Source organism: Rhodococcus sp. G6(2025) (genome assembly GCF_058628105.1).
The window spans coordinates 2043480-2955047 of sequence record NZ_CP179750.1 but is presented as its reverse complement, the minus strand read 5'-3'; the positions used below and the strand labels follow the sequence as shown (position 1 = coordinate 2955047).

The following is a 911568-nucleotide window of genomic DNA, read 5'->3' as shown; positions in this document are numbered from 1 at the left end:
CGTTGGACAAGGCCCGCGCCGACGGCGGGACCGTCGTCTGCGGCGGCGAACGCAGCGGAGGTAGCGACTCCGCCTACTACGTCTCGCCCGCCCTCGTCCGGATGCCCGCGCAGACGTCGGTGGTGCAGGAGGAAACGTTCGCACCGATCCTCTACGTCCTCACCTACGACGACTTCGATCAGGCGATCGCGTTGCACAACGAAGTGCCCCAAGGCCTCTCGTCGTCGATCTTCACCACCGATCAGCGGGAGGCCGAGAGATTCCTTGCGGCAGACGGTTCCGACTGCGGCATCGCGAACGTCAACATCGGCACGTCGGGTGCGGAGATCGGCGGGGCGTTCGGCGGCGAGAAGGAGACGGGCGGCGGACGCGAGTCCGGATCCGACGCATGGAAGGCGTACATGCGTCGCGCGACGAACACCGTCAACTACTCCGATCGACTCCCGCTCGCGCAGGGGGTGGAGTTCACCTGATCGGCGGCGTCGACCGGCTACTCTCGGGGCGTGAGCAACTGGACCGAGATGGCGCGTGAGATTGCCGAGAACGTGTTGTTCCCGGTGGCCGACAGCGTCGATGCCGACGGCGAGATTCCCGACAGTCACTTCGAGACTCTCGCCGCCGACGGCTTCTACGGACTCGCGGCACCGGGCGAAGAAGGTGTGACACCGTCGGTGCTGGTCGACGTGATGGAGACGTTGTGCGGTGGTTGCCTCGCGACGGCGTTCACGTGGATGCAGCATCACGGCGTCGTCGCCGGTCTCGCCGCGTCCCCGAACACTGCCCTGCAGGATCGCTATCTCGACGGACTCGTCGACGGCACCGTGCGGGCCGGTGTCGCCCTGGCCGGCGCGATTCCCGTCCCGCCCACGCTGTGGGCACGCAGCGTCGACGACGGCTACGTGCTCGACGGGGTGTCGCCGTTCGTCACCGGCTGGGGCATCGTCGATCTGCTTCAGGTGTCGGCGCGCGACGAATTCGACGACTCCATCGTGCACGTCATCATTCCCGCACAACCACTTCGGGGACTCACCGCCGAGGAACTCCCGCTGATCGCGGCCCGCGGGTCCAACACGGTCCGGTTGAAATTCGACGGGCTCGCCGTGCCGCGCGATCTGGTGAGTGCCGTCGTCTCCCCCGAGGATTTCGCGAAAAGCCAGCTGTTCGGGTCGTGGATCAACGGGTGCATGGCTATGGGGATCACCCGGCGGGCGATCAGCGAACTGGAGGCTCTCGGCGTCGACGCCGACCCGTTCGAAGAGCAGGCCGCCCGGGCACGACTCGACCTCAACGCCGCCCTCGAAGGCCGGGCGGAGATCGCCGAAGCACGGGCCCGCGCTTCGGAACTCGCCATCCGCACCGCCACCGCCCTCGTCACAGCGAAGGGCAGCTCGTCACTGCTCGCCGGGAACACCGCCGAACGTCTGATGCGTGAAGCCACCTTCACGCTCGTCGCGGCGGGACGTCCGGCGATCAAGTCGGCGTTGCTGGAGCGCCTCGGCCGCGACTAGCGGGTGCGGACCCGCAGGTCACCGAACAGCGAGTACGACACGATGCGGATCGTCGGGGCTCCGGGCCCGGGATCCTGTGCACCGGCGTCGAGTTCGCGGTCGCCGAAGAGGTCGACGTCGGCGTCGCGTGACCAGACGATCGCGGCGTGCTCCGAATACTCCTCCCTCCACCGTAGCTGTCGGTGCCCTCGTCTACGGTCTGACGGCTCCACCCGTGCCGCATCGCCCCTTCGACCGAAGCGAGACAACGTGTTCAGGATGATCCGCGCAGTTGCTCTGGCGCTACTCGCTGTGGGCGCCTACGTGGTGGTCTCCGAGCACGAGCCCGCCACCGTCGAGTTGCCGTCGCCGTCGTTCGTTCCGGCGACGCCGGAACTCACGACAGTGTGAGGGGCGGCGCACGGTGAGGGCACACCGTCCTCGGCTCGTGCCCGGTCACGGGCTTTCCGGCGAGCGCGAGCGATCAGCTCACCGGCGTGATGTCGGTGATTGATTCGTGGGTTTCTGTCCGGGTCGATGTGCGGTGGTGGAATCCATTCGGTGCGCCCCGCATACGTGTCACCGGCTGGCGCGCTGGTGGTCGCCCAGCCTGTAGGCCCGTCGTGGACCTGGGCGTGGCAGGCATCGCACGCGAGCGTCAGTGAGTCGATGGCGGTGTATCCGCCGTTGCGCCACTCCTGCACGTGGTGCACCGCGCACATGCTGGCCGGGGCCGCGCAACCAGGTCGTGTGCACCCGCCTTCGGCGGCGATGAGAGCGAGGCGTTGATCCGCGCTTGCCACTCGTCGGCGCCGTCCCAGATGCAGGGGCCGGCCGTCGTGGTCGAACAGAACGAGCACCGGGTGGGCGCGCTCGGCGAGCTTCAGCGCGTCGTCGAGGGGAAGGAGTCCGCCGGTGGCCGTGGTGGTCACGCCGCCCGCCGCCTTCTCGAGTTGGTCGAGGGTCATTGTGATGATCACCGTGACGGGCAGACCCCGATGCCGGCCCAAGATCCCGGATTCCAGCATGACCCGGAATATCGCGCTGAGGGCGTCATGGTTTCTCTGAGCAGCAGTGCGAGTGTCACGCGCCGCTGCCGCTACCAGTGCTTCACGGTCGATCGACGGATTCTCGGCGTCGCCGGACGGTGACTCCGGGTCGTCCGGGTTGTTCATGCCGGGGCGAGCCCATTTCGCGAGAACCGGGTCGAGCAGAGCGCGCGCTGTGGGGTCGAGCTCACCGGAGATCTTCGACATCAGTTCGGAATCTTGACGGCCCAACGAAACACCGCGCCGCCGAGAGCGATCACGATCGTCACCCAGGTTTCCGTCGGGATCGAGATGAGCGAGGAGGCGGTGGCCGGCACTCTCGACATCTTCGGGCGTACCTCCTCTCGCACACTGCGCCAGGATCGACTCAGCCAATGCGACGTCGGCGTTGGTGACCGCATGCGGGATCTTTCGCATGATTTTCCGGATTACGCGTGCATGGTCGGCACCGATGTCGCCATCCCGTTGCGCGGATGCGGTTTCCGGCAGCGCTGCCTCCATCTGCTCGCCCGAAGTTGTATGAAACAGACCGAGGTGGCGGGCGGCCGCTACCCGTGCCGACGCGTCTGCCGCCGACACGCGCAGCACCTCGACCAGGAGCTTGTTCAGTGAGTTGCAACCGAGCGTCGCGGGTAACGAGCGTTCGGCACTCTCGACGATCAGCCGCAGCGAGACTGCACCGGCGCGGCGGAGGGACTTCTCGAGCTGCTGCATGATCAGCACCACATCAGCATCCGACACAGCATTGAGGTCTGCGTCGAGCAGGCCTGACACGGCATCGTCCAACGCAGTCAGGTGTTCCATCACCTGATCTGCCGCCAACCCCCCGGTCGAACTCATGTGGCTCTTCTGACCTTTTGATGGGTGATCTCCGCGAGCCTGATAGACGCAACGCCCTCCCTCGCATAGGTTTTGGTTTGCGAAGACAAGACCTAAGGGAGAAGGCGTTGCGCGCTGCCAGAATACTGCAGAAACTGCTAGGAATCGACAAGGCCCGGATAATCGGTATCGAATTCACGGACGACGAACGAGGGCCGGTGATCCTGGTGACCCTCGAGCCGCACGCCTCGGTGCGATCCCGCTGTCCGCATTGTGAACAGCGCTGTCCCGGATACGATCGCCCGAATCGACCTCGACAGTGGCGTCATCTGGATATGGGCGGCACGCGGTGCTTCGTACAAGCTTCGGTGTCGAGAATTCGATGCCCCGAGCACGGCGTGGTGACCGAGATGGTGCCGTGGGCACGGCCGGCTGCGAACATGACCAGGGCATTCGACGACAACGTGGCGTGGTTGGCCGCGCACAGTCCAGCTACGTCGGTGTGCGAGTACGCCCGAGTGGCGTGGCGATCTGTGACCAGGATCGTCACCCGCGTCGTCGGCGACGCTGTCGGACGTACTGATCGGCTCCAAGGGCTGCGGCGCTTGGGGATCGACGAAATCGCCTACCGGAAAGGTCACCGATACCTCACCGTGGTGGTCGATCATGACACAGGCCGACTCGTATGGGCGGCCGAAGGGCACAACGAGAGCACCTTGAATCGATTCTTCGACGAGTTGGGTGAAGAACGCACAGCTCGTCTGACGCATATCAGTGCTGATGCTGCGAAGTGGATCGCCTCGACCGTGCGCAGTAGGGCGCCGCAGGTGAAGCGGTGTATGGATCCGTTTCATGTGATTCAGTGGATGACGCGGGCTCTGGACCGGCTGCGGTCGCGTGTGTTGTCGCGGTTGTGGGGGTTCACCGACCGGGATCGACGGCACCTGCGGTGGGCATTGTTGAAGAACGTCGAGAATCTCACCCCCGCGCAGATATCAGTCCGAGCAAAGATCCTCGAGGATAGAAACAGCGAACTGTGTCGAGGATATGTCCTGAAAGAGCAACTGCAACATGTCTATTCCGGATCGAAGAAGAGGGCCTCGGTACGACTGCGAGTGTGGGTGCAGATGGCCCAGGATAGTGGGATCCCGGAACTTGTAGGCCTGGCTAAGAGCATCGCTCGCTATCGGCGCGAGATCCTCAACGCAATCGAATACGACCTGTCCAATGCCCGCGTCGAGGCCAACAACACCCACCTGCGGTCGCTGACGAAGCGATCCTACGGATTTCACAGCCCAGAGGCCTTGATTGCGATGGCGACACTTACACGAGGAGGGGCGTGCCCACCTCTTCCGCAACGTTAATCGCCCACCAAAGGGTCAGGACGGCCACTCATGTGCGAATAATACTGCGCCCCACCGACAAGTTCGCCGATCGAGGCGCACGAAGCGGATCGCAGTGCCGACGAGGCGCTTGCGCGGGAGCCTGTAGTCGTCTGCCCGCGTTCGTGCGACGATCCGGCGGAGAACGCGAACTTCCTTGCATGAGCTCGCCCGTCGATTGCACGGCCTTGTCGGCGAGTACGGCCGCGCGCCGCGCGCCGGACAGTGCCTCCGCGGAATCTCACCACTGAGCATCGAGGGGACCGTCGTCGGCATTCCGGCGCCGACCGAGAGCAGAAACGACGCGAGTCCCGACGCAGCGCCCGTGCCACGTCGGGGGTGAACATCCCAGACCGGACGGATTCCAGAGACCGCACGGTATGTTCCCGCTGCCTGTCGTACCCCCGGTGCACTATGGAACGGTGACCGACGTCCTGGGCAGGTTTTCCGCTGCCACCCGCGAGTGGTTCGACGGCGCCTTCCCGGCGCCGACGGCCGCGCAGCTCGGTGCGTGGGAGTCGATCGCCAGCCGCGCGCACACGCTCGTCGTGGCCCCGACCGGTTCGGGCAAGACGCTGTCCGCGTTCCTGTGGTCCCTCGACCAACTCGCCGCCACCGACGTAACGGACCGCAAGACCAGGGTCCTCTACATTTCCCCACTCAAGGCCCTGGGTGTCGACGTCGAACGCAACCTGCGCGCCCCGCTCGTCGGGATCACGCAGACGGCCAAGCGGCTCGGGCTCTCGCCGCCGGAGATCTCGGTGGGGGTCCGCTCCGGCGACACACCGGCAGGCGACCGGCGCGCTCTGATCAAGAATCCGCCCGACATCCTCATCACCACCCCCGAGTCGCTGTTCCTCATGCTCACATCCGCCGCGCGTGAGACGCTGACCCAGGTCGACACGGTCATCGTCGACGAGGTGCACGCGGTGGCCGGCACCAAGCGCGGCGCCCACCTGGCCCTGTCGCTCGAACGCCTCGACCAGCTTCTCGCCACCCCGGCGCAGCGCATCGGGCTGTCTGCGACGGTGCGCCCGCACGAGGAGGTCGGCCGGTTCCTGTCCGGTTCGGCGCCCATCCGGATCGTCGCACCGCCGTCGCCGAAGACGTTCGACCTCACCGTGCAGGTGCCGGTCGAGGACATGACCGAACTCGGCCTCGCCGAACCCGCCGAGGGTTCCGCGTCGGCGACCCCGCAGGCGGGGTCGATCTGGCCGCACGTCGAGGAACAGATCGTCGACCTCGTCCTCGCGCACCGGTCGTCCATCGTGTTCGCCAACTCGCGGCGCCTCGCCGAGCGCCTGACCGCGCGGCTCAACGAGATCTACGCCGAACGCGCCGGGACCGCCGTCGACAAGAACCCGAAACCGGCCTCGCAGATCGGCACGCCGTCCGAGGTCAATTTCGGCGCGGACCCCCTGCTCGCCCGCGCCCACCACGGATCGGTCAGCAAGGACCAGCGGGCCCTCATCGAGGACGACCTGAAGTCGGGGCGACTGCGATGCGTGGTCGCGACGAGCAGCCTCGAACTCGGAATCGACATGGGCGCGGTCGATCTGGTGATCCAGGTCGAGGCACCACCGTCGGTGGCGAACGGCCTGCAACGGGTCGGCCGCGCCGGACACCAGGTCGGGGAGATCTCCCGGGGTGTCGTGTTCCCGAAGCACCGCACCGACCTCGTGCACTGTGCCGTCACCGTCGAGCGCATGGTCACCGGGAAGATCGAGGCGCTCGCCGTCCCCGCCAACCCGCTCGACATCCTCGCCCAGCACACGGTGGCGGCCACCGCACTCGAACCGCTCGACGTGGACGACTGGTTCGAGACGGTCCGGCGCAGCGGTTCCTTCGCGACGCTGCCGCGCTCGGCGTACGAGTCCACCCTCGACCTTCTCGCGGGCCTCTACCCGTCCGACGAGTTCGCCGAGCTCAGGCCCCGCCTCGTCTGGGACCGCGAGGCCAACACACTCACGGGACGCCCCGGCGCGCAGCGGCTGGCGGTCACGTCCGGCGGCGCCATCCCCGACCGCGGTCTGTTCACGGTCTACATGGTCGGCGAGAAGGCATCTCGCGTCGGCGAACTCGACGAGGAGATGGTGTACGAATCGCGGGTCGGCGACGTCTTCGCACTCGGGGCCACCAGCTGGCGGATCGAGGAGATCACGTTCGACCGGGTGCTGGTCAGCCCCGCCTACGGGCAGCCGGGACGGCTGCCGTTCTGGCACGGAGACGGCCTCGGCAGGCCGGCGGAACTGGGCGAGGCGCTGGGACAATTCCTGCGGGAGATCTCACTCGGGCACGAGACCGAGGTGCAGGAACGCTGCCGCACCGGCGGGCTCGACGACAACGCCACGAACAATCTCGTTCAGCTCGTCGCCGAGCAGAAGACCGCCACCGGGCAGGTCCCCACCGACCGCACCCTGGTGGTCGAACGATTCCGTGACGAGCTCGGCGACTGGCGCCTGATCCTGCACTCGCCGTACGGCCAGCGCGTTCACGCACCGTGGGCGCTGGCCGTGAGTGCGCGGCTGAGCGAGCGGTACGGCCTCGACTCGAACGCGACGGCGTCCGATGACGGCATCATCGTGCGTCTTCCCGACACCGAGGACACCCCGCCGGGCGCCGACCTCTTCGCTTTCGACACCGACGAGATCGAGGACATCGTCACCGAACAGGTCGGCGGGTCGGCGCTGTTCGCGTCCCGGTTCCGTGAGTGCGCGGCCCGGGCGCTGCTGCTGCCGCGCCGCACACCGGGAAAGCGTGCACCGCTCTGGCAGCAGCGGCAGCGGTCCGCCCAGCTTCTCGACGTGGCGCGCAAGTATCCGACGTTCCCTATTCTGCTCGAGACCGTCCGCGAGTGCCTGCAGGACGTGTACGACCTACCGGCCCTGAAGGACCTGCTCCGCCGGCTGGCGCGTCGCCAGATCCGCATCGTCGAGGTGGAGACGCAGTCGCCGTCACCGTTCGCCGGCGCGCTGCTGTTCAACTACGTCGGCGAGTTCATGTACGAGGGCGACAGCCCGCTCGCCGAACGCCGGGCGGCGGCCCTGTCCCTGGATTCGACGCTGCTGGCTGAACTGCTCGGCAGGGTGGAACTGCGCGAACTGCTCGACGCCGACGTCATCGCCCACGCCGAACTCGAACTCCAACGTCTGCTTCCCGACCGCAAGGCGAAGGATCTCGAGGGCGTCGCCGACCTGCTGCGCCTCCTGGGTCCGCTCACCTCCGAGGAGGTCGCCGCACGGTCGACCAGCGATCCCATCCCCTGGCTCGACGAACTCGTCCGCGCGAGGCGGGCGCTCGCCGTCTCCTTCGCCGGTCGCGAATGGTGGACGGCCATCGAGGATGCGGCGCGCCTGCGCGACGGGCTCGGGGTGCCGCTGCCCATCGGTGTTCCCGCCGCGTTCATCGAACCCGTCGACGATCCGCTGGCCGACCTGATCAGCCGGTACGCCCGCACCCACGGTCCGTTCACGATCACCGACGCCGCCGCCCGATTCGGGCTCGGTTCCGCGGTGGCCCGCGACGTGCTGCAGCGGCTCGCGCAGGGCAAGCGGGTGGTCGAGGGCGAGTTCCGTCCCGGCGCGACGGGGAGCGAATGGTGCGACGCCGAGGTTCTGCGGCGTCTCCGCAGGCGCTCGCTGGCCGCGGCGCGTCAGGAGGTCGAACCGGTCAGCACCGCGACGCTCGGCCGCTTCCTCCCGGGCTGGCAGCATGTGGGGGGCACGTTGCGCGGCATCGACGGCGTCGCGACCGTGGTGGAACAGCTCGCCGGTGTTCCGGTGCCCGCCTCGGCACTCGAGTCACTGATCCTGCCGTCCCGGGTGGCCGACTACTCCCCCGCCATGCTGGACGAACTCACCTCCACGGGCGAGGTGCTGTGGTCGGGCGCGGGCAGCATCTCCGGGAAGGACGGGTGGGTGTGCCTCCACCCCGCCGACACCGCGCCGCTCACACTGACCACGCCCGCGGAGTCGGACCTGTCCGATATCCAGCGCCGGGTGCTCGACACGCTGTCCGGCGGCGGCGCGTACTTCTTCCGGCAACTCGCGGACACCCTCGAGATGTCCGACGACACCGCACTGGCCACGGCGTTGTGGGATCTGGTGTGGCTGGGCCACATCGGAAACGACACGCTCGCCCCGGTCCGCGCCCTGCTGTCGGACACGTCCAGGACCACCACGAGCCACCGGTCGCCGCGACGACCCCCGCGGGCCCGCGCGTACCGCAGCCTTACGGTTCCGGTGCGCACCGCACCGCCCACGGTCGGGGGACGGTGGTCGATACTCCCCGCCGCCGAATCCGATGCCACGCTGCGTGCCAGCGCCACCGCCGAACTGCTGCTGGAGCGGTACGGGGTGGTGACGCGTGGGTCCGTGATGACCGAGAACGTGCCCGGCGGATTCGCGCTGATGTACAAGGTCCTGGGAACGTTCGAGGACAACGGCCGCTGCCGGCGCGGACATTTCGTCGAGTCGCTCGGCGGTGCACAGTTCTCCACTCCGCCCGTGGTGGACCGACTCCGCAGCTACGGCGACTCGCTCGAGGGCAGGCACACCACCCTGCCCGCCGTGACTCTCGCCGCCAGCGATCCCGCCAACCCGTACGGCGCGGCTCTCCCCTGGCCGAAACGCGGCGACGATGCGCCCGCGCACCGGCCGGGACGCAAGGCCGGCGGCCTGGTGGTGCTCGTGGAGGGTGAACTGATCCTGTTCGTCGAACGCGGCGGGCGCACGATCCTCACCTTCACCGACGACCCCGGTGTGCTCCGCACCGCGGCGGTCACGCTCGCCGGTGTGGTCAAGCGCGGCGGGATCGACAAGATCGTGGTCGAGAAGGTCGACGGCGACACCATCCACGGCAGCGACTTCGCGCCGATCCTGACCGAGGCCGGTTTCTCGCCCACCCCTCGCGGATTCCGGTTGCGAGCCTGAGATGCCCGAAGGCGACACCGTCTGGCGCACCGCCAACTCGCTTCGCGACGCCCTCGAGGGCAAGGTGCTGACCCGCTGCGACGTGCGCGTCCCCCGGTACGCCACCGTCGACCTGTCCGGCCGGCTCGTCGACGAGGTGGTCAGCCGCGGGAAGCACCTCCTCATCCGGGTCGGCGACTACTCGATCCACACGCATCTGAAGATGGAAGGCGCGTGGCACATCTACGCGCCGGACACGAAGTGGCGGCGTCCCACTCACCAGGCCCGGATCGTGCTCGCCACCGAAGACAGGGTGGCGGTCGGATTCTCGCTGGGCATCACCGAGATCCTGGAGCGTGACGACGAAGAGTCCGCGGTCGGCCACCTCGGCCCCGACCTGCTGGGACCGGACTGGGACGCCGACACGGCGATCCGCAATCTCCGGGCGGCCGGCGACCAGCCCATCGGTCTCGCCCTGGTCGATCAGCGCAACCTGGCCGGTCTCGGCAACGTGTACCGCAACGAAGTGTGCTTCCTCCGCGGCGTCCACCCCTACACCCCGTCGAGCGAGGTGGCCGACCTGCCCGCGCTGGTCACGCTCGCGCATCGGATGATTCACATCGACAAGAACAACTCGGTCCGCCATCGGCCGTGGGTGTACGGGCGGGCCGGAAAACGTTGCCGCCGTTGCGGGACGGTGATCGAAGGCCACGACCTCGGTCAGCAGCAGATCTTCTTCTGCACGTACTGCCAGCCCCCGGTGGTGGGCTAGCGAAGGACCGTGGTCGGCGGCCCGAGCGGCGGCGGCCTGCGAGTCCGTCTGCGGCCGAGCAACCACGCGGCACCGTCCGGCACCCACAGCACCGCGGCCGTGGCGATCGTCAGCAGATACGTCGGCGCGATGACGGGCAGGAGGATGCACCCGAGTAGCGCGACGGGAAAGTCTCTGCGCCACAACAGCGACAGCACGACCGGAACCACGAGAAAGAGCGCGGCCAGGCCGAAGTGCGAGGTCGCCGTCGCCCAAGGCACGCCCACCACCCAGCACAACATTCCGAGTACCTGGTGCGCGATGAGGAGGAACCGGGCGACGTCGGTGAACGTCCAGAACCGGCCGACCTCGACGCCGACCCAGAAGATGCGGCTGCGGAACGGTCCGACGCCCTCGTCGAGCAGGGCGAGCCGGAACAGTTCGTCCGCGCGCCGGCGCAGCGTGTTTCCCTCCGGTCCCTGTGCACTCGCACGTTTGCAGAGGTCGTCGTGCATGATCGCGGGAAGTAGTTGCCGCCCGTACGGGGTGAGCAGGCCCTGCAGCGGCGCGGGGATCGATGCCAGATCCGTGCGGAGAAGGCACGGCATGGGGGCGCAGCCGGGCACCGTCACCACCGTGTCGCCGTGGACGTAGACGAACTCGCCGACGAGTTGGAAGAACTTGCGGTCGAGTACCCGAAGCTCGGGTTGCGGGCGAGTCGGATCGTCCACGGATACCTGGAACGGCATGCGCACCTCACTCGTGGCCGGCCTTGTTTGCCTCCACCACCAGAGTGACGCAATGAGCGACGAATTGCTCGCGCGACGCGGCAACAGTTCCATCGAGATATCCGATGAACAGCGTCGTGAGCGCGCCCACCACACCGACCGCGACGAGCTGCTTCTCCACCTCGTCGTCGACGGCGGACAGCTGGTCGTGCACGAGTGCGACGAAGCCGGGCATCAGGTCGATGCCGCGCCTGCTCAGCGCGGGTTCGGACAACGGTGCGAGCAGCAGCACGCGGCCCATGGCGGGATCGTCGACCATGAGTTTCACGAATGCATCCACGGCTGCCTCGGCGCGCTGCCGCGCGGTCTCGGTGGACGCGACGGCCTCCACAAGGGCGGCCTGCGCCTCGTCGCCCACCGCGGTGTAGACCGAGCGCACGAACTCGTCCCGGTCCTGGAACGACTCGTAGAAGTACCGTTCGGTCAGCGAGGCGGCGCGGCAGACCGCGCGCACGTTCACCGCGGGCCCGTCCGGGGCGCCGAGCAGCGCGATGCCCGCGCGGAGTAGCGAATTCCGCCGTACTTCCCGCCGGTCCTCCAGCGTCATTCTTCTCGCTCCGATCCTTGACTACGCACGTTGTCAGATCCTAGTCTGACAACGTGCGTAGTCACTTGAATGCGGACGGTACGCCCGTCCCGGCCTCCGCTCCCGCCCCCCTCGGCCCCGACTCGTTGACCTGGAAGTATTTCGGCGACTGGCGCGGAATGCTGCAGGGCGTCTGGGCCGGGTCGATGCAGAACATGCATCCCGGACTCGGCGCGGGCGTCGAGGAACACTCCCGTTTCTTCGACGAGCGCTGGGAGCGGCTCTACCGGTCGCTGTACCCGATCGGCGGTGTCGTCTTCGACGGCGACCGCGCCCAGCAGACGGCGGAACAGGTGCGGGGCTACCACGACACCATCAAGGGAATCGACAAACACGGCCGCAGGTACCACGCCCTGGACCCCGACACGTTCTACTGGGCGCACGCCACCTTCTTCATGGGCACCATCCTCACCGGCGACCACTTCATGGGTGGCCTCACCGAAGACCAGAAGCGCCGGCTGTTCACCGAGCACATCCAGTGGTACCGCCTGTACGGAATGAGCATGCGCCCCGTCCCGGAAACCTGGGAGGCGTTCCAGGAGTACTGGGATCACATGTGCCGCAACGTGCTCGAGGACAACAAGGCCACCCGCGACGTCCTCGACCTGTCCGGTCTCGGCGTTCCCCCGTTCCTGTCGTGGCTACCCGACCCGATCTGGGCGATCCTCCGCATCCCGGTGGCGAAGGGTTTCGTGTGGCTGACGGTCGGCATGTACGACCAACCGGTCCGCGACCTCCTCGGCTACCGCTGGACCACACGCGACGAGCGCCTGCACACCCTCGCCGGCCGCGCCGTGGGCGCCGTCTTCCGGCTCGTGCCCTGGCGCTACCGCTACCACCCGCGCGCCCGCGCTGGCTGGGACCGCGAGACCGGACGCGCCCCCGCGCACGCTCCGCTCGTCCACACACCCCGACGCAATCTTCCCCCGCTCGGCAGGCGCGACGACCCCCAGCACTACAGCCCGAAGGTCTGAGTTCCCAGGGAGCTCACAGACAACGCCCACACCGCTCACGGGTTCCGGGACGATGCTCGGTCACATGGAATACATCGCTGTCGCAGCCCTCGTCGTCATGGCTCTGTCGGGAGTCGTCGCCACTCACGCCCCGAAATCGCTCGTCCACACCCGCTGACCAACGAGATCGTGGAATGCTCGGAGGATGGACTGGGACCTTCCGAGGCTCTTGAATCGCCCGCCGCTGATCGGCGACGAACCGCTGTCGCCCGACCACGCGGCGAGCCGCATCAGCGCCTACATCTACGGCAACATCCTGGTGCTCGCCGCGCTCATCCCGGTGACCAAATCCCAGGAGACCCTGGGCATCGCCATCGTCCTCGGTGCCGCCTTGTCCACGTTTCTCGCCCACGTGTTCGCCGAGTCGGTAGGCCAGTCGCTCCGCCTGGGCAGAACACTGTCCGGCACCGAACGCCTACGGGAACTCCGGGACAGTGTCCCCGTCCTGACGTCCGCCGTGGTGCCTTCCGTGATCCTCGGCACGGCCCTGCTGGGCTGGCTGGAGCCGAGAACGGCGCAATTGACCGCCGAGATCGTGATGATCGCCCGTATCGGCTCGATCAGTTACGTGATCAGCCGTCTCCGCCGCGAAAGAGTCACGAGCGGCACGCACCTCGCCGCGTTCGGCCTCGCCGTGATCGCGACGATCATCGTGGTCATCAAGGTATTTCTGACACACTGACCGGTGGTTCGAGCAGTTCGACCCGCGACTCGGGCGCCGCCGCCCGCAACGCGTCGGCCGACAGGTCGTCCGGCTGGGCCTGCGACTGCACCTCCGCCTCCACCCGCGCCTGATACGTCTTCACCTCACGGTCGACGGCGTCGGCGTCCCAGCCGAGGACGGGGGCCACCAGTTGCGCCACCTGCTCGGCGCAGTTCACACCCCGATGCGAGTACTCGATGGCGATGCGCGTGCGCCGGGCGAGGATGTCGTCGAGATGCAGGGCGCCCTCGGCCGCCGCCGCATACACGACCTCGACCTGCAGGTAGGCCGGTGCGTCCGTAATGGGCTGGAGAAGTTCCGGCTTCCCGCTCGCCTGGTCGAGCACCTCGTCGATCAGCGAACCGTACCGGTCCAGTAGATGCTTCACGCGGTACGGGTGCAGGCCGTACATCTCCCCGAGATGGACGGTCTGATTGACGAGCGCGAAATAGCCGTCCGCACCGACGAGCGGCACCTTCTCCGTGATGGACGGTGCCATCCGCGCGGGAATGTCTTCGGCGGCGAGATCCACGGCGTCCTCGGCCATCACCCGGTAGGTGGTGTACTTGCCGCCCGCGATGGCGACGAGACCCGGCGCCACGCGCGCGACGGCGTGTTCCCGCGAGAGTTTCGACGTCTCGTCGCTCTCCCCCGCGAGCAGCGGGCGCAGACCCGCGTACACACCGTCGATGTCGTCGTGGGTCAGCGACGTCACCAGCACCTTGTTGACGTGACCGAGGATGTAGTCGATGTCGGCCTTGGTGGCCGCCGGGTGCGCGAGGTCGAGATTCCAGTCCGTGTCGGTGGTGCCGATGATCCAGTGGCTGCCCCACGGGATCACGAACAGCACCGACTTCTCGGTGCGGAGGATGATCGCGGCGTCACTCACGATCCGATCGCGCGGCACCACGATGTGGACGCCCTTCGACGCGCGGACGCGGAACCGGCCGCGTTGCCGCGACAACGCCTGGATCTCGTCGGTCCACACCCCGGTGGCGTTGATGACGACGTGCGCCTTCACGTCCGCGGTGCGGCCGTCCTCGCAGTCCCGGACGCGCACTCCGGAGACCCGGTCCGCCTCCCGGAGGAATCCGACCACCTGTGTGGACGTGCGGACGACCGCGCCGTAGTGAGCGGCGGTGCGGGCGACGGTCATGGTGTGGCGGGCGTCGTCGACCACGGTGTCGTAGTACTGGATGCCGCCGGTCAGCGAGTTGCGCTTGAGTCCCGGCGCCATCCGCAGCGCACCCGCGCGCGTCAGATGCTTCTGCGCCGGAACCGATTTGGCGCCGCCCATGCGGTCGTAGAGGAAGATGCCCGCCGCCATGTAGGGGCGCTCCCACACGCGGTGGGTGATCGGGAACAGGAACTTGAGCGGCTTCACCAGGTGCGGCGCGAGGGTGGTCAGCGACAGTTCACGTTCCCGAAGAGCCTCCCGGACCAGCCCGAACTCGAGCTGCTCGAGATAGCGCAGACCGCCGTGGAACATCTTCGACGAGCGACTCGACGTCCCGGACGCGTAGTCGCGTGCCTCCACCAACGCCACCTTCAGCCCGCGGGTGGCCGCGTCGAGCGCCGCACCGGCTCCGACCACACCACCGCCGATCACGACGACGTCGAACTGTTCGGTCTGCAGCTTGTCCCATGCGGCATCACGCTGCCGGGGACCGAGGAACTGCACACCTGGCTGACTACTCAACTCGGGCTCCTGTGAGATGACGACGGATTCTCTGCCAGGCTAGTAGCTTCATGCGTGTGATTCAGTACATCGCCGCGATAGACCAAGGCACCACCTCCAGCCGCTGCATGATCTTCGATCACGACGGCGCCGTGGTCAGCGTCGCCCAGAAGGAACACGAGCAGTTCTTTCCGCGCGCAGGCTGGGTGGAGCACGACCCGAAACAGCTGTGGATCAACACCCGCGAAGTGGTGGCGTCCGCGCTCGCGAAGGCCGATCTCACCAAACGCGACATCGCTGCGATCGGCATCACCAATCAGCGGGAGACGGCTGTCGTGTGGGATCGCAACACCGGAGAACCCGTGTACAACGCCATCGTCTGGCAGGACACGCGCACCGACGAACTGTGCACGGAACTCGGCGGCGACGAGGGCCCCGGCCGGTACCAGAAGCGCACCGGGCTGCCGCTGTCGACGTATTTCTCGGGGCCGAAGGTCCGGTGGATTCTGGACAACGTCGACGGCGCCCGGGAGAAGGCGGACGCGGGTGAGCTCTGCTTCGGCACGATCGACAGCTGGATTCTGTGGCACATCACCGAGGGCACCCACGTGACGGATGTCACCAACGCCTCCCGCACCCTGCTGATGAATCTCGAGACCCTCGACTGGGATCCGGAGATCTGCGCCGATTTCGGTATCCCGATGTCGATGCTGCCCGAGATCCGCAGCTCCTCCGAGGTCTACGGCGTCGGACGCCCCCACGGGACGCTGCCCGGTGTGCCGGTGGCCGGAATCCTCGGCGATCAGCAGGCCGCCACGTTCGGTCAGGCCTGCCTGTCGGAGGGCGAAGCGAAGAACACGTACGGAACGGGGAACTTCCTGCTGCTCAACACGGGGACCACTCCCGTGCACAGCAAGCACGGCCTCCTCACCACCGTCTGCTACAAGATCGGTGACGCGCCGGCCGTCTACGCGCTCGAGGGATCCGTGGCCGTCACCGGCTCACTGGTGCAGTGGTTGCGCGACAACCTGGGAATCATCGAGTCCGCCAAGGACATCGAGGATCTGGCCAAGTCGGTCGACGACAACGGGGGCGCCTACTTCGTGCCCGCGTTCTCCGGATTGTTCGCCCCGCGCTGGCGGCCCGACGCCCGCGGGGCCATCGTCGGGCTCACCCGGTTCGTGAACAAGGGCCACCTCGCCAGGGCCGCCCTCGAGGCCACCGCATATCAGACCCGCGAGGTGATCGAGGCGATGCGCGCCGATTCGGGCGTCGAACTCGCCTCCCTCAAGGTGGACGGTGGCATGGTCGTCAACGAGACCCTCATGCAATTCCAGTCCGACATTCTCGCCGTGCCCGTCATCCGTCCCGTCGTCAACGAGACGACGGCGCTGGGCGCCGCGTACGCCGCGGGGCTGGCCGTCGGTTTCTGGGAGAGCGAGGACGACATCCGCGCGAACTGGGCCGTGGACAAGACGTGGGAACCCGCGATGGACGAGGCCGAGTCCACCCGGCTCTACGCCGAGTGGAACAAGGCGGTCGAACGGACCTACGACTGGGCGTGAGCGGTGTACGCGTCGCCGAGTCTCGCCACCGCACCCGCCAGCACGTCCTCCGAGCAGGTCGCGAAGCACAGCCGCACAGCGCCCCGGTGTTCCGCGGCGACGCCGAAAGCCGCTCCGGGGACGAAGGCGACGCCGTGGTCCACGGCGGTCTGCAGCAGTGCCGCCGTGTCGAGGTCCGCGTCCGTGAACTCGGTCCAGCAGAACATTCCGCCCGCCGCCGAGGACACGCGGACGCGGTCGCCGAACGTCGAGGTGACGCCGTCCGCGAGCGCCCGGGCCCGGGACCCGTAGCGGGCCCGCAGCGTCTCCAGGTGCAGGTCCAGCCACGGCTCGTCCGACAGCAGTCCGGCGGCAATCTGGTGCGTCAGCGACGACCCGCAGAGGTCCGCGCCCTGCTTGAGCAGCTCGACAGCCTCGCACACCCGCCGGTCGCCGTGCAGCCACCCGACCCGCAGCGCCGGCGCCAGGATCTTCGACGCGCTGGACAGCCGGATCACCCGGTCCGACAACGCCGCGACGGGCGCGGGCGGTGGTCCGTCGAAGAAGAGTTCGCCGTACGGGTCGTCCTCGATCACCCAGAACCCGTAGCGGTCGGCCAGTGCGGCCAGGTGTTCCCGGCGGCCGGGCGTCAGGACGACGCCGCGAGGGTTGTGGAAGTTGCTCACCGTGTGGACCACGGCGGGCCGCAGTCCGTCCTCGAGCATGCCCTGCAGGGCGGCGGTGTCCATCCCGTCGGCGTCGAGTGCGACGGACCGGACGTCGGCCTCGGCGGCCCGGAACACCTGGAGCGCTCCGGTGTAGGCGGGTTCCTCGACGATCACGACGCCGCCGGGATCGAGCAGCACCTGCGCGAGCAGGCTCAGGGCCTGCTGCGAGCCGTGGGTGACGACGACGTCGGCGGCGCCCAGCGGCCGGCCGATCTTGGCACCCTCCCGTGCGGCGAGCACGTCGCGGAGCCGGCGCAGCCCGGTGGTCTCGCCGTACTGGACGGACGCCGGATCCGTGAGCGCGAGTTCGGCTTCCTTCCGGATCCGTTCCCGCGGAATGAATTCGGGGTCGGGAAGCCCGCCCGCGAGGCTGACCACGTCGGGCCGGGCGGTGAGGGTGAGAAGGTCACGGATGGCGGAGCTGTGCAGACCATCCATGCGGCGGGCAAGTGATTGCGGCATGTCGACTCCCAGGAGGCACGTCAAAGCAGGGATCAGGTGAGGAACACCCTGTCCGTCCTGGGTCTGCGGGGCGGGAGAGCGCCGAGGCACGGGTCGATGATTTCGAACCGTGCCTCGACTATCTCACCGGAGGAGCCACTATGTGAAATGCCTATCCCACACTTCGGGATCAGTCCAGGTCGTCGTGCCGCATCAGCTGGCGTGCCGCCTCGGTGATCGACCCGGTCAGCGACGGGTACACCGAGAACGTCGCGGCGAGGTCGTTGACGGTGAGGTTGTTCTGCACGGCGATGGCGATGGGCAGGATCAGCTCCGACCCGCTGGGGGCGACCACGACGCCGCCGATGACCACACCGGTGGCCGGACGGCAGAAGATCTTCACGAAGCCGCGGCGCAGACCGGACATCTTGGCGCGCGGGTTGGTGTTGAGCGGGAGCATGACCGTACGGGCAGGCACCTCGCCGTCGTCGATCGCGGCCTGGCTGACGCCCACGGTGGCGATCTCGGGACGGGTGAACACGGCCGAGGCCACGGTCTTCAGCTTGATGGGGCTCACGCCCTCACCGAGCGCGTGGTACATCGCGATGCGGCCCTGCATGGCGGCGACGGACGCCAGCGGCAGCAGTCCGGTGCAGTCACCCGCGGCGTAGATCCCGGACACCGGCGTCCGCGACACACGGTCCACGCGCAGGTATCCGCCTTTGTCGAGCTCGATGCCGACCTTCTCCAGTCCGAGACCCTGGGTGTTGGGAACCGAACCGACGGTCATCAGGGCGTGGCTGCCCTCGACCGTCCGGCCGTCCGCGAGCACGACGACGATGCCGTCCTCGGTGCGCTTCACGGCATCGGCCCTGGCGTGCTTGACCAGGGTGACGCCGCGTTCCGCGAGGACATCCTCGAGCACGAGGGCGGCGTCGGCGTCCTCACCGGGCAGGACGCGGTCGCGGCTGGACACCAGCGTGACCTTGACGCCCATCTCGGTGTAGGCGGACACGAACTCGGCGCCGGTCACACCGGAACCGACGACGACGAGGTGCGTGGGCAGCTCGTCGAGGTCGTAAAGGTCGCGCCACGTCAGGATGCGCTCGCCGTCCGGCTCCGCCCCGGGGATCACCCGGGGGCTCGCACCGGTGGCGATGAGGACGACGTCCGCGTCGAGTGTCTTCTTCTCGCCGTTCTCGAGCGTGGCACACACCTGGTGGGACGCCATGCCCAGTCGTGGGTCGGTGATCTCGGCGGTGCCCGACAGCAGTTCGACACCCACCGTCTGCAGGCGGGTGCGGATGTCGGAGGACTGCGCCTGCGCAAGGCTCTTCACGCGGGCGTGGATCTGCGGCAGCGCGACCGTGGCCTGCTCGGGATCGAGCGCAATGCCCAGGTCGGTGGCGCGCCGCATGTCGGTGCGCACGCCGGTGGAGGCGATGAAGGTCTTGGACGGCACGCAGTCGAACAGAACGCAGGCGCCGCCCACCCCGTCCGAATCGATCAAGGAGACGGAGGCGCCGTGCTGTGCGGCCACCAGCGCTGCCTCGTATCCGGCAGGCCCGCCACCAATGATCACGATTCGGGTCATCTGTCCTCCAATTCAACTGTCGACCGGGGTCTCCGGCCGGCTTTTTCTGCGATCGCAGCGCGTCGTGTCGTGCACTGCATGCAACAGATTACTAGCCACCGTTTAGGCTTGCCGCCGTGTCGATCTATGCCGCCTACGGGTCCAACATGCATCCCGAGCAGATGTTGCAGCGCTGCCCACACTCGCCGATGGCGGGGACGGGCTGGCTGCACGGCTGGCGACTGACGTTCAGTGGCGGGGACATCGGCTGGGAGGGCGCACTCGCCACCGTGGTCGAGGACCCCGATTCCAAGGTGTTCGTCGTGCTCTACGACGTCCCCGAGGAGGACGAGGTCAGCCTCGACCGATGGGAGGGCTCCGAACTCGGCATCCACCGCAAGATCCGCGTCCGCGTCGACACCGAGGGCGAACCCGTTCTTGCCTGGTTGTACGTGCTCGACGCGTACGAGGGCGGCCTGCCGTCCGCTCGCTACCTCGGGGTGATGGCCGACGCCGCAGAGATCGCCGGGGCCCCCTCCGACTATGTGCGCGACCTGCGCACCCGCAACAGCCGCAACGTCGGACCGGGCACCGAATAGAACCGCCTGGCGCCGCGCCTCAGCCCAGGACGAGGCTCGACAGCACCCGGACCCCGATGCCCAGCGCCCGCTCGTCCAGATCGAACGTGGGCTGGTGGATGTCGAGTTGCTCGCCGACGCCCGACCAGACGCCGAGCCGGGCCATCGCACCGGGAACCTCTTCGAGGTACCAGGAGAAGTCCTCGCCGCCGCCGGACTGCGGCGTGTCGGCGAGGGCGTCCGGGCCGACCGTGCGGATGGCGTCCTCGAACATGCGCGTCGACACCTCGTCGTTGACGACGGGCGGAACGCCGCGGCGGTAGTTGAGCTGGTACCGCACCCCGGTGGGCGCGAGCAGACCGTGGACGATCTCCCGGACCAGTGGCTCGAGCATCTCCCACGTCTCGTGATCGCCGGTCCGCACGGTGCCGGTCATCATGCCGGTCTGCGGAATGGCGTTGGGTGCCCGGCCTGCGCTCACGGCGCCCCACACCATCACGGTGCCCGTGCGCGGGTCGATCCGTCTGCTGAGCATGCCCGGCAACCCGGTCACGACCGTTCCCAGCGCGAACACGAGGTCGGTGGTCAGGTGCGGACGCGACGTGTGTCCGCCCGGCGAGTCGAGCACCACCTCGATCGTGTCGGCCGCGGACGTGATCGCACCGAGCCGCACCCCGACCCGCCCGGCCGCGAGCCGCGGATCGCAGTGGAGGGCGAAGATCCGCGACACCCCCTCGAGCCGTCCGGCGGCGACGACCTCGAGCGCACCGCCGGGCATGACCTCCTCGGCGGGCTGGAAGATCAACCGGACACCCACCGGGAGGTCGGGGATCTCGCTGAGCGCCAGACCGGTTCCCAGGAGGATGGTGGTGTGGGCGTCGTGGCCGCACGCGTGCGACACGCCCGGCACCGTCGACGAGTACGTGGCGCCGGTCAGTTCCTGCAACGGGAGGGCGTCGATGTCGGCGCGCAACGCGATGCGGGGACCGTTCGACGGTCCGAGATCACACGTGAGGCCCGTTCCGCCGGGCAGCAGGTCGGGCGACAGACCGGCCGCGGCCAGCCGGGTCGCCACGAATTCCGTCGTCGCGTATTCGTGTCGCGCGAGTTCGGGATTGGCGTGGATGTGTCGACGCCACTGAGAGAGTTCGTCGGTGTGAGCGAGAATCCATTTGTCGACTGCCGCGTTCACCGGCGATCAACTCCTTCCAACAACCGCACCCGCTGTGTGTCGTCCGTTGCCGCGCGAACTGCCGTGCGAGCCAGCGCAATCGCTCCGTCGATCACGGCGCGGTCGGCGGACTCGGTGATGCATGCCGCCGCGAACCGAGGCTGATGCGTCACCGCGCCGTCCGAATCGAGGCCGATGACCGGATGAATTCCGGGCAGGACGTTGGTGACGTTGCCCATGTCGGTGCTGCCCAGCGGACGGACGCCCTCCCACTCGAGCGGCAACGGTGTCCGTCCCATGTCGATGATCTGCTCCCGGTACGTCGCGACCAGCCACGGGTCCGGCGTCAGTTCCGTGTACGTCGGCGACACGGTGCGGATCTCGTGCGTGCACCCGGTGGCGAGGGCGCCCGCCGCGAAACACGCCTCCGCGCGTGTCGTCAGCTCGGACAGCGCCCACGCCGTCTCGGCGCGCAGGTAGTACAGCATCTCGGAGCGTGCGGGAACGATGTTGGGCGCGGTGCCGCCGTCGGAGACGATCCCGTGGATCTGCTGCCCCGGCGAGAGGTGTTGGCGCAGCAGGCCGATCCCGACCTGGGCGACGGTCGCGGCGTCGGCGGCGTTGCGCCCGAACTCCGGTGCGGCCGACGCGTGCGCTTCGCGGCCGGTGAACGTGACCGCGATGTCGGCCAGCGCGAGCGACGTCGCTCCGGTGATGTCGATCGGACCCGGATGCACCATCAGGGCGGCCGCGACATCGTCGAAGACGCCCTTCTCGAGCATGGCGATCTTTCCCCCGCCGCTCTCCTCCGCGGGCGTCCCGATGACCCGCACCGTGATCCCCAGCCGGTCGGCGACCGTGGCGAGCGCGACGCCGGCACCGACCGCGGACGCCGCGATGATGTTGTGCCCGCACGCGTGACCGATCTCCGGGAGCGCGTCGTACTCGGCGCAGATACCGATGACGAGGTCGCCGCTGCCGAACGTGGCGTCGAACGCCGTTGGCAGGTCCGCGATGCCCGACCGCACGTCGAACCCGCTGCGTTTGAGCAGTTCGGTGATCTTCGCGACGCTCCGGAACTCCTCGAACGCCAGTTCCGGTTCGCTGTGGATCGAATGGGACAGCGCGATCAGGTCGGTCTCGATTGACCTGACCGCCGCCTCGACATCCGCATTCACGTGCTCATTCTCTCACCCGAAGCTGAAGTTGCTCTTGTCCGTCACCGTGGCGAGCGCGGCGAGGGCGTCGTGATGGATTCCGCGCTTGATCCCGGCGAGGTTGGCGCCGCGGGTGGCGGTGAGTGCGGCGGCCCGTGTCACGGCGGCCGCGAGGACGCCGTCGCCGTCCGCGATCTCGTCGACAATGCCCGCGGCGAGCGCGTCGGAGCCGCCGAAGCGGCGGCCCGTCGTCATCGCCTCGACCGCGGTCTGCTTGGGCAGACGGGTGTTCAGGAGCGCCGACATCCCCACGGTGAACGGCATGTTCAGCGACACCTCGGGGAGGCAGTAGAACCCGCGGTCGGCGCGCATCACCCGGAAGTCGTGCGACGTGGCGAGCATCGCGCCGGCACCGAAACTGTGCCCCTGAACGGCGGCGACGGTGGCCATCGGGAACGCGAGGAGGCGGCTGTAGATCGTGTGTACGCGGTCGAGATATTCGGGGAGCTTGTCCGTGTTCGCGAAGATCCACGTGGTGTCCAGGCCGTTCGTGAAGAACTTGCCCGTCGCGGTCGTGACCAGTGCGGCGGGACCCTCGTGGGCTTCCACCTCGTCCAGCGCGGCATGGGTGGCGTCGATCCAGTCCGGATGGAAGCGGTTCTCGTTGTCCGTCTCGCCCTCGTTGCCGAGGTACAGGATGAATACGTCGCCGTCGCGATCGAGATAGGGCATGAGTGGAAGACTATCGCCTCATGGGAACGCCAGACGCCGCGGCCGCCGCGCTCGCCGCGCACACGAACTGCGCCGAACACTCGATCGCCGTCGTCCTCGGATCGGGGTGGAATGCCGCCGCCGACCGGTTCGGCGAATCACTCTGCACCGTCCCGATGGCCGATCTACCGGGATTCACACCGCCGGCCGCCGCGGGTCACGCCGGGACGATCCGTTCCGTGGACGTGGGCGGCACACGGGTCCTCGTCCTCCTCGGCCGCACCCACGCCTACGAGGGCCATCCCCTGTCGTCCGTCGTCCACCCGGTACGCACGGCCATCGCTGCGGGAGCGACGACCGTCATCTTGACGAACGCCGCCGGGGGAATCCGCGAGGACTTCACCGTCGGCCAGCCCGTGCTGATCAGCGATCACCTGAACCTCACGGCCCGGTCACCTCTCGTGGGCGCGGAGTTCGTGGACCTCGTCGACGCGTACGACCCCGAACTGCTGGCCCTCGCCCGCGACATCGACGGGTCGCTGACCGAAGGCGTCTACGCCGGTCTGCCGGGTCCGCACTACGAGACCCCCGCCGAGATCCGCATGCTGCGGACGATCGGCGCGGACCTCGTCGGCATGTCCACCGTCCACGAGACGATCGCGGCGCGGGCGCTCGGCGCCCGCGTCCTCGGGATCTCGATGGTGACGAATCTCGCGGCCGGCATCACCGGCGAGCACCTGAACCACGAGGAGGTCCTCGCCGCGGGCCGGGCGTCCGCCGACCGCATGGGCGGTCTGCTGCGAGAACTGGTGGAACGCTTGTGAGCGATCCGATCGCGGACTGGATCGACGCCGATCCCGACCCCGAAACCCGGGCGGAACTCGCGAATCTCTGCGCCGACGAGCTCGCCGACCGGTTCGCCGCTCCGCTGAGTTTCGGGACCGCGGGTCTGCGCGGGCCGGTGCGGGCAGGCCCGAACGGCATGAATCTCGCCGTGGTGATCCGCACGACGGCAGGGCTGAGCGCGTGGCTGAAAGACCGGTGCCTGGGCGGCTCCACCGTCGTCGTCGGGCGCGACGCGCGGCACGGATCCGAGAAGTTCGCCGTCGCCGCCGCGGAAGTGCTGGCGGCCGCAGGATTCTCGGTCGTCCTCCTCCCCCGCCCGCTCCCCACGCCGGTCGTCGCGTTCGCGGTCCGCCGACTCCGCGCCGCGGCCGGCGTGCAGATCACCGCCTCCCACAACCCCGCCGCCGACAACGGGTACAAGGTCTACCTCGACGGCGGCGCCCAGTTGATCTCGCCGTCCGACCGGGAGATCGAAGCATCGATCACCCGGGTCGGGCCCGCGAACCTCGTGCCGCGCACCCCGGTGACACCGGCGTCCGAGGAACTCCTCGACCTCTACGTCGACCGGGTCGCGTCCCTGCCGACGGGACGGTCGCGGACACTGCGTATCGCGCTTACCGCCATGCACGGCGTCGGCGGCGAGACCGCGGTCACCGCACTGAAATCCGCCGGATTCACCGACGTCCACAGCGTCGCCGCACAGTTCGACCCGGACCCGGACTTCCCGACCGTCCAGTTCCCCAATCCCGAGGAGCCGGGGGCCGCGGACGCCGTCCTGGCTCTCGCCGCGGAGGTCGGCGCCGACATCGCGCTGGCCCTCGACCCGGACGCCGACCGGTGCGCGGTCGGCGAGCGCGGGCCGGACGGGTGGCGGATGCTCCGCGGCGACGAGACGGGCGTCCTGCTCGGCGAGCACGTCCTCGCGTCCGCCCCGGCCGATTCGCTCGTCGCGACGACGATCGTCTCGTCCGCCCTCCTCGGAAAGCTTGCCGAGGCCCGCGGCGCCCGCTTTGCCCGCACCCTCACCGGGTTCAAGTGGCTCGTGCGGGCCGGCGAGGGTCTCGTGTACGCGTACGAGGAAGCGATCGGTCACTGCGTCGACCCGGAGTCGGTGCGCGACAAGGACGGTATCTCCGCCGCGGTGGTGGCCGCCGATCTCGCCGCGACGCTGCGGGCAGAGGGGTCGACACTCCGCGACAGGCTGGACGACTACGCGCTCGAATTCGGATTGCACGCCGGAGACCAGGTGTCGCGACGTGTCACCGACCTCGCAGACATCACCGCGATGATGCGACGCCTGCGGTCGGAACTGCCTGCCGAACTGGCCGGCGAACCCGTCGAGGCCACGGATCTGGCGGAACTGCGGGGGCAGTCCCGCACCGACGCGGTCGTACTCGCGGGGTCCACTGTCCGGATGGTCGTGCGTCCCTCGGGTACCGAACCCAAGCTCAAGTGCTACCTGGAGGTCGTTGTCCCGGTGCCCGATCGATCGGCGCTACCCGCAGCCCGCGAGAGGGCCGCGACCCGGTTGAACCTGTTGCGCGAGTTCGCCGAAGCCCTGTAGCCGCGGCGTCAGCGCGGTCCGAACTGACGGTCCCCGGCGTCGCCGAGGCCGGGGACGATGAACGCGTCCTCGTTGAGCCCCTCGTCGACCGCGGCGGTGACGAGTCGCACGGGATGACCCGACGCCGAGAGGGCGGCAACACCTTCGGGCGCCGCGACGACGCACACGGCGGTGACGTCCGTGGCGCCGCGGGCGACGAGCAACTCGATCGTGTGCACCATCGAACCGCCGGTCGCGAGCATCGGGTCGAGAACGTACACCGGGATCCCGAACAGATCCGCGGGGAGCGACTCGAGGTACGGCACCGGCAGATGCGTCTCCTCGTCCCGGGCCATGCCGACGAAACCGACTCGCGCCTGCGGGATCAGGCTGCTGGCCTGCTCGACCATGCCCAGTCCGGCGCGCAGGACGGGAACGAGCAACGGCGGATGGGTGAGCCGCACCCCGTCGGTCGTGGCGATGGGCGTGACCACGTCGAACGTCTCGACCGGAGCCTCGCGCATCGCCTCGTACACCAACATGTGTGTCAGCCGTCGCAAGGCGGCCCGAAATGTGGCATTGTCGCTGCGCGCATCGCGCATCGCTGTCAGGAGGACCGCTGCGAGTGGGTGGTCGACGACGTGCGTGTTCATGTTCGAAGAATAAGGGGGCGCGGGGCGAGATTTCGCAGGAGAGCGATTCTCGGCGTATCGGGGGTGGAACCGATTCGGACTCACCTGCGTCCAATATGGTGACCGGTATCAAATCCGACTGGGGGGATGACGATGAACGACTTGAGGGCGGATACCGCGAGTATCGCCGAGTTCGCGGCCACGGCCGCGACCATGTCAGCGCAGATGCAGGCCGCAGGTCTCGGGGCCGCCGCCGCGGGGCCGCTCCAGCTCGGACCGGTCTTCGGGGTGATCGGCGGCGATTTCGTCGCCGCGTTCGCCACGGCGCACGCCGCGCACCTGGCTTCCATCGAGAAACTGTCCGGCGTGCTCGGCGGGATCAGCGCCACCGCCCTCGCGAACGCCGCCGCGTACGAGGGCACCGAGGCCGCCACCACGGCCGCGCTCGCCGCGAATGCGGTCGGGCTGGAGGCCTGACCGTGATCCCCATCGATCTCCTCACCCGCCCGATCCTCGATCTGCTCGGGGCGTTCGGCAGCGGCGTCCTTCCCGTCGGCGGACCGGCCGACGCCCTGCGCGCGTCCTCGGTCGCCATCGACGCCGTCCACGACACCGGGCGCACCGGCATCAGCTCCGTCTACGGCGACTGGCAGGGCAGGGGTGGCACGGGTGCGATCGTGAAGACCGAAGAGGCGCAGCGGGCGACGGTCGCGGTCTCCGATCGCGGCAACGACATGGCTGCCGTCGTCGCCGAGGCCTCCGAGATCGTCCGGGCCGGAATGGTCCAACTGGAGGAGATCCTGCAGTCGTTCATCTCCCTCGCGGTCGCGGCCGGACCCGCCCTGGCCACCCCGCCCGGTCAGGCGATGATCATCGCGGCGGCACTCGACCACCTCGGCAGGGCCACCGCGGTGGTCGCGAAGGTGCGGGCCGAACTCGGCGAGCAGACCGGCCGAATGGTCGCCCTCACACCGGCCGAAGACATCCCGGCCGCGCCCGCCGCCACCGCCCCCGCGAGCACGTCCGCGGCGAGCACGGTGCCCGCCTCCGCGGCCCCCGTCGCACCCGCGGGCTCCGACGCGGTGAGCCGCGCGGCCTCCGGGTTCGCGAGTTCCTCCGGCGCGTCACCGATGTCGGGCCTGACCAGCATCGCCGCTCCGGCCGCGCGCTCGTCGGGCGGACGCGGCTCGGGCGGATCCCGCGCGGATTCCCTCACCGGCAGGTCCGGAGATACCGGTCACGGGCCGTCCACCTCGGACTCCGCACGCGACGGCGAGGGCGTGGAGGTGGTCCTGCCCGACGGCAGCACCGCCGTCGCCCCCAACAAGGAGGCGGCGGACGCCGTCCGCAACGCCCTGTCGCAGCAGGGCGTCCCGTATGTCTGGGGCGGGATGTCCCCCGGCGAGGGCCTCGACTGCAGCGGGCTGACGCAGTGGGCGTACGGCGAAGCGGGCGTGGGTCTTCCGCGTCTGGCGCAGGAGCAGAACGTCGGCACCGCGGTCGACCCGGGCGACCTCATGCCCGGCGACCTCGCCGTCTGGGACGGCCACGTGGCCATGGTGATCGGCAACGGCCAGCTCGTCGAGGCCGGTGATCCCGTGCAGGTCGGTCCGATCCGAACCAGCAACAGCGGCATGGGCTTCTACGGCTTCTACCGACCCACGGAATGACAGGAATCATGTTTCCCCCCACCCCACCCCCGGCCGGCACCACGGCCGCAGTGAGCAACCGCTCCGGCACCGTCTCGGTCCGGACCACCGAGCAGGGCCTGCCGCTCGAACTCCGCATCGATCCGCGCGAGCTTCGGTACGGCGGCCAGCGGCTCGCTGACGAGATCCTGACGCTCTGCAGGCGCTCGGCCATGGAGGCCGGGGCGCGGCGACGCGACGAACTCGCCCGCGACGGCATGCCCGCCGAGATCCTCGACCAGCTCGGTCTGCCCACCCGCACCGACGTCGCCGCCGCGCAGGCGATCGAGGACGAGGAAGAACCCACCCCGACGAGCTGGATGCGACCACTGTGAGCGAACACGATATGGATGCGATCGTCGGGCGGGCCACCGAACAGGTGAATCTGCTCGAGGAGGCCCTCGCCGGGCTGCAGGCGATCAAGGCGCGCGCGTCGAGCGAGTCCGATCAGGTCACCGCCGAGGTCGACGGGAACGGCACGCTGACCGGTCTCTGGATGGACGACTCCATCTCGACGCTCGACGCCCGAACACTCGCGACGATGATCACGAGCACCACGCAAGAGGCCGCCCGGCTCGCCACCGAACAACGCACCCGGGTCATGACGACGCTGCAGGACGGGTTCGGGAGGGTGTGACCGTCACATTGCCGATCCGGAACATGCACCCTCCTCGAACGACTCGACGCACAGCGAAAGTCACGGTAGGGCTCCGATACGCGCCGGTCGCCCCGTTCGGCCGACTCGGTCGCGGCCGCCGCGACACGGCGGCGACGGGCACCGGAAACGCTCCGCACACAGCCCGGGTATAACTTTGGCCGCGGGGTCGATAGGCTTCGCGCCATGGCTGGAGACATCGTCCCGATCGAACTCGGTCTCACCGACGGCGACCTCGTGACACTGTGGGCACCACGGTGGCGTGAGGGCGACGACGAGTGGGAAGCATTCCTTGGTCACGAGGAAGACCTCTACGGGTTCGAATCAGTGGCAGAACTCGCTGCCTTCATCCGCACGAACACCGACAACGATCTCGTCGAGCACCCCGCCTGGAGTGTGGTGTCCGGGCTGTCCGCCGCCGAACTCGAACCCGACGAGAACTTCTGCTTCGATCTGATCGGGGTGCCGGAACTGGCGGCGAGTGACCCCGAGGCTCTCGTCGTGAGCGAACTCGAAGACACGCTCAACATGGTGCGCAACATCGGTGAGGTCTGCGAACTGGACGCGGTCACCAAATTCTTCAACGCGAACCCCATCCTCGGCGCGCTGCCCGCAGGCGCCAGCGCATTCGAGGGCCGCGAGGGCGAGGAGCTGTGGGCCCAGATCGGCACCGCCATCGCGAAGGGCTGGGATGACGTCCTCGACGCCGTCGACAACATCGTCGCCACCCCCGAGGTGGATGCCGAGGCGGTAGCCGTCGCCGAGGCCGAACTGGTGGCCGCCGACGAGAACACCGTCGACGTGGACGACGTGGCCGAAGAGGCGGAGGAAGACGAGGAGTTCGTCGCGCTCGACCTCGACACCGAGGACGAGGAGGAGGACGACTCGTTCTGGGGTGCGGTGGGTGTCGATCCCGTCAAGATCATCACGTCCGGGGAGACCTACTTCACGCTCCGCTGCTACCTCGACGACGACGCGCTCTTCCTCGGGCGTGACGGCGCGATCTTCGTCTTCACGTCCGAACGCGCGCTGGCCCGCTACCTCGCCGACAACCACGAGCACGCCCTCGCGCAGGTGAGCACGTACGAGGAGATCCAGGTGGCGGCCGTCGACGGATCGCTCGAGGTCGAGGTCACCGACGAGAACGTGTACGTCCTCCCCGGTCTCGCCGACGACCTGGCCGCCGGTCCGGAGTCCGTCGACGCGGACCAGCTCGACCTTGCCGTCGAATTGTTCACCGATGCAGCCGATTTCGCCGACGACGATTCGGTGGAGACCGCACTCGCGACGTCCGAGCCCCTGGGCTGGTACGTCTCGTTCGTCCTCAACCCGGATCCGACGCGGATGGCGCCCAGCGCACCGTTCGACGCCGAGGCCGAGGCGTGGCGGACGCTCGAGCGGGAGTTCGAGGCCCGCCTGCGGAAGGTCTGAGCGCCGCCCTCGGGCCGCTCAGCCCACCAGCACGGCGAATCCCGGCTTGATCACCTCGTCGATCAGCTGCAACCGCTGATCGAACGGGATGAAGGCCGATTTCATGGCGTTGATGGTGTAGCGCTCGAGATCCGTCCAGCCGTAACCGAACGTCTCGACGAGGCGGAGCATCTCCTGGCTCATGCTGGTGTCGCTCATCAGCCGGTTATCGGTGTTGACGGTCACCCGGAACCGCAGCCGGGCGAGCAGGTCGAACGGATGATTCTCGAGCGCGTCCACGGCCCCGGTCTGAACATTGGAACTGGGACACAGTTCCAGGGGAATCCTCTTGTCCCGCACATAGTTCGCGAGCGCGCCCAGCACCGGGACGCCGTCGTCGCCGATCGTGATGTCGTCGGTGATCCGGACCCCGTGCCCGAGGCGGTCCGTGCCACAGAACGCGATGGCCTCGTGGATGGACGGCAGACCGAACGCCTCACCCGCGTGAATGGTGAAATGCGCATTGCTGCCCCGCATGTACTCGAAGGCGTCGAGGTGGCGGCTGGGCGGATTTCCGGCCTCGGCACCGGCGATGTCGAAGCCGACGACGCCGCGGTCCCGGAACCGGATCGCCAGTTCCGCGATCTCCCGGGACCGCGCCGCGTGCCGCATCGCGGTGAGCAGTACGCCGATCCGGATGTTCTGGCCGCGCACCTCCGCCGCCGACTCCCCTGCCTCGAATCCCAGCAGGACCTTTTCCACCACCTCGTCCAGGGTCAGCCCCTCCTCGAGGTGCTGCTCCGGGGCGAACCTGACCTCGGCGTAGACCACGCCGTCGTCGGCGAGGTCCTCGGCGCATTCACGGGCGACGCGTTCGAGCCCGACGGGTGTCTGCATGACCGCGACCGTGTGGGCGAACGTCTCGAGGTATCTCTCGAGCGAACCGCTGTCGGCGGCCTCCCGGAACCACGTGGCCAGCGCGGGCGCGGTGTCGGCGGGCAGCGCGTCGTAGCCGCAGTCGCGGGCGAGTTCGAGAACCGTCTCGGGCCGGAGACCTCCGTCGAGATGGTCGTGCAGCAACACCTTCGGCGCTCGGCGCAGGGCCGACAGATCCAGTGCGGTCATGCGTCGACGTTAGCGTGAGGGATCCTCTATCCGCTCGATGACGAGCGGCGTGGTCACCGACGGCGCGTCGGCCATGACGGTCCAGGCTTCGGAAAGTGCGGCTTTCGCCGCGGCGAACCGTTCGGGCGTGTCGGTGTGCAGCGTGACGAGCGGGGTGCCCACCGACACCGTCTCCCCCGGTTTCGCGTGCAACTCGATGCCCGCACCCGCCTGCACCGGCTCGCCCTGTCGCGCCCGACCGGCGCCGAGCCGCCATGCGGCGAGCCCGACCGCCATGGCGTCGAGACCGCACACCACCCCGTCCGACTCGGAGAGCAGCACCTCGGTGTGCCGGGCCGTCGGCAGCGGCGCGTCGGGGTCGCCGCCCTGGGCGGCGATCATCCTCCGCCAGCGGTCCATGGCGGACCCGTCGCGCAGTTTGTCGGCGGGGTCGACTCCGTCGATTCCGGCCGCCTTCAACATTTCTCGCGCGAGCTCGAGCGTCAGTTCCACGACGTCGGATGGGCCGCCTCCGGCCAGCACCTCCAGCGATTCCCGGACCTCCAGCGCATTGCCCGCGGTGTGGCCGAGGGGCGCGTCCATCGCCGTGAGCAACGCCATCGTCCGCACTCCGGCGTCGTTCCCGAGGTCGACCATCGTCTGGGCGAGCTCCCGCGCGTCGTCGAGCTTCTTCATGAACGCGCCCGACCCGACCTTGACGTCGAGCACGAGCGCGCCGGTGCCCTCGGCGATCTTCTTGCTCATGATCGAGCTGGCGATCAGGGGGATCGATTCGACCGTCCCGGTGACGTCGCGGAGCGCGTACAACCGCCGGTCCGCCGGCGCCAGGTCTGCGCCGGCAGCGCAGACGACGGCTCCGACGGCGGGGTCGGACAGGATCTCGGCCATCTCGGAGGTGTCGAGGTCGGCGCGCCAGCCAGGGATCGACTCGAGCTTGTCGAGGGTTCCGCCGGTGTGACCGAGCCCGCGTCCCGACAGTTGCGGCACCGCGGCGCCGCATGCCGCGACCAGCGGTGCGAGCGGGAGCGTGATCTTGTCGCCCACACCACCCGTCGAGTGCTTGTCCACGGTGGGGCGGCCGAGGTGGGTGAAGTCGAGGCGTCGACCGGACGAGATCATCGCCGTGGTCCAGCGGCTCACCTCCTCGCGCGTCATCCCGCGGAAGTAGATCGCCATGGCCAGCGCCGACATCTGCTCGTCGGCCACGACCCCCCGGGTGAATGCCTCGACCACCCAGTCGATCTCTGCACCGGACAGTTCCCTGCCGTCGCGCTTGGCGGCGATGATCGACGAAGCGTCATGCATGGCTGATTCTCCCCTTCTCCTCCGGACCGAAAGCGTCCGGCAGCAGCTGTTCCAATGGGCGCACGCCGGCCCGGTGGTCGACGAGCAGTCCGGGGCCGCCGTGCTCGAAGAGAATCTGCCGGCAGCGTCCGCACGGCATGAGTATGTCGCCACTCGCGTCACAGCAGGTGAAGGCGATTAATCGCCCGCCGCCGCCCGCAAATAAGTTACCGACCAGTACACACTCGGCGCAGAGCCCCAACCCGTATGAGACATTTTCCACATTGCATCCGACGACGATTCGTCCATCGTCCACCAGCGCCGCCGCTCCCACCGCGAAGCCCGAGTAGGGCGCGTAGGCCCGGCCCATCACCTCATGCGCGTTGGCGCGCAACAGTTTCCAATCGATCTCGACCATAGTTTCCCATCCAATCACGTGGGCTGAATGGATGCAGAGATTCACCCGGGACGACCCAATTCGCATTGGAGAGGCAAACCTAACTTCATTTGCGGGGGGCGTACGAACCCCGACTCGAATTAGTTCCCCCGTTTCCGTTGGGTTTAGAGTTCAGAGAAGTCGGTTCAGGATCACGTCGGGTCCCTAGTTGTGGTATGTCCGCAACGCTGCGCAGACTCGACACGTCCACCAATGACGTTGGAGGCACAGCACTCGATGAGTACTACGACTGAAGCCGCTCCGGCCAAGGAGCGCACACGGTCGCTTTACCGGGGCGACCCCGGAATGTGGTCCTGGGTTTTGCACCGGATCACAGGCGTAATGACGTTCTTCTTCCTATTCGTGCACGTGCTGGATACCGCGCTGGTGCGCGTGAATCCCGACACGTACGACAGTGTCATCGAGACCTACAAGAACCCGATCGTCGGGCTCATGGAGCTCGCGCTCGTCGCCGCGGTGCTGTACCACGCACTGAACGGCGTCCGGGTGATGCTGGTGGACTTCTGGTCCAAGGGACCGCAGTACCAGCGCCTGATGCTCTGGGTAATCCTCGCGATCTGGTTCCTGGTGATGATCCCGGGCGCCGGCCGCATCTTCTACAACATGTTTGCGGGGCACTGACATGACGACAGAAGCCAAGAGTCTCGGCAAGACCTACGACCGTCCCGCCAGCCTGGACAACCCGCGCTCTCCGCGCCGGACCTCGAAGAACAACTTCGAGCTGTACGCCTGGCTGTTCATGCGGTTCTCCGGACTCGCACTGATCTTCCTCGTGCTCGGCCACCTCTTCATCATGCTGATGCTCGACGACGGTGTGCACCGCATCAACTTCGCGTTCGTCGCAGGCCGCTGGTCCAGCCCGTTCTGGCAGTTCTGGGACCTCACCATGCTGTGGCTTGCCCAGCTGCACGGCGGAAACGGACTCCGCACGGTCATCGCGGACTACTCCCGCAAGGACTCCACGCGCTTTTGGCTGACCACGATCCTCGTTCTCTCGATGATCCTGATCATGGGCCTCGGCACGTACGTCATCTTCACCTTCGACCCCAATATCTCGGCGAGCTAGGGGAGCACAGACTTCATGCAGGAACACCGTTATGACGTGGTCATCGTCGGCGCCGGCGGCGCCGGCATGCGCGCAGCGATCGAGGCCGGTCCCCGCGCCCGCACCGCGGTACTGACCAAGCTCTACCCCACCCGCAGCCACACCGGCGCGGCCCAGGGAGGCATGTGTGCCGCGCTGGCGAACGTGGAGGAAGACAACTGGGAGTGGCACACCTTCGACACGGTCAAGGGCGGCGACTACCTCGCCGACCAGGACGCCGTCGAGATCATGGCCAAGGAGGCCATCGACGCGGTGCTCGACCTCGAGAAGATGGGTCTGCCGTTCAACCGCACGCCCGAGGGCAAGATCGACCAGCGTCGTTTCGGTGGTCACACCCGCGATCACGGTAAGGCCCCCGTGCGCCGCGCATGTTATGCCGCGGACCGCACCGGTCACATGATCCTGCAGACGCTCTACCAGAACTGCGTCAAGCACGACGTCGAGTTCTTCAACGAGTTCTACGCCCTCGACATCGCGATCACCGAGACGGAGAACGGCCCGGTCGCCACCGGCGTCATCGCCTACGAGCTGGCCACCGGCGAGATCCACGTCTTCCACGCGAAGTCCATCGTGTTCGCCACCGGCGGCTCGGGACGCATGTACAAGACGACGTCCAACGCGCACACCCTCACCGGTGACGGCATGGGCATCATCTTCCGCAAGGGCCTTCCGCTGGAGGACATGGAATTCCACCAGTTCCACCCCACAGGCCTGGCGGGGCTCGGCATCCTCATCTCCGAGGCCGTGCGCGGTGAGGGCGGCATCCTCCGTAACGCCGACGGCGAACGGTTCATGGAGCGCTACGCCCCCACCATCAAGGACCTCGCACCCCGCGACATCGTTGCGCGGTCGATGGTCCTCGAGGTCCTCGAGGGACGCGGCGCGGGACCGAACAAGGATTACGTCTACATCGACGTGACCCACATCCCCGAGGAAGTCCTCGACGAGAAGCTCCCCGACATCATGGAGTTCTCCCGCACCTACCTCGGTGTGGACCCGGTCAAGGAACCGGTGCCGGTGTACCCCACCTGCCACTACGTCATGGGCGGCATCCCCACCCGGATCAACGGTGAGGTCCTGCGCAACAACGACGAGATCGTCCAGGGCCTGTACGCCGCCGGCGAGTGCGCCTGCGTCTCCGTCCACGGCGCGAACCGTCTCGGCACCAACTCGCTGCTCGACATCAACGTCTTCGGACGCCGCGCCGGCATCGCCGCCGCCGAGCACGCCAACAACAGCGAGTTCGTCGACATGCCCGAGGCGCCCGAGAAGATGGTCGACGACTGGATGGCCACCATCCTCTCCGACCACGGTCACGAGCGTGTCGCGGACATCCGCAGCGAGCTGCAGCAGTCGATGGACAACAACGCCTCGGTGTTCCGTACCGAAGAGCGCCTCACCCAGGCGCTCAAGGACGTGCGGGCACTCAAGGAGCGCTACAACCACATCACGGTGCAGGACAAGGGCAAGCGCTACAACAGCGACCTGCTCGAGGCCGTCGAGCTCGGCTTCCTCCTCGAGATGGCGGAGGTCACCGTCGTCGGCGCGCTGAACCGCAAGGAGTCGCGCGGCGGCCACGCCCGTGAGGACTACCCGGACCGCAACGACGCCGAGTACATGAAGCACACGATGGCCTACAAGGAGGGCGACGGCCTGCTCTCCGACATCCGTCTCGACTACAAGCCGGTAGTCCAGACCCGTTACGAGCCGATGGAGCGTAAGTACTGATGAGCGCACCTGCAGTCGACAAGAGCGAGAACAAGGCGGATCTCCCTCCCGTTCCCGAGGGCGCCGTCATGGTCACCCTCAAGATCGCGCGGATGAACCCGGAGTCCGGCGAGGGCCAGCACTGGGACAGCTTCCAGGTTCCGGCTCTGCCGACGGACCGCATGCTGAACCTGCTCCTGTACGTGAAGGGCTACCTCGACGGCACCCTCACGTTCCGTCGCAGTTGCGCCCACGGCGTGTGCGGTTCGGACGCGATGCGGATCAACGGCGTCAACCGTCTGGCCTGCAAGCTCCTCATGAAGGACATGCTGCCCAAGGACGGCAAGCCGGTCACGATCACCGTCGAGCCCATCAAGGGCCTGCCGGTGGAGAAGGACCTCGTCGTCGACATGGAGCCCTTCTTCGACGCGTTCCGCGCCGTGAAGCCGTTCCTCATCACCACCGGCAACGAGCCCACCCGTGAGCGCATCCAGTCGCAGCACGACCGGGCACGTTTCGACGACACCACCAAGTGCATCCTGTGTGCCTGCTGCACCACGTCGTGCCCGGTGTACTGGAGCGACGGCAGCTACTTCGGTCCGGCCGCCATCGTCAACGCTCACCGCTTCATCTTCGACAGCCGTGACGAGGGTGCGTCGGAGCGTCTCGACATCCTCAACGACAAGGACGGCGTCTGGCGTTGCCGGACCACGTTCAACTGCACCGACGCGTGCCCCCGTGGCATCCAGGTGACGAAGGCGATCCAGGAAGTCAAGCGCGCGCTGCTGTTCGCACGCTGACCCCAGGTCTGCCGAGCACGTTCCAGGGCGCCCCCGACCGCACCGGTCGGGGGCGCCCTGCGTCGTGTCCAACCTCACTGTCCGAGCGGTCCCACGGTGACATCTCCGCGCTACTGTCGAGAACAGATGCTCCCGACGGACAGTGAGGTTCACCCATGGCGCAGTCGCCCACTCCCGCAGTGGTCACGGTCACCGGAGCGGCAGGCAGCATCGGCTACGCGGCGCTGTTCCGGATCGCCGCGGGCGAGATGCTCGGGCCGGACATCCCGATCCGGCTGCGGCTCTTGGAGATTCCGTCGGCAGTGTCCGCCGCCGAGGGCACCGCGATGGAGCTCGACGACAGCGCCTTCCCTCTGCTCCGCGACATCGAGGTCCACGACGACCCGAAGCGGGGCTTCGACGGCACCGACGTGGCGCTCCTCATCGGATCGCGTCCCCGGTCCAAGGGCATGGAGCGAGGCGACCTCCTCGCCGCGAACGGGCAGATCTTCACCGTGCAGGGTCGCGCGCTCAACCAGGTTGCCGCGGACGGAGTCCGGGTGTTGGTCGTGGGCAACCCGGCGAACACCAACGCGCTGGTCGCCGCGAACAACGCCCCCGACATCCCGGCGGAGCGCTTCACGGCGTTGACCCGGCTCGACCACAACCGCGCGATCGCCCAGCTGGCACGGCACTCGGGCGCCGCGGTGAAGGACATCAGCCGCGTCGCGATCTGGGGCAACCACTCCAGCACCCAGTACCCCGACATCGTCCATGCGCGGGTCGGTGAGCGGTCCGGTGCCGAGTTCGCCGCCGACCGCGAATGGCTCACCCGCGACTTCATTCCCACGGTCGCGAACCGTGGCAGCGCGATCATCGAGGCTCGCGGCGCATCCTCCGCGGCCTCCGCCGCCAACGCCGCGATCGATCACGTCCACGACTGGGTGCTCGGCACCCCCGACCACGATTGGACGTCCGTGGCGCTGCCCTCCACCGGCGCCTACGGCGTGCCGGAGGGACTGGTGAGCTCGTTCCCGGTTCGCTCGGTCGACGGGTCGTGGCAGATCGTGGACGGGCTGCAGATCGACGACTTCTCGCGGAAGCGGATCGACGCGTCGGTCGCGGAACTCGAATCCGAACGCGACGCCGTCCGGGGCATGGGTTTCATCTGATCCGACGTTCGTCTTCCGGAACGGTCGCGTGGACGTCACGAAATCGTGTCGACACGTGTCCGTTTTCGGAAGTCGACCGGTCGTCGCATACGCTGCCTCTTCGATGATGTGGCGTCGAGTGTGTACCGCGGTCGTGTCCGGAACCCTGCTGGCCGGACTCTCGGTGAGTGCTGCCGGGGCGATTCCGCCCGCGGCGCCCTCCTCCCCCACCTCCACACCGTTCGCCACCCCGAACACCGACAACTGCCCCAACCGGTCGGCCCCCGCGCCTGCGATCGACCTGTCGGAGGTACCCCAGCCGGGTGATCCGACACCGAGCGCCGTATCGGTGCCCGAAGAGCCGGTGGGCGGACCGAAGCTGGCCGAGTGCGGGGTGATCCTTCCCGACGAGGCGCCGGCGCTGCCCGCCGACATCGCGGCGTCCGGCTGGGTGGTCGCGGACATCGACACCGGAGCCGTGCTCGCGGCGAAGGACCCGCACGGCCGCTACCGGCCCGCGAGCACCATCAAGATGCTGCTGGCTCTCGTGGCGCTGGGCGAACTGGATCTCGACAAGACCGTGACCGCCACCGCGGAGGACGCCGCGGTGGAGGGCAGCGCCGTCGGGATCGGCAAGAACGGTCAGTACACGAACCGGCAGCTGATGCAGGGCCTGGTGATGGCCTCGGGGAACGACGCCGCCCACCTCCTCGCCCGGCAACTCGGCGGCGACGCCGCCACGGTCGACAAGATGAACCACCTCGCCGACACCCTCGGCGCGCACGACACGAGGACCGCGACCCCGTCGGGGCTCGACGGCCCCGGCATGAGCAGCTCCCCATTCGACCTCGCGCTCATCTTCCACACCGCGATGAAGAACCCGACGTTCGCGGAGCTGATCTCCACCGAGACGGTGCAGTTCCCGGGTTTCCCGAAGGATCCGGCGATTCCGGACGATCAGGACCGGCCCCCGTTCGCACTGGCCAACGACAATCAGCTGCTCTACAACTACGACGGCGCACTGGGCGGCAAGACCGGGTTCACCGACGACGCCCGCCACACCTATGTCGGCGGCGCCGATCACGACGGTCGCCGCCTGATGGTGACGTTGATGGGCGCCGAAGCCCAGCCGATCCGGCCGTGGGAGCAGGCGGCACGACTGCTGGATTACGGTTTCGCCCTCGACCGCGACGCCCAGGTGGGATCCCTCGAGGACCTGCATCCGGCCGACACCGGTTCCGCCGCGGTACTTGCCGCACCGCCGCAACAGGATTCGGCCGCCGCGACGAGTTCCGTCGTCGCGTCGGGTTCCGACCACCCCGACAACACACTCGCCCTGCGGGCAGGTGTCGGGATCGTGGGGGCGGCCGTCGTCCTCATGCTGGTGCTCTGCGCGCGTCGGCTGTCCCGCAGGCGCTGACGAAAACCGGCGCCCGGCTCAGCGCTTGCTGCGGGTCAACAGTCCGGACAACCCGAGCGCCGCGGCGGCGCCCACACCCACCAGGGCGAGTCCTCCACGCACACCCGGCCCCTCGTGCACCTCGATCCGGGGGTTGATGACGGCCGGATCCGGCGGCGGCACAAAGGCGAGCGCGAGGCTGGCGCGGGTGGTCGCGGCCCACGCCGTCGAGAAGAGCAGCATCCGGCACGTCAGGTAGATGAACACGAGCAGACCGATGATCGGACCGAACGCCACACCGGCGGGACCCGCGGTGACCGCCGAGAGGTAGATGGCACCGACCTGCTTGAAGATCTCGAACACCACGGCCGCGAGCAGCGCCGCCTTGAGCGCACTGCGGAACGTGACGGGTTCGCGGGGCAGTCGGGCGATCACCCAGGCGAACACCGCCCACGTCGCGAGAAGCGACACCACGGTCGACAGTGCGCGCAACCCGGCGTCGATCCCGGGAACGTCGTCGAGGTTCAGCACCTCGACCACCGTTCGGGCCACGGGACCGCTACTCAGCGCGGAGGATCCGAGGGAGACCACCATCGCCAGACCCAGCCCGAGCAGCGCGGCCGCGTCGCCCAGCTTGGTACGCACGAATCCCTTCGACTCGCGCTGGCTCTCCCACATCGCCGTCAGCGCGTCGCGCAGGTTCGCCATCCACCCGAGTCCCGCGTACGCGGCACCGAGCAGACCGAGAACACCCACGCTGGCACGGGACGCGATCGCCGAATCGATGACCGTGTTGAGCGTGTCACCCAGACTTCCGGGAACGTTCTTGGTGATGCTGTCCTGCAGCTCCTGCAGCAACTCCGGCTGCCCGGCGAGGACGAAACCCGCGATGGCGAACGCGACCATCAGGATCGGAATCAGTGCGAGCACACTGAAATACGTGATTCCCGCCGCGTAGTAGTCGCCCTTCTGCTGCTGGTACCGCTCTGCGGCCCGCATCAGATGGTCGAACCAGGGGCGCGCTGCCCGCTGCCTGTCGAGAAAACTCGGTTCGTCAGCCACAGTGCTCATCCCTTCGGTGTCAGAAACCCAACCTTCTCGTACACGGCCGCCAGAGTCTGCGACGACACCTCGCGGGCGCGGTGAGCACCGGCGGCGATGATCCGATCGAGTTCTGCCTCGTCCGAGAGGTACCCTTCCACCTTCGCTTTCAACGGTGTCACGAACTCGGCCAGGACATCTGCCGTATCGGTTTTCAGGTCGCCGTACCCCTTGCCCTCGTACCCGGCCACCAACGTCTCGACCGGAGTCCCGGACAGCGCGGACTGGATGGTGAGCAGGTTGCTCACACCGGGCTTGGCCTGCGGGTCGTAGCGAATCTCCCGCTCGTTGTCGGTGACCGCGGACTTGATCTTCTTCGCCGACACCTTGGGGTCGTCGAGAAGGTTGATCAGTCCGGCGGGGCTCGGACCGGACTTGCTCATCTTCGACGTCGGATCCTGCAGGTCGTAGATCTTGGCGGTGCCCTTGATGATCTGGGCCTCGGGAATGACGAACGCCTTCCCGAACCGGGTGTTGAACCGCTGGGCGAGATCGCGGGACAGTTCGAGATGCTGACGCTGGTCCTCGCCGACGGGGACCCGCTGCGGCCGGTAGAGCAGGATGTCGGCAGCCATCAGCACCGGATACGTGAACAGGCCGACGCTCGCGTTCTCACTGCCCTGTTTGGCCGACTTGTCCTTGAACTGCGTCATCCGGCTCGCTTCACCGAAACCGGTGATGCAGTTCAGGACCCACGCCAGCTGCGCGTGCTCGGGCACCTGGCTCTGCACGAACAGCGTGGCGCGGTCGGGGTCGATTCCGAGCGCCAGCAGCTGCGCCGCCGCGATCTTCGTGCGACGGCGCAGCTCCTTCGGGTCCTGCGCCACCGTGATCGCGTGGAGGTCGGGGATGAAGTAGAACGCGTCGAAGTCGTCCTGCAGAGGCACCCACTGCTGCAGAGCACCCAGGAAGTTGCCGAGGTGGAACGAGTCGGCGGTGGGCTGGATGCCGGAGAGCACCCGCGGTTTCGCGGTGGGTTTCTGAGCTGCAGGGGTCGACATGAGTACTGATCTTTTCACGTGCGCCGTGACGACACGAATCAGATACCGGCCGTCACCGGTACTGGACGGTGACCGGCGCGTGATCGGACCACCGCTGGTCGTAGGTTTCGGCGCGCTCGACGACGGCCTGCTTGGCCCGCTCAGCCAGTTCCCGGGTGGCGATCTGGTAGTCGATGCGCCAGCCGGAGTCGTTGTCGAACGCCTTCCCGCGGTACGACCACCAGGAGTACGGCCCGGCGATGTCGGGATTGAGCTGCCGGACCACGTCGGTCCAGTGCGCGTCCTCGGCGAACAGGGCGCCGAGCCACTCCCGCTCGTTCGGGAGGAAACCGGAGTTCTTCTTGTTGGTCTTCCAGTTCTTCAGGTCGAGTTCGGTGTGGGCGATGTTCCAGTCGCCGCAGACCACGACGTGCCTGCCTGCCGCGACGGCAGCCGCTGCGGTGTCGGTGAGGTACCGGGCGAAGGAGTCCATGAATCGCTCCTTCTCCTCCTGCCGCGGTGTCTGGGCCTCCCCGGAGGGCAGGTACAGGCTCGCGACGGTCAGGTCGTCGAAGTCGGCCTCGAGGTAGCGGCCCGCGGTCGCGAACTCGTCGTCACCGTGGCCGACGCGGAAGGCGTCGGCAGGTTTCCGGGACAGGATCGCGACGCCGTTGCGTCCCTTCGACGACGGCTCCGCGGACACCAGGTTCCATCCACCCTCCAGAGCGGGCGCGAGCGTCTCGGCGAGCTGCTCGTCGGACGCCCGCGTCTCCTGCAGACACACGACGTCGGCCTCTGTGCGCTCGATCCACTCGGTGAGCCCCTTGCGGGCGGCGGCGCGAACGCCGTTGACATTGACGGTGGTGATGATATGTGGCACGGCAAGCACCGTAGCGGACGCGTACGACAGCGCGGCTACCGAGACGAACGGGCGCTGCGGCGTTCCATCGCGACCGCCACGGTGAGGACCACGAGACCCGCCACGGCCAGCAGCGCACCGACCGCGGCGGGCGCCGTGTAGCCGTAGCCGGCCGCGATCACGACACCACCGATCCACGCCCCGAACGCGTTCGCGATGTTGAGGGCCGCGTGGTTGAGCGAGGCGGCGAGGGTCTGGGCGTCCGCGGCGACGTCCATCAGCCGGGTCTGCAACCCGGGAACCATCGACGCACCCGCCGCACCGACGAAGAACACCAGCAGCAGCGCCGTGTACGGGTTGTGGGAGGCGATCACGAAGACGCCGAGCAACACCCCGAGCGCCGTCATCGATACGAACAGGCCGGGAATCAGCGCCCGGTCGGCGAGTCGGCCGCCGATCAGATTGCCCGCGACCATGCCCAGCCCGTAGATCATCAGGGCCAGCGGCACCAGCGACCGCGACAGGCCGGCGACGTCGGTGAGCGTCGTGCTGATGTACGTGTAGACGGCGAACATGCCACCGAACCCGACCATGCCGATGATCAGCGTCATCCACACCTGCGCGCGGCGCAGGGCACCGAGTTCGGTGAGGGGATTCGACATCCGCATGGCGGCGAGCGCGGGCACCCACGACCAGATCGCGCCCAGTGTCACCACACCGATCACGGCCACGAGCGCGAAGGCGCTGCGCCAGCCGAGCGTCTGGCCCAGCCACGACGCGACGGGAACGCCGACGACGTTGGCCACCGACAGTCCCATCATCACGAGAGCGACCGCCCTGGCTCGCTGGCCGCGGTCCGCGAGGTGCGCCGCCACGAGGGCCGCGACACCGAAGTAGGCGCCGTGCGGCAGGCCCGCCACGAACCGCGCGGCCATCAGCACGCCGTAGTTCGGCGCGAACACCGTGGCGGCGTTGCCGATCGTGAACGCCGCCATCAACGCGATCAGCAGCGTCTTACGGGGCACCCGCGCGGTCAACGCCGCGATGAGTGGCGCGCCGACGACCACACCCAGCGCATACGCCGAGATGACGTGCCCGGCCGTCGGCTCGGTGATCCCGAGACTCGACGCCATCTCGGGCAGTAGCCCCATCGCCACGAACTCGGTGGTCCCGATCCCGAAGCCACCGAGCGCGAGCGCGATCATGGCGAGCTTGCGGACGGACGGATGTTGGGCGATGACACCGAGGTGCTCGGGGCGGACGGGGGTGGAAGTGCTCACAGAAGGACTTTCGACTAGGCGGGGAGACGGCTACGCGGCGCACGGCGCCTCGTTGCGCAACGACCCACATCGAAATTCTCTTCCCCGGATTCCGCTTTTCGCGCCGCGAGCGACCGTGAGATGACTCACCCGGCCCGGAAACGCCGAACGGGACGCCCCGTGAGGGGACGTCCCGCTCGTAACGCTGTGGCTCGGTGCCTACTGCTCGGCGATGGCCTTCTGGAGGTTGATGTCCAGCGCACCGAGGAACTCCTCGGTGGTCAGGTAGCCCTGGTCGCCGCCGACCAGCATCGCGAGGTCCTTGGTCATCTGGCCACCCTCGACGGTCTTGATGACCACGTCTTCGAGCTTCTGGGCGAAGCCGATGACGTCGGGGGTGTTGTCCAGCTTGCCGCGGTGCTCGAGTCCACGGGTCCACGCGAAGATCGACGCGATGGGGTTGGTGGACGTCGGCTTGCCCTGCTGGTGCTGACGGAAGTGACGCGTCACGGTGCCGTGTGCGGCCTCGGCCTCACACGTCTTTCCGTCCGGGGTCAGCAGCACGGAGGTCATGAGGCCGAGCGATCCGAAGCCCTGCGCGACGGTGTCGGACTGGACGTCGCCGTCGTAGTTCTTGCAGGCCCAGACGTAGCCGCCCTCCCACTTGAGCGCCGACGCGACCATGTCGTCGATGAGACGGTGCTCGTAGGTGAGTCCTGCCGCGTCGAACTCCGACTTGAACTCGGTCTCGTAGACGTGCTGGAAGATGTCCTTGAACGCGCCGTCGTACGCCTTGAGGATGGTGTTCTTGGTCGACAGGTACACCGGGTAGTTCTGCTGCAGGCCGTAGTTGAGCGAGGCGCGCGCGAAGTCCTCGATGGACTTGGTGAAGTTGTACTGACCCTGGACGACGCCGCCGCCCTCGGGGAAGTTCACCAGCTCGTGCTCGATCGGCTCGCTGCCGTCCTCGGGCGTGTAGGTGATCATCACCTTGCCGGGACCGGGGACCTTGAAGTCGGTGGCGCGGTACTGGTCGCCGAAGGCGTGACGGCCGATGATGATCGGCTTGGTCCAGCCCGGAACCAGTCGCGGAACGTTGGAGATGATGATCGGCGCGCGGAAGATCGTCCCACCGAGGATGTTGCGGATGGTGCCGTTGGGCGACCGCCACATCTTCTTGAGACCGAACTCCTCGACGCGTGCCTCGTCCGGGGTGATGGTCGCGCACTTGACGCCGACGCCGTGCTTCTTGATGGCGTTGGCCGCGTCGACGGTCACCTGGTCGTCGGTCTCGTCCCGGTGTTCGATGCCGAGGTCGTAGTACTCGAGATTCACATCCAGGTAAGGATGGATCAGTTTGTCTTTGATGAACTGCCAGATAATGCGTGTCATCTCGTCGCCGTCGAGTTCGACGACGGTGCCCTCAACCTTGATTTTGGACATGGGTGCTTCGCGTCCTCCTAGGAAGTTTCCCTGGTTACACGGTTGCGGTCGCACTTTGTGAGTGGGTCCGCGAACGGTTCGCTTTTCAAACGTAGACGGTCAAGGCGGCCGCTGGGAGACCGCACGTAAACAAGACAAGCGTACTGCTATGCGCCACGCTCGCAACACGTGGGGCACGGAGGTCGTCCCTACTCGCGGGTAACTTTTCCCTGCTAGTGGCCCTGATCGGTGCCGTTTCCGGTCGTTCCACCCCAGCCGCTAAGATTCACTCCAGGTCATGAGTGCCAGCAACGAGCCCCGGCTAGCTGGCCGGCAACCCTCCACCGCGGTGGGGTGCCCCGGGTGATGACCTGGTTCCCTGATTCATACAACAGTCGGGTGACAAGCGCGGGTCCGACATCGGAGGTTCATGATGTGTTGTTGTTGTCGTAGATAGAGCACCAGACAAGCCCTGTGCGCGAACGAACCAGCAACTCCGTCGCGCCTCGTCAGACCACTGGAGTAGACAGCACATGACCGAGAACTGGTCGTTCGAGACCAAGCAGATCCACGCCGGGCAGACGTCCGACGCGACCACCAAGGCGCGGGCGCTGCCGATCTACCAGACCACCTCGTACACGTTCGACAGCACCGATCACGCTGCCGCGCTGTTCGGTCTGGCCGAGCCGGGCAACATCTACACCCGCATCATGAACCCCACCCAGGACGCGGTCGAGCAGCGCATCGCCGCCCTCGAAGGCGGCGTCGCCGCCCTGCTGCTGTCCTCCGGACAGGCCGCCGAGACGATCGCGATCCTGAACCTCGCCGAGGCGGGCGACCACATCGTCTCCAGCCCGCGGCTGTACGGCGGCACCTACAACCTCTTCCACTACACGCTGCCCAAGCTCGGCATCGAGGTCTCGTTCGTCGAGGACCCCGACGACCTCGAGCAGTGGAAGGACGCGATCCGGGACAACACGAAGGCGTTCTACGGCGAGACCATCTCCAACCCCCGCAACGACGTCCTCGACCTGCCGGGCATCTCCGGGATCGCCCATCAGCACGGGCTCCCGCTGATCGTCGACAACACGGTGGCCACCCCCTACCTGATCCGCCCCCTCGAGCACGGTGCGGACATCGTGGTGCACTCCGCCACCAAGTACCTCGGTGGCCACGGCACGGCGATCGCCGGTGTCATCGTCGACGGCGGCACGTTCGACTGGACCCAGGGCCGCCACGGCAACTTCACCACCCCGGACCCGAGCTACCACGGCGTCGTCTACTCCGAACTCGGACCGCCTGCCTTCGCCCTCAAGGCGCGCGTGCAGCTGCTCCGCGACCTCGGCTCGGCGATCTCCCCGTTCAACGCGTTCCTCATCGCCCAGGGTCTCGAGACGCTGAGCCTTCGCATGGAACGGCACGTGTCCAACGCGACCGCCGTCGCCCAGTACCTGGAGGCGCGGCCGGAGGTCGTGTCCGTCGGATACGCCGGGCTTCCGTCGTCGCCCTGGCACGACCGGGCGAAGCAGATCGCGCCGCGGGGTGCGGGCGCGATCGTGACGTTCGAACTCGCCGGCGGCATCGACGCGGGCAAGAAGTTCGTCAACGCGCTCACCCTGCACAGTCACGTCGCGAACATCGGCGACGTCCGCTCGCTGGTGATCCACCCGGCGTCCACCACACACTCCCAGCTGACCCCCGAGGAGCAGGCCGCCAGCGGCGTCACCCCCGGACTGGTCCGCCTGGCTGTAGGCATCGAAGGGATCGACGACATCATCGCCGATATCGAGACCGGACTCACGGCGGCGGCATCTTGACCGTGAGCGCTGTACAGAACCTGCCGGTGGCGGACGGACGTCTCGGCACCATCGACATCGGATCGCTCGAGCTCGAGAGCGGAACAGTGATCCCGTCGGTGTCCCTCGCCGTGCAGCGATGGGGTGAGTTGTCCCCGAACCGGGACAACGTGGTGCTCGTCGAGCACGCCCTCACCGGCGACTCGCACGTCACCGGACCCGTCACCGACGAACACCCCTCCCCCGGCTGGTGGACCGGGATGGTCGGTCCGGGTGCGCCGATCGACACCGACGAATGGTGCGTCATCGCGACCAACGTCCTCGGTGGCTGCCGCGGCACCACCGGTCCCGGTTCGATCGCCGAGGACGGGCGCCCGTGGGGCAGCCGTTTCCCGGAGATCTCCATCCGCGACCAGATCGCGGCCGAGAAGAAGTTCACCGACCTGCTGGGCATCGACAAGCTGGCGTCCGTCGTCGGCGGTTCGATGGGCGGAATGCGCGCGCTCGAGTGGGCCGTCACCTACCCGGACCAGGTGGCGTCCGCGCTCGTTCTCGCGGTCGGCGCCCGCGCGACCGCCGACCAGATCGGCACACAGACCACCCAGATCGCGGCCATCACCAGCGACCCCGACTGGCAGGGCGGCGACTATCACGACACCGGCCGGATCCCCCGGGCCGGACTGCGCATCGCCCGCCGGATCGCGCACCTGACCTACCGCAGCGAGGCCGAACTCGACTCCCGGTTCGCGAACTCGCCGCAGGACGGCGAGGACCCGTGGCGCGGCGGCCGGTACGCCGTCGAGAGCTACCTCCAGCACCAGGCCGACAAGCTGGTCGGCAGGTTCGACCCGAGCACATACGTGCTGCTGTCCGAGGCCATGAACCGGCACGACGTGGGCCGCGGTCGCGGTGGCATCGCCGCGGCGCTGGGGACGATCACCGCACCCGTCATCGTGGGCGGCGTCGACTCCGACCGCCTGTACCCGATCCGCCTGCAGGAGGATCTGGCCAACGACATCCCCACCTGCGACGGTCTGCGGGTCCTCAACTCACGGGACGGCCACGACGGGTTCCTCACCGAGGCCGCCGCCGTCGCGAAACTGCTCTCCGAGACGATGCAACTGGCCCGCGCGGGGCGCTGACCCCCGTGCGGGACGACACCCGCTCGGACCGCTAGTCGGTTCCGAGCGGGTCGATCGACACGGCCAGCCACACGATTGCGCCCCCGACGGCCACCAGCGCACCCACGTCGAAAGGCTTGCTGCGCACCGCGAGCAGTCCGACGCGCTCCGACGGCATCATCAACCGGAATACCGCCGCGAGCAGCGTGGCGACGCCGAACACGAACGCGCCTCGTCGCCACCGATCCGCGAGCACGAACACGACGGCCACGACGATGACGACCAGGACTGCGAGCATCGGCAGATTCTTCTTCGCGAACTGCCCCCAGTCGGCCATCTCAGCCGAGAGACGCTGCGACACGCTCGGCCCGCTCCACGACGTTGGTCAGCAGGAAGGCACGGGTGAGCGGCCCGACGCCACCGGGGTTCGGGGACAGGAAGCCGGCGACCTCGGCGACATCCGCCGCCACGTCGCCGCGCAGTCCGTCCGCGGTGCGGCTCACACCCACGTCGAGCACCGCGGCACCGGGCTTGACCATGTCGGCCGTGACCAGACCGGGAACGCCCGCCGCCGCGATCACGATGTCGGCGCGGCGGACCTCCGCTCCGAGGTCTCGCGTACGGGTGTGGCAGAGGGTGACGGTGGCGTTCTCGCTGCGCCGGGTGAATAGCAGACCGATCGGGCGGCCCACGGTGACACCGCGACCGACGACGACGACGTGTGCCCCCTCGATCGGCACCTCGTACCGGCGCAGCAGGTGCAGGATTCCGCGCGGCGTGCACGGCAGCGGCGCTTCCTTGCCCAGCACCAGCCGGCCCAGGTTGACCGGGTGCAGGCCGTCGGCGTCCTTGTCGGGGTCGATGCGCTCGAGGGCGGCGTTCTCGTCGAGCTGCTTCGGCAGCGGGAGCTGCACGATGTAGCCGGTGCAGTCCGGGTTGGCGTTGAGCTCGTCGATGGTGGCGTCGAGCTTCTCCTGCGTGATGTCGCCGGGCAGGTCGCGGCGGATCGAGGTGATCCCGACCTTCGCGCAGTCGTTGTGCTTCCCGCGCACGTAGGCGGCCGACCCCGGGTCGTCCCCCACCAGAACGGTGCCGAGACCGGGCGTGATGCCCTTGTCCTTCAGGGCGCTCACCCGCACCTTCAGGTCTTCGAAAATCTCGTCGCGGGTCGCCTTGCCATCGAGGATCGTTGCAGTCACGTGCCCCATTCTCTCAGGTTCGCCATACACGCGTCAGGTCGGTTCCACCACGAGCCCGTTGGCGGTCGCGTACGCGATGGCCTGGGTGAGTTCGATCTGCGCCTTGTCCAGCGAGACCGCCGTCCACAGGTTCGCGTCGACGTGGGCCCCGCGCAGGTCCGCGCCGTCGAATTTCGCGCCGCCGGTGCGGGCGCCGAACAGATCCGCCGACCGGAGCACGGCGCGCCGGAGGTCCGTGCGGACGAGGTTGGCTTCCCGGAACCGGCAGTCCGTGAAATCGAGTCCGCGCAGGTCGGCACCGCCGAGCGACGCGAGCGTGAAATCGCATTCGTCGAAGACCATCGGGCGCAGCCGGCAGTTGTCGAACTCCGACCCGAGGAAGCTGCAGTTGCGGAACTCGCTGTGCCACAGCGTTGTTCTGGTGAACGAGCACGAGCGGAACGCCGTCTGCACATGATGTGACTCGGCGAGGTCGGCGCCCGTGAAATCGCAGTCGGTGAAGATCACCGACTCGGTGCGGAGTTCACTCAGGTCGGCGTCGCGGAAGTTGCATTTCGTGTAGTGCCGCCGCTGCCAGTTCTGCGCGGGGAGTCGTGCGTCGCCGTAGTCCTCACCCACCACCTCTTCTACCGGATCCATGCGTCCATCATGCCGCCTCGCGGTGTGCCCCTAAGCTGTGCGGGTGTTCCGAGTGATGTTCCACGAACCCCGAATCCCACCCAACACCGGCAACGCCATCCGCATGGTGGCAGGCACCGGGTGCGAACTGCACCTCGTGGGTCCACTCGGATTCGACCTGTCCGAGCCGAAACTCAAACGTGCCGGACTCGACTACCACGACCTGGCGTCGGTGACCGTGCACGAGAACCTGGAGGCGGCCTGGGCTGCGCTGGAGCCTGCGCGGGTGTACGCCTTCACCGCGCACGCCACCGTGTCGTACGCCGACATCGCCTACCAGCCCGGCGACGTTCTGCTGTTCGGTCCCGAACCCACCGGACTGTCGGAGGAGGTGCTGGCCGATCCCCACGTGACGGAGCGGCTCCGGATCCCCATGCTGCCCGGCCGCCGGTCGCTGAACCTGTCGAACGCCGCCGCCCTCGTCACGTACGAGGCGTGGCGCCAGCACGGATTCAGCGGGGCTGCGCTGTAGCTCCGACGGTTGCGGCCCCGACACCCGCGGCCGCGCCGGCACCGAGCGCGATGTCGAGGAAGTCGCGCGCCGCACCCTGAACGCCGCGCACCGGGTCCCAGACGGCGGAGAGCCGCCGCGGAAGCGTCAACCCCTCCACCTGAACGGAGGCGAGGCGGCCATCCGTCAGGTCGGCGGCCACCGCCAGCGAGGACAGCACCGCCGGAGCGTTACCCGCCACGACCGCTGCCTTCACCGCCGTGCACGACGTCAGCTCCAGCAGCGGCGGAACGCACTGCGGCACCGCGTTCTCCAGGGTGGTGCGCGTCCCGGAACCGGACTCACGCTGGATCATCGGCGTCGCGGCGAGTTCGGACACGGGAATCGGTGACCGGCGGACCCATTCGTGCTCCTGCGGCACCACGACCACCAGGTGGTCGCGGCCGATCTCCCGTACCTGCAGTCCAGCCGGAATGTCCGGGCCCTCGACGAACCCGAGATCCGCGTCACCGGACAGCACCCGGGCGGTCACCTCGGACGAGTTGAGCAGCCGCACGTTGGTGACCACGTTCGGGTACTTGCGCCGCATCGCGACGGTCCACCCGGGAACCAGGTACTCGGCGATCGTCATGCTGGCCGCCACCGTCAGCCCGGCCTGCCGTTCGCCGCGCAGCGCCGCGACCCCCGACGCCAGTTCCTCGGCCGTGGCGAGGATGTGACTCGCCCATTCGAGGATGAGCGCGCCTTCCGACGTGGGCCGCACACCGCTGGCACCGCGGCTGAACACCTTGATGCCGAACTGACGCTCGGCCGACCGCACCCGGGCGCTGACCGCCTGCTGGCTGAGCCCGTGTTCACGCCCCGCCGCCCCCATGCTGCCGAGCCGCTCGACGGACAGCAGGACGTCGAGGGCACTGAGTTCGGGTACTCGGGGAGACAGCGGCACAACCCAAGGCTAGTCCCACAAACGCGATTTGTGGGTATTCAACGACAAGCCTTCTACCGGCCACGACGATGCGTCGGCAAGCTCTAGGTATGACCCCGAATTGGTTCGCAGCAGTGATGGGCACCGGCATCGTCGCAGTCGTCGCCGCGGCATTTCCGGCAGGCGGTCCGGTGGCCCGGACGGTCGCCGAGATCTTCTGGCTGATCGCCGCGACGCTGCTCGTGGTGCTGACGACCGCACTGGTGCGGCACTGGATCCGTCGCCGCGACGACGCACTCGCGGAGGCGCGCAGCCACACGATGTTCCCGTTCTACGGCGCCGTGTCGATGGCGGTGCTGACGGTCGGGGCCGGCACCGGATCCGCGGGCCGCGCACTTCTCGGTGGTGTCGCTGTCGCCGCGTCGGCCACCCTGTGGACGATCGGGACCGTCATCGGGCTCGTCACATACGTGGTGATGGCGCGCCGACTGGCCCGGCCTCACCAGGTGACTCCGGTGCCGTCCTGGCTCATGCCCGTCGTGCCGCCGATGGTGTCGGCCGCCACCGGTGCCGCGCTGGTCCAGCGCCTCCCGGAAGGCGCGGCCCAGATCGCGATGCTCGCGCTCTGCTACACGCTGTTCGCGCTGGCGCTGAGCGCCGCATTGACCGTCGCCGTCGTCGTCGGACGCCATCTGCTGAGCAACGGGCTCCCCGACACCCCGCTCGTGCCCACCCTGTGGATTCCGCTCGGCGTGATCGGCCAGTCGGTGGCGGCGATCAATCTGCTCGGCGGGGCATCCGGCCACGCCTGGCTCCACGCGGTGGGCGTGGTCTACGGGACCACCATTGGCGCACTCGGCGTCCTCGCCCTCGTGACGCTGGTCACGGTGACCGCCAAGGCCTTTCGCCGCGGGCTGGGGTTCACGCCCGGCTGGTGGAGTTTCACGTTCCCCGTCGGCACCTGCGCGCTGGGTGCGAACTCGCTCGGCGTCGCACTGGACTCGGTGGTGATCGTCGGCGCCGGCGTGACCCTGTGGTGCGCGCTGGTCCTGATCTGGAGCACCGTTGCGGTCCGCACACTGAGGCACGCCGCCGGGCAACGGGGTGGGCGCGTGGTCCGCGACGATTCCGCGGCGCACGCCCTCAGCGCGGTCCGCTGACCGGAATGGTGCCCCGGGGTGTCACGCGCCCGACTCGACGGGGCGTCCGGACTGCATCCACGCGGACGTCCCGCCCGCGACCGACACGGCGTTGATCCCCCGCGCGTTCAGGTACTCCGCCGCCTGCAGGCTCCGGCCGCCCACCCCGCAGATCACGTAGACGACCTCGGCTTCCGGGATCTCGTCCACGCGCGCGACGAACTCACTGAGCGGAATCAGCGTCACACCCGGCACCCGTGCCTGGGCGTACTCGTCGGCCTCGCGCACATCGATGACGGGGGCACCGGACGCCAACGCGCCGTCCAGGGCATTCAGGTCGACTTCGATCATTGCGTCTTCGCCTCTTCTCGTTCCGGCGCCGGGCCCGGCGGTGGGCCGGCCGGCCTGTTGTACATCCGGCGCAGACGGTACGCGCCGTACACGACCAGTGCGATGACGGCCACGAAACCGAACCAGGGAATCAGCGCCCCCACGACCACGGCACCGCCCTTGATCGCAGACAGCAGGGCGTGCCAGCCCGCGACGAGCCCTTCCCAGAAGTTGTCCGGACCGGGACTGGGCTGCTCGGCATCCGTGGTGGTGACGTCGATCATGAGCGTCGCCAGTGCCACCTGGTCGCTCAGCGACCGCTTCTGGGCGGTGAGGCTGTCCAGTTCGCCCTGACGCTCCGACAACGCCCTCTCGGCCTCGATCAGATCCGCGGTGTTCGCCGCCGACGTGATGAGCCCCTGCAGCCGGGTGACGGACGCCGTCAACGCGCCGATCCGGGCGTCGAGATCCTGCGACTGCATCGTCACGTCGCTCTTCGTGACGCTGACGCTGGTGACCTTGCCCAGTTCCCGCAGATCGTCCAACGTCCGGGTGAGCGAGTCGGCGGGCACCCGGATGGTCAGGGAACTGCTCGCATCCTGGTCGTCGGAGCCCGGCTGTTCGGTGAGCTGGTCGACGCGTCCGCCCAGATCGTCGACCTTGTCCACGATCTGCCTGCCGACCGCCACCGGGTCGTCCGCCGTGAGCGCGACCTGACCGGTGATGATCTCCTGGCGGTCGGTGGGCGCCTGGTCCTTCGCGGGTTGCTGTACTGCGCCACCGATTTCCATCTGGCTCGAGTCCCCGGGTGTCGGGGCGGGCGACGGTTGGGAGGAATCGCTGCCGGAACCACCACACCCCGCGAGCGCCAGCGAAGCCACGACGATCGCCGACAAGACGTATCTCCTCATGTCCGAATGCTAGCGGTGCCGGCTCACCTGAAGTCCCTGGATTTGGCGGACACCCGCAAATCCATCAGCTGCAGCCGATCCGCCACCACCGTCACCGCCCCCTCCGCGTTCTGCACCTTGCCGCGGACCAGCAATGCGGGCGCCGTGTTGGCGAGCTTGCGGTACTTCGCCCACAACCCCACCGAACACACCACGTTGACCATCCCGGTCTCGTCCTCGAGGTTGATGAACGTGACCCCCGCGGCCGTCGCCGGGCGCTGCCGGTGGGTAACCGCCCCACCCACCAGAACCCGGTCGCCGTCGGGGACATCGAGCAGGTGCGCCGCCGGGATCACCCCCAGCGCGTCGAGTTGCGGGCGCAGGAACTGGGTGGGGTACGTGTCCGGTGACACCCCGGTGGCCCACACGTCCGCCGCGGCCAGTTCGAGATCGCTCATCCCCGGCAGGGTCGGCGCGCGGGTGGATGCCCCGATCCCCGGCAGCCGGTCGCGGCGCTCCCCCGCCGCGGCGCCCGCCGCCCACAACGCCTCCCGGCGGGACAACCCGAAACTGTCGAGAGCACCTGCGGTAGCCAGCGATTCGGCTTGCGCCGTGCTCAGTTCCACCCGGCCGGTGAGGTCGAGGAACGACGTGTACGGACCTCCGTCGCCGCGGGATTCGACGATCCGCTCGGCCAGCGCGGTCCCGATGTGCCGCACCTCCCCGAGCCCGAGACGCACCTCCGTTCCGCCCGCCTCGACGGTGGCGTGCGCGAGACTCGCATTGATGTCCGCGCCGTGCACCGGCACCCCGTGCCTGCGGGCGTCGGCCACCAGCGACTGCGGCGAGTAGAAGCCCATCGGCTGCGCCCGCAGCAGACCGGCGCAGAACGCCGCCGGGTGATGGAGCTTGAACCACGACGAATAGAAGACCAGGGCGGCGAAACTCTGCGAATGGCTTTCGGGGAAACCGAAATTCGCGAAGGCGTACAGCTTCTCGTAGATCCGGTCGGCCACGTCGTCACCGATCCCGTGCATCTCCCGCATGCCCTGGTAGAGCCGCCCCCTCAACCGTTCCATCTTCTCGGGCGACCGCTTGGAACCCATGGCCCGGCGGAGCTGGTCGGCCTCGGCCGGGCTGAAACCCGCCACGTCGACCGCCATCTGCATCAACTGCTCCTGGAACAGCGGCACACCCAGCGTCCGCTTCAGTGCCTTCTCCAGGGACGGGTGGTCGTAGGTCACCGGTTCGAGCTTGTTGCGGCGGCGGATATACGGGTGCACCGATCCGCCCTGGATCGGACCGGGACGGATGAGCGCCACCTCCACCACCAGGTCGTAGAAGTTCCGTGGTTTCAGCCTCGGCAGGGTGGCCATCTGGGCCCGTGACTCCACCTGGAAGACCCCCACCGAGTCCGCCCGCTGCAACATCTCGTAGACGGCTTCCTCCGAGAGGTCCAGCTGCGCCAGATCCACCTCGATCCCCTTGTGCTCGGCCACGAGGTCGATCATGTAGTGCAGCGCGGAGAGCATGCCGAGACCCAGCATGTCGAACTTCACCAGACCCACCGCCGCGCAATCGTCCTTGTCCCACTGCAGAACGCTGCGGTTCTCCATGCGCGCCCACTCCACCGGGCACACGTCGGCGATCGGCCGGTCGCAGATCACCATGCCGCCCGAGTGGATGCCGAGGTGCCGCGGAAACCCCTCGATCTGAGCGGCCAGCTCGAGGACGGCGGGCGGAATGTCGGTGCCGACCTCCTTCCCGATGCCGCCCCAGCGACTGACCTGTTTGCTCCACGCGTCCTGCTGCCCCTGCGAGAAACCCAGCGCCCGGGCCATGTCCCGCACCGAGGACTTGCCGCGGTACGTGATGACGTTCGCCACCTGCGCCGCGTACTGGCGTCCGTACTTGGCGTAGACGTGCTGGATGGCCTCCTCCCGCCGATCGGATTCGATGTCGACGTCGATGTCCGGCGGGCCGTCGCGTTCGGGCGAGAGGAAACGTTCGAACAGCAGCTTGTTGCGGACGGGATCCACGTTGGTGATGCCGATGGCGTAACAGACGGCGGAGTTGGCCGCCGAACCCCTTCCCTGGCAGAGAATGTCGTTGTTCTTGCAGAACGACACGATGTCGTGGACCACCAGGAAGTAGCCCGGGAAGTTCAGCCCGGTGATGATGTCCAGTTCGTGCTCGATCTGCCGGTAGGCCTCCGGCCGGGCCGCAGGCGCACCGTAACGTCGGCGGGCTCCGTCCATCGTGAGCTGACGCAGCCAGCTCGCCTCGGTGTGCCCGTCGGGCACGTCGAACGGTGGCAGTTGCGGCGCGATGAGCCGCAGGTCGAACGCACACTCCAGGCCGAGGTCCGCGGCACCGCGGACGGCTTCCGGGTACGCGGCGAAGAGGTGCGCCATCTCCTCACCGGACCGCAGGTGCGCTCCCCCGGCGGGCGCCAGGTGCCCGGCCGCGTCGTCGAGGCTCTGCCGGGCCCGGACGGCGGCCATCGCCATGGCCAGTCTCCGGCGCGGCGGTCCCGCGAAGTGCGCCGCCGTGGACGCGATCACCCGAAGGCCGTGCTGCTGTGCGAGTTCGGCGAGGTCGGCGTTGCGCTCACCGTCCTCCGCGATGCCGTGATGGGTGAGTTCCACCGTGACCCGGTCGGCCCCGAACCGGTCGATCAGCTCCCGCAGCCGGGCGGCCGCGGCGTCCGGGCCACCGTCGGCCAGCGCCTGACGCACATGCCCCTTCCGGCACCCGGTCAGGATCTGCCAGTGCCCCCCGGCCGCGTCGGTGAGACGGTCGAGGTCGTAGCGCAGCTTGCCCTTCTCCCCGCCCGCGAGATGCGCCGCCGCGATTTCCCGGGAGAGCCGCCGGTACCCCTCCTGACCTCGCGCCAGTACCAGCAGATGCGCGTCGTCCAACGTCAGTTCGGACCCGAACACGGTGCGCATGTTCAGTTCCTTCGCCGCCTCCGCGAACCGGACCACACCGTAGAACCCGTCGTGGTCGGTGAGTGCGATGGCCTCGAGACCGAGCCGAACGGCCTCCTCCACCAACTCTTCCGGCGGGGAGGCGCCGTCGAGGAAACTGAACGCCGAATGCGCGTGGAGTTCGGCGTACGGAACGGTGGAGCCGGTGCGCTCCTGCGGGCCCGCCCGGTACTCCCCCCGCTTGCGCGACCACGCGGGGCTGTCGCCGCCGTCGCCCGGGTACAGCGACTCCGGGCTGACCCTCCCCGGCCTGCCCGACAGGACGCGCTCCATCTCGGACCACGTCGGCGGACCGTTTCCCCAACCCATCTGGCACACCTCTTCATGTCGCGCACGTGCCGTGCCGAAACCATGGAAGATGCCGCTGGGGAAGACGCATCATTCGAACGGGAGTTCGAACGCCTTCAGTCTGCCATCACACCCGCGGACCGGTCAACGCAGGCACCCGGACTCACGTCACGAGCGCGGCCAGACCTTTCAGACGGTCCTCGGCCGGCCTCCTCGGGCAGCTCACACACTTGCCCGACCCGGGGGTCTCGTAGATCAGGCAACACGACGCCCGCTGCGTGAACCGGCGTGACAGTGCCCCGGCCCGGATGTCGACGAACCGCGGGTCCGGCATCACCACACCGACGCGGCGGAGTGCGTCCACCAGCCCCCGGGCGAAGATGCTGCCGCGTGCGCGATCGCCGCACGCCGTTCCCGCGTCGAGTGCCCGGTTGGCGATCGAATCCGTCGTGATCGCCCACATCGCCGCCTGCCGCACCCCGGACGCCGCGGTGAGAGCGTCGATGATCGGCGTCAGCGCCGTGGCCATCTCGGACGCCAGCTCGGACAGCCCCTCGGTGACCGGCAGTGCCGACGACGCGGTCAGGCCGCCGAGATACCCGTCGTCCCGCAGGAATGCCACGGCGTCGACGAGCCGCGGCCGGGCGGCGACCCCCGTGACGAGCGCGGTCGCGATCGGAATCCCGGTCAGGGTCGAGCTGGCCGAGTACCACCACAGGGTGCCGTTGACCCGGGGATCGTCGCTGCCCCACCGCCTCGCCGTGTCCGCGACGCGGTCTGCGAGCCAGCCGGGATCGGTCAGGCGCACGGCCGGGAACGAGGAGGCGCCGGGTTGCCCGATCTGGTCGGCGATCATCGGGACGCGGCGGGCGGTCAGCTCGTACGCACGCCGCAGTTGCTCATCCATCGGCCAACCCCAGGATCTCCATCGACAGCCGCGGCGTCGACCGCACGACGGCGCGGATGCCGAACACCCCGCCGAGCACGGCGTCGTCCAGCACGTCGGCGGGCGGACCGGTGCTGATCACCCGTCCATCGTGCATCACGGCCAGCGTGTCGCAGAACTCGACGGCCAGCCGGAGGTCGTGCATGGTCACGACGATCGCCAGACCGTCGCACGCGAGGTCACGCAGCAGGTTCATCACCGTCAGCTGATGCCGCAGGTCGAGGTGGTTGGTGGGTTCGTCGAGCAGCAGGACCCTCGGCTGCTGCGCGAGCGCCCGGGCGATCGACACCCGTTGACGCTCCCCGCCCGACAGCGCCTGGACGTCGCGATTCGCGAGTTCGGCCAGCCCGACCTGACGTATGCACGTCTCGACGATCTCACTGTCGGCGCCGGTCGCCCGTTCGAACCAGCCCCGGTGCGGGATACGTCCGAGCGAAACGGATTCGCGCACGGTCAGTCCCGCGGACACCCGCGGCTCCTGGGTGCTCGCCCCGATCGTGCGGGCCAGTTCCCGCCGGCCCAGATCGGCGGTGTCCGTTCCGTCGACGGCGACGGCGCCCCCGGTCGGGGTGAGCGCGCGGTAGCAGCAGCGCAGCGCGGTGGTCTTGCCGGAACCGTTGGGCCCGACCAACGCCAGCACCTCACCGGGACGCACGGAGAAGTCGATGCCGTGCAGCACTTCCCGCGACCCGAGTTCGGCGCGGACACGTTGCAGGCTCAGCGCGGTCACTGTTCGGCCCTCCGATACTGCCGGTAGAGCATCCACACGAAGATCGGCGCTCCCACGAGCGCGGTGACGACGCCCACCGGGACCTCGATGCTGTGCGCGACCGACCGCGCGGCCGTGTCCGCCGCGACCATCGCGATCGCGCCGAGGAATGCGGCGACGGGCAGCAGCCTGACCGCCCGGGCGCCCACGACGTACCCGGCCAGGTGCGGCACCAGCAGACCGATGAAGCCGATGCCACCTGCGACGGACACGGCGGCCCCGGCCAGCATCGACACACCGAGCAACTGCACGACGCGGAAGCGTCGCACGTTCATGCCGAGGGCGGCGGCGCCGTCGTCTCCCGCCTGCAGCAGGTCGATGCGGCTCGCGCTCAGCATCATCGCGGCCCCGACCGTCGCGAGTGCCACGGCCGGGAAGATCGCCGTCGACCAGCGCGAGTCGCCGAACCCGCCTGCCAGCCAGTGCATCACCGAACTCAGTTGATGCTCGTCCGCGACGACCAGGATCGAGAACGTGATGAGAGCCGAGAACACCTGCGCCGACGCGACGCCCACGAGGATGACGGCCGTCGGCTGCGGATACCGTCCGCCGATCGCCAGCGACAGGAACAGCGGCACCATCGCGCCCAGGAATGCCGCGACGGGAACGGTGAACGCGCCGAGCGCTCCCACCCCGAGCCCGAGCACCGTCACCACCACCACGCCGAAACCGGCACCCGAGGACACGCCGAGCAGATAGGGATCGGCCAGCGGATTGCGGGTCACCGCCTGCGCCACGGCGCCTGCGAGGGCCAGCGCCGCACCGACGGTCGCCGCGGTCAGCGCCCGCGGCAGCCGGGAGTCGAGGACGATCGACTCCCGCGCCTGTGACCACCAGGACTCGAATGCGCCGGGGGCCACGCGGTGCGCGACGATCGCCCACACGTCGCCGACCGGGATGCGCACGGAACCGAACGACACCGCGAGGCCGACGACGAACAGGGTTGTCAGCGCGAGCAGCACCGTCAGGCCCGCGAAACCGAGGCGTGCGCGGGCCGGGTGTGGTGCCTGCGCCGGTGGTGCCGCACGTTCTGCGGTGACGGTCATCGCGCGCCGACGTCGTCCGGATGAAGTGCCCGCGCGATCGTCTCCACCGACCGCACCAGGCGCGGGCTCTCGAAGAAGTCGTCGAGCGGCACCACCACGAAGCGGCCGGCCTTCACGGCGGGTGTCGTCGACATGATCGGGTGCGACTTCAGGAAGTCGATCTTCGCCTGCGCACTCGTCGTGCCGTAGTCGAGGACGACGATCGCCTCCGGGGCGCGTTCACCGATGATCTCCCAGGTGGACTTCGAATACGGCTTCTCCCCTTCGGCGAAGAGGTTGGCCGCACCCGCGTGGTCTGCGATGAGCTGGCCGACTCCCACACCGCCGATCGTCAGCGGGACGTCCTCGCCGGAATCGTAGAAGAACGTCGGAACCGGGGCGGCGCCCGCGATTTCGTCGCGCACGGCCTGCAACCCGGACGTCACCCGGTCGGTGATCGCCCGCGCCCGGTCGGGGTCTCCGAGGATCTCGCCGAGCTGCTGGTAGTCGCTGCGCAGCAGACCGATGTCCGGGAAGCCCTGCCCGCAGTACTCGGAGAACAGGAAGGTGGGAATGCCCTGGTCGCCGAGGGATTCGCGCGACCGCCCCTCCTTCTCGTCGAACGCGCTCCGCATTCCGCCGACCACCAGGTCTGGGTCGAGGTCGAGGATCTGCTCCCGGGTCGGGTATTCCTTCGCGAGTTTCGGGATCTTCGCGAAGGCGTCCGCGAACTCGGGCAGCGGGGTCGCGTCGCCGTACCCTGTGCCGACGATGCGGTCGCCGGCCCCCATCTCGATCAGCACCTCGGTGACGTGATCGTTCATGCTGATGATGCGCTGGGGCGGGGCGTCGAACGTCTCCGTTCGATCGCAGTTGGTGACGGACACCGGCTCGGCGAAGGATTCTGCGGAAGCGGTCTGCCCCACGGACTCCCCGCGCGAACACCCGGCGACCACCAGCGCGGCCACAGCGAGCGTGACCAGACCGGCACTTCTGAACAACTGACCGTGCATGTAAACCTCATTGCGGCTCAGAGCCACGAATGAGAAGTCAGCAGACGCCCGGTGCGGCGCCTGCAGGACTCCGCTTCGTAGACCACGACGAAAAGGATGTCGCACACCCCACGCCGGGTAATCGGGCTCGCCACCGAAATGATCTGGTGGCCTACCGTTGCGGGTCAGCGCCGGATTCGGACCGGCTTCCCCCGTGCGTGTGGCTGCAAGTGCGATGCCGAGTATGCACGATTTGCCGGGAGCCGCGTCACACCCCCGCCGGTGACACCCCGATCCGCACTACAGTCGGCAGTCGCAGCTGCCCGCCCCAGACACGCCGGAGATGACGCATGACACGTTGGGCCTCGACCGTTGTTTCACGCAAATGGTGGGTCCTGAGCCTCGCCGTCGTCGCCGTTCTGGTGAGCGGCGCGTGGGGCACCGGTGTCTTCGCGAAACTCAGCTCGGGCGGGTTCACCGATCCCGGTAGCGAATCCGCCGAAGTGGCCCGGATCGTCCAGGACAACCTGGGTCCGCAGACGCCGGACATCATCGCCATCTACACGGCACCCGAGGGGAAGACCTTGGACGACATCGGCCCCGAGGTCACCGCGAGTCTCGACCGGTTCGCCGCCGAGGTGCCGACGTACTCGGTGACGTCGTACTGGACCGCGGACGCGGCGAGAAAGCAGCTGATGGTGTCGGAGGACGGCACCAAGGCGTCGGCCGCGATCACCGTCGACCCCGACGCCGGGATCACCGCCGCCACGTTCGACGACCTGTTGCCGAAGCTCGAGGTGGAGGGCATCGACACCGAGTTCGCGGGCAATTCGGTGGTGGGTGTGGCGTTCAACAACCGGCTGCAACAGGACCTGGTGCTGGCCGAGGCGATCGCGCTCCCGATCACTCTCGTGTTGCTGGTCTTCATCTTCGGCGGTCTGGTGGCCGCGGCCGTTCCGGTGTTCGTCGGGCTGCTCTCGATCTTCAGCGCCCTGGCCACCCTGCGCCTGCTGACCCTGTTCACCGACGTCAGTTCGTTCGCGATCAACGTGGCGTCCCTGCTCGGCCTGGGGCTCGCGATCGACTACGGCCTGTTCATCGTCGGACGTTTCCGCGAGGAACTGGAGTCCGGCGCCGACGTCGCGGAGGCGACCCGGCGCACCGTCCTGACCGCGGGCCGCACCGTGCTGTTCTCCGGTCTGCTTCTCGTGTGCGCGTTCTCGGGCATGCTCGTGTTTCCGCAGGACGTGATCAAGTCGCTCGGGTTCGGTGCGATGGCCGCGGTCGCGAGCGCGGCGCTGCTGTCGCTCACCGCGGTCCCGGCGCTGCTCGCGATCCTGGGTCATCGCATCAACGCACTGACCTGGCGCAAGGATGCGGCGCAGCGCGGGGAGGTTCGCGCCCGCAAGTTCTGGGGCTCCGTCGTCACCTGGGTGATGCGGCGGCCGGTCGCCATCGCGGTCGGCATCGTCGCGGGGTTGATGGTCCTCGCCTCGCCCCTGCTCAGCGCATCACTCGGCGAGGTCACGTACACGGCGCTCCCGGAGAACGACTCCGCCCGGATCGCCACCGACACTCTCACCACCGAATTTCCCACCACCGGAAACGGCGCCACCCTCATTCTCCGGGGCACCGACGGCACGGCCCCGACCGCCGCCGACGGCGCCGCGGTCGCCCAGGCCGCCGGCCGGGTGGAGGGCATCGGGGCGGCCACCGTCGTCGCGTCCGGCAACGAGCTGGTCGCGGTCCAGGCCGTCTACTCCGAGGGCGTCACCACCGACGACCAGAGCGCCTCAGTGGACGGACTCCGTGCCATCACGCCACCCGAGGGAACCGAACTCCTCGTCGGCGGCGGTCAGGCGACCGTCGACGACGGGAACGCGGCGATCGTGCACTGGATGCCGGTGATGATCGCGATCATGGTGGGTTCGACGCTCGTGCTGCTGTTCCTGGCGTTCGGCTCGGTGGTGCTGCCGATCAAGGCGGTCGCGATGGCGGGGCTGAGCCTCGCCGCCACGTTCGGTGTGCTCACGTGGATCTTCGAGCTGGGCCACGGCGCGAGTCTGCTCGGGGTCAGTCCGGCACCGCTCGAGGCGACGTTCGTGGTCCTCATCCTCGCCGTGGTCTTCGGCCTGTCGACCGACTACGAGGTGTTCCTGATGTCACGCATGGTCGAGGCGCACGAGGCAGGCGCGACCACGGAGGAGGCGGTGCGCTTCGGCACCGAGCGCACGGGCCGCATCGTGACGGCCGCGGCGCTGCTGCTCGTGGTGGTGACCGGAGCGTTCACCATCTCCGGTCTGTCGATCATGCGGTTCCTCGGTGTGGGGATGATCGTCGCACTCATCGTCGACGCGACGGTGGTCCGCATGCTCCTCGTTCCGTCCCTCGTGAAGCTGATGGGCGAGGCCAACTGGTGGGCTCCGGCCTGGATGAAGAAGGTGCACGCCAAGGTGGGTCTGGGCCACTAGTGCATTATCTTACTTTGGAGTAAGTTCGGGTCATGTCCACCTACCTCGTCACCGGCGGAACCGGCTTCCTGGGTCGGCACGTGCTGCCCCTGATCCTCGACCGCGATGCATCAGCCGAGATCCACGTCCTCGTCCGGCGCGCGTCCGTCGCGCGCTGGGAGGCGCTCGTCGACGGCATGCCGGGCGGCGAACGCGTGCATCCGCTGATCGGCGACCTGACGGAGCCCGGCCTCGGACTCACCTCGGCGCCGGCGGCCGACCACGTCCTGCATCTCGGCGCGATCTACGACCTCACGGCGGGCGACGAACAGGCCACCACGAACGTCGACGGCACCCGCTCGGTGATCGCGCTGGCCCGGGAACTGGATGCGACGCTGCACCACGTCTCGTCCATCGCCGTCGCGGGGGACCACGAAGGTCCGTTCAGGGAAACCGATTTCGATCTCGGGCAGGGGTTCCCCACCCCGTATCACCGCACCAAGTTCGAGGCGGAGAAGTTGGTCCGGGAAGCCGACGGCCTGCGGTGGCGAATCTACCGCCCCTCCGCGGTGGTCGGCAGTTCGGTCACCGGCGAGATGGACAAGATCGACGGCCCGTACTACCTCTTCCCCGCCATCGCGGCGCTCGCGAAACTCCCCGCGGCCCTGCCCGTGGCCGTCCCCCGGATCGGCTCGACCAACGTCGTCCCCGTCGACTACGTGGCCGCGGCCATCGTGGAGTTGATGTCGGCACCGGGACGGGACGGCCAGACGTTCCATCTCGTCAATCCGCGCCCCCAGCCGGTCCGCGAGATCTACGCCGCGCTCGCCAAGGCCGCCGGTGCACCGCATCCCGCGGCCGGACTCCCCGGCGGACTCGTCCGCCCCTTCCTCACTCCCACCCCCCACTCGGCCCTCGACACGGGCCGCAAGGTGGTGCTCGGCGCTCTCGGCATCCCGCCCGTGCTCGTCGAGAACATGACGCTGCCCACGGTGTTCGTGAACGAGGACACCCGGGAGGCGCTGCGCGGCACAGGCATCGACGTCCCCCGGTTCGCGTCGTACGCCGACAGGCTGTGGTCGTACTGGCGTGAGAACCTCGACCCGGATCGAGCGCGCAGGCCCCACCCGGCCGGACCGCTCGTGGGCAGGCACGTGGTGATCACCGGGGCGTCGTCCGGAATCGGCCGGAGTTCCGCGATCGCGACGGCCCGCAAGGGCGCGAAGGTCATTCTCCTCGCCCGGCGCACCGAGGAACTCGACGCCGTGGTGGCCGAGATCCGTGCGGCGGGCGGCGACGCCTACGGGTACCCCTGCGACATCACCGACGAGGAGTCGGTCGAGCACACCGTCAAAGCAGTTCTCGCCGAGCACGATCACGTCGACATGCTCGTCAACAACGCCGGCCGGTCGATCCGGCGGGGCCTCTACCACTCCACGGACCGGCTCCACGATTTCGAGCGGACCATGGCCGTCAACTACTTCGGCGCGGTCCGGCTCGTCCTCGCCTTCCTCCCGCAGATGCGCGAGCGGCGGTACGGGCACATCGTCAACATCAGCAGCGCCGGGGTCCAGGGCGCGACGCCGCGGTTCGCCGCCTACGTCGCCAGCAAGTCGGCCCTCGACGGCTTCACCGACGTCGCGGCGTCCGAAACCCTCTCGGACGGAATCACGTTCACCACCATCCACATGCCACTGGTCGAGACGCCGATGATCGCACCCACCGGCCGGTACAACATCGGACCGATCACCTCCCCGGAGAAGGCGGCGGCAATGGTCGTCCGGGCGCTGATCGAACGCCCCAAGCGCATCGACGTCCCGACCGGCACGCTCGGGGAACTCGGCCACGTCTTCGCACCCGCCGTCAAGGATCGCGTGATGCACCAGATGTATCGCATGTTCCCCGATTCCCCGGCGGCGAAGGGGCAGAGCACGGACGACGCGGCGCCGGCACCTCAGCACACGCCGGAACCTAGGCACCGCCCGTCGTCGGTCCTCGGCCGCGCCGCCCGGAAGGTCGGAAGGCTGGTGCCCGGCACCCACTGGTGACCGAGTCAGGGGGCGAGGGCGCGGACTCCGGTGGCGACGACGGGTCGCACCGGCTTCGGCGCCGCCCCGCAACTCGCCGGCCGGGGCGGCAGCTCCCACTCCTCCAGGTCGACCACCCAGCGGCGCCCGTCGCGATGCGCGACAACCGAGTTCGCGTCCACCGTGAGCTCGTCCGCGGCCACGTCCACGAGATCGCGGACGGCGAGTTCCGCCACCTGCCCCGGTGCGTCCCAGCAGCTGCGGCCGCGCAGCCCGGTCGGGTACACCTCGCCCCGGGCGGCGGCGCGGACCGCGTCGACACTCTCCTGCGTCGACAACCGGCCGTAGGTGTACCCCGTCGGCAGCAGGATCAGCGAGGGCGCGAACCGGTGCCCACCCGTGTGTGAGCACTCCCACACCGCGTCGCCGAACTCCGCGGCCAGGCCGGCCGCGACCGGCCGTCCGAGGACGGCGCAGCACTGATCCCTCTTCCCGTGCGCGCACACCAGCACGACCGGGTCCGTCACCGGTGTGCCCAGACCGGGTGCGGTCCCCGCGATCAGCCCGAGGTCCAGGTCGAGCAGGTCTTCCGGGAAGCCGATCTCGAGCCGCTCGCACCACGACCGCGCGGGATGCGACTGCGCCAGCAGCACCGTCCGTTGATCCGGGGCCGCGGTGCTGCGGCCCGGCCGGCGGATGAACATGACCCGCACCCCGGCGGCGTCGGCGCGGGCGTCCAGCTCACGGGCCAGGTCCGGTCCGAGCGCGGTGCCGTCGAGTACGTCCCGGCCCCACGCGCCGGGGAACTCCAGGCACACCCAGCCCGTGACATGCGCAGCGGTGCCCGCGAGGGGTTCGTCGGTCGCGGACAGAGCAGAGCAGGTGGCGGTGATCGTGTCAGGCACGATGCCATTGTGTCAGTCGGGAAAATCGGTCAGTCATGGAACTTCCTGCGCTCCGACAACTGCTGGACGAACTTCTCGATGCGGCGCGCACGCGTCTCCGGGCGGGTGGCGTCCTGCAGGCGGAAGTAGACGGCGTACCGGTTGTGGCTGTCGAGTGTCGCGTAGAAGGCCTCGGCCTCGGGATTCTGCGCGAGGGCGTCCAGGAAGTCCTGCGGTATCTCCGCCGCCTTCTGTCCCGCGTACGCGCGGTCCCAGCGACCGTCCGCCCTGGCCCGCTCCACCTCCGCCGCGCCCGCAGGCTCGAGGAGACCTGCCTCGGCGAGTTTCTCCGCGAACTCCCGGTTCCGCTTCGACCACGGACTTCGCGACGAGCGCGGGGTGAACCGCTGCACGAAGAAGTCGTCGTCGACGCGGCGGACCTGGCTGTCGATCCAGCCGTAGCACAGCGCGACCTGGAGAGCCTGGTCGTAGTTGATCGACGAATGCGCCGACCCCTTCTTGGCCATCTTCAGCCAGATGCCCGGTGAGGAGTCGTAATGAGCGCCGAGCCATTCCCGGAACTCGGCCGGTCCGGAGAAGTACTCGACGCTGAGCTCGGCAGCACACATGTGCCCGAATCTAGCGGGAGAACAGCTGTCCCGCCCAGACCCGGACGAATCCCTGGGACAGATATCCGAGCGTCCCGAGCGCCAGCACCCATTTGGTGACGCTGACCGCACTGGTGGTGCGCACGGTCGCGTCGGTGATGTGCTCGCGATGGGACAGCAGATACAGCCCGACGACGTTCTCGGCGTAGTCGCCTGCCGCGGAGATCACCGGGGCCGCCGCCAGCGCTTTCTGCGTTCTCGCCGAGAGTGGTGTCAGTTCCGCCAGACGTCGTGCGCCCGTGCGCAACGCGACCGCGTAGATCAGGGGATGGACGAAGTCCGGGTAGTAGTGGCTGCGGTAGCGCGCCCTGTCTGCAGCGGACATTGCGTCGAGGATCGCCGTGTAGGACCGGGCGGACCGGGCGGTCTGGATGTCGGCGAGCCGGGGTGCCACCGGGCCGAGTAGCCGGACGATGTTCGCCTGCGAGATCACGAATGCTGCAGACCAGCCGAGGAGTCTGCGGTCGAGTGCGGTGAGCGCCATGAGCCGATCCTGCCATCTGTCACCGCGGCGCGTGCCTCAGCCGGCGGCCTCGGACATCGCCTTGGCGTCCTCCTCGCCGAACTTCTCCTCGAGGGCCTCGGGTGAATAGTCCAGATCGATCTCCTCGACCGGGCGTCCCCGCGCCGACTCGATCGCCCCCAGCCGGCGCTGCGCCCGGTCCGCGGCGTACGCGATGAACTCCTGGTCGTCGAGCCCGTACGGCTGGACCTCGAATTGCTTGTTGACCCAGTCGATCATGCCCAGTGCCATCGGCATCAGCTCCGCCATCCGCTCCTGGACGACACCCCAGTTGCTGTCGTCGGCGGCGACGTGCCGGCGACAGGTGAACGTTCCCCACGCCATGTGGCGTCGTTCGTCGTCGCCGATCCTGCGGACGAGCTCCTGCATGCCCGGCAGGATCCCGCGCGTCGTGCACACCTTCTGCCAGGCGTAGTACCCGGTGAGCGCGAGACTGCCCTCGATGACGTGGTTGTAGGTGACGCTGGCCCGCACCTGATTGGCCGGACTGGGATCGGTCTCGAGCACCTTCAGCGATCCCGGCAGCTCCTCGTAGAACAACTGCCGGTAGTACGGGTTCTCGGCGACGAAGGGATGCAGGTCGCGTGTCAGGCCCACCGCGTCCATCCACAGCCGGAACACCTGGGTGTGCTTGGCCTCCTCGAAACAGAACTGCGTCAGATACATCTCGTCCCCGAAGCGCCCCTCGGCGGCCATCGCCTTCATGAACGGCTGGATGTCCTCGGTGACCGCTTCCTCACCGGCGATGAACTGTGCGACCAGATACGTGGAGTTGCGCTGCTGCTCCGAGTTCAGCCCCTCCCAGTCCTCCGCGTCCCGACTGAAGTCGAGGTCCGTGGGATTCCAGAACTTGGCGTTGCCCTTCGTGAACAGCCGCAACGGGAACGCGTCCCAGTTGAGGCCCCCGGCGCGGAGCGAGCTGAACCCTTGCCTGCCGGGCGCAAAGGGGCGTCCAGGCGTGAGTGTCGACATCGTTGACCTTCTTCCGGACGTGCGGAAGACGCCGTCGGACGCCCCGCAGCTTCGGGGCGCTCGTCTGACAACCGGCCCGTTCCGAGCCCCCGCTTCGGTTCCCACGCTAGTCCTGTCGAAGCCGTCGCGGTTTACATTTTCGGACTTTTTGTCAGCTCGTCTCGAGCTTCATCAAGAACGGCAGCACCGCCGCCGCGAAGTCGTCGTAACGGTCGCGGTGAATGCTGTGCCCGCTACGGAACACCACCACCCGGCAGTTCGGTATCGCCGCCACCGCGGACTCGAGTCTGCGCGGATCCACCATTCCGCCCGGACCGCCCCGCAGGATCAGCGTGTCGGCCTCGATGTCCGGCAATCTGTCCCACCACAACGGATCCGGGCGGCGGAACTGCTCGAGCGCCGAGCCCGTCATCGACCGGTCGAACGCGAACGCGGCCCGCGGATGCCGGATCAGGCTCGTCGTCGCGTGCCACAGTTCCGGCAGCGACGGCAGCCGATTCGCGAAAACCTGTTCCGGGTCACCGGGACGCAACGGGAGCGGGGCCTCCTCGATCACCAGCCGGCGAACCAGCCCGGGTCTGGCCTGGGCCGCGAGCGATGCGGCATGACCACCGAGCGAATGCCCGACGAGATCCACCCGCGTCAGCCCGAGGTTGTCGCACACCTCCACCACGTCGGCACCGAACTCCTCGAACAGATACGACCCGGCGCGGGCACTGCGACCGTGCCCCCGCAGATCCACGACGAGGACGCGGCGCCCGCGGGCGACGAGTGCGCGGGCAAAGCGGTCCCAGGTGCCGCCGTCACCGCCCATCCCGTGCACCAGAACCACCGGCACGGGATGGACGCCCGACGACCCCGGCACCGAGGACTCGCCACTGTCCCGGTAGGCGATCTCGATACCGGCGCGCGTCGGGGTAGTCCTGCTCGTCTCCACGAGAATCCAGACTAGCGACCGCCGCGGACTACCCGCCCGACCCGTACGGGCGGGTGATGATCTCCAGATAGTGACCGGACGGGTCGAGGAAGTAGACGCCCCGCCCGCCGTCGTTGGTGTTGATGGTGCCCGGCAGCGTCTGCCGCGGATCCGCCCAGTGCTCGAGCCCCCACTCGACGATCAGACCGTAGATCCGGTCGAAGTCGTCCTCGCCGACGAGGAACGCATAGTGCTGCGGCGGGAATTCGACCGGCGGTTCCGCGAAGTCGAGGGACACCCCGTTGTCGAGGGCGACCGCCAGGAAGTGGCCGGCAGGCACGGCGTCCGGCAATCCGAACAACGTGGTGAAGAAGGACGCCGACTCCTGCTTGTTCTTGGCGGCGACGATAGTGTGGTTGAAAGAAATGGTCACAGTCGACTCTTTCGAGGTATGCCACGACCCGACGATGCGGCCGTGGCCGGCCTCCATGCCTGACGCTGTCCGCCACCGGCACGCGACCCTCTGCACAGCAAAGCATTTCGAACGGTCGGTTCGCAAGGCAGGTCGCCGGGCGGGTTACGCCGCCCGCCCCACCCGATAACGCAACGTGACGACCCCGGAGTCGTACCCCTTCGACTCCAGCAACGTCAGCGCATGCATCCCGGTGTCCTCGTCGAGGAGCCTGCGGCCGTGCCCCAGCAGGATCGGCACCACGTGCAACTGGATTTCGTCGACCCGATCGGCGGCGAGCAGTGCCCGTGCGAGGGTGATGCTCCCCCAGACGATCATGTCGCCACCGGGCTCCTGCCGGAGTTGCTGCACCCGTTCGACGGCGTCGCCCGGCCACAGCTGCGCCGGCTCCCGATCCCCCCACGGGGCACTGTCCAGCGTCGAGGAGAACACGAGTTTCGGGATCGAGTTGACGATCTCGGCCACGACCTCACCCTGCGCCTGTTCGGTGGGCCAGTAGTCCGAGAACATCTGATACGTCTTGCGCCCGAGCAGGGCGAGGTCCGTGTCGGCGAGCAGACGGAGGTTGTACCGGTCCACCTCACCGTAATCCGGCACCGCATCGAAGAAGTCCAGCTCGCCGGACCGCCCGGCGACGAACCCGTCGAGGCTCGTCAATTCCTGGACGACGACCCTGCGGTGCCGTGTGTCCCGCTCCGTGTCACTCATAGATTCCCTCCACCGACCAGCGGCCTGCCGTGCAGATCACCAGCAGCGCCCGCGACTCTTCCAGCAGCACCTGGGCCCGGGCCGCCGTCCGGGCGGCCGGAGGGTCCCACCACCGCTCGTCCACCGGCCACGGTCCGGCCCATCCACACACCGCCCACTCCCGGCTCCCCCACCGCAACCGCGCGGGAGGCGCGCTGAACACACCCCGTTCCGTGACCGTCACAGCCATACCCCGCTCGTCCGACATCCACACCTCCGGATACGCGGACAGCACCGCTGCAGGCGCCGGTTCCGGCAACGTGCCCGGCCACGGCTCCGACGGATCGTTGCGCGGAATCAGCTCGTCACCCAACGGCAGCAACGTGATGCGCTCCGCCGGGCCCCGCCCACCGCTGAGGACCCCCACCTGCACGGCTTCCCCGCCGAGCAGTCCCTGCACGCGCACCAGAGCCCGCCGGGCCCGCTCGTCCTGGTCGCCGACTCCACCCCACAGCCCCAGCTGCAGGGCGCCGGCGGCCACCACTTCCACCGGTTCGAGCCGCAGGACGGCGATACCGGCGGTGGGCCGCTTCTCGCTGCGCCCGGTCAGCCACCCGTCCAGCTGCCACCGCACCCGGTCCGCCGTCGCCTCCGGCGTCAACGGTTCCGCACATCTCCAGATCCGGGACAGCTGCTCACCGTTGCCGGTGCTCGCCGAGATCGACAGCCGGGTGCAGGCCACCGCGGCGTCCGACAGTGTGCGATGAAGCTTCTCCGCCAGCGCACGACCCGCGAAGGCGGCGGCGTCGACCCGTTCGATGACGGGATCGCACCGTTCCTCGACCTCCAGGTCGGGAGGCAGCGACCGCCCCGACGGGGGACGCTCCGGCTCACTCCGCGCGGCCCGGTGCGCCAGCACCGCATCGGTTCCGAACCGCGAGGCCACATCGCCCGCCGACAGCGCGGCGAAACTGCCGATCGTGCGCAACCCGAGCCGGTGCAGCAGATCGACCAGCTCACCGCGGTGGGGTGCCGCGAGGCTCGGCTCGGCGGCCAGTTCCCGCATCGGGAGCGGCGCCAGGAAGTCCGCCCCCTCACCGGGTGGCACGAGAGTTGCTCTGCGCGCGGCGATCACGGCCGTGGACAGCTGATCGGCGATACCGACCTGGCACTCCACCCCCACCGCCGACACCTGGTCCACCAACCGTTCCGCGGCGGCTTCCTCCGAACCGAAGTACCGGGCGACACCGCGAGCGGACAGCACCACCAGACCGGGTCGCAACACCTCGACACCGGGCGCCACCGCGTCGACGGCCGAGGCGACCGGCTCGAACAGCCGCGCGTCGCGGTCGGGATCGGCGGTCACCACGTGCAACCGGGGGCACCGGGCCTGGGACTCGCGGCGGCGCAGGCCTCTGCGCACCCCGTCCGCGCGGGCCGGTGCCGAGCAGGCGATCACCCGATTGCCCGACGTCACCGCCACCGGATGAGTCGGCGGGAGGTCCGCGGCAGCGGCCGCCGCGACCGCGGGCCAGTCGGGGCACCACAACGCCAGCACCCGGCTCACAGACCCACCACCTCCACCGGCCCCGGGAAGGGGGCGACCTCGAGGGGCGCCACCGGTTCCGGTGCACTCACCCATTCCACCCGGCCCTGCGCCGACCGCACGTCCAATCGGGTGGTGCGCGGCTGGAACGACCGCCCCCGGGCGCACACCGCCAGACTGAGGGAACGCAACCGCCCGCATCCCCGGTCCTGAGATCCGTTGCCCAGTCCGCCGTAACCGTGCACCCGGGCTTCCAGCCGCATCTCCGCGCCGTCCCAGTGTCCGTCCGTGACGACCAGGGTCGCCCCCTTGCTCCGGGCCCGGGCCACCACCGCACGCGCCCGGGACGGCGCCACCGACGCCCCACCCAGTCCGAGCACCACCAGATCCATTCCGTCCAGGAGCACCGCGGCGATCTCCACCGGATCGGCGCCCGGATCGGGGATCAGGGCCAGCCGTTCCAGCTGCGCCCCCATCTCGACCGCTGCCAGCACCCCGAGCCGGGGATGTCCGATCACCGCGACGTGTCCGCCGCCCGCGGTCACGGACGCGACCAAACCCAGCAGGAGCGAGGTGGCACCCGACACCGACACCACCGAACCGCGCACCAGCCCGCCTCGGGGAAGGAGTTCGGCCAGTGCAGCCGGAACCGGAAGCACCCCGGCAGCATGGGAATCGGGCGCTGCGGACGTGCCCGTCGTGGGGAACGCACTCTCCACCGGGGCGCGGCTCGCCACCGATTCACCGCGCGCGGGGACAGCGGCCATCCGTCGTCGGAGGTAGTCCAGACGCTCCTGCCGGGACAGCCCGGACAACTCGGGAGACCCCGGCACCGGAAACCCCGGCTCGCCGGCCACTTCAGCCAACTCGACACCCCTGACACTCGGCACCAACAGCGGTCGGCAACCACGGGGAAGACGCGGCTCGAACAGACGCTTTGTTCGAACGTATTTTCGAACTCATTTCAAGTAAAGCCGGTCGGTGGAGGCCCGTCAAGTGGACCCCGAACGGCCAGGTCAGGACCGTCGCGCATCCCGTGTCCGCGCAATCCTCTAACCTGAACGCGTGATGGAGCAGGAGCAGAGCGAAAGGGGCATCGGACCCGAATACCTGGTGGCCGGAAGGTACCGCCTGCGGTCCAAACTGGGCGGCGGTGGAATGGGCGCGGTCTGGCTCGCACGGGACACCCTGCTGCACCGCGACGTCGCCATCAAACAGGTCACCACAACGGCCGGACTCGACCCCGACGAGGCCCGCCGTGTCCGCGAACGCACCATGCGGGAAGGGCGCAACGCCGCCAAACTCGCCCACAGCCATTCCATCGCGATGTACGACGTCGCGCTCGAGGCAGGCGAGCCCTGGCTGGTCATGGAGTACCTGCCGTCCCGCAGCCTCGCCCAGGCGATGAACATCGCCGACACACTGCCCCCGCTCGAGGTCGCCCAGATCGGCGCGCAAGTGGCCGACGCGCTCACCGCCGCCCACGCCGCCGGGATCGTGCACCGGGACATCAAGCCGGGCAACATCCTCGTCGCCGACCGCGGCCGCGAACTCGGCACCGTCAAGATCAGCGACTTCGGCATCGCCCGCGCCAAGGGCGACTCCGCCGACACCACGAACGGGGTCATCACCGGCACACCCGCGTACTTCTCCCCCGAGGTCGCCCGCGGCCAGGACCCCACCGAGGCCAGCGACGTCTTCTCGCTCGGTTCCACCCTGTACACCGTCGTCGAGGGCCAGCCGCCGTTCGGGATCGACTCCGATTCCATCGCACTCCTGCACCGGGTCGCGAAGGCCGAGATCTACCGTCCCAGTAAGGCCGGACCGCTCACCGACACGCTGCTGCACCTGCTCGAGCCCGACCCGGCGCGTCGCCCGACGATGGCCGAGGCCCGCGACGCCCTGGCCCGGGTGGCCATGGCCGGCGACGGGAACGTCGCGCACCTCGTCGGTTCGCCCGTCTATTCCGCAGACGGCACCATCCCGGCGTGGGCACACCGTTCGACGCCGTTGCCCGACTCACGCCGGCGCAGCAAGCTGGTGAGTTCCACCCAGGCCGGTCTGCCCGCCGTGCCTCAGAGCACACCGCTCAAGAACGTGCCGCGTCCGCTCGGCCGATTGCAGTGGCCGCCGCGCCCGACGAAACCCGCTCCCGGTTCGCCGGCCCCGACCGTCCGCGATCAGGTGGTGGCGTGGGCGCCGATCGCCATGGGTGTCATGGTCGCGATCCTGATCCTGGCCGTGCTCGTGGCCGTGATCGTCCTCCTCGCCCAGCCCTGATACCCGGGGAGGTCAGTCGATCCGCCGGCGGTGCGCCCACCTCGTGAGCGCATTCCGGTTGGACTGCTGCGTCTTCCGCAGCACGTTCGACGCATGCGTTTCGACCGTCTTCACCGAGATCACCAGTTCCTCGGCGATCTCGCGGTACGTGTACCCCCGCGCGAGCAGCCGCAGCACTTCCAGCTCCCGCGGCGTCAGCGAATCCAGCTCCGGATCCAGCTGCGGCTCAGGAGCATTGGAACGCCCGGTGAAGGAGTCCAGCACGAATCCCGCGAGCCTCGGGCTGAACACGGCGTCACCGCCTGCGACCCGGCGCACGCCGTCGGCCAGTTCCGCGCCCGAGATCGTCTTGGTGACGTACCCGCGTGCCCCGGCGCGGATCACGGCGATCACATCCTCGGCGGCGTCGGACACGCTCAGCGCCAGGCACACCGGACCCGACTCGATGCCCCGCAGCACAGCGACACCGCCCCCGTCGGGCATGTGGACGTCGAGCAGCACGACGTGCGGTGAGGTGGCGTTGATCCCGGCCACCGCCTCCGCGACACCGCCCGCCTCGCCCACCACCTCCATGTCCGCTTCCCTGCCGAGCTCGGCGCGGACACCGGAACGGAAAACGGCATGATCATCGACGAGAAAGACACGGTACGGGGGTGTTTCAGGCAAAGTCACTGCAGCTGTTCCTCGCGTGGGCGGTAGTGTCACCCCACTCTAGGTGACGTGCAGGCGCCGGACGTCCCGGAGCCGAACGACCGGAGGAAACCAGTCGTCCTCCTTGTCACTGTCGCCGCCCGCGCCGGAGACGGCGACGAGAACGGTCGAGAATGTACCGATCACCCACCATTTCGTGAGGAAGCCGAACCCTGGCCACGATCCGTCGGGCTTCAGGATGCACAGTCCACACAATGCTTTCCCCGCCGTTGCATGGAACACCGATTGAAGAACGGTTCGGTGCACGAACGACACTGCAATCCAGGAGGACACTGCGGCAGCAAAAGACCACGGCGCGAGTTCCGGCAATGCCTCGCACACCGCCGACAACCCGATCGCCACGCCGATATGGAGGAGCCAGTCGATCGCGAAGGCGGTCGCCCGCCGCAGCCTGCGTGGCGAGGGGTAGCGGGGGTCACCGTGCATGCCGTGCCTGTTCGGTACGCCCGGGCGTGAGTCCACCGTCAGGTCGGTCTTCCGGCAGAAGCTGTGGCTGTCGGGGCCGTTCACGGCAGACGCCCGTCGATCTCGTCGCGGGCCCGCCGGACGTCGTCATCGAGTCCGGTCCGGTCCAGCCCCTCGCCGACGACGGCGCCGGTGAACCTCGGTGTGCCGACCGTCTCCTCCTGCACGTACGAGCCGAGCATGCCCCCGAACTGAGAACGAGGGTCGGTGAACTTCAGCCCGAACGCACCGTTGACCGCACCCTTCACACCTCCCTGAACCGCACCCTTGCCACCCGCCTCGGCGACGTTGCCCCAGTCCATGCTGTCGCGCCGCCCATGTTCCTTCTCGTACCACTGCAGGCCGGCTTCCAACGTCGCCTGCATGGCCGCCGTCCCTGCCGCGCCCTTCAGAGCGCCCATGGCGGCGCGGGTGAGGATCGAGGTGATCAGCTGCCGGATGATCATCCGGACGGTGACCTGTGTGGCCGCTTCCGCCGCGAACGCGGCCGGGCTCGCCGCACCGAACGTCATCGCGCTGGCCACCGCTACCGCGACGAGTTCGGCCGCCAGCGCCACCAGGGCCGCGATGATCGAGAGTTTCGCGACCCGGATGTCGTCGGCCGACCAGTCGAGGGTGTCGCCGAGTTCGTGAAGCAACCCCGACAACTCGCGTAGCGCCCCGTCCCCACCGATCCGCGCCCAGTGCTGCGCCATCGAGGTGTCGACGTCACCACTGACCCCGGACATGGCCGAGCGCATCGCGGCGTCGGCCTCCTCGATGATGTCGTCGAGCGAGGCACCGGCGTCCTTCCACCCCTGCCCGAGCCGCTCCATCGCCGTTTCGTCCGCGTCGGGCCAGTCCGCCCCGACGACCTTCTCCGCCAGCCACCGGACACTGCCCGGAACCTCGATGCCCATCAGAACAGCCCGGCGAGGCTGGATGTGGTGCCGCGGTCGGTGTCGTCGAACGAGTCGGCGGTGCTCCTGAGCCTGGATCCGAGCGCGGCCAGCGCCCCGACGGCGAACCCCAACGACTGTCCGGCCGCGTCCGCGGACGGCAGATACCCGCTCGCGAACGTCGTCCCGGTCCCGTCGCCGCCCCAGCATTCCCCCTCGGCCTCGAGGGTCGAGTGCAGTGTGGCGGCGACCTCTGCCATCCGCTGCGACAGGGCGTCGAATCGGGGTGCGACGCTACGCAAATGCATCGGGTCCACCCACAGCTGCGCGCTCACTGCCACCCGTCCCGTAGGACCGGCCGATTCCACCGCGCGTCGTCGGGATCATCGAGGTCCGGTTCCCGCTCGGCCGGGACGCCACCGACGTCGGGCTCGAGGCGCGGGAGGAAGTCCCGAAGACTCGGAGCACCGGGAACGAGGTCCGGCAGATCCGGCAGGGTCTCGGTCGCGGCCACGATCGATCCCATGAGGCGCATAGACTCGGTGTGCGCGGCCTCGCCCGCACGCCGGGCGGCTTCGGTCATCGCACGTCCCAGCGACTCGGGGGTGGACCGCCGGAACGCGTCCGGTGCGAGGCGCACTTCCACCACGCCGCCCACCGAGTTCACCACCACCTGCACCAGTCCGTCGGTGGACGCCCCACTCATCCGCAGCTGCGCCACCTGCTGCTGAGCGGCATGCAGTTCCTGCGTCTGCCGGTCGAGCGTGGCCAGCATCGAGTCGATCTGATCCTGCAACTCGTGCTCGCGCACGCGCAGACCCTCACGGTCGAACATGAAATCCCCCCTTGACATCTCGCGTCCCACCCCGCCGCAGCACGGTGCGACCACACGACCCCCACAGTCGTGTCGCCGGCGAACATTACCCCCTCACCGGGACAGCCTGCGAGCAGACACGGCGAAAGTGGTGCTCACGCACCCTGACTGAACGGCACGTCCTCGACGCCGGCAGTGTCCGTGTCCTCGGCGGCGCCCGCTGTCGCCCACGTCCGGCCGTTCCGCGGCATGTGGATTCGCACCTCGGTTCCCTTGCCGGGTGCGGACCGCACGTCGACGTGCCCGCCGCGCCGCTCGATCCGTCCACGGATCGACTTCGCCAGGCCCTGACGGTCCGGGGACACCTCGTCGACGTCGAATCCGACGCCGCGGTCCCGGACGAACACACTGACCTGTTCGCGCTCGGCTTCGGCGAACAGGTTGATGTCCGTCTCCCCGGAATGCTTGGCCGCGTTGACCAGAGCCTCCCGCGTCGCACCGAGCACCGCCGTGAAACTCTCCTTCGACAGACCCTCGCCCGTGCCCTCGACGTCGAGCGCCACATCGCCGACCGTCACCGGCCGCACCGTGACGCCGTGATGGTCCTCCACCTCGCCTGCGATGATGCGCAACGCCTCCGCGAGGCTCGAATGGTCGGTGTCTCCCCCACCGAACAACCACTTCCGCAGTTCTCGTTCCTGCCCCCGGGCCAGCCGCGCGACCTCCTGCGGATCGTCGGCCTGCTTCTGGATCAGCGCCAGGGTCTGCAGGACGGAGTCGTGCAGGTGTGACGCGATCTCCTCACGCTCGTCGTTGCGGATCCTGGCGGCACGCTCCGCGCCCAGCGCGCGCCACAGTCGCAACCACAGGGGCACGGTCAGCAGCCCGGCGCCGACGAGGGTGACCACCACGGCCAGCAACGACGAACGCAGCGCAGCCAAGTCGACCTGCGCGAGGATCACCACACCGAGACCCGACACGATCAACGTCACGCCACCGAGGACCCGCGCCCAGGTGAGGACGGTGGGACGCTGCGGCAGCCCGATGACGGTGCGCGGACCTTCCGAATCGAATTCGCGCCACACCAGAGCCGCGCCGACCGCCACCACGATGATCGGCGCGATCACCGAACCGACCCGGCCACTGAACAACCACGACAACGCGGACGCACCGGCAAGGCCGATCGCGATCAGTCCGTACGCTCTCCGCCGCTCGGAGGCACTGGGCTTCTCGGTGTCGGAACCTGCGGCCGTGAAGATCCACAACAGTCCGTAGCCGACGATGCCGGCGCCGGCGAGCGCGGCGAGACACGCGAACGCGACCCGCACCTTCATCACGTCGACGCCCAGCTGATCGGCGATACCACCCGCGACGCCGCCGACGATGCGACCACCGGTCCGGCGTTCGAGCCGCGGCATGGGAATGCCGTCGGGCGGGGCAGGCGCGGTCACGGCGCCCGCGTACTGGGCACCGCCCGCGGACGTGTTCGACACAGGTTGCACATGTTCGATACTGGCACGATCCCCTGGCCACGGCATCAGGGTCCAACCCTGACTTCGGCCCGCGTTCCCGGCCCACCCCGACCGGAAAGATCAGGGTAGTTCCCGATGTACGCGCGCCGCGCCGACCGGAACGATGGTCGTATGAGCAATGGGAGCTTCCAAGAGCAGATACAGGATCTGTGGCGGACCCGGCCGGTGCGGTTGCCGGGCCGTGGTCACGTCGCCGGTGTCTGTGCGGGAATCGGCTACCGCTACGGCGTCGATCCCGTACTGATACGAGTCGCCTTCGTCGTGTCCACCATCTTCGGTGGCGCCGGCGTGCTCCTCTACCTGGCGTGCTGGCTCGCCCTCACGAAATCGGGCGACCCGGCCTCCCCCGCGGAGTCGCTGGTGGGACGCGGTCACAGCTCCGACTCGGGCACCAAGACCATCGTCCTTCTCGTCGCACTGGCCATCGCGCTGAGCACCGTCGGCCCCTTCGGTGTCGGCCTCGGCGGCTCCGGCCTGGTCAGCATGGCGTTGATGCTCGGCGGCCTGTGGCTGCTGTATCAGCGGCAGCCGATACCCCCACCGTTGCCCGCCGGCGCCGTTGCCCCGGGTGTCGGGACCGGGTATCCCGGGACGAGTTTCTCGCCCGGTCAGTTCGGCGCCAACCCGTTCGGCCCCGGCACGTACGGTCCGAGTGCCTACGGTCCGGGTGCGTACGGTCCGTACACGAAACTTCCCGACTCCTACACGCCGAGCACGCCGCCGGCCTCCGGCGAGAAGCCGGCCGACGCACCCACGGAGGCACTGAAGCCCGAAGCTGCTGCCGCCCAATCCGATCCGGTGTCGTTCGAGAAGTCCCCACCCCCGGGTCCGCAGGTCGACGCACCCTCGGCCCCGTTCGCGCCGCTCGAACCGCGACCGCCGGCGTGGGACCCGCTCGGGGTCGCCCCGTTCGCATGGGATCTGCCCGAACCGGCCAGGACCACCGCTCCCGCAGTACAACCGGACCGCACCCACTCCCGCCTGACGACGATGGTGATCGGGTTGGCGATCCTCGCGGCCGCGGCGGCGACCGCGTTGTCGGTCGCCACCGGATCCGACTGGTTGAACCCCGGTCGCATCGGCGCCGTTGCGCTCGCCGTCATCGGAGTGGGGTTGCTGATCGGCGGATTTCTGCGCAAGGGCTACGGACTTCTCGTCGTCGCCGGCCCGCTGATCGGTTTCGTGATCCTCGCCTCGATCGTCGGTTCACTCGACCTGAACAGCGAGAACATGGGCGATCGGACCTGGAACCCGGCGACGGCGGCCGCCATCGAGCCCGCCTACTCCGGCGGATTCGGCAGCTTCACGCTCGACCTCCGGAACGTCACTCTCACCGAGGACAAGACGGTCGACGTCAGTGGGCAGTTCGGTGAGGTCGTGGTGCTCCTGCCGCCCGGTATGAACGTCGAGAACCACTGCACCGCGCAGTTCGGCGACGCGCAGTGTCTCCCGGAGGGCCTCGACGGTGGCGTCGACGGCACGGACGGTCACGTCCTGACCCTCAATGCCGATGTCCGATTCGGAAGTGTGGAGGTGCGCCGTGGATGACATCGACGACACTCAGGGCAGCGAACAGACCCGGACGCGGAAGCGCCCGTCGCCACTACTGCTCCTCGCAGGATTGGCAGCACTCCTGGTGAGCGGCTGGGCGCTCGCGGGGCCGTTCTCGCTGGAACCGCTCGCGAACGTCGGGTTCCACTGGCTGTTCGTGGTGATCGCGGTGCTGGTCGGCGTGGTGCTCGTGTTCGCACCCAACCGGCGGAAGTAGAGACGCAACCGCACGTGCGCGGTGAGCGAGTCCTCGGACTCACTCACCGCGCACAGTGCGTCACTCCCACTCGATGGTGCCCGGCGGCTTGCTCGTGATGTCCAGCACGACACGGTTGACGTCGTGCACCTCGTTGGTGATCCGGGTGGAGATCCGCTCGAGAACGTCGTAGGGCAGTCGCGTCCAGTCCGCGGTCATCGCGTCCTCACTGGACACGGGGCGGAGCACGATCGGGTGACCGTAGGTGCGTCCGTCACCCTGCACGCCGACGCTGCGGACGTCGGCGAGCAGCACCACGGGGCACTGCCAGATCTGACCGTCGAGCCCGGCGGCCGTCAGCTCTTCGCGCGCAATGGAATCCGCGTGACGCAGGATGTCGAGCCGCTCCTGCGTGACCTCGCCGATGATGCGGATGCCCAGCCCGGGGCCGGGGAACGGCTGGCGTCCCACGATTTCCTCGGGCAGACCCAACTCGCGTCCCACCGCCCGGACCTCGTCCTTGAACAGCAGGCGGAGCGGCTCCACGAGCGTGAACTGCAGGTCTTCCGGCAGTCCGCCGACGTTGTGGTGGCTCTTGATGTTGGCCGTGCCGGTGCCGCCGCCGGATTCCACCACGTCCGGGTACAGCGTGCCCTGCACGAGGAATTCGACCGTGTCGCCGTGCGCGGCGTTCTCGCCCAGCACGTCGCTGACTGCGCCCTCGAAGCTGCGGATGAACTCGCGGCCGATGATCTTACGTTTGGTCTCCGGGTCGGACACCCCCGCCAGCTCACCGATGAAGGTGTCGGCGGCGTCGACCGTGATCAGCTTGGCGCCGGTCGCGGCAACGAAATCCTGTTCGACCTGGGCACGCTCGCCCGCCCGCATCAGACCGTGATCGACGAACACACACGTCAGGTTGTCGCCGATGGCGCGCTGCACGAGCGCCGCCGCGACAGCGGAGTCGACACCGCCGGAGAGCCCGCAGATCGCCTTGCCGTCGCCGACCTGCTCGCGGACCTGCTCGACGAGGGCGTCGGCGATGTTCGCGGCCGTCCATGCGGGAGGAATGCCGGCGATCTCGTGGAGGAACCGGCTGAGCACCTGCTGGCCGTGCGGCGAGTGCAGCACCTCCGGGTGGTACTGCACACCCGCGAGCTTGCGGGCCCGGTCCTCGAACGCGGCGACGGGTGCGCCCTCGCTCGTGGCCGTCACCTCGAAGCCGGCCGGGGCCTCGGTGACCGCGTCGCCGTGGCTCATCCACACGGGCTGACTGGACGGCAGCCCCTCGTGCAGCAGACCGCCCTGCACCTTCAGGTCGGTGCGGCCATACTCACGGGTGCCGGTGTGTGCCACCGTCCCGCCGAGTGCGCCCGCCATGGCCTGGAATCCGTAGCAGATGCCGAACACCGGAATGTCCAGATCGAACAGTGCCGGATCGAGTTGCGGCGCACCGTCCGCGTAGACGCTCGACGGCCCGCCCGACAGCACCACGGCAAGGGGATTCTTGGCCGCGATCTCCTCGACGGTCGCGGTGTGCGGAACCACCTCGGAATAGACCTTGGCCTCACGCACCCGCCGGGCGATCAGCTGCGCGTACTGCGCGCCGAAGTCGACGACGAGGACCGGTCTCTGTTGCTCGATATCTGCCACCGGGTCAGTCTAATCGGCGCAGCTCTGTGGTCTGCGCGACCCCATGACCCGGCCCTCTCGCGCCCTATGCAACGCCGTGCTTCTGCGCGTCGGGCACCACGGAGCTGTTGCGGATCTCGACGATCGGCAGCACCAGCGCGGCGGGCGCCCCCGCCGGGACGACCGGTGCGACCGGGGCGACCGGGTTCAGGCGCCGGTATCCCTCGCCCTGCGCCGGACGCAGGTCCTCCTCGCCCTTGTTCGGCCACAACGAGGCCGCACGCTCGGCCTGCGCCGAGATCGTCAGCGACGGGTTGACGCCCAGGTTCGCGGACACGGCCGACCCGTCGACCACGCTCAGCGTCGGGTAACCCCACACGCGGTGGTACGGGTCGATGACGCCCTTCGACGGTTCCGACGCGATCGTGCAGCCACCGAGGAAGTGCGCGGTGAGCGGGATGTTGAACACGTCGCCCCAGGTGCCGCCCGCGCGACCGTCGATCTTCTCCGCGATCCGGCGGGTCGCCTCGTTGCCTGCCGGGATCCAGCTGGGGTTCGGCTGGCCGTGGCCCTGCTTGCTGGTGACCTTGCGCCGACCGAACAGGCCCTTCTTCGTGTACGTGGTGATGGAGTTGTCGAGGTTCTGCATCACCAGCGCGATGATGGTGCGCTCGCTCCACTTGTACGGGGTGAGGACCTTCAGAGCTTTCGGATCCTTCGCGAGTTCCTTGAGGAACGTCATCCACCGCCGGCCGCCGCCGTCGGTCAGCAGCGTCTGCAGCAGCGCCATCGAGTTCGACCCCTTGCCGTAGCGCACCGGCTCGACGTGGGTGTCGGACGTCGGGTGGAACGACGACGTGATGGCGACGCCCTTCGTGAGCTCGAGCGCGGGGTCCACCTTGTTCTTGGCGGCGCCGAGGATCGACTCCGAATTGGTGCGGGTGAGCACGCCCAGCCGGTCGGAGATCTTGGGCAGCGCGCCCGTCTCCTTCTGGTCGAACAGCAGATGCTGGGTGCCCCATGTGCCCGCGGCCAGGACGACGTTCGCGGCGGTGTATGTCTTGCGGTTCCGGTTCTTCCGCGGCCCGCTGCGCCGGGTGAAGACGTCCCAGGTGCCGTCGGACGCCTCGCGCAGACCGGTGACCGTGGTCATCGGGATGATCTCGGCGCCCGCCTTCTCCGCGAGACCCAGGTAGTTCTTGAGCAGGGTGTTCTTGGCGCCGTGCCGGCATCCGGTCATGCATTCGCCGCACTCGATGCATCCGGTGCGGTCGGGGCCGACGCCGCCGAAGTACGGGTCGGGCACGGTCTTGCCCGCTTCACCGAAGAAGACACCGACCGGGGTCTGGATGAACGTATCGCCCACCCCCATGTCCTCCGCGACCGACTTGATGATCTCGTCGGCGGGGGTCATGTGCGGGTTCTGGACCACGCCCAGCATCTTCCGGGCCTGCTCGTAGTACGGCGTGAGCTCGTCGTGCCAGTCGGTGATGTGCGACCACTGCTTGTCCTGGAAGAAGGAGGCGGGCGGCTTGTAGAGCGTGTTCGCGTAGTTGAGCGAACCGCCACCGACGCCGGCGCCGGCGAGGATGAAGCAGTCGCGCAGCAGGTGGACGCGCTGGATGCCGAAGAAACCGAGGGCGGGCGCCCAGAGGAACTTCTTGAGATCCCAGCTGGTCTTCGCGAAGTCCGCGTCGGCGTAGCGACGGCCCGCCTCGAGGATGCCGACCTTGTAGCCCTTCTCGACCAATCGGAGTGCGGTGACACTGCCACCGAATCCGGATCCGACGATGAGGACGTCGTACTCCGTTGCGCGCTGCTTGCTCATCACTCGACCTCCAACGACACCTGAGTTATTACTCGCCAGTATGCACCCCTCGGCTGTGACAGCTGCCACAAGGGTCACCTAACTGTAACGAGAGGTATCAGGAACGGTCGTGATACCCGCAAACGCACGTCGCCCAATGCCTCACCGGTGCAGTTGAACTGCACCGATGTGACATTGGGCGACGAGAGAAGCGGCGGCGAACGGACGCCTCAGGCGCGGACGGTCAGGCCGACCTTCTGAAATTCCTTCAGATCCGAGTACCCCGACTTCGCCATCGAGCGGCGCAGCCCGCCGACGAAGTTCAGCGAACCGAACGGGTCGTCGGACGGACCCGTGAGGACGCGGTCGAGCGACGGACGGTCACCGAACGAGACCGGCAGCATCGTGCCGCGCGGAACCGAGGGATGCGCCGCGGCCGACGGCCAATACCAGCCGCCGCCGGGAGCCTCCGCCGCGACGGCCAGCGGTGCGCCCAGGACTGCGGCGTCCGCGCCACAGGCGATCGCCTTGGCGAGGTCGCCCGAGGAGGTGATGTCGCCGTCCGCGATAACGTGGACGTAGCGTCCACCCGTCTCGTCGAGGTAGTCACGGCGAGCAGCAGCGGCGTCCGCGATGGCCGTGGCCATCGGGAGACCGATGCCCAGCACCTCACCGGTGGTCGTGGCGCCCTCGGTGGAGCCGTATCCGACGATCACACCGGCCGCGCCCGTACGCATCAGGTGCAGCGCGGTGCGGTGATCGCTCACCCCACCGGCCACGACGGGGACGTCGAGCTCGGAGATGAACGTCTTGAGGTTCAGCGGCTCGCTGTCGCCGTGCGCGACGTGCTCGGCGGAGATGATCGTGCCGTGCACGACCAGCAGGTCGATGCCCGCCTCGAGCAGCTGCGGGGTGAGCGCCCGGGCGTTCTGCGGGCTGACCCGAACCGCGGTCGTGACACCTGCGTCGCGGACCTGGGCCACGGCAGCAGCCAGAAGCCCCGGCTGCAACGGCGCGGCGTGCAGTTCCTGCAGCTTCTTGATCGGCGCCTCGACGTCGACGTCCGACTCGGCCAGCGCAACGAGTTCGGCGAGCTTCGCCTCGACGTCCGCATGCCGGCCCCACAGACCCTCACCGTTGATGACCCCGAGGCCACCACGCTTGCCGAGTTCGATCGCGAACGACGGCGACACGAGCGCGTCGGTCGGATGCGCCAGCACAGGAATGTCGAACCGGTATGCGTCGAGCTGCCAGGACGTCGACACCTCCTTGGAGGAGCGGGTCCGGCGGGAGGGGACGATGTCGATGTCGTCCAGCTCATAGGTTCGTCGGGCTGTTCGGCCCATGCCGATCTCAACGAGGTCGCGCACGCGCGCCCCTTTCTCGTGAATCGTGACTGGTTGCTAGCGAGCGGTGTAGTTGGGAGCTTCGACCGTCATCGTGATGTCGTGCGGGTGGCTCTCCTTCAGACCCGCAGCGGTGATCTGCACGAACTGCGCGTTCTGCAGTTCCTCGATCGACGACGCTCCCGTGTAGCCCATGGCGGCCCGCAGACCGCCCGTGAGCTGATGGGTGACCTGGGACAGCGGACCGCGGAACGCGACCCGGCCCTCGATGCCCTCCGGAACCAGCTTGTCCTCGGACAGCACGTCGTCCTGGAAGTAGCGGTCCTTGGAATACGACTTCGCGGCGCCACGGCTCTGCATCGCGCCGAGGGAACCCATGCCGCGGTAGCTCTTGTACTGCTTGCCGTTCACGAGGATCAGCTCGCCCGGCGACTCCGCGGTGCCCGCGAGCAGCGAACCGAGCATGGCCGTCGACGCGCCTGCCGCCAGGGCCTTCGCGATGTCGCCGGAGAACTGCAGTCCACCGTCGGCGATCACCGGCACACCGTGCGGCTTGGCTGCGGCGACCGCTTCGAGGATCGCAGTGATCTGCGGGGCGCCGACACCGGCGATGACGCGGGTGGTGCAGATGGAGCCGGGGCCGACACCGACCTTGACCGCGTCCACACCTGCCTCGATGAGAGCGGCCGCACCGCCGCGGGTGGCGACGTTGCCGCCGATGATCTGCACGCGCTCGTCAACCTCGGCCTTGAGCTTCGAGATCATGTCCAGCACGCCGGCCGAATGACCGTGGGCGCTGTCGACGACGAGCACGTCCACTCCGGCGTCGGTGAGAGCCATTGCGCGGCTCCACGCCTCGTCACCCACACCCACGGCGGCACCGACGAGGAGCCGGCCGTCGCGGTCCTTGGTGGCGTCCGGGTGCTGCTCGGTCTTCACGAAGTCCTTGACCGTGATGAGGCCGGTGAGCTTGCCCTGACCGTCCACGATCGGCAGCTTCTCGATCTTGTGGCGGCGGAGCAGACCCAGCGCCACCTCCGCGGTGACACCCTCCTGCGCGGTGATCAGCGGGGCCTTCGTCATGACCTCGGACACGGCGCGGTTCTGGTCGACCTCGAAGCGCATGTCGCGGTTGGTGATGATGCCGACGAGCTGCCCCGCCTCGTCGGTGACCGGAAGTCCGGAGATCCGGAAGCGGGCGCACTTGGCGTCGACCTCGGCGAGAGTGTCGGACGGCTTGCAGGTGACCGGGTCGGTGACCATTCCCGCCTCGGACCGCTTGACCGTCTCCACCTGCCCGGCCTGGGCCTCCACCGACAGGTTGCGGTGCAGGACGCCCATGCCACCGGCGCGGGCCATGGCGATGGCCATCCGCGCCTCGGTGACGGTGTCCATCGCGGAGCTGACGAGCGGCACTCGCAGCCGGATGTCCCTGGTCAGCTGGCTGGACGTGTCGACCTGGCCGGGGATGACATTCGACGCCGCCGGCAAGAGCAGGACGTCGTCGTACGTGAGACCCAGCATCGCGACCTTGTTCGGGTCGTCACCGCCGGTGTGTACATGCCCTGCTGAACTTGTCATGCGGTTCGGGCCCTCCATGGAACATAGGTGCGGCGCCGGTGGCGCCGTCTGTGGACATTCAGATCTTCGATCTGGTGGAAACTTTCGGGAACACGGATACAAGAAAAAGGCCGGAGCGACGATCGATATTCCCAGCTCCACAAACCATGATATCGGCTCGACGCGATCACCACGGAGCCCACCCACGCTGGGCGTACGCCGAACGGCTGGCGCAGACCGGGCTGACCTGCGTACCGTGGTGCTGTGCGCGATCAACTGCCTCCAGGTCTGCCCCCGGACCCCTTCGCCGGCGACCCCGCCGACCCGTCCGCAGCTCTCGACGCGATCGAACCGGGCCAACCACTCGACCCCCACGAGCGTCTCGCCGTGGAGGAAGATCTGGCCGACCTCGCCGTGTACGAGGCGCTGCTGGCACATCGCGGGATCCGCGGTCTCGTCGTCTGCTGCGAAGACTGCCAGCAAGATCACTACCACGATTGGGACATGCTTCGTGCCAACCTCCTCCAGCTTCTGGTCGACGGCACCGTGCGCCCGCACGAGCCCGCCTACGACCCGACACCCGAGGCATACGTCACCTGGGACTACTGCCGCGGCTACGCGGACGCCTCGATGAACGACGCTCTGCACGGAGACGGTTTCGACGCCTGATCCGGCACAACCCGATACAGACCACTGTGGCCCGACACGCGAAGTGTCGGGCCACAGTGGTCTGTGCGGGAGGGCCGCCGAACCGCTAGCTGGTGGGCGGTAGCACCGGGACCGGGGTCGTGGTGGTGGGCAGCGGCACCGTCGAGGGCTCCTGCGGCGGCTGCTGGGTGGACGGCTCCGTCGCCGGAGTGTCCGAGGGCAGCGTCGGAACCAACATGATCGTGGGATCCGGGCTCATGGGCGGCACCGTTTCGGGCGGAGGCGGCGGCAGCGTGGGCAGCTGTGGCAGCGGGATGGGCGGCAGTCCCGGAATCTGCAGATCCGTCGGCAGGGTTCCCGGCAACTGCTCGATTCCCGGCAGTGTCGTCGAACCGGGTGTGCCCGGCACGGTGGCCGGCAACTCGGTGGCCTGCGTCGGCGCATCCGTCGTGGTGGTACCGGGCGTCGTCGTCGCAGGCGGCGTGGTGGGAGCGATCTTCTCGACCTCCGCGGCGAGCTTCGCCCGCCACACGTCGAGTTCGTTGCGCATGTCGGCGTCGCGTACCCCGCCGGAACGGTCGGCGGCGCCCTCGAGCAGGTTCTTCGCCGCCTCCGCGTCGCCCGAGGCGATCAGCCGCTCGGCCTCCTGCAGCTGCGACGTGGTGTCGATCTGTGCGACGGTCGAATCGGCCTGCTGGCTGAACACGACCGACTTGACGCTCCACAGCGGATCGCCGGGTGCGGCGTTGTACGAGAAGATGGTCGCGCCACCCATGACGACCGCGATCGCGGCGGCAGCGCCTGCGATGGGTCGCAACAAGCGGAGCTTGCTGCGGGCAGCGCTGCGTGCGGAACGGGCGTCCGAGGCGTCGATCGCCGCGATCACGTCGTCCAGCAGCGGCCCGGTCGGCATCGGCGTCGCCACGATGTCGGCGCGCCAATTGGTCAGCAGAAGCGCGAGCTCGTACTGCTCCGGCGAATCCGTTGCGACGGGACCGCCGCCGGCGATCGCGTCGATCAAAGCGTCGTCGCGGCGCACTGCCGCGACGTCCACCGGTGCGTCGTCTCCTGGGAGATCGGCATCGGGATTGCCGTTGCGCTTGATGCCCCTAGCCAAACCTCTCACCTGCCCTCGTCACTTCTTTTTTCAGTTTCGCGATGGCTCGGTGTTGAGCCACGCGGACAGCTCCCGCAGTACTACCCACGGCCGCGGCCGTCTCCTCGGCTGACATACCGACCACGAGGCGGAGGATCAAGATCTCCCGGTGCTTCTCCGGCAGCGTGCTCAGCAGTTCGTTCATCTGCCTGCTTGCTTCCGAGTCCAGCGCCCTCTGTTCGGGTCCGTCATCGTTGGCTACGACATCCGGTACTTCGGCGACGGGCTCCGACTTGTTACGGGCGGAGTTCCGATGCGCGTCGGCGACCTTGTGCGCGGCGATCCCGTAGACGAATGCCATGAACGGCCGGCCTTGATCCTCGTAACGAGGCAAGGCCGTCATCACGGCGAGGCACACTTCTTGTGCCACGTCGTCCGCGGAGAGTTGTCCCCTCTCCGCAGCACCGACCCTGGCTCTGCAGTAACGCACAACCAAGGGCCGAATGTTTTCCAGGACCAGAGCTAAAGCGGCCCGGTCACCCTGCGTTGCAGCGGCGACTGCGGAGTCCAACTCCTCGCTCGTATTAGTCATCGTTGCTGAATATCCTGGCGTTACAGTGGCACCTCCCCCGATGGGTGTGCTCCCGCTCTCAGCGGAACACTCCAAGAGTAACGGTGCGGACCGAACGGTATTCGCCCGGATTCGCAGCGATTCGCGCGCAACCGGGCCGCACGGGGCTCGACCAGCGGAGTCAGATTCGGAAGCGCCCACCTCGCGCCCTGATGACGGCTTCGCACTCCGTACGCACGGCCTCCGCAGGTGAGTCGGATGTCACACCACTCAGCAACATCGCAGCTGCCCACTTCAGAGGTATCAAGCCGTACCGATCGCACCGGTCGAGCACATCCGCGGCAAGCCGCGCCGCCGGACCCGAATCGGGCTCCCCCGTCATGGACGCGCTCCGCAGCAGATCCGATTTGACGCGGTGTCGCGCAGATCCGGCGGCCTCCGAAATTTCCGCAGCGGTCTCGGCGTGGCGGCGCGCCGAGGCGAAGTCTCCGCCCGCGAGAAACAACTCCGCACTCACCCAGTGCCTGCGGACGCGCTGGCGCCACAGCTCGTCGGGAGCACGCTCGTCCAGATGCTCGGAGCACCTGCCGAGAAGCCGCCGGCCCAGTGCCAGCCGGCCGCACCCCAGCGCGTCGGCGGCCAGCCCCGTCAGCGCGTCGCACCGCGCTTCGCGAACCAGGACGCCGTCCTCGTCGCCCGGACGCGTCCCGACGGCGGCGAGAGCCCGGCCGTCGAACCCGGACGCCACACCGTGCCAGCCGAGCTGCCTCAGCAACGACGCCTGCGTGCTCCAGGCGAGCGAGACGACCGCAGGCTCGGCCACCCCGCCCCGCGTCAGTGCGTCCAGCTCTGCGCGGGATCGGGCGTAGTGCCCCCGGGCACCCCACGCCACCGCTCGCATCCAGCGCTCGACGGGAACGTCGGACGCCGGCAGCGGGCACGCGCCCGGGTCGGCGCCGAAAGCCGCGCGGATCAACGAATTCGTGGCGTCGGAACGGAGACTGGAGTCGGGCACGCCGAGATCATCGCATCGTCCGGCCGCCCCGCGGTCAGGTGACCGCGGTGACGGCGTCCACGGCCTCGTCCAGCGTGCCCAGCACCGCGATCGATCGGGGCAGCGACTGCGTCCGGCATCCAGGGCCGCCCGCGAGCATCGTCAACCCGGTGCGCCTGCGGCGGATCGCCCGCAGGAGAGACGGGAGGTCGCATCCGGCGGCGGGAAACCACAGGACGATCGCGTCCGGCTCGGCGTTGGTCACGGCAGCGAGAAGCGCCGACCGGCACAGGGGCAGCGCGATCCGCGTGTCCACCGCGGCCGTGGCCAGGGCGGCGCCCAGGGCCCGGAATTCGAGGCTGTACGGGTCAGCGGGAACTGAGTCCGATAGATCCGCCGGCACGTGCACGAGCAGGACACGGCCACCACCGCCGATCGGCGCGTCCAGCGTCATCGTGGACAGGATTCCTGCGACGCACTCGGCGAATACGCGGACACTCGCAGCCGCAGCCTCCGAATTCCTGCCCTCGTCCGCCCATTCGAGCACCGGAACGACCAGGGTCGTCCACATGGAGCTGAATCCCCGCTCCGCGACGGCCCGCACGACGATCCGCCGGATTGTCACGACGTCTCGCGCCAGCAACGCACCCGATAAATTCCGGACGGACGCCTCGGCGCCGCCGAGGCCGGAAAAGGATGACAAAAGGTTCGACGGGTCTGTTTCCGTCCCGTTCACCGAGTTGTCACCCAGATTTTTCACACCCGGTCGGTGGTCGCTTTCTGACGAATATGTAGCCATTGCGTTAATCGCATATCTCGCGGCCTCCGCGGAGTTTGCACCACCGTCCAGAGCGTGTTGCATGCATTCGAGCCGGGCGACGTCGCGCGGCGTGTATCGCCGGTGACTTCCCTGCGCGTGCACGGAGGGTCCGATGCCGTATCTGCGGTCCCAGGTGCGGAGCGTCGACGGAGCGACCCCGAGCTTTCTGGCCAGGGCGGATACCGAGATCGTCGGTCCCTCGTCCGGGGGTCCGGAAGGGGGCTGGGTGTGAGGCTCCGCGGGCTGGGGCACCCGCACATCGTCGCCCGTGACCGGGGGTCTTTCAACCCGAAACGGAATCACGGAACCGCGGGAAAGTAAATATTTTCCAGGTTAACTTTCAGCTCGTGGGATATGTAAATCGCCACTGTGAACAACTATTGACGCGATTTCACAACCGACTCTACGGTTAGCGACGTGAATGATTAGTGGCTTGAACGTACCTACGAGCCCACGGTCCGCTCGTCGCCCGAGGCGAGCTTGCAGCTAAGGAGTCCACATGCCTGCACCCAACCACCTGCCCGGCCCGAACGCCGATATCTGGGATTGGCAGATGCACGGACTGTGCCGCGGGGTCGACTCCTCGATGTTCTTCCATCCCGACGGAGAGCGTGGCCGGGCGCGCGCGCAGCGGGAGACCCGCGCGAAGGAGATGTGCAGACGCTGCCCGGTCCTCGCCCAGTGCCGCAATCACGCGCTGAGCGTGTCCGAGCCGTACGGGATCTGGGGCGGAATGTCCGAAACGGAACGCGAGATGCACGCCCGGCACAGACGCGGCCGGATAGCCGTCTGACCGCTTCACCACACTCACCGGGGAACCCTCGTCGCCGCGCGGGGGTTCCCCGCGTCACATCGACACCCTCGACACCCATCCACCGCGACGCGGTCTCCGAATGCCTACCGGCTGGAGGAGATGAGTGGATGTGCACGCTACCGTGGTTCTCGATGAAGCGAGACGACCTCCGGTGACGAACCCCGAGGGCAACACTCCAGCGGCCGACGTGTGCTCGGCGGACGCAGCCGGGGCACACCGGGCCCGAACCACCGAATCCACCGAGCTCCACGACACCATGGCCCGCGTCGCGAACGGGGACGCCGACGCGTTCGCCGAACTCTACGACCGGACGAGCGCCCGGGTACACGGCATGGTTCTGCGGGTCCTGCGCGACCCCGGGTACGCGGAGGAGACGACACAGGAGGTCTTCCTCCAGGCGTGGCGCACCGCATCGAACTTCGATCCGGCCCGCGGCTCCGTACTGTCCTGGCTGATGACGCTCGCGCACCGCCGGGCGGTCGACCGCGTGCGGTCGGAGCAGGCGGGCACCGACCGCGAGACGCTCTACGAGACCACCAACATCGCCGGGCCGTTCGACCACGTCACCGAGGAGGTGACCCGCCGGCTCGAGCATCAATCGGTGCTCGCCTGCCTGGACTCGCTCACGGACACGCAGCGTGAGTCCGTCGCGATGGCGTACTACGACGGCCGCACCTACCGGGAGGTCGCCTCCCAGCTGGGGGTCGCCCTGTCCACGGTGAAGACGCGCATCCGTGACGGACTGACGCGTCTTCGCGGGTGCCTGGGGGGTCTGTGACATGAACGACGAACTCGTGGGCATGGCCTACCCGTACGCACTCGATGCACTGGACGACAGTGAGCGCCGCGAACTCGACACCGATCTCGCAACCACCGACGAGGACACCCGCTCCACGTTCACCGACGAGGTCCGGCGGATCCGCGAAGCGTTCGCGGTGGTGAGTGCAGTGGGAGCCGTCGACCCCCCGCCCCGGGTGCGGACGCGAGTCCTCGACGAGGTCAGGCAATCCGCGTCCGGGCCGACATCGCTCACCGAACGCCGCACCCGCCGGCGCCGCTGGCAGGTCGCCGTCGCCGCCGCCGCCGCCGTCGGGGTGCTCGCCGGCGGAACGGTGATCGTCCGGCAGCTCACGGAAGGTCCGGCGCCGACCGTGGCGGAGCAGGTTCTCGACGCCTCCGACGTGCACTCGTCGACGAGTGCGATCGCGGCCGGCGGGTCCGCGACCGCCAACTACTCGAAGTCGCAGGACGCGGTGGTGTTCGTGCTGGACGGTGTCGCCCCGCCCAGCGCCGACACCGTGTACCAGCTGTGGCTGATGCCGGCGTCCGGGGACGCGCCCGTGCCCGCGGGAACCCTCTCTCCCGGAGAGGTGCAGCCGACCACGACGATCGTCCTCGACGACGTGGGGTCGATGTCGAAGCTGGCCGTCACCGTCGAACCGCCCGGAGGATCACCCCAGCCGACGTCGGAACCGTTCGCGGTGCTGCAACTGAGCTGAGCCGGCGCCTGCCGGCAGAAGAAACCCCCGCGCGGTGATCCGCACGGGGGTTTCTTCGCTCGAACGATCGGAGCCGATCGGTCGCGACGGCAGAGCCTAGTGGCTGTGCCCGTGACCGGTCTGCTGCTCGTCCTCTTCCGCCGGCTTCTCGACCACGGCGCTCTCCGTGGTGAGGATCATCCGCGCGACCGAAGCCGCGTTGACGACCGCGGAGCGGGTGACCTTCACGGGGTCGACGACACCGTCGGCGAGCAGGTCGCCGTAGGTCAGGGTCGCGGCGTTGAAACCGTGGCCCTTGGGCTGCTCGGCAACCTTGCTGGTGACGACGGAACCGTCGAGACCGGCATTGCTGGCGATCCAGTACAGCGGCGCCTGCAGTGCTTCGCGCACGACCTTGACGCCCGTGGCCTCGTCACCGGTCAGACCGAGGTTGTCGGCCAGCTCGGTGCTCGCCTGGACGAGGGCGGAACCGCCACCGGGGACGATGCCCTCGGCGACAGCAGCCTTCGCGGCGTTGACGGCGTCCTCGACGCGGAACTTGCGCTCCTTGAGGTCCGTCTCCGTGGCCGCGCCGACCTTGATGACGGCGACGCCACCGGCCAGCTTCGCCAGACGCTCTTCGAGCTTCTCGCGATCCCAGTCGGAGTCGGTGTTCTCGATCTCGCGGCGCAGCTGCGCGACGCGACCCTTGATGTCGTCGTCGGTTCCGGCGCCGTCGACGATCGTGGTCTCGTCCTTGCTGACCACGACGCGGCGTGCGCTGCCGAGCAGGTCCAGCCCGGCGTCCTTCAGCGTGAGGCCGACGTCGGAGTTGATGACCGTGCCACCGGTGACGACGGCGAGGTCGTCGAGGAACGCCTTCCGGCGGTCACCGAAGAACGGCGCCTTGACGGCGACGGCCTTGATGGTCTTCCGGATGGAGTTGACCACGAGCGTCGAGAGCACCTCGCCCTCGACGTCCTCCGCGATGATGAGGAGGGGCTTGCCGCTTTCGGCAACCTTCTCCAGCAGCGGCAGGAAATCGGGCAGGGACGTGATCTTCTCGCGGTACAGCAGCACGAGAGCGTCCTCGTACACGGCCTTCTGTGCATCGAGGTCCGTGACGAAGTACGGCGACAGGTATCCCTTGTCGAACTGGACGCCCTCGGTGATCACGAGCTCGGTCGCCAGGGTCGAGGATTCCTCGACCGTCACGACGCCGTCGGTGCCGACGCGGGTGAGCGCCTCGCCGACCATTTCGCCGATCTCCTCGTCACGCGAGGACACGGTCGCGACCTGGGCGATGGACGTCTTGCCCTCGACCGGCTTCGCGGCGGCGAGGAGTGCCTCGACGACCTTGTCGGCCGCGGCGTTGATGCCGATGCCGAGCGCCATCGGGTTCGCACCCGCGGCGATGTTCTTCAGACCGCCTCGCACGATGGCCTGAGCCAGCACGGTCGCGGTGGTGGTTCCGTCGCCTGCGACGTCGTTGGTCTTGGTGGCGACGCTCTTGACGAGCTGCGCGCCGAGGTTCTCGAACGGGTCCTCGAGCTCGATTTCCCGGGCGATGCTGACGCCGTCGTTGGTGACGGTCGGGCCGCCGAAGGCCTTCGCCAGCACTACGTGGCGGCCACGCGGACCCAAGGTCACCTTGACCGCGTCGGCAAGCTTGTCGACTCCACGCTCGAGAGACCGGCGTGCGACCTCGTTGAACTCAATCTGCTTGGACATGTGTTCTGTCTTCTCCTGGATCTCAGGGTTACGCGCGTGAACGCACTCCGCCCCGGGATCCTGTGGGGACTCCGGGGCGGATCACGTATGGCTTACTTGGAGACGACAGCCAGCACGTCGCGTGCCGACAGGATCAGGTACTCCTGGCCGGCGTACTTGATCTCGGTTCCGCCGTACTTGGAGTAGATGACCGTGTCACCCTCCTTGACGTCGACCGGGATGCGGTTGCCCTGCTCGTTGACGCGGCCTTCGCCGACTGCGACGACGGTGCCCTCCTGGGGCTTCTCCTTGGCCGTGTCGGGAATGACCAGGCCGGAGGCAGTCGTCGTCTCAGCCTCGTTGGCCTGGACGAGGATCTTGTCCTCGAGCGGCTTGATGTTGACGCTCGCCACGATGAGCCCTCCACTTTGGGGTATGCGGGTCCGGAGACTTCTCCGGACTCCTGTTTGAGTGTTCCGTTTACGGCACTTCACACAGCCCCGTCGTCGCGGGTGCCGGAGCTCGATCGGCGCCACTTGGCACTCTATACGTGAGAGTGCCAACGCTCAAGGAGAAGGGGGTGGTAAACCGCGCCGACCGAATGTCGGCCTGTCTCACGGGTCGTCACCTAAGGTTCGTCTGGTGTCTGACATCAATCGGCGTAGATTCCTGACATTTGCCGGACTCGGGGCGATCGGAACAGTGGGATTCGGAGCACGCCCGTGGGGGTTGCAGTACGCGGGCGCGGCGCCTCTTCCCACGTCCGGGGCCGGCACCACCCTCGAAGCGGTGGCCGTCCCCCTCGGCAGCTCCGGCTACCGCAGGCTCGGCGCGGGCCCGGGGTGGCCGACGATCGTCCGCACCGAACTCGCCGAGGCGCGCAGCGGGCGCGAGGACCGGCGCACCGCCCTCGCCTCCCTCGTCCAGCTCACGGACGTCCACCTGGTCGACGCCCAGTCCCCGATGCGTTTCGAATACGTGCACCCCTTCACGGGGTCCGCGTTCCGCCCGCACGAGACACTCACCGCCCAAGGTCTCGTCGCCCTGGTCGCACGCGTCAACGCGCTCGCGTCCGGCCCGCACACCCAGCGCCCGTTCGACGCGGTCGTGAGTACCGGCGACAACACCGACAACAAGGAGTTCGCCGAACTCGGCTGGTTCCTCACCGCACTCAACGGCGGCACCATCGTCCCCAACACGGGCGCACCCGACCGCTACGAAGGCGTGCAGAACTCGGGTGCGGAACTGTACTGGAACCCGGAGTCCTCCCTCCAGGACATGTACAAGAAGGCCGGGTTCCCCGAGATACCCGGCCTGCTCGGCGCGGCGATCTCTCCCGTCACGAGCCCCGGCCTCCGCACCCCCTGGTATTGCGTCTTCGGCAATCACGACGACTCGGTGCAGGGCACCGTCCCGAGCGGCATCCCACCGCTCGAAGCGATGTACACCGGTTCTCTGAAGTTCGAGGTCCCGGGATCGCCGGAAGAGGCGAAGGCGGTCGACATCGCGACCAGGTTCGATCCCGGCGCCATTCCCGCCGCCCTGTCCGCGATCACGACCCCAGCGCGGGTCGTCACACCCGACCCCGCACGCGCGCCGTTCACGCCCCGCCAGTTCATCGCCGCCCACCTGGACCCGGCCAACACCGGCCCCGGACCGGTCGGCCACGGTTTTGCACCGGACGCCGGCGAGACCGGGATCGGCTACTACTCGTTCGAGATCGCACCCGGCGTGGTCGGCATCAGCATGGATTCCACCAACCGGGCGGGGTTCGTCGACGGCTCGCTCGGTGCGGCGCAGTTCCGGTGGATCGAGGACACTCTGGTGGCCGGCAGCAGCCGGTACTTCGACACGGCCGGCAATCCGGTGACGCAGGCACGCGGCGACACCTGGTTCGTACTGTTCAGCCACCACACCAGCGGCAGCATGGACAACGTCGTCCCCGACCCCTCCGCCCCGGCGGAACCCCGGATCCGGGGTTGGCGACTGGTGGATCTGCTGCACCGATTCCCGAACGTCCTCGCCTGGGTCAACGGACACACCCACGAGAACCGGATCACCCCGTGGCCCGGATCGACTCCGGAGCAGTCGTTCTGGGAGATCAACACGGCCTCGCACATCGACTTCCCCCAGCACGGGCGAATCATCGAGGTGGTCGACAACATCGACGGAACCGTGTCTCTGCTCACGACACTGTTCGAGGCCGACAGTCCCTACGCCGTCGACCACACCGATCTCTCACCGCTCGGGTTGGCGTCGCTGTACCGGGAGTTGTCGTTCAACGACATTCACGCCGACCCCGACCTGCTCGGCGGGACACCCGACAGGAACGTCGAACTGATGCTGGCGTCGGGTCGCTAGGTCCGGCGCCTGCGGGCCCAGTCGACGGCCGCGACGATCGCGCGGATGCCGACGCCGAGAAGGATCAGGTTTCCGATGATCTGCACACTCACGACGGCTCGCGACGGATCGGTCGTCGCGGCGATGTCGCCGAACCCGACGGTCGAGAAGATGGTGAGCGAGAAGTACAACGCACCCATGCGTGTGAGGGGTTCGGTGAAGTAACCCGGATCGCTTTCGGACATCAGGCAATATCCTGCCGAGAACCCGAGCAGGTACAGCGGCAGGATCAGGGCCAGTGCCTCGATCGCCTGGAGCGCCGGTACGTCGGACCGGACGATCCGGCGGATCTGCCAGACCGCGACCGCCGCGACCGCGAGCAAACCGCCGGCCAGGAAGAACACACCCGACATGTCCCCGAACGAGGTCCACGGCAGGGCGAAGTAGACCACGAGGCACAGGACGACAGTGACCAATGGGCGCAGAAGTGCACGCAGCAGAAGCCGTCGGCGCTCGCGTCTCGTGAGGTTGCGAAAATCGCTGGCGCGTCGCATGAGATTCCTTTGGACAACTGTGCAGGTGAGACCGGCTATCGAGCGCCATCCTCGTCTTCTGCGGCCGAAAGTCGGGAGCGAAATCCGTTTGTTTTCTGTAACGTTCAGATAACAGTCGCCGATTCAACGGGCAGGGATTCCCCGCTGAACAGGGCGTTCCGACAGAGATGGCAGGTCACGCGTCGAAAACGTGAGGGGGTGTGTGATGGGGATGTCCTTGGGGATGTCCACCGGTGCGTCCGGTGTGGGTTCCGCCCTCGTCACCACGGCCTCGAACGGTTCGCAGAACGTCGAGTTCCGTTACCTGTCCGCCGATCAGGCGCACACCGACCTCGGTGACCTGGTCCGCTCGTCGATCTCGCTGATGACCACCCAGGTCCCTGCCGACCCCACCACTCCCGACGCGTTCGCCGTCGCGTACCGCACGGCGGAACAGGCGCATTCGATCCGCAGCGCCGTCAGCAGGCAGCGGCACCGCGTGCATCTCGTGCCCGAGACCGCCGCCACGCTCACCTACCTGCGGCACACCGGCGAGGTCGCCCAGCATGCCACGGTCGCGATCGTCGACTTCGGCGAGTCCGGACTGTCCGTCGCCGTCGTCGATCAGGTCGACGGCACCGTCCTGCACACCGATCGCACGAGCCGTGTGAGCGGCACCGGAATCGACGACCTCGTCTTCCACCACGTCGTCGGCAGCCTCTCGACCCCGCATCCCCTGCGGCACCTGGACCGCGACCTGCTCTCGGCGCGGTGCCGCGTCGCCAAAGAGCAGTTGTCCTCGGAGCCGAACGCACACGTCGACATCGACCTGCAGGGCATCCGCCCGATCGAGATCAGCCGCACCAGGTTCGACGAGATCGCCGCACCCACTGTCCGGGTCGCGGTGGAGTTCATCCGCGCCACCGTCGCCGACTCCCCACGTCAACCGGATGCCTTTGCCCTCGTCGGCGGTGGCGCGAACATTCCCGCGATCACTTCCGCCGTCGCCGACGCGTTCGCCGCACGGGTCGTCGTGATGCCCGAACCCGACACGGCGACCGCGAAAGGTGCGGCGTTGCTCGCCGTCTCCTCGGCCATCCGCGACTACCCGGCCACCGAGTCGAACCGCCCCGGTTCGGCTGCCAAGGTGTCGGGGGCACTCGTCGGCGCCCTCGTGGTCGGAGGTCTCGTTCTCGGTTACGGCGTCAAGGAACTCGCGCCCGCGCCGGATCCCAATGTCTCCCCCGCGGGGACCGACATGTTCCAGACCACCGAGCAGGTCACGACAACGACAACGGACGAACCTCCCGCCACGCGGATTCCGTCGTATGATCCGACGCCGACGTCGGAGTTCTACCCGAATCAGGTTGCGCCGCCCACGTCCGAACCGCAAACGGACCGGACCTCCGAGCAGACGCCCGATTCGACGAGCGAGACCACGACACCGCGCACCACCACCCCGGTGCCGACACCCACGGCACCGCCGCGTCCGACGCTGCCGGGAACGAACCCGCCGCAGCCCTCGTGGCCGCACATCGAATGGCCCGCGATTCCGCCGCTGTGGCCGCAGGTTCCGGGGGAATCCACGCCGAACGAACCGAGCCCCGTCGCGCCCGCACCCGACGTTCCCGAGGTGGCACCGCCGCCTGCGGAGACGCCCGCCGCTCCCGCGGAACCCAGTACCCCCGCGGCACCCGAGGGACTCTTCCCGATGGTCCCGGCGCCGGGCACGGTCGCTCCGAGTCCCGATGCGTCGCAACCGAGTGGTGCTCAGCCCGGTGAGGCGCTCACTCCCCCGGCCACGCAGACCGTCACGATTCCGGTCAGCTGAACACCTGACTGGTCGCCACCGACAGTCCGGGGTCGCTGGCCACGGTCAGCAGGGACGGCGCGGCGCCGCCGGCGATCAGATGCGCGCCGAGCGAGGCGATCATCACTCCGTTGTCGGTGCACAGGCGCGGTTTCGGTACCCGCAGGGTCAGTCCGGCGTCGGCGCAACGTTCCTCGGCGAGTGCGCGGATGCGGGAGTTGGCCGTGGCGCCGCCACCGAGAACCAGCGTGTCCACGCCGACGTCGCGGGCTGCCCGCACCGCTTTCATCGTCAGCACGTCCGCCACGGCCTCCTGGAAGCTCGCGGCGATATCCGGCACCGAGCACACCTCCCCTGCCCGCTCCTTGGACTCCACGTACCGTGCGACAGCCGTTTTCAGCCCGGAGAACGAGAAGTCGTGCCGGGCGTCCCGGGGCCCGGTCATACCGCGCGGGAAGGGGATGGCGTCGCGGTCGCCGTCCTGCGCCGCGGCGTCGAGAGCGGGGCCACCGGGGAATCCGAGGCCGAGGAGGCGGGCCACCTTGTCGAAGGCTTCGCCGGCGGCGTCGTCCACGGTGGTGCCGAGTTCGACGATGGGCTTCGCAAGATCCTCGACGTGCAGGAGGTGGGTGTGCCCACCGGACACGAGCAGTGCCACGCACGGCGGCATCGGTCCGTGTTCGAGGGTGTCGACCGAGACGTGACCGCCGAGGTGGTTCACCGCGTAGAACGGGACGTCCCACGCCGCCGCATAGGCTTTCGCGGCCGCGACACCGACGAGCAGGGCACCGGCCAGACCGGGTCCGATGGTGACGGCGAGAGCGTCCGGCTTGGCGATCCCGGCGGCGGCGAGGGCCCGCCGCATCGTCGGGACGATCGCCTCGAGGTGCGCACGGGACGCGACCTCCGGCACCACCCCGCCGTACCGTGCGTGCTCTTCGACGCTGGATGCGACCTCGTCCGCGAGGAGTTCGCACGTTCCGTCACCGTTCCACCGGACGATGCCGACTCCGGTCTCGTCACAAGAGCTTTCGATCCCCATGACGATCATTGCACCGGCTCCTCACCCGATCCGGGGCGACGCATCGTGAAGGCGTCCGCACCGCTCGGTTGGTAGTACTTCTTACGGGTTCCCACGATCTCGAATCCTTCACGTCGGTAGAGGGCGACCGCCGCGTCGTTGTCGGTGCGCACTTCGAGAAACACCGGGCCACCCCGGGTGTCGGCCACTCGGAGGAGCTCGTCGAGGAGGGCGCCGCCGATCCCCCGGCGCTGACACGCCGGATCCGTTCCGATCGTGTGTATCTCGGATTCGGGATGTGAACCGTCACCCAGCAGGGCGATTCCGGCGTACCCGACGACGTGGCCGGTGTCGTCCCGCGCCACGGTGTAGTGCACGTGCGGGGCGGCCAGTTCCGCCCTGAATGCGCGTGCGCTCCAGGGTCCGTCACCGGCGAAGAGGAGTGTCTCGAGCTCCGCGCACCGTTCGGCGTCGGCGGCCGCCATCGGTTCGATGCGGAAAGTCATTTCTTCCGGTCCGCCAGTTCGACCGCGTCCGGGCGCCGCAGGTAGAGCGGTACGAGCGCCGCCGGGGCCGCATCACTGAACAGGGCCTCCGCGGCCACCGCGACCAGTCCTGCGGGCGATGGTGTTTCCACGGGCTCGACAGGGAGATCGAAGAAGTCGACGTGTGACGGCGATCCCGCCACCACCTCGGACGGCATCGGCTCGAGTTCGCGCGGCTTCACCACCGCGGGACCTTCTACCCGCACCCCTGCCGAATAGCGCGCCCAGTACACCTCACGCCGCCGTGCATCCGTGACGACGAGCAGATTCCGGTCGCCGTCCACCTGCGCGGCGATGGCGTCGAGGCTGCACACGCCGTGGGCCGGAATGCCGAGGGCGTCGGCGAACGCGGCGGCGGTGGCCATCCCCACGCGCAGTCCGGTGAACGGCCCGGGTCCGGCGCCGACCACCACTGCGTCGAGGTCCGCGGCGACGTGCCCCGACTCGGTGAGGCATTCGAGGATGTGCGGGGTGAGCACTTCCGCGTGGGCGCGCGGGTTGACCGTCACGCGCACCGCGAGGGTGTGCACCGCCTCCACCGATGCGGAATCGGCCGAAACCCGGACGACTCCGGCGGTCACGGCAGGCGTGGACGTGTCGATGGCGAGAACAAGCACGGTAACTGAGGGTACTCGCACGTCAGAACCGCTCCCGACACCCGACCCCGTCAGGAAATCCACTCCCAGTGGGCGGTGCGGACGTCCGTCTCCGGTTCGCGGCGCAGGCGTACCCGCAGATGACGATCGGCCAGCTGCTCCGCGATGCCCTCGCCCCATTCGACGACGACAACCGCTGCAGTCAGGTCGGTGTCGAGGTCGAGCGCGTCGAGTTCGTCCAGCGCGTGGGGGCCGCTTCCACCCAGTCGGTACGCGTCCACGTGCACCATCCCGACCGGGGTGCCCCCGCCGGGCCGCGTGCCCGCCCGGTGCTCCCGCGCGATCACGAATGTGGGCGAAGTCACCCGCCCCTGCACGCCGAGCCCGGCTCCGATCCCCTTCGTCAGTGCGGTCTTCCCCGCACCGAGGGGTCCGTCGAGGACCACGAGATCCCCGGCGACGAGGCCCCGGGCGAGATCTCGGCCGAACTGCTCGGTGTCCTCCGCCGTCGGCAACACCACGGTCCCGCTCACGGGCAACACTCCCTCTTCAGCCGACATCGGACTGCTCACGCGACTCGTACGTCGCCAGGCCACGATGCAGGACCCGGTCGACGGCGTCCGACACCACGGACGGGAATTCGAGCTGCACCAGATGGCCGGCACCGCGCACCCGTACCAGTTCGGACTCCGGAAGGTCCGCTGCCAGTTTCCGTGAGCTGCCGAACGGGATGATCATGTCGCTGTCGCCGCACACCACGACGGATGGGGTGCGCTCGATCGCCTCGAGTGACGCGGACTCGTCGTGCAATTCGAGTGTGCGCAGAAAGTTCACGATGGTCACCACCGACGTCCGGTCCAGCATGGAGTCGGAGAACTTGTGCAGCCGCGGACTCACGTCCGTGCCGTACGACGCCGCCCGAAGAATCGGGGTGATCAGCACGCGGGCCGCGCCGCGAGCGTGCTGGACGAGTTCGGGTGAGGTCCGGACTGCCATCCGGAAGCCGTCGATGACCGGGTTCTGCAGGTTCCGCGTCAATCCGGTCTCGCTGAGACCGGCGGCGGCCGTGGCCACCAGGCCCACACCGACCACCCGCGACGCCACCAGTTCGGGCCGCTGCCCGGCGAAGGCCAGGACCGTCATTCCGCCCATCGAATGCCCCACGAGCACAACCGGTCCGGTGGGGGCCTTCGCCTCGATCACGGTCGCGAGATCGGCGCCCAGTTGAGCGATGGTGCAGGTCGCCGTGGACGGCACACCCGAATCGCCGTGCCCTCGTTGGTCGTAGAACACCATCCGCACGTCGTCGCCCCACCGCTCGGCGAGCTGGCGGCGCTGGAAATGCCACGACGTCATGTCCAGGCAGTAGCCGTGCACGAACACCGCCGTCACCGGCGCGTCCTCGGGGCCGACCTCGCGGACCGCGAGCGCGACGCCGTCCTCGGTGACCACGACGCTGCGCCGGTCCCGCGACATCAGCGTGAAGTCCTCGTCACCGTAGATCTCGCGGCCCGGCCGGGTCGCGCTGCGTAGCGCGTTGACACCGGCGACCGAACCGAGCGCCAGCGCGCTCAGCAGGCCGCCGACGAGCCCCAGACGCTTCGACAACCCCATGATCTAGGTGCCCGTCCCGCCGACGTAACTGCGCACCGTCCGGCCGCGTACCCCTGTCACCACCTCGTAGTGAATGGTGTCGAGTTCATCGGCCCACGCTTGCGCGTTGGGCTCGCCGAGGTCTCCGTTGCCGAAGAACACGGCGGTGTCCCCCTCCCGGACTCCGCCGCCGTCCGGTCCGAGATCGACGACCACCTGGTCCATGCAGACGCGTCCGATGCCCGGCCGTCGCTGCGCGCCCAGCTGGACCTCGAAACGGCCGCTGAGCGAGCGCGGCAGCCCGTCGGCGTAGCCGAACGGCAGCAGCGCCACCGTCGTATCCCGTGGGGCCACCCACTGGTGCCCGTAGGACACGCCTTCACCTGCCGCTACCTTCTTCACCAGAGCCACCCTCGATCGCAGTGTCATCGCCGGGCGCAACCCGAACTGACCGAGTTCGGGTACGGGCGACAACCCATATATCGCGATTCCCGGGCGAACCATGTCAAACCGCAGGTCGGGACGGGTCAGGGTGGCCGCGGAATTGGACAGGTGCACCACTTCGGGGACCAGGCCCTGCCGCTTGGCATCCGCGATCGCGCTGACCAGTCGATCGCGCTGGGAATCGATCCAGGCGTGATGCGGCTCGTCGGCGTGGGCGAGATGCGAGAAGATGCCGCGCAGCCGCACCGAGCCCTCGGCCTGTGCGCGCGCCAGATCGACGAGGACCTGCGCCAGCTCGTCGGGTGCCACCCCGTTGCGGTTCAGTCCGGTGTCGACCTTGATCGTGACGATCGCCGTGGTGCCGACGCTCCGGGCGGCAGCGACCACCGCGGCGAGGTGACGGGGCGAGGAGACGCCGAGTTCGACACCGGCCGCGATCGCGGGGGCGAAGTCGGCGTCGACGGTGTGCAGCCAGGCGAGGACGGGGGCGTCGATGCCCGCGCGGCGCAGAGTCAGCGCCTCCGACACCGTCGTCACGCCCAGTTCCGACGCTCCGGCGGCCAGCGCCGCGCGTGCCACGGGTACGGCGCCGTGGTTGTAGCCGTCCGCCTTCACGACGGCCATCATCGCCGCGTCCCGGGCGCTGTCGCGCAGGATGCGGACGTTGTGCGCAATCGCGTCCAGATCGACGACGGCCTCGGCCTGCGGTGCCGGCGCCTCCGAGGGCGCTGCGGGTTCGCGGTGTCCGTGGTCGTCGGCCGGTACTGCTTCAGCAAGCGTCATATGCTCGATCCTGCCATTCACGAGGAGGCCGGCATTTCTTCGGGTGACACCCCCGCACGGAGAACTCTGATCGACTCCCGGAGGTGCGCGAGCAGCGTCCCGGCGGAGATCGGTGCTGTTCCGCGGCCTGCGGAGAGGTCCGCGCCACCGCCTCGGGCAGCCAGGTTCGCGGCCAGCGAGTGCGCTCGCGCACCCACCGCCGCGGCCCGGGCCGGGCCGATACCCGCGGCCATGAGTGAGCCGATGATCCCGGCGAGCACGTCCCCGGCCCCCGCGGTGGCGGACCACGACCCGCCCGCCTCGTTGACGTAGATCCGGCCACCGGGTTCCGCGATCACCGTGGCCCGCCCCTTGAGCAGCAGGTGAACGTTCCAGTCGGCAGCGAGAGCGCGTGCCGACGCCACCCGGTCCGGACCCGGATCCGTCCCCGTCAGCCGGGCGAACTCCCCGGCGTGGGGGGTCAGTAGTGTCGCTGCGGTCCTCGACCGCACCAGGTCCGGGTCCTCGGCGAGCAGGGTCAGACCGTCCGCGTCGACCAGCACGGGCACGTCGGAGTCGAGCACCGTCCGCAGCGTGCGACGGGCGGCGTCGTCGGTGCCCATGCCCGGCCCGACCACCCACGACTGGACGCGTCCCGCCTTGGCGAGATCGGTGGTCGCGATCACCTCCGGCGCGTGCGCGAGCACCTCGTGGGTGCACGGTCCGGCGTAGCGGACGAGCCCCGACGTGGCCGTGACCGCGGCGCCCGTGCACAGCACACCGGCACCCGGGTAACCGTCGCTGCCTGCGACAACCCCCACCACGCCCTGCGAGTACTTGTCGTCGTCCGCCCCCGGCACCGGCCACGCAGCACCGACGTCGGCGGCGTCGAGGGCGGTGATCCCCGGGTCGCCGAGCGACAGTCCGATGTCCACGAGCTCGACCCGGCCGCAGTGCGCCGCACCGAGCGCGTGGACCGGTTTGAGGGCGCCGAATGCGACGGTGACGGCGGCGCGCACGGCGGGGCCGTCGACCGCTCCCGTGTCCGGGTCCACACCGCTCGGCAGGTCGGCCGACACGATCGGAGCCTCGATCCGGTCGACCAGCGCGGCAGCATCGGGCCGCAGCGACCCCCTGCCGGAGATTCCGACGATCCCGTCGATCACCAGATCGGGCATGCCCAGCTCGTCGGACGGGGCGGCCACTCGGCCGCCGGCCGCAGTGAACGCCGCCAGCCCCGCCTCGTGCGCCTTCTCCGGTTTCAGCAGGACCGCGGTGGCCGCAACACCACGCCCCCGCAGCATCGACGCCGCCCACAACGCGTCCCCGCCGTTGTCACCGGACCCCACCAGCACCGTGATCGTTCGACCCGCGACGCCCCCGGTCCGCGCTCGCAGCTCCGCCGCCACCACCGTGGCGAGCCCATGCGCTGCGCGTCGCATCAGCGCGCCGTCGGGAAGAGAAGCCAGCAACGGCGCCTCTGCGGCTCGAACCTCGTCAGCGGTGTAGTAGCCCCGCATGGGAACTCCTCGTCGAGAAGGGTCGGTACCGGGTCAGACTACGCTCGACGTCATGCGTGGACGTGGAAGCTCGTGGATCGCCGGAGTGGCTCTCGCCGCAAGCATTTCGATGGCGGGCGTCGTGTCCGGGTGCGGTTCGCCCGACAGCACGGCGCCCGAGGCGCCGACCGGACCCGTCGTGCAGGTCGCGAACATGGCGTATGCGCCCGCGACACTCACCGTCAAGGCGGGCGACACCGTCACCTGGAATTTCGACGACCGGGGTGTCACCCACGACGTGGTGGGTGTCGGCGCCGCGAAAAGTGTGCTGCGAAGCCGTCTGATGCAGACCGGCACGTTCACGTACACGTTCACCGAACCGGGGACCTACGAATACACGTGTTCGCTGCACCCCGAGATGACGGGCACCGTCGTCGTCACCCCGTAGGGCGCAGCCGGCCCGGCCACGCCCCTACGGTGGTTGTTATTCGACGGTGACGGACTTCGCGAGGTTACGCGGCTTGTCGACGTCGTAGCCGCGCGTCTGCGCGACCTCCGCCGCGAACACCTGCAACGGCACCGTCGACAGCAGCGGCTGCAGGAGCGTCGGCGCCGCCGGGATCTCGATCAGGTGATCGGCGAACGGGCGCACGGCCTCGTCGCCCTCCTCCGCGATCACCACGGTCCGCGCACCGCGGGCCTGGATCTCCCGGATGTTGCTCAGCAGCTTCGAGTGCAGCACCGCGCGCCCCTTCGGCGACGGCATCACGATGATCACCGGCAACCCGTCCTCGATCAACGCGATCGGCCCGTGCTTGAGCTCGCCGGCCGCGAAGCCCTCGGCGTGCATGTACGCCAGCTCCTTGAGCTTGAGCGCACCCTCGAGCGCCACGGGGTAGCCCACGTGGCGGCCCAGGAACAGCACCGTCGACGACGACGCCAGCTCCCGCGCCAGCGCCCGCACCGGCTCGACCGTCTCGAGTACCCGGCTCACCAGGTCGGGCATCGCCTCGAGATCGGCGTACTCGCGTGCGACCTCGTCCGGGTACTTGGTGCCGCGGGCCTGGGCGAGGGCCAGACCGACCAGGTAGTTCGCCGTGACCTGCGCGAGGAACGCCTTGGTCGACGCGACACCGATCTCCGGACCTGCCCGGGTGTAAAGGACGGCGTCCGCCTCTCGCGGAATCTGGGCGCCGTTCGTGTTGCACACCGCCAGCACCCGCGCCTTCTGGTCCTTGGCGTGGCGCACGGCCTCGAGGGTGTCGGCCGTCTCACCGGACTGCGAGATGGCCACGACCAGCGTCGACCGGTCCAGGACCGGGTCGCGGTAGCGGAACTCGCTGGCGAGCTCGACCTCGACGGGCAGCCGAGTCCAGTGCTCGATGGCGTACTTCGCGAGCAGCCCCGAGTGGTAGGCGCTGCCGCAGGCGACGACGAAGACCTTGTCGACGTCGCGCAGTTCCTGATCCGACAGTCGCTGCTCGTCGAGAACGATCTTCCCGTCCTGGAAATGCCCCAGGAGAGTGTCCGCGACCGCGGCCGGCTGCTCCTCGATCTCCTTGAGCATGAAGTAGTCGTGGCCGCCCTTCTCGGCGGCCGCGAGGTCCCAGTCGATGCGGAACGGGCGGCCCTGCGCCTCGGATCCGTCGAAGTTCAGAATCGAGTACCCGTCCGCGGTGATCACCACCACCTGGTCCTGCCCCAGCTCGACCGCATCACGGGTGTGCTCGATGAACGCCGCGACATCGGACCCGAGGAACGTCTCTCCCTCGCCGACACCGATGACGAGGGGCGTCGAGCGACGCGCCGCGACGATGGTGTCCGGGTGGTCCGAATGCGTGAAGACGAGCGTGAATGCGCCCTCGAGCCTGCGCAGCACGCTCAGCGCACTCGCGACGAAGTCACCGGCCGTCTCGCCCGAGGCGTAGGCCCGCGCGACGAGGTGCACCGCGACCTCGGTGTCGGTGTCGCTGGCGAAGTCGACTCCGTCGTGCTCGAGTTCTGCCCGCAGCGGGGCGAAGTTCTCGATGATGCCGTTGTGCACGACGGCAACCGTGTTACCCGCATCACGGTGCGGGTGCGCGTTGCGGTCGGTCGGCCTGCCGTGCGTGGCCCACCGCGTGTGACCGATCCCGGTGCTCCCGGTGAAGTGCTCGGCCCCGACCTCGTCGAGTTCGGCCTCGAGATTCGCGAGACGACCCGCCTTCCGCTCGACCGCCATGCCGCCGTGGCCGTCGAGCACGGCGATACCGGCGGAGTCGTATCCGCGGTATTCCATTCGCCGCAAGGCCTCCACCACAACAGTCAGAGCCTGCCGGTGGCCGACGTATCCCACGATTCCGCACATGGTTCATCAGGGTACTTGGACCGGGCGACGCGGCGAAGTCGGAGTGTGGGCCGCATCGGCTCTCTCGCCGGCCCGCGAATCGGATAACGTTCTCCCCGTGGCGCCGAAACCGAAGACCCTGGCCCGTGAACTGTCCAAGCGAGGACCGCACCGCGTGCTGCGGGGTGACCTCGCACTCGCCGGACAGCCGGGCGTCGTATACACGCCCGAATCAGGCTTCAACCTGCCCGCCGTCGCGTTCGCGCACAGTTGGATGGCAGGTGCCGACCACTACCGGAAGACGCTCGAGCATCTGGCGTCGTGGGGAATCGTCGTGGCCGCTCCCAACAGTGAACGCGGTCCCGTGCCTTCCCACCTGGGCCTCGCCACCGACCTGCGGGCCACCCTCGACATCTGTGTGGGTGTGCGTCTCGGTCCCGGCCAGATCAGCGTGCAGCCCGATCGCGTCGCGTTCGCAGGACACGGGATGGGTGCGGGTGTGGCGGTGCTCGCCGCCGCGCAACGGGACGTATCGGCGGTCGCCGCCTTGTTCCCGGCACCGACCGCGCCGAAGGCCGAGAAGTATGCGTCCAAGATCACAGCGCCGGGGCTCGTCGTCGCCGGTGCCGACATCGACACCATGAACAGCAACGCCAAGGCGCTGGCCGAGGCGTGGGGCGGGGAACACGTCCTGCGCGCCGTCAACGGCGCCAAGGAGTCCGGGCTCACCGAGGGACGCCGCCTCCTGGGTGCACTCGGCATCGGCGGTTCCGAGCGGAAGACCCAGCAGATCACACGCGCGCTGCTCACCGGCTTCCTGCTCTATCACCTCACCGAGGACAAGAAGTACGAGGTGTTCGCGAAGGCGGACGCCGAACTTCCCCACACCACGCTCGTCGATCCGCACGAGGAGCACACCGACGCCGGCTTCGAGGGTGTGCTCCCGCACATCTGAGTTCTCCGGTCACACCAGCCAGCTGCGCGGACGATAGAACTCGTCGTCGTCGAGTGTTTCCGGTGGCGCAGCCGCGGGTGATGCCGCTGCAGGCTCGGTCCGGCTGCGGCCGGACCGGTTCGCCGCGGCTTCCTCGTCTCGGGCTCTGCGCTCGTCGATCCGTTCCCGGAACATTTCGAGGTCGGCCCGCATCTGTGCCCGTTGCGCACGCAACTGTGCGGCTCGGTGGCTCACAGCGGCCCGGCCTCGGCCAACTCGGCGCCGCTGTCGAATCCGCCCACGGGACCTGTCGCCAGTTCGGGCGCGGATCGCGGTTCGCCCAGTGGCGGGGCCTCGGCGGGCGTCTCGGGAGCCGGCTGCTGCTGCACTGACACCACCTGTGGTTGCGGGTCGGCTGCGGCGTCTCCGGCCGGCGCAAGGGCCGGTGTGTTCTCGTTGTCCGGCACGGCGTCCACGGCCGGTCGGCCGGGCGCCGGATGTTCTTCGGATGTCGCATCCGGGGCGGCCTCGGCATCATCGCTGACCTGTGATTCCGGGGTCGGCGAGGCGGGTGCGCAGTCGGCATCTGCAGAGTCTCCTTCGCCCGCACCGGTTTCCGCTGTGATCTGCGGCAGACCATTCGGCCCGATCTCGACTCCGAACCTGGCCGTCCCGCCCTGTCCGTCGTTCAGCTCGAGATGAATTCCCTGACCGTCCGCATCGACGGCGAGGGTCCACGACCGTCCGTCGAGGTTCAGTTCGAGGCTCTTGTCGTGTGGGACGCCGTCGGCCGGCTCGCCGCCGTCCTCCCGCGGATCGGCGTGTCCGTCGCCGAGGTCCTCGGTGTTCCGTTCTTCGTCGTCCCTGTGGGTGAGGGCCGAGACGGTGTCCTCGATCAACGGGCGAAGGATCGAACCGAGATCCGCCAGACCTCCCGCGAGACCTTGACGTACCAGATCACCCGGACCGGGAATACTCCCGAGGCCCGGGGCAGTAACCATCGGAGGCACGGCGGCCATCGGCGGCACGGCGGCCATCGGCGGCACGGCGGCCATCGGCGGCGCAGCGGTCATCGGAGGCGCCTCAGCCATCGGCGGTGGCGCGGTTGTCAGTGGCGCAGCGGCCATCGGTGGCGCGGTTGTCGGTGGTGCGGTTGGCGGTGGTGCGGCGGCCGTCGGAATGGTTGCCGCGGCTCCACCACTGGATCGAGGCGGGACATACGCCGGTCCGTTCGTCGCGGGTGAGGTGGCGGGCGGCGCCGTCGGCGCAGCGGGTGCGGGAGCGGGCGCAGCGGCGGGGACGGTGTCGGCGTCGTGCACCTCGGGCGCCCTCGGCGCGGGTGCCGGATCGGGAGTGTCCTCGGGACGAAAACCGGGCTGCACCTCGATCGACCGCGCCTCGGCGACGACGGCGTCATAGGCGGCGTGCACCGCTTCGGCGCAGTCTGCACACGCGGCGGTGAACTCCTGTTGCTTCTCCTCGTACACGTGCCGGAAGTTCGCGTCGAGCCAGTCCTTGGTGATTCCGGCGGCCCGCCGCACCACGTCGTCCCGGTCGAGTCGGCGGAGCGCACCGCCGCCCCCGTCCTTGTACAGGCCGTTGACGTGCCGGTAGTCGTCGTCGGCGAGTTCGGGGAACCAGTACGACGCATCTTCCATGCAGTCCTTCGCGGCGGAGTTGTCGCCGTCCTTGCCCTCGGCGTAGATCCGCGCGAGAACGTCGATCTGGGCCGCGCTGTACCCGCCCACTGTCGGCTGATGCAGAGACACCACCTTGTACGCCTTGTTCGTCACCGCGGCGCTCAGCGTGAGGTTCGCCTCGAACAGCACCTCGGCGAGATCGTGGAGCCGACCGATGGTGGCGTCCGCCTGGACGTTCTGTCGGTCGGCGGCGTCGATCGCTGCCGCGGCGGCGACTCCGCTCCACCCGGTTCGCACTGCGGCGACGCATCTCTCGTTCTCGTCGAGTTCGGTGCGGGCCGTGTCGAGGCTGCGCCCGAGGGTGTCGACGTCGTGGGCGAGTGTGTGCAGGCGCATCCCCCGTTCCGCGTCGAACCTCGCGTAGTAGTCGGCGAGTTCGCGGGATTCGTACCCCAGTCGTGTCGCGGCGGGGAGGAACAACTCGAAGAATTCGAGGCCCCGCGCGCCGAGATCGAGCATGTCGTCGGGAACGTTGAGGGCATTCGGGCGAAGGTGCTCCCCCAGCGCGATCCGGGATGCGTTCGCGGTCTGGCAGTCGCTGCCCTGCTCCAGCAATGCGGCGTACCGCTGGTCAGCGGAGGGAGTCCGGTCACGCTTGTCGAGCACGTACTCGTCGAAGTACGGCTGCCAGGATGACTCGTCCTCCTCGCGGGAGGCCGCCCAGGACTGGAGGAGTTGCTCCTTGTAGTCGCGGCTCAGGTTCGGGTCGTCGATCAGCGCTCTCGGATCCGCGGTCACCACTGCACCCCGTTCACGTCGGCGGTGACGTTCGCGTCCGTTCCCGAGTAACGCGCCGCGGCGGCCCGGAACGCGTGCCCGAACGATTCCACGTCCGCGGCCCACTGCCCGAGCGCGACCCCTACGACGCCGAGGGCGTCACGCACCGCGTCACCCTTCGCGGCGTAGTCCCGGCCCGCGTGTATTCCACTGAATTCCAGCCGGGCAGTCTCGGCGGCCTGCTGTCTCAGGACCTCCGCCGACCGCAGCAGTCTCGTACCCGCGTCAGTCACCACCGCGACGTCCACCTCGAGCCCATCGCTCATTGCCCCACCCTCTCTTCGCGACCTACTGCATTAGACGCGACAGCGCACCGATCGGTTCCCCCGGCCGATCGGTGCATTGTGTCCGCTCACACGGAGGCGACGGTGCCCGCCAGTTCGTCGGCGAGTTTCCGGGCTACTTCGATGTCCGACGCCTCGACCATCACGCGGACGAGTTGTTCGGTTCCCGACGGCCGCAGCAGCACCCGGCCGTTGTCGCCCAGGCTGCGCTCGGCGGCCACGACCGCGTCCAGCACGACCGGGGACGCGGCGACGGCGCGCTTGTCGGCGACCCTCACGTTGACCAGAACCTGCGGGAGCGTCGTCATCGCCGACGCCAGATCTGCGATCGCTTGTCCGGTCTCCGCCATCCGGCCCATCAGACGCAGTCCTGTCAGCACTCCGTCGCCGGTGGTGCCGAAGGCGGGGAACACGACGTGTCCGGACTGTTCGCCGCCCAGGCTGAAGCCACCGGACCGGAGTCCTTCGAGGACGTAGCGATCACCGACGGCAGTGGTGACCAGTGTGATCCCGGCCTCCCGCATCGCGATGTGCAAACCGAGATTGCTCATGACCGTCGCGACGAGGGTGTTGTCCACCAGTTCACCCGCGTCGCGCATGCCGAGGGCGAGCACGGTCATGATGGCGTCGCCGTCGATGAGGGAACCGGCGGCATCGACGGCGAGGCACCGATCCGCATCCCCGTCGTGCGCCAGCCCCAGATCGGCGCTGTGCTCGACGACCGCCTTCTGCAGGCTTTCGAGGTGCGTCGACCCGCAGTTCTCGTTGATGTTGAGTCCGTCGGGTTCGGCGTTGATCGCGACGACGGTGGCGCCTGCGGCCCGGTAGGCGGCGGGAGCGACGCCCGATGCCGCGCCGTGCGCACAGTCCACCACGACGGTCAGCCCGTCGAGGCTGTTCGGGAGTGCGGTGGCCAGGTGCTGCAGATACCGTTCCGCGGCGTCCGGCACCGTGCGAACACGTCCGATCCCCGCACCGGTCGGCGCCCGCCGTGTCGTGGTTCCGGCGGCGACGGACTCGATCCGGTCTTCCACCTCGTCGTCGAGTTTGTGTCCGCCGGCCGCGAAGATCTTGATGCCGTTGTCGGGCATGGGATTGTGCGAGGCGGAGATCATGACACCGAGAGCTGCGTCCAGCTCCGCGGTCAGGTAGGCCACCGCGGGTGTCGGCAGCACCCCGACGTTCAGAACGTCGACACCCGCCGACGTCAGGCCCGCGACGACCGCCGCCTCGAGCATTTCACCGCTGGCTCTCGGGTCACGGCCGACCACAGCCGTCTTGCGTCCCCCCGACCCCGGCGACGCCAGCACCGTCGCGGCGGCGGAGGCCACCTGCAACGCCAACTCGGCGGTCAGCTCGGTATTCGCGAGACCACGAACCCCATCCGTCCCGAACAATCGACCCATAGACCAGACCCCTCGCAATTAGGAAAACCCACTACATCTCGGATAAAGCACGAGAGCAGGCGTCCGGTAACGATGGACGCCTGCTCTCGGGAAGAACAGGTGCCGAAGCCGACCCCGCAGGGCGGCTTCGGCGACACATCAGCGCTTCGAGTACTGAGATGCCTTGCGGGCCTTCTTCAGGCCGTACTTCTTGCGCTCGACGGCGCGGGCGTCACGCGTGAGGAAGCCGGCGCTCTTGAGAGCCGGACGGTCCTCGGGGGTGACCTCGATGAGCGCGCGGGCGATGGCGAGACGCAGTGCGCCGGCCTGTCCGGACGGTCCGCCACCGTGCAGCAGCGCCACGATGTCGAAGGACTCGGCACGCTCGACCGTGACCAGCGGAGCCTTGATCAGCTGCTGGTGCACCTTGTTCGGGAAGTAGTCCTCGATGGTGCGGCCGTTGAGCTTGAAGTCGCCCGAACCGGGGGTCAGACGGACGCGGACAACCGCTTCCTTACGACGACCGACGGTCTGGATGGGGCGATCGATCACGATCGGGGCCTGCGGCGCAGCAGCGGCCTCGATGTCCTCGGCGACCTCGGGCTCCTCGACGGACACGTACTCGTCCGCCGCGACCTCGACAGCCTCGGTGATCTCTTCGGGGTTGGACACGTTCTGCTCCTCCGGCGCCGTCACTGGGCCACCTGCTTGATCTCGAATGGCACCGGCTGCTGCGCGGCGTGGGGGTGGTTCGGGCCCGCGTAGACCTTCAGCTTGCTGCTGATGGCGCGACCCAGCTTGTTCTTGGGGAGCATGCCGACGATGGCCTTCTCCACGAGGCGGTCGGGGTTCTTGTCGAGAACCTCACCGACGGAGCGGGACTTCAGACCACCGGGGTGTCCGGAGTGGTGGTAGAGGAACTTGCCCTCACGCTTGTTGCCGCTGATGGCAACCTTCTCGGCGTTGATGATGACGACGAAGTCGCCGCCGTCAACGTGCGGTGCAAAGGTGGGCTTGTGCTTGCCGCGCAGCAAGTTGGCTGCCTGGACGGCAAGGCGGCCGAGCACCACGTCAGTGGCGTCGATGACGTGCCACGTGCGGGTCACATCTCCGGCCTTCGGGGTGTACGTAGACACAGAACTTCCTCGTCTTGTTCAATCCGCTGCTGGCCATTGCGTATCGTCGAGCGATTCCCGGCGGCCAGTTGAGACCCGAGAACCGCCAGCCACTGCGACACGAGGACGCAGCGGCGCACGGCACGCCAACGGAGAACAATACCGGTCGGTGAGGCCCAGGGTCAAAACTCACTCGGCGAGCGCATCGGCGAGCTGTTCGACCGCCCACGTCAGCTCGTCCCGTTCGATCACCAGCGGCGGGGCGATGCGGATCGTTCCCTCGTGCGCGTCCTTCGCGAGGACCCTGCGTGCCAGAAGTCTTTCACAGATCGTTCGAGCGGACGGCATACCGTCGGCCAGCTGCACACCGGCCCACAGTCCGCGGCCACGCACCTCCGAGACGTGGTCGGGGGGCAGTTGCGCCAGCATGCTGTGCAGGTAGGCGCCCAGGTCACGGCTTCGCTGCTGATACTCGCCGGTCTCGAGCAGGTCCACGACGGCGCTCCCGACCGCGCAGGCGAGGGGGTTGCCCCCGAACGTGCTTCCATGTTGTCCGGGGCCGATCACCGCCATCACCGGCCAGTCGGCGATGACGGCGGAAACCGGCATCAGACCACCCCCGAGCGCCTTGCCCAGGACGTACACGTCGGGGGTCACGTTCTCGTGGTCGCACGCGAACGTGTCGCCGGTCCGCCCGAGCCCGCTCTGGATCTCGTCGGCGATCATCAGGATCCCGCGACGGGTGCAGATGTCCCGGACCGCCGCGAGGTAGCCGGGCGGTGGCACCAGCACTCCGGCCTCCCCCTGGATCGGTTCGAGGAGCACCGCCACGGTGTTCTCGGTGATCGCGGCCTCGAACGCGTCCGCGTTCCCGTATTCGACGGACGCGAAGCCCGGCGGGAACGGACCGAACCCGGTGTACGCGTCCGGATCGGACGAGAACCCGACGATCGAGATGGTGCGACCGTGGAAGTTCCCGGCGCACGTGATCACCTCGGCACGCCCCGGTGGCACTCCCTTGGCGTCGTAGCCCCATTTGCGGGCCAGTTTCAGCGCGGTCTCCACGGCTTCGGCGCCCGTGTTCATCGGCAGTACGGCTTCTTTCCGGCACAGCCGGCTCAGGTCCTCGCAGAAGGACGCGAACCGATCGTGCTGGAAGGCGCGGCTGGTCAGGGTGAGCCGGCCGAGTTGTTCGCGTGCCACCCGGACGAGAGTGGGGTGTGCGTGGCCGAAATTGAGCGCCGAGTATCCGGCGAGGACGTCCAGGTAGTCGACGCCGTCGATTCCCTTCACCCACGAGCCCGCGCCCGACTCGATCACGACCGGCAGCGGCGAGTAGTTGTGTGCGCTGTGCTCGTCGGCCCTGCTCAGCTGCTCACGCGTGGCATCCGACACGGAAACGACACCGTCCGACATTGCTGGTCACCCCTGATCTTCCACGACCCGGAGCCCGCGGAAGCCGCGGAGCTCCAACGTGCTGCACTTGATTCCGCCACCGGACTTGAGGAACTCCGAATAGTCGACCGGCACGGGCTCGTACCCGCGGGCGGACAACTGGCCGGCAAGGTGTGAAGCCTGGACGGGTAGCACCACATTGGCACCGTCGCTGACCAGGTTCAGTCCGAGCCAGTCGGTGTCCGTCTCGGCCGCGATCACCGCGTCGGGATACATCTGCTCGAGCAGAGCGCGACTGTCCGGCGAGAACGCCGCGGGCAGGTAGGCGATGGTCGAGTCGTCGAGCACACCCAGCGCGGTGTTGAGGTGGTAGTAGCGGGGATTCACCAGGTTCAACGTGATCACCGGGCGGCCGAGGTGCGCCGAGGCCTCGGCGTGCGACCGCGGGTCGGAGCGGAACCCGGTTCCGGCGAGGATCACGTCGCCGACGACGAGGAAGTCGCCCTCCCCCTCGTTGACGTACCGCGGCAGGGTGGGCCTGATCAGCCCGTTGTCCCGGAACCACCGGAACACGTGCTCAGCCTCGGCCCGCCGCTCGGCGGACCGGTAGCGGGCGCCGAGCGCCACCCCGTCGACGACGAGTCCGCTGTCGGTGACGAACACCATGTCCGGAAGTCCCTCGACCGGGTCGATGGTGAGGACCTCGTGCCCGAGTCGCCGGTAGGTGTCCGCGAGCGCCGACCACTGCGACATCGCACGCTCCCGGTCCACGGGTTCCTCGGGCCGCATCCAGTCGTTGATGGCATAGACGACGTCGAAATACGTGGGCGGGCACATCAGGTAACTCCGCGAGTGAGCATGCCGCGGGACGCAGGCGGCGTCACCCGGCACCTCCGCCGTCTCCTCGTACGGATTCTCGGACTCGATACCAGCAGTGGGCGCCATCTCCACTCCCCCTCGATCGGTGTCGGTGAAATCAGTATCCACCCACCAAAAGGCCTGATCAATGCGCTAGCGTTCCATCACATGGATGATTCGTTGCGTCTGGACGGGCTCGATCGGCGGATCGTTGCGCGGCTCGAGCGCAACGCACGGTCCAGCTTCGCCACCATCGGCGCCGAGGTCGGGCTCTCCGCACCCGCCGTGAAGCGTCGGGTCGATCGACTGGTCGAGTCCGGAGTGATCACCGGCTTCCATGCGGCGCTCGATCCGCGTGCTCTCGGCCACGGCGTCGAGGTCTTCGTCGAGTTGTATTGCAGCGGTCGCACCTCGGCTGTCGAGATCGCACGGATCGTGTCCCGTCACACCGAGGTTCAGGAGGCCTACACCGTCACCGGCGATGCCAACGCCCTCCTCCGCGTCCGCACCACCGACACGGCACACCTCGAACGCACGTTGGAGAATCTGCGGTCGGAGCCGGCCGTCCTTCAGACCAAGAGCAGCGTCGTCCTCAGCCGGCTGATACCACCTGCCGACTGACCCACTGCCGGAGACCACAGTGCCCCAGCAATCGTGGATTGCTGGGGCACGCGACGTGTCACGCGAAGATCAGAGCCACGCCGTGGCGTTCCGGTCTTCTGCAGTCTGCATGTCGACGGCGCCGTCCTGGACGACCTTCGAGATCGTCTGCAGAACCTGGAGCAGATCCTCGTGGGCGTTGTCCCACTTTGCCTGCACAGCTTGGTAGTTCTCCCGCGCACCGCTCTCCCACTGCGCCACGAGCCCGTTGACGTAGCCCCGGAGCTCGTCGTGCGTCTCGCGCAGCTTCGCTTCGTTCGACTTGATGTCGCTCGCCAGCGCCTGCAACTCGGCAAATCCGTACTTCAATGAAGACATTCGGTGCTCCCCTCGAGCGTGGTAATTGTTCTCGGCGCCGGCGTCAGATGTCGAGCGATCCCGAAGCTCCGGCCGCATGGATCGCATCCTGGTTGGCCTGCTCGGCGGCGTCGTATCCCTTGCCGTTCTCGCGGATCTTCACCGCAATCTCGTCCAGCGAGTCCTGCATACGGCGCGCAGCATCTCCGTACCGAGCCATCAGCTCCATGAACGCCGTCTGAGCCCCACCCTGCCAGGCCGAAGACGACTCCTCGCAGCGGCCCTTGAGACTGTTGATCGTGCCCTGCAGCTGGCTGTTCACCGTCTGCACGTGATTGGCCGCGACCTCCATCTGGCCGACATCGGTAACAACTCCCGCCATTGTGACTCCTTCTGTTCTCGGTGCGGCGGCCCCCTCTGGACTGCCCGCATTCACCCCTACACAAGATTGGACGCATCAGCCGCCCAATCGGTTCCACCGCGGTGGAAGATTCTTCGGCGAAAGGGACGGGGTCACCGAACGATCACCAGCGACCGCACGACCTCTTCGCACACGCTCTCGATCGACTCCCACTCCTCCGCCAGGAACTGACAGCCGACGCTCACCTGGAGGTCACGCTCGACGAGAACGTGCCAACGCACCACGGAACTCTCGTCGGGTAACTCGCTGTACGCGATGCCGGGTCGACCGCCGAACACGACGTCGCGCTCGAGTTCTCCGAACAGCTCGGGACGGCCGCGCTGCGCAATCTTCGCCGCGAGCGTCGCCGCAACCTCGTCGTATCCGGCTCCCTCTCGAACCGCGTTCTGCGTGATGATGATTCGCCGGTCGGCGCCGCCTGCAGGCACCAGCTCCACCCGGGCGCCGGAAGACGACGACGCGGTGGGAGTGCGCTCCTTCCATCCGCTCGGCAGTGTCACGCGAATTCCGCCCACCTCCAGTCCTGCCGCAGTGGCGGTAGTGGTGGTGGTCGGGGCGGACGCGCGACTGCGCGTCGTGGTCTGAGCCGCCGGTGTCGCACTCGCGTCGAGCGCGCGGACGGATTCGGTGCCGGTGTCGGGTTCGCGAAGAGTGAAGACGAGAACAGCTCCGACGACGACGGCCAGCACCGCGGCCACTGCGAAGAACGTCGGCCGCGTGCTCCGTCGGTCACCGCGCTCCGATCCCTGCAGTGCCGGTTCGAGCCAGTTCGCCTGCGGCACAGTCATCGCCGCCGGCTCGTCTGCAGCCTCGACCACGCTGGACGCGAGTGCGCGCGCGATCTCTTCACCGGTAACGATCCGGACGTCGGCATTCGGGGACGCGTGGGCGACCACGGCGTCACGCATCGATGTGCGCTCCTGCGACTCTCCGACGCCCGTCAGGAGTATTCCGTCGACCGGCCGATCACCGCGGGCTCGCGCACCGAGTTCCACGATCGCTGTCGCCCACTCGTCGATCCCCTCGTCGGCGCAGAGCGACGGGTCGTGCTCGCATTCGACGACCCGGTATCCGCCGACCTCGCCGACCACGTAACTGGCCGTTGCCCCCACGGTCCGGCCTTCGAGCACCATCCATCGGCCACCTGACACCGCAGCACCCTCGGCCGCCGCCACGGCAACGGGAACCAGCACCGTGTCGGCGGCAACGCGCGAGCCCGCGGCGGACAGCACGTTCCGCCTCGCGGAACCCCACTCCGTCGGGTGTGAAAGTACGGCCGTCGCGATCGGCACAACTTCCCCCGCACTATGGATCGCAGACCGGAACACCCCTGCCAGGGCGTCGGATACCGCGAGAACTCCGCCGTCGACGTCGACGTACTCGTCGTCGACGAACCAGAGCGGCGTCATCTCGTGAGCTGCCGTCGTCACGCCTCGAGCGCAGGACCACATGCCGGATTCAGTGAGATGAATCGCGACCGCCGACATCACAGCGGGGGCATCCACGCGAGCTGGATCAGGCCGGTACCCGCACGGTTGACCAGCGTTCCGCGCCCGGGAGGCATCGCACTCGGACGAACGGTGCCGATGAGATTGCCCTCCTCCCGGTTGCCACTCATCACGAGGCCAGTCGACTGCAGATCACGCAAACGCGCGATGACCGGCTCGTACATTGCGCGTGCCGCACCGCCGGAGCGGCGCGCGATGATCAGGTGGAAACCGATGTCACGGGCGTGCGGCAGGAATTCGACGATCGCGGCGACCGGGTTACCGCTCGAGGTCACGACGAGGTCGTAGTCGTCGATGACGACGAAGACTTCGGGTCCCGACCACCAGGATCGGTCGCGCTGCTGCTGGCGATTGAACCCGGGGCCCGGCATGCGCCCCTTCAGCAGGATCGCGAGGTCCCTCATGTTCGTCGTCAGCACGTCCTCGGACGGCGCATACGACGCCAGGTGCTCCGTCTCGACGACGCCGAGCATCGTGCGCCGGTAGTCGCCGACAATGATCTTCGCCTGTTTGCTCGTGTTCGACGCCATGATGCCCTCGCAGATGTTGCGCAGGAGCGTCGTCTTGCCGCATTCGGTGTCACCGAACACCAGGAAGTGGGGCTGCTCGGCGAAGTTCAGGAACGTGGGAGCCAACTCCGCCTCGTCGAGACCGATCGGTATCTGCAGACATGCCTGCGCCGGATCGAGGTAGGACGGCCACCCCCCGGCCGCATGGAGCACTTCGTCGCGGGCGATCTGTGCGGGCAGCATTCGCACCGCCGGGGCGGGCCGGCCGTGTGTCGCGGCGGCGATGGACGACACCGCGTGTGCCACACCGGATGCCAGGTCGGTCGTATCCGAGCTCCCGTCGATCCTCGGCAACCCGACGAGCAGATGCAGGCTGTCGCGGGTCATGCCGCGTCCCGGTCGGCCTTCGGGAACGAGTGCCGCGGTCTTGCGACCGAGGTCGGAATCCGAGGGATCACCGAGGCGCAGCTCGATCCGCGTGCCGAGCTGATCCTTGAGCGCCGGCCGGACCTCGCCCCACCGTGAGGCGGTGAGCACGACGTGCACCCCGTACGACAACCCCTGGGATGCAAGGTTGGTGATCTGCTGTTCGAGAGCCTCGAAGTCCTGACGAATGCTGCCGAAACCGTCGATCACCAGGAAGACGTCTCCGAACGGATCCTGCGCGACCCCGGCCGCCGCGCCGCGGCTGCCGGGATCGGTGGCGCGCAGTCGCCGGAACTCGGCCATCGACTCGACCCCGAGTTCGCGGAAACGCTCCTCGCGCTGACGGACGATGGTGTTCATCTCAGCGACGGTGCGACGCACCCGATCGACGTCGAGGCGGTTGGCGACCGAACCGACGTGCGGCAGCCCCGACAGTCCGGCGAGCGTGCCGCCACCGAAGTCGAGGCAGTAGAACTGCACCTGCTCCGCGGAGTGGGTGGCAGCCAACGACGTGATGAGCGTGCGAATCGCAGTCGACTTGCCCGACTGCGGCCCACCCACCACCGCCATGTTGCCGGTAGATCCGGACAGATCCACGATCAGGGGGTCGCGCCTCTGGTCGTAGGGCCTGTCGATGATTCCGATCGGTGTACGCAGCGAGCTCAGCGCGGGAACCGGTTCGGTGAGAACAGACCTCGGCAGCATCTGGTCGAGGCTAGGCGCGGCGTCGAGCGGCCGGAGCCACACCTCGTGAGCTCGCGGTCCGCGACCCTTGATCCGTTCGACCACCACCTCCATGGTGGTGCGGATCTCCGTCGGCTCCTCGGCCAGGTGGAGCGACTGTGGTTCGTCGAGGATCTCGACGACATCGAGCGCGACCGGTGCGGCCGTGAAGATCTTGGGCCGCAGCTCGACAGCCGCCTCACCCGGCCGTCGGACACTGTCTTCCCGTCCACCCTCGTAGGTACCGGACACGTACGAGGCCTGGAAGCGGACGATCTCCGCAGAATCGCATTTGAGGTATCCGGCGCCCGGGGTCGCGGGCAGGTGGTAGGCGTCCGGGACGCCGAGCACAGTGCGCGATTCGTTGGCCGAGAACGTCTTGAGACCGATGCGGTACGACAGGTGACTGTCGAGCCCCCGCAGTTTGCCCTCCTCGAGCCTCTGACTCGCCAACAGCAGGTGAATGTGCAGCGATCGGCCGAGCCTGCCGATGGCGACGAACAGGTCCGCGAACTCGGGCTGCTGACTGAGTAGTTCGGAGAATTCGTCGACGACGATGAACAGTGCGGGCAGCGGGTCGAGGTCGGCGCCCGCCTGGCGAGCCTTCTCGTATTCGGTGACGTTCGCGAAGTTCCCGGAGGAACGCAGAAGTTCCTGACGTCGGTTCATCTCACCGGCGAGTGCGTCCCGCATCCGGTCGACCATTGCGAGTTCCTCGGCCAGGTTGGTGATCACCGCGGCGACGTGCGGCGCGTCCTCGAGGCCGAGGAACGTGGCGCCGCCCTTGAAATCGACGAGGACGAGGTTGAGCACGTCGGGCGAATGCGTCGCGATCAGGCCGAGCACCAGTGTCCGCAGGAACTCCGACTTCCCCGAACCGGTGGCTCCGATGCACAGACCGTGTGGCCCCATGCCGTTCTCGGCCGACTCCTTGAGGTCGATCTCGACCGGGTGACCGTCCACTCCGACACCGATCGGGACCCGCAGCCGGTCGCGGCCCTGGCGGGGCAGCCATGCGTGATCCGGGTTGAGACGGCCGACGTCGCCGATTCCCAGCATCTGGCTCCACGTCTGCACCGGCTGATCGTCGTCGCCCCCGTCCACCGCAGTCTGCGACGCCGTCCGGTACGGCGCGAGTCGCCGGGCCAGCGTCTCGGCCTGATGAGCGCTGACGAGGTCGGCTGTCGCGAATATCTCCACGCCGGCTCCGCTGCGGGCGCCGAGGGATCCGTCCTGCGCCACCAACTGGAGTCCTCGCGTGGCCGTCAGTCGCGGGCAGAAGCCGCTGATGTCGAGAACGGAGACCGAGTCGACCCCGCCGTCGGTGATCATCCCCGATTCGCCCTCGAGAATTCCCCCGTCGACGACGATGACGAACTGTGGGACACCGGGGGCGGCGGGAGCGTTGCGCGAGAATCGGTTACGCATCGACAGCTGCGGGCCGAGCGAAGATTCGAGTTCGAGGATCGAGCCATAGATCATGCGGGAAGAACCGACACCGTCCGACGAATCGGGATGCTGCGCGTGCGGCAGCCACTTGGCCCAGTCCCATTCGTGCTCGGTGTCGGGGCCACACACGACGGCGACCAGAAGATTGTCCGGGCCGTGGAATGCGCACAACTGCATGAGCATCGACCGCACCAGGGACCGTGCCGTACCGCGTTCTCCTTCCACGGAGATGGCCGCGAAGCCGCGCAGCGACACCGCGGTCGGCAGATCCTGAACGACGGAGTGCGCGCGGACGAAGCGACGAAGCGACACCGCGGCAACCGGTTCCAGATCCTCCACCGGTCCGGTCTCCGGCGCGATCAGGCGGGTTGCGAGGCGCTGACTGCCCCGGCCGACGCGCACGTGGCAGTAATCGGGGTCGGTGACGCGGCGCTCCCACATACGCGCCGTGCCTGCGATGGTCCACAGCAGGCCGGGCTCGGGGTGGCTCCAGTCGAGCGCCTTTCGCTGCTGCTCGACGGTCTCGTCGACGTCGCGGCGCAACTGATCGAGGTAGCGCAGGTAGTCCTTGCGGTCTTCGTTTGCCTCCGCCGCTTTCGGGCCGCCGCGGCCGCCACCGGCCAGCATGCCGAGCATCGACACCATCATCATGACGGGAAAGAGCATCGACATCGGATTGCGAGCCATGCCCGACGAGAACATCAGGGCCATCATCCCGACCATGGCGACGACCATGACCACGGGAAGGAGCTTGGTCAGAAGGTTTCCCGGTACCAGGCGTGGAATCTCGGGCGGAGCCTGCAGGCTCACTTCGCCGCCCGGAATGCGCGGGACTTCCCGTCGCGCCTTGCGCACGAACCGAATAGTGCTCACTACTCGCCCCCCATGACTACAACCGCCCCGAAAAAACCGTGCACCCGATCCGATCCCGGAACTCCGGGTCGCCCCCCTGGGCTCGATCCGCGAAGTCAGACACTAACCCATGAGGGGCGAGCGGGCATAGGGAAGGTCCGCGCCCTGCCGGACACTGGAGGCGGCGTCCGCCGTGTCGTAAGGTCACCGGTGATCAAATCGGATGACGATCTGTGACCGGTCGTCGATCGGTGTCGTAACGGCGCGGATGGGGTTGTGCGTCGCAGAGTTGGGGGAAATCGCAGTGTCCATCACGCATGACGAATCGCGGGGATCCGCCTCGTCCACCCGTCCCGGTGCCGCAGCAGATCTCTGCCGGATCACCGTCCTGTCGACGCATTCGCAGGTCGACATGGCCGTGCCGTTCGGTGTGCCGCTGGCCATCCTCGTTCCGGGCATCGTCGACACCATCCGCACCCATCGCAGTGCCAACGACTTCGACGACTCGCTCGAACAGTACGAACCCAGCGAGTGGGTGCTCGCGAAGATCGGGCACTCGCCGCTCTCGACCACGTTGACGTTGCACGAGCACGGAATCCGCGACGGCGATCTCCTCGTACTGCAGAGCGTGCACGCCAGTGCGCCGCCGCCGCTGTTCGACGACATCATGTACAACGTGGCGGTCGCCGACGCGGAAGGCGACCGTGAGTGGACCCGGGGTTCCGCACGGGTCGTGGGCTCCGTCGCCGCGGTGCTCGGCACCGTCGTCGGATCGTTCGCGCTGCTGTGGTCCGGGGCGGGGTCCGGAGGATTCCTGGGGGCGGGGTGTGCACTCGCGACGGCCTTACTCTTCCTGATCGCCGGCGCGGTCACCGGTCGCCTCTACGGCGACGCGGCAAGCTCTGTCGTCCTCAGCGGATGCGCCGTTCCCCTCTCGTTCGCGGCGGGGATGCTGTTCGTGCCCGGCGATCTCGGCGCTCCGCACCTGCTCCTCGGACTCGTGCTGGCGGGCACCACCGCCATTCTTGCGCTGCGACTGGGCGGTGTCGGATTACGACTGTTCACGGCCCTGTCGGTGTCGTCCCTGTTCGGTTCGCTCGCCGCCCTCGTGGCAACTCTGTTCGGCAATCCGGTTTCCGCTGTCGGCGCGGGTGTCGTGGCGGCGGCGCTGATCGGACTCGCCTTCTCGGCCCGGGTGGCGATACTCCTGGCGAAACTTCCACTGCCTCCCGTCCCGGCGCCGGGCACCTCGGTCGATCCGTCCGAGGACGACCCGGACGACGAGGTGACGATGCCGTCGTTCGACTCTCTGGCACAGCGTGCGGCACGCGCCCGCAAGTACCTCACCGGTCTGGTCGGCGCGATGACAGCACTCGCCGTGATCGGCGCCCTCATCGCGGCGCAACCCGGTGTGTCCGATGGAATCTTCTGGCCCGGGCTCTCTCTCGCCGTCGCCACCGCCGCCGTGCTGATGTTCCGCGGACGCACGTACAGCAGCGCCGAGCAGGCGGTACCGCTGATCGCGGGCGGGGTGACGATACTGGTTCTGCTGCTCACCGCCGCAGCCGTTGCCGTGCCCGACTTCGCGATCGCGTCGTTCGCCGTCGCGATCCTGTTCGCCGTCGGTGGGCTGGTACTGGGAATCCTCGCCCCTCGCCAGACGTTCTCCCCCGTGATGCGACGGGTGGCCGAGCTCATCGATCTGGCGGTGATCGCGTCGATCGTTCCGCTGGTGTGCTGGGTGACCGGTCTCTACTCGCTGATGCGTGGACTGTGAGGCGCCGGCTCATCCGCGTCGTCCTGGCCACCGCGGTCGTGGCGGTCACCGCCGCCGTGGGTCAGGGCGGCGCCTCTGCTGTCGTGCCCGCTCCCGTGGACGCCGGGCTCATTCCACCGAAGGACAGCACGAAGGTCGAGAAACGCCGGCCGTGCAAAGACGCTGTGCGCGTGCCGGACGGCCCCGACATTCCGGTTGCCCAGCGCGATCTCGACTTTCAATCGGTCTGGCCGATCACCCGGGGTGCCGGTCAGATCGTCGCGGTGATCGACACCGGCGTCTCCCCGCATCCGCGACTTCCCGGCCTCATGGACGGCGGTGACCTCGTGGGGACGGAGACCGGCACGGTCGACTGCGACGCGCACGGCACGCTCGTCGCCGGGCTGATCGGCGCCGCGCAGGTTCCCGGTTCCGGTTTCGCCGGTGGTGCACCGGATTCCCGGATCCTGTCCATCCGGCAGACGAGTAGCGCGTACAACGCCGCAGGCCAGGCCGATCAGGTCGACAACGCGGGCAACTCGGTCGGCGGATACGGGAACGTTGCCACGATGGCGACGGCGATCCGGCGTGCAGCCGACTCGGGCGCCACGGTCATCAACATCTCCGAGGTCGCGTGCAAGACCGCCGCCGAGGGAATCGGCGATGGCGACCGGTATCTGGGGTCGGCCGTGAAATACGCCGTCACGGTGCACAACGCCGTGGTGGTCGCGGCAGCAGGGAACTTCGGTTCGGGAGAATGCACGCTTCAGAATCCGGCACACGATCCCCTCCGTCCCGGCGCCGATCTGTGGGACTCCGTCAGCACCATCGCCAGTCCTGCCTGGTACGACGACTACGTGCTGACCGTCGGCTCCGTCGAGGCGAACGGATCACCGAGCGAGTTCAGCCTGGCCGGCCCGTGGGTCGACGTGGCAGCTCCGGGATCCGGTCTGACCTCGCTGCATCCGACTAACAGCGACCTGACGAACACGACGTACGGCGTGCAAGGCAACGCGGAGCCGGTAAAGGGCACGAGTTTCGCAGCGCCGTACGTCTCGGCGACCGTCGCGCTGGTCCGCTCACGGTTCCCGCAACTGTCCGCACAACAGGTCATGGCCCGGATCGAGGCCACAGCGCATGCGCCGGCGGAGGGGTGGAATACGTCTGTCGGGCACGGGATCATCGATCCGCTGGCCGCAGTCACCGCTGACGTTCCCCTCGACGGTGCCACCGTCGATCAGTCGACTTCCGTCGCGGTCGAGGCGCTCCCGGCGGCTGCTCCCCCGGATCATCGACCGCGCAACGTCGCTGTCGCGGCAACAGCGACGCTGGGCGCGCTGCTCGTGCTCGGCGTCCTGGCGTCGTTCCCCCTCCGCCGCCGGTTCCAGTCGGCGACCGGTCGGCGCTGACCGAACCTGCTCAGTTGGACCCCGACGCGACAGCGGCCGGGGCTGCGTCCGGGGCGATTCCGTCGTGCGCGACGAGCGCCGACGACTTCCCGAGCGCCGGGCCCTGCGCCAGGAGGCCGAGAATCTGCCACGGTGCGAGAGGGCGAGCGCCGTCGACACCCAACGCCTTGGCGGAGTCGCCATCCGGGATACCGAACCGGACTCCCGTGTCCGCGACGAAGAAGCTGCTGTCGCGTCGCGTGCTCGTAGGCTCGATGCCGGTCGACTGCACGAAACCGCTCGTACCCGGCTGCGCGTACACCGAATCCGCGTTGTCGCCCGCGTCGTCCGCCTGGGCCAACTCGACCGCGCGAGCGTCGCCGGGAATCGGAAGGGTGCGACCCGCTACCAAGGACAGCTCGGCCGCCGGACCGCTCGCGCTCGACTCGTCCGGTGCACGGAGTGGCTGCCACGACAGGCAGCTCACGGGGCTTTCCGACGCATCGACGATTTTCGGCGCCGACTCCGGGAAGCTGTCCACCGCAATCCGCTCCACGGAGGGGATCCGATTCATCGCGTCGGGCGTGATGCCGGACATCTCGGTGTCGCCGTGCGAGTCCGACAGGAAGATCAGGTTCGCGACAGCCGAGCTGATCTTCTGGATTCCGTCGCGGAGGACGACGTAATGCGTGGTCTCGGAGCCGATCAGCACCTGGAAGACGGATCCCACGACCTTGTCCTGCAACGGATACCGTGGGCTGCTCCCGGCCCCCGGGACGACGGGCGCGGCGAGCGGCGGCACTTCGGGGACGGCGTTGACGAAACCCTTGCTCACCGGGCGTGGCCGGGCGCCTTCGAGGCCCAGCGCGCGGGTGACCGCCGGATCGTCGAGGTCGATCCTGGCCCGCTTGCCGTCATAGATCAGGTACGACGCATCAGGGGTCGACGCGAGCAGCGCCTGATCTCCAGTGAGGGTCCCGCCACCCTCGGAGCTCTCCGTCTCGCCGACGATGACCGATGTTGTGACGGAGCGATTTCCGTCGGCCCCGATCGAGTCGCACACCGTCCACGGCGTCATCGCGGCGGGGTCTCCCGCCGGCAGCGCAGAGGGCGCGCCGGGGATCCCGACGAGGGCACCGCGGGGGCGGGTGTCGAGTTCGGATTCCTTGACGATCACGGGATTCTCGGGCTTTCCGACGATGAGCCGGGCAGACGCGAGATTCAGCACGGGACGGAGGGTGTCGCCCATGACGACGAACATCGCGCCCGAATCCTTACCGACGACGATCGACGCGTCGCCGATCTTGTCCTGCGGACGGAACAGTGCCAGCGCGGCGCAGCCGGCGAGTCCGAGCGACGCAATCACGACCCCCACCGCGAGTGCGCGCGACTGCGACCGCATGGGGTCGTGCAACATTCGGACGTCGCGACGCACCAGGGCGTGCTCCATCCGTCTGACCAGAAAGCGATACCCGTTGACCTGCCACCGCGTGGTGGGTGTTACAGCCATTGTTCCTCCCCCGTGCTGCACAGCGCTCGGGGTGACACAGTACAGTTCCATCGACAATCTTCACGGCGGACGGGTACGGGTCTGCTGGGTTCAGGTATTCGGGGGAGGAACCATGGACCGTTCGCACGTCACACGCCGGCCGTCGTCTCTTCGGTTCTCGGCGACCGAGATGATCGTGGCGCAACTTCTGGGGGTGGCCGGCGGGGTCGCGGCCTCGCTGTGCGGGCTGGTGTGGTGGGGCGCCGTCGTCGTCGCGGTCGTCCTCGTTCTTGCTGCGCTCGTCCGCGTGGGCGGCTGGTCGAGCGTGGATTGGGCCCGGACGTGCTGGCGATATTGCACCAAACCCGGTCGGACGCAGTCTCGCACCGTCAGCTTCCAGGCACCGACAGGCCAATCCGTCGGGCTCCGCTGGGACGGCGGCGGCGTGGTCGCCGTCGTCGAGGTCCTTCCTCCTGCGGGGAGCCTCACGCAGATCACCCGGGACGGATTCCAGACGACGCACGAACTTCCCACCGACGCGCTCGCCGCGTGTCTCGTGCAGCACGACATCTCGCTGAGCGGGATCGACATCGTCAGCCACGGTTATCGTGCCGCGGCCGGCTCCCCCGCCACCGATGTGTACGACAGGCTGGTCGGTCCGCTCCCGGCGACCGCGACCCGGATGGTCTGGGTCGCCCTGCGATTCGACGCCACCCAGAGTGTTGCCGCCGTGGCGCGGCGCGGCGGCGGCGAGGAAGGCGCGTCGCGCGCGATCACGATCGCGGCAAGCCGCGTCGTGCGTGCACTGGCCGATTTCGGCTGCCGCGCGCGCATTCTCACCGCACCGGAGATCGAATCCGCAGCGCTGCAGATCAGTCGGGGCGTCGATCCGAAGACCTTCACGGAGATGTGGAAGCATGCACCGCTGCCCGGAGTGTGCAACACCGGCTACGGTGTCGATCCGCGCTACCTGACACGAGACCTGCTCGCGAAGCTCTGGGTTCCGTCGAGCCTCGGCACGACCGTGACGATCCGGCTGCGCCCCAGCGGACACGACGGTCAGGTGAAGGTCGGCGCGGCCTGCCGGGTCACCACCCGGACGATGCCCGAGTCGCTCACGATTCCCGGGCTCGTCTCGATGCGGGGCAGGCACCGGGACGGACTGCTGTCCAATCTCCCCGTCGCGATGCCGGATCTCGACGACGTGATGCCGTTGACCGACATGTCCGTCGAGGACCTGCGTGCGCTGCAGTTGCCGCCTGCGGGGTGCGGCCAGCTCATCGGCTCCGACGACCACGGGCACGGAATCACCGCCCGCATCGCAGGTCCCGGCGTCGGCATGGTCTACGTGGCGGGCGAGTTGTATCTCGCCCAGCAACTGGTGTTCCGCGCCGTCGCGACCGGCGCCCGGGTGCTCATCCACACCGATCGGCCCGACGCGTGGTCGTCGTTGATCGACTCCATCGCCACAGCCGACCGGTTGCGGATCGCCGGCCACAATCCGCAGTCCGACAACAGGTTCAACACGGTCGTGTTCGACGGCGTCAACGCGCTGCCGCCCCGCGCCGGGGTCACCGCGATCTATCTCTACGGAGAACCGAGCCAGTGGCCCGGTGCCGAACCGGACTTGTCGATAGTCCAGCCGAATGCTCTGGGCGATCGCATTCTTCTGTCGACCGGAGGGACGAGCATCGAACTGATGCTGGTCACGATCTCGTCCGAGACGGCGTTCATCGGCCGGCCTCGCGCGGTGGACGAGTACGTGCCGGTCCACCAGCACTAGGCCCCGGAATCCGATTCCCTCCCTCCAGGCCCGCCCTCCCGGGCAATCCAGATCAGATGCCACCCGTCCGTGCGGCAGTCCCGTCCTTGCGCTGGTTGGCGTGGAAGCGCGCCTTCTTCTGACGATTCCCGCACGTGTTCATGTCACACCATTTGCGGGTGCGACTTTGACTGGTATCGAAGAAGGCGGCTTGGCACGTTGGCGATGCGCACAGGGCCAATTTTCCGTCTCGTTCGCCTGCGATGATGCTGATCGCGTCGGCGGCGATCACGCTGAGGGCATCTTCCACGCAGGAAGCCGAGCTGAGTCGCCATCGCCGCTTACCCTCCGGCGTCAGGATAGCCGCGGCCCGACCCTGAGCGCTGCAGTCATTGATGACTTGGACAGCAGACGCAGGGAGAGAGTCCTGGATCGCGGCCGCTGTCGCGGCGGCGTGAATTGATTCCCTCAGTTCCCGAGCGAGTTCGAGCTGGGCGGTGGTGCAGGACTCCACGGCGAGGCCGTTCACTGCCAGCCAGTCGACGAGTCGCTGCGGCGTGGGAATGCGCTCCAGTGCGTTGCCGCGCCGCTCCGTCAGAGTCGCCGTAAAGCTGGTCGCTAGCACGTTTCCGAGGCGAAAGTCAGGAAACTCGGCTCGCATGGAACCACCTTAGCAGGTTGCACCCTGTGATCGGACATGCTAGAACCGTCTTAGACGGTTCGCGAAAGGTTGTATCCGGTTCCACGATTGCCAGGAGGTCTCATGCCCCGTCCAACCAGCGACGTGCAAGCATTTGAAGCCCACGCAACAGACGCTGAACTCGACGATCTGCGCACGCGATTAGCCGCGGCGCGGCTACCGGAGGCCGAGACGGTCCATCACGCCGCGCCCGACCCTCGCCGATGGGAACAGGGCGTTCCGCTCGCCGACCTCGTCGATGTCGTGAACTACTGGCGCACCGGGTACAACTGGCGGTCGTTCGAAGAGCGCCTCAACCGTATCGGCCAGTTCCGCACGACCATTGATGATCTGGGAATCCACTTCCTGCACCGCCGATCCGCGCGCGCAGATGCCACTCCTCTGATCGTGACGCACGGCTGGCCAGGCAGCATTGCCGAGTTCGTCGATGTCGTAGACGAGCTGGCAGATCCGCAAGATGCAGACGCGCCGGCGTTCCACGTCGTGGTTCCATCGCTGCCGGGCTTTGGATACAGCGACAAGCCGGCCACCACCGGGTGGGGAACCGAAAAGATCGCAGCCGCATGGGTGGAACTGATGGGAAGGCTCGGCTACAGCAAGTTCGCAGCCCACGGCGGCGACTGGGGAGGCAATATCACCACGGTTCTCGGCGGCAGGTTCCCGGCGCACGTTCTCGGCATCCACACAACGTTCGCGGAGGCACCGCCCGGGTTGACAACGGACGGGCTGACGGCGGCCGAGCGCAAATGGACCGAGGAAACCCGCGATTTCTGGCGCCACCACGCGGCGTACGCGAAGCAGCAGGCGACCCGACCGCAGACCATCGGCTACTCGCTCGTCGACTCACCGGTCGGGCTTCTTGCCTGGATCCTGGACAAGTTCGCCGAGTGGACAGATACCGAAGACAGCCCGTTCGAGACGATTTCCAGAGACCGCGTTCTCGGCAACGTCACCCTGTATTGGCTGACGCGGACCGGCGCATCGTCGGCCCGCATCTATTACGAAAGCCACAACTCGCTGGACCCCGAACTTCGGGTCGACGTCCCGTCAGCAATCAGTATGTATCCCCGCGACATCGAGAAGTGTCCGCGTCCCTGGGCACAGGAGCGGTACCGACAAATCGTCCGATGGAGGTCGCCCGAAATCGGGGGACATTTCCCGTCGCTGGAGGTTCCCGAGTATTTCGTCAAGGACCTGCAAGAAGGCCTGGCGGCAGTGCTGGCCGCTCATCGGTGAACGCGGCGCTGGGTGCCGGAACTCGGAATTGGTCCGGGGATCTGAGCTACGCGCCGAATGCTCTGCGCGGCGAGGAGTCTCGGTTGAAGACCTTTGCGGTAGCGTTCCTGGGTTTCTTCCCAATCGTTGTGTGCCCGGGTTGATCGCATTCACCTGTGAATGTGACCGCTGTCCGCGCGGAATTCGTTTGCCGGGCAACGACTCTTCCTGGGCCTACTAGCCGGGGTACGGGGTGGTTCCGCGCTGTACGCGGACCGCGGCGGCCCACCATGCCAGCTGCGCCAGCATGCGGTCCGCCGAGTCGATGGCGGCGCCGTCGGTCGTCTGCCCCTGGTCGTCGAATCGCTTGCGCACCTGGTGGAAACTCACGCTCTGCCGCACCGACACCATGTGCAATTCGGCCACCACCTGGCGCAGCTGTTCGGTTGCCCGGAGCCCGCCGGCCAACCCGCCGTACGACACGAAACCGATGGGCTTCGAGCGCCATTCGTGTTTGACGCTGTCGAACGCGGTCTTCAGCGCTGCAGGGTAACCGTGGTTGTACTCGGAGGTGACGGCCACGAACCCGTCGGCTCTGCCCACTCGCTCCCGGAATTCGTCCGTCGCGGGGGATGCGCCGAGATCCTGCGGCAACGGCGTGTCGGCGAGATCGATGATGCCCACGTCCAGCCCCGGGTAGGCGCGAGCACGTTCGGCGAACCAGCCGGCGACGACGGGAGCGATCCGGCCCACTCTGACGGATCCGATGATGATCTCGATCCGGACGGGTGCGACTGCGGTCATGAACAGGCTCCTTCTCTTCCGGAGCCATCGTAGGTGCTGGCGCCTCGGCTACCGCGGTGGTGATCGACTCCGCAGGTTCCGGTCAGTCGCCGCAGCAGCCGCCCGGCACGGTCCTGACGTCCCGGGTGATCTTGTTGCGTGCCGCCAGATCCGCGTCGTCCGGGTAGTCGACGCGCACCAGGGTCAGTCCGTGCGCCGGGGCCACCAGGATCGAACTCGACCGCGACTTCTCCTGGAGGAGTCCTTCGATCCAGCCGAGGTCGCGGCGCCCCTCCCCCACGGCGAGAACCGCACCGACGAGACTGCGCACCATCGACCAGCAGAAGGCGTCGGCGCTGACGAAGGCCGTGAACACGTCGCCGTCGCGCTCCCAGTCGAAACGTTGGAGATCGCGGACGGTCGTGGCGCCTTCCCGGCGTTTGCAGAACGCCGCGAAGTCGTGCAGACCCAGCAGTGTCGCGGACGCCGAGCGCATGAGTTCGAGGTCGAGAACCTTCGGATACGACACGGTGTCCCGGGCTCGGAGCGGATCGGCGCCGTAGGCCGCCGACGTCAGCCGGTATTCGTAGTGCCTGCGCATCGCGGAGAACCGCGCATCGAAGTGTTCGGGCGCGAAGGCGATCCGCTTGATCCGCACGTCCTTCGGCAGGAACCGCGCGAGCCTGCGGACCAGCCGGGATGGGTCGTCAGGGAGGGCGTCGACCGGAACATCGACGTGCGCCACCTGTCCGGTGGCGTGGACCCCGGCGTCGGTGCGCCCCGCCACCGTGAGTTGCAACGGTGTACGCAGGACGGCGCCGAGCTTCTCCTCGATCTCCCCGCACACCGTGCGCAGCCCGTTCTGGCGGGCCCACCCGGAGAAATCGGTTCCGTCGTACGCGATGTCCAGGCGCAAGCGACGGGTCCCATACGAAACGGGCCCGCCGTCCCTCGGGGGGACGACGGGCCCGTTCGATTCAGCGTGTGCCGAAACCAAGTGGACTAGTCCTTCTTGGCCTCTTCGGCCTCGGGGGCGTCGGCCGCGGTGGCGGTCTCGTCCTCGATGGCCTCGACAACGGCGTCAGCGTTCTCGACCTCGGCGTCGGTTGCCTCGGCCTCGACGGCCTCGACGACGTTCTCCTCGGCGGGAGCAGCAGCCGGCGCATCCTTCGATGCCTTCACGCGACGAGCGCGGTCGGCCTCGGAGGTGACGGTCTTCTCCTTGACGAGCTCGATGATCGCCATCGGCGCGTTGTCGCCCTTGCGGGGGACCGTCTTGATGATGCGGGTGTAGCCGCCGTCACGATCGGCGTAGAACGGGCCGATCTCCGCGAACAGGGTGTGCACGACATCCTTGTTGCGGATGACCTTCAGAACCTCGCGACGGTGAGCCAGGGTTCCGGCCTTGGCGTGCGTGACGAGCTTCTCGGCGTACGGGCGCAGGGCCTTGGCCTTGGACTCCGTGGTGGTGATGCGGCCGTGCTCGAAGAGCGCGGTAGCCAGATTGGCGAAGATCGCCTTCTGGTGCGAAGCCGACCCGCCGAAGCGGGCACCCTTCTTGGGCTTGGGCATGATGATCTCCTAGTAAAGGACCGTGAGCTACAGCTGTTCGGTCTCGGCGTAGTCCTCGGTGCCCTCGGCATCACCGAAGGAACCGGCGTCCGTGTCGCTCCACGTCCCGGTGGCGGCGTCGTAGCCGGCAACGGTGGTGGGATCGAAGGACGCGGGGCTGTCCTTGAGGGCCAGGCCGAGCGAATGCAGCTTGACCTTCACCTCGTCGATGGACTTCTGTCCGAAGTTGCGGATGTCGAGCAGATCGGACTCGGTACGGCCGACAAGCTCACCGACGGTGTGAACACCTTCGCGCTTGAGGCAGTTGTAGGAACGGACCGTCAGGTCCAGGTCCTCGATGGGCAGTCCGAACGAAGCAATGTGATCGGCCTCGGCGGGCGAGGGGCCGATCTCGATGCCTTCTGCTTCGACGTTCAGCTCACGGGCCAGGCCGAAGAGCTCAACCAGGGTCTTGCCCGCCGAAGCGAGCGCGTCCCGAGCGGTGATGGAGTTCTTGGTTTCCACATCGAGCACGAGCCGATCGAAGTCGGTGCGCTGCTCGACGCGGGTGGCCTCCACCTTGTAGGTGACCTTGAGCACCGGCGAGTAGATCGAGTCGACCGGGATACGGCCGATCTCGGCGCCGGACGCCTTGTTCTGGACGGCGGGGACGTAGCCGCGACCGCGCTCGACGACGAGCTCGATCTCCAGCTTTCCCTTGTCGTTCAGGGTGGCGATGTGCAGATCCGGGTTGTTCACGGTGACGCCGGCCGGGGGCACGATGTCGCCTGCGGTCACAGCGCCGGGGCCCTGCTTGCGGACGTACATGGTGACCGGCTCGTCCTCTTCGGAGCTCACGACGAGGCCCTTGAGGTTCAGGATGATGTCGGTGACATCTTCCTTCACACCGGGAACTGTGGTGAACTCGTGCAGAACGCCGTCGATGCGGATGCTGGTGACAGCAGCGCCGGGAATCGACGAGAGCAGCGTGCGGCGGAGCGAGTTGCCGAGGGTGTACCCGAAGCCTGGCTCGAGGGGCTCGATGACGAACTTCGAGCGGTTGTCAGCGATGACCTCTTCGGTCAGCGTGGGTCGCTGAGAAATGAGCATTGGATTTCCTCCTGTACGGGCGTCCGCTATTTGACGCCCACGATGGGAAAGGCACTTCGTGCCCGTGCGCCTTTCCGGTAGTCGGAACTACCGGAAAGGCGCACGAGCCGTCAGGCCTACTTCGAGTAGTACTCGACGATGAGCTGTTCCTGCAGAGGAACGTCGATCTGCGCACGCTCGGGAAGCTGGTGAACCAGAACCCGGAGACGTCCACCGACAACCTGCAGCCAACCCGGGATCGGGCGATCGCCCTGGGTCTCGCGCGCAACCTGGAAGGGAAGCGTGGACAGCGACTTGTCCTTGACATCGATGATGTCGTACTGGGAGACGCGGTAGCTGGGGATGTCGACCTTCTTGTTGTTCACAAGGAGGTGGCCGTGGGTGACCAGCTGACGGGCCTGGCGGCGGGTGCGAGCCAGTCCGGCGCGGTACACGACGTTGTCGAGACGCGACTCCAGGATGCGGAGCAGGTTCTCACCGGTCTTACCGGGGCGGTTGTTCGCCTCCTTGTAGTACAGGCGGAACTGCTTCTCCATGACGCCGTAGGTGAAGCGAGCCTTCTGCTTCTCCTGCAGCTGGAGCAGGTACTCGCTCTCCTTGATCCGCGCGCGGCCGTGCTGGCCCGGCGGGTAGGGACGACGCTCGAACGCCTGGTCGCCTCCAACGAGGTCGACGCGCAGACGACGCGACTTGCGGGTGATGGGTCCGGTATAACGTGCCATTTTCTTCTACCTATCCTTCCCGCTAGACCCGACGCCGCTTGGGCGGACGGCAGCCGTTGTGCGGCTGGGGGGTGACATCGGAGATGGTGCCGACCTCGAGGCCAGCGGCCTGAAGCGAGCGGATCGCGGTCTCACGGCCGGAGCCGGGGCCCTTGACGAAGACGTCGACCTTCTTGACACCGTGCTCCTGCGCCTTGCGGGCTGCGTTCTCGGCGGCCAGCTGAGCGGCGAACGGGGTCGACTTACGCGAACCCTTGAAGCCGACGTGTCCCGAGGACGCCCAGGAAATCACGTTTCCGGCGGGGTCCGTGATGGACACGATGGTGTTGTTGAACGTGCTCTTGATGTGAGCGGCGCCGTGCGGGACGTTCTTCTTGTCCCTGCGACGCGCCTTCTGGGTCTTCTTCGGACCGGTGCTACGTGACTTGGGGGGCATTACTTCGCCTTCTTCTTGCCTGCAATGGTGCGCTTCGGACCCTTACGGGTGCGGGCGTTGGTCTTGGTGCGCTGACCACGCACGGGCAGACCACGACGGTGGCGCAGGCCCTGGTAGCAGCCGATCTCGATCTTGCGTCGGATGTCGGCCTGGACCTCGCGGCGAAGGTCACCCTCGACCTTCAGCGACTCCTCGATGTACTCGCGGAGCTTGGCCAGATCCTCGTCCGAGAGATCCTTGCTCCGAAGATCCGGGCTGACGCCGGTGGCGTCCAGGATCTCCTTGGAGCGGGTACGGCCGATGCCGTAGATGTAAGTAAGTGCGATCTCCATCCGCTTTTCACGGGGAAGATCGACACCTGCGAGACGTGCCATGTCGGCATTTCCTATCGGTGTGCGGAGGTCTGCTCCCAGTCCATCCCCTGTGCCTCTTCAAACGTCGGCGGTCTCGCGACCGACAATGCTTCAACTAACTCAGTGGGGCCCCGGCCTCCGTGCCGGGGGTGAACCAGTACCTGCTCGAAAGCCGTGAGTACTGGCTGGTGCTGGGAGGTCATCTTTGCTTGTTGCCAAGCAGATCCTCGAAAAGCGGAGATCTAGCCCTGACGCTGCTTGTGGCGCAGGTTCTCGCAGATCACCATGACCCGGCCGTTACGACGGATCACCTTGCACTTTTCGCAGATCTTCTTGACGCTCGGCTGAACCTTCACGTCTTCTGATCTCCTGTTTTGTGGCAGCCCACTACGCAGAGCCGCAGCGGACGTACTTCTCCCCGACCTGGTCGGGCGGGGAAGCTTTACTTGTACCGGTAAACGATGCGTCCGCGCGACAAGTCGTAGGGCGAGAGCTCTACGACAACGCGATCTTCCGGGAGGATGCGAATGTAGTGCTGACGCATCTTTCCGCTGATGTGGGCGAGAACCTTGTGGCCGTTCTCGAGCTCAATGCGGAACATCGCATTGGGCAGCGGCTCGACTACTCGTCCCTCGACCTCGATGGCCCCGTCTTTCTTAGCCATATCCTCCGCGATCCATGTGGTTTGGCGTGCTTATTGCATCTGTTTCCGTTACCGTGGCGCCCAATGGGATCTTCACCGGCCGAAACATGAACAATCCGGATCGAATCCGGCACTGGGCACGCAGACAACCGGCACGCATAGCGCACCGTTGATCCATGTTACGGGAAATTGCTCACCAGGCCAAATGCGGTCCTTGACGGACCCGCAAGCCCGGCGAGAATTCGACTTCCGATACCCACGGCCACGATGCGAAGGATGGTGTGCGTGCGCGCCCTGGTACAGCGAGTGACGTCCGCGTCGGTCCGCGTCGACGGCGAGGAGGTCGGCCGAATCACTCCCCCGGCCGGCGGCCACGGGCTGCTCGTCCTGGTCGGCGTCACCCATACCGACGACGAGGCGAAGGCGGCCCTGCTCGCGAAGAAGGTGTGGACCATGCGCATCCTGGAGGACGAACGGTCCGCGTCCGACCTCGACGCCCCGGTGCTCGTCGCCAGTCAGTTCACGCTCATGGCGGACACCCGCCGGGGCCGGCGCCCGTCCTGGTCCGCCGCGGCGCCGAGGCCGGTGGCGGAACCACTGGTTGACGAGTTCACCGGCGCCCTGCGCGCGCTGGGCGCGACCGTCGAGACCGGCGTATTCGGCGAACACATGGAGATCAGCCTCGTCAACGACGGTCCGGTGACGCTGCTCATCGACGTGTAGGCCCGCACCCGCGGGCGGCCGCTACTCCGGACGCAGGGTCAGGATGCGCGGCCCGTCCTCGGTGACCGCGACCGTGTGCTCCCAGTGTGCGGCACGGGTGCCGTCGGAGGTCACGACGGTCCAATCATCCTCGAGGACAACGGTATCGGTGGTGCCGAGGGTCAACATCGGTTCGATCGCCAGAACGGAACCGACCACCAGTTGCGGCCCCTTGCCCGGAGCGCCCTCGTTGGCGAGGAACGGCTCCATGTGCATTTCCCGGCCGATGCCGTGACCGCCGTAGCCGTCGACGATGCCGTACTTACGGTCGTGCGCCACCTCGGCGGCGCGGGTGCCGAGTTCGATGGCGTGGGAGATATCGGTGAGGCGGTTGCCGGGAAGCATCGCCGCGATCCCCGCCTCCATGGACAGCCGAGTGGCGTCGCTGAGCTGCTGGTCCGCTTCGATGATGTCTCCGACACCGAAGGTCCACGCAGAGTCGCCGTGCCAGCCGTCGAGAATGGCGCCGCAGTCGATGGAGACGAGGTCTCCCTCGGCGAGAATGTCTTCCGCCGAGGGAATCCCGTGCACCACACGATCGTTGACGGACGAACAGATCGATCCGCTGAACCCGTGGTAGCCCTTGAACGAGGGCACGGCGCCTGCGCCGCGGATGACCGATTCGGCCACCTCGTCGAGTTCGAGCGTGCTCACACCCGGCTTCGCCGCTTCGCGGACCGCCACCAGAGCCGCACCGACGATGGCACCGGCGGCCGCCATTGCGTCGAGCTCGCCTGCGGTCCGGAACGGAACGACCTTGCGCTTACGCCCGAAGCCCATTACTTACCCAACGCTGCCAGTGCGCGCGCGTTGACCTCGTCGACCTCGCCCAGGGCGTCGACGGTCACCAGCTGGTCCTTGTAGTAGTCCAGCAGCGGCGCGGTCTCCTCGCGGTACACCCGGAGCCGGTTGCGGATGACGTCTTCCTTGTCGTCGGCGCGGCCACGGGCGAGCATCCGCTCGACCACGACGTCCTCGTCGACGATGAAGGACAGCACTGCGTCGAGCTTGGTGTTCAGCTCGGCGAGGATCGCCTCGAGTGCCTGAGCCTGGTCGACGGTCCGGGGGAAGCCGTCCAGGAGGAATCCGTTGGCCGCGTCCGGCTCGCCGACACGGGCCTTCACCATGTTGTTGGTGATCTCGCTGGGAACCAGGTCCCCGGCGTCCAGGTACTTCTTCGCCTCGAGGCCGAGGGGGGTGGCCTGGCCGATGTTCGCGCGGAACAGGTCGCCCGTGGAGATGTGCGGGACGCCGAGCTTCTCGGACAGAATCGCGGCCTGGGTGCCCTTGCCTGCACCGGGAGGACCAAGGAGGACAAGTCTCACTTGAGGAACCCTTCGTAGTTACGTTGCATCAATTGACTTTCGATCTGCTTGACCGTGTCCAGGGCGACGCTGACGAGAATCAGCACGGCCGCACCACCGAAGATGCTGCTGGAGGTCTGGCTTCCGGACAGGAAGAAGTGGGGCAGCACCGCGATCAGGCCGAGGTAGATCGAGCCGGGAACGGTGATGCGGTTGAGCACGTAATTCAGGTAGTCCGCGGTGGGGCGACCGGGGCGGATACCGGGAATGAAACCGCCGAACTTCTTCATCTCGTCCGCGCGCTCTTCCGGATTGAACGTGATCGCGACGTAGAAGAACACGAAGAACACGATCAGCGCGAAATAGATGACGATGTACACCGGGTTGTTCGGATTCACCAGGTACTCGTTGATGATCCGCTGCCACCAGCTGGGATCGGCGGACGACGTGGCGCCGGTGAGCTGCGCGATGAGGTTCGGCAGATACAGCAGCGACGACGCGAAGATGACCGGGATGATGCCGGCCTGGTTGACCTTGAGCGGCAGGTACGTGGACGAGCCGCCGTACATCTTGCGGCCGACCATGCGCTTGGCGTACTGGACCGGGATCCGCCGCTGGCCCTGCTCGACGAACACGACGCCGGCGATGATGGCGAGGGCCGCGACGCAGATGATCGCGAAGATCAGTCCCCCACGGCTGTCCAGGATGGCCTTGCCCTCGGACGGCAGGCGGGACGCGATACCCGAGAAGATCAGCAGGGACATGCCGTTACCGACACCGCGCTCGGTGATGACCTCACCGAACCACATGACGAGAGCAGCGCCCGCGGTCATGACCAGCACGATGATCACGAGGCCGAAGATGCTCTTGTCGGCGATGATCTCTTCCTGGCATCCCTGCAGCAGCTGGCCGCGCGACGCGAGCGCCACGATGCCGGTGGCCTGCAGGATCGCCAGGGCGATCGACAGATAACGCGTGTACTGCGTCATCTTCGCCTGGCCGGACTGGCCTTCCTTCCGGAGTTCCTCGAACTTCGGGATGACGACCGTCAACAGCTGGACGATGATGCTGGCCGTGATGTACGGCATGATGCCGATCGCGAAAATGGACAGCTGGAGTAGCGCGCCGCCGGAGAACAGGTTGATCAGCGAGTAGATACCCGCGGAGTCACCGCCCGACAGCTGATCGACACAGGCTCGGACGTTCCCGTAGTCGACGCCCGGCGACGGAATCACGGCACCGATGCGATAGAGCGCAACGAGACCGAGCGCGATGAGGATCTTCCGCCTCAGGTCTGGGGTCCTGAGGGCCGAGACGAAGGCGGAAAGCAAAGATCCTCCTGGCACGACGGTGGGGAGACGAGTCGAAAGCAGACTTGTCCGTGAATGAACTCTAGAACTCTAACAGTGGCAACTGAACGCACAGTTGGGAGACCTGCGGCAGTGCTGCCCGTACAGCCGCAAATGGCCGCAGTACAGCGCGAGGCTGTACTGCGGCCATCTACTGGCTAGCGGTGATAGCTCACAGCTCGGTGGCGGTACCACCGGCAGCAGCGATCTTCTCCTTGGCGGAGCCGGTGAACTTGTCGACCGTCACCTGGACGGCGACAGTCAGGTCGCCGTCGCCGAGAACCTTGACGAGCTGGTTCTTGCGAACGGCACCCTTGGCAACGAGGTCCTCGACCGTGACCTGTCCACCTTCGGGGAACAGACGGGCGATGTCGCCGACGTTGACGACCTGGTACTCGGTGCGGAACGGGTTGGTGAAGCCCTTGAGCTTGGGCAGACGCATGTGCAGCGGCATCTGTCCACCCTCGAAGGCTGCGGGCACGTTCTTGCGGGCCTTGGTGCCCTTCGTGCCGCGACCGGCGGTCTTGCCGCGCTTGCCGCCTTCACCACGACCAACACGAATCTTGTTGGACTTGGCTCCGGGTGCGGGGCGCAGGTGATGCAGTTTGATGGTCATGGTTAGACCTCCTCAACTGTGACGAGGTGGCGCACCACGTTGATCAGACCGCGGTTCTGCGCGTTGTCCTCACGAACAACGGTCTGACGGATGCCCTTCAGGCCCAGCGTGCGCAGAGAGTTCTTCTGGTTCTGCTTGGTACCGATGGTGCTCTTGATCTGAGTGACCTTGAGTTCGGCCATTACTTCACGCTCCCAGCCTGTGCGCGTGCACGCAGCATGCCGGCGGGAGCCACGTCTTCGAGGGGGAGACCGCGGCGAGCCGCAACTTCCTCGGGACGCTGCAGGCCCTTGAGCGCAGCAACGGTCGCATGCACGACATTGATGGCGTTGTCGCTACCGAGCGACTTCGACAGGATGTCGTGGATACCGGCGCACTCCAGCACGGCACGCACCGCGCCGCCGGCAATGACACCGGTACCCGCGCTGGCCGGACGCAGCATGACGACGCCCGCTGCGGCCTCACCCTGAATCGGGTGCGTGATGGTGCCACCGATCATCGGAACGCGGAAGAAGCTCTTGCGAGCCTCCTCGACACCCTTCTGAATGGCCGCAGGAACTTCCTTGGCTTTGCCGTAGCCGACGCCGACCAGTCCATTACCGTCGCCGACGATCACCAGAGCGGTGAAGCTGAAGCGACGACCACCCTTGACGACCTTCGACACGCGGTTGATCGTGACGACGCGCTCGATGTGGTTCGACTTCTCGGCCGACTGTCCGCCGCGACGATCGTCGCGACCGCCACCACGACGGTCGCCGCCGCCGCGGTTGTCCCCCGTGTTGGGGCCATTCTGTCCGGCGGGTCCGCTTCCGCCGTCACGCCTCTGACGTCCCGGCATCAGGCTGTCCTTCCGTTCGAAATGATGGTCATCAGAACTTCAACCCGCCTTCGCGAGCTGCGTCCGCCAGGGCCGCGATGCGACCGTGGTAGCCGTGTCCGCCGTGGTCGAAGACCACGGTCTCGACGCCGGCAGCCTTCGCGCGCTCGGCGATCAGCTGACCGACCTTTGCGCTGAGGGCCTTCTTGTCGCCGTCCGCGGCCCGCACGTCGGCCTCGGTGGTCGACGCCGCGGCCAGGGTGTGGCCTGCGAGGTCGTCCACGAGCTGGACGTGGATGTGGCGCGAGGACCGGTTGACGACCAGGCGGGGACGCTCGGGCGTGCCGGAGACCTTCTTGCGGAGACGGAAGTGACGACGCACCTTCGACAGGCGACGCTTCGTGGACGCATCCTTGCCGAGCGGAACCCGCTTGGCTTTCTGGTTTGCAGTCTGGCTCATATCACTTACCCGTCTTTCCGACCTTGCGGCGGATCTGCTCACCCTCGTAACGCACGCCCTTGCCCTTGTACGGGTCCGGACGACGGAGACGACGGATGTTGGCCGAGATCTGCCCGACCTTCTGCTTGTCGATGCCCGACACCGAGAACTTGGTGGGCGACTCGACCGCGAAGGTGATGCCTTCCGGAGCCTCGATCGGGACCGGGTGGCTGTAGCCGAGTGCGAACTCGAGGTCCTTGCCCTTGAGAGCGACGCGGTAACCGACGCCGTGAATCTCCATCTTGGTGGTGTAACCGTCGGTGACACCGGTGATGAGGTTCTGTACCAGGGTACGAGACAGACCGTGCAGCGCGCGGCTGCGACGCTCGTCGTCCGGACGGGTCACGCTGAGCGTGCCGTCGTCGTTCTTCGCAATGGCAATGGGCTCGGAGATCGTCAGGGCGAGTGAGCCCTTGGGACCCTTGACCGTGACGTCCTGGCCGTCGATCGAGACGTCGACGCCGCCGGGGACGGTGACGGGAATCTTTCCAATACGCGACATTGTGGTGGCCTCCCTTACCAGACGTAGGCGAGGACTTCCCCGCCCACTCCTTGATTGGCCGCCTGGCGATCGGTGAGCAGGCCGGTGGACGTGGAAATGATCGCCACGCCGAGGCCGCCCAGAACCTTGGGCAGGTTGGTGGACTTCGCGTACACACGCAGACCGGGCTTGGAGACGCGGCGCACGCCGGCGAGGCTGCGCTCACGGCTCGGGCCGTACTTCAGGTCGACGATGAGGGTCTTGCCCACCTCGGCGTCTTCGGTGCGGTAGTCGGCGATGTAACCCTCGCGCTTGAGGATCTCGGCGATGTTCGCCTTGATCTTCGAGTGAGGCAACTTCACCTCATCGTGGTACGCCGTGTTGGCGTTGCGCAGACGCGTCAAGAAGTCTGCGATGGGGTCGGTCATGGTCATGAGGTTGACCTCTACCTTTCTCACAACGGTTCCCTCTGCCGTTTCCGGCGCAGGCCTATCGCGAAGTAGGTCTTACGTTTCCCGGTCCGAGGTTACGAACCGGAAGTCTGTGGGGTGACGCCGCCGCCGAGGCGACGGCGTCACCGGCTCACCAGGAGCTCTTGTGGACGCCGGGCAGCTCGCCGGCGTGCGCCATCTCACGGACGCAGATTCGGCACAGGCCGAACTTGCGGAACACCGAGTGCGGACGGCCGCAGCGCTGGCAGCGGGTGTAGGCGCGCACCGCGAACTTGGGCTTCTTGTTGGCCTTGTTGACCAATGCCTTCTTAGCCATTAGCTCAGTTCTCCTTGAACGGGAAGCCGAGGTGCTTCAGCAGGGCACGGCCTTCTTCGTTGTTGGTCGCGGTGGTCACCACGGTGATGTCCATGCCGCGCGGGCGGTCGATCTTGTCCACGTCGATCTCGTGGAACATCGACTGCTCGTTCAGGCCGAAGGTGTAGTTGCCGTTGCCGTCGAACTGGTTGCCCGACAGGCCGCGGAAGTCCCTGATGCGGGGAAGCGCGACGGACACGAGACGGTCCAGGAACTCCCACATGCGGTCGCCACGCAGCGTGACGCGGGCACCGATCGGCATTCCCTCGCGGAGCTTGAACTGCGCGATGGACTTGCGTGCCTTGCGGATCTCGGGCTTCTGACCGGTGATCAGAGCGAGATCGTTGACGGCACCGTTGATCAGCTTGGCGTCGCGCGCGGCGTCACCGACACCCATGTTGACGACGACCTTGACGACGCCGGGGATCTGCATCACGTTGGCGTAGTCGAACTCGGTGTTCAGCGCAGCCTTGATCTCCTCGCGGTAGCGAGTCTTCAGGCGCGGCTGGATCTTGTTCTCAGTGGAGGTCATGTCAGATGTCCTTCCCGTTCTTCCGGGAAATCCGAACGCGCTTGCCGGACTCTTCGTCGGTCCGGTAGCCCACGCGAGTGGGGTTGCCGTCCGAGTCGACGACCGCGACGTTGGAAACGTGGATCGGGGCTTCCTGCGTGACGATGCCGCCGGAGGAGGCTCCGCGCTCGTTCGCGGAAACCGCGGTGTGCTTCTTGATGCGGTTCACGCCTTCGACGAGGACCTTGTTGGTCGCGGGGTAGGCCTGGATGACCTTGCCCTTCGCGCCCTTGTCCTTGCCGGCGATGACCAGCACGGTGTCACCCTTGTGCACCTTCATCACAGCACCTCCGGGGCGAGCGAGACGATCTTCATGAACTTCTTCTCACGCAGCTCACGGCCGACGGGGCCGAAGATGCGGGTGCCACGGGGATCGTTGTCCGGCTTGATGAGGACGGCGGCGTTCTCGTCGAACTTGATGTACGACCCGTCCGGACGGCGACGTTCCTTGGTGGTACGGACGATGACGGCCTTGACGACCTCGCCCTTCTTGATGTTTCCACCCGGGATGGCGTCCTTGACGGTGGCGACGATGATGTCACCGATCCCGGCGTAGCGGCGAGACGAACCACCGAGAACGCGGATGCAGAGAATCTCCTTGGCACCCGTGTTGTCGGCGACGCGCAGCCGCGACTCCTGCTGAATCACTTACTTCTCCTTGACCTGGACTGTTGCACGGCAGATTTCCGACCCGACGTGCGCGGTCTGTACCCGTGCCCTGCGAGAGGGGCCGCCCGGGTGGGCGGCACAACGGTGGGGTTGCCGTGCGTCTGCCGCAAGGCAACCCCACCATCGTACTGGATACATTATTCGGTTTCTTACTTGGCCTTCTCGAGGACCTCGACGAGACGCCAGTGCTTGGTCGCGGACAGCGGACGGGTCTCCATCAGCTGCACGCGGTCACCGATGCCTGCGACGCCGTTCTCGTCGTGCGCCTTCACCTTGCTGGTGCGCCGGATGATCTTGCCGTAGAGCGGGTGCTTGACCCGGTCTTCGAGCTCGACCACGATCGTCTTCTCCATCTTGTCGGAGACGACGTATCCGGTGCGGACCTTGCGGCTGCCGCGCTCTTCAGTGCTCACTGCTTTTTCCTCACTCATGCCGCGTCACCTGCGTCCGGACCAACGGCCAGCCCGAGCTCACGCTCACGCAGAACGGTGTAGATACGCGCGATCTCGTGACGAACGGTACGAAGTCGACGGTTGTTGTCCATCTGACCCGTGGCCATCTGGAAACGAAGGTTGAACAGCTCTTCCTTCGACTCACGAAGCCGGGTGACCAGCTCTTCTTCGGTGAGCTCGCGGAGCTCTGCGGCTGGGGTTCCAGTAGCCATCAGAACTGCTCCTCCCTTGTCACGATCCGGCACTTGCACGGGAGCTTGTGCATCGCGCGGCGCAGGGCCTCACGAGCGATCTCCTCATTGGGGTAGCTCATCTCGAACATCACGCGACCGGGCTTGACGTTCGCGATCCACCACTCGGGCGAACCCTTACCGGAACCCATGCGGGTTTCGGCCGGCTTCTTGGTGAGGGGGCGATCCGGGAAGATGTTGATCCAGATCTTGCCGCCACGCTTGATGTGCCGGGTCATGGCGATACGAGCGGACTCGATCTGCCGGTTGGTGATGTAGGCCGGCTCGAGAGCCTGGATGCCGTAGTCACCGAAGGTCACCTGGGTTCCACCCTTGGCGGCACCCGAACGGCTCGGATGGTGCTGCTTGCGGTGCTTGACCCGCCGTGGGATCAACATGCGTCAGCCCTCCTTCTGTTCAGTCGTAGCGGGTGCATCGGCAGTGGCGGTCGCTGCGCGGCCGGCCTCGGTGCTGGTCGCGGTGGTGCCGGTGGCACCGGAACGACGGGGACGGCTCGGACGCTCACGGCGCGGGCGGTCGCCTGCGGGAGCAGCCACGTTGGCGGCCAGCTCACGCTTGCCACCGACGATGTCGCCCTTGTAGATCCAGACCTTCACGCCGATGCGGCCGAAGGTGGTCTTGGCCTCGTAGAGGCCGTAGTCGATGTCCGCACGAAGCGTGTGCAGCGGCACACGGCCTTCGCGGTAGAACTCCGACCGGGACATCTCGGCGCCGCCGAGACGACCGGAGCACTGAACGCGGATGCCCTTGACGTTGGGCTGACGCATGGCCGACTGGATGGCCTTGCGCATGGCGCGACGGAAGGCGACACGGTTCGAGAGCTGCTCGGCCACACCCTGTGCGACGAGCTGAGCCTCGGCCTCGGCGTTCTTGACCTCGAGGATGTTCAGCTGGACCTGCTTGCCGGTCAGCTTCTCGAGCTCGGAACGGATGCGATCGGCTTCGGCGCCGCGGCGGCCGATGACGATGCCCGGGCGAGCGGTGTGGATGTCCACACGCACACGGTCACGGGTGCGCTCGATCTCGACCTTCGCGATGCCCGCGCGCTCCATGCCGGTGGCGAGGAGCTTACGGATCGCGACGTCTTCCTTGACGTACTCCGCGTACTGCTTGTCTGCGTACCAGCGAGACTTCCAGTCGGTGGTGATGCCGAGGCGGAAGCCGTGCGGGTTGATTTTCTGGCCCACTACTGAGCACTTCCCTTCCGGCGATTACGGGTCGATGTTCCGGTCTTCGGCAGGCTCTCCACGATCACGGTGATGTGACTGGTGCGCTTGCGGATACGGAACGCACGTCCCTGTGCACGCGGCTGGAACCGCTTGAGGGTCGCGCCCTCGTCCACGAACGCCGTGGCGACGACAAGCGTGCTCGGGTCGAGGTCGAGGTTGTTCTCGGCGTTGGCTGCTGCAGACGCGATCACCTTGGCGACCGGCTCGCTCGCTGCCTGCGGCGCGAACTTCAGGATGTTCAGGGCGTCTTCAACCGAACGCCCGCGGACCAGGTCCACAACACGACGCGCCTTCATCGGCGTGACGCGCACGTGGCGCGCTACTGCCTTGGCGGTCGGGTTGGCGGTTTCGGTGTTGCTCATCGCCTCTTCGCCTTCCGATCATCCTTGATGTGACCCTTGAACGTGCGGGTCGGTGCAAACTCTCCGAGCTTGTGTCCGACCATCGAGTCGGAAACGAACACGGGGACGTGCTTGCGGCCGTCGTGAACCGCAAACGTGTGGCCGATGAAGTCCGGGATGATCGTGGAACGACGGGACCAGGTCTTGATGACCTGCTTGGTTCCCTTTTCGTTCTGCACGTCCACCTTCGCGAGGAGGTGGTCATCGACGAACGGGCCCTTCTTGAGGCTGCGTGGCATCCTTCACTCCCTCCTAGCGCTTGTTCTTGCCGGTACGGCGACGACGGACAATGAGCTTGTCGCTCGCCTTGTTCTTGCGGGTGCGGCCCTCGGGCTTGCCCCACGGGCTGACCGGGTGGCGACCACCGGAGGTCTTACCCTCACCACCACCGTGCGGGTGGTCGACCGGGTTCATCACGACACCACGGACGGTGGGGCGCTTGCCCTTCCAGCGCATACGGCCGGCCTTGCCCCAGTTGATGTTCGACTGTTCGGCGTTGCCGACCTCACCGATCGAGGCGCGGCAGCGAACGTCGACACGACGGATTTCGCCGGACGGCATACGCAGCGTGGCGTAGGTGCCTTCCTTACCGAGCAGCTGGATGCTGGATCCGGCCGAGCGGGCCATCTTGGCGCCGCCACCCGGGCGGAGTTCCACCGCGTGGATGGTGGTACCCGTCGGGATGTTGCGCAGGGGCAGGTTGTTGCCGGGCTTGATGTCGGCGCCTGCGCCGGACTCGACCGGAGCACCCTGGATCAGGCCCTTGGGGGCGATGATGTAGCGCTTCTCGCCGTCCGCGTAGTGCAGAAGGGCGATACGCGCGGTGCGGTTGGGGTCGTACTCGATGTGAGCGACCTTGGCCGGCACGCCGTCCTTGTCGTTGCGACGGAAATCGATCAGCCGGTAGGCGCGCTTGTGTCCGCCACCCTTGTGCCGGGTGGTGATACGACCGTGTGCGTTACGTCCACCGCGTCCGTGGAGCGGGCGAACCAGCGACTTCTCGGGGGTCGACCGAGTGATCTCGGCGAAGTCCGAGACGCTCGAGCCACGACGGCCCGGGGTAGTCGGCTTGTACTTACGGATTGCCATGAGTCTTCTCGTCCTCTATGTCTCGTCAAGTCCCGGGCGCTTACGCGACCGGTCCTCCGAAGATCTCGATGGGCTTGCTGTCGGCCGAGAGGGTCACGAGCGCGCGCTTGGTGTCCTTGCGCTTGCCGTAACCGAACCGGGTCCGCTTGCGCTTGCCCTGACGGTTGGCGGTGTTGACGCTGGTCACGGTGACGCCGAAGATCTTCTCGACGGCAATCTTGATCTGCGTCTTGTTCGAGTCCGGGTGCACCAGGAAGGTGTAGGTGCCTTCCTCGATCAGTCCGTAGGACTTCTCGGAGATGACCGGGGCGAGCAGGATGTCGCGGGGATCGGCGATGGTGCTCACTTGCCCTCCTCCTTGTTCTCTTCCTGGGCGGTCTCGGCGGGCCCGTGGATGAACGAGTTCAGCGCCTCGACGCTGAACACGACGTCATCGCTGTTGAGCACGTCGTAGGTGTTGAGCTGGTCGGGTGCAATGGGGTGCACGCCGTCCAGGTTCTGCACGCTCTTCCAGGCCGCGATGTCCTCGCGTCCGACGACGAGCAGGACCTTCTTGCGGTCCGAGATCTCGCCGAGGAAGGTGCGGGCGGACTTCGTGGACGGAGTCTGACCGGCAACCAGTTCGGTGATCACGTGGATGCGCTCGTTGCGGGCCCGGTCGGAGAGGGCTCCGCGCAGGGCGGCGGCCTTCATCTTCTTGGGGGTCCGCTGGCTGTAGTCGCGCGGCTGCGGGCCGTGGACGGTGCCACCGCCGGCGAACTGCGGTGCACGGGTCGAGCCCTGACGAGCGCGGCCGGTCCCCTTCTGGCGGTACGGCTTCTTGCCACCGCCGCGAACCTCGCCGCGGGTCTTGGTGGCGTGGGTGCCCTGACGTGCAGCAGCGAGCTGCGCGACGACAACCTGGTGGAGAAGCGCGATGTTGGCAGGCGCGTCGAAGATCTCCGCGGGGAGCTCGACGGTGCCGTTGGTCTTGCCGCCGGCGACCTTGACGTCCAGCGTCAGCTTGGTCGTCGATGTCTCGGTGCTGGTCATGCTCGTGCACCACCCTTCACTGCACTCTTGACGATCACGAGGCCACCCTTGCGGCCGGGGATCGCACCCTTGATCAGCAGCAGGCCGTTCTCGGCATCCACCTTGTGGACGGAGAGGTTCTGCGTCGTGATGCGGTCGCTACCCATGCGGCCGGACATGCGCATGCCCTTGAACACGCGGCCCGGAGTGGCGCAACCACCGATGGAACCGGGGCGACGGTGAACGGCCTGCGCACCGTGCGATGCACCCTGACCGGCGAAGCCGTGGCGCTTCATGGTTCCGGCGAAGCCCTTACCCTTGCTGGTTCCGGTGACGTCGACGTAGGCGCCGTCCTCGAAGACCTCGGCGGTAAGTTCCTGGCCGACCTCGTACTCCGACGTGTCGGCAACGCGGAGCTCCACAACGTGGCGGCGCGGGGTGACGCCGGCCTTGGCGAACTGGCCGGAAGTCGGCTTGTTCACCTTGCGCGGGTCGATGGCGCCGAACGCGAGCTGCACGGCGCTGTAGCCGTCACGCTCTTCGGTACGAATCTGGGTCACGACGTTCGGTCCGGCCTTCACGACGGTGACCGGAACGACCCGGTTGTTCTCGTCGAAGACCTGGGTCATGCCGAGCTTGGTGCCCAGGATTCCCTTGATCTTGGTATCAGTCATTGTTTTTGTCTCCGCCGCGCTCACTGAATGTTGACGTCGACGCTGGCCGGAAGGTCGATGCGCATGAGCGCGTCAACCGTCTTGGGCGTCGGGTCGAGGATGTCGATAAGCCGCTTGTGAGTACGCATCTCGAAGTGCTCGCGCGAGTCCTTGTACTTGTGCGGCGAGCGGATGACGCAGTACACGTTCTTTTCGGTCGGCAACGGCACGGGTCCAACGACGCGGGCCCCGGTACGGGTCACCGTCTCGACGATCTTGCGCGCTGACGCGTCGATCGCCTCATGGTCGTAGGCCTTGAGCCTGATGCGGATCTTCTGTCCCGCCACGCTTAGTGTCCTTTTCTTGCCGCGTTTCGTAGTCCCACCCGAGTCGGGCCGAACTACCTCGTCTGCACAGTCCCTTACCTGGGCCGCAACTGTCCGAACGCTAGGCGACCGGGACACACCCGATCCGCTGCCGCTGTTCATCTGTCATGGTTCTCCGGTACACGCGGTCGGGCGTGTCGCCCTCCCACTCATTCTCCGACCCGGAACTTTTCAGCTTTTCGGGCCGGGAACGCGCACCGGATGCACTCGAATTCGAGTGCCAGTAGGTACTGCTTCCGTCTTGCATGTGGCCGCGAGCAGGTCATGTGATCTACACCGCGACGTTTCACCCCACCTGTTTCGGGCCGCAAACGATCGCGTCCCAGACAAGGCAACCCGACCAGTATGCCGTACCGGGCGGGAGACTTCAAACCGGGCTCGATTCCTCTCGTACTCGACCGAACTTACCCTGAAGTAAGATACGGGAGTGACTACCTCGAATCCCACGTTCGCCGCGTGGCAGAAGCTCCCCGACAACACGCTCGGACACGTCCTCTTCTCTATCGGCATGTGTCTGCGCGTCCCCTACTTCGGCTCGGTACTCCCCCGCGTCGTCGAGATGCGCCCGGGCCGCTGCGAAGTCCGCGCACCGAAATGGTGGGGCGTGCGCAACCACCTGGGTACGTTCCACGCGATCGCGGCGTGCAACCTCGCCGAGGCCGCCATGGGCATGCTGTCCGAGGCGACCGTGCCGTCGAGCCACCGGTGGATCCCGAAGTCGATGACGGTCGACTACCTCGCCACGGCGAACGGAACGCTGCGCGCCGTCGCGGAACTGCCGGAGCTGCCGGATTTTGCCGCGATCACCGAGGGCACCGACGTGGTGGTGCCCGTGCGCATCTTCGACCGACAGGGAGTAGAGGTGGTTCACGCCGACATCACGACGTGGGTCACGCCGCGGTAGAGCGCGAAAGGCGCATGTCGAAGCTCACATTCGTCTCGAAGTTCGCGGGAGTGACCCGAATTGCCGTGTGGCACTTCCCCGGAGCCGGAACGTCGCGGTACAGCACGACCTTCCGGCCGGACGGGATCGGTTTCCGCCGTGGTCGCCGAGGCCGAAGTGGTACAGACGTCCGGCATTTATCGTGTACCTGTCTTTACGCGTTACAGAAGTTTTTCCCACCCCTTCGTCGGGCGCGAAGGTGTTCCCCGGTCTGCCTTGATCACCCTCTTCGCGTGACATACTCGGGACATGCCAGCACCTGACTCCGCCGTTCTTGTCGAGGGAATCGAGAAATCCTTCGGTGACGTAGCAGCGTTGCGGGGTGTGAGCTTCGAGGTGCCCCGCGGCACGGTCCTGGGCATCCTGGGCCCCAACGGCGCAGGGAAGACCACCACCGTCAACGTGCTGTCCACTCTGCTGCGCCCCGATGCGGGCCGCGCGTTCGTCGCCGGACACGACGTCGTCGAGGAGTCGGCGAACGTCCGGCGCAGCATCATGATGACGGGCCAGTACGCCGCCCTCGACGAGTCGCTGACCGGCCGCGAGAATCTGGTGCTGTTCGGCCGCCTGATGGGCCTGCCCAAGGCGTCCGCGAAATCGCGCGCACAGGACCTCCTGACACAGTTCGATCTGCTCGAAGCGGGTGACCGGAAGGTGTCCGGGTACTCCGGCGGTATGCGCCGGCGCGTCGACATCGCCTGTGGCCTCGTGATCCGTCCCGAGGTGGTGTTCCTCGACGAGCCCACCACCGGCCTCGACCCCCGCAGCCGCCAGGGCGTGTGGTCCCTCGTGTCCGCGCTGAAGGAGCAGGGCATCACGATCCTGCTGACGACGCAGTACCTCGAAGAAGCCGACCTGCTGAGCGACAACATCGTCGTCATCGACAAGGGCACCGTGATCGCCGAGGGCACGGCCGACGAACTGAAGGCCCGGACCGGCGGAAGCTACTGCGAGGTCGTCCCGGTGAGTCTCGACGACCTGCCGCGCGTCCGCGAAATCCTCTCGAGCCTCTGCCCACCCGGCCGGGCCATCGAGGAAGGCACCGACCGGCTGTCGATTCCCGCCGAACACGGCGCCCAGACCCTCGCCGAGGTTCTGCGCCGCCTCGACCTCGCCGGGGTCACGCTCGCCGACATCGCCCTGCGGCGCCCGTCCCTCGACGACGTCTTCCTCTCCCTCACCGGTCACGTCCGCGTCGACGAGAGCCTGCCGTCGTGACGGCGCCCGCCCAGCTCGGATTCGACAGTGCCCTCGAAGGCAGGCACCGGCGGCCGCAACCGTCGATCATCCAGCAGTGGATTGCGCTGTCCCAGCGGAACCTGCACACGATGTGGGTGTTCGGTCAGTTCTTCATCGCGGTGTTCGCCCCGCTGATCTTCACAGTCGGTTTCTATCTGCCGCTGCGTCTGGTGATGAAGTTCCAGGGCATCGACTACGCGCAGTTCGTCATGCCGATCATCGTCCTGCAGGCCATGGCGTTCACCGCGATCTCGGCGGCGCACCGCGCGGCCACCGAGGCGTCGAACGGCATGAATTCGCGATTCCAGACGATGCCGGTCGGGGCGGCGGTCCCGCTTGCCGCGCGAATGACAGCCTCCCTCGTGCACTCGACGATCTCACTCGTCGCCGCGATCGGCTACGGATACGCGATCGGCTTCCGGTTCGACGGCGGATTCGGGCTGACCGCGGCGTTCTGCGGGCTGGCGATGCTGATCGGCTTCACGCTCACGACGGGTGCCGACGCCCTCGGCACCCTGACCCGGAGCCCCGAGGTCACCAGTCAGGCGCTGACGCTCCCCCAGCTGATCCTCGGCATGTTCTCGTCCGGTTTCGTTCCGGTGACGCAGTTCCCGGAGTGGGCGCAGGGTTTCGTGCGAAATCAGCCCATCTCGCAGTTCTCCTCGTCCATGCGTGCCATGACGGAAGGCACGATCACGTTCCACCAGCTGACACCCACCCTGTTGTGGTGCGGAGGGCTGGCACTGGTCTTCATTCCGTTGTCGATCTGGTCGAATGTGAGGCGCGGATGACCACCGAATACCGATCCGACACACCGGCGACGGTGACCTTCCCCGAGGTGCTCGAACCCCACCCGGAGAATTCCTTCGCCGCACTCTTCTCGCACAGCCTGCTGCAGACCAGACGACTTCTACTCCGCTGGGCGCGCGACCCGTACACCATGCTGCAGGCGATCGTGTACCCGTCGTTGATGTTGCTGATGTTCTGGGCGGTGCTCGGGATCTCGATCACCAAGGCCACCGGGGTCAACAGCGTCTTCGGGACCGTTCCGATGATCACGCTCGTCGGCGCGATGTTCGGATCCATCGCGGGCGGCCTGTCGCTGAAGAAGGAATGGGCGGACGGGCTCCTGAGCCGGTTCTGGGTGCTGCCCGTGCACCGCGCGTCGGGCCTGCTCAGTCGCCTGATGGCCGAATCGGTGCGGATCATGCTCACGACGGTGCTGATCATCGCCGTCGGTTTCGCCGTCGGGTTCCGGTTCGATCAGGGCATCCTCGCCGGTGTCGCGCTGATGCTCCTGCCGCTGCTGTTCGGGGTGAGTTTCGCGACGATGGTGACCGCCCTCGCCGTCAACGCGGCGAAGGCACCGCTCGTCGAACTCCTCTCCCTGCTGTGCACTCTCCTGCTGTTCTTCAACTCGGGATTCGTACCCACCGGCGCCTACCCCACGTGGCTCCAGCCGTTCGTGGAGAACCAGCCGATGTCGTGCGCGATCGACGCGATGAAGGGACTGTCGATGGGCGGTCCTGTCGCGGAGCCTCTGCTCAAGACCATCGCGTGGTCGCTCGCCGGGCTGCTGATCTTCACCTACCCCGCGGTGCGCGGCTATCGCCGGGCCGCGGGCAACCCGGCATAGCCCCTCGCATACCGGAGCTCAGAAGAATCTGATCCCGGCCAACCGGTGACGCACCGCCGTCGCGGGGGTCAGGAGCCAGTCGACCGTCTCGACGATCCGGCCGACGCGCAGCAGCAGCTCGTCGAGGTCCTGTTCGGGGGCCGTCAGCGACCCGACGACTCCGTCCACCGACCGGACCGTGCCTGCGAAGGTGTCGAGCCCGTCGGCGAACTTGTCCAGCAACGCGTCGAACCTGCCCAGCACGCGGGCGAATTCGTCGAGGGACGTCCCGATCTCGTGGGCCACCCCGTCGACGCGGCCGATCGTGACGTCGGCATTGAGTGCGGCCTGGGTGAGTCTCCTGATACGGCCGGCCGTATCGACACCGTCCGCCGCACCCGTCGGTTTGCTCATCGATGTTCTCTCCTCGGCTCGTGCACGGACCTATCGCGGGGTGTGCCCCGTGAGTGGCGGCTCGATCACCAACGGATCGTCCGCGGCCGGTGGTCCGTAGACGCCGCCGTTCCTCGTCGCGTTCTCCTGACCCAGGTCGTCCGGTCGTGGAACGTTCACGGCACCCCGCTGCTCCAGGTACTGCTGCGACTGGCACGTCCAGTCCAGGGCGGGCGCACTCGGTTCCGCGTCGGTCACCAGACGGCGAGGGGCGTCGTACACGCACATCGGCCCCTGCGTTCCGACCAGGAAAAGGTCCGCGAGTCCGCCCTTCTCGATCGACGCGATCTTCGGCAGCGCGCCGGGCATGATCGTCAGGCCGTAGTCGAGGGAGGGTGTGCGGTCACCGACGATCCGGGTGGGGAGAACCAGATTCGTCATCAGGGCGCCCAGTGAGTCCCGATTTCCCGACAGCAACGAGTCCAGACTCGCCATCGTCTGCGGCGAGCGCCCGAGCAGGTCGACAAGCGCGGAATCGTTGGCCCGCAACTGCTCGAGGACGCTCCGGGCGGTGCTCGCCGATTCCGGCAGAGCGGCGGTGAGGCCGTCCGCGGTGTCCAGGAGCGGCATGCCCTTGTTCACGATGGTCGACAATGCGTCGGTGCGGGTTTCGAGTGTCCGGGCGATCTCGGCGGAACCGTCGAGCAGGTTCTGGAGGTCGGGCCCCGTGCCCCCGAAGGCGGTGCCGAACGTGTCGGCCAGCGACGACAGAGCGGTGACGTCCATCGAGTTCACGAGGTCCGTGGTCTCGACGAGGGTCGCGTCGAGCGAGCGCGGGATTCCCTCCTCCGGAACCTCGACGACGTCTCCGTCCGCGAGGTACGGCGGGTCCGCACTGTCGGGCATGATGTCGAGCGCCTGGATGCCGATCGCGTTCTCGGTGGTGATCTTCGCCGTCGATCCGGCCGGCACCTGGGTACCGGGATGCAGTTCGATGCCGAGGACGACGCCCGTCCCTTCGGGGTTCACGTCGACGGAGCTGATAGTGCCCACTCCGACTCCGCGATAATTGACGGACGCTCCCTGGGCGAGGCCCGCGGCGTGGTCGAGCCGCGCACTCAGGTGAATGGGACTTCCGAACGTGTCCGGGCCTGCGACGTACCGCAGCCCGAACAGCATCGCGGCGATCGAGATCACGAGGAACAGGACCAACTGCGCCACCACGTGACGTGTCATCATCGGACGCCTCCGCCGAGTACCTCGGGCAGCGTACGGGCTTCCGGCACCTCGAGCGGAGCCGATCCGGTGAGCAACTTGGCGATGACGGCGGTGACGTCGAACGTTCCGTCGAACGTCGTGTAATCGCCGGGTGTGGCCGCGGCGAATCCACCGAGGAACGTGGCCACCGAATTCAGTGTCGGCGCGAGTTGTGACTCGAACCGGTCGAGTGCCGTGAGCACGGCCCCCGCGTCGCTGATCTCGGCCGACAGTTCGGATCCGGCGCTGCCGAGGACATGTTGCGCCTCGCGGCTGAGACGCGACGCCTCCCCCATCAACGCGACGATCTGATCGCGTTGCGACACCAGGAGATCCACCGCAGGCGCCAGGCCGGTCATCGCCCGATCGAGGGTCGGTTGCCCGGCGGCGAGTTCCGCCGCGAAGGCATTGGACGCCACCATCGCCCGGTCGAGTTCGTCCCGATGGTCGTCGACGACGCCCAGTGTGTCGTTCAACATGTCCACCAGTTCCCGGACCTTGTCCGAGCGGCCCGCGAAGGCGACGGTCAATTCGTTCATGATGGCGTGCATCTGGTCTATGCCGCTGCCGTTCAGCACGGTGGCCAGCGCGGCCAGGCCACTCTCGATGTCGGGACCGCGCGACGTCCGGTCCAGTGGGATGGTGTCACCCTCGCTCATCGGCGCGCCCGCCGCGTCCCCGACGTCGAGTCGGACGAAGGGATTGCCGAGGGCCGTGGGCAATTCGATCCGAGCCGTCGCATCCTGCGGTATCGGAACGTCGTCGCGGATCCGCATCTCGATCCGAGCGGTGAAGTCCCGGGTCGACACGTCCGAGACTCGGCCCACCACCTCTTGACCCACCCGGACCTCGGCGCCCGGGACGACACGATCGACACCGTCGAACTGCGCGGAGATCTGATATGACGGACCGTCCGGCGAACGGCCCACCGACAGATCCTGCAGGCTCAGCGAACACCCCGCGACCGGCAGCGCCATACCGACGACCAGCGCCGCCGTCAGCGATTTCGTTCTCGCCCGGATCGTCATCGTCCTCCGACCATGAGTTCGCGCAGCCCGAACGGGTCGGACATGCTGGGCGGAAACTGAATCGGGTTGGTGATTCCCGCTCCGCGGCAGAGGATCGGATCGACCACCGCGCAGAGCGGGGACGTCGGCTCGGCCTGCGCCAGGTTGGTGGAGATGTTCAGCCGGATGCGGGCACGCTGGTCAGGAGTGACCGCACGCTGGATGTTGTCGATCAGCAAGGGCACCAGGTCCATGATCTCGGCGAGGTCGGTGTCGTGCCTCTGCAGCACCTCGCTCACTCCCGCGAGGTTGTCGATGCCGGCGGCGACGTCGCCGCCCCGGGCGGACACGAGTTGGTCGATCTGGTTCAGGAGCGCGGACAACTGGTTCACCGTGTCGCCGATCGCGAACTGCTGGCCGGCGAACTCGTCGCCGATCGCAGTGAGCGAACCGGCGAGTGAATCGACCTGCGCCTGACGCGACGAGATCGCGTTCACGAGCACCTCGAGGTTGTTGACGAGCGCGCCGACATCCGCGCTGTTGCCTGCGATCACCGAACTCGCCTGCGACAGTGTGCGGATGGCGTCGTTCATCGCGGGACCGAGGCCGTCCGAGGACGCGGCGGCAGCGGAGATCGCGGCGCCGGCATCGCCTCCGTCCGGACCGAGCGCCTTGACGACGGTGTCGACGCTGTCCATCAACTGGTCCCAGGTGATCGGCGAATGACTGCGCTCGGGTGCAATGGTCTGCCCGCTCTCGAACACCGGGCCGCCGGTGTACGCGGGGCCGAGTTCGACGAATCGCTCACCGATCGCGGACGTCACCAGCACGTACGCATTCGCGTCCGCGGGCAGCACGATGTCCGACGCGACGGACATCGTGACCATTACGGTCGCGCCTCTCGGCTCGACCGCCTCGACCGTGCCGACCGGAACCCCGAGCACCGAGACCTTGGTGCCGGGGAACACGCCGTTGACGTAGGCGAATTCGGAATGCACGACGGTGGACGACGTGCGGAAGATCAGCAGCCAGCCGGCCACGACGATCGCCACCACGAGCGCGAGCACGCCGCCGATCCCGGCGACCCGGCGTGCGATGCCCGCGTTCACGAGCACCCCGTGATCAGTCCGACGACGCACAGCAGGTTGTCGGCGATGACGGCCGACGGCGCGGAGACGTCGGCCCAGTCGCCGGTTCCGGTCGCGTTCACGAGGGCTCTCGCGGCCGGTGCACCCGTGGTCAGGAGCGCGTCGAGGTTGGCGAGGTTCGCCTGCAGCCGGTCCGTCACCTGCCTCGCGTTCACGAGCAGTGAATCCAGCTCGGCGGTGTTCTCGCCGAGGAACTGGGATGCCTGTGCGACGAGCGCCTGGAGATCGTCGACCATCTGGCGGATGGCTGCACGCCGGGTGGCGAGTGTGTTCATCACGACGTCCGCGTTACCGAGCAGGGTGGTGAGCTGACCCTGCTGACCGACCAGCACGTCCGTGAGGGTCCGCGAGCTGTCGAGCAATTGCGTGACCTGATCGGCGTTCTTCGCCAGGATCGTGGACGCCGCGCTCACACCCGCCAGTGCCTCCCGGTTGAGGTTCGCGTCCTGCGGCAACGTCTCCGTCACCACCGCAAGCATCTTCTGCAGTCCCCCGAGGTCGAGTTCGTCCGCCGTCTCGATCGCGGACGATCCGATGTCGTCGAGCGAATACGGAACGCTGGTGCGGCGGAGTGGAATCACCCCGTCGTCCCCCAGGTCTCCCGGCCCCGACGGCGCGACGTCCAGATAGCGCTTGCCGAGGATGGTCGACAGCTTCACCCCCGCGGACGTCGTCGATCCGAGGTGACGTTCACCGTCGAGCCGGAAGTGCACGACCACGTGATCGCCCGCCAGGTCCACTCCGGTGACCCGGCCGGCGGGGACCCCCGCCACGTACACGTAGTCCGAATCGGTCAGGCCCGCAGCGTTCGCGAGTTCGGCCGTGTACCCGTCGGTCCGCACGGCGAAGCTCACCCGCGGGATCACCAGAACCAGCGCCAGCGCCAGCGTTGCCGCGAGAATTCCCACGATTCCGACGATCAGCGGGTTGACGGGCCGCACTCGCTGATTTCCCGCCAGCGAGTCCCAGACGTCGCGCACGTTCTCGGTGACACTCATTGGCAGTACCTCGAATGCAGGTCGGGACCGAGGGCGCCTTCGCGACCGTCGACGTTGACGATGAAGGTGCACAGGTAGATGTTGAGCCACGAGCCGTACGAGCCCGAGCGGTCGACGGAGGAGAAGAACTCCGGCATGGCCACCATGAGGTGATCGAATTCCGGGTTGGCGCCCAGCATCGCCCCCGTCAGCGAGTGAAGTTGTTCCACGGTGCGGCCGAGCTCCGGGACGCGCCCGTCCACGATCTGCAGCGCCGAGCGACTCACCGCCGCACTCTGATCGAGGGTGTCCATGAGAACCTCGTTGTTCTCGGCCAGCATCCCGGTGAACTGGGTGAGGCTGTCGACGAGGTGGGACAGCTCGGGACCCCGTGCCGCCGCCGTTCCCACCACCACCTCGAGGTTCCGGATGAGATCACCGATCAGCTGATCGTGATTCGCCAGGTTGCCGGTGACGTCCGCCACCCTGCGCAGCAGAGTTTCCATGCTCGCCTTCCTGCCGTCGAACACCGCGACGACTTCGGTGGCGAGTGCGTTGACCTGTTCCGGTTCAATGGCGTCGAACAGTGGCTTGAATCCGTTGAAGAGACTGGTGAGGTCGAGTGCGGGCGACGTTCGGTCGAGCGGAATCGTGTCGCCCTCCTCGAGGGTGCCCTCGCCCGACGGCCCGGCCGCGAGATCGAGATACCGGACCCCCAGGAGGTCGCCGTACCGGATGGCGACGGTGGTGTCGGCGGGAAGTTTCTGATCGCGCTGCACCTCGAAGTCCACCAGGGCGGTGGCACTTCCGGCGTCGCCGTCGACGATGTCGATCGAATCGACACGTCCCACCCGCACACCGGCGATGGTGACGTCGCTGCCGGGAGTGACACCCTGGGCGTCGGTGAACAACGCCTTGTACGTGACGGTCTGCCCCTCGACCGGGACCCGCAGCGTGTTCACGACGAGCACTGCCGAGAGGATGCCGAGGACGCCGAAGATCGCCAGTTTGATTGCCGAGTTCCGGACGCTCATCCTCCGCCACCTCCCCCGCAGTTCGGTCCGTCCATGCCGGGATACTGCGGGCAGTCGGCCGACGTGTAGGGCCGCGGGTTGGACAGGTCCGCGGCGACCCGGACCGCGAACTTGCCGGTGGCGAAGACGGCGGCGCCGGCCTCGCCGAACGGGCCTGCCTCGTCGAGGGTGGCCCGCAGCAGATCGGACTTGCTGGCCATGGTGCCCAGGGTCGGCGAGACGTTCAGGGCCACCGCGATCATGTTGTCCGCGTTCTGTTCCAGGACGTCGCCGGAATTCCTCGAGACGACGAGCGAAGCGGCGAGGAAACCGGTGAAGCTGTCGGTGTTCTCGACGAGTGTGTTCGACAGCGACACCGCGGCGTCCATGGCGGCGAGGACGTCCGGCGCGGCCGCGGCCAGTTGCTCACTGATCCGGGCGATCTGTGGCGTCCGCTCCGCGACCGACTCGACGAGTGGCGCGGTGGATGTCGCCACAGCGTGGAGGCTGTCGATGGTGTGCCCCAACTGCTCGCCGCGACCCCGCAACGCGTCGGCGACGGCGCTGAGTGCGGCCTGCATCTGTTCGGGTTTCACCCGCGACAGCATGTCGTAGACCTTCGAGTACAGGTCGTACATCTGGACGGTCTCCGCCGAGGTGTCGGGTTGCAGCCGCGCCCCGGCCTCGAGTCGGGCGCCGCCGGTTCCGGCGGTCGACACCAGCTCGACGGTCTGGTCGCCGAACAGCGTGCGGGGAACGACCCGCACCTCGACGGAAGCCGGGATGTGACGCATCTGCTCGGGGCGGAGACTGATGTCCATGCCCGTCTCGTTCATTCCGGCGTCGACACTCGACACGGTTCCGACGGTCGCCCCCTTGTAGGACACCGTGGTGTGCGACTTCACGGCACCGGCGTCGGCCGGAAGTGTCGCTGTCACCACGGGATCGGTGACGATCGTTCCGGTGCCGAAACCGACCAGCAATGCCGATCCCAGAATCAGGACCGCCACTCCGATCACCCCCCGCACGGCGAGTGCGCCGGTGCCCGGACCACCCGGGCGGCCGCGCATCACGGCAACCCCAGGGCGGGGGCGGACGGGACGAGACCCCACAGCGAGAGCGTCAGCAGCAGATCGACGATACCGATGGCGAGGATGCTGGTCCGCAACGCACGTCCGGCCGCACGGCCGACGCCCTCGGGGCCGCCGTGCGCGTGGTATCCGTACGAGCAGTGGACGAGCGCGATGATCGTCGCGAACACGACGGCCTTGACGAACGAGTACACGACGTCGGTGGGGGTGAGCATGAGATGGAAGTAGTAGTCGTAGGTTCCGGCCGACTGCCCGCCGAACGTGACGATCACGAGCCGCGATGCCAGGTACGACGACAGCAGGCCGACGACGTACAACGGCACCACACAGATCAGGCACGAGACGAGTCGTGTGCTCGCGAGGAACGGCAGCGACCGGATCGCCATCGCGTCCAGCGCACTGATCTCCTCCGAGATGCGCATGGCGCCGAGCTGCGCGGTGAACCCGGTTCCGACCTTCGCCGCGAGCGCGATGCTGGCGATCACGGGCGCCAGTTCGCGGGTGTTGAGGATCGCCGACAGGAGTCCGGACAGCGATCCCATGCCGAGCAGGTCCAGTCCGCGCAGCCCCTCGATGCCCACCTGCGTCGCAGCGACGGCGGACATCGCGAAGACGACACCGATCGCGCCGCCGCCCGCGAGCAGCGTGGCACCGCCGAAGCTGATGTCGCCGATCTGACGCATGATGTGCCGCCAGTACTTCACGATCGCGAGGGGAACTCCGGCGATCACGCTGCCGTAGAACGTGAATTCCCGCCCCAGCCCCGTCATCAGGTCCAGGGGCTGACGAGCCCGGGCCCGCACCCAGTGCACTGCGGGCCATCTGGTGCTCACGACCATCAGTAACCACCTACCGGGACGACGAGAACGGAATAGAGCTGACTGAGCACGGTGTTGACGATGAAGACCAGGATGAAGGCCAGCACGACGGCCTCGTTGACGGCGTCGGCGACACCGCTGGGCCCGCCCTTGGCGTGCAGCCCCTTGAAACTGGCGACGAGCGCCGACGTCACCGCGAACGCCGTCGATTTGACGAGGGCGACCACGAAATCCGACAACCGCGTGTACTGCGACAGTGCGGTGAGAAAGCTTCCCGCCGAACTGTTCTGGACGATCACCTGGAAGAGGAAGCAGGCCGACACTCCGACGGCGGTGACCATCGCGCAGAGTGCGATGCCGACGATCACCGCTGCGAGCACGCGCGGGACCACGAGCCGCTCGATCACATTGAGCCCGAGCACCTCCATGGCCTCGACCTCTTCGCGGATCGTCCGCGAGCCGAGGTCGGCGCAGATCGCGGACCCTCCGACCCCGGCCAGCATCAGCGCGCACACCAGGGCGGACGCCTGCCCGACGATCACGAACCCCACGACCGCCCCGGTGTACCCCTCGGCGCCGAGCTGACCGGCGAGGCTACCGATCGTGACAGCGATGAGGACTCCGATGGGGATCATCAACAGCAGGGCGGGTGCCGACGTGACCGACGCGATCCGCCAGGCCTGATCCAGCAGTTCCCGCCAGGCCAACTTGCGCCGCACCAGAACTCGCACCGCGGCCACCGTGGTCGCGATAGAGAATCCGATGAGTGCGCCGACTTCGTTGGCGAAGTGACTCACGGGCCCTTTGGCGGGTGGCAACTCGAATGTCACGCGGTCCTCCCCCGTTGCCGGTCACCGCAGAGCGGGGACCGGCCTCGAGATGTTCGATACGGGGTCAGACGACCGCGACGCCGGATGCGCCGTGGGTCTTTCGGAGTTCGCCTTTGACGACCTTGCCGCTGGCGTTGCGGGGCAGCGCGTCGACGATCACGACGTCTTTCGGGTGTTTGTACCGGGCGAGCTTGTCGTCGAGCCACGCCGCGAGTTCGTCCACGGTGAGGTCGGATCCCTCGTCGTCGAGTGCGACGACGGCGACGGGCACCTCGGTCCACTTGGGATCGGGCCGGCCGACGACGGCGGCCTCCCGGATCCGCGGATGTCCGAACAGGACGTTCTCCACCTCGGCGCAGTAGATGTTCTCTCCGCCGGAGATGATCATGTCCTTCTTCCTGTCGACGACGTAGACGAATCCTTCGTCGTCCTGCCGCACCAGATCTCCGGAGTGGAACCACCCGCCGGCGAACGCGTCCGCCGTGGCGGCCGGGTTCTGCCAGTACTCGAGCATCATCGTCGGTCCGCGGTAGACGATTTCGCCGACGGTCCCGGGTGCGACGTCGTTCATGTCGTCGTCGACGACGCGCGTCTGGATCGTCGGGATCGGTTTGCCCACCGAACCCAGTTTGCGGATCGCGTCGTCCCCGTCGAGGACACAGGTGATGGGCGACATCTCGGTCTGCCCGAACACCGCGACGATGAGCGCCCGCGGGAACGTGTCCGCCATGGCGCGCAGCACCGTATCCGATGCGGGCGCCGCCCCCCAGCTGATGACGCGGAGGGCGAGATCGCGACCCCGGACGGTCGGGTCGGCGCAGACGGCCTGCCACTGCACCGGCACGAGGAACACCGTCGTGATCCGCTCCTGCTCCCACACGTCGAGCATCTCGGTGGGGTTGAACGCCTTGAGCGGGTGAATCACCGTGGTACCGCCGAGCATCAGCATCGGGGCGACGGAACCGAGCGCGGCCACGTGGAACACGGGGGACGCGAGGAACCCGATGTCGTCGCCGCGGTCGTAACGCATCGCGCGGATACAGGTGATGGACTGTCCGACCATGTTCGAGTGCGACAGCACCGCACCCTTGGGCGTACCCGTCGTTCCGGACGTGTAGAGAATCAGCGACGGTGTGTCCTCCGGCAGATCGACGGGGGCATGGGCCGGGCCGGACTCCGACACGAGTTCTTCGTAGCCGAGCATGTCGGCTTCCGTGTCGGCGCCGATGTTCACGACCAGGCTCAGTTCGGGAACGTCCTGCCGCACCGCCGCGACCAGCGGTGCGAGCGCGGGCTCGGTGAACACCGCACGAGCCCCGGAGTCACGGGCGATGAACGCGACCTCGGGCGGGGTGAGCCGGAAGTTGACGGGGACCGCGATGGCGCCGAGGGCATTGATCGCGAGAACCGCTTCGAAGAATTCGGTGCGGTTGAGGGTGAGCAGCAGAACACGGTCGCCGAACTTCACGCCTCGCCGGGACAGTGCGCCGGCGAGCGCCTCCGATCGGTCGTGCAATTCGCGCCAGGTCGTACTGTGGCCGAGAAAGCGGAACGCGGCCTGATCGGGCTTCATCTCCGCGTGCGACGCAACCCAGTTGTTCCAGTGGTTGCGGCGGGATTGCAGTGGCTGCGCCAGCAGCTCGCTACGTGACGACATGTGGTGGTGGTCCCTTCGCTGTACTCGTGCCCGGCGCCCGTCTGCCTGTTCGGACCCGCACCGAGCTGTGACGAGTATTACAGATCTCGACGTCTATCGGAACAGTCTTGTTAACCGCAATTCGCATCAGCTCCGGAAGTTCGGAGCGCGTTTCGCGAGCATCGCGGTGACCCCTTCGACGAAGTCGGGGGCCTGCAGCAGTTCCGCCTGGCCCGCCTTCTCGCGGTCGAGTGATGCGTCCAGAGCTGTGAGCGTCGCTGCGGTGAGTGCCCGCTTGGTGAGTTCGATGGCCCGCCTCGGACCACGAGCGAGCCGGGCCGCCACGGCATCGACGTGCGCGGCGAGTTCGTCCGGAGGGAGGACGCCCGCGATCAGGCCGTCCCGCTCCGCCTGCGCGGCGGGCAGGCGCTCTCCGAGGAGTGCCATCCGGGTGGCCCGTGCCCGGCCGATGGACGCCGCGATCAGCGCGCTGGAACCGCCGTCGGGCATCAACCCGATGTTGACGAACGCGAGGAGTAGATAGGCGTTCTCGGAGGCATACGTCAGGTCGGCCGTCAGCGCGATGGACGCCCCGACACCCGCGGCCGCCCCGTTCACCTGCGCGATGACCGGGACCGGCAACTCGACGATGGCACGAACCACCCGGTTGGCGGAATCCATCACCACCTCCGCGGGCGCTTCCCGGCCCCCGGCCGCGGCGAGGTCCGCGCCCGTGCTGAAGGCCTTGCCCGCCCCCGCGATGATCACGACGCGAACCGAGGAGTCCGTGGCGGCTGCGGTGAGCACGTCGCCCAGTGCCGTCATGTGTGCCAGGTCGAGAGCATTCATCCGGTCGGGGCGGTCGATCGTGATCCGGAGGATCCCGGCCTCGTTGACGACGCGCAGCCCGTCGACCGCCGGGGCGGTCACAACACCGCTCCGATGCGCGAGTCGACCGTGCTCGCGAGCCGTCCGGTGATGATCGATTCCGCCTCCGTGACCATCCGGGTCACGAGTTCGCGCACGGTCGGGATGTCGTCGATCAGGCCCTGGCTCTGTCCAGCGGTCCAGATTCCGGCGTCGAGATCGCCCCTTTCGAACACCGTGCGTCCCCGGGCTCCGGCGACGAGATGCTGGATGTCGGCGAATTCGCAGCCACGGGATTCGATGTCGACCACCTCGGTGCTGACCGCGTTGGTCGCGACGCGGGCGGTGTTGCGAAGGGAGCGGAAGATGAGTTCGGTGTCGCGTTCGGTGTTGGCGACGATCTGATCCTTGACGGCGTGTGCCACCGGGGATTCGACCGTGCACATGAATCGGGTGCCCATGTTCACGCCGTCGGCGCCGAGTGCGAGTGCTGCGACGAGACCACGCGCGTCCGCGATACCACCGGACGCGATCAGGGGGATCGTGAGCTTTCGGGCGGCCGCCGGGATCAGGATCAGGCCCGCGACGTCGTCCTCACCCGGGTGCCCTGCGCATTCGAAGCCGTCGATGCTGACCGCGTCGACACCCACCTGTTCCGCCTTCACCGCGTGCCGCACGCTCGTGCACTTGTGGATCACCTTGATCCCCGCGTCCTTGAGGTGCGGGAGGTGGTCCACCGGATTGGAGCCGGCGGTCTCGACGATCCCGATTCCGGAATCGATGATCGCCTGGCGGTACTCGGCGTACGGCGGCGGGTTGATCGACGGGAGGATCGTCAGATTCACACCGAAGGGCTTGTCGGTGAGCTCCCGTGTGCGGGCGATCTCCGCAACGAGATCTTCGGGAGTCGGCTGGGTGAGCGCGGTGAGAAATCCGAGCGCCCCCGAATCGGCCACGGCCGCTACGAGTTCGGCACGGCCGACCCACATCATGCCGCCCTGGACGATCGGATGCTCGACACCGAAGGCCTCGGTGAATTTCGTCCTCATCTCAGTTCACCTCTTCGAACGTGCCGCCTGCGGCGGCCTTGTCCAGCAGTAGTTGGGGTGGAAGGAATCGGTCGCCGTACCGCGCGGCCAGCAGCTGCGCCCGGGAGACGAATCCCTGGATCCCGTCCGCGTACTCGTAGAAGCCGGCGCCTGTGGAGCGACCCTTGCGGCCGAACTCGTCGATCAGTGCCGGGTCCAGATTCGGAGTCCGGACCTGGATCTCCTCGATCAACCCGACCGCCAGGTCGATGGGCTTGGTGCCGTGGAGGGCACCGTTGCTCTTGCCCCGCCCACGAGCGGTTCTGATCGCGTCGAAGATCAATGCCTGCCCGCTCTGCCGGGTTGCTCTCATGTTCCAGCTACCTCCGATAGTTCGAAATGTGAGATCCAGGAGCGCACGACCGTCAGGAGACCGCGGACACATGCGAATTTCGGTTAACTTATTCCGCCTGTTCCTCACGTGTCAATACCCCCACGACACCTTGGCGGCCGGATTCACCGGCATTTTCCGAGAATGCGGCGTGACGATTTCTCCGAACGCAACCCTCAGCCGACCAGACGATGCGAAAGTCTCGGTTAAGATGATCGACAGTTAAACTGGCAGATGACTGCCGATTACTGGAGGTGACCGTGGCTCGGACCAGCACGACGGCCGGTGCCGCCACCGAGCGGCCGATCCGCCGTCGCCCGAAGAACCGCAAGGCCCAGATCGCGAACGTCGCTGCCGAGGCCTTCAGCGAGCGCGGCTACCACGCGGTCGGCGTCGACGAGATCGCGGCCACCATCGGGATCTCCGGCCCCGCCCTCTACCGGCACTACCCCAACAAGTACGCCCTGCTCGTACACGCCGCCACCACGACGGCCGACGCTCTGCAGGCAGCCGCGGACGGCGCGCTCGAGGGGATGGCCGAACGCGAGCCCGGAGACCGCCTCGACCATCTGATCTCCGCGCTCGTCGCGAATACCATCGAGAACCGCAAGGTCGCCGGGCTCTACCGCTGGGAGGGCCGGTACCTCGAGGCCGAGGATCGCACGCGAATCCGCGACGTCTTCGTTCACGTCACCCAGTGCGTGGCGGGCCCCCTGCGGGAACTGCGCCCCGAACTCACGTCCGTCGACGCCACGACACTGGGGGCGTCGACACTGAGCGTGATGGGAAGCATCAGCGCACACCGCACCACCCTCGCGACGCGCCGGCTCGGCGCGCTACTCGAGTCGGCGTGCGAATCGATCCTGCACGCGACACTGCCTCCCGCCGTCCCGGCCGACGGCAGGAACGCGGGCACAGGTGCGGTACGCGGCCTGGCGGTGACGTCCAAGCGCGAGTTGCTGATCAACGAGGCCGTGAAGATATTCGACCGGCACGGCTATCACGACTCGAGCATCGAAGAAATCGGCGCCGCGGCCGGCATCAACGCGTCGAGCGTGTACCGCCACTTCCCCAGCAAGGCCGACCTTCTCGCGGCGGTGTTCTACCGCGCGTCCGACCGGCTGGCCGTGGCCACCTCGGCGGCGCTGTCCACCGCCACCGGCCCCGAGGATGCACTCCGCACACTCGCGGAGTCCTATCTGGAACTCGCCTTCCGGAACCCGGAAGTGCTGTCGGTGTACTTCGCGGAGATCGGGAATCTCCCGAAGAACGAGCGGACCAATCTCCGCAACGTGCAGCGCCTGCACGTCGAGGAGTGGGTCCACCTGGTGACCACCGTGCGCTCCGAACTCTCGGCTCCGGAGGCACGGTTCCTGGTTCACGCGGCGCTGGGTTTGGTTCTCGATATCGGCCGACTGGTCCACTTCGACACCCGCGAGGAGTCGCGTGCGCGTCTCCACACCCTGATGACGGCGGTACTACTGGGCCACTGAGGCCGTGTCCCTGGACGAGTCGCCCAGGGGCACAGCCGTCATGCGACCTGTCGACGGGCTCCACGGTGATTGTCGCTGTCCGCGCCCAGATCCCGGGGACGGTAGCCGACCGGGTATCCGGGATAGCTCCGGTTGTGCCGATCCCGGGCGGCCTTGGACTCCCGACGCGGCGGCAGGAAGCGCACGAACCTCGCACGGATCCGCAGCGCACCGCGGGACGCGTTCTGCAGCCAGATCGGGGCGGCGGGAAACCCGAACGCCGACAGCATCATCGGGTCGAGGAGGGCGTAGACCCCCTGAGCGACGAGCGGCCGGAGTGGCGCCGGAAACCAGGAACAGAACAGCTTCAGCGTGTAGGTGCCGACGCGGTGGTTGTCGTCGGTGTACCGGAAATGCTCCCGCTCGTAGTCGACCTTGAACCGGTAGAAGTCCTCGAAACTCTCGGGAATATTCTTGATTCCCATCCGGATTCCCACCTGACGGTAGAAATGGAAACACGCGAGACGCTCGTTCGGGGTCAGCCGCCGCCACCCGAAGCGGTCGATCCAGTCGATCGGCTCGTAGATGAAGGTGGTCAGCACGTACAGCATGTCGTCGTTGTCGATGTCGTACTTGCCGTGCATTCGGTTCACGACGCGCAGCGATTCGACGCCGCGCTCGGAGTCGTAGCCGTGTTCGACGAGTTCGGCCATCAGCAGCGCGGTGTCGTCGTACCGCTTCTGTGGCCGTTTCTCGAACTCACCGGTGCGCTGCAGCAGTTCCGAAATGGTGGGGACGCAGTACGTCCGGAACAGCGCGAACTCGAGGGATCGCTGGTAGTCCCACGGAAATTCGTAGCCGGCCGTGATGCGATGGATCTCCTGGTGATCCCGAATCGGGTCGAGTTCCTCGATGCGGCGCCGCCAGCCGTGCCTGCCCCGCGGAACCTCGCCCGGCGCGCCGGTGTCGGCACGCTTGGTCTTCATCAGCATGTGAATACCCTCCTGCCGTGTGATCAGCGTCCGTGCCGGTTCTTCAACAACCAGGCCGAGATCTTCATGTCCCGCGACTTGCGCTGCATGGTGAGCAGGTTCAGCGGAGCCGCGAACTTCTGCCTGGCGATGGATTTGACCCGGCTGAATTCACGCAGACCGTCGGCGCCGTGGATGCGGCCGAAGCCCGAATCTCCGACACCCCCGAACGGCAGCGCCGCCACACCGGCGAACCCGAGCACCGAACCGATCGTCACGACTCCGGTCCTGAGCTTCTCGGCAGCCTGCATCGCCTTCGTCGCATCCTTGGTGAAGATGGATGCGCCGAGCCCGAACGTGGTGCCGTTGGCCTTCGTGACCGCTTCGTCGAGGCTGGCGACCTTGTTGATGACGACCGTGGGTCCGAACGTCTCCTCGCGGATCGCGGTGCTGTCCTCAGGAACGCCGGTCAGCACGATCGGCCCGACGTAGCCGTCCTTGATGGAGTCCAGTCCGCCGACCACCGCGGATCCGCCCTTGTCGAGTGCGTCCTGGACGTGGCCGCGGACGACGTCGGACTGGCCGGCCATCGTCATCGGACCGTAGGCGGCGTCCCGGGGGCCGGGGTGCAGGACCTTCGACTTCTCGGCGACCAGTCGGACGAACTCGTCGTACACCGAGTCGACGACGTAGATGCGCTCGACGCCGGCGCACGTCTGTCCGGCGTTGCCCATCGCGCCGAACACCGCGAAGCCGGCCGCCTCGTCGAGATTCGCGTCGGCGTCGACGAGCATGGCGTCCTTGCCGCCCGCCTCGACGACGAGGGGGGTGAGCGTTTCGGCGCACGCGGCCATGACGCGCTTGCCGGTGGCGGCAGATCCGGTGAAGGCGATCTTGTCGACCCCGGCCGAGACGAGAGCCGCGCCGGTCGACCCGTCTCCGGTGACCACCTGCAGCACGGGTTGGTTGGGAACGAGCGTCTTCCACTTGTCGGCGAGCCACACCGCGACCCCGGGGGTCAGCTCGCTGGGTTTGAAGACGACAGTGTTGCCCGCCGCCAGCGCATAGGAGATCGACCCCATCGGCGTGTACACGGGGTAGTTCCACGGCCCGATGACACCGACCACACCCATCGGCTCGTATCCGACACTGCTGGCCTGGTTCGCGCTGACCAGGCCCGACGGCACCTTGCGCCGCTTCAGGACCTTGCCCGCGTTCTTCGCGGCCCAGTCGAGGTGTTCGACGGCGAGCATCACTTCGAGGAGCGCGTCGTCGTACGGCTTACCGGTTTCGGCGGCGACGAGTGCGGCGAGCTGCTCACCGTCTCGCGCGACGGACTTCTTCCAGTCGAGGAGCCATTGCTTGCGGCCGTCGAATCCGAGAGCGTTCCACCACTGAGCGGCCGCTCGGGCCGCGTCGACGGCCTCGCGCACCTCCCGCTCCCCCTGGATCGGGTACTCGGCCAGGACGTTGCCGTTGCGCGGGTCCAGGGACGCGAACGTCTTCGGCGCCTGCTCCGTCGAGGCCGCGGGCTGCGCGCCGGCCGTCGTCTCGGTCGTCTCCGCCTGCTGTGGCATGGTCTGTCCTCCCTCAAGATCACATCAAATATATGTGATGTGATGTAATGTAGTGGACATCACAGTATGCGGCAGACCCCATCGCGGCAAGCCCCACACAGTCACCTCCGGCCGACCGATTCGCCGGCCGAATCAACCTCGAGGAGTCCCCCGGACATGAGCGTCGAATTCACCAGTGAACAAAAGGACTTCGCGTCGGCAATCGCCGATTTCTGCAAGCGCGAGAGCGGCACCCGCGAGCAGCGCGACAGGCTGACGAATCACGGCGAGCACAACCACAATCAGGACGTCTACGAGAAGATGGCCAAGCTGGGCTGGCTGGGCATCACCATTCCCGAGGAGTACGACGGATCGGCCGCCAGCCACGTCGACATGTGCATCCTGCTCGAGGAGGCCGCCAAGGGCATGGCCCCCATCGGCGGCATCGGTCCCACCCTGATCACGGGCGGCGCCTACGCGAAGTTCGGGACCGACGCACAGAAGGACATCGTGCTGCGCGGCATCGTGGCCGGCCGATCACAGTCCATCTCGATGTCCGAGCCGGAAGCCGGTTCCGACGTCGGCAACCTCAGCACCCGCGCGGAGAAGACCGCCGACGGCTGGGTGATCAACGGTCAGAAGACGTGGTGCTCCAACGCACACTTCGCCGACAACATCCTGCTCGTGGCCCGCACCGGGCGCGGCGACGGCAAGCACGAAGGCCTCACGATGTTCCACGTCCCCGCGGATACCGCCGGGCTGAAGATCAGCGGCATCGACACGATGGGCGGCAAGGAGGTCAACGATCTCTACTTCACCGATTGCGTCCTGCCCGAGGACGCGGTGGTGGGCGAGGTCGGCAACGGCTGGCGCCAGCTGATGACCGGCCTGAACTTCGAACGCCTGATCCTCGCCGCCATGATGCTCGGCACCGCGCAGCGCGCGTTCGCCGACACCCTCGACTTCGTCACCCAGCGCAAGCAGTTCGGGCGGCCCGTCGGATCGTTCCAGGCGCTGCGCCACCGCATCGCCGATCTCGCGACCGAGATCGAGTGCTGCAAGCTGCTCGTCTACAGCGTCGCCGAGGACGTCGACGCGAACCCGGACAAGATGCTGGCCCGCGAGGCGTCGATGGCCAAACTGAAGGTCACGGAGACGGCGAAGAAGGTCGCGCTCGAGGGCATGCAGATGATGGGCGGGTACGGCTACGCCACCGAGTTCGACATGGAGAAGCACGTCCGCTCCACCATCGTGTCGACCATCTACGGCGGTACCAACGAGATTCAGCGCGACATCATCGGCAAGACCTACGGCTTGTAATCATCCCCTGCGGTTTATGCTGGTTTGCCGCATCGAAGGAGTTCTCCATGGCATCGCCCTCCGTGTCACGATCCCCAGCGGGCCGCACCCTGCGCCGTCGACCCCAGCTGTCGGACGACGTCGCCGTGCACGTCCGTAACCTGATCATGTCCGGGGGCGTTCGCCCGGGTGACTTCATCCGGCTCGACGAGACCGCGGCGGACCTGGGGGTCAGCGTCACACCTGTCCGTGAGGCGCTCCTGACCCTGCGGGGCGAGGGACTCGTCGAACTGGTTCCTCACCGCGGGTACGTCGTCGCCCCGCTCAGCCGGGACGACATCCACGACCTCTTCTGGCTGCAGGGGCAGATCGCCGAGGAACTCGCGGTCCGCGCGACGCGGTCGGCCACTCCGGAGGCCGTGGAGGAGCTGACCGCGATCAACGAGAAGCTGCGACGCGCCGTCGAGGACGGCGACGCCGACCGCATCGAGGACCTCGAGTTCTCGTTCCACCGGGTCATCAACCGGCTTGCCGACGCGAGCAAGCTGTCGTGGTTCCTGCTCAGCGCCACCCGATACACCCCGGTGCAGTTCTATTCGTCCGATCCGGCCTGGGGCGAGTCGGCGGTCGACAGCCATCGCCGTCTCATCGCCGCCCTCGCCGACGGGAAGGCCGGCGTGGTGGGTGCCGAGAACAAGGCCCACTTCATCGACGGCGCCCAGCGGCTGGTCGCGCATCTCGACGAGGTCGGCATCTGGGATTGACCGGCACCACCGGTCCCCGGCGCCGGGTCAGCACGGTGCGGGGTTGCGATCTCCGTACGTGGGGTCCAGCGCCCGTTGGATGATGTACACGGCCCGCGGATCGGTGGTCAGCTGATTGTGTTCGGCCGTGTTCGCGTCGCAGCCGTCCTGGAGCCAGATGTTGTGCACGACGGCCCCCGGACCGGCCGTCAGGAACGTGTTCTCCGGCGGGGTCGACACGGTATCGCTGCGACTGGCGACCACCGTGTACTCGATGCCCGGGTCGGTGTCGCCGCCCGCGTTGAGGAGCTGAAGGAAGGGCGAGCCCACCATCTGCTGGATGTAGGACGGTCCGACCGCGACACCGGCGAGCGTCGTGACCGGCACACCCAGTGCCTGCGCGATCGCGCCGAGCGATTGGACGTCCCCGAAGCTGGTGCCGTGGTTGGTGGCGCCGAGCGTGACGAGCGAGTGCACCTTGTTCAGCGCCGGGTTCGTGCGGTCCGCGCCGCCGTCGAACCGCAGGTACTGGCGGGACACCGTGCCACCGAGCGAATGCCCGATCATGTCGACCTGCGAAGCGCCGGTGGTGGTGCGGACCTGATCGACGAAGCCGGCGAGCTGCTGAGCGGACTCCGCGATGTCGGCGCCGCCGAACATGCGCATCATGTTGCCCTCGGTCAGACCGGCGGCCTGTCCGTAGTTGAGGGCGAAGACGCAGTAGCCCTCCGCGTGGAGCGCCGGAGCGAGGTCCTTCCACGTTCCCACCATGCCCGTCCAGGTGCCGTGCACCAGCACGACGGGACGCGGATGTGCCGCGGATGGCTTACAGCTCCAGTCGTTCGCCCCTGGAAGCACGGACGGATCGACCACGGGCGCGGGTTCCGCTTCCACGGGATCCGCTGCCGCTGGTGCCGCGCCGCCCAGCATCACAATGCCTGCCAGCACGAACATCAGAGCCCTACTGGCCGACGATATACGCATATTCCTCGTATCCTGAGTGAGCGGAAATAGACTTCAGGTTACGTTAGCCAACCGTCCATCAAAGTCTCAACTCGAGATCGAGACTCTGGGGGTGATAACCCACCTGGTTCGTATTCGGCCGATCGAACACGGTCCTCCCGGCCATCCGGGAGGCTCATGGAAACGAACCACCAACGACACACGATAGTCGGGAAGAGAAAGCTACTGCCGATCGAGTGAGTGGGGCGATTATGTACTTCTCCGTAGGACAGCGGACCGGCGACGATTCCGGAGAGCATTCTGACGCCTCGGCGCAGCAGGCACTCGACGGTCTGCGCGCGGAACTCGACGCAGTCGACGCGACCCTTCTCGACGCGGTCCGGCAGCGCTTGGAGGTGTGCCTGCGCATCGGCGAACTGAAGCGACGCGAGCACATCGCCATGATGCAGCCCGGCCGGATCCACATCGTCCACGAACGGGCGCGACAGTACGCGGACAGCCACTCACTGTCCCCGGAGTTCTTCGACTCGCTCTACGACCTTCTCATCGCCGAGACCTGCAGGCTCGAGGACCTCGTGATCAACGCGGAGCCCGCCGACGAGGGGCTCTACCACAACGGACACCACGACCACCGTGACAACCACCACGTTCGTCACAGTTCCGTGCCCTCTGCGAATGTCGAGTCGTGATGAGTACCCGGACGCTCCTGGTCGACAACTACGATTCCTTCACCTACAACCTATTCACCCTCCTGGCCGAGGTGAACGGTGAACCCCCCACGGTCGTGCACAACGATGTGGAGTGGGATTCGATCCCCTGGTCCGACTTCGACAACATCGTCATCTCCCCCGGCCCCGGACGCCCGGAGCGGCAACGGGACTTCGGCATCAGTGCGCGCGTCATCACGGAGACCGCACTCCCCGTCCTCGGCGTGTGCCTCGGCCATCAGGGGCTGTGCCAGCTGTTCGGGGGCAGTGTGGTTCTCGCACCCGAACCGATGCACGGCCGGGTGTCCCTCGTCGAACACAACGGTTCCGAACTCTTCGCGGGCATTCCGTCACCGTTTCCGACGGTCCGCTACCACTCGCTGATCGTCGAGGATCTCCCCGACGACCTCGAGGTCACCGCCTGGACCGCCGACGGCCTGCTGATGGGTGTCCGTCACCGCACTCGTCCGCTGTGGGGCGTCCAGTTCCACCCCGAGTCGATCAGCACCGCCTTCGGTCACGAACTGCTCGCGAACTTCCGCGATCTCACGCAGACGCATTCCGGGACACCCACGCACGGTTCCATGCTCAGAATCCCGATTCCCCACGCGCCGTACGTGGTCCAGCAGGTGCGCGTCGACCACGAAGTCGATCCCCGCACCACATTCGAGGATCTCTTCGCGTCCGGGCCCAACGCGTTCTGGCTGGACGGGACGTCGGCATCGGAACCGAATTCGCGGTTCACCATCATGGGCAATTGCTCCGGCCCACGCGCCGAATACATCACGTACGACGTCAGCGAAGCGATCGTCCGGATCACTCGCGAGGGGTTGCCGGTCGAACAGGTACATGCACCGTTCTTCGACTACCTCGAGCGGCAACTGCAGGCCCGGTCGGTGCCCGGCCTCCCGGGTGTGCCGTTCGGCCTCGGCTACGTGGGGTACCTCGGCTACGAACTGAAGGCCGAGACCGGCGGCACGGCGGCCCACAAGTCGCCCACCCCGGACGCCGCGCTGGTGTTCGCGGACCGCGCCGTCGTCATCGACCATTCCGGCGAGCGCACCTACGCGCTGTGCCTGAGCGATCACCAGGACGATCCGGAGTTGCGCCGCTGGCTCGACGAGATGGAGGTGGCGCTGCATCGGCTGGCCGAGCCGGACAACCCGCCGACCGCAGTGTCGCCGATCCGGAAGCCGGAGTCCGCCGAGCTCGCCCTGCGCCACGAGCACGACAAGTACCTCGAACACATCGCGACCTCGCTCGGCGAGATCCGGACCGGCGAGTCCTACGAGGTGTGCCTGACCAACATGGCGACGGTGGACCAGTCGATCGATCCCCTGCACACGTTCGAGTTGCTGCGCTCCATCAGCCCCACCCCGTACAGCGCGTACCTCCAGTTCGCCGGACTGTCCGTTCTCAGCGCCTCCCCCGAACGGTTCCTCAGGATCGGCGCGGACCGGGTGGTGGAGTCCAAACCCATCAAGGGGACGCGGCCGCGCGGCGCGACCCCCGCCAAGGACGCGGCGCTGCGGCAGGACCTGCTCGACAGCGAGAAGGACCGCGCCGAGAACCTGATGATCGTCGATCTGACCCGCAACGATCTGGCCCGGGTGTGCGTTCCCGGATCGGTGCACGTTCCCAAGCTCTTCGACGTCGAGACGTACGCGGCCGTGCATCAACTCGTGTCGACCGTGCGCGGGACCCTCAGCGCGGATGCCTCCGTCGTCGAGTGCGTTCGCGCCGCCTTCCCGGGCGGATCGATGACGGGCGCCCCGAAGATCCGGACCATGGAGATCATCGACCGGCTCGAGTCCGGGCCGCGCGGTGTGTATTCCGGGTCGATCGGCTACTTCTCACTGACGGGGACGGCCGACCTGTCGATCGTCATCCGCACGATCGTCGCCACGGACACCGAGGTGACGTTCGGCATCGGCGGCGCGATCACCGCCCTCTCCGACCCGGAGGAGGAATTCGACGAGGCGATGGTCAAGGCCGCCACCATGTTGCGAGCACTGACCGTGACGGCAGACCGGCCGAACGAGATCGGGCCGTGAACGTCCCGGCCGCATCCACCCGGACCGTCGCGCTGATCGGCGGCTCCGGCGATGTCGGCCGGATGATGGCGGCTCGGCTGCGTGCCGACGGAAACACGGTGCGCACCATCGACATCCGCTTCACCGACCGGTCCGACCCGGATCAGGTGAAGGGGGACGTCACCGACCCGTCGCCGGAGCTGCGGGCGGTGGTGCACGCCGCCGATGCGGTGATCCTCGCGATCCCCGAAAGCGTCGCGCTGGAGGCGATTCCGTTCGTCGTCGCGGAGCTACCCGAACACGCCCTGCTGGTCGACACACTGTCCGTGAAGTCCCGATTCGACGCCGCCCTGCGTGACAGCGCGTTGCGCAACGGCGCGGTGGGCATCAACCCGATGTTCGCGCCTTCCCTCGGACCGGAGGGCCGCCCCGTCGCGGCGGTGACCTACCGGGACAGCGATGAGGTCGAATGGTTCCTGTCGGTGCTGTCCGGCTGGGGGTCGTCGGTGGTCCGCCTGGACGCCGAACACCACGACCGGCTCACGGCAGCGACCCAGGCACTGACCCACGCCGGCGTCCTCGCGTTCGGCCTCGCGCTCGCGGACCTCGGTGTCGACGGCGCCGAACTCACCGCGGTGGGGACCCCTCCCCATCTCGTGTCGCTCGCACTCCTCGCGCGGGTCGGCGGAGGTGTCCCGGAGGTCTACCGGGACATCCAGGCGGGCAATCCGTTTGCGGGCGAGGCCCGCCGCGCGCTCGCCGCGGCGCTGACCACTCTCACGGAAACCGTCGAGCGGGGCTCGGAGGACGATTTCGCCTCGCTCATGTCCCGCTCGACGTCGGCGCTCGGCGACCGGAGCGAACCCCTCGCCCGGCTGTGCGCCGACCTCTTCACCGATCTCGTTCGCAGGCAGCCGCAGTCGTGGGACAGGAACGGAGATTCGCCATGACGCCCCAGAAGACTCCCTCGCTCCCGGAGTACGACCCGGCGGATCCGGTGGAGAGCGCCGTCGTGTCCCGGCTCGCCCGGAACTGGGGACAGCGGGCGACCGTGAAGAAGCCGGAACCGGACCTCGACGCGCTGTTCGATCTCGACAAGCAGGACTACCCGAACGAGTTGCTGCCCTTCGCCGATCACGATCGGTTCCTCGGCATGCGCGAGGAGCAACGGAACCAGCTTCGGGCCTGGGCCTGGATCGCTTTCAACAAGAACGTCATGGACATCGAGCAGTACGTGGTCAATCCTGGGTTCGACCTCGTCGCGCACGATGCCCTGGACACCGGGCTCGGGGACACGTTCGCCGTGGCCGTCCACCAGGCGATGGTCGACGAGCAGTACCACACCCTCATGCACCTGAACGCGAGCGCGGTCACGCGCAGGCAACGCGGTTGGGCGATGCCGAACAACGCCCTTCCCGACGTCCTGACGTTGCGCCGTCAACGCGCGGCGACTGCCGATGCCGCCGACCCGAGGAAGCGGGCGATCACCACGTTCGCCTTCATGACGGTGGCGGAGATCTCGATCAGCTCCTACCTCGACCTGATCTCCGAGAACGACGTCATCCAGCCGGTCAACCGGGCGACGGTCCGCCTCCACAACCGCGACGAGTACTGTCACGCCTCGATCGCCGACGACATCGCGGTCGTCGTCTACGACACGCTGAGCCCCGACGACCGCCACCACTTCCTGGACGGGCTCGTCGACGCGATGACGGCATTCAGCAGCAACGACTACTCGACGTGGCACACCATCGTCGACATCCTGGAGCTGGGCGGCGGACAGGCGATGATCGACGACGCCGAACACGACACCCGCCGATCCGCACTGGTCCAGGATTTCGGTGGCATCCACAAGCTGTGCAAGCACCTCGGCGTCGCGGGCGAGATGTCCTTCGAGTGGGCCTGACTCCGCGGCGACGGGAACCGACGGGGCCACGTGGTGGGAAGGCTCGGGGCCTTCCCACCACGGGCCGCGGAGATCAGCGCCCGGATCGCTCCTCGGCCTGAGCCACGAGCGCGGCGAGCGCGGCCACCCAGAACTCCCCGAAACGGTCCACCTCCGGCGTCGAGAGGACGCCGGGCGGGAAGGACATGAACGCCGACAACTGCAGGCCCTCTGCGGTTTCCGAGATCACCGACTGGATGTCGAGAACGGCCTGGGCGGGCATCGCGCTCTTCTCGAATCCACCCGTGACGGGCGATTCGAAATCGGGCAGCCAGTCGAGTCCGCGTACCGCCTCGGGAACCTCGGCCGCGCTGACGCGTCCGATGTAGTTGAACACGATCTGCGGTTCCGACCAGTTCCTCATGACCGCCGACGTGTCGGGGTTCAGGTACCGGAGCAGCCCGTACCCGATTCCCCGGTCCGGGATCGCGCTCAGCTGATCCCGCACCGCGTGTACGGCGTCCGCCGCGCTCGCGCCACCCTGGAGGGCATCGGCGATGTCGACCCCGGCGAGGTCGAGACGTGCCGGGTACATCGTGGTGAACCAGCCGACCGTCCGCGACAGATCCGCGCCCGGCACCGTGGACTCTTCACGTCCGTGGCCCTCGAGGGTGACGACCGTCGACGAAGCCTCGACTCCGCGGTCGCGCCGCCATGCGGCCACCGCCAACGCGAGCGCTGCCGCGAGGACGTCGCCGATCTCACCATCGAGCGCACCCGGCGTGCCACCCAGCAATGCCTCAGTGACCGGTGCCGGAACATCCACCCGGGTTCGTTCCAGCGTGCTGACCAGATCGGTTCCCAGGTCCAGCTCACGCGATCCGAGCAGCGGATCCGGGCCGGTCAGCATGTGTTCCCACACCTCGAGTTCGGCCACCCGCTCCGGCTTGACCGCCGCCTCGAGCAGACCGTCGGTCCAGCGCCGCAGCGACGTTCCGACCGGCTCGAGTGACGGCGACGTGCCGGCGGCGATCTGCGCGCCCGCGGTCGCGAAGTCCGGCACCAGGATCCGCCACGACACGGAGTCGATGACGAGGTGGTGCGGCACCACGAGGAGCCGTCCGCGCCGATCCGACTCGGCGGGGTCGAGCCAGACGAACTGGAGCATCGACCCGGTGCGCGGATCGAGGCGATCCAGCGCCGCGTCGAAGGCCGCACTCGCCACCGCGTCGAACTCCGGCGAACCGGGCTCGTCGCCGGCCGCGATTTCCACCCGCTGCACGGTGGCGTCGATGTCGACGCTGCCCGCGGGTGCGATCTCGAGCGCGTCCTCTACACCGGACGTGACCAGAGTCGATCGCAGCACGTCGTGCTTGTCGACCACGGCGGCGATCGTCGCGGTCACCTGCTCGCGTTCGATCCCGGCGGGCAACGTCAGCATCAAGGGCATGACGAACCGGTCGAAGTCGCCGCCGCGCTCCACCATCTTGCGGGCGACCGGGGTGAGCGGCACAGTTCCGACGCCACCACCCTCGTACTCCTGCAGTGCGGCCGCCGCGGACTCGCCCGAATCGGCCACCGCGGCCAGCTCGGCAACGGTGCGCCGCTCGAACACATCTCGCGCGGTGAAGTGGATACCGGCCGAACGTGCCCGCGCCACCAGCTGGATGGACACGATGCTGTCGCCGCCGAGCTCGAAGAAGGAATCGTCGATTCCGACGCCCTCCCGGCCGAGCAATTCGCCGAACACGGTCGCGAGTGCACGCTCGGTGTCGGTGCGCGGCGCCCGGAAGTCGGCCGCCGACGCGAAGTCCGGCACCGGCAGCGCGCGCCGGTCGAGCTTGCCGCTGGTTCCCAGCGGAAGTTCGGCGAGAATCATCACGGAATCCGGAATCATGTACTCGGGCAGCGATTCCGCGACGAACCCGTTCAGTGCCGCCGGGTCGAGAACCGCGTCCGGCTTCGGCACGACGTAGGCGACGAGCCGCGCACCCACCTCGCTGTTGTGGACGATCACGGCGGCCTGCGCCACGTCGCGATACCGGACGAACGCCTCCTCGACCTCGCCGAGCTCGATACGCAGCCCGCGCACCTTCACCTGGAAGTCGGTGCGGCCCACGAACTCGAGGACGCCGTTCTCGTTCCACCGGACGAGGTCGCCGGTGCGGTACATTCGCGCACCCGAATCGCCGAACGGGTTCGCGACGAACCGTTCCGCGCTCAACGCGGAACTGTTGACGTATCCGCGAGCGAGTTGCGCGCCGTCGAGGTACAGCTCAGCGGGAACACCGATCGGCGCCGGGTTCAGATGAGCGTCGAGCACGTAGGCCCGCGTGTTCCAGGCCGGCGAACCGATCGGTGCGATCGTCGTCGTTCCCGACGGCTCCACCACGTGGGCCGTCGAGTTGATGGTCACCTCGGTCGGGCCGTACAGGTTCACCAATTTCGCGGAACCGAGACCGGCGACCCGCTCGGCCGCCGACTGCGGCAGCGGCTCACCGCCCGCGAAGACCAGGCGCAGCGAACCGCACCGGTCGGCCGTCGCGGCATCGAGGAACATGCTCAGCACCGACGGGACGAACTGGATCACCGTCACCGCTTCCGTGCCCACGGTCGCTGCCATGTAGTCGGGGTCGCGGTGACCGTCCGGCGACGCGATCACGAGAGTGCCACCGACCACCAACGGCAGGAACAGCTCCCACACAGAGGCGTCGAACGTGAACGGTGTCTTCTGCAGCACCACGTCCTGCGCGCCGATGCCGTAGACGTCCCGCATCCACGCCAGCTGGTTGGCCAGCGCCGAATGCGGAATCGCCACGCCCTTCGGACGTCCCGTCGAACCCGACGTGTACAGCGCGTAGGCCAGGTTGTCCGGGCGCAACTCGGCGAGCCGCTCGGAATCGTCGACCGGGCCGTCCGCGTACTCGGACAGGTCGAAGTCCTCGACCAGGTACACCGGCACGTCCACGTCGAGATTCGCGATGTCGTCGGCCAGGCTCAGCACACACGTCGGCATGGCACTGTCCACCACGTACGAGGTGCGGTCCGCCGGGTGCTCCGGGTCGATCGGCACGTACGCGCCGCCCGCCGCGTGGACGGCGTAGAGGCTGATCACCATGTCGAGCGAGCGTCGCATCGCGATGCCCACCACCGAGTCCGGCCCCACCCCGATCGACATCAGGTGCCGCGCCAGACGATTCACCCGCGCGTCGAACTCCGCGTAGGTGAGGCGCACATGGTCCGCCACCACCGCCGTTCGATTCGGTGTGCGGGCGACCTGGGCGCCGAACATCGACACCACGGATTCGTCGGTGACGTCGTGCCCCGAGTCGTTCCACCCGGACAGGACGAGTTCGCGTTCGTCGCCGGTCAGCAGATCGAGATCGCCCACCAGCGTGGAACTGCCTGCCGCGATGGTCTGCAGGATCCGGTTCAGCCGGGACCCGAGCCGCTCGACGGTGTCGGCGCCGAACACGTCCGGGAGGTACTTCAGGACCAGTTGCACCTCGCTGTCCGACTGGGCCAGCAGGCTCAGCGGGTAGTGCGAGGCGTCGCTGATCTGCACTCCGGCGACCCGGAGCCCGTCGATGTCGCTGTCCTCGGTGAGACCTGCGCGGTCCACCGGGTACGACTCGAACACCGTCAACGTGTCGAACAGCCCACCGATTCCGGCGATCTGCTGGATCTCGGGAAGACCGATGTGATGGTGGTCGAACAGCGTCGACTGTTCCGCCTGCAGTCGCTCGAGCAGTCCGAGGAGCGACTCACGGGGATCGATGCGCACGCGAATCGGGATGGTGTTGATGAACAGGCCCACCATCGACTCGATGCCGGCGACCTCCGGCGGGCGACCCGAGACGGTGGCGCCGAAGACGACGTCGTCCGAGGCCGTCATGCGGGCCAGCAGCAGACCCCATGCCGCCTGGACGATCGTGTTCATCGTCAGGCCGCGGTCCCGGGCGATGCGCGCCAGGTTCTCGCTGACCACCTCACCGAGGTGCAGCGCGAACTCGGCCGGCTCGGGTCGGTCCTCGCTGCTCGGCGCCGGGGCCAGCACGGTCGGACCGTCCAGTCCCGCCAGTGCGTGCGCCCACGCGCTGCGCGATGCGTCGGTGTCGCGTTCGGACAGCCAGCCGAGGAAGTCGCGGTAGCTGCGCACACGCGGCAGCACCGAACCGTCTCCGCGGGTCGCGTACAGCACCAGCAGGTCCTTCATCAGCAACGGCATCGACCATCCGTCGAGCAGGATGTGGTGGTTGCTGATGGAGAACCGGTAGCTGTTCTCACCCGTGCGGATCAGCAGGAACCGCATCAGGGGCGGACGACTCATGTCGAACCGTGCCGAACGATGTTCGCTCAGAACGGAACTCATCTGCTCCTCGCGTTCGGTCCCGGACAGACCGGAGAGGTCGAGCTCTTCCCAGGGCAGTGCGACGCGGTCGACGACCACCTGGACCGCGGTCCCCGAATCGTCGGGGACGAACGCCGTGCGCAGGTTCGCGTGACGTGCGATCAACGCCTCCGCCGCGCCGCGGAGCCGGCCGGTGTCGACGATGCCCTGGAAGTCCAGCACCACCTGAGCGGTGTAGACGTCGAACGCGTCCTCGGCGAGAACGGAATGGAAGAACATTCCGGACTGCAGCGGGGCGAGCGGCCACACGTCGGTGGCGTCGGGGTAGCGCCGCTCGAGCGCCTCGAGGTCGTCCTGCGTCACGGACACCAGCGGAACGTCGGATGGTGTCAGACCGCCGCCGTTCGGCCCGGAGGCGTGCTCGGCCAGCGCGGTCGCCGCGGCGTGCCACAGTTCGGCGAGCTCCCACACGTCCGCCTCGTCGAGAATCTCGGTGGCGAACGAGATCTTGGCTTCGATCTGGGGACCGGACGCCGTCTCCGACGTCACCGCGTTGATGCTGAGCACCGCGGGCGCCACCATGTCGTCGTCCATGGCACCGCCGAACTCACCCGAATCGCTGTCGGGGATCCAGCCGAGATCCCGGATCTCGGCGGGCAGATCCACCGAGCCCGCGCGACCGAGGTAGTTGAACCCGATCTGCGGAGTCGGCAACGATGCCAGCGCCGCAGCGGTCTCCTCGTTCAGGTAGCGAAGCAGGCCGTAGCCGATGCCCTTGTCGGGCACGGCAAGCAACTGTTCCTTGACCGCCTTCAGTGCCGCGCCTGTCGACGTCCCGCCGTCGAACGCGTCGTCGAGATCGGCCCGGGAGACGTCCAGCCGCACCGGGTACAGGCTCGTGAACCAGCCCACCGTGCGGGAGAGGTCGGCACCGGGCACGGTCGCCTCTTCCCTGCCGTGTCCCTCGAGGTTGATCAGCACCGAGCGATCCTCGGTCCCGTTGCGGAGTCCACGCCAGCGCGCGACCGCGAGAGCGAGAGCCGCGAGGAGGCCGTCGTTGACACCGCCGTTCACGGACTGCGGGATCGTGGTGAGCAGCGCCTGCGTCACCTGCGTCGAGAACGTCATGCTCAGGCGGTCGGTCCGGGCGATCACGTCGCGTGCGGGATCGAATGCACGCTTTCCGATCAGCGGATCCGTGCCCGCGAGCATCCCGCGCCAGAAGTCGAGTTCCGCCACGCGGTGCGGCGACTTCGCCTCCTCGACCAGGCCGTGCGCCCACGCACGGACCGAGGAGCCGACCGGTTCGAGCTGCGCCGGCTGTCCCGCCGTGATCTGCGAACCCGCGGTCGCGAAGTCCGGCAACAGCACTCGCCAGGACACACCGTCGACGACGAGGTGATGCGCGAGCACCAGCAGGCGGCCGCTCTGCCCCGGCAACGACGCCGCGGGAGCGAACCACACGAACTGCGTCATCCGGCCCGACGCCGGATCCAGCCGCTCCGCCGCACGGTCGAGAGCCGCGCGTGCCAGTCTCTCGAATCCGTCCGTTCCCGGCTTGTCGGTGAACTCGATCTGCTCGATCAGGTCGTCTGCACCGAACGCCTCTTCGGCGGGGAGAGCCTCGAACGCCCAGTCGTCCCCGGTCCGGGTGAGCCGGGATCGGAGAATGTCGTGGCGTTCCAGGACAGCATCCACCGTGGCCACCAGCTGATCCCGCGTGACCGCGGGCGGGGTGGTCAGCAGAACCGCCTGCGAGAACTTCTCGAAGGTCCCTGCCGTCTCCACCAACCAGTGCGCGATGGGCGTGAGCGGAATCGATCCGACGCCGCCGCCCGGCAGCTCCTCGAGCTTCACCGACTCGACGTCGGTGGCCCACGCGGCCACGTCGGCCAGCGCCGAGACGGTCTTGCGCTCGAAGACGTCCCGAGCCGTGAACAGCACCCCGGCGTTCTTCGCGCGGGTCGTCAGCTGAATGGACACGATGCTGTCGCCGCCGAGGGCGAAGAACGAGTCGTCGACGCTGACGCGGTCCACACCGAGCACCTGCGCGAAGACGTCGGCGATGGCCTTCTCCATCGGCGTCGACGGCGCGCAGTACTCACTGGCAGCCGACACGAACTGCGGCTCGGGAAGCGCCTTGCGGTCGAGCTTTCCGGCGGGCGTCAGCGGCACAGAGTCGATCGCCATGATCGACGACGGCACCATGTACCCGGGCAGGGTCTCGGACACGAACGCCGACAGTTCCGCGACGTCGATCGACGCGCCGACAGCGGGCATCACGTACGACACCAGCACGGTCTGACCGGTCTGCTCGCGGTGATGGCCCAGCGTGACCGCGAAGTCCACGCTCGGGTGGCTGCCGAGTTCGGCGTCGATCTCACCGAGTTCGATGCGGAACCCACGGACCTTCACCTGGAAGTCGGACCTGCCGACGTAGTCGAGGACGAGGTCGCCGGTCTCCCCGTCGTGCACCCAGCGGACGACGTCGCCGGTGCGGTAGAGCCGCTCACCGGGACCGCCGAACGGGTTCGCGACGAAACGCTCCGCCGTCAGGGCGAACCGGTTGTGATAGCCGCGTGCCACGCTCGGACCCGCCACGTACAGCTCACCCGCGACCCCCACCGGGACGGGCGTGAGCCGGGAGTCGAGCACGACCACGTCGACGCCCCGGGTGGGACCACCGATGGTGACGGGCAGATCCGCCTTCATCGGGTTGCTCGACGTGCTCCAGATCGTCGCCTCGGACGGCCCGTACAGGTTGAACATGCGCCGGCCCGGCGCCCACTTCTGCATGAGTTCCGGCGGGCAGGCCTCGCCGGCAACCGACAGCACCTCGATGCCGTCCAACCCGGCCGGGTCGACCGTGGTCAGAGCCGCGGGCGTGATGAATGCGTGCGTGACCTTCTGCTTCTTCAGCAACCGGGCGAGTTCGTCGCCGCCGTAGACGACGCCGGACGCGATGACCATCGTCGACGCGGCGGCCACGGCGTGCAGCAGTTCGAACACGGACGCGTCGAAGCTCGGCGAGGCGAAGTGCAGCACCCGCGACTGCGGAGTGAGGCGGAGTCGCTCGACCTGCTCGGTCGTGACGTTCGCCAGCCCGGTGTGGGTGACGACGACGCCCTTGGGCAGACCCGTCGACCCCGACGTGTAGATGACGTACGCCGCGTCGTCGACCCGGGTCGGACGGATGCGGTCGGCGTCGGTGACGGCCTCGGACGACACGGACGCACAGTCGCCGTCCATCTCGTCCTCACCGAGCACCAGCCAGCGCACGGTGTCGGGCAGCTCGCCGACGTGGGCGCCGGTGGTGAGACCGACCTCCACGCGGGAGTCCGTGACCATGTGCAGGATCCGGTCGAACGGGTAGCTCGGATCGACGGGCACGAATGCGGCGCCGGTCTTCGCGACCGCCCAGATGGAGAGGATCGATTCGACGGAACGCGTCAGCGCCAGTGCGACGAAGTCGTCGGCCCCGATGCCCCTGCCGATCAGGACGCGGGCGAGACGGTTCGAGCGCTGGTCCAGATCACGGTAGGTGACCTGTTCGTCGCCGCACACGACGGCGACGGCATCGGGGTCGACCGCTGCGGCGGTGGCCAGGATGCTCGACAGGAGCTCGGGTGCGGCGCTGTCGGCGCCGCGCACGGGTGCCAGCACCGCGTGCTCGTTCTCGCTCAGGACGTCGATGTCCCCGATCAGCACGGAGGCGTCGGCAGTAATCGCCTCGAGGATGCGCTGGAAACGGAACGCGAACGACGCGATCGTGCGTTCGTCGAACAGATCCGTCGCGTAGGTGAAGACGCCCCGCATCGGCGCGGCCCCGTCCGCGCCGGCTGCGTCCGCGAGCGTGAGCTGCAGATCGAACTTCGCGGCGCTGATCCCACCGTCGAGTCCCTCGACCGTCAGACCGGGCAGCTCCAGGTGCGCCTGCTCGATGTTCTGGAAAGCGAGTGCTACCTGGAAGAGCGGCGAGAACGCCGTGGAGCGTTCCGGCTGGAGGATCTCGACCAGCCGCTCGAACGGCACATCGGTGTGCGTGAACGCACCGAGGTCGTGCTGACGCACCTGCGCGAGGAGGTCGGCGAACGTCGCGTCGACGTCGACCTGGGCCCGCAACACCAGCGTGTTGACGAACATGCCCACGAGGTCGTCGAGCGCGGCCTCGCCACGACCCTCGATCGCCGTACCCACCGCGATGTCGTCCGTGGCGCTCAACCGAGCGAGCAGCACCGACAGTGCCGCGTGCGCGACCATGAACAGCGACGCGTTGTGCTCACGCGCCAGCGCCCCGAGCCGGTCGCGTAGTTCCGCGTCGATCTCGAAGTCGAAGTTCGCGCCGCGCATCGACTGCGCGGGCGGCCGCGGCCGGTCCGTCGGCAACGGCAGCACGTCCGGCAGACCGCTGAGCGTGGTCCGCCAGTAGTCGATCTGCTTGGTGGCCAGTGAATCCGACGCGTTCTCGTCGCCGAGCAACTCGTGCTGCCAGAGCGAGAAGTCCGCGTACTGGACGTCGAGAGGAGCCCAGGCAGGTTCGGACCCGGCGGCGCGCGCGCTGTAGGCGATCACCACGTCGCGCGCCAGCGGTGCCGTCGAGGCACCGTCGGAGGAGATGTGGTGGACCACGATGACCAGCACATGCTGCTCGGCGTCGATCCGCAGGAGACGCGCGCGGACCGGGACGGCCTTCGCGACGTCGAAACCAGCGGTGACGAGGGAGATCACGCGCTCACGCAGGGTGTTCTCGTCGGCGACATTCTCCACGTCCAGCGAGGTGAAGCTCCGGGTCCGCGACAACACGACCTGGCCCGGACCGTCTCCGGTGTCGGGATACGTCGTGCGCAGCGTCTCGTGCCGTTCGACGACGTCGCCGAGTGCCTGCTCGAGCGCCGAGACGTCGAGGTGGCCGGTCAGCCTGATCGCCAGCGGAATGTTGTAAGCCGCCGACGCCGTGTCGAACTGGTTGATGAACCACATGCGGGACTGCGCCGGGGACAGCGGAATCCGGGCCGGACGCGGTTGCGGCACCAGGGCCGGGCGGCTCGCGCCCGCCGAATCGGACTGCTCGGCGCGAGCCGACAGCGCGATCACCGTCGGAGCCTCGAACAGTTCGCGCACACCGATCGACGTGTCGAGCGCGGCGTTGACGCGGGCGACCACGCGTGTCGCGACCAGCGAGTTGCCGCCGAGGTCGAAGAAGCTCGTGTCCACGCTGACCCGCTCGTGACCGAGCACGTCCGCGAAGACTCCCGCGACGATCTCCTCGACGGGCGTACGCGGAGCCTTGTAGTGGTCCACGGCGCCACCGAACTCGGGTTCGGGGAGCGCCTTGCGATCGAGCTTGCCGTTGATGTTCAGCGGCAGCGCGTCGAGGGCGATCAGCGCGGACGGCACCATGTATCCCGGCACCGACCGGCCGGCGAACGTGAGAACGTCCGCGTCGTCGACGGAGACGCCCTGCTCCGGCACCACGTAGCCGACGAGCCGGTCCCCGGTGTGACGGTCGTGGTGGACCACGACGACGGCCTGCGCCACCGACGGGTGCGCCACGAGCGCCCGCTCGATCTCGCCGAGTTCGATCCGGAAACCGCGGACCTTGACCTGGAAGTCGCTCCGGCCGACGTAGTCGAGATTACCGTCGCGGTTCCACCGCACCAGGTCACCGGTGCGGTACATGCGCTGTCCGGCGTCGCCGAACGGATTGGCGACGAACCGTTCCGCAGTGAGGTCGTGGCGGCCGAAGTAGCCGCGCGCCAACTGCTCGCCCGCGAGATAGAGCTCACCCGTGACGCCGGCGGGAACGGGGTGCAGACGCGAATCGAGAACGTACGTCTGCGTGTTCCATTCAGGCCTGCCGATCGGCACCGAACCGTCGCGCTCGTCGCCGCACCGGTAGTGGGTGACGCTGACGGCGGCCTCGGTGGGGCCGTACAGGTTGAAGATCTCCGCGTCGGAGACGTCGCGGAAGCGGAGCATCGTGTCGGCAGGCAGTGCCTCACCGATGCAGAGCACACGTGTCAACGACACCAGCTGGGCCGGTTCTGCCACCGCGACGAACGCCGACAGCAGCGAAGGCACGAAGTGGACGGTCGAGACCTGCTGCTCCGCAACGAGTGCGGCCAGGTACGACGGGTCGCGGTGGCCGTCCGGTGTGGCGACGACCAGACGTGCGCCCGCGGTCAGCGCCCACCAGAACTCCCACACCGACAGGTCGAACGTCGCCGCCGTCTTGAGCAGCACCGAATCCTCGGCGGTGAGCGGGTATTCCGACTGCTTCCACCGCAACTGGTTGGCGATCGCTCGGTGCGCGATCGCCACACCCTTCGGGCGGCCGGTCGAGCCGGACGTGTAGATCACGTACGCGGCGTTCTCCGGCCGCAGCGGCGCGATCCGCTCCGAGTCGGTGAGCGGGGACGGGTCGATTCCGCCCAGATCCAGTTCGTCGAGAAGGAGGTAGTCGACCTCGCCCGGCAGTCCCCCGACGACGGCGCGGGTCGCCAGGACGCAGACGGGTTGCGCACTCTCGAGCACGTACGCGGTGCGCTCGGCCGGATGGTCCGGGTCGATCGGCAGGTACGCACCGCCGGCCGCGGCGATCGCGTACATGCCGACCAGCAGTTCCACCGAACGCGGAATCGCCAGGCCGACCACGGTTTCCGGGCCGACCCCGCGGCCGACGAGATGCCGGGCCAACCGGTTGACCCTCGCCGAGAAGTCGGCGTACGTCAGCGACTCGCCCTCGAACACGAGAGCAGTGACGTCCGGGTTCTCCGCGGCGACGCTCGCGAACATGTCCGCGAGCGTCGTCTCCGGCAGGGCCCGCTCGGTGTCGTTCCATCCGGACACCACGAGCGCGCGCTCGTCGCTGCTCGCGAGCGCCAGGTCGCCGACCGCGGTCCGCGGCGAATCCACCGCGGCGGCCAGGACGCGGCGGAACATGTCCGCGAAACGCTTGACGGTGGCGGCGTCGAACAGGTCGGTGGCGAACGTGAACACGCCCGACATCTGCTCACCCTCGGGGCTGTCGCCCAGGATCAGATGGAGGTCGAACTGGGCGGTGTCGCCCTCGACCTCGAGCGGTGTGACGGTGAGGTCGGGCAGTTCCAGCTCGGCCTTCGTCGTGTTCTGGAACGAGTAGCCCACCTGGAAGATCGGATGGTGGGCCATCGAGCGTGCCGGGTTCAGGACCTCGACCAGGCGCTCGAACGGGACGTCGGCGTGCGAGAACGCCTCGAGGTCGGCCTCCCGGGCACGATCGAGGATCTCGTCGAACGTCTGCTGCCCGTCGACCTGCACCCGCAGTGCGAGGGTGTTGACGAACATGCCGACGACGTCGTCGAGTTCGCGCTCGCCGCGGCCTGCGATCGGGGTGCCCACCGAGATGTCCTCGGCGCCGGACAACCGGCTGAGCAGCACCGCGAACGCGGCGTGCACGGCCATGAACACGCTGGCGTTGTGCCTGCGGGCCAGCGCTGCCAGACCGCGGTGCACCTCGGCGTCGATGGTGAAGTCGATCCGCGACCCGCGCAGGGACTGCACGGGCGGTCGCGGCCGGTCCACCGGCAGCTCGAGGAGGTCGGGCACGCCGGCCAGCGTCTTCTTCCAGAAGGCCAGCTGGGCGGCGATCAGGCTGTCGGGGTCGTCCTCACTGCCGAGGAGTTCACGCTGCCAGATCGCGTAATCCGCGTACTGCACCGGGAGCGGCGCGAAGCCGGGTTCCCGGCCTGCCGCCCGCGACGCGTACGCCACCATGACGTCGCGCACGAACGGCGCAGTGGATTCGCCGTCGGTGGACACGTGGTGCACGACGAGTGCCAGCACGTAGTCCTGCGGGCCGACCTCGAACAGTCGCGTCCGGATCGGCGGAACGTCGGCGGTGACGTCGAATCCGGCGGTGACCATCTCCACCAACTGCTCGCGCAGTTCGTCGTCCGACACCGCAGCGGGCGTCAGGTCCAGCCGGACCTGGTCGGCGGGGAGGATCACCTGACGCGGGCCCTCCGGCGAGTCCGGGTAGATCGTGCGCAGCGACTCGTGCCGGTCGAGCACGTCGAGCACCGCGGACTGCAGCGCGTCCACGTCCAGCGCACCGGTCAATCGGACCGCGAGCGGAATGTTGTAGGCGGGCGAGTCCGGGTCGAAGCGGTTGATGAACCACATCCGGGACTGTGCCAGCGACAACGGGACGAAGGCAGATCTCTCCCGCGGCGCGAGGACGGGCCGCGGTCGGACGTTCTCGTCGGGGGTGCCGATGCGGGCGGCGAGGCCCGCGACCGTCGGCGCCTCGAACAGTTCCCGCACTCCGATGCGACGACCGAAGACCTGTCCGGCGCGCGACACGACACGGGTGGCGCTCAGCGAGTTTCCGCCGAGGTCGAAGAAGCTGTCGTCCACGCTGACCTGCTCGAGTCCGAGCACGTCGGCGAAGATGCCTGCGATCGTCTCTTCCGCCGGCGTCGTCGGGGCACGGAACTCCGCGCCCGCGGTGACGAACTCCGGCTCGGGCAGCCGCGCGCGATCCAGCTTGCCGATGCCTGTCAGCGGGATCTCGTCGAGGAGGATCACGACGGACGGCACCATGTACGGCGGAAGCGTCTCGCCGACAACCGACTTCAGCGATTCCGGATCGACCGTCGCGCCGTCGGCGGGCAGGACGTACGACACGAGGGTCGTCAGCCCGGCCGGGTTCTCGCGACCCACGGTCACCGCGAACTCGACGTTCGACTGCGCGGCGAGTGCGGCGTCGATCTCCCCGAGTTCGACGCGGAACCCGCGGACCTTCACCTGGAAGTCGGACCGGCCGACGTACTCCACCCGGTGTCCGTCCGCCCAGCGCACGACGTCGCCGGTGCGGTACATGCGCGCGCCGGGTTCACCGAACGGGTTGGCGACGAACCGCTCCGCCGTGACCGACGGACGGTTGTGGTAGCCGCGGGTCACCGACGGGCCGCAGATGTAGAGCTCGCCGGGAACGCCCTCCGGCACCGGACGCAACCGCGAGTCGAGGATGAGCGATTCGACGCCACGCAGCGGCGAACCGATCGTCACGCGCTCGCCCGCCACCATCGGTTCGGTGATGGTGACGATGACCGTGGTCTCGGTGGGTCCGTACGCGTTGCGCATCTCGCGGCCGGGAGCCCACCGCGCCACGAGTTCCGGTGTGCAGGTGTCGCCGCCGACCACGACGGACGTGACGGAGTCGAGGCCGTCGGGGTCGACGGTCATCAGCGCCGTCGGTGTCATGACCACGTTGTTGACCCGTTCGCGGCGGATCAGGTCGGCGAGTTCGTCGCCGCCGTAGACGTCCGCGGGCGAGATCACCAGGGTGGCGCCCGCGCTGAACGCGGCGAGCATCTCCCCGACCGACGTGTCGAAGCTCGGTGACGCCACGTGCAGGAAACGGGAGTCCGGTGACACGACGTAGTGCTCGCGCACCTCGCGGGTGAGGTTCGCCAGACCGCGGTGGGTGACCACGACGCCCTTCGGCTTACCCGTCGAACCCGAGGTGTAGATGAGATACGCCGGGTGGTCGACCGTCAGCGCGCGGCGCAGATCCGCGTCCTCCACCGCGTCCGCACTGCGGGCACCGATCTCCTCGGCAGCCGCGGTCTCATCGAGGACGATCCACGGCACCGTGCCGGGAAGGTCGTCGTGATGGCGGGCGACCGTCAGTCCGAGGACCGCCTCCGAATCGGACAGCATCTCGCCGATCCGCTCGAACGGCAGCTTCGGGTCGACGGGCAGGTATGCGCCGCCGGCCTTGGCGATCGACCAGATCCCGAGGATGGATTCGACGGAACGCGTGATCGCCAGGGCGACATAGGTCTCCGGCCCCACGCCCCGATCGATCAGGACGCGCGCCAGCTGATTCGACCGCTCGTCGAGTTGCTCGTACGTGACCTCGCGTCCCTCGAAGGTCACCGCGACCGACTCCGGGGCGATCTCGACACCCGAACGCAGCAGTTCGGGCAGTGTGCGCGGCTCGATCGACTGCGGTCCGCGGACCGGGGCGATCGCGGCCTTCTCCGCGGCGTCGAGGATCTCGATGTCGCCGAGGACCACGTCACGGTCGGCCGACACGGCATGGAGGATCCGGCCGAACCGGTCCGCGAAGCTCAGAACGGTCTGCTCGTCGAAGATGTCGGTCGAGTAGTTGAACGTCGCGGCGATACCCGCGGCGGCCCCGTCGACGTAGCGCTCGCCGACGCTGAGCTGGAGGTCGAATTTGGCGACCTCGAGTGGGGCGTCGAGCGCCGAGATCTCGAGACCCGGGAACTCCATCCGAACCGATTCGTTGTTGTCGAACGACAACGCCACCTGGAACAGCGGCTGGTGCGCCGTCGACCGTGGGACGTCGAGTACCTCGACGAGACGCTCGAACGGAACGTCGCTGTGGCTGAACGCATTCAGATCGGTGGCGCGCACCTGTGCCAGCAGGTCGGCGAAGGTGTCGTCGGGACGCACCGACGCGCGGAGCACGAGGGTGTTGACGAACATGCCCACGAGCCTGTCCAGTTCCTGCTCGCCGCGGCCGGCGACCGGCGTGCCGATCGCGACGTCCGTCTGCGAAGACAGCCGCTCGAGCAGGACCGCGAGCGCGGCGTGCACGACCATGAAGAGGGTCGAGTTCGTTTCCTGGGCGATCGCGAGCAGCCCACGGTGGGTCTGCGCGTCGATCGTGAACCGTGCCGACGCGCCGCGCAGCGACTGCACCGGCGGCCGGGGCCGGTCGGTCGGCAACTCGAGCACCTCGGGGAGCCCGCCGAGCGCCTGCTGCCAGTAGCCGAGCTGGCGGGAGACCAGCGATTCGGGGTCGGACTCGTCACCGAGCGACTCACGCTGCCACAACGCGTAATCGGCGTACTGGACGGGCAGCGGTTCCCACCCGGGAGCGCTGCCGGCGGAACGCGCCGCGTAGGCGGTCATGATGTCGGTGAAGAGGGGCGCCAGCGACGCACCGTCGGCCGAGATGTGGTGCACGACCATCATCAGGATGTGGTCGGTGGGGTTCACCTCGAAGCAGGCGACCCGCACCGGCACCGTCTCGGTGACGTCGAATCCGGTGGCGCCGAGTTCACGCAACCGCGCGTACAGGTCCTGCTCGTCGGCGACCGGGGTCGGGGTCAGATCGGACACCACGTCGGCTGCGGGCAGCACGAGCTGGTGCGCGTCCTCGTCGCCGACCGGGAAGACCGTCCGCAGCGACTCGTGCCGCTCGACGACGTCCGCCCACGCCGCATTCAGCGCCGCCGGGTCGATCGAGCCGGTCAACCGCACCGCCAGCGGCAGGTTGTACGCCGGGGAGGACGGATCGAACTGGTTGACGAACCACATCCGCTGCTGAGCCAGCGACAGCGGGATGCGGTCGGGCCGCGGACGGGCGACGAGCGCGGGACGCTGTTCGCCGGTACTCGCGGTCGCCTCGAGCAGCTCCGCGAGTTCCGCGACCGTCGGATTTTCGAAACACTCCCGTACCGACAGGTGCGCACCGAGCGCGACCCTGAGCCGGGCCGTGAGCCTCGTCGCGCTGATGGAGTTGCCACCGAGGTCGAAGAACGAGTCGGTGGACCCGACTCGATCGGCGCCGAGCACCTCTTCGAAGACCCTCGCCACGATCGTCTCGACCGGCGTACGAGGGGGTACGTACTCCACCGCGACGGTGGTGAACTCGGGCTCGGGCAATGCCTTTCGATCCAGCTTCCCGCTGGCACCGAGAGGGAAGCTGTCCAGGACGACGATGCGGGCGGGCACCATGTACGCGGGCAGGAGCTGCGCCGCTGCGTCCTGCACCGACTTCGTGTCGATCTGGGCGCCGGACCGCGGAACCACGTAACCCACGAGATTTTCGCCGGTCGCGTCGCTTCGATGGATCGTGACCGCGGCCTGCGCCAACGACGGATGCGACAACAACGCAGCCTCGACCTCGCCGAGCTCGATCCGCAGGCCACGCAACTTGACCTGGAAGTCGCTGCGTCCGAGGTACTCGAGGTTCCCGTCGGCGCGACGTCGAACGACGTCGCCCGTTCGGTACATTCTCTGCCCGGCGCCGCCGAACGGGTTGGCGACGAACCGGTCGGAGGTCAGATCGCTACGTCCGACGTAGCCGCGCGCCAACTGGGTGCCCGCGAGATACAGCTCGCCGGGGACCCCGACCGGCACCGGACGAAGACGCGAATCCAAGACGTGGAGATCGGTGTTCCACACCGCACTTCCGATGGGCACGGTGCCGCGAACGTCCGGGTCGACGTGCCCGGCGGTCGCGTGCACGGTGAATTCCGTCGGACCGTAGAGGTTGTGCAATTCGGCATCCGACAATCCGCGGAACGCCTCGGCGGTCGCCGGCGGAAATGCCTCGCCCGCGACGAGCACCACTCGAAGGCTGAGCAGGTCGTGTCGATCGGCTTCGCCGACGAACACCGACAGCATCGACGGCACGAACGACGTTGCGGTGACGCCCTCACGCGCAATCAACGCCGCGAGATACTCGGGATCACCGTGACCGTCGGGTGACGCAATCACCAGACGAGCACCCGAGACGAGCGTCGCGAACAACTCCCAGATCGACACATCGAATGTCGCCGGAGTCTTCTGCAGCACGACATCGTGTGCGCCGAGCCCGTACTCGTCGACGATCCACGAGATCTGGTTCAGGACCGCCGCGTGGCTGACCGCGACGCCCTTCGGCCGTCCCGTCGAACCGGACGTGTAGATGACGTAGGCAGGGTTCGACGGCCGAAGGGCCCCCCGGCGCTCCTCGTCGCGCACCGGCGCGGCCGAAGCGTCGACAGGAAGCTGGTCGATCTCCACCACGCGGTATCCGTCGGGCAGGGTGAGAGCATCTCGCGCAACCGTCAGGACACAGAGCGGCGAGGCGCTGTCCAGAACGTAGGACGTGCGGTCGGCCGGATGGTCGGGGTCGAGCGGAACATAGGCGCCACCCGCCTTCACGATGGCGTACATCGCGACCATCGAGTCGATCGATCGCCGAATCGCGAGAGCGACCCTCACCTCCGGCCCGACACCCATCTCGATCAGGCTTCGCGCGAGTCGATTGACGCGATCGTCGAACTCGGCATAGGTCAGCGTCTCGTCGCCGGACACCAGGGCCACCGCGTCCGGCGTCCGCGCCACCTGCTCGTCGAACAGGTCGACGAGGGTGCGGCTTTCGTCCGTGCCTGCCGCGGTACCGGCTGCGGTGGCGTCCGCGATCACGCCGGCGAGGACACCGGCGAACGTGTCCGCGAATCCTTCGCCCGACGAGCCGTCGAGCAGTCCGGGCAGCAGGGTGGACAGGGCCACCGTCACCGCGGCCTCCGGGCCCACGCCCACACCGGCGAGCGTGCGCGCGAGTTCCGCGGACTTGTCCCGCAACTGCGCGTACGTGACATCGGTGCCGTTGTGCGACAGCGCGATTCCGTCCGGGTTGATCGACGCCGCGCCGTCGAGGAGTTCGGGCAGCGACTTGGTGGCCGTCAACTCCTCCGAGATCGAGTGCGACATCAGGGACTGCGCCCCCTCGTCCGGCACGGCCAGACCGGCCTTCTCGTCCTCGGTTAGGATGTCGATGTCACCGACGACGGCGTCCGCGTCGGCCGTGACGGCCTCGAGCACGCGAACGAAGCGATCGGCGAAACCGCGGACCGTCGACTCGTCGAACAGATCGGTGGCATAGGAGAACCAGCCTCGCATGCCGTTCGCGACGGATCCCGCGTCGAACCGCTCCTCGACGGCGACGCCGAGATCGGTCTTGCTCGTGGTGAGTCCGCTCTCGAGGACCTCGACGGTCAGCCCGGCGAGCTCGAGCTTCGGCCGTTCCAGGTTCTGGAAGCTCAGCATCACCTGCGCGAGAGGCGCGTACGCGGCGGTGCGCGACGGACGGAGCACCTCGACGATCTGCTCGAACGGCACGTCGGCGTTGCCGAATGCATTCAGATCGACCTCGCGTGCCTGCGTGAGCAGCGTGCTGAAACGGGCGTTCTGGTCCACATCGGTGCGCAGCACGAGCGTGTTGACGAACATACCGACGAGATCGTCGAGCGCGCGGTCACCGCGGCCCGCGACAGGGGTGCTGACGGAGATGTCGCTGGTGTTGCTCAGTCGCCCCAACAGCACGGCGAGTGCGGTGTGCACCACCATGAACAGCGACGCCTGGTGGGTCTGTGCGAGTTCGTTCAGCGACCGGTGCACGTCCTGCCCGATCTCGAACTCGATCAGACCGCCCTGCGGGTTGCGGACGGCCGGGCGCGGCCGGTCGGCGGGGAGGTCGAGAACCTCCGGTGCATCGCCGAGCGCGTGCGTCCAGTACGCGATCTGCTTGCCCGCGAGCGACTCCGGGTCGTCCTCGGAGCCGAGGAGATTCCGCTGCCACAGGGCGAAGTCCGGGTACTGCACGGGCAGCGGCGAGAAGCTGGGCTCCTCCCCCTGCACGCGAGCGCCGTAGGCGCCGAACAGGTCCCGCGCGAGCGGGGCCATCGACGAGCCGTCCGCCGAGATGTGGTGGACGACGACGACGAGGACGTGGTCGCGTTCCCCGAGTTCGAACAGGGCGGCGCGCACCGGGACGTCGGCGGTGACGTCGAAGCCGGCCGATGCCAGCGCGACGACCCGCTCCCGCAGTTCCTGCTCGTCGGCCACGCGGACGACGTCGAGCCCGGACTTCGTGTCGGATGCGGACAGGACGACCTGGTAGGGGCCGTCGACGGAATCCGGGTACACCGTGCGCAGCGATTCGTGCCGGGCGACGACGTCGGCGATCGCCGAACGCAGCGCGTCGGCGTCCAGTGCGCCGGTGAGCCGCAACGCCAACGGGATGTTGTACTCGGCCGATTCGGGATCGAACCGGTTGGCGTACCACATCCGCTGCTGGGCCAGCGACAGCGGCAGCCGGTCCGGACGCGGTCCGGCGGTGACGGGCGGTCGGGCGCCGCCGTCCACACCGAGCTCTTCCAGCCTGCGCGCCAGCTGCGCCACCGTGGGAGCCTCGAAGATCTCGCGCACCGGAGCGTCGATGCCGACGGCCTCGTTGATCCGCGCCATCACGCGGGTAGCGGCGAGCGAGTTTCCGCCGAGCGTGAAGAAGGAGTCGTCGGCACCGACCACGTCGACACCGAGCACCTCCGCGAACACTGCGGCCACCCGCTGCTCGAGAGCGGTTCCCGCGGCACGGAACTCACGGTCCTCCGCCAGGAACTCGGGCTCGGGCAGGGCGCGGCGGTCGAGCTTGCCCACCGGGGTGAGCGGGATGGCGTCGAGGGTCACGATCGTCGACGGCACCATGTACGTGGGCACGAACTCGCCCACGAAGTCCAGCATCCGGGTGACGTCCACCTCGGCGCCCGGCACCGGAAGCACGTACGACACGAGGACCGAATCCCCGGACGGTCCCGGCAGCACGGACGTCGTGGCGAAGTCGACGGCGGGGTGCTTGGCGAGCACCGCGTCGATCTCGCCGAGTTCGATGCGGAACCCGCGGACCTTCACCTGCTGGTCCGAGCGGCCGACGTAGTCGACGGTCAGCGCACCGTCCGCGTCCTTCGTCCAGCGCACGACGTCGCCGGTGCGGTACATCCGGTCGCCCGGCTCACCGTACGGGTTCGCGACGAAGCGTCCCGCGGTCAGCGGCGTGCGCCGGTGGTAGCCACGGGCGAGTCCGAGACCCGACAGATAGAGGTCACCTGCGATACCGACCGGAACGGGGCGGAGCCGATCGTCGAGGACCAGCGCGCTGGTGCCGCGGATCGGACCACCGATCGTGACCGGGCCGTCGGCGGCCATCGGGTCGCTGATGTTGGTCATGATCGTGGTCTCGGTGGGACCGTATCCGTTGAACAGCGAACGTCCGGGTGCCCAGCGCGCCGCGAGTTCCGCCGGGACGGCCTCGCCGCCGGCGACGACGAACTGGAAGTCGTCGAGCCCGGACGGATCCACGGACGCCAGCGCCGAAGGCGTGACGAAGCCGTGCGTGACGCGGTGCTCGCGCAGGAACTTCGCGAACTCGGGTCCGCCGTACACATCGGTGGGAGCGATCACCATGGTGGCACCGGCGCCGACCGCGAGCAGCAGTTCGAGAACGGACGCGTCGAAGCTCGGCGACGCGAAGTGCAGCGTCCGCGAGTCCGTCGTCACCTGGTAACGCTCACGCTGTTCGGCCGCGAAGTTGGCGAGACCCCGGTGCGTCACGACGACGCCCTTGGGTTGCCCGGTGGTGCCGGACGTGTAGATCACGTAGGCGCTGTTGGCCGGTGTCACCGCCGTGCGACGCTCCGCCTCCGCGACGGGAGCGGTGGAGTACCGCGCGGCGGCATTCTCGAAGTCTTCGCTGTCGAGGACCAGCCAGTCCACGCCCGCCGGAAGCCGGCCGACCTCGGAGCTCACGGAAAGCCCGAGCGCCACACCGGAATCGGTGACCATGTGCGCGATGCGCTCGTCCGGGTACCCGGGGTCGATCGGCACGTACGCGCCGCCGCTCTTGGCGACCGCCCAGATGCCGGCGATCGACGCGATCGAGCGGGTGATGCCGAGTCCGACGAACGTCTCCGCGCCGACTCCGCGCTCGATCAGGATGCGCGCCACACGGTTCGAGCGCTCGTCCAGCTCGCGGTAGGTGATGCTGTCGCCGCCCGAGACGATCGCGACCCCGTCGGGGTTCGCGGCGACCGCCGCGGACAACAGTTCGACGAGAGTCGTGGGCGGTGTGCCCTCGATACCGCGGACCGGTGTCAGTTCCGCTGTCTCCTCGGCGTCGAGGATGGGGATGTCCCCTACCGCGATGTCGGTTCCGCCGTCTGCGACGGCGGCGAGGATCCGCACGAAACGGTCCGCGAAGCCCTGCACGGTCTCCGCGTCGAAGATCTCGGTGGCGAACCCGAGAACGCCGGTGATCCCGGTGGGCGCACCCTCGTCCGACCACAGTTCGCGCAGGTCGACGGTGAGGTCGAACTTGCTGAACTCGACGTCCACGGCGCCGGGTGTCGCCTCCAGTCCGGCGAATTCGAGCGACGGAATGCCGTTCACCTGATGGGTCAGCACGACCTGGAACAGCGGCGAGTACGCCGTGGACCGGGTCGGCTTCAGGGCGTCCACCAACTGCTCGAACGGGACATCCTGATGGCTGAACGCGGCGAGGTCCTGGGTGCGGACCTGCTCGAGCAGTTCGGCGAAGGACGTTCCGGGCTCGACCTCGGTCCGCAGCACCAGTGTGTTGACGAACATGCCGACGAGGTTCTCGAGCGCCTCGTCACCGCGACCGGCCACGGCGGTGCCGATGGCGATGTCGGTGCTCGAACTGAGCCGTGCCAGCAGAACGGACAGCGACGCGTGCAGCACCATGAACAGCGACACGTTGTGTGCGCGCGCGACCTCACCGAGACGACGGTGGATGTCCTCGTCGACGGAGAAGCCCACGGAGGCGCCTGCCATCGACCGCACCGTCGGGCGGGGCCGGTCGGTGGGGAGTGCCAGGACGTCGGGCACACCCGCGAGGGTCTTCGACCAGAAGTCGATCTGCGCCGCGGCCAGGGAGTCGGGGTCGTCCTCGGAACCGAGAACGTCCCGCTGCCACAGCGCGTAGTCGGCGTACTGGACGGGCAGCGCCGGCCAGGCGGGCTGCGTCCCGTCCTGACGGGCCGCGTAGGCCGTCATGACGTCGCGGGCCAGCGGCAACGTGGACGCGCCGTCGGACGCGATGTGGTGCATGACCAGCACCAGGACGTGGTCGGTCGCGCCGAGCCGGAACAGGCGGGCCCGGACCGGGATCGTGTCGGTGACGTCGAAGCCGGTGGAACCGAACTCGAACATCCGGTCCCGCAGGTCCTCCTCGCGGACGTCGACCGGCTCGAGAGCGAGGTCGATGCCGGCGGCGGGCAGGATCACCTGGTGCGCGCCGGAATCGGAGTCCGGGAACACGGTCCGCAGCACCTCGTGCCGCGCGACGACGTCGGACAGCGCCGCGGCCAGCGCGGCGACGTCCAGCTCGCCGCGCAGTCGCACGGTGAGCGGAACGTTGTACGCCGGCGACGACGGGTCGAAACGGTTGAGGAACCACATCCGCTGCTGCGCGAGCGACAGCGGCAACTCCCGGGGGCGCTCGCCCGCGACGAGTGCCGGCCGGGTGGAGCCGTGGTGAGCCCGGTCCTCGACGAGCTTCGCGAGGGTCGCGATCGTGGGGGCCTCGAACAGATCACGGATCCCGACCTCGGTGCCGGTCGCGGACGTGACGCGGGCAGCGACGCGGGTGGCGCTGAGCGAGTTGCCGCCCAGGTCGAAGAACGACTCGTCGACACTCACTCGCGTCGCGGAGAGGATGTCACCGAAGATGCCGGCGACGACCTCCTCGAGCGGGGTGCGCGGCGCGACGAATTCGACCGTGCTCGTGGCGAAGACCGGCTCCGGGAGGGCCTTGCGGTCGACTTTGAGATTCGCGTTGAGCGGCATCTCGTCGAGCACCATCACCGTGTCCGGGATCATGTGCGACGGCAGCACGTGCCGCAGTGCGTCGAGCGTCGCATCGACGTCGAGTTCGGCGCCTGCGGTCGCGGTGACGTATGCGACGAGCCGGGGACCCTGCTCGCTGTCGTGGACGACCACCACCGACTTCTGCACCGCGTCGGTCGCGTTGAGTGCGGATTCGATTTCGCCGAGTTCGATTCGGAGACCGCGGATCTTCACCTGGAAGTCGCTGCGGCCCACGAACACGAGCCCGCCGTCGGCACGCTCGCGGACGAGGTCACCGGTCCGGTACATGCGGGCGCCGGGCCCCTCGAACGGATTCGCCACGAATCGTGACGCGGTGGTGCCGAACATGTTGCCGTACCCGCGGGCCAGGACCTGGCCGCCGATGTAGAGGTCACCGGTCACTCCCGGCGGCACGGGGCGCATCCGGCCATCGAGCACGTGGTACCGGACACCGCGGAACGCGGCGCCGAACGGGACCGGCCACGACTCGGCATCCCCGGTGGACAGGTCCAGTTCGTACGAGGAGCAGGTGACCGATGCCTCGGTCGGGCCGTAGTTGTTGAGCAGGCGCGAGTCCGTGCCGATCAACGCCGTGCAGGCTGCAGGCCGCAGCATCTCACCGCCGAGGAGGACGACCTTCAGATTGGGCAGGACGCCCTCGGTGTCCAGTTCGGTGAGGACTTCGAACGCACTGGGTGCGAGGTTCGTGATCTGGACCTCGCCCGTGCCGATCATGCGGAGAATCGGTCCCGGATCGAAGCCGTCGTCGGCGAGGTGGAGCACACCGCCGTACGCGAGACCCACCCAGATGTTCTTCTGGGTCTGGTCGAACAGCGGGGAGTTCGCGATCAGCAGTCCGGTGCCGTCCTTCACCCGGAGGTCGCACTGGTACGACTGATAGTTGTTGGACAGGCCCAGCATCGGCACCATCGTGGGCTTGGGCCGCCCGGTCGAGCCCGACGTCGAGATGACGTGCCCGAGGCGCGTGCCTGCGTGCTCGTCCGACCACGGGTCGTGCGGGAAGTCGGTGTCGTCGAGCGATTCGAGGTGGCGCGCCGTCTCGGGGTCGTCGAGCACGATCGGGTCGTCGAGCGCCGCGTTCCCCGTGGGTGCCTCGGTGAGCCCGCTCCAGGACCGGGTGGCCACCACGGTCCGCGTGCCGCTGTCCTCGACGAGGCCCGTGATCCGCTCCATTCCCCACTTCTGGTCGAACGGGGAGTACGCCGCGCCGACCTTCCAGGTGGCGAGCATCCCGATCACCCATTCGACCGAACGGGGGGTGAGCAGTGCGACGACGTCGTCGGGGCGGACACCACGGGACAGCAGTTCGCGTGCGAGCTGGTTGGCCCGGCGGTTCAATTCGCCGCGGCTGGTCTCGACGCCGCCCGCCACGACGGCGCGAGCCTCCGGGTCGCGCTCGACCCACTCCTGCCAGCGCGTGACGAAGAGTTCGAGGGGCCATCCCGACGTTTCGGTGACCTCCGCCTCCGGCGTCGCAACGATCTCCGGTGCGGGCGCGGCGATCTCGATGTCACCGACGAGGGCGTGCGCGTCCGCGATGACCTGGTCGAGGATCGTGCCGAAGCCGTCCTTCCCGTCCTCGGACGGCGGAGCCATCATGATCGTGGGAACCAGACCGGACAGCACCACGGAGACGATCGCGTCCGGACCCATCCCCCGCTCCGACAGCGGCGCGGACATCAAGCGGAGCCGCTCGTCGAACTCGCGGTACGTCACCTGCATGCCGTCGTGAGCGACGGCGACGGCGTCGGGAGCGACCTCGACCGCAGCGGCCAGAAGCTGCGGCAGCTCGCGAACGGTCATCGTGCGTGCGGGCCTGACAGGGCTCAACTTTGCTCTCTCGTGTTCGGTGAGAATGTCGATGTCGCCTACAGCGACACCGGGATCGGTGACGACGGCCTCGAGGATCCGGACGAACCGCTCGGAGATCCGTTCCGCGGTGCTCCGCTCGAACAGGTCGGTGGCGAACGTGAACCTGCCGCCGAGGCCTGCCGGTTCACCCGACTCGTCGGCCTTCTCGGTGATCGTCAACGTGAGGTCGTACTTGGCGCCCTGCGCCATGTCCTCGATCACGCGCACGGTCAGCCCGGGCAGTTCGAGCGCGTCCATCCGGTTGTTCTGGAACGACAACATCACCTGGAACAGCGGCGAGTACGCCGCCGAGCGCCGGATCCGCAGTGCCTCCACGATCTTCTCGAACGGCACGTCGGAATTGCCGAACGCCGCCAGGTCGCCTTCGCGGACCCGTTCGACGAGATCGGCGAACGAATCCCCCGGCCGCACGCGGGTGCGCAGGACGAGGGTGTTGACGAACATGCCCACCAGGTCGTCGAGCGCCTGATCGCTGCGTGCGGCGAGCGGGGTGCCGACGGTGATGTCGTCGCTCGTGCTCAGCCGCGACAGCAGCGTCGTCAACGCCGCGTGCGTCACCATGAAGAGCGAGGCGCCGCGTTCCCTGCCGACCGCTTCGAGGCCGCGCCGCAGTTCGGGGGTGATCGCGAAGTCGATCGAATCGCCTCGCATCGACTGCCTGGCCGGGCGTGCGTGGTCCAGCGGGAGGTCGATCAGCTCGGGTGCCCCGGAGAGGGTGTCGGCCCAGTGCGCGATCTGCTTGCCCGCGAGCGACCGGGTGTCGGCGGGGTCGCCGAGGACCTCGCGCTGCCACAGCGCGAAGTCGGGGTACTGCACCGGCAGCGGCTGCCACAGCGGAGCCGCACCGGCGGTGCGCGCGCTGTACGCGACCATGACGTCGCGCGCGAGCGGCGACATCGACGCGCCGTCGGCGCAGATGTGGTGTACGACGAGGACGAGCAGGAACTCGCTCTCACTGGTGGCGAACAGCCGGATACGCAGCGGGGGCGCGACCGTGACGTCGAATCCTTCGGTGGCGAATTCGGTGAGCGCCGTGTGGAGTTCGGCCTCGGTCACCGGGACGGGCGTCAGGTCGAACGGAACCTGCGCGGTGTCGACGACCTGCTGGTACGGGCCGTCACCGGAGTCGGGGAACACGGTCCGCAGCGACTCGTGCCGCGCGAGTACATCCGACACGGCCGACGACATCGCGTCGATGTCGAGCGAACCGGACAGACGCACGGCGAGCGGAATGTTGTACGCCGAGGACGCCGTGTCGAACCGGTTCATCAGCCACATGCTCTGCTGCGCCATCGACAGCGGAACCCGCTCGGGGCGCGGCCGCGCGACGAGAACCGGCCGGTCGGAGCCGGTGCCGGCCTGCTCGGCCACCTTCACGGCGAGCCGTTCCACGGTCGGCGCCTCGAACAACTCGCGCACACCCAGACGGGTACCCGCGGCAGCGTTGAGCCGGGCGACAGCCTTCGTCGCCACGAGCGAGTTGCCGCCGAGGTCGAAGAACGACTCGGCGACACTGATCTTCGCGAGGCCGAGCACGTCGGCGAGCACACCGGCGACCAGTTCCTCGGTGGGCGTGCGCGGCTCGATCATCTCGCCCTGCAGGGCGTCGAAGTCGGGCTCGGGCAGAGCCCTCCGGTCGAGTTTGCCTGCGGTGGTGAGCGGGATCTCGTCGATGACGAGGACGGCGCTCGGCACCATGTGCGCCGGAAGCATGTCGCCGACGAAATGCGTCACCTCGGCCACGTCCACCGCGGCGCCCGCGGTGGGCAGCACGTACGACACGAGGGCGGTCGAACCCGACGGCATCGACGTGCCGAGGGTGGCCGCGAATTCGAGGTCCGGGTGCTTGACCAGAGCGGCGTCGATCTCGCCGAGCTCGATCCGGAAACCACGGACCTTCACCTGGAAGTCACTGCGGCCGACGTACTCCACGCCGTAGCCGGCGCGGTGCCCGTGGTCGACGACGAACCGGACGATGTCGCCCGTGCGGTACATCCGGCTCCCGCTGTCGCCGAACGGGTTCGCGACGAATCGTTCGGCGGTGAGGCCGAGACGGTCGTGGTAGCCGCGGGCGAGGCCTGGGCCTGCGATGTACAACTCCCCCGCCACGCCGACAGGTACCGGGCGTAGCAATTCGTCGAGAACGTAGACGGTGACACCGCAGACGGGACCGCCGATCTCGATCCGGCTCCCGGGCACCAGCAGGTTGCTGACGTTGCTCATGATGGTGGCCTCGGTGGGTCCGTAGCCGTTGTACATCCGACGACCCGTCGCCCAGCGTTCCACCAGTTCCGGCGGACACGCCTCGCCGCCGACCACGACGACCTCGAGCCGGTCGAGTCCGGCCGGCTCCACCGACGCGAGCGCGGCCGGCGTGACGAAGGCGTGGGTGACTTCGTTGTCCGCGAGGAAGTTTCGCAGTTCCTCACCGCCGTACAGGTCGGCGGGCGCGACGATCATCGTCGCGCCGCAGCCGAAGGCGAGCAGCAGTTCGAGGACGGACGCGTCGAAGCTCGGGGACGCGAAGTGCAGAGTCCGCGCCGACGGGCTCACCCCGTAGTGGGTGCGCTGCTCGGCGGAGAAGTTGGCCAGACCGGTGTGGGTGACGACGACGCCCTTGGGCAGACCGGTGGTACCGGACGTGTAGATCATGTACGCCGGATGCTCGAGCTGAACCGACGCGGTCCGCTCGGAATCCGTGACCGGCTCCGCCGACTTCGCGGCCCACAGCGCGTCGCACTCGGACGAGTCGAGGGCGAGCCATTCGACGTCCGAGGGAAGGGTGTCGCGCTGAGCGGCCACGGTCAGGCCGAGAATCGCACCGGAGTCGACGACCATGTGTGCGATGCGCTCGGACGGGTAGCGGGGGTCGACGGGCACGAAGGTGCCGCCGGCCTTGGCGACGGCCCACGTTCCGATCACCGAGTGCAGCGAGCGCGTCATCCCGAGCGCCACAGACGTTTCCGGTCCCACACCGCGATCGACGAGAACCCGGGCGAGCCGGTTCGAGCGCGCGTCGAGTTCCGCGTAGGTCAGCGATTCGCCGTCCGCGACCAGCGCGATGCGCTCACCGTTCTCGGCTGCGGTCGCGGCGAGGATCTGCGGCAGCGACAGCGGTGCGGCGGCGTCGGTGCCGTGCGCCGCCAGCAGGGACGCACGCTCGCCGGGAGCGAGGATGTCGATGTCCGCGACGAGCGTGTCGACGTCCCCGGACAGCGCACCGAGCACACGGACGACCCGCTCCATGATCTCCTCGACCTCGGCGGCCTCGAAGATCTCGGGAAGGAACTTGGCCGTCAAGTGCAGCCGCGGGTCGGTCATCGCGACGATCGCCAGCGGGTAGTGGGTGGCGTCGTTGGACGTCACGTCGAGAACGCGGAGACCCTCGATGTCGCTGCTCTTCGTGAGCGCCTCGCGGTCGAGCGGGTAGGACTCGTAGACCATCAGCGTGTCGAACAGCGCGCCGAGGCCGAGTCCCTGCTGGATGTCGGTGAGCCCGACGTGATGGTGATCGAGCAACTCGGTCTGCTCGTGCTGGATGCGGTCGAGCAGGGTGCGGACGGCGTCGCCGGCCCGGACGCGCACCCGCACCGGCAGGGTGTTGATGAAGAGCCCGAGCATGGACTCGATGCCGGGCACCTGCGGCGGACGACCCGAGACGGTGGTGCCGAATACCACGTCGTCCCGTCCGGTCAGCCTGCCCAGCACGATTCCCCACGCGGCCTGAACGAGGGTGTTCATGGTGACGCCGAGTTCGCGCGAGCGCGCGGTCATGTCGGCGAGCAGGTCGTCCGGCAGGTCGATCACCAGCTCACCGGGGGTGAGCGTCGGGGCGGTCTCCGCGTGCGCGGGTGCGAGGAGGGTGGGCTCCTCGATGCCGCTCAGGGCCTTCGTCCAGGCGGCCACGGGCACCTGCGGGTCCTGCGCGGACAGCCACTCGAGGTAGCTGCGGTACGGACGCGGCTGCGGCAGTGCCAGCGCGTCGCCGTCCACCGCGTACAGGGTCAGCAGATCCTGGATGAGGATCGGCAGCGACCAGCCGTCGAGGAGGATGTGGTGGTTGGTGACGGCGAACCGGTAGCGGTCCTCGCCCGTCTCGACCAGCAGGAATCGCACGAGAGGCGGCGCGGTCATGTCGAACCGGTCGGTCCGGTTCGCGAGCATCAGCGCCTCGAGTTCCGCAGCACGGTCGGACTCGGACACGGCCGAGAGGTCGACGTGCGTCCACGGCACGTCCACCCGGTCGACGACCACCTGCATGCCGGTGCCGTCGTCGCCCGCGACGAACGCGGTGCGCAGGTTGGGGTGCCTCGCGACGAGTGATTCCGCGGCGCGGCGGAGGCGGTCGGTGTCGACGGACCCGCCCAGGTCCATCACCAGCTGGGTGGTGTACACGTCGGTGGCGGTACCGGCCAGCGACGCGTGGAACAGCAAGCCCACCTGCAGCGGGGCCAGCGACCAGACGTCGGCGAGTGCGGGGTAGTCGCTCTCGAGGGTGTCGATCCGGCTCTGACTCAGGGAGACGAGGTCGAGGTCCGACGGCGTCCGGCCACCGGCTCCGGGCCGCTTCGTGTGTTCGACGAGCCCTTCGAGCGCGCGCGTCCACAGGCCGGTGAGCTCGCCCACCTCGGCGTCGGTGAGGACGCCCTGGGGGAAGTCGACGGTGGCCGAAAGTCGCTGTTCACCTTCGACATCCACGATCATCGCGTTGATGTCGAGGGCGAAGTGCACCGGCATCTCGCTGTTGCGGGTACCGGTCAGCTCCATCGTGTCGGTGTCGGGCACCCAGCCCGCCGCCCGGAACGCGTCGGGGATCTCGCCCACCGATACGCGGCCGAGGTAGTTGAAACTGATCTGCGGGCTCGGCAACGCCGCGAGAACCGCGCGGGTCTCGGCGTTGAGGAATCGCAGCATTCCGTAGCCGATGCCGTGCTCGGGTACCCGGGCGAGTTGTTCCTTCACCGACTTGACGGCCCGACCTGCGGCCGCGCCGCCGGCGAGGGCGTCGCGCACGTCGACGCCGGGCGCCGACAACCGGACCGGGAACATGCTGGTGAACCAGCCGACCGTGCGGGAGAGATCGGCGCCGGGCAGCACCGTCTCCTCGCGGCCGTGGCCTTCGAGGTGCACGAGGGTCGAGGACTCGGTGACGCCGCGTTCCGCGCGCCACGCCGCGACGGCGAGGGCGAGGGCGGTGAGGAGGCCGTCGTTGACGCCGCCGTGGAACGCGCGCGGCACGTCGGTCAGCAGACCGTCGGTGACGTCGGCCGGGACCTCCAGGCGGACCCGGCCGGTGGTCGAGACCGTGTCGCGGCCGTCGAGGGCGCGCGAACCGATCAGCGGGTCCGCACCGTCGAGAGTGGTGCGCCAGTGGTCGAGTTCGGCCACGCGGCGGGCGCTCCGGGCGTTGTCGGCGAGGCCGTGCGCCCAGCGGCGCACCGACGTGCCGACCGCCGGGAGCAGCGGGTCGGCACCGGCGGCAATCTGCGCCCACGCGGATGCGAAGTCGGGCACCAGCACTCGCCAGGACACCCCGTCCACGGCGAGGTGATGGATCACGACGAGCAGTCGTCCCGTCTGCGGGGTGCTCTCGTCCTCCCCGCTGACGCCGTCCTCGCCGTCCCGCGGTGCAAGATCGCCGGAGTCCTCTGCGGGCGCGAACCAGACGAAACGCACCACGCTGCCGGTCGCTGGGTCCAGCTTGTCCACCGTGCGGTCGAGGGCGTGCGCGGCGAGCGCCTCGAACGAGTCGGTGCCGGGTCCCTCGCTGAACTCGACGCGATCGACGAGCCGGTCGACGTCGACGGAGCCGATCGGTGCGACCTCCAGCGACCATCCGGCCGGAGAGTCGGTGCGGCGCAACGACGAACGCAGAGCGTCGTGGCGATCGACGACGGCCGCCAGCGTGCGCACCAGGCGGTCCCGCTCCACCTTCGGCGGCAGGGCCAGGAGAATGGACTGGGAGAAGCGGTGGAAGTCGCCGCCCAGCTCCGTCATCCAGTGCACGACCGGTGTCAGCGGCATCGTGCCGATACCGGCGCCGGGAAGTTCCTCGAGGACGTGCACCGTCGCCGACTCGGATGCCGACTTCGCGACCTCGGCGAGCGAGGCCACGGTCTTGCGCTCGAAGACGTCGCGGGCCGTGAACAGGACACCGGCTTCCTTCGCGCGGGACACCAGCTGGATCGAGACGATGCTGTCGCCACCGAGCGCGAAGAACGAGTCGCCGACACTGACCCGCGGCAGACCGAGAACTTCGGCGAACAGTCCGGCGATCGACTCCTCCATGGTGCTGCGAGGGGCCACGTACTCACTGGACTCCGCCGCGAACGTGGGTTCGGGCAAGGCCTTCCGGTCGAGTTTGCCGCTCGCGCCGACCGGCATCTCGGCGATCACCACGACGGCGTCGGGAACCATGTACGAGGGCACCGCGCGGCCGACGTGGACCGTCAAATCCTCGACGTCCACCGCCGAACCGGGTTCGGGGACGACGTACCCGACGAGCCGCTGTCCCAGGGAGCTGTCGTGCACGACCGCAACCGATTGCGCCACATGCGGATACGAGGACATCGCGGCCTCGATCTCGCCCAGTTCGATGCGCAGGCCGCGCACCTTCACCTGGAAGTCGGTGCGGCCGAGGTACTCGATGCTGCCGTCGACACGCCACTTGACGAGGTCGCCGGTGCGGTACAGAAGGGTTCCCGCGGCGCCGAAAGGATTGGCCACGAAGCGTTCTGCCGTGAGCTCCGGCCTGCCCTCGTAGCCGCGCGCGACCTGGGCGCCCGCGAGATAGAGCTCTCCTGCGGATCCGATGGGAGCGGGCCGGAGGTGGCCGTCGAGCACGTACGCCTCGGTGTTCCACACCGGGGTGCCGATGGGAATCGTGTGGAGGGTCTCCCGATCCACCTCGCCTGCGGTGGCGTGCACGGTGAACTCGGTGGGGCCGTACAGGTTGTGCAACCCGGCGTCGGACTTCGCGCGGAACGCCGCGGCGACGGCAGGCGGAAACGCCTCTCCCGCAACGAGAACGACGCGCAGGCTGACGAGTTGTTCGCGGTCCGCTTCGGCGACGAACACCGACAGCATCGACGGGACGAACGATGTCGCCGTGACCTTCTCGCGCGCGATCACGTCGGCGAGGTAGGCGGGATCGCGATGCCCCTCGGGTGCGGCGATCACCAGGCGCGACCCGGAGGCGAGTGCGGCGAACAGTTCCCACACCGACACGTCGAACGTCGTCGGGGTCTTCTGCAGCACGACATCGTTCGCATCGAGCTCGTAGCGCGACGCGATCCACGTGACCTGGTTCAGGACCGAAGCGTGGCTCACCGCCACGCCCTTCGGACGTCCGGTGGACCCGGACGTGTAGATGACGTAGGCCGGGTTCGCCGGCCGCAGATCGGCTGCCCGTTCGTCGTCGCGGATCGGGCCGGCCGGGACGCCGCTCAGATCCAGGGCGTCGATCTCCAGGACGTCCTGATCGGCGGGAAAGACGAGGCCGTCGCGCGCGACCGTGAGGATGCACAGCGGGCGGGCACTCTCGAGTACGTACGCCGTGCGCTCGGCGGGGTGGTCGGGGTCGAGTGGCACGTACGCGCCGCCCGCCTTGACGACGGCGTACATCGCGACCATGGAGTCGAGCGAGCGGCGGATCGCGAGGGCGACCTTCGTCTCCGGACCCACTCCCCTGCCGATCAGCGTCCGGGCGAGACGGTTCACCCGCGCGTCGAACTCGGCGTACGTGAGCTCCTCGCCGTCGAAGACGAGTGCCGTCGCGTCGGGGGTGCGCCCGACCTGGGCGTCGAACAGGTCGACGACGGTCCCCGCCGGCGGCGACACGACGTCGCCGTTCCACCCGGTCACGACCTGTGCGCGTTCCTCGTCGCTCATCGCGGCCAGGTCCGACACCGAGGCGTCGTCGCCGGCGCCGAGGAAGCGCTCGAAGAAGTCGAAGAAGCGGCTGTGGTGACGGTCCAGCTCGTCCGCGGAGTACAGGTTGGGGTTGGCCTCGAAGTCGATGTGGATCTTGCTGCCTGCCACACCCTGGTAGATGTTCAGGGAGAGATCTTCGACCGGTCCGGTGGTGAGGACGTTCTGGTGTCCGGTGACCGTCCCCAGCTTGATCTCGCTGTGGAACATCATGATGTTGATCGAGGGACCGAAGAAGCCACGCTGCCCCTGGGGCGCTCCCGCGTCCCGGCGGATGTCCTCGTGGCGGTACCGCTGGCGGCGCAGGGCGCCGGTCAGCTCGATCTGAACGCTCTTGACCAGCTCGGGGACGGTCATCTCCGGGGTGATCTGGAGCCGGAGCGGAACGATGTTCGACACCATTCCGCCGGAACGGCGCAGCGTGGCGGTGGTGCGCGCCGAGACCGGGAGGCTGAGGACGACGTCCGTCCGGTCGGTCATGTGGGCCAGGTACGCGGCGAATGCGGCCACCACGATGGGCGCGGAGCTGGCGTTGCTGCCGCCGAGGGCCTCGTCGAGCAGGGTGGCGGTGGACTCGGGCAGTGCCTCGGAGGAGAGCCGCGCGAACTTGCCCACCATGGCCGCACGACCGGCGAGGCTCGGGGCCTCGGGCAGGTGCGCGGTGCGTTCGGCCCAGTATTCGCGATCCTTCGCGAACCGCTCGGAGTTGCGGTACCGCTGCTCGTCCTCGACGATCCGGACCAGGTCCTCGGCGCGGCAGGCCGGCGGCTCGGTGCCCTCGACCAGCGCCGTGTAGATCTCGGCGATGCGTGCGATCAGCGCCATCGCGCCGAATCCGTCGAGCGCGATGTGATGGATGCGGCAGAACCAGAAGTAGTGATTCTCCCCGACGTGGAGCAGGTAGACCACGACGAGGCGGTCTTCGAGGAGGTCGACGGGGGCGCTGTAGTTGGCCCGCATCCACTTCTCGGCGGCGTCGACGGAATCGCCCTCGCCGCGGAGGTCGACGTAGGTGATGGCGTCGTCGAGGGACTTGTCGACGTACTGGTAGGGCATCCCCTCGATCTCGACGAGGCGGAGGAAACCGGAGCCGAACTCCCGGCCGGTACGGACCGTGGCCTCGGTCAGCAGGTCGAGGTCGATGTCACCGCGAAGCTCGATGTACTGGGCGATGGTGAGAGGAACCTCGCCCATCGCGTGTTGCGCGAACCAGATGCCTCGCTGCGCAGCCGACAGCGGAAACGCCCCTTCCGGAGCACCGCTACTACCCGCTGCTTGTCCCGACCCCAAGGGTTACTCCGTTCTCGAACGCGTGGCGACTGCCGCCTGTGTCTTTGGTGATTCGTAGCTCTCGGTCCCACGGACTGCGTCGTGAGCCGGTCTTCCGATGAACGCCATCACACGAACAGGCCCTGCCGGTTCGAAGCATCTCGCGGAGCGGGGACGTGCCGGGCATGGGACGCCCTGCGCTGATCGAAGAGTTCCACCACACTCGGAGTCGATGTCAGACGATCGTCCGAAACCCGATTGCCTGCGACGCTGAACACTCCAAGGCCCTTACATCCCGAACTACTTGCGGTGAGCGGGTTCATACGTGGCTCCGTTCTCTCATCGATCCAACAAGCGGCCACCCAATCGGTGCTCGTCATCCTCCGAGTCGAGAGCCGAGTCTACGGCGCTGGTGGAGGAGCGAAACATCGTCGCGATCATTGCTTCGGCCTCCTCTCGCTCGGTGGTGACAATCTCGGTTCGTACGGTTCTGCGGTAGCGCCGGGAATTACATCGGTGTCGGATCCACTGCCGTTACCGGCGCCGGTGTGACGTACCCAACCCTCGATACTTCCAGAACCAGGCCTAGATTCGATCTTCGACGCGCACATATTCAACAGGCCGGACCGCATTCCGGGCACTGTGTACAACCAGAACACGGATACCGTACCGAGAGTCGGAATTTCACTAGGTGTACAACTGTCGTATCCAGTTTCATGTTCCGCCTCCCGACTGTTATCCGTGCACGGTGCAGCCGATCTGATGACCGGCCGCGGCGTTGAACACTCACTGCCCCCCGTGACCGCAGTTTTGCCAACCACCGTGTCTACCAAAGCCCCGCGCAGGTCTCAAAACGCAGAGCACCCGAAGTTGCATACCGGGAATAACCGAGCAGGTTCGTCGCGTAGTCGCATCGAACGAAAACTTGGACGTTCACGTGAGCGCTCGGGTGCCGGCAGATCGCCCGCTGACCTGCCACGAGGGCGCAGACACGCGTCCCCGGCGAAGGGATGTGAACCGGCGACACCCCGGTTGTATCCCAGCATCTGGAACACCCTCCCGACGCTCGGCACTGTCGATGTCCGATTAGTCGCGATCGCCGCCGCGCGACCGATCGCGGGCAGACGGGAGATTTCTCACATTCAGGGACGCGCCGACATCAGGAAGAACGCTTCTACCAACGAGTAACTAAAGTAAGTCTAACCTAACCGTTGTCGCCCAACGATACTGACATCGACCGACTCGCCGCTCACCGTCCGTGGCTCGCGAACCAGTCGAGCAGATCGGGGTCGTCCACGGCGCTGCGGTCCACCGTGCGCCCAGCATCCGCACCCTGAAAAATGCGCTTGAGGGGCACCTCGAGTTTCTTGCCGGTCCGGGTGTGCGGGATGCCGGGCGCCTCGATGATGTCGTCGGGCACATGCCGCGGAGAGGCCTGCTCACGAATCGCTGCGCGGATACGCTGCCTCAGCGCGTCGTCGAGTTCCGCCCCCTCCGACAGGACCACGAACAGCGGCATCCAGTATCCGCCGTCCGCCAGATCGACACCGACGACAAGCGCCTCGGCGACCTCGGGGAGCTTCTCCACCACCTGGTAGATGTCGGCGCTACCCATCCGAATCCCGTTGCGATTCAAGGTGGAATCGGACCTTCCGTGCATCAGGACGGTCCCGCGATCGGTGATCGTGATCCAGTCGCCGTGCCGCCACACTCCCGGAAACACATCGAAATATGCTTCGCGGTACCGCTTTCCGTCCGGATCGTTCCAGAACGACACCGGCATGGACGGCATCGGCGCCGTCACGACCAGTTCACCGACCTCACCTCGCACCGGTTGCCCAGACTCGTCGAACGCGTCGACGGCGACACCCAGGCACGGGGCGGACAGCTCCCCCGGCCAGACCGGGACGTTCCGCGCTCCCCCGACGAACGCCGACACCACGTCGGTCCCACCGGTGATCGACACGACGGGAACGCGGCGACCGACGTTCTCGGACAACCACAGTGACGACGCCGCCGGCAGCGTGGACCCGGTCACCCCCACCGCCCGGAGTGCGCTCAGATCGTGCTCGCGCACGGGGACCACACCCGCCTTGTCGCACGCGAGAACATAGCCGGGACTGGTGCCGACCACGGTCACACCCAGCCGTGACACCAAGGACCACAACGCATCCGGCGTCGGATAGGACGGACTTCCGTCGTAGCAGACGATGGTGGCCCCCACCAGCAGGCCCGCCGTCTGGAAGTTCCACATCATCCAACTGGGACTGGTGTACCAGAAGAGGGTGTCGTCGCGGCCGATGTCGAGTTGGAGCGCGAGCGACTTCACGTGCTCGAGGAGAACGCCGCCGTGACCGTGCACGATGCCCTTCGGCAGGCCCGTGGTCCCCGAGGAGAACACCACCCACAGCGGGTGGTCGAACGGGACGGCGACGGACTCGAGTGCGGCGTCCCGGCCGGTGGCCTCCGCCCAGGTGAGGGTGCCGTCGACGGCGGCGTCCGGATCGAGACGCGGCACGACCACTGTGAGGGCCAGCGACGGCAATCCGCCGCGCAGGTCGGCCGACGCGGCGAGTCGATCGTGTTCCTTGCCCCCGAACCGGTAGCCGTCCGCGGTGATCAGCGCTTTCGGTTCCAGTTGACCCAGTCGATCGAGCGCGGCCGGCGCGGAGTAGTCCTGTCCGCACGCGGCCCACACGGCACCGAGCGACGCCGTGGCGAGGAACGCGACGACGGCCTCGGGAATGTTCGGGAGGTAACCGACGACCCGGTCACCGACCCCGACTCCGTGCTCGCGGAGAGTCGCGGCGAGGCCCGCCACCGCGGACCGCAACTCGTCCCACCCGACGGAGATGTCGGTGGCGCCCTCACCCGCGTACAGGATCGCCGGTGTGCCGGGGCGGGCGTTCCGGAAGACGTGGTCGACGTAGTTGAGGGTCGCCCCGGGGAACCAGACGGCCCCCGGCATCGCGTCGTCCGCGAGGGCCGGTCCGGGGTCGGTGGCGGACCGGATATCGAAGTAGTCCCACACGTCCTGCCAGAACGCCGCCGGGTCGGCGACCGACCAGCGCCACAGCGCCCGGTAGTCGTCGACTCGGACGCTGTGACGCCGTGCGACGAAACGGGCGAAATCGGTGACGACCGCGTCGCACACGTCGGATTCGGTGGGCACCCATTGCGGATCGGCAGTCATGGGCACCATCTTCCCCGAGAGCGCGACCGTTCCGCGCTCTTTCGCCGCCTACTGCGGGGACTCGGACGTGCTCTTCCCCTTCGAACCGACCTGGGAGCGGCGCAGGATCGCCTCGGCGTGACGCAGGACCGGCGCGTCCACCATCTTTCCCTCGAACGCGAAGACTCCCCGTTCGTCGGCGACGGCGGCGAGAACCCGCGTCGCCCAGTCGACGTCCTTGTCGGACGGCGCGTACGCCTCCCGGATCACCGCGATCTGGCTGGGATGGATGCCGACCTTGATGTCGAATCCGACGGCGACGGCGTCGACCGCCTCCGCGCGCAACCCGTCGAGGTCTTTGATGTCGAGATATACGGAATCCAGGGCGAGCCGGTGATACGCCTTGGCCGCCAGCAGTGTCGACGACCGCACGTGATTGGCGACGTCACGATAGCTGCCGCCCTCGCGGCGACTGGAGTTGCCGCCCATCGCCGCCACGAGATCTTCGGCGCCCCACATCACGCCGATCGTGCTCGCCGCCAGCGCGATCTCGCTCACCGCGAGCGCACCGAGAGGCGACTCGACGAGGGCGATCACCTCACGCGGCGCCAACGACAGCACCTGGTCGGCGGACTCGCACTTCGCCAGCATCAGCCTCGTGTAGCGGGTGCCGTCGAGTGCCAGAAGGTCTCGCTCGTGATCCTCGGTTCCGACCGGATTGACTCGCACCACCGTGCGATCCGGATCCAACGGGGTGTCGATCAGGGCGACCCGCGCCGCTTCCTTGTCCGCGGGCGCCACCCCGTCCTCGAGGTCGAGGATCACGACGTCGGCTGCCGCAGCCGCTTTCGCATACCGTTCGGGCCGGTCGGCCGGGCAGAACAACCAGGCGGGCCCGGGCAGTTCCCAGCTCATGACGGCTTCTTCTGGACGAGGGTCTTGCGGACCGCGATCGCCACCACGTCGCCGTTCTGGTTGCGGCCGGTGTGCTCGAGCGTGACGATGCCCTCGCCGGGCCTGCTCTTCGACTCGCGCTTGTCCACGATCTTCGTCTCCGCGTAGAGCGTGTCGCCGTGGAACAGCGGTTTCGGGAAACTGATCTCCGAGAACCCCAGATTCGCGACGATCGTCCCCTGCGTCAGTTGTGCCACCGACAATCCGACCACGGTCGAGAGGGTGAACATCGAGTTGACGAGGCGCTCACCGAACTGGGTGTTCTCGCTGTACGCGGCGTCCAGGTGCAGTGCCTGGGTGTTCATCGTCTGCGTCGTGAAGAGGACGTTGTCGGCCTCCGTGACGGTCCGGCCGGGACGGTGCTCGTACACCGCTCCCAGCTCGAACTCCTCGAACCACAGGCCCCGCTGAACGATTCGCTTCGGTTCGGTCGTCGCGGTCACAGGCCGGCCTCCCGCGCGATCAGCATCAGCTGCACCTCGGTGGTGCCCTCGCCGATCTCCAGGATCTTGCTGTCACGGTAGTGCCGGGCCACGGTGTACTCGTTCATGAATCCGTAGCCGCCGTGGATCTGGGTGGCGTCCCGGGCGTTGTCCATCGCGGCCTCGGAGGCGACGAGCTTGGCGATGGCGGCCTGCTTCTTGAACGGCTTGCCGGACAACATCCGGGCAGCGGCGTCGTAGTACGCGGTGCGCGCGGTGTGGGCGCGCGCCTCCATGCGGGCGATCTTGAAGGCGATGGCCTGGTTGTGGCCGATGGGCCGTCCGAACGCCTCGCGTTCCTTGGCGTACTTGACCGACTCGTCGACGCATCCCTGGGCGGCGCCGACGCTCAGCGCGGCGATGGCGATGCGGCCCTCGTCGAGGATCCGCAGGAAGTTCGCGTACCCGCGGCCACGCTCGCCGAGCAGATTCTCCTCGGGAACGCGCACGTCCGAGAACGTGAGCGGGTGGGTGTCGGAGGCGTTCCAGCCGACCTTGTTGTACGCCGGCTCGGCGGTGAAGCCCGGCGTCGACGTCGGCACGAGGATGGTGGAGATCTCCTTTTTGCCTTCCTTCGTTCCGGTCACCGCGGTGACGGTGACGAGCTTGGTGATGTCGGTGCCGGAGTTGGTGATGAACTGCTTGTTGCCGTTGATGATCCACTCGCCGCTGTCGAACTTCGCGGTGGTCTTCGTCCCGCCGGCGTCGCTTCCGGCACCCGGCTCGGTGAGCCCGAACGCGGCCAGGCTCTTGCCGCTCGTCAGCTGCGGCAGCCACTCCTGCTTCTGCTCCTCGTTGCCGAACCGGTAGATCGGCATCGCGCCCAGCGACACGCCGGCTTCCAGGGTGATCGCGACACTCTGGTCGACCTTGCCCAGTTCTTCGAGTGCCAGGCAGAGTGCGAAGTAGTCGCCGCCCATTCCGCCGTACTCCTCGGGGAACGGCAGGCCGAACAGGCCCATGTCGGCCATTCCCGCCACCACCTCGTAGGGGAACGTGTGGTTGGCGTCGTGTTCCGCCGCGACCGGTGCCACCACGTTCTTGGCGAAATCGGCGACGGTCTTCGCCAACTGCTGGTACTCGTCGGGAAGCTGGCCGGTGGCAAGGAATTCGGTCATGACGCGTCTTCTTTCGTGTCGGTGGTGTCGGTGTGCGGGGTGACTCGTGCGAGCAGCTGGTCGACCATCACCTGGTCACCGGGTGCGACGAGGATGTCGACGACGCCGTCGACGGGGGCGGTGAGCGAGTGCTCCATCTTCATCGCCTCGACCACGACGAGTGTCTGGCCTGCGGTGACGTGGGCGCCCGCTTCGGCGCCGACGGCGATGACGGATCCGGGCATGGGGCTGGTGATCTCGGCCTCGCCGGCGTGGACGTCGCCGGTGCGGACACTGAGTTCGCGAACCTCACGCAGCATCGTCGTGCCGTCGGAACCGGCGAGCCAGATGTGCCCGTCGGTCTGGGCGACCCGGTAGGTTTCGCGCCTGCCGTCGATCACCACGGAGAGCGTGGCCCCGTCGAGCGCCGCCGTCAGGGAGAGGGTGTCGCCGTCCTCGACCTGCGCGGTGGCCTCGGACGGACTGCCCGTGATGCGCACGTGGTCGGTGCGGGTGGCAGACGACAACCGGATGCTGGTGGGCGCGGGAACGCCGACCCGCCAGCCGCTGGGAACGTCCCACGGATCGGCCTGTGCCCGCTCGGGCCAGCGCTGCAACCAGCGGAAGGCCGCGGCGGCGATCAGGGCGGCGTCGGTGGCCTCCGCGGCGACGAAGTCCGCGAGCCGTCGGTCGAGCAGACCGGTGTCGAGGTTGCCGGCCACCACGTCGGGATCGGCGAGCAGGAAGCGCGCGAACTCGATGTTGGTGACCACTCCCAGCACACCGGTGCCGGCCAGCGCCCGGTCCAGCTTGCGTAGCGCACCGGCGCGGTCGTCGGCGTGGGCGATGACCTTCGCCAGCATCGGGTCGTAATCGCTGCCGACCACCGTGCCGGGCTGCAGCCCGGAGTCGACCCGGACACCGGGGCCGGCGGGTTCGACGACGTCGGCCACGAGTCCGCCGGTGGGGAGGAATCCGCGACTCGGATCCTCGGCGTAGACGCGGGCTTCGATGGCATGACCGGTGAGGGTGATGTCGTCCTGGGTGAAGCCGAGCGGCTCACCGGCGGCCACTCGCACCTGCCACTCGACGAGGTCCAGGCCCGTGACGAGTTCGGTGACCGGGTGCTCGACCTGCAGTCGGGTGTTCATCTCCATGAAGAAGAACTCGTCGGGCTTGTCGGCGGAGACGATGAACTCGACCGTTCCCGCTCCGGAGTAGTCGACGCTGCGCGCCGTATTGCAGGCGGCCTCGCCGATCCGGGCGCGCGTCGCCTCGTCCAGCAGCGGCGACGGCGCCTCCTCGATGACCTTCTGGTGGCGACGCTGCAGACTGCATTCGCGCTCACCGAGATGGACGACGTTCCCGTGCCCGTCCGCGAGGATCTGCACCTCGATGTGCCGGGGCCGCAGCACGAATCGTTCGAGGAAGAGGGTGTCGTCGCCGAACGCCGACGCCGCCTCCCGCCGCGCGCTGCGTAGTGCCTCGGCGAGTGCGCCCGGCTCCTCCACCAGTCGCATGCCCTTGCCGCCGCCACCTGCCGACGGCTTGACGAGGACGGGGTATCCGATGTCGCCTGCGGCCGCGATCAGTTCGTCGTCGGACAGGCCGGGACGGGCGATGCCGGGGACGACGGGCACGTCGAACTTCGCCACCGCGTTCTTGGCGGTGATCTTGTCGCCCATCACCTCGATGGCGTGAGCGGACGGGCCGAGGAACGCGATTCCCGCGTCCGCGCAGGCCCCGGCGAACTTGGAGTTCTCCGACAGGAACCCGTAACCGGGATGGATGGCCTGCGCACCGGTGGCGCGGGCCGCCGCGATCACCTTCTCGATGACGAGGTAACTCTCCCGGGCCGCGGCCGGACCGAGCAGCACCGCGGTGTCGGCCTCACGGACGTGCCGCGCGTCCCGGTCCGCCTCGCTGAACACGGCGACGGAACGGATTCCCATGGCCCGCAACGTGCGGATCACGCGCACCGCGATCTCGCCGCGGTTGGCTACCAGGACGGTATCTATCCGAGTCATTTCAGTCATTCCACTCACATCCGGAAAACGCCGTAGGAGACCGGTTCGATCGGTGCGTTCGCACACACCGAGAGCGCCAGTCCGAGAACAGTTCTGGTGTCGGCGGGGTCGATGATGCCGTCGTCCCACAGCCTGGCCGTCGAGTAGTACGGATTGCCCTGCGCCTCGTACTGCTCACGGATCGGCGCCTTGAACGCCTCTTCGTCCTCGGCCGACCACGGGTTGCCCGCACTGTCGAGTTGCTCGCTGCGCACCGTCGAGAGCACCGACGCCGCCTGCTCGCCGCCCATCACGGAGATCCGGGCGTTCGGCCACATCCACAGGAACCGCGGCGAGTAGGCCCGCCCGCACATCGAGTAGTTGCCCGCCCCGTAGGAGCCGCCGATCACGACGGTCAGCTTGGGAACCCGGGCGCACGCCACCGCGGTCACCATCTTGGCGCCGTGCTTGGCGATGCCGCCCGCCTCGTAGTCGCGACCGACCATGAAGCCTGCGATGTTCTGCAGGAACAGAAGTGGAATCTTGCGCTTGTCGCACAGCTCGATGAAATGCGCGCCCTTCATCGCGGACTCGGCGAACAGCACGCCGTTGTTGGCGACGATGCCGACCGGGTGGCCCTCGATGTGCGCGAAACCGGTGACCAGGGTCTTGCCGTACTCCGACTTGAACTCCTGGAATTCGCTGCCGTCCACGATGCGGTCGATGACCTCGTGGACGTCGTACGGGGTGCGCGGGTCGGTGGGGACCACGTCGTAGAGGTCGGTCTGCGATGCCGACGCGGGGACGGCGCTGATCACGTCCCACGGACGCTCGGCGCGCGGGCCGAGGGTCGCGACGATGTTCCGCACGATCCGCAGCGCGTCCTGGTCGTCTTCCGCGAGGTGGTCGGTGACGCCGGAGACCTTCGAGTGCAGGTCGCCGCCGCCGAGCTCCTCCGCTGTCACGACCTCACCGGTGGCGGCCTTCACCAGCGGCGGACCGCCGAGGAAGATGGTGCCCTGGTTGCGGACGATGACGGCCTCGTCGCTCATCGCGGGCACGTAGGCGCCGCCCGCGGTGCACGAGCCGAGGACCGCCGCGATCTGCGGGATGCCCTGCGCGCTCATCGTGGCCTGGTTGTAGAAGATGCGGCCGAAATGCTCGCGGTCCGGAAACACCTCGTCCTGCCTGGGCAGGAACGCGCCGCCGGAGTCGACGAGGTAGATGCACGGCAGCTGGTTCTGCAGCGCGATCTCCTGCGCCCGCAGGTGCTTCTTCACCGTCATCGGGTAGTAGGTGCCGCCCTTGACGGTCGCGTCGTTGGCGACGATCACGCATTCCCGCCCGGACACCCGGCCGATGCCGGCGATGACGCCCGCTCCGGGGCATTCGTCGTCGTACAGGCCGTTCGCGGCGAGCGGGGAGATCTCGAGGAACGGGCTTCCGGGGTCGAGCAGGGTGTCCACTCGCTCGCGGGGCAGGAGCTTGCCTCGGCTGACGTGCCGCTCGCGCGACTTCTCGCTGCCGCCGAGCGCGGCCACGGCCAGCCTCGACTTCAGCTCGTCCACCAATTTCGTGTGCTCTGCCCGGTAGCCCTCCCGTGCAGTGGTTCCGCTCAGTGCCATCCTGCCGCCTTCTCGTCTTGACGCCCGTGCCGAGTGAGTTAATACTCGATAACTGAATCTAAGATAACTGTGATTAACTGAGTTGTCCAGACCACATCCGAGAAAGAGCTAAGGCGATGACCACAGACGTCGACGGCACCGAAGCGCCGATCACGCGCCGGGAACAGATGAAGGCGGATCGTCGCCGCCAACTGCTCGACGCCGCCGCCCGCCTCATCGCCGAACGGGGCTTCCTCGGTGTCCGCCTCGAGGACCTCGGTTCCGCGGCGGGAATCAGCGGCCCCGCCGTGTACCGGCACTTCCCCAACAAGGACGCCGTCCTCGTCGAACTGCTCGTCGGGATCAGCACGCGCCTGCTCGAGGGCGGGTCGCTCGTCGTGGCGGAGGCCGCCTCCCCGGAAGCGGCCCTGGAGGGTCTGATCGACTTCCATCTGGACTTCGCGCTCGGCGAACCCGACCTCATTCGCATCCAGGACCGGGACCTGGAGAGCCTGCCCGCCGAGGCCCGCCGGGAGGTCCGGCAGACGCAGCGGCGCTACGTGGAGATCTGGGTGAAGGTGCTGCTGCAGGTGGACACGTCACTGGACGAGACGGATGCCCGCACCAAGGCACACGCCACGTTCGGGCTCATCAACTCGACCCCGCACAGCGCCGATCCCACGACCCCCTCGCGCACCCGGAAAGTACTGCGCGACATGACGCTTCTCTGCCTGCGCCCGTGAGTACTCGTTAACGTCCGCCGGTTGACAAGTACGCACGGGCGGCGAAGCCGCAGAAAGGCCCCGCCCTGACCGGACGGGGCCCTTCTCGTGACGGTGCGATGTGGCGCGCCTACACCCTGTTCTTGCTCGTCATCGAGGTGTATCCGAGGGTCAGCACGGCCGCTACGGCGATGCTGATGATCCATCGGATCCAGTCGATTCCGCCGGTGTCCCCCTTGTCGAGGAGCCCCTCCCACACCCAGTACCCGATCAGCGCACCGATGATGCCGAGCACGACGGTGATGACCCACCCCATCGCCTGCTTCCCCGGAATCACGAGACGCGCCAGAACGCCGATGACCGCACCGAAGATGATGGTGCCGATGATGTCCATGACCATGGCCCTTGTCCTCTCAACACGCAATTCATGGTGCGAGCGGAAGGTCACCGCTCATTTCGAACATAGCCACCTGGACACCCGTTCGACAGGGCTTCGGCAAATCGTTGCCAAAAGGTTCACGCGGCGGACCGCTGTGAACCCCCTCGGTTCAGCGAATGCCCTGCCGTCGCAGGGCAACGGACACCGCCGCGGCGCGGGTGTCGACACCGAGTTTCGCGTAGATGTGGGCGAGATGGGTCTTGACCGTCGCCTCGCTGATGAAGAGGGCTTTTCCGAGTTCCTTGTTGGTCATGCCCTTGGCCAGCAGGGTCAGCAGTTCGGCCTCCCGCGGTGTGAGAGCTTCCTCGGGGCGCTGCATCTGCTGCAGGAGTCGCGATGCGACGGGCGGCGACAGCACACTCTGACCTGCGGCCGCGCCGCGCACGGCGGCGAAGATCTCCTGGGGTGTCGAATCCTTCAGGAGGTATCCGATGGCACCGGCGTCGATGGCGCGCACCACGTCGGCATCCGTGTCGTAGGTCGTGAACACCAGCACCGGCAGGGCCCGATCGACCTGCCGGATGCGGCGAATGGCCTCGACCCCGTCGATACCGGCGCCCAGGGCGAGGTCCATCGTCACGAGTTGCGGCCGGCAGGTGCTCACGGCGTCGACCGCCTCCTCCCCCGTGCCCGCCTCGGCGATCACCTCGATGTCCGGCTGCGAGTCGAGAAGCGCTCGCAGCCCGGCACGAACGACCACGTGATCGTCGACCAACAGCACGGTCACTGGCGTCATGCCGCGGTTCCTCTCGCACACGGTATCTGGGCGGCCACCACGGTGCCCTCGCCCGGCGCGCTCTCGACGGTGAACGTGCCGCCCAGTTGCTCGACGCGGCTGCGCATCGCGCGCAAACCGTATCCGCCGCGCGCCGAGGGAGATCCGGTGGGCGCGGGGTCGAAACCGGTGCCGTCGTCGAAGATGTCGAGGGCGACGGCCTCCGGAAGGTATGTCAACGTGACGCCCACGGTCTCGGCGTGGGCGTGCCGGGCGATGTTGGACACCGCGCTCTGGGTGATCCGCAGCAGAGCGTGCGTCACCTCCGCCGGAATCGCGATCGGAGTGCCCACGATCCGGAGCTCCGCCCGCGGGTGGTGCGTGCGCGCGGCGGCGAGCAGTGCCGCGTCGAGTGGCTGGGATTCCAGTTTGGGCGCCGCGAGATGGTGCACGAGACTGCGGGTTTCCGCCAGGTTCTCGCGCAACGTTCCGGTCGCCACGCGGACGTCCTCACGTGCCCGTTCCTCCGTCCGCGGATCTGCCTGCGCCCAGATCTGCTCGGCAGCCTCGAGGCGGAGCAGGCTGCTGGTCAGCCCCTGCGTCACGGTGTCGTGGATCTCGCGGGCGAGTCGTTCACGTTCGGCGAGCACCCCCGCCTCCCGCTCGGTCTCCGCGAGCCGGGACCGGGTCTCCGCCACCTGGCGGAGCAGTCGCACCCGTTCCCGGCCGTCCCGCTCGATCTGGCTGTACGCCATGACGATCAGCGCCCCGGTGCACAGCGGTCCCACCAGCACGGCCCACTCGGTGCGGCCGGAGAAGGTGAAGAACGCCACCGAGGTGAGGACGGCGAGAACCCCGACGACCGGGTACGCGATCCGGCTCGGGTACGCCCGCGTGCACAGGAAGAACATGGGAAATGCACACCAGGCGAAACTCGGCGCGAGCCAGACGAGCACCGCCCACGTCGTCAGGACCGGCCATACCCACGGTTCCCACACGCCTCCCCGCCGTGCGACCACGGCGGTGACCGTGTACGACGCGGCAAGCGCGGCGATCAACGCGACCACCACGACGAACCGTCCGCTCACGCCGTGGTACGTGAGGTACCGCGCCGTCGACGTCGCGAGGAGGACGTAGAACGACACATGGATGGCGGTAGCGAGCGGGCCGCGCAGACCCGCGCCGTCCGGCCTGTCCACTCCGTCCACGGGTGTCGTCACGTCGACCGATCCTACGGATGTGCCGTGGGTCGCGGATCCACCGTTCGGATGATCTGCCGAGGGCCGGACGGATGAGTTCGGGAGCGCCGTCGGCCCGATGCGGTCACCGGCACCGCCGGGCCAGGCTGGTCACGTCAGCTCGTCACTTCCCGAAAGGCCTTCCGATGCGCACCTTCCACCGCCTGCCCCGCATTCTGGCGATCACCGTCCCGCTCGCCGCGATCGTCGCCACCTCGGCGTGCGGCACGTCCGCGTCCGACGAGACCAGTCCGACGTCCACTCCGGTCGCGACCGCCGCCGCGCCGGCCCCGATCGACGGTGCGGACGGGGTGGTGAGCCAGAACCGTCTCGGTATCGGCACTGCGCAGGCCGCAGCGCAGGCGGCGCTCGCGAAGTGCCAGGCCGACGGGCTCGGGTTCGTCACCGTCTCGGTGGTCGATCGCGCCGGCAACGTGCAGGCGATGTTGCGCGGGGACAATGCCGCTCAGCACACCGTGGAGGCGGCGCGTCAGAAGGCGTACACCGCTGCCGCGTTCGGCGCGAACACCAGCGATCTGAGCGAGCGGGCCAAGGGCGACGGCGCGACGGTCGCCGACCTTCCCGGCACGTTGTTCCTCGCCGGCGGGGTGAGCGTGAAGTCGGCCGGCGGGTCGATCGCGGGAATCGGCGTCGGCGGCGCTCCCGACGGAATGCGGGATCAGGCGTGTGCGGCCGCCGGGCTCGACGCGATCGCCAGGACGCTGGGGTGAAGCGCCGCCCCGTGTCGACGCCCGAACTGGAACACGCTGTTCGACGCCGTCGCGACGTTGCTGCGGACCAGGTGACGAGGCGGGTCAGGTGCGCCCGATCAGGTCGAGGGACTGCTCGCGCATCTCGACCTTGCGCACCTTGCCCGTCACCGTCATCGGGAACTCGTCGACGACGTGCACGTATTTCGGGATCTTGTAGTGGGCGAGCTTTCCGGTGCAGAATTCGCGCACCTTCGCCGCGTCCAGGGGTTCGGTACCGTCCTTCATCCGCACCCACACCATCAGTTCCTCGCCGTACTTCGCGTCCGGCACCCCGATGACCTGGGCGTCGAGGATGTCCGGATGCGTGTACAGGAACTCCTCGATCTCGCGGGGATAGACGTTCTCGCCGCCGCGGATGACCATGTCCTTGATCCGCCCGGTGATCGCGACGTAGCCGTCGGAATCCATCACACCGATGTCGCCGGTGTGCATCCATCGTCCGGCGTCGATCGCTTCGGCGGTCTTCTCCGGGTTGTTCCAGTACCCGAGCATGACCGAGTAACCCCGGGTGCAGAGCTCGCCCGGCGTGCCCCGCGGAACGGTCAACCCCGTTGCCGGATCGACGATCTTGACCTCGAGATGCGGGCCGACCCGGCCGACCGTCGACACGCGCTGATCGATCGTGTCGTCCGACCGGGTCTGCAACGACACCGGCGACGTCTCGGTCATGCCGTAACAGATGGAGACCTCGGCCATCCCCATCTGTTCGATGACCTGCTTCATCACCTCCACCGGGCAGGGTGATCCGGCCATGATTCCGGTCCGCAGGCTCGACAGGTCGAACGACGCGAAGTCCGGTTCGGCGAGTTCGGCGATGAACATCGTCGGCACCCCGTACAGCGACGTGCACTTCTCCGCTTCGACGGCCTGCAGCGTGGCTTTCGGGTCGAAGGACGGCCCGGGGATGACCATGGTCGCGCCGTGACTCGTGCAGGCCAGGTTGCCCATCACCATGCCGAAGCAGTGGTAGAACGGCACCGGGATGCAGACGCGGTCGTTCTCCGTGTAGTGGCACAACTCGCCGACGAAGTACCCGTTGTTCAGGATGTTGTGGTGGCTGAGCGTCGCACCCTTGGGGAATCCGGTTGTCCCCGAGGTGTATTGGATATTGATCGGGTCGTCCGAGGACAGGGCCGCCTGCGCGGCAGGCAGCAGGGACGGGTCGGCGGCGTGCGCAGCCATGCCGTCCGACGCCAGCCGGCTCCACTCGGCACTGCCGAGGAGCACCACCATCTCGAGGTCGGGGCACTGGGGCCGGACCTCCTCGATCATGGCCGCGTAGTCGGAGGACTTGAACTCGGGCGCCGACACCAGCAGACGGATACCGGCCTGATCGAGCACATACTTCAACTCGTGCGCCCGGTAGGCGGGGTTGATGTTGACGAGCACGGCGCCGATCTTGGCCGTCGCGAACTGGATCAGCGTCCACTCCGGGCAGTTCGGCGCCCAGATCCCCACCCGGTCGCCCTTCCCGATACCCCGCTTCAGCAACCCCGCCGCCACGGCGTCGACGTCCCGCCTCAGCTCCGCGTACGTCCACCGCCGCCCCGAGGGCCGGTCGACCAGGGCGTCACGATCACCGTGGGCCGCCACGGTCCGGTCGAAGTTGTCTCCGATGGTGTCGCCGAGCATCGGGGCGTCCCACACGCCGTTGGTGTAGCTGGGAAGCGGGGTTGTCATCACTCTTCCTCTCCAGGAGCCCGTTCGGGCACCTACGGGACGGGCAGACCCGAAGGCCCTTCCGCGGTCGAACTTACTCTTGGTTGATGTGATCCAGGGCATACTGCACGGCGAGGGGCGCCGGTATCTGTGCGAAGTCCGGACACCCCTCGCCGGCCCTGTCAGAGCGCGTCGTCTTTCGTTTCCACCAGGGCCTTCGTGCACAGCAGGCTCACCACGCCGAGGATGGCGAGCATCACGCCGATCGCGGCGCTGCCGTACGCGGACGCCAGCGGTGCGGCGATCAGCGGCGGCACGGCGCCGCCGAGCACGCCGGCGAGGTTGTAGCCGAGTCCGGCGCCGGTGTAGCGGTAGCGCGTCTGGAACATTTCCGGAAGCAGGGCGCCGCAGGGGCCGTACGCGATTCCGAAGATGGCGAGCGTGACCATCACGCCGATCGTGAACGCGACGGGTGAACCGGTGTCGAGCAGCGGGAACAGTGCGAGCGCCCACACGACGGCCAGTCCGCAGGAGATCATGATGACCCGTCGACGCCCGATCCGGTCCGAGTACAGAGCGGAGACGACGATCGTGAATCCGAAGACCACGGCCGAGGCGATCCCGACCGTCAGCACGAACGGGCGGCTGAACCCGAGGGTCTTGGTGCCGTAGCTGGTGAGAAACGCTGTGCCCATGTAGAAGAACGCGAACAGTGTGGCGAGCGCGCCGGCCGAGAGGAGGATCTCCTTGGTCTGGTACCGCCAGGCGTCCATCAGCGGGAGGCTCCGCGGGGTCGCGTCGGCACGGTCGGCCAGCTGGGCCGCGCGGAACACCGGTGTCTCCTCGATCGCCAGCCGCATGTAGAGGCCGATGCCGACCAGGACGGCGCTGAACAGGAAGGGAATCCGCCACCCGTACTCGAGGAAGACCTCGTTGGTGTCGCCGAGCAGGGTGCCGGTGACGAGGAACGTGGCGCTGGAGAGGATGAAGGCCACCGCGGGGCCGAGTTGCGGGAACATCGCGTAGAGGCCGCGCTTGCCCGGGGGTGCGTACTCCGCCGTCAGCAGTGTGGCGCCCGCCCACTCGCCGCCGACGGCGAATCCCTGACCGAAACGCAGCAGCACCAGCAGGATCGGTGCCGCGACCCCGATCGTCGCGGCACCGGGCAGCAGGCCGATCAGGAACGTCGAGACACCCATCAGGATGAGCGTGGAGATCAGCGTCTTCTTACGTCCGATCCGGTCACCGTAGTGGCCGAACAGCATCGCACCCACGGGCCTGGCGACGAACGCGACGGCGAAGGTCGCGAAGGAGGCGACGGTGCCGGCGGTGGAGCCGAGGGCGGGAAAGAACACCGTGGGGAACACCAGGGCTGCGGCGGTGCCGTAGATGAAGAAGTCGTAGAACTCGATGGTCGTGCCGATGCCGCTGGCGATGGCCACCTTGCGGACGCTGGTACCGCCCTGGCGCACCGGTGTGGGGGCGTGGGGGGCGCCCGCACCCGAGTTGGAGACTGTGGTCACTCGATTCCTCCGTGGTCCGTGGGGAACACCCTGATGGGCGCATCCCGGATGAGAGGAAAAGTAGTGATCCGGCTCACTGCGTCACCACCCCCGAATAGGGGGGGTGGTGACGCGTGTCACGTCACTCGGCGGTGCCGGACGCGCCGAGCAGCTCCTTGCGGAGTTCGGTCCACACGGTGGCGTACGAGTCGATCACGGGTTCCGAGATCCACTTCGTCTCCCCCGCAGCGACTTTCGCGAGGGCGTCGGCGAACAGGTCCTGGTAGCGGGACAACCGGGGCACGAACGCCGACAGGTCGTCGAACACGACCGACGCCCGGCGGTCCAGGTCGGCCAGCTGATCGGCGTCGGCCGAATCGATCAGTCCGACGAACTCCTCATGGAACGGCACGAAGCTCTCGTACACCTCCGCGATGGAGTCCTCGTCGATGGACACCCGCTCGGCGTCGAGCTGATCCTCGAGCTCCGACAGCCCGGCCTCGGTGAGCCCGATCCGGCCGTCCGAGACTTCCTGCGCCTTGCCCTGGGTCAGCAGCGCGTCGTAGGCGGCCTGCGCGGACGCGGCGCTCACGCCGAGATGCTCGGCCAGAACAGCCGCGCTGACCTGCTCTTTCAACCGGACCGCCTGCAGCAGGGCCAACTCGTCCACATTGCCAGCGAAGGCCATAGATCTCTCCTCGTCACACCCCGTCCAGGGCGGTTCTCCGCAGGTCCGGCCGGACCTGCCGCCCTTTAGATAACACGACTACAGTTCGAGGATCTCCGAGGGGGCTGCGAGCGCATCGGCACGGGACGTGTCCTTCAACTCCACTCCGGACCGGCCCAGTTTCCTGGCGCCGGACACGAGACCCGCCACGACGCGGGCCGCGAGTTCGTAGCCGAGTCCTTCGGGTGGGTGGATGTTGGACACGCAGTTCCGGTCCGCGTCGGTGCGTCCGGGACGCGCGAGGTGCGTGAGGTAGACACCGACACTGTCGGCCACCGACAATCCGGGCCGCTCCCCGATCAGCAGGACGAGCGTCTGCACGCCCAGCGCCTGCGCGATGTGGTCTCCGAGCGCCACCCGGGCCTGGGTCGCGATCACCGGCGGCGCCAGCGAGTACGTCCCGCCGAACTCGTCGACCAGAGCGGACAGCAGGGACACCCCGTGATCGGTGAGCGCCCGGGGCGACAACCCGTCGGCGAGGACGAATCCCACCTCGGCCGTTCCCACGGGAACCGCGGACAGGTCGGCCGGCGTGCGGCCCAGGTCGGGCCGGCGCAGGTATTCGCTGCGGTCCGATGCCTGACTCGTGACGACCACGGGCCTGCCCAGGCCCACGGCCTCGACCTGCTCGGCCAGCGCCTCCGCGTCGAGCGGCTGGTGGACGGCGTCACGTGCGGCGGCGTGCGCCGACCGGAACTCGAGGACGCGCTGCGTGGGCAGGGCGTCACCGGTGCGGCCGAGACCGATACGCGCCTGCGTCGTGGCCCGCAGTTCCGCCCAGAAGTCTTGCACCACAGGATCGCTCATCTTGCCACCGTCAGCGCCCGCAGCGGCGACGCCGCAGCGTCGACCGGCAGGACCCGTCCCGCGTCGTCGACCATGCCGAGACGGCGCATCCAATCCTCGAATTCCGGTGCCGGCCTGAGTCCGAGCACCTGACGTGCGTACAGCGCGTCGTGGAACGACAGACTCTGGTACCCGAGCATGACGTCGTCCGCGCCGGGTACCGCGATGACGAAGGCCGCGCCTGCCACCCCGAGCAGGGTGAGCAGCGTGTCCATGTCGTCCTGGTCGGCCTCGGCGTGATTGGTGTAGCAGACGTCGACACCCATCGGCAGGCCTAGGAGCTTTCCGCAGAAGTGATCCTCGAGCCCGGCCCTTATGATCTGCTTGCCGTCGTACAGGTACTCCGGACCGATGAACCCGACCACCGTGTTGATCAGCAGTGGTTCGAGATCACGGGCCACCGCGTACGCCCTGGTCTCGAGGGTCTGCTGGTCGACGGGCCTGCCACCCGTGCCGAGGTGGGCGCCCGCACTGAGCGCCGAGCCCTGACCGGTTTCGAGATACATGACGTTGTCGCCGACGGTGCCGCGTTTCAGGGACCGGCCGGCCGCGTTGGCCTCACGGAGCAGCGAAATGTCCACACCGAAACTGGAATTGGCGCCCTGTGTTCCGGCGATGGACTGGAACACGAGGTCGACGGGAACGCCTTCCTCGATCAGGCCCATCGTGGTGGTCACGTGCGACAGCACGCACGACTGCGCCGGAATGTCGAAGCGCTGACGGATGTCGTCGAGCAGGTGGAGCAGTTCCGCGGTGGCGTGCGGCGAATCGGTGGCCGGGTTGATTCCGATCACGGCGTCACCGCAGCCGAGCAGCAGGCCGTCGAGCGTGGCGGCCGCGATTCCACGCGGGTCGTCGGTGGGATGGTTGGGCTGCAGCCGGGTTGCCAGGTGTCCCGGTACGCCGAGCGTCGTCCGGAACCCCGCGGTGACGGTGACGGCCCGCGCGACCGCGATGAGGTCCTGGTTGCGCATGATCTTGCTGACCGCCGCGACCATCTCCGGTGTCAGCCCCGGGGCGACGCGACGGAACGTCTCGGCCGCACCGTCTCGCGCCGCGACGTCCAGCAGCCAGTCGCGCAGGCCGCCGACGGTGAGATGGGAGATCTCGCCGAACGCGACCCGGTCGTGCGAGTCGATGATGAGCCTCGTGACCTCGTCGTCCTCGTAGGGAACGACGAGTTCGTTCAGGAACGTGCCGAGCGGGACGTCGGCCAGCGCCCACTGCGCGGCGGCGCGTTCGGCGTCGGAGGACGCCGCGCACCCGGCCAGTTCGTCTCCGCTGCGGAGCGGAGTCGCCTTGGCCATGAGGTCGACGAGACCGTCGAACGTGTACCCGGTTCCCGCGACTCCGTGACTGTAGGTGGTCATTCCAATTCTTCCTCTGCCTTCGCAAGAACAGCAAACTCCTCGTCGGGCGAATTGGCAACGAGGTGATGGCGGCTGTATAGGCCGAAGTACGCCATGAAGGCCGCGAATGCGATCAGCGTCCAGAGTGCGGCGACCGGATCGACGAGGAAGGTGGCGATCACCGCGGCGGCGGCGATGACGAGCGCGAACGACGTGGTGACGATGCCGCCCGGGGTGCGGTACGGCCGCTTCATCTCCGGCTCACGCCTGCGGAGGACGATGTGGCTGACCATCATCAGCACGTAGCTGACGGCCGCGCCGAACACCGCCATGTTCAGCAGCATCGCGCCTTCACCGGTGAGCGACAGCACGAACCCGATGACACCCGGCACGATGAGGGCGAGAGTGGGCGCCTTCCGTGAGTTGGTGATCGACAGACTCGTCGGCAGGTAGCCGGCGCGGGACAGCGCGAACGTCTGCCGCGAGTAGGCGTACATGATCGAGAAGAAGCTGGCGACGAGGCCGGCCAGTCCGATGTAGTTGACGACCTTGGCCGCGGTTCCGTCACCGAGCGCCTCGACCAGCGGATTGCCGGACGTGGACAGGCTCTCGGCACCCAGCGCTCCGGTAGCGAAGAACAGGACAGTTGCCCCCGTGACGATGAGGATGAGCATGCTGATGATGATGCCGCGCGGCACGTTCTTCTCCGGCTCGCGGGCTTCCTCCGCGGCCAGCGGCACGCCTTCGACGGCGAGGAAGAACCAGATGGCGAATGGGACGGCCGCCCAGATTCCGAATGCGCCGAACGGCAGGAAACTCGACGCGCCCACCGCATCGGTCGCGGCGATGTCGGTGAGGTTGCCCGCGTCGAACAGACCGATCGCGGAGACCGCGAAGATCACGAGACCGACCAGTGCGATCGCCGTGATGACGAACATGGCCTTGAGTGCCTCGCCGGCGCCGGTCAGATGGATTCCGATGAAGATGGCGTAGACCGCCAGGTACACCCACCACCCGTCGGTGATACCGAACAGGTTCAGTGACTCGACGTAGCTGCCGATGAAGGTGGCGATGGCGGCGGGCGCGATCGCGTATTCGATGAGAATGGCCGTGCCGGTGGCGAATCCGCCCCACGGCCCGAGTGCGCGCCGCGCGAACGTGTAACCGCCGCCGGCGGCGGGCAGGGCGGACGACATCTCGGCCATGCCCAGCACCATGGCCAGGTACATGCCCGCGATGACGACACCGGCGATCAGCAGGCCGCCGAATCCACCCTCGGCCAGTCCGTTGTTCCATCCGGCGTAGTCGCCGGAGATCACGTAGCTGACACCGAGGCCGGCGAGCAGCACCCAGCCCGCCGAACCCTTACGGAGCGTGCGTTTTTCCAGGTAGCTGCTGTCTTCCGAGTGGAAATCGGCAGCATCGTGATGTTGACCGGTTCCGGAATTCTTGGATGGTTCTACGAGTGACATTCCGTCCCCTACGTCGATCCGAATGGTGCCTCGTCCGCACCGCTCGGGGAGCGGAATCGAACGGCCGAGGCCAATGGTGAACGAGTTGTGTACACGTCGTGTCAGCAGAACGTGACCGCGACGTAAAAACCTGGGTCGTAGCGCGCTTCGGGTGCTATGGGACCGGGCGGCGGGCGGGCACGGGACATGCGTCGACGGCTTCGGCGACCACTTGTGGTTCGAGGGACGGGGCGGGCCTCCAGCCCTGCTCCCACCGCTGGCCCACGATGACCTCCTCCGCGGCGAGGCTGGTGTTCTCCTCCGGGGTGAAGGCCCGTGCACGACTGAGAAAGCGCATGCCTTCGGGACTTTCCAGGCTGAATCCCGATCCGCGGCCGGGCACCACGTCGAGCACCAGCTGAGTGTGCTTCCACGCCTCGAACTGCGAACCGGAGATCCACACGGGCACGGCATCGGCACCCTCGGCCCGGGTGGACGGGATCTCCCCGACACCGAGACGCAGGTCGAGGACGCCGAGCAGCACGTCGCGGTCGCCGACGATGAATTCACCGTCGGGGTAACACATCGGCGCGGAGCCGTCGCAGCACCCGCCGGACTGATGCATCATCAGCGCCCCGTGGGTACCGCCGAGGCGGCGGAGAAGCTCCACCGCCCCGGCGGTTGCCTTCAGGCGCGCAGGCGCCCGGGCTGCGTCCATCAGAAGAAGCCCTGAGCCTTCTGGGCGTAGCTGACCAGCAGGTTCTTCGTCTGCTGGTAGTGCTCGAGCATCATCAGGTGGTTCTCGCGGCCGATGCCGGACTGCTTGTAGCCACCGAACGCCGCATGCGCGGGGTACTGGTGGTACGTGTTGGTCCACACGCGGCCTGCCTGGATGTCACGTCCGGCCCGGTAGGCGACGCCACCGTCCCGCGACCACACGCCGGCGCCGAGGCCGTACAGCGTGTCGTTGGCGATCTCGATGGCCTGGTCGTAGTCCTTGAACGACGTGACGGACACGACGGGACCGAAAATCTCCTCCTGGAAGATCCGCATCTTGTTCTGACCGGTGAAGATCGTCGGCTGCACGTAGTAGCCGCCGGACAGGTCGCCGCCGAGTTCGGCACGCTCACCGCCGGTGACGACCTTGGCGCCTTCGCCCTTGCCGATCTCGATGTACGACAGGATCTTCTCGAGCTGATCGTTCGAGGCCTGCGCACCGATCATCGTGTCGGTGTCGAGCGGGTCGCCCTGGCGGACGGCCTTGGTGCGGATGGCCGCCATCGCGAGGAACTCGTCGAAGATGTCCTCCTGGATCAGCGAACGCGACGGGCAGGTGCACACCTCGCCCTGGTTGAGGGCGAACATCGTGAAGCCCTCGAGCGCCTTGTCCTGGTAGTCGTCGTTGGAGGACAGCACGTCGGAGAAGAAGATGTTGGGGCTCTTGCCACCGAGTTCGAGGGTGACCGGGATCAGGTTCTGCGACGCGTACTGCATGATGAGCCGGCCCGTGGTGGTCTCGCCGGTGAACGCGATCTTCCGGATCCGCGGGCTCGAGGCGAGCGGCTTGCCCGCCTCCACACCGAAGCCGTTGACGATGTTCACCACACCGGCGGGCAGCAGGTCGCCGATGACGGAGATCAGGTGCAGGATCGACGCCGGGGTCTGCTCGGCGGGCTTGAGAACGACTGCGTTGCCCGCGGCGAGTGCGGGAGCGAGCTTCCACACGGCCATGAGGATCGGGAAGTTCCAGGGGATGATCTGGCCGACGACGCCGAGCGGCTCGTGGAAGTGGTAGGCGACGGTGTCGGAGTCGATCTCCGACAGTGCGCCTTCCTGCGCCCGGATCGCACCGGCGAAGTAGCGGAAGTGGTCGACGGCCAGCGGAATGTCGGCGTTCAGGGTCTCGCGGATCGGCTTGCCGTTGTCCCAGGACTCGGCGAGCGCGATGGACTCGAGGTTCTCCTCGATGCGGTCCGCGATCTTGTTCAGGATGATGGCGCGCTCCGCCACCGATGTCTTGCCCCAGGCCGGAGCCGCAGCGTGTGCGGCGTCGAGCGCAAGTTCAATGTCCTCGGACGTCGAACGCGCGACCTCGCAGAACGGCTGTCCGGTGACGGGTGTCGGATTCTCGAAGTACTGGCCCTTGACGGGCGCAACCCACTGGCCGCCGATCCAGTTGTCGTAACGCGATTGGAAGGACATGACGGCGTCCGGCGAACCCGGGCGGGCATACACGGTCATCGATAACTCCCTGGTGTCGTGAAACTCGGGTGGAACTGGGTGTGACTCACAACACTAGGGACCGTACCGTTGCAACTACGTTGCGTACTGCTGATCGAACAGATCGATCCTGGACTTGACCTGGGAATACAGGGGTGAACGCGGGTCGAGGCCCGCCAGATACGCCTCCCATGCGGCGACGTCCTCACGGCCGTGGACGGACGTGGTCCATTTGGCGAGCAACCGTTGATCACCTTCCCGCAGCAGCGCCGCCTGGACGCGTGCCCGCAACTCGTCGCGAAGATCCTCGACCCCGGGCGCCTCCGACCCGGGAAGGACCGGGCCTGAGTAGACGTCGAGGGCGGCGGTGAGCTCGCCACGGTCCAGGGCTCCGCGGACCTGCCGGAGGTCCGAGGTCAATTCGGCGAGCAGCCGATAGGGCCGCGAACCGAGGTTTGCCGGACCGAAAACCTTACGCAGGCGCGACATCTCGGCACGAATGGTGACGGCGTCGAGTTCGTTCTCGTCGAGCAGGACCGCGAGGCGGTCGGAACTCAGGCCTTCGGGGTGCTCCGCCAGGAGCAGGAGGATCTCCGCGTGCCGCTGCGACAGCGGGATGCGTTCGGGCCCACGGACCAGTGTCGGCCGACCCGATCCCAGCACCTCCAACCGCAGTACCGTCTCGACGAGCGGGTGCGGTGAACGCAGCTGGTGCAGTCGCAGCTCCGCCTCGGCGGCCGCGACGGTCGCCCTGATCAGCGAGAGCACCTCGGGCACCGCCACCCGCGGACCACCGGTGATGTCGATGGCCCCGACGATCAGTCCGGTCGCGGGGTCGTGGACGGGCGCCGCCGAACAACTCCAGTCGTGCACCGAGCGGCTGAAATGCTCGGCACCGAAGATCTGCACGCAATGGTCGAGGGCCAGCGCGGTACCCGGGGCATTGGTGCCGACGGTGTCCTCACTCCAGTCGGCGCCCTCGACGAAGTTCATCTCCAGTGCGCGGTCCTTGGCGGACGAATCGCCCTCCACCCACAGCAGCTGACCCTTCTCGTCCGTGATGGCCACGAGCAGCCCGGTGTCGGCGGCGTCCTCGACGAGAAGCTTGCGGACCACCGGGCGGATGATCGACATCGGGTGGGACGCCCGGTACGTGGCGAGATCCGCGGACGCCAGATCGACGGCGCGGGCCGACCCGTCCGGGTTCACTCCCTTGCTGGTGCTGCGCATCCACGAGTCGAGGATGACGGAACGGACGGAATTCCCGTCACCGTCCGGGGCACGACCGGCGGGTGCGTGACGCTCGACGAACAACTGATGCGCCGACGACACCCTGCGCGCCAGCATCGCGACGTCGTCTCCCGGGCGCACAGCGACCCACGGATTGCCCCCTGTGGGCGGTTGACTTTGCATCGAACTCCTCCACGGCGTCTCTGCCTACTGTAACCCGCATCACACGGGCCCGTGTCGCCCCCTCGGTCACTCCCGCAGGAAGGTACTGACGCGCTCGGCGACCATCACCGCCGTGGCGTGCGGCCCACGGCTCGGGACCACCGGGAACACCGAGGTGTCGGCGATGGTCAGCCCTTCCATTCCGCGGACGTTGCACCACTCGTCCACCACCGCGCCCGCGTCGTCGCGTCCGCCCATCCGGCAACTGCCGCACAGGTGCAGCGACGTCCCCAGATGCGCGAGCACCGCGCGGTCGGATACCTCCTCGGACAGCGGCACGACCAACGGACCGAGCTCCCGCGAACGGAGCAGTTCCAGTCCGATGGCTTGTCCCTCGCGCAGCGCCCGGCGGTCGGCGGCGGATTGCGCGTAGCGGTATTCGATTCGGGGACGGTCCCGGCGGTGCCGCGACGTGAGCCGGATGTCGCCCCGGCTGTCCGTCACCATGAGCCCGATCCCGAGGATCGGGTCGGGCTGCCCGGATCCGGGGACGAGCACGTCGAACGGCGCCGTGTACGGACGGATCTCGAGGTCGCCGACATTCAGCACCGTTTCGACGACCGGACTGGTGTCGCTGCGGCGGAGCGAGTCCCGGATACGGTACGGCAGAGCCACTTCGGGGTGATCACTGAAGTCGCTGCCCACACCGGGCGCGTCGAGGACGACGGGAATGTCGTTGTCCGTCAGGTGTTTCGCCGGACCGATACCCGAAAGCATCAGCAGCACCGGGGTTTCGACCGGACCTGCCGCCAGCACGACCCGACCGGTGCGGACCGTGCGCCGCACACCGTCCGACTCCACTTCCACCCCGACGGTCTCGTTACCGGAGAACAGAATTCGGACGACATCGGAATTCGCTTCGACCGCCAGATTGGGCCGCTCCCATGCCGGAAGCAGGTACGCCACTGCCGTACTGACACGGTGGCCGCCGTCGACGTTCAGGGGCACCGGACCGATCCCGCCTGCGCCCGCGCCGTTCTTGTCGGGTTCCTCGGGATGTCCTGCACCGAGTGCCGCGGCTCGGAACGCCGCGCTGATCTCGCTCAGCCGCTCCGCGGGCTGCCTGCGAACGGGCATCGGTCCGGTCGTGCCGTGCCGGGAGTCGTCGAAGTCGGCGTCACGCTCGAGTGCCCGGAAGGCCGGCAGCACGTTCTCGTACGACCACGACGCGGGCCAGTGCCGGAAATCCGCTTCCGTCCCACGGACGAAGTAGGCGCCGTTGACGGCGCCCGAACCGCCGAGGACGTGCCCCCGCACCATGGCCGAGGGAACGCTTCGTGCCAGCTCCACGCCGTACGTCTCGGCGAACGCGCTGCCCGGACCGACCGGCAGCGTCCGGTAGTCGAGCACGGGACAGTCGGACACCGACCGGTAACCGGGTCCGGACTCGAGGAGGAGGACCGATCGTCCGGGATTCTCGCTGAGCCGGGCGGCCACGACGCATCCACTCGAACCGCCGCCGACGACCACGACGTCGGCGGCGCGAATCGGATCGGCCACTACGACTTCAACCGGGGCTTCAATGCGTCGAGGTCGCGGGCCGTGATGGCGCCCTTCCAGAGCCCGGCGCCGTACGCGACGTCGTCGATCCGCTTGAACACCGTGTGCCGCACCGGTCCCAGCCCTCCGGGCTCCCGGTGGGTCACCCAGTCGGCGACGCCCTCGGCGACGGCGATCGCGAGCGCGATACGGCGAATCCGTTTCGACAGCAGCACCGCCAGCAGAGTGATCGGCCAATAGTGGCGACACATCGCGGACGCCAGTTGCCAGGCACCGCCGGCGAAGCCCTGGGCCGCAAGGATCGCGGCGATGCGGGTCGGCTGGTCGAGGCCGGTGAACATGCGGCGCAGGCGCAGCAGCATCATCGCGAGTGTGGCGACGGCGCCGAGCAGGCCGAGCCGGGTGCAGGTGGCGGCGGCGAGGCACGCGAAGAACGTCCACGGCGACATCGACAGCGGGGGAACCATCCCCGAATGCCTTGCCGCCAGCGGCGCCGCACCGGTGCCGTAGAACAGCTTGCGGTCGAACCACTTTCCGAACGTCACACGGTGATCGTGCGCAACGTGAGCCACCGGCTCGTACCGCAGTCGCCAGCCGGACTCCTGGAGTCGCCAGCACAGGTCGACGTCCTCCGCCACGTGCATGGACTCGTCGAAGCCGCCGAATTCGTCGAGCACCTCGCGGCGGGCGATCATCGCGGCGCTCGGGACGTACGACACCGGGCCGCCGGACTGGACCGCGGACTCCTTACGTCCGAGGTCGAGGGAGGAGCGGGCGTGCTCGTACCGCGCGAGTGTGCTCGCCTCGGGTTCGAGCGCCACGATTCTCGGGGCGACGAGTGCGACCGCGGGATCGCTGAAGTGGCCGAGCATGACCTCGATCCAGCCGGTGCGCGGCAGGACGTCGGAGTCGAGGAACGCCACGAACGGAGTTGCGGCGTAACGCAGACCGGTGTTCCGTGCCGCGGCCGGTCCCTTGGCCGTCTCGTGGCGCAGAACGGTGACGCGGCCACCGCACCCGTTCTGCAGCACGGGGGCGACGATCGGGACGTCGGATCCGTCGTCGACGACGACCACCTCGAGTCCGCGGAGCGAGGCCAGCACCCGGTGCAGCCCCGACGCGTTGTTCTTCACCGGAATGACAACGGTGACATCCCGGGGCGACGGAGTACTCATGGGGCGCGGGTTGGCGACCCCCGAATCGAGGAGGCGGCGTGCAACGACCGCGGACTGCGGATCGACGACCTCGAGGTAGCCGTCTCCGATCATGGCCGCCGCGGTGGGTGCCAGCTTCAGCATCCGAGTCGGCGAACCGCCGATGAGCACTCGACCTCCGGAATATGCGCGTACCTTGGGGTCGATTCGGATCCCGAATCCGTCGGGAAGTCGAGCTTGGCGCATCAGTCGATCGTAGGCGGATCGGAGAGCGCTGGCAGGGCATGCCGGAAATTAGTCGCGTCGGCATGCCGGAAATCCGCCCTCGGCAACTCGAGGACGCCCGTGCGGGTCATTGGAGCCTCCCATCGGCGCCCGGTTCCGACCGGAGCCTTCCATCGGGGCCCGGTTCCCACCGGGCCAGTGCCTTGGTGACTGCGTGGACGAGTACGCCGAAGATCTGCGCCCCCTCCGCGGCCGTAGCGCCCGTCGGGTCACCGAGCACGCCGTTGGCCGACACGGCGACCATACCGCCTTCGCGCAGTCTTGGCATCAACCTCGCAATAGGTTCCGTATTACCGGCTTCAGCCCTGGACAACCTCACCCGACCGGGTGAAAGGTGTAGCAACAAGGACGTTTCCGTACGCCCGGCATGGGCGTCCGCCCCGGGTACCGCACACGGCACCCACGCCACATCGCGGGCCTCGTACCGAAGCAAGGCGACAGCCTTGACCAGCGCGGGCCCGTTTCCGCCGTGCCCATTGACGAACAGCACACGGTCCGCCCACCGGCACGCGGACCTGCCGTACTCGACCAACACGGTCTCCAGCGCCTCCGCCCCGAGCGAGACCGTCCCGGGAAACCCCTCGTGCTCGCCACTGGCACCGTAGGCGATCGGGGGCGCCACCAGCACGTGCGGCAGCGCGCGGGACACGGCGTCGGCGATGGCGGTGTCGGTGTCGAGCGGCAAATGCGGTCCGTGCTGCTCGAGAGAGCCGACCGGGACCACGACCGTCGACACGCGGGACACGAGTTCGGGCCACACCGCGTCGTCGAGGTGTCCGGAATGGGGCATCCACCGATGCTAGGCGATGCGGAACCGGCCGCTGCGCGCGCTAGAGCGCGAGCGCGACCCGCTCCCCCTCGATGACGGCGGAATGCGCGCGCCGCGGAGCCAGGGCGTCGCCGACGCGATGAACCTCGATACCGCTGTCGGCCAGCTCTTTCCACAGATCGTCCTCCGGCTGCTGATGCGCCGAGGACACCACCCAGTCGACGGTGAGCTGTCGCAACTCACCGGTCGGGTGGTGCAGGAGCGTGACCGCGAGCCGCCCACCGTCTGCGGCTTCGCACCCGGTCGGCACCACGTCCGTCACCTGCGTGATGCCCTTGCCGTGCGCCCGCCGGTTCCATCCCTCGAGGTCCAGCGTGATGCCGAGATCCTGGCCGACGATCATCCCCGGTGTGCAGATCGTGACGGCACACCCGGCGTCGGCGACGAACTCCGCGACGGACGTGCCCTGATGGAATCCCAATTCGTCGACCACTAGCACCGTCCCGGCCGGACGCGCGCGGTCCTCCAGCACGTCCCGCACGTCCACCACCCGGTCCGACGCGCCCGCCCAGCGCGGTCGGCGCGGACGCGCCCCGGTCGCGAGCACCACCACGTCGGGACGTCCCTGCACCAGTGCCCCGGCGGTCGCGTCGGTGCCGCTCCGCACGTCCACACCGCGCCGAACGCATTCCGATTCCAGATCGACGACGAGGTCGAGGAACTCGCGGCGGCCCGGGACGACGGCAGCCGTCCGGACCTGGCCACCGAGAACCGTCGCGCGTTCGAACAGCGTCACGTCGTGACCCCGCTGCGCCGCGGTCGCCGCGGCCTTGAGCCCGGCCGGGCCACCGCCGACCACGAAGACCCGTCGGCCGGGAACGGTCGGTGCGGGCAGCAGGACCGATTCCCTGCCCGCGCGCGGGTTGACGACGCACCCGAGCCACCGGCCCAGCCCCATACGTCCGATGCATTCCTGATTGCACGCCAGGCACGTTCGGATGTTTCCTTCTTCGCCGGCCAGGGCCTTCGCCGCGAAGTCCGGGTCTGCGATCTGGCCGCGCACCACCCCGATCAGGTCGCAGTGCCCCTCGTCCAAAGCCTGGTCGGCCTGGTGCGGATCGGAGAATCGGCCGACGCCGACCACGGGAAGACCGACCCGTTGCCGGATGGCGTTCGGGACGAACAACGCGTACCCGCGAGGGACGGCCATGGAGGCCTCGATCATGTGGAGCGTCTCGGTGGCCATCCCGATGGACGTGTTGATGTAGTCGACACGGCCGTCCGCCTCCACCAGAGCGGCCACCGCCACCGCCTCGTCGAGGCGGACTCCACCATCGACCAGATCCTCCCCCGCGAGCCTCACCCCGAGTGCGCGATCCGGACCGATCGCGCCGCGCACGGCCTCGACGACCTCGAGGAGGAACCGGGCCCGGTTCTCCAACGATCCCCCGTAATGGTCCGTGCGCTGGTTCGTAGCAGGGGCGAGGAAGCTCCGCACCAGCGACGAATGGGAACACTGCAGTTCGATCCCGTCGAATCCGCCTCGGACACAGTGCTCGGCCACGCGCGCGTACCCGTCGACGAGGGTCCGGATCTCCCGCTGATCGACCGCCTTGGGAACTTCGCGGAACAGTGGATCGGGGACGGCGCTCGGCGCCCACAGCGGCCGCCGCGAGTACATGCTCGACCCCTGGCCGCCGTTGTGGTTGATCTGAGCCAGAATCGGGACACCGTGGTGGTGGACCGCGTCGGTGATCCGCCGGTACCCAGGGACGACCTCCGGCCGGTAGCCGGCGATCACCTTCTCGTACGGCCAGTCCCCCGGATGGGTTGCGTTCTCCTCGGAGATGATCAGGCCCGCACCGCCCTTCGCGCGCGCCGCATAGTAGGCGGCGTGCTGCGCGGTGGGCAGGCCGTCGACGGCGTACCCCGTGAGGTGCGCGGAGAAGACCACCCGATTGCGCAGAGTCAGCGGCCCCACGCGCAATCGGGTGAACAGGTGGCGGTACGCGGAGGTGCTCACACCTTGGTGTTGCCCATGTCGACGGCGACCTGACTGCCCGTGACCCTCCGCGAACCGTCACCGGCCAGCCACAGCACCGCATCGGTGATGTCGTCGGTGTCGGCCAGCGGATGCTCGGTGAGGATGGTGCCGAAGCTCGACAGGTAGTGCGGGTGCTTCTCGAGTATCACGAGGCTGCCCGGATCGGTGCCCATCGGAGTCTTCACCCCGTACGGGTGAACGGAGTTGACCCGAATCCCGTATTCACCCAGTTCCTTTGCCGCGGTCTGGGTCAGTCCGACGAGCCCGAACTTGGAGGCGGCGTAATTCGCCTGCCCCGGCAACGGCTTGATGCCCGCAACGGAGCTGATCACGATGATCGAACCCCCGCGACCTCCCTCGATCAGCGCAGGCACCGCAGCCTTCAGCGTCTTCCACGCCCCGGTGAGGTTCACGTCGATCAGCGTCTCCCACTGCTCGTCGGGCATCTCCCAGAAGCGATTCCAATTGCAGATCCCGGCGTTCGCGATCACGATGTCGAGCCGGCCGAACTGTTCGACTCCCCGGTCCACCACAGACTTCAGTTGCGCACTGTCACGCACGTCCGCCTGCTCGGCGAGAATCTTTCCGCCCTCGGATTCCACGAGCCGCACCGTCTCGGCCAGGTCGTCCGGCGTCGCCGGCTCGTAGCTGTTGTACTCCGACACCGGCCCGCAGATGTCCAAGGCGATGATCGCCGCACCTTCGCGCGCCAATCGCACCGCGTGCGTCCGCCCCTGCCCACGGGCAGCCCCGGTGATGAACGCGACCTTGTCGTCGAACTGTCCCATGAAATGTCCTATCTCTCGTTGACGAGGGTGAACGGATGGTGGTCGAACTCGTTCTGCCTGTGTGCGGACACGGTCAGCGCCGCGGTGCGACCCTCACGGACCGCCTCGAGCAGTGTCCGGGGAGCCACGCAGTCGCCGACCCGCACCGCATCCGGACGCGACGAGCCGAGGGTGTCCTCGGGGAGGCGATGCGAGCAGTCGATCAGCACGGTGCACGGCACCACCGGCTCTTCGGCGGTGTACCGGTTGCGGATCCGCATGCCGTCGTCGCCGATCGACACGATGCGACTGTCGAGGTGGCGCGTCACCCCGGCTCGTTGCAACCGGGAGTTGGCATCGGCGAGATCCCCGGTCATGCCCAGTCGCGAACCGGCCACGGAATCCTGGGTCACCATGCTCACGTCGCGTCCCTGCGCCGCGAGCCATTCGGCGACCGCCACGCCGACCGGTCCGCCGACCGGGTCGAAGACGACGTGGGGCCCTTCCGCCGGCGCGCCGCCGTCGAGCAGATCCGCGGCGCCGACGCACCGGACGCTCCCCTCGACGGGGAACGGCAGCGGGCGGGGCCTGCTGCCGGTTGCGAGGACCACCGTCGCGCCCTCGCGTTCCGCGGCGTCGATGTCGGCGTCCGAGACAGTGGTGCCGAGACGGAATTCGACCCCGAGGCTGCGGCATTCGTTCTCGAGCCAGTCGGTGAGCGCTCTGAGGTGCGGCGCACCTACGGCTGCCCGCACCATCCCGCCGAGCCGGGCCGACGCGTCCGCCACGGTGACGCGGTGACCGCGCAGGGCCAGCACTCGCGCCGCCTCGAGACCGGCCGGGCCGCCCCCGACCACCAGCACCGCGCCGGTGGCCACCTCGGCGATGCCCTCGACGGGATCGACGGTCTCGTGTCCGGCCGTCGGATTACCGACGCAGGTCACGACCGGATTGCGGGGGTCGAGCACCTGGCACGTCTGATTGCACAGGACGCACGGCCGCGGCGCCGCACGGCGCCGGATCTTGACGACGAGGTCGGGGTCGGCGATCTGGGCGCGCGTCATCTCGACGACGTCGGCGACACCCTCGTCGAGCGCCCGCCGGGCATCGGCCGGATCGACGACGCTGCCCTGGAGAACGACCGGGACCATGCCTGCGACGGCCGAGCGGATGTTCCGGCAGAGTTCGGTGTTGAACGCGGGTGACTGGTGGAAGTCGGGGCGGTACGCGTTCGGTGTCATCGGCCCGCCCCGGACCACCACGAGCAGGTCGAGTGCCTCGGCAAGTTCCCGTGCGTGTCCGGCGGCGATCGACGGCGTGATCCCCGCCCAGGACGTCGCCTCGTCGCAGCTCAGGCGCAGGGACAGGACCCGGTCGGGGCCCAGCTCGTCGCGGACGGCGGCGAGGACCTCCCGGGTGAGGCGCAGCGGGTCGGCGCCGTACTCGTCTGCGCGAACATTGGTGAGGTTCGAATGGAACTGCCGCAGTAGCCCTCTCGGTCCGGCGTCGAGCTCGACACCGTCCACGTCCGCGGACACGGCCGCGGCGGCCGCGGCACGGAAACCCTCGACGAGGCCGTCGATCTCCGCCTGCTCCATCTGCATCGGCATCTCACGGGAGATCACGTCGGCAATGCCCGACGGTCCCCACAGCACCGCCTGCGAGTACGCACTCGACCCCTGCAGTCCGGTGTGCCCCAGCCCGGCCAGCACCAGCGTGCCGTGCGGGCGACACGCAGCGACCACGTCCCACCAGCCACCGACGCAGTCAGACGCCAGCGGAGCCCGCTCGTACGGCCAGTCGGAGGCATGAACCGACGCAACCTCGGTGACGACGATCCCGGCGCCACCACGCGCCCGACGTTCGTAGTACGCGACGTGCCGCGGGGAAAGCGTTCTTCCCGCACCGAGATTGGTGGGGTGCGGACCCAGAAGCACCCTGGCCGGGGCGTGGCGTCCGGCCAGGGTGATCGGGTCCGTCAGTTGCGCAGACATCTACGCCGTTCGTCGGTCAGGATTCGGCGCCGAGCACACGGGCGAATCCGGGCGGGATCACGACGTCGGACGGCGTCAGGTCGTGGATGGACGAATGACCCAGCCCGAGCAACGCCGAGTCGATACCTCCGCGGAGGACGTCGAGAACGTTCTCGACGCCGGCCTGACCGTTCGCCGAGAGGCCCCACAGGTACGCGCGGCCGATCATGACCGCCCTCGCACCGAGCGCGACGGCCTTCACGACGTCGCTACCGCGGCGGATACCACCGTCGAGAAGCACCTCGACCTGGTCGCCGACGGCCTCCGCGATGGCGGGCAGCGCGCGGATCGGCGCCGGGGTGCCGTCGAGGTTGTTGCCGCCGTGATTCGACACGGAGATCGCGGTGACGCCGGCGTCGACGGCGCGCTTCGCGTCGTCGACCCGCATGACGCCCTTGAGCATGAACGGCCCGCCCCACTGCTCGCGCAGCCACGCGATGTCGTCCCACGTCGGCAACGGCGTCTGCATCCACTCGCCGTAGGCGCCGAAGAACGTGGGCGGTTCCTGACCGGGCTGCGCCAGGTTCGGGGTGGTCAGATCCGGGATCTTGCGAGTCTTCGCGAACTCGTACAACCACTTCGGACGAGTAATGCCCTCGGGGGCGAACTGGAGCATCGCCTTGAGGTCCATCTTCTCGGGGATGGCCGGGCTACCCCAGTCGCGTCCGTACGAGAACGACCAGTCGGTGGTGATGATCAGGCCGGTCGCCCCCGCGGCGCGGGCGCGTTCCATCCGCTGGATCAACACGTCCCGGGTGCCGACCCAGTACATCTGGAAGAACGTCTGAGGATTGGCCGCCGTGACCTCCTCGATCGACTTGCTCGCGAACGAACTCAGACCGATCGCCGTTCCCCGTGCCGCCGCCGCACGCGCGACCGCGACCTCGCCGTCGGGGTGCACCGCCTGCACACCGGTCGGGGAGATCACGACGGGCAGCGAAATCGGCTGACCCATCACGGTCGTCGACAGCTCACGCTTGTCGGACAAACCGACCACGTGGGGGGCGAACCCCAACTCGGCGAAGGCCGCGATGTTGTCGTCGACCGTCACGCCCCGCTCGGAACCGGCGATCAACGCTGCATACACCGACTTCGGCAGACGCTTCTTCGCGCGACGCTGAGCCTCGGCCACCGTCTCGAAGAACGGATTCTTACCCATGGCAATACCTCTCGTACCTGGCAGACGACTTACGTCTGGTCCATGCCCGCAAGCGGGTTCTCGTCACAAATCTTGGCCGGCGGACGCACCATCAGCGTCAACGGAACCGGCGCCCGCGGAGTCCGGCGCTGGCCGGTGCGGGAATGGTCGACACTGGATTTCGGGATCTCCCCCGCGGCAGCCAACGCCACTTCGCCGTTGCCGATCACACATTCGGGGTCCGGGCCGTCCATCGGCAGCCCGGTGAAGAACTTCGCGGCCATGCATCCGCCGCGGCAGGAGTCGTAGTGGTTGCACTTGCTGCACGCGCCGCCGGTCTGCGGGGACCGCAGCTCCTGGAACAGCTCCGACGTCTGCCACACCTGCTGGAAACCGCCGTCCGCCAAGATGTTTCCCGCGAGGAACTGCTCGTGGATCGCGAACGGGCAGGCGTAGACGTCGCCGATCGGGTCGATCAGGCACACCACCCGTCCGGCGCCGCACAGGTTCAGACCGGGCAACGCATCGCCGTACGCGGACAGGTGGAAGAAGGAGTCGCCGGTGAGCACGCCCTCACCGTTGGCGACCAGCCAGTTGTACAGCTCGCGCTGCTGCGCCTGCGTGGGATGCAGTTCGTCCCACACGTCCGCGCCGCGCCCCGACGGTCGCAGCCGGGTGATGCGCAGGGTGGCGCCGTACTTGTCGGCGAGGGCCTTGAAGTCGTCGAGCTGGGACACGTTGTGCCGGGTGACCACCACGGAGATCTTGGCGTCCTTGAAACCCGCCTCGGACAGATTCTCGAGTGCCCGCACCGCCATCGCGAACGAACCCGGACCACGAACGGCGTCGTTGACCTCGGCCGTCGCACCGTCGAGGGAGATCTGCACGTCGACGTAGTCGCTGGCCGCGAGCCGGGCGGCGACCTTCTTGTCGATCTTCACCCCGTTCGTGGAGAACTTCACCCCCACCTGGTGAGCCGTCGCATAGTCGACCAGCTCCCAGAAGTCCGAGCGAACCGTCGGCTCACCGCCGCCGATGTTCACGTAGAAGACCTGCATACGCTGCAGTTCGTCGATGATCGACTTGCACTGCTCGGTGCTCAACTCCCGCGGGTCACGCCGGCCGGAGGAGGACAGACAGTGCACACACGACAGGTTGCACGCGTAGGTCAACTCCCAGGTGAGGCAGATCGGGGCGTCGAGACCGAGTTCGAACTGGTCGACGAGGCGGCCGACCGGAGCGGAAGGCCTTTCGAGCATGGAGGTCATGGGCTGTGTCCTCTGGTACGGGTGGAGAGAGCTGGTCAGGCGGGGACGATCATGTGCGACTCGGCCAACGTGCCGAGCGCTCGCGCATACTGCGCGGCAGTGTCGTCCCCGATACCCTGCGCCCGCAGTGCGGACCGGGCGTCGGCGTGTGAGGGAAGGGCTTCGACCACCGCGACGATCGTGCGGTTCTTCAGGAACGACAGCTTGCGCGTCCCGAAGTGGTAGAGCAGCGCCCCGAAAGGTTCGGGACGCAGCGCCACCTGCGGATGAAGCTTCCAGCCCACATCGAGATCGATACCGGCGTTGCCGGCCACTGAAGCAGAAGCTGGAGCGGACATGATCAGTACACGCCGCACATGCCGTCGATCGAGACCTCTTCCACCAGGGATTCCTCGACCAAGTCGTTTTCCAGCACGTTGTTGTCGCGATCCGACATGATTTCCTCCTACTGTTCGGTGATACGGCGCGAGCCGGAGGGATGTTCCCCGTCATAGGAGACCGTCCCTGTGACTCGCCTCACCACTGTAATGGCATCGAGTGCAGAATGACAGATCGGGAGGGGACGAAAATTGAGAAGTCGTCGAAAACCATCCAGTCGGATAGGGCGACGCCCGTCCACAACGCAGGATCGGATCAGCACCGTCGGGATCGAACTGTTCACGGAACAGGGGTTCGACGCCACCAGCGTCGACGAAGTCGCCGAAGCATCCGGAATCGCCCGACGCACCCTCTTCCGCTACTTCCCGTCCAAGAACGCGATCCCGTGGGGAGACTTCGACGCACACCTCGCCGAAATGCGCGCCCAACTCGCAGCGCAACCCGACGACATTCCGATCGTCGACGGGCTCACCGCAGCACTCCTGCAATTCAACGCGTTTCCCGCGAGCGAGGAAATCAACCACCGCAAACGCATGGGGCTGATCCTGCGAGTCCCCGCCCTGCAGGCGTATTCGGTGGTGATGTATGAAGGGTGGCGCAACGTCATCGCCGAGTACGTCGCGAGCCGGCTCGGAACCTCACCGACCGACCACGTACCCCGGACCGTCGGCTATCTCCTACTCGGCGTTGCGATGTCGGCGTACGAGCAGTGGCTCGACGACGATTCGCTCGAGCTGAACGAACTACTCGCCAGCGGAATGCAATCGCTCTACGATGGGCTGAGTTCCCTCGGCGAGCCCGACACCCGAACCTGACCCACTCCCGCCATCACCTCTCGGCAAGGTTGCCTCGAATGACTTCCACTCTCGACACGCCCCCTTTCAACTCCCTCGCACCGTGCGAATCCGGGCTGTGGTCACATGGTCACGTCACGGTCGAGCGGGTCGCGGCCGGGCCACTCACACTCACCCGTGACGGCGACCAGCTGCGGGTGACGCACGCCCTGACACCCGAAGATCTGAGCGAACGACTCGTCGCCTCCGTCACCGCGTCCATCGAGGACGCCGACTTCGGTCAGGACGAATTCGAATCGACCATGGTCGGACTGGTCCGCTCCACCGTCGACGGTGCGCTCGAAGCGTGGACCGTCTACTACCGCAACTCCCTGAACGAACTGCTGGACGGCACCGCCGACTTCGCACCGATCCACGAGAAGGCGGAACAATTGGTCCGCGGTTCGGTTCTCGACCTCGGGTCGTGCTTCGGATTCCTTCCGCTCCGACTCGCCCGCGCCGGTCGGTCCGTCACGGCAACCGACATCCTGCCCGGCACCATGACCCTCCTCGACGCCGTGGCACCGAAACTCGGACTCGATCTGCGCACCCTCGTGTGCGACGCCGCGCACGTACCGGTTCCCGACAACAGCGCCGACACCGTCACCGCCATCCACCTCCTCGAACACGTGGACGAAAGCATCGGGGCCGCAGTGATATCCGAGGCCCTCCGCGTTGCCCGCGACAGGGTTGTCGTCGCCGTCCCCTACGAGGACGAGGCAACGGCCTGCCATGGACACATCCGCACCTTCGACACCCCGTCGCTCACGAAGCTCGGTGAATCGACGGGACGCCCCTTCGTGGTGTTCGAACACCACGGCGGATGGCTCGTCATCGACTGCTGACCACCTCATGACGCCCACAGATGCGCCGGGGTCGGGAGCGGCGGCGGGGTTGATCTGTAGTGGTGCCCAGTCGGAGTGCCCAGGTCGATGAGGTGGGTGCCGCCGGGGTTGTGTACGGGGCGGGCGGACCATCCGTCGCCTTCCTTCGCATAATTGCACGCCTCGCAAAGCCCGGACCCGTTGTCCGCCGTCGTGGCACCGGATTCTCGGCGTGAGCGGATGTGGTCGTGATGCCGGATCGGCGCATCACACCACGGGGTGCGGCACGTCCCGTCCCGCAGGTCGATCAGCTTCCGCAGGCCCTTCGGGAACGTGCGCGACTGCGACTCCATCGCGGTCAACGACCCCGACTGCGGGCAGGAATACACCCGCTGCAACGACGTCTCCGCGTCGGCATCGACAGAATCGGCCACCAACTGCCGGGCAATCCCCGCCGGCACCAGCCCGAACCCCTGCAACTGCGCCGCCTCCTGCCCACCGGCCAGCAAGGTCTCGTCCGAGAGCACCAGATTCACCGCCACCGGAACACCACTCGCAGCGGCCCGGCCGGTTCCGCGGTCGAACAACAGGTCCACCATCAGCTGATTGCGGGTGCGGCCGCCACTGTCTCCGGCGGCGATCAGACTGTCCGCATCCCGCCCCAGGGTCGCCTGCAGACAGACCGCCTGCTCGACCGGCATCAACACGCTCAGGTAGGCCATCGAGTCCGGCGCAGGCCGTGTCGTGACCCGACGCTCGGACACCGCCTTGCGGTGCCGGGCCACGACCGCTGCGGCGTCGAGTTCCACCGCCAACGCCTTCGCCCGTGCGATCAGCCCGCGGTCGCCGACCCCGTCGAGAGTGGCCGGGTCCGAGCACAACCGGCGGTCCACGATGCCCCGATCGGCCGCCGACAGGCACGCCGTTTCCCGCACTAACAACGTGGCGCGCCATTCGTTCAACCGGCCCCACCGCAACATCGCCAGGGTGTGCGGCATCTCGTGCACCAACGCCTGAGCGAACCCGAGATGCCGACCGCCACGGTTCGGGGATTCCCTGCGCGCCAACGCAATCTGCGAGGCAATGCCGCGGTCCCACTCCGCCCGCGGCAACCCCCGAGCCCTGCGATCCGCACGAATACTAGTGGCGACGCCGTCGGCGATCACCGCCTGCACCGCACACCCGACCGACTTCAACGTCTCGATCGCATCGAGCCACTCGATCCCCAACCCCGCGTCCCCACCCGCCTCGGCACACCTCAGCCGCGCCGTGAACGCACGCAACTCATCCAGATCCGCTGCAATCGGAGCCCCCACAACCAACCTCCCCCAAGGTCGTTCGAAACTTTGTTCGATTCTAGCAACCGAACGCGACCACAGCAATAGAAAGCTCCGACAGGTCCGTCGCGATTACACGCGTTCGACCAGCTCCCCCGACACTGGAGCCGAGTGTTTGTCACGCGGCCTGGATGACGTTAGCGGCGTGGTGACCACGGCCGCCAATGGCCATCGGCCGGCGGTTGCACCGGCCGAGCGCGCAATTCCGTCACGTCCGCCACCGACAGCGTCGTCGTTCCGTGGCGACTCCAGTCCGGCGGTAAGCGCCTCCGCGTACTCGGCCAACTCGCGCAGGACGTACTCCGCGTCCTCCTCGCAGGCGTCGCAGCCTCATGCCGGTAGCGCGAAGTCCTGCCACGCTCCCGCACGCAGGTACAGGCCGGGGAACGAGGTGAAGGTGATCGTCAGCGGGGCCTGATCCCGCTGTGCCGGAATGATCGTCACCAATCCGAGGGTCGCCACTGTCCGCGACCTCGACGGCACACCGCACGGCTAACGAAATCCGATGATGCAGCGACAGAAGCACCATGCGGACCCGATCGTCAGGAGCGGGCCGCCGGACCCGAAGGAGTATCCGATGACCCACAGGATCCGCAGGTTCCTTGCCGGAGCGGCCGCGTCGTCCGCCCTTGCCGCCGCGGTGGTCGCGGTTGCCGCCGCTCCCGCGCAGGCCGAACCTTCGGCCGACTGTCACGCCGGCACCACGCCTACATCGGGCACCTCGCACTGCACGGCGCAGGGCGTGCCCGATGGTATGACTGCGGTCCACATCGGGACCGTCGAGTGCTTCGGCCTGACGCCGCGAGCGATTCCGGGACCCGGGGGTGTCTCGCACATTCCGTGGATTCAGGGCTATCGCCGCGATGGCCTGTGGGTGCCGACGGGGACACCGTCGACCGGATCGTGCGTCGGCGGAATCGGCGCCCCGTGGTGGGAGGTCGGCGTCTCGACGGGCGCCTTCACTACGTGCGGCCTGCAGGAGGGGATCGTCACCTACGTCAGCGTCGGCTGCAATCCGATCCGCCCCCAGTAGGGCACACGGACCGCCAGCGATCACGGAATGCGGTCGGCGAGGAGGATCTGCTCGCGCAGCATGTCGGCGTGACCGGCGTGCTGGGCGAGTTCACGCAGTACCTGCAGGTACAGGGCCCACACGGTGCGCTCGCCCCGGCCGTCGACTGTGTCGTCGAGCGCCAGACCGGCCATTGTCCGCCGGGATGCGTCACAGCGTTCGGTCTTTGACCAATCCGAGCAGCGTCGTCTTCGAGCGCACCAGACGCAGGCGCGCCTGCTCGTCGTCCAGACCGTCGAGACTGCCGCGCAGAGCGGCCCGGTACTCGTCGAGTAGTTCGTCCAACCGGCCACGGAGATCGTCAGTCCACCCCATGCCCGGCATGGTAATCGCCCCCACGCGGCCGACATGTCACATCTGCTGTGGTGGGGAGACGACGACCGCGATGAGTTTCGCGCCCGCATGCTGTCTGTACTGGATGAGAGGTGCTGTGGCGAAGACAGTCCCGGCTCGAATTTCACCCGCCCGGCTCGACAGGAAGACGCCTGGAAGAGGAGCGAACCCATGGTCATCGTCGCAGGACACATCACCGTCGCACCGCAACAGCGCGAGTCCTATCTCGCAGGCTGCGTGAGGGTCGTCGAACAGGCACGCGGCGCAGCAGGCTGCCTCGACTTCGCCATCTCCGCCGACCTGGTCGACCCCGGTCGCATCAACGTCTTCGAGCGCTGGGAGTCGCAAGCGGCGGTCGACACTTTCCGCGGCAGCGGCCCGAGCGACGAGCAAGGCGCGGACATGCTGTCGGCGTCGGTAGCCGAGTACGACGTCGCCGGCGTGCGGGCCCTGTTTGGGGAAGACACAGCGTGAACGCGCGGCACGGCCCCGGCCCCGGCCCCGATGGTCGAAAATGTAGCCATGGCGGGGGAAGCGAACGAGATCGTTCTGAGCAAGCAGGAACTTCGTGAGGTCTCCGCGTTTGCTGCGCGGTGTGCGGAGGTGGTCCTCGAGATATTCGAGGACGATCAGCCGCACGACTCGCGGCCCCGAGACGCGATCACAGCTGCGTGGGAATTCGCGCGGGGTGGAGAACGCGGGAAGTCTCTGCGCGACACAGCGTGGGCCGCGCTCGCGGCAGCCAAGGGAACGAACACTGCGGCTGCGCGCGAGGCAGCGTGGGCAGCGATGTCTGCGGCAGGCGCCGCCTATCTGCATCCGTTGGCCAAGGCCACCCAGGTCAAACATATTCTCGGAGCAGGCGCCCACGCGGCTAGAGCCGCCGAACTCGTCGCCGGTGACGATCGGACCGTCGGTGCCGGGCACGTCGAGCAAGCGGTGCTTCGCGCGACACCGGTCGTCGTCGATGTGCTCGAGCGCTTCCCCGCGGCACCGGGAGGCGGTGGACGGGTCGGTGAGTTGATCCGCATGCTGGACACCGACCTGCGGCGCCGTCCGTCGACCCAGCCGCCCTCTGCCGCTACGAATTCGTGAGGTCGCGCCGACGGAACAGCACCACTCCGATGGCACCGACGACGACGGCGATCACCGCGAGCCAGGCCAGCGGAGTGGCCGTCACGTCCACGGCGGGAACAGGCGGGACGTGTGTGAACGGCGACAGATCGCGGACCGCCTGAGGCAGCCCGAGCAGTGATCCGAGGAAACCGAAGATCAGGCAGACCGCGAGCACACCCCAGGAGAGCCCGGCCGACCAGGCGGGGATGCCGCCGAACGCCAACACCGCCAATGCCGCGACCACACTGATCGCCGGTACGAAGACGAGGGCGGCCCCCGTGAGGTGCACGACCTTCCCCGGCGCGTCCTCGGTCACCAGACCGTACGCGAGCCCGGTCGCCGCCCCGGTCAGCGTCTGCAGGACCACGATGCCGACGGTGACCAGGCCGACCTGCGCCAGCATCCACCGCGGACGCGAGACCGCTGTCGCGAGAACGGGTTCGAGTCGCCCGGCCGACTCCTCACCGCGCATCCGCAGCAATGCCTGCACGGCGTAGCCTGCGACCGCGATCGCCATCATGCCGAAGATGGCGGCGAAGTAGGCGTCGACCATGTTCGTCGTGCCGCCGCCGAGCTGTTCCATCATGTCGGCCACCTGCTCGCCCTCGCCGAGGAAGTCGTCGATCTGGTCTGCGATCGCGCCGTACACCACGGCGAGGACGGCGATTCCGAATGCCCACCAGAACAGGATCGTCCGTTGTATCCGCCACGCCGATCCGACCGCCGTCGGCAGCGACGGGGAGGCGCGGGCGGGGCCCGGTCGGGTCGGCACGAGCCCCGAGCCGATATCGCGGTGCTCCGTGAGAGCGAAGGCGACCGAGCCGACCGCGAGTGCGAACACCGCGGGCAGCGCCAGAACCCACCAGGCGTTGTCGTCGTACGGACGGACCTGCTCGGCCCAGCCGATCGGCGACACCCACGTCGGCCAGCCGCTCACCACCTGCGTGCCGTTGTTCGTCACCGTGCCCGTCATGTCTCCCACCGCACGCAACAGGAATGCCACGCCCAGGGCGGCCCCGGCCAGTCCGTTGGCGGTGCGGGCACTGTCCGTCACCTGCGCCGTCACCGCGGCGATCGCCGCGAACGCGATACCGGCACCGGCGACGGCCGCGCCGAGCGCCACCGACCCGTCCAGTGGCAGACCCGCCGCCACCAGCACGACGACGTTGAGCAGTCCGAGAGCGAAGTTCGCACCGACCGCCACCGCCAGGGCAGCGGTGAGCAGTGCCTTCCGGCCCACCACGGCGGCCTCGACGAGTTCGGCGCGGCCGGTCTCCTCGTTCTGGCGGGTGTGCCGCACGACCAGCAGGGTGGTCATCAGGCCGGCGGCCAGCGACAGAGGCATGACGATCTGACAGGCGAGCACGGCGCCGGCGCTGTACCCCGACACGAGACCGTTGGTGGCCAGCGCGACCGGCGACGCCGCAGTGGCCATCGCGAAACTGCGCAGGTCGGGCTCCGTGGGATACAGGCCGAGCACGCTCGACGCCGAGAACGCCTGCAGCGCTGCGAGAGCGAGCAGCCACACCGGCAACTGGATGCGGTCGCGGCGCAGGGCGAGCCGCACGAGCCGGGCGGTTCCTGCACACTGGCCGCGGCCCGCCGGCGCCGGCGCCGTCACCGTGCTCACGGCGTCCGCGTCCCCGACTCGGCCCGCCGATGGTTCTCGCCCTCTCTGGCCAGTTCGTCCCCGTAGTGCCGGAGGAACAACTCTTCCAGCGTCGGTGGTGTCGACGTCAGCGACGTGATCCCGAACGTCAGCAGGTGGCGCAGCACCCCGTCGATCGCGCTGGTGTCCACCTCGCACCGGGTGTGCAGGCCGTCGACTCGCACGTCGTACACCCCGTCGACGGCCTCGAGCCCGGTCACCGGCCGCTGCGTGTCGGCGGTGATCGACGTGCGCGTGAGGTGACGCAGTTCCGCGAGGGTGCCGGTCTCCACGGTTCGGCCCTCGCGGATGATGCTCACCCGATCGCACAGCGCCTCGACCTCCGCGAGGATGTGACTCGACAGCAGGACCGTCTTCCCCGCGTCGGACATTTCCTCGACGCAGTCCTGGAACACCGACTCCATCAACGGATCCAGCCCCGACGTGGGTTCGTCGAGCACGTACAGTTCGACGTCCGATGCGAACGCGGCCACCAGCGCGACCTTCTGCCGGTTGCCCTTCGAGTACGTGCGCGCCTTCTTCGTCGGATCGAGTTCGAATCGCTCGAGGAGTTCCGCGCGCCGCGGCTCGTCCAGCCCGCCGCGCAACCCCGCGAGGAGGTCGATCGCCTCTCCGCCGGTGAGGTTGGGCCACAGGTTCACGTCACCGGGAACGTAGGCGAGCCGCCGGTGCAACGACACGGAGTCGCGCCACGGGTCGCCGCCCAGGAGAGTGGCAATGCCCGAGTCCGCGCGCAACAGGCCGAGCAGCACCCGGATGGTTGTCGACTTGCCGGACCCGTTGGGGCCGAGAAATCCGTGCACCTCCCCCGTCCCCACCTCGAGGTCGAGGCCGTCGAGTGCGCGGGTCGGCCCGAACGTCTTGACGAGATTCTCCACCGAGATCGCAGCCATGATGGGGACGCTACGCCGGTTCGCGGGTGGTCACGACGGGTTCCGCTGCCACCGCCGCGACGGGGCCGGATCAGATCAGACCGAGTTTGCCCGCCTCGTACACGGCCTCCGCACGGCGGCCGACGTCGAGTTTGCGCATGATGTTGCTGACGTGAAATTTCACCGTCGTAGCCGAGATGAACAGCCGCTCGCCGATTTTCGCATTCGACAGACCCTTGGCGAGGAGCTGCAGGACCTCGAGTTCACGCTCGGTGAGCCCGTCCCGCGGCGTCGTCTGCCCGTTGAGCGAGCGGATCACCGCCGACGCGCTGCGTGAATCGAATGCGCTCTCGCCGCGGGACACCGCGCGGATGGCGCGTACCAGTTCGGTGGTGTCGACGTCCTTGACCACGTATCCGCGGGCGCCGGCGTGGATGGCGCGGACGACGAGTTGCTCGTCGAGGAACGTCGTGAGCACGAGCAGCCCCATCGTGCCGTCCGCGGCGGACAGCTGGGCGCACAGTGCCAGACCCTCGTAATCGGAGGCCGCCGACAGCTTCAGGTCCATCAGCACGACGTCCGGCGCGACGTCTCCGACGACGGCCAGCGCCTCCTGCATGGAGGACGCCTCCCCGACGACCTCGAGATCCGGCTCACGTTCGAGGACCGATCGCAGTCCCTGACGGAGAATCGCGTGGTCGTCGACGAGCACGAGCTTCACCACCGAGGTGGGGCGAGCGGACCCGGTCTGGTCACGCACCGCGGTTCGTATGGTCATCGGTCCACCTCACTGTCGGAATGTAACGGGATCCGGGCAGCAACCCGGACTCCGCCGATCCTGGCCCGCGCCACTTCGAGGGTGCCGCCCAATTCGGCTGCCCGGGCCTGCATGTTCGCCAACCCGCGGTGGTGCCCGTCGAGGTCGTTGTTCGCCGCCATCCGCAGCATCAGTCGCATCCGCTTGGGGTCTCCGTCTCCGTCGTCGGCGACGGAGAGCAGCACCGAATCGGCCGAATACGTGAGTCGGAGGACGGCGCGCGTCGCGTGGGCGTGGACGGCCGCGTTGAACAGCGCCTCCCCGGCGATCCTCAGCAGCGCGTGTTCCCGGTCGCTGGACAGCTCGGCGGGGGTGCCGCCGACGCGTACGGTGACCGCGAGCTCGTCAGGCATGTGCACGACCCCGAGTTGTTCGAGCATCTCGGGCAGGGACGTCCGGTCGGAGCCCCCGGAATGGTTGAGCGCGTAGATGGCCGAGCGCAACTGCTCCACGGCGCGGCGCGTCAACTCCTTGGCAAGGTCGAGCCTCTCGCTGCGCTCGTCATCCGGGACGCCGCTCCGGCACACCTCGATCTGCATGCCCGCCGACAGCACCGCCTGCGTGACACTGTCGTGGAGTTCGCGGGCAATCCGGTGCCGTTCCTCGTCGAGCACCTGGTGCCGGTGCGCCGCCCCAAGTTGACGCTGGGTGGATTCGAGTTCGGCGTTGCGCACCGCGAGATCGGAGGCGTTACGACGCGCCTCCGAGTACGCGTGCTCGGCCCGCTCGAGCAGCAGCTGGCCCCGCTGGTAGAGCGCCGAATTCTGCAGGGCGACGGCTGTCTGACTCGCGAGGATGCTGAGGACCGCGCCGTCGGTGGTGTCGAGTGTGCGGTGCTCGGCCGTCCAGGCCGCGAACGCTCCCACGACGCCACCCTCGAGGACGATCGGCACGAAAGCGTGGTGCGCGTCGATGACGGGGGCGCCTCCGGTGCGCGCGGACCGAATGTCGGCCAGACACGTCACGACCTCGTCCGGCAGCGGCGGGCCCTCGACGTTGTCGACGAGGAACGGCGTCGCGTCCGGCCCCAGGACCAGGCGGCGCGGGCCGGCGTCGGGCAGCATGCCGTCGGCGAGGGCGAACGCGATCCATCGCGCGTCCAGATGCGCCCGGGCCGCCTCGGCGACCGCGCAGATGAGGGTTTCGGGGCCCTCCACGGTGCGGACGAGGGCCCGCGAAATGAGTTCCAACGCGTGGACGACACGTTCGAGACGTTCTGCGGCGCCGCGATATTGGGGGTAGAACGTCGGCTTGCCGGACCGCAGTCCGGTGAGCGTCGACAGGTCCGGGGCGTTCATGCGCTCACAGCGCAGTCCGGAACAGCGCCACCATCTGCTCCTGGGTGGCCGTGCGCGGGTTGGTGGACATGCAGGCGTCGCGGAGCGCGAACTCGGCCAGCCGTGTCAGGTCGGCTTCGCGAACTCCCAGCTGCCCCAGACCTTTCGGCACTCCGACCTCGCGGGCGAGGCGTTCCACCCGGTCTGCGACCGCGAGAGCGGCCTCCTCGGGTGTTCCGCGACGCTCCTCGAGACCGAGCGCCGCGGCGATGGCGACGAACGGGGTGGCGTCGTCGGTGGCGTTGAATCGGATGACGTGCGGGAGCAGGATGCCGTTGATGACACCGTGCGGCAGGTCGAGCAGTCCCCCGACCTGATGGCTCATCGCATGCGCGGCACCGAGGATCGCATTGGTGAACGCGAGGCCGGCTTCGAGACTCGCCTGCGCCATGACGGCGCGCGACTCCATCTCCATCGGCTCCTCGATGGTGCGGACCAGGGTGTCGGTGACCAGCCCGACCGCGCGGAGCGCATGGTGGTCGGTGAGCGGGTTGTGCGCCAGCGACACGAACGCCTCGATGCCGTGAGTGAGGGCGTCCAGGCCGGTCGCGGCATTGAGCCAGTCCGGCATGGTGGTCAGCAACCGGGGATCGATCACGGTCACGTCCGGCACGAGCGCGCGGCCGATGATGGTGATCTTGGTGCCCCGCCGCGTGTCCGTGACGATGCAGAACTGCGACACGTCGGCGCCCGTCCCCGACGTGGACGGCACCATCACCAGCGGCGGGATCGGACTGGTCGCCTGGTCGACTCCCTCGTAGTCGAGGATGTTGCCCCCGTTCGCGGCGAGCACCGCGATGCCCTTCGTAGCGTCGATGACGGAGCCTCCGCCCAGGGCGACGAGGACATCGCACTCGCCCTCGCGGTACGCGTCGTGCCCGGCCGCGATCTCGTGGTCCTTGGGGTTGGGCGTCAACGCGCTCCACACGACGGGGGTGAGGCCCTGCTCGCGCAGCTGTTCCTGAAGTTCGGCCGCCCAGCCGGCGTCGATCAGACCCGGATCGGTGACGAGCATCGGCCTCGATCCGCCGAGGCGGAGTACCGCGTGCGCGGCCTCGACCATGGACCCGATACCGAACACGATCTCGGGTGCATGGAATTTCACCAGCCTGCCCGGGGCGGTGGTGCGGGTGGACGGATAGGACACGGACAAGTCGACACTCCTCCCGACACCTGCGTGCATGTGATCCAGATTACAAGACTCTGATCTAGACCCTACGGTCCGGGACGAGCCCCCACACCCGCCGAAGGACAGGTGCGGTACCTACCCGATCGGGTAGGTAGCAGGGATCTCACCGCAACGCGTGCCCCAGTTCGGCGGCGCGGGACATCAGCTGCGCGGCGTCCCGCGCGACGACGACACGGTCGCAGATGTCCGCGTACTTCGGCATCGCGCAGGACGCCTGGTTCCAGTACCGCTCGGGTTCCGGGGTGATCCACGCCAGCCGGTGCACCTTGCGACGCAGTTCGGCGAACTCGTCGACACCCGGGGGCAAGCCGTTGCACCGCCCGTCGCCGACGACGACCACCGAGGTCCGGGAGTTCACATCGGTGCCGAACTCGGTCAGCACGCCGGCGAACACCCGGCCGTAGTCGCTGCTCGCCTCCAGGTCGATGCGCGGGTCGGCGAGCACCGACGCGAGCGCGTCGTCGTCGGTCCCGGCGAGGAGGGTGTCCGTGACGTCGACGGGCCGGTCCACGAACGCCAGGACCTGGCAGCGGCTCGCTCGACGGTGCATGGCCTGCGCCAGCCGGAGGGTGAAGGCGGTGACGGGTCGTACCGACAGCGACACGTCCGCGAGGATCAGCACCCGCACCCGGTCCGGGCGGGGCGCCTTCACCATGAGGTGGAAGGGTATGCCCTCGGTCCGAAGGCTCGCGCGCACGGTCCGTCGCATGTCCAGCCGGCCCCGCGCGAGTTCGCGCGGCCGGGGGCGCGAAGGCCCGCGCATCCGCCGAAGCACCTCGTAGCACGCCTGATTCACTTCGGCGCGGGTCGTGGCCGCCACCGTGCCGCTCGTGGTCTCCGGTTCTTTTTCGGGTCCGGCGGTCAGGTCCCGGGCGTCCGCCAGCGCGCCCACGAAGGCCTCGACCGCCTCCGCCAGCCGGTTCAACTGGGCCGCGGTGAGTGGTTCGGCCCCATCGGAATCGGCGTAGACCGTGCTCGGGTCGTAGGAGTCGAGCCACGCGAGGATCGATTCCGGGTCGTCCCAGGACAACGATCCGACGACGGCACCGCTCGTCGACGACGCCAGGTCACCGACGGCGGCGCTCGCCGCCCGCTCGACCTCCACCGTGTAGGTGACACCGCGTCGTCCGGATTCGGCTTCCGAATCGACGGACAGATCCGCGTCGCTCGACGTCATGCTGACATCGTCGTCGTCCTTGTGGGGGTTGAAACCCTTCTGCGCCTCGGGGGTGTCGAAGTGGTCGCCCACTTCGGCTGCACGCTCGTTGTATTCGGCGTACCGCGCCGTCTCCGCGTTGTCCGCGACCTCCAGCGCGGTGGGCAGGCCCTCCGCGAACTCGGTCCGGGACGGTGCATGCGCGTCGTCGGGTGCCGCGACGGCGACCGATTCGAAGAACACGTCGAAGGCGCGGTCGAAACCCGCCTGCTCGTACGTGTACTTCGCGCACACCGCACGCAGCGACGCCCTCAGCGTGGGCAGGTCGCGGCCGCCGATCAAGCCGAACACCCGGCGGACCTCGATGACCTCGGCCGGGGACGCGGCGACACCGTAGCGGCGCAACAGCTTTCCGAAGGACGCCGCGAGCACGTCGGGGAGTTGCGCGGGCAGGGACGGGGAGGGGTCGGGCTGCGGGCGGAGCATCGTCAGCGCCTGCCCTGCCGACCCGCGCCGATGCCGCCGCGGTCGCGACCACCGTGCCCGCGGAACACCGCGGTGGTGGTGTTGGCCGGCCGCGATGCGACCGTCACCCGCTCCACAGGCCCGGCCGGAGCGGTTTCGCCGTCGTCCGCCGGGAACGGCTGTTCGCCGGAGAGCCGGGTGCGGACCAGTTCGACGTCGCTGGTGTATTTGAGCAGGGCGGTCAGCAGAATGTCGCGGACCGCGGCCTGCGAACTCACGGCCACCCCCGTCGACTTCAGGACCACCGCCGCACGGGCCGCGTCGATGACCTCCGCGATGGACGGACTCTTGCGGAGCGGCAACTGCCGCAACGTGCGAGCCAGATCCACCACGTCCGCCGCGACGGCCTCCTCGACCTCGGGGGCCTTGGCCGTCACGATGTCGCGCTCACGCTGTGGTGTCGGGTAGCCGAGGTGGTAGTGCAGGCAACGACGCTTGAGTGCGGGTGACAGTTCGCGAGTGTCGTTGGACGTCAGGATCACCCACGGCGCCGACCGCGCGGTGAACGTCCCCACTTCGGGGATGGTGACCTGCCCCTCCGCGAGAACTTCGAGGAGCAACGCCTCCATCGACTCCTCGGTGCGGTCCACCTCGTCGACGAGCAGCACCACCGGTTCCGGCGACAGGATTGCCTCGAGCAGCGGACGGACCGACAGGAACTTCTCGGAGTACAACCCGAAATCCTGCGCGGCCAGGAACTGCGACGCCTCGGCGACGTCGTCGAACGCGGCCATCTTCTCGCCGATGCGGTCGCGCAACATCTGCACGTGCAGAAGCTGTTTCGCGTAGTCCCACTCGTACAGGGCCCGGTTGTCGTCGAGACCTTCGTAGCACTGCAGCCGAACGAGCTTCCGCCCCGAGGCCTCGGCCAGCGACTTCGCCAGCTCCGTCTTGCCGACACCGGCAGGCCCCTCCAGCAACAGCGGACGTTCGAGGGCGGTCGCCAGGTGGACGACCACCGCGAACTCGTCGTCGGCGATGTAGTCGACCTCGCGCAACGCTTCCTTCAGTTCCGCGCCGTCGGCGAAGCGGATGTCCACCGGTTCGGGGGCTGTGTGCGGTGCAGTCATGATCGGGGCGTCCGTCCTTCGTCAGCGGTGTGGTGGTGGGAACGCATCCGGGGCGGGGCCGGGCTGGGGTGTGGCTCCCGCCCCGGACGCGAGTTTCGGTGGGTCGGTCAGTACGCGCTGTTGATCGCGTGATCGACCACAGGGAGCATCGACTCGACCGTCACCTCGCGCGGGTTGCCCGGTGTGCACCAGTCGCCCTGGATGTGCTCGGAGATGGCCCGCACGGTCTTCTCGTCGCCCCGGATGGTGTCACCGCGACCCTCGTACTTCTTGGTGTTCATCTGGTTCTTGTCGTACGAGTCGGTGCGCACCTGACCGAAGTTGTCCGGAATGCCGACGTCCTTCGCCAGGCGGATGGCCGCCTCGACCGCCGCGTCCGCGGCCTGCACCGTGGTGAGGTTGCGGGTGTCGACCCCCAGCGCTCCGGCCAGCTGGGCGTAGCGCTCGTACCGCGACGGCAGGTTGTACTCCCAGACGCGGGGCAGGGCGATGGCGTTGTTCAGGCCGTGGTGGCTGTCGAAGAATGCGCTGACCGCGTGCGAGATGGAGTGCACGATGCCGAGGCCGCCGGAGTTGAATGCCTGGCCGGCGATGTACTGCGCGTTCATCATTCCCTCGCGGGCCTTCAGGTTGCGCGGCTCGAACACGGCCTCCCGCAGGTTCTTCGCGACCAGTTCCACCGAGTACAGCGCGTTGCCGAGCGACGGCGCGAAGTCGAGACGCGACACGTACGGCTCACTGCCGTGCGCGAGGACGTCGAATCCGCAGTACGCCGTGAAGTGCTGGGGGCAGGTGTAGTACAGCAGCGGGTCGTCGATGGCGAGGGTCACGATGGTCGCCTCGTCGAATCCCACCCACTTGTGCGGGTTGTTCATGTCCGACGTGTCGGTGATGACGTACGCCCACGACGTCTCCGAACCCGTACCGGCCGTGGTGGATACGGCGATATGGGGCGGGTTCTCCTTGTTGGTGGACTTCGCGAATCCCTCGAACTCGTTGATGTTTCGGCCGTCGTGCGCGACCACCACACGGGCGCCCTTGGCTGCGTCGTGGCTCGAGCCGCCGCCGACGGAGATGATCGAGTCGCACTTCTCCTTCTGGTAGAGCGCGGCTGCCTCCATGACGTTGTAGTCCTTGGGGTTGGACTCGACCTTGTCGTAGAGCACGACCTCGACGCCCTGGTACTCGATCTTGCCGACCAGTTCCTCGATGATGCCCGAGCCGCGCAGGCCCGTGGTCATGAGCAGGGTCCGCTTGAATCCGAGGTTCTTCGCCTCGACGCCGATGATGTCGTGGGCGCCCACTCCCATCAGTGCCCGCGGGAACGGGTGGAATTCCTTGATGGGGAAGTCCCAGATCTGGTTGAGCTCGATGGCCATGGCCGTCTCCTCGATTAGTCGATGTCGGATCTGAAGCGTTGTGGAAGGGGACGCAATTGATGTGATCGGCGTCTCACCTGGAACCCACTGTGACCTAGTTCGGGCCCCGGTTACAGGCCTGCGGGGCCGAACCGTCCGACCGCGGCGCACAAACTGCCCGAACGGGCAGGTACGGCCGGGCCGAGCCGGAGGGGGCGGCACTCGATAGGCTGTCCCCTTCATGCGGAGTCCACCCGCTAGGCAAAAACTAGAACCTGTTCTATATTTGGAGCAGGCAAGCGAGCGTTCCGGCGCTGCGGAGTACGGAAGGACTGCACACACGATGACGACTGTCGAGGTGCCGCACAGCTCACGATCGGTGGTGCTCACCGTGTCGGGCGTGGTCGAGGAAACCCCCGACTCCCTGTCACTGGTCTTCGACGTTCCGGCAGACCTCGCCGACAAGTTCGCCTACAAGCCGGGCCAGTTCCTCACCCTGCGCATCCCCAGCGACCGCACGGGATCGGTCGCCCGGTGCTACTCGCTGGCCAGCTCACCGTTCACCGACGACGCCCCCAAGGTGACCGTCAAGCGGACCGCCGAGGGCTACGGGTCCAACTGGCTCTGCGACAACGTCGCCGTCGGCGACACCCTCGAGGTCCTCCCCCCGTCGGGTGTGTTCACCCCCAAGTCACTGGACCACGACTTCCTGCTGTTCGCGGCAGGCAGCGGCATCACCCCGGTGATCTCGATCCTCAAGTCCGCGCTCACCGAGGGTTCCGGCAAGGTCGTGCTCTTCTACGCCAACCGCGACGAGAAGTCGGTCATCTTCGCCGAGGAACTCCGCACACTCGCGAGCCGGTACCCGTCACGGCTCGTGTCCATCCACTGGCTGGAGACGGTCCAGGGACTGCCGAGCGTCGATCAGCTCGCCTCCGCCGTCGCGCCCTACCTCGGGCACGAAGCGTTCATGTGCGGACCGGCGCCGTTCATGGACACCATCCACAAGGCCCTCGCCGACGCCGGGATGCCGCGCAGCCAGGTGCACGCCGAAGTGTTCAACTCGCTGGCCGGCGACCCGTTCCGTGACGCCGACGTCGTGGAGGTCACCGAGGACGAGGCCGCCGACGCCGCCACCGTGGAAGTCGAGCTCGACGGCGAGATCCACAACCTCAGCTGGCCCCGCAAACAGACCCTCGTCGACATCATGCTGGCCAAGGGAATCGACGTCCCCTACTCCTGCCAGGAGGGCGAGTGCGGGTCCTGTGCGTGCACCGTGCTCGAAGGCAAGGTCGAGATGGAGAACAGCGAAATCCTCGACCCCGAGGACATCGAGAGCGGTTACATCCTGGGCTGCCAGGCCCGTCCGGTCACCGATCACCTCAAGATCGAATTCTGACTCCGCTCACCCGAGCCGGCCGAAGCCGACGACGGCGGAGTCGCTCGTCCAGTCCACTGTGTGGACGCGGATACGGCCGAACTCGTTGCCGCCGACCGTCGTAGCGGTGTCCCCGTCGACGGCGACGACGACGTTGGTGTGCTGGCCGACCCAGCTGCTGTTGTCGTAGAGCACCACGTCCCCGACGGTCGGGCGATATCCGCCACCGACCTCCTCGAACCGCGACTGCGATTCGTAGTACTCCTGCAACGTGTAGACCCCGGGAATCCGCCAGTGCCCGGAATTCGGATTCGACAGTGGCCGGCCGGCTTCCCGCATGATCCAGCTGACGAAGTCCGCGCACCAGGGCTCTTCGACCCCTTCGGAGTAGAACGTGCCCGGCCGCTGCCTGTCGTGTTCGGCCTCGAGCAACCCGACGATCCGTGCCTGCTGCGGCGACAACGCGGTCGTGTCGACGGCCGGGAATTCCGCGGTGTCCCAGGGCAGGTAGCGGTCCGGCGCCAGCCACAACACGCCTCCCGCGACGACGACCATCGCAGCGACGACGGCGCCGAGAATCACCCCGGCACGTCGGCGGCGGCGAGTGGGCGCGGGAGCAGTCATGCCACCGAATGTAGCGGGTATCCCGTCACCGCATCGCGCGGTAGCCCGCGCGCTCCTCGGCGGTCAGATGCTCGCACGCGTACGTCAGCGCGGTGCGGCCCATCGCCGCGGCGTGTCGGTCGAGGAAACCGGTGAGCAGGTCGCGGTCGACCCGCTTACCGACCTCGCGCAGCATCCAGCCCGTCGCCTTCTGCGTGAGGTCGCGGCGATCACCGAGAACACGCTCTGCGACCTCCAGCGTCGTGGAGGCGTCACCCCGGCGGATGAAACCGAACGTACTGAGCAGCGCCACGCGGCGCCGCCAGAGGTCGTCGTCCGCGGCCAGCGCGAACACCGGGTCCCGCGGCCGGTCGTACAGCCACGCGCCCAGGATCCGGTCGGCGGACGAATCCACCAGATCCCAGTTGTTCACCCGCCCCCGCAGCACCAGGTCGAGGTAGAAGGACGCGATCTTCTCGCGCAGGGCGTCGTCGCCTGCCTTCGCCGCCCGGTCGAACTGCGTCGCGAGCACCAGCAGCCCCGCCAGTCGATGCTCGTGCACCGGACTGTCGAGGAGCACCGTCACCTCCGGAAGGTCCAGATCGGCGTGAGCACGAACCACGCTGCGCGTCCCGGGAACCCGCACACCGATGAAGACGTCGCCCTCCCCGTATCCCCCCGGACCGGTCTTGAAGAACCGTGCCAGATTGACGGCGTCGGCCTCGTCCGACAACTCGTCGAGTGCGCGCTTCACGTCGTCCGCGGTGGAAGTCACGAAGGCACTGTCCCACAGGTGACCGACAGTCGCCGCGACAGTGCGGGCGAAGATCACGAAACATACCCTGACCTGCAGTTTGCGTTATCCGACTGCAATGATCCAGGTATTGATCGGTCGGTCAATCAGGCGTGTACTCGAGGTGGACACAATCCATTTTCGAGGAGGCTGGACATGAGATCGTGGAGTCGTATGCAAGATGTGGTGGCGATCGTGATCGGAGCCTTCGCGGCGCTCTCGCCGTTGTGGCTCGACACCAACAACGCCGCGATGTGGTCACTCATCGTGCTCGGTGTACTCGTGGCCCTCTCCGGTCTCGTCCATATGAGCCGTCCGGAGATGACTCTGGCCGAGTACGCGATGGCCGTCTTCGGAGTGCTGTTGTTCCTCTCCCCGTGGGTGATGAACTTCGACGCATTCACGGGCGCGTCATGGACCGCATGGGTCGTCGGTGTCCTGGCAGTCGTCGTGGCTGTCACCGGGTTGCCGATGATGAGTTCCCGGATGCACGGACACGGAGGGCTGGCGACACATCACTGATCCGTCGACCACAGCACCGAGAACATCGATTGGGGCGGGGCACAGGCTTACGGCCTGTGCCCCGCCGTTCACGTCCGGAAAGGCCCATGCCAACACCCCATCTCGGTAAGCCCGGTGGCCCCCAACCGCGGAAAGGCCGGCGGCGGCGCAGCGCGAAGATCGACGGCGACGCCCGGGAACTGATTCTCGACGCTGCCGAATCCCTCATCGCCGTACACGGATTCGATGCCACGTCCACCGCATCGATCGCCGCTGCCGCGCACGTCCCGAAAGGATTGGTGTTCTACTACTTCCCCTCCAAGACCGACATCCTTCTGGCGCTGCTGTCCGAAAGGCTGCCGACCGAACCCTTCGGCGACGTGGGCCCCCTGGTGACCCCGGGTGACCCCGCCGCCAGCCTCGTCAACCTCGACAACGCGCTGAATCTGCGCGACCACCACTCATCGGTGATGCGCGTGATCATCTGGCGCGAGGCCGAGACCCACCCGGACGTCCGTGCGCACCTGCGACGGTTCCGCGACTACCTCAGCGACATCACCGAGCGTCTCCTGCAGGCCAGTTCGCCCTACCCCGTGCAACCCGGAACTCTCCGGGCCTGCGCGACGGCGTGGGTGGCCGCGATGTTCTCCGTGGCCGGCAACGACCGCCTCCACGACCTCGACGACCTGCCGCGACGGCACGGCGAGGAACTCGGCAACGTCGCACGCGTCGTGGCGGCCGGGATGGTTCAGCTCGGCTGAGAACGCCCCGCCGCCAACAGCTGACCGGCGGGGAACGCCTCGGCGCTCGCGGGCAGCCGCCCGGGCCTGCCGCTGAGGAAGACCTCGACGGTGCCCTCCCCCGCGCTCGGGCGGTTCAACGCATCGATGCGACGGAGAGTCTGCGTCGCCACCGCCTCGGCGCTGTCGAACAACCGCACCCCGGCGGGGAGCTGCGCCGCGATCTCGTCGGCCATCAACGGATAGTGGGTGCAGCCCAGCACCACCCCGCCCACATCGTCGGGTGTGCGCTCCACGGCCGAGGCGATGGCAGCGAAGGCCGCGTCCCGCTCGCCGCGGTCGATCGCCTCGGCGAGGCCGTGGCACGCGACACCCACGACGGAACTGCCGTTCCCGAACTTCGCGATCAGATCCGCCTGATACCGGCTCGCCGTCGTTGCCGCGGTCGCCCAGACGGCCACCGACTCACACGCGGCAGCCGCCGGTTTGATCGCCGGAACCGTGCCGACGACAGGAACTGCCGGTCCGACGAACTCCCGGACGTGGTCGAGCGCGGTGACGCTCGCCGTGTTGCACGGCAGCACGATCACCTCGGCTCCGCGGTCGAGGCAGCGCTGCGCGGTCGCGAGAACGCGGTCGATCACCCACTGCTCCGGCTTGGGACCCCATGGAGCCCCGTCCGGATCCAGAGCGAGGATCAGATCCAGGTCGGGTCGCAACTTGCGCAGCCACGCCGACGTCGGCAGCATGCCGAGACCCGAGTCGATGAGCGCAACAATCACCCGGAGAATCTATCGCGCCCCCGCCCGGCCGCCTACGCCGACGCGGCCTCGAGGACCTCGCCGATCGGAGTTCCCGCCGCGATCTTGCCCCGCATCTTCATGACGCCCCCCGCCATTCCACCGCCGACGACACCGGCCAGGATGCCGTCCCGCTCGTAGTAGGCGAGGAACTTGCGGCCGTCGTCCTTGATCACGTGCACCTCGTCGGTGGCCGCCACCGTGCCCAGTGCCTGGATCTTGATGTCGTACTGGTCGCTCCAGAAGTACGGCACCTGAGCGGCGGCGTTCTCGTCGCCGGTCCCGGTCAACGCCCCGGCGAGGATCTTGGCCTGCTCACCGGCATTGCTCCAGTGCTCGACGCGTTTGCGACCGCCCACCCGCAGCTGCCACGCGGCCACGTCGCCGACCGCCCACACGTGCGGGACCGCCGTGCGTCCGACGCCGTCGCACACCACACCGTTGTCCAGTTCGACGCCGGAGCCGTCGAGCCACGCGGTGACCGGCACCGAGCCGACACCGATCGCCACGACGTCGACCTCCACCTCGGTTCCGTCGCCGAGGACGGCTCCGGTGACCCGGTCGGTGCCCACCAGCGACGTGAGCCCGACACCGGCCCGCAGGTCGACCCCCTCGCCGGTGTGCAGCCGGGCGACGAGTCCGCCGATCTTCTCGCCGAGCACGGACGCGAGCGGCGTCGGCTGCGGCTCCACCAGCACCACGTCGAGACCACCGGCCCGCATGCTCGCCGCCAGCTCGCAGCCGATGAACCCCGCCCCGACGATCAGGGCGCGCTTGCCCTCGGCGAGGTCCGCGCGCAACGCCAGGCTCTCGTCGATGGATCGGAGAACGTGGACGCCCGCGAGGTCCGGGAGACCCGGTATCCGCCGCGGCACGAGGCCGGTGGCGATCACCAGTTCGTCGTAGCCGAGTTCGCTGCCGTCGGCGAGTCTCAGGATGCGGGATCCGGTGTCCACCGCGACCGCCTCGACACCCAGACGCAACTGGATGTTCTTCTCGTCGAAGAACTCACGCGGCTTGAGCGTGGTGTCGCTCGTCTCCCCGCGCATCACTTCCTTCGACAGCGGTGGACGGTCGTAGGGAAGGTGCGGTTCACCGCCGAGAAGAACCAGGTCACCCACGTATCCGGCCCGCCGGAGCTCCTCGGCGGTGCGCAGACCTGCCAGGCCCGCTCCCACGATCACAATTCTCTGCACTGTTCCCGTACCCGCCCAATCTGCCCCTGCGACGAACATGACCGCCATCACATCTCTGGCACAAGTCATATCAAACGCGCTCCGCGCCCGTGAGTACTTGTCAACCGCGGGCGGTTGACAAGTACTCACGGGTCAGAGGTCGGCGATGGCCTCGAGGGGCCGGGTGCGGGCGGCGCGGCTCGCCGGCCACAGCGCTGCGAGCACACCGACCACACCGGATCCGAGGAGCATCGCGATCACCTGTCCCCACGGCACCGTCACCTGGTCGAGACCCTGGTCCTTCAGGGTGCTCACGAAGCCCCACCCGAATGCGATGCCGAGCAGCACGCCGACGGCCGCACCGAACACCGCGATGAGCATCGACTCCAGGTAGATCGTGCGACGCATCTGCGACCGCTGCATTCCGACCGCGCGGAGCATGCCGATCTCCCGCCTGCGCTCGACCACCGACAGCGCGAGCGTGTTGATGATGCCGAGGATCGCGATCACGACGGCGAGTGCGAGGAGTCCGTAGAGGATCGCGAGAAGAGTGTCGATCTGCTGCCCCTGGGTTCCCTTGAACTGTTCCCGGTCCTGCACCTGAACCACGACGAACTGTTTGGTCGCGGATTCGAGGTCGGCGCGCAGCTGCGTCAGATCCGCACCCGGTTTCGCGTCGATGAGGACAGCCAGATCGGGAATCGTCGCGGCGGGCATCACCTGGCGGTACACGTCGTCCGAGACGAGCCAGTCGCCGACCAGCTGGTTGTCCTCGAAGACGCCTGTCACCTCGGCGTCGACGACCTTCCCGTCGGCGCTCGTCATCGGGACGGTCGTCCCCAGCGTCCAGCCCTTCTGCGCGGCCGTCGTCTGGGACACGACGAGGTGGTTGCCCGTCAGATCGGCGCCGCCCTCGACGAGCTTATAGTCGAGGACGCCCTCGAGCGGGCCGTCCAGCGACGCGCCCTGCTCCTGCTCGTCGTCGACCTTCACGGACACCGGATGCAGGGCGGCGGCACTCTGGACGTCGTCGAGGTTGCGCACGGCCCTCGCCGCGCCGCTGGGCACACCGATCTGGTTGGGTCCGGTGAGTACGTAGTCGGCGGACACCCCCGAGTCGACGAGCTGGTTGACGCTGGCCTTCGCGGACGCGCCGAACACGCCGATGACGGACACGAGCATCAGACCCAGTGTCAGCGCGAACGCGGTGGCGGCCGTGCGGCGCGGATTCCGCACGGCGTTGGTGCGGGCCAGGCGCCCGACCGGGCCGAACGGCTTGGCCAGCACCGCTCCGAGGGCCCCGACGATCGGGCGGGACAACGCCGGGGCGGCGAACAGCACGGCGAGGATCAGACCGAGCGCTCCGGCACCGACGACGGCGGCCGCGCCACCACCCGTGCCCCGCGAACCGATCACGAGTCCCACGACACCGAGGACACCGAGGACGGCACCGGCGATGGTGCGCGCGTGCAGTGAGTCACCGGTGGACGCGAATTCCTCCCGCATCGCCGCGACCGGCGGCACCTTGGACGCGCGCCGGGCGGGTGCGTACGCGCTGACGGTCGTCACGAGCACCCCGACCACGAGGGCGATGAGAATCGTGCGCGGCCCCACCTGCAGGGGACCTTCGGGCAGACCGACGTCGAACGCGTTCAGCAGTGCCCGCAGACCGTAGGCCAGGCCGACGCCGGCGGCGATCCCGATCGCGCTGCCGGTCACGCCGACCACGAGGGCCTCGAAGACCACGGAACGACCCACCTGCTTGCGGCTGGCGCCGATCGCGCGGAGCAGCGCCAGTTCGCGCAGACGCTGGGCCACGATCATCGAGAACGTGTTGTAGATGATGAACGTGCCGACGAGCAGGGCGATCGCACCGAATGCGAGGAGGAAGTAGTTGATGAAGCTCAGCGCCTCGGTCACCTGCGCCTTGGTCTCCTCGCGCACCTCGTCGCCGGTCTGGACCTTCGCGTCGGGAAGGGCCGCGGCGATCTCGTCGCGCAGTTCGGTCTGGGACACGCCCGTCCCGGCGACGTCGATGTACTCGACGTGTTTGCCGTCGGTGAACAGTTCGCGGGCCTGCGAGTCGACGAACGTCGCGCCGATGAATCCACCGGTCTCGTTGCCGGTGTCGTAGATGCCGGAGACGGTGACGTCGACCATGCCGCGAGCGGGCACGAGAACCTTGGTGGTGTCGCCGACCGCCAGTTGCGCGCGTTCGGCGGCGCTGGCGTTGACGGCCATCTGGCCGACCTGAGCCGGCGGGCCGCCCTGCACGTACTCGTCGGGCTCACCGAGCGCCTGGCCCGGCGGCAGGTACGACTCGCCGATGCTCGGCGCACCACCCGTCTGGACGGCGGCGCCGTCGGAGTCGATGAGGACGATCTGCCCGCTGACGGCAGGTGCCACCGCGCGCACTCCGTCCAGCGCGGTGAGGGTGTCGAGGTCGGCGAGGGGCACTCCGCTGGAGTTGCGCTCCTCGCTCGACACCCGGACGTCGACCCCTTGCGCGGTGTTCTCGAAGATCGAGTCGAACGTCTTCTGGAGTGTGTCGGTGAAGACGAAGGAGCCGGCGACGAACGCGGTTCCGAGCACCACGGACAGCACCGTCAGCGCCAGCCGGACCTTGTGTGCCGCCAGGTTGCGCAGCGACACCTTGCGCATCGGGGCGCTGGATGTGGACGCCATGCGGTCAGACCGCCGCGTCGGACGCGAGGGCGTGAGCGGGCTCGTCGAGTCGCTTCATGGTGTCGAGGACCGAATCGGCCGTCGGGTCACGCAGTTCGTCGACGATCTTGCCGTCGGCGAGGAAGACCACCCGGTCGGCGTAGGCCGCCGCCCGGGGATCGTGCGTGACGATGACGACGGTCTGGTGGAACTCGTCCACCGCGGCCCGCAGGATCGACAGCACCTCACCAGAGGACTTGGAGTCGAGGTTGCCGGTGGGCTCGTCGCCGAAGATGATCTCCGGCTGCCCGGCCAACGCGCGCGCGCACGCGACGCGCTGCTGCTGACCACCGGACAACTCGCCCGGGCGGTGCTCGAGACGGTCCTGCAGTCCGAGCTTGGTGAGCACGTTCTCGAGCCATGCGGCGTCCGGCTTGCGGCCCGCGATGTCCAGCGGAAGGGTGATGTTCTCCAGTGCCGTCAGCGTCGGCACCAGGTTGAATGCCTGGAACACGAAGCCGATCCGGTCGCGTCGCAGCTGCGTCATCTGCTTGTCCGTCAGCGTCGTCAACTCGGTGTCGCCGATGAGGACCGAACCCGAACTGGCCGCGTCGAGACCGGCCAGGCAGTGCATCAGCGTCGACTTACCGGAACCGGACGGTCCCATGATCGCGGTGAACTCACCACGGGCGAACTCCGCGGATACCGCGCTGAGCGCGTGGACCTGGGTGTCGCCGGTGCCGTACGTCTTGGACAGCTCGACAGCACGGGCAGCGACAGCGGGGGCATGCGTGCTCATGATCGCCTTTCGTATTCCTCTTGTGGCGGTCCGGCCCCGTGGTGACGGGCCGGGACGGTGCACGCGCGGCGCACTCCTCCATCTTGTCGACACCCGCTGCGGCCCGCCATCAGGGACCACCCTGATCTTCGGTCGCCGCGGCCGTGATCTCGGACACGGAGACCCCCGCGGAAACGCCCACAACGGAAGTACCGACCTGGGAGAATTCCGGTATCGCCGGTGCGAAGGAGAGCCTCATGGCCATCGAATCCCCCAAACCTCGGGCCGGATCGCGGTTCCTCGACGCGTTCCTGCAATCACCGTTCGCCGGCCTGGCGCCGTGGATCGTGATGTCGCTGCTGTCCGGCCCCGGGCGGTTCGAGGAATCGGTCGCCACCGCACTCGGGTTGTCGATCCTGTTCCTGTTCCTCAGCCACCGCCGCGGCGGAACCCTCAAACCCCTCGAAGTGTTCGACATCCTCTACTTCGGGTGCCTCGCCGCGATCGGACTGTTCGCGTCCGACGACCTGATCACCTGGCTGGAGAAGTGGTCGGGCGAGATGTCGAGCCTGGCGCTGGTCGCGTTCGCGTTCGGCTCGCTGCTACTGCGCAATCCGTTCACCCTGCCGTACGCGAAAGAGACCACACCCGAGGAGTATTGGAACTCGCCGCTGTTCCTCAAGGTCAACCAGCTCATCACGCTGGTGTGGGGGCTGTCCTTCACGGTGTCGGCGGCGGCCGGACTGTATGGCGACCTCGTCCTCGACCAGCCGGACAATTTCTGGACGGGCTGGATCATCCCGATCGGGGCGTTGCTGTTCGCGCTGTCCTTCACCGAGTGGTATCCGGACGTGGCGAGCGCGCAGGCGCCGCGGGAGCCCGGGGAACCGGAAGAGGTGGCACCACCCCTCGTCAAACTGTTCGACTTCCTGCCGCCGTTCGTGATCGGCGTGGGGATCGCGATGCTCGTCACCGACAACGACCCCGACTGGCTGGGCATCACCCTGATCGTGGTCGGCGCCCTCGGCACCGCCGCGCTGCGACGCGCGGACGCACAGAGCCGAAGCAGTTCGGCCGCGTGAGGCAAAACGTCACTGATCGGATCACCGGCTACTAGCCTGATGTGACTGACGTCACAGACGAGAGGTGGGCGCATGTCGGACGCCGACAACGAGATCATCTTCGACCGCCTCGCGCACTGGGCGCAGGTCCGACCGGACGACGTCGCCGTGCAGTTCCAGGGCACCGAATACACGTGGTCCGGTTGGCACGACCGGATCCTGCACATCGCGGGAGCCTTGGCGGAGGGCGGAATCCGGGCCGGTGACACGGTCGCGTTCGTCGACAAGAACCATCTGTCCTGCCTCGAGGTCACCTACGCCGCGTCGCTCCTCGGCGCGGCCGCCGCGGTTCCGAACTGGCGGCTGGCCGGCGAGGAACTCGACTACGTGATCAACGATTCCGGGGCGCGGATCCTGTTCGTGGGCAACGAGTTCCTCCAACAGGTCATGGCACTGCGCGACCGGTTGACCGGCATCGAGCAGATCATCACCGTCGGCGGGGAGCACGACGAGTTCGAGCCGTGGCTGGCCGAGGCGTCGGTGCTGTCGTCGAGGCCGGAGGTGGGAGCGGATGCCACCGCGCTGATCCTGTACAGCTCGGGAACCACCGGCAGGCCGAAGGGCGTTCAGCTGACCCACCGCAATCTGATCGCCCACAGCGCCGCGGTGCTCGAGATCCTGCCCGCGCGGCACGACGACTGCCTGCTCGTCGCCATGCCGCTGTTCCACGTCGGCGGAAGTTGTTACGCGATCATGGGCGTGCACGCCGGCGCCCGGTGCCACTTCACCCGGGAGGCCGACGCCCCGTCCCTGTTCGGCGCGCTCGCTGCGGGTGCAAACATCGCGTTCCTGGTGCCGCCCGTGATCGCCGGAGTGCTCGCCGCAGGCGAGCAGGCCGTGGCCGCGTTCGGTGCGCTGCATCGCATCACGTACGGCGCGGCGCCGATGCCGCTGCCGTTGCTGCGCAGCGCGCTCGCCGCCTGGCCGGAGGCGGAGTTCGTCCAGGTCTACGGAATGACCGAGTGCGCGGGTGTCGTCACCGCTCTGCTGCCCGAGGTGCATCGCGATGCGGCACAGGAGGCGAGGATGGCGTCGGCAGGACAGCCCATTCCCGGTGTGGAGATGCGCATCGTGGACCCGGCCACCGCCGAGGACGTCGCCTCCGGCGAGACCGGGGAACTGTGGTGGCGTTCGGAACAACGCACGCCGGGCTATCTCGGCAAGCCCGAGGCGACCGCGGAGGCGATCACCGCCGACGGGTGGTTGCGCAGCGGCGACATGGGGCGGGCGGACGCCGACGGTTTCGTGTTCATCGAGGACCGGCTGAAGGACATGATCATCACCGGTGGTGAGAACGTGTACTCCCCCGAGATCGAACGGGTGCTCGTCGAACACCCGGCGGTGGCGGAGGTGGCGGTGATCGGCGTGCCCGACGACCACTGGGGTGAGACGGTCAAGGCCGTCGTCGTGCCGGTGACCGGAACCAGTATCGAACCGGACGAGCTGATCCATTACACCCGCCAGCGTCTGGCGAAGTTCAAGTGCCCGACGACGGTCGACGTCGTCGACCTGCTCCCCCGCAACCCCACCGGCAAGATCCTCAAGCGGGAACTGCGCGCGCCGTACTGGAAGGACCGCACCCACAAGCTCGTGTGACCGCCGTCCATACTGGGACGGTGACCGTTCGATGCCCCTGCCTGCTCGGTGAACCGTACGACGAGTGCTGCGGGAGGTATCACCGCGGCGAGACCACGGCGCCCACGGCCGAGCGCCTCATGCGATCGCGGTTCAGCGCGTTCGCCGTCCTGGATGCCGACTACCTCCTCGTGACGTGGCATCCGAGCACCCGGCCCGGGACCCTGGACCTCGATCCGGAGCAACGCTGGACCCGCCTCGACATCCTGGGCACGAGCGGCGGTGGACTGCTCGACACCACCGGCACCGTAGAGTTCCGCGCGCACTACGTGCTGGACGGCCGCCGCGAATCGCTGCACGAGAACAGCCGATTCGTCCGTGAGAACGGCAATTGGCTGTATCTGGACGCGATCGCGACGCCACGCCAGGGGCTTCCCCTTCTCTGATCGGCCCCGGCTTACGATCGGATCATGATCAACCACCGGATCGGTCCCTTCGCCGCGTTCGCCGCCTGCGCCCTGGCCCTGACGCTCACCGGATGCTCGGAGTCGAACTCCCCCAGCAGTGTGGCGGCGACGTCACCGGCCGCGGCCGCCACCACCAGCAGCGCCCTCGAATCCGAGTCGGCGCCGATCCCGACCGATGCGTCGCCGAAATCGTCCGCGGCGTCCGGGTCAGCGAAGCTCACGGTCACCGACGTCCGCGTCGGCGAGCACGAGGGATTCGACCGTGTGGTGTACGAACTCGGCGGCAAGGGCACACCGGGCTGGCGGGTCGCGTATGTGGACGAGGCGGTGCAGGACGGAAGCGGCAAGACGATTCCGGTGTCGGGCAACGGCATCCTGCAGGTGCAGATCGACGGCTCGGCGTACCCGTTCGACAGTGATGTGGAGGGATACTCGGGCCCCAACCCGGTGCCCGGCGTTCCCGGCGGCACGGTGACGGAGGTCAACGGCGCGCTCGTGTTCGAAGGCGTCACGCAGTCGTTCATCGGCGTGACGCAACCGGGCCGGCCCTTCACGGTGTCGACGCTGTCCGACCCGACGCGGGTGGTCGTGGACGTCGCGAAGTAGCGCTTCCGCGCTCGCCGCTTGACCTCGAGTAACGTTGAGGTTCTACCGTCGTGTCATACCCCGGCTCTACCGTGGGGGGATAGCGACAGGAGGCCGCTGGCATGAGCATGGAAGTCACGGCGTGGAACGCGATGTACAACGCGATGCACGCCCAAGAGGATCGTCGACCCTTCTCCCGCACGACGCTGCGGCGGATAGCCCGGTTCGCTCTGCCCCACCGCCGCAGCCTCGGGTGGTATCTACTGCTCAGCGTCGTCACGGCCGCGCTGGCGGTGGCCACCCCGGTGCTGGCGGGCCGGGTCGTCAACGCCATAGTCGGCGGCGACGCGGTGTCCGTGATCGTGCGCCTCGCGGCGCTCATCGCGGTCATCGCCGTACTCGAATCCGCTCTCGCCCTGTGGACGCGGTGGCTGTCCGCGAGCATCGGCGAGAACCTGATCCTCGACCTGCGGACCGCCGTGTTCGACCACGTGCAGCGGATGCCGATCGCCTTCTTCACCCGCACTCGCACCGGCGCGCTGGTCAGCCGCCTCAACAACGACGTGATCGGTGCGCAGCGCGCGTTCAGCGACACGCTGTCGGGCGTGGTGTCCAACCTCGTCACGCTCGGCATCACGCTCATCGTGATGATCGGGATCTCCTGGCAGATCACGCTGTGCGCACTGCTGCTGTTGCCGATCTTCGTCCTGCCCGCCCGCAGGATGGGCGCGCGGCTGGCTCAACTCAATCGTGAGGCAGCCAACCACAATTCGGTGATGAGCACTCAGATGACGGAGCGGTTCTCGGCGCCGGGTGCCACCCTCGTGAAGCTGTTCGGTCGTCCGTCGGAGGAGTCCGCCGAGTTCGCGGTCCGTGCCCGGCGGGTACGGAACATCGGTGTCCGCACGGCGATGCTGCAGTCGGTGTTCGTCACCGCGCTCACGCTCGTGTCCGCTCTCGCGCTGGCGCTCGTCTACGGACTGGGCGGGTTCTACGCGCTGCGCGGACAACTCGACGCGGGAGCCGTTGTCGCGATGGCGATGCTGCTGACCCGGTTGTACTCGCCCCTCACCGCACTGGCCAGCGCACGCATGGACGTGATGAGCGCGCTGGTGAGCTTCGAGCGCGTCTTCGAGGTCCTCGACCTGAAGCCGTTGATCGCGGAGAAGCCCGACGCGGTCGCGGTGCCCGACGGCCCGGTGTCGGTGGAGTTCGACTCCGTGGAATTCGCGTATCCCTCGGCCGACAAGGTGTCGCTGGCATCGCTCGAGGAGGTCGCGACCCTCGACACCCGCGGCGGCGTCGAGGTGCTGCACCGGCTGTCGTTCCGCGCCGAACCCGGGCAGATGGTCGCGCTGGTGGGATCGTCCGGAGCCGGCAAGTCCACCATCGCCCAACTGGTTCCCCGGCTCTACGACGCGGACGCGGGCTCGGTGAAACTCGGCGGGGTGGACGTGCGCGACCTGACCGCCGACTCCGTGCGGGCCACCGTCGGCATGGTGACTCAGGACGGGCACCTCTTCCACGACAGCGTGCGGGCCAATCTCCTGCTCGCCCGGCCGGGTGCCACGCCGGCCGAACTCGCGGAGGTGCTCGAACGGGCGCGGCTCACCGACCTCGTCGCGGCCCTGCCCGACGGCCTCGACACGGTGGTCGGCGAACGCGGCTACCGGCTGTCGGGAGGCGAACGCCAGCGGCTGACCATCGCGCGCCTGCTGCTCGCGCATCCGCGGGTGGTCATCCTCGACGAGGCGACGGCGCACCTCGACTCCACGTCCGAGGCCGCCGTCCAGGAGGCGCTGGGCGAGGCCCTCGCCGGGCGGACCGCGGTGGTGATCGCGCACCGGCTGTCGACCGTCCGCGCGGCCGATCTGATCCTCGTGGTCGAGGCCGGGCGCATCGTCGAACGCGGCACCCACTCCGAGCTGCTCGCCGCGGGCGGCCGGTACGAGGAGCTGTACCGCACTCAGTTCGACCCGGGCACGGTGTCGTCCCCGACGCTCACCGAGGTGCTGAGGTGAGTCTACGAATGGCGGAGAGGGGCAGGCCGATCCAATTGGGACGGTTCCTCGCCTCGTACACGGTCTCGTACACCGCCTTGTCGAGTTCGTAGGCCCGGAGCAACGCCGCCGCCTCACGCGGGTCGGTGCCCGACACAGAGGCATAGCCCTCACAGAAGGCGTCGGCGTTGCGCTGCGCCCACTCCCTCGCGCGGAAGTCCCGCTGCGACGCCGCCCCCATCGCTCCCATCGGCACCGAATCTGCCAGCAGGTGGTGAGCGGCGTAGTCGAAGGACCGCAGCATTCCCGCGACATCCCGCAACGGGCTGTCCCGTTCCCGGCGCTCGTCGAGCGTCTTGGCGGGCTCCCCCTCGAAGTCGATGAGCAGCCAGCGCTCCGGTGTCCGCAGCACCTGACCGAGGTGGAGGTCGCCGTGAATCCGCTGGACGGTGGTAGCGCCCAGAGCTTCCGCCTCGGCGAACTTGCCCCGCACCGCCGCCGCCACCTCCCCCAGTTCGGGAACGATCGAGGTGGCGGCGTCCAGCCTGCGCGTCATCGCCTCCACGGTCGTCGACGCCACCTGTCGTTCCTCCGCACCGAGCGCACGCGCCAGGGTGGCGTGCACCTCGGCGACGGCGGCGCCCATCCGATAGGACTCACCGGCGAAGTCCGTCCCCAACTCCGCGGCGTGGAGATCCGCTTCGATCAGGAGGTCGCGGACGCTGCCGAGCGCCATGCTCCACCCGTCCGCCGAATTGGCCTCGAAATCCTGGACCATCGCGAGGGTCGTCAGAATCCCGGCCACGTCCGTCTCCATCCACGCTCGCAGCGTCGCCACGTATTCGCTGCCCGCTTCGGCGAGCGCGAGGTGGAGTTCGACGTCCGGGTTCACGCCCGGCGTGACCAGACGGAAGATCTTCATCAGGAGCTTCTCCCCCAGCACCACCGACGTGTTCGACTGCTCCGCGCCGAGTGTCCGCCCACGGAGCCCCGGTTCGATCACCGTGCCCGGCACCGTTTTCAACTGCACCGGCCCGGATCCCTCCGCTTCCGACAGCAGGTCGGCGTACAGGGTGATGATCTCGGCATCGTGCAGGCCGTCGTACGCGATCATGACGTTCCCGTCGCCGTCCGGCAGCGCCCACGGCTCGAGGTCCTCGGGCAGATGACTGCGGAACCCCAGCGGTATCTGGTACACCTGCGGCGGCCCCGCCTCGAACTCCACCGACACCAGGAGATGCTCGGCGGAGAACCCGAACGCCGATGTCAGTTCGTGCCGCAGCAGGATCCGCACCGCCGCGATGGTGGTGCCCTTGGCGGCGAACCACCGCCGGTCCGGCAACCACCGCACGAGTTGCCGCTCGAGGGACTCGTCGGGAATGCGTTCACTGGTGGGTTCGTTCACTGCTGCACCGCCTGTTCCGCTTCGCTGCTGACCGGGTGTCCGCTCACCGCGCCGCCGGACTTCGGATCCGGTTGCAGCGCAAACCAGAAGAATCCGTGACCGGGAAGGGTGATCATGTATCCGTCGTCCCCGATCGCGGGGAAGGGAACGGAACCGGTGAGCTCCACGGGGATTCGGCCGGCGAACTGGGTGAGGTCCAGGATCACCGCCTGCGGGAACCTGGACAGGTTGTTGACGCACAGAATGACGTCGCTGTACGGGCGGTCCCGACTCGGCGGCGTCTCCCGCACATACGACAGGACGGCCGGGTTCGCGCTGCCGAGTTCGGTGAACGACGCCGTTCCGAACGCCGGATGCTGTTTGCGAACCTGGATCAGGCGGCGGGTCCAGTGCAGCAACGAGTTGGTCGAGTTCATCTGCGCCTCGACGTTCACCGACTGGTAGCCGTACGTGGGATCCATGATGACCGGCAAATACATTCGGGCCGGGTCGGCACGGGAGAATCCGGCGTTGCGGTCGGGCGTCCACTGCATAGGAGTCCGCACCGAGTCCCGATCGCCGAGCCAGATGTTGTCGCCCATGCCGATCTCGTCGCCGTAGTAGAGGACGGGCGAACCCGGCAGGCTCAGCAGCAGCGCGGTGAACAGCTCGAGCTGGTTGCGGTCGTTCTCGAGCAACGGCGCGAGACGTCGCCGGATGCCGATGTTCGCCTTCATCCGCGGATCCTGCGCGTATTCGGAATACATGTAGTCACGCTCCTCGTCCGACACCATTTCGAGGGTCAGCTCGTCGTGGTTCCGGAGGAAGATTCCCCATTGGCACGAACTCGGAATCGGCGGGGTCTGCGCGAGGATCTCGGAGATCGGGAACCGGTTCTGCCGGCGCACGGCCATGAAGATGCGGGGCATCAACGGGAAGTGGAACGCCATGTGGCACTCGTCGCCCACGTCCGGCTCCCCGAAGTACTCCACGACGTCCGAGGGCCACTGGTTGGCTTCGGCGAGCAGCGCCCGCCCCGGGTACTCGGCGTCCATGACGGCCCGGCACTTCTTGAGAAACGCATGCGTCTCGGGGAGGTTCTCGCAGTTGGTGCCCTCCCGCTCGAACAGATAGGGCACGGCGTCCAGCCGGAAGCCGTCGATTCCGAGGTCCAGCCAGAATCGCAGCACGTCGATCATCGCGTCCTGGACGTCGGGATTGTCGTAGTTCAGGTCCGGCTGATGGGAGAAGAAGCGATGCCAGTAGTACTGCTTGCGCACCGGATCCCACGTCCAATTGGACGTCTCGGTGTCGACGAAGATGATGCGCGCGTCCGGATACCCTTCGTCACGGTCCGACCACACGTAGAAGTCGCCGTACGGGCCCTCGGGGTCGGTGCGCGACTCCTGGAACCATGCGTGCGTGTCGGAGGTGTGGTTCATCACCAGGTCCGTGATGACTCTGATCCCGCGGCGGTGCGCCTGATCGAAGAGCTGGACGAAATCCTCGACCGTCCCGAACTCCGGGAGCACGGCGCGGAAGTCGCGAATGTCGTAACCGCCGTCGCGTAGCGGTGAGTCGTAGAACGGCGGCAGCCACAGGCAGTCGACGCCGAGCCAGGACAGGTAGTCGAGCTTGGACGTCAGCCCCTGGAGATCGCCCGTTCCGTCGCCGGAGGAATCGAAGAACGCGCGGACCAGCACCTCGTAGAACACCGCGGTCTTGAACCACTCGTTGTCCACTTGCAGTTCTCTGGCGTGGAAGAAGTCTTCGGACCGGGCCTCGATGATGTGGCCTTCGAGGTCGTGCTCCGGTGAGGCCGCGCCCTCCCGGGACGGGTCGGCGAAGGCCGACGACGAATCTTCCAGGGCCATAAGCACCTCGGTTCGCGACTCGATCACAGGAACAGGGGCGTTCCCCGGACACGTGCCTCGATCGTAGGTCGGTCCTGCCCGAACCGCTGGGGACGCGCGCAGAGTGTCGATCGAGGACAGTAGGTGTCCGCTATTCGCGCCACACTGAACTCATGACCGAGACACCCAGCACCCAGAACCCCATCTTCGACGAGCGCGGACTCCTTCTCCTCATGCTGGACAACCAGCGCACCGCCTTCCGCAACGCGATGTCCGGGCTGACGGAGGAGCAGGCCCGCAGTGTGCCCAGCGCCAGCGAGATGAGCCTGGCGTCCCTCCTCAAGCACGTGATCGACGGCGAAGAGGCGATGACCTCCCGCATCACCGGGGCTCCGCGCGATGTCGGCGACGACCCGGTGGCAGCGTGGATGGCCGCATGGAACGTCACCGAGGACGAGACCGTCGACGCCCTCCTCGCCCGCTTCGACGACGCACAGCGCGCTACCGAGGCCGCCGTCGCCGCCGAAACCGATCTGGATCGCGACGTCGACCTGCCCGCCGACGTGGCGCAGTGGATGGCGTCGGGAGTCGTCTTCACGGTCCGGTACATGCTGCTGCACCAGATCGAGGAACTCGCCCGGCACGCCGGTCACGCCGACATCATCCGGCAATCCCTCGACGGCGCGCGCGCCGATACGCTGGCCGGCGGCGGCAGCTGGTCCTGACTGTTTCCGCTCTCTCGGGTAAATTCTCCGCTCGGGCGGCGCTGCAGAGCCGCCCGGACGAGACAACGAGGAGTTCAGGTGGACGGTATGAGCGTGATGCGACGCACGATCGCGGCGGCAACGGTCGGTATCGCGGCGACTTTCGGCCTGTCGGGCACGGCAGCGGCCGAACCGGCCACCCCGGACGTCCCCGGCCTCGCCGAACTGCGCACCCAGGCCGACAAGCCCGAGGCGAAGGCCGCGGTCGAGGCGCTGGCCACGTCGACGGTGCTGCATGACGTCGCGGGCGCGTACACCCCGTTCCTCTACACCGCACCGACCGTGGGTTGCGGCACCGTCGCACCGGTCACGCTGACGCTGGCGTCGGGCACCACCGGGCCCACCGCCGAGGTGAAGGCCAACGAGATCAGCTTCCAGGCCCTCTCCGCGTACCCCGGTGTCGTGAAGTCCTCGGGACTCAACGTCGCGTGGATCAACACCAACACCGGCGCCAGCGGAATCCTGCCCCTCGACGGCGTCACCGAAGGCGGCTACCCGGCGCTGAACAAGGTCGTGGCGACGGGGCCGGGCACCGTCGTGGCATCGATCTTCGGCACCGTCGGCTACACCAACGCGACCTGCTACGTGCTGCCGACCGTCGGTTCGTTCTTCGTTCCAGAGGAGGGCCCGCTGCCCGCCGAGGCGGCACAGCCCGCCCCGGCTCCCGCTCCCCCGGCGTAACCGCCGGGGATCCCCTTCGGGAGGGCCGCGTGAGAACTACTCGCGCGGCCTTTTCCGGCTGTCCCGGTCGCGCTGGAACTTTCCGCCTGCCCGATCGTCGCGGCCACCGCGCGGTCGGCCCGACGGCGGACCCGAATCGGGTTGCAGCTGAATCAGCACACCGGAGATCCGGGTACGACGCAAAGCCTCGAGGGTCTCGCTGGACAGGTCGGCGGGCAACTCCACCAGGCTGTGGTCCGGGCGGATGCTGATGTGCCCGAAGTCGCTGCGCCGCAGCCCACCCTCGTTCGCGATGGCACCGACGATCGCACCCGGCACCACACGGTGCCGCTTGCCGACCGCGATGCGGTACGTCGCGAGCTCCTGGCCCTCCGGTCCACGCGACCGCGTCGGGGGGCCGTCGTCGAACCGGCGCGCCGGGCGTTCGCGGGGCTCGCGCTCACGGCGGGGCGCGGGCGGCGGTTCGGGCGCCATGAGGAACGCCTCACCGTCGCGCGACTGCACCGCGAGCGCGGCGGCGATGTCGGCGAGCGGCACGTCGTGTTCCTGCTCGTAGTCCTCGATCATCTTGCGGAACAACGCCAGATTGTCGGACGTGAGGCTCTCGGTGATCGAGTCGCCGAACTTGGACACCCGCTGCGCGTTGACGTCGTCGACGCTGGGCAGCTGCATCTCGGCCAGCGGCTGACGGGTCGCCTTCTCGATGGCCTTGAGCAGGTGCCGCTCGCGCGGTGCCACGAACAGCAACGCCTCGCCGGCGCGCCCGGCGCGACCGGTACGGCCGATCCGGTGGACGTACGACTCCGTGTCGTGCGGGATGTCGTAGTTGACGACGTGGGAGATGCGGTCCACGTCCAGGCCACGCGCGGCCACATCGGTGGCCACGAGGATGTCGAGGGCGCCGCTCTTGAGCTGGCCGATGGTCCGTTCACGCTGCGCCTGCACGATGTCGCCGTTGATCGCCGACGCGGAGAATCCGCGCGAGCGCAGTCGTTCCGCGAGGTCTTCGGTGGCCTGCTTGGTGCGCACGAAGATGATCATCGCCTCGAAGTCCTCGACCTCGAGGACACGCGTCAGGGCGTCGAGCTTGCGCTGGTGCGCCACCTGGACGTACCGCTGCGAGATGTTGGAGGCCGTCGACGTCTTCGACTTCATCGTGATCTCGACGGGATCGTGCATGTACTGCTTCGAGATCTTGCGGATGGCCCCCGGCATCGTCGCCGAGAACAGCGCCACCTGCTTGTACTCCGGAGTGTCGGCGAGGATGCGCTCGACGTCCTCCTGGAAACCCATCTTCAGCATCTCGTCGGCCTCGTCCAGGACGAGGTAGGAGAGCTTGGACAGGTCGAGCGTGCCCTTCTCCAGGTGGTCGATCACTCGACCGGGCGTGCCCACCACGACGTGTGCGCCGCGCCGCAGCCCCGACAACTGGACGCCGTAACTCTGACCACCGTAGATGGGCAGGACGTGCAGGCCCGGAATATGGGCGGAGTACTTGCCGAACGCCTCCGCGACCTGCAGCGCCAGTTCCCTCGTCGGAGCGAGGACCAACGCCTGCGGCGACTTCTGCGTCAGGTCGATCTTCGAGAGGATCGGTACCGCGAACGCAGCGGTCTTGCCGGTGCCGGTCTGCGCCAGGCCGACGACGTCGTTGCCGGCGAGGAGGGGCGGAATGGTGGCTGCCTGGATCGGCGAGGGCGACTCGTAGCCCACATCGGACAGTGCCTTCAAGACCCGATCATCGATGTCGAGGTCGGCAAAAGTGGGGGGTTCGGGGTCACGCTCGATATCACTCATTGACCAGCAGTTTATCAGGCATCTACACCCCCACATGCCCAACCTGCAACAATGCGCGACGTAGGCGAATAGACGTTCGATGTGCGTGGACTGTGCGTGTCAGTGCAACTGCAGCTGAGCCCAAACTTCCGTGCGAATCCAGGGGCGTATATTTCCAGACCGGTGAGTCCGTTTCAGTAGAGGGAGCGATGAGTGCCGAACCCGGAAATATTCCAACTACTCGCAGCGGTGATCGGGAGCATCGCGTCACTCATTTTTAGCCGCCGGGCGAAACACGAAACAGAGCCCCCTCCTCCGACACACGCGGAATCGATCAGCGAGCGAATCGAGCTCCTTCGCGAAAATCTGGCGGAGTCGTCCAACGTGATCGATGAGATAAACGCCGAACTGCAGGTCCAGATCACTGCCTTAGAGAAGATCCGGGCCGAAGCCGAGCAGAATCAACGACTGGCCGAGCTGAATGCAGAGGCGGCCGCCGCTGTAAGGAATCTCGTCGCCAACACTATTGAAGTTGCACAGGCAGACGCGTCAAAGCGCGACTCAAGGAAGCAACGATGGTACTTCTACTCTGGGCTTGCATTGGCGGTACCGCTTGCGGTGGTGGCCAATTTCCTCTATGCCTTCATGACTCACTAACACCTTCCCGCGCGTGTAGCTTCAACTCATGCCGGATTGGGTCTCGTGGGACAACGTGAAGAACGTCGGTGCCGTTGTGTCGTTCGTCACTGCGTGGCTCGTCGTCAACAACGAGGTCCGTCGGCGTCGCGCATTCCACCGCGTTTATTGGCACATCGAGCATCGCGGAACCGTGACGGGGCGAGACTCTGCCGATGGGACCTCACGTCAACTCGAAGAGTTCACCCTGACGAACATCGGTTCGGATGCCGCAACGGGGGCGGCCTACCTCGTCCTAGGTATCGGGTTCGTCAACGGGTATGACATCCCGCCGACGCCCTACTTGGCGCCCGGCGACTCAACGAAGATCGTCACGTTGAGCGGCGACCTCGATCAAGCATGGGCGTTCGTGACTTGGACAGATGTCGGAGACCGCCGCTGGAATTACTACGAATGGCTGCCGCTTATGCAGAGGTCTCCGCTGCAGGATGAACTGATGCGTCAGATGGGGCACCGTTGGGGACGGAAGCGCTACCTCGACAAGTTGCCGTGGACGAAGGGAGCCAGCGTCGGTCCAGGCGAGGGTTGCGTCCCACTCACACGCACTCCCGCACGACCGGGAAAGTGGAGGGAACGCAAACGCGAGACAGCTTGGAGCAGCGCTACAAACTTCCCGAAGCTCGAACAAGCCCGCGAGAACGAACCAGCCTGACCACACACCCCCGCGAGGCACCGCGTCGTCTCGTTGGTTTCCTGCCCGCGATTCGGCACGTGTACGTTCATGTCGTTGAACGTCGTAGGTGTTCATTGACCTCAAGTCTTTGACTCCATCGCAGGCCTGTCGTCGTTCAGCACCAAGGCCCCTCCCCGGGTTGCGTCGTGTGTCGTCGTTGTCATCGTCGGTTCCGGGAGGGGCTTTCTGGTGGGCACGGTTCCTGGCAAACATCATGCCTCTCAACTCAATACGCCCATCGTGTAACGTGCTTGCCGTTCGTGTTGCCGGTGCCTATCGGGGTCGCCGGGCGACATGGGCACAGGGCGTCTCTCACTTCGACTCGGGGAGGCGCCCTTTCCCATGCCTCGGCCAATGCGCTTCTAACGCATCCGATCACGTCACACGATCAATCACTCGTCGCACATGCGTTCAGGGACTCAGAATCGCTCTGAAGACGTTCAATCGCGCTCCTATCGTCACCGTGTCGCGCAGTCGTCGCCAATCCGGTACGGACGCTCGCTGCCTGGGCATTATCGTCCTGCACGAAGTTCCCGACAACGAACGAAAGGCACTGGCCGCCATGGCAACCCAGAAGAAGATGCTCACGACGAAGGAAGCTGCCGACCAGCTCGGCATCGACCCCAAGGCGCTTCGCGTATTCCTGCGCACAGCACAAGGTGCCGCATTGGTCGAGCGCGACGGCAAGGCGAAGTACGCCATCCCCGCATCCAACGTGTCAAAGATCAAGGCTGGCTTGGCCGCACATACGAAGGCCGCCGAGGCACGTAAGGCAGCGAAGGCAGCCCAGGAGACGGCTGAACCCGACCTCGAACCGGAGGATAACGAGGACACCACACCCGAAGATGACGAACTCGAGGAAGTAGGCGAGGACGAGGAAATCGAGGAACTGGAGGACGCCGAATGAGCACCTACGACTCTGATGCTGAGCGCGACTGCCAGGCGTGTGGTGCACAAGATGACGAGCCCTGCTTCCTCGGGTGCCCAGAGCATGAGGAGGGCGCGCGATGCCCACACCTCGGCCTACATTGCCAGCGAAACGGATTGATGGGCTTACGCGTTCGCAAGCAGCCGACCTGCTCACGGAACTGCGCACGACGTTCCCAGGCGTACACCGTCGCAGTGTCGATCTGCGTCGCATGATCCGCGAGGCACAGGACGAGCTTGCACGCACGACGCAACGTGAGGCCCTGATCCTCGACTCGATCCAGGCGTTGTCCGAACTGTTCGACTGAACCTCACGACGCATCAATTGCACTCGAAAGGACCGCCCATGTCCCCCGACCCGCTCGACACCGCAATGGCATTCGATCCGCCTTTCGACGCGGTCGCATTCAACGCAAGGTATGGACCACCGACGACTGCACCCGTCAGTCTCGGCAATCTGTACGACGCCCACACCCAACGTGATCGACTGAGCGTGCCCATCTCGACGTTGGTGCTGTTGGCATTCGTGATTCTCGCGCTGGCAATGTAGCTGCCCCCGCATAAACGAACGGCCCCGGATGTACCTAGCATCCGGGGTCGCTCGGTAGGAAGCGTAGCGCATCGTGCACGTCATCGCGCCTACCCTCGCTCGTCTTCAGTTCGTCCGTAAGCGCCTAACGCACGTCGTCGCATGTCATCGCACACGCGCGCATCGTCGGATCGCCACTGCACGTCACGCCGGATACTGGTGTGGTCCAACGACTCTGACTTACGGACGAGCGCGGTCGATGTGTCATCGTTGGCAGACAACGACGCAGTACCGCCCGACGAAGGAGCCCCACCATGACCGCCAACCTGATCACCCGCATTGCCGCTCGCATCGATGCCGAGTACGACGTTGACCCCGCCACCCGTGACGCAGCCGCTGAGGAACTCGCGACCATCGCACGCGGCAAGAAGATGTCGGCAGCGAAACTGTCCGCGCAGGTCATCGAAGACACACTCGCTGAGTACATGCCCGACGAGGAGCTGACCGCCGACGAAGCCGAGGCTGCGACCGACGAACGCTGGGCGGAAATGTTCGAGGAGGAGGGCACGATGACCGACGAGATCAATGCCGCCTCGCTCGAGTCGATCCGGGAATCGATGGCGGACGAAGAGGACGACAACGCTCAGAAGCTGGCCGCGTTGAAGGCACAGGACCTGAACCTCGATCCCACACCCGCGAAAGCGACGAAGGCACGCAAGTCGAAGGCAGACGACGCGCCCAAGGAATCCCGTACAGGTGCGCATGCCGATTGCACGCACGAGGTCAGCAAGGCTGCCCGTGCCCGTTGCCGGCGCGAACGTGCGAAGGACCTCGCCGTGGCTGCATAATTCATCCAACCCGCGTGCCCGTCCCGATGGGGGCGGGTTTTCGCGTTTATCGAGAGGATGCAGGATCGATGCCTATCACGACCGCACGCAGCCGCAACTACCACCGCGATACGTCCTGCCCAGGATACAGCCAAGGCGTCAATGAGGCGCGCGACAAAGGCCGCACGATTCACCCCGTCATCGAGGTGACTGTCGAGGAGGCGCGTGCGATGAGGCGCAAGCCATGCGCGAAGTGTTGCCCCAACTGACCACCACCTACGGCCACCCATACGCCCCGCACGATCACCTCGCGTGGGGCGCTCTGGTAGCAGCGAGCATGAGGCCCTCGAACGTCGTGCGTGTATGAATCCTCCGGCGACGCACTGCTACTCGCTTAGCACCGACCTGAGACGCCTCTACCCGGCAGCCTCGTCGTCGTCAACGACCTCGGCATCCACCACGTTCTGATCACTGCCCGCGTTCAGGTTCGACACCTCAGGCACGATATGCGGCCCAGGCGGTGCGGCTGGCAATTCCTTCTGCGGCACCTCTCCCCCGGCAATCTCCTGCACGGTGGCCGTCATCGTCTGGACGCCCTCAAGAATCCCGTTCGTCTGTTCGACGCCCCCATTCACCAACGTCAAGAATCCGACGATGTGTGCGAGTGCCTTGTTGATCTTCATCGCCGTGGACGGGCGTGCAGCCATAACGTCCACACCCGAGCCGAACAGTTCGCGTGCCCGTCGTTCAACCGCCTGATTGCCGACAAGGTCAACGTTCGCGAGGAGCCACTCAATGTGGTCCACCTGCCCGCGAATCTGCAACACCAGCGACTCGGGCAGACCTGCTTCCTCGAGCAGTTCGCGCCATTCCTGCAGACCCTCGCGCAACTCCTCCACCGCCGCGTTAGTCATGACAGATCGCGAATCCGCGAACGTGAAGTCGAAGTAGTCGACCAGCGAATCGAGGAGATGGAGCGAGTCGGCGCTGATGATTGACGACGGACCCGGGTTGGTCTGGTTCCAGGCATTCCTCGGCACCACGGCGTCGTACCAAGACGGGACATATGCCAGGTACCGATCCCGCGCCCTTGCATCCTCAGGCAGGGCGTGCAAGCGTTCGGTTACTGCGGCCACCAGCGCGACAATCTCCGAATGGCGCTGGACGTACTCAACCGTGCCGAGGTTGCAGTTGAGGACATTCACAAATGCCTCGTGTACGTGGGGAGTCTCAGAATTCATCACGCGGTCGATGAACGTATGCAGCGCGAGCGCCGGGTTCACCGATACAGCATTACCCACCAAGATCGTCCTCCTCGCATGCCCACACCACGACCGATCGACCAGCATACCTGCGGCTACCGACAGAACGCCGTCTTGTCACATTCGGTGTCGTACCTGTGACGCGCGCTCACACGATCACACGCGACAGTGCGTCAAAGTCGCTCAGCGTCGTCTTCAGAGCCTGCTATTGCGCCTGTCGTTCGTCGCTGCACTTGATGACGTGTCAACTGGTCGTTCCGCCAAACAGCCCCGCGTCAACTAGGAGGCTAATCGCGGGGCTGTCTGGGTGGGGGCGTGATTCGGCGACTCAATCGGGGAAAGGATGGACCCAACGAGGCGAACAACCTGCCGCCCCCGAGCTACTCGAGGTCGGATTCCCCTTCGTCGTCTTCCAACTCCTCCGGGTCCTCGATTTCCTCGTCCCCGTTAATCCCAATCTCTGCGGGGTCGAACTCGAAGTCCACCTCGGTATGGCCAGCGAGCCATTGATCGACTTCGGAGTAGTCGTTGTCCTTTTCCGTCTTGTCGAGGCCCAGGTACTTGGATCGACGGTCCATCACCTTGACCTGCGCATCAATGCCCTTGGGGTCGCGTGCCTTGATCATCAGCGAGGCGAGTTCCTGTGCTTTGTCGAGGCGGTGAAGCTCAAGCTGTAGGACCGTCTCGAGGTCCTCTTTCGGGACGTCCTTGAGGTATCGGCGGATATCCTGACTGACTCGCTCAGGCGTGATCGGGGTGCCGAACTTCTTGCTCAGCAACACGGCAATCTCGTCGTTGGACTTGCCCGCTGCCCGTAGCTCGACTGCAAGCTTGCGTCGTAACGCAACGCTGGTGTTCTTAGCGACGTTCGCCATGTCGTCACCTCCTTTCGTGTGGGTACAGGCTGGGTGCGGGAACCTCCAACTCACCGCACCCAGCCTGCAGTCACGGTGTTACGCGTTGTGCTTGGCCACGAGCGCTTCGAGCAATTCCCGCCCGGTGCCCTGGACGTACGACGAGCGGTTGATCTCGCGCATGTCCTCGACCCGCTCGTCGGAGTGCAGTGCGTGGATGGTCGCCCTGGCACCCGCGTTGGGCACGAACCCGCGCTTCGCCTCGTCACCAATGCCGTCGACGTCCTCGGGCTTGACAGCGATGCGGGTCCATTCACCCTGGCTGTTGTCGATCAGGGGGCCCGTCGAGACACCCAGGTCACGTGCGCGGATGGACAGTGAACCCGCCCGGCCCTCGATCTCGCGCTGCTCGGCGACACGGTCCTTGACCTTCGCGTGAAGCTCCGCGATGATCACGACCGCATCCTCGTACAGGTCACGCAGTTCGGACAGGTCGGCACCTGCGAGCTCGGCGTAGTCCGCCTTGAACGCGGCCACGTCGGCTTCGAACTCAGCGACACGGTCACGATGGGCCTGCGCCTTGGCAGCCTGTGCCTGAAGTTCGGCGAACTCCTCAGCCTGCCTTGCCTTCTCGATCTGCGATGCGGTGATGGTCGTATCACCCGCGATGACTGCGGCCTTGAGTTCTTCTGCGGTACGGGTGTCGGTAGCCATGATGATGTTCTCCTCAGTTCAGGTCGGCGTTTGCGTCGCCGACGAAGTTGGTGGTGCCCTGCTCACGCTGGCTGATGTTGTGCTCGATTGCCACACCAGCGATTTCGTTCCTACGCTGTATCTCGATGGCGTCGCGCAATTTCTGAGACGACGGCACGAGTACGTGCTTGTCGATCGTCTCCTCATTCAACCCGTTGGCCTTGAGCGCGTCGATGACACTGGACGTAAGCAACGGGCGCACAACCGGATCGGCGTCCTGAATCGCTTCGAGTGCAGCCGCAGTGCCCCCGTCCTCGAGTCGCGTGGTGGCGATCCCGTCGAGCACCCCCGGCCAGATGCGTGCGTACATGGTCTCCGCGAGCGCCTTGGATTCGCCATCTGCGGGCGGGGCCGTCAGTGCAGCGCGTGCCGCATCCACCGCGTCAGCATCAGCCTGTAGCCGATTGGTCAGGCGTTCAAGCCTTTTGGCCAGTTCCTGCGTCAGATCCATCTCTACTCCTTGGTTGGTGTGGGTTGGTGCCTGCCTCCATAGACACCCAACGAACTTCGTTCGTTGACACGCGATGAATCGTTGCACATCACCGGCAAAACTCCCGAATGTCGTGGCTGTAGATGTGCACGCAGACAACATGATTCGACTACAGGACTGGCCCCTCGTCCACACCAAGCAGCATCGCTCGCGTGTCATCCGACAGATCGCCCGCTTCCGCCCAGATGATCGCCCGCAGATCGAGGGCATAGTGACGCGCCTCGCCAGCATTGCCACTTCGCACGAACCGAAGCTGATGGGCCTGTGCGTCTTCGAGGTCCAAGTACATCGAGATTGCCCAATGCCCAGGGGCGTCAGTGGCGAAGGCGTACTTCCCATCTCCCTCGATGAACGCGCTCAATCGTGTGGGTGATGCGTCCCATCCGTCGAGCACGCACAGTGCAGCAGATCGCCCGTCCGAATGGATTCCCGCGTCGGGCATAGTCCGGGGGCACTTGCATCTCGTCACCACACGAGCGGCGGGCAGCACAGCGAGCCTAGCCTGTCGTTGCTGTTCCTTCCGTGCTTCGTACCGGACGTGGGCGTTGTGCAGCTCAATATCGCGTCGCATGTCATCTCCTGTGTCGTTGCCTTCGGGTCCTGAGAGCGATTCTCAGCGTCTATCGGGTCGTTCGTCGTGTGCGCGTGTGCATCAATGCATTCGAGACCTCAGCGCGCCTGTACGTCGTCGTACTTGTCATAAGCCTTGACACAGCGCGTCTTTCGCTGCGCCTTCGTGCAGATGCTCAGTTCATCAGGAATCAGATACAAGAAAGGCGAGGCACCCCGGTTGGAATGCCCCGCCTTGTCGTTTGGTGCCGTCAGATGTTGACGAGTTCTTGGTCGCTGATCGCCGCGCCTTCCTCGGCATGGAGCGACGGGCAGGACGCATCATGCACAGGCTGGGACCAAAGCTCGCCCCAGGCGTCCGGGTCGTACTCGACGAGGATTGCCGGAGTCGTGCAGTCCGGGCACAGGCTGTCGGGCGTGACCTGGTACAGCTCCTCCTTGTAGGCGTAACGAGCAAGAGCTCCGTGGTTTCCGTTCCTGGGTGCTTTGACAATACGCATGATGCCTCCTCCATCGAATGATCTGACTGCACAGCGTTTCCGGGCGGTCGCGGTGTGCGAATACATAATTGCACGTCGACCGCAAAATCCCCGAACCTTTGTCACGTGTGGGTGCGACGGTAGACACACGTAAGGCGTTCGTGCACTGGACGTTTCGAGAGACGGCCGTCAGTCTGGCAGGCTCAGACCATCGCATGAAGACCTCCTCTCGATTCGGGTGTAGTCAAGCGGGCAAGGTGTTCGTCGTGCATCGTCGTTCGATCAATCGCAATCAAGGCATCGGCACGGGTGCCCAGCAGACACGCTGAACGCTTGAAACGGTGCATCGCTGGGAATCACTCATGGCGAGTCGATCAAGGCGTGAGAATCGCGTTCAGACGTTGACCACACACAGCGGGGTCCTGTGTCGCGCGTGAAGCCGGAAAGCGTGTCGTCCTCGGTGGTCGGTTCATGGATTTTGGGTCATGGCCCCACGTAGTGGGTGACGCCTCAGAGGCCTCGTTCCCGGACAGACGGGCCGTGCAGATTGTCGGTGATGCCCACACGACCCGTCACCTCGATTCGTTCGCCAGCGCCGGAATTACTACCTCATCCCCATCCCCTATTCACTTCGTTCTTATAGGGGTTTCCGGCGCACGGTTGGCGCACGTTCCGGCGCACGTTCGTGACAATTGCGGCGCACGTATTCCGGCGCACCCCGTCAGACCTCATCCAGTTCCTCGATTGCAGGCACCCAGTCAGCAATCACTTCGTACAGGATGGACTGGCCTTCCTTGTCGGTTGACATGATTCCGGTGTTCACGAAGTCTCCGAGAATCTTGCGAGCATCTGCGTCCCGAACAGCCGCGCCCTTGATGATCCGAGCAGTTGAATTGTTCGGGTTCTCGCGCACCCAGTCGTAGATGGCGATCTGCTTGTCCTCGTGGGGCACCTTCTTTCGCCCTGGGCGCTTGCTAGTGCCTGCGGCGGCCATATTGAGCTGCCGGGGCTTCACTCCCTTACCCCCGCGTGTGGTGCTTTCGATGAGGAGGCGCTCGATGCGCAGCGGGTTGTCAAAGCGGCGAAGCTCAAGTTTCTCGGGCACGCGTCCGGTGCGGTCCTTCTCCCGAGTCAGCGACAGGTGGTCGCGGTCGTCCACATCAGCTGACAGCCCCCATTCCACGTCGAGGTTGGTCTGCTTCGACGAGTGGCCTCGACCCCGTCTCGCTTCCTCGGAGTACCCCGCGTGGTCATTGAGGATTGCGGTAATCCCCCGTTCCTTCAGCGGGAGCAAGATTCGCTCGTCAAACTTTGACCACGGTTCGGGATCATTCTCCTTTTCACCCCGGGTGAAGGCGCTTACCGTGTCCATCACGATCACGTCGGGATTGAAGTGATTCACGAGATGCCAGAACCTTTTTGCACCTTCATCTTTCGCGAGCGAACCCCATTTCGGAAAGCATTTGAGGATGAAGTAGCTCATATCGTGATCGGTTGCGCCCATTGCCGTTAGGTACTGGTGCCACCACGTCTCGCCAAGCTCGCCGTCGAGGTAGAGAACGACCTTGCGCCCGCTTTCGAGTTTCACCGGGACTACATCATCGCCGACACGTTCGAGATCCAATGCGGACAGGCCTCGCGCCCAGTGAAACCCCATGACAGCGGTATTAATGGACTTCCCCGAGCCGGCCTTCGCGCTGATCTTGGTGATACGCTCTTCAATGATGAGGTCTCGCTCGAGGTAGGTCACCGGCGGTGGATCCGAGCGCAAGAGTGCGTTGATATTCACCACGTCGAGGTTATCTTCGCGCCAATCGGACTTATCGCTTACGAGCCACGGCATCAAGTCCGCGTCATCGTCAAGGACCTCGATCCCCTCGCTGTCCTCGGTCGACTCGGGTGTGGCGACCTCGCTTGCAACCTCGCCCAGCGCCTCGGCAATCGCATCCCCGCACTGCTTCGTCAAGCGCTTGAGCTCGTCGGCGCGTCCCTCGAACTTGTTCCATACGGATGAACGGATGATGGCTATCATCTCGTCTAACGGGCATCCGACCTTGGCCAGCTCCTTCTCGATACCCCAAGCGACATCCGATCGGTCGCGGCCCCCACTGTCCCGCAGGCGCATATCACGACGGGCATTGTTGTCCTTGATCTTCGGGCGGTATTTGTCCGAAAGCGCTTTACCATCGAGGCCATTCAACATTTCCTCGGTGATCGCTTCGTGGTCGCCGCCTTTCACAACCTTGATCTCGGGCAATGCATCGAACGTGTCCCAAGAGTGAAGCTCTCGATCCGACCAAATCTCCTTGCCACGAACGCCCTCCTCCTTGTCGGGTTTGTTGTTCGCGCTGCCCGGCACCCTGAGGAGCTGCGTCGTGTCCCATCCAGAGGGGTCTGCCCCCACGTAATGCGATAGTCGATGATTGAGCCCGCCTGCCTCAGTGACGCCCTCGCGAGGTTCGTTCATCGTCCACACCGCAGCGAACCTCCCTGGCGAGGTTTCCCAAGCATGGGTGGGTTTGTATCGCTCCTCGATCTTGTGCGGATCGGATTCGTCGAGGTCCGCCCAAAGCTTGTTGGAGGCCAGAGCGTACTCCTTGCGTCGGGCTTTCTGCGAGAACAACATCGGGGAGAAGTACAGGTCATCCTCCGCGTGTGTGGTCAGGTGCTCGAGGATGCGTTCCTTGTCCTCGGGCCAGGCGAACGCCGGACCTTCGTTCCAACTCGACTTGCGCTGCGGAGTGCGTGCTTTGTCGGCCGGGATGAACGGGCAGAAGACGTACCCCTTCGACCTCCGACCCCACATCTTGGACAGCAGGCGCATTTGCTTCGCCGGGGTAACAACGGGACTCGTGCTCATAGTGTTATCTCATATCCTGTCATCTGATAAAGGGTTGTCTTGCTGGCGATTTCACGCAGTGACAAGATCTTGTGCGTGGACCAGGTCGACAAGGTCGCTCTTGAGGAATCCCACACGCAGCCCGACAAGCTGGGGCGTGAGGTGCTGGCGGGCGAGCTTGCTGTAGCACCCCAGTTCACGTGCGAGTTGAGCGTTCGGGACAACCTCGGGCAGCGCGTCGATTCGTGCCTGCACCGGAGCGGTGTCGTACCCGTTGACGCGTAGCCAGTCGAGCAGCGAAACGTAGTGATGGGCCCCTCGCAGGATGATGGGGCACTCGAGCGTTCCTCGATTGTGTCGTCCCCAGATCGCCGCGCGACCAACGCCTTCAAGGCGAGCAACGTCAGAGAATTTCAACAGCAACGGGAGCGACTTGATCGCTTCCTCAGTGAGACGAGGCATGTTGTCTACCTGTACCTTTCGCGAATCGACGTCACGATGACGCCGGATTTGGAGGCATACATAAACATGTTTGCGCACGTCACGCAACTGCTGATTTCGACGCACTGGCATACCGCCATGACTCGAGATTTATTCCCGCTCAACGTCGTGAGTTTCAACCTTCGATCTCTTGTTGACCCCCCAGGTTTGTTCAGTCATTGCACAGCATGACCGTCATCGGGTACGCTGACAACAACGATGAAAGGAAATCATGCGCATCGAGGAGATAGTGGGCGAGCGGATACGCGCCACACGAGACGGTCGTGGCTGGTCACAGGCGGAATTTGGACAGATGCTTGAGCCGTTCCTGGGCAGCGCATGGCCGAAGCAAACCGTATCCGGGGCCGAGCGCGGCAAGCGATCATTCACAGTGTCGGACCTCGTCGCACTGTCGCACGTGCTCGACGTGCCAGTCGGGAACCTGTTGCGCCCTCCGTTGGGTGTGGATGAAATCGAACTCGTTTCGGGCGCAAGTGTTTCTGCGGATGTTCTGCATGAGGCCACACTCCCCGAGGACGCCAAGCGTGAGGCATTGCACGACATGGGACAGGCGCTTTCGCAGCTGGCACGCAACCATGAGGCCGACGAGGCACTGCTCGGGCAGTTGGCAGTCCTTTACGACGAGGTGACTCAGTGACCCTCACAACGCCTAAGCGCGCACCACCGCGCAATCACACGCACTACACATCACCAAGGCGCCAGCGGACCTCTGAGCGCCTCGTAATCAACCAATGAAACGAGCACACACGATGGCAACGACGAAGTTCACACAGTCCAAGAGCAACCCGAATCGCTGGATCGTTCGGCCTCCCGGCGAGCCCGCGTTCGTGGCAGCGCGATGCATTGACTGCCTTCGCATCACACCCCTGGACCTCATCCGCGAAGACGTCTGCCCGCGCTGCCAACAGGCACAAGCCGCGTAACCCTCACTCCCTCCCGACATGGCCTCCTGCGCACTCGCTGCGTATGGGGCCATCGTCGTATCCACCGAAAGGAAATCCGATGGCCGGTCAAGGTGCGATCCGTAAGAGATGCGGGTGCAGGGATGAGGACGATAAACAGCTCGGGTCGAAGTGCCCGAAGCTCAAGCGTCCTGGTGGCGGATGGTCGGCCACACACGGGCAGTGGTCGTATTCCATCGGGATCACGGACACAACGGGTCGTCGACGCCATGTCTCCAGAGGCGGGTTCGCCACGAAGGACGACGCACAGCATGCCCTCGACAAACTGCGCTCCCAACACGCCAAAGGTGTCGTCGTAGTCGATCGCCCGACCGTCGAGCAATACCTCGGCGAATGGATGCAGCACAAACAGACGCAGTTGAAGCGCGGGAGCATCGTGCAGTATCAGGGCCTCATCGACCGCATTTTGATTCCACACCTCGGACGCGTTCGACTCGATGAACTGCGGCCCGCACATATCCGACGAGCGTTCGAGACGTATCTCGCAAGTCCTCGTGCTCGTACCCGCGCAGGTGGCCTGACGACAGTGCAGCGATGCAAGGCCGTACTCGGGTCTGCACTCGGTGACGCGGAACGAGAGGGCTTGGTCGAGCGCAACGTTGCCCGCCTCGTGAAGCTGCCCAGTCCCCCATCATCGAAGGCCGTGGTGTGGTCGAAGTCGATCGAGGCGCGCTGGCGATCTGAGGTTCAACGATTGCTCACCGAGGGTCACACGGTCCGACAAGCACGGCACCGTGCCGCGAAGCCCTCCGGCGTCATGGTGTGGTCGCCTCGGCACGTGGGCACGTTTCTCGATTACGTCGCGGATGATCGCAACTACGCCATGTGGTTCGTGCTGGTGACACGTGGCCTGCGTCGTGGCGAGGCAGCTGGACTTCAGTGGGCGGATATCGACTGGGAGTTCTCGACCCTGACTGTCGCACGGCAACGGATATTGCTTGACGGCAAGGTTCGCGTCGAGACGCCCAAGTCAGTATCCGGCACGCGCACGATTGCGCTCGGGTCCGAGGGCGTCGAGTTACTGAAGGCGCATCGAACCGCACAGCTCAAGGAACGCCTCGCGTTGGGCGCGGGTGACTCGGAGTGGATATTCACGGATACAGCAGGTCGACCGATGAACCCCGCGCACCTTGCACGCGACTTCAAGCGGCTGACTCGCGAGGCTGACTTACCGCCGATCCGTACGCACGACACGAGGCACACAGCCGCGACGTTGGCCCTGGCATCAGGCAGCGATCTTGTGACCACACGCGACCAACTCGGGCATTCCAACTTGAAGGTGACGAGCCGCTACCTGTCGATGCTCGAAGAGGTTGCCCAGTCCTCCGCCGATAACGTCGCCGCGTTCATTCCGCGTGCAGGACGAAGCACGGGTGTCTGAGAGACACGCTGACGCCTTCGCGCACCTCGTCGCACACATTCACACGGTGGCGCATCGAGCAGACGTCATACCGCCCCACACCGACCTGTGACAGCAGATGTGCGTGAATCGCGTCTGTTGTGCGTGCGCAGTGCGTGACTTCGTATATGCCTACCGTCAGACGATTGGACACTAAATTGTGCGCCTGACCTGCAGAACGGTAGCTAACGTCACTCTGACGTAGGCGTTACCGGGTCTGACCAGCAGTTTAGTGCACGAGTCCACAGTGCATCGCCACGCCGCGGAAATACGCGGCGACCGGGACGGGAGACACCTGCCGCACCTCGTCGCCTAGCGTGGACGGCATGGTCGATGTCGCTGTCATTCAGTTCGCTCCCAGTCAGGACAAGCAGGAGAACCTGCGCACCCTCCGCACGCTCGCCGCCGAGGCCGCGGGCCGCGGCGCGAAGGTGGTGGTGGCGCCGGAGTACGCGATGTTCACGGCGCCGAGAACCGACGAGCGGATCGTCGAGTCGGCCGAGGGCCTGGACGGCGAGTTCGTCAGCGGGCTGGCCGCGACCGCGAAGGAACTCGACGTCCACCTGGTGGCGGGGGTCAACGAGCAGTTGCCCGGGGACGATCACATCTCCAACACCCTCGTCGCGCTCGGACCGGGCGGCGACATCGTCGCCACCTACCGCAAACTCCACCTGTACGACGCGTTCGGCTACAAGGAATCCGACGTCATCCGCGCCGGGGAGATCGGCGCCCCGGAGACGTTCGCCGTCGACGGCCTCACGTTCGGCATGCAGACCTGCTACGACCTCCGGTTCCCCGAGGTCACCCGCCGCATCGTCGACGCGGGAGCCGACGTGCTGCTGCTGCCCGCGCAGTGGGTGCCCGGGCCGTTGAAGGAGGACCACTGGTCCACCCTCGTGCGGGCGCGCGCCATCGAGAACACCGTGTACGTGGCCGCCGCCGACCAGAGCGCGCGGACCGGGGCCGGGAACAGCATGATCGTCGATCCGATGGGCGTGACCCTCGCGTCGCTCGGTGAGCGGGTGGGCACCGCGGTCGCGGAGGTCAGCGCGGAGCGGATCACCGAGGTGCGGGAGAAAAACCCCGCCCTCGCGCTGCGCCGATTCACCGTCAGCGAGATCTGAACGGCGGGATCGGGAGTAGCGTCGGAGACGAACAGTTCTCCCCGATCACGGAGCGTTCGATGTTGTACACCAGTCGCGCCGACGCCGGCCGCAGACTGGCCGCCGCACTGGAGCACCTGCGCGGGACCGATCTGGTGGTGCTCGGTCTGCCGCGCGGCGGCGTCCCCGTCGCGTTCGAAATCGCTGCCGCCTTGTCGGCGCCCCTCGACGTGGTCCTCGTACGCAAACTGGGTGTCCCGTGGCAGCCGGAACTCGCCATGGGTGCCATCGGTGAGGGCGAATCCCGGGTGATCAACGACGACGTCCTCCGCATCGCCCGGATCAGCAAGACCGCACTCGCCATGGTCGAGGCGAAGGAGCGCCGCGAACTCGAACGGCGGGCGCGGGTGCTGCGCGGCGGCAAGCCGCGAGCGTCGCTGAAGGGCCGCACGGCCGTTCTCGTCGACGACGGCATGGCCACGGGCGCGACCGCGGCGGTGGCCTGCCAATCGGTGAGGAAACTGGGCGCGGCGCGCGTGATCGTCGCGGTCCCGGTGGCGGCGCCCGAGGCCGTCGGCCGTCTGCGCGTGACCGCCGACGAGGTGGTCTGCCCGTACGTTCCGGCCGATCTCGGCGGCGTCGGCAACGCGTACGACGATTTCCATCAACTCTCGGACACCGAGGTCACAGACCTGCTGGCCCACCACTGACGGTGGTTCTCGAGGAATCTTCAGCTCCAGTGCAACGTTCCCGGAGGCCCTGTCGATACACCGGACAGAGCACAGAACAGACTGCCTTTGGAGGATCTCGTGACCGTCTCTGCCGATACCGTCGATACCGTCGTCACCGCCTGCCGCGCCCGATTGGGCGACCCGTCCGGCTGGGTCACCTCCGATGCCTACCGGCACAGCCTCGCCCTCTGCATCATCGAATCGGTGCAGTCGAGCGCCGGGCACAGCGAGGTCGCCGTCGTCGACCGCTACCTGGCGTACCGGCGGGCGCACCCCGATCAGCCCCTCACCGACGGCGCCCGCGACCTTCTCCGCACGTTCGAGGAGGCGGGCAGCTCGGATCAGTGGGCGGGCAAGGTCGGCTCGTACAAACGGCGGTACTCCGCGACCGGTGTGCCGATCGAGGCGCGTCACATCCAGCTGGCGGCGGAGCGACTACACCAGCTCCGGATCAACAGCATCGACGACCTCCTCGAAGCCGCCCGGGACGAAGCCGCCCTGGAGCAGATCCACGACGCGTGGATCGAGGTGTGCGGGGAGAGCAGCGACGTCACGTGGGCGCACTTCCTGATGCTCGCCGGGATCCCGGGTGTCCGGCCGAATCGGGTGGCGGACGTGTTCATCAGCGGCGCGCTCGGAATTTCGGAAGCCACCGACGACGGCCTGGCCGAGGAGATCCTCGAGGCGACGGCGACCGAACTCGGTGTCGATCCGGACCAGTTGAACTATGCGATCCGGCGCTGGCTGTCGGCGAACTCGCGGCGTCTCGAAGAGGCCGCCTGAGTTATCAGTTTACGCCGAGTTACACTTATCTCCGCTGGTCAGATAAGAAATACACATAACGGACATCGACCCTGGTGCGAAACTGGGACAAATGTGATCGAATGCACATCCGTCATGTCGTTTCAGTGGAGGGGTCATAGTGCGTGAATTCTCGGTACCGCAGTCGTTCTCAATTCCGGAGGACGCCTCCATGGCGGACACGGTCTTCCGTCATGCCGAGGAAGACCCGAAGTTCGTTCCGTTCAAGCGCCCCGGCAACGGCGGGTGGGTAGACGTCACCGCCGCCGAGTTCGCGGAGCAGGTGTCCGCCGTCGCGAAGGGCCTCATCGCTTCCGGCGTCGAGCTCGGCGACCGCGTCGCGATCCTGTCGGCGACCCGGTACGAGTGGGTCGTCATCGACTACGCGATCTGGACGGCAGGCGGGTGCACCGTCGCCATCTACGAAACGTCCGCACCCGATCAGGCGAAGTGGATCCTCGAAGACTCCGGCACATCGCTGCTGGTCGTCGAGAATGCCAAGCAGGCCGACGCGCTGAAGGTCGTCACCGACGCAGCGCCGGACCTGCGTGAGGTCCTGCAGATCGAGGGCGGCGCGATCGACGAGCTGTCGAAGCGCGGCGAAGGCGTCACCGACGAGCAGTTGCACGAGCGTCGTCACCAGGTGCGCGCGTCCTCCCCCGCGACCCTCATCTACACGTCGGGCACCACGGGCCGCCCCAAGGGCGTGCAGTTGACCCACTCCAACTTCTACGCAGAGTCCGCGGCCGTGAAGCTGGCGCTCAGCGACGCGATGTACGCCGGCAGGCGCACCATGATGTTCCTGCCCCTCGCGCACGTCTTCGCTCGCGCCATCTCCTTCGGTGCGTTCGACGCCAAGGTCACGGTCGCGCACACCGCCGACCTCACCACGCTGCTCGACCAGTTCGCCGCGTTCAAGCCGCACTTCATCCTGTCGGTGCCGCGCGTGTTCGAGAAGGTCTACAACTCCGCCAAGCAGAAGGCGTACGACGGCGGCAAGGGCAGCATCTTCGAGAAGGCGTCCGCCACCGCCATCGCGTACAGCGAGGCGCAGGACAACGGCGGCGCCGGGCTCGGTCTCAAGCTCAAGCACGCCCTGTTCGACAAGCTCGTCTACTCGAAGCTGCGCACCGCTCTCGGCGGCGAGTGCGACCGCGCCGTCTCCGGTGGCGCCGCGCTCGGTGCACGCCTCGGTCACTTCTTCCGCGGCATCGGCGTCCCCGTATACGAGGGCTACGGCCTCACGGAGACGAGCGCCGCCATCTCCGTGAACACCACCCGCGCGCAGAAGGTCGGCACCGTCGGCAAGCCGATCGACGGTCACGCCGCGAAGATCGGCGAGGACGGCGAACTGCTCCTGAAGGGTCCCGTCGTCTTCGGCGGGTACTGGCACAACGAGCAGGCCACCGCGGATTCGATCCGGGACGGCTGGTTCCACACCGGCGACCTCGGCTCGATCGACGAAGAGGGCTACATCTCGATCACCGGCCGTAAGAAGGAAATCATCGTCACCGCGGGCGGCAAGAACGTCGCGCCCGCGGTCCTCGAGGACGCGCTCCGCGCGCACCCGCTGATCAGCCAGTGCCTCGTCGTCGGCGACGGCAAGCCGTTCATCGGCGCGCTGATCACCCTCGATTCCGAAACCCTCCCGGGCTGGAAGGAACGCCACGGGCTGGCCGCCGACACCCCGGTGTCCGACCTGGTGAAGAACCCCGACCTGGTCGCCGAGATCGACGAGGCCGTGGCCGAGGGCAACAAGAAGGTGTCCAACCCGGAGCGGATCAAGAAGTACCGCATCCTCGAGGTCGACTTCACGCAGGAGACCGGTGAGCTCACGCCCACGCTGAAGCTCAAGCGGAACGTCATCCACAAGGAGCACGGCGCGGCCATCGAGGCCATCTACGCGTAGGCGGCTCCGCCGCCCGTGAGTGCTCGAGGAGTGCAGAGACTCCTCGCGCACTCACGGGTGCGCAGCGCCGAGGATGAAGTCGCGGACCACCGCGGTCACGGATGTGTGGACCTTCTCGTGAAGCAGGTCGTGGCCGGCGTCGTCGAACTCCCGGAATTCGAGGCATGCGATCCCCGCCGCCCAGTCCCGGACGGGGTCGATAGGTGCGATGCGGTCGTCCACGCCGTGCACCGCGAGCAGCGGTATCCCGAGTGACCCGAGCGCGTCCGCCGTCTGCTGCACGGCGGCGGTCTTCGGTGTCCCGCACAGAATCGCGCCCCGGAAACCGGAGTCACCGGACGCGAGAAGTTCCATCGAGACCGCGGCACCGAGCGAATGCCCCATGAGCACGAGCGGAACATCCGGCGCGTGCCTGCCGGCGAGGCCGGTGAGAAGCGCGGCGTCCTCCGCCAGGTCCGCCACCGATCCCGGATGGTCGCCTTCGGACAATCCGTGACCGGCCTGGTCGATTCCCCACACCCCGATTCCGGCAGGCGTCAGTCCGCGCGCGAACCGGTGGTAGTGACCCGTGTGCTGCCCCATGCCGTGGAGAAACACCAACTGGGCGACAGGTCCTCCCACCGCGCTCCAGTGCCGGTAGTGGACTCGTCCGGAGTGGCCGTCGAAGAAGGGCATGGCTGCCATTCTGGGCCTGTCGCACCCCGATGGCACAATCGGCCGGGTGAACTCACCGGCAGAACTGGGGACGTAGCTGTGTTCCTCCTCGACGACACCATCGTCTACAGCGCCAGCGACCTCTCCGCGGCCGCCACCTGCGAGTTCGCGTTGCTGCGCCGGTTGGACGCCACGCTCGGGCTCGCCGGCGCCGGTTCCGCCGCCCCATCCGTCGACGACGATCCGATGCTGCGACGGACGTCGAGCCTCGGCGATGCGCACGAACATCGCCGGCTCGAGCAGTTCCGAGCCGAGTACGGCGACGGGGTGGTCACGATGGACCGTCCCGAATACACCGCGCTGGGTCTGTTCGACGCGAACCTGGCCACCGTGGAGGCGATCCGCGGCGGCGCCGACGTCGTGTACCAGGGGACGTTCTTCGACGGCCGCTTCCTGGGTTTCTGCGATTTCCTCGTCCGCGACGGCGACACGTATGCCGTCTACGACACCAAACTGTCACGACACGCGAAAGTGTCGGCCCTGCTGCAGCTCGCCGCGTACGCGGAAGCGCTGGCCGGCAACGGGATCCCGACGTCCCCCGACGTCCACCTGCTGCTCGGCGACGACAGCGACTCGGCGCACTCGCTCGGCGACATCGTTCCCGTGTACTCCGCGCGACGGTCCTCGCTCGAACGAATTCTCGACGAGCACCGCGACGAGCAGTCGCTCGCGGAGTGGGGCGACCCCCGGTACACGGCGTGCGGCCGGTGCGACACGTGCACCCCGGAGGTGGAGCAGCACCGCGACCTCCTGCTGGTGGCCGGAATGCGCACGACGCAGCGGAGCCGGCTGATCGCGGCCGGGATCGGCACACTCGACGCCCTCGCCGCGCATGCGGGCAGCGTCGAGGGCCTCCCCGAGCGCACCCTCGAATCGCTGCGCGCGCAGGCGGCCCTGCAGTTGCGGCAGGAGTCCTCGGGCACCCCCGAGTTCCAGGTGTACGCCCCGCAGGCTCTGGGCGGGCTACCCGAACCGGACGACGGCGACATCTTCTTCGACTTCGAGGGAGACCCGCTCTGGGCCGAGAACGGATCCACGGACTGGGGTCTCGAATACCTCTTCGGTGTGGTCGAGGGTCCCGCCGACGCCGCCGTGTTCCGGCCGTTCTGGGCACACGACCGCGCCGAGGAGCGGCAGGCACTCGTCGACTTCCTCGCCTACGTCACCGCGCGCCGTCAGCAGTACCCGAACATGCACATCTACCACTACGCCGCGTACGAGAAGTCGGCGCTGCTGCGGCTGGCGGGACGGCACGGCGTCGGCGAGGAGACCGTCGACACCCTGCTGCGCGACAACGTCCTCGTCGACCTGTATCCGGTGGTGCGCGGGTGCCTGCGCATCGGTGAACGGTCCTACAGCATCAAGAAACTCGAACCGCTGTACATGCCGGAGCAGCCGCGCGACGGCGACGTCACCAATGCCGCCGCGTCGGTGGTCGCGTACGCCGACTACTGCGATCACCGCGACAACGGCCGGGAGGACGAGGCACGCGCGCTGCTGCAGGGCATCGCCGACTACAACGAGTACGACTGCGATTCCACGCTGCGGCTGCGCGACTGGCTGATCGGGCAGGCGGAGACGCACGGCGTGGCTCTCCGGCCGCCCGGCGACGGGCCCACCCCGGTGACCGAGGACTGCACCCCCGCGGAGGCGGCGTTGCGCGAGTTCGCCGGGCACGGACCGAGCGAGCATCGGGGGCACGACCAGCAGGCGGCCGCGCTCATGGCTGCTGCGGTCGGCTACCACCGCCGCGAGCGGAAACCGTTCTGGTGGGCGCACTTCGACCGGCTGGTCGTGCCGCACGACGAACTGTCGGACATCCGGGACGTTCTGGTGGTGTCGTCCGCGGTCGTCGAGGAGAACTGGCACAAGAGCAGTCCGCGGCAGCGCAAGCTGCGCCGGCGCCTGCAGCTCACCGGCCGTTTCGGGACCGGGAGCACGGTGGGGCCCAAGACCACGATGTACGCGCTGTACGACACTCCCGCACCCGAGGCGGTCGCGGGCGACAATCCGCAGCAGCGGGGAACGTGCACGGTCAACGTGCTCGACGTCGGGAAGGACGGCAGGCGCCGCGACGTGGTGATCGTCGAGGAACTCCTGAACGGCGAGGAGTACGTGCAACTTCCGACGGCGATCACCCCCGGTCCCCCGATCACGACCGACCGCATCGAATCGTCCATTGCGGTGGCCGCGGACGACATGTGCTCCCCGCTGCCGGAGCTTCCGCTGTGCGCGCCGGTGGACATTCTGCGGCGGTCCGACCCGCGCACCCGGAGCGGGAACCCGTTCCCGCCCGTCGACGGCACGGACTACGCGGGCGCGATCACCGCGGCATTACTCGACCTCGAAGACTCGTACGTCGCGGTGCAGGGACCTCCCGGCACCGGCAAGACGTACACCGGGGCCCGGGTGATCAAGGCGCTCGTCGAGCAGCACCACTGGCGGATCGGCGTGGTCGCACAGTCGCATTCGGTGATCGAGAACATGCTCGGCGGCGTCGTGAAGGCCGGGCTCCCCGCCGAACTCGTCGCGAAGAAGGACGGGCGGCATCGCGCCGCGACGTGGACCGACATCAGCTCCAACGACTACCCCGGTTTCATCGACCAGGCCGAGGACACGGGCTGCGTGATCGGCGGGACCGCCTGGGATTTCGCGAACACCGACCGCGTTCCGCCCGGCAGCCTCGATCTGCTGGTCATCGACGAGGCCGGGCAGTTCGCTCTCGCCAACACCATTGCGGTGGGCGGCGCGGCCCGCAACCTCCTGCTTCTCGGCGACCCCCAGCAACTTCCGCAGGTCAGCCAGGGCACCCATCCGGAACCGGTGGACGCGTCGGCCCTGGGGTGGCTCGCCGAGGGGCACGGGGCTCTGCCCGCGAGTCGGGGCTATTTCCTCGAACGCACGTGGCGGATGCACCCGGAACTGTGCGCACCCGTGTCGACGCTGTCCTACGATGGCAAGCTGCGTTCGCAGGAATCGGCCAGTGTCGCACGGCGACTCGACGGCTTGGAGCCGGGTGTGCACACCGTCTTCGTCGACCACCAGGGCAACGCCACCCAATCCCCGGAGGAATCGCGGGAGGTGGTCAACCGGATCACTAAGCTGCTCGGTTCCGGGTGGACCGATCCCAGCGAGTTCGAGGGCACCCGCCCACTCGACGAGTCCGACATCCTGGTGGTGGCGCCGTACAACGCGCAGGTCGGGTTGATCGAACGTGATCTGGCCGCGGTCGGTCTCGACAAGGTCGAGGTGGGCACGGTCGACAAGTTCCAGGGGCGGGAGGCTGCCGTTGCCATCGTGTCGATGACCGCGTCGGCGATCGAGGACGTGCCGCGCGGCATGTCGTTCCTGCTGTCGCGGAACCGGATGAACGTGGCGGTGTCCCGCGGCAAGTGGGCGGCGATCATCATCCGGTCGGAATCGTTGACGCAGTACATGCCGAGCACCCCGGAAGGTCTGACCGAGCTGGGTGCCTTCATGCGGCTCACCGGTCAGCCGAAGCACTGACCTTCGCCGCGGTAGGTGGGCACCACGGTGCGGGAGCCGTCCGACTCGACGAGGTGCACCTCGGTGAACCGCTCGCACAGCTCGCCGGCCTTCGCGTGCCGGAACCACACCCGGTCGCCGATGGCGAGATCCGCTGCCGCCTTTCCGGTCACCGGGGTCTGGACCTCGCCGGCGCCTTCGTTGCGCAGTAGCTTCAGCCGCGGGGGCCACACCGGCTTGGGCACGCGACTGCCCCCGGCGGGACCGGAGGCGATGTAGCCGCCGCCGAACAGCGTCGCGATGCCGGGGGTCGGCCGTCGGACCGCCGACAGGGCGAAGTACAGCGACGGGTGCGGACGGAACGCGCGGTACCTGTCGAAGAGCGTCGGGACGTACAGGCCGGAACCGGCCGTCACCTCCGTCACTACCTGGTCCGCGGAGCTCACCTCGAGCGAGCCGGTGCCCCCGCTGTTGACGATTTCGAGCACCCCGACCTCCGACTGCACGGCGTTCACCACGGCACCGCGACGGGTCGCGAGTTCATTCGCGGACGCCCGCTTCATCCAGCCGATCGGTGGACTGGAATCGGGCAGACCCGCGATCTGCGCTTCGTAGAACATGACGCCGACGACGGCGAACCCCCGCCCCGCGGCGCGCTTCGCGAAGGCGGCGACGGCGGACGGTTCGCGGAGCGGGGAACGGCGGACCCCGATGTGGAGGGGGCCGAGCCGCAGCGAGGCGTCCACGTCGATGCACAGCCGGGCCCGGAGGGAGGTGGTGCCGGCCGCGGCGAGAACGAAGTCGAGGTGGTCGTCGCTGTCGACCATCAACGTGATCCGGTTCAGCAGTTCGGGGTCGGCTGCGAGTTCGGCGAGGGCACCGCGGTCGGCCGTCGGGTAGCCCATGAGGATGTCGTCCGCGCCGCGGCGGGCGAGCCAGATCGCCTCGCGCAGTGAATACGCCATGATCCCGCGGAACCCGCCGGCCCCGGTGAGCTTCTCCCCCAGTGCGACCTGGAGTACCGCGCGGCAGCGAACGGATTTGCTGGCGACGCGGACGGGCGTGCCGCCCGCGCGCAGCACCAGGTCGGCGGCGTTGGCGCGCAGCGTGGTCAGGTCGAGCGCGGCCAGCGGCGGGTCGACCTCGGTGGTCGAGGCGATGAGACGGTCGAGCGTGGGCGTCACAGTTCGTCCAATCTTGTCCATCGGTCTGCGACGCCAGTCAACCACCGAGTTGGACGATTGTCCAGATCGACATCGGACCCGATCAGGCCCGCTCGACCGCCTTCGACGCGATCACGTGCACCATGTCGTCCAGCGCCGCGATCATCGCCTCGCTGTCGCGGTCCACGAGCCACCGCAGCACGAGCCCGTCCAGGATGGCCAGACCGAACCGCGCGATCGCCTCGACCGGGGTGGCCCAGCCGACTTCGGCGATGCGGGCGCACTCGGCGAGGAACTCGATCGCCTCCTCGTCCATGGTCCGATACTGCTGACCGGCGATGTCGCCGGCACGCTCACTCCCGGACGCGCGGTGCCGCAGGGCCTGCGCGGTGATCTCGTACGTCAGCAATTGACGGTCCGGGGTGGCCTCGATGATCGGCCACATTCCGCTGATCCCGATGTGGAGGAGTTCGCGCAGACCGTCGATCCCGCGCAGGTCCGGCGCGTGCCGCACCTGACCGAACGCCAGTCGCATCGACGCGCTGAGCTGCAGAATCAGGCTCTCACCCATCGCCGCGAGGAGCTCCTCCTTGCTCTCGAAGCAGTAGTGCACCACACCGAGCGAGACGCCCGCCTCCTCCGCCACGGCACGCACCGTGACCGACGCGACGCCGCGCTGCTCCGCGATGGCCAGCGCCGACTCGACGAGTTGGGCACGACGTTCGTCCGCAGGAAGCCTGTTCAGCATCCTCTGATCGTAGAACCTGCGGGGGGCCCGCCCGCGACCAACACGGACGCCCGACCAACCCGCCATTTGCCTGGACGAGCGTCCAGGTTCATGATGGGCGAATGGCACAGGACACATGGCGCAACTGGGCGGGCACCGAGACGGCGAACCCGCTGCGCTTCGCGACTCCGCGCTCGGTGGAGGAACTCAGCGCGCTCGTCTCCGGTGCCGCGGAGCACGGAGAGCGGGTCAAGGCCGTCGGGTCGGGTCACTCCTTCACCGGGGTCGCCGTCACCGACGGGATCCTCGTCAGCCTCGACGCCCTCACCGGGATCGAATCCGTCACCCTCGACGAACCGGCGGGCGCCCTCGTCACCGTCCTCGCCGGCACGCGGCTGCACGACCTGAGCGAGCAACTCTGGCACCGTGGCCTGGCGATGATCAACCTGGGCGACATCGACGTGCAGTCCGTCGCAGGTGCGCTGTCCACCGGAACCCACGGCACCGGCGCGCGTTTCGGAGGTCTCGCCACCCAGGTCCGCGCCCTGCAGGTGGTGCTGGCGGACGGCTCGGTGGCCGACTGCTCCCCCACCGACAATCCCGAACTGTTCGAGGCGGCACGGCTGGGACTCGGCGCCGTGGGCATCATCTCGAAGGTCACGATCCAGTGCGTGCCGCACTACGTGATGCACGCCGTCGAGAAGCCCGAGTCGTTGGACGCCATCCTCGACCGGCTCGACCACGACCGCACCACGATCGACCACTTCGAGTTCTACTGGTTTCCCCACACCCGCCGCGTGCTGACGAAACGCAACACCCGGCTACCCGGTGACACCCCGGTTTCTCCCCTCCACCCGGTCCGGGCCTACGTCGACGACGAACTGCTCGCGAATGTCCTGTTCGAGGGCATCAACAGGGTCGCAGGCCTTGCCCCGACGACGATCCCGAAGATCAACCGGCTGTCGTCGCGCATGCTGAGCGCGCGCGAGTTCACCGACCGCAGTTACCGCGTCTTCGCGTCGGAGCGCCGGGTCAAGTTCCGGGAGATGGAATACGCGGTTCCCACCGAGGCCCTCCCCGACACTCTCGCGGCGATCGATGCGTGGATGGAGAAGTCCGGTTTCACGGTCGCGTTCCCCGTCGAGGTCCGGTTCGCCGCGGGCGACGACGTGTGGCTGTCGACGGCGAACGGCCGGGACACGGCGTACATCGCGGTGCACCAGTACCATCGCCGAGATCACGAGCCGTACTTCGCCGCGGTCGAGGCCATCGCAAGGGAAGTGGACGGGCGACCGCACTGGGGCAAGATGCACGGCCGCACCGCCGACGACTTGCGGCCCGCGTATCCGAACTTCGACGAGTTCGTCGCCGTGCGCGACAAGTACGACCCCGAGCGAATGTTCGGCAACGCGTACCTCCAGCAGGTCCTGGGTCGCTAACGTGAGCTAGGTGGCCCCCAGTCGATCTTTCGACCGCCGCGACTTCCTACGCGTCGCGGGTGCGTCCGGTGCAGCGGCGATCGGTGCCGTGATGCTCGGCGCGTGCGGGGAACGCCTGCACGACCCGGAGGTTCCGCCGCTTCCCGACGGCTTGTCCGTTCCGGGCGGCGGAGCGGTGTCCGAGTTCGCGCCGGTCGACAAGGCGACGTGGCGCGTGCAGGGCGATCCGCTGGTCGCGCCAACTGGTGACGGGCCCCTCGCCGGCATGCGACTCGCGGTCACCGACCTGTACGCCGTTGCGGGACAGCAGATCGGCGCGGGCAGCGGACGGCGGCTCGCCGAGGCTCCTGTCGAGACGGGTACCGCCGCAGTGGTGGCGCGCCTCCTCGGTCAGGGCGCCCGGGTCGTCGGTCTGGCGCAGACCGACGACCTCGGTTACGGGCATTCGGGCATCAACCAGCAATTCGGCACGCCGCCCAACGCCCGCGCCGAGGACCGCCTGCCCGGCGGTGCCACGTCGGGCGCCGCAAGTGCGGTCGCGCAGGGCGCCGCCGACATCGGAGTGGGTATCGACACCACCGGTTCCGTCCGCATCCCCGCCTCGTATCAGGGCCTGTACGGCTTCGCACCGTCCCGGGGCGCCGTCTCCACCGACGGGCTGTTTCCGCTGTCCCCCACGTTCGATACCCCGGCGTGGGTCTGCGGCGACCTCGACACCCTCGTCGCGGTCTCCGGCGCGCTTCTCCCGCTCACGGCGGAGTCTCCGTTCCGTAGCGCGCTCACCTCGGACGGCATCAACGCCGTCGCCGAGGCGGGGGCGCTCGGTGCGGTGCGGCGCGCCCTCACCGCGTGGGAGAAGAGTTCCCTCCCCCGGCTGACGTGGACCGACACGGACATCGGCCGGCTTCCCGACTGGTACGACGCCGTCGTCGCCGTGCAGGGCTACGAGGCGTGGCGGCTGCACGGCGACTGGGTGAGCGGGGCGATGACGTCGCTCGGCGACGAACCCGGCCGCAATTTCGCCGATGCGAGCCGCATCTGGGAATCCACGTACGGCCGGAAGCTGATCAAGCTCGGCGAGGCGTCGCAGACGATCACCGCGTATGTGGGCGACAGCCTGCTCCTGCTGCCGGCGACCTCCTCCACGGCCCCCGAGCGGACAAGCTACCCCAGCGGTGACCGGTTCCGGAACACGATGCGCGCCACCGGCATGCTCACGTGCCTCGCGACCATCTCCGGACTGCCCAACGCGACCGTGCCGTTGCGCACCGACGACGGAGTTCCCGTCGGCCTCTGCCTGGTCGGCCCGCACGGCCGCGACCGGGACGTCCTGGCCGTCGTCGCCGGTCTCGGCGGCTCGGGGCTGATCGACTGACGGCGGGGACCGTCAGCCGCGGAGCAGTTGCGCCTTGCGCGCGTCGCTCGCGAACGACGCTTTGATCGAGTTGCGCGCCAAAGTTTCCCGCTCGGCATCGGTGAGGCCGAGCTGATCCCGCAGCTGGGCGAAGTTGTCGTCGACGTACCCGCCGAAGTACGCGGGGTCGTCGGAGTTCACGGTGACGAGCAGACCCGCCTCCAGCATGGTCCGCAACGGGTGCTCGGACAGCGAGTCGACGACGCACAGTCGCACGTTCGACAGCGGGCACACGGTCAGCGGCACCTCCTCGTCCACCAGACGCGCCACGAGCGCCGGGTCCTCGAGCGCCCGCACCCCGTGGTCGATGCGCTCGGCGCCGAGGAGGTCGAGCGCCTGCCAGATGTACTCCGGCGGGCCTTCCTCGCCTGCGTGGGCGACCACGTGCAGCCCCTCCGACCGGGCGCGGGCGAACACGTCCTCGAACAGCGACGGCGGGTTTCCCACCTCGGCCGAGTCCAGCCCGAGCCCGACGATCGGTGTCTGCAACCGGATGATCTCCGAGAACACTTCCTCCGCCTCGTGCACGGGACGGTCCCGCAGGATCGCGGCGATCGCAGCGCTGCTGAGGCCGAACTCCCGCTCGCTGGTGCCCACCGCGTCCATGATTCCGTCGAGCACCTCGTCCAGCGGCACACCACGATTGACGTGGGCCTGCGGGTTGAAGAAGAACTCCACGTGCGCGACGCCGCCCGCCGACGCCCGCGCGAAATAGGCGCGGGTGAGGTCCGCGAAGTCCTGCGCCGTCCGCAGCACCTGCATGTTGGCGAAGTACAGGTCGAGGAACGACTGCAGATCGGTGAACTCGTACCGCGACCGGAGATCGTCGAGGTCCGTGTACGGCAGCTGCACGGAATTCCGTTCGGCCAGCGCGAAGATCAGCTCGGGTTCGAGGGAACCCTCGATGTGCATGTGCAGCTCGGCGACGGGAGAGCTCACGGGTGGATACCTGCCTTTCGCACCACCTAGGCAGCGGTGTCGCGGTCGACGATACGGACGAAGCCGTCGCCGTCGATATTCGCGGTGTCGCCGGTGTGAAACCAGCCACCCGTAAAGGTTCTCGCGGTGACCTCGGGCCGGTTCCAGTAGCCGCGGCTGACTCCCGGACCGCGGCAGAGCAATTCGCCGACACCGCGGCCGGCGTCGGGTCCGAGGAGGGCCACCTCCATCCCGCCGAACGCGACGCCCACGCTGCCCGCGTGTGTCAGAGCGCACTCGTCGGGCAGCGCCAGCCCGGCGCCGCACGTCTCGGTCATTCCCCATCCGAGGAAGTGCCTGGCCGCAGGGAACGTCCGCCGGAGCAGTTGCGACTGCTCCAGGGACAGTCCGGAGCCGCTGTAGTCGATCCAGCGCACCGCGCGCCGGCCGAAGCTCGTCACCCGCGAGGTCTCCACGGCCCGCAGGAGGACGGCGGGCGCCGCGGTGAGCACGTCGGCACCGGTGCCGCGCCACGACGCGGCGTCGGTGCTCCCAGTCAGCAGGACCGTTCCGCCCACCACCAACGTCGAGAGAAGTTCGACGAGCGATCCGACGGTGTGCAGTTCGGGTTCGACGAGGAGATTCCGCAGTCCCTCGGAGCTGAACCCGCGCGCGTGGAGCACGGATTCGATGGTCGAGAGGACGTTCTCGTTGCTCAGCTCCACACCCGTCGGGGACTCCGACGGGCCAGGCGTGTACGACAGCAGCACCAGCTCGTCGGGGCTCGCGCCGTCGTCGATGAACGAGATGCCCTCCGGCAGTTCGCCGTCGAGGATCAGCACCGACTCGCTGTCGGCGAGCACCTCACCGGTCTGCGCGTCGTCGAGTGCCGGGCTCACCCCGACCGGCACGCCGCCGGCGAGCAACACCCCGAGGAACGCCTCGACCCAGCGAACCCCCACGGGCTGCCGGACGGCGACGCGGTCGCCGATCTCGACGCCCTTCGACTTCAGCCCGCCGGCCACCCGCGCCGCGGACGTCCACAGTTGCGAGAACGTGAGAGACCGGCCACCGTCCTCCTCGACGGCGACCCGGCCCGCGTAGCGGTGCACGGAGATGTCGAGCAGCTCGGTGAGCGACGGGTTGAGCCCGCCGTACCGGAGCAGGCCGTCGCGGCCACGGACCACCCGGTCGTCGTGGAAGAAGGGACCACTACTCGGGTACTCGACGAGGGACGACGGCATCTGCACCTCCGCTGACGACACTGCTGCGCGACCGGGACGTTGCCACGACTATATGACGCCCGTCACAGTTGCGGGGAGCGGATCGCCGACGCCTACCGTCCGCGGTACGTCGCCTTGCCCGGTCCGAAGTCGAGGAAGCTGCGTACCGCACCCTCGAGGTCGTCGGTCTCGAACAGGGCACCCGACACGTCGGGTGTGATCGAGTCGGCGTGCGCGACTCCACCCGACCGCCACGCGGAGATGATCTGCTTCGTGGCGTCGTGTGCGCGCGTCGGCCCGTCCGCCAGGCGTGCGACGAGGGCGCGGGCCTCCGCGTCGACGTCCTCGTGGACGGCGTTGACCACACCCCAGTCGCGCAGTGTCGCGGCGTCGTACAGGTCACCGGTCATCACCAGTTCCCGGGCGCGGCCGGACCCCGCCCGCTCGGCCAGCCGCTGCGGACCGCCCATCGACGGAGTCAGCCCCACCACCGTCTCGACCAGTCCGAACTTCGCCTTCGGTGCGGCGAGGATGATGTCGCAGGCGAGCGCGATCTCGAAGGCGGCGGTCAGCGTCAGTCCGTGCGCCGAGTACACGACGGGGCACGGCAGCGCCTCGAGCGGATGGCAGATCTCGGCGAACAACTCCTGCCACAGGTCCGCGCCCTGTTCCGCGGTGAGCCCGTCGAACACGTGGACGTCCACCCCTGCGGAGACCACCTTGCCCTCGGCGCGCAGCAGCACCGCGCGCGGCGGATCCTCGGCGAGCGCCGCGACGTCGGCCTGCACGGCGTCGAACATCGCCTGATCGAAGAGGTTCAGTGCGCCGTGGGCGAACGTCAGGATCGCGATCTCGGCGCCGGCGTCGGTACGGACACGCTCGAGTCGGGTGGGATGCGCGGCTGCAGGCTCAGTCATGCCGCCAGACTGCCACACGTGTTCCGCCTACGATCGGGGTGTGGACTCGCTGCGCGCGGCGCTGGCCGACGCCGTCGGTGATCGGTTCGTGACCGTGGACGCGGACGTGCTCGCCGCCCGCGCCACCGACCACACGGGGCGCTACAGCGGGCGGGCGAGCGCACTCGTCCGGCCCGCAGATGCCGCGGAAGTCTCGGCCGTGCTGGACATCTGCCGCCGAGCCGGGGTGAAGGTCACCGTGCAGGGTGGCCGCACCGGCCTCGAAGCGGGAACGGTTCCCGAGCACGATGACGTACTGCTGTCGACGGAACGGCTGACCGCGGTCGGCGCCGTCGACCGCGAGAACCTGCGCGTCACCGTCGGCGCCGGGGTCACCCTCTCGACACTCCGGCACACCGCGTCCGACGCCGGACTGCTGTTCGGCGTCGACATCGCGTCCCGCGATACCGCGACGATCGGCGGCATGGTGTCGACCAATGCCGGTGGGCTGCACACCGTGCGGTACGGCCATATGTCGGCCCAGGTGCTGGGCCTGGAAGTGGTGCTGCCCGACGGGGCGATCGTGCGGCGCAGCATGCGGGTGGGCGCCGAGAACTGCGGATACGACCTGCCCGCGCTGTGGGTCGGCAGCGAGGGCACGCTCGGTGTGGTCACGACCGTCGATCTCGCACTCCACCCCGTGCCCGAGTTCCGTGTGACCGCCCTCGCGGGCTTCGCGCAACTATCCAGCTTGATCGACGCCGCTCGCGTCGTCCGGCGGCTCGAGGGGGTGGACGCCGTGGAGATGCTCGACGGCCGTGGGCTCGAATTGGCCTCCTCGCGGCTGGGTTTCGCGGTCCCCACGGGTCTGCCGTGGTACCTCCTCGTGGAACTGGCCGGCGGGCGCGACCTCACCGACGACCTGGCCGAGGCCCTGGAGCAGTGCGATCCCGACGACGAACCCGCTGTCGGGATCGATCCCGCAGGCCGCGCCCGCGTGTGGGCGGCGCGGGATGCGTTCGCGGACGTGGTCGGACTGTTCGGGCCCCCGCTCAAGTTCGACGCCGCCCTCCCACTGGACACCCTCGCCGCGTTCGTCGCCGACGCGGTCCCAATGGTGACGAGCCGGGCACCTGACGCGATCCCGGTGCTCTTCGGGCACGTCGCCGACGGCAACGTCCACCTCAACGTGCTGCGCTGCCCCGACGAGTCCGTGCTGTACCTGCCGGTCACGGAACTGATCCGCGATCACGGCGGCAACATCGCGTCCGAGCACGGCGTCGGCGCACACAAGCGCAACTACCTGTACCTCTCCCTCAGCCGCGAGGACATCACCGCGATGTGGACGATCAAGCAGGCGTTCGATCCCGCGGACTACCTCAACCCTGCAGTGATGTTTCCCGACTGGCTGCGTCGCCCGCACTGACTCCGGGCTTCTTCTCGCGCAACGGTCGCGCGAAGCACACCGAGGCGAGGAAACCGATCAGCAGGACGGCCGCGGGCAACCAGATCGACTGCGACATCGCCGTCGCGAACGGTTCCTTCACGAACTCGGGCATCTCCCCCACACCGGCCTCCTGGCTGTCGGCGTTCAGCCCCTGAGCGGACAGGCGGGCCGTGATGAGTGCGCCGATCGCGGCGCTGCCGAGGACGGCGCCGACCTGGCGGGTCGTGTTGTACACGCCTGCTCCGGCGCCCGCCTGATGGGGCGGAAGGTTGTGCGTGGCCGTGGCCGCGAGCGGCGACCAGATACACGCGTTGGCGAGGCCGATCAGTCCGATGGGCAGCAGCAGTTCCCAGATCGCCACGTCGGGTGACATGACCATGGACAGCCAGGCGAGTGCGATCGAGAACAGCAGGAATCCGGCGCCCGCGATGTACCGCGGGTGGGTGCGGTCCACGAGCTTGCCGATGAACGGGGCGAACACGCCGGTGAGGACGGCCATGGGCACGAGCAGCAGGGCCGACCGTGTGGGCGACAGACCCCGCACCGCCTGCGTGTAGAACATCAGCGGCAGGACCATCGCGGTGATCGCGAATCCCATCGAGGTGATCGCCACGTTGGCGAGCGAGAAGTTGCGGTCCTTGAACAGGCCCAGGGGCAGGAGCGGCTCGTTCTTGTTCCAGGACTGGTACCAGACGAAGACGCCGAGTAGGACGAGGCCGGCGCCGATCGACGCCAGCACGGTCGCCGACCAGTCGTAGGAGCTGCCTTCCTGGATTCCGAACACGAGGAAGAACATGCCGAGCGCGCTGAGCACGACCCCGGGGATGTCGAACTTGTGCTCGTGGGTCTCGAGCGACGGCACCAGTCGCCAGGCCAGCACGAACGCGATCACGCCCACGGGCACGTTGACGATGAAGATCCACTCCCAGCCGAGGTTGTCCACGAGGACGCCGCCCGCCAGCGGTCCCACCAGGGTGGCGACACCCGCGACGGCGCCCCACAGACCCATCGCGGTGCCGCGGCGGTCCGGCGGGAACGTGCGGGTGATGACGGCCATCGTCTGCGGCGTCATCAGTGCGGCGCCCAGTCCCTGGAAGACCCGGGCGACGATGAGCATGGTGATGGTGCCGGAGAGGCCGCACCACAGCGACGCACCGGTGAACAGGACGAGCCCGATCAGGTAGATGTTCTTGGGACCGAACCGATCACCGAGTCGACCGGTGACCAGCAGCGGCACCGCATACGCCAGCAGGTACGCGCTGGTGACCCAGACGACCTTGTTGATGTCGGTGTGCAGGTCGTTCATGATCGCCGGGTTGGCCACCGCGACGATGGTGCTGTCGACGAGGATCATGAAGAAGCCGATGACGAGGGCCCACAGGGCCGGCCACGGATTTCGATGCTCGGGTGGCGACGTGGGTGGTGCGGTGCGCTCGGTGTCCATCATCAATCCTTTACTGAACCGGATGGGATCCGGCGTGAGTGTGTCAGTCGTTCGAGAAGTTCCGGCGAAAGCCACGGGAGGGCTCCGGAGTCGATGTCGGCCACCAGGGCGCTGAGCCATTCGTGCTCCGCGCGGGCAACGGTGACGAGAAATTCGTTGCCGAGGAGGAAGATCCTGGGGGTCTCGGTGGAACAGGCGAGCGCGGCAGCGGTCTCGAGTTCGTCGATTTCGCGGGTGAGGTGATCGAGCCGTTGCCGGAGCAGTTCCACCACGGTGGGGGCGGCGACGTTGTGCGCCTCCGCCAGTGCGAGCGGGAACTGCGGGTACTCGTGCACCGGGGTGGCGAGCATGTCGCTGACCCGGTGGACGAGCGCTTCCCGGCCCGCCTCGGTGACCTCGTACATGGTGCGTTCGGGCCGGTTTCCCGCCCGGTCGGTACCGGTGGTGCGCACCAGCCCTTCGCCTTCGAGCCTGCTCACGGTGTGATACAGCGACCCCGGCCGGATCTTCACGACGCGTCCACGCCGGGCGGCGGCGAGTTGGTACATCTCGTACGGATGCATCGTCCGCTCACACAGCAGACCGAGGATGGTGACACCGAGCGGCGTGAGTGCCATTGTCACCACCTCCACTACTCCACGTCGAATTACTCCACGTGGAATATACCGTCCGGGCGGATGGGGAACAAGCGGTTACCGTGGGTCCGGTGGACTCCCATCACCTCGACATCATTCGACTCGCCTGGTCACGCGAACTGGGATTACCCGATGACGCTCTGTCCACCCGGCCGGGCGCCGACGACCGCGCCGTCCGGGTCGACGACGACACGGACACGATCCGCTTCCTGCGCCTGGGCGAGACGTGCGCGCTCGTCGGACCGCGGTGGGCGATCGAGCGCGCCGACGGGCACACGTCGGAGGAACTGACCGAATCCGCAACCCTGCTCGCCCTCACCCAGGATCGGTCCGGACGGTGCGCCGGTCCCGTGGCGCTCGCGTTCGGCACCGACTACCAGGACCCGGCGACCGGGCGGCCACCGCTCGTCTCCCACGAACACGACCACGTCCGGCAGGTCGAGGAGGCGTGTCCCCCGGACGACGTCACCGAGGCCCGCCTGGGTGACCGCGACCGATGGTTCACGATTCTCGACGACGCGCAGCAACCGGTCAGTTCCGCCGGGTACGCCGAGTTCCAGGGTTTCCTCGCCGATGTCGGTGTGCTGACGGCGCCGGCGTTCCGGCGGCGGGGACTGGGCGCCACGGTCGCCGGGATCGCCACCGACGACGCGCTCGACAGCGGCCTGATCGCCCAATGTCGTTCACCCCGCGACAATCTGGCCTCGCGCGCGCTCGCCGCTCGGGCCGGGTACCGGGAACTGGGAACGTATGCCGCGGTCACGATCTCCCGAAGTACGCTCTGAGAGACATCGAAGGACGGGGACGAGTCGACCATGACAGAACGAACGGCAGAACCGCACAGCACGGAAGGCGCCTACGTCGAATCCGGCGCCGAGTTCACGCGCGACACCCACTACATCCCCACCCGCATCACGGCCGACGGCCGCGACGGCTATCCGGTCGAACCGGGCCGCTACCGCCTCGTCGCCGCTCGGGCGTGCCCGTGGGCCAACCGCGCGATCATCGTCCGGCGACTTCTCGGACTCGAGGACGCGTTGTCCATGGGACTGTGCGGCCCCACCCACGACAAGCGCAGCTGGACTTTCGATCTCGATCCGGACGGGCTCGACCCCGTGCTGAAGATCCCGCGCCTGCAGGACGCGTACTTCGCACGTTTCCCGGACTACCCCCGCGGCATCACCGTGCCCGCGATCGTCGACGTCCCCACCGGGCAGGTGGTCACCAACGACTACCCGCAGATCACCCTGGATCTGTCCTCGGAATGGACGCAGTACCACCGCGAGGGCGCGCCCGACCTGTACCCCGAGCCGCTGCGCGACGAGATCGACGAGGTCGCCGATCTCGTGTTCCGCGACGTCAACAACGGGGTGTACCGGTGCGGTTTCGCCGGCTCCCAGGAGGCGTACGAATCCGCGTACGACCGCCTGTTCGCCCGCCTCGACTGGCTCGAGGACCGTCTGACCGACCGCAGGTTCCTCGTCGGCGACACGATCACCGAGGCCGACGTGCGCCTGTTCACCACCCTGGCCCGGTTCGACGCGGTCTATCACGGCCATTTCAAGTGCAATCGGAACAAACTCGACGAGATGCCCGTGCTGTGGAGTTATGCCCGCGATCTCTTCCAGACACCCGGGTTCGGCGACACCATCGACTTCACCCAGATCAAGCAGCACTACTACATCGTGCACACCGACATCAATCCCACCCGGATCGTGCCGAAGGGGCCAGACCTGTCCGGCTGGCTCGAGCCACACGGGCGTGAACAACTCGGCGGCAGGCCGTTCGGGGACGGCACGCCGCCACCTCCGCCGAAGCCCGGCGAGGAGGTCCCGGCCGGGCACCGGGCGTGATCGGGCGGATCTACGAGCCGGTGTAGGTGCCGAAACTCCAGAACACGCCCTCGGGGTCGCGGCAGGTGAAGCCGCGCGATCCGTAGTCCTCGTCCCGCAGTCTGCGGACGATCGTGGCGCCGGCGGCCACGGCGCGCTCGTGGAGCGCGTCGGGGTCGTCGACGACGAGGTACACCGAGCCCGTCCCCGGCGGCAGGTCGCTGATGACCGAGTCCTCACTGGGCGAGCCGAGCATGATCCCGCCGCCCTTGGGCCAGCCGAGTTCGGCGTGATCGACCTGGTCGCCCTCGCCGTACACCGCGTTCTCGGCGAACCCGAAGGCGTCGACGAGGAAGCGGATCGCGGCCCGCGCGTCGCGGTAGACGAGGGTGGGCCACACATATGTGGTGTGCGTCGAAGTAGTCATGTCATCACTCTGCGCCGTCGTCGTGGTAGGGGTCTTGGACGAATGAGAACGGGTCGATCTCGCGCCACCGCGACGGCGCGACGCCCGCGAGGTCGCGCCAGTCCCGCGCCATGTGCGCCTGGTCGTAATACCCGCACGACGCGGACACGTCGGCGAGTGTCGCCCCGGCGGCACCCTTGAGCATCCGGTGCGAGCGGTGGAAACGGGACAACCGCACCACGTCCTTGGGTGTCACGCCGTATTCCGCGACGAACTTGTTCACCAGATGTCTTCGGCTCCAGCCGACGTCGTGCGCGACGTCACCGACCCGGGCGCCGTCGCCGGCGACGAGCAGCTGCCAGGCGCGGGTGAGGTGCGGGTCGATCTCCGCCGGCGCCGCGCGGCGCGTCAGGACCTCGTCGAGGATCGCGAACCGCTCGTCCCAGCCGGTTTCGAGCGACAGCCGTTCGGTCAGTTCCCCCGCGTCGGGACCGAGCAGGTCCTCGAGCCCGACGACCCAGGCGCCGAGCGCTGCCGTGGGGACCCCCAGCAGCGCCCGGGCGCCGAGAGGACTGAGGGCCAACTGGACGCCGTGCTGGTTGCCGTCGTGCCGGATCGTCACCGGTGCCGTGGCGATGCCGCTGGCCAGAGTGTCGAAACGACCGGGCGCCTGCTCGGGCGTCGCCTGGGCGGCGATGTCGAGCGGCTCGTCGATCGTCACGATCACCGTGAGGAAGGGCGACGGCAGACCGAGGTGGATGCCGGGCTCGAAACCGGCCAGCCGATACCCGTCGTACCCCGTGACCAGCGCGCGCAACGGTTCCGCCGGGCGCCGGAAGGCCCCGGACGACACCGCGGTATCGCTGTCGGCGACGCTCACGAAACCAGCCTAGGCAACGGTGCCGACACCGGCCACAGCGTCAACTCACCTACAGTCGGTGCCAGCACACTCGAAGCACAGGCGAGACGGGAGCCCCGATGGCTGGCAATGGTGGACCGGTGGAGAAGGTACTGGTCTCGGTCCTCGACAACGGAAGCCGTCTCCAGGCTCCCGCGGTGGCGAAGTACGTCGAATGGGTCCGGCGCTCGCACCCCGGTGAGTCGCCCGCGCAGATCGTCGAGCGGATGGAGAAGATGTTCCTGCTGGCCGTGACGGGCAGCGGCAGCGCAGTCGGCGCCACCGCCGCGATTCCCGGGGTCGGCACCATCGCGTCCATCGCGGCGGTGGGCGCCGAATCGGCGTTCTTCCTCGAAGCGGCGGCGCTGCTCACTCTCGCGGTCGCATCGGTGCACGGCATCTCCGCCGCCGACCACCAGCAGCGGCGCGCACTCGTCCTGTCGGTGGCGCTCGGCGAATCGGGCATGGAAATCGTCCAGAAGGCGACGGGCGTGACGGCGAAGAACTGGGCGAGCGCCATCACCAGCCGCATACCCGGCCCCACCATGAAGGGGATGAACAGCAGGCTGGTGCGCAAGTTCATCACCAAGTACGCCGCCCGCCGCAGCGCGCTGGTCCTCGGCAAGCTCGTGCCCGCAGGCATCGGCGCGGCCATCGGCGGCGCGGGCAACCGGGCCATCGGCAAGGGTGTCGTCAAGAACGCGCGTGAAGCGTTCGGGCCCGCCCCGGCCCGCTGGCCGGACGAACTCCGCGCGATCCAAGCGTGAACCGCCGGGCGAGCCGTTAGTGGGCGAAGTGCTGTTCCGTCGAACGCCCGCCACCCTTCTCGCGGAGTTCGGCGCACACTTCCTCGATCGCCTCGGCGACGAGGGATCCGAGATCGGCGCTGAAGCCCTCGCGCACGACGATGCGCAGGACCGCCACGTCCTCCGCGTCGGCGGGCATCGTGTAGGCGGGCACCTGCCACCCCCGCGCCCGCAGCTCGTGTGACACGTCGAAGACCGTGAACCCGGGGTCACCGACGAGTTCGAACGCCACCACCGGAATGTCGGTGCCGTCCGTGATCAGGGTGAAGCCGTCGATCTCGGCGATGCGTTTGCCCACGCGAACTGCGGTGTCGCGCAACGTCTGCATGATCGACCGGTAGCCGGCCCGGCCCAGTCGCAGGAAGTTGTAGTACTGCCCCACCACCTGATTGCCGGGCCGCGAGAAGTTCAGGGTGAACGTCGGCATGTCGCCGCCCAGGTAGTTGACCCGGAACACCAGCCCCTCGGGAAGGTGTTCTTTGTCGCGCCACACCACGAACCCGATCCCCGGATACGTCAGACCGTACTTGTGGCCACTCACGTTGATCGAGGCCACGCGCGGAACCCGGAAGTCCCACAACAACTCCGGCTGCAGGAAGGGAACGACGAAGCCACCGCTCGCCGCGTCCACGTGGATCGGGACGTCTGGGCCGCCGGACGCGGCGAGGTCGTCGAGAGCGTCCGCGATCGCCGCCACCGGCTCGAGCTCCCCCGTATAGGTGGTGCCCACGATCACGACCGCTCCGATCGTGTTCTCGTCGACCGCGTCCCGAACCTGCTCCGGCGTGATGACGTAGCGGCCCTTCTCCATCGGCAGGTACTTCGGCTCGACGTCGAAGTACCGGCAGAACTTCTCCCACACCACCTGCACGTTGCTGCCGAGCACCAGATTCGGGCGCGCAGTGTCCTTCCCGGCCGCCTCCCGCTTCGCCCGCCACAGCCACTTGAGCGCGAGACCACCGAGCATGACCGCCTCGCTCGAACCGATCGTCGAGACGCCGGTGGCGCTGGCCGGGTCGGTGGTCGACAGGTCGGGAGCGTGGAACAGATCGGCCACCATCGACACGCACCGGGACTCGATCGCCGCGGTCGCGGGATACTCGTCCTTGTCGATCATGTTCTTGTCGAACGTCTCGGCCATCAGCTTGTCGGCCTCGGGATCCATCCATGTGGTGACGAACGTGGCGAGGTTCAGCCGCGAACTGCCGTCGAGCATCAACTCGTCGTGGATGAACCGGTACGCGGCCTCGGGATCGGTTTCCTCGTCCGGCAGCCGCAGCGCCGGAAACGGATCGATCGAGAGGCGCCCCGTGTAGGCGGGAGAAATGACGTCGCGATGGTGATGGTGGTGCTTGCTCATGTACGTCCCCAATCGATTGGTTTCAGCATGCGCCGTCGCAGACGCCCTGTACGTCAGTTGGTGAATCTCGGCACGGCAGCCCAGTAGGGTCGAAACAGTTCCATTCGATTGTGGCAGGGGAGGACGGGTTGACCACAGCAATCCCGGGAAGTTTCGCGGCGCCGATCGAGGTGCGGGGGCTGTCGAAGCGCTTCAAGAACGTCGACGCCGTCACGGACCTCAGCTTCACCGTGCCGCAGGGATCGATCACCGGATTCCTCGGGCCCAACGGGTCCGGCAAGACCACGACACTGAGGATGATCCTCGGTCTCGTGAAGCCGACGTCGGGCGCCTCCACGGTCGCCGGTGTGCCGATCAAATCGCTCGTCGACCCCGCGCGCACGGTCGGCGCCGTCCTGGACTCGCAGAGCCTGCACCCCAACCGCACGGCGCTCGACCACCTGAAGGTGTACGCGTCCGCGATCGGGGTACCGGACGGACGCGCACTGCAGGTGCTCGCGCTCGTCGGACTGGAGGACGTCGCCGGGCGCAAGGCGGGCGGCTTCTCCCTCGGCATGCGCCAGCGGCTGTCGCTGGCGACGGCGCTGCTGGGTGATCCGCGAATCCTGATCCTCGACGAACCGGCCAACGGACTCGACCCCGAGGGCATCGCCTGGCTGCGCGAGTTCCTCAAGGGCTTCGCCGCATCCGGCCGGACCGTGCTGATCTCGAGCCACATCCTCCGCGAAGTGGAACAGACCGTCGACAATCTGGTGATCGTCAGCCGCGGCGCCCTCGTCTATCAGGGACGCATGGAGGAGCTGCGCAAGTCGCAGCAGAGCAGGCTGCTGGTCGCGTCCTCGAGCCCGCCCGCCCTGGCCACCGCCCTCGCCGCCAGGGGCATCGTCGATGCCCGTTCGCTCGCCGACGGACGCCTCGCCGTCGTCGGCGCGTCCCTCGAACTCGTCGAGTCCGTCGCCGCGGACGCCGGGGTGACGATCTTCGGCGCCGTCGGCGATCACATCGACCTGGAGCAACTCTTCCTGTCGATGACCGCAGGCCAGTACGTGGCCGGAGCGAGTGCCGCCGCGCCCTCGGGGTACGGCCAGCCGCCGACGTACGCGCCCCAGCCCGGGTACGCACCTCCCGGGTACGCCCCGCAACCGGGTTACGGTCCGCCACCCGGGTACGGCCCGCAACCGGGCTACGGTCCGCCACCCGCACACCCCCAGCACGGTCCGATGTCCGGAGGTCCGCGATGACAGCGCTGCTCACCGCGGAATTCCGCAAGGTCACCACACTGCGGTTCTGGTGGATGCTCGGTCTGGCGCCACTGATCGTCGGGATGTTCTCGAGCGCGATCACCCTGCCCGTGATGCGCGCGTTCACCGACGCGTTCGAGGCCGATCCGAACGAGGCCAACCTCGCCGCCACCCTGTTCGGCCTGGCGGTCGCCGTCGCCCTCGTCGTCCTGTTCGCCGCGGTCTTCGGGGCGGTGAACGTGGGCACGGAATTCCGGTACAAGACGCTCACCACCACGTTCCTCACCGCCCGCGGCCGGGACGGGGTGATCGGCACCAAGCTCGCCGTCACCGCGGCCTTCGGCTTCTTCTACTGCCTCGTGGTGGAGGTGGTCAGCGTCGCCCTGCTGCTGACGTTCGGCGGGGACACCTTCGAACTGCGCGGATCCCTGTTCGCCATGCTCGGGGCGGCCCTGATCTGCGGGGCGTTGTGGGCGCTCATCGGCGGCGGCGTGTCGATGCTCACCGGCTCGTCCGTCGGCAGCTGCATCGCCCTCGTGGTCTGGTACACCCTCGGCGAGATGATCCTCCGGTCGATCCTCAGCGGGATCGGCATCGGATCCGTCGGCAGTGTCCTCCCTGTGTCGGCCACCCTCGGGACGGTCGCGAACGCGGCCGCCGGCAACGAGATCGACTGGCTGACGCTCTGGCCCACCGCGCCCCTCGCCCTGCTCGTGTGGACGGCGGTCTTCGTCGGCGGCGGTTGGGCGCTCACCCGGCAGCGCGACATCACTTGACGCAGCGCCGGGTGCCGCCCCTGTCGGTACCCGGCGCTAACGTGGATCCAGTGGCAAGTGAGAGTGCGTCCGGTTCGGTGATCGAACGGGAGCAGACGCTGGAGCAGGATCAGGCACGGCCGGGTTGGATTCGACGGCTGAGCGGTGAGTGCTGGGCGCACCGCCGTGTCGCACTCGGCGCCCTGTCCGTGACGGTCGTCGCCGCCGGGATCGACATCTCGTTCCCCCTCCTCACCAAGTACGCGGTCGATGCCGCGGGCTCGGGTAGTGCCACTCGAGTGATCGGCATCGCCGCCCTGCTCATCGCACTGCTCGCGTGCGTCCGCTTCGGCTGCCAGTACGGCCGCCGGATGCTCGCAGGCAAGCTGTCGCTCGACGTCCAGCACGATCTGCGGCTGGGTCTGCTGGGCGCGCTGCAACGCCTCGACGGGCGGGGGCAGGATCAGATCCGCACCGGACAGGTGGTCTCGCGGTCCATCACCGACCTCCAGCTGGTGCAGGGCCTGCTCGCCATGGTCCCGTTGTCGGCGGGCGCGTTGCTCCAATTCGTCCTCGCGCTCGGCATCATGGCCTGGCTGTCACCGCTGCTGACCGTCGTCGCGCTGGTGATCGTCCCCGCCGTGTGCCTCGTCGTCTACGTAATGCGCCCGAAACTGTTCGCGGCCACCTGGTCGGCGCAGCAACGGGCAGCCGACCTCGCGCAGCACGTCGAGGAGACCGTCACCGGTGTCCGCGTCGTCAAGGGGTTCGGCCAGGAGCGCCGGGCCGTCGACCAGCTCGAAGACCACAGCCGGACGCTGTACGCCGAACGCCTGCGAGCCGCCCGGATCAATGCGCGCTTCGCTCCGACCATGGCGGCACTGCCCCAGCTCGGTCTCGTCGGCGTCATCGCGGTCGGCGGCTACCTCGCCCTGCACGGTTCCATCACGATCGGCACGTTCCTCGCCTTCGCCACATACGTCGCCACGATGACCGCCGTCACCCGCACGCTGTCGTCGGTCGTGATCATGGCCCAGCTGTCCCGGGCCGCCGTCGAGCGCGTGTACGAGGTGATCGACGCCGAACCGGAGGTCGCGGACCCGCCGCACCCCACCGCACTGCCCGGCGGACCGCTGGGTGTGGACCTGCGGGCGGTCACGTTCGGATTCGAACCGGACCGGCACATCCTCCGCGGACTCGACCTGCGCATCGCGCCCGGCGAGACGGTCGCGGTGGTCGGTATGGCCGGCTCCGGCAAAACCGCCCTGTCGCTGCTGCTCCCCCGCTTCTACGCACCATCCGCGGGTTCCGTGTCCCTCACGTCGGCGGGCGAGTCGTTCGACGTCTCGCAGCTGAGCGCCGAGCAGTTGCGCGAAGCCGTCGGCCTCGTGTTCGACGAGCCGTTCCTCTTCTCCGACACCATCGCGGCCAACATCGCCCTCGGCAGGCCCGACGCCAGCGCCGAGGAGATCCGCGCCGCCGCCGACATGGCCGCCGCCGACGAGTTCGTCTCCGCGTTGCCGGACGGGTACGACACCGTGGTCGGCGAACGCGGTCTCACCCTCTCCGGCGGGCAGCGGCAGCGGATCGCGCTGGCACGCGCACTCCTCACCGACCCGAGGGTGCTGATCCTCGACGACGCGACCTCCGCCGTCGACGCCACCACCGAGGCGTCGATCTTCGCGGCGCTGCGGGCGAATCGCGGGCGGACGGCGCTGATCCTGGCGCATCGCCGCTCGACCCTGTCGCTCGCCGACCGCGTCGCCGTGCTCGACGGCGGACGGATCATCGATTCCGGCACGGTGGCCGAACTCGACGAACGGTGCCCGCTCTTCCGCGCACTGTTCGCCTCCCCCGACAACGCCGGCCCCATCGACGTCAGCCTCCCCGCGCCGAGCGAGCCGATGCCGTATCAGCGCATGCCGTCCGAGTCCGAGTTGTGGCCGGAGGACGTCGAGGAGTGGGACGTGCCCGGCTCGTCCGCCTCGTCCGGCCGCACCCCGGCGTCCGGTGCGGGCCCCGGCGGTGGCCGCACCGCCGGCGGACCGATGGCGGGAGCGCTGGGCAACGTAGCCGCGACCCCGGAGCTTCGGCAGGCCGTGGATGCGCTTCCGCCCGCCGTCGAGAGCCCGGGCATCGACACCCGGAACCTGCGCCTGCCCGAGCCCGACTTCCGGCTGTCGCGGATCCTGCGGCCGGTCCGTGCCCTCCTCGTCGCCGTCGTCGTCTGCCTCGCGCTCGACTCGCTCGCGGGGATCGCGTTCCCGTCGATCGTCCGGTTCGCGATCGACCGCGGTGTCGTCCCGCAGGACTCCGCGACGCTGTGGACCGCGGCGGGGGTCGGCGTCGCTCTCGTGGTCGCCGGCTGGCTCGTCGTCGCACTGATGACGGTCCTCACCGCCCGAGCGGGGGAACGTGTGCTGTTCGGGTTGCGGGTGCGCAGCTACGCCCACCTGCAGCGGCTCGGGCTCGACTACTACGAGCGCGAACTGTCCGGCCGCATCATGACCCGGATGACCACCGACGTCGACGCGCTGTCGTCGTTCATCCAGACCGGGATGTCCACCGCCGTGGTGAGCGTCCTGACCGTCCTCGGCATCTCCGTCGCCCTCGTCGCCACCGACGTCACGCTCGCGCTGGTGGCGCTCGCCGTCATCCCGCCGCTCGTCGTCGCGACGCTGATCTTCCGCCGGATCTCCTCGGTGGCGTACACGGTCTCGCGTGAGCGGATCTCGCTCGTCAACGCCGACTTCCAGGAGAACATCGCCGGGCTCCGCGCGGCCCAGGCGTACCGCCGCGAGGGGTTCGCCGCCCGCCGGTTCGCGGAGCGGGCCGACAGTTACCGGCGCAGCCGGATGCGGTCGCAGCGGGCGATCTCGCTGTACTTCCCGTTCATCGCGTTCCTCTCGGATCTCGCCCTGGCCGCCGTGGTGTTCGTCGGCGCGCGGCAGGTCGCGGCAGGCGACACGACGACCGGAACACTCGTCGCCTTCGTGCTGTACCTCGGGCTGCTGTTCGGGCCCATCCAGCAGCTGTCACAGGTGTTCGACGGGTACCAGCAGGCCAGTGTCGGTCTGCTCCGGATCGGGGACCTGCTCCGCACTCCCAGTTCCATCGAGCGGGCGACGTCACGGGAGAACCTCCAGCCGATCGACGGGCATCTGCGCGGCGAGCTGTGCCTGCGCGACGTCGGGTTCCGTTACCAGGGCGCCGACAGCGACGCCCTGACCGGCATCGACCTGCACATCCCCGCCGGCACCACCGTCGCCCTGGTCGGCCGGACCGGTGCGGGCAAGTCGACCATCGTGAAACTGCTCGCCCGCTTCTACGACCCGACGTCCGGCGCGGTGCTCGTCGACGACGTGGACCTCCGCCGGTACCCGCTCGGCGCGTACCGCGGGCGCCTCGGCGTCGTCCCCCAGGAGGCGCACCTGTTCACCGGGACCGTTGCCACCAACATCGCGTACGGCCGCCCGGATGCGAGCCGCGAGGAGATCGAGGACGCTGCCCGCGCGGTCGGAGCGCTGGGCACGATCGCCGGATTGCGGGGTGGGATGCATCACCCCATCGGCGAGCGCGGGCAGGGACTGTCGGCGGGCCAGCGCCAGCTGATCGCGCTCGCCCGGGCCGAGCTGGTCGACCCCGATCTGCTGCTGCTCGACGAAGCGACCGCGACGCTCGATCCGGCCACCGAGCAGGTAGTTCTCGAGGCGAGCAGCCGTGTGACCCGGACCCGGACGTCGGTGGTGGTGGCCCACCGACTGGCCACCGCGGCCCGGGCAGATGTGATCCTCGTCATCGACAAGGGACGGGTGGTCGAGACCGGATCGCACGCCACTCTGCGCTATGCCGGTGGCCACTATTCGGGACTGTGGGATGCGGCGGAGACCGGGTCGGGGAATAATCGCGGGGCGAGAACCGTCATCGATGGTGACCCCATCGGTTGGCCGTGAGACAGCTCACACGTGCGGGCCTGGCGATTTACACGTCACACGCGAGGGCTAGTCTCATGTATATAGGCGCTCTGATCGGGTACCGAAATAGAAACGAGGCGAACACCTGCCGTGAGCAGCAGCTCTACATCCCAGTTCGGACAGAACCAGTGGTTGGTTGACGAGATGTACCAGCGTTTCCAGGACGATCCGTCGTCCGTGGACGCGAGTTGGCACGAATTCCTGACGGATTACTCTCCCGACGCCGCCGCCAAGGCAGGCGCAGCCAACGGACACGGCACGAACGGCACCACCACCGCCGCACCTGCTGCCGCTCCCTCCGCCAAGGCGTCGACTCCCCCGGTTCCCGAGTCCGAGACCGCACCCAAGCCTCAGACCAAGACGGCCAACGGCGCCGCGCCCAAGACTGCACCCAACGGTGCAGCTCCGAAGGCTGCTGCCCCGAAGACCGAGGCCCCCAAGAAGGCCGCACCCGCGAAGGAGACCGCGGCGAAGGACGCGAAGGCGTCCGCTCCCGCTCCTGCGGTAGAAGAGTCGAAGGTTCTCCGCGGCGCAGCTGCTGCCGTCGCCAAGAACATGTCGGCCTCGCTGGCCATTCCGACCGCCACCAGCGTTCGCGCCATCCCTGCGAAGCTGATGTTCGACAACCGGATCGTCATCAACAACCACCTCGCCCGTACCCGCGGCGGCAAGATCTCGTTCACGCACCTGCTGGGTTACGCGATCGTGCAGGCGGTCAAGGCGTTCCCGAACATGAACCGGCACTTCGCCGAGATCGACGGCAAGCCCAACGCGGTCACCCCCGCACACACCAACCTCGGTCTGGCCATCGACCTGCCGGGCAAGGACGGCAGCCGGTCCCTCGTCGTCGCCGCGATCAAGAACACCGACACCCACAACTTCACGCAGTTCTACAGCGCCTACGAGGACATCGTCCGGCGCGCGCGTGACGGCAAGCTCACCGCCGAGGACTTCTCGGGTGTCACGATCTCGCTGACCAACCCCGGCGGCATCGGCACCGTGCACTCCGTGCCGCGTCTGATGAACGGCCAGGGCGCCATCATCGGTGCCGGCGCGATGGAATACCCCGCCGAGTTCCAGGGCGCGAGCGACGAGCGTCTGGCCGAGATCGGCGTCGGCAAGCTCATGACGCTGACCTCGACGTACGACCACCGCATCATCCAGGGTGCCGAGTCCGGCGACTTCCTCCGGACCATCCACAACCTGCTGATCAGCGACGAGTTCTACGACGAGATCTTCCACGCGCTGCACATCCCGTACGAGCCGGTCCGCTGGCGCAAGGACGTGCCCGAAGGCGCCGTCGACAAGAACACCCGTGTTCTCGAGCTGATCGCCGCGTACCGCAACCGTGGCCACCTGATGGCCGATACGGATCCGCTGCAGTTCGTCAAGGACAAGTTCCGCAGCCACCCGGACCTGGACGTCCGCACGCACGACCTGACCCTGTGGGATCTCGACCGCGAGTTCAAGGTCGGCGGCTTCCACGGCCAGGAGAAGATGAAGCTGCGCGACGTGCTCAGCGTGCTGCGCGACGCGTACTGCCGCCACGTCGGTGTCGAGTACACGCACATCCTGGAGCCGGAGCAGCAGCAGTGGCTGCAGGACCGGGTCGAGGCGCACCACGTCAAGCCCACGGTCGCTCAGCAGAAGTACATCCTGAGCAAGCTCAACGCCGCCGAGGCGTTCGAGACGTTCCTGCAGACCAAGTACGTCGGGCAGAAGCGCTTCTCCCTCGAGGGCGCCGAGTCCGTCATCCCCATGATGGACGCCGTCATCGACCAGGCCGCCGAGCACCAGCTCGACGAGGTCGTCATCGGCATGCCGCACCGTGGTCGCCTCAACGTTCTCGCGAACATCGTCGGCAAGCCGTACTCGAAGATCTTCACGGAGTTCGAGGGCAACATGAACCCGGCGGCCGCGCACGGCTCCGGCGACGTGAAGTACCACCTCGGCGCCGAGGGCACGTACATCCAGATGTTCGGCGACAACGACATCACGGTGTCGCTGACGGCCAACCCGTCGCACCTCGAGGCGGTCGACCCGGTCCTCGAGGGCCTGGTCCGCGCGAAGCAGGACATCCTCGACAAGGGTGAGGACGGCTTCACCGTCCTGCCGCTCATGTTGCACGGCGACGCCGCGTTCGCCGGTCAGGGTGTCGTGGCCGAGACGTTGAACCTGGCACTGCTGCGCGGGTACCGCACCGGCGGCACCGTGCACATCGTGGTCAACAACCAGGTCGGTTTCACCACCGCCCCGGAGTACTCGCGTTCGTCCGAGTACTGCACCGATGTCGCGAAGATGATCGGCGCGCCGATCTTCCACGTGAACGGCGACGACCCCGAGGCCTGCGTCTGGGTCGCTCAGCTCGCTGTCGACTTCCGGGAGAAGTTCCAGAAGGACGTCGTCATCGACATGATCTGCTACCGCCGTCGCGGTCACAACGAGGGCGACGACCCGTCGATGACGCAGCCGGCGATGTACGACGTGATCGACACCAAGCGCAGCGTGCGTAAGAGCTACACCGAATCCCTGATCGGCCGCGGCGACATCTCGCTGAAGGAAGCCGAAGACGCACTCCGCGACTACCAGGGCCAGCTGGAACGGGTGTTCAACGAGGTTCGCGAACTCGAGAAGTACACGCCGGAGCCCAGTGAGTCGGTCGAGCTCGACCAGGTGCTGCCCACGAAGTTGAAGACGTCCGTCGACGAGTCGGTGCTCGAGCGGATCGGCGACGCGTTCGTCAACGTGCCCGAGGGCTTCACCGTGCACCCGCGCGTCAAGCCGGTCATCGAGAAGCGCCGCGAAATGTCCCGCGAGGGCAAGATCGACTGGGCGTTCGCCGAGCTGCTCGCATTCGGTTCGCTGGTCGACCAGGGCAAGATGGTTCGCCTGTCCGGCCAGGATTCCAAGCGCGGCACGTTCACGCAGCGTCACTCGGTCCTCATCGACCGCAAGACGGGCGCCGAGTACACCCCGCTGCAGAACCTGGGCAGCGAGAACCCCGGCAAGTTCCTCGTCTACGACTCCGCACTCAGCGAGTTCGCCGCCGTCGGCTTCGAGTACGGCTACTCCGTGGGCAACCCGGACGCGCTGGTGCTGTGGGAGGCGCAGTTCGGTGACTTCGTCAACGGCGCGCAGTCCATCATCGACGAGTTCATCTCGTCCGGTGAGGCCAAGTGGGGTCAGCTGTCCGACGTCGTGCTGCTGCTGCCGCACGGCCACGAAGGTCAGGGTCCCGACCACACGTCCGGTCGTATCGAGCGCTTCCTGCAGTTGTGCGCCGAGGGTTCGATGACCGTGGCGGTGCCGTCCACCCCGGCCAGCTACTTCCACCTGCTGCGTCGTCACTCGCTCGACGGAATCCGCCGCCCGCTGGTCGTCTTCACACCGAAGTCGATGCTGCGGAACAAGGCCGCGGTCTCCGACGTCGAGGACTTCACCACCGGCAAGTTCCGCTCGGTGTTCGAGGAGCCCACGTACGAGACGGGCGACGCCGAACGCGACAAGGTGCGTCGTGTCCTCCTCGTCAGCGGCAAGCTGTACTGGGAGCTGCTGGCGAAGAAGCAGAAGGACAACCGCGAGGACATCGCGATCGTCCGCATCGAGCAGCTGTACCCGGTTCCGAGTCGTCGTCTCCGCGAGACGCTGGACCGCTACCCGAACGCCACCGAGTTCCGGTGGGTTCAGGAGGAGCCGGCCAACCAGGGTGCGTGGCCGTTCTTCGGTCTCGCTCTGCCCGAGTTGCTGCCCGACAAGCTGTCCGGGATCAAGCGCATCTCGCGTCGTTCGATGTCGGCACCGTCCTCGGGTTCGAGCAAGGTGCACGCTGTGGAACAGCAGGAGATCATCGACGAAGCGTTCAGCTGAGCGTTTGACTGATCTGCCACTGAGCCGGGTCGAGTTCACTCCACGGAGCGGATTCGACCCGGCTTCGTGGTATCTGGACCTGCCCTCGGTGACGGAACTGTGCGACAACGGGCTGGCATTCGAGCGGCCGGTCACGGTGATCGTGGGTGAGAACGGTGTCGGGAAGTCGACGCTGGTCGAGTCGATCGCCGCGGCCTGGCAGGGTGGGTTCCGCGGGGCGCAGGACCGGTTGTGGTCGGCGGGTTCCAGCCCCGAGGACGCGGATCTCGGCACTCACCTCACGTGTGTCGGCGCCCGGCCGCAGCCGTACGGCGGGTGTTTCCTGCGTGCCGAGTCGATGCATTCGCTGTTCGGTGCGGCCGACGAGTCACGTCCCCGCGAGGACGATCTGTCGTTCAATCAGCTCTCGCACGGCCAGTCGTTCCTGCGGTACGTCGCCGACCGTCCGATCGGGGTGGGCCTGTGGATTCTGGACGAGCCGGAGGCCGCGCTGTCGTTCCAGTCCTGCCTGGCGCTGCTCGGGGTCATCTCGGATCTCGCCGAGGAGGGCTCGCAGGTGATCATGGCGACGCACTCTCCCCTCCTCTCCGCCGCGCCCGGCGCCGAGATCTGGGAACTCACCGACGAGGGCATCGACTACCCCGAGTGGAATCAGCTCGACCTCGTCCGCAACTGGCGGTCGTTCCTCGACGGACCCGACCGCTTCCTGCGGCATCTCTAGGCCGGTCCCGCCTGCTGTTCGGACTCCTCCGCCCGCGACCTCACGGCCCGGACGGCGAGGGCGGTGGCGGCGAGGAGTCCGCCGAGGGCGGCGAGGGTGAGCGCGTCGGGGTGGATCAGCGGCTGGCCGCGGAACGCCTGCCACGTGAGCAGGGCGAGTAGCCCGGCGTAGGCGAGCGCCAGCACGGCCATCAGGGAGGCTCGGGTTCCCTCGCTGCGGAGCCAGGGTATCCGCGACGCGAGGACGCTCAGGACGAGCGCGCCGATCAGCATCACCTGCAGGCCGTGCAGTCCGACGAAGTGCGGGATGCGGAGGTCGCCGCCGGACGTGCTCCAGTTGGTGACCGGCAGTCCCGGATTCTCGTCGGTGACGCCGACACTGTGCCGCGCGGCGAGTTCGACGACGCGGCCGTTCGCGTCGGTCGTGGTCTGCCGGCCCTGAAATCCCATGAGGTAGCCGAGTGCCATCCCGGCCACCGCCAGGAACAGGCCCGCATGGATGGCGCGGGTCAGGGGACGATCCCCCACGCGCTGGAACAGCAGTATCAGGGCGATCACGAGGTTCGCGACGAACAGTCCGGGGACACCGGTCATGAACACGTACTGGCCGATAGTGTTGACGGCGTCGTCGGACGTGTTGAAGTGGCTGAACGTTCCGCGCGCAGCCTGCACCGCGATGAATCCGACGTCGATGATGCCGGTCACGGCGAACACCGTCGCCATGGCCCGCGTCCATCGGCTGCCTCGGTGCGGGAGGGTCAGCATCCACGCCAGGGTGGCCCCGTAGAGCGCGAAGGAGACCGCGAACTTCAGCGGTTTGAGCCACACGGACACCCCGAGCACGGTCCGGTCGTCGACGAGGAGTCCGACGGCGCACACGAGTGCGAGGGCGGTCATCGCACCGACCATCACCGCCAGCGGCACCTGGCGGGACTCGACGATGCGGGAGCGGAGATCGAGGGTGGTCATGACGAGAACGCTAGGAACGTCGCATGCGTCGCCACGTCACGCCGGGGAATGAAACCGGTGTCACCCGCGGGTATTACGGGTGTACCCCGAGTACTAGGGGTGTCAGGTGGTGGTGGCCGACACCAGCGCGGCGGCGATCTCGGGTGCGGCGGCGATGGCGAGCGCGGGGAGGGCCTGGACGTTGAGTTCGATCAGTTCGTCGCGGGTCAGGTGTGGGTCGCGCAGCCAGGTGATCGTGACTTCCTCGACGTAGGCGATCCAGCCGCGGACGGCGAGTTCGACCGCCCGGGTGGGCTCGACACCGATCGCGGGCAGTTGTTCGAGGGTCCGTGCGGACATCACGGCCCGGGTCTCCTCGAAGACGGCGCGCATGTCCGGGTCGCCACTCGCCGTTCCCCGCAGGAGCGACACGTACGTGCCACGGTTCTCGCTGACGTAGTCGACGTACGACGCGAGCACCGAGCGCAGGATCTGCATCGGATCCCGCGCTTCCCCGACGTACGGGTCGGGGGCGGTGCGGGCGAGCATCTCGCTGCTGGTGTGCCGGACGATCTCGAGGTGGAAGTCGTGCTTGGACGCGAAGTAGTGAAACAGGAGGCCGCGGGAGACACCCGCCTGATCGGCGATGTCCTCGACGGAGATCTGCTCGAGCGGGCGCTGCGCCAGCATCTTCGCACCGAGATCGATCAGTTGCGCGCGCCGTTGTTCGGGGCTGAGACGGGTCCGCTTCACGACGTCCATGAGACAAGACTACTGAATGAAGGTCAATAGGCTATTGACTGCCCCTCAATAGCGCCCTATGGTTTCTTACATGAGTCTCCCCGTCACAGATACTTCCGCCGCCACCGCAGGTGTCCGGCACATCGACACGCTGATCATCGGCAGCGGGTTCGCCGGCCTCGGCGCGGCGATCAAGCTGACCCAGGCAGGCAAGACCGACTTCCTCGTGCTCGAACGCGGCACCGACGTCGGTGGTACCTGGCGAGACAACACGTACCCGGGTGCGGCGTGCGATGTTCCCTCACATCTGTACTCCTACTCGTTCGCACTGAACCCGGAGTGGACCCGGTCGTTCTCGACGCAGCCGGAGATCCAGAAGTACATCCAGTCGGTGGCCGACAAGTACAAGGTGCGCGACAAGCACCTCTTCGGCTGTGACGTGCAGTCCGCCCACTGGAACGAGTCGACCACCCGCTGGGAGGTCACCACCACGAAGGGGAACTTCGTCGCGAAGGTCCTCGTCTCCGCGGTCGGCGCACTGTGCGAGCCGTCCCTCCCCGACATCAAGGGCATCGAAGGCTTCCAGGGCGAGATCTTCCACTCCGCCCGCTGGAACCACGACGCCGACCTGACGGGCAAGCGCGTCGCCGTCATCGGCACCGGCGCCTCGGCGATCCAGATCGTGCCCGCCATCGGCAAGAAGGTGTCGCACCTCGACGTGTACCAGCGCACGGCGCCGTGGATCCTGCCCCGCGCGGACCGCGAGTACACGAAGCTCGAGCACGCCGCGTTCAAGTACCTTCCCGGCTTCCAGAAGCTGTGCCGCACCGGTATCTACTGGATGCGCGAGAGCCAGGTCGTCGGACTCGCGAAGGCCCCGGTCTTCATGAAGCCGCTGCAGCTCGCGGCCGAGCGCCACCTGCGCCGCCAGATCAAGGACAAGGATCTGCGCAAGAAGGTCACGCCGAACTTCCAGATCGGCTGCAAGCGCATGCTGATCTCGAACAACTACTACCCCACCCTCGCGCAGGACAACGTCGACCTGGTGACCGACGGCATCGCCGAGGTCACGGCCGACTCGGTGGTCTCGAAGGACGGCACCGTCCGCGAGGTCGATGCCATCGTCGTCGCCACCGGCTTCCACGTCACCGACTCCCCCACGTTCGAGGGCATCTTCGGCAAGGACGGCCGCTCGCTCGCCGACGTCTTCGACGAGGGCGGCCAGCAGGGCTACAAGGGCGCGGCGATCGCGAACTTCCCCAACATGTTCTTCCTGGTGGGCCCGAACACGGGTCTGGGCCACACCTCGATGGTCTTCATGATCGAGTCGCAGCTCAACTACCTCGTCGACGCCCTTCAGACGCTCGACAAGTACGGCATCGGCAAGATCGAGGTCCGTCAGGACGCCCAGGACCGGTACAACGCCGAACTCCAGGAGAAGCTGTCGCACAGCGTCTGGAACAACGGTGGGTGCGCGAGCTGGTACCTCGACAAGCACGGCAACAACACCACGCTGTGGCCGGGCTTCACGTTCCAGTTCCGGAACGAGACGAAGCGCTTCGACCTCACCGCGTACGACAGCGTGGCCACCGCCGATCTGCCTGCACCCGTGCACGTGAACGGCAAGACCCCCGGCCCCTCCGCCATCCCGGCACAGATCGACCTCGACGACGACAAGGTGACAGCACAGTGAGCGAGTTCGCAGGCAAGGTAGTCGTGATCACCGGAGCCGGTTCCGGTATCGGCAGGGCGCTCGCCCTCAACCTGGCACGCCGGGGTGCCAGGTTGGCGATCTCGGACATGGACACGGTCGGGCTCGCCGAGACGGCACGCCAGGCCGAGGCGCTGGGCGCCGAGGTCAAGGCCGATCACCTGGACGTCACCCAGCGCGAAGCGGTGCTCGCGTACGCCGACGAGGTGCGGGCGCACTTCGGCAAGATCAACCAGGTGTACAACAACGCCGGCATCGCCTACCACGGTGAGTTCGAGAAGTCCGAGTTCAAGGACATCGAGAAGATCATGGACGTGGACTTCTGGGGAGTCGTCAACGGCACCAAGGCCTTCCTGCCGCATCTCATCGCGTCGGGCGACGGCCACGTCGTGAACGTCTCCAGCCTCTTCGGTCTGCTGTCCATGCCGGGTCAGAGCGCGTACAACTCGGCGAAGTTCGCGGTGCGCGGTTTCACCGAGTCGCTGCGCCAGGAGATGCTGATCGCCAAGCACCCCGTGAAGGTGACGTGTGTGCACCCCGGTGGCATCAAGACGGCCATTGCCCGCAACGCCACCGCGGGACCGGGTGAGGACCTCGACACGTTCGCGAAGTTCTTCGACCAGAAGCTTGCCCGCACCACGCCGGAGGCGGCTGCCGAGACCATCGTGAACGGAGTTCGCAAGAGCAAGCCGCGCGTCCTGATCGGCGCCGACGCCAAGTTCCTCGACGCCTGGGTGCGGCTCGTCGGACCGAGTTACCAGCGTGTGGTTGCCCTCGTCGCCGGACGAGTCCTCCCGAAGTCGAACTGAGGTACCGATGAGCTTCCACCTGCCGCTGCCGGTCGTCGCGACGGCCCTCCGGCCGTTCTACCGACTCAGCCTCAACGCCCGGCTTCCGTACACCGTGCAGCGGGCGCTCCTCGACCTCGGCGCTCCGTTGCAGCAGGTGCCCGCAGGTGCCGTCGTCCGCCCGACCTCGCTGGCCGGGCGGCCGGCGGAGCGAATCACGGTGGGACCCACCGAACGCCGGACCGCGGTGCTCTACCTGCACGGCGGGGCGTACACGATCGGTTCGCTCGCCACGCACCGTTCGCTGGCCGCTCACATCGCCAGGGAATCCGGCAGCGTCGTCTACACCCTCGACTACCGGCTGGCCCCGGAGCATCCGTTCCCGGCCGGGCTCGAGGACGCGGTCGCGGCGTACATGGAGCTGAACACCGAACACGGTTACGAGACAGAGCAACTCGCCATCGCGGGCGATTCGGCGGGCGGTGGCCTCACGGTCGCCACGGCGCGCCGCCTGATCGACCGGCACGGTGTGACTCCGGCCGCGTTGGCGCTGATCGCTCCGTGGGTCGATCCCGGCAGGCGTGACACGTCCCGGGACCGGGATCTCGTGGTCAACACGGCGTGGTCGTTCGACGCCGCCGAGAAGTACCTGGGCAACGGGGACGCACACGATCCGGGTTACGCACCGCTGCACGGAAATCTGGCGGGACTGCCGCCGACGCTGATCCATGTCGGGGTGGACGAGGTGCTCTACCCGCAGATCATGGAATTCGTCGACAAGCTGAACGAGTCGGATGTGGACGTCACGCTCACCGAGTACGCCCGGCTGTGGCACGTCGCCCACCTACAGGCGTCCCTGGTCCGCGAGGCCGCGGATGCGGTCGCCGAACTCGGGGCGTTCCTGGGTTCACAGATGAGCGTCGAGCCACACCCGCGCCACGTCGGCTGAATCGGCACCACCGCGGACCTGGCCGATCATGTCGGCCAGGTCCGCGGTCGTCAGCTCACCCGCCACGACGTTCAGTGCCTTCAGCTGGGCTTCGGTGAGAGTTCCGATCCGGAACAGCGGCACCACGTTCTGTGCGGTGAACACGTGCTCGTCGTCCGCCAGCAGCACCAGATCGGCGTCCGAGACGTCCGGTGACGCGGTGGTCACCCCGGCCACCCGCACGGCTCCGTCCGACGGTGCCGGAGCGGCGAGTTCGCCGACGGCGGCCGCGTCGTCGGCCACTGTCCGGATCTGCGCGAACGTGCAGCCGGTGAGGTCGGGAAGCGCGTCGGCCTCGAACGCCGGGGCCAGCACGGCTGTACTGGTGGTGCACGAGGGAACGAGTTCGTCCAGGGTGGTGAGATCCAGCTGCCCGGACGTCTGCGAGGTCACGGCCAGCGCCGACCTGTCCTCGGCGGCCGCGAAGTCGGAGATCGAAAGCCCCTGTGGCAGAGCCTTGCTCAACGCCTCGAACACCTCGTCCTGTTCCGTCTCCGTCGATTCGGGGTCGTAGTAGCGCAGCAACCGGCCCGTGAACTCCGGCACCAGGTTGACGTTTCCGGCATCGAGCTGTCCGAGGTACGTGGTCCGGTCGCCGAGTCCCCCGTCGGTGATGACCGACGCCCCAGTCGAACGCAGGGCACCGGCATAGATTTCGGCCAGGATCCGACTCTCCGCGCCGTCACCCGCACCCACCACGATCTCGCCCTGCCCTTGCCCCGCGGAACCGTCGAGGGTCGTGTCACCGCCTGCGCATCCCGACGCCGCCCCCGCGACCAGCAGCAGTGCGAACCCGGCGATCAGGGCCCGGGACCATGCCGCCGGGCGCTCGGCCGATCCGTCTGTCCGTGTGTGTGCCACGTCGCGCCTTTCGTTTACCTCGAGCTGGTCGAAAACCGTGCTCTGTCCGCCCCTATCGTTACACTGGCCAACCGATGGCGCGGACACGCGTCCACCGGCTTCCGTCGGCAGGTCCGGCGCCGGTGACAACGGGAAGGACGCTCATGCGCACCTCACGAATTCTGTCGGGCTTCGCCCGCCGCTCCGTTGGCAGTATCGCTCTCGCGACGGTCGCCGTCGTGTCGCTCGCGGCGTGCGGTGGCGGCGGATCCGACCCCCTGTCCGCCGGCGGCGACGGATCGGGTGACGACCCCAACACGATCATCGTGGGATCCGCGAACTTCCCCGAATCGGAGACGGTCGCGAACATCTACACCGAGGTCCTCCGCGCCAACGGGTTCGACGTGACGACGAAGTTCAACATCGGCAGCCGTGAGGCCTACATCCCTGCGCTCGAGGACGGGTCGATCGACGTCATCCCCGACTACACGGGCAACCTGCTGCAGTATCTCGACCCCGATTCGACGGCCACGAGCGCCGCCGACGTGGACGCCGCGCTGCCTGCCGCGCTGGGTTCGGAACTGACGATCACCACACCGGCCCCGGCCGAGGACAAGGACGCCGTCGTCGTCACGAAGGAGACGGCGCAGCGCTGGAACCTCACCTCCATCGCGGATCTCGCGGCGCACTCGAACGAGGTGAAGTTCGGTGCTCCCGCCGAATTCCAGGAACGTCCCGGTGGCCTGCCCGGCCTGAAGGCCAAGTACGGCCTCGACATCACAGCAGACAACTTCGTCCCGATCGCCGACGGCGGCGGTCCCGCCACGGTGGACGCCCTCGCGGCGGGACAGATCACGGCCGCCGACATCTTCACGACGTCCCCGGCGATCGCGCAGAACGGTTTCGTGGTGCTCGCGGATCCGCAGAACAACTTCGCGGCGCAGAACGTCGTGCCGGTGGTACGCGCCACCAAGTCCTCGGACAAGCTGACCCGGGCGCTCGACGCACTGTCGGCGAAGCTGACCACCGAAGAGCTTGTCGCGCTCAACGATTCCGTGTCGGGTGACGCGAAAACCGAGCCGGCGGCGGCCGCGAAGCAGTGGGTGACGGACCAGGGGCTCGACAAGCCGGTCTCGTGAGGAGCCTGCCGTGATCACATTCTCGGGAGTCACCAAGCAGTACCCGGACGGCACGACGGCGGTCGACAACCTCGACCTCGAGATCGACGCCGAATCGTTCACGGTCTTCGTCGGGCCCTCCGGCTGCGGCAAGACCACGTCGATGCGGATGATCAACCGGATGATCACCCCGACCGCGGGAACGATCACGGTCGACGGCCGCGACATCGCCCAAACCGACGCGGTGAAGCTCCGACTCGGCATCGGCTACGTCATCCAGAGCGCGGGACTGCTGCCGCACCGCACGGTGGTCGACAACGTCGCGACCGTGCCGGTGCTGCGCGGCGACTCACGACGCAACGCCCGCAAGGCCGCGTTGGCGGTGCTCGAACGCGTCGGACTCGATCCGGCGCTGGCATCCCGCTATCCCGGGCAGCTGTCCGGCGGGCAGCAGCAACGCGTCGGGGTCGCGCGGGCGCTGGCCGCCGACCCGCCGATCCTGCTGATGGACGAGCCGTTCAGCGCCGTCGATCCCGTTGTCCGCGAAGACCTGCAGGCCGAGATGCAGCGCCTGCAGGCCGAGATGCGCAAGACGATCGTGTTCGTCACCCACGACATCGACGAGGCCGTCAAGCTCGGCGACCGGGTGGCCGTCTTCGGGCCGGGTGGCCGGTTGCAGCAGTACGACGCGCCCGACACGGTGCTGTCCGCGCCGGCCACCGATTTCGTCGCCTCGTTCGTCGGACGCGACCGCGGGTACCGCGGGCTGTCGTTCCGGACGGCAGATCAGGTTCCGCTGCACACCATCCGGACGGCGACCGAGAAGGAGTTGCCCGGGCTCCGGCTCGAACAAGGTGAATGGGTCCTGGTCGTCACGGATGCGGGCGTTCCGCGGGGCTGGATCGACGTCACCGGCGTCGAGGGGGCGCGGGCCGGACGGCCCGTCTCCGAATGCACTGCGGCGGGCGGATCCCTCTTCTCCCCCGGTGCCGACCTGCGGCAGGCCCTGGACGCGGCCATCTCCTCGCCGTCGGGCATCGGAGTGGCCGTCGACGCCGACGGCACGGTCACCGGCGGCATCCTCGGCTCCGAGGTGATCGCGAAGCTGGCCGAGCAGCGGGCAGCCGAGGATCGCGCGCGGGGTGAGCACTACTTCACTGCCCCACCGGCGACCCCGGACGGGCCGTGATCCCATGCGATGGCTCATCGACAACTTCTCGGTCGTCGTCGACCTGACGAAGACCCATCTCTATCTCGCACTGGTTCCACTGCTGATCGGGTTACTCATCGCGGTCCCGGTCGGGACCGCGATCCGGGGTGCGTCCTGGCTGCGGAAGATCACGCTGATCGTCGCGGGCATCGCGTTCACGATCCCGTCGCTGGCGTTGTTCGTGACGATCCCCTCCGTCGTCGGACTGCAGATCCTGGACCCGCTCAATGTGGTGATCGCGCTGACGATCTACTCCACCGCTTTGCTCATCCGTGCCGTGCCCGAGGCCCTCGACTCCGTTCCCGCCGACGTCGTCGACTCCGCCACCGCGATGGGTTTCACCCGGCTCCGCCGGGCCCTGACCGTCGAATTGCCCCTCGCGCTACCCGTTCTCGTCGCGAACGTGCGAGTGGTGGCGGTGACCAACATCTCTCTGGTGTCGGTGGGTTCGCTGATCGGGATCGGCGGTCTCGGCACGCTGTTCACCCAGGGCTACCAGCGAGACTATCCGGACCAGATCCTCGCCGGGATCATCGCGATCGTCGTTCTGGCCCTCGCGTTCGACCTGCTGCTGTTCCTGGTCGGGCGGGCACTGACACCGTGGACCCGGCAGCAGAAGGTCCGGCGCACGCCGCTGGTCGCGGGACAGTCGGCGGCCCCGGCCGCAGGGGAGGCTTCGTGAACATCTTCGGCGGCGCATGGGAGTACATCGTCGATCCGGGAAACTGGTCGGGCAGCACCGGAATCGGCGCCCGCATCCTCGAGCACCTCTGGTACAGCTTCCTGGCGGTCGCACTGTCCGCGGTGGTCGCGGTGCCGATCGGTCTGATCATCGGGCATCTGCGCAAGGGTGACGTGGTCGTGGTCGGTCTCGTCAACGCGCTCCGGTCGCTGCCGACACTGGGTCTGCTGACGTTTCTGGTGCTGCTGCTCGGACTGGGACTGATCCCGCCGATCCTCGCCCTGGTGATCCTCGGAATCCCGCCGGTGCTCGCGGGCACGTACGCGGGTGTTGCGAACGTCGACCGGACGGTCGTGGACGCCGCCCGCGCGATGGGGATGACCGAGTGGCAGGTCCTCACGCGTGTCGAGGCCCCGAATGCGCTGCCGCTCATGCTCGGCGGGCTGCGCAACGCCACCCTGCAGATCATCGCGACTGCTACGGTTGCTGCGTATGTCAATCTCGGCGGCCTGGGCCGCTACATCTTCGACGGATTGGCCCTGCGCCAGTACGACCGGGTGCTTGTCGGTGCGCTGCTCGTGACGATCCTCGCTCTGGTCGTGGACGGCCTGCTCGCGCTGGCGGTGTGGGCGTCCGTTCCCGGGACCGGCCGCCTGCGCCGCAACCCGAGCGCCCAACAGATCGCCGAACGCGCGTAATAGCGAACACGTCACCCAACGGCAAACACCCCGACACCGGAACCGTGGGTGCGGGTTCCGGATCGGGGTGCTCGACGGATTCTCGCTAGTCGGTGACGCCTTCTGCACGGGCAGCGGCGGCGACTGCCTCCGCGACAGCGGGGGCGACGCGAGGATCGAGCGGGCTGGGAACGATCTTGTCTACAGCCAGCTCGTCACCGACGACCGAGAGGATTGCCTCGGCGGCGGCGAGCTTCATACCTTCGGTGATCCGGCGGGCACCGGCATCGAGCGCACCCCGGAACACCCCCGGGAAGGCCAGCACATTGTTGATCTGGTTCGGGAAGTCACTGCGCCCGGTGGCCACGATCGCCGCATGCTTGCGGGCGATGTCCGGGTGGATCTCCGGGTCCGGGTTCGACAACGCGAACACGATCGAATCCTGCGCCATCGTCGCGATCAGCTCCTCCGGCACGGTGCCCGCGGACACCCCGAGGAACACATCCGCGCCGTCGAGGGCTTCGGCGGTGCCGCCGCGGCGGCCGGCCGGGTTGGTGCGCGCGGCCAGATCGACCTTGACCTCGTTCAGGTCCTTGCGGTCGGCGGAGACGATGCCCTTCGAATCGAGCACCGTGACATCGGCGATCCCGGCGGCGAGCAGGATGTTCGCGCAGGCGACACCGGCGGCGCCGGCACCGGAGATGACGACCCGCAGCTGGTGGATGTCGCGGTCCTGGACCTTGACCGCACCCTTGAGGGCGGCCAGGACGACGATGGCGGTGCCGTGCTGGTCGTCGTGCATGACCGGGCAGTCCAGGGCCTCGATGACGCGCTGTTCGATTTCGAAGCAGCGCGGTGCGGAGATGTCCTCCAGGTTGACGGCCCCGAAGCTCGGGCGCAGCCGGATCAGGGTTTCGACGATCTCGTCGGGGTCCTTGGTGTCGAGGACCAGCGGGATCGAGTTCAGGCCCGCGAAGTTCTTGAACAGGGCGGACTTGCCCTCCATCACGGGAAGCGAGGCCCGCGGGCCGATGTCCCCGAGGCCGAGTACCGCGGAGCCGTCGGAGACGACGACCACCAGGCGGCTGGTCCAGGTGTACCGGTCGGCGAGGGTTTCGTCGGCGGCGATGGCGCGGGAGACCTGCGCGACGCCGGGCGTGTAGGCGATGGACAGGGCGCGCTGCGTATCGAGGGCGGTCGTGGTCTCAACCGAGAGCTTCCCCCCGATGTGGCCGGCGAAGATCTCCTCGTCGGTCAGCTCGACCTTCTGCGGTGTGGTGGGTTCGGACACGATGGACACGATGACACTCCTGCTAAGTCCAGGCTCACTCGGGGCCGGGTTACTGAGAAGTAACCGTGAGGATCGGCGCTGATCCTCACAGTTGCTCCACGAACGACAACTGAGGGTGAAGCTTCCGGGGTGCGCGATCACGATGGCCGCAGAACGTCCGAAGCGTCATGGCACGGGCGGGTGAGCCCTGGCAACACTGCCATAAACCCCCGCCGAAGGGCGGTGGCGCCGACGTCGGAGTGGTGCTAAGTCTGGCACGAATATCGATGCACAATCAAATTGCCACGACAGTCAGATGTCTCACGTTTTCTGGCCTCTACCTGTGAGAACAAGTTACCGATGGGTCACTGTGAGAGCCGGTTTCACATAACGGGCCGAGCGTCCGTCAACCCCACCACTGGGTAGCCAGCAGAAGCGCCGCCGCCGCGAGGACGGCGACGGATGCGACCATGGCGACGAGACCGTCGCGGCGGTCCGCAATCCGCTGCGCCACGATCACGAACACGGACGCGACCACGTGCGCGGTGATGGAGATCGTCCCCGGGCCGGGAAAGCCCCGGCCGCCGCCCACGTAGGCGGAGCCGATCACGACGAGGCAGAGGATCACCACGCCGGCGGCGACGGCCCCGCTGAGGGCGCGCAGCGCGCGGACGACGAGAGGGCTGCGTCGCGGTTCGGTGGCCGTCACCGTCCTCGGAAGGGTGGGACCGTAGGGGTCGTACCGCTCGAACTCGTGCGTGTTCATGCCGAGACCACCTGTACGCCGGATGCTTTCGAGACGAGGGTGTCGAATTCGTCGGCGTCCGTCGTGAACTCGCCGAGCCGGATGGCCTTGTTCGTGCCGTGATAGTCGGAGGAGCCGGTGACGACCAGACCGAGCTCGTCGGCCAGTTCCTGCAGAACCCGAGTGTCGTCCGACGAGTGGTCGGGGTGGTGCACCTCGAGCCCGTGCAAACCGGCTCCCGCCAGGTCGCGGACGTGATCGAGCGACAGCAGCCGTCCCCTCGTGCGGGCCCGTCCGTGGGCGAGGACGCTCACTCCCCCGGCCTCCGCCACCAGTTGCACGGCGTCGTCGAGGGGGGTATCGGACTTGTCGACGAAGTACCGGCCGCGCGGGGCCAGCAGATCCACGAACGCCTCACCGACGCTGCCGACCACACCGGCGCGCATCAGAGCCCTGGCCAGGTGTGGGCGTCCCGCCGCGGGTCCCGCTTCCGCGAGCACCTCGTCGGCGTCGATGGGCAGACCGTCCTCCATCATCAACTCCGCCATCGCGCGGATTCGCACGATCCGCTCGTTCCGCAACCGTTCCCGCTCGCGTGCGAACGCCGCGTGCGCGGGATCGAACAGGTAGGCGAGGAGATGCACCGCAACCGGGCGTCCGTCCTCACCGCGGCCCTCGCAGGACATCTCCATGCCCCGCACCAGCGCGAGCCCCGCAGGCAACGCCGCGACCGCCTCGGCCCACCCCGCGGTCGTGTCGTGATCGGTGATCGCCACGATGTCGAGTCCTGCTGCCCCCGCGGCGCGCACCAGGTCCGCCGGGCTGTCGGTTCCGTCGGAGGCCGTCGAATGGGTGTGGAGATCGATGAGCACCAGACCAGTCTGTCAGGTGTCGCGGCACGGGGTCCGAGCGTGCGGCCCGGAAGCCTGGCGTGTCGTGCGACGCCGCCGGTCCGGAGCGGGTGCTGACGTACGATTCACCAGCAGCGTTTCCGACTCGCCGGTGAAAGGGAGGGCCCCGTGCCGTCTGTGCCCTCGCTCCCCAAGCGTGGCAGCGACAAGGATCAGCGCAGCGGTGACAAGGACCCGGGCCCCAGGATCCGCATCCCGACCGCGCGCGCCATCGTCGACTGCGGTGTGTACGTCGACGGCACGAGGCTCCCCGGAAAATACACGCACCAGGCCGCGATGGCCGAGGTCCGCAAGCGGGGCCGAGGGTTCGTGTGGGTCGGGTTGCTCGCCCCCGACGAGGGGCAGATGGAAAGCGTGGCCGAGACGTTCGGGCTGCACGAGTTGATGGTCGAGGACGCCGTCCACGCCCACCAGCGGCCGAAGCTGGAACGCTACGACGACGTGCTGTTCCTGGTGTTGCGGACGGTCAACTACGTGCCTCACGAGTCGGTGGCGACGGCCAGCGAGATCGTGGAGACCGGCGAGATCATGGTGTTCGTGGGCGCCGACTTCGTCATCACCGTCCGGCACGGCGACCATTCCCCGCTCGCGAACGTCCGCCACGCGCTGGAGGCGAACCAGGAGCGCCTCGCCCTGGGCCCGTACGCGGTGCTGCACGCGGTCGCGGACCACGTGGTGGACACCTACCTCGAAGTCACCCAGGCCATCGAAGAGGACGTCGACGGCATGGAGGAGGCGGTGTTCAGCCCGCGCAGCAGCGTCGCGGTCGAACACATCTACCTCCTCAAGCGCGAGATCGTCGAACTCCGCAAATCGGTGAACCCGCTGTCCAACCCGCTGCTGCGGCTGACGCGGGCACCGGGCAATCCGGTGCCGAAGGAGATCCGCCGCTACTTCCGCGACGTCCTCGACCACCACACCACCGTCGCCGAGCGGATCGCCGAATACGACGAGGTCCTCAGCTCACTCGTCGACGCCGCCCTCGCCAAGATCGCCGTGCAGCAGAACACCGACATGCGCAAGATCTCGGCGTGGGTGGCCATCGCGGCCGTGCCGACGATGATCGCGGGCATCTACGGCATGAACTTCGACAACATGCCCGAATTGCATTGGCAGTACGGCTATCACGGCGTGGTATTCGTGATCGCATCGGTGACGGTGGCCCTGTTCGTCACGTTCCGCCGGAACCACTGGCTCTAGAGGGACGCGGCACCGCGGTACGGATCGCGGACGTCGATGCCCGCCTCCGTCCAGGCGTCGCGCAGTGCCCCGGCGCCGCGCAGCCGGACCCACGCCGCTTCGGTGCCGGTGAGCGGCACGACAGCGAGGAACCGCACGGCCTCCGCGGGTTCGGGCAGCGGGAGGTCCGGGACGGTCGATTCACCGAGCAGCACGGCGGTGAACGGTGCGTCCTTCCACAGCGGCTCCCCCAGGTCGAGCAGCGCGTCCTCGACGAGAACCACCCCTTCCACCGACGGCGCCGCCGCCAGGACCGCGAGGGTCCGCGCAACTCCCGATGCCACCCCGGCCCCACCGCGCAGGGTGAGGATCAGTTCGGCGCGGGGGCCACGGAGCGGGTCGGCCACCAGTTCGCCGGGGTCGCCCATCGGGTGCCGGGAGCACCCCAGGGTCACGTAGCGCACCAGCCCCTCTTCGTCGGGTGCGAACCGCAGCACGTCCAGCGGCTCGACGCCCAGGAACGTCACCGATGCCGCAGTCGGCTCCGGTCCCCCGATCTGCCCCAGCAGGTGCGCGCGAACGGAGGCCACAACGCTGTCAGTCACCCCGCAATCAAACCACCGAAGCCGCTCACCCGTCCTCCGGCCTCGCGAGCCGGTAGCGTCGGACCATGGTCTCGGTACTCGCAGTGTCCGACGAGACGATCGAGTCGCTGTGGAGTTCGCAGGTGCGTGCCATGGACGTCGACCTGATCCTCGGTGCGGGCGATCTCCCGTTCGACTACCTGGAATATCTGATCGACGCGCTCGACGCGCCGTGCGTCTTCGTGCCGGGCAACCACGACGCCGACCTGTCCGGCTACTCCGCGGGACGTGTCGGATGGATGCGGGCGGGTCTGCCCTCGGCGTGGCCGGGACCCTGCGGCGCGGTCAACGCGGACGGCCGGATCGTGCGGATCGCGGGCCTGCGCATCGCCGGTCTGGGTGGATCGATCCGCTACAACGACGGCCCCAACCAGTGGACCGAGCGGCAGCAGCGGCGGCGGGCGCGCAACCTGGCGCTGACGAGTGCGTGGCACGCGCGCCGCTCGGGTGTGTCCGGCGTCGACGTGCTGCTCACGCACAGCCCGCCGCGCGGAGTGGGCGACCAGGAGGATCCACCGCACCGGGGTTTCGAGTGCTTCGAGACCCTGGCGGGCAGGTTGCAGGCCCGCGTCATGATCCACGGGCACGTCCACCCGTACGGCCGGGCGGCCGAGGACCGCACACTCGGCGCGACGACGGTGATCAACACCGTGGGATTCACCCTGATGGAGTTGGCCCCGGGCGCCGACCCCACCATCGTCAGGCGCCGGCATGGCACGTGACACCGGATTCCCCGCCGCCGACGCGGAAAACGACTTCACCCGCCAGCGCCGCCGCGCCGAGTTGTCGCGGCTGGTCAGCTGGCTGCGCCGCGAACCGGACGACGTCAACGAGATCCTGCCGTTCGACGAGGTGGTCGCTGCCGTCGGCCGGGTCGGGGAACGGTCGCTCGGCCTGCAGGTGATCCCGGTCAACTCCATCGTCGGGAGCGTCGACCGGACCCGCGACTTCGACCGGTTCTTCCGGCCCACGTCCACCCGGGTGCGCGAGCGCTGGCAACGGCTGGCGGCCGCGCAGCGCCGGGGGGAGTCGGTGCCGCCGATCCAGGTGTATCGGATCGGGTCCATGCACTTCGTCAGCGACGGCCACCACCGCGTCTCCATCGCGTACGCGATGCACTGGAGCACGATCGACGCCTACGTCACCGAGATCCAGACCAAGATCTCCCCCGACGGGATCGCGCAGCGCGGCGACCTGGTCATCAAGGACCACCGCCGCCTGTTCCTCACCCGGGTGCCGCTCAGCGGGCCCCAGCGGGCGGCCGTGGTCGTCACCGATCCCTGGGAGTACGCCGAGATCAGCCAGAGCGTCGAGGCCTGGGGTTTCCGGCTCATGCAGGAGGTGGGCGAATTCCTCAGCCGTGAAACCGTGGCCCGGCGCTGGTTCGGTGAGGAGTTCCTGCCGGTGGTCCGGATGCTGCGGGCCGCGGAGATGCTGCCCGACCACACCGACGCCGAGGCCTACCTGTGGGTGGCGCGGGAGCGGTACCGCCTTGTGCGCCAGCATGTCTGGAACGACGAGATCATCGCCGAGCTCAGCCACCTCGCACCGCGCAGGCACAAACCGGCTAGCCCGTGAACCGCACGACACGCTCGGGCGCCTCGGGGTGCGCGAACTTCAACAGTCGCCTGCCCTCCGCCTCGATCGCGGTGCGATGCGTCTTCGCGATGGTCGCCAACGGCTCCACGTCGAGTACCGCACGGGACTTCTCGACCACCGTCGTGGTGAACGCCGCGACCCTGCCGTTCACCAGGACGGCAGGTTTGATGATGCCGTTCTGGGTGAAGACCTTCTTCCGCACGTCGTCGTCGAGGAGGCGTCCGCGGTCCGCGTGCGAGAGCAGCACGTTGTCGAACGGCGCGAGGATGCGGACGGGGGCGGGGGTGCCCGGGTCCGGCCGGGGTGCGTCGGGAAGGTCGAAGAGTTCCGGACCCGCTTCGCCCTGGAACACCCGGAGTTCCGGCCGCAGCCGGTCGAAGACCTCCCCGAGCCGCGTCAGCCCCGACCAGGCCTGGGCGTCCCGCGCGCTCGCCGGGCCGAACGCGGCGAGGTAGCGCAACAGCATCGTGTCGATGGACGGCGCGGCGGACAGTGGACGACCCACCCACGACTCCAGCGTCGACAGCGCCGGTTGCCCGGACCTGCCCCAGAGCCCGCGCGGTGGAACCTGGACCATCGGGACCAGTCCCCGCACCCCGTGGGCGAGCGCGGCCCCGTCACGGCCGGGGAACCGCTCCTCGAGCAGGGGCCGCATCTGCGACTGCGTGCGGGGTTCGTCGCGCACCAATTCACGTCCCGCGGCGGCGAGGGCGCCGAGGTCGATCCCGTCGAGACCGGACCGGTGCTGTGTGTTGGTGTGTAGGTCGCGGTCGAGCAGCGGTTGCGTGAGCGGACGGAACGAGAGCGCGTCCGTGGCCGACAGGGCGAAGACCGTGCCGCGCATCGCGACAATCCGCACCACCGCGCGGTTCTCGATGAGGTCCGACAGCGACTCGGCGCGGAATCGTGTCAACCGCGTCCACAGTGCGAAATACGGCGGGGCCGGAGCCTGGGCTTGCAGTCCGCAGAGGTGCTCGATCATGTCGAGGGCGGACGCGTCCGAACGGCTCAGCAGCGATTGCCGGGCCAGTGTGGCCCGGCCCAACGCTCGATTCGACATGCGTTGAGACCCCACCGTGAACCCCTTCGTTAGTTAGCCCCAGTACCGTATTTGATTACGCCGTTCACCGACCCCTACAGGAGGACCCCATGGCCGCCGGATCGACAACCGCAGCCAGGGCTCTCCTGCCCGTCATGTGCTTCGTCGTGATGATTGTCGCCGTTCTGCAAACGTTGGTGGTGCCGATCGTCGGGACCATCGGCTCGCAACTCGACGTCGGCCCCACCGCCGTCGGCTGGCTCCTCACCGCGAACCTCCTCGCGGCCGCCACCGCGACGCCCGTCCTCGGCCGCCTGGCCGATCTCCGCGGCAAACGGCCCGTCCTGCTCGGGGTGCTCGTGGTCGTGCTGCTCGGTTCCCTCATCGGTGCGTTGTCGACGTCGGTAGGAGTGCTGATCTTCGCCCGCGTGCTCCAGGGCGTGTCGTTCGCGCTGTTCCCGATCGGCATCGCGGTCCTGCGTGACGAACTTCCCGCCGAGAAGCTGACCGGGGCGATGGGGATCTTCTCCGGCACCCTCGGATTCGGCGGATGCTTCGGCATCGTCCTCACCGGTGTGCTGGTCTCCGACGGCGCCGACTTCCACCGCATCTTCTGGCTGTCCTCGGCCATCACCGCCGCCGGACTCGTCCTCGCCTGGATCGCCATCCCCCGCCGCCCGCGCACCGGAACCGGATCCATCGACTGGATCGGCGCGGCCGCTCTGGCCGCCGGCCTGGTCCTCGTCCTGCTGCCGCTCGCCGAGGGCGGCACCTGGGGCTGGACGTCCCCCGTCACCATCGTCAGCGGAATCGCCGGAATCCTGGTCCTGATCGGCTGGTTCCTCTTCGAACGCAGGATCACCGACCCACTCGTCGCGCCCCGGCTGCTGACCAACCCGCCCGTCCTCGTCACCCACCTGTCCGCGCTCGTGGTCGGCATGTCGATGTTCGTGATGTTCCTGGGCAGCTCGTACTTCGTCCAGACCCCGCGCGCGGTGGCCGGATACGGCTTCGGGGCCACCGTCCTCGAGGCCAGCACCGTATACCTGCTGCCGGGCGCGATCAGCGGCGTCCTCGCCTCGATCCTCAGCGGAAAACTGATCCACCGCTTCGGATCCCGCGCCGTCCTCATCGCCGCGAGCGTCGTCGGCGTCAGCGGTTTCGTCGTGTTCGTCTTCGCCCACGACCGCACGTGGGAAGTCATCGCGGCCATCCTGCTGGTCAACACGTACATCAGCCTCGCGTACGCGTCGCTGCCGTCACTGCTCGTGGCCGAGGTCCGGCAGGACGAGACCGGCGTCGCGAACAGCATCAATTCCATCGCCCGGTCCGTGGGCAGTTCCGTCGCCAGCGCGCTGCTCGCGACCCTGCTCGCCGGCATCACCATCGACGGAACGGACGTCCCGACCGAATCGGCGTACGTGATCGCGTTCGTCGTCGGCGCGACCGCCGCCGCCCTCGCCGGGCTGCTGCCGTTCTTCGGGATCACGCGCACCACCCGCACCCCCTCCGACGAGGAGGAGGACGAGGTCCACGCGACCGCCCTCGCGGCCGAGTGGGGCACCGTCGGTGGCCTCGGCGGAGCGAACACCCGCGGTTCGGGTGAGCGCCCCGCTCAACGGGTGAGGTTCGCTCCCGAATCCTGATCGAACAGGGCGATCTTCGCCCGGTCGAACCACAGTTCCACCGGCCTGCCGTGCGCCGCGGACGATTCGGTCGACAACCGGGCGACCAGCTGCCCGCCGCCCGCGACCGCGGTACCCGAGTCTGCGGCGAGCTCCTCGAGTTCCCGGGAGGTCACCTGCGGCCCCTCCGCCGTGAAATAGGCGTACTTGTCCGAACCCATCGACTCGAGCACCTCGATGTTGGCCGTGAAGGTGCCACCGGCCGCTCTCTGCCCCTCGTCGACGAGCCCCACGTCCTCGAAGTGCTCGGGACGGATCCCGACGACGACGTCCTTCGCCGTGTTCGACGACCCGATCTTGTCGCGTGTCTCCGGGGGCAACGTGAACTCGCCGAGCGGCGTCGACACCCCGTCGGCGGTGAGCTGCCCCGGGAAGAAGTTCATCGACGGCGAGCCGATGAACCCGGCGACGAACAGGTTGTTCGGGTGGTCGTACAGATCCTGCGGCGCCCCGATCTGCTGAACCACACCGCCCCGCAGCACCACCACCCGATCGCCGAGGGTCATCGCCTCGGTCTGGTCGTGCGTGACGTACACCGTGGTGGTGCCGAGTCGCTGTTGCAGCCGGGCGATCTCGGTGCGCATCTGGACGCGGAGTTTGGCGTCGAGGTTCGACAGCGGCTCGTCCATCAGGAACGCCTTGGGGCTGCGGACGATCGCCCGGCCCATCGCGACCCGCTGCCGCTGTCCGCCCGACAGATTGGCCGGTTTGCGATCGAGGTGCTGGGTGAGGTCGAGGATCTTGGCGGCGTTGTCCACCTTCGCCGCGATGTCCGACTTCGACATCTTCGCCAGGGTCAGCGGGAACGCGATGTTCTGCCGCACCGTCATGTGCGGGTACAGCGCGTACGACTGGAACACCATCGCGATGTCGCGGTCCTTCGGCGCCTTCTCGTTGACCCGCTCCCCCGCAATGCGCAGTTCACCGGACGAGATGTCCTCCAGGCCGGCGATCATGTTGAGAGTGGTCGACTTTCCGCACCCGGACGGTCCGACCAGAATGATGAATTCGCCGTCGGCGATCGTGATGTCGACGTCGCTCACCGCCTTGGCGCCGTCCGGGTACAGCTTCGTCACCTTGTCGAGCACGATTTCGGCCACAGAAACTCCTTCATAGTTTCGACCCTGCAAGCAGGTCTCAGCCCTTCACCGCGCCGGAGGTCAGACCGGCCACGATGCGTCGTTGGAAGAACAGCACGAAGATGATGATCGGGATCGTGATCACCATCGCGGCTGCGGCGATCGAGCCCGTCGGCTCCTCGAACTGGGAGGCGCCGGTGAAGTTCGCGATCGCGGCCGGCGCGGTGATGGACCGTTCCGTCGAGGTCAGCGAGATCGCGAACAGCAGGTCGTTCCAGCAGAAGATGAAGACCAGGATCGCGGCGGTGACGATGCCCGGCGCCGCCAGCGGGGCCACGACCTTCCGGAACGCCTGAGCCGGTGTGGCGCCGTCCATCTTGGCCGCCTTCTCGAGCTCCCAGGGGATCTCCTTGAAGAAGGCGGACAACGTGTAGATGGCCAGCGGCAGCGCGAACGTGATGTACGGGAGGATCAGACCCGCCCAGGTGTCGAACAGCCCGAGCCTGCGCTCGATGTCGAACAGCGGGCTCACGAGGGAGATCTGCGGGAACATCGCGATCAGCAGGGCCACGCCGACCAGCAGCTTCTTGCCTGGGAAGTCCAGCCGGGCAATGGCGTAGGCGGCCATGGTGCCGATGACGACGGCGATCACCGTGGAGATGAGCCCGATGCCGATGGAGTTGATCAGCGCACTGGTGAAGGCGTTGGTCTGGAAGATCCCGCGGTAGTTGTCGAGTGTCCACTTCTGCGGAATGAACTTGCCGTCCTTGATCGTTCCCGCGGGCTTGAACGACAGGCTGGCGATCCACAGCACCGGGACCAGTGCGTAGAGCAGGACGAGCAGGTTGACCACGGACCAGCTGATCTTGCGGCGAAGTGTGTCGACGACGGCCATGGCTATCGGTTTCCTTCCGTGTCGGACCCGGGAGCCGAGGCGCCGAACAGCTTGATGAACACGAACGCGAGCAGCGCGACGCAGAGGAAGATGAGGACGCTGATCGCGGAGCCGATTCCGAGGTTGAATGCCTTGAACAGGTTGTCGTAGCCGAGGATCGACAGTGATCCGGTGTCGTTGGCGCCCTTGGTGAGGACGTAGATGTTGTCGAAGATCCGGAACGCGTCGAGCGTGCGGAACAGCAGCGCCACCAGGATTGCCGGTTTCATCAGCGGCAGGATGATCCGCACCAGCCGCGTCCACGCCCCGGCGCCGTCGACCTGAGCGGCCTTGAGGAGGTCGTCGGGGACGAGGGCCAGTCCGGCGAGCAGCAGCAGCGCCATGAACGGCGTCGTCTTCCACACCTCGGCGAGCACGATGATCGCAAGCGACGGAATCTGCTGCGTCAGCGGGGCGCTGCCGTCGGGCAACAGGTTGGCGAGATACCCGGTGCCCGGCGTCCACGCGTAGTACCAGCTGTACGCGGCGGCCACGGTGACGATGCCGTACGGGATCAGCACCACCGTCCGCACGATGCCCTTCCCGACCAGCGTCCGGTGCATCACGAGCGCCAGGATCAGGCCCAGGACGAACTCGATCACCACCGACACGACCGTGATGCCCACCGTCACCGCGAAGGCCTGCCACCAGTACGCGTCCGACAGCACCGACACGTAGTTCGCGAGGCCCACGAATTTGCGGTCGTCGGGGAAGCGGAGGTCGTAGCGCTGCAGGCTCAGCCACACCGCGTAGACGACGGGGTAGGCCGTCACCGCGACCATGAGGATCGCGGCGGGAGCCACCAACCACAACCCCAGTCTGCGTTCGGCCTTCTTCCCTTCCGAGATCTGCTTCTTCGACGCGACTTTCGGCTCTTCGGCCCGGTCCGCCTGCACGGTTTCGGTCGTCACGGGATCAGCCCTTCCGAGTTGACCGCCTTGCGTACCTGTTCGGCGAGTTCGTCGACGGTGCGCGGCGGGTCGATGTCACCGACCGGATTCAGCGTGTCGGTGATCAGGGTCGAAATGCTCTGGTACGCCGGTGACACCGGGCGGACGGATGCTGTCTCGAGGCTCTCCCGCACCTCACGCCACGCCGGGTACGCCTCCTGGAACGCCGGGTCGTCGTACAGGCTCGCCAACGTCGGCGGCACACCACCGTTGACGGCGTTGTTGCGCTGGTTCTCCTCGTTCCGCAGGCATGACACCGCCTCGAACGCCAGGTCCGGATGCTGGCTGGTCTTCGCGACCGCGATGTTGAATCCGCCGATCGTCACCTCGGCCGGTCGCCCGGGGATCACCGACGGGTACGGCGCCGGGAGGAAGTTCTGCTGACCGTCGACGGTGAGCACCGTGTTACCTGTGTCCACGGACGTCGGGTTGCCCTTCTCGTCGATGAACGGCAGGTCCCCCTTCTCCGCGTTCTCGATCATGCCCGGCAGCACGAACGGCCAATTGACCTCGAACGCAGCCTTTCCGCTCTCCATCCCCAGCCGGGACGACGCCTCGTCGCCCTGGGACACCGACGGGTCGGCACCCTCTGCGGTGGCCACCCGCTTCATGACCTCGAGCGCCTTCAGCGCGGCGTCACCGTCCGCGACCGTCACGGTGGTCCCGTCCTCGGCGACGACGGACCCGCCCGCGCTCGCGAGCAGGGTGTTGAACCACACCATCAGGCCCTCGTACTGCTTGCCCTGCACCCCGATCCAACTGGGCCGGCCCTCCGCGGCCAGGCCCTCCGCGATGTCGATCATCTGATCCCACGTCTGCGGCGGCTGCCCGTCCGGCATGAGGTCCTTGCGGTACCACAGCAACTGGGTGTTGGTGTTCAGCGGCGCGGCGTACAGCTGGTCCTGCCACTTCGCGGATTCGAGGGGGCCTTCGAGCGTGCCCTCGCTGACCTCCGCCGCGATGCCGGGCGGGAGCGGCACCGCCCAGCCGGCCTCGGCGAACTCGGCGGTCCACACCACGTCGAGTGTCATGATGTCGAGTGACGTGTCGTTTCCGGTGAGCCGGCGGGCCAGCTGGAGCCGCTGATCGTCCGCGCCCTTCGGCAGCGTGCGCTGCTCCACGGTGTACCGGCCGCCGGCCGCCGCCGTGCAGTTGGCCGCGGCCTCCGCATACTGTTCGGCGCCGTCGGCAGCCGTGTAGAAGCTGAGGACGATGCCCTCTTCGGACGACCCGCACGCAGCCAGCAGGGGAACGGTGAGGACGGCGGCGGCACCGATCAGTCCCCACTTCAGCGAGCGTCCGGGCTTGGTGCGATGCAGCACAGCCGCCTCCTCGAGCGGCCCCTCACGGATCCAGTCGCTGTACGGCTGGGCACGCGGGCCCGCACATTTGTTCCTGCCGGAACGCGCACTCCACCGACAGGTCACGGTTTCGGCGCGGGCCTGGGCCCACGCATTGCGCCGTAAACCTATCCGACATCGTCGGCGAACTGGGTGAAATCGCCGCGAACGTCGCGAATGGGACGCAATCCGTGACCCGACCGCAACCCGCAGGTCGAGGCGGGAGCGCCGATCAGAGCGCCAGTTTGGCCAGCATGTCCCGGGCCTTCTCCGCCGACTTCGGCTCGCACAGCACGTCGTACCGCCCGGCGACCAGCTGCATGGTCGACGCGAAGTCCCGGGTTCCCCGCGTCGCCGCGTACGGGATCGTCGTGGAGATCAGCCCGAAAATGATGCCGCCGACGATGCCGACGACGAGCGGCGCCAGAAAACCGCCCGTGACGATGCCCAGCAGCAACCCGAAGAACACGCCGAGCCAGGCCCCCGAAACAATGCCCCCGCCAATCACTTTCGCCCAGGTGAGACGGCCCAGCACCCGCTCGACCTGCATGAGGTTGACACCCACGATGGTGACGTCCTCCACCGAGAATTCCTGATCGGAGAGGTAGTCGACGGCGCGCTGCGCCTCCGCGTACGTGGGATACGAACCGATGGGCCAGCCCGTGGGGGGTTCCGGCAGAGCCCCACGCCGCGCCCCATTGGACTGTCCGAGTGGATTCGTCATCGTCAGCTGGTCTCCTCGTGTGGTTCTCTCAGGATCGGTCCTGTGAGAACCATTCTGCCTGCTGAGGCTATTTCGCGTCGGGTCGCACGAACTCGGTGGTCCGTTTCATACCCGCGGCGCGACCCTTGGCGGAGATCACGAGCGCCATCTTGCGACTCGCCTCGTCGATCATCTCGTCGCCGAGCATGACGGCACCGCGACCGCCGCCGGCCGCGGAGGTGTGGAACTCGTAGGCGTCCAGGATCAGTTCGGCGCGGTCGTAATCGTCCTGACGGGGGCTGAACACATCGTTCGCCGCCTCGATCTGGGTGGGATGCAGCACCCACTTGCCGTCGAAGCCGAGTGCGGCCGTGCGCTGCGCCGACCGGCGGAACGCCTCCACGTCGCGGATCTGGAGATAGGGACCGTCGATGGCCTGCACCCCGTGCGCGCGGGCGGCCATCAGGATGGTCATCAGGATGTGGTGGTAGGCGTCGCCACGGTCGTAGCCGTCCGGTTGCTCCCCGACGACCAGCGTGCGCATGTTGATGCTCGCCATGAAGTCGGCGGGACCGAACACCAGGGTCTGCACGCGGGGGCTGGCCGTCGCGATGGCGTCGATGTTGGTGAGCCCGATCGCATTCTCGATCTGCGGCTCGATACCGATCCGGCCCACCTCGAGCCCGTTGGCCTTCTCTATCTGGGTCAGCAGCAGGTCGAGGGCCTGAACATGACTGGCGTCCGGCACTTTCGGCAGCAGGATCGCGTCGAGGTGGGCGCCCGCGCGTCCCACGACCTCGACGACGTCGGCGTACGTCCACTCGGTGGTCCAGTCGTTGACCCGCACCACCTTGATCTGGTCGCCCCACCCATCCTCGGCGAGCGCCTCGGCGATGGTGCCGCGCGCTTCCTGCTTGGCGAGCGGCGCCACCGCGTCCTCGAGGTCGAGGAAGATCTCGTCCGCGGGCAGCCCCTTCGCCTTGTCGATCATCTTGCGGCTGCTGCCCGGAACGGCGAGCACCGATCGCCGTGGCCTGTAGACGGAACTCATGACGGACGATCCTCCACTTTCGCAGGTGTTCGATTCCCTGTATTTCTGTACAAGGATCTAGCCTGGCAATCATGGCAGCTGCGAACAAGGTTTTTGCAGCCAGGCTGGCCGGCCTGGTGGTGCTCGGCCCCGACGGGGAGTCGATCGGCCGCGTCCGGGACGTGGTGATCACCGCGCGCGTCGGCCGGCAGCAGCCGCGCGTCCTCGGACTGGTCATCGAATTGTTCACGCGCAAACGCATCTTCGTCCCGATGCTCCGCGTCACCGCCATCGAACCGAGCTCGGTGACACTCACCACCGGCAACGTCAGTCTGCGCCGATTCCAGCAGCGGCCCGGCGAGGTGCTCGCCCTCGCCCAGGTGGCGGATTCCCACGTGCGCGTGGACGACCCGGAACTCGAGGAGCTGCGGGACGCCGACATCATCGTCGTCGATCTGGGCATCGAGCAGACCCGCACCCGGGACTGGGTGGTGTCGAAGGTCGCGGTGCGCGGGCACCGCGGCCGACTCGGTCGCCGCGCCGCCATGCACGTCGTCGAGTGGCAGCACGTCCAGGGCCTCACACAGACCGACCTGGCGATGCCCGGCCAGGGCGTCTCGGCACTGCTCACGCAGTTCGAGGGCATGCGCGCGGCCGACGTCGCGAACGCGATGCGGCTCCTGCCGGAGAAACGCCGCCACGAACTCGCCCTCGCACTCGACGACGAACGTCTCGCCGACGTCGTCCAGGAACTGCCCTCCGACGACCAGACGGACCTGCTCATGCACCTCGAGGTCGAGCGCGCCGCGGACGTCCTCGAGGCCATGGACCCCGACGACGCCGCCGACCTCCTCGGTGAACTTCCCGAGACCGAGGCCGAATCGCTGCTGCAGCTGATGGACCCCCAGGACTCCGAGCCGGTCCGCCGGCTGCTCGAGCACTCCCCCGACACCGCGGGTGGTCTGATGACTCCGGAGCCGGTGGTCCTCACCGCCTCGACGACGGTCGCCGAGGCGCTGGCCCGTGCCCGGATCTCGGACGTCACCCCCGCTCTCGCGAGCATGGTGTTCGTCGTCCGCCCACCGACCGCGACGCCGACGGGCCGCTACCTCGGTTGCGTGCACCTGCAGAAACTGCTGCGGGAACCGCCCGCGAGCCTGGTCGGCGGACTGCTCGACACCGACATGCCGCGGCTGGCACCCGAGGATTCCCTGACGTCTGTGACCCGCTACTTCGCCACTTACAACCTGGTGTGCGGGCCGGTGGTCGACGCCGAGGACCACCTGATCGGGGCGGTCACCGTCGACGATGTCCTGGACCACCTCCTCCCCGAGGACTGGCGTGAAGAGGAGATCGACGGATGAGCGAGAAGTCAGCCAGCGCGGCCGCCCGGAGCCTGTCCGACCGGCAGCGCCTCGACACCCCGCGGGGTACCCGCCGCTTCCGGGTCACGTACGACGTGGAGGCCGTCGGCCGGGCCAGCGAGAACTTCGCCCGGTTCCTCGGCACGGGCCGCTACCTGATGATCCAGACGGTGGTGGTGATCGTCTGGATCATCATCAACGTCTTCGCCGTCCGTTTGCAGTGGGACCCGTACCCGTTCATCCTGCTCAACCTGGCGTTCTCCACCCAGGCCGCGTACGCGGCTCCGCTGATCCTGCTGGCGCAGAACCGCCAGGAGAACCGCGACCGCGTCTCTCTCGAGGAGGACCGCTCGCGCGCCGAGCAGACGAAGGCGGACACCGAGTTCCTCGCCCGGGAACTGGCCGCGCTGCGCATCGCGATCGGCGAGGTCGCCACCCGCGACTACCTGCGGCGCGAGCTCGACGAGATCAAGTCGCTGCTGGGCGACGACGAAGACACCCGCACCCGGCGCAAATGAGGGTCGGCAAATCCCCGCAAACTCCGGCAGGGTCGATCACGTATATGTAACGTCAGTCACATCTTCTCGGATGTATGCGGTGTGCGAAAGCGAAGAGCACCGCAGGGGGTGATCGAGTGCGGATACGTGGACTGTTGACGGTGACTGCCCTGACAGTGGGCGCAGTTGCCACCCTCGGGTCCTCGACCGGCGGTTCTGCTGTGAGTGGAGCGTCCGTGGGCACTTCCGCGTTCGGTTCCACGACGGGAGCGACGACACTCACGGCGGCGTCGATCACGCCGGGAACCACGCCCCAGGCCGCGTACTTCCCGCCGTCGGGAATCGTGGCGCCGACACCGCGGGTCGCCCGGTCGCAGCGGGCCGCTCCCCCGCCGCCCGCGCCCGCACCGCTGCCCGCCGTGACAAATCCCACATCCCCGACGTCGCCGTCCGGCACCGGGCTCATCGCCGCACCGGTGATCCTGAGCGCTCTGGGCATCCCGGAGATCGTGCTCAACGCGTACCGATCCGCGGAACTCGAGATGATGGCGGAGTCCCCGAAGTGCGGTCTGCCGTGGCATCTGCTGGCCGGTATCGGCCGCATCGAATCGGGTCACGCCGGCGGCGGCCGGACCGACTCGGTCGGCACCACGATCACCCCGATCCTGGGTCCCGTTCTCGACGGCAGACTGGCCGGCAACGAGGTCATCCGAGACACCGACCGCGGCGCCACGGACGGCGACCCCGGGCACGATCGCGCCGTTGGACCGATGCAGTTCATTCCCTCCACGTGGGCCAAGTACGCCTCCGACGGCAACGCGGACGGTGTGGCCGATCCGAACAACGTGTTCGACGCGACGCTGGCGGCCGCCCGGTACCTCTGCTCGGGTGGTCTCGACCTCCGCGATCCGCTCCAGGAGACCCGCGCGGTCCTGCGGTACAACAACTCTGCCGCGTACGCCGCCAACGTCATCACCTGGTCGAACGCCTACCGGAACGGGGGAACTCCGACGCCGAGCCAGTTGTCGGAGTCGGCGTCGCCGTCGCCCGGACGTCTCGCCGACGCCGCCGCGGCCGAATCGGACCTTCCACGCGATCTCGCGACCACCCCGCAGCCGTCCACGGACGGCGCGGCCACTCCCGCGACGCCCGCTCCGGCCCCGCCGATTCCCGGACTCCCGCCGCTGCCGCAACTGCCCTGTCTGATCTTCTGCCCGCCCGCCGACCCCGGCGTCCCGGCATCCGTCACGCCCGGCCCGGTCGAGCCCGCCCCGGGCGCCCCTCCGGCCGACGTCGTTCCCCGGTAGTCACCTCCGCCTCCGCCGCGCGCTCTGCTTGCAGGGCGCGCGGCGGAGTGTTCCGGTGTCCGGATCGTGACGCACCGACCGGCCCGATCCGTGCCGGACCCCCGGCACCTCCACGTCCTGGCGTGACCTTGCCGTGTTCGTTACCCTCGCTCACATGCCTTTGGAGTAACGGAATCGTGCGATACAAGTCCGTTTGATCACGGTTGGATAACGGAAACGTATCGAATCAGGTAGCCTCGATCCGGTCAGTTGAACGGAACACCCCAAGACGGGGGTCGCAGGAGGCAATCGAGTGGGTCGGCACAACAAGAAGACGGACTCCCATATCCGCCGCAATTCGGTCATCGCGCTTACCGGACTCGTCCCCATCGGACTGATCACCGCAGCCAACACGGCCGGCGCCGCACCCAAGGTCCCTTTCCTCTCCACTAACTCCTCGTCGGAGGTCGCCGACGTCGCCCAGGAGGCGACCGACACCGCACCCGAGGCCGCGGAAGCCGTCACCCCCGTGGCCGAGACCGCCGCCGAGGCCGCACCGGCAGCCGAAGCGGCGCCCGCTGCGCCGGCACTCGCACCCGTCCAGGCCACCCCGCCCCTCCCGGCGAGCATCGCCCAGGGCGCGCTCGGCATCCCGGCCATCAGCGTCACGGCGTACCAGAACGCCGAGCGCATGCTCGCCGTCGAACAGCCGGGGTGCGGCATGTACTGGACGCTCATCGCCGGAATCGGCCGCGTCGAGTCCACCCACGCCTACGACGGCAAGGCGGATGACAAGGGCAACATGCTCAAGCCCGTCCTCGGCCCCGTCCTCGACGGCACCCTTGGCGGCAACGCGGTGATCCGCGACACCGACGGCGGCAAGCTGGACGGCGACGCCAACTACGACCGCGCAGTCGGCCCCACCCAGTTCCTCCCCGAGACGTGGAACCGCTACGCGGGCGACGGCAACGGCGACGGCGTCGCCGATCCGCAGAACCTCTTCGACTCCGCGCTGACCACCGGAAAGTACCTGTGCGACGGCGGATTGAACGTCAAGGATCCGATTCAGGCCGCCAAGGCCGTGCACCGTTACAACAACTCCGCCGCCTACGTAGCCAACGTGCTCGCCTGGTCCGCCGGCTACTCCAGCGGAATCATCCCGGCAGCCGCGGACCTGCCGCGCATCCACTGAGCGCACATCCTTACCATTGAGTCATGCCAGTCCTGAGCGAGTCCGCTGTACGTAGCGCCCTGGCGCGCGTCCAGGATCCCGAGATCCGGAAACCGATCACCGAACTCGGGATGGTCAAGAGCATCGACATCGCGTCCGACGACAGCGTCGACATCGCGATCTACCTGACCACCGCGGGCTGCCCGATGCGGACCGAGATCAGCGACCGTGTCACCAAGGCCGTGTCGGACGTCCCCGGTGTCGGTGCGATCCGCGTCGAACTCGACGTGATGAGCGACGAGCAGCGCACCGAACTCCGCAAGTCACTGCGCGGAGACTCGGCCGAGCCCGTCATCCCGTTCGCCCAGCCGGGTTCCCTGACCCGCGTCTACGCGGTCGCGTCCGGTAAGGGCGGCGTCGGCAAGTCCAGTGTCACCGTCAACCTGGCCGCCGCACTCGCCGCCCGCGGACTGTCGGTGGGCGTTCTCGACGCCGACATCTACGGACACTCCGTTCCCCGCATGCTCGGCACCGACGCCAAGCCCACGCAGGTGGAGCGCATGATCATGCCGCCCGTCGCGCACGACGTGAAGATGATCTCCATCGCCCAGTTCACCCAGGGCAACACCCCGGTCGTCTGGCGTGGACCGATGCTGCACCGCGCGCTGCAGCAGTTCCTCGCCGACGTCTTCTGGGGCGACCTGGACGTACTGCTGCTCGATCTGCCGCCCGGCACCGGCGACGTCGCCATCTCCGTCGCGCAGCTGATCCCCGGTGCGGAGATCCTCGTCGTCACCACTCCGCAGCAGGCTGCCGCCGAGGTGGCCGAGCGCGCGGGCGCCATCGCATTGCAGACCCGTCAGCGCATCGTCGGAGTCGTCGAGAACATGTCCTGGATGGACATGCCCGACGGCAGCCGGATGGACATCTTCGGGTCCGGCGGCGGACAGGCGGTCGCCGACCGTCTCACGAAGGCTGTGGGCGCGAAGGTGCCGCTGCTGGGACAGATCCCGCTCGAGCAGGCGGTCCGTGAAGGCGGCGACGGCGGCGTTCCCATCGTCCTCGGCCACCCGGATTCGCCGGCCGCGACGGCACTCCGCGACATCGCGGACAAGCTGGCCGTCCGCAAGCGGGGACTCGCCGGAATGTCGCTGGGGATCGACACCACCCGCCACCTCTAGGCGCTACGCGCCTGTGCGCCTTTCCGGTTGCCGGAGCAACCGGAAAGGCGCACGAGCCCGGAGGGCCTATGTTGCGTCGAGGTCGATCGGGGGGCGCTCGCCTGCCGCGAGGGGCTTGTTCTGCGGCGGAGTGGGCGTCGACGGATCGGCGCTCACGGCCTTCGTCCCGGACTTGTCGAACGACACCGAACTCGGCTTGTCGAAGTTGCCGGTGAGAATCGAATCGTCACCGTCGAGCAGATGCTTGGTGATGACCGCGCGCGGTGTCATGCCGCGCAGCTGATTGAGGTCCGACAGCGGCTTGCGCAGATCCTCGAATTCCGGACCGAGCTCGTCCTTGAGCTGCTGGCTGGCGCCGCTCGCATACTCACGGACCTGCCTCAGTGATTTCGTTACCCAGCTGACCGCACCCGGAAGCCGCTCGGGTCCCAAAATGACCAGAGCTGCGACGAGGAGGACCATGAACTCGCCCCAACCAATGTTGCCGAACACGTGGTCAGCCTACTGTGCGGTGAGGGTGTGTGCCCAGGTGACGGAGCGATCTCACAGCAACCTCTCGAGTCAGTCGGAGGCCGGGGTCACGTCGACATCGACGAGTCGGCCCTCGCGAATCAGCTGAACCCGGACGGGTTCGCCGATCTTCTGCAGGTTGACGGCCACGACCAGTTCGTCGGCGCTGGTGACCGTGCGGTCACCGACCTTGACGATCACATCGTTCTCGACGACCCCTGCGCGCGCGGCCGGGCTGTCCGAACGGACATTGGCCACCTGGGCGCCGCTGGTGTTGTCGTTGACGACGGTGCGGGCATTGACGCCGATGTCCGGGTGGTGCATCTTGCCGTCCCGGATGAGGGTCTGAGCGACCGTCGTGACGTCGTCGATGGGAATTGCGAAGCCGAGACCCACCGAACCGCCGGACTCGCTGAGCATGGCGGTGTTGATGCCGATGACCCGGCCGGTGTCGTCGACGAGCGCGCCACCCGAGTTGCCGTGGTTGATGGCGGCGTCGGTCTGGACGGCGTCGATGACGGCGTTCGTGTCGGAGCCCTCGCCGGACAGTCGCATCGGACGATGCAGGGCGCTGACGATTCCGCGGGTGACGGTCTTGCTGAGCCCGAGGGGCGATCCGACGGCGACGACGTCCTCACCGACCTGCACGTCGCCGGACTTGCCGAGTTCCGCGACCGTCAGGTTGTCGGCGGACACCTTGAGCACGGCCAGGTCGGTCTTGATGTCGCGACCGACGATCTGGGCGTCGGCCTTGGTTCCGTCCGAGAAGATCACCTGGATCTTGCCGCCGTCGGGGGCGGTGGCCGCGGCGGAGATGACGTGATTGTTGGTGACGATGTAGCCGGCGCCGTCGATGACGACACCCGAACCGGTACTGCCCTGGTCGCCGACCGCCACCTGGATGGACACGACGGCGGGCAGCACGGCGTCCGCGACCTGCGCGACGGGCGACTGGCCGAGGTCGTCCTCGCCGCCGCCCTGGACGAGGGTGACGCTCTGGCTGGTGAGCGAGCTGCGATCGGCGGTGATCACGGCGGCCAGGAGGCCGCCGACCAGACCGATTGCGAGTGCGATTCCGCCGAGCGCGACGAGCGCCTTCGGCGCCACCTTGCCGCCGAACAGGACTTCGCGGGCGCTGAGCGCGGGGGCGGGCGGGCGGGAACGTTCTTCGGCGTGCAACGCCGGGGAGCCCAGCTCGACGCCCGCGTCGGGATCACGCCAGGGGTCGGCGGGCGGCGCCTCGGCTGCCGGGGTCGCGGGCTTCTCGTTGGGATCACGCTGAATGGTGTCGACCTCGCCGTCCGGCCGGCCGAACGCCTCCGCCAGCACGGGGTCGGGGGCACCGACCTTCACCGAGGGTTCGCTCTCACCCCGGGCGTCCGACGGGGCGAAGGAACCGGTGACGCCACCGGGCCGGCCGAATGCGCGGCTGGACGCTGCGTCGATCTGCGGCCGGTAGACGGGCCTCGGATCGAGCCGTGGGGCGTCCGCCGGGCGGAGCGTGCCCGACTCGTCCGCCACGGGACCGTCGGGTGCCGTCGTATCGGAACCCGGAGTCTTGTAATCCGCCGTCACGCTGTCGTGTCCCCCTCGTGTGCGTCAGTCACGCGCCCCAGTATCACCGATGCCTCGCTGAGCGCGGACACCGCCGTCGTCGGTCCGGATGCGCTCAACGGCGCCGACGCCGGGACCAGATCCGGCTCGTGATCGAGTACGCGCTCGTGAGCGGCGAATCCGGGGTGTGGGAGTCGAACGGGGTTTTGTCGGCGGGATCGCCCTGGTTGCAACTGGGGATCTGGCTCAGCAGACCGAGGAGGCCGGACGGCATGGCGACGTCGCCGCTGCGGCGCAGGGCACGCCTGGCCTGTTGCTGGGAGTCCACCTCGAACGCACACTCGGCGCAGATCGACAGGTGGTGGGCGGCGCGCAGATAGGCGGACATGCGGAGTTCACCGTCGACGAAGGCGGCGATCGCCTCACTCGCCAGGTGTTCGGTGGAGCCAAACTGGCGAGGTACACGCCCCTGCGTCATTCGTCCCTCCTGGTAACTACCCGACGCCGATCTGATCGGAGTCAACCTTTCCGTTCACAGCCAGATGCTCGCGCAGAGCCTGCCTGCCGCGGTGGATGCGGCTGCGCACGGTTCCGAGCTTGACACCCAGTGTGGCACCGATCTCCTCGTAGGACAGTCCTTCGATGTCACACAGCACGACCGCGGCGCGAAACTCCGGGGCCAACGAATCGAGCGCTGCCTGCAGATCCGCGTCCAGGCGGGCGTCGTGGTAGATCTCCTCGGGGTTCGGCCCGTCGGCCGGGACACGATCGTAGTCCTCCGGGAGCGCTTCCATGCGGATGCGGTTACGACGGCGGACCATATCGAGGAAGAGGTTGGTGGTGATGCGGTGCAGCCAGCCCTCGAACGTGCCGGGCTGGTAGTCGGACAGGGAACGGAACACGCGGATGAACGTGTCCTGAGTGAGGTCCTCGGCGTCCTGTGCGTCGCCCGACAGCCGGTAGGCCAGTCGGTAGACTCGGTCGCCGTGCTCGCGGACGAGTTCGTCCCAGGACGGCATGGCGGACTTCTCGCCTGTGGCATCGAACACAGCAGTGCCCGTCAGCTCGGCGTCCGACAGCTGCTCGTCGGTGTTTCTCTCGTCAGGAGCTATCGTGTGGTTGCTCATCGAGTTAAGTGGATCCTCCTACTCAGGACCGCAGATCACTGGACGTGGTATAGGCGTCAACTCCCGAGGGCCGGGATTTGTTCCCCGATTCTCGGACTTTCCTCCGTCGTCGTGATCTCCCCGCCGGGCGGTCTTCGGATCTGGCGTTGGACATACTCTTTCCCACCGCGATATGTGTGCGGTGTGAGCAAGCTGAGGTATTCCTGAGAATCGCGGCCGGGCAGGTCGCGGCATTGTTGTCGAGCGCGCCTCGCAGCGGCGATGACGAGACCCCGATAGCCTCATGTGCGTGCAGACAAACGCCGAACGGATACTCACCCACGCAGAAGGGGCTGTCCGTGAAGACGAGGCCCTCGGTGCGGCCAGGGAGCGGGCGGACGACCTCGGTGCCGGTCCGGTACCTCCCGCGGTCGGTGCTGCTCTAGCCCTGTTTGCCCGCATGCTGGACGCCAAGACGGTCGTCGAGGTCGGAACCGGCGCGGGTGTGAGCAGTTTGTGGCTGCTCCGGGGCATGCGCGAGGACGGCGTCCTCACCACGATCGACAGTGAACCCGAGCACCAGCGGGCCGCCAAGCTGTCGTTCCGCACCAACGACATCGCACCCGCCCGGACGCGGCTCATCAACGGCCGGGCGCTGGACGTTCTGCCGCGGCTCGCCGACGGGGCGTATGACCTGGTGTTCGTCGACAGCGCACCGGTCGATCACCCGCATTACGTCCGTGAAGGGGTTCGCCTGCTGCGTCCGGGCGGCGCGATCGTGCTGCACAACGCCCTGCACGGCGGGCGGGTCGTCGACCCGAGCCAGCGTGACGCGGCGACCGTCGCCGTCCGCGAGGCCGCGAAGGCGCTCGCGGAGGACGACCAGCTGATCCGCGTGTTCCTGCCGATCGGCGACGGTCTGCTCTGCGCGTCCAAGCTCTGAGAGCCCGGTTCGTTCCGAGGCCCTCCCGCTAGATCCAGACGCCCTTGCCGATGGCGACGACGCCGCCGTTGCTGACGGCGAAGCGTTGCTTGTCGCGCTCGAGGTCGACGCCGATGATCTCGCCGTCGCCGACGACCACGTTCTTGTCGAGGATCGCGCGGCGCACGACGGCCCCCTTGCCGATGCGCACACCGGGCATGAGGACGCTGCCCTCGACCGTCGCGCCGCTGTCGATCATCACGTTGGAGCTGAGCACGGAGTTGCGCACGGTGGCCGCGGACAGGATGCACCCGGCCCCGACCACGGACTCCTGCGCGAGACCGCCCTGCACGAACTTGGCCGGCGCCAGGTTCTCCGTCTCACCGCGGATCGGCCACCGACGGTTGTAGAGGTTGAAGATCGGGTGGACCGACACGAGATCCATGTGGGCGTCGTAGAACGCGTCGAGCGTTCCCACGTCGCGCCAGTAACCCCGGTCGCGGTCGGTGGCGCCGGGAACGATGTTGTCCTTGAAGTCGTACACGGACGCCTCGCCCGCCTCGACCAGCGCGGGGATGATGTCGCCGCCCATGTCGTGGTCGGAGTCGGAGTTCTCGGAGTCGGCCCGGATGGCGTCGACGAGCACCTTGGTGGTGAACACGTAGTTACCCATCGACGCGAACGTCATGTTGGGGTCGTCCGGGGTTCCCGGCGGATGCGCCGGCTTCTCGAGGAACTGGACGATGCGGCCCGACTCGTCGCTGTCGATACAGCCGAACGCGAACGCCTCGCTGCGCGGCACCCGGATTCCGGCCACCGTCACTCCCGCACCCGACTCGATGTGGTGCTGCACCATCTGCTCCGGGTCCATCCGGTACACGTGGTCGGCACCGAACACCACGATGTACTCGGGATCCTCGTCGTAGACGAGGTTCAGCGACTGCAAGATCGCGTCCGCACTACCGGTGTACCAGCGCGGGCCCAGACGTTGCTGCGCGGGAACGGGAGTGATGTATTCACCCGCGAACCCGGACAGTCGCCACGTCTGAGAGATGTGGCGGTCCAACGAGTGCGACTTGTACTGCGTCAGAACACACAGGCGGAGGTATCCCGCATTGACCAAATTGCTGAGCACGAAATCGATCAACCGGTAGGCGCCTCCGAAAGGCACAGCGGGCTTCGCCCGATCCGCGGTGAGCGGATAGAGACGTTTGCCCTCGCCGCCGGCGAGCACGATTCCAAGCACGTGTGGCTGGCTCCTCACCCTGTCAACCTATCGGGCGGCCACTCCCCCCGCCAGCGAAGCGCCGAGTCACGGTTTCTCCGATACCTGAATGTGTCCGAGAGCGGTGGCCCGAAGCGGCCCGGACGGTTACGTTAGGCCGGTGCGGGTGGCGATGATGACCAAGGAATACCCACCGGAGATCTATGGCGGTGCGGGTGTACACGTCACCGAACTGGTTGCTCAGTTGAAGCAGCTGTGTGAGGTGGACGTGCACTGTATGGGCGCTCCGCGCATCGGAGCGGTCGTACATACCCCCGATCCCGCCCTGGCCGGGGCCAATCCGGCACTCGCGACGCTATCCGCCGAACTGCGTATGGCGGACGCCGCGACCGGTGCCGACGTCGTGCATTCCCACACCTGGTACACCGGCCTGGCGGGCCATCTGGCGTCCGCGTTGTACGACGTGCCCCACATCCTCACCGCCCATTCCCTCGAGCCGCGGAGGCCGTGGAAGGCGGAGCAGCTGGGCGGCGGCTACCGCATCTCCTCGTGGTCCGAGCGCAACGCCGTGGAGCACGCCGACGCGGTGATCGCCGTGAGCGCCGGGATGCGACTCGACGTCCTCGACGCGTATCCGTTCGTCGACCCGCACCGGGTCCACGTGGTGCGCAACGGGATCGACACGTCCGTCTGGCACGCGGGGCCCGCAGGTCCGAGAGACTCCGCCCTCGCGAAGATCGGCGTCGACCCGGACCAGCCGATGGTGGCGTTCGTCGGCCGCATCACCCGGCAGAAGGGCGTCGGTCACCTGATCGCCGCGGCACACCACTTCGCGCCCGAAATCCAGTTGGTGCTGTGCGCGGGAGCCCCCGACACCCCGGAGATCGCCGCCGAGACCGAGCAGGCCGTCGCCGCGCTCGCGGCACACCGGGGCAACGTGTTCTGGGTGCGGGAAATGCTCCCCACCGACCAGGTGCGGGAGATCCTGTCGGCCGCAACCGTCTTCGTGTGCCCGTCCGTGTACGAGCCGCTGGGGATCGTGAACCTCGAGGCCATGGCCTGCGAGACCGCGGTCGTCGCGTCCGATGTCGGCGGTATCCCCGAGGTGGTGGAGGACGGGGTCACCGGCCGTCTGGTGCACTACAACTCGTACGAGCCCGAGGCGTTCGAACAGGCGCTGGCCGAGGCGGTCAACACAATCGCGGCCGACGTCGGCACCGCCCAGGCGATGGGCAAGGCGGGACGGGCGCGGGCGATCGCCGAGTTCTCCTGGGCTGCCATCGCGCAGCAGACCCTCGACGTCTACCAGGACGCGCTGTCCCGGCGCTGAGCGACGAGCTCAGAGCCGGGTGTAGGTGGACACCGTCACCGACGCCGTCACCGGATAGTCCTGCGGCAGCGCCGCGATCGAGGACGCCAGCCGGTCGGCGGTGAGGTGCCGTGCCGACGGCCCCATCCCGACGAGCCGGGCCACGTCGAGGTGCGACAGAGACATCGGGTACTCCACGGCCACGTGGTCGGTGCGCTCGAATCGCCCGGACATCGCTGCCCCGAGACGTTCGACCTTCCGGTCGTCCACCCGGACCATGCCGAGCAGGTCCACGAGCTCCCCCAGGTGCCGCTCCGTGGGGGTGAGGACCACCAGAGACCCGCGCTCGGCGAGCACCCGGTGCGCCTCGTCGGCGTTGCGCGGCGCGAATACGCACAGGACGTGGCTGAGCACGTGGTCCCGCACCGGAAGGTGTTGCCACACGTCGGCAACCACTGCTCCGGCGCGTGGGTGCGCCTTGGCGATGCGCCGGGCCGCGTACTTGGATACGTCGAGGCCGATTCCCCGGCCGGTCGGGACGGCGTCGAGGACGCGCGCCAGGTAGTGGCCTGTGCCCGCGCCGATCTCGAGGATCCGGGGATCGTCGCCGGGTCCGGTGCCCGCCACCACGGCGTCGGCGACGGCATCCATCAGCGGGTCGAAGCTGCCGCCGCCGAGGAAGTCGGCACGTGCGGCGATCATTTCGGGGCTGTCGCCGTCGAACTTGCCGCCGGCCCCGGTCATCAGGCTCACGTAGCCCTGCCGCGCCACATCGAAGGCGTGCCCCTGGTCGCACAGGATCGTACCTTCGTCGAGTTCCACGCGAGACCGGCACTGCGGGCACGCCAGCAGGTCGGTCACATCGGCCAGCACGAACGTTCGCCTCCCGGTTCCGGACACGGAACAGGCCCCGCACCGAGAACGGCGACGGGGCCTGCCCTGTGAGGTTCTCTCCGCACTCGACTAACTGGTGACGCCCTTGAGCTCTTCACCGAGTGCGGCAGCTTCCTCCGGGGTGAGCTCGACAACCAGACGTCCACCACCCTCGAGCGGAACCCGCATGACGATTCCTCGTCCCTCTTTGGTTGCTTCGAGGGGACCGTCCCCGGTCCGGGGCTTCATGGCCGCCATCCTCTGCTCCCTCCAGATCTGCGCTGCCTGCTTGCGCCTCGACAAATTTTGGCACCCCGCCAACACTCGGCGAGGCTTGTGACATCCATTCTTCCCTATGGACACGAGTACCGGGAACCTGAGTCACGAATAGGCAGGTCCACCGGCAGTTCAGGCGGTGATCGGGACCCAGCAGGCGGCGACGTGGTCGTCCACCATCCCGGTGGCCTGCATGAGTGCATAAGCAGTGGTAGGGCCCACAAATTTGAACCCGCGGCGCTTCAATTCCTTCGCCATCGCGGTGGACTCCGGAGTGACCGCCGGGACGTCGTTCACGGTGGCCAGGCGGCTCGGGCGCGGCGGCGGGGCGAACGACCACAGCAGGGTGTCGAGGTCGGTGTCCGACAACTCCAGGAGGGCCCGCGCATTGCTCACCGACGCCTCGATCTTGGCCCGGTTCCGCACGATCGACGCGTCCTCGAGCAGGCGTGCCACGTCCCGTTCGGTGTAGCGGGCCACCGCCTCCGGATCGAACCCGGCGAACGCGGCCCGGAAGGCCTCGCGTTTACGGAGAATCGTGATCCACGACAATCCCGACTGGAACGCTTCGAGGCACAGCCTCTCGTACAACTCGTCGCGGCCGTGCAGCGGACGACCCCACTCGAGGTCGTGGTAGTCGCGGTACAGCCGGGACCCGTCCGTGTCGACCGCCCACGCGCACCGCACCCGGTCGTCGGGGGCTGTCACGAGGCATCACCCGGCCGTTCGGACCCGGCTTCGACCGCCGCCAACTGCTCACGCAGCGAATCGATTTCACGGCCCAGCCGGGACAGCGCCCAGTCGACCTCGCTGGCCTTGTACCCCCGCAGCGTCTGCTGGAAACGCAACGCCTCCACGTCGGCACCCGTCACACCCTCGGCGGGCAGGGCCGTGAGTGTGGTGCCGGGCGGCAGGGGCGCGAGTTCCTCGGAACGGCCGAACACCGCACTGGCGGCGAGGAACAGCATCGCGCCGACGAACGCCATGACGAGCAGATAGAGCAGGGCTGTCACCATGCCCCGATCCTGTCACGGACGTCCGACAGCAACCTTCCTCAGGGCGCGCGGTCAGGGGCACACCGTGTTCATCGGCGGGCGATCGGCCAGCGCGACGTCCGTCGTCGTCGGGACGAAGGAGTCGCCGTCCACCAGGAACTGGGTCAGACCCGCCCCGGAGTCGGGCACCCCGCAGCGCCGCATCATCGTGCCGATGATCTGCCTGCTCATAACCCCGAGTTCGGACAGCGGGCGGTTACGGTGCTTGCGCACCCCCAGATTGACCTGGCCGATCGCCCCGAGTCCGAGACGGTCGTACGTGTCGAGCAGCAGGCCGATCTCGACGCCGTAGCCGGGGGCGAACGGGACCGCCGACAGCAACTCCCGGGTGCCCGCGTACTCGCCGCCCAGTGGCTGCAGCACGCACGTCAGCTCCGGCCGGAGCGAGGCCAGCATGGGGCGCGCCACGAGCTCGGTCACCCGGCCCCCTCCGTTGGCGTCCTCCGTACCGCTCAGGCGGAGCGGCCGGCGGTAGTAGCCCTTCACGAGATGGATGCCGTCGGCCGTCAGCAGCGGTCCCAGCAGCTTCGGGACGAAGGCCGGATCCGGGTTGATGAGATCCGAGTCGACGAAGGCGATGAGGTCACCGGTGCTCGCGGCGACGGAACGCCACAGCACCTCGCCCTTTCCCGCCACGGGCGGGAACGCGGGCACCGCCTCCTCCCGGCTGATGACGGTGGCGCCCGCCGCGCGTGCACGTTCCGCCGTCAGGTCCGTCGATCCGGAATCGAGCACGATCAACTCGTCCACCAGACCACCGAGCAGCGGGTGGATCGTGTCCACCACCGCGGCGACGGTCTCCTCCTCGTTGAGCGCCGGCAGGACCACCGAGACGGTGCGCCCAGCCTTGGCCCGTTCGAGTTCGGCGATGCTCCACGACGGCTGGTCCCAGCTGTTCGCCTCGGCCCAGCTGCGAGGGGTTCGCTCCTCCGCCACCATCGTGCGGGCCGCCCGGGCCCCCACGGCACTCATGCCAGCCCCCGCACGGTGCGGGACGGTGCGCGCCGGCCTTGAATCGCGGCCACCATGTCCACCACTCGACGCGTGGGGGCAACTTCGTGGACACGGAAGACACGGGCGCCTCCTGCGGCGGCCATCGCTGTCGCTGCCAATGTTCCCTCCAACCGCTCGACGAGATCTACACCTAGAGTCTCCCCGACGAAGTCCTTGTTGCTCAGCGCCATGAGCACTGGCCATCCCGTATTTACAAGATCTTCCACTCGCCGCAACAACTCGAGCCCGTGATAGGTGTTTTTCCCGAAATCGTGGGTCGGATCGATGAGGATCGAGTCGGCGGGCACACCCAGCCGGGCCGCGTTCTCGGCGGCCGACACCACTTCCCGGAGGACGTCGGCGACGACGTCGGCGTAGCGGACGCGGAACGGCCGCGTCCGCGGAACCGCTCCCCCGGTGTGCGAACAGACGATGCCCGCGCCCGTCTCCGCGGCCACCTCGACGAGTGCAGGGTCGGCGCCTGCCCACGTGTCGTTGATGAGATCGGCGCCCTCCGCGACGGCCAGCCGGGCCACGTCGCTGCGCCAGGTGTCGACGCTGATGAGCAACTCCGGGTAGCGCTCACGGATCGCGGCCACGAACGGCACCACCCGCCGGGTCTCCTCCGCCGCGTCGACGACGTCACCCGGTCCGGCCTTCACACCACCGATGTCGACGAGGTCGGCACCCTCGTCGACAGCCCGGTCGACCGCCGACATGGCGGCGGAATCGGTGAACGTGGCACCGCGGTCGTAGAACGAATCGGGTGTCCGGTTCACGATGGCCATCACGAGCGCACGATCGACCGCCACGGGGCGCCCGCACAGCGTGGGCGACGGGTGGTCGGGCGCGGGCGGTACGTCTGTCTCGGCCATGTCACCAATATTGCACGCAGCGAAATCGAAACCACCCGTGAGTACTTGTTAACGGCGGGCGGTTAAGAAGTACTCACGGGCGGCGTAGCCGCATTACCCCTTGGGGAGCGAACCCTTCGCCACTTCGTCGACGTACCCGTCGTACGAGGGCTTGTACCCGTCGCTGCGCCCGGACAGCACGTGCAACGTGTCGGTGTCCTCGACGTCGTAGCCCTCCTTGCGGAGTTCCACCTTGCGGCTCTTGAACGTCGACGTCTGTTCCAACGAGTCGACGACGCGGACGAACAGCGGCACCGCGTACGACGGCAGCCGCTGGAACAGCAACTCCGCGACGTCGGAACCGTCGAACTTCTCGTTCTCGTGCAACGTCACCGCGGCCATCCCGGCGCGACCGTCGGTCCCAGGGATCTCGACGCCGTAGACGACGGCGTGCTCGACCGCGGGATGCGCGAGGAGCGCGCCTTCCACCTCGGTGGTCGCGACGTTCTCCCCCTTCCACCGGAACGTGTCGCCGAGCCGGTCGACGAACGCGACGTGCGACCAGCCCTGCCGGCGCACCAGGTCGCCGGTGTCGAACCAGCAGTCGCCGTCGTCGAAGCCGTCGCGGACGAGCTTCTTGTCGGTGGCCTCCTCGTCGGTGTATCCGTCGAACGGCGCCCGGTCCGTCACCTTCGACAGCAGCAGTCCGACGTCGCCGGTGCGTACCTTCCGCAGCCTGCCGTCGGAGTGCCGCCGGGGGGATCCGCTGTCCTCGTCGTACTCGACGACGGCGTGCGGCAGGGGGCAGATGCCTGCCGTCCGGTCGACGTTGAGGGCGTTGACGAACGCGATGTTGCACTCGCTGGCGCCGTAGAACTCGGCCACCCGGGAGATCCCGAACCGGGTGGTGAACTCGGACCAGATCTCCGGGCGGAGACCGTTCCCGACCATCAGCCGGATGGAGTTGTCGCGGTCGCCGGGCTTCTCGGGCTGGTTCAGCAGGTACCGGCACAGCTCACCGATGTAGGTGAACGCGGTGGCCCGGTTCAGTTCGACGTCGGCCCAGAACTTGGACGCCGAGAACTGCTTGCCCAGTGCGAGCGTCGCACCCGACCCGAGCACCGAGGACAGCGACACCGTCAGCGCGTTGTTGTGATAGAGCGGCAGGCAGCAGTACAGGACGTCGCTGCCGCGCAGCCGGACGCCCATGTTGCCGAGCCCGGACATGCTCTTGAGCCAGCGGAAGTGGCTCATCAGGCTGGCCTTCGGCAGTCCCGTGGTGCCGGAGGTGAAGATGTAGAAGGCCTTCTCCCGGGCCTGGATCTGCTCGCACACCTCGGGGTTGTCGTCTTCGGCCTTCTCGGCGAGCCGGTCGAGGTCGTCGAAGTAGAGCACCGAGGGCACGGCGGGCGGTTCGTCGAGCGAGTCCATGGCCTCGCCGCACGCCTCGGACACCACCAGGACCTGGCTGTCGAGCAGCGAGATGCTGTGGGCAAGTACATCTCCGCGCTGGTTGTGGTTCAGCATCCCGGCGGCGGCGCCGAGCTTGACCGCGGCGAGTGCGATGAGCAGCGTCTCGGGCGAGTTCTTGCCCAGGATCCCGACGACGTCCCCGCGTGCCACTCCGAGGTCGGCGAGCACGTGGGCGTAGCGGTTCACGCGGATGTTGGCGTTCCGGTAGCTCAGCGATTCGCCCTCGAACCGCAGGAACGTGCGGCGCGGGTGCGCGGCGGCGGCACGCTGGAAGACGAGGCCGATCGATTCCCTCGCGTCGGGGGTCCGGATCAGGCCGAGGACCCCCTTCGCCATGATCGGCAGCTCCGGAATCATGGCCGGCAGCCGCCTCGCGAGGTCGACCACCCCGATCGTCGAACGAGCTTCAGAACGCATGACATCCCCTCAGGCCTGCAGTATGAGTCAGGTCACCTTACTGCACAGTAACAACGTGCGCCACGACGCGGACCGGACGGCAGCTCAGGACACGCAGGCGTCCAGCGCCTCCCCGACATCGGCCCGGACGAGCAGCCTGTCGAGGGCGCGCTGCGCCACGAAACCGCCGCCCCGCAGCCCGTCGAGCCAGTCGAGCAGCCCCGTGTAGTGACCGTGCGGATCGAGCAGGACCACCGGTTTCTCGTGCATGCCGAGATAGCCCGCGGTCCACGTTTCGAACAGCTCCTCGAGCGTGCCGATACCGCCGGGCAGCGTGACGAACGCGTCGGCCCGGTCCTCCATGATCTGCTTGCGCTGGCGCATGGTGTCGGTGACCACCAGCTCGTCGGCGTCGACGTCGGCGACTTCCCTGTGCACCAGAGCTTTCGGGATGACACCGACGGTCGTGGCCCCGGCGGCGCGGGCGGCCTCGGCCACCGCGCCCATCATCGAGACGTTGCCGCCGCCGGACACGAGTTGCCAACCGCGCTTGCCGATTTCAGTGCCGACCCGGGCGGCGAGTTCCAGGAAATGGTCGTCGACGGGTCCCGACGCGCAGTAGACGCACACCGAGAACGGTTGCGTCGGAACAGTTTTCGGCATCACCACTGATCCTCCGTTCCGAGCAGGGCGGCTTCGTCGACACCCTGCTGCGACCGTATGACGATCTGCACCGCTTCCTCCACACTGTCCGTGACGTGCAAGAGATTGACGTCACCTTCCGAGATCTTGCCGCTGCGCTGGAGAGTTCCCCGTAACCAGTCCACGAGCCCGGACCAGTACTCGGTGCCGAACAGGACGATCGGGAACCTCGTGACCTTGCGCGTCTGCACCAGAGTCAGCGCCTCGAACAGCTCGTCGAGCGTCCCGAACCCGCCGGGCAGGCAGATGAACGCCTGCGAGTACTTCACGAACATCGTCTTGCGCGCGAAGAAGTAGCGGAAGTTGATGCCGAGGTCGACCCACTCGTTGAGGCCCTCCTCGAACGGTAGCTCGATACCGAGGCCGATGGAGTAACCACCCGATTCGCTGGCACCGCGGTTGGCCGCCTCCATGACGCCGGGGCCGCCGCCGGTCATGACGGCGTAACCCGCCTCGGCCAGGCGCGCACCCAGCGCCCGAGCCGCTTCGTACTCCGGGTGGCCGTCCGGTGTGCGTGCGGAACCGAAGACGGTGACCGCGCGCGGCACCTCGGCAAGGGCACCGAACCCCTCGATGAACTCGCTCTGGATCCGCAGTACCCGCCAGGGGTCGGTGTGCACCCAGTCGGTCGATCCCCGCTCGTCGAGCAACCGCTCGTCGGTGGTGGTGGTGTCGTCCTTGCGGGCGCGCCTCAACTGCACCGGACCCCGGTGCTTCACGGACGAGGACTTCCGGCCGTGAGTGTTCTTCTCGGGTGCCATGCGCCCCAGGCTAGCGGGTGGCCCGTTCGGGGCACCGGGCAGTCACGGGGCGCTCAGATAGGCGCGCAGCACCGTCGTCACGTCGGTGATCTGCTGCACGGGCACGTGCTCGTCCCGCTTGTGGGCGAAGTTCGGGTCGCCGGGGCCGTAGTTCACGGCCGGGATGCCGAGCGCGGAGAACCGCGAGACGTCGGTCCACCCGTACTTGGCGCGGAACTCGCCACCCGCCGCCTCGATCAGGGCCGCAGCCGCCGGGTCGCTCAACCCGGGCAGGGCTCCCGGCGACAGGTCGGTGACCTCGAAACCCAGCTCGATCCCGTCGAAGACCTCCCGCACGTGGTCGATCGCCTGCTCGGCGCTGCGGTCGGGGGCGAAGCGGAAGTTGACGTCCATCTCCGCCGCGTCGGGAACCACGTTGCCTGCGACGCCGCCTGCGATCCGCACGGCGGACAACCCCTCCCGGTACACGCAGCCGTCGATGTCCACCGACCGCGCGGTGTAGTCCGACAGCCGCTGCAGGACCGGGGCGAAGCGGTGGATCGCGTTGTCGCCCAGCCACGATCTCGCGGAGTGCGCGCGGGTGCCGCGGGTGGTCAGCGTCACCCGCAACGTGCCCTGGCACCCCGCCTCGATGAGACCTCCGGTCGGCTCGCCGAGGATCGCGACGTCCGCGCGCAGCCAGTCGGGGATCTCGCGTTCGATCCGTCCGAGCCCGTTGTGCACGGCTGCGATCTCCTCGCAGTCGTAGAACACCAGGGTCAGATCGTGCGCGAGATTCTCGATCGTGGCAGCGAGGTGCAGGAACACCGCGTCGCCCGACTTCATGTCGACCGTTCCGCATCCGTGCAGGAGATCGCCCTCACGCCGCGAGGGCACGTTGTCCGCGATCGGCACCGTGTCCAGGTGACCGGCGAGCATCACCCGGCTCGGCAGTCCCCGATCGGTCCGGGCGAGCACGGCGTTGCCGTTGCGGATGATCTCGAAGCCGGTGGTCTGCTCCCGCAGCGCCGACTCGACGGCGGCGGCGATCGCCGACTCGTCGTGCGAGACGCTCGGGATGTCCACCAGGGCGGCGGTGAGGTCGATGGGATCGGCGTGGAGGTCGAGTGGGCTCACCCGTCCACCCTAAGCCGACCCGTCCGCCCGCTCGGGCGTTGCTACCCCTCGACGCCGCCCGGGATCTCGTAGATCGCACCGTCGAAACCGATGCGGAACAGCCGTCCCGCCGAGAAGCCGCCGGACCCCTGCCCGTAGACGACCATGCTCGACGTCGGCAGACCAGACGCCAGCACGCAGTACTGCCCTGGCGAGTCGAGGCGCCAGATCTCGCCGCGCACGTTGGCCGGGACCACCGGACGGCCTCGCGAGTCCAGGGCCAGGCCATCGGGCGCGGCGAACGTGTCGAGACCGGACAGGTCGAGGATGCTCTCGGGTGCTCGCGGGTTCGCCAGCGGGATCCGGCTCACACCCGGATTCACGAACGTCCGCGACACGTAGAGGTACCGATCGTCCGCGCCGAGCACCGCCCCGTTGGCGCTGGGCAGCGTCGCCCAGTTGGGTTCCACCCGCCCGTCGGGGAACACCCGCCCGATCTGGGTTCCGAAGTCGTTGGTGGCGTATGCCGTTCCGTCGGCGGCGACATCGAGTCCGTTGGCCGCGCTCAGTCCCGATACGAACGGGGTGAGCACGTTGGTCGCGGTGTTCAGCTTCGCGATCGCGCCCGGACGCAGGATGTCGCCGAGGAACACGCGGGCGTCCGCGCCGTATCCCACCAGCAGCGAGCCGTCCGACGCCCAGGCCAGCGCCCCGGCCCCGCCGTCCGGCACCGTCGCGACCGGGACCGCGGGGGCTCCCGGGGCGTCGAGGCGGAACACGCGCCCGCTCACGAGGTCCGTCGTGTAGAGGCGACCCCCGCCGTCCACGGCGACTCCCTCGAGCGCCGCACCCGGCACCCGCCCCACGAGAACCGGTGCCTGACCGGCGCCCGGGCACACCGGGGCGGCGGACGCGGTCTGCGGCCCCACCACCGACACGATGCCCGCGAGCAGTGCGCCCGCTGCCGCCGCCCGCAGGCCGCCTCCGACGAATCGACCCAACCTCGAAATGCGCATTGCCACGACCTTTCCCGGTGTGTCCCACGTGCCCCGTGCATACTCCCCCACCCGCCCGCAACCCGCTCGGTTTCGATTCGATCACGCCCCGATAACGACCGCTGGGAATGCCCGAGTAATGAGGCAGTAACCTCTACTGCCGTGAGCACACAGGGAGCATCAGCAGTAGGCATCGCCAACGTGACCGTCGGCGGCACGGTCCTCGACACCTGGTTCCCGGCGCCCGAGCTGGGAAACTTCGACAGCGCGGGCACCGTGCGGATCGAGGGTGGCGACATCCCCTCCGATCTGGCACTCCTCGCCGGACCCGACGAAGCGCGTGAGGTCGACCAGGTCGTGGTGCGCACCACCATCGCCGACCTGTCCGCGCCGCCGGCCGACGCACACGACGCCTACCTGCGCCTTCACCTCCTCTCGCATCGCCTCGTGACCCCGCACGGCGTCAACCTCGACGGTCTGTTCGGCTTGCTGTCCAACGTGGTGTGGACCAACTTCGGCCCCTGCGCGGTCGAGGGCTTCGAGAAGGTGCGGTCGCGCCTGCGCATCCGCGGTGTGGTCACCGTGTTCGGTGTCGACAAGTTCCCGCGCATGGTCGACTACGTCGTCCCGTCCGGCGTCCGCATCGCCGACGCCGACCGCGTGCGCCTCGGCGCCCACCTGGCCAGCGGCACCACCGTGATGCACGAGGGCTTCGTCAACTTCAACGCCGGAACGCTCGGCAACTCCATGGTCGAAGGCCGTATCTCCGCGGGCGTGATCGTCGATGACGGATCCGACGTGGGCGGCGGCGCCTCGATCATGGGCACCCTGTCCGGTGGCGGCAAGGAGACCATCTCCGTCGGCAAGCGCTGCCTGCTCGGCGCCAACGCCGGTCTCGGCATCTCGCTCGGCGACGACTGCGTCCTCGAGGCCGGCCTGTACGTGACCGCGGGCACCAAGGTCACCGGGCCGGACGGCACCGTCGTGAAGGCCAAGGAACTCAACGGCCAGTCCAACCTGCTGTTCCGTCGCAACTCCGTCTCGGGAGCCGTCGAGGTCGTGCCGTGGAAGGGCACCGGCGTGGAATTGAACGCCGCTCTGCACGCAAACGACTGACCCGGTGAGCGGTACGCGAACACCCGACACCATGACCGACTCGACCAGCACCCTGGGCCGGGGCCTGAAGGTCCGTCACCTCACGATGATGGGCCTCGGTTCCGCGATCGGTGCCGGACTGTTCCTCGGCACCGGTGTCGGTATCGCGACCGCCGGTCCCGCCGTCCTCGTCTCCTACCTGCTCGCCGGCATCATCGTCGTCTTCGTGATGCGCATGCTCGGCGAGATGGGAGCGGCGATCCCCGCCAGCGGATCCTTCTCGCACTACGCGCGGATCGGCATCGGCGAATGGGCCGGATTCGTGATGGGCTGGCTCTACTGGTTCATGCTGATCATGGTGCTCGGCGCCGAGATCACCGGCGCCTCCGGCATCGTGAGCGGCTGGCTACCGGGTGTTCCGCAGTGGGTCGTCGCCCTCGTGTTCGTGATCTTCTTCGCGGCGGTCAACCTCGCGAAGGTCAGCAACTTCGGTGAGTTCGAGTTCTGGTTCGCGGCCATCAAGGTGACCGTCATCATCGCGTTCCTGGTGATCGGCGTGCTGCTGGTGTTCGGCCTGCTGCCGGACACCGAACCGGTGGGCACCACCAACCTCTTCGGCCACGGCGGCTTCATGCCCGAGGGCTTCGCCGGGGTCGCCGCGGGACTGCTGGTCGTGGCGTTCGCGTTCGGCGGCATCGAGATCGTGACCATCGCCGCCGCCGAATCCGAGGACCCCGAACGCTCCATCGCCGTGGCGGTGCGCAGCGTCGTCTGGCGTATCAGCGTCTTCTACCTCGGCTCGATCTCGATCATGGTCCTCGTCCTTCCCTGGGATTCCTCGGACCTCAAGAGCGGACCGTTCGTGGCCGTCCTCAACCAGGCGCACATCCCGTACGTGGCCGGGTTCATGGAACTGGTGGTCGTGGTCGCGTTGTTGTCGGCGTTCAACGCCAACATCTACGGCACGTCGCGGATGGCGTACTCACTGTCCCGGCGCGGCGACGGTCCCGCGTTCATGGCCCGGATCTCGAATTCCGGGGTGCCCCTCAACGCGGTGCTGCTATCGGTGTTCTTCGGTTTCGTCAGCGTCCTGCTCAACTGGTGGCTGCCCGACGACCTCCTGGGACTTCTCCTGAACGCCGTCGGCTCGGCGCTCCTGGTCATCTGGATCTTCATCGTCGTCTCGCATCTGCGGCTGCGCCCGCGGCTCGAACGCGAGGGCAAGCTGACCGTGCGGATGTGGTTGTTCCCGTGGCTCAGCTACCTCACGCTCGCAATGCTCGGCGGTTTCGTCGTGCTCATGCTCTTCGACTCCGATGCCCGCACCCAGCTGATCTCGACGTGCGTCCTGTTCCTCGTCATCGCGGCGCTCGGTGTGCTCAACACCCGGCTGCGCAAGCGGTCGCAGACGGTGTGACCGGTTCGGGCCGGCGACTCACCGGCCCGAACTCGGCTCCTGTCCCGCGGACGAGCGCGCCGCATGGGCGAGCACCTGCGGTCCGGTCACGAACGCCTTCCGCCACGGTGCGACACCGTCGATTTCGATCTCGATGGACAGGCTCAGCACGGTGCGGATCAGCACGATCACTCCCAGGACGGCGGCGTCGGTCAGCGACGGTGTCGAGGTGACCGTCTTGACGATGTCTGCCGCGACGAGCAATTCCAGGCCGAGCAGGATCGCGCCTCCCAGCGACTCCCGCAGGGTCTTGAACGCCTGAGCACCGTCCCCGGTCCGCCTCCACGCGCGGACCGCGAGGAAGAAGGCGAAGAGGAACCCGACAACCATCGCGAGGACACCGAGCACTTCGAACACTTCCGTTGCGAGTTCGAAGAACCTGACAGTGTCCATGGGAGTGTTCCTCTTCGGGAGGGTGTTCGCAGTCGAGGCCCGGTCGTTCCATGCAACACGCTAGGCGTCGATTCCCCGATTCGCGGCGAACCCACGAGGATTCCTCGGACTATTCGAGTTGCGGCGGGAACACCGTTGCCCAGTCGTTTTCGATACTGACGACGGTCCAGTCGTGGGTGCCGGCCAGTTCGAGCGCCTCCTCGGCGCCCGCGACGTAGTCGAACTCGCGGGCGGCGTCGTCGTGGCGCAGCAGTAACCGCAGCGACGGCCGGTCCGGTGCCTCCGCGAATTGCAGCATCGGGATGTCGCCGTTGCTGTTTCCCGCCGCCAGCAGGGGTCGCCTGCCGATCCGGTTCCAGATCTGCACCGGCTTCTCGGGGCCGTCGTCGAGGACGTCCGCCTCGGCTCTGCGGACGATCGCGCCGCTGCTGCCGTCGTGCTGCCAGGCCAATGACACCCCGCTGCCGATGACCCGCTGCCGCGGAATGCCGTACACGTCGTGACTGATCGGCCGCATGAAATCGCGGCCACCGCCGGACACGATGTAGTTGCGGAACCCGTTGACGGCCAGGTAGTCGAGCAACTCCACCATCGGTGCGTAACTGCACGCCAGGTAGTTCCGGTCGAGGGTCGGATGCCGGGCGGTGCGCAGGAACTGGTCCGCCCCGGCCTCGAACTCCTCCACGGTCACGTCGGCGAAACCGGTCAGCACACCGGCGGCGAGTTCTCTCACGCCGCTGTCGTCGCCGTTGTAGTGCCGCGTGATGACGTCGTTCAACCAGCCGTAGTCCTGCGTGTAGGCGGCCTGCCAGGGCTGGCGGGTGCGAAGATCCTCATCGTGCTCGGCCATGACGACGAGACGGCGCAGGATGAAGTCGAGCTGAATGGGCATCGGCTTCTCACACCACAGTGTGCCGTCGTTGTCGAAGACCGCGATCCGATCCTCCACCGGGACGTCCTGCGCCGTCACCCGCCCGACGAATCCCAGGATCGCGGTCTTGCCGTCACCCTCACGCCAGCTCGGAAGAGGTTCTGTCACGGCGCTTCCGCTCACTCGCGAGAGAGCATGGCCGCGGCTTCGCGTTCGAGGTCGACGAACGGTTCGCCGCTGACGTCGATCGCGATTCGGTTCAACGTCCCACCGGTGAAGGCCCACGGCGACGAACCCGGGTAGTCGTCGGTGACGGGTTCGCCGCTGTCCCGGCCGGCATTGAGACCCTCACCACCGCCGATGCTGAATTTGCCGGGCTGCGTTCGGATTCGGCCCTCGCCGACCTTGCGGTCGCCGTAGTACAGGCTCAGGACCCCGTGGGCGGTCCCGGGCGGGTCCTCACCGTCCTTCTCGAACGACGCGGCCAGGATGAGGTTCTCCCCGGTTGGCAAATCCTCCGTCGCATCGATCTTCTGCTGATCGCTGCCGAGGAAGTTGTACACGTAGTGCAGCCGGTTATCCTTGACGTACAGCGCGTGCCCACCGAACCGGCCGCCGTGCGAGAACAGCACCCCCGAGGCACCGGGTTCGGGGAGGTCGACGAGTGCCCCGATCGAGTAGGAGCGGTTACGGAGGTTGACCGCCACCGCCTCCGGTACCTCCGCGCCGCCGGGCCGGTAGACGTAGCGGTTGCGCGGGGGCGCGAGCTGCGGGCGTGGGGTGGTGAGGAGTTCGACGGGCGAGCGGTCGTCGAGCGGCAACGCCTGGTTCGCGCCGGCCTCGTGGAACCACAGCCCGACGAGCTCGGCGAGTTGGCCGGGTTCCTCGGCGGCGAGGTCGTGGAGTTCGGCGCGGTCCACCTGGGTGTGGTACAGCTCCCAGGTGTCCTCCGGGAAACGGCTCCACCCGCTCAGTGTCGGGTGGGTGGTGACGGCCTTCCAGCCGTCGTGCCAGATGCCCCGCCCGCCGAGCATCGAATAGAACTGGGTGTGCTTGGCGGTGGGGATGGTCGCGGCGTCGAAGCTGTAGCGCATACTCACGCCCTGGATCGGGTGCTGGGTGTACCCCTTCACCGTCTCGGGGAGTTCGACACCGAGGCAGTCGAGCAGAGTCGGCACGATGTCGATGGCGTGGTGGTACTGGTCGCGGGTCTCGCCGCGGGCCTCGATCCCGGCCGGCCACGACAAAATGCACGGATCGCTGGTGCCGCCGTTGAACGAGTAGCGTTTCCACATCTTGAACGGGGTGTTGAAGGCCATCGCCCACCCGTTCGGGTAGTGGTTGTAGGTCTCGGTGCCGCCGAGCTGGTCCAGCTTGGCCAGATTCTCGGCGAGATCGTCCGGCACGCTGTTGGCGATCTTGTTCTCGTTGACCGACCCGTTCGGGCCGCCCTCGCCGCTGGCACCGTTGTCCGAGACCACCACGATGATGGTGTTGTCGAGCTGCTCCATCTCCTCGAGGTAGGCCAGCAGCCGGCCGATCTGGTCATCGCAATGAGAGAGGAAACCGGCGTACACCTCCGCCATCCGCGCGAAAAGCCGTTTTTCGTCGTCGGACAGGGTGTCCCAGGGGCGGGTGAAGTCCAGCGGTGGGAACGGCTTGCCGTCGGGTCCGGTGCGGGTGTCGGGGGTGCCGATCGGGTTGAGCGGCGGCAATTCGGTGTCCGGAGGTACGAGGCCCATCTCCTTCTGCCGGGTCAGGGTCCGCTCGCGCATCGCTTCGTATCCGTCGTCGAACCTGCCGCGGTAGCGGTCGGCCCACTCCTGGGGCACGTGGTGCGGGGCATGCGCGCAGCCGGGTGCGTAGTACAGGAACACCGGCCGGTCCGGGGCAATCGCCTTGACATCGCCGAGGTAGTCGAGCGCGTGGTCGGTGATGTCGACGCTGAAGTGGTAGCCCTGCTCCGGGGTGGCGGGCTGCTCGACGGGATGGTTGTCGTGCACGAGATCCGGATACCACTGGTTCGTCTCCGCGCCGAGGAAGCCGTAGAACCGTTCGAAGCCGCGGCCGACCGGCCAGTTCCGTTTCGTCGACGCCAGGTTCATCTCGTCCTCGGCGCACAGGTGCCACTTGCCGACCATCGCGGTGGAAAAGCCCTGCTCGACCAGGATCTCGGCGAGGGTGGCGCACTCGGGAGGGATGTGCCCGTTCCCACCGGGGAATCCGACAGCACACTCACTGATGCAGGCCATCCCGTTGGTGGTGTGGTTACGCCCCGTCAGCAGGCAGGATCGCGTCGGGGAACACAGGGCGGTGGTGTGCCACTGCCCGTACCGCAGACCGTTTGCGGCGATCCGGTCGATGTTCGGGGTCTCGATCGGCCCGCCGTAGCAGCCCATCGCTCCGAAACCGACGTCGTCGAGCACGATGTAGAGGATGTTCGGCGAACCGGGCGGCGCCTTCGGCTGCTCGTAGGGACCCCAATCCGGGATCGAGTCCCGAATATCGAGATTGACGACACCTCTGAACGGCTTGGCCATGACGAGCTCCTCGAATGGGTCCGACTCCCCCCTTTCACCCAAGCACTGTCGACCGATGGATGGCTAGTGCGCCGGAACAGTATTCCGCTAGCTGCGACCGCGCGCCGCCAGCGCGTTGACGAACACGTTGGCGATGTCGGCGGGATCCTTCGCGACGTAGCTCGACCCTCCGGAGACCCGCGAGATCTCGGCGAGTGTGGCCGCATCGGCGTCGCCGGTGATGCCGATCGTCACGATGATGACGGGCCGGGCGGGATCCATCTCGCGCTGCAGGATGCTCAGAAGCTGTTCCTTCGTGATGGAGTCCGGATCCTCGTTGGCACCGTCGGTCAGGATGATCACACTGTTCACGGCGCGCGGGTCGTACGTCTCCTGCACCGTCCGGAACGCGGCGAGCGTCGTGTCGTACAGGCCGGTACCGCCGCCGATCAGCCCGTCGACCTTCCCCGCCTGCTGCGCCATCAGCTGGCGCTGTGTGAGGCCGTCGACCACCGTGTCGTAGCGGCGGATCGGGACCATCTCCTTGTAGTCCTGCGGTCCCCCACCGAGCCCCTGCGAGAACGCCCACAGGCCGGCGGACACGCTGTCCGGGAACATCGCATTGCCGGCGAGCGCCGCATCGACTGTGAGGTCCATGCGCGACCGGCTGCCTGCGGGTGTCTCCATCGACCCCGACACGTCGATCGCGACGAGTGTGCGGATGGGCAACGCCATCAACGCCCACCCGCCGAGGGCGTCCTGTAGCGCCGACTCGTCCTCGAGCCCGAGCTTGGTGATCCTCCCGACGCCGCGGCCGTCGGCCGGCGGGCTTCCGTCGGGTCCGCGGAATCCGTTCTCCGCGAGTACCGCACGGGCATCCTCACCGCCCAGAACAGCGGCGACGGCACGTGCGACCTGGGTGGCCCTGTAGTGCCGGTCGGGGGCGGGCGAGGTGACCACGAGCGGGAAGTTCATGAAATTGCTGCCCGTCGGGGGCACCGTCGCGGTGAGCGTGCGCGCGCCGTCGCCGTCGCCATCGGAGAATTCGAGCACGGACTGTTCGGTGGCCACGGCGACTCCGCCGTTGTCGACGACTCCCTGCAGCATCTCCTCGCCGATGGGCTCGTCCGCGGTACGTGCACTCTCCTCCTGCGCGAGCGGGACCAGCGCGGCCCGCACCGTCCCCGCGGACACGGGGTCGGCCTGACCCTCGGCGAGTGCCGCGTTGATCGGAGCCTGCGCGACCCCGGTCACGAGGGGGTTGCCCAGCTGGATGTCCTTGATCTGGAGGGCGGCGAGCCACGTCGGCGACGTGGGGACGTCCTCCTCGCGGGAGGCCAGGACAACGGGCGAGGATGCGATCGACCCCGTCATCACCTCGACCGGACCGGCCGCGGTGAGCGCCGCCTTGCCCACCCAGGCGCCGGTGTCGGGGATCCAGAGGTCCGGGGCGTCGGTTCCCTTGCCGAGTCGTCCCGCGACGTCGCCGGACGTCGCGGCGCTGACGGCGACGTTCGCGCAGCCCAGGTCGGTGTCCTTCGCTTCGCCGAGAATGCTGCTCAGGGCGGGCACGATGCTCGGGTCGGCGGCGAGGGTGTAGTCGGTGACCTGATCGCAGTCGTCGGCCCAGGAGCGCACCGCGTGAACGACGACGACCACGGAGGCCACGAGCCCGAGCACGACAGCGGCGCACACCGCGTAGAACCCGGGCGAGCGACCACCGCGTTCCTGCCCCGCGCTCGAATGACGCCCTCCGGCCATCGCCTGCCTCCCTAACATTTCGGTCACGAGACGACCACCGACACACCCGGACCGAATATGATCCGGCCCACATCGTAGCGAACGGTGCAGCGTACGACGCTGCGCCAGTGGCGGGCGGCCGAAACAGGGTGACGTCAGCGATCGGGTTGCGCGACCTCGAGCCGGCGGGCGACGAGCGCGGCCTGGATCTGCCGCAGCCCGGACGGGCGGGTCGGATCGCAGCCCGTCAGCTGCGCCACCCGCTTGAGACGGTAGTCCACCGTATTGGTGTGAAGGTGCATCTGTTTCGCGGTGCGCTGCCGATTGAGATCGTGGCCGATGTGCACCTCGAGCGTCTCGATCAGTTCGGGTGAGCCCTGCAACGGTTCGAGAAGCCGCGCCAGGTGGGTCCGGCCGGGCCCGGGCCTGGTGAGCTGGTATTCGAGCGCCAGATCGTCCATCTCGTAGAGGCCCGGTTCCAGCGCCAGCTGGTGGGCGAGGTCGAGGAGTTCGTGGACCTGGTCCGCGGCGGCGGGGATACCGGCGGTGCGGACCCGCGTCGCTGTCGCGGTGAGGGGAACGCCGGCGGCGGCTCCGATGCGGTCGAGCAGCGACACCATCCAGGCCCGCTCGGGCGAGCCCGGCAGCAACAGTGTTCCGCCGTCCGGGCTCAGCGAACAGAGGGCGGCACCACCCGCAGCGTCCGCCAGCTCGATCTGCAACCGGCGGAGTTTCTGCCGGGCGACGACGGCTTTGCGCCGGTGGGTCACGGCCTCCGTGGGATGCGACGGAATCGACAGCCCCAGCACCACGTACTCGTCGGCCAGCTCCACACCCGCGTGCCGTGCGGCGGTCGCCGCCTTTCGGCCGCTGAGCAGCGCCGTGACGAGGTTGACCGCGGCACCGTCGCGTTCGCTGTTGACGGCTTCGAGTTCTTCCACGTAGCTGGTCGTCGCGGCGACGGTCACGCATTCGAGGAGCGTGAACATCACCTTCTGGATGACCAGGAGTTCGGGCAGGTCTTCCGTGCGGGCGTTCGAGGCGACGAGGTCGCCGGCCTCCTGGATGCCTTCGTGGAGGATCCGGAGCACGAGCTTCAACGGGAACCCCTCGCGGGCCCAGCGCGCGGAACTGTTGCGCACCTCCGCGAGGTCCTCGTCCGTCGGGCTGATGCCCTCGTCGAGCATCTGGATACCGAGACCGAGGCAGACGATCGTGAAATCCATGACGTCGCTCTGCAGTTGTTCGCCGGGCAGCGAACCGCAGGGGGTCACGTTGTCGGCGAAATGCCGGACCAGCTTCTGCGCGACCGTCAGCGTGTCGCGCAGCGGGGCGGAGGCGGGCCTGCCATCGACGAGGATTTGCGAACCGGCCCCCGAACTATGATTCGTCATAGATCTGATCACTCCCCTATGTGGATGACACCGAACTCCCGCACCATCGACATCACGCAAACATAACGAGGGTTCGCTTCTGTCACCGTTGTATCACGACAGCGCCCTGTCCAGGGCGAATACGGTCGGTCAATTCTCCTCGGCGACCCGGACCACCAGCTTGCCGAAGTTGCTGCCCCGGAGCAGACCGATGAACGCCGCGGGCGCATTCTCGAGGCCGTCGACGATGTCCTCGCGGTAGGCGAATCGCCCCTCCCGGATCCACCCGGACACATCTCGCTGGAAGTCCGCGTACATCTCGGAGACGAACTCGCGCTGGATGAATCCGCGGATCGTGAGGCTCTTGACCAGAACCCGGGTGAAGAAGCCGGGCAGCCGATCCGGCCCCTCGGGCGTCTCGGTGTCGTTGTACTGCGCGATCAGGCCGCACACGGGAACTCGCGCATACAGGTTGAGCAGCGGCAGCACGGCTGCGGCCACCGCACCGCCGACGTTCTCGAAGTAGACGTCGATGCCGTCGGGGCACGCGGCGCGCAGTTCCTCGGCGAAGTTCGGGGACCGGTGGTCGACGGCGGCGTCGAATCCGAGTTCGTCCAGCAGGTAGGCACACTTTTCCGGTCCGCCCGCGATCCCGACGGCCCGGGCGCCCTTCAGTTTCGCGATCTGCCCCACCGCCGAGCCGACCGGACCGCTGGCCGCCGCGACGACCACCGTCTCGCCTGCCTCCGGTTGCCCGATCTTCAACAGACCGGCGTACGCGGTGAAGCCGGGCATGCCGAGAACTCCGACGGCGGTCGACAACGGCGCAGCGTCGCGGTCGAGTGCGCGGAGTTGGTTGCCGTCGACCACGGCGTGCGACTGCCAGCCCGCGTATCCGAGAACGTAGTCACCGGTTGCGAAATCCGGGTGCCGGGAATCGACCACCTGCCCGACGGTGCCACCGACCATGACCTCGTCGATCTCGACCGGGTCGGCGTAGGACTCCGCCGCACTCATCCGGCCGCGCATGTACGGGTCGAGGGACAGGTAGATGACGCGGACCAGCACCTGACCGTCAGCGGGTTCGGGCAGGTTTACCGCCTCGAGCCGGAAGTTGTCGGCGGTCGGCGCACCGTCCGGCCGTGACGCGAGGACGATTCGGGTGCTCTGAACGATGCTCTCCACACTCACTGTGCGCCTGCCAATCCGTGTCGGGCCGGTATCGTTCGCCAGCCTACCGATTTCAGAACAGTTGCTTCTTCTGCACCTTGCCCATCGCGTTCCGCGGAAGCGACTCGACGACACGGATCTCGCGGGGCCGCTTGTGCACCGACAGTTCGGTGGCCACGTGCTCGATCAGCTCGGTTTCCGAGACGTCGTCCCCCACCACGAAGGCCACGAGCCGCTGCCCGAGGTCCGGGTCGGGAAGGCCGACCACCGCGGCTTCCCGCACACTCGGGTGGCCGAGGAGAGACGTCTCCACCTCCCCCGCCCCGACCCGGAATCCGCCCGACTTGATGAGGTCTGTGGATTCGCGGCCGACGATGCGGTGGAACCCGTCCGGGTCGATGACGGCGACGTCGCCGGTCTTGAAGAAGCCGTCGTCCGTGAAGGATTCGGCCGTCGCGTCGGGCTTACCGAGATAGCCGTCGAAGAGCATCGGGCCGCGCACCTGCAGTCCGCCGATGGATTCGCCGTCGTGGGGGACGTCGCCGCCGCGCTCGTCGCGCAGCCGGGTCTCGACGCCGCGGACCGGCACACCGACCCACCCCGGGCGACGCTCGCCGTCGGCCCTGGTGCTGAGCGTGAGCATCGTCTCGCTCATGCCGTACCGCTCGATCGGTGCGAGCCCGGTCAGCTCGTGCAACTTCTCGAACACCGGCACGGGCAGCGGGGCGCTGCCCGACACCAGCAGTCGCGCACCCGACAGCGCGCGCGCCGACTCCGGGTCGTCGGCGATGCGACCCCACACCGTGGGGACACCGAAATACATCGTTCCGTGTGCGGCGGCGTAGGCCGCAGGGGTGGGCTTGACCGTGTGGACGAGACGGCTGCCGATACGCAACGGTCCCAGCACACCCAGGATGAGACCGTGGACGTGGAACAGCGGAAGTCCCTGCACCAGTGTGTCGTTGCCGGTCCACTGCCAGGCGTCGGCGAGGGCGTCGAGGCCGGCGGCGATGGCCTTCCTGCTGATCAGGACTCCCTTGGGCGGTCCCGTGGTGCCGGACGTGTAGAGCACGAACGCGATGCCCGACTCGGGCGGTTCCGGGTAGCTGTGCCACGACCGGGCATGGACGCGGACCGGGACGACGGGCAGCCCCACCGTGTCCGCGGGCGCCTCGCCGAGCCACGCCTGCGCACCGGAATCGCGCAGGATGTGCTCGAGTTCGGCGGGGCCGGAATCGGGCGGCACCGGCACCGCGGTCACACCGGCGATGAGGCAGCCCACGACCGCGAGGACGGTGGTGACGGTGGGGGTGGCGAGGATCGCGACCCGATCCGCGCGTGCCACACGCTCGGCCACGGACGTCGCCGCACCGAGCACGTCGCCGCGCGACAGGGTGGCGTCGCCGATCCGGATGGCGTCGGGAATGTCGTCGCCCTGGGCGACGGCCAGAGGATTCAGAGATCGCAGCAGCACATCGACAGCTTCTCACAGGGTCCGGACGTGGTCCGGTGGGTCTCCCGGTGGCGGACTGACGGTGGCCAGTGCCGCACCCAGCAGCGCCCCGGTGAGAACAGCCAGTCCGTGGGCGTCGTCGACGACCAGCAGCAGGACACCGGCGACGACGATGCCGCCGCTCGCGGCGAGTGCTCGCCACTCCTTGGACTGCATCACCACCAGACCGGCGAGGGACGCGGCCAGCGCGAGTGTGGCACCCGAGTTGCCCGCCCCGGGCGACGGGAACAGGAACGCGGTGAACAGGCCGAAGATGATCTGGCTCGCCACTAACAGCAGGACGGCCCGCACTCCTCCCCAGACCCGGACCGCGAGCGGGGCCACCCACGCGAGAACGAGCAGATTTACCGCGGTTCCGGCCAGTCCCCCGTCCTGCACCGCAACCGACGTGACGATCCGCCACCACTGGTGGTCCCGGATCTGGGTGGGGTCACGCTCGAGGGCGTCGAGGATGGCGGGGACGACGATCTGCAGCAGCGACGGCACGGCGATCAGCAACCACAGCACCACCGCGGTGCGCGGCGGACGGGTGAGTCGGACCTCGCCGATGCGCGTCGAACCGAGCAGCGTCGCGAGGACGAGAACGACGGCGAAGAGGACCGCGCTGGCCCATCCCCCGCCTGAAGTCGTCACCGCGAAACTCTACAACGACGCACCCCCACGGGAACCGATCCGCGACCGCGCCGGTCAGTCCCGGGTGACGACCGAGCGCAGGAAGAACCGCAGGTTCGAGGGACGCTCGGCCAGTCGCCGCATGAAGTACGCGTACCACTGACTTCCGTACGGCACGTACACCCGAACCTGCTTGTCCTCGTTCGCGAGCCGACGCTGCTCGACGTCCCGGATCCCGAACAGCATCTGGTGCTCGTAGGCGTCCGCGGCGCGGCCGGTGCGCCCGACCAGCGGGGCGACCGCGTCGATGACGGCCGGATCGTGCGAGGCCACCATTGGGTACCCGGACCCGTCCATGAGGATCCCCAGGCAACGCAGATATGACGCGTCCACGGCAGCGCGGTCCTGGAAGGCCTCGGACTCGGGTTCCCGGTACGCCCCCTTGCAGAGCCGGACCCTCGACCCGGGGCCGGCGAGGGCGCGGCAGTCGTCCTCGGTGCGTCGCAGATACGACTGCACCACCGCACCGAGCCAGGGGTAGTCGTTGCGGAGTTCGCGCACGATCGCCAGCGTCGAATCGGTGGTCGTGTGGTCTTCGGCGTCCACGGTCACCCACACCCCCGCCGCCTCCGCGGCGGCGCAGATCGTGCGGGCGTTGTCGGTGGCGATCCTGCGACCGTCGCCGGCCAGTGCCAGCCCGAGCGCCGACAGTTTCATCGACACCTCGAGGCGGCGAACACCCGAAGTCCCTTCCGCTGCTTCCGGTAGCGCACCGAGATCGGCTACGAGCGCCAGATATTCGTCGACCGTCGCCTGGGCTCCCGCCGCGTCACGCGTGTCTTCACCGAGGAAGTCGATCGACACCGACCGGCCCGAATCGAGGATCTCCCGGACGGCTGCGAGCGCCGACTCCCGGTTCTCCCCGGCGACGAAGCGGTCGACGAGTTTCCGGGTGACGGGGGCGCCGGTGACCGCCCGTTTGACGCGGGACGACCGGGCGGCCGCGAGGATCGCCGGGCGCAGCGGATTCGCCAGAACGGTGGGCGCTTTCATTCCGACCCCATGTGCGGATATCGGTAGTCGGTGGCCGGGACGAACGTCTCCTTGATGGTGCGGGCCGACACCCACCGCAGCAGGTTGAGCTTGGACCCGGCCTTGTCGTTCGTGCCCGAGGCGCGGGCCCCGCCGAACGGCTGCTGCCCGACGACGGCACCGGTCGGCTTGTCGTTGACGTAGAAGTTGCCGGCGGTGAACCGGAGAGCAGACGTTGCCTGCTCGACGGCCTGGCGGTCGTCGGCGATCACCGCGCCGGTCAGCGCGTACGGGGCCGCCGAGTCGACCTTGCCGAGCACGTCGGCGAACGCGTTCGGCGCCGAGTCGTCGTACACGTGCACCGTCAGGATCGGACCGAAGTACTCGGTGGTCATCGCCTCGTCGGCGGGATCGTCCGCGAGGAGCACGGTGGGGCGGACGAAGTAGCCGACGCTGTCGTCGTACTTGCCGCCGACGGCGATCTCGAGACCGGTGGCGCTGCGGGCGCGTTCGATGGCCGCGACGTTCTTGTCGTAGGCGCGGCGGTCGATGAGGGCCCCGCCGAAGTTCTCCAGATCCGTCACGTCACCGTAGGTGAGGGCGTCGACTTCCGCGGTGAACGTGTCCCGCATCCGCCGCCACAGCGACTTCGGGACGTAGGCGCGGGAGGCGGCCGAACACTTCTGGCCCTGGTATTCGAACGCGCCGCGGATCAGCGCCGTCCGCAGCACGTCCTCGTCGGCCGAGGCGTGCGCGACCACGAAGTCCTTGCCGCCGGTCTCCCCCACCAGTCGGGGGTAGCCGGCGTACTTCCCGATGTTCGCGCCCACCTCGCTCCACAGATGCTGGAACGTCCGGGTCGAACCGGTGAAGTGGATGCCCGCGAGGCGGGGGTCGCTCAGCAGCACTTCCGAGACCGCCTGCCCGCTGCCGGTGAGCAGATTGATCACACCCGGCGGCATTCCCGCCGCCTCGAGCAGTTTGATGGTCCAGTACGCGGCGACGGTCTGCGTCGACGACGGCTTCCAGATCACCGTGTTGCCCATCAACGCGGGCGCGGTCGGCAGGTTCCCCGCGATCGCGCTGAAGTTGAACGGCGTGATGGCGTAGACGAACCCCTCGAGCGGACGGTATTCGAGCCGGTTCCACACCCCGGGTGAGGAGATCGGCTGGTCGGCGAGGATCTGGCGTGCGAAGTGAACGTTGAAGCGCCAGAAGTCGATCAGTTCGCACGGCGCGTCGATCTCCGCCTGCTGGACCGACTTCGACTGGCCGAGCATCGTCGCCGCGGCGAGCGTTTCGCGCCACGGCCCGGACAGCAGGTCGGCGGCGCGCAGGATGACCGCGGCCCGGTCGTCGAACGAGAGCGCCCGCCAGTCCGGTGCCGCGGCCGTGGCCGCCTCGACCGCCGCCGACGCGTCGTCGTGGGTGGCGCTGCGCAGCGTGCCGAGCACGGCGGCGTGCCGGTGGGGTTGCACGACGTCGACGCGCTCGCCGTTGCCGTGCCGGTGTTTGCCACCGATCACGTGCGGGATGTCGACGGGATTGGTGGCGATGTCGGTGAGTGCCGATTGCACTCGGGAACGTTCGGGATTGCCCGGCGCGTACGTGTGGACCGGCTCGTTGGTGGGCACCGGAACCTGGGTGATGGCGTCCATGCTGCCTGCCTCCTGCCCTCAGATCGTGAGGAACTGTGACCGGGACCGCGGGCGGACGGGGACACCCGTCCGAGCGGAACCCTTGAGCCCAGGTTAGCGCCGGACGGGGGTACTCATCCGGTTTTGACGCGCGGGTCGGCTGGCTACCATCGGCACATGGCCGAACGGAATCGCGTGTCACCCCGATCCGAGATCGTCGCGATTCCACTCCGCGGCCGGTTCATGGGAAACCGGGGCTGCCTGCACCGGGGGCACACCGTCGTGCGCAACCATGCGGGCAAGCGGTGGATCATCTGCGTCACCGACTACCCGGCCCGCACCGTCGCCCAGTGGAGCGACGGCCACTACACCGTCCTCTTCTTCCACGACGAGGCGGTGGCCCTCGCGGCCGGGCACCGGCCGTGCGCCCTCTGCCGACGCGAGCGGTACAACGACTTTCGTCTCGCGTGGCAGTCGGCCCACGGGGGTGGGCTGCCGGGCGCGGACCAGATGGACGCCCGGCTGCACGGAGAACGGCTGGCCGGTTCCCACCAGCGCATGCACGAGGCCGCGTGGTCGTCGTTGCCCGACGGGGCCTTCGCGCTGTTCGACGGCGGACCCGCGGTCGTGCTGGGTGACACGGTCGTCCCCTGGTCGGCCGAGGGATACGGGACTCCGGCGAACCGGCCGACCGGCACCGCCACCGTCCTGACACCGCCGTCCACCGTCGCCGCCCTCGCAGCCGGCTACCGACCGGACGTCGCGTAGGACTGTAGACGCTAAGAACGCCGCTCAGGCCCCTGCCCCGGCCCCGCAAATTCTGCACCCGGTGATCTACCTGCTGAGATCCCGATCCTCCGGCGGATCCCGCGGCGGCGGCTCCTGCGGTGCCCATACCGGCCCCGGTGACAGCACCCGTCCCAGTGCCCTCGGCCACCGAACCGGGCCATGACGGGACGGCACCCGCGCCGCTCGCCCAGCCAGTTCCCGCACCCCCGGTCGAGTGCGGCCAGGGTGCCGTTCAGGATTGCGCGGTTCCCCCCAGCGCCACACGGCTCCGCACGTCGCACAGCACCGGGGAGGCTGGCGAGGTTTGCCGCCGCAGGTGGTATTCGGTGCGGTGGTCAGGGTTCTGGTCTGCGCTGGAGACCCGTGCGTAGCCAGCGCCGGGGCAGGGCGGGAGAATCCTACCGCCGACGCTCACCGCAGTTCCCGCGCGATCGCTCGGGCCGCGCGGCGAGCCTGCTTCGCCGCGAACCCGATCTGCGACGGCCTGGGCACGAACCCGATGAAACGCAACCTCTCGGCGGCCGGCTTTTCACCGGTGGCGTGCGGCCAACCTCGCTCGTCCAGTACGCCGAGGTGCCCGACCAGCTTTTCGAGTTCCTGGCGGAACCCCGTCGCGCAGACCATCGCCTCCGGGTCGATTCGCACACCGTCCACCAGCCACACGCTGTCCGCGTCGAGTGACTCGACTCCGCGAACGACCTCGATGGACCTGTCTCGGATCGCGGCGACGAGCTCCTTGTCGACGATCGCCGGTGCCACGCCGAGGCGCGCGCTGCGGGCGAAGATCCCCTCGTCGGGGATCGGCAATCCGAACTCGCGCAGGTCGCCGATGCTCCTCTCCCGGCCGAACCGAGCGATTGCGTCCGCGATAGGGACCGGGGCATGGTAGAGCGGCGTCGCGATGAAGTCTCCCGGCATGCCACCAGGTCCCTGGCGGAGCATGATGTTCGGCGGCGTGCGAGCCGAAAGCCAGACCTTTGCCGCGCCTCCGGTGGCGAGGTCGTAGGCAATTTCCATGCCCGAGCAGCCCGCTCCCACCACGAGGACCCGTTTCCCGTTGTACTGCGAGGGATTCCGGTACTGCGAGGAATGAACCAGTGCACCCCGCCAGTCCCCGCGTCCGGGCCAGTCCGGGACGAAGGGCTCATGATCGAAGCCGGTCGCGACCACCACCTCGGCAGCGTCGACCGAACCGGCAGCGGTGGTCAACCGCCAGTGCCCGTCCGTTAGGTCGAGCCGTTCCACCGGGCAGCCCAGGCGCAGCTCGATCCCGTCCGCACGTGCGTGCCGCTCGAGATGCTCGATCACCTGTTCCCGCGTGGGAAAGGTCGGTGTGCCCTTGGGGTAGGGGCGGTTCGGCAGGTGGGAGAACTGCCTGCCGGTGTTCAGTCGCAGCCGGTCATAACGAGAGTGCCACGACGAACCGACTTGGTCGGCTCGGTCGATCAGCAACGGGTTGATGCCACGGTCGGCGAGGGCCACCGCCGCCGAGACCCCGGAGGTGCCGGCACCGACGATTGCGACTGGATGCTCACTCATCGTGTGCTCCTTGGGTGTTGTCTTGTTTCATGCGGTTTCAGCGACAATGACGCTCATCGGGCCGGTGAGCGAGCGGTGGTCGCGGTAGCGCCAGCCAGTGTCCTGCAGCCAGGCGATGCCTTCTCCGACGCTGTAGACGTCGCCGTGTTCGAGGTGGACCGCGAATTCGCCCGCCATCAGGGCCGCCGCGACCGGCTGGGTGTGGGTGGGGTCGGTCCAGAAGTCGGCAATCAGCAGCGTGGCGCCGGGTGCGGCGACGTCGCGAATGCGTTGTAGCAGAGCATAATTCTGCTCCGGCGACCAGTAATGCACCAGGTTCGCGACCAGGAAGGCGTCGTATCCAGCGGGCAGCGGGTCGGCCATCGCGTCGCCGGCGCATACGTCGATTCGCCCCGCCAGCCCGACCGACGTGATGCGGTCCTGCGCGGTCTGGGCAACCGCCGGCAGCTCGAACACGGTCGCGCTCAGTTGCGGGCAGTGGCGCGCCACCGCGATGGACCAGGAGCCGGTGCCGCCGCCGATGTCGAGGAGTTGATGACTACCGAACAGATCGACCGTGTCCGGCAGGGCGAGCGAGGGGCCGGCCGAAAACGCCTCGATACCGATCGAGGCGATGGGTTGCACGGCGGCGTCGAGGTCGAAGATCTGGCGTTTCGGCCCGCGGGCGAGTGCGTCGGCCAGGTCTTCCCACGCCGGGAAGCTGATCTTGTCCCAGAACCGCAGCAGCGGACGCAGGTCGGCGGGCGATCCGCCGGCGAGGAACGCGGCCGCCGTCTCGGTATTGACATACTGTTCGTCTCGGCGTTCGAGCATACCCAGCGCGACCATGGCGTCGGCGCTGATCCGGGTGGCTCGGGCAGTAAGCCCGGTGCGGGCGGCCAGGCCATGCAGGTCGGTGGGGCCCTCGCCCAACGCCTCGAACAAACCGAGTTCGCTGGCGGCGAAGAGGTGTTTGGCGGCCATGAACCCGGACGCCAGCTGCATGATCGGCTCCGGGTCAGGCAGGTCGTGGTCGGTTTCGGCGGAGGTACGGGCTGTCATCGTCATGAAACCAGCGTCGTCGTTGTCGGTTCTGCGTCATATCCCTGAATCCTGGGCAATTCACCCAGATTTCTGGGGTAGGCAGCCCTGACCTGCTGCGATACACTTCGGGCATGGCGCAGAGCTCGCTGCCACGCGTCCGCGATCAAATCTCGCGTGCCGCCGCCGACCAGCTGGACTGGGTGGGGTACAGCGCGCGAATGAGCGAGGCCCTGCGCACGGTGATCCCACATGACCGCTGCTGCTGGCACACCGTCGACCCGGGCACCATCCTGTTCACCGGCAGCGTCAACCGGAACGTTGGGTGCTCCGGATCCTGGTTGGCGCACTACGAATACGAGGTCGAGGACGTCGACAAGTGGGCGTTTCTTGCGCACAGTGGCCGCCTGGCGGGTGCACTTAGTCTGGATACCCACGGAGACTTGTCCCGCAGTGCACGGCACCGTTCGCACGAGGCGTACGGAATCGGCGACGAGCTGCGGGTCTCCCTGGTGTCGGACGGGGTCTATTGGGGTGCAGCGGCATTCCTGCGCGATGCGGGCGCGCCGTGGTACACCGCCGAGCACGTCCGCGCAATCGCCGCGCTGGCGCCCGCGCTCGCGACCGGTCTGCGACGTTCGATGCTCCACGAGGTCGAGGCCGCCGTGACGACCGTGGACTACGGCCCCGGCGTGGTGGTCTTCGACGCCGCGGGCAACCCGGAATCGGTCTCACCCGCCGCGGAACGCTGGATCGACGACATTGTCGAGGTCCCGGCGCCGTCGACGCCGTTCGAATCGAAGGTCGTGCAGGCCATCGCGGCCCGGGCGCGGGCGATCGAACCGGGCACCGATCCGCTGGAACTTGCCGCGCGCTCGCGGGTACGCACGCGATCCGGCGCGTGGCTGTTGCTGTACGGGACCAGGCTTTCCGGCGTCGAAGACGGACGCACCGCCGTCATCATCCAACCCGCGACGCCGCATGAGATCGCGCCCGTCATTGCCATGGCCTACGGACTGTCCCAACGCGAATGCCATCTCACTGCGCTGTGCATCCAAGGGCGATCGACAAGGGAGATGGCGCACGCAATGTCGTTATCCGTCTACACAATTCAAGACCACATGAAGTCGATCTTCGACAAGACCGGGGTGCGCAGCCGCGGGGAACTGGTGGGGCAGATATTCCTCGAGCACTACGCGCCACGCTGGGAGCTTGCGGCATCCCCGCCATCCGGATGGTGGGCGAAGGGCATCAACTGAATTCGCCGAACTCTCAGCTGTGCGTATCTGCTTCACGACCAATGGCGCGCCAACCAAGAAGGTTCACCGCCCGAACCATCTCTCCTTCCACGACGCCGGCGCTCACCGACAGTGTGCCGTCGACCAGGAAGGTGCCCCTCGCACATTCTGTCGCCGCCGCAGCGAACGGAGGTGGCCCCGATTCCCTCCATTCGTCCTGCAAGCCCAATCCCAATTCACACGACCAACGGAGGCTCCGCGAGTCCGGCAGGCAGCGCCATATAAAGCCGCGAAATCAATGCCACCTATCGCCGTGAGTCACAGCCATCAGCTTGTCGAAAAGTGCAGTGGGCTAGGGTTTTCGACCCAGTTTCTCGACACAGGTTTTCGCGCCTCCGACGTGCCGAATCCGCCGGTCAGAGGCGGTGTCGACAATGGATCGTTTTCCGGACGCGTTTGGCGCCCCACTTTCAGTTCATCTGGCGCTGTCAGGGGCGATGTGCCATCGATGACTGTCCCTCTCTGGCGACTCACTGGCCCTTCGCGCGCCGGAGACGGCAGAACGGAGTGCGGGCACGGCGAGGTCGGGTAGTGCCCTGGTAATTCTTCGCCCCGGCGGAACGAGTCCAGGTTTGATCGCCACACGTCACCCTGCGACGGTTCCCCGGGATGTCCGTCCGGAGGCCCCCTTCCCATGGCATCGCTACCGTGCCCTGTTCCACCGCCCGTGCACCCCGATGGTCGCGATCCGCGGCGCACCGACCCCCCTGGTCCGCTCGTCGCCGAGTGGGGTGCCCGGGCAGCGTGCCAGGGCGTCGACGCGGCGATCTTCTTTTCTCCCGACAAGGAACGCGGACTCGACCGCGCCCGCCGGGAAGCCGAAGCGAAGCGGCTCTGCGCGAGCTGCCCGGCGCTCACTCTCTGCCGCGACTACGCCCTGTCCGCTCCCGAACCGTATGGCACCCGGGGCGGGATGAGCGAGACCGAGCGACGCCGATACGCTCGCCAGCAGCGCCGCGCCGCGAGCATGCAGTAGGCCCGTCGCGGTCCACGGTGGCGACCCGAGTGCGCCGGTCTACGGGCTCAGGGGTTCGCCGGTGACGAGGAAGATCACCCGGCGCCCGACCACGACGGTGTGGTCACCGAAACGTTCGTAGAAACGCCCCAACAAGGTGACATCGACCGCGGCCGGGATGCTGCCGGACCAGGCCGGATCCTCGAGCAGCGTGAGCAGTCGTCGGTGCAGGTCGTCGAGTTCGTCGTCGCGTCTGCCGAGCTCGGCGGCCAGCTCGGGATCATGGGTGCGCAGGACCTGTTCGGCCAGGCCCGCCAACGCGGTCGCCGCTCGCCCCATCCGGTTCAGGATTTCTTCCGTCTCCCCCGAGGTGACGTGGTTCGGGTGCCGGCGGCGCACACTCTCGGCCACATGCTGCGCCAGCCCGCCCATCCGGCTCAGATCCGACACCAAATGCACCCCGGTGACGACCTGGCGCAGGTCCCGGGCGACGGGGGCCTGCAACGCCAGCAACGCCATCGCCTGCTCCTCACACGGACCGTGTAACCGCTCGATCTGCTCGGTGAGGTCGAGGACCCGCTCGGCCCGCGGAAGATCGGCCCGGACCAGGGCGTCGGTGGCCGACTCGATGGCCTCACCGGCGAGGTGGCACATCAGCGCCAGCCGGTTGGTCAGGTCGTCGAGCTGTTCGTGAAACTTCAACCGCATCGGCATCATCCTGGGGTATCCGCAGCGGCTAACGACCTGCTGGGCGATCCGCACGGAAGATCGCTCGTCGATGACGGGTCCGGTCCGACCATGATGCCGACCGGAATTACCGTGTGGGAGTGCCGGTACTGCGGAAGCTCCCGTCTCGCAGATCCTGGTCCGGGTTCCACGTCGACACGGCCCAGATGACGACGACGTCGAGGGCGATGATCAGCAGTGACCACGCCGGGTAGTAGGGCAGCCACAGGAAGTTCGCCAGAATCGAGATCGCGGCGACGATGACAGCCGACACCCTCGCCCACCCGGCGCCGGTGAACAGGGCGAGTCCCACGATCGCGACGAGGGCGCCGAGGACGAGGTGGATCCAGCCCCAGGTGGTGAGGTCGAACTTGTAGACGTAGTCGATCCCGCGGACGAACACTTCGTCGTCGGCGACCGCGGCGATGCCCTGGCAGAACTGGATGAAGCCAACGGTGACCATGATGATGGCCGCGAACATCGACGTGCCGGCCGCGAAACTCTGTTTGGTCGAGGGGTACTCGGACGCTGGGCCCACCCCCACGCTGCGATCGGACATGTCTGGTCCTCCCCGAAGCTTCGATGTGTCGGTACGACGATTGTCCGCCGCCGCGTGCTCCGTTCGCGGGAGAACCCGGATTCCGGCTGGAGGGTCCGGGTGACCATCTTCGCCGGATGACTGGGAATCCGGCCAGCTGGGTCGGTTGGTCGGTCTTGTATTTGTTTGTTTGTGCGGACTGGGATGTGTTTGTGCGGGTCACCGGCACTGTGGCTTCACAGTAGAGCGCGAGAAATCGCCGGCGACAGATCACCGCTGCTGCGTGATGGTGGCGGTGAGCTCTGGGGTGAGCTTCTCGGCGTCCGACCCCAGATGGCGCGCGGGGCTTCGCATTCCCGCTCCTGGGCCTCGCCCCCTCATGGAACATGATTAGGACAGGCGGGGTGCGCGACGGGCGAAGGCACCCCCCACACCGCGCACTCTCCCGCTGCTGATCACTGCCGGTGCCGCCGGTTCGGCGTGTGCGGTGGCGGGAAGTTCCGAGGTTCGGATCGGTTCCGGGGGCGCCGGTGTCCGGCTGTACGTGGCGTCGAGTGTGCGGGTGGTGGCCCGCTCGATCAGCAGGGGAACGAAGTCCCGGACGCGGCAGCCGTCGAACCGGTCAAGCGTTGCCGCGATCAGATCCTCGACTATCTCGGGTTCGAGATCGGGGTAGCGCTGGAACAGCCGGGCGCGGACGACATCGAGGGCGTGTTTTTCGTTGTCGTCCATGAGAAGAATTGTCCTGCCCGGACGCTCGGGCGGGGACACTTTTCGATATCACTTTTCACTGGGTTCGGCGTGGTGAAACGGATCCTCGATGCAAGTCTGATATTGGCGACCGCGTCGCGGCCTGGTTCCGGTACCGCCTGTCGAACACCGGCAGTGTCTCGAATGCGGCTGGTGTTGGGCCTAAACACCCGCGGCCATCGTTGCGCCGGGTGAGGCGGCGGAGGGTGTGCGTCGGTGGCTGTTACCGTCCCGCACCGGATTCGGACGCGGTAGAAAAGGGGCTGGGGCCGAGAGCGACGATGATCGAGGTCCGGTGGAGTCCGATCTCGGTCCAGCTGGTGGTGACGGTCAGCTTCCCGGTCCGAGGGTAGGCGCCGATCCAGTATGACGGCGTCGCCCGGTAGGGCCCGGATTCCCCGGTGGGCGGTTCGCTTCGGTGGAGGGCGTCGGCAGGCCCGTCGAGATCGTCGGCGCGGACCTGCACGCTCAGATCGGACCACCGCGCCGACCAGTCGTTCGGGTCGGTCAGGGGACGGGTTTCGTAGCGGGCGAAGTCGGCGCGGATCCCGGTGACCCGCATCGCCAGTTGCAGCAGCAGCCCCGACGTGTACGCGGTGACCGCGGACAGTTCCAGGTCCAGGTCCTTCTCGGCAACGATCGGCGTCGGGGGGTGCACACGAAGGCCCCGATCTGCCGGTGGCACGAGAGCCGGCCAACGATGGCGGCGCATACCCTCATCATCGCACCACGCACCGTTCCTCGGTGGTGGATCAGCCAGGGGACAAGAGGTTTCCGATCGCCGTACCCCACATCTTCGCGTGCGGTCTGGGCGCGCATCTCACCCTGCCCCCACCGCGTTCACGACCGAAGATCGTCGAGAGTACCGGCGTCGATCGCGTGTGTCAGTGCCGGGCCGAGCGAGGGATCGCAGTCATGACTGCCCAGATCATCGCCGTGTCGATCGCGATGATCGCGATCGCCCACGCCGGGTAGTGGGGCAGCCAGAGGAAGTTGACGACGATCGATGCTGCCGCGAGGGTGACTGCCAACGTTCGCGCCCACAGGCCACCGCGGAACAGGGCGGCGCCGACCAGTGCGATCACAATTCCGAGCACGAGATGGACCCACCCCCACACGGTCAGGTCGAATTCGTAGGTGTAGTCGGTGATGACGACGAAGACCTGGTCATTGCCGATCGCGGCGATCCCCTGCAGGATATGCAGCACACCGCTGGTGACCAGCAAGATCGCGGCACCGATCATCGTGTCGGCGGCGATCTCTTGACGGACGGTCGACTTGTCGGTCACGACGATTCACCTCTCGGGACGCCGATGTTGTATGCCCGTTCTCAGTGTGCACCGCTCACCAGGCGTTTGATCCGCGATTGCGCGCATTTCGATCAGACAGAGGTTCTGGAGTCGGGTCCCTAGGAGGTGAATGAACTCGAAATGGCGCAGCGGGGTGCGGTGTCGGTTCCGTTGCCGGTCGCCAGGACTTGGTCACCGCCCAGGCGGCGGTGTAGTCGTCGAGCTCCTCGAGTTCCCGCCGGGACGTGGGTGAGCAGACGTGCGAGCAGCCCGCCCGCCGGGAGACGCCGGGCACGTCGATGCCGTGTCCACCCGTGGATCGGGGTGTCATGAGCCCGTCGGCGGTGCGCGCGGTGCTCGAAGGGTCAGGTGGTGAGCCGGGCGGCATCGTCGCGGGCACGCCGGGCGGCCTGCAGCTCGAGCCCGTAGAGCAACCCGAAGGTGAACCCGTTCTCGCCGCCGGTGCTCCCGGCGCGGGCCCCGAGGGCGCGGAGGGTCCCGAGCGCGACCACGCTGTCCTGGTGCTCCCCGAGAACCTTCTGGACCTTCTTGTATGCGGCGACCCGCTTCTTGCCCTTCTTCTTCCCGACCAGTCCACGGGTGAGTTCGCCGGCGTAGCGGGCCCGCTTCGCGGCCTTCCGGGCGCGGTGCAGCGCCACGTCGCCGCCGTCGTCGAGGGCGGCCGCCAACCTTCTGTCGGCCTTGCGGCGCGCCTTCCGCGCGGCCTTCTTCAGCACCCGCTCACCGGAGGCTGCGTCCCCGGTCAGCGGCGGTGCGGTGCGCCACAGCGCCAGCGCGGCGAGCAGAGCCCGATACCGGTCACCGTCGACGGTCGCCATCACCTCGGCCCGGTACCGGAGTTGCTCGGCGAGCAGATCATTCTCGATCCGGGCGGCGACCGGACCCAGCACCAGCTCCTCGGGCAGGTCGGTGACCGCGGCGGCGAACCGGGCGCGCTGGACCTGCCGGTCCCGCACCTCACCGAGCACCCCCGCATACCAGGACAGTTCCACGTCGAGCCGCGTCCGGGCGGCGGGATCCAGCACCTTCTTGAACACCCGCAGGGTGCTGCGGAACCGCCGGATCCCGACCCGGGTGGCATGGACCGAGTCCAACCCGCGGCGCAGCCACACATCCCCGGCGACGATCGCCTGCACCTGGGTGTCGAGGTAGGCGGTCAACAGCTCCCGAACCACCTCCGCCCCGGAACCGTCGGCGGCGGAGTCGTTATCGGTAAGGCCGGGACCGTTCGGGTTCAGGGCCCGGGACAGTTTCGACGGATACCGGGACGGGCGGGCGCCCTCACGGGTCAACCGTTCACCGATCGCCTCGAGCAGCTTCCCGTCGCCTCTCTCGCCCAGTTCGACCTCCACCTCGCGCCACTCGCTGGCGACCGCGCCGTCCCCGGCCGCCGCGGCGGCCGCGGTGGCGCGGACCGTGTCGTCGGCGACCTCGGTGAGCAGGTTCCCGTCCGGGTCGAGCATCCGGAGCCGGAGCCGGACCGTCGAGATCGACGCCACCGGGTGCACCGGTTTTCCCAGGGCCACCCCCGAGACCAGGGCGGCCAGCTCGCCGGGCACCGTGTCGTCCGCGGTGAGCGGCACCCGGATTTCGGTGCGCGCCTTGCGGTCGGGGACCTTCAGCTGCCACCCTGCGTCGGTGTCGCCGGTCCGGCGCCGCAACGTGACGCGCTGGCGGAGCAGGTCCCGGTCCGCGGTGTCGAAGTATTCGCTGTCGAGGGTAACGGTGTCTTCCTCGAGCCGGCCGCCCGGCGGGACCAGGTCGTCCAGGTCCGGTACCGCGAAGTCGGCGCCGACGTCGTACTTGTCTTCCCGCTCCTGCTGCGCCTTGCTCATGGATTCAGACTGCCCGTCCGGCCCGGCGGGTAATCGTGATCTCGTGAAACCCGTGCAGTGCGCCGTTGTGCACCCACAACCACTGCGAATGCCGAAAGGGGCGATCGCACCATCCATTCCGCTGCACCGAGTGTCCCATGGTGCGGGGCGACCTGGTTGAAGCGCACGATCCCCGGCCGGGCGTGCGGCAACGAGTCTTTCCCTCTCCTTTCTCGCGCGCCCGGTTTGTGTCGTTCATCGAGATCTTGCTGTTGCCGGCATGCCTGGTTGTGGATCCGCATCGAAGGCGAAACGCGGAACCGGTGACCTGCTACCGCTATCCGGCCCGTGCGTGGGAAGTGCTCGGTCCATGGCAGTTCGCCGTCCCGGCATCCGTATCAGACGAGCTCGGGGGCTGGGCGGAAGGCGCTGCACGACTCGGTCGGCGACGGCACGGAGGCACGGGCCCCGTCTCCCGCACGGCGCCGATTCGGCTCCCATCGGTCGGGCTGTCGCAGCCGGGCATCACAGATATATCAGGCCGACGGCTGCGGGACGGGGTTCGCCGCTTCTGAGTGGGCGGGGCGACGTGCGGTCCTGGTCCTGGAGACCAGTCTGCGGGCCCACACCTGCCGCGAAGTGCCGCCAGCACGGCCCGACAAGAGGACAATCAAACCTGCCGGAACACTTCATGCGTTGCCCGGGAAGGGAACGGTCATGTCCGAGGAATCTGTGGTCAAACGCGATGTGGTGCAAGGGTCCGCGAGGGGTGGGGCGGTTCTGCTCGTCACCGTCGGTATCCTCGAAGTACTCCAGGGCCTGTCCGCGATCGCCAAGGACGAGGTAATCGTCACCGGAATCGACTACACCTACCAATTCGACCTCACCGCATGGGGATGGACCCACCTGGTTCTCGGCGCGATCGTCACTGCCGCCGGAATCGCCCTGTTCACTGGTGCCGCCTGGGCGCGAGTGACCGCCATGGTGATCTGCGCGGTCTCGATCCTCGTCAACTTCCTCTGGTTGCCCTACTACCCCATGTGGGCGATCACGATCATCGCCCTCAACGCCGTGGTGATCTGGGCCGTCTCGACATGGCACCCCGACAAGGACCGAGTCGCACAGCCCAATCCACCGGCGAGATAAACAGCCAAGCGAACACGGGACAACGAACAGTGCGACATGCACGCACGGAGCACAGGCGGCCGTCGACACGACCTCGTGCCGCGGTGATGTCGACCGGCGGTGAGGCGTGGCCGGCATGACGTGGGCGTTGCCGGCGATCGCGGTGGTCCTGCTCGGCTTCGTGGCGATTTCGGGGCGCGTTGCGGGCACGCCGATCACCGCCCCGATCGTCTTCACCGTCAGCGGGTTCCTGCTCGGCGGGGAGGCGGTCGGCGTGGTCGATGTGCACGCCACCGCCGAGATCGTCAAACTGCTCGCCGAGGTGACCCTGGCATTGGTGTTGTTCTCCGACGCTGCACACGTCGACCTGGCCGAACTCCGTACCGAGATCTCCTTGCCTGCGCGACTTCTCGGTATCGGTCTGCCGCTGACCATCGCGGCCGGATTCGGTGCCGCCGCGATCGTGCTCGGCGACCTTGCCTGGCCCGAGGCGTTGTTGCTCGCGGTGATCCTCGCCCCCACCGACGCCGCGCTTGGTCAGGCCGTGGTCACCCTCCCCGTGCTGCCGATGCGGATTCGGCAGGGCTTGAACGTCGAGAGCGGGCTCAACGACGGGATCTGTGTGCCGTTGTTCCTGATCGTGCTCGCGATCGCGCATGCCGAGGCGGGCACGATCGGCGGCGGTGCGGCTGCCCGTCTGGTCACCGAGCAGATCGGATACGGAATCGTCGCGGGGGTGGGCGCAGGGGTACTCGCGGCCGCGGTCCTGGTGACCTCCAGTCGGCGCCGCGCCCTCGATCCGCTGTGGGCGCACACCGTGCCGGTGACCGCAGCCCTGCTCGCCTACACCGCCGCCGTGCCGCTGGGCGGGTCCGGATTCATTGCCGCGTTTGTCGGCGGACTGACCTTCGGTGCACTCTGGCGCCGCGCCGACGTCGATGTCGGCAACGCCGGGCACATGATCGACGAGGCCGGTGACCTGTTCAGCGCCGTGACCTTCATCGTTTTCGGGGCCGTGCTGCTCGGTCCCGCACTCGGTCGTCTCTCCTGGGCTGTGCTGGGGTACGCCGTCGTGAGCCTGACCGTCGTCCGGATGTTGCCCGTTGCGCTGTCCTTGGTCGGCACGCACCCCCGCGCCCCGACCGTGGCCTTCCTCGGCTGGTTCGGGCCCCGGGGCCTGGCCACCATCGTCTTCGCCATCCTCATCGTCGAAGAACCGGGCGAGCTACCCCACGAAGAACTACTACTGACCACCGCGGTGATCACGATCGCGCTCTCCGTCCTGGCGCACGGGCTCACCGCCAGCCCCCTCGCCGACCGCTATGCCGCCTGGTCCCGGGACCACCCCCACCCGGAGACCCGACCCGCCCCGGACACTCGACGGTGATCCCCGCACCCGCACCTGTGGCCACGCGCATCGTGGTCATCGACCGGCGGGCGGGTCCGCCGCCGATGGAGGTCCTTCATAGTCCAGCCCACATTCCGCGGCGGACCCGATGGACTGAGGCGGACAATGAGCAGATACGGCGTGCGGGCAGCCCCGCCGGAAGGGGGTACATCATGACCGAGGAGTCGTCGACCGAACAGCGCGTGGTGACCGCCACATCGCTCGGGGCGGCCAGTCTGGTGCTGACCGTCGGTCTCCTCCAGTTCGCCCAGGGCATCGCCGGTGTCGCCGAGAGCGAAGGGTTCTCGGTGGGTTACGAGTACACCTACCGGTTCGACCTCATCGTCTGGGGCTGGTTTCACATCGCCTTCGGGGTGCTGCTCTGCGTGGTCGGTCTCGCGTTGGCCGCCGGCGCGCGTTGGGCGCGGGTAGCGGCGATCGTCCTTGCGGCCATTTCGATCCTCGCCAACTTCCTGTGGCTGCCGTACTACCCGTCCTGGTCGATGGTGATCATCGCACTTGATGTCGCGGCGATCTGGGCGGTGTCGACCTGGAAGCCACCACCGTTGTGAAATGAACGGAACCGTCGGGTTGTCCGCTTTCGCCGCCGACAGGGTCACCGTGCGCTCCGCAGCAACCCCGCCGTCGACCGGATAGAGCAGCAGGTGAACAGATGCCATCACCTGAGCGCCAGGCTCTGGTGCGTGCCGCGGCCTCGGCGGGAGGCTGGTCGACGGGCCCGTCCACCGTGCTCATGACCCCCGCCCCCGCCCGCGCCGACGGAACCTGACGGGAGTGTCCGTGCGATCGATCATGGCCGTTGCCTCTCCTTCGATGGCGGCAGTGCGGGTTGTGAGAAAGGGTGTGCCTCGGCGCCTTTCGGTGCTAGGTCAGCGCTTTGCTCTTGAGGGTCTCGAACTCTTGCGGGGTGATCGCCCCCGAATCGAGCAGTGCCTTGGCGTCGGCGATCTGCTGCGCCGGGGATTTGCCCGCGATGTCCCGGATGTGGCTGTCCTGGGCCTGTTTGACCTGCCGGAAGGCCGCCGCGGACCGCTCGGTCATGCCCTCGTTACGCACGATCAGGTAGATCAGCGCCGACAGGAACGGAATCAGGAACAAGAACAACAACCACAGCGCCTTGAGCCACCCGGACATCCGGTGGTCGCGGAACAGATCGGTGATGATCTGAAACAGCACCATCAGGTAGGACACGAACAGGAAAGAGACGATGACGATCCAGAAGAAATCCCAGAAACCGTCCATTGTCGGTGCTCCGTCCACTCGGTGATTCCGGTCAGGAGGCCAGGATCCTGGCCTTCTCGGCGTTGAACTCGTCGTCGGTGAGAACCCCCTGTGTGCGCAGTTCACCGAGTTGTTTCAACGCGGTGAGACGATCGGCATCACCTGAGGGCGGAGGCGATGCCGGCGGGGCGGGCGGCGGCGGTGGTGGTGCAGCCTGCTGCGTCGGTGGCGGCTGTTGGGCGGCCCAGCGTTGGCCTTGCCGCCGCGAGACCCGGTTGGAGACGGTGGTCGCGGTTCCCTCGATCACGGCGGTGCGGGCGATTCCGCGGAGAAGTCCGGGCACGGTGCGCTCCTCGGGTTATCGGGCGGGCCGTCGAGAGCATCGAGCGCCGCGAGGATGCCTTGGACGGGTACCCGCCCGTGGCACGCACCAGAGACGGTGGTCCGCCTGGGGCGATCCTCACTACCTCAGGCAATGGTGGGCCCGGCGACGCGCGGACCGTCCCGCTCGAGGACGCCGGCCCGCTGCACGGCGCCGATCGGCTCAGACGGGGCGCACATTCTGGGCGTAAACCCCTTTCGGTTCCCGGCCGACCTCGAACTCCACCCGCTGATTCTCCTCGAGCGACTTGTACCCGCTGACCTGAATCTCGGAGAACTGGACAAAGAGGTAGGCGCTGCCGTCGTCGGGGCGGATGAATCCGAAGCCCTTCTCGCCGTTGAACCAGTGCACTGTGCCCTGCGCCATGGTCATTCACTCCCTGCAGCCGACGAGACGGCGCCTCCCACCGAGGGCCGATCTCGACACCCTGACCGTCCCCGCACCCCGGATGGCCGGAGGGCCGAACAACTGGTGTCCTCGATCGGAGGATGCCAGAACGAGCACCCTGTGTGTAGGGGCGAAGGTCCTACAACATCGGTCTCGGCACGCGAGCGCGATTCGTACCCCCGGCGACATCGACACCATCGAACTGAACGAAGCCTTCGCCGCACAGGCCGTCGCCCGGTCACCCCGTCGGCGCCGCCCGAGCCATGCGAAGGATCTCCTCCGACGCGACCTCGACGAGAAATTGGGCGCCTAATTGACAGTCGTATTCGCAAGCCATGCGAATAGCCAACCTGCCAGTTTACATAATATAAGTTATCCGTACTTCGAAAAAGATTGTGTACAAGCATATTTGGCGCACAACATAGCCAAGGCGATCGCTGCGGAGCGCGGGCTGATCGCTCGATTAGGCGAGCCGCAGACCGGGCAGGGCGGAGTGCTGTCCTGCAGAACCTGATAGCAGTCCCTGCATCGGAAGGAAGGGGGTTGCTCGACTGGCGGCTGCGCCTTCGGCCGGCTGCGGTCTTGCGTTGGCGGTCGTGATCGGCACACCTACCAGATCTCTTCGGGCTGATCAGCTCATTGGATCCTTATAGTGTGCGTCGCCTCGTCTTGGGACTCGTCCATCTCGCACGGGACAAGTTCTGCGGTCATAGGGACCATTATCGCCCGTGGATGCGGCCCGATCGGGGAGCCGCGTCAGATTCCACGTTGGTGGCCGTTCGAGTGAGGGAGCGTTTTGAGTGTCCTGTAAGAGGAGCGCGAGCGGGACGCTGGGCGCGCGTATGGACAATCGACTGGACGGGCTGCCTTTCATCATGACCACAGCGGGCAACTGGCCGTCCCTGACGCCAATCGGGGAATCTATCGCACCGACTATCTTGTTTTGCGGCGGTGATCTCGCGCCGCCTATGGAATGCCTTCTCAACCGAGCTGGCCGACCGCACGATTCGATTCATCACCGAACGGCTACATAAGGATCGCCGGATTTCATCGGTTCTCAAACTTCCGGTATATGGGGTGTGCCAGGATTTATCTGGGTAAATACTCGGGCCGAGCCGAACACAAGGTTCGGGCGGTCGCCATTCAGGGTGGTCGACATGCGGTTTGTGAACCAGATAACGGCGATTGCGTTCGTCTCGATTCTCGTCAGCTCAGCGTGTAGCAACAATTCCGATCCGTCCAGTTCGCCACCGACGACTGTGGCTCATCCGCCGGCGGAGTTTGTCGAGGGTCCATGCGCGAAGACGCCGAATCCGGTCCCACTGCTGGAGAATGCTCGCTGCGGGGACTTGGTGGTACCGGTGAACCGCACCAAAGAAGACAGCGGAACCTTGCGCTTGGCAGTAGCGATCGTTCCGTCGGAAACGCAGCCGCCGACCAAGGCTCCGATCGTCTTTCTCATGGGCGGGCCCGGTCAGGATGGGGTCACGGATCCCCCGATCAACCCGGACGTCCCGCTGAACCGTGATCGCGATCTGATCCTGATGGGACAGCGCGGCAACGCGACGTCCAGCTCGCCGTTGCCCTGCCCGAAGATTTTCGAGTTCTTCGCCCAAAGGATCGGAATGGCGTGGAACGCTGAGTCCACACGGGATGCGTACGTAGAAGCGGTGAAGGATTGCCACGACCGCCTGGCTCCCACCGTTGACCTCTCGGCGTTCAATTCGACCGAGAGCACCTATGACCTGATTGATTTACGCAAGGCACTCGGCCTCGAGAAGTGGAATGTGTTCTCCCACTCGTACGGTACCGACCTTGCGCTGATCTACATGCGTCAAGACGCCGACGCTATCGAGTCGATCGTGTTCGACGGAGTGACGCCTCCATCGGTTGGTGCCCTGGGGTGGACCTGGGCCAGCGCTCGCCAAGCATTCGACAACATGGTCAAGGCGTGTGAGGACCAGCCAGCATGCAAAGAGCGCTATCCCGACCTGGGGGCAACGTTCATCCGGCTGGTCAATGAGCTCGAGGCGAAGCCCATCACCACGACGGTCAACGTTGCGGGTGTAGGAGAGACGAAGGTTGTCGTCGACGGCGGAATGCTGCTGAACTGGTTTGTCCCCGTGGCTACCCATCTACCGAAAGAGTTCCCATCAACGGTCGATGAGCTCGCACACGGGAATGCGCAGCCCATTGCGTCGCGTTGGGCCGAGGTGTGGGGGCATCCGGAGAGGGGCGTCCTCCATTGGGGCCTCACCCTGAGCATTTGGTGCCGTGAATGGATCCCGTTTGAGACCGTCGAGCAGTCAATGCAACAGGCGGAAAAGGAATTCCCTGAACTGCCGGAGTCCGTTCGGGCCCAAGCACCGCAGTTGCCGTTCCTGCGCGACGCCTGCGAAGTGTGGGACGTGCCGAAGGCTCCTGACTCGATCCGAGACATCACCGTGAGTGACATCCCTTCGCTTGTGCTGTCGGGAACCTACGACGGGCAGACCGGAGCGGTGTGGGGCGACTACATCGCGAAGGATCTCTCGCAATCCATAGTCGCGGTAGTGCCCGGAGCTGCACACGGTGTGTATGCAGAGCCGCCGTGCGGAGCAGAGATAATCGCGTCGTTTTTCGACGATCCGGAGAAGCCGGACACATCCTGCGCGGACACGACGCAACTGCCGGCATACGACATTCTCCCGCCACGCTGATGACGACCGAGGTGTTCGCCGTCGGTGGCCCTGAGTTGTCGCGCCGGGCGGTGCTTGGCGGGGCGGTCGCCGGGTTGGCGGTGTTCGTATTGCCGGCATGTTCGTCGAAGGAGTCGACCACCACAGCTACGAGCGTCCCGGCGAACGCGAAGGAAGCGTTCAACGAGCTCGACGCCAAGATTGACAAGGCGATGAAGGACTACGCGATCCCCGGGGTTGCGGTTGGCGTCATTGCCGACGGTGAGGAGTACATCAAGGGGTATGGGGTCACCAATGTCGACCACCCGATACCGGTGGACGGCGACACCCTGTTCCGGATCGGCTCCACGACGAAGACGTTCACCGGAACGACCGTGATGCGCCTCGTCGACGAGGGCAAGGTCGATCTGGAGGCACCGATACGCCAGTATCTGCCCGATTTCGCGGTCGCCGATCCAGAAGCCAGCGCCACGGCGACGGTGCGACAACTGCTCAACCACACGTCGGGTTGGCTCGGTGACGATCTCCAGGACTTCGGTCGAGGCGACGACGCGATAACCAAGTTTGTGGCGTCGATGACCCGGCTCCCACAAAAGACCCCGCCGGGCACGGTCTTCGCCTACAACAATGCGGGGCTGGTCGTGGCGGGGCGGATTGTCGAGGTCGTGACCGGATCGGTCTACGAGGACGCCGTCCAGAAGATGCTGCTGGACCCGCTCGAGTTAAGTCACACCCACTTCTTCTCGGACCAGATAATCGGCCGGAATATCGCCGCCTCCCACAACGTCGACGACGGAAAAGCCGTTGTGGACCCGGGCTTCTGGTTCTTCTCGCGCAGTTGCAACCCGACCGGATCGTTGATTTCCAGCGTGCGAGATCAGGTGCGCTACGCGCGCTTCCACCTCGGCGACGGCACTACACCCACAGGAGATCGGTTGATGAGCAAAGACTCGCTCATCGCCATGCGTTCCAATCCAGGCGTCGGCGGCACGCTTCAGGTCGAACTCACCGGCATGGGAGTGTCATGGATGCTGCGGCCGTCCGCGGAGAACGAGACGATCGTCCAACATGGCGGGACCTGGGCGGGTCAACGATCCGGGTTCTTCATGGTGCCCAGCCGTAACTTCGCCATGACCGTGCTCACCAATTCCGAGGGTGGAGGGAAACTGCTCAACGAACTGTTCGCCGAGGACTGGTCGCTTCGCCGCTTCGCCGGAATCAGTAACCTGCCCGCGACGCCCCAGAAGTTGAGCACGGCCGAGTTGGCGCCCTACGAGGGGGCGTATGCCACTGACGACATCGATCAATCGGGCACCCTGGGGACCGTCGTGATCAACTTCCGCGGCAAAGACGGCCAGCTCGTCGGCAACATGAGCGACACCCCGGATGGCACCTACCTGCCGGATGAGCAGACAGTCCCGAATTTCGGTCTTGCGCTTTACAAGACCGACTATGGGCTCGACCTTGGCCCCGACCTCAAACCCACCGGCACCCGATCCAACTTCGTTCGGGGGTCCGATGGGAATGTCGCCTGGTTCAGCAACCACGGACGGCTCTACCGACACCTGCAGTAAATAGCCGATCCACCCCGGGGAAGCCGGTGGCGCAATGCGAAATTTGAATCAGTTCACAGTCCTGGCTTTGCTGTGGTTCTCGCCAGCGGGGCATGTTCGAGTTCGCCGTCCAGCTCGCCGCCGACCACCGTGGACCATCCGCCGGCGCAGTTTGTCGAGGGGCCCAGTCGCGAAGACACCGGAACCGGTGCCGCTGCTGGCCAACGCTCGCTGCGGAGAGCTCGCCGTGCCGGTGAAGGACATGAACTCACGCTAGAACCTGAACGGGGCTCGAGGTCAAGGATCCGGGACGTTCCTCAGCCGAGATCGTCGACTGCGCGCCGCGCTTCCTCGACGCGCCGCTCCGCCGCGTCGAGGTCTCGTTCCCCCCGGTGCACCGCCTCCGCCGAAGCCTTCTCCGCGTTCCGCGTGAACTGCCGCTCCTGCTCGGCGTGTTCGAGTTCGGCGCGCAGTTCCTCGATCCGGTGGTCGATCTCCGTCAGCGTCGACCGCGCCTTTTCCAGTTCCGTTCTCGCGTCGGTCAGTTCACCGCGGACCTCCTCGGCCCGGGACGTGACTTCCGCCAGTTCGGCCTCGGCCGCCGCGCGTTCGGCGTCGCGGTCCCGCTCCACCGGCTTCTTCTTCGACTTCTTCCCCGGCTTGTCGGCCGGGGGCGCGGTGGCGGGTTCGGACGTCGAGGTCTTCTTCGCGGTCTTTCCCTGGACGACGGAGAGTCCGGCCGGACCGAAACCGCTGTAGCTCGCCGCCGTCACGACCCGGCCACGCCGCACCTGTTCGGCGGTCTCGGCGTCGGCGAGTGCCGCGTGCAGCGTCTGACCGACATCCCGCAGGGCGTCCTCCCCGACCGTCCGGCCTCGCTCGGCGGCGAGTTCACCGGCCTTGCGCGCCAACGCCCGCACCACCTGCTGCCGCTGCGTGTTCAGCCGCCGAAGGTCCGGGCCGGACAGGTGTCGCTGCGCGTCGCGGAGGGCTTCACCGAGAGTGAGGAGCGCGTCGACCTCGTCGGGGAGCTCGCGGGCGAGCAGATTGACGAGCCAGCCGACGACCGTCGGCTTCCGCAGCTTCCCGATCTCGGTCGCCAGCGCGCGGTCCTTGTTCTCCCGCGCCGCAGTCACCTGCGCGGTGCGCGCCTCGACGAACTCACCGGGGTCGAGGCCGTACAGTTCGTCGGCGACGTCGTCGAGGGTCACGGCCCAATACTTGCACCGTGACCGCTCCGTTCGTGCCGACTCGGGTCAGACCAGTCGTTCGGCCGCGGCCGCGATTCGTTCGTCGCTGGCCGTGAGCGCGATGCGCACGTGGGTGCCGCCGCCGGGACCGTAGAACTCCCCCGGCGCCACGAGAATGCCCCGCTCGGCGAACCACTCGACGGTGTCCCGGCAGGCTTCGCCGCGCGTCGCCCACAGGTACAGCCCGGCTTCGGAGTTGTCGACGGTGAATCCGGCGCCGCGCACCGCTGCGAGAAGGATCTCGCGGCGACGGCGGTACCGCTCACGCTGCTCGTTCTCGTGGTCGTCGTCGCTGAGCGCGGCGGTCATCGCCGACTGGATCGGCAACGGCACCATCATGCCCGCGTGCTTGCGGACCTCGAGAAGTTCGGCCACCAACGCCGGGTCACCGGTGACGAACCCCGCGCGGTAACTCGCGAGGTTGGACGTCTTCGACAACGAGTGCACCGCGAGGAGCCCGGTGAGATCGCCGTCGTTCACCCGCTCGTCGAGGATCGAGAGGGCTTCACCTTCCCAGGTCAACCCCAGGTAGCACTCGTCGGACGCCACGATGGCGCCGCGGCGACGCGCCCAGTCGACCACCTTGCGCAGATGCTCGAGACCGAGCACCTTGCCGGTGGGGTTGGACGGCGAGTTCACGAAGATCAGCGACGCACCCTCCGGACCGAGCCGGTTGAGACCGTCGGCCCGGATCACCCGCGCACCCGCGAGGAGCGCACCGACCTCATAGGTCGGGTACGCCAGCTCCGGGATGACCACCAGGTCGTCGGCGCCGAGCCCGAGAAGGCGTGGCAGCCAGGCGATGAGCTCCTTCGTGCCGATCGCGGGCAGCACCGCAGCCGGATCGATGCCGGTGATTCCGTAGCGGCGGCGCAGCGCCTCCACCGCGGCGTTACGCAGCTCCTCGGTGCCGTGCGTCGTCGGATATCCCGGAACCGCGGCGACCGAGGTCAGCGCGTCCTGGATGATCGGGGCGACCGCATCGACGGGGGTCCCCACCGACAGGTTGACGATGCCACCCGGGTGGGCGAAGGCTTTCGCCTTCGCCGACTCGAGCGAGTCCCACGGAAAGTCGGGAAGTGCTGTGGCTACCGGGATACGAGGCACACCTAGTCCTCGCCCATGGGGGGCAGAGCCTTGACGAACGGCGGGTCGTAGTCGACCTTGCCCAGCTTCGCCGCGCCGCCGGGAGAACCGAGGTCGTCGAAGAAGTCGACGTTCGCGGCGATGTAGCCGTTCCACTGGTCCGGGACGTCGTCTTCGTAGAAGATGGCTTCGACGGGGCAGACGGGTTCACAGGCGCCGCAGTCCACGCATTCGTCCGGATGGATGTAGAGCATCCGCCCGCCCTCGTAGATGCAGTCGACAGGGCATTCCTCGATACACGCCTTGTCCAACACATCCACGCACGGTTCAGCAATCGTGTAGGGCACTGCCGCTCTCCCTGCCTTTCTGACACGAGTAGGCACGAGGTACGGGCTGCTTGTACCCCGCGGAAGAAACTATTATCGCCTGCCCGGCGGACCTCTCTGCGGTGAGGGTTACCTGACCCGGCGTACCGCCGCGGGCAGCGGCGCGTGGGACGCGATCCACTGCTCGCCCTGTTTCGCCGCTCTCACCAGCGCGCCCCGTTCGCCGAGATACCCGGCCACCACACCGACCACCGGGATGTTGCCCAGCAGCGAGTAGGTCGAGCCCGGCCCGGGACGCTTGTCGAGTTCGTCACTGAGCGCGCGCACCGTGCGGGCAGTGCGCCACAGCGCGCCGATCAGCCCGAACGGGCGCCACACGGACGCGCCGTCCGCCGAATCGGATCTCGTCGTGTCGGCGAGCACCGCGTCCGTCTCACGCCGGCAGAGCACGGACGCCAGCAGGTCCACCTGGTCGGACCGATTCGTCACGCCGTGCTCCCGGGCGACGGCGACGAGAACGACCGCCTGATTCGCGAACCCGAGCACGTCCTGGATCGGGAGCCGATTGAGAAGCACCCCGAACATGCCCGGGAATGCGACCGCGATCGTGTTCAGCGCGCCGATCCGCGTCACCCACCACCGTGCCCGCTCGTCGTCGCTCGCCTTCTCCCACGACGCCGTCCCCGGGAACTGCACGGTGTCGAGAACCCAGGCGATCCCGTCGAGCAGCGCCTCCGCGGCGCCCCGGTCCTCCGCTGTCGGGGTGAACGTCCGGCTCTTGATACCGAACGGATCCGTGAGGGCCAGATCGAGCACGGGGTTGATGCCCCGGGCAGCGCGATCCAGGATGCCGACGACCGTGTCGTCGCCCAGCCGATCCGTCTCGCTCATGCCGCCGGTGTCCTTCCCTCGCGTCGGGCGTGTGTGGTGGTGCGTTCGCGTGCCGGGCGGCCGATTCCCTCGGCGATGGCCCGCAGTTCCTCGACGGTCTTCTCGGATCCGTGCTCCGAACCCGCCATCCGGGAGATGGTCTCCTCCATCAACGTGCCACCGAGGTCGTTGGCGCCGCCCTGCAACATCACCTGGGTACCCGTGACCCCCAGCTTGACCCAGCTGGTCTGGATGTTCGGGATCCGCCCGTGCAGCATGATCCGGGCCAGGGCGTGGACGGCCCGGTTGTCACGGTTGGTCGGGCCCGGACGGGACGCGCCCGCCAGATACAGCGGCGCACTCTGATGCACGAACGGCAGCGGGACGAACTCGGTGAATCCGCCTGTCCGGTCCTGGATTCCGCGCAGCACCCGCAGATGTCCGACCCAGTGCTTCGGGTTGTCGACGTGCCCGTACATCATCGTCGAACTCGACCGCAGACCCAGCTCGTGCGCCGTGGTCACCACCTCGATCCAGGTGGCGGTGGGCAGCTTCCCCTTGGTCAGCACCCAGCGCACCTCGTCGTCGAGGATTTCCGCGGCCGTGCCCGGAATGGTGTCCAGACCCGCCTCGCGCAGTTCCGTCAACCAGTCCCGGATGCTCTGCCCACCGCGGGAGGCGCCGTTGACGATCTCCATCGGGGAGAACGCGTGCACGTGCATCGACGGCACCCGCGCCTTCACCGCGCGCACCAGATCGGCGTACCCGGTGACCGGGAGCTCCGGGTCGATGCCACCCTGCATGCAGACCTCCGTCGCGCCCGCGACGTGCGCCTCCCAGGCCCGGTCCGCGACCTCGTCGGTGGACAGGGTGAACGCGTCCGCGTCGCCCTTGCGCTGCGCGAACGCGCAGAAGCGGCAGCCGGTGTAGCAGATGTTGGTGAAGTTGATGTTCCGGTTCACCACATAGGTCACCTCGTCGCCGACGGCGTCCTTGCGGAGCGCATCCGCCAACGCCACCATCGCCTCGAGCCCCGGACCCTCCGCCGTCGCCAACGCCAAGTACTCGTCATCCGACAGCCCCGCCGGATCGCGTTCGGCGCTGCGCAGCGCCGCGACGACGTCCGTGTCCACCCGCACCGGGCCGCTCAACTCCAACACCTGCTCGCGGACGGTCTCCCAGTCCCCGAACGCGCTGCCGAGGTCGCTGCGCGTCTCGGTGTTGCGGCCGTCGGTGTCTATCTCGGTGTTCAGATCCACCCGGCCCGTCGACTCCCAGGACTCGTCCGGCTCCTGCCACGGCAACCCGACCGGCTTCGTGTCGAGCTTGGCCAGCCCGGTGTGCGGGTCCGCGAGGGCCTGCACGTGCCCGGTGATCCGCGGGTCGATCCAGGGCGAGCCGGCCAGCACGAACTGCGGCTGCGCCGCCGTGCGCTCGGTGAGCTCGAACCCGGCCTCCGCCGTGATCTCGGCCAGGGTGTCCAGGTTCGGCCACGGCCGCTCCGGGTTCACGTGGTCCGGGGTCAGCGGAGACACACCACCCCAGTCGTCGACACCCGCACCCAGCAACGCCAGGCACTCGGTGTTCGACACCAGGTTGGGCGGCGACTGGATGCGCATCCCCGGGCCGAGCAGCAACCGGGACACAGCGATGGTCGCGAGGAACTCCTCGAGACCCGCGTCCGGGGCATCGCGCATCGCGGTGTCGGGCTTGGCGAGAAAGTTCTGGACGATCACTTCCTGAACGTGCCCGAACGCCTTGTGCGACTTGCGGATCGCCATGATCGACTCCGCCCGTTCCCGCACGGTCTCGCCGATACCCACCAGAATGCCCGTCGTGAACGGCACACTCAACCGTCCGGCGTCGGTGAGCGTGCGCAACCGCACCGCCGGATCCTTGTCGGGGCTGCCGTAGTGGCACTCGCCCTTGTCGGTGAACAACCGGGTGGACGTCGTCTCGAGCATCATGCCCATCGAGGGAGCCACCGGCTTGAGGCGGGAGATCTCCTCCCAGCTCATCACACCCGGGTTCAGGTGCGGCAGCAGCCCGGTCTCCTCGAGCACCCGGATCGACATCGCACGCAGGTAGTCCAGCGTCGAATCGTAGCCCCGCTCGTCCAGCCACTGCTTGGCCTCCGGCCACCGATCCTCGGGGCGGTCACCGAGGGTGAAGAGGGCTTCCTTGCAGCCCAATTCGGCGCCCTGCCGGGCGATCTCCAGCACCTCGTCCGGTTCCAGATACGCGCCGCGCCCCTCGGCCCGCAACTTGCCGGGCACGGTGACGAACGTGCAGTAGTGGCACTTGTCCCGGCACAACCGCGTCAGCGGAATGAACACCTTACGCGAGTACGTGACAGCCTTGGGTCTGCCCGCCGCCAGCAACCCGGCATCCCGGACCTTCGCCGCCGACGAACACAGATCGGCCAAGTCGTCGCCGCGGGCCTGCAGCAGGGTCGTCGCCTCGTCCACGTTCAGAGTGGCGCCGTCGCGGGCACGTCGCAGCACCCGCCGCATGGCGGAGGCGGAGGGGGCCACTTCCTGCGCAGAGGCGCCGGACGGAGCTGGTGCCGGAACACCGGGCATGGGAAGCATCGTGGGCCGGCCGGATTCTTCACCTGAATGGGTCACCCAGCGATCATGCGCCATCGACGACGGCTACTGCCACCCAGACTCCCGCGAACCGTGCGGATCGCTATTCGCGGGGGTAGTCCTCGTCGACCGGAACCGCCCGGCTCTGTTCGGCCACGTCCGCCTCGTTCACCTCCAGTGACGACACTTCTTCGACCTCGTCGGAACTGTCGTCGTCCACGGCGAGTTCCTGCTCGAGCCGGTCTGCCTCGGGAACCTCCGGAGAATCGGCCGCATCGAATGACGTCATGTCTGCGCTCCTTTCACTTCGGGGGGTTCTCCCACGATAGGACGGTTCTCGACAGAATGCCGGGGCACGGCCAAAGTAGGGGCATGAGTGTGCCCACCACCGTCACGATGGCGGACCCGCTGTGGCGGCCCAGCCCCAAGGCCAAGCAACTGTGGGCGATCAACGCCGCCCTGCTCTGGCTTCCGCTGTTCGTCGTGCAAGTCGTCGCTCTCGTCTTCCACTGGTGGCCCGTGTGGGTACACGTCACGGTCCTCACGGTCACCGTCGTGCTCGCGGTCCTCCACGTCGCCGTCGTCCCGCTCTGGCGGTACCGGGTGCACCGCTGGGAGATCAGCGATACCGCGGTCTACACCCGCAGCGGTTGGTTCACCCAGGAACGACGCATCGCGCCCATCTCCCGCATCCAGACCGTCGACACCGAACGCGGACCCATCGACCGCATGCTCGGGCTGGCGACCGTCACCGTCACGACGGCGTCGTCCGCCGGTGCCGTCAAGATCTCCGCCCTCGATCAGGACACCGCCGACCGCACCGTCGCGCGGCTCACCGAGATCGCGGGCACCAATGTCGGTGACGCCACATGAGTGCGGCACCGGAACCGGGAATCGCTCCCCCTATCGCGCACGGCGAGGCTGCGGTCGCCGCCGAGGAGGAACAGCCCTGGTTGCGCCTGGACCGCCGGATGCTGCTCGTCCACCCCGTCAACGAGATCGTCAAACTGCTGCCCGTATTGCTGATTTCGCTGGTGATCGGCACCCAGAGCGGCAACCACGTGTGGAGTCTCGTCGCCATCGTCGTGTTCGTGGTGTTCGGCATCTCGCGCTGGTTCACGACGAGCTACCGCATCGGCCCGGTCCACGTGCAACTGCGGCAGGGCCTGTTCCGCAAACGCCTGCTGTCGGTACCACGCAACCGCATCCGGTCCGTCGACGTGGAGGCGGGGGTCCTGCATCGCCTGCTCGGGCTGTCGATCGTGCGCATCGGCACCGGCCAGCAGGTGGGTTCCAAACCCGACGCGGCGAAGTTCGAACTCAACGCCCTCTCCACCGGGCTGGTTCCCGACCTGCGGGCCGCGCTCCTCACCCGGAAGCCCTCCCCCGACGTCGAGCCGACCGCGATCGCGCGGGAGCCCGCGGTCACCGAGATCGGCCACTGGACACCGGCCTGGGTCCGCTACGCCCCGTTCTCGGTGACGGGCGTGGTGACCATCGCGGCGATCGTCGGTCTCGCGTTCCAGTACGGGATCGGCGCGAAGATCGCCCGCTCGTCGACGGTGGCCGAAGGCATCGAATCCGCTGAGCGCGTCGGGATCGCGATCGCCGTCGTCGTCGGGATCGTCGTCCTCCTGATCGCCGCCAGCGCCCTGGCGTGCATCCGGTACCTCCTGACGTACGGCAACATGGCGCTGACGGACAACGGCCGCACCCTGCACGTCAGCCACGGCCTGCTGAAGACCCGTCAGACCACCCTGGACCGCGCCCGCCTGCGCGGGACGACCCTCAAGGAACCACTCCTCCTCCGACTCGCCGGCGGCGCCCGACTGGATGCCGTCATGACCGGCGTCAGCGCCGAGAGACGGGAGTCGTCACTCCTGCTCCCCCAGGCACCGCGCGCGGAAGCGGAACGGGTGATGGCCACCGTCATCGGCGACCACCGCCAGGCCGCCGCACCGCTCACCCCGCACGGACCGGTCGCCCAGCGGCGGCGCTACACGCGGGCCCTGATTCCCGCCGAGATCGCGCTCGCCGTCGCCCTGGTCTTCGTGATCCTCGATCGGCCCGTGTTCTGGGCCGCGTGGGCCGCGATCGTCGCGCTCGCCGTCGGCGGTGTGCTGCTGGCGTGGGACCGGTACCGCGGCCTCGGCCATGCGGTGCTCCCCGGGTGGCTGATCACCCGCAGCGGCTCCCTCGACCGCGCCCGGGACAGCCTCGAAGCCGACGGGATCATCGGGTGGACCGTCCGGCAGACATTCTTCCAGCGGCGGGCCGGGGTGGCGACCATCATCGCCGCCACACCCGCAGGCACCGGAAAATACCTGGTGATCGATCTGCCTGCCGACCAGGCGTGGTCGCTCGTCGAGTCGGTGACACCCGGCGGAGGTGACGTGTGGGCGCGGCGCTGACCGACATCGCCGGTCTCGACGCGCAGCTGATCGAATGCCGAGCCTGCCCCCGCCTCGTCGAATGGCGGGAGAAGGTCGCACGCGAGAAGCGCGCGTCGTTCCGCGACGAAACCTATTGGGGACGTCCGGTTCCCGGATTCGGTCCACCCGACGCGTCCCTGCTGATCGTCGGTCTCGCCCCCGCCGCCCACGGCGCGAACCGCACCGGGCGCATGTTCACCGGCGACCGCAGCGGCGACTTCCTCTACGCCGCACTCCACGCCGTGGGACTCGCAAGCCAGCCCACCGCCACCCACATCGGCGACGGCCTCGAACTGTTCGGCGTCCGCATCACGTCCCCGGTGCACTGCGCGCCGCCCGCGAACAAGCCCACCCCGGACGAACGCGACAACTGCCGCCACTGGCTCGACGCCGAACTGCGCATCCTGCAACCCCACCTGCGGTCGGTGATCGTGCTCGGCGGATTCGGCTGGCAGTCGCTGCTCCCCGTCCTCGACGACGCCGGCTGGGCCGTCCCCCGGCCGCGACCCAAGTTCGGGCACGGCGCGCACGTCGAACTCCCCGGCGCCGAACGTCCCCTGCACCTGTTCGGCTGCTACCACGTCAGCCAGCAGAACACCTTCACCGGCCGCCTCACGCCCGCCATGCTCGAGTCGGTGCTGTCCGAGGCCGCCCGCGTCGCCGGCTTGATCGGGTGACCACACCTCCGGGGGGCGAACGGTACATCCGACCTGCCTGAAGCGCCGAAGGTGCCGTTCACCCAGCTACCGCCGGTTCGGGAGTTCCTCGATGATGTATTTGGCCATGCTGCCGAGCCGGGGGCGGGCGGGTTGCATGGTGTCGACGCCGAGGGCGGTGAGGGGCGAGGCGGTCACCGAGCCGACGCAGACGGGTGCGACCGGACCTGCGAATGCGTGCAGGAGGGGCTCGACGCGGTCGGTGTCCTTCGCGGTGCTGAGGAGCGACGACACGGCGGGTGCGCTGGTGAAGGTGACGGCGTCGACCTCGGCTCGGATGATCTGGTCGAGCAGTGTGAGCAGCGGCTGCTGGTTCTCGGGTCTGATCCACCGGTACACCGACACGGCCGTCGTCTCGGCCCCGGCGCCGGCGAGGGAGACGCTCAGGTCGGTCATCGGTTCCCATTCGGTGATGGTGCCGTGCAACTGGACCGCGACTCGTAGACCGCGCACACCCTCGGCGACGAGGTGTTGGTGCACCTCTTCGGACGATTCGGTTTCCGGCGACCACTCCTCGCGCAGGCCGACGCCGCGGACGGCGCCCTTCGCCTTGGGACCGCGGGTGATGATCCGCGCCGATTGCAGGGCGGCGAGCAGTGCGTCCTCCTCGTGCCAGGCCCGCGCCGCGTCCAGCCATCCGCGGAATCCGACGGCGGTGCTGACGACGAGTAGGTCCGGCGGCGACGCGATGATGTCGGCGGTGCGGGACCGCAGATCGGTGTCGTCGACGAGCGGCAGCACGTGGATGGCCGGTGTGTGGACGATGGCGGCCCCGTGCCGTTCGAGGAGCGTGATGAACTCGGCGGCCCGGCGTTCGGCGGTGACGGCGATGGTCAGTCCGGAAAGTTCGTCGTTCGACATTCTCCCAGTGTGACGGACGAATCGCACTAAGCTGCCCACATGATCACTGCTGTGCACACATTGGTCTACGCCGACGACGCCGAGGCGGCCCGCGACTTCTTCCGCGACGTGCTCGGCTGGTCACACGTCGACGCCGGCGGCGGTTGGCTGATTTTCCGCACCGGACCGTCCGAGATGGGTGTGCACCCCACCTCGGACGATCGGGGCGGTGAGCCGTGGTCGACGCGGCCGCACCATGAGATCTCCCTGATGTGCGACGACATCGAGTCGACCGTCGCGGAACTCGAGGCCAAGGGTGCCGAGTTCACCCGCGGAATCCGCGACGACGGGTACGGCCTCACCACGTCCGTGAAGATTCCCGGTGCGGGCGAGATGATGCTGTACCAGCCTCGGCACCCGGTGGCGTTCGAGCGTTAGGCCTTCGCCTGCGCGCTGCTGCGCGCCGCATTGGCCTGTTCGCCCGCCTTCGGGTCGGTCTCCGATTGTTTCTTCCCGACACCGTCGGCGATCCGATCGCCGAGGGTCTTGTCGACGTTGCGCCAGTACTCGAACGCCTTCGCCAGAACCGGTTCGCTGACGCCGTTCAGCAGATGGCCGACGATGTTGTCCACCAAGCGGTCCCGGGCGGCGTCGTCGAGCACTTCACGGACCATCGTCCCGGCCTGCCCCCAGTCGTCGTCCTCCCTGTGGAGCGCGTACGGCGAGCGGACCATGTCGCCGGCGCTGTACCAGGTGGCGGTCTCCCCCACCTGCGACGGGTCGGCGTGCGGGCCGCCCTTGGAATTCGGCACGTAGACCGGATCCCCGGGGTTGTGGTGCCGCATGTTGCCGTCCTTCGAGTACGAGCGGACGGGCACGTGCGGCCTGTTGACGGGCAGCTCCTTGTAGTTGGCGCCGATACGGTAGCGGTGGGCGTCCGGGTAGGAGAACAGTCGGCCGATCAGCATCTTGTCCGGGCTCGGGCCGATGCCGGGGACCAGGTTGCTGGGCTCGAACGCGGCCTGTTCGATCTCACAGTGGTAGTCCGTGGGGTTGCGGTCGAGCGTCATCCGGCCGACGGGGATCAGCGGGTAGTCGCTGTGCGGCCACACCTTGGTGAGGTCGAACGGGTTGAACCGGTAGTCGTCGGCATCCGCGAACGGCATGATCTGCATGTTCAAGGTCCAGCTCGGGTACTCGCCACCTTCGATGTGCTCCCACAGGTCTCGCGTGTGGTAATCGGTGTCCATGGACGCCATCTGGTCGCCCTCGTGCTGCGTGAAGAACTCGATGCCCTGGTCGGTCTTGAAGTGGTACTTCACCCAGAACTTGTCGCCGGCGGCGTTCACCCACATGTACGTGTGGCTGGAGTACCCGTTCATGTGCCGCCAGGTGCGCGGGATGCCGCGGTCGCCCATGAGCCACGTGACCTGGTGCGCCGACTCCGGGGACAACGTCCAGAAGTCCCACTGCATGTCGTGGTCGCGGAGGTTGTTGTCGGCACGTCGCTTCTGCGAGCGGATGAAGTCCTGGAACTTCATCGGGTCGCGCACGAAGAAAACAGGTGTGTTGTTCCCGACCATGTCGTAGTTGCCCTGGTCGGTGTAGAACTTCACGGCGAATCCACGTGGGTCGCGCCACGTGTCCGGGCTGCCGCGCTCGCCGGCCACGGACGAGAACCTGATCAGCAGGTCCGTCTTCTTGCCGGGTTGGAATAGATCGGCTTTCGTGTAGGCGGAGACATCTTCGGTAACTTCGAACCGTCCGAACGCCCCGCCTCCCTTGGCGTGCGGTTGGCGCTCCGCAACGCGTTCGCGGTTGAACTGGGCCATCTTCTCGATCAGATAGTGATCCTGGAGCAGGATCGGCCCGTCCGTCCCGATCGTGAGCGAGTGCTCGTCACTCGGTACCGGGATGCCGGCGTCGTCGGTCGTGAAGTTCTGATCTGTCATCGCGGTGCTCCTTCAGCAGACTGCTGGTCGCTACCGCGTACCCTCGCCCACCGTCGGTGAAACAGATCCGAACGCCGCCTTCGCGCTGACTTTCCACAGGTAGACCGCCGCCGGGACCAGTGAACCGATCAGGAGCAGGAGCGTCCAGACGGACGCGAGCATGAGCACGTCGCCGCCCGGACCGCCGAACATGCAGAGCAGGAAACCGAACCCCCACCCCGTGAGCGGCAGCACGCCCGTGCCCACCCGGCCGGTCGTCGACTTGGCTGCGATCACCAGCGCCAGGTTGGCGACCGCGGCGGCGAGGATGCTGATCGGGAACGGCGTGGCGCCGAGGTAGGTGGGCAGGAAGAGCACCGAGAGGACGGCGCACAGAAAACCGTCGAACACCAGCAGCGCGAGGGTGACCCTCCCCAGAACATCGAGGTGCCCGGGTTTCGCTGCGGTGCCGACGGTCATGTGTCAATAGTGGATCAGGCGACGGGCGGGTAGCCCAGCAGGGTCAGCAAATGGCTCTGCATGTCGGCGAATCCGTACAGCACGCTGTAGTACAGGTCGTGCTGGGCCGGCCACGACGGCCGGAGCGTATCGACGAACGCGACGATGGCGTTCTGAACATCCCAGTTGTACATCTATCGCCTCTCCTGACGGGTGTCACACGGACTCGACCGGGGCCGCTGCGTGACGTGGGCCACAGTGTAATACGTAAGGCTCGTCACAGATACCTGCGGTCAGTGACCGATGCCACCGAAGAGGTCCCGTTCCCTGCCGTCGGCGTCCCGCTCCCCGGCGGCGCCGCGGACCAGCACGAAGTGTTCCTCCGCCAGAATCGGCTGTGCGATGTCGTTGGAGAGCGCGTACTCGGTGCCGCTCGGCGCCACCGTCACCTGGGTGGCGTGCGCCGACAACGCTTCCCTCTTCGCGTCGAGCACGCCCCGCACGTCGATCACCGTCGTCACGTCCGCGTCCGGGACGCTCGGCAATTCGCCGGGCTCCGGCAACCGCCAGCCGTCGGGGATGTCTCCGATACGGCAGATTCCCGACTCGAGCGCGCTCGCCTCGGTCACCGTCCAGTACAGCTTTGCGACCTCCCACGGTTCGCCGCAGTCCGGGTACTGCGCCGAACCCGCCGCCTCGACGGCCGCGGTGGTGACCGTGTGCACCTGGATGTGGTCGGGGTGCCCGTACCCGCCGTCCGGGTCGTAGGTGACCACGACGTGCGGCCGCAGTTCCCGGATGACGGCCACCATCGCGGCGGTCACGGAGTCGCGGTCGGCGTTGACGAAGGCGCGCGGGTTGGCTGCCGACGCCGTGCCCGCCATGCCGGAATCACGGAAGTGCCCCGCCCCCGACAGGAACCGCGGCCTTCCCGCACCGAGACACGACAGCGCGGACGTCAGTTCGCCGATCCGGAAACCGCCGAGCTGATCGGCGGCGTCGGCGACCAGCTGCGCCCACTCGTCGCCGATCACCTCGCCTTCCTCGCCGAGCGTGCACGTCAGGACGTGAACGTCGGCGCCCTCGGCGGCGTAGCGGGCGATGGTGCCGCCGGTGGTGAGGGTCTCGTCGTCGGGATGGGCATGAACCAGCAGAAGTCGCCGCTCACTCATTCCTTGATCCTGCTCCAGTCCGCTGCGTCACTGAATATTCCGACCGGCACGGCCCCCGACAGCGACACCCCGTCGACGCCGGGTCCCGCCGCGACGAGTGTGCGGTCCTGCATGATCGGTAGCACCGCGGCCAGATCCCACAGTTTGCGGTCGGCGTCGGCGAGAGCTTGCGGCACATCACCGACCCCCCGCAGCGCGGCGTCGATGGACGGCTGAAGGGTGGGGTCGCAGACTCCCGACAGATTCGACGGGGCCTCGGCGTCCGCAACCGAATCACGTTCGGGGTCGGCGGTTTCGGTGTTCGGCTGCGTTGCCGCGACCACTGCGGGCGGGCAACTGTGACGGGAGGCCAGCGCCGTCGCCGGGTCGGATCCGGCGCGCGACCAACCCACGACCGCCCCGATCTCACCCTTGCTCAGCGACTCCCCGTACAACTCCTCAGCGGGCAGCGACGTCACGGTGGCGTCGACACCGGCGCCGCGCAACTGGTCGGCGGCCGTGTTGGCGACTGCACTGGCGGTGTCGTCACCCTCGGGTGTCCCGATGGCGAGCGTCAGCGGGACGCCGTCGCGGACGAGCCGGGTCGACGGCGCCACGCCTGTGGGAACGACGGTGCCCGTGGAAGTTTCGGCGACGTATCCGTACTCGGCCAGCTGCGCGAGCACCTGTTCGCGGCCCGGCCGTGCGGGTGCGGTCGCGGTGTAACCGGGATCGGAGGGGGCGTAGACCTGCGAGCGCGCCGGGACCGCCGCCGCCTCACTGCCGGCCCCGACGACGGCGAGCAGGTCGGTGTCCAGCAGCTCCAGAAGACTCTTCCGCACCCGGACGTCCGCGAGTTCGGGAACCCGGCCGTTCAGCGTGAGGTCGAGTCCGCGCGGTTGGAAAGACGAACCCGTCCGCACCGTCGGGATCGCCGCCAGCTGGGCGGAAGTGGCTGTGCCCCCGTGAATCTGGACGATATGCGTGTCGTTGTTGCGCATCGAGTCGGCGAGCTGCGACGGGGTGCCGTCGCGGCGCATCAGGATCTGGTCGGGCGTCGCCGGTTTGTCCCAGAACCGGTCGTTGCGTTCGAGCAGGATCTCGTCGCGTCCGCGGTCGATCGACTTGATGTGGAAGTGCCCGCCCGACACCGGGATGTTCTCGGACAGTCCGGTCGCGAAGCCGCCGGGGGAATCCTTGATGAGATGCGACGGCAGCAGGTCGGTGAAGAGTTCACGCCACGCCGGGTAGGCGGCCTTCATGACGACGCTGACCGTCTTGCCGCCACCGGACGACCTGACGTCCTCGATCAGCTCGTAGCCTGCGGGGTCGACCACGCCGGGGGCACTGATCATCTGCTGCCACAGGTAGCGGAAGTCCTCGGCGGCGATGGGCGCGCCGTCGGACCACTGCGCCTCGTTCCGCAGCTGGTACGTGACGGTGAACGGTTCCTGCGACGTGACGTCCGCGGAGATCACCAGCGAGGAGTCGGGAATCCAGGTGCTGCCGCCTGGGCGGGCAGTATCGGGCACCGGCCGGAACGGGCTCGGCAGCACGAGGGCGCTGACCGCGGAATTCGCCGGCGACTGGTCCGACAGGAGGTGCGGGTTGAATCCGCTGCCCACGTCGTCGATGGCGACGACGACGGGCTGCTTCTCGGTCGGCGACACCGTCGGCTTGGGGCTGTCGGTGCTCTCGACCGGCGGGGGCGGATCGGCGGTGCACGACGTGAGCATCGCCGTCGACACTGCCAGCAGGAGCGCGGTCACCGCCGCACCGTTCCCGCGCCTTCGGCCCCGTACTCCTCGAACTCTCGCGAGTCGACCCCCAGCAACCACCGCGCCGCCTTTCCTCAGAGATACCGGAAGGCTCCGGAAACCCACGAGCGAATGTACCTTCGGCCGGCGATCGACCGAAGGTACATTCGCCCGGTTGTGTATGACGTGGTCGGACGTGCCGACTACAGAGCAGCCTTGTCGCGGGCCTTGGAGCGTGAACGCTCACGGGCACGGTCGGTGGCCGACAGGTGCACCTTGCGCACGCGCACGACCTCCGGGGTGACCTCCACGCACTCGTCGCCGGCGCAGAACTCCATCGCGCCTTCGAGCTCGAGCTTGATGGGCTTGGCGAGGGTCTCCATCACGTCGGCGGAGGACTGACGCATGTTGGTCAGCTTCTTCTCGCGGGTGACGTTGATGTCGAGGTCCTCCTGGCGCGGGTTGATGCCCACGACCATGCCCTCGTAGGTGTCGGCGCCGGGTTCGACGAAGAACGTTCCGCGATCGGCGAGCTGGATCATCGCGAACGGGGTGACCGAACCGGTGCGGTCCGAGACGAGCGAGCCGGTGTGGCGGGCGCGGATCTCGCCGGCCCACGGCGCGTAGCCGTGGAACACGGCGTTCGCGATGCCGGTGCCGCGGGTCTCGGTGAGGAAGTCGGTGCGGAAACCGATCAGGCCGCGCGACGGGACGATGAACTCCATCCGGACCCAGCCCGCGCCGTGGTTGGCCATCTGCACCATCTTGCCCTTGCGGTTGGCGAGGAGCTGGGTGATGGCGCCGAGGTACTCCTCGGGACTGTCGATGGTGAGCTCTTCGAAGGGCTCGTGCACCTTGCCGTCGACCTGACGGGTGACCACCTGCGGCTTGCCGACGGTCAGCTCGAAGCCCTCGCGGCGCATCTGCTCGACCAGGATGGCGAGCGCGAGCTCACCACGGCCCTGAACCTCCCAGGCGTCGGGGCGACCGATGTCGAGGACCTTGAGCGAGACGTTGCCGACGAGTTCCTGGTCGAGACGCGACTTCACCATGCGGGCGGTCAGCTTGTGTCCGCTGACCCGGCCGACGAGCGGTGAGGTGTTGGTGCCGATGGTCACCGAGATGGCGGGCTGGTCGACGGTGATCCGCGGCAGCGGGACCGGGTTCTCCAGGTCGGCGAGGGTGTCGCCGATCATGATGTCGGGGAAACCGGCGACGGCGACGATGTCACCGGCGACGGCCTTCTCGGCGGGCTGACGCTCGACGCCCTTGGTGGCGAGCAGTTCGGTGATCTTGGCCTTGGTGACGACGGGCTCGCCGTCCACCTCGCGACACCAGGAGACGGTCTGGCCCTTGGTCAGCTCGCCGTTGTGGATACGGACCAGGGCGAGGCGGCCGAGGAACGCGGAGGCGTCGAGGTTGGTGACGTGGGCCTGCAGCGGCGCGTCGACGTTGCCCTTGGGTGCGGGCACGTAGTTGAGGAGCACCTCGAACAGGGCGTCGAGGTTCTCGGCGTCCGGTGCGTGACCGTTCTCGGGCTGAACCTTGGACGCCTTGCCCTCGCGGCCCGAGGCGTACAGAACGGGAAGGTCGAGGGCGAGCTCGGCGGCTTCCGCGGCCTCGTCGTCGAGGTCGGACGCCAGGTCGAGCAGCAGGTCGTGGCTCTCGGAGACGACCTCTTCGATGCGGGCGTCGGGACGGTCGGTCTTGTTGACCACGAGGATGACGGGCAGCGACGCGGCGAGCGCCTTGCGCAGCACGAAGCGGGTCTGGGGCAGCGGGCCCTCGGATGCGTCGACGAGCAGGACGACACCGTCGACCATGGACAGGCCGCGCTCGACCTCGCCACCGAAGTCGGCGTGACCGGGGGTGTCGATGACGTTGATGACCGTGACACTGCCGTCGGCGTGATGCTTGTGGACGGCGGTGTTCTTCGCGAGGATGGTGATGCCCTTCTCGCGTTCGAGGTCGCCGGAGTCCATGACGCGATCGACCAGTTCGGCGCGCTCCTCGAATGCCCCCGACTGACGCAACATGGCGTCGACGAGAGTGGTCTTGCCGTGGTCGACGTGTGCGACGATGGCAACGTTACGGAAGCTGGTGATGGTCACGCGGTGGCTCTCCTGGCTGAGTTGATTCGGCCACGCGAAAGTTCCCTCGCACGGCTTTCTGGCGGCCGCCTTGTCATCTCGATTCAGAATCCTCGTCGAGGCGATGGTAAATCGCCCAGTGCAGGCATCGCGGCCACGTGAATACTACCCGCCCGAGCGGCTACTTCGCGCATCGCCGGCTGCCCGAGCCCTGCCCGACCAGCGTAAAGTGATCTGCGCCACGTCGAATTCGGCCCGAATCGCGCGTGAGTCGGGGCCGAAAGCTGAGGGGACGCTAACCTGGGTGGAGCCGGCGATACCGGTGTTCCCCGTAGTAGGAAGGCCGAGCCGAGTATGGGCAAGGTGAAGGCCAGCAAGGTCTCGGGTCTCAAGCCGAAGAAGAAGTGCTGCCGCAGCAAGACGCGCTGCATCAAGTGCCCGGTGGTCATCATGCGCATGAAGAAGCTCGAGAACGAGGGCGCGTCCAAGAAGGAACTGAAGAAGGGGCTCAAGAAGGCCCGCGCGGCCTGAGGTCAGCCCCACCCGTTCAGGTGCAGCCGCAGGTCCGGCACCCACCCGCGGTCGTTGCCGACGAGGTCGATCTCCCCCAGTTCCCGTCCGTCCACCCACCGCAGGTCCGCGTGGTCGAGCGCGACGGGTGTTCCCGACACCAGTTCCACCCGGTACGCGCGAAGCACCCGGCCGTCGGGCAGCGGCACGTCGTCGCCGATCCGGTCGCCGCCCGACACCTCGATCCCGAGTTCTTCCCGCAGTTCGCGGCGCAGCGCGTCCTCGGCGGTCTCCCCCGCCTCCGCCTTGCCGCCGGGCAGCTCCCACAGTCCCGCGAGTTCCGGTGGCCGCGTCCGCTGCGCGAGCAACAGCCGGCCGTCGACGATGATCGCGGCCGCCACCACCTCGCCGGCGTGGTCGACAGGCCTTGCACGTTCCACTGGCACCGCACCATCATGGGGTATGGCCGAGTTGCTGTCAGACGGAGAGATCGACACCGCGCTCGCAGAACTGCCCGGGTGGCGGCGGGCGGGTGATTCCCTCGTCCGCACCGTCGAGTCGCCGAGTTTCCCCGAAGCCGTCGAGCTGGTCCGGAAGGTCGCGGAGGCGGCGGAGGCCGCGAACCACCATCCGGACATCGACATCAGGTGGCGCAAGGTCACCTACACGCTGTCGACGCATTCCGCGGGCGGGCTCACGCAGCTGGATCTGGATCTTGCTGCGCAGATCGACTCACTGGCGGGCTGACCGGGGCGGCGGCCACGGCACGCTTCGGGCGGCGCCCGGCGTAGGCCACCCAGGCGTAGACACCGAACGCGCCGACCACGTCGACCGTGCCCAGCCACGCGAGTACCGCGGGCCGGGAGATCAGCCAGATCGAGTCCTGGAAGAAGCTGAGCACCCACGGCACGCCGATGAGGGTGGTGACGAGCCAGTATCCGGCGAGGATCCGGGTTCCCAGCATCGATCCGTAGGGGCCGTGCAGCAGCCAGATCAGCATCGGAATGACCCACACCCAGTGGTGTGACCACGAGATCGGTGAGACGAGCAGCCCCAGGAGCTCGACGATGACGAGGGTGCCGAGCCGATCGTCCCGGGCGATCGCCCGCCAGGCCAGGACGGCGAGGACCACCGTGACCGCCACGGCCAGCAGCCAGAGGGCGCCCGTCTCGACGTCGTACCCGAGCAGCCGCGACAACGCGCCGCGCAGGGACTGATTCCACACCGAGCCGACCGGCCCGATGCGGTCGGCGTCGCCGAGCAGGTGGGTGAAGTACTCCCGCGCCTCCGAGCCGATCAGGAGATAGCTGACTCCGACGGTCGCGGCGAACGCGACACCCGAGAAGACCGCGGCCTTCCATCGGCGCTGCATCAGGAAGTAGAGGCCGGTGATCGCGGGGGTCAGCTTGATCCCGGCGGCGAAACCGACGAGCGCACCGGACAGCCACCACCGGGAGCTGCGGACCGCGGTCATCACGAGCAGCGCGAGGAACACGTTGATCTGGCCGTAGTCCAGCGTGGTGCGCACCGGTTCCACCCACACCCCCACCGTGGTCCACAGCACCGCGACCGCCCGCCAGTGCGGGCTGCGCGCGGCGTCACCGAGCACGAGCCCGAGGCTCATGCGCGCCAGCGCGTACAGGGCGAGGATGGTGAGCAGTTGCCAGCCGACCCCGACCAGCGGGAACGGCAGGTAGTGCAGGGGAAAGAAGACCAGCGCGGCGAACGGCGGGTAGGTGAACGGCAGCGGAAAGTCCGGTGTCACTTCCGAATAGGTGAAGTCGTAGAGACTGCCACCGCGGAGCGCCTCGGAACCGTCGACGTAGACGTGCAGGTCGACGAGGTTCATCCCGTTGGGACTCAACAGCGTCCACGCCATTCGCCCGAGCACCGACAGCACGAGAAGTACAGGCGCGCACCGTAACAGGCCGTGCAGGGCGGACGCTCCCCGGGACGACGTGGGAGAACGCTCGGATGACGGGTCGTCGGAGGCTGCTCCGTCGTCGGACGCTGCATGGTCGGACACAGTGTGGTGCTCTCCCCGTGAGGTGTGTAGATGTCTCAGCCGATCCCGAAACGGTCCCGCACAGCGTAGACGGCGCCCGCCGCGGACCCCGAGGTGTCCGTAGCCGCGCGTAACAGTTGCATCACCAATCACACGAACCACACGTGCCACAAGCTATGGTCACCGGAAGATCACCGTCGGGGTCTGTATGCCATACACTCCCACCGGGATGCCGCAGCTATCGGTGAACGAACTCGTGAGCTGTACAACCCGGGGGCGCTGTACATAGAGTGACCCCCCGAGCCGTCAGACGTGGATTGAGTTGTCGTCCACGCTGTTATGACTAAGGATGGGGAGACTGTGCTTCGAACCCGAGGTATGCGCAGAGCAGTAACTGCTCTCGCTGTTGCCGCAGCAGCCGCAATGGCAGTGCCGGCCCAGGCGAATGCGCAGCCGACGCCGCCGCCCGTGCCCGAAGGCATCCCCGTGGAGATGCTCGCATCGTTCGCACCCGCGATCATCGGCGCAGCCGCTGGTACCGAAGACATCGCCGCAGGACCTCAGGACGCGATCCTGGACCAGGCCCGCATCCTCCTCGAGTCCCCCGGCATCCCGCCGGAGCTCAAGTCCACTCTCGAGCGCGTCATCACGTTCCTCGACGGCAGCGGCGGCGGCGGCCCCGAGATCCCGCAGGAGAACGCACCCGTCATCGCGCAGTTCCTCTACCCGACGATCGGCAAGGGCTGCATCGGAGAGGGCGCCGACTCCGTGGGCACCGCACTCGCGGTCCCCGGTCCGGCCCAGCTGCCCCCGCCCGGACCCAAGGCAGGTCAGGCCGGTTTCGTGTTCACCGCCCTCGGAACCAGTTCCGTTGCCGCCGAACAGCCCGAGCCGCTGACCGTGACGTGGATCAACCTGGACAACCAGCGCCGCGCCACCCAGAACCTCACCAACGAGGCCAAGATCAACCCCGACGGACCGGCAACCCTGTCGGCGATCGCGGACACCGGCCCCGGCCGCGTCCTCGCGGTCGTGTCGGGTGGACTGACCACGCAGAAAGAGGGCGCCGCGCCGATCACGTGCAGCTTCCTCCCCACCGTCGGCATGTTCCAGGTCGCGTAACTCCTCACAGCTGACGAGTGAAGGGCCCTCCGGAAAATTCGGAAGGGCCCTTCACTCACGTCTGCACCGGTTCACTGTTTGCCGACGGCACCACCGTGGTAGACCGAGGAATGCCCTCGACGCATCACACACCCGACCACTCACTGCGATCGCGACACGCCCGGCGTTCGATACTGTCGATCCGTTCGGAGGGGTCGATTCTCTCGATCGGCTCCGCCTACTCCATCCTGTCCATCGGGAGTGTCGGCTCAGTGCTCTCGATCGGGTCGGTCGGGTCGGCCGGCTCGGCACTGAGCACCGCCTCGTTCGCCAGCCTCGGGTCTGCGCTGTCGGGGCTGTCGCGGTGGTCCCTGATGTCCTGGAGGGGGTGGCACGACTCGCCGCCGGAACACCCTCACCTCACGGTCATCGCCGAGGAACCGGACCTCGCCCGGGACGCGACCGCGCACGTCCAGTCCTGACTCGGTCGGGTCAGGACGTCCGCCCGGTGCGCGGCCAGGAGTTGCCGTCGTACTTCTCGATTTCGCCGTTGAACTTCGTCAGCAGCCGGCGCAGCTCGCCCCGGTCGTGGTCGCTCCACTCGGCGATGATGCGCTCGACGCCTTTTCGGCCCAGCGCCCGGTCGGCGTGAAGCTGTTCGAGTCCCAGCGCGGTGGCCTCGACCTTGCGGGCCATTCCCCCGTCCGGGTCGGGGACGCGTTCGACGAGGCCGCGCTTCAGCAAGGCGCCGATCTGCCGGTTGATCGTCGAGATGTCGAGCCGGAAGGCCTCGGCGAGCTGTTTCAGGCTGAGCGGATGTTCCAGTTCCAGTCGTCCGAGGAGGAGGTAGGCGGAACGGTCGAGTTGGAATCCCGCCCGTTGCGCATGGGCGTGATAGCGCGACAGCAATGTCAATTCGTTCTCGACAGCAGCCGCCACCTCGTCGCGTTCGGACACCGACACCTCCCGTAGTTACCGTCATTCTGCCCGAGGCATTATTGTGCACCATACACAAGATGTGTAGCGTGCACATCCCGATCAGGACCCGTTGACGAACAGCGCGGTGTAGAGGACCGAGGCGACGGTGTACACGAAATTGACGAGCAGCTCCATGGGAGAACCTCCGGGTTCCAGAGTGAAAAGAGTGACAACAGGTAATCGGAGTTGCGCCGAGGAGCGTTTCACGCCGTCCCATCCACCGGAAAATGCCCCACCCACGAACTGAAACGTGTTCTTATTTCCGGAGGCGCTCGCGCTCGGGTGCCGGACGAGAGAAGGGGATGCACACATGCCGTGGAGTCGTGCCGAGCTCGAAGAGGCCTTCGCGCACTACCAGCGAACCGTCAGCCGCTGCGTCGAACTCGGAGACTGGAACGGCTTCGCCGACCTCTTCACGGAGGACGCCGTGTACGTCGAGCACGCCTTCGGACACTTCGACGGACGCGAGGCCATTCGGAAATGGGTCACGCGCACCATGTCGGCCTTCCCCGGTAGCCGGATGACCGCGTTCCCGGCGAACTGGTACGTGCTCGACGAGGACCGCGGATGGGTCATCTGCGAGATCGACAACCCCATGGAGGATCCCGGCGACGGTTCGGAGCACGCCGCAGCGAACATCACGATCCTGCACTACGCCGGCGACAACCTGTGGTCGCGTGAGGAAGACGCGTACAACCCGATGAATTTCCTCGCCGCGGCCAAGAAGTGGTGTCGCGCAGCGGAAGCCGCTGGCACGCTACCCGACGACGCCCGGGAGTGGCTCACGAGGATGGGCGGGCAACCGGCGGCCTAGCGGTCACCACTGGCCGTAGTCGGGCTTGAGGATGTCGTTGAGATCGATACCGATCCCGTCGACGTTGCTCGCGTCGATCTCGTACTGGTGCAGGTGCGCCGACGGGTGGACGTACCCCTCGGGTGTGCCCCAGTCGTGCTGCCAGTACCACGACCCGAGGCCGGCGAGCACCGCCAGATCCAGCGTCGTGGAGTTGGCGTAGATGCCGGTGTTCGCCTTGCCGACCACTGACTCCCACCCGGCGAGGTACGGGGCGATCATGGTGAGGAAATCGGCGGGCGTGGGATTGTCGTCGATGGACGCGTAAATGGGTCGATCCTCGGAACCTCCTGCGGCGAGATGCAATTCGAGCCCACGCTCCGCGTGCCGCTTGCCCGCCTCGAGACCGCCGCGCCAATCGGCCGTCGGACCCTTGCCGAACTGATAGCACGAGACGACCGACAGTCCGGCGTCGAGCAACGCCTGCGCCTCGTCGGCGAGCATCGGCTTGCCTTCCATCCATTCGGCGCCGGGACGGCGGTCGGACACGTAGCGGATGGCGCCGGCATAACCGGCCTCGAGGATGGCGTCCGCCGACGGCACCCCACCGGCGTAGTCGATCAGGATGCCGAGACTGTCCGCCTTCGCGACGGCGACCGAGGACGTGGTGGACGTGAGCGCCGCGATCCCGGCCACGGCGGATCCCGCTGCCGCGTACCGGAACAGGTCTCTCCGAGAAATCTGCACTGTGGCCCCCATATCCGATCGGTCGCGCTCCGGCGTGTCTCCGACATTCACTCTCGCTCAGTCGGTATGTTGTCCGGTTTGCATTCCACCACACTCACACGGGTCCCGCCAGCCACTTGGACTACATCCGTCACATCGGACACTCGCGACCCGCGCCGAACCGGGTGGCGCAACGCGTCAGCGGAAGAACACCGCAGCCTGGTCGGCCAGATCGAGTGCCCCCTGCGGCAGGATTCCGAGCACCACCGTCACCACCACTCCGACGGCGATGGCCGCGGCGGTGAACATGCTGGGCACCACGATCGTCGGGGCGTCGCTCTGCGGCTCCGAGAAGAACATCAGGACGATGACGCGGACGTAGAAGAACGCCGCGATCGCGCTGCTGACGACACCGACGAGGACGAGCGGAACGGCACCGCCCTCGATGGCGGCCTGGAAGACCGCGAACTTGCTGACGAACCCACTCGTCAGCGGGATTCCGGCGAATGCGAGCAGGAACAGTGCGAAGACCCCGCCGACCAGTGGCGAACGCCGACCCAGCCCCGCCCACCGCGACAGGTCCGTCGCCTCGCCCCGGCTGTCCCGCACCAGGGTGACGACGGCGAACGCGCCGAGTGTGCTGAATCCGTATGCCAGGAGGTAGAACATCGTGGACGACAGACCCGCCCGGTTGGCCGCGATCAGACCGGTGAGGATGAACCCGGCGTGCGCGACCGACGAGTACGCGAGCATCCGCTTGACATCGTTCTGCGTGACGGCCATGACCGCACCGACCACCATGGTGAGGATGGCGACGCCCCACATCACGGGCCGCCAGTCCGCGCGCAGGTCGGGCAGAGCCACGTAGAAGATGCGCAGCATCGCGCCGACGGCCGCGACCTTGGTGGCCGCCGCCATGAAGGCGGTGATCGGAGTCGGCGCACCCTGATAGACGTCGGGAATCCACGAGTGGAACGGGACGGCGCCGATCTTGAACAGCAGGCCCACCGACAGGAGCGCGGTACCGATCAGCGCCAGCGTCTTGTCGTCGGCGCCCCGGGCGAGCGCGTCCGCGATCCGCGGCAACTCGACGGTGCCCGCGTAGCCGTACAGCAAGGCCACACCGAACAGGAAGAATGCCGACGAGAACGCCCCGAGCAGAAAGTATTTGAGGGCGGCCTCCTGCGACAGGAGACGGCGACGCCGCGCCAGCCCGCACAGCAGATACAGGGGCAGCGAGAGCACCTCGAGCGCGACGAACATGGTGAGGAGGTCGTTGGACGCCGGGAACAGGAGCATCCCGCCGACCGCGAACAGGGTGAGGGGAAAGACCTCGGTATGCCCCGGGGCGTTCTTGGTGGCCTCCCGTTCGGCGACGCTGCCGGGGACGGCGAACGCCTGCGGGGTGAAGGCGTCGGTTCCGCCTTCCGGCTCGGCTCCGCTCGCGGCTGTGACCTCCGCGGTCGCCACTCGGACCCCACTGTCGACGCTCCGCTCGGCGATCAGCAGGATCGCGGGTATCGAGATCAGCAGGATCGTCCCCTGGAGGAACAGCGTCGGACCGTCGACGGCCACCGCGCCCCCGACTGCGGAGTCGCGGGTCCCGGCGAGCATGACGACGGCCACGAACGCGGCGGTGAGTCCCCCGAGCGCGAGGACGAGATGGCTCGAGTAGCGGCCGCGCCGGGGCAGGAACGCCTCGACGAGCACACCGGCGACGGCCACGCCGAACACGATCAACATGGGTGCCAGCTGACCGTATTCGATGTCCGGCGCGCGCAGCGTCGTGGACTGGGCGAGTACGAGTTCGGAGGTACTCATCGGTGTGTGCCTCCCTCTGGGTCCTGCCCGGCGACGGTGGGTGCAGGATCGTGCTGACCGACAGTGACGAGGACGTGGCCGACCGCGGGGGTGATGACGTCCAGCACGGGCTTGGGGTAGACGCCGAGGACGAGCAGCAGGGCGATCAGCGGTGCCACCACCGCGATCTCACGGCGCACGAGATCGCGGACGGTCTCGTTGCCCTCCTTCAGCGGCCCGGTCATCATCCGCTGATAGAGCCACAGCACGTAGATCGCGGCGAGGACGAGCGCGAAAGTCGCGACCACGGCAGCGATCTGGTAGCGCGAGAACGTGCCGACCAGGACGAGGAACTCGCTGATGAACGGTGCCAGCCCCGGCAGCGACAGCGTTGCGAGGCCCGCCACGAGGAACGTCCCGGCCATCACCGGCGCGACCTTCTGCACGCCGCCGTAGTCGGCGATGAGGCGGGTGCCGCGCCGCGACACCAGGAACCCCGCGATCAGGAACAACGCCGCGGTCGAGATGCCGTGGTTGACCATGTACAGCGTCGAACCGGCCTGTCCCTGGCTCGTCATGGCGAAGATGCCGAGAATGATGAACCCGAAGTGCGAGATCGACGTGTAGGCGATCAGTCGCATCACGTCGGTCTGACCGATGGCCAGTACCGCGCCGTAGATGATTCCGATTACCGCCAGCACCGTGACGAACGGAGCGAAGTATGCGGACGCCTCCGGGAACATCTGCAGGCAGTACCGCAGCATGCCGAACGTCCCGACCTTGTCCACCACGGCCATCATGAGCACCGCACTCGCAGGGGTGGCTTCCACCGCGGCGCCCGGCAGCCACGTGTGAAACGGCCACAACGGCGCCTTGACCGCGAACGCGAACATGAAACCGAGGAACAGTGCCTTCAGCACGCCGGGGTCGGCGTCCAGCCCTTCGGCGACGATCACCCGGAAGTCGAAGGTGCCGCCGCCGAAGACGTCCTGACGCGCCGTCACCACGTACACCCCGATGACCGCGGCGAGCATGATCAGCCCGCCGAACAGGTTGTAGAGCAGGAACTTCACCGCGGCGTACGACCTCCCCACCCCGCCGAATCCTCCGATCAGGAAGTACATCGGGATGAGCATGGCCTCGAAGAAGATGTAGAAGAGCAGGACGTCGAGGGCGGTGAACGACACGATCACCATCGCCTCGACCATCAGCGTCAGCGCCACGTACGTGTGGGCCATCCGCCGCTGCCCGTAGTCGGGCGCGGTGTCACCGTCGTTCCACCCCGCCAGCAACAGCAGCGGCACCAGAACGGTGGTGAGGAGCACCAGGACGAGCGCTATTCCGTCCAGGCCCAGGATGTACCGGGTGCCGAACGCCGGGATCCAGGCGTGGGATTCCACGAACTGGTATTGCTCGCCGGTCGGATCGAACCGGATCGCCAGCACGACCGCCAGGCACAGCACCAAAACGGACACGCCCACGGCGACGGATTTCGCGAGGGCGCGCTTGTGGACGGGCAATGCCAGGACCACACCGGCGCCGACGAGTGGCAGTACCCAGAGGGCGGTCAGCCACGGGAAGCCGCTCACCACAGCCTCACCAGCATCGTGGCGACCAGGAGGGCCGCACCCGCGAACATGAACAGCGCGTACGACCGGACGAACCCGGTCTGCAGGCGCCGCACCCGCATCGACGTTCCGCCGACGAGCGCGGCGAACCCGTTGACGGCACCGTCGACGCCGCTGCCGTCGACGGTCACGAGTGTTCGCGTCAGTTCCTGCCCGGGACGCATCAGCGCCGCCTCGTTGAACGCGTCGCCGTACAGGTCCTTCCGGGCCGCAACAGTGAACGCGGTGACGTCGGCAGGCGCGACCTCGGGGATCGGCTGCCGGGCGTACTGCCGGTAGGCCACCGCGACTCCCGCGAGCACCACCACCAGCGTGAGTGCGGTGATCGCCCACACGGGCAGGGCGGGCTCGCCGTGGTGGGCACCGACCACCGGTTCCAGCCAGTGCTGCAGGGAGGAGCCGACGGCGAGTAGGGCGCCGGCGGCGACCGAGCCCACCGCGAGCAGGATCATCGGCACCGTCATCACCCCTGGCGATTCGTGTGGGTCGGCGACGGGAACATCCCCCTTTCCGTCGCCCGCCCCGGAAGCCCACCGCGGTTGTCCGAAGAAGGTCATCAGCATCACCCTGGTCATGTAGAAGGCGGTGAGTCCCGCGCCGAGCAACGTGACCGTTCCGAGGACGACGCCCTGGACGCCCTCGGCGGCGAACGCCGCTTCGATGATCTTGTCCTTGGAGAAGAAGCCGGAGAACGGCGGAATCCCGATGATGGCCAGGTATCCCAGCCCGAACGTGACGAACGTGATCGGCATGACGGTGCGCAGACCGCCGTAGCGGCGCATGTTCACCTCGTCGTTCATGCCGTGCATCACCGAGCCGGCGCCGAGGAACAGGCCGGCTTTGAAGAAGCCGTGGGTGAGCAGCAGCATGATCGCGAACGCGTACCCGGCCGGTCCCAGACCGGCGGCCAGCACCATGTACCCGATCTGGCTCATCGTGGAGGCCGCCAGCGCCTTCTTGATGTCGTCCTTCGCGCAGCCGATGATCGCGCCGAACAGCAGGGTCACCGCCCCGACGATCACCACGGCGAGCTGGGCATTCGGGGCCAGGTCGAAGATCGCGTTAGACCGGACGATCAGATACACACCCGCCGTGACCATGGTCGCGGCGTGGATGAGCGCCGACACCGGTGTCGGGCCCTCCATCGCGTCACCGAGCCAGGACTGCAACGGGACCTGCGCCGATTTGCCGCAGGCGGCGAGCAGCAGCGCGAGCCCGATCGCGGTGAGCACCCCCTCGCTGGCGGCGTCGGCACGCGTGAACACGTCGGCGAATTCGATCGAGCCGAAAGTCGAGAACATGATCATGATCGCGAGGACCAGGCCCATGTCGCCGACGCGGTTGACCACGAACGCCTTCTTCGCGGCCGCCGCCGCGGACGGCTTGTACTGCCAGAACCCGATGAGCAGGTACGAGGCGAGACCGACGCCCTCCCAGCCGACGTACAGGCCCAGGAAGTTGTCGGCCAGCACCAGCAGCAGCATCGCCGCGAGGAACAGGTTGAGGTAGGCGAAGAATCGCCTGCGCTCCGGATCGTGCGCCATGTAGCCGACCGAGTAGATGTGGATCAGCGAACCCACCCCGGTGATCAGCAGAACGAAGCACATGGACAGCTGGTCGAGTTGGAGACCGAAATCCACCTGGAGTTCGCCGACCGGCACCCAGCTGAACAGGGTCTGGTGCACGACCCGCTCGGCGGCGTCCCTGCCCAGCATGTCGACGAAGAAGACGACGCCGAGCGCGAAGGAGACCAATGCCGTCGCGCAGCCGAGGAGATGGCCCCACGCATCGCTGCGGCGGCCCGCCAGCAGGAGCACGGCGGCGCCGAGTAGGGGCAGAACCGGCAGCAGCCACACGGCCGACGAGAGCGTTCCGCTCATGCCGCACCGCCGATCGGGGCGTCGTCGTCGGGCAAAGTCACCTTCTCGAGGATGTGCGTCATCGGGGACCCGTCAGTTCTTGAGGAGGTTGGCGTCGTCGACGGAAGCCGAACGGCGGGAACGGAATATGGTCATGATGATCGCCAGACCGACCACGACCTCAGCGGCCGCGACGACCATCGTGAAGAACGCGAAGACCTGACCGTCGAGGTTGCCGTGCATCCGGGCGAACGTCACGAACGCCAGATTCGAGGCGTTGAGCATCAGTTCGATGCACATGAACACGATGATCGCGTTGCGCCGGATCAGCACCCCGGCCGCACCGATCGTGAACAGCAACGCCGACAGGTACAGATAGTTCTCGGGGTTCATCGCCGACCCTCCTCGTCTGTCGCACCGGGTTCGGGAGTCGCGACGTCCGCGGTGCCCAGCGCCCGCGCGGGCAGGCTCGGCCGCCGTTCGAGCGATCGGCTGACGGACAGCTCGGAGAATGTGCCGTCGGGCAGCAACGCCGGTATGTCGACCGCGTTGTGCCGCGCGTACACACCCGGACTGGGCAGCGGTGTGACCCGGGCCCCCTCGCGGACGCGGTCCTGGGACAGCTCGCGCTGGTCCTTCCGCCGCTCGAAACGCTCCCGGTGGGCCAGCACCATCGCACCGATGGTCGCGGTGATCAGCAACGCGCCGGTGAGTTCGAAAGCCCACACGTACCGGACGAACACGAGTTCGGCCAGCCCCTCGACGTTGCCTCCCGCGTTGGCCTGATCGAGACCGGTGAACGCGGAGACGGACGCACTGCCGATGCCGCCGATCAGCAGGAGTCCGAATCCCAGCCCCGCCGCGATCGCGGCCACCCGCTGACCGCGGAGGTTCTCGACGAGGGATTCGGAGGAATCGACACCGATGAGCATGAGCACGAACAGGAACAGCATCATGACCGCCCCGGTATACACCACGATCTGTACGACACCGAGGAAGAGCGCGCCCTGGGCGATGTAGAACACGGCCAGGATGATCATGGTCGTCGCGAGGAAGATCGCCGAGTAGACGGCCTTGGTTGCGCTGACCACCCCGAGCGCGCCGATCACCGCCACGGTCGCGAGGACCCAGAACTGCACACCCTCGCCCGTCGAGGTCTGGGTGAAGGGTTCCGCGACCAGTTGGACCGCGGACGGCATCGTGTTCACCACGTCGGCTCTCCTCCCGCGATCACGGCCTGTCCCCCGCCGTGTCCTCGACCTCGGACTCGTCCTGAGCCGCAGCCGCCGCTCCCCCGGTCACCGTGCCGCGGTAATAGTCCTCGGCGGTGGTGCCCGGGGCCATCGGGTGCGGCGACTCGACCATGCCGGGCTCGAGCGGGGCCAGCAGCCGATCCTTCTCGTAGATCAGGCCGGCCCGGTTGTCGTCGGCCATCTCGTACTCGTTGGTCATGGTCAGCGCCCGCGTCGGGCACGCCTCGATGCACAGCCCGCACCCGATACAGCGCAGGTAGTTGATCTGATACACCTGGCCGTACCGCTCGCCGGGCGAGAAGCGTTCCTCGTCCGTGTTGTCGGCGCCCTCCACGTAGATGGCGTCGGCGGGGCACGCCCAGGCACACAGTTCGCACCCGATGCACTTCTCCAACCCGTCCGCGTAACGGTTGAGCTGGTGCCTGCCGTGGTAGCGGGCCGCCGTCGGCACCTTCTCCTCCGGGTAGAACTCGGTGTTCGATTTCTTGAACATCGTCGAGAAGGTCACGCCGAAACCCGCTATGGGGCCGAGGAATTTAGTCATCGCTGTTCTCCTGGGTCGATCCGGTGGAGTGCGCGCCGGTGACGGAGACGGGCGTGCGCCGGAACGCAGGGAGCGTCTGACCCGGCATCGGAGGAACCGGGTATCCACCGGCCATGGGATCGAACGGTTCGAGTGTCTCCGGGGACAGTTCGGCGCGTCCGCGCGGCTCGACCGGCTTCTCGGCTGCGCGAACGGGGCCCGGGCGCAGCCGCTTCCACAACAGCACCACCACGACGAGGGCCACGACGAGGCCCGCGACGACGAGCGCGATCGTCCGGGCGTCGTACCCCTCGTTGCGGAAGGCCCGGACGGTGGCGACGATCATGACCCACACCAGCGAGATCGGGATGAGGATCTTCCAGCCGAGACCCATGAATTGGTCGTACCGCAGCCTGGGCAGCGTGGCGCGCAGCCAGACGAACACGAACAGGAAGCCCCAGACCTTCAGCGTGAACCACAGCACCGGCCACCACCCGGAATTCGCGCCGTCCCACAGGCTCAGCGGGAACGGGGCGTGCCAGCCGCCGAGGAACAGCGTGGTGGCGAGCGCCGAGACCGTCACCATGTTCACGTACTCGGCGAGCATGAACATCGCGAAGCTCAGCGAGGAGTACTCGGTGTGGAACCCGCCGACCAGTTCGCCTTCGGCCTCGGGCAGGTCGAACGGCGCCCGATTGGTCTCGCCGACCATCGACGTGACGTAGATGAGGAACGACGGCAGCAGCAGGAAGACGTACCAGGTGTGTTCCTGGGCGGCGACGATGCCCGACGTTGACATCGTTCCGGCGTCCAGGAAGACGGCCGCGAACGACAACGCCATCGCGATCTCGTACGAGATCACCTGCGCCGTCGAGCGCAGCCCTCCCAGCAACGGGTACGTGGAGCCGGACGCCCAGCCGGCGAGGACGATGCCGTAGACGCCGATCGACGTGGCCGCGAGGACGTAGAGGACGGCCACCGGGAGGTCCGTCAGCTGTAGTGGCGTGTAGTGCCCGAAGATCGACACCGCCGGGCCGAACGGGATCACGGCGAACGCCATGAACGCAGGTACCGCGGCGATGACCGGCGCCAGGATGTAGATCGGCTTGTCCACACCCTTCGGGACGATCCCCTCCTTCAGCGCGAGCTTGATGCCGTCGGCGAGACTCTGCAACATTCCCCGCGGGCCCACCCGGTTCGGGCCGACGCGCATCTGCATCCACGCCATGACCTTGCGTTCGGCCAGGATCGTCAGAAGCGGGGTGAGGACGAGGAACACGAAGATGGCCAGGGCCTTGCCGAGCACCAGCCACCACGGGTCGTGCCCGAACAGCGCCGGGTCGGGGTAGACGCCCTCGATCGTCACAGCGGACCTCCCGGAACCATCCCGTTGGTGCCGGCCGCCCGGCGGACGTTCACGACGTCCCCCGCCCGGGCAGCCAGTTGCGGGTAGACAGCGGATCCGGGCGAGTTGAGCGGCAGCCACACCACTCGATCAGGCATGTCGGTGATCACCAACGGCAGGGTGACGGCGCCCCGTTCCGTCGTCACGGTGACCGGATCTCCGTCACCGGCACCCGACTCGGCCGCCGAGGCCGCGGACACCCGCACGACCGGCGTCCGGGCAGTGCCCGCCAGGTGCGGTTCCCCGTCCTGCAGTCGTCCCGAGTCGAGCAGCATCCGCCAGGTGGCGAGCACCGCCTCCCCCGGCCCGGGTTCCCGCCGCGGCGGGTGCGGGTGGCCGGGCGGATCCGGGAAGTCACCATCCCAGGCGCCGAGCCTCTCCAGTTCGCGCCGTGCGGTCGCGGCGTCCGGAAGACCCAGCGGAACACCCATTTCGCCGGCGATCGCGTGGAGGACTCGCTGATCGGGCATCGACCCGGTGGCGCGGAGGGCGGCGTCGAAATCGCGTGCGCGCCCTTCCCAGTCGAGGAAGGTGCCCGGCTTCTCCATGACCGGTGCGATGGGGAACACCACGTCCGCGCGCTCGCTGATCGCACTGTGCCGCAGTTCCAGGCTCACCACGAAACCTGCCGCCTCGACGGCGGCCAACGCGGCCTGCGGGTCGGGGAGATCGTCGGCCTCGACACCGCCGATCAGGAGCGCCCCCAGCGTCTTCGCCTCGGCCGCGGCGAGGATGCCCGCGGTATCCCGGCCTGCCGTCTCCGGCAGATCTGCGACGTTCCACACCGACGCGACCTGGCGCCGCGCCTCCGGATCGTCCACCGGTCTGCCACCCGGGAGCAGTCCGGGCAGCGCGCCCGCCTCGAGCGCACCGCGTTCGCCGGCCCGTCGCGGCACCCAGGCCAGCCGGGCCCCGGTCTCGTCGGCCAGCCGGACCGCTGCAGACAGGGCCCCCGGCACCCCGGCGAGTCGTTCCCCGACCACGATGACCGCACCCGGCCTGCGCAGCAGCTCGGTGACACCGGAGTCCAGATCACCCGTGCGGAGTCCGTCGAGGACCTCCGCCTCCGCATTCGGCGCGGACCGGAGCAGCCGACCGGACGTCTTCTCCAGGCCACGGGATGTGTACGGCGCGATCGAGTAGACCGGAACGGCCTTCGCCCGCGCGGCCTTGCGCAGGCGGAGGAAGACGATCGGTGATTCCTCCTCCGGCTCGAACGCGGCGAGAAGGACGACCGGAGCGGCGTCGAGATCGTCGTATGTGACCGCGAGTCGCTGCCCCGCCACCCGGGCGGCCAGGAACTCGGCCTCCTCGCCGGAGTGCGCGCGACTGCGGAAGTCGATGTCGTTGGTGCCGAGCGCTGTTCGCGCGAACTTCGCGTAGGCGTAGGCGTCCTCCCATGTCGACCGGCCCCCGACCAGAACACCCGCGTTGCCCCGCGCGGCGGCCAATCCCCGCGCCGCGACGGCCAGGGCCTCGGACCAGGAGGCGGGTGCCAGCGTGCCGTCGTCGCCGCGGACCAACGGGGCGGTGATCCGGTCGCGCTCGGTGGCGTAGGCGAACGCCCACCGCCCCTTGTCGCAATTCCACTCCTCGTTGACCTCGGGATCGTCGCCCGCCAACCGGCGCAGCACCTTCCCCCGCCGGTGATCGGTGCGCTGGGCGCACCCGCTCGCGCAGTGCTCGCAGACGCTGGGGCTGGAGACCAGGTCGAACGGGCGGGCCCGGAACCGGTACGCCGAACCCGTCAGCGCACCCACCGGGCAGATCTGGACGGTGTTGCCGGAGAAGTACGACTCGAACGGTTCCTTCGCGTAGATCCCGACCTGCTGCAGCGCGCCCCGTTCCATGAGTTCGATGAACGGGTCGCCGGCGACCTGCTGCGAGAACCGGGTACACCGCGCGCACAACACACACCGCTCGCGGTCCAGCAGGACCTCCGTGGACAGCGGAATCGGTTTGGGAAACGTGCGTTTGACCTCCCCGAAGCGCGACTCCGCGCGCCCGTTGGACATCGCCTGATTCTGCAGCGGGCATTCGCCGCCCTTGTCGCACACCGGGCAGTCCAGGGGATGGTTGATCAGCAGCAACTCCATCACACCCTTCTGCGCCTTGTCGGCGACGGGCGACGTGAGCTGGGTGTGGACGACCATGCCGTCGGTGACGGTCGTGGTGCAGGAAGCGAGCGGCTTGCGCTGCCCCTCCACGTCGACGAGGCACTGACGGCAGGCGCCGACCGGATCGAGCAGCGGGTGGTCGCAGAACCGCGGGATCTGAATGCCGATCATCTCCGCGGCACGAATCACCAACGTGCCCTTGGGAACACTGACCTCGACACCGTCGATGACAACGCTCACTGCGTCAGGGCTCGCTCCGCTCGCGGGCACGGGGGCTTTCACGCCCGCCCTTCCCTCGTCGCTCATTCGCTGCGCTCCCTCGCTCCTCGGTCCAGAACGCGCGGCCTCCGCGCCGTAACATCGCTCGCTACGCTCGCTGGCTTCATGCATGTACTCCCGCCATGAGCGTGGACTGATGCGGGTCGAACGGGCAGCCGCCCTGCTCGAAGTGTGCGAGGTACTCGTCGCGGAAGTACTTGATGGAAGACATGATCGGGCTGGCCGCACCGTCACCGAGAGCGCAGAACGACTTGCCGAGAATGTTGTCGGCGATGTCGAGCAGCTTCTCCAGATCGGCGTCGGTCCCCTCCCCTCGCTCGAGCCGCTCCAGGATCTGCACCAGCCAATAGGTGCCTTCCCGGCAGGGCGTGCACTTGCCACAAGACTCGTGCGCATAAAACTCGGTCCAGCGCAGCACGGCACGCACCACGCACGTGGTCTCGTCGAAGATCTGCAAAGCCTTGGTGCCCAACATCGACCCGGCGGCCCCCACACCCTCGTAGTCGAGGGCGACGTCGAGGTGCTCGTCGGTGAAGATCGGTGTCGAGGAACCGCCCGGAGTCCAGAACTTCAACCGGTGCCCGGCGCGGACTCCACCCGCGTACTCGAGCAACTCCCGCAGGGTGATTCCGAGCGGGGCCTCGTACTGTCCGGGCTTCGCCACGTGCCCGGACAGGGAATACAGGGTGAAGCCGGGCGACTTCTCGCTGCCCATCGACCGGAACCACTCGATGCCGTTCACGATGATCGGCGGGACGCTCGCAATCGACTCGACGTTGTTGACGACGGTCGGTGACGCGTAGAGACCGGCCACCGCGGGGAACGGCGGACGCAACCGAGGCTGACCGCGGCGACCCTCCAGCGAATCGAGCAGCGCCGTCTCCTCCCCGCAGATGTACGCCCCCGCACCCGCGTGCACGACCAGTTCGAGGTCGAAACCGCTGCCCAGGATGTTCGTGCCGAGGTAGCCCGCCGCATACGCCTCCGCGACCGCGGCCTGCAGCCGGCGCAGCACCGGCACCACCTCACCGCGCACATAAATGAAGGCATGCCCTGCGCGGATCGCGTACGCCGCGATGATGACGCCCTCGACGAGCGCGTGCGGCGTCGCCAGCATGAGCGGCATGTCCTTGCAGGTGCCGGGTTCCGACTCGTCGGCGTTGACCACGAGGTAGTGCGGCTTGTCGTCGCCCTGCGGGATGAACGACCATTTCATCCCGGTCGGGAACCCGGCACCACCACGACCCCGCAGTCCGGCCTCCTTGACGGTCGAGATGACCTCGTCCGGGTCCATGCGCAGCGCCTTCTGCAGGCCCTCGTACCCGTCGTGGCGACGGTACGTGTCGAGGGTCCACGACTCGGGCTCGTCCCAGTAGCGGCTCAGGACAGGGGTCAGCGGCATGTCAGTCTCCCTTTCGACCCGGGTCGGTGGCCGCCGGATCCGTCTCCGAGGTGGACCGCTCCGCAGGCACCGTCGCGGACGGGGCAGGCGCCGGCTGGTCCTTCGCCGATTCCGCCGCCACCGGCTCGGTGTTCCGCGACGACGGCTCCGGGATCAGCGACGTCTCCGCCGGATCCGGCGCCGTCATGCCCCGTTCGTGCGCCACACGCAGGCCGGCCAGTGTGGCGTCGCCCGCGGTGCCGCCCTCTGCCGACGCGCCGGGACGCTCGTCGGGGAACCCGGCGAGAATGCGGGCCGTCTCCCGGAACGTGCACAGCGCCGCACCGCGGCTCGGCGACACCCGCTCCCCCGAACGCAGGGAATCGACGAGTGATCGAGCCGACTCCGGGGTCTGATTGTCGAAGAACTCCCAGTTGACCATCACCACCGGGGCGTAATCGCACGCCGCATTGCACTCGATGTGCTCCAGCGTCACCTTGCCGTCCTCGGACGTGCCACCGTGCGGCAGGTCGAGATGCTCCTCCAGCGCGGCGAGGATCGCCTCGCCGCCCATGATCGCGCACAACGTGTTGGTGCACACTCCGACGTAGTAGTCGCCCGTCGGGTCGCGCCGGTACATCGAATAGAAGGTCGCCACCGCAGCCACCTCCGCGCCGGTCAACCCGAGCCGGCCGGCACAGAACTCGATCCCCGCCGGCGTTATACACCCGTCCTCCGCCTGCACCAGATGCAGCAGCGGCAGCAGCGCGGACCGCGAATTCGGGTAACGCCCGATGACGACGTCGGCATCGGCGTCCAGCCGCGCACCGACCTCCGGCGGATACTCCTCACGCGCACCCGGCCGCACCAACAGCCCGTTCTCCTCCGGCCGGGGTCCGAACTCGATGAAGACTTGTGCGCTTCGGCTCGCTACGCTCGCGGGTCCCTGGGCTTGGTCGTGCGCTCTTCCCTCGATACTCACTCGCTGCGCTCCCTCGCTCCTCGATCCAGACCACACGGCCCACCCACCGAGCTCCTTGGCAGGGGCCTCATCGGTCCACGCCCCCCATCACCGGATCGATGCTCGCAACCGCCGCAATGACATCCGCAACCATGCCGCCCTCACACGTAGCCGCCACCGACTGCAGGTTCGTGAACGACGGATCCCGGAAATGCACCCGGAACGGGCGGGTGCCGCCGTCGCTCACCATGTGCACACCGAGCTCACCCCGCGGCGACTCCACCGCCACATACACCTGCCCCGGCGGCACCCGGAAACCCTCCGTCACCAACTTGAAGTGATGAATCAGCGACTCCATAGAAGAGTCCATGATCTCGCGGACGTGCCCGGGCGAATTACCCAGACCGTCGGGACCCAACGTCAGATCCGCCGGCCACGCGATCTTCTTGTCCTCCACCATGATCGGGCCCGGTCGCAACTTGTCGAGGCACTGCTCGACGATCTTCAGCGACTCCTTCATCTCGTCGACCCGGATCAAATAGCGGCCGTACGCGTCACACCCCGTATCGGTACTGACGTCGAACTCGTAATTCTCGTAACCGCAATACGGCTGCGACCTCCGCAGATCGTGCGGCAGACCCGTCGCCCGCAGCATCGGACCCGTGATACCGAGCGCCATGCACCCCGTGAGATCGAGATACCCGATACCCTGAGTACGCCCCTTCCAGATGCGGTTGTCGTTGAGCAGATTCTCCATGTCTCGCAGCCGTTCCGGCATCAACGCGAGCAACTCGCGCACCTTCTCCACCGCACCCTCCGGCAGATCCTGCGACAACCCGCCCGGCCGGATATACGCATGATTCATGCGGAGACCCGTGATCATCTCGAACACGTCCAGAACCAGCTCACGTTCCCGGAAACCGAACAACATCGCCGTGACCGCCCCCAACTCCATACCACCCGTGGCCAACGCCACCAGATGCGAGGAGATGCGGTTGAGCTCCATCAACATCACCCGGATGACACTCGCCCGCTCCGGCACCTCATCCGTGATGTCCAGCAACTTCTCCACACCGAGGCAATACGCCGTCTCGTTGAAGAACGGCGACAGGTAATCCATCCGCGTCACGAACGTCACGCCCTGCGTCCACGTCCGGTACTCGAGGTTCTTCTCGATCCCCGTATGCAGATAACCGATACCGCACCGGGCCTCCGTGACCGTCTCACCCTCGATCTCCAAGATGAGCCGCAACACCCCATGCGTCGACGGATGCTGCGGACCCATATTGACGACGATCCGCTCCTCGGCGCCCTCCGAACCCGCATCACCCGACGACGCCTTCACCGCATCGACGACCTCGTCCCAGTCCTGACCGGCGACAGTGAAAACCGTGTCCTCGCTCATCAGTTGTACCCCCGCCGCTCGTCCGGCGGCGCGATCTCCGCGCCCTTGTACTCGACGGGAATGCCGCCGAGCGGATAGTCCTTCCGCTGCGGATGACCCGGCCAGTCATCCGGCATCTCGATCCGGGTCAACGACGGATGACCATCGAACACGATCCCGAAGAAGTCGTACGTCTCCCGCTCGTGCCAATCATTCGTCGGATACACCTCGTACAACGACGGGATGTGCGGATCCGCATCCGGTGCCGCCACCTCCAAACGAATCCGACGATTGTGCGTGATCGACAACAACGGATACACCGCATGCAACTCCCGGCCCGCATCCTGCGGGAAATGCACACCATTCACACCCAGACACATCTCGAACCGCAGATCCGGCTCATCACGCAATGCCCGCGCCACCAACGGCAAAAACTCCCGCCGCACACCGAACGTCACCTCACCCCGAAACACCACAACCGACTCGATCGCCACCTCGAAACCCACACCCGAGTCCGCCAACGCCGCCCCCAGCCCATCCGCGACCTCGTCGAAATACCCGCCATACGGCCGCGGCGTACTCCCCGGCAACAACACCGGACGCACCAACCGCCCATACCCCGACGTATCCCCACTACCCCGCACCCCGAACAGTCCCTTGCGCACACCGATCTGTTCTGGGACATGGCTCGCTTTGCTCGCGGGTGCCGGGGCTTGGTCGTGCGGTCTTCCCTCGTCACTCACTCGCTACGCTCCCTCGCTCCTCAGTCCAGACCGCACGGCCCCGGCACCTTCTGCTCGGTTCGCTTCGCTCCCTCGACACCACCGCACGGCCCCGCCTCCAACCGCTCGGCTCGCTTCGCTCCCTCGTTTCCGCGCCGGTCATCTCAGCAGGCCCTTCATCTGGATGGTGGGGGTGGCGGCCAGCGCCGCCTGCTCCGCCGCCCGCGCCACCTCCTCGCGATGAACGCCGAGCGGCATCTGCTGGATCTTCTCGTGCAAGGTGAGGATCGCGTTCAGCAACATCTCCGGCCGCGGCGGGCACCCCGGCAGATAGATGTCCACCGGCACGATGTGGTCGACGCCCTGCACGATCGCGTAGTTGTTGAACATGCCGCCCGACGACGCGCAGACGCCCATCGCCAGCACCCACTTCGGCTCCACCATCTGGTCGTAGATCTGCCGCAGCACCGGCGCCATCTTCTGGCTCACCCGGCCCGCCACGATCATCAGGTCCGCCTGCCGCGGCGACGCCCGGAACGCCTCCATGCCGAAACGGGCGATGTCGAAGCGTCCGCCTGCGGTGGCCATCATCTCGATCGCGCAGCAGGCGAGCCCGAAACTCGCCGGCCACAGCGAGCCCTTGCGGACATAACCCGCGAGCCCCTCGACCGTGGTCAGCAGGAAGCCGCTCGGCAGCTTCTCCTCGATGCCCATATCCGACTCTTCTCTTCCGACTTAGCTTTTGGATCGCTGACGGGACCGATCAGTCCCAACTGAGACCGCCACGCCGCCACTCGTACGCGTAGGCGACGGAGACGTTGAAGATGAACAGGGCCATGGCCCCGAGACCGAAGAAGCCGAGAGCATCGAAGTGAACTGCCCACGGATAGAGGAACACGATCTCGATGTCGAAAATGATGAAGAGCATGGCCGTCAGGTAATACTTCACCGGGATGCGGCCGGCACCCAGAGGCGAGAGTGTCGGCTCGATGCCGCACTCGTAGGCGTCGAGCTTGGCACGGTTGTAGCGCCTCGGACCGACGATCCTCGCCACGATCACGGAGAAGACCGCGAACGCGACCGCAATCGCCCCGAGCACGAGGATCGGCACATAGACATTCACGCCGTCTCAGCTCCCCTCTTCCCGAGCCTGTCCGCCCGATTCCCGGACGGTCGTTTCCGAAGCTACGCTCTTGTGAGTTATGCCACAGCGTACAAGGGAAGTCGTCGAGCCCGGTCGATTTGACCGTGCGAGTTCCAGGCGATCTCGAAGCACGGAAAACCCCTGCGGCACAGGCGCTCGATGCACCTTCACGCGGCGGGAAACGGAGTCAGGCGAGCCTAAGCTGAGAGGCGGGTGCGCAGCAGCGCTATGACCGCTTCGGACAACCGGATCGGGTCGAGCGGGTGCGGCACCGCGGCCTCGGCCCGCGACCAGGTGGCCAGCCAGGCGTCGTCCGGGCGGCCGGTCAGGACCAGGATCGGGGGGCAGTCGTCGATCTCGTCCTTCAACTGCTTCGCGATCCCCATCCCGCCCGCGGGCACCGCTTCCCCATCGAGGACGGCAAGGTCGATACCGCCGGCATCCATCTGCCGGATCACCACGGCTGCGGTCGCCACCTCGACGTACTCCAACTCCGGAAGGTCGGGGTGCGGACGCGTCCCCAGCGCCAGAACGACCTTCTGGCGGGTGTTCGCATCGTCGCTGTAGACGAGGACACGCAACCGATCAGGACGGCTGGTGTGGGCGGTCGCGTCGGTCACGGACCCGATGCTACCGGTACCCCGCCCTCCAGACCGGCGGCTCGCGTCGATCGAAAAACGGCGCGTCGACATCGAATTGGTTCCACCGGCGGCGCGAGCCGCCCGGCTACAGCTTCTCGGCGATGGCGAGCGCCGTCGAGCCGAGCTTCGGCAGGCGGAGATCTGCGATGGGGGTCAGCATGTTGCCGAGCCGGTTGGTGACGAAGGCGATCGACAGCCCGGAGTCGGCGTCGGCGAACGCACCCGACCCACCCAACCCGTAGTGCCCGAAAGTATTCGACGGCTGCCTGCGGCGTGCCACCATCCCCGCGTGGTAGCCGAGCCGCCAGTTCATCGGAATGCCCAGGACGTAGTCGCGGGCCGTCGTCTGCACCTGACTCAGCTGCGCCACGACGTCCGGTGGGAGGAACTCCCCACCGCCGACGGTTCCGCCGTTCGCCAGCGCCCCGTACATCCGCGCCAGCGCGCGGGCGCTGAACACGCCGTTCCACCCGGGCATCACGCTGTCGTGGATCGCGGGGTTGCGGACGAGGGCATCGAATCCGGCGGGCATGCCGGCGTCGGCCACGTTGCGCAGACCGGGCAGCCGCGACATCGCGAACGACGTGGCACCCCACGGAACGCCGAACGGGTTGATGTGCGGGAAGGTCCTCGCGATCCGGGCACGCTCGGCCGGCGGCACCTCGTACCAGAACTCCTTCACCCCGAGCGGTTCGGCGACCTCGGTGCGGACCAGTTCCGTGAAGGGTTTCCCGGCCGCGCGGGACGTCAGTTCGGCGACGAGCGAACCGAACGTCACCGCGTGATAGCCGGGGACCTTCAGCCGCCGCTGATCCGGGGTTGCCGCGGCCAGTGCGGCGCTGACCAGGGAATGGTCCATCAGACTCAGCGGTCCGGGCACGAGCCCGCGTACCCGGTGCAGCCCGGCGCGATGCGACAGCAGTTCGCGCACCGTGATCTCGTCCTTGCCCTCGGCGGCGAACTCGGGCCAGTACTGCGCCACCGGCGTGTCGTAGTCGACGATCCCGCGTCCCGCGAGACGGTGCAGCACGGTGGACGCGACACCCTTGCCGGTGGAGAACGTGAGGGTGACGGTGTCGTCCTGCCAGAACGTGTCGCGGCTGGCCCATCCTGCCCACACGTCGACGACCGGTTCACCGTGGAGATAGACGGCCAGCGCGCCGCCGCCCTGGCTGCTGTCGTGGAAAAGTCGGAAGAACTGGTCGACGAGCATCCCGAAGCGACGGTCCGCGAGCATCCCGGCGGGCGGCCGTGCCCTGTGGCCCTTCAACGGCCACGGCGCCGTGGTCGTCATTACGACTTCCCTCGATCGTCTTTCACGTCAGCGACATGTGTATTTAACCTCCTCTTTACACACGAGAAGACGCTGTCGGCACCGCTTCAGGGCCTGCGTGATCGCTTCGTGGCCATACCGCAACGGGAAAGAGTGTCCGGGCGCCGGGTAGGTGACCCGGCGCTCGTCATTTCGGCTCCAGCGAGTGGAAATAATCGGACCTGACCTCGACGTCCTCGACGAGACGCGTGGTGGTCTGGACACCCAGTGAATGCTCCTTCAACAGGTCGCACAGCCGGTCGCCGTCGATGAGGTCGATCGGCGGCGCACCGTCCCTCTTGGACTCCGTGCGGGCGTCACCGGTGAAGGTTCCGGTGGTGATGAGCAGGCCCTTCTCGCCGCGGCCCGCCATCGCGCCGCGGAAATCGCGCACCGCACCCGCCCCGACGCTGCCGCTGTAGCGCTTGCACTGGAAGAACACGGGGAAACTGAGCAGCGACAACTGGTACACGCCGAGTCCCTCGATGTCCCCGTCGCCGCCGCGACCGGTGACGGATGCGCTCGAGAACCCGGCCTCCCGCAGCAACCGCTGGGTCAGCCGCTCGAACGCGGGCGGCGACATCTTCAGGACCGTGTCGAGCAGGAGGTCCTTCCAGTCGGCGTCGTTCTCGGCCTCGGCGATGTTGGCATCCGGTTCGTCGTTGCGTCGGGACGCCGCCTTCGCCGATTTGCGGGCAGCATTCTTCTTGCGGTTCTCGGCGGAGAACTCGGCGTGCAGGGGGCGGATCTCGCTCTCGGCGACCTCGCGGCCCTTCTCCGTCACGCTCCACACCCCGCGCCGGCTGTTCGTGAGCAGACCCATCCCCTTGAGGTAGGTGCGGGCCCACGCCAAGCGGTACTCGATCTCGGTGCTCGGACCGTCACCGTGCAGCACCCCCTGCACGTCGGACGAAAGTCCTTCTCGCTCAACGACGGCGCTGTCGAGTTCCTCGTTGGACGCCGAACCACCGAGAGCAATGGCAGCCTGAAGCGCTGGCCAGAGGAGGTCGACGTACTGAGGAACGTGAACAGTCATGGCCACAAGCATGCCGGAATCCACCCGGCCCTCCACACACGGACCCCGATCCGATCATCCCGGGGCGAGCCGAGCCTCCGCGCGGTTCTCGAGCTGCGCCCGGTAGATCGTCTTCCCGGATCGGCGCACGATGAGATAGGCGAGGCCGACGGCGATCATCCCCGGCACCAGCACACCGACGCTTCCCGTCATCTCCGCGACCATCAGCATCACCGCGAGCGGCGCGCGGGCGATGCTCCCGAAGCAGGCCATCATTCCGACGATGACGAAGGGCGCCGGATTGTCGGGGACGCCCGGGGCGATCGGTTCCAGCAGTCGCCACACCGCGGCGCCGGTGAACGCCCCGATCACCATTCCCGGGCCGAAGATGCCGCCCGATCCCCCCGAGCCGATGGACAGCGACGTCGCGAGGATCTTCGCGAACGGCAGGAGCAGCACCACCCACAACGGGATGGCCGTGAGGTCGCCGCGGGCCATCGACTGCTGGATCCAGCCGTAACCGCTGCCCAGCACCTCCGGCAACACGAGCGCCATCAGCCCGACGAGCAGCCCGCCGACCGCCGGTTTGACGATCCGGCTGCCGGGCAGACGGTGGGTGAGATCGACGGCCGTGTAGAACGTCCCGCTGTACAGCAATCCGATCAGACCGCCGAGCACACCGATGAGCGCGAACCACACCAGCTGGACCGGGTTGTCGAAGACGTAGTCCTGAGCGGCATACCCGAACAGTGGACCGAAACCGAGGAAGCTGCCGAACACGGTGTAGCTGACGATCGACGTGACCAGCGCCGGCACGAGCACCTCGAAATCGAAGTCTTCCTTGTAGGGAATCGTGCAGCACAACACCGCGCCGCCGAGCGGGGCCCCGAAGATCGCGCCGATGCCGGAGCCGATCCCGATCGCCACGGCGATCCGACCGTCCCGTGGGGACAGGTCCAGCCTGCGGGCGAGAAGCGATCCGAAACCCGCCGAGATCTGCGCGGTGGGTCCCTCGCGACCGCCGGACCCGCCGGACCCGATCGTGATCGCGGACGCGACCAGCTTCACGAGGACGACGCGGACGCGGATCATCCGAGGGTCCCGGTGAACGGCGTCGATCGCCGCGTCGGTGCCGTGCCCCTCGGCCTCCGGCGCCAGCGTGAACACGATGATGCCCGACACCAGACCACCCAGGCACACCACGAGCGGGATCGCCCACGGTCTCGTGAACTCCCGGCTGCCGACCGCCCCACCATCGCCCGCCGCAGTGGGCGGGGTGTAGCCCCCGATGCCGACGATCAGCAGTTGCGTCGCCTCCCTCAGCGCGACGTAGAACACGACCGCTCCGAGCCCGGCGACGATCCCGATCACGACGCCGAGAACCAGCCATTTGCGGGTGTAACCCGAAGTCCGGATCCACTTTCCGGCTGACGTCCCGATCGACCGCAGAGCCCTCGACCCGGGCGCCACCCGGATCACTCCAGCTTCCCGAAGACCGTCCGACCCTCCAGGATCGTGGCGAGCACCTCGAGGTCCGCGATGTCGTCGGGATCCACCAGCAGTGGATTGGCCGACAACACGACGAGATCGGCGTGCATACCGGGGACGATCGCCCCGATGGCGTCCTCACTCCGGAGGTGCCACGCCGAGTTGATCGTCTCGGCCCGCAGGGCGTCCGGGACGGAGATCCGTTCCTCGGGAGCGAGCACACGTCCCGACCGGGTGCGGCGGGTGACGGCGTCGGCGATGTTGCGCAGCGGGTTTGTCGGGGTGACCGGGCCGTCGTTGTGGAACGAGATCCGCTGCCCCGCCTTGATCGCGGAACCTGCAGCCGCCCAACGTGCTCCGCGCTCGGGACCGAACAGATCGTCGACGAGGACGTCGCCCCAGTAGTAGAGGTGGTCGACGAAAATGCTGCACGTGACGCCGAGTTCGGTCGCTCGGCGGAACTGGTCCGGGGTCATCGCACCGACGTGCTCGAGCCGGAGCCGGTGATCTTCACGTGGGGAGTCGGCCAGCATCCGCTCCCATGCGTCGAGTACCAGGGTGACCGCGGCGTCGCCGTTGGCGTGACAGGAGATCTGCCAGCCTTTCTCGAAGTACGGCTTGCTGATCTCGAGAATCTCGTCCGTCGTGTAATTGGCCTCACCACGCGTTCCGGCGAGGCCGAGCGACCGGGTGACGTCCGTGTCGAGGTACGGAAAGCTGGTGGCGGCGTTGCCCACCCACGGCGAGCCGTCCGACCAGATCTTGATGCCCACCTGGCGCAGCAGGTCGTTTCCGACTCCGGGTGACACGTCCGTGGCGCGCTCCGGGTTCGACATCTCGTACAGCCGCAGCCGGGTGGTGAGAGCGCCGGACCGCGCGAACGCGGTCAGGGCGCTACGGAAGCGTGGGTCGAACGCCATCTCACTGGCGGTGGTGATCCCTGCCGCGTTCATCCGCGCGCATTCCGCGGCGAGGAGCTCCGGGAGCCGGGTGCTGGCGCCGGCGAGGATCGTGGCGGCCACCGCCATCACCGCGGGCGCCTCGAACGCCGAACCGTCCAGTTCACCCGACTCGTCGCGGCCGAAACTACCGCCCTCGGGGTCCGGCGTGTCCTTGGTCAATCCGGAATCCCGCGCGGCGACGTCGTTGAAGTAGGCCACGTGGCCGGTGTTGTGCAGGATCACCAGGGACGTGTCGGGAGCGATCGAATTGAGCCATTCACGGGTCGGTTCGGGCAGTCCCTTCTGGAGCAGGGGATCCCAGCCGTTGAGGACGGCGCCGTCGGGGTGTTCGTCGACGGCGCGGCGCACGGCGTCGACCACCTCCCCCGCATCGGCGATGGTCACCGGCCTGATGTCCACCACCGGTTCGCCGAGCAACACCGCGGAGTTCAGCGGGTGGCCGTGCGCCTCGATGAAGCCCGGGAGTATGCATGCGCGGTGCAGGTCGACCGTGATCGTTGCCGGTCCGATCAGCGGGAACACCGCGGAATCGTTGCCGACGGCGGCGATCCGCCCGTCGCGCACCGCGACTGCCCGAGCGCGTGGCGCGGCGTCGTTCATGGTGACCACGTCACCGAACAGCACCAGATCGGCAGGTTTTCCGTCGTTCGTGCCCATCAGTGCACCCTCCCGTCAGACCGGGCGTGGGCGAGAGCCCACGCGCCGGCAGCGAGTGTCGACTGTGACTTCAGATTACAACTACACAGCAGGCCGTATGCAGGAATAGTGCGTAACCAAGATCAGTTGCAGACAGGCATGACCGAAACAACGCTACCCGTGGACGGGCTCTTCGAGTCGTTCGCCGTCAAATCCCTCCGGCTACGGAACCGCTTCGCGATGGCACCCATGACCAGGGCTTTCTCCCCCGGCGGCGTTCCCGGGGACGATGTGGCGGCGTACTACCGCCGACGCGCGGCGGGCGGGGTCGGACTCGTCATCACAGAGGGCACGTACATTCCCGACCCGGCCGCCGGATCGCACACCCGGGTGCCGGTCCTCTACGGGCGGGACAGCCTTGCGGGCTGGAAATCGGTGGTGGACGCGGTCCACGACGAGGGCGGGCAGATCATCCCGCAGCTGTGGCATCTGGGCGTCGAACGCGGCCCGCAGCCCCGCATGAATCCGGACGTGATCACCGCCAGCCCGTCCGGACTCGCCCTGGACGGGACCCGCCTGGGACGCGAATTCACCGCGTCCGATCTCGACGCGCTGCGCGAGGCCTGGGTGGCGGCCGCCGTCAACGCGCGCGACGTGGGCTTCGACGGCATCGAACTGCACGGGGCGCACGGCTACCTCCTCGACCAGTTCCTGTGGGATCGGACGAACGTCCGCTCCGACGGCTACGGCGGATCCCTCGAGGCCCGCACCCGATTCCCCGTCGAGGTGGTTGCAGCGATCCGCGAGGCCGTCGGCGAGGACTTCGCGATGGTCTACCGGTTCAGCCAGTGGAAGTCGAACCACTACGACTCGCGGATCGCGCAGTCCCCCGACGAACTCGCGGCCGTGCTCGCACCCCTCGTCGACGCCGGCGTCGACGTGCTGCACCCCTCCACCCGCAGGCACTGGGAACCCGCCTTCCCCGAGCTGGCCGGCGACGACGGGGAACTCGGTCTGGCGGGTTGGACCAAACGGCTGACCGGACTACCCACCATCACGGTCGGTTCGGTGGGTCTCGACGACGTGTTCACGACGGCCTTCACCTCGGACGGCGCGTCGAACACCGCCGGTATCGACCGCCTGCTCGCGCAGTACGAGAACGGCGAGTTCGATCTCGTGGCCGTCGGCCGCGCACTGCTGTCCGATCCCGAGTGGGTGCTCAAACTCCGCGACGGCAGGACCGCCGAGCACATCCCGTACAGCAACGAGCACCGGGCGGTCCTGCACTGACCGGGCCGGTCAGCTGTCCTCGACGGTGATCTTCGCCTGATCGACGTTGACACCTTCGGGCGGGTTGGCCGTTCCGTCGACCGAGATGCGGCCCTTGTCGACGCCCTGCGCTTCGAGCGCGTTGGCGACGGCCTGGGCGCGCTGATCGGCGAGTAGTTCGGCGGCCGCTTCGTCCGAGTTGGTGGCGTACGCCTCGATCTCGATCTTGCTGTCGCCGGCCTTCATCGCGGCGGCCACCGCCTTGATCGTCACGTCCGAGACGGCGTTGAGCTCGGCGGTTCCCGACTCGAATCCGATCGGGACCGCCGCGATGGCCGAGTTGATCGCGTTCTGGGTGGCCTCGCGCGCGGTGTTGACGGCGGACGACGCCGTGGCTTGCACGCTGCTGATCGCGCCCTCCACCCGTTCGGACGCCGACGAGGTCGTCGTGGTCGCGATCGGGGCCTCGTTCGAGTCGTCGGAACAGCCGGCGGCGCCGAGCAGCGCGATGGCCGCGACCGCGATACCGGTGACGATTGTCTTGCGCATGATGGATTCCCCTATACGTCGGTATGTCCGGAAGGCGCTACACGTCGTGGGACGAGGATAGCCCCGCCGACGCTCTTCGACGGCGGTATTCGGGCAGTGTCCCGGCTCCCACATCGTGGGATCCGAGGCGTCGGATGTGAATCCGGACACGGGCCTCTCACCTGGTCGGAACCCGGTAATTCAGCCCGCGTTTCATTTCGGTTAAACCTTCGGATTGCGATCTCATTTCAATAACGGTAGGAATGAATCCGGCGCCCGCTCAGCGCCGACATAAATGCCCACAACCGAGCAAGGAGTTAAAAGCATGGATCTCGCCTTCCTGTCCGAATTCTTCTCCGCCTTCTCCGACCTCGCCGGTGCCCTGGACTTCTTCTCGGGTTCCGCCGATGCATTGGGCGGTGGCGCAGACGCCGCAACCGCGGCCTCGGCCACGATTGGCTAGCATTTCCGCTGGCACAAGACTTGAACACCCGAGACGGGGTTCGCACGCTCCAGGCGCGCGGACCCCGTCACGGCGTTGCGGGCGCCCTTCGATCGACTCAATCACGTATCTATCACGACGAGTAATCCCAGGGTGAACATGTTCATTATCCGCGTCACCAGCATTTTCGCCGGAATTGGTCGGGCGACCAATTGAGCCGAGCGTCGAAGATCAGCTTTTCCGCTTCACGGTTGATTTATTCTCGAAATAATCGACTGCACTGCATATTCTCGGCACTTCCGTAACACGCGCACATCTCAGTGCACATGCGTACACTCAAATTTCGTGACCGATGCGCAGATCAGACGCCGCTCCGAGGTACGGGCCCTCGCCCGGCTGGCCCTCGAGGAAATCGGAGGCGCCGCCACCGGCATCGGCAGCATCCACCGCGCGATCTCGGATCGCGTCTTCGCCGGCGTCCGGCTCGGCGTCGGCTCCCACGCCCTTCCTGCCAAGCTGCTCCACGACGAGATCTCGGGCGCCGTGTACGCACTTGTCGCCGACACCGCGCGTCTCGGCGGCTCCCTCGCAGGTCGGTTCTTCGACCTCCCGTCGTCGGAGAACCTCGCCCCGTCCCAGACACGCCGCGGAGCCCAGGCCATCGCCGCGATCCAGGGGCTGATCGGTGACGTATTGGAAGCCGAGGGATCGCCGCTCGCCGAACCCCTGGCGATACGGGTGAACGGTGTCGCGCTCGCGCCGGACAGATCCGCGCTCGCCGACGCCTTCCCGCACGCCGGCGGCCGCATCGTCGTCTTCCTGCACGGACTCGTCGAGACCGAGGACGCGTGGGCGCTGGGCCGCCGTCCCACCTACGGTGAACGGCTCGGAACCGACCTGGGGTACACAGCGCTGCAGATCCGGTACAACTCCGGCAGGCACATCTCGGACAACGGCAGGAGCCTGTCCGAACTTCTGGACGCGGTCACCGAGAACTGGCCGGTCGAGGTCGAGTCGATCGCACTCGTCGGGCATTCCATGGGAGGCCTCGTGGCCCGCAGCGCCTGCCGGATCGCCTTCCTCGACGACCGGCCGTGGGTGGACCGGGTTCGGCACGTCGTGAGTCTCGGCTCACCCCACCTCGGCGCCCCGTTGGAGCAGGCCGTCCACTATGCGAGTGCCGGCCTGGCCGCACTGCCGGAGACGCGTGCGATCTCCGGGCTCCTGCGCAGAAGGAGCGCCGGCATCCGGGATCTGAACCAGGGTTCACTCGTCGACGAGGACTGGCGCGATCGCGATCCGGACGCACTCCGCGCCGCGGCGTGCAGCGAGGTCCCACTCCTCGACGGCGTGACGTACTACTTCGTCTCCGCGACCATCACGCGCAGCCCGAGGCATCCGCTGGGTCGTCTGCTCGGCGACGGCATGGTGCTCGTGCCGAGCGCGTCCGGCCGGAACAGGACGCGGATGATCGGCTTCCGCGACGAGCACGGCATGCACCTCGCACCCGCGAACCATTTCACGATGCTCAACCACGAGTCGGTGTATGAGAAGCTGCTCGAATGGCTGGGCACGCCGGGGGCCGGCTGACGTCCGGACTCAGGCCATGGTCGTGTGCCACACGATGGCGGCGGCGAGCGCGCCCGCACCGTTCAGTGACCAGTGCAGCGCGATGGGCGCGATCAGACTGCCGCTGCGGCGGCGGAGCCAGGTGAACACGACGCCCGCGGCGGCGGTGGCGACGACCGCCCCCAGGATGCCCAGCACCTGACCGGCAACCCCGCCTCCGAGGAACCCGGACAGCCCCTTGTTACCCGACGTCAGTCCCAGCGACGACGCGATGTGCCAGAGACCGAACATCAGCGATCCGGCCGCGAACACGCCACGTGCGCCGTAGACCCGGCCGAGGGTGCCCTGCAGCACGCCGCGGAACGCGAGCTCCTCGGGGATGACGGTCTGCAACGGGATGACGATCATAGACGCGACGAGCGCACCGGACAGGGTGGCGTACCGGTCGGCCATGAAGAAGGGGCGGGTGATCGGCAGGGCCGCGCCGATCGCCACGACGCCGATCACGAGTCCCATCGCCGCCAGCGCGTACAACGAACCCTTTCGCCAGTGCCGGGGCGAGAGCCCCAGTTCGACCCAGCCGAGTCCGCGGCGGCGGGTGAGCACGAGCAGCACGACAGCGGCGATGGGAACGGTGGCGATGCTCGCCCACGCGGTGGTGAAGTGTGCGATCAGATTCGTGGCCACGAGGACGACCACCACGATCGCGATGTCGAGGTAGGCATGCAGCACGGGCCGCTTCGCGCGTGCACCGGACGTCTCGCCGTCGATAGCTCCGGCGTACTGGACTTCAAGGGTCATTCGGCCGGCCGATCTGGTTCGTGAACACGCATCAAGTCAAGTGTACGGATTCGTCTGTGAAACCTCTGTGAGCCACGCCACTGCGCAGGTCGAAGCATGCCCCCGCGTCACAGGGCCGCCGGAGCCCGCGTCTAGCCTGGATACGAACTTCACACAACCCGCTGTCCAGGAGATAGAATGGCCGACTTCCTCTACGAGGACTTGCTGCCCATCGGTGAGGACCCCACCGAATATCGGCTGCTGACCACCGAGGGGGTGTCGACCGTCGAAGGACCCGACGGCCGCACCTTCCTGTCCGTCGAGCCCGAGGCGCTGCGCCTGCTCACCGAGACCGCACTCCACGACATCTCGCACTACCTGCGCAGCGACCATCTGACGCAGCTCGCGAGCATCCTCGACGACCCCGAGGCATCGGGCAACGACAAGTTCGTGGCACTGGATCTGCTCAAGAACGCCAACATCTCCGCGGCCGGCGTGCTGCCGATGTGCCAGGACACCGGCACCGCGATCGTCATGGGCAAGCGCGGCCAGCACGTCCTCACCCCCGGCGACGACGAGAAGGCCATCGCCCGGGGCGTCTACGATGCCTACACCCGGCTCAACCTGCGGTACTCGCAGAACGCGCCGATCACGATGTGGGACGAGAAGAACACCGGAAGCAACCTCCCCGCCCAGATCGAGCTCTACGCCGACACGGCGACCGGCCACGAGAACGCCTACAAGTTCCTGTACATGGCCAAGGGCGGCGGCAGCGCCAACAAGTCCTACCTGTTCCAGGAGACCAAGGCGATCCTGAACCCGGACGGCATGATGCGGTTCCTCGAGGAGAAGATCCGCGCCCTCGGCACCGCAGCCTGCCCGCCGTACCACCTCGCGATCGTCGTCGGCGGCACGTCCGCGGAGTTCGCGCTCAAGACGGCCAAGTACGCGTCCGCGCACTACCTCGACGAACTCCCCAACGAGGGAGCGATCACGGGCCGCGGCTTCCGCGACCTGGAACTCGAGGAGAAGGTGCTCGAGCTGACCCGTCAGATCGGCATCGGCGCACAGTTCGGCGGCAAGTACTTCTGCCACGACGTCCGCGTCATCCGCCTGCCCCGCCACGGCGCGTCACTGCCCGTCGCTCTCGCCGTGTCCTGCTCGGCGGACCGCCAGGCCAAGGCGAAGATCACCCCCGAGGGCGTCTTCCTCGAGCAGCTCGAATTCAACCCCGGCCGGTTCCTCCCTGAGGTCACCGACGCCCAACTCGACGCCGAGACCGACGGCGTCTCCGGCACCGGCAAGGGCGCCGCCGTGAAGATCGACCTCACCAAGCCGATGCCGGAGATCCTCGCCGAGCTGTCCAAGCACCCGGTGAAGACACGGCTGTCACTGACCGGCCCGCTCGTCGTCGCACGCGACATCGCCCACGCCAAGATCAAGGAACGGCTCGACGCCGGCGAGGACATGCCGCAGTACCTCAAGGACCACCCGGTGTACTACGCCGGTCCGGCCAAGACCCCCGACGGCATGGCGTCCGGTTCCTTCGGACCCACCACCGCCGGTCGCATGGACTCCTACGTGGAGCAGTTCCAGGCCGCGGGCGGCTCGATGGTGATGCTCGCGAAGGGCAACCGCTCCAAGCAAGTCACCGACGCGTGCAAGTCGTACGGCGGCTTCTACCTCGGGTCCATCGGCGGTCCCGCGGCGCGTCTCGCCCTCGACTGCATCAAGAAGGTCGAGATCGTCGAGTACGAAGAACTCGGCATGGAAGCGGTCTGGAAGATCGAGGTCGAGGACTTCCCCGCGTTCATCGTGGTCGACGACAAGGGCGAGGACTTCTTCGCCGGTGTCTCCACCCCCACCCTCACCATCGGCAAGCGTCCCGGCCTGTAGGCGGCTCCGCCGCCCGTGCGCCTTTTTGGTAGCTGGAGCAACCAGAAAGGCGCACGGGCGCTACGCGCCTACGGCGATCTCGATGACCGGATTCTTCGCGGGGTCGAGCCGGCCGAGGAGTGAGGTCAGCGTGTCGCGGTCGATGGCGACGCACCCTTCGGTGGTGGTGCCGTCCGTGACGTGCAGGAACATCGCCGAACCCAGGCCGGGAATGCGGGCGGCGTTGTAGCCGATCGCGACCGCGTAGTCGTACAGCGGTCCAGCCGCGTAGAGGTTCTCGCTGTTCCCACCGGGGCTCGCGTCCTGACGGACGTGCGTGTTGTAGGTCGGCGAGAGCGGATTCGCATCCCACCAGTCACGTCGATCGGACTGGAAGTACGGCATCGCCGTCTCAGGTGCGGGCTGCCGGCCGAATGCCTGCGACAGCGGGAAGACACCGGCAGGCGTGCGGGTGGAGAATTCGTTCGCCGCGCCGATTCCTTCCGCGCCGACGTCGGCGGGGACGGGGCCCGCGAACACCTGCCACGTGCCGTCCGCATTCCGTTCCCAGGCGGTCAGTTCGGCGACCACTGCCCCCGCGGACGTGGCGTAGACGGTGATCACCTGGTCCGATGCGCCGGAGAAGACTGCTCGGTCCGGTGCCGCGGAGGCGCCGGGTACGAGCACCAGCCCGATCAGAGCCACCATCAGTCCCGCCAACCACAGTCGACCCACCCGTAACGTCGTCATGGGGCGAGTGTTCCATCCTCGGGCACTCGTCGCGAGATTTTCCCCCCGCGCTACTACACGCGGCAGAGGATCTCGCTGTGCAGGAGCGCGAACCAGCCGTCGTCCTCCCGCACCCACGAACGCCAGCCCGCAGCGATGAGTTCCAGGTCCGCCCCGCTGGCGAGCCCCAGTTCGAGCGCCCGGTCCGCGTAGTTCGACTGCACCGAGCGATCGGCCCAGGATCCTCCCCACCATTCGCGATCCTCGTCGGAGGAGAAACACCACGTGCTCGCGGTGTTCACGACGTCGCCGAGACCCGCCCCATGTGCCCAGGCCCGCAGGCGTCGACCGGCGTCCGGTTCACCACCGTTCGCCCGAGCGATCTTCTTGTAGAGCGTCAGCCATTCGTCGAGTTCCGGTGTCGCCGGAAACCACGTGAAGGTGCCGTAGTCCGCATCGCGGGCGGCGACGATCCCACCGGGCTTGCACACTCGCTTCATCTCGCGCAGTGCCTGCACCGGGTCACCGACGTGTTGCAGGACCTGATGCGCGTGCACGATGTCGAAGCTGTCGTCGGGAAAGTCGAGGGCATGGACATCCGACACCACGGTCAAGACGTTCGGGACTCCCCGCTTCGCGAACTCGTTCCGGGCGAGGGACAGCGCCTCGTCGTTCATCTCGACGGCGGTGACGACTCCGGGTGCGACGAGTCCGGCGAGGTCGGCGGTGATCGTGCCCGGCCCACACCCGACGTCGAGCAAGGTCATGCCTGCGCGCAGGTGCGGGAGCAGATAACCGGCGGAGTTCTCGGCGGTGCGCCACCGATGGTTCCGCAGCACCGATTCGTCGTGACCGTGGGTGTAGACCGTCTCGTCGCCGTTCATGTCTTCGACGCTAGCAATGTCGACCAGATAATGGGATAGTCCTCTCACCCTTCAAGATATCGTGAATTCCGGTAGCGGCGGGTCGTGAGTGTTACGTTGTTGCACACCAACGCGGCAACCGAGGGACTGCCATGACTTTCAGCCTCGCTCTCACACCGGCGCAGAAAGACCTCGTCGAGCGGACGCACGCCTTCGCGGAGAATGTCATCCGGCCGGTGGCGGCCGAGCACGACCGCGCGCAGGAGTTTCCCTGGGACGTTCTCGAGAAGGCCGCGCAAGAGGGCTTCTACAGTCCGCTGTTCTACCGCGACCTCATCGGCGACCCGACCGGGCTGTCCCTCCCGCTGTTCATGGAGGAGTTGTTCTGGGGTTGCGCCGGAATCGGGCTGGCCGTCGTGATGCCCGCGCTGGCGCTGTCGTCGATCGGGCAGGCCGCCACGCCGGAGCAGATGCTGCGGTGGGCACCGGAATGCTTCGGCGAGCCCGGCAACCTGAAACTCGCCGCACTGTGTATCTCGGAACCCGAGGGCGGCAGCGACGTCCGCAATCTGCGGACCACCGCGACGCGCGACGGCGACGAGTGGGTGATCGAGGGCCACAAGATGTGGATCGGCAATGGGGGCATCGCCGACGTGCACGTCGTGAACGCGACCGTCGATCCGGATCTGGGCCATCGCGGGCAGGCGCTCTTCGTGATCCCCGGAGGAAGCCCGGGTATCGAACTCGTCCGCAAGCTCGACAAGCTGGGCTGCCGCGCGTCGCACACGGCGGAGCTGAAATTCCATCAGGTGCGGGTCCCCTCCGACCATCTGCTCGGCGGCGACGACAAGCTGCAAAACCGCATGCGGAAGGCCCGTGAGGTGCAGGAGGAGGTGGCCACCGGCGCGCCCCGGCGGAAGTCGGCCACCCTCGGCACGTTCGAGCAGACACGCCCCATGGTCGCCGCTCAGGCGCTGGGCATCGCCCGCGCCGCGCTCGAATACGCCACCGAGTACGCGAACCGCCGCGAGGCGTTCGGCGGCCCGATCATCGACAACCAGGGCATCGCGTTTCCGCTGGCCGACCTCGCAACCCAGATCGACGCCGCGCGACTGCTCACGTGGCGGGCGTCGTGGATGGCGGCGGCGGGCGTGGAGTTCCGCCACGGCGAGGGCTCGATGGCGAAACTCGCGGCGTCGGAGGTCGCGGTGAAGACCACGGAACGCGCACTGCAGACGATGGGCGGGTGGGGATACATCAGCGACCACCCCGTCGAGAAGTGGTACCGGGACGCCAAGCTGTACACCATCTTCGAGGGCACCAGCGAGATTCAGCGGATGGTGATCGGGCGCGCACTCGGCGCCGCGGACGGGGCCCCGCCCCTCCACTTCGATCAGCCGACCGAGGGATCCGCCTTCAACCGGCGGTTCGGCAGGGGCACGTCCGTGCGCACGAAGGCGGGCGAGTTCGCGATGTCGATGAAAGACCGGATGCCCGAGTCCGCGCAGCGACTGGCGATGAAAATCCTTGCCCCGCCGAAGAAGTGATACCCGCCCGAGATCAGGTCCAGAGGGCGGCCACCAAGACGGTGACGATGCCGAGCCCACCGGTCACGTGGACCAGGTTCGGGTTCTCCTGCCCCTTCTTCTGCTTGCCCCGGACGATCTCGGCGAGCGCGACCACCACCAGTGAGAGCAAAAGCTTCACGCCGATCTTGACGTGGTTGTAGTCCTTGTCCAGCACTGCCTCCCCGAGCCCGACCAGGATCAGTCCCGTCACGAACTGGAGCCGCGCACCCCACACCATCACCTCGGAGATCCGCGGCGCTCCGAGCACCGCGAAATAACCGCCGACGAGGGCAGCCATGCCGAGCAGGTGGCAGACGAGGAAGAGGTTGTAGACGACGGTCATCTCCGCAGCCTAGCGATCTGCCCGGTCAACCGGAGACGATTCCCGCCTCGATCGCCGCCTCCCGGTACGACGCGGCCAGCGTGGCGACTGTTTCGTGAGCGTTGAGCCCGCTGGGATTGGGCACCAGCCACAACTCCACGCCCTCGAGATCGCGGGGTTGCCTACCCTTCTTCGCGGCACGCTCCCCGAAAGCCGTGCGATAGGCGGTGATTCCGGCGACGGCGACCACCCGGGGAGCGGTGTCGCGGACCACCGCGCGCAGGCGCTCGGCGCCGACGGCCAGTTCCTCACCAGACAACTCGTCCGCCTTCGCCGTGGCCCGCGGGGCCAGGTTGGTGATGCCGACGCCCCGCCCGATCAGGTGATCGCGATCCGCGTCCGACATCCCGGCCGTCGGATCGATCGGACGCTCGATGATTCCGGCGGCCAGCAGGGCCGGATAGAAGCGGTTGCCCGGGCGTGCGAAATGCGCCCCGGTCGCGGCCGTCCACAGTCCCGGGTTGATGCCGACGAACAGCAGACGGCAGCCCGGTCCGATGAGGTCCGGAACCTCGGCGTCGCGGAACGACTCCAACTCCGCACGCGTAAAGCTCACAGCCGGCCCGCTTCCGCTAATCCCGCGACGGTGTCGGCCAGGGTTTCCGCCGAATCGCGGTACTTCACACCCAGTTCGCTCTCGCTCGGCCGGTCGTCGGTGTCCGGCATCCGCGTGTAGTACTCCATCGCGGCCTCCGAGATCGGGGTGTCGATAGGGACGAACCGGTCGACGGCGTCGACCAGCCTGCCCACCAGGCGCAACGCGGCGTCCGGAATCGGGAACACCCCCATCCACTTGCCGGTGATCACGCCCAGCATCTCGGCGATCCCCGCGATCGGAATCCGGGGACCACCGAGCATGTACCGGCGGGCCCCACGTCCCGGCTCGAGGAGGGCGGCGTGCGCGCTCGCCACCTCCCGGACGTCGACCATCGTCCACGCGGCGCCCCGCCCGGGCAGACCCCGCAGGTGGACGGCGGCCTCGACCGCCTGGGCGGCCTCACCGAACTGGGTCCCCGCCGGCGGGCCGACGATCATGCCCGGATAGGTGATCGCGATCGGTGCGCCGTCGGCCTGAAGGTCGCGGGCGTACTGCTCCACACGTGCCTTGCTCCGGCCGTACGCGTCGGGTGGCCCGCACACCGGCAGTTCGGGAGTGAGCAGCCGGGCCCCCGGCTGGAACAGCGCGGCGATACTCGAGACGTAGACGATCGGATCGAGGCCCAGCTCGACCGCGGTTCCCAGCACGTTCTGCGCACCTGCCAGGTTGGTCTGCAGCATCTCCTCCGCCCGTCGCGGGTCGACCGCGACCACGGCCGCGGCGTGGATGACGGCGTCGCAGCCGTCGAGCGCGCGGCGCACGGACTCGGCGTCCGTGATGTCACCGACCACGTGATCGGACGTGTCGAGTCCGAGTGCCGCGGCACTGGTCACGAGGCGAGCAGGATCCCGCACGAGGAAGCGCACCCGGTGACCGGCGTCCACCGCCGCCTTCGCGCTCCACGCCCCGACGAACCCTGTTCCCCCCGTGACCAATACCAGCAAGGTGAACTACACCGTCCTGGCGAGACGGTTGGCGAGCATGGTGGTGAACCGGGCCGGATCCTCGAGTTCGCCGCCTTCGGCCAGCAACGCCATCCCGTAGAGGAGCTCCGCGGTCTCCCCCAGCGCCGGATCCTCGTTGCGTTCGCCGTGCGCCTCCCGTAGCCCGGTGACGAGCGGGTGGGTCGGGTTCAGCTCGAGGATGCGCTTCGTGACGGGGACGGGCTGCCCGGATGCCCGGTACATCCGCTCCAGTGCCGGCGACATACTGAACGCATCGCCGACGATGCAGGCCGGGGACGTGGTCAGCCGCGTCGACAGTCGCACCTCCTTGACCTGCTCGCTCAGGGCGTCGGCCATCCAGGAGAGCAGGCCGGCGAAGTCCTTCTCCTGCTCCTCCCGCTCTGACTCGTGCGCCTTCTTGTCTTCCTCGGTGTCGAGATCGACCTCGCCCTTGGCGATCGACTGGAACGACTTGCCGTCGAATTCCGGCACGGCGCCGACCCACATCTCGTCCACGGGATCGGTGAGCAGCAGCACCTCGAAGCCCTTCGCGCGGAATGCCTCCATGTGCGGTGAGCTCTCGAGCAGTTGCCGGGATTCGCCGGTCGCGTAGAAGATCTGCTCCTGACCGTCCTTCATCCGTGCCACGTAGTCTTCGAGCGAGGTCAGCTCCTCCTCGCTGTGGGTGGACGCGAACGACGAGATTCCCAGCAGCACATCCCGATTGTCGGTGTCCGACATCAGGCCTTCCTTGACCGCGCGGCCGAACTCCGCCCAGAACGTGCGGTAGTCGTCGGGCCGGCCGGCCTTGAGGTCCTTGATCGTGGTGAGGACCTTCTTGGTGAGCCTGCGCCGGATGGCACGAATCTGGCGGTCCTGCTGAAGGATCTCACGAGACACGTTGAGGGACAGGTCCTGAGCGTCGACCACGCCCTTGACGAAGCGGAGGTACTCCGGCATCAGCTGGTCGCAGTCGTCCATGATGAAGACGCGCTTGACGTACAGCTGCACACCCGTCTTCCCGTCCCGCATGAACAGGTCGAACGGGGCGTGGGACGGGATGAACAGCAGTGCCTGGAACTCGAACGTGCCCTCCGCCTTCATCGGGATGACCTCGAGCGGATCGTCCCAGGCGTGGGCGATGTGCTTGTAGAACTCCTTGTACTCGTCCTCGGAGACGTCGTCCTTCGAGCGCGCCCACAGCGCCTTCATCGAGTTGATCGTCTCGGACGTCGTGGTGACCTCGTCCTCGCCGTCACCCTCCGCGGGAACCGTGCGCTCGATGTTCATCCGGATCGGCCACGCGATGAAGTCGGAGTAGCGCTTGACGAGTTCCTTGATCTTCCGTTCCGACGTGTAGTCGTGCAGGTGATCCTCGGCATCCTCGGGCTTGAGGTGCAGGGTGACGGAGCTGCCTTGCGGGGCGTCGTCGACCGCCTCGATCGTGTAGGTGGCCTCGCCGCTCGACTCCCAGCGCGTGGCCTCGCTCTCGCCGGCCTTCCGCGTCAGCAGCGTCACCTTGTCGGCGACCATGAACGTCGAGTAGAAGCCGATGCCGAACTGTCCGATCAGTTCCTCGGAGGCGGCGGCGTCCTTCGCTTCCTTCAACTTGCGGCGCAGGTCTGCGGTGCCGGACTTGGCCAGCGTGCCGATGAGGTCGACGACCTCGTCGTGCGACATGCCGATGCCGTTGTCGCGGACGGTGAGCGTGCGCTGCTCCGCGTCCACCTCGATCTCGATGTGCAGATCCGACGTGTCGACGTGGAGCTCCTTGTTACGGAAGGCTTCGAGCCGCAACTTGTCCAGCGCATCCGACGCGTTGGAGATGAGCTCCCGCAGGAACGAGTCCTTGTTGGAGTACACCGAGTGGATCATGAGGTCCAGGAGCTGGCGGGTCTCCGCCTGGAACTCCAGTTGTTCGATTTTCGTGCTCACTTCGATTCCCTTCGACAGCAGAACCCTCGACACCAGATTCGTCGTCGGAATGATAGCCCGCGGCCGAATACCGGATTCATCGCGGCGAGAGGTCCGGATATAGCTGCGCCAGGGCGGCGAGGACCTCCGGCGCCGACCTGGACCGAGACCGTCAGCCGGCGGCGTCCTCCTTCAGGGTGTGCGCGACCAGCGCGTTGGCGTGGCCGTGACCGAGGCCGTGCTCGGACTTCAGCCAGCTCACCAACTCCATGTGCTTGGTCAGCTCGGACGACCGGATGAGCGTCTGCCATTCACTGATCGGCCGACCGTACTTCTCCTCGATCGACGGGAAATAGGACGCGGGGCCCTTCACTGGTTCAGCCATGCGCGACAGGCTACCGGCACCCGCCGACACATAGTGTCCGACAAGCATCTTCGGATGTAGCGACACTCAGACGGGACGCGCCCAATCGGCGAGCTGCCGCGACACCTCCCGGTACCCCCGCTCCCCGCTCGAGACAGCGATGACCAAGTCGTACGCCGGATCTTCGGGAGCATCCAGGTCGTAACCGTTCAGTCCATAGAACACGTGAACCGCCAGCCAGGACAGCCCCTTGTTCCCGTCGACTAGCGCATGGTTCCTGGTCAGGGACTCGAGCAGAACGGCAGCCTTGTCGTGAATCGACGGGTACGCCTCCTCGCCGAGCAATGACGCCTGCGGACGATGAGCCGCCGAGTCGAGCAGTCCGAGGTCCCGGACGGACGCAACGCCGAGATCCTCAGCCAGCGCGAGCAAGTCCTCGAGAGTCAGGTAGTCGATCGTCACTGAGCGAGGCGGTCCAGCAAAGTGGCATACCGGTCGCGGCCGCGACGGGACAGCGCGCGAACCCGCTCGTCATGGGTGTGTCGGGCAGCAGCCTCCACGATCGCGCGGACGGTCGCCTCTTGTTTGCTGACACCTTGAGCGTCGGCGAGAAGCGTGAGCGCGCGCTCCTGCTCCTCGGTCAGTCGCAATGTCATGGCCATGTACCAATGATACCAAAGTGGTACCAGCTGACGGCACCTCCCGGCGAATCACCACGAGCCGCCGCGAACCGCACGACTCTTTCGCGACGGAAGCCTTCTCGGGTTTGCTCGGGGATCCGTAGGCTGAGCGTATGTATCCGTCACGCGCGAAGAGAATTCCGGCAGGGTGACGTCATGGCGGAGCTGATTCTGGGGCCACTGCTGAGACATGTCGGCACGTGCGACGCGACGGTGTGGGTCGAGACGTCGGAGGCGTGCACCGTCCGGGTCCTCGGCCACGAGGAACGCACGTGGAACGTGTCGGGTCACCACTACGCGCTCGTCGTCGTGGAGGGTCTGGAGCCCGGGTCGAGCACCCCGTACGAGGTGACCCTCGACGGCCGCCCGGTGTGGCCGTTGCCGAGTGCCGTCCCGTCGATGATCCGCACGCTCCGGGAGGACGACGACACGCTGGTTCTCACGTTCGGGTCGTGCCGGTTCGCCACGATGTCCACGACGGAGGGCAACCGGCACCTCGGCGCCGACGCCCTGGACGCGTATGCGGTGCGGATGGCCGAACAGTCGCCGGACCAGTGGCCCGACGCCCTGCTGCTGCTCGGGGATCAGGTGTACGCCGACGAACTCTCCCCCGAGACCGAGGCCCGGGTCGCCGAGATCCACGACGTGAACGAGCCACCGGGGCCGCAGGTGCGCAATTTCGAGGAGTACACCTGGCTCTACGCCGAGTCGTGGACGGACCCTCAGGTGCGCTGGCTGATGTCCACCGTGCCGACGTCGATGATCTTCGACGATCACGACGTCCGGGACGACTGGAACACCTCGGAATCCTGGCGCGCCGAACTCGAGGCCACGTCGTGGTGGGAGGAGCGCATCGTCGGCGCGTTGTCCTCGTACTGGGTGTACCAGCACCTCGGGAACCTGGCGCCGAGCCACCTAGCCGAAAACGAACTGTATCAACGGGTTCGGAAGCACGGTGGCGACGTCGAGCCGATGCTCCGCGAATTCGCGTCTGCCGCCGACGAGGAAGCGGACGGGGCCAAGGGCACGCAATGGTCGTATCGCCGGGACCTCGGGGTCGCGCGGCTGCTCGTCATCGACTCGCGGTGCGGGCGTGTCCTCTCCGGCGGTCGCCGCGAGATGGTGTCCGACCCCGAATTCTCCTGGATCGAACGTCAGACCGAGGGCGACTACGACCACCTGCTCGTCGGGACGTCTCTGCCGTGGTTGCTGCCCCGCGCCCTTCACGACCTGGAGTCCTGGGACGAACGGCTCGCCGCCGGGTCCCGCGGCCCGCGGGTGGCGGCCGTGGCGGAGAAGATCCGGCGGGGGGCGGACCTCGAGCACTGGGCGGCGTTCCGTGACTCGTTCGACCGGTTGACCCGCCTCTTCGCCGAGGTCGGCGCAGGCCGCAAGGCCGGGCCGGCCGGGCGGGCGCCGTCCACCATCTCGGTGCTGTCCGGGGACGTCCACCACGCCTACGTCGCGCAGGCGCACTACGCCGAGAAGCTGCAGTCACTGGTGTATCAGCTGACGTGCTCTCCCCTGCACAACTACGTTCCGGCCGCCATGAAAGTGGCATTCCGGATCTCGTGGCGGCGCGCCACCGAGCGGACCGTGCGTTTCATCCTCGGCCGGGTGTCGCGAGTGCCACCCGTACCCATCCACTGGTCGAAGGTCGCCGGACCGTTCTTCGGCGATCAGGTCGCGACGCTCCACCTGAACGGACGGACCGCCCGCCTCGTGATGGAACAGGCACGCAACGACCGCGACGGCACGCCGCGGTTCAAGACCATGACCGACCTCGAGTTGACGACGGGAAACGACTACTGACGCTGCTCGGCCGTCGCCTTCAGTTGTGCGAGCCCTTTCTCGAAGTCCTTGCCCACCATCTTGTCCATCGGGAAGAGGACGCCCACGATCTTGAAGAAGCGGTTGGTCTTGCCGGTCATCTGCCAGCGGACGGTGGTCCCGGCGCTGTTCGGTTCGAGGAGGAACGTCGTGACGTTGTCCGCCTTGAACGGTTTGAGGAACTTCAGGTCGAGCACGACCTTCGAACCGGGCACCGACTCGGTGATCACCATCGACCCCGCCCCCGCCTTGCGATTGCCCTCCCAGGCGTAGGCGGCGCCGACACCCGAGGCCGGGCCGGAGTACGTGCGCTTCAGGTCGGGATCGACGTTCTCCCACGGCGACCACGACTGCCACTGCCGGAAGTTGTCGAGGAGCGGCTGAACGGCGTCGGGGCTCGCATCGATGACGGTGGAACGCTCGACGAGGAAGTCGTCCGAAGCCATGCCGGTCTCCATTCGGTGTCGGGTGTGGTGGAACGGGGTCGCGCCCACCTGTCCAGGTGGAAGATAACGCCTCACCGGCGGTCGCTCGCGCGGTATCGTCGGGAGCGACCCAACGACAGTGCTGTGGTGGGGGTAGCAGTGACGACCGAGACGGATCTGATCCGCAATATCGCTCTGATGGGACATCAGGGTAACGGGAAGACGACGCTCGCGGAGGCGATGCTCTTCCGCGCCGGTGTCGTCACCCGGCCCGGACGCGTCGAGAGCGGTAACACCGTGCTCGACACCCAACCGGAAGAACACGACCGCACGCAGTCGCTGGCGCTCGGCCTGGCCTCCTTCTCGTGGGGCGACTACCGGATCAACCTGCTCGACCCGCCGGGCTACGCCGATTTCGTCGGCGACGCGATGACCGCGCTCCGGGTCGCGGACGTCGCCGTGTTCGTGATCGACGGCGTCAGCGGCCTGCAGGTGAACGACGAATTGCTGTGGCAGGCGGCCGGTGAGCGTTCCATTCCGCGCATCCTGTTCGTGAACAAGATGGACAAGGAGCGGGCGTCGTTCGACGTCGTCCTGGCCGGGATCCGCGACCATTTCGGGTCCGGGGTCGAGCCGGTCGACCTGCCCGTCGGCGAGGCGTCGGCGTTCACCGGGGTCGCGGATCTCCTCACCGAGCACGTCATCCTCTACGACAGCGGGTCCGCGAACACGAGCGACGAACTGCCCGCCGACATCGCCGACCGCGAGCACGAACAGCACGAGCATCTCGTGGAGGACGTGGTCGAGATCGAGGACGACCTGCTCTCGAAGTATCTCGACGGGGAGGATATCTCCGTGGCCGAACTCGAGCACGCGCTCCGCGCGGGTTTCGCGGCGGGCTCGCTGTGGCCGGTGCTGTGCGGGTCGGCTGTCGATGCGATCGCCGTCGACCGGTTGCTCGACTTCGTGTGCCGGATCGCGCCCGCACCGTCGGAGGTCCCGGGCATCGAGGTTCACGGCGACGGGGTCGCCGAGGTGCGGTGCGATCCGTCCGGCGACCCGCTCGCGTACGTCTTCAAGACGCAAACCGACGAATACGTCGGGCAGGTGGCGTTGGTGAAGATCCTGTCCGGCACCGTGCACGCCGACGACATTCTCGTCAACCAGCGCACCGGCGCGAAGGAGCGCCTGCACAACCTTCTTCGCGTCCTCGGTAGCAAACACACGGCGATCGACACCGCGGAAGCAGGCGACATCGTCGGCGCCATCAAGCTGACCGACGTCTCGACAGGCGACACCCTCGCCCCGATCGGCTCGTCCCTCACCGTTCCTCCGATCGTGCACCGGCGTCCCGTCTACGGGATCGCCGTGGCCGCCGAGAGCGCGGGCGACGAGGACAAACTGGCGACGGCCCTCGCCGAGCTCGTCAGCGACGACCCGACGCTGGAGGTGACCCGCGACAGCGAAACCCACCAGACGGTGGTCCGGGGCGCCGGCGACGTGCACGTGCAGGTCGCGCTGACCCGGCTGAAGCGGCGGTACGGCATCACCCTCCAGACCGAACCTGTCAAGATCGCGTACCGCGAGACGCTGCTCGGCGCCGTGGAGACGGAGGGCCGCCACAAGAAGCAGAGCGGCGGCCACGGCCAGTTCGGGGTGGCGACGGTCCGCTTCGAGCCGCTCCCCCGCAACGAGGGCTACGAGTTCGTCGACGAGACCCGCGGTGGCGTGATACCCAAATCCCTCATCCCCGCGGTCGGCAAGGGGATCGCCGAATCGATGGGACGCGGAGGCCGGCACGGGTTTCCGCTCGTCGACCTGCGGGCCACCGTTCTCGACGGCAAGCATCACTCGGTCGACTCCGACGATTTCAGTTTCCGGATGGCGGGGGCACTCGCCCTCCGTGCGGCCATCGACAAGGTGGGCACCCTCGTCCTCGAACCCGTCGACCACGTCGAAGTCACGGTGCCGTCGGCGCTTCAGGGTGACGTGATGGCGGATCTCGGACGGCGCCGCGGCCAGATCGAGGGCACCGAACCGGCAGGGGACGGCGAGGTCACCGTGATCGCGTCGGTGCCGACGAGCGAGGTCACCGACTATCCGGTCGCCCTGCGCTCGATGACACACGGGCGTGGCCGTCTCGCACTGAGTTTCAAGTGTTACCAGGAGCGGCCCGAACCGCGCTGAGTCGCCGTGGAGGGCGGGGCCGGTTCGTGAGCCGCCGCTAGTGCTCTCGACCGGTCCGCAGCCGAGCGGCGAGTTCCGCGCGACTGCGGACCCCGGCCTTCGCGTATACCGATTTCAGATGGTCCTGGACGGTGTTCACCGTGATGCCGCGGCGGTCCGCGATCTCGGATGTCGCGTAGCCGGCCATCACATCGGCGCACACGTCACGCTCGCGTGCGGTCACCGCATACGCCGCGAGCAGCAGTCCCGTCAGCTCGCCGTCGACGGCGGGTTCGAGGGTGACCACCGTCTGCGGTTCGTCGCCGCCGATCAAGGCCGTGGCGCGCACCAGAATCCAGCCACCTTCCGCGTCGCGCACCCGCGCCTTGAAGATCCCCGACCCGCTCGACCGCGCCCCGAACGTCGCGGCCCGCAACACCACGGTCAGCCTGCCCGGGGCGACCTCGTCGAAGCGGTCCTGCCAGCCGCGGGCAGCGGCCGTGAGCGCAATCGGATCGCCGGCGGCGTCGGTGACCACTACCGCGGGACCCTGGTCGCCGCGACCGGAGACCGCCGGGGGGTGTACGGACGCGGCCCGCGTCGCGACCGCCAAGCCGGGAGCCACGAGTGTGAGGAACTCGAGCTCACGGTCGGTGAAATCCGGCCCGGACCGCACGAATCCGGCTGCACCCCAGCACACGCCATCGACGCGAAACACGATTCGGACCTCGCTGCCCAGCCCCAGCGGCGCCCACACCGCGCCGTGGCGGAGGCTGTGCGCGACCTCGTCCGCGGGTAGGTCCGAGGCCCGCGCGACGGTTCGGCCACTGCGGGCGAGTTCGGCGAACGTGCCCGGATCGTCGCCGTTGTACTCGGATTCGGCGAGCAGCGGTTCGTACTGCTGCGGTATCCGGCTGCGCCCACTGGTCATCGAACTGATCGCGAGTGTCTCCGGGTCGAGCATCGCCCAGCACGTCAGGTCGCTGCGCACCGTCTCACCGACCAGTTCGATGGCGCGCTCGTGCAGCTGCGTGACACCGGCGCCCGATCCCGCGACCGCGAGCACCTCCCGGCGCAGCTTTTCCGCCCGGACCTCCAGCATGAACACAGTATGCGCTGGTCACAGGCACACCACCATCCCAGATTCCGGGGATGGGCAGCGGGGTGCACCGGTCCTACCGTCGCAGTATGTCCACCCACGTTCACGTAAACAGAGCAGGCGACGGCAGGCGCCTCACCGCGCCGGACGCCGACATCACGCTCCTGGTCGGCGGCGATCACACCGGCGGGGCGTACGAAGTCTTCCTCGTCGAAGCGTCCCGGACCGCACCGGACGGCCCACTGCACGCCGAGCCGTGGTCGAAGTCCTACCACGTGCTGCGCGGCCGGATACTGGTCCAGGCCGGAGACACCGGGTACGAACTCGCGGCGGGGGAAACCCTCGCCATCGAGGCGGGAACGATGAATACGTTCACGGTCCTCTCCGAGTCCGCCGGCTTCCTCCTCGTCTCCGCCGGGGCATCCCACAGCCGCTTCTTCGGTGATCTCGACGCAGTCGGCCGTGACAGGCACGCGCCGGGGGAAATGGACCGGCTGCTGCACGAGGTCTCCGAGCGGTACGGCGTCGAACTCACGGCCGGGTCGGGTGCGCCGTGACCATCGTCGCGCAGATCGCCACACTGGTCGCCGCGGGCGTGCACCTGCTGGCGTTCGTGTGGGAATCGGTCCTGTTCCGCAGGCCGTCGGTGCACGAGGGCATCTTCCGCATCCCCGGCAGCGATGTGCCCGCCGCCCATCTGTGGGCGTTCAACGTCGGCTTCTACAACCTGTTCCTCGGTTCCGGCGCCATCGCCGGCGTCGTCCTGTGGTGGGCGGGTCACGACACTCCGGGTCGCACCCTCGTCGTCTACACCTGCCTCTTCATGTTCCTGGCCGGCATCGCCCTGGCCGTGTCGGACCGGATGGCGCTCAGCCGACAGCGCGGGGACGGCGTCGTCGGCGCACTGTCGCAGAGTGTGCCCCCGCTGGTGGCCTTGATCGCGCTGGCGATCGGGTGACAACCCACGGCGTCCGATTGCCAGGAACTTCTCAGGGTCGACCGAACGGATCCTTACTCGCGGTCGGCATGATGGGAGCCATGTTCCAGGCGACCGTTCTCGCCGTCGGTGGCACCGGAGAGTCCCACCCCGATGACCACCGACGCCACGTCTCCGGACTGTTGCGTGACGTCACCGATGCCCTCGACGACCGGTTCGTGTCGCGGTGGGTCGGCTATCCGGCGTCGTACGGGCCGGTCGCCGCGGGTGGGCTCAGCTACCGGCAGAGCACCGAGGTCGGCGTCCGCCGCTTGATCGACGCCATGGAGGACGCTCCGGGACCGGTCATGCTGATCGGCTACTCGCAGGGATGCACCGTGATCCGTGAGGTGCTCGGGCAGATCGCCACCGGCGCCCTGCGCGCCGACAACCTCTCCGCGGTGGGTCTCGTCTCCGACCCCGAGCAACCCGCGGGGGTGGTGCCGGGCTGCCGCGGGCGCGGTGTCGCGGGCGACGGCGCCCCGATCCCCGACTCCGTTCCGGTCCAGTGGATCGCGCACCCGGACGACATGATCTGCAATGCCAGCGAAGACAGCTACGTCCGCGACATCGCGGACCTCACCCGGTGGATGTCGTTTCGCGCGCTGCGGACGTGGCTCGCCCAAACGTGGGAACTGATCCGCAACAACAGCTTCCAGAACGCGACCAAGACCCGCGTCAGCCCTCGGCAGTGGCGCACCGACCTGCGTCGACTGCGGACCGCGGCGATCGAGGTGCTCGGCTACCTACCGCCGCGCCTCGCCTGGCGCGGTGTGCGCGTCGTCAATGCGCGGGGCGGGCGGCACGTCGCGTACGCCAGCGAACCCCTCGATGCGAGCGGGCTCACCGGATGCCAGATCCTCGCCCAATGGCTGCAGGTGCGGGCGACGTTCGAACCGGCCCTGCCCGTCGCGGCGTAAGGGTCGCGCCGATCAGGCGTCGCTGCGCGGACGCAGCGGAGTGAGCATCCGGCGGGGTGCACGCAGGGCCACGGCGACGGCGTCGCTGCGGGGACGGACGGCCTCCCCCGGCCCGGGCGCGACCACCAGGTCCTCGGGGCCCGGGATCGTGCCGCAGTCGGGGCATCGCCCGAAACGATCGAGTTGCGTTCCGCACTCCGCGTGCGAGAACACGCGGCCCGGGTAACTGCCGGGCGACACGTACTGCTCACCCCATTGCGACAGCGCATAGATGCTCGGCCACAGCGCCTTTCCGGCCTCGGTGAGCTCGTACTCGGGATGACCGCCGTCGGCGACACGGACGAGGACACGGGCCTCGACGAGAGCGGTCAGCCGATCCGTCAGGACGGCGCGCGAGATGTCGAGATGGGCGAGCAGATCACTGAAGCGGCGGACCCCGTAGAAACAGTCGCGCAGCACGAGCATCGTCCACCGCTCACCCACCACTTCGAGGGCGCGAGCGAGGTTGCAGTTCTGCTGCGAGTACCCGGTTCCCAGTGCCACGCCCACATGCTATCGCAATTCAGTCTTGTCACCAGACCAAATTGGTTCTAAGTTCAGTCTTGTGAACAGACCAACTGCGGTTGCCCCACCGATCCGCGCACGCACACCCCGCCCGAGGACCACGCTGGCCGTCGCGTCGCTCGGGACGTTCGTCGCCCTGGTCGCGTTCTGCGCCCCGCTCGGCAACATGCCCACCGTTGCCGCGGCACTGTCGGCAGGGCCGGCAGCGCAGACGTGGATTCTCAGTTCGATGAGCGTCGGCCTCGCCGCGGTCCTACTGACTGCGGGCGCACTCGCCGACGACTACGGCAGGCGCCGGGTGTTCCACTGGGGTGCCTGGCTTCTCGCCCTGGGCGCGGTGGTCGGCGCGGTCAGTCAGGAACCCGTCCTGTTCATCGTCGGACGACTGATCCAGGGAGTGGCGGGCGCGGCACTGATCGCGGCCAGCCTCGGCGCCGTCGCACACGCCTTCACCACGCCGGCGGCAAGGGCGACGGCGAGTGGAATCTGGGGCGCGAGCGTCGGCGCCGGCATCACCGTCGGTCCGGTCCTCGCCGGCCTCCTCGACCTCGCCGGGTGGTGGCGCGGCCTGTACTGGGCACTCGCCGTCGCATCGCTCGTGATCGGACAGGTCGCGACGCGTGCGCTCGCGGAGTCACGCTCCGCCGTCCCGAAGCGGATCGACGTCCCGGGAGCGGTCACGCTGTGCGCCGCGATGGTCCTGGTGCTCGTCGCACTCGTCGAGGGCAGGCAGGGCAACCTCGCCGCCACCGTGCTCTGCGGCGTCGGCGCTGCCGTGTTCACCCTCGCCTTCGTCGCGGTCGAGCGGCGACGACCGTTCCCGATGCTCGACCTCGCGTTGTTCCGCCGACGCGACTTCCTGGCCGCCACCCTCGCGGCCCTCGCGACCGGGGCGGGCATCATCGGTCTGATGTCGTTCGCGTGCACGTTCCTGGTCAAGACGATGCACGTCAGCACGCTGGCCGCAGCCGGGGTGATCGCGCTGTGGTCGGGCACCAGCGTCGTGGCATCGCTGCTGGCGCGGACACTGCCGGCTCGGCTCGCCGGGTCACCGCAACTCGTCCTCGGACTCGCCGGTGTCGGCCTCGCGATGCTCACGATGACGGGCCTCACCCCCGACTCGTCCCTGCTGCGCCTCGTCCCGGGACTGCTACTCGCCGGCGTCGCCAGCGGGCTCCTCAACGCCGGCCTCGGCCGCCAAGCAGTCGCCAGCGTGCCCGCCGATCAGGGCGGACTCGGCAGCGGCGCCAACAACACCGCCCGCTACCTCGGCTCGTCCATCGGCGTCACCGTCGTCAGCATCATCGCTCTCGACCCGGTAGGCACCGTCGACGGCATGGTGTCGGGCTGGAACTACGCCGCCGTCACCACGGGGCTGATCTCACTCGTCGGCGCAGGGGTGGTCGGCGTGCTCGTGCGAGGAACCGCCGTCAGACGTTGAAGCGGAACTCAGCGCTGGGCGTTTGCTGGAGTTGGCGATTGTTGGCAAATCGCACCTACCTGCGAATTCGACCGTTGATAGCGTTGGCGAGCACCGACAGGCCTCGGGAGTGCTGCGTACCCGCTGCGTACCGAGCGGTGCCACACCACTGCACTCCGATCACCCGGCGATGATCCCCATCCTCCACAGTTGATCCACTACGTCGACCAGCCAAGAAGTGACCACCGGTGGAAACGGCGACCACATGCTCCAGCTATCCCCGACCAGGTGAGTGAAGGCATCCATCTCGATCTCCCTTTCGTTCGGCACCTACCCGATCCCCATCCACTCCCGGAAGCCGGGGATCGGGATGTACCAAACGTGGTCGCCGAGCTGCTGCCAGATCCACATCTGCAGTTGCATGGTTCCTCCTTCGTTGCTGTCACCGAGAAGGGCTGGTCAGTGCCAGGAGTTCCACCACAGCACGAGCGGCACAAGGAACGGGAACCAGTAACTCCAGTCCGGGCCGAATCCGATCATCGGAATACCACCTATCTCGCGGTCACCCCGACCTGTTTCGATTATCGACCTGTCGGCGTCCGTGTGGCGACGAATGCTCGACAGCACGCCCCCGTCCATCGTGCGGACGAGGGCCTTTGCCGCCTACGGCCCTTTGACCAGGAGCTGACTGTTGTTGTAGACCGTCCAGGTGTTGCCGCCAGTGGCGAGCTTGCGGTGCCGCAGGAGCAAGCTGTGTACGCCGGGCGTGAGCCCGGTCAGCACCCAGGTCTTCCGGGGCAGCATCCGCGTGGCGCTGGTCGACTTGGACTGCCAGGTTCGGGCTCTGCGCGACGCTGCCGAGGTAGAGGGTCGCGACGTACACCGTGACGCCGCCGGGGGTCTCCAGGTCCATCTCGGCCGCGACCTCGTAGGTCGTGCCGTCGACCGGCACGGTGAACGTAAACCCCATACCGGCGATGTCCGCGGCCGTCGTGCTGTCGGGCATGGTGCCCGTCGACGTCGCGCCCGCCTTGCGGAGCTTCTGGCCGTACTGGGGATGGGGGTCGCCGATCTTCCCGTGGTTGCCCGTGTGCAGCCCGTAGAAGTCGGTGCCTTCGATCCGCTCGACGTTCTTCACAGGACACCCCCGTCGGACGCGGTGACGACGTGCGGCTTTTTCATCCACGTCCGCTTCGTGTAGGCCATCCTTCATACCTCCTGTGTGTGGCTGTGCTGCTGGGGATGTCGCCGTTATCGCCTGGAGAACGACGCGACTTGCTGCGCCTGCATGAGTTGGAGCTGACGACGCATTTCCTCGAGGCTCATCGTCTGGACCTGACCGATGTTGATCGAGTTGTCGATCTTCTGCGGTGCGCCCTGCTCGACTTGGGCCTTGTCCATCTCGGCGCGCTTGTCCGCGAATCCCTTCGCGACGTCGCGTGCGGCCTGCCAGTACCGGTGCCCCGGATCGAGCAGGGTGCCCTCCATGCCGAAGATGTCCGTCGCGGCCGAGGGCACGATGTCGCCGACCTTCTCGATGAACTTCGGTCCGACCTCGGCGAGCGTTTTGTTGAACGCTGCGAAAAGGTTCCACTGGTCGTTCGTGAGAACGGCCTCTGGCTTGCCGGACTGATTGATGCCGATCGAGTTGTTCGAGAAGATCCCGCCGTTGTCGTACCAGTTGTGGTTCTCCCAGAACGCCTTTGCTGCGGTCGGGAGGCCGTACCGGTCGCGGATGTAGCGGGCGCCGGCCGCGCCCTGAATCCCTGGGTTGGGGTTCTCGTCAGGTAGGTAGGCGTCCTTCGTCGAGCCGAGGAACTGGAAGAGGCCGAACGCTCCCGAGCTTGGGTTGCGCGCGAGGGGGTTCCAGCTCGACTCCTGTCCCACGCTCGGTGCTGCGCGCAGCGCGCCGAGACAAGGTCCTCGCCGAAGACCCGTCCGAGAAGATCGCGCTCCCCCGCCGGCGCCGCGCCGATTCCGCGATGATCATCCCCACCGCAGAACAGGTCGGCGCGCTCGTCCAGGCCGCCGACGTGGACTTCGACGCGTTCGTCGGGCTCTGCGCCTACGCTGGCCTTCGACTGGGTGAAGCCGCGGCGCTACAGGTCGGCGACGTCGACTTCCTGCGTCGCGAGGTCAACGTTCGGCGTCAGGTGCAGCGAGCCAACGGCGGGGCCGTCGAGCTCCGGGCACCGAAGTACGGCTCCGAGCGCGTGATCCCCGCACCCAACGGGCTACTCGAGTTGCTGTCGCTCCACATCGCCCACTGGCGAGCTGGCACCGACCCTGCCGGTTGGATGTTCCCCGGCGAGGGCGAGCACCCCTGGCACCAGAACTCGGTCGGCTACAGATGGCGCAAGACGCGCAAAGCCGTCGGAGTCGACGATCTGCATCTCCATCACTTGCGGCACTTCTACGCGTCCGGCCTCATCGCGGCGGGCTGCGACGTCGTGACGGTGCAGAAGGCGCTGGGGCACAGCTCCCCCACCGTCACGCTGAACACCTACGCCCACCTGTGGCCGGACGCGAGCGACCGTACTCGCAACGCGGCCGAGGCACTCTTCCGGTCGTCGCTGCAGTCCGCTGCGTACCCACTGCGTACCGAGGACCCAAAACAGGGTGGTGACCAGGGGTTCTAAACGTTGAAGCGGAACTCCACCACGTCGCCGTCGGCCATGATGTAGTCCTTGCCCTCCATGCGGACCTTGCCTGCGGCCTTGGCGGCGGCCATGGATCCGGCGGCGACGAGGTCGTCGAAGGAGACGATCTCGGCCTTGATGAAGCCGCGCTCGAAGTCGGTGTGGATGACGCCGGCGGCCTGCGGGGCGGTGTCGCCCTTGTGGATGGTCCAGGCGCGGGATTCCTTGGGACCGGCGGTGAGGTAGGTCTGCAGGCCGAGGGTGTGGAAGCCGGTGCGGGCGAGTGCGTGCAGGCCGGGCTCGGACTGTCCGATGGAGTCGAGCATCTCCTGCCGGTCCTCTTCGTCCAGCTCGAGCAGCTCCTGCTCGACCTTGGCGTCGAGGAACACGGCGTCCGCGGGGGCGACGGAGGCGCGCAGTTCGGCGACCTTCGCGTCGTCGGTGAGCACGGCCTCGTCGGCGTTGAACACGTAGAGGAACGGCTTGGTGGTGAGCAGGCTCAGCTCGCGCAGCAGCGCGAAGTCCAGCTTGTCCTTCGCGCTGAACAGGGTCTTGCCCTCGTCGAGGACTTCCTGCGCCTTCAGCGCCTCCTCGTGGATGGGCTTGAGTTCCTTGTTCTTCTTCGCTTCCTTCTCCAGGCGCGGCAGGGCCTTCTCCAGCGTCTGCATGTCGGCGATGACGAGCTCGGTCTCGATCACCTCGATGTCGGATGCCGGGTCGACGCGGCCGTCGACGTGCACGACGTCGTCGTCGTTGAAGACGCGAACCACCTGGCAGATGGCGTCGGCCTCGCGGATGTTGGCGAGGAACTTGTTGCCGAGGCCGGCGCCCTCGGAGGCGCCCTTGACGATGCCGGCGATGTCGACGAACGACACCGTGGCGGGCAGGATGCGCTCGGAACCGAAGATCCGGGCGAGCTCGGACAGCCGCGGATCGGGCAGTTCGACCAGGCCGACGTTGGGTTCGATGGTCGCGAACGGGTAGTTCGCGGCCAGCACGTCGTTGTTGGTCAGCGCGTTGAACAAGGTGGACTTGCCGACGTTGGGCAGTCCGACGATTCCGAGGGTAAGGCTCACGGTCGTTGGATTCTACGGCGTCGGCGTCCGATCAACGACCATCGGCCTCACCAGCTGGAGGTATTGCTGTTCGCGACGAGGGCGATGATCAGGATGGCGTACCCGATGACGAAGACGACGATCAGCGCCACCCAGATCCACAGGGCGATCTTGCCGAGCGCCTTGGCGCGGTCGGACGCGTACTGGGCGCCCTGGTAGTCGCCCATCGCCCACTTCGGGTACACGTCGTGGACGTGGTTGAACGCGGCGAATGCGAGCGGCCAGAAGAAGAGGACGGCGGCCACCGCCCACCCGGCGTTCGAGGGCGGCAGCGGCGGTGGGCCGTACTGGCCCGGGTACGCCTGCGACTGCGTCGGCTGCTGTTGCGTGGGGTACTGGTAGCCGTACGCACCCGTGTCGCCGGGCTTCGGCGGCACCGGATTGCTCGACGATTCCGGATTGCTCGGTGACTCCGACATGACATCCCCCTGTCGTGGCAGCTGACCTCGTGCGTCCACTATCCCACCTGCCTCCCCATGTGAGTGGGAAAGTGCGCCGGAGTACGCGTCGGCACTCACGTGAGGTTCTAGTCTCAGCGAGTGACCCGCTGGTTGATCGTCCTCGCGATATGGATCCTCGGACTGGGCGCGCTCGCCGTGACCCTCGGCGTAGCCACCGGGTGGTGGTTCGCCGCGGTCGTCCTCCTCGCACTCGCAGCCCTCGGGACATGGGATCTGCTGCAACGGCGGCACAGCATTCTGCGGAACTACCCGGTGCTGGGGCACGCACGGTTCCTGCTCGAGAAGATCCGCCCCGAGATCCAGCAGTACTTCGTCGAATCGTCCACGGATGGAACGCCCTTCGACCGCGACACCCGCGACCTCGTCTACGAGCGCGCCAAGGGCACCCTCGCCGAGGAGCCGTTCGGCACCGAGCGGGACGTGCACGCCGTCGGCTACGAGTTCATGGCCCATTCGCTGCGCGCCCGGATGGCACCGCCCGAGCCGCCGACCGTCCGCATCGGCGGCCCCGACTGCGAACGGCCCTACGACATCGCGCTTCTCAACGTGTCGGCGATGAGCTTCGGCTCGCTCTCCGCGAACGCCATCGAAGCCCTCAACGCCGGGGCCGCGCGCGGCGGGTTCGCGCACGACACCGGCGAGGGCGCGATCAGCCCGTACCACCGCAAGCACGGCGGCGACCTGATCTGGGAGATCGCGTCCGGCTACTTCGGCTGCCGGACGAACGACGGCCACTTCGATCCCGGCAAGTTCACCGAACATGCGGCCTCAGAGCAGGTGAAGGCGATTTCGATCAAGCTGTCGCAGGGCGCGAAACCCGGGCTCGGCGGTGTGCTGCCCGGGGCGAAGGTGTCGCGGGAGATTGCCGAGACGCGCGGCGTGCCGGTCGGGAAGACGGTGATCTCCCCGCCCTCGCACACCGCGTTCTCCACCCCGAACGAGCTGATCGACTTCATCGTCACCCTGCGAAAGCTCTCCGGCGGCAAACCCGTCGGGTTCAAATTGTGCGTCGGATCGCGCACCGAGTTCCTCGGCATCTGCAAGGCGATGCTCGAACGCGACGTCACCCCGGACTTCGTCATCGTCGACGGCTCCGAGGGCGGAACCGGTGCAGGCCCAGTGGAATTCGAGGACAACATGGGCATGCCCCTCACCGAGGGGCTGATGCTCGTGCACAACGCGCTGACCGGCGCCGGACTGCGGAACCGCATCAAGATCGGCGCGTCCGGTAAGGTCGCCAGCGCATCCGACATCGTCAAACGGATCATCCAGGGCGCCGACTTCACCCTGGCCGCCCGCGCGATGATGTTCGCCGTCGGGTGCATCCAGGCGCAGATGTGCCACACCAACCGCTGCCCCGTCGGGGTGACGACGCAGGACCCGGCGCGGACCCGCGCGCTCGACGTCCCCGACAAGGCGGCCAGGGTGTTCCGGTTCCAGAAGTCGACGGTGGCCGGCGCCCAGCAGATGGTGGCATCGATGGGTCTCGACAGCTTCGACCAACTGACGCCGTCGATGCTCAACCGCCGGATCGACGGCGTCGCCACGCGCACCTACGCGGAACTGTACGAGTGGCTGATGCCCGGCGAACTGCTCGAGGATCCGCCGTCGGATTGGCTCACCGACTGGATCGACGCCGATTCGTCTCGCTTCTGACGTCGTTTTTTCGTCGAACCGAACGTCGGCACAATAGGGTGACGGGGGCCACAAAAGATGTGGCATCTGTCGACGGCGTCACCCCTGGCACACAATGACGACGGGGGCGCTGGGAAGGAGTTCGCGATGGCCCTGAGAGCCGCCCCCGAATCCGAGATCGAGTACCTGAAAACGGATCCGGATCTGCCAGCGGTCGGCGTCGTGGACCGCACCCCCATCTCACCGGCGGCACGGATCACGTTCGCCGTCCTCGGCCTTTTCGGTGGCATCGCCTGGGTGATGATCGCGTTCATCCGCGGCGAGAACATCAACGCCGTCTGGTTCGTGGTGGCCGCCGTCTGCACGTACCTCATCGCCTACCGCTTCTACGCGCGGCTGATCGAACGCAAACTCGTCCAGCCCCGTGACGACCGGGCCACCCCCGCCGAGATCCTGGAGAACGGCAAGGACTACATGCCGACGGACCGGCGGGTGCTGTTCGGGCACCACTTCGCCGCCATCGCCGGCGCAGGTCCCCTCGTCGGTCCCGTCCTCGCCGCGCAGATGGGCTACCTGCCCGGCACGCTGTGGATCATCATCGGAGTCGTCTTCGCCGGAGCGGTCCAGGACTTCCTCGTCCTGTGGATCTCGACGAAACGCCGCGGACGCAGCCTCGGTCAGATGGCCCGCGACGAACTCGGCCTCGTCGGCGGTGTGGCCGCCATGATCGGCGTCTTCGTCATCATGATCATCCTCATCGCAGTGCTCGCCCTCGTCGTCGTCAACGCGCTCGCGGAAAGCCCGTGGGGCGTCTTCTCGATCGCCATGACCATCCCGATCGCCCTGTTCATGGGCGTCTACCTGCGGTACCTGCGCCCGGGCAAGGTCGCGGAGGTGTCGCTGATCGGCGTCGTGCTGTTGCTCCTCGCCATCGTGTCCGGCGGCTGGGTCGCCGACACCGGTTGGGGCGCCGACTGGTTCACGCTCTCCAAGGTGACCATCGCCTGGCTGATGATCGCCTACGGTTTCGCCGCATCCGTCCTGCCCGTGTGGCTGCTGCTGGCCCCGCGCGACTACCTGTCGACGTTCATGAAGATCGGCACGATCATCCTGCTGGCCATCGGCATCCTGGTCGCGCAGCCCACCATCAAGATGCCCGACGTCACGACGTTCGCCATCCAGGGCAACGGCCCCGCGTTCGCGGGCTCCCTGTTCCCGTTCCTGTTCATCACGATCGCGTGCGGCGCGCTGTCCGGCTTCCACGCCCTCATCTCCTCCGGCACCACGCCCAAGCTGCTGGCGAAGGAAAAGCAGATGCGGCTGATCGGATACGGGGGCATGCTCACCGAGTCGTTCGTCGCGATCATGGCGCTCGTCACCGCGTGCATCATCGACCAGCACCTGTACTTCGCGCTCAACGCGCCGGCCACCCTCACCGGCGGGACCCCCGAAACGGCCGCCGCATACGTGAACGGCCTCGGACTGTCCAGCCCGAACATCAACCCCGACACCCTCTCGCAGGCCGCGGAGAACGTGGGCGAGGAGTCGATCATCTCCCGCACCGGCGGTGCCCCGACGCTCGCGTTCGGCATGTCGGAAGTGCTCAGCCAGTTCCTCGGCGGCGCCGCCCTCAAGTCGTTCTGGTATCACTTCGCGATCATGTTCGAGGCGCTGTTCATCCTCACAACCGTCGACGCAGGCACCCGTGTCGCCCGGTTCATGCTGTCGGACTCGCTCGGCAACTTCGGTGGACCCGCCCGCAAGTTCAAGGATCCGTCGTGGCGCGTCGGAGCCTGGGTGTGCTCGCTGGCCGTCGTCGGACTGTGGGGCGCCATCCTGCTCATGGGCGTCACCGACCCGCTCGGCGGCATCAACACCCTGTTTCCGCTCTTCGGCATCGCGAACCAGCTGCTCGCCGCGATCGCCCTGACGGTGGTCCTCGCCATCGTCATGAAGAGGGGTCTCTTCAAATGGGCATGGATTCCCGGCGTTCCCCTCGTCTGGGACCTGATCGTCACCATGACGGCGTCCTGGCAGAAGATCTTCTCCGGCAACACCGCCGTCGGCTACTGGTCCCAGCACGCCGCGTTCAAGGAAGCGAAGGAAGCCGGCAAGACCAGCTTCGGTTCCGCCAAGACCCCCGAGGCCATCGACGCCGTCATCCGCAACACCTTCATCCAGGGCACCCTGTCGATCGTGTTCGCCGCACTCGTCCTCGTCGTCGTGGTGGCCGGAGCGCTCGTCTGCATCAAGGCATTCCGGGCAGGTGGACTGCCGACCACCGAGTCACCCGAGCAGCCGTCGAAAATCTTCGCTCCCGCCGGGTTCGTCCCCACCGCCGCCGAGAAGGAACTCGACAAGGAATGGAACGAACTCATCGCGTCGGGCGTCGTGCGCGCACCCGGTGCTGCACACACTCACACGGACAGGGCACATCACCATGATGAATAGGGTTGTGGGGGCCGTCCGGACCGCCTGGTGGTGGACGGGGTCGCTGATGGGCGACCACGACTACAGCAGGTATGTCGAACACCTTCGCCGGAACCATCCGGACGCCGAGGTGCCGACCGAGCGCGAGTACTGGAAGGCGCGCTACGCGGACGCCGACGCGAACCCGGGCGCCCGCTGCTGCTGACCTCACCGGGCCGTCCCGGCGTCCCCCAGTACTGTCAGTACTGATCGGCTGAGCAGACACGGCAGGGAGGACCATCTGTGACGGAGAAGGAAGCCCCGGCGCCGTCCGGGACCGCAATCACGAAACCGGACCGCGGGCATCTCATCGGGGTGGGTGCGATGTGGGTGGCCAAGTGGTCGCTGGTCCTCGTGGCCATCTCGCTGGGCGCGTTGTTGTTCGGGTGGATCATCGAAAAGCTGTGGGTGATCGTCCTCCCCGTGCTGCTGGCCGTCGTGGTGTGCACGGTGCTGTGGCCGCCGACGCGGGCGATGACGAGACGGCGTATCCCCCCGGCGGCGGCCGCCGCGACGTCGCTCGTCGTGTTCATCGCCGTCGTCGCCGGAATCATCGCGGGCATCGTGCCGTCCGTCGTCAACCAGGCACCCGAGCTGGCCAACAAGGCCACCCAGGGCATCAACCAGGTGCAGGACTGGTTGAAGGGTCCGCCGATCAACCTGCAGGACGATCAGATCGACCAGGGCATCCACACGATCGTCGTGAAGGTGCAGGAAAGTGGGACGGTCATCGCGTCCGGTGTGTTCACCGGGGTCAGCACCGCCAGCTCCCTGCTGCTCACGCTCGGCCTCGTGCTGGTGCTGTCGTTCTTCTTCATCAAGGACGGCCCGCGGTTCATCCCGTGGCTGCACTCCGTCGGCGGCGGCCGCGCGGGCCGTCACCTCGAAGTGGTGCTGGGCCGCATGTGGGACACGCTCGGAGGGTTCATCCGGACGCAGGCACTGGTCAGCCTCATCGACGCCGTCTTCATCGGCGCCGGACTGCTCATTCTCGGTGTGCCGCTTGCACCGGTCCTCGCGATCCTGACGTTCATCGGTGGCTTCGTCCCGATCGTCGGTGCGTTCGTCGCCGGTGCTCTCGCCGTGCTCGTCGCGTTGGTGGCCAACGGTCTCACCACCGCCGTGATCGTGCTGATCATCATCCTCGTGGTGCAGCAGATCGAGGGCAACGTGCTGCAGCCCGTACTCCAGAGCAAGAGCATGAAACTTCACGCCGTCGTGGTTCTGCTCGCCGTGACCGCCGGTGGCTCCGTGTTCGGGATCGTCGGCGCCTTCCTCGCGGTGCCCACCGCCGCCGTCGCCGCCGTGGTGGTGCGCTACATCGGTGAGCAGATCGACGAGCACAGCGCCGAAAGCAACATCGCCGACGCCGTCGCCGCGAACGACGACCTCGACGACGCCGAACGGGAGGGCGTCACCGTCGACGAGGCCGCCGTCGCGCCCAAGGCGGACTGACCGGCACTCAACCCGCGACGACCTCCACCGTGGAGCCGGTGCGTCCGCGAATCACGTGCAGCCGGCTCGGGATTCGCTGACGCATCTCGTCGACGTGACTGACGATCCCGACCACCCGGCCACCGTCACGAAGCTCGTCGAGGACGCCCATCACCGAGTCGAGGGTGTCCGCGTCGAGGGTGCCGAATCCCTCGTCGATGAACATCGTGTCGAGGACAACGCCTCCCGACTCCGCCGCGACGACATCGGCGAGACCGAGCGCCAGCGACAGCGACGCCAGGAACGACTCACCGCCGGACAGGGTCTTGGCCGAACGCACCACTCCGGTGTAGTCGTCGCGGATGTCCAGCCCCAGGCCACCGCGGCGGCCTCGCGGACCGGCCTCGTCGCTGTGGACGAACTCGTACCGTCCCGCCGACATCCGGCCGAGCCGCGCGGATGCCGAGACGGCCACCTCTTCCAGCCGGGCCGCCAGCACATACGACCGCAGCGACATCTTCCTGGCGTTCTGGCCACGGCCCGCGATCACCTCGGCGAGGGCGGCCAACTCCTCGTGCGCGGCCTGCATCGGCGCAATCGCCTCGGCGGCCTTGTCGAGTTGGCCGACGAACCGTTCCAGATCGAGCAGTCGGCGCTCGGCGTCGGATGCCGCCGCGACGGCGACGTTCACGACCTCCGCGGCCATGTCGTGCGCGTGCTGGACGGACGCCAGTTCCAAGGGATCTGCCTCGGCGACGGCAACGACCTCGGGGTCGTCGAGCACGCTGCGCGCCCCGACCTCGGCGTCGCGCGCCGACGTGAGGAGGGCCTCGATCTCACCCTGACGGGCGGCCGTCCGGACCGCGGCCACGGCGTCGGCAGAGCTGTCGAAACCGGCGTCCCCGGCCAGTGTTTCGGCCTTGGCCGCGAGTTCACGGGCCGCCGACTCGGCTCCGGCACCGGCGTCCCGAGCGTCGAGCAGTTCGGATGCGGACTCCGCAAGCGCGTCGAGTCGTGCGCGGCGTGCCTCCACGCTCGGGTCGTCGCCCGCCGCCTCGCTCACCCGGGCCCGGATCTCCCCGAGCTGTGTCGTGCTCGCCGTGATCCTCTCGGCCACGGTGGCGGCGTCGACGCCCAGGTCCCGCAACCGTTCCTGCAGGTGACTCTCGCGGTCCCGCAGTTCGGTGAGTGATGCGGACCGACGCTCGACCTCGTTGCCGAGCGCAGTCGCCTCCTCCACCTCCGCCTCCGCGGTCGTGAGTGCCTGCGCGAGTTCGTCCGCGTCACCGTCGCCGCCGCGCTGGACGAGCACGTCGATCCCGCGCTCCACCGCGCCCAGCTTCTCGGTCGCGGTCGTCAGCGCCGCCGCGGCCTTCTGCTCCGCCGCGAGGGCCTTGTCCTCGTCGGCCTTCGTGACCGACAGCTCGGACGGTTCGGCAGGCTGCGGGTGCTCGGGCGAACCGCACACCTGGCACGGGACACCGTCCTCGAGCGTGCCTGCCAATTCGGCGGCCATGCCCGCGATCCGGCGTTGCAGCAGGTCGAGCCAGTGCTCGCGCGCGTCCTGGTGCTGTTGCCGGGCATCGAGCACGCCGCGCTCGAGCCGATCACGCTCGGCCCGGCGGGTGCGGAGATCCGCCGCCGCCGAGGCAGCGTCGGCCGCCCGGTCCCGGGCATCGACGAGCGCGGGCACTGCGTCGCGGGCCTTCTGCGCCGAGTCGAGCGCCTTCTCCGCTTCCCTCAGAGCGAGCGGCAATTGTTCCCGCTCCCGGGACAGCGCGTCGCCGGCCTCGGCGAGTTCGACCTGCCGGGCACGTAGCCGCTTCAGTTCGACAGCGAGCCGGTCGGCGGCGCCGGATTCGGCGAGTGCCCCGTCGAGGCGCACGATCTCGTCACGCCAGGCCCGGATACTCGACCGGATGTGCTCCCGTTCGTCGGCGGTCGGAGGCCACGGCAACTCCGCCACGAGATCGGCGCCGCCCACCGTCGAACGCAATCCGTCCGTGATCGCCTCGACGTTCCGCGCGGCGGCTGCGGCCTTGGCCCGGGCGGCGTCGGCGTCGCGTGCCACGGTCGCGACCGGTGCGGCCCGGCGCGCATCCGCCAATTCGGCGACGAGGACCGCCCGCCGGTCCGCCTCCGCTGCGTGGGCCTCGAGTTCCGCCTCGGCTCGCCGCCTGCGGTTCTGCAGTTCGAGGACACGGCGCGCCTCCGCGAGCGCATCTTGGGTCACCTTCGCCTGGCTCTTGGCCTTCTGCAGGTCGTCCGCGGCCAGGTCGCGGGTCTCGCGCGCCTCGGCCTCGAGCTTGTGGGCCCAGGTCACCGGATCGGCGTCGGCGCCCCCCTCGATGCCTGCGGCCGTCCCGACCCGCGCCAGCAGGACGTCGACGGCCCGTTGATGCTCGTCCAGGTCGTGGGCGCTGGTACGCCTGCGGGCGAGGAACCACTCCTCCACCGTCCCGAATCGGGTGGTGTCGAACAGCCTCTCCAGAAGCTGACCGCGTTCCTCGTTGTCGGCTCGCAGGAACTTCGCGAACTCTCCCTGCGGCAGCAGGACGACCTGGAAGAACTGGTCGGCGCTCATGCCCATCAGCCGCCCGACCTCGTCGGCGATGTCGGGGATCCGTGACAGGTTCTCCCCGCGGCCGTCGAGCCAGGTGAGCGTGGCCTTCGCGTTCTCCTTGATGGTCCCCGACCCACGGCGCTTGGGACGCTCGAACTCCGGGCTGCGGACGAGTCGCAGATGCCGGCCCGCGATCGTCGCCTCGAGCGTCACCGTCGGAACGGAACCGGCGGGCGCGTGGTCGGACAGGAGGCGCTTGCCGTCCTTCCGTGCCCCGGGCACCGTGCCGTACAGCGCGAACGCCACCGCGTCGAGGACTGTCGTCTTACCGGCGCCGGTATGACCGTGCAGCAGAAAGAGCCCGTCCGCGCCGAGCCGATCGAAGTCGACTTCCACGGATCCTGCGAACGGCCCGAAGGCTTCGACCTCGAGTCGATGCAGCCTCATGCCGTCTGTTCCAGCGCGACGACCTCGGCGGTGTCTTCGCCGGACCGGCCGGCGAAGCCGAGTGCGGCCTCCACCAATCGGATCTCGCCGGTCGACGGTTCGCTGCGCACGTCGGTGAGGAAGCTGCGCGTGATCTGCAGATCGCTGCGCCCGTGCACCTTGTCGCGGTAGCGCAGATCGTCGCCGCCCTCGGGGCGTTGCCACTCGAGGTGCACGGCGAACGGGAATCGGGTCTGGAGTGAGCGCATGGCGTCGACCGGGCGTTCCGGGTCGGTGAGCACCGCCGAGACGTAGCAGTCCTCGGCGTCGCGGAACGCGTCGTCCTCGAGCAACGCCTGCACCGTCCCGGTCAGTTGCCGCAGACCACGGACCACCGGCAGGTCGACCCGCTCGACGGCCCGCAGTCCGTCGGCGTCGAGATCCACGAGGTAGACCGCCTTGCTGTGGGTGCGCTCGCCGAAGGAGTACGGCAGCGGCGAACCCGAGTACCGAATGTTCTCGGTGAGAGTCTGCGGCGAGTGCAGGTGGCCGAGCGCGACGTAGTCGACCCCGCCGAAGGCCGACGCCGACACCGTCTCGACGCCGCCGACGGAGATGGACCTCTCCGATCCGGTGGCCTCCGCGCCCACGACGAACGCGTGCGCCAGGACGACGGACCTGGTGCGCGGACCGGTGTCGTTCCGCCCGTCGAGGTCGGCACGGACACGGTCCATCGCGGCGTCGAGGATCTCGGCGTGCGAGCGGGCGGTCGGCACGTCCAGTTGCGCGCGGGTGATCTCGGGCTCGAGATAGGGAATGCCGTAGAACGAGACGGGACCGTGCGCGTCCTCGAGCACGACGGGCGAGCCGATCCCGGCGACCGTCGTCATGAGGTGCAGCCCGCCCGCGCGGGAGAACGCGGCACCCGCCCCGAGCCGCGCCGCGGAGTCGTGGTTCCCGGACGTGGCGACGATGACCGCACCGGCGTCCCGGATCGCTTCGAATCCGCGGTTGCACACGGTGACGGCGTCGGCGCTGGGGATCGACCGGTCGTACACGTCACCGGGAACGACGACGACGTCCACGCCGTGCTCGGCGACGAGGGCGGCGATCGCGTCGAGCACACGGGCCTGGTCGGTGAGCAGGTCCACCCCGTGGAACGTGCGTCCGATGTGCCAGTCCGAAGTGTGCAGGATCCTCATGTCCCGAGACCGTAGAGCACCGTGCCGACAACCTCGAACACCTCGGCCGCGTGGCGTCCGGGCGATTCGACATGTCGGTGGGGCGGTGCACCATGAGCCACATGAATGCACTCGCTGCACTCGGAATGCTCCTGGCGCTGGCCGCGGGCACCGCCCTCGGGTGGCTGCTGCACGCGGCGCGGAGCGGTGATCGGGCGGCGCGTGCGGAGGCACAGCTCGCCGCGCTGCGCGAGAACGAGGCCCTGCTGCAGCAGTCGCTCGGCGCGGTCAGCGAGGATTCCGCCCGCCGCCACTCGGGTGCGATCGGCGAGCAGATCTCGCGACTGGTCGGGCCACTGCACGAGGCCGTCGGCGCCCTGGCGGAACAGGTGGACCACGTCGAACGCAACCGCCTGCACGCGTATGCGGGGCTCAGCGAGCAGGTCGAAGGCATGTACCGCACCTCTCAGATGCTGTCCACGCAGACGAGCCGGCTGGTCACGGCGCTGCGGGCGCCGCAGATCCGGGGCCGGTGGGGCGAGATCCAGCTCGAGCGGGTGGTCGAACTCGCCGGGATGGTCCGGCACTGCGATTTCGACACCCAGGTGTCGAAGGACGGTGTCCGTCCCGACCTGCTCGTGTACCTCGCGGGCGGCAAGCAGATCGTGGTCGACGCCAAGGTCCCGTTCGCGGCGTACCTGGACGCCGCGCAGACGGAAGACCCGGCCGCCCGGGAACAGCACCTCTCCAGACACGCCCGGCAGCTGCGGACGCACGTCGACCAGTTGGCCGACAAGACGTACTGGGAGTCGTTCGACCCGACGCCGGAGTTTGTGGTGCTGTTCGTGCCCGGTGATCCGTTCCTGGACGCGGCGCTGACCGCCGACTCCGGGCTGCTCGAGCACGCGTTCTCGCGGAACGTGATCCTCGCCACCCCCACCACTCTCATCGCCTTGCTGCGGACCATCGCGCACACCTGGCGCCAGGAGGCGCTGTCGCAGGACGCCGCGAAGATCCACCAACTCGGCCGGGAGCTGTATTCGCGGCTGGGCACGGTCGGTGCACATCTCGACCGCCTCGGCTCACAACTCGGCAAGTCCGTCGACTCGTTCAATCTCACCGTCGCGTCGATGGAGTCCCGGGTCACAGTCACCGCCCGCAAGCTCCACGACCTCGATGTGTTCGACGGCGATGTCACCGAGGTCAGCGCCGTCGATTCGTGGCCGCGACGCACAAATCTCGAGGATCTCTCAGGCTCTACCGGTCACGCCAACGAGGCTAGTTAACAAGTTGCCGCTACTGTCGTTGTGTGTCTGCAACCCAACGTGCTCGCTCTGGGGTGCCGCTCGACAGGCGGTCGATTGTCCCTACGGTCCCCGGTCTCCCCTGGTGGGGTGTCATTCTCCTGGCCGTCGGAGTCACCTTCGTCGGATTCGCTGTCGATGCGGCTCGTGGCACGGAACTCACGGCTGCGTTCTCCACGTTCTATTTCCTCGGCTGCGTTCTCGCCGTGGCTGCTGCCGGCAATCGGGCGCTGTTCACCGCGATCGTCCAGCCGCCGCTGATCCTGTTCGTCGCGGTGCCGCTCGGGCAGAGTCTCATCGCGGAGGAGAACAGCACCGCACTGAAAGACCTGGCGATCAACGTCGCATATCCGCTGGTCAACCGTTTCCCGGTGATGCTCGCCGCCACCGTGGTGACCCTGCTGATCGGTGGCCTCCGCCTCTTCCTGCTGCAGCAACGCAAGACCGGTCCCGCCCGCACGTCCGAGCGGCGACGCGCGCAGCGGGCGCCACGCGCCGCCCGCCCTCGGCGCGCAGCCGAGGAGTCCGAGCAGTCTCCGCCGTCGCGCCGGGCGCGTGACAGGGACGCTGCGCGGGAACACCCCCGCTCGGGGCGACGGGCAGCCACCCCACCGCCTCGCCGATCGTCGTCGTCGGGGGGACGCACCACGCCCCCACCACCGATGGTCGACCGGGCAGCGCAGGCACCCCGCTCGGCGCCTCCGCGCACCAGTCAGGCGCCGCGTTCGGTCCCGCCGCGGACGACGCCGCGACCCCGGCCGAACCCCGACGTGCCGGCCCACCCCATTCCGCAGGTGCGTTACCGCGACCGGTACGAGCCGCCGTTCGAGACGGAGCAGCCCCGCTAGAGCAGGGACGCGGCAGGTAGCGGGCCGATCAGGTCCGCGCGGCGCGCAGCTCGCGCGGCAGTGCGAAGACCAGCGTCTCGTTGGCCGTGGTGACCGGCTGGACGTCGTGGAATCCGTGCTCGTCGAGCAGATCGATCACACCGCGCACCAGGATCTCCGGCACGGACGCACCGGACGTGATCCCGACCGTCCGGACGCCGTCGAGCCAGGCCGGATCCACTTCGCGCGCGTAGTCGACCAGGTACGACGCCTTCGCGCCCGCGTTCAGTGCGACCTCGACGAGACGAACGGAGTTCGAGGAGTTGCGGGATCCGACGACGATGACGAGGTCGCATTCGGGTGCCATCGCCTTGACCGCCACCTGACGGTTCTGGGTGGCGTAGCAGATGTCGTCGCTCGGCGGGTCCTGCAGATTGGGGAAACGCTCCCGCAGCCGGGCGACCGTCTGCATCGTCTCGTCGACGCTCAACGTGGTCTGCGACAACCAGATGACCTTCGATTCGTCGCGGACCGTCACGGCGTCGACGGAGTCGGGTCCGTCGACCAGTTGCACGTGATCGGGGGCCTCACCGGCGGTGCCCTCCACTTCCTCGTGGCCCTCGTGGCCGATCAGGAGGATGTCGAAGTCGTCGCGGGCGAAGCGCTTGGCTTCCTGGTGGACCTTCGTGACCAGCGGGCACGTGGCGTCGATGGTGCGCAGGTTGCGCGCCGCGGCCGATTCGTGGACCGCGGGAGACACGCCGTGGGCGGAGAACACCAGCAGCGCGCCCTCCGGAACCTCGTCCGTCTCGTCGACGAAGACGACACCCTGATCGGTGAGCGTCTCGACGACGTGCCGGTTGTGGACGATCTCCTTGCGGACGTAGATCGGGGCGCCGTGCTTCTCGAGCGCCTTCTCCACCGTCTCGACGGCGCGGTCCACGCCGGCGCAGTAGCCGCGGGGCTCCGCGAGCAGTACCCGCTTCTCGCCGTCGGCACGCGACGCCCCCGAATCTGCCGAACGTGTGATACCCACATTGAGTGGAACAGCCGAAGACATGGTTCCAGACTACGGGTCACCCCGAACGGACGACACTTTCGCGGGGTCTCGGCCGGGTAGTGTGCGCATCGTCGCACCGAAGTCGTCGGCGCTGTGGGCACGTCGGCTACCCAAACGTGCCGTTGTCAGGCAGGCTGTGGGAATGATTCGTCCCCCCTTCGTGGCGCGTGTCGCCGCTGGAATCGCCGTGACGGCCGTCGAAGAGGCCAGGAAGCTGCCGACCACCGCAGCGACCCTGCCCATGACCGCGGTCAGTCAGGTGCTGCAGACCACGATGCGTGTTCAGCAGTCCATGACGGCGCTGGCCATCAAGGGCGACCAGGCTTTCGCACTGATCAACTGGACCCACGACGACGAGCAGCCGGCCTGGGCCGTCTTCGACGACGACACCGATCCGGAACCCGTTGTCGACGGCGTGACCGACGAGCGGCCGGCCGGACCGGGCCGGTTCGCCCTGTACTCGCTGAGCCCGCAGGAAGAGAGCACTCCCGAGAAGGTCTCGACCCCGAAGGCTGCTCCCGCCGCCACGACCAACGGCTCGGCCCCCGTGACGTCGGCGAGCAAGAAAGCCGCGACCTCCGCGCCGACGGTGGCCGAACCCGAGATCGCCGTCGTACTCGACTACGGCACGCTGACGCTCGCCCAGCTGCGGGCGCGCCTGCGCAGCCTGTCCGTCGAGGACCTCACGACGCTGCTGGACTACGAGAACGCGACCCTGGCACGCGCGCCGTTCCAGACCATGCTGACCAACCGCATCACCTCCGCCAAGGCCAAGTGACCTCCGCACAGCCCCGCGCAGCCAGTACCGGACCGAGTACCGCCGAGCAGCCCTGGCCGGTCCGCACCGTGTCGGCCAAGGTCGCACAGTGGATCGACCGGCTCGGGAGTGTCTGGGTCGAGGGGCAGATCACCCAGATCAACGCGCGTCCGGGAACCCGGACCGCGTTTCTTGTGCTGCGGGATCCGTCCGTTGACATGTCGTTGTCGGTGACCTGTTCCCCGCAGCTGTTGCAGAACTCCCCCGTCCCGCTCACCGAGGGCAGCCGGGTGGTGATGTTCGGCAAGTTGTCGTTCTACACGGGCCGAGGGTCGGTCTCGCTGCGGGTGACGGAGATCCGCGCGATCGGGATCGGTGAACTCCTCGCCCGAATCGAGCGGTTGCGCGCGCTGCTGGCCGCGGAGGGTCTGTTCGACCCTCGGCTGAAGCGTCCGCTGCCGTTCCTACCGGGCACCATCGGGCTGATCACCGGTCGCGCGAGCGCCGCCGAGCACGACGTCCTCAGTGTGGCGCAGCGCCGCTGGCCCGCCGTGCGCTTCGAGGTGCGCAACACCCCGGTGCAGGGCGCGACCGCCGTTCCGCAGATCCTCGACGCATTGAAGGAACTGGACGCCGACCCGCACGTCGACGTGATCATCCTCGCGCGCGGCGGCGGCAGTGTGGAGGATCTGCTGCCGTTCTCCGACGAGACGCTGTGCCGCGCGATCGTTGCCTGCCGAACACCGGTGGTCAGCGCCATCGGCCACGAGCCGGACAGTCCGCTCAGCGATCACGTCGCCGACCTGCGGGCCGCAACACCGACGGATGCCGCCAAGCGGGTGGTGCCGGACGCGGTCGCCGAGCAGGCACTCGTCGGCGAATTGCGGTCGCGGAGCGCGGCTGCGCTGCGCAACTGGGTGCAGCGCGAGTCGCACCTGATCTCCCAGCTGCGGAGCCGGCCGGTACTCGCCGACCCGCTGCGCGCACTCGACCACCGGTCGGACGAGGTCGAGCGACTGCGGGAGGCCGGGCGACGCGACGTCAGCCGGGCGATCGCCGCGGAAAGCACCACGATCGAGCACCTTCGTGCACGGCTGACGACCCTCGGGCCCGCCGCGACCCTGGCCCGCGGCTACTCCGTGGTTCAGCGGATCGTGCCCGACGGCGATCCCGAGGTACTGCGTTCGGTCGACGACGCCCCACCGGGCACCCAGATTCGCGTTCGAGTCGCCGACGGCGCAATCCGTGCCGCGGTGATGGGAAAGGACAAGTAGGACATGAGTAAGCCCACCGGAAACGACACCGACATCGCGGAGCTCGGTTACGAGGCGGCGCGCGACGAACTCGTCGACGTGGTCAAGGTGCTCGAACAGGGCGGCCTCGACCTCGACGCGTCACTCGCACTGTGGGAGCGGGGCGAGGCCCTGGCCAAACGCTGCGAGGAACACCTCGCCGGGGCGCGCAAGCGCGTCGAGACGGCCCTCGCCCACGCCGAGGACGAGGGCTGACCCTCCCTCGATCGTCAGGCGGCGAGGATCGGGGCGTCGGCCGCGGCGGTGGTGAGCTGCTCGAACGCCTCGGGTGACGCACTGCCCGTCACGAGGAGCCGGACGTCGCCGAAGTCGGAGACCCAGATCGGCTCGACACCCTCCCCGCCGTACACGATCCAGCTGTGACCTGCGACGTCCTCGGTTCCCGTCGCCGTACGCGGACCACCGGCGACGAACGGCACGAGCACCGTCTCGACGGCATTGCTCTGCGTCAGCTGGATGTAGCGGCCGGCCTCGGTGATGAATCCGACGGTGCTCGAATCGCCGCCGCCGTCGCCGCTGACGATGCTGCGGCTGCCCGAGTTGGGCGTCCAGCCCTCCGGCGTCTCCGGCTTGCGCACCGGGAACGGCAGGTCCTGGGCGTCGTACTTCAGCGCCGCGTCGACGTCGAAGCTGGGGATCGGGCCACTGGTGGGCCCGCCCGGGCTGAACGTGCACTGGCTGGCGATACCCGCGATCAGTACGCAGAACAGGACAAGGGGTACGAGCGACCACACCATGTCGCGGTTGTTGTGCAGGATGCGGGGTTTATCGGATGCCACGCCCACCAGTATCCAGGGTCGGTCCCGGAACAACGATTCTCGGTCCCGTGATTCGCGCCCCAGCAGCGCACGTCACACTTCTTTCTGGGAGAATCAGCAGGCGAGATCCACCCGACACTCGGCGGCCGACGGCCACCGACACAGCGTCGACGTACAACGTCGACCGTGACTGCACCAGGAGGCACTGCCCATGACGGCTAGCACCACTTCGAGTCGCCGCGAGGCCCCGGACCGAAATCTTGCTCTGGAATTGGTCCGAGTCACCGAGGCTGGTGCGATGGCTGCCGGTCGCTGGGTCGGCCGTGGCGACAAGGAGGGTGGCGACGGCGCCGCCGTCGACGCCATGCGCCAGCTCGTGAGCTCGGTCTCGATGCGCGGCGTCGTCGTCATCGGCGAGGGCGAGAAGGACGAAGCCCCGATGCTGTTCAACGGCGAAGAGGTCGGCAACGGCGACGGACCCGACTGCGATTTCGCCGTCGACCCGGTCGACGGAACCACCCTGATGGCGAAGGGCATGCCCAACGCGATCGCCGTCCTCGCGGTCGCCGAGCGCGGCGCGATGTTCGACCCGTCTGCCGTGTTCTACATGGAGAAGATCGCCGTCGGCCCCGACGCCGCCGATGTCATCGACATCACAGCGCCCGTCGCCGAGAACATCAAACGCGTCGCGAAGGTCCGCAAGGCGTCCCCCTCCGACGTGACGGTCTGCATCCTCGACCGTCCGCGGCACGCCCGGCTCATCCAGGAGGTCCGGGACACCGGCGCCCGGATCCGTCTCATCTCCGACGGCGACGTCGCGGGTGCGATCGCCGCCGCGCGTCCGGAGTCGGGCACCGACATCCTGATCGGCACCGGTGGCACGCCCGAGGGCATCATCGCCGCAGCCGCCATGCGCTGTATGGGTGGTTCGCTGCAGGGCCGGCTGGCCCCGACCGACGACGCCGAGCGTCAGAAGGCCATCGACGCAGGCCACGACCTGGACCGTGTGCTCACCACCGAAGATCTCGTGTCGGGTGAGAACGTCTTCTTCTGCGCCACCGGCGTCACGGACGGCGACCTGCTCCGCGGCGTCCGCTACTACGGCGGCGGCGCCTCGACCCAGTCGATCGTGATGCGGTCGAAGTCGGGCACCGTCCGCATGATCGACGCGTACCACCGTCTCGAGAAGCTGCGCGAGTACTCGTCCGTGGACTTCACGGGCGAAGACGGCGCCGTTCCGCCGACGTTCTAGGCAGCTCCGCTGCCCGTGCGCCTTTCCGGTAGCTCCGGCTACCGGAAAGGCGCACGGGGAGCGCCCCACGACGCGCTCGGAAGTGGCATGTTTGACGCATGACCGAGAGCAACGAGCAGCAGTACCGGATCGAACACGACACCATGGGCGAGGTGCGGGTGCCCGTGGATGCCCTGTGGCGCGCGCAAACTCAGCGCGCCGTCGAGAACTTCCCGATCAGCGGTCGAGGTCTCGAGCGCACCCAGATACGTGCGATGGGTCTGCTGAAGGCAGCCTGTGCGCAGGTCAACAAGGATCTCGGCCTCCTCGACGCCGAGAAGGCGGATGCCATCATCGCGGCGGCGGGCGAGATCGCCGAGGGCAAGCACGACGATCAGTTCCCCATCGACGTCTTCCAAACGGGCTCGGGCACCAGTTCCAACATGAACGCCAACGAGGTGATCGCGTCGATCGCCGCGGCGAACGGTGTGGTCGTCCACCCCAACGACGATGTCAACATGTCGCAGTCGTCCAACGATACGTTTCCCACCGCGACGCACGTCGCGGCCACCGAGTCCGCGGTGAAGGACCTCCTCCCCGCCCTCGACCACCTGCGCCTGGCCCTGCTCGACAAGTCCACCGAGTGGAAGACCGTCGTGAAGTCGGGCCGCACCCACCTCATGGACGCCGTCCCGGTGACCCTCGGCCAGGAGTTCGGCGGTTACGCCCGTCAGATGGAGGCGGGGATGGAGCGGGTCGTGGCCTGCCTTCCCCGGCTCGGTGAGCTGCCCATCGGCGGCACCGCGGTCGGAACGGGGCTCAATGCCCCCGACGGGTTCGGCCCGAAGGTCGTCGCCGAACTGGTCAAGGCGACGGGAGTCGACGCCCTCACACCGGCGAAGAACAGTTTCGAGGCGCAGGCGGCGCGGGACGGGCTGGTGGAGGCGTCCGGCGCGCTGCGCACGATCGCGGTGTCCCTGACCAAGATCGCCAACGACATCCGCTGGATGGGATCGGGGCCGCTCACCGGTCTCGGCGAGATCCGTCTCCCCGACCTGCAGCCCGGCAGTTCGATCATGCCCGGCAAGGTCAATCCGGTGCTCCCGGAGGCGGCCACCCAGGTCGCCGCTCAGGTGGTCGGCAACGATGCCGCGGTCGCGTGGGGCGGTGCCGCGGGCGCGTTCGAGCTCAACGTCTACATCCCGATGATGGCGCGGAACCTGCTCGAATCGTTGAAATTGCTGGCCAACGTCACGCGGCTGTTCGCCGACCGGTGCGTCGTGGGGCTCGTCGCGAACACCGAGCACCTCAAGACCCTCGCGGAATCGTCGCCGTCCATCGTGACGCCACTGAACTCCGCGATCGGGTACGAGGAGGCCGCGGCTGTCGCCAAGCAGGCGCTGAAGGAGAAGAAGACCATCCGCGAGACCGTCGTCGCCCGCGGTCTGATCGGCGACAAGCTGAGCGAGGAGGAACTCGACAAGCGTCTCGACGTGCTGGCGATGGCGAAGGTCAAGGACTGACCCGGCCGACGGAGAGGGCCCGCACTCGCCGGAGTGCGGGCCCTCTCGCGCAGAAGTCCTACAGCAGCGCGGACAGCTCGTCGCGGGCCTTCTCGCCCTCCGGGCCGAGATCGGTGCGCCCAGCGATGTTCCAGGAGCGAAGCAGCGGCGCGAACACCTTCTCCCCCTGCTGGGCGGGGTCGTAGATGCCGGCCTCGGCGAGCACGGCGGTGCTGTCGGTTCCGCCGGGCAGGGCCACGCTCGGCACGTCGAAGGCCTCGATCCGCGATGCGATGGCCCGCATCGTCTGGTCGGGTACCAGCTCGAACGCGGCCTCGACGATGTTCCGGTAGAACAGCGACTGCAGTTCGTCGTCCGTGGCCAGCCGCTCGGCGATCACGGCCACCAGCGGGTCCTCGCCGAGTGCTGCCGTGTTGTGATGACGCACCGCCGCGGCCTTCTCCTCGAACGCGGAGTTCGCGAGCATCTCGAGCAGGTGCATCGGCGGCATCGCGTAGCCGCGGACCATCTCGTCCATCCGGGCGCGCTCGAGGGCGACGGGGTCGACGGCGCGCGTCACCATCAGGTAGTTCCGGAGCACGATGGAGTGCCGGTTCTCCTCCGCAGTCCAGCGGCCCACCCAGCGCCACCACGGGCCCACCTGGGCGAGGTGCTTGGCGATCTCCCGGTGGTACGCGGGGACGTTGTCCGCCACCAGCACACCCACCGTCAGTGCGAGCGCCTCGACGTCGCTCAGGGTCGACTGATCTGCCGACCAATCCGTTCCACCCATGAACGCGAAGTTCTTGCCCTGGTCCCACGGGACCAGATCGTGCGGCTGCCAGCCGTCCGCCTCGGCGATGTGACGTGTGAGGTTTTCGTCCACCACCGGGGCCAGCTCACTGAGCAGCTGCGAGTCATTCTTTTCAATCGGCATCCGCACACCGTAGCGTCCGCGCCCGGGCGCCGGGTCGACCACTGGTGAATTCGACGGGAACAACGGCGGCGTTGTGACGAAAACAGCCTGGTCATGGGCTTGCAGTCGTTACGCTGGCAGTTCACGGTTACCCCGGGCCCGAGCAGAGGATCACCCATGCGCAGACAGCGGAACCTGACGATACTTCTGTCGGCTCTCGCGCTCGGCGGGTCACTGGTGACGGGTTGCGGCTCCGACGCAGACGACGCCGGTTCCGCCTCGACGTCCGGCGCGAACCCCACCTCGGAGTCGTCGCAACCGAACCCGGGGACGGTCGCGGGCGTCGATATCCCGGACGGTCAGATCGACGACGCCGTGGGCCGTCTCGACGACCTGGCGAACGAGCTGATGGAGAGTTCCGGACTGCCGGGCATGGCGGTCGCCGTCGTCCACGGTGGGCAGACCGTGTACGCGAAGGGATTCGGCGTGCGCGAGGCCGGCACCGATCAGAAGGTGGACGCCGACACCGTGTTCCAGCTGGCGTCGATGTCGAAATCGGTGGGGTCCACGGTGGTGGCCCACCAGGTCGATGCCGGTGTCGTCGGCTGGGACACTCCCGTGGTGTCCAAGTCGCCCGGTTTCGCCCTCGCGGACCCGTGGGTCACCGAGCACGTCACGGTGGGCGATCTGTACTCGCACCGGTCCGGGTTGCCCGACCATGCCGGCGATCTGCTCGAGGACCTGGGTTACAACCAGCAGCAGGTGCTCGACAAGCTCCGGCTCGAACCGCTGAACCCGTTCCGGATCACCTACGAGTACACCAACTTCGGCCTCACCGCGGCGGCGGAGGCCGTCGCGGCGGCGTCCGGGACGGACTGGGCCACGCTGTCCGAGCAGACGATCTACCAGCCGCTGGGGATGTCGTCCACGAGTTCGCGATTCGCCGACTATCAGGCCCGCAGCGACCGCGCTGTCGCGCACCAACTCGTCGACGGCAAGTACGTCGCCGACGCGGTACGCGACCCCGACGCGCAGTCCCCCGCAGGCGGGGTGAGCTCCTCCGTCAACGACATGGGCAAATGGCTGGCGATGCTGTTGGCCGACGGAACGTTCGAGGGCAAGGAGATCGTGTCACCCGAGGCACTGCTCCCCGCGGTCAGTCCTCAGATGGTGTCCAGCCCACCGCGGTCGATGGACAGCCGTCCGGGGTCGTACGGGTACGGGTTCAACGTCTCGACCACCCCGGCAGGGCGGGTTTCCCTCAGCCATTCGGGCGGGTTCCAGCTCGGGGTGGCGACGAATTTCGTCGCGATACCGTCCGCCGACGTCGCCATCGTCGCGCTGACCAACGGGTCGCCCATCGGCATCCCCGAGTCCCTCACCGCCGAGTTCGCCGACCTCGTGCAGTTCGGGGAGATCCGCGAGGACTGGAGGTCGTTGTACCGGCAGGCCATCGCGCCGATGGACGAGCCCGAGGGCAGTCTCGTCGGCCAGACGGCCCCCACGAACCCGGCACCGCCGCAGCCCCTCCCGACCTACGCAGGCACCTACGGCAACCCGTACTGGGGTCCCGCCGTCGTCACCGAGAGCAACGGTGCGCTGACGCTCCAACTCGGACCCGCCGGGCAGACCTTCCCACTCACCCACTGGGACGGCGACACCTTCACTTTCACACCCCGCGGTGAGAACGCCCCACCCGGAACCATCTCGAAGGCCACGTTCGCCGGCAACAACGTCACACTCGAGTTCTACGACACGGAAGGCCGGGGGACATTCGTCCGCTGAGCCGACACATCGACCGGGAGAAGATCATGAGCACGAACTCGCACGCACCCACGGGAACCGCTCGAACGGACACGGCAGATGTCCAGGTGGTCCGGGCATTCCTGGACGCACTCGTCGCCGGCGACCCGGACGCCGCGCAGCAGTATCTGCACCAGGACATCGTGTGGCACAACGTGTCCCTGCCCAAGATCCGCGGCCTCGGCTCCGTCACGCGGATACTCCGCGGAATGAGCCGCCCCGGTGTCGGATTCGACGTGCGCCTGCACCACATCGCCGGCGACGGTACGGCCGTGCTGACCGAACGCACGGACGTCCTGATCTACAAGCGGCTGCGCAGCGAATTCTGGGTGTGCGGCACGTTCGAGATGAAGGACGGCAAGATCGCCGTCTGGCGCGACTACTTCAGCAACCGAGACTTCCTGTGGGGCACGCTCAAAGGTATCGTGCGCGCCTTCTGACGTTTCCGCCCGATGTCGCACGGACCGTGCGACATCGGGCGGATCACGCTGCGGGGCAGGCGCCTACGGCGTCGGCCCAAACTCCTCCAGCATCTCCGTCACGAGCGCCGCGATCGGCGAACGCTCACTGCGCGTCAACGTGATGTGCGCGAACAGCGGATGCCCCTTGAGCTTCTCGATCACCGCGGCCACACCGTCGTGACGTCCGACCCTCAGGTTGTCGCGCTGCGCGACGTCGTGAGTGAGGATCACCCGGGAGCCGGTGCCGAGCCGGGAGAGCACCGTGAGCAGCACGTTGCGTTCCAGGGACTGCGCCTCGTCCACGATCACGAACGAATCGTGCAGTGACCGGCCGCGAATATGCGTGAGTGGCAACACTTCCAGCATGCCGCGGCTGATCACCTCGTCCATCACCTCGGTGCTGGCGAGGCCGTCGAGAGTGTCGAAGACCGCCTGGGCCCACGGGCCCATCTTCTCGCTCTCACTACCCGGCAGGTAGCCGAGTTCCTGCCCACCCACCGCGTAGAGCGGCCGGAAGACAACGACTTTCCGCTGGGTACGGCGCTCGAGCACCGCCTCCAGCCCCGCCGTCAACGCCAGCGCCGACTTGCCGGTGCCCGCCTTGCCGCCCAGCGACACGATGCCCACACTGTCGTCCAGCAGGATGTCCAGGGCGATCCGCTGCTCGGCCGAACGTCCGTGCAGACCGAATGCCTCACGCTCCCCCCGGACCAACTGCACCCGCTTGTCGGCGTTCACCCGGCCCAGTGCGCTCGACGAACCGCCCAGCAGCCGAATACCCGTGTGGCACGGAAGTTCCCGAGCCTCCTCCAGATCGACGACACCCTCGGAGAACAGTTCGTCGATCGACGAGGACGCCACATCCAGTTCGGTCATACCCGTCCAACCGGACGGAACGACGTCGTGGGCGTGGTACTCGTCGGCGGGAAGACCCACCGCACCGGCCTTCACACGCAGCGGGATATCCTTGCTGACCAGGACGACGTCACCGCCCTCGGCCTCAAGGTTCAGGGCGCAGGCCAGGATCCTCGAATCGTTGCTGTCCGTGCGGAATCCGACCGGGAGAACCGACGGGTCGGTGTGGTTCAGCTCGACCTGCAGGGTGCCGCCCTCGGTGCCGATCGGCACGGGCTGGTCGAGACGACCGTACTCCAGACGGAGGTCGTCGAGCATGCGCAGCGATTCTCTTGCGAACCATCCCAACTCGTGGTGGTGCCGCTTCCCTTCGAGCTCGCTGATCACGACGAGGGGAAGCACCACACGGTGCTCGGCGAACCTGGTGACGGCCCAGGGGTCGGACAGCAGTACGGAGGTGTCGAGTACGAATGTACGAACTGCAGAATCCGACGATTTCCTGGGGGCGGCGGACGAACGTCCGACGCGGGCTGAGACGGAGCGTGAAGCAGTCACGTTGGCTCCTAGGTCTGCGTGGCACCCACGCAAACTCGGTTCGCTGGACCGGTCCGTCCCTGGTGTGTCACCACACGAGGGCCGGGCGCCGGCCCCCTCGCACTGAGTGTGTCAGCCACGATCAGGACCTCCCGTACAAGCAACTTCCCCGCTGCCTGTTACCCCCGACGGTACTGCCAAACACGCCGGACGGCCGTGCGAGCGGCGGGCGTGTCGGTGAACATCAAGTTACGCGGAGGCGCCTGCGGCGCCCGTGCGTGGTTAACGAGTCCTTGCACTCGCAGGCCACGCACGGGCGGTGGAGCCGCCTAGATCAGGCGCCAGTCCTCGAGTCCCTCGTACAGCGGGAAGTCGGCGGCGAGCTTGGACACGCGAGACTTCAGCGTCTCGACGTCGGACGATCCGGCGAGTGCGGTGCCGATGATGTCGGCGACCTCGGTGAACTGCTCGTCCCCGAATCCACGCGATGCGAGCGCCGCGGTGCCGATCCGGAGGCCGGACGTGACCATCGGCGGGCGCGGGTCGAACGGCACCGCGTTGCGGTTGACGGTGATGCCGACCTCGTGGAGAAGGTCCTCACCCTGCTGGCCGTCGAGCTGCGAGTTGCGCAGGTCGACGAGCACGAGGTGCACGTCGGTGCCGCCGGTGAGGACGCTGACACCCTTGTCGACGACATCGGCGCCGGTCAGACGCTCGGCGAGGATCTTGGCGCCGGTCAGGGTGCGCTGCTGACGGTCCTTGAACTCCTCGGTGCCCGCGATCTTCAGGGAGACTGCCTTGGCGGCGATGGCGTGCATCAGCGGCCCGCCCTGCTGGCCGGGGAAGACGGCGGAGTTGAGCTTCTTCGCCCACTCCTGCTTGGCGAGGATCAGGCCGGAGCGCGGCCCGCCGAGCGTCTTGTGGACGGTGCTGGACACGACGTCGGCGTAGGGCACGGGCGACGGGTGCAGCCCGGCAGCGACCAGGCCCGCGAAGTGCGCCATGTCGACCCACAGGTACGCGCCGACCTCGTCGGCGATCGACCGGAACGCGGCGAAGTCCTCGTGACGCGGGTACGCGGACCAGCCGGCGACGATGACCTTCGGCTGCGCGGCGACAGCGATCTTGCGGACCTCGTCCATGTCGATGCGGTGGTCTTCCTTGCTGACCCCGTACGACTCGACGTCGTAGAGCTTGCCGGAGAAGTTCAGCTTCATGCCGTGCGTGAGGTGGCCGCCGTGCGCCAGGTCGAGGCCGAGGAGCTTCTCACCCGGGTTCATCAGGGCCATCAGGACCGCCGCGTTGGCCTGTGCGCCGGAGTGCGGCTGGACGTTCGCGAAGTCGGCGCCGAACAGTTCCTTGGCGCGGGTGCGGGCGAGATCCTCGATGACGTCGACGTGCTCGCAGCCGCCGTAGTAGCGGCGTCCCGGGTATCCCTCGGCGTACTTGTTGGTGAGGACGCTGCCCTGAGCCTGGAGGACCGCGCGGGGAACGAAGTTCTCCGACGCGATCATCTCCAGCGTGTCGCGCTGACGGGCCAGCTCACCTGCCATGGCCTGGGCGACTTCGGGGTCGAGTTCGGCGAGGGGGGCCGTGTTGACGTCGGTACCGGGCACAGCGGTCATCGAGGGATCTCCAAGCTGGATGCGGAAACGAATGCTCCCAGTCTACGAAGTATCCGTGAGGACTTCCTAACCGCCCGCGGTGAGGTACCCCTCACCGGCGCGCAGGACGCTGGGAACGAGCGGCTCGTCGAGCAGTCGACGGAACCGCTCCGACCGCTCCGCGCCGACGGGCACCTCGGCCAGCCAGCCGCCGAGCAGGCGGTATCCCTCCACGTAGGTGCTGGTGTACGCCCGCCACAGCGGCGAGGACAGGAACCGCAGCGACTGCCGGGCCCGCTCGGGGGTCGACAGACTCCACCGCTGCAGGAACGCCGCGACGTCGTCGTGGCTGCGACCCTCGTCGTGCAGCATCATCGCCGCGTCCTGCCGCACACCGAGCAGCTGCCCGGACGCCCCGGACAAACGTTGCGCCTGCTCACCGTCGAATCGCAGGCCGAGGTCGGCGTAGATTTCCTGCGCCCACAGCCCCCAGTCGGACCCGACGATCGATTCGAGCGCGAGGTCCGCGAGGCCCTCGGCCATCAGGCACTGCGGGGTGTTGACGACGAACAACGTCTGCTCGAGCTGTCCCGACCCGACGAGTCCGGCTTCCTTGCGGCAGTGCTCGGTGTGGTGGCCGGGGTACGACTCGTGCGCGATCAGCCGCGGCAGGTTCGACATGTGCTGCTCGAGGTCGGAGTTGATCGCGACCCGGGACCGGTAGTCGCCGAGGTAGTAGTTGAACCCCGACCACGGCTTGTCGCCCACCACCTCGTACTCCACGACCTCCGAGTCGGGCAGTGCGTAATGCTCCCGCACGAGGTCGCGCAGGGCACTCGAGAAGGCGTCGACACATTCCTGCAACCGGTCCGCGGGGATCTCGTCCTTCGCGCGGTGGGCCTGGATGCGTTCGGCGAGCGGCCCCGTTCCGGGCAGCACGGCGTCCATCTTGCGGTGCGCCTCCCGGTACTGCTCCTCGTCGCCGCGTTCGATGCGGACGTCGAAGTACGCCTCGACCTCGTCGACGAAACCGACGTCGTCGCCCGCGAACTTTCGCCCCGAGCATTCGAGGGCACGGAGATGGACGTCGAGGAACCGGGTCCGCTCCTCGGACAATCCGGCCGACGGCAATTCCGCGCGGAGGTTCGCCGCCGTGCGCGCGAGGTCGCGCGGATCGGGCTTCGGCGCGTTCTCCACCTGCCTGCGCAGCGCGGGATCGCCGGTATACGCGTCGACGAATCCTTCCTCCAGCCGGTCGAAACCCAGCCCGAGCAGCAAGTATTCGCGTACGAACGAAACGGATTCCATGCCGTCCGACCTTAGTCGCAGACGCGTGTTCCCGACCCGCCGACAGCGCAGCCTGTGGCACCAAGCACAATCCGACTATGCAACCGCTACTCGCCAGCGCAACGACGACGGCAGAGATTCTGGGCATGGACCGCTCACTCCCCCGTGTACCCGAGTGTGAGCGGAACTGATGGCGCGGACGAGCGAGTCCAGTCCGTACGTCGAATTCGACCGGAAGCAGTGGCGCACACTGCGTAAGTCGACGCCACTCGTCCTGACCGAGGAAGAGCTGTACGGACTGCGGGGCCTCGGCGAGCAGATCGACCTCGAAGAGGTCGCGGAGGTGTACCTGCCGCTGTCGCGTCTCATCCACCTGCAGGTCGCGGCCAGGCAGCGACTGTTCGCCGCGACCGCGACGTTCCTCGGCGAGAAGCACCCCGACCAGCAGGTGCCGTTCGTGATCGGCGTCGCCGGCAGTGTGGCGGTCGGCAAATCCACCACGGCCCGTGTCCTCCAGGCCCTCCTCGCGCGGTGGGAGCACCACCCGCGCGTCGACCTGGTGACGACGGACGGCTTCCTGTATCCGACGGCCGAACTGAACCGCCGTGGGATCATGCACCGCAAGGGCTTTCCCGAGAGTTACGACCGCCGGAAGTTGCTGCGGTTCGTCACCGAGGTGAAGTCGGGGGCAGAGGAAGTGGCCGCACCGGTCTATTCACACATCTCGTACGACATCATCCCGGGCCAGTACCACCTGATCCGGCAGCCCGACATCCTCATCATCGAGGGTCTCAACGTGCTGCAGACCGGACCACGGCTGATGGTGTCGGATCTGTTCGACTTCTCGATCTACGTCGACGCCCGCATCGAGGACATCGAGAACTGGTACATCCAGCGTTTTCTCGCGCTGCGGAAGACGTCGTTCTCCGACCCCGACGCGCACTTCCACCACTATGCGGGATTGTCCGACCGGGACGCGACGGCTGCCGCTCAGGAGATCTGGCACAACATCAACCGGCCGAACCTCGTGGAGAACATCTTGCCGACGCGTCCGCGTGCCACGCTCGTGCTGCGCAAGGACGCCAATCATTCGATCAACCGGCTGCGGCTGCGGAAGCTGTAGGTGAGTGGCGAAGTGTGTTCCGGCACGCTTCGCCACTCACGTCAGACGCCGAAGCGGCGGTGCCGGGCGGCGTAGTCGCGGAGCGCGCGGAGGAAGTCGACGCGGCGGAACTCGGGCCAGTACGCCTCGGTGAACCAGATCTCGGAATAGGCACTCTGCCACAGCAGGAACCCCGACAGCCGCTGCTCCCCCGACGTGCGGATCACGAGGTCGGGGTCGGGCTGGCCGGACGTGTAGAGGTGACCGTCGATGCCGTCGACTGTGATCGATTTCACCAGTTCGTCCCCCGACAGTCCCGCGAGGAGTTTCTCGCTCAGCAGCGACTGCACGGCGTCGGCGATCTCCTGGCGGCCGCCGTAGCCGATCGCGACGTTGACGTGGGTGCCGGTGCGCCCCTCGGTCCCGGCAGCCGCGTCACGCAGACGGCGGGACTGTTCGGAGGGCAGGAGGTCGAGGGCGCCGACGATCTTGACGCTCCAGTTCTTGTCGGGGCCGGAGATCTCCTCGACGACATCCGTGATGATCTCGAGCAGGGTGTCGAGTTCCCCGGGGTCGCGGCGCAGGTTCTCGGTGGACAGCAGGTAGATGGTGGCCATCTCGATGCCCGCGGCGTCGCACCACCCGAGCATCTCGGAGATCTTCAGGGCACCCATGCGGTGGCCGTGACTGACGTCCTCGAAGCCGTTTTCCCGGGCCCACCGCCGGTTGCCGTCGCACATCACGGCAATGTGCCGAGGGTGCTGTAGACCGTCGAGCCGCTTCAGTAGCCGACGCTCGTAGATGCTGTACAGCAGTCCTCGCGCACTCACCTGGAGATCACCATGACACGCAAGAGTACGCCGCACCCGAAGGTGATCCGCGACGGCCGTCACACAGCACACGGCTTGCCGCTACCGACGGGTACGCTCTCACCACAAGCTAACCTACGGTTGCGTAGGTTAGCGCCACGCACAGCGAGAAGAGGTGTTCAGTGACCGCTTTCGGCCTCGACGAACTGCCCGTCAAACCCCGATTGCGAGGGTGGATCCACCTGTGGGCGTTCGGCGTCTCCGTGATCGCCGGCATCGTCCTCGTCACACTGTCGGGCACCCAGGTGTCCGGGAAAGCGGCGCTCGCCACCGCCGTCTACAGCCTCACGGTGTGCGGTGTGTTCGGGGTCAGCGCCACCTACCACCGCATCCACTGGAACACCGTCAAGGCCCGCACGTGGATGAAACGCGCGGACCACTCGATGATCTTCCTGTTCATCGCCGGCAGCTACACCCCGTTCGCGGTCCTGGGGCTTCCGCCCGACACGGGCCGGACGCTGCTGATCGTCGTGTGGGCGGGGGCGCTCGCCGGGGTCGCACTGAAAATGCTGTGGCCGACGGCACCGCGCTGGGTCGGGGTGCCGCTCTACCTGCTGCTCGGCTGGGCCATCGTGCCGGTCGCACCCGAACTGACGCACGAGGTCGGCGTCGTCCCGATGGTGCTGCTGCTGATCGGCGGCATCCTGTACTCGGTGGGCGCGATCCTCTACGCCACCAAGTGGCCCAACCCCTGGCCGACCACGTTCGGTCATCACGAGTTCTTCCACGCCGCCACCGTCATCGCGGCCCTGTGCCACTACATCGCCGTGTGGCTGGTGGTGTTCCGCTAGGCCGGACTACCGGCTCAACGCGACACCCAGGTCCTCGATCGTCGTCACCGGGCGGTCGCACACGAACCCGCGGCACACGTACGCCGCGGACGCGCCGCCGACCAGCGGCCGGTCGGCGAGCAGCGGTGACGAGTCCGGTGCGCCGCCTACCACGACGGCACCACCGGGAGCGAGTCTGCGCGCCTCCCGGAGCAGGGCGGAATCGCCGTCGGTTGCGACGGCCACCTGGATCGGGCCGCGCACCGACGCCTCCGCCACTGCGAGCCAGTGCCCGGCCGATCGCGGTGCGCGCTCCAGAAGCAGTGCCACCCGGTCGAGCGATTCGGCGGCCGCGGTCGCGTACCGTCCCGACGCCTCCGCGTCGGCCACCGCAGCCGCGGTGAGCAGCGCCTCGACCAGACACGACGCCCCGGACGGCGTCGCACCGTCGACCGGGTCGCGGGGACGGGTCACCAGGGACTCGGCGTCGTCGGCGGTGTCGAACCAGCTTCCCGGCCGCTCGTCGTCGGCGAAATGGATCAGGGCGCGGTCCAGCAGCGCCTGCGCGTGCGTCAGCCACTCACTGTCGCCGGTCGCCTGATACAGCGCGAGGAGGCCCGTCGCCAGGCAGGCGTAGTCCTCGAGTACCCCCGCCGATTCGCCCACCGACGTTCCCAGGGACGCCCTCCGCAGGCGCCCGTCGACGACGTGCAATCCCAGCACCGCACGCGCGCAGTCGGCGGCCGCGGCCACCCACTCCGGCCTGCCGAGCCCGGCACCGGCCTCGGCGAGCGCGGTGATCGTGAGTCCGTTCCAGGCGGTGACCACCTTGTCGTCGCGTCCCGGCTGCGGCCGCATCGCACGCCGGGCGAGCAGCGTGCCCCGGATCCGGCGCCAGCGGTCCCAGTCGTCCGGATCGTGCGGAAGCTGCAGGACGGACGTGCCCGCCTCGAACGTCCCGTCCGCAGTCACCGCGAACACCCGGGCCGCCCACTCCCCGTCCTCGGTCCCGAGGATCTCGACGAGCTGCCCAGGGGTCCACACGTACGTGAGTCCCTCGACACCCTCCGTGTCGGCGTCGAGGGCGGACGCGAACGACCCGTTGTCGGTGCGCAGATCGCGCAGCAGGAACTCGACGGTCTCCTCGGTGACCCGGACGGCCAGGTCCGAGCCCGTGCGCCGGCCCAGGTGCGCGTACGCGCGCAGCAGCTGGGCGTTGTCGTAGAGCATCTTCTCGAAGTGCGGCACCACCCACGCGGCGTCGACCGAATAGCGGGCGAAACCGCCGCCGAGCTGGTCGTAGATGCCGCCGCGCGCCATCGCCGACGCCGTCCGCGCCACGACGCCGAGCACCTCCTCGGCACCGGACCGCTCGTACGTGCGCAGCAGGCCTTCCATCAGCGCGGACGGCGGAAACTTGGGGGCTCCGCCGAACCCGCCGCGGTCGGCGTCCTCGTCCCGCAGCACGGCTCCGGCGGCCGCATCCAGCAGGGCCGCGTCCACTCGGACATCACCCTCGGGGATGCCGCCGGCTCCCCGCCGCAGTTCGGCGACCACCGAGGCGGCCGCGTCGTCGACGTCACCGCGGCGGTCCCGCCACGTGTCGGCGATGGCGCTCAGCAGCTGGGTGAACGACGGCATGCCGCCGCGCGGCTCGGCCGGGTAGTAGGTGCCGCAGTAGAACGGGGCGCCGTCGGGAGTGAGGAAGCACGTCATCGGCCAGCCACCCTGACCGGTCATCGCGACGGTGGCGTTCATGTACACGGCATCGAGGTCGGGACGCTCCTCACGGTCGACCTTGACGCACACGAAATGCTCGTTCATCAGCGACGCCACCGCCTCGTCCTCGAAGGACTCGTGGGCCATCACGTGGCACCAGTGGCACGCCGAGTATCCGATCGACAACAGGATCGGGACGTCCCGCTCGCGCGCCCACTCGGTCGCCTCCGGACCCCACTGCTGCCAGTGCACGGGGTTGGCGGCGTGCTGTCGCAGATAGGGGCTGGTGGACCCACCGAGTGTGTTCTGTGCGCGTGGGTCCATCTCCAGCTCCTGTTCGACTATTTCTGCAGGTTGGGTGGGGTGTCCGTGGGCTTCGGCGGTTCGGTGCTGCTCGCCCCGCCACCGTGGATCGCGCCGCGGTCGGTGCCCTCGTCCACTTCCTGGTCCGGTTCGGGATGCTCCGGCTCGAACGTCTCGGGCAGATTCTTGAGCTTCTTGTTCATCGAACGCACCAGCAGCACCACACCCGCGAGCAGCGCGAGAATGACGACGAGGCCGATGGGCGACGCCTTGCCGAACTCGGGGCCCGACGGGGTGCTCGGCGTCTGCGCCAGGACGTCCGCCGTGCCGGCCAACAGGTTCACGGTCAACGCATTCACGGCTGTCCGTCCTCGGTGATGCCCGCGAACAGGTCGTTCTCCGGGATGGAGGTGGTGACCCGGGTCTTGGCGAGTTCGAATTCCTCGGTCGGCCAGATCTTCTGCTGGATTTCCAGCGGAACCGCGAAGAACGAGCCGTTCGGATCGATCTGCGTCGCGTGGGCCCGCAACGCGTCGTCACGCTGCGGGAAGTAGTCGCCGCACGTGATCTGGGTGGTGACGCGTGCCATCAGGTCGCCCTGCTCGGTCTTCCACTTCTTGAGCCACTCGGCCATCGGGAACTCTTCGCCCCGGCGGTCGTACTCCTCCTGGAACTGCAGCAGACGCTTCCGGATGAAGCCGTGCGAGTAGTAGACCTTCTGCACCTTCCACGGTTCCCCGGCGTCGGGGAACCGCTCCGGGTCGGCAGCGGCCTCGTACGCGGCCATCGACACCTCGTGGCAGCGGATGTGATCGGGGTGCGGGTAGCCGCCGTTCTCGTCGTACGTGGTCATGACGTGCGGACGGAACTCGCGGATCACCCGCACGAGGGCCTCGGTCGACTCCTCGAGCGGAACGAGCGCGAAGCAGCCCTCCGGCAGCGGCGGCTTCGGGTCGCCCTCGGGCAGACCGGAGTCGACGAATCCCAGCCACTGGTGCTGGACTCCGAGGATGCGCGCGGCCTCCGCCATCTCCTCGATGCGGACCTCGTGGATGCGGTCACGCACCCCGGGCACGTCCATCGCGGGGTTGAGGATGTCGCCACGTTCACCCCCGGTCAACGTCACGACCTTCACTTCGTTGCCCTCTGCGGCGTAACGGGCCGTTGTCGCGGCACCCTTGCTCGACTCGTCGTCGGGATGGGCATGGACGGCCATGAGCCGGAATCCGCTCACGTATTCGTTCACCTCAACTTCGCCAGTAGCCGTTGCCGGCTTGTCCGTGTCGCGCGCTCTCGCCCTCCGCCATCACTGACGGCGCACTGACGCACGTCCTCTATAGTTCCACCCGAGAGTTCCGCTTGCAGCCGTGCCCCCGCTCGAGTGCTGTGAGTTACGTGGAACCGGAGCTGTACGAGAGTTGAGAGATGACGAGAACGCTTCCCCCGGGCCGATACACAGCCGCAGCAAAGCCTGCGCGCCCGAAGCGCTGGCTCGTGTGGGCGCTGACCGCGGCGGTCGTGGTCGTCGGTGTGATCGTGGCGTTCGTCGCCTACGACAAGTTCGCCGTCTCCGAGATCGACAGTGAGGCCACGTCGTTCGATCTGGTGAGTGATTCGCAGCTGGACATCACGTTCACCGTCACCCGTGAGGATCCGTCACAGGCGGCGGTCTGCATCGTCCGCTCCCGGTCCAAGGACGGTTCCGAGACCGGTCGGCGCGAGGTCTACATCGCCGGCGGCGAGGACCAGACGGTGAAAGTCACCGCCCCCGTCTACACGTCGCGCCCGCCCGCGATGGGCGACATCTACGGCTGCAGCCTGGACGTTCCTGCCTATCTGACCCGCGGCTGACACCGGCGCACCCGAGCGACCGTTCGGGTTATTCGGGGTTTGCGCTCCCCGATCGTGCTAGAATCGCCTGGTACACGGTTCCGGTTTGGAACCGTGTATTGCTGCATTGGCGGCAAGGCGGAAATCGAACGGCCCCGGCCGTCGAATTCCGCCGAGCCGTTGATCACTGCTGTTGCAGTGGTCTGTCGAGGGAGCCCGGCGGCTCCAACTACGAGGGAGTGATCGAGATGACCGAGACCCAGGTGACCTGGCTGACCCAGGAGTCACATGACAGGCTCAAGAGCGAACTCGACCAGCTCATTGCCAATCGTCCGGTCATCGCCGCCGAGATCAACGAGCGTCGCGAAGAGGGCGATCTGAAGGAGAACGGTGGCTACCACGCAGCCCGCGAAGAGCAGGGTCAGCAGGAGGCACGCATCCGCCAGCTTCAGGAACTCCTGAACAGCGCGAAGGTCGGCGAAGCGCCCACCCAGTCCGGTGTCGCACTGCCCGGTTCCGTGGTGAAGGTGTACTACGACGGCGACGAGAAAGACACCGAAACGTTCCTGATCGCCACCCGCGAAGAGGGTGCACGCGACAACAAGCTCGAGGTCTACTCCCCCAACTCCCCGCTGGGTGGGGCACTGCTCGAGGCGAAGGTCGGCGAAACCCGCGAATACACGCTGCCCAACGGCAGCAGCATGAAGGTGACGCTCGTCAGCGCGGAGCCGTACCACAGCTGATCTCGGATCCACCGCCGAAAACTCCGGTCCGGGCCCAGTGCCCGGGCCGGAGTTTTCTGCTGTGACGCCCGGGATCAGAAGACCCTGCGGGCCTTCATGTCGGCGAACACGGGGCCGATGCGCACCACGTCACCCGTCGTCGGGGCGTGCAGCATCTGGCCGTTCCCGACATAGATCGCCACGTGTCCCGGTCCACCCGACTGCCAGTTACCGAACAGCAGGTCACCGGGCCTGGCCTGCGACAGCGGCACCTCCACACCCACATGCCACTGCGTTTCCGACGTGCGGGGCAGTTTGACGCCGGTTGCGGCGTAAACAGCGAACGAGGTCAGTCCGGAGCAGTCGAAACCGCCGCCGGACGGTCCGTTGATGTTGCCGCCGCCCCACACGTACGGCAGCCCGATGAACCGCATGGCCGCCTCGACGACGCGGCTCGTGTCACCGGCGGCCGCACCGTAGAAGAACGGCGACAGCATCCGCGCGAACGACTCCTCCAGCGATCGGATCCGCGCGACGTACGGCTGCGTTTCGTGCTCGTAGTCGAACTTGCCTGCGGGCATGCCACCGGCGGTCCGGACCGCACCCGCCCCGGCGTTGTAGGCGGCGATCGTAAGGTCGAGGGTGTCACCCCTGACCACACCTTCCTTCTTCCAGCCCTCGATCTGCCCGAACAGGTCGCACAGCATCTGACCGGACGCCATCATCGGGTCGGCGACGCCGTTGATGTCGACCTTGCCGTCGCCGTCCGCGTCCTTGCCGTACTTGGCCCAGGCCGGGGGCATGAACTGGCCGGGTCCGCGGGCGCCCGCCCGGGACACCGGTGAGTTCGCGCCGTAGCGGAAACCGTTCTCGACGGAGTACAGGGCCGCCAGGGTCGGCGGCTTGATGCCCTCGCACAATGACCCGGCCTTGCGGATCCACGGAGCGAAGACGGCGACGGCGCCGACCGGCGCGAGCGAGACACCGGGGAAGCCGGCGGGGACGGACGGGATCAGCGATCCGAGTCCGCTGATCAGGGCCGGGACCCCGGGCAGAGCGGCGAGGCCCCCGATCGCCGTGCCGACGTCGGGGGCGCTCATCGCGGGCGGCTGGTCGAGTGGAGTGTCCGGGAGTGCCAGTGGGGGAACCGGGGCGGGCGGCGGCGCCGCCTCGACGGCGGGCGGCGGTGGAATGTAGGGGTCGGTTGCCTGCTTCACCACATCCGAGGCCTGGGCCACCATCTGCTCGGCCTGCACGCGGGCCGGTTCCGGGAGGGTCGATATCGCGTCGTTTACTTGTTTCTGAACGTCGGGTGAGGCCTGCTCGACCACCTGAATTGCTTCGGCTGCTTGATCTTTCACCGGCTGCGGTATGTCCGCTCCCTGAACGATTGCCCCCGCTGCGGTGGTGATCGCCACGATGATCGCCGCTGCATCAACTGACATACGTGCGCTCCTCCTCCTCGGTGCACCTAACCGAGTGAGTTCACGTTACGACGGGGCACAGCAGGTGCGAGGCGATTCTGCGGGATTGATCCGTTTCCTACCGTGACCTGCGGGAGCGCGGCACCTGGCGAATCACGTCGCCTCGGTCACCCACGCACCGGCACGAAACGTTCGCTGAGGATCGCGACCAGGTCGGCCGGATCCGTGGTCTCGTCGTCCAACATCTCGAGGAGTGTCGTGCGCTGAGCCGGCGCGATCGGTTCGATTTCTCCGAAGATCTGCCATGTGTCACCCGCAGGGACGACGCGGGCACAGATCAGATTCCCGACGTGCAATTGCCGGCTCGCGGTACGTTCCCTGATCGCGTGCAGGTCACCGGTGCGCAGGTCCCGCGGTGTCAGACCCACACCCGGCCGGACCTCCTCCACCTCGTGCACCGACCGTTCGATCTCCTGCCACTGCCGTGCGAGTGCTAACTCGTCCGGGGGCAGCAAGTCGCCACGGCTGTCGACGAAGTCGGTGAACGCACCGCCTTCGAACAGCGCGACGTCGGCAACCAGCGGGTCGTCCAACGCCTCGAACAGCGCTTCCTCACCCACCCAGTACTCGGACCGAATTTCGGCGAACTCCAAGATCCGATCCCGCCAGCCGAGCTCCTCCGCGTGCAGCTTCGACTTCTGGTACAGCCACGCGGCCCGCTCGGACAACGGATGGTCGCCCTTTCCGAGGTGACATATCTTGTACTTCTTCCCCGACCCGCACCAGCAGGGATGGTTTCGGCCCAGTCCCGGCCTGGGAGTCGGCTGACTGTCTCGTCCGCGAACCTGTCCGCGCCCTCGTCCGCGACCGAGAACTCGAATCCATCGACGTCGGGCTCCCCGGATGCGAGGTGCAGGATCGGCTCGAAATCCTCCACCTCCACGACGTCGGCCGAGATCTCCCGCGCGGTGAGGCGGTGTGTGAGGACGCGGCCCGCGAGCAGAACGTCGAGTGCGACCTTTCGGTCGTCGGGGAGAATCCCGAGAAGCCGCGCGTCGAAGTCCTCGACGAATTCGATCAGCTCGTCGATGTCTCCCCTACCCGAATCCGCAAGCGCGACCGTCAGCTCCCGGTCGGAAAGGGGGCCGCGCTCCCGCAGCAAACCCATAGCGGCATCGAGCAGTTCGTCATGGTCTGCGATCACGGATCCGATCGTAGTGACGACTCCGTCACGCCGACGGCTGTCCGGCACGACTGCGCACAACTGCATGTGACACGCCGGGCGTGCGCTGCACTAGTGCGCACTCGGCGAGGAGAGACAGATTCTTCCCAGGTTGTTCTAAGGTTCTTCGGGGAAGCTGGTCGGCATGAGTGAAGACCGACGGATTTCCCGCCTGCTTCCCGTTCGCCGCGTCCTGGCGGCAGCCGGAATCGCCGGACTGGTCGCCGGTGGTGGTATGGCGGCGGCAGCGGACCCCGCGACCCCCGATTCGACGGTGGCCGCGCCCCTCGTCTCGGCCGGATTCGGCACTCCGGACGCCGTGTCCAGCGGTTCCTGACATCGCGCGACCGGAGAACCACCACATGACCAGCGCACGCAGCGCAACCGAATGGTCCACCTGGGGTGTGCACGCACGCATCGTCGTCACCGACCCCGACGCCCTGAGCTCGGCGTCGAACCTGATCCGCGGTTACCTCGCGGCCGCCGATGCCGCCGTCAACCGGGACCGCGCGGACGCCGAGATCCGCTCGCTCGACGAGGGCCCGAACACGGTCACCCCGATGTTCGCCCGGTTCCTCACCGACGCCCTCGCCGCAGCGCGGACCACGGAGGGCGCACTCGACCCCACGGCGTCGGCCCCCGCACCCCAGTCGTGGCGGTCGATCACCGTCGACGGCACCGAGGTCACGCTCCCCGCCGGGGTGGAACTCGACCTGACGGCCACCGCGCGGGCGAGTTCCGCCGACCACTGCGCATCGACGACGGCGGAACTTCTCGGGTGTGGCGTCCTGGTGGCGCTCGGCGGAGACATCGCCACCGCCGGGACCACACCACCGGGCGGCTGGCAGGTCCAGGTCCAGGACCTGCCGGGCGACCCCACCTGCCAGGTGTCGATCCCGTCGGGTGCGGCCGTGGCGACCGCCAGCACCGTCAAGCCGCTGCACCCCGACTCGATCTCGTTGTGGCGGACCGTGTCCGTGGTGGCCGGGTCGTGCACCACCGCGCACGCGTCCAGCACGGCCGCGGTCGGGATGGGCGGCGGTGCGATCGACTGGCTCACCAACCTCGAGCTGCCTGCCCGGCTGGTGGATCAGGAGTTCCGGGTGACCACCCTGGGCGGGTGGCCGAGCTAGGTCCGCCTACTCCTGCAGGCGAACCGCGTACTGGGCGTCGCGCAGGGCGTCGAGGAGATCCTGCCGGTGGCCGGGACCACGGGTCTCGACGGTGAGGAACACCTCCACCTCGTCGAGCGCGAGCGCACCGCCGGTGCGAGAGTGGACGACGTCCACCACACTGGCGCCGTTGCCGCTGATCACGCCGAGGAGACTGACCAGACCACCCGGTCGGTCCGGAATGGTCACGTGCACACCGAGATACCGTCCGGCCGCCCGGAGACCGTGATTGACGACGTGGGTGAGCAGCAACGGGTCGATGTTGCCGCCGGACAGCACCGCGCACACCTTCCCGGTGAGTCCCAGCTCGTCCGTCGAGCAGCTGATCAACGCGGCCACCGCCGCCGCGCCCGCAGGCTCCACGATGAGCTTCGCGCGTTCGAGGCACAGCAGCAGCGCCCGGGACAGGGCGTCCTCGCTGACCGTGACGATGGCGTCGACCTGCGAGCCGACGTGGGCGAAGGGCACGTCGCCGGGCCGGCCGACTGCGATGCCGTCGGCCATGGTCGACATGGTCTCCAGCGGTATCGGGCGGCCCTCCGCCAGCGAACGCGGCCAGGCGGCCGCCTGCTCGGCCTGGACGCCGACGATCCGCACGTCCGGCCGGGTGGCTTTGACCGCCGCGGCGATGCCCGCGATCAGCCCACCGCCGCCGGTCGGGACGACGAGGGTGCCGACGTCGGGTTCCTGCTCGAGGATCTCGAGCCCGACGGTCCCCTGCCCGGCGACGATGTCGACGTGATCGAAGGGATGGATGAGGACGGCGCCGGTCTCGTCCGCGAACTCCTTCGCGGCGACGAGCGCGTCGTCCACGGTGTCGCCGGTCAAGTGGACGGTGGCGCCGTACGCCTTGGTGGCGACGAGTTTCGGCAGGGGTGCGCCGGTGGGCATGAACACGGTGGACGGGATGCCCAGTTCCGTGGCCGCCCAGGCCACGCCCTGCGCGTGATTGCCGGCGCTGGCCGCCACGACCCCGCAAGCCCGTTCCGCGACCGACAGATTCGCGATCCGGTTGTACGCACCGCGCGGTTTGAAAGACCCTGTGCGCTGCAAGTTCTCGCACTTCAACGACACGACGTGCCCGCAGCGTTCCGACAGCGCCCGGGACGCGATCACCGGCGTCCGGCGCATGACGGGGTCCAGCAGCTTACGAGCTGCTCTGATCTGATCCAGCGTGACAGGCTCCACGCGGGCCAGCATAAGGCCTTCGGCCCGTGCGCCTTTTTGGTAGCGGCGGCAACCAAAAAGGCGCACGGGCGGCGAAGCCGCCTACTACTTCAGTGCCTGCTCGATGTCGCCCACGAGGTCGGCGGCATCCTCGATGCCGACGGACAGACGCACCAGGTCGTCCGGAACCTCGAGCAGCGAACCGGCGGTGGAGGCGTGGGTCATGGCACCCGGGTGCTCGATCAGCGACTCGACGCCGCCGAGCGACTCGGCCAGCGTGAAGATCTCGGTGCGCGAGCAGAAGTCCAGCGCGGCCTGCTTGCCGCCGGCGAGGCGGACCGAGATCATGCCGCCGAAGCGGCGCATCTGCCTCTCCGCGACCTTGTGGCCGGGGTGCGACTCGAGTCCGGGGTAGATGACCTGCGACACCGCGGAGTGCCCGGTGAGCAGTTCGACGACCTTCTCGGCGTTGTCGCTGTGCCGCTCCATGCGCAGGGAGAGGGTCTTGATGCCGCGGAGCGTGAGGAACGCGTCGAAGGGGCCGGGGACCGCGCCTGCACCGTTCTGCAGGAACGCGAACGCCGTGTCGAGTTCCTCGTCGTTGGTGACGAGTGCGCCGCCGACGACGTCGGAGTGTCCGCCGATGTACTTGGTGGTCGAGTGCAGCGCGACGTCGGCGCCCAGCTGCAGCGGCTGCTGCAGGTACGGCGAGGCGAACGTGTTGTCGACGACGATCTTCGCGCCGGCCTCGTGCGCGATGTCGGACAGTGCCTCGATGTCACCGATGTTGAGGAGCGGGTTGGTGGGCGTCTCCACCCATACGAGCTTGGTGTTGGGGCGGATGGCTGCCCGGACCGCGTCCACGTCGGACACCGCGGCGGGCGTGTACTCGATGCCCCACTGGGTGAAGACCTTGTCGATCAGGCGGAACGTTCCGCCGTAGGCGTCGTTCGGGATGACGAGGTGGTCGCCGGGGCGGAGCGCGGCACGGAGCAGGCAGTCGGTGGCGGCCATGCCCGAGCCGAAAGCGCGACCGTAGGTGCCCGACTCGAGGGCGGCGAGGTTGGCCTCGAGCGGTCGTCGGGTGGGGTTGCCGGTGCGGGCGTATTCGAATCCGTTACGCATGCCGCCGACGCCGTCCTGCGCGAACGTCGAACTCGCGTAGATCGGGACGTTGACGGCGCCCGTCTGCGGGTCCGGGTCGAATCCTGCGTGCACGGCCTTGGTGGAGAACCCCTGCCAGCTGATGTTGTCCGCTTTGCTGCGCTGCTCACTCATGGCCCCCAGCCTAGTGGGGACCTAATTCTCCAGATACTCCGCGATCGCGAACGCGACGTCGAGCTTGGTCGCGTCGCTGACGGAGGGGTCGAGCGCGTTGACGATGATGCTGTGTTCCGGGGTGAGCAGCGCCATGGCCACGACGTCCAGGACCACCCCGCCGAACTCGGCGGAACGGGGGTCGGGGACGACGTTGGTTCCGTTCCGCATCTCGACGAGGACGGCGGGATCCGTCACCTGCGGCTTGACCGACGCGGTGATGGTGCTCATGACGTTGGTCGGTCCCTTGGACCACGAGCACGTCGGATCGGTCGATCCGGGCAGTACGGCCTCGGTGAGATGCGGCCGGTCCGACACCAGGCGGCCGAGTGCCTTCGTCAGCGCGGTGCAGTCTGCGGATGCCTCCGAAGGCGACGTACCCGAAGAGACCGAGTCGATGTCCGACTGCGCGACCGCGGCACCCTCGATGCTGTTCCCGCATCCGGCGGCGGCGAACCCGAGCAGGACGGCCGGGACCACCAGAACACGACGCAGACGAGCACCCACTGTGATTCCCCCTCACGGACACCGCACCGGCGCCCCGCTGTGCACCGTACGTTCCGTGCGCAGCGGGGACCAGTGTTGTCTAGGAACCGGCGCTGAGGAAACCGAGAAGGTCGTGGCGGGTGATGACCCCGGCGGGCTTGCCGTCGTCGACGACCATCAGCGCGTCGGTGTCGCCGAGCGCCTTCGTGGCGGCCGACACGGGCTCGCCGGAACCGATGAGCGGGAACGGCTTGCTCATGTGCTTCTCCACCGGGTCGGCCAGGTGCGCGCGGCCCTCGAACACGGCACTGAGCAGGTCGCGCTCGGTGACGCTGCCCGCCACTTCACCGGCCATGACGGGCGGCTCCGCGCCGACGACGGGCATCTGGGACACCCCGTACTCGCGGAGGATCTCGATGGCGTCGCGCAGCGTCTCGGACGGGTGGGTGTGGACGAGGTCCGGGAGTTCGCCGGACTTGCCGCGCAGCACGTCGCCGACGGTCTTCTCGTCGGGTTTGCCGTCGAGCGGGGTGCGGAGGAATCCGTAGGACGCCATCCACTTGTCGTTGAAGATCTTCGAGAGGTATCCGCGACCACCGTCGGGCAGCAGGACGACGATGACGGCGTCGGGGCCCTCGCGCTTGGCGACCTCGAGTGCGGCGACGACGGCCATGCCGCAGGAGCCGCCGACCAGCAGGCCCTCTTCGCGGGCGAGACGTCGGGTCATCTCGAAGGAGTCGGCGTCGGACACGGCGATGATCTCGTCGGGGATGGACGGGTCGTAGGCGCTCGGCCAGAAGTCCTCGCCCACGCCCTCGACCAGGTACGGACGGCCGGTGCCACCCGAGTACACGGAACCCTCGGGGTCGGCGCCGATGACCTTGACCTTGCCGTCGGACACCTCCTTGAGGTAGCGGCCGGTGCCGGTGATGGTGCCGCCGGTGCCGACGCCCGCGACGAAGTGGGTGATCTTGCCGTCGGTGTCGGCCCAGATCTCGGGGCCGGTGGTCTCGTAGTGGCTCTGCGGGCCGCCCGGGTTGGAGTACTGGTTGGGCTTCCAGCCGCCGGGGAGCTCGCGTGCGAGCCGGTCGGAGACGCTGTAGTAGCTGTCGGGGTGCTCGGGCGCGACCGCGGTGGGGCACACCACGACCTCGGCGCCGTAGGCCTTGAGGACGTTCCGCTTGTCTTCGCTGACCTTGTCGGGGCAGACGAACACGCACTTGTATCCGCGCTTCTGGGCCACCAGGGCGAGGCCGATGCCGGTGTTGCCGGACGTGGGCTCGACGATGGTCCCGCCCGGCTTCAGCTCACCGGACGCCTCCGCGGCGTCGATCATCTTGACCGCGATGCGGTCCTTCGAGCTTCCACCCGGGTTGAGGTATTCGATCTTGGCTGCAACGGTCCCGTGGTTCTCGCCGATGACAGAAGAGAGCTTGACGAGAGGGGTGTTGCCGATCAGGTCGACGACGTGTTCCGCGATGCGCATGCCTCCATGCTCCCAGATGCCCTGATCCGATGCTCACAGACGTCCGGCACGGGGGCCCTGATCCGACTAGATTGGTGCGGACGCAGTCCGCTGGAACCCGTGAGATGAGCACCAGGTAGCGGAAAGGTGAGACCAGTGCCCAAGAGGACCTGGCAGAGCGGAGTGAAGGCCGGCGCCGCGGCTGTCGTGGCAGGTTCGAGCGCAGGCACGCTGTCGTGGGTGGCGTACTCCTATCTGATGTCCCAGGCGACGGCGGCCCGCGGTGTGATCGGGCGCAACGTCGCCAAGCCGCCGGAGGCCGACGGCGTCTACTCCCCCGGCGACGCCGTCCCCGAACGCTGGCTGCGGACCACCCCGTACGACGTCCATCTGATGATCTTCGGCGACTCCACGGCCGCCGGGGTGGGATGCCTGTCGGCGGACGAAGTTCCCGGCGTGCAGATCGCGAGGCGCCTCGCCGACGAGACCGGCAAGCGGATCCGGCTGAGCACCAAGGCCATCGGCGGCGCCACGTCCCGCGGACTCAGCGGGCAGGTGGACGCGATGTTCGTTGCCGGACCGCCGCCGGACGCCGCGGTGATCCTGGTCGGCGCCAACGACGTCACATCGAAGAACTCGATTCGGGCGTCGGCGCGCAGACTCGGGGAAGCGGTGGAACGGCTCCGCGCCCGCGAATGCGCAGTCGTCGTCGGAACGTGCCCCGACCTCGGGGTGGTGACCGCGATCCCCCAGCCCCTGCGGACCGTCGTCCGGACGTGGGGGTTGCGCCTGGCGAGGGCGCAGGCGGCCGCGACCAGCGCGGCGGGTGGCCACCCGGTGGCGTTGGCCGACCTGCTGGCGCCGGAGTTCCTGGCGGCCCCCGACCGGATGTTCTCCTCCGACCACTTCCACCCGTCCGCGGCGGGGTACGAACTGGCGGCGATGCAGATCGTGCCCGTTCTCGCGACCGCTCTGGGCATGTGGCACGGCGGACCGCTGCCCGACCTGCCCGAGGTGTCGGAGGCCGCGGAATCACGCAAGCTGTCGACCCGAATGACCGCCTCGCTCAACCGTTTCCTGTGGCGACTCAGTGCCCGGCGACGCACACCTGCCCGCCTCGACGAACTCCTCGCGATCGAGGAGGCGTCCGCGTCCAGGACGCGACGGGTCGCTGAGTGAGATGGCGATGTCCCCGGTGCCGCCCGGCAACGTAAGTTGTCGGGAAGGCCACAGAACGGGTGGTCTGCAACACAGTGCAGACCCCCGCAGTTGACAAAGGAGTTTTCATGCCCGAGGCAGTCATCGTCTCCGCAGTACGCTCACCGATCGGCCGAGCCATGAAGGGCTCACTCAAGACCATCCGCCCGGATGATCTGACGACGCAGATGGTGGCCGCGGCTCTGGCGAAGGTCCCCGAACTCGATCCCACCGAGATCGACGACCTGCTCCTCGGCTGCGGCCAGCCCGCAGGCCAGTCGGGGTTCAACATCGCCCGCGTCGTCGCGGTGGAACTGGGCTACGACTTCCTGCCCGGCGTCACCGTCAACCGCTACTGTTCCTCCTCGCTGCAGACCACCCGCATGGCACTGCACGCGATCAAGGCCGGCGAGGGCGACGTGTTCGTCTCCGCCGGCGTCGAGTCGGTGTCCAGCTTCGTCACCGGCAACGCCGACGGCCTGCCGAACACCAAGAACCCGAGGTTCGCCGACGCCGAGGCGCGTACCGCGAAGCTCGCCGAGGGCGGCGTCGCCTGGACCGACCCGCGCGAGGACGAGCAGATTCCCGATGTCTACATCGCGATGGGCCAGACCGCCGAGAACGTCGCCTCGGCCACCGGCATCACCCGTGAGGAGCAGGACCGCTGGGGCGTCCGCTCCCAGAACCGCGCGGAGGAAGCGATCAAGAACGGCTTCTTCGAGCGGGAGATCACCCCGGTCACCCTCCCCGACGGCACCGTCGTGTCCGCCGACGACGGCCCGCGCGCCGGCACCACCTACGAGGGCATCAGCCAGCTCAAGCCGGTGTTCCGGCCGGACGGCACCGTCACCGCCGGCAACGCGTGCCCCCTCAACGACGGCGCCGCCGCGCTCGTCATCATGTCCGACACCAAGGCCAAGGCCCTCGGCCTGACGCCGCTGGCCCGCATCGTGTCCACCGGGGTGTCCGGACTGTCCCCCGAGATCATGGGTCTCGGCCCGATCGAGGCCGTCAAGAAGGCCCTCGCCATCGCCGGCAAGTCCATCTCCGACATCGACCTGTTCGAGATCAACGAGGCGTTCGCGGTCCAGGTTCTCGGATCGGCTCGCGAACTGAAGATCGACGAGGACAAGCTGAACATCTCCGGCGGCGCCATCGCCCTCGGTCACCCGTTCGGCATGACCGGTGCCCGCATCACCAACACCCTGCTCAACAACCTCCGCGAGCAGGACAAGACGTTCGGCGTCGAGACCATGTGCGTCGGCGGCGGGCAGGGCATGGCCATGGTCCTCGAGCGCCTGAGCTAGGCCCTCCGGGCCCGTGCGCCTTTTTGGTAGCGGTAGCGACCAGAAAGGCGCACGGGCGCGAAGCGCCTACCCGAGGATGTCGGTGGCCTTGTGGTCGGCGTCGACGCCGTCGGCCATGACCACCAGTCCGTCGGAATGCTCGGCGCGGAGCGGGAGGATCTCCCGGTACGCGTCGGACGTGTACCAGCCTTCGAGGTGCTCGCGGTCGGGGAACTCGATGACGATGAACGCGCCGTCGGACGTTCCCTCGACCACGTCCTGGCGTCCGCCGTGGACGATGAACTTGCCGGAGAACGGGCGGAGGGTGCCGTCGATGCGTTCGAGGTATTCGACGATCTGCGGACCCATGTCGACGTTCTCGAGGTGGGCCATTCCGTACGCGCTCATGTCGTGCACCTTCGGGTGGGGCTGGTTGCTGCACACGACATTCCTCCGCCGGGGTACGCGCGTCGATTACCTCCGAGGTAATCGAACCGGGCCCGCACAACAGAGAAGGCCCCCGAGAGCATGCTCTCGGGGGCCTTCTCGTGGAACTGCTAGTCGCTGTTGAAGTAGCTCAGGAGTCGCAGGATCTCGACGTACAGCCACACGAGGGTGACGGTCAGTCCGAATGCGACGCCCCATGCGGCCTTCTCCGGCGCCTGGGCGCGGATCAGCTGGTCGGCGGCGTCGAAGTCCAGCAGGAAGCTGAATGCGGCGATGCCGATGCAGACGAGGCTGAAGATGATCGCCACGGGACCGCCGTCGCGGAGGCCGAGGCCGCCTTCGGTGAAGAAGCTGGCGATCACGTTGCCGAGGGCGAGGACGACGACACCGATGAGGGCGCCGATGATCATCCGTGTCAGGCGGGGTGTGACTCGGATCGCGCCCGTCTTGTAGACGACGAGCATGCCGAAGAACACGCCGAACGTGCCGAGTACGGCCTGGGCGATGAGCGCCGCTCCGCCGACTCCGCCGAACGTGATGTCGGTGAACATGAACGACAGGGCGCCGAGGAACAGGCCCTCCGCAACCGCGTAGGCGAGGACGATGCCCGGGTTGTCCATCTTGCGGCCGAACGTGGCCACGAGGACCAGCACGAGACCGACGAGGCCACCACCGATGACCAGCGGGGTCGCGAGGTTCGCGTCGTTGCTCACCAGGAAGTAGGAGATGATCGCCGATACCGTGAGCACGCCGAGCGTGACACCCGTCTTGGTGACGACGTCGTCGATGGTCATCGAACGGTAGTCGGGGCCCGTCCGGTAGGGCTCGGCCTGCGTGTACTGGGGCTGGCCGAACTGCTGCGTGACCTGCGCTGCGCCGGCCGTCGTAGATCCGAACGAGGCGTATCCGCCGCTGCCCTCTTGTTTGGGCAGGTTGCGGAACACCGGGTTACTGGTGGTGCGCACCGTGCACATCCCTTCTCGTGGCTCGCCGGGTGGATCCGGGTTTCTTGTACGTTGAACGTCCCGCACCCACCGCAAGTTCCCGTTCGTCGCTTTCGGGTCGGACAATTCGGACTCTACCGGTGCCGTGGGGACACCCGCCAGACGAGGCACGGGTCGGCGCGGCGGTCAGGCCACCGATCGGGTGACGGTGAATTTGGGATTCCGGCCGACGACGTCCGTCGGACCGACGAGCCGCTGCAACCGGCCCCGGTACCCGAGATGCGAGTTGTACACGGTCCACAGCTCTCCGCCGGGCCGGAGCACCCGCCCGGCTTCGGTGAACATCTTCGACGCGCCGCCGGTGTGGACGGCCGCGCCGACGTGGAACGGCGGGTTGCACAGGACGACGTCCTGGCTGTCGGTGGCGAGGGTGGACATGGCGTCGTCGCGCAGCGTGCTGACCCGTCCGTCGAGTCCGTTGGCGCGGGCGGTGGCGGCCGCCGACGCCACCGCGGCCGACGACTGGTCGGTGGCGATCACCGACACTTCCGGGAGGAGCCGGGCGAGGCTGACGGCGAGAATGCCCGTTCCGCAGCCGAGGTCGACCGCGGCCCGCGCACCGGGGTTCACGCGCGGAAGGAAGTCGAGGAGGTACCGGGTCCCGATGTCCAGCTTGGGGCCGGCGAACGCTGCCCCGTACGAGACGACGTCCAGCCCGATCTCGGCGAGATGATCGGTGACGGGGTATGTCTGCTGCGCCACCTCCACCGGACCCCTCGCGATCAGCACCCGCGACTTCTGCCTGCCGAGGGTCGCGCGGACGTCGGAGAACGAGCGCCCGAGCACGTCGTTCATGGCGGTGGAGATGTGCTTGTTGCGTCCACCCGTGTAGACGACGACGGACGGGTCGGCGTGGCGGGCGATCGCCTCGGCAACCTCGGTGAGTTCGGCGAGGCTCCGCGGCAACTGCATCAGCACGACCGTTGCGCCCGCGAGCAGCTCCTCACCGAGCGCACACGCCCGGTAGCGGTCGGCGAGCCCGACCGTCGCGGCGTTGGCGGCGAGCGCCAGTTCGCCGGTCAGCGGGTCCTGGTGCACGCGGATCCCGGTGGAGCCGTTCGCCGCCGCGGCGCCGAGGGTGAGCGCACCGTAGTGGTCGCCGATCACGGCGAGCGCACCGGCAGGTGCCGCCGACAGGGCAGCCGCGGCCTCGTCGAGGATCAGCCGGTCGGCGGCGTCGACGGCCGTCAGGTTGGGGGCCTCGACGTCGGGACGGCGGCGGAGGCGGGCGAACAGTGCGTCCCGGTCGAACACTTCGGAGTCGAGCACGTTACTGCGACACCCACTGCGCGACGTTGGCGACGGGTTCCCGGTGGGTGCGGAATCCGTTGACGGGGTTCTCGGTGTCGGGGTAGCCGAACGAGATCGCGCAGACGACCCTGCGGTCCTCGTCGAGCGAGAAGAAGTCGTGGATGAACCGCGAACTTCCCGCGACGGCGGCCTGCGGGATGGTCGCGACCCCGAGGCTCTGCGCGGCGAGGAGGAACGTCTCGACGTACAGGCCGCAGTCCACGGCGCCGTACGTGCCGAGTGCCTCGTGGGTGGTGACGATCGCGACGTGCGGCGCGCCGAACAGGTCGAAGTTCTTCATCGTCTGCTCGGCCGACGCGGCCCGGTCGCCGGGCGCGATGCCGACGCTGGAGTACAGCTGCATGGCGCACTCCCGGCGGCGTTGCTTGTGCTCGCCGACGTATTCGCGGGGCCACTCGAAGTCGGACTCCTGCGGGTGGGTGCGGACGTACTCCGCCAGCCCGGAACGGAACCGCTCGGTCCCCTCCCCCTCGGTGATCGCGACCTGCCATGGCTGCGTGTTGCACCACGACGGTGTCTGCTGGGCGAGCTCAAGGATCCGCTCGATCACCTCGCGCGGCACCTGCGTCGGTAGGTAAGCCCTGCAACTGATCCGCGCGTCGAGGAGCTGGGCCAGGGTCCGCTCGGCCAGGCTCGTGTCCGCTGCCGCAATGCCGGTATCCGTCACCGTCGAATTCTCCTCGGGTCTACTCGTTCTCGAACACCGCTCTCTGTGTCGTGCGACCGCGATATGCTGGCGTCAGTGCACCGAGAAGGTGATTTCATTGAGTGTGCCACGACACCCGGGAAGCAGTTCCGGGCCGACCGACTCGGATCCGCAGGCTACCAAGCGGATCGTCGTGACCGACATCGTCGCGGAACTGTCGTCGGAAGGATTCGACGACGCCCGCGAGATCGGCCGGGGAGGGTTCGGGGTCGTCTACCGCTGCCTTCAGACAGCGCTCGACCGCACGGTCGCGATCAAGGTGCTGTCCTCCGATCTGGACGGCGAGGACCGCGAACGCTTCCTGCGGGAGCAGCGTGCGATGGGAAAATTGTCGGGGCATCCCCACGTGGTCGACATCCTGCAGTCCGGGGTGACGCGCAGCGGCAGGCCGTACATCGTGATGCCGTACCACTCGCGCAATTCGCTGGACGCCTGGATTCGCCGTGAAGGGCCGCTGCCGTGGAGTGAAACGCTGCGCGTCGGTGTGAAGCTGGCGGGCGCTCTGGAGACGGCGCACCGGCTCGGTACCCTGCACCGCGACGTGAAACCCGCCAACATCCTGCTCACCGGATACGGCGAACCGCAGCTCACGGACTTCGGCATCGCGCGGGTCACGGGCGGATTCGAGACCACGTCGAGCATGATCACCGGTTCGCCCGCGTTCACGGCGCCGGAGGTCCTCCGGGGTGACGCACCGTCCGCGGCCTCCGACGTGTACAGCCTGGGCGCCGCCCTGTTCTGCCTGCTCACCGGGCATGCCGCGTTCGAGCGGCGGAGCGGGGAGCGGCTCGTCGCGCAGTTCCTCCGTATCGCGACGCAACCGGTTCCGGACCTGCGGGGCGAGGACATTCCCGACGACGTGTGCGCGGCCGTCGAGCGCGCCATGTCCGAGGAACCGACCGACCGCCCGGCTTCGGCCGCGGAGTTCGGCCAGGAACTCCGCGACATCGAGCGCAGGCACGGGCTCGATGTCGACGAGATGGCGCTCCCCGCCGCGGCCGACGAGTTTCCGCGCACCGAGCACACGTCGACGCCGACCACGCAGTCCTCGACGTCCGGGCACAGTCGCAGCTACCGGCGGCGGTCGGGTGCCACCCCGCCGAGCGCCGCGGCCCGCTTCCGGCCGCCGACCCCGATGCGGTCCCTGGTGGAGCGCACCCGCCTCCTGGATCTGCTCCGAATGGGTCAGAGGAGGCGGTTGACGCTCATCCACGCGCCCGCCGGCTTCGGGAAGAGCACGGTAGCGGCCCAGTGGCGCGACGTGCTGATCGAGGACGGCGCCGCCGTCGCCTGGCTGACGGTGGACAACGACGACAACAACGTCGTGTGGTTCCTGTCCCATCTCGTCGAGGCGATCCGCCGGGCCGAGCCGACCCTGGCGGACGAGCTGGGGCAGGCGCTCGACGAGAACGGCGCCGAAGCGGAACGGTATGTGCTGACCTCGCTGGTGAATCAGGTCCACGACAGCAGGCGTCACGTGGTGGTGATGATCGACGACTGGCATCGCGTCACGTCGCCGGACACGATCGCCGCGATGGACTTCATCCTGGAGAACGGCTGCCACCACCTGCAGATGGTGGTGAGCAGCCGAAGCCAGGCAGGGCTTCCGCTGGCCAAGATGCGGGTGCGTGACGAGCTCGTCGAAATCGATTCCGTGGCTTTGCGCTTCGACATCACCGAGTCACAGCGGTTCCTGGTCGACCTCGGTGGACTGCACCTGGAGGACTCCGACGTGGAGGCACTGGAGGAGACCACGGACGGGTGGGTGGCGGCGCTGCAACTGGCGTCGCTGTCGCTGCGTGATCGCACCGATCCCGGCGACCTCATCCGGCACATGTCGGGCCGGCACCACGCGATCGGAGAGTACCTGGCGGAGAACGTGCTCAGCACGCTCGAGCCTGCGCTGCTCGACTTCATGCTGGCCACGTCCGTCACCGAGCGGGTGTGCGGCGACCTCGCCTGCGTGCTGGCGAACGTGACCCGCGGTCAGGCCCTGCTCGAGCAGGTCGAATCGCGCGACCTGTTCCTGCGCAGCCTCGACGAGGACCGGGAGTGGTTCGAATACCACCATCTGTTCGCCGAGTACCTCCGCCGGCGCCTCGAACGCGATCATCCGTCGCGCATCGCGGACCTGCACCGCGCGGCCGCGCACTGGTTCGCCGACCACCACTACGTCAGCGACGCAGTGGATCACGCGTTGGCGGCGGGCGATCGCGACGTGGCCGTCGCGGTGGTCGAGGAGCAGGGCATGTACCTGGTGGAGCACTCGCGGATGGTTGCGCTGCTCGGCCTCGTCGACAAGTTGCCGCGGCCGCTGGTCGAGTCCAGTCCCCGCATCCAGATCGCGGTCGCGTGGGCGAACATCCTCCTGCAACGGGTGGCGCCGACGCTGCGGTCGCTGTCGTTGGTCGCGTCGGCCCTCGAGTCCTCGACACTGAGTGACACCGAGCAGGCGGACATCCGAGTCGAGGCCGACATCGTCCGCGCCGTGATCGCGGTGTCGTCCGATCGCATCGCCGGAGTCCCCGACCTCATCGCCGAATGCCTGGCCCGCCCGGAAACCTTACGCGCGTGGGTGGTTTCGGCGGGGTCGAATCTCGCATCCGCCGTCGCGATCGCCCAATTCGATTTCGTGGAGGCGCGCCGCCTGCAGGAGTGGGCGACCGGGTACCACCAGCGGACCGTCGGACCGTTCAGCACGATGTACGGGTACAGCTTCGCCGGCATCGCCGCGATGGAACAACTCGACATCGCCGCGGCCGAGGACAACTTCCGGCTGGCCGTGCAGACCGCGACGAAGTCGGCAGGCACCCACTCGCATGCCGCACGACTTGCAGGCGCACTCCTCGGCGAGCTGATGTACGAACTGGGCCATCTCGACGAGGCCGAACGACTCCTCGACGAGAGCTACGAGCTCGGGCCCGAGGGCGGCATAGTCGATTTCATGATCGCCCGCTTCGTCACGGGCGCGCGACTGAAGGCGGGGCGTGGCGACGTCGTGTCCGCTGCCCGCCACCTCGACGAGGGTGCGTCCGCGGCGGCGTCGCTGGGACTTCCCCGGCTGCGGGCCCGGGTCGAGAACGAGCGAGTCCGGCTCGGTCTGCCCGCGTCACCCCAGCCGGCGGCCGGTGACGGGAAGGCGACCCGGGTACCCGATTTCGGTTTCGCCGAGATCGTTGCGCAGCTCGACGACGCCACCGAGATCCGGAAGCAGTCGGCCGTCGAGCCCGACGTCGCGTGTCGCCGCGCCGAGGAATGGGTGCGCCGGGTCGAACGGGAGAGCCGGCCGAGGGCGGCCATGCAGGCCAGTCGCCTGCTCGTCGCATGCCTGGTCGCGGCGGGCCGGGTCGACGAGGCCAAGCCGGTGCTCGCGTCCATCGCAGCGACGTGTGCACGAATCGGCTTCGTGCGCTATCTGATCGACGGCGGGCCGCGCATGGTGCCCGCGCTGACGGCTCTCCTCGAGGACAGGCGGGCCGGCCGCTGGCAGTCCGACTGGCCGAATGTTCCGGAAGAGTTCCTGGTTGCGGCGCTGGAGACGGCGACCCCGATCGAAAGTTAGCCCGCGCTTTCTTGACTAATTCAAGAAACGGTGGTGCAGTGTGACCGTGAACACACACGAGGGCGGGAGGCGACCACCACCACGTCGCACGCCGTGAGTGTGGTTCGATCCGCCACGTCGACTGCCCGTCGGCGAAGCCTCTTGCCCGACAGTCAGTTCCAGAAAACCCAGAGCGACAGCCAGCAACGAAGGGATCCACTGTGAGCCGAGAGACCACTGCGAACACCAGCGACAAGCTCACCACGGCCGTAGGCGCACCCGTGCCCGACAACCAGAACGTCGTGACCGCCGGGCCACGCGGGCCGCAGTTGCTGCAGGACGTCTGGTTCCTCGAGAAGCTCGCACATTTCGACCGCGAGGTCATTCCGGAACGTCGCATGCACGCCAAGGGTTCCGGGGCGTACGGAACGTTCACCGTCACGAACGACATCACCCGGTACACCAGCGCGAAGATCTTCTCCGAGGTCGGCAAGAAGACCGAGCTGTTCGCCCGCTTCTCCACCGTCGCCGGTGAACGCGGCGCCGCCGACGCCGAGCGCGACATCCGCGGCTTCGCGGTCAAGTTCTATACCGAAGAAGGCAACTGGGACCTCGTCGGCAACAACACCCCGGTCTTCTTCTTCCGCGACCCGCTGAAGTTCCCCGACCTCAACCACGCCGTCAAGCGTGACCCTCGCACGAATCTGCGGAGCCCCGACAACAATTGGGACTTCTGGACGTCGCTGCCCGAGTCGCTGCACCAGGTCACCATCGTGATGAGTGACCGCGGCATCCCCTCGTCGTACCGGCACATGCACGGATTCGGTTCGCACACCTTCAGTTTCATCAACGCCGAGGGCGAACGCTTCTGGGTGAAGTTCCACCACCGCGTGCAGCAGGGTGTCGAGAACCTCACCGACGCCGAGGCCGAGGCCCTGGTCGGCGCCGACCGCGAGAGCCACCAGCGGGACCTCTTCGACGCCATCGAGGCCGGCAATTTCCCGAAGTGGAAGCTGTGCGTGCAGATCATGCCCGAGGCCGACGCCGACACGGTCCCCTACCACCCGTTCGACCTGACGAAGGTGTGGCCGAAGGCCGACTACCCGCTCATCGAGGTCGGCGAATGGGAACTCAACCGCAACCCCGACAACTACTTCGCCGAGGTCGAACAGGCAGCGTTCAACCCTGCGCACGTCGTGCCCGGCATCAGCTTCTCCCCGGACAAGATGCTCCAGGGCCGGTTGTTCTCCTACGGTGACGCGCAGCGCTACCGCCTCGGTGTGAACAACTACCAGATCCCGGTCAACGCGGCCCGTTGCCCGGTGAGCAACTTCCACCGCGACGGTGCCATGCGGGTCGACGGCAACAACGGTGGCACCCTGCACTACGAGCCGAACAGCTACGGCAAGTGGCAGGAGCAGAGCCGGTACCGCGATCCCGCGCAGGGCGTGGGCGCGTTCGCCGACCGGTTCAACTTCCGCGAGGACGACGACGATTACTTCTCGCAGCCGCGCGTGTTGTTCAACAACATGAGCGACGAGCAGAAGCAGGTGTTGTTCGAGAACACCGCGCGGGCCATCAACGGCGCGTCGCAGCAGGTCGTGCAGCGGCACATCGACAACTGCACCCAGTGCGACCCGGCCTACGGCGAGGGCGTCGCGAAGGCGATCTCCGCGCTGGGCTGAGAACACCCGGGTCCGCCCGGTCCGGGATCGCCCCGGACCGGGCGGACTCTTCTGCCACGAACAGGGTCCGCCGCGGCATATCGTGGACTTCCGGACTCTTTTCGTGGGAGGACTGATGACCGATCCGTCGCCGCAGGACGGGACCCCCCGTTTCAGCGGTCTGCGTGCCCTGTTCGTCAACTGCACCCTGAAGCGGTCTCCCGAAGTGAGCAACACCCAGGGGCTGATCGACCGCAGTGTCGGCCTGATGGAGCAGGAAGGGGTCTCGGTCGACCAGATCCGGGCGGTGGACCACGACATCGCGACCGGCGTGTACCCGGACATGACCGAGCACGGATGGCCGAGCGACGAATGGCCCCCACTGTTTCAGCGGGTGCTGGACGCCGACATCCTGGTCCTGGCCGGTCCGATCTGGCTCGGCGACAACGGTTCCGTCACGAAGCAGGTGATCGAGCGACTGTACGGTTGCTCGTCGATTCTCAACGACCACGGCCAGTACGCCTACTACGGGCGCGCCGGGGGTTGTCTGATTACCGGCAACGAGGACGGTGTCAAGCATTGCGCGATGAACGTCCTCTACAGCCTCCAGCATCTCGGATACGTGATCCCACCGCAGGCAGACGCCGGATGGATCGGTGAGGCCGGCCCGGGCCCCTCGTATCTCGACGAAGGGTCGGGCGGCCCGGAGAACGATTTCACCAACCGCAACACCACGTTCATGACGTACAACCTGATGCACGTCGCCGCGATGCTGAAGCAGGCCGGCGGGTTCCCCGCGTACGGAAATCAACGTTCGGAGTGGGATGCGGGTTGCCGCCCCGACTTCGCCAACCCGGACTACCGCTGATCCGTCCCATCCGAGAGGGAAATCATGTGCCGATTGTTCGGGTTGTCCGCCGCCCCTCATCGCGTCCGCGCCTCGTTCTGGCTGCTGGACGCCCCGGACAGCCTGGCGCAGCAGAGTCACCGCGAGCCGGACGGCACCGGACTCGGCACGTTCGCGGAGGACGGAACTCCGATGGTGGAGAAGCAACCGCTCGCCGCATACGAGGACACAGAGTTCGCGCAGGAGGCGAAGCATCGGTATTCGGCCACGTTCGTCGCGCACATCCGTTTCGCGACCACGGGTGACCTGCTTCCCCAGAACACCCATCCGTTCGCCCAGGACGGTCGCGTCTTCGCCCACAACGGCGTGGTCGAGGACCTGCCGAAACTCGAGGCGGAACTGGGCCCCGACCTCGCGCTCGTTCACGGCGACACCGACTCCGAACGCGTCTTCGCCCTCGTGACCAGTCACATCGGCAGGAACGGCGGCGACGTCACCGCCGGCATCACCTCGGCCGCCCGATGGCTGGCCGACAACGTGCCGATCTACGCGCTCAACATCCTGCTGACCACACCCGGCGAACTGTGGGCGCTACGGTACCCAGACACCCACGACCTGCTTTTCCTTGAGCGGCGCGCGGGCGGTCCGAGCGGTGGTCGCCACCTCCAGCACGCGAGCACTCCCGGCCGGATCCGTGCCAGGTCCGAGCATCTCGCCGAGCATCCGGCGGTGGTCGTCGCCAGCGAGCAGATGGACGAGGATCCCGGCTGGACGCCGCTGCAGTCGGGCGAACTGCTCCACGTCGACCGCGACCTCACCGTCACCCGGGAGGTGATCGTCGATCGCCCACCCCGTTACCCGATCCGCCTCGCCGACCTCAATGCCCGCGCCGCGGCCGCGCAGACCGAGAAGTAATACCGGCGTCGATCAGAACTCGATCCGCACGTGCTCGCTGACGGGGCGGGCCTGGCACGCGAGGATGTAGCCGCTCGCGATGTCCTCGGGATCGAGGATCGACGCGTTGTCCATGTCCACCTCTCCCTGGACCACCGTGCATGCGCAGGAACCGCATTCGCCCTCGCGGCACGAGAAGGGGACGTCGAGGCCCTTCGACAGCATGACGTCGACCAGTGTCGCCTGGCGCGGCCAGCTCAGGTTGTGCGCTTCGCCGTCGAGTTGCACCTCGACCGTCGACGTTCCCGCTTCCGTGTCCGGCAGTTCCTCGACCACAACCTCTGCAAACGGATCCCCGGACAGGGAGGTGAACACCTCGGCGTGCACCCGGTCGCGCGGGACGCCGGCGAGTGCGAGCGACTCGTGGATCGCGTCCATGAAGGGACGCGGTCCGCACAGGTAGGCGCGGTGATCCCGGAACCGGTCCGACAGATTCGCCAGCTGGCGCGGTGTCGGCAGGCCCTGCACGCTCTCGAGCCAGTGGACTACGGTCAGCCGGTGTTCGTGGCGGGCCGCGAGCTCCCGCAACTCGTCGGCGAAAATGACCGACTTCTCGTCCCGGTTCGCGTACACCAGAACGACTTTCCCGTTGCCTTCGCTGAGCGCCGACTTGAGGATCGACATCACCGGGGTGATTCCGCTGCCCGCGGCGAACAGGATCAGGTCTTCGTCCAGGCTGGCCGGAGTGAACACGCCCGCGGGAGGCAGGACCTCGATGCGGTCGCCGACGCCGACGTTGTCGCACAACCAGTGCGAACCGTACCCGCCTGCGGTGCGTTTGATCGTCACCTTCGGCAGGTCGTCGGTGAACGGCGAACTGGCCAGCGAGTAGCACCGGGCGACGGATCCCGTCCGGTCGCTCGGGATGCGCAACGTCAGGAACTGCCCGGGCTTGTAGGCGAATTCGTGCCGACGCTCGTCGGGGACGTCGAACACCAGCGACCGGGCGTCGGACGTCTCCTCCACGACAGCGGCCACGGTGACCACTACTGATCGCGAACTGCGTGGTGTTTCAACGGTCGTCATCGCGACGGTGCCCTCTCGCTACGGTAATTCGATCCTGCCGAAACTAGTGCACATCGACGGCGGCGGCCGCAGCTCTTCCCGCTGTGCGGGACCCGGATCATCGCCGTCACCCCCAACGGGACTGCCCGCCGTCCAGGGGGATGGTGGCCCCGGTGAGGTACCCGGCGTCGTCGCTCACCAGGAACACGACGGCGCGCCCGATGTCGGTTTCGGCGTCGCCGACGCGTCCGAGCGGGATGCCCGCCACGAACTCCGCCGCCTCGTCCGGGTTCCGCTCCATCCACCGCGCGAGGGCCGGACTCTTGGCGTGCGGGGCCACGGACAGCACCCGGATGCCGTCCCGGCCCCACTCGCACGCCGCCGACCTGGTCAGCGAACGCATCCCCTCCTTGATCGAGCCGTAGGCGCCGTAGTTGCTCGCGTCCCAGCGCACGGCCGCCGACGTGACGAGGTTGACGATCACGCCGCCACCGCGCGACTTCATGTGCGGATGGCACGACTGCATCATGCGCAGCGTCGCGAGTGGTCCCGTCGCGAAGGACCGCTCGTACTCCTCGTCGATCACCGACAGGATCGGTCCCGGTGTGCAGTCGTTGGCGTTGTTGACCAGGATGTCGACGCCGCCGAACACGTCCACGGTCCGCTCGACGGCGGACTCGATGTCCGCGCGCCTGCTGACGTCGCACACCACCGGTTCGCCGCGGGCGCCGAGTTCGGCGAGTCGCTCGCACGTGCCGTGCAGTTTCGATTCGGTCCGGCCGGCGACGGCGATCGCCGCGCCCTCCCGGGCGAGGGCCAGGGCGATTCCCTGCCCGATCCCCTGACCCGCACCCGTGATCAGCGCGACCTTGCCGTCGAGTTTGCCCATGTCCACTCCCGTTCCCCTACTATCGAACCAAGCATTTGCTTGTTCTCGGCTTCGTGCCGATTCACCCGATCTCGTTCGAGCGCCAGTTCTCCTCGCGCTCCCTCACTCCGAAGGTTTCCCGTGACAATCCCCCCTCCTCTCGATTTCAGTGGCCGCACCGTCGTCGTGACCGGCGGAACCAAGGGCATCGGTTTCGTCGTCGCCGAATCGTTTCTTGCCGCGGGTGCGAACGTGCTCGTGTGCGGCCGGACCGCACCGGACACGCTGCCCGCGCGCGGTGAGCGCACCGCCGCGTTCCGCGCGACCGACGTCCGCGACCATGCCGACGCCGCCGCTCTGATCGACGAGGCCGTCGCGCGGTTCGGCCGCCTCGACGTCCTCGTCAACAATGCGGGTGGTTCGCCCGACGCCGACGCGGCCACCGTCTCGCCGCGGTTCGTCGAGAAGATCGTCGCGCTGAATCTGCTGGCGCCCTTCACCGTTGCCCAGGCCGCCAACGCGGTGATGCAACAGCAGTCCGACGGCGGTGCCATCGTCAACATCGGCAGCGTCTCCGCCCACGATCCGCAACCCGGCACCGCCGCGTACAGCGCCGCGAAGGCCGGCCTGCTGGTTCTGACGAAAGCGCTTGCGCTCGAGTGGGCTCCGAAGGTCCGCATCAACCACATCACCACGGGTCTCATCCGCACCGAGAGCGCGGCGTCCGTCTACGGTGACGACGGCGGCGCCGCCGTCACCCGGACCCTGCCGATGGGGCGGATGGCGGTGCCGTCCGACATCGCGGACGCCTGCCTGTTCCTGGCGAGCGCGCAGGCGTCGTACGTGAGCGGCGCGGATCTCGCCGTCCACGGCGGCGGCGAGTATCCCGCGCGGTATCTCGCCACCCACTCCTGACCTCCTCGCCGAATGTCACATCGGTTCAGTTGAACTGCGCCGATGTGACATTCGGCGACGAAAGGACGAACGTGCGGTCAGCCGAATGCGGCGCGAGCGCCGGCGATGAGCGGCCGGTCGTCCCGGACGAGTTCGAACGACGCATCACCCGCATCACCCCACGCCCGCAACGACGGCGCGTCGCCCGGGTAGACCGGTGCGGCGAACCGTCCCTCCAGCCGGACGAGGTCGGCCGGGTGGACGTCCAGCGCCCGCGCGAGTTCCAGCGTGCTCGCGGCGAGGGTGCACAGCCCGTGCATGATCGGCCGGGGCTGCCCGATCCGCTCGGCCGCCGCCGGGTCGATGTGGATGTGGTGCCGGTCGCCGGTCAGCCGGTACAGCGCCGCCTGGTTCGCCGCGGTCTGCAGCACAGTCGTCGAGACCGGTTCCCCCCCCGGGCCGAGCCGGTTTCGCGGGACCGCGATCGCCACCGAAACCGCCGGCACCGGGCGCGAACAACGACCAGGTGGCGACGAAGAACTCGGACTCGACGCGCACCTCGAACACGGCCGCCGAACCCTTGTCCCACACCTCGCCGACCGACGCCGACAACGCGATCTCACCGCGACGCGGAAGCGGCGCGAGCACCGCCAGTTCCTGCGATCCGTGCAGCGCCGTCTTCGTGTCGAAGGCGCCCCGCGACCCCAGTTCGTCCGGCGCCCACTGTGCCAGGGTGAGAGCGAACGTCGGCAGCACCCGCAGACGCTCCTCGAAGACGAGGTCCAGTTCGGTGGCCCGCGCACCCACCGACAGTGCGTACAGGATGGCGTCGCGCTCGTCGTACCTCACGGTGCGGGTGCCGAGGTCGGTCCCTCGCCACGCTCCTGCCGTCGTGCGCTCGGTTGTCGTCATGATCAGTCCTCTCTGCCCAGGATCAGGCCGCTGGTGGGCACGGCGGTGCCCGCGGTCACCAGCACGTTGCCGATGCCGTCCGGTTGGGTGGTCGACGTTCCCCGGATCAGGCGAACCGCCTCGGCGATCCCGTTGACGCCGTGCAGATAGGCCTCGCCGATCTGGCCGCCGTGGGTGTTCGCCGGGAGTCGGCCGCCGACCTCGAGGTTGCCGTCCCGGATGAAGTCCTTCGCCTCGCCCGGGTCGCAGAACCCGAGTTCCTCGAGTTGCGGGAGGACGAGCGGAGTGAAGTGGTCGTAGAGGATCGCCGCCGAGACGTCGTCGGGCGTGAGACCGCTCTGCCGGTAGAGTTGCCTGGCCACGAGGCCCATTTCGGGTATTCCGGTGATGTCGGGCCGGTAGTAACTGGCCATCATGTGCTGGTCCTTGCCCGAGCCCTGCGCGGCGGCCTTGACGATCGCCGGGATGGTGCGGAGGTCCTTCGCGCGTTCGGCGGAGACGACGACGAGGGCCTGGCCGCCGTCGGTTTCCTGGCAGCAGTCCAGCAGGTGCAGCGGTTCGGCGATCCACCGCGACTTCTGGTGGTCGTCGAGGGTGATGGGCCGCCCGTGGAACCAGGCGGCGGGGTTGTCGGCGGCGTGCTTGCGTGCGACGACCGCGACCCGGCCGAAGTCCTCACTCGTGGCGCCGTACCGATGCATGTACCGACGGGCGAACATCGCCACCCACTGGGCGGGCGTCGACAGTCCCTGCGGGGTCAGCCAGGCGTACGCCGCCCGGTCCGCGGTGCTGTCCATCGGGCGGTCGTGCTGCCCGAGTCCGTAACGCACACCGGACCGTTCGTTGAACGCGCGGTAGCAGACGACGACGTCCGCGATGCCCGTGGCGACGGCCATCGCCGCCTGCTGGACCGTGGCGCACGCGGCGCCGCCGCCGTAACCGGTGCGGGAGAAGAACTTCAGCTCACCGATGCCCGTGTTGCGGGCGACGAGCACCTCCCCGTTCATCTCCGCGGTGTACGTGGACAGTCCGTCGACCTCGGACGGGTCGATGCCCGCGTCGGCGAGTGCGGCGACGATCGCCTCGCACGCCAGTTGCAGTTCGCTTCGTCCCGAGTGCTTGGAGAATTCGGTGGCGCCGATGCCGACGATGGCGGCGGCGCCCGACAGGGGGCTGGTCACAGGTCTCCTCGTGCAGGCCAGGCGACGACGACGGTGCCGGTGGCGTGATCACCGAGGCTGTTCGCGCCGCAGATCTTCACGGTGACGAGGCCGTCGTCCTTCGCGACCACCTCTCCGGTCAGGGTCATCGCGTCGCCGGGGTAGTTGGGGGCACCGAGCTTCACCGCGATCCGGCGCAGCGACGGGCCCGGTCCGGCCCAGTCGGTGACGAACCGCCCCACCAGCCCGTTGGTGGTGAGGATGTTCATGAACACGTCCTTCGACCCCCTCTCCACCGCCAGCGCCGGGTCGTGGTGGACGTCCTGGAAGTCGCGGGTGGCGAGGGCGGTGGCGACGATCAGGGTGCGGGTCAGCGGTATCACCAACTCCGGCAGCCGGTCGCCGATCGTGACGGCGTCGTAGGTCGTGGCGCCGACGGTCGCGGTCATGCGACCACCTCGACCCCGGCCGCCAGCTGCGCGCCCAGACGTGCCAGGTCAGAGCCGGCTCCGCCGAGGGTGGCGGCGAGCTGTTTGCCCCACAGCAGGTGCCGGTGCACCGGGTAGTCGGTGTCGACGCCGATTCCGCCGTGCACGTGCTGGGTGCGGTGGACGACCCGCTGCCCGCCGTCGGTCGCCCACCATTTCGCGACCAGCACAGCGGTTCCCGGATCTTCCCCGCTCGCGAGGAGCCACACGGCCTGCCACAGCGTCACCCGCATGGCCTCGAGGTCGATGTAACAGTCCGCGAGCTGATGGGTGACGGCCTGGAACGTCGCAAGCGGGCGGCCGAACTGGGTGCGCCCGTTGAGGTACGTGACGGCCTGACGCACCGCGCCTTCCCCCACGCCCAGTTGCAGGGCAGCGACCGCCAGTTCCGCTCGTTCGATCAGCCACCGCACCGCGCTACCGTCCGCCGGGCCGACCGGTTCCGCGGGCGCCGCGTCGAACGTGACGTTCGCGCAGATCTCGTGCGTGGTCGACTCCGCCTGCTGCGCAGTCACGCCCGCGGCCCCCGGGCGCACCAGGAACAGCGCCGGACCGCTGTGTGTGGTCGCGGAGACGAGGAGGCGTTCGGCCAGGTGCGCCACGGGCACCGCGGCCTTGGCGCCGTGCACCTGCCACCGGCCGTCCACCTCGCGTGCCGTCGTCGCCGGATCGCCCGCGACGTACGGTCCGAACTCCTCGAGCCCGACCGTGAGGATCAGGCCGCCGTCGGCCGCCGCGGGGACCAGCGCGGCGCGTTGGTCCGGCGTCCCGAACTCGGCGATCGCGAGCGCGCCGAGCATGTGTGGCCACAACGGAACCGGCGCCACGGTCCGGCCCTGCTCCTCGAGCAGGACGTACAGTTCGGCGAGTCCCATGCCGCCGCCGCCGAGATTCTCGGGCAGGGCGATGCCGAGCAGCCCGGTGGTGGCCAGTTCGCGCCACAGTTCCCGGTCGATCCGGTCGGCGCTCGATTCGACGTCCTTGATCCGCTCGGGTCGCGACGTGGCAGCGAACACGTCCGCGGCCAGTCCGCGCACCGCTTCCTGCTCCTCGCCGAATGTGAAATCCATCAGTGGTCCTCCGATGCAGCGGGCCGGAACGCGGGAAGTGTGAGTTCCGGGTCGGCGTCGATCCAGTCCAGTTCCACGGGCATTCCGATGTGCACGTGACCGGGTTCGACGCCTGTCATGTTGGCGATCAGGCGGGTGCCTTCCTCGAGTTCGATCACCGCGACGATCAGTGGGTAGTCGAAGGCATCGATCTTCGGGTGGTGATTGACGACGAACGTGTAGACGGTGCCCCGCCCCGACGCGTCGACGGTGTCCCACTCGATGGAGCGGCACTCCCCACACATCGGTCCGGTCGGGTGCCGCAGCACACCGCAGCTCGTGCACCGCTGAATGACGAGGCGGTGCTCGCGTGCGGCCGCGAACCAGAAGGCGTTGTCGTCGTTGAGAGCGGGCCGCGGGCGAAGCGGGCGCGGGGCCGGACGTTCGGCAGGCCGGAATCGGAGTGTCCGCCACCGCTGGGTTCCGACGATCTCGCCGTCGCCGTTGCGGTACGTCTTGAGGGTGGTGACGAAATGTCCGGCACCGAGACCGGTCTGCTTCTCCGCGGAGACGGACTCGACCACCTCGGTCGTGCTCACCCGGTCGCCGGGGCGCAGTTCGGCGAAGTATTCCTGGTCGGAATCGGTGGCGACGACGGACGTGAATCCCGCCTCGTCGAGTGTGGCGATCAGTTCCGTCCAGACCGGTGACGGGTCGGCGCCGGACATCTTGTCGGCGAATGTGCGCATCGTCCACACCTGCAGCATCTGGGCGGGTGCGACGGCGCCGCCGCGGCCGGTGGCGCGCGCGGCGTCGTCGTCGAGGTAGACCGGGCTCGTGTCGCCCATCGCCTCGGCCCAGTGCCGGATCATGGGCGTGTTCACCGGGTCGGGACCCCAGGTGGCCGGGACGATCGTCCGTCCCTCGAAGGCGCGGAGCCGGGTGAGGAGTTCGCTCATTTCACCCTCGTCTCGCGGGCGAGTCCGAGGCCGAGGGTGCCGACCATGTCGCGGAGCACCTCGTTGACGCCGCCGCCGAACGTGTTCACCACGCTTTGACGCGAGATCTGTTCGATCTGGCCGGCGAGGATCGCGCCCGGCGAACCCGGACGCAGCCGTCCGGCGGCACCGAGGATCCCGAGCAGCGTGCGATAGACGTCGACGTGGGTTTCGGTGCCGTACGTCTTGGTGGCGCCGGCGTCGGCCCCCGACAACGCATCCCGCGCGACCGCGGCGGTCATCTTCCAGTTCAGTAGTCGCATCGCCTCGAGCTTCGCGTGCGTGCGCGCGAAGTCCATCTGCACCCACGGAGTGTCGAGTGCCCCGTTCTGCCCGGCCCAGTCGAGGACCTGGTGCCACAGGCCGAGCGTGCGGCCGCCGAGCGCGGCGAGCCCGATGCGTTCGTGATTGAGCTGCGCGGTGATCAGCTGCCACCCGCCGTCGACGTCGCCCACGACGTCCTGATCGCCGACCCTGATCCCGCTGTAGTAGGTCGACGTGACCGTCAGCCCGCCCACGGTGTGGATCGGTGACCAGCTGAAGCCTGGATCGTCGGTGGGAACGATGAGGATCGAGATGCCCTTGTGCTTGGGGGCATCCGCATCGGTGCGGCACGCCAGCCACACGTAGTCGGCCGTGTTGGCGCCACTGGTGAAGATCTTGTTGCCGTCGACCACCCACGTGTCCCCGTCGCGCACGGCCCGGGTCTGCAGCGAGGCGAGGTCGGTGCCGGCTTCCGGTTCGGTGTAGCCGATGGCGAAGACGATGTCGCCGGCCAGGATTCCGGGAAGGAACCGCGCCTTCTGCTCCTCGGTGCCGTACTTCATCAGGGTGGGGCCGACCGTGTTGACGGTGACGAACGGGAACGGCAGTCCGGCGCGTTGCACCTCGTCGAAGAACACGAATTGGTCTTCGATCGACCGTCCCTGTCCGCCGTACTCCACCGGCCAGCCGACACCCAGCCAGCCGTCCTTGCCCAGCAGCCGCGCGATGTCGCGGAAATGCTCTCCGCCCACACCCTCCTCACCCGCGGTCCGCCGCGTCTCCTCCGGCAACAGCGCCGCGAAATAGGCGCGCAACTCCCGCCGGAGTTCCCGCTGCCCGGGCGATTCCCTCACATCCATCGGCGTTCTCCTCAAACCTGTTCGTGGCTGTCGCCACGGGTGTTCTGGACGCTAACCAGCACTCCCACGCCTCGGTGCCGATGTCTCGGTCAGCGGGAGGCGGCTGTCGCCGATGCCGCACGTCCGCTGGAATGGTGGAATGGCCACCGGATTCGCTCTCACCGAACTCACCGCCCGCTATGCGCGGGCCGTCGACCGGCGCGAGGCGGCGACGCTCGCGGCGTTGTTCGACCCCGACGCGACGTTCGTCCTCCCGCCCGCGTTGACGGGCACCGGCGCGGCAACGGAACTCCGCGGCAGCGGCGTGCTCGCGTCCGCCGTCGTGGACGCGGTCTCGCATCTGCAGTCCACCCGGCACGTCGTGCACCAGCAGGTGATCGACGTGGACGGGTCGACGGCGTCGGGCGAGACGTACTGCACGGCACACCACGTCTATGCCGGACGAAACGGATTCCGCGACAACCGGATCGCGTTGCGCTACCACGACCGGTACGTGCTCGGCGACACCGGCTGGCAGTTCTCCCGGCGCGAACTGATCGTCGACTTCAGCGAGGACCTGCCGGTCACCGTGCCGGACTGAGCCCCAACCGCGCCGAGCAGGCGGCCATCTCGTCGATGACCTGGCCGAGGGACTGCGCGTGCCGGGACGCCGACAGCACGAGCCGATTCGCGCCCAGGTCCCGGGACCGGTCGAGTGTGGCCTCGTCCAGCCGCGGCAGCGTGGCACCCAGCACGAGGTCGACGTCGGCGGGATCGCGGCCGGCGTCCGCTGCCGCCGCCCGCATCCGGGAAATCGCCCGGTCCAGGTCGTCGCCGGCCAGGCCGAGCGGCTGGAACCCGTCGCCGAGCCGCCCGGCCCGCCGTGCGGCCGCCGGGCTGTGTCCGCCGATGAAGAGCGGCACTCCCGAATTCCGGTGGGGTTTGGGCCAGCTCTGGGCACCGCGGAAGGAGAAGTGTTCACCCGCGAAGTCGACGGCGCCGGTACCCGACCACAGCGCCCGCATCACCGCGATCGCCTCGTCGGCGACCGCGCCGCGCCGGTCGAAGTCGCCGCCGCAGGCCTCGATCTCCTCGCGCATCCAGCCGAGACCGAGGCAGATGCGGAGACGCCCCGCGGACAGCCGGTCCAGGGTGGCGAGACGCTTCGCCAGCACCACCGGGTGGTGGTTGGGCAGCACCAGCACTCCCGTCGCGAGTCCCAGGGTCGTCGTGGCGCCGGCGACGAACGACAGCAGTTCCAGCGGGTCCGGCAGGCTGCAGTCGTCGGGCAGGTGCGACTTGCCGGTGGGCGAGTACGGATAGGCACTCGCCGTGTCCGCGATAACGACCGAATGCTCGACGGCGGAGATCTCGTCGAATCCGAGTGATTCGGCGGCCCTCGCGAATTCGAGTATCCATTCGGGCTCGCCCGCCCGTCCCAGCTCGACGGGAATCACCACACCCAGTTTCATGTCACCCTCACCGTCACACGTGCAGGAATCGTTGCCGGCCGTGCGTGTGGAACTCCTGCTCCAGCGCGGCCTTCTCACTGTCGGTCATCTCGTGGTACTCGGGAACACCGCGTCCCACCCACCGGAAGACCGGATCGTCGCACCGCCAGCGCTGTTCCTGCAGCGTTCGTTTGAGCACCTTGTTCGATCCCGTCACCGGCAGGTCCGTCGACACCCGGACGAAGCGCGGTGCAGCCTTCGTACCGAGGTCGTCTTGGATGGAAAGGAACGCGGCGAACTCCGCCGGATCGAAATCGGTGGGGTCCGACACCTCGACGGCCGCCATCACCTGATCGCCCGACCGCGGGTCCGGGACGGCGAACACGCCGGTGGCGACCACTTTCGGGTGGCGGCGCAGAATCCGCTCCACCATCAACGCCGAGGTGTTCTCCCCGTCCACCCGGATCCAGTCACCCTTCCGGCCGGCGAAGTAGATGAAGCCGGCCTCGTCGACGTACCCGAGGTCGCCCGTCCAGTACCAGCCGTGCCGGATGCGGTCCGCGATCGCGTCCTCGTTCTTGTAATAGCCCTCGAATCGCGCCGCGCCGGCCTTGTCGACCATCTCGCCGATCGCCTCGTCCGGGTTGAGTACGCGACCGTGCTCGTCGAGCCGCGCCCGGGCCTTTTCCGCGCGGGTGTCGGGGTCGACGATGACGATGTTCTCGTTCGCGGGTCTGCCGAGCGCGCCCTCGGGGGCGTCGGGGTCGAGCGTCACCGAACCGGCGCCTTCGCTCGAGCCGTACCCTTCGTACAGTTCGGCGCCGAACCGGCGGACGAATTCGGTCTTGTCCTCCGGGGACGCCTCGGTCCCGAAACCGCGGACGAGTGTGTTGTCCCGGTCGTCGGGTTGCTCGGGTGTGGCCATCAGGTACGCCAGCGCCTTGCCGACGTAGGTGAAGAATGTGGCGCCGAAGAACCGGACGTCGGGCAGGAATCCGGACGCGGAGAACTTGCGCGGCAGGCAGACGGTGGCGCCGTTGGCGAGTGCGGGCGCCCACAGCGCCATCAGCGCGTTGCCGTGGAACAGCGGCATGCAGCAGTAGTCGACGTCCTCGCGCACGTGCCCGTACTTGACGGTGTTGGCGTACGCCAGCCGGGCGAGCCGGCCCTGAGTGCACCGCACCGCTTTCGACGTGCCGGTGGTGCCGGACGTGAACAGCAGAAGGAACAGCGTCGACGCGTCGATCCCGGGATCCCAGGCCGGACTCTCGACGGTGTGGGACGCGACGCGTTCGGTGTAGGCCGGATCGTCGACCAGCAGAAACCGGTCGTCGGACAGCCCGAGGTCGAGACCGGCGAGCTGCGCCTTCCCCGCGGTGTCCGTGACGATCAGCTGGCAGTCGACGTACCGGATCTCGGCCTCGAGTTCCGCGCCGCGGCGGGTCGGATTGATGCCGACGACGGTGGCACCTGCGAGCGCCGCGCCGCCCAGCCAGAACAGGAACTCGGGGGTGTTCTCCAGCAGGACTCCGATGTGGAACGGTCCGTCGCGCCGCAACGAGGACGCGACGGACCCGCGGGCCGCACTCTCGCGCACCACCTCGTCCCAGGTCCAATCCTGTTCCCTGGTTCGGACTCCCAGCCTGTCGTCACCCAGCCGGTCGAGCAGCATCTCGGCGATCGTGGTGCGTTCCAACTCCATCTCTCCTGTCGACACGGTATGCACGCTCACGGCACGCGGAGCACGCAGTGGGTGCCACCGTAGATCGCCGTCATGCACTTGTTGCAGTGAATGCACAGACCGGGGTTGTGGGTCTCCTCGGTGATCCGGTTGACGAGGTCGGGTTCCCGCAGGAGTGCGCGTGCGACGGCCACGAACTGGAAGCCTTCCGCCATCGCCAGGTCCATGGTCGCCTTGCCGGTGATGCCGCCGAGCAGGACGAGCGGCATCGTCACGGCGGCCCTGATCTGGCGGGCGTCCTCGAGGAGGTAGGCGTCGCGGTAGGGGTATTCCTTCAGGAAGTGCTTGCCGACCAACCGGATTCCCAGTTTCGTCGGCTGCGGCATGACGGCGGCGAACTCACGGAGCGGCGCGTCGCCCTTGAACAGGTACATCGGATTCAGCAGCGAACTGCCCGCGGTGAGCTCGAGCGCGTCCAGCGAACCGTCCCGTTCGAGCCACCGCGCCACCTGGATGGCCTCGTCCACCCAGAAGCCCCCGGGCACACCGTCGTCCATGTTCAGCTTGGCGAGGATCGCGATCCTGTCCCCCACCGCGTCGCGGACGGCGCGGGCGGTCTCGAGCGCGAACCGGGCGCGGTTCGCCAGGGATCCGCCGTACTCGTCCGTGCGCTTGTTGACCTTCGGGCTGAGAAACGAGCTGATCAGGTAGTTGTGGCCGAAATGGATCTCCACGGCGTCGAACCCCGCCTCCACCGCGCGGCGAGCCGCGTGGGCGTGTGCCTCGACGATCCGGGCGATGTCTGCCGTAGAGGCCGGCTTGGAGAAGTTCTGGGTGGTCATCCGGAACGCGCGGGACGGGCCCAACGCCGGGGATCCGATGTACTTCGCGGCCGCGACCGGTCCCGCGTGGCCGATCTGCGCCGACACTGCGGCACCCTCGGCGTGGATGGCGTCGGTCAGCTTTCGCAGACCCGGCATCGTCTCGTCGGTCCATTGGATCTGGCCGGGCGACGTGCGTCCGTCCGCGGCGACCGCGCAGTACGCGACGGTCGTCATGCCCACGCCTCCGGCGGCGGGCTGCCGATGGAATTCGATGAGCTCGTCGGTGACCAGCCCCTTCGGGGTCAGGCCCTCGTACGTCGCTGCCTTGATCACACGATTGCGCAGGGTGATCGGCCCGAGTGTGGCCGGGGCGAGCGGATCGACCTTCACTGTGGGCGGGTCGAGATCTATCGTCATATGAGTTCCTCCAGCTGCGATTCGCTGTCGAACGTAACGGCGCCGGGATGTCGCGGATCGCGGCAGTCTCGCTGAGTGGTAACCACGTCCGGGCGCCCGTCACGGCGTGCCATCTTGTGTCGGTACGAGTGCCCGAGGACGAAAGGTCGCCCCGATGACTGCCCCTACAGATCCACAGTTGCACCTGGATCAGGTGATGTCCCGTCTCACCGGACCCGGTGGCCGGTTCGAACTCGTCGAGCAGCCGGTGCTCGGCACCCGGATGCCGGTGATGAAGAACCGTGGGCGGTCGGTGGGCGAACTCCTCACCACGTCGCTCCGGTGGGGCGACCGCGACTACCTCGTGACCGCCGACCGCCGCATGTCCTACACCGAGCACGCCGCCGCGGTCGCGGCCCTCGCGACGGCGCTGCGCGACGACCACGGCGTCCGGAAGGGTGACCGGGTGGCGATCCTGGCCGCGAACACCCCCGAGTGGGTGGTCGCGTTCTGGGCCACGCAGATGCTCGGCGCCATCAGCGTCGGGTTGAACGGCTGGTGGGTTCCGCGGGAAGTCGAGTACGGACTGACGCACAGTCGCCCCACTGTGGTGGTCGCCGACGCGAAGCGCGCCGAGACGCTCGCCGCGGTCGGCACCGACCTCCCGGTCCTCACGATGGAGGAGGATCTGCCCGCGCTCTTCGCGAAGTACGCAGGGTCCCCGATGCCGCACACCGACGTCGACGAGGACGATCCCGCCGCCATCCTCTACACCAGCGGCACGAGCGGCAGACCCAAGGGAGCGTTGCACTCTCAGCGCAACATTCTGGCCGTCGTCGACTACCACCGGTTCAGCGACGCCGTGGTCGGCGAGTTCAGTGGACGCCCTGTCGATCCGGCGATGCCGAGTCCGCTTCGCTACCTCCTGACGTCTCCCCTGTTCCACATCGCGAGCCTGCACAATCTGGTGGTTCCGCGGCTCGCGACGGGCGGCGCGGTCGTCATGCACCAGGGTGGATTCGACGTGGACGCCGTGCTCCGACTCGTCGAGCGGGAACGGGTCACCAACTGGGGAGCGGTGCCCACGATGGCGTCCCGCCTCGTCGAGCACGACGACCTCGACAAGTACGACCTGTCGTCGCTCACGTCGTTCTCGCTGGCGTCCGCACCCTCGTCGGTGGCGTTCAAGGAACGGCTGCGCGAGAAGGTGCCGTTCGCGCGCAACGCCCTCGTGGACAGTTACGGACTCACCGAGTGCAGTACCGCGATCGCCGTCGCCACCGCCCCCGAACTCGAACAGTTCCCGGGCACTCTGGGCCGTCCGATCATCACGGTGAGCATGGAGATCCGCGACCCGTACGGGGAGTGGCTGCCCGACGGCGTGGAGGGTGAAGTGTGTGTGCGCAGCCCGTTCGTGATGCTCGGCTACTGGGAGGACGAGGCCGCCACCGCTGCAGCGATCGCCCCGGGCCGATGGCTCCGGACCGGCGACTACGGACTCGTCGAGAACGGTCGCCTGCGGCTGACCGGACGTCGCTCGGATCTGATCCTGCGCGGCGGGGAGAACGTGTATCCCACCGAGATCGAGCAGTGCCTCGACGAACACCCCGATGTGCTCGAGTGCGCGGTGATCGGGACGCCCCACGAGGATCTGGGGCAGGAGGTGGCGGCCGTCGTGGTGTTGCGACCGGGGGCCGCGGCCACCGAGGCGGAACTGCGCGAGTACGCCGCAGATCGCCTGTCGTATTTCAAGGTCCCGACCCGCTGGCGGATCACCACGGACCTGTTGCCCCGCAACGCGACCGGCAAGATGGTCCGCCGGGACATCGCCGTCTGACCCCGGCAGCTGAGCGCCGAATGTCACAGTGGTGCAGGCGAACTGCACCACTGTGACATTCGGCGAACACAAACCGCGAACCTCAGCGGATGAGGTTGCCGAGGTCGACGGGAATCTGCGCCCCGGTGATGTATTTCGCCTCGTCGGAACACACCCAGGCGACGACGGCGGCGACGTCCTCCGGCTGGGTGATGCGGTAGGGCAGTGAGTTCTGGTAGATGGAGCCGAGCGTCGACGCGTACCGGGCGATGAGCGGGTGCAGGTCGCGCACCTTCATGCCGGTGTCCACGCCCGCCGGGTGCACCGTGTTGACGCGGATGCGGTACTCACCGAGTTCGTTCGCCATCGTCTTGGCGAGCCCGGTGATGCCGTGCTTGGTGGCGACGTAGTGCCCCGTGAACGGGGTGCCCTTCAACCCGGACACCGAACTGGTGAAGACGACGGCGCCGCCCTCACCCTGTTCGATCAGATACGGAACCGCCGCCTTCGCGGTGTGGAACGTCCCCGTGAGGTTGACGTCGACCGTCTCCTGCCACTGCTCGGCGGTGATCTCCCACGACAACGCCCCTGAACAGATGCCCGCGTTCGCGATCACGACGTCGAGGCGGCCCAACTGCTCGATGCCGTCCGCGAGGGCCCGCGAGAGACCGTCGAAGTCGCGCACGTCCGCGGTGGCGGAGACGATCCGCCGCCCGGTGGACTCGACGAGCCGGACCGTCTCGGCCAGGTCGTCCTGGGTGGCGCCGGGATAGGCGGTGGACGCGAATTCGGTGCAGGCATCGATCGCGATGACGTCGGCGCCCTCGGAGGCGAACCGGACGGCCTCGGCGCGGCCCTGCCCGCGCGCCGCGCCGGTGACGAAGACGACCTTGTTCTCGAAACGGCCGGGTGACGTCATTGTCTGCTCCTGATCGGGGTCATCGTGGGCGGGGCACGGTCTTGTCGACGAACAGTCCCTCGACCGAGACGCACACCTGGCCGTCCGCGGTCCGGATGTCACCGACGGTGGTGATCTTGCGGCCGTCGACCGACATCAGCTTCCCGGTCAGGGTGAGCGGTTCGAACAGCGGCGTCGGGCGGTGGTAGCGGGTGCTCAACTGCGCTGTCATGCCGGCTTTTCCACCCCAGGCGTTGGCGACGCCGAGGACGTGGTCGAGCAGGAGCGCGGACACGCCGCCATGGACGTGCCCGGGCGGCCCCTGGTACGGGATGGTCAGTGTGACGGTGCCCCGGACCGATCCGTCGGACAGCCCCTCGAGGACCACGGGCGGTGCAAGCGCGTTCTCGGGTCCGGTGACGGGATCGTGCCGGGTGACGCCCTCCCCGTTCCACATGTCGATCAGCCGATCGGCGACGGCGGGCGCGTGTTCCTCGAGGTGCCCGGCGATGCTGTGCAGCTCTTCCGCGACGCGGTCGAGGTTGGCGTTGCCGCGATCGGTCCGCAGCAGCGCGTCGACCACGCGCCGGGCGGCCTCGGTCGCCCGGTCGACGGCGGAACCGTCGGGCGGTGACGTCAGCACCGTTCCCGACGGGCTGTTCTCGAACGTGGGGTGCGTACCGACGCTCACCCGCTCACCTCCATCGTCGCCTGGGTCAGCACCAGTTGCCCGTCACGGTCGGGGCACGTCGCGCGCAGGGTCAGCCGGTCGCCGTCGTGCCAGACCGCGGTCTCGACGGTCTCGCCCGGGTACAGCGAGCCCGCGAACCGCACCGCGTAGTGGCGCAGTCGCGTGGGATCGCCGTCCAGCATCCCGTCGACGACGGCCTTGCACACCACACCGTACGACGCGAGCCCGTGCAGGATCGGCCTTTCGAACCCGGCCGCGGCCGCGAATTCGGGGTCTGCGTGCAGCGGGTTGAGGTCGCCGCTGAGCCGGTAGAGCAGGGCCTGCGCCGTCCCGGTGCGCGACTCCAGCACCTTGTCGGGTTCGCGGGCCGGCACCGTGGCCACCGACTCGGGTCCCGGGGAGCCACCGAACCCGCCCTCATCGCGGGCCCAGATCTGCATCCCCGTGGTCCACAACGGGTTCCCTCCCGAGTCGGTGGCCGTCTGTTCGAGCACGATGACGGCGGCCTTGCCCTTGTCCCACACGTCCGCCACCCGCGAGGACACCCGGGCCCCACCCGACGGAGGAATGGGCGCGTGCACGGTGAGCGACTGTCCGCCGTGCAGGATCTTGCGGAGGTCGATGTCGATACCGGGCAGGCTCAGCCCGGCCGCCGGTGCGTCGCCGGCCGAGATTCCCTGCCCCGCGACGAGCGCGAACGTCGGCAGCACCAGCAAGTCCTTCTCGTACACCCAGCGCAGTTCCGCGGGGTCCTGGGCGTTCCCGCCGGCGCCGAGTCCGAGGTGGTAGAGCATCACGTCGCGCTCGGTCCACGCCACGTCACGCACGGCCGGTTCCGCGGTCAGCGCGGCCTTCACGTCGATCGCCATGTCAGGTCACGCTCCCTTTCCGGGCGCGGGATCACGCGGCAGACCCAGCAGTCGTTCGCCGATGATGTTGAGCTGGACGTTGGTGGTGCCGCCCGCGATCGACATGCACTGCGAGTTCAGGAACATCTGCGTAGCGGAGGTGCGGGGCCGGTCGCCGAGCAGGGCGCGCGGTCCGGCCCAGTCCATCGCCACCTCCCACACCTGCTGGATGTGTTCGACGCCGAGCAGTTTCGCGACCGACGACTCGGCGCCCGGTTGCCCGCCCGCGATCGAGCGCAGGGTGGTGCGCAGCCCCATCAGGCCGCCGGACTGTGCGTCGCAGAGGACCTTGCCGAGCACGGTCAGCTGCTCGTCGTCGATGCCGCCGGGCAGTTCGCCGGCCAGGGTCAGCAGAGCCTCGCCGCCAGAGCCCAGCGAGGAGTCGTGCGACAGCGATACCCGTTCGTTGGCGAGGGTCGTGCGGGCGAGCTTCCAGCCGTCGCCCGGTTCGCCCACGAGGAGTTCGTCCGGGACGAACACGTCGTCGAGGAACACCTCGTTGAACAGTGCCTCGCCGGTGATCTCGCGCAGCGGCCGGATGTCGAGGCCGTCGCTGCCCCTCATGTCGATCAGGAAGTACGACACCCCCTTGTGTTTGGGCACCGAGGCATCTGTGCGGGCGAGGCAGATACCCCAGTCCGCGTCCCGGGCCATCGACGTCCACACCTTCTGCCCCCGCAGCACCCAGCCGCCGTCCACCTTGGTGGCCCGGGTGGTCAGGCCGGCGAGGTCCGATCCGGCGCCGGGTTCGGAGAACAGCTGGCACCAGACGAGGTCGCCGCGCAGCGACGGGGGCACGAAGCGCCGCAACTGTTCGTCGCTGCCGTGCGCGATGAGCGTGGGCACCACCCAGTTGCCGATGATCATGTCGTGGGGCTTCAGCGCGGCCGCGCGCAGTTCCTCCGCGATCACGAGTTGTTCCACGGCGCCCGCTCCCCTGCCCCACGGCGCGGGGAGGTGCGGTGCGGTGTAGCCCTTCTCGGCCAGGTACGTCCTGCGCTCCGGCTCGTCCAATGCGGCCGCGTCCGTGAGTTCTGCGAGCACGCCGGCGCGGATGCTATCGGCGTCCGGAGGCAGGTCGATGCCGAGCACCCGGCGGGCCCCGCCCAGGGTCGCGCGGGCCACGCGCCGCCGCCACGATGCGGTGGACCCGAGCAGGATCCGCAGCGACTGCGCCCGGCGCAGGTACAGGTGGGCGTCGTGTTCCCAGGTGTAGCCGATTCCCCCGAGCACCTGGATGCAGTCCTTGGTGACGGCGAACGCCGCGTCGGGTGCGGTGGCTCCGGCGACCGCGGCCGCGAGTGACGCCTCCGCCGCACTGCAGCGCGGCGCAGCCGTCGCGGCCCTGGCACTGCTTCCGGGATTCATCGCACGGGCCGCGTCCCACGCACAGACGCGGGCCTGTTCGGCGAGGCAGAGCATACGGGCGACCCGGTGTTTCACCCCCTGGAACTGGCCGATGGGGCGGCCGAACTGGTGGCGCACCTTGGCGTAGTCGGCGGCGGTGGTGACCGCCCAGTCGGCGACACCCGAGGCCTCGGCGGCGAACAAGGTGGCCGCCAGATCGAGAACGCGCTGCGAATCGATCTGCAGGACATCGGCTTCGGCGATCTCGAGGGCGTTCACCGAAGCGGTCGCGTTGCGGCGCACCACATCGTGGCTGGGCAGGTCGGTCACGTCGAGCCGGCCGCGGGCGAGCGCCACGAACGCGGTCTCGTCGCCGTCTCTCGCCGCGAGCAGGAACAGGTCGCCCACCTGCCCGCCGAGGACGTACCCGGACTCACCGTCCAGCGTCACCACTCCGCCGTCCCGGACGAGACGCAGCGAACCCGGCTGCAGGGCCACCGCGCCGAGGGTCGAACCGTCGGCCAGCCCGGAGAGCTCACCCGTACGCCCGGACTCGTGCAGGACGGCGCCGAGCAGCACGGTCGGGAGGAAGGGACCGGGTAGCAGGACCCGGCCGAGTTCCTCGGCGACCACTGCCAGTTCCACCAGCCCGCACCCCGCCCCGCCCACGTCCTCGGGCAGGTGGAGTCCCAGTACGCCCAGGTCTGCCAACGACTTCCAGAACAGCGGTCGTTGCTCGGTCTTGGCCTCGACGGCCTCCCGGAGCACGGCCGGGGTCACGGTCCGCGTGGCCCAGCCCCGCACCGAGTCGCGCAGGTCGCGCTCTTCTTCGGTCAATCCCATTGTCATGTCGGCCTCGTCGATCGTTCGGGGTCAGATGCGTTCGATGATGGTTGCGGTGGACAGCGCGCCACCGGCGCACATCGTGACCAGCGCGGTGGAGGTGTCGGAGCGCTCCAGTTCGTGCAGGGCGGTCGTGATCAGCCGGGCCCCGGTGGAGCCCACCGGATGTCCGAGTGCGATGGCGCCGCCGTTGACGTTCACCTTCGACATGTCGGCTCCGTGCACCTGCGCCCACGACAGCACGACGGACGCGAACGCCTCGTTGATCTCGACGAGATCGAGGTCGCCCAAGGACATTCCGGCGCGTTCGAGGACCATGCGCGTCGACTCGATCGGACCGTCGAGGTGGTAGTACGGGTCGGAGCCGACCATGCCGGACGCGACGATCCTCGCGCGCGGCCGCAATCCGAGTTCGCGGGCACGGCCGCCGTCCATGAGCAGGACGGCGGCGGCGCCGTCGCTGATCTGGGACGAGTTGCCCCCAGTGTGGATGTGGCCGTCGATCACGGGCTTCAGGGCCGACAGGGCCTCCGCCGTCGTCTCGCGCAGTCCCCCGTCCCGGGTGACCACCGCGAGTTCACCGGTGGGTGTGCCGGACTTGTCCACGACGGGAGCGGTGACGGGAACGATCTCGCGGTCGAACCGTCCGTCCGCCCAGGCCTGGGCGGCGCGTCGTTGCGACTCGAGGCCGAACGCGTCGACGTCGCCGCGCCCGAGTCCGCGCAGTTCGGCGATGCGCTGGGCGGACGTGAACTGGTCGCCCATGTCGATCGACCAGTCGTCGGGGTACGGGTTGCCGGTCTCCGGTGTGACGGCCTGGCCGAGGAACACCCGGCTCATCGCCTCGACACCGCACCCGATTCCGGCGGAGATCTGGCCGGACGCGATGAGACCCGCCACGACGTGCACGGCCTGCTGGGACGATCCGCAGGCGCAGTCGAGCGACGTGGCCGCCGTCGCGTACGGCAGTCCCGCGTGCAGCCATGCCTGCCGGGTCACGTTGTTGGACTGCTCACCGGCCTGGGTGACGCATCCGCCGACGATCTGCCCGATGTCCGCCGGGGCGACACCGGCACGTTCGAGGACACCCCGCTGTGCGGCGCCGAGCAGTGCGGCGGGGTGTAGTCCGGACAGCGCCCCGCGCCGGCGCCCGATCGGTGTCCGTGCCGCGTCGACGATGACGGCGTTGCCCATGTTCCGCTCCTTGGGTTCTTCTGGCTCGCGGACGCGCCCGCGGCTAATTTTTGAAATGTATTCTATTTTTGAGGAGACATCAATGCCCTTTGCCGTGCGAAATAGTTCTCCGCGCAGCTCAGAGGCCAGGAATGAATTTCACTTCGATCTCTACGGTGAGGCCGCCCCACGCCGGCGGGCTGTCAGCGATGCGACAGATTGACCAGCAGCAGGTCACACGCCCTACGGATGTCGGACTCGGCATCGGGAATCGAGACCCGGCCGTTGAGGCAGGACTGGATGACGCCGAACCACAACTGCACCAGCAGGCGCAGCGCCGTGAGGTCTTCCTCCGTGGGATGTTCGATCCCGGCGGCGTCCAGCATGATCTGCCGGAATGCCCGGTCGACCTTCCCCGCGTCCGGCACGGACGCGACGTTGGCGGTGCTCGTGGACTGGATCATCGCGGTGGACAGTGCGGGCCGCCGCAGCAGGCCGCGGGTGGCGCGGACGAGAACGTTGTACACCGCATCCTGCGGCGATTCGCCGGGGGGCGCGCTCTTCTTGAACCCGACACCCATCCGGTCGATCTGGTCGACCATCACGGCGACGAACAGATGCGTCTTCGACGGAAAATACCGGTACAGCGTCCCGATCGCGACGCCGGCGCGTTTGGCCACCTCGTGCATCTGGACTCGGGCGAGTTCCTTCTCGGTGGCCAGTTCGATCGCGGCCTCGAGCATGCGGACGTGGCGTGCCCGCTGTTCCTCCGAACTCGGTTCGGCAGCGTCCCGCACTTCGGCGATTCTCGGCACCCTCGATCCCCCTTCACTCCGCACACAGCCCCGGATCCGGTGTCGATTCTCGCATTGGATCGGGAAAGCATCGAATTCCGTCCGGTGAGTGGGACCGCACGTGCCGCAGGTCGCCCGGATGCGATTGCGTGAACCCCACGACTGGACCGCCTGTCTCCACAGACCATCAACGGAGGAAACGACGATGCAGGACTGGACAACCGAGTGCGACGTGCTGGTGGTCGGTTCGGGGGGCGGCGCGCTGACCGGCGCCTACACGGCCGCTTCGCAGGGTTTGCGCACCCTCGTCCTCGAGAAGACCCCACTGTTCGGCGGCACGTCCGCGTACTCCGGCGCCGCGGTGTGGCTGCCGGGCACCGCCGTGCAGGAGCGCGCCGGCATCGGCGACTCCACGGACAAGGCGCGCACGTACCTGCGCGCAGTGGTGGGCGACGAGGAGATCGACCGTCAGGAGGCGTACGTCGCCACGGCGCCCGACGTCGTCGACCTTCTCGAACGCGATCCCCACATCGAGTTCGAGTGGCGCGCGTTCCCCGACTACTACAAGGCCCCCGGCCGGATGGACTACGGTCGCGCGATCAACCCGCTCGACCTGCCGGGCGACGAGGTCGGGGACCTGCGTGAGGTCATCCGGCCCGAGGCCGACGTCGACCGGGCCGGGAAACCGCATCCGGAGGGAACACTGAACGGCGGCCGCGCCCTGATCGGCCGCCTTCTCATGGCTCTGCACGGCACCGGGCACGCGGAACTGCGCACCGAGACCGCCGCGCGCTCGCTGATCGTCGAGGACGGCCGGGTCGTCGGCGTCGAGGCGACGAACGCCGCCGGTGAGACCGTCCGGATCCGGGCGACGCGCGGCGTGCTGCTCGCGGCCGGCGGGATCGAGGGCAACGCGGCCCTGCGCACCGAGAACGGAACGCCGGGCAAGGCGGACTGGAGCATGGGCCCGCGCGGCGCGAACACCGGTGACCTGCTGCGGGCGGCGGTGGACATCGGTGCCGACACCGCACTCCTCGACGAGGCGTGGTGGTGCCCCGGGGTCGAACTTCCGGATGGCTCCGGCGCTTTCATGGTGGGCGTGCGCGGCGGCATTCTCGTCGACACGTCCGGGGAGCGGTACCTCAACGAGTCGCTGCCGTACGACCAGTTCGGTCGAGCGATGATCGAGCACGGAAGCCGCAGTTCGTATCTCGTGTTCGACTCGAAGGAGGGCGGGCCCGTGTTGCCTGCCATCTCCATTCCGAACATCTCCGCAGAGAAGCATCACGCGGCCGGAACCTGGGTCTCGGCCGACACGATCGAGGAACTCGCGGAGAAGATCGGTGTCCCCGCAGACGCTCTGCGCCGCACCGTCGAACAGTTCAACGACTTCGCCAAGCACGGCGTCGACGAGGCCTTCCACCGGGGAGAGGACCCATATGACAACTTCTTCTGCCCTCCGGGCACGGGTGCGGACGCGCCCCCGAACCCGGCACTGAGCCCGGTGTCGCAGGGCCCGTTCCACGCGGCCCGCATCGTGCTCAGCGACCTCGGCACCAAGGGCGGTGTCCGGACCGACGCCGACGCCCGCGTCCTGCGCGCCGACGGCACACCCATCGACGGACTGTATGCGGCGGGCAACACCAGCGCATCGCTCAGCGGCCGGTTCTATCCCGGTCCCGGAGTGCCGCTCGGCACCGCGATGGTCTTCTCCTACCGGGCAGTTCAGCACATGCGGAGCTGACTACACGAGGTTGTCCTCCACCGGGAGCCCGAACGCGCCCCTGCCGAACAGGGCGAGGGCGCGTTCGGGCTCGTTGGCCACGTGCACGCTGCCCGCGTGGGCGTCGCGCCACGACCGTTCGATCGCGTTGCCGCGCGACAGCGAACTCCCGCCGGCCGTCTTGAACAGCAGGTCGATCGCGTCGAGGGCTCGCTCGGTGGCGCGAACCTGATCGCGGCGCACCCGCAGGCGCAGACCCATGGGGAGTTCCTCCCCGGCCTCGGCCAGTTCCCACAGTTCACGCACGTTGCGATCCATCTGCAGTATCGCGGCGTCGATCTCGGACGACGCCCGGGCCACCGCGACCTGGGCGAACTGGTCGTCGACGAATCGGCCGCCACCGAGGCTGAGCCGCACTCGTTCCCGCATGAACGTCAGGTAGCGTTCGTAGCATCCCGCGACGACACCGACCCCCGGCGCCGCCACCGCGGTGGTGAAGAGCGTGGCGAACGGCAGCCGATACAGCGGTCCCCGGTTCACCTTCTGCCCGGGTCCGCGCAGTTGCGCCGTCTCGTAGTTCCTCTTGATCCGGTAGTCGGGAACGAACACGTCCTCGGCGCTGATCTCGTTGCTGGCGGTGCCGCGCATCCCCACCACGTCCCAGACGTCGTGGATGCGGTAGTCCGACCGCGGCACCAGCGCGGTCATGAAATCGACAGGGCGGCCCGCAGTCCCGACCACCATCGCGCCGAGCAGCGCCCACGACGCGTGCTCGCAGCCCGAGGAGAAATGCCAGTCCCCCGTCAGCCGGTAACCGCCCTCGACCGGAACGAGCCGCCCGACGGGTGCGTAGGCGGACGACACGAGCACCGAATCGTCGTGGCCCCACACGTCCCGCTGCGCCCGGTCGTCGAACAGCGCCAGGTGCCACGGGTGCACCCCGAGCACGGACGCCAGCCAGCCCGTCGAACCGCACACACCGGACACTGCGCGCACCACTTCGTAGAAGTGCACCGGATCGCCTTCCGTGCCGCCGTACCGCTTGGGCTGCAGCATCTTGAACAATCCGGCGTCGCCGAGCTCACGGATCACCTGTTCGGACACCCGCCGCGACTCGTCGACCTTGTCCGCGCGTTCCGCGATCATCGGCAGCAGGCCGCGGACCGATCTCAGGACCTCGTTCGTCATCTGTCGGAGGGTAGGGCGATCACACCCACGCGTGGATGTGCGTCTCGCTCAACGGGAAACACCTCCCCACAGCCCGGTCCCGTCCAGTGAGACCACGCGATGCGCGCCGTCCACGCTGACTTAGCGTGCAGGGCACCGCACAAGCCCAGGAGAGGACGGGACGCATCGTGACCACCCAACAGTCCGAGACAGTCGAGGTACGCGAAATCGACGCGGGCGCAGCGCCCACCCGATTCGCCCGTGGATGGCACTGCATCGGATTGTCCGAGGCATTCCGGGACGGCAAGCCCCATTCCGTCGAAGCGTTCGGGACCAAGCTCGTCGTCTTCACCGACGGTGCGGGTGATCTCGCCGTGCTCGACGGCTACTGCCGGCACATGGGCGGCGACCTCAGCCAGGGCACGGTCAAGGGCGACGAGGTGGCGTGCCCGTTCCACGACTGGCGGTGGGGAAGCGACGGCCGGTGCAAGAAGATTCCGTACGCGCGCCGGGTTCCGCCGCTCGCCCGGACCCGGTCGTGGCACGCACTCGACCAGGACGGGATGCTGTTCGTGTGGAACGATCCGGAGGGCAATCCGCCGCCCGCGGACGTCGCGATTCCCCGCATCGACGGCGCGCTCGACGACGAGTGGACGGACTGGGTCTGGTACCGGACCACGGTCGACACCCACTGCCGCGAGGTGGTCGACAACATCGTCGACATGGCGCACTTCTTCTACGTGCACTACTCGTTCCCCACCTACTTCAAGAACGTCTTCGAGGGCCACGTCGCCAGCCAGTTCATGCGCGGCCAGGCCCGCGACGACATGCGCCCGCACGCGTCGGGTCAGCCCCGCATGCTCGGAAGCCGCTCGGATGCGACGTATTTCGGTCCGTCGTTCATGGTCGACGACCTGACGTACCGCTACGAGACACACGACGTCGACTCCGTGCTGATCAACTGCCACTACCCCGTCAGTGCCGACAAGTTCGTGCTGCAGTACGGCATCATCGTCAAGAAGTCGAAGGAACTCGAAGGTGACGCGGCCACCGAGATGGCGAAGAATTTCGGCACGTTCATCGCGAAGGGTTTCGAGCAGGACATCGAGATCTGGAAGAACAAGACCCGCATCGAGAATCCGCTCCTGTGCGAGGAGGACGGCCCGGTCTACCAGCTGCGACGCTGGTACGAGCAGTTCTACGTCGACGTCGACGCGGTGACCCCGCAGATGACCGAGCGGTTCGAGTTCGAACTCGACACCACCCGCCCCGTGGAGTCGTGGAAGCGGGAAGTCGAAGAGAACCTCGCACGAAAGGCGCGTGAAGCCGATGCAACCGCTGCAGTGCACTGAGTGCGGCGCGAGCGTCCTGGTCCGGAAGAACAGCTGGGAACACACTTCCGTTCAGTGGGACGACGCGGCCCGCGCCCGGTGCCGCGAGATCGGCAGCGCCGGACCGGGGCGCCCCGGCGCTCCCCGGAAAGGATGCGCGGCGCTGACCGCGTCGATCACCCGAGCCGCGGAGGCGGGCGTCGTCCCGGTGCGCGACCCCGACCCCGTCCCGACCCCCACCGTCGCCCACTGAACGATTTTCGGAAGGACACAACATGATCGACACCGAGCACTACGGTCCGTGGGCCGTGATCGCGGGCGGCTCCGAGGGTGTGGGCGCGAGTTTCGCCGAGGAACTGGGCCGCGCGGGGATCAACCTCGCGCTGATCGCCCGTAAGCCCGGGCCACTCGAGGAGACCGCGGCCAAGGTCCGCGCCCACGGCGTCCTGGTGCGCACACTCGCGCTCGATCTCCTTGATCCGGACGCCCTCGACCGGATCCGCACGGCCACCGACGACGTCGAGGTCGGGTTGCTGATCTTCAACGCCGGAGCCAACAGTTACGGACACGAGTTCGTCAGCGGAGACCTCACCGGCTTCCAGCGCGTCATCGACCTGAACATCACCTCGCAGCTGCACCTTTCGCAGCATTTCGCCGCGAGGATGAAGGACCGCGGCCACGGTGGCATCGTGCTGGTCGGTTCGCTGGCCGGGTACCTGGGTTCGGAAGACCAGAGCATCTACGCCGCATCCAAGGCGTTCGGCCGGATCTTCGCGGAAAGCCTCTGGCTCGAACTCGCGCCGTTCAGCGTCCACGTGGTCGAACTGGTCCTCGGCGTCACCCGCACGCCGGCGATGGTCCGGGCGGGCCTGAACTTCGATCTTCCCGGAATGAACGTCGCCGAACCCGAAGACGTTGCCTGTGAGGGGCTCGCGCACATCGCCGACGGGCCGGTCTGGGTGGCGGGCGGCAACTACGACGCGGCGCGCAAACGCAGTGGTTTCCCCCGCGACGCACTCGTGCGCGGGGCAGCCGAGGGTATGCGGAACCTTCTGGGCCGCCGGTAGCCGCGGACGTCAGAGGGTGGTGACGAGTCCGCCGTCGATCACGAAATCGGAGCCCGTCACATTGCCCGCCCGGTCGCTCGCGAGGAAGACGACGAGATCCGCCACCTCGTCCGGGCGGGTGAACCGGCCCGTGACCGCCTGCTCCGCGACACGCTCCGCCACTGCCTCCGGGTCACCGCCTGCGGCGCGCGCCACCGTGGCGGCGACCCCGTCGTCGCCGAGCCAGAGGGCGGTCGACACCGGGCCGGGGCTGACGGTGTTCATCCGAATACCCAACGGTCCCACCTCTTTCGACAGAGCCTTCGAGAAGTTGGTGAGCGCGGCCTTGGACGCGCAGTAGTCGATGACGGTGGGGTCGGGCAGGAAACTGTTGACCGAACTCGTGGTCACAATGCTTCCCCTGCCCGCCGCGATCATCGTGGGCAGGGCGGCGCGGATCGTCCGCACCGCCGACATCAGGTTGAGATTCATCGTCGTGATCCAGTCTTCGTCGGTCACGTCGAGGAAACCGGTCAGTCTGGGGTGGGCGGCACCGACGTTGTTGACGACGATGCCGAGACTGCCCCGAGCAGTGGCGGCGGCGACGAGTTCGCCCGGACCGGTGGGGGTCGACAGGTCGACGTGCACCGCCTCCACCGTTCCGCCGCGGACGAGTTCTTCCAGTTCGGGGCTGGGCGAACGCGCCCCCGCCACCACGAACGCGCCTTCCGCGGCGAGCGCGCGGGTGATGGCGAGCCCGATTCCCTTGCTGGCTCCGGTGACCACGGCGACGGTGCCACGTAAGGCGAGATCCACGGGGTTCCTCCTGACGATGGCGGAGCGTGCACAGACGAGCGGAACGTCCCCCTCCGATCACGCTAGCCGAAATGGTGCCGACCGCGCTGCGGGCGAGTAATCTCAGCGACGAAGGGCCAGGCCACGGCGTTGCTCTCGTACGGCGATGCCTGTCGTCACGCGACTACACTTGGCGCGCAGGCCCCTTCACCCCTAACCACTGTGTTCTTTCCTGACTCGGGAGACGAGTGATGCGACTTCTTCGACTTCGAACCGCCGTTGCCGCGTGCGCGATCGCGGCTGCCGGCACGCTGACCGTGGGGGCCGGACCGGCCCTCGCCCAGGATCTGCCGACGGTGGTGCTGGTCCACGGCGCGTTCGCCGACACCACCAGCTGGGATGCGGTGGCCGCGGAACTGCGCGGCCGAGGGTACGAAGTCGTGGTCCCGGACAACCCGTTGCGCGGACCGGCCTACGACTCCGCCGCCATCGAGAAGGTGCTCGCGGACATCCCGGGACCGGTGGTGCTCGTCGGTCACTCGTACGGCGGCGCCGTCATCACCAATGTGCATTCGCCGAACGTCGAGGCCCTCGTCTACGTGGCGGCCTTCGCCCCGGCGCAGGGCGAGCCGGTCATGCTGAACCTCGACCCGATCCGGTTCCCCGGCAGCCAGCTGCTCCCGCCGGTGCTGCAGGTGAAGGTCGTCGAGAACGATCCCACCGGAATCGCCGGGAGAAACCTCGACGGGTACATCGATCCCGGCCGCTTCCACGAGGTGTTCGCCCAGGACGTCCCGGACGCCACCGTCGCCGGGATGATCGCGCACCAGAAGTCGGCTGCGCTCGTCGCGAACCTCGAGCCGACCGCCGATCCGTCGTGGGCGTCGACACCCAGCTGGGCCATGGTCGCTCAGAACGATCGCGTGATTCCGGCGGCCGCGGAGCGGTTCATGGCCACGCGCGCGGGAGCCCGGATCACGGAAGTTTCGGCGTCGCACGCCGTCCTGGTGTCCCAACCCGGCGCGGTCGCGGACCTCGTGGTGCAGGCAGACCAGGGAACTCCGTAGCGGGCCGCCGTGAACACGCCCGGACAACCGGCACCGAACAGCAGGAACCTCGCCCACCGTGTCCAGAAGATGGTCGGGCGTGATCCGCACGAGGAACACCGTGCGGCAACGCCGCTGGAGCTGCTGTTCGACCTGACGTTCGTCGTCGCGTTCGGCGTCGCGGGCGATCAGTTCGCGCACCTCGTTGCCGAAGGACACGTCGCCGCCGGGCTCGCGGGATTCGCGTTCGCGATGTTCTCGATCATCTGGGCGTGGATCAACTTCTCCTGGTTCGCGTCGGCCTACGACACCGACGACTGGATTTACCGGGTCACCACCATGATCCAGATGATCGGCGTCGTCATCCTGGCGCTGGGCATGCCTCCGATGTTCGCGTCCATCGACCGCGGAGTCGAACTCGACAATTCCGTGATGGTGTCCGGGTACATCGTCATGCGCATCGCCATGGTGTTCCAATGGCTGCGCGCCGCCAAACACGACCCCGAGCACCGTTCCGCGTCACTGACGTATGCCACGATGCTCGTCCTCGCGCAGATCGGCTGGGTCGCACTGGTGATCGCGCCCCTCACCGTCGAGTACGCGTTCGGCCTCGGCGCGATCCTCATCCTCGTCGAGCTGACCAGCCCCGTCATCGCCGAACGGTACAAGGGCGGAACACCCTGGCACGCACACCACATCGTCGAGCGTCACGGGCTGCTCGTCATCATCACCCTCGGCGAGGGCGTGATCGGCACCGTGGCATCGCTGTCCGCCGTGGTCGAACACCAGGGCTGGACACTCGATGCGATACTCGTCGCGGTCGCCGGCATCGGACTCACGTTCGGACTGTGGTGGGTGTACTACACCCTGCCGTCGGCCGAGGTGCTCGCGGTGTATCGCAGCCGGTCGTTCGTCTGGGGCTACAGCCACATCGCGCTCTTCGCGTCGCTGGCCGCGGTGGGGGCCGGACTACACGTGGCGGCGTATTACATCGAACACGCCTCCCATATCGGCGCGACGGCGACGGTGCTCTCCGTCGCCGCACCCGTCGCGATCTTCCTCGCGGGTGTCTACGCGCTGTACACGTATCTGCTGCGGGTGCCCGACCCGTTCCACATCCTGCTCCTCGTCCTGACCGCGGCCACGATCGCGCTCGCACTGGTGCTGGCGGCGCAAGGCGTGTCGATGGCGTGGTGCCTGATCGTGGTGATGCTGGCACCGGTCGTCACGGTCGTCGGATACGAATTGCTCGGACACGCGCACGAGGCCCGTGCGCTCGAGATCGTCCTCGGGCGCGCAGACACCGGCACCCGCGAGGAGTACTAGGTCCAGGGGGTCACCGGCCGAGGCCGGGCCACACCGTCGACGACCAGATCGAGCCGCTCGTCGAAGAACGCCACGAGTCCCCGAACTTCCGACGCGTCGACGAGGGGCTCGTCGTATCGCCACGCGATGTCGTGAAGCACTCCGCCTGCGGTCACCGCGGACCGGTAGGAAGCCTCGCCCTTGTAGGCGCAGTACGACGTCGTCGCACTCGGTTGCAGCTCCGCGACGACGTCGCCGGGCGGCAGGTAGTAGCGGACCGGAAGCAGTGTTTCGAACAGCATTTTCGCGCGCCGCGTGTCGGCGAGGAGGATGTCGCCCAACATCACCCGGATATGACGGGACGTGCGGCGAACGTCGATGCGCTGGAACGGGTCGTGCGGATGACCGACGATCTCGTCGTCCTCCTCGAGCCAACGGTCGAAGCCGTCGAAATCGAGAACCACGTACCCGGTCAGATCCTCGTCGCCGGGCCGGAACCCCACGGCGTGCTCTGCGCCGGCGGTACGGAGCACGACGGGTTCGCCCGCCGTGCTGTGCACCGAGAACGGCACCCGCGGGTCGAGTACCGGCAGCGTCGTCACGTCCGGCAGGGCGAAGCCGACGTCGCCGGTCCCCTCCGCAGCCACCGAATCCGTTGGCTCCGCCGACAACTCCGCATCGATGTCCTCCGACGGCACCGCGTACGTGGGAACGACGCGCCGCGGTTCCCAGACCAGGACCGCACGGTCACTGTCGACCACGGTGGTCCCGTTGAGCACGGCACGGATCCGCTTCGCCGTCGGCTCGTAGCGAAGCTCGCATAGCTGACGTCCGATGCTGTCTCGCAGTCGCAGGCCCATGAGTCGAGACTAGGCCTGTCATCGGGCCAGGCCGAGGGAAGCGACGAGGTCCTCGTGGAACTCGAACCAGACGCGGTGGCAGGAGTCGCGGTCGGTTGCCGTGATCCAGCCCGGATCGGTACCCGCTCGCTCGACGGCGCCGGCGAACCGATGGTGATAGCCGGCGAACCGGTCCGTGCCCGCGACCAGGCGCGCCTCGAATTCGGCCAGGGCGTCCGCCGCGGTCGCCAGGCGGGTGATCGTCTCGTCGATGGTCACGGTCGCCTCGCCGAGGCCCATCTCGGCCAGCTGCCAGGCGGTGCACGCGTCCGCCACGGCGACGTTGTGCGGCAGGAAGTCCTGGTGCACCTGCACCACCACGGCGCGGGTGCCGCACCGGTCGAGCTCGGCGGCGAGCAGTCGCTCGCCGTGCACCTTCCCGGTTTCGGTCAGGGACCAGCCGCTGTCCCCGGCAAAGTCGGTGTGGGTGACCCACCCACGGGCCTCGGCATCGAGCAGGTGCTCGGCTGCCAGTCCTGCAGGCAGCGCGAACCGGGCAGCGATGCGCGCGGTCTCCGCGTAGCCCAGGATCCGCACGGCGTGCAGCACCAGGATGTCCGTCGGTGTGCGGTGCGACATCACATCCTCCCCGCGGTGCCGACGTGCCCGTGGGTGCCGTCGACGCGGACCCGTCGGCCCTCGGTCAGGGTGGTCATGGCCCCCGCCGCTGCCAGGACTGCCGGGATGCCGAATTCGCGGGCCACGATCGCGGCGTGGGCGAGCATCCCGCCCGTCTCGGTGACCACCGCGCACGCGCGGGCCAGCAGCGGCGTCCACGCCGGCGAGGTCGTTCGGCAAACCAGCACGTCGCCCGAACGAAAGCGGGCGAAGTCGTCCAGGCTGCCGATGATCCGCGCAGGCCCGGCAGCGGTGCCCGGGCTGGCTGCGACGCCTGTCAGCAGCATCTCCCCCGGCATTGCTCGCACCGGCAGCGCGGCGGAGGACGCGGTCGTGATCGGGCGGGCCTGCAGGACCCAGATGTCGTCGCCGGCGATCGCCCACTCGATGTCCTGCGGGCACCCGAACAGGCTCTCGACGTCGCGTCCCAGCGCCGCGACGGCCAGAGCCTGGGCGGTGGTCAGCAGTTGCCCGCCCCAGTGCCGGGCGACCTGCACGTGCACACCGTCGACCAGGTACGCCTCCGGAGTGACGGTCCCGGCCACGACTGCCTCGCCGAGGCCCCGCGCAGCCTCGATCACCACCTGCTCGGCCCCGGTGACCGGGTGCCGGGTGAACATGACTCCGGCCGTCTCGGGTTGCACCATCACCTGCACGATCACCCCGGCCGACGCGAGGGCTTCTCGATCGGTGCGAGCCGCGTACGCGACGGCTTCGGGCGAGGAACCCGACGCGGCGCTGCGATACACCGCCTCGATCACCTCGGCGGTGGTGGTGACCCCGAGCGTCGTGGCCAGTTGTCCGGCGAACGAAGACTCGACGCCGTCCTCCGCGAGGGCGGACGAGCGCACGGCGAACGGACCGGGACCGAGACGGCGCAGTCCGGCCTCGATCTCCCGCTCCCGACCGGGATTGCCGAGCGGGTCGGGTATCACGAATCCGTCGGGCACCCGGAATCCGGCACGCAGCAGCAGGCCGAGGTTGCGGGCCTTGGCACCGCAACGCTCGGACGCGTCCAGCAGGGGCACGATCGGCACGTTCAGGCCTCCGCGTCGCGGTCGCCGGCCCGGGCAAGGACCCGGTTCAGGCGCTGCTGGGCAGCCTGCGCCGAACCCAGGCCGAGCGCCTGCGCGATCTGCGGCCAGGTCATCGCACTGGCCCGGGCGGCGAACAGCAGGCCGGCCTCGATCTGATCGAGCTCCACCCGAGCCGACGACAGCAGCCGCAGCCCGGCCGCGAGCACCGCCGGGTCCGTGCCCTGCGCGTCCCGGCCGGCCCACGCCGCGAACCTGACGAGATCGGTGTCCGAACGTGGCTGCCCGGGATGCTCCCAGGGGCGCCGCTCGAGCCGCGCGGCACCGGCCTCGTTCAGCGTCGTGCGTGCCTGATCGAGTTCGGCCGCGTGTGTCTGGTCGTCGGTGGTCACCCGACCACCACACGCTATCAACAGCCTGTTGTCAACATTCTGTTGATGGGCGCGTCGTCGGACGAGGTCCCGGCATCCTCAGCCGGCGAGGATCCCGGCGACGAAATCCTGCGCGTCCTTCTGCGACGCGCCGATCGTCCCGCGATGGTCCGCACCCTCGTACGTCCGATACGTCAGTTCGTTCCCGTTGTCCTGCAACGTCTTCACCATCAGATCCGTCGACGGCTTGCTCACCACCAGGTCGCCGGAGCTCTGCGCGACCAGCGTCGGGACCTGCACGTGGACCCTCGACGGCTCCTGGCGGGCCAGGTATTCGGTGAGCGGTCCCAGGTCGGCGTCGGGACGGAAGACCTGACCGGCGGGCACGGGCGGCACCTTCCGGATGTCGTCGATGCACCCGGTCCGCGCCACCGTCAGCAGCGGTTGCGCCCGCTCCGTCAGCAACGTCGACGGGTCGATGGCGGGATCCGCGGCCTGGGCTCCGAGGAGGATCAGCGGGAGGAACGCCTCGGCCGCTTCGATACCCGGAACACCCGAGCGGAAGTACTGCGGCGTCTGGTCGAGCCCGTTGCCCGGGGCGATCGCCACGGCACCACCGAGGTGCAGTTCCGGGGCGCGCTCCCCGCCCTGCGCGGCGGTGAACAACGCCGCCTGCCCACCCTGACTGTGGCCGATCACGAACCACGTCGAGCCGACCGCCGGATCCATCGCACGGGCGGCGCGGACGATGTCCACGACAGCGTTCGTCTCCGTGTCACCGTTGACGTACGGGTGGATGCCCGGCGTGCCCAGACCCTGGTAGTCCGTGCTCACCACCGCATATCCCTTGGCGACCCAGTCGTCGAGGGACGCGTTCACCCCGGAGAGATAGCCGTGGGCGGGGCCTCCGGCGAAATCCGCGGACGGGGCGCACGCGTCCGCGACGCCGGTCGTGCCGTGCGCCCAGCTGATCACCGGATATCCACCCTCGGGTGCCGGCGTGCGAGGAATCGACACGGCGCCCGACACCACGACGGGGTCGCCGTTGCCGTCCTGCGACGCGTAGGTGATCACCTCGTTCCGTCCGGCGCTCGGCAGGGCCGGACCGTCCGCGACGGCGCGGGACGACAGCAGGTGTCCCGGCCGGAGTGCGCCCGGATCCGCCGCCGTCTCGGAAGTCGCCGTGGAACAGCCACTTCCGCCGAGAAGGACGAGCGCGGCCACCGCGCCGATCCGGGCACGCGACAACGTCATGAGAACGCCGCCAGCGGCTCGGAACCCGACCAGTCGTGACCCCAGTAGCTGTCCGCCGTGATCTCCTCGGCGGTGTAGTGCGTCTCGTCGACGAGCATGCCCTCCGTGCCGAACTCGAGGTCCCAGCCGCCGGGGGCACGCACGTAGAACGACACCATGCGGTCGTTGGTGTGGCGGCCGAGGGTCGACGAGATGGAGAAGCCCAGCTTGCCGAGCCGGTCGAGTGCCTGCCCGACGGCGTCGAGCGTGTCGACCTCCGTCATCAGATGCACCATCCCGGGTTCGCCGCTGTGCGGCGCAGGGCACAACGCGAGGCTGTGATGGCGCTGATTGACACCCATGAACCGCACCCGGCGGGCCGGTCCCGGGGCGTCGGCCGGTCCGAGCCGGATCGCGCCGCGCGGCAGGAAGCCCAGCACCTCGGTGTAGAACGTGTAGGCCTCCTCGAACGCCGGCGTCGGGAGGACCACGTGCCCGAGACCCTGTGCGCCGGTGACGAACCGCGCGCCGTGCGGGGTGACGACCGGGCTGTGGTCGAGGACGGGTCCGAAGAACACCTCCACCCGTGTGCCGGACGGATCGTCGAACGCGATCACCTGCTCTGCGTCGCGGTGGCGCGACTCCTCCTCGGACAGGACGTCGACCGTGACACCCGACTTCTCCACCTGCTCCCGCACCCGCTGGAGGGCGAACTGGTCGCGCACCTCCCACCCCACCGCGAGTGCCTTGTCCGTGTCGCCCGGGAGGACGATCAGCCGCGACCGTCGCTCGTCGACCCGCAGGTACAGGCCGTCGGGCTCGGGGCCGGCACCCTCGGCCATGCCCAGCCCGTCCACCACCAGCTCACGCCAGCGTGGCACGTCCTTCGTCTGGATCCTGAGGTAGCCGAGCCCGCGAATGTCGGTCATGTGAAAGTCCTTTCCTGGAGGCGGCTCCGCCGCCCGTGCGCCTTTCTGGTAGCAGGGACTACCAGAAAGGCGCACGGGCGCGGAGCGCCTAGATCATGGAGCGGTGGATGCCCTGGGGTTCCCCGCCGAGCTGGGTCAGAGCCGAGGAGTGGAAGATCGACCCCGGCACGTGGATGGCGTGGGAGAGGCCGGCGTGGGCGTCCCGCCAGAAGCGCTGCAAGGGTGTCTTCAGTTGGAGCGCACCGCCACCGGAGCGTGCGAAGATCTCGTCCACGGCACGCACCGCCCGCCACGCGGCGGCCGTCTGCGTGCGCCGGCCGATGGAGCGGAGTTCGAACGAGACGTCCCGGCCCTTCTCGGTCATGTCCCAGAACCGGTCGACCGTCTCGAGGATCGCCGCGCGCGACGCCGCGATCTCCGCCGCCGCCTCGCCGATCGCGAACAGCACGTACGGGTCGTCCTTGATCGCGGTACCCGACACGGTGACACGTTCACGCTGCGCATTCAGGTGGCAGGCCAGCGCGCCCTCGGCGATGCCGATCAGCGACGACGTGATGCCGAGCGGGAAGATGCACGAGAACGGGAAGTTGTAGAGCGTCTGGGTGCGGCCGAACTCCTTCGGCGCGGACCCGTCGAAGACCTTGTCGGCCTGCAGGGTCCGGTGCTGCGGGATGAACGCGTCCTTGACGATTAGGTCCTTGGACCCGGTGCCGCGCAGTCCGACGACGTTCCAGCTGTCCTGGTCGATGTCGTAGTCCGGGCGTGGCAGCAGCACGTGCAGGATCTGCGGCGGCATCACCCGGTTGCCGTCCCGGTCGCCGACCGCGGCGCCGATCATGATCCACCCGCAGTGGTCGGTGCCCGAGGAGAACGACCACCGGCCGTTGAGGACGTAGCCGCCGTCGGTGGGCACGGCCACACCCATCGGCGCATACGGCGAGGCCATCCACATGTCGGAGTCCTCGCCCCACACCTCGTCCTGGGCCGTGCGGTCGAAGAACGCGAGTTCCCACGGGTGGACGCCGACGATGCCGCTGACCCAGCCCGCGGCCCCGTCGATGGCGCCGATGCCCATCGCGGTCTCCGCGAACTCGCGCGGATGCGATTCGTAGCCGCCGTACTCCTTGGGCTGCAGCATCCGCATCACGCCGGAGTCGCGCAACCGTTTCGCGGAGGTGTCGGACAGGCGCATCAGCTTGTCGCCCTCGGCGCCTTCCGCTCGGATCTCGTCCGCGTACTGTTCGATCCTGTCAAGAACCTGGCCCATGATGATCTCGGCTTTCTGGTGTCGGTACCCGGCGAAACGCCTAGGCGGACTTCTTCTCGGCGACTGCGGAACCCAAGGACTCCCGGTCTGCGAGACCGAGGGCGATCTCGATCAGCTGGTCCTCCTGACCCCCGACCAGCTTGCGTCGGCCGGCCTCGATGAGGATCTCCGCACCGGACACGCCGTACCGGCGGGCGTGGGAGTCGGCGTGCTTGAGGAAGCTGGAGTAGACACCCGCGTAGCCCATCGTCAGCGACAGCCGGTCGAGCAGGCAGTCGCCGTCCATGATCGGCCGGACGACGTCCTCGGCCGCGTCGATGATCTTCAGCGTGTCGATGCCGGTGCGGATTCCGAGCTTCTCGGTGACGGCGGCGAACGCCTCGACCGGGGTGTTGCCCGCGCCCGCACCGAAGCGCCGGGTGGAGCCGTCGATCTGGAGGGCGCCGGACTCGACGGCGAGCACCGAGTTGGCGACACCGAGCCCGAGGTTCTCGTGCCCGTGGAAGCCGACCTGCGCGTCGTCGCCGAGTTCGGCCACCAGGGCGGACACCCGGTCGCTGACGGCGTTCAGGATCAGCGCCCCGGCCGAGTCCACCACGTACACGCACTGGCAGCCGGCGTCGGCCATGATCCGGGCCTGCTTCGCGAGAACCTCCGGCGGCTGGCTGTGCGACATCATCAGGAAGCCGACGGTCTCCAGCCCGAGTTCGCGGGCGAGACCGAAATGCTGCACGGAGATGTCGGCTTCGGTGCAGTGCGTGGCGATGCGGCAGATGCTTGCGCCGTTGTCCGCAGCCTCCCGGATGTCGGACTGGACGCCCAGTCCGGGGAGCATGAGGAACGCGATCCTGGCCCGCTCCGCCGTCTCCACCGCGGCCTTGATCAGTTCCTGCTCCGGGGTGTGGCTGAAGCCGTAGTTGAACGAGGAACCGCCGAGTCCGTCGCCGTGGGTGACCTCGATGACCGGGACCCCGGCGGCGTCGAGCGCCCCGACGATCGAGCGGACGTGGTCGACGGTGAACTGGTGTCGCTTGGCGTGGGATCCGTCGCGCAGGGACGAGTCCGTCACCCGGATGTCGAGATCGGCACTGTAAGGCATCGGTATTCCTTCGAAGAGTGAATGGGGCGGACGCGTCAGACGCTCGCGCCGAGGATCTGCGTCGCGAAGCTCTCGCCGACCTTGGTGGCGGCGGCGGTCATGATGTCGAGGTTGCCGGAATAGGGCGGCAGGAAGTCGCCCGCTCCCTCTACCTCGAGGAAGATGCCGACCCGGGCGAGGCCACCGCTGATCGGCGTCGGGTCGTCGAATTGCGGTTCGGCGCGCAGTCGGTAGCCGGGGACGTACGCCTGCACGGACGCTGCGACGTCGTGGATGGACGCGGTGATCGCGTCCCGGTCGGCGTCGGCGGGAATGGAGCAGAACACTGTGTCCTTCATGAACATCGGCGGTTCGGCCGGGTTCAGGATGATGATCGCCTTGCCCTTCTTCGCCCCGCCGATCGTCTCGATGCCCCGGCTCGTGGTGATCGTGAATTCGTCGATGTTCGCGCGGGTGCCCGGGCCTGCGGACGGCGACGCCACGCTGGCGACGATCTCGGCGTACGCCACCTCGGCGATCCGGGAGACGGCGTACACCATCGGGATGGTTGCCTGGCCGCCACACGTGATGAGGTTGACGTTCGGCGCCGTCCGGTGCTCGCCCATGTTCACGGCGGGCACGACGGCGGGTCCGAGCGCGGCGGGGGTGAGGTCGACGGCCTGGATGCCGAGTTCCCGGTAGCGGGGGGCGTTCGCCCGGTGCACGTAGGCGGACGTGGCCTCGAAGACGATGTCGGGACGCTCGTCCTGGGCGAGCAGCCAGTCGACACCCTCGGCGCTGGCGATCACACCCCGGTCCGTGGCGCGCTTCAGTCCCTCACTGTCCGGGTCGACGCCGATCATCCAGCGGGGCTCGATGATCTCCGAGCGGAGGAGCTTGTACAGGAGGTCGGTGCCGATGTTGCCGGATCCGACGATCGCGGCGAGAGCCTTGGTCACAGTTGTCGCCTTTACTTGAATTCTACTGATACGGAACCGATGTCACTGAAATCGGCGCGGAACACGTCACCGGGCCGGGCGTCGATCGCGCGGGTGCACGAGCCGGGCAGGATGACGTGCCCGGCCTCGAGTCGCACTCCGAAGCTCGCGACCTTCCGGGCCAGCCATGCCACGGCCTTCGTGGGATTGCCGAGCACCGCCGACGCCTCGCCCCGCGCGATCTCCTCCTCGCCCTGAAACAGCACGGCGGAGATCCCGCCGATGTCGACGTTCGCCGGTTCCACCCGTCCGGCGCCGAGGATCACCCCGGCCGAGGACGCGTTGTCGGCGATCGTGTCGGCGAGCCCGATCTTCCAGTCGGTGATGCGGGAGTCGATCAGTTCGATGCTGGGAACGATGTATTCGGTAGCCGCCAGCACGTCCTCTTCGGTGCATCCCTCCCCCGGCAGGGTCTCGCCGAGGACGTACCCGATCTCCACCTCGATGCGCGGGTAGCAGAATCGAGCAGTGTCGATCGGCGTCCCCTCGGCGTACACCATGCTCGACAGCAGATGTCCGTAGTCGGGTTCGTCGACGCCCATCATCTTCTGCATGACCTCGGACGACAGCCCGACCTTGTGGCCGTACACCGTCTCCCCCGCCTCCAGCCGCGCGCGGATGTTGATCAGCGCGATTTCGTAGGCGTCGACCACGTCGATGCCCGGGAACACGGTGGTCAACGGGTCGATCGGCGCACGGTCCTGTTCGGCGTTCCGCAGCAGGTGGGCGGCGGACAGTCGCTGCGCATCGCTCAGCATCACGCCACCTCTCCCGCACGTGAGTGCTGTCGCGTGGTCCGGGACGCCTCGCCACTCACGTCGGCGACGTGCAGCGCGGCGATGTAGCCGAACACCATGGCGGGACCGATGGTCGCGCCCGCACCGGCGTATTCGTTGCCCATCACCGACGCCGACGTGTTGCCGGTGGCGTACAGGCCGTCGATGACGGAACCGTCCTCGCGGAGCACCCGCGCGTCGGCGTCGGTGACGAGTCCGCCCTTGGTCCCCAGGTCGCCGGCCTCGCACCGGATCGCGTAGAACGGTCCCTCGACGATCTCGTCGAGGCACGGGTTCTTCATCGTCGGGTCGCCGTAGTACCGGTCGTACGCGCTGTCGCCGCGGCCGAAGTCCTCGTCCTTGCCGGTGCGGGCGAAGCCGTTGAACCGGTCGATGGTCGCGACCAGGGTGTCGGCCTTGACGCCGATCGCGTCGGCGAGGTCGCGCAGCGTGTCCGCCTTGTGCACGACCCCGGAGTCGTAGAACCCCTGCGGGAACGGCACACCCGGCAGCACCTGCGCGAACGGGTACCGCGACTTCGCCTTGCCGTCCATCACGAACCACGCCGGGACGTGACCGCCGTCGAGTTGGTCGTGGACGAAGTTCACGTACGGCGACGACTCGTTGGTGAAGCGTTCGCCGCGGCCGTTGACGATCACCGACGGCGGAATGCACCGCTCCGAGACGAGCGGGATCACGGCGCCCATCGGGTGGAGCACCGACGGCATCCACCAGGCGTCGTCCATGAGGTCGACTGCCGCGCCGAGCTTCTGGCCGGCGACGATGCCGTCGCCGGTGTTCTCCCGGGCGCCGGCACTGACGTCCGGGACGCCGTGCTTGGGTAGATACTTCGCGCGCATGTCCTGGTTGTGGTCGAACCCGCCGGTCGCCAGCAGCACGCCGTGGCGGGCGCCGATCCGGACCGTTCGCCCGTCGCGTTCGGCGAGAACACCGACGACCGCTCCGGTGCCGTCGACGATCAGTTCCGTCATCGACGTCTTCAGCCACAGCGGCACCCCGGCATCCTTGAGGACCATCCGCATCCGCGCCACGAGTGCGCGGCCGCCGGTGGCCATGTGGCGTCGGCGGATCACGTTGGATGCCACCCGCCACGCCGCGACCAGTGATGCCTTGCGGCCCTTCCAGGTGCGCTTGACCATGGCGAGGTCGTGGTAGTCCTTGGACGTGACCCACAGTCCCAGCGGACCCTTCATGCTGTTCGGCCGCTGATACTGCTCGTCCTCCTTCAGCGCCCGGGTGTCGAACGGCATGCATTCGATGGTGCGCCCGAGCGGACGGCCGCCGTCATACTCCGGGTGGTAGTCGGAGTAGCCCTTCACCCAGTACAGCTTCATGTGCGGGCTGCGGTCGAGCAGTTCCATCAGCTCGGGGCCCTTGTCGACGAACGCGTCGAGACGGTCGGCGGGAACCGTGCCCTCGGTGATGATGTCGAGGTAGCGTCGGATCGACTCCCGCGAGTCGACCACACCCTTCTCCCGCAGTGTCGGGGCGTTGGGAATCCAGATGCCGCCCCCGGAGATGGCGGTGGAGCCGCCGAACGTGGCGCCCTTGTCGATGACGAGAGTGTCGATTCCCCGGTCGGCCGCGGTGATCGCCGCGGCCATGCCGCCGCCACCGCTGCCGACGACGAGGAAATCGACTGTGGTGTCGAAGTTTTCTTCGGTGCCGCTCATCGTCCGGTGCCGTCCTTGCGGAGGAGGAAGGCGAGGACGGCACTCTCGAACGCCGTCTTCTGCTCGATCATCGCCCAGTGCCCGCAGTTCGGGAACACGTGCAGTTCCGCCCGGGGAATCGACCGCATCGGGATGATCGCCATGTCCAGCGGGCTGACTCGGTCGTCGCGACCCCACGTGAGCAGTGTCTGCGCCTTCACCTTGTGCAGCTGAGCCCAGTACGGCGTCGCATCGGACTCGAGTGCGGCCCGGGCGCCGGCCTCGAACGCCGCCCTGCTGTACATCTTGCGGGCGCTGGCGAGGGTCTCGGGGTCGGTTGCCTGCGTCCAGCGTTCCTCGATCAGTTCCTCGGTGACCATCGCGGGGTCGAACACCATCGAGTGCAGCCACGCGATCAGTCGTTCCCGGGTGGGGTCGTCCGTGAACTCCATCAGGAGGTTGATGCCCTCACCGGGGCCGGGGCTGAAGAGGTTCCTGCCGATGCCGCCGATGGTGATCAGCTTGCCGACCCGGTCGGGGTGCGCGATGGCGAACTGGGTGGCGACGATGCCGCCCATCGAGTTTCCGAGCATTGCCACCTCGTCCAGTCCGAGCCCGTCGAGGAAGCGGAGTACCGCGTCGCCTGCGGTGAGCATCGGATGACCGCCGAAGTCGTCGCTGACCCCGAATCCCGGGAACTCCAGGACGAAGGTGCGGAAGTGCTCGGCGAAGACGCCGAGGTTGCCGCGGAAGTTGCGCCACCCCGTCACGCCGGGGCCGGAGCCGTGCAGCAGCAGAAGAGGCGGGCCGTCGCCGGCCTCATGGTAGCGAAGCACGCCGAGGTCGGTCTTCAGCTCCTTCAGGGTGCCCTCGTAACTCGAGTCAGTCGTCATGGTCGGTCACGTTGCCAGCGCGCTCCCGGCTCGGACAGAAGCGATCCCGGTCAGCGAGACATCGCCCTGCTCGCGCAGGCATCGGCCGGGGATTTCCACTGACCGAGACGGCATCTCGTGACGGTTCTGGGCCGTCCCTAGCCTCGGGGACGATCGTCGAACGGGTCGGCGACGGAAGAGCAATCGGAGGCGGCCTGATGGCAACCGAACCGGCCGGCACCCAGCCCGGGACACGCTCGGACGCACCGTCACCGGACGAGATGCGCCGTGCCCTCGGCCAATTCGCCAGCGGAGTGACGGTGGTGACCGGGCTCGACACGGAGGGTCCGGTGGGTTTCACGTGTCAGTCGTTCGCGTCGGTGTCCCTGGAGCCGCCGCTGATCCTGTTCTGCGCCGATCACCGCGGGCGGGCATGGCCGCGCATCCGGCGGTCGGGGCGTTTCACGATCAACGTGCTGCGCGAGGACCAGACGGACCTCTGTTTCCGGTTCGGCTCGAGCCGGGGCACCAAGTTCGACGGGCTCGCCTGGGAGCCGTCGCGGTGGTCGACGCCGTCGCTGCCGGGGGTCCTCGTCCGCGTGCACGCGGACGTGCAGTCGGTGCACACCGCCGGCGACCACGACGTCGTGATCGGACGCGTCCTGGAACTCGACTCGGTGTGCGAGGAGCGTCCGATGGTGTTCTTCCGGGGCGGTTTCGGCATCGACGCCGCTCCGCGGCCCGTGCGCGCGTAACGAGTCCCGAGACTCGTCACACGCGCACGGGCGCTACAGCCATTGGCCGGACTGCACCGCGAGGAGCTGGTCCAGCGTCTCGGTCGACCACGAGCTGTCCGGGATCTCCGGGGTCCGGCGGCCGCGACGGGGTGTTCCCAGTTCGGGGTGGAGCGTCCGGGTGACTTCCCGGGCGGCGTCGACGACGAGCGGGGCGACGCGCTCGAGTTGGACGGTGCGCGTGTCGCCGCACAGCGAGATGCCGGCCACCGGCCCGTCGGCGCTGCGGACCGCGACACCGACGCAGCCGATTCCGCGCACCGCCTCGCCCCGCTCGAACGCGAGGCCGCGGCGCTGCCGGATCCGGTTGAGCTCCTGGTGCAGTGTGGACAGTTCGGTGATCGTGCGGTCCGTGCTCCGGTTGAGCCGCGGCCCGTACATGCTGTCGACCTGCTCCGGGTCCACCCACGCCAGCATCGCCTTGCCGCCCGCCGTCGTGTAGGCGGGCACGCGCCCACCCACCCGCGACGGCAGGCTCGCGGCCATCCGTCCGCCCACCTTGTCCAGGTACACGCTCTCCGCACCGTCCAGCACGGCCAGGTGCACCACCATTCCGGTCTGCATGTGCAGGTCGTGCAGCAGCGGGGCCGCCGCGGCCCGGACCTGGCTGTGCCCGTTGTCGCCGCCGCCGAGCCCCATCGCGCGCCGTCCGAGGCAGTAGCCGAAGCTGGCGTGGTCGACCCAGTCGAGGCGAACCAGCTGATCGAGGATGCGGTGCACCGTGGACCGCGGCAGCCGGGTGCGGCACGCGACCTCCTCGAGGGTCAGGCGCGACGTGCGGCCGTCGAAGGCGTCGAGGATCAGCGTCATCCGCTCGACCATCGACGGTGGCAGATCCTTCTTCGCAGCGGGTACCGACAGTGCATCATCCGAATCGACGACAGTCATCGACGCCTCCAAATATCCTGGTCACACGCATACGCCCGACAAAAATTGAAATGAATTCTTAAAATGTACCAGCCGTGCCCGCCGCGGGGAAGAAATCGGACAATCGCCGTGCCCGGTCAGCGGGAACGCCCGCGCGACCCCCGGGGCACCTCCACTACAACGGTGACGACAGACCGACCCCCCGACAGCGGAGTAACCACCTGATGCACATAGGAATCGCGCCACCCATCGTCATCGCGCACCCCGCCGTCCGCGCGGACTGGGAACTCGGCGCCGGCATCGCGGAGTTGACCGCGATCGCCCGCACCGCCGACCGCCTCGGCTACCACCACCTCACCTGCAGCGAGCACGTCGCCGTCCCCACCGACGTCGCGGTCGAGCGCGGCGGCACCTACTGGGACCCGCTCGCGACCCTCGGGTTCCTGGCCGCCCAGACCACCGGCATCCGCCTCACCACCCAGGTTTTGGTACTCGGCTATCACCACCCCCTCGAGATCGCGAAGCGCTACGGCACGCTCGACGTCGTCAGCGGCGGCCGACTCGTCCTCGGGCTGGGCGTGGGCAGCCTGCGCGAGGAATTCGACCTGCTCGGCGCCCATTTCGACGACCGGGGCGCCCGCGCCGACGACGCCCTCGCGGCGCTCCGTGCGTCGCTGTCACAACCTCGGCCCGAGTACCACGGCACGTTCTACGACTTCGACGGCGTCGTCGTCGAGCCGCACGCCGTCCAGCCGCGGGTTCCGCTGTGGATCGGGGGACGGACTCTGCGATCCCTGCGCCGCGCGGTGACGCTCGGCGACGGGTGGGTGCCGTTCGGCCTGTCGCTCGACGAGTTGTGCACGCTGCTCGCCAGAGTCGACCTCCCCGAGGGTTTCGAGGTGGTCCTCAGCGCCGGCGCGCCCCTCGATCCGATCGGCTCCCGCGACACCGTGACCCGCGCCCTCGAACGACGACGCGACGCCGGCACCACCGTCGTCAGCGCCACCCTCGCGTCCACGAGCGCAGCCCACTACTGCGAGCAACTGGAGGCCCTCCGGCAGCTGGGCGACGAACTCGACCTCTCCTTCCGCACCGCAACCGAAGACAGGATCCGTCCATGACCGGCACCGAAGAACTCGTCCGCGCACTCGCCGAACGCGTCACCGCGCTCGAAGACAAGCTCGCCATCCTCGAGCTGATGACCGCCTACGGTCCCGCCATCGACAGCGGTTCGGCCGACGCGGTCGCACGCCTGTGGACCGAGGACGGTGTGTACGACGTCGACACCGGGGTGATGCGCGGGCATGCGGCCATCACGGCGATGGTGCAGTCGCAGGCGCACCAGGGCTGGATCGGCGGCGGCTGCGCGCACATGCTCGAGCCCGGGCACGTGCGCGTCGACGGTGCCACCGCGGTGGCCACATGCAAGTCGCAGTTGATCATTCACGACGACGACGGATTCCGCGTCCACCGGATCACCGCCAACCGGTGGGAGCTCGCCAAGATCGACGGCGAGTGGAAGGTGACCCGGCGCGTCAATCGGCTGCTCGACGGTCGCGAGGAGGCGCGCACCCTGCTGGCGGCTGGGGTGCGCGCCTGAACACTTGGACTGCCACACCGACACGAGGCCCGCAGATGCTGCGGGCCTCGTGGTCGGGCAAGGAAACTGTCAGGCGACCATCTCCGACTTCGGCGACGCCACGTCGACCGGACGCTCGATCTTGTTGCGGATGAGGAGAAGTCCCATCACCGAGGCCAGCAGTCCGGCGACGGCGAGTGTGAAGAAGGCGTAGACGAAGCCCCTCTCCGAGTACTGCGCGGCGCGGCCCACCAGCACGACACCGGGGATCGCGACGATGGCGATCATCACCTGACTGCCGATCGCACTACCCAGCGAGCCGGAGAGGTTCAGCATCCCGCCTGCAATTCCCTGCGTCTGCGCGGGCACGGTGCGCATGATGAGGTTCGGCAGCGTCGCCGATGCGGAACCGAGCCCGAGGCCGATCACCAACTGCCCGAACATCATCTGGACCGTCGAGTCGTGCAGGGTGGCGAGCAGGAACGATCCGAGCGCGAGGGACGCGCCGCCGAACACCAGAACCGGTGCCGGGCCGATGCGGCGGGTGAAGTATCCGCCGACCGGGCCCGCGATCATCGACACGACGCCCGTAGGGACGGTGTAGATGGCGACGGCGAGTGCGGTGACTCCGAATCCGTAACCGAGACCGAGGTCGGGATCGGTCATCACGAACATCGGGATGAGCATCGAATGGCTGACCAGGACGAACTGGACGAAACCGCTGGCGGCCAATGTTTTCGCGACAGGTCCGTGCTTCAGCATCTGCAGGTCGATGAGCGGTTCCTTCGGCGTGCGTTCGTAGAGCAGCCAGCCGGCGAGGATGGCGAGCCCGCCGCCAACGCACAGCAATGTCTGCGGGGCCGTGTACCCCCACGCGGTGGCCTTGCCGATACCGAACAGCAGCACGAATGCGCCGAGGCCGAGGATGGCCGCGCCGAACACGTCCAGCTTCGATCGCGTCCGCAGCGTGGTCTCGGGAACGAAGATCGCGACCGCGATTCCGACGACCGCCACGTGGAGGAGTTGCGCCCAGAACACGCCGGTGTAGCCGAAGTGGTCGATGAGGTAACCGCCGATGATCGGGCCGAGGATGGTGCTGGCGCCCATTCCGGTGGCGACGAATCCCACGGCCACGGGAATGATCGACGGGGGCAGAATGTCTCGGATCAACCCGTAGGCGAGCACGAGGATCGCCATGCCCGCACCCTGCAAGCCGCGGCCCACGAGGAAGAGTTCGAAGTTGGGGGCCAGCGCGCCGAGTAGCGAACCGGCGCCGAACACCGCGGCGGACACGAGCATCATCCGTTTCTTGCCGTAGATGTCGCCGAGTTTGCCGACGAGCGGAGTCGAGGCGGCAAGCATCAGGGTGACGATCGTGATCACCCAGCCGACGTTCGCGGTGCCGAAGTGTTTCGCGATCTCCGGCAGCGCCGGGGTGACGAAGTTGTAGGCGAGCGGGATGACTTCGACCAGAAGGATGATCAAGGCCAGCAGGGCGAACGCCTTCCCGCGTGAGAGCGGTGCGCGCTCCGCCTCACCTGGGGACAGGGGCATGTTATGCATATGCGGCTCCGGGGGATTCGAGAGGATCAGCACGCCCAACCTGGCATGCCACCTAGTGACGTCGACCACAGTTCCCACTCACCGAGACCTGCCCTCAGCCGGTGTCGTCGATGCCGAATCGGCAGGGAAAGTAGAACACATTCCTTCATTGAATCGTGCCTATGTAGTGACTGATCAGTAGTTCGTGCGATACAACTAGAATGAAATCTAATTCTTCTCGCAATCAGGAGTTCCCATGACGGAATCACTCAGCCTCGCCGGACGCACCGCCGTCGTCACCGGCGCGGGCGCAGGCCTCGGCCGGGCCGAAGCCCTCGCACTCGCCGCCGCAGGCGCGGCAGTCGTCGTCAACGACATGGGCGACGGCGCACACGCGGTGGCCGCGGAGATCGCGGCAGCAGGCGGCCGCGCCACCGCCGTGACCGGCGACATCTCCGACTGGTCGCTGGGCGAACGCCTCGTGCACGAGGCCGTCCGCACATTCGGATCGATGGACATCCTCGTCAACAACGCCGGAATCCTGCGCGACAAGATGATTTTCAACCTCTCCGAATCCGACTGGGACGACGTCATCCGCGTCCATCTCAAGGGGCACGCCGCCACGTCGCGGGCCGCGGCCGTGCACTGGCGCGAGGCGAGCAAGACCGCCGGAGGCCCCGTGTACGGGCGGGTCGTCAACACATCGTCCGAGGCGTTCCTGTTCGGATCGGCGGGCCAGCCCAACTACTCGGCCGCGAAGGCCGGGATCACCGCGCTCACACTGTCGACGGCACAGGGCCTCTCGCGTTACGGGGTGCGCGCCAACGCGATCTGCCCGCGCGCCAGGACGGCCATGACCGCCGACGCGTTCGGCGAGAACACGGCCGACGCGGGACCCGACCCCCTGTCCCCCCACCGGGTCGCCACGCTCGTCCACTACCTGTCCTCCCCCGCCTCCGACGAGATCAACGGGCAGGTGTTCGTCGTGTACGGCAAGATGGTCGCGCTGATGGCAGCGCCGAAGGTCGAGAACCGCTTCGACGCAGCAGGTTCCGCCTTCTCACCCGAGGAGCTCGAGGAGCTTCTCACACCCTATTTCGCCGGCCGCGGACCGCACGAGAACTATGCCGCGTTCAGCGTCGCCGAACTGGAGAAGGTCGCGCTGGCGACCGGCGACACCGCCGGTGTCTGAGCCACACCCGCAGAAGGAGCACACGATGAGGCTGCACGGAAAGACGGCGATCGTGACGGGCGGCGCCGGAGGCATCGGCCGCGCCGTGACGACGGTGTTCGTCCGCGAGGGCGCCAACGTCCTGTTCGTCGACATCGACGACGAACGCGGCAAGGATCTCGAGCAGGAACTGGGATCGTCCGCTCGCTTCCTGAACGCCGACCTCTCCCCGCGCGAGTCCGCCGAGCAGATCCGGGACGCCGCCGTCGCCGCGTTCGGATCCGTGGACGTGCTGGTCAACAACGCCCACGCCTCCCGGCAGGCACTGCTGATCGACCACACCCAGGAGATGTTCGATCTCTCGTTCCGGACCGGGTTCTATCCGGTCGTGCACCTCATGCAGGCCTGCTACGAGCAGTTGAAGGCGGCGAAGGGTTCGGTGATCAACTTCGCGTCCGGGTCCGGGCTCGACGGCATGCCCACCCAGACGTCGTACGCCGCGGCGAAGGAAGCGATCCGCGGCGTCAGCCGGGTGGCGGCCAACGAGTGGGCGACCGACCAGATCCGGGTGAACGTGATCTGCCCGTTCGCCGCGACCGAGGGCGTCCTCGCCTGGCAGGAACGATTCCCCGACCGCGCCGCCGCGTCCGTGGCGAAGGTTCCGCTCCAGCGGATCGGCGATCCCGAGACCGACATCGCGCCCGTCGCGGTGTTCCTCGCGTCCGAAGATTCGCGGTACATGACCGGACAGACACTGATGGCGGACGGCGGCAGCATCAAGCTGCGCTGATCCGCCCGGACAGGAGGACGACGATGGAAGACTTCGAGGGCCGGGTCGCCCTGATCACCGGCGGTGCCCGCGGTCAGGGCCGCAGCCACGCGGTCGCACTGGCGGAACGCGGAGCAGACATAGTTCTGTGCGACCGCTGCGAGGACAGCCCGGCCGTGAACTATCCCCTGGCCACTGCCGCCGATCTCGACGAAACCGCGGAACTGGTGCGCGCCACCGGTCACCGGTGCATCACCGCCGAGGCGGACACCGCGGACCGGGCGGCGATGGACGCATTGGTCGCGGAGGCGGAGTCCGAGTTCGGGAGAATCGACGTCGCGGTCGCGAATGCCGGCGTCTCGGTGGCCGCCCCGGTGCAGTCGCTCACGCAGGAACAGTGGTCGGAGGCGATCGGTTCCAACCTCACCGGCGTCTTCAACACCGTGGGAGCGGTGGCGCCCGGCATGATCCGGCGGGGATACGGCCGGATCGTCACCATCTCGTCGATGCTCGGCCGGGCCGGCAACACCAACATGGCCGCGTACGCGGCGTCGAAGTGGGGCGTCATCGGGCTCACCAAGAGCGCGGCGCTCGACCTCGCCCCGCACGGCATCACGGTGAATGCGATTGCGCCGGGCAACATCTCGACACCGATGATTCACAACGACGCCCTCTACCGGATGATGCGTCCCGACCTCGACGCGCCCGCAGCGGAGGACGTGGAACCGGTGTTCCGCAGCCTGCACGCCCAACCGGTGGCGTGGCTGGACGCCGCCGAGATCACCCGGGTCGTACTCTTCCTCGCCGCCGAGGGCAGCGCGCACATCAGCGGCATCGTCCTGCCCGTCGACGCGGGCAATGCCGCGCGCGGCCTGTGAGTACTTATTAACCGCCCGACGTTGATAAGTACTCACGGGCGCTATTGGTCAAGGCTTTGATTACACCCGTTCGGCCGCTAACCTGTGCTCATGCCCGAGGAGACGACCGACCAGAGCAACCTGGACTTCCTGTCCTTCGTGGACTTCGCGGTGGGCAAGACCGTCGACGAACTGCCAGAGGTCGATCCGGTGTCCATGCGGCTGGTTCTCGCGCTGCACCGCGTGACCAGTGCCCTCGTCTACGACCTCGAGTCGACGGTCCACCGGCCCAGCGGGTGGAGCTGGCCTGGGTTCCGGGTGCTGTTCGTGTTGTGGCTCGCCGGACCGTGCGAGGCCAAGCGGGTGGCCTCACTGTCGGGGATGAGCAGGTCTGCCGTGTCGGCGCTGGTGAACACGCTCGAGCGCGACGGCCTCGTGACACGGCGACCGTCCGCAGGCGACCGCCGGGCGGTCGACCTCGAGCTGACCGACGCCGGGCACGACGCCATCGTCAGCACGTACTCGGCGCACAACAAGCGCGAGCAGACGTGGACCGAGACGCTGACACCGTCGGAACGGCTCGTCCTGATCGGGTTGCTGGAGAAGCTTGCGTCGGGCACCGCCGCCCGCGAAGCCGTCAAACGCAGTTGAGGTAGACGATGGTCGTGAGCAGTCTTATCCGTCCGGGGGAACAGCGCCTCGTCTCGTTCGACGAGTTCCGAGAGTCGGTGAGCGACGCGTTCGTCCCCCTCGAGATGACGTCGGCAGACCACGACGACTTCCGTGGCGTCGTGCGCGGCGCGACGGTCGGTGCGATCCGGATCAGCGAGGTCACGGCCGCCCCGCACGTCATTCGGCGAACGCCCCGGACCATCCGCGCCGCCAACCCCGATTACTTCAAACTCGGACTGCAGGTGCGCGGGAACAGCGTCCTGAGCCAGGACGGCCGCGAAACCGCGCTCACCCCCGGCGACTTCGCGATCTACGACACGACCCGGCCGTATCAGCTGTCGTTCGACGACCGCTTCCGGATGCTGGTCGTGATGTTCCCCCGGCACCTCCTCCGCGTTCCGCCCGACGGCATCGCCCAGCTCACCGCACGCCGTGTGCCCGGCAGGCAGGGGCTCGGTGCCGTAGTTACCCCACTGTTGCGCGGGCTCGGCGAGCAGATCGCCGACGCCTCCCCCACCGTCGCGGTGCACCTCGGCGATGCCGTCCTCGATCTGGTCGCGGCCGCGTTCGCGGAGCAACTTCACCTCGCCGGCGGGGTGCTCCCGCAGTCGCGCGGGGACGCACTGCGCGCCAAGGTGACCGCCTTCCTCGACGAGCGGCTCGCCGACCGGGAACTGGATCTGCACTCGATCGCCGCCGCGCATCACATCTCGGTGCGGCACCTGCAGAAGATGTTCGAAGCCGACGGCGACACGGTCAGCGGATGGATTCGACGCCGTCGCCTCGAGCAGTGCCGACGCGATCTCGCCGATCCCCGTTACCGCGACCTACCCGTCTCGGCCATCGGTGCCCGCTGGGGTTTCGCCGACGCCGCCCACTTCTCCCGGCTGTTCAAGAACGCGCACGGATCGACACCCGGCCGATACCGCGCCGACGCCACACCGGTCACCGGGTCGACGCGTCCGACCCGATGATCTCCGCGATCTCGTCGACGTGCACGGGCCTGCGCCAACTGTCCCAGCCCACGTGGATCTGCCGCGGGTGCACGGACGGGTCGAGCACGCAGTCCTGGTGAGTGTGCCCGTGCAGCAACCAATCTCCCTCGTCCTGCAGCCGGTACTTCACGCCCCGGTCCTCCGCGGTGTGGTCGCCGACGTACGGGAAATGGGAGAGCAGCACGGTCTCGCTCGCGAGCTTCCGCCGCGCGAACAACTGCACCGACGCAAACGTCTCCAGGAACACCCGTTGCCGGACGTGACTGTTGCGGTTCGCCATCGGGTGGCACGAGTCGTGATTGCCGGGGATCAGATGCAGTTCGACGTTCCGCGTCCGCGCGAACTCGCCCAGTGCGCGCAGCGCCCAGTCCTCGGCGGCCTTACCACCGACGGTGATGTCGCCGAGTATCCAGAGTTGATCGCCGCTCCCGACGGCGGTGCCGAGCGCGTCGAGGATGGATTCGTCGTGCGCGTCGATCTCCGCCTCGAAGCCCCGGATCTCCACCAGCCGCGCGTGACGAAGGTGCAGGTCGGACGTGAACCACACGCTCATGCCAGGAACCGCGACCGCAGTTCCGCGAAGAACGCCGCCGACAACCGCTCGAAGTCGTCGGCGCTCACACGGATCCGGTCGCCGATCTCGAGCTTCAGAACGGACTGGCCGGAGACATACTTCAGGACGCTGATACCCCGCAGGACGCCGTCGTTGTTCATCAACGAGTCGGCGATGATCTCGACTTCGTTGAGCGGGTTCCCGTCCTTGCCCGTCACCGCCCGGATCCGATGGACGAAGTAGCGGTCCAGCACCAGAACCATGTTGTCGAAGAACAGTGGCTCGAAGTCCTCGAGTGCGGCGAAGACCTTCTTGCCCGTGACCTCGCCCGCAATCGCCCCCGTCAGCGACGTGTACGCGGCGACCTGCTCCGCGACGGACGCCTCGGCGTGATCGATTTCTTCCTTCGTGTAGTTCTTCCGTCCGAGCACTTCGCCGTCTCCTTCGATGCACCGGGTGTCGGATCGACACGCCGAACTCCCAGACCAGCAGTGTTCCACCTTCCACATCCCAGCAGATGAGGGTTCGAGGTGCGATACTCCCGGGTGGCTCATGCCTCGTATCACCCGGCAACCGAGAAGTCCGGAAGGATGCACCGATGAAGGTCACGATTGCACGAACCGTAGGTATCGCCGCCGCTGTCGCCGGCGCGGGTCTCCTCGCCGCCCCCACCGCGTCCGCGGCACCCGAAGACGTCACGGTCGACATCGGCGTCGACGGGAATGCGGTCATCATGGACGTCCGGTACGACGTGTCCGGGGCAGTGGTGTGCGTGATGAACATCGTCCCCGTCGACGGAACCGTGCCTGCCGCCACCGTGGGCCCGACCGTCGTGATGGGCGGAGACGACGGCGAACTGCGGGCCACCGTCGACCCCGGCGAGTACGCGGTGCAATGGTCCTGCTCGAGCGTGCCGTCTTTCGAGCAGTGGGGAAGCGTCCCGCCGCTGAACAACGGCACCGTCGAACCCACCGTCGTCACCGTGACCGAGACGTCGGGGCCGGGCGGCGGAGGCTCGTCCGGCAGTCCGTTCGGCAGCTGACGGACCGTGCGTACGTGAGCGGCAAAGCGTGTTCGAGCACTCTTTCGCACTCACGTACGCGGGAATGGCGAACTTCTTGGACCGGCGCGTAACGAAACCGCTGCGATTGGGGATTGACAGTACGGAATCCCGCAACGGACAGGAACCCTCCGCCATGGCTACCGTCACGCACATCGATATCGCTCGCGCCCGCCGCTCCCGTCGGGTTCTCTTCATCGGCAACCCCACGCGGTACAAAGAGGTGTCCCACTGGGCGATGGTCAAGCAGTGGATGGTGGTCCACGGACTCGAGCCCGTCCGGAAGATCGACGGCCCCGCGCTCTGCGCGATCGTCACCGAGGACGTCCTCGACGGAATCGGCTCACCCCAGGACGCACTGACCGTTCAGCACGCCCGTGAGCAGGGCATACCGGTCATCAGCGTCCACGACAGCACCCAGATCTGGCAGGCCACGGCCCGCGTCCGCGCGTCCATCGCGCGGGCCGGGGGCGGTGCACACTCGAGCCCGCACCACCAGGGCGCCTGACGAAGCCAGGGCCCGAACCGTCATGGTCGATTGGGACGGCGAAGGCTACGCCGATGTCGGCGCCCTCCAGCGCGCCGTCGCCGAGAAGTCGATCGCGGAACTCGCCCTCGCGGGCAGTGAACGGGTGCTCGACGTGGGATGCGGCGACGGCTTCGTCACGCTCCGGATCGCCGAACGGCTCCCCGGCGGCTCGGTGGTCGGAGTGGACGCGTCGCCGCGGATGATCGCGAAGGCCCAATCCAGAGCATTGCCGGACGGCACCCGCGCCGAGTTCCGTACCGCCGATGCACGCGCCCTCCCGTTCGATGGCGCGTTCGACGTCGCGGTGTCGTTCAACGCCCTGCACTGGGTCCCCGACCTGCAGGTGGCACTGGCCGGAATCGCCCGCAGCGTCGTGGACGGCGGGCGTGTGATCATCCAGATGGTGTGCGCGAGCCTGCGGACCAGTGTCGAAGACGTTTTGATGGCCGTGGCGGCACGCCCGCGATGGGCCGAGTTCTTCACCGACTTCACGGCGCCGTTCATCCACATCGAACCGCAGAAGTTCCGCGACGTCGCGAAGGCAGCAGGACTCGACACCACCGACCTCGTCGTGCGCGACGTCGAATGGGATTTCGGTTCCCGGGAAAAATTCGCGCGGTGGTGCACTGTCGGATCCACCGACTGGACCACGCACCTCGACGACGCAGCCGTGCCGGAGTTCATGGACGACGTCGTGCGCGAGTACGAGCAGATCTCCGGCCGCCCCGGGCTGTTCCTGTTCACCCAGATGCGGGCGGAACTCGTCCGCACGCCCTGACCCGCCGAAGCACGCCTGCACGGTGGTGCCCCCAGTCGGACTCGAACCGACACTTGGCGGATTTTAAGTCCGCTGCCTCTGCCAATTGGGCTATAGGGGCTACCGGTCGCCGAGGGTGTCGCTCGGCGACCGTGCGCAGATCACCCTAGCTCAGGCGATCGACAATGCGATTCCGTCGAGGATGTCGTGTTCGCTGACGACGAGTTGGTCGATGCCGGCCTTCTTCTCGAATGCGTCGGCCAGTGCGAGGGTCACGATCGCGCCGCCGCCGATGACGTCGACCCGCCCCGGGTGCATCGGGCCGAGGGCGGCCCGTTCGGTGTGGGTCATGGCGATCAGCGAGTTGCAGACCTCCCGCAGCCGGGGCATCGGGATGCGGGAGAGATGCACCTGCTCGGCGTCGTATTCGGGCAGTTCTTTGGCGAGCGCGGCGATGGTGGTCATCGTCCCGGCGACGCCGACCCAGGTGTGGGCCTGTTCGACGGGGACACGCGCGAACGCCTCGTCCAGGCGGTCCTGCGCGAACGCGCGGGCCTCCTCGACCTGTGCGGGTGTCGGCGGATCGTCATGGAGGCAGCGCTCCGTGATGCGCACGCACCCGATGTCGGTGGAGAAGGCGGCGTGGACGCCGGATTCGTCGCCCAGCACCACTTCGGTGGAACCGCCGCCGAGGTCCACGACCACGAACGGTCCCTGCGACGGATCGAGTTCCCCGACGGCCCCGTTGAACGACAGCCGTGCTTCCTCGTCGCCGGTGATGACCTCGGCCCCGGCGCCGGGGATGACGGTGCCCAGCACCTCGCGGGTCATCGAGAAGAAGTCTTCCCGGTTGGATGCGTCGCGGGTGGCGGACGTGGCCACCATGCGGACGGCGGTGGCGCCGGCGTCCGCGATCATTCCGGCGTACTCGCTCAACGCGACTCGGGTGCGTTCGATGGCCTCGGGCGCCAGGCGCCCGGTGGCGTCCACGCCCTGTCCCAGCCGGACGACGCGCATCTCGCGACACACGTCGTGCAGTGCGCCCTGCTCGTCGACGTCGGCGACGAGCAGACGGATGGAGTTCGTGCCGCAGTCGACGGCGGCGACGCGCGTCACTGCTCGGGACTTTCGACGTCGTCGATGCCGGGCCAGTCCGCGGGAATCGCGGTGCCCCTCAGCTTTCCGCCTGCCGCGGACGCGGCGAGTGCCACCGACTCGTCGCCCAGCGGGTTGACGCCCGGCCCCTTCGCCAGCGAGTGGGCCATCAGCACGTGCAGGCATTTGACGCGCTCGGGCATTCCGCCGCCGGTGAAGTCAGTTCCGAGGGGCTCGATGGCGTCGCGCTCGGCGAGATACGACTGGTGGGCGCGCAGGTACGCGGCCGCAAGCTCCGGATCCTGTCCGAGACGCTCGGTCATCTCACGCATCACCCCGGCAGACTCCTGCCGGCTGGCCTCCGCGGTCAGTCGCGGATCGGTCAGGTAGTACAGCGTCGGAAACGGTGTTCCGTCGGGAAGTTTGGGCGCGGTCTTCACGACGCCGGGCGTGCCGTCGGGACTGCGGTACGCGATCTCGAGCACTCCCCGCGGTTCGCGGCCCAGCTGGGCGGCGACGGCGTCGAGGTCTTCCTGCGGCACGGGGCTGGACGGGTCGGACGAAGTAGTCACCCGGTGGGTTCTCCTGGTTCTGGCGGTACGGGCGGCGGCACCACGGGGGGCGCCGGAGCCGGTGCCGGCTGCACCTCGGGCGCGGCCGGCGGTTCTGAAATGGTCTTCCACAGGTCGGAGTACCAGGGGCCTGCCATCTCGGCGTCCTTCTCCTCCGGTTTCTCCGGCTCCTTGTAGTCGCCAGGCAACTGCACCTGGAACGGGGTGTCGCCGGGCTTCACCCACCGGAGCCGGCCGCGTGCCTGCGCCTCGATGTAGGCGGGGTCGGAGTAGCGCTCCTCGAGTATCCGCAGCTCCTGAAGATCCTTCTCGAGCTGAACCTGTTCCGCCGCAATACGATCCGCTTCCCCACGCTGGGTGAGGTAGTTGCGCAGGGGAACCGCGAGGGTGAGCGCGAGAAGCAGCACGACCATGACGAGGACGAGCGCCTTGCCCGTCGACAGTCCGAGGATCGTGTGCTCGGAGCGAATTGCGCGGGCGGCCCCGGCCGCACCTACCCGTCTCGGGTGGGCGCGACCGGGGAGCACCTTGCCGGTGTCGGAGCCGTCGACGGCGTCCGGTTTGCCGTCGGCCTGCCCCGGCGTCGTCGACTTGGTGGTGCGGGGGCGCCGCGCTCCGCCGGGAGTGCCGTCCGCCCGGTTTCCGCGGGCCCGTTCACCACGCCCGGAGCCCCGGCCGCCCGGAGTTGCTCCGGACGACCGCGGCCTGCCGCGCTGTGCCACCTACTCCAACACCCCTTACTCGACTGTCGAACGTCAGCCTTCGAACGCGAACCGCGGGAACGCGACCTCGCCGGCGTAGCGGGCGGCGTCGCCCAGGTTCTCCTCGATGCGCAGCAGCTGGTTGTACTTGGCGACGCGCTCGCTGCGGGCGGGAGCACCGGTCTTGATCTGACCACTGCCCACGGCGACCGCGAGGTCGGCGATGGTGGTGTCCTCGGTCTCACCGGACCGGTGGCTCATCATCGTCTTGTAGCCGTTGCGGTGCGCGAGGTCGACGGCGTCGAGGGTCTCGGTCAGCGTGCCGATCTGGTTGACCTTCACCAGCAAAGCGTTCGCGGCACCCTTGACGATGCCCTCTTCCAGGCGCTCCGGGTTGGTGACGAACAGGTCGTCACCGACGAGCTGGACCTTGTTGCCGATCTGATCGGTCAGGGCGACCCAGCCGTCCCAGTCGTCCTCGTCCAGCGGATCCTCGATGGACACGATCGGGTACGCGTCGACCAGCTCGGCGTAGAACGCCGACATCTCGGCCGCGGTCCGGTTGCTGCCCTCGAACTTGTAGCCGGTGCCGTCGGTGTAGAACTCGGTGGCGGCGACGTCGAGTGCCAGTGCCACGTCCGTGCCCAGGACCAGGCCCGTCTTGCCGATGGCGACGCTGATCAGGTCCAGTGCTTCCTTGGTGCCCGCGACGTCGGGGGCGAAGCCGCCCTCGTCACCGAGACCGGTGGCCAGGCCCTTCTCCTTCAGCACCGCCTTGAGGGCGTGGTACACCTCGGCGCCCCAGCGCAGCGACTCCTTGAACGTGGCGGCACCGATCGGGGCGACCATGAACTCCTGGACGTCGACACCGGTGTCGGCGTGCGCGCCACCGTTGAGGATGTTCATCATCGGGACGGGAAGGACGTGGGCGTTGGGGCCGCCGACGTAACGGAAGAGATCCAGACCCGACGACTCGGCGGCCGCGCGGGCCACCGCCAGCGACGCACCCAGGAGCGCGTTGGCGCCCAGACGCGACTTGTCCGGGGTGCCGTCGGCGTCCAGCAGGGCCTGGTCGACGGTCCGCTGCTCGGTGGCGTCGATCCCGATGATGGCCGGAGCGATCTCGCTCAGGACGGCCTCGACGGCCTTCTCGACACCCTTGCCGCCGTACCGGTCGCCGCCGTCTCGCAATTCGACGGCCTCGTGCTCACCGGTCGATGCGCCCGACGGAACCGCGGCGCGAGCGAAACTTCCGTCGTCGAGCAGCACCTCGACCTCCACCGTGGGGTTACCACGGGAATCGAGGATCTCACGGGCTCCGACCTGCTCAATGATGGCCACTTGCTGATTCTCCTTATATGGGCTTCGCACTGTGCACCGACCGGTCCGATCGTGCCAGGGACACCAGATCGTGCCAGCACACAGCGTAACGGCACACCGAAACCGGCGCGGGATGGCGCGCCCCGCGGACGGCGAGCCGCCCGCGCGACACCTACCGATGTGGCGTCGATCACGTCACGAACCGGCGGCGGAAGGATTACGGGCGCACTCCGACCGAGTAGGCGGACGCCCGGTCGCGTACCAGCGTGAGGTACTCGCCCGACAGGTTGTAGGCCATCAGCGCCGACTGCCAGCCCTCCGCAGCGGTGAGGTCGCCGCCCCGCTCGCAGAGGTAGCGGGCGGCGGTCAGCGCTGCGTCGTCGATGTTGTCGGCGTCGGCCACGTCGTCACCGTTGGCGTCGACCCCCCACCGCTTCCAGGTCTCGGGAATGAACTGCAGGGGTCCCATCGCGCGGTCGTGCACCGGGTCGCCGTCCATCGCCCCGCCGTCGGTGTCGGGGATTTCGGCGACACCGGGTCCCCCGTCGAGGGGGATGCCCCGGATCTCGGGCGTCACCTGACCGGTGGGCCCGACCGCCGAACCGGCGTGGGTGCCGTGCCGGCTCTCCACACTCGCGATTCCGGCGAGGGTGGTCCACCCGATTCCGCATTCCGGCTTCGTCTCGGCCATCACCGTCGCCGCGTAGCCGTACGCCTCGAGCGCGGTACTCCCGACGCCGATCGAGTCGGCCAGCCCGGCAGACCATCCGTGCAGCTGATCCGCCGAACGCCCGGGTGCGTCGATGTCGATCGGCGGGGTCGCCGCGCCGGGCCCGGGTGGGATGCCTTCCGGAATCGCGATCCTCGGTTGCTGCTCCCGCGAGCATGCGCCGTAGGCGAGAACCACGACCACCGTCGCCGCGAGAAGAGCGAACAGCGGTCCGGGCCATCGGGAACGACGTTTCGGACGCACGGGATATCGGTTCACGTCTCCATCATCCACACGAAACTCGTCGATCCCGGCCACCCGAGACCGCTCCCACACCGAGCCGGGTCACGGCGGGACAACACACCAAAGGTAAAGGGTTGTAAAAGTGCTGGTGAGGGCTTCTTCGGACAAGGAGGCGCGGTGTATGTTTTCCACAGGCCTAAGGTTCGCCTTGCCTATCGCAAGGTTGCCTACCCAACCTTGCGGACCACTCGGCTCGACCCCGCCTCGCCCAGGAGTGTGCATGTCCGTCCTCGCCGCAGGGACCGCGCCGTCGATCGCCACACAGCTGTTCGGCAGTGGATTGATCGGTCTGCGCGAGGGCCTCGAGGCAGGCATCGTCGTCATGATCCTTGCCGCGTTCCTCGTGAAAGCGGAGCGCAAGGACGCACTCAAGTGGGTCTGGCTCGGCGTCGGCATCGCCGTCGCGATGGTGGCCGCGATCTTCCTCGTCATCCACTACGGAACGTCCACCGTCACCGGACTCACCGCGGAGGTCATCGCCGGCGTCGCGTCCCTCGTCGCGGTCGCGATCGTCACCGTCATGGTGCTGTGGATGCGCAAGGCCGCGCGGACCATCTCCCACGATCTCAAGGCGGGCATGGAGAAAGCATTGGTCGCGGGGCCCATCGCGGTGCTCACCCTCGCGTTCTTCGCCGTCGGCCGGGAAGGCGTCGAGACGGCGCTCCTGATGGTCGGGTACGCCGAGAACACAGCGGGTAGCGCCTGGCCTCTCGTCGGCCTCCTGCTCGGTATCGTCGCCGCCGCGATAGTGACGGTCCTGTTGTACTTCGGCGCCGTCCGGCTCGACTTCGCGAAATTCTTCAAGTACACCGGCATATTCCTGATCATCGTCGCCGCCGGAATCCTCGGGTACGGCATTCATGCCCTGCAGATCGGCGGAGTCCTGCCCGGCGGCTCGGCACTCGCCTTCGACATCTCGGACGGCTACGACGCGTCCAGCTGGTACGGCACCGTCCTGGCCGGGATCTTCAACTTCCGGCCCGACCCGACGGTCCTGCAGGCCGTCGCCTGGGTCGTGTACGTCGTCGTGGTCCTGTTCCTGTTCCTCCGGCCCGTTTCCGCACCCACACCGGCCCCCGCGGCTCCTGCAACCGATACGGCACCCGAGCGCACCGCCTCCCCCACCCCCGACGAGACCGTTTCATGAAAGGCACCTTCCGCCCATGAAGACCACGCGCCGAACCACCTTCGCCCTCGCCTCGGCCGCCCTGCTGCCGCTGGCGCTCGCAGGCTGCACCGAGAAGTCGACCGCGAGCACCGACGACATCACCGTCACCGCGAACGACGACACGTGTGACGTCAGCGCCGACTCCGGAACCACCGGGAACAGCACGTTCCAAGTCACGAACAACGGCAGCAAGGTCACCGAGTTCTACGTATTCGCCGAGGGCGACCGTGCGATGGGTGAGGTCGAGAACATCGGTCCCGGGCTCACCCGCCAGCTCATCGTGTCGCTGCCCGACGCAGGCACCTACCAGCTCGCGTGCAAGCCCGGCATGGTCGGCAACGGCATCCGTCAGGACTTCACCGTCACCGGCGACTCGATGAGCGCGTCCGACGAGAGCGGACAGCTCGCCGAGGCCGCCGACGGCTACCGCCGCTACATCCGCAGCCAGGTCGTCGCCCTGCAGGACACGACGCAGCAGTTCGTCGACGCCGTCAAGGCGGGCAACGTCGAGCAGGCCAAGGCCCTCTTCCCCGTCTCCCGCACCTACTACGAGCGCATCGAGCCCGAGGCGGAGAGCTTCGGCGAACTCGACCCCAAGCTCGACCTGCGGGAGGCCGACCTCGAACCCGGGCAGGAATGGACGGGCTTCCACCGGCTCGAGAAGGATCTGTGGGTCACCGGTCCCCAACCCGACACCAACGCGATCGCCGACCAACTCGTCGTCGACGTCCAGTACCTCGCCGACCAGGTGAACGCCGAGGACTACACGATCGACCCCACCAAGATCGCCGGCGACGCGCAGGGGCTGCTCGACGAGATCTCCACGTCGAAGATCACCGGTGAGGAAGACATCTTCTCGCACACCGACCTGTGGGACTTCCAGGCCAACGTCGACGGCTCGCAGGCCGCGGTCGCCGCACTGCAGCCGATCATCGACGAACGCAATCCCGAATTGGCCGCGAACATCACCCAGCGTTTCGCGGACCTCGATGCCGAACTCGCTCAATACCGCCAGGGTGACGGGTTCGTCTTCTACGACACTGTCAACGAACAACAGCGCCAAGAACTCTCGCGCAAGATCGACGCCCTCTCGGCCGAGGTCAGCCAGGTTCAAGGCGTGGTAGCAGGCGCATAATCATGACTGATCCAACCGGTACGACCGACACGACCACCTCGGTGGACGAGCGCAAGGGAATGTCCCGACGACGTCTGTTCGGCGCCGTCGGGGCGGGAGCCGCCCTCGCCGGCGCCGGTGCACTGGTCGGGCGCGCCACCGCCGCCGAACCCTCGCTCTCGCACGCCGACGTCGTCGCCTTCCGGGGCGAACACCAGGCGGGCATCGTGACGCCCGCGCAGGACCGGATGCACTTCGTGGCGTTCGACGTCACCACGAAGTCCCGTGAGGAACTCGAAGCGCTGCTGAAGAAGTGGACCGTGATGGCCGAGCGGATGACCGCCGGCGAGGAGGCCACCCCGGACGGTGCCATCGGCGACGGCATCTACGTTCCGCCCAGCGACACCGGGGAGGCGCTCGGCCTGCCGGCGTCCCAGCTGACCCTCACCATCGGATTCGGGCCCTCACTGTTCGACGACCGGTTCGGCTTCGCGGCCAAGAAACCTGCCGCGCTCGTCGACCTTCCGCACTTCCGGGCGGACAACCTGGACCCGGCGCGCAGCGGCGGCGACATCGCGATCCAGGCGTGTGCCAACGACCCGCAGGTGGCCGTGCACGCCATCCGCAACCTGGCGCGCGTCGCGTTCGGCACGGCCTCGGTCCGGTGGTCGCAGCTGGGGTTCGGCCGCACCTCGTCGACCTCGACCACTCAGGACACGCCGCGAAACCTGTTCGGGTTCAAGGACGGAACGAACAACATCAAGGCCGAGGAACCCGGCGTCCTCGACCAGCACGTCTGGGTGGGCTCCGGCGACGACCAGGCGTGGATGGGCGGCGGCGCATACCTCGTGGCGCGGCGGATCCGCATGCTCATCGAGCAGTGGGACCGCACCGTGCTCGGCGAGCAGGAACGCGTGATCGGACGGTCCAAGGGCACTGGCGCTCCCCTGAGCGGCAAGGCGGAATTCGACGAACTCGACCTCGATTCCAAGAAGGGTCACGACCCGGTGATCGACGTCGACGCGCACGTGCGACTGGCGTCCGCTCAGGAACTCGGCGGCATCCAGATCCTGCGTCGCGGATACAACTTCACCGACGGCTCCGATGGCTTCGGCCACCTCGACGCCGGACTCTTCTTCATCGCCTACTGCCGCAACCCGCAGGAACAGTTCGTGCCGATGCAGCTCAACCTGTCCAGGACCGACGCGATGAACGAGTACATCCAGCACGTCGGGTCCGCCCTCTTCGCCTGCCCGCCCGGCCTCGCCGAGGGGCAGTACTGGGGTCAGGGCCTGTTCACGTAGAGCCTCCCGATCCCGCGCACCTGACACCGCGTATGCATCAACGGTGTCGGCCGAGCAACCGAAGGTCGAGCTGGTCGGGGGGCAGCGGGCGGCCGTGGTAATGCCCCTGGGTGACGTCGCAGCCGTATCGACGCAAGGCACGCAGGGTGTCTTCGTCTTCGACGCCTTCCGCGACCAGAGACGCGCCCAGGCTGTGTGCGAGCTCCACGGTCGATCGGACGATCGCGACCGATCGAGGATCGCTGGCGAGGCGGGCGACGAAGACCCTGTCGAGTTTGAGCTCATCGACGGCGAGGTCCTGCAGATAGGCAAGAGAGGACCAGCCGGTGCCGTAGTCGTCGATCGACAATCCGATTCCCAGACCCTGCAGCGCCTCGACCACCCTTCTGGCGCGCCGGTAGTCGGTCATCAGGACGCTTTCGGTGATCTCGAGGATCAACGTGTCGGCGGGTAACCGAAGGTCGTCCAGGAGTCGGTCGATCTCCGCGACCAGGTCTGCGTCGAGCAGATTCGTGACCGACAGGTTCACTGCGACGGTCAGCGATATACCGTGATCGAGCCAGCTCCGCGCCTGACCCAGCGCAAGCTCCAGCACTCTCGCTGTCAGTGGACGCATCAATCCTGACTGCTCGGCCTGAGGAAGGAATTGATCGGGTAGGAGTAAGCCGCGGAGGGGATGCTCCCACCGAACGAGAGCCTCGACGCCGTGCACCTGGTCGTCGCAGGCACTGACCTTCGGCTGGTAGTAGCACGTGAGCTCGCCACCATCGATCGCCGTGCGCAGCTCGTCGATGGTCTGCCTCTCCTCGATGCTGCGCTGGTACTCGGCGGTGTCGTACACCGCGATCGTGCGGCGGGTGGACTTGGCGCGATACACAGCCACTCCGGCGCACTGCAGCAGATCCTGAGGGTTTGTGCAGTGTTGGGGGCAGAGGGCGATCCCGATCCGCGCCTCGACGCGCACCGTGACCTCGTCGAGGTCGAAGGGCTCGTTTACTGCCTCGAGGAGCTGACCGGCCAGTGCCCGGGCGTCCGTGAGGTCGATCCCTGCCGGCAGCAGGACCGCGAAGGCGTCTCCGTCGAGGCGTGCCGGCAGATCACCCGGTCGCACGGACCGAGCCAGCCGGTCGGCAATCTGGCACAGCAATTGATCGCCCACGTTACGTCCGAACGAGTCGTTGATCTCCTTGAAGCGGTCCACATCCATCAGCAGCAGGCCCGGCCCCGGCCCCTGCCCCGTCCCAGGCTGTGCCGCCTGGTCGAAGTATGCGGCCGTCAGCGCCGCCATGATCGCCCGACGATTGGCCAGGTCGGTGAGGTCATCGGTGCTCGCCTGGCGGTGGCTGTCGGCCAGGACGACGACTTCCCGGAACGTCACCGCGAATCGGGCTGCGACCGTGACGAGGCTGAGCGCGGCGAGCACCACCGCGAGCCCAGGCAACCGTGCATCGTGGTCGAGGACCAGCAGCCCCACCGAAGCGGCAGTGCACACCAGTGGAGGTACCCAGATACCCAGTCCCGGTAGCTGACCGGACTGTCTTCGGCCGGGGGCTCGCCAACTGGCCACGGCCACGAGCATCGCGGCGACGTACGGGAGCGCATCGATCCACGTGACCTCCACGTGACCGGCAGCAGTGCGGAACAGGTTGACAGTGTCGGCCACCGCGAACAGCACGAACCCCGCGACCAGCAGCACCCACCGCGGCTCGGCCCGCCACCCCAGCACCGCGACTGCCCCGACCGCGAGTGCCAACAGCAGCACGTCTCCCGCCGGGTAGGCCAACCCGACGATCACCGCCGCGGGTGATCTTTCGGCGGCCGAGTCGATCGGACCGAATGCGACGGCCGTTGCCAGCGCCGCCAGCGTCAACCCTGCGGTGATGGCGTCCAACCAGATCTCGGTCGGCAACCGCCGCGCTCGCGAGCGCAGGAGCACCACCAACCCGGCGTACACAAGTGGGTAGAACGCCAGTTTCAGCAGATCGGCCACCGATGGTGACTGGCCGTCAGGCAGCCACGACATCGACACGACATCGCCCACACACCAGCTGGTCATTCCCAGCGCGATCAGCCACCACGCCCGCCGCTCGGTCGGAATACACCACGCGCGAGCCGCAACCAGAAAGGCGGCCGTCAAAGCCAGTCCGTTGTAGATCACTCCGCGCAGCACGATCCAACCCGCTTGATCACCTGCCCCCAGCACGATCCCGAACAGGACCACACCGATCAGCAGAATCCCCAGCCCCGCCATGACGCCACGCCGCGCCCGATCGGATGGCGACACCCAGCTCACCCGAGCCGGTCGGTGTCGGTTGTGTGCAGACCTCGGCACCGACACGACGTCCCCTCCGGCTACAACCTGATCCGTCACGGGTCGTGCGTGTCGCGGTGTGTTCGTGGCTTCCCCGGGTCCGAGGCTGTGAGTCGGATTGTCGTCGCAGGTCAGCGCGTCCTTCGCGTCGGAGTCGGCCGGGTCCGGCACGTAACTGCGCAGGCAACCACCACCGCAGCGCTTGGCCGCATACATTGCCAGATCTGCCTGTTTGAGCAGGCTCTCGGTCGTCGCGCCGGCGACAGTGGAAATGGTGAGCCCGATGCTGGGGCGGATGGAGAGCACGACACCGTCGATGATGAACGGCGGGGTGAATGCCTCCAGTACCCGATCCGCGGCCGACAGGGCATCTTGGACGCTGCCTTCGACCAGTGCCGCGAACTCGTCGCCTCCGAGCCGGGCGACGGTGTCGGTGCTCCGCATGCACCCGGTGAGCCGTTCGGCGACGCGGATCAACAGCTCGTCCCCGGCGGGATGGCCGAGGCTGTCGTTGACAGTTTTGAAATCGTCGAGATCCACACAGAGCACCACGATCGGGGTGAGTTCCCGGCGCTGGCGCTGCACTGCTTGGTCGAGCCGGTCGAGAAACAAGGCACGGTTCGCCAGTCCGGTCAGTCGGTCGCGGAAGGCCTGCCGGGCCACGGTGAGCAACAACCGTCGGTTCTCGGCCAAGACGATGAACTGCCGTGCCAGCAAGGCGATCACCAGGACGATGATCGCAGCGGGAATCGGCCCGGAGCCCAGGCTGGGCAGCTCCTGCTGTAGGCCGACGGCGGCGGCCAGCAGCAACGGAAGGTACGGCAACCACAACCGTGTTCGAGACGGAATCTGGGCCGGAACCGGTTCGGGTGACTGCTCGCGGGTGCTCGACAGCGCCGCCAGACCAATCGCGGCGAAGGCGGCCACCCAGCCCAGGTCGGTAACGCCGCCGTTGTGATACGTGCCCAGCGCGGTCAGGTACGAGACTGCGCTGGCCGACAACGCCATCAGAATGATCCCGATGCACAGCAGTCCCATGGTCAAGCGTTGCCCGGCCCGCGCTCGGGTCAGCACCACAATCGCCATCGTCGCAATCACCAGGTCCGCGACAGGATAGGCGAGGGATAACACGAGGGAGACCGGTGTGGCGCTCCCCGCGCGGTAGACGCTGCCGAGCACGCTCACCCACGACATCACGAACAGTGAACCGGCCACGATGATTCCGTCCAGAATCAGCCGGGTACGGGACTGTCCGCTGTCGCCGGTCGGGAACAGCAACAGCGCCGCGCATGCGCCGACCGGAAACAGCAGGTACGCAGCAGCCGCCGAGGAAGGAAACGGTATCTGATCACTTCCCTGCCACACCACGTAGTAGCACCAGATGGCTTGGCCGACCGACCAGGCCGCCAGCCCACCCGCCAACGCCAGCCAGCTGCGGCGGCGGCTGCCGCGTCCTCTCCAGGCAGCCCACGCGGTACACCCGGTCGCGACGAGAGCGAACACCAGCAGGCCCACGTCGACAACCACCGTGGTCGTAAACCTGCCACCCCACCCTCGCCACAGCGCCAGCGCGAACAGCAGCGCTGGGACGATGAATACGACCGCGATCGCCCACAGACCGCCTTTCCAGAGGGCCTCGGCGCTTGACGACGTCCCCACCCGCGCGGCTGTCCGATGTTCCATCGCCACCACCCGAACTGCCGCCTGCCGTCAGGAAGAATTGGATTCAAAGTTTCCAGAAGTCCATCTTTGCACGACATGCATACTGAAATATAGCCCATAAACAAACCTATGGTTTGTTTATGGGCTGCCCTATGTCGGTACTCGTCACTCCGCACGCACGTTCAACGCTGCCGAATCCCGAACTCCAGCCGGCGCGCGTTCGAGATCGGTCAGCGGCCCACGAGTTTCCGGATCAACCGGGGAAGGCGCCGCCGAAACCGCGGACAGTCGCAGAGAGCACAGGACGTGCCCTGGCGGTAATGCTCGTGAGCGGCGAATGGGTGGCCGCAGCGGCACTCTGACTTCGACACGGCCATGAACCTGATTCTATTCACACCCGAAACTCGTCCCTGACGTCACTGGGAGAACCTCACCCAGTCCACCAGCATGGTGGCCGGAAAACGTGTCGACGACGTGACCGGGCCTGGCCAGTTCCCGCCGACGGCCACATCGAGCAGCAGGTACGCCGGGGCGTCGAACACCCAGCGTTCCTCGGGTCGCAGATCCGCTGTGGTGACCGTGCCGACGATGTTTCCGTCGATGCCCACCGAGATGCGGCCTGGTCCCTTGATCAGGGCGTAGTCGTGGAAACCCGCGCTGAGGTTCGCACCGATCGAGCCGTCCGTCGAGCGTTCCCAGTGCCCGCCGCCGACGGTCGGGCCGTGCACTCCCGCGTGGTATCGGGAACCGTCCCCGATCACCTCGAGGATGTCGATCTCCCCGCAGGCAGGCCACCCGACGCTGGTGATGTTGCTCCCGAGCGTCCAGAACGCGGGATGGATTCCCGGGCCGGACGGTACCTGAATCCGGGCCTCGATCACCCCGTACGTGAATTCGAACTTTCCGCGCGTCACGAGCCGAGCCGACGTGAAGCCGCCACCGTTTCTGCGGGCCTCGACGACGAGACGACCGTTACCGTCGAGACGCGAATTCTGGCGGGAGTCGGTGTACACCTGCTTCTCGTTGTTGCCCCACCCACCGCCGCCGAGGTCGTAGCCCCAGAACAATGGATTGGGCGCCGCGTTCGCGGGTCCGTCGAATTCGTCGCTGCCGATCACGGTGTATCCGGGGTAGGCGGTCCGGACGCCTCCACCGCCGGGCGCGGCAGCGGCAGCATCCGGAGTGAGGGACAGCGCGCACAGCGCCACCGAGCACGTCAACGCAATCTCGACCAGGGCCGAGCGCATCCGCTGCATGTGCCGATACTAAGTGTCGCCGCGATCGGTCGTGACCGAATACACGACGTGACCGTTACCGGCGCGGCCCCGTGTAACGCAAAATCGTGCTGTTGTCGTCCTGCGCATACACGGACCAGTCGGGGCCGGACCGCATCTGGTCCTCGAAGTTCTCGACGGCTCCGTCCGGCAGATAACCGTAATAGCGGATGGCGGCAGTGCCCTGCGTGTTGAACACGACATACGTGTCGCCGTCTCGTTCCGCCGCATCCGCGGTGAGCATCTCGATCTGGCCGCCGTGAGGGAAGCCCTCCAGCACGGCCGGGGGCAAGGCCAGCAAGGGCTGATCGAAATCCTTGTCGACGACAGCGAACTTGATGTAGTCGGCGCTGATCCGAGTGGGGAGACCGGCGGGATAGAGGGACATGATCGTCGCCGGCGGCTTCTCGTTCGCGAGGATGTCCTTCGCGAACGTCACCTGGGACTGATAGCCGATGACGAGCGACCACAACCCGAAATAGCCTTGCAAGCCGGCGAACGTCACGTAGGCCAGTCCGCTTGCGAGTCCGACCGGGACGACTCGGCGAAGCACTCCGGACCGGAACCTGACGGTGAGCGCGTCCACGAGGATCGGCGCGATGAGAATCGCGCAGCCGGGCACGGCGTAGAGATAGACCCGGAAGATCGCCTCACCGCCGTAGCTCTGACCGGCCAGCAGGGCAAACGAGCTGAACGCCATGACGGTCCCGACCCAGGCGGAACGCTTGCGACGCCAGAGGAGGATCGCACAGACCACGGCGAGCAGGATGATGCCCGCGGACAGGGAACGGCACACGGCGGAGGTGAAGATCTTCCCGAACGTGCCGACGGCGGTCACGTTGCTGGCGGCGTTGTCGACCGGGTTGAATCCGGACAGCAACCCGTACGGTGCCACGATGTCCAGCCGGGGAACGAGATAGACCACGAGGATCGCGAAGTAGGGAACGGGGAGCCACCACGGGCGGATCTTCCGCGTCACCGCCAGGGCAACTGTCACGCCGAACAGCCAGTACGGGGTCAGCTGATGGGTGGGCACCAGAGCAGCGAACACGAGGATCGACAGGTACGCCGCAGAGCGGTGCTCCGTCGACACCACGAGCAGTGCCACCACACCCAATGCCATGACGAGGGCGACAGCCTGCGGCGAGAAGTAGTCCTGCCCCACCCAGTTGGCGAGTTCCGCCACCATCGCGGCCGTCAGTGCCACCCGCATCCCGAACCCGAGGAGCCGGGCGATCGCGGCGATCACGACGGCCAGCAGCACGTGGATCACCGGCGCGAACCAGTGGGCGATCGACATCATGTCCACGGATGTGATGTCGCCGAACCACGCGAATGCGGTGAAGAAGCCCGGCCACTCGCCGTAGATGTCGACGCCCTTCGGCGGCAGTGTCTGGAACTGCTGGATGTAGTCGACCACGCCGAGGTGCTTGTACGTCCACCCGTAGATGGGAACGTCGGTGACGAGGGTCGGGGTGAGCCGTTCCACCGCGATCACGCCCAGCACGGCAACGGCAGCGGTCCCGACAGCCCTCTCGCGAAGAGCCCAGACGAACGCGCCGAGCATCATCACGGCGCACACCACGAGGCCGGGCCCACTTCCGACGAACAGCAGACCGAACTGTGAATACGCGACGGAGCCGAGACCGAAGAGCACCACCACCCACGCGGCAAGGGCCACGACAACGAGGATCAGCGGCCGGTTTCGGCGAGCGGCATACCACCATTGCGACAGACGGAACGACACCTGCTGCATGGTCACCGCGCGAACCGGCTCGGCGCCGGTGTCCTGCCAGCGATGCCGCAGCGCGGACACGACGACGGCCAGGACCATCACCAGCAGCAGACCCGTCGCGGGCCATCGGTAGAACCAGGCCAGGACGGTCGTGGCCGCAGTCACCACAGACAGCCCGAGAACGGGGACGGCCGCGACGGCTGCGGCAAGCGGTATCCGCAACCACGTCACGATCGCGAGCCCCGGTCCGATCAACACGAATACCGTCAGCAGTACCGCATTCACCGACGACGGAAGCGGCGCCAGGGACGTCAGTCCCGCGACCGCCGAGGCCAGCGCGGCGACGTCGTAGTACCGGGTCAGCTCCGGAGCCCTCGCGTCGAGTCGCTCCGCAGTGAGGAGATCACTCATCGGTCACCCGCACCCAGTCGACGAGCATCGCGGCCGGAAACGTTGTGTCGGATCCGACGTCGCCCGGCCACCGTCCACCGACGGCGACATTCAGCAACAGGAAGAACGGCTTGTCGAACACCCACTCCTGCCCCGGGTCCACGTCGGCACGCGAGAACTCGCCCGTCACCGCGTCGTCGATGCCGAACGTGATCCGGTCCGGCGACCGCTCCACCCAGTAGTCGTGGAAATCGTCCGACATGGTTCCGCCTTCGGCTTTCACCTCCCAGGGTGTGCCGTCCGCGGACGGGCCGTGCAGCGCACTGTGATAGAACGACGCGTCGTTGATGGTCTCGATCACGTCGATCTCCCCCGACTGCGGCCAGCCCACACGGTTGACGTCCGTGCCCATCAACCAGAACGCCGGGTGCAGGCCCTGTCCGCTCGGCAGCTTGATGCGGGCCTCGGCCCGTCCGTACTGGAATGCGAAGCGGTCGAGGGTGACAAGCCGGGCGGACGTGTACCCCGATCCGTCGGGACGGGCTTCGATCACGAGGTTGCCCTCACCGTCGAGCCTGGAATTGACGGGATCGTCCGTGTACACCTGCGCCTCGTCGTTACCCCAGCCGCCTCCCCCGACCGCGTGTCCCCAGTAGCGGGGGTCGGGCGACGTTCCGGCGGGCCCGACGAAATCGTCGAACATGAGCACCGACTCACCCTTCCTCGACGCCTGCGCGACATCGCTCGACGCGTACCACCCGGTGGCGCCGATGCAGACGAGCGCGAGGAACACCGTCACCGCAGACACGGCGCGGGTCCTGCGCGGACGGTTCAGCTGCCTATGCACCGGCACCGTCTCCGACCGGGACGACAGCCGAACGCCGAACCGACTGCAGCTGCGTCACGAGGTGGACGCACACGACGAACCCGAGGATCGCCGAGTAGGCCGCAACCCGTTCGATACCGCCCACGCCGAGACCGAGGTCCCAGGAGTAGGTGAAGCAGAAGTACCCCACCAGTCCGAGCACCCCCAGTGCGAGGGCGACGTACGTTGCCGGTCCGGACATCTGAGGCCAGACGGTGAGTGCCGTCGTGAGCGTGAAGAGACTGCCGAAGATCAGGAACAGCGTGGCACCGAGCGAATGCACTTCCCACTGCGTGTTCGACGGCGCGAGACCGACCACTGTTCCGCCGATCCCGGCCACCACCAGGAAGACGACGGGGGCCGGCGGCAGCACCCGTTCGATGCGGTGCCACAGGACGGCGGCCACCACATAGGCGAGTCCGGTCACCACGAACGACGCGTCCATCAGCAGGGATGTCTTGCTGCACGGCGCGTTTCCGTCCGTGCCGCAGAACGGGACGCCGAGGTCGCTGACGAAATTGGCAGAGTAGCTGTAGTGACCGCGCCACCTGCCGGCGACGAGGAATTCGACGACGAAGAACTGCAGTACGGCAACGGTGAGGTACAGCGGAGTCCGCTTCGAGGTCTCGAGGACGTGTGAGGGCATGGTCAGAACATCCTTCGAGACAGTAGAGACAGTGGGTCGCACAGTGCGTCCGAGAGGGCGCTGCGGACGAGTTCGGGGTCGAAAACGTTGTCGTGCAGCGACGCCGACACGTCCAGGTCGGGACCGTGGCGCACCGCGGTGAAGACGATCGACGCAGGGTCGGCCGGTTCGCTCAGCGCGGTGACGAGACGCCGGCCGGGCCCGTCGGTCCAGTCGAGATCGGCCAGCAGCGCGGCCTGTCCCATGTCGGAGTACACGAGCCTCGCCCGGGGGTCCGCGGCGACGTGAGTGGCCCGCGCGTGCGCAACACCGGCACGCACCCGCCTGCGGAACGTGGCGGTGCTGAGTGCGAGCGAGGCCAGCGGCCGGCCCGACGCCGTGGCCTGCGCGATCGCCGCACTCATCTCGGCGGCATCACCCGGGTCCGACAGTGAGAACCGCACCAGGGCTGCGAAGTTGCCGTTCACCGTCGCCGCCTCCGGGAGGTACCGGCGGCAGTCGAAGAGAACGTCGACCTCGTCGTCGATCGCCAGGCCACAACTGCGCATCGCCCGCGAGACGGCCGCGAACAGCAACGACGACACCGACGCCCGGGGCATTTCCCGATCCCGCCAGCGACGCAGTTCTGCGGTGGTGCCGGGCGCTGTCGACGCGATGACCGCGGTGGGCGCGCCGTGCCACGGCACGACCACCTCGGCCGATCCGGAACCGTGCGCGGCAGCGGGCCGGGATTCGAGGAGCCTCGCGACACGCGTGGGGGACGACGCGAAGGTCCGGGCCAGGGCGCACGCGAGCGGCAGAGCGCTGTCGCGTGTCCGCGCCCATTCCGGAACCGGCGTCCCCATGCGTCCACCGGCAACGGCACGGACGAGTGACAGCGCGAGCCTGCCATCGCCGAGTCCGTGGGAAATGTCGAGCAGGAGAAAATCGCCCGCGACCGCGACGTTCAGCGGGTATGCGGACGCACCCGACCGTGCCAGCCGGGTCAGCAGCTGCGGCACCTCCTCCCGGGTACAGGGTCCGAGTTCCCGTACCTGCCCGATGAAGTCCTGCGGTCGGTGCTCCCACCGGCGTGACTCGGTGGTCGGGACGAGGCCGATCGGGGTGTGCCGCCCGCCCGCGTGCGCGAGCAGCGTCAGCGTGTCCCGGATCTCGCCAACGCTCGGCAGTCGGACGGGACCGATCGCGGTGATCATCCGGCTCCCGCTGCGCATCAGGTCGCGGGAACTTGCTCTATGCGTCGACATCGGACACCTGCCACATCGGTTTCTGGTTCATGCTCTTCTTCGCCAGCCACCGCTCCCACTTGGAACGGTTCTGGAGTCGGCGGAGCCAGGAGATGAGCGGTCCGGCGAGGATCACGGCGGTGAGCGTCTCCGCGGCGAGATACGCCCAGCCCACCCCCGCGACCCCGATCGACGCGCTGAAGACCAGGCTGCCGACGATGATGACCACCGTGGCCAGGCACTGGGTGACGACGGCGAGTGTCAGTCGGCGGTACACCCGCGCGAGACCGTCGTAGACGGCACCGATGACGGTGAGAGGCACGAACACCGCGGCGAGATGGAGCAGAGGCGTTCCTTCCGCACGGTATTCGTCGCCGATGAATCCGAGCGCCGGCGGCGCGACGAAGGCCAGCCCGAATCCGCCCACCACCGCGACCACGGCAATGGTGCGGACGAACCGGCGGGACAGGCTGACGATCTTGTCCGGATGCGCGGCGGCTTCGGCGACGAACGGGCCCACCATGAGGTTCACCATGATGTAGAGGGCGCTGACGATCGACCACGTCACTGCGAAGTACGCGTTCGCCGCGGTGCCGACCCGGGTGACGACGATCAGCGGGACGACGAGCGGGGCGATGGCCCCGAGCGCCGAAATGCCGTACGAGGAACCGAAGTACACACCGAGTTCCTTGTTGGAGGGCAGAGCGGGCACCTGCCGGTATCGAGGGTCGGACCGGATGCGCAGGCCCATCGACGTCAATACGACCACAACGGCGATCGCCGCGGTGACCCCCCAGGACGCGACGATGGCGAGCGCCGACCCCGACGCCGCGAGCACCACGACCGCGAGAAGTTTGGCCAGCGCGTGGAAGACGTTCTTCGACGCCGCCCAGCGGGCCACACCCAGCCCGGAGACGGTCTGATCCTGCAGGGCGAAGAGCGCGAGCACGACGACGAACACCGGATAGATCGCGATTTCCAGGTTGTTCTCGAACAGCGTGTCCCGCGGACCGACGACGATGAGTCCGACTGCCGACACGAAGGCCAGCGTGGCGACGGCGGCGAAACCCTTGACCAGCAACGGTCCCGCGCGGTGGCCCGCCACGGGCAGGAAGCGCTCGAACATCGAGCCCAGGCTGAGATTCGACAGCGTCGACAGCATGATCGCCGTCGAGATGAGTGCGGACGCCACGCCCACCTGATCGGCGGGGAACAATCGCGCGGCCGCACCCCAGAAGGCGAGGCCGAGTACACCGGTGACGACACTCGACAGCATCAGTGCCATCGAGTTGAGTTGCAGATTCCGCCCCGCGGAGCGCGGTGGCTGCTCGGCACGGTGCTTCGCGCGTAGGTGCGACTGCGTCGCTGTCGGGGATCCCATGATTACCCGACCAACTCCGGCCGGGAATCGTCACGGGCGTCGTCGACGCTGTCCACGGTCAATTCACCGAGCGCGGTGGCGAGGACGTCCCGCAGGACCCTGTCCCGCAGGGCGGTGCTGTACAGCGAGTGATCGCCGGACGGGTACGTCACCAGGCGTCCGTTCCACCCGGCGCGCCGGAGCCGGCGAAGGCTGCGCTCTCCCTGGTTCTCGACGAACGCGGCGTAGTCGATCGGTGAGAGGAGGACGGTGGTGTGCACGCCACGGTCGTTCAGCGGAGCGAGCATGACCTCCGGCACCTGCAGCAACCCGGCCCGGCCCAGCCACAACCAGCCGCGGTACGGCATCCACACCCGCAGGTACTGTTTCGCCGTCGCCGCGTGCCGGTGGAGTAGCGCGAGCGCGGCACCCTTCAGGGAACCCTGGCCGGCGTCCATCGTCGACTGCTTCACGAAGGCTTTACGGGTAATGGTCCAGTCCGCCATGTTGACCAGGACCACCGCCCGGACCGGACGGCGGAGGGCGGCGTAACTCGAGTTCCACGCCCCCGAACACATGCCCACGAGCACAGCCGATTCGGGCTGCGCACCGCTGACGGAGATGATGTCGACGGCGTCGTCCCGGGATTCGTCCGTGTAGATGGTGGTGGATTCTCCGTGCTGCACCGTGCCGGTGTCGCCGGTGCCGCGGCGATCGAAGCGAACGCTGACGATCCCGTGGGCCGCGAGTTCGCGGGCAGTCTCGGCCCACAGCCGGACGGGCCCGACGCGGTGCTCGCCGGCGGTGCCGTGGAAGATCACCGTCGGCGCCGCAGGGGTGTGCACCGCATCCCGCTCGGCCGCGACGGACGTGCGGATCGTGAAGAGTTCGGACGCCCCCTCGAAGCCCAGAGTCTCGGTGACCTGCCTGCCGTCGACGGTCCGATCCACGACGGCGGTGGCGCGGAGATCGAGTGTGGCACCGGTGTGGTGGTTGCCGAAGGACGCGGACATCCAGTCGGCGATCCGGTCGATGTCGCCGAACGGGAGCCGGACCACGAAGTCCGCCGGCTCGAGGAACGATTCGTAGTCCTGAACTGTGAAGTGCTCGGCGGTCCAGGCCGCGACGGCCTCACGCATCCCGACGGAGTCGACCTCGCTGTCCCGCAACGCCATCAGCACCTTCGCGCCCGGCGGCGGAGTGGCGGTTCGCAGACTCATCGCCGACAGGGCCGTAGCCGCGGCCGGTGCGAGCACCGCACCGATAAGGGTGACCCGCGGATCGTCCGCGTCCTCGGGACCGACCACCATCTGGTGGAGCGCGGTCTGCTTGCGCAGGTAGGCGCGGCCGCGCACCACCGGATCCCACAGGGTCACGGCCCGCACCGGACCGCACGTCGCGGCGACCTGCGCGGCGAGCAGGGCGCCTACCCGGAGGCCGACCAGCCCGATGTCGGTGATGCCGCAGCTGCGCACGAAGTCGACGGCCGTCCGGATGCTGTCGAGCCATCCGGCGACCGCGTCGGACTCGTCCTGGGCGCCCGGCGAGTCACCGGTGCCGCGGTAGTCGAACCGCAACACCAGAAGCCCCCGGGCCCGCAACTGCTGGGCGAGGTAGACCATTCCGCGATACGAGTCGACCTGTTCCTTGCCGATCGGCGGGCACAGGACCACGGCACCGCGGCAGCGGCCGTCGGCTGGAAGGTCGACGACGCCGAACAGCGGCGCGTCCTCCGGTCCGAACCAGGTGGCGAACCGGGTGCCGTCGCTGCGGCCGGCGAGATCAGGATGGGCTGTCATGGGTCATCCCTCTCATCGGCGCCGGATCCCGGCCCTCCACGCGGGCCTTCAGATAGGCGAACGGGCCACGCGCGATGGACCGCAGTTCGGTGGCCCCGATCCCCACGGGAAGGTCGTCGGCGAGACCGTCCGGAGGGGTGGCGACGCGGGACATCTTCCGCGACAGATGAAGAAACGTCGGCGCCTGCCGCACGGCGATGCGCGCGGCGAGCCAGGCGGTGCGGGGGTCGACGGCGATCTTGGCCAGCCACGCGCCGAGTCCGAGCCCGTAGCCGCGCGCCTGGACGGCGAGCGCCTCGTTGTCCGCCCGGTGCCGATGCCACACGACCGCCCCGGGCCGGTACGCCAGCTGCCGCCCGGAGTGCAGCACGCGGAAGAACATGTCGAGGTCTTCGCCACCGTCGGTAGGGGCTCCCGCCCCGAGCGCCTCGTCGAAACCACCCAGCGCGAACACGGCCTGCCGATCGACCGCGAAATTCGCACCGGTGCCGTAGACGCCGACCTGGAACGGGAAGAGCGGCACGTCGGCGGGCGGGTGCGCGAGGTCGAACAACCGTGGGACACAGGAACTCGCCCATCCCACCCGCTGATCGAAGTAGGCCTGTGCGGGTGTGCGGATCTCCCCGCTCGGGACGATTCCGCACACGCACGCCACCGCATTGCCGGCGCCGAAGCCGGCGACGAGTTCGGTGAGCCAGTGCGGGTCGACGACGACGTCGTCGTCGGTGAACGCGACGATCTCCGTGTTCGCCGCGCGGACGCCCGCATTGCGCGCCCGGGACAGGCCCGGGCGGGGCTCGGTCACGACGCGTACACGGGGGTCACCGAGTTCGGCGACGTACCGCTGCGTGGCGTCCGTGCGGGATGCGTTGTCGACCACGATCACCTGGTAATCGGGATGATCGAGCGACAGGATCGATTCGAGGGCGACCTTCAGGCTGTCGACCCGGTCCCGGGTACACACCACCACGGTGACGGACGGGCCGGATGCGGCGGTGGCGGCGGCGCTTTCGGCCGCCGCTCCCGGCAGGAGCCCGTCCAGTGCGCGCCGCAGTGCGCCGGCCTCGAGTCGGCCGTCCTCGATGTCCACTTCGACGAATCCCAGCAGGGTGCGGTCTTCCCGCACGAGCAGCCGGGCACGCTGATACCCCTCGGCACGCTCCAGCCGGTATTCGGTGTCGTCTCGCACGGGACCGCGCAGTTCGCCGACCCAGACGGCCCCGTCCCACGTCGGCGCGTGATCGCTGACGAGAGCAGGCACCAGGTCGATCCGGCGATCGAGTGTTCCGGTCATGCCGTCACCCGCTTCGATCGCAGACCGACGAGACCGCGGACGTAGCCGGCCGTGGTCGCCGTGAGCCCCGCGACCACGGCACCGGCCCGGGCCAGCCCGCCGTGCCGCGGGGATGCGATCCCCGTGACGACAGCTCGCGGGAGAACGCGTGCGGTGTACGCCCGCTCGCTGCTGAGCGCGTCGCCGGCCCCGACGAGATCGGAGACCAGCGCTTTCGACACGCCCTCGTGGAAGCACCGCGAGAGGAAGTATCGGAACGTGGCGCGGTCGTCGCTGACGCGGTGCTCCACCCTCATCGCGGGGTCGAACAGCAGTTGCGCAGAGGGCTGGTGGGCGCGGATCCGGATGCAGAGTTCGGTCTCCTCGCACCCGACCGGTGTCTTGCCGACCCGGCCGATCCCGTCGCTGAATCCGTGGACGGCGTCGAACACCGTGCGCCGCAGAGACATGTTGCAGCCGATGAAGTTCCGCACCGGCTCGATACGTGTCGGTTGGCCGACGTAGCTGCAGCCGACCACCCAGTCGAACTCGGCGGGCATCCACACGGGGCGGTCCGCGGGCCACACGGGACTGGCGAATCCCCCCACGCCGAGCACGTCGGGGTCGGAATAGTGGGCGGCGGACACGCGGTACCAGTCGGGTTCGGCGCGCGCATCGTCGTCGAGGAACGCGATCATGTCGCCACGCGCCGCGCGCACACCCGTGTTGCGGGCTCCGGAGAGCCCCTTCGATCCGGAGTTACGCAGCACGGTCACCCGGGTCGGCCCGGCGAAGTGCCGTTCGGCACGCGAGAACAGCTCCTCGGAGTGGTCGATCACCACCAGCACCTCGAGCACGGGCACGTTCTGGGTGAGCACCGAGTCGACTGCGGCGCACAGGTCGGTCCACCGTTCGGTGGTGTAGGCGCAGATCACGACGGAGCAGGACACGAGGGTGGACACCGTCATGGTTGCTCAGCCTCGCGCGACGGGAGTCGGGGACACGTCCGGTGCGGAGGTGCGCTGTTCGCTCCTGATGGTGCGCAGCACCCGGAGCCCGTCACGTACCGCGTTGAGATTGCTCTCGCCATGGATGCGGTCCTGTTCGAAACTCGGCACCTCGGTGATCTTCAGGCCCGCGTTGGCGACCCGCACGTTGATGAGTGTCTCGATCTCGAAGCCGTCGCCCCACTGCGCCTCGGTCGCGTCGACGGACGGCAATGCCATCACCGGGACGTGGCGGCGCCAGAATGCGTTGTAGCCGTAGCACAAATCGCTGAACGACGCCCCGAACTTGAGGTTGACGATGGCGTTCAACGCCTTGTTTCCGAGCTTCCTGCTGAACGTGATGTCCGAGCTTCCGCCGCCGGCGGCGAAGCGCGTGCCCTTCGCGAAGTCCGCGCCTGCCACGAGTGCCCCGACGAACAGCGGGATCTCGGCCGGGTCCGTGGATCCGTCGGCGTCGATCATCACGATGATGTCCGACGTGGAAGCGAGGAACCCGCACGCCAAGGCATTGCCCTTGCCTTTTCGGCTTTGCGTCACGACCGTGGCGTCGGGCCAGAGACTCTTGGCCACCTCGACCGTGTCGTCGACGGAATGTCCGTCGACGAAAACGATCTCGTCGATGTCGGTCGGCATTCGCGCGGCAACGTGCGGGAGGTTCTTGGCTTCGTTCATGGCAGGCACGACGACCGTGACCGTCGGCCGCTGCGACCCGTCCCCGTCGTTGCGACCGTTGTCTTCGCCTTTGCGTTGGTCGACGCCCACGACGTCGGTACCGTCGGAGGGTTCCAGGCGATCAGGCGTGTAGAGGCTCATTTGTCCGTCTTTCCTCGTCGGGCGAATGGCCCGGCAGCATCACAGTCGTCCCATGCGAGCACTGACCACCCCGTGTCTGGAGTGATGTCCTCACCACGTGCAGCGTGCAAAGGAAGCAGAGACCGTTCGAACCCCCGCAGTTCAGAAAACATCAATGTTTTCGACTATCGGTCTTCTTTGCAGGGGTAAACCTATCTCAAGTTTGTTTCTTGCGCACCAGTTAACGCGAAGTGATTTAAAACTCAGTTACATTTTGGCAAACCGAAGCGATCGCGCGGACCAGACGTTCTCACGACGGCCAGTGACCCACCCAGTCCGCTGCTCCGAGCGAGGACTTGCCCTGCGCACGCGCCGCATTCTCGGCTGCCCGGATCCGGGTGATGAACGCGTGCGCCGCCGCCCGGAGTCTCGTCTCGGCTTCCGCCTCAGCTACCAGCCCGGACTCGATCTCCACGGGCACGAGCTCCGGCGGCAGGCCGGCCTTGCTCGCGCGGGCGATCACCTTCGCCGCGAGGGACGCCGCGGGCTGACTCATCGCGACGCCGTCGAGGCAGGAACTCCGCGCCTTCTCCGCCGCCTTCCGGATCTCCCATGCCCGTTCCTGCTCCGCGATGTCGATCGGTCCCACGACGTCCTCCCCGAGGTGGGGACTGCGGTGCACGAGTTTGGCCACCAGGGTCGCGGCCACGTCGTCGACGTCGAAATTGCCCGACGCCGAGGCGATGCGTGAGTGGAAAAGGACCTGCAGCAGCAGGTCTCCGAGCTCTTCACGCAGATCGCCGGGTTCGGACGACTCGATCGCGTCGAGAACCTCGTACGTCTCCTCGACGAGGTAGTGCGACAGGGTGCGGTGCGTCTGCGTCACTTCCCAGCCGCCGTAACTCCACAATCGGTCCATCACCTCGGCGGCCTCGACGAGATTGTCGCCCGGGACCTTCGGTGCCGCGATGACGCGTGACCCCGACGCGACCCACTCGCGCACCGTGGGGTGGTCGGGGTCGGTACTGACCAGGACGGCGGCCCCGGGTGCTTCGGTCAGCAGGGTCCGCACGCCGTCGGGTACCTCGTCGGTGAACTCCACCCCGTCACCGACCACCCCGACGGCCTCCATCGGGATCGTCGTGGGCCGCAACGGGTCGAGCAGGACCACCGTCATCGGGTCAGGCCTCCATCACCACGGACCCGGCGGCCTTGCCGTCCAGCGCGACCACGAAGTCGGCGATGTACTGCAGCAACTCCACGTCACGCACCCGCTCCGCGCCGATTCCGCCCGACCCCGCCCGGGGCAGCGGCAGCTGCACCATTCCGGTGGTGGCACGGTACTGCGCGCTCGGGTAGATCCGCTTGAGGCGCAACTGCTTCGAGTCGGGCAGGGCCATCGGCGCGATCTTCAGCTGCGTCCCGACCACGGCAATCTCTTCGAGTCCGTACTCGCGGGCCAGCAGGCGCAGCTTGGCCACCGAGACCAGTCGGCGGACCTCCTCGGGCAGCGGTCCGTACCGGTCGACGAGTTCGTCGACCACGGCCGTGATGCCGTCGAGTTCGGTGGCCGCCGCGAGCTTGCGGTACCCCTCGAGCCGGAGGCGGTCGCTGGTGACGTAGTCGGGAGGGATGTGCGCGTCGACGGGCAGGTCGATACGGACCTCCTTCGGGGCGTCCTCCGTCGTGATCGGCCTGCCGTCGGCTGCCGCCCGGAACGCCTCGACGGCCTCCCCCACCAGCCGCACGTACAGGTCGAACCCGACACCCGCGACGTGACCGGACTGCTCGGCGCCCAGCACGTTTCCCGCGCCGCGGATCTCGAGGTCCTTCATCGCGACCGCCATGCCGGCACCGAGGTCGGAGTTCTGCGAGATGGTCGCGAGGCGGTCGTAGGCCGTCTCGGTGAGCGGCTTCTCCGGCGGGTACAGGAAGTACGCGTAGCCGCGTTCCCGGCTCCGCCCGACGCGCCCGCGCAACTGGTGCAGCTGCGACAGGCCGAGGGAATCGGCGCGTTCGACGATGAGCGTGTTGGCGTTGGAGATGTCGAGACCCGTCTCGATGATGGTGGTGCACACCAGCACGTCGTAGTCGCGTTCCCAGAAGCCCTGCACGGTCCGCTCCAGGGTGTCCTCGTTCATCTGCCCGTGCGCCACCACGACCCGCGCCTCGGGGACGAGTTCGCGGATCCGCTGGGCCGACTTGTCGATCGAGCTGACCCGGTTGTGGACGTAGAACACCTGCCCGTCGCGGAGCAGTTCCCGTCTGATGGCCGCCGCCACCTGCTTGTCGGCATACGCGCCGACATAGGTGAGGATGGGGTGCCGCTCCTCCGGCGGCGTGAGGATCGTGGACATCTCGCGGATGCCGGCCATGCTCATCTCCAGCGTTCGCGGGATCGGCGTGGCCGACATCGTGAGAACGTCCACATGGGTGCGCAGGGCCTTGATGTGCTCCTTGTGTTCCACACCGAAGCGCTGTTCCTCGTCGACGATGACCAGGCCCAGGTCCTTCCACCGGATCCCGGTCTGCAGCAGCCGGTGCGTGCCGACCACGACGTCGATCTCGCCGTCGGCCATACCGGCGATGATCTCCTTGGAGTCCCCCGCATCCGTGAAGCGGGAAAGCCCGCGCACCGTCACCGGGAACGCTGCCATGCGCTCGGTGAACGTCTGCAGATGCTGCTGAGCGAGCAGCGTCGTCGGCACCAGGACGGCCACCTGCTTGCCGTCCTGCACGGCCTTGAACGCCGCCCGCACCGCGATCTCGGTCTTGCCGTAGCCGACGTCGCCGATGACGACGCGGTCCATCGGGACCGCCTTCTCCATGTCGGCCTTGACCTCGCTGATGACCGTCAGCTGGTCGTGGGTCTCGGTGAACGCGAAGGCGTCCTCCATCTCCTTCTGCCACGGGGTGTCCGGGCCGAACGCGTGTCCGGGTGCGGCCTGCCGCGCCGCGTACAGCTGGACGAGCTCACCGGCGATCTCACGAACCGCCTTGCGCGCCTTGCGTTTGGTGTTGGCCCAGTCGGAACCGCCGAGCTTGCTGAGCGCGGGCAGCTCGCCACCGACGTACCGCGACAGCTGGTCGAGCGACTCCATCGGAACGAACAGACGGTCGCCCGGGTGTCCGCGCTTGCTGGCGGCGTACTCGATCACCAGGTACTCGCGGCGGGCGCCGCCGATGGTGCGTTCGACCATCTCGACGAATCGTCCGATGCCGTGCTGGTCGTGCACCACCATGTCCCCCGCGGTCAGGGCCAGCGGGTCCACCTGGTTGCGGCGCTTCGCCGGCAGCCTCTTGCCGTCGCCGACCGCGGCCACCCGGTTGCCGGTGAGATCGGCCTCCGTGACGATGACGAGTCCGGCAGTGGCGTCGTCGCCGGGGAAGACCAGGCCGTCGTGGAGCGAACCGCGCAGCACCCCGACCTGGCCCCGCGGGGGCTCGGTACCGGGCGCGAGTTCCGCCGCCGGCACCTCGGCCTCGCGCAGACGCTCGAGCACGCGATGCGCGGTGCCGGCGCCCGCGACCACGATGACGGCGCGCCCGCCGGTGGTGACGTGGGCGCGCAGGCTCACGAACAGTTCCGACAGCAGGTCGTCGGAACCGCGGACCTGCGGCGCCGGCGTGACCGCCAGCTCCAGTTCCTCGCCGTTGCCCGACGCGAGCGGGCTCAGCGTCCACCACGGCAGGCCCGTGGCCTCCGCGGATTCGCGGACCTGGCTGAGCGAGCGGTAGGCGGAGGCGCCGAGGTCGATGCCATCGCCCTTCAGCACCGACGTGTCGAGCGGGGCGGCGCCGCCGATCGAAGCCGCCGTCCACGATGCCTCGAGGAACTCCTGACCGGTGCGCACCAGGTCGGTGGCGCGCGTCCGGATCTTCTCCGGATCGCACAGCAGCACGTGTGCGCTCTCGGGCAGCACGTCGGTGAGCAGCTGCAGTTGCCCCGGCCGCAGCACGGGCAGCAGCGCCTCCATGCCCTCCACCGGGATACCGGCCGACATCTTGTCGAGCATCTCGACGAGCGCGGCGTCGGCCTGGTTGTCGACCGCGAGTTGCGCGGCCCGGTCGCGGACGTCCTCGGTGAGGAGCAGTTCGCGGCACGGCGGGGCGATCACGGCGTCGATGTCGAGTTCGGGCAGCGACCTCTGGTCCGCGACGGAGAACGCGCGCAGTTCGGTGACCTCGTCGCCCCAGAACTCGACGCGCACGGGATGATCCGCGGTGGGCGAGAACAGGTCCAGGATGCCGCCGCGGACGGCGAACTCGCCGCGCTTGCCCACCATGTCGACGCGCGTGTACGCCATTTCGACGAGCCGCTGGATCAGCCCGTCGAAGTCGTGCTCGACGCCCACGCGCAGTGTGACGGGTTCGATCTCACCGAGCCCCGGCGCCATGGGCTGCACCAGCGAACGGACGGTGGTGACGACGACCTGGAGCGGCGCCCCGTACGAGCGGTCGTCCGGCCGCGCGAGTCTGCGGAGCACCTCCACGCGCCGACCGACCGTGTCGGCGCTCGGCGACAGCCGTTCGTGCGGCAGCGTCTCCCACGACGGGAACTGGGCGACGGCGTCGCCGATCATCTCCTGCAGTTCGGCGGTGAGGTCGTCGGCCTCGCGGCCGGTCGCGGTGACCAGCAGCAGATGGGTGCGCTCGGCGAGGGCCGCGGCCACGAACGGCCGGGCGGGTGCGGGCGCGACGATGTCGAGGTGATGGCGTCCGAGAGCCTCGGTCACCTGCGCGATGACGGCGTCGCCCAGCGCGATCTTCGCCAGACCGGCGAGCGGGGTGTCGGACGAGGGCTCGGCAGCGATGAGCGGGGAAGACAACGACGCACTCCTGAGCAGTGATGACGAACTGCCGGCGAACAGCTCGGGCCGGGACGAGCGGCCAGTTGCGGACTGAGCCAGCCTAGTCGATATCGCACAAGGACGGACCGGGGTCCGTATCAGGTGGAGGCCTGCACGACCGGTGCGACGGTCATCGAGTTCAGCGCCCGCACGTGCCCGGTCACCGCGTCCGCTGTCCCGGTCCTGCGCACCGGCACGATCCGTGCTCCGCCGGGCGGCAGGTGGAACCAGGAGTCCTCCGGTTCGAAGCCGCGGAGTTCGAGGTGCACGTACTGCGCAGCGCCGTCGGTGCCGACGTCGACGACCCAGTTCCCGGACGCCGTCTGCCGCGCCACCGCAGTCAGACCGACGGTGCGTTCGAGGGCGCGCGCCGGTCCGCCGACGAGGTGAACGGACTCGGCGACGACACCGTCCTCACTCGACAGGGTGACGGTCACGCTCTCGTATCCGCGGGGGCCGAAGCGGTGGACGTGGGTCGCGTCGGTGAAGCGCCCGAGCACCGTGTCGAGCGACCACCGGCGGGCCGCGTGCGCGGCGACGGTCACCGGTTCGGTGACGTCGAACGCCCGGGCACCGGTGCGGGTGTGCACCTGCACCCGCAACTCCCCCGCGACCTCGTGGTCGGAGTCGTTGACCGCGTCGATCCGCAGTCCGTCCAATCCGTCCTCGGCGAGGAGGACCGCGACCGGCAGCGACATCCGCCGCATCACGAACCACGGAGCCTTCGGCCTGCCGTCGGAGTCGAGCAGCCCCCACCCGGCGCCGGGTTCGAGGTCGCGGAGCGCAAGCACCAGCGCGCCGTCGCATCCCGAATCGGGCCGCCGCCAGTATCCGAGAGTCGCCGCGAACGCCTCGCAGACGGCGGCCCGGCCGAGGGCGAGGTACCGCTCGGGGTCGCTCCACCGGACCGTCGACGGCTCCTCGCCGAACAGCGTCCGCACGTAGTGATCGCGGACGTCCTCGAAGTCCCAGGGCGCCCCGGTGTCCCGCGGCACCGCCACCTTCCACCGTGGGTGGTGGCCCGCGACCGCGAGGCTGCCGAACTCGGCCTCGATCGCCGCGTCCGACGGGGGGATCGAGAACGCGAGGCATTCGGCGGCGAACCGCACCCGGGCCCGGCGGACGTCGGACAGCGGAAGCCGATAGCCCCCGACCCCGAAGTAGTGCGCGATACCCGTCCCCACGTGGGTCGCGAGCGCGTCGCAGCCCGGCGGCGAGGTCGGTGACGACGACACCCGCACCACCCCCGGCGCCGTCCGACCGACCACCGCCGGAATCACGTCGTGCACCGCCGTCATGTGCGGCGAAGCGAGTCCGAGCATCGCCGGTTGCTGTTCGGTCTCGCTGCCTCCGCTGAACACGGTGAGCGCGGGGTTCCCGGACAGCGGTCGCAGCACCGCCTCGACCTCCGCGGTCAGCAGGTCCAGGAACCGCTGATCGTCGGGCGGGTCGAACGTCGACAGCATGGCGTCCTGCCACACCATGACACCCAGTTCAGCACAGTCGTCCCAGAACGCGGCGTCCTCGTACACCGCCGTGCCCGGCACGCGGACCATGTTGAGGCCGGCCTCGACCACCCGCTCGAGGGTGGCTCGCGTCTGATCCCGGCCGCCCAGCCCCACCGGATCCACGGGTGTCCAGACGGCGCCGCGGCAGTACACGTCGACGCCGTTGACCGACAGCCGGAATCCGCCGTCGCTTTGCGCCGCGCGCACGGTGCGGAATCCGACCGCACCCAGGTCGACGACGTGCTCCCCCAGGACGATGCTCAGCGGATACGTCGCGGGGGTGCCGTGGGTGTGGGGCCACCACAACCGGACGTCGGGGACGCGCAGGTGGGCGCGGACCTGCTGCGCGCCCGGCCCGGAGCCCACGATCGTCGCGTCCACGGTGAGGTCGCCGAGCCGCACGAAGGGGGCCGGTCCGGCCGAACGATGCACGCGCACGACCAGGTCCAGCACGCCCGTGCCGTCCTCCACGGCGGTGACCACGTGAGCGTCCGACAGGACGGGCGCGGTGCGGTCGTGCAGTCGCACCGCCCGCCACGGGCCCACCGGGGCCGGCACACCACCGAAGACCGGGGCGCGGCCGAGCAAGCTCGTGCGAACCCAGCGCAGGCCCTGCGCGCTGACCAGCGACGACCGCCAGCGTCCGCGCGGCCGCCGGCGGCGCAGCGCGGCATCGAGCGACGGAAAACGGATCGCCAGCGTGACCGCGCCGGGGCGGGAGGCGAGTTCGACCGAGGCCGGCACGAACATCGACTCCGAAGACAGAAGGAGGTCGTCGCCCGCCCACACCTGCGCGTACGAGGCGAGGCCGTCGAACTCGAGCCGCCACGGCCCCGGGCCGCCGCCCGACACGTCGGTGACGAACCACCAGTCGACCGCATCGGTCTTCGTCGCCCGCGCCGCCGCAGCTCCGTCGGTCGCCCGGATCGCGCCTGCCGCGGTACCCGGCACCTGCGCGGGATACCACGGGCCCGGCACCCCCTTCAGACCCGACGGATCGGTGACCGAGCCCGGTTCCGTTGCCACGCAACGCCACCGCGCGCCGGCGAGAAGATCCACTACGCGCGTCCGACCACTCGCGCCACACCGCCCACCGACCGTTCCCACGCCTCGGCCATGCCGTCGAGTTGCGCCGACGGGTCGACACTGCGTCCACGAGCGGCCCGCGCCATCTGGAACTGCACACTCTTCGCGCCCTGCGCCACCGCCCGGAAGCCTGGCGCGAACGCCGCCGCCCCGGCGAACCCGTTGCGCTCGAGGTACTCGCAGACGTCGGCGGCCAGTTCCGCGGTGGCACCGCACTGCCGCAACACCCCGAACGTCCACAGGTGAAAGGTGTCGATGCCGGCCTCGCGGATCCAGGGCACGTCGGCGACCACCCGTTCGCCGAGATCGCGCACCGGATTTCCGTCCGGCCGGGTGGCGAGATGATGGCGCAACACCGCCTCGAAGCGCGCCGGACGGTACCCCGGGTCCCCGTCGAACCGGACCTGCTCCACGTAGGGGGTGAAGGTCGCCGACCCGGTGACGTCGAGCCCGAACAACCCGCGAAAGTCGTCACCGGCCAACCGGTGATACCCGCTGTTGTGGAAATACTCGAGCACACCGGCCTCCCGGTCGATGTAGTTCGCGACGATCGTCGTCTTGGTGTGACTCTCGCGGTACCCGGTGCCCACCGTGTCCGGGAGCCAGTGCGCATCCACCTCGACGATCGACAGCATTCCCGCAGCGAGATTGTCCTGGACGTGGTCGAGGACCCGGCGCCAGACGTTCATCTCCCCCACGTCGATCCCGTACAGCGCGAACAGATCCTCCGGCTTGAACTTCAGGAACGTCCACTGCGACCCGTCGAACCGGGCGCCGAACGCGCACGCGGCGGCGGGCACCGGATCGAGCCCGAGCGAGTGGAGCACCTCCACCCACAGGTCGAGGTAGCAGTTGGTCTCGGTCCACGTCCGCTCGTCGGAGTGGATGGTGTGCGGTTCGTATCCGTCCGGCGAGATGTCGATCAGCCGGGATGTCACAGCGACATCCGGGATTTCACCGCACTCGGCCAGCGCGACGGATCCATGCCGTGGGTCCGCAGCATCGCGAGCGCGATGCGTTCCATCCCGAATCCCACGCACGCGCTGTGGGCGATGCCGCCGTCCGCGGTGGCGATGTCGAACGTGACACCGAAGTGGTCCTGATGGCAGTTGCACGAGACGACGGCGGTGCCCTCGTCGAGATCGCCGTACAGGCGCACCGTGAGCTCGGTCTTGAGGTTCTCCTCACGCTGGTTGGCGGCGAGCATGCGTCCGACCCTGCCGAAGAACGGGTCGTTGGCGATCACCGGCGTAGCGTCCAGCCACAGGTCCGACAGCACCTCGAGCCCACGCTCGATCCACGAATCACGGTGGGTCGCGGCCTGGTCCGCCGTACCGATCTGCACGAACTCGTGCATCCGGAACGCCTGCATGCGGGCGGGATCGAACGCCGGCTCGTGCCGGAAGCAGTAGCCGTACACGTCGAGCAGCGCACCGCCGTCCGGCAACACACCCGTGAACATCGGGTACGCGGGGTGGCACGCCGCCGACACCAGCATCGTGTCGGTCGGTTCGAGCCACTTGTCCCAGCTCTCGCCGTCGGCTCGCGCCGCCAGCAGTTGGGCGTGCTCGGCGTTGGTGCCGGTGAACGTGTTGATCGCCCCGGTCAGGTCGGGGAACGACGCGATGTAGTCGGTGCGCTCGAAACTGGTGCGCGGGAACACCGGAGGAAACCGGAATCGGGCCGCGGACGCGCCCGGCCCTGCTGCGCGCACGACCGCGTCGATGCCGTCGACGATGTCCTCGAACAACCCCGACCGTCCGTAGAGGCCGGCGACGGACGTGTCCACCAGGAGTCCGGCGTCCAGCAGTTCCGCCCGGAAGGCACGCCGGGCCCGCTCGAGTTCGCTCGTCACTTCCCGTTCCACTGCTGTATCCGTACTCATATCGTCCCCCGGTATGCCGTGGCCATCTGCGCCGAGTTGGCCATGATTCGATCGTTGTTGATCATGACGGCCGCTCCGTGCGCATCGCGCAGGTGCCGGCCGAGCGAGTACTCCGTGTCTTCCCGGTAACCGGCGATCCCGCAGATCAGCAGGGCCCTGCCGACGAGGTCGACGGCCAGGGTCGACGCCGTCACCTTCAGGTTGTTCATCGCCAGCGAATAGCCCACTCCACCCGCGACTTCGGCCTCCGGCGAACCGGCGGGCGCCGCATCGGCGTCGTCGAACCGGCGGGCCGCCGCGAACACGACATCCGAGAACTGCTGGTGCACAGCGGCCGCCTCGGCGAGACGCGACGCCGCGGGTGAGTCCACGCCCGGCTGCTTACGCGCTGCCGCTCGCACGTACCGCCGCGCCTTCTCCACCGCCGCGTCGGCGATGCCGAGCCACACGGCCGACCACACCGAGTGCGACACCGGGAGCATCGTCGCCGCCGAGATCTCCGCGTAGGAGTCGGCGACGACGAGATCGGGGGTGGTGGTGGCACGCAGCACGAAACCGGGACTGCAGGTTCCGCGCAGTCCCAGCGTGTTCCAGTCACCGGTGCGCTCGAGCGTCACGTCGGCACGCCGGCAGACGACGAGCACCTGGTCGCTCGGCGGGCTGTCGGGGGTGCGCCGCGCGGTCGCGAGGATCGCATCGGCGTACTCGCCGTAGGAGATCACGGGGGCATTCTTGACCAGCGACACCACCCCGCCGGACTGCTCCACCGCGCACGTGCTGCGCCGGACGTCGCCCCCGATGCCCAGTTCCGTCGTCGCCGATGCCAGCAGGAACTGCCCGGCGACCACGTCACGCAGGAAGGCGGTGACACCGTCGCCACCCGGATGTCGTACGAGCGAGAGGATCTGGGTCTGGTGCATCGCGAACACCATCGCCGTCGCGGCGCAATGGCGCCCGAGAGTCCTGGCGATCGTGCACAGTTCGCGAAGCGTCGCGCCTTCGCCACCCAGTTCCGGGGGAACGGCACACGAGAGCAACCGCTGGTCCCGGAGTGCGTCGATCGCTTCCTGCGGGAAACGCGCGTCCCGATCGACGTCGACGGCCCAGCTCGCGGCCACCTCGGCCACGACCCTCTCGGCCCGCGCCGCCGGTCCCCACGACTGCGCGGACTCGATCCCGGCGTCGCTCACCTGGGCGATGCTCATGCCACTCCGAGTTCGACGAGTGCGCCCCGAATGGAATCCACACTCGCGAACGTGCTCTTGCGCAGCAGCTCGTCCGGGAACTCGATGTCGAACGAATCCTCCAGCGCCAGCATGACGTTGACGCTCGCGTGCGACGTCAAACCCAGTTCGTAGAGATCGGCTCCGACGGCGATGCTCGCGGCATCGACGGACAGCCGGGCGTGGTCGCCGAGAACCTTGCGGATGGTCTGCTCGCTCATGGGTGGCGTTCTCCTTGGTGATGGGGTGGGGTGCCGAGCCGGGACGCGGTGACCATCGCGATCGCGACGTCGGCCTCGTGCGAGATCGAGACGTCGAATCCGCCGAGCCCCTGCCGCTCGGCGAGGGCCGATGCGTTGCCGGACAGGCGCACTCCGCATCCGCCCCAGCTCTCGCGCCGGATCTCGATGGACTGCCACGGCAAGGCGACGTCCCCGGGTCGCAACACCTTGACCACGGCCTCCTTGGCCGCGAACCGGGCAGCCAGCCGTTGGGCCCGCGCAGGACCCTCGCAGGTTTCCAGTTCGTGGGGTGTGAAGATTCTCGTCAGGTAGCGGTCGCCGAACCGCTCGACGCTGCTTCTCACGTGCCCCACCGTCATCACGTCGCACCCGATACGGGACTCGGGGATCGACAAGACAGAACCACCAGACATCGATCCCCCTGCTCCAGTCTTCGACAGTCCCACGTTCTGCACCGGAAGCCGCGCTCAGCGACTCTCCAGCAAACCCTTCGGAAAGTTACCGCACACCGGCAATTCAAGACAAGAGGTACTGCGGTGTGGGCATAAACATACCCTGAGTCTGTAACGGTGTCCTGGCAACGCGATCAAGCAGCAAATCCGACGCACGCGATTCGTCTGGAACTCACCGACACGCCGGGCTCGTAGTCGAGCTACAACCCGACCTCGATGGCTCCGGCCGCCAGCAACGTGCCGATCTTCTCCGCCGAGACCGGCCGGCTGAACAGGAAGCCCTGCGCCCGATGGCATCCCATGTCGAGAAGTTGCCGGGCCGACTCGACGTTCTCGACGCCCTCCGCGACCAACTCCAGGCCGAACGATTCGGCGAGCCCGATGATGGACTTCACGATCGCCCGATCCTCGGGGTTGGTGTCCAGGTTCATCACGAAGCCTTTGTCGATCTTCAGCGTCCCCACCGGCAGCGCCTTGAGGTGGCTGAGGGAGCTGAACCCGGTGCCGAAGTCGTCGATCGCGACCTCCACGTCCATCGCGTGCAAACCTTCGAGCGCTTCACGCGTCCAGGTCAGATCACTGAGCACTGCGTTCTCGGTGATCTCCAGGCACAGCGCGCCCTTCCGAAGGTCGAATTCCGTCAACGCACTGGCAACGACGTCGAGGAAGTCCAGACCGGCCAACTGTCCCGGCGAGACGTTGACGCGCAGATCCAGATCCAGCTCGGGTACCTGCGACCGCCAGTCGGCCCACTGCCGGCAGGCCTTCCGGATCACCCAGCGCCCGAGCTCTCCGGCCACATTCGTCGCCTCGGCGACGTCGATGAACGACGCCGGCTGCAGCAACCCGAGCAGCGGGTGATTCCACCGCACCAGGGCCTCCACGCCGATGATCCGACCGGTCCGCAGGTCGACCTCGGGCTGGTACTCGAGGAACAGCGACTCGTCCGCGATGGCCGCACGCAGACTGAGCTCGATCACGTTGCGTTTCTCGCTCTCCTCCTGCATCTCGTCGGTGAACACGCTGATCGCATTACCGCCCTTGGTCTTCGCGACCATGACGGCCTGGTCGGCCTGGCTGAGGAGCGAACTGGTGGTGGCCTTGCCCGGAATTCCGGCCGCGACGCCGATACTGACACTGCGGCTGACCACCTCGCGGCCGAGACGCACCCGTTCGGTGACGACGTCGCGGATGTGCTGCGCCCGCACCTCCGCCTCCTCCAGGCCCACCGACCCGCCGAGCACGAGCACGAATTCGTCGCCGCCCAGCCGGGAGACGAGGTCGTCGGTCTCGCTGGTCGATCTGAGCCGGTCCGCGATCGTCGAGATGAACCCGTCACCGGCTCCGTGACCGAAGAAGTCGTTGAGAGGCTTCAACCGGTCCAGGTCGAGGAACAGGATCGCGACCGACCCGGCTTCGGATTCGGCGAGGCGAGTGTCCAAGTGGTGGTAGAGCGCGCGCCGGTTGCTGAGACCGGTGAGGGAATCGTGGTCGGCCGAGTAGCGCAACTGCTCCTCGACGACGATGCGCGCCTGGACCTGGGCGAGCAGGGCGGCGATCGCCTTGAGGACGTCGACCTCCGGGGGCGTCCAGTCGCGGTCGCCGAACTTGATGAATCCGAGCGTGCCCGTCGTCGTGTCACCGGACAGCAGTGGAACGGCTGCGAGCGACACCTGCGGCACCCCGGACGCCTCGCGGACCCGCTCGTTGTAATCCGGACCGGACACCTCCGGACGGAAGATGGCCACTTCCTTCTGGTGCTCGATCTGGGCGAACGTCGAGTCGGCGTCCTTGAAGTAGACGACGCCGAGCGGGTCGGGGTCGGGGATGAATGGTCGGAGCGGGTATTCGGCGACCAGGACCGTCGCCGCGATCTCGTGGTCGGTGAACCGGAGGAAGCTGGTGTCGACCTCGAAGTGCTCCACGAGATCCTGCAGCACGCGGGTGGCCACGGGCTTGAACGAGACCGCATCGACAGGCGTGAGCCGGGACGCCACGGTTGTCACCAGGGTCTCGAGCTTTTCGGTTTGCTTCTCGGTGTTCACGGGCCCTCCTGTCGTTACGATATCCGCCTGCGAAGCCGGTCGGCGAGGCGCTCGCTCCGAACCGACGGGCCAGGCGCGTGGCTGAGCCGTAACACCATGGCGAGCGCTTCACCTGCCTTCGCGCCGACGACGTCGAACAGTTCCTCCCGCAGCCTCTCCAATGGTGCCGCATACCGTGGTGAGAGTTGTTCGAGTTCCGCACTTTCCACACCGTAGAGAAACACCGGCGAAATCGGTTGAACGGCGAGCCCGAGAGCCTGGGCGTGGATCCACACGCTCTCGGTCGCCTCACCGCCGCGCACGTAGTCCCGAGGGGTGCTGCCCGGAATGGCGACGACCGCGACAGCCGAGCTCGACGCCACACGGTCCGCGGTCGACTTGCCCAGCGCGCGTCCCGCGTCCAGTTCGCCGAGTCGTTCCATGACGTCGGGTCTTCGCAGCAGCGCGAGGGTCGACAGTTCCGCCGAATCAAGTTCCAGTGCGCGAACGTCGATGCCGGTCTCGACCGAATCCAGCGGCGGCCACCGCAACTCGCCGATCATTTCGCGGTGCAGGGTCGGTGTGAGGAATCGGATGCGGTCCGACTCCGCGAGAATCGCTCCGATCGTCGCGATGTCGTCCCGGTCGGTCACCAGGCAGAGGCGTGCGCCCTCGAGCGAGGCCGCCTCCGCGAGAAGTCCCGCCTGCGTGTCGTCCAAGGGCCGGGGCACGCCCGGCCTGCGATTGGTGGTCCGGTCGAGCATGTGCTCGTAGCGGTCGGTGAGTTCGCGGGCGTTCCCGCTGCCGAACGTCATCGTGGCGACGGGAAGTCCTTCGTCGCCGTCGTGGACCGTCACGGCGCCGAGCAGTCCGGCGGCCGACGCGGCGATCCGGGCGTTGTGCAGCGCGGCGCCGACGGCGACACAACTGCCGCGGTACCCGACGTCCATCGCTGTCGTGTGCTCCGGGGCCACGGAGATGGTCAGCCCCGCGTCATCCGCCGCTATCGTCCACGGCTGGACGTTGCCGCCGGACGGCGCGCGGGCTGCGGCATGCACGACGGCGTCGACGGCGTCGTGCGAGACCGGTGCGGGCACCGCACGATCCGCGGGCTCCTCCGGCAGATCGTGCGGTCTCGGCGGATCGGTGAGGGCATCGAGATGCTGGTCCAGATCCATGCGGCACCGACCTGGTGCGAGCGGCTGTCCGAGCCCGATGCGCCGCACCGCCGCCGCGACCTGCGCACCGCCGAGCAGCACCTCGCCCCCGAGCTGAGGCCAGGTGGAGATGGTTTCGTCCACTTCCACCAACGACGCGGCCATCGTCGCCGACAGCTCACCGGCGTCGAGAATCCGAAGGACGAGCGGAATCTTGTCCCGCGAGCCGAGCCCCGTCAGCGACTCCACGTCGACGTCACCGATTACTCCGTGGAAGACGGGCCGGTCGGGTTCGAGGTCGAATCGCTCGACGTCCAGCAGACCCCGGTCACTGGTCGCCATCAGCACCGGCAATCCCCTTCGCTTGGCCTCCCGTCGCAGGGACACTTTGACGTCGAGGGAGTCGCATTCGTCGATCACCACGTCCGTGCCGTCCAGGAATTCGGCCACCGACTCGACGTCGAGACCGTCCTCCCACAACGTCACAGTGACGTAGGGGTCGATCTCCGCGATACGGCGGGCGGCGACCACGGCCTTGTTCACGCCGAGGTCGAGAACGGTGCCGGGAACCCGGTTCAAGTTGGACAGTTCGAGGGTGTCGAAGTCCGCGAGCCGCAGGCCGCCACACGCACCTTCCAGCGTAAGAGCCAACGCGACCGCGTGACCGACGCTCAGTCCGACGATCCCCACGGTCACGTTCCTGAGGCGTTCCTGTTCCTGCGCGGTGATCTTGTTCCGATTCCGGTCCAGCCGCAGCAACCGGAACGATGCGGGTCCGAGCAGACGCACCACGGTCCGTCGCCACGAGTAGTACGCCCACACCGGAGCCTCGTCCAGCGCACCAGGTCCCGGTGTGGGGACGAGGGAACGGAGGCTCTCGATCTGTTGGTCGAGCCGATCGACGAAGACCACCGCGGGGTCGCGGCGGAGACGGTCCAGTACCGCCGCGTCCCCGGAGTGGCCCTCGTCGAGCAGCAGTGCGGTGTACTCACCGTGGGTTTCGGTCACGAGACGCTCCGCATCGGCCGGACGACGTTTCCTCCCGTCCCCGTCGCGATGCCTGCCGACGGCGTCGGTCGGGACGTCGTGAGTAACAGTTGGGCCAGCTGCATGGATTCGGCGCGGCCCCTGCGCCTACTCCGATCCCACCACATCAGCCGGGTCTCGTAGCGGTCATCCGGATAGGGCACGGGAGCAATGTGGTCGGCCACCACGCCACCGGTGGTTCGCCACGTGTCCAGGACGTGGGACCCGGCGGTCGCGAGCATGAACTGGACGTCGAGCAGATCCATCGAGAAGGTGGCGATGCGACCCAGTGCGCCGACGAGTTCACCTCGCCGTGCGGCCGCGTCCGCCACCCATGCGCCCTTCGCTTCCACGACACCGAACGGCAGCCGGTCCTCGATCATCCGGCGGACGGCGGGAGCTCCGGGATCCGTTCCCCATTCCGTGATCGCATGCGCCTGATCAGCGACAAGATATGGCCCCTGGGCGCGGACGCCGGCTGCGACAGAACCGTTCGGATCGATGGCGACGAAGAACAGTGCGGTGGTGTCGCCGGCCTGAATCCGGCGGTACTCGAGCGCCTTCTCGGCGCCGTACTTGCGATAGCCCGCGAGTGCTCCCTCGAGATACTCTTCCCAGAGCGTCGGCTCGTCGGAGGGCCGGGCGACAACGAAGCGACACTCCGACCGCGGATCCCACACACTCAGAGTTCGATCGAGTATGGTCTCCGTCGACCGTACGTCTATCTGCGGATTCGTCAGCTGTTCAACAGACATTGGTATTCCCATCGGGCGTCGGTGCGGCAATTCCGGGGACTCACGGGTTACGTAAAGACCCCAAGAACTGGACACACGAACACCCGGTCACAGCCCCGCGGCTACCTATTTTCCGCGTTTACTCCGGATTTGTCACCTGTGATGCCACTAATGGGCCCAAAAACAAACTTCAGGTCGGTAATTTCCGCCTGCAATTAGGTGAGGGAAATGAACAGCTCGACGCTGCTCGGTGCGCGGAAGACCTCGATCTCCTCCGCGTAGGCTCGCTCGATGCGCCCTTCCTTCTCGGCCAGCTCGGCCTGAATCCACACGTCCTCGATCGGGTCGGACGATCGCCCGTCGGGTGTGAACTTGGCGAAATACCCGGACGGGACACGCACCAGGACGTCGCCGATCTCGAGATGATCGAGGTCGATACAGCGGTATCCGATCACCGCAGTCCACCCGAGATCGGGGACCGCGACGTAGACGGTGGTCAGTTCCTCGACACCTCGCTGCTGGACACGCTCACGCGTGAACTTCATCAGGTCGGTGGCGTGCGCCGAGGGACCCAGTTCGATACGCGGGAGAATGAGTCCCCCGAAGTCGGCGGACTCACGCTTGACGATCTCGAAACTCATTGCTGCCCCTGCCTGGTGGCGGGTGGCACTATCGCCACGTACAGATCGATGCCGAATGCGTGCGGATAGAACTCGAAATCGCCGGTGTAGGACCGCTGAATTTGATGCGATTCCTCCGCGTCACGAATCTGCCCCCAGAGGGCGTCGAAGAGATCGGGAAACGTTCCGACCGAGGAGAATTTGGCATACGTCCCCGCAGGTATCCGCGACACCAGGTGCCCACGTCCGACCTGGTCGATGGTGGAGCACTCGTAGCCCACGATTTGCGTGTAGTACGAATTGATCTCGGGCGCGTGGTCGACATAAGCGGACGCCAGAGGCCGATCCACGTTCTGCGCGAGAAGAGTCGACCACGTCTTTTCGAGAGCCTTGTCGCGGGCTTCTCCGAGCGCCCGCTTGGGGCTACGGACGGCCAGTCCAGCGACCAGCGTCTCTTCGCGTTCGACAATGACGAACGGCATCGGGCACCCTCCGATGTCATCGGCTCATTGGGTTTGCAATGGCAGTTATCTTTCGACCACCCGGTAATTCAGGGGACGAGATTTCACAATACATCCTTCGGTAACCGGAGACGGGGTCATTGGTGTCGCAAAGCGCAGCGTCGAACTGGGCAAACCCTGACCGTGCCGTCGCATTCCATTCAACTCGGGTCCGAAACAGTTTTGTCTGGCAAAGTACATACTCAAAGTCTTTTTTAAGGGATTTTCTTAGATTCAAGGTGTGTTAACACGAAGCCTCGACTTCAGACCGTCATACACCTAACAATGTGGCGTCGATCGAGCAGTTATCGCGGAAACCTCTTCCGCGGAGGCGGTTTTCTAGCGCAGAAGACGCCGCGAGGCGAACTGCCTGAAATACACCAGCTTCGACGGCTCGACAAGCCCGGGAAGAATGAAGTACCAGACCCGCTCCATGCGGCGCGGAAGATCGTCGAAGGCGCCGGTCGCGGTCGCGACCACATGCGCTCCCAGCAACGACCCGAGCAGAAAGGTGGAAAGCGTCCCCGTGGAGACGTCGTCCTCCGCGAGAATATCGCCCTCCTCGACCGCACGTGCGACGAGTCGTTCGAAACCCTGCTGCCACGAGGCCACCACGTTGCCGTGCGTCCCTTGATAGTCACCGATCTCGTGCTGCAGTCGCAACATCGCCGCGACGATCGGATCGGAACTCGCCGCCTCGATCGCCACGTAGGACAGAGCGACGAGCGCTTCCAGCGCCGGCGTCGGCCCGTCACTGACGGACGTCATTCCGGCCGTGAGCCGGATCTGGCCCTCGTCGATGACACCGCGGGCCAGGTCTTCCTTCGAACTGAAGTGGAAGTACAACGCACCTTTGGTCACACCGGACTGCTCGATGATCTCGTTGAGACCCGCGTTGGCGTACCCGAGGCGCAAAAATACGTCGGCCGCCGCCATCAGGACCGACGCCCGAGTTACCTCTGCTCGAACCTGTCTCGCCATCGACTGCCTCCCGAACAACCCCCCCGACGGGGCGCGCAAACTCCAGCGAACCCTAGCACTTGACAGGCGCAGCCCTAGTGAAGTTGAACCGCGAGTCGGAAAACGAGAACACGTTCACTGAGGTGTCGTGCGGGGCCGATCGGTGCCCAACTGGGGATCCGCCTCGAGATTGGTCAACCCGTTCCAGCACAGGTTGACCAGATGCGCGGCGACGACTTCCTTCGGAGGCGTCCGCTCGTCCAGCCACCACGTCGCGGTGGTGGACACCATACCGACCAGCGCCTGCGCGTAGAGCAGGGCCAAATCGGGATTGAAGCCACGCCGCGAAAAATCGCCGGCGAGGATGTGCCCGACCTGACCGATCGCCTCGTTGAGCAGGCTCGAATACGTTCCGTCCGGTGCCGCCACCGGAGAGTCGCGGACGAGGATGCGGAATCCGTCGGTGTGCTCCTCCACATAGGTCAGCAGCGCCAGCGCGACCCGCTCGACCCGGACCCGGGAGCGGTTCTGCTTCAGCGACGACGTCACCATCTCCAGCAGCCTCGACATCTCCCGATCCACGACCACGGCATAGAGGCCCTCTTTGCCGCCGAAATGTTCGTAGACGACGGGCTTGGAGACGTGCGCCCGCTGTGCGATCTCCTCGATCGACGTCGCCTCGTAGCCTCGCTCGGCGAACAGCGCACGACCGATCTCGATCAACTGCTCCCGGCGTTGCGTACCGGTCATCCGGGTGCGGACCGCCCTCTCGGGGGTCGCGTCCACGTCCGTGGGTCGGGGCACCGAGGCACCATCCTTTCCTGACACTCGCGACGACCAAGCGCCGCGGGCAGCGTCGAAACACTGCAGGTAGCACCCACTCTATCGGGGCGTTCGGGACAAATTTCCGCAGCGGTTCGACGGGCGGCGGGTCGGCATGCGAGGATTCTCTCGCGCAAACGGGCGTGACACCCCGTGTGTGTGGCAATCCGCCGTAGTGTAATGGCAGCACCTCTGATTTTGGTTCAGATAGTTCAGGTTCGAGTCCTGGCGGCGGAGCGGAGCCTGCGGAGCGAATTCCTGCAGGTGGAGCTGTCGAGAACAGCAAGAGCAGAACGACCCAGAGGGAGCTTCATGCCAGTGCAGACCGCCGTGGTCGTCCTCGCCGCCGGCGCGGGAACTCGGATGCGGTCGAAGACCCCCAAGGTGTTGCACGCACTGGGCGGACGCACGATGCTGGCGCATTCCCTGCACGCCGCCGCGGAGATCGATCCGACGCACCTCGTCACCGTCGTCGGGCACGACAAGGAACGCGTCGGGGTCGCCGTCAGCGCCCTCGAGACCGAACTTGGCCGCCCGATCGCGGTCGCCGTCCAGGAAGAGCAGAACGGCACCGGGCACGCCGTCGAGTGCGGCCTGTCCGCTCTGCCCGCCGACTTCCGCGGGACCGTGCTGGTCACCGCCGCGGACGTCCCGCTCCTCGACGGCCACACCCTGCACGCTCTCGTCGACGAGCACCGCAGCGAACCCACCCCCGCGGCGGTCACGGTCCTGACGTTCACCGCTCCCGAGCCCCGCGGCTACGGGCGGATCGTGCGCCAACCCCACGACGGTGAGATCGCCGAGATCGTGGAAGAGGCCGACGCCACCGAGGAGCAGGCGGCCATCACCGAGGTCAACGCCGGCGTGTACGCGTTCGACGCCGAGTTCCTGCGCTCCGCGCTCGGGCAGCTCAATGCGAACAACGCGCAGGGCGAGCTGTACCTGACCGACGTCGTCAAGATCGCCCGCGAGGCCGGCGCACCCGTCTTCGCAGCCCACCTGTCCGACTCCGCGAAGGTCGCAGGCGCCAACGATCGCGTCCAGCTGTCGAAGCTGGCCGCCGAACTCAACCGCCGCACCGTCGAGAACTGGATGCGGGCCGGAGTCACCGTCGTCGATCCGTCGACCACCTGGATCGACGTCGGCGTCACGCTCGCTCGCGACGTCACCATCCATCCGGGAGTGCAACTGCTCGGCACCACCGCCGTCGGCGAGGACGCCGTGATCGGTCCCGACACCACCCTCACCGACGTGACGGTCGGCGAAGGCGCCAGCGTGGTGCGCACCCACGGCTCGGAATCGACGATCGGCGCAGGCGCCACCGTCGGCCCGTTCTCCTACCTACGTCCCGGCACCGTCCTCGGTGCGTCCGGCAAGCTCGGCGCATTCGTCGAGACGAAGAACGCCGACATCGGGGCGCACTCCAAAGTTCCTCACCTGACCTACGTGGGCGACGCCACGATCGGCGAGCACAGCAACATCGGTGCGTCGAGCGTGTTCGTCAATTACGACGGCGTCGCCAAGAGCCGTACGGTGGTGGGGTCACACGTCCGGACCGGGTCGGACACCATGTTCGTCGCTCCGGTACAGGTCGGTGACGGTGCTTACACCGGCGCCGGCACGGTGCTGCGTTTCGACGTACCACCGGGGGCACTCGCGGTCTCCGGCGGGAAGCAGCGCAATATTGACGGCTGGGTGCAACGAAATCGGCCCGGTACCGCCGCCGCCGAGGCGGCAGCCGCCGCGGGACTGCACCACAGTTCAGATCTGCACGAAACCGAGAAGCAAGATTTAAAGGATGGCATAGAGCAGTGACCGCGAATTGGATCGACAACCAGAAGAACCTCATGCTTTTTTCTGGTCGCGCGCATCCGGAGCTGGCCGAACAGGTAGCGAAGGAACTCGACGTGCGGGTCACCCCGCAGACTGCCCGTGACTTCGCGAACGGCGAGATCTTCGTCCGTTTCGAGGAGTCGGTCCGCGGCTCCGACGCCTTCGTGCTGCAGAGCCACCCGGCCCCGCTGAACACGTGGGTGATGGAACAGCTGATCATGATCGACGCACTCAAGCGCGGATCGGCCAAGCGCATCACCGCGGTCCTGCCGTTCTACCCGTACGCACGCCAGGACAAGAAGCACCGCGGCCGTGAGCCCATCTCGGCTCGCCTGATCGCCGACCTCCTCAAGACGGCAGGCGCCGACCGCATCATCACGGTCGACCTCCACACCGACCAGATCCAGGGCTTCTTCGACGGCCCCGTCGACCACATGCACGCCCAGGGTCAGCTCGCCGAGTACATCCGCGGCAACTACGGCACCGAGAACATCGCCGTCGTCTCCCCCGACTCCGGTCGCGTCCGGGTCGCCGAGAAGTGGGCCGACACCCTCGGTGGCGCGCCGCTGGCATTCATCCACAAGACACGCGACCCGCTGGTGCCCAACCAGGTGAAGTCCAACCGCGTCGTCGGTGACGTCGAAGGCCACACCTGCATCCTGATCGACGACATGATCGACACCGGTGGAACCATCGCCGGCGCCGTGAAGATCCTCAAGGAGGCCGGCGCGGGCGACGTGATCATCGCCGCCACCCACGGTGTCCTGTCCGATCCGGCGGCCGAGCGTCTCGCCGCGTGTGGTGCCAAGGAAGTCATCGTCACCAACACCCTCCCGATCGACGAGTCGAAGAAGTTCCCGACCCTCACGGTTCTGTCCATCGCGCCGCTGCTGGCTCGCACCATCAAGGAAGTTTTCGAGAACGGCTCGGTCACGTCGCTGTTCAACGGCAACGCCTAGGCGCTTCGCACCCGTGCGCCTTTTTGGTAGCTGAAGCGACCAGAAAGGCGCACGGGCGTAGCCTTTCCCTGTGTTCACCGGGATCCCCACCGCTGCTCTCGACTTCTACGAGGACCTCGAGGCAGACAACAGTAAGAGCTTCTGGACCGCGCACAAATCCGTCTATGACGACTCCGTGCGCGCACCCATGACCGCCCTGCTCGCGGAACTCGAATCGGAGTTCGGCGCGGGCAAGGTGTTTCGCCCCTACCGCGACGTCCGGTTCTCGAAGGACAAGACGCCTTACAAGACCCATCAGGGTGGATTCGTCGAAACTCGCCCCGGCGTGGGCTACTACGTGCAGATCGATGCCGCCGGGCTGTTCGTGGCGGGTGGCTTCTACTCGCATACCCCGCTGCAGGTCGGGCGTTTCCGTGACGCCGTCGACGACGACCGCAAGGGCCGCGAACTCGTCCGGCTCGTGAAGAAGGTCCGGTCGGCGGGATTCGAGATCGGCGGCGACACACTCAAGACCCGTCCTCGCGGCGTCGCCGAGGACCACCCGCGACTCGACTTGATGCGTCACAAGTCGCTCACGGCCAGCCGGAGCTACCTCTCCCCCGACTGGATCGAAACTCCCCGCGCCGCTGACGAAGTGCGCACCGCCTGGCGTTCGATGCGGCCGCTCGTGGAGTGGCTGACCACCGTCATCGGTGCCGGAGAATGAAACTTACCGGTCGGGAAAACAGGTGTGGCACACAGCGTTTGCGGAGCAGTTTGCGCGCCTCGGCATGATCTTCGTCACGCTCGGCCGCAGAACCGCAGGTCGTACTTACGGCGATGTGACTCGCACGCCCGAATTCCCCTACTGTGGCTCGTCGTGATCGACGCGCAGACTCTCTCCGGCCCTATCGATATCGCTGCAATTCGAAACGTCCGGCGTTGGTCGCCGGGGGCGTGCGTGTGGTGCGGAGACGACAACGCCGTCGAGATGTTCCGTAACGAACCTCGCTGTGGCACTTGCCGCGAGAAGGAATCGGTCATCGACGAGGCCCGCCGCTTCCTGGGCATGTACGGTCTGCGTCCGCTCGGCGGAACGTTGCAGTCGGACGACGACGAGGAGCGTGAGCACCGGGTCAACGCCCGCGACGCCCGCCGCGAACTCAACGAGATGAAGCTCGCGGAACTCCCGGACCCGGCCGCGGTGCGCAAGGCCCTTCGTCCCCGGGCGGCCAGTGTGGTGTCGGAGCCGCGCAGCACCGCTCATTCCGGAACGTCGTCGGCCGCCGCGTCGACCCGCCCGAGTGCGTCCCGCACGTCGGCCACCCCGCCGGTGGCACCGGTGCGCACCGATGTCGTCGACGTCGCCGCACTCGAATCGCGTGTCACGGGCTTGCTGGATCAGCTCTCGGCCATCGACGCCCAGATGAACCTGATCGGTGAGCCCGCCGGCCTCGCCGCGCGTGCTCGAATCAGCGACCTCGAGAAGCAGCGCGCCACCGTGCTCCGCACCCTCGCGGCTCTGGAGAAGGCCCGGATCGCAGCCGGCCAGTAGGCCATACTTTTCGGGCAGCAGCCGGGTGATACTCTCGCCCTTCATGCAGCCCGCCTCCTCACCCACCGCGCTCGTCATCGACGCGAAGAAGCCGCCGATGGGCCCGATGCTGGTGACCCCCAATGCCCGCATCAATGGCCATCCCGTGCCGCTTCGGTGGGGACACAACGAAATTCCGGCACCGCCGGGCGTGCACCACATCCAGATCTCGGTCCCGTGGATCTGGGAGCAGGGCAGGGCGCAGATCACCGTCGACAACCGGTACCACCCGGCTCCCCCGGTGTACTACGCGTCGCCGTTCAGCAGTTTCAGCAAGGGCGCCATCGACCATCGGCCGGTGAAGAATCCCGGGCTGCTCGGGTTGCTGCTCATCCTCACCCCGGTACTCGTGCTGGTCCTCGCTGTCGTGGCGTTCGCCCTGTTCGGCTAGATAGGTCACAGCCGCACCATTGACACAATGGGCAATGTGTCTCACCATCGATACATGACCGCACATGTGTCGAGCGTCTCGTTCGTGCCGAGGTCCGGACAGTCGTGGCGCGCCCCGTGGCCGATGTACGCAGGCCTGCGCGACCACGACCCCGTCCATCACGTCGTCCCCGAGGGCGCACCCGGCGACGACTACTGGGTGTTATCCCGGCACGCCGACGTCTACGCGGCGGCCAGGGACGCCGAGACCTTCTCCTCCGCAGCCGGCCTCACCACGACATACGGCGAGCTGGAGAAGATCGGCCTGCAGGACAATCCGCCGCTGGTGATGCTCGACCCGCCCGACCACACCGCGTTCCGCCGTCAAGTGTCGAAGGGATTCACCCCTCGGCAGGTCACCGCCGTCGAGCCGGACGTCCGGGCGTTCGTGGTGGAGCGCATCGAACGACTGCGGGAGGCAGGTGAGGGCGATGTGGTGAAGGAACTGTTCAAGCCGCTGCCGAGCATGGTCGTCGCCCACTACCTCGGTGTCCCCGACGAGGACCGGGCGCAGTTCGACGGGTGGACCGAGGCCATCGTCGCGGCCAATGCGCAGGGCGACACGCTGCAGGCGACGGGTGCGGTCACCGAACTGATGGGCTACTTCACCGGACTGATCGAGCGGCGGCGCACCGACCCCGGAGACGACACGATCTCGCACCTCGTCGCGGGCGGGATGGGAGCCGACGGCGACATCACCGGCCTGCTCTCCATCCTCGGTTTCGCGTTCACGATGGTCACCGGCGGCAACGACACCACCACCGGGATGCTCGGCGGCGCAGTCCAGTTGCTCACCGAACACCGGGATCAGCGCCGCGATCTGATCGAACATCCGGAGCTCGTCGGCGAAGCCGTCGAAGAATTGCTCCGGCTCACCGCCCCCGTCCAGGGCCTCGCCCGCACGGTGACCCGCGACGTCGAGATCGACGGCACCGTCGTTCCCGAGGGACGGAAGGTACTCCTGCTGTACGGCTCCGCGAACCGCGATCCGCGCCGGTTCGGACCGGATTCCGAGGTCCTGGACGTGCGTCGCAGTCCGAAGCAGATCCTCACGTTCAGCCACGGGGCCCACCACTGCCTGGGTGCGGCCGCGGCACGGATGCAGGCGCGGATCGCGCTCGAGGAACTGCTGGCCCGGTGCCCCGACTTCACCGTCGACATCGACGCCGTCGTCTACGCGGACGGCAATTACGTGCGCCGCCCGACGAGCGTTCCGTTCCGGGTGCGCGAAGCATGACCGCCGACTGGATGCGGGACGAGCGCCCCCGCCTCGCCGCCGAGCGAATCCTCGACGTCGCGGCCCAGCTGTACGTCGAGAACGGCATCGCCGCCGTCGGTATGGCCGAGGTCGCCCGGGCGGCCGGATGTTCCCGGGCCACGCTGTACCGCTACTTCGACAGCAGGCAGTCGTTGCAGCTGGCGTTCGTTCACCGCGAGGCCCGGCGCATCGGCGCGCTGGTCGCGGAGGAGGTGTCCGCGGCCGGCGACCCGAAGGACGTGATCGTGGAGGCGATGCTGGCCGCGATCCGGCTGGTGCGCGCCGACCCGATTCTGGCCGCCTGGTTCCAGCTCGGCGACTCCGGCCTCGCCGCGCAGATCGCGCACTCGTCGGACGTCATCGAATCGCTGGGCACCGCCTTCCTGGGGCAGGCGGGGTTCTCCGGAGAGGAGACGTCCCGGAAGGCACGGTGGCTCGTCCGGATCATCGTCTCTCTGCTCACCGTCCCGGGCGCCGACGACACCGACGAACGCACGATGCTCGAGCAGTTCGTCGCGCCGGCACTCGCCGAGCACGACTCCGGACGCGCCTGACACCTGCCACCGCCCGGACGAACGGGACGCTCGTTCGATCTGGCACAACGAGCGTCCCGTTCGTCCGGGGAAGGTCCGGGGAAGCAACGTCAGCGCACCGCGCCCGCGTGCTCGTCGGCATCGACCTCGAGAGTCGTCTTCCGGTCGGACTCACCGATCCGCGCGAAGACGAGCGGCTTGCGGAGCCGCAGGTAGCAGTACAGGGCGATGTAGCCGAGCACGGTCGCGAAGAAGATCCACGCGACCACACCTCGCGCTCCGGACGGGAACGGGTTGAAGCTGTACCAGTACACGAGCACGGACCCGATCGCGGCGAGGACGGTCGCCAGTCCGATACCCAGGCGCAGCGACCGCGACCGGATCGCGCAGTAGCCGGCCGCCAGTGCTGTGAGTCCGTAGGCGGCGATCAGCATGTAGCCGGCGTACGTCCCGAGCAGGCCGTACGACGTCTCCGCCGCGGTCACCACCACGCCGAGGAGCCCGGCCACCAGGTAGATGACGCCGAGGGTGGTCACCGCACCGACGGGAGTTCCGTGGCGGGCGCTGACCTTGCCGAGGCGAGCGGGCAGCAGACCGTCGCGGGCCAGGGTGTACACGGTCCGGCTGGTGCCTGCCATGACTCCGAGAGTGGATCCGAAGAAGCTGATGGCGACACCGATGTCGATCAGGTAGCCGAGCCATCCGACGCCGTTGTGCTCGGCCAGGGTGTCGAGGGGTGCGTTCATGTTGTCGATCGGCAACCCGCGGAAGCCGAGCACGATGATGTAGGTGGCGACGATGTAGAGCACCCCGCAGGCCAGGACCGACCCGACGACGGCGAAGCTGATGGCCCGCTTGGGATGACGCGCCTCCCGACCCAAGGTGGCGGCGTGGTCGAATCCGGCGAGGGAGAACACGGAGAAGCCCGCGGTCGCGAGTATCGCTGTGGCACTGAAGCCGTGGAAGTCGAACTGCCTGCTGTCGATCGCACCGGTGTCCGAATTCGCGAGGACCACGATCAGGAGCACGACGATCACTGCCACCGTGAAGAATTCGATCACCAGCAGCAGCTTCGCGGACAGCTTCACTTCACGAAGGTTCAGGGCGGTCACCGCGACCGCGACGGCCCCGGCGCAGATGCCGAGCGTCCACGTGCTCGCGAGTAGACCCACCTTCTGGAGGAATGCGTCGAGGTAGATCGCCGAACCGATCACGCACGCGGGTCCCGCGACGAGTGACGACGCGAGGTGGGTGACCATGACGAAGAATCCGGCCGGTTTGCCCGCCGCGCGAGCCGCGAGTCCGTACGTTCCGCCGGTGGTGGTGAAGCGTTTGGCCAGCCAGCCGATGCCCCCGGCGAACCCGAGGACCAGCACCGAGGTCACGGCCCAGGTGATCCAGCTGAGGTTGCCGGCGATCGTGACGACGACACCGATCGCGAGGGCAAGCGTGGACGCGGGTGCCAGAATGCCGAGCGATACGCCGAACACTGCCCACGTCGGGAGGATTCCGCGCGGCAGCTGACCGTCCTCGGCGTCGGTGCTTCCCGCCGAGGACATCATCGTGTCCTCCGTGGTCGATCCATCGTGCACAGTCTTCATGAACGCTCCTCGCGGATGACAGGACAGAGGGTGTCGGATAGTTGGCTGGTGGGCCAGTTATGAATCATCGTGAGGGCGATCACACTCGATGTCAAGAGCGCATCGCCTCCCGAGCGGCACCCGCCGCGACAGCGACGAGTGGGTTGACAGCCCCTGTGAGTGCCGCCACAATCTAAATTGACTGATGCGCCAGTTATCTATTTTCCGATCGACAGCACCACGAGATCGAGGAGAGTCCCCTATGACCACTGTGGTGGCCGAGTCCGTCACACAACTGAGCCTGTTCTCCGACCCCGCCTCGGTGGCCGTCGTCGGCGCCTCCGCCGATCCCGCGAAGTGGGGTTACTGGCTGGCGAGTGGCGCCCTGACCGGCGAGCACCGCCGCCGAGTCCATCTGGTCAACAGGAGAACCGACACCCTGCTCGAACGCCAGTGCCACCCGAGCCTGTCGGCCCTCCCCGAGGTCCCCGACCTGGTCGCTCTCTGTGTGCCTGCGCCGTTCGTCTCGGACGTAGTGGACGAGGCCCTCGCACTCGGCGTCCGCGGGTTCCTCGGCATCACCGCAGGCGTTCCCGGCGAAACCGAACTCGCGGCCCGGATCCGAAGTGCCGGAGCACGACTCGTCGGCACCAACAGTCTCGGCATCTACGACAGCGCCACCGACCTCTCGCTGGCGTGGGGACGGTTCACACCGGGGCCGCTCGCGATCATCTCGCAGAGCGGGCAGCTCGGCTCCGAACTCGCCGCGCTCGGCGCCCGGCACGGCGTGGGCGTCTCCCGGTTCGTCTCCATCGGTAACCAGTCCGACGTCACCGCCGCCGAACTGCTCGCCGATCTCGGCGGCCACGACCCGACGCGCGTGATCGCCCTGTACCTCGAAAGCTTCAGCGACGGTGAATCCCTGTTCCGGACGTTGCGCGCCCTGCGCGACACCGGACGACCGACCCTGCTGCTGACGGTCGGCGCCAGCGCCGCGAGCACGCGTCTGGCGCGCTCCCACACGGGCTCGCTCACCTCTGCCCTGGATGTCGTCGACGCCGCGTGCCGCGCAGCGGGAGTGCTCCGCGTGAGCACCCCCGACGAGTTGATCACCGTCGCCCGGGCATTCCTCTCCACCACCGTTCCCGCCGGCAACCGCGTCGCCATCGTCGGCGACAGCGGCGGGCAGTGCGCGATCGCCGCGGACGTGACGAGCGCGAGCGCCTTGACCGTTCCCGACTTCTCCCCCGCGCTCGCCGAATCCGTTGCCCTGCAACTACCGAACGGTGCGGCCAGCAACAACCCGGTGGACCTCGCCGGGGCGGGCGAGCAGGATCTGGGAAGTTACGCGAGCGTCGTCGAACATCTCCTCCGTGCCGACGAGTCGGACGCCGTGGTGCTCACCGGGTATTTCGGCTGCTACGCGCGGGACGCGCCCACTCTCGCCGAACACGAAGCGGCCGTGGCCGAACGGATCGGCCGGGCGTCCGCGGAGACCGGCAAACCCGTCGTCGTCCACACCATGGCTCCGGAATCGAGCACCGCACAGGCGTTGTGGCGGCACGGCGTCCCCGTGTTCGACACGGTCGACTCCGCGGTCCGCGCCCTGTCCGGGCTGTCCCGCCTGCAACCGCCGCAACCGTCGAATCACGTCCTCTCCTGGCCCGTTCCACGGGGCGGACTCCGGCCCGGATACTGGGCCGCGCGTGAACTCCTCACCGAACTCGGTGTCGCTTTCCCCGACGGCGGCATCGTGCACACCCGCGAGGAGGCGATCGAAGTGGCCGGCCGTCTGCGGGCCCCGTTCGTCCTCAAGGCGAGTTGGCTCGAGCACAAGAGCGAGGCGGGCGGCGTCGCGGTCGGCATCGACGGACCCGAACAACTGGCGCGCACCTTCGCGAACATGCACTCACGACTCGGCGACGGCGACTACGTGCTCGAGGAGCAGGACACCCGGGCGGGCACCGTGGAGATCCTGGTCGGCGCGCGCCGTGATCCCGACCTCGGTCCGGTGATCGTGGTGGGCGCCGGCGGCACCGAAACCGAAGTGCTCCAAGACATCTGTCTCGAATCGGCCCCCGTCGGACCTGGCGATGCCCTCGCGATGCTCGAACGCCTCCGCTGCATGCCGCTTCTCCGCGGGTGGCGGGGACGCCCCGCGGTGTCCGTCGACGGCGTGGTCGACGTGATCACGCGGGTGTCCCGGTTGATCGCGGAACGGTCCGACATCGCCGAGATCGAATTGAATCCGGTCCGCGTCGCCCCGGACGGAGCGCTCACCGTCGACGCGCTCGTCGTGGCCGCCGAACCGGCCCCAGCCCCGTGAACCCGCATCCCGAGACAGCACAGGAGAACATGCGATGACCGAGACCCACTCCCCCGGCCTCGTCCCGAACACCGCCGACGAATTCCAGGACCGCGTCGCCGTCGTCACGGGTGGCGGCTCCGGAATCGGACGCGCCGTCGCGATGCGGTGGGCGGCCGCGGGCGGCACCGTCGTCGTCTTCGGCCGCAGGCAGAACGCGCTCGAGGACACCGTCCGGGCGGCCGAGCAGATCGGCGGGAAAGCCCGGGCCGTGGTGTGCGACGTGCGGGATTCCGACGCCGTGGACGCCGCAATCGACGGAGTGGTCGATCGCTACGGCCGCCTCGACGCGCTCGTCAACAACGCCGCAGGCAACTTCGTGGTTCCCAGCGAGGACCTCTCGCCGGGCGGGTGGAAGGCCGTCGTGGACATCGTCCTGAACGGCACGTTCTACTGCACCCGCGCGGCGGGCCGCCACATGCTGGCGACCGGTCGCGGCACCATCCTCAACACCATCGCCAGCTACGCGTGGCACGGTCATCCCGGCACCGTCCACAGTGCGGCAGCCAAGGCGGGTGTCGTCGCGATGACGCGCACGCTGGCCGTGGAATGGGGCGGACGGGGCGTCCGGATCAACTGCATCGCACCGGGACCGACCGAAACCGAGGGAGCCGGGGCGGCCCTGTGGCCCACCGAGCAGGATCGCGCCCGAGTGCTGTCGAGTGTCCCGGCTGCTCGCTTCACGACGCCGGAGGAAGTCGCCGAATCCGCGGCCTTCCTGCTCAGCGACCGCTCCGGCTACGTCACCGGCGAGGTCCTCGTCACCGACGGCGGCCAATGGCTCGGCAAGTCCGTGTACACGGACTCGCGAGCGGCGGCCCGATGACCACCACGATTCACACCACGTGGGACCGCAACTCGATCCTCGTCGGCGGGGACTGGATTCCCGTCACCGACTGCACGCAGGTGCACGACCCGGCCACCGAGTCCGTGATCGGCCGGTCGGCGTCGGCCGGTGCCGACCACGTCGACGCGGCCGTCTCGGCGGCACGTTCCGCCGGAACAGCGTGGGGTGCACGCGCTCCCGGGGATCGCGCCGACATCCTCGACGACCTGTGCACCCACCTGCGTGCGCGGAGGCAGCTCCTCCTCGACACCACCGTCGCGGAAGTGGGAGCCCCGGTGACCGTGGCCGAGGAAGCGCACATCGACCTCGGTATCGAGATCCTCACATCGTATGCGCGGCTCGCCAGGGACCTTCCCTTCCGGGAACGGCTGGGCCGGACGCTGCTGTTGCGCCGCCCCGCGGGTGTCGTCGCGTGCATCACGCCGTGGAACTACCCCTTCTACCAGCTCGCGGCCAAGGTGGGAGCGGCTCTCGCGGCGGGATGCACCACCGTCGTCAAGCCGGCCGAACTCACCCCACTGTCCACCTACCTTTTCGCCGACGCCGCACTCGATGCCGGCGTTCCGCCCGGGGTTCTGAACCTGGTTCCGGGCAGCGGTCGAACGGTGGGGGCCGCGCTGGCCGCGCATCCCGGGGTCGATGTGGTGTCCTTCACCGGCTCCACCGCCGTCGGCAGGGACGTCGCGCACGCCGCCGCCGAATCCCTGAAACGCGCGTGCCTCGAACTCGGCGGCAAGTCGGCCTCCGTGGTGCTCGGCGATGCCCCACTGCCGGCGGCGGTCACCGCGACCGTCGACGCCGCCATGCTCAACTCGGGTCAGACGTGCAGCGCGTGGACTCGTCTGCTCGTGCCGCGCACACGGTACGAGGAGGCGGTCGAACTCGCCGCCGTTCACGCCCGCACGTTGCGGGTGGGTGATCCCCGGGATCGCGCGACGCAACTCGGCCCGGTGATCTCGGCTGCGCAGCGACGATCGATCGCGGAGGCGGTCGACGCGGCGGTCGCCGGCGGGGCCCGTCTGGCAGCGGGAGGTTCCGGTGTGCCCGCAGGCCTCGAAACGGGCCACTACCTGCGGCCGACCGTGCTCGCCGACGTCGGACCGCACGACCCGATCGTGCGCAACGAGATCTTCGGGCCGGTGCTGGTCGTCCTCCCGCACGACGGCGACGAGGACGCGATCCGGCTCGCCAACGACAGCGACTACGGGCTCGGCGGCGCCGTGTGGTCGGCCGACCCGGAACGGGCCCTGGGCGTCGCGGCCCGGATGGACACCGGTCAGGTCGACATCAACGGCGCCCCGTTCAACCCCGAGGCCCCGTTCGGCGGCTGGAAGTCCTCCGGCCTGGGCCGGGAGCTCGGCCGGTTCGGCGTCGAGGAGTTCACCGAGCTGACGGCGGTGCAGCGCTGACCCGACGCACCCCACACCCCAGTCCCACACAGACACAACCGTATTCGAAGCGAAGGAACCGCGATATGACCACCACCAACATCCCCGCCTGGCCCCTGACCGACGAGCAGAAGCAGATCATCGAGCTGTGCCGGGACTTCGCGCAGAAGGAGATCCGGCCCCGCGGCCGGGAGGTCGACGAGGCGGATGTCGTGACGCCCGTCGACATCTTCGCCAAGGCCGCCGCGGTGGGCATCACCGACTTCATGATCCCCGAGGAGTTCGGCGGAGGCGGAATGGGCGACGTCTTCACCCAGTGCCTGGTGCAGGAGGAACTGTGCTGGGGTGACCCCGGCATCGGAAACCTCGTGTGCTCCAACGGCTTCTTCTCCGATCCGATCATGGTGCTCGGCACCGAGGAGCAGAAGAAGCAGTGGCTCGGCCCCCTCACCGGTCCGAACGCTCCGATGACCTCGCTGGCCACCACCGAACCGGGATCCGGCTCGGATGCGGCGTCGATCGTCACCACGGCCGAGCGTGTCGACGGCGGCTACCGGCTAAGCGGGCAGAAGGCGTGGATCTCCAACGCCGGCGCCGCCCAATTCTACGTCGTGTTCGCCAAGACCGACCGCACGCAGCGGTCCGGTGGCGTCTCCGCGTTCCTCCTCGAGAAGGGCGCCGAGGGAATGACCTTCGGTGAGCCGATGAAGAAGATGGGACAGCGCGCGATCGTGTGCCGGGAGATCTTCTTCGACAACGTGTTCGTCCCCGAGGAGAATCGTCTCGGCGAGGAAGGACAGGGTTTCTACGGTCTGATGGGCACATTCGACATCTCCCGGGTCGTGCTCGGGGCGGCCGCCGTCGGCGCCGCCCGGGCCGCCTACGAGTACGCCCTCGACTACGCCAAGACACGGAAGCAGTTCGGGGTGCCGATCATCGAGCATCAGGCCGTCGCGTTCCGGCTGGCAGACATGGCGACGCGGATCGAATCCGCCCGGCTGCTCGTCCATCACGCCGCCCGCATCATCGACAGCGGCGGCAACGCCCGGGGCATCGCCGCCATGGCGAAACTGACCGCGTCCGAAACCGCCATGTTCGTCACGCACGCCGCGGTACAGACGCTCGGCGGTTGGGGCTATTCCCGCGAGTACCCCGTCGAGCAGTGGATGCGCGACGTGAAACTGGAGGAGATCGAGGAAGGCACGTCCGACATCATGAAGCTCGTCATTTCCCGGAACCTGGACTGAGCCGCGCGGGTGCGGGACGCGGAGACGCCTTCGCCCCGCACCCGCCCGGGTACCCGCGCACCATCCGCACACGAACACTGCACAGCCCATGGGAGGGCATCGATGACAAGCCAGAACGGCGGCCAGGCACTCGTCGCGGCTCTCGCCGCACACGGAGTCGACACGGTCTTCGGAATTCCGGGCACCCACAACCTCGCCGTCTACGCCGCCTTGGCCGACTCGCCGATCCGCTCCGTCCTGACCCGGCACGAGCAGGGAGCCGGCTACGCCGCCGACGGATATGCCCGCGTGACGGGCAAACCCGGCGTGTGCCTGACCACCACCGGCCCCGCCATCCTCAATGCCGCTGCCGCAGCGGCGCAGGCGTGGTCGGATTCGGTCCCGGTTCTCTTCATCTCACCGGCCCTGCCACTCACCCACCCGGGGAGGGGAAACGGCTACCTCCACGAGGTGAAGAATCAGCAGGCCGCGCTCGAGGCGATCGTGTCCTACAGCCACCGGGTCACCAGTGTCGCCGAGATCCCCCGCGCAATCACCTACGCCTTCGCCGCCATGAGCTCCGGCAGACCGCGACCGGTGCACATCGAGATCCCCGTCGACATCCTCGACGCGGAAGGCGACGTCCGGATCGTGGCACCGGTCCAGTCCGCTCCGCTCGCCGCTCCCCAGCACGCGGTGACCGACGCGGCACAGCGTCTCGCCGCCGCACAGTCTCCCGTGCTGGTCGTGGGCGGCGGGGCCCGCTCGGCGGCGCCGCAGGTCCGCGCCCTCGCCGAACGTCTGTCCGCTCCCGTGGTCACGACGACCAACGGGAAGGGAGTCCTCGACGACGACCACCCACTGTCGGTGGGAGCCGGCGTTCACCATCCGTCGGTCCGCGCCGTGCTCGAGGCCGCCGACTGCGTTCTCGCGATCGGGACGGAGTTCGCACCCTCCGATTTCTGGTACGGCCCGGTCGAACTGGACCACAAGCTGATTCGCATCGACGTCGACCCGACGTCGATGACCACGAACGCCGATCCCGCCATCCGCCTGCTGGGCGATGCCGGGACCACGGTGTCGCAACTGCTCGACGTCACGAAGATGCGGGAGGATCCCGGCGCCTGCGAGCGGGCCGCGTCGCTCCGACGGGGACTGCGTGCCGATGCCGCCGCCGAGGGCGCTCCGTGGCTGGACATGATGACCGCCATCGCACCGGTCGTCGACGAATCCACGGTGATCGCCGGGGACAGCACGATGGCCTGCTATTACGGTGCGCTGTCGAACCTCACCGTGCACCGCCCCGGCGGATTCCTGTACCCGACGGGACAGGGGACGCTGGGATACGGTCTGCCCGCGGCGATCGGCGCGTCCGTCGCCGACCCGGACGCGCGGGTCCTGGCGATCCTCGGCGACGGCGGGGTGATGTTCACCCTTCCCGAGCTCGCGACCGCGGCGCAGCTTCGATTGCCGCTGCCCATCGTCGTCGTCGACAACGGCGGTTACGGCGAGATCCGCAACGAGATGGCGGACCGCGGCGACACCGTCCACTCGGTAGCCCTCGGCGGCATCGACTTCCCCGCCGTGGCGCGGGCGATGGGATGTCACGGACGAGCCGTCGAGTCCCCCGCGGCGCTGACGGACGCGATCACGGCGGCGTTCGACGCGGATCGTCCGACCCTCCTGCACATCCGTGAGAACAGCAGGGCAACGCAGCAGGGGTGACGGCTACGCTGGTTCGGCCGAACTCTCGACTACGGTCTCTGTAGACGAGACGTCACATCCTAGGAGTTGAGAGCGCGATGCCACGCCCCAGCGTTGAAGCGGAACGTCGAGAACAGATCCTTCAAGCGACGTGTGAAGCCATCGCCGAGCTCGGCTTCCGCGCCGTCCGGATCGCCGACGTCGCGACACGGGCCGGGGTGAGCAACGGGACGATCCACTACTACTTCGATTCCAAGGATGCGCTGCTGCATGCGGCGTTCCAGTTCAACTTCGAGCACTCGCTGGAACGACGGCGATGGATCATGGAGAAGAGCGACGTCCCGCTCGTGCGGCTCCACCGGCTCGTGGAGTCGTACCTGCCCGCCGGGCCGGAGACGATCACGGCCTGGCGGGTGTGGGTGGAGCTGTGGGCGTCCGCGCTCGGCAACGTCGAACTCCAGGAGCTCAACGACACCGTGTACGGAGAGTGGCGCGGGGTGGTCCGGGAGACCGTCGAGGCCGGTGTCGAGCAGGGCGCTCTGCGGGTGAAGGATCCCGGGGCCGCCACCGACATGCTCCTCGGCCTTCTCGACGGCCTCGCGATCCAGGTGCTCACCGGTTCCACCCTGATGACTCCGACGCGGATGCGGGCGGTGTGCGACGACTTCATCGACGCCATCACCGTCGACAAGCACCGGGTCGCGTCGACCGCCCGCAAACGCACCGCCAAGTAACCGTCAGAGCGCCGATGCGACGGTGAGCCCTTCCAGCACAGCTTCTTCCACGGTGCGTGGCGACAGGCAGTCACCGACGGCATGGATCCGCTCCCGCGGGAACCCGTCGACCTCCAGCAGATCGGTGACCGACGCATGTCCCTGGGCGAGAACGACTGCGCTGACGCCGTCGACCAGCACGGGCCGTTCGGTGAGCGTGTGCTGCAGATAGGCCGTGTCGTCGTCCGCGCCGCGCAAGCGGACGTTGGGAAGGATCTCGACCTTCGCCTCCACCGCCGCGGCCACCATCGCGTTCCGCACGTACTGCTGGAGGTGTTCGCCCGCAGCGTATCCGGTGACCGCGAGTGTGACGCGGTGGCCGAGCCGGGCGAGGTGGTTCGCGACACCCAGCCCGATCCAGTCGCCGCGCCAATCGGCGACGAGGACCCTGCCGGCGGGGAGTGTGCGCCCGCGGATCACGTCCCACGCCTCCACCATATGGGGCTCGTCGAGCGTCTCGATCCCGGGGCGGAACGGCCTCGCACCGGTCGCGACGATCAGCTCGTCGGGTTGTTCCGACCTGACCAGTCCGGGGTCGACCGTCGTCCCGGTCACGAACCGCACACCCGCCCGGCGTGCCTCCCCCTCCAGGTTGGTGACGGCGCCACCGAACTCGCTCCTGCCCGGCAGCAGTTCGGCCAGCAGCACCTGGCCTCCCACCCGGGGCGCCGCCTCGTACAGGGTCACCCGGTGCCCACGCTCCGCGGCCACCGCGGCCGCTTTCAGCCCACCTGGTCCGCCGCCGATCACCATGACGCTCTTCGGCCGGCGTGTGATCTGCAGAGTTCCGAAACGCACTTCGCGGCCGGTCTCCGGATGCTGGATGCACGAGATCGCGCACCCTCGCTGGAAATGCCCCATGCACGCCTGATTGCAGCCGATGCACGCGCGAATCGAATCGACTTCGCTGCGTTCGGCTTTCGCGGGCATCGCGGGGTCGCAGATGAGGGCGCGGGTCATCGCGCACGCGTCGGCCTGCCCCTGCGCGATCACCGTGTCTCCCTCGTGCGGTTGATTGATCCTTCCCGCCACGATCACCGGAACCCGGACCACCGATTTGACGGCCGCGGCCAGCGGAGCGGTGTAGGCGGCGGACTCGGTCATCGGGGCGGCGATGTGCACCGCGCCCGACAGACTCGACGAACTCCCGGCGCACACACTGACGTAATCGAGCAGTCCGTCCGCGTCCAGCGACGCGCACACCGCCTGGGATTCGTCCGGCCGCAGTCCGTCGTTGCCCATCTCGTCGCCGGAAATCCTCATCCCGACCACGAAGTCGCGGCCGACCGCCGCACGGACGGCCGCGAGTGCGGCGCGGAGGAATCGCTGGCGATTCTCCGCCGACCCGCCGTACTCGTCCGTGCGGAGGTTGGTGCGGGGGTTGAGGAACTGTGCCGGTAGATAGCCGTGGCTCGCGACGATCTCGACGCCGTCGAGTCCGGCGCGCTGTAGTCTCCGTGCAGCGTCGCCGTACCCCCGCACGACCGCGTCGATCTCGCCCGCCGTCATCGCTCTCGGCATCACGTGGAAGCGTTCGCTCGGCACGGCGGACGGTGCCAGCGCGACGGGAGTGGACCCGTCCTGCGACTCCAGGATCTCCCGGCCGGGATGGAAGATCTGCCCGACGACGACACACTCGTGGCGGTGACAGACGTCGGCGATGCGGCGGTACCCAGGGATGCAGTCGTCGTCCGTCGCCATCAGCACGTGGGATGTGTAGCGGGCGGTCTCGTGAACGCCTGCGACCTGGACCACGATCATGCCGACACCACCGGCGGCGCGGGCTTCGTGGTAGGCGACCAGTTCGTCGGTCACCTTCCCCTGTTGCACGAGAACGGTGTCGTGCCCGGAAGACACGATGCGGTTCGCGAGCGTCACGTTCCCGATGCGGAGCGGGGAGAACAGGTGGGGAAAGAGCTGTGACGTCATATCTTTCACCTTTCGACGCCCGCGGCGACGCGCGGCCGGCGGTCGTAGCCGCCGAGTCCGAGCGGCTGCACGAACGTCTTGGTCAACACGACATGGAGCGTGCCGGCGACGAGGAACGCCGGAATCGAGGCGGTGGTGTACGGAAAGAGCGAGGACGGAATGTAGGTGACCGGATTGAGCAGCAGAGCGTACGTCGCCGCGCCGGCCGCCACGGAGGCGAACGCGAAGGCGTTCACACCACCCCAGTACCCGTAGCAGGAGCGCGCACTGGGCAGGTACAGGTCGCGAATCCGCAGGACACCCCGGCGCAACAGGAAGAAGTCGACTATCTGCACGGCGCACAGCGGCGCCACGAGAATCGCACCCCAGGACAGGAATCGACCGTAGTTGTCGTAGACGGCCGAGGGGAAGAAGACGAGGATCGCAGCGGGTCCGAGGATGAATGCCACCAGCACCGGCCAGGGCGTGCCGCGGAGCAGCTTCCCGCCACCGCCCTTGAGCGCCACCATGGAGGCGTACCCCTGGGAGAGGATGGCGGTGACGTTGGCGAAACCGATGACGATCAGGGCCAGGACGCCCAGCACGACTCCGGCGAGCGGGATCATCCACTCCGTCGGATCTTCGAGGTTCAGCGCCAGCGCCGCGAAGACACCGACGACCGCCGCGGCCACGGACGCGGCGAAGAGTCCGAGCCAGTTCGGCCAGAACGCCGCACGCGGACCCCGGGTGAGCCGCGCCAGGTTTCCGACGTTCGGCCACCACGCGAACCCGCCGGCGATGTTCAGTTCGATCGCGACCATGAAACTGGTGTGCGGGTCGCTCTCCGGGTCGAGCGGCGGGAGACTGGCCAGTTCGGACCAGGATCGCTTGGTGAACACCATGACCAGGATCCCGACGATGATGAGCACGAGGACGGGTGCGATCACCCGGCACACCGACTCGACCGAGACCGGCCCCCGGGCGAGGACGAGCCAGGACAGGACCACCGCCACCAGCCCCAACAGGCTCACTGCCGCACCGGTCTGGGAGATCTCGACCCCGAAGACGTTGTCGATGACGTTCACCAGGCCGTGCCCGAACATGATGGCCAGAACGGCCGACCACGCCGCCGCGAAGAGCGTGGACATCACGACCATCACGATTCGGGCGCCGTTGCTGCCGAATACGCTGCGCAGGCCGACGAACTGCTCGATGCCGTACTTCGCCGACGGCAGGCACGGCGCGAGCGACACGAGGAAGACGCTGATCGCGTAGCCGATGACGATGCTCGCGATCGCCTGTACCGCGCCGACGTAGTACGCGACGGCGGCGCCCTGCAGAAACGCCCAGGTCGCCACGGCCAAGCCGATGTTGACCGCCGAGTAGTCCCAGAAGCCCCAGATCCGCTCCGCCGGCAACAACGGCAGTTCGTTCATCGTGGCGTCCGTGCCGTCGTCGCCGGTCCCGCCTGTACTTCCCAGTTCCGTGGTGCGGTCCTGCCGCTGCCCGTCCAGCATCAGTACGCCCACCAGAGCATGACGGTGATCGTGGCGACGATCGCGACGATCGCCGCCGCGACGTCCCGCCACGGAAGGTCGGGCAGGATCATCCCGCCGCCGTCGGGGGATTCCAGGAGGAGCAATCGCCTCTCGAGTTCCTGTTCGAATGCGTCGTCCACGCGATCCCCATTTCTGATTGGCGGGCCAGTTATCAATAGTCTGTGGCACGGGTCACAGCGTGTCAACCCTCGAATCCTCCCGCAGGAAACCAGAATTGAGTATTGACTGGCGAGCCAATCAAGAACAGGATGCTGGTCATGACGAACACGAAGGATCACCCGACTGCCCTACCGGCCCACGTTCGGACCGTCGTGGTCGGCGCGGGGTACGCAGGCCTGTCCGCCGCACTCTCGCTGCACGACGACGGCATCGACACCGTGATTCTCGAGGGTTCCGGCCGAGTCGGCGGGAGGGTGTGCTCCGAACGGCGAAGGGACGGTGTCGTCGTCGACCACGGCGGGCAATGGGTCGGCCCCACCCAGAAGCATCTGCTCGCCCTCGCCGAACGCTTCGACCGCCCGACCTTCCCCACGTACAACACGGGCGAGCACATCGAGCTGTGGCCCGACGGTGCACAGCGGCGCTACACCGGCGCCGGTCCCGACGACGGCCCCGGCATGGACGAATACCTGGCTGCCGCCGACCGCATCGACGAACTCGCGAGGACCATCGACCTCGACGACCCCACGGCCACTCCGGACATCGAGAAGTGGGACAGCGAGACCGTCCACTCCTACGTCGAGCGGACCGTCGCGAACGAAGACGCCCGTCGGCGACTCGCGCTCGCCGTCGAGGGGGTGTGGTCGATCGAGCCGCGCGATCTGTCGCTGTTCCATCTGCTGTTCTACGTCGCATCGGCCGGCGGATTCGACCAGCTGATGGAAACCGAGGGCTGCGCGCAGGAGCGCCGATTCCGGGACGGAGCACAGTCGACGGCGCTGGCTGTCGCAGAGTATCTCGGCGACCGGGTCCACGTGAATACGGCGGTGCGTCACGTCGAGCACACCACCGACGGCGTGCGGATCGAGACCACCCGGGGAACGATTCTCGCCGACACCGTCGTCATTGCACTGCCACCGTCGGCCACCCAGCGAGTCACGTTCACTCCCCCGCTGCCGGTCTCGCGCACCCGATGGGTCGAACGCAGCCCGATGGGCGACGTAGCCAAGGTGCACGCCGTCTTCGACACCCCGTTCTGGCGTGCCGACGGACTGTCCGGCCAGGCCACGATCTACGGCGACCGCGCCGTCGGCGTCGTGTTCGACAACTCCCCCGAAGATGCCGGACACGGTGTGCTCGTGTGCTTTGTCTACGGCGACCGCCAGCGGTCCTGGTCGGCGCTCTCCGACGACGACCGCCGGACCGCGATCATCGACACTCTCGTCGAACTCTTCGGCGACCGCGCCGCGTCACCGGTCGACTACACCGAGAAGATCTGGCCGCAGGACCAGTGGGCGCGAGGCGGATATGCGGCGAGTCCCACCCCCGGAACGTGGTTCGCTCACGGGCACGACGGCTGGCGCGCTCCCGCGGACCGCATCCACTGGGCGGGCTCGGAGACCGCGAGCATCTGGAACGGCTACATCGACGGCGCAATCTCCTCCGGGGCGCGTGCTGCCGAGGAGATCCGGAAGCAACTGTCCCACTGAACCAACGGGACGCTCGTTCGATCTGGCGCAACGAGCGTCCCGTTCGTGCGGAGGGCGGAGCAGCGGCGGGGAGCCCCGAGGACGCTCAGGGGACGAAGAAGTACCCCAGGCCCGGAACGATCGTCGCCGAGGATTCGCCGAGGACGGTCGCCGTCACGTGCCCCGACCCTGTGGGCACGTCGACGACCGGTTCTCTGCCGGGCACTCCGAAACTGCCCGACGGAACGGTCACCGTTCCGGTTGCCCCCGTGCTGAGATTGAGCCACCGCACCGTGGTGGCGGAGGTGTACGTCGTGCAGTTCGCTCCCGGGGTGAACGCCGGGCACATGCTCGTCGCCGACAGCCGCGCGACGCCCGGTCCCGGACTCGCGCCGGTGGAGGCGGCAAGCGACACCGTCGCGAAGGGAAACGGATCACCGATGACCCCGGTGAACGGGATCTGGAACGCCGTCGTGGTCACCGACACCGGATCCGGTACGGCGGCGGCGATGCCGGCGGACGCTGTGGTGAGCGCCACCGCTGCGGCGCAGGTGCCGACGATCGTGCCGAGACTGTGCCTCGTTGCCATGGTCAACCCTTCGTCACGTCGTGGAATCATGTTCCGGCTCTTCGACTGTATCGATCGACCACGTCGCGCGTGCGCACTCCGGGATACCGGCGCGGCGAACCTTATGATGTAGCGAACCGCGACCGATCAGCGAAGGAGCCGCGTATGTGCTCGCCCCGCATCATGACTCACGTCTACGGAACCATCGAGAAGCGCGGCGCCCCGATGAGTCGACGGTCGTTGTTCGGAGCGGTGGGCGCGGCAGCATTGGCGGCAGCGGTCGCACCGGCGACGGCATCGGCTGCCCCGACATCGGAGGCGTCGGTCGTCGATCTCACCCATGCGCTCACTCCCAGCTTTCCCGTGTGGCCCGGCGCCCAGCAGTTCGCGATGCGGACGGTGGCGCGGATCGGCAACGCTCCGATTCTGCTCGGCTCCGTCGCAATCGGCGCTCCCAGTGCGTTCTACAAGAACGAACTCCGCTACGACGAGCACACCGGCACGCACGTCGACGCGCCGGCGCATGCAAGCGTGGACGGCCTCACCGTCGAGCAGATTCCGCCCCGCGACCTGGTGGTTCCCCTCGCCGTCGTGGACATCTCGGTGCGGGCCCGAGCCGACAACGACACGCTGCTCACCCGGCAGGACCTCCTCGACTGGGAGTCCGATCACGGCCCGCTCCCCGACCGTTGCATGGTGGCGATGAACTCGGGATGGGACGGCCGCGCCGCTCAGCCCGCGACGTTCACCAACCAGGACAACACGGGTGTGCAGCACACACCCGGATTCGACCCGGACGCCGTCGAGTTCCTCGTCCGGGAACGCGACATCGTCGCGTTGGGATCGGACACCCTCAGTGTCGACGCGGGCCGTAGCACCACATACGGAGCACATCTCGCGGCGCTCGGCGCCGGGAAGTACGCCGTGGAAGCTCTCGCGAATCTGTCGCAGGTTCCACCGTCCGGCGCAACCGTCATGGTCGGTGCCCCCACCCACGCAGGAGGATCCGGCGGCCCCTGCCGGACCCTCGCGTGGTTCTGACGTGTGAAGGTCAGCCCTGCGGGGTGACCCGGAGAACCTGGTCGGTGGAACCGTTGTCCGTGGTGACGAGCAGTGAACCGTCGGCGGTCGGGGTGACCGACCGGAGGCGACCGTACTGGTTCTGCAGGCCGAACGTCTGCGCCGTCACCGACTGCCCGTCCGCGGCGAGACGCAGGAAGATCAGTTGTTTCGTCTTGAGGCCGCCCATGACGAGTGCGCCGTCCCACGGTCCCCAGCCGGGGCCGGTCACGAAGGCGGCACTTCCGGTTGCGAGGGTCGTGCTGCCCGAACTCCATGCCGCGGCAACGGCTCCCGGGACGCGCGACGGATCCGTCATCGGCACGGATTCGTCGTAGATGCCGGGGATCCGATCGGGCTTGTAGCCGTAGTTCCCTCCCGCGACCAGGAGGTTCACCTCGTCGTCGCGGGTCGTTCCCTGATCCACGGCGTAGATGCGGCCCGTTCCGGGCTGTTGCGCGAGACCCTGCGCGTTCCGGTGCCCCAGGGTGTAGACGGGGCTCGCGGGGTCCGGATTTCCGGCTGCGGGGGTGCCGTCGGTGTTGATGTGGAGAGTCTTGCCGCCCAGTGAGTTCGGATCCTGCGACACGGTCGGCTGCGCCGTGTCGCCGGTGCCGACGAACAGGGTGCCGTCGGCGGCCGTCAGTATCCGGCAACCGCCGTGACGTCCCTCGTTGACAGGGATTCCGGTCAGGATTGCGGCACCGCGGGTCAGGGTCGTCCAGCCGGCGTCGACGGTCCACGACTGGATCCGGATGTCGGTGACGCCACCGCCCTGGAATCCCTGGCACGTGTACAGGGTGCGCGTGTTCGTGAAATTGGTCGCGAGTGCGATACCCATCAACCCGGTCTCGGACTGCGCGTACAGGTCCGAGAGATCGGCGGTGACCGGGCCGGTGCTTCCGTCCGCACGCCGGACGAAGAACCCGCCCGACCGCTGACCGGTGAGGACCGCGCCGTCCGGGGCCTGCACCGCGTCCCACGGATGGTCGAGCCCGTCGAGAATCGGAGTGACCGTCAGCGCCGGAAGCGTGTCCTCCGTGGGAATTCCCGGGCCGTCGCTACCCGAACCGAGGCTTCCCGTGTCGAATGGGAAGGGCAGCGGCTGAGCGGAAGCCTGTTCGGCGGGGAGGCCGATCACGGACGCGGTGGCGAGAGCGAGGACAGCGAGCTTCGAAGGACGCACAAGTTCTCCTCGGGTCGATTGCGCACTACGCGGTCACTATAAGCGCGATCGTGCCCGAAGTTGATCTTGTCGGTCAGTTCCGCGCGGCGCACACCAGCGCGAAGCGGTCGTCGGGATCGGTCCAGGTGCGGTCGACGTCGAATCCCGCCTCCGCCAACTCCCGTCGGATCCCGTCGAGGGTGAACTTGGCCGAGATCTCCGTCCGCAGCTGCTCACCCGCGGTGAACTCCACGTCCAGATCCAGCTCCTCCACGCGGATCGACATCGCACGCTCGGCCTCGAGCCGCATCTCGATCCACTCGTTCTCCGCGTCCCACAGCGCGACGTGCCGGAACTCGTCCACCGGGAAGTCGGCGTCGAGCTGCGTGTTGAGTACCTGCAGGACGTTGCGGTTGAACTGGGCGGTCACCCCGGCGGCGTCGTCGTATGCGGGGACGAGGACGGCGGGATCGATCACCAGTCCGACACCGAGGAGGAGGTGCTCCCCCGGTTCGAGGACGTCGGCGATTCCGGAGAGGAATTCCGCCCGCTCGGCCGGCACCATGTTTCCGAGGGTGCCACCGAGGAACGCGATCGTGCGGCGCCCACCGCGTGGAAGGTGGTGCAGCGACTCGGTGAAGTCGCTGACGACACCGCGCACGGTCAGATTCGGGAACTCCACGCCGATCTGCTCCGCCGCACCCTCGAGCGCGGACACCGACACGTCCTGCGGCACGTACGTATGGAGACTTCCGTGCCGCGTACCGGCGCCCAGCAGGAGCCGTGTCTTCTCCGACGACCCGGATCCGAGTTCCACGAGAATCTCCGGCGCCGCGACCTCGGCGATCTCCCCCGAATATCGTCTGAGCAGTTCCCGTTCCGTACGCGTCGGGAAGTATTCGGGCAACGCGGTGATCTGCTCGAACAGCTCGCTCCCGCGGGCGTCGTAGAAGTATTTGGGAGGCAGCCATTTCGGGTTCGACGTGAGCCCTACGGTGGCGTCCTTGCGCAGAGCGGCCTTGAGCTGCTCGGGCTGCAGGTACACCTCGAGGGTCGGTGTGGTGGTCATCGTGCTCCCATCTCGAGCGGGGTGACGATCAGGTGTCCGGGGCGTGCGCTGACGAAGTGACGGTCCGGAATCGATTGCCATGCGGGGTTGTCGTCGTAGGGTTCGGACATCACGATGGCCCGCTCGTCGTCGACGAGCGCCGACAGCGAGTGATGCCAGGTGGTGGCCCACAGTTCGCTGCCGTTGCCGAGCAGCAGATTCAATCGCGAGTTCGGGGCAGCGGCGACGACGTCCTGTACGAGCGCACTCATCGCCTTCTCGGGGTCCTGCTCGCCGAGCGCCCGGCGCAGGAGAAGCCACAACGCTGCCGAGTCGGTCGGTGCCTCGAGTTGCAGCAGATCGCTCACGGGGAGTTCCGCGGCGAGCGCGCCGAGCGACTCCGGCCACCCGCGCACCACCCCGTTGTGACTGAAGGCCCAGGTCTCGTCGGAGAACGGTGCACAGGCCGTGTGTTGCACGGGCATCCCGACCGTCGCCGACCGTGCGGCGGCCACCACGGCGCGGGAGCAGATGTTCGGCAACGTCTCTCGCACGACGGGGTCGGACCAGAGCGGCTGGGCACTGCGGTAGCGGGAGAAACCGTCCGATCCCCACCAGCCCACACCGAATCCGTCGGCGTTGACGGTCCCGCCACCTCTCATGTCGCGTGGCGCGTAGGACTGGCGCAGGAGCGAGTTCTCGCCACGACTCAAGAGGTCGCCCACCGACTGCTCCGGTCCCAGATAGCCCAGGTGTCGGCACATCTCAGCGGTCGTCCCCCGGAAGGTCCCGAGCACAGCGGAATCCGGAGAAGATCTGCCTCCGGATCGGGTGGTCCCAGTTGCGGAACGTCCCACGGCACGCCACCGGGTCGGTGCCGAACGAACCGCCGCGCAGCATGCGGTAGTCGCCGCCGTAGAACACCTCCGAGTACTCGCGGTACGGGAACGCCGAGAACCCGGGGTAGGGCTCGAACGGCGAAGACGTCCACTCCCACACGTCGCCGATCAGCTGATGGACGCCGAGCGGGGATGCCCCCGACGGATATGCCCCGACCACCGCGGGACCGAGGTGACGTTGCCCGAGGTTGGCGAGCGAGGAGTCGGGTTCGGCGTCGCCCCAGGGGAATCGGCGCGACCGGCCGGTGAACGGGTCCCACCGCGCGGCCTTCTCCCATTCGGCTTCGGTCGGAAGTCTCTTGCCGTCCCAGCGTGCGAAGGCCTCGGCCTCGAAGAAGCAGACGTGCACGACCGGTTCCTGGAGGTGGATCGGCTCGGTCACCCCGAACCTTCGTCGCCACCAGGTTCCGCAACCGTCGTTCTCCCAGAACTGGGGAGCATCCAATCCGGCGTCGAGGCGGTGCGCCCATCCCCGCTCACTCCACAACTCGGGCCGCGCGTACCCTCCGTCGTCCATGAACTCGAGGTAGCGGCCGTTGGTGACGGGGACGGCGTCGATCACGAACGCCGGAACGTGCACGCGGTGCGCGGACCTCTCGTTGTCGAGCGCCCACGGATCGTCCGACGTTCCCATCGTGAATTCGCCGGAGGGAATGACCACTTCGTCCTCGTCCATCGCCCCGCCGACACGCGGCGCGCTCTCCGCGGCCAGCACAGCTGGGCCGGTGCGCAGTTGATGGGTGGCGAGCATCGTTTCGGCATGCTGCTGCTCGTGCTGCGCGATCATGCCGAACGCGAATCCGTTCTCCTCGAGCGGCCGGCCCCGGAACGTGCTGCGGTCGAGCACGTCCCACGACTTGTCTCGAACGGTGCGTACGTATTCCCTGGCCTCGTCCGGGTTCAGCAGCGGCAGGGACGGCCGGGAGTTCCTCGAATGTTTGAATGCGTCGTACAACTCGTCGATGTCGCGGCGGACCGGTTCCCGTCCTCCGACGTCCCGCACGAGCCACAACTCTTCCTGATTGCCGATGTGCGCGAGATCCCACACGAGCGGGCTCATCAACGCGGAATGCTGTGCAACGAGGTCCTCCCCGTCCACACAGTCCGTCAACCCCGCGGTGCGCTCCCGCGCCCGTGTCAACACGGTCTCGATCTTCTCGCGGGTACCCATCAGCGTTCCTCGCTCGGTGCCTGGCCCCGGCAACATCGTTCGGCGGCGGCATCGAGCAGTCTGACGAATTCGGGGTCGGGCGAGTAGGCCGCCGCCAGCGACAGCAGAGCTGTTGCCGCAGCGCGCAGTTCGAGGTCGGCCAGGCCGAACTCGGCCGCGTCCTGCCAGCGTTCGGCGGTGGGCAGCGCCGCGTCGAGCGCCTCGGCCATGGCACCCGGACCCGACAGCAGCGCGTCGATCGCCGCGATGGGAACCCGCCACTGGTCACCCGGTTGCGCGTCGAGGTAGCGCACCTCGAGATGACCGGCCGCACGCACGGGCGGAAACAGGGTGGTGAGGTGATAGTCGAGGTCGGCGGGCGTCGGGCGACCGATCACGTCGTCCAGTGCGCCCTCGACCCAGTCCGCGAAAGTTGCACCGTCGGGCGCTGTCCAATCCGTTCCGTCGTTGCGGATGCACAGCAACGGCACGTCCAGTACCCACCCTGCATAGTCCGCGATGTGCGGGGTTCCGGTGGTGCGCGGCGAATCGAGTTCGAGCCACGTTCGCATCCGCTGCGACGCCCACTGCCCGTCGGGCACCCCGTAGAGCCGCGGCGAACACGCGAAGGCCGCGATCAATGCAGGACCGATGGCATGGAGCAGATGCCACCGCTTCTCCACCGCAACCGGATCGGCCCCGGCGTCCACGCTGATCTGCGTTGCGGCGGTGTTGCACATCATCAGTTTCCCGAAGGGCCCGATGCCGGTGAAGCGGGATTCCATGGCGCAGTACCGCGGCGATTGGAGGAGACGTTGAGCGGGCCGGCGAGTGTCCGCGGCCTCGGACGACATGAGGATCGATCGGGAAGACAGCAGGTCCGCGAGAACCGCCTGATCGGCGGCGAGATAGTCGCACAATTCGCGTGCGGAGTAATAGGGGGCGCTGGACAGTTCGATCTGTCCGCCGGGTTCGACCGTGACGGCGCTGCCACCGGGAAGGAGCTGAGCAGGAGAAGAGGGATCGATGGTTCTGGGAGTGTGCGGCCCGAGAGCTTCGGCGAGAGCGGCGAGGTCGGGGCGCACGTATTCCGGCAGTTGCGCGGTCAGCCACTCCAATTCCGCGCCGATCAGCTGCGGTGGCCCCAGTTTGAAGCACACACCACCCAGGTACGCCTCCGCCGCCGGCCGCGACGTGAAACACGTTGCCTCGACGGACTGAACTGCAGTAGCCATTCGACCCTCCCCTTCGGGCGCCGCCTGAACGTCGTTATCGACATTAGAGCGCCTCGGCCGTCGATGCACGCCCCAACGGCATACTTTTCGAGGAACCTGCACGGGTACGTTCGAGTCCAGTCACCGCGAAAGGGAGGTATCGGACATGCTCGACCTCGAGCAGGCGCGACGGGACACCCCGGGCTGCCTCGACAAGGTGTTCCTCGACAGCGCAGGCTCCTCGCTTCCGCCGACCCCGGTCCTGGACGCCGTGTTCGCGCACCTGCGCCGGGAGGCCGACGTGGGTGGCTACGTCGCGGCCGCCGAACGGGCCGACGACCTCGCGGCCGTGAAGTCGTCCCTGGGCCGGCTGATCGGGGCGAGCGCCGACAGCATCGCCCTGGTGGACAGCGCCACCACCGCCTGGAACGACTTCTTCCACGCCGTTCCGCTCGGGGCCGGGGACCGTGTGCTGATCTCGGAGGTCGAGTACGCCAGCAACGCCATCGCCGTACTGCAGCGGGCGCGATCCGTGGGCGCGACGGTCGACGTGATCCCCAGCGACCCCGCAGGCCAGATCGACGTCGCCGCCCTCGAAACGCTGCTCGACGACCGGGTCCGTCTCGTGTCCCTCGTGCACGTGCCCACCAACGGCGGCCTGGTCAATCCCGTCCGTGAAGTGACGGAGCTGGCACACGCGCACGGCGCGCTGGTGCTGCTCGACGCGTGTCAGTCCGTCGGTCAGATCGCCCTCGACGTCAGCGAGCTGGGCGTCGACGCACTCTCGGCCACGGGCCGCAAATGGCTTCGTGCACCGCGGGGCACCGGCTTCCTGTACGTCCGGCCGGAACTGGCCGCGACCCTCGAGCCGGCCGCCCTCGACCTGCACAGCGCGGAGTGGACCGCCGCCGATGCGTACCGGCTCGCCACAGATGCCAGCCGGTTCGAATTCTGGGAATGCGACGTCGCCGCGCGCCTCGGGCTCGGGGTGGCGGCCGACTATCTCCTCGACCTCGGGGTGGACGACGTCGAGGCGGCCGTCGCGGCCGGGGCCGAGCACCTCCGGTCGGGGCTCGCGGCGATCCCCCGTGTCACCGTGCGCGACCTCGGCGCCCGCCGCTGCGGAATCGTCTCGTTCACCGTCGACGGGTTCGATCCCGGCGACGTCCGGAAACAGCTGGCTGCCCGCAACGTCACCGTCACGGCCAGCCTGCGCGGATCGACACTGCTGGACATGAGCGCCCGCGGACTGGACGCCGTGGTAAGGGCATCGCCGCACTATTTCTGCTCCCCGGACGACCTCGACCGGTTCCTCGCGGAGGTGCGGACACTCGCGAACTAGCGCACTGAGCTGGAACTCACCCGAGAACCAGGACTTCGCGATGACGGACCAGGGAGGGCGATCGGGCGTACTTCCGCACCCCGGGCGTGCATCTCGCGCACCGTCTGGCACGCACGTCGACGCTGCACTACGAGCTGTCCGGCGTGACGGACATGCCCGGACAGCCGGGCCCTCGCCGACCTCCGGACGGGACGTCCCACTGATCGGGAGATCCACCGATTCGGGTTTTGTAACAGGTTACAGTTTGAGGGTAACCCACGTCACACCACACCTGTGACCGCCCGAGAGGACTTCCACCCATGGTCGACGCCACACCGATCCGCCCCCGGTCCGCAGCAACGGTCGCCGAGTGGGACTACGAGGCCGACGTCGTGGTCGCGGGTTACGGCATCGCCGGTGTGTCCGCCTCCATCGAGGCGGCGCGCGCCGGCGCCGACGTCCTGGTCCTCGAACGCACCAGCGGCTGGGGCGGTGCCGCCGCTCTCGCCGGCGGCTTCATCTACCTCGGCGGAGGGACGCCGCTGCAGAAGGCGTGCGGGTTCGACGACTCCCCCGAGAACATGAAGACGTTCATGATGGCGGCGCTCGGCCCGGGTGCCGACGAGGAGAAGATCACCGACTACTGCGAGGGCAGCGTCGAGCACTACAACTGGCTCGTCGACTGCGGTGTCCCGTTCAAGGAGAGCTTCTGGGGCGAACCCGGCTGGGAACCGCCGTTCGACGACGGACTCATGTACTCGGGCGGCGAGAACGCGGCGCCTTTCAACGACATCGCGACTCCCGCACCGCGCGGCCACGTTCCGCAGATGGACGGCAAGAGGACCGGCGAGAAGGGTGGCGGCTACATGCTGATGAAGCCGCTCGTCGATACCGCCGAAAAGCTCGGGGTCCGAGCCGAATACGACATGCGCGTCCAGACTCTCGTCACGGACGACACCGGTCGCGTCGTCGGGATCGTCACCAAGCAGTACGGCAAGGAGGTGACAGTCCGGGCGCGCCGCGGCGTCGTCCTCGCCACCGGCAGCTTCGCCTACAACGACAAGATGATCGAGGCCCACGCGCCGCGACTGATCGGCCGCCCCGGAGCCGCCATCGAGGAGCACGACGGACGGTCGATCCTCATGGCGCAGGCCCTCGGCGCCGATCTCGCCCACATGGACGCCACCGAGGTCGCGTTCGTCTGCGACCCCCAGTTGATCGTCCGCGGCATCCTCGTCAACGGCCGGGGGCAGCGCTACGTTCCGGAGGACACGTACTCCGGGCGGATCGGCCAGATGACCCTGTTCCACCAGGACAACCAGGCGTTCCTCATCATCGACGAGGCGTCGTACGAGGAAGGCGCGGCCGCAACCACGGCCACGCCGTTCCTGCGCGTGCAACCGAAGTGGGCGGCGGAGACCGTCGCGGAACTCGAATCCGACATGGGCCTGCCCGCCGGCGCACTGCAGTCGACCGTCGAGGTGTACAACAAGCACGCCGCCGAAGGATCGGACCCGCTGCTGCACAAGAAGTCCGAGTGGGTGAAGCCGATCGGCACCCCCGTCGCGGCACTCGACCTGCGCGGGTTCACCCTCGGCTTCACTCTCGGCGGTCTGCGGACGACCGTGAACTCCGAGGTACTGCACGTCTCCGGCGAACCGATCCCCGGCCTCTTCGCAGCGGGACGGTGCACGTCCGGCGTGTGCGCGGGCGGCTACGCCAGCGGCACCTCCCTCGGCGACGGCAGCTTCTACGGCCGCCGCGCCGGCATCAGTGCCGCGAAGGAGGCATGACCGGGCCTACCCGACGAGCCGGACCGTCACGCCGGCCGCGAACCGGTAGGGCTGGGTGCTCAGGACCGCGCCGAGACTCTTGCGCAGACGCGAGACCTCGGCGCGGACCGCCACTACGTGGTCGCGGTCGCCGAACAACGATTCGCTGAGCGAGGCGGCGTCGACACCCGCCGGTCCCGCGACCGACAGCACCCGCAGGATCTGGGCGTGCCGGGGCGAGAGCGCCCGCGTCCAGTTGACGTCGCCCCGGACCGTCACGTGCGGCGCGTCACCGAGATCGAGTTCCAGTTCGATGGCCGCCCCGCCGACGCGCCTGCGCACCAGCCAGCCGTCGCCGAGCGGTTCGGGCACGCACAGCCCGAGCCCCGGGACGAGCAGTGGCCGGTCCAGGCTCGGCGGCGCGACCCGCTCCGGCGCCGCGATGCCACTCGCCTCCGCGACCCACCCGTGCTTGTCGACGACCAGCGCCGGACCGCCCGCCGACGCGAGCAGCGGTGCCGCCCGGCCGCGTAGTTTGTCCAGTTGCGCCGTGTGCTCACGCCACAGTGTCGCCTCGGCTAGACGCACGGCGGTGCGGACGAGCGCGACCGTGGTCGGGTGGATCGACATCGCCGACCCACTGATGTCGACGACGCCGAGGATCTCGCCGGTGCGCGGATCGTGAACCGGCGACCCGGTGCACGACCAGCCGTGATGCGAGGGGGCATAGTGCTCGGCCGAGAACAGTTGCACTGCAGCATCTTCGATCAGCGCCGTGCCGATCGCGTTGGTGCCGACCGCCTGCTCCGCCCAGCGCGCACCCTCCGTGAATCCCAGGGCATCAGCCGCTTTCCGGACCCCGCGGGAACCTTCCCGCCACAACAGGACACCGTCGGCGTCGGCGATGACCACGATGAAGTTCGCATCGTCCGCGACCTGCGTCAACGTGCTGCGCAGTTCCGGGAGCACGGTTCGCAGCGCCGTCCGGGTGCGCCGCGCCTCGATCTCGGAGAAGTCGGCGGGCTCCACGTCCGCGCAGAGGTCCGGGCTCACACCGCCGGCCTGCAGACGGGACCACGACCGCGCCACCACGCCCCGCGGAAGGGCGGGCGGCTGCTGCCCGGACAGCACGGCGTCGTGCACCCGGCTGAGCAGCCGCGCATGTCGCGGCAGATCCACACCGCTTGCCACTGCGGTCAGCCGGTCTGCGGTCGGACGTTCAGCGCTCACAACGCCGAGGCTACCCCCGGCGCTGTGAGCCACACCACTGTCCGTCATCGGATCGGCTGCAACCCTTCCTCCTGGGCCTTGATCTGGAAGGCCAGATACTTCGAGTAGTGCCGGGACTGATGCAGGTTGCCGGCCATGAACCAGAAACCCGGATGACCGGACCGGCGCCACACCGTGCGCAGCTCGCCCTCGTCGTCGAGGCCCCACACGTCCTGGCAGCGGTCCGCGACCGCGTCGCCGAGGAACTTGCGGGCGCTCTCACGCATGTTCTTGTATCCCGTCGCGAGAACCACCACGTCCACCGGCATCTCGGTGCCGTCGGCGAACACCACCCCGTCCGGGGTGAAGTGATCGATCTCGGTTCCCTGCTTCACCGTCACCTCGCCGCTCGCGATCAGCTCGGATGCGCCGACGTCGATGTAGTAGCCGCCGCCGCGTCGCAGGTACTTCATGAACAGGCCGCTGCCGTCCTCGCCGAAATCGACCTTGAATCCGGCCTTCCGCAGACCGTCGAGCATCTTCGCGTCCTTCTCGGCGATGGCCTCCGTCGCCCCCGCGTGAATTCCCGCGAGCAACGGGTACGGCAGCGACGCGAAAATCAGGTCGGCGTCCTGCACCGCGGGCCCGCCCTCCTCGTACACGCCGCCGAACAGTCCGGGGATACCGTGCTTGCTGCTCATCACATACGTGGACGAGCGCTGCAGGATGGTCACATCCGCACCCTGCTCGTTGAGTTCCTGGGCGATGTCGTGGCCCGAGTTGCAGCAGCCGACGACGAGGGCCTTCTTGCCCTGCATCTCCCGGCCGCCGACGAACCAGCTCGAATGCTCGATGGTTCCCTCGAACGTGTCGGCGCCAGCGATCCGCGGAATGTTCGGCACCCCACTCATTCCCGTGGCGAGGACGACGTGCCGGGGGTGCAGCGTGCGGGTGGAGCCGTCGTCGCGGGCGACGGTCACGGTCCATTCGCCGGTGGCGTCGTCATAGCTGCCGCCGGTGAACTCGGTTCCCGTCCACACGTTGAGTTCCATTGCGTCGGCGTAGAACTCGAACCAGTTCGCGAGCTTGTCCTTGGGCGTGAACACCGGCCAGTGGTCGGGGAAGTTCAGGTACGGCAGGTGGTCGTACCAGACCGGGTCGTGCAGGACCAGCGAGTGGTAGCGCTTTCGCCAGCTGTCACCGATCCGGTCGTTTCGCTCCACCAGCAGGGTGTCGACTCCGAGCTGTCCCAGACGGGCGGCGAGGGCGAGACCACCCTGGCCGGCGCCGACGATCACGACCGCCGGCTGCTCGGTCTCGAACTCGCCCTTGGCGGTTCGCCGGTCGAGCCAGTTGATCTTGCCGCGGTGGGCGCCGTGATTCGTGCCCTGAACCCGCCGATGCCCCTTCTTCTCCTCGTGACCCTTGATCTCCTCCATCGCGCTGATCAACGTCCAGGCACGCCACTCGCCGTCGTCGTCGCGCCTCAGCCGAACGAAACCGCGGCTGCGGGCCAGGGTCGTCTCGAATGTGAAGAAGGCCTGTATCCAGTCACCCTCCGGATCGGCCACCGCCTCGGCGGGGTGCGCGGGTGAGAGGACGAGGTGGCGCGGCTCGTGCACCGGAACCGAATCCGCGAGGCGCGACTCGATGTCCGCGCGACCGTGCGTGGTGTGCAGATCCCAGGTGAACGACAGCAGGTCGCGCCACCAACCGTCGACCAGGAAGTGCTGGGCGGCCCCGCGCACGTCGCCTCGTTCGAGGGCGGCACCGAATCCGGCCAGCCAGCGCCGGGCGATGTCACCCGGCTGCGGGATGGCGGTGTCGACGGGTGAGTCGAGTGTGGCGGTCATGATGTCCTCCGTCGTCGGGAATCGAGAAGTTCGATACCTCTGTGATACGGATCACAAGGACCGAGCGGCAGCGTTGCATCGGATTGCACTGTCCCCACCTCGGCGCCGCGCAGCCTCCCGAGGACACCCGATTAGCAGGTCAGCGGGCCATCCGGTAGAGTTCCATAAGTTGTCTCGGCGAGGGTGAACCAGAAGTTCCCATTGACTGGCTCACCGTGATCGACGCGGCGACGGCTCTGCTCGAGCGTTTCGCTCCTGGCCGTCGCGTGTTCGTCCCTCGTCGACTCGAACCGCCCGCCAGTTACCACCGTGAGTTGTAGGAGCCGTTTCACCATGTCTGACGAAAATCGCCTCGTAGCCGCCGTGCGCACCGAGTTCGGTAAGGGCGCCGCCCGCCGCGCGCGCCGCGACGGCCAGGTCCCCGCAGTCCTGTACGGCCACGGTGAGGACCCCCGCCACCTGAACGTCCCGTCCCGCGACTTCGCCGCCATCCTGCGCGCGCACGGCACCAACGCCATCCTGACCCTCGACATCGAGGGCAAGGAGCAGGTCGCGCTCACCAAGTCGGTCGTGGTTCACCCGATCCGCAACTACATCGAGCACGCCGACCTCCTCGTCATCAAGAAGGGCGAGAAGGTCACCGTCGACGTTCCCGTCGTCGTCACCGGTGAGGCCGCTGCCGGCACCCTGGTCGCGCAGGACGCCGCCACCATCTCCCTCGAAGCGGACGCGCTGCACATCCCCGAGCAGATCGAGGTCTCGGTCGAGGGCCTCGAGGTCGGCACCCAGATCCTGGCCAACCAGCTCGAGCTGCCCAAGGGTTCCACCCTGCAGGCCGACGAGGAACTGCTCATCGTCAACGTCGTCGCGGCCCCGACCGCTGCCGACCTCGAAGAGGAGACCGGCGAAGCCGCCGCCGAGACCGCCGAGGCTCCGGCCGAAGAGGGCGCCGAGAGCTGATCCTCTCGCAACCGCACTGATGTCGGCGGCGCGTCGTCCCGGATTGTCCGGGGTGACGCGCCGCTGTCGTCTGACACGACCCCCTCACGCATGGAAGGACCCTGTCGGTGAGTGAAGACACCGCTCTGGTGGTGGGCCTGGGCAACCCGGGACCGCAGTACGAGAAGACCCGGCACAACGTCGGCTTCATGGTGGCCGGCGTGCTGTCCGCTCGCATGGGTGGCAAGTTCAGCGCGCACAAGAAGAGCGGCGCCGAGATCGTCCAGGGCCGACTCGAGGGCCGTCCGACGATCCTCGCCAAGCCGCGGTCGTTCATGAACCTGTCCGGTTCCGCCGTTGCCGGCCTGGCCCGGTTCTTCTCCGTCGATCCGGGCAACATCGTGGTCGTCCACGACGAACTCGACCTCGACTTCGGGACCATTCGCCTCAAGCAGGGCGGCGGCGAGGGCGGGCACAACGGACTGCGGTCCATCTCGAGCGCACTCGGCACCAAGGACTACCTGCGCACCCGTGTCGGGATCGGCCGTCCCCCCGGACGGATGGATCCGGCGTCGTACGTGCTGAAGCCGTTCTCGTCGGTGGAACGCAAGGAGCTCGACCTGGTCTGCGAAGAGTCGGCCGACGCCGTCGAACTGGTCCTGCGCGTCGGGCTCGAGGCAGCGCAGAACCGCCTGCATTAGGCGCTTCGCGCCCGTGCGCCTTTCTGGTTCTCCCAGCTACGGCGTATTCAGTCGGTCGACGCAACATCCCTGGTAAGGAAGGGTGTTGTGGATGGTGTTCAAGGGGCGGCCGCCGATCGAGCGGCGAGTGCGGGAGCAGTTCTGGGAGTGTTTGCGGGCGGGGCAGGACACGGTCAGCGCGGCGTGTGAGGTGCAGGTCTCGCTGACCCAGATGCGGCGGTGGCTGGTGCAGGTCGGTGGAGTGCGTCCCCGCCGACCTGTTCCCCCGTCGGGGCGGTATCTGTCGCTGTCCGAGCGGGAGCAGATCGACGAATTCCGCCGGGACGGGTGGACGATCCGGGCGATCGCCCACGCACTGGGCCGCAGCCCGTCCACGATCAGCCGGGAACTGCGGCGGGCGTTGTCCTATCGCGGGAAGTATCTGGCCTCACGGGCCCAACGGGACGCCGAGGCCCGCGCCCGGCGCCCCAAGACCGCCAAGCTCGCCGCCCACGCCGAGTTGCGGGAGCAGGTGCAGGGGTGGCTGGGTGAGGACTTGTCACCGCAGCAGATCTCGCACAAGCTCAGGCGGGAGTATCCGAGCCGGCCGGAGATGTGGGTGTCACACGAATCGATCTATCAGGCGTTGTTCGTCCAGTCCCGGGGAGCGTTGACGCGGGAGCTGACCGCCCATCTGCGGACCGGCCGCTACCTGCGTAAACACCGAAGCACGGTCGGTGAGCGGCGGGGGAAGTTCCCGGACATGGTGATGATTTCCGAGCGTCCCGCCGAGGTCGAGGACCGGGCGGTGCCCGGTCACTGGGAGGGCGATCTGATCATCGGGGCGAACAACAAGTCGGCGATCGGGACGTTGGTGGAGCGGTCGACCCGGTTCGTGATGCTGTTGCACCTGCCGGATGGGCATTCCGCCGAGCAGGTGCGGTCGGCGATGACCCGCAAGATCACCGAGCTTCCCCAGCACCTTGCCAAGTCGATCACCTGGGATCAGGGTGCGGAGATGAGTCAGCACGCCCGGTTCACTGTCGAGACGGGGGTGCCGGTGTATTTCTGTGATCCGCGTTCGCCGTGGCAGCGCGGGACGAACGAGAACACAAACGGCTTGCTGCGCCAGTACTTCCCCAAGGGGATCGCGTTGGACGGGTTCGACGAGGTCTACCTCGACGTGGTGGCCGATAAACTCAATCGTCGTCCCCGTATGACGCTCGACTGGGACAGTCCAGCCGAGCGTCTCGGGAAACTCGTTGTTGCGACGGCCGCTTGAAAACGCCTACCAAAAAGGCGCACGGGCGCGGAGCGCCTAGTGGACCAGATTCGCCGACGTGGCGCGGCGGAGTTTGCCCGACGACGTCTTGGGGATGCTGCCGGGGCCGAGCACTGCGACGGTGCGGGGTCGTACTCCGACCTCGGAGAACACGGCGTGCACGACCTCGTGCTCGATGCGCTTGACCACTTCGGGGTCCTGGTAGTCGTTGGTCTCCACCGCGACCGCGAAACTTTCCCGCTTCTGCCCCGCGTCGAGGCGGACGGCCACCGCGTTGCCGGGACGCACGCCGGCGACGGTCCCCGCAGCCCGCTCGATGTCCGTCGGATAGATGTTGCGGCCGCCCATGATGATGACGTCCTTGACGCGACCGCACACGACGACGAGGCCCTCTTCGGTGAAGTAGCCGACGTCGCCGGTGTTCAGCCAGCCGTCCGCGTCCTGGGCGGGCTTGTGGCCGTCGACCGTGATGTATCCGGGGGTGACCGCCTTGCCGCGGACTTCGATGATGCCGACACCGCGGGTCGGGAGCAGCTCACCCTCGCTGTCGACGACGCGTCCCTCGAGGTTCGGCACCATCTTTCCGAGGGTGGCGAGGGCACGCGCGTTCGGCTTGCTCGACGGGACGGCGCGCTGCATGGCCTCAAGGAGATCCGGGTCGACGAGGTCGAGGACCTGGCCCTGATCCGGATCCGGGATGGAGACGGCGAGGGTGGTCTCGGCCATGCCGTAGACGGGGGCGAGTGCCGACGGGTTCAGGCCGAAGCGGGCGCCCGCCTCGGCGAGCTTGTTCATCGTCTCGGGGTCGACGGGCTCGGCACCGTTCCACATGTACCGGACGGTGCTGAGGTCGACGGCGCCGTCCTCCGCCTGCTTGAGGCGGCGGGCGAGCAACGAGTACGCGAAGTTGGGGGCGGCCGTCACGGTGCCCTTGTACTTGCCCATCAGCTCCGCCCACAGCAGCGGCGTGCGGAGGAAGTCCATCGGGGTGATGCTCACGACCTCCGCCCCGACCTGCATCGGCACGCTGAGGAACCCGACCATCCCCATGTCGTGGAACAGGGGCAGCCAGCTGATCATCACGTCGTCCTCGATGGAGAACTTGATGCGGTCGATCATGGCGTAGGCGTTGGTGTAGAAGTTCTCGTGCGTGATCTGCACGGCCTTGGGCGAACCGGTGGAACCGGACGTGAGCTGCTGCAGCGCGATGTCGCTCTCGAACGTCTCGACAGGGTCGATCTCCGTGCCCGCGTTCAGCTCGGCCACCGTCACCACGGTGATGCCGCGCTCCTCCAACAGCGGCTTGGCGGCGTCGAACGGCGCACCGAGGATGACGGCCTTCGCCTGAATCATGTTGATGACGGTCTCGGTGTCCTTGGCCCACACGGCCAGGTCGGTGCGCGGCGTCGGCTGATGCAGCATGGTGACGGACGCCCCGCGCATCCAGGTGCCCTGGCAGGAGGGCGCGATGTCGACGGGCTGACCGGCGAGGATGCCGATGGCGTCGCCGTGGCCGATACCTGCCTCGGCGAGCGCGCCCGCCATGCGGCGCGCGGCCTTGTGGATCTCGCCCCACGGCTGCCGCAACGGCGCGTCGGGCTCACCCGTGTTGAGGCCACGGGTGCTGCTCGCCGCGGTCGCGTACATCTCGTCGGTGAACTTGCTCACAGTCTTCCTCCTGCACATACGGGTGTCCGAACGCAGAAACGGTGAACTCCGGAGCGCCCCGACGACTCACCCATATAAATCCCTCACCGGCCTCCGATCGTTACTCCTCCCTGGATGTGACTGTGCTGCGCGTTCGTGTTCGGCACCCGAGTAACCTGGTATGCGGCCACACGGCCTTCCTACACGCATCCCGTCCCCCGAGAGGTTCTTCGTTGACTACCCCGTCCGACTCGGCCGACACCATTCCAGCCGAGGCGGCGCCTGTCGCCACATCCGGCTCACCGGAAGTGAAATCCGAGGCATCCGCCTCACCGGTGGGGAAATCCGAGAAGGGTGTCCGGGCGGAGGCGTCGCGTCGCCGCACGTTCGCCGTGATCTCGCATCCCGACGCCGGTAAGTCGACGCTGACGGAGGCTCTCGCGCTCCACGCGAAGGTCATCTCCGAAGCGGGCGCGGTCCACGGCAAGGCGGGCCGCAAGTCGACGGTGTCCGACTGGATGGAGATGGAGAAGGCCCGCGGCATCTCGGTCAGCTCCACCGCCCTGCAGTTCAACTACCGCTCCACCGAGGCGTCGGTGGACGAGCCCGTCGACAACGTGATCAACCTGGTGGACACTCCCGGCCACTCCGACTTCTCGGAGGACACGTACCGCGTCCTGACTGCGGTCGACGCCGCAGTCATGCTGATCGACGCCGCGAAGGGTCTCGAACCGCAGACGCTGAAGCTGTTCCAGGTGTGCCGTCACCGCGGAATCCCGGTGATCACCGTCATCAACAAGTGGGACCGGCCGGGCCAGACGCCGCTCGAGCTTCTCGACGAGATCCAGGAACGCATCGGTCTCACCCCCACTCCCCTGTACTGGCCCGTCGGGATCGCCGGCGACTTCCGGGGCCTGCTGCGGCGCGGCGAGGACGGTGCCCCGCGGGAGTACATCCGGTTCACGCGGACCGCGGGTGGCGCGAAGATCGCCCCCGAAGAGGTCATGGATGCCGACGCCGCCCTCGCGAAGGAGGGCTCCGAATGGGAGACCGCCGCGGAGGAGAGCGAGCTGCTGTCGGCCACCGGTCAGGACCATGACCAGGAGCTGTTCCTCGGTGGCCAGACGTCGCCGGTGATCTTCGCGTCGGCGATGCTCAACTTCGGCGTCCGCCAGATCCTCGACACGCTGGTCGAGCTGGCGCCGCCGCCGCGCGCCCGGGAGGACGTCGCCGGCACCCCTCGCGAGGTCACCGACCCGTTCAGCGCGGTCGTCTTCAAGGTCCAGGCCGGCATGGACACCGCGCACCGCGACCGGCTGGCGTTCATGCGCATCGTGTCGGGCGTGTTCGAGCGCGGCATGGTGGTCACCCACGCCCAGACCGGCAAGCCATTCACGACGAAGTACGCGCAGACCGTGTTCGGTCGCGAGCGTTCGACCGTGGAATCTGCGTACCCCGGCGACGTGGTGGGACTGGTCAACGCCACCGCGCTCGCCCCCGGCCACACCCTGTTCTTCGAGAAGAAGGTGGAGTTCCCGCCGATCCCGTCGTTCGCGCCGGAGCACTTCTCCATCCTGCGGGCCGAGAGCGCGGGCAAGTACAAGCAGTTCCGGCGGGCCGTGGATCAGCTCGATTCCGAGGGTGTCGTGCAGATCCTCCGCAACGACCTGCGTGGCGACGCCTCCCCGGTCATGGCGGCCGTCGGCCCGATGCAGTTCGAGGTGGTCGCGGCGCGGATGAAGGCCGAGTTCAACGTCGAGGCCCGAATGGAACCCCTGGGCTACGCGTTGGCGCGGCGCACCGACGCCGAGTCGGCCGACGAGCTGAACCGTCAGCGCGGCGTCGAGGTGTTCACCCGCTCGGACGGGGTGATGCTGGCTCTGGTCAGCGACAAGTGGCGCCTGCAGTACATCCAGAAGGAGCTGCCCGACCTCACGCTCGAGCCGCTCGTGGCCGCCGCCGACTAGCGCCCCGAGGCGCTGACGTACGTTCGAAGCCTCGATCCATCGACGGGATACGCACCCCGCCGATGGATCGAAGACACTACTGCGCCAGCACTTTCCGCCCCGCCGCCACGATCTGCTCCAATTCGTACCGGTGCTGGGCGCTGGCGTCGACGAGCGGCGCGCGCACCGAGCCGGCGTCGAGGCCGGTGAACGTCACGCCCGCCTTCACCAGAGCGACCGCGTACCCGGGGGTGGTGTCGCGCAGCCGAACCAGCGGATGGAAGAACTCGCGGTTCAGCGAGTCGACCAGCTCGGTGTCGTCTTCCTCGAGCGCCCGGTAGTAGGCGAGAGACACATCGGGTGCGAATGCGAACGTCGCGGAGGAATAGAGCGTGACGCCGATGCTCCGGTAGGCCTGCTGCGAGACCTCGGCGGTCGGGAGGCCGTTGAAGAACTGGAATTCCTTGTCGCCGAGAGAATCACGCAGGGTACGCACGATTCGCGACGTCAGGTCGAGGTCGCCGACGCCGTCCTTGAATCCGACGACCTTCGGCAGTCGCGCGACCGCGAGAGCACTCTGCTCGGTGAACTGGCCGTTCGCGCGGTGGTACACGATGACCGGGAGGTCGCTCGCCTCCGACACCTGCGTCACGTACTCCACCAGGCCCTGGGCCGGTGCGCCGACGAGGTAGGGCGGCAGGAGCAGGATGCCGTCCGCTCCCGCGTCCTCCGCGATGGCGACGAATTCCTTCGCGACGGGCAGGGCTCCGCCGGCGCCGGCGAAGACCGGGACACGGCCATTCGTGGCCGTGACCACCGTTTCCACGACGGTCCGGAATTCGGCGGCGGACAGCGCGTGGAACTCGCCGGTCCCGCACGCGGCAAACACTCCACCCGGTCCGGCCGCGACACCGGATTCGATGTGCTGGGCCAGTGCGGGAAGGTCGACGTCGCCGTTGCCGTCGAACGGTGTGACAGGGAAGAAGAGAACACCGTCAAGCATGGATGGCTCCTTGGATCATTGGTCGGGTTTGAGTCGGAGGTCTGTGTCTCGACTAGTCGACGAGGCGGTCACCGGTGACGGTGGAGAACAGGTGGGTGCGCTCCGCCGCGTACGACAGGGTGATCACCTCTCCGCGCTTCGGCGGGATGCGGCCGTCGGCGCGAACGACGATGGGCTGCTTGCGCCCGTGGATGTCGGCCTGGCCGTAGACGTACGCGTCGGCACCGAGCTCTTCGACGACGTCGATGGTGACGTCGAGTCCGCTACCGGTGGTGATCACGAGATCCTCCGGACGCACACCGAGCGTGACCGAGCTTTCGCCGATGCCGGCAATCGCACCGCGCGGGACGGGGACCACGGAGCCACCGAAGCTGACCCCGCCGTCGACGAGGGGAAGTTCGAGCAGGTTCATCGCGGGCGAGCCGATGAAACCGGCGACGAACACGTTGTTCGGGTGCTCGTACATGCGGCGCGGTGTGTCGCACTGTTGGAGCACTCCGTCTTTCAGGACGGCCACCCGGTCACCCATCGTCATGGCCTCGACCTGATCGTGGGTCACGTAGACGGTGGTGGTGGCGAGACGACGCTGCAGCGCCGAGATCTGCGCGCGGGTCTGCACGCGCAGCTTGGCGTCGAGGTTGGACAGGGGCTCGTCCATCAGGAACACCTGCGGCTTGCGAACGATGGCGCGTCCCATGGCAACTCGCTGCCGCTGACCACCCGAGAGGGCCTTGGGCTTGCGGTCGAGGAACTTGGTGAGGTCGAGGATCCTGGCGGCATCCTGGACGCGACGCTTGATCTCCGCCTTGTCCTCACCGGCGATGCGGAGGCCGAAGCCCATGTTCTCGCCCACCGTCATGTGCGGGTAGAGAGCGTAGTTCTGGAAGACCATGGCGATGTCACGGTCCTTCGGCTGGAACTCGGTGACATCGTTGCCGCCGATGGCGATCGTGCCCCGGTCCACGTCTTCGAGTCCCGCGAGCATGCGCAGGGACGTGGACTTGCCGCAGCCGGACGGTCCGACGAGGACGAGGAACTCGCCGTCCTCGATGTCGAGGTCCAGGTGATCGACCGCGGCCTTGTCGCCACCGGGGAACAACTTGGTGACGCCCTGAAATGCGACTGTTGCCATGATGTGGGTGGTCCCTTCACCGGCAGGAACGTGCCGGACGATCCGAGTGGGAGTGTGAAGCGAACGATTCGTTCACATACGTGAATCTTCGTCAAGATAGTGACTTCGTTTCGAAGTATGTACTACCGTGATGTGCATTACAAGGCTTACTCCCAGAGAGGTACGAGAAGACATGACCGACACCGCCTCGCGTCTGCTGATCACCGGCGCCGCAGGAAACATGGGCAAGATGCTGCGACCCTTGCTCCGCAAGCCCGGCCGCACCCTGCGCCTGTTCGACATCGCCGACATCACCGACATCGATCCCGCTCACGAGGAGTTCGTCCAGGGTTCGGTCACCGACCGCGCGGCCGTGACCGCTGCGGTCGACGGCGTCGACGCCGTGCTCCACCTGGGCGGACTCAGCACCGAGGACTCGTGGGAGAACATTCTGTCCGTCAACGTGGACGGCACCCAGGCGGTGTTCGAGGCCGCCGTCGCCCACGGCGTGACGCGCGTGATCGCGGCGTCGAGCAACCACGCCGTCGGCTTCTGGACGCACGAGGAAGCCGGCTCCAACCCGCTGCCCGGCGACGTCTCGCCGCGTCCGGACGGGTTCTACGGCTGGAGCAAGGCGGCAGTCGAGGCGCTCGGCCGGCTGTACCACGATCGTTTCGGCATCGACGTCGTCAACCTGCGGATCGGCTCGAGCTTCGACCGGCCGCCCAACTACCGCGGGCTCGCCTCCTGGATGTCGCCTGCCGACACCGCTCGTCTGATCGAGGCCGCACTGTCCGACTCCGCCAAGGGTTTTCACACCGTGTGGGGTATCTCGCGGAACACCCGCAGCTGGTGGTCCGCAGCGGAGGGCGCAGCCATCGGGTACGAGCCGCAGGACGACGCGGAGGTGTTCGCCGACGAGTTCCTGGCCGATCACGAATGGACGTTCGACGACCCGATCCTCCAGCGTGTCGGCGGCGCGTTCTGCGACCACCCGCTCGGACAACGGATGCGCTGATGTCGCGCCGGGGCGGGCACCAGCGGTGGTGCCCGCCCCGGACGCGTCAGAGGGCGTTCTCGCGGACGATGCGCCCCAACGCGTCGAGCTGCACCTTGTTGACCAGCCCGAGGTGATAGAGGTGCAGCTCATTGGCTCCGGCCGCGACCGTGGCCGCGACGTGGCTGCTCACGTCGTCGAGATTCTTCGGCGGCAGCACCGACACGTAGGCGCCGACGTCGACGGCCTCTCCGACGATCGCGCGGGTGTCCTTCGTGACGGCGACGGTTTCGGCCGTCCCCGGCCAGGCCGAGACGAGCACGGCGTCGACGTCTCCCGACGCAGCCGGGGTCAGCGCAGGCGACGGCCCGGTCTTCCAGGGATTCGGATGGCAGTGCAGCGTGACGCGGGCCGCCGGGATCTCCGCACGCACGGCGCCGAGCACCGCACCCCGGAGTGCGTCGGCGTCCGCGTGGCGCACGGACAGCACCGCGTCGGCCTCCGCCTCGCCGAGGACGTCGGTGATCGGGGCGTCCGGAGCGAGCGTTCCCCTGGACAGCGCATCCACGCCGGAACGCAGCTTCGCGATCATCTTGTCCGGAGCGACGCCCCGCTCCGCCCACAGTGCGCGTTCCCGTTCGGTGCAGCTGATCGACATCAAACTGTCGCCGATGCCCGGAAATGCGCCATCGGTCTTCTCGTGTGGGCCGACGTGGGCGATCCCCAGCTGTCCGCACGCTTCGATCGACACGCCGTGCAGGTCGACACCACGGACCGCCTCCGCCGCGAGGGTGCGGGCGTAGCGGACGATGTCCGGGTGCCCTGGCGCGAGCGCGTACGGGTAGCGGTCGCCGAAGCAGTTCACGACGGTGACGTCGGGATGCGCCTGCCCCAGAACGGTGCTGTGGGACAGCACGATCCACGCGTTCACGCGGATGCCCGCATCGATTAGGATGCGAGCCGCATCAGCGAACGCGTCCTCGGATCCGCCCCACGTCGCCGCCCTGGCCGTGACCGCGTGCCCGTCCCACGCGGCAGGCCGGATGGGCCGGTACAGCGCGGCGTGATGCGCGTCGACCACCTTGTGGGCCGGATGCAACGGGGTTGCCGCGCGGGTCGAGTGATAGCTGGCGGCGAGCGAGATCTCGGTGACTCCGAGCGCGCGCGCTCGGTCGACGAAGTGCGGATCACCGAGCACGTCCCACGGATACGCGTGCGCGACGATGCGATCGACAGTTCTTCCGGACATGCAGTTCCCCTCAACGGTTCGAATACAGAGTTCGATAGACAAGACGGAGTTCACACATGGGAACACATCGTTCGGCCGACTGTCCACGATCGACCCCGGCCGGCGCGCGACGCGACGCCGTTCGCGAGGTACTCGGCGTGACGGACGAATCGGCGGCGGACACACCCGAGGTGACGTACGGCAGGTCGTGGGTTCGGCACGGCGTCGCCGGTCGCGAACTCACCTGGGCGGCCGGTGACGACGGCCCCGACACCGAGGGCTGGCTCCTCCGCCCCGACCACGGGGGCGAGATCGCGGCCCGCCCTGCAGTCCTGCTGATGCACGCACACGACGGCGTCAAGTTCTACGGCAAGGAAAAGGTGGCCGACGGTCCCGACGGAGCCTCACCGGGTGTCCCCGAACTCCGGACCCGCGGGTACGAAGGCAGGTCGGTCGCAACAGGACTCGTGCACGCGGGCTTCGTCGTCCTCGTCCACGACGTGTTCCCCTGGGGCAGCAGGCGGGTGCCCTGGCCGGAACTACCGGACCGAGCCACAGCAGCGGGATACGCCGCATTCCCGCCCAGCCCGGACACTCCCGAGATCCGACGGCGCCGATACGACGCGGCAGCGCGCGAGCACGAACACGGCCTCGCCAAAACCGCCGCCCTGACGGGCACCTCGCTCGCCGGCACTGTCGTCGCCGAGGACCTTCGGGCGCTGAACGTGCTCCTCGCGACGGACGGTGTCGATCCGTACCGGGTCGCCGCCGCGGGATTCTCGGGCGGCGGCGCTCGCGTCGCACATCTGCTGGCGTGTTCGACACGCCTGCGAGCGGGGGTGATCACCGCGATGATGAGCACTTTCGCGGATGTCGCGGACGGCAGAGCAGACGATACGACGTGGCTGATGATCACTCCGGGCCTGCCGGCGGTGTGCGACTGGCCCGAGATCGCCGCATGCCAGGCGCCACGGCCGCTGCTGGTTCAGTTCGCGCTGGACGACTCCCATTTCGGCCGGCGGGGAATGCGCGACTCCGAGGCCGTGCTGCGGCGGGCGTACGAGGGGTCCGGGGCGCTCACTACGCAGTGGTTCGCAGGCGGACACCGGTTTTCGGCCGGAATGCAGGTCGGGGCCGCCCAGTGGCTCGCCCGCAATGTCTAGGCGAACACCCTTGACAGACCTTGTGACTGCCGTCATAGTGAGTTCGACAATTCACATAGAGGACGTGAGTTCACATACATGAACGAGCAAGCGCAGACGCCGCCAACGGAACCCCTCACGCACACCGGGTACCTCGGGCAGGTCGGAGGCCGCATCGTTCCCATCACCTTCCACGCTGACGAGCCACCCCCGTGATCTCGCCTCAGCAGCAGTAGCCACAATCCCCTGACCCGCCGGCGCGACCGGCACCGAACTTCGGAGCGTGCACCATGGTCACCACCACCTCCCTCCGGCCAGGAGGGCAGTCCGCGCCGGCGGCACAGGCCTCGCCCGGTCGAACTCGTCGCAGACCGGCCTGGCGCAGAGCCTCTGCCCCCTACATCCTGATCGCACCGGTGGTCATCCTGCTGGCCGTCTTCATCTTCTACCCGGTCGGCAGCGTCTTCTACTACAGCCTGCAGTACTACAACCCGACGACGCCGTGGGACAACGGTTTCGCCGGCCTCGACAACTTCCGGCTGATGTTCGCCGACTCCCTCTTCTGGACCAGCCTGGTCACCACCGCGAAGTGGGTCGGATTCCAGGTCGTGTTCCAGTTGATCCTCGGACTCGGACTGGCCTTGCTGGTCAACGAGGTGTTCCGGGGCCGCGGCCTGGCACGCGCCCTCGTGTTCTCCCCCTGGGCGGTGTCCGGCGTTCTCACCACCGGCATCTGGCTGCTGATCTACAACCCGTCGACCGGCCTCTTCAAGCTTCTCGGAAACATGGGCATCGGCGACGGCACTGCCGCTCCCATCGCCGATCCGGACACCGCGTTCTGGGCGACGGGCGTCGCAGAGCTGTGGCGCGGTGTGCCGTTCTTCGCCATCCTCATCCTGGCCGAGCTGCAGAGCGCACCCAAGGACCTGTACGAGGCGGCCAACGTGGACGGCGCCAACCGCTGGCAGCGGTTCCGCTTCGTCACCCTCCCGCACCTGAAAGCCGTCATCATCCTGTCGACGCTGCTGCGCGGTGTGTGGGAGTTCAACAACGTCGATCTGCTGTACACCCTCACGGCGGGCGGCCCGGCCGACGTCACCACCACACTGCCGCTGTACGTCTCACAGCTCGCAACCACTGCCCAGGACTTCGGATACGGCTCGGCACTCACCACGGTCGCATTCGTGATCCTGCTGTTCTGCTCGATCCTCTACTTGCGCCTGAGCAAGTTCAACAGTGAGAAGGTCTGACCGTCGTGACCACCACCACCGATCGTCCCGCCGTTGCGCTGTCCGAGCCGGACACCACCGGGAAGCTGCGCGCACACAAGAAGAAGCCCCGCTTGTTCAGCGTCGGACTGCCGCTCGCGCTGTACCTGCTGTTCACTCTCGTCCCCTTCTACTGGATGATCGTGTTCGCCTTCCGGCCCGCCGGATCGAATTCGATGCTCCCCTGGCCCATCACGTTCGAGCACTTCGACACCGTGTGGAACACCCTCGGCTTCAGCTTCTTCTTCAAGAACAGCCTCATCGTTGCCGCGTTGTCGCTCGTGCTGACCACGTTCGTCGCACTGGCCACCGGATATGCGTTGGCCCGCTTCAAGTTCCGCGCCAAGATCCCGCTGGTGATGGCACTGCTGTGCAGCCAGTTCGTGCCCGGCGCCATGCTGCTCATCCCCCTGTTCCAGGTGTTCCGCGAGATGAACCTCGTCAACAACCTGACCGGCCTCATCATCGCCGACACCGTGTTCCAGCTTCCCCTGGCCGCCATGCTCATGGCGGGTTTCATCGCGCAGATCCCGGTGGAGCTGGAAGAGGCCGCGATGGTCGACGGCTGCTCACGCCTGCGCGCATTCCGCATCATCATGCTGCCGCTGCTGCGGCCCGGCCTGATCGCCGTCGGATCGTTCGCCTTCATCGGCAGCTGGAACAACTTCCTGTTCGGCCTGATGTTCATCAGCAGCCAGGAGAAGTTCACGCTGCCGGTCGGACTCAGCTACACCATCGGCTCCTACAACGTCGACTTCGGAGTTCTCGCCGCGGGCGGTCTGATCGCCGCGGTGCCGGTCGTCGCCGTCTTCGCCGTCATCCAGAAGTACCTCGTCCAGGGCCTGAGCGCCGGCGCGGTCAAGGGCTGATCATGACTTTCGAAAAGAGGACTCACATGAACCGGCGAACGCTCCTGCGGTCGACCCTGATAGGCGCGGCGGCCACGCTTGTGCTCGCCTCCTGCAGTTCCGAAACCTCCCTGCCCGACGGGGCACTCGGCGACCCGAACAACGCGCGGCTCACCTTCTGGGACAACAACGCCGGTCCGGACCGCACTCCGCTGTACGAGGAGCTCATCCGGCGGTTCGAGGCCGCCAACCCCGGCATCGACATCGAATACGTGGGCCTGCCGTCGGACAGCGCCCAGCAGAAGTACCAGACCGCGCTCGCCGGCGGTTCGGCGCCCGATCTCGGGATCGTCTCGACCGCCTACCTGGCCCCGCTCGTCGCCCAGAACGCCGTCATCTCACTCGACGACTTCGTGGCGGCGTCACCGCAGCACAACGAGTACGACGCCGGAATTCTCGAGTCGGCACGTGAATCCGGTGGCGGCGAGCACCTGTACGGTCTGCCCTACACCAGCAACAACGCCACCCTCTGGTACCGCGCCGACTGGTTCGCCGAAGCCGGGATCGAACCCCCCGACACGTACGACGAATTCTACGAGGCCGCACAGACTCTGACCGACAAGGACGACGGCCGTTACGGATTCACCATCCGCGGTGGCGCCGGATCGATCTACCCGCTGCTGCAGTACATGTTCGCCAGCACCGGCGTCGAGAGCTTCTTCGAAGACGGCGAGTCGACGCTGAACCGTCCCGAGATGGTCGACGCCATCGAACGCTTCGCAGCGCTCTACGACGTCGACACCCCGACCGCCGACGTCAACAACGGCTTCCCGCAGATGGTCGCGAGCTTCGGCGGCGGCTCGGTGGCCATGATGCAGCACAACCTCGGCTCGCTGAGCAACCACGAGAAGGCACTCGGCGACAAGGCCGGAGCTGTGGCGCTGCCGCGTAACGAGGACGGAAAGCGCACCGTCATGACGGACCCGTTCCCGTCGTACACCGTGTTCAAGAGCAGCAAGAATCAGGCCGCGGCCTGGAAGTTCGTCGAGTTCATGACCTCTCAGGAATCGCAGGCGTACTGGAACGAGCGCGTCGGACAGATCCCGGTCAACAAGACGGCGCGTTCGGCTCCCGAGTTCGCGAACATGCCGTCGGTGCAGGCCGCGCTCGCGGCACTGGACGACCCGGAAACCGTACTGGTCACCCCTCCGGACTACCTCCCCGACTTCGGGAAGATCGTTCAGGTGCAGATGCTCGGCCAGTGGCAGAAGGTGCTCATCGGGCAGCTCAGCGCACAGGATTTCGCCGACGACTTCGCCGAGAAACTCGATCGCTCCATGGCCAAGTACATCGCCCGCCAGGGCAAGTAGAAGATTTCGAACAGGAAGCGAATCATCATGTCCAGCGTGATCACAGAAGTCGCCGTGCAGGTTTTCAAGACCGAGGCACGCACCTCGGTCGACTCGTACGGTCATCGCCATCCCGGCCCGTCCATGCCTGCAACGGGGGCGCTCCTGCGGATCACCGACTCCGACGGCGTCAGCGGTTACGTTCTGGGCAAGCCGAACTACCTTCGGCAGGATCAGGTGGAGCAGCACTTCCGGCCGGTCCTGATCGGCTCCGATCCGCTGGCACGCGAGGCAATGGACAAGAAGTTCGCGATTCGTCAGCGCACCCGGGCTGTCGAACTTCCCGAGCACAGCTGCAGCTACGTGGACCAGGCATTGTGGGACCTGGCAGGCAACAAGTTCGACACGCCGGTCTGGAAGCTGCTCGGCGGTGCGCGCACCGAGATCAAGGCGTACGCGAGCACCATGTGCGGCGACGACATCGAAGGCGGCCTCGCCACCCCGGAGGATTACGCGAACTTCGCGGTCGCGCTGAAGAAGCGGGGCTACCAGGGCATCAAGCTGCACACCTGGATGCCCCCGCTGCCCGGCTCCCCGAATCTGACCCGGGACATCGACGCGTGTGCCGCCGTGCGTGATGCCGTCGGCGAGAACTTTTCGCTGATGCTCGACGGGTACCACTGGTACTCGCGCACCGACGCGCTGAAGCTCGGTCGCGAGCTGGACCGGCTGAAGTTCGACTGGTTCGAGGAGCCGATGGACGAGTTCTCGCTGCGGTCGTACAAGTGGCTCGCCGACCAGATCGACACCCCGCTGATCGGACCCGAGACCACGCCGGGCCGGCACCGGTCTCGTGCCGACTGGATAGCGAACGAGGCGTGCGACATCCTGCGGGTCGGGGCCATGAACGGTGGTGGCATCACACCGGCCCTGAAGACGATGCACATGGCCGAGGGTTTCGGACTCGAGTGCGAGATCCACGGCAACGGCGCCCCCAACCTCGCGCTCGTCGGAGCGGGCAACAACGTCCAGTGGTACGAGCGCGGTCTGCTGCACCCGCACGTGGATTACGACTGGGTTCCGCCGCACCTGAATTCCATCGTCGACCCCGTCGACGAGAACGGCATGGTGGCGATGCCGCAGAGACCGGGCCTCGGCGAGGACATCGATCTCGAGTACATCGCGGCCAACCTCGTCGCGGAGTACTGAATGCGCCACGTCGCCGGCACCGAACACGGGTCAGTAGGTGATATCGCGTTCAGAATGAGAGATAGTGTCTTCATGGTGACAGAAGACATGCGTGGGGCAGCGCCGGAAACCCAGCCAGTCAAATCTGCCGAGCGCACCATCCACATCCTCGAGACGCTCGCCGCATCGCCGACGCGCATGAGCCTCGGCGAGTTGCAGGAAGCGTGCAAGTATCCGCGCTCGAGCCTGCACGCCCTCCTGCGCACGCTCAAGGATCTGCGGTGGATCGAAGCCGACGAGTCGGGGTCGCGCTACGGCATCGGCACCCACGCCCTGCTCGCAGGCACGTCGTACCTCGACAAGGATTCGGTCGTGTCGAGGGCGGCGGCGGTGCTCGAGGCGCTCCGGTCGGAGGTCAGTCATACCGTCCACTTCGCGCGGCGCGACGAGGCCAGCGTCATCTATCTCGCCAGCCGCGGTTCGAAGGTCGAGGTTCGGCGCATGCACCGCGTCGGCCGCAAGCTGCCGTGCCACGTCACCGCACTCGGGCAGGCCCTCCTCGCCGAGCTCACCACCAGCGAGGTCCGGGAGATGCTTCCCGCGAAACTCGAACGATTCACCGAGAACACCATCGTCGACGTCGACGATCTCGTCACCGAACTGGGCGAGGTGCGCAACCGCGGGTGGGCCCTGGAACGGGAACAGGGGACGGTCGGCGTGGTGTGCATCGCGACCGTCGTGCCCTACCGAATCCCCGCCACCGACGCCCTCAGTGTGTCCATGCCCGCCGAGGTCGCGTCGTACCCGGGTGAGCTGGAGCGGATCGCCGGCGTGCTCACGAAGCACGCGTCCGCCTGGGCCCGGGAATTGAGGGCCGAAGGGGTTCGGTGAGCCGTCGAGGTGTGCGGCTCGCCGGACCCTCCTGGTAGCTTTCAGGTCGAATCGAGCAGACTGACGGGCTTTGCGCGGTACCCGTTTGGCCACGAGCAGGAAGCGACACGATGGAGAACGGCATTTCCACCAACGGATCGGGCAGCAACGGCTCCGCCGGCACGAGTTCGGCGTCGGAGTCCCCCTTCGCCGAACCGAGCACGGGCGGGCTGACCGGCAGCAACAGCAGCGGCAACGGCAAGTCCACGGCCAGCTCCGCCGAGACGTTCACCTTCCCGCTGCCGACGCGCAGCTCGGGTTCGCACAGCTCCGAGGAGCCGGCCGAGGCCTCCGACACGACGGCGTCGCTCGAATCTCGTGGGCGCACCGTCATGCGACGCAACGCGATGGGAGTGGCAGCCGTGCGAGTCGCGGGCCGTCTTGCACACACCGAACTGCTCGAGGAGCACCTCGCGTCGGCGAGCAGTCACTCCGCCGATCCCACGGTGGACGCCGACGAACTGCTGGCGCTGCTCGGCGAGTACCTCGTCGCGGCCGGGTTCGAGCGCCCCGAGATCCACGCGAAGCTGAACGGCCAGTCGATCGTCGTCGACCTGCGCTCGCCGTCCGCGACCGCACGCTGACCCCCGCCGCCGGGCGCGGTCAGGGCCACAGCACCTCGCGGATCCACCGGCCGGACTCGCGGCGGTAGAGCTGGCGCACGTGCCTGCGCCCGGCGTCCGCCTGCCAGAACTCGACACTGTCGGGGACGATGCACCACGCCCGCCAGGTGCCCGACACGAAGTCGGGGTCGGCCTCGATGCGGGCCACCGCCGCCGCGACGGCGCGTTCGTATTCGGCGGGATCGTCCAGGACCTCGCTCTGACGGCTGGCGGCTGCCACGGCCCGCGCGGTGACCGACCGTTCGCGGAAGTCGCGGGCGGAGAGTGCCGGATCGCCTTCGACGACGGAACCGCGCACCCGCACCTGCCGGCCCTGTTCGCGCCAGTAGAACGACAGTGCTGCAATGGCATTCGCGGATAGTTCACGGCCCTTCGGCGAGCGAGTGTCACCCGAGAACCAGAAGCCCTGCTCGGTGACGTCCTTGAGGAGCAGGAAACGCGCGTCCGGATTGCCGTCGGCATCGACGGTCGACAGCGCAGCCGCGTGCGGTTCCGGAACACCGGCCGCTGCGGCCTGCGTGATCCAGTCGAGAAACAGCGTGGTCGGCGCGTCCGGAAGAGTGTCGACGGGCGGGGGTGTATCGCCGCCGAGTGCGGGCAGGGCGCGAATCCATGCGCGGGTGTCCGGAAACGACGAACGGTCGGGTGTGGTCGGCATGTGCCGACAGTAGCCGCGGCCCGGGTCTTCAGGCCGACGCGGCCGGATCCGTCGGCCCCACCAGCATCCAACGGTGACCGAACGGATCGATGAGTGTCGCGTTGCGGTGTCCGTGGCCCTCCGAGATCCACCGTTCCACCTTGCCGCCTGCGTCGCGGGCACCCGCCAGGACGGCATCGGGGTCGTCGACGGACAACATCAGACTCACGGACGTCGAACCCGATTCCGGCGCCGTCAGACCCATCTCTGGGAACTCCTCGGCGAGATAGATCATGCCGCTCGGCAACCGCAGTTCCGCATGACCGACCCGGCCGTCCTCCATGACGATCGGTTCACCCACCACCTCGGCGCCGAACACCTTGGAATACCACTCGATGGCCTCGACACCCCGCCGCACCGTCAGATACGGCAGCGCGCCGGGAACGGGGACTTCCGGAGCCATCGTCACCTCCCAGTGTCCGCGGTGCGCGTCGAGTCCCAGTGTGCTCCCTCAGGCAGACGCCGGAGGTTGCAACATCGCCCACTTGTTGGACGTGAGCCGGAAACTCGGGAAATCGGAGAGCGCCGCAACCGATTCCCAGGTGCGTTCGTAGCCGGTGTGCGTGATCCGCCAGTTTCCGTCGGGGCACCGAAGATAACGATCGTGATAATAGGCAGACCCGCGCAGCAGCATGCCGTCCTCGGGAATCAGCGTGGTGTCCGCGAGAAACCACACCCCTACCGCGGTGTCACCGGTGACGGTGATCTCGGGCTGGCCGCACTGATGCTCGGTGATGACGTGGGTCCCGAGAGTGTTCTCGAGGAAGGACACGAATGAGTCACGGGAATCGAACGTGAGGTATTCGCTGTACGTCGCCGTGACGTCCGGGACCATCGTGTCGGCGAACTCCACCCACGACTTCGTATCGAGAGCACGTGAGTAACGGTGCTTGAGCTGCTCGATCTGTTTGATTGCTTCGAGATCCATGACCCCCGCCTCCTGTGCAGCGAACATGCAAGCCCTGGACTGCAGATTAGTCGGATTATCTGCAGGTTCGCCTTGGTTTCCCCCGTTTTGCCCAGATCATGCATATTCAGGCCGTGATCCGGGACACGAAAAGGTTACGAAATGACTGCATGGCCTGGGCACCCGCACACCAGTCACACTACCTTAGGCTACCCTCACTTGGCGAGGGCCCGGGCGCGCCGGCCCCGCGGGCCCGAGGGTTTCACATCTTCGAGCATCAGCATTCTAATTCCGTTGCTACACATAACATTTCGATATCCGGTCGGGATTGCTGTGACCCCGAATCCACAGGTATCTCGTCCGGCGCTATCGTGACGCTGACGTGGTCACACGAGAGGGGAATCCATGGATCCGACCCGCATACCGGTGATCGTCGGAGTCGGCGACATCCGCTCCGGCCGTGCAGGCGATCCGGCGGCCCCGCGTGAACCGCTCGACCTGATCACCGACGCCGCGCGTGCTGCTCTCGCCGACAGCGGCTCCGCGACCCTCGGCTCCCGGATCGACGCAATCCATGCGGTGAAGACCGTCAGCTGGTCGTACGACGATCTCCCCGGACTGCTGGCCGCCCGGTTGAATCTGCCGTCACGACGGTCGAGCACGTCCCCGATCGGCGGCCACTGGCCCGCGGCGCTCCTCGACCGCATCGGCGCCGACATCGCCGCGGGCCGGTCGGCGGGCGCGCTCCTCGTCGGCGGTGAGGCGCAGGCGACCATGACGGCGCTCCGGAAGTCGGGCACCGATCCCGCGTCACTGGGCTGGGCGTCGGCGCCGGGCGGTCCCCCCGCGTTCGACCCGGCGGATCTCGGGAGCCCCGCGATGCAGCGTGCCGGCCTGATCGTTCCGACCCGGGTGTACCCGTTGTTCGAGAACCGGGTGGCGCACGAGTCGGGTGTCGGACCCGATCAGTCGCTGGCCGAGTCGGCCCGGATGTATTCGGCGTTCTCCGAACTGGCGGCGAAGAACCCCGCGTCGTGGACGTCCGGGGTGTATTCCGCGGAGGAGATCGCCACGGTGGGTCCGGGCAACCGGATGGTGTGCGAGCCGTACCCGTTGATGCTCAACGCCATGCCGTTCGTCGATCAGGCCGCCGCGACGCTGGTGTGCTCCCTCGCCGTTGCGCGCGAACACGGCGTTCCGGAGGACCGCACGGTGTTCCTGTGGGGCGGCGCGGGAGCCACCGATCCCGTGGACGTCCTGAGCCGCAACGGTTTCGGCACGTCCACGGCCATGACGGATGCAGTTCACCGGGCACTGTCGCGGGCCTCGATCGACGCCTCGGCACTCGACATCGTCGACGCGTACAGCTGCTTCCCGGTGGTGCCGAAGCTACTCACCCGCACGCTCGGCCTGCCCGAAAGCATCGTGCCGAGCGTGACGGGCGGCCACTCCTTCTTCGGCGGTCCCCTCAACAGTTACACGCTGCACTCGATCGCCGAGGTCACCCGCCGACTGAGGGAAGGCGCGGGACCGGCCCTGGTCCACGGCAACGGCGGCTATCTGACGTACCAGCACGTGGTGTTGCTGGCGGGCGCCCCGCACCCGGGTGGATACGTCGGCGATCCGGCGCCGGTGCAACTCGCGGCGGAGGCGCCGGAACTCGTCACCAGCTATGAAGGACGAGCCGACATCGTCACATCCACCGTGGAGTACGGGCGGGACGGCGCCCCCGCGACCGGCTTCGTCGTTGCGCACACCCCCGACGGCCGGCGCCTGGCCGGACATACCGGCTCCGAGGAGGCGCTCGCATTGTCCGCGTTCGCACAGACCCCGGCGGGGTCGGTGATCGGGCGGACCGTTCACGTCACGGACCGCGACGGCATCCTGTCGGTGCGGTTCTGACGGGCCGGGGACACTAATCCAGCTCGGCGGCCAGCTCCATCCACTGTTCCTCGGTGGCTTCCTTCTCCGCGACGACCTGCTTGAGCTCGGTGTCGAGCTTCTGCAGCTTGTCCGGATCGGTGGCCGCCTCCGCCAGCTTCTCGTGCAGCTTCCGTTCCCGGTCGTCCAGCTTCGCCACGGCCCGCTCGAGACGCGACAGTTCCTTGCGCGCGGCGCGTTCGGCGGCCCCGTCCCGCAGCTGCTTGGGGGCCGACGCACCGGTCGCCGTCGACGCCACCGACGGCGCGCCGGTGTCGACCATCTTCGCCCGGCGACGCAGGTAGTCCTCGATCCCACCGGGCAGGTTGGTCAGCTTGCCGTCGCCGAACAACGCCCACGTGGAGTCACAGATGCGTTCGATCAGGTACCGGTCGTGGCTGATGACGACCATCGTGCCCGCCCAGCCGTCGAGAATGTCCTCGAGCTGCTGCAGCGTGTCGATGTCGAGGTCGTTGGTCGGCTCGTCGAGCAACAGTACGTTCGGCTCCGACATCAGCACACGGGTCAGCTGCAGCCGGCGACGCTCGCCACCGGACAGGTCACCGACCGGTGTCCGCTGCCGCGCAGGCGTGAAGCCCAGCCGTTCGGCGAGCTGCCCGGCCGATACCTCTTTGTCGCCCAACGTGATCCGCTCGGCAACGTCCTTGACGGCCTCGAGGACCCGCATGTTCGTCGGCAGATCGTCGAGTTCCTGACGGAGCCAGCCGATGTGCACCGTCTGCCCCTGGATGCGCTTGCCCGACGCCGGCGAGATCTCCCCGGCGAGCGTGCGCAGGAGCGTCGTCTTGCCGGAGCCGTTGACGCCGACCAGGCCGACCCGCTCCCCCGGCGCCAACCGCCACGTGAGGTCGTCGACGAGCACCCGGCCGTCCGGCGTCTCCAGGCGCGCATCCTCGAGTTCGATGACGACCTTGCCGAGCCGGCGCTGCGCGAACGACGCCAGCGCCACGTTGTCGCGGGGCGGTGGGACGTCCGCGATCAACGCCTCCGCGGCCTCGATCCGGTACTTCGGCTTGGACGTGCGGGCGGGGGCACCGCGCCGCAGCCAGGCCAATTCCTTGCGAGCGAGGTTGCGGCGACGTTCCTCGGACGCGTCGGCCTGCCGGGAGCGCTCCGCGCGGGCGAAGATCCAGTCGTTGTAGCCGCCCTCGTAGCTTTCGACCTTGCCGCCCACCACTTCCCACGTGCGGTTGGCGACGGTGTCGAGGAACCACCGGTCGTGGGTCACGACCACCAGCGCGCTGCGACGACTGACGAGATGTTCCGCCAGCCACTGCACACCCTCGACGTCGAGGTGGTTGGTCGGCTCGTCGAGCACCAGCAGGTCGAGGTCCTGGACGAGCGCGGCGGCCAGTGCGACGCGTCGCCGCTCACCACCGGACAGCCCGTCCACCGACACCTCGAGCCCCAGGTTGTCGATGCCGATGCCGGCCAGGATCGACCGGATGCGGGCGTCGCCCGCCCACTCGTGGTCGGCCACCCCGAGCGGTCCGAGCACCACGTCGCCCACGCTCGAACCGGGCGGCAGGACGCCGCGCTGGGTCACCACTGCCATGCGCAGGCCGCCGACCCGGCTGACTCGTCCGGAATCGGGCGCCTCCACGCCGGCCAGCACCTCGAGCATGGTGGTCTTGCCACCGCCGTTGAGGCCGACGACGCCGATGCGTTCGCCCTCCTGCACTCCGAGGGATACCGAATCGAGCAGCGGCTTGATGCCGAAGGACTTCGATACCTGCTCGAGATTGATCAGATTCGCCATCAGTGCGATCCCTCCGCCGCGTCGTTGATTATTCGGGCGCCCGGTACGGGTCCGCTGGCGACCCGCACCGTGCGACACACCCCCGCACCTGCGAGTTCTGCGCTGACCCGGACCGCGGCATCCGCTTCAGCACAAAGAAAGGCACAGGTCGGACCGGACCCGGAGACGATGCCGGCCAGTGCGCCCGCCGCGACCCCGGCTCGCAGCGTCCGCCGCAGGCCCGGATTCAGCGACAGCGCGGCCGACTGCAAGTCGTTGCCCAGCAACGGGGCCAGCGTCGCGGCGTCGCCCGTCGTGAGCGCGTGCATCAGGTCTTCGGGTCCGCCGAGTCGCGGCGGATTCCCGTCGGCACGCAACCGGTCCAGCTCCCGGAACACGGTCGGTGTGCTCAAGCCGCCCTTCGCGAGCGCGAGCACCCAGTGGAACGTGCTGCGGGAGAGCACCGGCAGAAGTCGCTCGCCGCGTCCCGTGCCGACCGCGGTGCCACCGTGGAGGGAGAACGGAACGTCGCTGCCGAGCTTCGCGGCGAACCCGTCGAGTTCCTCCCGCGACAGGTCGAGTTGCCACAGCGCGTTCAGCCCGACCAGCGTCGCCGCGGCGTCCGCGCTGCCGCCGGCCATGCCCCCGGCCACCGGGATGCCCTTGTCGATGGCGATCTCGACGTCCGGGCGCCGCCCCGACTCGGCCGCGAGCAGCTCGGCGGCCTGCCACACGAGGTTGCTGCTGTCGGTGGGCACGACGCGGGCGTCCTCACCGCGGACCGTCACCGACAGCGTCTCCGCGGGGACCACCGACACCGTGTCGCTGAGCGAGAGCGCCTGGAACACCGTGTTCAACTCGTGATAGCCGTCGTCACGCAAGTCCCCGACGGCCAGATGCAGATTGACCTTGGACGGGGCCCTGACTACGACGGGGCGAGGAACGACGGAAAGCACAAGGGTAGAGCTTAGGCGCTCCCGGTACGGGTGCGGAAATGCGCACCATCACGCACTTTGCCACTCACCGCGTCACAGGTGCGGGCCGAGCCGGGTGGTGAGGCTGCCGCCTCGGGCGAGGGGCAGACGGGTCCGCGCCGACCGGATGTCGCCGGTGACGTCCGCGGGCCGGTCGTCCGGGTACCGCAATTCACTCGTGACGGCCGCCGGGCCGTCCAGAACGTCGTGCGACACGGTGCCGACGCCGAGTTCCAGCTCGTGCCGGAGCAGCGGCAGGGCGCCGAGATCGGCGTTGGTGACCCCGACCCAGCGTCCCGCGCTCTCCCCCGCCCGGCCGATCTGCACCCGCTCACGCAGCAGCACCGTCGACGACTCGGTGAGGGACACCGTCGTCTCGACGCGATGCTCCGCGCCGCCCGCGATCACCGTGGGTTCGAGCGCGCAGTCGAGCACGGCGTCGTCCTCGACCTCCACCGACCACTGCGCCGTGGACAGCACACGACCCCGGCCGGGCAGGGCCAGGGACGCCGCGACGCTGCGCAGCGTCAGCCGGGCACCCGACCGGACCCGGACCGTGATCTCCCAGTGATCGCCGCCGAGCGGGGTCGCGGCGGTGCCGATCACGTGGACCGTGTCGCGGCCGGTGATCCGCGCCGCCAGTCCCCCGACCGCGGAGATCCGCGGACTGCGGTCGGGGGACGCGACGATCGTCAGTTCGGTGCGCACTACTGGTGCACGTCGGCGAGGGTGCGCACCTGCTCGCGCACCCACTCCAGCGCCGGCCCGGACGACGGGTCCTCCGTCAACGAGATCAGCGCCGTGGGCCTGCCCTCGCGGACCTTCTCGGCGTCGCGGCGCATCACCCCGAGATCGGCTCCGACCATGGGCGCGAGGTCCGTCTTGTTGATCACGAGCAGATCCGAGAACGTCACACCGGGACCACCCTTGCGGGGAACCTTGTCACCACCGGCGACGTCGACGACGAAGATCTGCACGTCGATCAGGCCCGAGGAGAACGTCGCGGTGAGGTTGTCGCCGCCGGACTCCACCAGGATCAGATCGAGCGGCGGGTTGGCCGCGATCAGGTCGTCGATGGCGTCGAGGTTGGCGGTGATGTCGTCGCGGATCGCCGTGTGGGGGCACCCACCGGTCTGCACGGCGGCGATGCGCTCGTCCGGCAGCACGGCGTGGCGGCGCAGGAAGTCCGCGTCCTCGGTGGTGTAGATGTCGTTGGTGAGCACGGCCAGCGACAACTCCTCGCGCAGTTGCCTGCACAGCGCGGCGACGAGCGCCGTCTTGCCCGATCCGACGGGCCCGCCGATCCCGATCCGGACCGGCTCCCCCGCCACCCGGACCCGCCTGGGACGGTCGTGCTGGTGGTCGTGGGGTTCACCATCGATGAAATGCGGTGGCATGGTTGATCTCCTTACTGGGATACAGCTGAGTGTCACGACACGAACAGGGGGCGGTCCCGTAGAACGTGCCGCTCGGCGACGACATCCATGAAGGGGTCGGACACGCTGGACAGTCCGGTCACGCACTGGCCGGCGGTGTCGTCGCACAGGTCGGACAGTGCGAACGTGCACGCGGCGACCTGCGCGGGATCGAGAGCGAGCAGACGCTGCGCGGCGATCGCGGACCCGGTCATGGTGGTGTACACGACGACCAGCGCCGCCTCCCGCGGTTCGACCGCGGTGACGGATCCGACCATCCCCGACACCACGGGCAGGTGCGGACGTGTCCCGAGCGGCGACCAGTCGTGCTCGGGCCACGTGGTGCGGGCCAGCCGCAGCAGACCTCTCCCCTGCGCCCGCGACGACGACCGCGCCGCCGGGGACGGGGTTCGCGCATCCATTTCGGCGTCGGCGTGTTCGGCGGTGAACCGGCCGGCGCATACCGCCGCAGTGATCGATCCCCCGACGAGCCCGGCGGTCCGTATCCGGCGACGCAGGAACGCCTCCATCGTGGCGACGTCGCGGACGACCCCGCTGGCGACGGCCTCCTCGATGCCGCCCGAATGCACGTGACCGCCCGTGGGCAGCCGCGAGTCGGCGAGGGACATCAGGTGAGCGAGGCGCATCAGAACAGGAAGTATCGCTGGGCCATCGGCAGTTCCGCCGCCGGCTGCTCTTCCCACACGTCGCCGTCGATGCGGACCGTGAACGTGTCCGGGTCCACCTCGATCCGCGGCTGCGCGTCGTTGCGGGGCATGTCGGACTTGCCCCGCGACCGCACGTTCGCGACCGGCACCAGTCGACGGCTCAGGTCCAGCCGATCGGCCAGTCCGTCCTCGAGGGCGTGTGGAGCGACGAAGTGCACGGACGTGGCGGCCGCCGCCTTGGGCGCCGCCCCGAACATCGGACGCGGAAGCACCGGTTGCGGAGTCGGTATGGACGCGTTGGCATCTCCCATTGCGGCCCACGCGATCATCCCGCCCTTGATCACCGCGTGCGGCCGGACACCGAAGAACGCCGGATCCCACAGCACCAGGTCGGCGAGCTTGCCGACCTCGACCGATCCGATCTCGGCTTCCAACCCGTGCGCGACGGCGGGGCAGATCGTGTACTTCGCCACGTACCGCTGGACGCGCTGATTGTCGGCGCCGTTGTCGCCGGGCAGGAAACCCCGTCTGCGTTTCATCACGTGCGCCGTCTGCCACGTGCGCAACACGACCTCGCCGATGCGTCCCATCGCCTGCGAGTCGCTGCCGATCATGGAGATGGCGCCGAGGTCGTGGAGCAGATCCTCCGCCGCGATGGTGGACGGCCGGATGCGGCTCTCCGCGAACGCCAGGTCCTCCGGGATCTTCGGGCTCAGGTGGTGGCACACCATGAGCATGTCGAGATGCTCGTCGAGGGTGTTGACCGTGTGCGGCCGGGTCGGGTTGGTCGAACTCGGCAGGACGTTCGCGTGCGCGGCCACCGTGATGATGTCCGGTGCGTGGCCGCCGCCCGCCCCCTCCGTGTGATAGGCGTGGATCGCGCGTCCGGCGATGGCCGCGAGAGTGTCCTCGACGAAGCCGGCCTCGTTCAAAGTGTCCGAGTGGAGGGCCACCTGCACTCCCGCGGCGTCCGCGACGGTGAGGCACGCGTCGATGGCGGCCGGAGTCGAACCCCAGTCCTCGTGCAGCTTGAAACCGGAGACGCCGCCGCGCAACTGCTCCCACATCGACTCGGAGCTGACCGTGTTGCCCTTGCCGAGCAGCGCGATGTTCATCGGCCAGCCGTCGAGTGCCTCCAGCATCCGGGCGGTGTGCCACGAACCGGGGGTGACGGTGGTGGCCTTGCTGCCCTCGGCGGGGCCGGTGCCGCCGCCGATCATCGTCGTGATGCCGCCGCCCAGCGCCTCGTCCATGATCTGCGGGCAGATGAAGTGCACGTGACAGTCGATACCGCCGGCCGTGAGAATCTTGCCGTTCCCGGCGATGATCTCGGTGGACGGACCCACCACCAGATCGGGGTGGACCCCCGACATCGTGTCGGGGTTGCCTGCCTTGCCGAGCGCGACGATGCGTCCGTCCCGAATACCGACGTCCGCCTTGATGATTCCCCAATGGTCGACGACCACCACGCCGGTGATCACCGCGTCGGGGGCGCCCTCGGCGCGGGTCGCGCGACCCTGCCCCATGGACTCGCGCAACACTTTTCCGCCACCGAACACCGCCTCGTCGCCGGCCAGCCCCGGCCCACCGCTGCGGTCCTCGGTGATCTCGATCAGCAGGTCGGTGTCGGCGAGCCGGATGCGGTCACCGGTCGTGGGACCGAACAGCTCGGCGTAGCGTGCGCGGCTGAGTTCGGTCATGACGCGTCCAGCTTTCCGGGAGGAGTGAGGCTCAGCCCGTACACTTCACGGGTCCCGCGCAAGGGGACGAGTGAAATCGTCTGCGCGATACCCGGTTCGAAGCGCACCGCGGTGCCGGCGGGAATGTCGAGCCGCAGCCCGTGGGCGGCGGAACGGTCGAACCGCAGGGCGTGATTGGCCTGCGGAAAATGTACGTGGCTCCCGACCTGGACCGGGCGGTCACCGGTGTTGACCACCTCGAGTTCGGTGCGGGGAGAACCTTCGTTGAGCTCGATCACGCCCTCGGCGCACACGACTTCACCTGGAATCACGGTCACCCCTACGCAATCGGATCGTGGACGGTGACGAGCTTGGTTCCGTCCGGGAACGTGGCCTCCACCTGCACGTCGTGCAGCATCTCCGGGACGCCTTCCATCACGTCGGACCGGGTGAGCACCTCACGACCGGACACCATCAACTCCGCCACCGACCGGCCGTCGCGGGCCCCCTCCAGGATGTGATCCGTGATGAGGGCCACCGCCTCCGGATGGTTCAACACGAGGCCGCGTTGCCGGCGCCTGCGCGCGAGTTCCGCGGCGTAGCTCAGGAGCAGACGCTCCTGCTCGTGGGGCGACAAGCGCATGTGTCCTCCTCGGTCGGTGCGTCGCAATACTGCCATGAACTGCAGTGTGGCACCGCCCACGCTCGGAACGGCCGCCGTTCTCACCGCGGAAACATTCGTGACACGAACCCGTCACAGCGCCTTCCTAGCGTTCCCCCATGGCTATCTCCACTGACGCCCATCCCCCACCCGGTGACGTGTCGCCGACCGGGACGCGATCGCCCTGGTACACCAACCTGTTCGTCCAGCTTCTCGTCGGAATCGTCGGCGGCATCGCTCTCGGCTGGCTGTGGCCGACGGTGGGGTCGGAGCTCAAACCGATCGGCGACACGTTCGTCAAGCTGATCAAGATGCTCATCGCGCCGTTGATCTTCACGGTGGTCGTCACGGGAATCGCCAAGGTGGGCGACGTCAAGGCCGTCGGACGGATCGGCGTGAAGGCACTGATCTACTTCACCGCCGTCACCGGGTTCGCGCTGCTCTTCGGGCTGGTGATGGGCAACATCGTCAAGCCCGGCGGCGGATTCGACATCGACCCGGCCACTCTCGCCGACGGCACCGAGCAGATCGCGGAGAAGACCGGCGGTGGCGAACTTCCCGGCGCCGTCGAATTCGTCATGGACATCGTCCCGACCAGTGTGGTGGGCGCATTCGCCGACAATATATTGCTGCAGGTCCTCTTCTTCGCGGTGCTCTTCGGTATCGCGCTGGCCAAGTACGGCGAGCACGGTCCCCCGCTGGTCCTCGAATTCGTCGACCACCTCAGCCACATCATCTTCATGATCATCGGCTGGATCATGCGGCTCGCCCCGATCGGCGCGTTCGGCGCGATGGCGTTCATCATCGGCCAGTACGGAATCTCCACCCTCGGGAGCTTCGCCGCGCTCATCGCGTGCTGCTACCTCGCCGGAGCGCTGTTCGTCCTCGTCCTCGCGCTGATCGCGAAGGTCGCCGTGGGACTGAACATCTTCACGTTCATCCGCTACACCAAGGAGGAGTTCGGTCTCGCGCTGGGAACCGCATCGTCCGAGGCAGTGCTTCCCCGCATCATGACCAAGCTCGTCGGCGCCGGGAACTCACAGGCCGCGACCGGGCTCGTGGTGCCGACCGGATACTCGTTCAACCTCGACGGGGCCGCGATCTACCTGTCCATCTCCACGCTGTTCCTCGCCCAGGCCACCGGCCACGACCTGTCCGTCGCCGACCAGCTCGGCGCGCTGTTCATCCTGCTCCTCACGTCGAAAGGCATGGCGGGCGTACCCGGGTCGTCGTTCCTCGCGCTGTCGGCGACCGCGACCGCGCTCGGAATCTTCCCCGTCGCGGCGGTCGCGGTGCTGCTCGGCGCCGACCGGATCATGGACTCGATGCGGGTGTTCGTGAACCTCCTCGGCAACTGTGTCGCCACGTTCGTCGTCTCGAACTGGGAAGGCCAGCTGGACAAGCAGAAGATGCAGGACGCCGTCCACGGAAGGCTCAGCCCCGGCGGCGCGGATCCCGTCGCGCAGCCGCCGGTCGTGGCCGAGTACGAGTCGCGTCAGTAGCCGGCGGGAATGCCGAACACCCTGATCGCGTCGCGGTACATCCCGAGCTGCTGGTCCTTGGTCAGCGGCATGACTTCGGCGATCAGCTGACCAGCACTGGTGATCGCGCTCATCGCCCCGACCACCGGCAGTCCGGCGACGTTGAAATCGACCGTTGCCCTGCGGATGTGGTTGGCCGACGTCACGATGATCGCGCCGCCCGCACCGAGCGAGCGCGCGAGCGGAACGGAGTTGAGCGCGTTGCCCACCGTCGATCCGGCACGATGCTCGGGGTGGATGCGTTGCGCCGGGACACCGTGCGACTGCAACCACCCCTGCATCGCGGCCGCCTCGGTGATGCCGTTCTGCGGGTTGCCGCCGGTGACGATGATCGGCGACATCGGCGAGGCCCACGACTGGACGAGCGCTGCCTGCAGGCGGTTGATCAATTCCGGTCGCATCGCGCCGTCGGGGAGCAGTCCGAAGCCGAGGACGATGATCGCGGTGGACGGACCCTGGATGGCCGGAAGGGGGTTCGGGGGCGTGAACGACGCAATTCTGATCGCGTTCAGCATCCCGTCGACGCCGGCGCGCATCCCACCGTCCATCGCGCCGAGCCGGGCGAGCGCGGTCTCGCGGGTGATCAGGTCGCCCGCGGCGTCGGCGTAGATGGCCTGCAACGCCAGCGCATTGGTGTCGCCGGGTTCGCCGGCGACGGCGCCACCGATGTCCGCGAGGGCGCCACGGGTGTCACCTGCGGCGAATCTGCCCTGCGCGCTGTTGAAGAGGTCGGCGGCCGAGGCGGATGCCGTCGCGGTGGTCGAAACCGCCAGAGCCAGGCAGAAGGCAGTGGTCATGACGGTGGCGAGCAGCGCCCTGACTGCTGAAGAAATGGGCCGAACACGAAACTGCGTCACGCTGAGACCTTTCCGTCGGATTTTCACGAAGTACACATGCGATGGTCCGTGGAGCGTCGGCGCCAGTGTAGTGACACTCGTGGGGCTGGTGGGAAAATCGTTACCTACCGTTACCCACAGTCGATAGAGGACCGAAGATGTCCTCTATCGATGGCATTCTGGGACGCATGCGGGAAACTTCGGCACGACTCCTCCGGCTGCTGTCGCTGCTCCAGACCCGAAAGGACTGGTCCGGGGCAGAACTCGCCGACCGACTCGGCATCACCCCACGCACGGTCCGGCGAGACGTGGAGAAACTCCGCGACCTCGGGTACCCCGTCGACGCGACCGTCGGGGTGGGCGGTGGCTACCAACTCGGCGCGGGCGCGGAAATGCCGCCCCTGCTCCTCGACGACGAAGAAGTCCTGGCCGTCGCACTCGGCCTGCAATCCGGCGCGACCGGGTCCGTGGTGGGCATCGGGGAGGCGTCGATGCGAGCGCTCACCAAACTCCGGCAGGTGATGCCGTCCCGGCTGCGACACCGTCTCGAGGCGCTGCAGGTCGACGTGGTCCACCGCGAGCCCGCGAAGAGCGCCGTCGACGCGCAGGTCCTGTCGGCCGTCGCCTCGGTGTGCCACAACCACGAACGACTCCGATTCGACTACAGCACCCACGACGGCACCGAGAGCCGGCGTGAAGTGGAGCCGTACCGTCTCGTCCGATCCGGTCTGCGCTGGTACCTCGTCGCCTGGGACCTCACCCGCGCGGACTGGCGGTCGTTCCGCATGGACCGCCTGACACCGAAGATCCCGACGGGACCGCGGTTCGTGCCCCGCGAACTACCGCCCGGCGGCGCTGCCGAATTCGTCGCACGCGGCATCAACCGGGCCGTCACCCGGATCCGCGCACGGGTACTGCTGCACGCGTCGACCGACGAGATGGCGGCCCTGGTCCACGAAGACTGGGGAACACTCGAAGAAATGCCCGACGGACGATGCGCAGTGGCGCTCGGCGGCGACTCCGTGCCGTCGATAGCCAACTGGCTCAGCGCATTCGGCGTCGACTTCACCGTCCTCGACCCTCCTGAGCTGCGCGAAGAGTGCCGACGGGTGGGTGAGCGTCACCGCCTCTTCGCCGACCGCTACGGTAACGCCTGACCGAGACGCCGTTCAGCCGTCACCGCGGACCGAAAATCCGTGGGAACCGAACGGTCCTGCGCGGCGTCCAACCAGGTGACGACAAGGAAAGGTCGGGGTAGTCGGGGATGCAGCACACGATTGTCGAGGAGGGGCGCGCGCGGGCGCCTGCGGAGGCGGGAACAGTCGGGAAGGTGCTCGTCGGGGGCCATCTGGCGCTCGGGGGCGCGACGGTGGTGATCATGGCGTTCTCATTGGCGTTCGTGTGCACCCTCGACAACGGAACCCAGCCGTGGACGTGGCCGAGCAGGTATTCGACGGCCTGGTTCGTCGCCACGACCATCCTCGCCACCACACTGTGGGCGCTCTTCGTCACGGGTGTGGTGATCTTCTCGTCGAGGCCTCGGCGGGCGCTCGGCACGGCCACGTTCTTCGTCGCCGCTGCACTCGGAGCCGCTGCGGTGATCGGGCTGTTCGGTCCGTCGGAGAATTCCGCGCTGCAACTCTGGCTCGTCTGCGCCATGAATCTCGGGTATCAGGCCGCTCACCTGCGGTCGGCGTAGCCGGACCGAAACGAGTCAAGGCCCCACTCTGACGAGTGGGGCCTTGCTCGAACGTCATGTCCCGGCGAACCGGGAAGTCATGGCCGTTCTCAGATCAGGGTGACGCCGGTGGCCTGCGGGCCCTTGTTGCCCTGGCCGATCTCGAACGAAACGCGCTGATTCTCCTCGAGCGTGCGGAAGCCGCCGCTCTGGATCTCCGAGTAATGGACGAACACGTCAGCGCTGCCATCCTCGGGGGCGATGAAGCCGAACCCCTTCTCGGAGTTGAACCACTTCACGATGCCCTCTGCCATGTAAATCTCCTCTAACACAGTAACTTCTTCAAGCAACCGGCTCGGTTACCTGGGTCATTGAACACGACCGTCTATGACAATTCCTGTGGAGGACGTCCAAACGCTCGCAACCATCGATTTGCGAGCGTGGGAAACACAAACACAAAACTTACGACCTCCAATAGTGAACCACACATCCGGTCGGTTGTCTCCCCCGGGCCGAACTCGCGCAGGTCAGGGGATGAAATTGGCGTACACCTCGGGAGCAACGGGCGCCACGATCCCGTCCGGCGCCCACGGCGCACCCTGACCGGGCAGGACGGTGACGCTCCCCGTCACCGACACCACGACGGTCCCGCTACCGGTGGGCATTCGAGCGGACGAGCGCCATCCCCGATCGTCCCGGAACCGGCCACGCCTGACCCTGCACCGTCGAGAACGGCGGGATGCCGATGACCGTGGGATTCCCCCTGTGAGTACTTATTAACGTCCCGCGGTTAACAAGTACTCACGGCTGGGTGGCGGCGAGACGCACGAAGGCCGCCGCGTCGAGGGTCTCACCGCGGGCGGACGGTGCGATGCCGGCCTCGAGCAGTCGCCGCTCCGCCTCCGCGGGTGAACCGGCCCAACCGCTGAGCGCGGCTCGTAAAGTCTTGCGGCGCTGAGCGAACGCCGCATCGATGACGGCGAACACACGGCGGCGGTGTGCGTCGTCGACGGGCCACGGCGGTTCGGCGTACCGGTCGATGCGCACGAGACCCGACTCGACCTTCGGCACGGGCCAGAACACCGCGCGCCCGACGGCGCCCGCGCGTCGCACGGCGCCGAAGAAATTGGCCTTCACGCTCGGCACACCGTAGATCTTGCTGCCCGGGGACGCCGCCAACCGGTCGGCGACCTCGGCCTGCACCATCACCAGAGCGGTTCGGAGACTGGGAAGTTCGGAGAACAGGTGCAGCAGCACCGGCACCGCAACGTTGTACGGCAGATTCGCGACGAGAGCCGTGGGCTCACCGGGGATCTCGGACGGCTTGACCCGCATCGCGTCCGCGCCGACCACGGTCAGCCGGTCCGCGAGTTCCGGAGCCCGGTCGGCGACGGTGACCGGGAGTCGCGCCGCGAGGTTGGGGTCGATCTCGACGGCGATCACCTTGTCGACGACATCGAGCAGCGCCAACGTGAGCGAGCCGAGCCCGGGGCCGACCTCGAGGACCGTGTCCTCGCGTCCCACGCCCGCGGTGGCGACGATGCGGCGTACCGTGTTGGCGTCGTGCACGAAGTTCTGCCCCAGCTGCTTGGTGGGGCGCACGCCGAACTCCTCGGCTAACGCGCGCACCTCGGCGGGGCCGAGCAGTGCGGCCTGACCTCGAGCGACGGGGGGTACTTCGGCTTCGGACACCAGCCGAACTTTAACGCACGCCGAGCCTGCCCGAGCACGACGGCCACGCTCCCCAGCCCTGTGTCTTCTGCGTCTGCGACGCGACGGCGATCTGCTCCTCGCGGGTGGCGAGGTCGGCGCGCGGCGCGTACTTGAGGCCGCCCTGGCGCTCCCACGTGTTCTGGTCGAACTGGACGCCGCCGAAGAATCCGTTGCCGGTGTTGATGGCCCAGTTGCCGGTGGCCTCGCACTGCGCGAGCGCGTCCCAGACCGAACCGTTCTCGACGGGCGGCACCTCGGTGCCCGGCTTCGCGCCGACGCGGATCACCTTCGGCTGCGCCGGCGTCGTGACCGTCGCGGACACCTGGTTGTGTCCGACTTCCCTGCCGTTGACGGTGTTGACCGCGAACGTGACGTCCTGGACGCCGGGCACTCCTGGGTTCTCGAGCACGGTGCGACTCTGGTTCATCGTCGGATCCTCGATGCGCTGCTCCTCCGGAGCCAGCGGCAACGTCTCGACCTTCGTCTCGGTGCGGTCACGGGTGACGGTCACGGCCATGCCGTCGGTCAGCGGAGTGTCCGCGGCCGGGACGACGGTGTCGGCCTGCTCGAGGGGCGCGCCGTGTGCGGCGAGGAACTCCCCGACCGTCGGTGCGGCCATGCGCACGTCGGTGACCGGCAGCGCGCCGTCGGCGAGCGTGACGACGAGCGGATTGAGGACGTCGAGCGCTGCACCGTCGAGCGGAAGTCGCTGCGAACGGGACGCGGACACGTGCACGTCCTCGCCGAGTTCGAACTGCTTCAGCGCGTCCTCGACGGTGAGCGCGGTGGTCCACACCGTCTTGGGCTGACCGTCCACCGTCAGGGACACTTCACGCGCGCGGCGCAGCACCACGGTGTCGCCGTCGGACAGGCTCGCGTCGCGTTCCGGTGCCACGACGTCGCGGTCGCTGATCGAGTACCCGGCGTCGGACAGGGCGGCGTCGACGTTCGTGGTCATGGTGCTCAGCGAGATCTTCTCGCCGTCCACGTCGAGGGTGACGGTCTTGTGCCGGACCACGGCCATCACTCCGCCTGCGATCAGTGTGGCGAGAAGCAGGGCCACCACGGTGTAGAGCAGCGGCGAGCGAGCCGAGTTGATCTTCGCGAAGGGCGACATCGTGTTCCTTTACTTCAGACCGTCAGCGGAGTCCGAGCTTGCTGGTGCAGGAGGGCCATGCGCCCCAGCCCTGTGCCGCCTGGACCTTCTCGGCGACGGAGATCTGCTGTTCGCGGGATGCGAGGTCGGCGCGGGCGGCGTACTGGCTTCCGCCGAACGCCTCCCAGGTGCTCTGGGTGAACTGCAGTCCGCCGAAGAATCCGTTGCCGGTGTTGATGGCCCAGTTGCCGGTGGCCTCGCAGTGCGCGATCGAATCCCAGGTGGAGGCGTTGGAGATGGCGAGTTCCTTCACACCGACCTTGACCAGTGCCGGCGCGGGCTCGCGGAGCACCTGAGAGCTGAGCTCCTGGCGTCCGGCCTCGACACCGTTGACGGTCTTCACGGATGCGGTGACGGTGCGCTCGCCGGGGACCCCGGGGTTCTCGACAACGGTCTTGCCCTTGTCGAGCGCGGGATCCTCGACGCGGTTCTCGGGCGGCGCGATGGGCAGCGTCTCGGTGCGGGTCTCGGTGCGGTCGCGGGTCACGTGGATCTCGGCGCCTTCGACGACGGGGGCGTCGGCGGGCGGAACGACGGTGTCGGCCTGCTCGAGCGGGGCGCCGTTGGCCGCGAGGAGCTCACCCACGGTGGGGGCTGCCAGTCGGACGTCCGTGAGCGGTGCGCCGCCGTCGGCCACCTTGACGAGCTTGGCGTTGACGACCTCGAGCGCGGTGCCTTCCAGCGGCAGGCGCTCGGAGCGGGACACCGAGACGTGGACGTCGTCGGCGAGTTCGAACTGCTTCAGTGCGTCGTCGACGGTGAGGGCGGTGGTCCACACGGTCTTCGGCTGCCCGTCGACCGTGAGGTCGATCTCGCGGGCACGTCGCAGCACCACGGTGTCGCCGTCGGAGAGCGACGCGTCGGCCGCGGGGGCGACCGCGTCACGCTCGCTGACGGTGTATCCGGCGTCGTCGAGCGCGCCGCCGACGTCGGAGGCCATCGTGCCGAGCGAGATGGTCTCGCCGTCGACGTCGAGCGTGACGGTCTTGTGCCGCGCCACTGCCAGCGCACCGCCCACGACGAGCGTCGCGAGCAGTGCCGCGACGACTACGTAGAGAAGGGGCGATTTGGCGTTGTTGATTCTGGCTAAAGGCGACACATGAAATCCCAAGGCTGACGAAGGTTTGATCACGGTACGGTAACGAATCGGCGATGGTCTGGCAACTTTGCCGCTACGACCTGCGTGCGAGATCACGAAAAGGTTGAGATCGGGGACAGTTTTCACTTCACCGCGAAGGATTGCTTCTGGTCCGGACCACGCGCGAAACGCAGTATCTTGCGACATGCACCAAGAAGCCCGGAAGCGACCGGGCACTACTGACTGAGAAAGCTGGGGTTCCGTGCGCAGCAGATCCGATCGACTTCTGAGACTCGTCAGACGTCCGAGAGTGCCCGCGGTGATCGCCGCGCTGACGCTGCTCGTCACACTCGTCGCGCCCGGCCTCGCCGGCGCACAAGAGCCCGCACCGGGCAACAACTACACGATCGCCACCGACATCACGTTCGCCCCGTTCGAGTTCCAGGACGAGAGCGGCAAGCTCGTCGGAATCGACATGGACCTTCTCGCCGCCATCGCCGAGGACCAGGGGTTCACCTACCAGGTCAACCCCGTCGGATTCGACGCCGCACTCCAGGCGGTCACCGGCGGTCAAGCCAACGGCATGATCGCCGGCATGTCGATCACCGACGCCCGCAAGGCGACGTTCGACTTCTCCGATCCGTACTTCGAGTCGGGCGTGCAGATGGGCGTGCTCGAGAGCAACGACTCGGTCACCTCGTACGAGGACCTGCGCGGCAAGTCCGTCGCGGTCAAGAACGGCACCGAGGGCGCCACGTACGCGGAGTCCATCAAGGACCAGTACGGCTTCACCACCAAGTACTTCGCCGACTCGTCGAGCATGTTCGACGAGGTCCGCACGGGTAACTCAGCGGCCGTGTTCGAGGACTACCCCGTCCTCGCCTACGGCATCAAGCAGGGCAACGGCTTCAAGACGGTCACCGACAAGGTCCCCGGCGCCAGCTACGGGTTCGCCGTCGCGAAGGGCCAGAACGCTCAGCTCCTGCAAGAGTTCAACACCGGGCTCGCCAACCTGAAGGCCAGCGGCCAGTACGACGAGATTCTCGACACCTACCTCAACTCGGACGCATCCGACGACGACAACTCGATCCTGGGCCTGATCAAGAGCACCTACCCGCTGCTGCTCGAGGGCCTGTGGCTCACGATCGTCCTGACCGTGGTCTCGATCGCCATCGCGCTCGTCCTCGGCGCGATCTTCGGATTGTTCCGGGTATCGACCAACATCGTCCTGCGCGGTATCGGCACCACCTACGTCGACGTGTTCCGCGGCACCCCGCTGCTGGTGCAGGCGTTCTTCATCTACTTCGGCATCCCGGCGGCGCTGGACTTCCAGATGTCGGCGTTCACGGCGGGCATCATCACGCTGAGCCTCAACGCAGGCGCGTACATGGCCGAGATCGTGCGCGGCGGCATCCTGTCCGTCGACAAGGGCCAGATGGAAGCGTCGCGGAGCCTCGGCATCAGCTACCTGAAGTCGATGCAGAAGGTCGTGATGCCGCAGGCCGTGCGGACGATGATCCCCTCGTACATCAACCAGTTCGTGATCACGCTGAAGGACACGTCGATCCTGTCCGTGATCGGGCTCGCCGAGCTCACTCAGACCGGGCGGATCATCATCGCCCGCAACTTCCAGTCCTTCAACATGTGGCTGATCATCGGCGTGATGTATTTCATCATCATCATGGCGTTGACGAAGCTGTCGAACCGGCTCGAGAAGAGGATCAACAAGTGACCGAGACACCGGTGACAGAGAACAAGGCCGAGACCGCCGACCCGAAGATCCGGGTGAAGGGCCTGAAGAAGTCGTTCGGCGACAACGAGGTCCTCAAGGGCCTCGACGTCGACATCGCGAGCGGTGAAGTGGTCTGCGTGATCGGGCCGTCGGGCTCCGGCAAGAGCACGTTCCTGCGCTGCCTCAACCGGCTCGAGGACATCACGGACGGCAAGGTCGTGGTCGACGGGTTCGACGTGAGCGACAAGAAGATCGACATCGACCGGGTGCGTCAGCACATCGGTATGGTCTTCCAGCACTTCAACCTGTTCCCGCACATGACCGCGATCGAGAACGTGATGCTCGCGCCCGTGCAGACCAAGCGGGCCTCCAAGGACGAGGCGCGGGCGACGGCGGTCCGGCTGCTCGAGCAGGTCGGGTTGGCGGAGAAGGCGGACGCGAAACCGGCGAACCTGTCCGGTGGGCAGAAGCAGCGCGTCGCGATCGCGCGGGCCCTGGCGATGAACCCGGACATCATGCTGTTCGACGAGGCGACCAGCGCTCTGGACCCCGAGATGGTGGGTGAGGTACTGCAGGTTCTGCGCGACCTCGCGAAGGGTGGCATGACGATGGTCGTGGTCACGCACGAGATGGGCTTCGCCCGCGAGGTGTCCGACCGGGTGATCTTCATGGCCGACGGCTACGTGGTGGAGGAGGGAACTCCGGAGCAGATCTTCGGCGACCCGCAGCAGTCCCGTACCCAGGACTTCCTGAACAAGGTCCTCTGACACGTGAGTGGCGAAGCGTGCCGGGGGACGCTTCGCCACTCACATGGGGTCAGACGGTGGCGCGTTCCTTCGAGGCCCACGGCACCTTGTGGCCGAGCAGTCCGTCGACGCCGAACCGGCCCGATCCGACGACGGCGAGCAGCAGCGAGCCGACGCCGAGCGCCAGCACCAGCTCGTAGCCGCCCTCGCCGGCGAAGATTCCCTTGTCGACGTGCACGAGGAAGAAGGCGCCGACCATGTCGAGGAAGAGCAGGATGCCGAAGATCGGGACGGCCGCCCCGACGATGAGTGCGATTCCGCCGATCAGCTCGATCCACGTCGCGAGGAACGCCGAGATGCCGGGAAGCGGAACTCCCATGGCCTCGAAGCCGGCGGTCGTGGCGTCGAGTCCGTTGGTGAAGGCCTTCTGCCAGCCGTGGGCGAGGAAGATGATGCCGATGCCCACGCGGGCGACGAGGATTCCCAGGCTTCGAACTGCGGGGTTGTTCATGGATGTGCCTTTCATCGTGGTGTCCCCGCGCGACCGGGACGACCGTTAGTTGAACAAGCAACGATCCTAAATTGTCTAACTTGAAACTTCAACATAGGGCCTTCGGCCCCGTGCGCGCTCGACGATTCCAGGGACTCGCTAACCACTCACGGGCCGGAGGCCGTACACGCGCTCGGCGGTCGCGGTGGACGCCTTCGCCAGGTCGTCCGGATCCTCGCCACGGATCTCGGCGAGCGCCCGGACCGTGTACGGGAGGCAGTACGGCTCGTTGGGAGCGCCCCGGAACGGGTGCGGGGTGAGGAACGGCGCATCCGTCTCGACGATCAGCTGATCCGACGGCACCAGTGGGGCCGCCTCCCGCAAGGCCTTCGCGTTCTTGAAGCTGACGGTGCCGGAGAAGCTGAGGACGTAACCGGCGTCGACGCACTCGCGCGCCATCTCGGCGTCCGAGGAGAAGCAGTGGAAGATCACCGTCTCCGGCGCGCCCTCCTCGCGCAGCACCTGCAGCAGCGCCTGGTCGGCCTCCCGGTTGTGGATCATCAGCGTCTTGCCGAGCCGCTTCGCGAGGTCGATGTGCCAGCGGAAGCCCTCGGTCTGTTCGGGGACCGTGGCGCAGCCGTCGAGTTTCCCGGGCCAGTAGAAGTCGAGTCCCGTCTCCCCCACCGCGACCACCCGGGGATCACCGGCCAGTCGCTCGATCTCCGCCCGGGTCGCGTCGTCGAGCACGTTCGCCCGGGTCGGGTGGATGGCCACGGCCGCGTAGACGCGAGGATCCCAGTGCGCCGCGTCGACGGCGAACTGCGCGGCCGCCAGGTCGTCGGCCACCGTGACCACCCGCTCCACCCCGACCGCGGCGGCCCGGTCGACGATCGCCGTGACGCTCGTTGCGTCCGAGGCACCACACGCGTCGAGGTGGGTGTGCGAGTCGACGAGCGGGAACAGCGGCGCAGGGGCTTCCGGGGCGGGACGGTCTTTGCTCATGCGGACATTGTCGACGCCGCCGCCGCACGTGTCACATGCGGTACTTTCTCCCCGACGGGGAGGGAGCCGTGTCCATGACTTCGAGCTCGATGAACGGCCGCGTGATCGCGGTGACCGGCGGTGCGAGGGGAATCGGGCGGGAGATCGCCCGACAGCTGGCGCTGGCCGGCGCCCGGGTCGCGATCGGCGACGTCGACGGCGCCGCCGCCCGAAGGACGGCGGACGAACTCGGCCGGGCGGGCGGGACGGTGGAGGGTCTCGAACTGGACGTCACCGACACCGCGTCGTTCGCGGCATTCCTCACGGCCGTCGAGGATCACTGGGGCCCGATCGACGTACTCGTCAACAACGCGGGCGTGATGTGGGTCGGGAGGTTCGACGAGGAACCCGAGTCCGCGACGGATCGGCAGCTCGCCGTGAACCTGCACGGCGTCATCCGCGGGGTGAGACTGGCGGCGCCGGCCATGCGTGCGCGCGGCCGCGGCCAGATCGTCACGGTGGCGTCGCTGGCGTCGAAGGTCGCACCACCCGGCGAGTCGACGTATGCCGCGACGAAACACGGCGTGCTCGGCTACCTGACCGGTGTCCGCGAGGAGCTCCGCGGGTCGGGCGTGCAGATCTCGGTGATCATGCCCGGTGTCGTCGACACCGAACTCGCGGCCGGCACCGCGACGGGCGCAGCAGAACTGCTGACACCGGCCGACGTCGCGAAGGCCGTCGTCGCGGTGATCCACCGCCCCCGGTTCGAGGTCACCATCCCCCGGTACGTCGGTCCGCTGGCGCGCCTCGTCACCGTCTTTCCGCAGTTCGCCCGCGACTTCGCGATCCGCCGGATGGTCCCCGACCAGGTCAGGTCCACGAACAAGTCGGCCCGCGCGGCGTACGAGTCACGCACCGTCATCGACGAGGACGGCGCCGGACCGGCCTAGAACCCGAATCTGCGCGTCACGAAACGGCCGCGCGCAGATAGAGTGGTCGCACCATGAATGCTGCTGATTCCACCGCCTCGCGGCCACCTTTCTATCTGACGACGGCGATCGCGTACCCGAACGGCGTTCCGCACATCGGCCACGCCTACGAGTACATCTCCTCCGACGCCCTCGCACGCTTCAAGCGTCTGGACGGGTTCGACGTCTACTTCATGACGGGAACCGACGAGCACGGCCTGAAGATGCAGCAGACGGCGGCCAAGGAAGGCATCGACGTCCGTGAGCTCGCCGCGCGGAACTCGGACGTGTTCGAGGCCATGGACAAGACGTTGAACATCTCCTTCGACCGGTTCATCCGCACCACGGATGCCGATCACGAAGAAGCCAGCAAGGCGATCTGGCGGAGGATGCTCGACAACGGCGACATCTACCTCGACACGTACTCGGGCTGGTACTCGGTCCGCGACGAGGCGTTCTACACCGAGGCCGAGACCACCCTGCAGGACGACGGTTCACGCCTGTCCACCGAGACGGGCACCCCGGTCGAGTGGACGGAGGAGTCCACGTACTTCTTCAAGCTGTCCGAGTACCAGGACAATCTGCTCCGGCTGTACGAGGAGAACCCCGACTTCATCGCGCCCGCGACGCGGCGCAACGAGATCGTCAGCTTCGTCAAGGGCGGACTGAAGGACCTGTCGATCTCCCGCACGACGTTCGACTGGGGCGTTCCGGTCCCCGACCACCCCGAGCACGTGATGTACGTGTGGGTGGACGCGCTCACCAACTACCTGACCGGCGCCGGATACCCCGACACCGACTCCGAGCAGTTCGGCAAGTTCTGGCCGGCGAACCTGCACATCATCGGCAAGGACATCACCCGGTTCCACACCGTCTACTGGCCGGCGTTCCTGATGTCGGCGGGAATCGAACTGCCGAAGCGCGTCTTCGTGCACGGATTCCTCTACAACAAGGGCGAGAAGATGTCGAAGTCGGTCGGCAACGTCGTCGACCCCGTCGCCATGGTGGAGCAGTACGGCCTCGACGCCGTGCGCTTCTTCCTGCTCCGCGAGATCTCCTACGGCCAGGACGGCAGCTACAGCCACGAGGCCATCGTCACCCGGATCAACGCCGACCTGGCGAACGAGCTCGGCAACCTCGCGCAGCGGTCGCTGTCGATGGTCGCGAAGAACTGCGACGCCCAGGTCCCGACCCCCGGCGAGCTGACCGAGGACGACGCGGCGATGCTCGCGCAGGCGGATGCGCTGCTCGAGCGGGTTCGCGCCGAATACGACGTCCAGGCACTGCATCTCGCGCTGGAGGCGATCTGGTCGGTTCTCGGCGAGACCAACCGGTACTTCTCCAAGCAGGAGCCCTGGGTTCTGCGGAAGACGGATCCGGAGCGGATGGCGACGGTGCTGTACGTGACGCTCGAGGTGGTGCGGATCGTCGGCATCCTCGTGCAGCCGGTGATGCCGGACGCCGCAGAGAAGATCCTCGACCTCCTGGGCCAGAAGGCCGATGCGCGGCAGTTCAGCGACCTGTCGACGCGCATCGTGGCGGGCACCCCGTTGCCGGCGCCGTCGGGCGTGTTCCCGCGATACGTGGAGGACTGATCCGTGCGGGGTTACGTAGAGTTCGCGAGACCTGGCCGTTTGATGTTGTTCAGTGTTCTTTAGTGCCGTGATTGTTATTTAGTGCCGTGATTGTTGAAGGGTTGGGTGGCGGCGAGCGGCGTGAGGTATCGGGCCGCGTTGGTGTGGTTCCACGCGGGGGCGTTGCCGGTCCAGGCTCGGCAGTTGCCGTCGGGCACGATTCTGGCGGGTTCCGGGCGGTCGGCACCGCGTCGGTGGGTTTCTGTGGGTGCGGTGGTGGTGTATTGCCGGTGTCGTCCTCTGACCGGTAGCCGATCTGGAACGGCGGGTGAAGCGTGTGGTGACCGGATGCGGACAGCGTGGTCTGGGGGTGTATGTCGAGGACGTTCACCGCGATCGCTTCCGGCGTGAACGCACCAGAGACTTCGCGGGCTGCTGGCTGATCCGTGGGTGTCGACGATCGCCCGTCGCGGATCGGGACCGCCTCGCCAGGTCCGGTCCGGGTTCGGGTTCGTGTCGGCACCTTGTCGTACCCTGCTCATGTTGACCGACGACGGGGGGCTTGGTGATGTGGTGCGCGATATGACCGAAGTGTCGACCGCACCTGGGCGGCGTGGTGCACGCCGCGGTCCCGCTGCTGCGGCGGTCCTGGTGTGACGCCGACCGCTGCGCTCGTCAATCCGGTTGCCCCCGTCACTGCCCCGACGGTGGACGAGACTGTCGACCAGGCTGCGGAGTCGTGTCGGTCGGTGATCCGTGCTTTCGTGTATGTCCTCGATCCGACCCCGGAGCAAGCGTCGGTGTTGCGTTCGCACTGTGGGGCGCAGCGTTTCGCCTACAACTGGGCCCTGTCGCGGGTGAAGGCGAACGTCGACCAACGGACTGCGGAACGGTCGTACGAGATCCCTGACTCGGAGTTGACGCCGCCGGTGTCCTGGTCGGCATACAGCCTGCGCAAACACTGGAACACCGTCAAGAACGACATTGCCGTCAACACCGACACCGGGCAGGTGTGGTGGCCGGAGAACTCGAAGGAGGCCTACAGTTCCGGGATCGCGAACTGTGCTGCCGCCCTGTCGAACTGGTCCGATGCCCGCTCCGGAAAACGCAAAGGCACAATGGGATTTCCCCGTTTCAAGGGCAAACGGGCGTTGCTGTCGTGCCGGTTCACAACCGGCAGTTTCGGGTTGGTCACCGACGGCGGGGATCGGCGCCACATCCAATTACCCAGGATCGGGGCGGTCCGGTCCGCGGAATCGACCCGCAAGTTGGCACGAAAGGTGGCGGCGGGGACGGCGCGGATTCGGTCGGCGACCCTGTCGTATCGACGCGGCCGGTGGCAGGTGTCGTTCTCCGTCGAAACCACGCTCCCCACCCGGGCACTCCCACCCACCGGTACCGCCGTCGGTAATCGTGGTGTGGTCGGAGTCGATGTGGGGGTCAAACACCTCGCGGTCCTCTCGACCGGGGAGATGATCGAGAATCCGAAACACGCCCGAAAGCAGGCGAAACAACTTCGTCAGCTTGGGCGCCGCGCATCGCGGCGGGTCGGCCCGGATCGCCGCACCGGCCAACAACCCTCCCGCCGGTGGCTGCGCACCCAGGAACAGATCCGGACAGTACACGCCCGTATCGCGGACAGTCGCCGCGATCACCTGCACAAACTCACCACTCGACTGGTGCGGGACTTCGACACCGTCGTCGTCGAAGACCTCAACATCGCGGGAATGACCCGTTCCGGTGGCGCCTACAAACGCGGGCTGAATCGGGCTCTGAATGATGCGGGGCTCGCCGAGATCCGGCGACAACTAATGTACAAGACCGAGCGGACCGGCACCGGACTGCACGTGGCGGACCGTTGGTATCCGTCGAGTAAGACCTGCTCGAACTGTCAGGCAGTGAAAGCCAAACTGCCCCTGAAGGTTCGGGTGTTCACCTGCGATGCGTGCGGATTCCGCGCGGATCGTGATCACAACGCCGCCCTCAACCTCGCTGCACTCGCAGCGGCTGTTGACGATGGTGCGTCTTCGGCGAGTTGCGGACGAGACGTAAAAGACGCCCGACAGAAACCAGCCATAAGACCCGCCGCCCGGCGGGCAGACGGTATCGCTGCGGGAACACCACACAGAGGTGAACGTGGCCGGGGTAACCCGGACACTCATGCCGAGTGCACTACAACGACACTCAGCATGAACGGTCCGTTGTTGTCGGACCCCGCATGCACACTCTCCCCATGACGCCGAATAGAACATACATTCGATCTCCTCACGGTGGATTCGGGAACGGAGCGCGCGTGTTCGACGACGAAGTGAGCCCCCAGGCCGCCACGGCAGTCCACACCCTGATGGGTGAGTTGTCGGCCGCGTACGAGCGTGGATGGCAGCCCGCCGACGTCGTGCATCTGGCGCGGAGATCGAAGGAGCCGTCCGACGCGGCGTTGGCGGCGGCGCTGGTGCTGCACGAGGCGGAGCGCACGCGCGCCGCGCACCGGGCGCCGCGGGACTGGGTGGAGCAACTCCGCACCATCGGCGAGCAGTACCCGGGCGCCTCGCACCTGGCGGGGCGGGTTCCGGTCGACGGTCCCGACGTTCGGGCGCTGGCGGCCGGACTGTTGTTCGAAGACCCGTACCACTCCGTCTACCAGCTCACCGACCTGTCGCTGACGTGGACGAACCTGCCCGGCTGGACGGTGCTCGCTCCCCCGCCGTCGACGTGGCCAGTCGTGCGGGTCGCCGACCCGGCCGCGGCGGTGCCGGGTGAGACCGAGGCCGACGCGAAGGTGCTCAACAGGATCCGCGGGCTGCTCGCGAAGGCCGAGGCCACCGATTTCGCGGAGGAGGCGGAGATCTTCACCGCGAAGGCGCAGGAGTTGATGACGCGCTACGCGATCAACGCCGCTCTCCTCCACACCCAGAACGGGGTGGGCAATACGGCGGTACACAGTCGCCGCATCCACCTGGAGAATCCGTACGTCAAGGAGAAGGTGCACCTCCTCACCGAGATCGGTGACTCCAACCGGGTACGCACCGTGTGGTTCAGCTCCCTCGCCATCGCAACCGTGGTCGGAACCCCCCTCGACCTCCAACAGGTCGACATGTTGTTCACGTCGCTGCTCGTGCAGGCGACGCGCGCAATGCAATTCGCGGACGCCGACAGTCGCAGTGGTTCACGCACCACGTCGTTCCGGAAGGGTTTCCTCGCGGGCTTCGCCAGCCGCATCGGGCAGCGGTTGCGCGATGCCGACAGCCGGGCCACGGCCGAGGCCGCCGACGAAGCGTCGATCCCGGTCGACGATCTGCTGCCGATTCTGGCCACCAAATCCGAGGCCGTCGACGCCGAGTTCGACCGCCTGTTTCCGCGTACCAAAAAGGCACGGGGCAGGGCCGTCGACGCCAACGGCTGGTACGCCGGACAGGCCGCCGCCGACGACGCGTCGCTGGCTCCCGGGGAGCGTGCCCTCCGGCGGTAGCGCTCGCAGGCCGACTAGTCCTTTCGGGAGGCCAGCACCGTTTCGTAGAGCTCCCGCTTCGACACGCCGGTGGTGGCGACGAGCGCGCACGCATCCTTGAGCCGGGTGCCGTCCGCGACGAGTCGCTCCACCTCGTCGACGAGGTCGGCGGGATCGGACGCGACGAGGGTGGCTCCCTCCACCACCACCGTGATCTCGCCGCGGACGCCCTCGGCGGCCCACTCGGCGAGTTCGGCGAGGGTGCCGCGGCGGACCTCCTCGTACGTCTTGGTCAGTTCGCGGCAGACGGCGGCGCGGCGGGTTCCGCCGAGCACCTCGACCGCGTCCGCCAGGCAGTCGGCGAGCCGGTGCGGTGCCTCGAAGAACACGCACGCGCGTTGCTCGGCGATCAGGGCCTGCAACCACGTCTTGCGCTGGCCCTGCTTCCGGGGCGGGAAGCCGTCGAAGCAGAATCGTTCGACGGGCAGCCCGGACAGCGCGAGCGCCGTCGTCACCGCCGACGGTCCGGGCAGGCACGTCACCGCCAGGTCCTCGGCCACGCACGCCGACACCAGCCGGTACCCCGGGTCGCTGACGGAGGGCATGCCGGCGTCGGTGACGAGGAGAACGGTCTTGCCGGATGCGACGTCGGCGACGAGTGCGGGCAGCCGGGCCGTCTCGACCTGGTCGTAGAAGCTGACGACCTTGCCGGTGATCGTCACGTCGAGAGCGGAGGCGAGGGCTTTGGTGCGGCGGGTGTCCTCGGCGGCGACGACGTCGGCCGTCCCGAGCGCCGTACGCAGCCTCGGCGAGGCGTCACCCACGTCCCCCATCGGTGTTGCGGCGAGCACTAGGCGACCAGTCATGACCCACAGCCTACGATTGCGGCGTGACGATGCTGACGGACGAGCGACCGACGCCCTCCGCACGACAGCCGTCCATGGTCGGACCGGCGCCGCTCGTGCCGCCCCCCGACTTCGGTCCCGTCGACCGCGCCCGCGGCTGGGTGGTCACTCTGTTCGTCACGGCGATCGCGGCGATCACCCGGTTCACGATGCTCGGTTACCCGACGGACGCGGGCACTCCCGTGTTCGACGAGAAGCATTACGCGCCGCAGGGCTGGCAGGTGCTCACCGGCGGCTGGCTCGAGGACAACCCCGGCTACGGACTGGTGGTGCATCCGCCGATCGGCAAACAGCTGATCGCGATGGGGGAGGCGATCTTCGGCTACAACGGCTGGGGCTGGCGTTTCGCCTCCGCCGTGGCCGGCACGATCATGGTCCTGCTGGTGATCCGCATCGTCCGCCGGCTCACCCGATCGACTCTGATCGGCGGCCTCGCCGGGATCCTGCTGGTTGCGGACGGCGTCACGTTCGTCTCGTCCCGGCTCGGCATGCTCGACATCTTCCTTGCGGTGTTCGCGGTTGCCGCTCTGGGCTGCCTGGTGGTGGACCGCGACCAGGTCCGCGAGCGGATGGCCCGCGTGTACGACGAGGGCCGGATCGGCGACAGCGACTGGGGTCCGCGACTCGGGGTGCGCTGGTGGCGGTTCGGCGCGGGGATCATGCTGGGTCTGGCGTGCGGCACCAAATGGTCGGGCATCTACTTCATCGTGTTCTTCGGACTTCTGAGCGTCGCATTCGACGTGTCGGCCCGGCGCGCCTACGGGGTGCGGCGACCGTGGTTCGGTGCCGGCGTCCGCGACGTGGGGCCGGCGCTGTACGCGCTGGTCGTCGTGCCGCTGTTCGTGTACCTCGCCAGCTACTGGGCGTGGTTCGCCAGCGAAGCGGGTGTGGACCGGCATGCCGTGGGCAACGAGATCGGGACGGGCGGCACCTGGTCGTTCGTGCCGGGCGCGCTCCGGTCGCTGTGGTACTACAGCGGCAACGTCCTGCAGTTCCACGAAGGCCTCACCAATTCGGCGGGCAATCATCACCCGTGGGAGTCGAAGCCGTGGACGTGGCCGATGGGTCTGCGCCCGATGCTGTACTACTTCGCCGAAGGTGATCACGTCACCGGCTGCGGCGCGTCGAGTTGCGTCAAGGCCGTCATGCTCATCGGGACGCCCGCGATGTGGTGGCTGGCACTGCCGATGCTCGCGTGGGCGCTGTGGCAGACCGTGGTGCGGAAGGACTGGCGGTACGCCACCGTCCTCACCGCCTACGGCGCCGCGTTCCTGCCGTGGCTGACCACCCTGGACCGCCAGATGTACTACTTCTATGCGGTGGCGCTGGCGCCGTTCATGGTGATGGGTCTCGCGCTGGTCCTGGGCGACATCCTGGGTAGCGCGAAGGCGTCGCTCGAACGGCGCACCACGGGCCTGCTCGCCGTCTGCCTCTATGTGGGGCTCGTGGTTGCCAACTTCATCTGGTTGTGGCCGATCCTCACGGCCGTCCCGATCACCCCGGACACGTGGCAGCACCAACTGTGGCTCCCCAGCTGGCGCTGACCCCGGAATTATCCCAGCTGGCGCCGACCCCGGAATGAGTCGAGCCGCCCGGGTCCCGTGGGACACCGAGCGGCTCGCAGACTGTTTCTCTAGCGGGACGAGATCCGGTCGCGACGACGTTTGGCCGCCACTCTCCGCATCTCTCTCCGCATTTCCCGGCCGTCGACGATCATCTGGTCGCGGGACAGATCCTTGTAGAGCGAGAAACACAACCCGATCATCACGAGGACGAACGGCGCCGCGGCGATGATCGTCATCGTCTGCAGTCCGTCCAGCGCGGTGTCGCCGCCGGTCCACAGAATGAGCGCGGCGACGCCACCGGTGAGCACACCCCAGAACACGACCACCCAGCGCTGCGGTTCCAGCGAACCGCGCTGCGACAGGGTGCCCATCACCATCGATGCGGCGTCGGCGCCGGAGACGAAGAAGATACCGACGAGGATCATCACCAGGACGGTCGTGATGCCGGTGAGCGGCAGGTGGTCGAGCATGCCGAACAGCTGACCCTCCTGGGTGTCCTGTCCGGCGAGGTCGATTCCGTCACGCTGCTCGCTGATCCCGGCACCACCGAAGATCGCGAACCACACGAGGCTCACGGCGCTCGGCACCACGATCACGCCGACCACGAACTGGCGGATGGTCCGGCCGCGGCTGATGCGTGCCAGGAACATGCCGACGAACGGGGTCCAGGAGATCCACCACGCCCAGTAGAAGATGGTCCACGAGGACAACCATTCGCCTGTCGCCGGATCGGACGACGCTCCCGTGCGGGCCGACATCTGCGCAAGCTGCGCGGCGTAGGCGCCGATCGTCGTGGGCAGCAGGTTGAGGATCAGGACCGTCGGTCCCACGACGAACACGAACAGGGCCAAGATGACGGCGAGCACCATGTTGGTGTTGGAGAGCCACTGGATGCCCTTGGCGACACCCGACACGGCGGACGCCACGAACGCGAGGGTCAGCAGGGCGACGATGGCGACCAGCAGGAACGTGCTGACCTCCGACATCCACCCGACGACCTGGAAACCGGACCCGATCTGCAGTGCGCCGAGGCCCAGCGAAGCGGCGGTGCCGAACAGCGTCGCGAAGATCGCGAGGACGTCGATGAACTTCCCGATCGGCCCCTCCGCGCGGCGGCCGAGCAGCGGGATGAAGGCGGAGCTGAACAGCTGCTTGCGACCCTTGCGATACGAGCCGTACGCGATCGACAGTCCGACAACCGCGTACATCGCCCAGGGGTGCAGGCTCCAGTGGAACATGGTGGTGGCCATCGCAGTTCCGATGCCCCCGCTTGAACCCGGAGGGGGTGTCACGTAGTGCGCGAGCGGTTCGGCGACACCGAAGAACATCAGTCCGATGCCCATGCCGGCGCTGAACATCATCGCGATCCAGCTGACCGTCCGGAACTCGGGCTTCTCGCCGTCCTTGCCGAGCGGGATGTGACCGAACTTGCTGAACGCGAGCCACAGTGAGAAGAGGACGAATCCGGACGCCGACAGGACGAACAACCAGCCCATGTCGGTAACCAGCCAGCCGAGTGCCTTGCCGGTCGTGGAGTCGAGATTGTCGGGGGCCACGAGCCCCCAGACGACGATTGCCGAGACCGCGGCGGCAGCGGCGGAGAACACGACGCGGTCGGTGCGAACACCGACCCGTTTGAGCCCTCCGCCGACGCTCGCGTCAGCGGTCTCGGAACCTTGATCAGGCAGATCAGTATTCATTGCCATGAACAACTACGTTGGTCATTTTTGATGGTAAAAGCAAGCTAGCCCATCGCTTCACACCGAATCGAGACCCAGCCTACGGCATCGTTACGCTGCGGTTTTTCCCCATCCCGAGCCTCTTCCGAGAAGCCCGTCGATGCTGAGGCGTCCGGCACCGATCACGGCGAGAAGCAGCGACCCGACGCCGAGTGCGACGACGAGTTCGTACCCGCCGTTCGCGACGAAGACGCCCTTGTCCGCGTGCACCAGAATCAGCGCTCCGAGCATGTCGAGGAACAGCAGAATTCCGGCGATCGGTGTGGCCACCCCCACGATGAGAGCAAATCCACCCGCGAGTTCGATAGTGGCGGCCGCAACAGCCGAAATGTCGGGAAGCGGGACGCCCATGTCGGCGAACGACGCCTGTGTGGCCTTCACTCCGTAGTCGAAGAACTTCTGCCAGCCGTGCGCGACGAAGACGACGCCGAGTCCGATCCGGGCAATCAGTAGTGCGAGGTCGCGGAAGAGTGCGGAAGCCATACCGAGTGTCTACCTTTCTGGGGTCACACCTTCTGGATGCGGCGCCGTCCTCATTCGGCGCCGCGGAGAGCGGACTGCACGAAGCCGAGGATCTCCTCGTCGGACACCCCCAGCTTCCGCAGGTCCTGCACATACCGTGTTGCGGCCTTCTCGGCCCCGGCGCGAATGGGGTCACCGCCGCTCGCGATGAACGTGCCCTGCTTGCCCCGGGTTTCGATGACACCCTGCTCGCCGAGTTCCCGGTACGCCTTGGCCACCGTGTTCGGGGCCAGACCCACCTCGACGGCGAGCGCGCGGACCGTGGGAATCTTCGTTCCCGCGATCAGTTGCCCACTGCGCACCTGCTCGATGATCTGCAATCGCAACTGATCGAACGGGGCGGTCGACGAATCCGGATCGATGTCGATGTCCACGGCCGGCGCCACCTCCGTTGTTCCACGCGTTGTATCAGACCGTAGTTGCGCGGTTGCGGCGCCGCAATGCTTACACCGCGGCGACGGCCTCCTCGATCGGTGTCGGGCCGGATGTCAGCATCAGCGTCTTCTTCGCAGTGTTCGGATGGTCGAGGAGCGCCGCGACCACTGCGGCGACGTCGGCGCGCGGGACGGTGCCGCGCTCGAGGGGAGGCGCAGTGAGCGTGACGTGACCCGTCGGGTCGTCGTCGAGCAGACCGCCCGGACGCAGAATCGTCCAGTCGAGGTGGGTGCGGGCGCGCAGGTCTTCCTCGGCGGCCGTCTTCGCGACGAGGTAGGCCGCGAACACCTCGTCGGTGCCCTCGGGGATCGGCTCCCCCGCCCCGAACGAACTGATCTGGACGAATCGCCGCGTTCCCGCCTTCTCGGCGGCGTCCGCGAGGAGAACCGCGGCCCCGCGATCGACGGTGTCCTTGCGGGCGATGCCGCTGCCCGGGCCTGCGCCCGCGGCGAAGACCGCGGCGTCCGCACCGACGAGCGTCTTCGCGACGTCGTCCGCGTTCGCCCTCTCCAGATCGATCACCACCGGTTCGGCGCCGAGCGCCGCCACCTCGTGCTCGTGATCGGGGTTGCGGATCAGCGCGACCGCGCGGTCACCGCGCGCGGTGAGAATCTTGATGAGGTGACGGGCGATCTTCCCGTGCCCACCCGCGATGACGATGCGCCGCGGAGTCGCGTCCCTGTGCTCGGCCATGATCGATCTCCCTCTTTCGTCGACTATTCACGAGTTACTACCCTGGTTCAGCGCTCCCTGCGGGCAGGTTTGTTCCCCGGTGCAGAATGTCGGGTATGGCGAACACCGCGACCATCTACCACAACCAGCGATGCAACACGTCCCGCACCGTCCTCGGACTGATCCGGGACGCGGGCATCGAACCGACCGTCGTGAAGTACCTCGAGACCCCGCCCTCACGGGACGGGTTGCGCAAACTACTCGACGACGCCGGGCTGAAGCCGAGTGAGGCGGTCCGCAAGAAGGAGACCGCCTTCAAGGAACTCGGGCTCGCCGAGGCGTCGGAGGACCAACTGCTGGAGGCGATGGTGGACAACCCCATCCTCATCGAGCGGCCCATCGTAGTGACGGACAAGGGCACCGTCCTCGCCCGCCCGGCCGAGAAGGTCCGCGAGGTCCTCTAGGCGCTGCGCGCTCGTGCGCCTTTCTGGTAGTAGGAGCAACCAAAAAGGCGCACGGGCGCGCAGCGCCTACAGCGGGTCGCGAGCCACCGGACAGGACATGCAGCGGGGCCCGCCGCGGCCGGAGCCGAGTTCGGAACCGGCGATCCGCAGTACCTCGATGCCCGACGCCTCGAGCCGGGCGTTGGTCTCGACGTTCCGTTCGTACGCGACGACGACGCCGGGTGCGAGTGCGAGCGTGTTGTTTCCGTCGTCCCATTGCTCGCGTTCGGCGGTGACGTTGTCGAGTCCGGTGTCGATGACGCGCAGCTTGCCGATGCCCATGGCCTCGGCGGCGGCGGTCAGGAACGGATCGGCTCCGCGGATCGACACACCCTTGTCCTCGCGGTGAATGGTGAACGCCGACAGCGTGTCCTGGATGATCGGGTACATCACGACGGCGTCGTGATCGACCATCGTGCACACGGTGTCGAGGTGCATCGACGCCCGGGCCTGCGCGATGGGCACCACCAGCACGGTGTGCGCCAGTTCGTCCTCGAAGACGCTGCGCGCCAACGCCTCGGCGCCTGCCGGTGTGGTGCGCTCCCCCACCCCGACGGCGACGACTCCCGGTGCGAGGAGCAGGACGTCGCCGCCTTCGACGGGAGCCGTGTGGGATTCGTAGGCGCGCCGGGCGCCGCGGAAACGCGGGTGATGGGCGTAGATGATGTCGGTGAGGGACGTCTCGCGGACGCGGGCGGGCAGGGCGAGGGACGTGATCGCCACGCGGGGTCCGATCCAGAACGACGAGTCCCTGGTGAACAGCAGGTTGGGCAGCGGGTCGATGACGAAGTCGCCGCCGTGGTGCATGCGCCGGACCAGCGACGCCGTGTTGGCGGCGACGGGGAGTTCGTCGAAGGTCATGCCCGCGGTGAGGATGGTGGACAGGTCGGGGGCCGGGACACCGCGGAGGTGTGCGGCCAGTTCCTGCGCCAGGGTGTGCCCGAGTTTGCGTGGGTCGACGGCCGCGCCGATGCCCTGTATACGGGCGGCGCCGCTGGCGCCGAGCGTCTCGGTGAGCAGGTCGGACAGCAGCAGGACCTCGACGCCGCGGCTGCGCAGGAGGTCCGCGAACGCGTCGTGTTCTTCCTGCGCGCGGTCGACCCAGGGCAGTCCGTCGAAGAGCAGTTGGTCGTTGTTGCGGGGCGTGAGCCGCTTCAGTTCGTCTCCGGGACGGTGCAGGAGGACGGCACGCAGCTGCCCGACTTCGGAGTTGGCCCCCAGCGGTGCAGAACCGGACGCGTTCATGTCTAGACGGTAATGCCGGCGGGCCCGGCAGGCACGCTCAAACACTCCGTCGCCGACCGTGTCCCTCGGCGCCGCAGGCGAGTACCGTGAAACGGCGGAGGTATCTCATGGACGAGAACGCGACTCTCTCGCCGGCGCACTCGGATGCGGCGGCGAGTTCGTCTGCGAACACGCCGCCCTTTCCGTCCGTGCCCTCCGCCCTGGCGCCGTTCGCCGGTCTGTGGCGCGGCGAGGGCGAGGGCGCGTACCCGACGATCGACAACTTCGCATACACCGAGGAGATCGAATTCGCCCCCACCGGTAAACCGTTCCTGGCGTACCGGTCTCGGACGAAGGAGGTGGGCAGCGGTCGGCCGTTGCACTCGGAGTCCGGGTTCCTGCGGCTCGTCGCCGAAGACGAGGCGGAACTGCTCGTGGCCCAGCCGACCGGATTCACCGAGATCCACCGTGGTCAGGTCCGGGAGGGGACCATCGAGTTGTCGATGGTGGTGCTGAGCGCGTCCCCGGACGCGAAACCGGTGCACAGCATCCGGCGACAGTTGTCGGTGCGCGGCGGCGACCTCACGTACGACCTGTGGATGGCGCACGACCTGACTCCGCTCACGCATCACCTGCACGGACATCTCCGCCGCGACTGACCTCGAGTATTGTTCAGGTAACCGTGTGAAAGGTTGCCTGTCGTGGAGATGCCCGAGTGGAGAGCCAAGGAACTGACGCCGGGGCAGCTGTCGGAGCGCAGTGGCGTGGCGGTGTCGGCGTTGCACTTCTACGAGCGCGAGGGGCTGATCACCAGCAGGCGGACGTCCGGCAATCAGCGTCGATATCGCAGGGACACGCTGCGGCGGGTCGCGTTCATCCGCATCGCCCAGCGGGTCGGGATTCCGCTGGCCGAGATCCGGGACGCCCTTGCGACCCTTCCCGAGGGCAGGACGCCGAACCGGAAGGATTGGGAGAAGCTCTCGACGCGGTGGCATGCGGATCTGGATCAGCGGATCGAGCAGCTGATCCGGCTCCGCGACAACCTGACCGGCTGCATCGGCTGCGGGTGCCTCTCGCTCGGGAGCTGCGCGATCGTCAACAGCCACGACCGGCTGGGCACGGCGGGGCCGGGGGCCCGCACGCTGGACGTCGAACTCGACGGCCCGGCGTCCAGGGTGTGAGCGTCAGCTGTCGCCGAGCCACTTCTCGATCGCGTCGCGGTCCTGCCCGACCATGTCGCCGACCAGCTTCCTGACGAGGGACTCGATCTGTCCGCCGACGAGCGGGATCTTGACCTGAACCGATCCGGCGACGTCCAGGACGGTGACGTCGCCGGACGCGCGGAGCACCGACGTGCACTCGATCTTCACCGGGATCCCGGTGGAGCTGCCACTGATCCGGCCGTCGGCGTGGTCGCCGTCGAGGGCACCCCATTCGTCGGCGCGCTCGACCTTCAGTTCGCCCGAGACGACTTTGCGGACCAGCCCGGGGAGGGAGGACGCGCCGATGCTGTCGCGCATCGTCGCCGTCAGGGTGCCGGGGCCGCGGCTGTCGTCGAGGGTGAGTTTCTCCGGCGCCTCGTCGAACCGGTGCTGCCAGAACGCCCGATCCGTCACGGTCGCGTGCACCCGGTCGATGGGGTACGCGATCTGTTCGGAGTAGTCGAAGCTTTTCGCCATGACGGCAGCCTACGACAACTCGGTGAGTGGTGACGGAGTCCAGAGACTCGTCAGCCACGCACGGGCGCGGAGCGCCTCATCGGCAGGTGGTCGATGCCGGCTTCGAGGTAGTTCTCGCCGGTTCTGCGAAAACCGTAACGGCCGTACCAGTTTTCGAGGTAGGCCTGGGCGGAGATCTCGACGGGGCCCGGGAATGCCTCGAACACGGCTTCGAGCAGCTGACCCGCGAGTCCACGCCCGCGGGCGTGGGTAGCGGTGGCGACGCGTCCGAGGTGCAGTGTCGGTTCGTCGGCCAGCACACGCAGTGTCGCGAGAACCTCGCCGTCCTCCTCCGCCCAGAACTGGGTGGTGGTCGGTTCGAGGTCGCGTCCGTCGAGTTCGGGTTCCGACACGATGCCCTGCTCGAAGACGAACACGTCGGTCCGCAGGACCATGATCCGGTAGAGGGTGGCCGGGTCGATCCTGTCGAGCGTCGCGTGGTGGAGAGTCGGCACGTCCTCACCTTAGACAGAAAGTCCGGTGCGCAATCCGCCAGAACCAGGGACGCGATCTGCGGGGCGGGTCCACACTGGAAAAGCAGCAGCTGAGGGCAACTCGAGCAACCGAATGAGGGTGGGCATGGCCGACGGCGAACCTCTGATACCGCCGAGTGCCGTCGACGTGGATTTCTCCGACGTCGCCTGGGGAGCGGACCGCACGATGTCCGACTTCGAGACCGGGATGTGGCGGATGGAGGAGGTGCAGCCGAAGCTGCGCTCACCGATCGTCGCGGTCGACGTCCTCGACAAACCGCCGGACTGGGACCGGCTGGTGCGCGCCCACGAATGGGCGTCGCACATGGTGCCGCGGATCCGGATGCGGGTGGTGGAGCCGACGCTGCGGCTGGGCAATCCGATGTGGTCGGTCGACCCCGAGTTCGACCTCGACTATCACCTGTCGCGGGTGCGACTGCCGGAGCCGGCGACGTTCGACCACGCGCTCCGGATGTGCAGGCACATGGCGACCGAGCCGTTCGACCGCGCCCGGCCGCCGTGGAGCGCGATGCTCATCGAGGGACTCGACGACGGCCGCGCCGTCTACGTGGTGAAGACGCACCACAGCATCACGGACGGGCTCGGCGGCATCCAGTTGATGACGCTGCTGCACAGCAGGCGCCCCGAACCGTCGCCGGACAAACCGGATCGGCCCGCGCCGTTGCCGGAGCAGATGTCGGGCGGCGGCGCCCTGTTCGAGCAGGCACTCGACACCGTGCGCAGCGCCCCCGGCCGTCTCGGCGGCCTGATCCGCGGGGCGGTGCGGACGGCGATGACCGTCGTCGGCGACCCGGTGGGCAGTGTCACGGAGGTCGCCGGGTACGCGAACTCGATCCGGAGGGTGGTGACCCCTCCCCCGACCACGGGTTCGGACCTGCTGCGCGACCGCGGACTCGGACGCTGGTTCGGGGTGCTCGAGGTGGGTGTCGACGAACTGCGTTCCGCGGCTCACGTCTCCGGTGGGTCGCTGAACGACGCGTACGTGGCGGCCCTGCTGGGCGGCTTCCGCCGCTACCACGAATCGTTCGGCCGCGACCTCGAGACGATTCCGGTGGGCATGCCGGTGAGCATGCGTTCGGCGTCGGATCCGACGGGCGGCAACCGGTTCGCCGCGGCCCGATTCGCCGGACCGGTCGGTGAACGCGACCCGGTCGCGCGGATCAAGAAGGTGCGCGCGATCATCCTGGGGCTGCGCCAGGAACCCGCACTCGGACTGCTGGATTCGGCCGCCCCCCTTCTGGTCCGGCTTCCGACGGTGGTGCTGGCGAACTGGTACCTCTCACAGTCGACGGGTCTCGATCTGCAGGCCAGCAACGTCGCCGGGGTCCCCGTGCCCGTGTATCTGGCGGGTGCCCGGATCGAGCGGATGTTCCCGTTCGGCCCGGCCCCCGGCTGTGCGGTCATGGCCACCCTCGTCTCCCACGTCGGCACGTGTTGCATCGGCGTCAATCTCGACACCGCCGCCGTCACCGAGCCGGCGCGGTTCATGCAGTGCCTGCAGGAGAGTCTCGACGAGATCGTCGAACTGGGCCGCGGGTGAAAGGAAAGGCTGGCGCGATGGACGAGCACACGACACGGCCACGGGTCTACCTCATCGAGACGATGAGCGACATGGAGGACGACGTTCTCCGCACGTGGCTGGAGCGGCAGGCGAACGACTCCGGTCAGCCGCCTCCGACGGTCCGCGTCACCGACCAGGCCCTCGCCGATCTCGTGCGCCGGAAGGATGATCCGCTGCTCACCCCGCTCCGGGTGGTGTGGCTGCCGAAGGAGACCCATCCGGACGGCGCGCAACGCCTCCGGGAGACGCTGTCGCTGCGGGATCCGCTGCACCCCGGCCAGAACATGCAGCGCCGGGTGATGCGCGACGACCCGGCCCGGTGCCAGGTCCTGGAAGGCGACCCGGCCCCGCTCAGCGACCTCGAACGCCGGCTCGCGGAGAACGGCGGCGGGTCGCTTCCGGACTTCATTCGCCGCCAGGCCGCGCTGACCCTCGAGCGGGCCGAGCGCACCCTGCTGGGCACGCAGTACAAGGTGTCGAGGTTCGTCGTCGACGAGATCACCGACGCCAGCCGATACCACGACGGCACCCGGGAGCTGTCCGCGAAGTTGAACGTCCCCGTCGCCGAGGTGGATCGCCGGGCCCGTGGGGCACTGGACGAGATGGTCGCCGCGCAGAGCAGGCGCGCCATCGCGCTGTGGGACCAGTTGGGCCGCTACTTCTCCCGCGCCTACCGTCTCGACGTCGACACCACCCGGCTCGACGAACTGCGGGAGTTGAACAAGGAGCATTCCCTGGTGTTCCTGCCGAGCCACCGCTCGTACCTCGATCCGCTGGTGCTGCGGCCGGCGCTGCTGGCGAACGACCTTCCGCTCAATCACGTGATGGGCGGTCTGAACATCAACTTCTGGCCGATCGGACCGATCGGCAAGCGCAGCGGCACCGTGTTCATCCGCCGGAAGATCGAGGGCGACGAGATCTACAAGTGGACGCTCCGCGAGTACATGCGCTATCTCCTCACGAAACGGTTCAACCTCGAGTGGTACATCGAGGGCGGGCGCAGCCGCACCGGGAAGTTGCGGCCGCCGCGGTTCGGTCTGCTCAACTACCTCGCGAAGGCCTTCCAGGACAGTGGCATGTCCGACGTGTACCTCGTCCCGGTGTCACTGACCTACGACCAGCTGTACGAGGTCGGAGCGATGGCGGCGGAGGCGCACGGCCAGGCGAAGAGCAAGGAGAGTCTGCGGTGGCTCTTCGGATACGTTCGGGCACAGGGTCAACGGCACGGTGTCGCGCACGTCAACGTCGGCAGGCCGATGTCACTGGCGGACTACCTCGGCCAGGAGGACGACCTGCGGCTGGCGGTGCAGAAGACGGCGTTCGAGGTGTGTCACCGCATCAACGAGGTCACGCCCGTCACGGCGTCGTCGCTCGTCATGCTCGCGTTCCTCGGCATCGAGGACCGGGCGCTCACCGTCGCCGAGGTCGGTGCCATTCTCGGACCACTGGTGGACTACATCACGGCGCGCGCGTTGCCGACCGCGGGCGATGTGGACCTGACCGATCCGCAGGTGATCCGCAAGGCCGTGCGGACCCATCTCGATTCCGGGGTGCTGCGGAGTTTCGATCAGGGCAGCGAACGGGTGTTCTACCTCGGACGGGATCAGCATCTCGTGGCAGCGTTCTACCGCAACAACACCATTCATTTCCTAGTGATGCGGGCGATCGCGGAAATGGTGCTGCGGGCGGCGGTCGACCAGAAGTTCACCGACCCGCTGAACGACGGATGGGATCTGGCGCTGCGCATTCGCGATCTCCTCAAGTTCGAATTCTTCTTCAGCGAGAAAGACAGCTTCCGGAAGGAACTGCGGGCCGAACTGGATCTGATCGACCCGGCGTGGGAGTCGAACCTGGGCGATCCGCAGCATGCAGCGAACCTGTTGTCCGGGATGCGGATTCATCTGGCGCACCGGGTTCTGCAACCGTTCCTGGAGGCGTACGCCGTGGTCGCGGGCCAGTTACTCCGGACTCCGGTGGACCGGAAGTTCGACGAGAAGGCCTTCATGACGTCGTGCCTCGCGCTCGCCGAGCAGCGGCGTCTCCGGCAGCAGATCGGGAGCAGCGAGTCGATTTCGGCCGAACTGTTCACGACCGCGCTCAAGCTGGCGCGAAACCGTGGCCTGGTCGAACCGAATGCCGAGAACATGGCGGCCCGGCGGGTCGAGTTCGACGCCGAACTCCAGACCCTGATCGATCAGGTGCTGCGCATCCGAGCGATCGCGCACGAGAATCTCGGCCAGATGGGTGGTAGGTGAGTAGATGAGCGATCTCCGCAGTCTCCACGACGACATCGCGGCCGCCGTTCCCGGCCCGGGCACCCTCGCCGCGTTCGACCTGGATGGCACCTTGATCAGCGGGTACTCCGCGAGCGTCGTCTATCGGGATCGCCTGCGTCGCTTCGACATCAGCGTGGCCGAGCTTCTGCGCACCACTGGCGCCGCGGTGGAGACCCGCTTCCGGGGTGCCGATATCGGCAACCTGATGCGCATCGGAGTGCAGAGCCTGGCCGGGCGCATGGAGGACGAGATGCAGGAGTGGGGGCAGCGGCTGTTCCGCCAGGAGATCGCGAGGATGATCTTCTCGGAGGTCCGCGGACTGCTCGCCGCGCACCGGCACGCCGGTCACCGGGTGGTGATGGCCACCTCCGCCACCCCCTATCAGGCACTGTCGGTGGCCGCGGACCTCGACATCGACGCCGAGGACGTGCTGTGCACCCGGCCCGCGGTTCTGGACGGAATGCTCACCGGGAAGCTCGAATCGCCGCCGCTGTGGGGTCCTGCCAAGGCCGAGGCGCTGCGCGAGTACGCCGACAAGCACGGAGCGGATCTGGGTGACAGCTTCGCGTACTCCAACGGCGCAGAAGATGTTCCGATGCTGAAGTCGGTGGGACATCCCGTGGCGCTGAACCCCGACCGCAAACTGGCGGCGACCGCGCGGCAGAACGGGTGGCCGTCGGTGAATCTGCGACCTCCGGAGAGCGGCGCCGACCCGATGTCCATCGCCCGCACCACCACCGCGATCGGCGCTCTGATGGGGGCGGCCGCGTTCGGTGTCTCCGCCGGCCTGCTCACCCAGAACCGGCAGACGGGCGCCAACCTGGTCGGCAGCTTCGGCCCGGATCTCGCGCTCGCGATCTGTGGGATCAACGTGCGTATCAAGGGCAAGGAGAACGCCTGGTCGGCCAGGCCCGCGGTCTTCATGTTCAATCACCAGAGTTCGCTCGACATGCTGGTGATCGGCAGCGTCATCCGGCGCGACGTCACCGGCGTCGCGAAGAAGGAGGCCGCGCGCGATCCCCGGTTCATTCCCGTGGGGGCGCTGCTCGACGTCGCGTACATCGACAGGGCGGACAGCACGAAGGCGAGGGCTGCCCTCCGCCCGGCCGTGGAGAAACTGCAGTCCGGCATCTCCATCGCGATCGCCCCCGAGGGCACCCGATCGCCGACTCCGCGTCTCGGCAAGTTCAAGAAGGGCGGATTCCATCTGGCGATGCAGGCGGGCGTGCCGATCGTGCCGATCGTCATCCACAACGCGGGCGAACGGATGTGGCGGAACTCGCTCGTCGCGCACCCCGGCACCGTCGATGTCGACGTCCTCGCACCTGTGCCGACCGAGGGCTGGAACCTCGCGGATCTCGACCGGCACGTCGACGAAGTGCGCACCCTGTTCGAGGACTGCCTGCACGCCGGGCATCGCTGAAACCTCTTCGAACAACGTTCCCGAAGGATGTAGAGAACCTCGATCGGGGCCCACCAACGCAGTGACCCGGTTCAGCGCTCGCGACGGGGTGTCGCAACCGAGTAGTCGACTACGCGCGACGGGTCGCCGGCCGTACGGGACAGTCGGGGTGAACCGGTGATGCGTCGAAGGGAGCAGGACGATGAGCGAGCGTGACGGCGTCAAGCCTCCCGATCGAACGGACTTGCGGCGCCACGAGTTTCGGCTCAGTATGCTCGTGGCCTCGATGGCCGTTGTCGGCACCCTGATCGGCTCCGTGTGCGGAGGGGTGTTCACCTTGCTGAACACCTCGAATCAGGTGGAGGCGACGGTGAACCAATCCTCGAACGAGTTCCTGCGGACGCAGCGGCAGCAGATCTACTCGGAGCTCCTGACCGCGGCCAACGAGGTGAGCATCACGTCGGGTTCCGTCTCGGTGGCATTCGACCACTTCGACGGACCCTACCTCCTGACCGTGCTCGCCGAAGTCCTCCGCCCGCTGCCGCAACAGAACGTCGTCCTCGGCTCGAAGTTCACGGCGGTGGAGCTGATCGGATCCGAACCGGTGGTGGAATCGGCACGGCGCATGGTGGTCGAATACCTGGCAGGATCCGAGACGGTCGGCTGGCTGAGCACCGACTTCGCGACGGATGACGCCGTGTCTGCGGACGCCCTGTCCACCCGCCAACAACAGTTCGCCGACCACTTCCAGGCCGGGATGAGCGCCCAGGAAGATTTCCTCACCGCGGTGCGAGGCGAACTCGGCATCCCCGAGCACGGGGACCTACCGTAACCACCGGACCGGAGCAGCACGACGGGGCCGCGTCGAATCGGCTCGCCAGGACCGCGGCGGATGGGCACGATGGGGAGATGCCCGCGACCGGTCCCACATCCACACAGCAGGCCTCGGAGGCACCCGCCGAGCCTTCGCTGCTCCCCCGCATCTGGGCGCTCCTGCATCCCTACCGCGGGTGGCTGGTGCTCGTCGCGGCCGCCATCGTCGTGTCCTCACTGCTGGGCATCGTGAATCCCTTCCTCACGAAGGCGGTGTTCGACCGCGCACTGTTTCCCACCGACGGCAGCGGTGTCCATCTGACACTGCTGCTGTGGCTGGTCGTGGCCATGATCGCGGTGACGCTCACGGGTTCGCTGATCGGCGTCGGCCAGAGCTACCTCACCACCAAGGTCGGCAACCTGTCGATGGCGGATCTGCGGGAGCGTCTGTTCGCCCACCTCGAAAAGATGGAACTGGCGTTCTTCACGTCGACCAAGACCGGCTCGATCCAATCGCGTCTGGCCAACGACGTCGGTGGGGTGCGGTCGGTCCTCACGTCCACGGCGTCGAGCATCCTGTCGAACGTCGTGACCGTGACCGCGTCCCTCATCGCGATGCTGCTGCTGTCGTGGCAGCTGACGCTTCTTGCGGTCGCACTGCTCCCCGGCTTCGTCTACCTGCAGCGACGGGTCGGCGCCCGGCGACGGGTTCTGGCGCGCAAGACGCAGGAGTCGTTGTCGGACATGACCGCAATCACCGAGGAGGCGCTGAGCGTCTCGGGTGTTCTGCTGACGAAGGTGTTCAACCAGGCCGACACCGAACTCGACCGGTATCGGATCGAGAACGCGCGGCAGACCGAACTGCAGGTGCGGCAGGCCATGACGGGTCAGGGCTTCTTCGCCGTCGTCAGCTCGTTCATGGCGATCACTCCCGCACTCGTCTACCTGCTGGCGGGGTATCTCGTCAGCGGCGGTTCCGCGGCGCTCTCGGCGGGCACACTCGTCGCGTTCTCGACCCTGCAGGCCAGGCTGCTGCAACCGTTGGTCTCGCTGATGCGGGTCACCCTCGACGTCCAGACGTCGATGGCGTTGTTCCGCCGCATCTTCGAGTACCTCGACCTGCAACCCGCGATCGTGAACCGCCCGGACGCCGTCGAGTTGCCCGCGGACTCCCCCGGACGGGTGGAGTTGGACGACGTGTACTTCGCGTATCCCGCGCCCGTCCGGCTTGCCACCGCCGACCCCGACCCGGTGGCACTGCGCAGCCTGGGGCGCGGCGGTGGGGGCGGCGGCATGCGCGGCGTCACGACCGTCGCTCCTCGCTTCCCGGCCGCGGTGGCGCCCGACACCGAACCGGCGGAACGTCGCAGCCGGCGCTGGGCGGTGGCGGGCACGTCCCTGGAGATCGAGCCGGGTCAGCTCGCCGCCTTCGTCGGGCCGTCCGGCGCAGGCAAGACCACGCTCTGTTATCTCGTCCCGCGCCTGTACGAGGTGGACAGTGGCGCCGTCCGCGTCGACGGCTACGACGTGCGCGACCTGACCATGAGCTCGCTCGCCGAGGCGGTCGGAATGGTTACCCAGGACCCGTATCTGTTCCACGCCTCGATCGCCGACAACCTTCGATACGCCAAACCGGACGCGACCGATGCCGAACTGCAGGCCGCCGCGGCGGCCGCCAACATTCACGACCGCATCCTCGGATTCGACGACGGATACGACACTCTGGTGGGCGAACGAGGATTCCGCCTGTCCGGTGGCGAGAAACAGCGATTGGCCATCGCGCGGGTGCTGCTGAAGAACCCCCGTGTCTTGATCCTCGACGAGGCGACGTCCGCACTCGACACGGTTTCCGAGCGACTCGTCCAGCGGGCACTCGGTGAGGTGATGCGCGGACGCACCACCCTCGCGATCGCCCACCGGCTGTCCACCATTCAGCACGCCGACGTGATCTTCGTGATCGACGAGGGAACGTTGATCGAACGCGGAACGCACACCGAACTCCTTGCACGGCAAGGGTTGTACGCGCGGCTCCACGCCGAGCAGTTCGGCGGCGGGCAGGTCGAGTGCCGGTGCACCGACGGCGTCCGATTCACCGACGGGACGGTGCTGGCCCCGAGCGCCCCCGGTCGGGGCGGAGAGTTCTAGCTCCTACAGGAACTTGCTGAACTGGTTGTTGGCCCTCTGCATCACGAAGTCGTACGGCGGCGAGAACTTGCGGGCCCACCAGTAGCCGAACCGGATGTCCGGCGACGTGTACACCAGGTACCGGTCCTTCTTGATGCCGGCGATGATGCAGGACGCGACCTTCTCGGGCGTGACGGCCCGCTTCTCGAAGCGGTGGATGGCCTTCTGGATGCGCGGGTCGTCGCGATCGACCCCGGCGATCTCGACCGTGCCCACCAGCGGCGTCTTGACCGCGCCGGGAACCACGAGGCTCACGCCGATGCCGTGCCGTTTGAGATCGAACCGCAGAACCTCGGACACGCCGCGAAGCCCGAATTTGCTTGCGCTGTAGGCCGCATGCCACGGCAACGCCAGCAGACCGGCGGCGGAAGAGACGTTGACCAGGTGACCGCCGCGTCCCGCCCGCACCATCGGGGGCAGGAAACTCTCGATGATGTGGATCGGGCCCATCAGATTGACGTCCACCATGGACTTCCAATGGCGGTGTTCGAGATTCTCGACCGTCCCCCACGCGGAGATGCCGGCGACGTTCATGACGACGTCGAGGCTGCCGAACTGATCGTGGACATCGGCTGCGAATGCGGCGACGGCGTCGTAGTCGGACACGTCGAGGGCACGCGAGAAACTGACGGTGCCCCCGCGGCTGCCGACTTGTTCGACCGTCTGTGCCAGGCCGACCTCGTTGATGTCGGTGAGGAAGAGTTCGGCGCCCTCCGCCGCGGCCGCCAGGGCGGTCGCCTGCCCGATCCCGCTACCTGCACCCGTGATCAGGCACTTCTTGCCGTCCAGCGTCTTGATCGCCATAGCCGTGCGCGCCCCCGTCGTCACCGATCCGTGTCGGCTGGAAGTCTACGCACGCAATCTGATTGCGCGCACGCAACTGCAGGGGTGCCTTTCCCGAGGAAAAACGCGAACCGGCCCTCCCCGGGCCGGTCCGTGACGGTTCACAACCGCTGGGTCATTTCTTCCTGATAGGTACGAATCGTCCTCTCGATTCCGTTGGCGTCGTCGTCGTTTCCTCGGTGCCGGGCGTCGTCGGCGCGCTCGCGCAGAACTCGAATCGCCTTCCGAAGCTCGGCGTCACTCATTCTGTGTTCCATATCACAATCATCCCCGACGGCTTCAGATTTGGCCAGACTCGGGGGGCGCCCCGGAGCGGCAAACCCCGGCTGAGCTGGACACTCGTCCAACCAGGCGGGGCGGACTCGTGAAGGGCACGCGGCGGCCGTGACGCGGATCGGGGGCGCGCGGCCCGGCGCCCGTGCGGATGCCACTACTTCACAGTAGTGTTCACGAGGCCCCGCGGGCCGCGAGCGACCTCGCCACGTTGCGATGCGCAACGCAACACAATGGCGCTGAACTGGGGCTATAGGCGCCACGGCCTCACGGCGCACACCCCTGCGACCTTGCCAGCTAACTCTCAGTGATTGAAAGAGCAACCACGCAATCGGCTCGGCAACCGCAACCAGCCCGGCGCGCTCCCTTCAGCCCACGTCCGCGCCTCTCTTGAACTTTCAACGGTAGAACGTGCGTGACAAGCACAGAGGGCGCCCGAAATGTCGGCGATCAGCGAGCGACGAACAGGCGATCGTTGAAACATATATGAGATAAGCACGGAGTCGGCGGACGACGTTTTGCCTCTATGTCTGTGAGTTATCAATCGGTTATCATCATGGTACGGTGTCGTTCACACGACTGACGCCCGCACGAGAGAGGACCCGGCGGCTCACAATGGCAGATTTTGCTGCGCGGTTGAACAAGCTCTTCGACACGGTCCACCCTCCGGGACGTAAACCGCATACCAACGCCGAGGTCGCGGCGGCACTCATCGCAGACGGACATCAGATCTCGAAGCCCTACATCTCCCAGCTCCGGTCGGGACAACGCACCAACCCCTCCGACGAGACGGTCGCGGCATTTGCCCGCTTCTTCAAGGTGAAGCCCGACTACTTCTTCAACGACATCTACGCCGCGAAGATCGACCACGATCTCGAGCTTCTCTCGCAACTCCAGGGATACGGACTACGCAAGCTCTCCAGCCGCGCGTTCGACCTCTCCGAAGAGTCGCAGAATCTGCTCACCACGATGGCCGAGAAACTCCGCGCCAGCGAGGGGTTGCCGGAGGTCCCACCGGACGCGTCCCGCTGACCACCGGAGTCGTTGGGCGGCAACGAGTTCGCCGCAGGTCGCACCCGACGTCCGGGTAGAAGTCACCGGGCGCACCCGACGACACCGCCGGAATGCCCTGCCCGGTGTGCTCACGTGGCGCATGATGGAGCAATGGTTGACAGACCGCAGCTCGGTCCCACGATCTTCGTCCTCTTCGGTGCCACCGGGGACCTGTCCAAACGCATGGTCCTCCCCGCGTTCTTCCAGCTCGCTCGATCAGGGCTCCTGAACTCCGAGTGGATGCTGATCGGCACCGGCCGGGGCAACGTATCCGACGATCAGTTCCGCGACCACGTGCGCGACGTCGTGAACCAGTTCGGAGTGCCGCACGACGACACCGACTGGGAGACGTTCGCCCGGCGGCTGAGATTCGCCGGCGGCGGTTTCACCCCGGACAACCCGGGAACGCTCCCCGCGGCCGTTCGGCAGGCGCGGGAAGATCTCGACGCGGCAGACGCACAGTTGGTGCACTACCTGGCCCTGCCACCCAGCACGTTCGCCGAGACCACCCGCGCGCTAGGCGCTCACGACCTGGCCCGTGGGGCACGTGTCGTGTACGAGAAGCCGTTCGGGACGTCCCAGGAGGCGTTCACCGAACTCGACGAAGCCGTGCACCATGTCCTCGACGAGAAGCAGATCTATCGAATCGATCATTTCCTCGGCAAGGAGAGCACCCAGAATCTGCACATCCTGCGCTTCGCCAACGGGCTGATCGAGGGCGTCTGGAACCGGGAACACGTCGAGCAGGTGCAGATCGACGTGCCCGAGACGCTCGACATCGACGACCGCGCCCGGTTCTACGACGCCACCGGAGCTGTCCTGGACATGCTGGTGACACACCTGTTCCAGGTCGCCGCCGAGATCGCGATGGAGCCCCCGGAAACGTTGGGCGCCGACGATCTCCAATCCGCCCGCGAATCCGTGATCGGGGCGTTCCGTCCCCTCGACACGGCCGACGTGGTGCTCGGCCAGTACGAGGGGTACCGCGACGTCGACGGTGTCGCGGACGATTCGACGACGGAGACGTTCGTCGCCGCACGGCTGTGGGTCGACACGGACCGCTGGCGTGGGGTGCCGTTCCTCCTCCGGACCGGAAAGATGCTGGGTGTCAGCCGGCAACGGGTCAGCCTCGTCTTCCGAAGTCCCCGTGGCCCGCTCACGGACATTCCGCCGGACGGTGCCGTCCTGACGTTCGATCTGTCCGGGGACGGCGAGATCGACATCTCCATGGTGGTCAAGGAACCCGGACCCGACGACAGCCTGACGGTGGGCCACCTGGGTCTGCCCCTCGACACGGTGCCGCTCGCCCACGCCCTCGCACCGTATTCGCGGCTCATCCTCGACGTCCTGCACGGCGACCGGTCACTGTTCACGCGCCCCGACGGCTTGGCGCACGTCTGGACCGTCGCCGACGCACTGCTGCGTGACCCTCCCCCGGCCAAGCCGTATCCCGCGGGATCCATGGGACCGCCGGAGGCCGAAGACCTCGCCTCGCCCTGCGGGTGGCTCGTCACCGGTTCGCCGGACTGACCGGCGGCTGAAGACTATTCCGCAGCCGATTCGACGGTGTCCGCCTTCGCAGGCACCGGGGCCGAGTTCCGGAAGTCGGCGTACGCGTCCGCCAGATCGAGCACCCATCGGCGCGGCGACATACCCTGGGGCGGCGCGATCCACTCGGTGTCGAGGACGTCCGAGGCGACCGGGTCGTCGATCCAGCGGGCGAGAATCCGGGCGCGTTCGGCGGCCGATTCCGGAAGCTCCTGTTCCTCCGTGTCGAGCATGCCCGCGCCCGCCTGTAGGTACAGCGCATCCATGACGTGTGCGACGGCGTCGGAGGCGCGGAGGACGGTCGTGCTCCCCTTGCCGTCGCCCTCGACCACTTCGGGGAACCGTGAAACGAGCACCGAATGCAGTGTGTCCGTGCGGCGCAGGTCCTGCCGGGCGCGGAACCAGGTTTCGACGAGCACCCAGACGGTGCCGACCGAGACGATCACGGCCGCGACGGTGTACGCCGGCGAGGAGCCGACGGCCCACGTCCCGCCCGACACCTCACGCACCAGTCCGACGGCCGCCGCAGCCAGGACGATCGCCGATCCGACCACGATCAGTGAGATTCCGCGGCCGAGCGGTGTCCACGCGACGTGCCGGACCCCGGTCACGACCACCGCGGTCAGCGCGATCACGATGAACACCAGCGCAGGAACGGGATATCCACCGGCAAGCCCGATTCCGAGCACGATGGCCACGGTGTAGACGACCACGGCGACGGCACGCAGCGCAGGACGTGGGAGTATCGGCCACACGGAGATCGCGCCGACCGCGCTCGCGGCGGCGAACAGCGTCCACGCCAGTTCGAGGATGATCTCCGACAGCCCGACAGCCGGGGCCACGGTGTCGAGGCGCCCGGCGACATCCGGTACGGCCAACGTGGACGCGAGGGCCGCGCTGGAGACGGCCACCACCACCGCGACGCGCAGCGGCGTCGGCTGACGCGCGGCGACCCGGCCGATCCGGGCACCCGCGGCAGTCCAGACGACGAGCGCAACCAGCCAGCCCATCAGCCGATCGCTTCGTCGTAGCGGAGCACGGACACGGGAGTTCCGCGGCCCTGCATCGTGTTCAACCGGATGAGCAGCATCGACGCGAACGTTTCGGCTTCCCACTCGGCCACCTCGTCGGACGGCTGCTCGTCTCCCCGCCGTCGCGACCGCTGGCTGAGCATGTAGGCGATCAGATCGTCACCGGCTTCGAGCGTCGCGGCGACGATCTCGGCTCCTTCGTGTCGAAACACGATGTGACCCAGCTCATGCGCAAGCGTGCGGTCGAGGTCGGGCAGGCCCGGCGCCAGCACGATCACGTCCCGGTCCGGGTACGCGCGCCTCTGGCCGCACACACCGGGCGCCATCGGCTTCGTGAAATCGAGTTCGATGGGACGCTGCCGTTCGCGGGCCACCGCGTCCACCACGTGCCGGAGTGACACGGCTTCGGCCCGGGCCGCCGCGTCACACACCGCATCCACGGCTGCCGCGACCCGACGATGAGATCTGTTCGCCCCCACGACTACATCCCTCCACTCGAAGCGGGCGGGAAGAATTCCGCCCGCGCGGCCGCGATGCGCGCCTGTTGTGCGCGAGCACCCTTGAAGGTCAGCGCACCCGCCCCGCCGGCGCAGCACAACAACACGCCGACCCCACCGAGAACGGTGATCGCAGGCAACGGCTCACTGTGGACCACAGGAACCATTCCCGGCGGCGCGGCGGCCGGATCGTCCTGGGCCGATGCCCCCGCAGCGGGCGACGGTCCGTCGCCGCTCGGGGTCTCCCCGGCAGGCCGATCCTGAGGTGCGGAATCCGCGGGACCACTCACCCCCGGGGCTGCCGCGGCGGCTCCGGAACCGGAACCTCCGGCCGGCGCTCCCCCGGACGCCGGGGGTGCGGCAGGATCCTCGGAGCCCGGGGCGGCTTCAGCAGCATCGGACCCCGAATCGTTTCCGGAGTCGTCGTCCCCCGACGTGTCCGGGCGCGCGATGTTCGGTTCGCCCACCGGCGGCAACGTGATCGGACGGGGCGGAGCGACCACGACCCGTGATGTCGAAGGTGTCGGCGTCTCCGTCGGTTCGGCGGTCTCGGACGGTTGCGTGGTCTCGGACGGTTCCGTGGTCTCGCTGGGCTTCCCGGTCTCGCTGGGCTTCCCGGTCTCGCTGGGCTTCCCGGTCTCGCTCGGTTCCCGTGTCTCGCTGGGCTCTCCGCCGCAGCCGCGACGACTCTCGCACGGCGGATGAGGATGCCGAGGCGTTCCGCCGCCGGGAGACTCCGAGGAACCGTCGTCGCAACGACTACTGGCGCAGTCGTTGTACTGGGGGTCGGCGGAGGCGTCGGACGGGAACACCGAGACGGTGACCCAGCCGAGCCCGGACAAGAAGGCCAGCGCCAGTCCGACCATGGTCAGCCTTCGAACAACACGACGCGCGCTCACTGTGCACCCCCCTCGTATTCACGACACGACACCACGTCGACGGCGACGTCGCCGCTGTCATGGTATCGAGCGAATCGAGCGGAGGTGCTGGTGGTGCCGGTGTCGGGGAACCGGCACCACCAGCGGTGCCCGAGCCAGGTGGGACTCGAGCAGCTTCCGAGAACCCCTACGGGTTCGGCGTTGTGGCCTGGAGGTGCTGATCGGTCAGCGGAAGGTCGGCGTCTCCGACGCGGCCCTCGCGACGTCGGTTGGTCGGCCGGAGTTCACAGGACGTTCACCAGCAACATCGTCGCGGTGATGGTCGCGACCACCGTCGCCGGCTCCAGAAACTTCGAGATCTTGTCCATTGCCTGCATGTATTTCCACCCCGTGCGATCGACCCCTTGATGACCTACGGACAGTACACAGCATTCAGTTACCTTTTGGCAAATCCAAGAGTCGAGCATTCGCGCGGCGCCCCGCTATTGCACCCCTGACGGCGGCGCTCACCTGGGCCGGAATGCAGAAGAGGCACCCTCTCCGGATGGAGTGAGTGCCTCTTCTGTGGTGGAGCTGAGGGGAATCGAACCCCTGACCTCTTCGATGCGAACGAAGCGCGCTACCAACTGCGCCACAGCCCCGTGCGGATCCTGCGATCCGCTCGGCAAACTCTAGCAGGCCACCCGCGGCGGGAGCGAATCGCCTACACCGACGTGGCTTTCGGCCCGATCCGCCCGGCTACTCACCGGCAGCCCGGCGCATCATGGCCTGCTGCATCGGCGCGTCGTCGAAGTGTTCGAGATGGTCGAATTCGGGGTCCTCGTCGTCCACTTCGAGGACGACGGCGCCCGGACGCCGCAATCGGGCCGGGATGAGACGGAGTTCCTCGTCACTGCGGGACTCGACACCCAACCGCGACCGGTTGAGACGCGCGGTCCGCCGGCGACGGATCTCCTGCTCGATCTGAACCTGCCGGCGCAGATACGCCAAATAGCCGAACAGGCCCACCACACCGGCCGCGAACGCCCACCACATCAGTGGGGAGATGATCAGCCCGAGGGCCGCCGACATGATCGTGGCGAACACCAGGCCGAGAACCGACCGCTGACGAAATGCATACCGGGCCTCGCGCGCGATCGCGTCGGCCTCCGGATCGAAGCCGCCACGCCCCCGGCGCACCGGTACGTACTCACCGACCGGTGCCCGCTCACCGTCGAACTCGTCTTCCTCTGCGTGAGTGTCCACAAGGTCCTCCGCGTCGTAGCCGTAGTGGTCCGGTTCCGGTTGCCAGTACGGGTCGCTGCGGTGTCCAGCCGCGGGTCCACGCTGCACGGGACGTTCGTCACCGCGGTGCAGCACGCGCGTCGCGAGTGCTGCGTCACTGGTTTGTCGAATCCGGGGGCGGTTGTTCACCAGCATCGGGACCAGGACGAAGAGCCACACGACGACGAGCCCGATCCAGAGAAACGAGTTCGGCATACGGCGACCTCCTCCCAATCGTCTACCAGCATGGATACCGCTGTTGACCCACCCAGGCTAACCGCATGAACACGCACATCTTCGCAGACGCGCCGATCTCACCATACTCAGGTGTCACATGCGTAACGCGAAAATGTGGTGCTCGGCATGCCCCAAAAGGGCAGAGGGAACGATCCGGCAAAGACTCGCCGAAAGCGGAGCCCCGGTCAGGAAGCTTTGATACCGTGAGATAACTGCCGCATAGCTGGACGTTTGTCCATGTCCGCTTCGGCGGTCAGCCCCAAGTGGCTTTGCCACTCCGCACGAGCGAATCCGCCACCGTGCCGGGCACGTCCTCGACGGTCATGCCGACCAGAATGTGGTCGCGCCACTGCCCGTCGACATCCAGGTAGCGCTTGAGGAGACCCTCCTCGCGGAAGCCGACGTTGCGCAGCACCGCCTGGCTCGCCAGGTTCTCCGGACGCACGGTGGCCTCCACGCGGTGCAACCCCACGGGTCCGAAGGCATGATCGAGCCCCAGCGCGAGCGCGCCGGTGGCCACCCCGAGCCCGTTGACGTCGCTGGCCACCCAGTAACCGATCCAGGCGGAGCGCAGTGCCCCCCGCACCACGTTGCCGATCGTGATCTGGCCGCAGAAATTGCCGTCGAGTTCGATGGCCATCGGCAGCATGCGGCCCTTCCTGGCCTCCGAACGCAAACTGCTGCACAGTCCGGGCCATCCCGAAATATGGTGGCGCGCTTCCCAGGGCGCCTCCCCGGTCGGTTCCCACGGTTCGAGGTGCGCGCGGTCGCGGGTGCGCAGACGGCTCCACGCCGACGCGTCACGCAGCCTGATGGCGCGCACGGTGACGACGCCACCCTTCACGCGCAGGGGCCCGAGATGCGGCGGCCAACCCGGATGCTGTGTCATCCCGTCTCACACTGTCGCGGTGCCATCAGCCCCGCTGCGCCAGGAAGGCCACGTCCACCTGGTCACCGGTCCGGACCTCGGTGATCTCGGGGTCGATGAGGACCAGGCAGTTGGCCTCGGCCAACGTCGCAAGCAGGTGCGAGGACGCGCCCGGCGCCCCGCCGAGAGCTTGGACGAGGTACTCCCCCGTGGCCTCGTCGCGCATGAGTTGACCGCGGAGAAAACCCTTGCGGTGCTCGATGGACGTGATCGGTGCGACGGTGCGGGCGGTGACGACGCGTCGCATCGGCTGCCTGCGCCCCAGCGCGATGCGGATCAGTGGGCGCACCATCACCTCGAACACCACGAGGGCGCTCACCGGGTTGGACGGGAGCAGGAACGTCGGGACCTCGTCCCGGCCCAGCTGACCGAAACCCTGGACCGATCCCGGATGCATCGCGACCCGGTCCACCTCGAGGTTGCCGAGGTCGGCGAGTGCGTCCCGCACGTCCTCGGAGGCGCCGCCACCGACGGCACCCGCGATGACGACGATCTCGGAACGGATCAGCTGACCCTCCACCACCTCGCGCAGGCGACGGGCGTCGGCGTTCGCGATACCGACCCGGTTGACGTCGGCGCCTGCGTCGCGGGCGGCGGCGGCCAGCGCGTAGGAGTTGACGTCGTAGACCTGGCCGGGACCGGGGGTCCGGTCGACGTCGACGAGTTCGCCGCCGACCGAGATGACGGACAGCCGGGGACGGGGGTGCACGAGCACCTTGTCGCGGCCCACCGCCGCCAGCAACCCCACCTGCGCGGCTCCGATGATGGTGCCTGCACGGACCGCGACGTCTCCGGGCTGCACGTCGTCGCCGGCCCGGCGCACGTAGTCGCCGGAGCGGACCGGTTTGTAGATCTTGACGCGGGCCCGGCCGCCGTCCGTGCGGTCGAGCGGAAGGACGGCGTCGGCGAGTGTCGGGAGAGGTGCCCCCGTGTCGACCTTGACGGCTTGACGCGGCTGCAGCCGGATCGGCTGCCGCGAACCGGCCGTGACCTCACCGACCACGGGTAGCGACAGTTCGACGGGCGCACCGTCGTCGTCCCGGATGTCGGTTCCGGCGGCCTGGACGTCGACGCTACGGACGGCATAGCCGTCGATCGCGGCCTGGTCGAAACCGGGAAGCGGACGCTCGGTGACCACCTCTTCGGCACACAGCAGCCCCTGGGCTTCGGAGATCGCCACACGGACCGGCCGCGGCGCCACTGCGGCCGCGGTCACGATCGTCTGTTGCTCCTCGACCGACCGCAAGTTCTTGCCTCCCGAGCTTCTAGGAATCCGTCCGCTTCAATCGGTCGATCAGCCATTCGCGCAACGATGGGCCGTACTCGTCCATGTCCAACGCAAAGTCAACCGCAGCACGGAGGTAGCCGCCGGGATTTCCGAGATCGTGTCTCGTGCCTCGGTGCACGACGACGTGAACGGGATGGCCTTCCTTGATGAGGAGGGCGATGGCGTCGGTGAGCTGGAGCTCCCCGCCGGCGCCGGGTTCGATCCGCCGCAGCGCATCGAAGATCGCGCGGTCGAGGAGGTAGCGACCTGCGGCGGCGAACGTGGACGGCGCATCCTCGATGGCCGGTTTCTCGACCATGCCGATGACCTTGAGGACGTCGGGGTTGGTGGCGTCGGGAACCGTCTCGACCTCGAAGACGCCGTACGAGCTCACCTGATCCTTGGGGACGTCGATGGCGCAGAGGACGGTGCCCCCGCGCTTGCGGCGAACCCGCGACATCGTCTCGAGCACTCCGCGCGGCATCACGAGGTCGTCCGGGAGGAGCACGGCGATGGCGTCCTCGTCGTCGTCGAGGACCGACTCCGCGCAGCCGACCGCGTGGCCCAGGCCGAGAGGCTCGTCCTGGACGACGGACTCCACCTCGAGCAGGCCGGGAGCCTTCCGCACCTTCTCGAGCAGGTGATATTTGCCGCTGGCCTCGAGCTTGCTCTCGAGAACGAGATCCTCGACGAAGTGGGCGACCACTCCGTCCTTGCCCGGCGACGTCACGATCACGAGCCGGCCGGCACCGGAATCGGCGGCCTCTCCGGCCACGAGTTCGATACCCGGGGTATCCACGACCGGGAGCAGCTCTTTCGGCACGGTCTTGGTCGCGGGGAGGAATCGCGTACCCATTCCCGCTGCGGGCACGACAGCCGTGCGAAAGGCGCTGGCGGTGTGCGGTGCGGCGTCTGTCATGCCCACACCATAACTGTGCGGACCTACTCGACAGTCACCAAGATCCTGTCAGTAACCTCCCGGAACCCGTCGGGGGCGCTCGCCGGTCGGCTCTAAGGTTGGGGCATGCACGCACGAACGAAGGACGAGTGGCGGCAACTGGTGCTCTCCGGGCGGCGCGCGCTGACCCCCGAACTCCGCACCGCCGAGGACCGGGCGCTTGTCGCACTCGTCACACAGGGAATCTCCGGCGGATCCACCGTCTGCGCCTACGTTCCTACCGCGCTCGAGCCGGGATCACTGGACTTTCTCGATGCCCTCCGACGGGTCGCCGGACGCGTCCTCGTGCCCGTCACCCGCGATCCGGGCCCGCTCCACTGGTCCGAGTTCACAGGCGCGGACGGTCTCGCCGACGCGAGTTACGGCCTGCGCGAGCCGACCGGCCCGGTGTGGGAGCCCGACGAGATCCGTTCGGCCGGGACCATTTTCGTGCCCGCCCTCGCCGTCGACCGGAGGGGCGTGCGACTCGGCCGCGGCGCGGGCTTCTACGACCGGACTCTCGGGCTCGCCGCCGCCGACGCGCGACTGATCACGGTGGTCCGCGACGAGGAACTGGTGTCCGAGCTGCCCGAGGATCCCCATGACGTACGTATGGGTTGGGCACTCACCCCCGGATCGGGCCTCGTCCCGCTCGGCGACCACTGAGAACGTATCCGGCCCGGAATAGTTCTCTGATTAGCGTTGTTGGCACTGTCGACTGTAGAGTGCTAAAACCTGCGGTTTGACTACACAGTGCGGAGGAACCCCGGTGCCCACTTATTCATATGCGTGCACGGCATGCGACAACCGTTTCGACATCGTCCAGTCGTTCAGTGATGACTCCCTGACCGTCTGCCCCGCATGCTCGGGCAAGCTTCGCAAACTGTTCAACTCCGTCGGCATCGTCTTCAAGGGCAGTGGTTTCTACCGCACCGACAGCCGCGGCACGTCCGGCGCGGCCAGCGAGCCGGCCAAGACCGACTCTGCTCCCGCCGCGAAGTCGGAAAGTTCGTCGACGGCCTCGTCCAGCTCGTCGAGCACCGCGACCGCCGCACCGGCCAAGGCTGCTGCCAGCTAGTTCTCGCGTTTCCGCGAGTTATCCACAACTTCTCGTCCATCCACAGGCGGGCCCTTTCGGCATACCCACGGGCCCGCCGGTCTCCTAGCGTCGAACCATGTCGTTCGACCCTGTCCCGACCGGTCGCCGCCGGTCGAACCGAGCACACCGAAGCCTGAGCCCGTCGTGGGCCGACCGGCTGTCGGATCTCGCCCACCCCGGTTGGGCCCGCACCCTCGTCGCCAGACGCGTCCTGGCCGCCGCGCTGGTCTGCCTCGCATTGGCCCTCCTCGCCCGTGGGGACCCCGATTCCGCCCGCTCCGCGGTCGTGGTGGCCGCCCGGGATCTACAACCGGGCATCGTTCTCACGGACGCCGACGTGGAACTGGTGGAATTCGAGGCCGGGGCCCTGCCCGACGGTGCCGTCACCGCACTGGCGGACGTCGACGGGCGCACCCTCGCCGGACCGACCCGCGCCGGAGAAGCCCTCACCGACGTCCGGGTACTGGGACCCCGTCTCGCCGCAGCCGCAGCCGGCATGGACGACGTTCGGATCGTCCCCGTCCGGCTCGCCGACCCCGCTGTCACGGAACTTCTGCGTGAGGGCGATCGCGTCGACGTGCTCACGGTCGATCCCGACACACCAGCGAATCCGGACCGGCGCTCCGGCGCCACCGTGCTGGCGTCCCGCGCCGTCGTGGTGTTGGTGACACCGTCCGAGGACGGACGTGACCAGCGCGAACGCGTAGTGATGCTGGCCCTGCCTGCATCCGAGGCCACGACGGTGGCCGCGGCATCCCTCACGAGCGCGATCACCGTGACCTTTCAGTGATCCGTCACGGGGAGCCGCGCTGATCTAGGCTTTTCTCCGACTAGTGCTGGATGACACTTGCCACCCACTCGAGGAGACGTCGACATGCTCAAGGGATTCAAGGACTTCCTGCTCCGGGGGAATGTCCTCGACCTCGCCGTCGCGGTCGTAGTCGGAGCCGCGTTCACCGCCATCGTCACAGCGTTCACCAACAACGTGATCAATCCGTTGATCGCCGTTGCGGGCGGCGCCAACGATCTGGGCTGGGGTTACCAGATTCTCTCCGACAACCCGGCCACCTTCATCAACATCGGCGCCGTCATCACGGCCGTGATCAACTTCGTGATCGTCGCCGCGGTCGTGTACTTCATTCTGATCGTCCCGGCCAACGCCGCGAAGAAGCGGTTCATCACCGAGCCCGCAGACAAGAAGGCCAGCGAGGCCGACCTGCTGATCCAGATCCGCGACATCCTCGAATCGAGCCTCGAAACCAACGGCGCGACAGCGAGTCCCGACGGAGCGCACGCGATGACCGCGGACAAGGCCGCGAACCTCGAGCAGACCCGCGAATAGCTTCCGACGACTCCGGGCCCGTGCAGCAGCTGCGTGCACGGGCCCGGAGCCATGGGTGGAACGAATTATCAGCCGAGGCTGAAGGGCTGTCCCCACAGGGTGACGGTGCCGTCGACCGAGTCTGTCGAAACGGTGACCTTCGCGTAGGAGCGAGCCTGCGCGTAGCCGGCGCAACCGGAAACACCGAACGTCTCGTCCGAGTACGTGATGCCGCCGCTCTTGCCGGTGAACTTGAAGCTGCTCTTGTGAGCCTCAGCGCCGTACTCGTCGGTGTACTCGATGTCGAGGATCGGCACGTTAGTGGCCTGGCCCGGAGCGATGGAGATTCCACCGCCGACCTTGGTGCCGGTCTGGCTGACTGCGTTCTCGACGGTACCGGCCTGGATGTCGTCCCAGCCTGCGCTGGCCGAGGCACCACCGCTCGCGCTGCCGCCGAAGTCGAGCTGGCAGGCAACGATGTAGCCGGCGTCGATGGTGCCGCCCTTGGCCGTGCCACCGTCGATGGAGACATCGATCGTGCCCGACGCCCACACGTTGCGGTGCAGCGGGGTCGAACCCATCGACGGGCTGATGTTCGCCGAGTTGCCGGTCTGACGGACGGTCACCACGGTGCCGTCGAGCAGCGTCTGGGTGATGTCACCGTCCTGCAACGGAACGAAGGTGTCGGCGTTGGCCGCACCGGTGGAGAGAAGGCCGATCGCGACGGTGGCCGCGGCGACCACGCCGGCAGCCTTGGCGCCGTGGCGCAGGGTCTTGCTGTTCATTGTTCCCCTCTAGGGTTTCTTACAGTGGGCATGCCCGTGGCTGCCCACAGGACTCGAAAAAGTTGGTTGTTCGGTCGCGGCGATCAGCCGATGCTGAACGGCTGCCCGTAGAGGGTCGACTTGACGTAGTGGTTCCCCGGAATTTCGAGGACGGTGTACGCGCGAGCCTGCGCGTAGCCACCGCAGCCCTGGACCTCGATCTGCTGATCGCGGTACTGGATCGCCGAGACACCCGGCTTCAGATCCGTCTTCGACTTGATCTTGGCGAACTTGACCTCACCCGGAGCGATCGGCAGGCTCAGCGCACCGCTCGCGCTCGGTCCGTCGAGCGACATGCTGCCGCTGATACCGGCCTCGAGGCCGGTGATGTCGAGCTGGCAACCCACGATGTAACCGGTGGTCAGCGTCGCGCCTTCCTCCGGGATCTCGCCGCCGAGCTCGGCGAAGGCATCGCCCGACACCCACGCAACGCGGCCCGCGCCGTTGGCGGCCAGCGACGGCGAAACCAGTGCGCTCTCCGCGTTGCGGGCGATCTTGGCCGTGACGCTTCCCGCGTTGACGACCTTTTCGCCACCCGGCAGCGGCACGAAGGTGTCGGCGTTGGCCGCACCCGTGGACATCAGGCCGAGGACTACAGCCGCAGCGGCACCAAGGCCGGCAACGCGGGCCCCACGGCGCAGGCCTGACTTACGGATCTCGCTCATTCTTTCCCCTCATCAGGTACCACCTACCCGGCGTTCGGTTAGGCAGTCTTTACCTCTTGACGGGATAAAGTTAGCTGAAACAACGTCCAAATGTTATAGCTACGTGTCCGAATTTGCCTCCGCCCCAGCCTCCGTGTCCTAACTGTGACATGCATAACAGCGCATAGAGCGAGGTTGGGGGCGTACGGAAGTGCCGTACGCCCCCAACCTCGAGGTATTACATTGTTCAATTTTTTTTCGGCGACATGCGTCAGCCGAGGCTGAAGGGCTGTCCCCACAGGGTGACGGTGCCGTCGACCGAGTCGGTCGAAACGGTGACCTTCGCGTAGGAGCGAGCCTGCGCGTAGCCGGCGCAACCGGAGACACCGAACGTCTCGTCCGAGTACGTGAAGCCACCGCTCTTGCCGGTGAACTTGAAGCTGCTCTTGTGAGCCTCGGCGCCATAGTCGTCGGTGTACTCGACGTCGAGGATCGGCACGTTCTTCGCCTCGCCTGGAGCGATGGAGAGTCCGCCGCCAACCGACGTGTCGCCCGTGCTGATCGGGTTACCGACGGTACCGGCCTGGATGTCGTCCCACGACGCACCACCGGCGGAACCACCACTGGCCTCGCCGCCGAAGTCGAGCTGGCAGGCAACGATGTAGCCGGCGTCGATGGTGCCGCCCTTGGCCGTGCCACCGTCGATGGAGACATCGATCGTGCCCGACGCCCACACGTTGCGGTGCAGCGGGGTCGAACCCATCGACGGGCTGATGTTCGCCGAGTTGCCGGTCTGACGGACGGTCACCACGGTGCCGTCGAGCAGCGTCTGGGTGATGTCACCGTCCTGCAACGGAACGAAGGTATCGGCGTTGGCCGCACCGGTGGAGAGAAGGCCGATCGCGACGGTGGCCGCGGCGACCACGCCGGCAGCCTTGGCGCCGTGGCGCAGGGTCTTGCTGTTCATTGTTCCCCTCTAGGGTGAATGTCGCTTACGCGAGAAGTCGTGAAGTGGGATCTGCTTACGAGCAATCAGCCGATGCTGAACGGCTGCCCGTAGAGGGTCGACTTGACGTAGTGGTTCCCCGGAATTTCGAGGACGGTGTACGCACGAGCCTGCGCGTAGCCACCGCAACCCTGAACCTCGATCTGCTGATCGCGGTACTGGATCGCCGAGACGCCCGGCTTCAGGTCTTCCTTGGTCCGGATCTTCGCGAACTTGACCTCACCCGGTGCGATCGGCAGGCTCAGCGCACCGCTCGCGCTCGGTCCGTCGAGCGACATGCTGCCGCTGATACCGGCCTCGAGGCCGGTGATGTCGAGCTGGCAACCCACGATGTAACCGGTGGTCAGCGTCGCGCCTTCCTCCGGGATCTCGCCGCCGAGCTCGGCGAAGGCATCGCCCGACACCCACGCCGTGCGGCCCGCGCCATTGGCGGCCAGCGACGGCGAAACCAGAGCGCTCTCCGCGTTGCGGGCGATCTTGGCCGTGACGCTTCCCGCGTTGACGACCTTTTCGCCACCCGGCAGCGGCACGAAGGTGTCGGCGTTGGCCGCACCCGTGGACATCAGGCCGAGGACTACAGCCGCAGCGGCACCAAGGCCGGCAATGCGGGCTCCACGGCGCAGGCCGGTCTTTCGGTTCTCGCTCATTCGTTCCCCTCATCAGGATTCTGCTGGTTCCCAGTCACGACCTTCGAGACTGAGGAGTGGTCCATGTCGGGCCCAGCGCAGTATCCAGAGCTGTGATGTCCGCAGAGTGAACTACGGATGATCACAGCTCGATAACCGCGCTGAAGACGAAATCACTGACGAAGCGTCAGAGTTCCGACTGGGCAACGGCACATCGACCCTGCCCTCCATCTCCAGTACTGACTCGCCGAGGACAGTAACCGGCAGGTGGTTGCCTAAGCAATTAATTCCATCGGAAACAGAATCGTGATGTATGCCACACCCGAAAACGTGTCCAATGTGTGGGATTTGCGCGAGAATTCCGACCACTCGCCACCGCACTGACCAGCAGGTTCACTGGCTGTTCACGTTAAGTTCGGTAACGTTTACATTCGGTTCACAAGCTCGAAGGATGTCTGTTCTGACCGAAATGTGACGCCTGAAAGAACGCTGAAGGCGGAACGCCGGCGGGGAAATACGGCCCGGGGCGGAAGCACAAATACTCACGACGATCGCAGACCACGACAGCAGATCACGATTTGCTTAAGGTGAGGGTTTCGAAGATAACTACCCGTGATGCGGGGGGCGCTGGCGGCGCAGCCATTCGTCGCCGGCAGCGGTGGCGGGCCCTTCCCCGGGTTCGCGTTCGTCCGCGGTGGTGTCGGGGAAGACGTCCCCGAAGATGCGTTCGAGCCGGGCCCTGTCGATCGGGGCCCGGCTCGGAACTGCCTGCTCGTCGGTCTCGCTGGGCGAGTCCGGCTCGTCGGAACGAGAAATCGTCTCAGCCTTCCAGACCGGACAATTCGGAAATCACGTGCGCCGCGAGCGGCGTCAGCGTGGCCATGCCGTCCCGGACCGCAGCGCGGGAGGACGCGAGGTTTACCACGAGTGTGCTGCCGGACACGCCGGCGAGCCCGCGGGAGAGGCCCGCGTCGAGCGAACCGGCGGCGAGACCCGAAGACCGGAGGGCCTCCGAGATTCCCGGAATCTCACGGTCGAGGACCTCGGCGGTGACGTCGGGTGCGACGTCGCGCGGCGACACGCCGGTGCCGCCGACGGAGACGACGAGGTCGACGCCGCCGATGACGGCGGTGTTGAGCGCGTTACGGATCTCCACCTCGTCGGCCGCCACCGCCACGATGGCGTCGACGATGAAGCCGGCCTCGTTCAGCAGTTCTGTCACCAGAGGCCCGATGGAGTCCTTGCCTTCACCGTGAGCGGTGCGGTCGTCGACGATTACCACCAGCGCGCGGCCGGCCAGCGAGGCTTCGATGTCCATGGTCCCTACCGTAGTGGCCCCGTTCAGAACGGACTCGACCTGCCCGAGAATCCCCGTGTTCATCAGCGGCCACCCTGTTCGGCGGTTCCGAGCGTGACGTCGACGGTCTTGGTATTGGATCCGTTCCCGTCGGTGTAGGTGATGGACACATTGTCTCCCGGTGCGTGTGAACGGATGGCGGCGATGAGTGCGTCGCCACTGGTGATGGCACGGTCGTCGACCTTGGTGATGACCGACCCCTTCGGAATTCCCGCCTTCTCCGCCGGGCTGCCCGCCGTGACCTCGACGACGGTGGCACCGTTGGCGGCGTCCTGTGACGGGACCTGGATCCCGATGACGGCCTGGGTGGCCTTGCCTGTCTTGACCAGCTCGTCCGCGATGCGCCGGGCCTGGTCGACCGGAATCGCGAAGCCGAGTCCGATGGATCCGCTCTGCTCACCCGCACCGGAACCGCCGATGCTCGCGATGGCGGTGTTGATGCCGATCAGCTGGCCGTCCATGTTGACGAGGGCGCCGCCGGAGTTGCCCGGGTTGATCGCCGCGTCCGTCTGGAGGGCGTCGATGACAGTGTTCTGGTTGCCGGACTCACCGCTGGTGGACACCGGGCGATTGAGCGCCGAGATGATGCCCTCGGTGACGGTGCCGGCCAGGCCGAGGGGCGACCCTATCGCGACGACCTGCTGCCCGACCTGCACGTTGCCGGACGTTCCCAGCTCGATCGGAGTGAGGTCGGTCTTGCCGTCCACCTTGATGACCGCGAGATCGGACACCGGGTCGGCGCCGACCAGCTTGGCGTCCGCCGTGCTGCCGTCCGAGAAGGCGACCGTCAGCTTGCCGCCCTTGGCGGCCGCGCCTGCCACGTGATTGTTGGTGAGGATCATGCCGTCGGACGAGATGACGATGCCGGATCCTTCTCCACCGGAACCGCCGGCCGTCGCGACCTCGATCTGGACGACGCTCGGGACCACCTTGTTCGCGACCGCCTGCACCGAACCCGCCGGTGCGTTCGCGGCCGGGGTCGCGGTGTTGTTCTTGGGGGCGTCGAGGGAGTTGGTCACCGTGGCGCCGCTGCCGTTCCGTTCGGTTGCCAGGGAGCCCACGACGCCACCGATGCCGCCGCTCACGAGAGCGAGCGCCACAGCGCCCACCACGATGGCGGTGCGGGCGGGACGCTTGGTCGCGGTCGCCGTCGATCCCTCCCCTGCCTGTCCGGGGCCCTGAAGGCCGGGGAACGGGCCCTGAGGCGCCCCGTGCTGCCCGGCCGCGTGCTGGGCACCCGGGTGTCCCGGAGCGCCGTGCTGAGGCTGCCCGAACTGCTGTGTGGGCTGGTGCGGGGCACCGTACGGATTGCCCTGGGGGTACCCGGCGCCGTAGGCCTGCTGACCCATCGGACCGCCCGCGGGGTGCTGCGGAGTGGCCGGAAACTGCTCGGTCGGGTGGTGACCCGGCGTCGTCTGCGGGTGGGCAGGCTGATCGGGGCGCGCGCCCGGGTCGCCACCGGCATTGTCGCGGCTGTTGCCGTCGTGACTGTTTCGATCTTCGGTCATCGCATCACTTCCATCTCCTGCGACCGCCCGCAAAGGGGCGGTCGCACCGTCTCTGTGTACGAGAGTGCCCGGTGGGACTGAGAAGGTCCTGAGACCGGCCTTGGAGTTAGCCGAGACCCTGAGACTATTCCGCTTCGGGTTCGCCGGGAAGGACGATCCGGATGAGCGCACCGCCCCGTTCGGAGACGTCGACGGCGATCGTGCCGCCGTGCTTGACCACCACCTGCCTGACGATCGCCAGACCCAGCCCGGAGCCGGGCATCGAGCGCGACGCCGTCGACCGGTAGAAGCGGTCGAACACCAGCTCCCGATCCTCCTCCGGAATGCCCGGGCCCGCGTCGTCGACCGTCAGCTCGAGAAGTCCGTCGCCTGCCGCCTTCATCGCCACGCGCACCTGCTCACCGGTGGGACTCCACTTGGCCGCGTTGTCGAGCACGTTGAGCACCGCCCGCGACAGTCCCGCGTGGTCGCCGTAGACGAACCAGGGAACGGTGACGGCGGTGAAGTCGATCTCGTTGCGCCGGCGGCGTGCCCGCTCGAGACTGCGATCCACCACTTCGCTGAGATCGACTCTCTCGAAGACGGTTTCCGGTGCGTCCTCGCGGGCGAGATCCACGAGGTCGCCCACCAGCTGCGAGAGTTCCTCGATCTGCGCCACCACGTCGGTGCGCAGTTCGGCCATGTCCTCTTCCGGAATATGCGGTGCGCCAGGACGACTCGACGCGATCAGCAACTCCATGTTGGTGCGCAGCGACGTGAGCGGCGTCCGCAGTTCGTGTCCGGCGTCGGCGACGAGCCTGCTCTGCCGCTCCCGCGATTCGGCGAGCGCCCTCAGCATCGTGTTGAAACTCTCGGTGAGCCGGGCGAGTTCGTCGTTGCCCGTCACCGGCATGGGGGTCAGGTCGTCGGTCCGGGCCACCCGTTCCGTGGCAGCGGTGAGCCGGGCGATCGGACGCAGACCGGTGCGCCCCACCGTCGTTCCGGCGGCAGCCGCGAGGACCACTCCACACCCGCCGACGATGAACAGCACCCAGGCGAGCCGGTCGAGCACGGCCCCCGTCGGCGCCAGGCGCTGCGCGATCACCAGCGTGCTGCCGTCCTGGGTGCGCTCGGCCAGCACCCGCTGATTGTCCGCCGTCCGCAGCGACGTGTCGCGCTCGCCGCGGGCCACGGCCAGTTCGGGTTCCCCGATGGGGACACTCGACCCCGGCGGTGTGTACGTGTCGAGGTCCGGGAAGATCAGCGCCACACTGATGTCCGTCGTGTACAGCGTCGCGCCCGCGATGTAGCGCGGATCGAACGTCACAAGATTGCTGTCGATCAGCGCCGACGCGCGGGTGCGCAACTGGTTGTCGACATCCGCGTACAGAGCCCGCGACACCACGGCGTACGCCGCGATCGCCATCACGGCCACCGCGATGGCCACCACGGACGCGGCGAGCAGCGTCACCCGCCACCGCAACGACACCGACCGCGTCAACGGCATCGGAGGCCGCATCTCGGGCGGTAACGGGATCGGGCCTGTGGGGTGCCGGGAAATGTGGTGCGAGTCGTGCTTCGCCCCCGACTTGTCGGCGGTCTTGTGGAACGGAACTGCCATCACGGAGGAGTCTCCCGCAGCACGTAGCCGACTCCGCGGACGGTGTGCAACAGGCGGGTCTCACCGTCCGCCTCCGTCTTGCGACGCAGATACCCGACGTAGACCTCCAGCGCGTTGCCGGACGTCGGGAAGTCGTAACCCCACACCTCCTCGAGGATGCGGCCGCGGGTCAGCACCCGGCGCGGGTTGGCCATCAGCATCTCGAGCAGCGAGAACTCGGTGCGGGTGAGGCTGATGGACCGCTCGCCGCGCGTCACCTCGCGGGTGACGGGGTCGAGCGTGAGGTCCTCGAACGTCATCTTCTCCGAGTCGATGCCCGGCTCCGGCGCGGCGCGGCGCAGCAGTGCGCGCAGCCGGGCCAGCAACTCCTCGAGAGCGAAGGGTTTGGGCAGGTAGTCGTCGGCTCCGGCATCCAGGCCCGACACCCGCTCCGACACGGAGTCGCGCGCCGTCAGGACGAGAATCGGCAGGTCGTCGCCGGTACTCCGCAGCCGACGGCACACCTCGAGACCGTCCAGGCGCGGCATCATCACATCGAGCACGAGCGCGTCGGGGCGCGCGTTCGCCACCTTCTCGAGAGCATCGATACCGTCGACGGCCAGTTCCACCGAGTATCCGTTGAAGCTGAGAGACCGCCGTAAGGACTCCCTCACGGCGCGATCGTCGTCGACCACCAAAATGCGCATACCCGACAGTTTGGCCCGATCAACTGAGATATGTCTGAGAAGGGATCATCGAAGTGCCCTGGCGGCGGTCACTCGAGGACCCGCGGACCCGGCAGACCCCAGTTCCGCCACAGCGCCAGCACCCGCAGCGCCGACGCGAACACCGTGCCTACCACCAGCGCGACGTCGGTGCCCGAACCCCACTCGCTCACCACGACCACCAACGCCGACCCGAGCAGCGCCGGCACCGCGTAGAAGTCCCGCTGCAGCAGCAACGGGACCTCGTTCACCAGCACGTCGCGCAAGATCCCGCCGCCGATCGCCGCCGTCCCGCCGATGAGACACGACGCGAGCGGACTCGCCCCGTGGTCGAGCGCGATCACCGCGCCCGTGCTCGCGAACAGGCCCATGCCCAGAGCGTCGAGCACCAGGATCTCCCGGCGGAGTCGCCCGACAGTCGAATGCAGGAAGAACACCAGCAACGACATGCCGAACGACGTGCCGAGGTTCGGCCAGCTACCCAGCGACGTCGGCGGATGGATGCCCAGCAGGACGTCGCGGACGATGCCGCCACCGAGAGCGGTGAAGACACCGACCACGCACACACCGAAGATGTCGAGGCGCTTCGTCACCCCCACCAGGGCGCCCGAGGCCGCGAACACCGCGATGCCCACCAGTTCCAGGATGTACAGCAGCACCCGCCAAGGTTCGCACGAGGAGCGTCACTTCCCGGCCGGGTCCACCAATCCCAGCTTCACGGCCTTCACCAGCCGGCGCGGCACGCGATGCGTCGCACCGCCCACCGTCACCTCGACGAGGTCGGGCGCCTGGGCCTTCCACTGCGATCTCCGGCTACGCGTATTGGATCGCGACATTCTGCGTTTCGGCACTGCCATGTTCTGTCTCCTCCTTCGTCGTCGACCCGTCAGTACTTATTAACCGCAGGTGGTTAATAAGTACTCACGGGCGCTTGCGCACTCCGTAGCGGGTTTCGAACTTCTCGACGCGGCCCGCGGTGTCCATCACGCGCTGCGCGCCGGTCCAGAACGGGTGGGACTCGCTGGTCACGTCCACGACCACCAGCGGATAGGTGTTGCCGTCCGACCACAGGGCGGTGCGGTCGCTGGCCACCGTCGACCGCGTGAGAAACGTGGTTCCGGTGCTCGCGTCCTGGAAGACCACGGGGTGGTAATCGGGATGGATGTTCGCCTTCATTCGTGTCCCTCTCTCGATTCGGGTTCTGCATAGGGTGATTCGCTGCTCTCGCAGGGGTCTTCGTGGAACTGCCCGAACGGGTCGGGCCACAACTGCCAGGCCGCCTCGTCCGCGAGTTCGTCGTCGGTGACGAGCGCCCACTGCAACGTGCGGTCGATCTCGGTGGGGTCGGCCGCATGCACCAGCACCACCATCGACGTGTGCCGGTCGCCGAAGCGCTCGTCCCAGCACAGCGCGGCCATCGCGCGGCGTGCAGTCGGGACCTGTTCCTGTTCGTCCGGGGTCATCGCGGTCAGCCAGCGGTCGGCACTGGCCACCCGCAGTCCCCCACCGGCCGACTCGAGCCACAGCGCCTCGTCCGGCTGCGTCGCGACCCACACGCGGCCGCGAGACGTGACGACTCCGTCGAGGAGCACGTCGACGGCCTCGTGCAGCCGTTCCGGGTGGAACGGCCGGGTGGCGGTGAACTCGACGAGCATGACGCCGCAGTCGTGGGACAGCGGCGGCTGCCCGCGCAGCAGTGGTGAGTGGGCGTGGGACAGCTCACCGCGCCGCGCGCCGGCCGGGACGTCGAGGAGCAGGCGCTCGACGTCGGGCGCGTCCCCGTCCCAGACGATCGGGGCGTCCGGTGCGAGCCGGGCCAGGACGGCGTGGAGCCGGGCCTGCTGCCAGCCGTCGCCTGCATTGCCCGACACCACCAGGGCGTCGGCGAAGTCCACCTGCCCGACTGCGACCTGCGCGACGGTGCGGTCGTCGTCCAGTGCGTCGTCGCCGGTGGCGTCGGCCAGCCACGATCCGGCATCGAGGCAGGTGATAACGCCGTCGACGCGCACGTCCCGCGAGGCCGGACCGTCGATCTGCCCGATCACGCCGGACACCGCCACGTGCTCGACCGCCCAGCACACGGCCTCGGGTTCGAGCCGGCGGTCGAGGTGCAGCACGATGCGCTGCACCGAACTGCGGGTGTGCAGGCGGCGGAGCAGCGGGAGAAGGTCCACGCGCAGCGTGCAGGAGATGCAGCCGTGCGCCAGTTCGAGGATGCCGAGGCGCTCGCGCGGCGCCCCCGACTCCAGCGTGGTGACGGTCCGGCGCACGACGCCTTCGTGGACGAGGTCGAGGTCGTGATGCACGACGACGGTGCCTTCGCGGAGCAGCGACCGCGCCGCGTCCTCGGTGGGGCCGTTCCACCCGGAAACCAGGATCAGCGGCGTCCGGCCGTCGAGTATCTCACTCACGGAGCACCCTTTCGATAACGATTGTCATTACGTGGACGGAACGCTACATTGGAAACTCGTCGTTGTCGAAAATGATTGTCATCACCCTCTCGGGGCGGTTTCACGAGAGGACAGAGAGGAACGCCCATGTCGGCGCACTGCCAGGTGACCGGACGCCAGCCAGGATTCGGCAAGTCCGTGTCGCACTCCCACAAGCACACCAACCGGCGCTGGGATCCGAACATCCAGAAGAAGACATATGCCCTGCCCAGTGAGGGCAGGCGAGTCACCCTCACGCTCTCCGCCAAGGGCATCAAGACCATCGACCGGGACGGCATCGAGGCCGTCGTCGCCCGGATCCGCGCCCGCGGAGGAACGATCTGATGGCCGCCCGCAAGGATTCGCCCGATCGTGAAGCTGAAGTCGACGGCAGGCACCGGGTACACGTACGTGACCCGCAAGAACCGTCGCAACGACCCCGATCGTCTCGTGATGAAGAAGTACGACCCGGTCGTGCGGAAGCACGTCGATTTCCGAGAAGAGAAGTAGAAGACACCCCACATGGCGAAGAAGTCGAAGATCGCGAAGAACGAGCAACGCAAGATCGTCGTGGCACGCTGGGCCGAGCGCCGCGCAGAGCTGAAGGAGACCATCCGCCGTCCGTCGAGCAGCGAAGACGAGCGCGCGGAGGCCCGGGCGGCACTGCAGCGTCTGCCCCGCGACGCGAGTCCGGTACGATTGCGCAATCGAGACGCTGCGGATGGACGTCCGCGCGGCCACCTGAGGAAGTTCGGGCTCTCTCGCGTGCGTGTTCGCGAGATGGCGCACCGCGGGGAGCTGCCAGGCGTCCACAAGTCGAGCTGGTAAAGGAAGCAGATGGCAGTCAAGAGAGCACCGTCGAAGAAGCCGCGTCCCGTCGAGGGCCGCAAGCCCAAGAAGAACCCGTTGTTCGCGGCCAAGATCGAGTACGTCGATTACAAGGACATCAACCTCCTCCGCACGTTCATCTCGGACCGCGGCAAGATCCGTAGCCGCCGCGTCACGGGCCTGACCCCGCAGCAGCAGCGTCAGGTTGCCGTCGCCGTCAAGAACGCTCGCGAGATGGCTCTGCTGCCCTTCACGAGCCGGTAACTCACGTAGGCACCGAAAAGGCCGCGTAATCCTCGGATTACGCGGCCTTTCGTCATTCCGGTCAGCCGAGCGCGGCCTGCATGTCGGCGATCTCCTTCTGCTGGGCGGTCACGATGTCGGTGGCCATCTGCCTGACCTCCGGGTTCTCACCGTCGGCCAGTTCGGTGTTCGCCATGTCGATCGCGCCCTCGTGGTGCTCGATCATCATGGTCAGCCATTGCCGGTCGAACTCCGTGCCCGACAATGCCGTCAGGGCGTCCATCTGATCGGCCGACATCATTCCGTCGCCGTGGTCCATGTCGTGCATGCCGGGTATGTCGGTCGTCGGAACCGGTTGTCCCCACTGCTGGAGCCAGGTGGTCATCCGGTCCATCTCCGGTTGCTGCGCCGCCTTGATCGCTGCGGCGAGAGCGACCACGTCGGCGTTGTCGGTGTGGCCGGAGACCATGTCGGCCATCTCCACCGCCTGCGCGTGATGCGGGTACATCCCTTCCAGGAACGCGACGTCGGCGTCGTTGAACTGTGCCTGCGATTCGACGGCGGATGTCGAGGCGCCGGGCGTCGACGAGGTGCCTGCCGAGTCGGTGCCGCAGCCGGCCAGTACGAGAGCCGCGCCTGCCGCGGCGGCGATCAGGGCAATGATGGTGCTGGTACGCATGAGGAACTCCTCGAGGTCGATTCGGGAAATGACAGTCGGATCCGCCGGGGCACACGCCCCGGGCTCCCTGTCACACCCGCAGAATCGAGAGTTCCGCCAAAGAAAGCACCGTCCACGGTGGTGGTCCGCGCCCCGACTGCACACGGTCGGCGCTCACCCGCGCCCGTCGCGCGGCGGGATCCACGGAGTGCCACCACAGCAACATCACCGACGTCAGTGCGGCGATCACCACGATCACGCCGGCACACTGATGTCCGGTGAGATGGGGTTCCTCGCAACCGTCCCCGCCGCAACCGTGGGGGTCTTCGGCGTGAGATTCGGTGACCGAGGACTGCTCGTGCGCCGCGGCGATCGCGGTCGGCGCGATCAGGCTGTGCATGAGGAGCACCCCGGCAGCGACGGCGATCAGCAGCGCGGCACGCGCCACGACTGTGCGCGTCCGCCCGGTTCCCGTCTCCACACGACCACTGTAACCGGACATACCCAGCGGGGGTACCCAGGCACGTGAGTGACAATGTGCGCCCCGGGACGCGAAAACACTCACATCGGGGTGTGGGCGAGGATCTCCAGACCCTGCTGCTCGAGTCCGCCGATGGTGTCGGTAAGGATGACGAGCCCGCGGTCTTTCTCGCGGTCGAGCACGACGGTGCACTGGAAACCACCGGTCGCGCCACCGTGAAGCGTGTACTCGCGACCTTCGAACGGGACGATCGACCACGTCAGCGCGCGGTAGTTGTCGCCGATCCACCGCCGGTCCATGGCCGCGGCGCCGGGGACCGTCCCGTCGAGGAGCGCCCGGACGTACCTCGACATGTCGTTCGCGGTGGACCGCAATCCGCCGGCCGGGGCGTAGGCGTCCAGCGGCCACGGGTCCTGCGACCTGTGCAAGACGTCGAATCCGCGGGTGACGTTCGGAGGCAGGTCGGCGGCGGTGAGCGGCATCCACGACTGCGACAGCCCGAGGGGGACGAGCATGCGCTCGCGGAGCAGCGACGGGTAGTCGGTGTGCGCGGCCGCGGCCAGCGCCTGGCCGAGCAGCGCGAAGCCGACGGTCGAGTACGAGTACGTGCCGCGGGTCGTGAGCGGCGCCGACTGCAGTTGCTGCAACAGGGTGTCCCGGTCGTAGGTGAACGGGTTGGACGCGACCACCCAGTGCCCGACGGCCACCACGGTGTCCGTGCTCATCGGGAACTGCGCCAGCCCGGACGTGTGGGACGCCAGCTCGAGCAGCGTCACGTCGCCGACCGGTGCGCCCTGCAACGGCAGCACATCTCCGACCTTCGTGTTCTCGCGCACCTCACCCCGGGCGACGGCGTCGACGAACAGTTCCGCGGTGAACGTCTTGGTGACGGAACCGATCTCGAAGTCGGTGACCTCGGTGGCCCCGAAATTCGCGAACCGGGTACCGGACGCGTCGATGTACGCGACGCTCGCGTTCTCGCGATAGCTGCGCCCGAGCACCTGCCCGGCGAGCGCGATCAGGTTCGGATCCCCACTCGACGGCGGAGCCAGCGCCGACGCCACGGGAGCGGCACCCCAGGCGAGGGTCCACGCGCAGAACAGCGCACAGAGGACGGTCGTTCGACGCAGCATTGCGGCTCCTCGCGCGCGGCGGAACGCGCGCACAGACGATCTCCCCGACCGGAGGCTATTGTCACCCACCCGAACGCCGAGCACTAGACTTCGGAAGGTTTGCCGACAGGAGGCTTACCTGTCGAGGAGGTGCCCCGCAGCGTGTCGGGAGTGGTTGCGGGATTCACCGTCATATTCGTGATCATTGCGATCGGCTACCTGCTCGGCCGTCGCGGGACGCTGGGCGCGGAGGGCGAAACCGTCCTGGGCAGGCTGGTGTTCTTCGTCGCCACACCGGCGCTGCTGTTCGATTCCCTCGCATCGTCCGACCTCTCCGTGATCTTCTCGCCCACACTGGCCGTCGCGGCTGTCACGGCATTGACGGTCGGCGCACTGTACATGGTCATTGCGAGAGTGTGGCTACGCAGGTCCCTTCCGGAACTGACGATCGGCGCACTGTCGGCGTCCTACGTGAACTCCGCGAATCTCGGCATACCCATCGCCGTGTTCGTGCTGGGGGACGCGTCGTTCGTGGCGCCGCTGCTGCTGTTCCAGATCATCGCGTACTCCCCCATCGCCCTCACCATCCTCGACGTCACCACGCTCCGACGCGGCGCGTCGCGACTCGACACGATCACCGCGCCGTTCAAGAACCCGATCGTCGTGGCGGGTGCCGCGGGACTGCTGATCGCGCTCCTCGGCTGGACACCCCCGGAAGCCCTGATGCAGCCGTTCCGGCTCATGGGCGGCGCGTCGGTGCCGGGTGCGCTGCTCGCGTTCGGCATCTCGCTGTACGGGGTGCGGGTGCTGGAGAAGGGGACGAGCCCGCGACGCGACGTCGCGCTGGCGTCGGTGCTCAAGATCGTGGTGCAACCGGTGCTGGCCTACCTGATGGCGCGCTATCTGCTCGGGCTCGACGGCCACGAACTTTTCGCCATCGTGGTGGTGGCGACGCTGCCCACGGCCCAGAACGTCTTCGTCTACGCCAGCCGGTACGGGGTCGGAACGGTGCTGGCGCGAGACACGGCTTTCGTCACCACTTTGGCCGCGATTCCGGGGATTGCGCTGGTCTCCGGCCTGCTCGCGGGATGAGGTTACCGTGGCATATGCGCGTAATCGCCCTCGCAGTGCTGGCCTGCCTCGCCCTCGCCGGATGCGGGTCCGGTTCGAGCACCGACGAACCGACTATTCCCCCGGAGATCGCGTCCGCAGTGGATCCCAGCCCGACCAATCCGTCGTCGGGGATGCCGATTCCCTCCGAAGTGCCCGGCGACGAGTTCGGCACCGTCTTCGAGTCGCGCCCTGACATCGTCCGGGCGAATCCGACGCCGTTCGAGTCGTGGTCCCGCGCGGACGGCAACACGGTGGCGATCCACTTCGTCACCGGAACCCCGGAGTGCTACGGCGCCGACGCAACCGTCACCGAGACCGACACCACCGTCACGATCTCGCTCCGCACCGGCACCCTCCCGGAGGCCGCCGACAAGATGTGCATTCTCGTCGCCGTGTTCGGCACCCTCGAAGTCCCGTTGCAGGCGCCGCTCGGCGATCGCCAGGTGATCAACGGATGACCTGGTGAAGCACTGGTTCCTCAACGTCTGCGTTGCCACTGCTCTCCTCCAGGCCGTCTATCACGCTGTCCGCGTTCTCGTCTCCTACCGCGTCCTCGCGCTCGGCGGCGACGCCGTCACGATCGGCGTCGTCACCGCCCTGTTCTCGCTGGCACCGCTGCTCGTCGCGGTCCGGATCGGACGCGCCGTCGACCGTCGGCACGCCGCCGCGGTCCTGCGGACCGGCGTGGTGCTGACATCGCTGGGTGTCCTGGTGATCGCCATGAGCGGCGACCTGATCGTCCTCGGCCTCGGCAACGTGATCCTGGGGTTCGGACAGATCCTCGTGACCGTCGCCGCGCAGGGGTTCATCACGCTGCTCTCCCCGCCCGGTGAGCTGGACCGGGGTTTCGCCGGATTGACGCTCGGAGTCTCGATCGGCCAGGCCGTCGGTGTCCCGCTCGTCGGGCTGATCGCGGCGGGAAGCTCGGACGGCGGCGTCGTCGAAACCACTCTGGCGTTGACGGTGATGGGTGTGGTGTCGCTGGCCGCGGTCCCGTTCGCCTGGCCGATACGCGAACGCCCGCAAGCAGCGGATCCGCCGTCGCCCGGCGACCGGCAGTCCGTGTTCAGCATGATCTCGACGACCGGGATGCGGCCGGCCGTGTTCAGCAGTCTGATCGTGCTGGCGTCGGTCGACGTCGTCGTCGCGTACCTCCCCGTCCTCGGGCACGAGTTCGGTTTCAGCGTTCTCCTGGTGTCGTTGTTGCTGACCGCGCGGACCGCGGCGTCGATAGTGTCACGCGCGTTCCTGCCGTGGCTGCTCACCCGTGTGCCACGACAGAAGCTGCTGATCTCCGCCACGCTGTGCTCGGCGCTGCCCACCGCCCTGCTGCCGTTCGTGCCCGACCCGGTCTGGATGGCGCTGCTCCTCGTCGTGGCCGGATTCTTCTGGGGCATCGGTCAACCACTGACGATGACCTGGGTGGCCGGGCTCGTCACCGCCGCCAACAGGGCCGCCGCGTTGTCGCTGCGCCTGACCGGCAACCGGCTCGGGCAGGTACTGATTCCGCTGGCCGCAGGCGCCGCGGCGGGGGTCGCGGGCACATCGTCGATCTTCGTGATCACCGGCGGACTGCTCGGCACCGCAGCAGTCTCCACCTGGCGAGCCGTGAGTACTTGTTAACCGCCCGCGGTTAACAAGTACTCACAGCTCCGAAACGTCGCGTCCGTCGCCACACGACGCTCCACTTCGTCGGATGTGGCGTGCGTCTCTTCTCGACACACTGGTTCCCAAGTCACGCGTTTGCCAGATCAGGGGTCAGGAGCCACACGATGAGCTATACCGGTGTCATTCCGAGCACGACCGACACACCCCGTCCACGCCGGGACGAGGCCGCCGTGTCGAGCGCGGTCCTGGCGTCCGGAGGAACTACTCCGCGGCTGCGATTCGTCGACACCGCGGATGCACTGCCCGAGCCGGCTGCCGTCATGGTCTGGCCGCAGGGCACCCCGTTGCTCGCCGAGTTGGTCGCGCTGTTCGCGGACCTCGGGTTGCGGGTCGCGTCCCACGAACAGCTGCCCGCGGGCAAGCCCGGCAGCCCGCTGGTTCACCGCTTCGACTTCAGCACCGGCGACTTCGCCTGGGACGCCGAAACTCCGGGCCTGCTGTCCGATGCGTTCGAGGCTGCGGCCGCCGGACATCTGGAGGTCGACGGATTCACCCGCCTCGTCGCCGCGGCGAACCTGACGTGGATGGACGCCGTCCTGGTCCGGGCGGCTTGCCGCTACCTCCGCCAGGTGGGGCTGGGACTGTCGGAACCCAATATCGTGGCGATCCTGTTGCGGCACAGCGATTTCGTGCGCGGATTCCGCGACCTGTTCACCGCCCGTTTCGATCCCGCCGTCACCGGCCCCGACCGCGACAGCGCCGTCGCGGACGCGGAGCGCGTGCTGCTCGACGCGATCGACCGCACCGCGACGCTGGACGAGGACCGTCTGCTCCGCGGCCTGCTGTCGTTCACGTCGGCGGTGCTGCGCACCAACTGGTTCCAGCACGACCGCACCATCAGCGCCGCCCCCGCCGCGTTCAAGATCGACCCGTCGCTGCTGTCGCTGTCTGCGGCCGTGACCCCGTACCGCGAGATCTTCGTGCATTCGCCGATCGTCGAGGGCAGCCACGTCCGCAGCGGTCCGGTCTCGCGCGGCGGACTGCGGTGGTCGGACCGCAAGGACGACTTCCGCACCGAGGTTCTGGGTCTGATGAAGACACAGCACGTGAAGAACTCGCTGATCGTTCCGATGGGCGCGAAGGGCGCGTTCGTGGTGCGCACCGAGACGACACCCGACGCGGTCCGCGCGGCGTACACAAGTTTCATCGACGGACTGCTCGACGTCACCGACGACATCGTCGACGGCGAGGTCGTCCACCCCCGCGACACGGTGATCTACGACGACGCCGACCCGTATCTGGTGGTGGCCGCCGACAAGGGCACGGCCCGATTCTCCGACCTGGCCAACAGCATCGCGACGCGTCGCGGCTTCTGGCTCGGCGACGCGTTCGCGTCCGGCGGCTCCGCCGGCTACGACCACAAGGCGATGGGCATCACGGCGCGCGGCGGATGGGTTTCCGTCCGCAGGCATTTCGCGGAGATGGGCAAGAACGTCGACACCGACGCGTTCACGGTGGTCGGCATCGGCGACATGTCCGGCGACGTGTTCGGCAACGGCATGCTGCTCAGCCGCGCCATCCGGCTGGTCGGCGCGTTCGACCACCGGCACATCTTCCTCGACCCCGAACCGGATTCCGAGGCGTCCTACCGGGAGCGCGAGCGCCTCGCGTCCGTGCCCGGCAGCAGCTGGGACGATTACGACCGGAGCCTCGTCTCGGCGGGTGGCGGCGTGTGGCCGCGGACAGTGAAGAAGATCCCGCTGTCGCCGCAGGTGCGGGAACGCCTCGGCGTCACCGCCACCGAACTGCCCCCGCACGAGGTGGTGAAGGCGCTGCTGACCGCGGACGTGGATCTGCTGTGGAACGGCGGAATCGGCACGTACGTCAAGGCTTCCACCGAGGGACACGCCGACGCCGCGGACCCGGCCAACGACGCCGTCCGGGTGGAGGCGAGCGACGTGCGCGCCGCGGTCATCGGCGAGGGCGGCAACCTCGGCCTCACGCAGCGCGCCCGCATCGAGTACGCGCTGAACGGCGGCCGGATCAACGCCGACTTCATCGACAACGCCACCGGCGTCGCCACGTCGGATCGGGAAGTGAACCTGAAGGTCGCGCTGGACGCGGCGGTGGCGGCGGGCGAACTGCCCGCGGCGGAACGGAACACGCTGCTCGCCCGCGTCCAGGACGAGATCGGTGAATCGGTGCTCGCCGACGCCGCCTCCCAGACCCTCGCCATCAGCCTCGCCGAGGTCCACGCACCGTTCCTGCTCGGACGCCACGAGCGGCTGATCGAGAACCTCGAGCGCGACGCGGGGATCAGCCGGGCCGCGGAGGTGCTGCCGTCGGCGGCGGAACTGTCCGCCCGGCACCGCGCGGGCCAGGGACTGGTCCGGCCGGAGATCGCGGTTCTGCTCGCACAGTCGAAGAACCTCGTCGTCACCGAACTGCTCGCCTCCCCCGTGCTCGACGACGCCGTGTTCGACGGTGTTCTCGCCGACTACTTTCCGGCATCCATCCGCGAACGCGTCCCCCAGCAGATCAGCGGTCACCGGCTCGCCCGGGAGATCGTGGCCGTGATCGTGGCCGGCGACATGATCGACCGTGTCGGACCCGGCCTGATCCACCGCCTCGAGGAGCGGCTCGGCGTCGGCACCCCCGAGATCACCGTCGCGTACGCGGTGGTGCGGCAGGTGTTCGACATCGACCGCCTGTGGAACGAGGTCCTCACCCTGCCCGGCGCGTCCCACCGGACCCGGCTGAACCTGCACTTCGGCATCCAGGACCTGATCGAACGCACCACGTCGTGGCTGCTGCGGCATCGCACCGCCGGCACGGATGCGCAGCAGCTGATCGAGCGGTTCGCGAAGCCGGTCCAGGAACTCGCCGCCGCACTGCCGCGCCTCACCGGTGCGCCCGCCCAGGACCTGGGCACGCTGCGGATCCTGGCGCAGGGCTTCGCCCTGGAGACCACCGCGCAGTCGCTCGCCCTGCCGATCACCCAGGTCGCCGAGACGTACCGCGAATTCGGCCGCGTGGTGGGCCTCGACTGGCTGTCGGAACGGTTCTCCGTCGGCGAGACCGGGACCGCCTACTGGGAGGCGATGGCGGGTGCCGTCCTCGTCGACAACCTGCAGGAGCACTGGCACGGCCTGATCGGACTGGTGTTGCGCGACGCCTCGTCCGCGACGTCCGCCGCCGACGCCGTCGCCGACTGGCTGACCGAACACACCACCGCCGCGGACCGCCTGGCCCAGATGCTGGGCGAGCTGCGGAGCCACGACCGCGTGGACAACTCGAGCATCTGCGTCATCGACGCCGAACTGTCGCTCGCGCTCACCCGCTGCTAACCGAACCACATTTCACGAATCCGTCAGCACTTCAACCAAAGGAGCTCGAAAGTGCCTACTCTCCAACGTGATGTCGCCATCGTCGGCGCCGGCCCGTCCGGCCTGGCCGCAGCCACCGCGCTGCGCAAGGCGGGGCTGTCCGTCGCGGTCCTGGAGGCGCGCGACCGCGTCGGAGGTCGGACCTGGACCGACACCATCGACGGCGCGATGCTGGAGATCGGCGGCCAGTGGGTCTCCCCCGACCAGACGACGCTCATCTCCCTGCTCGACGAACTCGGACTCGAGACGTTCGACCGGTACCGCGAGGGTGAATCCGTCTACATCTCGGCCGCCGGCGAACGCACCCGCTACACCGGCGAATCCTTCCCCGTCGACGAGACGACCCGCAAGGAGATGGACCGGCTGATCCAGATCCTCGACGACCTCGCCGCGCAGGTCGGCGCCGAGGAGCCCTGGGCGCACCCGCTGGCCCGCGAACTGGACACGATCTCGTTCAAGCACTGGCTGATCGAGCAGTCCGACGACGCCGAGGCCCGCGACAACATCGGCCTGTTCATCGCAGGCGGCATGCTGACCAAGCCCGCTCACTCGTTCTCGGCGCTGCAGGCGGTGCTGATGGCCGCGTCCGCCGGATCGTTCTCGCACCTGGTGGACGAGGACTTCATCCTCGACAAGCGCGTCATCGGCGGCATGCAGCAGGTGTCGATCCGGATGGCCGCCGCCCTCGGCGACGACGTCTTCCTGAACGCGCCGGTGCGCACCGTCCAGTGGAGCGAGGACGGCGCAGTCGTGCTGGCGGACGGGGACATTCGTGTGGAGGCGGCCCGCGTCGTGCTCGCCGTCCCGCCGAACCTGTACTCCCGCATCTCCTACGACCCGCCGCTGCCGCGCCGCCAGCACCAGATGCACCAGCACCAGTCGCTGGGACTCGTCATCAAGGTGCACGCCGTGTACGAGACCCCGTTCTGGCGTGAGGACGGCCTTGCAGGCACCGGATTCGGCGCGTCCGAGGTCGTCCAGGAGGTGTACGACAACACCAACCACGGGGACAGCCGGGGAACCCTCGTCGCGTTCGTGTCGGACGAGAAGGCCGACGCGATGTTCGAACTGAGCGAAGAGGAGCGTCGCGCCACCATCCTCGGTTCGCTCGCCCGCTACCTCGGACCGAAGGCCGCCGAGCCGGTCGTCTACTACGAGTCCGACTGGGGCTCCGAGGAATGGACCCGGGGCGCGTACGCCGCGAGCTTCGACCTCGGTGGCCTGCACCGGTACGGGAAGGACACGCGGACGCCGGTCGGACCGTTCCACTTCTCCTGCTCGGACATCGCCGCCGAGGGCTACCAGCACGTGGACGGCGCCGTGCGGATGGGTCAGCGCACCGCCGCGGACATCGTCGCCCGCCTCGGAAAGTAGTCCCATCCGATCATCGCCCGGCAGTCACGACTGCCGGGCGATGATCGCGAGCAGCAGTTCGGCGCGCACCCGCGCCACGTCCAGCCGGCAGTCGATCAACGACTCGATGCGCGCCATGCGGCTGCGCAGGGTGTGCCGGTGCACGCCCATCGCCGCGGCCGCCGACTCCCAGTGCCCGTTCGCCTCGAGGAACGCCCGCAGCGATCCCAGCAGTTCCGTGCCGTTGGTGCGGTCGTAGTCGTCGATCGGCGCGATCATCGTGTCCGCCAGCGAGTTCAGCACCTCCCGCGTCGAGCTGAAGGCGAGCAGCGCGCTACCGGTCAGCGCCGCGAACTCCAACGGCTCTGCCCCCGCCTCGGCGGCCGACGCGGCGAGCTGGGACTGCTCGATCGCCGCCACCAGACCGGCGACCTCCCGCTTCCCGCTCAGCCCCGCACGGATCGCCTTCCGCGCCGGCCCGGACAGTCCGCGCAGCATCGCCCGCGCGAAGTCCACGTCGTCGGTTCCCCGCAGCAGAACCGTGACCCGCGTGTCGTGACGGCGCGAGAAGAGCTGCCGCCCGGCCTTGTTCATGGCGACCGCGACCGCCGACTCCACCCGTTCCGCGAGCGCCGGTGTCTCGGCCACGACCGTGAGTCCGCGGACCATCCCGTCCGCGTCCGCGGCGTGCCGGATCTGCGACCAGGCGGGCGCGAGGTCGCGGTCCTCGGTGAGCAGCAGGCCGAGGGCGTGCGAGTTGAGCCGGTTCTGTGCGGTCCGGAGCCGCACCGGCTTCTCGAAATCCAAGGCGAGCAACGAGTTCGCGTGACCGAGCAGGATCTGGTCGACGTGGCTGAGAGCGGTGGGGCTGATCACGGCGAGGTGTCCGTGCGGTGTGCTGCCGACGCTGATCTGCTGCACGGTGATCGACGCACCCGACCGTGCCAGCGACACGCTGCTCGACGCCCCGCCGGTACCCGCCTCCAGCACTTCCCGCAGTTCCCCGATCACATCCTCCGCGGGCTGCGCCGGATGAGACTCCAGCACCCGGCCGGACAGGTCGAGGAGCAGGACTGTGGCCGACGTGGCGACGGCCAGCTCGCGGACGGTGGCGCCGGTGCCGCCCTGGATGACGGCGCGGGTCATCCGCGGTTGGGCCCGGGACGCGCGCAGCACCGCCTCGTACTCCTGCTCCGCGAGTCGGTTCATGACCCTCTTGACCACGGCCGCGAACGGTGTCGGCAACGGCACCTCGAGCAGCGGCAGCCCGATCTCGTCGGCGACGGCCACCAGGTCCTCGGGGACCTCCGGATGCGAGAGACCGGTGCCGAACCCCACTGCCGCCACCCCGGCTTCACCGAGGCCGCGCAGGTATCGGGCCCGGTCGGCGGCGGTCAGCGGAAGCCGGATGCCGGTGGTGAGGAGCAATTCGCCGCCGGAGAGCCACCGGAAGGGGTCTTGCAGTTCGGTGGTGTGGGCGAACGTGATCTCGTTCCCGAGACCGGCGGCGCCACCCTTCAGCTCGAGAGCCAGGTCCGGCTGGGACAACATCCAGCGAACGGGAACGGTCATGTCGGCTCCTGCGCATTGCGGTCGGGTCCGTGCCACCCCGATCAGTCGGGATCGGGATAGCGCTGGACAAGTTGGCCAGCGGAGCACGGACGACTACTCCATTGTGTCAGACGTCGACCCTCGGGCGACGCCGAAACCCAACCTTAACGAATCGAGTTCGTTTGACCCCTTGCGTACGGGGCGCGCCCTCCGCATACTTAACGAATCCCATTCGCTAAGTGACCCACGTCTCACGCGGGCGCCACCCGAGACACGGAGTTGTCGTTGACCCACCCCAGGATTCCCACGTGACCGCCGCCGTCCGCGTCCCACTGACACTCGGCCGCGGTATCGCCACGTTCAGCGTCTTCGTCGTCGGCTACATCACGGCCAATCTGATCCCGCTCATGATCATCGCGATGGTGGACGATCTCGGCATCACCCAGACCGTCGCCGGCGCCGTCCTCACCGGCTCCCTGCTGGCCACCGCGCTCGTCTGCCTCGCGACCACCCGGTGGGCGGCGGGCCGCTCGCGCCACCTGCTCGGCCGCGTCAGCCTCGTCGTGATGGCTGCGGGATTCGCCGTCGCCGCCACCGTCCACTCGGCCCCGATCGCGTGTGTCGCGATCATCGTCGGCGGGATCGGTGCCGGCGGCGCGGTCGCGGTCGGCGGGGCGGCCCTGGCCGCGCTGAACAATCCGAACCGGGTGTCCGGGATCAACGGGCTCGTCAACCGCACCGCGGTCACCGGGATACTGGCACTGATCCCGATCCTCGGCCTGCACATGACCAATGCGTTCGGGATCGTCGCGGTACTGGCGCTGGCGACGGTGTTCACGATCAGCTGGCTGCCGTCCGCCCCCGCCGTCGAGGACGACTCGGCGAGCACCGCGCACACGGCGACCCCGTTGCCCGAGGGCGTCACCGAGAAGAAACTGGCCGTCGCCGGCTTCACCCTGCTCGTGCTCTTCGCGATCTGGGCGATCGGCGAGGACTCGCTGTGGGCGGTGTCCGGCATCATGGGCGCCGAACACGCCGCCCTGACGGAACAGCAGATGGGCCTGGCCCTCAGCCTCTCCACCGCGGGCGGCATCGGCGCCGCCCTCGTCCTGACCGCGCTCGGGTCACGCCTCGGACGCACCGTCCCCACCGCCGTGCTCCTCGTGCTCGGCGCCGCCCTCAAACTGGGCTCGTGCCTGGCCACCGATTCGACGACGTATCTGGTGCTCATCATCGCCTGGAACACGGTGTACGCCGCGGCCTTCATCTACGTCGTCGCCATCGCGGCCGCGCTGGACTCGTCCGGCCGCTGGTCCGCCCCGCTCCTCGGGACGTATCTGGTGGGGTCCGCATTCGCCCCGCTCTTCGGCACCCTCGTGACCGGCGCAGTCGGCTACGTCGCGTTCGGCTTCGTCCTGGCGGGCATCAGCCTCGTCCTGCTCGTGCCGATCGTGTCGATCGCTCGCCTGTCGACGCGCACCGAGCGCGCGTCCGCGTCACCCGGACAGGATCCCACTGCCCGGTACACCACTTCGGTCGTCGTCTGACGGAAAGAGAGAACACCATGAACACCGACACGACGACCCATTACCGCGGCGGCCGGATCTTCACCGCCGCCGAACCCGCCTGGGCCGAGTCGATGATCGTCCAGGGCGATCGCCTCACCTACGTCGGCGACACCGCGACCGCCGACACGCTGTCCGGCGACGCCCGCGTCGTCGAACTCGGCGGGGCCTTCGTCCTGCCCGGCTTCATCGACGCCCACACCCACCTGCTGATGATGGGCCAGGCCCTCCAGAAGGTGGACCTGCAGAGCGCCGCCGATCTGAACGACATCCAGGACCGCATCCGACGGTTCGCCGCCGAGAACCCGGACGCACCCCGGCTCCTGGGACGCAGCTGGCTGTTTTCGGCACTCGACGGGCACCCGCCGACGCGGCAGATGATCGACGCCGCCGAGGCCGACCGTCCCGTGTACCTCGATTCCAACGATGTGCACTCGGCGTGGGTGAACACGGCCGCGCTCCGCGAACTCGGCATCGACGCGGACACTCCCGACCCGATCGGCGGCCGGATCGAGCGCGATCCCGTCACCGGCGAGGCCACCGGCATGCTCTACGAGACGGCGGTGACCCAGATCGTGTGGCCCGCCCTCGCGAAGCTGGTCAGCGACACCGAGCGGGACGTCGCCCTCGCGGCAGCGTTCGAGCAGTATCTCGCGGACGGCGTCACCGGGGCGGTCGACATGGCGCTCGGCGCGGACGAGGTCGAGGCGCTCGAACGTGCACTGGCCACCGGCGGGGACACGCTGCCGCTCCGGGTGGCCGGGCACTGGCTGATCGAACGAACCGATTCGGACGAGGAGAACGTCCGCCAGGTGCACGAGGCGGTGGAGCACCAGAGACGACTGCAGGGTCCGTGGCTGCGGATGGCCGGGATCAAGATCATCATCGACGGCGTCATCGACAGCTGCACCGCGGCGATGAAGGAACCGTACTCGGACGGCACGAACGCCGAACCGATCTGGGATCTCGCCTCGCTGGCACCGGTGGTCGTCGCGGCGGATGCCGCCGGCCTCCAGGTGGCCCTGCACGCGATCGGCGACGAGGCGTCGGAGATCGCGCTTGCCGCGCTCGAACAGGCGATCGCCGCCAACGGGATTCGCCCGCGCCGGCACCGGATGGAGCACCTGGAGACGATCACGAAGGACAACGTGCAGCGGCTTGCGCGCCTCGGCGTCGTCGCGTCGATGCAGCCGGTCCATGCCGATCCGGCGATCCAGGACAATTGGCGGGCGATGCTGGGCGACCATCGGGTCGAGCGGGCGTTCCCGTGGCCCGAGATGACCGCCGCGGGCGCCGTCCTCGCGCTGGGGTCCGACGCCCCCACGGCGCCGCATCCCCCGCTGCCCAACATGTACATCGCGACGACGCGCAAGTCCGCGATCGATCCGGCGCTCGCACCGAACCTGCCCGAGTACGCACTGCCGATGGCGGACGCGCTCGCGCACGCCACCCGCGACGCCGCCTACTCGTGCCGCTGGGACGATCTCACCGGTCAACTGGTGGCGGGCAAGGCCGCCGACTTCGTGGTCCTCGACGGGGATCCGTTCACCGCCGGCGCCGATTCCCTGCTCACCGCGCGGGTGCAGCTGACCGTGGTGGCCGGCTCGGTGCGCCACGAGGCGGAGGTGGCAGGCAGCCACCCGGGGTAGCCGACCCGGTCAGTCCCGTTCGGCTGCGGCGTCTTCCGTGACGCCGCAGCCGATCTGTTCACAGAACCCCAGCATCGCCGTGCGCGCGGTCTCGACGGTGATGAGACTGTTTCCCCCGACGATGTGCAGCCCGTACGCGTCTTCGAGGGCCACCAGATTCATTGCCGCCTGGTCGATGTCGCCGCGCACGGCGAACTCCCCCGCCGCGTGCCCGTCGCCGAGGATGGCGCGGTACGTCGCGAGCTGCCGCAGATACATCTTCTGGACCAGTTCGTCGTGCAGCGCCGAAGTGCCTGTCATGAAATCGAATTCGTACAGCAGCCGCATCAGGGTGTCGTCGGGACCGCTCGGCAGCCCGGCGTCGATGGCCGTCCGCAGCTTGGCGGCGTACGACGACTGCGCGGCCACCGCCTCGTCGCGCAGGTCGCAATAGCGCTCGGTGCCCGCCCGGTGGGCCTCGACGAGAAGCGAATCCAGATCGTCGAAATAGTAGAGCAGCGCGCCGCGCGTCAGGCCCGCGCGTTTCGCGACATCGGTCAGGGACAGCGACCTGAGCCCGTGCGCGGATCCCGCCTGGAGTGTCGCCTCGATGAGCTCGGAACGCCGCTGTTTCTGAGTGTTCGGTCGCGCCATGCCGTTGACACTAGCCGACGTGATCTGTGACACTCGGCCCAGTTGTTTGACGGAACCGTCAAAAAACTATTTCGCCCCTCTCCCTCCCCGAACGGACAGCTCATGGACCAGACCGCCCGGCCACCCACCGCCACTCCCCCCGCCGCACCCGGCACCTACGAGGCCTCGCTCTCCCGGAGCATCGGCGTCGGCGGAAACATCCTGATCACCCTGTCGTCGATCTCGCCGGCGTCGAGCGTCTTCATCCTCGGCGGCTCGGCGCTCGCCCTGTTCGGCACCGGCGTGTGCTGGGCATTCCTCATCGCCGGCATCGTGAGCATTCTCATCGCCTTCTGCTACGCCGAACTCGCCTCCGCGTATCCCGTTGCCGGCGGCGACTACTCGCTCGTGTCGCGGGCACTCGGACCGGCCTTCGGCGTCGCCACGTTCTTCATCAGTCTCATCTCCCTGCCGCTGATCATCGCCGTCTTCGCCCTCGGGGTCGCCGACTACCTGGGCGTCGCGATCCACGGCCTGTCCCCGCAGCAGACCGCGCTCGTCGTGGTCGTGATCACCACCGTGACCGCATGTTTCGACATCCGCACCAACGCGTGGCTCACCGGGGTCTTCCTGGGCGTCGAGATGGCGGCGCTGGCTCTGCTCACCGTCCTCGGTTTCGTCCACATGGAACGGCCACTGACCAGCCTCCTCAGCCCGGAGGTTCTCGATCCGAGCACCGGCAACCTCGCACCACTGGCGATCTCCGGACTGATGCTGGCCGTCACCCAGGGGATCTTCGCGTACAACGGGTACGGCGGCGCCGTCTACTTCGCCGAGGAGACCAAGAACGCCGCCCGCTCGATCGCGAAGGCAGTGATCTGGAGCGCCGTCATCACCGTCGCCACCGAACTCGTCCCGCTCATCGCGATCCTGGTGGGCGCCCGCTCGCAGACCGAACTCTTCGGTTCCAGCCTTCCCGTCGAGGCATTCCTCACCGAACGCGCCGGTCACGCCGTCGCCATGGTGGTCCTGCTCTCGATCGCCCTCGCCGTGATCAACGCGATCATCGCGATCACGCTGCAGGCAGGCAGGCTTCTCTACGCCGCCGCTCGGGATCGCGCTCTCCCGGAGACCGTCGCCGCGCCGCTGCAGACCGTCAGCACCAAGGGCCGCGTCCCCGTCCTCGCCACCGTCGTGATGGGCGCCATCGCGTTCGCCGCGTGCTTCGTCCCGTTGGACGTCCTGCTCACCGCCACCGGGTCGACCCTGACGTTCACGTACCTGTTCATCGCGCTGGCCGCGATCAACCACCGCCGCGGCGGCACCACCCGAACCGGCTACCGCATGCCGTTGTGGCCGCTGGCCCCGGGAATCTGCATCGCCGCGCTCGGCCTCGTCTTCGTCGTCACGCTGCTCGACCCGGAGCAGTGGCTCAGCCTCGGCATCTCCCTCGGACTCGTCACCGCCGGCTTCGTCTACTTCGCCCTGTACCTGCGACCGCGCAAGAACACCCACCTGCTGTTGCTGAACGCCGCCCCCGAGGAGAACTGCTGATGCTCGACCTGCTTCTGACCAACGGCGTCGTGCGCACGTTCGACACCACCGGCCGGGCCGAGGCCGTCGGCATCGCGGACGGCCGGATCCGGTACGTCGGAACCACCGAGGACGCCCCCGCCGCCCGGCGCACCATCGACCTGCACGGCCGGTTGCTCACCCCCGGCATCATCGACAGCCACAACCACCTGCTCCTCGGATTCGATCCCGACGCCGTGAGTCTCGAAGGCGCACCCGACCTCACCGAGGTCCGGCGACGGATCGGCGCGCACGCGGCCGCCCGCCCCGACCTCGACTGGATCTGCGCCGAGAACGCCGTCTACTCCGTGGTGACCGGGCGCCGCCCGAACGCCGCCGACCTGCGCGGCCTCACGGACCGTCCGGTCTTCATCACCACCTACGACCAGCACTCGGTGTGGCTGAACGACGCCGCGCTGCGGGTCCTCGGAATCGACCGCGGCACCCACATTCCCTGGGGGCGGCCGGAATTCGATGATGACGGTGTCCCCACCGGCTGGGTCACGGACTTCTACACCAGCGCGATGACGCGGGCCGGTCTGGCCGGTCTGCAACGCGACATCCCGATGTACTCCCCCGACCGCCGCTATCGGCGCATCACGTCCAGTCTGGAGATGGCGACCGCGAGCGGCATCACCACCGTCGTCGAACCGCAGGTCCCGCTGGCCGAACTCGATCTGATGTACCGGGCCCGCGCCGAGGGACGGATGAACTCGCGGGTGATCACCGCCCTGTTCCACCCGGTCGGCGCCGACGCCGCGTTCCGCCGGGACCTGCGGGAGGCCGTCGACGGCGCACCCGTCGACGACATGCTCCGGCTCGGACCGGTGAAGCTGTACGCCGACGACGTGATCGAACCGCATACCGCGGCCATGCTGTCCGACTACGCGAACCGGCCGGGGCACCGCGGCGCGCCCAGCCTGCCGCCGCAGGAGTTCACCGCGATGCTCACCGAACTCGACCGCCTCGGCTTCCAGACACACACCCACGCCACCGGCGACTGGGGTATCCGCCTGGCGCTCGACTCGATCGAGCACGCCGGCCGCGTGAACGGGACGGCCGACCGGCGGCACGGCATCGTCCACGTCGAATGCCTCCACCCCGAGGACCTTCCCCGGTTCCGGAAGCTCGGCGTGGTCGCGGCGATGCAGCCGCGGCACTGCTCGCCGGACCTCGTCGCGGGAACGTGGATGGAGAACGTCGGCGAGGACCGGTGGGAGCGGGCGTGGCGGTTCCGCTCGCTCGCCGAGTCGGGGGCGGCGCTGGCGTTCTCGAGCGACTGGCAGGTCGGGGAGATGGATCCGCTCGTCGGCCTGTACTCGGCCCTGACCCGCTCGGGCCTGGACGGCCGGACCGACTGGACTCCGCGCGAACGGATGGACCTGGATTCGGCGTTGCGGGCGTACACCCGGGGCGGCGCGTGGGCGTGGCACGCCGAGGACGAGCTCGGAGTGATTCGTCCGGGTGCCCGCGCCGACCTGGTCGTCTGGTCGGCGGACCTCTACACGCTCGAGCCCGGGCAACTGCTGGACCAGCGGGCCGACCTCACCCTCGTCGGCGGCGCGATCGTGCACGACGCCGCCTCCGCGAGCGCCGTTCCGGACGTGCCGTTCGCCGGCTCCGGCGCGGCCGGCCACACCTGCTCGCACGGGTGACTCCGGATTGGACAACTCGGCGCGGCGGGGGGCGCGTCTTTCACCATTTTGTCAGCTGCCCCTGGCTTGTGAGGCAGCGCACACTTGTTTTCAGATGCTCTGCAACTCCGGACCCCGGTCGGACTGTTCGACCGACGGTCCGTTCCGAACCACGAGTTTCGACCCCACGAGAGGAACCGGTACGAATGTCGATCGACGTACTCGAGAACTACATCAACGGTGAGTTCGTCGCCTCATCCGCGACGGAGACGCTGGACTTGATCAACCCCGTGGACGAGAGCGTCGTCGGGCGTGCGCCCGTCTCCACCAAGGCCGACGTGGACGCCGCTGTCGAGGCAGCCGAGCGGGCCTTCGTCTCGTGGGGCAAGACCACCCCGAGCGTGCGCCAGACCGCGTTGCTGAAGCTCGCCGACGCGATCGAGGCACACAGCGACGAACTCGTCGAGGCGGAGTGCCGCAACACCGGGCAGCCCAAGCAGGTCATCGCCGACGAAGAGATCAAGGTGGGCGCCGATCAGCTCCGCTTCTTCGCGGGTGCGGCCCGGATGCTCGAAGGCAAGGCCGCCGGCGAGTACATGGACGGCTTCACGTCCTACGTGCGCCGCGAGCCGATCGGTGTCGTCGGTCAGGTCACCCCGTGGAACTACCCGTTCATGATGGCGCTGTGGAAGATCGGCCCCGCGCTCGCGGCAGGCAACACGATCGTGCTCAAGCCCAGCGACACCACCCCGAACAGCACACTCGTCCTGGCCCGGCTGACCAAGGGGATCCTGCCGGACGGCGTCTTCAACGTCGTCCTCGGCAACGGTGAGACCGGCGCCACCCTCGTGGAGAACCCGGCCCTCGGACTGGTGTCGATCACCGGATCCGTTCGCGCCGGTATCGCCGTCGCGGTCTCCGCCGCACGCCAGCTCAAGCGCGCCCACCTCGAACTGGGCGGCAAGGCACCCGCCATCGTCTTCGGTGACGTCGACATCGAGAAGACCGCGAGCGGCATCGCCGAGGCTGCCTTCTTCAACGGCGGCCAGGACTGCACCGCCGCCACCCGCGTCCTCGTCCACGAGTCCATCCACGACCAGCTCGTCGACGCGCTCGTCCGCAAGGCCGAGACGCTCAACCCCGGCCTGCCGGACGACCCGGACACGTTCTACGGCCCGCTCAACAACGTCAACCATTTCAACGCGGTCAGTTCGAAGATCGCCGCGCTCCCCACCTCGGCCAAGATCGTCACCGGCGGAAAGCGTTCGGGAGAGCAGGGATTCTTCTTCGAACCCACCGTGATCACCGGCGTCGACCAGCGCGACGACATCGTGCAGGAGGAGACGTTCGGTCCCATCCTCACCGTGCAGAGCTTCTCCGACGAGAAGGAGGCCGTCACCCTCGCCAACGACGTCCGGTACGGTCTGGCGTCGAGTGTGTGGACCAACGATCACGGCGTCACGCAACGGCTCTCGGCCGCACTCGATTTCGGTGCCGTCTGGATCAACTGCCACATCCCGCTCGTCGCCGAGATGCCGCACGGCGGATTCAAGTACTCCGGCTACGGCAAGGACCTCTCCGGCTACGGCGTCGAGGACTACACCCGCATCAAGCACGTCATGAGCTCCAACGACTGACGTCGCCCACCCCCTACCCATCCACGTCACGACCCTGAGGACTGCACCATCATGAACGACATCCAGTACCGGCTGCCGCAGAAGCGCGCCCTGGTCACCGAGCTCCCCGGCCCGAAGTCGGCGGCCCTCACCGCACGCCGCCGCGCCACCGTGGCCGCGGGCGTCGGCTCCAGCGTCCCCGTGTACGCGGCGGATGCCGACGGTGGTGTGGTCGTCGACGTCGACGGCAACTCCCTGATCGACCTCGGCTCGGGCATCGCGGTCACCAGCGTGGGCGCGTCCGATCCGGCTGTCGCCGAGGCGGTTCGGGAGCAGGTCGGGCACTTCACCCACACCTGTTTCATGGTCACCCCGTACGAGGGCTATGTCCGCGTGGCGGAGGAGCTCGCCGCCCTCACCCCGGGCGACCACGAGAAGCGCACCGTCCTGTTCAACTCGGGCGCGGAGGCGGTGGAGAACGCGATCAAGGTCGCTCGCCTCGCCACCGGCCGCGACGCCGTCGTCGCGTTCGACCACGCCTACCACGGTCGGACGAACCTGACGATGGCCCTCACCGCCAAGTCGATGCCCTACAAGGCTCACTTCGGTCCGTTCGCGCCCGAGGTGTACCGGCTCCCCATGTCCTACCCCTACCGGGACCAGGACGGACTGACCGGCGAGCAGGCCGCCCAGCGCGCCATCAGCCAGATGGAGAAGCAGATCGGCGCCGATTCACTCGCGGCGATCATCATCGAACCGATCCAGGGCGAGGGCGGATTCATCGTTCCCGCCGAGGGATTCCTCCCCACCCTGGTGAACTGGGCCCGCGCCAACGGCGTCGTGTTCATCGCCGACGAGGTGCAGACCGGGTTCTCCCGCACCGGCGCCTGGTTCGCCTGCGAGCACGAGGAGATCGTCCCGGACATCATCACGATGGCCAAGGGCATGGCGGGCGGCATGCCGCTGTCCGCGATCACGGGCCGCGCCGAACTCCTCGACAAGGTGCACCCTGGCGGTCTGGGTGGCACGTACGGCGGCAACCCCGTCGCGTGTGCCGCCGCACTCGCCGCGATCGACAGCATGCGGAAGTTCGACCTGCCCGCTCGCGCACAGCACATCGGCGACCTGGCCCTGCCGCGGCTGAAGGCCCTGGCCGCCGACGTCGGCGTCATCGGTGACGTGCGTGGACGCGGCGCGATGCTCGCGATGGAGTTCGTCAAGCCCGGCACCGACGAGCCGGACGCCGAACTGACGAAGGCGATTGCCGCACATGCGCTCGAACAAGGTGTCATTCTGCTGACGTGCGGTACCTACGGAAACGTCATCCGACTGCTTCCGCCGCTGGTGATCAGCGACGACCTGCTCGACGACGCCCTGACCGTCATCGAGCAGATCGTGCGCTCGCTCGTCTGACCCGTGCGCCTTTTCGGTAGCCACCGCTACCGAAAAGGCGCACGAGCACGAAGTGCCCACCCCACGACCAGAGGAGACACCATGACCCGGACGACCACCGGCACGTTCCATCCTCTGGACCCGTTGGGGGCGGACGAATTCGCGCAGGCTGCGGCCGTCCTCGCCCGGGAACACGGGGTCGGGGACGGCTGGCGGTTCGCGTCGATCGAACTGGCCGAGCCGGCCAAGGCCGAGGTGTCGGCGTTCGACACGTCGGGCGCCGTCCCGGACCGCCGGGCCGTCGTCGTGTGCTTCGACCGCAGCAGCGGAGACACCTACAAGGCGCTCGTCTCGCTCACGGGAGACAACGTGGTCTCCTGGGAGCACATCCCGGACGTCCAGGCGAATTTCACCGTGGACGAATGGGAAGAGGCGGACGCCTTCCTCCGCGGGCACCCGGACGTGGTCGCGGCGCTCGCGAAGCGCGGGATCACCGACATGAGCCTGGTGTTCATGGACGTGTGGACGTACGGCGACGCGGTGACCCCGGAAAAGTACAAGGGACGCCGGCTCGGCTGGTCGGACACCTGGGTGCGGGCGGCCGAGGGCGCCAACCCGTATGCGGGCCCGGTCAACGGTTTCCACTGCGTGATCGACGTCAACAAGATGGAACTGCTCGAGATCGAGGACACGTTCAGCGTCAAACGTCCCGAGGTCATGGGCGAGTACGTGCCCCGGCACATCCCGGAACGGATCCGCGACGCGAGCACCCGGCCGCCGTTGAAGCCGTTGGACATCGTCCAGCCGGAGGGACCGTCGTTCACGCTCGAGGGCAACAAGCTCGAGTGGCAGAACTGGTCGCTGCGGGTGGGGTTCAACTACCGCGAGGGCATGACCCTGCACGCGGTGACGTACAACGACAACGGCCGGGTGCGCTCGATCGCGAACCGGATGTCGTTCGCGGAAATGGCGGTGCCGTACCGCGATACCAGCACCGATCACTACCGCCGCACCGCCTTCGACATCGGCGAGTGGGGCATCGGGTTCATGACCACGTCGCTGACCCTGGGCTGCGACTGCCTCGGTGAGATCCGGTACCTCGACGCCGTCCTCCACGACAGCCACGGTGTGCCGTACACGATCGAGAACGCGATCTGTATCCACGAGGAGGACAACGCCGTCCTCTGGAAGCACGTCGACCACGACGCCGGCGCCGAGGTGCGCCGCATGCGGCGGCTGACGGTGTCGACGCACGTGACGGTCGCGAACTACGAATATCTCGTGTACTGGCGGTTCTACCAGGACGGCAACATCGAGTGCGAGGTCCGCGCCACCGGGATCATGGTGGTCAGCCACTTCCCCGAAGGCGGGGAGCACCCCAGCGGGACGCTCGTCGACAACCGCACGTACGCGCCGTTCCACCAGCACTTCCTGGTCGCCCGCCTCGATCTCGACGTGGACGGCACCGAGAACACGGTGTACGCGACCGAGACCGAGGTGGTGCCGATGGGCCCGGACAACCCTCTGGGTCTGGCGCTGCGCCAGAAGAACACCCCGCTGCGCACCGAACACGAAGGCCGCCAGGACTTCGACTGGCAGAGCCAGCGGGCGTGGAAGGTGGTCAACGACAACACGACCACCGGGCTCGGCACCGCCCCCGCCTACAAGCTCGTTCCCGGCGGCGCGATACCGTCGATGTTCGACCCGGCGTCGCCGATCTTCCAGCGCACCGGTGCGATCGGCCACACCGTCTGGGTGACACCCAACTCACCCGACGAGCGCTGGCCTGCCGGGGAATTCGTGAACCAGAGCAAGGTCGATCACGGACTTCCCGCCTGGACCGAGGCAAACCGCCCGATCGAGAACACCGACGTGGTGCTCTGGTACACGTTCGGTATCAACCACATTCCCCGGCCGGAGGATTGGCCGATCATGCCTGCGGACACCGTGTCCTTCTGGCTGAAGCCGGCCGGATTCTTCGACCGCAACCCCGCCCTCGACGTCGCCCCCACCCCGGAGGCGTGCGATCACCATTCCCACCACGAGGACTCCGATGACTGATTTCGAACGGCTCCGCGCCACCCTGCCCACCGGTCTGTGGATCGACGGCGCCCAGACCGACCCGATCGACGGCGGCACGTTCCCGGTCTACGACCCGGCCACGGGAACCCTCATCGCCGACGTCGCCGATGCCGGCGGCAAGGACGCGATGCGCGCACTGGACTCCGCCTCGGCGGTCCAGGAGGAATGGGCGGCGACCGCGCCGCGGCAGCGGTCGATCATCCTGCGTTCGGCGTGGGAGAAGGTCATCGAGCGCACCGACGACCTCGCGCTGCTGATGACGATGGAGATGGGCAAGGCACTGCCGGAAAGCCGCGGCGAGGTGAACTACGGCGCCGAGTTCCTGCGCTGGTTCAGCGAGGAAGCCGTCCGCATCCAGGGCCGCTACACCACGTCACCGTCGGGTAGCGGACGGATCATGGTCACCAAGGTGCCGGTCGGACCCACCCTGGCCGTCACGCCGTGGAACTTCCCCCTCGCGATGGGCACCCGCAAGATCGGCCCCGCGCTCGCCGCCGGCTGCACGATCATCGTCAAGCCCGCCGAGGACACCCCGCTCACCATGCTGCTGCTCGCCGAGATCTTCGCCGAGGCAGGCCTGCCCGCCGGTGTGCTGTCGGTGCTGCCCGCGTCGAACGCCGCCGCCGTCACCGAACCGCTGCTCGCGGATCCGCGGCTGCGGAAGGTGACGTTCACCGGATCCACCCGGGTCGGCAAGATCCTCATCGAGCAGTCCGCCCAGCAGGTTCTGCGCACCTCGATGGAACTCGGCGGCAACGCCCCGTTCGTGGTGTTCGACGACGCAGACATCGACGCCGCGGTCGAGGGCGCGATGGCCGCGAAGATGCGCAACGGCGGCGAGGCCTGCACCGCCGCCAACCGCCTGATCGTGGCCAACTCGGTGCGCGAGGAATTCACCACCAAGCTCACCGACCGGATCGCCGCGCTCACCGTCGGACCGGGCAGCGACGACGGCACCAACGTCGGCCCCCTCGTCAACGAGAAGCAGCGCCGCAACGTGGCGTCCCTCGTCGACGACGCCGTCGCCGCGGGCGCCCGGGTCCGCACCGGCGGCAAGTCCGTCGACGGTCCCGGCTACTTCTTCCAGCCCACCGTCCTCGACGAGGTGCCCGCGAACGCGCGCATCGTCCGCGAGGAGATCTTCGGACCCGTCGCCGCGATCACCGGTTTCGACACCGAGGCCGAGGGCGTCGCCGCCGCCAACGACACCGAATACGGTCTCGCCGCGTACATCTACACCCAGAACGTCGACCGCGCGTTCCGCGTCGCCGACAAGCTCGAGAGCGGCATGGTCGGCGTCAACCGCGGAGTCATCTCCGACGTCGCCGCACCGTTCGGTGGAGTCAAGCAGTCCGGACTCGGCAGCGAAGGCGGCACCGAAGGCATCGAGGAGTACCTCGAGACCAAGTACGTCGGCTTCGCGTAAACCACCCGCCCCGAGACAGATCGGAACCGTCACCATGCGTTTGGTCGTTGGATATCTCGCCACCCCCAGCGGGGAGGACGGTCTTGCCCTCGGGGCGCAGCTCGCCCGCAGTCTCGGCGCACAGCTCGACATCTGCATGGTGCTCCCGCCGGACCGGACGGTCCCGGCGAGAGTTCCGGCAGAAACCGGCTACGACGACATCCTCGCCTCCCGTGCCCAGCGCTGGCTGGACGAGGCGAAGTCGTCGGTGCCGAGCGACATCGACGTGGACGTCCACCTGAGCTTCCACGAATCGTTCGCGCAGGGTCTCATCGACGAGGTGTCCCGGCTGGGGGCGCAGGCGATCGTCGTCGGCGCCGCCGGGGACGGCCTGCTGGGGCGGCACTCCGTCGGCTCCGTGTCGACGGAACTGCTGCACTCGGCGCACGTTCCGCTGGCCCTCGCGCCCCGCGGGGCGCGGCACTCCTCCGCGAAGAAGATCCGCGAGGTCACCTGCGCGCTCGGGACCCGGACCGGGGCCGACGTGCTGCTGCGGACGGCGGTGCGAACGTGCGAGCGGATGCAGACCCCGCTCCGCCTCGTCTCCCTCGTCGCACTCGACCCGCAGAACGACCTTCGCGATCACCGGGACACCCCCGACGACATCCGCGACCGGGCCGTCGCCCACGCGCACAGTACCCTCGAAGCGGCGAAATCCGCTCTTCCCGAAGACTTTCCCGTGTCCGTCACGATCGCCGACGGATCCTCCGTGGAATCGGCGGTCCGCACACTCGACTGGCAGGACGGCGACCTCGTCATGGTCGGCTCCAGCCGGCTCGCCCAACCTCATCGACTGTTCCTGGGATCCACCGCGGCCAAGATGCTCCGCGTCCTGCCGGTGCCCATGGTGGTCGTCCCCAAGCAGGAGTTCCCCAACAGTGAGTAAACCGTCCGCGACACCCGCCCCGGATCCACGCTCGTTCCCGACCGGAGGTTCAGACATGACGAACAGCGAAGGCGCACCGCCGTCGGCCGACGGCGCCGTGAGCGCCAAGGGGCTGGCCACCGGCGCGGTCGGGACCTTCTCCGGGGCGATTCTCGGAATCTCCTCCGTGGCACCGGGTTACACGCTGACGGCCAGCATCGGACTGATCGTCGCGGCGGTCGGGTTGAAGATGCCCGCCATCTTCATCGCCGGCTTCATTCCCATGTTCCTCACGGCGTACGCCTACCGTGAGCTCAACTCCGAATCACCCGACTGCGGTGCGTCGTTCACGTGGTCGACCAAGGCGTTCGGTCCGTACGTCGGCTGGATGTGCGGCTGGGGCATGGTGATCGCCACGATCATCGTGCTCTCGAACCTCGCGGCGATCGCGGTCCAGTTCTTCTATCTGTTCATCGCGAAACTGTTCGACGCACCGAGCATCGCCGACCTCCCCGGCAACAAATTCGTGAACGTCGGAACGACGCTCGTGTTCATCGCCCTGGCCACCTGGATCGCCAGCCGCGGCATCACCACCAGCGAGCGCCTGCAGGTCGCGCTCGTCGGCTTCCAGATGGTGCTGCTCATCGCCTTCGCGGTGGTGGCACTGGTTCACGTCGGCAACGGGTCCGCCCCGGCCGGGCTCTCGTTCGACCTGAGCTGGTTCAACCCGTTCACCGGACTGGCCCTCGGCGCGTTCGTGATCGGCCTGACGGGTTCGATCTTCGCGTTCTGGGGCTGGGACACCTGCCTGACACTGGGCGAGGAGTCGAAGAACCCGAAGAAGACCCCCGGTCGCGCCGGCCTGCTGTGCGTCGCGACGATCCTGCTGACCTACCTGCTCGTGTCGGTCGCCGCGATGATGTACGCCGGCGTCGGCGAGGACGGTCTCGGCCTCGGCAACCCGGACAACTCCGAGAACGTCTTCGGCGCCCTCGCCGATCCGGTTCTCGGCAACTGGGGCGGCATGCTGCTGTTCCTCGCCGTGTTCGTCTCCTCGGTCGCGAGCCTGCAGACCACGTTCCTGCCCGCCGCGCGCACGATGCTGGCCATGGGCGCCTACGGCGCGTTCCCGAAGAAGCTCGCCGAGGTGTCGCCGCGATTCCTGGTGCCGTCCTTCGCGACCGTCGTCGCCGGTGTCGTGACCGCGGTCTTCTACACCGTCGTCACGTTCCTGTCCGAGCGCACGCTGCTCGACACGATCGCCGCGCTGGGCATCATGATCTGCTGGTACTACGGCATCACCGCGTTCGCCTGCGTGTGGTACTTCCGGGGCCGGTTGTTCACGAGCGTGCGCAACGCCGTTTTCCGGTTCGCGTTCCCGCTGCTCGGCGGGCTGATGCTGTTCGCCGTGTTCGTCATCTCGATCGACGAGAGCATGGACCCGGAGAACGCGAGCGGTGCGTCCATCGGCGGAATCGGCCTCGTCTTCTTCCTCGGCTTCGGCATCCTCCTGCTCGGCGCCGTGCTGATGATGGTCATGCGCTTCCGCAGCCCCGCCTTTTTCCGCGGCGAGACCCTCAACCGCGACACGTCCGCGTTGCGGGACGAGGGCGATCTCACGGCTCGATCGGAGCCTGCGCCACCAAGCCCGCGATAAGCGTCCGCAGCCCGAACTCGAATGCTGCATCCGCCCGTCCGGGGTTCGGCCCGGACGTGGCGAGGGCTGCCAGCATGGCCTCGTTCGCCTCCGGCGCCGTCGCCCAGACCACTTCGGGTGCGGCGAGGTCCAGCGCCGACCCCAGCACGAAGCTGTCGACCGTCGTGATGGCGTGCAGAATCTCCTCGGGCGTGAAGCCGCCGTCCGAGAATGCCTGCGCCAGCGCGTTGTACAGCCCGAACGCCACACCGGACTGCACTGTGTGCGCGGTGAACAGAGGAATCAGCCGAGGATGCTCGGCGTAATTGCGCCGATACTCGCGCGCCAGGCCGGCCACCGTCTCGCTCCACTTGCCGTCGGGGTCCGCCACCACGATGCCCGCCATCATGCGGGCACGCATCAGTTCGATGATCTCCGCCCTCCCGGACACGTGGTTGTACAGCGAGGAGGGCCGCACCTTCAGCCGTTCGGCGAGACCCGGCATCGTGAAGTCACCGGTGAGGTCCACCATGCGCATGGCAGCTTCGGTGATGATCTCCGGCGACAGCAGTCGCTGTGATGGCCGTGGCATGGGTGCCCTCCTGGTCGGTGTGTGTCACCGGCGACCAGGGTGGATACCGAAGGAATCGAATTCGTCACGCCCCACCCCTTGATCGCCGAGCATTCACCCACCATACTTAACGAATCCAATTCGTTTTAGGCGCTCGCTGAACCGAACATCCGAGGAAACACAATGTTGACGATTACCGCCCTCACCCCTCCCGAGTCCCTGTCGCGGACGAGCGAGACGGGACGCACCCCGCTCCGTGTCGGTCTCGTCCAGCACCGCTGGCACGAGAACGATCAGGATCTGCGGGCCGAACTCGACGAGGGCATCGCCGCGGCAGCGAAACTCGGGGCGCGCGTGGTGTTCCTCCCCGAACTCACACTGAGCCGCTACCCCGCGTCGACGCCGGGTGGCGACAACCCGGGACGTACCGCCGAGGACCTCCTCACCGGCCCCACGTTCACGTTCGCCGCCAAGGCCGCCGCCGAACACGGCGTCCTCGTCCACGCCTCGCTGTACGAGCGGAACGACACCGAGGACGGTGTGCAATACGAGGACGGACTCGGGTTCAACACGGCCATCCTCGTCGCCCCCTCCGGTGAACTGCTCGCCCGCACCCGCAAGCTGCACATCCCCGTCACCGCCGGCTACTACGAGGACACCTATTTCCGCGGCGGTCCCGCAACCGATCCGTACCCCGTCCACACCGCCGAGGCACTCGGCGGGGCAAAGCTCGGACTGCCGACGTGCTGGGACGAGTGGTTCCCCGAGGTCGCCCGCGCGTACTCGCTCGGCGGCGCCGAAATCCTGGTGTACCCCACCGCGATCGGCTCGGAGCCCGACCACCCGCAGTTCGACACCCAGCCGCTGTGGCAGCAGGTGATCGTCGGCAACGGCATCGCGAACGGCACCTTCATGGTGGTGCCCAACCGCCACGGCAGCGAAGGCCTCATCACGTTCTACGGCTCGTCGTTCATCTCCGACCCCTACGGCCGGATACTCGCGCAGGCCCCGCGCGACGATTCCGCGGTCCTGGTCGCCGACCTCGACCTCCAGCAGCGCGAAGACTGGCTGGCCCTGTTCCCGTTCCTGGCCACCCGGCGCCCCGACACGTACGGCGTCCTCACCGAGCCGGTCGATCACGCCTCCCCGTTCGGGAGGGCCTGATGACCTGGCGCATGCCCGCGGAAGGCGAACTGCACGAACGCACCTGGATGGCCTACCCCAGTGAGGGCTACTCCCTGGGCGACACCGCCGAGGAACACCACGAGGCCCGCACCACGTGGGCCGAGGTGGCGCACGCCGTGGCCCGGTTCGAGCCCGTCACCGTCGTCGTCGACCCCGGACAGGTGTCCGCAGCCGAGGAATACCTGTCCGCCGACATCGACATCGTCGAGGCGCCGCTGAACGACGCCTGGATGCGCGACATCGGACCCACATTCGTGCTGTCCGAGGACGGACGCCTCGGCGGCGTCGACTGGATCTTCAACGGCTGGGGCGGCCAGGACTGGGCCCGGTGGGACAAGGACTCGAAGATCGGCGCACTGGTCGTCGAGCGGTCCGGGGCGGAACTCGTCGACTCGCCCATCGTCAACGAGGGCGGCGGCATCCAGGTCGACGGCCTCGGCACCGTGCTGGTGACCGAGACCGTGCAACTCGACCCCGGCCGCAACCCCGAACTGTCGAAAGCCGACATCGAGGCCGAGCTCGCCCGGACGATCGGTGCCACGAAGGTCATCTGGCTGCCGCGCGGACTGACCCGGGACCAGGACACGTACGGCACGCGCGGGCACGTCGACATCGTCGCCGCCATCCCGTCACCGGGCGTCGTCCTGGTGCACGACCAGCGCAACCCCGAACACCCCGACTTCGAGGTCAGCAAGGCCGTCATCGACGTGCTGAAGCAGACCACCGACGCCCGCGGTGAGTCGTGGGAGATCATCACCGTCCCCGCGCCGACAGTCCTGCGCGACGAGGAGGGCTTCGTCGACTACAGCTACATCAACCATTTCGTCGTCAACGGCGGCATCATCGCGTGCAGCTTCGACGATCCCGCGGACGAGGAAGCAGTCGCGATCCTGTCGGCCGCCTACCCCGGCCGCACGGTCGTGACGGTCGACGCCCGCCCGCTCTTCGCGCGCGGCGGCGGAATCCACTGCATCACCCAGCATCAGCCCGCTGTGCGCTGACGCGCCCGTGAGTACTTGTTAACGTCCCGGGGGCTGTTGCGGAATTGAGTGAGGGCGGTCCGGGTGCGGGTGTCTCATGCCGAGGTGGGTGCCGGTGCGGGGGTGGCCCCCGCCGGGTCAGGGGGTGGCCGGGAGCGGGGTGCCTCCGGTCAGGTGGGTGAGGATCTTGCCGAGGTTGTGCACGGCGGCGTGGAACGCCCATTCGCTGCGGGCGCGGTCGAGGCCGCGGCTGGTGAAGCGGCGGAATCCGAGGTTGTGTTTGGCGTGCCCGAACACGGTTTCGGCGATGGGTGAGCGTTTGCGGTAGGTGGCGATACCGGCCTCGGTGCGCAGCCGGTGGGTCATGGCCTGGATCGGATCCGCTTGCGGCGGTGGCGGTCCGGTGACCGGATCAGCGGTGGCGGCGGCCTCGAGGTGACGGGATTTGCCGGTGGCGATCAACCGGTCCGGGCCCGGCGCGGTGAGGTTCTCGCGGGAGCAGTAGCCGGCGTCGAAGAGCATCACCCCGATCAGCTCCTCCGGGCTCGTGCCGGTCGGTTCCTTCCCACGTCGGGTGGTGTCGATCAGGTGCGCGGCCGCCCCGGCCTTGTCGACCATCTCGGGGAAATAGTCGTAGTCCGCCGGGCCGGTCCCGACCCCGGTGGCCAGGATCAACCCGTCCTCGCTGGTGAAGGCCTGACAGTTGTAGCCCTGCACCCAGCCGCCGCCGCGCAGCGGCTGCAACCGCGAATCGGGATCGGTGGTGTTGCGGCGCCGCTGCCCGGCGGCGGCGGCGCGCTCACCCTGTTTGCGGAGGGCGGTGTCGAGTTCGGTGCGCCGGCGCCGGACCAGGTGGTGCTTCTCGACCGGTTTCGGTGCGAACCGGGTGCCCCCGCCCCCGGCCTCGGTGCCACCCTGGAACCGCTCGATCACCGCGTGCTGGGCGGCGACCGCCTCGGCCAGACGCCGCTCGGCGGCGGCGACCTCGGCCCCGACCGGCACCCGGCCCATCACCGTCTGGCCCGCGTCGAGCCGGGCCAGATAGTCCTGCGCCTTCTGGTCCCGCTCGCACCGTTCGGCGTCCTTCTCCGCGTCGAGCTGGGCCAATGCCTCGGCGATCCGGGCCGAGCGGGTGCTGGGATCGGCCAACTCCGCCGGCACCTGTCCCGGGCCCGGATCGTCCTCGCCGTAGAGGTCGTCCTCGGCGTCATCGGTGGCGGCGTGCGCGGCCACCGCGGCGGCGGCGATCCGCGCGGCCTCGGCCTCGGCTGCCCGGCGCAGCCCGTCCTCGGTGCGGTTGGCGTCCTTCGATGCGTTCGAGGCGATCTTCACCCCGTCCAACGCGATCGTCTCGAGTCGGCCCAGACCCAACCGTGCGGCCAGGATCAGGACCTGCGTGAACAGGGCCTCGCAGGCGGTGTGGTTGTCCTTGCGGAACCGTGAGATCGTCACGTGATCGGGGGTGTCGCCGGCGCAGATCACCCGGTAGGACACCACCTCCGAGCAGGCCCGCTCGATCTGCCGCGACGACCGCACCCCCCGCGACCACGCCCAGATCAGCAGGGTCACCAGCATGTCCGGGTCGTACCCGGCGCGCCCGGCACCCCCGGTGCGGCGAGAGCCGTGAAAAGCGCTGGTGTCGAGATGGGTGTCGACGATCTCGATCACCGTCCACACCGGATGCGTGGGCGGCACCCACTCCCGCATGTCCGGTGGCAACAAAAACTGCTGATCACGATTCACCGGTCGATACCCCTTGGCCACCAACACATTATCCAAGAAACATCAGGTCGGGGCGCCGCGGCACGCGGACACCCCGACCCGGAAATTTGAAACAGCCCCCCGGCGGTTAATAAGTACTCACGGGCTAGCGGCGGCGACGCATGTAGTCGCTGACGACGGCGGCACCGAGACCGTCCAGCCCGGGCGCCACGACGCGTCCGCCGACCCGCTCGGCCATCCGGTCCACCACCCGCGCGAGGCCGGGATCCTCACCGAGCCGGAAGAACGTGACGTGGGCACCGAGCCGGGCGAGGGTGTCGAGTTCCCGGACCGTCAGACCGAGGGTCCGGGCGCTCGGCGGGTAGTCGAAGTACGCGAAGCCGTCCGGCTCGAGGTGGGCCGTCGGCTCACCGTCGGTGACGATCAGGACCACCGGCTGGGCGTTGGGGTGCCGGCGCAGATGCCGGGCCGCCAGCAGCAGCGCGTGGTGCAGGTTGGTGCCCTGGTCCCACGCGCCGTCCAGGCCGGCCAGCTCCGACGGCGTCAGCACCTGCGCGTGCCTGCCGAACGAGATGAGCTGCAGTTCGTCGCTGCGGAATCGGGTGCTCACCAAGTGGTTCAGGGCGAGGGCGGTGCGTTTCATCGGCACCCACCGCCCCTCCATCACCATCGAGAACGACGTGTCGACGAGCAGCGCGACCGCCGCCTGCGACCGCTGCTCGGTCTCCATCACCTCCACGTCCGCCACGGACAACCGGACGGGGACGCGACCGCGCTCGACCGGATCGGACGCCGCCCGCAGCACGGCGTTGGTGATCGTGCGCGTGACGTCCCACGGCTCGGTGTCGCCGAACGCCCATTCGCGGGACGCGCCGGTCGGCTCCCCCATCGCCCCGGCGCGGCGCGTCTCCCGTTGCCCGCCACGCGAAGACAGTTGCTGCGCCACGTCCCGCAGAGCGGTCTGGCCGAGTTGCCGCATCGCCTTGGGCGACAGCCGCCACTGGCCGTCCGCCCCGCGGTCGAAGAAGCCCTGATCGCGCAGGGCCTTCTCGAGTTCGGCGAGGGTCTGAGCATCGGCCGCCGCCTCCTCGCCGAGTTGCCGGGCCAGAGCGTCCGCGTCGATGTCGTCGAGTTGTGCGCCCGCGTACTGCTGCGACAGTTGCTCGGCGAGCGACTCGAGTTCCGCGATGTCCTGCAACGCCCCGGTGCCCTCGCCCAGGCCCATGCCGTCGTCGCCGCGGAACCGCTGCGCGCCCTGCCAGTCCTCACCCGGGCGCGCGGCCTGCAGATGCTGGTCCAGCCGGTCGAGCTGCCCGATCAGCGACGGATCGCCGAACGCCTGCTGCGCCAGCGCATCCAGTTCGTCGCGCTGCTCCTGCGACAGCGAGTTCCGCAGGCGCTGCGCCGCCGCCGCCCGCTGCGCCAGTGAGTCGAGCAGTTCCTCGACGTTCTGCGGGTTCTCGGGGAAGTACTCCCCGTGCTTGTCCATGAACTCGTCGAACTGTTCCTGCGTGTCCTCGCCACGGGAGTGCTTGTCCAGCAGGTCGTTGAGGTCGGCGAGCATCTCGCGGATGCGTTCGCGGTCCTCTTCCGTGGCACCCTCGAGGGCCTGTTTCATGCCGGCGAACCGCTGGTCCAGCACCTCGCGCCCCAGGAGGTCCCGGATCTTCTCGTAGTCCTCGCGGGCTTCCGAACTGCGCCAGTCGTAGTCGGCGAGTTCCTGCACGGCCTGCGCGGTGGACGACGACAGTTCCTCGAGACGCATCTCCGAGAAGCGGGCGTCGTCGTCGAGCGCGCGGGCCAGCGCCTTGCGTTCCTCGAGCACCGCGCGGTCGAGGAGTTCCCGGACCTCCTCGAGTGTGCCGTTCAGGTTGTTCCGCTTCAACAGCTCACGGCGACGCCGATTGGCCTCGGCCGCAAGCTCGTCCAACCCGCGCATGTCCCGGTTGCCGCGCCGGAGCATCTCGCGCAGCGCCTGCCGCGGCGACGTTCCCGCGAACACGTCGTCGCCGATCGCGGCCAGGGCCTCGCGCAGGTCCACCGGCGGCGCCAGCGGATCACCGCCCTCGTACGGCCCGTACCGCGCGTTGTGCGGTCCGCGCTCCGCCTTGCGGGACATTACGAATACACCGTCTGCCCGTTGATGTCCGGGTTCTTCGAGATCCGCCGCGCCAGGTACAGCCCTTCGAGGGCGAACTCGGCGGCCGCGGCCCGCTCACCGTCGGACTCCGCGCCCAGACGCTCGGCCAGCTCGTCGAGGACCTCGAGTTCGGGCAGCTCGTTCAGCAGCGCCTTCGCCGTGATCCGCTCACCGGTCACCACCGGGTCGCCCTGCTCGACCGCGTCCACGAGTTCCGCCAGGTCGATGCCGCCCAGCCGGGTGCGGACCGTGTCGGCCGTCGCCCGCCGGAGCAGGTGCTCCAGGACCTCGATCTCGCGCCCCTCCTCACCGGATTCGAATTCCACCTTGCCCCGCAGTACGTCGACGACGGTTTCGAGGTCGACCGGCCGCGCGACCGGGTCGGCTTCACCGAGCACGGCGCCACGATGCACCGCGGCGGCACTGACGGTTTCGGCGCCTGCCACCGCGAAGCGGGCGGACACACCCGACCGCTGATCGACCGACGTCGACTCGCGGAGCAGACGGGTGAACCGGGCCAGGATCTCGAGGAGGTACTCGGGCACCTCCGCGGTGAGATGCGCTTCCTGCAGGATGACCGCGACCTCGTCGTCGAGCCGGGTCGGGTAGTGCGTGCGGATCTCGGCACCGAACCGGTCCTTCAGCGGGGTGATGATGCGACCGCGGTTCGTGTAGTCCTCCGGGTTCGCGCTGGCCACCATCAGGACGTCCAGCGGCAGCCGGAGGGTGTATCCGCGGACCTGGATGTCGCGTTCCTCCATGACGTTGAGCAGCGACACCTGGATGCGTTCGGCGAGGTCGGGCAGTTCGTTGATGGCGACGATGCCCCGGTGCGCGCGGGGAACCAGCCCGAAGTGAATGGTTTCCGGGTCGCCGAGACTCCGGCCCTCCGCCACCTTGACCGGATCCACGTCGCCGACGAGGTCCGCCACCGACGTGTCGGGGGTCGCGAGTTTCTCCGAATACCGCTCGCTGCGGTGCCGCCACGCGACGGGGAGGCTGTCGCCCAGTTCCTGCGCCCGACGGATCGACGCCGGGGTGATGGGCTCATAGGGATGCTCCCCGAGTTCGGAACCGGCGATCACCGGGGTCCATTCGTCGAGGAGCAGATTGAGGGTGCGGAGGAGGCGGGTCTTGCCCTGACCACGTTCGCCGAGCAACACCACGTCGTGACCGGCGATGAGAGCCCGTTCGAGCTGTGGTTCCACCGTCTCCTCGAAACCGACGATGCCGGGCCACGGATCACGACCGTCGCGTAGGGCCGCGAGCAGATTCTCGCGGATCTCTTCCTTGACGGTGCGTTGAATGTGGCCCGACTCGCGGAGCTCGCCGACGGTGGAAGGTCTGTGTTCCGATGACGTCACCACTCCACGCTACGAGGGTTCGAGCGAATCGGCACGCGGTTAACGCGCGCCGACCCGCCCGGGTCAGTCCTCGCGGCGCAGCGGGAGCAGTTCGCGGACCTTGCGATCGCGCAGGTACAGACCCGCCCAGACCGCGATTCCGACGTACACCGCGAACAGCACCGTGCTGAACAACGGCTTCTCGACGCGCCAGTTGGTGAGCACCGCCCCACCGAGATAGCCGGTCAGCAGCACCGCACCGAGCGGGGCGGTCCGCGGCACCAGATAGAGCACCGTGCAGAGGAGCAGCACCACTCCGATCGGCACGATGATGTGCATCGGCAGTCCCAGTTCGGCGGCCGAGTCCTCCACCGGTCCGATCTTCAGGAGCTTGCCGACCGCGTCGAACAGGAGGAAGGCGCCGACGAGTCCGCTGAGGACCCAGCCCACCGTGCGCGCGGATCCCGACTCCGCCGTCACGGGTGTGGTCGCGGTGCTCACGACTCCTGCCCCTGCGCCGCATCGACATCCATCCACACGACCTCCCAGAGGTGACCGTCCGGGTCCTGGAAGCTGCGGCCGTACATGAATCCCTCGTCCATCGGATCGTTGGAGAAGGATCCGCCCGACGCGAGCGCCTTGTCGGCCAGCGCGTCGACGGCCTCCCGGCTGTCCGCGGAGATGCAGATGATGGATTCGGTGGTCGTGGTGGCGTCCGCGACGGCCTTCTTGGTGAAGGTGGAGAAGAACTTTTCCGTCAGCAGCATGACGTGGATCTGCTCGCTGACGACGATCGACGACGCGTTCTCGTCCGAGAACTGGGGGTTCTTCCGGTAGCCGAGCGCCTCGTAGAAGGCCGTCGACTTGCCGAGGTCCTTCACGGGGAGGTTCACGAAGATCGTGGTCGACATCGAATTCTCTTTCCGTCGGTGGAGCCGAGTGTTTTCGGTTGACGAGCCGTGCGACCTTGTGGAGCAGATCACGTACCAATGTTGCAAAAAGAAACCTATTGATGTCAATAGGCAACTTCGGTCTATAGTTGAAACCATGGCACGGCAGGCTTACGGGCAGTACTGCGGACTCGCGCATGCCCTGGACATCGTGGGACAACGCTGGGCACTGCTCATCGTCCGAGATCTCCTGGTCGGACCCCGGCGATATACGGATCTCAAGCAGGGTTTGCCGGGCATCCCGTCCAACATCCTGTCGGCGCGCCTGAAAGAACTCGAAGACGCCGACGTGATCGCTCGCCGCGCGCTGCCCCGGCCGTCGAACGCGGTGGTCTACGAACTGACCGACTACGGCAACGCCCTGGAGGACGCCGTGAAGTCGCTGGGCCGGTGGGGCGCCCGCACTCTCGGCGAACCCGACCCGGACGATGCCGTGACCGTCGACTCGATGGTGATGGCGCTGCGATCGACGTTCCACCCCGACGCCGCACGGGACGTCACCCTCACCTACGAATTGCGGCTCGGGCCGATCGTGCTGTCCGCCCGCATCGACCGCGGCGCACTCGAGGTCGTGGAGGGCGCAGCCGAGCGGCCCGACCTCGTGATCGAGACCGGGCCGGCGGTGAAGGCACTAATGGCGCGCGAGATCACCCCGGAGGACGCCATCGCTCTCGGCAGCGTGTCCGTCACCGGCGACCCGGCGCTGCTCGCCACGTTCGCCGACGTCTTCAGCATCCCCTGAGGGTCCGCCTACGCGGCGGCACCGTACGCGGACGCGGCGTCCAACTCGCACCAGGCGCAGCGGTAGCGCTCGAGTGTCACCGGATCTGCCTCCGCCAGAAGGGAATCGAGCAGGACCCGCGGATCGTGGCGCCAGGCCCGGACCACGTCCGCGACCGCGCGGTTCGAGAACAGACCCGACCCGGTGAGCGCGGACACCCACTCGTCGATCGCTCCCCGGTGAATCCGCTCGACGGCCTCCGGGCGGAATCCGCCGTCGACGAAGTCGAGGGAGAACATGGCGGCGACGACATCACCGGTGGTCAGCTGTACGACGTTCATGGTGCGGCACCTTCCTGGAGTCGGGGGCTGTCCTCGGACGTAATCCGTTGGAACAACTGGTGATGCAGACGCTAATCGCCGATTGTGTGAGTTCTGTGATGCTTCTCTGAGATCTCGGCCGCGATGCCCGCCTGCCGTGATCGCCGAGCTTCTACACTCCGTGCATGGAGACCTGGGTTCTGCCCGGACTGCTCGGCCTCGGCCTCGCCGCCGCGTCGGGACTGCGCACGTTCCTGCCGTTGCTGATGCTCAGCGCCGCGGTGCACTTCGAGGTGCTCGGGATCACCCTGAACGAGTCGATGCGGTGGCTCGGTTCGACCGGGGCGCTGGTCGCGCTGTCGATCGCGACAGTGGTGGAACTGACCGCCGATCTGATCCCGTTCGTCGACAACGTGCTGTCCGTGATCGGCAACGTCACCGGTCCCGTGGCGGGTGTCATCGCGACCTGGGCAGCCTTCGCGGACGTGGACCCGTCGACCGCCGCGATCGCCGGAATCGTCATCGGCGCGCCCACCGCTCTGGCGTTCAGCACCGCGCAGACCGGGACCCGTGCCGTGAGCACGGCCTCCACCGGCGGACTGGCCAATCCCGTGGTGTCGGTGATCGAAGACGTGGTCTCGTTCGTCACATCCCTGATCGCCCTGCTGCTTCCGCTGCTCGTCATCCCGCTACTCGCGTTCCTGCTGTGGTTCGCGTGGCGAGGGGTGCAGCGGGTGCGGCGACTGCGCACGACGTGAACTGGTAGACAGTCCCCATGCCTGACACCGAGATCACGTTCGACAGCGGTGCCGTCACGTACTACGGCAGCCTGCGCACCCCCGACCACGCGAACGGGTCGGCGCCCGCCGCGCTGCTGCTCGCCGGCAGCGGCCCCACCGACCGCAACGGCGACAGCGCCCTGCTCCCCGGTGACATCGGAACGCTCCGCCACCTCGCCGATGTGCTCGAACAGCACGGCATCCCCAGCCTGCGCTACGACAAGATCGGCAGCGGCGAGACCGCCCTCGGCCCCTACGAGGTGGAAGAAGTCGGGGGTCTCGGATTCACCACCTTCGTCGACGCCGCGTCCGCGGGCCTCGACTTCCTGGCCGCCCAACCCGGGGTCGACCCGTCGAAGCTGATCGTCATCGGTCACAGCGACGGCGGACTCGTCGCCCTCGCGCTCGCGACCGCGGAAGACGAGTCGCGGGTGCGCGCCGTCGGACTGCTCGAACCGCTGAGCGTCCGGCTCCTCGACCTGCTCACCACGCAGATCCACGGCCAACTCGACGCCGTCGTCGGCACCGGCCAGCTGCCGGTGGAACTGGCCGACGAACTCCGGCTCGCGCTCGCGGACACCGTCGAATCCCTGCGCACGTCGGGCACGATCCCCGACGACCTTCCGGAACCGTTGCAGAACGCCGGGCTGGTCCATGCCAACGCGAAGGCCCTCGCGGAGGAGGACGCTCTCGACCCGCGCGCACTGGCCGGCCGGCTGCCCGCCGGGTTCCCCGTCCTCACCAGTTGCTCCGCCAAGGACATCCAGGTACAGCTCGCGGACGTCGACGGCCTGAACGACGCCCTCGCGCACACCGCGCTGACACCGGTGCGGATGACGAACGCCAATCACGTCCTCAAGGACGTCGGCGACCGTCCGTCCACCGGACCGGATTACGTGGAACCGCTCCCCTACTCGGCGGAGTTCACCGAACCGTTCAGCAGCTGGATCGCCGCTCTGTAATCAGTTCCCGCCGGCTCCGGTGATCACGGCCATCAGTGTGCTCGCCAGATCGGACACGAGCCCCAGGTTCTTGTCGTTGACGAGATCCTCGAGCCCGTCGAGGCCCTCGACCTCGAGCAGCGGCGCCAGCATCTCCATCAACTCGGAGAACTGCGCCGAATCGGGTGCCGTCGACTTCGGTGCCGCCTTCGGGGTGGTCGCCTTCGGGGTCGTGGTGGTGGTCGACGACGCGCTGTCCTCGCTCGCCTCGGGCGTCGTCGTGGTGGCCGCCGGCGCTGCTGCCAGCTCCTCGGCCGGCGCCGCCTCCGACCCCGTCAGCAGGTAGGTGACGACGCCCGTCGTGATGGTGATCGCGTGCTTCAACTGGCCGTCGGTGCTCTCCAGCTGGGCGGAGTCTTCCTTGTTGGAACCGTTGCCCATCTCGACGAACACCAGCGGAACCTGAGTCAGCGCGGGCCCGGCCACATCGGCGCGGGTCTGAAGGCCGTCGTTCACGCCGGCGTAGTTGGCGGGAACGAATCCGTCGGATTTGTAGGCGTCGCGCATCATCGTCGACGCCTCGAGCCCGCCGCCGGACTGCGCCGCGTCCGCCTTCTCGTCGGGGATGGGCAGCGACGGGATGATCATGTGGAACCCGTGCTTGCTCGCGTCCTCGCCCTGCGCCGTCGAGTCCGCGTGAATGCTCACCGCGAGATCGGCATTCGATTCGCTTGCCGCACGCGCTCTTTCGTCGACGCATCCGCCCCAGCCGGTGTCGTCCTGGCGACTCAGGACGACCTTCGCGCCGAGACTCTCGAGGCTGCTCTTCACCAGCTGGGAGACGTTCCAGTTGATGGTGTGCTCGGGCACCCCGCCGAGCGACGTCATGCCGCTCGTCTGGCAGTCCTTGGTGTTGCCCCGGCCGTCGTTCACCTGCTGCGCGAGGTCGTGGCCCTCGCTGGAACCCTGATGTCCCGGGTCGAGGAACACCGTCATCCCGGACAGTTCGGTGCCGGTCGCCGTCGCCGCGGGTTCCGCCGAAACCTGGGCAGGGATGAGCACGGACGCACCCAGGACGCAGGCGCCGAGGCCGGCCTTGATCGCAAATCGGTTCATAACGGGGATGGGCGCACCGTCGCAGTCCGGGCGCCACTCTCCTTCCACAGGTGCCACTCGAGTCACATCAGCCCCGAGTGAATCAGCTGCACCGTGCGCGCGGGCAGCTCGAGGCCGTATCGAAAGCAACCTGTAACCAAAGTGTGGGGCCGAATACGCAGTTCCGCCGGCAAACGCCGAGAGGAGGCCTGCGGTTCTGCGCACTCACACCGGAGCACCCGCCTGCCGCAATCGGTCCCGCACTCGCGCGACGATCACCTGCGGCCGCCGACGCAACTGCTCCGCGTTCACCCGCACCACCCACCCGAGCTCGGCGAGCCGTTCCATCCGCTCGATGTCCCACGTGCGCTGACGTTCGTCCGACCAGTGATGTTCGCCGTCGTACTCGACGAGCACCTTCCACCTCCTCCAGCCCAGGTCCGCACGGGCGAAGACGCGGCCGCGGCGATCCTCGATCGGTATCTGTGTCTCCGGTGCGGGCAGCCCTCCACGGATCAGGACGAGGCGAGTGCGTGTCTCCGGTGGGGATTCGGCACCGGGATCCACGAGCGACACGACGTCACGCAGCGACGCGAGTCCACGTTCGCCCCGATGCCGTCCGGCCACCGAGGAAATCTCCGCCGGGCGCAGTCCGGTGTCGTGGCAGAGGGAGTCGAGGACCTCGACGGCGCGATCAACGGGCAACCACCGGCCCAGGTCGAAGGCTGTCCGCGCCGGAGTGGTGACGAGCATCTCGCCCACGCGACACACTTCGTCCGGCAGGAGGGCATCCGCGCGCACCTCGATGCCGTCGACGGATCGGCGGCTGCCTCGCCGGATGAGCGTCGCCGACTCGCCTACGCCGATCCACCGGGTTCCGTGTACGGCGGCCGCGGAGAAGCCCGCGAGTACCGCTTCGCCGTCGGCCCACAACCAGGCGGCACGTGCACGTGAGAGCGCTGTCAGTTCGGCACTTCTGTGCACGTACACGTCCCGGTGCAGGCGCCGGTAGGTACGTAAACCGTGCCGCGTGAGCTGCCCGTCCCGCAGCGCTTCGGATCCTCGGAACGGTTGCTGGAATTCCCCCATCGTCGAACCCTGACAGTCCGGCACTCGACATACGTCGCGAATTCCGGGTCTGTGGATAACGCACGTCGCCATCCACAGAAGCGTCACTGCGCAGAACTGTGGGTAAACATCGAGTACAACCCTGCATTTCTGCGCAGCCGCTGGATAATGGAAGTGCAAACCCTCAACCGGTGATGTACGGTCATCTACCAACCAGCAACGACACGCAGAAAGGTACGGCCATGATGCAGCTTCACGCGCTCTTCGCGTCCGTACCCGCATGGCGTCGCTGCTTCGCCGACAAGCACATCACCAAGTTCGGCGCACCCCGAGAATGTTGAGACTCAACCAAGTCATTCTCGGGCACCCAGGGCAAACCCCTCGGGTGCCTTTTCTTTTACCTTTCACTTTCAGGAGCACCCCATGAAACTTCGTATCAACCAACTGTCCACTTCTCCCCCGTATCTCGATCTGCCGGACGACCTCACCGGTTACGCCGTCACCCTCGACCTGTCGCACTGCGATGCCGCCCACGAGGCCGGTCTGGGTGAGCTGATCAGCGAGGTCCGCAGCCGCGGCGCCGCCCGCGTGGTCATCACCGGTTCGCCTCGCGAACTCCAGGGCACGGGCCGAGCACACGGGGCCGCAGCCGCCTGACGACGCGGAACGGGCCCCGGCATGATGCCGAGACCCGTTCGAGAGTTGCCGAACGCTAGTGCGCGAAGTGCCGCGCACCCGTCAGGTACATGGTGATGCCGGCCTCCTTGGCCGCATCGATCACCTCGTTGTCGCGGACGGAACCACCCGGCTGCACGACTGCCTTGACGCCGGCGTTCGCGAGCACCTGCAGTCCGTCGGGGAACGGGAAGAACGCGTCCGACGCGCCCACCGACCCGACCACCCGGTCACCGGCCCGCTGCACCGCGAGGTGCGCGGAGTCGACGCGGTTGACCTGGCCCATGCCGACGCCGACCGACGCACCGTCGGAGGCGAGCAGGATCGCGTTGGATTTCACCGAACGGCACGCGCGCCATGCGAACTCGAGATCCTTCAGGGTCTGTTCGTCGGCGGCGTCGCCGACGGCCAGCGTCCAGTTGGCGGGGTCGTCACCCTCGGCGTCGAGCACGTCGCGCTCCTGGAGGAGCGCTCCCCCGGACACGGGACGCAGTTCGATTCCCGTCGCAGTGGGTGCCTGGGCAAGGAGGACGCGAATGTTCTTCTTGCGCTGCAAGACTCCGAGCGCACCGTCCGCATAGGAGGGGGCGATGATCACCTCGGTGAAGATCTCGGCGACCTGCTCGGCCATCTCGACGGTGATCTCGCGGTTCGCGGCGATGACTCCGCCGTACGCGCTGACCGGGTCGCAGGCGTGCGCCTTGCGGTGCGCCTCGGCGATGTCGGCTCCGACCGCGATGCCACACGGGTTCGCGTGCTTGATGATCGCGACAGCCGGTTCGCTGAAGTCGAACGCCGCACGCCAGGCGGCGTCACCGTCGGTGTAGTTGTTGTACGACATTTCCTTGCCGTGCAACTGCTCCGCCTGGGCCAGACCGGCCGGGGCGGCGGGGTTCACGTAGAGGGCGGCCGCCTGGTGCGGGTTCTCGCCGTACCGCAGGACCGCCGAGCGGTCCCAGGTGGCGCCTGCCCACTCGGGGAACTGCGAGTCACCCGGTTCAACCAGTGTGGACGTCATCCAGCTGGCGACCGCGACGTCGTACGACGCGGTGTGCTGGAACGCCTGCGCGGCGAGCGCGGTGCGCTCGGGCAGCGTGAAACCGCCGTCGGCGACCGCGGTGAGCACGTCGTCGTAGCGGGCGGGATCCACCACGACCGCGACGGACGGGTGGTTCTTCGCGGCGGCACGCACCATGGACGGCCCGCCGATGTCGATCTGCTCGACGCACTCGTCGGGGGTCGCCCCCGATGCGACGGTCTGCGTGAACGGATACAGGTTCACGACCACCAGCTGGAACGCCTCGATGCCGAGTTCCTCGAGCTGCGCGAGGTGCTCCGGCTTCCGGGTGTCGGCGAGGACGCCGGCGTGCACCCGCGGATGCAGCGTCTTGACCCGGCCCTCGAGGCATTCGGGGAAGCCCGTCAGCGCCTCGACGGGGGTGACCGGGATGCCGGCGTCGGCGATCTTCGCTGCGGTCGACCCTGTCGACACCAGCTCGACGCCTGCCTTGTGCAGGCCCGTAGCCAGTTCGACCAGACCGGTCTTGTCGTAGACGCTGACGAGCGCTCGGCGTACTGCCTTGCGTTCACTCACTGGGGATCACGGCCTTTCGTCCATCGGAAACAACTCCACGGGTGGCGACAGCGGCGATGACGTCCGCCAACAACCGTCGCTCCACAGTCTTGATGCGCTCGTGCAGGGTCGACTCGTCGTCGCCGTCGAGCACCGGCACGGGTTCCTGCGCCAGGATCGGGCCGGTGTCGACACCCGCGTCCACGAGGTGGACGGTCGATCCCGACACCTTCACGCCGTAGGCCAGCGCATCGGGGACCGCGTGCGCGCCGGGGAATGCGGGCAGTAACGCGGGATGCGTGTTGATGATGCGACCGCCGAAACGGTCCAGGAAGGCGGGGCCGAGGATCTTCATGAACCCCGCCGACACGACGAGCGACGGCTGGTGCGACGCGACGGCCTCGGTCAGCGCGAGGTCCCAGGCGGCACGGTCTGCGTGGTCGCGCAGGCTCACCCGGAAGTGGGGAATGTCCGCCGCGTTCGCGTGGGTGGTCGCGTCACAGTCGCGGTCGACGCCGACGGCGACGATCTCGGCGGGATACCCGTCCGTGTGTGTTGCGTCGATCAGCGACCTCAGGAGGGTTCCCGCACCGGAGGCGAGTACGACGATCCGCGCCGGCGAACCGGTCGTGGGCCTCAGGTGGTCACGCGAGGAAGTCAGCGCTCTACTCCTGAACAATCGAAAGGCCGGGTGAATCGAACGACGGGCGAAAATGGGGGCGGTCGCATCGTCGACCGACCAAGAGCCTAGTCGCTGGGGGTTGCGGGCCCTCGGGGCAGGTCGGCTTCCGGGCTCTCGCCGGCGTCTCCGGACCCCTCGGGTTCCTCCGTCGCCGGGTCTTCCTCGACCTCGACATCCACCACGACCTCGGTGTCGGAGTCGGTGTCCTGCGGTGCAACCGGCGCTGCCGGCGCTTCGGTGTCGTCGACGAGTTCGGCTTCGATCACCCGACTCGGCGCGACGTCTTCGGCGACCACCGGCTCCTCGGTGATCGGGGCGGCGATCGCCGGAACCTCCTCCGCGCCGGGAAGGTGCGGCTCCTCGTCCTCGGTGTCGGCGGCGTCCTCGTCCACGGCGCCCCGGCTCCGATGCCAGGCCACGACCACCGCCGTCACCGCGCCCGCGAGCCCGAGCCACGCGAACGTGAGCAGCCCGAACGCCCACCAGTTCAGCTCGACCGTTCCGAATGCGCCGAGCCTGCCGCCGGACACGAGGCCGAGTACCGCCGTCACCGCGCCCACCCCCGCGGCGGCGGTCAGCACGGTGAACAGCGCTTCCTGCCCGGCGACGCGGCGTCCGCAGTCGCGTCCGAGCATCACACCGATCAGCAGGGGAATCACCAGCAACGCAGGCCAGGCACCGCCCGACACCCCGTCGGGGACGGCGCCGAGCAGCGGCAACGGCGGCAGTGAACCACCGACGTTCCCGAACACGCTGACCGAGACGTCCCCGATCTGCGCGGTCCCTCCCATCACCGCGGCCGCGGCACCCACCACGACGTTCGGCAGGTACAGCACCGACAGGATCGTCAGTCCGAGCATTCCGACGACGCCGTCGCCGCGTTCGAGCAGCGAGCCGACCGTCGACCACTCCATCAGCAGCGAGATCGTGACCATGACCGCGCCGGCACCGAGAATCGCCGCCAACGCGCGCAGTCCCGGCCGTACCGCGTCCCGGACCCACGACGGAACCTGCGCCCCCAGCGTCGGCCACATCGCGACCGTCACACCGATCGCCGACGCGAGCAGGTGCACGAACAGCACCCATCCGAACGCGGCGAGCGCGTTCGGCGAAGACAACGGGATGACCGCCGACGCGTCCGCGATGACAGCGAGGCTGATGGCCGTCACGACCAGCGGTCCGGCCACCGCAGCGCCGATCACCTGCACAGCATGCCGCCGCGAGGACGCCGGGTGCACCACGCCGGCGCATCCACGGGCGACCACCCACACCATCCCCGCAGTCGGGATCAACGGGAGGACTCCGAGTGACGTGCCGTCGATCGTCAACGGCACCTGGTGGATCGCCAGCCACGACGCCGCGATGGCACCGAACGTTCCCGTGAGATCGCTGTTCGCCGCCACCAGCGTGACGACGATGAGTGCGGACAGCAGGACGACGGTGACACCCGCCGGCCGGAACGCGACCGCGAGCAGCGCCCGCATCTCGTCTGCGTCGGGCACGGGTCGCTGTCGCGGAACTTGCCGCTCCTCGTCACCGACGGCTCGCCGTCGCGCACCCTGTGCGACGCGCTGCGCACGATCAACCAAAGAACTCATCCCCTCGAGAGTGGCACTCCGACGCCGCGACAGCGGTCAGGCGCGCCGCACAGAAGTGGCCTCCGACCACGTTCGGTCAGAGGCCACCTTGCTGGTTGGGCCGCTACTTGTCGTCCCTGTCGGCACGCGTGTCGAACGCCTGGGTCGGCGCGCTGTAGCCCTCCGATTCGGGCTTGTCCGCCGATTCGGCCGGCTTCGCCTCGGTGGGCGGCTGCTCGCCGTACTCCAGCGTGCGCTCGACGGGGGACGACTCCGACTGCGAGCCGTACGCAGGCGCCGCGTGCTGCGCGGAACCGTAGCTGGTCCCGGCCGGGTACTGCGAGCTGGGCGTTCCGGTGGATTGCGACGGGCTCGACGGCTGCGAGTACCCCTGGTACTGCGGCTGCTGGTAGGCGGTGGTCGGGGCGTCGTACGACGCAGACCCGGCACCCGCACCGGCGCCGTAACCGGGCTGCTGGGGCTGCCCGTAGCCCTGGCCGTAGCCGGGCTGGCCCTGCGAGGGCTGACCCTGCTGGCCGTAGCCCTGCTGGCCGTAACCGGGTTGGTTCTGCTGCCCGTAGCCGGGCTGCGACTGGCTCTGCTGCCCGTAGCCCTGCGGCGCGCTCTGGCCGTAGCCCTGCGGCGGCTGTCCGTACGACTGCTGCGGGCTGCCCTGCCCGTAGCCCTGCGGGGCGCCCTGGCCGTAACCCTGCGGCGCCTGACCGGGCTGACCGAAGCCCGCGGCTGCGGACGGCTTGGGTGCCGGCTGCTTGAGGAGTCCGATGTCGAACAGGGTGGCCGCGACGGCCACGGCCGACTGGATGAAGCCGAGAACGAGTATCAGGATTGCGCCCCAACCGGAATCCGCGTCGACGTTGAGGTACACGAACAACGCGACTACCCAGCCGGCGACGGAGGCCGCCGCTGCCGCGCCCGCATAGGACTGCTTCGGAAGGAGCGAGACCGCCGCGAGAAGACCACCGAGGAACAGCAGGCCGAGCCCGTCCGTGTTCGCTTCGAACGAGTTCACGGACTCTCGCGCCAAGGTGGCGTACGGGGCGAACCCGAGCAGCAGGTTGAGGACACCGAGAACTGCGACACCGATCAGAAGGAAGAAGCCCAGGCCTTTCGGTTCTCCCCCTGCAGTCGGTTGCGCGGGCGGACCGTAACTCGGTCCTCCGGGCGTGAACGTCATGACTTCTCCTAGTCGACAAGTGGTCGTCTGCGTGCGCTCTTCCGACGCTAGCCTACGTATACCCGTCGGTCACTGCCGTCACTCGCGGCACGCAGCGGCGGGAACAACGCAGGAGACAATGGTCCGGTGCCGTACACCCTCGCCCCTCGCACCGCCGATCTCACCCTCGAGACGGAGGTGAAGCACTCACGTTTCATCGCCGCCCTGCGGCGCGTCGAGGACGCAGAGGCGGCGCAGGCTTTCGTCCAGGATCAGCGGCGCGCGTATCCCGATGCGCGACATCACTGTTCGGCGTACATCATCGGAAACGGGCCCAGCGACCGGGTCGAGCGTGCGAGCGACGACGGCGAACCTGGTGGCACCGCGGGCATACCGATGCTGCAGGTACTCAAGGCCCGTGATCTCGTCGACGTCACGGTGGTCGTGACACGGTATTTCGGGGGAATCAAGCTGGGGGCGGGCGGACTGGTGCGCGCCTACTCGGGCGCGGTGGCCACGGCAGTCGATGCCGCACCGCTCGTGCGAAGGGAACTGCGCCACCTGCACACCCTCGCCGTCGGCCACGCCGAGGCGGGACGCGTCGAGTCGGAGTTGCGTGGGCGGGGCGTCGTCGTGGTGGACACGACTTACGGGGAATCCGCGGTCCTCACCCTCGCGGCGAGGGACTCGGCGGAACTGGCCGATCTGGTCGCTGCCGTCACGTCGGGGACGGGGACACTCGATCCGGTCGGGGAGATGTGGGTCGATGCCTGAACGACCCGTGCGCCTTTTTGGTAGCGGGAGCTACCAAAAAGGCGCACGGGCGCGGAGCGCCTAGGCCTGGACGGTCAGGCTCTGCAGGATCTCGCGAGCGAGCGCAGCGGTCTCGGACGGCGTCTTGCCGACCTTCACGCCGGCAGCCTCGAGGGCGTCCTTCTTGGCCTGCGCGGTGCCCGAGGAACCGGAGACGATGGCGCCTGCGTGGCCCATGGTCTTGCCCTCGGGGGCGGTGAAGCCCGCGACGTAGCCGACGACCGGCTTGGTGACGTTCGCCTTGATGTAGTCGGCGGCACGCTCCTCGGCGTCGCCACCGATCTCACCGATCATCACGATGACCTTGGTCTCGGGGTCCTTCTCGAACGCCTCGATGGCGTCGATGTGGGTGGTGCCGATGACCGGGTCGCCGCCGATGCCGATTGCGGTGGAGAAGCCGAAGTCACGCAGCTCGAACATCATCTGGTAGGTCAGCGTGCCGGACTTGGACACGAGACCGATCGGGCCGGTGCCCGCGATGTTGGCCGGGGTGATGCCGACCAGCGACTCGCCGGGGGTGATGATGCCGGGGCAGTTGGGTCCGATGATGCGGGTCTTGTTGCCCTTGGACACGTTGTACGCCCAGGCGTACGCCGAGTCCTGGACCGGAATGCCCTCGGTGATGACCACGAGCAGCGGGATCTCCGCGTCGATGGCCTCGACGATGGCGTCCTTGGCGAATGCCGGGGGGACGAACGCAATGGAGACGTCCGCGCCGGTCTTCTCGATGGCCTCGGCGACGGTGCCGAAGACGGGCAGCTCGACGCCGCCGTCGTGGGTGACGGTGGTGCCGGCCTTACGGGCGTTGACACCGCCGACGACCTGGGTGCCGGCCTTGAGCATCAGCGCGGTGTGCTTGGTGCCCTCGCCGCCGGTGATGCCCTGGACGATGACCTTGGAGTCCTTGGTCAGGAAGATAGCCATGTTTTTTGAGTCCCTTTACTTTGCGGCGAAGGCCAGCTCGGCAGCCTTGTCGGCAGCCTCGTCCATGGTTCCGACGACCGTGACCAGCGGGTGGGCGGCCTCGGCGAGGATACGACGACCCTCTTCGACGTTGTTGCCGTCCAGGCGGACGACCAGCGGCTTGTTGGCCTCGTCACCGAGCGTCTTCAGGGCGCCGACGATGCCGTTGGCGACCGCGTCACACGCGGTGATGCCACCGAAAACGTTCACGAACACGCTCTTGACCTGCGCGTCGTTCAGGATGACGTCCAGGCCGTTCGCCATGACCTCTGCGGAGGCGCCGCCACCGATGTCGAGGAAGTTGGCCGGCTTCACGCCACCGTGCTTCTCACCTGCGTAGGCGACGACGTCCAGGGTCGACATGACCAGGCCGGCGCCGTTACCGATGATGCCGACCTCACCGTCGAGCTTGACGTAGTTGAGGTCGTTTTCCTTGGCCTTGAGCTCGAGCGGATCCGTGGCGTCCTTGTCCTCGAACGCCTCGTGGCCGGGCTGACGGAACGCAGCGTTCTCGTCGAGCGTGACCTTGCCGTCGAGTGCGAGGATCTGGTCGTCCGGCGTGCGGACGAGCGGGTTGACCTCGACGAGGAGAGCGTCTTCGTTGATGAAGACCTCCCACAGCTTCTGGATCGTCACGGCCGCTGCGTCGAGCACCTCGGCGGGCAGCTTTCCTGCCTCGGCGATGCTGCGCGCGAACGCGAGGTCGACACCCTTGACGGCGTCGACGGGGATCTTCGCGAGAGCGTCGGGGTTCTCCTCGGCGGTGACCTCGATCTCGACGCCACCTTCGACCGAGCACATGGCCAGGTAGGTGCGGTTGGTGCGGTCGAGCAGGAAGGAGATGTAGTACTCCTCGGCGATGTCACTCGCCTCTGCGACCAGCAGCTTCTTGACGACATGACCCTTGATGTCGAGGCCCAGGATCGCCTCGGCGTTGGCCTGGGCGGCATCGGCGTCGGCGGAGTACTTCACGCCACCGGCCTTGCCGCGGCCTCCGACCTTGACCTGCGCCTTGACCATCACGGGCTTGCCGATTTCTTCGGCAATCTCGCGTGCGCCGGCGACCGTGTCGGTAACACGCCCAGCCGAAGTCGGCACCTCGTGCTTGGCGAAGAGTTCCTTCGCCTGGTATTCGAAGAGATCCATCTGCTCACCGTCTCGTCTGCGTTGACACCCGCTCGAGGGGTAGGAGCGGGTCTGTTTTGGACTTTAACCAGTTGCCGGGCCCGGTCTGCGCCCGCGTGTCTGCTATGTGGTCCACATCACGCGATATCACGTATTGAGGCGGGCCTCACCGCCGTCGACGGGGCGGACCTCACCGATTTCTGCTGCGTGTCGTGAGGGCCGCGGCAGCCGCAATCAACACTATGCCCACCGTTGTCGGGACGACACCGGCCCCCATTGAGGGATCGGTCACCCGGGCCGCGGTGAGCGGCCACGACAGGAGGTATACCCCCACCACAACGGCCGAACCGAGCAGGAGTGCCACCGCCCGGGCCGGCCGGGCACGTGAGGCGACGATCACTGCGAGGACCACCGCGACGCCCAGTAGGACGCGCCCCCACACGTCGAGGTTCCACGGGAACTCCGCGAACGACGCGGGCGCGTAGTCGTCGCCGCGTGCATCCGTCCCGTGGAAGAGCGGCAGTCCCAGTCCGACGAACGCGGCGACCGCCCCGAGACCACCGACCGCGAGGACCGCGATCGAGGTGGACGGCTCCTCGGACGTGTCGATCTCCTCACGTTCCGCCGAACCGGCGAACCACGTCAGCACGCCGGTGACGACAGCGGTGACGGCCGCACACCACAGCAGCGCGGCACCGATTCCGGCGCCGATTCCGGGGACGTCGGTGGCGAGCACGACGGACTGCGACACCGAGGCGACGGAGAACGGGATCGTCACCCACAGCACTCCGACCGCGGGCCGGACAGTGGAGGCGAACTCCGACAGCAGCAGCCAGACGCAGCCGACGACGAGCACGAGGGCGGCGACGAGCACGACCCGGGTGGCGTAGACATCGGGGCGCACGGCGTCGGCCGGGATGTCGAGGACGGGGAGCAGGGCACCGGCGGCGGCGAGCACGGCGGTGACGATTCCGGTGGTCCCGGCGGCGACGTGCCAGCGGGCGATTCGAGCGCGGGCCGCGGCGGCCTCGGCTCGCAGCGCCGCCTTGGCGACGCCCTTCGCGGACGGGGCGACGGCCCCCTTCTTCGCCGGGCCGCCCTGAGCCGGCGCGGACGACGAGGGGGTGGCGAGCGTCTTCACGATCCTGCTGTCGCGAGCTCGGTCGACCATCGGGATGCAGACACCGACGAGTACGAGGACACCGGCGCCGGCGGTCCCCCACACCGCGCCGGGCCCGGGCTGGATCCGTTCGCCCGCGGCGAGTCCGGCCACCAGGCGCGTCCCGACCACGCCGAGCGCGGCCAGACCGGCCCCGACGAGCGCACCGGACGCGACGGGCGGCGAGATGGACGCCAGTGCGGAGGCGACCACGATCAGAACGGCCGCCGCCAGCAGCCCGGCGCCTGCGGACGCGGCGAGGTCCGACTCCACGACCGTCGGGACGAGGATGACCGGATCCTCGGACACGAAGGCAGGAGCGAACAGCGCGCCGACGAGCACGACGGCGGCGACCACCGCGACCGCGGACGGCAGGAATCCGACACGGGCGCCGGTCGCCCGTCCGACCTGTTCGGAGCTGCGGGCGTCGCCGTAACCGTCCATCAGCGATTCCCGGTGGACCGCGACCATGCCGAGGAGGCCGGCGAAGGCGATCAGCAGGTGTCCGCCGAGGGCGGCGTACGCGCCGGACCCGGCGGCGAGCTCGGCCGCCGTCTCGGGCCGGAACAATTCGAGTCGATTGGCGTCGATGGCGTCCGTCCACAGCTGCGTGTCGAGCACGGCGGCGCCGAGGGACATCGCACCGGCACCTGCCAGCAGCGCACCCGCCACCGCGGTGCGCCGGGCGAGAAGCGCGAGGACGGCGAGAACGGATGGGGCGAGGGCGAAGACGGCAGCCCACAGTGCGGCTGCGCCGATCGCGGACGGCGCGGCCACCCCGTCGGCCGAACGGACGGCGTGCAGGACGGGCGCCGAGGCCACTCCCACTCCCCCGACGAGACCCAGGACGACCGCGAGCACGCACCCCCGGCGCGCACGGGCGGGATCGGGCTCCTCGACGGCCGTCAGACCGGTGCCGCCGGACGAGGGAATACGTTCGGGCTCGGCCCTACGCCCGTCCGGAGATCGAGTTGATGACGCCACAGGCCGACGCTAGCGCTAACCCACTGCCTCCCCCACGTTGTGACACGCGTATTCAGGGGCGAGATTGAACCGAGACGAAAAGTGGGTTCGACGTTTCCCCAGCTCAGTTTGTGATGCCCGTCACATGTAGCCGTTCCTCCGCGTTACAGGTTGCGCGCATCGCAACCGTTTCGTTACCGTCGCCAAGGTCTAAGTCACAGGCAGGTCACGAGCAGGAGGGGGACGGGCGTATGCACCATCGCAGCCAGTTCACGGCCAGCCGTTTTGTGAGTCACCACGATGACGAGTTGCGGGGTCACAACGACGAAGTCGCGCCCACGTACCCCTCGAGGTCGGTCGAGCGTTATCCCGAGACCGATAGTTCTGAGATTTCACGCATGCTCTTCCGCAATTCGCAGTCCACACGCTCCACCCCCGACAGCGTCGACGCCGGCAACGGCTTCGAGACCATCGACACCGAGTCCGAGATTCCCGGCTTCACCCCCCGCAGCGGTTCCGAGTCCTTCGAGGGTGCACCCTCCCACTCCCGCCGCGGAGCCCACCGCATCCCGACTCCTCCCTCAGCTCTCAAAGGTCGCGCCGCAGTCCTCGCCGTCGCAGCGGGCGCCGTAGTCGCCGCAGGCCAGGCTGCCGTCACCAGCGGATCGTCCAGCTCCTCCGACCACTCCGAGGTCGCCCTCGCCAGTGACGAGTCGAGCACCATCGGAACCACCGCCGAGCCACAGGCCGCCCAGTTCTCCACGGTCGCCGACACCGCCGCGTCCGATTCGAACGCCCCGCAGGTCCTCAACATCGCGAACCCGACCGACCTGTCGCAGTTCAGCAACCTGCTCGCCAAGGGACAGCGTTTCAGCGAAGAGCGCGCCGCCCGCGAAGCCGCTGCCCGCCGCCCCCTGTTCGTCCTCCCCGCCGTGGGAACCTTCACCTCCAACTTCGGAAGCCGCTGGGGCACCCTGCACGCAGGCGTCGATATCGCCGCCCCCATCGGCACCCCCATCGTGGCCGTCGCCGACGGCGAGGTCATCGACTCGGGTCCGGCTTCCGGGTTCGGCATGTGGGTCCGCCTCAAGCACGCCGACGGCACCATCACCGTCTACGGCCACATCAACACCTCCACCGTCACCGTCGGCCAGAAGGTCATGGCGGGCGACCAGATCGCGACCGTCGGCAACCGCGGCTTCTCCACCGGCCCGCACCTGCACTTCGAGGTTCACCTCGCCGGCGAGAACAAGATCGATCCCCTCCCCTGGCTGGCCTCCCGCGGCATCAGCCTCGGCCCCGAGATGGACTGACCGAAACCTCTCGGCACCACCTGAACACACGACTGCGGCGCATGCATTGCATGCGCCGCAGTCGTCTTTCGTGTCTCTACAGCTTGACCATCGGGACGCCACCGATCAGCATCAGCCGGACCTTGCCCGCGCTGCCGAAGTCGATGGTGACCGTCGCGGTCGGGCCTGCGCCCTTGGTCTCGAGGACCGTGCCGAGGCCGTACTTGTCGTGACTGACACGGTCGCCGACCGTGAGCACCAGGTTGTTGTTGCGGGAGCGGGCGGCGCCGAAGCTCGGCGTGCCCGCCGACCCGCCGCCGTAACCGGAACCGCCACCGAAGCCCTGGCCGCCGTATCCCGATCCACGCGCACGGCCACCGCCGATCGCACCCCCCGAACCGATACCGGTGCCCGGGTCCTCACGACGCCAGTGCACGAGATCCGATGGGATCTCCTGCAGGAACCGCGACTCCGGGTTCTGGATGGGCTGGCCCCACGCCGACCGCATGACGGCCCGCGTCAGATACAGCCGCTGCCGGGCACGGGTGATGCCCACGTATGCGAGCCGGCGCTCCTCCGACAGTTCCGTGGGGTCGCCGAGAGCCCGCATGTGCGGGAACTGACCGTCTTCCCACCCGGTGACGAAGACGACGGGGAACTCGAGCCCCTTCGCGGTGTGCAGGGTCATCAGCGTGACGACGCCCTCGTCGTTGTCGGGTAGCTGATCGGAGTCCGCGACCAGGGACACCCGTTCGAGGAACGCGGCGAGGGAACCGGGATCGGGTTCACCGTCCCGGGCGTCGACGTCGCCGTCCTCCGGCGGTTCCACGAGGCCGGCCGCGTTCCGCGCGTCGGAGCTGAACTCACGCGCCACGCTCACGAGTTCGTTGAGGTTGTCGAGACGCGCCCCGTCCTGAGGGTCGCTGCTCGCCGCGAGCTCGGCGCGGTAGCCTGTCCGCTCCAGGACCGCCTCGACGACGTCGCCGATGTCGCCGAGCTGGTCGGGGACGACGTCATCCGCAGTGGTCTCCGGCGGGAGCAGCACCCGCAGTCCGTCCATGAGCTCGAGGAACGACGCGATGGCCTTCTGGGAACGGGTGTTCAGCAGCGGTACGCGGCCCTCACCGCCGTCCCGCAGTGCCTCCGCGAAGCTGATGCCCCGCTGCTCGGAATGGACGGCCACACACGCCTCGGCGCGGTCGCCGATGCCGCGGCGGGGTGTGTTGAGAATCCGGCGCAGGCTGACGGTGTCGTTCTCGTTCGCGAGGACTCGGAGATACGCGACGATGTCCCGCACCTCCTTGCGCTCGTAGAACCGCACTCCGCCGACGACCTTGTACGGAACGCCGAGCCGGATGAAGATCTCCTCGAGGGCACGGGACGAGTTGTTGGTGCGGTAGAACACGGCGACATCACCGAACTTGGCGTCGCCGGAATCGACGAGCTTGTCGATCTCGGACGCCACGAACGACGCCTCGTCGTGCTCGTTGTCCGCGACGTAGCCGGTGATGAGCTCACCCACACCCGAATCGGTCCACAGCCGCTTCTCACGCCGGCCGGTGTTCTTCGAGATCACCGAGTTGGCCGCCGACAGGATGTTCTGGGTGGAGCGGTAGTTCTGCTCCAGCAGGATGGTGCGGGCGTCCGGGTAGTCGCGCTCGAACTCCTCGATGTTGCGGATCGTGGCGCCGCGGAACGCGTAGATCGACTGATCCGCGTCGCCCACCACACACAGCTCGGCCGGGGCGACCCGGTGGTCCGCGTCCTCGCCGTCCGCGGTTCCGCCAACCAGCTCGCGCACCAGCATGTACTGGGCGTGGTTCGTGTCCTGGTACTCGTCGACCAGCACGTGTCGGAACCGTCGACGGTAGTACTCCGCCACCTGGGGGAACGCCTGCAGCATAGCGACCGTCTCGCCGATCAGGTCGTCGAAGTCCAGCGCGTTCGCCGAACGCAACCGCTGCTGGTAGTGCCCGTACACCTTGGCGATCAGCCGAGGCAGTTCCGCCGGATCCTTGTCGGCGTCGGCGCTCGCCTGCTCGGGATCGACGAGCTCGTTCTTGAGATTCGAGATGTGGGTGGCGAGCAGCCGAGCCGAGTAGCGCTTGGTGTCGATGTTGAGATCCTTGGCGATCATCGTCAGCAGTCGCCGCGAGTCGTCCGCGTCGTAGATGGAGAAGTTCGAGTTGAGGCCGGGGAGCAGCGCCGCCTGGGCCCGCAGGATCCGCACGCAGCTCGAGTGGAACGTGGACACCCACATGCTGTTGGCCCTGGGGCCGACGAGGTGGGCGACGCGTTCCCGCATCTCCGCGGCAGCCTTGTTGGTGAACGTGATGGCCAGGATCTGACCGGGCATCACCCCCCGCTCGGCCAGCAGATATGCGATGCGGCGGGTGAGCACAGCCGTCTTGCCCGAGCCCGCACCCGCGACGATCAACAGCGGAGAACCGGCGTGCACGACCGCTTCCCGTTGCTGTGGGTTGAGGCCCTGGAGGAGCGCATCGGACCCTGCGCGCGCCGGTGCAGCGGCGTGCGGAGTCGACGTGGCGCTCAGGGGAGAAGCGGTGCCGGAGATAGTGTTCATCAACTATCAAACTTACCGGCGTGTACCGACAGCGTCACAGCCGCTTGGCCTGCGCGGTACCGCCATGGCAAACTGGTACACATGTTCAGTCCGCCGTCGCGCCCCCTGTGGCGATTTTTTTACGGGTACCGGCCTCCGGTGCCCGTGAACTGAACAGCTCACGAGCCCCGAGGTCCGCACCGGATCCGGGGCTTTTTTCGTCAAACGAGCCTGGATCGGTAACGACTCGAGCCAAAACAACGATCCAAGTTCTGACAAGAGGGAGACGAACCAATGAGCACTCAGACCGTCGCATCAGCCGCCAAGGAAACCGCTGTGCCCACCAGCGAGGCCGAGATCGAGGTTCTCCGCCAGGAGATCGACAAGCTCGACGCCGAGATTCTCGCCGCTATCAAGCGCCGCGCAGAGGTCTCGCAGCTCATCGGGCGCACCCGGATGGCGTCCGGCGGTCCCCGCCTCGTCCACAGCCGTGAGATGAAGGTGCTCGAGCGGTTCAACGAGCTCGGCCAGGAAGGCCACACACTCGCCATGCTGCTGCTGCGCCTCGGGCGCGGCCGCCTCGGTCACTGATTTCCCGAAGCGGCCCGCCCGTCCCCCGACGGCGGTCGCTACGGCTCGAGTGCCACGTACTTGGTCTCCAGGTACTCCTCGATGCCTTCACTGCCCCCTTCGCGCCCGAAGCCTGACGCTTTGACGCCGCCGAAGGGGGCAGCGGTGTCCGAGATGACTCCCCGGTTGATGCCGACCATGCCCGATTCGAGGGCGTCGGCCACCCGGAGTGCACGGTCCAGATCCCGGGTGAAGATGTACGACGCCAGGCCGAACTCCGTGTCGTTGGCCGCGGCGATGCCCTCCTCCTCGGTGTCGAACCCGGCGATCGCGACCACCGGCCCGAACACCTCCTCCTTCAGGATCCGAGCCTGCGCGGGGATCTCGTCCAGCACGGTCGCCGGGTAGAAGTAACCGGGACCTTCCGGTGCGACCCCGCCGAGCCGCACCCGGGCACCGGCGCCGACGGCGTCCTGCACCAGTTCCCCGACCTTCTCGAGTTGGTCCGCGTTGATCAGCGGGCCGAGCGTCGTGTCGGAATCCGTGCCGGGTCCGAGCGTGTACGAGGACAGCTTGTCGACGAGCTTCGCGGTGAACTCCTCCCGCACACTGTTCGCGACGTGGAAGCGATTGGCCGCGGTGCAGGCCTCGCCGCCGTTGCGCATCTTGGCGAGGACGGCGCCCGCCACCGCCTTGTCCACGTCGGCGTCGTCGAAGACCACGAACGGCGCGTTCCCGCCGAGTTCCATGGACGTGCGCAGCAGCCCCTTCGCCGACTTCTCGACGAGCATCCGGCCGACCCCGGTCGAGCCGGTGAACGTGAGCTTCCGTAGCCGGGGGTCGTCGAGCAGTGGACCGGTCACCTCCCCCGACTTCGACGTCGGCAGCACGGACAGCACGCCCTTCGGGAGCCCCGCGTCGGCCATCACCTCGGCGAGCAGGAGCATCGTCAACGGAGTCTCGGAGGCGGGTTTGACGATCATCGTGCAGCCGGCCGCCAGTGCGGGTCCGATCTTGCGGGTGCCCATCGCGAGCGGGAAGTTCCACGGTGTGATCGCCAGACACGGCCCGACGGGTTGCTTGGTCACCAGGATGCGTCCGTTCCCCGCGGGTGCCGGTGTGTAGCGGCCGGCGATACGCACGGCCTCCTCGCTGAACCACCGGAAGAACTCGGCGCCGTACTTGACCTCCGCCGCGCTCTCCGGCAGCGCCTTGCCCATCTCCAGCGTCATCAGCAGCGCGAAGTCGTCGGCCCGGGCCGTGATCTTCTCGAACACCGCGCGGAGCAGTTCCCCGCGGTCACGTGCCGGCGTCGCCGCCCACTCCCGCTGCACCGCGACCGCGGCGTCGAGCGCTTTCATCGCGTCGGCGGGACTGGCGTCCGCGACCTCGGTGAGCGCGTCACCGGTGGCGGGGTCGAAAACGGTGAACGTGGCGCCGTTCTCGGCGTCACGCTTCTCGCCGCCGAGGAAGAGGGTTGTGGGAACGGTTCGCATGAGTTCGACAGCATCCATGACGTCCATCATGCGCCGCACCGAAGTTCGCACGGAAGTTTCGACGCGCGGGCATTAAGCTCAAATCTCGTGAGCTCAGACATCACCGGAACCGCTGCCTGGCAGAAATTGCGTGATCATCACGCTCAGATTCAGTCCGTCCATCTTCGAGAACTCTTCGAGAAGGACCCGGCACGCGGGCAGGAGCTCACCGTCTCGGCCGGCGACCTGTACATCGACTACAGCAAGCACCGCATCGACCGCGACACCATCGGGTTGCTCCTCGAACTGGCCCGCAGTGCCGACCTGGAGGCACGCCGGGACGCGATGTTCGCGGGCGAGCACATCAACACCTCCGAGGACCGCGCCGTCCTCCACACGGCGCTGAGGCTGCCCGCCGACGCGTCTCTCGTCGTCGACGGGCAGGACGTCGTCGCCGACGTCCACGAGGTCCTCGACCGCATGGGCGACTTCACGGATCGGGTGCGCTCCGGTGAATGGCGCGGCGCGACGGGCGAGCGAATCAAGACCGTCGTCAACATCGGTATCGGCGGATCGGATCTGGGTCCGGTGATGGTGTACCGCGCGCTGCGGCACTACGCCGACGCGGGCATCAGCGTCCGGTTCATCTCCAACGTCGACCCCGCCGACCTGGTGCGCAGCCTGCAGGGCCTCGACCCGGCCACCACCCTGTTCATCGTGGCGTCCAAGACGTTCTCGACGCTCGAGACGCTCACCAACGCCACCGCCGCGCGTCGGTGGCTGCTGGGCGGTCTCGGCCTCGGAAACGAAGCGGTCGCAAAGCATTTCGTCGCCGTCTCGACGCACGCGGATCGGGTGTCGGAGTTCGGAATCGACACGGCCAACATGTTCGGATTCTGGGATTGGGTGGGTGGCCGGTACTCGGTCGATTCCGCCATCGGGCTGTCGGTGATGGCGGCGATCGGCAAGGAGCGTTTCGCGGAGTTCCTCGCCGGCTTCCATGCCGTGGACGAACACTTCCGGACGGCGCCGCTCGAGGAGAACGCGCCGGTCCTGCTCGGCCTGATCGGCCTCTGGTACTCGAACTTCTTCGGCGCCGAATCCCGTGCCGTGCTGCCCTATTCCAACGACCTCATGCGGTTCGCGGCCTATCTGCAGCAGTTGACGATGGAATCGAACGGCAAGTCGGTGCGCGCCGACGGCACACCCGTCCCCACGTCCACCGGTGAGATCTTCTGGGGCGAACCCGGAACCAACGGGCAGCACGCCTTCTACCAGCTCCTGCACCAGGGCACGCGGCTCGTCCCCTCCGATTTCATCGGTTTCGGCGAACCCACCGACGACCTGCCCACGGCGGACGGCACCGGCAGCATGCACGACCTGCTGATGAGCAACTTCTTCGCCCAGACGAAGGTCCTGGCGTTCGGCAAGACGGCCGAGGAGATCGCGGCCGAGGGAACGCCCGAACATCTGGTGCCGCACAAGGTCATGCCCGGCAACCGGCCGTCCACCACGATCCTCGCGCCGAAGCTCACCCCGTCGGTGATCGGACAGCTGATCGCCCTGTACGAGCACCAGGTATTCGTCGAGGGCGTCGTGTGGGGCATCGACTCGTTCGACCAGTGGGGTGTCGAGCTCGGCAAGACGCAGGCCGTCGAGTTGCAGCCGGTGCTCACCGCGGCGGAAGAACCGGCCACGCAAAGCGATTCGTCGACGGACAGCCTGGTGCGCTGGTACCGCCGTCAGCGCGGACGGGCCTGATTCACCAGCTCTCGGTGGTGTAGACCCGGCCCGACCGGTCCACCAGCCGGGCGCGCAATTCGTGCTGTTCGATCCAGCGGATCGCACCGATGCCGCGGGCGAGGGCAGCGACGCTGGCCGCGTACGCCCAGAGCGCGTCGTCGGCGATCACCGACACGGTCTCCCACTCGGTGGCGGTGGGCGGTTCGGCAGCCGGGGGCGCGAACGCCGTCGCCATCGCCGTCCCGTTCACCAGTTCGACCTCGCCGTCGCCGGGCACCGGGATCTGCCAGCCGCCGGCGGGACAGTGCCCGGCCGTCGCGACGACGTCGCCGATACGCACGGCGGCCCCGCACTCGAGTTGGCGGGCCACCAGTTCCGCCGCCCGGTCCACCGTGTCGGCCTTGGCGGTGTCGGTGATGTCGAACGAGGCGCCCCACGGCGCGAACACGACGTCGTCGTCGATCTGGACGTCGAGGAAGCTGGGTGCCGGGTGCACGGTGGGGATCAGGTCCTCGTCAGGAGATTCGGTGGCGAGCGGGTTCACCACCCCGTCGGTCATCCGGGCGGCCCAGAGCGCCGACCGCAGCAGTGCGGACATCCGCCGGCTGACCTTCACCGGCGCGCCCTGCGAGAGGTTGACGGCGTGGATCTCGGCGTCGCCGCGGTGGATGTCGCAGACCGATTCGGTCTCGTCGATGACGGCCGCGATCAGCGCTGCAGCCTCGGGTAGGGCGGCGCCTTCGGTGACGTCGACTTCCACGACGGAACCCCACACCTTCCATTTCTCGACGCTAACCATGGTGTTCTCCGTGTGCGGTCCGTACAGCGCTGCACTTCCAGTATGCGCCGGCTGTCCAGAGGTCGGCCTCCTGCGACCACCTCGACCGGTCGTACACTTCGCTGGTGAGCGCCCGATTGAGCGTCGTCGACGAGATGTTCCTGCGCACCCATCGGGGGTGGGGAACGCCGATCGTGATGCAGGGCCTGTGGCGTACCGACGGGGAGGTGACCGCCTCGACCCTCGATGCCCTGAGCGCAGACTTCGCCCGCGGACCGCTGGGAAGGCGGGTGGTGCGTCCGCGGATTCCCGGCGCGCGGCCCCGGTTCGAGCCGAGTACCGACGCCTTTCCCGTCGAAGACGCGGAGATCCAGGCCGGGGCGGTCCTCGCGTGGGCCGACGAGCAGGGCTCGTTGTCGGTGGACCCCGAGCGAGGTCCCGCCTGGCGTCTGGCGTGCGCACGACCGGCGGGCGGAGGCACGGTGCTGTCGCTGGTGTGTTCGCACGTGATCGCGGATGCGCGCGGGCTGGCGGCCGCCATCGCGGCGGCGCTGCGGGGACTACCCCCGTCGGATCAGGGAGGTGCGGAAGGCGCTGTCGCGGACATGTGGGACGCCACCCGGCTCGCCCGCCGCGTGACCGAGGGAACCGTGCGTGCGGTCACCGGTCTCGTGGTGAGCGGGGCCCGTCGCGCGGAACTCCGCCGCTTCCTGCACGTGAGTGGCAAAGCGTCCCCCGGCACACTTTGCCACTCACCTGTGTCGGCGGTGCTGGACGTGGACGCCGAGCAGTGGGACGCCGCCGCGGAGCAGGCAGGCGGAACCCCGAACAGCCTGTTCCTGGCCGTGGTGGCCGAATTGGCGCGGCGGGACGGCGAGTCCCGCCCGCTCACGATCAGTGTGCCGATGGACCTGCGGGGCGCGGCCACCTCGTCGGGTACCGCGAACTCCGTCGCCATGGTCGAGGTGGATGTCGGCCCGCAGGACACCGTCGCGGATGTGCGGGCGGCGAGCCGCGCGGCGTTCTCCGCGCCCGCGATGACGAGTCCGGCCGGGTTCCCGGAGGAGATGCTGCAACTGGTCCCCGACCGGGTGGCGCATGCCCTCACGGGTAACCCCGGCGAACGGGACGTGCTGTGTTCGAACATCGGACCGCTACCCGAGGCGCTCGTCTCGATCGGCGGTCACCGCGCCACCGGCATCGCCACCCGGGCCGTGCATCCGGGTGTCGTGACCAGCCGCACCCGGCTGTCCGCCTATCTCAGCCGATTCGGCGGCAGCTACACCCTCGCGCTCGAATCGCTGGACAGTCCGGACCGCGCGGAACTCCGGGAGCGGGCGACGACCGTCCTCGCCCGGCACGGTCTCGATGCCCGCGGCTGGTGACGTCAGGACTCGGACGCGGGTTCGGCGTAGGGCTGACGCGCCGACTGCGGATCGCCGTAGGTGATCGCCCGCTCCCGGCGCGTCCGCGACGCCAGCGTGACGGCCCAGTTGAGCAGGGTGCCGAACCGGTTGCGGTACCCGGCGAGGAACGCGATGTGGATGGCGCCCCACGACACCCAGCCCAGGAACCCGGACATCCGGATCGGGCCCGCCTGAAGCAGCGCATGCCTGCGGGCGATGTACGCCGCGCTCCCCAGGTCGCGGTACTTGAAGGGTTTGCGGTCGGGCGTTCCCCCCGCGACCGTGCGGGCGATGCACCCACCGACGTGCTTGCCGCCCTGCATCGCGACCTCGGCCACGCCGGGGAGGTCGTTCAGCGACATCAGGTCGCCGATCACCCAGACGTTCGGGTGTCCGGGCACGGTGAGGTCGGGTTCGACGGCGATGCGCCCGCCCTGAATCTGCTTCACGCCCAGCGCATTCGCGAGAGCTTCCGCGAACGGCACGGCCTCGACGCCCGCGGTCCAGAGGATCGTGCGAGCCCCGTAGCGCTTCTTGGTGCGCGCAGCATTCTTGGCCGTCGTCTCGATGCTGGTCTCGCAGACGTCGGTGACGTGCACCCCGAGGTGCGTTTCGACGCCGATCTTGTCGAGGGTGCGCTGCGCCGCCGCGGACAGTTTCCGATTGAACGACGGGAGAACGCGGTCGCCGCCGTGGAACAGCAGAACCCGGGCCTCGCAGGGGTCGATGGACTGGAACTCGTGGGCGAGAGCGTGCACGGCGAGTTCCCGGATCTGGCCCGCCAGTTCGACCCCGGTGGGCCCACCGCCCGCGACGGCGAAGGTCAGCCACGGCCTGCGTTCCTCCGCGGTGGGCAGCGATTCGGCCATCTCGAAGGCGCAGATCAGCTTCCGGCGAATGGCGAGCGCGTCGTCGAGGGTCTTCATCCCCGGCGCCCATTTTATGTACTCGTCGTGCCCGTGGTACGTCTGTCGCATGCCCGCGGCGACGATCAGGTAGTCGTAGGGCAGGTCGAATGTGGATCCGTCGAAGCGACTGGCGGTCAGGACCCTGCTGACGGCGTCGATCGCGTGCGCCTCCCCGAGGGCGACGTGCACGTTGCGGTTGCCGCGCAGCAGGTGCCGCAGCGGGCTGCTGATCTCGCCCTCGGAGAGCAACCCCGTCGCGCATTGATAGAGCAGCGGCTGGAAGAGGTGGCTGGTTCCCCGGTCCAGCAGGGTGACGTCCACGTCGACGTCGCGGAGCCGCCGGGCGGCGTGGATTCCGCCGAACCCTCCCCCGACGATGACGACACGCGGCCTCGAACGCTGCAGGCCGAGGGACGAGGATTCCTGGGCGGTCGTCATAGGTCAGTCCTACACGAACCGGGATGTCCATGCATGAGGAAGGAATCTCAATGCGAGGTCGATTCCTCGCCATGTGATTCCGGGTAGCGCAGCGCGGTTCGTCTCCTTCTCGATGGCCGCGACCATCGCATCGACGCCGTCGTCGAGGGTGGCCGTCATCTTGGCAGTGTCGCCGGCCCGGCCCGACATGTCGGTGGCGATGTACCCGGGCAGCAGCGTGGTCACCACGATCGGACTCTTCGCCAGCTCCGCGGTGAGCGCCTCGCCGAGGGCCGACACTCCGGCTTTGCTCGCCGAGTACGCCGCCTTCGGGCCGGGCAGACCACGATCGGCACTGATCGAGGACACGAGCACCAGGTGCCCGGCGTTCTGTTCGCGGAAGATGCCGAGCGCCGCCTCGCACTGCGACAGGGCACCGACGAAGTTGGTGCGGACGGTGGCGAGATTGGCGTCGGCCCGGCCCGTTCCGATCCGGGCCCCTTTGCCGAGTCCGGCGTTGACGACGACGCGGTCGAGCCCGCCCAGCTCGGCGCGCAGTTCCCCGAAAACGCGGATCACCGCGTCATGGTCGGTGACGTCGAGTTCGCGGATGGCGACGGTGATCCCGGGATGCGCCGCCCGCAACTCGTCACGCACGGACTCGAGCCGCTCGACGCGTCGCGCACACAGCGCGAGGTCTCGTCCCTGGGCGGCGAACCGGCGAGCCATCTCCTCGCCGAGTCCCGAGCTGGCCCCGGTGATCAGAATCTTCTGCCGTCTCATTCCGCCACACTATCTACCCGCGGGTAACAACGCGAGGGGCCCGCCTGAACCTCTGACATCCACCACCGACCGGCTTACGGTTACAGGTATGACTGACTCGGGGAGCGGCGCGGAAGAGTTCGATGTCATCGTGATCGGAGGCGGCCCCGCCGGTGAGAACGCGGCGAGTTACGCCATCGCGGGCAGCGACCGCACCGCGGCACTGATCGAACACGAACTCGTCGGCGGGGAATGCTCCTACTGGGCGTGCATGCCCAGCAAGGCACTGCTGCGTCCCGGTGAGGTCCTCGGGGCGGCGCGCAACATGCCCGGGGTGTCGGCCGGTCCGCTCGACGTGGACGCCGTGCTGGCGCGACGCGACTCGTTCACCGGCAACCACGACGACTCCTCGCAGGTGATGTGGGCCGACTCGCAGGGGATCGACGTCATCCGCGGATCGGCACGCATCACCGGGGACCGCACGGTGACGGTCGGCGATTCCCGCCGGTTGCGCGCCCGGCACGCCGTCGTGGTCGCCACCGGGACGACCGCCGCGGTCCCCGACACCCCCGGCCTGCGAGCGGCGTTGCCGTGGATCTCGCGGGACGCCACCAACCTGAGAGAGATTCCGCGCCGGGTGGCCGTGATCGGCGGCGGCGTCGTGGCCTGTGAGAGCGCGACGTGGCTGCTGGACCTCGGTGTCGAGGAACTGACGATGGTGGTGCGCGGCCGGGCGCTGCTCCCCAAGAACGAGCCGTTCGCCGGTGAGCGGGTGGCCCGCTCGCTGGAGAAGAAGGGTGCGCGGGTCCTGTTCGGCGCGGACCTTCGCGGCGTCGAGCGGGCCGACGCCCGGGACACGGGGATCGGCCGCATCCACGGCGGCCCGGTGACTCTGGACGTGGCGGGACAGGATCCGCTCGTCGTCGACGAGGTCGTCGTCGCGACCGGGCGCACGCCGGCGACGGCGGCGCTCGGCCTCGACGCGCGACTGCTGAACTCCCACGGATACCTCACCACGGACGACCACCTGACGACGGCGGACGAATGGTTGTACGCCGTCGGCGACGCCAACGGCCGCGCGCTGCTCACTCACATGGGCAAATACCAGGCCCGCGTCTGCGGCGACGTGATCGCCGCGCGCGCCGAGGGCAGGCCGCTGGAGGGGGCCCGCTTCCGGGCGACCGCCGATCACGGCCAGGTTCCCCAGGTGGTGTTCGCCGACCCGGAGGTCTCGGCCGTCGGGATCACCGAGAGGGAGGCACGCGACGCCGGCGTGGACGTGGAGACCGTCGAGGTCGACATCGCCGTCGCCGGCTCGTCACTGGCGCGCGACGATTTCAGTGGTCACGCCAAGCTCGTGATCGACCGGGCCACCGACACCCTGGTCGGGGCGACGTTCGCGGGCACGGATGTCGGCGAGCTCATCCATGCCGCCACCATCGCGCTGGTCGGGAAGGTGCCGCTGGACTCGCTGTGGCACGCGGTCCCGTCGTACCCGACGGTGAGCGAGGTGTGGCTGCGGCTGCTGGAGGCGCGGCGCTGAGCTGAACGGAACACCGTCGGCGGAGGTGAATGCCCCCTCAGGCGGTCTCCGTATAGTTTCCGACATGGCGTCTGACACTCTCACAACCGACACGCTGGTGAGGACGACCGCAGGGGTGGTCCGTGGCCGGCGCGTCGGCGACCTGGTCGCGTGGCGGGGAATTCCCTACGCGGCTCCCCCGGTCGGGCCGCTGCGGTTGCGCGCACCCCAGCCGGTCACGCCGTGGTCCGGTGAGTTCGACGCCTCCGAATTCGGCGACGCCGCCGTGCAGCACAAGAAGTTCACCGCTCTCCGGCCAGGCAAGTATCAGCCGTCCAGCGAGAACTGCCTGACGCTCAACGTGCTGGCCACGCCCGGCACGTCCGGGGCACGCCCGGTGATGGTGTTCATCCACGGCGGCGCGTACACGCTGGGCATGTCGGCGACCGCGCTCTACGGCGGACAGTCGCTGGTCCGCCGCGGCGACATCGTGTATGTGTCGATCAACTACCGCCTCGGATCGCTCGGATACCTCGACTTCACCCAATTCTCCACCCCCGAACGACCTTTCGACTCCAACCTCGGACTCCGAGACCAGGTCGCCGCACTCGAATGGGTGCAACGCAACATCGCCGAATTCGGCGGCGACCCCGACAACGTCACCGTCTTCGGCGAATCCGCGGGCGCCAACGCCGTCACCACACTCATGACCACCCCCGCCGCGAAAGGACTGTTCGCGCGGGCCATCTCGGAGAGTTCCGCCCCCGGCCTCGTCACCACCGCCGACCGCGCCGCCCGGTGGGCATCCGACTACGTGACGCTGCTCGGGGCCGAACCGGACACCGCCGCAGAGGCCCTCGCCTCGTCACCGGTCGGCGCACTGGGCCGGGCCGGAAATCGTCTCGGCGCGAAAGTGCTGTCGGAGACGCCGGGACTGCACCCGTTCGGACCCGTGATCGACGGCGACTTCCTGCCGAAGCCGCCGCTCGACGCGTTCGCCGACGGCTCGGCGCACCGGGTACCGCTGATCATCGGTACCAACGCCCGCGAGGGCACCCTGTTCCCGAAACTCCTCGACGCGCTGCCGACCGACCCCGACCGGATCGGGCGGATGTTCGCACTCACCGACCCCGGCGCCGAGGCCCGCGTCACCGCCGCGTATCCCGGCTACCCGGCGCCGGACGCGGCCACCGACCTGGGCGGCGACCTCACGTTCTGGAAGCCGTCGGTCGAACTGGCCGAGGCCCATTCCGCGTTCGCCCCCACCTTCAGCTATCGTTTCGACTTCGCTCCGCGCGCCATGAAATGGCTCGGACTGGACGCCACACACGGATTCGAGTTGTTCGCGGTGTTCGACATCGCCGACACCCTGATCGGCCGCGGCCTCACCCTGCCCGGCGGTCGTCGCGGGCTCAAGGACGTGACGGACACCGTGCAGCGGCACTGGCTGCACTTCGCCTCGCAGGGAACACCGTTGGCGTCGTGGCCGCAGTACGACACCGATAGGAGGGCAACACTCGTGTTCGACACCGTCACCACCGTCCAGGACGATCCGCGCCGGGAGCGCAGGCTGGCCTGGGAGGGGTACCGGGGCTATTACGGGCAGGGCCTGTGAGCGCTCTCGAGGTCCACACCGAAGCCGGCGCCGTCGGAGGACGCCGGATCGACGACCTGACTGCCTGGCGGGGTATCCCCTACGCCGCTCCCCCCGTCGGGCCGCTGCGGTTGCGGGCCCCGCACCCGGTCGAACCGTGGTCGGGGGTCCGGCGGGCCTTCCACTTCGGGTCCCCCGCACCGCAGGGCGATGGGACCGACGAGGACTGTCTCACCCTCAACGTGCTCGCCCCCGGGTCCACATCCGAGTCGCCGCGACCGGTGATGATGTTCATCCACGGCGGCGCCTACTCCGGCGGGTCTTCGTCCTCGGCGCTCTACAGCGGCGAATCGCTGGTCCGCCGCGGCGACATCGTGTACGTGTCGATCAACTACCGCCTCGGATCGCTCGGATACCTCGACTTCACCCAATTCTCCACCCCCGAACGACCTTTCGACTCCAACCTCGGACTCCGAGACCAGGTCGCCGCACTCGAATGGGTGCAACGCAACATCGCCGAATTCGGCGGCGACCCCGACAACGTCACCGTCTTCGGCGAATCCGCAGGCGCCAACGCCGTCACCACACTCATGACCACCCCCGCCGCGAAAGGACTGTTCGCGCGGGCCATCGCGGAGAGCCCTCCGGTGGCGTCGGCGTACCACCCCGAGCGGGCGGCGCGGTGGTCGCGCGAATTCCTCGAGATCGCCGGGGTCCCGCTCTCCGAGGCCGCGACGTGGCTCGCGACCGCCGACCCGGCCGACTTCGTCGAAGCGGGGACGACACTGGCGCACCGGGGCGCCGACGAGGAACCGGGAACCCGCGCGTTCGCGCCCGTCGTCGACGGCTTCTTCCTTCCCACGCATCCGCTCGACTGCTTCGCGTCCGGTTCCGGGCACCCGGTTCCGCTGATCATCGGCACGAACCGCCACGAGGGCAGGGTCTTTCCCCGGTTCCTGAACATCCTGCCCACCGATCCCGCCCGGATCGACAAGATGTTCTCGCACGTGGACGCGTCGGTGAAGGAACGGGCCATCGCCGCCTACCCCGGTTATCCCGGGAGGCGTGCGGCCGCGGACCTCGGCGGCGACGTGACGTTCTGGGAACCGTCCGTCCTGTGCGCGCAGGGTCACACGACCGTCGCACCGACCTACAGTTACCGGTACGACTTCGCACCCCGGTTGCTTCACATCCTCGGGCTGGGCGCCACCCACGCGACGGAGATGTACGCGGTGTTCGGGCTGACCGGGCCGTGGGCGCGGCTGCTCACCGCGCTCGGGGGCCGCCGCGGGTTGCGGGCCGTCACCGACACCGTTCAGTCGCACTGGCTGCATTTCGCCCGGCACGGGACCCCGGCACCCGGATGGCCCCGGTACTCGCCGGAGCGCCGCGAGACGCTCATCATCGACGCGACGAGCCGGGTGGAGAACGATCCGCTCGGTGAGCGTCGACGCGCCTGGCTGGGGTACGAGCACCGACGCTAGCCGGCGGCAGTCGCGGGCGGATTCGCGGTGTTTTCGTTCCCCGGTGCGACCCTCCCGGTTGCCCTAGTCTCGTAGAGACCTGCATTCGGGAGGCGAGAATGACCGAGTCGAACGATCTCGCAGGCCGCACCATGGTGGTCACCGGTGCCACCTCGGGGCTCGGCCTGGAGACCTGCCGCCAACTCGCACGCCGCGGGGCCACCGTCGTTCTGGTCGGCCGGGACCAGGACAGGATCGACGCGGTGATCGCCGAACTGTCCGAGAACACCGACCGCGACCGGCTGAACTCGGCGCTCGCCGACCTGTCCTCGCTCGACCGTGCACGCAGGCTGTCGGAGGAACTGCTGCACCGGTTCCCGCGGATCGATGTGCTGGTGAACAACGCGGGCATCGACGTGGGGCATCGTCAACTGACGGTGGACGGCTTCGAAGAGATGTTCGCCGTGAACTATCTCGCGCCGTTCGTGCTGGCGACGTCGCTGGCTCCGGCGATGGCGCAGGCGTCGACCGCCGACGCCGCCGGTTACCGGCATCCGGCACGCATCGTCGACGTCAGCTCGCCGGGACATCGCGGCGGGCACCTCGACTTCGACGACCTCGACGGCACGAAGGACACGTTCCACGGCCAGCGTGCGTACAACAACTCCAAACTCGCCCTGACCCTGTTCACCCGCGAGTTGGCGCGCCGGTCCGATCCTGCGAGGCTGGTCGTCAATTGCGCCGACCCCGGGTTCGTCCGCGGCACCTCCCTCGGGCGGGGTCTGTTCGGCTACCAGGTGGTGGGAACACTCCTGACCCCGTTCGCGTCGGACGTCGCGAAGGCAGCGGACACGGTGGTCTGGACCGCCACCGCGACGGAGAGCGGCAAGTTCACCGGCGAATACGTCAAGGGCTGCAAGGTTGTTCACCCGAGCAAGGACGCACGTGACGCCGAACTCGCCGCGCGGTTGTGGGACGCCACCGAGGCACTGCTCGCCGGCCGCGGTGCGGCCCGCCGCTGACGCCGGTCAGTTCGGATCCTCGAAGAGCGACAGCACGTTGCCGTGCGGGTCCCGGAACCACGCGACGCGGATGCCATCCGGGGCGCGCCAGGCGGCGTGCTCGTCCTGATCCATGCCCGGGTACTCGGTGAACTCGATGCCCTTGCTGCGCAGTGTTTCGACGACCTTGTTCAGGTCGCCGACCTTCCACCCCAGCACCGTGTACCCGGTGTCGGCCTTCGCCTGCACCAGCGTGACCCGGAGCAGGGAGCCGTTGCAATCGAGGGCCAACGCGAACTCGTCCCGTGAGTCGAGCGTCAGCCCCAGGGTCTCCACGTAGAACATCTCCGAGACGTCCAGATCGGTGCTGGCCACGAAACTCACGAGCTCACCCTGAAGACTCATGAATCAACTGTGCCCCGCGCACCCGCGGGCAGGCAAGAGCGCGGGCTCACTGACGGCGGTATCCCGTGACCCGGGGCACACGGACCGAGGGTCGCAAGTTAACGTCGATTCGACAGGTTGTCTCGTACCGGAATGAGGAACTCGCGTGTCTGCTCCAGTTACAGAGAAGAAGGGCCCCCTCGCGGGCATTCGCGTCGTCGAATTCGCAGGCCTCGGACCGGGCCCGCACGCCGCCGCCCTCCTGGCCGATCTCGGCGCCGACGTGGTGTGCGTCCAGCGTCCCGGAGTGATTCCGCCGGACGGCCCGTACGACCAGATCCAGCGGGGTCGTCGCGTCGTCGAGGCCAATCTGAAGGACCCCGAGCAGGTGGAGAAGGTTCTCGGTCTGATCGAGCGCGCGGACGTCGTGATCGAGGGCTTCCGCCCCGGTGTCACCGAGCGCATGGGCCTGGGCCCGGACGTCTGCCTCGGGCGCAACGAGCGACTCGTGTACGGACGGATGACGGGCTGGGGCCAGGAGGGCCCGCTGGCCAGCGCGGCCGGGCACGACATCAACTACATCTCGCTGACCGGTGTCCTGCACGCCATCGGCCGCAAGGGTGAACGTCCCGTGCCGCCGCTGAACATGGTCGGCGACTTCGGCGGCGGTTCGATGTTCCTGATCTTCGGGATTCTGTCGGCGCTGGTGGAACGCCAGTCGTCCGGCAAGGGCCAGGTCGTGGATGCGGCCATGGTCGACGGCGCGCTGGCCCTCTCGCACATGATGTGGGCGTTCCGCGGCCGCGGAATCTGGTCCGACGAGCGGGGTGTCAACCTGCTCGACACCGGCGCGCCGTTCTACGACACCTACGAGACGTCCGACGGCAAGTACATGGCCGTCGGCTCGATCGAGCCGCAGTTCTACGCTCTGCTGTTGCAGGGCCTCGAACTCGACCCCGCCGAACTGCCGCAGCAGATGGACATCTCGGCGTGGCCGCAGATGAAGAAGGTCTTCGCGGAGAAGTTCCTGTCGAAGACCCGCGACGAGTGGGCCGCTATCTTCCTCGGCACCGATGCCTGCGTGTCGCCCGTGCTGACGTTCGCGGAGGCGCCGTCCAACGAGCACATCGCCGCCCGCGGATCGCTGATCGATCTCGACGGCGTCACGCAGCACGCCCCGGCGCCGCGGTTCTCCCGCACCCCGGCCGGCGTACCCACCCCGCCTGCCCGCGAGGGCGTCGACATCGACACCGTCTGGACCTGACCCCCACGTGAGTGGCGATGCGTGTTCCGGCACGCTTCGCCACTCACGTGCTCAGACGACGAGGGACGGTTCCGCGAGCTCTCGGTCGACGGCCAGCGTCTCGTACGCTGCCGCGATGCAGTCGACACCGCGGCGCAGTTCGTCGGACGTCCGCGCGTACGGGAGCCGGACGAACCTCTCGAACGCGCCCTCCACCCCGAACCGCGGTCCCGCCGCCAGCAGCACCCCGAAGTTGGGGGCCGTCGCGGCCAGCGCCGTCGACACCGGCGCAGGCATGCGCAGCCACAGCGACATTCCTCCCGAACCGATGGTCGGGACCCAGTCCGGCAGGCGGTCGGCGAGAGCGTCGAGCATCGCGCTCCGCTGTTCCCGCAGTTCCGCCCGGCGCCGGGCGAGGACGAGTTCGTCGTCGGACAGCAGATGCGCCGCCGCGAGCTGGTCCATCACCGGCGTGCCCAGATCGACCGCGGCCCGCGCCCCGGCGAGCCGGGTGATCAGCGCCGGATCGGCGCGAATCCAGCCGACGCGCAGCCCGCCCCAGAACGACTTCGCCGCCGACCCGATCGTCACGACCTCCGACTTCGCGGCGCCCCTGCCGTGCGCCGCGACCGGTCCCGGTGACGGTTCGTCCAGCCACAGGTCGACCATCGTCTCGTCCACCACCAGGGTCATGCGGGTGTCGCGCGCGATCCGCGCCAGTTCGGCCCGCCCGGACGCGTCGAGGCACAGTCCGGTGGGGTTGTGGAAGTCCGGGATCAGGTACGCCATCCGGGCCGCGGTCTGCCGGGCGGCGCTGCGGATTCCGTCGAGATCCCACGCCCCGGACGCACCGCCCTCCGGACGGACGGGCACCGGGACCGGACGCGCACCGACCCTGCGGATCGCCTCCAGCGCGTTGGGGTACGTGGGGTGATCGACCAGCACCCGCTCCCCCGGCGCCGTGAGCACGTTGAGGAGCAGCCGCAGCGCGTGCTGAGCACCGGAGGTGACCATGATCTGCTCGGGCGAGGTCTCCAGCCCCCGCGCCCGGTAACGCGCCGCGATGACGTCCCGCAACGCGCCGATCCCCACCGGCTCCATCCCGTGAGTCGGCAGGAACTGCGGAAGCGATTGCAACGCATAGGCGTAGGCCTGCTCGACCGCTTCCGCGGGCGCGGCCATCGCGGCGTAGCTGAGGTCGACCACCGAGCTGTCGGAACCGGGCTGGTGCGCCCGGAACATCAGCCCGTTCTGCCGTGCCCCCAGCGGCAGCGCGACGGTGCTGCGCGACCCCTGACGGCTGATGAGATACCCCTCGTCCCGGAGTACCGAATACGATGACGTGATCGTGGTCCGGCTCAACTCCAGCATCGACGCCAGTTCGCGCTCGCTCGGCAGCGCGACCCCCAGCGGGATGCGGCCGTCGTGCACGAGTAACCGGATCCCGTCGGCCAGCGCCCGGTAGGCGGGCCTCGCGGCCGACCGGCGGCCGCTGTCGTCCTGCCAGTTACCGAGGTCCCTGGCCAGGGAGCGTGCACCGAGTACGCGAGTCATCATGCAGTCCAGTATCAACCTCTTGGCTATTCAACTCAAAGCCAGTTCTGGCGAGGCTCGAATCCATGACGACACTGATCACCCTCGCATGCATGGCTCTCCTGGCCGCGGCGGTCGCGCACTACGGTCCCAAAGAGGGAGGTAAGGGCGTGTTTCGCCTGGAGCAGTTCCGGATCGGCGCCCCACTCGGCGGGATCTTTCCCGACCAGTCGAGCAGTCCAGAAGATCCGGACTGGCCTTCTCCAGGCGATCAGCGCGCCGGCGGCGGCAGCAGCTGACTGAACAGCACCGTCCCGGCCGCGTCGAGGAGGTCCACCCGCAACTCCGACGTCTGCCCGTCGATGAACACCTCCCCGAAGTGCTGGTATCCGTCGAGCGGCGACGAATTGGGTGCGGGCGGCGCGTGCACGAACACGGCCTCGGGGCCGAACGTGGCGTCGAGGTCGTTGGGACCGAAACCGCCCGCGTTGAGTGGACCGGAGACGAACTCCCAGAATTCGTCGAAATCCTTGTACGCGGCGCGGTCGGGCGAGTACCGGTGCGCGGCGGTGTAGTGCACGTCCGCGGTGAGCCACACCGTCCCGGTGATCCGTCCCGCCTTGATCGCCGACAGCACCTGGGCGATCTCGGATTCCCGGCCCGACGGCTGACCGGGCTCCCCGTTCGCGACGCCCTCGAACGCGGTGTCGCCGTCCGGGACCACCACCCCGAGCGGGAGGTCGTTGGCGATGATCTTCCACGTCGCCGTGGACGCACCGAGTTCCCGGATCAGCCACTCCTTCTGGGCTGCACCGAGAATCTGCCCGGCCGCACCGGTGTTGACTCCGTTCGCGTCCTTGTAGGTGCGCATGTCGAGGACGAACACGTCGAGCAGTGGGCCGTATCCGATCTTGCGGTACACACGACCGTCGACCGCGTCGGCCGGCTCCACCGGCAGCCACTCGTGGTACGCCTGGAATGCCCTCTGTGCCAGCACGTCCACGTTCTTCTCCGTGTACGCGTCGAGGTCGAGGACCTCACCGGGGTACCAGTTGTTGACCGTCTCGTGGTCGTCCCACTGAACGATCTGCGCCACAGAGGAATTGAACCTGCGGTAGTTGTCGTCGGTGAGGTTGTACGCGTACTGGCCGCGGTACTCGTCCAGCGTCTGCGCGACAACGCTCTTCGCCTCGCTGACCGTGTTCCGCCACACGCGTCCGTCCGGCAGCGTGACGGACTCCTTCAGCGGACCGTCGGCGTACACGACGTCGCCCGAGTGCAGGAACAAGTGTGGGTCGCGCGCGGCCATCATGTCGAAGATTCGCATTCCGCCGATGTCCGGATTGATTCCGTATCCCTGACCCGCCGTGTCCCCGGACCACTGCAACCGGATGTCGCCTGCGGCGCTCGGAGCGGTGCGGAAGACACCCGTCACCGCCTCCGAGGTGGCGCCGTCGTCACCTTCGAGGGTCACCCGGTAGTGCACCTGCTGCCCGGCGGGTAGTCCGGTCACACGCAGCCGCCCGGTGCCGTCCGCGTCCGGGGTGAGCAGTCCACCCTCGAATCGCACCGAGTCGGTGAAGGACTCGGTGGCCGAGGTCTCCACGATCATCGTGGCGGGACGGTCGGACCTCGCCCAGACGAGCGCACCGTCTGCTCGCACGTCACCGGCCGCGACACCGTGCGTGAGGGTGGGTCGGTCACGGACCAGCGCCGGCCCCGTGCTGCCGGAGTCGGAGCACGCGGCAGCGGGCACGGCAAGCAACCCGAGTGCGGTGGAGCGGAGCAGGGCACGGCGGGACAGATACACGAAAACATCTCCTCGGTCGGCGAGCTTCGAGGATGTCCAACCGTGGTCAACGGAAGGTGAACGTCGGATGTGGGAGGCATACTGGATTGGTGACCACAGGAATCGCCCTGTTCGACACGGCCCTCGGCACCTGCGCCATCGCATGGCGGGCCGCCGGGATCGTGGGTGTGCAATTGCCCGAAGGTTCCCCCGAATCCACCCGGCAGCGTCTCGAACACTGCTTCCCGGATGCGGTGGAGCACCAGCCGCCTGCGCCGGTCCAGCGGGCCATCGACGGGATACGCGAACATCTGGGCGGCGCACTCGACGATCTGCGGTGGATCGACCTCGACTTCGAGGGAGTCCCCGAATTCGACTGCACCGTATACGAACTCACCCGCGCAATCGACCCGGGCACCACACTCACCTACGGTGACATCGCGGCGGAACTCGGCAAGCCGGGGGCCGCGCAGGCCGTCGGTCAGGCCCTCGGCCGCAACCCGCTGCCGATCGTGATCCCGTGCCATCGCGTCCTCGCCGCAGGCGGGCAGGTGGGCGGCTTCTCCGCCGGTGGCGGCACGCTCACCAAGCGCGAACTACTGGCCCTCGAACACGCTCCGGGGTTCGACGACCCGGTGCTGTTCTGATCAGAGGCTGCGGGTCGCCGACGAGTTCACGCGCCAGCGCCGCGGCCGCCGCCATCCTGTCGCCGTCGGGAACCCGGAGGGTCCGGACCACCCGCTGATCGACCCCGGTCACCCTGGCGCATCCCAACACGAACGCCTGCCCGCCGGCGACGATCGCCCGCTCCACGGCATGAACGAACGCGTCGACCGTCGACCGCGGGTCACCCTCGAACACCCAGACACCGAGATCCGTCGACACCACCGCCACGCACCTGCCGGCGTCCGGCCGGTCGTGCCCGAATGCCTCCAGGACGACGGCCGCTGCATGGAAGCTGTCGTACCACCGGGCGGCCGGCACCCGGGTACTCGCTTCGACAGTCCTGATCATCGGCTCGAATGTATCGCAGTTCACCCCGGCCCTTCACACAGCGCGATCAACGTCGCGATCCTCCCCTCTCCGATCGCGACCATGTGGCGCGTGGCGACAACCAACTCGTCGGCTCGGTCGTTGGTCACCCTTCGGTCGATCTCCGCCAGGATGCTGTCGAGGGTGAGCCCCTTCGCCGCGATGACGACCGGAAAGCCGAACCGAGCGCGATACCGGGACTCCCGCTGGCGCAGGAGGGTGAGTCTCCCGGCCGAACTGGCGACGAGTGCACCGTGCTCGGCAGCGGCATGAGCCGAGTCGGGAGGGGCCGAGAGCGGAAGATAGTTCTCCAGTGCCGCCGCGACGTCGTCGAGTGTCATGGACCGCCACGCGGCCGCCGCCGCCGCGAGGAGGTCCTCACGGTCGGCGTACGGGCGTGCGGACAGCACCGCGGTTGCCCAGGTCCGCGACGGCGTGCAGATCAACAGCTCTTTCTCCAGAGCGGACTCGTCCAGGGCGTTGAGTGTCACGACGGCAGTGTCAGGCATGGGCGCTCGCACGCCGATGAAGTGCGAGGCTTTCCTCCGCCACCCGGGCCGCTTCCCCGGCCGTCAGCCAGCGTGGATAGGACGTCACCGCTGCCACCGCGTCGTCCAGAGCGGTGCGGACGAACGCGATCTCCTCCGCGTCGGCCTCGAGTCCGAGCGACCGCAGCAGCACGTCGGCCATACGGTCGGTGGTCAGGCTGTCCCACACCCATTCCTGCCGACCGCCCACCACTGCGGGGCTCACGCACGACGAGACGGGCGGGAACACATCCGGTCCCCCGGCGATCGCAGCGATGACGTCGCCGGGCATGTGCTTGAGGTGGGCATATCCTCCGACCACCGGCTTGAGCGGCGGCAGGCTCACCGAACTTTCCGTCGCGACGAGTTGCGCCAGGGAGGTCAGCTGTTCGACGTGGATCCCGGTGTCCACTCCGTAGAGCACTTCGAGAGCGAGAACCACCTCTTCCAGCGCGGCGAAGCCGGCGCGGTAGGACATTCCGGACACCGACACGTCCGGGCTCGCGCCTGCCGTTGCGGCCGCGATGGCCGTGGCGGTGCCGAGACCGAAGTCGTCGTGTACGTGCATCGTGATCGGCACGTCGTCGACGAGGCGCTCCCGGAACGTCCGCACGAACAGTTTCATCGCTTCGGGGCCGAGACTGCTGGTCGAGTCCATCAGATCGAGGCGCCGCGCACCGAGTTCGACGGCGACGTTGCAGGCTGCCACGAGATCGTCGAAGTCGCGGCGGCCCACGTTGGCGAGTGTGATCGTGACGTCGCAGCCCAGCTCACGCAGGTACTCGAAGAACTTCTCGAGATCGCGGTACTGACGTGAGCGGGCGGCAGCCGAGGGTGCCGGGACGATGCCCGGTGCGAACGTGCGCACTCCCCATTCGTGCAGTTGATCGACGGTTTCCTTCATGCCGACCTGCTGGTAGTTCTCTCCGTCCGACAGCAGGGTGTCGGCGTACACATTGAGCCGGAATCCGAAGTCCCGGGCGGCGACGGCGCGAACGAGCGCCGCTTCGCGCGGCATCGGTGACGCTCCGCCACCCCAATTGATGTTGACGCTCTCCTCCCGGATCCCCGCGGCACCGAGCGCCGCGGCGATCCGCACGAATCCGTCCATCGACGTGGTTGCGCCTGCGGTGAAGAGCGTCTTCCGCAGAGTGCTGTCGATCAGCGCGAACGGTGAAGGCCAGTCGAACTGTGACTGGACGGTGGCGTCGAAATTGAACGGGCTGACCCAGTGACTGCCGTCGACGAGGTGGGAGTGCTCAGGATTGATCATGCGAATACCCCTTCGGTGTCGTGGTTTTCGTGGTTTTCGTGATGTCGGGGAATGTCGGCGGAAAGAGTTCGGCCGACGGTCTGCGTCGGTGGTCTCGTTCGCTGTATGCCGCTCTCATGCGTTCGAACAGGACCTGCGCGTGAGCCTGCAGCCGCGATTGGTCGGCGCCGAGGACGACGCCGTCGACCATGACGGTGCTACCTGCGACCACCGTCCGGCGGACGTCGCGGGCCGATCCGTTCATCGTGAGAGTGCGAAGTGGATCGTCGCGGACACCCATGGCGAAGTCTGCGAGATCGACCACGATGAAGTCGGCGCTCGCTCCGGGCTGCAGGCGTCCCAGATCCGGTCTGCCGAGGGCACGAGCACCGCCGATCGTCGCCGAACGGATGTAATCGGCTGTGGCACCCGCCGAAAGTGATCCGTCAGCCCGTTTCGCGAGATGGGTCCCGTAGTCAATTCCGCGGACGAGGTCCGGGGGAAACGAGTCGGTTCCCAGAGCGAGGTGGACACCGGCCGTTCGATACCGGTCGTACGACTCCAGCACCGCCCCGTATCGAATGGACGTCATCGGGCAGTGCACGATCGTGACACCTGCCTCCGCCAGGCGCCGCAGGTCGGCCTGCCCACCCTGACCGCCCGGTGCCCCGAGATGGATGCCGTGGGGCACCAGCAGACGCGTCTCCAGAAGTCCGGACGTCTCGAGGAGTTCGACGGGGCGCATCCCGTACCACTCGTCGAGCAGCGCCAACTCCACCTCACCCTGCATGCAGTGCAGTCGCACCACCGTGTCGCGGGCGATCGCCACCTGTGCGGTCGCCGCCATCAGTTCCCTTGTCAGCGTCTCGATCCGGCAGGGCAGGAGAGCGCCGTGCACAAGATCGCCGCCGTGGTCGGCGGCATGATCGAGGAAGCGCTCGGCGTCCCGAAGCCCGGCTCGGCCCCGTTCCTCGTCGAACAGCACCGACCGGCGTCCACCGTCGACGACGTTGACACCGGACCTGTAGGCGGGACCGAGGTATCCCCGAATTCCGAGACGCTTCGCGATCCGAGCCACCTCGACCATGTCCTCATAGGTCTCCGCCCACTTGCTGTGAGACTCGGAGGCGATCGGCATGAAGGTGGTGATTCCGTGCCGAAGAAGCTGCGACAGAGCGTATTCGCGGATGACGGCACGCTCGGGTGCGTCGAATACGTCGCGCCGCCCCGATCGGAAATAGTCGGCCGACCACTGCAGCCCGAGTGCCAGATCGGGTGTCGCCCAGGAATCGAGCAGCGCGTGATCGATGTCTGCGAGCGCATCGAGGTCGATGAATCCCGGCATGATCAGAGCATCACCGCAGTCGACCGTCTCGTCGACCGGGCCGTCCCATCCCCGTCCCGCGTGCAGGATCCGCGCGCCCCGATAGACGATCTCTCCGTCGGAGACGAGCACGTGGTCGCCGTCACGATAGGCCAGGATGTGGGCCGCCGTCATTCTGACCACAGGTTCCGTCATGGCACCGGCACCTCGATCGGCCCGTCGAATTCACGCCTGTTGCTTCGCCATCCGGGATCGGTGAGGTGGTGCGCCAGGCCGGCGCGTTCGACGAGCAATCGGGCGTGCCGGTCCCCCTCGTCCAGCGCCGCCGTCTCGTCGACTCCGCACACGATGCAGTCTTCCATGACCACCCTTCCCCCGACGATCACCGTCTGCACGTCGGCTCCGGTCGCCTCGTAGACGAGGCGATGCACCGGCATCCAGTTGGGTACGAGATGCGGCTTGCGCATGTCGAGAATCGCGAGATCGGCGCGTTTACTCACTTCGATGGATCCGATGACGTCGGCCATTCCGAGGACCGCCGCAGCATCGATCGTGATCATCTCGAGCAATCGACCTGGTGGCAGCAGGTAGGGATCGTCGGCGAGAAGTTGATTGGCGGCCTGAGCGGCGCGCGCGGCCTGCAAGAGGTCGAAGGGACGGCGCGGCGACGAACCGTCGGTGGTGATCGCAACGGTGATGCCTGCCTGCAACATCTGAGGGACCGGCGCACGTCCTCCCGGTGCATGGCCCACGGACGTCCCGGTCTCCGCCAGGATCGCGACCTCCTCGGCAGACAAACCCGTGCAGTGTTGCAGATGGATGTCCGGCCCGAGGAGCGCGTTCTCCCGATCCTTCGCCGCGAGCCGCACCATGCCACCGAAGGCATCCGAGTGGATGCGGACACCCCAGCGCTCCGCCGCCTCCCTGACCCGGCGCGCCTGGTAGCGATCGTCCTCGGTGAGATGGGTGGCGACGTCGGGTCGCGACGGGTGGGACGGATCGACCGAAGGGACAATCGTGAAGGGTGTCAGGAACACCGACGTGAGATCGCCCTCGTAGCCGTTCACCGTCTCGATCACCGATTCCGCGCCGGACAGCAACTCGTCGAATCCGACCTCACGTCGACGGGGAACCCCGCCGGACCACTGCGTGACCGGATGGGGCAGCGGCAAACCCGCCGGCCCGACACACACGACGTCGCGTATTCCGACCTCCCGGTAGGCGCGCGCGTGAGCAAGTGAGATCTCGGGATCGTCACTGCGGGGCTGTGATCCCATGACACTGACTCCGCACGTCACTCCGGCGCGGACGCGCTCGAGCGCGGACACGAGCCCGTCGTGATACCAGTACTCCGGTGTCGTCGCGTGGAAGTACGCAGGTGTGACGGTGCGCATCCAGAACGTCGGGCTGTCGCATCCCAGCGTCTTGATCAGCGAGTGGCCGGCGTGACCGTGGGCGTCGACGAGCCCTGGTATCACCAGCTTGCCCCGGCAGTCGATTCGGCGGACGGACGGATCCGTGACGGCGAGGAGCGCCTGGCTGTCACCGACCGCGCTGATGAGGCCACGGTCGATCAGGACGGCGCCGTCCTCGATGATCCGGCGTTCACGGTCCACGGTCACGACTGTGGCCCCGTGCAGCAACATCGCGGTCATGCCGCCGTCCCGCGCGTCATCGTCGCCAGTTCGGACAGCGCAGCCCGCAGTCGCGGCGCTGTTGCCATCACCGGAGGCCGGTCGGGCCGCGCCCGGGACGACAGTATCGAGAGTTCTCTCAGTGAGACGTCGCTGTTCTGCAGCAGCCACCGTTCGTCACACACCGGCATCTCGAACTCTCCGCGGTGCAGGTCGACGAGGACCGGCGCGCTGGAGCCTGCGCCATCGAGGATCCGGAAGATCGCTCCCCAGTCGATGTCGCCCTGACCGCCCGGGCACAACCGTCGCGCGAGACCGCGACCGGTGAAGGTGATCCACGCGTCGTCGTAGTGAATCCGGGCGACGTGCGGGGCGAGCCGGGCGGTCGCCAGCTCCGGATCCTCGCCTCGCACCGGCAGGTTGACCGGATCGAGGCCCACCGCCAGATGGTCGGAGCCGACGGCGTCGATGAGCTGGAGGATTTCGTGTGACGTGATCTCCTCGTGCGTCTTGACCGCGAGTTTCAGGCCCAGGTCGGTGAGCACCGGGGACAGGTTCCGATACAACTGCGCCGTGGCGTCGAGCTGCTCAGGCCACACGACCGATGCGTCATAGCGGTCGTCCAGCATCCCCACGACGACCTGGACGTAGTCGGTGTCGAGTTCCCCGATGGCCGTCAACGCCTTGCTCAGTCCCGCCACCAGATCGCCTCGCCCTGCCTCGCGGAATCGCGTGGTTCGTTCGGCATGCCCGGCGGACACCATTCCCAGCGCGCAGCTCAGCCGGACACCGAGTGAACGTCCGTAGTCGGCGAGTGCCCGAAAGGCGGTCGGATCGAGCGCGGGCGAAATCGCAAAAGGAGAAGCGAACTCCACGTGCCGTAGACCGAGACCGGACGCCGTGCGGATGGTCTCCCGAGGGGTTGATTCCTCGCCCAGCGCACGCGCGCACGCTCCGATGTCCCGGCGAACGGTGCCGACGTCGTCGCCGACGATCACCGCGCCGACTCCGCGAGATTGCCTGCCTTCGTGTCCGATTCGACGGGAAGATCGTGTTTCGCACACACACTCCGCACGTGGTCCGCACTCGACCTGATGTACGACACCGTCTCCGCGTAGCCATACGGCAGCGCGGCATAGCTGGCGTTGTCGATCCGTTCCCCCGACCTTATCTGCCGGTCGTACGACTGCACCATGTCCACGTACGCCGCCATCTCCTGGACCGTCAGATCGGGGTGGCCGTCGAGGAATTCGGAGTCGAACGCTTCGATGAGCATCGTCCGCCGGGGACGCGGCAGGTCGTCGAGCGACTCGTCGTTCTCGATCGTGAGATTGAGCGCCGGATTCGCCGCCGCGAGTACCGGCAGTATGCGATCGAAGTCGACGACGCCGGTGCCGCATGGGCGCATCTGATAGGCGAGACCGCCCTCGGTGTGGGTGATCGCGGCGTCCTTGATGTGTGTCTGACGCACGTACGGCGCCAGCCGTTCGGCCGCCCAGACAGGATGTTCGAGGCGTTGAAGCACGTTCGCGGTGTCGAACACGACCCCGACCACGTCCGAGCCGGCCGCCTCCACCAGCCGGACGAGTTCGAACGACGTGATCTCCTCGTGTGTTTCCAGGTTGAGGTGGATACCGAGGTCCCGTGCGATCGGAGCCAGTGTTCCGAGGAAACGCGCCGTCGCAGCCAGCTGTTCCGTCCACGCCACGTCGGTGCGGAAGCGGTCGTATGCCCAGCGGCCGCGGTACGCCGACTTGTAGTTCGCGGTGGCCACCCAGAGCTCACGGCAATCGATGGCGGCGCAAGCTTCCATCATCCGGCGGAAGCCGAGGACGATATCACCGTCGCCGACGGCGCGCAGCTCCGGCGCCTCCGGGTTCGCGTAGGGATTGACCTTGCCCAGACCGGTCTCCAGGTACATACCCAGTTCGTCTGCCTTGGATCGGATGTCGCGCAGTTCAGCGGCGTCCAGGGCCGGACTCATATCGAGTACGGTCCGGAAGAACAAGCCGGCCATACCCAGTTCGTGGGCGTGTTCGAGGCTGTTCACGGGACCCCGAGTGCGGCTTTCGGGAATCTTGCGTCCGTCTACACCAATTCGCATGTCTACCTACTTCCGTCAGGGATGATCGATGTAATGAGAGGCCGAGACTCGACGGCCTCACGGCAGAGTCAGGACGCCACCGGGGATGGTTCGCCCGGCACGTGCCAGATCCGGGTCGGGAACCGGCACCGCCTCGAGCAGTTCGCGGGTGTATCGGTGACGCGGAGTGGAGAACACCTGCCGGGTGGGCCCTTCCTCCACCACCACGCCGGATCGAAGGACCGCCACCTGAGAACAGAGTTGCTGCACGATCGCGAGATCGTGCGCGATGAACAAGATCGTCAAACCGAGCTCCTCGTGCAGGGACGCCAGCAGGTTGATCACCTGTGCCTGTACCGAGACGTCCAGGGCCGACACCGGTTCGTCGCACACGAGCAACCTCGGGCGAAGGATCAGGGCACGCGCGATGGCGATACGCTGCCGCTGTCCACCGGAGAACGTCGCCGGCAATCGGCCCATCGCATCCGGGTCGAGACCCACCTCGATCAGGGTCTGCGCGACCCGCTCGCGCCGCTCCGCGCGGGTACGGGCCAGCCGGTGCACGACGAGTCCCTCGCCGACGATCTGCTCCACCGTCATCCGAGGGTTGAGGCTGGCGTACGGATCCTGCGCGACCAACTGGACGTCGCGACGAAACCGGCGCAGCTCTCCGCCCCGGAGCGCATGGACGTCACGCCCTTCGAAGGTGGCGGTCCCGGAGTCCGGTCGCTCGAGCCGAACGATGCACTTGACGAGCGTGGATTTGCCGGAACCGGATTCGCCGACCAGCCCGAACGTTCCGCCCTCTGGTACCGACAGGTACACGTCATCGAGCGCCTTGCTGCCGCGGGATCCTCCGAAAGACTTGTTCAGAGCTCGGATGTCGAGAAGAGGTGTCCCGTTCATCAGTTCCCGCTCCCTTGATCGAGATGGCAGGCGAGACGTCCGCCGTCAGCGGTCGCCGTCGTCGGTGGGGTTTCACTCGCGCAGCGCTCCATCGCGACAGGACATCGCGGATGGAAGGGGCAACCGGCGGGCCGCAGCGCCGGTGACGGAGGCGCACCGGGAATGGTGGTCATCCGCGAAGGATGAACATCCAGCCTCGGCACCGCAGCGAGCAGTCCTGCGGTGTAGGGGTGCAGAGGGTCCGCGAACAGTGCTCGGACCGGACGATCCTCCACGATCCGCCCCGAGTACATCACCGCGACACGGTCGGCGAGTCCGGCGACGACCCCGAGGTCGTGCGTGATCAACAGGAGGCCGAGCCCTCGTTCACGGGTGACCTCGTCGAGCAGATTCAGCACCTGTTGTTGCACTCGGACATCGAGTGCGGTCGTCGGTTCGTCGGCGATCAGAACTTCCGGCTCACCGATGAGGGCCATCGCGAGAACTACCCGTTGCCGCATGCCCCCGGAGAATTCGTGCGGATAGGCGCCGAGTCGTTCGTGCGCACGCACCACCCCGAGTTCGCTCAGCACCTCGGCAGCCCGCCGCAGTGCGTCCTTCTTCCTGATGCCGCGTTGCCGGAGTGGCTCGCTCACCTGTGCGCCGATCGACTGCAGCGGGTCGAGCGCACCCATCGGGTCCTGGAACACCATCCCGATGCGATTGCCCCGGATCGTGCTGAGGCGGCGTTCGGTCTGCGCCAGGATCTCCGTGTCGCCCAGCCGAATCGAACCGCCGATCGTCAGTGAACCGTCCAAACGCATGAGTGCGCGTGCCGTCACCGACTTTCCCGAACCCGATTCGCCTACCAGAGCCACGCGCTCGCCCGCCGCCACCGTGAGATCCACGCCGTCCACCAACCGGACGGACGTGCCGCCCGGCTCCGTGTCGATGGTCAGCCCGGAGATCTGGAGAAGTGCCGTGCGCTGAACTGTTTCTGTCGTCATGTTCGATCACGCTCCTTGTCGTGCAGGGTCGCGCCGCTCGTGCAACATGTCACCGAGCAGGCCGAAGGCCGCGGCCGTGATGACGATCGCGATGCCCGGCACGAGCGCAGCCCACCAGGCCGTCGACAGGTAGTCACGTGCGCCGGCGACGGCCGCGCCCCACTCCGCGCTGGGCGGCTGCGCGCCGACACCGATGAACGACAGACCCGCGAGCACCAGAACGGTGTTGCCGATGTCCCCTGCCCATTTGACGGTCATGACGTCGAGCGAGTTCGGCAGCACGTGCCGTGTCATCAGGCGCCATCGACCGACCCCGAGGACCACTGCGCCGTCCACGAACGGCGACGCCATCGTCTCGCGCATCACCCCGCGCAGCAGTCGCGCCGTGTACGGCCAGCCGGTGGCGATCATCGCGATCAGAGCGCTGCTCAGGCTCGGACCGAGTGCGGCGGCGATACCCAGTGCCACGACGAGTCCGGGAAGAGCGAACCCGATGTCCGTCACTCGCATGAGAGTTTCGTCGAGCCACCGTCCGCCGACCGTGGCCATCGTGGCGAGAACCGTTCCGATGAGCGAGTACGCGGCGACGACCAGAACCGCGGACAGCACCGACGACCGGGCGCCCGCGATCGTGCGCCACAGAACATCGCGCCCTTGGTCGTCGGTCCCGAGCCAGTGTTCGCTGCTGGGAGCGGTAAGGGCGTTCGCGATATCCGACCGGTAGACGGATTCCGGTGCGATCCAGGGACCGGCGACGGCGAGCACCACGATCACGGCGACAGCACCGACGACGACGACGTCGAGAAGTCCCCATCGCGATCGGCGTCGACGCCCGCGAATCGAGGCGGATCTCCATCGGCCGACAACTCCGGTCACTCCGGTGACATTCGCTGCAATACTCATCGGACTCACTGCACCTTTCCGGGTGTACGCAGCCGGGGGTCGTGGGCCAGCTGGAGCATGTCCACGATGAAGTTCGCGACGACGACGATCACGCCGACGACGGTGACGGTGCCGATGACCGCGGTGATGTCCTTGCGACTGACCGCATTGGAGAGGTAGTCGCCGACCCCGGACAACCCGAACACGGACTCGACGAAGATCGCGGAACCGACGAGCATGCCGATCTCGATGCCGATGATGTTCAGAAGCGGTCCGGTCGCGTTGGGAAGTGCATGCCTGGTCCACAGACGCAGGGTTGGAACACCTTTCGCTCGGGCAACGGTCATGTGATCGCGGCCCCGGACCCGGAGGAGATCGGCACGGAGAGCCCGGAACATCTGTGCGGCGACGGCGACGGAAAGCACGAACGCGGGCAGCATCAGATGCTGAAACGCATTGCTGAACGCGGCGAAGTCTCCGGCGAGGGTGGCGTCGACGAGTGTCATGCCCGTTCGGTGCGGGACCTCGACGCCCACCGAGATACGTCCCGAGATCGGCAGGATCTGCAGCCACGAGCCCAGCACCCATTGCAACATCAGCGCGAGCCAGAAACCGGGAAGCCCGAATGCGACGATCGCACCGACGCGGCTGACCTTGTCGAATCCTCCTCGTGATCGCGCCGCTGCGATCGTCGCCATCGGAACCGCGAAGGATACCGCGAGCACCATTGCGAGAAAGACCAATTCGAGCGTTCCGGGTAGTCGCGCGAGAACGTCGTCGAGCACCGGCTGGCGGGTCGAACTCGAGGTGCCCAGATCGCCGTGGAGCATCCGGCCGAGATAGTCGAAATACTGCCTGGCCGCCGGCTTGTCCAGTCCCAGCTGACTACGCACCTCTTCCACCTGGTCCGGAGTGGCGCTCTCCCCCGCGGCCACCTGCGCTTCGTCCCCGGGAATCACCTTGGTCATGGCGAAGACGATGGTGGCCAGTCCGACCAGGGTGAGGAGCGCCGCGCCCAGTTTGCGGCCGAGAAACGCCACCGGCGCCGTGAGGCGATGTACGGCGCGAGGCATGTCGAGTGTCGTCATCGGGTACTCCCTCACGCCACGCGGATCGCGGGAACCCAGACTCCGCTGCCCACGACCGCCGGACCGACACCGGTCACCCTGTTGCTGTGAGCGGTGGTCTGCCCCAGGGTGTACATGTTGACGGCCACCGCGTCGTTGCGAATATCCTCTTGAGCCTGCTTGTACAGGTCACACCGCGCCCCGGCATCGGATGTCTCGGCCGCGCGGCCGAGCAACTCGTCCACCGTGGGGTTGATGTAGCCGGACTTGTTCGTTCCGACCTGGTCCGACTTGTAAGTCTTGACGAGCATCACTCCGGGATCCGGGTACTGCGCGAAGTCGGTGGCGAGCATCATCTGCGGAATCGAGTCGGGCGATTTCAGAGCCGACAGATAATCCGCGTACGCGATGGGCTCGAGATCCAGCGTGACACCGATCTGCGCGAGGTTGGACTGCAGCAGCGTCGCCTCGCGTTCCTGCTCCTTGAAGACGGGCTGGAATTTCATGGTGAGGGTGAGGTCGGACATTCCGGCGTCGGAGAGCAACTTCTTCGCCTGTCGGAGATCCTGCCCATAGGCGGGCATCTCCGGCCGGCACGAGAACTGTCCAGGCAGCGGGCCGGTGGCGATGCTGCCGTTGCCACCACGAATCGTGGCGAGGCCACCGGTGTAGTCGTACGCCAGCTGGATGGCCTGTCGTACGGCCTTGTTCGCCGTCGGCCCGTTCATCACGTTGAAGAAGATGTTCGCCTGAAGGTTGACGGGCTGACTCTGCACCGTCACGCCGGAGAAGCCGTCCAGCGCCTCGGCGTCGGCGTTGGTGAGCCCGAAGGACACATCGATGTTGCCTGCCTTCAGTTCCGCACTCTGCGTGGCGCTCTCGTCGATTCGCCGATAGACGAGCGAGGCCGGACGACCCGCGTCGCCCGCCCAGTAGTCGTCGAACCGTGTCAGCGTGTACGTGTCGGCACCGCCCGGGCCTGCCAGGAAGTAGGGCCCGGACCCGGCATCGTGGCCCGCGAGATAGGCCTGACCCCGGTCGGTCCCCTCGTTGGCTTTCACGAGGGCCGAGTTGAGGATGTAGATCTTCGAGAGAGCGCCCAGGAACAGCGAGTTCGGTTCCGTCAGTTCGATCGTCAAGCTCTGCGGACCGGTGACCGTGGTACCCAGGTATCCCGTCATCTGACCGGCAATGCCCTGTCCCAGCGCCGCCGTCCGATCGAGCGTGTAACGGACGTCCTCGGCGGTGACAGGGGCACCGTCGTGGAAGGTCGCCGCGCGCAAGGTCATCTGGATCGATCGCGCATCCGGAGACGGGACGAACTCGGACGCAAGCTGACCGACGATCTCGTTGTCGGCGTCATAGGTGACCAAGGTGTCGTACAACGCCTGGTCGACGAAGTTCGTCTGAGCGTAGTCGGCGCGAATGGGGTCGAGCGTGGAGATCTGATTCTGGTAGGCCAGGACGACGGGGCGGTCGCCCGGTCCGCCATCTGCGTCGGTCCTGGCTGCGCTGGTGCACGCCACCAAGGAGGAGGTGACCGCCAGGCCGATCAGCGCGTACCCGAAACCCTTGCGAGCAAGCATTTTTCGTTCAGTGGACACGGGAATCCTTCCGCATGGAGAGGGTAGTTCCGAAGCTTTCGACGAAGTGAGCGGCGACCGAATTGCGCCACACTGCGCTGCCGGGCCGGATGTATATGGTCTACCAAGTGCGGAACCCGAGCGCCAAGCGTGGAGCGTTACATTCGGGTTAATCCCTCTGACCAGCACTGTCGTGAAACGCGTCCGGTGGTCGACTTCAACTTGGTATGCCATGATCGGTTCATGACGGTGAACCTGAACGGCGAGATCGGGGTCGCGACATCCACGATGTCGCCTCTGGGCACGGGCGTGACCGGCGGACTGTCGGACGTGCCACTCCCGAAGCAGATCTATTCCGTGATTCGTGAGCGCATCATCTCGGGCGCGTATCCACCCGGCAGTCGCCTGCGGGAGCGCGAACTGTCGCAGGAGTTCGACGTCTCGCGGGTCCCGCTCCGCGAGGCGTTGCCCCAGCTGGAGTGGGACGGTTTCATTCAGATCCTGCCGCGGCGGGGCGCGGTCGTGACTCAGCTGTCGTTACGCGACATCGAGGAACTGTTCGACGTGCGGTTGGCGTTGGAACCGTACGCGGCACGATGCGCAGCCGAGAACGTCGCTCGGGGTGCATCCATGGAGGCGCTGCTGTCGACGATGGCGCGCACCGAGGAATTGATCGGAAACGACGAACCCCTCCTGATCCCGGCAGTCAACGCGCGGTTCCACATGGACGTCGTCGAACTGTCCGGCAACAAGCTCCTCGTGTCGGTGATGAATTCGCTGATGGGCCGGGTCCACTGGTTGTTCCGGCTGACGTGGCACCACAATCCCGCGGTGTCGTGTGCGGCGCACCGGGAACTCGTCGAAGCGATCCGCAGCGGAAACGGGAGACTCGCGGAAGCCAGCGCGTTCGCTCACATCGAGCACGGGCGCAAGCCGACGTTGGAGCGCCTCGCGCCGTCCCTGCCCGCAACCCTGTAGGTTGCCGCACCACCTACCCGTCGCCCGATGTCACATCGGTTCGATCTGACGGAACCGCGGTGACATCGGGCGACGGGTCAAGCGAAGAAGAGCGCGGACTACCGAACCACGTCCCGGCGGACGATGGTCTCGTCGCGGCCGGGGCCGACGCCGATGCAGGAGATGTACGCACCCGACAGCTCCTCGAGGCGCAGGACGTAGTTCTGTGCGTTCTTCGGGAGTTCCTCGAACGTCCGGGCGTGCGAGATGTCTTCCCACCAGCCGGGCATTTCCTCGTAGATCGGCTTGGCGTGATGAACGTCGGTCTGCGACATGGGCATCTCGTCGTACCGCACGCCGTCGACGTCGTAACCGACACAGATCGGGATGGTGTCGAGGCTGCTGAGCACGTCGAGCTTGGTGAGGAAGTAGTCGGTGATGCCGTTGACACGCGTTGCGTAGCGGGCGATCACGGCATCGAACCATCCGGTGCGACGGGCACGGCCGGTGGTGACACCCACCTCGCCACCGGTCTTGGCGAGGTATTCGCCGTTCTGGTCGAAGAGTTCGGTCGGGAACGGGCCCGAGCCGACGCGGGTGGTGTACGCCTTGAGGATGCCCAGCACCGTCGTGATCTTGGTGGGTCCGATGCCCGAACCGACCGCTGCGCCACCGGACGTCGGGTTGGACGACGTCACGTACGGGTAGGTGCCGTGGTCGACGTCGAGGAGCGTGCCCTGCGAACCCTCCAGCAGCACCGTCTCACCGCGCTCGAGTGCCTCGTTGAGCTGCAGGCGCGTGTCCGCGATGCGGTGCTTGAAACCGTCGGCCTGCTCGAGCACCTCGTCGACGACCTGCTGCGGGTCGAGGGCCTTGCGGTTGTAGATCTTGACGAGCACCTGGTTCTTGAACTCGAGTGCCGCCTCGACCTTCTGGGTGAGGATCTTCTCGTCCAGCACATCCTGCACGCGGACGCCGACACGCGCGAGTTTGTCCTGGTAGCAGGGACCGATGCCGCGGCCGGTGGTGCCGATCTTCTTGGCCCCGAGGAAGCGTTCGGTGACCTTGTCGATGGCCACGTGGTACGGCATGATCAGGTGCGCATCGGCCGAGAGCAGCAGGCGGCTGGTGTCCACGCCCCGCTCGTCGAGTCCGGCGAGTTCGGTGAGCAGCACTCCCGGGTCCACCACGACACCGTTGCCGATGACGTTCGTGACGCCCGGAGTGAGGATTCCGGACGGGATCAGATGCAGAGCGAACTTGTCGCCGTTCGGAAGAACCACTGTGTGTCCGGCGTTGTTACCGCCCTGGTAGCGCACCACCCACTGCAGGCGTCCGCCCAGTAGATCGGTAGCTTTGCCCTTGCCCTCGTCGCCCCACTGGGCGCCGATCAGGACGATTGCCGGCATGACGTTGTCTCCTACGGTCGACGTACAGTCGTATCCGACTGCGTGGTCCTGCCGTTCGTAGGCAGTGGCCGGGGGAACAGTCTAGCCGAGGGCACGGAGAACAGACCCCACAGTACGGCTGGGGAGGCCATCTCGGGCGTGCCACTAGGATGATCCGAAAGGGAAGCTGCGGAAATCGCGGCGGGACATCCGGGCGAGGAGTGGCGTTGACCCCCGTAGTGCTCATTTGCGGCGACGTGCCTCTTCCCCTGCCTCTGGGCTCCATTTCGACCTCGAGCGCACCTGCCGTCCCGGACAAGGACGACTTCGACGAGGTCTTCTCCAAACTTCAGGTCGTCGTGGATCCGCGACTGATCGTGGTGGGCAGCGACGCCGCCTTCGCGGCCACCCTGACCCGGTTGATGCGCACCGATCGCCTGCACATCGAACTCGCGTACGTCGCGGAGCATCGTTCGGAGGCGACGGACGCCTACCACCTGTCCTCCGGCGCCCGCGGCGCCCGCACCGCGCTGAAGGGGACGGCCAAGCCGGTCCCCCTCATCCGCGACGACGCGGGGATCGCGCTCGTCGGGTGCGCCACTGTCACGGGTCCGGACGGGGGTCCGCTCGTCGGCGAGGCCTACGTCGACGACACCCGGCTGTTCTCGGGGACGACGACGAGCATGAACGTCACCCCGACCCCACGGATGCCCGGTCTGCGAGCGTCGGTCGAGCCTCGCAGGCGCTGGCTCCCCCGCCGCTGGGTCGAGGGTCGCGCCGTGCAGCTCGGGTCGCCCGCGGCGGCGCTGAACCGGGACGGCGTGCCGAACCCACGCGACGTCAAGCGTTCGACGTTCTACCGGCACGATCAAGAGTGGTTGCTGGTCCGATGAGCCTGCCCAGGGCGCGGACCACCGCGGTCCGGCCCAGTCCGGTGTTCCTCCTCGTCGTCGCCGTCGCGGTCGCCGGCGGTGTTCTCGCGTGGCGCGCCGAACTGGAGTCGGTGCTCGGCCACGTCGGGGTGTTCCTGCTGGTGGTCGCGGGATGGGTGGTGACGCTCTGCCTGCACGAGTTCGCGCACGCGTACACGGCGTGGCGGCACGGCGACACCGACGTCGAGGTACGCGGCTACCTCACGCTCAACCCGGTGAAATACAGCCACCCACTGCTGTCGATCGGTCTGCCGGTCCTGTTCATCGCGCTCGGCGGGATCGGGTTGCCCGGCGGCGCCGTGTACCTGCGGACCGGACTGTTCTCGCCGAAGGTGCAGGCGCGGGTGTCGCTCGCCGGACCCGCCGTGAACCTGGTGTCCGCGATCGTCCTGCTCGCCGTGATCCGCTGGTTCGGGCTGGGCGGCGACCACCAGGTGTTCTGGACGGGACTGAGCTTTCTCGCGTTCCTGCAGGTGATGGCCACCGTGCTCAATCTCCTGCCGGTGCCCGGACTCGACGGGTACGCCGCGCTCGAACCGTTCCTGCCGCCGCGCACTCGGAGGTCCGTCGACCAGTTCAAGCCGTACGGACTGCTGATCCTCGTGGCGCTGCTGTTCGTGCCGTCGATCAACGTGGTGTTCTTCGACGTCATCTACCGGCTGTTCGAACTGTCCGGGGTGCCGGAGATCTACGCGCAGTACGGCAACTACCTGATGCGCTTCTGGCTCTGACCCGTGAGTACTTGTCAACCGCGGGCGGTTAACAAGTACTCACGGGCGGGACGCATCCTCTTCGGTGAAGTTGGGGGTCAGCCGCAGTTCCGCCAACGGCACCTCGCGGTCGGGGCTGCGGACCTCGACGCGCACAGCTTCGCCGGTCGCGTCGTCCCGCATCCCGATCGGCGCACCGCGCTTGCCCTGGAGGTACTTGTCGCCCCACTGCATCAGCGCGAGCACGGCAGGTAGAAGGTCACGCCCCTTCTCGGTGAGCACGTATTCGTAGCGGGTGCGCTGCCCGGGCTCCTTGTAGGGTTGCCGCTCGAACAAGCCCTCGGCCGTCAGTTCACGCAGCCGGGACGCCGCCACGGCCTCGGTGATGCCGACCCGTTTCGCGAAGTCGTCGAATCGCGTGGTGCCGTAGTAGGCCTCGCGCAGGATCAGGACGGCCGAACGCGTGCCGATCACGTCCATCGCCTTGCCGATGGAGCAGTGCGTCGCCCGCCAGGTGTCGCGATCTGCGAGAAAACCGTCCAACCGTGCCGCGTCCATGCACCTCAGCATAGCTGACTTGCAAATTCCATAGTCAGCAGCTACAACTTCCAGGACAGGTGCGACAGCCCGCTGGCGTCGAGTTCGAGCCCACGAGGAGTCGACACCAGCCGCAGCAGCACCTCCTGACATCCCGGGCACCGCACGACGACACCGGGCGCGCGCGTATAGACGTGCACGGCCGCCATCGGTCCGTCGAGACCGCAGAACCGGCACTGTCCGGTCGCCGCGGTGAGGTCGTGAACGAAGATCTCCGCGAACGGCCCGCCGAGAACGTTCCCATCCTCGAAGTCGTTGCCCTGCAACGTACTCATCGACAATTCCTTCCTCCGGTCACGGCCCCGAGGGACCGAACCGCTCCGTCTTGATGTCGTCCGGCGAGTGCCCGAGCGAGAGCAGCAGGCGAGCCGCCTCCTCGACGAATCCAGTGGGCCCGCACACGAAGCAGCGCGGCGCGAAGTCCGCCGGCCATCCCCACGCCGCGAGATCGGCGGCAGTGATCCGACCCGCCGGGCGCCGCGGCGAGTCCTCGCGAGTGTGGAGAACGAACGTCTCGACTCCCCCGTCGCCGCTCCCGGGCCTGTCCAGCTCGTCCGCGAACAACTGGTCGGCCCGCGTCCGGAGGGAGTACACGAGCCGGAACGGCGTGCGGTCGTGGCGGAACCGGCGCTCGCGAACCATCGACATCAACGGCACGATCCCCGACCCACCCGCGACGAGAAGCACCGGCGCGCCGCCACCCTCGCGCGGCGACCACACGAACCAGCGACCGATCGGTCCGCGCACCTCGATCAGATTGCCCGCGGCGAACACGTCGGTCAGATACGGAGACACCTCGCCGTCCGCCACCCGCTGGACGACCAACTGCAGTCGCCACCCGTCCGGTGAACGCTCGGCCGGCGACGCCAGCGAGTAACTCCGTTCGGTGGCGTATCCGTCGGGACCGGTCAGGCGGAGATCGACGTGCTGCCCGGCGCGATGCCCAGGCCACCCCGGGACCTCGAGGACCAGAGCCCGCGCACTCGCCGTCTCGGGCCACGACTCGACGAGTTCCGCCACTCGCCAGCTGAGCACCGTGCGGCCCAGAAGTTCACTGGTCACCCTGGTACCTCTGCTCCCGCCACGGGTCGCCGCGATCGTGGTACCCGAGTTGTTCCCAGAAACCCGGGACGTCCTGGGTGACGAGCTGGATCGACCGAACCCACTTCGCGGACTTCCACAGGTAGAGATGAGGCACGAGCAGACGGGCCGGACCCCCGTGCACCGGCGCGAGTGGCGCGCCCTCGTAGGTGTGCACGATCCACGCCTTGCCGCCGAGGATGTCGGAGACGGGAAGGTTGGTGGTGTAGCCGCCGTCGCATCCGACGAGGACGAATCCCGCGGACGTCTCGACGTCCGCGAACAGGGTGTCGAGGGAGACGCCCTTCCACGAGGTTCCGAACTTCGACCATCGCGTGACGCAGTGGAGGTCGACCGTCGGCCGCTCCTGCGGGAGCTTCATGAATTCGGCCCACGACCACTCGTGGCGCCGGCCGGTCTCGTCCGTCACGGTCAGCGTCCACGTCTCGGTCGGGACGCGGGGCGTCGGTCCTGCCGAGAGGACCGGGAAATCGCCGACCTCGTACTGCCCGGGCGGAAGAGAGTGCTCGCTGCGAGGTCTGCCGTGGAAGCCGGGGGTCAGAACAGCCATGCCTCACGTTAGGACCGCCGCGGGGGTCTTCGCAGCGCAAACCGGCGATCCGAGTCGCCCATCACACCTGACTTGCGTTAGTCATAGTCAGGTGTAGATTGCTGACCATGGCCCTCAATAGTCAGGTGCGTGAGGAAGTGCGGGTCGGCCCGCTCCTCACCGTCCTCTCCGGCGCGCCGTTCGTCGCCAGCCTCGATCTGTTCGTCGTCAACGTTGCGTTCGGCGACATCGCGGCGAGCTATCCCGGGTACAGCCTCGGCGACCTCAGCTGGGTGCTGGGCGGCTACGCGATCGTGTTCGCCGCACTCCTGGTTCCGCTCGGACGCTGGGCCGACCGCGTCGGCCGCCGGCGCGGATTCCTTCTCGGGCTGGCGCTGTTCACCGCGGCCAGCGCGGCATGCGCGCTGAGCCCCTCGCTGTGGCTGCTCGTCGCCTTCCGACTCCTTCAGGCCGTCGGTGCGGCCGCCCTGACCCCAGCCAGCCTGGGACTGCTCATCAGCACCGTCCCCGAAGCCAGACGTGCGGGCGCGGTCCGGATCTGGGCCGCGTCGGGTGCCGCGGCCGCGGCCTTCGGACCCGTGGTGGGTGGCCTGCTCGTCGAGGCGTCGTGGCGCTGGGCCTTCCTGATCAACGTCCCCATCGGAATCGCGTTCCTGATCGCCACCGTCCGGTTGGTCCCCAACTTCCGCCCGACCGCCCGCGACGCGGACCTCGACCTGTTCGGGGCTGCACTACTGACCGTCGGTATCGGCGCCCTCGCACTCGGACTGGTCCAGGGACCCGACTGGGGATGGGGCGACCCCCGAATCGCGCTCGCCTTCACCGTCGCTGCCGTGTCCGTCGCACTGTTCTGGTGGAGCAACAGCCGACAGCGTGAGCCGCTCATCGAACCCGCCATGCTGAAGGTGCGCACGTTCGCCTGGTCGAACGTGACCGCGCTCGCGTTCAGTGCCGCCTTCGCGGCCGGTCTGCTCGCGAACATCCTGTGGCTGCAGCAGGTGTGGGGCTACTCCGCGCTTCTGACGGGTCTCGCGATCGCGCCGGGCCCGTTGATGGTGCCGGTGTTCGCCGTGGTCGGCCAGTTCCTGTCCCGCACGTTCTCGGCCGCAGCGCTCACCGCGGCGGGTAGCGCCCTGTGGGCGGCCGGCGCCGTGCTCGTCCTCTCGTCCGTCGGGAGGGAACCGCAGTATGCGTCGGAACTGCTGCCCGGCTGGATGATCGCGGGTGTCGGGGTCGGACTGGCGTTGCCGACGATCCTGTCGTCCGCCACCGCCGGACTACCGCAGACGCGCTCGGCCACCGGTAGCGCCGTCGTCACCATGAGCCGTCAGGTCGGAACCGTGCTGGGCGTGAGCATGCTGGTCGCAATCCTCGGCACGACCACCGGTTACGCAGACACCCACGCCGCCTTCCAACTCGCCTGGTCGGCGGTGGCGGTGGTGGCCGTCGTCGCCACACTCACCGCCACACGGATGAATCCACCCCGTGAGTACTTGTCAACCGCCCGCGGTTGACAAGTACTCACAGCACCGAAAGGGAACCATCATGAGAGACGCCGTCATCGTCGAGGCCGTCCGCACGCCGATCGGCAAGGGCAAGCCCTCGGGCGCCCTGCACGGAGTGCACCCCGTCGACCTTCTCGCCCACAGCCTGTCGACCCTCGTCGAGCGCACGGGAATCGATCCCGCGCTGATCGACGACGTCATCGGCGGCACCGTCACCCAGGTCGGGGACCAGAGCCAGAACATCACCCGCAGTGCGCTTCTGGCCGCCGGATTCCCCGAATCCGTGCCCGGCACGACCGTCGACCGGCAGTGCGGCAGCAGCCAGCAGGCCGTTCACTTCGCCGCGCAGGGCGTGATGTCGGGTGCCTACGACATCGTCGTCGCCGCCGGTGTCGAATCGATGGGCCGAGTTCCGATGGGATCCAGCAGCATCGGACGCGAATCGATGGGCGTGGGCTTCGAGCGCCGCTACCCCGACGGCCTCGTCCCACAGGGAATCAGCGCCGAACTCATCGCCGCCCGGTGGGGACTGTCCCGCACCCAGCTCGACGAGTTCGCCCTGCGCAGCCACCAGAAGGCCGCGGCGGCAACGAGTGCCGGGAACTTCGCGAAGGAACTCGCCGTCCTGCCGGAACTGAGCGTCGACGAGGCCATCCGGCCGGACACGACGCTCGACGCACTCGCCGGCCTGCGACCGGCCTTCCGCAGCGACTTCTACGAGGAGCGGTTCCCGCAGATCGACTGGTCGATCACCGCGGGCAACAGCAGTCCCCTGTCCGACGGAAGTGCGGCGCTGATGATCACCACGAGTGAGATCGCGGGACGCCTGGGACTGCGGCCGCTGGCCCGGCTCCACAGCTTCGCCGTCGTCGGCGACGACCCGCTGATGATGCTCACCGCCGTCATTCCCGCGACACGCAAGGTGCTGCAGCGCAGCGGACTCGACATCTCCGACATCGACCTGTTCGAGGTCAACGAGGCGTTCGCGTCGGTGGTCCTGGCCTGGGCGGCAGACACCGGAGCCGACCTGGACCGCGTCAACGTGCACGGCGGCGCGATCGCGCTCGGACATCCACTGGGGGCCAGTGGCGCCCGCATCATGACCACGCTGGTCAACGCGATGGAGCAGCGCGGGGCCCGGTTCGGGCTGCAGACCATGTGCGAGGCCGGCGGACTCGCCAATGCCACGGTGCTCGAACGACTCGTGTGACGCGGCAGTAGTCCACCTCAGCCGTTTCGGCGGGCGATCGCGTCCCCCACCGCACGCAGCGACTCTCGCAGCGAGTGCGGCTGGAGCACTTCGACTCCCCCGCCGAGAACGGTCATCTGCTCGAGCGCCACGTCCTCGGCCTCGAGCACCAGGTCGACGGTCACCCAGCCGTCGTCGTCCGGCGTTCCGGCTTCGACCCGTGCGGCCTCCACACCGACCACCCGGGGCAGCCGGCGCCACGACGCGGGCGACAGGCGCACCCGGCACCGGAAACGCAGGAGCGCACGATCGAATTCGGCCACCGACGCCGACCACCACGCACCCAGATCGAAGTTGTCGGGCCGCACCGCCGCTTGTTTCAGCACGGTCGCGTCACTGATCCGCGACACGCGATACGACAGCGTCCGTCCGCGGTGCTGCGCAACGAGATACCAGACACCGGCCTTCGCCACCAGCCCCAGGGGGTCGAGAGTTCTTGCCGCCGAACGGCTCCCCTTGCGGTAGCGGATGCCGAGGCGCCGACCCTCGAGCACCGCGGACGCCACCACCGGGAGCTCACCGTTGTCGCGTGGTCCGTCGAACCAGCCGGGGGCGTCGACGTAGAGGCGATCCCGCCACAGCTGAGCCCCGGCGCGCAGCGGGACCGGCAACGCCCCCAACAGCTTCGACTGCGCCGCAGCGGTGACGTCGCGAAGACCGAGATCGTCGGCGATCGACGGGACACCGAGCAACATCAACGCGGACGTCTCCTCGCCCGTCATGCCGCCGAGTTTCGACTGCCAGCCGTCGAGCAACCGGATTCCGCCGCCGGGCCCGCTCTCCGTCCACAACGGCACACCGGCCGCCGACAACGCCGTGACGTCGCGATACACGGTGCGGACCGAGACCCCGAGTTCGTCCGCGAGTTGCTGCGCGGTGGCCCCGCGACTGCCCTCCAGACGGAGCATCACCTCGACCAGCCGACTCGAACGCATGCTCCGATTCTAGTGAAAATCCCTGACAGTAGATGTCAGGGATAGGAGAACACACTGGTCGGCATGACCAACTGGACGCAGTTCGAGACCGAAGCACCCGACCTCGCCAAGGCTGTCGCCGCACGCTTCGAGGCGCACAAGCACCACGTACTGGCGACGCTCCGCAAGGACGGTTCCCCGAGGGTGAGCGGCACCGAGGTCGAGTTCTACGAAGGCGCGTTACTGCTCGGCTCGATGGTTGGTGCACGCAAAGTACAGGACCTGCAACGCGATCCGCGATTCTCTCTCCACAGCAACCCCGGTCACCACACGATGGACGGCGGCGACGCCAAGATCAGCGGCCGCGCACAGGAGATCCTCGGGGAACGCAAACTGCAGATCCTCGCGCACTACCCCGACGAGATCCCCGAGGCGGACGTCTTCGAACTCGGCCTCGACGAGGTGGTGCTCACCACCGTCGACGGCGACCACCTGTACGTCGATCTGTGGCGACCGGGTGCGGAGGTCACCCGGTTCACCAAGTGACGGTCACTGCGTGACGGCGAATCCGAAGCCGAGGGGGCAGGTCGCAACGCCGTTCTTGGCAGGACCGTCCGGATCGTAGGTTCCGCCGGGAATCAGGTGGGCGGTGAAGCCCGGCAGATCCTTCTCCGGCCCTTCGGCGGTGCCCTTCTCGTTCACGAGGGGCCCGGACGTGCCGACTGTCGGCGCTTGACCAATGTTGAGGTAGGTCACCTGAGCGTCGGTGGTCGCGCCCTCGGGAGCATCGAAATCCCACTCGACCAGGTCGCCTTCCTCCTTCTCTACGATGATGCTCGGATCGCCGCTGCAGTTCGCCAGCGGGTCGGGCATGAACGGCGCGGCGGAGGCGGTGGCCGGTGCTGCGAAGAGGGCGGCCGCACCGAGTGCGGCAACGGCGACGGGTCGTGCGAACGCTGCGAGAGTGGACATGGTGTTCCCTTTCGTGAGTCGTCCCGCAACGATTTCCCGCCGCGATACCGGACGAAACAGACAGGGCGCCTACCAGGTGACGTTCTCGGCGCAGTGGCGTCCGTTGGCGGTGGATTCCACCTGCACTGTCGCGTGCGAGAGCAGATGGCTCTCGAGGACGGTCCGCGCCGATTCGAGGACGACGGACGAGTCGGCGTCCGTGGTGAGGTGGACGGTGGCCACGTCCATTCCCGTCGTCAGCGTCCATATGTGGAGGTCGTGCACGCCGGTGACCCCGGGCAGCGCTTCGAGGTCGGCCTGGACCGATTCGACATCGACGTCCTCGGGGGACGCCTGCGTGAGGATGCGCAGCGACGCGGCGGCGAGTTTCATCGCCCGCGGCACCACCCACAGCGAGATGAGGACACCGACGATGATGTCGGCGTAGGTCCAGTCGAACGCCAGCACGACGCCGCCGGCGATGAGCACGCCGACGCTGCCGACGGCGTCCGCGAGCACTTCGAGGTAGGCGCCGCGGACGGCCAGGCTGTCCTTGGAATCGGCGCGCAGCATCAGCATCACCACGAGGTTCGCGGCGAGTCCGACGGATGCGGTGAGGATCAGCGCCATGCCGGGAAGGTCGGGGGCGTCGCCGATGCGGGAGATCGCCTCGTAGAACACCCAGACCGCGACGGCGAGCAGCATCGCGGCGTTGGCCATGGCCGTGAGCACTTCGGCGCGATGCCAGCCGAAGGTCCGGGCCGCGGTGGCACTGCCCTTGCGTGCCAGGAGAAGTGCGACGAGACCCATTGACATTCCGACGACGTCGGTCAGCATGTGCCCGGCGTCGGCGAGCAGCGACAGCGAGTTGACGGTGAGACCGACGACGACCTCGAGAACCAGGAACGCGAGGAGGATGACAAGAGCGATCACCATGCGGCGGATCCGACCCCGCGACGGGCCTACCTCACCGCTGCCTTGCGTATGGCCGTGCGAATGGCCGTGACCGACTCCCATGGGTGAGCCTCCTCCCGAGTTGTGCCGATCATATGCGTACATACGCATATGTTCAACAGCGTGCTCGGGCGGTCAGAGCTCGGGACGATAGGCCGGCTTCTCCACGGTGGGCGGCAGGGTGGCGATAGCCGAGATGCGTTTCAGCCCTGCAACCTGCAGAAGGTCGACGGTCAGCGACCGGATCTGCGCGAAGACGACCGTGGCCGACAAGCCCGCGTTCTCCACCAGTTCCGGTTTCAGTCCAGACGCCACCGAACGCAGCACTCGCGCCGCCTCGGCCTGATCGGGTTGCTGACCGGGGTCGGCGAGCGCCATCTGCCGGAGGGTTTCCAAGGCGTGGGCGAGTTTCTCCACCTGGTCGACGAGCCGTGGGTTGAGAATCTCGTCGTCACGCACCAGCGTGAGCGAACGCCGCGCGAGAACCCGGATGTTGCGCAACGCATTGTCGAGTGGGTCCGCGGCCGCGGTGAGTCGTTCGAGCCGGCCGCGGGTGTTCCAGTACAGCGGCGAGATTCGGCTGATCTCACGGCCGCCGGCGAGGTGGGTCCGCAGCGTGTCGATGGACGCCTGCGTTGCCCTCGCCTTTTGGAGGGCCTTCTCGATGGGCTTGTCGTCGTTGGCCACCAGACCATCTGCCACCAGCTGCATCACCTCGGACGCCGTCCCGAGAACGTTCGCGGCGTATTTCCGCGCCCGCCCCACGGGATGCGTGGGGATCAGCGCGACGACGGCGATCCCCACCAGACCACCGGTCAAGGCGTCCACCATGCGGTCGATACCGGCGGTGCCGCCGGGTGGCAGCAACGTCGCCACAAGCACCGCAGAGTTACCCGCCTGCATCGAGAAGATCGGTCCGCTGTTCAGCAATACGGCCGCGGACATCGCCAGCATCACGACGAGAGTGATCTGCCAGGTACCGCTCCCGATGACGGAGACGATGAGGTCGCCGACCCCGATCCCGATCGTGACACCGGCCACCAACTCGACGGAACGGCGCAGGCGGGCGCCGAGAGACAGCCCCAGCGACACCACCGCCGCGATCGGCGCGAAGAACGGCGTCGGGTGACCGATCACCACCGTCGCCACCCACCAGGCGGCGCCGGCAGCGATCGCGCACTGCAGGATCGGCAGTGCCGACACCCGCAGTCGCTGGGCCGAAGTCCTCAGCCCGTCCCGGCCACGGACTTTCGCCGAGCTGAGGGCGCTAACCGACGCCAAGCGCTTCGGCGGCTCGGGGATCGCAGTCCTCGAGCAGATCGAGGCACCGCGCGTACTCGTCCGTTTCGCCGATCGCCTTCGCCGCCTTCGCCAGCACGGCGACGCACCGGAGGAAACCACGGTTGGGTTCGTGGCTGTACGGAACCGGGCCGAAACCCTTCCACCCGTTTCGACGCAACTGGTCCAGTCCACGGTGGTACCCGGTGCGCGCGTAGGCGTACGCCGCGATGGTCTCGTCGGCCTGGAGGGCCGCCTCGGCCAGGTAGGCCCATGCGATGGATGCGGTGGGATGGGCGGCTGCGACGGAAGCCGGATCCTCGTGGTTCAACAGGGCCGACTCGGCCTCGTCGTCCCCGGGGAGCAGCGTGGGCTGTGGTCCGAGAAGGTCACCGAAAGACGTCATGCGCCTATTGTGCCCCCGCCGCGGCGCCGTCACTGCGTCGGCCCGCGTCCGCGACGCGCCCTGTCGCGGTCTCCGATGACGCAGGATGTCGTTAGGCTGCCCCCAACGTTCATTTCTCTGCAGACCGAGGGGCAGCGAGTGCAGGACCCGAAGAAAGACGAATCGACTCAGAAGCCGGCCGCGGACACACCGTCCGGCCCGGCCGCGGCCGGCACCACCGCCGGCAAGGGTGCCGGCGGCGCCGACGCGACCGCGAAGCCTGCGAAGACCGCGCAGCCCGCGGCGGACGCAGAGCCCGCCGCACCGAAGTCGCCCGAGCCGAAGCCCCCGCAGAAGAAGGCGCCCGAGAAGGTAGCAGAGAAGAAGGCCGACGAACCGCAGCCCGAATTGCCCAAGCCTCCCGCCCCGCGCCCACGAGCCGAGACACCTCAGGCCGGCCCGGACTCTGCCGCGAAACCCGTGGACAAGGCATCCGAGGCGGCCACCACCGCGATCCCGACGCAGAAGAGCGTGCCGGCAGCGGGCGACGCCGCGACCGTGAAGATGCACCGCGCAGCGACCACACAGACCCCGCAGGGGCAGGGGCAGGCGACACCGCCGTCCGACGACGAGACGGTCGCGATCCGCGTGACGAAGCCCGCCGTCCCGGCGACGCCGCCGCCGCCCCGACCTGCCGCCGCCCAGCCGAACCAGCCTCAGAACGCGCGGCCCCTGCCCCCGCCGCCCGCTCCCCCTCGGCCGGCGCCCGCCCCGCCGAAGGCCGCACCGCAGCGGGTGCTGCCGCCCCAGCAGAGCGCGCCGCAGCGCGTCGCCGCGGCGCAGCAGCCTGCGAAGAAGCACGGCAAGGCGTGGCTGTTCGCCGCGATCGCCGCCGGCGTCATCGTCGTCGCCGCCATCGCGGTCGCCGGCGTGATCGTCTACAACAACAACCAGGCCGAGAACTCCCCCGAGGCCCAGGTGCAGGGAACGATCGACACGTTCGTCGCGGCCCTCACCCAGGGCGATCTGGCGACGCTGCGCACCAGCACCTGCGGCAGCCTCGCCGAGTACTACCAGGGCATCTCGGATCAGGATTTCGCCGAGGTCCACCAGGTCGCCGTGAACCAGCAGAACATTCCGGTGGTCGGCGGCGTCGACGCCGTGCAGATCACCGGCGACAGCGCCATCGCCCAGGTGAAGGCCCACACGGCCGCCAACCCCGGCGAGCAGTCGTGGCGCACGTTCAACCTCGAGAAGGTCGACGGCACCTGGAAGATCTGCGACCCCCGATGAACGACTGTGCGCCTTTCCGGTAGCGGTGGCTACCGGAAAGGCGCACGGGCGCGAAGCGCCTATCCGGAGACGGAACGTCCCGCGGACTTGAGGTCGTTGCAGGCCTCGACGACACGAGCAGTCATGCCGGCCTCGGCCTTCTTCAGGTAGCTGCGCGGGTCGTAGACCTTCTTGTTGCCGACCTCGCCGTCGACCTTCAGCACGCCGTCGTAGTTGGTGAACATGTGACCCACGATCGGACGGGTGAACGCGTACTGGGTGTCGGTGTCGACGTTCATCTTGACGACGCCGTAGTTCAGCGCGGCCTCGATCTCCGACTTCAGCGAACCCGATCCACCGTGGAAGACGAAGTCGAACGGCTGCGAGCTCTCGGACAGCCCCAGCTTGGCGGCGGCGACCTTCTGGCCGGTCTCGAGCACCTCGGGACGCAGCTTGACGTTGCCCGGCTTGTAGACGCCGTGCACGTTGCCGAACGTCGCGGCCAGCAGGTACTTGCCGTTCTCGCCGGTGCCGAGGGCGTCGACGGTCTTCTCGAAGTCCTCGGGCGAGGTGTACAGCTTGTCGTTGATCTCGGCTTCCACACCGTCCTCTTCGCCACCGACGACGCCGATCTCGACCTCGAGGATGATGTTGGCGGCCTTCGCCTTCGCGAGGAGTTCCTTGGCGATCTCCAGGTTCTCGTCGATCGGGACAGCCGAACCGTCCCACATGTGGGACTGGAACAGCGGGTTGCGGCCGGCCTCGACGCGCTGCCGCGAGATCTCCAGCAGCGGGCGGACGAACGTGTCGAGCTTGTCCTTGGGGCAGTGGTCGGTGTGCAGGGCGATCGTGACGTCGTACTTGGCAGCGATCACGTGCGCGAACTCGGCGAGTGCGACCGCGCCGGTCACCATGTCCTTGACGCCCAGGCCCGAACCGAACTCGGCGCCACCGGTCGAGAACTGGATGATGCCGTCACTGCCGGCGTCCGCGAAGCCCTTGATGGCGGCGTTGATGGTTTCGGAAGAAGTGCAGTTGATGGCGGGGAAGGCAAAGGAGTGCTCCTTGGCCCGACCAAGCATCTCGGCGTAGACCTCGGGAGTCGCGATTGGCACGGCGGCAGTCCTCCATTAAGAGTCGATTTCGGCGCGCGCGATCAGCGCAGCGCGCGATGTGGTCCTAGCAGTATGGCAATACCGGTAGCGTACGTCTCCCGGTGGCTGTCGCGGCACCCCGTTTCGACAGGTCCACGACCCGGCCGAAACTCCATGACCTGCAGTATTCCGTCAGTCGGGGAATACGCCGGTACGCTGAGGGCCGTGATTGTGCAGGCAGCATCGGATTCCGTGACCAACCTCGCGTTGTTGCCGGGATTCCTCGACCCGGTGAACCTCCTCAACTCCTTCGGCACGTGGGTGCTCGTCGGACTTCTCCTGGTCGTCTTCATCGAGTCGGGATTGCTGTTCCCCCTGCTCCCCGGCGACTCGCTTCTCTTCACCGCGGGACTCATCGCGGCGTCGAAGTCGACGGAGATCGAACCGTTCGCCCCCATCTGGGCGCTACTGGTTCTGATCCCCATCGCCGCGATCCTCGGCGACCAGGTGGGCTTCTTCATCGGCAGCAAGGGCGGTACCGCCCTGTTCAAGCATGACGACGCGCGGTTCTTCAAGAAGAAGTACATCGACGAGTCGCACGCCTTCTTCGAGAAGCACGGCCCGATCACCATCATCCTGGCCCGCTTCGTTCCGATCGTGCGCACGTTCGCGCCGGTCGTCGCGGGTGCGTCACGGATGAAGTACTCGCTGTTCCTGACGTACAACATCGTGGGCGGCATCCTGTGGGGCGCCGGCGTCACGCTGCTCGGGTACCTGCTCGGTCAGATCGAGTTCATCCGCGACAACGTCGACATCATCTTCCTGCTGATCGTCTTCGTGTCCGTCCTGCCGATCGTTCTCGAGGTGGGCAAGCGCGTCGTGAAGTCGCGGCAGAGCGCGGGCGCCACGACCGAGGACGCGCAGCCGGTCACCACACCCACCGATCCGACCTCCTGAAACCGATCGAGTAGCGCACTGACGATGGTCACCACGGCAGCAGGCACCTTCGGGCCTCTCGTCTCGGCGGGCCCGGCTCTGGTCTGGATCGTCGTCCTCGCGTTCGTGTTCATCGAGTGCGCGGTGATCCTGGGCCTGTTCCTGCCCGGCGACTCGATGCTGATCACCGCCGGAATCGTGCTGGCCAACCATGCGTCGGGCGCCGGCCACGTGTGGGCGTTGTCGGTCGGCGCGATGATCGCCGCCATCTGCGGAAACCAGGTGGGGTACGTCATCGGTCACCGCACCGGCAACCGCATCCTCGCCCGCAAGGGCGGGAAGTATCTCAACTACACCAACCTGCACAAGGTCAACGTCCTGCTGGAGAAGCACGGCTTCTGGGCGGTCCTCATCGCCCGCTGGATTCCGTGGGTCCGCACCCTTTGCCCGCTGGTCGCCGGTGCGGCCAAGATGAACCACACCAAGTACACGATCGCGAGCACCATCGGCGCCATCTTCTGGGCACCCGTCCTGCTGCTCATCGGCTTCTACTTCGGCTCTTTCCTGGACCGGGTGTCGTGGCTGATGCCGGCCGTGCTCGCCGGGATGGTCGCGCTGCTGGTGATCGGCACCGTGCTCGGGGTGTGGCACTACCGGCAGGAGATGGCGCGGCCGCCCGAAGAAGTGGCCGTCGAAGAAGTTCTGGACTAGTGCCGATGCACCGCGTCCCACGCGGGCAGCGGGTCGTCGAACCGAACCCAGGCCGTCGGCCCTGACGCCAGCTCGTCGTCGGTGAGCAGCGCCGGCTCCAGGATCCGCCGCGGACCGCCGGGGTCGAGGCGGATCCCGATGAACACGATCTCCTGCCCCGGTGTCTCGTGCGCGGACGCCCACAGCTGGGCCGGCTCGATCACGAGGTTCGGACCGGCCCGCGACCAGACGGCGGCGAGGTCCGGGCGGCTCGCGGCCCAGCCGGGCAGCTCGGCCGCGACCTCCGAGTTGTACAGGCCGGTCCCGAGAACCTCACCGGGATCCACGACGCCGCGCGTGGTGCGCAGCAGTGTCGCGGTGGGGTTGAGCCTGCGCACGGTGGCCTCGCTCACCGAGGAAGGTCGACGCATCCACCACCGTCACCATCGTGTCGAGGGCGGCCACCGAACCGAGACTGAACCTGTCCTCGAACTCCCAGTCGAACGTGGCGGCGACGGGCATCGGTTCGGAGATGCCGGTCGATTCGATGACGAGATGGTCGAACCGGCCCTCCTTCGCCAGCCGCGCGACGGCCTCGACGAGGTCTTCCCGCAGGGTGCAGCAGATGCAGCCGTTGGTGAGCTCTACGAGTTTCTCCTGCGTCCGGTCCATCCGCAAGCCGCGGGCTCCCGATGTCACATCCGTCCACTCGAACGGAACGGATGCGACACCGGGCGCGAGCGGACGCCGGCGGCCGCGCCTACAGCGCGACGGCGCCGGACGCGTCCGCGTACTGGCTCGCGGGGCGGGGCAGACCGAAGTGGTCGCGCAGTGTGGCGCCCGAGTACTCGGTGCGGAAGAGCCCGCGCTCCTGCAGGATCGGGACCACCTTCTCCGCGAACACCTCGAGACCGCCCGGGTAGTACGGCGGCATGACGTTGAAACCGTCCGCCGCGCCCTGCGTGAACCATTCCTCGATGGTGTCGGCCACCTGCACCGGCGTCCCGACGACGACCCGGTGCCCGCGCGCACCGGCGAGACGGTGCAGCAATCCGCGCAGGGTCGGGTTCTCCCGCTCGACGATCCCGGCGATCACCTGCAGGCGACTCTGCTGGTTGTCCGTGACGTCGCCGGCGTCCCCGAACAGTCCGGCGGGCACGGGGGCGTCGAGTTCGAGGTGGCGCACGCTCGAACCCGTGAGGCTCTCGAGCTGGGCGAGCCCGTACTCGGGCGACGTGAGTTCGTTGAACTCCCGCTCCAGGTCGCGGGCCTCGGCCTCGGTGTCGCCGAGGAACGGGCTGATGCCGGGCAGGATCTTCACGTGATCGGGGTTGCGACCGTACTGCGTCGCGCGCTGCTTGACGTCCGCGTAGAACGCCTGCCCGTCGGACAGCCGCTGGTGCGCGGTGAAGATGGCCTCGGCGTACTGGCCCGCGAATGCGCGGCCCTCGTTGGACGCACCCGCCTGCACCAGCACCGGGTGCCCCTGCGGGGAGCGTGGCGCGTTGAACGGTCCCCGCACCCGCAGGTGGCGCCCCACGTAGTTGATCTCGTGGATCTTCGCCGGGTCCGCGTAGATGCCTGCGGCCTTGTCGATCAGGATGGCGTCGTCTTCCCAGCTGTCCCACAGCTTGACCGTCGCGTCGACGAACTCCCGCGCCCGCGCATAGCGGTCGGCGTGATCGGGGTGGCCGGCGAGCCCGAAGTTGGCGGCCGCCAGGTCGGTTCCGGTGGTCACGATGTTCCAGCCGGCCCGGCCGCGGGAGATGTGGTCGAGGGACGCGAACAGTCGCGCCAGATTGTAGGGCTCGAAGTACGTCGTGGACGCGGTCGCGATCAGGCCGATCCGTTCGGTGGCGGTCGCGATGGCGGTCAGCAGCGTGATGGGTTCGAGCGCTGCGGCGGCGCCGTGCTCGACGTCGCTGCGCAGGGCCGGGCCGTCGGCGAAGAAGATCGCGTCCAGCTTCGCCGCCTCCGCGGTCCGCGCGATGTCCTGGAAGTAGGAGACGTCGTACAGCCGCTCGGGCGTCGTGAGCGGGTGGCGCCACGCCGACTCGTGGTGCCCGGCCGGGTAGATGAACGCGTTGAGACTCAGCTGCCGCTGTTGATCTGACATAACGAACTGTTTAGCAGCGCCGAATCGGGGGCGACACGGTTAATTTTCGCGTGATTCGAACCGTCGCTCTAGCGGCGGGGATACCCTGCCGCGGAAACCATGTGCGCGGCCTCCATCAGCATCCAGCCGCCGAGCTGGACGGACATGTCGCGTTCCGGGACCCCGGACGACCGCACGGTGCCCCCGGTGAACGTGGCGATTCCCCCGCCCAGCCCCGGCAGCTGCGCCTGCTTGGTCCAATCGTGGCCGAACAGCGGCTGCCCCTCGATCTGCAGCCGGTTCTCCCAGGCCGATTCCGCGGAGCTCAGCACGAGCTGGGCGGCGATCTCCCGTGCCCTGATGTCGGCGGGCGACTCCCACGGCAGCATCACCGCGGTCAGCGCCAGATACCGCGCGAGGATCCCGTTGAACAGGCCACCGTCTCCCCCACCGCCGCCGTTTATGACGCCGCGGGGTGCGAGGTGCTCGTCGATGGCGTCGACCAGCCGGTGAGTCCTGTTGCGGTGCCGCGGCGAACCGAGGCGCACGGCGAGTTCGGTTTCGAGGCCGAGAACGACGCCCTGACAATACGAGTAGACGTTCCTTTCGATTTCACCACCCGGGTGGATGCCGTCGACGATCAGGTTGGTGTGCACGTCCCGCAGCGTGTCGTCGATCCAGTCGGCCGTGGCCTGGGCGCGCCACAGCTTTCCGGTGCGGGCCAGCATGATCCCGGCGGGCCCGTTGGCCGGTGCGTTGTAGAAGTCAGAGCCCTTCCGCCACGGGATGCCGCCCCCGGCCTCGGGCGCCCAGGCGTCGAACAACTGGGATTCGAGCGCCTGCACCGCACTTCTGTTGTCTATGAAGTGCATTCGCTGGGCACGCTCGAGGGCGATACCCAGCCAGGCCATGTCGTCGTAATAGTTGTTGGTCCAGCCCGACAGGTTCCGCAAACGATGGCTACGCGCCAATTTCACGATGCGCCGACGACGGCGCGGCGTGGGGTCCCGTTCGAGCGCGTCCACGGCGCAGTCGAGCAGGTGGGCCTGCCACCAGTAGTGCCAGCTGAGGAACAGCCGCTCGCGCCGCACCGCCGGCCAGGCGACGACGCCCAGCGTGGTGCCCGGAAGCGCCCACAGCCGGCGAAGGTGCCTGCTCACCACCGCTTCTTCAGCGGCGTCCGCGCGCGCCGACCACGAGTCCTGCATGAGAGTTGATCTTGCCTATTCGCCGGGGGTTCCGCTACCAGGCACGGTCGAGGTCGGCGTGCTGACGCACCCACGCATGCATGGCGATTCCTGCGGCGACGCCCGCGTTGATGCTGCGGGTGGAACCGAACTGGGCGATCGACACCGTCATCGCCGCAACCTCTTTCGCCTGGTCCGTGACTCCCGGCCCCTCCTGGCCGAACAGGAGCACGCAGTCGCGGGGCAGTCTCGCCGTCTCGAGCGGGACGGACCCGGGCGTGTTGTCGACGGCCACGATGGTGAGACCCCGCTCACGTGCGAACTCGACGAGGCCGTCGACGTCCGAGTGATGGAGGACGTGCTGGTACCGATCGGTGACCATGGCCCCGCGCCGGTTCCAGCGGCGACGTCCCACGATGTGGACCGCGGCGGCGGCGAACGCGTTGGCGGTGCGCACCACCGTCCCGATGTTCGCGTCGTGGCCGAAATTCTCGATGGCCACGTGCAGCGGGTGGCGGCGGCTGTCGATGTCCGCGACGATCGCTTCCCGCGTCCAGTACCGGTAGGCGTCGACCACGTTGCGGCGATCGCCGCCGGCCAGCAGTTCGGGGTCGTAACGCGGGTCGGCGGGGACCGGGGTGTCGTGCTCCTCGGTCCACGGGCCCACGCCGTTCGGGTTGTCCCCCCATTCGGTGGGCCCCGCCTCGGCGACTTCGACCTGGCCGGTCTCGACTCCGCTCACGATGTCAGAACGTCTCGTTCGAATTGGGGGCGACGGTGAACCCGTGCGACGTCTCGTCGTTGGTGCACGTGACGGCCGTGGCCGTGGTGCTGCACGTGTAGCCGAGCTTGGTCAGTTTCGCCCCGGCGGGCAGGGCCGCGTCCGGTTCGTCGCCGCCCGACGTGTAGACGAGGCCACCCGCGCACATGAACGACGCCTCGCCGTCGTTCTCGACGCGGATCCCGTGACCCCAGTCGACCATGCAGTCGGCCGGGCGCGGCGGCACCGGGCTCGTCGACCCCTGACATCCGGCCTCGGTGCGGTTCGGCAGCTTGATGATGCCGCACTGGAACCCGCCGTCCGGGGACGTGAAGAAGTACGACTCATTGTGCTCGTAGGGGACGTCGACGAGCGTCGTGGTCGGCGCCTCCGTCGTCGTGGGCGGCGGCGCAACGGTCGTGGTGGTGGTCGTCGGCGGAACCGTGGTCGTGGTGGTGGTCACAGGAGCCGCGACAGTCGTCGTGGACGGCGGCGGTGCCACCGCGTCCGAGGACCCACCACACCCTGCGAGCATCATGGCCGAGCCAATGCTCAGACACACCAACGACACCCGACGCCACGCCATACGGCCACCTCCACACACGCTTACCTGCTGCCGACACTGCACTCTAACGGCAGTGCGGCGGTGGAGCCGCCTCGGCGACGCCGGGACGGGCTAACCTGGAGGTGGAGGCAATCGATGAATCATCAGCGCATCGTGCGGACGGTCTGCTTCGTCACGGTCGGCTACGTCATCGTCCTCGCCGTCTGGCTGGGATGGTTGATCGAGCACACCCCTCCCGCCACCATCCCGTACCAGATCATGGGATTGGTCGCCGCCTTCGGTTCGGCGCTGGGATTCGGGATGATGGCGGCCGAACGGCCCAGCCGCGCCGACCGCCTACTCGAACGACACGGGCTCGAAGGCTGGGCCCGGATCGAGCACGTCACTCCACTTCGCCGCACCCCCGACAACGGCGAACTCACCGAATTGGATCTGCGGCTGACCGTGCCCGGTTCCGAGAGTTACGCCGGACGCGTCGTCTACGAGGTGCGGCGGGAGAACGCGACACGCTTCGTGCCCGGCGAGACGATCACCATTCTCGTGGACCCGAAGGACCGGGACCACATCATGCTCTGCCCGTGACCCGGCGACGCCCGAGCACGAGCATCCCCTCGACGAGCAGCAATTGGGCCGCAGCGTAGCTGGCGAGGATCACACCTTCCGCCGCAGCCCTCCCCCGCTCACCCCGGATGAACAAGCGCCGCACCACGATCAGACCGTCGGAGGCGGTGAACAGCATCCCGCCCGCGCCGAGCCAGCTACGACGGTCAGTTCCCGGCACGGCTACATTCGCGACGACGTCCGCGCCGGGCGCGAGGGACGGATCGGCCGACAGGGTCGACGTGGTGCCGAGCAGCGACCCGTACGCGGTCAGCGGCACGGCGACCTCCTTCGCCCGCCCGCGGAGCAGCGCCGCCGCGCCTGCCCAGCCGGCGAACCGGGGAAGCAGTGCGGGCGCGGTGGGCCGGGCGCCCCGGCGCAGCAACAACGCGGAATAGCCGACCTGCATGGCGGCGAACGAGGACGCGCCACGCACCAGGCGGGCGTCGTCGTCGGGATCGATCATGAAGACGTCGCCCACGGTCGCGGCCGTGAGACCGGCGAGGAGGAGCGCGACGTCGGCGGGGTCCGTGTCGGCGCGCCGCCGCAGCACGCGGGCGGCGAGCGCGGGCGCGATCAGTGGTTTCGCGACCTGCTGCCACCGTTCACGTCCGGTGACGGCCCCGACGACGGTGGCCAGCGTCGCACCGGCGAACACAGCGTGCTCGACACCCCAGTTGTTCTTCGACTTCACGTCTTCCTCCCACACTCGCGGACGTGCCGAGGTTACCGGCCCGAAGAGTGGTTGACTTGAGAGTGGACGCGACGGACAATCCGCGATTGTGAGGCACAGGTGATGGCAAAACAGGCGCGCGCGGCAGCCACCCGCCATCAGGTACTCGAGGGCGCGGCACTGAGCTTCGAGAAGCTCGGGTACGGCGGCGCGAGCCTGAGCGGGATCCTCTCCTACGCCGACGTGACGAAGGGCGCCTTGTACTTTCATTTCGAGTCCAAGGAAGCACTCGCCTGGGCCGTGATCAAGGAACAGCACGCCATGGCGATGCTGGCGGCGCAGCGAGTGCTCGCGACGGCGCAGTCACCGATGGAGGCGATCCTGTTGTGCGCCAAGGAGATGGCGCGCCAGCTGCTGACCGAGCCCATCGTGCGCGCGGGGGTGCGACTCACCCTGGAACTCGGTACGTCCCGCGGCCCGGCCACCGATCCCTACATCGACTGGACCGACACCCTCGTCGCGCTCGCGGGCAAGGCGCGGGAGGCGGGAGAACTGCGCGGGACCGTCGACCCTGCCGCACTGGCCCGGTTCCTGGTCAGTTCGTTCACGGGTATGCAGTTGGTGTCCGAGGCACTGACCGGACGTTCCGACCTGTACGAGCGGTTGGCCGACATGTGGGCGCTGCTCCTGCCCTCGATCGCGTCGCCGGACATGTTGCCCCGCCTGCTCGAACTCGCGGCACTGCGCGACGACGTCGCGTCCTGAGGGCTCAGACCCCGCCGGGTGTGGGCGCGGGAGTGTCCGGCGCCGGATGCGGCAGATCGAGCGGTTGCGTCTGCGTCGGCACCGTCTGGACGACGGCGATCCGGGCGCCGTCCGGGATGGCGTCGACCGAGCAGATCGTTCCGAAGATGCCGAGCCCGCCGAACAACGCCAGCAGTCCGTAGGCCAGGAACGTCGACGTCCGTTCGACGGCGGAACGCGGTTCGCGTTCCGCTGTCACCGTGGTGCGCCGCACGTACACGGCGCGTCGCTGTCGGGGAATTCGGGTGAGTTCAGCCATGTGGCCCTTCTTCGCATGGTTCGTCGGTGCGGGTGGTGTCGGGTCGACGCTTTCGAGTCTGTCGTGATGCCGCCCGGGTGTCGTTCACCCCAGGGATGGAAAGCGCCCCACCCAGGGTTCGGCGGCCCGGCGTGGGGCCCCGGGACGCGGGTGGTTATGATCCAGACCACACTCAGCATGTACGCACTGCGGATGACATGACCGCTCTGCGTACATCGCGAGTTTCGCCCGAGCAGGAAGGCCTCATGACGACCACCGAGGAACCGACTCGCAGCGACGACGTGCAGACCCGTCCCCCTCGCTTCGAGCGACCGCCGTGGCCGCCCGCGGGCCCGCGCCGCCTGCTCGGCGACCTCGGCGCCACCTACGCCGCCAACGGGTTGATCGGGCTGATCTTCTCCGCGACGGGTCCCGTGGCCGTGATCCTGGCCGCCGGCTCCGCGGGCGGACTGTCGCCCCAGCAGATGGCGTCGTGGATCTCCGGCGTCTTCTTCCTCAACGGCATCCTGACCGCCCTCGCCAGCTGGCTGTACCGTCAGCCGCTCGCGTTCTTCTGGACGATTCCCGGCACGATCATCGTCGGCGGCTCGCTCACCCACCTGTCGTGGCCGGAAGTGCTCGGCGCGTTTCTGGTGACCGGGCTCCTGATCCTCGCCCTCGGACTGACCGGGCGGGTGCGTCAGGTCATGGCGATGCTCCCCATGCCGATCGTCATGGCCATGGTGGCCGGCGTCTTCCTGAAGTTCGGCACCGACCTGGTCCGTGCCGTGGGAACCGATGCGGCCGTGGCCGTTCCGATGGTCGTCGCCTTCGTCGCCCTGGCATCGCGCGCCGCGCTCGGCCGGTGGATGCCACCGATCCTCGGCGCACTACTCGTCGGGGCAGCCGCGGTGGCGGTCACGGGCCGCTTCCACCCGACCGGCTCGGGTACACCGTGGATCGCGGCGCCGATGTTCCAGGCTCCGCAGTTCACCTGGCAGGCGATCACCGAACTGGTCGTGCCGCTGGCGATCACGGTCATCGTCGTGCAGAACGGTCAGGGCGCGGCCGTGTTGACGTCCGCCGGCCACAAGCCGCCGATGAACGTCGGCACCGTCCTGTGCGGGGTCTGGTCCCTCGCCACCTCCGCCGTCGGAGCCGTCTCGACATGCCTGACGGGTCCGACCAACGCCCTGCTGGTGGCGTCCGGGCAGCGCACCAGGCAGTACACGGCGGCCGTCGCATGCGGGCTGCTCGCCATGGTCGTCGGCCTGTTCGCGCCGCTGTTCGTGCAGCTGATGCTGGCCACCCCGGTCGCGTTCGTCGCGACGCTCGGCGGGCTCGCGATGCTCCGGGCGCTGCAGGGTTCGTTCGTCGCCGCGTTCAGCTCCCGGCACACGCTCGGCGCGCTCGTGACCTTCCTCGTGACCGTGTCGAACATGCAGTTCCTCAACATCGGGGCCGCGTTCTGGGGGCTGATCGCCGGACTGCTCGTGTCCCGGGTGATGGAATCGGGTGATTTCCGGAAGGAGTGATCCGTCACCGTCTCCGCCGCCACCACCGCGTGCCCGTTCGGGGCGGATCCGGCTCGGGTTCCGGCGACGCCGTCACCTTCGGCTTCCGCGCCGGCCGGTTCTGCTGGCGCCAGGTCGCGACGACCTCGTCCGCGTCGACCGGACCGACCGGGATCCGTGGGCCGGAGGGGGCCCGTAACCAGGCGACGATCTGCAGGTTGAGCTGGGCCACCACGTCCCGCACCGCCCGCTCGGACGGCAGACCGCGGATCGTGTCGGGCAACCGCTCGATCTCCTTCCGCAGCTGCAGCGGTGTGGGAAGCAGCGAATCGGCGGGCAGATTCTCGCGCCGGAGGTAGTTCTTCACCCACCACAGTTCGTCGTCGACATCGCCCGCCGGAATCGGTTTACCCGAGCCGGGGAGATCGTCGAAGTCGCCGCGCTCCTGAGCCAGCCGGATCTGTTTGTCGATCCAGCTCTCGAAGCTCACCCCGGGAGGTTTGCGCTCGGTCACGGAGGACATTCTTCCAGGACCCGTCCACCCGCGGTTGCCGACGGCACTTGCCAAGGCACATACTTCCTTTTACTGTGACACGGCGTCTCAGTTAACTGGACCGGCGTTGACGGTTCCGCATCCACCCCAGGGAAGAAGCCATGACAGCGACAACCACTCAGCACGCCGCCGCACCCGACGGCAGCGGAGACGAGCGGCACCTGCGCGTCGTCGTGGTCGGCGCCGGTCTGTCCGGGATCGCCGCCGCGGTCAAGCTCGAACGCGCCGGCATCACGGACTTCGTCGTCCTGGAGAAGTCCGATCGCGTCGGGGGCGTGTGGCGGGAGAACACGTACCCCGGGTGCGGTGTCGACATCCCCGCCCCCGTGTACTCGTTCTCCTTCCACCCCAATCCGCGGTGGCGCAGCAACTTCGCCCTGCAACCGGAACTGCTGGCCTACATCGAGGACACCGTCGACACGTTCGGTCTGCAGTCCAGGATCTCGATACGGACCGAAGTTCACGAAGCCGCATGGTCCGACGAGCGCCGACGCTGGATCCTCGACACCAGCCGCGGCACGATCGTCGCCCAGCACGTGATCTTCGCGGCGGGCCCCATCACCGAACCGAGCACTCCCGCCGTACCTGGAATCGACGGCTTCGACGGCGACATCTTCCACTCCGCCCGCTGGAACCACGACGTCGACCTCACCGGGAAGAGGGTCGCCGTCGTGGGCACCGGCGCGTCCGCGGTGCAGTTCATCCCGGAGATCCAGCCGGATGTCGAGGAGTTGTACGTCTTCCAGCGCACCCCGGCCTGGGTGGTGCCGCGCCTGGACTTTCCGTTCCCCCGCATCGCCCAGCGGGTGTTCGCGCGGGTGCCCGCGGTGCAGCGCGCGTTCAGGCGACTCCTCGACGTCATCCTGCGGACGCTTACTTCGGTGATGCGCCGCGAACGTACCGCCCGGCTCCTCAACCCCATCGGTACCCGCTGGCTGGCCAGACAGGTACCGGACCCGGCACTTCGCGCGGCCCTGACACCGAACTTCACGCTCGGGTGCAAACGCCTCCTGCTGTCCAACACGTATCTTCCGGCGCTGACGAAAAGCAACGTCGAGCTGATTCCGCACGCCCTCGCCCAGGTCGACGGACGCGTGGTGGTCGGAGCCGACGGCACCCGCCGCGAGGTCGACGTCATCATCTTCGGCACCGGCTTCGACGTGAGCCATCCACCGATCGCGAGCCGGATCCGCGGCCGGGACGGAACGCTGCTGTCGGAGAAGTGGTCGAAGAGCCCCGAGGCCTACCTGGCCACCACGACGCCCGGCGCACCGAACGCGTACATCATGCTGGGCCCGAACATCTTGGTGTACAACTCGTTTCTCGGACTGGCCGAGACCCAGCTCGACTACGTGATCGACGGACTCACCAAGGCGGAGCGGCAGGGCATCGAAGTGCTCGAGGTGCGCGATCAGCCGTTCCGCCGGTTCAACGACGCCGTGCAGAAGGGTCTGGAGCCCACCGTCTTCAACAACGGCGGTTGCAGTAGCTACTACCTCGACGCCGACGGCAGGAACTTCGCCGCATGGCCTTGGTCCACCGGGTCCCTGCGCCGTCGCCTCGCCCGGTTCGACCTCGAGAACTACGCCATCCGGCCGTACCGGACAGAGCAGCCCCCCGCCCTCCACCCGTCAGGAAAGTCACGATGATCGAGATCCATCACACTGCCGTCGCCGTCGCACCGGTCGCGGCCACGTTCGACTACGTGGACGACTACCGCCACGTCCCGTCCTGGATGTTCGGGATCACGAAATTCGATCCGATCGGCGACCAGGACCGAGGCCTCGGCGCGGTCTACGACGCCGCGATGAAGGTCGGCCCCAAGACCCTCGACTCCGTGGTGAAGGTCACCGGGTGGGAACGCAATTCGGTGATCGAGCTCGAATCGATCGACGGCCTGTACACCCAGTCGCGGTGGCAGTTCGAGGCAATCGGCGAGACCGAGACCCGCCTGACGGTCGACTTCCGCTACGACCTGCCCGGTGGACTCGCGGGTAAGGCGCTCGGCAAGATCATCGAGCCGTTCGTCGCGCAGGCGATCCGCCATACCGACGCCACCCTGCGGCGTCAGGTCGAGCAGGGCGCGAAGCACTCGTCCTGAGCGTCGCGGCCCGCACCCACTGAGGGGCGGATGCGGGCCGTGTAGCTCTTCATCGGGTTTACATAGTTAGTTAGCCTATGTAATGTGTTTGGCATGGACGACGACACACGGCTGCAGAGCCTGCTCGTCGACCTGGTCACGAATTCTCACCGATTCACCAGGCTCGCGAGCTCCTTCGGATCCGAGGCTCACCCCCGGCCGTGGACACGTGCCCTCGCCCTGCTCGACGACCAGGGCGAGATTCGGATCAGCGAGTTCGCCCGCATCGACCGATGCTCGCAACCGTCCGCCACCGCCCTCCTACAGAAGCTGGCCGATCGCGGATACGTCGCCCGCCGACCCGATCCAGAGGACGCCCGGGCAGTCCGGGTGTCCATCACGGACCTGGGCCGCGAATGGCTGACCGTGGCCCGCAACGAGATCGCGGGTGCACTCGCCCCGCACTTCGCGGACCTCGAACCCGAGCAACTCGAACGACTGACGCAGGGCCTGTCGGAACTGCGCTCGATCGTCACATCGTCGGCGCGCGCCTGACCACCCATCCACACCCCGACATACATCGAAGGAGGTGGCCGTGAGCACCACGACCGCAACCGTCACGAACAGCACATCCAGCGAGGCTCCACCGAGCCTCCTCCACCAGCCGAAGTCGGTGTGGGCAGTCGCCTTCGCCAGCGTCATCGCGTTCATGGGCATCGGACTCGTCGACCCGATCCTCAAGCCGATCGGCGAACAACTCGACGCGACGCCGTCCCAGGTGTCGCTGCTGTTCACCAGCTACATGCTGGTCACCGGTGTCGCGATGCTCATCACCGGCGTCGTGTCGAGCCGGATCGGCGCCAAGAAAACCCTCCTCACCGGACTCGCCGTCATCGTCGTGTTCGCGGCGCTGGCAGGCAGCTCCGGCACCATCGGGCAGATCGTCGGCTTCCGCGCCGGCTGGGGACTGGGCAACGCCCTGTTCATCGCCACCGCGCTCGCCGCCATCGTCGGCGCGGCCAGCGGCGGCGTCGCGCGGGCCATCATCCTCTACGAGGCCGCGCTGGGCATCGGCATCGCCGTCGGCCCGCTGGTCGGTGGTGTCCTCGGCAACATCAGCTGGCGCGCACCGTTCTTCGGCGTCGCAGCCCTGATGGCCGTCGCGTTCATCCTCATCGTCGTGATGCTGCCGTCCGCGCCCAAGCCGGAGCACCGCACGTCGATCGCCGCACCGTTCCTCGCCCTGCGCCACCGCGGCCTGCTCACCGTCGCGATCACCGCGCTGCTCTACAACTACGGCTTCTTCACACTGCTCGCGTACACACCGTTCCCGCTCGACATGGGCACGTACTCGATCGGATTCATCTTCTTCGGGTGGGGCCTCGCACTGGCCGTCGCGTCGGTGTTCCTCGCCCCGCGGCTACAGCGTCGCTTCGGCACGCTGCCGATGATGATGCTGGCCCTCGCACTGTTCGCCCTCGACCTCGCCATGATGGCCGCATTCACCGACAACAAGACCGTGCTCGTCGTCGGTGTCGTGCTCGCCGGGCTGTTCCTCGGTGTCAACAACACGCTCATCACCGAGACCGTGATGATCTCCGCACCCGTCGAGCGGTCGACGGCGTCCGCGGCGTACAGCTTCGTTCGCTTCGTCGGCGGCGCCGCAGCACCGTGGGTCGCGGGCAAGCTCGGTGAGAGCAACATCCACATGCCGTTCTGGGTCGGCGCCGTGTGCACCGCCGCCGCGATCATCGTGCTCGCGACCGGACGCAAGGTCCTCGCCCACGTCGACGAGCACGATCCCGAACCGCACAGCGTCGAGGAAGCACTGGCCGTCACGGTCGCCGACGCCGACTGACCACCCCCATGTGAGTGGCGAAGTGTGCCCCGGCACACTTCGCCACTCACATGTGCGGTCAGAGGTTCAGGTCGGGGAGGCCGAGGAGCGAACGGTACTCGAGACCCTCGGCCGCGATCACCTCGTCGGCACCGGTCGCGCGGTCGACGACGGTCGCGACACCGACCACGATCGCCCCGACGTCGCGCAACGCCTTCACCGCGGTGAGCGGAGAGTTGCCCGTGGTCGTGGTGTCCTCGACGACGAGGACACGCTTGCCGACGACGTCCGGCCCCTCGATCTGCCGCTGCATGCCGTGCGCCTTCGCGGCCTTGCGCACCACGAACGAATCGATCGGCCTGCCCGGGGCGTGCATCACGGCCATCGCCACCGGGTCGGCGCCCATCGTCAGTCCGCCGACGGCGTCGAAATCCCAGTCCGCCACCAGTTCACGCAGCAGCTTCCCGATCAGCGGGCCAGCCTCGTGATGCAGCGTGGCGCGGCGAAGGTCCACGTAGTAGTCGGCTTCCTTGCCCGAAGACAACGTCACCTTGCCGTGCACAACAGCCAGCTCACGCACCAACGCGGCCAGATCCTCGCGATCACTCATGCCCAAAACCCTACCCACCTCTATGTGCGGGCACGCCCCCGGCCGAACACGTTGGTCAGCCGCCGGACCAGACTCTTCGGGACGAGTCGACCGGCAGTGGTCAGCACCTTGTACTGGAGGCCGGGAATGCTCACGACCTTGCCGTCCTCGAGGTCGGCCAGCGACGCCGCGACCACCTGGTCGACGCTCAGCCACATCGGCTTCGGAATCGAACTCATCTCGATGCCCGCGCGCTCGTGGAACTCGGTGCGAATGAATCCCGGGCACAGCGCCTGAATCCGCACACCCGTGCCGCCCAGCCCGTTCGCCAGTCCCTCGGAGAACGAGATCACGTACGCCTTGCTCGCCGAATAGGTCGATCCCCGCCCGGACAGCAGGCCGGCGACGCTCGCCACGTTGATGACGGTGCCGTTCGCCGACGCGATCATGGTGGGCAACGCCGCGCGGGTCAGCTGCATGACGGCGGTGACGTTCACGTCCAGCTGGGACTGCAACAAATCCGGCGTCGCCGTCCAGAATTCGCCCGACGTGCCGAATCCGGCGTTGTTGACCAGCACCTCGACACCCTTCCCGAGGCGCTGCGCCACTTCCTCACGCCCGGACGCCGTGGCCAGATCGGCCTGCAGGATCTCGGACTCGGTGTCGAACAACGCCTTCATCTCGTCGGCGAGGGCCTGCAAGCGGGTTTCGTCACGCGCGACGAGCACGAGGTCGTAACCGAGAGACGCGAACTTCCTCGCGAAACCGGCACCGAGCCCCGACGTCGGGCCGGTGACGAGGGCAACGGGTCGGGCGGAACTGGGGGGCGTCGACATACCGGTGACGGTAGCAAGGCGCTGCGCGCCTGTGCGCGGTTAACGAGTCCCAGGACTCGTCAGGCACTCACGGGCGCGGAGCTCCGGGGCCCGGCGGGCGGGGAGCGCCGGGAGTCTGCTGGCGGGGAGCGCCGGGGGCCGGCGGGCGGGGAGCGCCGGGGGCCGGCGGACGGGAAGCGCCGGGGGCCTGCTGGCGTGGAGCGCCGGGGGCCGGCGGGCGGGGAGATGTCGGACGCGCGGGACGCGCCTCGGCGGGGGCGTCTTCCCGCACTCGCGGCCGGCTCGGGTCGTGGTGGCCACGGTCGAGTCCCCGCGGTTCGGTGACCGGGGGCAGGACGTGCAGGATGCCGGACAGCCGAGCGACGGCCTCGATGGCCGAATCCCACTCGCGTCCGCTGCTGCCGATGGGCAGCGAACCGAGGGTCCATTCGCCCTCGCTCCACAGCATGTTCACGTGCGGCGGCACCGACTCGGTGAACGCCACCATGCGCTGATCGCAGACCCTGCGGGCGATTTCGAGGTCGGTGGCGAACACGACTCGCGGTCCGATGGCACCGAGGAGTTCGAGATCCGAGTCCTTCGGCGGCGGGGTCGACTTGAGGCGCAGGTCGATGTCGACGTCCGAGCCCACCCGGCGGCGCACGGCGACGATGGTCGCGGTCTCCTCGAGGTCGAACAGGATGAACGACTCGCCCCGGCGTTCGCCCTTCACCACGTCGATGGCGCTGAGGTACTCCTGCTTGGCCAGCGCGGCGCGATGGAATTGGCCAGGCAGCTTCTCTTCGACGTTGTCGTACGTGTAGCCCTGGGCCTTGGCCCAGATCTGCCGCACCCGACCTGTCTGATCACGACGCGAGCGATCGAAATAGAGCAGCGCGCACGCGCCTGCGAGTGCGATCAACGCCAGTACGAACCACATTCCCGTCATCGGTGATCAGCCTAGCGAGTCGACGCCGTTACGAGGCGAAGCGGTACCCGGACACCCCGTGTCGGTTTTGCCCGGACCCATCGTCTCAGTTACCGCCGAGCTTCGGCAGCTCGGTGCTGATGATCGTCTCGGCCATCATCGTGCCGTTCTCGACCTTCGTACCCTGCACCATCACGGTGAACCCGGGCTTCAGATCGGCGACCGTGGTGCCGTCGAGTGCGATCACGTTGGTCTGCGCGTTGGTCTGAACCGTCAGCCGGGATCCGCCGAGGGCGTCGAGGGTGAGTGTGGAACCGTCGTTGGCACTGATCGTTCCGAACGCGGCGCCCGCAGCGCCGATGGCCTCGCCGATTCCGCCGGGGAGTTGATCGAGTGGCGACTCCGACGTGGTCGACGGCGGCGGTGTCGTCTTCGGCGGCGCGGTCGTGGCGGGCGGACGGGACGTGGTCGGGCCCGCCGCCGTGGTGCTCGAGGAATTGTTCGGCGCGGACGTGAAGAGGGCGACACCGAAACCGATGACGGCGATCAGCAGCAGCGCGGCCGCCGTGGCGGCGATCCACGTGCCGATCCGCCGGGGCTTCTTCTCCTCGGGACTCTCGGTGACCGGCGCCTGGTACTGCGAGCCGGGGTACTGCCCCGGCGGGTAGTGGGCGTTCGGGTACTGCCCCGTCGGATACCCGCCCTGGTACTGCTGGGTGTCGTACGGCGGATACGCCTGCGTGGCGTTCGGTGGCGGAGCCTGCGGGTCGTACCGCGGATCGTAGGTCGGGTAGGCCTGGGTGGGATTGGGCTGGTTCTGCCCGTACGCGGCGGTCGGATCGGACGTGTAGAACTGCTCGGTCGGCCTGCCTGCGGGGCCCAGGTGCTCGGTGCGCTGCTCAGCCGATCCGAGGTGCTCGGTCGGCTGGTCCTGCCGCGACCACGCCTGGGTGGGGTCCTCGTCACCGGCCCTCGACGCGGAATCGTCGGTGGTCCACGACTCCGTTCCGTCGTACGCGCGTTCCTGCGGGGTGCGCGGGTCGTCGGGGTTCGTCATGATCGGCCCCTCCCTCGGGTTCGTCCGGCCGGTGTCCTGCGGCTACGGACGGTCCAGGGTAACGGCGAAACTTAAGACGTCGCTGTGAAAACACAGGTGAGTGGCACGGCGTGCGGGAGCACACCGTGCCACTCACGTACGGATCAGCCGAGGACGAGCGCGTCCCCGGTCTCGGACACCTTCACGGGGACGGTGTCACCGTCCTTGACGTCACCGGCGAGCAGCAGCTTCGCGAGCTGGTCGCCGATCGCCTGCTGAATCAGCCGGCGCAGCGGCCTGGCCCCGTACATCGGGTCGTAGCCGCGGACCGCCAGCCAGAAGCGGGCCGAGTCGGACACGTCCAGCGTCAGCCGCCGGGCCGCGAGCCGGCGGGACAGCTGATCGAGCTGGATGTCGACGATGGATTCGAGCTGCTCTTCCGTGAGCGACTCGAAGATCACGACGTCGTCGAGCCGGTTGATGAACTCCGGCTTGAACGCGTGCCGCACCGCATCCATCACCTGCTCCCGCGATCCACCCGCACCGAGGTTGGACGTGAGGATCAGGATGGTGTTGCGGAAGTCGACGGTGCGTCCCTGACCGTCCGTCAGCCGGCCTTCGTCGAGGACGGCGAGCAGGATGTCGAACACGTCGGGGTGCGCCTTCTCCACCTCGTCGAACAGCACCACCGTGTACGGACGCCGTCGCACGGCCTCGGTGAGCTGGCCGCCCGCCTCGTACCCGACGTATCCGGGCGGGGCGCCGACGAGCCGGGCCACCGAATGCTTCTCGCTGTACTCGGACATGTCGATGCGGACCATGGCGCGCTCGTCGTCGAACAGGAAGTCGGCGAGGGATTTCGCGAGCTCCGTCTTGCCGACGCCGGTGGGCCCGAGGAACAGGAACGAACCGGTGGGCCGGTTGGGGTCGGCGACTCCGGCGCGGGCGCGGCGCACCGCATCCGACACGGCGACGACGGCCTCTTCCTGGCCGACGACCCGCTTGCCGAGTTCGGATTCCATCCGCAGCAGCTTGGCGGTCTCGCCCTCCATCATGCGGCCGGCCGGGATGCCGGTCCATGCCGCGACCACGTCTGCGACGTCGTCGGGACCCACTTCCTCCTTGAGCATGACGTCGCCGTCGGCGGCGGCACCGGACTCGCGGGCTGCCTGCTCGAGTTCCTTCTCGAGCTGCGGGATGCGGCCGTACCGCAGCTCCGCGGCCCGGCCGAGGTCGCCGTCGCGTTCGGCGCGTTCCTCCTCGCCGCGCAGCGTCTCGAGCTGCTCCTTGACCCCGCGCACGGAGTCGATGGCCTGCTTCTCGTTCTGCCAGCGGGTGGTCAGCTGGTTGAGCTTCTCCCGTTCATCGGCGAGTTCCTGCCGCAGCTTCTCGAGCCGGTCCTTCGACGCCGCGTCGGATTCCTTCTGCAGCGCCATCTCCTCGATCTCGAGGCGGCGAACGATGCGTTCGACGGTGTCGATCTCCTCGGGTCGCGAGTCGATCTCCATCCGCAGCCGGGACGCGGCCTCGTCGACGAGGTCGATCGCCTTGTCCGGCAGGAACCGGGACGTGATGTAGCGGTCGCTGAGCGTGGCGGCGGCGACGAGCGCGGAGTCGGTGATGCGCACACCGTGGTGCACCTCGTACCGCTCCTTGAGCCCGCGCAGGATGCCGACGGTGTCCTCGACGGAGGGTTCGCCCACCAGCACCTGCTGGAAGCGACGTTCGAGGGCGGCGTCCTTCTCGATGTACTTGCGGTACTCCTCGAGCGTGGTCGCGCCGACGAGCCGCAGCTCACCGCGGGCGAGCATCGGCTTGATCATGTTGCCCGCGTCCATCGCGGACTCACCGGTGGCACCCGCACCGACGATGGTGTGGAGCTCGTCGATGAACGTGATGACCTGACCGGCCGAGTTCTTGATGTCGTCGAGGACGGCCTTGAGCCGCTCCTCGAACTCGCCGCGGTACTTGGCGCCCGCGACCATCGATCCGAGGTCGAGGGAGATCACGGACTTGCCGCGCAGCGATTCGGGAACGTCGCCGGCGACGATGCGCTGGGCGAGTCCCTCGACGATGGCGGTCTTGCCGACACCGGGCTCGCCGATCAGCACCGGGTTGTTCTTGGTCCGGCGGCTGAGTACCTGCACGACGCGGCGGATCTCGTTGTCGCGGCCGATCACCGGGTCGAGCTTGCCGTTGCGGGCCAGCGCGGTGAGGTCGGTGGAGTACTTCTCGAGCGCCTGGTACGTCCCTTCCGGATCCGGGCTGGTGACGCGCGCACTGCCGCGGACGGTGGTGAACGCATCACGCAGCGCCTCGGGGGTGGCGCCGTGCCGCTTCAGCAGTCCGGCCACGTCCGACTCACCCGAGGCGAGACCGACCATCAGGTGTTCCGTCGACACGTACTCGTCGTCGAGTTCGGTCGCGAGGTGCTGTGCTGCGGTGAGTGCGGCGAGGGCCTCGCGGCCGAGCTGCGGTGTGGTCGTGGCGCCCGTCGTCTTGGGCAGCCGGTCGACGAGATCCTGCCCTTCACGATGGACCACGGTGGGATCGACGCCGACCGCCTTGAGCAGCGGGGCGGCGATGCCGTCGGTCTGGTCGAGCAGGGCCACGAGCAGATGCGCGGGCCTGATGTCGGGATTACCGGCCGACGACGCCGACTGGAGCGCAGCGGTCATCGCGGCCTGGGTCTTGGTGGTCGGATTGAACGAGTCCACTGTTCACCTCTTCTGGCGTTGTAGAGCGGTCCGCCGCCCGGGGCCGAGTGGCACGTGGCGACGCTGTCATCTTCTTAACGCGCGAAGGGTTGAGTCTGTTCCGCTCAACTTTAGAAATCTTCCGCTACCCCCATCATCTCGCCCCGCAACGCTTCGCGGGGCGGGATGTCAGGCCCCGATCGCGGTCGCCATAGTCGGCCAGGACGCGGACAGGTCGTCGCGCCAGTACCCCCACGAGTGCGTTCCGACCGGCCGGAGGTCGACCGTGGCCGGAATGTCCAGGGCGCGGAGTTTCTCGGCCAGCCGCATCGTGCAGTCGTTGGTGACGGCCTCGATCACACCACCCACCACGACCTGCGTCGCAAGGTTGCGACGGTCGCCGCCGACGGTCCGGGCGTCGAGGGTGTCGTACGGTCCCGGCAGCCCGCTGCCGTTGGAGATGTAGAGGGTGGTCCCCCGGAGCTTCTCGGCGTTGACGTACGGATCGTTCGCGGCCCACAGCGGATCGTTGGCCGCACCCCACATGTTCTCGGGGTTGCCGCCGAAGTCCGACACCGTGATCTCGACGAACCGGCGCGCCACCGGGTCGCTCGTCATCGCGCACCCGCTGTACGCCCCGACGCTCTGATACAGCCCCGGCTTGGAGATCGCGAGGTTGAGGACGCTGGTGGCCGACATGGACAGCCCGGCGATGGCGTTCTTCCCGGTCGTCTCGAGCGCCGAGTCGACGATGGGCGGTAGTTCCTTCGTCAGGAACGTCTGCCACTTGTTCCGCCCGAGCTCCGGATCGTCCTGCTTCCAGTCCGCGTAGTAACTGGACTGGCCACCGAACGGGATGACTACGTTGACGTCCTTGTCGGAGAAGAACTTCTCGACGTCCGCCTTCTGCTCCCAGCCGAACTGCTCGGAGTTCCCCTCGACGCCGCCGAGCATGTAGACGGTGGGACGCTTCTCCGACGCGGCCCGGATGACCCGGACGGTGATGTCCTTGTCCATGGCGGTCGAGTGGACGGTGAAGTTCATCTGCGATTCGCCCACCGGGGTGACTTCGACCAACCGCGAACCGTCGGGCGCCTCGTCGGCCGAGATCGACTCGATCGTCGTCCGTGGTTCCGCCGAGACGACGCTTCCGCCGCTGATCACCGTCAGCGTCACGGCCGCCACGACCGCGGCGGTCCGACGAATCCGAACCGAACTGGCCATCCCCGGACGAAACCGACCCCGATCCCGCGCACAGCCAACTCTCATGGGCCCCCCTCGGTAACGCCGCCTGTTTACTGGATGCATCGTGCCTTGCCGGTGGTCACAGCTCAATGGCGACCCACCGAAATACCGGGGGCGAACGCCCAGCCGGCCGTTCCCGTAACCCCGGGTCCGCGCGCGGGACGGCTAGAATGCGGGTGTTCGAATCAGCAGGCACGGAGGCAGGGGACGGCTTGACACGAGATTGCCTCGATCCGCTCGTGATTTCGCGTCTTCGCGCCAGCTTTTCGTCGATCGTGTCCACCGAACACGGACGCAACCGGCTCACCACCACGTTCTACGCCACCCTGTTCGCCGAACACCCCGAATTCCGCGCGCTCTTCCCGCCTGCGCTGGATCAGCAGGGCCACCGCCTGTTCCAGGCGCTGCAGTTCGTCATCGACAACCTCGACGACGAGGGCCGGGTCCTCGGTTTCCTGAGCCAGCTCGGCCGCGACCACCGCAAGTACGGCGTCGAGGGCAGGCATTACTTCGCGTCCGGCAATGCGCTGCTGGTCGCCGTGCAGAGTTCCTTCACCCAGGCCATCTGGACGCCCTCGCTGACCGCGGCGTGGACGGAACTGCTCGACCTCCTTCTCCACACGATGGCCGACGCCGCGGACACCGACGACCTGCCCGCCGCGTGGGGCGCCACCGTGGTCGATCACGAACGCCGCCTCGACGACCTCGCGATCGTCCGTCTCGAGACCGACTCCCCCATCCCCTACGGTGCGGGCCAGTACCTCAGCGTTCAGATCCCGCAACGGCCCCGGATGTGGCGATATCTGTCGGCGGCCATTCCCGCCAACCCGTACGGACAGCTCGAGTTCCACGTGCGCCGCGTGTCGGGTGGGTGGGTGAGCCCCGCCATCGTGAACGAGACGCAGGTGGGCGACCGGTGGCTGCTCAGCTCCCCGCTCGGTGGGCTCGAGGTCGACCGTGACAGCGGGCAGGACGTCCTGATGATCGGTTCGGGGACGGGCATCGCGCCGCTGCGCGCGCAGGTGATGGAAATGGCGATGCGGTCGAACAATCCGCGGGTCCACATGTTCGTGGGCGGCAAGTACCCGTGCGATCTGTACGACATCGAGACCCTGTGGCATCTGTCGCTGAGCAATCCGTGGTTGACCGTGGTTCCCGTGTCCGAGGAGGACGAGGACCCGTGGTGGCACACGACTCCCGCCCCGGAGGCGCCGCCGGGGTTGCATCAACGACTTCAGGGGCAGCTCGGCCGCGTCGTCGCCCGGTTCGGGTCGTGGGCGGACCGGCAGATCCAGATCTCCGGTTCGCCGGCGATGATCAAGACCACCGTGTACGCGTTGCAGGGCGGCGGTACGCCGCCCGAACTGATCCGGCACGACCCCCTGATCTAGTTCCGCAGCCCGTCCCCGCCCATCCGCCATCCGGTTCGACCGTCGGGAGAGCATCACGCCATGCAAGCCACGCAGACCACCTGGACCAGCACCGTCGTCGAGCATCACCGTCTGCGGCACGACCTCGCCGTGATCCGCCTCGTCGGTGACTACGTCCCGTTCGTGCCGGGGCAGTACGTGGACGTGAGTGTGCCCCAGAACCGTCGGCTGCTGCGCAGACTCTCCCCCGCCCTGCCGCCGTCGTTGGACGGCAAGCTCGAATTCCACGTCCGGACGGTTCCCGGCGGCTGGGTCAGCGGCGACATCGTCACGGAGACCTCGCCCGGCGACCAGTGGCAGATCCTCGAGCCGCGCGGCACGATGTCCGTCGACGAGGACGGGCCGGACGTCATCATGATCGCCGGCGGCACCGGCCTGGCCCCGTTCCGGTCGATCCTGCTGGACCTGTCGCGCAAGCCGAATCCGCCGCGGGTGTTCCTGTTCACGGGCGATCGGACGCCGCGCGATCTGTACGCGTCGGACATGCTCTACCTGCTGCTGCAGGATCTGCCGTGGCTCACCGTCATTCCGGTGGTGGAGAACGTCGTGAATCCGGACTGGACCGACGAATGGTACGAGCGCACCAGAGTGGATGTGGGGTTCACCGAGGACGATCTCATCGAGGGCTCACTGCCCGACGTCGTGACGTCCTACGGCGCGTTCACCGAGCACCAGGTGCTGGTGTGCGGGTCGGCGGCGATGGTCCGTGCCACCCTCGACCGTCTCCGCGACACCGGGACCCCCACGGAGAACATTCAGTTCGACCCGTACTGAGGCGTTCGGGTCAGTAGGACGGGTCGTGGCGGATGTTTTCCGGCGGAGTGCCCGCGGCGTGCAGCCGGAACTTGGTGGTGTTTATCATCGCCTCGGAGCCGACGAGCTGGATGTCGCGCTCGGCCCACGTCCCGAAGTCGGCGACGACCTGCCCCACTTTGCCGGTCAGCCGGCGGTGCATGCCGGGCAACGCGGCGCTGCTCGGCCCGGTGTACCACCAGGGGTCCTCATCCTCCTCGGTGACCGGGACGACGGTCAGCCACGGGTTCTGTTCCGCGAGCGCCCACAGGGTGCCCAGGTCGTAGAGGTCGCAGGGGTACCGGCCGGCGAAGAAGAGGTGGACGCGGCGGTCTTGGCCGCGTTGCGACATCTGCAGGATCTGCGCGCGCAGCGGGGCGATGCCCGTCCCCGATCCGATCATGAGAATGTCGCGACCGTTGTCGTAGCGGACTCCCAGGTCGCCGAGCGGGGATCCGATCACCCACCGCTCGCCCACGAGGGTCTGGCTGACGATGGCGGGGCTGACCCAGCCGCCCGACACCCGGCGGACGTGGAACTCGATGATGCCCTGGTCGTTGGCGGGGTTCGCCGGCGACAGGTACCGCCACATCCGGGGACGCGACGGCACCTGCACGCTCACGTACTGGCCGGCGGTGTAGGTCATCGGCTCGTCGAGTTGCAGGCGGACGATCGACACGTCCTTGCGGACCTGAAGGTGCTCGACCACGGTCGCACCCCACGCCGGCGGGCCGCTCTCGGCGTTGGCCGCATCCATCATGGTGGCGGCGACGACCGAGAGGACGTCGCGCCACGCCTGCTCGAGTTCGTCGGTCCACGGCTCGGTCGAGGGGAACTGTTCGACCGCGGCGATCAGGGAGTTGCCGACGGCGACGTAGTGCGCGTCCTCGATTCCGTACTTGCGGTGGTCCCGGCCGAGCTGGGCGAGGTAGGCGAGGATCTGCCCGGATTCCTCCTCGAGCCGTTCGATCACGTACTGGACGGCGGAGATCAACCGGTCGCGTTGCTCGTCCATGGCCGCGGGGAAGAAGTCCCGGGCGTCGGGATACCGCGCGAACAGCAGCGCATAGAAGGACCGGGACAGAGTCTGAGGCCCGTCCGGCACCGCCGCGATAGCCTTGAAACTCGACCGGACCAGCGATATTGCCTGTGAATCCACCGCGCATCCTCGTCACCGACTGAACGCGGCCCCGCCGCGAAGTACTTGGGCAGACTATAGGCGCGGACGCCACGCCGCAGACCAGGTCCCTTCTTTCCGGCCCTGGTCGTGCTATCCGACCGCTCGGTCTGCACTTTCCCAGTACCGGGAGCGCAGCGCCTTCTTGTCCAGTTTGCCGAGCGGGGTCAGCGGCAGGGCGTCGACGAAGTCGATCGACTTGGGGGCGTGCACCGATCCCTTCGCGGCGCGCACCCGTTCGACGAGTTCGGCGGCGTCGACCGTCTGCCCGGCCCGCAACACCACGCACGCCTTGACGGCCTCGCCCCACTTCTCGTCCGGAACGCCGACCACCGCGACCGAGCCGACGGCAGGATGCGCCGAGATGACGTCCTCGATCTCCCGGGGGAACACGTTGAAGCCGCCGGTGACGATCATGTCCTTCTTGCGGTCGACGATCGTCATGAATCCGTCTTTGTCCTTGCGCGCGACGTCGCCCGTGTGCAGCCAGCCCCCGCGGAACGCCTCGGCGGTCTCGGCGGGCTTCTTCCAGTACCCCTTCATGACCAGCGGGCCGCGGACGCAGATCTCGCCGAGCTCACCCTGCGGCACCTCGTTCAGGTCGTCGTCGAGCAGGGCGACGTTCAACCAGGGCACGGGACGCCCGCACGTCGCGAGCCGGCTGGGATCGTCCGCCAGGTGCTCTTCCTTCCGCAGCACCGCGATGGTCATTCCGCATTCGGTCTGGCCGTAGAACTGGAAGAAGATCTGGCCGAACTTCTCGATGCCCTCCTTCAACCGGGCCGGCGACATCGCCGAGGCGCCGTAGAACAGCGTCTGCAGGCTGGACACGTCCCGCTTCGGCAGGTCGGGGTGATCCATCAGCAGGTAGATCATGGTGGGGACGAGCATCGTGGCCGAGATCTTGTGCTTCTCGATCGCCTCGAGGACGGCACCGGGCTCGAACGCGGGCAGCACGATCAGCGCGCCACCACGCAGCAGGGTCGGGATGAAGAAGGCGGCGCCGGCGTGCGACAGCGGCGTGCAGATGAGGAATCGCGGTTCGTCGGGCCACTGCCATTCGGCCAACTGGATCTGATTGAGCGTCGCGCCGGACTGGTAGGAGCCGACGACGCCCTTCGGCTTGCCGGTGGTGCCGCCGGTGTAGACCATGCTGCTGTTGTCGTCGGCGGCCACGTCCGCCGCCCGCAGGCGTTGCGGGGTGAACGTCTCGGCGAGTGCGAGAATGTCGGTGCCGACTTCGGACGGCCCCAACGACAACACGTTCTCGATCGACGGCGACTGCGCCACCAGTTCGGCGGCGCGCTCCTCGAAGGCGGTGGGATCGAAGATCAACGTCTGGATCTCGGCGTCGCCGACGATGTACAGATGGTCGTCGAGCGAGCCCATCGGGTTCAGCGCGCTGGCGCGGCATCCGGAGATCATGGTGGCGCCCATGCTGATGAGCACTTCGGGCCTGTTCTTGGACAGCATGGCGGTGCTCGTGCCCTTACCGATTCCGAGTGAAGCCAGTGCCTGCGCAAAGCAACTGATCTGATCGCGCATCTCACCGCCGGTGAGGACGACGTCGCCGAGGTAGAGCGCCGGCTTGTCGGAGTTGCGTTCCAGTGCAGTGATGAGGAGGTCTGCAGCGAAGGCGGGTCGATGCAGATCTGCGAACTCGTCGGTCATCTGTAATCCTTCTACTCCCGCGACGCCGAGGCGCGTGGTCCGGCGGCCTGGATTTTCTGTGTCCTGGGTCACCGACACCCTAACCGGAAACCGGAAAAACTGAAACCTGTTCCACCTAGCGCGCGGTGCCGACGGCAACTCCGCGCCGGAACGCGTCCGATAACGTGAGGTCCATGAGTCCGCAGGACCGAATCGCAGAACGGATCTCGACCGCTGCCCAGAGCGCGCACGTCTTCCTCGCAACGGCGGAATCGCTCACCGGCGGACAGATCTCGTCCATTCTCGGCGCGGCGCCCGCCTCCTCTGACTGGTATCGGGGCAGCGTGGTCGCGTATTCCAGCGAAGTGAAGCACCGGGTGCTGAAGGTGCCGGACGGTCCCGTCGTCAGTGAGGCCAGTGCCCGCGCGATGGCCGGAGCGGTCGCGGAACTGCTCGGAGCCGACATCGCCGTCGCGGTGACCGGTGCGGGCGGCCCCGACCCTCAGGACGGGCAACCGCCGGGGACCGTCTGGTTCGGACTCTTCACCCACGGCCGTATCGACACCGAGATGCACCGATTCGCCGGTGAACCGCAGGACGTCGTGACCGCAACGACCGACCGTGCCCTGGAACTGCTCGAGCAGGCGTTGGTCTCCGCGCCCGGTCGAGTTCCTCCCCCGCTCGCATAGATCTCCGAGAGTCGGGTAATCGTCCGAACGGGCACCTCTACACCCGAGGAGGATTTCCGTGCCGAAGACCACCGACAGCGGCAAGCCTAAGAAGAGCGAGCTCCCCGAGACGCTGAAGAAGTCGTCCGAGAAGGCGCAGCGCACGTTCGCCAAGGTGTACGACTCCGCAATGGATCAGTACGGGGACGAGGAACGGGCGCATCGCGTCGCGTACGACGCCCTCAAACACAGCTACGAGAAGGTCGGGGACCACTGGGAGGCCAAGGACGAGAAGGGCCCCTCGGACGAGCGCGCGAAGAGCGGCGGCCCGAACGCGTCCGGTGAGACGGCCGAGGGCGTCGACGCCAACGCGAGCAAGGACCACCTCCTGCACATCGCTCAGCGGCTCGACATACACGGCCGGTCCACCATGACCAAGGACGAACTCGTCGACGCGATCGAGAAGGCGAACCGGAGAGCCCGATGAGAGCCGTGACGTGGCAGGGCAAGCGGAAGGTCAGCGTCGACACCGTCCCCGACCCCGTGATCGAACAGAAGACTGACGCGATCGTCGAGATCACCACCACCAACATCTGCGGCTCCGACCTCCACCTGTACGAAGTGCTCGGCGCGTTCATGAGCGAGGGCGACATCCTCGGCCACGAACCGATGGGCATCGTGCGCGAGGTGGGCTCCGAGGTGACCGAGGTGAAGGTCGGCGACCGGGTGGTGATCCCGTTCCAGATATCCTGCGGCAGTTGCCACATGTGCGATCGGAAGCTGTTCACCCAGTGCGAGATCACCCAGATCCGGGACGAGGGTATGGGTGCGGCGCTGTTCGGGTATTCGAAACTGTACGGGAGCGTTCCCGGCGGCCAGGCCGAGTATCTTCGGGTGCCGCACGTGAAGAACACGCACATCACGGTTCCCGAAGGTCCACCGGATTCGCGCTTCGTGTATCTGTCCGACGTGCTGCCGACGGCGTGGCAGGCCGTCGAGTACGCGGACATCCCCGACGGCGGTTCCGTCGTCGTTCTCGGGCTCGGACCGATAGGCGACATGGCGGCACGCATCGCTGCGCACAAGGGTTTTCGTGTCATCGGCGTGGATCTCGTGCCCGAGCGTCTCGCCCGCGCGCAGGCGCGGCACATCGAGACGGTCGACCTGACCGACACCGAGGGCGAACTCGGCGACGTGATCCGGGAGATGACCGGCGGCCGCGGCCCCGATTCCGTCATCGACGCCGTCGGCATGGAAGCGCACGGCTCCCCCGGCGCGAAACTCCTGCAGCAGGTCACGTCTCTCCTGCCCGACGCCATCGCGGGCCCGCTGATGTCGACGGCGGGAATCGACCGGCTGCACGCGCTGTACGCGGCCATCGACATCGTGCGCCGCGGCGGCACCCTCTCGCTCATCGGGGTGTACGGCGGAATGGCCGACCCGATACCTATGCTCACCCTGTTCGACAAACAGATTCAGCTGCGGATGGGCCAGGCCAACGTGAAGCGGTGGGTCCCGGACATCCTGCCGTTGCTCACCGACGCCGACCCCTTGGGCGTCGACACGTTCGCCACTCACGAACTGCCACTGGACCACGCCCCGCACGCGTACGAGATCTTCCAGAAGAAGGAAGACGGCGCTGTGAAGATTCTCCTGAAGCCGTAATGCCTTCTCTGTGGCTCGATCACGTCGCCGGGCACCGCGGTGCGGTCACCGGGCGGTCGTGGGACGAACGCGGACGGTACGACACCGTGGTGGTGGGCGCGGGGGTGACCGGACTGATCCTCGGGTTGCTGCTCGCCCGCGCGGGACAACACGTCGCCGTCGTGGAAGCGCGGACCATCGGCGCCGTCACGACGGGGAACACCACAGGCAAGGTCAGTGTGCTGCAGGGGACCCGGCTCGCCGAGATCGGCCGACGCCACGCGGTGCACATCCTGCGCTCGTACGTCGAGGGAAATCTGGAGGGCCAGCAGTGGCTGCTCCGGTACTGTCGCGATCGCGAGATTCCCGTGGGCACGGCATCGGATTTCACGTTCGCGCAGACCGAGTCCGGCACCGACGCGGTGCGCGCTCAGTACACGGCCGCCCGATCAGCGGGCCTGCCCGTCCGACTGGTGCCGGAACTCGACATCCCGGTGCCCCACGTCGACGCCGTCACAATCGACGACCAGGCGTTCCTGGACCCGATGCCCGTTCTCCACACGGTGGCCCGCGACGTGATCACGCACGGCGGCGACGTGTTCGAGCACCGTCGTGTGACGGCGGTCCGGACGCTGGTGCGATTCCACGTCCTGTCGACGCCGGACGGCGACATCGAAGCCCGACGCGTGGTTCTCGCGACGGGAACTCCGATCCTCGATCGCGGAGGATTCTTCGCCCGGCTGAAGGCGGAACGATCGTATGCGGCGGCGTTCCGGGTGCCGGGCGGTGCACCCGGGGGCATGTACCTGACCGCCGATCAGCCCACCCGGTCGTTGCGCCCGGCCGACGACGGTCGTGTTCTGGTCGTCGGCGGCAACGGTCACGACGTGGGCCGAAGCACGTCGCCGCAGGCCGCGGTCGACGATCTGCTGGCCTGGACCGGCCGCCACTTTCCCGGGGCGACGCCGACCCACCGCTGGTCGGCGCAGGACTACTCCTCGCTGAACGCGCTTCCCTATGTCGGCCCACTGGTTCCGGGCAGCGACGGCATTCTCGTCGCGACCGGCTACGGAAAGTGGGGACTCTCGAACGGCGTCGCCGCCGCTCTTGCGCTCGCCGGACGCATTCTCGGTGGCCACATGCGGTGGGCGGAGGCCTTCCAGAGCTATTCGCCGACGCAGCTTTTCGACCTTCCCGCGGTAGTGAAGGCGAACGGCGAGGTGGCGAGGGAGATGGCTGCGGGCTGGGGCGACGCACTCGTGGGGCGGCAACGCGGGAAGGGCCGGGCACGCATCGTGCGAGAGGGTCTGCTGCCCGTCGGCGAGTACACCTCGAACGGTCACACCGAGCGCGTCTGCGCCGTCTGCCCGCACCTCGGTGGTGTGCTCCGCTGGAACGATGCGGAGGCGTCGTGGGACTGCCCGCTGCACGGGTCCCGATTCACTGCCGGCGGAACACTTCTCGAGGGCCCCGCAACCACCGATCTCCGACGACTCTGATTCCCACCCGATTGGCCGCGGGCCATCTGGGTACCCGTCGCTTGTTCTCACGAAAGGAAGGAAGTGCCCATGACATCGGCAGAGACACTTCGCGGCCGGAAGGTCGCGATCCTGGCCACCCACGGCGTCGAGGAAGTCGAACTCGTCGAACCCCGGAAGGCCGCGGAGGACGCCGGCGCGGAGGTCCGGCTGATCTCGTTGTCCCCCGGCAAGATCCAGGCCATGAACTCGGACGTGAACGCGGCAGGCACCTACGCCGTCGACGCCGTCGTCGGCGACGTGGCGGTCGCCGACTTCGACGCATTGATCCTGCCCGGCGGCACCACGAACCCCGACCACCTCCGGATGGACGCGTCCGCCGTCGCCTTCGTCCGTGACTTCGTCGCTTCGGGCAAACCGGTGGGCGTGATCTGCCACGGACCGTGGACGTTGGTCGAGGCCGACGTCGTCCGCGGCCGCACTCTCACGTCGTATCCCAGCGTGCGCACGGATATCCGCAACGCGGGCGGAACCGTGGTCGACGAGGAAGTGGTGGTCGACAACGGGTTGGTGTCGAGCCGCAACCCCGACGACCTGCCCGCGTTCTGCGCGAAGATCGTCGAGGAATTCGCCGAGGGCCGCCACCCGCAGTGACTAGTCCATCGGCGAGTGCGGTCGGGTCGGGTCCGTTGCGGGTGACGACCCGACCCGCGCCGTGAAGAATCCGAGCGCGACCATTGCGGCGCCGAGTGCGAAGTGCAGCCAATTGTCTGCCGTGTTGACCGGCACGAAGTTCGCCGCACTGGCCTGGTCGATCACCAGTCCGTAAATCCACAGCACGAGATAGACCACACCGCCGACGATCAGGTACAAGCGCGCAGTCTGCACTGTCCTGGCGAATGCGATGCCGGCGACGCCGAAAATCAGGTGAACGACGTTGTGCAGAACCGAAACCTGGAATATCCCCAGCAGTTTCGCGCCCGAATGGTGCCCGGCGCCGCCGAGCAGGTCGTAGTCGGTCGTGATGCCGGGAACGAAACCCAGGATCCCGACCATGAGGAATACCGCACCCACGACGAGCGCGGCGATCTGAACCGGCGACTTCGTCCGGGACGACTCGCGCGTACCCATTGCTCTGCCCTTCCTTCGCGATCGACTGGTCCCCGATTACCCGTCAGCGAACACGTCAACCGCCCAGCGCCGTCAGCGCGAGTCCGGCACCGTCACCACCACGCGGGTGCCCGATCCGGGTGAGGACGTGACGTCGAAGGTGCCGCCGAGGCTTTCGACCCGCACGATGTGCGACGCCAGCCCGATGTGCCCCTGCGCCACCCGTTCCGGGACGACGGCCGGATCGAAACCGGCGCCGTCGTCGGCAACCGTCAGCGTGGTCCGCCCGTCGGCGCGGGTGAGTGCGAATTCGATCGTCGTGGCGCGGGCATGTCTGGTCACGTTGGTGAGCAGTTCCCGCGCCACCCGGTAGAGCAGCTCCTGGCAGTCGGGGTGACCGACGTCGTCGAGGCTCACCGACATCTCGAACCCCCGTCGGGCGTAGAGATCCGTGAGCTCGCGCAGCGCCGCGGTGAGGCCCAGCTGCGCGAGGACCTGCGGATGCAGTGTGGTGACCGTGGACCGCAGTTGCGCCGCCGTCTCGCGGAGGGCGGACTCGGCGGCGACGAGCATGTCGTCCGGGTTTCGCTCCAGGGCCTCCTCCACGTCCAGCCGGGCGGCCAGGACATTCTGCAGGGGCCCGTCGTGGAGGTCCTCGGCCAGTTGCCGTCGCTCGCGTTCCTCGGCGCCCATCGATTCGGCGATCAGCTGCCTGCGCACATCCATCAGCGAGATCACCGTCGCAGAGCGCCGGACCAGCACGTACGACAACGCCGTCGTCGCGGCCGCGAGCCACAACAGGAACCCGAAGTAGAGGTACACCTCGTCGGGGAAGCCGACTGCGTCGTCGCGCTTGGAGTAGACGATCCACACCACCTGGTACCCGACGGCGGTGCAGACGCCGACGATCGCCGTCAGACGCGGCCGGTACTGGAACGCCACCGAGATCGGCAACAGGAAGAACACCGGCAGCAGCACCGACGTCGCGCCGCCGGAGACGACGCACAACGCCACTACCGCGGTGACGTCCGCGGCCGTGGACACCCAGCCCGCCCACGGTCCGACGTCCCGCACCAGGACGAAGATCAGCCAGCCGAGAGCGACCGCCGCATACCCGATCAGCAGCCCCGCGAAGACGTCGGGTTGCCAGTGCGTCACGCGGATCACCGGCCCGAGCAGCGCCATCAGACCGATCAGCGGTAACCGGAGTATGGCGGTCACCCGGACCGCCTCGGTGCTGTAACGACGAACTACGCGACTCTGGGACGGAAGCGGCACGTCACTCCAGCAAGCCGCGTCGCATCGCCTCGGCCACCGCGGCCGCGCGGTCGCTCACCCCGAGCTTCTCGTAGAGGCGCTGGACATGGGTCTTGACCGTCGACGGCGCCAGATACAGCTCACCGGCGATCGTGGGAATGCTCTGGCCGCGCGCAATGAGCGCCAGCACTTCCTTCTCCCGGCCGCTCAGCGCCGGCCCGACCGGTTCACTGCGACGACGCACCTCGCCGGCCAGTCCGACGGCGAGGGAGGCGGGAAGGACGTCGCGGCCCTGTGCACAGTCCAGGACGGCTTTCACGATCTCCGCCCGAGTCGATTCCTTGGGCAGAAACCCCGCTGCCCCCTCCTGCAGCGCGTGGTAGACGATCGCGGACTCGTCGTGCGCCGACAGCAGCAGCACCCGCGTGGCGAGTTCGGCTCGTCGGACGGCCGCCGCCACCTGGGAACCGTCCAGCTCCGGCATCCGATAGTCGAGCAGTGCGACGTCGGGGGCGAGTTCGCGGATCAGGGCGAGCGCCGCCGCACCGTCGTCCGCCTCGCCGACCACCTCGATGTCGCCACTCGCGAGGAGCGCACGGACGACACCGTCCCGAAAGATCGGGTGGTCGTCGCCCACCACCACACGCACGGCGCTCACGGCGCGGTCCGAGGCGAAGCGACTCCGGCGAAGTCCATTGCTCACTTTCTCACGAGAGCAGGCCCGCGCGGAGCACTTCGCGACCCCGCTGTCCCCCGATCGGTGGACACCGGATTCATCCCGCCCTCCGTCCTGTCGGTGGACAGACGACGGCGCGCATTCGCGACATAGTTGATGCACACCGGAAAACGGGGAGATCGGAAACCGAAACCCCCACGGCCCCAGACGTTCCCCCCGAAGCGTCAGACCCCCGAAGTTCCAGAACCCAGGAGAAGCCATCATGCGCACCACCGCCCGCCGCCGCGTCGCATTCTTCATCGCACTGCCCGCCACCGCAGTGGCCGTCACCGGATTCGCCATCGCCGCCGCCGGGGTTGCCACCGCGGGCACGATGCCGACGTCGGGACCCACGATCGCGATGACGATCAGCAACGACACCGATCTGCCGATGGTCCTCGCGGGCTCGTCGAACCCCTACGGGCAGTGGATTCAGGCGCCGTCGGACTACCTCGCCCCGCACAGCAGCCAGATCGTGAAGGCATTCTCCACCGACCCGAACGGCGTCGAGGTGGACGCCACGTACTCGCTCCCCGGCGGTGCCCAGGCTGTGTTCCGCGCCGACAACTACAGCAACACGACCGACGTGGACGGAACTCGCGTCGACGCCAACTACGGCCACGCCTACGGCATCAGCAGCTGGATCGACTCGGGCTACCCGAACATGAACGCCGGCTACCACCTGTACGGGCACCCCTGACAGACGATCCCGACCATCCACCGAACACTCGACGAAAGCCGGAGAACATGATCATGCACGTCACCGAGACCCCCACCCCCACCGTCTCCCGCACGATGTGGACCACCGAGGAGATCAAGGCACGTCTCGAGGAGATGAACATTCCGCGATCACGCACCCGCCGCGGGCCCCGCTGGGGCAACCGCGACCGATAAGCCGGGGGTTGGGGCCCGATGTCGCACTGGTTCACTCCGACAGGACCAGTGCGACATCGGTTCGGTTCACCCGAGAGATCGCCGGGTCAGCGCTGGTGCCGCGGCTTCCACACGACGAGGGCGTTGCTCCGCGGGATCGGAACGAGGTCGCGCCGGTACCCGGCGTGAATCTTCGCGATCTCCTCGGCCAGCTCGCGAACCCGGTGCTGCAGAGCCTCCACCTGGTTGGTGAGTTCGATGATCCGCTTGATCCCGGCGAGGTTGACACCCTCGTCCTGCGAGAGGCGTTGCACCTCGCGGAGCAACGCCACATCCCGCGGCGAGTACCGTCGCCCGCCACCGGACGTGCGGTGCGGGGTGACGAGACCGAGCCGGTCGTAGTTGCGCAACGTCTGCGCATGCATGCCGGCGAGTTCCGCGGCCACCGAGATCACGAAGATCTGGGCGTCCGGATCAACGGCGCTCTCGCGTGGATCCTGGGTCGTATCGCTCATCAAGCACCCGCCCACCCGGCCCTCGGATCGAATCCGCTGGCCTTCTCTGCTTCCAGATAGGTCTTCAATGCTTCGGTGGCCGGGTCGTCGAGCTTCTGCGGAACGGCGACCTTGACCGTGACCAGTAGGTCACCAGCGCCACCGGCACGCTTGGGGACGCCTCGGCCGCGCACCCGCAGAACCCGGCCGTCGGCGGTGCCCGCCGGAATCTTCACACCGACACGCCCCTCCAAGGTGGGGACGGAGACGGTGGTTCCGAGCACGAGCTCACCGTAACTGACGGGGACGACGAGGGTGAGGTCGTCGCCGTTGCGGCCGAACACCTTGTCGGGACGCACCCGGACCGTGACGAACAGGTCGCCGGACGGTGCGCCGCGCAGGCCCGCTTCACCCTGGCCTGCCAGCCGGATCTTCTGTCCGTCACTGACACCCGCGGGGACGCGGACGGTGATGGTGCGGGTCCGGTTGGTGACGCCGTTGCCGTGGCACACCTCGCACGGCGAGTCGATGATGGAGCCGGTGCCGCGACAGTCGTCGCACGGCTCACTGAACCCGAACGCGCCCTGGTTGCGGCTGACGATTCCGGTCCCGTTGCAGCGCGGGCAGACTCGCGGGCTGGTTCCCGGCTTGGCACCGCTGCCGTGGCAGGTGGTGCACGGCGACGGGCTGGTCAGTCGCAGCGGAACCGTGACGCCCAGCGTGGCTTCACGGAATTCGAGGGTCGTCTCCGTCTCGACGTCGCTGCCGCGACGGGGACGGTTGGTGGTGCGGGTCGCGCCGCCGCCACCGGCGCCGCGATTGAACAGCCCACCGAAGATGTCGCCGAGGCCGCCGTCACCGGCCGCCGCGCCGCCGCCACCGAACAGGTCGTTGATGTCGAATCCGCCCTGGCCGAAACCGCCGGCTCCGGGGTTGAATCCGCCGCCGCCCTGGCCGAAACCGCCGCTCGCGAACAGTCGCCGGGCCTCGTCGTATTCCTTGCGCTTGGCAGGGTCCGAGAGCACGGCGTGTGCTTCGCTGACGGACTTGAAACGCTCCTCGGCCTTCGTGTCGCCGGGGTTCGCGTCGGGATGAAGGTCGCGGGCGAGCTTGCGGTACGCCTTCTTGATCTCGTCCGCGGATGCGTGGGACGAGACGCCCAGCTCCTTGTAGAAGTCCTTTTCGATCCACTCCCGTTGGCTCACTGGGCGTCTCCTCCTCTCGCTCTTACTCTTGTTCCGACTCGGCGGGCTTCGCCGCCTCGTCGGAGGTGTTCGCGCCGGCATCGCCTGCGCGATCGATCACAGCTACCATCGCATGCCGCAGGACGCGATCACCGAATTTGTAGCCCTTTCGCATCACCGTGCCGAGAACGGGGTCGTGACCCTCGCCCTCGTGCTGCACTGCCTCGTGCAGCGCCGGATCGAATGCGTCGCCCTCGGCGCCGAACTCGCTCAGGCCGAGCGACGTGAGGGTGCCGGTGAGCTTGTCCGCCACACCCTTCAGCGGCCCCGAGTCGAGGTCGCCGTGGCTGCGTGCACGGTCGAGGTCGTCCAGCACCGCGATGAGCTCACCGACGACGGACGCCTTGGCGTTCGCGATGTCGGCCTGCTTGTCGCGCTGGACGCGGCGGCGGTAGTTGGCATACTCCGCCTGCAGTCGCTGCAGGTCGGCGGTGCGCTCCGCCAGCTCGTCCGTCTCCGGAGCTGCCGTCTCCGGCAGGGCCCCTTCGTCCACCGAGCCGGGCTGCGGTGCGGCAGCGGTGCCCGCGAGGGGCTCCACTACCGGCTCCGCGTCCCGTGTCCGACCGGTCTCGGGGTCGATCTTCCGCTTGTCCACGAAAGTGACCGGTTCCTGCTCGGTGTTGTCGGACGTCACTTCTTCTCCGAGTCGGACGGCTCGTCCACGACCTCGGCGTCGACGACGTCGTCGGCACCATTCGCGCCGGAGCCGTCGGTGTTGGCGGCTTCCTCAGCGGCGCTGGCCTCGTAGATCGCCTGGCCGAGGGCCTGCGACTCGGTGGCCAGCTTCTCGACCGCGGTCTTGACGGCCGCGATGTCGGTGCCTGCGAGAGCGTCGTTGGCTTCCTTGATGGCAGCCTCGACCTTCTCCTTGACGTCGGCGGGCACCTTGTCCTCGTTGTCCTTGATGAACTTCTCGGTCTGGTGCACCAGCGACTCGGCCTGGTTGCGCACCTCGGCCTCCTCGCGGCGGGCCTTGTCTTCCTCGGCGTGCGCCTCGGCGTCCTTGACCATCCGCTCGATCTCTTCCTTGGACAGACCGGAGCCGTCCTGGATCTTGATCGTGTTCTCCTTGCCCGTGCCCTTGTCCTTGGCGGTCACGTGCACGATGCCGTTGGCGTCGATGTCGAAGGTGACCTCGATCTGCGGCACGCCACGCGGGGCGGGCGGCAGGTCGGCCAGCTCGAACGAGCCGAGCAGCTTGTTGTGCGAGGCGATTTCGCGCTCACCCTGGAACACCTGGATCTGCACCGACGGCTGGTTGTCGTCAGCCGTGGTGAAGGTCTCGGAACGCTTGGTCGGGATGGTGGTGTTGCGCTCGATGAGCTTGGTCATCACGCCACCCTTGGTCTCGATACCGAGGGACAGCGGGGTGACGTCGAGGAGCAGCACGTCCTTGACCTCGCCCTTGAGGACACCGGCCTGCAGGGCGGCGCCGACGGCGACGACCTCGTCCGGGTTGACGCCCTTGTTGGGCTCACGGCCACCGGTCAGCTCGCGCACCAGATCGGAGACGGCGGGCATACGGGTGGAACCACCGACGAGCACGACGTGGTCGATGTCCTTGACGGCGATGCCGCTGTCCTTGATCACGGCCTGGAACGGCGCGCGGGTGCGGTCGAGGAGATCGGACGTGATCTTCTGGAACTCGCTGCGGGACAGCTGCTCGTCGAGGAACAGCGGGTTCTTGTCCGCGTCGACGGTGATGTAGGGCAGGTTGATCGACGTGCTCTGCGAGGAGCTCAGTTCGATCTTGGCCTTCTCGGCAGCCTCGCGGAGACGCTGCAGGGCCATCTTGTCCTTGGTCAGATCGATGCCGTTCTGAGCCTTGAACTTGTCGACGAGCCACGTGACGATGCGCTCGTCCCAGTCGTCACCACCGAGGTGGTTGTCGCCGGACGTGGCGCGAACCTCGACGACGCCGTCGCCGATTTCGAGCAGGGAGACGTCGAAGGTGCCGCCACCGAGGTCGAAGACCAGGATGGTCTGTTCCTTGTCGCCCTTGTCCAGGCCGTAGGCCAGTGCGGCCGCGGTGGGCTCGTTGACGATGCGCAGGACGTTGAGACCGGCGATCTGGCCGGCTTCCTTCGTGGCCTGACGCTGGGCGTCCTCGAAGTACGCGGGGACGGTGATCACGGCGTCCGTGATGTCCTCACCCAGGTACGCCTCGGCGTCGCGCTTCAGCTTCATGAGCGTGCGCGCGCTGATCTCCTGGGGCGTGTACTTCTTGCCGTCGATCTCCACGTTCCAGTCGGTGCCGATGTGGCGCTTGACGGAGCGGATGGTGCGATCGACGTTGGTGACGGCCTGGTTCTTGGCGGGCTGGCCGACCAGCACCTCACCGTTCTTGGCGAAGGCGACGATCGACGGGGTGGTGCGTGAACCTTCGGCGTTGGCGACCACTACGGGCTCGCCGCCTTCCAGCACAGACACGACCGAGTTCGTTGTACCGAGGTCGATACCGACGGCACGAGCCATAGTGTTCCTCACTTTCGTTTTGCAGTCCTGTGGGCAGGTTTTTCATTACTGAACTGCGATGTTGGCGCTTAGTGAGCGCCCTCCGCTCAAGTTTGCACTCCGACACCGTCGGGAGTCAATTCGAACTTGAGTCTTGCACGCTCATGTTGTCGTAAGGCTCAACGGAGGGGTGCGGAGATTTGTTCCCGGATGCCCACATCTTTTTCGGCGCCGTGTTTCGAGGCCTTGCTTCGGGGCCGCCGACGCGGACCCGCGCGTCGGCACGCCACGGTACGGCAGGTCGATAGGATCGCAGCGTGACGACACCCGAACAGCCGCCACGCCGGCCCGAACCGCCGCGACCCGTACCGCCGCGTCCGGAGTTCGCGGTCACCCCGCTGCGCGCCACCCCCACCGATGCCACCCCGAAGGCCGTCGCGGTGTCGCTGTCCGCCTGGGTGGGATCGTTCGTCGTTCTCGCCGGAATCGCCGGCGCCATCGCGCTCGACCTCGGCGCGGTCCGCGACGCCCTCGAGGCGTCGGTCGCCGCCGACAATCCCGGCGATTCCGCGACGGACATCACCGACACGGTGAACCTGACGCTGATCGCCAGCGGCGCCATCGCCGTCGTCCTGATCCTCCTCGGACTGCTGGGCATACAACTCCTGCGCGCCCGGAAACCGGCGGGCCAGATCACCCTCGCGGTCGTCGGCGTCCTCAGCGTCGCCGGCGGAGTGGGCCTGTGGACCCTGCTGTCCGACGCCGGTGACGCGACCGCCGGTGTGCTGCAGTGGGCGCCGCTCGCCTACAGCGCCCTCGTCGCGGTGGGAGTGCTCGCCCTGTTCGCTCCCGGTGTGTCTCCGTGGCTGCGCCGGAACCGCTGACCGGACTCACACCTGGCACGGATCGGTACTGCCGTGGAACTCCGGGTCGGGGTCGTATTCGCGGTTGGACGTACCCGAATACTCTGGATCGGGGTCGTACTCGTCGTTGGTCGTCCCCGTGAAGTCGGGGTCCGGGTCGTACTCGTCGTTGGTCGTGCCCTCGTAGGAGGAGTTGCAGGCCGGGTGGGCGGCAGCGGTCTGGGTCACGGACGCGGCGCCGAACACGAGAGCCACGGCTGCCAGTGCGGTCATCGTCGTGCGGATCATGATGATTCCTTTCATCGGTGGGCTGATCATCGGTGGGCTGGGCGGACCCAGAAGAGAGAACCGAGCGGGGTCACCCGGGTGCGGGCTGGTGGGGCATCGCGGGTTCGCCCGCGCCGATCCGGCTCGACCCGGCGATATCGGCGTGACGCGTCACCGTGGGGGTACCCAAATCGGGGCCCGCAACACCCGGCGCGAGCGGCGGAATCGTCAGGGCTCGCCGGAATTCCATCTGCCCGCCGGTATCGCTCTCGGCGGCGGTCGAGGCGTACGCGAACGTGCCGACTCCCACCGTGACGGCGACGAGGACGGGCGACACCATGCCTCCGAGAACGCGGGGCCATACGCGTCGGTGCGAAGGCCGGGGTGCCGGTCCCGGAGAGTCGAAGTTCATACCGAGAATCCTTCGCGGCGCGCGCTTTCCACACATCCAGGAAGGCACCCAACTTGGACCCCGAGAAAAACCCTGAGAAGGCCTTCCTAATGAGGACCGTTTCTGACCTCAATCGCTTCTATTGTTCTTCTCATGACCACTTCGCAGAAGTCCCCGGCCACCGGTGAGCGCGCCGACCTCCTCCAGATCCTGCAGGAGCAGCGAGCCACCCTGTTGATCACCGTCCGCGACATCGACGACGCACAGGCACGGCAACGTTCGACCGTCAGCGACCTGACGCTCGGCGGACTGATCAAGCACGTGTCCCACACGGAAAAGCACTGGGTCGAAACCATTCTCGAGCCGGACGAGAACGCGGAGTTCGACATGGAGTGGGCGATGGAGAAGTACTACATGCGCGACGACGAAACCCTCGAGGGACTGCTCGCCGAGTACGCCGAAGTGGCCCGCGCGACGGAGGCCGCCGTGGCCGGCCTCGACGACCTGGACGTGCTCGTCCCACTGCCCACCGCACCCTGGGCACCCGAGCGGCAGTGGTGGACGATCCGCCGCACCCTGCTCCACATCATCCGGGAGACCGGCCACCATTCCGGTCACGCCGACATCATCCGGGAATCCCTCGACGGCGGAAACACCACCATGCAGATGGGCGCCGACGCGGGCATGGAGTTCTGACCCGCCCGGCAGAACAGACGAAAACACCTCACCGGGTTCGGGTTCCGGTGAGGTGTTCTCTTCATGCGGCGTTCGAGTGTTGACTTACCTCCTGCGGTTCAACTTTTTCGCCGACTGGTGAAAACCATGGTGCCCCGATGCGGGGGCACCGGCCACCTACCCCAGGGTGAATCCTGCCCACCTGGTGCCGCGGCTACGCCTCCGCGGTGACGGAGAGCACGACCACGTCGTCGGGGAAGGACGCGGGTGTCTGCAGTCCGGCGACCGCGAGGGCCCGGCCCGCCATCGAGACGCCGGGAACCTCGCTCCCCGCGGACAGCCCGTCGGCTCGACCACCCTGTGGGTGCACGTCGAACCACGCCGGGGGTTTCAGGCCCTCGTCCGGTGCACCGGCGAAGACGGGACGCACCCGATAGCGCCGGTCGGGGTCGAGCCCGGGCAGCGTGAACCTGCCGCGCGGTGACACCTCGGAGCGCCCCACGTACGCGAGGAAGAACAGCGCCTCCGCCCGGTCCTGCGCGACCGCGCCGTAGACGAGCAGGGTCGGGTCGATCTCGTCGGCGCGCACCATCGTTCCCGTGTGCAGGAGTTCCCGGTGCCGCTTGTACAGGTCGATCCATACCGCGAGCTGAACGTTCTCGTCGTCGGTGGCGGTCGCGAGATCCCACTCGATTCCGAGGTGACCGTAGAGCGCCGTCCCCGCCCGGAAGGACAGGCGGTGGTACCGGCCGGTCGTGTGGGAGATGCCGGACGCGATGTGCGAGCCCAGCAGCTCGGGGGGAAGCAG

Annotated in this window: 841 protein-coding genes, 3 tRNA genes, 3 pseudogenes and 2 riboswitches (2 of these 849 running past the window's edge); of the genes and pseudogenes, 313 read left to right on the top strand and 534 right to left on the bottom strand. The window is 68.0% G+C overall.

All coding sequences use genetic code 11. The annotated features are described in order from the left end of the window. Together amaB and ACLIVD_RS13375 are read left to right on the top strand one after the other, a co-directional pair. Positions 1 to 473: the 3' portion of an L-piperidine-6-carboxylate dehydrogenase gene (amaB, locus tag ACLIVD_RS13380; protein ID WP_280782723.1), read on the top strand. The gene continues 1045 nt to the left of window position 1, outside the view; 473 of the gene's 1518 nt are visible here — the last part of the coding sequence; its start codon lies beyond the left edge, outside the window; it ends in the stop codon at positions 471 to 473. 30 nt (positions 474 to 503) lie between these two features. After that, the gene (locus tag ACLIVD_RS13375) at positions 504 to 1508 is read left to right on the top strand and encodes an acyl-CoA dehydrogenase family protein (protein WP_280782722.1); all 1005 of its coding nucleotides are present in this window, start codon (positions 504 to 506) and stop codon (positions 1506 to 1508) included. Here ACLIVD_RS13375 and ACLIVD_RS13370 read toward each other — a convergent pair. Together ACLIVD_RS13370 and ACLIVD_RS13365 are read right to left on the bottom strand one after the other, a co-directional pair. Beyond that, positions 1505 to 1720 carry a hypothetical protein gene (locus ACLIVD_RS13370; RefSeq protein ID WP_491932573.1) on the bottom strand — a complete coding sequence of 72 codons (216 nt, stop codon included), beginning with the start codon at positions 1718 to 1720 and terminating at the stop codon, positions 1505 to 1507. The genes ACLIVD_RS13375 and ACLIVD_RS13370 overlap by 4 nt on opposite strands. Before the next feature lie 87 nt (positions 1721 to 1807). Further along, entirely contained in the window at positions 1808 to 3376 is a 1569-nt protein-coding gene (locus ACLIVD_RS13365) for an HNH endonuclease signature motif containing protein (protein ID WP_491932572.1), read from the bottom strand. Between the two features lie 107 nt (positions 3377 to 3483). Here ACLIVD_RS13365 and ACLIVD_RS13360 point away from each other — a divergent pair, with 107 nt between their 5' ends. The 3 genes from ACLIVD_RS13360 (at position 3484) to ACLIVD_RS13350 (ending at position 10419) form a co-directional block, all read left to right on the top strand. Beyond that, positions 3484 to 4719 (top strand): ISL3 family transposase, encoded by a 1236-nt coding sequence (locus tag ACLIVD_RS13360; RefSeq protein WP_491930712.1) that lies wholly within the window; start codon positions 3484 to 3486, stop codon positions 4717 to 4719. Positions 4720 to 5117: 398 nt separating this feature from the next. Further along, entirely contained in the window at positions 5118 to 9668 is a 4551-nt protein-coding gene (locus ACLIVD_RS13355) for an ATP-dependent helicase (protein ID WP_491932571.1), read from the top strand. Between the two features lies 1 nt (position 9669). Beyond that, positions 9670 to 10419 carry a DNA-formamidopyrimidine glycosylase family protein gene (locus ACLIVD_RS13350; RefSeq protein WP_283333046.1) on the top strand — a complete coding sequence of 250 codons (750 nt, stop codon included), beginning with the start codon at positions 9670 to 9672 and terminating at the stop codon, positions 10417 to 10419. Here the strand turns inward: ACLIVD_RS13350 and ACLIVD_RS13345 are convergent. Next, complete coding sequence (locus ACLIVD_RS13345) at positions 10416 to 11147, bottom strand: DUF1353 domain-containing protein (protein ID WP_280782716.1); 732 nt, start codon at positions 11145 to 11147, stop codon at positions 10416 to 10418. The genes ACLIVD_RS13350 and ACLIVD_RS13345 overlap by 4 nt on opposite strands. Before the next feature lie 7 nt (positions 11148 to 11154). Next, positions 11155 to 11733 carry a TetR/AcrR family transcriptional regulator gene (locus ACLIVD_RS13340; protein WP_477955834.1) on the bottom strand — a complete coding sequence of 193 codons (579 nt, stop codon included), beginning with the start codon at positions 11731 to 11733 and terminating at the stop codon, positions 11155 to 11157. A gap of 53 nt (positions 11734 to 11786) precedes the next feature. Here ACLIVD_RS13340 and ACLIVD_RS13335 point away from each other — a divergent pair, with 53 nt between their 5' ends. Both ACLIVD_RS13335 and ACLIVD_RS13330 read left to right on the top strand, forming a co-directional pair. Next, positions 11787 to 12746: an oxygenase MpaB family protein gene (locus ACLIVD_RS13335; protein WP_491932570.1), complete on the top strand. Its 960-nt coding sequence runs from the start codon at positions 11787 to 11789 to the stop codon at positions 12744 to 12746. Between the two features lie 184 nt (positions 12747 to 12930). Continuing rightward, positions 12931 to 13467, top strand: a complete 537-nt coding sequence (locus ACLIVD_RS13330; RefSeq protein WP_283353420.1) for a hypothetical protein — start codon at positions 12931 to 12933, stop codon at positions 13465 to 13467. Here ACLIVD_RS13330 and glpD read toward each other — a convergent pair. Next, entirely contained in the window at positions 13445 to 15187 is a 1743-nt protein-coding gene (glpD, locus tag ACLIVD_RS13325) for a glycerol-3-phosphate dehydrogenase (protein WP_280782712.1), read from the bottom strand. The two genes, ACLIVD_RS13330 and glpD, sit on opposite strands and share 23 nt — an antisense overlap. 50 nt (positions 15188 to 15237) lie before the next feature. Here glpD and glpK point away from each other — a divergent pair, with 50 nt between their 5' ends. Continuing rightward, positions 15238 to 16731 (top strand): glycerol kinase GlpK, encoded by a 1494-nt coding sequence (glpK, locus tag ACLIVD_RS13320; protein ID WP_280782711.1) that lies wholly within the window; start codon positions 15238 to 15240, stop codon positions 16729 to 16731. On the opposite strand, the gene ACLIVD_RS13315 is transcribed toward glpK, so the two are convergent. Further along, positions 16716 to 17900: an aminotransferase-like domain-containing protein gene (locus ACLIVD_RS13315; RefSeq protein ID WP_283353418.1), complete on the bottom strand. Its 1185-nt coding sequence runs from the start codon at positions 17898 to 17900 to the stop codon at positions 16716 to 16718. The genes glpK and ACLIVD_RS13315 overlap by 16 nt on opposite strands. 169 nt (positions 17901 to 18069) lie before the next feature. After that, positions 18070 to 19473 carry an NAD(P)H-quinone dehydrogenase gene (locus ACLIVD_RS13310; protein ID WP_283353417.1) on the bottom strand — a complete coding sequence of 468 codons (1404 nt, stop codon included), beginning with the start codon at positions 19471 to 19473 and terminating at the stop codon, positions 18070 to 18072. Between the two features lie 116 nt (positions 19474 to 19589). Between ACLIVD_RS13310 and ACLIVD_RS13305 the strand changes: the two genes are divergently transcribed. Beyond that, positions 19590 to 20051 (top strand): gamma-glutamylcyclotransferase family protein, encoded by a 462-nt coding sequence (locus tag ACLIVD_RS13305; RefSeq protein ID WP_005239924.1) that lies wholly within the window; start codon positions 19590 to 19592, stop codon positions 20049 to 20051. A gap of 19 nt (positions 20052 to 20070) precedes the next feature. Here ACLIVD_RS13305 and ACLIVD_RS13300 read toward each other — a convergent pair whose 3' ends face one another. From ACLIVD_RS13300 to ACLIVD_RS13290, 3 genes are read right to left on the bottom strand one after another with little or no spacing between them, the layout of a single operon-like run. Next, the gene (locus tag ACLIVD_RS13300) at positions 20071 to 21222 is read right to left on the bottom strand and encodes a M20 family metallopeptidase (RefSeq protein ID WP_283353416.1); all 1152 of its coding nucleotides are present in this window, start codon (positions 21220 to 21222) and stop codon (positions 20071 to 20073) included. Next, a complete protein-coding gene (locus tag ACLIVD_RS13295; protein ID WP_011598215.1) occupies positions 21219 to 22379 on the bottom strand; it encodes a M20 family metallopeptidase in 1161 nt (386 codons plus the stop codon). Before ACLIVD_RS13295 ends, ACLIVD_RS13300 begins: the two co-directional genes overlap by 4 nt. Positions 22380 to 22391: 12 nt before the next feature. Beyond that, entirely contained in the window at positions 22392 to 23090 is a 699-nt protein-coding gene (locus tag ACLIVD_RS13290; protein WP_280782707.1) for an enoyl-CoA hydratase/isomerase family protein, read from the bottom strand. A gap of 20 nt (positions 23091 to 23110) precedes the next feature. On the opposite strand from ACLIVD_RS13290, the gene ACLIVD_RS13285 reads away from it, so the two are divergent. Both ACLIVD_RS13285 and ACLIVD_RS13280 read left to right on the top strand, forming a co-directional pair. Further along, the gene (locus tag ACLIVD_RS13285; protein WP_491932569.1) at positions 23111 to 23893 is read left to right on the top strand and encodes a purine-nucleoside phosphorylase; all 783 of its coding nucleotides are present in this window, start codon (positions 23111 to 23113) and stop codon (positions 23891 to 23893) included. Further along, a complete protein-coding gene (locus ACLIVD_RS13280; RefSeq protein WP_491932568.1) occupies positions 23890 to 25479 on the top strand; it encodes a phospho-sugar mutase in 1590 nt (529 codons plus the stop codon). The genes ACLIVD_RS13285 and ACLIVD_RS13280 overlap by 4 nt, the downstream gene beginning before the upstream one ends. An 8-nt stretch (positions 25480 to 25487) precedes the next feature. On the opposite strand, the gene upp is transcribed toward ACLIVD_RS13280, so the two are convergent. Beyond that, positions 25488 to 26111 carry a uracil phosphoribosyltransferase gene (upp, locus tag ACLIVD_RS13275; RefSeq protein ID WP_283333037.1) on the bottom strand — a complete coding sequence of 208 codons (624 nt, stop codon included), beginning with the start codon at positions 26109 to 26111 and terminating at the stop codon, positions 25488 to 25490. Between the two features lie 132 nt (positions 26112 to 26243). On the opposite strand from upp, the gene ACLIVD_RS13270 reads away from it, so the two are divergent. The 5 genes from ACLIVD_RS13270 (at position 26244) to ACLIVD_RS13250 (ending at position 29864) form a co-directional block, all read left to right on the top strand. After that, entirely contained in the window at positions 26244 to 26567 is a 324-nt protein-coding gene (locus ACLIVD_RS13270) for a type VII secretion target (protein WP_491932567.1), read from the top strand. Positions 26568 to 26569: 2 nt separating this feature from the next. Then, positions 26570 to 27760, top strand: coding sequence for a C40 family peptidase (locus ACLIVD_RS13265; RefSeq protein ID WP_491932566.1), 1191 nt, complete (start codon positions 26570 to 26572; stop codon positions 27758 to 27760). A gap of 8 nt (positions 27761 to 27768) precedes the next feature. Continuing rightward, positions 27769 to 28113: a hypothetical protein gene (locus ACLIVD_RS13260; RefSeq protein ID WP_283333034.1), complete on the top strand. Its 345-nt coding sequence runs from the start codon at positions 27769 to 27771 to the stop codon at positions 28111 to 28113. Next, positions 28110 to 28415, top strand: a complete 306-nt coding sequence (locus ACLIVD_RS13255) for a YbaB/EbfC family nucleoid-associated protein (protein ID WP_105420508.1) — start codon at positions 28110 to 28112, stop codon at positions 28413 to 28415. Before ACLIVD_RS13260 ends, ACLIVD_RS13255 begins: the two co-directional genes overlap by 4 nt. A gap of 204 nt (positions 28416 to 28619) precedes the next feature. Next, the gene (locus ACLIVD_RS13250) at positions 28620 to 29864 is read left to right on the top strand and encodes a SatS C-terminal domain-containing protein (protein WP_283333033.1); all 1245 of its coding nucleotides are present in this window, start codon (positions 28620 to 28622) and stop codon (positions 29862 to 29864) included. A gap of 18 nt (positions 29865 to 29882) precedes the next feature. Here the strand turns inward: ACLIVD_RS13250 and ACLIVD_RS13245 are convergent, their stop codons facing one another. The 3 genes from ACLIVD_RS13245 to ACLIVD_RS13235 are packed head-to-tail and all read right to left on the bottom strand — an operon-like array spanning position 29883 to position 32670. Then, positions 29883 to 30968, bottom strand: coding sequence for an adenosine deaminase (locus ACLIVD_RS13245; protein WP_280782702.1), 1086 nt, complete (start codon positions 30966 to 30968; stop codon positions 29883 to 29885). Positions 30969 to 30977: 9 nt separating this feature from the next. Next, on the bottom strand, positions 30978 to 32273 hold the full coding sequence (locus ACLIVD_RS13240; RefSeq protein ID WP_283333031.1) for a thymidine phosphorylase: 1296 nt from the start codon (positions 32271 to 32273) through the stop codon (positions 30978 to 30980). Continuing rightward, entirely contained in the window at positions 32266 to 32670 is a 405-nt protein-coding gene (locus ACLIVD_RS13235) for a cytidine deaminase (protein WP_283333030.1), read from the bottom strand. The genes ACLIVD_RS13240 and ACLIVD_RS13235 overlap by 8 nt, the downstream gene beginning before the upstream one ends. A gap of 255 nt (positions 32671 to 32925) precedes the next feature. Between ACLIVD_RS13235 and sdhC the strand changes: the two genes are divergently transcribed. From sdhC to ACLIVD_RS13205, 6 genes are all read left to right on the top strand, one after another. After that, positions 32926 to 33330, top strand: a complete 405-nt coding sequence (gene sdhC / locus ACLIVD_RS13230) for a succinate dehydrogenase, cytochrome b556 subunit (protein WP_005239889.1) — start codon at positions 32926 to 32928, stop codon at positions 33328 to 33330. 1 nt (position 33331) lies between these two features. Further along, positions 33332 to 33775, top strand: coding sequence for a succinate dehydrogenase hydrophobic membrane anchor subunit (locus ACLIVD_RS13225; protein ID WP_005239887.1), 444 nt, complete (start codon positions 33332 to 33334; stop codon positions 33773 to 33775). Positions 33776 to 33790: 15 nt separating this feature from the next. Then, on the top strand, positions 33791 to 35542 hold the full coding sequence (gene sdhA / locus ACLIVD_RS13220; RefSeq protein ID WP_005256984.1) for a succinate dehydrogenase flavoprotein subunit: 1752 nt from the start codon (positions 33791 to 33793) through the stop codon (positions 35540 to 35542). After that, the gene (locus ACLIVD_RS13215; protein ID WP_141475391.1) at positions 35542 to 36321 is read left to right on the top strand and encodes a succinate dehydrogenase iron-sulfur subunit; all 780 of its coding nucleotides are present in this window, start codon (positions 35542 to 35544) and stop codon (positions 36319 to 36321) included. Before sdhA ends, ACLIVD_RS13215 begins: the two co-directional genes overlap by 1 nt. Before the next feature lie 155 nt (positions 36322 to 36476). Next, a complete protein-coding gene (locus tag ACLIVD_RS13210; RefSeq protein ID WP_283333029.1) occupies positions 36477 to 37472 on the top strand; it encodes a malate dehydrogenase in 996 nt (331 codons plus the stop codon). 118 nt (positions 37473 to 37590) lie between these two features. After that, positions 37591 to 38871 (top strand): D-alanyl-D-alanine carboxypeptidase family protein, encoded by a 1281-nt coding sequence (locus ACLIVD_RS13205; RefSeq protein WP_283333028.1) that lies wholly within the window; start codon positions 37591 to 37593, stop codon positions 38869 to 38871. A gap of 18 nt (positions 38872 to 38889) precedes the next feature. Here the strand turns inward: ACLIVD_RS13205 and yhjD are convergent, their stop codons facing one another. The 5 genes from yhjD to ACLIVD_RS13180 form a co-directional block, all read right to left on the bottom strand. Further along, positions 38890 to 39912, bottom strand: coding sequence for an inner membrane protein YhjD (yhjD, locus tag ACLIVD_RS13200; protein ID WP_283333060.1), 1023 nt, complete (start codon positions 39910 to 39912; stop codon positions 38890 to 38892). 5 nt (positions 39913 to 39917) lie between these two features. Then, on the bottom strand, positions 39918 to 40952 hold the full coding sequence (gene trpS, locus ACLIVD_RS13195) for a tryptophan--tRNA ligase (protein ID WP_011598206.1): 1035 nt from the start codon (positions 40950 to 40952) through the stop codon (positions 39918 to 39920). Between the two features lie 52 nt (positions 40953 to 41004). Beyond that, positions 41005 to 41811, bottom strand: a complete 807-nt coding sequence (locus ACLIVD_RS13190; protein ID WP_491932565.1) for an exodeoxyribonuclease III — start codon at positions 41809 to 41811, stop codon at positions 41005 to 41007. Between the two features lie 35 nt (positions 41812 to 41846). Beyond that, positions 41847 to 43070: an MFS transporter gene (locus ACLIVD_RS13185; RefSeq protein ID WP_280782696.1), complete on the bottom strand. Its 1224-nt coding sequence runs from the start codon at positions 43068 to 43070 to the stop codon at positions 41847 to 41849. A 198-nt stretch (positions 43071 to 43268) separates the two neighbouring features. Beyond that, the gene (locus tag ACLIVD_RS13180) at positions 43269 to 44492 is read right to left on the bottom strand and encodes an NADP-dependent isocitrate dehydrogenase (RefSeq protein ID WP_280782695.1); all 1224 of its coding nucleotides are present in this window, start codon (positions 44490 to 44492) and stop codon (positions 43269 to 43271) included. A 273-nt stretch (positions 44493 to 44765) separates the two neighbouring features. Further along, a riboswitch (SAM riboswitch) is annotated at positions 44766 to 44886 on the top strand. 118 nt (positions 44887 to 45004) lie between these two features. Here ACLIVD_RS13180 and ACLIVD_RS13175 point away from each other — a divergent pair. Next, complete coding sequence (locus ACLIVD_RS13175) at positions 45005 to 46288, top strand: bifunctional o-acetylhomoserine/o-acetylserine sulfhydrylase (protein WP_105420521.1); 1284 nt, start codon at positions 45005 to 45007, stop codon at positions 46286 to 46288. Continuing rightward, positions 46285 to 47409, top strand: a complete 1125-nt coding sequence (gene metX, locus ACLIVD_RS13170) for a homoserine O-acetyltransferase MetX (protein WP_280782693.1) — start codon at positions 46285 to 46287, stop codon at positions 47407 to 47409. The genes ACLIVD_RS13175 and metX overlap by 4 nt, the downstream gene beginning before the upstream one ends. A gap of 31 nt (positions 47410 to 47440) precedes the next feature. Here the strand turns inward: metX and ACLIVD_RS13165 are convergent, their stop codons facing one another. The 3 genes from ACLIVD_RS13165 to ACLIVD_RS13155 are packed head-to-tail and all read right to left on the bottom strand — an operon-like array spanning position 47441 to position 49226. Continuing rightward, positions 47441 to 47725 (bottom strand): DUF3017 domain-containing protein, encoded by a 285-nt coding sequence (locus tag ACLIVD_RS13165; RefSeq protein WP_005239865.1) that lies wholly within the window; start codon positions 47723 to 47725, stop codon positions 47441 to 47443. A 1-nt stretch (position 47726) separates the two neighbouring features. After that, positions 47727 to 48587, bottom strand: a complete 861-nt coding sequence (locus tag ACLIVD_RS13160) for a bifunctional methylenetetrahydrofolate dehydrogenase/methenyltetrahydrofolate cyclohydrolase (protein WP_198602216.1) — start codon at positions 48585 to 48587, stop codon at positions 47727 to 47729. Between the two features lie 33 nt (positions 48588 to 48620). Next, the gene (locus ACLIVD_RS13155; RefSeq protein WP_280782692.1) at positions 48621 to 49226 is read right to left on the bottom strand and encodes a pentapeptide repeat-containing protein; all 606 of its coding nucleotides are present in this window, start codon (positions 49224 to 49226) and stop codon (positions 48621 to 48623) included. Between the two features lie 43 nt (positions 49227 to 49269). On the opposite strand from ACLIVD_RS13155, the gene ACLIVD_RS13150 reads away from it, so the two are divergent. After that, positions 49270 to 49737 (top strand): tRNA (cytidine(34)-2'-O)-methyltransferase, encoded by a 468-nt coding sequence (locus ACLIVD_RS13150; protein ID WP_025432262.1) that lies wholly within the window; start codon positions 49270 to 49272, stop codon positions 49735 to 49737. On the opposite strand, the gene ACLIVD_RS13145 is transcribed toward ACLIVD_RS13150, so the two are convergent. After that, positions 49718 to 50662: a LysR family transcriptional regulator gene (locus tag ACLIVD_RS13145; RefSeq protein WP_491932564.1), complete on the bottom strand. Its 945-nt coding sequence runs from the start codon at positions 50660 to 50662 to the stop codon at positions 49718 to 49720. The genes ACLIVD_RS13150 and ACLIVD_RS13145 overlap by 20 nt on opposite strands. A gap of 89 nt (positions 50663 to 50751) precedes the next feature. On the opposite strand from ACLIVD_RS13145, the gene ACLIVD_RS13140 reads away from it, so the two are divergent. Beyond that, on the top strand, positions 50752 to 51801 hold the full coding sequence (locus ACLIVD_RS13140) for a TDT family transporter (protein ID WP_283333026.1): 1050 nt from the start codon (positions 50752 to 50754) through the stop codon (positions 51799 to 51801). Between the two features lie 21 nt (positions 51802 to 51822). Here ACLIVD_RS13140 and ACLIVD_RS13135 read toward each other — a convergent pair whose 3' ends face one another. The 7 genes from ACLIVD_RS13135 to ACLIVD_RS13105 all read right to left on the bottom strand — a co-directional run bounded on the left by ACLIVD_RS13135 (position 51823) and on the right by ACLIVD_RS13105 (position 60031). Next, positions 51823 to 52131, bottom strand: coding sequence for a rhodanese-like domain-containing protein (locus ACLIVD_RS13135; protein ID WP_005257071.1), 309 nt, complete (start codon positions 52129 to 52131; stop codon positions 51823 to 51825). After that, the gene (locus ACLIVD_RS13130; protein ID WP_280782689.1) at positions 52128 to 53021 is read right to left on the bottom strand and encodes a DUF4349 domain-containing protein; all 894 of its coding nucleotides are present in this window, start codon (positions 53019 to 53021) and stop codon (positions 52128 to 52130) included. The genes ACLIVD_RS13135 and ACLIVD_RS13130 overlap by 4 nt, the downstream gene beginning before the upstream one ends. A 23-nt stretch (positions 53022 to 53044) precedes the next feature. Beyond that, the gene (locus ACLIVD_RS13125) at positions 53045 to 56299 is read right to left on the bottom strand and encodes an error-prone DNA polymerase (protein ID WP_283333025.1); all 3255 of its coding nucleotides are present in this window, start codon (positions 56297 to 56299) and stop codon (positions 53045 to 53047) included. A gap of 142 nt (positions 56300 to 56441) precedes the next feature. Beyond that, positions 56442 to 57185, bottom strand: a complete 744-nt coding sequence (locus tag ACLIVD_RS13120) for a (2Fe-2S)-binding protein (protein ID WP_283353406.1) — start codon at positions 57183 to 57185, stop codon at positions 56442 to 56444. Then, on the bottom strand, positions 57178 to 57954 hold the full coding sequence (locus ACLIVD_RS13115) for an ABC transporter ATP-binding protein (protein ID WP_283333023.1): 777 nt from the start codon (positions 57952 to 57954) through the stop codon (positions 57178 to 57180). Before ACLIVD_RS13115 ends, ACLIVD_RS13120 begins: the two co-directional genes overlap by 8 nt. Continuing rightward, positions 57951 to 59039 carry a FecCD family ABC transporter permease gene (locus tag ACLIVD_RS13110; RefSeq protein ID WP_280782685.1) on the bottom strand — a complete coding sequence of 363 codons (1089 nt, stop codon included), beginning with the start codon at positions 59037 to 59039 and terminating at the stop codon, positions 57951 to 57953. The genes ACLIVD_RS13115 and ACLIVD_RS13110 overlap by 4 nt, the downstream gene beginning before the upstream one ends. Further along, positions 59036 to 60031, bottom strand: coding sequence for an ABC transporter substrate-binding protein (locus tag ACLIVD_RS13105; RefSeq protein WP_491932563.1), 996 nt, complete (start codon positions 60029 to 60031; stop codon positions 59036 to 59038). The genes ACLIVD_RS13110 and ACLIVD_RS13105 overlap by 4 nt, the downstream gene beginning before the upstream one ends. Positions 60032 to 60126: 95 nt before the next feature. Beyond that, positions 60127 to 60258: riboswitch (cobalamin riboswitch) on the bottom strand. A 102-nt stretch (positions 60259 to 60360) separates the two neighbouring features. Here ACLIVD_RS13105 and ACLIVD_RS13100 point away from each other — a divergent pair. Both ACLIVD_RS13100 and ACLIVD_RS13095 read left to right on the top strand, forming a co-directional pair. Beyond that, positions 60361 to 62481, top strand: a complete 2121-nt coding sequence (locus ACLIVD_RS13100) for an MMPL family transporter (RefSeq protein ID WP_491932562.1) — start codon at positions 60361 to 60363, stop codon at positions 62479 to 62481. Between the two features lie 32 nt (positions 62482 to 62513). Further along, positions 62514 to 64508 carry an SDR family oxidoreductase gene (locus ACLIVD_RS13095; RefSeq protein ID WP_491932561.1) on the top strand — a complete coding sequence of 665 codons (1995 nt, stop codon included), beginning with the start codon at positions 62514 to 62516 and terminating at the stop codon, positions 64506 to 64508. Between the two features lie 5 nt (positions 64509 to 64513). Here ACLIVD_RS13095 and ACLIVD_RS13090 read toward each other — a convergent pair whose 3' ends face one another. The 9 genes from ACLIVD_RS13090 to imuA' all read right to left on the bottom strand — a co-directional run bounded on the left by ACLIVD_RS13090 (position 64514) and on the right by imuA' (position 72012). Continuing rightward, the gene (locus ACLIVD_RS13090; protein ID WP_280782681.1) at positions 64514 to 65392 is read right to left on the bottom strand and encodes a ferredoxin family protein; all 879 of its coding nucleotides are present in this window, start codon (positions 65390 to 65392) and stop codon (positions 64514 to 64516) included. A gap of 29 nt (positions 65393 to 65421) precedes the next feature. After that, on the bottom strand, positions 65422 to 66000 hold the full coding sequence (locus ACLIVD_RS13085; RefSeq protein ID WP_283333018.1) for a YdeI/OmpD-associated family protein: 579 nt from the start codon (positions 65998 to 66000) through the stop codon (positions 65422 to 65424). A 10-nt stretch (positions 66001 to 66010) separates the two neighbouring features. Next, a complete protein-coding gene (locus ACLIVD_RS13080) occupies positions 66011 to 66523 on the bottom strand; it encodes a hypothetical protein (protein ID WP_283333017.1) in 513 nt (170 codons plus the stop codon). Between the two features lie 36 nt (positions 66524 to 66559). After that, the gene (locus ACLIVD_RS13075) at positions 66560 to 67534 is read right to left on the bottom strand and encodes a R2-like ligand-binding oxidase (RefSeq protein ID WP_105420556.1); all 975 of its coding nucleotides are present in this window, start codon (positions 67532 to 67534) and stop codon (positions 66560 to 66562) included. A 151-nt stretch (positions 67535 to 67685) separates the two neighbouring features. Then, a complete protein-coding gene (locus ACLIVD_RS13070) occupies positions 67686 to 68471 on the bottom strand; it encodes an alpha/beta fold hydrolase (protein WP_283333016.1) in 786 nt (261 codons plus the stop codon). Positions 68472 to 68499: 28 nt separating this feature from the next. Further along, positions 68500 to 68883 (bottom strand): VOC family protein, encoded by a 384-nt coding sequence (locus ACLIVD_RS13065; protein ID WP_283333015.1) that lies wholly within the window; start codon positions 68881 to 68883, stop codon positions 68500 to 68502. A gap of 144 nt (positions 68884 to 69027) precedes the next feature. Continuing rightward, the gene (locus tag ACLIVD_RS13060; RefSeq protein ID WP_283333014.1) at positions 69028 to 69630 is read right to left on the bottom strand and encodes a dihydrofolate reductase family protein; all 603 of its coding nucleotides are present in this window, start codon (positions 69628 to 69630) and stop codon (positions 69028 to 69030) included. Then, a complete protein-coding gene (locus ACLIVD_RS13055; protein WP_283333013.1) occupies positions 69623 to 71176 on the bottom strand; it encodes a DNA polymerase Y family protein in 1554 nt (517 codons plus the stop codon). Before ACLIVD_RS13055 ends, ACLIVD_RS13060 begins: the two co-directional genes overlap by 8 nt. Next, positions 71173 to 72012, bottom strand: a complete 840-nt coding sequence (gene imuA' / locus ACLIVD_RS13050; RefSeq protein ID WP_283333059.1) for a DnaE2-dependent mutagenesis accessory factor ImuA' — start codon at positions 72010 to 72012, stop codon at positions 71173 to 71175. The genes ACLIVD_RS13055 and imuA' overlap by 4 nt, the downstream gene beginning before the upstream one ends. 211 nt (positions 72013 to 72223) lie before the next feature. Here imuA' and ACLIVD_RS13045 point away from each other — a divergent pair, with 211 nt between their 5' ends. After that, positions 72224 to 73435 (top strand): serine/threonine-protein kinase, encoded by a 1212-nt coding sequence (locus ACLIVD_RS13045; protein ID WP_105420571.1) that lies wholly within the window; start codon positions 72224 to 72226, stop codon positions 73433 to 73435. A 12-nt stretch (positions 73436 to 73447) separates the two neighbouring features. On the opposite strand, the gene ACLIVD_RS13040 is transcribed toward ACLIVD_RS13045, so the two are convergent. From ACLIVD_RS13040 to ACLIVD_RS13015, 6 genes are all read right to left on the bottom strand, one after another. Further along, positions 73448 to 74107, bottom strand: a complete 660-nt coding sequence (locus ACLIVD_RS13040; protein ID WP_009479420.1) for a response regulator — start codon at positions 74105 to 74107, stop codon at positions 73448 to 73450. A gap of 39 nt (positions 74108 to 74146) precedes the next feature. Next, positions 74147 to 74656 (bottom strand): RDD family protein, encoded by a 510-nt coding sequence (locus ACLIVD_RS13035; protein WP_317569238.1) that lies wholly within the window; start codon positions 74654 to 74656, stop codon positions 74147 to 74149. Continuing rightward, positions 74653 to 75510 (bottom strand): WXG100-like domain-containing protein, encoded by an 858-nt coding sequence (locus ACLIVD_RS13030; RefSeq protein WP_283333011.1) that lies wholly within the window; start codon positions 75508 to 75510, stop codon positions 74653 to 74655. The genes ACLIVD_RS13035 and ACLIVD_RS13030 overlap by 4 nt, the downstream gene beginning before the upstream one ends. Beyond that, entirely contained in the window at positions 75510 to 75824 is a 315-nt protein-coding gene (locus tag ACLIVD_RS13025; RefSeq protein WP_283353396.1) for a WXG100 family type VII secretion target, read from the bottom strand. The genes ACLIVD_RS13030 and ACLIVD_RS13025 overlap by 1 nt, the downstream gene beginning before the upstream one ends. Beyond that, the gene (locus ACLIVD_RS13020) at positions 75821 to 76324 is read right to left on the bottom strand and encodes a YbaB/EbfC family nucleoid-associated protein (protein WP_317569237.1); all 504 of its coding nucleotides are present in this window, start codon (positions 76322 to 76324) and stop codon (positions 75821 to 75823) included. Before ACLIVD_RS13020 ends, ACLIVD_RS13025 begins: the two co-directional genes overlap by 4 nt. 134 nt (positions 76325 to 76458) lie before the next feature. Continuing rightward, the gene (locus tag ACLIVD_RS13015; protein ID WP_477952889.1) at positions 76459 to 77841 is read right to left on the bottom strand and encodes a PspC domain-containing protein; all 1383 of its coding nucleotides are present in this window, start codon (positions 77839 to 77841) and stop codon (positions 76459 to 76461) included. A 69-nt stretch (positions 77842 to 77910) separates the two neighbouring features. Here ACLIVD_RS13015 and ACLIVD_RS13010 point away from each other — a divergent pair, with 69 nt between their 5' ends. Further along, positions 77911 to 79383 (top strand): PspC domain-containing protein, encoded by a 1473-nt coding sequence (locus ACLIVD_RS13010; RefSeq protein WP_280782671.1) that lies wholly within the window; start codon positions 77911 to 77913, stop codon positions 79381 to 79383. Next, on the top strand, positions 79376 to 79603 hold the full coding sequence (locus ACLIVD_RS13005) for a hypothetical protein (protein WP_283333008.1): 228 nt from the start codon (positions 79376 to 79378) through the stop codon (positions 79601 to 79603). The genes ACLIVD_RS13010 and ACLIVD_RS13005 overlap by 8 nt, the downstream gene beginning before the upstream one ends. A 60-nt stretch (positions 79604 to 79663) precedes the next feature. On the opposite strand, the gene guaA is transcribed toward ACLIVD_RS13005, so the two are convergent. The 4 genes from guaA to guaB all read right to left on the bottom strand — a co-directional run bounded on the left by guaA (position 79664) and on the right by guaB (position 85948). After that, positions 79664 to 81235, bottom strand: a complete 1572-nt coding sequence (guaA, locus tag ACLIVD_RS13000; RefSeq protein WP_005570997.1) for a glutamine-hydrolyzing GMP synthase — start codon at positions 81233 to 81235, stop codon at positions 79664 to 79666. Positions 81236 to 81299: 64 nt separating this feature from the next. Continuing rightward, on the bottom strand, positions 81300 to 83042 hold the full coding sequence (locus ACLIVD_RS12995) for a GMC family oxidoreductase N-terminal domain-containing protein (RefSeq protein WP_491932560.1): 1743 nt from the start codon (positions 83040 to 83042) through the stop codon (positions 81300 to 81302). Between the two features lie 209 nt (positions 83043 to 83251). Beyond that, positions 83252 to 84391 (bottom strand): GuaB3 family IMP dehydrogenase-related protein, encoded by a 1140-nt coding sequence (locus ACLIVD_RS12990; RefSeq protein WP_005257142.1) that lies wholly within the window; start codon positions 84389 to 84391, stop codon positions 83252 to 83254. Positions 84392 to 84424: 33 nt separating this feature from the next. After that, positions 84425 to 85948 carry an IMP dehydrogenase gene (guaB, locus tag ACLIVD_RS12985; RefSeq protein ID WP_037244801.1) on the bottom strand — a complete coding sequence of 508 codons (1524 nt, stop codon included), beginning with the start codon at positions 85946 to 85948 and terminating at the stop codon, positions 84425 to 84427. Positions 85949 to 86191: 243 nt separating this feature from the next. Here guaB and ACLIVD_RS12980 point away from each other — a divergent pair, with 243 nt between their 5' ends. After that, the gene (locus ACLIVD_RS12980) at positions 86192 to 86596 is read left to right on the top strand and encodes a DUF5319 domain-containing protein (protein ID WP_005239778.1); all 405 of its coding nucleotides are present in this window, start codon (positions 86192 to 86194) and stop codon (positions 86594 to 86596) included. An 85-nt stretch (positions 86597 to 86681) separates the two neighbouring features. Here the strand turns inward: ACLIVD_RS12980 and ACLIVD_RS12975 are convergent, their stop codons facing one another. The 5 genes and pseudogenes from ACLIVD_RS12975 to ACLIVD_RS12955 form a co-directional block, all read right to left on the bottom strand. After that, the gene (locus ACLIVD_RS12975) at positions 86682 to 87701 is read right to left on the bottom strand and encodes an anti-sigma-D factor RsdA (protein ID WP_283333006.1); all 1020 of its coding nucleotides are present in this window, start codon (positions 87699 to 87701) and stop codon (positions 86682 to 86684) included. Then, complete coding sequence (locus ACLIVD_RS12970; protein WP_005239770.1) at positions 87685 to 88263, bottom strand: sigma-70 family RNA polymerase sigma factor; 579 nt, start codon at positions 88261 to 88263, stop codon at positions 87685 to 87687. The genes ACLIVD_RS12975 and ACLIVD_RS12970 overlap by 17 nt, the downstream gene beginning before the upstream one ends. A 160-nt stretch (positions 88264 to 88423) precedes the next feature. After that, a complete protein-coding gene (locus ACLIVD_RS12965) occupies positions 88424 to 89257 on the bottom strand; it encodes a hypothetical protein (protein ID WP_283333005.1) in 834 nt (277 codons plus the stop codon). A 34-nt stretch (positions 89258 to 89291) separates the two neighbouring features. Further along, complete coding sequence (locus ACLIVD_RS12960) at positions 89292 to 89861, bottom strand: transcriptional regulator (RefSeq protein ID WP_491932873.1); 570 nt, start codon at positions 89859 to 89861, stop codon at positions 89292 to 89294. 198 nt (positions 89862 to 90059) lie between these two features. After that, positions 90060 to 90308: pseudogene (locus ACLIVD_RS12955) on the bottom strand (MerR family transcriptional regulator); the annotation flags it as partial. Positions 90309 to 90555: 247 nt separating this feature from the next. On the opposite strand from ACLIVD_RS12955, the gene ACLIVD_RS12950 reads away from it, so the two are divergent. The 3 genes from ACLIVD_RS12950 (at position 90556) to ACLIVD_RS12940 (ending at position 92369) form a co-directional block, all read left to right on the top strand. After that, positions 90556 to 90849, top strand: coding sequence for a WhiB family transcriptional regulator (locus ACLIVD_RS12950; protein WP_005239766.1), 294 nt, complete (start codon positions 90556 to 90558; stop codon positions 90847 to 90849). Between the two features lie 172 nt (positions 90850 to 91021). After that, on the top strand, positions 91022 to 91648 hold the full coding sequence (locus ACLIVD_RS12945; RefSeq protein ID WP_283333004.1) for a sigma-70 family RNA polymerase sigma factor: 627 nt from the start codon (positions 91022 to 91024) through the stop codon (positions 91646 to 91648). A 1-nt stretch (position 91649) separates the two neighbouring features. Continuing rightward, positions 91650 to 92369, top strand: coding sequence for an anti-sigma factor (locus ACLIVD_RS12940; protein ID WP_283333003.1), 720 nt, complete (start codon positions 91650 to 91652; stop codon positions 92367 to 92369). Positions 92370 to 92465: 96 nt separating this feature from the next. On the opposite strand, the gene groL is transcribed toward ACLIVD_RS12940, so the two are convergent. Next, positions 92466 to 94079, bottom strand: a complete 1614-nt coding sequence (groL, locus tag ACLIVD_RS12935) for a chaperonin GroEL (RefSeq protein WP_105412619.1) — start codon at positions 94077 to 94079, stop codon at positions 92466 to 92468. Between the two features lie 92 nt (positions 94080 to 94171). Next, on the bottom strand, positions 94172 to 94471 hold the full coding sequence (groES, locus tag ACLIVD_RS12930; RefSeq protein ID WP_003940763.1) for a co-chaperone GroES: 300 nt from the start codon (positions 94469 to 94471) through the stop codon (positions 94172 to 94174). Positions 94472 to 94700: 229 nt separating this feature from the next. Between groES and ACLIVD_RS12925 the strand changes: the two genes are divergently transcribed. Then, positions 94701 to 96419 (top strand): TIGR03767 family metallophosphoesterase, encoded by a 1719-nt coding sequence (locus ACLIVD_RS12925; RefSeq protein WP_283333002.1) that lies wholly within the window; start codon positions 94701 to 94703, stop codon positions 96417 to 96419. Here the strand turns inward: ACLIVD_RS12925 and ACLIVD_RS12920 are convergent. Beyond that, positions 96416 to 96952 carry a potassium channel family protein gene (locus ACLIVD_RS12920; protein WP_283333001.1) on the bottom strand — a complete coding sequence of 179 codons (537 nt, stop codon included), beginning with the start codon at positions 96950 to 96952 and terminating at the stop codon, positions 96416 to 96418. The two genes, ACLIVD_RS12925 and ACLIVD_RS12920, sit on opposite strands and share 4 nt — an antisense overlap. A 205-nt stretch (positions 96953 to 97157) precedes the next feature. Here ACLIVD_RS12920 and ACLIVD_RS12915 point away from each other — a divergent pair, with 205 nt between their 5' ends. After that, positions 97158 to 98762, top strand: a complete 1605-nt coding sequence (locus ACLIVD_RS12915) for a DUF7159 family protein (RefSeq protein WP_283333000.1) — start codon at positions 97158 to 97160, stop codon at positions 98760 to 98762. Here ACLIVD_RS12915 and tsaD read toward each other — a convergent pair. Genes tsaD through ACLIVD_RS12880 form a run of 7 tightly spaced genes read right to left on the bottom strand, consistent with a single transcriptional unit; the run spans position 98755 to position 105222 of the window. Then, complete coding sequence (gene tsaD / locus ACLIVD_RS12910; protein ID WP_283332999.1) at positions 98755 to 99792, bottom strand: tRNA (adenosine(37)-N6)-threonylcarbamoyltransferase complex transferase subunit TsaD; 1038 nt, start codon at positions 99790 to 99792, stop codon at positions 98755 to 98757. The genes ACLIVD_RS12915 and tsaD overlap by 8 nt on opposite strands. Continuing rightward, complete coding sequence (gene rimI / locus ACLIVD_RS12905; protein ID WP_283332998.1) at positions 99789 to 100268, bottom strand: ribosomal protein S18-alanine N-acetyltransferase; 480 nt, start codon at positions 100266 to 100268, stop codon at positions 99789 to 99791. The genes tsaD and rimI overlap by 4 nt, the downstream gene beginning before the upstream one ends. Then, positions 100265 to 100924, bottom strand: coding sequence for a tRNA (adenosine(37)-N6)-threonylcarbamoyltransferase complex dimerization subunit type 1 TsaB (gene tsaB, locus ACLIVD_RS12900; RefSeq protein ID WP_280782659.1), 660 nt, complete (start codon positions 100922 to 100924; stop codon positions 100265 to 100267). The genes rimI and tsaB overlap by 4 nt, the downstream gene beginning before the upstream one ends. Before the next feature lie 50 nt (positions 100925 to 100974). Then, entirely contained in the window at positions 100975 to 101463 is a 489-nt protein-coding gene (gene tsaE / locus ACLIVD_RS12895; RefSeq protein WP_283332997.1) for a tRNA (adenosine(37)-N6)-threonylcarbamoyltransferase complex ATPase subunit type 1 TsaE, read from the bottom strand. After that, the gene (locus ACLIVD_RS12890; protein WP_283332996.1) at positions 101453 to 102517 is read right to left on the bottom strand and encodes an alpha/beta fold hydrolase; all 1065 of its coding nucleotides are present in this window, start codon (positions 102515 to 102517) and stop codon (positions 101453 to 101455) included. Before ACLIVD_RS12890 ends, tsaE begins: the two co-directional genes overlap by 11 nt. A gap of 3 nt (positions 102518 to 102520) precedes the next feature. Further along, positions 102521 to 103723, bottom strand: a complete 1203-nt coding sequence (gene alr / locus ACLIVD_RS12885) for an alanine racemase (protein WP_283332995.1) — start codon at positions 103721 to 103723, stop codon at positions 102521 to 102523. Between the two features lie 17 nt (positions 103724 to 103740). After that, positions 103741 to 105222, bottom strand: a complete 1482-nt coding sequence (locus tag ACLIVD_RS12880) for an NAD(P)H-hydrate dehydratase (RefSeq protein ID WP_283332994.1) — start codon at positions 105220 to 105222, stop codon at positions 103741 to 103743. Positions 105223 to 105307: 85 nt separating this feature from the next. Between ACLIVD_RS12880 and ACLIVD_RS12875 the strand changes: the two genes are divergently transcribed. Next, on the top strand, positions 105308 to 105649 hold the full coding sequence (locus ACLIVD_RS12875; protein ID WP_477952868.1) for a cupredoxin domain-containing protein: 342 nt from the start codon (positions 105308 to 105310) through the stop codon (positions 105647 to 105649). Between the two features lie 36 nt (positions 105650 to 105685). On the opposite strand, the gene glmS is transcribed toward ACLIVD_RS12875, so the two are convergent. Beyond that, positions 105686 to 107548, bottom strand: coding sequence for a glutamine--fructose-6-phosphate transaminase (isomerizing) (gene glmS, locus ACLIVD_RS12870; RefSeq protein ID WP_105412631.1), 1863 nt, complete (start codon positions 107546 to 107548; stop codon positions 105686 to 105688). 97 nt (positions 107549 to 107645) lie between these two features. On the opposite strand from glmS, the gene ACLIVD_RS12865 reads away from it, so the two are divergent. Further along, positions 107646 to 108482, top strand: a complete 837-nt coding sequence (locus ACLIVD_RS12865; RefSeq protein ID WP_037245016.1) for a dienelactone hydrolase family protein — start codon at positions 107646 to 107648, stop codon at positions 108480 to 108482. A gap of 9 nt (positions 108483 to 108491) precedes the next feature. Here ACLIVD_RS12865 and ACLIVD_RS12860 read toward each other — a convergent pair whose 3' ends face one another. From ACLIVD_RS12860 to ddaH, 8 genes are all read right to left on the bottom strand, one after another. Then, positions 108492 to 108716 (bottom strand): hypothetical protein, encoded by a 225-nt coding sequence (locus ACLIVD_RS12860; protein ID WP_418342615.1) that lies wholly within the window; start codon positions 108714 to 108716, stop codon positions 108492 to 108494. Then, a complete protein-coding gene (locus ACLIVD_RS12855) occupies positions 108713 to 110899 on the bottom strand; it encodes a hypothetical protein (protein ID WP_491932559.1) in 2187 nt (728 codons plus the stop codon). Before ACLIVD_RS12855 ends, ACLIVD_RS12860 begins: the two co-directional genes overlap by 4 nt. Next, a complete protein-coding gene (locus ACLIVD_RS12850) occupies positions 110896 to 111204 on the bottom strand; it encodes a type VII secretion target (RefSeq protein WP_283353385.1) in 309 nt (102 codons plus the stop codon). Before ACLIVD_RS12850 ends, ACLIVD_RS12855 begins: the two co-directional genes overlap by 4 nt. A gap of 86 nt (positions 111205 to 111290) precedes the next feature. Then, complete coding sequence (gene glmM / locus ACLIVD_RS12845) at positions 111291 to 112628, bottom strand: phosphoglucosamine mutase (RefSeq protein WP_283353384.1); 1338 nt, start codon at positions 112626 to 112628, stop codon at positions 111291 to 111293. Between the two features lie 138 nt (positions 112629 to 112766). Continuing rightward, a complete protein-coding gene (rpsI, locus tag ACLIVD_RS12840; RefSeq protein WP_005239729.1) occupies positions 112767 to 113303 on the bottom strand; it encodes a 30S ribosomal protein S9 in 537 nt (178 codons plus the stop codon). Then, positions 113300 to 113743 (bottom strand): 50S ribosomal protein L13, encoded by a 444-nt coding sequence (gene rplM / locus ACLIVD_RS12835; protein WP_005239728.1) that lies wholly within the window; start codon positions 113741 to 113743, stop codon positions 113300 to 113302. The genes rpsI and rplM overlap by 4 nt, the downstream gene beginning before the upstream one ends. Positions 113744 to 113911: 168 nt before the next feature. Continuing rightward, positions 113912 to 115138 (bottom strand): ornithine--oxo-acid transaminase, encoded by a 1227-nt coding sequence (gene rocD / locus ACLIVD_RS12830; protein WP_491932558.1) that lies wholly within the window; start codon positions 115136 to 115138, stop codon positions 113912 to 113914. Between the two features lie 6 nt (positions 115139 to 115144). Next, complete coding sequence (ddaH, locus tag ACLIVD_RS12825; RefSeq protein WP_491932557.1) at positions 115145 to 116062, bottom strand: dimethylargininase; 918 nt, start codon at positions 116060 to 116062, stop codon at positions 115145 to 115147. A gap of 81 nt (positions 116063 to 116143) precedes the next feature. Here ddaH and ACLIVD_RS12820 point away from each other — a divergent pair, with 81 nt between their 5' ends. After that, positions 116144 to 116596: an Lrp/AsnC family transcriptional regulator gene (locus ACLIVD_RS12820; RefSeq protein WP_005239716.1), complete on the top strand. Its 453-nt coding sequence runs from the start codon at positions 116144 to 116146 to the stop codon at positions 116594 to 116596. A gap of 69 nt (positions 116597 to 116665) precedes the next feature. Here ACLIVD_RS12820 and ACLIVD_RS12815 read toward each other — a convergent pair whose 3' ends face one another. The 4 genes from ACLIVD_RS12815 to eccCa all read right to left on the bottom strand — a co-directional run bounded on the left by ACLIVD_RS12815 (position 116666) and on the right by eccCa (position 122841). Next, complete coding sequence (locus ACLIVD_RS12815) at positions 116666 to 116953, bottom strand: WXG100 family type VII secretion target (RefSeq protein WP_283332988.1); 288 nt, start codon at positions 116951 to 116953, stop codon at positions 116666 to 116668. 43 nt (positions 116954 to 116996) lie between these two features. Beyond that, positions 116997 to 117314, bottom strand: a complete 318-nt coding sequence (locus ACLIVD_RS12810; protein WP_025432240.1) for a WXG100 family type VII secretion target — start codon at positions 117312 to 117314, stop codon at positions 116997 to 116999. A gap of 131 nt (positions 117315 to 117445) precedes the next feature. Then, the gene (locus ACLIVD_RS12805) at positions 117446 to 118783 is read right to left on the bottom strand and encodes a type VII secretion-associated protein (RefSeq protein ID WP_491932556.1); all 1338 of its coding nucleotides are present in this window, start codon (positions 118781 to 118783) and stop codon (positions 117446 to 117448) included. A 56-nt stretch (positions 118784 to 118839) separates the two neighbouring features. Further along, on the bottom strand, positions 118840 to 122841 hold the full coding sequence (gene eccCa / locus ACLIVD_RS12800) for a type VII secretion protein EccCa (protein WP_491932555.1): 4002 nt from the start codon (positions 122839 to 122841) through the stop codon (positions 118840 to 118842). A gap of 283 nt (positions 122842 to 123124) precedes the next feature. Here eccCa and eccD point away from each other — a divergent pair, with 283 nt between their 5' ends. Beyond that, positions 123125 to 124597: a type VII secretion integral membrane protein EccD gene (gene eccD / locus ACLIVD_RS12795; RefSeq protein ID WP_283353379.1), complete on the top strand. Its 1473-nt coding sequence runs from the start codon at positions 123125 to 123127 to the stop codon at positions 124595 to 124597. Next, positions 124594 to 125985, top strand: coding sequence for a type VII secretion-associated serine protease mycosin (gene mycP, locus ACLIVD_RS12790; RefSeq protein ID WP_283353378.1), 1392 nt, complete (start codon positions 124594 to 124596; stop codon positions 125983 to 125985). Before eccD ends, mycP begins: the two co-directional genes overlap by 4 nt. A 10-nt stretch (positions 125986 to 125995) precedes the next feature. Here mycP and eccB read toward each other — a convergent pair whose 3' ends face one another. Continuing rightward, entirely contained in the window at positions 125996 to 127474 is a 1479-nt protein-coding gene (eccB, locus tag ACLIVD_RS12785) for a type VII secretion protein EccB (RefSeq protein ID WP_283353377.1), read from the bottom strand. A 112-nt stretch (positions 127475 to 127586) separates the two neighbouring features. Between eccB and eccE the strand changes: the two genes are divergently transcribed. Then, on the top strand, positions 127587 to 129236 hold the full coding sequence (eccE, locus tag ACLIVD_RS12780) for a type VII secretion protein EccE (RefSeq protein WP_491932554.1): 1650 nt from the start codon (positions 127587 to 127589) through the stop codon (positions 129234 to 129236). A gap of 52 nt (positions 129237 to 129288) precedes the next feature. Here eccE and ACLIVD_RS12775 read toward each other — a convergent pair whose 3' ends face one another. After that, complete coding sequence (locus ACLIVD_RS12775; RefSeq protein WP_283332981.1) at positions 129289 to 129876, bottom strand: CGNR zinc finger domain-containing protein; 588 nt, start codon at positions 129874 to 129876, stop codon at positions 129289 to 129291. A 102-nt stretch (positions 129877 to 129978) separates the two neighbouring features. On the opposite strand from ACLIVD_RS12775, the gene ACLIVD_RS12770 reads away from it, so the two are divergent. Next, a complete protein-coding gene (locus ACLIVD_RS12770) occupies positions 129979 to 131151 on the top strand; it encodes an epoxide hydrolase family protein (protein WP_491932553.1) in 1173 nt (390 codons plus the stop codon). Positions 131152 to 131367: 216 nt separating this feature from the next. Here ACLIVD_RS12770 and ACLIVD_RS12765 read toward each other — a convergent pair whose 3' ends face one another. From ACLIVD_RS12765 to infA, 9 genes are all read right to left on the bottom strand, one after another. Beyond that, positions 131368 to 131934 carry an NADPH-dependent FMN reductase gene (locus ACLIVD_RS12765; RefSeq protein ID WP_280782641.1) on the bottom strand — a complete coding sequence of 189 codons (567 nt, stop codon included), beginning with the start codon at positions 131932 to 131934 and terminating at the stop codon, positions 131368 to 131370. A gap of 82 nt (positions 131935 to 132016) precedes the next feature. Continuing rightward, positions 132017 to 132829 (bottom strand): tRNA pseudouridine(38-40) synthase TruA, encoded by an 813-nt coding sequence (truA, locus tag ACLIVD_RS12760; RefSeq protein ID WP_280782640.1) that lies wholly within the window; start codon positions 132827 to 132829, stop codon positions 132017 to 132019. Between the two features lie 86 nt (positions 132830 to 132915). Then, positions 132916 to 133485 carry a 50S ribosomal protein L17 gene (rplQ, locus tag ACLIVD_RS12755; protein ID WP_005239685.1) on the bottom strand — a complete coding sequence of 190 codons (570 nt, stop codon included), beginning with the start codon at positions 133483 to 133485 and terminating at the stop codon, positions 132916 to 132918. Between the two features lie 27 nt (positions 133486 to 133512). After that, complete coding sequence (locus ACLIVD_RS12750; RefSeq protein WP_005239684.1) at positions 133513 to 134574, bottom strand: DNA-directed RNA polymerase subunit alpha; 1062 nt, start codon at positions 134572 to 134574, stop codon at positions 133513 to 133515. Between the two features lie 116 nt (positions 134575 to 134690). Then, positions 134691 to 135296: a 30S ribosomal protein S4 gene (gene rpsD / locus ACLIVD_RS12745; protein WP_005239683.1), complete on the bottom strand. Its 606-nt coding sequence runs from the start codon at positions 135294 to 135296 to the stop codon at positions 134691 to 134693. 22 nt (positions 135297 to 135318) lie between these two features. Next, a complete protein-coding gene (gene rpsK / locus ACLIVD_RS12740) occupies positions 135319 to 135732 on the bottom strand; it encodes a 30S ribosomal protein S11 (RefSeq protein ID WP_005239680.1) in 414 nt (137 codons plus the stop codon). Further along, entirely contained in the window at positions 135732 to 136106 is a 375-nt protein-coding gene (gene rpsM, locus ACLIVD_RS12735; protein WP_005239677.1) for a 30S ribosomal protein S13, read from the bottom strand. Before rpsM ends, rpsK begins: the two co-directional genes overlap by 1 nt. Before the next feature lie 221 nt (positions 136107 to 136327). Next, complete coding sequence (gene rpmJ, locus ACLIVD_RS12730) at positions 136328 to 136441, bottom strand: 50S ribosomal protein L36 (RefSeq protein WP_003938068.1); 114 nt, start codon at positions 136439 to 136441, stop codon at positions 136328 to 136330. Positions 136442 to 136527: 86 nt separating this feature from the next. Next, on the bottom strand, positions 136528 to 136749 hold the full coding sequence (gene infA, locus ACLIVD_RS12725; protein ID WP_003418601.1) for a translation initiation factor IF-1: 222 nt from the start codon (positions 136747 to 136749) through the stop codon (positions 136528 to 136530). 264 nt (positions 136750 to 137013) lie between these two features. On the opposite strand from infA, the gene dtd reads away from it, so the two are divergent. Then, positions 137014 to 137451 (top strand): D-aminoacyl-tRNA deacylase, encoded by a 438-nt coding sequence (dtd, locus tag ACLIVD_RS12720; protein WP_280782639.1) that lies wholly within the window; start codon positions 137014 to 137016, stop codon positions 137449 to 137451. Between the two features lie 21 nt (positions 137452 to 137472). Here the strand turns inward: dtd and map are convergent, their stop codons facing one another. The 24 genes from map to rpsJ all read right to left on the bottom strand — a co-directional run bounded on the left by map (position 137473) and on the right by rpsJ (position 150036). Further along, a complete protein-coding gene (gene map / locus ACLIVD_RS12715; RefSeq protein ID WP_280782638.1) occupies positions 137473 to 138270 on the bottom strand; it encodes a type I methionyl aminopeptidase in 798 nt (265 codons plus the stop codon). Next, entirely contained in the window at positions 138270 to 138815 is a 546-nt protein-coding gene (locus ACLIVD_RS12710; RefSeq protein ID WP_009479373.1) for an adenylate kinase, read from the bottom strand. Before ACLIVD_RS12710 ends, map begins: the two co-directional genes overlap by 1 nt. Further along, the gene (gene secY / locus ACLIVD_RS12705; protein WP_005239668.1) at positions 138812 to 140125 is read right to left on the bottom strand and encodes a preprotein translocase subunit SecY; all 1314 of its coding nucleotides are present in this window, start codon (positions 140123 to 140125) and stop codon (positions 138812 to 138814) included. Before secY ends, ACLIVD_RS12710 begins: the two co-directional genes overlap by 4 nt. 190 nt (positions 140126 to 140315) lie before the next feature. After that, the gene (gene rplO, locus ACLIVD_RS12700) at positions 140316 to 140759 is read right to left on the bottom strand and encodes a 50S ribosomal protein L15 (RefSeq protein WP_280782637.1); all 444 of its coding nucleotides are present in this window, start codon (positions 140757 to 140759) and stop codon (positions 140316 to 140318) included. 2 nt (positions 140760 to 140761) lie between these two features. After that, complete coding sequence (gene rpmD, locus ACLIVD_RS12695; RefSeq protein WP_005239665.1) at positions 140762 to 140941, bottom strand: 50S ribosomal protein L30; 180 nt, start codon at positions 140939 to 140941, stop codon at positions 140762 to 140764. Further along, positions 140941 to 141597 carry a 30S ribosomal protein S5 gene (gene rpsE / locus ACLIVD_RS12690; RefSeq protein WP_073359810.1) on the bottom strand — a complete coding sequence of 219 codons (657 nt, stop codon included), beginning with the start codon at positions 141595 to 141597 and terminating at the stop codon, positions 140941 to 140943. Before rpsE ends, rpmD begins: the two co-directional genes overlap by 1 nt. A gap of 31 nt (positions 141598 to 141628) precedes the next feature. After that, complete coding sequence (rplR, locus tag ACLIVD_RS12685; RefSeq protein ID WP_072945701.1) at positions 141629 to 142036, bottom strand: 50S ribosomal protein L18; 408 nt, start codon at positions 142034 to 142036, stop codon at positions 141629 to 141631. A 1-nt stretch (position 142037) separates the two neighbouring features. After that, positions 142038 to 142577: a 50S ribosomal protein L6 gene (gene rplF / locus ACLIVD_RS12680; RefSeq protein ID WP_009479371.1), complete on the bottom strand. Its 540-nt coding sequence runs from the start codon at positions 142575 to 142577 to the stop codon at positions 142038 to 142040. Positions 142578 to 142591: 14 nt separating this feature from the next. Next, the gene (gene rpsH / locus ACLIVD_RS12675; protein WP_005239657.1) at positions 142592 to 142990 is read right to left on the bottom strand and encodes a 30S ribosomal protein S8; all 399 of its coding nucleotides are present in this window, start codon (positions 142988 to 142990) and stop codon (positions 142592 to 142594) included. Between the two features lie 148 nt (positions 142991 to 143138). Next, positions 143139 to 143324, bottom strand: a complete 186-nt coding sequence (locus tag ACLIVD_RS12670; protein ID WP_005239644.1) for a type Z 30S ribosomal protein S14 — start codon at positions 143322 to 143324, stop codon at positions 143139 to 143141. Positions 143325 to 143328: 4 nt separating this feature from the next. Continuing rightward, positions 143329 to 143895, bottom strand: coding sequence for a 50S ribosomal protein L5 (rplE, locus tag ACLIVD_RS12665; protein ID WP_005239642.1), 567 nt, complete (start codon positions 143893 to 143895; stop codon positions 143329 to 143331). 1 nt (position 143896) lies between these two features. Continuing rightward, positions 143897 to 144214 (bottom strand): 50S ribosomal protein L24, encoded by a 318-nt coding sequence (gene rplX, locus ACLIVD_RS12660; RefSeq protein WP_005239640.1) that lies wholly within the window; start codon positions 144212 to 144214, stop codon positions 143897 to 143899. After that, positions 144214 to 144582 (bottom strand): 50S ribosomal protein L14, encoded by a 369-nt coding sequence (gene rplN / locus ACLIVD_RS12655; protein ID WP_005239639.1) that lies wholly within the window; start codon positions 144580 to 144582, stop codon positions 144214 to 144216. Before rplN ends, rplX begins: the two co-directional genes overlap by 1 nt. A 170-nt stretch (positions 144583 to 144752) precedes the next feature. Further along, positions 144753 to 145034 carry a 30S ribosomal protein S17 gene (rpsQ, locus tag ACLIVD_RS12650; RefSeq protein ID WP_005239638.1) on the bottom strand — a complete coding sequence of 94 codons (282 nt, stop codon included), beginning with the start codon at positions 145032 to 145034 and terminating at the stop codon, positions 144753 to 144755. Beyond that, complete coding sequence (gene rpmC, locus ACLIVD_RS12645; RefSeq protein WP_005239637.1) at positions 145031 to 145267, bottom strand: 50S ribosomal protein L29; 237 nt, start codon at positions 145265 to 145267, stop codon at positions 145031 to 145033. Before rpmC ends, rpsQ begins: the two co-directional genes overlap by 4 nt. After that, positions 145267 to 145683, bottom strand: a complete 417-nt coding sequence (gene rplP, locus ACLIVD_RS12640; protein WP_005239636.1) for a 50S ribosomal protein L16 — start codon at positions 145681 to 145683, stop codon at positions 145267 to 145269. Before rplP ends, rpmC begins: the two co-directional genes overlap by 1 nt. Before the next feature lie 3 nt (positions 145684 to 145686). Beyond that, a complete protein-coding gene (rpsC, locus tag ACLIVD_RS12635) occupies positions 145687 to 146493 on the bottom strand; it encodes a 30S ribosomal protein S3 (RefSeq protein ID WP_005239635.1) in 807 nt (268 codons plus the stop codon). Continuing rightward, positions 146493 to 146897: a 50S ribosomal protein L22 gene (gene rplV, locus ACLIVD_RS12630; protein WP_005239634.1), complete on the bottom strand. Its 405-nt coding sequence runs from the start codon at positions 146895 to 146897 to the stop codon at positions 146493 to 146495. Before rplV ends, rpsC begins: the two co-directional genes overlap by 1 nt. Beyond that, positions 146894 to 147175 carry a 30S ribosomal protein S19 gene (gene rpsS / locus ACLIVD_RS12625; RefSeq protein ID WP_003940820.1) on the bottom strand — a complete coding sequence of 94 codons (282 nt, stop codon included), beginning with the start codon at positions 147173 to 147175 and terminating at the stop codon, positions 146894 to 146896. Before rpsS ends, rplV begins: the two co-directional genes overlap by 4 nt. Positions 147176 to 147188: 13 nt before the next feature. Further along, positions 147189 to 148025: a 50S ribosomal protein L2 gene (rplB, locus tag ACLIVD_RS12620; RefSeq protein ID WP_280782635.1), complete on the bottom strand. Its 837-nt coding sequence runs from the start codon at positions 148023 to 148025 to the stop codon at positions 147189 to 147191. Between the two features lie 40 nt (positions 148026 to 148065). Then, the gene (rplW, locus tag ACLIVD_RS12615) at positions 148066 to 148371 is read right to left on the bottom strand and encodes a 50S ribosomal protein L23 (protein ID WP_005239632.1); all 306 of its coding nucleotides are present in this window, start codon (positions 148369 to 148371) and stop codon (positions 148066 to 148068) included. Beyond that, positions 148368 to 149057, bottom strand: a complete 690-nt coding sequence (gene rplD / locus ACLIVD_RS12610; RefSeq protein ID WP_105412648.1) for a 50S ribosomal protein L4 — start codon at positions 149055 to 149057, stop codon at positions 148368 to 148370. The genes rplW and rplD overlap by 4 nt, the downstream gene beginning before the upstream one ends. After that, positions 149054 to 149710 (bottom strand): 50S ribosomal protein L3, encoded by a 657-nt coding sequence (gene rplC, locus ACLIVD_RS12605; RefSeq protein WP_009479366.1) that lies wholly within the window; start codon positions 149708 to 149710, stop codon positions 149054 to 149056. Before rplC ends, rplD begins: the two co-directional genes overlap by 4 nt. Before the next feature lie 20 nt (positions 149711 to 149730). Then, on the bottom strand, positions 149731 to 150036 hold the full coding sequence (gene rpsJ, locus ACLIVD_RS12600) for a 30S ribosomal protein S10 (RefSeq protein ID WP_003938093.1): 306 nt from the start codon (positions 150034 to 150036) through the stop codon (positions 149731 to 149733). A 466-nt stretch (positions 150037 to 150502) separates the two neighbouring features. On the opposite strand from rpsJ, the gene ACLIVD_RS12595 reads away from it, so the two are divergent. From ACLIVD_RS12595 to ACLIVD_RS12580, 4 genes are all read left to right on the top strand, one after another. Next, positions 150503 to 150979, top strand: coding sequence for a hotdog fold domain-containing protein (locus tag ACLIVD_RS12595; protein WP_491932552.1), 477 nt, complete (start codon positions 150503 to 150505; stop codon positions 150977 to 150979). A 288-nt stretch (positions 150980 to 151267) separates the two neighbouring features. Further along, complete coding sequence (locus ACLIVD_RS12590) at positions 151268 to 152236, top strand: ATP-binding cassette domain-containing protein (protein ID WP_105412650.1); 969 nt, start codon at positions 151268 to 151270, stop codon at positions 152234 to 152236. Continuing rightward, positions 152233 to 153048: an ABC transporter permease gene (locus ACLIVD_RS12585; RefSeq protein WP_105412651.1), complete on the top strand. Its 816-nt coding sequence runs from the start codon at positions 152233 to 152235 to the stop codon at positions 153046 to 153048. The genes ACLIVD_RS12590 and ACLIVD_RS12585 overlap by 4 nt, the downstream gene beginning before the upstream one ends. Next, positions 153045 to 153893: an ABC transporter permease gene (locus ACLIVD_RS12580; protein ID WP_491932551.1), complete on the top strand. Its 849-nt coding sequence runs from the start codon at positions 153045 to 153047 to the stop codon at positions 153891 to 153893. Before ACLIVD_RS12585 ends, ACLIVD_RS12580 begins: the two co-directional genes overlap by 4 nt. An 18-nt stretch (positions 153894 to 153911) precedes the next feature. Here the strand turns inward: ACLIVD_RS12580 and ACLIVD_RS12575 are convergent, their stop codons facing one another. The 13 genes from ACLIVD_RS12575 to ACLIVD_RS12515 form a co-directional block, all read right to left on the bottom strand. Continuing rightward, positions 153912 to 154286, bottom strand: a complete 375-nt coding sequence (locus ACLIVD_RS12575) for a hypothetical protein (RefSeq protein ID WP_283332979.1) — start codon at positions 154284 to 154286, stop codon at positions 153912 to 153914. A 30-nt stretch (positions 154287 to 154316) separates the two neighbouring features. After that, the gene (locus tag ACLIVD_RS12570) at positions 154317 to 155504 is read right to left on the bottom strand and encodes an MlaD family protein (RefSeq protein WP_283353829.1); all 1188 of its coding nucleotides are present in this window, start codon (positions 155502 to 155504) and stop codon (positions 154317 to 154319) included. Further along, on the bottom strand, positions 155501 to 156550 hold the full coding sequence (locus tag ACLIVD_RS12565) for an MCE family protein (protein WP_283353828.1): 1050 nt from the start codon (positions 156548 to 156550) through the stop codon (positions 155501 to 155503). Before ACLIVD_RS12565 ends, ACLIVD_RS12570 begins: the two co-directional genes overlap by 4 nt. Then, the gene (locus ACLIVD_RS12560; RefSeq protein WP_283353827.1) at positions 156547 to 157638 is read right to left on the bottom strand and encodes an MCE family protein; all 1092 of its coding nucleotides are present in this window, start codon (positions 157636 to 157638) and stop codon (positions 156547 to 156549) included. The genes ACLIVD_RS12565 and ACLIVD_RS12560 overlap by 4 nt, the downstream gene beginning before the upstream one ends. Then, the gene (locus ACLIVD_RS12555; protein ID WP_283353826.1) at positions 157635 to 158675 is read right to left on the bottom strand and encodes an MCE family protein; all 1041 of its coding nucleotides are present in this window, start codon (positions 158673 to 158675) and stop codon (positions 157635 to 157637) included. Before ACLIVD_RS12555 ends, ACLIVD_RS12560 begins: the two co-directional genes overlap by 4 nt. Continuing rightward, positions 158672 to 159688: an MCE family protein gene (locus ACLIVD_RS12550; RefSeq protein WP_283353825.1), complete on the bottom strand. Its 1017-nt coding sequence runs from the start codon at positions 159686 to 159688 to the stop codon at positions 158672 to 158674. Before ACLIVD_RS12550 ends, ACLIVD_RS12555 begins: the two co-directional genes overlap by 4 nt. After that, complete coding sequence (locus tag ACLIVD_RS12545) at positions 159685 to 160737, bottom strand: MCE family protein (RefSeq protein ID WP_283353824.1); 1053 nt, start codon at positions 160735 to 160737, stop codon at positions 159685 to 159687. The genes ACLIVD_RS12550 and ACLIVD_RS12545 overlap by 4 nt, the downstream gene beginning before the upstream one ends. After that, positions 160737 to 161597, bottom strand: a complete 861-nt coding sequence (locus ACLIVD_RS12540) for an MlaE family ABC transporter permease (protein ID WP_009479359.1) — start codon at positions 161595 to 161597, stop codon at positions 160737 to 160739. Before ACLIVD_RS12540 ends, ACLIVD_RS12545 begins: the two co-directional genes overlap by 1 nt. Next, complete coding sequence (locus ACLIVD_RS12535; protein ID WP_105412661.1) at positions 161597 to 162406, bottom strand: MlaE family ABC transporter permease; 810 nt, start codon at positions 162404 to 162406, stop codon at positions 161597 to 161599. The genes ACLIVD_RS12540 and ACLIVD_RS12535 overlap by 1 nt, the downstream gene beginning before the upstream one ends. A gap of 64 nt (positions 162407 to 162470) precedes the next feature. After that, positions 162471 to 164063: a fatty-acid--CoA ligase FadD5 gene (gene fadD5, locus ACLIVD_RS12530; RefSeq protein ID WP_283353823.1), complete on the bottom strand. Its 1593-nt coding sequence runs from the start codon at positions 164061 to 164063 to the stop codon at positions 162471 to 162473. 126 nt (positions 164064 to 164189) lie between these two features. Continuing rightward, entirely contained in the window at positions 164190 to 164972 is a 783-nt protein-coding gene (locus ACLIVD_RS12525) for an enoyl-CoA hydratase (RefSeq protein ID WP_283353822.1), read from the bottom strand. Continuing rightward, complete coding sequence (locus ACLIVD_RS12520; RefSeq protein WP_283353821.1) at positions 164969 to 165958, bottom strand: NAD(P)H-dependent flavin oxidoreductase; 990 nt, start codon at positions 165956 to 165958, stop codon at positions 164969 to 164971. The genes ACLIVD_RS12525 and ACLIVD_RS12520 overlap by 4 nt, the downstream gene beginning before the upstream one ends. Position 165959: 1 nt before the next feature. After that, positions 165960 to 166310: a hypothetical protein gene (locus ACLIVD_RS12515; protein WP_491932550.1), complete on the bottom strand. Its 351-nt coding sequence runs from the start codon at positions 166308 to 166310 to the stop codon at positions 165960 to 165962. 272 nt (positions 166311 to 166582) lie between these two features. On the opposite strand from ACLIVD_RS12515, the gene ACLIVD_RS12510 reads away from it, so the two are divergent. After that, entirely contained in the window at positions 166583 to 167821 is a 1239-nt protein-coding gene (locus tag ACLIVD_RS12510; protein ID WP_283332970.1) for a TetR/AcrR family transcriptional regulator, read from the top strand. 38 nt (positions 167822 to 167859) lie between these two features. On the opposite strand, the gene ACLIVD_RS12505 is transcribed toward ACLIVD_RS12510, so the two are convergent. Next, entirely contained in the window at positions 167860 to 168792 is a 933-nt protein-coding gene (locus ACLIVD_RS12505; protein WP_283353820.1) for an oxygenase MpaB family protein, read from the bottom strand. A 23-nt stretch (positions 168793 to 168815) separates the two neighbouring features. Beyond that, positions 168816 to 170348: an aldehyde dehydrogenase family protein gene (locus ACLIVD_RS12500; protein WP_491932549.1), complete on the bottom strand. Its 1533-nt coding sequence runs from the start codon at positions 170346 to 170348 to the stop codon at positions 168816 to 168818. Between the two features lie 156 nt (positions 170349 to 170504). On the opposite strand from ACLIVD_RS12500, the gene ACLIVD_RS12495 reads away from it, so the two are divergent. Beyond that, positions 170505 to 171647: an acyl-CoA dehydrogenase family protein gene (locus ACLIVD_RS12495; protein WP_283332967.1), complete on the top strand. Its 1143-nt coding sequence runs from the start codon at positions 170505 to 170507 to the stop codon at positions 171645 to 171647. 47 nt (positions 171648 to 171694) lie between these two features. Continuing rightward, positions 171695 to 172390, top strand: coding sequence for a GntR family transcriptional regulator (locus ACLIVD_RS12490; protein ID WP_283332966.1), 696 nt, complete (start codon positions 171695 to 171697; stop codon positions 172388 to 172390). A gap of 27 nt (positions 172391 to 172417) precedes the next feature. Here the strand turns inward: ACLIVD_RS12490 and ACLIVD_RS12485 are convergent, their stop codons facing one another. Next, on the bottom strand, positions 172418 to 173353 hold the full coding sequence (locus ACLIVD_RS12485) for an esterase/lipase family protein (RefSeq protein WP_283332965.1): 936 nt from the start codon (positions 173351 to 173353) through the stop codon (positions 172418 to 172420). A gap of 230 nt (positions 173354 to 173583) precedes the next feature. Here ACLIVD_RS12485 and ACLIVD_RS12480 point away from each other — a divergent pair, with 230 nt between their 5' ends. The 4 genes from ACLIVD_RS12480 to ACLIVD_RS12465 are packed head-to-tail and all read left to right on the top strand — an operon-like array spanning position 173584 to position 177978. Further along, positions 173584 to 174021: a chorismate mutase family protein gene (locus tag ACLIVD_RS12480; RefSeq protein ID WP_491932548.1), complete on the top strand. Its 438-nt coding sequence runs from the start codon at positions 173584 to 173586 to the stop codon at positions 174019 to 174021. Next, the gene (gene pabB, locus ACLIVD_RS12475) at positions 174021 to 176093 is read left to right on the top strand and encodes an aminodeoxychorismate synthase component I (protein ID WP_283332963.1); all 2073 of its coding nucleotides are present in this window, start codon (positions 174021 to 174023) and stop codon (positions 176091 to 176093) included. Before ACLIVD_RS12480 ends, pabB begins: the two co-directional genes overlap by 1 nt. Beyond that, on the top strand, positions 176090 to 177022 hold the full coding sequence (locus ACLIVD_RS12470) for a prephenate dehydrogenase/arogenate dehydrogenase family protein (RefSeq protein WP_491932547.1): 933 nt from the start codon (positions 176090 to 176092) through the stop codon (positions 177020 to 177022). The genes pabB and ACLIVD_RS12470 overlap by 4 nt, the downstream gene beginning before the upstream one ends. After that, entirely contained in the window at positions 177019 to 177978 is a 960-nt protein-coding gene (locus ACLIVD_RS12465; RefSeq protein ID WP_283332961.1) for an AurF N-oxygenase family protein, read from the top strand. Before ACLIVD_RS12470 ends, ACLIVD_RS12465 begins: the two co-directional genes overlap by 4 nt. Before the next feature lie 73 nt (positions 177979 to 178051). On the opposite strand, the gene ACLIVD_RS12460 is transcribed toward ACLIVD_RS12465, so the two are convergent. The 7 genes from ACLIVD_RS12460 to ACLIVD_RS12430 all read right to left on the bottom strand — a co-directional run bounded on the left by ACLIVD_RS12460 (position 178052) and on the right by ACLIVD_RS12430 (position 221191). Next, positions 178052 to 211780 carry a non-ribosomal peptide synthase/polyketide synthase gene (locus ACLIVD_RS12460; protein ID WP_491932546.1) on the bottom strand — a complete coding sequence of 11243 codons (33729 nt, stop codon included), beginning with the start codon at positions 211778 to 211780 and terminating at the stop codon, positions 178052 to 178054. Positions 211781 to 213104: 1324 nt separating this feature from the next. Beyond that, positions 213105 to 215048: an acetoacetate--CoA ligase gene (locus tag ACLIVD_RS12455; RefSeq protein WP_283332959.1), complete on the bottom strand. Its 1944-nt coding sequence runs from the start codon at positions 215046 to 215048 to the stop codon at positions 213105 to 213107. A 48-nt stretch (positions 215049 to 215096) separates the two neighbouring features. Continuing rightward, positions 215097 to 215942 (bottom strand): HpcH/HpaI aldolase/citrate lyase family protein, encoded by an 846-nt coding sequence (locus tag ACLIVD_RS12450; RefSeq protein ID WP_283332958.1) that lies wholly within the window; start codon positions 215940 to 215942, stop codon positions 215097 to 215099. Then, entirely contained in the window at positions 215939 to 216424 is a 486-nt protein-coding gene (locus ACLIVD_RS12445; RefSeq protein WP_105412677.1) for a MaoC family dehydratase, read from the bottom strand. The genes ACLIVD_RS12450 and ACLIVD_RS12445 overlap by 4 nt, the downstream gene beginning before the upstream one ends. After that, complete coding sequence (locus ACLIVD_RS12440; RefSeq protein WP_105412678.1) at positions 216421 to 217581, bottom strand: acyl-CoA dehydrogenase family protein; 1161 nt, start codon at positions 217579 to 217581, stop codon at positions 216421 to 216423. The genes ACLIVD_RS12445 and ACLIVD_RS12440 overlap by 4 nt, the downstream gene beginning before the upstream one ends. Beyond that, the gene (locus ACLIVD_RS12435) at positions 217578 to 219587 is read right to left on the bottom strand and encodes an acetyl/propionyl/methylcrotonyl-CoA carboxylase subunit alpha (RefSeq protein ID WP_491932872.1); all 2010 of its coding nucleotides are present in this window, start codon (positions 219585 to 219587) and stop codon (positions 217578 to 217580) included. Before ACLIVD_RS12435 ends, ACLIVD_RS12440 begins: the two co-directional genes overlap by 4 nt. A 14-nt stretch (positions 219588 to 219601) precedes the next feature. Then, positions 219602 to 221191 (bottom strand): carboxyl transferase domain-containing protein, encoded by a 1590-nt coding sequence (locus ACLIVD_RS12430; protein ID WP_491932545.1) that lies wholly within the window; start codon positions 221189 to 221191, stop codon positions 219602 to 219604. Between the two features lie 116 nt (positions 221192 to 221307). Here ACLIVD_RS12430 and ACLIVD_RS12425 point away from each other — a divergent pair, with 116 nt between their 5' ends. Beyond that, entirely contained in the window at positions 221308 to 221913 is a 606-nt protein-coding gene (locus ACLIVD_RS12425; protein WP_029539478.1) for an SACE_7040 family transcriptional regulator, read from the top strand. A gap of 109 nt (positions 221914 to 222022) precedes the next feature. Here the strand turns inward: ACLIVD_RS12425 and ACLIVD_RS12420 are convergent, their stop codons facing one another. The 3 genes from ACLIVD_RS12420 to ACLIVD_RS12410 form a co-directional block, all read right to left on the bottom strand. Then, positions 222023 to 222292, bottom strand: coding sequence for a GlsB/YeaQ/YmgE family stress response membrane protein (locus ACLIVD_RS12420; protein WP_105412681.1), 270 nt, complete (start codon positions 222290 to 222292; stop codon positions 222023 to 222025). Between the two features lie 148 nt (positions 222293 to 222440). Next, entirely contained in the window at positions 222441 to 223067 is a 627-nt protein-coding gene (locus tag ACLIVD_RS12415; protein ID WP_280783601.1) for a response regulator, read from the bottom strand. Beyond that, positions 223064 to 224266, bottom strand: a complete 1203-nt coding sequence (locus ACLIVD_RS12410; protein ID WP_491932544.1) for a sensor histidine kinase — start codon at positions 224264 to 224266, stop codon at positions 223064 to 223066. Before ACLIVD_RS12410 ends, ACLIVD_RS12415 begins: the two co-directional genes overlap by 4 nt. Positions 224267 to 224430: 164 nt before the next feature. Between ACLIVD_RS12410 and ACLIVD_RS12405 the strand changes: the two genes are divergently transcribed. Next, positions 224431 to 225015, top strand: coding sequence for a GlcG/HbpS family heme-binding protein (locus ACLIVD_RS12405; RefSeq protein WP_491932543.1), 585 nt, complete (start codon positions 224431 to 224433; stop codon positions 225013 to 225015). Between the two features lie 84 nt (positions 225016 to 225099). On the opposite strand, the gene ACLIVD_RS12400 is transcribed toward ACLIVD_RS12405, so the two are convergent. The 19 genes from ACLIVD_RS12400 to mftA all read right to left on the bottom strand — a co-directional run bounded on the left by ACLIVD_RS12400 (position 225100) and on the right by mftA (position 247657). Continuing rightward, positions 225100 to 226737 carry an AMP-binding protein gene (locus ACLIVD_RS12400; RefSeq protein WP_283332953.1) on the bottom strand — a complete coding sequence of 546 codons (1638 nt, stop codon included), beginning with the start codon at positions 226735 to 226737 and terminating at the stop codon, positions 225100 to 225102. Between the two features lie 161 nt (positions 226738 to 226898). Continuing rightward, positions 226899 to 228239: an MFS transporter gene (locus tag ACLIVD_RS12395; RefSeq protein ID WP_491932542.1), complete on the bottom strand. Its 1341-nt coding sequence runs from the start codon at positions 228237 to 228239 to the stop codon at positions 226899 to 226901. 121 nt (positions 228240 to 228360) lie between these two features. Beyond that, positions 228361 to 228906 carry a hypothetical protein gene (locus ACLIVD_RS12390; RefSeq protein WP_105412686.1) on the bottom strand — a complete coding sequence of 182 codons (546 nt, stop codon included), beginning with the start codon at positions 228904 to 228906 and terminating at the stop codon, positions 228361 to 228363. A 78-nt stretch (positions 228907 to 228984) separates the two neighbouring features. Next, positions 228985 to 229752 carry an ethanolamine ammonia-lyase subunit EutC gene (eutC, locus tag ACLIVD_RS12385; protein WP_283332952.1) on the bottom strand — a complete coding sequence of 256 codons (768 nt, stop codon included), beginning with the start codon at positions 229750 to 229752 and terminating at the stop codon, positions 228985 to 228987. After that, a complete protein-coding gene (locus tag ACLIVD_RS12380; protein WP_265147272.1) occupies positions 229749 to 231161 on the bottom strand; it encodes an ethanolamine ammonia-lyase subunit EutB in 1413 nt (470 codons plus the stop codon). Before ACLIVD_RS12380 ends, eutC begins: the two co-directional genes overlap by 4 nt. Next, positions 231158 to 232612: an ethanolamine permease gene (gene eat, locus ACLIVD_RS12375; RefSeq protein ID WP_491932541.1), complete on the bottom strand. Its 1455-nt coding sequence runs from the start codon at positions 232610 to 232612 to the stop codon at positions 231158 to 231160. The genes ACLIVD_RS12380 and eat overlap by 4 nt, the downstream gene beginning before the upstream one ends. A 154-nt stretch (positions 232613 to 232766) precedes the next feature. Further along, the gene (locus ACLIVD_RS12370) at positions 232767 to 233309 is read right to left on the bottom strand and encodes a DUF779 domain-containing protein (protein ID WP_280783594.1); all 543 of its coding nucleotides are present in this window, start codon (positions 233307 to 233309) and stop codon (positions 232767 to 232769) included. Then, on the bottom strand, positions 233309 to 234832 hold the full coding sequence (adh, locus tag ACLIVD_RS12365) for an aldehyde dehydrogenase (RefSeq protein ID WP_009479319.1): 1524 nt from the start codon (positions 234830 to 234832) through the stop codon (positions 233309 to 233311). Before adh ends, ACLIVD_RS12370 begins: the two co-directional genes overlap by 1 nt. Positions 234833 to 234907: 75 nt before the next feature. After that, positions 234908 to 236224, bottom strand: coding sequence for a transcriptional regulator (locus ACLIVD_RS12360; RefSeq protein ID WP_491932540.1), 1317 nt, complete (start codon positions 236222 to 236224; stop codon positions 234908 to 234910). 66 nt (positions 236225 to 236290) lie between these two features. Then, a complete protein-coding gene (mftG, locus tag ACLIVD_RS12355) occupies positions 236291 to 237763 on the bottom strand; it encodes a mycofactocin dehydrogenase MftG (protein ID WP_477954073.1) in 1473 nt (490 codons plus the stop codon). Continuing rightward, complete coding sequence (gene mftF, locus ACLIVD_RS12350) at positions 237763 to 239163, bottom strand: mycofactocin biosynthesis glycosyltransferase MftF (protein ID WP_283332949.1); 1401 nt, start codon at positions 239161 to 239163, stop codon at positions 237763 to 237765. Before mftF ends, mftG begins: the two co-directional genes overlap by 1 nt. A gap of 106 nt (positions 239164 to 239269) precedes the next feature. After that, entirely contained in the window at positions 239270 to 239992 is a 723-nt protein-coding gene (gene mftE, locus ACLIVD_RS12345) for a mycofactocin biosynthesis peptidyl-dipeptidase MftE (protein ID WP_317569195.1), read from the bottom strand. 40 nt (positions 239993 to 240032) lie between these two features. Beyond that, complete coding sequence (locus tag ACLIVD_RS12340; RefSeq protein WP_491932539.1) at positions 240033 to 241994, bottom strand: mycofactocin system FadH/OYE family oxidoreductase 2; 1962 nt, start codon at positions 241992 to 241994, stop codon at positions 240033 to 240035. Beyond that, entirely contained in the window at positions 241991 to 242803 is an 813-nt protein-coding gene (locus ACLIVD_RS12335; RefSeq protein WP_283332946.1) for a mycofactocin-coupled SDR family oxidoreductase, read from the bottom strand. Before ACLIVD_RS12335 ends, ACLIVD_RS12340 begins: the two co-directional genes overlap by 4 nt. 8 nt (positions 242804 to 242811) lie before the next feature. After that, a complete protein-coding gene (locus ACLIVD_RS12330; protein WP_491932538.1) occupies positions 242812 to 244776 on the bottom strand; it encodes a mycofactocin system FadH/OYE family oxidoreductase 1 in 1965 nt (654 codons plus the stop codon). A gap of 16 nt (positions 244777 to 244792) precedes the next feature. Continuing rightward, entirely contained in the window at positions 244793 to 245974 is a 1182-nt protein-coding gene (mftD, locus tag ACLIVD_RS12325) for a pre-mycofactocin synthase MftD (RefSeq protein WP_280783586.1), read from the bottom strand. Positions 245975 to 246003: 29 nt separating this feature from the next. Further along, positions 246004 to 247221, bottom strand: coding sequence for a mycofactocin radical SAM maturase (gene mftC, locus ACLIVD_RS12320; protein ID WP_317569192.1), 1218 nt, complete (start codon positions 247219 to 247221; stop codon positions 246004 to 246006). A gap of 35 nt (positions 247222 to 247256) precedes the next feature. Then, positions 247257 to 247559, bottom strand: coding sequence for a mycofactocin biosynthesis chaperone MftB (gene mftB, locus ACLIVD_RS12315; RefSeq protein WP_080578158.1), 303 nt, complete (start codon positions 247557 to 247559; stop codon positions 247257 to 247259). 2 nt (positions 247560 to 247561) lie between these two features. Next, the gene (gene mftA / locus ACLIVD_RS12310) at positions 247562 to 247657 is read right to left on the bottom strand and encodes a mycofactocin precursor MftA (RefSeq protein WP_005573048.1); all 96 of its coding nucleotides are present in this window, start codon (positions 247655 to 247657) and stop codon (positions 247562 to 247564) included. Between the two features lie 133 nt (positions 247658 to 247790). Between mftA and mftR the strand changes: the two genes are divergently transcribed. Both mftR and mftM read left to right on the top strand, forming a co-directional pair. After that, positions 247791 to 248414 (top strand): mycofactocin system transcriptional regulator MftR, encoded by a 624-nt coding sequence (gene mftR, locus ACLIVD_RS12305; protein WP_005239471.1) that lies wholly within the window; start codon positions 247791 to 247793, stop codon positions 248412 to 248414. A 38-nt stretch (positions 248415 to 248452) separates the two neighbouring features. Further along, complete coding sequence (gene mftM, locus ACLIVD_RS12300; protein ID WP_491932537.1) at positions 248453 to 249277, top strand: mycofactocin oligosaccharide methyltransferase MftM; 825 nt, start codon at positions 248453 to 248455, stop codon at positions 249275 to 249277. A 5-nt stretch (positions 249278 to 249282) separates the two neighbouring features. On the opposite strand, the gene ACLIVD_RS12295 is transcribed toward mftM, so the two are convergent. Next, on the bottom strand, positions 249283 to 250572 hold the full coding sequence (locus tag ACLIVD_RS12295; protein WP_491932536.1) for an HNH endonuclease: 1290 nt from the start codon (positions 250570 to 250572) through the stop codon (positions 249283 to 249285). A gap of 351 nt (positions 250573 to 250923) precedes the next feature. Further along, on the bottom strand, positions 250924 to 251055 hold the full coding sequence (locus tag ACLIVD_RS12290; RefSeq protein ID WP_491932535.1) for a DUF6226 family protein: 132 nt from the start codon (positions 251053 to 251055) through the stop codon (positions 250924 to 250926). Positions 251056 to 251170: 115 nt separating this feature from the next. Between ACLIVD_RS12290 and ACLIVD_RS12285 the strand changes: the two genes are divergently transcribed. Continuing rightward, complete coding sequence (locus tag ACLIVD_RS12285; protein ID WP_317569188.1) at positions 251171 to 251626, top strand: hypothetical protein; 456 nt, start codon at positions 251171 to 251173, stop codon at positions 251624 to 251626. A 20-nt stretch (positions 251627 to 251646) separates the two neighbouring features. On the opposite strand, the gene ACLIVD_RS12280 is transcribed toward ACLIVD_RS12285, so the two are convergent. Together ACLIVD_RS12280 and ACLIVD_RS12275 are read right to left on the bottom strand one after the other, a co-directional pair. Then, positions 251647 to 251799, bottom strand: a complete 153-nt coding sequence (locus tag ACLIVD_RS12280) for a mycothiol transferase (RefSeq protein ID WP_491932534.1) — start codon at positions 251797 to 251799, stop codon at positions 251647 to 251649. A gap of 16 nt (positions 251800 to 251815) precedes the next feature. Then, positions 251816 to 251980, bottom strand: coding sequence for a mycothiol transferase (locus ACLIVD_RS12275; protein ID WP_317569186.1), 165 nt, complete (start codon positions 251978 to 251980; stop codon positions 251816 to 251818). A gap of 189 nt (positions 251981 to 252169) precedes the next feature. Between ACLIVD_RS12275 and ACLIVD_RS12270 the strand changes: the two genes are divergently transcribed. Further along, positions 252170 to 252472, top strand: coding sequence for a putative quinol monooxygenase (locus ACLIVD_RS12270; RefSeq protein WP_283332938.1), 303 nt, complete (start codon positions 252170 to 252172; stop codon positions 252470 to 252472). Between the two features lie 48 nt (positions 252473 to 252520). Next, positions 252521 to 253093 carry a putative immunity protein gene (locus tag ACLIVD_RS12265; protein WP_317569185.1) on the top strand — a complete coding sequence of 191 codons (573 nt, stop codon included), beginning with the start codon at positions 252521 to 252523 and terminating at the stop codon, positions 253091 to 253093. Here the strand turns inward: ACLIVD_RS12265 and ACLIVD_RS12260 are convergent. The 8 genes from ACLIVD_RS12260 to mdo all read right to left on the bottom strand — a co-directional run bounded on the left by ACLIVD_RS12260 (position 253080) and on the right by mdo (position 263128). Further along, entirely contained in the window at positions 253080 to 254744 is a 1665-nt protein-coding gene (locus tag ACLIVD_RS12260) for an ABC transporter permease (RefSeq protein ID WP_491932533.1), read from the bottom strand. The genes ACLIVD_RS12265 and ACLIVD_RS12260 overlap by 14 nt on opposite strands. Beyond that, complete coding sequence (locus ACLIVD_RS12255) at positions 254741 to 255676, bottom strand: ABC transporter ATP-binding protein (protein WP_491932532.1); 936 nt, start codon at positions 255674 to 255676, stop codon at positions 254741 to 254743. Before ACLIVD_RS12255 ends, ACLIVD_RS12260 begins: the two co-directional genes overlap by 4 nt. A gap of 70 nt (positions 255677 to 255746) precedes the next feature. Continuing rightward, positions 255747 to 256433, bottom strand: coding sequence for a MadR family response regulator transcription factor (locus ACLIVD_RS12250; protein WP_105412707.1), 687 nt, complete (start codon positions 256431 to 256433; stop codon positions 255747 to 255749). Further along, positions 256430 to 257770, bottom strand: a complete 1341-nt coding sequence (locus ACLIVD_RS12245) for a MadS family sensor histidine kinase (protein WP_280783575.1) — start codon at positions 257768 to 257770, stop codon at positions 256430 to 256432. Before ACLIVD_RS12245 ends, ACLIVD_RS12250 begins: the two co-directional genes overlap by 4 nt. A gap of 4 nt (positions 257771 to 257774) precedes the next feature. Next, positions 257775 to 258962, bottom strand: a complete 1188-nt coding sequence (locus tag ACLIVD_RS12240; RefSeq protein ID WP_491932531.1) for an iron-containing alcohol dehydrogenase — start codon at positions 258960 to 258962, stop codon at positions 257775 to 257777. A 139-nt stretch (positions 258963 to 259101) separates the two neighbouring features. Then, positions 259102 to 260640: a MadC family VWA domain-containing protein gene (gene madC, locus ACLIVD_RS12235; RefSeq protein WP_491932530.1), complete on the bottom strand. Its 1539-nt coding sequence runs from the start codon at positions 260638 to 260640 to the stop codon at positions 259102 to 259104. 2 nt (positions 260641 to 260642) lie between these two features. Continuing rightward, the gene (locus ACLIVD_RS12230) at positions 260643 to 261749 is read right to left on the bottom strand and encodes a MadB family AAA-type ATPase (RefSeq protein WP_280783572.1); all 1107 of its coding nucleotides are present in this window, start codon (positions 261747 to 261749) and stop codon (positions 260643 to 260645) included. 107 nt (positions 261750 to 261856) lie between these two features. Continuing rightward, on the bottom strand, positions 261857 to 263128 hold the full coding sequence (gene mdo, locus ACLIVD_RS12225; RefSeq protein ID WP_005239439.1) for an NDMA-dependent methanol dehydrogenase: 1272 nt from the start codon (positions 263126 to 263128) through the stop codon (positions 261857 to 261859). Positions 263129 to 263450: 322 nt separating this feature from the next. Here mdo and ACLIVD_RS12220 point away from each other — a divergent pair, with 322 nt between their 5' ends. Beyond that, complete coding sequence (locus ACLIVD_RS12220) at positions 263451 to 264506, top strand: ferredoxin--NADP reductase (protein WP_283332933.1); 1056 nt, start codon at positions 263451 to 263453, stop codon at positions 264504 to 264506. A gap of 6 nt (positions 264507 to 264512) precedes the next feature. On the opposite strand, the gene ACLIVD_RS12215 is transcribed toward ACLIVD_RS12220, so the two are convergent. Both ACLIVD_RS12215 and ACLIVD_RS12210 read right to left on the bottom strand, forming a co-directional pair. Further along, on the bottom strand, positions 264513 to 265109 hold the full coding sequence (locus ACLIVD_RS12215; RefSeq protein ID WP_283354170.1) for a CHAP domain-containing protein: 597 nt from the start codon (positions 265107 to 265109) through the stop codon (positions 264513 to 264515). A gap of 25 nt (positions 265110 to 265134) precedes the next feature. After that, entirely contained in the window at positions 265135 to 265863 is a 729-nt protein-coding gene (locus ACLIVD_RS12210) for a DNA alkylation repair protein (RefSeq protein WP_491932529.1), read from the bottom strand. A gap of 174 nt (positions 265864 to 266037) precedes the next feature. Between ACLIVD_RS12210 and ACLIVD_RS12205 the strand changes: the two genes are divergently transcribed. Beyond that, positions 266038 to 266403, top strand: coding sequence for an SPW repeat domain-containing protein (locus ACLIVD_RS12205; protein WP_491932528.1), 366 nt, complete (start codon positions 266038 to 266040; stop codon positions 266401 to 266403). An 86-nt stretch (positions 266404 to 266489) separates the two neighbouring features. After that, on the top strand, positions 266490 to 267143 hold the full coding sequence (locus ACLIVD_RS12200) for a TetR/AcrR family transcriptional regulator (protein WP_283332931.1): 654 nt from the start codon (positions 266490 to 266492) through the stop codon (positions 267141 to 267143). Here ACLIVD_RS12200 and ACLIVD_RS12195 read toward each other — a convergent pair. From ACLIVD_RS12195 to ACLIVD_RS12180, 4 genes are all read right to left on the bottom strand, one after another. Beyond that, positions 267131 to 267904, bottom strand: a complete 774-nt coding sequence (locus tag ACLIVD_RS12195) for a glutamate racemase (RefSeq protein WP_283332930.1) — start codon at positions 267902 to 267904, stop codon at positions 267131 to 267133. The genes ACLIVD_RS12200 and ACLIVD_RS12195 overlap by 13 nt on opposite strands. A gap of 32 nt (positions 267905 to 267936) precedes the next feature. Beyond that, the gene (locus tag ACLIVD_RS12190) at positions 267937 to 269166 is read right to left on the bottom strand and encodes an NAD(P)/FAD-dependent oxidoreductase (protein ID WP_283333055.1); all 1230 of its coding nucleotides are present in this window, start codon (positions 269164 to 269166) and stop codon (positions 267937 to 267939) included. Positions 269167 to 269250: 84 nt separating this feature from the next. Beyond that, on the bottom strand, positions 269251 to 271782 hold the full coding sequence (locus tag ACLIVD_RS12185; protein WP_491932527.1) for an ABC transporter permease: 2532 nt from the start codon (positions 271780 to 271782) through the stop codon (positions 269251 to 269253). Between the two features lie 4 nt (positions 271783 to 271786). Next, entirely contained in the window at positions 271787 to 272560 is a 774-nt protein-coding gene (locus tag ACLIVD_RS12180; protein ID WP_005239421.1) for an ABC transporter ATP-binding protein, read from the bottom strand. A 143-nt stretch (positions 272561 to 272703) separates the two neighbouring features. Here ACLIVD_RS12180 and ACLIVD_RS12175 point away from each other — a divergent pair, with 143 nt between their 5' ends. From ACLIVD_RS12175 to ACLIVD_RS12155, 5 genes are all read left to right on the top strand, one after another. Continuing rightward, positions 272704 to 273621, top strand: a complete 918-nt coding sequence (locus tag ACLIVD_RS12175; RefSeq protein ID WP_349307527.1) for a DUF3159 domain-containing protein — start codon at positions 272704 to 272706, stop codon at positions 273619 to 273621. Between the two features lie 72 nt (positions 273622 to 273693). After that, positions 273694 to 275256 carry a long-chain-fatty-acid--CoA ligase gene (locus tag ACLIVD_RS12170; protein WP_283332927.1) on the top strand — a complete coding sequence of 521 codons (1563 nt, stop codon included), beginning with the start codon at positions 273694 to 273696 and terminating at the stop codon, positions 275254 to 275256. Beyond that, the gene (locus ACLIVD_RS12165; RefSeq protein WP_283332926.1) at positions 275253 to 275681 is read left to right on the top strand and encodes a YchJ family protein; all 429 of its coding nucleotides are present in this window, start codon (positions 275253 to 275255) and stop codon (positions 275679 to 275681) included. The genes ACLIVD_RS12170 and ACLIVD_RS12165 overlap by 4 nt, the downstream gene beginning before the upstream one ends. Positions 275682 to 275705: 24 nt before the next feature. Then, entirely contained in the window at positions 275706 to 276308 is a 603-nt protein-coding gene (locus tag ACLIVD_RS12160; RefSeq protein ID WP_280783560.1) for an AMIN-like domain-containing (lipo)protein, read from the top strand. 101 nt (positions 276309 to 276409) lie between these two features. Continuing rightward, positions 276410 to 278308, top strand: coding sequence for an ABC transporter ATP-binding protein (locus tag ACLIVD_RS12155; protein ID WP_283332925.1), 1899 nt, complete (start codon positions 276410 to 276412; stop codon positions 278306 to 278308). Here the strand turns inward: ACLIVD_RS12155 and ACLIVD_RS12150 are convergent. Further along, the gene (locus ACLIVD_RS12150) at positions 278289 to 279692 is read right to left on the bottom strand and encodes a maltokinase N-terminal cap-like domain-containing protein (protein ID WP_317569173.1); all 1404 of its coding nucleotides are present in this window, start codon (positions 279690 to 279692) and stop codon (positions 278289 to 278291) included. The two genes, ACLIVD_RS12155 and ACLIVD_RS12150, sit on opposite strands and share 20 nt — an antisense overlap. Continuing rightward, positions 279689 to 281545 carry a maltose alpha-D-glucosyltransferase gene (gene treS, locus ACLIVD_RS12145; protein WP_283332923.1) on the bottom strand — a complete coding sequence of 619 codons (1857 nt, stop codon included), beginning with the start codon at positions 281543 to 281545 and terminating at the stop codon, positions 279689 to 279691. Before treS ends, ACLIVD_RS12150 begins: the two co-directional genes overlap by 4 nt. Positions 281546 to 281697: 152 nt before the next feature. On the opposite strand from treS, the gene ACLIVD_RS12140 reads away from it, so the two are divergent. After that, positions 281698 to 282249: a mycothiol transferase gene (locus tag ACLIVD_RS12140; protein WP_491932526.1), complete on the top strand. Its 552-nt coding sequence runs from the start codon at positions 281698 to 281700 to the stop codon at positions 282247 to 282249. An 87-nt stretch (positions 282250 to 282336) separates the two neighbouring features. After that, positions 282337 to 282969, top strand: coding sequence for a hypothetical protein (locus ACLIVD_RS12135; RefSeq protein WP_283332921.1), 633 nt, complete (start codon positions 282337 to 282339; stop codon positions 282967 to 282969). 36 nt (positions 282970 to 283005) lie between these two features. On the opposite strand, the gene ACLIVD_RS12130 is transcribed toward ACLIVD_RS12135, so the two are convergent. Continuing rightward, positions 283006 to 284766 carry a DEAD/DEAH box helicase gene (locus tag ACLIVD_RS12130; protein ID WP_025432210.1) on the bottom strand — a complete coding sequence of 587 codons (1761 nt, stop codon included), beginning with the start codon at positions 284764 to 284766 and terminating at the stop codon, positions 283006 to 283008. 192 nt (positions 284767 to 284958) lie between these two features. Between ACLIVD_RS12130 and ACLIVD_RS12125 the strand changes: the two genes are divergently transcribed. The 5 genes from ACLIVD_RS12125 (at position 284959) to ACLIVD_RS12105 (ending at position 288418) form a co-directional block, all read left to right on the top strand. Next, on the top strand, positions 284959 to 285402 hold the full coding sequence (locus tag ACLIVD_RS12125; protein ID WP_491932525.1) for a hypothetical protein: 444 nt from the start codon (positions 284959 to 284961) through the stop codon (positions 285400 to 285402). 28 nt (positions 285403 to 285430) lie between these two features. After that, positions 285431 to 286093 carry a hypothetical protein gene (locus ACLIVD_RS12120; RefSeq protein ID WP_491932524.1) on the top strand — a complete coding sequence of 221 codons (663 nt, stop codon included), beginning with the start codon at positions 285431 to 285433 and terminating at the stop codon, positions 286091 to 286093. Positions 286094 to 286676: 583 nt separating this feature from the next. Beyond that, entirely contained in the window at positions 286677 to 287021 is a 345-nt protein-coding gene (locus tag ACLIVD_RS12115; RefSeq protein WP_491932523.1) for a hypothetical protein, read from the top strand. 366 nt (positions 287022 to 287387) lie between these two features. Continuing rightward, positions 287388 to 287591, top strand: a complete 204-nt coding sequence (locus ACLIVD_RS12110) for a hypothetical protein (protein ID WP_491932522.1) — start codon at positions 287388 to 287390, stop codon at positions 287589 to 287591. 293 nt (positions 287592 to 287884) lie between these two features. Beyond that, on the top strand, positions 287885 to 288418 hold the full coding sequence (locus ACLIVD_RS12105) for a hypothetical protein (RefSeq protein WP_491932521.1): 534 nt from the start codon (positions 287885 to 287887) through the stop codon (positions 288416 to 288418). Positions 288419 to 288813: 395 nt separating this feature from the next. On the opposite strand, the gene ACLIVD_RS12100 is transcribed toward ACLIVD_RS12105, so the two are convergent. From ACLIVD_RS12100 to ACLIVD_RS12065, 8 genes are all read right to left on the bottom strand, one after another. Continuing rightward, positions 288814 to 289698 carry a hypothetical protein gene (locus ACLIVD_RS12100; RefSeq protein WP_491932520.1) on the bottom strand — a complete coding sequence of 295 codons (885 nt, stop codon included), beginning with the start codon at positions 289696 to 289698 and terminating at the stop codon, positions 288814 to 288816. Between the two features lie 341 nt (positions 289699 to 290039). Beyond that, positions 290040 to 290534, bottom strand: a complete 495-nt coding sequence (locus ACLIVD_RS12095) for a hypothetical protein (RefSeq protein ID WP_491932519.1) — start codon at positions 290532 to 290534, stop codon at positions 290040 to 290042. Between the two features lie 78 nt (positions 290535 to 290612). Then, the gene (locus tag ACLIVD_RS12090) at positions 290613 to 291227 is read right to left on the bottom strand and encodes a hypothetical protein (protein ID WP_491932518.1); all 615 of its coding nucleotides are present in this window, start codon (positions 291225 to 291227) and stop codon (positions 290613 to 290615) included. Positions 291228 to 291240: 13 nt separating this feature from the next. Continuing rightward, complete coding sequence (locus tag ACLIVD_RS12085) at positions 291241 to 291717, bottom strand: hypothetical protein (protein WP_491932517.1); 477 nt, start codon at positions 291715 to 291717, stop codon at positions 291241 to 291243. 148 nt (positions 291718 to 291865) lie between these two features. Beyond that, positions 291866 to 292198 carry a hypothetical protein gene (locus ACLIVD_RS12080; RefSeq protein ID WP_491932516.1) on the bottom strand — a complete coding sequence of 111 codons (333 nt, stop codon included), beginning with the start codon at positions 292196 to 292198 and terminating at the stop codon, positions 291866 to 291868. Positions 292199 to 292577: 379 nt separating this feature from the next. Continuing rightward, positions 292578 to 292826 (bottom strand): hypothetical protein, encoded by a 249-nt coding sequence (locus ACLIVD_RS12075; RefSeq protein WP_491932515.1) that lies wholly within the window; start codon positions 292824 to 292826, stop codon positions 292578 to 292580. A gap of 700 nt (positions 292827 to 293526) precedes the next feature. After that, on the bottom strand, positions 293527 to 295665 hold the full coding sequence (locus ACLIVD_RS12070) for an AAA family ATPase (RefSeq protein WP_491932514.1): 2139 nt from the start codon (positions 295663 to 295665) through the stop codon (positions 293527 to 293529). A gap of 51 nt (positions 295666 to 295716) precedes the next feature. Continuing rightward, positions 295717 to 296184 (bottom strand): hypothetical protein, encoded by a 468-nt coding sequence (locus ACLIVD_RS12065; protein WP_491932513.1) that lies wholly within the window; start codon positions 296182 to 296184, stop codon positions 295717 to 295719. Between the two features lie 172 nt (positions 296185 to 296356). Between ACLIVD_RS12065 and ACLIVD_RS12060 the strand changes: the two genes are divergently transcribed. The 6 genes from ACLIVD_RS12060 (at position 296357) to ACLIVD_RS12035 (ending at position 303050) form a co-directional block, all read left to right on the top strand. Then, positions 296357 to 296782, top strand: a complete 426-nt coding sequence (locus tag ACLIVD_RS12060) for a helix-turn-helix domain-containing protein (protein WP_491932512.1) — start codon at positions 296357 to 296359, stop codon at positions 296780 to 296782. A 365-nt stretch (positions 296783 to 297147) separates the two neighbouring features. Further along, positions 297148 to 298488, top strand: a complete 1341-nt coding sequence (locus tag ACLIVD_RS12055) for a tyrosine-type recombinase/integrase (RefSeq protein ID WP_491932511.1) — start codon at positions 297148 to 297150, stop codon at positions 298486 to 298488. 344 nt (positions 298489 to 298832) lie between these two features. Next, positions 298833 to 299630, top strand: coding sequence for a carbon-nitrogen hydrolase family protein (locus tag ACLIVD_RS12050; RefSeq protein WP_418342664.1), 798 nt, complete (start codon positions 298833 to 298835; stop codon positions 299628 to 299630). 59 nt (positions 299631 to 299689) lie between these two features. Further along, entirely contained in the window at positions 299690 to 300319 is a 630-nt protein-coding gene (locus ACLIVD_RS12045; protein WP_105412728.1) for a phosphoribosyltransferase, read from the top strand. Positions 300320 to 300418: 99 nt separating this feature from the next. After that, positions 300419 to 301123 (top strand): DUF8548 family protein, encoded by a 705-nt coding sequence (locus ACLIVD_RS12040; protein WP_317569170.1) that lies wholly within the window; start codon positions 300419 to 300421, stop codon positions 301121 to 301123. 139 nt (positions 301124 to 301262) lie between these two features. Continuing rightward, positions 301263 to 303050 carry an AMP-dependent synthetase/ligase gene (locus ACLIVD_RS12035; protein ID WP_491932509.1) on the top strand — a complete coding sequence of 596 codons (1788 nt, stop codon included), beginning with the start codon at positions 301263 to 301265 and terminating at the stop codon, positions 303048 to 303050. Between the two features lie 51 nt (positions 303051 to 303101). On the opposite strand, the gene ACLIVD_RS12030 is transcribed toward ACLIVD_RS12035, so the two are convergent. Continuing rightward, a complete protein-coding gene (locus ACLIVD_RS12030; RefSeq protein WP_280783548.1) occupies positions 303102 to 303725 on the bottom strand; it encodes an alpha/beta hydrolase in 624 nt (207 codons plus the stop codon). A gap of 78 nt (positions 303726 to 303803) precedes the next feature. Between ACLIVD_RS12030 and ACLIVD_RS12025 the strand changes: the two genes are divergently transcribed. Further along, on the top strand, positions 303804 to 307271 hold the full coding sequence (locus ACLIVD_RS12025; RefSeq protein ID WP_491932508.1) for a TM0106 family RecB-like putative nuclease: 3468 nt from the start codon (positions 303804 to 303806) through the stop codon (positions 307269 to 307271). On the opposite strand, the gene ACLIVD_RS12020 is transcribed toward ACLIVD_RS12025, so the two are convergent. Both ACLIVD_RS12020 and ACLIVD_RS12015 read right to left on the bottom strand, forming a co-directional pair. Beyond that, a complete protein-coding gene (locus tag ACLIVD_RS12020; protein ID WP_491932507.1) occupies positions 307256 to 308455 on the bottom strand; it encodes an amino acid deaminase/aldolase in 1200 nt (399 codons plus the stop codon). The two genes, ACLIVD_RS12025 and ACLIVD_RS12020, sit on opposite strands and share 16 nt — an antisense overlap. 61 nt (positions 308456 to 308516) lie before the next feature. Next, positions 308517 to 309161, bottom strand: a complete 645-nt coding sequence (locus ACLIVD_RS12015; protein ID WP_105412733.1) for a TetR/AcrR family transcriptional regulator — start codon at positions 309159 to 309161, stop codon at positions 308517 to 308519. Between the two features lie 101 nt (positions 309162 to 309262). On the opposite strand from ACLIVD_RS12015, the gene ACLIVD_RS12010 reads away from it, so the two are divergent. Together ACLIVD_RS12010 and ACLIVD_RS12005 are read left to right on the top strand one after the other, a co-directional pair. Further along, positions 309263 to 310579 carry a D-arabinono-1,4-lactone oxidase gene (locus tag ACLIVD_RS12010; protein ID WP_283354785.1) on the top strand — a complete coding sequence of 439 codons (1317 nt, stop codon included), beginning with the start codon at positions 309263 to 309265 and terminating at the stop codon, positions 310577 to 310579. A gap of 10 nt (positions 310580 to 310589) precedes the next feature. Beyond that, the gene (locus tag ACLIVD_RS12005; RefSeq protein WP_491932506.1) at positions 310590 to 311954 is read left to right on the top strand and encodes an amidase family protein; all 1365 of its coding nucleotides are present in this window, start codon (positions 310590 to 310592) and stop codon (positions 311952 to 311954) included. Positions 311955 to 311966: 12 nt separating this feature from the next. Here ACLIVD_RS12005 and ACLIVD_RS12000 read toward each other — a convergent pair whose 3' ends face one another. From ACLIVD_RS12000 to ACLIVD_RS11990, 3 genes are all read right to left on the bottom strand, one after another. Then, complete coding sequence (locus ACLIVD_RS12000; protein WP_491932505.1) at positions 311967 to 312932, bottom strand: adenosine deaminase; 966 nt, start codon at positions 312930 to 312932, stop codon at positions 311967 to 311969. A 26-nt stretch (positions 312933 to 312958) separates the two neighbouring features. Continuing rightward, the gene (locus tag ACLIVD_RS11995) at positions 312959 to 314155 is read right to left on the bottom strand and encodes a class I adenylate-forming enzyme family protein (RefSeq protein ID WP_283354787.1); all 1197 of its coding nucleotides are present in this window, start codon (positions 314153 to 314155) and stop codon (positions 312959 to 312961) included. Between the two features lie 92 nt (positions 314156 to 314247). Further along, positions 314248 to 315051 (bottom strand): enoyl-CoA hydratase/isomerase family protein, encoded by an 804-nt coding sequence (locus tag ACLIVD_RS11990; RefSeq protein ID WP_283354788.1) that lies wholly within the window; start codon positions 315049 to 315051, stop codon positions 314248 to 314250. A gap of 40 nt (positions 315052 to 315091) precedes the next feature. On the opposite strand from ACLIVD_RS11990, the gene ACLIVD_RS11985 reads away from it, so the two are divergent. Continuing rightward, positions 315092 to 316456, top strand: coding sequence for an FAD-binding oxidoreductase (locus tag ACLIVD_RS11985; RefSeq protein ID WP_491932504.1), 1365 nt, complete (start codon positions 315092 to 315094; stop codon positions 316454 to 316456). Here the strand turns inward: ACLIVD_RS11985 and ACLIVD_RS11980 are convergent. Further along, positions 316410 to 317921: an MFS transporter gene (locus tag ACLIVD_RS11980; RefSeq protein WP_280783537.1), complete on the bottom strand. Its 1512-nt coding sequence runs from the start codon at positions 317919 to 317921 to the stop codon at positions 316410 to 316412. The genes ACLIVD_RS11985 and ACLIVD_RS11980 overlap by 47 nt on opposite strands. A gap of 2 nt (positions 317922 to 317923) precedes the next feature. Beyond that, positions 317924 to 318538, bottom strand: a complete 615-nt coding sequence (locus ACLIVD_RS11975) for a PadR family transcriptional regulator (RefSeq protein WP_283354790.1) — start codon at positions 318536 to 318538, stop codon at positions 317924 to 317926. Positions 318539 to 318618: 80 nt separating this feature from the next. Here ACLIVD_RS11975 and ACLIVD_RS11970 point away from each other — a divergent pair, with 80 nt between their 5' ends. Both ACLIVD_RS11970 and ACLIVD_RS11965 read left to right on the top strand, forming a co-directional pair. Beyond that, entirely contained in the window at positions 318619 to 319341 is a 723-nt protein-coding gene (locus ACLIVD_RS11970; RefSeq protein WP_271214199.1) for a GNAT family N-acetyltransferase, read from the top strand. A gap of 30 nt (positions 319342 to 319371) precedes the next feature. Then, on the top strand, positions 319372 to 320409 hold the full coding sequence (locus ACLIVD_RS11965) for a glutathione S-transferase family protein (RefSeq protein ID WP_317567996.1): 1038 nt from the start codon (positions 319372 to 319374) through the stop codon (positions 320407 to 320409). Between the two features lie 10 nt (positions 320410 to 320419). Here ACLIVD_RS11965 and ACLIVD_RS11960 read toward each other — a convergent pair whose 3' ends face one another. Together ACLIVD_RS11960 and ACLIVD_RS11955 are read right to left on the bottom strand one after the other, a co-directional pair. After that, positions 320420 to 320815: a VOC family protein gene (locus ACLIVD_RS11960; protein WP_491932503.1), complete on the bottom strand. Its 396-nt coding sequence runs from the start codon at positions 320813 to 320815 to the stop codon at positions 320420 to 320422. A gap of 4 nt (positions 320816 to 320819) precedes the next feature. Continuing rightward, positions 320820 to 321674 (bottom strand): helix-turn-helix domain-containing protein, encoded by an 855-nt coding sequence (locus ACLIVD_RS11955; RefSeq protein ID WP_491932502.1) that lies wholly within the window; start codon positions 321672 to 321674, stop codon positions 320820 to 320822. Between the two features lie 98 nt (positions 321675 to 321772). Between ACLIVD_RS11955 and ACLIVD_RS11950 the strand changes: the two genes are divergently transcribed. Further along, positions 321773 to 322459, top strand: a complete 687-nt coding sequence (locus tag ACLIVD_RS11950; protein ID WP_491932501.1) for a hypothetical protein — start codon at positions 321773 to 321775, stop codon at positions 322457 to 322459. Between the two features lie 16 nt (positions 322460 to 322475). On the opposite strand, the gene gad is transcribed toward ACLIVD_RS11950, so the two are convergent. Beyond that, positions 322476 to 323858: a glutamate decarboxylase gene (gene gad / locus ACLIVD_RS11945; RefSeq protein WP_491932500.1), complete on the bottom strand. Its 1383-nt coding sequence runs from the start codon at positions 323856 to 323858 to the stop codon at positions 322476 to 322478. 128 nt (positions 323859 to 323986) lie between these two features. Here gad and ACLIVD_RS11940 point away from each other — a divergent pair, with 128 nt between their 5' ends. The 5 genes from ACLIVD_RS11940 (at position 323987) to ACLIVD_RS11920 (ending at position 334416) form a co-directional block, all read left to right on the top strand. Beyond that, entirely contained in the window at positions 323987 to 325099 is a 1113-nt protein-coding gene (locus ACLIVD_RS11940; RefSeq protein WP_283332909.1) for an ABC transporter ATP-binding protein, read from the top strand. Beyond that, positions 325096 to 325875 carry an ABC transporter permease gene (locus ACLIVD_RS11935; protein WP_283332908.1) on the top strand — a complete coding sequence of 260 codons (780 nt, stop codon included), beginning with the start codon at positions 325096 to 325098 and terminating at the stop codon, positions 325873 to 325875. Before ACLIVD_RS11940 ends, ACLIVD_RS11935 begins: the two co-directional genes overlap by 4 nt. A 50-nt stretch (positions 325876 to 325925) precedes the next feature. Continuing rightward, the gene (locus tag ACLIVD_RS11930; RefSeq protein ID WP_491932499.1) at positions 325926 to 329807 is read left to right on the top strand and encodes an ABC transporter ATP-binding protein; all 3882 of its coding nucleotides are present in this window, start codon (positions 325926 to 325928) and stop codon (positions 329805 to 329807) included. Between the two features lie 111 nt (positions 329808 to 329918). Continuing rightward, complete coding sequence (locus tag ACLIVD_RS11925) at positions 329919 to 333695, top strand: multifunctional oxoglutarate decarboxylase/oxoglutarate dehydrogenase thiamine pyrophosphate-binding subunit/dihydrolipoyllysine-residue succinyltransferase subunit (RefSeq protein ID WP_280783523.1); 3777 nt, start codon at positions 329919 to 329921, stop codon at positions 333693 to 333695. Positions 333696 to 333699: 4 nt separating this feature from the next. Continuing rightward, positions 333700 to 334416, top strand: coding sequence for an AAA family ATPase (locus tag ACLIVD_RS11920; protein WP_283332906.1), 717 nt, complete (start codon positions 333700 to 333702; stop codon positions 334414 to 334416). Here the strand turns inward: ACLIVD_RS11920 and ACLIVD_RS11915 are convergent. Both ACLIVD_RS11915 and ACLIVD_RS11910 read right to left on the bottom strand, forming a co-directional pair. Further along, positions 334413 to 335384 carry a hypothetical protein gene (locus ACLIVD_RS11915; protein ID WP_283332905.1) on the bottom strand — a complete coding sequence of 324 codons (972 nt, stop codon included), beginning with the start codon at positions 335382 to 335384 and terminating at the stop codon, positions 334413 to 334415. The two genes, ACLIVD_RS11920 and ACLIVD_RS11915, sit on opposite strands and share 4 nt — an antisense overlap. Before the next feature lie 102 nt (positions 335385 to 335486). Continuing rightward, positions 335487 to 336125 carry a TetR/AcrR family transcriptional regulator gene (locus ACLIVD_RS11910; RefSeq protein WP_283332904.1) on the bottom strand — a complete coding sequence of 213 codons (639 nt, stop codon included), beginning with the start codon at positions 336123 to 336125 and terminating at the stop codon, positions 335487 to 335489. Positions 336126 to 336195: 70 nt separating this feature from the next. On the opposite strand from ACLIVD_RS11910, the gene ACLIVD_RS11905 reads away from it, so the two are divergent. The 3 genes from ACLIVD_RS11905 to ACLIVD_RS11895 are packed head-to-tail and all read left to right on the top strand — an operon-like array spanning position 336196 to position 339552. Continuing rightward, positions 336196 to 337797, top strand: a complete 1602-nt coding sequence (locus ACLIVD_RS11905) for a flavin-containing monooxygenase (protein WP_283332903.1) — start codon at positions 336196 to 336198, stop codon at positions 337795 to 337797. Further along, complete coding sequence (locus ACLIVD_RS11900) at positions 337794 to 338624, top strand: SDR family NAD(P)-dependent oxidoreductase (protein ID WP_283332902.1); 831 nt, start codon at positions 337794 to 337796, stop codon at positions 338622 to 338624. The genes ACLIVD_RS11905 and ACLIVD_RS11900 overlap by 4 nt, the downstream gene beginning before the upstream one ends. Before the next feature lie 7 nt (positions 338625 to 338631). Further along, complete coding sequence (locus ACLIVD_RS11895; protein ID WP_283332901.1) at positions 338632 to 339552, top strand: alpha/beta hydrolase; 921 nt, start codon at positions 338632 to 338634, stop codon at positions 339550 to 339552. On the opposite strand, the gene ACLIVD_RS11890 is transcribed toward ACLIVD_RS11895, so the two are convergent. Continuing rightward, a complete protein-coding gene (locus ACLIVD_RS11890; RefSeq protein ID WP_283332900.1) occupies positions 339511 to 340452 on the bottom strand; it encodes an ABC transporter substrate-binding protein in 942 nt (313 codons plus the stop codon). The two genes, ACLIVD_RS11895 and ACLIVD_RS11890, sit on opposite strands and share 42 nt — an antisense overlap. 143 nt (positions 340453 to 340595) lie before the next feature. Here ACLIVD_RS11890 and ACLIVD_RS11885 point away from each other — a divergent pair, with 143 nt between their 5' ends. The 4 genes from ACLIVD_RS11885 to ACLIVD_RS11870 are packed head-to-tail and all read left to right on the top strand — an operon-like array spanning position 340596 to position 344139. Then, positions 340596 to 341570 (top strand): ABC transporter substrate-binding protein, encoded by a 975-nt coding sequence (locus tag ACLIVD_RS11885; RefSeq protein WP_283332899.1) that lies wholly within the window; start codon positions 340596 to 340598, stop codon positions 341568 to 341570. A gap of 10 nt (positions 341571 to 341580) precedes the next feature. After that, a complete protein-coding gene (locus ACLIVD_RS11880) occupies positions 341581 to 342738 on the top strand; it encodes an ABC transporter ATP-binding protein (protein WP_283332898.1) in 1158 nt (385 codons plus the stop codon). A gap of 4 nt (positions 342739 to 342742) precedes the next feature. Further along, positions 342743 to 343441, top strand: a complete 699-nt coding sequence (locus ACLIVD_RS11875) for an ABC transporter permease (RefSeq protein WP_005239327.1) — start codon at positions 342743 to 342745, stop codon at positions 343439 to 343441. Further along, positions 343438 to 344139 carry an ABC transporter permease gene (locus ACLIVD_RS11870; RefSeq protein ID WP_283332897.1) on the top strand — a complete coding sequence of 234 codons (702 nt, stop codon included), beginning with the start codon at positions 343438 to 343440 and terminating at the stop codon, positions 344137 to 344139. The genes ACLIVD_RS11875 and ACLIVD_RS11870 overlap by 4 nt, the downstream gene beginning before the upstream one ends. Before the next feature lie 85 nt (positions 344140 to 344224). On the opposite strand, the gene ACLIVD_RS11865 is transcribed toward ACLIVD_RS11870, so the two are convergent. The 3 genes from ACLIVD_RS11865 to ACLIVD_RS11855 all read right to left on the bottom strand — a co-directional run bounded on the left by ACLIVD_RS11865 (position 344225) and on the right by ACLIVD_RS11855 (position 347005). After that, positions 344225 to 345418, bottom strand: coding sequence for an NAD(P)-dependent malic enzyme (locus ACLIVD_RS11865; RefSeq protein WP_491932498.1), 1194 nt, complete (start codon positions 345416 to 345418; stop codon positions 344225 to 344227). A 376-nt stretch (positions 345419 to 345794) separates the two neighbouring features. Continuing rightward, positions 345795 to 346154, bottom strand: coding sequence for a hypothetical protein (locus ACLIVD_RS11860; RefSeq protein ID WP_283332895.1), 360 nt, complete (start codon positions 346152 to 346154; stop codon positions 345795 to 345797). Beyond that, positions 346151 to 347005 (bottom strand): PHP domain-containing protein, encoded by an 855-nt coding sequence (locus ACLIVD_RS11855; RefSeq protein ID WP_105412761.1) that lies wholly within the window; start codon positions 347003 to 347005, stop codon positions 346151 to 346153. The genes ACLIVD_RS11860 and ACLIVD_RS11855 overlap by 4 nt, the downstream gene beginning before the upstream one ends. 147 nt (positions 347006 to 347152) lie before the next feature. On the opposite strand from ACLIVD_RS11855, the gene corA reads away from it, so the two are divergent. Continuing rightward, complete coding sequence (corA, locus tag ACLIVD_RS11850) at positions 347153 to 348244, top strand: magnesium/cobalt transporter CorA (protein ID WP_280783512.1); 1092 nt, start codon at positions 347153 to 347155, stop codon at positions 348242 to 348244. On the opposite strand, the gene ACLIVD_RS11845 is transcribed toward corA, so the two are convergent. Continuing rightward, positions 348241 to 348828: a suppressor of fused domain protein gene (locus tag ACLIVD_RS11845; protein WP_283332894.1), complete on the bottom strand. Its 588-nt coding sequence runs from the start codon at positions 348826 to 348828 to the stop codon at positions 348241 to 348243. The two genes, corA and ACLIVD_RS11845, sit on opposite strands and share 4 nt — an antisense overlap. A gap of 65 nt (positions 348829 to 348893) precedes the next feature. Here ACLIVD_RS11845 and ACLIVD_RS11840 point away from each other — a divergent pair, with 65 nt between their 5' ends. Both ACLIVD_RS11840 and ACLIVD_RS11835 read left to right on the top strand, forming a co-directional pair. Then, a complete protein-coding gene (locus ACLIVD_RS11840) occupies positions 348894 to 349589 on the top strand; it encodes a metallophosphoesterase family protein (protein WP_005264659.1) in 696 nt (231 codons plus the stop codon). Then, entirely contained in the window at positions 349579 to 350445 is an 867-nt protein-coding gene (locus ACLIVD_RS11835) for a hypothetical protein (protein ID WP_005264657.1), read from the top strand. Before ACLIVD_RS11840 ends, ACLIVD_RS11835 begins: the two co-directional genes overlap by 11 nt. Here ACLIVD_RS11835 and ACLIVD_RS11830 read toward each other — a convergent pair. Further along, positions 350435 to 351541 carry a winged helix DNA-binding domain-containing protein gene (locus ACLIVD_RS11830; RefSeq protein WP_280783510.1) on the bottom strand — a complete coding sequence of 369 codons (1107 nt, stop codon included), beginning with the start codon at positions 351539 to 351541 and terminating at the stop codon, positions 350435 to 350437. The genes ACLIVD_RS11835 and ACLIVD_RS11830 overlap by 11 nt on opposite strands. A 74-nt stretch (positions 351542 to 351615) precedes the next feature. On the opposite strand from ACLIVD_RS11830, the gene ACLIVD_RS11825 reads away from it, so the two are divergent. Then, positions 351616 to 353151, top strand: coding sequence for an MFS transporter (locus ACLIVD_RS11825; RefSeq protein ID WP_283332893.1), 1536 nt, complete (start codon positions 351616 to 351618; stop codon positions 353149 to 353151). Here ACLIVD_RS11825 and ACLIVD_RS11820 read toward each other — a convergent pair. The 6 genes from ACLIVD_RS11820 to ACLIVD_RS11795 form a co-directional block, all read right to left on the bottom strand. Beyond that, positions 353121 to 354290 carry an ABC transporter ATP-binding protein gene (locus ACLIVD_RS11820; protein ID WP_280783508.1) on the bottom strand — a complete coding sequence of 390 codons (1170 nt, stop codon included), beginning with the start codon at positions 354288 to 354290 and terminating at the stop codon, positions 353121 to 353123. The genes ACLIVD_RS11825 and ACLIVD_RS11820 overlap by 31 nt on opposite strands. A gap of 37 nt (positions 354291 to 354327) precedes the next feature. Further along, positions 354328 to 355164 carry a carbohydrate ABC transporter permease gene (locus tag ACLIVD_RS11815; protein WP_491932495.1) on the bottom strand — a complete coding sequence of 279 codons (837 nt, stop codon included), beginning with the start codon at positions 355162 to 355164 and terminating at the stop codon, positions 354328 to 354330. A 2-nt stretch (positions 355165 to 355166) separates the two neighbouring features. Next, positions 355167 to 356114, bottom strand: coding sequence for a carbohydrate ABC transporter permease (locus ACLIVD_RS11810; RefSeq protein WP_005573473.1), 948 nt, complete (start codon positions 356112 to 356114; stop codon positions 355167 to 355169). Next, positions 356111 to 357475, bottom strand: coding sequence for an ABC transporter substrate-binding protein (locus tag ACLIVD_RS11805; RefSeq protein WP_186301275.1), 1365 nt, complete (start codon positions 357473 to 357475; stop codon positions 356111 to 356113). The genes ACLIVD_RS11810 and ACLIVD_RS11805 overlap by 4 nt, the downstream gene beginning before the upstream one ends. 250 nt (positions 357476 to 357725) lie before the next feature. Beyond that, the gene (locus ACLIVD_RS11800) at positions 357726 to 358217 is read right to left on the bottom strand and encodes a general stress protein (RefSeq protein ID WP_005239275.1); all 492 of its coding nucleotides are present in this window, start codon (positions 358215 to 358217) and stop codon (positions 357726 to 357728) included. A 67-nt stretch (positions 358218 to 358284) separates the two neighbouring features. Beyond that, on the bottom strand, positions 358285 to 359247 hold the full coding sequence (locus ACLIVD_RS11795) for an HpcH/HpaI aldolase/citrate lyase family protein (RefSeq protein WP_283332892.1): 963 nt from the start codon (positions 359245 to 359247) through the stop codon (positions 358285 to 358287). Positions 359248 to 359318: 71 nt separating this feature from the next. Between ACLIVD_RS11795 and ACLIVD_RS11790 the strand changes: the two genes are divergently transcribed. The 5 genes from ACLIVD_RS11790 (at position 359319) to ACLIVD_RS11770 (ending at position 364725) form a co-directional block, all read left to right on the top strand. Beyond that, the gene (locus ACLIVD_RS11790; RefSeq protein WP_105412769.1) at positions 359319 to 360590 is read left to right on the top strand and encodes a magnesium transporter MgtE N-terminal domain-containing protein; all 1272 of its coding nucleotides are present in this window, start codon (positions 359319 to 359321) and stop codon (positions 360588 to 360590) included. Then, positions 360587 to 361108: a DUF1003 domain-containing protein gene (locus tag ACLIVD_RS11785; protein ID WP_280783506.1), complete on the top strand. Its 522-nt coding sequence runs from the start codon at positions 360587 to 360589 to the stop codon at positions 361106 to 361108. Before ACLIVD_RS11790 ends, ACLIVD_RS11785 begins: the two co-directional genes overlap by 4 nt. A gap of 116 nt (positions 361109 to 361224) precedes the next feature. Next, positions 361225 to 362394 carry a lytic transglycosylase domain-containing protein gene (locus tag ACLIVD_RS11780; RefSeq protein ID WP_283332891.1) on the top strand — a complete coding sequence of 390 codons (1170 nt, stop codon included), beginning with the start codon at positions 361225 to 361227 and terminating at the stop codon, positions 362392 to 362394. Positions 362395 to 362686: 292 nt separating this feature from the next. Beyond that, positions 362687 to 363565, top strand: a complete 879-nt coding sequence (locus tag ACLIVD_RS11775; RefSeq protein ID WP_283332890.1) for a lytic transglycosylase domain-containing protein — start codon at positions 362687 to 362689, stop codon at positions 363563 to 363565. A 23-nt stretch (positions 363566 to 363588) separates the two neighbouring features. Next, on the top strand, positions 363589 to 364725 hold the full coding sequence (locus ACLIVD_RS11770; protein WP_283332889.1) for an Mrp/NBP35 family ATP-binding protein: 1137 nt from the start codon (positions 363589 to 363591) through the stop codon (positions 364723 to 364725). 66 nt (positions 364726 to 364791) lie between these two features. On the opposite strand, the gene tatB is transcribed toward ACLIVD_RS11770, so the two are convergent. From tatB to sigE, 4 genes are all read right to left on the bottom strand, one after another. Continuing rightward, entirely contained in the window at positions 364792 to 365217 is a 426-nt protein-coding gene (gene tatB, locus ACLIVD_RS11765) for a Sec-independent protein translocase protein TatB (RefSeq protein ID WP_009479222.1), read from the bottom strand. 69 nt (positions 365218 to 365286) lie between these two features. Continuing rightward, on the bottom strand, positions 365287 to 366810 hold the full coding sequence (locus ACLIVD_RS11760; protein ID WP_105412773.1) for a S1C family serine protease: 1524 nt from the start codon (positions 366808 to 366810) through the stop codon (positions 365287 to 365289). 94 nt (positions 366811 to 366904) lie between these two features. Beyond that, positions 366905 to 367267, bottom strand: a complete 363-nt coding sequence (locus tag ACLIVD_RS11755; RefSeq protein WP_283332888.1) for an RNA polymerase subunit sigma-70 — start codon at positions 367265 to 367267, stop codon at positions 366905 to 366907. Between the two features lie 16 nt (positions 367268 to 367283). Further along, positions 367284 to 367916, bottom strand: coding sequence for an RNA polymerase sigma factor SigE (sigE, locus tag ACLIVD_RS11750; protein ID WP_491932493.1), 633 nt, complete (start codon positions 367914 to 367916; stop codon positions 367284 to 367286). A gap of 283 nt (positions 367917 to 368199) precedes the next feature. On the opposite strand from sigE, the gene ACLIVD_RS11745 reads away from it, so the two are divergent. Beyond that, complete coding sequence (locus ACLIVD_RS11745; RefSeq protein ID WP_005239255.1) at positions 368200 to 368838, top strand: O-methyltransferase; 639 nt, start codon at positions 368200 to 368202, stop codon at positions 368836 to 368838. A 28-nt stretch (positions 368839 to 368866) separates the two neighbouring features. Here the strand turns inward: ACLIVD_RS11745 and glgC are convergent, their stop codons facing one another. Next, the gene (gene glgC / locus ACLIVD_RS11740) at positions 368867 to 370081 is read right to left on the bottom strand and encodes a glucose-1-phosphate adenylyltransferase (RefSeq protein WP_283332887.1); all 1215 of its coding nucleotides are present in this window, start codon (positions 370079 to 370081) and stop codon (positions 368867 to 368869) included. A 121-nt stretch (positions 370082 to 370202) separates the two neighbouring features. Between glgC and glgA the strand changes: the two genes are divergently transcribed. Beyond that, on the top strand, positions 370203 to 371372 hold the full coding sequence (glgA, locus tag ACLIVD_RS11735; RefSeq protein ID WP_283332886.1) for a glycogen synthase: 1170 nt from the start codon (positions 370203 to 370205) through the stop codon (positions 371370 to 371372). Positions 371373 to 371381: 9 nt separating this feature from the next. Here the strand turns inward: glgA and ACLIVD_RS11730 are convergent, their stop codons facing one another. The 11 genes from ACLIVD_RS11730 to ACLIVD_RS11680 form a co-directional block, all read right to left on the bottom strand. Beyond that, entirely contained in the window at positions 371382 to 372224 is an 843-nt protein-coding gene (locus ACLIVD_RS11730) for a putative RNA methyltransferase (protein ID WP_283332885.1), read from the bottom strand. A gap of 90 nt (positions 372225 to 372314) precedes the next feature. Then, positions 372315 to 372482 carry a DUF3117 domain-containing protein gene (locus ACLIVD_RS11725; protein WP_003936084.1) on the bottom strand — a complete coding sequence of 56 codons (168 nt, stop codon included), beginning with the start codon at positions 372480 to 372482 and terminating at the stop codon, positions 372315 to 372317. Positions 372483 to 372632: 150 nt separating this feature from the next. Further along, the gene (locus tag ACLIVD_RS11720; RefSeq protein ID WP_283332884.1) at positions 372633 to 373208 is read right to left on the bottom strand and encodes a DNA-3-methyladenine glycosylase I; all 576 of its coding nucleotides are present in this window, start codon (positions 373206 to 373208) and stop codon (positions 372633 to 372635) included. After that, positions 373205 to 373516, bottom strand: coding sequence for a DivIVA domain-containing protein (locus tag ACLIVD_RS11715; protein WP_283332883.1), 312 nt, complete (start codon positions 373514 to 373516; stop codon positions 373205 to 373207). Before ACLIVD_RS11715 ends, ACLIVD_RS11720 begins: the two co-directional genes overlap by 4 nt. 51 nt (positions 373517 to 373567) lie before the next feature. Next, entirely contained in the window at positions 373568 to 374527 is a 960-nt protein-coding gene (locus tag ACLIVD_RS11710; protein WP_011598038.1) for a glucosyl-3-phosphoglycerate synthase, read from the bottom strand. Next, positions 374524 to 375423, bottom strand: coding sequence for a dihydropteroate synthase (folP, locus tag ACLIVD_RS11705; RefSeq protein ID WP_280783497.1), 900 nt, complete (start codon positions 375421 to 375423; stop codon positions 374524 to 374526). The genes ACLIVD_RS11710 and folP overlap by 4 nt, the downstream gene beginning before the upstream one ends. 93 nt (positions 375424 to 375516) lie before the next feature. Continuing rightward, a complete protein-coding gene (locus tag ACLIVD_RS11700; RefSeq protein ID WP_283332882.1) occupies positions 375517 to 377292 on the bottom strand; it encodes a long-chain-acyl-CoA synthetase in 1776 nt (591 codons plus the stop codon). A gap of 84 nt (positions 377293 to 377376) precedes the next feature. Beyond that, positions 377377 to 377934 (bottom strand): cytokinin riboside 5'-monophosphate phosphoribohydrolase, encoded by a 558-nt coding sequence (gene log, locus ACLIVD_RS11695; protein ID WP_005239232.1) that lies wholly within the window; start codon positions 377932 to 377934, stop codon positions 377377 to 377379. Then, positions 377934 to 378734, bottom strand: coding sequence for an LOG family protein (locus ACLIVD_RS11690; protein WP_095867262.1), 801 nt, complete (start codon positions 378732 to 378734; stop codon positions 377934 to 377936). The genes log and ACLIVD_RS11690 overlap by 1 nt, the downstream gene beginning before the upstream one ends. A 42-nt stretch (positions 378735 to 378776) precedes the next feature. Next, entirely contained in the window at positions 378777 to 379850 is a 1074-nt protein-coding gene (gene dapE, locus ACLIVD_RS11685; protein ID WP_280783495.1) for a succinyl-diaminopimelate desuccinylase, read from the bottom strand. Positions 379851 to 379891: 41 nt separating this feature from the next. Beyond that, the gene (locus ACLIVD_RS11680) at positions 379892 to 380845 is read right to left on the bottom strand and encodes an SMP-30/gluconolactonase/LRE family protein (RefSeq protein ID WP_283332881.1); all 954 of its coding nucleotides are present in this window, start codon (positions 380843 to 380845) and stop codon (positions 379892 to 379894) included. A gap of 141 nt (positions 380846 to 380986) precedes the next feature. Between ACLIVD_RS11680 and dapD the strand changes: the two genes are divergently transcribed. After that, the gene (gene dapD, locus ACLIVD_RS11675; RefSeq protein ID WP_283331737.1) at positions 380987 to 381940 is read left to right on the top strand and encodes a 2,3,4,5-tetrahydropyridine-2,6-dicarboxylate N-succinyltransferase; all 954 of its coding nucleotides are present in this window, start codon (positions 380987 to 380989) and stop codon (positions 381938 to 381940) included. A gap of 31 nt (positions 381941 to 381971) precedes the next feature. Beyond that, positions 381972 to 383336: an amino acid permease gene (locus ACLIVD_RS11670; RefSeq protein ID WP_280785119.1), complete on the top strand. Its 1365-nt coding sequence runs from the start codon at positions 381972 to 381974 to the stop codon at positions 383334 to 383336. A gap of 18 nt (positions 383337 to 383354) precedes the next feature. On the opposite strand, the gene ACLIVD_RS11665 is transcribed toward ACLIVD_RS11670, so the two are convergent. From ACLIVD_RS11665 to pruA, 10 genes are all read right to left on the bottom strand, one after another. After that, the gene (locus tag ACLIVD_RS11665; protein ID WP_011598031.1) at positions 383355 to 383768 is read right to left on the bottom strand and encodes a DUF1622 domain-containing protein; all 414 of its coding nucleotides are present in this window, start codon (positions 383766 to 383768) and stop codon (positions 383355 to 383357) included. Between the two features lie 109 nt (positions 383769 to 383877). Next, the gene (locus ACLIVD_RS11660) at positions 383878 to 384807 is read right to left on the bottom strand and encodes an HAD family hydrolase (protein WP_280785118.1); all 930 of its coding nucleotides are present in this window, start codon (positions 384805 to 384807) and stop codon (positions 383878 to 383880) included. Positions 384808 to 384818: 11 nt separating this feature from the next. Beyond that, positions 384819 to 387179: an arylsulfatase gene (locus tag ACLIVD_RS11655; RefSeq protein ID WP_283332879.1), complete on the bottom strand. Its 2361-nt coding sequence runs from the start codon at positions 387177 to 387179 to the stop codon at positions 384819 to 384821. A gap of 87 nt (positions 387180 to 387266) precedes the next feature. Beyond that, entirely contained in the window at positions 387267 to 388919 is a 1653-nt protein-coding gene (locus ACLIVD_RS11650; RefSeq protein WP_280785116.1) for a substrate-binding and VWA domain-containing protein, read from the bottom strand. Between the two features lie 134 nt (positions 388920 to 389053). Beyond that, a complete protein-coding gene (locus tag ACLIVD_RS11645) occupies positions 389054 to 390292 on the bottom strand; it encodes a PucR family transcriptional regulator (RefSeq protein ID WP_280785115.1) in 1239 nt (412 codons plus the stop codon). Positions 390293 to 390421: 129 nt separating this feature from the next. Next, on the bottom strand, positions 390422 to 391462 hold the full coding sequence (gene curA, locus ACLIVD_RS11640) for an NADPH-dependent curcumin/dihydrocurcumin reductase (RefSeq protein ID WP_280785114.1): 1041 nt from the start codon (positions 391460 to 391462) through the stop codon (positions 390422 to 390424). Positions 391463 to 391514: 52 nt separating this feature from the next. Further along, positions 391515 to 392915 (bottom strand): acyl-CoA synthetase, encoded by a 1401-nt coding sequence (locus ACLIVD_RS11635; RefSeq protein ID WP_283332878.1) that lies wholly within the window; start codon positions 392913 to 392915, stop codon positions 391515 to 391517. 12 nt (positions 392916 to 392927) lie between these two features. Beyond that, positions 392928 to 393587, bottom strand: coding sequence for a rhomboid family intramembrane serine protease (locus tag ACLIVD_RS11630; RefSeq protein WP_280785112.1), 660 nt, complete (start codon positions 393585 to 393587; stop codon positions 392928 to 392930). A gap of 54 nt (positions 393588 to 393641) precedes the next feature. Further along, complete coding sequence (locus ACLIVD_RS11625; protein WP_283332877.1) at positions 393642 to 394619, bottom strand: proline dehydrogenase family protein; 978 nt, start codon at positions 394617 to 394619, stop codon at positions 393642 to 393644. Beyond that, a complete protein-coding gene (gene pruA, locus ACLIVD_RS11620; protein ID WP_283332876.1) occupies positions 394616 to 396256 on the bottom strand; it encodes an L-glutamate gamma-semialdehyde dehydrogenase in 1641 nt (546 codons plus the stop codon). Before pruA ends, ACLIVD_RS11625 begins: the two co-directional genes overlap by 4 nt. A gap of 156 nt (positions 396257 to 396412) precedes the next feature. On the opposite strand from pruA, the gene ACLIVD_RS11615 reads away from it, so the two are divergent. Beyond that, positions 396413 to 397003 (top strand): hypothetical protein, encoded by a 591-nt coding sequence (locus tag ACLIVD_RS11615; protein ID WP_283332875.1) that lies wholly within the window; start codon positions 396413 to 396415, stop codon positions 397001 to 397003. 432 nt (positions 397004 to 397435) lie between these two features. On the opposite strand, the gene ACLIVD_RS11610 is transcribed toward ACLIVD_RS11615, so the two are convergent. Next, positions 397436 to 398563, bottom strand: a complete 1128-nt coding sequence (locus ACLIVD_RS11610; protein WP_283332874.1) for a flavin-containing monooxygenase — start codon at positions 398561 to 398563, stop codon at positions 397436 to 397438. Between the two features lie 27 nt (positions 398564 to 398590). Beyond that, positions 398591 to 399610: a methyltransferase gene (locus ACLIVD_RS11605; protein WP_283332873.1), complete on the bottom strand. Its 1020-nt coding sequence runs from the start codon at positions 399608 to 399610 to the stop codon at positions 398591 to 398593. 107 nt (positions 399611 to 399717) lie between these two features. On the opposite strand from ACLIVD_RS11605, the gene ACLIVD_RS11600 reads away from it, so the two are divergent. Next, a complete protein-coding gene (locus tag ACLIVD_RS11600; RefSeq protein ID WP_283332872.1) occupies positions 399718 to 400842 on the top strand; it encodes a helix-turn-helix transcriptional regulator in 1125 nt (374 codons plus the stop codon). 673 nt (positions 400843 to 401515) lie between these two features. After that, complete coding sequence (locus ACLIVD_RS11595; RefSeq protein ID WP_283332871.1) at positions 401516 to 401857, top strand: WhiB family transcriptional regulator; 342 nt, start codon at positions 401516 to 401518, stop codon at positions 401855 to 401857. Between the two features lie 39 nt (positions 401858 to 401896). Here the strand turns inward: ACLIVD_RS11595 and phoU are convergent, their stop codons facing one another. From phoU to ACLIVD_RS11565, 6 genes are all read right to left on the bottom strand, one after another. Then, positions 401897 to 402544 (bottom strand): phosphate signaling complex protein PhoU, encoded by a 648-nt coding sequence (gene phoU / locus ACLIVD_RS11590; RefSeq protein ID WP_283332870.1) that lies wholly within the window; start codon positions 402542 to 402544, stop codon positions 401897 to 401899. A 106-nt stretch (positions 402545 to 402650) separates the two neighbouring features. Then, a complete protein-coding gene (locus tag ACLIVD_RS11585; protein ID WP_491932492.1) occupies positions 402651 to 403121 on the bottom strand; it encodes a DUF7144 family membrane protein in 471 nt (156 codons plus the stop codon). 369 nt (positions 403122 to 403490) lie between these two features. After that, positions 403491 to 403832, bottom strand: coding sequence for a three-helix bundle dimerization domain-containing protein (locus ACLIVD_RS11580; protein WP_491932491.1), 342 nt, complete (start codon positions 403830 to 403832; stop codon positions 403491 to 403493). Positions 403833 to 404073: 241 nt separating this feature from the next. Beyond that, a complete protein-coding gene (locus ACLIVD_RS11575) occupies positions 404074 to 404562 on the bottom strand; it encodes a hypothetical protein (protein WP_283332868.1) in 489 nt (162 codons plus the stop codon). A 172-nt stretch (positions 404563 to 404734) separates the two neighbouring features. After that, a complete protein-coding gene (locus ACLIVD_RS11570) occupies positions 404735 to 405139 on the bottom strand; it encodes a DUF7144 family membrane protein (RefSeq protein ID WP_283332867.1) in 405 nt (134 codons plus the stop codon). Positions 405140 to 405504: 365 nt separating this feature from the next. After that, on the bottom strand, positions 405505 to 406995 hold the full coding sequence (locus tag ACLIVD_RS11565; RefSeq protein WP_283332866.1) for a CYTH and CHAD domain-containing protein: 1491 nt from the start codon (positions 406993 to 406995) through the stop codon (positions 405505 to 405507). A gap of 696 nt (positions 406996 to 407691) precedes the next feature. On the opposite strand from ACLIVD_RS11565, the gene ACLIVD_RS11560 reads away from it, so the two are divergent. The 3 genes from ACLIVD_RS11560 (at position 407692) to ACLIVD_RS11550 (ending at position 410058) form a co-directional block, all read left to right on the top strand. After that, positions 407692 to 408120, top strand: coding sequence for a DUF7144 family membrane protein (locus tag ACLIVD_RS11560; RefSeq protein WP_283352393.1), 429 nt, complete (start codon positions 407692 to 407694; stop codon positions 408118 to 408120). A gap of 115 nt (positions 408121 to 408235) precedes the next feature. Next, entirely contained in the window at positions 408236 to 409486 is a 1251-nt protein-coding gene (locus tag ACLIVD_RS11555) for a cation:proton antiporter (RefSeq protein ID WP_283332864.1), read from the top strand. 173 nt (positions 409487 to 409659) lie between these two features. Then, on the top strand, positions 409660 to 410058 hold the full coding sequence (locus ACLIVD_RS11550; RefSeq protein WP_283332863.1) for a DUF7144 family membrane protein: 399 nt from the start codon (positions 409660 to 409662) through the stop codon (positions 410056 to 410058). 313 nt (positions 410059 to 410371) lie between these two features. Here the strand turns inward: ACLIVD_RS11550 and ACLIVD_RS11545 are convergent, their stop codons facing one another. The 3 genes from ACLIVD_RS11545 to ACLIVD_RS11535 form a co-directional block, all read right to left on the bottom strand. After that, positions 410372 to 410749 carry an SHOCT domain-containing protein gene (locus tag ACLIVD_RS11545; RefSeq protein ID WP_283332862.1) on the bottom strand — a complete coding sequence of 126 codons (378 nt, stop codon included), beginning with the start codon at positions 410747 to 410749 and terminating at the stop codon, positions 410372 to 410374. A gap of 31 nt (positions 410750 to 410780) precedes the next feature. Beyond that, positions 410781 to 411071, bottom strand: coding sequence for an SHOCT domain-containing protein (locus ACLIVD_RS11540; RefSeq protein WP_283332861.1), 291 nt, complete (start codon positions 411069 to 411071; stop codon positions 410781 to 410783). A gap of 201 nt (positions 411072 to 411272) precedes the next feature. Next, entirely contained in the window at positions 411273 to 411476 is a 204-nt protein-coding gene (locus ACLIVD_RS11535; RefSeq protein WP_283332860.1) for a cold-shock protein, read from the bottom strand. A 1178-nt stretch (positions 411477 to 412654) separates the two neighbouring features. Here ACLIVD_RS11535 and ACLIVD_RS11530 point away from each other — a divergent pair. Then, on the top strand, positions 412655 to 414196 hold the full coding sequence (locus tag ACLIVD_RS11530) for an alpha/beta hydrolase (RefSeq protein ID WP_283332859.1): 1542 nt from the start codon (positions 412655 to 412657) through the stop codon (positions 414194 to 414196). Then, entirely contained in the window at positions 414196 to 415749 is a 1554-nt protein-coding gene (locus ACLIVD_RS11525; RefSeq protein ID WP_283332858.1) for a serine hydrolase domain-containing protein, read from the top strand. The genes ACLIVD_RS11530 and ACLIVD_RS11525 overlap by 1 nt, the downstream gene beginning before the upstream one ends. A gap of 296 nt (positions 415750 to 416045) precedes the next feature. On the opposite strand, the gene ACLIVD_RS11520 is transcribed toward ACLIVD_RS11525, so the two are convergent. The 6 genes from ACLIVD_RS11520 to ACLIVD_RS11495 form a co-directional block, all read right to left on the bottom strand. Then, on the bottom strand, positions 416046 to 416939 hold the full coding sequence (locus ACLIVD_RS11520; protein ID WP_283352409.1) for a hypothetical protein: 894 nt from the start codon (positions 416937 to 416939) through the stop codon (positions 416046 to 416048). Positions 416940 to 416984: 45 nt separating this feature from the next. Further along, complete coding sequence (gene dapC, locus ACLIVD_RS11515; RefSeq protein WP_280785103.1) at positions 416985 to 418085, bottom strand: succinyldiaminopimelate transaminase; 1101 nt, start codon at positions 418083 to 418085, stop codon at positions 416985 to 416987. A gap of 2 nt (positions 418086 to 418087) precedes the next feature. Next, complete coding sequence (gene fdxA, locus ACLIVD_RS11510; RefSeq protein WP_005263360.1) at positions 418088 to 418411, bottom strand: ferredoxin; 324 nt, start codon at positions 418409 to 418411, stop codon at positions 418088 to 418090. Positions 418412 to 418519: 108 nt separating this feature from the next. Next, a complete protein-coding gene (locus ACLIVD_RS11505) occupies positions 418520 to 419281 on the bottom strand; it encodes a hypothetical protein (protein WP_280785102.1) in 762 nt (253 codons plus the stop codon). After that, positions 419278 to 421905, bottom strand: a complete 2628-nt coding sequence (locus tag ACLIVD_RS11500) for a bifunctional FO biosynthesis protein CofGH (RefSeq protein WP_491932490.1) — start codon at positions 421903 to 421905, stop codon at positions 419278 to 419280. The genes ACLIVD_RS11505 and ACLIVD_RS11500 overlap by 4 nt, the downstream gene beginning before the upstream one ends. A 46-nt stretch (positions 421906 to 421951) precedes the next feature. Further along, on the bottom strand, positions 421952 to 422137 hold the full coding sequence (locus tag ACLIVD_RS11495; RefSeq protein ID WP_005566848.1) for an Rv3202a family protein: 186 nt from the start codon (positions 422135 to 422137) through the stop codon (positions 421952 to 421954). 83 nt (positions 422138 to 422220) lie between these two features. Here ACLIVD_RS11495 and ACLIVD_RS11490 point away from each other — a divergent pair, with 83 nt between their 5' ends. Genes ACLIVD_RS11490 through ACLIVD_RS11480 form a run of 3 tightly spaced genes read left to right on the top strand, consistent with a single transcriptional unit; the run spans position 422221 to position 424957 of the window. Continuing rightward, the gene (locus ACLIVD_RS11490; RefSeq protein ID WP_283331312.1) at positions 422221 to 422721 is read left to right on the top strand and encodes a PH domain-containing protein; all 501 of its coding nucleotides are present in this window, start codon (positions 422221 to 422223) and stop codon (positions 422719 to 422721) included. After that, positions 422718 to 424259, top strand: coding sequence for a PH domain-containing protein (locus tag ACLIVD_RS11485; RefSeq protein ID WP_283331313.1), 1542 nt, complete (start codon positions 422718 to 422720; stop codon positions 424257 to 424259). Before ACLIVD_RS11490 ends, ACLIVD_RS11485 begins: the two co-directional genes overlap by 4 nt. Beyond that, the gene (locus ACLIVD_RS11480) at positions 424244 to 424957 is read left to right on the top strand and encodes a uracil-DNA glycosylase (protein WP_283331314.1); all 714 of its coding nucleotides are present in this window, start codon (positions 424244 to 424246) and stop codon (positions 424955 to 424957) included. Before ACLIVD_RS11485 ends, ACLIVD_RS11480 begins: the two co-directional genes overlap by 16 nt. 66 nt (positions 424958 to 425023) lie before the next feature. Here the strand turns inward: ACLIVD_RS11480 and ACLIVD_RS11475 are convergent, their stop codons facing one another. Then, complete coding sequence (locus tag ACLIVD_RS11475; protein ID WP_283331315.1) at positions 425024 to 425857, bottom strand: uroporphyrinogen-III synthase; 834 nt, start codon at positions 425855 to 425857, stop codon at positions 425024 to 425026. Between the two features lie 39 nt (positions 425858 to 425896). On the opposite strand from ACLIVD_RS11475, the gene ACLIVD_RS11470 reads away from it, so the two are divergent. Continuing rightward, the gene (locus ACLIVD_RS11470; protein WP_280781602.1) at positions 425897 to 426274 is read left to right on the top strand and encodes a VOC family protein; all 378 of its coding nucleotides are present in this window, start codon (positions 425897 to 425899) and stop codon (positions 426272 to 426274) included. Here ACLIVD_RS11470 and ACLIVD_RS11465 read toward each other — a convergent pair. The 6 genes from ACLIVD_RS11465 to typA form a co-directional block, all read right to left on the bottom strand. After that, positions 426271 to 427788: a catalase gene (locus ACLIVD_RS11465; protein ID WP_280781601.1), complete on the bottom strand. Its 1518-nt coding sequence runs from the start codon at positions 427786 to 427788 to the stop codon at positions 426271 to 426273. The two genes, ACLIVD_RS11470 and ACLIVD_RS11465, sit on opposite strands and share 4 nt — an antisense overlap. Before the next feature lie 30 nt (positions 427789 to 427818). After that, a complete protein-coding gene (locus ACLIVD_RS11460) occupies positions 427819 to 428247 on the bottom strand; it encodes a hypothetical protein (RefSeq protein ID WP_283331316.1) in 429 nt (142 codons plus the stop codon). A 14-nt stretch (positions 428248 to 428261) separates the two neighbouring features. Next, positions 428262 to 428420, bottom strand: a complete 159-nt coding sequence (locus tag ACLIVD_RS11455; RefSeq protein WP_005239161.1) for a hypothetical protein — start codon at positions 428418 to 428420, stop codon at positions 428262 to 428264. A gap of 99 nt (positions 428421 to 428519) precedes the next feature. Beyond that, positions 428520 to 429398: an N-acetyl-1-D-myo-inositol-2-amino-2-deoxy-alpha-D-glucopyranoside deacetylase gene (mshB, locus tag ACLIVD_RS11450; protein WP_283331317.1), complete on the bottom strand. Its 879-nt coding sequence runs from the start codon at positions 429396 to 429398 to the stop codon at positions 428520 to 428522. After that, positions 429395 to 431215, bottom strand: coding sequence for an ABC transporter family substrate-binding protein (locus ACLIVD_RS11445; protein WP_283331318.1), 1821 nt, complete (start codon positions 431213 to 431215; stop codon positions 429395 to 429397). The genes mshB and ACLIVD_RS11445 overlap by 4 nt, the downstream gene beginning before the upstream one ends. A gap of 122 nt (positions 431216 to 431337) precedes the next feature. Then, on the bottom strand, positions 431338 to 433245 hold the full coding sequence (typA, locus tag ACLIVD_RS11440) for a translational GTPase TypA (protein WP_009479182.1): 1908 nt from the start codon (positions 433243 to 433245) through the stop codon (positions 431338 to 431340). A 333-nt stretch (positions 433246 to 433578) separates the two neighbouring features. On the opposite strand from typA, the gene ACLIVD_RS11435 reads away from it, so the two are divergent. Further along, positions 433579 to 433755, top strand: a complete 177-nt coding sequence (locus ACLIVD_RS11435; RefSeq protein WP_005253649.1) for a hypothetical protein — start codon at positions 433579 to 433581, stop codon at positions 433753 to 433755. Between the two features lie 2 nt (positions 433756 to 433757). On the opposite strand, the gene ACLIVD_RS11430 is transcribed toward ACLIVD_RS11435, so the two are convergent. Beyond that, positions 433758 to 434138: a (deoxy)nucleoside triphosphate pyrophosphohydrolase gene (locus ACLIVD_RS11430; RefSeq protein WP_280781620.1), complete on the bottom strand. Its 381-nt coding sequence runs from the start codon at positions 434136 to 434138 to the stop codon at positions 433758 to 433760. Between the two features lie 58 nt (positions 434139 to 434196). Between ACLIVD_RS11430 and ACLIVD_RS11425 the strand changes: the two genes are divergently transcribed. Continuing rightward, positions 434197 to 434481, top strand: a complete 285-nt coding sequence (locus ACLIVD_RS11425) for a 4a-hydroxytetrahydrobiopterin dehydratase (protein ID WP_005239148.1) — start codon at positions 434197 to 434199, stop codon at positions 434479 to 434481. Here the strand turns inward: ACLIVD_RS11425 and ACLIVD_RS11420 are convergent. Beyond that, complete coding sequence (locus tag ACLIVD_RS11420) at positions 434429 to 435760, bottom strand: mannosyltransferase (RefSeq protein ID WP_280781597.1); 1332 nt, start codon at positions 435758 to 435760, stop codon at positions 434429 to 434431. The two genes, ACLIVD_RS11425 and ACLIVD_RS11420, sit on opposite strands and share 53 nt — an antisense overlap. Positions 435761 to 436078: 318 nt before the next feature. Here ACLIVD_RS11420 and ACLIVD_RS11415 point away from each other — a divergent pair, with 318 nt between their 5' ends. Further along, complete coding sequence (locus ACLIVD_RS11415; RefSeq protein WP_198602241.1) at positions 436079 to 436861, top strand: Rv1157c family protein; 783 nt, start codon at positions 436079 to 436081, stop codon at positions 436859 to 436861. 110 nt (positions 436862 to 436971) lie between these two features. Further along, the gene (locus ACLIVD_RS11410; RefSeq protein ID WP_280781596.1) at positions 436972 to 437322 is read left to right on the top strand and encodes a hypothetical protein; all 351 of its coding nucleotides are present in this window, start codon (positions 436972 to 436974) and stop codon (positions 437320 to 437322) included. A gap of 10 nt (positions 437323 to 437332) precedes the next feature. Here the strand turns inward: ACLIVD_RS11410 and ACLIVD_RS11405 are convergent, their stop codons facing one another. After that, positions 437333 to 437803: a MarR family winged helix-turn-helix transcriptional regulator gene (locus tag ACLIVD_RS11405; RefSeq protein ID WP_280781595.1), complete on the bottom strand. Its 471-nt coding sequence runs from the start codon at positions 437801 to 437803 to the stop codon at positions 437333 to 437335. A 325-nt stretch (positions 437804 to 438128) separates the two neighbouring features. On the opposite strand from ACLIVD_RS11405, the gene ACLIVD_RS11400 reads away from it, so the two are divergent. Beyond that, positions 438129 to 438632, top strand: coding sequence for a nuclear transport factor 2 family protein (locus ACLIVD_RS11400; protein WP_283331319.1), 504 nt, complete (start codon positions 438129 to 438131; stop codon positions 438630 to 438632). Positions 438633 to 438635: 3 nt separating this feature from the next. Here ACLIVD_RS11400 and ACLIVD_RS11395 read toward each other — a convergent pair whose 3' ends face one another. From ACLIVD_RS11395 to ACLIVD_RS11300, 20 genes are all read right to left on the bottom strand, one after another. After that, positions 438636 to 439370 carry a DUF1906 domain-containing protein gene (locus tag ACLIVD_RS11395; protein ID WP_280781593.1) on the bottom strand — a complete coding sequence of 245 codons (735 nt, stop codon included), beginning with the start codon at positions 439368 to 439370 and terminating at the stop codon, positions 438636 to 438638. 165 nt (positions 439371 to 439535) lie between these two features. Beyond that, positions 439536 to 441158 (bottom strand): NADH-quinone oxidoreductase subunit NuoN, encoded by a 1623-nt coding sequence (nuoN, locus tag ACLIVD_RS11390; RefSeq protein WP_491932489.1) that lies wholly within the window; start codon positions 441156 to 441158, stop codon positions 439536 to 439538. After that, positions 441155 to 442726, bottom strand: coding sequence for an NADH-quinone oxidoreductase subunit M (locus tag ACLIVD_RS11385; protein WP_317568043.1), 1572 nt, complete (start codon positions 442724 to 442726; stop codon positions 441155 to 441157). The genes nuoN and ACLIVD_RS11385 overlap by 4 nt, the downstream gene beginning before the upstream one ends. Next, positions 442723 to 444645 carry an NADH-quinone oxidoreductase subunit L gene (gene nuoL / locus ACLIVD_RS11380; protein ID WP_491932488.1) on the bottom strand — a complete coding sequence of 641 codons (1923 nt, stop codon included), beginning with the start codon at positions 444643 to 444645 and terminating at the stop codon, positions 442723 to 442725. The genes ACLIVD_RS11385 and nuoL overlap by 4 nt, the downstream gene beginning before the upstream one ends. 72 nt (positions 444646 to 444717) lie before the next feature. Continuing rightward, positions 444718 to 445017 carry an NADH-quinone oxidoreductase subunit NuoK gene (gene nuoK / locus ACLIVD_RS11375; protein ID WP_005239116.1) on the bottom strand — a complete coding sequence of 100 codons (300 nt, stop codon included), beginning with the start codon at positions 445015 to 445017 and terminating at the stop codon, positions 444718 to 444720. Further along, positions 445014 to 445823: an NADH-quinone oxidoreductase subunit J gene (locus ACLIVD_RS11370; RefSeq protein ID WP_198602243.1), complete on the bottom strand. Its 810-nt coding sequence runs from the start codon at positions 445821 to 445823 to the stop codon at positions 445014 to 445016. The genes nuoK and ACLIVD_RS11370 overlap by 4 nt, the downstream gene beginning before the upstream one ends. A gap of 31 nt (positions 445824 to 445854) precedes the next feature. Continuing rightward, positions 445855 to 446421, bottom strand: coding sequence for an NADH-quinone oxidoreductase subunit NuoI (gene nuoI / locus ACLIVD_RS11365; protein ID WP_164061114.1), 567 nt, complete (start codon positions 446419 to 446421; stop codon positions 445855 to 445857). Then, positions 446414 to 447766 carry an NADH-quinone oxidoreductase subunit NuoH gene (gene nuoH / locus ACLIVD_RS11360; protein WP_283331322.1) on the bottom strand — a complete coding sequence of 451 codons (1353 nt, stop codon included), beginning with the start codon at positions 447764 to 447766 and terminating at the stop codon, positions 446414 to 446416. Before nuoH ends, nuoI begins: the two co-directional genes overlap by 8 nt. After that, entirely contained in the window at positions 447763 to 450228 is a 2466-nt protein-coding gene (locus tag ACLIVD_RS11355; RefSeq protein WP_491932487.1) for an NADH-quinone oxidoreductase subunit G, read from the bottom strand. Before ACLIVD_RS11355 ends, nuoH begins: the two co-directional genes overlap by 4 nt. A gap of 76 nt (positions 450229 to 450304) precedes the next feature. Beyond that, positions 450305 to 451603 (bottom strand): NADH-quinone oxidoreductase subunit NuoF, encoded by a 1299-nt coding sequence (gene nuoF / locus ACLIVD_RS11350; protein WP_283352417.1) that lies wholly within the window; start codon positions 451601 to 451603, stop codon positions 450305 to 450307. Between the two features lies 1 nt (position 451604). Beyond that, on the bottom strand, positions 451605 to 452564 hold the full coding sequence (gene nuoE, locus ACLIVD_RS11345; RefSeq protein ID WP_491932486.1) for an NADH-quinone oxidoreductase subunit NuoE: 960 nt from the start codon (positions 452562 to 452564) through the stop codon (positions 451605 to 451607). A 67-nt stretch (positions 452565 to 452631) separates the two neighbouring features. Then, the gene (gene nuoD, locus ACLIVD_RS11340) at positions 452632 to 453948 is read right to left on the bottom strand and encodes an NADH dehydrogenase (quinone) subunit D (RefSeq protein ID WP_491932485.1); all 1317 of its coding nucleotides are present in this window, start codon (positions 453946 to 453948) and stop codon (positions 452632 to 452634) included. Next, the gene (locus ACLIVD_RS11335; protein ID WP_411194572.1) at positions 453948 to 454670 is read right to left on the bottom strand and encodes an NADH-quinone oxidoreductase subunit C; all 723 of its coding nucleotides are present in this window, start codon (positions 454668 to 454670) and stop codon (positions 453948 to 453950) included. Before ACLIVD_RS11335 ends, nuoD begins: the two co-directional genes overlap by 1 nt. A 138-nt stretch (positions 454671 to 454808) precedes the next feature. After that, positions 454809 to 455363, bottom strand: coding sequence for a NuoB/complex I 20 kDa subunit family protein (locus ACLIVD_RS11330; protein WP_005239105.1), 555 nt, complete (start codon positions 455361 to 455363; stop codon positions 454809 to 454811). Between the two features lie 49 nt (positions 455364 to 455412). Continuing rightward, positions 455413 to 455772, bottom strand: a complete 360-nt coding sequence (locus ACLIVD_RS11325; RefSeq protein ID WP_005239104.1) for an NADH-quinone oxidoreductase subunit A — start codon at positions 455770 to 455772, stop codon at positions 455413 to 455415. A gap of 218 nt (positions 455773 to 455990) precedes the next feature. Beyond that, positions 455991 to 456413: an Rv3143 family two-component system response regulator gene (locus ACLIVD_RS11320; RefSeq protein ID WP_283352419.1), complete on the bottom strand. Its 423-nt coding sequence runs from the start codon at positions 456411 to 456413 to the stop codon at positions 455991 to 455993. Between the two features lie 106 nt (positions 456414 to 456519). Beyond that, positions 456520 to 457728, bottom strand: a complete 1209-nt coding sequence (locus tag ACLIVD_RS11315) for a serine hydrolase domain-containing protein (protein ID WP_280781583.1) — start codon at positions 457726 to 457728, stop codon at positions 456520 to 456522. Positions 457729 to 457894: 166 nt separating this feature from the next. Continuing rightward, the gene (locus tag ACLIVD_RS11310) at positions 457895 to 458794 is read right to left on the bottom strand and encodes a restriction endonuclease (protein WP_005253670.1); all 900 of its coding nucleotides are present in this window, start codon (positions 458792 to 458794) and stop codon (positions 457895 to 457897) included. A 42-nt stretch (positions 458795 to 458836) separates the two neighbouring features. Beyond that, on the bottom strand, positions 458837 to 460240 hold the full coding sequence (locus ACLIVD_RS11305) for a chloride channel protein (protein ID WP_280781582.1): 1404 nt from the start codon (positions 460238 to 460240) through the stop codon (positions 458837 to 458839). Next, entirely contained in the window at positions 460237 to 461868 is a 1632-nt protein-coding gene (locus ACLIVD_RS11300; RefSeq protein WP_317568047.1) for an amidohydrolase, read from the bottom strand. The genes ACLIVD_RS11305 and ACLIVD_RS11300 overlap by 4 nt, the downstream gene beginning before the upstream one ends. Before the next feature lie 138 nt (positions 461869 to 462006). Here ACLIVD_RS11300 and ACLIVD_RS11295 point away from each other — a divergent pair, with 138 nt between their 5' ends. Next, the gene (locus ACLIVD_RS11295) at positions 462007 to 463137 is read left to right on the top strand and encodes an NADH:flavin oxidoreductase (protein ID WP_491932484.1); all 1131 of its coding nucleotides are present in this window, start codon (positions 462007 to 462009) and stop codon (positions 463135 to 463137) included. A 9-nt stretch (positions 463138 to 463146) separates the two neighbouring features. On the opposite strand, the gene ACLIVD_RS11290 is transcribed toward ACLIVD_RS11295, so the two are convergent. Beyond that, positions 463147 to 463665, bottom strand: a complete 519-nt coding sequence (locus tag ACLIVD_RS11290) for an OmpA family protein (RefSeq protein ID WP_280781579.1) — start codon at positions 463663 to 463665, stop codon at positions 463147 to 463149. A gap of 304 nt (positions 463666 to 463969) precedes the next feature. On the opposite strand from ACLIVD_RS11290, the gene ACLIVD_RS11285 reads away from it, so the two are divergent. Further along, positions 463970 to 464107: a hypothetical protein gene (locus ACLIVD_RS11285; protein WP_280781578.1), complete on the top strand. Its 138-nt coding sequence runs from the start codon at positions 463970 to 463972 to the stop codon at positions 464105 to 464107. Between the two features lie 324 nt (positions 464108 to 464431). Next, positions 464432 to 465676 (top strand): esterase/lipase family protein, encoded by a 1245-nt coding sequence (locus ACLIVD_RS11280; RefSeq protein WP_491932483.1) that lies wholly within the window; start codon positions 464432 to 464434, stop codon positions 465674 to 465676. Positions 465677 to 465685: 9 nt separating this feature from the next. Here the strand turns inward: ACLIVD_RS11280 and ACLIVD_RS11275 are convergent, their stop codons facing one another. After that, on the bottom strand, positions 465686 to 466456 hold the full coding sequence (locus ACLIVD_RS11275; RefSeq protein WP_280781576.1) for a CPBP family intramembrane glutamic endopeptidase: 771 nt from the start codon (positions 466454 to 466456) through the stop codon (positions 465686 to 465688). Positions 466457 to 466633: 177 nt separating this feature from the next. Between ACLIVD_RS11275 and ACLIVD_RS11270 the strand changes: the two genes are divergently transcribed. Continuing rightward, entirely contained in the window at positions 466634 to 468331 is a 1698-nt protein-coding gene (locus tag ACLIVD_RS11270; RefSeq protein ID WP_005239073.1) for a fumarate hydratase, read from the top strand. A gap of 60 nt (positions 468332 to 468391) precedes the next feature. Here the strand turns inward: ACLIVD_RS11270 and ACLIVD_RS11265 are convergent, their stop codons facing one another. Together ACLIVD_RS11265 and ACLIVD_RS11260 are read right to left on the bottom strand one after the other, a co-directional pair. Beyond that, positions 468392 to 469060 carry a L,D-transpeptidase family protein gene (locus tag ACLIVD_RS11265; RefSeq protein ID WP_283352424.1) on the bottom strand — a complete coding sequence of 223 codons (669 nt, stop codon included), beginning with the start codon at positions 469058 to 469060 and terminating at the stop codon, positions 468392 to 468394. 53 nt (positions 469061 to 469113) lie between these two features. Beyond that, the gene (locus ACLIVD_RS11260) at positions 469114 to 469923 is read right to left on the bottom strand and encodes a class I SAM-dependent methyltransferase (protein ID WP_283352425.1); all 810 of its coding nucleotides are present in this window, start codon (positions 469921 to 469923) and stop codon (positions 469114 to 469116) included. A gap of 131 nt (positions 469924 to 470054) precedes the next feature. Here ACLIVD_RS11260 and ACLIVD_RS11255 point away from each other — a divergent pair, with 131 nt between their 5' ends. After that, the gene (locus ACLIVD_RS11255) at positions 470055 to 471449 is read left to right on the top strand and encodes an acyl-CoA dehydrogenase family protein (RefSeq protein ID WP_280781572.1); all 1395 of its coding nucleotides are present in this window, start codon (positions 470055 to 470057) and stop codon (positions 471447 to 471449) included. Between the two features lie 13 nt (positions 471450 to 471462). Here ACLIVD_RS11255 and ACLIVD_RS11250 read toward each other — a convergent pair whose 3' ends face one another. The 7 genes from ACLIVD_RS11250 to ACLIVD_RS11220 all read right to left on the bottom strand — a co-directional run bounded on the left by ACLIVD_RS11250 (position 471463) and on the right by ACLIVD_RS11220 (position 476334). Further along, on the bottom strand, positions 471463 to 471813 hold the full coding sequence (locus ACLIVD_RS11250) for a hypothetical protein (protein ID WP_280781571.1): 351 nt from the start codon (positions 471811 to 471813) through the stop codon (positions 471463 to 471465). Between the two features lie 25 nt (positions 471814 to 471838). Continuing rightward, a complete protein-coding gene (locus ACLIVD_RS11245) occupies positions 471839 to 472408 on the bottom strand; it encodes a mismatch-specific DNA-glycosylase (RefSeq protein WP_280781570.1) in 570 nt (189 codons plus the stop codon). Continuing rightward, positions 472405 to 473394: an SDR family NAD(P)-dependent oxidoreductase gene (locus tag ACLIVD_RS11240; protein ID WP_491932482.1), complete on the bottom strand. Its 990-nt coding sequence runs from the start codon at positions 473392 to 473394 to the stop codon at positions 472405 to 472407. The genes ACLIVD_RS11245 and ACLIVD_RS11240 overlap by 4 nt, the downstream gene beginning before the upstream one ends. 6 nt (positions 473395 to 473400) lie before the next feature. Beyond that, positions 473401 to 475329 carry a molecular chaperone HtpG gene (gene htpG, locus ACLIVD_RS11235; protein WP_283331331.1) on the bottom strand — a complete coding sequence of 643 codons (1929 nt, stop codon included), beginning with the start codon at positions 475327 to 475329 and terminating at the stop codon, positions 473401 to 473403. A 151-nt stretch (positions 475330 to 475480) separates the two neighbouring features. Beyond that, entirely contained in the window at positions 475481 to 475693 is a 213-nt protein-coding gene (locus tag ACLIVD_RS11230; protein WP_087556750.1) for a DUF4287 domain-containing protein, read from the bottom strand. Positions 475694 to 475759: 66 nt separating this feature from the next. Further along, a complete protein-coding gene (locus ACLIVD_RS11225; RefSeq protein ID WP_317568054.1) occupies positions 475760 to 476134 on the bottom strand; it encodes a type II toxin-antitoxin system death-on-curing family toxin in 375 nt (124 codons plus the stop codon). After that, positions 476131 to 476334 (bottom strand): CopG family transcriptional regulator, encoded by a 204-nt coding sequence (locus ACLIVD_RS11220; RefSeq protein WP_095867225.1) that lies wholly within the window; start codon positions 476332 to 476334, stop codon positions 476131 to 476133. Before ACLIVD_RS11220 ends, ACLIVD_RS11225 begins: the two co-directional genes overlap by 4 nt. A gap of 174 nt (positions 476335 to 476508) precedes the next feature. Here ACLIVD_RS11220 and ACLIVD_RS11215 point away from each other — a divergent pair, with 174 nt between their 5' ends. Further along, positions 476509 to 478164: an alkaline phosphatase D family protein gene (locus ACLIVD_RS11215; RefSeq protein WP_491932481.1), complete on the top strand. Its 1656-nt coding sequence runs from the start codon at positions 476509 to 476511 to the stop codon at positions 478162 to 478164. Here the strand turns inward: ACLIVD_RS11215 and ACLIVD_RS11210 are convergent. After that, on the bottom strand, positions 478158 to 478628 hold the full coding sequence (locus ACLIVD_RS11210; RefSeq protein WP_491932480.1) for an SRPBCC family protein: 471 nt from the start codon (positions 478626 to 478628) through the stop codon (positions 478158 to 478160). The two genes, ACLIVD_RS11215 and ACLIVD_RS11210, sit on opposite strands and share 7 nt — an antisense overlap. A gap of 138 nt (positions 478629 to 478766) precedes the next feature. Here ACLIVD_RS11210 and ACLIVD_RS11205 point away from each other — a divergent pair, with 138 nt between their 5' ends. Continuing rightward, on the top strand, positions 478767 to 480794 hold the full coding sequence (locus tag ACLIVD_RS11205) for an elongation factor G (RefSeq protein ID WP_317568056.1): 2028 nt from the start codon (positions 478767 to 478769) through the stop codon (positions 480792 to 480794). Positions 480795 to 480831: 37 nt separating this feature from the next. On the opposite strand, the gene ACLIVD_RS11200 is transcribed toward ACLIVD_RS11205, so the two are convergent. After that, positions 480832 to 481875 carry a helix-turn-helix transcriptional regulator gene (locus tag ACLIVD_RS11200; protein ID WP_491932871.1) on the bottom strand — a complete coding sequence of 348 codons (1044 nt, stop codon included), beginning with the start codon at positions 481873 to 481875 and terminating at the stop codon, positions 480832 to 480834. 86 nt (positions 481876 to 481961) lie between these two features. Here ACLIVD_RS11200 and ACLIVD_RS11195 point away from each other — a divergent pair, with 86 nt between their 5' ends. From ACLIVD_RS11195 to ACLIVD_RS11185, 3 genes are all read left to right on the top strand, one after another. Further along, the gene (locus ACLIVD_RS11195) at positions 481962 to 482429 is read left to right on the top strand and encodes a cupin domain-containing protein (protein WP_283331336.1); all 468 of its coding nucleotides are present in this window, start codon (positions 481962 to 481964) and stop codon (positions 482427 to 482429) included. Continuing rightward, positions 482426 to 482830 carry a DUF1304 domain-containing protein gene (locus ACLIVD_RS11190; protein WP_283352431.1) on the top strand — a complete coding sequence of 135 codons (405 nt, stop codon included), beginning with the start codon at positions 482426 to 482428 and terminating at the stop codon, positions 482828 to 482830. The genes ACLIVD_RS11195 and ACLIVD_RS11190 overlap by 4 nt, the downstream gene beginning before the upstream one ends. 68 nt (positions 482831 to 482898) lie before the next feature. Beyond that, complete coding sequence (locus tag ACLIVD_RS11185; protein ID WP_491932479.1) at positions 482899 to 483768, top strand: cutinase family protein; 870 nt, start codon at positions 482899 to 482901, stop codon at positions 483766 to 483768. A 12-nt stretch (positions 483769 to 483780) separates the two neighbouring features. Here the strand turns inward: ACLIVD_RS11185 and ACLIVD_RS11180 are convergent, their stop codons facing one another. Next, positions 483781 to 484317: a winged helix-turn-helix transcriptional regulator gene (locus ACLIVD_RS11180; RefSeq protein WP_283331338.1), complete on the bottom strand. Its 537-nt coding sequence runs from the start codon at positions 484315 to 484317 to the stop codon at positions 483781 to 483783. Positions 484318 to 484372: 55 nt separating this feature from the next. On the opposite strand from ACLIVD_RS11180, the gene ACLIVD_RS11175 reads away from it, so the two are divergent. Beyond that, complete coding sequence (locus ACLIVD_RS11175; RefSeq protein WP_283331339.1) at positions 484373 to 485773, top strand: MFS transporter; 1401 nt, start codon at positions 484373 to 484375, stop codon at positions 485771 to 485773. 541 nt (positions 485774 to 486314) lie between these two features. Here ACLIVD_RS11175 and ACLIVD_RS11170 read toward each other — a convergent pair. Both ACLIVD_RS11170 and ACLIVD_RS11165 read right to left on the bottom strand, forming a co-directional pair. Beyond that, entirely contained in the window at positions 486315 to 486890 is a 576-nt protein-coding gene (locus ACLIVD_RS11170) for a hypothetical protein (RefSeq protein WP_491932478.1), read from the bottom strand. 113 nt (positions 486891 to 487003) lie between these two features. Next, positions 487004 to 487639, bottom strand: coding sequence for an aggregation-promoting factor C-terminal-like domain-containing protein (locus ACLIVD_RS11165; RefSeq protein WP_283352433.1), 636 nt, complete (start codon positions 487637 to 487639; stop codon positions 487004 to 487006). A gap of 5 nt (positions 487640 to 487644) precedes the next feature. Here ACLIVD_RS11165 and ACLIVD_RS11160 point away from each other — a divergent pair, with 5 nt between their 5' ends. Continuing rightward, positions 487645 to 488391 (top strand): tyrosine-type recombinase/integrase, encoded by a 747-nt coding sequence (locus ACLIVD_RS11160; RefSeq protein WP_283331342.1) that lies wholly within the window; start codon positions 487645 to 487647, stop codon positions 488389 to 488391. On the opposite strand, the gene ychF is transcribed toward ACLIVD_RS11160, so the two are convergent. Further along, on the bottom strand, positions 488388 to 489467 hold the full coding sequence (ychF, locus tag ACLIVD_RS11155) for a redox-regulated ATPase YchF (protein ID WP_105421424.1): 1080 nt from the start codon (positions 489465 to 489467) through the stop codon (positions 488388 to 488390). The genes ACLIVD_RS11160 and ychF overlap by 4 nt on opposite strands. A gap of 47 nt (positions 489468 to 489514) precedes the next feature. Further along, on the bottom strand, positions 489515 to 489925 hold the full coding sequence (locus tag ACLIVD_RS11150) for a CD225/dispanin family protein (protein WP_283331343.1): 411 nt from the start codon (positions 489923 to 489925) through the stop codon (positions 489515 to 489517). Positions 489926 to 490045: 120 nt separating this feature from the next. On the opposite strand from ACLIVD_RS11150, the gene ACLIVD_RS11145 reads away from it, so the two are divergent. The 4 genes from ACLIVD_RS11145 to ACLIVD_RS11130 all read left to right on the top strand — a co-directional run bounded on the left by ACLIVD_RS11145 (position 490046) and on the right by ACLIVD_RS11130 (position 495526). Then, positions 490046 to 491623 (top strand): FMN-binding glutamate synthase family protein, encoded by a 1578-nt coding sequence (locus ACLIVD_RS11145; RefSeq protein ID WP_491932475.1) that lies wholly within the window; start codon positions 490046 to 490048, stop codon positions 491621 to 491623. 126 nt (positions 491624 to 491749) lie between these two features. Further along, positions 491750 to 494053 (top strand): carbon starvation CstA family protein, encoded by a 2304-nt coding sequence (locus ACLIVD_RS11140; RefSeq protein ID WP_283331345.1) that lies wholly within the window; start codon positions 491750 to 491752, stop codon positions 494051 to 494053. After that, positions 494046 to 494237, top strand: coding sequence for a YbdD/YjiX family protein (locus ACLIVD_RS11135; RefSeq protein ID WP_005239019.1), 192 nt, complete (start codon positions 494046 to 494048; stop codon positions 494235 to 494237). The genes ACLIVD_RS11140 and ACLIVD_RS11135 overlap by 8 nt, the downstream gene beginning before the upstream one ends. 77 nt (positions 494238 to 494314) lie before the next feature. Beyond that, positions 494315 to 495526, top strand: coding sequence for an AI-2E family transporter (locus tag ACLIVD_RS11130; RefSeq protein ID WP_009479123.1), 1212 nt, complete (start codon positions 494315 to 494317; stop codon positions 495524 to 495526). A 7-nt stretch (positions 495527 to 495533) separates the two neighbouring features. Here the strand turns inward: ACLIVD_RS11130 and ACLIVD_RS11125 are convergent, their stop codons facing one another. Further along, on the bottom strand, positions 495534 to 498515 hold the full coding sequence (locus ACLIVD_RS11125; RefSeq protein ID WP_491932474.1) for an AAA family ATPase: 2982 nt from the start codon (positions 498513 to 498515) through the stop codon (positions 495534 to 495536). Continuing rightward, a complete protein-coding gene (locus ACLIVD_RS11120; RefSeq protein ID WP_283331347.1) occupies positions 498512 to 499696 on the bottom strand; it encodes an exonuclease SbcCD subunit D in 1185 nt (394 codons plus the stop codon). The genes ACLIVD_RS11125 and ACLIVD_RS11120 overlap by 4 nt, the downstream gene beginning before the upstream one ends. A 101-nt stretch (positions 499697 to 499797) precedes the next feature. On the opposite strand from ACLIVD_RS11120, the gene ACLIVD_RS11115 reads away from it, so the two are divergent. Next, entirely contained in the window at positions 499798 to 500961 is a 1164-nt protein-coding gene (locus ACLIVD_RS11115) for a DNA recombination protein RmuC (protein ID WP_283331348.1), read from the top strand. Positions 500962 to 500984: 23 nt separating this feature from the next. Further along, positions 500985 to 501827, top strand: a complete 843-nt coding sequence (locus ACLIVD_RS11110) for a DUF6542 domain-containing protein (RefSeq protein ID WP_283331350.1) — start codon at positions 500985 to 500987, stop codon at positions 501825 to 501827. Positions 501828 to 501855: 28 nt separating this feature from the next. Here ACLIVD_RS11110 and ACLIVD_RS11105 read toward each other — a convergent pair whose 3' ends face one another. Continuing rightward, entirely contained in the window at positions 501856 to 502866 is a 1011-nt protein-coding gene (locus ACLIVD_RS11105) for a 4-hydroxy-3-methylbut-2-enyl diphosphate reductase (protein WP_280781549.1), read from the bottom strand. A 142-nt stretch (positions 502867 to 503008) separates the two neighbouring features. Between ACLIVD_RS11105 and ACLIVD_RS11100 the strand changes: the two genes are divergently transcribed. From ACLIVD_RS11100 to ACLIVD_RS11090, 3 genes are read left to right on the top strand one after another with little or no spacing between them, the layout of a single operon-like run. Continuing rightward, positions 503009 to 503644, top strand: a complete 636-nt coding sequence (locus ACLIVD_RS11100; RefSeq protein ID WP_283331351.1) for a lipid droplet-associated protein — start codon at positions 503009 to 503011, stop codon at positions 503642 to 503644. Then, complete coding sequence (gene xseA / locus ACLIVD_RS11095) at positions 503641 to 504897, top strand: exodeoxyribonuclease VII large subunit (protein ID WP_283331352.1); 1257 nt, start codon at positions 503641 to 503643, stop codon at positions 504895 to 504897. Before ACLIVD_RS11100 ends, xseA begins: the two co-directional genes overlap by 4 nt. A gap of 3 nt (positions 504898 to 504900) precedes the next feature. Next, positions 504901 to 505131 (top strand): exodeoxyribonuclease VII small subunit, encoded by a 231-nt coding sequence (locus ACLIVD_RS11090; RefSeq protein ID WP_280781546.1) that lies wholly within the window; start codon positions 504901 to 504903, stop codon positions 505129 to 505131. A 14-nt stretch (positions 505132 to 505145) separates the two neighbouring features. On the opposite strand, the gene ACLIVD_RS11085 is transcribed toward ACLIVD_RS11090, so the two are convergent. Beyond that, positions 505146 to 505715 (bottom strand): DUF4245 domain-containing protein, encoded by a 570-nt coding sequence (locus ACLIVD_RS11085; RefSeq protein WP_009479114.1) that lies wholly within the window; start codon positions 505713 to 505715, stop codon positions 505146 to 505148. Between the two features lie 190 nt (positions 505716 to 505905). Here ACLIVD_RS11085 and glpX point away from each other — a divergent pair, with 190 nt between their 5' ends. Beyond that, positions 505906 to 506946, top strand: coding sequence for a class II fructose-bisphosphatase (glpX, locus tag ACLIVD_RS11080; protein WP_005238998.1), 1041 nt, complete (start codon positions 505906 to 505908; stop codon positions 506944 to 506946). Positions 506947 to 507044: 98 nt separating this feature from the next. Beyond that, positions 507045 to 508448 (top strand): class II fumarate hydratase, encoded by a 1404-nt coding sequence (locus tag ACLIVD_RS11075; RefSeq protein WP_283352440.1) that lies wholly within the window; start codon positions 507045 to 507047, stop codon positions 508446 to 508448. Positions 508449 to 508506: 58 nt separating this feature from the next. On the opposite strand, the gene ACLIVD_RS11070 is transcribed toward ACLIVD_RS11075, so the two are convergent. Further along, a complete protein-coding gene (locus tag ACLIVD_RS11070) occupies positions 508507 to 509364 on the bottom strand; it encodes an acyl-ACP desaturase (RefSeq protein ID WP_095867442.1) in 858 nt (285 codons plus the stop codon). 156 nt (positions 509365 to 509520) lie between these two features. Between ACLIVD_RS11070 and ACLIVD_RS11065 the strand changes: the two genes are divergently transcribed. Together ACLIVD_RS11065 and ACLIVD_RS11060 are read left to right on the top strand one after the other, a co-directional pair. Continuing rightward, positions 509521 to 511128 carry a serine hydrolase gene (locus ACLIVD_RS11065; protein ID WP_283352441.1) on the top strand — a complete coding sequence of 536 codons (1608 nt, stop codon included), beginning with the start codon at positions 509521 to 509523 and terminating at the stop codon, positions 511126 to 511128. A 26-nt stretch (positions 511129 to 511154) separates the two neighbouring features. Further along, the gene (locus ACLIVD_RS11060; protein ID WP_477953551.1) at positions 511155 to 511586 is read left to right on the top strand and encodes a limonene-1,2-epoxide hydrolase family protein; all 432 of its coding nucleotides are present in this window, start codon (positions 511155 to 511157) and stop codon (positions 511584 to 511586) included. Positions 511587 to 511649: 63 nt separating this feature from the next. Here the strand turns inward: ACLIVD_RS11060 and phoH2 are convergent, their stop codons facing one another. From phoH2 to ACLIVD_RS11045, 3 genes are all read right to left on the bottom strand, one after another. Beyond that, positions 511650 to 513017, bottom strand: a complete 1368-nt coding sequence (gene phoH2 / locus ACLIVD_RS11055) for an RNA 5'-3' helicase PhoH2 (protein WP_025432159.1) — start codon at positions 513015 to 513017, stop codon at positions 511650 to 511652. Between the two features lie 308 nt (positions 513018 to 513325). Next, entirely contained in the window at positions 513326 to 514621 is a 1296-nt protein-coding gene (glyA, locus tag ACLIVD_RS11050; protein WP_005253714.1) for a serine hydroxymethyltransferase, read from the bottom strand. A gap of 66 nt (positions 514622 to 514687) precedes the next feature. Beyond that, complete coding sequence (locus tag ACLIVD_RS11045) at positions 514688 to 515908, bottom strand: DUF885 domain-containing protein (protein ID WP_280781539.1); 1221 nt, start codon at positions 515906 to 515908, stop codon at positions 514688 to 514690. A 169-nt stretch (positions 515909 to 516077) separates the two neighbouring features. Between ACLIVD_RS11045 and coaA the strand changes: the two genes are divergently transcribed. Next, positions 516078 to 517010, top strand: coding sequence for a type I pantothenate kinase (gene coaA / locus ACLIVD_RS11040; RefSeq protein WP_009479106.1), 933 nt, complete (start codon positions 516078 to 516080; stop codon positions 517008 to 517010). A gap of 41 nt (positions 517011 to 517051) precedes the next feature. Here the strand turns inward: coaA and ACLIVD_RS11035 are convergent, their stop codons facing one another. After that, positions 517052 to 517819 carry an isoprenyl transferase gene (locus ACLIVD_RS11035; RefSeq protein ID WP_247252984.1) on the bottom strand — a complete coding sequence of 256 codons (768 nt, stop codon included), beginning with the start codon at positions 517817 to 517819 and terminating at the stop codon, positions 517052 to 517054. 161 nt (positions 517820 to 517980) lie between these two features. Between ACLIVD_RS11035 and trhA the strand changes: the two genes are divergently transcribed. Next, entirely contained in the window at positions 517981 to 518649 is a 669-nt protein-coding gene (gene trhA / locus ACLIVD_RS11030; protein ID WP_283331357.1) for a PAQR family membrane homeostasis protein TrhA, read from the top strand. 6 nt (positions 518650 to 518655) lie between these two features. On the opposite strand, the gene ACLIVD_RS11025 is transcribed toward trhA, so the two are convergent. Genes ACLIVD_RS11025 through mca form a run of 3 tightly spaced genes read right to left on the bottom strand, consistent with a single transcriptional unit; the run spans position 518656 to position 521884 of the window. Then, on the bottom strand, positions 518656 to 520671 hold the full coding sequence (locus tag ACLIVD_RS11025; protein ID WP_283352444.1) for a thioredoxin domain-containing protein: 2016 nt from the start codon (positions 520669 to 520671) through the stop codon (positions 518656 to 518658). 17 nt (positions 520672 to 520688) lie between these two features. After that, positions 520689 to 521009: a hypothetical protein gene (locus ACLIVD_RS11020; RefSeq protein WP_009479102.1), complete on the bottom strand. Its 321-nt coding sequence runs from the start codon at positions 521007 to 521009 to the stop codon at positions 520689 to 520691. Next, the gene (gene mca / locus ACLIVD_RS11015) at positions 521006 to 521884 is read right to left on the bottom strand and encodes a mycothiol conjugate amidase Mca (protein WP_011597950.1); all 879 of its coding nucleotides are present in this window, start codon (positions 521882 to 521884) and stop codon (positions 521006 to 521008) included. The genes ACLIVD_RS11020 and mca overlap by 4 nt, the downstream gene beginning before the upstream one ends. Positions 521885 to 522075: 191 nt before the next feature. Here mca and ACLIVD_RS11010 point away from each other — a divergent pair, with 191 nt between their 5' ends. Together ACLIVD_RS11010 and greA are read left to right on the top strand one after the other, a co-directional pair. Further along, a complete protein-coding gene (locus tag ACLIVD_RS11010; protein ID WP_105421465.1) occupies positions 522076 to 522501 on the top strand; it encodes a DUF4307 domain-containing protein in 426 nt (141 codons plus the stop codon). A 227-nt stretch (positions 522502 to 522728) separates the two neighbouring features. Next, positions 522729 to 523223, top strand: a complete 495-nt coding sequence (gene greA, locus ACLIVD_RS11005; RefSeq protein ID WP_005238978.1) for a transcription elongation factor GreA — start codon at positions 522729 to 522731, stop codon at positions 523221 to 523223. Positions 523224 to 523297: 74 nt separating this feature from the next. On the opposite strand, the gene ACLIVD_RS11000 is transcribed toward greA, so the two are convergent. Beyond that, positions 523298 to 524647, bottom strand: a complete 1350-nt coding sequence (locus tag ACLIVD_RS11000) for a C40 family peptidase (RefSeq protein WP_491932472.1) — start codon at positions 524645 to 524647, stop codon at positions 523298 to 523300. Between the two features lie 146 nt (positions 524648 to 524793). After that, positions 524794 to 525354 carry a hypothetical protein gene (locus ACLIVD_RS10995; RefSeq protein WP_280781534.1) on the bottom strand — a complete coding sequence of 187 codons (561 nt, stop codon included), beginning with the start codon at positions 525352 to 525354 and terminating at the stop codon, positions 524794 to 524796. Between the two features lie 182 nt (positions 525355 to 525536). Here ACLIVD_RS10995 and ACLIVD_RS10990 point away from each other — a divergent pair, with 182 nt between their 5' ends. From ACLIVD_RS10990 to ACLIVD_RS10980, 3 genes are read left to right on the top strand one after another with little or no spacing between them, the layout of a single operon-like run. Further along, entirely contained in the window at positions 525537 to 526001 is a 465-nt protein-coding gene (locus ACLIVD_RS10990) for a hypothetical protein (RefSeq protein WP_491932471.1), read from the top strand. Continuing rightward, the gene (locus tag ACLIVD_RS10985) at positions 525994 to 526185 is read left to right on the top strand and encodes a hypothetical protein (RefSeq protein ID WP_164059019.1); all 192 of its coding nucleotides are present in this window, start codon (positions 525994 to 525996) and stop codon (positions 526183 to 526185) included. Before ACLIVD_RS10990 ends, ACLIVD_RS10985 begins: the two co-directional genes overlap by 8 nt. A gap of 25 nt (positions 526186 to 526210) precedes the next feature. After that, positions 526211 to 526981 (top strand): FAD:protein FMN transferase, encoded by a 771-nt coding sequence (locus ACLIVD_RS10980; RefSeq protein WP_280781532.1) that lies wholly within the window; start codon positions 526211 to 526213, stop codon positions 526979 to 526981. A gap of 6 nt (positions 526982 to 526987) precedes the next feature. Here ACLIVD_RS10980 and ilvA read toward each other — a convergent pair whose 3' ends face one another. The 4 genes from ilvA to ACLIVD_RS10960 all read right to left on the bottom strand — a co-directional run bounded on the left by ilvA (position 526988) and on the right by ACLIVD_RS10960 (position 531476). Beyond that, entirely contained in the window at positions 526988 to 528220 is a 1233-nt protein-coding gene (ilvA, locus tag ACLIVD_RS10975) for a threonine ammonia-lyase (protein ID WP_280781531.1), read from the bottom strand. Between the two features lie 72 nt (positions 528221 to 528292). Beyond that, on the bottom strand, positions 528293 to 529465 hold the full coding sequence (locus tag ACLIVD_RS10970) for a cystathionine gamma-synthase (protein ID WP_283331359.1): 1173 nt from the start codon (positions 529463 to 529465) through the stop codon (positions 528293 to 528295). Positions 529466 to 529486: 21 nt separating this feature from the next. After that, positions 529487 to 530011, bottom strand: coding sequence for a hypothetical protein (locus tag ACLIVD_RS10965; RefSeq protein WP_280781529.1), 525 nt, complete (start codon positions 530009 to 530011; stop codon positions 529487 to 529489). Between the two features lie 79 nt (positions 530012 to 530090). Then, the gene (locus tag ACLIVD_RS10960; RefSeq protein WP_280781528.1) at positions 530091 to 531476 is read right to left on the bottom strand and encodes a cystathionine beta-synthase; all 1386 of its coding nucleotides are present in this window, start codon (positions 531474 to 531476) and stop codon (positions 530091 to 530093) included. Positions 531477 to 531611: 135 nt separating this feature from the next. On the opposite strand from ACLIVD_RS10960, the gene ACLIVD_RS10955 reads away from it, so the two are divergent. Together ACLIVD_RS10955 and ACLIVD_RS10950 are read left to right on the top strand one after the other, a co-directional pair. Further along, positions 531612 to 532634: an SGNH/GDSL hydrolase family protein gene (locus ACLIVD_RS10955; protein WP_283331360.1), complete on the top strand. Its 1023-nt coding sequence runs from the start codon at positions 531612 to 531614 to the stop codon at positions 532632 to 532634. Positions 532635 to 532741: 107 nt separating this feature from the next. Further along, on the top strand, positions 532742 to 533959 hold the full coding sequence (locus ACLIVD_RS10950; protein WP_491932470.1) for an acetyl-CoA C-acetyltransferase: 1218 nt from the start codon (positions 532742 to 532744) through the stop codon (positions 533957 to 533959). 66 nt (positions 533960 to 534025) lie between these two features. On the opposite strand, the gene ACLIVD_RS10945 is transcribed toward ACLIVD_RS10950, so the two are convergent. From ACLIVD_RS10945 to ACLIVD_RS10930, 4 genes are all read right to left on the bottom strand, one after another. Beyond that, a complete protein-coding gene (locus ACLIVD_RS10945; protein ID WP_280781525.1) occupies positions 534026 to 534346 on the bottom strand; it encodes a DUF1330 domain-containing protein in 321 nt (106 codons plus the stop codon). A 149-nt stretch (positions 534347 to 534495) separates the two neighbouring features. Further along, positions 534496 to 535350, bottom strand: coding sequence for a Bax inhibitor-1/YccA family protein (locus ACLIVD_RS10940; RefSeq protein WP_280781524.1), 855 nt, complete (start codon positions 535348 to 535350; stop codon positions 534496 to 534498). Between the two features lie 165 nt (positions 535351 to 535515). Further along, positions 535516 to 536658 (bottom strand): class I SAM-dependent methyltransferase, encoded by a 1143-nt coding sequence (locus ACLIVD_RS10935; protein WP_283331362.1) that lies wholly within the window; start codon positions 536656 to 536658, stop codon positions 535516 to 535518. A gap of 1 nt (position 536659) precedes the next feature. Next, positions 536660 to 537367, bottom strand: a complete 708-nt coding sequence (locus ACLIVD_RS10930; RefSeq protein WP_280781522.1) for a nitroreductase — start codon at positions 537365 to 537367, stop codon at positions 536660 to 536662. Positions 537368 to 537470: 103 nt separating this feature from the next. Here ACLIVD_RS10930 and ACLIVD_RS10925 point away from each other — a divergent pair, with 103 nt between their 5' ends. The 4 genes from ACLIVD_RS10925 (at position 537471) to ACLIVD_RS10910 (ending at position 544373) form a co-directional block, all read left to right on the top strand. Beyond that, positions 537471 to 540968 (top strand): serine/threonine-protein kinase, encoded by a 3498-nt coding sequence (locus ACLIVD_RS10925; protein ID WP_283331596.1) that lies wholly within the window; start codon positions 537471 to 537473, stop codon positions 540966 to 540968. 200 nt (positions 540969 to 541168) lie between these two features. Further along, positions 541169 to 542632: a catalase gene (locus ACLIVD_RS10920; protein ID WP_283331363.1), complete on the top strand. Its 1464-nt coding sequence runs from the start codon at positions 541169 to 541171 to the stop codon at positions 542630 to 542632. 115 nt (positions 542633 to 542747) lie between these two features. After that, positions 542748 to 543479 (top strand): flavodoxin family protein, encoded by a 732-nt coding sequence (locus ACLIVD_RS10915; RefSeq protein ID WP_283331364.1) that lies wholly within the window; start codon positions 542748 to 542750, stop codon positions 543477 to 543479. Positions 543480 to 543503: 24 nt separating this feature from the next. Next, positions 543504 to 544373, top strand: a complete 870-nt coding sequence (locus tag ACLIVD_RS10910) for a class II glutamine amidotransferase (RefSeq protein ID WP_280781519.1) — start codon at positions 543504 to 543506, stop codon at positions 544371 to 544373. Positions 544374 to 544385: 12 nt separating this feature from the next. On the opposite strand, the gene ACLIVD_RS10905 is transcribed toward ACLIVD_RS10910, so the two are convergent. Beyond that, complete coding sequence (locus ACLIVD_RS10905; protein ID WP_283331365.1) at positions 544386 to 545438, bottom strand: ferredoxin--NADP reductase; 1053 nt, start codon at positions 545436 to 545438, stop codon at positions 544386 to 544388. 106 nt (positions 545439 to 545544) lie between these two features. After that, positions 545545 to 546306 (bottom strand): SDR family NAD(P)-dependent oxidoreductase, encoded by a 762-nt coding sequence (locus tag ACLIVD_RS10900; protein ID WP_283331366.1) that lies wholly within the window; start codon positions 546304 to 546306, stop codon positions 545545 to 545547. A 120-nt stretch (positions 546307 to 546426) separates the two neighbouring features. Between ACLIVD_RS10900 and ACLIVD_RS10895 the strand changes: the two genes are divergently transcribed. Continuing rightward, on the top strand, positions 546427 to 547200 hold the full coding sequence (locus tag ACLIVD_RS10895) for an SDR family oxidoreductase (protein WP_283331368.1): 774 nt from the start codon (positions 546427 to 546429) through the stop codon (positions 547198 to 547200). Positions 547201 to 547277: 77 nt separating this feature from the next. Here ACLIVD_RS10895 and ACLIVD_RS10890 read toward each other — a convergent pair. The 6 genes and pseudogenes from ACLIVD_RS10890 to ACLIVD_RS10865 all read right to left on the bottom strand — a co-directional run bounded on the left by ACLIVD_RS10890 (position 547278) and on the right by ACLIVD_RS10865 (position 552910). After that, positions 547278 to 548091, bottom strand: a pseudogene (locus ACLIVD_RS10890) (MaoC/PaaZ C-terminal domain-containing protein). A gap of 2 nt (positions 548092 to 548093) precedes the next feature. Continuing rightward, positions 548094 to 549272, bottom strand: coding sequence for a lipid-transfer protein (locus ACLIVD_RS10885; RefSeq protein WP_283331370.1), 1179 nt, complete (start codon positions 549270 to 549272; stop codon positions 548094 to 548096). Then, positions 549269 to 549700 carry a MaoC family dehydratase gene (locus ACLIVD_RS10880; protein ID WP_491932469.1) on the bottom strand — a complete coding sequence of 144 codons (432 nt, stop codon included), beginning with the start codon at positions 549698 to 549700 and terminating at the stop codon, positions 549269 to 549271. The genes ACLIVD_RS10885 and ACLIVD_RS10880 overlap by 4 nt, the downstream gene beginning before the upstream one ends. After that, positions 549697 to 550809: an acyl-CoA dehydrogenase family protein gene (locus ACLIVD_RS10875; RefSeq protein ID WP_283331372.1), complete on the bottom strand. Its 1113-nt coding sequence runs from the start codon at positions 550807 to 550809 to the stop codon at positions 549697 to 549699. Before ACLIVD_RS10875 ends, ACLIVD_RS10880 begins: the two co-directional genes overlap by 4 nt. Next, a complete protein-coding gene (locus ACLIVD_RS10870; protein WP_283331373.1) occupies positions 550809 to 551747 on the bottom strand; it encodes a bifunctional MaoC family dehydratase N-terminal/OB-fold nucleic acid binding domain-containing protein in 939 nt (312 codons plus the stop codon). Before ACLIVD_RS10870 ends, ACLIVD_RS10875 begins: the two co-directional genes overlap by 1 nt. After that, positions 551744 to 552910: an acyl-CoA dehydrogenase family protein gene (locus tag ACLIVD_RS10865; protein WP_283331374.1), complete on the bottom strand. Its 1167-nt coding sequence runs from the start codon at positions 552908 to 552910 to the stop codon at positions 551744 to 551746. The genes ACLIVD_RS10870 and ACLIVD_RS10865 overlap by 4 nt, the downstream gene beginning before the upstream one ends. A gap of 139 nt (positions 552911 to 553049) precedes the next feature. On the opposite strand from ACLIVD_RS10865, the gene ACLIVD_RS10860 reads away from it, so the two are divergent. After that, positions 553050 to 553490, top strand: a complete 441-nt coding sequence (locus tag ACLIVD_RS10860; protein WP_283331375.1) for a nuclear transport factor 2 family protein — start codon at positions 553050 to 553052, stop codon at positions 553488 to 553490. On the opposite strand, the gene ACLIVD_RS10855 is transcribed toward ACLIVD_RS10860, so the two are convergent. Genes ACLIVD_RS10855 through ACLIVD_RS10845 form a run of 3 tightly spaced genes read right to left on the bottom strand, consistent with a single transcriptional unit; the run spans position 553474 to position 557262 of the window. Then, positions 553474 to 554361, bottom strand: a complete 888-nt coding sequence (locus ACLIVD_RS10855) for an LLM class F420-dependent oxidoreductase (protein ID WP_491932468.1) — start codon at positions 554359 to 554361, stop codon at positions 553474 to 553476. The genes ACLIVD_RS10860 and ACLIVD_RS10855 overlap by 17 nt on opposite strands. Before the next feature lie 13 nt (positions 554362 to 554374). Then, complete coding sequence (gene casI / locus ACLIVD_RS10850; RefSeq protein ID WP_491932870.1) at positions 554375 to 556042, bottom strand: steroid-22-oyl-CoA synthetase; 1668 nt, start codon at positions 556040 to 556042, stop codon at positions 554375 to 554377. A 26-nt stretch (positions 556043 to 556068) separates the two neighbouring features. Further along, a complete protein-coding gene (locus ACLIVD_RS10845) occupies positions 556069 to 557262 on the bottom strand; it encodes an NADH:flavin oxidoreductase (RefSeq protein WP_491932467.1) in 1194 nt (397 codons plus the stop codon). Between the two features lie 154 nt (positions 557263 to 557416). On the opposite strand from ACLIVD_RS10845, the gene casG reads away from it, so the two are divergent. Beyond that, the gene (gene casG / locus ACLIVD_RS10840; RefSeq protein ID WP_491932466.1) at positions 557417 to 559078 is read left to right on the top strand and encodes a steroid-24-oyl-CoA synthetase; all 1662 of its coding nucleotides are present in this window, start codon (positions 557417 to 557419) and stop codon (positions 559076 to 559078) included. An 82-nt stretch (positions 559079 to 559160) separates the two neighbouring features. Here casG and ACLIVD_RS10835 read toward each other — a convergent pair whose 3' ends face one another. From ACLIVD_RS10835 to ACLIVD_RS10810, 6 genes are all read right to left on the bottom strand, one after another. Next, complete coding sequence (locus ACLIVD_RS10835; RefSeq protein ID WP_491932465.1) at positions 559161 to 559976, bottom strand: mycofactocin-coupled SDR family oxidoreductase; 816 nt, start codon at positions 559974 to 559976, stop codon at positions 559161 to 559163. A 19-nt stretch (positions 559977 to 559995) separates the two neighbouring features. Continuing rightward, entirely contained in the window at positions 559996 to 560646 is a 651-nt protein-coding gene (locus ACLIVD_RS10830; RefSeq protein ID WP_491932464.1) for a PaaI family thioesterase, read from the bottom strand. After that, a complete protein-coding gene (locus ACLIVD_RS10825; RefSeq protein ID WP_491932463.1) occupies positions 560643 to 561515 on the bottom strand; it encodes a MaoC/PaaZ C-terminal domain-containing protein in 873 nt (290 codons plus the stop codon). The genes ACLIVD_RS10830 and ACLIVD_RS10825 overlap by 4 nt, the downstream gene beginning before the upstream one ends. A 6-nt stretch (positions 561516 to 561521) precedes the next feature. Then, complete coding sequence (locus ACLIVD_RS10820) at positions 561522 to 563750, bottom strand: acyl-CoA dehydrogenase family protein (protein WP_491932462.1); 2229 nt, start codon at positions 563748 to 563750, stop codon at positions 561522 to 561524. 24 nt (positions 563751 to 563774) lie between these two features. Continuing rightward, on the bottom strand, positions 563775 to 564938 hold the full coding sequence (locus ACLIVD_RS10815) for a steroid 3-ketoacyl-CoA thiolase (protein WP_491932461.1): 1164 nt from the start codon (positions 564936 to 564938) through the stop codon (positions 563775 to 563777). Positions 564939 to 565120: 182 nt separating this feature from the next. Then, positions 565121 to 565732, bottom strand: a complete 612-nt coding sequence (locus ACLIVD_RS10810; protein ID WP_011597920.1) for a TetR/AcrR family transcriptional regulator — start codon at positions 565730 to 565732, stop codon at positions 565121 to 565123. A 184-nt stretch (positions 565733 to 565916) separates the two neighbouring features. On the opposite strand from ACLIVD_RS10810, the gene ACLIVD_RS10805 reads away from it, so the two are divergent. After that, positions 565917 to 567455, top strand: coding sequence for an FAD-dependent oxidoreductase (locus ACLIVD_RS10805; RefSeq protein ID WP_491932460.1), 1539 nt, complete (start codon positions 565917 to 565919; stop codon positions 567453 to 567455). Here ACLIVD_RS10805 and hsaA read toward each other — a convergent pair whose 3' ends face one another. Next, positions 567456 to 568622 carry a 3-hydroxy-9,10-secoandrosta-1,3,5(10)-triene-9,17-dione monooxygenase oxygenase subunit gene (gene hsaA, locus ACLIVD_RS10800; protein ID WP_491932459.1) on the bottom strand — a complete coding sequence of 389 codons (1167 nt, stop codon included), beginning with the start codon at positions 568620 to 568622 and terminating at the stop codon, positions 567456 to 567458. A 167-nt stretch (positions 568623 to 568789) separates the two neighbouring features. Between hsaA and ACLIVD_RS10795 the strand changes: the two genes are divergently transcribed. The 3 genes from ACLIVD_RS10795 to ACLIVD_RS10785 are packed head-to-tail and all read left to right on the top strand — an operon-like array spanning position 568790 to position 570999. Continuing rightward, positions 568790 to 569953 (top strand): 3-ketosteroid-9-alpha-monooxygenase, oxygenase component, encoded by a 1164-nt coding sequence (locus tag ACLIVD_RS10795; protein WP_491932458.1) that lies wholly within the window; start codon positions 568790 to 568792, stop codon positions 569951 to 569953. Further along, positions 569931 to 570185 (top strand): hypothetical protein, encoded by a 255-nt coding sequence (locus ACLIVD_RS10790; protein WP_283352471.1) that lies wholly within the window; start codon positions 569931 to 569933, stop codon positions 570183 to 570185. Before ACLIVD_RS10795 ends, ACLIVD_RS10790 begins: the two co-directional genes overlap by 23 nt. A 22-nt stretch (positions 570186 to 570207) precedes the next feature. Then, the gene (locus ACLIVD_RS10785) at positions 570208 to 570999 is read left to right on the top strand and encodes an SDR family NAD(P)-dependent oxidoreductase (RefSeq protein WP_491932457.1); all 792 of its coding nucleotides are present in this window, start codon (positions 570208 to 570210) and stop codon (positions 570997 to 570999) included. 9 nt (positions 571000 to 571008) lie between these two features. On the opposite strand, the gene ACLIVD_RS10780 is transcribed toward ACLIVD_RS10785, so the two are convergent. Then, complete coding sequence (locus ACLIVD_RS10780; protein WP_283352473.1) at positions 571009 to 571794, bottom strand: SDR family NAD(P)-dependent oxidoreductase; 786 nt, start codon at positions 571792 to 571794, stop codon at positions 571009 to 571011. A 230-nt stretch (positions 571795 to 572024) separates the two neighbouring features. On the opposite strand from ACLIVD_RS10780, the gene ACLIVD_RS10775 reads away from it, so the two are divergent. Further along, positions 572025 to 572840 carry an alpha/beta hydrolase gene (locus ACLIVD_RS10775; protein ID WP_283331389.1) on the top strand — a complete coding sequence of 272 codons (816 nt, stop codon included), beginning with the start codon at positions 572025 to 572027 and terminating at the stop codon, positions 572838 to 572840. A 69-nt stretch (positions 572841 to 572909) separates the two neighbouring features. Beyond that, positions 572910 to 574145 carry a low temperature requirement protein A gene (locus tag ACLIVD_RS10770; RefSeq protein ID WP_283352501.1) on the top strand — a complete coding sequence of 412 codons (1236 nt, stop codon included), beginning with the start codon at positions 572910 to 572912 and terminating at the stop codon, positions 574143 to 574145. Here the strand turns inward: ACLIVD_RS10770 and ACLIVD_RS10765 are convergent. From ACLIVD_RS10765 to ACLIVD_RS10710, 12 genes are all read right to left on the bottom strand, one after another. Further along, on the bottom strand, positions 574142 to 574984 hold the full coding sequence (locus ACLIVD_RS10765) for a DUF427 domain-containing protein (protein WP_491932456.1): 843 nt from the start codon (positions 574982 to 574984) through the stop codon (positions 574142 to 574144). The two genes, ACLIVD_RS10770 and ACLIVD_RS10765, sit on opposite strands and share 4 nt — an antisense overlap. Positions 574985 to 575002: 18 nt before the next feature. Continuing rightward, the gene (locus ACLIVD_RS10760) at positions 575003 to 575602 is read right to left on the bottom strand and encodes a hypothetical protein (protein ID WP_477953192.1); all 600 of its coding nucleotides are present in this window, start codon (positions 575600 to 575602) and stop codon (positions 575003 to 575005) included. Further along, positions 575602 to 576678 (bottom strand): PEP/pyruvate-binding domain-containing protein, encoded by a 1077-nt coding sequence (locus ACLIVD_RS10755; protein WP_477953191.1) that lies wholly within the window; start codon positions 576676 to 576678, stop codon positions 575602 to 575604. Before ACLIVD_RS10755 ends, ACLIVD_RS10760 begins: the two co-directional genes overlap by 1 nt. Positions 576679 to 576680: 2 nt before the next feature. Further along, entirely contained in the window at positions 576681 to 577067 is a 387-nt protein-coding gene (locus ACLIVD_RS10750) for a hypothetical protein (protein ID WP_477953190.1), read from the bottom strand. Between the two features lie 78 nt (positions 577068 to 577145). Beyond that, the gene (locus ACLIVD_RS10745) at positions 577146 to 578300 is read right to left on the bottom strand and encodes an alpha/beta hydrolase family protein (RefSeq protein ID WP_491932455.1); all 1155 of its coding nucleotides are present in this window, start codon (positions 578298 to 578300) and stop codon (positions 577146 to 577148) included. After that, complete coding sequence (bphC, locus tag ACLIVD_RS10740; RefSeq protein WP_491932454.1) at positions 578297 to 579208, bottom strand: biphenyl-2,3-diol 1,2-dioxygenase; 912 nt, start codon at positions 579206 to 579208, stop codon at positions 578297 to 578299. The genes ACLIVD_RS10745 and bphC overlap by 4 nt, the downstream gene beginning before the upstream one ends. 88 nt (positions 579209 to 579296) lie before the next feature. Then, positions 579297 to 580475 (bottom strand): acyl-CoA dehydrogenase family protein, encoded by a 1179-nt coding sequence (locus ACLIVD_RS10735; RefSeq protein ID WP_283331396.1) that lies wholly within the window; start codon positions 580473 to 580475, stop codon positions 579297 to 579299. A gap of 40 nt (positions 580476 to 580515) precedes the next feature. Then, positions 580516 to 581574, bottom strand: a complete 1059-nt coding sequence (gene dmpG, locus ACLIVD_RS10730) for a 4-hydroxy-2-oxovalerate aldolase (protein ID WP_491932453.1) — start codon at positions 581572 to 581574, stop codon at positions 580516 to 580518. Between the two features lie 35 nt (positions 581575 to 581609). After that, positions 581610 to 582512 carry an acetaldehyde dehydrogenase (acetylating) gene (locus ACLIVD_RS10725; RefSeq protein WP_283331397.1) on the bottom strand — a complete coding sequence of 301 codons (903 nt, stop codon included), beginning with the start codon at positions 582510 to 582512 and terminating at the stop codon, positions 581610 to 581612. An 11-nt stretch (positions 582513 to 582523) separates the two neighbouring features. Continuing rightward, positions 582524 to 583309, bottom strand: coding sequence for a 2-keto-4-pentenoate hydratase (locus ACLIVD_RS10720; RefSeq protein WP_280781485.1), 786 nt, complete (start codon positions 583307 to 583309; stop codon positions 582524 to 582526). Beyond that, positions 583309 to 585021 (bottom strand): FAD-binding protein, encoded by a 1713-nt coding sequence (locus ACLIVD_RS10715; protein ID WP_491932452.1) that lies wholly within the window; start codon positions 585019 to 585021, stop codon positions 583309 to 583311. Before ACLIVD_RS10715 ends, ACLIVD_RS10720 begins: the two co-directional genes overlap by 1 nt. Further along, positions 585018 to 585893, bottom strand: coding sequence for an alpha/beta fold hydrolase (locus tag ACLIVD_RS10710; RefSeq protein WP_283331399.1), 876 nt, complete (start codon positions 585891 to 585893; stop codon positions 585018 to 585020). The genes ACLIVD_RS10715 and ACLIVD_RS10710 overlap by 4 nt, the downstream gene beginning before the upstream one ends. Positions 585894 to 586090: 197 nt before the next feature. On the opposite strand from ACLIVD_RS10710, the gene ACLIVD_RS10705 reads away from it, so the two are divergent. Continuing rightward, the gene (locus ACLIVD_RS10705; RefSeq protein WP_491932451.1) at positions 586091 to 586627 is read left to right on the top strand and encodes a flavin reductase family protein; all 537 of its coding nucleotides are present in this window, start codon (positions 586091 to 586093) and stop codon (positions 586625 to 586627) included. 33 nt (positions 586628 to 586660) lie between these two features. Here ACLIVD_RS10705 and ACLIVD_RS10700 read toward each other — a convergent pair whose 3' ends face one another. After that, positions 586661 to 587554 carry an IclR family transcriptional regulator gene (locus ACLIVD_RS10700; RefSeq protein WP_280781481.1) on the bottom strand — a complete coding sequence of 298 codons (894 nt, stop codon included), beginning with the start codon at positions 587552 to 587554 and terminating at the stop codon, positions 586661 to 586663. Between the two features lie 203 nt (positions 587555 to 587757). Between ACLIVD_RS10700 and ACLIVD_RS10695 the strand changes: the two genes are divergently transcribed. Beyond that, positions 587758 to 588654, top strand: coding sequence for a TIGR03619 family F420-dependent LLM class oxidoreductase (locus ACLIVD_RS10695; RefSeq protein ID WP_491932449.1), 897 nt, complete (start codon positions 587758 to 587760; stop codon positions 588652 to 588654). After that, positions 588651 to 589133: a nuclear transport factor 2 family protein gene (locus ACLIVD_RS10690; RefSeq protein ID WP_491932448.1), complete on the top strand. Its 483-nt coding sequence runs from the start codon at positions 588651 to 588653 to the stop codon at positions 589131 to 589133. Before ACLIVD_RS10695 ends, ACLIVD_RS10690 begins: the two co-directional genes overlap by 4 nt. Positions 589134 to 589202: 69 nt before the next feature. On the opposite strand, the gene ACLIVD_RS10685 is transcribed toward ACLIVD_RS10690, so the two are convergent. Next, entirely contained in the window at positions 589203 to 590666 is a 1464-nt protein-coding gene (locus tag ACLIVD_RS10685; protein WP_283352486.1) for an MFS transporter, read from the bottom strand. Positions 590667 to 590910: 244 nt separating this feature from the next. On the opposite strand from ACLIVD_RS10685, the gene ACLIVD_RS10680 reads away from it, so the two are divergent. The 5 genes from ACLIVD_RS10680 (at position 590911) to ACLIVD_RS10660 (ending at position 595097) form a co-directional block, all read left to right on the top strand. Next, a complete protein-coding gene (locus ACLIVD_RS10680; protein ID WP_491932447.1) occupies positions 590911 to 591846 on the top strand; it encodes a 3-oxoacyl-ACP reductase in 936 nt (311 codons plus the stop codon). A 25-nt stretch (positions 591847 to 591871) separates the two neighbouring features. Beyond that, a complete protein-coding gene (locus tag ACLIVD_RS10675) occupies positions 591872 to 592615 on the top strand; it encodes an SDR family NAD(P)-dependent oxidoreductase (RefSeq protein WP_491932446.1) in 744 nt (247 codons plus the stop codon). Positions 592616 to 592638: 23 nt separating this feature from the next. Continuing rightward, positions 592639 to 593472, top strand: coding sequence for a mycofactocin-coupled SDR family oxidoreductase (locus tag ACLIVD_RS10670; protein WP_477953182.1), 834 nt, complete (start codon positions 592639 to 592641; stop codon positions 593470 to 593472). A gap of 90 nt (positions 593473 to 593562) precedes the next feature. Next, positions 593563 to 594102, top strand: a complete 540-nt coding sequence (locus ACLIVD_RS10665) for a MarR family winged helix-turn-helix transcriptional regulator (protein WP_280781476.1) — start codon at positions 593563 to 593565, stop codon at positions 594100 to 594102. 8 nt (positions 594103 to 594110) lie between these two features. After that, the gene (locus ACLIVD_RS10660; RefSeq protein WP_491932445.1) at positions 594111 to 595097 is read left to right on the top strand and encodes an AraC-like ligand-binding domain-containing protein; all 987 of its coding nucleotides are present in this window, start codon (positions 594111 to 594113) and stop codon (positions 595095 to 595097) included. Here ACLIVD_RS10660 and ACLIVD_RS10655 read toward each other — a convergent pair. Next, on the bottom strand, positions 595069 to 595671 hold the full coding sequence (locus ACLIVD_RS10655) for a metallophosphoesterase (protein WP_283331405.1): 603 nt from the start codon (positions 595669 to 595671) through the stop codon (positions 595069 to 595071). The genes ACLIVD_RS10660 and ACLIVD_RS10655 overlap by 29 nt on opposite strands. Further along, a complete protein-coding gene (locus ACLIVD_RS10650; protein ID WP_105413218.1) occupies positions 595668 to 596102 on the bottom strand; it encodes a hypothetical protein in 435 nt (144 codons plus the stop codon). Before ACLIVD_RS10650 ends, ACLIVD_RS10655 begins: the two co-directional genes overlap by 4 nt. Positions 596103 to 596269: 167 nt before the next feature. Between ACLIVD_RS10650 and ACLIVD_RS10645 the strand changes: the two genes are divergently transcribed. The 3 genes from ACLIVD_RS10645 to ACLIVD_RS10635 all read left to right on the top strand — a co-directional run bounded on the left by ACLIVD_RS10645 (position 596270) and on the right by ACLIVD_RS10635 (position 598038). Further along, complete coding sequence (locus ACLIVD_RS10645; protein ID WP_280781471.1) at positions 596270 to 596713, top strand: hypothetical protein; 444 nt, start codon at positions 596270 to 596272, stop codon at positions 596711 to 596713. A gap of 154 nt (positions 596714 to 596867) precedes the next feature. Beyond that, the gene (locus ACLIVD_RS10640; protein ID WP_105413395.1) at positions 596868 to 597239 is read left to right on the top strand and encodes a hypothetical protein; all 372 of its coding nucleotides are present in this window, start codon (positions 596868 to 596870) and stop codon (positions 597237 to 597239) included. 22 nt (positions 597240 to 597261) lie between these two features. Further along, positions 597262 to 598038, top strand: coding sequence for a class I SAM-dependent methyltransferase (locus ACLIVD_RS10635; protein WP_317568111.1), 777 nt, complete (start codon positions 597262 to 597264; stop codon positions 598036 to 598038). 23 nt (positions 598039 to 598061) lie between these two features. Here ACLIVD_RS10635 and ACLIVD_RS10630 read toward each other — a convergent pair. From ACLIVD_RS10630 to ACLIVD_RS10605, 6 genes are all read right to left on the bottom strand, one after another. Then, positions 598062 to 598138, bottom strand: a tRNA-Leu gene (locus ACLIVD_RS10630). 50 nt (positions 598139 to 598188) lie between these two features. After that, entirely contained in the window at positions 598189 to 599133 is a 945-nt protein-coding gene (locus ACLIVD_RS10625; protein ID WP_317568112.1) for a Ppx/GppA phosphatase family protein, read from the bottom strand. Then, complete coding sequence (locus ACLIVD_RS10620) at positions 599130 to 599684, bottom strand: DUF501 domain-containing protein (RefSeq protein WP_491932444.1); 555 nt, start codon at positions 599682 to 599684, stop codon at positions 599130 to 599132. The genes ACLIVD_RS10625 and ACLIVD_RS10620 overlap by 4 nt, the downstream gene beginning before the upstream one ends. Beyond that, positions 599681 to 600406, bottom strand: coding sequence for an FtsB family cell division protein (locus ACLIVD_RS10615; RefSeq protein ID WP_491932443.1), 726 nt, complete (start codon positions 600404 to 600406; stop codon positions 599681 to 599683). The genes ACLIVD_RS10620 and ACLIVD_RS10615 overlap by 4 nt, the downstream gene beginning before the upstream one ends. Before the next feature lie 33 nt (positions 600407 to 600439). Continuing rightward, positions 600440 to 601726 (bottom strand): phosphopyruvate hydratase, encoded by a 1287-nt coding sequence (gene eno, locus ACLIVD_RS10610; RefSeq protein ID WP_280781465.1) that lies wholly within the window; start codon positions 601724 to 601726, stop codon positions 600440 to 600442. Positions 601727 to 601922: 196 nt separating this feature from the next. After that, positions 601923 to 602693, bottom strand: a complete 771-nt coding sequence (locus ACLIVD_RS10605; protein ID WP_317568114.1) for a lytic murein transglycosylase — start codon at positions 602691 to 602693, stop codon at positions 601923 to 601925. A gap of 244 nt (positions 602694 to 602937) precedes the next feature. On the opposite strand from ACLIVD_RS10605, the gene efeU reads away from it, so the two are divergent. From efeU to efeB, 3 genes are read left to right on the top strand one after another with little or no spacing between them, the layout of a single operon-like run. Next, entirely contained in the window at positions 602938 to 603864 is a 927-nt protein-coding gene (gene efeU, locus ACLIVD_RS10600; protein WP_280781463.1) for an iron uptake transporter permease EfeU, read from the top strand. A 16-nt stretch (positions 603865 to 603880) separates the two neighbouring features. Continuing rightward, a complete protein-coding gene (gene efeO / locus ACLIVD_RS10595; protein WP_280781462.1) occupies positions 603881 to 605020 on the top strand; it encodes an iron uptake system protein EfeO in 1140 nt (379 codons plus the stop codon). A 2-nt stretch (positions 605021 to 605022) separates the two neighbouring features. After that, positions 605023 to 606303, top strand: a complete 1281-nt coding sequence (gene efeB, locus ACLIVD_RS10590; protein ID WP_283354529.1) for an iron uptake transporter deferrochelatase/peroxidase subunit — start codon at positions 605023 to 605025, stop codon at positions 606301 to 606303. A 37-nt stretch (positions 606304 to 606340) separates the two neighbouring features. On the opposite strand, the gene ACLIVD_RS10585 is transcribed toward efeB, so the two are convergent. The 26 genes from ACLIVD_RS10585 to ACLIVD_RS10460 form a co-directional block, all read right to left on the bottom strand. After that, positions 606341 to 610297 (bottom strand): diguanylate cyclase domain-containing protein, encoded by a 3957-nt coding sequence (locus ACLIVD_RS10585; protein WP_491932442.1) that lies wholly within the window; start codon positions 610295 to 610297, stop codon positions 606341 to 606343. A gap of 395 nt (positions 610298 to 610692) precedes the next feature. Continuing rightward, complete coding sequence (locus tag ACLIVD_RS10580; RefSeq protein WP_491932441.1) at positions 610693 to 611532, bottom strand: glycoside hydrolase family 16 protein; 840 nt, start codon at positions 611530 to 611532, stop codon at positions 610693 to 610695. A 55-nt stretch (positions 611533 to 611587) separates the two neighbouring features. Further along, complete coding sequence (locus ACLIVD_RS10575; RefSeq protein WP_491932439.1) at positions 611588 to 613696, bottom strand: hypothetical protein; 2109 nt, start codon at positions 613694 to 613696, stop codon at positions 611588 to 611590. Further along, positions 613689 to 614483: a glycoside hydrolase family 16 protein gene (locus ACLIVD_RS10570; protein ID WP_317568118.1), complete on the bottom strand. Its 795-nt coding sequence runs from the start codon at positions 614481 to 614483 to the stop codon at positions 613689 to 613691. The genes ACLIVD_RS10575 and ACLIVD_RS10570 overlap by 8 nt, the downstream gene beginning before the upstream one ends. Positions 614484 to 614514: 31 nt before the next feature. Continuing rightward, positions 614515 to 615186, bottom strand: a complete 672-nt coding sequence (locus ACLIVD_RS10565; RefSeq protein ID WP_491932438.1) for a DUF998 domain-containing protein — start codon at positions 615184 to 615186, stop codon at positions 614515 to 614517. 2 nt (positions 615187 to 615188) lie between these two features. Then, entirely contained in the window at positions 615189 to 616433 is a 1245-nt protein-coding gene (locus ACLIVD_RS10560) for a hypothetical protein (RefSeq protein WP_317568120.1), read from the bottom strand. Beyond that, on the bottom strand, positions 616420 to 617793 hold the full coding sequence (locus tag ACLIVD_RS10555) for a lipopolysaccharide biosynthesis protein (RefSeq protein WP_491932437.1): 1374 nt from the start codon (positions 617791 to 617793) through the stop codon (positions 616420 to 616422). Before ACLIVD_RS10555 ends, ACLIVD_RS10560 begins: the two co-directional genes overlap by 14 nt. Before the next feature lie 2 nt (positions 617794 to 617795). Next, a complete protein-coding gene (locus tag ACLIVD_RS10550; RefSeq protein ID WP_491932436.1) occupies positions 617796 to 619571 on the bottom strand; it encodes an alpha/beta fold hydrolase in 1776 nt (591 codons plus the stop codon). Continuing rightward, positions 619555 to 620865: a glycosyltransferase family 2 protein gene (locus ACLIVD_RS10545; RefSeq protein WP_491932435.1), complete on the bottom strand. Its 1311-nt coding sequence runs from the start codon at positions 620863 to 620865 to the stop codon at positions 619555 to 619557. Before ACLIVD_RS10545 ends, ACLIVD_RS10550 begins: the two co-directional genes overlap by 17 nt. Next, on the bottom strand, positions 620862 to 621812 hold the full coding sequence (locus tag ACLIVD_RS10540; protein WP_283331445.1) for a glycosyltransferase family 2 protein: 951 nt from the start codon (positions 621810 to 621812) through the stop codon (positions 620862 to 620864). The genes ACLIVD_RS10545 and ACLIVD_RS10540 overlap by 4 nt, the downstream gene beginning before the upstream one ends. Before the next feature lie 6 nt (positions 621813 to 621818). After that, complete coding sequence (locus tag ACLIVD_RS10535; RefSeq protein WP_491932434.1) at positions 621819 to 622664, bottom strand: glycosyltransferase family 2 protein; 846 nt, start codon at positions 622662 to 622664, stop codon at positions 621819 to 621821. 289 nt (positions 622665 to 622953) lie between these two features. Beyond that, a complete protein-coding gene (locus ACLIVD_RS10530) occupies positions 622954 to 623820 on the bottom strand; it encodes a nucleoside triphosphate pyrophosphohydrolase (RefSeq protein WP_283331447.1) in 867 nt (288 codons plus the stop codon). Positions 623821 to 623824: 4 nt separating this feature from the next. Next, a complete protein-coding gene (gene mfd, locus ACLIVD_RS10525; protein WP_491932433.1) occupies positions 623825 to 627472 on the bottom strand; it encodes a transcription-repair coupling factor in 3648 nt (1215 codons plus the stop codon). 119 nt (positions 627473 to 627591) lie between these two features. Then, a complete protein-coding gene (locus ACLIVD_RS10520) occupies positions 627592 to 630027 on the bottom strand; it encodes a glycoside hydrolase family 2 protein (RefSeq protein ID WP_283331449.1) in 2436 nt (811 codons plus the stop codon). A gap of 32 nt (positions 630028 to 630059) precedes the next feature. Continuing rightward, entirely contained in the window at positions 630060 to 631025 is a 966-nt protein-coding gene (locus ACLIVD_RS10515; RefSeq protein ID WP_283331450.1) for a DUF1839 family protein, read from the bottom strand. Then, positions 631022 to 631972 carry an amino acid--[acyl-carrier-protein] ligase gene (locus ACLIVD_RS10510; protein WP_491932432.1) on the bottom strand — a complete coding sequence of 317 codons (951 nt, stop codon included), beginning with the start codon at positions 631970 to 631972 and terminating at the stop codon, positions 631022 to 631024. The genes ACLIVD_RS10515 and ACLIVD_RS10510 overlap by 4 nt, the downstream gene beginning before the upstream one ends. Beyond that, positions 631969 to 633177 (bottom strand): acyl-CoA dehydrogenase family protein, encoded by a 1209-nt coding sequence (locus ACLIVD_RS10505; protein ID WP_491932431.1) that lies wholly within the window; start codon positions 633175 to 633177, stop codon positions 631969 to 631971. Before ACLIVD_RS10505 ends, ACLIVD_RS10510 begins: the two co-directional genes overlap by 4 nt. Continuing rightward, a complete protein-coding gene (locus ACLIVD_RS10500; RefSeq protein ID WP_005238830.1) occupies positions 633174 to 633416 on the bottom strand; it encodes an acyl carrier protein in 243 nt (80 codons plus the stop codon). The genes ACLIVD_RS10505 and ACLIVD_RS10500 overlap by 4 nt, the downstream gene beginning before the upstream one ends. Further along, positions 633413 to 633850, bottom strand: coding sequence for a holo-ACP synthase (acpS, locus tag ACLIVD_RS10495; RefSeq protein ID WP_280781442.1), 438 nt, complete (start codon positions 633848 to 633850; stop codon positions 633413 to 633415). The genes ACLIVD_RS10500 and acpS overlap by 4 nt, the downstream gene beginning before the upstream one ends. A gap of 239 nt (positions 633851 to 634089) precedes the next feature. Beyond that, entirely contained in the window at positions 634090 to 635934 is a 1845-nt protein-coding gene (locus tag ACLIVD_RS10490; protein ID WP_283331454.1) for a putative bifunctional diguanylate cyclase/phosphodiesterase, read from the bottom strand. A gap of 14 nt (positions 635935 to 635948) precedes the next feature. Then, positions 635949 to 638078, bottom strand: a complete 2130-nt coding sequence (locus ACLIVD_RS10485) for an Rv1355c family protein (RefSeq protein ID WP_283331455.1) — start codon at positions 638076 to 638078, stop codon at positions 635949 to 635951. Continuing rightward, positions 638075 to 638851, bottom strand: coding sequence for a hypothetical protein (locus tag ACLIVD_RS10480; protein WP_283331456.1), 777 nt, complete (start codon positions 638849 to 638851; stop codon positions 638075 to 638077). The genes ACLIVD_RS10485 and ACLIVD_RS10480 overlap by 4 nt, the downstream gene beginning before the upstream one ends. A 194-nt stretch (positions 638852 to 639045) precedes the next feature. Then, positions 639046 to 639471, bottom strand: a complete 426-nt coding sequence (locus ACLIVD_RS10475) for a hypothetical protein (RefSeq protein ID WP_283331457.1) — start codon at positions 639469 to 639471, stop codon at positions 639046 to 639048. Beyond that, on the bottom strand, positions 639468 to 639932 hold the full coding sequence (locus tag ACLIVD_RS10470; protein ID WP_283331458.1) for a GyrI-like domain-containing protein: 465 nt from the start codon (positions 639930 to 639932) through the stop codon (positions 639468 to 639470). Before ACLIVD_RS10470 ends, ACLIVD_RS10475 begins: the two co-directional genes overlap by 4 nt. Before the next feature lie 357 nt (positions 639933 to 640289). Continuing rightward, positions 640290 to 640931, bottom strand: a complete 642-nt coding sequence (locus ACLIVD_RS10465; protein WP_037203446.1) for a ScbR family autoregulator-binding transcription factor — start codon at positions 640929 to 640931, stop codon at positions 640290 to 640292. 114 nt (positions 640932 to 641045) lie between these two features. Further along, positions 641046 to 641660 carry a TetR/AcrR family transcriptional regulator gene (locus ACLIVD_RS10460; protein WP_206031502.1) on the bottom strand — a complete coding sequence of 205 codons (615 nt, stop codon included), beginning with the start codon at positions 641658 to 641660 and terminating at the stop codon, positions 641046 to 641048. A 238-nt stretch (positions 641661 to 641898) separates the two neighbouring features. Between ACLIVD_RS10460 and ACLIVD_RS10455 the strand changes: the two genes are divergently transcribed. The 8 genes from ACLIVD_RS10455 (at position 641899) to ACLIVD_RS10420 (ending at position 648338) form a co-directional block, all read left to right on the top strand. Then, positions 641899 to 641969 (top strand) — tRNA-Gln (locus tag ACLIVD_RS10455). Positions 641970 to 642044: 75 nt separating this feature from the next. Then, positions 642045 to 643547, top strand: a complete 1503-nt coding sequence (glmU, locus tag ACLIVD_RS10450; RefSeq protein ID WP_283331460.1) for a bifunctional UDP-N-acetylglucosamine diphosphorylase/glucosamine-1-phosphate N-acetyltransferase GlmU — start codon at positions 642045 to 642047, stop codon at positions 643545 to 643547. Then, positions 643544 to 644524 carry a ribose-phosphate diphosphokinase gene (locus tag ACLIVD_RS10445; protein ID WP_005255561.1) on the top strand — a complete coding sequence of 327 codons (981 nt, stop codon included), beginning with the start codon at positions 643544 to 643546 and terminating at the stop codon, positions 644522 to 644524. Before glmU ends, ACLIVD_RS10445 begins: the two co-directional genes overlap by 4 nt. Before the next feature lie 70 nt (positions 644525 to 644594). Further along, the gene (locus tag ACLIVD_RS10440; protein WP_317568132.1) at positions 644595 to 645230 is read left to right on the top strand and encodes a DUF2461 domain-containing protein; all 636 of its coding nucleotides are present in this window, start codon (positions 644595 to 644597) and stop codon (positions 645228 to 645230) included. 264 nt (positions 645231 to 645494) lie between these two features. Continuing rightward, positions 645495 to 646058, top strand: coding sequence for a hypothetical protein (locus ACLIVD_RS10435; protein ID WP_283331461.1), 564 nt, complete (start codon positions 645495 to 645497; stop codon positions 646056 to 646058). 25 nt (positions 646059 to 646083) lie between these two features. Next, a complete protein-coding gene (locus tag ACLIVD_RS10430) occupies positions 646084 to 646488 on the top strand; it encodes a hypothetical protein (RefSeq protein WP_241961809.1) in 405 nt (134 codons plus the stop codon). A gap of 54 nt (positions 646489 to 646542) precedes the next feature. Further along, positions 646543 to 647763, top strand: coding sequence for a cytochrome P450 (locus ACLIVD_RS10425; protein WP_283354511.1), 1221 nt, complete (start codon positions 646543 to 646545; stop codon positions 647761 to 647763). Next, positions 647760 to 648338 (top strand): TetR/AcrR family transcriptional regulator, encoded by a 579-nt coding sequence (locus ACLIVD_RS10420; protein ID WP_491932430.1) that lies wholly within the window; start codon positions 647760 to 647762, stop codon positions 648336 to 648338. Before ACLIVD_RS10425 ends, ACLIVD_RS10420 begins: the two co-directional genes overlap by 4 nt. Before the next feature lie 89 nt (positions 648339 to 648427). Here the strand turns inward: ACLIVD_RS10420 and ACLIVD_RS10415 are convergent, their stop codons facing one another. Continuing rightward, on the bottom strand, positions 648428 to 649918 hold the full coding sequence (locus ACLIVD_RS10415; RefSeq protein WP_491932429.1) for an APC family permease: 1491 nt from the start codon (positions 649916 to 649918) through the stop codon (positions 648428 to 648430). 241 nt (positions 649919 to 650159) lie between these two features. On the opposite strand from ACLIVD_RS10415, the gene ACLIVD_RS10410 reads away from it, so the two are divergent. From ACLIVD_RS10410 to ACLIVD_RS10385, 6 genes are all read left to right on the top strand, one after another. After that, the gene (locus ACLIVD_RS10410) at positions 650160 to 652223 is read left to right on the top strand and encodes an acetate--CoA ligase family protein (protein WP_317568135.1); all 2064 of its coding nucleotides are present in this window, start codon (positions 650160 to 650162) and stop codon (positions 652221 to 652223) included. Positions 652224 to 652257: 34 nt separating this feature from the next. Then, positions 652258 to 653088: an SDR family oxidoreductase gene (locus ACLIVD_RS10405; RefSeq protein WP_491932428.1), complete on the top strand. Its 831-nt coding sequence runs from the start codon at positions 652258 to 652260 to the stop codon at positions 653086 to 653088. Then, the gene (locus tag ACLIVD_RS10400; RefSeq protein ID WP_491932427.1) at positions 653085 to 654518 is read left to right on the top strand and encodes an aldehyde dehydrogenase family protein; all 1434 of its coding nucleotides are present in this window, start codon (positions 653085 to 653087) and stop codon (positions 654516 to 654518) included. The genes ACLIVD_RS10405 and ACLIVD_RS10400 overlap by 4 nt, the downstream gene beginning before the upstream one ends. Before the next feature lie 65 nt (positions 654519 to 654583). Further along, the gene (locus ACLIVD_RS10395; protein ID WP_128639358.1) at positions 654584 to 655744 is read left to right on the top strand and encodes an acyl-CoA dehydrogenase family protein; all 1161 of its coding nucleotides are present in this window, start codon (positions 654584 to 654586) and stop codon (positions 655742 to 655744) included. Between the two features lie 102 nt (positions 655745 to 655846). Continuing rightward, positions 655847 to 657448 (top strand): thiamine pyrophosphate-binding protein, encoded by a 1602-nt coding sequence (locus ACLIVD_RS10390; RefSeq protein WP_491932425.1) that lies wholly within the window; start codon positions 655847 to 655849, stop codon positions 657446 to 657448. A 77-nt stretch (positions 657449 to 657525) separates the two neighbouring features. After that, the gene (locus ACLIVD_RS10385) at positions 657526 to 658161 is read left to right on the top strand and encodes a TetR/AcrR family transcriptional regulator (RefSeq protein ID WP_105413268.1); all 636 of its coding nucleotides are present in this window, start codon (positions 657526 to 657528) and stop codon (positions 658159 to 658161) included. A gap of 3 nt (positions 658162 to 658164) precedes the next feature. On the opposite strand, the gene ACLIVD_RS10380 is transcribed toward ACLIVD_RS10385, so the two are convergent. Genes ACLIVD_RS10380 through ACLIVD_RS10370 form a run of 3 tightly spaced genes read right to left on the bottom strand, consistent with a single transcriptional unit; the run spans position 658165 to position 661786 of the window. Then, a complete protein-coding gene (locus tag ACLIVD_RS10380; protein ID WP_491932424.1) occupies positions 658165 to 660129 on the bottom strand; it encodes an oxidoreductase in 1965 nt (654 codons plus the stop codon). Positions 660130 to 660134: 5 nt separating this feature from the next. Next, positions 660135 to 661625 (bottom strand): cytosine permease, encoded by a 1491-nt coding sequence (locus ACLIVD_RS10375; protein WP_280781610.1) that lies wholly within the window; start codon positions 661623 to 661625, stop codon positions 660135 to 660137. After that, complete coding sequence (locus tag ACLIVD_RS10370) at positions 661625 to 661786, bottom strand: hypothetical protein (protein WP_491932423.1); 162 nt, start codon at positions 661784 to 661786, stop codon at positions 661625 to 661627. Before ACLIVD_RS10370 ends, ACLIVD_RS10375 begins: the two co-directional genes overlap by 1 nt. 129 nt (positions 661787 to 661915) lie before the next feature. On the opposite strand from ACLIVD_RS10370, the gene ACLIVD_RS10365 reads away from it, so the two are divergent. Then, positions 661916 to 663316, top strand: coding sequence for a flavin monoamine oxidase family protein (locus ACLIVD_RS10365; RefSeq protein WP_418342257.1), 1401 nt, complete (start codon positions 661916 to 661918; stop codon positions 663314 to 663316). Positions 663317 to 663401: 85 nt separating this feature from the next. Here the strand turns inward: ACLIVD_RS10365 and ACLIVD_RS10360 are convergent, their stop codons facing one another. Then, the gene (locus ACLIVD_RS10360) at positions 663402 to 663884 is read right to left on the bottom strand and encodes a hypothetical protein (RefSeq protein WP_283331472.1); all 483 of its coding nucleotides are present in this window, start codon (positions 663882 to 663884) and stop codon (positions 663402 to 663404) included. 144 nt (positions 663885 to 664028) lie between these two features. Here ACLIVD_RS10360 and ACLIVD_RS10355 point away from each other — a divergent pair, with 144 nt between their 5' ends. Further along, entirely contained in the window at positions 664029 to 664904 is an 876-nt protein-coding gene (locus tag ACLIVD_RS10355; RefSeq protein WP_491932422.1) for a cyclase family protein, read from the top strand. Positions 664905 to 664914: 10 nt separating this feature from the next. Here ACLIVD_RS10355 and ACLIVD_RS10350 read toward each other — a convergent pair whose 3' ends face one another. The 5 genes from ACLIVD_RS10350 to egtA all read right to left on the bottom strand — a co-directional run bounded on the left by ACLIVD_RS10350 (position 664915) and on the right by egtA (position 670419). Then, positions 664915 to 666108 (bottom strand): PQQ-dependent sugar dehydrogenase, encoded by a 1194-nt coding sequence (locus ACLIVD_RS10350; RefSeq protein WP_491932421.1) that lies wholly within the window; start codon positions 666106 to 666108, stop codon positions 664915 to 664917. Between the two features lie 73 nt (positions 666109 to 666181). Further along, complete coding sequence (gene egtD / locus ACLIVD_RS10345; RefSeq protein ID WP_491932420.1) at positions 666182 to 667156, bottom strand: L-histidine N(alpha)-methyltransferase; 975 nt, start codon at positions 667154 to 667156, stop codon at positions 666182 to 666184. Beyond that, a complete protein-coding gene (gene egtC, locus ACLIVD_RS10340; RefSeq protein ID WP_491932419.1) occupies positions 667153 to 667899 on the bottom strand; it encodes an ergothioneine biosynthesis protein EgtC in 747 nt (248 codons plus the stop codon). Before egtC ends, egtD begins: the two co-directional genes overlap by 4 nt. Position 667900: 1 nt before the next feature. After that, complete coding sequence (gene egtB / locus ACLIVD_RS10335) at positions 667901 to 669205, bottom strand: ergothioneine biosynthesis protein EgtB (protein ID WP_491932418.1); 1305 nt, start codon at positions 669203 to 669205, stop codon at positions 667901 to 667903. Then, the gene (egtA, locus tag ACLIVD_RS10330) at positions 669205 to 670419 is read right to left on the bottom strand and encodes an ergothioneine biosynthesis glutamate--cysteine ligase EgtA (RefSeq protein WP_317568142.1); all 1215 of its coding nucleotides are present in this window, start codon (positions 670417 to 670419) and stop codon (positions 669205 to 669207) included. The genes egtB and egtA overlap by 1 nt, the downstream gene beginning before the upstream one ends. A 145-nt stretch (positions 670420 to 670564) precedes the next feature. Between egtA and ACLIVD_RS10325 the strand changes: the two genes are divergently transcribed. Both ACLIVD_RS10325 and ACLIVD_RS10320 read left to right on the top strand, forming a co-directional pair. Continuing rightward, positions 670565 to 671740, top strand: a complete 1176-nt coding sequence (locus ACLIVD_RS10325; RefSeq protein ID WP_105413279.1) for an aminotransferase class V-fold PLP-dependent enzyme — start codon at positions 670565 to 670567, stop codon at positions 671738 to 671740. A gap of 299 nt (positions 671741 to 672039) precedes the next feature. Then, positions 672040 to 673512: an FAD-dependent oxidoreductase gene (locus tag ACLIVD_RS10320; protein WP_317568143.1), complete on the top strand. Its 1473-nt coding sequence runs from the start codon at positions 672040 to 672042 to the stop codon at positions 673510 to 673512. Positions 673513 to 673518: 6 nt separating this feature from the next. Here the strand turns inward: ACLIVD_RS10320 and ACLIVD_RS10315 are convergent, their stop codons facing one another. Together ACLIVD_RS10315 and ACLIVD_RS10310 are read right to left on the bottom strand one after the other, a co-directional pair. Beyond that, on the bottom strand, positions 673519 to 674769 hold the full coding sequence (locus tag ACLIVD_RS10315; RefSeq protein WP_317568144.1) for a GAF domain-containing protein: 1251 nt from the start codon (positions 674767 to 674769) through the stop codon (positions 673519 to 673521). Beyond that, the gene (locus ACLIVD_RS10310) at positions 674766 to 676553 is read right to left on the bottom strand and encodes a flavin-containing monooxygenase (RefSeq protein WP_491932417.1); all 1788 of its coding nucleotides are present in this window, start codon (positions 676551 to 676553) and stop codon (positions 674766 to 674768) included. The genes ACLIVD_RS10315 and ACLIVD_RS10310 overlap by 4 nt, the downstream gene beginning before the upstream one ends. 333 nt (positions 676554 to 676886) lie before the next feature. Here ACLIVD_RS10310 and ACLIVD_RS10305 point away from each other — a divergent pair, with 333 nt between their 5' ends. From ACLIVD_RS10305 to ACLIVD_RS10295, 3 genes are all read left to right on the top strand, one after another. Further along, entirely contained in the window at positions 676887 to 677513 is a 627-nt protein-coding gene (locus tag ACLIVD_RS10305; RefSeq protein WP_105413284.1) for a 50S ribosomal protein L25/general stress protein Ctc, read from the top strand. Between the two features lie 107 nt (positions 677514 to 677620). Continuing rightward, on the top strand, positions 677621 to 678193 hold the full coding sequence (pth, locus tag ACLIVD_RS10300; protein ID WP_491932415.1) for an aminoacyl-tRNA hydrolase: 573 nt from the start codon (positions 677621 to 677623) through the stop codon (positions 678191 to 678193). A gap of 91 nt (positions 678194 to 678284) precedes the next feature. Further along, positions 678285 to 679454: an IS30 family transposase gene (locus ACLIVD_RS10295; RefSeq protein WP_477955332.1), complete on the top strand. Its 1170-nt coding sequence runs from the start codon at positions 678285 to 678287 to the stop codon at positions 679452 to 679454. 36 nt (positions 679455 to 679490) lie between these two features. Here the strand turns inward: ACLIVD_RS10295 and ACLIVD_RS10290 are convergent, their stop codons facing one another. After that, positions 679491 to 681122, bottom strand: coding sequence for a fatty acyl-AMP ligase (locus tag ACLIVD_RS10290; protein ID WP_477952957.1), 1632 nt, complete (start codon positions 681120 to 681122; stop codon positions 679491 to 679493). A 212-nt stretch (positions 681123 to 681334) separates the two neighbouring features. On the opposite strand from ACLIVD_RS10290, the gene ACLIVD_RS10285 reads away from it, so the two are divergent. Beyond that, complete coding sequence (locus tag ACLIVD_RS10285) at positions 681335 to 683068, top strand: peptide chain release factor 3 (protein ID WP_317568146.1); 1734 nt, start codon at positions 681335 to 681337, stop codon at positions 683066 to 683068. Between the two features lie 76 nt (positions 683069 to 683144). Here ACLIVD_RS10285 and ACLIVD_RS10280 read toward each other — a convergent pair whose 3' ends face one another. Together ACLIVD_RS10280 and ACLIVD_RS10275 are read right to left on the bottom strand one after the other, a co-directional pair. Further along, the gene (locus tag ACLIVD_RS10280; protein ID WP_283331484.1) at positions 683145 to 684050 is read right to left on the bottom strand and encodes a 5-dehydro-4-deoxyglucarate dehydratase; all 906 of its coding nucleotides are present in this window, start codon (positions 684048 to 684050) and stop codon (positions 683145 to 683147) included. Positions 684051 to 684102: 52 nt separating this feature from the next. Further along, on the bottom strand, positions 684103 to 685182 hold the full coding sequence (locus tag ACLIVD_RS10275; RefSeq protein ID WP_283354650.1) for an ABC transporter ATP-binding protein: 1080 nt from the start codon (positions 685180 to 685182) through the stop codon (positions 684103 to 684105). Positions 685183 to 685354: 172 nt separating this feature from the next. Between ACLIVD_RS10275 and ACLIVD_RS10270 the strand changes: the two genes are divergently transcribed. Continuing rightward, positions 685355 to 686179, top strand: a complete 825-nt coding sequence (locus ACLIVD_RS10270; protein WP_491932414.1) for an NAD-dependent epimerase/dehydratase family protein — start codon at positions 685355 to 685357, stop codon at positions 686177 to 686179. 46 nt (positions 686180 to 686225) lie between these two features. Here the strand turns inward: ACLIVD_RS10270 and ACLIVD_RS10265 are convergent, their stop codons facing one another. Further along, positions 686226 to 687407, bottom strand: a complete 1182-nt coding sequence (locus ACLIVD_RS10265; protein WP_283331487.1) for a hypothetical protein — start codon at positions 687405 to 687407, stop codon at positions 686226 to 686228. Positions 687408 to 687544: 137 nt separating this feature from the next. Between ACLIVD_RS10265 and ACLIVD_RS10260 the strand changes: the two genes are divergently transcribed. From ACLIVD_RS10260 to ACLIVD_RS10230, 7 genes are all read left to right on the top strand, one after another. Continuing rightward, positions 687545 to 688549: a hypothetical protein gene (locus ACLIVD_RS10260; RefSeq protein WP_491932413.1), complete on the top strand. Its 1005-nt coding sequence runs from the start codon at positions 687545 to 687547 to the stop codon at positions 688547 to 688549. 269 nt (positions 688550 to 688818) lie between these two features. Continuing rightward, positions 688819 to 689778: a carbohydrate ABC transporter permease gene (locus ACLIVD_RS10255; protein WP_105413292.1), complete on the top strand. Its 960-nt coding sequence runs from the start codon at positions 688819 to 688821 to the stop codon at positions 689776 to 689778. 5 nt (positions 689779 to 689783) lie between these two features. Then, positions 689784 to 690665 carry a carbohydrate ABC transporter permease gene (locus tag ACLIVD_RS10250; protein WP_283331489.1) on the top strand — a complete coding sequence of 294 codons (882 nt, stop codon included), beginning with the start codon at positions 689784 to 689786 and terminating at the stop codon, positions 690663 to 690665. A 26-nt stretch (positions 690666 to 690691) separates the two neighbouring features. Beyond that, positions 690692 to 692014 carry an ABC transporter substrate-binding protein gene (locus ACLIVD_RS10245; RefSeq protein ID WP_241961812.1) on the top strand — a complete coding sequence of 441 codons (1323 nt, stop codon included), beginning with the start codon at positions 690692 to 690694 and terminating at the stop codon, positions 692012 to 692014. Between the two features lie 27 nt (positions 692015 to 692041). Continuing rightward, positions 692042 to 693202: an enolase C-terminal domain-like protein gene (locus ACLIVD_RS10240; RefSeq protein WP_418342245.1), complete on the top strand. Its 1161-nt coding sequence runs from the start codon at positions 692042 to 692044 to the stop codon at positions 693200 to 693202. Positions 693203 to 693274: 72 nt separating this feature from the next. Then, a complete protein-coding gene (locus ACLIVD_RS10235; RefSeq protein ID WP_164059190.1) occupies positions 693275 to 694072 on the top strand; it encodes an IclR family transcriptional regulator in 798 nt (265 codons plus the stop codon). A 110-nt stretch (positions 694073 to 694182) separates the two neighbouring features. Further along, complete coding sequence (locus ACLIVD_RS10230; RefSeq protein WP_491932411.1) at positions 694183 to 694695, top strand: metal-sensitive transcriptional regulator; 513 nt, start codon at positions 694183 to 694185, stop codon at positions 694693 to 694695. Positions 694696 to 694714: 19 nt separating this feature from the next. On the opposite strand, the gene ACLIVD_RS10225 is transcribed toward ACLIVD_RS10230, so the two are convergent. From ACLIVD_RS10225 to ACLIVD_RS10215, 3 genes are read right to left on the bottom strand one after another with little or no spacing between them, the layout of a single operon-like run. Beyond that, positions 694715 to 695392, bottom strand: coding sequence for a pyridoxine/pyridoxamine 5'-phosphate oxidase (locus tag ACLIVD_RS10225; protein ID WP_491932410.1), 678 nt, complete (start codon positions 695390 to 695392; stop codon positions 694715 to 694717). A gap of 28 nt (positions 695393 to 695420) precedes the next feature. Beyond that, positions 695421 to 695834, bottom strand: a complete 414-nt coding sequence (locus tag ACLIVD_RS10220) for a VOC family protein (protein ID WP_164059195.1) — start codon at positions 695832 to 695834, stop codon at positions 695421 to 695423. Between the two features lie 48 nt (positions 695835 to 695882). Further along, positions 695883 to 696359: a nuclear transport factor 2 family protein gene (locus ACLIVD_RS10215; RefSeq protein ID WP_009478940.1), complete on the bottom strand. Its 477-nt coding sequence runs from the start codon at positions 696357 to 696359 to the stop codon at positions 695883 to 695885. 384 nt (positions 696360 to 696743) lie between these two features. Here ACLIVD_RS10215 and ACLIVD_RS10210 point away from each other — a divergent pair, with 384 nt between their 5' ends. Further along, positions 696744 to 698240 carry an acetyl-CoA acetyltransferase gene (locus ACLIVD_RS10210; protein WP_491932408.1) on the top strand — a complete coding sequence of 499 codons (1497 nt, stop codon included), beginning with the start codon at positions 696744 to 696746 and terminating at the stop codon, positions 698238 to 698240. 13 nt (positions 698241 to 698253) lie between these two features. Here ACLIVD_RS10210 and ACLIVD_RS10205 read toward each other — a convergent pair whose 3' ends face one another. From ACLIVD_RS10205 to ACLIVD_RS10170, 8 genes are all read right to left on the bottom strand, one after another. Next, positions 698254 to 700038 (bottom strand): ABC-F family ATP-binding cassette domain-containing protein, encoded by a 1785-nt coding sequence (locus ACLIVD_RS10205; protein ID WP_283331493.1) that lies wholly within the window; start codon positions 700036 to 700038, stop codon positions 698254 to 698256. Continuing rightward, a complete protein-coding gene (locus tag ACLIVD_RS10200) occupies positions 700038 to 700973 on the bottom strand; it encodes a 4-(cytidine 5'-diphospho)-2-C-methyl-D-erythritol kinase (RefSeq protein ID WP_105413301.1) in 936 nt (311 codons plus the stop codon). Before ACLIVD_RS10200 ends, ACLIVD_RS10205 begins: the two co-directional genes overlap by 1 nt. Positions 700974 to 701045: 72 nt before the next feature. Beyond that, positions 701046 to 701699, bottom strand: coding sequence for an urease accessory protein UreD (locus tag ACLIVD_RS10195; protein ID WP_491932407.1), 654 nt, complete (start codon positions 701697 to 701699; stop codon positions 701046 to 701048). Then, positions 701699 to 702388 carry an urease accessory protein UreG gene (gene ureG, locus ACLIVD_RS10190; RefSeq protein WP_280781386.1) on the bottom strand — a complete coding sequence of 230 codons (690 nt, stop codon included), beginning with the start codon at positions 702386 to 702388 and terminating at the stop codon, positions 701699 to 701701. The genes ACLIVD_RS10195 and ureG overlap by 1 nt, the downstream gene beginning before the upstream one ends. Before the next feature lie 32 nt (positions 702389 to 702420). After that, positions 702421 to 703053 carry an urease accessory protein UreF gene (locus ACLIVD_RS10185; protein WP_283331495.1) on the bottom strand — a complete coding sequence of 211 codons (633 nt, stop codon included), beginning with the start codon at positions 703051 to 703053 and terminating at the stop codon, positions 702421 to 702423. Then, positions 703053 to 704774, bottom strand: coding sequence for an urease subunit alpha (locus ACLIVD_RS10180; RefSeq protein WP_491932406.1), 1722 nt, complete (start codon positions 704772 to 704774; stop codon positions 703053 to 703055). Before ACLIVD_RS10180 ends, ACLIVD_RS10185 begins: the two co-directional genes overlap by 1 nt. Beyond that, positions 704771 to 705085, bottom strand: coding sequence for an urease subunit beta (locus ACLIVD_RS10175; protein WP_491932405.1), 315 nt, complete (start codon positions 705083 to 705085; stop codon positions 704771 to 704773). Before ACLIVD_RS10175 ends, ACLIVD_RS10180 begins: the two co-directional genes overlap by 4 nt. A gap of 8 nt (positions 705086 to 705093) precedes the next feature. Continuing rightward, positions 705094 to 705396 carry an urease subunit gamma gene (locus ACLIVD_RS10170; RefSeq protein WP_005238744.1) on the bottom strand — a complete coding sequence of 101 codons (303 nt, stop codon included), beginning with the start codon at positions 705394 to 705396 and terminating at the stop codon, positions 705094 to 705096. A 137-nt stretch (positions 705397 to 705533) separates the two neighbouring features. On the opposite strand from ACLIVD_RS10170, the gene ACLIVD_RS10165 reads away from it, so the two are divergent. Beyond that, entirely contained in the window at positions 705534 to 706916 is a 1383-nt protein-coding gene (locus ACLIVD_RS10165) for a cation:dicarboxylate symporter family transporter (RefSeq protein WP_491932404.1), read from the top strand. Here the strand turns inward: ACLIVD_RS10165 and ACLIVD_RS10160 are convergent. Further along, on the bottom strand, positions 706910 to 707752 hold the full coding sequence (locus tag ACLIVD_RS10160; RefSeq protein ID WP_283354019.1) for a YdcF family protein: 843 nt from the start codon (positions 707750 to 707752) through the stop codon (positions 706910 to 706912). The two genes, ACLIVD_RS10165 and ACLIVD_RS10160, sit on opposite strands and share 7 nt — an antisense overlap. 227 nt (positions 707753 to 707979) lie before the next feature. On the opposite strand from ACLIVD_RS10160, the gene ACLIVD_RS10155 reads away from it, so the two are divergent. Next, positions 707980 to 708948, top strand: a complete 969-nt coding sequence (locus tag ACLIVD_RS10155; protein ID WP_491932869.1) for a helix-turn-helix transcriptional regulator — start codon at positions 707980 to 707982, stop codon at positions 708946 to 708948. Between the two features lie 107 nt (positions 708949 to 709055). Next, positions 709056 to 709490 (top strand): hypothetical protein, encoded by a 435-nt coding sequence (locus ACLIVD_RS10150; RefSeq protein ID WP_317568158.1) that lies wholly within the window; start codon positions 709056 to 709058, stop codon positions 709488 to 709490. An 89-nt stretch (positions 709491 to 709579) separates the two neighbouring features. Here ACLIVD_RS10150 and ACLIVD_RS10145 read toward each other — a convergent pair whose 3' ends face one another. The 5 genes from ACLIVD_RS10145 to ACLIVD_RS10125 all read right to left on the bottom strand — a co-directional run bounded on the left by ACLIVD_RS10145 (position 709580) and on the right by ACLIVD_RS10125 (position 713437). After that, the gene (locus ACLIVD_RS10145) at positions 709580 to 709783 is read right to left on the bottom strand and encodes a cold-shock protein (protein WP_005255446.1); all 204 of its coding nucleotides are present in this window, start codon (positions 709781 to 709783) and stop codon (positions 709580 to 709582) included. Between the two features lie 213 nt (positions 709784 to 709996). Next, on the bottom strand, positions 709997 to 710134 hold the full coding sequence (locus tag ACLIVD_RS10140) for a hypothetical protein (RefSeq protein ID WP_491932403.1): 138 nt from the start codon (positions 710132 to 710134) through the stop codon (positions 709997 to 709999). A 136-nt stretch (positions 710135 to 710270) separates the two neighbouring features. Then, the gene (gene rsmA / locus ACLIVD_RS10135; protein WP_283331500.1) at positions 710271 to 711161 is read right to left on the bottom strand and encodes a 16S rRNA (adenine(1518)-N(6)/adenine(1519)-N(6))-dimethyltransferase RsmA; all 891 of its coding nucleotides are present in this window, start codon (positions 711159 to 711161) and stop codon (positions 710271 to 710273) included. A gap of 10 nt (positions 711162 to 711171) precedes the next feature. Next, positions 711172 to 712299 (bottom strand): resuscitation-promoting factor, encoded by a 1128-nt coding sequence (locus ACLIVD_RS10130; RefSeq protein WP_491932402.1) that lies wholly within the window; start codon positions 712297 to 712299, stop codon positions 711172 to 711174. 22 nt (positions 712300 to 712321) lie between these two features. Continuing rightward, on the bottom strand, positions 712322 to 713437 hold the full coding sequence (locus tag ACLIVD_RS10125) for a resuscitation-promoting factor (protein WP_491932401.1): 1116 nt from the start codon (positions 713435 to 713437) through the stop codon (positions 712322 to 712324). 241 nt (positions 713438 to 713678) lie between these two features. Here ACLIVD_RS10125 and ACLIVD_RS10120 point away from each other — a divergent pair, with 241 nt between their 5' ends. Then, a complete protein-coding gene (locus ACLIVD_RS10120; protein WP_491932400.1) occupies positions 713679 to 715148 on the top strand; it encodes an amino acid ABC transporter substrate-binding protein/permease in 1470 nt (489 codons plus the stop codon). Next, the gene (locus ACLIVD_RS10115) at positions 715145 to 715915 is read left to right on the top strand and encodes an amino acid ABC transporter ATP-binding protein (RefSeq protein WP_202714949.1); all 771 of its coding nucleotides are present in this window, start codon (positions 715145 to 715147) and stop codon (positions 715913 to 715915) included. Before ACLIVD_RS10120 ends, ACLIVD_RS10115 begins: the two co-directional genes overlap by 4 nt. Positions 715916 to 715964: 49 nt before the next feature. Here ACLIVD_RS10115 and ACLIVD_RS10110 read toward each other — a convergent pair whose 3' ends face one another. Together ACLIVD_RS10110 and ACLIVD_RS10105 are read right to left on the bottom strand one after the other, a co-directional pair. Continuing rightward, the gene (locus ACLIVD_RS10110; protein ID WP_491932399.1) at positions 715965 to 716405 is read right to left on the bottom strand and encodes a DoxX family protein; all 441 of its coding nucleotides are present in this window, start codon (positions 716403 to 716405) and stop codon (positions 715965 to 715967) included. A gap of 138 nt (positions 716406 to 716543) precedes the next feature. Next, positions 716544 to 717386, bottom strand: coding sequence for a TatD family hydrolase (locus ACLIVD_RS10105; RefSeq protein WP_477952938.1), 843 nt, complete (start codon positions 717384 to 717386; stop codon positions 716544 to 716546). Positions 717387 to 717421: 35 nt separating this feature from the next. Here ACLIVD_RS10105 and ACLIVD_RS10100 point away from each other — a divergent pair, with 35 nt between their 5' ends. From ACLIVD_RS10100 to ACLIVD_RS10085, 4 genes are all read left to right on the top strand, one after another. Continuing rightward, entirely contained in the window at positions 717422 to 718315 is an 894-nt protein-coding gene (locus ACLIVD_RS10100; RefSeq protein WP_477952937.1) for an SDR family oxidoreductase, read from the top strand. A gap of 53 nt (positions 718316 to 718368) precedes the next feature. Beyond that, the gene (gene metG / locus ACLIVD_RS10095; RefSeq protein ID WP_491932398.1) at positions 718369 to 719928 is read left to right on the top strand and encodes a methionine--tRNA ligase; all 1560 of its coding nucleotides are present in this window, start codon (positions 718369 to 718371) and stop codon (positions 719926 to 719928) included. A gap of 632 nt (positions 719929 to 720560) precedes the next feature. Continuing rightward, positions 720561 to 722144 carry an IS607 family element RNA-guided endonuclease TnpB gene (gene tnpB / locus ACLIVD_RS10090; RefSeq protein WP_283354015.1) on the top strand — a complete coding sequence of 528 codons (1584 nt, stop codon included), beginning with the start codon at positions 720561 to 720563 and terminating at the stop codon, positions 722142 to 722144. Then, positions 722141 to 723376, top strand: a complete 1236-nt coding sequence (locus tag ACLIVD_RS10085) for a DUF2786 domain-containing protein (RefSeq protein WP_491932397.1) — start codon at positions 722141 to 722143, stop codon at positions 723374 to 723376. Before tnpB ends, ACLIVD_RS10085 begins: the two co-directional genes overlap by 4 nt. Positions 723377 to 723390: 14 nt before the next feature. Here the strand turns inward: ACLIVD_RS10085 and rsmI are convergent, their stop codons facing one another. Continuing rightward, the gene (gene rsmI / locus ACLIVD_RS10080; protein ID WP_283331504.1) at positions 723391 to 724221 is read right to left on the bottom strand and encodes a 16S rRNA (cytidine(1402)-2'-O)-methyltransferase; all 831 of its coding nucleotides are present in this window, start codon (positions 724219 to 724221) and stop codon (positions 723391 to 723393) included. A gap of 74 nt (positions 724222 to 724295) precedes the next feature. Here rsmI and ACLIVD_RS10075 point away from each other — a divergent pair, with 74 nt between their 5' ends. Next, complete coding sequence (locus ACLIVD_RS10075) at positions 724296 to 725804, top strand: dolichyl-phosphate-mannose--protein mannosyltransferase (protein ID WP_283354028.1); 1509 nt, start codon at positions 724296 to 724298, stop codon at positions 725802 to 725804. Between the two features lie 89 nt (positions 725805 to 725893). Here the strand turns inward: ACLIVD_RS10075 and ACLIVD_RS10070 are convergent, their stop codons facing one another. The 4 genes from ACLIVD_RS10070 to ACLIVD_RS10055 form a co-directional block, all read right to left on the bottom strand. Beyond that, complete coding sequence (locus ACLIVD_RS10070) at positions 725894 to 727525, bottom strand: BCCT family transporter (protein WP_411194575.1); 1632 nt, start codon at positions 727523 to 727525, stop codon at positions 725894 to 725896. Between the two features lie 90 nt (positions 727526 to 727615). Next, positions 727616 to 728047, bottom strand: a complete 432-nt coding sequence (locus ACLIVD_RS10065; RefSeq protein WP_011597793.1) for a DoxX family protein — start codon at positions 728045 to 728047, stop codon at positions 727616 to 727618. Positions 728048 to 728097: 50 nt separating this feature from the next. Then, positions 728098 to 728472, bottom strand: a complete 375-nt coding sequence (locus ACLIVD_RS10060) for a GntR family transcriptional regulator (protein WP_016883479.1) — start codon at positions 728470 to 728472, stop codon at positions 728098 to 728100. Positions 728473 to 728530: 58 nt separating this feature from the next. Then, positions 728531 to 729214, bottom strand: coding sequence for an NAD(P)H-binding protein (locus ACLIVD_RS10055; RefSeq protein ID WP_283331505.1), 684 nt, complete (start codon positions 729212 to 729214; stop codon positions 728531 to 728533). Positions 729215 to 729309: 95 nt separating this feature from the next. Between ACLIVD_RS10055 and arsC the strand changes: the two genes are divergently transcribed. After that, positions 729310 to 729657, top strand: a complete 348-nt coding sequence (gene arsC / locus ACLIVD_RS10050; protein ID WP_477952930.1) for an arsenate reductase (glutaredoxin) — start codon at positions 729310 to 729312, stop codon at positions 729655 to 729657. Between the two features lie 66 nt (positions 729658 to 729723). On the opposite strand, the gene arcA is transcribed toward arsC, so the two are convergent. Next, on the bottom strand, positions 729724 to 730941 hold the full coding sequence (arcA, locus tag ACLIVD_RS10045) for an arginine deiminase (protein ID WP_280785082.1): 1218 nt from the start codon (positions 730939 to 730941) through the stop codon (positions 729724 to 729726). Positions 730942 to 731048: 107 nt separating this feature from the next. On the opposite strand from arcA, the gene ACLIVD_RS10040 reads away from it, so the two are divergent. Together ACLIVD_RS10040 and soxR are read left to right on the top strand one after the other, a co-directional pair. Continuing rightward, the gene (locus tag ACLIVD_RS10040; RefSeq protein WP_280785083.1) at positions 731049 to 731579 is read left to right on the top strand and encodes a nitrobindin family protein; all 531 of its coding nucleotides are present in this window, start codon (positions 731049 to 731051) and stop codon (positions 731577 to 731579) included. A gap of 42 nt (positions 731580 to 731621) precedes the next feature. Continuing rightward, entirely contained in the window at positions 731622 to 732101 is a 480-nt protein-coding gene (gene soxR / locus ACLIVD_RS10035) for a redox-sensitive transcriptional activator SoxR (RefSeq protein WP_418342583.1), read from the top strand. A 3-nt stretch (positions 732102 to 732104) separates the two neighbouring features. Here soxR and ACLIVD_RS10030 read toward each other — a convergent pair whose 3' ends face one another. Both ACLIVD_RS10030 and ACLIVD_RS10025 read right to left on the bottom strand, forming a co-directional pair. Then, a complete protein-coding gene (locus ACLIVD_RS10030) occupies positions 732105 to 732599 on the bottom strand; it encodes a DUF2505 domain-containing protein (protein ID WP_283331507.1) in 495 nt (164 codons plus the stop codon). Positions 732600 to 732649: 50 nt separating this feature from the next. Then, complete coding sequence (locus ACLIVD_RS10025) at positions 732650 to 733093, bottom strand: GNAT family N-acetyltransferase (RefSeq protein WP_280785085.1); 444 nt, start codon at positions 733091 to 733093, stop codon at positions 732650 to 732652. A 124-nt stretch (positions 733094 to 733217) separates the two neighbouring features. On the opposite strand from ACLIVD_RS10025, the gene ACLIVD_RS10020 reads away from it, so the two are divergent. From ACLIVD_RS10020 to ACLIVD_RS10000, 5 genes are all read left to right on the top strand, one after another. Then, positions 733218 to 734672 carry a wax ester/triacylglycerol synthase domain-containing protein gene (locus ACLIVD_RS10020; protein WP_005255408.1) on the top strand — a complete coding sequence of 485 codons (1455 nt, stop codon included), beginning with the start codon at positions 733218 to 733220 and terminating at the stop codon, positions 734670 to 734672. 17 nt (positions 734673 to 734689) lie between these two features. Continuing rightward, the gene (locus tag ACLIVD_RS10015; RefSeq protein ID WP_491932396.1) at positions 734690 to 736948 is read left to right on the top strand and encodes a glycerol-3-phosphate 1-O-acyltransferase; all 2259 of its coding nucleotides are present in this window, start codon (positions 734690 to 734692) and stop codon (positions 736946 to 736948) included. Positions 736949 to 736952: 4 nt separating this feature from the next. Beyond that, positions 736953 to 738392 carry an HAD-IB family hydrolase gene (locus tag ACLIVD_RS10010; protein ID WP_280785088.1) on the top strand — a complete coding sequence of 480 codons (1440 nt, stop codon included), beginning with the start codon at positions 736953 to 736955 and terminating at the stop codon, positions 738390 to 738392. A 181-nt stretch (positions 738393 to 738573) separates the two neighbouring features. Then, the gene (locus tag ACLIVD_RS10005; protein ID WP_491932395.1) at positions 738574 to 739203 is read left to right on the top strand and encodes a hypothetical protein; all 630 of its coding nucleotides are present in this window, start codon (positions 738574 to 738576) and stop codon (positions 739201 to 739203) included. Positions 739204 to 739280: 77 nt separating this feature from the next. Then, positions 739281 to 741329, top strand: a complete 2049-nt coding sequence (locus ACLIVD_RS10000) for an ABC transporter ATP-binding protein (protein ID WP_491932394.1) — start codon at positions 739281 to 739283, stop codon at positions 741327 to 741329. 3 nt (positions 741330 to 741332) lie between these two features. Here ACLIVD_RS10000 and ACLIVD_RS09995 read toward each other — a convergent pair whose 3' ends face one another. Together ACLIVD_RS09995 and ACLIVD_RS09990 are read right to left on the bottom strand one after the other, a co-directional pair. Then, positions 741333 to 742172 carry an SDR family oxidoreductase gene (locus ACLIVD_RS09995; protein WP_491932393.1) on the bottom strand — a complete coding sequence of 280 codons (840 nt, stop codon included), beginning with the start codon at positions 742170 to 742172 and terminating at the stop codon, positions 741333 to 741335. A 140-nt stretch (positions 742173 to 742312) separates the two neighbouring features. Continuing rightward, positions 742313 to 742456 (bottom strand): hypothetical protein, encoded by a 144-nt coding sequence (locus ACLIVD_RS09990; protein WP_005561362.1) that lies wholly within the window; start codon positions 742454 to 742456, stop codon positions 742313 to 742315. A 643-nt stretch (positions 742457 to 743099) separates the two neighbouring features. On the opposite strand from ACLIVD_RS09990, the gene ACLIVD_RS09985 reads away from it, so the two are divergent. Next, positions 743100 to 743516, top strand: coding sequence for a helix-turn-helix domain-containing protein (locus tag ACLIVD_RS09985; RefSeq protein ID WP_005238699.1), 417 nt, complete (start codon positions 743100 to 743102; stop codon positions 743514 to 743516). Between the two features lie 132 nt (positions 743517 to 743648). After that, positions 743649 to 745067: a glucose-6-phosphate dehydrogenase gene (locus ACLIVD_RS09980; RefSeq protein WP_283354010.1), complete on the top strand. Its 1419-nt coding sequence runs from the start codon at positions 743649 to 743651 to the stop codon at positions 745065 to 745067. Positions 745068 to 745081: 14 nt separating this feature from the next. Here ACLIVD_RS09980 and ACLIVD_RS09975 read toward each other — a convergent pair whose 3' ends face one another. From ACLIVD_RS09975 to ACLIVD_RS09940, 8 genes are all read right to left on the bottom strand, one after another. Then, a complete protein-coding gene (locus ACLIVD_RS09975) occupies positions 745082 to 746095 on the bottom strand; it encodes a hypothetical protein (protein WP_491932392.1) in 1014 nt (337 codons plus the stop codon). Beyond that, on the bottom strand, positions 746095 to 746595 hold the full coding sequence (locus ACLIVD_RS09970) for an ImmA/IrrE family metallo-endopeptidase (RefSeq protein ID WP_011597782.1): 501 nt from the start codon (positions 746593 to 746595) through the stop codon (positions 746095 to 746097). The genes ACLIVD_RS09975 and ACLIVD_RS09970 overlap by 1 nt, the downstream gene beginning before the upstream one ends. A gap of 2 nt (positions 746596 to 746597) precedes the next feature. Beyond that, positions 746598 to 747479 carry a cell surface protein gene (locus ACLIVD_RS09965; protein ID WP_491932391.1) on the bottom strand — a complete coding sequence of 294 codons (882 nt, stop codon included), beginning with the start codon at positions 747477 to 747479 and terminating at the stop codon, positions 746598 to 746600. Between the two features lie 577 nt (positions 747480 to 748056). Then, a tRNA-Ala gene (locus ACLIVD_RS09960) sits at positions 748057 to 748132 on the bottom strand. 97 nt (positions 748133 to 748229) lie between these two features. After that, the gene (gene sepX, locus ACLIVD_RS09955) at positions 748230 to 748970 is read right to left on the bottom strand and encodes a divisome protein SepX/GlpR (protein WP_491932390.1); all 741 of its coding nucleotides are present in this window, start codon (positions 748968 to 748970) and stop codon (positions 748230 to 748232) included. A gap of 274 nt (positions 748971 to 749244) precedes the next feature. Then, the gene (locus ACLIVD_RS09950) at positions 749245 to 749880 is read right to left on the bottom strand and encodes a GNAT family N-acetyltransferase (protein WP_011597779.1); all 636 of its coding nucleotides are present in this window, start codon (positions 749878 to 749880) and stop codon (positions 749245 to 749247) included. A gap of 25 nt (positions 749881 to 749905) precedes the next feature. Then, entirely contained in the window at positions 749906 to 751165 is a 1260-nt protein-coding gene (glp, locus tag ACLIVD_RS09945; RefSeq protein ID WP_005238688.1) for a molybdotransferase-like divisome protein Glp, read from the bottom strand. Positions 751166 to 751184: 19 nt separating this feature from the next. Beyond that, complete coding sequence (locus ACLIVD_RS09940; protein WP_009478891.1) at positions 751185 to 752105, bottom strand: UTP--glucose-1-phosphate uridylyltransferase; 921 nt, start codon at positions 752103 to 752105, stop codon at positions 751185 to 751187. Positions 752106 to 752210: 105 nt separating this feature from the next. Here ACLIVD_RS09940 and ACLIVD_RS09935 point away from each other — a divergent pair, with 105 nt between their 5' ends. The 4 genes from ACLIVD_RS09935 (at position 752211) to mscL (ending at position 754564) form a co-directional block, all read left to right on the top strand. Next, complete coding sequence (locus tag ACLIVD_RS09935; RefSeq protein WP_491932389.1) at positions 752211 to 752789, top strand: 5-formyltetrahydrofolate cyclo-ligase; 579 nt, start codon at positions 752211 to 752213, stop codon at positions 752787 to 752789. 103 nt (positions 752790 to 752892) lie between these two features. Then, positions 752893 to 753201: an FmdB family zinc ribbon protein gene (locus ACLIVD_RS09930; RefSeq protein WP_005238679.1), complete on the top strand. Its 309-nt coding sequence runs from the start codon at positions 752893 to 752895 to the stop codon at positions 753199 to 753201. A gap of 97 nt (positions 753202 to 753298) precedes the next feature. Then, positions 753299 to 754012 carry an SAF domain-containing protein gene (locus tag ACLIVD_RS09925; protein WP_491932388.1) on the top strand — a complete coding sequence of 238 codons (714 nt, stop codon included), beginning with the start codon at positions 753299 to 753301 and terminating at the stop codon, positions 754010 to 754012. 84 nt (positions 754013 to 754096) lie between these two features. After that, entirely contained in the window at positions 754097 to 754564 is a 468-nt protein-coding gene (mscL, locus tag ACLIVD_RS09920) for a large conductance mechanosensitive channel protein MscL (protein WP_491932387.1), read from the top strand. A 68-nt stretch (positions 754565 to 754632) separates the two neighbouring features. Here the strand turns inward: mscL and ACLIVD_RS09915 are convergent, their stop codons facing one another. The 12 genes from ACLIVD_RS09915 to mrf all read right to left on the bottom strand — a co-directional run bounded on the left by ACLIVD_RS09915 (position 754633) and on the right by mrf (position 765223). Further along, a complete protein-coding gene (locus ACLIVD_RS09915) occupies positions 754633 to 755328 on the bottom strand; it encodes an MspA family porin (protein ID WP_491932386.1) in 696 nt (231 codons plus the stop codon). Positions 755329 to 755411: 83 nt separating this feature from the next. Beyond that, on the bottom strand, positions 755412 to 756032 hold the full coding sequence (locus tag ACLIVD_RS09910) for an MspA family porin (protein WP_283354006.1): 621 nt from the start codon (positions 756030 to 756032) through the stop codon (positions 755412 to 755414). A 250-nt stretch (positions 756033 to 756282) separates the two neighbouring features. Further along, positions 756283 to 756978, bottom strand: coding sequence for an MspA family porin (locus tag ACLIVD_RS09905; RefSeq protein WP_491932385.1), 696 nt, complete (start codon positions 756976 to 756978; stop codon positions 756283 to 756285). A gap of 65 nt (positions 756979 to 757043) precedes the next feature. Continuing rightward, positions 757044 to 757664 carry an MspA family porin gene (locus ACLIVD_RS09900; RefSeq protein ID WP_005238665.1) on the bottom strand — a complete coding sequence of 207 codons (621 nt, stop codon included), beginning with the start codon at positions 757662 to 757664 and terminating at the stop codon, positions 757044 to 757046. Positions 757665 to 758463: 799 nt separating this feature from the next. Further along, complete coding sequence (locus tag ACLIVD_RS09895) at positions 758464 to 759024, bottom strand: MogA/MoaB family molybdenum cofactor biosynthesis protein (RefSeq protein WP_491932384.1); 561 nt, start codon at positions 759022 to 759024, stop codon at positions 758464 to 758466. Then, positions 759024 to 760508, bottom strand: a complete 1485-nt coding sequence (locus ACLIVD_RS09890) for a S1C family serine protease (protein ID WP_491932383.1) — start codon at positions 760506 to 760508, stop codon at positions 759024 to 759026. The genes ACLIVD_RS09895 and ACLIVD_RS09890 overlap by 1 nt, the downstream gene beginning before the upstream one ends. A gap of 124 nt (positions 760509 to 760632) precedes the next feature. Next, a complete protein-coding gene (locus ACLIVD_RS09885) occupies positions 760633 to 762108 on the bottom strand; it encodes a HAMP domain-containing sensor histidine kinase (protein ID WP_491932382.1) in 1476 nt (491 codons plus the stop codon). Then, positions 762108 to 762794, bottom strand: a complete 687-nt coding sequence (locus ACLIVD_RS09880) for a response regulator transcription factor (RefSeq protein WP_005238656.1) — start codon at positions 762792 to 762794, stop codon at positions 762108 to 762110. Before ACLIVD_RS09880 ends, ACLIVD_RS09885 begins: the two co-directional genes overlap by 1 nt. Positions 762795 to 762862: 68 nt before the next feature. Continuing rightward, positions 762863 to 763471: a trimeric intracellular cation channel family protein gene (locus ACLIVD_RS09875; protein ID WP_005238652.1), complete on the bottom strand. Its 609-nt coding sequence runs from the start codon at positions 763469 to 763471 to the stop codon at positions 762863 to 762865. A gap of 24 nt (positions 763472 to 763495) precedes the next feature. Further along, positions 763496 to 763669, bottom strand: a complete 174-nt coding sequence (rpmF, locus tag ACLIVD_RS09870) for a 50S ribosomal protein L32 (RefSeq protein ID WP_005259908.1) — start codon at positions 763667 to 763669, stop codon at positions 763496 to 763498. Positions 763670 to 763733: 64 nt separating this feature from the next. Then, positions 763734 to 763988: a type B 50S ribosomal protein L31 gene (locus tag ACLIVD_RS09865; protein ID WP_491932381.1), complete on the bottom strand. Its 255-nt coding sequence runs from the start codon at positions 763986 to 763988 to the stop codon at positions 763734 to 763736. Then, positions 763985 to 765223, bottom strand: a complete 1239-nt coding sequence (mrf, locus tag ACLIVD_RS09860; protein WP_491932380.1) for a ribosome hibernation factor-recruiting GTPase MRF — start codon at positions 765221 to 765223, stop codon at positions 763985 to 763987. Before mrf ends, ACLIVD_RS09865 begins: the two co-directional genes overlap by 4 nt. Before the next feature lie 126 nt (positions 765224 to 765349). Between mrf and rpmB the strand changes: the two genes are divergently transcribed. The 4 genes from rpmB to rpsR are packed head-to-tail and all read left to right on the top strand — an operon-like array spanning position 765350 to position 766333. After that, a complete protein-coding gene (gene rpmB, locus ACLIVD_RS09855; RefSeq protein ID WP_491932379.1) occupies positions 765350 to 765586 on the top strand; it encodes a 50S ribosomal protein L28 in 237 nt (78 codons plus the stop codon). 15 nt (positions 765587 to 765601) lie between these two features. Beyond that, the gene (rpmG, locus tag ACLIVD_RS09850) at positions 765602 to 765751 is read left to right on the top strand and encodes a 50S ribosomal protein L33 (protein ID WP_491932868.1); all 150 of its coding nucleotides are present in this window, start codon (positions 765602 to 765604) and stop codon (positions 765749 to 765751) included. A 12-nt stretch (positions 765752 to 765763) separates the two neighbouring features. Then, positions 765764 to 766069, top strand: a complete 306-nt coding sequence (gene rpsN, locus ACLIVD_RS09845) for a 30S ribosomal protein S14 (protein WP_005259913.1) — start codon at positions 765764 to 765766, stop codon at positions 766067 to 766069. Positions 766070 to 766078: 9 nt separating this feature from the next. Continuing rightward, on the top strand, positions 766079 to 766333 hold the full coding sequence (gene rpsR, locus ACLIVD_RS09840; protein ID WP_005238639.1) for a 30S ribosomal protein S18: 255 nt from the start codon (positions 766079 to 766081) through the stop codon (positions 766331 to 766333). 61 nt (positions 766334 to 766394) lie between these two features. Here the strand turns inward: rpsR and ACLIVD_RS09835 are convergent, their stop codons facing one another. The 3 genes from ACLIVD_RS09835 to ACLIVD_RS09825 all read right to left on the bottom strand — a co-directional run bounded on the left by ACLIVD_RS09835 (position 766395) and on the right by ACLIVD_RS09825 (position 768584). Beyond that, positions 766395 to 766991: a DUF305 domain-containing protein gene (locus ACLIVD_RS09835; protein ID WP_283331520.1), complete on the bottom strand. Its 597-nt coding sequence runs from the start codon at positions 766989 to 766991 to the stop codon at positions 766395 to 766397. 70 nt (positions 766992 to 767061) lie between these two features. Next, entirely contained in the window at positions 767062 to 767418 is a 357-nt protein-coding gene (locus ACLIVD_RS09830; protein ID WP_491932378.1) for a DUF6153 family protein, read from the bottom strand. Positions 767419 to 767531: 113 nt separating this feature from the next. Beyond that, positions 767532 to 768584, bottom strand: coding sequence for a serine hydrolase domain-containing protein (locus ACLIVD_RS09825; protein WP_491932377.1), 1053 nt, complete (start codon positions 768582 to 768584; stop codon positions 767532 to 767534). Positions 768585 to 768725: 141 nt separating this feature from the next. On the opposite strand from ACLIVD_RS09825, the gene ACLIVD_RS09820 reads away from it, so the two are divergent. The 5 genes from ACLIVD_RS09820 (at position 768726) to ACLIVD_RS09800 (ending at position 776044) form a co-directional block, all read left to right on the top strand. Continuing rightward, entirely contained in the window at positions 768726 to 769655 is a 930-nt protein-coding gene (locus tag ACLIVD_RS09820) for an AEC family transporter (protein ID WP_491932376.1), read from the top strand. A 14-nt stretch (positions 769656 to 769669) separates the two neighbouring features. Then, positions 769670 to 770134 carry a hypothetical protein gene (locus ACLIVD_RS09815; protein ID WP_317567979.1) on the top strand — a complete coding sequence of 155 codons (465 nt, stop codon included), beginning with the start codon at positions 769670 to 769672 and terminating at the stop codon, positions 770132 to 770134. 1 nt (position 770135) lies between these two features. Continuing rightward, the gene (locus ACLIVD_RS09810) at positions 770136 to 771299 is read left to right on the top strand and encodes an MFS transporter (RefSeq protein ID WP_491932867.1); all 1164 of its coding nucleotides are present in this window, start codon (positions 770136 to 770138) and stop codon (positions 771297 to 771299) included. Positions 771300 to 771448: 149 nt separating this feature from the next. Further along, positions 771449 to 774631 (top strand): NAD-glutamate dehydrogenase domain-containing protein, encoded by a 3183-nt coding sequence (locus tag ACLIVD_RS09805; RefSeq protein WP_491932375.1) that lies wholly within the window; start codon positions 771449 to 771451, stop codon positions 774629 to 774631. Between the two features lie 51 nt (positions 774632 to 774682). Continuing rightward, positions 774683 to 776044, top strand: coding sequence for a flavin monoamine oxidase family protein (locus ACLIVD_RS09800; RefSeq protein ID WP_283354734.1), 1362 nt, complete (start codon positions 774683 to 774685; stop codon positions 776042 to 776044). Between the two features lie 24 nt (positions 776045 to 776068). Here ACLIVD_RS09800 and ACLIVD_RS09795 read toward each other — a convergent pair whose 3' ends face one another. Beyond that, entirely contained in the window at positions 776069 to 777595 is a 1527-nt protein-coding gene (locus ACLIVD_RS09795; RefSeq protein WP_005259923.1) for a PucR family transcriptional regulator, read from the bottom strand. A 287-nt stretch (positions 777596 to 777882) separates the two neighbouring features. On the opposite strand from ACLIVD_RS09795, the gene ACLIVD_RS09790 reads away from it, so the two are divergent. Further along, positions 777883 to 779121, top strand: coding sequence for an MFS transporter (locus tag ACLIVD_RS09790; RefSeq protein WP_491932374.1), 1239 nt, complete (start codon positions 777883 to 777885; stop codon positions 779119 to 779121). A gap of 17 nt (positions 779122 to 779138) precedes the next feature. Beyond that, positions 779139 to 780788: an amidohydrolase gene (locus ACLIVD_RS09785; RefSeq protein ID WP_317567975.1), complete on the top strand. Its 1650-nt coding sequence runs from the start codon at positions 779139 to 779141 to the stop codon at positions 780786 to 780788. A 9-nt stretch (positions 780789 to 780797) separates the two neighbouring features. Here the strand turns inward: ACLIVD_RS09785 and ACLIVD_RS09780 are convergent, their stop codons facing one another. After that, positions 780798 to 781421: a TetR/AcrR family transcriptional regulator gene (locus ACLIVD_RS09780; RefSeq protein ID WP_241961817.1), complete on the bottom strand. Its 624-nt coding sequence runs from the start codon at positions 781419 to 781421 to the stop codon at positions 780798 to 780800. 102 nt (positions 781422 to 781523) lie between these two features. On the opposite strand from ACLIVD_RS09780, the gene ACLIVD_RS09775 reads away from it, so the two are divergent. The 8 genes from ACLIVD_RS09775 to ACLIVD_RS09740 all read left to right on the top strand — a co-directional run bounded on the left by ACLIVD_RS09775 (position 781524) and on the right by ACLIVD_RS09740 (position 793683). After that, on the top strand, positions 781524 to 782954 hold the full coding sequence (locus ACLIVD_RS09775; RefSeq protein WP_491932373.1) for an APC family permease: 1431 nt from the start codon (positions 781524 to 781526) through the stop codon (positions 782952 to 782954). Continuing rightward, positions 782954 to 784627: an amidohydrolase gene (locus ACLIVD_RS09770; protein ID WP_491932372.1), complete on the top strand. Its 1674-nt coding sequence runs from the start codon at positions 782954 to 782956 to the stop codon at positions 784625 to 784627. Before ACLIVD_RS09775 ends, ACLIVD_RS09770 begins: the two co-directional genes overlap by 1 nt. A 185-nt stretch (positions 784628 to 784812) precedes the next feature. Beyond that, positions 784813 to 786243, top strand: a complete 1431-nt coding sequence (locus ACLIVD_RS09765) for a gamma-aminobutyraldehyde dehydrogenase (RefSeq protein ID WP_283331530.1) — start codon at positions 784813 to 784815, stop codon at positions 786241 to 786243. A gap of 51 nt (positions 786244 to 786294) precedes the next feature. After that, positions 786295 to 787635 (top strand): 4-aminobutyrate--2-oxoglutarate transaminase, encoded by a 1341-nt coding sequence (gabT, locus tag ACLIVD_RS09760; RefSeq protein ID WP_005238605.1) that lies wholly within the window; start codon positions 786295 to 786297, stop codon positions 787633 to 787635. Between the two features lie 81 nt (positions 787636 to 787716). Further along, positions 787717 to 789675, top strand: a complete 1959-nt coding sequence (locus tag ACLIVD_RS09755) for a primary-amine oxidase (protein ID WP_491932371.1) — start codon at positions 787717 to 787719, stop codon at positions 789673 to 789675. Continuing rightward, positions 789668 to 791122, top strand: coding sequence for an NAD-dependent succinate-semialdehyde dehydrogenase (locus ACLIVD_RS09750; RefSeq protein ID WP_491932370.1), 1455 nt, complete (start codon positions 789668 to 789670; stop codon positions 791120 to 791122). Before ACLIVD_RS09755 ends, ACLIVD_RS09750 begins: the two co-directional genes overlap by 8 nt. 34 nt (positions 791123 to 791156) lie before the next feature. Beyond that, entirely contained in the window at positions 791157 to 792047 is an 891-nt protein-coding gene (locus ACLIVD_RS09745; RefSeq protein WP_283331533.1) for a universal stress protein, read from the top strand. 55 nt (positions 792048 to 792102) lie between these two features. Beyond that, positions 792103 to 793683 (top strand): APC family permease, encoded by a 1581-nt coding sequence (locus ACLIVD_RS09740; protein WP_491932369.1) that lies wholly within the window; start codon positions 792103 to 792105, stop codon positions 793681 to 793683. Here ACLIVD_RS09740 and ACLIVD_RS09735 read toward each other — a convergent pair. Continuing rightward, positions 793643 to 794254: a TetR/AcrR family transcriptional regulator gene (locus ACLIVD_RS09735; protein WP_005238594.1), complete on the bottom strand. Its 612-nt coding sequence runs from the start codon at positions 794252 to 794254 to the stop codon at positions 793643 to 793645. The two genes, ACLIVD_RS09740 and ACLIVD_RS09735, sit on opposite strands and share 41 nt — an antisense overlap. A 162-nt stretch (positions 794255 to 794416) precedes the next feature. Between ACLIVD_RS09735 and ACLIVD_RS09730 the strand changes: the two genes are divergently transcribed. Next, complete coding sequence (locus ACLIVD_RS09730; RefSeq protein WP_283354032.1) at positions 794417 to 795397, top strand: nitrilase-related carbon-nitrogen hydrolase; 981 nt, start codon at positions 794417 to 794419, stop codon at positions 795395 to 795397. After that, on the top strand, positions 795397 to 796419 hold the full coding sequence (locus tag ACLIVD_RS09725; RefSeq protein WP_491932367.1) for an agmatine deiminase family protein: 1023 nt from the start codon (positions 795397 to 795399) through the stop codon (positions 796417 to 796419). Before ACLIVD_RS09730 ends, ACLIVD_RS09725 begins: the two co-directional genes overlap by 1 nt. Positions 796420 to 796536: 117 nt before the next feature. Here the strand turns inward: ACLIVD_RS09725 and ACLIVD_RS09720 are convergent, their stop codons facing one another. The 5 genes from ACLIVD_RS09720 to ACLIVD_RS09700 form a co-directional block, all read right to left on the bottom strand. Further along, positions 796537 to 798168: a transposase gene (locus ACLIVD_RS09720; protein WP_491932853.1), complete on the bottom strand. Its 1632-nt coding sequence runs from the start codon at positions 798166 to 798168 to the stop codon at positions 796537 to 796539. A 97-nt stretch (positions 798169 to 798265) separates the two neighbouring features. Further along, positions 798266 to 800239, bottom strand: coding sequence for a vWA domain-containing protein (locus ACLIVD_RS09715; RefSeq protein WP_491932366.1), 1974 nt, complete (start codon positions 800237 to 800239; stop codon positions 798266 to 798268). Continuing rightward, entirely contained in the window at positions 800239 to 801624 is a 1386-nt protein-coding gene (locus ACLIVD_RS09710; protein WP_005238585.1) for an ATP-binding protein, read from the bottom strand. The genes ACLIVD_RS09715 and ACLIVD_RS09710 overlap by 1 nt, the downstream gene beginning before the upstream one ends. A gap of 63 nt (positions 801625 to 801687) precedes the next feature. Next, a complete protein-coding gene (locus ACLIVD_RS09705) occupies positions 801688 to 802104 on the bottom strand; it encodes a DoxX family protein (protein WP_280784105.1) in 417 nt (138 codons plus the stop codon). Then, positions 802101 to 802514: a VOC family protein gene (locus ACLIVD_RS09700; protein ID WP_283331539.1), complete on the bottom strand. Its 414-nt coding sequence runs from the start codon at positions 802512 to 802514 to the stop codon at positions 802101 to 802103. Before ACLIVD_RS09700 ends, ACLIVD_RS09705 begins: the two co-directional genes overlap by 4 nt. A 136-nt stretch (positions 802515 to 802650) precedes the next feature. Here ACLIVD_RS09700 and ACLIVD_RS09695 point away from each other — a divergent pair, with 136 nt between their 5' ends. Continuing rightward, complete coding sequence (locus ACLIVD_RS09695) at positions 802651 to 803295, top strand: winged helix-turn-helix transcriptional regulator (RefSeq protein ID WP_280784107.1); 645 nt, start codon at positions 802651 to 802653, stop codon at positions 803293 to 803295. An 8-nt stretch (positions 803296 to 803303) separates the two neighbouring features. Here ACLIVD_RS09695 and ACLIVD_RS09690 read toward each other — a convergent pair whose 3' ends face one another. Then, positions 803304 to 803615 (bottom strand): hypothetical protein, encoded by a 312-nt coding sequence (locus tag ACLIVD_RS09690; protein WP_280784108.1) that lies wholly within the window; start codon positions 803613 to 803615, stop codon positions 803304 to 803306. Positions 803616 to 803779: 164 nt separating this feature from the next. Here ACLIVD_RS09690 and ACLIVD_RS09685 point away from each other — a divergent pair, with 164 nt between their 5' ends. Then, complete coding sequence (locus ACLIVD_RS09685) at positions 803780 to 804352, top strand: DUF4126 domain-containing protein (protein WP_317567966.1); 573 nt, start codon at positions 803780 to 803782, stop codon at positions 804350 to 804352. A gap of 17 nt (positions 804353 to 804369) precedes the next feature. Continuing rightward, on the top strand, positions 804370 to 805335 hold the full coding sequence (locus ACLIVD_RS09680; RefSeq protein WP_283354037.1) for an alpha/beta hydrolase: 966 nt from the start codon (positions 804370 to 804372) through the stop codon (positions 805333 to 805335). On the opposite strand, the gene ACLIVD_RS09675 is transcribed toward ACLIVD_RS09680, so the two are convergent. Beyond that, complete coding sequence (locus ACLIVD_RS09675) at positions 805336 to 806430, bottom strand: N-acetylmuramoyl-L-alanine amidase (protein WP_283354038.1); 1095 nt, start codon at positions 806428 to 806430, stop codon at positions 805336 to 805338. Between the two features lie 204 nt (positions 806431 to 806634). Then, positions 806635 to 807498 (bottom strand): hypothetical protein, encoded by an 864-nt coding sequence (locus ACLIVD_RS09670; protein ID WP_283354039.1) that lies wholly within the window; start codon positions 807496 to 807498, stop codon positions 806635 to 806637. A 402-nt stretch (positions 807499 to 807900) separates the two neighbouring features. Between ACLIVD_RS09670 and ACLIVD_RS09665 the strand changes: the two genes are divergently transcribed. Further along, complete coding sequence (locus ACLIVD_RS09665; protein WP_005238564.1) at positions 807901 to 808134, top strand: hypothetical protein; 234 nt, start codon at positions 807901 to 807903, stop codon at positions 808132 to 808134. Between the two features lie 55 nt (positions 808135 to 808189). Here ACLIVD_RS09665 and purH read toward each other — a convergent pair whose 3' ends face one another. The 4 genes from purH to ACLIVD_RS09645 all read right to left on the bottom strand — a co-directional run bounded on the left by purH (position 808190) and on the right by ACLIVD_RS09645 (position 813179). Then, on the bottom strand, positions 808190 to 809746 hold the full coding sequence (gene purH / locus ACLIVD_RS09660; RefSeq protein ID WP_280784113.1) for a bifunctional phosphoribosylaminoimidazolecarboxamide formyltransferase/IMP cyclohydrolase: 1557 nt from the start codon (positions 809744 to 809746) through the stop codon (positions 808190 to 808192). Further along, the gene (gene purN, locus ACLIVD_RS09655; RefSeq protein ID WP_280784114.1) at positions 809739 to 810404 is read right to left on the bottom strand and encodes a phosphoribosylglycinamide formyltransferase; all 666 of its coding nucleotides are present in this window, start codon (positions 810402 to 810404) and stop codon (positions 809739 to 809741) included. The genes purH and purN overlap by 8 nt, the downstream gene beginning before the upstream one ends. 68 nt (positions 810405 to 810472) lie before the next feature. Then, complete coding sequence (locus tag ACLIVD_RS09650; RefSeq protein ID WP_491932365.1) at positions 810473 to 811996, bottom strand: cell division protein PerM; 1524 nt, start codon at positions 811994 to 811996, stop codon at positions 810473 to 810475. 112 nt (positions 811997 to 812108) lie between these two features. Then, a complete protein-coding gene (locus ACLIVD_RS09645; protein ID WP_283354041.1) occupies positions 812109 to 813179 on the bottom strand; it encodes a DUF5336 domain-containing protein in 1071 nt (356 codons plus the stop codon). 126 nt (positions 813180 to 813305) lie between these two features. Here ACLIVD_RS09645 and ACLIVD_RS09640 point away from each other — a divergent pair, with 126 nt between their 5' ends. Then, positions 813306 to 813932, top strand: a complete 627-nt coding sequence (locus ACLIVD_RS09640) for an IMPACT family protein (RefSeq protein WP_317567962.1) — start codon at positions 813306 to 813308, stop codon at positions 813930 to 813932. 60 nt (positions 813933 to 813992) lie between these two features. Here ACLIVD_RS09640 and sucD read toward each other — a convergent pair whose 3' ends face one another. The 3 genes from sucD to ACLIVD_RS09625 all read right to left on the bottom strand — a co-directional run bounded on the left by sucD (position 813993) and on the right by ACLIVD_RS09625 (position 818202). Further along, entirely contained in the window at positions 813993 to 814895 is a 903-nt protein-coding gene (gene sucD / locus ACLIVD_RS09635) for a succinate--CoA ligase subunit alpha (protein WP_005238543.1), read from the bottom strand. A gap of 15 nt (positions 814896 to 814910) precedes the next feature. After that, positions 814911 to 816080: an ADP-forming succinate--CoA ligase subunit beta gene (gene sucC, locus ACLIVD_RS09630; protein ID WP_005238541.1), complete on the bottom strand. Its 1170-nt coding sequence runs from the start codon at positions 816078 to 816080 to the stop codon at positions 814911 to 814913. Between the two features lie 169 nt (positions 816081 to 816249). Next, positions 816250 to 818202: a hypothetical protein gene (locus ACLIVD_RS09625; RefSeq protein WP_491932364.1), complete on the bottom strand. Its 1953-nt coding sequence runs from the start codon at positions 818200 to 818202 to the stop codon at positions 816250 to 816252. 230 nt (positions 818203 to 818432) lie between these two features. Between ACLIVD_RS09625 and ACLIVD_RS09620 the strand changes: the two genes are divergently transcribed. Continuing rightward, the gene (locus ACLIVD_RS09620) at positions 818433 to 819494 is read left to right on the top strand and encodes a M23 family metallopeptidase (RefSeq protein ID WP_283354044.1); all 1062 of its coding nucleotides are present in this window, start codon (positions 818433 to 818435) and stop codon (positions 819492 to 819494) included. A gap of 76 nt (positions 819495 to 819570) precedes the next feature. Here ACLIVD_RS09620 and pcrA read toward each other — a convergent pair whose 3' ends face one another. Beyond that, positions 819571 to 822057, bottom strand: a complete 2487-nt coding sequence (gene pcrA, locus ACLIVD_RS09615; protein WP_317567960.1) for a DNA helicase PcrA — start codon at positions 822055 to 822057, stop codon at positions 819571 to 819573. 273 nt (positions 822058 to 822330) lie between these two features. On the opposite strand from pcrA, the gene ACLIVD_RS09610 reads away from it, so the two are divergent. Next, positions 822331 to 822627 (top strand): chorismate mutase, encoded by a 297-nt coding sequence (locus ACLIVD_RS09610; RefSeq protein ID WP_005238528.1) that lies wholly within the window; start codon positions 822331 to 822333, stop codon positions 822625 to 822627. Positions 822628 to 822665: 38 nt separating this feature from the next. Here the strand turns inward: ACLIVD_RS09610 and ACLIVD_RS09605 are convergent, their stop codons facing one another. Next, positions 822666 to 824120: an NAD-dependent succinate-semialdehyde dehydrogenase gene (locus ACLIVD_RS09605; RefSeq protein WP_283354046.1), complete on the bottom strand. Its 1455-nt coding sequence runs from the start codon at positions 824118 to 824120 to the stop codon at positions 822666 to 822668. 69 nt (positions 824121 to 824189) lie between these two features. Here ACLIVD_RS09605 and pgi point away from each other — a divergent pair, with 69 nt between their 5' ends. Continuing rightward, positions 824190 to 825842, top strand: coding sequence for a glucose-6-phosphate isomerase (pgi, locus tag ACLIVD_RS09600; protein ID WP_283354047.1), 1653 nt, complete (start codon positions 824190 to 824192; stop codon positions 825840 to 825842). A gap of 1 nt (position 825843) precedes the next feature. Here pgi and ACLIVD_RS09595 read toward each other — a convergent pair whose 3' ends face one another. Then, a complete protein-coding gene (locus tag ACLIVD_RS09595) occupies positions 825844 to 826623 on the bottom strand; it encodes an FAD:protein FMN transferase (protein WP_009478830.1) in 780 nt (259 codons plus the stop codon). A gap of 104 nt (positions 826624 to 826727) precedes the next feature. On the opposite strand from ACLIVD_RS09595, the gene ACLIVD_RS09590 reads away from it, so the two are divergent. Then, complete coding sequence (locus tag ACLIVD_RS09590) at positions 826728 to 827987, top strand: hypothetical protein (RefSeq protein WP_491932362.1); 1260 nt, start codon at positions 826728 to 826730, stop codon at positions 827985 to 827987. A gap of 2 nt (positions 827988 to 827989) precedes the next feature. Here the strand turns inward: ACLIVD_RS09590 and ACLIVD_RS09585 are convergent, their stop codons facing one another. Together ACLIVD_RS09585 and ACLIVD_RS09580 are read right to left on the bottom strand one after the other, a co-directional pair. After that, positions 827990 to 829354 carry an NAD(P)/FAD-dependent oxidoreductase gene (locus tag ACLIVD_RS09585; RefSeq protein ID WP_283354049.1) on the bottom strand — a complete coding sequence of 455 codons (1365 nt, stop codon included), beginning with the start codon at positions 829352 to 829354 and terminating at the stop codon, positions 827990 to 827992. Positions 829355 to 829363: 9 nt separating this feature from the next. Next, positions 829364 to 830116 (bottom strand): SDR family oxidoreductase, encoded by a 753-nt coding sequence (locus tag ACLIVD_RS09580; RefSeq protein WP_280784125.1) that lies wholly within the window; start codon positions 830114 to 830116, stop codon positions 829364 to 829366. 88 nt (positions 830117 to 830204) lie between these two features. On the opposite strand from ACLIVD_RS09580, the gene ACLIVD_RS09575 reads away from it, so the two are divergent. The 4 genes from ACLIVD_RS09575 (at position 830205) to ACLIVD_RS09560 (ending at position 835696) form a co-directional block, all read left to right on the top strand. After that, entirely contained in the window at positions 830205 to 831638 is a 1434-nt protein-coding gene (locus tag ACLIVD_RS09575) for a dihydrolipoyl dehydrogenase family protein (RefSeq protein WP_491932361.1), read from the top strand. Between the two features lie 64 nt (positions 831639 to 831702). Next, positions 831703 to 833232 carry a carboxylesterase/lipase family protein gene (locus ACLIVD_RS09570; RefSeq protein ID WP_491932360.1) on the top strand — a complete coding sequence of 510 codons (1530 nt, stop codon included), beginning with the start codon at positions 831703 to 831705 and terminating at the stop codon, positions 833230 to 833232. Continuing rightward, entirely contained in the window at positions 833229 to 834695 is a 1467-nt protein-coding gene (locus ACLIVD_RS09565) for a carboxylesterase/lipase family protein (protein ID WP_283354052.1), read from the top strand. Before ACLIVD_RS09570 ends, ACLIVD_RS09565 begins: the two co-directional genes overlap by 4 nt. Before the next feature lie 98 nt (positions 834696 to 834793). Then, positions 834794 to 835696 carry an SDR family oxidoreductase gene (locus ACLIVD_RS09560; RefSeq protein ID WP_491932359.1) on the top strand — a complete coding sequence of 301 codons (903 nt, stop codon included), beginning with the start codon at positions 834794 to 834796 and terminating at the stop codon, positions 835694 to 835696. Positions 835697 to 835702: 6 nt separating this feature from the next. Here ACLIVD_RS09560 and ACLIVD_RS09555 read toward each other — a convergent pair whose 3' ends face one another. Next, complete coding sequence (locus ACLIVD_RS09555; RefSeq protein WP_491932358.1) at positions 835703 to 836080, bottom strand: VOC family protein; 378 nt, start codon at positions 836078 to 836080, stop codon at positions 835703 to 835705. Positions 836081 to 836225: 145 nt separating this feature from the next. On the opposite strand from ACLIVD_RS09555, the gene ACLIVD_RS09550 reads away from it, so the two are divergent. Beyond that, a complete protein-coding gene (locus ACLIVD_RS09550; RefSeq protein WP_491932357.1) occupies positions 836226 to 837323 on the top strand; it encodes a CaiB/BaiF CoA transferase family protein in 1098 nt (365 codons plus the stop codon). A 51-nt stretch (positions 837324 to 837374) separates the two neighbouring features. Here the strand turns inward: ACLIVD_RS09550 and yczR are convergent, their stop codons facing one another. After that, positions 837375 to 838859 (bottom strand): MocR-like transcription factor YczR, encoded by a 1485-nt coding sequence (gene yczR / locus ACLIVD_RS09545; RefSeq protein WP_280784133.1) that lies wholly within the window; start codon positions 838857 to 838859, stop codon positions 837375 to 837377. 62 nt (positions 838860 to 838921) lie between these two features. On the opposite strand from yczR, the gene ACLIVD_RS09540 reads away from it, so the two are divergent. Continuing rightward, the gene (locus ACLIVD_RS09540) at positions 838922 to 839134 is read left to right on the top strand and encodes a hypothetical protein (protein ID WP_283331562.1); all 213 of its coding nucleotides are present in this window, start codon (positions 838922 to 838924) and stop codon (positions 839132 to 839134) included. Here ACLIVD_RS09540 and ACLIVD_RS09535 read toward each other — a convergent pair. Beyond that, complete coding sequence (locus tag ACLIVD_RS09535; RefSeq protein WP_491932356.1) at positions 839107 to 840645, bottom strand: alkaline phosphatase D family protein; 1539 nt, start codon at positions 840643 to 840645, stop codon at positions 839107 to 839109. The two genes, ACLIVD_RS09540 and ACLIVD_RS09535, sit on opposite strands and share 28 nt — an antisense overlap. A gap of 32 nt (positions 840646 to 840677) precedes the next feature. Between ACLIVD_RS09535 and ACLIVD_RS09530 the strand changes: the two genes are divergently transcribed. Continuing rightward, on the top strand, positions 840678 to 841271 hold the full coding sequence (locus ACLIVD_RS09530) for a methylated-DNA--[protein]-cysteine S-methyltransferase (protein ID WP_491932355.1): 594 nt from the start codon (positions 840678 to 840680) through the stop codon (positions 841269 to 841271). On the opposite strand, the gene ACLIVD_RS09525 is transcribed toward ACLIVD_RS09530, so the two are convergent. From ACLIVD_RS09525 to ACLIVD_RS09470, 12 genes are read right to left on the bottom strand one after another with little or no spacing between them, the layout of a single operon-like run. Further along, positions 841207 to 841638 (bottom strand): racemase, encoded by a 432-nt coding sequence (locus ACLIVD_RS09525; RefSeq protein WP_283331564.1) that lies wholly within the window; start codon positions 841636 to 841638, stop codon positions 841207 to 841209. The genes ACLIVD_RS09530 and ACLIVD_RS09525 overlap by 65 nt on opposite strands. A gap of 20 nt (positions 841639 to 841658) precedes the next feature. Next, positions 841659 to 842165: a 2-oxo-4-hydroxy-4-carboxy-5-ureidoimidazoline decarboxylase gene (locus ACLIVD_RS09520; RefSeq protein WP_491932354.1), complete on the bottom strand. Its 507-nt coding sequence runs from the start codon at positions 842163 to 842165 to the stop codon at positions 841659 to 841661. Further along, positions 842158 to 843456, bottom strand: coding sequence for a hydroxymethylglutaryl-CoA lyase-like TIM-barrel protein (locus ACLIVD_RS09515; protein ID WP_283331566.1), 1299 nt, complete (start codon positions 843454 to 843456; stop codon positions 842158 to 842160). The genes ACLIVD_RS09520 and ACLIVD_RS09515 overlap by 8 nt, the downstream gene beginning before the upstream one ends. Next, on the bottom strand, positions 843443 to 844954 hold the full coding sequence (locus tag ACLIVD_RS09510) for a chlorohydrolase family protein (protein WP_283331567.1): 1512 nt from the start codon (positions 844952 to 844954) through the stop codon (positions 843443 to 843445). Before ACLIVD_RS09510 ends, ACLIVD_RS09515 begins: the two co-directional genes overlap by 14 nt. After that, positions 844951 to 846414 (bottom strand): amidohydrolase family protein, encoded by a 1464-nt coding sequence (locus ACLIVD_RS09505; protein WP_491932353.1) that lies wholly within the window; start codon positions 846412 to 846414, stop codon positions 844951 to 844953. Before ACLIVD_RS09505 ends, ACLIVD_RS09510 begins: the two co-directional genes overlap by 4 nt. Then, a complete protein-coding gene (locus ACLIVD_RS09500; RefSeq protein WP_491932352.1) occupies positions 846411 to 847391 on the bottom strand; it encodes a sugar phosphate isomerase/epimerase family protein in 981 nt (326 codons plus the stop codon). Before ACLIVD_RS09500 ends, ACLIVD_RS09505 begins: the two co-directional genes overlap by 4 nt. Then, a complete protein-coding gene (locus ACLIVD_RS09495; protein WP_283354060.1) occupies positions 847388 to 848497 on the bottom strand; it encodes a sugar phosphate isomerase/epimerase family protein in 1110 nt (369 codons plus the stop codon). Before ACLIVD_RS09495 ends, ACLIVD_RS09500 begins: the two co-directional genes overlap by 4 nt. A gap of 57 nt (positions 848498 to 848554) precedes the next feature. Beyond that, positions 848555 to 849382, bottom strand: coding sequence for an ATP-binding cassette domain-containing protein (locus ACLIVD_RS09490; protein WP_283331571.1), 828 nt, complete (start codon positions 849380 to 849382; stop codon positions 848555 to 848557). Beyond that, the gene (locus ACLIVD_RS09485; protein ID WP_283331572.1) at positions 849382 to 850368 is read right to left on the bottom strand and encodes an ABC transporter ATP-binding protein; all 987 of its coding nucleotides are present in this window, start codon (positions 850366 to 850368) and stop codon (positions 849382 to 849384) included. The genes ACLIVD_RS09490 and ACLIVD_RS09485 overlap by 1 nt, the downstream gene beginning before the upstream one ends. Positions 850369 to 850374: 6 nt before the next feature. Next, positions 850375 to 851271: an ABC transporter permease gene (locus tag ACLIVD_RS09480; protein ID WP_283331573.1), complete on the bottom strand. Its 897-nt coding sequence runs from the start codon at positions 851269 to 851271 to the stop codon at positions 850375 to 850377. 5 nt (positions 851272 to 851276) lie between these two features. Next, entirely contained in the window at positions 851277 to 852338 is a 1062-nt protein-coding gene (locus tag ACLIVD_RS09475; RefSeq protein ID WP_283331574.1) for an ABC transporter permease, read from the bottom strand. An 11-nt stretch (positions 852339 to 852349) separates the two neighbouring features. Next, a complete protein-coding gene (locus tag ACLIVD_RS09470) occupies positions 852350 to 853921 on the bottom strand; it encodes an ABC transporter substrate-binding protein (RefSeq protein WP_477956172.1) in 1572 nt (523 codons plus the stop codon). Between the two features lie 222 nt (positions 853922 to 854143). On the opposite strand from ACLIVD_RS09470, the gene ACLIVD_RS09465 reads away from it, so the two are divergent. Further along, positions 854144 to 854878: a GntR family transcriptional regulator gene (locus ACLIVD_RS09465; RefSeq protein WP_283354062.1), complete on the top strand. Its 735-nt coding sequence runs from the start codon at positions 854144 to 854146 to the stop codon at positions 854876 to 854878. Between the two features lie 98 nt (positions 854879 to 854976). Here ACLIVD_RS09465 and ACLIVD_RS09460 read toward each other — a convergent pair whose 3' ends face one another. Next, a complete protein-coding gene (locus tag ACLIVD_RS09460) occupies positions 854977 to 856266 on the bottom strand; it encodes an adenylosuccinate synthase (RefSeq protein WP_005260012.1) in 1290 nt (429 codons plus the stop codon). Between the two features lie 218 nt (positions 856267 to 856484). Between ACLIVD_RS09460 and ACLIVD_RS09455 the strand changes: the two genes are divergently transcribed. Both ACLIVD_RS09455 and ACLIVD_RS09450 read left to right on the top strand, forming a co-directional pair. Next, on the top strand, positions 856485 to 857138 hold the full coding sequence (locus ACLIVD_RS09455) for a hypothetical protein (RefSeq protein ID WP_241962211.1): 654 nt from the start codon (positions 856485 to 856487) through the stop codon (positions 857136 to 857138). Continuing rightward, complete coding sequence (locus ACLIVD_RS09450) at positions 857135 to 857908, top strand: site-2 protease family protein (protein ID WP_247252820.1); 774 nt, start codon at positions 857135 to 857137, stop codon at positions 857906 to 857908. Before ACLIVD_RS09455 ends, ACLIVD_RS09450 begins: the two co-directional genes overlap by 4 nt. A gap of 39 nt (positions 857909 to 857947) precedes the next feature. Here the strand turns inward: ACLIVD_RS09450 and ACLIVD_RS09445 are convergent, their stop codons facing one another. The 4 genes from ACLIVD_RS09445 to ACLIVD_RS09430 are packed head-to-tail and all read right to left on the bottom strand — an operon-like array spanning position 857948 to position 860135. Further along, positions 857948 to 858445, bottom strand: coding sequence for a winged helix-turn-helix transcriptional regulator (locus ACLIVD_RS09445; RefSeq protein ID WP_095867104.1), 498 nt, complete (start codon positions 858443 to 858445; stop codon positions 857948 to 857950). A 41-nt stretch (positions 858446 to 858486) separates the two neighbouring features. After that, positions 858487 to 858759 carry a DUF6510 family protein gene (locus tag ACLIVD_RS09440; protein ID WP_005238458.1) on the bottom strand — a complete coding sequence of 91 codons (273 nt, stop codon included), beginning with the start codon at positions 858757 to 858759 and terminating at the stop codon, positions 858487 to 858489. A gap of 19 nt (positions 858760 to 858778) precedes the next feature. Continuing rightward, positions 858779 to 859546, bottom strand: a complete 768-nt coding sequence (locus ACLIVD_RS09435) for a ferredoxin reductase (RefSeq protein ID WP_491932351.1) — start codon at positions 859544 to 859546, stop codon at positions 858779 to 858781. Further along, positions 859536 to 860135 carry a sulfite oxidase-like oxidoreductase gene (locus ACLIVD_RS09430; RefSeq protein WP_418340842.1) on the bottom strand — a complete coding sequence of 200 codons (600 nt, stop codon included), beginning with the start codon at positions 860133 to 860135 and terminating at the stop codon, positions 859536 to 859538. The genes ACLIVD_RS09435 and ACLIVD_RS09430 overlap by 11 nt, the downstream gene beginning before the upstream one ends. A 107-nt stretch (positions 860136 to 860242) precedes the next feature. On the opposite strand from ACLIVD_RS09430, the gene ACLIVD_RS09425 reads away from it, so the two are divergent. Together ACLIVD_RS09425 and ACLIVD_RS09420 are read left to right on the top strand one after the other, a co-directional pair. Then, positions 860243 to 861649 (top strand): MFS transporter, encoded by a 1407-nt coding sequence (locus ACLIVD_RS09425; RefSeq protein WP_491932350.1) that lies wholly within the window; start codon positions 860243 to 860245, stop codon positions 861647 to 861649. Positions 861650 to 861680: 31 nt separating this feature from the next. Further along, complete coding sequence (locus ACLIVD_RS09420) at positions 861681 to 862850, top strand: thiolase family protein (protein ID WP_491932349.1); 1170 nt, start codon at positions 861681 to 861683, stop codon at positions 862848 to 862850. A gap of 17 nt (positions 862851 to 862867) precedes the next feature. On the opposite strand, the gene ACLIVD_RS09415 is transcribed toward ACLIVD_RS09420, so the two are convergent. Continuing rightward, positions 862868 to 863824, bottom strand: a complete 957-nt coding sequence (locus ACLIVD_RS09415; protein WP_283354068.1) for a helix-turn-helix transcriptional regulator — start codon at positions 863822 to 863824, stop codon at positions 862868 to 862870. A 63-nt stretch (positions 863825 to 863887) separates the two neighbouring features. On the opposite strand from ACLIVD_RS09415, the gene ACLIVD_RS09410 reads away from it, so the two are divergent. Continuing rightward, positions 863888 to 864349, top strand: a complete 462-nt coding sequence (locus tag ACLIVD_RS09410) for a pyridoxamine 5'-phosphate oxidase family protein (protein ID WP_280784143.1) — start codon at positions 863888 to 863890, stop codon at positions 864347 to 864349. 3 nt (positions 864350 to 864352) lie between these two features. On the opposite strand, the gene ACLIVD_RS09405 is transcribed toward ACLIVD_RS09410, so the two are convergent. From ACLIVD_RS09405 to ACLIVD_RS09390, 4 genes are all read right to left on the bottom strand, one after another. Then, positions 864353 to 864775: a hypothetical protein gene (locus tag ACLIVD_RS09405; RefSeq protein ID WP_283354069.1), complete on the bottom strand. Its 423-nt coding sequence runs from the start codon at positions 864773 to 864775 to the stop codon at positions 864353 to 864355. A gap of 69 nt (positions 864776 to 864844) precedes the next feature. Further along, positions 864845 to 865771, bottom strand: coding sequence for a cation diffusion facilitator family transporter (locus tag ACLIVD_RS09400; RefSeq protein WP_283331583.1), 927 nt, complete (start codon positions 865769 to 865771; stop codon positions 864845 to 864847). Between the two features lie 72 nt (positions 865772 to 865843). After that, entirely contained in the window at positions 865844 to 866911 is a 1068-nt protein-coding gene (locus ACLIVD_RS09395; protein WP_105420637.1) for an FUSC family protein, read from the bottom strand. Positions 866912 to 866975: 64 nt separating this feature from the next. Next, on the bottom strand, positions 866976 to 867392 hold the full coding sequence (locus tag ACLIVD_RS09390) for a DUF3151 domain-containing protein (protein WP_005260038.1): 417 nt from the start codon (positions 867390 to 867392) through the stop codon (positions 866976 to 866978). A gap of 138 nt (positions 867393 to 867530) precedes the next feature. Between ACLIVD_RS09390 and ACLIVD_RS09385 the strand changes: the two genes are divergently transcribed. Then, positions 867531 to 868664 carry an Rv0361 family membrane protein gene (locus ACLIVD_RS09385; protein WP_491932348.1) on the top strand — a complete coding sequence of 378 codons (1134 nt, stop codon included), beginning with the start codon at positions 867531 to 867533 and terminating at the stop codon, positions 868662 to 868664. A 59-nt stretch (positions 868665 to 868723) separates the two neighbouring features. Here ACLIVD_RS09385 and fbaA read toward each other — a convergent pair whose 3' ends face one another. Next, positions 868724 to 869758: a class II fructose-bisphosphate aldolase gene (fbaA, locus tag ACLIVD_RS09380; RefSeq protein WP_280784147.1), complete on the bottom strand. Its 1035-nt coding sequence runs from the start codon at positions 869756 to 869758 to the stop codon at positions 868724 to 868726. 204 nt (positions 869759 to 869962) lie between these two features. Here fbaA and ACLIVD_RS09375 point away from each other — a divergent pair, with 204 nt between their 5' ends. After that, the gene (locus ACLIVD_RS09375) at positions 869963 to 870694 is read left to right on the top strand and encodes a VTT domain-containing protein (protein ID WP_280784148.1); all 732 of its coding nucleotides are present in this window, start codon (positions 869963 to 869965) and stop codon (positions 870692 to 870694) included. Between the two features lie 24 nt (positions 870695 to 870718). Continuing rightward, on the top strand, positions 870719 to 871384 hold the full coding sequence (locus ACLIVD_RS09370) for a DedA family protein (protein WP_005260048.1): 666 nt from the start codon (positions 870719 to 870721) through the stop codon (positions 871382 to 871384). On the opposite strand, the pseudogene ACLIVD_RS09365 reads toward ACLIVD_RS09370, so the two are convergent. From ACLIVD_RS09365 to ACLIVD_RS09345, 5 genes and pseudogenes are all read right to left on the bottom strand, one after another. Next, a pseudogene (locus tag ACLIVD_RS09365) lies at positions 871381 to 872035 on the bottom strand (GTP-binding protein); the annotation flags it as partial. The gene ACLIVD_RS09370 and the pseudogene ACLIVD_RS09365 sit on opposite strands and share 4 nt — an antisense overlap. An 88-nt stretch (positions 872036 to 872123) precedes the next feature. Then, a complete protein-coding gene (locus ACLIVD_RS09360) occupies positions 872124 to 873479 on the bottom strand; it encodes an LLM class flavin-dependent oxidoreductase (RefSeq protein WP_491932347.1) in 1356 nt (451 codons plus the stop codon). A 68-nt stretch (positions 873480 to 873547) separates the two neighbouring features. Beyond that, positions 873548 to 874666 carry a glycoside hydrolase family 76 protein gene (locus ACLIVD_RS09355; protein ID WP_280784150.1) on the bottom strand — a complete coding sequence of 373 codons (1119 nt, stop codon included), beginning with the start codon at positions 874664 to 874666 and terminating at the stop codon, positions 873548 to 873550. A gap of 34 nt (positions 874667 to 874700) precedes the next feature. Further along, complete coding sequence (locus ACLIVD_RS09350) at positions 874701 to 875387, bottom strand: TrmH family RNA methyltransferase (protein WP_283331588.1); 687 nt, start codon at positions 875385 to 875387, stop codon at positions 874701 to 874703. 4 nt (positions 875388 to 875391) lie between these two features. Beyond that, complete coding sequence (locus ACLIVD_RS09345) at positions 875392 to 875991, bottom strand: hypothetical protein (protein ID WP_491932346.1); 600 nt, start codon at positions 875989 to 875991, stop codon at positions 875392 to 875394. 114 nt (positions 875992 to 876105) lie between these two features. On the opposite strand from ACLIVD_RS09345, the gene ACLIVD_RS09340 reads away from it, so the two are divergent. Beyond that, on the top strand, positions 876106 to 876552 hold the full coding sequence (locus ACLIVD_RS09340; protein WP_283331589.1) for a hypothetical protein: 447 nt from the start codon (positions 876106 to 876108) through the stop codon (positions 876550 to 876552). On the opposite strand, the gene ACLIVD_RS09335 is transcribed toward ACLIVD_RS09340, so the two are convergent. After that, positions 876536 to 877264 (bottom strand): lysoplasmalogenase, encoded by a 729-nt coding sequence (locus ACLIVD_RS09335; RefSeq protein ID WP_491932345.1) that lies wholly within the window; start codon positions 877262 to 877264, stop codon positions 876536 to 876538. The two genes, ACLIVD_RS09340 and ACLIVD_RS09335, sit on opposite strands and share 17 nt — an antisense overlap. Before the next feature lie 102 nt (positions 877265 to 877366). Here ACLIVD_RS09335 and ACLIVD_RS09330 point away from each other — a divergent pair, with 102 nt between their 5' ends. Then, positions 877367 to 878008, top strand: a complete 642-nt coding sequence (locus ACLIVD_RS09330; RefSeq protein WP_280784155.1) for a ScbR family autoregulator-binding transcription factor — start codon at positions 877367 to 877369, stop codon at positions 878006 to 878008. A 4-nt stretch (positions 878009 to 878012) separates the two neighbouring features. Here the strand turns inward: ACLIVD_RS09330 and ACLIVD_RS09325 are convergent, their stop codons facing one another. Next, positions 878013 to 878306, bottom strand: a complete 294-nt coding sequence (locus tag ACLIVD_RS09325) for a hypothetical protein (RefSeq protein WP_283331591.1) — start codon at positions 878304 to 878306, stop codon at positions 878013 to 878015. A 245-nt stretch (positions 878307 to 878551) separates the two neighbouring features. Here ACLIVD_RS09325 and ACLIVD_RS09320 point away from each other — a divergent pair, with 245 nt between their 5' ends. Next, positions 878552 to 879820 (top strand): benzoate/H(+) symporter BenE family transporter, encoded by a 1269-nt coding sequence (locus ACLIVD_RS09320; protein ID WP_280784157.1) that lies wholly within the window; start codon positions 878552 to 878554, stop codon positions 879818 to 879820. A 4-nt stretch (positions 879821 to 879824) separates the two neighbouring features. On the opposite strand, the gene ACLIVD_RS09315 is transcribed toward ACLIVD_RS09320, so the two are convergent. Beyond that, positions 879825 to 880322, bottom strand: coding sequence for a DnaJ family domain-containing protein (locus ACLIVD_RS09315; RefSeq protein ID WP_280784158.1), 498 nt, complete (start codon positions 880320 to 880322; stop codon positions 879825 to 879827). Between the two features lie 131 nt (positions 880323 to 880453). Here ACLIVD_RS09315 and ACLIVD_RS09310 point away from each other — a divergent pair, with 131 nt between their 5' ends. The 4 genes from ACLIVD_RS09310 to ACLIVD_RS09295 all read left to right on the top strand — a co-directional run bounded on the left by ACLIVD_RS09310 (position 880454) and on the right by ACLIVD_RS09295 (position 884290). Next, positions 880454 to 882001 carry a flavin-containing monooxygenase gene (locus ACLIVD_RS09310; RefSeq protein ID WP_491932344.1) on the top strand — a complete coding sequence of 516 codons (1548 nt, stop codon included), beginning with the start codon at positions 880454 to 880456 and terminating at the stop codon, positions 881999 to 882001. Further along, positions 881998 to 882453 carry an SRPBCC family protein gene (locus tag ACLIVD_RS09305; RefSeq protein ID WP_283331593.1) on the top strand — a complete coding sequence of 152 codons (456 nt, stop codon included), beginning with the start codon at positions 881998 to 882000 and terminating at the stop codon, positions 882451 to 882453. Before ACLIVD_RS09310 ends, ACLIVD_RS09305 begins: the two co-directional genes overlap by 4 nt. A gap of 93 nt (positions 882454 to 882546) precedes the next feature. Then, complete coding sequence (locus ACLIVD_RS09300; RefSeq protein WP_283331594.1) at positions 882547 to 882987, top strand: MarR family winged helix-turn-helix transcriptional regulator; 441 nt, start codon at positions 882547 to 882549, stop codon at positions 882985 to 882987. A gap of 34 nt (positions 882988 to 883021) precedes the next feature. After that, on the top strand, positions 883022 to 884290 hold the full coding sequence (locus ACLIVD_RS09295; RefSeq protein WP_011597697.1) for an MFS transporter: 1269 nt from the start codon (positions 883022 to 883024) through the stop codon (positions 884288 to 884290). 58 nt (positions 884291 to 884348) lie between these two features. Here the strand turns inward: ACLIVD_RS09295 and pyrE are convergent, their stop codons facing one another. From pyrE to ACLIVD_RS09265, 6 genes are all read right to left on the bottom strand, one after another. Next, positions 884349 to 884879 carry an orotate phosphoribosyltransferase gene (gene pyrE, locus ACLIVD_RS09290; protein ID WP_005238397.1) on the bottom strand — a complete coding sequence of 177 codons (531 nt, stop codon included), beginning with the start codon at positions 884877 to 884879 and terminating at the stop codon, positions 884349 to 884351. 20 nt (positions 884880 to 884899) lie between these two features. Next, on the bottom strand, positions 884900 to 885694 hold the full coding sequence (locus ACLIVD_RS09285; RefSeq protein ID WP_280784162.1) for an SDR family NAD(P)-dependent oxidoreductase: 795 nt from the start codon (positions 885692 to 885694) through the stop codon (positions 884900 to 884902). A gap of 67 nt (positions 885695 to 885761) precedes the next feature. Further along, positions 885762 to 886613 carry a TtfA family protein gene (locus ACLIVD_RS09280; RefSeq protein ID WP_317567987.1) on the bottom strand — a complete coding sequence of 284 codons (852 nt, stop codon included), beginning with the start codon at positions 886611 to 886613 and terminating at the stop codon, positions 885762 to 885764. Between the two features lie 94 nt (positions 886614 to 886707). Beyond that, on the bottom strand, positions 886708 to 887658 hold the full coding sequence (locus ACLIVD_RS09275) for a DUF5666 domain-containing protein (protein ID WP_491932343.1): 951 nt from the start codon (positions 887656 to 887658) through the stop codon (positions 886708 to 886710). A 143-nt stretch (positions 887659 to 887801) separates the two neighbouring features. Further along, positions 887802 to 890354, bottom strand: a complete 2553-nt coding sequence (clpB, locus tag ACLIVD_RS09270) for an ATP-dependent chaperone ClpB (protein WP_009478774.1) — start codon at positions 890352 to 890354, stop codon at positions 887802 to 887804. 168 nt (positions 890355 to 890522) lie between these two features. Further along, positions 890523 to 891557, bottom strand: a complete 1035-nt coding sequence (locus tag ACLIVD_RS09265; protein WP_280784164.1) for an alpha/beta hydrolase — start codon at positions 891555 to 891557, stop codon at positions 890523 to 890525. Positions 891558 to 891748: 191 nt separating this feature from the next. On the opposite strand from ACLIVD_RS09265, the gene ACLIVD_RS09260 reads away from it, so the two are divergent. Together ACLIVD_RS09260 and ACLIVD_RS09255 are read left to right on the top strand one after the other, a co-directional pair. Beyond that, entirely contained in the window at positions 891749 to 892969 is a 1221-nt protein-coding gene (locus ACLIVD_RS09260; RefSeq protein WP_280784165.1) for a globin domain-containing protein, read from the top strand. Between the two features lie 60 nt (positions 892970 to 893029). Further along, entirely contained in the window at positions 893030 to 893782 is a 753-nt protein-coding gene (locus tag ACLIVD_RS09255; protein WP_491932342.1) for an FAD-binding oxidoreductase, read from the top strand. 10 nt (positions 893783 to 893792) lie between these two features. On the opposite strand, the gene ACLIVD_RS09250 is transcribed toward ACLIVD_RS09255, so the two are convergent. Beyond that, entirely contained in the window at positions 893793 to 894959 is a 1167-nt protein-coding gene (locus ACLIVD_RS09250; protein ID WP_418340851.1) for an FAD-binding oxidoreductase, read from the bottom strand. Positions 894960 to 895070: 111 nt separating this feature from the next. Further along, a complete protein-coding gene (locus ACLIVD_RS09245; RefSeq protein WP_491932341.1) occupies positions 895071 to 896648 on the bottom strand; it encodes an AMP-binding protein in 1578 nt (525 codons plus the stop codon). A 173-nt stretch (positions 896649 to 896821) separates the two neighbouring features. On the opposite strand from ACLIVD_RS09245, the gene ACLIVD_RS09240 reads away from it, so the two are divergent. The 5 genes from ACLIVD_RS09240 to ACLIVD_RS09220 all read left to right on the top strand — a co-directional run bounded on the left by ACLIVD_RS09240 (position 896822) and on the right by ACLIVD_RS09220 (position 901071). Beyond that, positions 896822 to 897316, top strand: a complete 495-nt coding sequence (locus ACLIVD_RS09240) for a CinA family protein (RefSeq protein ID WP_280784169.1) — start codon at positions 896822 to 896824, stop codon at positions 897314 to 897316. A gap of 58 nt (positions 897317 to 897374) precedes the next feature. Next, the gene (locus ACLIVD_RS09235; protein ID WP_280784170.1) at positions 897375 to 897782 is read left to right on the top strand and encodes a ChaB family protein; all 408 of its coding nucleotides are present in this window, start codon (positions 897375 to 897377) and stop codon (positions 897780 to 897782) included. Then, a complete protein-coding gene (locus ACLIVD_RS09230) occupies positions 897779 to 898960 on the top strand; it encodes a zinc-dependent alcohol dehydrogenase (RefSeq protein ID WP_283333511.1) in 1182 nt (393 codons plus the stop codon). The genes ACLIVD_RS09235 and ACLIVD_RS09230 overlap by 4 nt, the downstream gene beginning before the upstream one ends. Next, entirely contained in the window at positions 898960 to 900438 is a 1479-nt protein-coding gene (locus ACLIVD_RS09225) for an FAD-dependent oxidoreductase (protein WP_280784172.1), read from the top strand. Before ACLIVD_RS09230 ends, ACLIVD_RS09225 begins: the two co-directional genes overlap by 1 nt. Positions 900439 to 900507: 69 nt before the next feature. Next, positions 900508 to 901071, top strand: a complete 564-nt coding sequence (locus ACLIVD_RS09220; RefSeq protein ID WP_491932340.1) for a type 1 glutamine amidotransferase domain-containing protein — start codon at positions 900508 to 900510, stop codon at positions 901069 to 901071. Here the strand turns inward: ACLIVD_RS09220 and ACLIVD_RS09215 are convergent, their stop codons facing one another. The 3 genes from ACLIVD_RS09215 to ACLIVD_RS09205 form a co-directional block, all read right to left on the bottom strand. Continuing rightward, the gene (locus ACLIVD_RS09215; protein WP_491932339.1) at positions 901072 to 901548 is read right to left on the bottom strand and encodes a DUF4383 domain-containing protein; all 477 of its coding nucleotides are present in this window, start codon (positions 901546 to 901548) and stop codon (positions 901072 to 901074) included. A gap of 72 nt (positions 901549 to 901620) precedes the next feature. Continuing rightward, positions 901621 to 902805, bottom strand: coding sequence for a sensor histidine kinase (locus ACLIVD_RS09210; protein ID WP_283354375.1), 1185 nt, complete (start codon positions 902803 to 902805; stop codon positions 901621 to 901623). A 1-nt stretch (position 902806) separates the two neighbouring features. Then, a complete protein-coding gene (locus ACLIVD_RS09205) occupies positions 902807 to 903433 on the bottom strand; it encodes a response regulator (RefSeq protein ID WP_025432069.1) in 627 nt (208 codons plus the stop codon). 289 nt (positions 903434 to 903722) lie between these two features. On the opposite strand from ACLIVD_RS09205, the gene ACLIVD_RS09200 reads away from it, so the two are divergent. Beyond that, positions 903723 to 904199 carry a hypothetical protein gene (locus tag ACLIVD_RS09200; RefSeq protein WP_280780859.1) on the top strand — a complete coding sequence of 159 codons (477 nt, stop codon included), beginning with the start codon at positions 903723 to 903725 and terminating at the stop codon, positions 904197 to 904199. Positions 904200 to 904246: 47 nt separating this feature from the next. After that, on the top strand, positions 904247 to 904393 hold the full coding sequence (locus ACLIVD_RS09195) for a hypothetical protein (RefSeq protein ID WP_009478761.1): 147 nt from the start codon (positions 904247 to 904249) through the stop codon (positions 904391 to 904393). A gap of 86 nt (positions 904394 to 904479) precedes the next feature. On the opposite strand, the gene ACLIVD_RS09190 is transcribed toward ACLIVD_RS09195, so the two are convergent. From ACLIVD_RS09190 to dnaK, 4 genes are read right to left on the bottom strand one after another with little or no spacing between them, the layout of a single operon-like run. Further along, positions 904480 to 904887 (bottom strand): heat shock protein transcriptional repressor HspR, encoded by a 408-nt coding sequence (locus ACLIVD_RS09190; protein WP_011597686.1) that lies wholly within the window; start codon positions 904885 to 904887, stop codon positions 904480 to 904482. Further along, positions 904887 to 906071: a molecular chaperone DnaJ gene (gene dnaJ / locus ACLIVD_RS09185; protein ID WP_005238348.1), complete on the bottom strand. Its 1185-nt coding sequence runs from the start codon at positions 906069 to 906071 to the stop codon at positions 904887 to 904889. The genes ACLIVD_RS09190 and dnaJ overlap by 1 nt, the downstream gene beginning before the upstream one ends. Positions 906072 to 906093: 22 nt before the next feature. After that, positions 906094 to 906744 carry a nucleotide exchange factor GrpE gene (gene grpE, locus ACLIVD_RS09180; protein WP_009478759.1) on the bottom strand — a complete coding sequence of 217 codons (651 nt, stop codon included), beginning with the start codon at positions 906742 to 906744 and terminating at the stop codon, positions 906094 to 906096. Next, on the bottom strand, positions 906741 to 908585 hold the full coding sequence (gene dnaK, locus ACLIVD_RS09175; protein WP_009478758.1) for a molecular chaperone DnaK: 1845 nt from the start codon (positions 908583 to 908585) through the stop codon (positions 906741 to 906743). Before dnaK ends, grpE begins: the two co-directional genes overlap by 4 nt. Before the next feature lie 296 nt (positions 908586 to 908881). Between dnaK and ACLIVD_RS09170 the strand changes: the two genes are divergently transcribed. Then, positions 908882 to 909448, top strand: coding sequence for a hypothetical protein (locus ACLIVD_RS09170; protein WP_280780858.1), 567 nt, complete (start codon positions 908882 to 908884; stop codon positions 909446 to 909448). A 6-nt stretch (positions 909449 to 909454) separates the two neighbouring features. On the opposite strand, the gene ACLIVD_RS09165 is transcribed toward ACLIVD_RS09170, so the two are convergent. Both ACLIVD_RS09165 and ACLIVD_RS09160 read right to left on the bottom strand, forming a co-directional pair. Beyond that, the gene (locus ACLIVD_RS09165) at positions 909455 to 909715 is read right to left on the bottom strand and encodes a hypothetical protein (RefSeq protein ID WP_005238337.1); all 261 of its coding nucleotides are present in this window, start codon (positions 909713 to 909715) and stop codon (positions 909455 to 909457) included. Positions 909716 to 909785: 70 nt separating this feature from the next. Next, on the bottom strand, positions 909786 to 910106 hold the full coding sequence (locus ACLIVD_RS09160; protein ID WP_491932338.1) for a hypothetical protein: 321 nt from the start codon (positions 910104 to 910106) through the stop codon (positions 909786 to 909788). A 132-nt stretch (positions 910107 to 910238) separates the two neighbouring features. On the opposite strand from ACLIVD_RS09160, the gene ACLIVD_RS09155 reads away from it, so the two are divergent. Further along, positions 910239 to 910781 (top strand): DinB family protein, encoded by a 543-nt coding sequence (locus ACLIVD_RS09155; RefSeq protein WP_491932337.1) that lies wholly within the window; start codon positions 910239 to 910241, stop codon positions 910779 to 910781. 193 nt (positions 910782 to 910974) lie between these two features. On the opposite strand, the gene ACLIVD_RS09150 is transcribed toward ACLIVD_RS09155, so the two are convergent. After that, positions 910975 to 911568, bottom strand: the 3' portion of a protein-coding gene (locus tag ACLIVD_RS09150; RefSeq protein WP_491932336.1) for an alpha-galactosidase. Its footprint extends 1626 nt past the window's final position; only the last 594 of its 2220 coding nucleotides appear in the window; the start codon falls outside the window, past its right edge — the gene reads right to left on this strand; its stop codon occupies positions 910975 to 910977.

Excerpts from the sequence above, each read along its gene's own strand:
- sigE (WP_491932493.1), bottom strand. The coding sequence starts at position 367,916 with ATGAGCAACCACACGATAGCTCCTGACGAGAGAAACACCGACGAGCAG.
- ACLIVD_RS11815 (WP_491932495.1), bottom strand. The coding sequence starts at position 355,164 with ATGGCCGTCGTCGACACACTTCGCCGCAAGATCAGCTGGTCCGTGGTC.
- ACLIVD_RS10785 (WP_491932457.1), top strand. The coding sequence starts at position 570,208 with ATGATCGACACCGAGCACTACGGTCCGTGGGCCGTGATCGCGGGCGGC.
- ACLIVD_RS09735 (WP_005238594.1), bottom strand. The coding sequence starts at position 794,254 with ATGCCACGGCCATCACAGCGACTGCTGTCGCCGGAGATCATCACCGAA.
- ACLIVD_RS12155 (WP_283332925.1), top strand. The coding sequence starts at position 276,410 with ATGAGCATGGAAGTCACGGCGTGGAACGCGATGTACAACGCGATGCAC.
- ACLIVD_RS09895 (WP_491932384.1), bottom strand. The coding sequence starts at position 759,024 with ATGAACACGGGGATTCTCGGGCAGGTCGAGTCCGTTCTGAACGGGGCC.
- ACLIVD_RS11355 (WP_491932487.1), bottom strand. The coding sequence starts at position 450,228 with ATGAGCGACGAGGGAAGGGCGGGCGTGAAAGCCCCCGTGCCCGCGAGC.
- ACLIVD_RS12815 (WP_283332988.1), bottom strand. The coding sequence starts at position 116,953 with ATGTCTTCATTGAAGTACGGATTTGCCGAGTTGCAGGCGCTGGCGAGC.
- rplV (WP_005239634.1), bottom strand. The coding sequence starts at position 146,897 with ATGAGCAACACCGAAACCGCCAACCCGACCGCCAAGGCAGTAGCGCGC.
- ACLIVD_RS12265 (WP_317569185.1), top strand. The coding sequence starts at position 252,521 with ATGGCGGGGGAAGCGAACGAGATCGTTCTGAGCAAGCAGGAACTTCGT.
- ACLIVD_RS09555 (WP_491932358.1), bottom strand. The coding sequence starts at position 836,080 with ATGAGTCTTCAGGGTGAGCTCGTGAGTTTCGTGGCCAGCACCGATCTG.
- ACLIVD_RS10770 (WP_283352501.1), top strand. The coding sequence starts at position 572,910 with ATGGTCGGGCGTGATCCGCACGAGGAACACCGTGCGGCAACGCCGCTG.
- egtB (WP_491932418.1), bottom strand. The coding sequence starts at position 669,205 with ATGGGTACCCGCGAGAAGATCGAGACCGTGTTGACACGGGCGCGGGAG.
- ACLIVD_RS13215 (WP_141475391.1), top strand. The coding sequence starts at position 35,542 with ATGAGCGCACCTGCAGTCGACAAGAGCGAGAACAAGGCGGATCTCCCT.
- ACLIVD_RS09345 (WP_491932346.1), bottom strand. The coding sequence starts at position 875,991 with ATGGCGTGGCGTCGGGTGTCGTTGGTGTGTCTGAGCATTGGCTCGGCC.
- ACLIVD_RS09280 (WP_317567987.1), bottom strand. The coding sequence starts at position 886,613 with ATGTGGTTCGTACTGGCGTTGATCGCACTCGCAGGCGCGTGCGCGCTG.
- dnaK (WP_009478758.1), bottom strand. The coding sequence starts at position 908,585 with ATGGCTCGTGCCGTCGGTATCGACCTCGGTACAACGAACTCGGTCGTG.
- egtC (WP_491932419.1), bottom strand. The coding sequence starts at position 667,899 with ATGTGCCGACACCTGGGCTATCTGGGACCGGAGCAGTCGGTGGGCGAC.
- ACLIVD_RS11455 (WP_005239161.1), bottom strand. The coding sequence starts at position 428,420 with ATGTACAACTGGGATGTTCAGAACGCCATCGTCGCGTTCGTCGATACG.
- ACLIVD_RS10870 (WP_283331373.1), bottom strand. The coding sequence starts at position 551,747 with ATGAGCGAACTCCTCACCCGGCTCCGCGCCTTCGAGGGACGGACGATC.
- ACLIVD_RS10745 (WP_491932455.1), bottom strand. The coding sequence starts at position 578,300 with ATGACGTTGTCGCGTGCCCGGATCGGCGCGGTGGCCGCGCTCGTCCTT.
- dmpG (WP_491932453.1), bottom strand. The coding sequence starts at position 581,574 with ATGCCTTACAGTGCCGATCTCGACATCCGGGTGACGGACTCGTCCCTG.
- ACLIVD_RS09400 (WP_283331583.1), bottom strand. The coding sequence starts at position 865,771 with ATGGGAGTCGGTCACGGCCATTCGCACGGCCATACGCAAGGCAGCGGT.
- egtD (WP_491932420.1), bottom strand. The coding sequence starts at position 667,156 with ATGACCACCACACCGACCCTCGAGGTGTACCTGCAGCCCGAGCAGCTC.
- ACLIVD_RS10680 (WP_491932447.1), top strand. The coding sequence starts at position 590,911 with ATGACGGAATCACTCAGCCTCGCCGGACGCACCGCCGTCGTCACCGGC.
- ACLIVD_RS09160 (WP_491932338.1), bottom strand. The coding sequence starts at position 910,106 with ATGAACTTCGACTCTCCGGGACCGGCACCCCGGCCTTCGCACCGACGC.
- ACLIVD_RS12400 (WP_283332953.1), bottom strand. The coding sequence starts at position 226,737 with ATGACAACCCCGCTTCCCAGCTACACCAACGGCGTGTGGGACGCCCCG.
- ACLIVD_RS11530 (WP_283332859.1), top strand. The coding sequence starts at position 412,655 with ATGCGGTTTGTGAACCAGATAACGGCGATTGCGTTCGTCTCGATTCTC.
- ACLIVD_RS10555 (WP_491932437.1), bottom strand. The coding sequence starts at position 617,793 with ATGGGATCCCCGACAGCGACGCAGTCGCACCTACGCGCGAAGCACCGT.
- ACLIVD_RS09255 (WP_491932342.1), top strand. The coding sequence starts at position 893,030 with ATGCAAGCCACGCAGACCACCTGGACCAGCACCGTCGTCGAGCATCAC.
- ACLIVD_RS10105 (WP_477952938.1), bottom strand. The coding sequence starts at position 717,386 with ATGAGCAAAGACCGTCCCGCCCCGGAAGCCCCTGCGCCGCTGTTCCCG.
- metG (WP_491932398.1), top strand. The coding sequence starts at position 718,369 with ATGAATGCTGCTGATTCCACCGCCTCGCGGCCACCTTTCTATCTGACG.
- eat (WP_491932541.1), bottom strand. The coding sequence starts at position 232,612 with ATGTCACTCGTAGAACCATCCAAGAATTCCGGAACCGGTCAACATCAC.
- rplX (WP_005239640.1), bottom strand. The coding sequence starts at position 144,214 with ATGAAGGTGCACAAGGGTGACACCGTGCTGGTCATCGCCGGCAAGGAC.
- ACLIVD_RS12850 (WP_283353385.1), bottom strand. The coding sequence starts at position 111,204 with ATGAGCGATGGGCTCGAGGTGGACGTCGCGGTGGTGACTGACGCGGGT.
- ACLIVD_RS10760 (WP_477953192.1), bottom strand. The coding sequence starts at position 575,602 with ATGTCGCACCGCACACCGACGGACATCCTGGTGCTGCACGCCGTGCGG.
- ACLIVD_RS10865 (WP_283331374.1), bottom strand. The coding sequence starts at position 552,910 with ATGGATGTGAGGGAATCGCCCGGGCAGCGGGAACTCCGGCGGGAGTTG.
- ACLIVD_RS12380 (WP_265147272.1), bottom strand. The coding sequence starts at position 231,161 with ATGACCACCTACAGTCACGGAGTCGCGGGAACCGGGTACACGTTCGAC.
- ACLIVD_RS10705 (WP_491932451.1), top strand. The coding sequence starts at position 586,091 with ATGGCAACCGAACCGGCCGGCACCCAGCCCGGGACACGCTCGGACGCA.
- ACLIVD_RS10325 (WP_105413279.1), top strand. The coding sequence starts at position 670,565 with ATGCTCGACCTCGAGCAGGCGCGACGGGACACCCCGGGCTGCCTCGAC.
- ACLIVD_RS11980 (WP_280783537.1), bottom strand. The coding sequence starts at position 317,921 with ATGGACACCGAGCGCACCGCACCACCCACGTCGCCACCCGAGCATCGA.
- ACLIVD_RS09265 (WP_280784164.1), bottom strand. The coding sequence starts at position 891,557 with ATGGCCAGTTCGGTTCGGATTCGTCGGACCGCCGCGGTCGTGGCGGCC.
- rplD (WP_105412648.1), bottom strand. The coding sequence starts at position 149,057 with ATGACCAGCACCGAGACATCGACGACCAAGCTGACGCTGGACGTCAAG.
- ACLIVD_RS09425 (WP_491932350.1), top strand. The coding sequence starts at position 860,243 with ATGGCCCTCAATAGTCAGGTGCGTGAGGAAGTGCGGGTCGGCCCGCTC.
- ACLIVD_RS11790 (WP_105412769.1), top strand. The coding sequence starts at position 359,319 with ATGGCAGCTGCGAACAAGGTTTTTGCAGCCAGGCTGGCCGGCCTGGTG.
- ACLIVD_RS10015 (WP_491932396.1), top strand. The coding sequence starts at position 734,690 with ATGGACGAGCACACGACACGGCCACGGGTCTACCTCATCGAGACGATG.
- ACLIVD_RS09190 (WP_011597686.1), bottom strand. The coding sequence starts at position 904,887 with ATGAGCGATACGACCCAGGATCCACGCGAGAGCGCCGTTGATCCGGAC.
- ACLIVD_RS09405 (WP_283354069.1), bottom strand. The coding sequence starts at position 864,775 with ATGTCCACTCTCGCAGCGTTCGCACGACCCGTCGCCGTTGCCGCACTC.
- ACLIVD_RS11290 (WP_280781579.1), bottom strand. The coding sequence starts at position 463,665 with ATGCGCAAGACAATCGTCACCGGTATCGCGGTCGCGGCCATCGCGCTG.
- ACLIVD_RS09570 (WP_491932360.1), top strand. The coding sequence starts at position 831,703 with ATGGCGTCTGACACTCTCACAACCGACACGCTGGTGAGGACGACCGCA.
- ACLIVD_RS09990 (WP_005561362.1), bottom strand. The coding sequence starts at position 742,456 with ATGAGTGACGCCGAGCTTCGGAAGGCGATTCGAGTTCTGCGCGAGCGC.
- ACLIVD_RS12370 (WP_280783594.1), bottom strand. The coding sequence starts at position 233,309 with ATGGACGCAGCCCGGGCGCCTGCGCGCCTGAAGGCAACCGCCGGGGCG.
- rplP (WP_005239636.1), bottom strand. The coding sequence starts at position 145,683 with ATGTTGATCCCACGGCGGGTCAAGCACCGCAAGCAGCACCATCCGAGC.
- rplB (WP_280782635.1), bottom strand. The coding sequence starts at position 148,025 with ATGGCAATCCGTAAGTACAAGCCGACTACCCCGGGCCGTCGTGGCTCG.
- ACLIVD_RS09445 (WP_095867104.1), bottom strand. The coding sequence starts at position 858,445 with ATGGACGCGGCACGGTTGGACGGTTTTCTCGCAGATCGCGACACCTGG.
- arcA (WP_280785082.1), bottom strand. The coding sequence starts at position 730,941 with ATGAACGCGTCCGGTTCTGCACCGCTGGGGGCCAACTCCGAAGTCGGG.
- ACLIVD_RS12105 (WP_491932521.1), top strand. The coding sequence starts at position 287,885 with ATGACCGCCAACCTGATCACCCGCATTGCCGCTCGCATCGATGCCGAG.
- ACLIVD_RS12880 (WP_283332994.1), bottom strand. The coding sequence starts at position 105,222 with ATGCGGGGCTACTACACCGCTGACGAGGTTCGAGCCGCAGAGGCGCCG.
- ACLIVD_RS09750 (WP_491932370.1), top strand. The coding sequence starts at position 789,668 with ATGACTGATTTCGAACGGCTCCGCGCCACCCTGCCCACCGGTCTGTGG.
- ACLIVD_RS10845 (WP_491932467.1), bottom strand. The coding sequence starts at position 557,262 with ATGACGATAGATCTCGACCCGCCCACAGTGAAGGTCGATCCGCTCGCC.
- map (WP_280782638.1), bottom strand. The coding sequence starts at position 138,270 with ATGGGCTTCGGGCGTAAGCGCAAGGTCGTTCCGTTCCGGACCGCAGGC.
- ACLIVD_RS13135 (WP_005257071.1), bottom strand. The coding sequence starts at position 52,131 with ATGATCGAAGTCGACCTGAATGCCCTGGACGGCGCGTTGGCGTCCGGT.
- ACLIVD_RS09620 (WP_283354044.1), top strand. The coding sequence starts at position 818,433 with ATGCACCATCGCAGCCAGTTCACGGCCAGCCGTTTTGTGAGTCACCAC.
- ACLIVD_RS12140 (WP_491932526.1), top strand. The coding sequence starts at position 281,698 with ATGACCGAGACACCCAGCACCCAGAACCCCATCTTCGACGAGCGCGGA.
- pruA (WP_283332876.1), bottom strand. The coding sequence starts at position 396,256 with ATGGACGCCATCACCCAGGTTCCGGTGCCCACCAACGAGCCGGTCCAC.
- ACLIVD_RS11010 (WP_105421465.1), top strand. The coding sequence starts at position 522,076 with ATGACGAGAACGCTTCCCCCGGGCCGATACACAGCCGCAGCAAAGCCT.
- ACLIVD_RS09765 (WP_283331530.1), top strand. The coding sequence starts at position 784,813 with ATGTCGATCGACGTACTCGAGAACTACATCAACGGTGAGTTCGTCGCC.
- ACLIVD_RS09910 (WP_283354006.1), bottom strand. The coding sequence starts at position 756,032 with ATGAGCGAGATCCGTAAGTCAGGCCTGCGCCGTGGGGCCCGCGTTGCC.
- ACLIVD_RS11795 (WP_283332892.1), bottom strand. The coding sequence starts at position 359,247 with ATGAGTTCCGTCTACAGGCCACGGCGATCGGTGCTCGCCGTTCCGGGC.
- ACLIVD_RS13260 (WP_283333034.1), top strand. The coding sequence starts at position 27,769 with ATGTTTCCCCCCACCCCACCCCCGGCCGGCACCACGGCCGCAGTGAGC.
- ACLIVD_RS11460 (WP_283331316.1), bottom strand. The coding sequence starts at position 428,247 with ATGACCGTCGGCACCGCAGCGAAACCCGGGCACCTCGATGTTCTGGGG.
- ACLIVD_RS11960 (WP_491932503.1), bottom strand. The coding sequence starts at position 320,815 with ATGACTACTTCGACGCACACCACATATGTGTGGCCCACCCTCGTCTAC.
- ACLIVD_RS13330 (WP_283353420.1), top strand. The coding sequence starts at position 12,931 with ATGGACTGGGACCTTCCGAGGCTCTTGAATCGCCCGCCGCTGATCGGC.
- ACLIVD_RS12505 (WP_283353820.1), bottom strand. The coding sequence starts at position 168,792 with ATGCTGATGAAGACCAAGCGTGCCGACACCGGCGCGCCGGGCGAGGTT.
- ACLIVD_RS12435 (WP_491932872.1), bottom strand. The coding sequence starts at position 219,587 with ATGACTCGGATAGATACCGTCCTGGTAGCCAACCGCGGCGAGATCGCG.
- rplR (WP_072945701.1), bottom strand. The coding sequence starts at position 142,036 with ATGAGCCAGACTGCAAACCAGAAAGCCAAGCGGGTTCCGCTCGGCAAG.
- ACLIVD_RS12110 (WP_491932522.1), top strand. The coding sequence starts at position 287,388 with ATGTCCCCCGACCCGCTCGACACCGCAATGGCATTCGATCCGCCTTTC.
- fadD5 (WP_283353823.1), bottom strand. The coding sequence starts at position 164,063 with ATGTCGTCACGTAGCGAGCTGCTGGCGCAGCCACTGCAATCCCGCCGC.
- ACLIVD_RS11250 (WP_280781571.1), bottom strand. The coding sequence starts at position 471,813 with ATGACCGTCGTCTACAACCTCTTCCTCGTCTGCCACCTGCTCGGCATG.
- ACLIVD_RS12250 (WP_105412707.1), bottom strand. The coding sequence starts at position 256,433 with ATGACCATACGAACCGCGGTGCGTGACCAGACCGGGTCCGCTCGCCCC.
- ACLIVD_RS10255 (WP_105413292.1), top strand. The coding sequence starts at position 688,819 with ATGGTCACCACCACCTCCCTCCGGCCAGGAGGGCAGTCCGCGCCGGCG.
- ACLIVD_RS10145 (WP_005255446.1), bottom strand. The coding sequence starts at position 709,783 with ATGGCAGAGGGCATCGTGAAGTGGTTCAACTCCGAGAAGGGGTTCGGC.
- ACLIVD_RS09495 (WP_283354060.1), bottom strand. The coding sequence starts at position 848,497 with ATGCGAATTGGTGTAGACGGACGCAAGATTCCCGAAAGCCGCACTCGG.
- ACLIVD_RS12420 (WP_105412681.1), bottom strand. The coding sequence starts at position 222,292 with ATGGTCATGGACATCATCGGCACCATCATCTTCGGTGCGGTCATCGGC.
- ACLIVD_RS09745 (WP_283331533.1), top strand. The coding sequence starts at position 791,157 with ATGCGTTTGGTCGTTGGATATCTCGCCACCCCCAGCGGGGAGGACGGT.
- ACLIVD_RS10980 (WP_280781532.1), top strand. The coding sequence starts at position 526,211 with ATGACCAGCGCACGCAGCGCAACCGAATGGTCCACCTGGGGTGTGCAC.
- ACLIVD_RS09980 (WP_283354010.1), top strand. The coding sequence starts at position 743,649 with ATGGTTGACAGACCGCAGCTCGGTCCCACGATCTTCGTCCTCTTCGGT.
- ACLIVD_RS11255 (WP_280781572.1), top strand. The coding sequence starts at position 470,055 with ATGACTTTCAGCCTCGCTCTCACACCGGCGCAGAAAGACCTCGTCGAG.
- ACLIVD_RS09905 (WP_491932385.1), bottom strand. The coding sequence starts at position 756,978 with ATGAACAGCAAGACCCTGCGCCACGGCGCCAAGGCTGCCGGCGTGGTC.
- rpsE (WP_073359810.1), bottom strand. The coding sequence starts at position 141,597 with ATGCCGGGACGTCAGAGGCGTGACGGCGGAAGCGGACCCGCCGGACAG.
- ACLIVD_RS09485 (WP_283331572.1), bottom strand. The coding sequence starts at position 850,368 with ATGACGACAGAAACAGTTCAGCGCACGGCACTTCTCCAGATCTCCGGG.
- ACLIVD_RS10460 (WP_206031502.1), bottom strand. The coding sequence starts at position 641,660 with ATGACCGGTACGCAACGCCGGGAGCAGTTGATCGAGATCGGTCGTGCG.
- ACLIVD_RS09220 (WP_491932340.1), top strand. The coding sequence starts at position 900,508 with ATGACATCGGCAGAGACACTTCGCGGCCGGAAGGTCGCGATCCTGGCC.
- ACLIVD_RS10315 (WP_317568144.1), bottom strand. The coding sequence starts at position 674,769 with ATGACGGACAGTGGTGTGGCTCACAGCGCCGGGGGTAGCCTCGGCGTT.
- rimI (WP_283332998.1), bottom strand. The coding sequence starts at position 100,268 with ATGACTTTCCGCATCGAACCGATGGCGGCCGCCGACGCCGAACGGTGC.
- ACLIVD_RS09940 (WP_009478891.1), bottom strand. The coding sequence starts at position 752,105 with ATGACAGACGCCGCACCGCACACCGCCAGCGCCTTTCGCACGGCTGTC.
- ACLIVD_RS11470 (WP_280781602.1), top strand. The coding sequence starts at position 425,897 with ATGATCACTGCTGTGCACACATTGGTCTACGCCGACGACGCCGAGGCG.
- ACLIVD_RS13060 (WP_283333014.1), bottom strand. The coding sequence starts at position 69,630 with ATGAGTGACACGGAGCGGGACACACGGCACCGCAGGGTCGTCGTCCAG.
- ACLIVD_RS12115 (WP_491932523.1), top strand. The coding sequence starts at position 286,677 with ATGGCAACCCAGAAGAAGATGCTCACGACGAAGGAAGCTGCCGACCAG.
- ACLIVD_RS11800 (WP_005239275.1), bottom strand. The coding sequence starts at position 358,217 with ATGACGAATCCACTCGGACAGTCCAATGGGGCGCGGCGTGGGGCTCTG.
- ACLIVD_RS11295 (WP_491932484.1), top strand. The coding sequence starts at position 462,007 with ATGACCGAAACAACGCTACCCGTGGACGGGCTCTTCGAGTCGTTCGCC.
- ACLIVD_RS10565 (WP_491932438.1), bottom strand. The coding sequence starts at position 615,186 with ATGCCCTCACACGTCCTCGAGACCTCGAAGCGGACTCCGCTGTACCTC.
- ACLIVD_RS11545 (WP_283332862.1), bottom strand. The coding sequence starts at position 410,749 with ATGGACGGTTTCTGGGATTTCTTCTGGATCGTCATCGTCTCTTTCCTG.
- ACLIVD_RS13080 (WP_283333017.1), bottom strand. The coding sequence starts at position 66,523 with ATGGCGCTCACCGCACTCGACCGCAGACTCCTCGGCTGGTCTGCAGCA.
- ACLIVD_RS12425 (WP_029539478.1), top strand. The coding sequence starts at position 221,308 with ATGACCACAGACGTCGACGGCACCGAAGCGCCGATCACGCGCCGGGAA.
- ACLIVD_RS09465 (WP_283354062.1), top strand. The coding sequence starts at position 854,144 with ATGACGGTGAACCTGAACGGCGAGATCGGGGTCGCGACATCCACGATG.
- ACLIVD_RS10855 (WP_491932468.1), bottom strand. The coding sequence starts at position 554,361 with ATGAAACTGGGTGTGGTGATTCCCGTCGAGCTGGGACGGGCGGGCGAG.
- mftM (WP_491932537.1), top strand. The coding sequence starts at position 248,453 with ATGACTTCCACTCTCGACACGCCCCCTTTCAACTCCCTCGCACCGTGC.
- ACLIVD_RS10905 (WP_283331365.1), bottom strand. The coding sequence starts at position 545,438 with ATGACGACCGTTGAAACACCACGCAGTTCGCGATCAGTAGTGGTCACC.
- ACLIVD_RS09580 (WP_280784125.1), bottom strand. The coding sequence starts at position 830,116 with ATGAGACGGCAGAAGATTCTGATCACCGGGGCCAGCTCGGGACTCGGC.
- ACLIVD_RS12775 (WP_283332981.1), bottom strand. The coding sequence starts at position 129,876 with ATGCGAGCCGAGTTTCCTGACTTTCGCCTCGGAAACGTGCTAGCGACC.
- adh (WP_009479319.1), bottom strand. The coding sequence starts at position 234,832 with ATGACCGTGTATGCCCGCCCGGGTTCGCCGGACGCCGTCATGTCCTTC.
- ACLIVD_RS11525 (WP_283332858.1), top strand. The coding sequence starts at position 414,196 with ATGACGACCGAGGTGTTCGCCGTCGGTGGCCCTGAGTTGTCGCGCCGG.
- coaA (WP_009479106.1), top strand. The coding sequence starts at position 516,078 with ATGGCGCGGACGAGCGAGTCCAGTCCGTACGTCGAATTCGACCGGAAG.
- ACLIVD_RS12270 (WP_283332938.1), top strand. The coding sequence starts at position 252,170 with ATGGTCATCGTCGCAGGACACATCACCGTCGCACCGCAACAGCGCGAG.
- arsC (WP_477952930.1), top strand. The coding sequence starts at position 729,310 with ATGGCGAACACCGCGACCATCTACCACAACCAGCGATGCAACACGTCC.
- ACLIVD_RS12200 (WP_283332931.1), top strand. The coding sequence starts at position 266,490 with ATGCCAACACCCCATCTCGGTAAGCCCGGTGGCCCCCAACCGCGGAAA.
- ACLIVD_RS09770 (WP_491932372.1), top strand. The coding sequence starts at position 782,954 with ATGCTCGACCTGCTTCTGACCAACGGCGTCGTGCGCACGTTCGACACC.
- hsaA (WP_491932459.1), bottom strand. The coding sequence starts at position 568,622 with ATGACGAACGAGGTCCTGAGATCGGTCCGCGGCCTGCTGCCGATGATC.
- ACLIVD_RS11045 (WP_280781539.1), bottom strand. The coding sequence starts at position 515,908 with ATGGAATCCGTTTCGTTCGTACGCGAATACTTGCTGCTCGGGCTGGGT.
- ACLIVD_RS12280 (WP_491932534.1), bottom strand. The coding sequence starts at position 251,799 with ATGGCCGGTCTGGCGCTCGACGACACAGTCGACGGCCGGGGCGAGCGC.
- ACLIVD_RS09410 (WP_280784143.1), top strand. The coding sequence starts at position 863,888 with ATGACCAACTGGACGCAGTTCGAGACCGAAGCACCCGACCTCGCCAAG.
- ACLIVD_RS10945 (WP_280781525.1), bottom strand. The coding sequence starts at position 534,346 with ATGAGCGCGTACGGAATGGCCCACCTCGAGAACGTCGACATGGGTCCG.
- ACLIVD_RS11065 (WP_283352441.1), top strand. The coding sequence starts at position 509,521 with ATGCGCAGACAGCGGAACCTGACGATACTTCTGTCGGCTCTCGCGCTC.
- ACLIVD_RS09900 (WP_005238665.1), bottom strand. The coding sequence starts at position 757,664 with ATGAGCGAGAACCGAAAGACCGGCCTGCGCCGTGGAGCCCGCATTGCC.
- ACLIVD_RS12255 (WP_491932532.1), bottom strand. The coding sequence starts at position 255,676 with ATGGCTGCGATCTCGGTGGAGAATCTCGTCAAGACGTTCGGGCCGACC.
- ACLIVD_RS09275 (WP_491932343.1), bottom strand. The coding sequence starts at position 887,658 with ATGACGAACCCCGACGACCCGCGCACCCCGCAGGAACGCGCGTACGAC.
- ACLIVD_RS09885 (WP_491932382.1), bottom strand. The coding sequence starts at position 762,108 with ATGGCAGTTCCGTTCCACAAGACCGCCGACAAGTCGGGGGCGAAGCAC.
- ACLIVD_RS10875 (WP_283331372.1), bottom strand. The coding sequence starts at position 550,809 with ATGGATTTCACATTCGGCGAGGAGCAGGAAGCGGTGCGCGGACTGGCC.
- ACLIVD_RS11490 (WP_283331312.1), top strand. The coding sequence starts at position 422,221 with ATGAGTGTGCCCACCACCGTCACGATGGCGGACCCGCTGTGGCGGCCC.
- ACLIVD_RS11655 (WP_283332879.1), bottom strand. The coding sequence starts at position 387,179 with ATGGCCAAGCCGTTCAGAGGTGTCGTCAATCTCGATATTCGGGACTCG.
- ACLIVD_RS09155 (WP_491932337.1), top strand. The coding sequence starts at position 910,239 with ATGACCACTTCGCAGAAGTCCCCGGCCACCGGTGAGCGCGCCGACCTC.
- ACLIVD_RS09975 (WP_491932392.1), bottom strand. The coding sequence starts at position 746,095 with ATGGGCTGGCTGGTTGCGCTCGTCGTCTGGACTGCCGCGGGTGCCCGG.
- efeU (WP_280781463.1), top strand. The coding sequence starts at position 602,938 with ATGTCCGTCCTCGCCGCAGGGACCGCGCCGTCGATCGCCACACAGCTG.
- ACLIVD_RS10715 (WP_491932452.1), bottom strand. The coding sequence starts at position 585,021 with ATGAGCGGCACCGAAGAAAACTTCGACACCACAGTCGATTTCCTCGTC.
- ACLIVD_RS09530 (WP_491932355.1), top strand. The coding sequence starts at position 840,678 with ATGTCCAACCGTGGTCAACGGAAGGTGAACGTCGGATGTGGGAGGCAT.
- ACLIVD_RS09825 (WP_491932377.1), bottom strand. The coding sequence starts at position 768,584 with ATGCTGCGTCGAACGACCGTCCTCTGTGCGCTGTTCTGCGCGTGGACC.
- ACLIVD_RS12070 (WP_491932514.1), bottom strand. The coding sequence starts at position 295,665 with ATGAGCACGAGTCCCGTTGTTACCCCGGCGAAGCAAATGCGCCTGCTG.
- ACLIVD_RS11650 (WP_280785116.1), bottom strand. The coding sequence starts at position 388,919 with ATGGCCGGAGGGCGTCATTCGAGCGCGGGGCAGGAACGCGGTGGTCGC.
- ACLIVD_RS09320 (WP_280784157.1), top strand. The coding sequence starts at position 878,552 with ATGACGACCACCGAGGAACCGACTCGCAGCGACGACGTGCAGACCCGT.
- ACLIVD_RS11475 (WP_283331315.1), bottom strand. The coding sequence starts at position 425,857 with ATGTCGAACGACGAACTTTCCGGACTGACCATCGCCGTCACCGCCGAA.
- ACLIVD_RS11935 (WP_283332908.1), top strand. The coding sequence starts at position 325,096 with ATGACAGCGCTGCTCACCGCGGAATTCCGCAAGGTCACCACACTGCGG.
- acpS (WP_280781442.1), bottom strand. The coding sequence starts at position 633,850 with ATGTCTGGTGGTTCTGTCTTGTCGATCCCCGAGTCCCGTATCGGGTGC.
- mscL (WP_491932387.1), top strand. The coding sequence starts at position 754,097 with ATGCTCAAGGGATTCAAGGACTTCCTGCTCCGGGGGAATGTCCTCGAC.
- eccE (WP_491932554.1), top strand. The coding sequence starts at position 127,587 with ATGGACCGTTCGCACGTCACACGCCGGCCGTCGTCTCTTCGGTTCTCG.
- ACLIVD_RS10720 (WP_280781485.1), bottom strand. The coding sequence starts at position 583,309 with ATGCTGAGCGATGCGCAGCGACTGTCCGCCGCCCACCTGCTGCGGAAC.
- ACLIVD_RS11215 (WP_491932481.1), top strand. The coding sequence starts at position 476,509 with ATGGCGGAGCTGATTCTGGGGCCACTGCTGAGACATGTCGGCACGTGC.
- alr (WP_283332995.1), bottom strand. The coding sequence starts at position 103,723 with ATGACGCTTGCTGAAGCAGTACCGGCCGACGACCACGGACACCGCGAA.
- ACLIVD_RS11230 (WP_087556750.1), bottom strand. The coding sequence starts at position 475,693 with ATGGCTGAACCAGTGAAGGGCCCCGCGTCCTATTTCCCGTCGATCGAG.
- mftE (WP_317569195.1), bottom strand. The coding sequence starts at position 239,992 with ATGCCCCATTCCGGACACCTCGACGACGCGGTGTGGCCCGAACTCGTG.
- ACLIVD_RS12495 (WP_283332967.1), top strand. The coding sequence starts at position 170,505 with ATGAGCGTCGAATTCACCAGTGAACAAAAGGACTTCGCGTCGGCAATC.
- ACLIVD_RS11680 (WP_283332881.1), bottom strand. The coding sequence starts at position 380,845 with ATGCGCATTTCGAGGTTGGGTCGATTCGTCGGAGGCGGCCTGCGGGCG.
- ACLIVD_RS09325 (WP_283331591.1), bottom strand. The coding sequence starts at position 878,306 with ATGGCTGAACTCACCCGAATTCCCCGACAGCGACGCGCCGTGTACGTG.
- pyrE (WP_005238397.1), bottom strand. The coding sequence starts at position 884,879 with ATGAGTGATCGCGAGGATCTGGCCGCGTTGGTGCGTGAGCTGGCTGTT.
- ACLIVD_RS12075 (WP_491932515.1), bottom strand. The coding sequence starts at position 292,826 with ATGCGTATTGTCAAAGCACCCAGGAACGGAAACCACGGAGCTCTTGCT.
- ACLIVD_RS11670 (WP_280785119.1), top strand. The coding sequence starts at position 381,972 with ATGACCGACTCGACCAGCACCCTGGGCCGGGGCCTGAAGGTCCGTCAC.
- ACLIVD_RS13310 (WP_283353417.1), bottom strand. The coding sequence starts at position 19,473 with ATGACCCGAATCGTGATCATTGGTGGCGGGCCTGCCGGATACGAGGCA.
- ACLIVD_RS11755 (WP_283332888.1), bottom strand. The coding sequence starts at position 367,267 with ATGACGCAGGGGCGTGTACCTCGCCAGTTTGGCTCCACCGAACACCTG.
- ACLIVD_RS12440 (WP_105412678.1), bottom strand. The coding sequence starts at position 217,581 with ATGACCGAATTCCTTGCCACCGGCCAGCTTCCCGACGAGTACCAGCAG.
- ACLIVD_RS10545 (WP_491932435.1), bottom strand. The coding sequence starts at position 620,865 with ATGACCGGAACACTCGATCGCCGGATCGACCTGGTGCCTGCTCTCGTC.
- ACLIVD_RS10360 (WP_283331472.1), bottom strand. The coding sequence starts at position 663,884 with ATGGCAACGAGGCACAGTCTCGGCACGATCGTCGGCACCTGCGCCGCA.
- ACLIVD_RS11220 (WP_095867225.1), bottom strand. The coding sequence starts at position 476,334 with ATGGCCATGACATTGCGACTGACCGAGGAGCAGGAGCGCGCGCTCACG.
- ACLIVD_RS10385 (WP_105413268.1), top strand. The coding sequence starts at position 657,526 with ATGCCACGCCCCAGCGTTGAAGCGGAACGTCGAGAACAGATCCTTCAA.
- ACLIVD_RS10405 (WP_491932428.1), top strand. The coding sequence starts at position 652,258 with ATGACCGAGACCCACTCCCCCGGCCTCGTCCCGAACACCGCCGACGAA.
- ACLIVD_RS12995 (WP_491932560.1), bottom strand. The coding sequence starts at position 83,042 with ATGAGCAAGCAGCGCGCAACGGAGTACGACGTCCTCATCGTCGGATCC.
- ACLIVD_RS09680 (WP_283354037.1), top strand. The coding sequence starts at position 804,370 with ATGCCTGACACCGAGATCACGTTCGACAGCGGTGCCGTCACGTACTAC.
- ACLIVD_RS09685 (WP_317567966.1), top strand. The coding sequence starts at position 803,780 with ATGGAGACCTGGGTTCTGCCCGGACTGCTCGGCCTCGGCCTCGCCGCC.
- ACLIVD_RS09670 (WP_283354039.1), bottom strand. The coding sequence starts at position 807,498 with ATGGGGGAATTCCAGCAACCGTTCCGAGGATCCGAAGCGCTGCGGGAC.
- ACLIVD_RS10575 (WP_491932439.1), bottom strand. The coding sequence starts at position 613,696 with ATGAGTGATCTCCTCACTGCGGAGCGACTCGACGCGAGGGCTCCGGAG.
- ACLIVD_RS12190 (WP_283333055.1), bottom strand. The coding sequence starts at position 269,166 with ATGGCGGTCATGTTCGTCGCAGGGGCAGATTGGGCGGGTACGGGAACA.
- ACLIVD_RS11965 (WP_317567996.1), top strand. The coding sequence starts at position 319,372 with ATGACAGAACGAACGGCAGAACCGCACAGCACGGAAGGCGCCTACGTC.
- rpmB (WP_491932379.1), top strand. The coding sequence starts at position 765,350 with ATGTCGGCGCACTGCCAGGTGACCGGACGCCAGCCAGGATTCGGCAAG.
- ACLIVD_RS10230 (WP_491932411.1), top strand. The coding sequence starts at position 694,183 with ATGGAGAACGGCATTTCCACCAACGGATCGGGCAGCAACGGCTCCGCC.
- ACLIVD_RS13075 (WP_105420556.1), bottom strand. The coding sequence starts at position 67,534 with ATGTCGACACTCACGCCTGGACGCCCCTTTGCGCCCGGCAGGCAAGGG.
- ACLIVD_RS12590 (WP_105412650.1), top strand. The coding sequence starts at position 151,268 with ATGCCAGCACCTGACTCCGCCGTTCTTGTCGAGGGAATCGAGAAATCC.
- ACLIVD_RS11710 (WP_011598038.1), bottom strand. The coding sequence starts at position 374,527 with ATGAGTGCCGTGGGGGCCCGGGCGGCCCGCACGATGGTGGCGGAGGAG.
- ACLIVD_RS12215 (WP_283354170.1), bottom strand. The coding sequence starts at position 265,109 with ATGACTGCTCCCGCGCCCACTCGCCGCCGCCGACGTGCCGGGGTGATT.
- ACLIVD_RS09225 (WP_280784172.1), top strand. The coding sequence starts at position 898,960 with ATGCCTTCTCTGTGGCTCGATCACGTCGCCGGGCACCGCGGTGCGGTC.
- ACLIVD_RS11700 (WP_283332882.1), bottom strand. The coding sequence starts at position 377,292 with ATGCGTTCTGAAGCTCGTTCGACGATCGGGGTGGTCGACCTCGCGAGG.
- ACLIVD_RS09755 (WP_491932371.1), top strand. The coding sequence starts at position 787,717 with ATGACCCGGACGACCACCGGCACGTTCCATCCTCTGGACCCGTTGGGG.
- rplO (WP_280782637.1), bottom strand. The coding sequence starts at position 140,759 with ATGACCATCAAACTGCATCACCTGCGCCCCGCACCCGGAGCCAAGTCC.
- ACLIVD_RS11690 (WP_095867262.1), bottom strand. The coding sequence starts at position 378,734 with ATGGCACCCGAGAAGAACACTCACGGCCGGAAGTCCTCGTCCGTGAAG.
- ACLIVD_RS09525 (WP_283331564.1), bottom strand. The coding sequence starts at position 841,638 with ATGATCAGGACTGTCGAAGCGAGTACCCGGGTGCCGGCCGCCCGGTGG.
- rpsS (WP_003940820.1), bottom strand. The coding sequence starts at position 147,175 with ATGCCACGCAGCCTCAAGAAGGGCCCGTTCGTCGATGACCACCTCCTC.
- mftA (WP_005573048.1), bottom strand. The coding sequence starts at position 247,657 with ATGTCGGATCGCGACAACAACGTGCTGGAAAACGACTTGGTCGAGGAA.
- ACLIVD_RS10690 (WP_491932448.1), top strand. The coding sequence starts at position 588,651 with ATGACCGGCACCGAAGAACTCGTCCGCGCACTCGCCGAACGCGTCACC.
- phoU (WP_283332870.1), bottom strand. The coding sequence starts at position 402,544 with ATGCGGTTGAAGTTTCACGAACAGCTCGACGACCTGACCAACCGGCTG.
- ACLIVD_RS12335 (WP_283332946.1), bottom strand. The coding sequence starts at position 242,803 with ATGGGACAGTTCGACGACAAGGTCGCGTTCATCACCGGGGCTGCCCGT.
- ACLIVD_RS13235 (WP_283333030.1), bottom strand. The coding sequence starts at position 32,670 with ATGGTCGAGATCGATTGGAAACTGTTGCGCGCCAACGCGCATGAGGTG.
- sucD (WP_005238543.1), bottom strand. The coding sequence starts at position 814,895 with ATGGCTATCTTCCTGACCAAGGACTCCAAGGTCATCGTCCAGGGCATC.
- nuoN (WP_491932489.1), bottom strand. The coding sequence starts at position 441,158 with ATGAGTACCTCCGAACTCGTACTCGCCCAGTCCACGACGCTGCGCGCG.
- ACLIVD_RS09880 (WP_005238656.1), bottom strand. The coding sequence starts at position 762,794 with ATGCGCATTTTGGTGGTCGACGACGATCGCGCCGTGAGGGAGTCCTTA.
- ACLIVD_RS13120 (WP_283353406.1), bottom strand. The coding sequence starts at position 57,185 with ATGGATGAGCAACTGCGGCGTGCGTACGAGCTGACCGCCCGCCGCGTC.
- ACLIVD_RS10110 (WP_491932399.1), bottom strand. The coding sequence starts at position 716,405 with ATGAACAACCCCGCAGTTCGAAGCCTGGGAATCCTCGTCGCCCGCGTG.
- ACLIVD_RS12465 (WP_283332961.1), top strand. The coding sequence starts at position 177,019 with ATGACGCCCCAGAAGACTCCCTCGCTCCCGGAGTACGACCCGGCGGAT.
- ACLIVD_RS11310 (WP_005253670.1), bottom strand. The coding sequence starts at position 458,794 with ATGCTTGTGGCCATGACTGTTCACGTTCCTCAGTACGTCGACCTCCTC.
- upp (WP_283333037.1), bottom strand. The coding sequence starts at position 26,111 with ATGAACACGCACGTCGTCGACCACCCACTCGCAGCGGTCCTCCTGACA.
- ACLIVD_RS10915 (WP_283331364.1), top strand. The coding sequence starts at position 542,748 with ATGACCGATCCGTCGCCGCAGGACGGGACCCCCCGTTTCAGCGGTCTG.
- ACLIVD_RS10375 (WP_280781610.1), bottom strand. The coding sequence starts at position 661,625 with ATGCTGGACGGGCAGCGGCAGGACCGCACCACGGAACTGGGAAGTACA.
- ACLIVD_RS13355 (WP_491932571.1), top strand. The coding sequence starts at position 5,118 with ATGTTCCCGCTGCCTGTCGTACCCCCGGTGCACTATGGAACGGTGACC.
- ACLIVD_RS09450 (WP_247252820.1), top strand. The coding sequence starts at position 857,135 with ATGAGCCTGCCCAGGGCGCGGACCACCGCGGTCCGGCCCAGTCCGGTG.
- treS (WP_283332923.1), bottom strand. The coding sequence starts at position 281,545 with ATGGCCCTGGAAGATTCGTCGTCGGCCTTCGCCGACCCGTCCCGGGAG.
- ACLIVD_RS09420 (WP_491932349.1), top strand. The coding sequence starts at position 861,681 with ATGAGAGACGCCGTCATCGTCGAGGCCGTCCGCACGCCGATCGGCAAG.
- nuoL (WP_491932488.1), bottom strand. The coding sequence starts at position 444,645 with ATGAGCGGAACGCTCTCGTCGGCCGTGTGGCTGCTGCCGGTTCTGCCC.
- ACLIVD_RS11785 (WP_280783506.1), top strand. The coding sequence starts at position 360,587 with ATGAGCGAGAAGTCAGCCAGCGCGGCCGCCCGGAGCCTGTCCGACCGG.
- ACLIVD_RS13245 (WP_280782702.1), bottom strand. The coding sequence starts at position 30,968 with ATGACCGCACTGGATCTGTCGGCCCTGCGCCGAGCGCCGAAGGTGTTG.
- ACLIVD_RS12570 (WP_283353829.1), bottom strand. The coding sequence starts at position 155,504 with ATGATGACACGTCACGTGGTGGCGCAGTTGGTCCTGTTCCTCGTGATC.
- ACLIVD_RS13105 (WP_491932563.1), bottom strand. The coding sequence starts at position 60,031 with ATGCACGGTCAGTTGTTCAGAAGTGCCGGTCTGGTCACGCTCGCTGTG.
- ACLIVD_RS09675 (WP_283354038.1), bottom strand. The coding sequence starts at position 806,430 with ATGAACCGATTTGCGATCAAGGCCGGCCTCGGCGCCTGCGTCCTGGGT.
- ACLIVD_RS11090 (WP_280781546.1), top strand. The coding sequence starts at position 504,901 with ATGAGTAAGCCCACCGGAAACGACACCGACATCGCGGAGCTCGGTTAC.
- ddaH (WP_491932557.1), bottom strand. The coding sequence starts at position 116,062 with ATGGCGCCCACTGCTGGTATCGAGTCCGAGAATCCGTACGAGGAGACG.
- ACLIVD_RS11000 (WP_491932472.1), bottom strand. The coding sequence starts at position 524,647 with ATGTCAGTTGATGCAGCGGCGATCATCGTGGCGATCACCACCGCAGCG.
- ACLIVD_RS09700 (WP_283331539.1), bottom strand. The coding sequence starts at position 802,514 with ATGTCGACCACGATCTTCGTGAACCTCCCCGTGAAGGACCTCGGCAAG.
- ACLIVD_RS12480 (WP_491932548.1), top strand. The coding sequence starts at position 173,584 with ATGTACTTCTCCGTAGGACAGCGGACCGGCGACGATTCCGGAGAGCAT.
- ACLIVD_RS13155 (WP_280782692.1), bottom strand. The coding sequence starts at position 49,226 with ATGGATCCGGTAGAAGAGGTGGTGGGTGAGGACTACGGCGACGCACGA.
- ACLIVD_RS09360 (WP_491932347.1), bottom strand. The coding sequence starts at position 873,479 with ATGTCAGATCAACAGCGGCAGCTGAGTCTCAACGCGTTCATCTACCCG.
- ACLIVD_RS10765 (WP_491932456.1), bottom strand. The coding sequence starts at position 574,984 with ATGGGCCTGCGACTGCGAGACAGCATCGGACGTCAGCTATGCGAGCTT.
- ACLIVD_RS13030 (WP_283333011.1), bottom strand. The coding sequence starts at position 75,510 with ATGGGCATCGAGGTTCCGGGCAGTGTCCGGTGGCTGGCGGAGAAGGTC.
- ACLIVD_RS09915 (WP_491932386.1), bottom strand. The coding sequence starts at position 755,328 with ATGAACAGCAAGACCCTGCGCCACGGCGCCAAGGCTGCCGGCGTGGTC.
- ACLIVD_RS13085 (WP_283333018.1), bottom strand. The coding sequence starts at position 66,000 with ATGTGTGCTGCCGAGCTCAGCGTCGAGTACTTCTCCGGACCGGCCGAG.
- ACLIVD_RS10985 (WP_164059019.1), top strand. The coding sequence starts at position 525,994 with ATGAGTGAAGACCGACGGATTTCCCGCCTGCTTCCCGTTCGCCGCGTC.
- ACLIVD_RS12670 (WP_005239644.1), bottom strand. The coding sequence starts at position 143,324 with ATGGCTAAGAAGGCATTGGTCAACAAGGCCAACAAGAAGCCCAAGTTC.
- ACLIVD_RS12010 (WP_283354785.1), top strand. The coding sequence starts at position 309,263 with ATGGCACAGGACACATGGCGCAACTGGGCGGGCACCGAGACGGCGAAC.
- ACLIVD_RS10085 (WP_491932397.1), top strand. The coding sequence starts at position 722,141 with ATGACGCCGAATAGAACATACATTCGATCTCCTCACGGTGGATTCGGG.
- rpsD (WP_005239683.1), bottom strand. The coding sequence starts at position 135,296 with ATGGCACGTTATACCGGACCCATCACCCGCAAGTCGCGTCGTCTGCGC.
- rplE (WP_005239642.1), bottom strand. The coding sequence starts at position 143,895 with ATGACCTCCACTGAGAACAAGATCCAGCCGCGCCTGAAGACTCGCTAC.
- ACLIVD_RS10835 (WP_491932465.1), bottom strand. The coding sequence starts at position 559,976 with ATGACGTCACCCGGCCGTTTCGAGAACAAGGTCGTCTTCGTCACCGGC.
- ACLIVD_RS10540 (WP_283331445.1), bottom strand. The coding sequence starts at position 621,812 with ATGACGGTGTCCACCCTCGTGTCCTGCTCCGTCGTGATCTGCGCCTAC.
- ACLIVD_RS10390 (WP_491932425.1), top strand. The coding sequence starts at position 655,847 with ATGACAAGCCAGAACGGCGGCCAGGCACTCGTCGCGGCTCTCGCCGCA.
- ACLIVD_RS10775 (WP_283331389.1), top strand. The coding sequence starts at position 572,025 with ATGCGACTTCTTCGACTTCGAACCGCCGTTGCCGCGTGCGCGATCGCG.
- ACLIVD_RS11485 (WP_283331313.1), top strand. The coding sequence starts at position 422,718 with ATGAGTGCGGCACCGGAACCGGGAATCGCTCCCCCTATCGCGCACGGC.
- ACLIVD_RS10530 (WP_283331447.1), bottom strand. The coding sequence starts at position 623,820 with ATGACGGTGGTCCTGCTCGACCCGTTGCGGCCCACGACGATCCCGATG.
- ACLIVD_RS11435 (WP_005253649.1), top strand. The coding sequence starts at position 433,579 with ATGGGCAAGGTGAAGGCCAGCAAGGTCTCGGGTCTCAAGCCGAAGAAG.
- trpS (WP_011598206.1), bottom strand. The coding sequence starts at position 40,952 with ATGTCGACCCCTGCAGCTCAGAAACCCACCGCGAAACCGCGGGTGCTC.
- glmM (WP_283353384.1), bottom strand. The coding sequence starts at position 112,628 with ATGGGTCGATTGTTCGGGACGGATGGGGTTCGTGGTCTCGCGAATACC.
- ACLIVD_RS10130 (WP_491932402.1), bottom strand. The coding sequence starts at position 712,299 with ATGTCGCCCTTCGCGAAGATCAACTCGGCTCGCTCGCCGCTGCTCTAC.
- ACLIVD_RS10910 (WP_280781519.1), top strand. The coding sequence starts at position 543,504 with ATGTGCCGATTGTTCGGGTTGTCCGCCGCCCCTCATCGCGTCCGCGCC.
- ACLIVD_RS09505 (WP_491932353.1), bottom strand. The coding sequence starts at position 846,414 with ATGACCGCGATGTTGCTGCACGGGGCCACAGTCGTGACCGTGGACCGT.
- ACLIVD_RS10220 (WP_164059195.1), bottom strand. The coding sequence starts at position 695,834 with ATGGCTCCGGAAGTCCCCGTTCCCGGCGCGCTGCCGTATCTGACGGTG.
- greA (WP_005238978.1), top strand. The coding sequence starts at position 522,729 with ATGACCGAGACCCAGGTGACCTGGCTGACCCAGGAGTCACATGACAGG.
- eutC (WP_283332952.1), bottom strand. The coding sequence starts at position 229,752 with ATGAGCGATCCTGTGGTGCAAGACTTCTGGGCGGAACTGCGGGCCACG.
- ACLIVD_RS11910 (WP_283332904.1), bottom strand. The coding sequence starts at position 336,125 with ATGGACGTCGTGAAGCGGACCCGTCTCAGCCCCGAACAACGGCGCGCG.
- ACLIVD_RS11135 (WP_005239019.1), top strand. The coding sequence starts at position 494,046 with ATGAATAGGGTTGTGGGGGCCGTCCGGACCGCCTGGTGGTGGACGGGG.
- ACLIVD_RS12205 (WP_491932528.1), top strand. The coding sequence starts at position 266,038 with ATGAGATCGTGGAGTCGTATGCAAGATGTGGTGGCGATCGTGATCGGA.
- ACLIVD_RS10225 (WP_491932410.1), bottom strand. The coding sequence starts at position 695,392 with ATGCCGACCACACCCGACCGTTCGTCGTTTCCGGACACCCGCGCATGG.
- ACLIVD_RS10065 (WP_011597793.1), bottom strand. The coding sequence starts at position 728,047 with ATGGCTTCCGCACTCTTCCGCGACCTCGCACTACTGATTGCCCGGATC.
- ACLIVD_RS10100 (WP_477952937.1), top strand. The coding sequence starts at position 717,422 with ATGCGGTACTTTCTCCCCGACGGGGAGGGAGCCGTGTCCATGACTTCG.
- ACLIVD_RS09195 (WP_009478761.1), top strand. The coding sequence starts at position 904,247 with ATGATCATGCACGTCACCGAGACCCCCACCCCCACCGTCTCCCGCACG.
- ACLIVD_RS12230 (WP_280783572.1), bottom strand. The coding sequence starts at position 261,749 with ATGACTGCACCGCACACAGCCCCCGAACCGGTGGACATCCGCTTCGCC.
- ACLIVD_RS13095 (WP_491932561.1), top strand. The coding sequence starts at position 62,514 with ATGTCCACCTACCTCGTCACCGGCGGAACCGGCTTCCTGGGTCGGCAC.
- mshB (WP_283331317.1), bottom strand. The coding sequence starts at position 429,398 with ATGAGTGAGCGGCGACTTCTGCTGGTTCATGCCCATCCCGACGACGAG.
- rplC (WP_009479366.1), bottom strand. The coding sequence starts at position 149,710 with ATGACTGATACCAAGATCAAGGGAATCCTGGGCACCAAGCTCGGCATG.
- ACLIVD_RS10640 (WP_105413395.1), top strand. The coding sequence starts at position 596,868 with ATGGCTACCGTCACGCACATCGATATCGCTCGCGCCCGCCGCTCCCGT.
- ACLIVD_RS11580 (WP_491932491.1), bottom strand. The coding sequence starts at position 403,832 with ATGGACGACAACGAAAAACACGCCCTCGATGTCGTCCGCGCCCGGCTG.
- ACLIVD_RS09865 (WP_491932381.1), bottom strand. The coding sequence starts at position 763,988 with ATGAAGGCGAACATCCATCCCGATTACCACCCCGTGGTCTTCCAGGAC.
- ACLIVD_RS10235 (WP_164059190.1), top strand. The coding sequence starts at position 693,275 with ATGGTGACAGAAGACATGCGTGGGGCAGCGCCGGAAACCCAGCCAGTC.
- ACLIVD_RS10735 (WP_283331396.1), bottom strand. The coding sequence starts at position 580,475 with ATGGGCCAGGTTCTTGACAGGATCGAACAGTACGCGGACGAGATCCGA.
- ACLIVD_RS09315 (WP_280784158.1), bottom strand. The coding sequence starts at position 880,322 with ATGTCCTCCGTGACCGAGCGCAAACCTCCCGGGGTGAGCTTCGAGAGC.
- ACLIVD_RS11895 (WP_283332901.1), top strand. The coding sequence starts at position 338,632 with ATGAGCTTCCACCTGCCGCTGCCGGTCGTCGCGACGGCCCTCCGGCCG.
- ACLIVD_RS12950 (WP_005239766.1), top strand. The coding sequence starts at position 90,556 with ATGCCTGCACCCAACCACCTGCCCGGCCCGAACGCCGATATCTGGGAT.
- ACLIVD_RS09775 (WP_491932373.1), top strand. The coding sequence starts at position 781,524 with ATGGACCAGACCGCCCGGCCACCCACCGCCACTCCCCCCGCCGCACCC.
- ACLIVD_RS12575 (WP_283332979.1), bottom strand. The coding sequence starts at position 154,286 with ATGAGCAAACCGACGGGTGCGGCGGACGGTGTCGATACGGCCGGCCGT.
- ACLIVD_RS12405 (WP_491932543.1), top strand. The coding sequence starts at position 224,431 with ATGCGCACCTTCCACCGCCTGCCCCGCATTCTGGCGATCACCGTCCCG.
- glyA (WP_005253714.1), bottom strand. The coding sequence starts at position 514,621 with ATGACCGCTGTGCCCGGTACCGACGTCAACACGGCCCCCCTCGCCGAA.
- ACLIVD_RS12135 (WP_283332921.1), top strand. The coding sequence starts at position 282,337 with ATGAGCGTGATGCGACGCACGATCGCGGCGGCAACGGTCGGTATCGCG.
- ACLIVD_RS09690 (WP_280784108.1), bottom strand. The coding sequence starts at position 803,615 with ATGAACGTCGTACAGCTGACCACCGGTGATGTCGTCGCCGCCATGTTC.
- ACLIVD_RS13010 (WP_280782671.1), top strand. The coding sequence starts at position 77,911 with ATGTACGCGCGCCGCGCCGACCGGAACGATGGTCGTATGAGCAATGGG.
- ACLIVD_RS10185 (WP_283331495.1), bottom strand. The coding sequence starts at position 703,053 with ATGCGCCTCGCTCACCTGATGTCCCTCGCCGACTCGCGGCTGCCCACG.
- infA (WP_003418601.1), bottom strand. The coding sequence starts at position 136,749 with ATGGCTAAGAAAGACGGGGCCATCGAGGTCGAGGGACGAGTAGTCGAG.
- sdhA (WP_005256984.1), top strand. The coding sequence starts at position 33,791 with ATGCAGGAACACCGTTATGACGTGGTCATCGTCGGCGCCGGCGGCGCC.
- ACLIVD_RS11995 (WP_283354787.1), bottom strand. The coding sequence starts at position 314,155 with ATGCCGTCGTCCCTCGTCGAGTACCCGAGTAGTGGTCCCTTCTTCCAC.
- ACLIVD_RS10020 (WP_005255408.1), top strand. The coding sequence starts at position 733,218 with ATGGCCGACGGCGAACCTCTGATACCGCCGAGTGCCGTCGACGTGGAT.
- ACLIVD_RS13290 (WP_280782707.1), bottom strand. The coding sequence starts at position 23,090 with ATGCCCTATCTCGATCGCGACGGCGACGTATTCATCCTGTACCTCGGC.
- ACLIVD_RS12460 (WP_491932546.1), bottom strand. The coding sequence starts at position 211,780 with ATGGGCGAGGTTCCTCTCACCATCGCCCAGTACATCGAGCTTCGCGGT.
- ACLIVD_RS10805 (WP_491932460.1), top strand. The coding sequence starts at position 565,917 with ATGCAGGACTGGACAACCGAGTGCGACGTGCTGGTGGTCGGTTCGGGG.
- ACLIVD_RS09440 (WP_005238458.1), bottom strand. The coding sequence starts at position 858,759 with ATGAGTACGTTGCAGGGCAACGACTTCGAGGATGGGAACGTTCTCGGC.
- ACLIVD_RS11140 (WP_283331345.1), top strand. The coding sequence starts at position 491,750 with ATGGCCCTGAGAGCCGCCCCCGAATCCGAGATCGAGTACCTGAAAACG.
- ACLIVD_RS09520 (WP_491932354.1), bottom strand. The coding sequence starts at position 842,165 with ATGCCTGACACTGCCGTCGTGACACTCAACGCCCTGGACGAGTCCGCT.
- rpmC (WP_005239637.1), bottom strand. The coding sequence starts at position 145,267 with ATGGCTACTGGAACCCCAGCCGCAGAGCTCCGCGAGCTCACCGAAGAA.
- ACLIVD_RS13015 (WP_477952889.1), bottom strand. The coding sequence starts at position 77,841 with ATGCCGTGGCCAGGGGATCGTGCCAGTATCGAACATGTGCAACCTGTG.
- pcrA (WP_317567960.1), bottom strand. The coding sequence starts at position 822,057 with ATGAACACTATCTCCGGCACCGCTTCTCCCCTGAGCGCCACGTCGACT.
- ACLIVD_RS12545 (WP_283353824.1), bottom strand. The coding sequence starts at position 160,737 with ATGCGCGGCCGCCCGGGTGGTCCGGGCACCGGCGCACTCGCCGTGCGG.
- ACLIVD_RS13125 (WP_283333025.1), bottom strand. The coding sequence starts at position 56,299 with ATGGGTTGGGGAAACGGTCCGCCGACGTGGTCCGAGATGGAGCGCGTC.
- ACLIVD_RS12185 (WP_491932527.1), bottom strand. The coding sequence starts at position 271,782 with ATGGCGTCCACATCCAGCGCCCCGATGCGCAAGGTGTCGCTGCGCAAC.
- efeB (WP_283354529.1), top strand. The coding sequence starts at position 605,023 with ATGACTGATCCAACCGGTACGACCGACACGACCACCTCGGTGGACGAG.
- ACLIVD_RS09260 (WP_280784165.1), top strand. The coding sequence starts at position 891,749 with ATGCGGGTGTTCGAATCAGCAGGCACGGAGGCAGGGGACGGCTTGACA.
- ACLIVD_RS10560 (WP_317568120.1), bottom strand. The coding sequence starts at position 616,433 with ATGTCGACGCATAGAGCAAGTTCCCGCGACCTGATGCGCAGCGGGAGC.
- ACLIVD_RS09795 (WP_005259923.1), bottom strand. The coding sequence starts at position 777,595 with ATGACCGTTCCCGTTCGCTGGATGTTGTCCCAGCCGGACCTGGCTCTC.
- ACLIVD_RS11645 (WP_280785115.1), bottom strand. The coding sequence starts at position 390,292 with ATGACGAATCATAGTTCGGGGGCCGGTTCGCAAATCCTCGTCGATGGC.
- ACLIVD_RS10500 (WP_005238830.1), bottom strand. The coding sequence starts at position 633,416 with ATGAGCGAGCAGACCATCCGCAAGGTTCTCGGCGACCACGCCCGGCTG.
- ACLIVD_RS12170 (WP_283332927.1), top strand. The coding sequence starts at position 273,694 with ATGTCGGACGCCGACAACGAGATCATCTTCGACCGCCTCGCGCACTGG.
- rpsM (WP_005239677.1), bottom strand. The coding sequence starts at position 136,106 with ATGGCACGTCTCGCAGGTGTCGATCTTCCCCGTGAAAAGCGGATGGAG.
- groL (WP_105412619.1), bottom strand. The coding sequence starts at position 94,079 with ATGTCCAAGCAGATTGAGTTCAACGAGGTCGCACGCCGGTCTCTCGAG.
- ACLIVD_RS10215 (WP_009478940.1), bottom strand. The coding sequence starts at position 696,359 with ATGGATCTCGAAGCAATCAAACAGATCGAGCAGCTCAAGCACCGTTAC.
- ACLIVD_RS09510 (WP_283331567.1), bottom strand. The coding sequence starts at position 844,954 with ATGACGGAACCTGTGGTCAGAATGACGGCGGCCCACATCCTGGCCTAT.
- ACLIVD_RS11505 (WP_280785102.1), bottom strand. The coding sequence starts at position 419,281 with ATGAGCGAGACGGATCGGCTGGGCGACGACACGGTCGTCGGCATCCTG.
- yczR (WP_280784133.1), bottom strand. The coding sequence starts at position 838,859 with ATGATGACTCGCGTACTCGGTGCACGCTCCCTGGCCAGGGACCTCGGT.
- ACLIVD_RS11915 (WP_283332905.1), bottom strand. The coding sequence starts at position 335,384 with ATGACCACCCTCGATCTCCGCTCCCGCATCGTCGAGTCCCGCCAGGTG.
- ACLIVD_RS10415 (WP_491932429.1), bottom strand. The coding sequence starts at position 649,918 with ATGAAGACTGTGCACGATGGATCGACCACGGAGGACACGATGATGTCC.
- ACLIVD_RS10075 (WP_283354028.1), top strand. The coding sequence starts at position 724,296 with ATGGTCGGACCGGCGCCGCTCGTGCCGCCCCCCGACTTCGGTCCCGTC.
- ACLIVD_RS11905 (WP_283332903.1), top strand. The coding sequence starts at position 336,196 with ATGAGTCTCCCCGTCACAGATACTTCCGCCGCCACCGCAGGTGTCCGG.
- ACLIVD_RS10685 (WP_283352486.1), bottom strand. The coding sequence starts at position 590,666 with ATGCCCCTGTCCCCAGGTGAGGCGGAGCGCGCACCGCTCTCACGCGGG.
- ACLIVD_RS12820 (WP_005239716.1), top strand. The coding sequence starts at position 116,144 with ATGGATGATTCGTTGCGTCTGGACGGGCTCGATCGGCGGATCGTTGCG.
- ACLIVD_RS11100 (WP_283331351.1), top strand. The coding sequence starts at position 503,009 with ATGATTCGTCCCCCCTTCGTGGCGCGTGTCGCCGCTGGAATCGCCGTG.
- ACLIVD_RS11990 (WP_283354788.1), bottom strand. The coding sequence starts at position 315,051 with ATGACTGAGCCTGCAGCCGCGCATCCCACCCGACTCGAGCGTGTCCGT.
- ACLIVD_RS10535 (WP_491932434.1), bottom strand. The coding sequence starts at position 622,664 with ATGAGCCTCTACACGCCTGATCGCCTGGAACCCTCCGACGGTACCGAC.
- ACLIVD_RS09610 (WP_005238528.1), top strand. The coding sequence starts at position 822,331 with ATGAGCACTCAGACCGTCGCATCAGCCGCCAAGGAAACCGCTGTGCCC.
- mftD (WP_280783586.1), bottom strand. The coding sequence starts at position 245,974 with ATGGGTAAGAATCCGTTCTTCGAGACGGTGGCCGAGGCTCAGCGTCGC.
- ACLIVD_RS10030 (WP_283331507.1), bottom strand. The coding sequence starts at position 732,599 with ATGGCGAAAAGCTTCGACTACTCCGAACAGATCGCGTACCCCATCGAC.
- bphC (WP_491932454.1), bottom strand. The coding sequence starts at position 579,208 with ATGACCGACATTCGCGGGCTCGGCTACCTCAGGATCCAGACGAAGGAC.
- ACLIVD_RS09390 (WP_005260038.1), bottom strand. The coding sequence starts at position 867,392 with ATGACGTCTTTCGGTGACCTTCTCGGACCACAGCCCACGCTGCTCCCC.
- ACLIVD_RS11370 (WP_198602243.1), bottom strand. The coding sequence starts at position 445,823 with ATGCCGTCCGCGGTCCAACTGGTCGCGGAACCCTTCACCCAGACCTCG.
- ACLIVD_RS09245 (WP_491932341.1), bottom strand. The coding sequence starts at position 896,648 with ATGACCGACGAGTTCGCAGATCTGCATCGACCCGCCTTCGCTGCAGAC.
- folP (WP_280783497.1), bottom strand. The coding sequence starts at position 375,423 with ATGGCCGAGACAGACGTACCGCCCGCGCCCGACCACCCGTCGCCCACG.
- ACLIVD_RS11105 (WP_280781549.1), bottom strand. The coding sequence starts at position 502,866 with ATGTCTTCGGCTGTTCCACTCAATGTGGGTATCACACGTTCGGCAGAT.
- ACLIVD_RS11315 (WP_280781583.1), bottom strand. The coding sequence starts at position 457,728 with ATGACGACCACGGCGCCGTGGCCGTTGAAGGGCCACAGGGCACGGCCG.
- ACLIVD_RS10505 (WP_491932431.1), bottom strand. The coding sequence starts at position 633,177 with ATGAGCATCGCCCAGGTGAGCGACGCCGGGATCGAGTCCGCGCAGTCG.
- ACLIVD_RS09780 (WP_241961817.1), bottom strand. The coding sequence starts at position 781,421 with ATGGCGCGACCGAACACTCAGAAACAGCGGCGTTCCGAGCTCATCGAG.
- ACLIVD_RS11860 (WP_283332895.1), bottom strand. The coding sequence starts at position 346,154 with ATGAACACGCACGAGTTCGAGCGGTACGACCCCTACGGTCCCACCCTT.
- ACLIVD_RS10950 (WP_491932470.1), top strand. The coding sequence starts at position 532,742 with ATGCCCGAGGCAGTCATCGTCTCCGCAGTACGCTCACCGATCGGCCGA.
- ACLIVD_RS09560 (WP_491932359.1), top strand. The coding sequence starts at position 834,794 with ATGACCGAGTCGAACGATCTCGCAGGCCGCACCATGGTGGTCACCGGT.
- ACLIVD_RS13180 (WP_280782695.1), bottom strand. The coding sequence starts at position 44,492 with ATGTCCAAAATCAAGGTTGAGGGCACCGTCGTCGAACTCGACGGCGAC.
- mftC (WP_317569192.1), bottom strand. The coding sequence starts at position 247,221 with ATGACCTCCATGCTCGAAAGGCCTTCCGCTCCGGTCGGCCGCCTCGTC.
- nuoK (WP_005239116.1), bottom strand. The coding sequence starts at position 445,017 with ATGAACCCCGAGAACTATCTGTACCTGTCGGCGTTGCTGTTCACGATC.
- ACLIVD_RS11595 (WP_283332871.1), top strand. The coding sequence starts at position 401,516 with ATGGCATCGCTACCGTGCCCTGTTCCACCGCCCGTGCACCCCGATGGT.
- ACLIVD_RS11195 (WP_283331336.1), top strand. The coding sequence starts at position 481,962 with ATGTCCACCCACGTTCACGTAAACAGAGCAGGCGACGGCAGGCGCCTC.
- ACLIVD_RS12920 (WP_283333001.1), bottom strand. The coding sequence starts at position 96,952 with ATGCGACGCGCCAGCGATTTTCGCAACCTCACGAGACGCGAGCGCCGA.
- ACLIVD_RS10510 (WP_491932432.1), bottom strand. The coding sequence starts at position 631,972 with ATGAGTACGGATACAGCAGTGGAACGGGAAGTGACGAGCGAACTCGAG.
- ACLIVD_RS11725 (WP_003936084.1), bottom strand. The coding sequence starts at position 372,482 with ATGGCGGCCATGAAGCCCCGGACCGGGGACGGTCCCCTCGAAGCAACC.
- tsaE (WP_283332997.1), bottom strand. The coding sequence starts at position 101,463 with ATGTCGGCTGAAGAGGGAGTGTTGCCCGTGAGCGGGACCGTGGTGTTG.
- ACLIVD_RS09490 (WP_283331571.1), bottom strand. The coding sequence starts at position 849,382 with ATGAACGGGACACCTCTTCTCGACATCCGAGCTCTGAACAAGTCTTTC.
- ACLIVD_RS13315 (WP_283353418.1), bottom strand. The coding sequence starts at position 17,900 with ATGCCGCAATCACTTGCCCGCCGCATGGATGGTCTGCACAGCTCCGCC.
- ACLIVD_RS11615 (WP_283332875.1), top strand. The coding sequence starts at position 396,413 with ATGGCCGAACGGAATCGCGTGTCACCCCGATCCGAGATCGTCGCGATT.
- ACLIVD_RS09950 (WP_011597779.1), bottom strand. The coding sequence starts at position 749,880 with ATGACACAGCATCCGGGTTGGCCGCCGCATCTCGGGCCCCTGCGCGTG.
- ACLIVD_RS09515 (WP_283331566.1), bottom strand. The coding sequence starts at position 843,456 with ATGATCAATCCTGAGCACTCCCACCTCGTCGACGGCAGTCACTGGGTC.
- glmU (WP_283331460.1), top strand. The coding sequence starts at position 642,045 with ATGCCAGTGCAGACCGCCGTGGTCGTCCTCGCCGCCGGCGCGGGAACT.
- sucC (WP_005238541.1), bottom strand. The coding sequence starts at position 816,080 with ATGGATCTCTTCGAATACCAGGCGAAGGAACTCTTCGCCAAGCACGAG.
- ACLIVD_RS09605 (WP_283354046.1), bottom strand. The coding sequence starts at position 824,120 with ATGGATGCTGTCGAACTCATGCGAACCGTTCCCACAACCCTCTTCCTC.
- ACLIVD_RS12045 (WP_105412728.1), top strand. The coding sequence starts at position 299,690 with ATGTTGTACACCAGTCGCGCCGACGCCGGCCGCAGACTGGCCGCCGCA.
- ACLIVD_RS10165 (WP_491932404.1), top strand. The coding sequence starts at position 705,534 with ATGGCTATCTCCACTGACGCCCATCCCCCACCCGGTGACGTGTCGCCG.
- ACLIVD_RS12580 (WP_491932551.1), top strand. The coding sequence starts at position 153,045 with ATGACCACCGAATACCGATCCGACACACCGGCGACGGTGACCTTCCCC.
- ACLIVD_RS10635 (WP_317568111.1), top strand. The coding sequence starts at position 597,262 with ATGGTCGATTGGGACGGCGAAGGCTACGCCGATGTCGGCGCCCTCCAG.
- ACLIVD_RS09215 (WP_491932339.1), bottom strand. The coding sequence starts at position 901,548 with ATGGGTACGCGCGAGTCGTCCCGGACGAAGTCGCCGGTTCAGATCGCC.
- ACLIVD_RS11120 (WP_283331347.1), bottom strand. The coding sequence starts at position 499,696 with ATGAGGATCCTGCACACTTCGGACTGGCACATCGGACGCACGTTCCAC.
- ACLIVD_RS11560 (WP_283352393.1), top strand. The coding sequence starts at position 407,692 with ATGTCCGAGGAATCTGTGGTCAAACGCGATGTGGTGCAAGGGTCCGCG.
- ACLIVD_RS11060 (WP_477953551.1), top strand. The coding sequence starts at position 511,155 with ATGAGCACGAACTCGCACGCACCCACGGGAACCGCTCGAACGGACACG.
- log (WP_005239232.1), bottom strand. The coding sequence starts at position 377,934 with ATGCCGAAAACTGTTCCGACGCAACCGTTCTCGGTGTGCGTCTACTGC.
- ACLIVD_RS11950 (WP_491932501.1), top strand. The coding sequence starts at position 321,773 with ATGGCTGGCAATGGTGGACCGGTGGAGAAGGTACTGGTCTCGGTCCTC.
- ACLIVD_RS11275 (WP_280781576.1), bottom strand. The coding sequence starts at position 466,456 with ATGACCCTTGAAGTCCAGTACGCCGGAGCTATCGACGGCGAGACGTCC.
- ACLIVD_RS12770 (WP_491932553.1), top strand. The coding sequence starts at position 129,979 with ATGCCCCGTCCAACCAGCGACGTGCAAGCATTTGAAGCCCACGCAACA.
- ACLIVD_RS12020 (WP_491932507.1), bottom strand. The coding sequence starts at position 308,455 with ATGGACAAGATTGGACGAACTGTGACGCCCACGCTCGACCGTCTCATC.
- ACLIVD_RS11600 (WP_283332872.1), top strand. The coding sequence starts at position 399,718 with ATGGCGCAGAGCTCGCTGCCACGCGTCCGCGATCAAATCTCGCGTGCC.
- ACLIVD_RS09370 (WP_005260048.1), top strand. The coding sequence starts at position 870,719 with ATGGTCACCACGGCAGCAGGCACCTTCGGGCCTCTCGTCTCGGCGGGC.
- rocD (WP_491932558.1), bottom strand. The coding sequence starts at position 115,138 with ATGTCGGACGGTGTCGTTTCCGTGTCGGATGCCACGCGTGAGCAGCTG.
- rpsN (WP_005259913.1), top strand. The coding sequence starts at position 765,764 with ATGGCGAAGAAGTCGAAGATCGCGAAGAACGAGCAACGCAAGATCGTC.
- gabT (WP_005238605.1), top strand. The coding sequence starts at position 786,295 with ATGAACGACATCCAGTACCGGCTGCCGCAGAAGCGCGCCCTGGTCACC.
- ACLIVD_RS09540 (WP_283331562.1), top strand. The coding sequence starts at position 838,922 with ATGACGACACTGATCACCCTCGCATGCATGGCTCTCCTGGCCGCGGCG.
- ACLIVD_RS11550 (WP_283332863.1), top strand. The coding sequence starts at position 409,660 with ATGACCGAGGAGTCGTCGACCGAACAGCGCGTGGTGACCGCCACATCG.
- ACLIVD_RS09715 (WP_491932366.1), bottom strand. The coding sequence starts at position 800,239 with ATGTCCCGCAAGGCGGAGCGCGGACCGCACAACGCGCGGTACGGGCCG.
- ACLIVD_RS10880 (WP_491932469.1), bottom strand. The coding sequence starts at position 549,700 with ATGACCGCGACCGTCGGCGCCACGACCTACGACGCCGTCACGATCGGC.
- ACLIVD_RS11610 (WP_283332874.1), bottom strand. The coding sequence starts at position 398,563 with ATGAGTGAGCATCCAGTCGCAATCGTCGGTGCCGGCACCTCCGGGGTC.
- ACLIVD_RS10900 (WP_283331366.1), bottom strand. The coding sequence starts at position 546,306 with ATGGGCAAACTCGACGGCAAGGTCGCGCTGATCACGGGTGCGGGTCAG.
- ACLIVD_RS11410 (WP_280781596.1), top strand. The coding sequence starts at position 436,972 with ATGCCCTCGACGCATCACACACCCGACCACTCACTGCGATCGCGACAC.
- rpsK (WP_005239680.1), bottom strand. The coding sequence starts at position 135,732 with ATGCCCCCCAAGTCACGTAGCACCGGTCCGAAGAAGACCCAGAAGGCG.
- ACLIVD_RS11075 (WP_283352440.1), top strand. The coding sequence starts at position 507,045 with ATGACCGAGAGCAACGAGCAGCAGTACCGGATCGAACACGACACCATG.
- ACLIVD_RS11875 (WP_005239327.1), top strand. The coding sequence starts at position 342,743 with ATGCGATGGCTCATCGACAACTTCTCGGTCGTCGTCGACCTGACGAAG.
- ACLIVD_RS11210 (WP_491932480.1), bottom strand. The coding sequence starts at position 478,628 with ATGGCTTCGGACGACTTCCTCGTCGAGCGTTCCACCGTCATCGATGCG.
- ACLIVD_RS13285 (WP_491932569.1), top strand. The coding sequence starts at position 23,111 with ATGGGAACGCCAGACGCCGCGGCCGCCGCGCTCGCCGCGCACACGAAC.
- ACLIVD_RS09740 (WP_491932369.1), top strand. The coding sequence starts at position 792,103 with ATGACGAACAGCGAAGGCGCACCGCCGTCGGCCGACGGCGCCGTGAGC.
- ACLIVD_RS09415 (WP_283354068.1), bottom strand. The coding sequence starts at position 863,824 with ATGCGTTCGAGTCGGCTGGTCGAGGTGATGCTCCGTCTGGAGGGCAGT.
- ACLIVD_RS12120 (WP_491932524.1), top strand. The coding sequence starts at position 285,431 with ATGCCGGATTGGGTCTCGTGGGACAACGTGAAGAACGTCGGTGCCGTT.
- ACLIVD_RS11285 (WP_280781578.1), top strand. The coding sequence starts at position 463,970 with ATGGATCTCGCCTTCCTGTCCGAATTCTTCTCCGCCTTCTCCGACCTC.
- ACLIVD_RS11745 (WP_005239255.1), top strand. The coding sequence starts at position 368,200 with ATGTGCGTGCAGACAAACGCCGAACGGATACTCACCCACGCAGAAGGG.
- ACLIVD_RS13165 (WP_005239865.1), bottom strand. The coding sequence starts at position 47,725 with ATGGCCGACTGGGGGCAGTTCGCGAAGAAGAATCTGCCGATGCTCGCA.
- ACLIVD_RS10645 (WP_280781471.1), top strand. The coding sequence starts at position 596,270 with ATGAAGGTCACGATTGCACGAACCGTAGGTATCGCCGCCGCTGTCGCC.
- ACLIVD_RS11185 (WP_491932479.1), top strand. The coding sequence starts at position 482,899 with ATGATGGGAGCCATGTTCCAGGCGACCGTTCTCGCCGTCGGTGGCACC.
- ACLIVD_RS12515 (WP_491932550.1), bottom strand. The coding sequence starts at position 166,310 with ATGAGAGCAACCCGGCAGAGCGGGCAGGCATTGATCTTCGACGCGATC.
- ACLIVD_RS10180 (WP_491932406.1), bottom strand. The coding sequence starts at position 704,774 with ATGACCGAACTCAGCCGCGCACGCTACGCCGAGCTGTTCGGTCCCACG.
- ACLIVD_RS13345 (WP_280782716.1), bottom strand. The coding sequence starts at position 11,147 with ATGCCGTTCCAGGTATCCGTGGACGATCCGACTCGCCCGCAACCCGAG.
- ACLIVD_RS09310 (WP_491932344.1), top strand. The coding sequence starts at position 880,454 with ATGACAGCGACAACCACTCAGCACGCCGCCGCACCCGACGGCAGCGGA.
- ACLIVD_RS10655 (WP_283331405.1), bottom strand. The coding sequence starts at position 595,671 with ATGAGCGTGTGGTTCACGTCCGACCTGCACCTTCGTCACGCGCGGCTG.
- ACLIVD_RS10550 (WP_491932436.1), bottom strand. The coding sequence starts at position 619,571 with ATGACAGCCCATCCTGATCTCGCCGGCCGCAGCGACGGCACCCGGTTC.
- ACLIVD_RS10240 (WP_418342245.1), top strand. The coding sequence starts at position 692,042 with ATGTCCAGCGTGATCACAGAAGTCGCCGTGCAGGTTTTCAAGACCGAG.
- ACLIVD_RS10815 (WP_491932461.1), bottom strand. The coding sequence starts at position 564,938 with ATGGGCAACGCCGTCATCGTCGACGCGGCACGGACACCGATCGGGCGC.
- ACLIVD_RS10280 (WP_283331484.1), bottom strand. The coding sequence starts at position 684,050 with ATGCTTGACGGTGTTCTCTTCTTCCCTGTCACACCGTTCGACGGCAAC.
- glmS (WP_105412631.1), bottom strand. The coding sequence starts at position 107,548 with ATGTGCGGAATCGTGGGATACGTCGGCCACCGGCAGGCTCTGACTGTT.
- ACLIVD_RS10205 (WP_283331493.1), bottom strand. The coding sequence starts at position 700,038 with ATGGCGAATCTGATCAATCTCGAGCAGGTATCGAAGTCCTTCGGCATC.
- ACLIVD_RS12095 (WP_491932519.1), bottom strand. The coding sequence starts at position 290,534 with ATGGCGAACGTCGCTAAGAACACCAGCGTTGCGTTACGACGCAAGCTT.
- rplF (WP_009479371.1), bottom strand. The coding sequence starts at position 142,577 with ATGTCGCGTATTGGAAAGATTCCCGTCACCGTCCCCGGCGGCGTCGAC.
- ACLIVD_RS11300 (WP_317568047.1), bottom strand. The coding sequence starts at position 461,868 with ATGGGCACGAACGACGGAAAACCTGCCGATCTGGTGCTGTTCGGTGAC.
- ACLIVD_RS11425 (WP_005239148.1), top strand. The coding sequence starts at position 434,197 with ATGGCCGAGTTGCTGTCAGACGGAGAGATCGACACCGCGCTCGCAGAA.
- ACLIVD_RS13240 (WP_283333031.1), bottom strand. The coding sequence starts at position 32,273 with ATGCATGACGCTTCGTCGATCATCGCCGCCAAGCGCGACGGCAGGGAA.
- rpsQ (WP_005239638.1), bottom strand. The coding sequence starts at position 145,034 with ATGAGTGAGGAAAAAGCAGTGAGCACTGAAGAGCGCGGCAGCCGCAAG.
- ACLIVD_RS12550 (WP_283353825.1), bottom strand. The coding sequence starts at position 159,688 with ATGAGCGTCCGGAACTCGGCAATCAAACTGGCGATCTTCGGCGTCCTC.
- pabB (WP_283332963.1), top strand. The coding sequence starts at position 174,021 with ATGAGTACCCGGACGCTCCTGGTCGACAACTACGATTCCTTCACCTAC.
- ACLIVD_RS12555 (WP_283353826.1), bottom strand. The coding sequence starts at position 158,675 with ATGAGTGTCACCGAGAACGTGCGCGACGTCTGGGACTCGCTGGCGGGA.
- ACLIVD_RS09460 (WP_005260012.1), bottom strand. The coding sequence starts at position 856,266 with ATGCCGGCAATCGTCCTGATCGGCGCCCAGTGGGGCGACGAGGGCAAG.
- ACLIVD_RS10695 (WP_491932449.1), top strand. The coding sequence starts at position 587,758 with ATGCACATAGGAATCGCGCCACCCATCGTCATCGCGCACCCCGCCGTC.
- ACLIVD_RS11885 (WP_283332899.1), top strand. The coding sequence starts at position 340,596 with ATGCGCACCTCACGAATTCTGTCGGGCTTCGCCCGCCGCTCCGTTGGC.
- ACLIVD_RS10480 (WP_283331456.1), bottom strand. The coding sequence starts at position 638,851 with ATGTCTGTTGAACAGCTGACGAATCCGCAGATAGACGTACGGTCGACG.
- ACLIVD_RS10150 (WP_317568158.1), top strand. The coding sequence starts at position 709,056 with ATGCAGCACACGATTGTCGAGGAGGGGCGCGCGCGGGCGCCTGCGGAG.
- ACLIVD_RS10470 (WP_283331458.1), bottom strand. The coding sequence starts at position 639,932 with ATGCCGTTCGTCATTGTCGAACGCGAAGAGACGCTGGTCGCTGGACTG.
- ACLIVD_RS12060 (WP_491932512.1), top strand. The coding sequence starts at position 296,357 with ATGCGCATCGAGGAGATAGTGGGCGAGCGGATACGCGCCACACGAGAC.
- ACLIVD_RS09815 (WP_317567979.1), top strand. The coding sequence starts at position 769,670 with ATGCGCGTAATCGCCCTCGCAGTGCTGGCCTGCCTCGCCCTCGCCGGA.
- ACLIVD_RS09285 (WP_280784162.1), bottom strand. The coding sequence starts at position 885,694 with ATGTCGACGCCCCCCAGTTCCGCCCGACCCGTTGCCCTCGTCACCGGC.
- ACLIVD_RS10245 (WP_241961812.1), top strand. The coding sequence starts at position 690,692 with ATGAACCGGCGAACGCTCCTGCGGTCGACCCTGATAGGCGCGGCGGCC.
- ACLIVD_RS13350 (WP_283333046.1), top strand. The coding sequence starts at position 9,670 with ATGCCCGAAGGCGACACCGTCTGGCGCACCGCCAACTCGCTTCGCGAC.
- ACLIVD_RS10665 (WP_280781476.1), top strand. The coding sequence starts at position 593,563 with ATGCCCGAGGAGACGACCGACCAGAGCAACCTGGACTTCCTGTCCTTC.
- efeO (WP_280781462.1), top strand. The coding sequence starts at position 603,881 with ATGAAGACCACGCGCCGAACCACCTTCGCCCTCGCCTCGGCCGCCCTG.
- glpX (WP_005238998.1), top strand. The coding sequence starts at position 505,906 with ATGACGGCTAGCACCACTTCGAGTCGCCGCGAGGCCCCGGACCGAAAT.
- ACLIVD_RS11715 (WP_283332883.1), bottom strand. The coding sequence starts at position 373,516 with ATGGTGACAGCCCTGCTCTATCTGCTCGTCATGGCGTTCGTCGGCGCG.
- ACLIVD_RS09695 (WP_280784107.1), top strand. The coding sequence starts at position 802,651 with ATGGCACGGCAGGCTTACGGGCAGTACTGCGGACTCGCGCATGCCCTG.
- ACLIVD_RS11150 (WP_283331343.1), bottom strand. The coding sequence starts at position 489,925 with ATGTCGGAGTCACCGAGCAATCCGGAATCGTCGAGCAATCCGGTGCCG.
- ACLIVD_RS12415 (WP_280783601.1), bottom strand. The coding sequence starts at position 223,067 with ATGACGCCAGTGACCGTGCTGTTGGTCGACGATCACGTGGTCGTTCGT.
- mftF (WP_283332949.1), bottom strand. The coding sequence starts at position 239,163 with ATGCGCCAAGCTCGACTTCCCGACGGATTCGGGATCCGAATCGACCCC.
- ACLIVD_RS09240 (WP_280784169.1), top strand. The coding sequence starts at position 896,822 with ATGAGTCCGCAGGACCGAATCGCAGAACGGATCTCGACCGCTGCCCAG.
- ACLIVD_RS12015 (WP_105412733.1), bottom strand. The coding sequence starts at position 309,161 with ATGCTGAACAGGCTTCCTGCGGACGAACGTCGTGCCCAACTCGTCGAG.
- ACLIVD_RS11605 (WP_283332873.1), bottom strand. The coding sequence starts at position 399,610 with ATGACGATGACAGCCCGTACCTCCGCCGAAACCGACCACGACCTGCCT.
- ACLIVD_RS12055 (WP_491932511.1), top strand. The coding sequence starts at position 297,148 with ATGGCCGGTCAAGGTGCGATCCGTAAGAGATGCGGGTGCAGGGATGAG.
- ACLIVD_RS11555 (WP_283332864.1), top strand. The coding sequence starts at position 408,236 with ATGACGTGGGCGTTGCCGGCGATCGCGGTGGTCCTGCTCGGCTTCGTG.
- rsmI (WP_283331504.1), bottom strand. The coding sequence starts at position 724,221 with ATGACTGGTCGCCTAGTGCTCGCCGCAACACCGATGGGGGACGTGGGT.
- ACLIVD_RS11535 (WP_283332860.1), bottom strand. The coding sequence starts at position 411,476 with ATGGCGCAGGGCACAGTGCACTGGTTCAACGGCGAGAAGGGCTTCGGA.
- ACLIVD_RS10040 (WP_280785083.1), top strand. The coding sequence starts at position 731,049 with ATGGACGAGAACGCGACTCTCTCGCCGGCGCACTCGGATGCGGCGGCG.
- ACLIVD_RS13140 (WP_283333026.1), top strand. The coding sequence starts at position 50,752 with ATGACCCCGAATTGGTTCGCAGCAGTGATGGGCACCGGCATCGTCGCA.
- ACLIVD_RS12090 (WP_491932518.1), bottom strand. The coding sequence starts at position 291,227 with ATGGCTACCGACACCCGTACCGCAGAAGAACTCAAGGCCGCAGTCATC.
- ACLIVD_RS11770 (WP_283332889.1), top strand. The coding sequence starts at position 363,589 with ATGCCAGTCCTGAGCGAGTCCGCTGTACGTAGCGCCCTGGCGCGCGTC.
- ACLIVD_RS11565 (WP_283332866.1), bottom strand. The coding sequence starts at position 406,995 with ATGAGCAAGGCGCAGCAGGAGCGGGAAGACAAGTACGACGTCGGCGCC.
- ACLIVD_RS09665 (WP_005238564.1), top strand. The coding sequence starts at position 807,901 with ATGAAACTTCGTATCAACCAACTGTCCACTTCTCCCCCGTATCTCGAT.
- rpmD (WP_005239665.1), bottom strand. The coding sequence starts at position 140,941 with ATGGCCGAACTCAAGGTCACTCAGATCAAGAGCACCATCGGTACCAAG.
- ACLIVD_RS12565 (WP_283353828.1), bottom strand. The coding sequence starts at position 156,550 with ATGACGATCCGGGCGAGAACGAAATCGCTGACGGCGGCGCTGGTCGTC.
- ACLIVD_RS10275 (WP_283354650.1), bottom strand. The coding sequence starts at position 685,182 with ATGGCAACAGTCGCATTTCAGGGCGTCACCAAGTTGTTCCCCGGTGGC.
- ACLIVD_RS11835 (WP_005264657.1), top strand. The coding sequence starts at position 349,579 with ATGGCACGTGACACCGGATTCCCCGCCGCCGACGCGGAAAACGACTTC.
- ACLIVD_RS11575 (WP_283332868.1), bottom strand. The coding sequence starts at position 404,562 with ATGCGCCGCCATCGTTGGCCGGCTCTCGTGCCACCGGCAGATCGGGGC.
- ACLIVD_RS12050 (WP_418342664.1), top strand. The coding sequence starts at position 298,833 with ATGGTCGATGTCGCTGTCATTCAGTTCGCTCCCAGTCAGGACAAGCAG.
- ACLIVD_RS09730 (WP_283354032.1), top strand. The coding sequence starts at position 794,417 with ATGTTGACGATTACCGCCCTCACCCCTCCCGAGTCCCTGTCGCGGACG.
- ACLIVD_RS10210 (WP_491932408.1), top strand. The coding sequence starts at position 696,744 with ATGGATCCGACCCGCATACCGGTGATCGTCGGAGTCGGCGACATCCGC.
- ACLIVD_RS13130 (WP_280782689.1), bottom strand. The coding sequence starts at position 53,021 with ATGAGGAGATACGTCTTGTCGGCGATCGTCGTGGCTTCGCTGGCGCTC.
- ACLIVD_RS10435 (WP_283331461.1), top strand. The coding sequence starts at position 645,495 with ATGTTCCGTAACGAACCTCGCTGTGGCACTTGCCGCGAGAAGGAATCG.
- ACLIVD_RS10660 (WP_491932445.1), top strand. The coding sequence starts at position 594,111 with ATGGTCGTGAGCAGTCTTATCCGTCCGGGGGAACAGCGCCTCGTCTCG.
- ACLIVD_RS09835 (WP_283331520.1), bottom strand. The coding sequence starts at position 766,991 with ATGCGTACCAGCACCATCATTGCCCTGATCGCCGCCGCGGCAGGCGCG.
- ACLIVD_RS12030 (WP_280783548.1), bottom strand. The coding sequence starts at position 303,725 with ATGCCCTTCTTCGACGGCCACTCCGGACGAGTCCACTACCGGCACTGG.
- ACLIVD_RS09430 (WP_418340842.1), bottom strand. The coding sequence starts at position 860,135 with ATGGCTGTTCTGACCCCCGGCTTCCACGGCAGACCTCGCAGCGAGCAC.
- ACLIVD_RS09300 (WP_283331594.1), top strand. The coding sequence starts at position 882,547 with ATGGACGACGACACACGGCTGCAGAGCCTGCTCGTCGACCTGGTCACG.
- ACLIVD_RS10420 (WP_491932430.1), top strand. The coding sequence starts at position 647,760 with ATGACCGCCGACTGGATGCGGGACGAGCGCCCCCGCCTCGCCGCCGAG.
- ACLIVD_RS09995 (WP_491932393.1), bottom strand. The coding sequence starts at position 742,172 with ATGGCGATCAAGACGCTGGACGGCAAGAAGTGCCTGATCACGGGTGCA.
- sepX (WP_491932390.1), bottom strand. The coding sequence starts at position 748,970 with ATGCCGAACTCGTTTCTCTGGATCGGGCTCGTCGTCGTGTGGCTCTTC.
- ACLIVD_RS09200 (WP_280780859.1), top strand. The coding sequence starts at position 903,723 with ATGCGCACCACCGCCCGCCGCCGCGTCGCATTCTTCATCGCACTGCCC.
- ACLIVD_RS09925 (WP_491932388.1), top strand. The coding sequence starts at position 753,299 with ATGTCGTTCGACCCTGTCCCGACCGGTCGCCGCCGGTCGAACCGAGCA.
- ACLIVD_RS10790 (WP_283352471.1), top strand. The coding sequence starts at position 569,931 with ATGCAACCGCTGCAGTGCACTGAGTGCGGCGCGAGCGTCCTGGTCCGG.
- casG (WP_491932466.1), top strand. The coding sequence starts at position 557,417 with ATGACTGCCCCTACAGATCCACAGTTGCACCTGGATCAGGTGATGTCC.
- ACLIVD_RS09330 (WP_280784155.1), top strand. The coding sequence starts at position 877,367 with ATGGCAAAACAGGCGCGCGCGGCAGCCACCCGCCATCAGGTACTCGAG.
- ACLIVD_RS10005 (WP_491932395.1), top strand. The coding sequence starts at position 738,574 with ATGAGCGAGCGTGACGGCGTCAAGCCTCCCGATCGAACGGACTTGCGG.
- ACLIVD_RS10475 (WP_283331457.1), bottom strand. The coding sequence starts at position 639,471 with ATGAGTTTCGAGATCGTCAAGCGTGAGTCCGCCGACTTCGGGGGACTC.
- ACLIVD_RS10700 (WP_280781481.1), bottom strand. The coding sequence starts at position 587,554 with ATGACTGTCGTCGATTCGGATGATGCACTGTCGGTACCCGCTGCGAAG.
- ACLIVD_RS09575 (WP_491932361.1), top strand. The coding sequence starts at position 830,205 with ATGACTGACTCGGGGAGCGGCGCGGAAGAGTTCGATGTCATCGTGATC.
- ACLIVD_RS12490 (WP_283332966.1), top strand. The coding sequence starts at position 171,695 with ATGGCATCGCCCTCCGTGTCACGATCCCCAGCGGGCCGCACCCTGCGC.
- ACLIVD_RS13100 (WP_491932562.1), top strand. The coding sequence starts at position 60,361 with ATGACACGTTGGGCCTCGACCGTTGTTTCACGCAAATGGTGGGTCCTG.
- ACLIVD_RS12130 (WP_025432210.1), bottom strand. The coding sequence starts at position 284,766 with ATGAGTGATATCGAGCGTGACCCCGAACCCCCCACTTTTGCCGACCTC.
- ACLIVD_RS10710 (WP_283331399.1), bottom strand. The coding sequence starts at position 585,893 with ATGACGACTGACTCGAGTTACGAGGGCACCCTGAAGGAGCTGAAGACC.
- ACLIVD_RS10380 (WP_491932424.1), bottom strand. The coding sequence starts at position 660,129 with ATGACGTCACAGCTCTTTCCCCACCTGTTCTCCCCGCTCCGCATCGGG.
- ACLIVD_RS10295 (WP_477955332.1), top strand. The coding sequence starts at position 678,285 with ATGGTGTTCAAGGGGCGGCCGCCGATCGAGCGGCGAGTGCGGGAGCAG.
- ACLIVD_RS11025 (WP_283352444.1), bottom strand. The coding sequence starts at position 520,671 with ATGGACCCACGCGCACAGAACACACTCGGTGGGTCCACCAGCCCCTAT.
- ACLIVD_RS12430 (WP_491932545.1), bottom strand. The coding sequence starts at position 221,191 with ATGGCACTGAGCGGAACCACTGCACGGGAGGGCTACCGGGCAGAGCAC.
- ACLIVD_RS09595 (WP_009478830.1), bottom strand. The coding sequence starts at position 826,623 with ATGGTTAGCGTCGAGAAATGGAAGGTGTGGGGTTCCGTCGTGGAAGTC.
- ACLIVD_RS13110 (WP_280782685.1), bottom strand. The coding sequence starts at position 59,039 with ATGACCGTCACCGCAGAACGTGCGGCACCACCGGCGCAGGCACCACAC.
- ACLIVD_RS12450 (WP_283332958.1), bottom strand. The coding sequence starts at position 215,942 with ATGAGCTGGGAACTGCCCGGGCCCGCCTGGTTGTTCTGCCCGGCCGAC.
- ilvA (WP_280781531.1), bottom strand. The coding sequence starts at position 528,220 with ATGCTGGCCCGCGTGGAGCCTGTCACGCTGGATCAGATCAGAGCAGCT.
- ACLIVD_RS11265 (WP_283352424.1), bottom strand. The coding sequence starts at position 469,060 with ATGACGACGTTACGGGTGGGTCGACTGTGGTTGGCGGGACTGATGGTG.
- ACLIVD_RS11125 (WP_491932474.1), bottom strand. The coding sequence starts at position 498,515 with ATGAGGCTGCATCGACTCGAGGTCGAAGCCTTCGGGCCGTTCGCAGGA.
- tsaD (WP_283332999.1), bottom strand. The coding sequence starts at position 99,792 with ATGATCGTCATGGGGATCGAAAGCTCTTGTGACGAGACCGGAGTCGGC.
- ACLIVD_RS10825 (WP_491932463.1), bottom strand. The coding sequence starts at position 561,515 with ATGGCGATCGACGTGAAGGCCGCGCTGACCGCGGAACCGGCCGTGCGT.
- ACLIVD_RS10155 (WP_491932869.1), top strand. The coding sequence starts at position 707,980 with ATGCGGGAAACTTCGGCACGACTCCTCCGGCTGCTGTCGCTGCTCCAG.
- ACLIVD_RS10820 (WP_491932462.1), bottom strand. The coding sequence starts at position 563,750 with ATGACAATGGGATTGACCGAAGAAGAGCGCGACCTGCGCGACTCGGTG.
- ACLIVD_RS10010 (WP_280785088.1), top strand. The coding sequence starts at position 736,953 with ATGAGCGATCTCCGCAGTCTCCACGACGACATCGCGGCCGCCGTTCCC.
- ACLIVD_RS11840 (WP_005264659.1), top strand. The coding sequence starts at position 348,894 with ATGGTCTCGGTACTCGCAGTGTCCGACGAGACGATCGAGTCGCTGTGG.
- nuoD (WP_491932485.1), bottom strand. The coding sequence starts at position 453,948 with ATGAGCGAGGACACGGTTTTCACTGTCGCCGGTCAGGACTGGGACGAG.
- ACLIVD_RS13225 (WP_005239887.1), top strand. The coding sequence starts at position 33,332 with ATGACGACAGAAGCCAAGAGTCTCGGCAAGACCTACGACCGTCCCGCC.
- ACLIVD_RS10960 (WP_280781528.1), bottom strand. The coding sequence starts at position 531,476 with ATGCGCATCGCGGAACACGTCGTCGACCTGATCGGCAACACCCCTCTC.
- ACLIVD_RS12330 (WP_491932538.1), bottom strand. The coding sequence starts at position 244,776 with ATGTCTGCGCAACTGACGGACCCGATCACCCTGGCCGGACGCCACGCC.
- ACLIVD_RS10365 (WP_418342257.1), top strand. The coding sequence starts at position 661,916 with ATGCTGGTCATGACGAACACGAAGGATCACCCGACTGCCCTACCGGCC.
- ACLIVD_RS09305 (WP_283331593.1), top strand. The coding sequence starts at position 881,998 with ATGATCGAGATCCATCACACTGCCGTCGCCGTCGCACCGGTCGCGGCC.
- ACLIVD_RS11585 (WP_491932492.1), bottom strand. The coding sequence starts at position 403,121 with ATGTCCGATCGCAGCGTGGGGGTGGGCCCAGCGTCCGAGTACCCCTCG.
- ACLIVD_RS10265 (WP_283331487.1), bottom strand. The coding sequence starts at position 687,407 with ATGTCCGGAAGAACTGTCGATCGCATCGTCGCGCACGCGTATCCGTGG.
- ACLIVD_RS13045 (WP_105420571.1), top strand. The coding sequence starts at position 72,224 with ATGGAGCAGGAGCAGAGCGAAAGGGGCATCGGACCCGAATACCTGGTG.
- ACLIVD_RS10860 (WP_283331375.1), top strand. The coding sequence starts at position 553,050 with ATGGCCACCGGATTCGCTCTCACCGAACTCACCGCCCGCTATGCGCGG.
- ACLIVD_RS12285 (WP_317569188.1), top strand. The coding sequence starts at position 251,171 with ATGACCCACAGGATCCGCAGGTTCCTTGCCGGAGCGGCCGCGTCGTCC.
- ACLIVD_RS10170 (WP_005238744.1), bottom strand. The coding sequence starts at position 705,396 with ATGCGCTTGTCGCCCCACGAGCAGGAGCGTCTGCTCCTGAGCTACGCC.
- ACLIVD_RS11975 (WP_283354790.1), bottom strand. The coding sequence starts at position 318,538 with ATGGCACTCACGCCGCTCGGTGTCACCATCCTCGGTCTGCTGTGTGAG.
- ACLIVD_RS10465 (WP_037203446.1), bottom strand. The coding sequence starts at position 640,931 with ATGGCGAGACAGGTTCGAGCAGAGGTAACTCGGGCGTCGGTCCTGATG.
- ACLIVD_RS13365 (WP_491932572.1), bottom strand. The coding sequence starts at position 3,376 with ATGAGTTCGACCGGGGGGTTGGCGGCAGATCAGGTGATGGAACACCTG.
- ACLIVD_RS11825 (WP_283332893.1), top strand. The coding sequence starts at position 351,616 with ATGGCCGCCGGATCGACAACCGCAGCCAGGGCTCTCCTGCCCGTCATG.
- ACLIVD_RS11270 (WP_005239073.1), top strand. The coding sequence starts at position 466,634 with ATGGCCGACTTCCTCTACGAGGACTTGCTGCCCATCGGTGAGGACCCC.
- ACLIVD_RS10160 (WP_283354019.1), bottom strand. The coding sequence starts at position 707,752 with ATGACCACTGCCTTCTGCCTGGCTCTGGCGGTTTCGACCACCGCGACG.
- ACLIVD_RS10670 (WP_477953182.1), top strand. The coding sequence starts at position 592,639 with ATGGAAGACTTCGAGGGCCGGGTCGCCCTGATCACCGGCGGTGCCCGC.
- madC (WP_491932530.1), bottom strand. The coding sequence starts at position 260,640 with ATGCTCCGCCCGCAGCCCGACCCCTCCCCGTCCCTGCCCGCGCAACTC.
- ACLIVD_RS09340 (WP_283331589.1), top strand. The coding sequence starts at position 876,106 with ATGAATCATCAGCGCATCGTGCGGACGGTCTGCTTCGTCACGGTCGGC.
- ACLIVD_RS10675 (WP_491932446.1), top strand. The coding sequence starts at position 591,872 with ATGAGGCTGCACGGAAAGACGGCGATCGTGACGGGCGGCGCCGGAGGC.
- ACLIVD_RS10410 (WP_317568135.1), top strand. The coding sequence starts at position 650,160 with ATGACCACTGTGGTGGCCGAGTCCGTCACACAACTGAGCCTGTTCTCC.
- ACLIVD_RS09890 (WP_491932383.1), bottom strand. The coding sequence starts at position 760,508 with ATGACCGAAGATCGAAACAGTCACGACGGCAACAGCCGCGACAATGCC.
- ureG (WP_280781386.1), bottom strand. The coding sequence starts at position 702,388 with ATGCCACCGCATTTCATCGATGGTGAACCCCACGACCACCAGCACGAC.
- ACLIVD_RS11070 (WP_095867442.1), bottom strand. The coding sequence starts at position 509,364 with ATGCCGATTGAAAAGAATGACTCGCAGCTGCTCAGTGAGCTGGCCCCG.
- ACLIVD_RS10425 (WP_283354511.1), top strand. The coding sequence starts at position 646,543 with ATGACCGCACATGTGTCGAGCGTCTCGTTCGTGCCGAGGTCCGGACAG.
- eccB (WP_283353377.1), bottom strand. The coding sequence starts at position 127,474 with ATGGCTGTAACACCCACCACGCGGTGGCAGGTCAACGGGTATCGCTTT.
- rpmF (WP_005259908.1), bottom strand. The coding sequence starts at position 763,669 with ATGGCAGTGCCGAAACGCAGAATGTCGCGATCCAATACGCGTAGCCGG.
- ACLIVD_RS12455 (WP_283332959.1), bottom strand. The coding sequence starts at position 215,048 with ATGACTGCCGATCCGCAATGGGTGCCCACCGAATCCGACGTGTGCGAC.
- ACLIVD_RS10580 (WP_491932441.1), bottom strand. The coding sequence starts at position 611,532 with ATGCAGCGGATGCGCTCGGCCCTGGTCGAGATTGCGTTGACGTGCTCG.
- ACLIVD_RS09585 (WP_283354049.1), bottom strand. The coding sequence starts at position 829,354 with ATGACGACCGCCCAGGAATCCTCGTCCCTCGGCCTGCAGCGTTCGAGG.
- ACLIVD_RS12275 (WP_317569186.1), bottom strand. The coding sequence starts at position 251,980 with ATGGGGTGGACTGACGATCTCCGTGGCCGGTTGGACGAACTACTCGAC.
- ACLIVD_RS12940 (WP_283333003.1), top strand. The coding sequence starts at position 91,650 with ATGAACGACGAACTCGTGGGCATGGCCTACCCGTACGCACTCGATGCA.
- ACLIVD_RS10000 (WP_491932394.1), top strand. The coding sequence starts at position 739,281 with ATGCCCGCGACCGGTCCCACATCCACACAGCAGGCCTCGGAGGCACCC.
- ACLIVD_RS12390 (WP_105412686.1), bottom strand. The coding sequence starts at position 228,906 with ATGGCCTTCGCTGGCAATGTGGACGAGTTGGCCCTGCTGCAGGCGGTC.
- ACLIVD_RS09165 (WP_005238337.1), bottom strand. The coding sequence starts at position 909,715 with ATGATCCGCACGACGATGACCGCACTGGCAGCCGTGGCTCTCGTGTTC.
- ACLIVD_RS10970 (WP_283331359.1), bottom strand. The coding sequence starts at position 529,465 with ATGAGTGAGCAGCGCAGCAAAGCGGACAACATCAGCTGGCAGGGGTTC.
- ACLIVD_RS12220 (WP_283332933.1), top strand. The coding sequence starts at position 263,451 with ATGACGACTGTCGAGGTGCCGCACAGCTCACGATCGGTGGTGCTCACC.
- ACLIVD_RS11500 (WP_491932490.1), bottom strand. The coding sequence starts at position 421,905 with ATGGCGCATGATCGCTGGGTGACCCATTCAGGTGAAGAATCCGGCCGG.
- ACLIVD_RS10395 (WP_128639358.1), top strand. The coding sequence starts at position 654,584 with ATGACCACCACCAACATCCCCGCCTGGCCCCTGACCGACGAGCAGAAG.
- ACLIVD_RS12180 (WP_005239421.1), bottom strand. The coding sequence starts at position 272,560 with ATGAGCACGCATGCCCCCGCTGTCGCTGCCCGTGCTGTCGAGCTGTCC.
- glpK (WP_280782711.1), top strand. The coding sequence starts at position 15,238 with ATGCGTGTGATTCAGTACATCGCCGCGATAGACCAAGGCACCACCTCC.
- ACLIVD_RS10270 (WP_491932414.1), top strand. The coding sequence starts at position 685,355 with ATGACCGACACCGCCTCGCGTCTGCTGATCACCGGCGCCGCAGGAAAC.
- ACLIVD_RS10140 (WP_491932403.1), bottom strand. The coding sequence starts at position 710,134 with ATGCCCACCGGTAGCGGGACCGTCGTGGTGTCGGTGACGGGGAGCGTC.
- egtA (WP_317568142.1), bottom strand. The coding sequence starts at position 670,419 with ATGGCTACTGCAGTTCAGTCCGTCGAGGCAACGTGTTTCACGTCGCGG.
- ACLIVD_RS12245 (WP_280783575.1), bottom strand. The coding sequence starts at position 257,770 with ATGAACGCCCCGGACCTGTCGACGCTCACCGGACTGCGGTCCGGCAAG.
- ACLIVD_RS12360 (WP_491932540.1), bottom strand. The coding sequence starts at position 236,224 with ATGCAAAGTCAACCGCCCACAGGGGGCAATCCGTGGGTCGCTGTGCGC.
- ACLIVD_RS11665 (WP_011598031.1), bottom strand. The coding sequence starts at position 383,768 with ATGGACACTGTCAGGTTCTTCGAACTCGCAACGGAAGTGTTCGAAGTG.
- mdo (WP_005239439.1), bottom strand. The coding sequence starts at position 263,128 with ATGGCCATCGAGCTCAACCAGATCTGGGACTTCCCCATCAAGGAATTC.
- ACLIVD_RS11625 (WP_283332877.1), bottom strand. The coding sequence starts at position 394,619 with ATGAAAGCGCCCACCGTTCTGGCGAATCCGCTGCGCCCGGCGATCCTC.
- ACLIVD_RS12160 (WP_280783560.1), top strand. The coding sequence starts at position 275,706 with ATGATCAACCACCGGATCGGTCCCTTCGCCGCGTTCGCCGCCTGCGCC.
- ACLIVD_RS12890 (WP_283332996.1), bottom strand. The coding sequence starts at position 102,517 with ATGGGGTTGTCGAAGCGTCTGGGGCTCGTCGGCGGCCTGCTGAGCGCG.
- ACLIVD_RS11400 (WP_283331319.1), top strand. The coding sequence starts at position 438,129 with ATGCCGTGGAGTCGTGCCGAGCTCGAAGAGGCCTTCGCGCACTACCAG.
- ACLIVD_RS09785 (WP_317567975.1), top strand. The coding sequence starts at position 779,139 with ATGAACACCGACACGACGACCCATTACCGCGGCGGCCGGATCTTCACC.
- ACLIVD_RS11415 (WP_198602241.1), top strand. The coding sequence starts at position 436,079 with ATGACTAAGGATGGGGAGACTGTGCTTCGAACCCGAGGTATGCGCAGA.
- ACLIVD_RS10305 (WP_105413284.1), top strand. The coding sequence starts at position 676,887 with ATGTCTGACGAAAATCGCCTCGTAGCCGCCGTGCGCACCGAGTTCGGT.
- ACLIVD_RS11495 (WP_005566848.1), bottom strand. The coding sequence starts at position 422,137 with ATGACGTCATTCGATGCGGCCGATTCTCCGGAGGTTCCCGAGGCAGAC.
- ACLIVD_RS09985 (WP_005238699.1), top strand. The coding sequence starts at position 743,100 with ATGGCAGATTTTGCTGCGCGGTTGAACAAGCTCTTCGACACGGTCCAC.
- ACLIVD_RS11395 (WP_280781593.1), bottom strand. The coding sequence starts at position 439,370 with ATGGGGGCCACAGTGCAGATTTCTCGGAGAGACCTGTTCCGGTACGCG.
- ACLIVD_RS11200 (WP_491932871.1), bottom strand. The coding sequence starts at position 481,875 with ATGCTGGAGGTCCGGGCGGAAAAGCTGCGCCGGGAGGTGCTCGCGGTC.
- ACLIVD_RS12080 (WP_491932516.1), bottom strand. The coding sequence starts at position 292,198 with ATGCCCGACGCGGGAATCCATTCGGACGGGCGATCTGCTGCACTGTGC.
- ACLIVD_RS12540 (WP_009479359.1), bottom strand. The coding sequence starts at position 161,597 with ATGGTCGTGAGCACCAGATGGCCCGCAGTGCACTGGGTGCGGGCCCGG.
- ACLIVD_RS12520 (WP_283353821.1), bottom strand. The coding sequence starts at position 165,958 with ATGAGGACGAAATTCACCGAGGCCTTCGGTGTCGAGCATCCGATCGTC.
- ACLIVD_RS10310 (WP_491932417.1), bottom strand. The coding sequence starts at position 676,553 with ATGACCGCCACACTCGACTCACCCGTCGACACCGCCATCCCGCAGCCG.
- ACLIVD_RS09355 (WP_280784150.1), bottom strand. The coding sequence starts at position 874,666 with ATGCAGGACTCGTGGTCGGCGCGCGCGGACGCCGCTGAAGAAGCGGTG.
- ACLIVD_RS09725 (WP_491932367.1), top strand. The coding sequence starts at position 795,397 with ATGACCTGGCGCATGCCCGCGGAAGGCGAACTGCACGAACGCACCTGG.
- ACLIVD_RS09475 (WP_283331574.1), bottom strand. The coding sequence starts at position 852,338 with ATGACGACACTCGACATGCCTCGCGCCGTACATCGCCTCACGGCGCCG.
- ACLIVD_RS12765 (WP_280782641.1), bottom strand. The coding sequence starts at position 131,934 with ATGACCGCAGTCGCACCCGTCCGGATCGAGATCATCATCGGATCCGTC.
- gad (WP_491932500.1), bottom strand. The coding sequence starts at position 323,858 with ATGAGCAAGCACCACCATCACCATCGCGACGTCATTTCTCCCGCCTAC.
- ACLIVD_RS10070 (WP_411194575.1), bottom strand. The coding sequence starts at position 727,525 with ATGAATACTGATCTGCCTGATCAAGGTTCCGAGACCGCTGACGCGAGC.
- ACLIVD_RS12810 (WP_025432240.1), bottom strand. The coding sequence starts at position 117,314 with ATGGCGGGAGTTGTTACCGATGTCGGCCAGATGGAGGTCGCGGCCAAT.
- ACLIVD_RS13210 (WP_283333029.1), top strand. The coding sequence starts at position 36,477 with ATGGCGCAGTCGCCCACTCCCGCAGTGGTCACGGTCACCGGAGCGGCA.
- ACLIVD_RS09645 (WP_283354041.1), bottom strand. The coding sequence starts at position 813,179 with ATGACGTTCACGCCCGGAGGACCGAGTTACGGTCCGCCCGCGCAACCG.
- rpsH (WP_005239657.1), bottom strand. The coding sequence starts at position 142,990 with ATGACCATGACCGACCCCATCGCAGACTTCTTGACGCGTCTGCGCAAC.
- guaB (WP_037244801.1), bottom strand. The coding sequence starts at position 85,948 with ATGACAAGTTCAGCAGGGCATGTACACACCGGCGGTGACGACCCGAAC.
- ACLIVD_RS13175 (WP_105420521.1), top strand. The coding sequence starts at position 45,005 with ATGACCGAGAACTGGTCGTTCGAGACCAAGCAGATCCACGCCGGGCAG.
- ACLIVD_RS12485 (WP_283332965.1), bottom strand. The coding sequence starts at position 173,353 with ATGCGTATATCGTCGGCCAGTAGGGCTCTGATGTTCGTGCTGGCAGGC.
- ACLIVD_RS13270 (WP_491932567.1), top strand. The coding sequence starts at position 26,244 with ATGAACGACTTGAGGGCGGATACCGCGAGTATCGCCGAGTTCGCGGCC.
- ACLIVD_RS10320 (WP_317568143.1), top strand. The coding sequence starts at position 672,040 with ATGGTCGACGCCACACCGATCCGCCCCCGGTCCGCAGCAACGGTCGCC.
- ACLIVD_RS10055 (WP_283331505.1), bottom strand. The coding sequence starts at position 729,214 with ATGGCCGAGCACAGGGACGCGACTCCGCGGCGCATCGTCATCGCGGGT.
- ACLIVD_RS10585 (WP_491932442.1), bottom strand. The coding sequence starts at position 610,297 with ATGGAACATCGGACAGCCGCGCGGGTGGGGACGTCGTCAAGCGCCGAG.
- ACLIVD_RS11115 (WP_283331348.1), top strand. The coding sequence starts at position 499,798 with ATGAATGCACTCGCTGCACTCGGAATGCTCCTGGCGCTGGCCGCGGGC.
- rpsR (WP_005238639.1), top strand. The coding sequence starts at position 766,079 with ATGGCAGTCAAGAGAGCACCGTCGAAGAAGCCGCGTCCCGTCGAGGGC.
- ACLIVD_RS11330 (WP_005239105.1), bottom strand. The coding sequence starts at position 455,363 with ATGGGCATCGAGGAGAAGCTGCCGAGCGGCTTCCTGCTGACCACGGTC.
- ACLIVD_RS11465 (WP_280781601.1), bottom strand. The coding sequence starts at position 427,788 with ATGACAGATCAGAACTTCACGACCGACGACGCCGGCATCCCGGTACCG.
- sdhC (WP_005239889.1), top strand. The coding sequence starts at position 32,926 with ATGAGTACTACGACTGAAGCCGCTCCGGCCAAGGAGCGCACACGGTCG.
- ACLIVD_RS10355 (WP_491932422.1), top strand. The coding sequence starts at position 664,029 with ATGTGCTCGCCCCGCATCATGACTCACGTCTACGGAACCATCGAGAAG.
- ACLIVD_RS09935 (WP_491932389.1), top strand. The coding sequence starts at position 752,211 with ATGCACGCACGAACGAAGGACGAGTGGCGGCAACTGGTGCTCTCCGGG.
- mftB (WP_080578158.1), bottom strand. The coding sequence starts at position 247,559 with ATGTCCGCTCCAGCTTCTGCTTCAGTGGCCGGCAACGCCGGTATCGAT.
- ACLIVD_RS09805 (WP_491932375.1), top strand. The coding sequence starts at position 771,449 with ATGAGCTATACCGGTGTCATTCCGAGCACGACCGACACACCCCGTCCA.
- ACLIVD_RS11260 (WP_283352425.1), bottom strand. The coding sequence starts at position 469,923 with ATGAACGGCGACGAGACGGTCTACACCCACGGTCACGACGAATCGGTG.
- ACLIVD_RS13020 (WP_317569237.1), bottom strand. The coding sequence starts at position 76,324 with ATGTTCGACCGTGAGGGTCTGCGCGTGCGCGAGCACGAGTTGCAGGAT.
- ACLIVD_RS09480 (WP_283331573.1), bottom strand. The coding sequence starts at position 851,271 with ATGAGTATTGCAGCGAATGTCACCGGAGTGACCGGAGTTGTCGGCCGA.
- ACLIVD_RS12915 (WP_283333000.1), top strand. The coding sequence starts at position 97,158 with ATGGGGATGTCCTTGGGGATGTCCACCGGTGCGTCCGGTGTGGGTTCC.
- ACLIVD_RS13340 (WP_477955834.1), bottom strand. The coding sequence starts at position 11,733 with ATGACGCTGGAGGACCGGCGGGAAGTACGGCGGAATTCGCTACTCCGC.
- ACLIVD_RS12970 (WP_005239770.1), bottom strand. The coding sequence starts at position 88,263 with ATGACTAATACGAGCGAGGAGTTGGACTCCGCAGTCGCCGCTGCAACG.
- ACLIVD_RS12750 (WP_005239684.1), bottom strand. The coding sequence starts at position 134,574 with ATGCTCATTTCTCAGCGACCCACGCTGACCGAAGAGGTCATCGCTGAC.
- ACLIVD_RS10400 (WP_491932427.1), top strand. The coding sequence starts at position 653,085 with ATGACCACCACGATTCACACCACGTGGGACCGCAACTCGATCCTCGTC.
- casI (WP_491932870.1), bottom strand. The coding sequence starts at position 556,042 with ATGGAGTTGGAACGCACCACGATCGCCGAGATGCTGCTCGACCGGCTG.
- ACLIVD_RS12500 (WP_491932549.1), bottom strand. The coding sequence starts at position 170,348 with ATGCCACAGCAGGCGGAGACGACCGAGACGACGGCCGGCGCGCAGCCC.
- ACLIVD_RS09230 (WP_283333511.1), top strand. The coding sequence starts at position 897,779 with ATGAGAGCCGTGACGTGGCAGGGCAAGCGGAAGGTCAGCGTCGACACC.
- nuoI (WP_164061114.1), bottom strand. The coding sequence starts at position 446,421 with ATGACTAAATTCCTCGGCCCCATAGCGGGTTTCGGCGTGACCTTCTCG.
- ACLIVD_RS12085 (WP_491932517.1), bottom strand. The coding sequence starts at position 291,717 with ATGGATCTGACGCAGGAACTGGCCAAAAGGCTTGAACGCCTGACCAAT.
- ACLIVD_RS09965 (WP_491932391.1), bottom strand. The coding sequence starts at position 747,479 with ATGGTCGGACTGGCGCTGGCCTTCTTGTCCGGGCTCGGCTGGGTCACC.
- rplQ (WP_005239685.1), bottom strand. The coding sequence starts at position 133,485 with ATGCCCAAGCCCAAGAAGGGTGCCCGCTTCGGCGGGTCGGCTTCGCAC.
- nuoF (WP_283352417.1), bottom strand. The coding sequence starts at position 451,603 with ATGCCGCTGACCCCTGTCCTGAGCCGCTACTGGGACGAGCCCGAGTCG.
- ACLIVD_RS13250 (WP_283333033.1), top strand. The coding sequence starts at position 28,620 with ATGGCTGGAGACATCGTCCCGATCGAACTCGGTCTCACCGACGGCGAC.